Genomic DNA, 847,919 nt, shown 5'->3' with positions numbered 1-847,919 from the left:
GCTGCATCGGCCGCACCGGCGACGTCAGCGACACAGGAATCACCGGCGGCACAGGGAGCGTCAGCGGCATCGGCCGCACCTGCATCGTCAGTGATGCCGAAACCACCAGCAGCACAGGGAGCACAGGCAGCACCAGCATCAGCTGCATCGGCCGCACCGGCGTCGTCAGCGACACAGGAATCACCGGCGGCACAGGGTGCGTCAGCGGCATCGGCCGCACCTGCATCGTCAGTGATGCCGAAGCCACCAGCAGCACAGGGAGCACAGGCAGCGCCAGCAGCACAGCGAGTACCGGTTGCACCAGCAGCTCCGGCAGCTCCGGCAGCACAGGGAGCACAGGGAGCACAGGGAGCACAGGGAGCACCAGCAGCGCCCGCCGTCCGCCCATCACCCATCACCCTCGCCGCCGCTGCAGCAGCGCCGGTTGCGCCGGTGCTGGGCCAGCAGATCCTGCGTCCGTCCAGTGGCGATATGGCACAGGTTGCCACAGCGCTCGGTCGGCTGCCTGACGCTGGCAGCGTGCGCCGCGCCGCTAGCCAGACCTTGCCCAGCAATGTCGGTACCAGCGCCATCCGGGGCAGCATGACGTCCCTCAATCGCGTCATCGCTACCCGCAACGAGGCCGGCAATGTCGGTGGCGCCGGTCTGGGCAGCGGGCTGTCTTCGGGCGAGGCGGCTCGCGATCGTCAGGTCTGGCTCATGCCCTTCGAGTCGCGCACCAACCAGGATGACCGCAACGGTGAACCCGGTTTCAGCGCCAGTACCTGGGGTATGGCCACCGGCGCCGAAATGGAACTGGAGCGCGGACGCGTCGGCCTGTCTTACGCCTACGCCAGCACCCGGGCCAGCGGCAACACCGCCATCACCGGTGCCGGCAGCCGCAGTCGTACCGAGTCCAATATGTTGGCCCTCTACGGCAACGTCCCGCTGGGCGAACTGGCACTGACCTGGCAGGCTGATCTGGGTCGCAACGGCAATCGTCTGTCGCGCGAGATGCGCTTCGGTGGTCTCAACCGCATCGCCACCAGCCACTATCACAGCTGGCATGCGCATTTGGGCGCAAACGTATCATTCACGCTGCCCTTGAGTGAAGCAATGAGTCTGGCACCTGCCCTGCAGATCGACTATACGCGGCTGCAAAGCCCGTCCTACGCCGAGAGCGGGGCAGGGGCGCTGAACCTGTCGGTACAGGGCAAGCGCAGCGAAGCACTCTTGCTCGGTACCAGTGCACGACTGAACTACACCCTGACGTCATCGTCGCAGATCAGCAGCTACCTCGGGGTCAGCTACGATGTCATCAACGGTCGTGACGATCTGGTGGCCACCTACGCGGGGGCACCCGGCCAGGCCTTCACCACGCCCGGCCCCGCGCACTCACCCTGGCTGTTGAAGGGCGGCGTGAGCTATCGCTTCAAGCTGCCGAAGTCGGCAGAGATCTCTCTGCGCATCGATGCCGAAGGGCGCAGCGGTTTCATCAACAAGTCTGCAGCAGTCAAGGCAGGCTGGCGTTTCTGATGATCCATGCACTGATACGCTGAAACCCTGACACTTTGAAACCCGCCAAGCGGCCGCACTTGTAGCGGCCGCTTGGCGTTTGCAGGACTCGGTGTGCCGCCGACGGAACCGGGCCGGGTACTGATCCGCATGGGCCGGCAGCGTCCGTTTGTTCGGCATGACATCAAACGGGATGAGCTGGATGCCCGCGACAAGCGCTCACAAATCCTTGCTCAGTTCAGCCACCAGATAATCGAGGAAGATCTCCACGCTGCGCGGCAAGGTCCGTCCTGCCAGTGTCTGCACTTCCACGAAACGGCCGTCGGCCGGGCAATCGCGGATCGGTCGCATGGTCAGCTCGCCGCGCTCGATGCGGTAGCGCACGGTGACGTCGCCGGTGATGGAGAGCGCATCGTTGTCCAGCACATAGTTGTGCAGCGACTGGATATAGTTGCTGGTCATGACCGGTTCGATCACCACCTGCTGACGGCTGCAGGCGATGTCGAACAACTGGCGCAGCGTCGTGGTCGGGTCGGGCAGAGCCAGGGGATAGGGTTTGAGCTGGCCCAGCGAGACCTGGCGGAAACGCGCCAGCGGATGCTCGTTGCGCATCACCAGAGCAATCGGGCCGGGCTGGCGGTGCACCACCTTGATTTCCGGTTCCGGCAGACGTGCGAAGGTCAGCCCGATATCGGCATTGCCCTCGCGGACCTGGCGCGACACCACCGCCGGCGCCCCCACGAACAGCTGGAACACGAAGCCCGGATAGTGCTGCTGGAAGGCGTTGATCAGCCGCGGCAGGAAATCGATCGCAAAACCCTCCGAGGCCGACAGCCGCACGCGTCCACTGCGCAAGCCTTTCAAGGCCTGCAAGTCGGCGACCACGCGGTCGGCTTCCAGCGCCATCTTGCGCGCGTGCGCAGCCAACATCTCGCCGCCCGCCGACAGCACCATCCCGCGCGGACGCCGCTCAAACAAAATCGTGTCCAGCGTTTCCTCAAGACTGCTGATCTGGCGGCTGATGGCCGAGCTGGCCACGTTCAGACGCTGCGATGCTTCGCTGATGGAACCGCATCGCACCACTTCCAGGAAGTAGCGCAAGGCAGTGTCTTGCAGTTGCTGTGATTTCATCCCGAGATTCCTTCCAGTCTGACCAGATCTGACCAGGGCCCTGGCCCCGGCAAATAATTTCCCGCTTTATTTGGTGCGTGCTTCACGCCTTTGGTGCAGCACCGCCAGTATCCCGGCGCACCGCGATGCTGCACCTGCTCCACGCCCCGCGACCCAGCAGGGATGCGACTTTTGCCAGGGTGGTCACATTGTGGTGCAGCATTTTTGCGTTCTGGTATCGGCAACGCAGGCTTAGAAATTTGATGATTGTGGCATCGATAAATCCTAGCCTAGTATGCCCCTCGATGTCGCGGTTTTTCTTGAACCCATTTCATCAACAGGCAGGCTCGCCTATTGATGAAATGGGTTCCAATTTGTCTTATTCGAACGAAGGGGCAGGAATGAACGCACTACACACATCTCTCTTGGCTTGGTCGCGCTGCGCGGTACTGGTGGCGGGGGCGTTGGGCGCTTCGGTTGCGCATGCCAACAAGGCCAATGACACTCTGGTCTATGCCTCCGACAGTGAAGTCGAGAACATCAGCCAGTATCACAACAACCTGCGCGAAGGCGTGATCCTGGCACACCTGATCTGGGATACGCTGATCTATCGCGATCCCAAGACCAACGAGTACAAGCCGCAACTGGCGACCTCCTGGAAATGGGAATCGCCCACCGCGCTGGTGCTGGACCTGCGCCAGGGCGTGCAATTCCAGAACGGCGACAAGTTCAGCGCCGACGATGTGGTGTTCACCTTCAACTATGTGGTTTCGCCCGAATCCAAGGCGGTCACGCGGCAGAATACCGACTGGATCAAGAGCGTCGACAAGCTCGGCGACTATCAGGTCCGCATCAACCTGAAGGGGCCTTTCCCCGCCGCGCTCGAATACCTGGCCGGTCCGCTGCCGATCTATCCGGCGGCCTACTTCAAGAAGGTCGGGCTGGAAGGTTTCTCCAAGGCGCCCATCGGCACCGGTCCCTACAAGGTCACCAGCGTCACGCCAGGGCAGGGCGTGACCCTGGTCAAGAACCCCAACTACTTCAAGGACAGCCCGCAGGGCCAGCCTTCGATCGGCAACATCAAGTTCGTGGTCATTCCCGATCCGGAAACCCGCGCCGCGCAACTGATGACCGGTGCCATCGACTGGATCTGGCGGGTACCGCCCGACCAGGCCGATGCGCTCAAGACCAACCCCAAGCTGACCGTGCAAAGCGGCGAGACCATGCGCGTCGGTTTCATCACCTTGGATACCACCGGCACCTCGGCGCCCAATTCACCCTTCAAGGATCTGCGCGTGCGCCAGGCGGTCAATTACGCCATCAACCGCAAGGGCTATGCCGACAACCTGATGCGTGGCGGCAGCCAGCCGGTCTACACCGCCTGCTTCCGTACCCAGTTCGGCTGTGACAGCAATGCCGTCATCAAGTACGACTACAACCCGGCCAAGGCCAAGGAACTGCTGGCAGCAGCCGGCTATCCGAACGGCTTTGATACCGACATCTATGCCTATCGCGAGCGCGAAATCGCCGAAGCCATCATCGGCGACCTGCGCAAGGTCGGCATCCGCGCCCGCCTGCATTACATGAAGTTCGCCGCCCTGCAGACCGAATACCGCGGCGGCAAGACCCCCATGAGCTTCTATTCCTGGGGCTCGTTCTCGATGAACGATACCTCGGCCTTTGCCGGTGTCTACTTCAAGGGGGGCGCCGATGACATCACCAAGGATCCGCAACTGCAGCAGTTCCTTCAGGTTGCCGATACCTCGATCGATCCGGCGGTGCGCAAGGCCAATTACAGCAAGGCCCTGGAGCTGATCTCAAAACAGGCGTATGTGGCGCCGATGTTTTCCTACTCGACCTTCTATGCCTTCAATTCGCAGCTGAAGTTCCAGGGTTATCCGGACGAGTTGCCGCGTTTCTACGAAGCTTCCTGGAAGTAAGCCCGGTGGCGCACGCTCTGCGTGCGCCGTTCCTGACATCGTCCGCCCAGTCTCCGCAAGGAAGGACCGCCATGTTGATCTACCTCCTGCGCCGCCTGGCCATCGCCTTGTGCGTGGCCCTGACGGTGTCCGTCGTCAGCTTCACGCTGCTGCATCTTTCGGGTGACCTGGCGGTCTCCATCGCCGGGCCGGAAGCCACCGCCGCCCAGGTCGAGTCGGTGCGCACCCAGTTCGGTCTGGACCGTCCGCTGACCACGCAATACTTCGACTGGCTGGGACGTGCCGTGCAGCTCGATTTCGGCAAGTCCTTCTACTTCCAGGGGCCGGTGATGGAAATGATTTCCGAACGCCTGCCCATCACCTTCAAGCTCGGTGGCAGCGCCTTGCTGCTGGCCATCCTGACCGCCATTCCGCTAGGGGTGCTGGCTGCGCTCTATCGGGATACCTGGCTGGATCGCGCCGCGCTGCTCATCGCCGTGGTTGGCCAGGCCATGCCCAGTTTCTGGTTCGGGCTGACCTTGATCCTGATCTTCGCCGTGACCCTGCACTGGCTGCCGGTGGCCGGCAACGACAGCTGGCAGCACTTCGTCCTGCCCGCCGTGGCCCTGGGCTATTACGCCATGCCGGCCATGATGCGGCTCACGCGTTCGGGCATGCTCGAAGTGCTGGGATCGGACTACATCCGCACGGCGCGCGCCAAGGGACTCTCCCGGGCGCGGGTGGTGTTCAAGCATGCACTGCGCAACGCCGTCATTCCGGTGGTGGCGCTGGCGGCCGTGGAGCTGGGCTTCATGCTGGGCGGCTCGGTGGTCATCGAATCGGTCTACTCGATGCAGGGCCTGGGACAGCTGGCGTGGGATGCCATCTCGCGCAACGACTATCCGGTGGTGCAGGCGGTCGTGCTGATCATCGCCATGTTCTACATCGGGCTGACCTTCCTGGCCGATGTCATCAATGCGCTGCTGGACCCGCGCATCCGTACCCGCTGATCCTGCCAGGAGACCCCATGAGCGCAACCACCTCCTCTACCTTGCCCGTCACCCCCATGCTCACGACCACCTTGCCGCCCTTGCCCGCATGGCGCCGCAAGCTGCGCCGCCTGCTGGGCCATCGCGGCCTCATGCTGGGCGCACTGGTGCTGGCGCTGATCGTGCTGGCGGCAATCTTTGCGCCGTTGCTGGCGCCGCACGATCCCTTCGACCAGGACGTCACCGCGCGCCTGATCCCGCCGGTGTGGCAGGCCCAGGGCAGTTGGGAACACATCCTCGGCACCGACAAGCTGGGCCGCGACTATCTCTCGCGCCTGATCTTCGGTGCGCGCGTGTCACTGACCATCGGCATTGCCGCGGCCCTGATCTCGGGGCTGATCGGCACGACGCTGGGCGTGCTGGCAGGCTACTTCGGCGGACGCACCGATGCCGTCATCAGCTATCTCATCACCACGCGGCTGGCCATGCCGGTGGTGCTGGTGGCATTGGCCATGGCCTCGCTGGTGGGCGGTTCCCTCAAGGTGGTGATCGTGCTGCTGGGGCTGCTGCTGTGGGATCGTTTCGCGGTGGTGACGCGCTCGGCCACACAGCAGTTGCGCGACGCCGAATTCATCGCGGCAGCCAAGGCCATCGGTGCCTCCACACCCTACATCCTGGTGCGCGAGATCCTGCCCAACATCATGGGGGCGCTCATCGTGGTCGCCACCCTCGAAATGGCCCACGCCATCCTGCTGGAGGCCACGCTGTCCTTCCTGGGACTGGGCGTGCAGCCGCCCACGCCCTCGTGGGGCCTGATGGTGGCCGAGGGCAAGACCTACATGTTCTTCAAGCCCTGGGTGATCGTCATTCCAGGTGTGGCGCTGGCGCTGCTGGTGCTGGCAATCAATCTGGTCGGCGATGGCCTGCGAGATGTCAACGCACCCGATGGCCGCAACTGATCCGTCACGCAAGGAGAACCCCATGAGTGTATTGCTGGACGTGAAGAACCTGAAGGTGGACCTGCCCACCGAGAACGGCATGCTGCATGCCGTGCGCGGCATCGATTTCCAGGTCAGCCGTGGCGAGATGCTGTGCCTGGTCGGCGAGTCCGGCTGCGGCAAGTCCATGACCTCGCTGGCCCTGATGGGTCTGCTGCCGCGCAAGGCGCAATGCAGCGCCGACCACATCCTCTTCGATGGTGCCGACCTCAATGGCATGAGCGAACGGCAGCGCATGCAGTTGCGCGGCAAGCGCATGGCGATGATCTTCCAGGAGCCGATGACCTCGCTCAATCCCGCCTATACGCTGGGCAACCAGCTGTGCGAGGCGATGTTGCAGCAGCCCGGCGTGACGCGCGCCGAGGCGCGCGAGCGGGCACTCTACCTGCTGCACCGGACCGGCATCGGCAACGCCGAAGACCGCCTGCGCCAGTATCCGCACCAGCTCTCGGGCGGCCTGCGCCAGCGCGTGATGATCGCCATGTCGCTCATGTGCAGTCCCGACCTCATCATCGCCGACGAACCCACCACCGCACTGGATGTCACCATCCAGGCGCAGATCCTGCGCATGATCCGCGAGCTGCAGCAGGAGTTCGGCACCGCCGTCATCTTCATCACGCATGACCTCGGCGTGGTCTCGCGCATCGCCGACCGGGTTGCGGTGATGTATGCGGGGCAGGTGGTGGAGACCAGCGGTGTGGCGCAACTCTTTGCACAGCCGCGCCATCCCTACACGCGCGGCTTGCTCAACTGCATTCCGGTGCGCGGCAAGACCTTGCCGGGCAGCCGGCTGCAAGCCATTCCCGGGGTGGTGCCCAGCCTGGTCGGGCAGGTCAGCGGCTGTGCCTTCCGCAATCGCTGCACCCTGGCCGACAGCGGCTGCGAACAGGACCCGCCGATGGTGCAGCAGGGCAGTCCCGGTTTGTCGCATGAGGCACGCTGCTTCAAGCTCGATGTGCCGGTGTCGGCACTGGAGGTGGCGGCATGAGTGCCTCTCTGAATCCCCAGCCGCCGCTGGACGATATCGCGCTCGAATTGTGCGCGCTGACCAAGGTGTATCCGCTCAAGCGCGGCTTGTTCCAGGCACCGGGTCAACTGAAGGCGGTCGATGACGTTTCGCTGCGTCTGTATCGTGGCGAAACCCTCGGTCTCGTCGGCGAATCCGGCTGCGGCAAGAGCACCCTGGCCAAGATGCTGCTGGGCCTGCTGGCACCGACCTCGGGCAATGTGCTCATCAACGGCCAGGAAGTCGATCCGACCGAGCGCCGCCAGCATGCGCGGCATATCCAGCCGATCTTCCAGGACCCGTATTCCTCGCTCAATCCGCGCAAGACCGTGGGCGAGATCGTCGGCCTGCCGCTCAAGCTGCACGGCATCGGCAGTGCCGCCGAGCGCAGCCGCCAGGTCAGGCAGATCCTCGATCTGGTCGGCATGCCCGAACGCACCCACACGCAGTATCCCAACCAGCTCTCCGGCGGTCAGCGCCAGCGGGTGGCGATTGCGCGGGCACTGATCCTGCGGCCCGACATCCTCATCTGCGATGAACCGACCTCGGCGCTGGATGTGTCGGTGCAGGCGCAGATTCTCAACCTGCTGCTGGACCTCAAGGCCGAATTCGGCCTGACGTATCTCTTCATCAGCCACGACCTCGGTGTGGTGGAGCATCTGGTGGACCGGGTCGCCGTGATGAACAAGGGCAGCATCGTGGAATTGGCCTCACGTGAACAACTCTTCAGCGATCCCCAGCATCCCTATACCCGCATGCTGCTGGCCTCGGCGCTCACGCCCGATCCGGGCCTGGGCATTCCGGCCCTGGCGGCAGCCGCTTGAGAACATGAACGAATCTGAAAAAAACCAAGGAGCAGCAGCATGAGCAGAGCACAAGCCATTGCCGGCGTACAGGCTTATTTCGACGACGGCCGTTTCATGGAAACCCTGAAGCGCCGCGTAGCCATCCGTACCGAAAGCCAGGAAGCGGCCAGCCTGCCCATCCTCTACGACTATCTGCAGCAGGAGATCATGCCTTCTCTGCAGACACTGGGCTTTGTCTGCGAGGTGATCGACAATCCGCTGCCTGGCGGCAGCCCCTTCCTGATCGCCGAGCGCGTCGAGGAGGGGGCGGCTTTCACCTTGCTCACCTACGGCCACGGCGATGTGGTGCGCGGCTATGACAATCAGTGGCGTGCCGGTCTCTCGCCCTGGGAGATCGTGGTCGAAGGCGAGCGCTGGTACGGGCGCGGCATCGCCGACAACAAGGCCCAGCACACCATCAACCTGGCGGCGCTGGAAGAAGTCATGAAGGTGCGCGGCGGGCAGTTGGGCTACAACGTCAAGCTGATCCTGGAGATGGGCGAGGAGACCGGTTCGCCCGGTCTCAACGAAGTCTGCCGCCAGCATGCGCAACGCCTGAAGGCCGATCTCTTCATCGCCTCCGATGGTCCGCGGGTGAATGCGCCTACCCCGACCATGTTCCTGGGTTCGCGCGGTGGCTGCAATTTCGACCTGACCTGCCATCTGCGTGATGGTGGCCACCACTCGGGCAACTGGGGCGGCCTGCTGCGCAACCCCGGCGTGCGTCTGGCCAATGCGATTGCCTGCCTGGTCGACGAGCGTGGCGCCATCCGCGTCCCCGCGCTGCTGCCGGAGGCGCTGCCGCAGAGCGTGCGCAAGGCGCTGGCCAGCGTCAAGGTGGGCGGCGGTCCGACCGATCCCGAGATCGATCCCGACTGGGGCGAGCCCGATCTGACCCCGGCCGAACGTGTCTTCGGCTGGAACACGCTGGAAGTGCTGGCCTTCAAGACCGGCAATCCGGAAGCCCCGGTCAATGCCATTCCCGGACGCGCCACTGCGCATTGCCAGATTCGCTTCGTGGTCGGCAGTGATGATGCGCATTTCATCGAACACATCCGCGCGCATCTGGATGAACATGGTTATGACGATGTGCAGGTGGCGCTGTCGGGCGTGCAGTTCGCCGCCACCCGGCTCGATCCGGACGATGAATGGGTACGCTGGGGCCTGGCCTCGCTGCAGGAGAGCACCGGCAAGACGCCCACGCTGCTGCCCAACCTGGGCGGCTCGCTGCCCAATGACGTCTTCTCCGAAACCCTGGGCCTGCCCACGCTGTGGGTGCCGCACTCCTATCCGGCCTGCTCACAGCATGCGCCCAACGAGCATATACTGGCCAGCGTGTCGCGCGAGTCGCTGCAACTGATGGCGGGCCTGTTCTGGGACCTGGCCGAGCAGGGCCGCGAAGTGCTGGCACGACGCACATCCCCCACGGAGAAACGATGAGTCACCCCCACGAGCAGGACCTCTGCGAGGTCGCCGACCTGCATGACATCCACGAGGAAATCACCGGCATCCGCCGCCACCTGCACCAGCATCCCGAACTGTCCTTCGAGGAAGTCGATACCGCTGCCCTGGTAGCGGCGCGCCTGCAGGAATGGGGCTACGCGGTCACCCGCCATATCGGCGGCAATGGCCTGGTCGCCACGCTGCGGGCCGGCAGCAGTGCGCGCAGCATCGGCCTGCGCGCCGACATGGATGCCTTGCCCATCCACGAGGAAACCGGCCTGGCCTGGTCCAGCGTCAAGCCCGGTGCCATGCACGCCTGCGGCCACGATGGCCATACGGCGATGTTGCTGGGCGCGGCCAAGCACCTGGCGCGCACGCGCCGTTTCGACGGCACGCTGCACCTGATCTTCCAGCCGGCCGAGGAAGCCGGTTTTGACAGCGGGGCGCAGAAGATGCTGGCCGATGGTCTCTTCGAGCGCTTCCCCTGCGATGCCGTCTTCGGCATCCACAATCACCCGGGGGTAGAGGCGGGGACCTTCATGTTCAGGAGCGGCCCCTTCATGGCGGCCTGCGATACCGTCAAGATCCGCATCGCCGGTCGCGGCAGCCATGCGGCGCGACCGCACCTGTCGGTCGATCCGGTGGTGGCCGCCGCCAGCCTGGTGATGGCCTTGCAGACGGTGGTCTCGCGCAATGTCGATCCCATGGAGACCGCAGTGGTGACGGTGGGCAGCCTGCATGCGGGCAAGGCGTCCAACGTGATTCCGGAATTCGCCACGCTGGAGTTGAGCGTGCGCTCCTTCAAGCCCGAGGTACGCGCGTTGCTGGAAGAGCGCATTCGCGCGCTGGTGGCCCTGCATGCCGAAAGCTATGGTGCCGGTGCCGAGATCGAGTATCTGCGCGGCTATCCGGTGCTGGTCAACAGCGAGGCCGAGACCGAGTTTGCCCGCGGCGTGGCCGAGGAACTGGTGGGTGCCGACAAGGTGATCGCCCCCTTCGGTCCGATTGCCGGCAGCGAAGACTTCGCCTACTTCCTGCAGCAGCGGCCCGGCTGCTTCTTGCGCGTGGGCAACGGGCAGGGACGGCCGATGCTGCACAATGCCGGTTACGATTTCAATGATGCCAATATCCCGGTGGGAGCCGCCTTCTGGACCCGGCTGGTGGAGCGCTGGCTGCCCGTCAAGGCCGGCTGAGAGGGGGCGTCGGGCGGCTTATGCGTCAACAGCATAAGCGCATGACGAATGCTTCGTTTTCAGCAGGAGCATGGCCCGGTACATTGGGGGTGTCTCCTCAGACGTCCTTGGACTTGGACAATTCGAGTCTGAACCCGCCGCGCGCAAGCCTGGCGGGTTTTTTTTCAGGCTGTTTCCCTGCAGCACGCGGGCTTGAAATTCACGTAACTTTCACGGCGCATGGCAGAGCTTGATGCGCCACAAAGCCCGAGCCCAGGCTGCTGTCGAGCTGGCAAGTGGCGTTGCGGGCTCAGGAATTCCCCGATGTTCGCAGTCAAGCGGGGCCACTACCATGGGAACCAATGAAACACGGTCTGTGCTCCGGACTCCCGACATCACGGTGGGGTCGTGACTGGCACGCAAGACCTTGCCGAAGTATCTTGCCATTGGAGCCAGCCATGTCCTTCGTTACCGAACCCGTACCGGGTGAAATCACCCTCATGTTCATCAGCTATCTGGTCTTCTGTACCGTCCTGATGTACCTCTTCGTCAAGACCGACAAGGAATGGGGCCGGCTGGAAGTGTCGCTGGACGACGTCGACCAGCGCGACCAGCAGGTGATGGCCTCGGCCCTGCGCTACGTGACGGTGGATGCGGAAGACCGTTCGCTGTTCAACAACGGCCTGACCCGCCCGTCACTGCAGCATTGCGCACAGTATCACGATGTCGATTGCACCTGTTTCATGCAGGAGCCGAAGAAGCAGGATTGAATGCCCGGGGTGAGGGATGGTGGGGGGAAGTGAAGTAGTGGGGTGGGGGAAGTGAAGTCGTGCCGCTGCAGGGACTAGGGGTAGTTCTTCCGGCATCGCAGTAGCAGTAGCAGTAGCAGTAGCAGTAGCAGTAGCAGTAGCAGCAGAGTTTGAGCAGCAAAGATCTCTTGAGGGTGGAACGGCAAGTCGTGAAACCGCTTTTGTTCCAAAGCGCGTCACGCATCGGGACTGCGCAGTCCGGCATTCCCGTGAAGCGGCTTAGCGGCTTGCCCGTTCTTTTCCATGAGAAAATAGCGCCCATGCAAAGCTCACATTCCTCCGCGCAGAATTTGCGCCCATTGATTCCCCTGGCCGATTATCAACGTATCTTCCGCGTCATCCATTCCGTCCTGCACAGCGTGGAAGCCGATATCCCGGCCGCCAGCTTCTTCTTTTCCGTCACTGCCGCCCAGATCCTCAAGAAGTTCTACAAGCGCAACGCCTTCCCCGTGGCCGGCGCTGCCTTCTACCTGATTCGTGAAGACGGCGGTGGTGCGCTGTCCTTCGGCACCCTGGGCGAAGACGGCCAGAGCGTGGCCAGCCATCAGGACGCCTTCCATGCCTGGGTGCAATGCGACGGCTATGTGCTGGACTTCATGGCGCCGCTGTTCCAGGAATTGCTGGTCTCGGCCGGCCATCCGCTGCCGGTGCCGCGCCAGATGTTCCAGAAGGACTTGCAGCGCATGAGCGCGGGCGTGCAGGCGCTGGTCCGGCCGGGGGATTTCTTCCTGGCCTCCAATCTCGAACTCACGCGTGAACTGCTGCAGCAGTTCATGGCCAAGAAGGCCCTCACCAATCTCTCGCAACTGTGCCTGGAATGGTTCCGCAAGCCGCCCAAGGCGATGCCGGACGACCTGGCCCTGCAAGGCAGTGATGGCGAAGTCTCGCGCATCAAGTTGCAAGCCACCGCCATTGATGGGGTCTGGTAAGACCGTTCAGCCAGTTCTTGAGGGAAATGTCATGGAGGCGGACGCCTCCGAAAGGAGGGTGTGCTGGACAGATGTCCAACACACCATGCGGTCATACATATCGGTTGCATGTACCGCACTAAGCTTCGCACTATAGTTCGTCGTTATGACGGCTTCGTGACATTTCCGTTTTCCGTTTTTCTTCTCTTCGTCCTTTTTCTTCATCTCCCTGTGCACTGTCATGGGGAGGTCATACGCGGCCACTAGACTTGCGCCTGTCTCCTCTGACTCCGTGCAGATGTTGTTGCCTGCGATGCGAGCGCATCGCAGGTTTTTTTCTTCGGATCAGCCAGTTTCTCCTTGCTTCATGCTTCACGCCCAGGCCGGACAGTGGCGTCGTAACCCGGCAGGTCGCACACGTGATGGAAGTCGCGGTCCTCCCTTCCCGGCAAGTGCATGCTTGCCGGTGCGCGGCGCGGGGTGCGTCCCTCCCTTCCGGGCAGGCTCCATGACTGGAGTCTGCCCATCGCTTTTCCTCCGTTCCGTCCTCCCTTGCACGGCGCTTGCCCATCGGCTGCTCTGGTGATGAATTCCCTTTGCAATCAATTACTTGGATGGCTTACCCAGCGCTTTTCCACAGGCTTGCCACCAGAATATGTGGATATCCGGGCCAGGCAGGCATGATCCCGGGCCCTGCCTGCGTCTTGTTACTTCACATAAAATCGTTTGGAATCAATGGCTTGAGTGGCTTGTCCAGGCCTTTTCCACAGGCTTGCCACCAAAAAATGTGGATATCGCCGCGCTCGGCCAGTCTGGGCGCGGCTTTGCGGCGGACCGCCCGGCCCGCCAACAAAGTGCACGACTTTGCATCTGAGCGTGAATTTCCTTTGTAATCAAAGGCTTGTCTGGCTTTTCAAGTGCTTGTCCACAGGCTTGCTCCCAAAAAGTGTGGATATCCTGCCGAAATGTTCCGTGGCCCGTGTCCGAAGGGGGGAGGTGCCAGGTTTGGGGGCTGCTTGCCTCACTCTGTTGCGATATTGAAAAGTTGTTTCAAATCAATGGCTTGATGGGCTTGTCAAGGGCTTCTCCACAAGCTTGCCACCAGAAAATGTGGATATCGTCGCTGCTCCTGAGGCGGCGTTCCCGGGTGTCTGCCTGTCCCCTTTTTGCCGCGCCTTGCTGCGGCAGCGGAAAGTCCTTTGCAATCAATGCCTTGTCCGACTTGCCCAGTGCTTCTCCACAGGCTTGCACCCAAAAAATGTGGATATCCGGGCAAGTTGCCAGACGCGATGCAGAGACGAGCCTCATCGCAGTCGGCCTGCCCCAACTCTGCGCGTTGCCGAAGCGGAGTCGAAAAATGTAGAAGAATCAAGGGTTTGGGTGGCTTGTCAAAGCCTTGTCCACAAGCTTGCCCCCGTAAAATGTGGATAAGACCTGCCTGCGGCAGGTCTTGGAAACAGGCTGGGACAACTGGGGGAAACTGGGGATAAGCGGCGGCGCAGCAGAGCACGCCGCCGTGTGGTCGTCAGCCCTGGTCGGGGGCGCTGTAGGGTTCGACGCTGACGGCCTTCATGCTGTAGCTGGAGGCGCCCATGGACGAATCCGAGCGCTCTACCTTGAGCACGCCGCTGATCCATACCGCATCCATGGTGCGCACGTTCTTGACGGCCTTGACGCTCCTGACGTGAATGATCTGGTTGGCCGGCGGTGGCGGCACGTGGATGCAGGCGCCGAAGTAGGGGACCAGCAGGAATTCCTTGAGCGCCTCGCCTTCGCGGTCCAGCGAGACCACGAAGCCGGGCAGGCGCACCGGCTTGCCTTCCATGGATGGATCGACGGGCGCCTCCTTCCAGTATTTCTTGGCCTTCCAGAGCGCGGCATCGGCGCGCGGGTCATCATCGGTCATCTGGTCCAGCTTCAGGCCCTTGAAGGGCGCCATCGGGTCCCAGTTCTTGGGGATGAGCGATTCCCAGGCGATCTCCTGGAAGCCGTTGACCATCTTGCCCGAGGCCTGATAGGGCTTTTCGGTGACGGCCGCGCTTTGCTGCAGGTGATCACCGACCTTGTATTGGCCGCTGGCGGCGTCGCTTACGCCGGCGACGGTGCTGCCACTGTCGGCGCGCGCAGTCACGGCCGGGACGGCACCTGCCAGCGGGCCACCGGCGACGGTGGCGGATGCTCCGGCAGAGGCCGGTGCCGGCGCCGCCCGCGCATCGTCATGCGCCAGCAGGCGCACACCGCTGCCCACCAGCAGGCCGGCGGCGACGATGCCGCCCATCCAGTAAAGAGTCTTCATGTCAGTGCTTCCAGATCAGATTCTTGGGGTCAGGCCGTCCGACAGGCTCAGGCGATAGGCCCGCCAGGCCGGCAAGAGGCTGGCCACCAGTCCGGCCAGCACGGTCCAGAGCAGCAATTGTAATTCGCCGGCCGCCGGCCATGCCGGTCGCAGGGCGATGCCGAACTGCTCGGCCAGCATCGGCCCGAGCACCCAGATCAGACCGCTCAGCAGCAACAGGCCTGCCAGCACGCCGCACAGCATCACGCCCAGGCCCTCCACGCAGAGCAGCCACAACACGTCCAGCGGACGCGCCCCGACCGAGCGCAGGATGGCCAGCTCACGCCGCCGCTCGCCCAGGCTGGCCAGGATCGCTGCCACCAGCCCCGCCAGGCCGACCACTACCACCATGCCCGAAACCACCAGCAAGGCATTCTCGCCGATGCCGACCACGTCCCAGAGCTGGTCCAGCGCCACCCCCGGCAGCACGGCCATGAGGGGCTCCTTGAAGCCGTCGCCGTCGGCAATGGCGCGCTGCACGGCGAAGACCCGCGCGCGGCTCTTCAGGCCCACCAGTACGGCGGTGATGCTGGTCGGGGTGAGGTCGAATTTCTTCACGAATTCGGCCGGGATATGCACACCCGGCAAGGGCGCGCCCCCTTCCCAGTCGAGGTGGATGGCCTGCATGCCGTCCAGGCCGATATGCACCGTGCGGTCCACCGGGGTGCCGGTGCGCGCCAGGATGCCTACCACCTTGAAGGGTTTGTCGGCGTGCTGGGTCAGGCCCATGCCGCCCATGCCGTGGGCCAGGATGATGACGTCGCCCAGGTGATAGTGCAGTTTCTCGGCCACATCGGCCCCCAGCACGGCATCGAAGACGCCGGTAAAGGGCCGTCCCTTGGCCAGCACCAGGGATTGACCGCTGCCATAACGGAAATGCGTGAAGTAATCGCCATTGGTGGCCAGTACCGGGAAGCCACGGTGCGAATCGCCCAGCGAGATCGGGATGGTCCAGGCCACCGCCGGATTGCGGGCCAGGGTCTGGGCACTGTCCCAGCCCATGTTGTTGGTGGCACCGCCGATGCGGAAGATGGCGTACAGCATCAGCTGGATCGGACTGGTGCGGGCGCCGACTACCAGGTCGGTACCGGATACCGATTGCGAGAATCCGGCCCGCACTTCATGGCGTACCCGTTCGATGCCCAGCAGCATGGTGGTGGACAGGGCAATGGCCAGCAGCATCAGGCCCAGCGTGAACCGCCGGTTCCAGGCGCTGTGCGCGGCCAGGCGCAGGAGCAGCTTCATGCGGCCTCCTCGGGACGGGCAGCCTCGTTGAGCTGTTCCAGTGCGATGCGGCGCTCGAAACGTACGGCCAGGCGCTGGTCGTGGCTGACGAAGACCAGCGCCGCGCCGCTTTGTGCGCACTCGCGCTGCAGCAGGTCGAGGAAGGCTTGCTGGCGGTCGCTGTCCAGGGCCGAGGTCGGCTCGTCGGCAACGATGATCTCCGGCCGGCCGATCAGCGAGCGCGCCGCCGCTACCCGCTGTTGCTGGCCGATGGACAGTTGCGTCACGGGACGCGACCACAGCGACGGCGCCAGGTCCAGCGCGCTCAGCAGGGATTGCGCCACGCTCTTGAGATCGGCGCCCTGCTGCGCGGCGCGCGCCTTGCGGTAGGCCGAGAACTGGCAGGGCAGCAGCACGTTGTCGAGGATGGAAAGATAAGGCAACAGGTTGAACTGCTGGAAGATGAATCCGATGTGATCCACCCGGAAGCGGTCGCGCTGTGCCGCCGACAGCGTATGGAAGGGCTGCCCCAACGCTTCCACGGTGCCGGCCTGGGGCACGATGATGCCGCCGATGGCCGCCAGCAGGGTGCTCTTGCCGCTGCCGCTGGGGCCGCTGACGAAGACATGTTCACCAGGCGCCACCTGGAAATGCGGCAACACCAGCGCCGGATGCGCCTGGCCGGGCCAGGTAAAGCGCAGGTCGCGCATGGCAATCGCGGCGACCGGGGAAGAACGTTCAGGAATAGTCATGACAACATGAAGGAAAATCGCAGAAGCGCCAGGACGTGACTTTACCGCCGATCATAGCGCCGGTGCCTGTCAGTGGCCTGACTGGCGCGCCGGGGAACCGGCCCCGGCGGCCCCCGGCATCAGTTCATGGGGATCAGTGCGCTGCCCGGCACCAGTTGTGCCGCGCCTTGCTTCTTGGGGGTGACCAGTTGCACGTCGATACGGTGGAAGCCCGGGAAGGCCGCAAACAAGCCGCTCACATCCACCGTGGCGAGCGCGCCGGGGCTGGCGCATACCAGGGTGAAGTCGCCGTCGAGGTCGGCATGGCCATCGGTGGGGGCCGCTTCGCTGCTGGCGGACGTCTTCTCGCCCAGCAGGGCGGGCGGCAGCACGGCGGACTCCAGCTGCACCTCGGCCGGCTTGCACTGGGCGGCGGCGTCGGTGGCGAACATGCGGTTCACATCACGCAGGTTCTTCACGGCTGCGCGCACCGTGTCCTTGTCCTTGCCGCTGTTGGCCGCGTGTTCGAAGCCGACCAGATTGATCAGCGGGCTGTCCAGGTGCAGGGTCAGGGTATTGCCTTCCAGTGCCACGTCCAGCTTGCCCACTCCATGCACGTGGGCGGGATGGTTGCCGTGCTGGTCATGGCCTTCACCAGCCGCCAGCACGGGCAGGCTGGCCAGCGACAACAGGACGAGAGGAATCAGTCGAAACGATGGACGGGATCGGAACATGGGCGGCTTTCTTGTGCTTGTTGTAAAGAGAATTCAAAGGGGGGAGCGGCAAGTCGACAACGCTGGAAGACAGACTGCAAACATGGGCTGAAGATCCGCCGTCCGTCCGGCATTGTGCCCCGGACAACGGTCGGATTTGCAGTGTTGTTACATTCTGCAACAGGGTTGCATTATAATGCCTGCTTTCCCTGTTTCTGCAACTCGGTTGCGCCCAAGGGCGAGTACGCCGAAACCAGCGCTGCTGGCCGCGCTGTCCGGTGCCCGTGTTGCTTCTTTTCAGATTGCCTGCCGTGTCGTTTTTCTCTCGAATCCTCATGAAACAAGGCGTGCTCGCCAGTCCCTGGTGGCAGCGCGTGCTGGCCGTCGTGCCCGTGGTCCTGCTGTTGTGGCTGGGTGTGCACTGGGCGCTGGGGGAGGGCTGACATGGATGCCGCCATCTCTCTGGACAACCTGACGGTGAGCTATCGTCGCCATCCGGCCTTGCACCACGTCAACGGCGCCTTTGCGCGCGGCTCGCTCACGGCCATCGTCGGCCCCAATGGTGCCGGCAAGAGCACTCTGCTCAAGACCATGCTGGGCCTGGTACGCTGCAATGACGGTCGCGTCCATACGCACGTGGATGCCCGTCGCATCGCCTACCTGCCGCAGCAGGCCGAGATCGACCGCAGCTTCCCCATCACCGTGATCGATTGCGTGCTGCTGGGCTACTGGCAGGCCAAGGGCAACTGGGGCGCCATCGACGCCGCCATGCGCCAGCGCGCGGTGCAGGCGCTCACGGCGGTCGGGCTGGACGGCTTTTCGGCGCGCCCGGTCTCCAGTCTTTCGGTGGGCCAGTTCCAGCGCGTGCTGTTTGCCCGCATCCTGCTGCAGGATGCCGAGGTGATCCTGCTCGATGAACCCTTCAATGCCATCGATGCCCGCACCACCGGCGACTTGCTGCGCATCATCTCGGCCTGGCACGCCGAGCGCCGTACCGTGATCGCGGTGCTGCACGACCATGACCAGGTGCGTCGCGCCTTCCCGCAGACCCTGCTGCTGGCGCGCAACGTGGTGGCCTGGGGGGACACCGCGGAAGTGATGTGCGAAGAGAATCTGCAACGTGCCCGCGCCATGGCCGAGGCGGTGGATGAACATGCGGGCGTGTGCGAGGTGAGCGAAGCCGAGGTGCTGGCCCTGTCGAGGATGCACGAACATGCGCACGATCATTCACATGCGCATTCGCACACGCACCCGGCTGCCACCCCGGGAGGCCAGTCATGAGCGCACTCTCGACCCTGCAGGCCCTGGCGATAGCGCCGTTCCAGGAATTTTCCTTCATGCGCCGCGCTCTGGTGGCCGCCTTTGCCCTGGCGCTGGGCAGTGCGCCCCTGGGCGTGCTCTTGACCTTGCGCCGCATGAGCCTGTTCGGCGAAGCCCTGAGTCACGCCGTGCTGCCGGGCGTGGCGGTGGGGTTCATCTTCTTTGGCCTGTCGTTGCCGGCCTTGTCCATTGGCGGCTTTGCCGCCGGTGTGCTGGTGGTGGCCGTGGCCGGCTGGATCAGTCGTCATACCGAACTCAAGGAAGACGCCAGCCTGGCCGCCATCTACGTGGTGGCCCTGGCGCTGGGTGTGATCCTGATCTCGCGCCACGGCACCCAGCTCGATCTGCTGCACATCCTGTTCGGCAATGTGCTGGGCGTGGACAGCCAGGGGCTGGTGCTCATTGCGGGCGTGGCCAGTGCCAGCGTACTGGGCATCGCCGCGCTCTATCGCGGGCTGCTGCTGGAGAGCTTCGATCCTTCCTACATGGCCGTGGGGGGCGGGCGCAGCGGCGGGGCGATCTACCAGCAGGTGTTTCTGATGCTGGTGGTGATGAACCTGGTGGCCTCCTTCCAGACCATGGGCACATTGATGGCGGTGGGCCTGATGATGCTGCCGGCGGTCTCGGCGCGACTGTGGCACGACACCTTGCCGGCCCAGCTGTGCAACAGCGTCCTGCAGGCGATGCTGGCCGGCTATGCCGGGTTGCTGATCTCGTATTACGCCTCGGTGCCTTCCGGCCCCGTCATCATCGTCTGCGCCGGCGTGCTGTATGCCGCCTCGCTGCTGTTGGCCCCACGCGGCTGGCTACCGCGCCTGTTGCGGCGGCCGCATCTGCAGGCGTGAGGCTTCGGTTTTTCTGTCTTTTTCCGCGTTCTTCCGTTTCTCTTTCCCCGGAGTGTTCATGAAACTGTTTCGTCCCCTCTCAGCGCTGCTGGCCGCTCTGGCCCTGGCAGCGAGCCTGCCGGCGCTTGCTGCCGAGCGCATCCCGGTGCTGGCCAGCTTCAGCATCCTGGGCGACGTGGTCGCCAATGTCGGCGGTGATCGCGTCGCCGTCTCCACCCTGGTCGGCCCGGATGAAGATGCCCACGTCTTCCAGCCGGCCCCGGACGACATTAAGGCGGTCTCGCGCGCCAAACTGATCGTGGTCAATGGCCTCGGTTTCGAAGGCTGGATGGATCGGCTGGCGCAATCGGCCAACTACCGCGGCCCCATCGTGGTGGCCTCGGCCGGCATTCAGGCGCGCGAGCGCGTGGGAGAGGACGAAGAGAGCCATGACCATGAGCATCACGGCAAGGATGACCCGCACGCCTGGCAAGACCCGCAGAACGTGATCGTCTACACCCGCAACATCGTCACTGCCCTGGCCAAGCTGGACCCGGCCGGCGCTGCGATCTACCGCAAGAATGGCGAGGCGTACATCAGCAAGCTGCAGGACCTGGATGCCTGGGCTGCGCGCCAGTTCAGCCAGATCCCGGACGCCAAGCGCAAGGTCATCACCTCGCATGATGCCTTCGAATACTTTGGTGCCCGTTACAAGGTGCGCTTCCTGGCGGCCCAGGGCGTGTCCACCGACAGCGAACCCAGCGCCCGCGACATCGCCACCCTGATCCGCCAGATCCGCAGTGAAAAGATCAAGGCCCTGTTCTTCGAGAACATGAGCAATCCCAAGCTGCTGCAGCAGATCGCCCGTGAATCCGGCACCGCGCCCGGTGGCAAGCTGTATGCCGATGCGCTCTCCAAGCCGGATGGCCCGGCACCGGACTACCTCTCGCTGATGCGCTACAACATCACGCAATTGCTGGAAAAGATCCGCCTGAACTAAGACCGCCCGAATCGCGTATGCTGGTGGCCCCGCGCCGTCGCCCTGACGGCGTCTGTCATCTTGCACAGGAGAATTCCCGCATGAGCACCGTTACCGTCGTCGCCATCATCACCGCCAAGCCCGGCCAGCGTGAAGCGCTGCTGGCCATCGCCCGTGCCAACCTGGCCGCCGTGCGCGCCGAGGCTGGCTGCATCGAATATGGACTGGTGGTGGATGTGGATGGCTTCGGTCCCAACCAGGCGCCGATGGGGCCGGATACCTTCGCCTTCGTCGAGAAGTGGAAGGATGAAGAGGCGCTGCGCCTGCACTTCACCCTGCCGCACATGACCGACTACCGCGAGAAGTCCAAGGGCCTGATCGCGGATCGCAAGGTGCATGTGCTCAAGTCGGCGGACTGATCCTCGCCGCTTTCGTCCCCGTGCGCGACGCGGGGACGGACTCCCTCAGTATTCGCCAGGGAAATCCGCCGGCCAGGTCTGCTGCGGATCGAACGACGATGCCTGGCCCATCTGCTTCAACCACGTGATGAAGGTCTTCAGTGCCGGATTGGTGTCGGCGCTGCTGCGATAGAGCATGTGGTAACCCTCTCCGTGCAGCACGATCTCCGGAAACAGCCGCACCAGCCGGCCTGCGGCCAGGTCGTCATCGACCAGCGCCAGCGTGCCCATGCCCACGCCCTGGTCAGTAGCCGCCGCTTGCAGGCTCAGGAAGGAATGTTCATACACCGTCCCCGGCATCTTGCGCCGCACCGCCACCCCGGCCTTGGCCAGCCACTGCGACCACGCCGCCGACCGGCTGGAGAGGTGGATCAGCGGCACCTCCACGAAATCGCGCGGCACCCGGATCGGGTGCGTCTCCAGAAAGTGCGGCGAGGCCAGCGGCACCGATACGTCATCCAGGAAGCGCACGCAGTCATAGCCGCTGCGCTCCAGCGGGCTGCGCCAGATGATGACGTCGAAAGGATCCTTCACATCCTCGAAATACTCCGACATGGTGGTGGTGACACGAACCTCGATGCGCGGATTGTCGATCTGGAACTGCGACAGGCGCGGAATCAGCCAGCGCATCGCCACCGAGGGCGCGGCGATCATGCGCACCACGCGGCTCTTGCCGGCCAGCGACAGCTGTTCGGCCGCCAGGGCGATGCGGTCCAGGCTGGCCTTGACCTCGGCATAGAAGGCCAGAGCCGCTTCCGTGGGTTCCACACCACGCGACTGGCGTAAAAACAACGGTTGTTCGAAATATTCTTCCAGCGTTTTGATCTGCTGGCTGACCGCACTATGGGTGATGAACAGTTCATGGGCTGCCAGCGTCAGACTCCGCGTCCGGACTGCCGCTTCGAACACCTTGAGGGCCTTGAGCGGGGGTAGGGATGACGACATGCTGTAAGAAAAACTTATAGTGGTGACGGAAAATGTTGCTTTGCAAAAGCCGGGGGCGACCTTATTCTTCAATCACCCAAACGTCAAACAGAAGGAATTCATCGTGAACAACGTCAGTATATTGGTAAAAGATGCCGGTTTTTCTAACAATTTGCGCTCCCTGGTCGAGCTGGTGAAGTTTGCCGTCCAGCAAGTCATCTCTGCCCACGCCTTGAAGCCGGTGCGCAATGATGCTGCCGAGCTGAACGACGCCGCCTACTTCGAAGGTGTGACCGATCACTTCGAGATGGAAGTGCGCCTGCGCCAGCTGGACCACAGCCACCTGCACGCCGTCTGGAAGCTGCAATCGCAGATCTGAGCGCCGTCGCGGCAAGCTTCATGCAGTACCGCAGTAGCTGAAATATCTTGTATGACCAGGCCTGATGCGCCTGAAGACGATGATGAAGAGACCGGCTCCGCCCGCCCGGGGCCGCAACAGGCAGCCAGCAGTCGCCCACAGAGGCAGACCCTGCCACCGCATCGGCCGGCTTGATCCGGCACTCTCTGCAGTTTCCGTAGTATCCGCAACGGCGGCCTCCTGGCCGACAGCGCCCCCAGCATGGTCAGGCGCACGCTGCGTTGAAATCCCTCATCCCCGCTGTTGCGGGGATTTGTCGTTTACCGGTGTCTGCTCTCTGGAAGACAGGTCAGCTTGAGCTGCACGGACATTTTCTTCTTAACAAAAATGACATCGCGCGGTAGTGCAGCGCTGCTATATTTGTTACGGGGAAAAGAAAGATGTTGCTGTTCTTGTAAGTTCCGCTTCATTGCTTCTACCAGGGGAGTCCATCATGTTGTCTTCACTTCGCGCCCGGCTGATCGTCATTTGCGTACTCATCGTAGCGGTGGCCATGATTGTTCTCAGTGCTGCCAACATCTATACCGTTCGCAGCGATACGCTCAGCGCCATTTCCACCCAGACCCGCCAGCTCACCGAAAGCCACGCCGCCAACATCACCGAGTGGGTGCGCAGCAAGCGCATCATCACCGGCGCAATGAAGCAGGCCCTCAAACAGAGCGATGTCCTGCCCATCGTCGCGGCGGTCCAGGAGGCCGGCTCTTTCGACGATGCCTACATCGGCTACCCCGACAAGCGCATGCTGGCCTTGCATCCGATGCCGGCCGGTTATGATCCGACCGCGCGGCCCTGGTACAAGCAGGCGGTCGAGGCCGGCAAGCCGGTCCTGACGGCACCCTATGTGGACGCCACCACCGGCAAGCTGGTGGTGACCTTCGCCGAGCCGGTCATCGACAAGGGGAGCTTGCAGGCGGTGCTGGGCTCGGACGTGCAGCTGGACAACGTGGTGCGCACCGTGGCTGGCATCAAGCCCACGCCGTCCAGCTTCGCCTTCATCGTCGGCAAGGATGGCCTCATCATCACGCACCCCAACAAGGAGCTGGCCTTGAAGCCGGTCTCGGCGCTCGACCAGAATCTGTCGGCTGCCTCATTGGCCGGGATGAAGCAGGGCGGCCGTGCCACCATCGGCGGGCTGCCCTATCTGCTGTTTACGCAACCCATCGACAACACCGACTGGTCGCTGGTGGTGGCGCTGGATTACGGTGAGGCCACCCATGCCATTTCCGCCCTGATGGCGCTGGCAGTGGTGCTGGCGGTGGCAGCCATTGTGGCGGCCGCGGTACTGCTGAGCTACACCATCACACGCCTGCTGCGCCGCCTGGGCGTGGTGCGCAATGCCATGGACGAGATCGCCTCGGGCGACGGCGACCTCACGCGCCGCCTCGACACCAGCGGCAAGGATGAACTGGCGCAGATCTCGCGCGCCTTCAATCACTTTGCCGACAAGATCTCGCGGACCTTGCTCGATATCCGGCGCGCCAGCGAGTCTGTGAAGGTTTCTTCCAGCGAGATCGCCAGCGGCAACATGGACCTGTCCGCCCGCACCGAGCAGCAGGCGGGTTCGCTGGAAGAGACCGCCTCGGCCATGGAAGAACTCACCTCCACCGTGAAGCAAAACGCCGACAATGCCCGCCAGGCCAACCAGCTGGCGGTGTCGGCCTCGGACGTGGCGGTGCATGGCGGCACCGTGGTGGGCCAGGTGGTCAGTACCATGAGTTCCATCAATGAGTCTTCCCGCAAGATCGTCGACATCATCAGCGTCATCGACGGCATCGCCTTCCAGACCAATATCCTGGCCTTGAACGCCGCCGTGGAAGCGGCCCGTGCCGGTGAGCAGGGGCGCGGGTTTGCGGTGGTCGCTTCCGAAGTGCGTTCGCTGGCGCAGCGCTCGGCCACGGCTGCCAAGGAAATCAAGCAATTGATCGATGACTCGGTGCAAAAGGTGGAAGCTGGCAGCCAGCTGGTGGCGCAGGCCGGCTCGACCATGGATGAAGTGGTCTCCAGCGTGCGCCGGGTGACCGACATCGTCGGCGAGATCAGTTCGGCCAGCCAGGAGCAGAGTACCGGCATCACCCAAGTGGGCAATGCGGTCACCCTGATGGATGAAGCCACCCAGCAGAATGCGGCCCTGGTGGAACAGGCGGCAGCCGCAGCCAAATCCCTGCAGGAGCAGGCGGCGCACCTGGCCGCCGTGGTGGCCGGATTCAAGCTGGATGAAAGTGGCGGGTCCGCGGCAACGACGCCGCCACCGGTGCCTCATCCTGCTGCGCAGCCCGCTGCGGCGCCGCGTCCTGCACCGCTCAACATCACGCCCAAGCCGGTGCCCCTCAAAGTCAAGCCTGCCACCAAGCCCGCACTGCCTGCCGAGCCGGCGCCACCTGCCGCCCCGAAGGCAGCGCCCAAGAGCGGCGGGGGCGACGACTGGGAAGAGTTCTGAACGAGCAAGGGCGAAGCGGGCCGGTTCAGGCCCGTTTCTTCAGCAGCTGCATGGGTGCAAACAGTTGCTGCATGCCGCTGTGCTCGATGAAGCTGAGATTGTAGGGATGCTCGGCCACCGCACGCGGGAAGGACGCCAGCAGTGGCAGGCCGCTCAGCTGTTCGGCGATCTTGCCCCACAGGACCAGCGTGGGCAGGGGCTTGCCTTGCGCCTGGCCATGCTCGGCCAGGGAGCGCAATATCGTCTCGAAGAACGGTTTCCAGCCCCTGGCATCCTTTACCGGCGCCACGTGCGTGCGGAACACCAGGCTGGCATTGAGCAGCAGGAAACCTTGCGCGGTGAGGTTGTCCTGCAGGTCGGCCAGGGTCTGGATGCTGCCCGAGCCCGGCGCCAGTGCGCGGGCCGAGATACCCGCGAGCGCGTCGCCACTGGTCTGGCCAGCCTGTAGCGCGCCGTCGGCAACCAGCAGCATCTTCATGAAATTGCGCAGGGAGGTGGCGCGATTGACCTGTTTGGACAAGCCCTTTTCCGACCACAGTGAACCGACTGCGCCATCCATGAAGCACACGCCGGTCGCGCTGGCTGCGCGCGGGTACGGACCTTCGCCGACCAGCACGTAGCGCACCTGGCTCATGGGCTGCGTGAAGGCAGCAAACAGGCGGCCTTCCGTGGGCAGGTAATCATCCTGCGCGAGGGCGGGGAGGTAGGCCGGATCGGCTTGCCGGATCGCCTCCAGGCCGGCGCGCAGGGCGGCATGCCAGGAGGGATGGGCGGTGTGGATCAGGTCCAGCAGGGCAGCGGGGAGGGCGGAAACGGAAGACATGAAAGGGGAGGCAAACGGCCATATCGATAAAGTGGCGGCATTGTATACCGCCCGACCAGCCTCCCCGCAGGATCAGGCCACCGCCGAATCGCTGCCCGATGCACCGAAAAGCTGCTGCTTCAACAGTTGCAACTGGTCGCGCGCGGCGGCGGCCTTCTCGAACTCCAGGTTCTTGGCGTGTTCCTGCATCTGCTTTTCCAGGCGCTTGATCTCCTTGCTGATCTGCTTCTCGCTCATGGATTCGTAGTTCTTCTTCTCCTCGGCCACCATCATTTCGGTGCGCGCCTGGGCCGGGTTGAAGATGCCGTCGATCAGTTCGCGGATCTCCTTCTTGATGCCGGTCGGCACGATGCCATTGGCCTGGTTGAAGGCCACCTGCTTGGCGCGGCGGCGTTCGGTCTCGGTGATGGCCTTGTGCATGGAATCGGTTACCACATCGCCATAGAGGATGGCCATGCCGTTGAGGTTGCGGGCGGCGCGGCCGATGGTCTGGATCAGGCTGCGCTCGGAACGCAGGAAGCCTTCCTTGTCCGCATCCAGGATGGCCACCAGCGAGACTTCGGGAATGTCCAGACCCTCGCGCAGCAGGTTGATGCCGACCACCACGTCGAAGGTGCCCAGGCGCAGGTCGCGGATGATTTCCACACGCTCGACCGTATCGATGTCGCTGTGCAGGTAGCGCACCTTGATGCCGTTGTCGGAGAGGAATTCGGTCAGCTGCTCGGCCATGCGCTTGGTCAGCGTGGTCACCAGCACGCGTTCATCCTTGGCGATGCGGTCGTTGATCTCCTGCATCAGATCGTCCACCTGGGTGGTGGCCGGACGCACGGCGATGATGGGGTCCACCAGACCGGTCGGGCGAACCACCTGTTCCACCACCTGGTCGGCGTGGGTGTTTTCATAGTCCGCCGGGGTGGCCGAGACGAAGATGGTTTGGCGCATCTTCTTCTCGAACTCGTCGAACTTCAGAGGGCGATTGTCCAGCGCCGAGGGCAGGCGGAAGCCGTAGTCCACCAGGTTCACCTTGCGCGCGCGGTCGCCGTTGTACATGCCGTTCAGCTGGCCGATCAGCACGTGCGATTCGTCCAGGAACATGATGGCGTCCTTGGGCAGGTAATCCACCAGCGTCGGCGGCGGGTCGCCCGGCTTGGCGCCGGAGAGATGGCGCGAATAGTTTTCGATGCCTTTGGTGAAGCCGATCTCGGTCATCATCTCGATGTCGAAGCGGGTGCGCTGTTCCAGTCGCTGTTCTTCGATGAGCTTGTTTTCCTTGCGGAAGAATTCCAGGCGCTCGGCCAGTTCTTCCTTGATGGTTTCGATGGCGCGCAGTACGGTCGAGCGCGGCGTCACGTAGTGCGAACCGGGATAGATGGTGAAGCGCGGGATCTTCTGGCGTACGCGGCCCGTCAGCGGATCGAACAGTTGCAGGCTGTCGATCTCGTCGTCGAAGGTCTCGATGCGCACGGCCAGTTCGGCATGTTCGGCAGGGAAGACATCGATGGTGTCGCCGCGCACGCGGAAGGTGCCGCGTCCGAAGTCCACTTCGTTGCGGGTGTACTGCATCTGGATCAGGCGGGCGATGACGTCGCGCTGCGAGACCTTGTCCTTGGCGCGCAGGGTCAGGATCATCTGGTGGTATTCATTCGGGTTACCGATACCGTAGATGGCCGAGACAGTCGCCACGATCACCACGTCGCGCCGTTCCATCAGCGACTTGGTGCAGGACAGGCGCATCTGCTCGATGTGCTCGTTGATCGAGGAATCCTTCTCGATGAACAGGTCGCGCTGGGGGACGTAGGCTTCGGGCTGGTAGTAGTCGTAGTAGCTGACGAAATATTCCACCGCATTGTGCGGGAAGAACTCGCGGAACTCGCTGTAGAGCTGTGCCGCCAGTGTCTTGTTGGGGGCAAACACGATGGCCGGTCGGCCCAGGCGGGCAATCGTGTTGGCCATGGTGTAGGTCTTGCCCGAGCCGGTCACGCCCAGCAGGGTCTGGTAGAACAGGCCGTCGTGGACGCCCTCGACCAGCTTGTCGATGGCTGCCGGCTGGTCGCCCGCCGGGGGGAACACCTGGTAGAGCTTGAAGGGCGAGTCGGGGAAGGTGACGAACTTGCTCTCGTCCAGCTCGGTATTGATGGGGGTCAGTTCAGCCATGGTTGGGGTTGCCTTTGTCGCGCGAGTTCCGATGGGCCGCCACGGTGCAGGATAGCGCGGCAGTGCCCGCAGACAGGGCATTGCACACAGGCAAGGTGGTGGCGTGAATATTCATCAAATGCTGCCAGGATGTGTAAGTTCAAGACGTAATCCGTACCGGCGCGTCTGGCAAAACCGGACGCAAAACGGCGTCAGCGGGCAGCTCATCCATAGGGGGAGGGCGGCTGGCGCGGTAGGGGTCATGTCGATTGAACATGGTTTCATGCAGATTCAGCAGGCATTTGAGCCAGTCTGTGTCTGTGATTGGCGATCCACATTTGTTAGAATGCAGTGTTGCAAAAAGGTGCACATCCGAATCTCTCCCTGTGCACCCATTTCCTTCTGCAGCGCTTTGTTGCAGCTAACTTTTCATGTTATCACGATGAACGCACCTGTCTCCGCCTCCCTGTTTTCCGCCATCGAAATGGCGCCGCGCGACCCCATCCTGGGCGTGACCGAAGCCTACAACGCCGACCAGAACCCGGCCAAGACCAACCTGGGCGTGGGCGTGTACTACGACGACAACGGCAAGGTCCCCCTGCTGGAATGCGTGAAGAAAGCCGAGGCGGAACTGGCAGCCAAGCTGGCCCCGCGTACCTACCTGCCCATCGACGGCCTGGCCACCTATGACCGCGCCGTGCAGGAGCTGGTCTTCGGCGCCGGCAGCGCCGTGGTCACCGAGAAGCGTGCGATCACCGTGCAAGCTCTGGGCGGTACCGGTGCCCTGAAGCTGGGTGCCGACTTCCTCAAGCACTTCTCGCCGGCCGGCACCGAAGTCTGGATCAGCGATCCGAGCTGGGAAAACCACCGTGCCCTGTTCGAGATGGCCGGTTTCAAGGTCAACGCCTATCCCTACTATGATCCGGCCACCCGCGGCGTGAACTTCGCCGGCATGCTGGAGGCCTTGAAGACCATGAAGACCGGCTCGGTCGTGCTGCTGCACGCCTGCTGCCACAACCCGACCGGCGCCGACCTGACCGACGACCAGTGGACCCAGGTCATCGAAGTGGTGACCTCGCGCGGCCTGGTGCCCTTCCTGGACATGGCCTACCAGGGCTTTGGCGACGGCATTGCCGAAGACGGCCAGGTGGTGCGCCGCTTCGCTGAAGCCGGTGGCCCGCTGTTCGTGTCGAACTCCTTCTCCAAGTCCTTCTCGCTGTATGGCGAACGCGTGGGCGCGCTGTCCATCGCTGCGGCCAGCGCCGAAGAAGCGGCCCGCGTGCTGTCGCAACTGAAGCGCGTGGTGCGTACCAACTACTCCAACCCGCCGATCCACGGTGGCCAGGTGGTCGCCACCGCCCTGGCATCGCCCGAACTGCGCAAGCTGTGGGAAGACGAACTGGCCGAGATGCGCGTACGCATCCGCGAAATGCGTCAACTGCTGGTGGCCAAGCTGAAGGAAAAGGCGCCCGGCCATGACTTCGATTTCGTCATCAAGCAGCGCGGCATGTTCTCCTACTCCGGCCTGACCAAGGCCCAGGTCGAACGCCTGCGCAACGAGTTCTCGATCTATGCCGTCGACACCGGTCGCATCTGCGTGGCGGCACTGAACACCAAGAACATCGACGTGGTGGTCGACGCCATTGCCAAGGTGCTGTAAGGACCTGCGCGCCCCTCTTTCGGAAGAGGGGCGCGTGGGGGCCTTTCTCCTATGAGAAACGTCCTTTTCCCTGAAAAAAGTTTTGACATGAAATAAAAATCACGTCATAATCTTTTTCTCAGCTGTTCCCTGATAGCTCAGTCGGTAGAGCGACGGACTGTTAATCCGCAGGTCCCTGGTTCGAGTCCAGGTCGGGGAGCCAAAGAATGCGAAGGCCTCGCAAGTGATTGCGGGGCCTTTTCAATTAGTGTGAGGCTGCTTGTTTGGTCTCGCGCAAAAGAGCGGCAGGGCTATGCCGCCACGATGCAGAACGATGTAAAAAATTTTCGTTTTACACTCTGGTAAATCTGAAAAAAATCGTTCATAATCGCGCCCTCAATTGATCCCTGATAGCTCAGTCGGTAGAGCGACGGACTGTTAATCCGCAGGTCCCTGGTTCGAGTCCAGGTCGGGGAGCCAGAATACGAAAGCCTCGCAAGTTTCTTGCGGGGCTTTTTTGTTTTTGGCCCTGCCAGGCATCACCTCTGCTTGCTTGTGCTCAAATTTAGCGCAATTGAGCTAGAATTGAGCGCATGAGCACCCTCAGCGACGCCCTTTTCTCCAAATCCATCCAAGCCATTCTCGGCCAGCTGTTCCTGCGGCCGGAAGGGATGCACCTGCGCGCACTGATGAGCCGCACCGGCATCAGTTCTGCGTCGGCTCAGCGCGAGCTTGGCAAGTTGACCGAGGCCGGCCTGTTGTTGCGGGAAGAGGTGGGGCGCGTCTTGCTCTACAAGCCCAATCCGGACTCTCCAATTTTTTCGGAACTGAGCGCCATTATTCGCAAGACCTTTGGCGTCGCCGATACCATCAAGGCTATGCTGCTGCCTTTTTCGGAACGCATCGAGCGCGCCTTCCTTTATGGCTCGGTTGCCAAGGGTTTGGATACGGCGGCCAGTGACATTGATTTGCTGGTGCTGGCGGATGACCTTGGCAGTGCCGATCTCTACCCCGAGCTGGTGGCGCTGGAGGCAAGACTGGGCAGGAAGATTTCCCTGACGGTGTATCGCCCCGCTGAATTCCGGAAAAAGATCGCGGCACGGAATCATTTTCTGGTTTCCGTGATGGCTGGTCCGAAAATCGAATTGATCGGAGCACAGGATGGGGCGCAATGAGCTTGAAAATCTCCTCAGGTTGGGGCAACTGAAGCCGGAGCCTCCTTCGGCGGCCGAAATCGATACCCATCTCCAAAGTGGCCGGGATCGGCTCAAAGATGCCTCGGCACCAGGTCTTTCATTATCCGGCCGTTTCCTCCTCGGCTACAGCGCGGCGTATGCGTTCTCGCTGGCCGCCTTGCGGCGCCAGGGTTTCCGGCCGCCAGCCGCTATGTGGTGTTCCAGTGCCTGCCTCACACGCTGGAGGTCGGTCCCGACGTCTGGCGCTTGCTCGCACGGGCGCATGATGTTCGCAATGGCTTTGAATACGAAGGCAGTGACGAGGTGACTGAAGATCTCGGCCTGCAAGTGATTCGCTGCGCTGAGGTGCTGGAACGCCTGTCGTGATTGCCCGGCTGCCCATTCAGAGGCATGTGCCCATCCCGGCGCCGCAATCGCTGCTAGAATCGGCATCCCCCCGACCAGCCAGGACTTTCCCATGAGCGACCCGATTCGTCTGACCCAATACAGCCATGGCGCCGGTTGCGGCTGCAAGATTTCACCGCAGGTGCTGGAGGTCATCCTCGCCGGCAGCGGCGCCCAGCATCTCGATCCCAAACTATGGGTAGGCAATGCCTCCCGCGATGATGCGGCCGTCTATGCCATCGATGACGAGCGCGGCGTGGTCTCCACCACCGATTTCTTCATGCCCATCGTCGATGATCCCTTCGACTTCGGCCGCATCGCCGCCACCAATGCCATCAGCGATATCTACGCCATGGGCGGTGATCCGCTCATGGCCATCGCCATCCTCGGCTGGCCGGTCAACGTGCTGCCGCCGGAAGTGGCGCGCGAAGTCGTGCGCGGTGGCCGCGCGGCCTGCGATGCGGCCGGCATCCCGCTGGCTGGTGGTCATTCCATCGATGCCCCGGAACCCATCTTTGGCCTGGCCGTGACCGGTGTGGTGGAGAAGCGCCACATGAAGCGCAACGACACCGCCAGCGCCGGTTGCCTGCTGTACCTCACCAAGCCGCTGGGCATCGGCATCCTCACCACCGCCGAGAAGAAGGGCAAGCTGCGCCCTGAAGACGTCGGCACGGCACGCGACTGGATGTGCCAGCTCAACCAGCCCGGCAGCCGCTTCGGCAAGCTGGCGGGCGTGGCTGCGATGACGGATGTGACCGGCTTCGGCCTGTTGGGCCATCTGGTGGAAATGTGCGAAGGCAGCGACGTGAGCGCACGCATCCAGCACGCGCGGGTGCCCAGCCTGCCGGGCGTACCTTATTACCTGGCCGAAGGCTGCGTGCCGGGGGGTACCGGACGCAATGTCGAGAGCTATGGCAGCAAGATCAGTCCGCTCAGCGAAGCCCAGAAGAATCTGCTGTGTGATCCCCAGACCAGCGGCGGCCTGCTGGTGGCAGTGCGGCCCGAAGCCAATCCGGAATTTCTCGCCACCGCCGCTGCGCTGGGGCTGGAACTGGCGCCTATCGGCGAACTGGTGGAACGACAGCGTTACGCGGTCGAGGTGCTTTGATGGCCGATCTGCAGCCCAGCCGTGAACTGTTCCTCGCCGATACGCCCATGCTGGATGCAAGGGCGCCGGTGGAATTCGGCAAGGGCGCCTTTCCGACCGCCGTGAACCTGCCGCTGATGAACGATAGCGAGCGCCATCAGGTCGGCCTGCGCTACAAGGAAGCGGGCCAGCAGTCGGCCATCGAACTGGGCCATCAACTGGTCAGCGGATCAGTCAAGGAGGAACGCATCGCCGCCTGGGCGAAGTTTGCACGGGCGCATCCGCAAGGCTGCCTGTACTGCTTCCGGGGCGGGCTGCGCTCGCAGATCACCCAGCAATGGTTGAACAGTGAGGCTGGTATCGCCTATCCGCGCGTGGCCGGCGGCTACAAGGCGCTGCGGCACTTCCTGATGCAAGCCATCGACCAGGCTTTGGCCGAATGCGCCTTCGTGGTGGTGGGGGGCATGACCGGCAGCGGCAAGACCGACGTGCTGCTGCAGCTGGACAATGCCCTGGACCTGGAAGCCTACGCCAATCATCGCGGCTCCAGTTTCGGCAAGCGCGCCAGCCCGCAGCCTGCGCCCATCGACTTCGAGCACCGCCTGGCCATTGCCCTCATCAAATTGCAGGCGCAAGGTCACCACTGGTTCGCGCTGGAAGACGAGAGCCGCCTGATCGGCGCCTGCGCCTTGCCGCTGGCCTTGCACCAGCGCATGCAGAGCCTGCCCATGGTATGGCTGGAAGACAGCCGGGAAGGGCGCGTTGAGCGCATCCTGCGCGATTACGTCAGTGGCTTGTGCGAGGAGTACGTGACGCTGGACCCGCGCCACGGTTTTGAACGCTATCGCGCCCATCTGCTGGCCGCGCTCGGCAAGCTGGTCAAGCGCCTGGGCGACCAGCGCTACCGCCGCCTGCTGCAGATGATGGAAACGGCGCTGGCGCGCCAGGAGAAAGACGGCGTGGTCGACTTGCACCGTGCCTGGATCGATGCCTTGCTGGCCGAATACTACGATCCCATCTATGCCTTCCAGCGCGAGTCCAAAGGCTCGCGCCTGCTCTTCGCAGGGAAGCAGACCGAGGTGGTCGACTTCCTGCGGCAGTATCGTCCCTGAGCCTGCTTACAGCATTACAGCAGCACCACGGCCACCATCCCGCTGACCGCGCCGATCAGGATGGTCAGCAGCGTGACGGTGGTCAGTACCTTGGGCGTGAAGGAGGTGCGCAGCATCAGCAGCGAAGGCAGGCTGATGCTGGGCAGGGTCATCAGCAGCGCCACGCCGGGGCCCACGCCCATGCCCAGGGACAACATCGATTGCACGATGGGGATTTCGGCCGCCGTGGGAATCACGAACAGCGTGCCCACCACCGCCAGCGCCACGATCCACAGCAGGCTGTTGCCCATGCCGGCATCCACCTGCGGGAACAGCCACACCCGCGCTGCGCCCAGCGCCAGCACCACCACGATGTAGACCGGCATGGTGGTCCAGAACAATTGCCACAGCTTGCTGGCCCAGCGGACCAGGAAGTGACGTCCATCGTCCATCGGTTCGTATTCGGCAGCGGCCACCGCATCCAGTGCCGCCTGCGGCAGTGTTTCGGCTTGCGCCACGCGCTGCGCGATCAGCGACACGCCCACCACCAGCAGCACACCGGCCACCAGTCGCAGCGCAGCGAAGTCCCAGCCCAGTACGAATCCCATGAACACCAGCGTGGCCGGATTGAGCACCGGGTTGGCGATCCAGAACGCCAGCGCGGCGCCGACCGAGACCTGCTGACGGCGCATGCCCGCCACCACCGGGGCGGCGCAGCAGGTGCACATCATGCCCGGCAGGGCGAACAGCCCGCCGCGCAGCGTCGAGCCCAGGCCGGCGCGGCCGAACACGCGCAGCAGCCAGTCGCGCGGCACCAGCACCTGCACCAGCGAGCCCAGCAACACGCCCAGTACGGCGGCTTTCCAGATGGCCAGGAAGTAGACGCCGGCATATTCCAGCGCCGCCGACCACGGTGCGGCCGGTGCATTGCCCAGGATGGATGCGCCGATGCTGTGCTTGTCGGCGGCCACGAAGGATTTCAGATAGTAGGGCGACCACTTGACGTAATAGAGGCCGATGGCGGCCACCAGGACGAACAACAGCGGCTTGAGCCAGGCGGAATTGCCGCGCGAGATGGTGGAAGAGGGTGTCATGGGAAATCTTGGCGAAATGAAGAGTCCGCGCATGATACCTGCGCCGCGCCGCTTCGTCAGCGCGGCGAAGGGACAGGTCATACAACGTCCCCCCCCCCGACGCAATAGCTCCATGCCCACCGCACGAGAACGATCGTACCGGGCGCATTCAGCGCTTGCGTCCGGTTGGCGTCCTGCTATACTGCGCTTGCTGTTGTATGACGTCTTATAACAACCCTATTCAAAGCACAACAATACGCCAAGAGACCCGCCCAGCAGGCTCCACGCCAGTACGTCCGTGTTCCCGCGGCGTCTGTGCGCAGCCGGTGGGCGGCACGGATGGCGAGAGACCTGGAGAATTCAATTGGCGCAAAGCAACACCACCGGCGGCGCTGGGGCGGTCAAGCCCACCCATATCCGCTATCTGATCCTGTTCCTGCTGTTCGTCGTCACCACGGTCAACTACGCTGATCGTGCCACCTTGTCCATCGCCGGGTCGGCGATGAAGACCGAACTGTCGCTGGACCCGGTGACCATGGGCTACATCTTCTCGGCCTTCAGCTGGGCCTACGTGCTGGCACAACTGCCGGGCGGCTGGCTGCTGGACCGCTTCGGCTCCAAGAAGATCTACATGTGGAGTATCGCCCTGTGGTCTTTCTTCACCTTCCTGCAGGCCGGTGTGACCTGGATGAGCACGGCTTCGGCCGTGATCGCGCTGTTCCTGCTGCGCTTCATGGTGGGCTTGGCCGAGGCACCGTCCTTCCCGGCCAATGGTCGCATCGTCGCGGCCTGGTTCCCGACCAAGGAGCGCGGCACCGCCTCGGCCATCTTCAATTCGGCGCAATACTTCGCAGCCGTGATCTTCACGCCGCTGATGGCCTGGATCGTGCACAGCTACAGCTGGCATCACGTCTTCACCGTCATGGGCGTGGTCGGTATCCTGCTGGCGATGGTCTGGGGCCGGGTCATCTACAGCCCCAAGGATCATCCGCGCATCAACCAGGCCGAACTGCAGCACATCGAATCCGGTGGCGGCCTGGTCGACATGGACAACAGGAAGGTCGCCGCTCCCTCCACCAAGGGCAAGGGATATATCCGCCAGTTGCTGTCCAACCGCATGCTGCTGGGCGTGTACATCGGCCAGTACTGTATCAACGTGATTACCTATTTCTTCCTGACCTGGTTCCCGGTGTATCTGGTGCAGGAGCGTGGCATGTCCATTCTCAAGGCCGGTTTCGTGGCCTCGATCCCGGCGGTGTGCGGCTTCATCGGTGGCGTGGTCGGCGGCCTGATCTCGGACCGTCTCATCAAGAGCGGCATGTCGGTCACCTGGTCGCGCAAGATCCCCATCGTGGGCGGCATGTTGCTGTCGATGACCATGATCCTGTGCAACTACGTCGAGGCGCAGTGGATGGTGGTGGGCATCATGGCCCTGGCTTTCTTCGGCAAGGGCGTGGGCGCGCTGGGCTGGGCCGTGGTGGCCGATACCGCACCCAAGCAGATCGTGGGCCTGTCCGGTGGCCTGTTCAACATGTTCGGCAACGTGGCCGGCATCACCACCCCCATCGTGATCGGTTACATCGTCAAGCAAACCGGTTCCTTCGCCGGTGCCCTGGTGTTCGTGGGCATCAATGCGCTGGTGACCGTGATCAGCTATCTTGTGATCGTCAAGGAAATCAAGCGCGTCGAACTCAAGGACGCCTGATCCGCCTTGTCGGCGGCCGCTCCGGCAGTGGCCGCCTTTTTCATTCAATTGCAGCATTCTGTCGTTTTGGGACTTAGCATGAGCACCGATACCGTCGCCAGCCAGGCATTCACTCCGCGTTACATCATGATGAACGACACTGACAATGTCGCCATCGTCGTCAATGACGGCGGCCTGCCCGCCGGCACCGTGTTCCCCGACGGTCTGACCCTGGTCGACCGCGTGCCCCAGGGGCACAAGATCGCCCTGCGCGACCTCAAGCAGGGCGAAGCCATCGTGCGCTACGACGTGGCCATCGGCTATGCCGTGCGTGATATTCCCAAGGGCAGCTGGATCGAGGAATCGCTGGTGCAGATGCCGCCGGCGCGCGAACTCGACAACCTGCCCATCGCCACCAGGAAACCGGCGCCGCAGCCGCCGCTGGAAGGCTATACCTTCGAGGGCTACCGCAATGCCGATGGCTCGGTGGGCACGCGCAACCTGCTGGCCATCACCACCACCGTGCAATGCGTGGCCGGCGTGGTGGAACATGCGGTCAAGCGCATCCGCGCCGAGCTGCTGCCCAAGTATCCCAATGTGGAAGATGTGGTGGCGCTGGAGCACACCTACGGTTGCGGCGTGGCCATCGATGCGCCCAATGCCGGCATCCCCATCCGCACCCTGCGCAACATCAGCCTGAACCCCAACTTCGGCGGCCAGGCCATGGTGGTCAGCCTGGGCTGCGAAAAGCTCCAGCCCAACCGCCTGCTGCCGGAAAACATGATCCCCATCCACAAGGCCGGTGAACCCTATGTGGTCTGCCTGCAGGATGCGGAACACGTCGGTTTCAACTCCATGATCGATTCCATCATGACCATGGCCGAGGCACGCCTGACCGAACTGAACAAGCGCCGCCGCGAAACCTGCCCGGCCTCGGACCTGGTGGTCGGTGTGCAGTGTGGCGGCAGCGATGCCTTCTCCGGTGTGACGGCCAATCCGGCGGTGGGCTTTGCCACCGACCTGCTGGTGCGCGCCGGGGCGTCGGTGATGTTCTCGGAAGTGACCGAGGTGCGTGACGGCATCGACCAGCTGACCTCGCGCGCCGTCAATGAGGAAGTGGCCCAGGCCATGATCCGCGAGATGGACTGGTACGACAATTACTTGAAGCAAGGCGGCGTGGACCGCAGCGCCAACACCACCCCCGGCAACAAGAAGGGCGGTCTGGCCAACATCGTCGAGAAGGCCATGGGTTCCATCGTCAAGTCCGGCTCCAGCCCGATTTCGGGCGTGCTCGCGCCGGGCGACAAACTTCAGCAGAAGGGCCTGATCTACGCCGCCACCCCGGCCTCCGACTTCATCTGCGGCACCTTGCAGCTGGCCGCCGGCATGAACCTTCATATCTTCACCACAGGCCGTGGTACGCCCTATGGCCTGGCGGCCGTGCCGGTCATCAAGGTCGCCACCCGCAACGATCTGGCGCGACGCTGGCATGACCTGATGGATGTCAATGCCGGACGCATCGCCAGCGGCGAAGCCACCATCGAACAGGTCGGCTGGGAACTGTTCCAGCTGATGCTGGACGTGGCCAGCGGCAAGAAGCGCACCTGGGCCGAACAATGGAAGCTGCACAACGCACTGACCCTGTTCAACCCGGCGCCGGTGACCTGATGCCATCCTCCCTTGGGACCTGCTTGCGGGTCCTTTTTTTTTCCTTTCACATACCAACAACAACGTTGATCCGCCAGGAGACCGCATGAGCAGCCCTGTTTCCCCATCCTCTTCCCGTCTTGCCACCTTCATCGCCACTTCCGCCCTCAGTCTGGCCACCGGCTACGCCCATGCGGCCACCGTGGCCTATGTCTCCAACGCCGACAGCCAGGACATCTATGTGCTCAGGCTCAATGGCGACGGCAGCGTCAATCTGATCGAGCAGGTCGATACCGGCAGCACCGTGATGCCGCTGGCCATCAGCCCGGACCACCGCTTCCTGTATGCCTCCCTGCGAGGCCAGCCTTATTCGGTCGTCAGCTATGCCATCGATCCCCGCAGCGGCAAGCTCAAGGTCCTTTCCAAGGCGCCGCTGGCCGACAACATGGCCAACATCGCCACCGACCGCAGCGGCCGCTATCTGCTGGCGGCGTCCTACTCGGGCAACAAGATCTCGGTCAATGCGATCGCCAGCGACGGCACCGTGCAGGCGCCGCCGCTGGCTGTGATCCCGACCGGGAAGAACGCCCACTCGGTGCAGGTCGATCCGGCCAATGCCTTCGTCTTCGCCAGCAACCTCGGCAGTGACGTGATCCTGCAGTACCGCTTCGATGCGGCCACCGGTGCGCTCACGCCCAATACGCCGCCCTCCGTGGCTACCAGGGCCGGTGCGGGGCCGCGCCACTTCGTGTTTTCGCCGGACCAGCGTTTCGTCTATTCGACCAATGAGCTCGATGCCACCGTCAACACCTACGCCTATGACCGTCGCGCCGGGACCCTGACCCTGCAGGGCAGTGATTCGGCCTTGCCGGAAGGCTTCAAGACCAGCGAGCAACTGGCGGCGGCCGACCTGCACCTGACCCCCGATGGCCGCTTCCTCTATGCCAGCGAGCGTACCTCCAATACGCTCACCGGCTATCGCGTGGACCTGGCCAGCGGCAAGCTCACGCGCATCCTCAACATTCCCACCGAAACCCAGCCGCGCGGCTTCAACATCGATCCGCAGGGGCGCTATCTGCTGGCGGTCGGCCAGAAGGCCGGACTGACCAGCTACGCCATCAACCATGACAGCGGCGCCCTGACCCCGCTCTTCCGCTATACCCTCGGACGCAACCCGAACTGGGTCGAGATCATCGACCTGCCGGCAGCCCCCTGATCCCTGGTTGCTGATTTCTTCAGTATTCAAATCGTCAATATGTTGTTTTTTGAGCTTGTCGGAGGTAAATCCGACAAGCTTTTTCACATGATTGCCGTCACATATGAAGCCGGCTTGATCCAGGACAGCCAGTGCCGGGTGTTGCCGTTGCACAATACGCAAGCACCTGTTTGCCGAGTGCCCTAACCGGGAATTGGGGCCGTTTTGGTCAGTTTGCCGCCGATATGAAGCGTGCCTCGCTGTTGTATCGTCTGCGCCAGGTTGTTCATTTCATTTGTTGTTGTACAAATATTAAGCGGAGAGAGGGAATGCGGAATCTGACGGTTCGCTTCAGCCTGATGAGCGCGCTTGCGCTGTTTTCATGCATGATCGTAGTGGGGGCCGGCGTGGGGATCTTTGCGCTGGGTCGGGCCAACCAGGCCACGGAATACGTGCATGAGATCGCCGAGCATGTCATCGTCATCAATGACGCCTACAAGGACACCACGCGCACACGCTCTGCGCTCACGCGCGCCTATGCCAATCTGAAGGAAAAGAACGATCCGGCCGTCACCGAGGGCGCCCTCAAGAGCGCCCAGACCAGCTATGACCGTGGCCTCAAGTACGTGGAGGAGTTCAGCAAGATGTCCGAGCTGGCCGGCGAGGAGCCGGCGGTGAAGAAGGAACTCATCGAATCGGCGCGCGCACTCTCCGACCTGCTGCTCAAGGCCGCCGGTGAGTTGAAGGCGGGCGATACCGCCGCGTATTCGGAGCTCAACGACAAGCAGATCAATCCGGCCGGAGCGCGCTTCTCCAAGGCGCTGGACCAGTTCCAGAAGCGGGCCATGGATCTCAACAACACCGCCGCCAGCGAGCGCCAGCACGAATACAACATGGTGGTCTGGCTGGTGGTCGCCGGTCTGATCGGTGCCCTGTTCCTGGTGATCGGGGTGCATTTCATGCTGCGCAACATCGTCCTCACGCCGCTCAACCGTGCCGTTCACCTGCTGGACCTGGTGGCCAATGGCGACCTGACGACCAAGGTGGATGTCAAGAACAACAACGAGATTGGCCGCCTGTTCTCGGCCATCCGCAGCATGCAGCAGGCGCTGTTGACCACCGTGGGCCGCGTGCGCAGCAGTTCCGACAGCATCGATACCAGTGCCAAGGAAATCGCCGCCGGCAACATGGACCTGTCTTCGCGCACCGAGCAGCAGGCCAGCTCCCTGGAAGAGACCGCCGCCTCCATGGAACAGTTGACCGGCACCGTCAAGCAGAACGCCGACAATGCCCTGCAGGCCAACCAGTTGGCGCATTCGGCCTCCTCCACCGCCAGCAAGGGTGGGGAAGTGGTTTCGCAGGTGGTCGACACCATGCAGGCCATCAATGATTCCTCGCGCAAGATCGTCGACATCATCAGCGTCATCGATGGCATCGCCTTCCAGACCAATATCCTGGCCCTGAATGCAGCGGTGGAAGCCGCCCGGGCCGGTGAGCAGGGCCGCGGCTTTGCCGTGGTGGCCTCGGAAGTGCGTTCGCTGGCGCAGCGTTCGGCGGCGGCGGCCAAGGAGATCAAGTCGCTCATCGATGATTCGGTGGAGAAGGTTGAAGCCGGCAGCCAGTTGGTGGAGCAGGCCGGCGCCACCATGAGCGAAGTGGTCACCAGCGTGCAGCGCGTGACCGACATCGTCGGTGAGATCGCCGAGGCCAGCCGCGAGCAGAGCACCGGCATCGAACAGGTCAATCGCGCCATCACCCAGATGGATGAAGTGACCCAGCAGAACGCCGCTCTGGTGGAACAGGCAGCGGCTGCGGCGCAATCGCTGCAGGCCCAGGCCACCAACCTGGTGGGCGCGGTGAGCATCTTCAAGATCGATGCGCACCAGATTGCCAGCCCGGTAGCCAAGCCGCGTCCGGCGCCGATGGCGCCGCCCCCGGCTGCGGTTGCACCGGTTGCGCCTGCCGTGCCCGCCGCGCCGTCCGCTGCAGCCACACCGAAGGCGGCGCCCAAGTTGCCGCCCGCCAAACCGGCCAAGGCCACGCCACCGGCGCCAGGCAGCCGCATCAAGGACGATGCACAGGATTGGGAAGAGTTCTGAGTTTTGGCATTTCCCTTCACGAAAACCTCCGTCGCTTCGGCTACGGAGGTTTTTTTTCGGCAGGGGCCTGTACTTTCCTTCATCTCACGTAAAAAGGGGAGGGGGCCGCAGTTTCCTGCGGCCCCCTCCCTTGTTGCTGCCGGCCGGATCAGGTGAGTCTTATTGCGGACCCAGCTTCTTGATCAGGGCGGCCAGTTCTTCGTGCTCTTCCGGGGTGCAATCGGTCAGGGGCGTGCGGACCGGACCGGCGTCGTGGCCGACGATCTTGGCACCGGCCTTGACGATGGACACCGCATAACCCGCCTTGCGGTTGCGGATGGCCAGGTAGGGCAGGAAGAAGTCGTCGATGAGCTTGCCGACGGTGTCGTGGTCTTCCTTGGCAATGGCTTCGTAGAACTCGACGGCGGTCTTGGGGATGAAGTTGAACACGGCCGAGGAATACACCGGCACGCCCAGTGCCTTGTAGGCGGCCGCATAGACTTCAGCGGTCGGCAGGCCGCCCAGGTAGGTGAAACGGTCACCCAGCTTGCGACGGATATGCACCATCGGTTCGATCTCGCCGATGCCATCCTTGAAACCGATCAGGTTGGGGCAGCGGTCGGCCAGGCGTTGCAGGGTCTCGGCGTTGAGCTTGCAGACCGCGCGGTTGTAGATGATGACGCCGAAGTTGACCGACTTGCAGACCGCTTCCACGTGGGCGGCGATACCGTCCTGGCTGGCTTCGGTCAGGTAGTGCGGCATCAAGAGGATGCCGTGCGCGCCCAGGCGTTCGGCTTCCTGGGCATAGGCGATGGCGGCGCGGGTGGAACCGCCGGCACCGGCAATGATGGGCACCTTGCCGCGACAGGTGTCGACGGCGGTGCGGATGATGTCCGAATATTCACCCGGAACCAGCGAGAAGAACTCACCCGTGCCGCCAGCGGCGAACAGCGCGCTCGCGCCATACGGCGCCAGCCACTCCAGGCGCTCGATGTAGGTCTTGGGGCGGAAATCGCCTTGCTCGTCGAAGTCCGTCAGCGGGAACGACAGCAGGCCGGAAGAGAGGATCTGTTTGAGGTCTTGGGGTGTGTACTGGGACATGGTTTCGCTCGACGCCGTTAGGAATGGGTTGGAAAACGAGGCAAGTGTGTTGATTGTTGTCTCTGATCTTCTTGTATCCGATTGGGATATCAGTCATCGTACAACATAAGATTTCAGAAAGCCAGCAATTTCTTCTGAGCTTTTGCGCTGGTGCAGTAAGAGAGAGGGCAGGTGCTGCCGACGCGGAAGAGGACGAGGCCGGGCGCTGTCGGCGGTATTGCCGGACGATGGCTGGAGGATGGACGGGACTGCGGTAAGGAGCGGGCCGACCGGAGATGCCCGGATCGGCCCTTGCCCGGTGGGTCAGGCGCTGCCGGTGCTGCCCGATTCGGCTTCCTGCTGCGCGCGGCGCAGGCGCTCGCGGCTGTTGGTGAGGTGATTGCGCATGGCCGCGCGCGCCGCTTCGGCGTCGCTTCGGGCGATGGCCTCGAAGATGTCTTCATGCTCGCGCTGGACCCGCTCCAGGTAGCTGGCCTGCTGGTCATGGGCCAGCTCGGCGGTATTGATGCGCTTGCGCGGGATCACCCCCATGCCCAGATGGCTGATGATCTCGATGAAGTAACGATTGCCGGTGGCATTGGCGATGGCGAAGTGGAAGCGAAAGTCCGGTCCCACGGTATCGCCACCGCTTTTCTGGTTGGCGTGGAACAGGTCCAGCGCCTCGCGGATCTCCTGCAACTGGGCATCGCTGCGGCGGGAGGCGGCCAGGCCCGCAGTTTCGGTTTCCAGGCTGATGCGCAGCTCCAGCAGTGCCAGCAGGTCACGCATGGTGGTGATGGTGGCCGGGTCGATGTTGATGTTGGAGCCCTTCTTGGCCTCCAGTACGAAGGTGCCGATGCCGTGGCGCGTCTCCACCTGCCCGGCGGCTTGTAGCCGCGAGATGGCTTCGCGCACGACGGTACGCGAGACCCCCTGGGTCTGCATGATCTCCGATTCGGTGGGCAGCTTGTCGCCGGGCTTGAGACTGCCGCTGCTGATCATCGCCGACAGCGCCGCCACGACTTCCTGTGACAGGCTCTGGGGTTTGCGGCGAGGGCGCAGCAGCGGATTGGGGGTGTCGCTAACATCCATATCGTTTTATTTCTCGGGAGCGCTGGCGGACCGGCTTGTCAATGCTTGTGGTCGGTCCGCATCAGGCGAGGTGAACATTGTCGCGCCATCTTACCAGATCGATAAGCAGCGACGACGCCAGGACCAGCCGTAGCCCTCAGGGTAACGCACTTTACGCAAGAGGTCAGACAAGTTTCGGCGGAATTTTCATGCGCTTTGCGCCAGGCCAGCTTTTCGGCGATATGAAGGAAAAGGAAGGGTACCTGACAGAATTACTCGGGTTTGCTATACTTGACTCAAATATTCGGGAATTCAGGGTAACCGGCCCCGCCGGTGCATTTGTTTCTGGAGCGAACTTCATGCGTCTTACCACCAAAGGCCGTTTTGCCGTGACTGCGATGATTGACCTGGCCCTGCGCCAGGGCAAGGGTCCTGTCACGCTGTCGGCCATCAGCGAGCGCCAGGAAATTTCTTTATCATATCTGGAGCAGTTGTTCGGCAAATTGCGGCGTCACCAGATCGTCGAGTCCGTGAGGGGTCCCGGCGGTGGTTACAATCTCGCCCGCAAGGCGGCCGACGTGTCGGTTGCCGACATCATCATCGCCGTGGACGAACCGCTGGATGCAACCCAGTGCGGTGGCAAGGAAAACTGCCACAGCGCCGCGCATCCCGGCGGCGCACGCTGCATGACACATGAACTCTGGTCCACCCTGAACGAAAAGATGGTCGAATACCTGGATTCGGTATCGCTCCAGGATCTGGTCGACCAGCAAAAAGAACCCAAGCCGGCGGAACACCGTGCCGCCGACTCGCAGAGCGTGGTGGTGATGCACCGCCCGCAAGCCGCAGCCTGATTTGGAGCAAGGACCTTATGAACGCACCCCTGGAAAAAAGCCTGCTGGAGACCATCAAGGCTCCGCACTTCCCGATCTACATGGACTACTCGGCGACCACTCCGGTCGATCCGCGCGTGGCCGACAAGATGATTCCCTACCTGCGCGAGCAGTTCGGCAATCCCGCTTCGCGCAGCCACATGTATGGCTGGACCGCTGAAAAGGCCGTGGAAGAAGCGCGTGAAGAAGTCGCCAAACTGGTCAACGCGGATTCGCGCGAGATCATCTGGACTTCCGGCGCCACCGAGAGCAACAACCTGGCCATCAAGGGTGCGGCGCAGTTCTACAAGTCCAAGGGCAAGCACATCATCACCGTCAAGACCGAGCACAAGGCGGTGCTGGACACCTTCCGCGAGCTGGAGCGCGTGGGCTTCGAGGCCACCTACCTGCAGCCGCAGGACAATGGCCTGGTCACCGTCGAGCAGATCGCTGCCGCCGTGCGTCCGGATACCATCCTGGTCTCGGTCATGCTGGTGAACAATGAAATCGGCGTGATCCAGCCGGTGCCGGAAATCGGCGAGTTCTGCCGTTCCAAGGGCATCATCTTCCACAGCGATGCGGCGCAAGCCACCGGCAAGGTCAAGATCGATCTGGAGAACTGGAAGGTCGACCTGATGAGCTTCTCGGCTCACAAGAGCTACGGTCCGAAGGGTATCGGTGCCTTGTATGTGCGCCGCAAGCCGCGCGTGCGCATCGAAGCGCAGATGCACGGCGGCGGTCACGAGCGCGGCCTGCGTTCGGGCACCCTGGCCACGCACCAGATCGTCGGCATGGGTGAAGCTTTCCGCCTGGCGCGTGAAGAGATGGACACTGAACTGGCGCACATCCGTGCTTTGCGCGACCGCCTGGCCAAGGGCCTGCAAGAGATCGAAGAGACCTACATCAACGGCGACATGGATCATCGCGTGCCGCACAACCTGAACGTGAGCTTCAACTACGTGGAAGGTGAATCGCTGATCATGGCCATCAAGGACATCGCCGTCTCCTCCGGTTCGGCCTGCACCTCGGCCAGTCTGGAGCCGTCCTACGTGCTGCGCGCCCTGGGTCGCAGCGATGAACTGGCGCACAGCTCGATTCGCTTCACCATCGGCCGCTTCACCACCGAGGAAGACATCGATTTCACCATCGAGCTGATCAAGAGCAAGGTCGGCAAGCTGCGCGAGCTGTCCCCGCTGTGGGACATGTACAAGGACGGCGTGGACCTGTCCACCATCCAGTGGGCGGCCCACTAAACCAGGATTCTGCCAGCCATCGCCAGCAGCCGCAGCAGGGCAGGGGCGATGGCCGAAACCATCATCTAGGGAGCAAAGAACATGTCTTATTCCGAAAAAGTACTCGACCACTATGAAAACCCCCGCAACGTCGGCGCCTTCGAAAAGGGCGACGAGACCGTGGGCACCGGCATGGTGGGTGCACCGGCCTGCGGCGACGTGATGAAGCTGCAGATCAAGGTCGGCGCCGATGGCGTCATCCAGGATGCCAAGTTCAAGACCTATGGCTGCGGTTCGGCCATCGCATCGTCCTCGCTGGTGACCGAATGGGTCAAGGGCAAGACCCTGGACGAAGCGCTGTCCATCAAGAACACCCAGATCGCTGAAGAACTGGCGCTGCCGCCGGTCAAGATCCACTGCTCCATCCTGGCCGAAGACGCCATCAAGGCTGCCGTGCAGGACTACAAGGCCAAGCACGGCGCGGAACAGAAGGCTGCCTGAGCGGCCTTTTTCCGACAGCGGTACTCGCGGTTTTCGATTTCGTAAGGCAAGCATCATGGCAATCACGTTGACAGAGAAGGCAGCAAAACACATCAGCCGCTACATGGAGCGCCGGGGCAAGGGCATCGGCCTGCGCCTGGGTGTGCGCACCACCGGCTGCTCCGGCCTGGCTTACAAGCTGGAGTATGTGGATGAACAATCCTCCGAAGACACCGTCTTCGAGTCGCATGGCGTGCGCGTCTTTGTCGATCCCAAGAGCCTGCCCTACATCGACGGCACCGAGCTGGACTTCGCCCGCGAAGGATTGAACGAAGGCTTCAAGTTCCAGAACCCCAACGTCAAGGACGAGTGCGGCTGCGGCGAAAGCTTCCGCATCTGATCTGCAGAGTCGGATCCTTGTCGATGCCGTCGCACCGGCTTTGCGGTGCGTGGTCAGTGCTTAGCCGATACCGTGACAGCCGTGTGATTGCTCCCGCCCGGGCTTGACCCTGTCACCGTATGCCGTCCCTGATGTGCCAAGCCTGTTGCAGTTCGACAGGCTTTTTATTTTTCAGACATGCAAAACCATTTTGACCTGTTCCAGCTGCCGCAACGTTTCGCCATCGACCTGAAGGCGCTGGAGCAGGCTTTCCATCGCGTGCAGAGCCAGGCGCATCCGGACAAGTTCGCCCACGCCAGCGATGCCGAGAAGCGCGTGGCCATGCAGTGGGCCACCCGCGCCAACGAGGCCTACCAGACGCTGAAGAATCCCTTGAAGCGTGCCCGCTATCTGTGCGAGCTGCACGGCGTGGATCTGCAGACCGAATCCAATACTGCCATGGCGCCGGCCTTCCTGATGCAGCAGATGGAATGGCGCGAGACGCTCGATGACGCCAAGGCCGGCAAGGACATCGATGCCCTCGAAGAACTCAATACCGCACTGCTGGCAGAGAAGAAGGCCGAGATCGCCCGCATCGAAGCCTTGCTCGATGCCGGTGACTACGCCGCTGCCGGCAAGCTGGTGCGCCAGCTGATGTTCCTCGACAAGTTTGGTGCCGAGATCGGCGATGCCTTCGCCCTGATCGAAGGCTGACCGGAGATGCTCCATGCCTGATCTGTTCCTGTTCCTGCTGGCGGCGATGACGCTGACCCTGGCCCCCGGTCCGGACAATCTCTACGTACTCACGCGCGGCATCGCCCAAGGGCGCAAGGCCGGCTTGGTGGCTGCAGCCGGTTTCTGTTCCGGACTGATCTTTCATACGCTGCTGGCCGTGCTGGGCTTTGCTGCGCTCATCAAGGCGTATCCGCCGGCCTATCACGCCCTGCAATATGCGGGTGCGGCCTACCTGGCCTATCTTGGCGTGCGCACGCTGCGCTCGGCCTCGGCCGGCATTGCACTGTCCGCCGACGGGCAGGGCGCTGCCGCCGTGCCGCTGCGTCGCATCTACTGGCAAAGCGTGCTGGCCAACATGCTCAATCCCAAGGTGACACTGTTCTTCATCGCCTTCCTGCCGCAATTCGTACAGCGCGAAGCCGGGCATGAAGCCTTGCAGATGCTGGTCCTGGCGCTGGTCTTCATTGCGCAGGCCTTCGTCATCTTCAGCGCCATCGCCTTGTTTTCCGGCGCGGTCGGCGCCGTGTTCCGCCGTCGCGCTCGCGCTTCCGTCCATCTGAATCGCCTGGCAGGCTGTGCCTTCATCGGCCTGGGCATCCGGATGGCCTTACCCGAATAACAGCGAGTCACATCGCTACAACGCTCCACGACGAGTCCACATCCTATGGCTTTACTGCAGATTTCCGAACCGGGCATGTCCACCGCGCCACACCAGCGTCGTCTGGCCGTCGGCATCGACCTGGGTACCACCAATTCGCTGGTGGCGACCGTGCGCAACAGCATTCCCGAAGTCCTGGCCGATGACGATGGCCGCGTGTTGCTGCCCTCGATCGTGCGCTACCTGCCCAATGGCCATGCCCACATCGGCTACAAGGCCCAGGCTGCGCAAACCATCGATCCGCGCAATACCATCGTGTCGGTCAAGCGTTTCATGGGCCGTGGCCTGAAGGACATCGCCCACGCCGAGAACATGCCCTACGACTTCCAGGACCAGCCCGGCATGGTACAGATCAAGACCGTGGCCGGCGTGAAGAGCCCGGTGGAAGTCTCGGCCCAGATCCTGGCCACGCTGCGCCAGACCGCCGAGGATGCCCTGGGCGACGATCTGGTGGGCGCCGTCATCACCGTGCCCGCCTACTTCGACGATGCCCAGCGCCAGGCCACCAAGGATGCGGCGCAACTGGCCGGTCTGAACGTGCTGCGTCTGCTCAACGAACCGACGGCCGCCGCCATTGCCTATGGTCTGGACAATGCCTCCGAAGGCATCTTCGCGGTCTATGACCTGGGCGGCGGCACCTTCGATATTTCCATCCTCAAGCTCACCCGAGGCGTGTTCGAAGTCCTGTCCACGGGCGGCGATTCGGCGCTCGGTGGTGACGATTTCGATCATCGCCTGTTCTGCTGGATCAGCCACGAAGCCCAGCTGCAGCCACTGTCTGATGAAGACACGCGCCTCTTGATGGTCAAGGCGCGCGAAGTCAAGGAGCTGCTCTCCAGCAAGGAAGAAGTACAGATCGATGCGGTCCTGAAGTCCGGTGAGGAAGTGCACCTGTCCATCACCGCTGCGCAATTCAACGAGATCACCCAGCATCTGGTGGCCAAGACCATGGCCCCGGTGCGCAAGGCACTGCGCGACGCCAGCCTGACCGTGGAAGATGTCGACGGCGTGGTACTGGTCGGTGGTGCCACCCGCATGCCGCACATCCGCCGTGCGGTGGGCGAGTTCTTCAAGACCAATCCGCTGTCCAACATCGACCCCGACAAGGTGGTGGCACTGGGCGCGGCCGTGCAGGCCAACCTGCTGGCCGGCAACCGCGCACCGGGGGACGACTGGCTGTTGCTGGACGTGATTCCGCTGTCGCTGGGCATCGAAACCATGGGCGGGCTGGCCGAGAAGGTCATCCCGCGCAACTCCACCATCCCCTGCGCACGTGCCCAGGAATTCACTACCTTCAAGGATGGCCAGACTGCCATGGCGATCCACGTGGTGCAGGGCGAGCGCGAGCTGGTGGCCGATTGCCGCTCGCTGGCGCGCTTCGAACTGCGCGGCATTCCGCCCATGGCGGCCGGTGCGGCGCGTATCCGCGTGACTTACCAGGTCGATGCCGATGGCTTGCTGGCCGTGTCGGCGCGCGAGATGACCTCGGGCGTGGAAGCTTCCATCACCGTGAAGCCCTCGTACGGCCTGGGCGATGACGAGATCGCCCGCATGCTGCAGGAGTCCTTCAGCTCGGCAGATGAAGACATGCAGCGCCGCGCCCTGCGTGAAGAGCAGGTCGAAGCCGAACGCATCGTCCTGGCTACCCGTTCGGCGCTGCAGGCCGATGCCGCGTTGCTGTCGGAAGAGGAGCGCGTGGCCATCGAAGCACAGATCGAGGCCGTGAGCGCCGCCGCGCAAGGCAGTGATCACCTCGCCATCAAGGCGGCGGTCGATGCGCTGGCACACGGTACTGAAGAATTCGCCGCACGGCGCATGGACCGCAGCGTCCACGCCGCCTTGACCGGCAAGAAACTGGATGAAGTCGCGTAAGCGATTTCTTCCCCCGCACACTGTAGACACGATAGTCCACGATAGACAAGACACGAGAGCCACCATGCCCCAGATCGTCATCCTCCCCCATCCGGTCCTTTGCCCCGAAGGCTCGGTGATCGACGCCCCCGCCGGCAAGACCCTGTGCGATGCGCTGCTGGACAGCGACATTGACATCGAACACGCCTGCGAAAAATCCTGCGCCTGTACCACCTGCCACGTCGTCATCCGCGAAGGCTTCGAGACCCTCGGAGAACCGACCGACAAGGAAGAAGATCTGCTGGACATGGCCTGGGGCCTGGAAGCCACGTCCCGCCTGTCCTGCCAGGTAGTGCTGGGCGAAGAGGATCTGACCGTTGAAATTCCCAAGTACACCATCAACCACGCTTCCGAAAACCACTGAGCGCGGTTTCATCGCCGTGCAAGGGAGACTGACATGAAATGGACTGATACCCAGCAGATTGCTGAGGAACTTTACGACAAGTTTCCCGATGTCGATCCCAAGACCATCCGCTTTACCGACCTGCATCGCTGGGTGATGGAGCTGGAGGGGTTCGAGGATGATCCCAATCGGTCTGGAGAGCGCATTCTGGAGGCGATTCAGGCGGCGTGGATTGCTGAGTCGGAGTGAGCTTCGCCTGCTGATACTCCAATGAAAAAACCGTATCCATCGATGCGGTTTTTTTTTACGTCTGGAATTCGCTGCGCTGTCTTAGACAAAGAGCGCAGGCACACCTTTGGAACCCGCAGCATATTGGGGAAAAATTTTCTCCAATGCCTGATCCGAAATGCGCATATGCCGCTCCGACAGTGAGCACAAGACCGCGCGGAAGTCCGTCGTGACCGCCAGATCGCGCCCTTCGTTCAAGGCTGTCTGCGTCAGCCCCGGCCATTGACCGTAGATCTTGCCGCCGCGCAGATTGCCCCCCATCAGCCACATCGCATTGCCGTGACCATGATCGGTACCGCCATTGCCATTCTCCCGGAAGGTGCGACCGAATTCGGACATCACCACGATCACCGTGTCATTGAAGGCCGGCCCCAGTTCGCGCGCCAGCGCGGCCAGGCCGGTGGCCAGCGGCGAGAGTCGTCCGGCCAGTTGCCCTGTGCCATTGCCCTGACCGATGTGCGTATCCCAGCCACCTACGGCGAGGAAGGCCAGGCGGATACGCGGGTCATGCCGCATCAGCCGCCCCAGACGTGCCGTATCCATGGACAGTCCATTGGGTAGCGGCGCGCCATTGTTGGCCATCTGCTGCTCCTGGCTGTTGATCTCGGCCATGAGCTGCTTGCGCGCGGCCATGCCATCGCGATAAGCCTTGTCCAGCGCATCATTGCCACCATACAGCGGATCGAAGACCCGGCTCCAGCGCGGCTGGTCGATCATGCTCGGACGCGTGGCCTCGCGTCCGGTCTGCAGATTGGCTGCGACGTGATGGCCGCTGAGGATGCGTGGCGTGGCGCTGCCGACGTTGATGGCCTGCAGCGGCGACTGCGCCGGTGGCAGGTAATCCATCATCCGGTTGAGCCAGCCGTCGCGCGTAGTGTGCTGGCCGGGGGTGCCGGTTTCCATATAATCCTGGGCCTCGAAGTGCGAACGCGAGCCATCCGGCGAACCCGAAGCATGCACGAAGGCCAGCTGGCCGCTTTCCCAATACGCCATCAAGGGCTGCAGGGCCGGATGCAGGCCGAAGTAGCCGGTCAGGTCCAGCGCACCATTGGCCTGGCCGGGACGGGCCACTGCAATGCTCGGACGCGCCTGGTAATACAGCGGATCACCATGCGGCACCACGACGTTGAGCCCATCGACCGCCCCGCGCAGGAACACCACCACCATGCGCGGCGCACCGTCACCCTGCGCATGCGGGCGCGGGGCAGGGGAACCATAGGCCACCCTGCCGGAGCCGTGACTGCTTCGGCTGATGCTCTGGTCGCCGGTGGGGACGACGGCGCAGCCGGACAGGCCGACCGGTACCAGGATGGCGCCGCTGCCGGCAGCACCCAGGTAACGAAGAAAATGGCGGCGATTCATACGGGCCTCAAGCGCTTAGCGTTTCATGAAATCGGGACTGCCCAGGATCAGGGCGGCGCGCTGATTCTCGGGCGCGGCCTCGATCTGGGCGGTGGTGGCGGGCGTGATGGCCGGGCCCAGCACCCGCAGCAAGGATTGCGGGTCCAGTGGCGCAGCCTCGGCATTGGCGGGCGCGGGCGCACCTTCGACGCGGGCAATCGGTGACTTGCCGCTGGCCAGATGGCCGGCAAAATTGATCCGCCGCAGCAGTGCCCCCGGGTTGAGCCAGGCCGCCTGCGAATACTTGTAGCCTTCCGGCGTGAGCCAGCCATAGAGCGGCATGCCGGATTGTCCCAACTCGCCGTTGACCGGCTTGACGTTGCGTACCGGGATGGCGCCCGCACGCAGGGCCGAGACCACGAACTGATACGGTGTCTTGAACTGCGTCTGGTAGTTGCTGCGCGCCCAGAATTGCGGACTGTCGAACAGAGCCTGCAACACGGCCCGGATATCGCCATGGGTGGCCAGGAATGTTTGCGAGAGCTTGTTCACCAGCGCCGGATCGGGCTGGTCGGCGACGAAGTATTGCACCAGTTGCGTCGAGATGAAGCGCGCCGTCGACGGATGACTGGCCAGCATATCCAGCGCCGCTTCGCCCTCCTGATAGCCGCTGGCCAGCAGGGGTTTGCCGAGGAAGGTCTTGGGGCCGGGGTCATGCCGTTGCGCCGCAAAGCGGAAGGGCGAGGCGCCGGCCTTCATGGCCCCCACGTCGATGGTCCAGCCCGAGAGGATGCGCGCCAGGGTGATCACATCGGCCTGCACATAGCCGCCATCCACGCCCAGGGTATGCAGCTCCATCAGTTCACGTGCGTAGTTCTCGTTGAGTCCCTTGAAACGCCCGCGCGCACCGGGCGTGCCGACCCCGCTGGAGAGCCAGTTGTCGAGGTAGTAGAGCATGGCCGGATGATGCGCCACCGCGCCCAGCAGGTCGCGGAACTTGCCCAGGGCATAGGGGCGGATGGCGTTCTTTTCATAGTCGCCGACCCAGTAACGTACCCACTCCTTGCCTTCGAAGACGTTGAAGTGATTGACCCAGAATTCGGTCATCACTTCTTCCAGCTGGCGCGGACTCTCGGTGGCTTGTAGCAGCCGCGCCATGTGCCACTGCGGGGTCAGCTCGCGTGCTGCCCGTTGACGCGCCGCCTGTCGCTCCTCCTTGCTGGCGCTGCGGTCGAAGGAGGGCGGACCATAATCGTCAAACAACTGCGTCGCCGTCATCTGCAGGGCCGGCAAGGCGGCCAGACGCGCCTGCAGATCTTCGGGCAAGGGGATGCGCTCGGGATGCAGCTGCAGGTCGATGTAGCGCTTGACGCCCATGCGTTCCACCTGCTCCAGATCGCCCGGACGCGGACCATAGCCCAGGCGGTTGAGCACGTGCAGGGCGCGCTCCGGTTGCGAGAGCGGGAGCGTACCCGCGACCGGCGCGGCAGCCCGGGCCTGCCCCAGGGTGCAGGCCGCCAGCGCCAGCACCAGCCAGGTCGCACGGTAAAGAGGGAAACGCTGGAAGGGCGCTGGCATCGACGAGCCTCGGGAGATCGGAAAAAGTGGAGACGAACTGCGGTCCAGTATGGTCAAGGGCCTGCAGGCGGGCTGTAATAAAGTGTAATGCGTGGCTTGGCGCCTGCCGTGAAGTGCAGCGATGGCCATCGTACGCCACGGTAGCGCAGCCAACATTCCTCTTCATACACGGTGTTACAAAGCTGACGCCTTCGTCAGCTTCCCGCAAGCGCGGTAAAGTATAAAAAACCTGCGATTTCTCACTGTTTTTCAGACGATTCTTATGCGCCGGCGGGCGCCGCTCCACCACAATAACGGCTTTGTCGGCGGGTCGGTTTCCAGGGGGAGCTGACGCTGCAGCGCAGCAGCTTCACATGATCAGAATTCGAGGGGGAGAGGGCATGACATGGACCTTGGCATCGGGGATGCGCATTGCGCTGCTGGACGACCACGCCGTGGTTCGTTACGGCCTGGCCAAGCGCCTGGCCGAGGAGCCCGACTTCACGGTGGTCGGCGCCTTCGCCTCCAGCCGGGAGCTGATGGCGGCCTTGCGGGCCTCACCGGCTGATTTGCTGCTCATCGATTATTCGCTGGGCAGCAATGACATCGACGGTCTGAACCTGATTCGCGCCTTGCGTGTGCGTTTCCCCCGCGCCAAGATCCTGGTGACCTCGGCCCACAGCAGCCCGGCGACGGTAGCCATGGCGATGAAGGCCGGCGCGCGCGGCTTCGTGAGCAAATCGCAGGAACTGGCCGAGCTGATCCTGGCCATTCGTACCATCAGTCGTGGACGTGAATATCTGAACAGCGCCATGACACGCGAGCTGGCCATCATGCAGGCCGCCGAGGCGGCCACCCGCAGCCAGCCCGAGGTGCGCCCGCCGCGACGGCGTACGCGCAGCACCGAAACCTCGCCAGACACCCTGTCGGACATGCCCAGCCTGTCGCCGCGCGAACGTGAAGTCCTGCGCTGCTGCCTGGATGGCATGTCGGTGACCGAAATCGCCGAAAAATTCGCACGCAGCGTCAAGACCATCAGCGGACAGAAGCAGTCGGCCTTCCGCAAGCTGGGCGTGCGCAGTGACAACGAATTGTTCAAGATCGAATATCAGATCAAGGAGCTGTAAATGCCGCATCAGAGGGAAAGCGCAGTGACCAGGCAGAATGAACCGGGCGTGCTGCTGGTTGATGATTCGGTCACCATCCGCTACGCCATGCAGAATCGCCTGCAGCGGCTGGGCTGCCAGGTCGATTGCGTGGCCGATGGCAGCAGTGCCCTGGCGGCCATCCGGGCGCGGCCCTATGGACTGGTCCTGCTGGACTGCTTCCTGCCCGACATCCCCGGACAGGAAGTGGCGCGCCAGGTCCGGCGCCTGGAACAGGAGCAGCGCCAGCGTCCCTATACGCCCCTGATCGGCATTTCCGCCGAGGCCGATGCCCAGCACGTGCAGCGCTGTCTGGACAGCGGCATGGACGGCATGCTGGCCAAGCCCCTGCAGACCCAGGCCATTCGTCGGCTGCTGGCGCTCTGGTGCGATCACGACACCGAAGACGAAGGCGAGGTTGCCACGCCCGAGCAGGAATACGGCCAGGACCTGGACCGGCTGTTCCTGCAGACCACCCGGCATGATCTGGCCGCGCTGGAGCAGGCCAGCCTGCAGGGGGATCGGGCGCGCATGGCGCAGCTTGCGCACCGCATGAAGGGCGCGGCCCTGACCATGGGGCGGCTGGAGCTGGTGGCCTTGCTGGATTGCGTGGAAGAAGCGCTGCGCGCCGACGCCGACGGCCAGCAAGCCATCAGCCTGCTGTTGCAGTCGCTGGGCAGCGCCCTGCAGGCGCGCAGCCTGCAGACCTGAAGGGCCTGCGCAGGTGGTGCAGTCTCAGGCCCCGACCCAGGGCAGGCCGGCGTGGCACCAGCCTTCGATGGTCTTGCGATGGCCGTTGGCGTCCTTGTTGCCTTCGAAACCCTCGAGAATGTCGTAGCAACGCGTGTAACCCGTTTCCGTGGCCAGCTTGGCCGCATGCCTGGAACGCACGCCCGAGCGGCACAGGAACAGCAATACCTCGTCCGGCCGGGCGACTTCCTGCAGTTGCTCCAGGAATTGTGGATTGGGCTTGCCTTCGGGGTAGAGATTCCACTGCACCGCCAGGTGCTGCGCCGGCGGGATCTGGACCACGCCCACCCAGTCGCGCTCGGCGCGGGTGCGTACGTCGACCAGCTTGATGGCGGGATCGGATTGCAGCAGGGCCAGGGCTTCCTGCGGTGTCACGGCACCGGCGTAGGGCAGATGGCCGTCGGCGGCACGGTGGGCGGCAGTACTGAGAATGGATGCGTTGCTCATGGGAAAAGTCTCTGAAGAAGAAGGAACAGCGGACAAATGATTTTAAACAATATAAACAGTTAGGCAATTTTCCCAGGCCGGTGCATGCTTTCTCATCGGCAAGCAGTCTGCCCCAACACGGCGCACGCACATCGTTGGTGCAATTTGCTGCTTTCGTCAAATGATTGCATTTTTATGGTGCATTTTGATCGATATGCACTAAAAGAATGCAGTCTATCCGTAGTGCTGCACCGCGCTTGCTGCCCGGATGGCCGCGCCCTCCCTAAAATATTCCATTATTGGCGCACCTGAAAGGTTGGTGGCATGGAATCTGCTATCATCCGCGACTGAGTTCGGCGCAAGACCGTTGTATCAAATGCAAAGATCCAGTCGCAAAAAAACGGCTCAACACCCCAATTTATACTACTTCCTCGTTTTAGGAGATTCGCATGGCAAGGACGGCCGCAGAGGTTTTGAAGATGGTGAAGGACAACGAAGTCAAGTTTGTCGACTTCCGTTTCGCTGACACCCGTGGCAAGGAGCAGCACGTTTCCGTGCCTGTTTCGCATTTCGACATCGACAAGTTCGAATCCGGTCACGCCTTCGACGGTTCGTCGATCGCCGGCTGGAAGGGTATCGAAGCCTCCGACATGCTGCTGATCCCGGACCCGAACACCGCCAACATCGACCCGTTCATGGAAGAGACCACCCTCTTCATGCAGTGTGACGTGATCGAGCCGTCCGACGGCAAGGGTTACGACCGCGATCCGCGCTCCATCGCCAAGCGCGCTGAAGCCTACCTGAAGTCCTCCGGCCTGGGCGACACCGCCTACTTCGGTCCGGAACCCGAATTCTTCATCTTCGACGGCGTGCGTTGGGGTGCCGACATGTCCGGTTCCTTCGTCAAGATCGACTCCGAAGAAGCTTCCTGGAGCACCGGCGCCAAGATCGAAGGCGGCAACTCCGGCCACCGTCCGACCGTCAAGGGCGGCTACTTCCCGGTTCCCCCGGTCGACAGCTTCCAGGACATGCGTTCGGAAATGTCCCTGATCCTGGAATCCCTGGGCATCCCCGTCGAAGTGCACCACCACGAAGTGGCTGGCGCTGGCCAGAACGAACTGGGCACCAAGTTCTCGACCCTGGTCGAGCGCGCTGACTGGACCCAGACCCTGAAGTACGTGATCTGGAACGTCGCCCACACCTACGGCAAGACCGCGACCTTCATGCCCAAGCCCCTGGTTGGCGACAACGGCTCCGGCATGCACGTGCACCAGTCCGTCTGGAAGGATGGCAAGAACCTGTTCGCTGGCGACGGCTATGCCGGCCTGTCCGAGTTCGCGCTGTACTACATCGGCGGCATCATCAAGCACGCCAAGGCGCTGAACGCCATCACCAACCCTGGCACCAACTCGTACAAGCGTCTGGTCCCCGGCTTTGAAGCACCGGTCAAGCTGGCCTACTCGGCCCGCAACCGTTCCGCTTCGATCCGTATCCCGCACGTGGCCAACCCGAAGGGCCGCCGCATCGAGACCCGTTTCCCGGATCCCCTGGCCAACCCGTACCTGTGCTTCTCGGCCCTGCTGATGGCCGGTCTGGATGGCGTGCAGAACAAGATCCACCCGGGCGAAGCTGCTACCAAGGACCTGTACCACCTGCCGCCGGAAGAAGACAAGCTGATCCCGACCGTCTGCGCCTCGCTGGACGAAGCTCTGGAACACCTGGACAAGGACCGCGAGTTCCTGACCCGTGGTGGCGTCTTCACCGACAGCATGATCGATGCCTACATCGAGCTGAAGATGCAGGAAGTCCAACGCTTCCGCATGACCACGCACCCGATCGAATTCGACATGTACTACTCGCTGTAATCGAATCCGCATCCGGAGAAAAAGGGGAAGCTTGCTTCCCCTTTTTTTATGCCCGGCATGCCCTCCATGCCGGGTAGTGCGCCCGGAAATTGCTAGTCAGGACGGATCAAGGACTGCGCCAGAGCGCGCCAGAAGACATGACCCCAGGCACCACGAATGCTCCCATGAAGACACCGCTTCCTTCCCTCGATGGCCTTGACCTGCTGGCCTCGGCCGTGATCATCCTCGATGCCAACGGCGGCATCGTCTACGCCAATGCCGCCGCCGAGAACCTGCTGGAGAGCTCCTTCAAGGTGCTCTCTCAACAGAAGCTGTCGGAGCTCTTCCTCAATGGCAAGGAGCTCACCGCGCTGTTCTACCAGGCCATCGAACACCAGTTCGCCGACAAGCGCCTGGACCTGGTGCTGGAACGCGCCAACCGCGAGCCGCTGCAGGTCCATACCATCGTCACGCCGCTGGACAGCAGCGACTGGCCGGTGCTGCTGGAGCTGCGCGAGAACGTGCAGCAACTCAAGCTCGATCGCGAAGAACGCATGTTCGACCAGAGCCAGGCCAACAAGGAACTCATCCGCAACCTGGCTCACGAGATCAAGAATCCGCTGGGCGGCATCCGTGGCGCGGCGCAACTGCTGGAACTGGAACTGCCCGAGCGACACTTGAAGGAATTGCGCGAATACACCCAGGTCATCATCAAGGAAGCCGACCGCCTGCAGACCCTGGTGGATCGCCTGCTGGCCCCGCACCGCCATCCGCACATCGTCGGCGACGTCAACATCCACGAAGTCTGCGAGCGCGTGCGCAGCCTGGTGATGGCCGAGTTCCCGCAGGGGCTCACCATCAAGCGCGACTATGACCTCTCCATTCCCGAGTTCCGGGGAGACAAGGAGCAGTTGATCCAGGCCGTGCTCAACATCGTCCACAACGCCGCACAAGCGCTGGCCGACCGTATCCGTGCCGGTGATGGCGAGCTGATCCTGCGCACCCGTGTCTCGCGTCAGGTGACGCTATCCAAGGTCCGATACCGGCTGGCACTAGACTTGCATATCATCGATAACGGTCCGGGCATTCCCCCCGACATCCAGGAAAGAATCTTCTATCCCCTGGTATCGGGTCGGGAGGGTGGCAGCGGACTGGGGCTGACTCTGGCGCAGACCTTCGTGCATCAGCACATGGGTGTGATCGAATGCGACAGCCGGCCCGGTTGTACCGATTTCAGAATACTTATACCGCTGCCGTGAGCATGGCCGCAGGCGGCGCGCCAAAGCCGAGTGGACGCAGGGCTTCCCGTCCACCAAGGGGGCTGCGGACAGGGTGCCAGAAGCGCCGTGGATCGCGGGAGCATTAACAGCATGACCAACGCAGGAAGATGTGATTTATGAAGCCAATCTGGATTGTTGACGACGACGAATCGATACGCTGGGTGCTCGAAAAAGCACTGGCCCGAGAAAATCTCGCCACGCAGAGTTTTTCCAGCGCCCGTGATGCCATGGCGGCGCTGCAGAACGGCACGCCGCAGGTGCTGGTCTCGGACATCCGCATGCCCGGCGCCTCCGGCCTGGAGCTGCTGCAGACCATCAAGGCCAAGCACCCCGGCATCCCGGTCATCATCATCACCGCTTTCTCGGACCTGGATTCGGCGGTTTCGGCCTTCCAGGGCGGTGCCTTTGAATACCTGGCCAAGCCCTTCGACGTCGACAAGGCGGTCGAGCTGATCCGTCGCGCGCTCGACGAAAGCCTGCGCGAGACCGATATCGAGCAGGGCGCCGCCCAGACTCCCGAGATTCTCGGCCAGGCGCCCGCGATGCAGGACGTGTTCCGTGCCATCGGTCGCCTGTCGCAATCCAACGTGACGGTGTTGATCACCGGCGAATCCGGTTCCGGCAAGGAGCTGGTGGCACGTGCCCTGCACAAGCACAGCCCGCGCGCCAGCCAGCCTTTCGTGGCGCTCAACACCGCAGCCATTCCCAAGGATTTGCTGGAATCCGAACTGTTCGGCCATGAACGCGGTGCCTTCACCGGCGCGCAAGCCATGCGCCGTGGCCGTTTCGAACAGGCCGAGGGGGGTACGCTGTTCCTCGATGAAATCGGCGACATGCCGCTGGACCTGCAGACGCGCCTCTTGCGCGTGCTCTCGGATGGTCACTTCTATCGTGTCGGCGGCCATCAGTCGCTCAAGGCCAATGTACGCGTCATTGCGGCCACCCACCAGAATCTGGAGCAGCGTGTACGTGAAGGTTTGTTCCGCGAGGACTTGTACCATCGCCTGAACGTGATCCGTCTGCGCCTGCCCAGCCTGCGCGAACGCAGCGAGGATATTCCCATCCTGGCCCGCTACTTCCTGGCACAGAGTGCTCGCCAGCTGGGCGTGGAAGCCAAGCGCCTGTCGCCGCAGGCCATGCAGTTCCTGTCGCAGCTGGAGTTCCCCGGCAACGTGCGCCAGCTGGAAAACCTGTGCAACTGGATCACCGTGATGGCCCCGGGCCAGACCGTGGAGATCAAGGACCTGCCGCAAGATCTGGTGGAAGAGCGCGTGCATGCGCCGCAACCGGCGCAGATCGTCTCCGCTCCGGCCTCGGCGGCTGCCGTGGCCGCACCGGTGGTGTATGCCGACCCGGCTGCTGCGGCGGCACCAGTGGATGCGGTGGCTGGCAACTGGATCTCGCTGCTGGAAGTGGAAGCGGCCCAGATGCTGGCCTCCGAACAGCCCGAGGTGATGGATATCCTCGGTCGCCAGTTCGAAGCGGCGCTCATCAAGATCGCGTTGAAGCATACCCACGGTCGCAAGAATGACGCAGCCGTCCGCCTGGGCATCGGTCGCAACACCATCACCCGCAAGATCCAGGAACTGGGTATCGGCGGCGCGGAAGACGACTGAAGCACAACTTAACCATCAAGCAGGGGAGGTCTGCCCGCGAGCCGCCGCGCGGGCAGGATCAGCAAGGGGAAGAGGCGGCGGCCATAAAAAAGGAAATGGCCTGGATCGCGAGATCCAGGCCATTTTTATTGGGCGTTTCGTAAACGATTTATATCATTTACGCGACGATGCGAAGCATCAGCGCAGACGCAACACGAAACGCGCCGCCACGGTGGCCATCAGGCTCAGCACCGCGCCGAAGATGACGAAGTAGCTCACCGACAGCTTGTCGCCGGTGAAGTCGATCAACCAGGTGATGATGAGGCCGGCGAAGCCGCCGAAGATGGTCACGGCGATGTTATAGGCCAGCGACATGCCGGTGCCGCGCGTGGCCACCGGGAAGATGTCGGCCAGCAGTGCCGGCATCGCGGCGAAATACATGGTCATGAGCACACCGATGACGGTCTGCAGCAACAGCAGTTGCAGGAAGCCCGGCGAGTGGGTCAGGAACACGAACATCGGATAGGTCAGCACGATGTAGAGCGCGCTGCTGGTGATCATGAAGGGGGTACGACCGATCTTGTCGGAGAGCTTGCCCACCAGTGGCGAGCCGATGAACATGATCAGCCCGGCCACCGACATCGCGGCAAACGAGGACCAGGCCGGCAGCCCCAGCTGCTTGACGGCATAGGTGGGGATGTACAGCGACAGGTACACCGAGACGGTGGCCATGATGACGCTGCCGGTACCGATCAGCAGGCGCATCTTCTGGTGGGTGAAGGTGTCGCGCAGGGGGGCGTCGGTCTTCTCGCTGGATTCCTTGAATTCGGGCGCTTCATCCAGGTGACGACGGATGTAGATGCCGGCCGGGGCGATCAGCAGACCGAAGATGAAGGGCACGCGCCAGCCCCAGGAGGACAACTGTTCGGGTGTGAGCATGTTGTTGAGCACGGCGCCGAAGATGGCGGCCAGCAGCAGGCTGATGCCCTGGCTGGCCACCTGCCAGCTGGAGAAGAAGCCCCGACGGTGCGGTGCGTGTTCCACCAGGAAGGCGGTGGAGCTGCCGAACTCGCCACCGGCGGAGAAGCCCTGGATCATCTTGCCCAGTGCGATGCCGGCCGGTGCCAGCATGCCGATGCTGGCATAGCTGGGCATGAAGGCGATCATGGCGGTGCCCACCGTCATGAGCATGATGGACAGCATCAGCGCGGCCTTGCGACCGGCGCGGTCGGAGTACGCACCCAGCACCACTGCACCCAGCGGACGCATGAAGAAGGACACGCCGAAGGTGGCGAAGGTCAGCAGCAGCGAGACGTTGTCATCCCCGGTGGGGAAGAACTGCTTGGCGATGACTACCGCGAAGGCGCCATAGATAAGGATGTCGAACCATTCGAGCGCATTGCCGATGGAGGACGAGATGATCGCACGCCGCGCTTGCGGATGCGTGGTGCCGGCGCCAGGCGCCGCGGTATTGCTGGTCATGGAGACTCCCTGATGGATACGTGGATGGAGGAGCAGCACGCCGTTCCGACCCTGGCGGGGCAGACGGCTGCCTGGCTGTATATGGATGGTTGTGGGCTCCGCGTGACGGCCGCAGCCGTTACAGCGGGCGAGCATAGGCGGGGCGATGCGGCACTGTCAAGGCGCAGTGCGGGGGATTATCAGGAGGCAGGACATGGGCGCGATTCTGCGAAATCATTTTCTCGTTTCGCCGACCCGAAGCTCACTGCCGTGCTGACGCTTCGACCTCCTCGACCTCCCTGAGCTTGCGCCACAAGGTCGTGCGACTGATGCCCAGATGACGCGCGGCCGCGGCACGGTTGCCACGGAAGCGGCGCAGTGCGGCGTGGATGGCGTCGGTGTCGGGTGCATGGTCAGGGGTGGTCAGGGCATGAGAGGGCGGCGTCTGTGCAGCGTCCATGATCAGCGGCTGCGCTGCTGTGGCCAGCTCCGGTGCGACCCGCTGTATCAGCGTCGCCGTCAGTGCCTGCAAGGGTTCTGCGGCCAGGAACAGCGCCAGTCGCTCCATCAGGTTACGCAGTTCGCGCACATTGCCCGGCCAGTCATAGGCGCACAGCAGCGGCGCGCAGCGCAGGATTTCCGCGCCCAGATTGGCATGCGGGCGCGCATCGAGTGCGGCCAGCGCATGTTTGAGATGCCATTCAGCCAGCGCCGCAATGTCTTCACGGCGCGCGCGCAAGGGCGGCAGTTGCAGGCGCAGCACGCTCAGGCGGTAATACAGGTCGGCGCGAAAACGGCCTTCCCGCACCCGCGCTTCCAGGTCGCAATGGGTGGCACTGATGATGCGCACCTGGACCGCAATGGGCCGCGTACCCCCCACGCGCACCACCTCGCGCTCCTCCAGCACGCGCAGCAGGCGCGTCTGCAGCGGCAGCGGCATCTCGCCGATTTCATCGAGAAGCAGGGTGCCGCGATGTGCGGCCTCAAACACACCGGCGCGTCCGCCACGGCGGGAACCGGTGAAAGCGCCTTCCTCGTAGCCGAACAGTTCGGATTCCAGCAGCGATTCGGCCAGCGCCCCGCAATTGATGGCCACGAACGGATGCGCGGCCTGGGTCTTGCCCTGCATGCGCGGATGGGCGCGGTGAATGGCCTGGGCCGCCAGTTCCTTGCCGCTGCCGGTCTCGCCCTGGATCAGTACATTGGCCGGCGAACGTGCAAACAGCGTAATGGACTGGCGTACCGCTTCCATGACCGCCGAGTCGCCGCGCAAGTCCTTGAGGTGATGCCGTGCGCGCAGACTGTCTGCCACCGGCAGGCTGGGGCCGCGCGAGCTTTCCAGTTGCGTCAGGCGCGCCAGTTCCAGCGCATCTTCAAAGGCCTGGCGCACCGTGGCCGAGGAGTAGAGGAAGATGCCCTGCATGCCCGCTTCCTCGGCCAGGTCGGTGATGAGCCCGGCCCCGACCACCGCCTGCACGCCGCCAGCTTTCAGTTCCTGTACCACGGCGCGCGCATCTTCCTCGGTGGCATAGGTGCGCTGGGCAATGTCCAGTCCGAACATCTGCTGGAACTCGCTCAGGGCAGGCATCGCCTCCTGATAGGTGACCAGCCCGATGCGCGCGCTGATCTGCCGCGCGCGGGCCAGCGCCTGCATCACGTCGAAACCGCTGGCGCGCGCCACCACCACCGGTACCGGCAGGCGGCTCTTGAGATAGGCACCATTGGAACCGGCCGAGATCACCACATCGCAGCGCTCGCTGGCCAGGCGCTCGCGGATGGCGCGTACGGCCTCGTCGAAACCGAGATGAATGGGCTCGATGTCGGCCACGCCGTCGAATTCCAGCGTGATGTCGCGGAAGAGTTCGGACAGGCGCGACACGGACACGGTCCAGATCACGGGTTTGTCGGCCAGGCGCTCGGCAGGGGCAGGGCGTTTCATGGTGAGCGTTCAGTGTGTTTCAGTGAAACGTCACTGTAACACTGATGAAACATGGATGCTTGTGCCAGATCAAGCTGGCAGCTCCGGCGCAAGCCCGGGGCGAGCCCGCCCCGTCCGGTGGCGAGCCTTGTTTGACGGGGGTTTCAGGCGATATGAAGGTTTCTTCGGGCCCCTTGCCATCGGATGCTGCACTGCGATGGCACGGCCGTTGCAATGGTGAACGCAAATGTCGCAGGACGGGTGTGCCTTACGTCCGCCTGTCGCTTTACGCAGTCAAGCAGTGACGCAGTTGGTCCAGACTTTCCGCATTCCAACCTCATCGAGAAGGTGTCTACCATGGCTCTCCATTCCGCAGGCGCAGCGTTCCGCCAGGCCGTCCAGGAAGAATCCCCCTTGCAAGTCATCGGCGCGATCAACGCCAACCACGCCCTGCTGGCCAAGCGCGCCGGTTTCCGCGCGATCTATCTGTCCGGCGGCGGCGTGGCGGCGGGTTCGCTGGGCTTGCCTGACCTGGGCATTTCCAATCTGGACGACGTGCTCACCGACGTGCGCCGCATCACCGACGTGTGCGACCTGCCGCTGCTGGTGGATGTGGATACCGGCTTCGGTGCCTCGGCCTTCAACGTGGCGCGGACCGTCAAGTCCATGATCAAGTTCGGCGCCGCCGCCATGCACATCGAAGACCAGGTCGGCGCCAAGCGCTGCGGCCATCGTCCCGGCAAGGAAATCGTCAGCAAGCAGGAAATGGTAGACCGCATCAAGGCCGCCGTGGATGCCCGCACCGACGAGAACTTCGTCATCATGGCGCGCACCGATGCGCTGGCCGTGGAAGGGCTGGACGCCGCCATCGAGCGCGCCGTGGCCTGCGTCGAGGCCGGTGCCGACATGATCTTCCCGGAAGCCATCACCGACCTGGCCATGTACAAGCAGTTCGCCAATGCGGTGAAGGTACCGATCCTGGCCAACATCACCGAGTTCGGTTCGACTCCGCTGTTCACGGTGGACGAACTCAAGGATGCCGACGTGGGGCTGGTGCTCTATCCGCTGTCGGCCTTCCGCGCCATGAACAAGGCCGCTGAAAACGTCTACCAGGCGATCCGCCGCGATGGTACGCAGAAGAACGTGGTCGATACCATGCAGACCCGCATGGAACTGTATGACCGCATCGATTACCACAGCTACGAACAGCGCCTCGATGCGCTGTTTGCCCAGCAGAAGAACAAGTAAGCCCCTTCCGACAAAGCATTGTCACCCCATACCGAATACGAGGAGAACACGATGAGCGAACAACAAGCCGCAGGTTTCAAGCCCAAGAAGTCCGTTGCCCTCTCCGGCGTGACTGCCGGCAACACCGCCCTGTGCACCGTCGGCAAGACCGGCAATGACCTGCACTATCGCGGTTACGACATTCTCGACGTGGCCGATAGCTGCGAGTTCGAGGAAATCGCCCACCTGCTGGTGCACGGCAAGCTGCCGACGGCTGCCGAACTGCGCGCCTACAAGGCCAAGTTGAAGGCCCTGCGCGGCCTGCCGGCCAACGTCAAGGCAGCGCTGGAATGGTTGCCGGCCGCCTCGCATCCGATGGACGTGATGCGTACCGGCGTCTCCGCGCTGGGCTGCGTGCTGCCGGAGAAGGATGACCACAACACCCCCGGTGCGCGCGACATCGCCGATCGCCTGATGGCTTCGCTGGGTTCGATGCTGCTGTACTGGTACCACTACAGCCACAACGGCAACCGTATCGAGGTCGAGACCGACGACGATTCCATCGGTGCCCATTTCCTGCACCTGCTGCATGGCGAAAAGCCCTCGGCGGCCTGGGAGAAGGCCATGCACACCTCGCTGATCCTGTATGCGGAACACGAATTCAATGCCTCCACCTTCACCGGTCGCGTCATCGCCGGCACCGGTTCGGACATGTATTCGGCCATCACCGGCGCCATCGGCGCCCTGCGCGGCCCCAAGCATGGCGGCGCCAATGAAGTGGCCTTCGAGATCCAGAAGCGCTATGACAATCCGGACGAGGCCGAGGCCGACATCCGCCGTCGCGTCGAGAACAAGGAAGTGGTGATCGGTTTCGGTCACCCGGTCTATACCATCTCCGACCCGCGCAACAAGGTCATCAAGGAAGTGGCACGCAAGCTCTCCAAGGAAGCCGGTTCGACCAAGATGTTCGACATCGCCGAGCGTCTGGAGACGGTCATGTGGGACATCAAGAAGATGTTCCCCAACCTGGACTGGTTCTCGGCCGTGTCCTACCACATGATGGGCGTGCCCACCGCGATGTTTACGCCGCTCTTCGTCATTGCCCGTACCTCGGGCTGGGCGGCGCACATCATCGAGCAGCGCATCGACAACAAGATCATCCGCCCCTCGGCCAACTACGTGGGACCGGAAGATCTGAAGTTCGTGCCGATCAGCAAGCGCAAGTAAGGCTGGCAGGTACAGCGGCGCAAGGAGCAAGGAGCAAGGAGCAAGGAGCAAGGAGCAAGGAGCAAGAGAGGGAGAGGGAGCAGCAAGAAGAAGGGAGCGGCGGCCGGCGTGTGCCGGTCGCCCCATTCCCCGGCGAAGGAGACGGGGTGGGCCGACCCGGGCGATCAGGCCGATTTGTAACAAGCGTTACATATGGTCGAGTCAGTCGCAATATCTTGTTAAGATGCGGGCGGATCTTTTCCGCCTCTGCGTCCACCTCTGACTCTCCATGGATCATCCGATGATTGCTGCCATCGTTTCCCGCCGTCCTCGCGCCTTGCCCCTGACATCCCTCTGCCTGGCCGCCACCGTTGCCGTTGCACTGTCGGCCTGTTCTTCCACGCCGGTGCCCGTCACCGAGACCAAGCCACTGCTGCCGCAATTGCTGCAATCGCCGGCGGCCACGCAGCCGACTTGGGCGACCCAGCTCAAGACCGGTGCCTTCAGTTGCGAGATGGGCAACAAGGTGGAAATCCGCATGGATGGCCGCGTCACCGATGGGGTCACGCTGGTGTGGAAGGGCAGCAGCTACATGATGAACCCGGTCAGTACCTCGACCGGTGCAGTGCGTCTGGAGAACAAGGGCGAAGGCCTGGTGTGGATCCAGATCCCGTCGAAGTCCATGCTGCTCAATTCCAAGATCGGGCAGCAACTGGCCAACGACTGCCGCACGCGCTGAAGCCTTGGCGCTGCGCCGTCGTGATGGCCTGACGCCGGCGCTTTCTTTCCACCTCACGTTTGCTCCTCCCTTGTCATCTTGACGGCTTCATGCCGTCGACAACGCTCCCGCTTTTTTCGTTGTTGCACTTGATCTGTATCAGCCGTGATCGCGCGTCGATGCTGCCGATTCAGCCGCTCGTAAGATTCAGGTGCAAGACTGGTTTCACCGTCGCATGAGGGCCACGCATGGCAGAGATGCCGCTGTACATGCCTCAGAGCCACGCGACCATCACCCTGCGGGCCACGCCGCGCAAGGTCTGCAGCGGTTGTCCAATTCGAGAGACATGAGGAGACGTCATGCAGTACGAGGATTTTTATCGCCGTTCCATCGATCAGCCCGAGACCTTCTGGGCGGAAGAAGCGCAGCGCATCCATTGGGACAAGCCCTTCACCAGTACCCTGGATTATTCCCGGGCCCCCTTTGCGCGCTGGTTCATCGGCGGCACCACCAATCTCTGCTACAACGCGGTGGACCGCCACCTTGGCGAGCGACCCAAGCAGGCCGCACTGATCGCCATTTCCACGGAAACCAACACCGAGCGCGTCTACGATTTCGCCGAACTGCATCGCGAAGTCCAGGCCATGGCCGCCACCATGCTGGCCTTGGGGGTGCAGCGCGGCGACCGGGTGCTGATCTACATGCCGATGATCGCCGAGGCGGTCTTTGCCATGCTGGCCTGTGCGCGCATTGGTGCGGTGCATTCGGTGGTCTTCGGCGGCTTTGCCTCCAACAGCCTGGCCTCGCGCATCGATGATGCACAGCCGAGCCTGATCGTCTCGGCCGATGCCGGTTCACGCGGTGGCAAGGTCATTGCCTACAAGGGCTTGCTGGACGAGGCGATCCACCTGGCGCAGCACAAGCCGCAGAAGGTCCTGCTGGTCGATCGCGGCCTGGCCGACATGGCGCGCACGGCAGGGCGCGACCTTGACTATGCGCCCCTGCGCCAGCAGCATCTGGATCAGCCGGTGCCGGTGGCCTGGCTGGAATCGAACGAGTGCAGTTATGTCCTCTATACCTCCGGCACGACCGGCAAGCCCAAGGGCGTGCAGCGCGACGTGGGCGGTTATGCGGTGGCGCTGGCGTCCTCCATGCAGCACATCTTCTGCGGCAAGCCCGGGGAAACCTACTTCTGCACGTCTGACATCGGCTGGGTGGTCGGCCATTCCTACATCGTTTATGGCCCACTGATTGCGGGCATGGCCACCGTGCTCTACGAGGGTTTGCCGATTCGTCCCGATGCCGGTATCTGGTGGAGCATCGTCGAGAAGTACAAAGTCACCCGCATGTTCTCCGCGCCGACGGCCATCCGCGTACTCAAGAAGCAGCCGCCGGAATGTATGGAGCGCTACGATACCTCTTCGCTCAAGGCGCTCTACCTGGCCGGCGAGCCCCTGGATGAAACGACGTCGCGCTGGATTTCGGGCGCCCTGAAGGTGCCGGTCATCGACAACTACTGGCAGACCGAATCGGGCTGGCCCATCATCTCGATCGCCAAGGGTATCAGCGACAAGCCCACGCGCCTGGGTAGTCCGGGCGTAGCGATGCCGGGTTATCGCCTGGCCATCCTCGACGAAGCCACCGGCGCGCCATGCGCCGCCGGAGAAAAGGGCGTGGTCGCCATCGAGGGACCGTTGCCGCCGGGCTGCATGCAGACGGTCTATGGCGACGATGAGCGCTTCGTCAACACCTACTGGCGCAGCCTGCCGCGCGAGGTGTATTCCACCTTCGACTGGGGCATCAAGGACGAGGACGGTTACTACTTCATCCTGGGCCGTACCGATGACGTCATCAACGTCGCCGGACACCGGCTGGGCACGCGTGAAATCGAGGAGAGCATCTCCAGCCATCCCAATGTCTCCGAAGTGGCCGTAGTCGGCGTGGAAGACAAGCTCAAGGGCCAGGTAGCGATTGCTTTCGTCATCCCCAAGCAGGCCGATGCGATGGCCACACCGGAACGGCGCCGCGCGCTCGAAGGCGAGATCATGGGCGTGGTCGACAAGCAGATCGGCGCGGTGGGCCGGCCGGCGCGGGTGTTCTTCGTCAGCGGCTTGCCCAAGACGCGTTCGGGCAAGCTGTTGCGTCGGGCCATCCAGTCCATCTGCGAAGGGCGCGACCCGGGCGATCTGCCCACCATTGAAGATCCGGCCGCACTGGAGCAGGTTCGCGCAGTGATCAGGGACTGAGGCGGGCGGCGGTCATCCACGGGGCGGTGCGCTTGCAGCGGAGCAGGGGCGCCGCGCCCGGCATAATTTGGTTACACTGAGGGCTTCCGATTTTCCTCGATCCCTTCCTGTCCATGTCTTCCTCCATCCGCCCGGCCACCGCCGCCGATGCTCCCGCCCTCTGCGACATCTACAACCACTACGTACAGACCACTGTCATCAGCTTCGAGACCGAAGCACTCAGCGCCGAGGCCATGGCCGCGCGCATCGCCGATGTGCAGGCCGATTTCCCCTGGCTGGTGTTTGAAGAACAGGGCCAGGTACTGGGCTACGCCTATGCCAACAAGTGGAAGCCCCGTGCGGCTTACCGGCATTCGGTGGAAAGCTCGGTCTACCTGCGTCACGATGCGGGCGGCAAGGGCATCGGCAAGCAGCTCTATCGCGCGCTGATTGCCCAGCTCAAGCCGCTGGGCGTACACCTGGTCATCGGCGGCATTGCCCAGCCCAATCCGGCCAGCGTGGCCCTGCATGAGAGTGTGGGTTTCGTGAAATGCGGTGTCTTCACGGAAGTGGGCTACAAGATGGGCCGCTGGATCGACGTCGGATACTGGCAACTCAAGCTGCAAGAGGCGCAAGGATGAGATCGACCCGCGCCGCCAGCGCCATCGAGCGCCTGAACAGCCGCACCGAATCACGCGAGTATTCGATGCTGCGCACCTCCGATGAACGCTTCATCCTGACCCGCCGCCTGCCCGGCCAGCCGCTGGAGAAGCTCAACGAGGCCATGGAGCTGGATGACTTCGTCACCTTCGTCAACGCCCAGGGGCCACAGAAGGCCAGGCGCGTGAGCAAGCTGGATGTGCAGTTCGAGAAGAACATGCGCAACAAGAAAGAACAAACGCCACCCGAGGGCGGCGCTCAGTAAGGTTTTGCGTAAATGATATAAATCATTTGAATCATTTAAATAATTTAAATCATTTGTGAGCAGCCTGCGCCAACATCAGTCCGCCAGCGTGGCAATCACGGGCGCGTGATCCGAAGGCTGTTCCCACTTGCGCGGCACCTTGTCGATGACGCAGGCGGTGCAGCGTGGCACCAGTTCTTCGGACAGCAGGATATGGTCGATGCGCAGGCCGCGATTGAGGCGGAAGCCCATCTGGCGGTAATCCCACCAGCTGTACATTTTTTCCGGTTGTTCGAAGAGGCGGTAGGCATCCGTCAGGCCCAGGGCCTGCAGCTTGCGGAAGGCGTCGCGCTCGGGTTCGGACACCAGCACCTGGCCTTGCCAGGCCACCGGGTCGTGCACGTCGCGGTCCTCAGGGGCGATGTTGTAGTCGCCCAGCAGGGCCAGGCGCGGGTTCTTCGCCTTTTCTTGTGCCAGCCATTCGTGCAGGGCGGCCAGCCAGTTCAGCTTGTAGGGATACTTCTCGGACTCCAACGACTGCCCGTTGGGAATGTAGGCGCAGACGTAGCGCACGCCCTCGATGGTAGCGGCGATGATGCGTTGCTGTTCGTCGGGGAAGAGCGGATTGTTCCTGACCACATCGGTCATTGGATGGCGCGACAGGATGGCCACGCCGTTGTAGGTCTTCTGACCCGAGAATTCGACCAGGTATCCGGCGGCCGCGATCTCGGCGGCGGGGAACTTGTCGTCGGTGAGTTTGGTTTCCTGCAGGCAGAGCACGTCGACCGGGTTTTCTTCCAGCCATTTCAGCACTTGCGGCAGGCGGACCTTGAGGGAGTTGACGTTCCAGGTGGCGATTTTCATGGGGACAATGCAGTGGTGAATCGGAGACCGGCCCGCGCGCATCACAGCCGATGCGTCATGAGCAACGGGCGCCATCTTACCGCATTCGTCGCGCTCCCCGGCCAATGACGGTGACCGCGATCATTCCTGCTCCCGAAACAGAAGGGGAATCCCCTTGCGGAGATTCCCCCCTTTGCGTTGCCGTCGTTGGCCCGTTCTCCGGGCCAGACTCTCAGATGGCTGCCATTACGCCGGCATCATCCGGGCCGTCACCTGGGCAGCCTTGTCACCCTTGTCGCCGGCCTTGCGGCGGCGATAGGCGGCAAAGCCGATCAGCCCCAGGCCGCCGATCATCATGGCCGTGGTCGAGGCTTCCGGTACCGGTGCCACGCTGATGTTGCCGGCAAAGCTGCCACCCGCCGATCCCAGGATGGTACCGGCCACCGACAGGGTGTAGAGACCCGCCGACAGACCGTTGGTGCGCAGGTTGAAGGTCTGGGTATCGCCATCCAGCAGCGAGGTGCCGGTGTAGGTCTGGCCGTTGCCGCTCAGGGTGAAGCTGTCGATGCCCAGACGCGACAGGCCGTCCAGTGCAATCGAGACCACCGCCGACGACACCGCCGCGCTTGCGCCACTGACGTCGAAGGTGAAGTTCTCCAGGAAGGTCTGGCCGGTGGTCCCTTCGCCATAGCGGGCGTTGAAGGTCGACGTGGCGTCGGTCCACACCAGGGTGCGCGTGCGCTCGATATCCGCGGCGCTAGCCGAGGATGCCATGGCGACGAAGGCGGACGCGACAAGGAAACTGCTCAACAGTTTTTTCATTACACACCTCTTTCGAATGCGATTGATGGGTAGGGTTGCGATTGGTATCTGATTGCGAAAGCACTGCAAGGGGAACTACGCTCCGACAGGTTTTGTTATTGATGTTGGCAGGGTCGGAACTGCGTCTCGATTTGTGATTTTTGTTCAAGGAGACGGAGCGAGAATAATGGAAAAATACTAACGACAGCAACAAAATATTACGCTTTTCATGTAACTTCTGTTGTGGTGTAGGAATCCGTGAAGTCGCGCTGGTAAAGGATTTCCGACTGCATATGGCTTGGCGTGAGGAAATTTGTTTGAATGCGGAAACTAAGTTTTTTCGGCAACTCTCGTTTGTTCTCATGCCCTGAAAAACAGGACAAATTTTGCGTCAGAAAAAGTGACGCATGAAAACATTCCGGAATTGTTTACGCATTGAAAGCGCGGCTGCAGGCTTGAGCTCTACCGTAAAAAAGTTCATAAGCAAAGCGAGCTCTTCAGCAGGCGGCACAAGCAGACGGAGAATGCAGACAGAGGAGGGAAGCGGGACAGCGCGGCATGGCCGCTACCCGAAGCCGGCCGTGCGGCCGGTCTCGGGCGGGCAGGGGAGGCGGATTACTTGAAGCGGTAGCTGACGGCCACGATGGCGGTGTCATCCGTGTGGCGGCGGACCAGCGGACTGTCTGCCACGGAATGGTCCAGCCACTTGCGGCGCAGGTGCACATTGAGGTGCCAGGCGCCCGTGAGGGGAATATCGGCAGCCAGGCCCAGGGTGGGGCTGGTGGAGGCGCCGGCGCTGTATTGGCGCAGACCGCTGGCGGCCGATTCGCTGGCGGAGACGCCGACGAAGTAATCGTTGTAGCTGCCGCTGCGGTATTCCACGCCGAGCTGCGGATAGAGGCTCACCGGACCCAGGTCGATCTGGGCCGCATAGATGGCCTCGGCCAGGGTGCCGTGCGACTTGTTGAAGTCGCGGAAGACGTTGAGGAAGAAGCCGCCGAAGGGCGTTTCCTGATAGGTGCCGATACCGAGCGGGATCGGGTCAGAGCGGCGCCGCAGGCCGCGTTGGGCATCAAAGCCGTCCAGGCTCACTCGCCCGGCCAGTTCCAGGTAGCCATAGCCCATGCGCATGGTCTTGACGCCGAAGGTGTCCAGACGCGCAAAAGCACGGCCATAGTCGGCGTAGGCATAGGGCAGCACCTGGTTGCGGCGATGCGCATCGGGACCGTTGCGATCGACGCGGTAGACGCCCACACCCAGGTCACCGGTGAGTCGGTCCTGCAGTTGCAGGGGATCGCTGGTATCGGTTGCGGGCGCGGCTTGCTGGGCCAGGGCGGGGAGCGCGCAGCAGGCCAGCGTGAGAGTGGCGAAAATTGTTTTCATGATGAGCAGGGGAGTGGAGCCAAGCGGCATTGTAGCGGGCTGGCGGTCCGATGCGGCGTGGTGCACGAAAATGGCCTGCCGTGAAGGCAGGCCATGACGGTCCGGAACAGCCGCTGCGGACCTCCAGTTCCAGCGCTGCGGCAGCGGATGCTGCGTCAGGACTGCTGCAGGGGCGGATAGTCGGTGTAACCTTCCGCACCACCGCCATAGAGGGTGGCCTGGTTGAACTCGGCCAGCGGCGCTCCGGCCTTGAAGCGTTCGACCAGATCCGGGTTGGCGATCCACGGACGACCGAAGGCCACCAGGTCGGCAACATTGCGTGCGCGCGCCTGGACTGCCATCTCCAGGTCATAGCCGTTGTTGGCGATGTAGATGCCCTTGAAGAGATCGCGCAGCACCTGCAGATCAAAGCCGCCCTCCACCTCGCGCGGTCCGCCGGTGGCGCCTTCCACCACGTGCAGGTAGACCAGCCTGTAGCGGTTGAGCTGCTCCACCACGTAGCTGAAGAGCGCCTTGGGATCGCTGTCGGCGATGTCATTGGCCGGGCTGATGGGGGACAGGCGGATGCCCACGCGTTCGCTCGGCACCACCGACGTCACCGCTTCGACCACTTCCAGCAGCAGACGGGCACGGTTCTCAATGCTGCCACCATAGGCGTCGGTGCGCTGGTTGCTCTTGTCGCGCAGGAACTGGTCCAGCAGATAGCCGTTGGCGGCGTGGATTTCCACGCCATCGAAGCCGGCCTGCATCGACAGTTGCGCGGCGGTCTTGTATTGCGCGACGATGCCGGGCAGCTCCGCGGCCTCCAGCGCGCGTGGTTCGACGAAGGGCTTGAAACCGCTTTCGGTGAAGGCATTGCCTTGCGGCCTGATGGCCGAGGGAGCGACCGGCAGCGCATGGCCGGGCTGCAGGTCGGGGTGCGAGATGCGACCCACGTGCCACAGCTGCAGGAAGATGCGCCCGCCTTTTGCGTGGACGGCGTCGGTGACCTTCTTCCAGCCGGCCACCTGCGCCTGGTCGTAGATGCCCGGTGTCCAGGCGTAGCCCTTGCCTTGCGGCGAGATCTGGGTAGCCTCGGCGATGATCAGGCCGGCACCGGCACGCTGGGCATAGTACTGGGCGGCCAGGTCGCTGGGCACGTCGCCTGCCTTGGCACGGCTGCGGGTGAGCGGAGCCATGACGATGCGATTGTGCAGTTGCACTGCGCCCAGCTGCATGGGCTTGAAGAGGTCACTCTGAAAATGGGTGGCGTTGGTCATGCTGATCCTTTCTTGTTGGCATTGCTTGGGATGAACTGCGTCGACCTCACTACCGACCGCAGTTGCGTGGCAGTGTTCCGGGGAAGGATCAACAGTCTAGACGGGAACCGGCGCCTTTGCAGAAGGTCGCCGCTGTGATGTCGGTGCACCGCGATCAGGGGGCGATCCGGTCCAGCCACGGCCCCAGCTGCCTGAGTGCATCCTGGCGGGCCGCCCGGTTGGCCTGGACCGACTGATGCGCCCGGCCGGGATCGTCGAAGTCGTGCGTGGCCCCGGCATAGAGCTTGACCACGGGTGCGGGAGCCTGGCGGATGGGGATGGTCTGGCGCAGTACGCGCTGGCAAGTCTGCGGCGAGACCTCGTCGTCGGCGCTGCCCAGCAGCACCTGCACGGGCTTGTCGAATTCAGGGTGGGACGACAGCAGGGCCTGCTTGCCGCAGCCCGGATAGAACACCAGCGCGGCGGCGAAAGTGGGCGCATCGTCGGCCGGTCGTGCAGCCTGGCGCTGCATCACGTTCAGGGCCGTGCTGCCGCCATTGGACCAGCCTTGCAACATGATGCGGCGGACATCGACCTCGCTGCGCGTGGCCAGCCATTGCAGCGCGCCTTCGGCATCCAGCGGGCGCACGGTGAGTTCGTTGACGGCGTCCCGTTCTGGCAAGCCATGGGTGTAGCGGCCAAAGCCATGGGCCACGCCGCGCGGGCCGAAACTGTCTACCAGCAGGACCACGTAGCCACGCGCGACCCAGTAGGCAGTCCAGGCCCGATGGCGCGCCGTGAGCGCATCGGCATCGCAGGGCGAGGGGATGGCCGGACCGACCTGGGTGCAGGCGGCGTTGACGCGCGAGGAGTACAGCCCGGCGCGTCCGTGCAGCAGTACGATGGCCGGATGCGGGCCGGCGCCGAAGGGATCGTAGAGATAGCCGGTGAGGGTGGTTTTTCCGTCAGATGAAGGAAAACGCACGGTCTGGGCAGGCGGCATCGGCGTGTCTTGTGCCACGGACGTTTCCGGCAGGATCAGTCCAAGGCTGCCCGACAGCAGTAAAAAGATGAAAAAAAACCACCGCAACACAAAGTGCTGCGGTGGTCTTGCCGTGGTGAACCCGGGCGAGGTCTGCGGCAGGAAGACGGTCATGGCGAAACCGGTATCGTCTTCCATGCCGCAAGGGCCATCAGCCGCGTGCCGACCTGGCGTGCGCCTGGTCGAGCAGCCAGGTGGTCAAGAGCGGCACCGGGCGGCCGGTGGCCCCCTTGGCCGCGCCGCTCTTCCAGGCGGTGCCGGCGATGTCCAGGTGGGCCCAGGTGTACTTGCGGGTGAAGCGCTCCAGGAAGCACGCCGCCGTCACGCTGCCGCCGGGCTGGCCGCCGATGTTGGCGATGTCGGCGAAGTTGGACTTCAACTGCTCCTGGTAGGGATCCTGAATCGGCATGCGCCAGGCGGTATCGCCGCTTTCCTTGCCGGCGGCCAGCAGGGCGTTGGCCAGCTGGTCGTGGCTGTCATCCTCGCGGGTGAACAGGCCCGTGTTGTGATGGCCCAGGGCCACCACGCAGGCACCGGTCAGGGTGGCGATGTCGACCACGGCGGCCGGCTTGAAGCGCTCCACGTAGGTCAGCGCGTCACACAGGATCAGGCGGCCTTCGGCGTCGGTGTTGAGCACTTCGATGGTCTGGCCGGACATCGAGGTGACGATGTCGCCCGGCTTGGTGGCACGGCCCGAGGGCATGTTTTCGCAGGTCGGGATGACGCCGATGACGTTCAACTTGAGGCCCAGTTCGGCGATGGTACGGAAGGTGCCCAGCACCGAGGCGGCGCCGCACATGTCGTACTTCATCTCGTCCATGTTCAGGCCCGGCTTGAGCGAGATGCCGCCGGTGTCGAAGGTGATGCCCTTGCCCACCAGCACCACCGGTGCATCCTTGGCCTTGCCGCCCATGTGCTTCAAGACGATGAACTTGGGCGGCTGGTCGCTGCCATTGGTGACCGACAGGAAGCTGCCCATCTTGAGCGCTTCGAGCTGCTTGCGCTCCAGCACTTCCACGCCCAGCTTGAATTGCTTGGCCAGCTTCCTGGCGGTAGTGGCCAGGTAGGTCGGGGTGCAGACGTTGCCGGGCAGGTTGCCCAGTTCCTTGGTCAGCGCCATGCCGTTGGCCAGCGCCACGGCCTCGGCCAGGGCGGTCTTGGCGGCTGCGCCTTGCTCGGCGGCCACCAGCAGGGTGATCTTCTTCACACCGGTGGGAGCGGGGTCCTTCTTGCTCTTCATCGTGTCGGAACGATAGGCGGCGTCATGGCCGGCCAGCACCACGGTGCGGATGGCCCAGTCCAGACCGCGACCCTTGATGCCATCCAGGGGCAGGGCCAGGGCGGCGTTGTCGCAGCCCAGGGTGGCCAGGGTGCGCACCAGGGCGCTGCTGGCGGCGGCGAAGTTCTTGTCGCCGGTCTCTTCTTCGTTGCCCAGGCCCAGCAGCACGATGCGTTCGGCGGCAATGCCGGTCACGCCGCGCAGCAGCAGGGTCGAGCCGGGCTTGCCGGAAATGTCACCCGACTTCAGCGCGGCGCTGATGGCGCCCAGCTTGTCCAGGGCGCTGGCGGCCTTGGTCAGCTTGCGATTTTCATAGATGCCAACGACCAGCGCGCCGGTCTTGACGCCTGTCAAGGCGTTTTTTGCGTCCAATGTTTTTGTGCTAAAGTCCATCGTTCGTCCTTTATATGAATTACCTGGCGATTATAGAGCCCATTTCGACGCTACGCGCGCATGCGTTCAGCCAGGTAAGCCAGCTTCGGACACGATGCCGGGCGCCGGACATCCGCGCAGGCCATCCGTTAATGACCCCGACACCAGAAACCAAGCCAGCCTTCCCATGATTTTCCAACGCGCCCTACGACGCGAATTGACCAGCACCGCAGGTGGGGTCTTCACTACGCTGTTCACCATCACCCTGACCGTGATGCTGATCAAGATCCTCGGCCAGGCCGCAGGCGGCCAGGTTGCGTCGCAAGACGTGCTGGCCCTGATCGGCTTCCAGGCCTTGAACTACATGCCCATCATCCTCATCCTCACCGGTTTCATCTCGGTGCTGCTGGTGATGACGCGCAGCTACCAGGATTCGGAGATCGTGGTCTGGTTCGCCTGCGGCATGTCGCTCACGCGCTGGATCGCGCCGGTGCTGCGCTTTGGCTGGCCCATCGTGGCGCTGGTGGCCGCGCTCTCTTTCGTGGTTACGCCCTGGGCCAATGAGCAGAGCAGCGAATACCGCAGCCGTTTCGAGCAGCGCGAGGACATCGCCCGTGTCTCGCCGGGCAAGTTCCAGCAGTCAGCGGCGGCCAACCGGATCTTCTTCGTCGAAGGCATTTCCGGCGATGCCTCCAAGGTGCGCAACATCTTCGTCAATACCATCAACCCCGATGGCAAGAACAGCGTGGTGGTCGCCAAGGAAGGCGAAACCAAGGTGGACCCGGATGGCGAGAAGTTCGTGGTCATGCAGAAGGGGCGCCGCTATGACGGTTCGCCCAGCCTGCCGGATTTCCAGATCGTCGACTTCGAGCGCTATGGGCTGCTGATCGGCAATCAGTCGCAAACGGCGGCCGGTGAGCGCTCGGCGCGCGCGCTGCAGCTGGCCGAGCTGCTGGGCAAGCAGGACGGATATGCCCGTGGCGAGCTGCTCTGGCGCATGGCGCTGCCGCTGATGGCGCTCACGCTGATGCTGCTGGCCATTCCGCTGTCCTTCGTCAATCCGCGGGCCGGCCGTTCGCTGGGACTCTTGGTGGCCTTGCTGCTGTTCGTGGTCTACAGCAACACGGTCAGCGTGTTCCAGGCATCGGTGGCGCAGCAGCGCATGAGTTTCATGATGGCCTGGTGGCCGGTGCACGTGATCGTGGCGCTGCTGGTGGTGGGCATGTTCGCCCTGCGCCTGAACATCAATCATCCCGCCCACCCATCCCGGTTGTGGAGCCGAGTGCGGCGCGCCATGACGTTCCAGCGCGAGGCCTGAGATGAGAGTCATCCAACGTTACTTCACCACCGAGATCACGCGCTCGGTGCTCTTCGCCCTGGCGGCCTTCCTGGCGCTGTTCGCCTTCTTCGAGATGATGGGCCAGCTGGAACAGGTCGGTCGCAACGGCTACCAGTTGCAGCAGGCGGTGTTCTACGTGCTCATGGGCTTGCCCGGCAATGTCTATGAACTGATGCCCACGGCGGTGCTCATCGGCACCATCTACACGCTCTCGCAACTGGCGGCGCGCTCGGAATTCACCATCATGCGGGTCTCCAGCATGTCCACCGGGATGGCGGCCAAGGTGCTCCTGCGTATCGGCGTGGGGTTTGCGGTGCTGACCATCGTGTTCGGCGAGCTGATCGCGCCCAAGGCTTCCGAATGGGCGGAGAAGTTGAAGCTGCAAGCCCAGGGCGCCTCGATGTCCTCCCAGTTCCGCTCGGGCATGTGGGCCAAGGACGTGATCAAGGACAATGGCCTGGAAGGCAATGTGACCGGCAGCCGCTTCATCAATATCCAGACGGTGCAGCCGGATGGCCGCATCGAGGGTGTCAAGCTCTATGAGCTCGATACCGACTTCCACATGGCGCGCATGGTGACGGCCAAGACCGGCATCTACGAAGGCAATCATCAGTGGGTGCTCAATGATGTGGTGCAATCGGACTTCGTCGGCGGCAAGGACCGCAAGATCACCGAGCCGGTCAAGACCGTCAAGCTCGCCCATGTGAAGCTGGTCTCCGAGGTGACGCCGGAAATTCTCTCGGTGCTCTTCGCCGATCCGGATCGCATGTCCGCCTACGACCTGTTGGCCTATACCAAGCATCTGGAGGCCAACAACCAGCGTACCGATCGTTACGAGATCGCGTTCTGGAAGAAGATCGTCTATCCGCTGTCGATCTTCGTGATGCTGGCGCTGGCCTTGCCGTTCGCCTATCTGCACTTCCGCGCGGGTGGTGTGAGCCTGAAGATTTTCACCGGCATCATGATCGGGGTGTGCTTCCAGCTCATCAATAGCCTGTTCTCCCACCTTGGCCTGCTCAATACCTGGCCGCCTTTCATGACGGCGGCGCTGCCCAGCCTGTTGTTCATGGCGCTGGCCATTGGTGCGCTGTGGTGGGTGGAGCGGACTTGAGTCCGTTCTGCAATCTTGATTTCATTGCCTGAAAGACTGTTGTCATCATCATGAGCGAAGCGATTTCCCAAAGCCTGATCCTGTTCGCCCACGGCGCTCGCGACCCCGCCTGGGCGGCGCCTTTCGAGCGCCTGCGCGCGCTCACGCAGGCGGCCATGCCGGGGACCAGCGTGGAGCTGGCCTTCCTGGAGCTGATGCAGCCGGACCTGCCGACCGTGGCGGCGCGGCAGATTGCCGCCGGCAGCCGGCGCGTGACCGTCATTCCGGTGTTCCTGGGGCAGGGCGGGCACGTGCGCCGTGACCTGCCGGAATTGCTGGAGCAACTGCGCCAGGCGCATCCAGGTGTGGAAGTGCGCACCGTCGCTGCGGTGGGCGAGGATGAGGCAGTGTTGCAGGCGATTGCCGCTTATTGCGTGGGGACGGCCAATAGCTGATCCTGCCATCGGCACTCCCGCATGCGACGATGGCCCGGAATACGGGCCATCTGCTTGTTGGGAGCGGGCTAGGGCCTCTCCCGAAGGGTTGCCACCCCGCCTTCTGGGGGCAACGCATCTCACAGATTGAATGTGAACAGGCCCTAGAGCCCTTCAGAACAGCCGGGCGCCGTTGGGTACGGCCTGGTCTGGCTTGAACAGCACCACCTCGCCCTGGGCATCCGGAAAGCCCAGCGTGAGCACTTCCGACATGAACTTGCCGATCTGGCGCGGCGGAAAATTCACTACCGCCGCCACCTGGCGACCGACCAGCTGCTCCAGCGTGTAGTGGGTAGTGATCTGGGCGCTGCTCTGGCGCACACCGATGCCCGGACCGAAATCGATCTTCAGTTTGAACGCAGGCTTGCGGGCTTCAGGGAAGGCATCGGCGGCGATGATGGTGCCGATGCGGATATCGACCTTGAGGAATGCCTCGAAATCGATGGGGGCGGCGGCAGGGGCCGCAGGGTCGTGGAGCAGGTGCATGGGCGTCAGTCCCGATCCGCCAGCGCCGGCCCGATCATCACCAGCACCGGCCCGCTGCAGGCCTGCAGCCCGGCTTCCAGGCCTGCCAGTTGCAGATGGTAGATGTGCTGGTCAGGGCGGCTGCAGTTCTCCACCACCACCACCGGCGTATCAGGCGCATGGCCCAGCGCCAGCAAGCGCTGTGCGGTGGCCGTGGCTTCGCGTCCGCCCATGTACTGGACCAGGGTATCGCCATTGGGCATACGGACTTCATCCGGCTCATCCACGCCCGTGCTGGAGGTGAACAGGGAAACGCTGCGCGCAATCCCGCGTCGCGTCAGCGGCCGCTTGGCAGCCGAGGCGGCCGCCAGTGCGGCGGTGATGCCGGGGACGATTTCGTAGGGGATGTTGTGTTCTTCCAGCGCCCGCATTTCTTCATCGGCCCGACCGAAGAGCATGGGGTCGCCGCCTTTGAGGCGCACCACGCGGCGATACTGCTGAGCCGCTTCCACCAGCTTCTGGTTGATCACGGGCTGGGCCGTGGAACGCTGACCGCTGCGCTTGCCCACCGGGACCAGCACTGCCTGCGGACACAGTGCCAGGATGTCCGGCGTGACCAGGGCATCGTGCAGCACGACCTCGGCTTGCGCCAAGAGGCGCGCGGCACGCACCGTCAACAGGTCAGCGGCCCCAGGGCCGGAGCCAACCAGCCACACCATGCCCGGATGGTCCGGGCTGGGGGCGGGTGAATCGGAAGAGTAGGAAGTCGCTGCCTGTTGGGTGGCCATGGCCTGGTCGAAGAGACGATTGCGGATCGAAGGAAATTCAGTCGATCCGAATCATACCAGCGGCCACCGTCTGATGGCTCACTTCATCGATCAGGATGAAGGCGCCGGTGGCGCGGATGTCCTGGTAGGCATCGGCCGCGATGGGCTGCTGCACGTTCACGCTGATGCGGGCGATGTCGTTGAGCTTGAGCGTGTCGGCGGGACGGCGTTCCTGAGTGTTGATGTCCAGCAGCGTATCGACCTTGGCCACGCGTGCGGCGACCTGCTTGGTGGTGTGCTTGAGCCAGTACTTGCGGCGCAGGTCCAGCGGTTCTTCGGAGAGCCAGCACACATCCGCGTTGACGGTCTTGAGGATGGTCGAGGGCTGGGCCGCCGCGGCCAGCAGGTCGCCGCGCGAGATGTCCAGGTACTCGTCCAGCAGGATGGTCACCGACTGGCCGGCCGAGGCCGATTCCAGCGAACCATCCAGGGTCTGGATGTCCTTGACGGTCGCGCTCTGTCCGCTGGGCAGCACCACCAGCTTGTCACCTCGCGCGACCTTGCCGGCTTCGATACGGCCCATGTAGCCACGGAAATCATTGGCTTCGTGGCCGTTGTGGCGCGCCACCAGCTGCACCGGGAAGCGGAAGGCTTCTTCGTGCGCATCTTCATACACCGACAGCGACTCCAGCAGGTTGATCAGCGTCGGGCCCTGATACCAGGACATGCGTGCGCTGGCCTCCACTACGTTGTCACCGGCCAGCGCCGACAGCGGGATGGCGCGCACGTCCTTCAAGCCCAGTTGCTGCGCAAACTGCTGGTAGGCGCCGACGATGCGGTCATAGACGGTCTGGTCGTAATCCACCAGGTCCATCTTGTTGACGGCCACGATCACGTGCTGGATCTGCAGCAGGTGGGCGATGGTGGAGTGGCGCTTGGTCTGGGTCAGCAGTTCCACGCTGCCATCGTCGCCCAGCTTCACCTTGGAGACGTCCACCAGAATGATGACGGCATCGGCGGTAGATGCACCGGTGACCATGTTGCGGGTGTACTGCTCATGACCCGGGGTATCGGCAATGATGAACTTGCGCTTGGGCGTGGCGAAGTAGCGATAGGCCACGTCGATGGTGATGCCTTGCTCGCGCTCGGCTTCCAGGCCATCGGTAAGCAGCGACAGGTCCACGGTATCGCCCACGGTACGCTTGTGCTTGGCACGCGAGATGGCGTCGAGCTGGTCGGCGAAGATGCCCTTGCTGTCGAACAGCAGGCGGCCGATCAGGGTGCTCTTGCCATCGTCCACGGAACCGGCGGTGATGAAGCGCAGCAGGCCGCGTTCATGCGATTGTGCGGTGGCCTGGGCCAGTTGTGCTTGGGTTGCGGCGGCGTTCATCAGAAATATCCTTCCTTCTTGCGTTTTTCCATCGAGGCTTCGGACGTCTGGTCGTCCATGCGGGTGGCCCCGCGCTCGGTAATCTGGGTCACTGCGGTCTCGGCGATGATGGCTTCCACGGAAGCGGCATCGGAAGACACCGGGCAGGTGCAGGAAATGTCGCCCACGGTACGGAAGCGGACGACCTGCTTTTCGACGGTCTCGCCTTCGCGCGCCGGGGTGAGGTCGGTCAGCGGTACCAAGAGGCCGTTGCGCGGGATCACTTCACGTTCGTGCGCAAAGTAGATCGAGGGCAGGGCCAGTTTTTCGCGGTCGATGTATTGCCACACATCCAGCTCGGTCCAGTTGGAAATGGGGAAGACACGCATGTTCTCGCCCGGATGCACGCGGGTGTTATACAGGTCCCACAGTTCGGGGCGCTGGGCCTTGGGATTCCACTGGCCGAACTCGTCGCGGAAGGAGAAGATGCGTTCCTTGGCGCGGGCCTTTTCTTCATCGCGGCGAGCACCGCCGATGCAGGCGTCGAACTTGAATTCCTCGATGGTTTCCAGCAGCGTTACGGCTTGTGCTGCATTGCGCGAATCGGTCTGCGGATTGCGCAGGCGCACGGTGCCGCGCTTGATCGAATCTTCCACCGAACGTACTACCAAGCGCTCGCCCAGTTCGGCGGCGCGGCGGTCGCGGAATTCGATGACTTCCGGGAAGTTGTGGCCGGTATCGATGTGCACCAGCGGGAAGGGGAACTTGCCGGGGCGGAAGGCTTTTTCGGCGATGCGCAGCAGTACTACGGAGTCCTTGCCGCCGGAGAACAGCAGCGCCGGGTTGCTGCACTCGGCCGCGACCTCGCGCATGATGTGGATGGCTTCCGATTCCAGCCAGTCGAGGTGACGGTTGCTGGCGTTGTCCAAAAAGAGTTTGTCTACCGCTGTGTTCATGCCGGACCTTCCGATGCTTTGCTTGTTGTTGCTTTGATTGAATTCTGGTTCAGCTCGCCGCATGCGCCTTGATGCGCACCAGCTTGCCATCGACCACGTGCAGGCCGCACTCCTTGGAGTCGGGGTTCTCCCACCACCAGCGGCCGGCGCGGATGTCTTCTCCGGGCTGGATGGCGCGGGTACAGGGCTCGCAGCCGATGGAAGGGTAACCCTGGTCGTGCAGCGGGTTGTAGGGCACGTCGTTGGCGCGGATGTAGTCCCACACGTCCTGTTCCGACCAGTCGGCCAGGGGGTTGAACTTCTCCATGCCGTGGGCTTCGTCGCGTTCCTGCACATGCAGCTCGGCGCGTGTGACCGATTGTGCGCGGCGCTGGCCGGTCACCCACGAAGCCTTGCCCTGCAGGGCGCGATTGAGCGGCTCCATCTTGCGGATGTGGCAGCACTCCTTGCGCAGTTCCACGCTGTCGTAGAAGGCGTTGGCGCCGTTCTTCCGTACGTAGGCTTCTACCGCTTCGGGCTGCGGACGATAGGGCGCGACCTCGTAGTCGTAGGTCTCGCGGATGCGGTCCAGCATGCCAACGGTTTCCTTGTGCAGGCGACCGGTTTCCAGCGTGAAAATGCTGATGCGATCCTGCAGCTTGCCACGCAGGATCAGGTCGGTCAGCACCATGTCTTCGGCGGCCAGGCTGGAGGCCAGCGCGGCCGGGGCGTACTCGGCGGCGATGCGTTCCAGCGTGGCCTGGGTCTTGGCGATGAGGTCTTGCAAGCCTGGGTTGGCCATGGGCTGTCCTTCCTTCTTCACAATCGCGGTTCAGTCGGCGGCCTGCACCGTTTCGCGCTTGACGCGGCGGAACAGCGGGTTCTTCTCGTCCCAGGAGGTCTGGTACTTCTCGGAGAAGTCGGTCAGGCCCTTGACGGCATCGTGGATGTTCTTGTCCGCTCGCACGGCAAAGGCATCGAAGCCCACGCGCTGCATGTAGAACAACTGGTCGCGCAGGACGTCGCCGATGGCACGCAGCTCACCGGTGTAGCCCAGGCGGGCGCGCAGGTTGTAGGCGATGGAATAGCCACGGCCATCGGCAAACTTGGGGAAGTCGACAGCGACGACCTTGAAGTTCTCCAGCTGGCCCTTCAGTTCTTCCGGACGCTCATCGCTGGCCAGCCACACGCCGATCTCGGCGCGCGACTTCAGGGCCTCGCCCTGTGCCTGCCACACTTTCAGCGGCACGATCACGCGGCCTTGCGGCACGGTCACGGTCTCTGCGGTCTCGCCTTCAGCCAGGCGCAGGACGGTCCAGTCGTCGCTCACGACGGTCTTGTTCTTGATGATTTCAGGCATTTGCGTCTTCTCCTGCGACATACTCGGCCGAACGGATCGGCGTTGCGTAAACGAATTCCTTGAACGGGGTCACACCGATGCGGCGCACGGTGTCGATGAAGCGTTCTTCCTCGGTGCGCTGCTTGACATACACCTGCAGCAGGCGGTCGATCACGGTGGGCATCTGGGTGGCCGAGAACGAGGGGCCGATGATCTTGCCGATCGAGGACTCGTTGCCCTGGGCACCGCCCAGCGAGACCTGGTACCACTCCGAACCATCCTTGTCCACGCCCAGGATGCCGATGTTGCCCACGTGGTGGTGGCCGCAGGCGTTGATGCAGCCGGAGATGTTCAGTTCGATGTCGCCGATGTCATGCTGGAAGTCGATGTTCTCGAACTTCTCGGCGATGGCCTGGGCGATCGGGATCGACTTGGCATTGGCCAGCGAGCAGAAGTCGCCGCCCGGGCAGCAGATGATGTCGGTCAGGAGGCCGATGTTGGGCGTAGCCAGGCCATGCGACTTGGCGGCCTTCCACAGCGCATACAGTTCGGATTGCTTGACGTCGGCCAGCACCAGGTTCTGTTCGTGGGTCACGCGCAGTTCGCCGAAGCTGTACTGGTCGGCCAGGTCGGCCACGAAGTTCATCTGGTCGGCGGTGATGTCGCCCGGCGGCACGCCCGGTTTTTTGAGCGACAGCAGCACGGCTGCATAGCCGGCCTGCTTGTGCGCCTTGACGTTGCGCTTGATCCAGTTGGCGAAACCACGGTCTTCAGCCTTCAGGCGTTCATATTCCGCATCCACGGCCGGCAGGGTTTCGTAGGCCGGATCGGTGAAGAACTTGGCCACGCGCTGCAGTTCTTCTTCGGTCAGGGTGGAGGGGCCATCCTTGATGTCTGCCCATTCGGCTTCGACCTGGCGCGCGAACTCCTCGGGGCCGATGGCCTTGACCAGGATCTTGATACGGGCCTTGTACATGTTGTCGCGGCGGCCGTGCTGGTTGTACACACGCAGGATCGCTTCCAGATAGGACATGGCGTGCTTCCAGGGCAGGAAGTCACGGATCACGCTGCCCAGGATCGGGGTGCGGCCCATGCCGCCGCCGACCAGCACACGGAAGCCGACTTCGCCAGCCTCGTTCTTGATGACATGCAGGCCGATATCGTGTACGGCAGTTGCGGCACGGTCTTCGGCGGCGCCGCTGATGGCGATCTTGAACTTGCGTGGCAGGTAGGCGAACTCGGGGTGGAAGGTGCTCCACTCGCGGATCAGTTCGGCATAGGGACGCGGATCGACGATTTCATCGGCGGCCACGCCGGCCAGTTCGTCCGAGGTGGTATTGCGGATGCAGTTGCCGGAGGTCTGGATGGCGTGCATTTCCACGCTGGCCAACTGCTCCAGGATCTCGGGCGATTCTTCCAGCTTGATCCAGTTGAACTGGATGTTCTGGCGCGTGGTGAAGTGGCCGTAGCCACGGTCATACTTGACGGCGATTTCGGCGAACTTGCGCAGTTGATTGGAGGCCAGCATGCCGTAGGGAATGGCGATGCGCAGCATGTAGGCATGGCGTTGCAGGTACAGGCCGTTCTGCAGGCGCAGGATACGGAATTCGTCTTCGGCCAGTTCGTCCGACAGGCGCCGACGCACCTGGTCTCGGTATTGTGCGACTCGCTCTTTGACGATCAGGTGATCGTATTGGTCATAGCGGTACATCTTGTCTTCCCTGTTAACGTCTTATGGGCGCCCGGATCAGGGTGCGCCCGATTGAAAATAAGCCTACCAAATCAGCTTGACTGCAACGCTCGTCAGCGTAATGGCCAGCAGGCCGCGCAAGAATTTCTCCGGCACCGCCCGCGCTGCGAGCGAACCGATGGTGATGCCCGGAACCGAGCCCAGCAACAGCGTGGCCAACAGTTCCCAGTTGATCGAACCCAGCCACCAGTGGCCCAGTGCAGCGATGGCAGTCAGCGGCACGGCATAGGCGATGTCGGTACCGGCGATCTCCGCCGGAGACAGGCGAGGATACAGCAAGACCAGCAAGGTCGCGCCCACGGCACCGGCACCGATGGAGGAAATGGTCACCAGCGTGCCCAGCAGGGCCCCGGCGGCCATGGTGGCACTGGCCAGCCTGGTACCCTGCAACTGGGCTTCCGGATGGGCGTTGAGCCAGGCCTGCATGCGCGAGCGGAACAGCAGCGCTACCACGGTCAGGAACACCGAGATCGCGATCGAATAGCGGATGGTCAGGGCAATGCCGTCGCTGACGGCACCAAAATGCTTCAGCAGCAGAGTGGTCAGCAGCGCGGCGGGCAGGGCGCCATAAGACAGGCGGCGCACCACATCCCAGCGCACCGTGCCCTTGAAGCGGTGGGCCAGGGTGCCGGCGGTCTTGGTGGCTGACGCGAAGGCCAGGTCGGTGCCCACGGCCACCGAAGGATGAATGCCGAACAGCAAGGTCAACAGCGGTGTCATGAGCGAGCCGCCACCAACCCCGGTCAGTCCGACCAGCAGTCCTACGGCAAATCCGCTTACTACATAAGAAACAGTCATAACACCTCGCCCATTAGTCTGCGAATCGTAATAAACTTATGTTTCAAACCAAACTACATAGTATTTATTTGCTTATATACGCCTTTGGCATATGGAAATGCGGCGAATGAAGCAGGCAGGGCTGGCGCCGGGCGCCGCCCGCTTACTAGGTAGAAGCGAAGGAATTCCCACATGAATCTTCATCAATTCCGTTTCGTTCGTGAAGCGGTAAGGCAGAACTTCAACCTCACGGAGGCCGCCAAGGCCCTCTATACCTCGCAGCCAGGCGTTTCCAAGGCCATCATCGAGCTGGAGGAAGAGCTGGGCGTGGACATCTTCACCCGCCACGGCAAGCGGATTCGCGGCCTGACCGAGCCGGGTCGGGCGGTGCTGCGGTCGGTGGAGCTGATCATGCAGGAAGTGGATGGCTTGAAACGCATCGGCAAGGAATTCGCCGCCCACGACAGCGGCAGTTTCACCATCGCCACCACGCACACGCAGGCGCGCTATGCCTTGCCCAAGGTGGTACAAGCCTTCACCCAGAAATATCCCAAGGTGCATTTGTCATTGCTGCAAGGCAATCCCAAGCAGATCACCGAGATGGTGCGCAACGACCAGGCCGACATTGCCATCGCCACCGAGGCGCTGGCCTCAGGCGAGGGGCTGGTGTCGCTGCCCTGTTACCAGTGGGAGCACGTGGTGGTGGTGCCGCCCGACCATCCGCTGCTGCAATCGAAGAGCCTGACGCTGGAAGAGATCGCCGCCAATCCGCTGATCACCTATGACTCCGCCTTCAGCGGCCGCAGCAAGATCGACCATGCCTTCTCGCTGCGCCAGTTGAAACCCGATGTGGTGCTCGAAGCCATCGATGCCGACGTCATCAAGACCTATGTGGAGCTGGGCATGGGGGTGGGCATCATTGCCGGCATTGCCTTCGATGCCGAGCGCGACCGGGGATTGCGGGCCATTCCGGCCGGCCACCTGTTCGGCACCAATGTCTCGCGCGTGGCCTTGAAGCAGGGGGCGTATTTGCGGGGATATGTCTATACCTTCATCGAATTGCTGGCGCCGACCCTGAACCGCAAGCTGATTGCGCAGGTCATGGAGGGCGAGAAGGACATGTATGAACTTTAAGCAAGCGCATGGGGGCTGAGTAGAAACAAAACGGCCGGATCGTAGAAGATCCGGCCGTTTTGCTTTCTTGCCCATATTGCCCGCAGCTTACGCCACTGCCGTGCGCTCCATGTCGCGGCAGCCGTCCAGCAGGAAGGACAAGCCCACCACCAGCACCAGCTCACCTTCAGCCGAACGGGCCGTACCGGTGATGCCGGCGGTGTGGATGGCGGTCAGCGGCTTGATCACCAGATCGGCCGTGCCTTCCACCGATTCCACCCCGAGGATGTAGGGATGCGGTACCGCCATGACGATGCCGACCCGTTCATTGCCCGGCTCGTAGCCCAGCACGCCGGCCAGCGAGTTGACCGGCAGCGGCCGGCCCTGGTCGCGCAGCACCGGGGCGCCGCCGACTTCGTCGAAGGTCTCGGGCAGCTCGACCACGCGTTCGACCACCGCCATCGGCAGGGCCAGCGGGGCGCCGGCACAGCGCACCAGCATGGTCGGGATGATCGACAGTTCGATGGGCAGGCGGATCGAGAACTTGGTACCCTTGCCGACGGTCGATTCGATGCGGATGGTGCCTCGATGCTTTTCCACGGCGGTCTTGACCACGTCCATGCCCACGCCGCGTCCGGAGACGCTGGAAGCCACTTCCTTCGTCGAGAAACCGGGCAGGAACACCAGTTGCAGCGCCTCGTCGGCGGTCAGCGCCTGGTGTTCGTTGATCAGCCCCTTGGCCAGCGCCTTGCCGCGCAGCATGTCCGGATCCATGCCCTTGCCATCATCGAAGACTTCGATCATGACGCTGCTGCCGGCCTGCCAGGCGTTGAGCGAAATGGTCGCCTTGTTGGGCTTGCCGGCGGCGGCGCGGTCCACTTCGATACCGTGGTCCAGTGAGTTGCGCAGCATGTGCACCAGCGGGTCGTAGAGACTGTCCACCACCACGCGGTCGACTTCGGTTTCGGCACCGGTGATGACCAGGTCCACGTCCTTGCCCAGGTCCTTGGCCAGTTCGCGGACCAGTCGGGGGAATTTCTGGAACAGGCGGCCCACCGGCTGCATGCGCGTGGACAGCGTGGCGCGTTGCAGTTCGCTGGAGTAGCGCGAGGCGCGGCCCAGGGTTTCGGCCAGGGTCGACATGAGCGCCGCAGCGGTGCCTTCGAACTTGAATTGTTGCAGCTTTTCCAGCAGTACGGCGGCCTGGTTGGCGGCCTGCACCGATTCACCGGCCACTTCCAGCAGGGCATCCAGTTTGACGGCATCGATACGGATGCTTTCTTCCTTGGCTCCGCCGGGAGAATCCGTGGAACGACGGTTCTGTTGCACCGGCGCGGCAGCCTTGGGCTCGCCATCGGCAGCGGCTGCCGGGGCCGCGGCAGCGGCGGCGGCAGGCGCAGCAGCGGTGACCGGAGCGGCCTCGGCCGGGCTGTCAGCCACCGGCGCGGCAGCCGCGCCCGGCACCAGCGCCTGATACAGCGCGGGCCAGTCCAGTTCTCCATTTTTCATCACGCTGGCACTGCCATCGACGCTGGCCGCAGCAGCGGGGGCTGCTGCCACCGGTGCTGCCGCGGGTGCCGCTGCCGCCGGGGCAGCCGCAGCCGCAGCGGGCGCCGGCGCTTCGCTCTTGCCTTCGATGGCCTGGGTCAGGATGTCTTTCAGTTCCGCCGGCATCGAGGCCAGGCTGTCGGGCGCGGCGCCGTTGGACAATTCGTTCAACTGGTCGGCCACGAAGCCGCTGGCCTGCAGCGCCGCTTCGATGGCCAGCGGCGTGACCGGGGCCTTGCCGGTGCGCAGCGCATCGAACAGGTTTTCGGTCAGGTGGCAGGCCGACACCATGGCCGGCAGGTTCACGAACCCGGCGCCACCCTTGATGGTGTGGAATGCGCGGAAGACCGCGTTGAGGATTTCAAGGTCATCAGGATGTCGTTCCAGCGTCAGCAGATGCTCTTCCACGTTGGTGGCGAGCTCCAACGCTTCAACGACAAAATCCTTGAGCATTTCGTCATCCATTAGAACCCCAGGCTATCGAGTAAGTCGTCCACGTCGTCCTGTGCCATGGCGGTGCCCCCCACGGACGGGCCATTCATCAGGGTGACCGGTTTTTCCGCATCCATCTGCGCCTTCACCTCGGGCGGTGCATTGTCGCGCAGCAATTGCGCCAGTTCGCGCTCGGCGGTGGCGGTGATGGCCACGATCTTCTTGATCAGCTGGCCGGTGATGTCCTGGAAGTCCTGGGCCATCATGATTTCCAGCATGCGCGCCTTTTCCGCTTCGGTCGATTCCATGACCGAGGTGGAGAATTTCTGCGAGTCGCCTGCCAGCGCCTTGAACTCGTCGATGTTCATCTGGCCGGCATAGAGCCTGGTCCAGCGGGCGTTGATGTCCTTGGCCTGTTCCTGCAGGCGGTCCTGGGCCGGCATGCCCGAATCGAGCGCATTGAGCACCTTGTTGGCCGCCTGCTCGGTGAGGGTGGCGATGTGTTCGAGACGGCTCTGGGCGTCGCCGATCTGCTCGGCTACGTCGGTGAGCGAGCGGTCGTAACCCAGTTCACGCATGGAATCGTGCAACAGGCGCACGATGCCGCCCAGGCGTTCATACATGGGCTTGTCGCTCTGATCTTCCTGTTCGCCTGCCGCTGCCTCGTCGCTGCTGGCGGTGGCGGCGGCCGGTTCGGCGGTCATGCCCGGTAGCGTCTGCGAGGAAATTTCGTCAAACAATGCTTCCAGATCAACGTCGTCGCTCATGATTACTGATTCTCCCAACAAAGGTGTGCGCTCGTCGGCGCACTGCTGTGCAAAGTTGCCCGTAGGCGGATCAAATGCGTCGTTCCGGGAGGCACAGCAACTACCCTTTCCCCGATATCAAGGAGATATCGGCAGCCAGAGGCAGAGTCTGAAGGCCCGCAGACCACGACAACGGTTCAGGGATGACAGTGAGGCCAGCGGACCCGCCAAGAGTCCATCGGTCGACGATGCCATGGCGCCGAGTATAGGACCGCTTGCCGTGATCTCATCGGCCAAACAGCGAGTGAAATCCCCCATTTGTTTCAATTTTTCGGCCCCGACCACCCAGCGCCGGAGACCGCGTTTCAAATGTTTTCGATAGAAGAATCGAATTTATTCTATATAAAGCTGCTGGGGATGAATTCTATCCGGCTTTTTCCTGAAAGCAATTAGTGTGCTCGGGCTTGTGCTGATTTACATCATCTGTTGCCGGACGCTTGTAGCCTGCACATTGCACGCCTACAATGGCGCGGTTTTGGTGCCCGCCGGCGTATCCTCGCCGGCCGTTAAACGGGAAACACGCGCCAGGCCGCCTGCAGCAAGCAGGAGGGCCGGCCAAGGTGTACTGCCCCCGCAACGGTAACCAGGTGCCGGCAGCAGTGAGACGATACGTCTCGACATGCCGGCGAGACCGTCTTCCACGCCACTGTGTTTTTTGCGCGAACGTTCACTTCGCCACATGGGAAGGCCGATGGTCATGCCTGCAGTCCGGAGACCGGCCAGAACAGGAGGGAGCTGCACAGCCAATGCTGGTGCGGTTTTCCGTTGATTGCGGCTTGCGGGGAGGCAGGCTGCACACATTCATCGACTGTCTTTTCATGCACATCGCTCATTTCCAGGCCCGCTGCGGCGGTCCACGCCCCCGTTTTGCCCTGCGCACCGCCGTTGCGCTCATCCTCTCGACCCTGGCCGCCGGCAGCCAGGCAGCCGACGCCAGCCAGCCGCTGTCGGCCGTGGTGGTGTCGGCCTCGCGCTTCCCGAACGATCCGGCCTTTGCGCCGGTGGCCACCACGGTCATCACCGCCGAGCAGATCCGCGAAGCCGGCATCGACAACGCCAATGAAGCCATCCGCAAGCTGGGCGGCGTCTACGGACGCCAGAGCCTGGCCGGTCCGCGCGACTTCCCGCTGGACCTGCGCGGCTTCGGCGCCAATGGGGACCAGAACATGGTGGTGCTGGTCGACGGTGTACGTATTTCCGAGAACGAACTGACGACGCCCTTGCTGTCGTCGATTCCCATCGAGACCATCGAACGTATCGAGATCGTGCGCGGTGGCAGCAGCGTCCTCTATGGCAGCGGCGCCACCGGCGGCACCATCCAGATCATCACCCGCCGCCCGCAGGCCAATGCGGCGCACGGTACCGTGGTGGGCGAAGTCGGCAGCAACGGTCAGCGCGCGGGCCGGGCGGCGGTCTCGCGCGGCTGGGACAACATGTCCATCGATGCCAGCTATGCCAAATCGCACGCCGACAACTGGCGCCACAACAGCCGTGCCAACCAGGAAAACGCCAGCACCACGGTGCAATGGTTCGCCAGCGACTGGCGCTTCGGCCTGCGTGCCAACCTGTCCCGGGCCGATTTCGGCCTGCCGGGCAGCCTGACGCAAGCGCAATATGAAGCCAATGCGCGCCAGACCAGCAAGCCACTGGACCATGGCTCCTATGACAACGACAGCATTACGGCCTTCCTGGAACGCCGTTTTGGTGCCTTTGATGTGGCCGCCGAACTGTCGCATCGCGAGAAGATCTCGCGCTCCACCTATGTCAGCAGCGGCTCGACCGCGCAGAACAATGTACGCACTACCCAGTTCTCGCCGCGCCTGCGCCACGTACTCGAGAGTGGTTTCTGGAAGAACGAGGCCATTGCCGGCGTCGACCTGGCCCAATGGAGTTCGGCCACCAACGCCAGCTATGGCAACAGCGATGCCTCCCAGCATTCGAAGGCGCTGTATCTGCGCGATGAAATCGAGTTCGACCACAATGCCCGCGTGGCCGCCGGCGTGCGCCGCGAGCAGTTCACCCAGCTAAGTGGTTCCGGTGCCTATGGCCGCACCAGTGCCGTCAATGCCTGGGACCTGCAGGCCAGCTACGCACCGCTGCCGTTGCTGCGCGGCTTCGTCAAGACCGGCCAGAGCTATCGCCTGGCCACGGCCGACGAGAACGGTTTCACCGCCTTGCCCAGCGGCGCGGTCCTGAAGCCCCAGGTCTCGCATGATCTGGAACTGGGCGCGACCCTGGGCAATAGCGCACGCCAGGTGACGCTGCGCTGGTTCCGCCATCGCGTGCGTGACGAGCTGTATTACGACCCCACCGCCAATGGCGGCAACGGTGCCAACAGCAACCTGGCCCCGACCCGTCATCAGGGCGTGGAACTGGAAGGGCGCGTGCAGCTGACCGAGACCCTGGGGTGGCGTGCCACCTACCAGCACATCGATGCGCGTTTCGTGCAGGGCGACAACAGCGGCAAGCAACTGGCGCTGGTGCCGGCCAATACGCTGTCGACCCGATTGAACTGGAAGTCCGGCCAGCACAGTGCCGATGTGGGGGCGCGCTGGGTGGACCGCCAGCGCATGGGCAATGATTTTGCCAACACCTGCGCGCGCATGCCGTCCTTCACCACCTTCGATGCCCGCTATGCGGTACGTGTCAGCGCCTGGGAATTGGCCGTCACCGGCACCAACCTGGCCGACCGCAAGTATTACTCGCAAGCCTATGACTGCAGTGGCGGGGCGGTATCGGGCATCTATCCGGAAGATGGACGGGCAGTAAAATTCACCGCCCGCTACGACTTCTGAAGCCAAGCCCGCGCTTCTGCCACTGATCTGAGCCTGCCACCCATGCGACCTTATCTGCCCGTGCTGTGCATCTTGCTGCTGCTATCCCTGCTGGCCTTGTCGGTGGCGGCGCTGTGCGGCAGCACGGGGTGCCTGCGTCCTTCATCGCCGGCCGACAGCGTGGCACTGTTGCTGTCGCTGCGGGTGCCGCGGGCGCTGACGGCTTTTGTGGTGGGCGGTGCGCTGGCCCTGGCGGGCGCGCTGATGCAGGTCCTGTTGCGCAATCCCCTGGCTGATCCTTATGTATTGGGCCTGTCCGGTGGTTCTGCGGCGGGTGCCCTGCTGGCCATGCTGGTGGCGTTGCGGCTGGGCTGGCCGCTGCAGGCGGTCACGGCGCCCGGCGCCTTGCTGGGTGCAGGCCTGGCCATGCTGCTGCTGTTCGGGCTGGTGCGCCAGTCGCTGCGGCATCTGGCGATCTCGCCCTTGCTTTCCAGTCAGCGCCTGCTGCTGACGGGGGTGATGCTGGCGGCCGGTTTCGGCGCGCTCATTTCCCTGGCTTTGTCGATTGCGCCCGATGCCCAATTGCGCGGCATGGTGTTCTGGCTCATCGGCGACCTCGACGATGCGCGTCTGCTGCCCCTGGTGGCACCGGTCCTGCTGCTGGCGCTGCTGTGGAGCTGGCGTCATGCTCCGTCGCTGAACCTGCTGGCGCGCGGCGATGCCTTTGCGCAGTTGCTGGGCGTGCCGGTGATGCGGCTGCGCGTGATGCTGCTGTGCGTGGCCGCCGCCTGCACCGCTGGCGCCGTGGCCATGGCCGGGACCATCGGCTTTGTCGGACTGGTGGTGCCGCATGGTCTGCGGCTGGTACTGGGCAATGACCAGCGTCTGCTGCTGCCGGCTTGTGGTTTGGCCGGCGGCGCGGCGCTGACCCTGGCCGACCTGCTGGCGCGCACGGTGGTGGCGCCGGTGCAGTTGCCGGTGGGCGTCATCACCGCCCTGGTGGGGGTGCCGCTGTTTCTGTGGCTGCTGGCGCGGAGTCGCACATGAAGGGGTCTTCCGTTCCCTTGTTGGAGACGCGCCAGCTGGTCGTGCGGGCCGGTGCCCGCCTGCTGCTCGATGGACTGGACTGGCAGGTCCGGCCCGGCCAGTTCTGGTGCGTATTGGGCCGCAATGGCGTGGGCAAGAGCAGCCTGCTGCATGTGCTGGCGGGTTTGCAGCCGCCCCATGGCGGGCAGGTACTGTTGCAGGGGCGTGCGCTGTCTTGCTACTCGCCGGCGCAACTGGCCTTGCAGCGGGGTCTGCTATTGCAACATCAACAGGATGCGTTTTCGCTGCCGGTACTGGAGGCCGTCATGGCCGGCCGCTTCGCCCATGGCGATGGCTGGGGTGGCGAGAAACGCGACACCGCACCGGCCAGCCTGGCGCTCGAACAGGTCGGCCTGGCTGCTCTGGCGACCCAGGACCTGTTGCGACTCTCCGGCGGCGAGCGCCAGCGCGTGGCGCTGGCGACCCTGCTGGTCCAGGCCCCCGCGCTCTATCTGCTGGACGAACCGACCTCGCATCAGGATATCGCCGCGCAATGGCAGGTGATGCAGCTGCTGCAGGCATTGGCGCAGCAGGGTGGGGCGGTAGTGGCCAGTTGTCATGACATTAATCTGGCCAGGCGCTTTGCTTCGCACGTTTTGCTGCTCGATGGCAGTGCCGCGCAAGGTGGCAGGGTGGAGGCGGTCATGCAGCCCGCTGCGCTGGAAGCCGCCTTCGGTTGCCGCTTCGTCGCCCTCGCAAGCCCGGACGGAATGGTTTTCCTGGCCGCCCAGGGCAGCCCGCTGATCCCGAAGATTTGAAAGAAGCTTCGTATTCTCGTGCACCCGTATGTCAATCTGCATCCCTTTTCGCGAGGGATGTTGCTTATGGGCTGCGCGTGGCTGCCTGACGCGCCTGCTCCAGCTTGCCGCAGACCTCCTCGGCCGCTTGCAGCACCCGCGGCCCGGCCCGGTTCAGCCAGTCCGCATTGACCGAATACAGTTGCCCGTCGCGCACCGCGCGCAGGCGCGTGAACTGCTTCCAGCGCGCCAGCGGTTGGTCGCGTGCGTCGCCGGCGCTGAGGATCACCTGGGGATCCGCAGCCAGTACCGATTCCACGCTCACGGTGGGGGCCAGTTGGGGAAGATCGGCGAAGATGTTGCGCCCGCCGCACAGCCGCAGCACGGCCGATACCATGTGTCGGCCGTTGAGCGTCATCAGGGGCTGGCTCCAGATCTGGTAGAACACGGTCACGGGTGTGCGTCCCCGGTATTGCGCCTCGAGCTGCTGCCAGCGCGCCCGGAAGGCCGCTGCAGCCGCTTGCGCGGTGGTGTCGGTGCCGGCCAGTCGGCCCAGTCTTTCCAGCGAGGAGGCGATCATGCCGAAGTCGTCCGGCTGGCTCTCGTAGACGGGAATGCCGAGGCTGCGCAGGCGCGCCAGTTGCAGGGGTTTGTTGCCGCTGTGCCAGGCCACGATGAGGTCGGGCTTGAGACTGGCGATGCGCTCGATGTCGAGCGCGTTGTAGCCGCCCAGACTGGGCAGTTGGGCGGCTTGCGGGGGATAGTCGCTGTGGTTGCTGGCGCCGACGATCTGTTCGCCCGCGCCGGACGCGTACAGCAGTTCGGTGACATGCGGCGCCAGGCTGACGATGCGGCGCGCGGGTTGGGTCAGGGTGACGCTCTGGCCCAGGTCATCCTGGACAGTGATGCTGGCGTGGGCGGTACCGGCTACCAGCAACGCCGCCCAGGACAGCAAGCATCCCGCCAGCACACGCATGAATCAGATCTCCAGGTTGTCGATCAGGCGCGTCGCCCCCAGCTTGGCCGCCGACAGCACCACCAGGGGGGCGCCTTGCTCCATGTCGGCAGGGGAGGGCGGCTGCAGGTCGATGCGCTTGCGCACGGCCACGTAGTCGGGCTTCCAGCCACGGGCGGCCAGGCGTTCCATGGCCACGCGCTCGGCCAGGGCCACGTCGTGCTGGCCGCCGCGCACTTCATCGGCGACCGCATTGAGCACCTGGTAGAGCAGCGGCGCCTCGGCGCGTTCTTCCGGGGACAGGTAGCCGTTGCGCGAGGACAGCGCCAGGCCGTCCTCAGCCCGATAGGTTTCGGCGCCGACGATCTCGGTGGGCAGGGCGAACTGACGTGCCATGTTGCGCACGATCATGAGCTGCTGATAATCCTTCTTGCCGAACACGGCCACGCGCGGCTGCACGCAGGAGAACAATTTCATCACCACGGTGGATACGCCGGTGAAGAAACCGGGACGGAATTCACCCTCGAGGATATTGCCCAGATCATTGGGCGGCTGTACGCGGTATTCCTGCGGTTCCGGGTACATATCCTTTTCGGTGGGGGCGAAGAGTACGTAGACGCCTTCCTTCTCCAGCTTCTCGACGTCAGCCTGGAAGGTGCGCGGATACTTGTCGAAGTCCTCGTTGGGGCCGAACTGCAGGCGGTTCACGAAGATCGAGGCCACCACCGGGTCACCGTGGGTGCGCGCCAGGCGCATCAGCGAGAGATGGCCTTCGTGCAGGTTGCCCATGGTCGCCACGAAGGCGGTGCGCAACTGGCCGCGCAGGTGGTCACGGAGTTCTTCGATGGAGGAAATGATTTTCATGCGGATTCTCTGGTTGCGGGCGGACCGTCTATCGCCCCGTTGCCGGTGGACTGCGCCCGTTCAGCTGGGCGAGTAGGACAGTCTGACATAGATGGGCGCGAAGGCTTCGGCCTGGGTGATTTCGATGAGCGTTTCCTTGGCCAGCTCCAGCAGGGCGATGAAGTTGACCACCACCACAGGGACCCCGCGCGAGGGATCGAAGAGGTCCGAGAACTCGACGAAGCGTGCCGACTGCAAACGCCGCAAGATGCCCGTCATGTGCTCGCGCACGGACAGTTCTTCGCGGCTGATGTGGTGATGCTGGGTCAGCTTGGCGCGCTTGAGGATATCGGCCCAGACCGCCTTGAGGTCGTCGATGTCGACCTCGGGCCAGCGGGTGACCACGGTCTGCTCGATGTGAACCTGGGTGCGCACGTAGTCGCGGCCGACCTGCGGCAGCTGGTCCAGCTCCTGGGCGGCCAGCTTGATCTGTTCGTATTCCAGCAGGCGGCGCACCAGCTCGGCGCGCGGGTCTTCGGGCTCCTCGCCGGGCTCGGCCTTCTTGGCCGGCAGCAGCATGCGCGACTTGATTTCGATGAGCATGGCGGCCATCAGCAGGTATTCGGCGGCCAGCTCCAGGTTCTGCTTGCGGATCTGCTCGACGTATTCCAGATACTGTGCGGTGACCTGCGCCAGCGGAATATCGAGGATGTTGAAGTTCTGCTTGCGGATCAGGTACAGCAGCAGGTCCAGCGGCCCCTGAAAGGCTTCCAGGAAGACTTCCAGCGCATCCGGGGGGATGTAGAGATCATTGGGCAGCTGGAACAGCGGTTCGCCGTACAGACGTGCCAATGCCACGCCGTCGATCACGTCGGGCGTGGTGTCCTGCTGGCCTGCGGGGGTGATGTCGATGGCGTCGGCGCTGGGTTCCGCGCCGGGCTGGCCGGCGGGGTCGGCGCCACCTGCTTGGGCCGTCATGCCAACAGCTTAGTGGCTCTGGTAGACGTAGGGCTGCTGGGCCACGCGCGAGGCCTTGTCACGGGCGGTCTTGTCCAGGTCCAGCGGTTCCTTGTCCCACAGCAGGGCGCGGCCGGCGCGTTGCGATTCTTCCAGCTTCGGGTTCTTCGTCTTCAGTTCGTCGATGAACTGGGTGATTTCAGATACGTAGGTGGTCTTTTTTCCGAAGAGCATGATATTTTCAGGCCAAATGTTACACAGAAGCCGTATTTTACCTTGTCTTCATCAGGGATAATCAAATACCTATGCGTGAACCCATCTTCACTCGCCTGCGTCGCCATGCCGCCCATTTCGGGGCTTTATTTGTTGCCCTGGCCCTGTTCGGCTGCGACCGCAACGGCAATCCCATCGAGGAGTTCGGTTTGGACAAGTTGCAAAAGGGCATTTCCAGCGAAGCCGACGTACGCGGCGTGATGGGCCAACCCGACACGGTCTGGGAGGATGGCGGGGGTGCCCGGACGCTGGAATATCCCAAGGGACCGGAAGGCATCCGCACCTGGATGTTTCGTATCGGTGCTTCCGGTACGCTGATCGATTACACCCAGGTGCTGACCCAGGAGCATTTCGACACCATCCGTCCGGGCATGAGCACCGAGCAGATTCGCCGCGAGTTCGGCCGTCCGCGCAGCGTGGTGCAGTTCGCCCGCAAGAATGAGGAGGTGTGGGACTGGAAGTATCACTACGTGCACGAGGACCGGCTCTTCAATGTGCATTTCGACATGAATACCAAGCAGGTCGTGCGGACCTCGATCTCGGAAATCTCGGGCCATTGAGACCCGGCCACTTCAGCGTATCCCCGCCCGCATGAACGACTGCACGAACTGCCGCTGAAACAGCAGGAAAGCCAGCAACAGCGGCGCCGACGTCATCAGCGTGGCCGCCGTGATGACGGACCAGTCCACCCCCTGGTCGGTGGACGAGAACACCTGCAGCCCCACCGTCAGCGGGCGCGATTCCACCGAATTGGTTACGATCAGCGGCCACAGGAAGTTGTTCCAGTGGGTGCTCACCGAGACCAGCCCGAAAGCGATATAGATCGGCCTGGCCAGCGGCACATACACCTGCATCAGGATCTGCCAGGCTGATGCTCCCTCGACGGTAGCCGCTTCATCCAGCTCGCGCGGCACCGTCTTGAAGGTCTGGCGCAGCAAAAAAATACCAAAAGCCGAGGCAAAGTAAGGCAGCCCAATCGAGAGGATGGTATCGCGCAGCCCCAGCAGGTTCATGGTCTGGTAGTTCTCCACGATCAAGATGTCGGGCATCACCATCAGTTGCAGCAGCACCAGCATGAACATCACATTGCTGCCCCGGAAGGTGAAGCGGGCAAAGGCATAGGCCGCCAGGGTAGAGAGGATCAGCTGCGCCACCAGGATCAAGGTCACCAGCAGGAAGGTGTTGAGGAAATAGCGCGGGAAGGGGGCGGCCTGCCAGGCGTTGGCGAAGTTCTGCAGCGTCAGCGGGGCGTCCAGCGCGAAGCGGGTGGCGTAGGCCGCCGGATGAAAGGCCGTCCACAGCGCATACAAGAGCGGCAGCAGCCACAGCAGCGCCAGCACCCAGGCAGAGACGGTTTCCAGCGCGCGATGGCGTGCGGCGAAAGGCGAGGTGGGGGCGATCATTGGTAATGAGTCCGGCGGTCAAGTACACGAAACTTCACCAGCGCAATCAATCCCAACAGGGCCAGCAGCACTACCGTTAGGGCTGCAGCGTAGGAAGAGTCCCAGAAGGCGAAGCCAACTTCATAGATGTAGTACAGCAGCAGGGTACTGGCATTGTCCGGCCCACCCTTGGTCATCACCACGATGTGGTCGACCAGGCGGAAGGCGTTGATGAGCGCATTGATCAGCACGAACAGCGTGGTCGGCATCAGCAAGGGGAACTGTACGCGCCAGAAGTATTGCCAGCGCGACGCCCCTTCGAGTGCGGCCGCTTCGGCCAATACCGGCGAGATCTGCTGCAACGCGGCCAGGTAGAAGATCATGAAGAAGCCGGCTTCCTTCCACACCGCCACCACCATCAGCGCCCCCAGCACGGTATCGGGATTGCCCAGCCAGTTGTGCGAGGGCAGGCCCAGCGCGCCGGTGATCTGCTCCAGCAAGCCGTATTGCGGGGTGTAGAAGAACAGCCAGATATTGGCCACCGCGATCATCGGCAGCACGGTCGGCGTGAAATAGGCCAGGCGCAGTACGCCGCGCCCGGCCAGTTTCTCGTTGACCCACAGCGCCATCAGGATGGCCAGGGCAATGGCCAGCGGGATGGTGCCCAGGGCAAACCAGAGGTTGTTGCACAGGGCTTGCCAGAACACCGGATCGTCCACCATGAGGCGATAGTTTTCCAGCCCGACGAAGACCGATGGCCGGGCTCCCTTGGGCGTGGAAAAGACGCTGTGCCAGAGCGTCGCCAGCGCCGGATAGTGCGTGAAGGCGATCAGCAGCACCATCGCTGGCGACAGCAGCAGCCAGGGCAGCACGGAGGAGGGCAGGCGTTTCATCGGCAGCTCTTGTGCAACGGGCAGGACTTAGCGACCGTAGGCGCGCAGGATGCGCTCGGCTTCGCGCTGGGCATCCTTCAGGGCCGCTTCCGGTGTCTTGGTGCCGGACAGGGCGGCCTGCAGGTTGTCGTTCAAGGCCTTGGTCACGCGCTGGTTGTCATGGGTGGAGAGTTCGGCCACGCCATATTTCATCTGCTCACGCGCCACGTCGGCGGCCGGAACGTCCTGCAGATACTTCTTCATTTCCGGGGTATCCCAGGCATCCTGACGCGGGGCCACATAGCCGGTGGCAATCGACCACTGCGCGGCGCGCGCCGGTTCGGTGGCAAAGCGGATGAACTTCATGGCGGCCTGCTGCTCGGCTGGAGAGGTCTTGTTGAAGACATAGAAGTTGCCGCCACCCGTGGGGCTGCCCGGATGCTTGATGCCCGGCAGCATCGCCACGCCGAAGGGGAAGCTGGCGTTGGTACGGATGTTGGTCAGGTTGCCGGTGGTGGTCCAGATCATGGCGGCCTTCTGCTCCAGGAAGTCCTTGGGGATGGTGCCCCATTCGATGGAACCGGCCGGCATCACCTTGTCCCTGGTCGTCAGGTCGACCCAGTGTTGCAGGGCCTGCACCGCACCCGGCTTGTCGAAGTAGGTCTTGGTGCCGACATTGTTCATGAGGATCGCGTCATTGGAGGCGGTCATGGCCTGGAACATCCAGTAGCCGAAGCCGGTGGAAGGAATCTTCACGCCCCATTGGGTGACGTTGCCGTTGGCATCGCGCCTGGTCAGCTTCTTGGCTGCTTCCACCATCTCGTTCCAGTTGGCGGGGGCCTTGTCCGGGTTCAGGCCAGCTTGCTTGAACAGGCTCTTGTTGTAGTACATCACGATGGTCGAACGCTGGAAGGGAATGCCCCAGGTCTTGCCGTCGGTCTGACTGTTTTCCATGAAGCCCTTGTAGAAGCCATCGATCCATTTCTTGTCGTCGGCGCTGCCAGCCAGGCTGTCGATGGGCACGATGGCGTTTTCGTCGATCAGCGTGAAGAGGTCGGTCGAGAGCAGCACGGCCAGGGTCGGCGGGGTGCCGCCCTTGAAGGCGGTCAGCGCCTTGACGATGCTTTCCTGGTAGGTGCCGGCATAGATGGCCTTGACCTTGATGTCGGGATTGGCCTTTTCAAAGTCGGCCACCATGCTGTCGATGGTCTTGGTGACTGCACCGCCCACGGCGACCGGGTAATAGAAGCTGATCTCGACCGGGTTGGCGGCCATGGCCGGTGCACAGAAGGCGGCTGTAGCGGCCACCGCGGCCAGGGCGGACAGGGACTTGAGGAAGGTTCTACGCATAGTGCATCTCCATGAGGTGGATGGGTTGGCTTGCTGCGGAAATCGTGGTGTGGATCAGGACCGGCGCAGGCCGCTATCCCGATCAAAGAAATACTGGTCGCGGGCATCCCATGCCAGGTGCACGGGCTCACCAGCGCTGATTCGGTGTTGTCCGGGCGCGCGCACCAGCAACGAGGCGGTGCCGATGCGGGCGCCAATGATGGTGTCGGCACCGAAGTATTCGACGGTCTCCACCACTGCCGGCACCGACGCATCGCTGGCACTGGCCAGTCGGATGTGTTCCGGACGCAGGCCCAATTGCAACGGGGCCTGGCCGAGCTCGCGCAGGATCACCTCGCTGCCGCTGATGGTCAATCCTTCGGCGTGGGTGTCCAGCGGCAGCAGGTTCATCGGCGGTGTACCGATGAAGCGGGCCGCAAAGGCCGTCGCGGGCTGGGCATACAGATCGGCCGGGGCGGCATCCTGTTCGATGCGGCCCTCGCGCAGCAAGATCACCTGATCGGCCATGCTCATGGCCTCGGTCTGGTCGTGGGTGACGTAGACCATGGTCATGTTCAGTTGCTGCTGCAGGGCGCGGATTTCGCGGCGCATTTCCTGGCGCAGCTGGGCATCGAGGTTGGACAGTGGCTCGTCCATCAGGCAGACCGGGGCATCGGCGATGATGGCGCGGCCCAACGCCACGCGCTGCTGCTGGCCACCGGAAAGCTGCGCCGGGCGGCGTTCCAGCAGATGAGCCAGGCCGAGGATGTCGGCCACGCGCTTCAAGCGCGATTCGTAACCGGCGCGCGGCTCCTTGCGCACGCGTACGCCGAAGAGGATGTTGTCGCGCACGCTCAGGTGCGGGAACAGCGCATAGGACTGGAACACCATGGAAATCTTGCGCTGCGCCGGCGGCAGCTGCGTCACGTCGCGTCCACCGATGTGGATGCTGCCCGAGCTGGGTTTGTCCAGTCCCGCGATCAGCCGCAGGGTGGTCGACTTGCCGCAGCCGGAGGGGCCCAGCAAGACGGTGAACTGGCCCGACTGCACCTCGAAATCGATGTTCCTGACGGCCTGGGCGTCACCCCAGTGCTTGCCGACGCCCTGCAAGGAGATGGCTGCCATGCTGGTTTCCTCGTGGAGATGCGATCACGCCGCCGCGCCGTTGCGGATCTGCTCCACCAGCAGGCGCGCGCTCGGTTCGTCGATGATCAGTTCGTTGATGAAGCCGCCGCGCAGCGCCGCTTTCAGGCCGGGCAGCTTGCCGGTGCCGGAGACCACGCACAGCGAGTGCGCCGCGTGCGTGAAGCAGTCCATGTCCGGGCCGCTGTTGCGGCCATTGAAGGCCACATCGCGCCAGCTGCCATCGGCGCGGAAGAAGACGGTGGCGATGTCGCCCACCAGCCCTTCCTCGCGCAGGATCTGGCGTTCTTCTTCACCCAGGTAGCCGGCGGTATGGATGTAACTGCCGGTGGCTTCGGCGCCGATGGAGAACAGCAGGATGGAGGCGCGCTCCTGCAGGTCGCGGATGGCCTTGATGCTCTTCTCGCGCCAGAGCGCGGTACGCGTTTCGGGGTAGTCGAAGAAGGCCGGTACCGGCAGATGATGGGCGCGCGCGCCATAGTTCTGGGCGAAGCGCGAGACGATGGATTCGCTGAAGCTGTTGATGAAGCTGGCGCCGCTGCCGGAGCCATTGAGCGCCACCACGTCGACGTCGTGCACATGGCGCGGCAGCAACTGGTCGGCGATCTGTGCCACCGTCGTGCCCCAGGCCAGACCGATGATGGTGCCGGGCGTGACCAGCGAGTTGACGTAGGCGGCAGCGTGACAGGTGACGCGCTGCAGGGTTTCCTTGTCGGTGGCGGCGGCAGCCACTGGCACCACCTGAATCGAGCGCAGCCGGTAGTGATGGGCGATGGCCGCTTCCAGGCTGCCGGAGACTTGCTGCGGATCGTGTACGCGGATTTCCACCAGCCCGCGCTCCAGCGCGAAGGACAGCAGGCGCGAGACGGTGGCGCGCGAGGTGCCGATTTCATCGGCGATCGCGGCGGTGGTCATGTTCTGGAAGTAATACAGCCGCGCCACGCGCACGGCCAGGTAGGCGGTTTCCTGTCTATCCCCTTGGGCCATTGTGATGGTGCTTACCAGTGAATGTGAATTTTCAGCGCATGCTCTTGGACCGCCCCCCGGCGAGCCAGGCGGGCAGCGCCTCCTGACAACGTTTTCACGATGGTAGCGAGCGATTGTTACCGCTTGATGAACAAACGTTCCAATTTCCGGTGGCGGCGGTCGGGCAAAAGAAAAGCGACGCACCAGGCGTCGCTTTTTTGGGAGGGGAAGGGTGGATGATCAGTGCCGCATGACCCGTCGCATCACGATGGGCGGTGCTTCCTGAGGATTGGCGCGGGTGTATTCCAGTTCCGGCGCGATCTCGAAGCCGAAGGCGGCGTACAGATCCACCAGCTGTGCCTGGTCGGTACGTACCGCCAGCCGCAGCTCGCGCACATCGGCTGACTGGGCGCGGTGGATCAGGGCTTCCATCAGATGCTGGGACAGGCGCTCACCCCGGAAGGCCGGGGCGATGCCCATGCGGCGGATTTCCCAGACATCGCTTTCGGTATCCAGTGGCAGCCAGCGCACGGAGCCGGCGGGCGTCTCGCCGCTGAGCAGGATGAAGGCGCCGCCGTTCTGCAGGTCTTCCTGCACATGGTCGGGCGCCTCGCGGTGGCCCGAGGAGCTGGGCGCGACCTTGTTGGCCCAGCTGTGGCGGGTCAGTTCGGCGATCAGACTGGCATCTTCCGAAGTGGCTTCACGTATCACCAGGTTCATTGCGATCTTTCCTCCAGCGCAGGCGACTGTGCTTTAGCGCACCCGCATGCCCGGCTCGGCGCCCGGCCACGGGTTGAGCACATAGATGCCCGGATTGGCCTTCTCATCCTTGGCCGAAGCCGCCAGCACCATACCTTCAGAGACGCCGAACTTCATCTTGCGCGGCGCCAGGTTGGCCACCATCACGGTCAGCTTGCCGACCAGTTCTTCCGGCTTGTAGGCCGAGGCGATGCCGGAGAAGACATTGCGGGTCCGGCCTTCGCCGGCATCCAGGGTCAGGCGCAGCAGCTTGGTGGAACCTTCCACGGCTTCGCAGTTGACGATCTTGGCGATGCGCAGGTCGATCTTGGCGAAGTCATCGATGGAAATCTCCGGGGCCAGTTCCTCGATGGCGCTTTCTTGCGCCGCCGGGGCCGCTGCGGGTGCTTCGGGGGCTTCGAACAGAGCATCCAGCATCTTCGGATCGACACGCTGCATCAGGTGCGAATAGGCATGGATGACATGGCCGTCGGCCAGCGGTGCGGCCACATCGTTCCACTGGAAGGGCTGGACCTGCAGGAAGGCTTCCACCTGGGCCGCCAGCTGCGGCAGCACGGGCTTGAGGTAGATGGTCAGGATGCGGAAGGCTTCCAGCAGGCGGCTGCAGACTTCGTGCAGTTGCGCATCCTTGCTGCTGTCCTTGGCCAGTTCCCAGGGTTTGTTGGCGTCGACGTAGGCGTTGATGGCGTCGGCTTGCTCCATCACCAGGCGCAGGGCCTTGCCGTATTCGCGCTGCTCGTAGAGGCTGCGGATCTCGTCGGCCACGCCGCGCAGCTTGGCCAGGAAGGCATCGTCCGCCGTGGCCCACTGCGTGGACACGCGGCCGTCGAAACGCTTGGCGATGAAGCCGGCAGCGCGGCTGGCGATGTTGACGTACTTGCCGATCAGGTCGGCGTTGACGCGGGCGACGAAGTCGTCCGGGTTGAAGTCCACGTCTTCGACCTTGGCGTTCAACTTGGCGGCGATGTAGTAGCGCAGCCATTCCGGGTTCATGCCGATGTCCAGATAGCGCAGCGGCGAGATGCCGGTGCCGCGCGACTTGGACATCTTCTCGCCGCTGACGGTGATGAAGCCGTGTGCGAAGACGTTGGTCGGCGTCTTGCGGCCGGCGAACTTGAGCATGGCCGGCCAGAACAGGGTGTGGAAGTAGGTGATGTCCTTGCCGATGAAGTGGTACTGCTCGGTCTTGTCATCGGCCATGAAGGCGTCGAAGTCGCGGCCGGTCTTGACGAAGTAGTTCTTCAGCGAGGCCAGGTAGCCGATGGGCGCATCCAGCCAGACATAGAAGTACTTGCCCGGTGCATCCGGAATCTCGATGCCGAAGTAGGGCGCGTCGCGGCTGATGTCCCAGTCGCCCAGGCCGCCTTCGCCATCCAGCCATTCGCGGGCCTTGTTGGCCACTTCCGGCTGCAGGCGGTTGCTGTCCAGCGCCCATTCGCGCAGGAAGGCCACGCATTTCGGATCCGACAGCTTGAAGAAGAAGTGCTCGGAGGACTTCATCACGGGCGTGGCGCCCGAGAGGGTCGAGTACGGGTTCTTCAGGTCGGTGGGCGAATAGACTGCGCTGCAGTTCTCGCAGGAGTCGCCGTACTGGTCCTTGGTGCCGCACTTGGGGCATTCGCCCTTGATGTAGCGGTCCGGCAGGAACATGTTCTTCACCGGATCGTAGAACTGGTCGATGGTCTTGGTGGAGATCAGCTTGGCCTCGTCGCGCAGGGCGCGATAGATTTCCTGCGACAGTTCGTGGTTTTCCGGGCTGTCGGTGGAGCTCCAGTTGTCGAAGGCGATGTGGAAGCCATCCAGGTATTGCTTGCGGCCGGCGGCGATGTTGGCCACGAACTGCTGCGGCGTGATGCCGGCCTTTTCGGCGGCGATCATGATGGGCGCGCCGTGGGCATCGTCGGCGCCGACGAAATGCACCTCATTGCCCTGCATTCGCTGGAACCGGACCCAGATATCGGCCTGGATGTATTCCATGATGTGGCCGATGTGGAAAGCGCCGTTGGCGTAGGGGAGTGCGGTCGTGACGAAGAGTTGGCGAGGTGCGGAAGTGCTCATTGGCGATACGGACGATGCAAGTGGGTTAAGGCGCGTGCGCGCCGAAATAGCAAGAAAACTGCAATAAAACTGCCATGAAAGAGGGGCATTCTATCAGCCAGCGGGCCTTGGGCGCAGTAGTTGCTCCGTTGCAATCAATATGAAGGGTTCTGCAAGGGCGCTTTGATCGCCGCACAGGGCGGCGCTGGCGCGATTGGTTTAGACTTGCGGGTTCTGAGCAAGGAGAACCAATGAGCATTACCGTGGAAGAGATCAAGGCGGCCCTGTTGCAGGTGATCGACCCCAATACCGGCAAGGATCTGATCCGGGGCAAGGAAGCCCGCAACATCCGCGTCGAGGGCGGCCGTGTGCTGCTGGACGTGGAACTGGGCTATCCGGCCGCCAGCCAGATCGCAGCGATCCGCCAGCTGGTCGAAGAGGCGCTGGGCAAGCTGCCCGGCGTGACCGGCGTCGAGGCCAACGTCTATTTCAAGATCGTGGCGCACGCGGTGCAGCGCGGCATCAAGCTCAAGAGCAACGTCAAGAACATCATCGCCGTGGCCTCCGGCAAGGGCGGGGTGGGCAAGTCCACCACGGCCGTGAACCTGGCGCTGGCGCTGTCGGCCGAAGGCGCGCGCGTGGGGATCCTGGATGCCGATATCTACGGTCCTTCGCAACCGATGATGATGGGCATCTCCGGCCAGCCCGAGACCAAGGATGGCAAGACCATGGAGCCGCTGGAGAATCACGGCCTGCAGGTCTCTTCCATCGGTTTCATGATCGATCCCGACGAACCCATGGTCTGGCGCGGTCCCATCGTCACGCAAGCCCTGCAGCAATTGCTGGACCAGACCAACTGGCGCGACCTGGATTACCTGATCGTCGACATGCCGCCGGGCACCGGTGATGTGCAGCTGACCTTGTCGCAGAAGGTGCCGGTCACCGGTGCGGTCATCGTGACCACCCCGCAGGATATTGCGCTGCTGGATGCGCGCAAGGGTTTGCGCATGTTCGAGAAGGTCGGCATCCCCATCCTGGGCATCGTGGAAAACATGAGCATGCACGTCTGTTCCAATTGCGGCCATGCCGAGCCCATCTTTGGCGTGGGCGGTGGCGAGAAGATGTGTGCCGACTTTGGCGTGGACTTCCTGGGCGCCTTGCCGCTGACCATGGAAATCCGCCAGCAGACCGATTCCGGCAAGCCCACCGTGGTGGCTGATCCGGATGGCAAGGTGGCCGAGATCTACATGGCCATCGCCCGCAAGGTCGCCGTGAAGGTGGCCGAGAAGGCGCGCGATATGACCAGCAAGTTCCCCAGCATCGTGGTGCAGAACGACTGATGCGCGCCTCGGGGCGGGCTGCCGGCATGGCGTGCCGCCCTGCAAAGGCGTTAAAATGACGCCTTTCCGAATTCCTTTGCTTGACCGATGGCCGGCCCTGGCATTCCAGGACCGGCCTGATTTTTACTCGCTATCATGACTGCCACTCAAGTTCGTACCCGTTTCGCTCCCAGTCCCACCGGCTACCTGCACCTGGGCGGCGCCCGCACGGCGCTGTTCTCCTGGGCCTACGCCCGTCGCTTTGGCGGCACTTTCGTGTTGCGTATCGAAGATACCGACGTCGAGCGTTCCACCCCGGAAGCGGTGCAGGCCATCATCGAGGGCATGCAGTGGCTGGGGCTGGAGCATGACGAAGGTCCGTTCTACCAGATGAAGCGCATGGATCGCTATCGCGAAGTGATTGCGCAGATGCTGGAGCAGGGCACGGCGTATTACTGCTATTGCACCCCGGAAGAAGTGGAAGCCATGCGCGAGCGTCAGCGTGCGGCAGGCGAGAAGCCGCGCTACGACGGCACCTGGCGTCCGGAACCGGGCAAGACCCTGCCGGCCATTCCGGAAGGTCGCAAGCCGGTGGTGCGTTTCAAGAATCCGCAGGATGGCGAAGTCAGCTGGAACGATGTGGTCAAGGGCCCCATCACCATTTCCAACCGTGAGCTGGACGATCTGGTCATCGCCCGTCCGGACGGCACGCCGACCTACAACTTCTGCGTAGTGGTGGACGATTGGGATATGAAGATCACCCACGTCATCCGTGGCGATGACCATGTGAACAATACGCCGCGCCAGATCAATATCCTGAAGGCCCTGGGCGGCACGTTGCCCGAGTATGGCCACGTGCCGATGATCCTGGGTGCGGATGGCGAGAAGCTGTCCAAGCGTCACGGTGCAGTCAGCGTGATGGATTACCCGGCGCAGGGCTATCTGCCTGAAGCCATGCTGAACTATCTGGCGCGTTTGGGCTGGAGCCATGGCGACGACGAGATTTTCTCGATGCAGCAGTTCTGTGAATGGTTCGACCTGGATCACCTGACCAAGGCCCCGGCGCAGTTCAACCCGGAAAAGCTGAACTGGCTCAACAACCACTATATCAAGCTGGCCGACAACGCCCGCCTGGCTGATCTGGTCCGTCCGTTGTTGCAAGCACAGGGTGCGGTGTTCGAGGGTGCGCCTGATCTGGCGGCCGTGATCGCTTTGCTGAAGGATCGCGCCAATACCGTCAACGAGATTGCTGCGGCGGCCCTGATGTTCTACCGCCAGCCGGCCCCGGATGCGGCTTTGGTGGCGCAGCACATTACGGATGCCATCAAGCCGGCACTGGCCGACTTTGCCCAGCGTGTGGCGACCGTGGAATGGACCAAGGAAGCCATTGCCCCGATGATCAAGGAAGTCCTGGCTGCGCACGGCATCAAGATGCCGCAGCTGGCCATGCCCTTGCGCCTGATCGTGGCGGGTCAATTGCAGACGCCGGCCATTGACGCCGTGTTGCAATTGTTTGGTCGTGAGGCTGTTAAGGTACGTTTGGCGGCATATCTTTGAAAAAGAGAAATTATTTTTCAAAAACATGTTGTCTTTTGAAAATAGGTATTGCATAATCTCGCTTCTTCGCAACGGGGGTATAGCTCAGCTGGGAGAGCGCTTGCATGGCATGCAAGAGGTCAGCGGTTCGATCCCGCTTACCTCCACCAGCGACCCGCAGATGTTTGGCGGTGATATTTCAGGCGAAGCTTGAAGTGTAGAAACAAGAAGTAATATGAAGTACCTGCTTGTCCCCTTCGTCTAGAGGCCTAGGACATCACCCTTTCACGGTGAGTACGGGGGTTCGAATCCCCCAGGGGACGCCAGATTTCGATATCTGCGCTGTCACCCAGCAGGCAGCGCAGGTAGGTAGCGGTATAGTGTCCCCTTCGTCTAGAGGCCTAGGACATCACCCTTTCACGGTGAGTACGGGGGTTCGAATCCCCCAGGGGACGCCAGGTAGTAAGTAGTCTGATCTGACCGGTCAGGCTACCTTGAGGTTGGATAGTCCGGAGTTTGGGACTTTTCCTTTCGCAGGGGGTATAGCTCAGCTGGGAGAGCGCTTGCATGGCATGCAAGAGGTCAGCGGTTCGATCCCGCTTACCTCCACCAGCGACCCGCATGGAAATGTGGGGTGAATTGGCGGAAGAGCTGATTCGAGGAATGTAGTAGTTGTGACCGTTTTGTCCCCTTCGTCTAGAGGCCTAGGACATCACCCTTTCACGGTGAGTACGGGGGTTCGAATCCCCCAGGGGACGCCAAATAAAAAAGCCCGCGCATGCGGGCTTTTTTATTTGGTGGCCCCTAGCGATGTGCTTGAGCACATCGCGGGGGGGATTCGAAAGGTTTCGCTTGCAAGCGAAACCGGGCCCGCGGCACGTGGGCGCATCCCTCGCTCGCGCAGCGAGCGTTAGAGGGCGGTGGAGCGCGCACCGAACGCAATCCAAGCCACCCCAGCCAGCCGAAAGCCCGCGCATGCGGGCTTTTTTGTTTGGCGTCACCTAGCGATGTGCTTGAGCACATCGCGGGGGGGATTCGAAGGGTTTCGCTTGCAAGCGAAACCGGGCCCGCGGCACGTGGGCGAATCCCTCGCTCGCGCAGCGAGCGCTAGCCCGGATATTTCATGACTAGAAGTCGGCGGTCGCGCGATGAAGCGCGTTATTAAAGGCTCTCACACCAAATAACAACCGAGTACCGCCGATGCCAAATTGTACCGTTGAAGCAGTGGAGTTTGGACGGGGCGGCCGCCGCGTGATCGAGGCGGCTTTCGATGGAGGCGACATCGTTAGTGACGGCGGCGTGTTGCTGCTGCGGCAGGTTGATCAACGTATCGGCTTGACCCAATCGATAGCGCGCGTGTTCGATGATCGTCGTCGCCACGCCAGCGTGGCACACAGCATGCGCGACATGCTGGCGCAACGGATTTACGGCCTGTGCTGCGGCTGGGAGGATGTGTGCGACCACAACGTGCTGCGACGCGATCTGGCGTTGCAAACCGCCGTGGGTCGGGCCAATGAACTGGCCTCGGCACCTACCTTGAGCCGCCTCGAGACCTCGGCCACGCGCGCGCACGCAGCGGCCTTGCATGGCGTGCTGCTCGACCAGTTCATCGCCAGCAAATCGGAGCGTCCGCGAGAACTGATTCTCGACATCGACGCCACCCACATACCGCTCCATGGTGCGCAGGAGAGATCTCACTTCCACAGTTACTACGACAACTACTGCTATCTCCCACTGTACGTGTTCTGCGGGCAGGATATCCTGGCCTGCGTGCTGCGTCCGAGCAGCCGCGACCCGGCCAGTATCCTGAGTGCGCTGATCAAGCTGCTCGTGCGGCGCCTGCGTCAGGCGTGGCCGCGCGTGCGCATTATCGTGCGCGGCGATTCGGGCTTCTGCCGCCCGCAAGCGCTGCGGCGCTTCGAGCGATGGGGACTGCACTATATCGTCGGCCTGCAAAAGAACGCCGCCTTGATACAGCGTGTCGAGTTGGCCGAGCTGGCGTTGGCGGATATGTATCAAGAGGCCGGCACCAAACAGCGCATGATCGGTGAATTCGACTACGCCGCGCGTAGCTGGGATCGTGAGCGCCGCGTGATCGCGCGGCTTGAGCACGATGCACACGGCACCAATCCGCGCTTCGTCGTCACCAACCTGCAGGGCGACCCCAAAGCCTTGTACGAGCGACTGTACTGTGCCCGAGGCGAGGCTGAAAACCGCATCAAGGAAGCCCAGCTCGATCTATTCGGACGGCGTGCCAGCTGCCACAAATTTCAGGCCAACCAGTTGCGCCTGCTATTGGCGGCATTCGCCTACACGCTGATGATCAACCTGCGCCGACTCGCCCTGGGGGGGCACCGAGCTGGCGCGCGCCTGCACCGCCACCATCCGAGTCAAACTACTCAAGATCGGCACGACCATCGTGCGCAACACGCGTCGCGTGCGGGTGCTGCTAGCGTCCCAACACCCGCTCAAACACGTCTTCATCCACGCCGCGCAGGCACTGGCTCCTTAAAGACAAAAAGTGCTGTCCCCGGCACGCCATAAACAACGGGGGTAGGGGGAATTGCGCCTCAAAATACGCGAAGCGGCAGAATACGCCTCGAGAAACGGTTATACGACATACATCGCCCCCTTCCAGCGCACTTTGCTCATCGATTTCAAGACTGGTGAAATATCCGGGTTAGCTTCTTGCAGGCTTTGCAGCAGATCATCAAATAGTGCTTGTTCCATCTCATAGCTCCTTCACAAAGTCTCGCAGCAGGGCCGTTTCCCGCTCGGTCAGATCATCCTTCTTTGATTTTGAGTATTTGACATCCTCCCCCGCTTGAAGGCTGGGGATTCCTGCGGCGGCACGGCGATGAGATGCCCGCCGGCCCACGCTAGCTTGTAATCCAGTTGGCGGCGGGACTCGAAGCACCCCTGATCGAGGATGGTCTTGTTCAGGCCGGACTTGGCCCTAACATTCCTACCCGGCTGCTCGGTTGTACCTGCTGCCGACTTGGACATGCTGCGCACCATCGCGTGGTTTTGGCTGATCGTAGTCGTGGCCTCGTGCAGGTAGTCGCGGCGGGCGTTGCCGATGCCGCAGTAACCTGCGAAGAATTGGCGAAAATCAGGGGTCAGTTTGAGGTATGCGAAGACTACAAGGCGGAGTTGCTGGCGATGCGCAACAAGGGAACTCAAGCGCAAACTAAGACTGATCCAGCTACCAATAAAGGTGCGTGAAACGGTTAACTTTCTATCTGATTTACAGGCAAAATATCTCCATTTTTAGAGATAAAAAAGATGAAAATTTCGCGTGTTTTAGCTGTGTTTTCCGCGTCGTGTGCCGCCACTTTTTCGAGTGCCGCAAACGCGGATGATTGGGGTTGTGAGGTGCTCTTGTGCCTCTCTAACCCCGCTGGTCCCATGGCCGTGTCTCAGTGTGTGCCACCCATTAAGCGGCTGTATGAGGCCATCTTCAAGTGGAAGCCTGACCCCTTCCCCACGTGCGCCATGGCCACCAGCGCGAACGGTACGCGCAGCTATGCCAATGTCGAGTACAACAACTATTATGACGCCTGCCCTGCTGGTACAAGCGCCCTTTCTTCGGGCCGAAATGCAGTGCAGGGAACACCCGCCCAAGTCCAGGCGCAAAACAACGCTGGTTGGTGGAGAAATGGCCCCTTCACGAGCTTTTTCGTTGGCATTGGTGAAGGGTCATACTCGAATCTTGGTTATGGCGGGGAGGGTGGAAGCCCTCAGAAAAAGGTTTGTGTGGGCAACTCTGTTGGCACTGTGAATGTCACAGTGGGCAAAAGCTGGGATGATCGAACCATGTACGAGGTGGGCGTTTATGACCGCGTCGTATTCATTGACCCATTCTTGAGCGGCTTCGCCATTAAAGTGTACATGAACAACAATTTGTACCGTACGATTCGCCCTCAACTTTGATAAAGAAAGAGCACATGACCTACTTACTTCCCAAGCGTGCCATCCTCCCCTTGCTGGCCACCGGCAGCGCGTCGGTGGGCGTCACCCTGAAGTATGTAAGAAAATTGCCTCACTACGACGCGAGATAAGGGAGCACACTGGCAAGGTGCTTCGGGTGCTAGAAGCGGGCACCACGGTATGGGAAGCCAAGGGGCGCGGCCAAAGGCGGCGCAAGCGCAAATAGTTTTGAAAGGAATAGAAATGTCAGACCTAAAAAACGGTGTGCGGTACGAGGTGGCGTTAGAAGTTTTGGGGCAGGGTCGCCAGCCATTTATGCAGGCCATCCATGATGAACAGCAGAAAGCTAAGCCATCGCAGGACTTCATCCGTTATTGTGAAATGCGTTTGGCTGCACTTGATGAACTTCAAGACAGCCTCACCCCCACGGACACAGAAACCATTCAGCGCATCCTTGATGCAGATGCCGCGTTTGCGGTGCGCTGAGAATGGTTGAAGCATACAAGCCGCTCACTGATGAGCAGGTGAAAGCTATCGCGCTTGACTACTACGTAAAGCGAGCTGGAAAAACGACGGCACAGGATGAGCCGCGAATGGTGCTCGTTGGCGGGCAGCCAGGCGCGGGCAAGTCTCAAGCATCTATGCTGGCTAAGTCGGAACTGCGTGAGCAGGGCGGTTACATTCATATCGACGCCGACCGGATGCGGGAGCGCATCCCTTTGGGCAACAGCAAGCCGACATCTCAGGAGACGCAAGCTGACGCCGGCAAGCTGGTGCAGGCATTGCGTGAATTGGCTGTGGCCAACCGTCGCAACATCTTGGAAGAAGGTACCTACAGGGAGGCAGAAGGCGCAGAGCGCTTCGTGGCTGGCAAGCGAGAGCAGGGCTACAACGTCGAAATGCTGGCTGTGGCCACGCCACGCGAGCAGAGCTTGCTAGGCATCTACAACCGACATGAATTGCAGCACCAAGCAAAGGCCGACAATCCGCGCATGGTGGCGGAGACGTACCACGACGACGCTATGCGTGGCTTTGAAAATACGCTTACAAAGGCTGGTGGCGTGCTCGATCGTACTCGCGTCATTGACCGTGGCGGCAATGTCTTCTTCGACAGCCAGGCTCAGGGGCGAGGCAACGTGTTGGAAGCGCTCGCCGAGGGCCGCAAACTCACAGATGACAAGCTCAAGGAAACCGCCGATGTGTGGGCGGAAACTCGTGAAATGGCCGCGCAGCGTCAAGCACCACCCGGCTATCAAGCGACGCTACAAGACCACCATAAGCGCATCGAGGAGATGCAGAAGGAGCGGATTCATTGCCACGCCATGAACCAGCTCAACGCAAATGCGGCCACGCTTGCGCGTGATGCCAGGTAACCAACATGGCTGACGCGAAAGCGAACCCACTCATGGAAACCATCACTACAAGAGGCTTTACTGACCCGGTACGGATAGAGGCAGAGGCTAGGGCGATCGAGCTGGCCACGAAGCGAACCGACCAGGTTTTGAGCGAGTATGCAGCTAGGCCGGACACCTTTGGCGGGCGCTATGTATGTGCCGACAGTTTTAAAGAATTGATGCCAGGCTTTGCGCAGTCACGAGAGAGCCGTTCAGCGCTGAATGGTGCGGTTCACAACGCGGCTGCTGTTCTGTCCTCGGAGCAGTTTCGGCGGCTTGTTGAAGCAGGGCCAGCGCCTGACCGTGATACCGTGGTGTTTGTGACGGGAATCCCAGGTGCAGGGAAATCATCGACTGTTGCCTCTGCTGTGCTGGGTGTAGCTGCCGTCGTGTTCGAAGGGCAACTAAGTCGCCCAGAACCGGCGATGCAGAAGATCGAACAGGCGCTTGAAAAAGGGTTTAATGTGGAAATCGTGGCGGTTCACGTTGCGCCCGAGGTGGCCTTGGAGCGCACGAACTACCGCTATCTTGATCCCAACAATGGACGCGGGGCATCCTTGAGTGTCATGGCCGACATTCAAGGGAACTTGCCCGCCGGGCTGCGTCGAATCAATGAGCGGTTTGTTGATCGTGTGGGCCTTGAGGTGTTGGACAACAACCCTAGGCAAAGAACTGCGTATGAAGGATGGAAGCAGATCAATTTTTTAGAAAAGGAAGGCAATCGTGACGAAATCTACGCAAGACTCTCAGCAGCCCTCGACACCGGTTATCGAGAAGGAAGGTACTCAGCAGGGTTCTACACCCAAGCAGCAGGCCGACAGCCGCATAGCTTGGAGGCAGGAACTCGGCCGCAAGATGGTGGAAGCCGGGAATCGCATGGAGACAGACCCGGAGTATCGCAAGTACATTCAGAGCGTCACTCGTTAAAAGACGATCTGACCGCAGTACAGAAAGAGCGGATTCATGTCCACGCCATGAACCAGCTCGACGCGAACGCAGCCACGCTTGCGCGTGATGCCAGGTATGGCCAGCACACCGGGGGCGAGCTGGCCAAGGCGGTGTACTTTCGCGGGTTCCACGAGAAGGCCTCAGAGTTCAAGGGGATAGCGCCGGACTTTGCGAAGTACGACGCAACCGCAGCAGACCAACAGGCTTTTCACCGAGAATTTCGTGCAGAATCTGGAAGCTGATCGGAAGCGTGGTGAGATTCTGCGCCGCGACGAGCAGTTAGAATCCATCAAACAGAACATAGCGCGCGTGGAGCGGGAGGCCGTTGATTCATCGCTGCTGCACACCTCCGCGAGTCCTCGTTCGACGTAGGGCACGTGCGGCTTGTTCGTCTTATTGTTGGTGGATCGGAGCCGATAGTTGGCTTTCTTGTTCAGTATTTCACTAGAACGCTCGGCAGTGAGGCCGTACTCAAGTTGTTTTAACCGGGCGGCATCAGTAGCGCCAAGTTTGTTCCGATAGATTCCATTGGTATCGGTGTAGGAGTTGGCCATGAAACAACTTTAGATCCAAGAGCGAGACTGTTTGAATCCATCGAGAGTTTTGTGCATTTTATGAAGTCAAGTTTTTCTTGGATGACTTGAGCGTGAGTGACACGCCCTGCTAAAAGCGCTTCACGAATTGCGTGCATGTCCGCGTCAGGCTCAAATCCTTCGAGTGCAAAAATCGCATCAGTTTGTGCGAAGGCCCTTTTCATATTTCCTAACTCGAAATTATTCAGTGGGTGCACGGCAGGCCTCATCAAAGCGATTGCTCGTGTGTATCGCGCTGTTGCACGCGCTCAGTGGTCTTGTCCTGAATCTTCGACTCTGTCTCCTGATTCAGGCGCTTTAAAAACTGCGGGTCAACCGCCTGTTTGTCGAAGCGCGCGAGCGCTTCATCTTGCACAGGCTTGGGCTGCAACTTGTTCTGTTCGGTCACGATGCCGCGCCAGTAGGCCAGCTTGGTCAAGTCCTCTACCGACTTGTCGGCCATGCCGGGCCGTTTTTGCAGCGCTTGCATGTTGGTGGCGATGAACTTGCTGGCCTCAACGTGCATGGCCGCTTGGTTCTTGTTCAGATCGTGGCGCGGTGCCGCCGTTATGGCCTCTTCGCGTACCGTTGTTGCGCGCTCTGCCTTGCGCTCCTGCAGGGGCGTGATGGCGTTCGTAGAGCGCTCTTTCCGCAAGGTTTCCAGCGCGGCCAGGTCACTTTGCTTGGGCGTGTAACCCTGTGTCTTGATGCCTTGCGACTCAGCTTGCAACCAGGCTTCGCGCCGGAACTCTTGCGAGCCGGACAGCTTCAGGCTATCCGTTTACTTTCCTCATGTTGCTGGCGCAGTTGTTTGCGCTTTGTTTCTTGTGGTTCACGATTCCTTATGGCTTGCTGGGCTGGGTCTGCTATCACCTCAAGAGCAAGCCGAAATGGCCAGCAGAAATCCTGTCCAGCGTTGGACGTCGGTAGCGCAACGATCCCTCGAACGCTCCCCGACAGCATCATTTTTTCCAGACCAGCCAGTCGGTGTTTGTCTTCCCCGTAACACTTGCCGCAGGAATTTTGCGCTATCCTCCACCGCACCTCTGTTTTCAATCTCGTTGCAGGACCCCACTGATCGCAGGAGCGAAAATGACCGCAGCCGCCCATCTCGACATCGACCCTCGTGGCCTGGCCACGTTGACCCTCAATCGCCCTGATGTCCACAATGCTTTCGACGATCAGCTGATCGCCCGCCTGATCGTCCTCATCAACGAGGCGCGTGACGACAAACGCACTCGCGTCCTGCTGCTGGCCTCCACCGGCAAGTCCTTCTCCGCCGGCGCCGACCTGGCCTGGATGCGCCGCATGGCCGATGCCTCGCGCGAGGACAATCTGCACGATGCCCGCAAGCTGGCACTGCTGATGGAAACCCTCAACAGCTTCCCGGCGCCGACGGTAGCCAAGGTCCAGGGCGCGGTCATGGGCGGCGGTGTTGGCCTGGTCTCGTGCTGCGACATCGTGGTAGCTTCCGAGGCGGCTTTCTTTGCACTTTCCGAAGTCAAGCTGGGCTTGGCTCCGGCCGCCATCAGCCCCTACGTGATCGCCAAGATGGGCGTATCGCAGGCGCGCCGCTTCTTCGTCTCGGGCGAGCGTTTCACTGCCATTCGCGCCGCCGCCATCGGCCTGGTGCATGAAGTGGTGATGGCCCAGGAACTGGATGCCAAGGTCCTGCAAGTGATCGATACCTTGCTGGCCAACGGACCGCAGGCGATGCGCGCCGCCAAGCAACTGGTACAGGTGGCCAATCCGCTGCAGGTCACGCCTGAATTGGCGGAATACACGGCCGGCGTCATCGCCGACCTGCGCGCCTCGCCTGAAGGGCGGGAAGGCCTGCGCGCCTTCCTCGAAAAAGACGCCCCCGCCTGGACTCGCAATTCATCTGCAGCAGGATAAGCATGAAATCCATGCACGTAGCCATCGCCGGTGCCGGCCCGGCCGGCTTGGCCATGGCGCTCTATCTCAAGCGCGCCGGCCATCGCGTCACCTTGCTGGAACGCTTCGTCACGGCCGCACCGGTGGGTTCCGGCCTGATCCTGCAGCCCACCGGACTGACGGTGCTCGAAGACCTGGGCCTGTTCTCGCGCATCGCCGCGCTGGGCCAGCGCATCGACCGCCTCTACGGGGCCGACGCCCTCAGCGGCAAGACGGTGCTGGATGTGCGATATGACGCCGTGCGCGGCGGACGCTATGGCATTGCCGTCCATCGTGCAGCCCTGTTCGGTGTCCTGCAGGAGGCGGCGCAGAGGGAAGGGCTCGAAGCCGAAACCGGCCATGAGATCAACGGCCTGGAGCAGGGCAGCGCCGGTGCCAGCCTCACGACTGCGGACGGCCGCCGCATCGGCCCCTTCGATCTGGTCATCGATGCCAGCGGTGCCCGTTCGCTGCTGCGCCGCTACGCGCTCAATACCTGCGAGCCCAAGCGCCTGCCCTATGGCGCCTTCTGGGTTTCCTTGCGCGCCCAGCCCGGTCTGTCGTTCGGTGTCAATTCACTGGTGCAGCGCTATCGCCGCGCCAGCACCATGATCGGAGTGCTGCCCATTGGTCGTCCGAGGCAGCAGGATGATCCCATGGTGGCCTTCTTCTGGAGTACCAAGCCGGACCAGGTGGAGCAGCTCAAGCAACGGGGGCTGGAAGCATGGAAGGAGGGAATTCATGCGCTGTGGCCGGAATGTGATCCCTATCTGGCCCAGATCGATGGCTTCGAGCAGATGACGCTGGCGCGCTACGGCCATCACACCTTGCCTGCGCCGTATGGACAGCGGCTGGCCATCATTGGTGATGCCGCCCACTCGACCAGCCCGCAGTTGGGGCAGGGGGCCAACATGGCCTTGCTTGATGCACGGGCGCTGATTCATGCCCTGCAGCAGTCCGATACGCCGGAACAGGCGCTGCCGCGCTATGCCGCCTCGCGACGCCGCCACGTGCGGACCTTCCAGGCGATGTCGGCGATGTTCACGCCGTTCTACCAGTCCGATTCGGTGTGGTTGCCATGGGTGCGCGACCAATTGGCGGCGCGCTTGTCGGTGGTGCCGCCTGCACCGCAACTGCTGGCCCGGATGGTGGCCGGTACCCTGGTCGATCCCTTCACCTCGATTGGCTTGCAGGAGCGCGACTGGAACATCGCGCCCCAGCCCTCGGCCCTGGGCTGATGGCGTTCAGCCCGGGAGGGCGTTTTCCTTCACTTGCGCTCCTGGCGGCAGAACATGCGGCTGCGCAGCTGGCAGCGTTCGCGTTCCTCAGGCGTCATCGCTTCCCAGCGAGCGCGCATGAAGCGGCGCTTCTCATGCCAGCTGCCATGCCGCCCGCGAAAGCCGCCGAACAGCACCCGGCACAGCACCAGCAATCCCAGCGCCCGCCAGAAGCCGATCTCGGCCACGCCCGGGAAGATCGGCGGCATCACCCAGTTCCACAGCAGCATCACCACCACACCCAGCAGGGGCACGCACAGCAGGCACAGCAGCAGCTTCACGCCCCAGCGGCGCGGGTCACGCCCGCCACGGAAGCCACGATCGCGGCGTGCCGGGGTGGGGGGATTTTGAGGCATTTCATTCTGATCCATTACATCTCCAATTCGTCATAAACCGCCTGCAAGCGTTCACGCAAATGCAGGACTGCATAGCGCTTGCGCGCCAGCAGGGTATTCAAGCTGGTGCCACTGGCAGCGGCCATTTCCTTGAAGCTGAGGCCATCAAGTTCGTGCGCGATGAAGACTTCGCGCTGCGCCTCCGGCAATTCGTCCAGCGCCGCCTGCAAGGCTTCGATCAGCGCCGCACGGGCATAGGCCGCTTCGGGCCCGCCATCGCTGGCCGGCAGGACCAAGTCCAGCCGCCAGGCATCTTCGGCGCCGTCGACTTCCTCGATGTCGTGCGCCTCGGGCAGCGGCTCTTCCTTCTTCTTGCGGAAGCGGTCGATGATGCGGTTGCGCGCCACCCGGAACAGCCAGGCGCTGACCTGCTCGATGGGTTCCGGCAGGCGATAGGCCTGGACGAACTCGTAGAACACTTCCTGCAGGATGTCTTCGGCCTCACCGGCGTCGGCTACCCGACGGCGGATGAAACCGCCCAGCCGGCTACGCTCGCGCATGACGGTGGCGGTAATCTCGCGGTCCTGGTCGCTCATCGGGGAGAGGGTGGAAATGGGCTGCATGCCCTGAAGACGGTTGATCTCGGGGCATATTGTGGGCCAGCAGGAAAAAAAGGGGGGAAACTGCGAAGGGTAAATGAAGAAACAAGCAAAATCAGCGGGTTTGCGGGGAGCCCCCCACCCTTGGCAGCCGCTCCCCGCTTGAGGCGCCAGGCCTTACAGTTCGATGCGCGTGCCCAGCACCTGCAGGAACTGCGCCAGCCAGGCCGGATGCGCCGGCCACGCCGGTGCCGTGACCAGCTTGCCATCGGTGATGGCCGCATCCACGGCGATATCGGCGAACTGACCACCGGCCAGCTTCACTTCCGGGGCGCAAGCCGGATAGGCCGACACCTTCTTGCCTTCCAGCACACCGGCCGCCGCCAGCACCTGCGGGCCGTGACAGACCGCCGCGATGGGCTTGTCGGCCTTGGCGAAGGCTTGCACCAGTTCGATCACCTTGGGGTTCAGGCGCAGATATTCCGGCGCGCGGCCACCGGCCACCACCAGGGCATCGTAGGCGGCAGCGCTGACCTCATCGAAGCTGGCGTTGAGGGCGAACTGGTGGCCCGGCTTTTCGGTATAGGTCTGGTCGCCTTCGAAATCGTGGATCGCGGTCTTCACCTTGTCACCGGCTTTCTTGCCGGGGCAGACCGCATGAACAGTGTGGCCGACCATCTGCAGGGCCTGGAAGGGCACCATGGTTTCATAATCCTCGGCGAAATCACCGGTCAAGAGCAGGATCTTCTTTGCAGCCATCGTCATCTCCTTGGGATAAGGCCGCCAGCGCGGGGAGGAGCCGGGCGGCCGGGTTGAAACGCATTTCGTCGCGGATGGGCTGGCCGCCAGTCTCACTCCAGCCAGCGCATCCGACGCGACTGGCCCATCAGGAAGTCGCGGTTCAGTTCCACGCACTCGCGCAGGTAGCTCCACAGGGCCGACACCCGCGCCACATGGCGTTGTTCGCTGGAGGCCACCAGCCAGAAGGTGCGCGTGATGGCGATCTCCCCGGGCAGCACCGGCACCAGCTCTTCGGACTGCTGGGCCAGGAAGCAGGGCAGGATGGCCAGCGCCCGGCCGGCACAGGCCGCCGTGTATTGCGCCACCACGCTGGTGCTGCGAAAGGCCCGGAAGGCGTCCGGCGCCACCGTATCCTTGTAGCGCAATTCTTCACTGAAGACCAGATCATCGATGTAGCCGATGAAGTTGTGTTGCGCCAGGTCATCCACAGTATGAATGGGCGGGTGCTGCGCCAGGTAGTCACGTGAAGCATAAAGCTTCAGAACATAGTCGGACAGTTTTGTGACCACGTAATTACCCGACAAGGGCCGCTCGATCGAGACGCTGATGTCGGCTTCATGCTTGGACAGATTCACGAAACGCGGCATGGGCAGCATGTCCACCGTGATGTGCGGATTGCGCGCACAAAAATGTGCAATGTGCGGCGCCAGCACGAAGGTGCCGAAACCTTCGGTGGCGCCTAGCCGCACCTGGCCGGAGAGCTTGCTGTTGTGTCCGCCCAGCTCGTCGGTGGCGGCGTAGAGCGTGCTTTCGACCTGCTCGGCATATTCCACCAGCCGGTAGCCGTCCGCGGTGAGCTTGTAGCCGTGATTGTTGCGGTCAAACAGCTGGCTGCCGACCTGTTCTTCAAAACGTTTCATGCGCCGCGATACGGTGGAGTGGTCGATGCCCAGCTTCTTGGCGGCATCCACCAGGCCCTGGCTGCGCGTGAGTTCGAGAAAGATCCTGAGGTTGTCCCAGTCCAGCATGTGCTCTCCGTGATTTGCGATTTGCATCAATGCAAAAGCGTTTTGTCTTTGTGGTTATTGTATCGATAAATACGCACATGCAGAATAGCGGGGCCGTGACGGCACCCCGCGTAGAGAGGAGAGGTGCTGCAAGGCAGGAGACAACGGCAAGACCCGCCGTCCATGAACGCGGGCAGGTCCGACAACAATCACAAGATCAAGGAGACAAGATGTCCAAGAACGCTTTCGGCCGTTCCCTCACGGCTGCGGCCGTGGCCTGTGCGGTATCGCTGGGCGCCACTGCCATTCCCGCCCTGGCGCAGGACGCCAACACCGTCAAGATCGGCGTGCTCACCGACATGTCCGGCCCGTATTCGGCCATGGGTGGGCAGGGCTCGGTGGTCGCTGCCAAGATGGCGGTGGAGGATTGCCTCAAGAATGAGTGCAAGGGGATGAAGATCGAGATCCTCTCGGCGGACAACCAGAACAAGCCGGATGTTGGCGTCACCCGCGCCCGCGAATGGCTGGACCGCGACAAGGTCGAGGCCATCGCCGACCTCACCAATTCCTCGGTCGCCCTGGCGGTGCAAAAGCTCATCAAGGACAAGGGCGGCATTGCCATGTACAGCGGCCCGGCCACCGGTGCGCTGACCACGGCAGAATGCGCGCCCAATGGCTTCCACTGGATGTTCGACACCTACTCGCAAGCGGCTGGTGCGGCGGCGGCGCTGACCAAGCTGGGCAACAAATCCTGGTACTTCGTGACGGTGGACTACGCCTTCGGTCACTCGCTGGAAAAGGATGCTGCTGACGTGGTCAAGGCCAATGGCGGCACGGTGGTGGGCTCGGTGCGGCATCCGCTGAATGCTTCCGACTTCTCTTCCTTCCTGCTGCAGGCGCAGGCCTCCAAGGCCCAGGTGATCGGTCTGGCCGATGGCGGCACCGATGTGGTCAATGCCATCAAACAGGCACGCTCCTTTGCCATCGGCGGCAAGGACCAGCGCCTGGTGGCACTGCTGGTGTTCCTGTCGGATGTGCATGCGCTGGGACTGGAGGCCGCGCAGGGGCTGGTCTATACCGATGGCTTCTACTGGGATTACGACGAGCAGACGCGCGCCTTCTCCAAGCGCTTCGAAGCGCAGTTCAAGAACAACAAGCCGACCATGGTGCAGGCGGGCGTGTATTCCAGCGTCTATCAGTTCCTCAAGGCACGTGCAGCCGCCAAGACCTCCGACTGGAAGGTGGTGGCGCAGAAGATGCGCGAAATCCCGATCTCGGATGCCGTCATGCGCAATGCCTCCATCCGTCCGGATGGGCGCGTGATCCACGACATGTACCTGTACCAGGTCAAGACCCCGGCCGAGTCCAAGGGCCCGTGGGATTACCTGAAGCTGCTCTCGGTGATCCCGGCTCAGCAGGCTTTCCGTCCGATGGACGCGGCCTGCCCGCTGGTCAAGCAGTAATGCCTCTGGCCGGCAGCCGTGCTGCCGGCCTTGCTCTCCCCACCTCTTCACTATGGAAATCGCAATGAGCCAAGCCAACATCCCCAACGTTCCCCTGTACCTCAACGGTGAAAAGGTGCAGTCCACTTCCAAGGAGTGGCGCGATGTATTGAACCCGGCCACCCAGGAAGTGGTAGCCCGCGTGCCCTTCGCCACCAAGGAAGAAGTCGACCGGGCCGTGGCCAACGCCAAGGAAACCTTCAAGACCTGGCGCAATACCTCACTGGCGCAGCGCATGCGTATCATGCTCAAGTTCCAGCAACTGCTGCGCGAGAACATCGCCCCGCTGGCTGAACTGATCACCCGCGAACACGGCAAGACCCTGCCGGACGCCGAAGGTGAAGTCATGCGCGGCCTGGAAGTGGTGGAGCACGCCTGCTCGATCACCTCGCTGCAACTGGGCGAACTGGCCGAGAACGTGGCCGGTGGCGTGGACGTCTATACGCTCTACCAGCCGCTGGGCGTGGGCGCTGGCATCACTGCCTTCAACTTCCCGGTGATGCTGCCTTGCTTCATGTTCCCCATCGCCGTGGCCTGCGGCAATACCTTCGTGTTGAAGCCCTCCGAGCAGGATCCGACCTCGTCGCTGTTCCTGGTCGAACTGGCCAACCAGGCCGGCCTGCCGCCGGGCGTATTGAACGTGGTGCATGGCGGCCCGGACGTGGCCAACATGATCTGCGACCATCCTGATATCAAGGCGGTCTCCTTCATCGGTTCGACCCATGTCGGTACCCACATCTACCGTCGCGCCAGCGAGGCCGGCAAGCGCGCCCAGTGCATGATGGGTGCCAAGAACCACTGCATCGTGCTGCCCGATGCACCCAAGGATCAGGCCATCAACAACCTGCTGGGCGCGGCCTTCGGTGCGGCGGGCCAGCGCTGCATGGCGAACTCGGTGGTGGTGCTGGTGGGCCAGACGCGTGAATGGATTCCGGAAATCGTGGAACGCTCCAAGGCCATGAAGGTCGGCCCCGGCACCGACCGCAAGGCCGATGTCGGCCCGCTGGTTTCCAAGGCGGCCAAGGAACGTGTCGAACGCCTCATCGCCAGCGGCGTGGAGCAGGGTGCCAAGCTGCTGCTCGATGGTCGCAACTGCAAGGTGGCCGGCAGCGAGAACGGCAATTTCGTCGGTCCAACCGTCTTCACAGGCGTCAAGCCGGAGATGGATATCTACACCCAGGAAATCTTCGGCCCGGCCATGTGCATTGTCGAACTGGAGACGCTGGATGAAGCCATTGCCTTCATCAATGCCAATCCCAATGGGAACGGTACTTCCATCTTCACCAGCTCGGGCTATGCGGCGCGCAAGTTCCAGAACGAGATCGACGTCGGTCAGGTCGGCATCAACGTGCCTATTCCCGTGCCGGTGGCCTATTTCAGCTTTACTGGTTCGCGCGCTTCCAAGCTGGGCGACCTCGGCCCCAACGGCAAGCAGGCCGTCACCTTCTGGACCCAGACCAAGACCGTCACCGCGCGCTGGTATGCGCCCGACGAAGAGGCCGGTCAGGTCAACACCACCATCACCCTGAAGTAAGGAGAGCAGCATGAGCGCCAACATCGTCTTCATCGGCCTGGGCAACATGGGTTTGCCGATGGCGCAGAACCTGGTCCGGGCCGGTTTCTCGGTCAGTGGACATGACCTGGTCAAGGCCAGTGTGGACAAGCTGGTGGCAAGCGGGGGCAAGACCGAAGCCGATTCCATGGCAGCGGTGGCCAAGGCCGACGTCGTCATCACCATGCTGCCGGCCAGCCGGCATGTGGAGTCCCTCTACCTGGGCGAGGCCGGCGTACTGGCCTCGGCCAAGCCGGGGGCGCTGCTGATCGACTGCTCCACCATCGCGCCGGAAGCGGCGCGCAAGGTGGCGGCAGCGGCCGGGGCGCGCGGCTTCGAGATGCTCGATGCACCGGTCTCGGGGGGGACCAATGGCGCCACGGCAGGCACACTGACCTTCATGGTGGGCGGCAGCCAGCAAGCCTTCGAGGCGGCCCAGCCTTATCTGCAAAAGATGGGGAAGGCGATCTATCACGCAGGGGACAGCGGCAGCGGCCAGACCGTCAAGGTCTGCAACAACATGCTGCTGGGCATCCTGATGATCGGTACGTCCGAAGCCATCCGCCTGGGCATGGCCAACGGCATGGATCCCAAGGTGCTCTCGGAAATCATGTCCAAGAGCTCTGGACGCAACTGGGCGCTGGAAGTCTACAACCCTTGCCCCGGTGTGATGGAAACGGCACCTGCCTCCAAGGACTATGCCGGCGGTTTCGGCGTGGACCTGATGTTGAAGGATCTGGGTCTGGCGGTGGAAAATGCGCTGGCAACCAACTGCGCCATTCCGCTGGGCTCTACCGCCCGCAACCTCTACGACATCCACAGCATGAACGGTGCCGGCAAGCTGGACTTCTCCAGCATCTTCAACATGCTGGGCAAGGCGAAGTAAGGCCAAGGCCCGCAGGCAGAAAAAAGGGACGGCCGCTTGCGGGGCCGTCCCTTCCTTTTTCTGCATGCGGATGTGCAGCTTATTTCTTCACTTCATCCTCGATGTGGGCACGGATGATGTCGGCGAAGCTGGCATCGGCCGTAAAGCCCAGCGCCTTGGCGCGCTTGGCTTCGAAGGCGCCGGGCCAGGAGTTGACGATGCGTTTGATGGCTTCGTCTTCTTTCCACTCGATCAGTTGTGCCACTTCCTTGCCGGCCACTTGTTCGAGGGCATCGACCATCTCCCCGACGGTCACGCACAAGCCGTCGATGGAGAGGAAGCGGGCCAGACCGAGGTCGGCGCCATTGATTTCATGACCATGGATCAGGTTGGCGATGGCCTGGCGCGGCGACATCAGCCACATGCGGGTATCGGGCGTGACCGGGCAGACCGAGGGCTGGCCATTGAGCGGTTCGCGGATGATGCCCGAGGCGAAGCTGGAAGCCGCCTTGTTGGGCGCGCCCGGACGCACCGAAATGGTCGGCATGCGCAGCGCCCGGCCATCGATGAAACCCTTGCGCGAATAATCCTGCACCAGCAGTTCGCCCATGACCTTCTGTGCGCCGTAGGAGCTCTGCGGCATCAGCAGGGTGTTGTCCGGGACCACGGCCGGCAGCTCGCCGCCGAATACCGCCACCGAGCTGGTAAAGACCACGCGCGGCTTGGTGCCCAGGGCGCGGGCGCGCTCGAGGATGACGCGGGTGGCGTCGAAGTTGATCTTCATGCCCAGGTCGAAATCGGCCTCGGCGTGGCCGCTGACGATGGCGGCCAGGTGGAAGATGGACTGCGTCTCGGGCGTGATGACGCGCTCGATCACGGCAGCGTCGGCGATATCGCCGGTGACGGCTTCGATGCGCGGATCATTGAAACCCTGCGCCGGTACCACATCCAGCAGGGTGATGCGTTTGATGGCTTGCGGCTGGCCGTCGCGGCCGGTCAGGGTGCCGCGCTGCAGCAGCTGGCGCGCCAGTCGGCTACCCAGGAAACCGGCGCCGCCGGTGATGACGATGTGCATGTGTTCTCCTCGTGATCTGTCGTCGGAATAGGGGGATATGAACGCTTGAGCGAAACCCGTGCTGCGCATTATAGCGGAAGTTGTAATACAACTTTGAGAATATGAAGCGTAAGTCACAAAAGCCCATGCCTGCGCGGTATCATGCGCGCCATGAAGACTTCATCCTCCTCCAGGCCGCAGGCGTCGGCCCTTGGCTCGATGGCGGCGGCCGCGCGTGGCAAGACCACGCTGGCCGACCATGTCACCAGCGTGCTGGCGCAGCAGATTCGCAGCGGGGAATTTGCCCCTGATGCGCGGCTGCCGTCGGAGATGGAGTTGACGGAACGTTTTTCGGTCAGCCGCACGGTGATTCGCGAAGCCATCTCGCGCCTGAAATCCGAGGGCCTGGTCGGTTCGCGCCGGGGCAGTGGCACGGTAGTGCTACCGGTCACGCAGGCCACGCCGTTCCGGCTGGATCTGAAGGTGGATGACGGCCGCGACTCCATCCAGGCGGTGCTGCGGGTCATCGAGCTGCGGCGCGGGGTGGAAGGGGAGATGGCGGCCCTGGCGGCGCAGCGCCGCACGCGGGCGCAGAACCTGGCGATCCGGCAAGCCTTGCAGGACATCGATACGGCAGCAGCGGCGGGGCGCGATGGCGTGCAGGAAGATTTTGCCTTCCATGCCGCCATTTCCAATGCCTCGCACAATCCGCTCTACACCTCGCTGGTGCAGTTCCTGAGCCAGTTCCTGCATGCCGCCATCCGGGTGGCGCGCATGAACGAGGCGCGCAGCAGCGAGTTCGTGCAGCAGGTGCGCGCCGAACATGCGGCGCTGGCGCAAGCCATCAGCGACGGCAATGCCGAGGCCGCCCGGGCGGCGGCCTTGCGTCACATGGAGAATTCCGCCCAGCGCCTGCAGGCGGCCGACAAGGCTTTCTGGGCCAGTGCACAAGGGCAGGCGGCGGCGCGGGATCTGGCGCGGGTGAGGAGTGGAGGGTGAGCGCGGCGCTTCATTTGCTGCCCGGAAAACAGGCATAAAAAAACGCTGCACCAGGCAGCGTTTTTTATTGGCACCGGCAATGATCAGCCGCGCACGACCTTCTTGTATTCGTTGGTGCGGGTGTCGATTTCGATGTCGTCATCCTGGCTCACGAACAGCGGCACCATCACGGTGATCTGGTTGGCTTCGATGGCGTTTTCGATCTTGGCTTCCTTCAGGACGTTGCCCGAGGTGTTGCCCTTGACGGCCGGTTCCGAGTAGGCAACCTTGCGCACGATGGTGGTCGGCATTTCGACCGAGATGGCCTTGCCTTCGTAGAAGACGGCTTCGCACTGCATGCCATCCTTCAGGTAACCGATGGCGTCGCCCATGTTCTCGCCTTCGATTTCGTACTGGTTGTACTCTTCATCCATGAAGACGAACAGCGGGTCAGCGAAGTAGGAGTAGGTCACCGGCTTCTTGTCCAGCACCACGACGTCGAACTTGTCGTCGCCACGGAAGACGCTTTCCAGCGGGCTGTTGGTCAGCAGGTTCTTCATCTTCCACTTGTAGGTGAAACCGGTGCGGGAAGAACCGTTGACGTCCGAGCGCAGGACGATCATGGGCTTGCTGTCGACCATAATGATGTTGCCGACGCGGATTTCTTTTGCAAATTTCATAGCGATGTGTCGTGAAAAGTAGGTTTTTTCAAACTGTCAGTAGCCCACTGGTAAAACTTCACCGCAAGCCCACGTTCGATTGAATTCCAAATTGCGTTAGTTAAAACGATAGCCCGCTATTTTAACCCATTTTCTGCAGTCTTCCAGTCTTCGGCGGCCAGTCGCGCGGCGAAGCTCAGCAAATTGTTCATCCAGTCGCCATTTGCCAACATCTTCTGTACCCATTGTTCTGCTTGCCCGTTCAATGCCGGCAACTGCGTTTGCAGGGTTTGCCAGATGGCGTGCCAGTCCGGCTCACCCGGACAGGCGCCGTTCCAGGCGCGGTTGAGGTCGGCTACGGCCGGTGTGGCCGGGTCATAGATGTTCAGGAAGGCATTGAGCTTGGTGTGGTGCAGGTTCTTGTCCTGGTGGTAGATGTTCCAGATGAAAGGGCGAGCGGCCCATTGGGCCCGTACGAAGGAATCTTCACCCCGCACGAAATTGAGATCGCAGCTCCACAACAGGTTGTCGTAATCCGTCTGCGGCACGAAGGGCAGCACGCGCACGGTCAATGCACCTTGTGTCGCCACCCTGCCGGCGCGCATCGGCGTGCCAAAGAAGGCCTCGATCGCAGCGCGTCCCACGCCTTCCGGCACCAGGCAGGTGATGGGGGCCGGCGAAGCTTGCCAGGCCGCAAACAATTCGGGGATCGGGGCGTAGTCGTAGCAGAACAGCGAGACCTTGCAGGCCTGCGCCTGCTCTGGTGTCACGCCCAGCCTGGCCAGGAAGGCCGGTCCTTCGTTCGCGGCCAGGAAGGCCTGCCGTCGGGCTTGCAGGTCGGCTTCGAAGCTGAGCCCGCCGGTGCGCTCATTGAAGCCGGGAAAGAAGAAATACTTGGTCAGCTTCAGCGCGCGATGCGGGGAGGGCAGGGTGTGGCAGCCTTCGACCCAGGCTTCGGCTGACAAGCCTTCCAGGTTGAACCAGACGGGCTTGGGCGAGCGCTGTGCCATGGCTTCCACATAGCCGGGCGGAATCTCGCAGCCGAAGAATTCAATGACGATATCGGCCACGTCGTCCGGCGTGAACTGACCATCCTGGCCACGCCAGTGCAGGACCGTCACGCCGCTGAGCTCTTGCGCATGCGCCTGCGTGTCTACCGTGGGCCAGATGCGCCGGAAGCTCACCAGGTCATCCACCCACAGCCGCACCGCCAGCCCGTGCTCGTGCGCCAGCTGCCGCGCCAGGCGCCAGCAGATGCCGATATCGCCGTAGTTGTCGACGACCTTGCAGAACAGGTCCAGTGAGCGCAGGGGATTGGGGTGGGAATTCATCGATATGCAGAAAAAAGCAGAAGCAGGCCGCATGATACCGGCTTGGCCGCGTGGCGGATGAAGGGAAATGAACGACTTGGACAAATTTTTTCAAATTAAATAGCTTGCAATTAAATTTTGAGCAGTTTAATATGCAGCACATGGACAAGACGCAGACAACGAATCTCCCCGACGCACTGATGGACGAAGCCCTGCTTCTGGACAATCAGCTGTGTTTCGCGATGTATTCGGCGTCGCTGGCCATGACCAAGGCGTACAAGCAGATCCTGGCCCCGCTGGAGATCACCTATCCGCAATATCTGGTGATGCTGGTGCTGTGGGAAAGGGATGGCATCACCGTCTCGGAGCTGGGCACGCGTCTGTTTCTGGATTCTGGTACGCTGACCCCCCTGCTCAAGCGCATGGAAAGCATGGGTTTGCTTCACCGCAATCGCGATGCCGGCGATGAGCGCCGGGTGGTCGTGAGCCTGAGCGAGGCCGGTCGCGCCCTGCGGGAAAAGGCCAAGGCCGTCCCGCAGCAGATGAGCTGCATGCTGCCCGCGCTGGACCGGATCAAGGCGCTGGTGGTGGAATTGAAGCAGGTCCGCAAGGGCCTGGTCGACGCCGAAAATGAATGAAAATGTAACAAGCTTTGTGGTTTATATTGTGCGCAATAATATAGTTAATTATTTATATCGTTGACGCCGCCGCAGGGAAGGTCGCAAGAACGCAGCACCGCAGCATTGGAAGTGAAGCAGCAAGACAATCTGGCAAGCCGGTGATGAACGAAAGAACGAAAGCGAATCTTTCGACATCCCACCCCTCAAACGAAACCCGCAAGGGTGACGACAACCTGAACTTTGAAAGGAAATACCATGCCCTCGAACAAGATCGAAAAAGCCCTCTACACCGCCACCGCTACCGCCACTGGCGGCCGTGAAGGTTCGGCCAAGTCCTCCGACGGCGTCCTGGACGTCAAGCTGTCCACCCCCAAGGAACTGGGCGGCGCCGGTGGTAACGGCACCAACCCGGAACAACTGTTCGCCGCCGGTTACTCGGCTTGCTTCCTGGGCGCGCTCAAGTTCGTCGCCGGCCAGGCCAAGGTGGCCCTGCCTGCGGACGCCAGCATCACCGGCAAGGTCGGCATCGGCCAGATTCCGCAAGGTTTCGGCATCGAAGCCGAACTGAACATCTCGCTGCCGGGCGTGGACCGTGCCGTGGCGCAGGATCTGGTGAACAAGGCGCACCAGGTGTGCCCGTACTCCAACGCCACCCGCGACAACATCAACGTGACCCTGAACCTGGTGTAATGCCTTCAGGCGAGGCGGGGCCGACACGGCTCCTGCCTGCGCTGGTCAGTCTGAAAGAAAACGCCGCTGCGTCCCTGAGGTCGCCGCGGCGTTGTTGCGTTGGAAGGTGTTTCAGCAGGCCCGATGTTCGTGGCGCAGCAAGCCTTGCAGCAAGGTACGCGCGATGCAGCGATGAAAGGGCATGATCGCGGCCAGGTGGAGCTTGCCCAGCCAGCGCTTGGTGCGTACGACGGTGGTCACGATGAGCCACTGATCGTCTGCCGCTTGCGCCGCCGTATCGGGAAATTTTTCCACGCACAGACGGAAATCCAGATGGCTGTCATCGAGCCCCATGACCACGCGCGCCGGTTCGGCCAGCAGCAGCGGAAAGCCCGCCGGCGCGCCATGGTCGCCGGCGCGCTTGAGACCCAGCGGCGCCACCAGGCGATCGCGCAACTGCATCAAGGCGCTGATCCAGGCCGGCTGCGAGGCCATCATGCGTTCGGCGATCTCGGTGCTGTTCAATTGCGCCAGTTGCGGCGTGAGGCGGATGCGGTAGCTGTCGGCGAAACCTGCGCCCGGCAACAGGGCCCAGTGACGGGCTGCGGGGGCGACTTCTTCGGCGTGCGGGGCAGGGGCGGCGGGCATGATGATCTCCAGGCAAGTTGAAAAAAAGCCGGCAGCGACGCTGCCGGCCTTGCTCGCGGGATTACACGATCACGCGAACTTACCTGCCGTTGCGCCGCTGCTTTTCCGCCGCACGGGCGCTGGCGAAGCGTTCGTGGGTTTCCTCGGCCTTGCGACGGCCGAAGGCATAGTTGGCTTCCAGCCACATGACGTTGATGATGCCGAAGGCCAGTGCCAGGCCGATGCCGAGTATCCAGGCGAAATACCACATGATGTTCTCCTCGTTGCAGTTTGCGATTGCGCGTAATCAATACGCCGTGTGTTCGTTCTCGTGGATGTCGCGGGCGGTGACCTTGCCCTTGACCACGCGATAGACCCAGCCGGTATAGACGATGATGAGCGGCAGGAAGATCAGCACCATCCAGAACATCAGGCCCAGAGTCTTGTGGCTGGAGACGGCATCCCACATCGTCAGGCTGCTCTTTGCATCCAGCGAGGAGGGCATCACGAAGGGGAACAGCGACATGCCGGCCGTGAGGATGATGCCGGTCACCGACAGGCCGCTGGCGATGAAGGCCAGGCGCGCACTGCGCACCAGCGCCAGCAGCGCGGCCAGCACGGCACCGGCCACACCGAGTGCCGGGAACAGCTTGGTCACGGGCCACTTGGCGTAGTTGTCGAACCAGGCACCGGCGACCACTTCCACGGTCTTGGCCAGGGGCGTGAAGGCGCTGTTGGCGTCGGGCATGGCGGTGATGCGGTAGCCCGGCATCTGGGCCACCCAGAAGCCACCGGCCACGAACAGCAGCACCGTCACCAGCGCCGCACCGATGACGGTCTTGCGCGAACGCTCGCCCACGGCGGCCTCGGTCTTGACGAAGGCAAACGCCGCACCGTGCATCAGCAGCATGGCCACCGACAGCAGACCGGCCAGCAGACCGAAGGGATTCAACAGGGCAAAGAAACTGCCGGTGTATTCCACGCGCATGGTGTCGTCATAGTGGAAGGGCACACCCAGCAGCAGGTTGCCGAAGGCCACACCGCAGATCAGGGGCGGCACGAAACCGCCGATGAACAGCCCCCAGTCCCAGGCATTGCGCCAGCGCGGATCGGCCACCTTGCTGCGGTAGTCGAAGCCCACCGGACGGAAGAACAGCGAGAACAGCAGCACCATCAGGGCGATGTAGAAGCCCGAGAAGGCGGTCGCATAGACCAGCGGCCAGGCTGCGAAGGTGGCGCCGCCGGCGGTGATGAACCAGGTCTGGTTGCCTTCCCAGGTGGGGCCGATGGCGTTGATCAGGATGCGCCGCTCGGTATCGTTCTTGCCGGCGAAGGGCAGCATCATGCCCACGCCGAAGTCGAAGCCGTCGGTGAGCGCGAAGCCGATGATGAGCACGCCCACGAAGGCCCACCAGATCAGTTTGAGTGTTTCGTAATCGAAGATCATTCTGCTTTCCTCATTTCTTCTGGTGGCATCAGGATTGGCTGCCGGCGTTGGCCGACGGGTTCAGGGGCGGCGGCAGGACATCGTCGGGGCCGTGTTCCTTGCCCTTGGTTTCCCAGTGATACTGGCCGGTATGCAGGCTGCTGGGGCCGAGACGGGCGTACTTCACCATCAGGATCATCTCCACCACCAGCAGGAAGGTATAGAACAGGATGAAGCCAGCCAGGCTGAAGTAGAGGCTGCCCGGTTGCAGCGAAGAGGCCGACAGGTGCGTGGGCAGGATGCCGGCAATGGTCCAGGGCTGGCGGCCATATTCGGCCACGATCCAGCCCAGTTCGGCGGCGATCCACGGCAGCGGAATGGCGACCACGGCCAGGCGCAGCAGCCAGCGTTGCGGGGCCAGCTGCTTCTTGGCCAGGAACCAGAACGAGGCCGAGAAGATGAACAGGAACAGGAAGCCCAGCCCCACCATGCCGCGGAACGCCCAGAACATCGGCGCCACCTTGGGAATGGTGTCGTTCACCGCCATGGCGATCTGCTCGGGCGTGGCATCGACCACGTTGTTGGTGTACTTCTTCAACAGCAGGCCGTAGCCCAGGTCCTTCTTGAGCTTGTCGAATTCGGCGCGGGCTTCGGGCGACTTGTCGCCGGACTTCAGGCGGGTCAACGCCGCATAGGCCAGCATGCCGTTGCGGATGCGGACTTCATGTTCCTTCTTGAGGTCCTTGATGCCCAGCACCTGGGTATCGACCGAGCGTGTCCCGATCAAGCCCAGTACGTAGGGAATCTTGATGGCGTAATCGGTGCGCTCTTCCTTGTCGTTGGGCAGGCCGAACAGGGTCAGGCCGGCCGGGGCGGGGTGGGTGTCCCACTCGGCTTCGATGGCGGCCAGCTTGACCTTGTTGACTTCACCGGCGGTATAGCCCGATTCATCCCCCAGGACGATCACCGAGAGCGTGGCGGCCAGGCCGAAACCGGCAGCCACGGCGAAGGAACGCAGCGCGAAGGCGGTATCACGCGCCTTGAGCAGATACCAGGCGGAGACCCCCAGCACGAACATGGAGGCCGTGACATAGCCCGCTGCCACGGTATGCACGAACTTGACCTGGGCCACCGGGTTGAAGATCACGTCGGTCATGCTGACCAGTTCCATGCGCATGGTCTCGAAGTTGAATTCGGCGCCCACCGGATTGTTCATCCAGCCGTTGGCGATGAGGATCCACAGCGCCGACAGGTTCGAGCCCAGCGCCACCAGCACGGTGACGATCAAATGCTGCTTGCGGGAGAGCTTGTCCCAGCCGAAGAAGAACAGGCCGACGAAGGTCGATTCCATGAAGAAGGCCATCAAGCCCTCGATGGCCAGCGGGGTGCCGAAGATGTCACCCACGTAGTGCGAATAGTAGGACCAGTTGGTGCCGAACTGGAATTCCAGGGTGATGCCGGTGGCCACGCCCATGGCGAAGTTGATGCCGAAGAGCTTGCCCCAGAAGCGGGTCATGTCCTTGTAGATCTGGTTGCCGGTCATGACATAGACCGACTCCATGATGACCAGGATCCAGGACAGGCCCAGGGTCAGGGGGACGAACAGGAAGTGATAGAGCGCCGTGACGGCAAACTGCAGCCGCGATAGCGAGACGACTTCATCGATGGGAACCATGTTGTGTTACTCCGTTTGTTGTTTGGCGGACAGGTCTTGAATTTGTTCGGTGCTTGCCGGCGGCGCGGTGAAGGACAGCATGCGCTGCTCCACCCGCTGCACAGGCATCTGCATGTGCTTGGCCTCGGGATGGGCGAAGAAGGTCCTGGCCAGCACCGTGATGAGGGCGATCTTGACCACCAGCAGCAGGGTGATCTCCACCCCCAGCGGCAGCTGGGTCAGGCGTGGCCAGCGCCACGGTCGTTTGCGGGATTGCGTGAGCTGCATCTGAATTACTCCTTGTCGTTGCTGCTGCCGAGGCGGAACTTGTCGCGCACGTCCAGCAGTTTCTTGACCTTGGAACCCATCTTCATCAATGACACCAGGGTCTCCGGCGAGAGGCGCTGCACATCGTCGAACCAGGAACTGGAGAGCTCGATCAGTTCATACATCTGGCGCATGCGCTTTTGCACTTCCTTGTCATCCTTGCTGCCGGGCGCTTCCAGCAGGGCATCGCGCAGCATCGAGAGGGTCGGTTCGATCTCGCGGCGGCGACGTTCCTCCAGCAGGACCTTGAAGATTTCCCAGATGTCGCCGGGCGGTTCGAAATATTCACGACGATCATTCGGCTTGTGCAGCAATTTCACCAGCCGCCAGGACTGCAGTTCCTTCAGGCCCATGCTCACGTTGGAGCGCGAAAAACTGAGGTATTCGGCAATCTCGTCGGCATTGAGCGGGCAGCCGCAGATATACAGCAGGGCATAGATCTGGCCCACCGTACGATTGATGCCCCAGCGGCTGCCCATCTCGCCGAAGTGGCTGATGAAGCGCTGCATGAGAGGACTGAGTACCTGTTTTTCCATGTTAAAAACTTTCGAAATTTCAGTAATTACTGAAATTTAAAGCAATTGCTTGACCCGTCGCAATGTCATGTTCTCGTGTATTTCCTGATAACAGATATCACTGATGAGAATGACACGCGCCCCGTGTGCATTCGCGGGCGCAGGTCGGCGGCAGGCTCAGGCGGCTGACAGGGCGGAGGAGACGTATGAATGTCTCTTCGTGACGACATCGCGTCTTGCGGACTTCCCGGTTCCGCAAGGACGCAGCCCTGAGTTCAGCATCTTGTCGCGCTGCATGAAGGTATTTTCACGCTTTCCTACACAGCCTGAAGGATTTGACTGATAGGAAACATGATGCGGATCAAATAAGGTGCAATCGCAGCTCAGCCGTAGCGGGGGCGGGGTGCTCCGTGACGCAGGTGAGGCGCGTCTGATTTTCCAAGGATGAATGTTTATGCTGGGTTTCGATTTTCGCGTCGCCAGGATCGTCTGGACCGTCTTCCTGGTGGCCTTGTTGCTCTACGTCACCTATACCATTTCGGCCACCGTGCTGGTGCTGGTGTTTGCCGTCTTCTTCAGTTATCTGGTCTATCCGCTGGTGGAGCAGATCGAGCGGGTACGCCCGGCCCGGGTGCCGCGTGCGGTTTCCATCGCAGTGGTGTTCGTGCTGGCCATCGGTATGGTGGCAGCGGTCGTGAGCATTTTCGGGGTGCGTATCCAGGAAGAGGCCTTGCGGCTGTCAGAACAGCTGCCGGCGCTGCTGCGCTCCAGCGATGCCGTCTCGCACATCCCGCTGCCGGGATTTGCCGAACCGCTGCGCGCGCGCATCCTCGGTTTCGTTCGCGACCAGCTCGCCAATGGCACCGACCAGGCCATGCCCTTGGCCAAGCAGTTCGGCGTGGGCGTGATGCACGCGGCCAGCAACCTGATCTACCTGGTGCTGGTGCCGGTCATCAGCTTCCTGCTGATCAAGGAGGCACCGGCCATGCGTGATGAAATTCTGTCCTGGATGAATCGTTCCAACCGCAAGCTGTGGGATGGCATCATCAAGGATCTGGACGTGCTGCTCTCGCGCTACGTACGGGCGCTGCTCTTGCTGGCCATTGCCACCTTCGTGGCCTACAGTATCGCCTTCTCCCTCATGGGCGTCCCCTACGCCATGCTGCTGGCGGGGCTGGCGGCGGTGCTGGAGTTCATTCCCTTTGCCGGCCCGCTGGCGGCCAGTGCGGCGGCGCTGGTGGTGGCCGGTTTCAGTGGCTATGACCACCTGCTGTGGCTGGTCGGCTTCATCGTCGCCTATCGGGTGTTTCAGGATTACGTGCTCAATCCCTATCTGATGAGCGAAGGCGTGGAGGTCAGCCCGCTGATGGTGATTCTGGGCCTCTTGGCCGGAGACCAGCTGGGCGGAGTGGCCGGCATCTTCCTCTCGGTGCCGGTGATGGCCGCCCTGAAGATCATCTTCACCCGCGCGTCGGCGGCGCAGAAGGCGCGCCGTGCTGCCGAAGCCCGCGAGGCCGAACTGGCAGCCCAGGCCGCGCAGAAGACCGTCAGTGCGGCGCCGGAAGCGGCCCCGACTGCGCTGCCGCCGCAGGGAAGAACAGGCTGAAGCGTATCCAGCCCGGCTGCGGACACTCCACCGCCGCCGTGCCACGATGCAGGGCCAGGATAGCCTTGACGATGGCCAGTCCCAGGCCATTGGATTCGGTGAAGGCGCTGCGCGAGCGGTCGCCGCGATAGAAACGGTCGAACATGCGTGCCATCGCCTGGGGCGTGACCCCCTCGCAGCGGTTGTCCACCAGGATGCGGCTGCCGCTGGCGTCCGCTGCGGCCTGGATGCGGATGACGCTGTCGGCCTGGCCGTAGCGCACCGCGTTGATGACCAGGTTGTTGACCGCACGGCGCCACATGTCGCGATTGGCATGGCAGATGCCTTGCGCCTGCAGTTCGAAACGCAGGCCGCGTTCGTCGGCGATGCCCTCGAAGTAATCGGTCACCTTGCCCAGTTCTTCATGCAGGTCCAGTGCGCTGCACTCCACTGCCAGCGTGGCATGGTCGGCCTGGGCCAGGAACAGGATGTTCTCGACGATGCGCGCGAGCCGCTGCAATTCTTCCACATTCGATTCGAGCAACTGTTCATATTCGTCCAGGCTGCGGCGCTGACCCAGCGCCACCTGGCTCTGGCCCATCAGCACGTTGATGGGGGTGCGGATCTCGTGGGCCAGGTCGCCGGAGAACTGTGCCAGGTGGTCATAGCCGGCTTCCAGGCGATCCAGCATGGCATTGAAGGACAGCGCCACGCGCCGCAGTTCGGCCGGCATGCCGTGCTGCTCCAGGCGGGTCGACAGATGGTCCGGCGTGATCTGGGCGGCGCGCTGGCTCATGGCCTCCAGCGGTTGCAGTCCGCGCCGCAACAGCACGAATCCCAACAGCGAGGTCAGCAGGATCGCCGCCCCGGCGGCCCCGGCGATACGCCAGCGGTAGCTGTGCATCATGCGGCTTTCCTGCACCATGACATAGGCCGCGACGATCTCCACGCGGTTGCCGCCCTGACCGCCCTGGCCGACATCGGCCAGGGCCGATACCCAGCGCACCCGCACGCCATCGGTCCGATAGCTGGTCTGCAGGCTGGCCGAGCTGACCGGGCTGCCCACCGGCAGCGGCGTCATCGGCGGCGGCACCAGATGGTCGGGATTGCTCTGGATGAAGGGCGCGCCTCCCTGGCGACGGAAGATGCGCACATCCTGCTCGTTGCCCATCATGCTTTCGAAAAGGGCGGGGCGCTGCTCCATCTGCTCGACGTTGTACAGATCGTGCATCAGGTTGCGGAAGTGCTCCACCCGCCCGATCAGCGCCTGGTCGGCACGCTGCGAGAGCGCCTCGCCGGCGGCGCGGTCCAGGTAGACGCCCAGGCCGGTCACCACCAGCGCGGTCATCAGGGCGAACAGGGCAGTGACCCGGGCGGTCAGGGTCCAGCCGCGCACGGGGGCAAGCGCGGCGCTCACGGCGTTTCCGAGAACATGTAGCCGACGCTGCGCACGGTGTGGATCAGTTTCTTCTCGAAGGGGGCATCGATCTTGGCGCGCAGGCGCTTGATGGCGACATCGACCACGTTGGTGTCGCTGTCAAAGTTCATATCCCAGATCTGCGAGGCGATCACGGTGCGGGACAGGGCTTCACCCTGGCGCTTGATGAGCAGGTGCAGCAGCATGAACTCCTTGTTGGTCAGCGCGATGTTGACACCCTGGCGCGTGACCTTGTGGCGCACGTGGTCCAGTTGCAGGTCGGCGATCTCGTAGACCTCGGCTTCACGCGTGACGCCGCGGCGCAGCAGGGTGCGGATGCGCAGGACCAGCTCGGTGAAGGAAAAGGGCTTGACCAGATAGTCGTCGGCGCCCAGTTGCAGACCGCGGATACGGTCTTCCACCTGGTCCTTGGCCGTCAGGAACAGCACCGGCAGATCGCGCTTGCTGCGCAGCGCGCTCATGACCTGCCAGCCATCCAGGCCCGGCAGCATCACGTCCAGCACCACCAGGTCGTAGTCCTGCTCCAGCGCCATGTGCAGGCCGTCGCTGCCGGTGCGGGCCAGGTCGACGGCATAGCCGGATTCGCGCAAGCCTTTGCGCAGATAGTCACCGGTCTTGGGGTCGTCTTCGATTACCAGGATGGCCATGCTGTGGGGAAACCGTGAAAGTCAGGGGAAAGGCCGCTGCAAAGGCGGCCGGGATCGGGGAGAATGGCTGGAAAATGCACTCGATTCTAGCAATGGAGGGATTTTTCTTCATGACAAAATTGTCATCAAATCGACACCCGCGCGTCACCGCCGGGGTTTTACCATGACTTTCCCCGGCAAGGTCCAGACCTTGTCGCCGCTTTGCATTCATCTCTTTTTTTTCGGAGTGCACCATGCTGATCAAGATCCGTCCCGACCAGATTGACATCCCGACCGCCTCCGAGATCACCCCGCGTGATCTCTACCTGTCGCGCCGCAGCTTCATGGCGCGCGCGGCGGCCGGTGCCGCACTGGCCGGCGGCATGGGCGCGCTGCCGCAGGCGTTCGCGCAGCAGGGCCGGAAACTGCCGGCCCATCTCAACAACGCCTATGCGGTCATGGACAAGCAGACCGCCTACAAGGACGCCACCAGCTACAACAATTACTACGAATTCGGCACCGACAAGGCCGATCCGGCCAAGAATGCCGGCACCCTCAAGACCAGCCCCTGGACCGTCGACATCGAAGGCGAGGTCAAGAAGCCCATGACGCTGGATCTGGACGCCCTCACCAAGCTGGCGCCGCTGGAAGAGCGCATCTATCGCATGCGTTGCGTGGAAGGCTGGTCGATGGTGATTCCCTGGATCGGCTATTCGCTCTCGGCCCTGATCAAGAAGGCCGAGCCGACCGGCAATGCCAAGTACGTCGAATTCGTCACCCTGGCCGACAAGAAGCAGATGCCCGGCCTGTCCACGCCCATCCTGAACTGGCCGTATCGTGAAGGTTTGCGCATGGACGAGGCCAATCACCCGTTGACCCTGCTGACCCTGGGCATGTACGGCGAAGTGCTGCCCAATCAGAACGGGGCACCGGTGCGCATCATCGTGCCCTGGAAATACGGTTTCAAGTCGGCCAAGTCCATCGTCAAGATCCGTTTCGTCAAGGACGAGCCCAAGACCGCCTGGAACCTCTACGCACCGCAGGAATACGGTTTCTATTCCAACGTCAACCCCAACGTCGACCACCCGCGCTGGTCGCAGGCCACCGAGCGCCGCATCGGTGAGGACGGCTTCTTCGCACCCAAGCGCAAGACGCTGATGTTCAACGGATACAACGACGTAGCCAGCCTGTACACCGGCATGGACCTGCGCAAGTTCTTCTGAAGCCGGGACCGTCCATGCAGCTTGCCCCCGCCGCCTTGCGCACCTTGAAGCCCCGCACCGTCACGCTACTGTGGTGGTTGTTCCTGGCACTGGCCTTCGTCCCGCTGGGGCGGCTGGTCGCGCTGGGCTTGAGCGGCGGGCTGGGTGCCAACCCGCTGGAATTCATCACTCACAGCACCGGGGACTGGACCCTGTACCTGTTCTGCATCACCCTGGCCGTCACGCCCCTGCGCAAGATCACCGGCTTGAACTGGCTGGTGCGCATGCGGCGCATGCTGGGGCTGATGGCGTTTCTGTATCTGTGCCTGCACTTCACGACCTTCGTCTGGTTCGATCACTTCTTCGACCTGGGCGAGATCTGGAAGGACATCGTCAAACGCCCCTTCATCACCGTCGGTGTAATGGCATTGCTGCTGTCCATCCCGCTGGCCATCACCAGTACCAACGGCATGGTGCGGCGCCTGGGTGGCAAACGCTGGCAGGTCCTGCATCGTCTGATCTACCTGATCGTGCCGCTGGGCGTGCTGCATTACTGGTGGGACAAGGCCGGCAAGAACCTGATCGCCCAGCCGCTGTTGTTTGCGGTGCTGGTCGGGGTGATGCTCGCACTGCGCCTGCTGTGGCGGCTGAACCGGGTATCGAGCGCGCCGGGACAGCCCGTGCGACGCTGAAATCTTCCTGTTTCCCTTATCTGAACTGATCGTTTGATCCGATTTTCCGGATTGTCTTCTGGGAGTCCTGCCATGTCTCTGTTCAAACCTGCCGTCCTGGCCTCAGCTGCCAGCCTTTGCCTGGCGCTGGCCTGTGCTTCCACCTTGGCCGCCGAAGCGGCCGTGGCCGTTCCCGCACCCAGCGGCAAGGCCGTGCTGCCGTCCACCGCCAGCAGCGCCACCGTGGTGCTGGCCGGTGGCTGTTTCTGGGGTGTGCAGGGGGTGTTCCAGCATACCCGGGGAGTATTGCAGGCGGTCTCCGGCTATGCCGGTGGCAAGGCGGATTCGGCCACCTATCCCATGGTCAGTTCGGGGACCACCGGTCATGCCGAAGCGGTACAGGTGACCTATGATCCGCGCAAGATTTCCTACGGCCAGATCCTGCAGATCTATTTTTCCGTGGCGCATGACCCGACCCAGCTCAATCGCCAGGGACCGGATCATGGTACGCAATACCGCTCGGCCATTTTCACCTCCAGCAACGATCAGGCCCAGGCAACCCAGGCCTACATTGCCCAGATCAACGCCGCCAAGGTCTTCAGCGCCCCCATCGTGACCCAGGTGGCACCGCTGCAAGGCTTCTATCGCGCCGAGGATTACCACCAGGACTACGCCACCCTGTATCCCGACCAGCCCTACATCGCCTACAACGATCTGCCCAAGATCAACAATCTGCAGAAGATGTATCCGGCCCTCTATCGCGCCGATCCGGTGCTGGTGTTCAAGCACTGACCCGGTGGCCGGGCAGGGATGAGACAATACGCGGCTCTGTCTCATCCCGCCCGCCATGAACGCCACCGATACCCTGCGCCTCGCCCTCGACCATTTCCACCAGGACGACTATCCCGCTGCCGAGCGCCTGCTGTTCTCCCTGCTGGAGAGCCATCCCCGGCACGCCGATGCGCTGCAACTGCTGGGCAGTGTCGTGGCCGCCCAGGGGCGCTTCGAGGAAGCCGCCCTGGCCTGGCAGCAGGCCCTGCCGCTGGTGGACCCCGACAGCGAGCAGGCCCTTGCCCTGCGCTATCGCCTGGGCCGTGCCTTCTACGAGCAGGGACGTCATGAAGATGCCTTCCTGCTCTATCGCGACCTGATCGAAGCCGGGCATGAACGCCCCGAGTTCTTCGTTGCCGCTTCCGCCGCCTTGCTGGGCATGTCGCCCTCCGGCAAGAACGATCTCCAGGCCCTGGCCTTGCTGGAAGAGGCGCTGCAGCGCAATCCCGATGTGCCCGATACCTGGCACCGCAAGGCCCGCCTGCACGAGCGCTTGCGCCAGTGGGAAGCCGCCCGCCAATGTCTGCGCCAGGTACTGCTGCGCTTCGATCAGCGGGCGCAATACTGGCTGGATGCGGGGTTGATCGAACATGCCTCGGGGGAGTACCAGGAAGCCCTGCGTTACTACGACCAGGCCCTGATCCTCGACCCCGATCTGGTGGATGCCCACGTCAGCCGTGGCACCACGCTGGCGCGCCTGCGCGAGCACGAGGAAGCCATCGACAGCTTTTGTCGCGCCCTGCGCATGAATGCTGCCGACGCCGATGCCCACGTCAACCTGGCGCTGTCGCTGCTGGTGCTGGGGCGGCTGCAAGAAGCCTGGCCGCTCTACGAATGGCGCTGGGAAGGGCGCGGCGCCGATCCTTACCGCCACGCCGCCATCCCGCCCTGGAACGGCGGCAGTTCGCTGGCCGGCAAGCGCATCCTGCTGTGGGCCGAGCAGGGGCAGGGCGATACCATCCAGTTCAGCCGCTATGTGCAGCAGATGGTCGAGGCCGGGGCCGAGGTGGTGTTGGAGATTCCGGAAAGTTTGTTCACCCTGATGCAGCAGCTGCCCCTGGGCGCGCGCATTGAACTGGTCGCCTCCGGCAGCGCCCTGCCCCCGGTGGACTACCAGCTGCCGCTGATGAGCCTGCCGCTGGTGTGCAATACGACGATGGACAATATCCCGGCACCGGTACCCTACCTGAATGTTCATATCGCCCTGAAAGCGCAGTGGGAACGGCATCTGGACGGCCTGGCCCCGCGTGTGCCGGGCCAGGTGCGCGTGGGCATCGTCTGCTCCGGCAATCCGGGCAACCTCAATGATGCCCGCCGGTCCATCGCGCTGGCCCGCTTTGCCGCGCTGGAGAAGGCGCGCGAGAGGGTGTCCTTGTTCGTGATCCAGCCCGACCTGCGCCCCGAGGATGCGCAATGGCTGCAGCAGGCCGGGCCGCAATGGCATGCCGTAGGGGAGGGCATCCGTGACTTCGCCGATACGGCGGCGGCACTCTCCTGCATGGATCTGGTCATCAGCGTCGATACGGCCGCCGCCCACCTGGCCGGTGCACTGGGCTTGCCGGTCTGGATCGCGCTGCCGTATGCCGCGGACTGGCGCTGGTTCCTGCAACGCCATGACTCGCCCTGGTATCCCACCGCCCGGCTGTTCCGCCAGCAGCGTGCAGGAGATTGGGACGAAGTGATGACCCTGCTGCGCGCAGCCCTGGCAGTCGCCTCGTTCTCCTCCTGAATCCGCCCGAAAGACAGCGGCATCACGCCGCTGCACCGGACCTGGCAATCGCGCCGGGCCGCGTCCGTGCGGCGCGCATCTTGATCTTCATTCCATTCCTCGAAGTTTTTCGAGGCGATATGAAGCATTCTGCACCAAGGGACAATTAGTCGCTCCTGTCGTTTCCGCGATCATCCAAAGCCTATTCTCGTTTCCCGCCCGTGCGGCTGCCGTGTCGGTCGGATTTCCGCGAGGGTCCGCAGCGGACGAGAGCAACCCAACATGAGCGCAGATGAACGACACTCTTTCCCCTGGCCGCGCGCGCGGCCCGCAGTCTTTCCGGACCTCGGTCATGCAGCGCGGCACCCGCCGCTTCACGGCCGCACTGGCGGCCTCGCTGGCGGTGCTGAGCCTGCCTGCCGGGGCCGTCACCCTGGGTGAGCTGGTGCAGCAGGCCGCCTTCAACAATCCCGCTGCTGTGGCCCGCCAGCGCGCCGTCGACGCCGCCGGCGAGAGCATCTCCTCGGCCAGATGGCAATTCTTCCCCACGCCCTCGATGTCGGTCGAACGCGCTGGCGCGACCAGCAAGCGGGACGTGTCCTACGGTGGTGACGACACCGTCGTCATCCTGCGCCTGCAACAGACGCTGTGGTCCGGTGGCCGCCTGACGGCACAGCTGGAGCAGGCCGGTCACAACCGCACCTCGGCCGAGGAAGCCCTGCGTGAGCAGCGCTTCCGCCTGGCCGAACAGGTCATTTCGCAATACAGCCTGTGGGTGCGGTCGGACCTGGCGGCCGAGGCCAACCAGAAGAACCTGAAGGCGCTGGAGGACTTCCTCGCACAAAGCCAGCGCCGCGAGAAGGAAGGCGCTGCCGCGCGCGTGGACGTGACCCTGGTGCGGGGCCGCCGCGACCAGGCGCTGACCGACCTGCTGGGCGCCAAGGCCAGCCGCCAGTCGGCCCGGCTGCAACTGGAGCAACTGGTCGGCCTGCCCTTGCGCGACGAGGAGCTGCGCGCCGATGTGGTGAAGCTGTCCATCAGCGAGGAGTTGCCTGTGCTCACCGAGAGCATGCTCCAGAGCAGTCCGCTGCTCAAGCGGCTGCGTGCCGATGCCAAGGTGCAGGAATCGGCCATCCGGATCCGTAGTGCTTCCTACTGGCCTGAAGTCTACGCCCGCCTGGAACACCAGCGCGGCAACTTCAGCGTCGCCCACACCCCCGATGCCAACCGCGCCTTCATCGGCATGCAGATGCAGCTGGGCGCCGGCCTGTCGCTGGGCTCCGAAGTGGCGGCTGCACAGGGACGCTACGAGTCGGCCGTGCTGGCGGTGGATGCCGCCCGGCTGGAACTGATTTCGCAGATCGCCGCCACCTATACCGAATATCAGCAGGCCGAGGCGCGCTCGCGCAACCTGGAGGACGTGGCGTTGTCGTCCGAGGAGGTGCTGGCCTCCTACACTCGCCAGTATCTCTCCGGCCGACGCTCCTGGCTGGACGTGATGAATGCCGCGCGTGAGGTGGTACAAACCGACCTGCAAAAGGCCGACGTCACGGCCATGATCATTGCCAACGGCCGCAAGCTGCAATTGTGGGCGTATGGACTGGACCAGGTGCGCTGAACATCATCCTGCGCGCCGGCGGTGACCTGAAGAGATACCGCAGCGCGTCTGCAGCCGGGAGGATCATGATCACCAAAGCGCAGTTCAGGCGCGCCATCCAGCGCGAGGAATTCATCGTCGTCTATCAGCCCATCGTGGTGCTGGCCGACGGTCGCTGCGCCGGCGCCGAAGTCCTGGTGCGCTGGCAGCGCGAGAATGGCGCGCTGCTCGCTCCCGATCACTTCCTGCCGGCGGCGCAACGGCACGGTTACTTCGATGCCATCACCGATCTGGTGCTGGCACAGTCCCTCAACGACATGGCCCCGACGCTGCGCGCCCATCCGCAGCTGCATCTGGCCATCAACATCCCGGCCCAGGACGTCAACAGCGGCAGGATACTGAAGGTGCTTGATGCTGGTCTGGCCGCCACCGGCGTGGCGCCCGCCCAGCTCTGGCTGGAGATTACCGAGGGCAGCAGCATGGAAACCCGGGCCAGCCGCATGACCTTGTCCGAGGCGCGTTGCAGGGGGCATGTCATCGCGCTGGACGATTTCGGCACCGGTTATTCCTGCCTGCGCTATCTGCACGAACTGCCCTGTGATGTCCTCAAGCTGGATCGCAGCTTCGTCACCGGTATCGGCAGCGATACCCCGCCGCATCCGGTACTGGGCTGCATCATCGACCTGGCCCACAAGCTCCGGCTGGCCATCGTGGCCGAGGGCGTGGAAACGGCGGCACAGGCGAGCTATCTGGATCAGGCCGGGGTCCACTATGCGCAGGGCTGGTATTACGCGCGACCCATGCTGGCCGGTGAATTTTCCCGCTATTGCAGCATGTCGCAGAGTGCATTGGCGTTGTTGCCCGCCCAGCCTGCCTCCACCTCGCAGTGTGCTCCCGCCGTCGATGGGGGGCGCGTGGAAACGGCAGCAGGGGTGGCGCCATCCTTGATTCCCCTGAGCTGACGGCGGTCTTCGCAGGCGTTGCTTTGGCTGACTCCGCACTGGCTTTTTTACGCTCTTCTGCGACGTTTTTTTCAGACATGTGCTGTCCCAATCGCCGAAGTTTTCCTTTCCTTTTTAAAACTTCATATCGCCTGCACCATAGGACAATTATTCTGGAAGAAAATGTTAGATAAAGTCACCTACGCGTCGCTGTTCATGGTCTAGCGGAGACGCTGTCACCAACGCTGACTTTTGTCGGATTATTCGGTGGCGAATGGCATCAAGCTCCCCTCGGGTTGCAGATGATTCGAGGGGAGTTCTCTTTTTGTAGGCCCTTTGTGAAGAGGCTTTCAGGCGACATAGCGTATTGCTTTGATTGTCGCGCAAGATCAGGCAGGCTTTCTCTTCACTTGCACACTTTCTTCTCTCCACATCTCTCATAGAGAGACATCAAGTCGATTAGACAATATTCGTCATTTACTTAGTTTTTTGAGAATGGAAAATATGTCCCGGATGAACTAAAGGACAATTAAAAATTTCTATATTTTCAAAGATCATTAGCCTCATTGACGATCTGCCGCAGCGCCTGATTCCGGACGTGATCTCCCTCGGTTTCGCCCCCTTCCGCTAGCGTGGCGAAACACCATCGATGACGTCATCCGGGTTTTTTCTGGCATTACGCGACGCATCGTCTGAGGGGTTTCCTCCTGCTTTTCGCTCTCACTGTCGATCAAGCCGAGTCCGTCCTGAAACGAGGCGTCTTCGACAGTCCTTCCCGTGAAGGAAGGCCGATCGTCGCCGCTGATACCAAACCAAACGAATCGCCATGAGAAAGCACATCCATTCCTGTCCCAGATTGCCGCATCCAGCCTGCGCCGCAACGGGCAACGCTCACGCCCAGTCGCAAGCTGGCCGCATTGCCGCTCTGCCGGGGGTCTCCCCATGAGCGAGCTGGCATCTTCCCTTGCATGGGCCGTGACGACCGCCGCGCGGCGTCACGGTGTGGTCATCGACAGAAGGACTGTTCGCGCACGACATTGCGGTCTGGCCGACCAATGACATCAGCAGCATCCGCATCCGGCTGGATGGCCCGCAACTGGACCTGCAGAAGGACAAGCTGGTCCTGGATGTGCCGCTGGCGCTCAATGCCAGCCTGGCTACGGTGAGCGGCAAGAGCATCGGCGGCGTCAGCGGCTTGAGCTATGGCTACGACGGCAGCACCCAGGTGCTGACCATCAGCAAGAGCCCCGGTGTACCCATGAGCGGACTGGATACGCGCGCCATCCTGAAGGCCATCCAGTACCAGAATGCCACGCCGAGCGCAGGTGACCGTAGTGCCACCATCACGCTCACCGATGTGGCGGGCAACAGCAGCAACACTGGCGTGACACTGTCGGTGGACATGACGGCACCGGCCAGCATCACCGGAACGCTGGTGAACAACAAGCAGATCAGCTACAAGATGCTGAGCATTCCGGACATCATGGGCGACACCAACAAGCACAACCTGCACTCCGGCGAGAGCGCGGATATCACCAGCCTGTTGCCGGCCGGGATGACGGCGGCCACCTTCGTTTCCTCGCTCAAGGGCATCTTCGCAGAATGGGGTGGAGTCCCTATTACCAATGATGCGAACACGACCGACAAGCACTACAACAGCGTGTTCTCGTTCCCGAGCGGTTTTGGCTTGGATACGACGTTTAGCATGGCACACCAGGGCGGCGACTACGTGAAGGGCGAAAACTTCACGTTCGCGTCTCCCGATGGCAGACAGCTCTTGCTCAAAGCCGTGAGTGGCTTCTATAGCGCCCTTACCGATGTATACGCCTTCCGGCGACAGCTACCTGATCTCGGTGAGCATGGGCGGCAAGGTGATCGCGTTCAGCGAGGTGATGGCGGGCGACTTTTCGCTGACCACGCCGGCCAACATCCTGGCGCCGGGCATGTACCACGACCTGACCATCACGGCCACCAATATCAGTAACGGTGTCAACAATGGCCAGACCACCGTTCTCCAGAACCAGACGCTGGGCTGGTACTGGGTGCCGCAGAGGCTGGACAGTTTGAGCGGAGGTGCCGGCGATGATCAGATTCCCTTGTCCGTCACCTCCGGTGGCATCAATACCGTGGTGCAGACCGGCCAGGGCAAGGACACGTTGATACTGGGCGGATTCGGCATCAGCGACTCCTCCAGGCTGGTGGCCACGGTTTCCGACTTCACCTTGGGACAGGACAAGGTGACGGTATTCGGACAGTCCGTCACCAAGGACAAGCTCGATACCTTCGTCAAGGCCTCCGCCTACAGCACCAGTTCCACCAAGCTGGTGGTGGACCTGGACGGAGCCGGGGCGGGGACGACCAGTTACACCTTGTACCTGCAGAACGTGGCCTACAACCCAAGTAATACCCATACGATCTTCGGTGTGTGATGGCCCTGACCTAGACCGAGATCGTTGACACGCACGCGCATCGGCTCCTTGAGGGGCCGATGCCTGCGCCCCACAGACGGACCGGCCGCAGGCCGTGTCCAGCGTTTTTCAAACCAGATGAAGGAGAAAAAAATGGCAGCGCAATCCGCAGATTCCGATGAGCAGAATTTCTGGCCAGGCTACGTCGATTCCATGGTCAACATGGTCATGTACCTGTTGCTTCTGATCGCCATCCTGGCCATGGCCGTGATGTATTTTTCCATGCGCGCGCGCGACGAAGCCAAGGACAGCAAGGCTACCGAGATCGAAATGCCGGGCAAGCCTTTCCCCCAGGCCTTGCCGGGGCCCAACGCGCTCACGCCGGTCACCCCCAGTGCCGAGGAGCTGCATGCCCAGATTGAGCAGATGCGCCAGACGCTCAACAACAACGAGGTCCGCTACAAGGCCGACGTGGCCGAGCTGAAGGAAAAGCTGCGCGAGAGCGACCAGCGTTTCAAGGCATCGGGCCTGGCCAAGGTCGAGAAGCCCAACCAGAAGGAACGCGGCAACAACATGAAGTCCACGCCTGAAGCCGATCTGGCCAAGGAAGGAGCCTCCGAACGCGTACTCAACGCCAGCGGCACGGCCGGAGCGTTACCCACCGGCGTGGAGCAGTTTGCCTTGCGGCCCAGCGTGCTGATCGTGCGCTTCCGTCCAGGCACCGTGGACCTGAATCCGGACGAAGCCAGGCGCATGAACGAGACCTTCGTCAAGCACTTCGAATGGAACCCCGGCGTGGAACAGAACTTCACCATTTCCTCGGCGGCCGTGGAGGGCTTGTCGGAGTCCAACCGCATGGCCTTCTATCGCGTGGTGGCGGTGCGCAACCACCTGCTGTCCATCGGTGTGCCGGCGGCCCGTATCCGCCAGCGCATCGAACCCGTACCTGCGGCGCGCCAGAGTGGCACGGAAGGGCTGGAAATCCGCATCCAGAAGACCGAGTGAGGAGGCCCGATGTCTGATGCCGCAAGTTCCATCGAGGACGCCCTGGTCGGCAAGACCACCTATACGCTGGATGTGACCCAGGCCGGCACCGCCCTGCGCAAGATTTCCATCGAAACCATCAGCGATGTGCGCAGCCTGGGCATCGATCTCCTGCTGGTGCTGCGCAGCGGCGGCCAGATCCTGTTGCGGGAAGGTGCGCTGGATGCGCTGGTCAACCCGAACCGGCGCCTGGAGTTCAGTGATGGCGTACTGACTCTTCAGCAGATCTTCATGCAGAGTGAACAGTTCGACTTCCTGAACCAGTCCGGTTCCGGTGTCGCTGCGCATCTGTATGTGGCTCATGCGCACGACAGGCCGCTGCCGCAGTGGGATCACGGTGCGGCATTTCCATTGGGAGGCTGAGGATGGATGAACCTGCTGATCTGTCGACGCTGACCGAAGCGCCCGCTGCAGCGCCCGTGGTGGATGCCATGCGGTGCTGCAAGCAGGCCATCGGTGAGCGTCTCAAGTCCACGCGCATGTTGAGTGGCCTGAACCAGCGCGACTTCGCCAGCCGCCTGGGGACTTCGGGTGCCTACATCAGCTGCGTTGAACTGGGGCACAGCATGCCGGGCGGACGCTTTTTGCGCTCGCTGCACCGGGAGTTCGACGTCAACATCAACTGGCTGCTGACCGGGCTGGAGAAGGAGATGCCACCCCGTCATGGCTTCCACGTGAAGGTGTTGATCGGGGATTATGTCCGCGCCTCGGAGCGTGGCAAATCCCTGGTGATGGCAGTGGCCAATTTCCTGGTGAGCAGGAGCGGTTGAAGACCAAGGGCCAGGTGGGCCCGCAGCGGCTGCTTGCCGCTGCGGGCAACTGCCCTGCGTACGGGGATACGGGCGGCGCAAACGGGCTCGCCCGTACAGAGGAGAGCATATGTACAGTGAAGAAATCGGTGGGCGGATCAAGGAAATCCGGCTCGCACATGGCCTGAGCCAGCGTGAGCTGGGGCAGCGCCTCAATACGTCCACCGGTCACATCAGCTGGCTGGAAGCCGGCAAGGCCATGCCCGGGGGAGAACTGTTGCTGCAGCTCTATCGCGAATTTGCGGTCGACATCAACTGGCTGCTTACCGGCAACGAACCCGAGGTACTGCCCCGGGAGAGCGATAACGACGTCCGGCAACTGGTCGATAATTATTGCCGTATCGATGTCCAGGGGCGCGAGATCATCCGCATCCTGGCCAGCTATGCCGGCCGCAGCGCGGCCTGAGCGCGTTCAGCGTCCCGTGGCAGGCGCGCTGGCCGCCACGTTGACAGTACCTGCCTGCACCTCGCGGTTCAGGCGCCACACCAGGGCTGACGCCAGCAGCGTGGTTCCCACGATGACATAGCCCACCACATCAAAATGCTGCAACTGGCCCTGCGGGCCGAGTGTGACGATATGGCCCGCCACGACCGAGGCCACCCCGCCCGAGAGTTGCTGGATCGATGCGCTGATGGCGTTGAAGGAGCCGCGCTGCTGCGGCACCGGCACCGAGGCGACCAGCGCCTGGAACGGGATCATGCGTGAAAAGATCCCCAGGAACAAGACCGCATTGACCAGCACGATCATGGGAACCGTGACCGGCCCCAGGTGCGTGTAGATCAGCACCATGACGATGGACAGTACGGCACCGAAGACGAAGACCCGGAACTTGCCCACCTTGTCGGCGGCCCGACCGATGAGCGGACCGAAGGCGATGGTGCACAGTCCGGTCACCAGGTAGACCGTGGGCAGGTGGTGCAGATCGATGCCCAGGTTGCCGACCAGATAGGCGCTGCTGAAGGGCATGAGCATGAAGCCGCCCGTCATCAGCAGGGCAGTGGTGGCAAAGGCGAACAGGTAGCGGGGCTCGGTGAGGGTGTGATACAGGTGCATCCAGGCCGTGTGCTCCTGCTTGAGTTTGAGGTGGCCATCCACCGGCTGCATCTTGATGCTGACCACGATGCCGCCCACGGCGCCCAGAGCAGCCATGGCCAGGAACGGCACATGCCAGTTCCAGCGATTGGACAGATAGAGCCCGATCGGAATGCCCAGCACCTGGCTGGCCGCAAAGGAAGTCTGGATGACCCCCATGACGCGCCCGCGCAGCTGCGGTGCAAACAGGTCGGTGGCAATGGCCAGCGTGATGGAGCCGATCACGCCGCCGAACAGGCCCGTGACGATGCGCGCGAGCAGCAGGCTTTCGAAACTCTGCGCCAGGCCGCACCAGACCGTACCCAGCACGAAACCGCCATAGAAGAACAGCAGCAGCCGCTTGCGATCAAAGCGATCGGCAAAGCCGGCCGTGAGCAGGCCGGAGGCGCCGGCGCTGAAGGCGTAGGCGGAGACCACCAGCCCGAACTGTTGCGGCGTGATCTGCATGGCCGGCATGATCACCGCACCCAGCGGTGACATCAGCATGAAATCGAGAATGACCGCAAATTGCAGAAAGGCCAGCAGCCCGACCACGGTCTTCTGGTAGCGTGTGAAACCCGCCGGGGCGGCGGTGCTGGCGGGTGGGCGGGGAGGGGACTGACTCAAAGGGGCTCCTTGGCGTAGGGGTCTGACCGGCTGGTCAGCGGGTTCATCGCCGCACGGGTAGCGATGTACCGATGGCCGGGCGCTGTGTCTGCGCTGACGGATGACCGTGTGCAATATTGTGTGCCCTGTCACCGTTGAGGCATCCGGATCGATGCGCCAGACGAGCAGGGCGCTTGCAAGAGTAGGTGCAAGACCCGGTCAAGGCAAGTCGTTGATGTAAAGAGCGCACGGATCGTCAAGGAAGCGCCAGGTCGTCCACCCGGCAGATCAAGCATGAAGGGCGAGACCCGCCCCGCAGGTCCCGCCCTCCAACTGCTGAACCTGCCGGCCGGCCAGGGCCCGCAGGTTTTGCTCTGAAACTTCACCTTGCCATCATTGCTTGAGCAGACTGCACTTGGAATCCGCCACGCTGGTGAAGGCTTGTTCACCTGGGATGGTTTCCAGCAATTTCAGGTAATCCCAGGGCTTCTTGGACTCGGCCGGTGACTTCACCTGGTACAGGTACATGTCGTGGATGTTGCGTCCATCGGCGCGGATGTAGCCCTTGTTGTAGAAATCATCGATGCGGGCCCTCTTCAATTGCGCCATCACCTTGGTGGAATCATCGGTGCCGACCGCCTCCACCGCCTTCAGATAGGTCATGGTGGCCGAATAGGCCGCCGCCTGGTGGGTACTGGGCATTTTCTTCATCTTCTGGAAGAAACGCTCGGCAAACTTGCGCGAAGGTTCGTCCTTGTCCCAGTACCAGCTGTCGGTCATCATCAGACCCTCGGCATTGGCCAGTCCCAGGGCGTGGATGTCGTTGATGACCATGAGCAGACCCACCAGCTTCATGGTCTTGGTCACGCCGAATTCCTTGGCGGCCTTGATGGAATTGACGGTGTCCTCCCCCGCATTGGCCAGACCCAGAATCTGTGCCTTGGAGGCCTGCGCCTGCAGCAGGAAGGACGACAGGTCCGAGGACTGCGGCGGATGCTTGATCGAACCGACCACCGTCCCGCCGCTGGCCTTGACCACCGCGCTGGTGTCATTGGCCAGCGAATGGCCGAAGGCATAGTCCGCCACCAGGAAGAACCAGGACTTCCCGCCCTGCTTGATCACCGCGCTGGCCGTGCCCTTGGCCAGGGCCACGGTGTCATATTCGTAGTGCACGGTGTAGGGGGTGCATTCCTCGTTGGTCAGGCGCGCGGTGCCGGCTCCGATGTTGATGTAGACGCGCTTCTTCTCGGCCATCACCTTGTTCATCGACAAGGCCGTGGCCGAATTGACGCCGCCGATGAGCATGTCCAGGCCGCGTTCGTCGGCCCATTCGCGGGCGCGGGTGGCGGCGATGTCGGCCTTGTTCTGGTGGTCCGCCGAGAGGATCTCGATGGGCTTGCCCAGCACCTTGCCACCATGGTCGGCCACCGCCATGCGGATCGCTTCCAGTCCGCCCAGGCCGTCGGTGTCGGCATAGGGGCCGGACATGTCGGTGATGAAACCGATGCGTACCACGTCATCGGATACCTGGGCCCAGGCCGGGCCCGAAAACATGCCTGCGATGGCACAGGCGGCTGCCAGCTTGCGCAGCTTGCTCGATGGGATCATGCGTTTGTCTCCTCGTCTTGATTGGCCGCTGGGCGGCTCGGGGTCATGCGCTTGTCGCTGCTTGAGTTGCTTGAGTTGCTTGAGTTGCTTGAGCTGTGTCATTGCTTCAGCCGCGGCGCTCGGCCAGCAGCGATTTGGCGTAATCCACGCGCACATCGTGGCGCGCCACCATTTGCTGGACCAGCCAGTCCATCTCGTGCGCTTCGGCGCCGGCGGCCAGCGCGATGTTGCGCGCATGCAGCGCCATGTGGCCGCGCTGGATACCTTCGGTCGCCAGTGCGCGCAGGGCCGCCATGTTCTGCGCCAGGCCCACGGCCACCGCGACCTCGGCCAGTTCCTGTGCGGATTGCACGCCCAGGATCTTGAGCGCGGCGCGCGCCGCCGGATGGGTCTTGGTGGCGCCCCCTACCAAACCGACCGGCATGGGAATCTCCAGGGTGCCGACCAGGTCGCCATCGGCAGCAATTTCCCAGTGCGTCAGCGAAGTGTAGCGGCCATGACGGCAGGCGTAGGCGTGGGCGCCGGCTTCCACCGCGCGCCAGTCATTGCCGGTGGCGACGATGACCGGATCGATGCCGTTCATGATGCCCTTGTTGTGGGTGGCCGCGCGGTAGGGGTCGACGGCAGCAAATTCATACGCATCGACGATGCCATCGATGACTTCCTCGCCGCTGTAAGCGCTGGTGGCGAGGACCTCTGCAGAAACCTTCACCCTGGCTCGCGCCAGGCGCAGGTCGGCCAGGTTGGAGAGGATGCGCAGCCGCACCTTGCCGCCGGTGATCTCCTCGATATGCCCGGCCACCGCCTCGGCCATGGTGTTGACGGTATTGGCGCCCATGGCGTCGCGCACGTCCACGATCAGGTGGGTCACCACCATGGCGCCACGCCGGGTGTCCGGGAAGACGTGGACTTCAATGTCCCGGCACCCGCCGCCGAGGTCGTTGAGCACCTTGTCACGGCTGTTGGCGATGTCGATGATGGCCTGGCGGTCCTTGAGGATGGCCAGCCGCGCTCCATGCGGATCGGTCACGCCGAGCAGCTGGATCTGGGCGCGCATGAGGGGTGTACTGCTGGAGGTCTGGAAGCCGCCGCAGGCGCGCACCAGCTTGGCCATGAAGGAGGCAGCGGCCACCACCGAGGGTTCCTCGACGGCCATCGGCACCAGCACGTCGCGGCCGTTGAGCTGGAAGTAGCCCGCCACGCCCAGCGGCAGCTGGAAGGTGCCGACCACGTTCTCGATCATGCCATCGGCCGTGCCCAGCGGCAGGCCGCCAGGTTGGCCCAGCAAGGCTTGCTCGCCTTCTCCCAGTCCGGCCAGTCGGGCGATTTCGGCCAGGCGTTGGGGCGGGGTCAGGGTGCGGAATCCGGGCAGTCGCGAATCGCTGGCGGAGTGGGTGTCACTGTGCATGCGCTTGTCTCTCTTTTGGTCGTGATATGAAGGCTTGTGAAAGGGCAGCGCTTGCAGCGGCCCTCTCCAGCGCTGGCAGAATAACAAGGGTGTACCATTGCGCATGGGTACAGTTGGCGCCAACAGTGATGCAACTGTACCCAGGACAATCCCTTTGCATTGCAGCAAGATTCGATCACCCATGGCCCCAGCCCAGACCCTCACCCTGACCCGGACACTGGTGGAACTGATCCGCCGCCAGATCGCCGAGGGCGCCTATGCGCCCGGCAGCCGTCTGCCGTCGATCCGCGCGCTGTCGGCGCAGCATGACTGCGCCAAGAACACCATCGTCAATGTCTTCGAGGAGTTGACGGCGCAGGGCGTGGTCGAGCCCCGGCGCGGCTCGGGCTTCTTCGTGTGCGCCACGCCGCCGCGTCCCAAGGAAGAGGAGGAGGGCAGTCTCAGCCGTGCCATGGACGTGGTCTGGCTCATGCGTGAGCAGTTGAAGCACGACCCCGGTCATCTGCGCCTGGGCGATGGCTTTCCGCCGGTGGAATGGCTGCATGACGTGCGGCTGGACAAGTTCCATCAGAAGGTAGTGCGCACCGGCATGGGCGCGCTGTTCGGCTACGGCAGCCGCTTCGGCTACCTGCCGCTGCGCCAGCACCTGGTGCACAAGCTCGCGCAGCATGGGATCGAGGCCGCGACCAGCCAGATCGTGCTGACCCACGGTGCCAACCAGGCACTCGACATCGTGATCCGCAACTTCATTGGCCCGGGGGACCGGGTGCTGGTCGATGAACCGGGCTACTACATGTTGTACGGCAAGCTCAAGCTTTCCGGTGCCCGCATCATCGGCATCCCGCGCCACCCGGACGGGCCGGACATTGAGGCCCTGGAGCGTGAACTGCAGGTGGCGGGCAAGCCCTTGCTGTTCTTCACCCAGTCGCTGGGGCACAATCCCACGGCCTCGGACACCTCGCCCCACAAGGCCCACAAGATCCTGCAACTGGCCGACCGCTACGATGCCCTGATCGTGGAGAACGATGCCTTCGCGGACTTCAAGCCGGCCACCGCACCGCGCGTGGCCACGCTGGACCAGTTGCGCCGAACGCTCTATATCGGCAGCTTTTCCAAGTCGGTCTCGGCGGCGCTGCGGGTGGGCTTCATTGCCTGCCATCGGGATCTGGCCAGCGACCTGGCCGATATCAAGATGCTGGTGCACATGAGCAGTTCCGAATACTGCGAGCGCACGCTGGACGTGATCCTGTCCGATGGCCACTTCAGCCGCCACACCGCGCGCCTGCGCGACCGTCTGGCGCAGGCCACCGAAGCGGCCGGCCATCAGTTGCAGCAGCTTGGGGCGCAACTGTTCTGTGCGCCCCAGCAATCCATGTACCTGTGGGCGAGATTTCCCGGCTTTGCCGATGCCAGGCAACTGGCCCGGGGCCTCATGGCGCATCATGTGGTGCTGGCGCCGGGCAGCATCTTCCACGTCGATCCCGAGCACAGCGTCCCGTGGTCGCGTTTCAATGTCGGCCTGCTGTCAGACCCGCGATTTACCGCCGCCATGGCCAGCTTGCTGGAGCAGGCAAGCTGAATTCCCGTCTGCTGGGGGGGCACTATCGGGTTTTCCGTTCAGGCAGGAAGAGAGCCGCCATTGCCCGTCTGTTCGAGGCTTAGCTTTCTTGTCCCGCCCGCGCTCGCATGCCATAGTGCTGAGGGACGGCAGTCGGGGACTGCCGGGGTGACAACAATAATCAAGATGACACTGCGGAGCCTCCGCCCGGACGCTCCGCTGGGGATGGAGCAGAGATGAATATCCTTGGCAATATGAACATTGGCAAACGCCTCACGCTGGGCTTTGCCGTGATACTGGCGTTTTCCGCGATCGTGGCGGGCATCAGCCTGTGGCGACTGGAGCAGGTCGCGTCCGCCACGCGCGAGATGATGAGCGACCCCATCAAGACCGAGCGCCTCATGGGCGACTGGTATACCAATCTGACGGCGGGTATCCGCCGCACGCTGGCCATCGCCAAGAGCAGCGACCCGTCGCTGGCGACCTACTTCGCGGAGGAAGCTGCTGCCTCCACCAAGAGTTCCACCGAGTACCAGAAACAGGTCGAACCCTTGCTGGTCACCCCGGAGGAAAAGGCTCTGTTCCAGAAAATCGGGGAGCAGCGCAAGGTCTATCTGTCTTCGCGCGACGAGATCGTCAAGCTCAAGGCCGCGGGCAACGTGGAGGAGGCCATGCGCCTGCTCGACAAGGTCTTCGTCCCGGCGGCCGCGACCTATCAGAAACTGATGCGCGACATGGTGGACATCCAGCGCCAGGATATCGATGAGACCGCCAAGGAAATCGATCACATCGCCGTCCAGAGCCGCATCCTGATCCTGGTGCTGGAGGGGCTGATCCTGCTCCTGGGCATCGTGCTGGCGCGTCTGCTCACGCTGGGCATCACCCGGCCGCTGCAGACGGCGGTGGTGGTCTCGCGCAAGGTGGCCGAGGGCGACCTGGCCACCCAGGTACAGGTCAATTCGCGCGACGAGACCGGCCAACTGCTGCAATCGCTCAAGGAGATGAATGACAGCCTGCGCAGCATCGTCTCCAATGTCCGTAACGGCACCGATACCATCAGCACGGCCTCGGCCGAGATCGCCGCCGGCAATCTGGATCTCTCCAGTCGTACCGAGCAGCAGGCCAGTTCACTGGAAGAAACCGCCTCGGCCATGGAAGAGCTGATTTCCACCGTGCGTCAGAACGCCGACAACGCGCGCCAGGCCAGCCAGCTGGCGCAATCGGCCTCCAGCGTGGCCGAGCAGGGTGGCGGCGTGGTCAGTCAGGTAGTCGATACCATGGGCGCCATCAATGCTTCTTCGCGCAAGATCGTGGACATCATCAGCGTGATCGACGGGATTGCCTTCCAGACCAATATCCTTGCGCTCAATGCCGCCGTGGAAGCAGCGCGTGCCGGTGAGCAGGGACGCGGGTTTGCCGTGGTGGCCTCGGAAGTGCGTTCGCTGGCCCAGCGTTCGGCCTCGGCGGCCAAGGAGATCAAGGAGCTGATCAATGATTCGGTCGCGAAGGTCGGCGACGGCAGTCGCCTGGTCGAGCAGGCCGGTGCCACCATGCAGGAAGTGGTCAGCAGCGTGCGCCACGTTACCGATATCGTGGCCGAGATCAGTGCAGCCAGTGCCGAGCAGACCAGCGGCATCGAGCAGATCAACCTGGCCATTACGCAGATGGATCAGGTGACCCAGCAGAATGCGGCCCTGGTCGAGCAGGCGGCAGCTGCTGCTGCCTCGATGCAGAACCAGGCGGGACGGCTGGCGCAGATGGTCAGCGTGTTCCGGGTCAATGAAGGCGAGGCGCCGGTCAGGCGGGAGATCGACGTGACCCCGGCCGGCCCGACGCTGCCGCACTGAGCTCACTGACTGTACTTGCCAGGACGGCCCCGCGGGGGCCGTTTTGTCTTTTCTGCGTCTGCGTCTGCGGCAGCCTCAGCGACGCTTCCAGTAATCCGGCTGCGCATAGGCATGGCGCAGAAAATCCACGAAGGTACGGATGCGCAAGGGCAGGTGGCGTCGCTGCGCAAACACTGCGTAGATCGATGGTGCCGGAGCGGCAAACTTGTCCAGCACCGTCACCAGCTCGCCAGCTTCGATGGCTGCGCCCACTTCCCACATCGACCGCCAGGCCAGGCCGCGTCCGGCCAGCGCCCAGTTGTGCAGCACTTCACCGTCATTGCAGACCATGTTGCCGCCGACCTTGTAGACGCTCACCTTGCCGGACTGCTTGAGTGTCCAGCCACGCTGGCTGCCTTCGCTGCTCATGGCCAGGCAATTGTGGCGTACCAGTTCGTCCGGGGTCTGCGGGGTGCCGTGGCGGCGCAGGTAGGAGGGAGCGGCGACGATGACCCGGTGATTCTCGGCCAGCTTCACGCTCACCAGGTTGGAGTCGGTCAGGGTGGCAATGCGGATGGCGACGTCGATGCCTTCCCCGATGACGTCGGCAATGCGGTCATTGAGGTTCAGCGTGAGGGTGACATCGCGGTGCTCTGCCAGAAAGGAGGGCACCAGGGGTGCCACGTGCTGGCGACCGAACCCGGCCGGGGCCGAGATCAGCAACTGGCCACTGGCACGCGCGCTGCGTTCGGATACCGCCGATTCGGCATCTTCCAGGTCAGCCAGGATGCGCTGGCAGTCTTCCAGAAAGGCTGCGCCTTCGTTGGTGAGCACGATCTTGCGCGTGGTTCGCTGCAACAGCTTCACGCCCAGGCGCTCCTCCAGCGCATCCAGGCGCCGCCCTATCATGGCCGGGGCGATGCCCTCGGCACGGGCCGCCGCCGACAGGCTGCCACGGGCGGCGACCTCGGCAAAGGTCGAAATCTGCTTGAACTGGTCCATGCTGTCCTCTTCGAAAGACCCGGAAACGGGCGGCAAAGCCGCGCCGGCCCTGCGCCGACGTGCTGCGGCGATTATCTGCTCACTTATGACTAAAACGCAAAGATAAATTGATAAAAGCTTTCACTACTATCGATTTGGTTTAAATATACTGCGTACATAAAGTGTCTGATGCGATGCAAAAAGCTGCATAGTCTCAGGCACAATCATGAAAACAAGATTCACCAGTCCATTTTTCTTTTTGAGGAGTCCAGCATGACGCAACTGAAGCTGCCCACCGGCATGGAAATCTCCGGCGAGATCAAGCCGGGTTACGAGAACGTCCTGACCTTTGACGCCCTGTCACTGGTCGCCAAGCTCTCGCGCGCCTTCGAAGCGCGTCGCCAGGAACTGCTGGCCGCCCGTGCCGAGCGCGTCAAGCGGCTGGATGCCGGCGAACGCCCCGACTTCCTGAAGGAAACCGAAGCCATCCGCACCGGCGACTGGAAGATTGCTCCCATCCCCGAAGCCCTGAAGTGCCGCCGCGTGGAAATCACCGGTCCGGTCGAGCGCAAGATGGTCATCAACGCCTTCAACTCGGGCGCCGACAGCTACATGACCGACTTCGAGGATTCCAACTCGCCGGTGTGGGACAACCAGATCAGCGGACAGATCAACCTCTACGACGCCATCCGCCGCACCATTTCGCTGGAATCGAACGGCAAGAGCTACAAGCTCAACGACAAGATCGCCACCCTGGTGGTGCGTCCGCGTGGCTGGCACCTGGACGAGAAGCACGTCACCATCGATGGCAAGCGCATCTCCGGCGGCATCTTCGACTTCGCTCTGTTCCTGTTCCACAACGCCAAGGAACAGCTGGCGCGCGGCGCCGGTCCTTACTTCTATCTGCCCAAGATGGAATCGCATCTGGAAGCGCGTCTGTGGAACGACATCTTCGTGATGGCGCAGAACGAGATCGGCCTGCCGCAAGGCACCATCAAGGCCACCGTGCTGATCGAAACCATCACCGCCGCCTTCGAGATGGAAGAAATCCTGTACGAACTGCGTGAGCACAGCGCCGGTCTGAACGCCGGTCGTTGGGACTACATCTTCTCCTGCATCAAGAAGTTCAAGAACGACAAGGACTTCTGCCTGGCCGATCGCGCCAAGGTCACCATGACCTCGCCCTTCATGCGCGCCTACGCACTGCTGCTGCTGAAGACCTGCCACAAGCGCGGCGCGCCGGCCATCGGCGGCATGAGCGCGCTGATCCCGATCAAGAACGATCCGGAAAAGAACGCCATCGCCATGCAGGGCATCATCAACGACAAGCGCCGCGATGCGACCGACGGTTACGACGGCGGCTGGGTGGCTCACCCGGGCCTGGTCGAAGCCTCCATGAAGGAATTCGTGGCCGTGCTGGGCGACAAGCCCAACCAGTTCGAAAAGCAGCGTCCGGACGTGGAAGTGAAAGCCGCTGACCTGCTCAACTTCCAGCCGGAAACTCCGATCACCGAGGCCGGCCTGCGCTACAACATCAACGTCGGCATCCATTACCTGGGCGCCTGGCTGGCCGGCAATGGCTGCGTGCCCATCCACAACCTGATGGAAGATGCGGCTACCGCCGAGATCAGCCGTGCCCAGGTGTGGCAGTGGATCCGCAGTGCCAAGGGCAATCTGGAAGACGGTCGCAAGGTCACTGCCGACATGGTACGCGCCATGATTCCGGAAGAGCTGGCCAAGGTGACGCAAGTGGCAGGTGATGGCCCGACCTATGACCGCGCGGCCAAGATCTTTGAAGAAATGTCCACCTCCGAGACCTTCGCCGAGTTCCTGACGCTGCCGCTGTACGAAGAAATCTGATTCAGCTCTGCTTGAGCAGAAATGAAAATCCCCGCCTCTCGCAAGAGGGCGGGGATTTTTTTGAGGTCTCTTTCAGGTCTGTTTCTTCACACTGTGAAAGCTGCAGACGAAAAAAATCCCCGACGTGTCGGGGATTTTTTATCAGCTTGAAAAGCTTAAGCAGCCGGAACGATGTTCGAAGCTTGCTTGCCCTTCGGGCCGGTGGTCACTTCGAAGGAAACGCGTTGGTTTTCCTTCAGGGACTTGAAACCATTCGATTGAATAGCCGAGAAGTGAGCGAACAGATCTTCGCCGCCTTCATCGGGGGTGATGAAACCAAAACCCTTTGCATCGTTGAACCACTTGACGGTACCAGTTGCCATTACGGACTCCTAAATTTAATTGATTGGGGCTTGCGCCCGGCTCTTTATCGTTACTCGGGAGGAATGACAGCGAAGAACCGCACTACCAGCTCGAATCCTAACGACGCGACGATTATACTCATTAAATCGAGAATGCAAGCCATTTTCGGTACGAATCTTCCATTAAAAGTTTTAATGGCTGATTCTGGTGCCTTAGATTTCTTTCCATGCCGGGAAATGGTGCGCCAAACCGGCTTCAATCCCTTGTCTGGTGCGGCTTTTGGCGTGTCGGTGGATGTCCTACGCCGGCTTGTCGGGAACTTTCTGACAGCGTTTTTCAACCGTTTTGACGGTGGACCAGCACAACCGCTTCGGTGGCAATCCCTTCTTCACGTCCCAAAAAACCCATTTTTTCATTGGTTTTTGCCTTGATATTGACTTGCCCTTCAGAAATCCCCAGGTCCGCCGCCACGTTGGCCACCATGACGGGAATATGCGGGGCCATCTTGGGCGCCTGGGCGATGATGGTGGCATCCACGTTGCCCACGGTATAGCCGGCAGCAGCCAGGCGCTTGGCCGCCTCGCGCAGCAGCACGCGCGAGTCGGCGCCCTTGAACTGCGCATCGGTATCGGGGAAGTGGCGGCCGATGTCGCCCAGCGCGGCAGCGCCGAAGAGCGCATCGGTGATGGCATGCAGCAGGGCATCGGCGTCCGAGTGGCCGAGCAGGCCCTTCTTGTGCGGGATGGTGACACCACCCAGGATCAGCGGGCGGCCTTCCACCAGGGCGTGGCAGTCATAGCCCTGGCCGATACGGAAAGGGAAGGGGGAAGAAGCGTTCATGCGTGCGGACCTTTCAGGAAGAATTCAGCCAGGGCGGCGTCCTGCGCCAGTGTGACCTTGAGATTGCGGGGGCTGCCCTCGACCAGGCGCGGACGCAAGCCCAGCATTTCGATGGCGCTGGCGTCGTCGGTGATCTCGCCCAGGCGGCCTTGCGCTTGCGCCTGCTGCAAGGCGCGTCGCAGCAGGGCATAGGGAAACATCTGCGGTGTCTGCGCCGCCCACAGGCCGGCACGCGGCACGGTCTCCTGCGAGCGGAGCGATCCGGCGCCATCGCAGCGCTTGAGGGTATCGACCACTGGCAGGGCCAGCAGGCCACCGACTTCATCGTCGGCCAGGGCATCGAGCAGACGGTCCAGCAGCGGCACATCCAGGCCGGGGCGGGCGGCGTCGTGCACCAGCACGCGGTCGGTATCGGCCACCTGATCACGGATGGCGTTGAGCCCGTTGAAGACGCTGTCCTGCCGCGTCGGTCCGCCCACCCGCAGGACGCTTGCGCGTTGCAGCAGGGCGGGCGTCATGAGGGAGTCGATCCAGCCATCCTCGGCGCTGACCACGACGAAGGTGTGGGTGATGCGGGCATGCGCCGCGAAGGTTTGCAGCGCATGCAGCAGCATGGGGAGGCCTGCCAGCGGCAGGTATTGCTTGGGAATCTGGCCGCCCATGCGCGCGCCCACGCCTGCGGCGGGGATGAGCGCAAAGTGGCGGGGCGGGGAAGAAGCGGACTGCGAAGGGTTCATGCCATGCACCTGGCCCCGGCACCCGCCTGGCGGCGGCCTGCGATGGGGCCTTCGTTTATAATGAGAGGCTGAATTCTAATGCCAATCCCTTGCAAGCGACCGGCATTTTGCGGCGCTGCCAGCCTGGTCGCCGCCGCCGGGCCTCGTCAGTTGCCGTACGCGAAACAAGTCCTAACCAAGCCGATCCTCCCGATCCTGATGTCTTTTGATCCGAAAAAAAGCCTGCCCAAGGCAGGTGTGCGTTTCCAGCCTCCCGCCGTGCACGGTTCCGCCGATGCGTATCTGCTGGCCCAGGCCGCGCTGGCCCTGAAGGCCGAAGGCCGCATGCTGGCCGTGGTGGTGGCCGGGGCCACCGATGCCCAGCGCCTGCTGGCTGAAATCCCCTGGTTCCAGCCCAAGGATGGCGAGCGCCTGCGTTGCCACCTGCTGCCGGACTGGGAAACACTGCCTTATGACGCCTTCTCGCCGCACCAGGACCTGGTCTCCGAACGCCTGGCCACGCTCTATGAAGTGCAGTCCGGCCAGTGCGACCTGCTGATCGTACCGGCTACCACCGCCTTGCTGCGCATGGCCCCGCCGCAGTTCCTGGCGGCCTATACCTTCTTCTTCAAGCAGGGCGAAAAGCTCGACGAAGGCAAGCTCAAGTCCCAGCTCACCCTGGCCGGCTACACCCACGTGGGCCAGGTGATGTCGCCGGGTGAATACTCGGTGCGTGGCGGCCTGATCGACATCTTCCCCATGGGTTCGGTACTGCCGTACCGCCTGGACCTGTTCGGCGACACCATCGAGACCATCCGCACCTTCGACGCCGATACCCAGCGCTCGCTCTATCCGGTGCCGGAAGTGCGGCTGCTGCCGGGCCGTGAATTCCCGATGGATGAAGCCTCGCGCCTGGCCTTCCGCAACCGTTGGCGCGAAGTGTTCGAAGGTGATCCATCACGCTCGGCCATCTACAAGGACATCGGCAACGGCATCGCCGCAGCAGGTATCGAATACTACCTGCCGCTGTTCTTCGAAGAGACGGCTACGCTCTTCCAGTACCTGCCGGCCAATGCCATGTTCGCCACCGTGGGTGACATCGAGCAGGCCATCAAGCGCTTCTGGAGCGATACCCGCTCGCGTTGGAATTTCCTTCACGCCGACCGCGAGCGCCCGGTGCTGGAGCCGCGCGCCATCTACCTGGACGATGAAGATTTCTTCACCCTGCTGAAACCCCACGCCCGCTGGGTGCTCAAGAGCGATGATGCGCCCTCGGCCATCTCCTCGCCCTTGCCCAATATCGCCGTGAACCGCCGTGCGGATGATCCGCTGGTCAACCTGCGCAGCTTCCTCCTGAAGGGGGCCGAGCGGGTGCTGATCTGTGCCGAGAGCAATGGCCGGCGCGAGACCCTGCAGCAGTACTTCGCCGAATACGATGTGCATCCGGTCCTGTGCGAGGACTGGAACAGCTTCCTCTCCAGTGATGAACCGCTGATGCTGGGCGTGGCCCCCTTGCACACGGGCTTCGTCACAGCGGGCGGCCTGGCGCTGGTCACCGAGACCGAGCTGTACGCCGGCAGTGGCCGCCGCGTCGGCAGCCGCAAGCAGCAGGCCGCCACCGATGTGGAATACATGGTGCGCGATCTGTCGGAACTGAAGATCGGCGACCCGGTGGTGCACAGCAGCCACGGTATCGGTCGCTACATGGGCCTGGTCAGCATGGACCTGGGGGAGGGCGAGACCGAATTCCTCCATCTGGAATATGCCAAGGAAACCAAGCTCTATGTCCCGGTCTCGCAACTGCACGTGATTTCACGTTACTCGGGCGCTTCGCCCGAAGATGCACCGCTGCATGCGCTGGGTTCGGGCCAGTGGGAAAAGGCCAAGCGCAAGGCGGCCCAGCAGGTGCGCGATACCGCCGCCGAACTGCTGAACCTGTACGCCCGCCGCGCATTGAGGCAGGGCCATGCCTTCCAGTATTCGGCGCATGACTATGAAGCCTTCGCCGACAGCTTCGGTTTTGAAGAGACTGCCGACCAGGCCGCCGCCATCCAAGCCGTCATCAAGGACATGACCGGCGGCAAGCCCATGGACCGCCTCATCTGCGGCGACGTCGGCTTCGGCAAGACCGAGGTCGCCTTGCGTGCCGCCTTCGTGGCCGTGATGGGCGGCAAGCAGGTCGCCATTCTGGCCCCGACCACGCTCTTGGCCGAACAGCACGCCGCCACCTTCGCCGATCGTTTCGCCAACTGGCCGGTCAAGATCGCCGAGCTCTCGCGCTTCCGTACCGGCAAGGAAGTCACGCAAGCCATCAAGGGCCTGGGCGATGGCACCATCGATATCGTCATCGGCACGCACAAGCTGCTGTCGGACGAAGTGAAGTTCTCGCGCCTGGGCCTGGTCATCATCGACGAGGAACACCGTTTCGGCGTGCGCCAGAAGGAAGCCCTGAAGTCCTTGCGCGCCGAGGTCGATGTCTTGACGCTGACGGCCACCCCGATTCCGCGCACGCTGGGCATGGCGCTGGAAGGATTGCGCGATTTCTCGGTGATCGCCACCGCCCCGCAAAAGCGTCTGGCCATCAAGACCTTCGTGCGCGCCGAGCAGGAATCGACCATTCGCGAAGCCTGCCTGCGCGAGTTGAAGCGTGGCGGCCAGGTTTACTTCCTGCACAATGAAGTGGAAACCATCGCCAACCGCAAGGCCGCGCTCGAACAGCTGCTACCCGAAGCGCGCATCGGCGTGGCCCACGGCCAGATGCACGAGCGCGACCTGGAAAAGGTGATGCGCGACTTCGTGGCGCAGCGCTTCAACATCCTGCTATGCACCACCATCATCGAGACCGGCATCGACGTGCCCACCGCCAACACCATCATCATGCACCGTGCCGACAAGTTCGGCCTGGCCCAGCTGCACCAGTTGCGTGGCCGGGTCGGTCGTTCGCATCACCAGGCCTATGCCTATCTGCTGGTGCAGGATGTGCAGGGCCTGTCCAAGCAGGCCCAGCGCCGGCTGGAGGCGATCCAGCAGATGGAGGAACTGGGCAGCGGTTTCTATCTCGCCATGCACGACCTGGAAATCCGTGGCGCCGGCGAAGTGCTGGGCGATCATCAGTCGGGCGAGATCCACGAGATCGGTTTCCAGATGTATTCGGACATGTTGAACGAAGCCGTGCGCGCCTTGAAGGACGGCCGCGAACCGGATCTCGCCGCGCCCTTGTCGACCACTACCGAAATCAACCTGCATGCGCCTGCACTGCTGCCCAATGACTTCTGCGGCGACGTGCATGAGCGCTTGTCGCTCTACAAGCGCCTGGCCAACTGCGAGAAAGCCGATGCCATCGACGCCTTGCAGGAAGAACTGATCGACCGCTTCGGCAAGCTGCCGGATGCCGCCAAGGCGCTCATCGAAACGCACCGCCTGCGCATTGCCGCCAAGCCGCTGGGCATCATCAAGATCGATGCCCATTCGGAGGCGGCGCTGCTGCAGTTCGTTCCCAATCCGCCGATCGACGCCATGCGCATCATCGAGCTGGTCCAGAAGAACCGCCAGGTCAAGCTCAATGGTCCGGACAAGCTGCGCATCACGGCCAGCATGCCGGACCTCAATGCCCGTGTGCAGCAGGTCAAGGCGACCATGAAGGCACTCACCGGCTGAACCGCTTCCCGGCCGCGTATTACCGAATCCAACCGCATCAACGAATCAACAGAACAACATGAACCTGATCCTGCAAGCCCCCAAGCACCACGCTGTTTCTTCTTCGGCCATCGAGACCATTGCGCAGTTGGCCGGTGGCCGCGCCGAACGCCTCGGTGATAGCCGCGTGCCGGACGCCGATGCCTGGCGCGTAGCCGGGGTGAGCCCGAGCGATGCGCTCAAGGCCAGCATCGACGCTGCCTGCCTGCAGGCACGGCTGGACTATGCCTTCATCGAGGAAGGCCGCAAGCTGACTGATTTTCGCCTGGTGGCCATGGACATGGATTCGACGCTCATCACCATCGAGTGCATTGACGAGATCGCCGACATGCAGCGCTTGAAGCCGCAGGTGGCCGAGATTACCGAGGCAGCCATGCGCGGCGAGATCGAGTTCAACGAAAGCCTGACGCGCCGGGTGGCCTTGCTCAAGGGGCTCGATGCGGGCGCCTTGCAGCGTGTCTACGATGAGCGCCTGCAATTGTCCCCGGGCGCAGAGAACATGCTCAAGGCCGTGCGGGCTGCGGGCCTGAAGACGCTGCTGGTCTCGGGCGGTTTCACCTTCTTCACCGACCGCATGAAGGCGCGTCTGACGCTGGACTACACCCACGCCAATACCCTGGAAGTGGTCGATGGCAAGCTCACCGGCAAGGTGGTGGGCGGCATCGTCAATGCCGACGAGAAGCGTGCGACGGTGGAGCGTGTCTGCCGCGAAATCGGCGCCGAGCCATCCCAGGCCATCGTCATGGGCGATGGTGCCAACGACTTGCGCATGATGGGCATCTCGGGCCTGTCGGTGGCCTTCCGTGCCAAGCCGGTGGTGCGCGCCCAGGCCAACGTGGGCTTGAATTTCGTGGGGCTGGACGGCATCTTGAATCTGCTGGCCTGATTCCGGGGCCGGTTTCCCCTCACTTCAGGAGATGCGATGAACCAGGAACTGGTATTGGACCCGCAGACCCAGACCGGCCGTGACCTGGTCTGGTGGCTCTATCTGGCGCATGCCGCCTGCCTGGTGTTTTCCCTGGGCATGCTGTCGTGGCTGCCGCTGATCGTCAACTATCTCAAGCGCGGCGAGGTGCGCGATACCTTCCTCTACACCCACCATCGCTGGCAGATCCGGTCCTTCTGGTGGTACCTGTTCTGGCTGTTCGCCGGCGGTGTCCTGTGGGCCACCGTGATCGGCATTCCGCTGGCCATCCTGGTGTTCTCGCTGGCCTGGATCTGGAAAGCCTACCGCCTCATCAAGGGCTTCCTCGACCTGCAGGACAACAAGCCCATGCCGGTGTGACCCCAGCGCTGGCTGTACGACCGAAACGGCACCTCAAGGTGCCGTTTCGCATTGCTGGAAAGCAAAGAAGCTTTGCACAAGGGATAATGGTGATATTGAAAGATTTCAATGATAATCTCGAATTATTACTAAATTGCACTATGCACCAGAGTGCATCAGGCTAGCATCAGGCTAGCATCAGGCGAACTTTCGTTCATGCGCCTCCCGCTCGGGGTGCCAGGGCGGGGCCGCTCACTCCAAGGGGGAACACTGCGCATGAAGAACTGGACGATCAAGCAACGCATCCTCGGGAGCTTCGCGCTCATCCTGCTGCTCATGGCGCTCATGGCGGGCATCTCGGCGGTCAATCTCGGTCGTATCGAGAAAAGCGCCACGGCGCTGCGCGAGGATTCCACGCCCGGCCTTTACTACAGCAGTCAGATCAATGCCGCCTGGTATGAAAACCTGCTCATGACCCAGCAGATCATTCAGGTCGACAACAGTGACGCGGAGCGTCAGGCCGACCTGGCCCTGCTGCGTCGCAACGGTGAACGCCTGGACCGGCTGCAGGAAGACTACGACAAGACCGTCTTCAGCGATAACGACCGCAAGCTCTTCGAGCAATTCAAGGAGACGCGCCAGAAGTACCGTGCCATCGTGGGCGAGTTGCTGAAGATGGACTTCGGCCAGCGCGCGCCCATCGACAAGATCGTCAACGAGCAACTCCGTCCGCAATGGCGCGCCGGTTACCAGTTGACGCAGCGCATGGTCGATACCAACAAGGGCATTGCCGACCTTGCTGCCAGCCGCATCACCGATGCGGTCAACGCCGCCCAGTTCGCGATGATGACCTCGCTCATGGCCGCCTTGCTGGTGGCGCTGGTGTGCGGTTTCTTCCTGATGCGGGCGATCAACGAGCCGTTGCAGAGGCTCATGGGTTTGCTCGATATCATGCGCTCGGGCGATTTTTCGCGTCGCGTGTCGCTGCAGCGCAATGATGAGTTCGGCGTGCTCGGCACTGGCTTCGACCGCATGACCGATGAGTTGACCGCGCTGGTGTCGCAGGCGCAGAAGTCCTCTGCACGGGTGGCCACCTCGGTGACCGAGATCGCTGCTACGGCCCGCCAGCAGCAGGCCACCGCCGCCGAAACCGCCGCCACCACCACCGAGATCGGCGCCACCTCCCGCGAGATTCATGCCACCTCGCGTGACCTGGTGCGCACCATGAATGAAGTCTCGGTCGTTTCCGAACAGACGTCTGCCCTGGCCGGCAGCGGGCAGGCGGGTCTTACCCGCATGGGCGACACCATGCAGAACGTCATGGACGCCGCCGGTTCGGTCAGCGCCAAACTGGCCATCCTCAACGAGAAGGCGGGCAACATCAACCAGGTCGTCACTACCATCACCAAGGTGGCCGACCAGACCAATCTGCTCTCGCTCAATGCCGCCATCGAGGCCGAGAAGGCCGGCGAACATGGTCGCGGTTTCTCGGTGGTGGCCACGGAAATCCGTCGTCTGGCTGACCAGACCGCGGTGGCGACCTATGACATCGAGGTGATGGTCAAGGAAATCCAGTCGGCCGTGGCCGCCGGTGTGATGGGCATGGACAAGTTCTCCGACCAGGTACGACGCGGCATGCAGGACGTGCAGACCGCCGGCAGCCAGCTCTCGCAGATCATCGCCCAGGTGCAGGCGCTGTCGCCGCGCTTCCAGATCGTCAACGAAGGCATGCAGGCCCAGGCCAGCAGCGCCGAGCAGATCAACCAGGCTCTGGTGCAGCTCTCCGAAGCGGCCCAGCAGACCGTGGAATCGCTGCAACAATCGAGTCAGGCCATCGACGAGTTGAACGTGGTCTCCAATGAACTGCGCAATGGCGTCTCGCGCTTCAAGGTAACGGACTGAGCGCCGCGTCGCTCTGCCCCAGCGTCCCCATGAGCCAGTGCCTGCACTTGTTGTTTTCCCTTGGACAAGAGCGCTACGCCTTGCCCACTGCCGAGGTGGCGATGGTGCTGCCGCTGTCGCCCTGCAAGTCCTTGCCCGGCGCGCCGGCCTGGGTGGCCGGACTGCTGCCGCATGGCCTCGGCCATGTGCCGGTGATCGACCTGTCCATGCTGGTGCTGGGGCGGCCCGCCCCGGCCCGCGTGAGCACGCGCCTGGTGCTGGTGCACTACCACCACAGCCAGGCGGTGGCGGTGTTGCTCGGGCTGATCCTGGAACAGGCCACGCAGACCTTGCGCATCGATCCTGATGATTTCGTGCCCGCTGCCGTGCGCAATGAGGGCGCGCCCTATCTGGGGCCGGTCATGCCCCATCAGGGCGGATTGCTGCAACGGGTGGAGGTGGGCGACCTGCTCGATCCGGCCACGCGCGCCTTGCTCTATCCCGAGGTGCCGGCATGAAGAGTCTGCCGCTCATCGCCGACAGGCTCAAATCCGCCATGGGGCTGGACATGGCCACCGTGGGCAGCAGCCTCATCGAGCGCGTGGTGCGCGAACGCATGGCGGCGCTGGAAATCGATGACGATGGCCGCTATCTGGCGCGGCTGCAAAGTTCGGCGGTCGAGTTGCAGGCACTGATCGAACTGGCCGTGGTGCCGGAGACCTGGTTCTTCCGCGATCGTGAAGCCATCCTGGCCGTGGCGCGCCTGGCGCGCGAACGTCTGGCGGCACAGCCGACCGTACCGGTGCGCATTCTCAGCCTGCCTTGTTCCACTGGCGAAGAGCCGTATTCGCTGGCCATGGCGTTGCTGGAGGCGGGGGTGATGCCATCGCAGTTCGTCATCGACGCCTACGATATCCGGACACGCTCGCTGGAAATTGCTGCCGCCGGTCTTTATGGCCGCAATTCCTTCCGGGGCCAGGAACTGGGTTTCCGGGACCGCCATTTCACGGCTGCGGAGCAGGGCTGGCAACTGCATGAAGCGATACGCCAGCTGGTCCGCTTTGCGCCCGGCAATCTGCTGGCACCGGACTTTCTGCGCCAGGCCGCTCCTTACGATGTCATCTTCTGTCGCAATGTGCTGATCTACTTCGAGCGCGAGGTGCAGCGCCAGGTCGTGACATTGCTGGAAAGTCTCATGAAACCCGATGGACTGATCTTCGTCGGTCCCGCCGAAGGCGGCATCCTGCTCAGTCCGCGCCTGGAGTCGGCCGGCATTGCACTGGCCTTTGGTTTTCGCAAGCGCGTGGCGGTGCCGCGCTCGGCCACGCGCGAAGCGCCGCTGGTCATGCCGCTGCCGCTCTTGGCACCCTCCGACCTCGGTGGTCGACGGCGGCCGGTCGTGCCCCCGACTTCAAGGGCGGTTGGTGCCGCCGCGCCTGCGCTCCCCGCTGAGCCCGCCTCGTCGAACCCTGCCCGCACGGTGCTGCAGCGTGCCCGCTCTCTGGCCGATCAGGGGCAACTGGCCCAGGCCGCCGCATTGTGCGAGCAGGCCATCGGCGAGCAGGGGCCCAGTGCCGACGCCTTCTACCTGCTGGGCCTGATCCACGATGCTGGCGGTCAGACCGAGCAGGCCCGGCACTGCTATCGCAAGGTGCTCTATCTGGCGCCCCGGCACCAGGCCGCCTTGCTGCAGCTGGCGGCCTTGTTGCAGGCCCAGGGCGATCCGGCCGGGGCAGAACGTCTGCGGCAGCGCGCCGATCGCGTGACGGCGAGCGAGGAGCCGCATCATGGCTGAGCCGACGATGACCCCCGCGCCCACGACGCTGGATGCCTGCTGGAATCGCATCGGTACCAAGGGCGACGGCAGTTGTGCCGAACTGGCGCAGCACATCCGCTGCCTGAACTGTCCGACCTTTGCCCGCGCTGCCCTGCAGCAGCTCGATCGCGTCGAGGCCTCGGCCGAGGTGGCACAGCAATGGCTGCACGCGGGCGAAACCCAGGCGCAGGCGGAGAGCGGACAGGAGCGCGGCGCAATGGCCTCGGCCCTGGTGGTACGCGTGGCCGGCGAGTGGCTGGCCATCGCCACCTCCGTGGTCCAGGAAGTGACCGCGACGCGCCCGCTGCACAGCCTGCCGCATCAGCGCAATGCCGCCATTGCCGGAGTACTCAACATTCGCGGCAGCCTGCGCATCTGCGTCTGGCTCGCCCGGCTGTTCCAACTGCCGGACCAGACCCCGGCGCCGCATCTGCTGGTGGTCGCCCATGAAGGGCAGGTGCTGGTGTTTCCGGTGGAGGAAGTGGCCGGCGTCCATCGCTACGCCCCGCAGAGCCTGGCACCGGTGCCTACCACGCTGGCCCAGGCGGCGATCCAGTACACACGTGGCATGCTGGAATGGCGCGGTCGTCCCATCGGCCTGCTGGACCACGAATTGCTGTTCTACGTACTCAACCGGAGCATGACATGAGTACGCCCGATCTCAGCCAGATGTCCATGCTGGACCTGTTCCGCTTCGAGGCGGAAAGCCAGATCGCCCAGCTCAACACCAGCCTGCTGGCGCTGGAGCAGCAACCGACGGCCGCCGAACACCTGGAGGCCTGCATGCGTGCCGGCCATTCACTCAAGGGTGCGGCCCGCATCGTCGGACTGGAAACGGCAGTCAAGGTGGCCCATGTGCTGGAGGACTGTTTCGTGCTGGCGCAGCAGGGCAAGCTGCTGCTGGAGAAGAAGCACATCGACGTCCTGCTGCGCGGCGCCGATCTGCTGGGGCGTATCGCCTCGCCGCCTGACGGCGACGAGTCCTGGGCCGATTCTGCCGGCCACGCTGAAGTACAGGCTTTCCTGCAGGCCTTGCCGGCCGTGATGAGCGGCGGCCAGGCCGATCCCTGGCCGGCGCCCTCGGCGGCGATGCAGGAGGCCCAGGCTGCCGAGGCGGCCACGCAGCCAGCTGGCTCTCCCTCCTCGCTGCCGACGGCGCAAGCCGCTGCCGTGTCCCCGCTCGTGCAGACGGCTTCGCCGCTACCGGCTGCGCGCGCCGTGCGGGTCAGTGCGGACAGCCTGGACCGGCTGCTGAGCCTGACCGGCGAATCGCTGGTGGAGTCGCGTCGCCTCAAACCGTTTTCGGCCAGCATGCTGCGCATGAAGCGCGTACAGCGTGAAGCCGTGCAGGCGCTGGACCTGTTGCAACAGAAACTGTCGACCAGCCAGCTCGATGAATTCGCCCAGGCCACCCTGAGCGAACTGCGTGCGTTGATGCAGACCAACCAGCAACTGCTGGGGGAACAATTGATTGCGCTGGATGCCTTTGACCGGCGCTCGGTCAATCTCTCGCAACAGCTCTATGATGAGGCGCTGGCCTGCCGCATGCGGCCCTTTGCGGACGGGACCGCCGGGTTTGCGCGCATGGTGCGCGATGTCGGTCATGCGCTGGGCAAGTCGGTGCGACTGGACATCCACGGCAATACCACCCAGATCGACCGCGACATCCTCGAAAAACTGGAGGCGCCCCTGGGGCACCTGCTGCGTAACGCGGTCGACCATGGCATCGAGGATCCCCTCACGCGCGGTGCGGCCGGCAAACCGGAACAGGGGGTGGTGCGGCTGGAGGCACGTCACAGTGCCGGCATGCTCTTGATCGAGGTGGCCGATGATGGTGCCGGCATCGACCTGGAGGAATTGCGCCGCACCGTGGTAGCACGAGGACTGTCGACCCCGGAGATTGCCGCGCGCCTGTCCGAGGCGGAATTGCTGGATTTCCTGCTGTTGCCCAGCTTCAGCCTGCGCGAGACGGTCACCGAGATTTCCGGTCGCGGCGTCGGTCTGGACGTGGTGGCCGACATGCTCAAGCAGGTGCGCGGCACGATCCGTATCACCACGCGCAGCGGGCAGGGCAGCCGCTTCCTGTTGCAGCTGCCGCTGACGCTGTCGGTGATCCGCAGCCTGCTGGTGGACATTGCCGGTGAACCTTATGCGTTTCCGCTGGCCTACGTCAATCGGACCTTGCGTTTGCCGGCCGAGGCCCTGCAGACCCTGGAAGGCTACCAGCACTTCAGCCATGAGGGCCGCCAGGTCGGCCTGGTCAGTGCGCACCAGGTGCTGCAGCGCGGCCAGTGGCGCGCCCGTGATGGCAGCGTGTGCGTCGTGGTCATCGGCGAGGGAGAACACAGCTACGGGGTGGCGGTCGATGCTTTCCTGGGCGAGCGCATGCTGGTGGTGCAACCGCTGGATGCACGCCTGGGCAAGATTGCCGACATCCTGGCCGGTGCCCTGATGGAAGATGGCGCACCCTTGCTGATCCTGGACGTGGCCGACCTGCTGCGCACGGTGCAAAAGCTGACCGCTTCCGGACGCCTGCAGACGGTCGACCAGGATGGTGCCGGCGAGGCCGCCGTGGTCGTGCGCAAGAAAGTGCTGGTGGTGGATGACTCGCTCACCGTGCGTGAGCTGGAACGCAAGTTGCTGAGCAACCGGGGGTATCAGGTCACGGTGGCCGTGGATGGCATGGATGGCTGGAACGCCGTGCGTGCCGAGCCCTTCGACCTGGTCATCACCGACATCGACATGCCGCGCATGGATGGCATCGAGCTGGTCGGACTGATCCGCGGTGCGCCGCAATTGCAGGCGCTGCCGGTGATGATCGTGTCCTACAAGGATCGTGAAGAAGATCGGCAGCGTGGCCTGGCCGCAGGTGCCGATCATTACTTCACCAAGAGCAGTTTCCACGATGAAAGCCTGTTGCAGGCCGTCGTAGACTTGATTGGAGAGGCGACAACGTGAAGATCGGCATCGTCAACGACACCCCCATGATGGTGGAAGTGCTGCGCCGGGTGATTGCCGAGAGTGGCCGCCACGAATTGATCTGGATCGCCCGCGATGGCGAACAGGCCGTGCAGATGTGTGCCTGGCAGTTGCCCGATGTGGTGCTGATGGACCTGCTCATGCCCAAGATGGATGGTGTGGAAGCCACCCGCCGCATCATGCAGGACACCCCGTGCCCGATCCTGGTGGTGACCTCCGACATGGATACCAGCGCGGCCAAGATCTACGAAGCCATGGGATATGGCGCACTCGACGCCACCCAGACGCCGGCGCTCATCGGTGCGGCCGGCAAGCGCGATGCGGCGGCCCTGATCGAGAAGATCGACAATCTCGGTCGCCTGAGCCCGGACGATATGGCCGCACCCGTGCGACGACCGGTGCGCCTGCCACTGCCGGCCGCCCACGGGGACCTGGCGCCGCTGGTGGCCATCGGCGCCTCCGCCGGCGGACCGGCGGCGCTGTCGACCCTGCTCAAGCTGGTACCGCGCGAGTTTCCCGGCAGTATCGTGATCGTGCAGCATATCGATGCCGCCTTCGCCCCCGGCATGGCGCAATGGCTGCAGCAGCAGTCGGTGCTGCGCGTGCGCCTGGCCGTCGAAGGCGACCTGCCACGCCGGGGCGAGGTCCTGCTGGCAGGGAGCAACCACCATCTCGTCTTCAAGGAAGGCAACCGTCTCGGCTACATCGACGGCGCGCCAGGCGATGTCTACCGGCCCTCGGTGGATGCCTTCTTCCATAGTATCCTGCGCCACTGGGAAGGCCGGGCCACCGGCGTACTGCTGACCGGCATGGGCCGTGATGGCGCTGCCGGCCTCAAGGCCCTGCGCGACAATGGCTGCCACACCCTGGCGCAGGACCAGAAAAGCTGCGCCGTCTACGGCATGCCCAAGGCTGCCGTAGCGCTCAACGCCGCCGTCGATGTCTTGCCGGTCAGTGCCATGGCGGCGCGACTGCAGACACTGCTGGCCGCGGCGTGAGGCCATTGAATTGAAATGAAGGAAAGCATGATGAGCTCGGTGCAAGCAACCGACACCCCGGGCGGCGGCCCCGCCTTGCCCGCCGAGGAGTACAGGATCATGGTCTTGCTGGTGGATGACCAGGCCATGGTCGGGGAGGCCATCCGTCGCGCCCTGGCCAGCGAAGAGAACATCGACTTCCACTTCTGCACCCGTGCCGATGAGGCGCTGGCCGTGGCCGAAAAGACGCGACCCACGGTCATCCTGCAGGACCTGGTGATGCCGGGCGTAGATGGCATGACTTTGGTGCGACAGTACCGCGCCAGCCCGGTGCTGGCCAATGTGCCCATCATCGTGCTGTCTTCGCGGGATGATGCCGTGATCAAGCGCGACGCCTTTGGCGGCGGGGCCAACGATTACATGGTCAAATTGCCGGATGTGATCGAACTGGTGGCGCGGCTGCGTTATCACTCGCGCTCCTACATCAACCTGCTGCAGCGGGACGCGGCGTACCGTGCCCTGCGCGAGAGCCAGCAACAGCTGCAGAAGACCAATTTCGAGCTGCAGCGCCTGACCAATACCGATGGTCTGACCGGCATCGCCAACCGTCGATATTTCGATGACTACCTGGGCGCCGAATGGCGCCGCGCACGGCGGGACGGGCTGCACCTGTCGCTGTTGCTCATCGATGTGGATTTCTTCAAGCTCTACAACGACAACTATGGTCACGTCGCAGGCGATGCGGTGCTGCGCCAGGTGGCGCAGACGCTGGACGAGAGCATCCAGCGCCCGGCCGACCTGTCGGCGCGCTTCGGCGGCGAGGAATTTGCCATGATCCTGCCGCGCACCCCGCTGGAGGGGGCGCAGGCATTGGGCCAGAAGCTGTGCCAGCTGATCGAGGCGAACCAAGTCCCGCATGAGCGCTCCAAGGTCGGTGCCTGGCTCACCGTGAGCATTGGTGCTGCCACCATGGTACCGAGCCCCGAGCAGGACATCCGCGAACTGATCGAGATGGCTGACCGTCGTCTCTACCTGGCCAAGCAGCAGGGCCGCAACCGGGTGGTCTGGCAGGACGGCTGAACACAGGACGACAAGGAAGGCCGCGCCGCGCACCGTGCGCCCGTGGCCCATACGATAACGACAAGGGAAGGAAGCCAGCATGCGTACCATCGCCAGCCTGGAAGAACTGAAATCGCTGGCGGGCCAGGAAGTGGCCAGCAGTGACTGGATCAGCGTGTCGCAAGAGCAGGTGGACCGTTTCGCCGACGCCACCGGCGACCACCAGTGGATTCACGTCGACCCCGAACGCGCCGCCCGCGAGCTGCCCTACGGCGGCACCGTGGCACATGGTTTCCTGACGCTGGCGCTGTTGCCGCGACTGCTCTCGGAGTCCATCAGCCTGGGGCCGGATGTGCGCATGCTGCTCAACTATGGCTTGAATCGCGTACGCTTCCCGGCGCCCCTCCCGGTGGGGCGGAAAGTGCGCGGCATCATCCGGCTGGAGTCCACCGAGGACATCCCCGGGGGCGTGCAACTGGCCTGGCTCATTACCGTGGAATGTGAAGGTTCGGACAAGCCGGTATGCGTGGCCGAATTCCTCGTACGCCGGTACTAGGCGCGCAACACCTGCACGCTTCCTCGCAGAAGCTCATACATTGTGTGGCCTGATGGCATCGTCCTTGCCGATCGGCATGGTTTTTCATGCGGGCCAGGGTGCGAAGCTGACAAAAGTTGTCATAAGGTGCTAATGTCTTTACGTACGGTGGCGTGCCTGCCACCGCCGCGTCCTTGCCGATCCTGTTGCTCATGATGCCAGAACGCCCGCCCTGCCAGATCGACGCCGATCCCGAGTTCTACCGGAAGGCGCTCGCCTTCAACAACGTGACGCTGTCCTACATTGCGCGCGGTGCGCCGCTGGAGCAATTGCTGGACCGGATCGCCAGCGGTTTCTCGGGCAGCTATCCGCAGCGTGCCCTGGCCATCTTCCTGTTCGATCCGCAGGCTCGCCGCATGCGCGTGGGCGCGGCCCCGCGCGTGGCGCCGGCCTTCCTGGCCGAGCTGACCGCGCTGGAGGTGGACGATCCCGATACGCCGCAGTTCTGGCATGGCCTGACCGCACTGGCGGCGCGCCATGAACGCTGCCTGCTGGAAATGCTGCCGCTGCGCTCCTTCGCAGGTGAAGTCGCGGGCATCCTGACCATTTGCGCCGCTACCGAGGCTCTTGGCGACGCCTCTCACTCTGATCAGGCCTATCGCGATACCGTCGGTGCGGCGGTATCGATGGCCATGCTGGCCATCGAGCGGGCGCTGGTACCGGTCCATGCGCGCGTCAAGAGCGAGCCGCCGGGCGAAGCCGACGAGCGCATGGCGCTGGCCATCGAGGGCAGTGGCACCGGCATCTGGGACCGCAATGCCGTGACCGGCGAGATGTATTATTCGCGCGGCTGGAAGGCCATCCTCGGTTACGAGGACTGGGAGCTGTCCAGCCATCTGGAAGATGCCTACCAGCGCATCCATCCGGACGACCTGCCCGAGGTGCAGGAGAGCATCCGCCAGCATTTTGCTTCGCGCTCGGACACTTACCAGGTGGAGCACCGCATCCGCTGCCGCGACGGCAGCTACAAGTGGATCAGCAGCCGTGGCAAGGTGGTGGCGCGCGATGCCCAGGGCAATGCGCTGCGCATGATCGGTACCACCACCGACATCACCGAGATCAAGCGGCTTACGGAAAAACTGGCCAAGAGCAGCCGCATGCTCGATTACCTGACCAGCGAGATTCCCGGCATGGTGTTTCAGTTTCGCGTTCCGCCCGGCGAGCGCGGTTACTTCACCTACGTCAGTGAAGGGGCGCGCGAGACCTATGGCCTGACGCCTCAGCAGTTGCTGGAGACACCCGCCATCATCGATACCGTTATCCATCCCGAAGACCTGCCCCTATACGAGGCGGCGCACCAGGCGGTTCTGGCCGGCGCTGCGCACTGGATGCTGGAGTTCCGCGTCATCTCGGCCGACCATGGCGTGCGCTGGCTGCGCGGCCAGGCGCGTCCGCGCCGCCTGGAAGACGGCACCACGCTGTGGCATGGCTTCATCAGTGACATCAGCCAGAGCAAGACCTTTGAACTGGAGCTGCAGGAATTCGCGCTCACCGATTTCCTCACCCAGCTGCCCAACCGTCGTTTCTTCATGCAGCGCCTGCAGGAAGAGTACAACCGCATCCAGCGCGGCATGCTCGATACGGCGGCGGTGCTGATGTGCGACCTCGATCATTTCAAGCGCATCAACGACAGCCTCGGTCACGCCGTGGGCGACCAGGTCCTCACGCATTTTGCGCAAGTGCTCAAGAGCCAGTTGCGCAGGACTGATACCGCGGGCCGACTAGGCGGCGAGGAATTCGCGGTGATCCTGACCGGTGCCAATCTGCAGGCCGCCGCCGAGTTCGCCATGCGGCTGCAGGCCAGCTTTGCCAGTCATCCCATGCTGCACGAGGGCAAGGAGGTGGAGGTGACGTTGTCGATCGGCATCGCCCTGATGCAGAGCGACTGCATCGGTCAGGAGCAGGTCCTGCGCGCCAGCGACGATGCCCTCTATCGCGCCAAGGAAAAAGGGCGCAACCGTTTCGAGTTTGCGCCCTTTGCCTGTCCCTGAGATGGCTGCGGCTGGCGTGCAGCCGTGCTCCCCGCCAGTTCCGGTCCCTCGTGCTGATCAGCGTTTCTGGTACTGACTCTTGCCGAACAGCAGTTCGCGGGCCTTGTCATCCTGCAGCGGCTTGCGCTGGTCGGCCAGCACGGTCACGCCACGCTGTACGGCGGCACGCGCGTTGATGGCATCGAACCAGCGCTTGACGTTGGGGAAATCCGCCAGATCGATACCCTGGTTCTTGTGCGAACGGGTCCAGGGGAAGCAGGCGATGTCGGCAATGGTGTAGTTGTCTCCGGCCAGGTAAGCATGCTGGCCCAGTTGCTTGTCCATGACCTGATACAGGCGGCGCGCTTCGTTGCTGTAGCGGTTGACGGCGTATTCGATCTGCTCCGGCGCGTACAGGCGGAAGTGATGCGCCTGGCCCAGCATCGGCCCCAGGCCGCCCATCTGGAACATCACCCATTGCAGCACTTCATACTTCTCGCGCACGGTCTCGCCCAGGAAGCGCCCCGTCTTGCCGGCCAGGTAGATCAGAATGGCGCCGGATTCGAACAGCGAGATCGGTGCGCCGTCCGGACCATCGGGGTCGACGATGGCGGGAATCTTGTTGTTGGGCGAGATCTTCAGGAATTCGGGCGTGAACTGGTCACCGGCACCGATATCGATGGCATGTGCGGTGTAGGGCAGGCCGCATTCTTCCAGCATGATGTGGACCTTGTGGCCATTGGGGGTAGCCCAGCTGTAGACGTCAATCATGGCGTTCCTTTTCTGCGTGTCGTGTTGAGGGGGAAGTCACGTTACCGAAAACATCTAAACGATTTGCGCACCGACCGTCTTACAGCTTCGCCAGCCGGTCCAGCGCCAGTTGCAGCGTTTCATCCTTCTTGGCGAAGCAGAAGCGCACGATGCCCGATTCCTTGGGCGTGTTGTAGAAGGCCGAGACCGGGATGGCCGCCACGCCGATTTCACTGGTGAGCCATTTGCAGAAGTCGGCTTCGGACTGGTCCGAGATGGCGTCGTACTTCACGCACTGGAAATAGGTGCCCTGCGAGGGCAGCAGCTCGAAACGGGTGTTGGCCAGTCCTGCGCGGAAAAGGTCACGCTTGTTCTGGTAAAACGCCGGCAAGTCCAGGTACGGTGCCGGGTTCTTCATATACTCGGCCAGACCATACTGCACCGGGGTGTTGACGGTAAAGACGTTGAACTGGTGGACCTTGCGGAATTCTGCGGTGAGCGCAGCCGGTGCCGCCACATAGCCAATTTTCCAGCCGGTGACGTGATAGGTCTTGCCGAAGCTGGAATTGATGAAGCTGCGCCCGGCCAGATCCGGATGGCGTGCCAGCGACTCATGCGGCTGGCCATCGAAGACCATGTGTTCGTAGACCTCGTCGGAGAGGATCAGGATATCGGTGCCGCGTACGATGTCGGCCAGCGCGGCCACGTCGGCGGCGCGCATGACGCTGCCGGTCGGGTTGTGCGGGGTGTTGACCATGATCATGCGGGTCTTGGGCGTGACGGCTGCCTTGACCTTGTCCCAGGGGATGCTGTAACCCGCCGCGCCCACTTCCATCTGCACGAACACCGGTACGCCACCGGCCAGCTCGATGGCGGGGACGTAGCAGTCATAAACCGGTTCGATCACGATGACTTCATCGCCCGGGTGCACGGCGCACAGCACCGAGGTCAGGATGCCCTGGGTGGCACCGGCGGTGACGGTGATCTCGGAGACCGGGTCATAGCGATGGCCGTAGAGGTGCTCGACCTTGTCGGCGATGGCTTCGCGCAGCGGCAGCACACCGGCCATGGGCGGGTACTGGTTCAGACCCTCCTGCATGGCGCGGGTGACGGCATCGACCAGCGCCGGATCGCAATGGAAATCAGGGAAGCCTTGCCCCAGATTGACCGCGCCTTTTTCGCTGGCCAGGGCAGACATGACGGTGAAGATGGTGGTGCCGACCTTGGGCAGCTTGGTGACGATGTTGGGGGTGCTCATTGCAGCGGGCTCGTTCTTGTGATGATCGCAAGCCCGCTATTCTAGCCGGATTCTCGCGGCGCTTCAGGTCGCCGGATCGAGGAAGGCATCGGCCCGCCAGAGCTGGGGCGGCACGATGGCAAAGAGGCCGCGCTTGAGGGTGCGCTTGCCGAGTTTGAGAACGGCCTTGTCCTTGCTGACCAGCACGTGGGCCTGGCATTGCAGGGCCAGTTCGAGGAATTTCTGATCATCGCCATCGGTGCAAAGGGGCAGGCCGAAGGTATTGACCTGCGCCAGCGGCAGGCAGCGCAGCAGGCGGTCGAATTCGGCGCAGATGGCCGGCTTGGTCTCGGGCGTGACCGGCAGATGCGGATAGTCCAGCACGGCCAGCCACTCGTTGCGGCAATCCTCGCGGGTGTAGGCCTCTACCGTTGCTTGCTCCAGAGCTGCCTGCAAGGCGGCCCAGCGCGGGTCGCGGAAGACGAACAGGTCCAGACAAACGTTGGTGTCCAGCACCACGCGCTGGCGCCCGGCGGGGGCGTCAGCAGCAGGGCCGGAAGACTGGGGAAGCACAGCGCTGAGGGATGGTGTTGCCTGGATGCTCATTGAGTGAAAACTAGTTGTCGATGCCGCGATGGCCGGGAGGCGGCGCTTCCTGCTTGGCAAAGAGATCGCCGCCGGCTTCGAGCGCATCATACCCCTGATCGGTGACGCGCCAGAAATTGTGCATGTCCACCGCCACCAGTCCCCGGTCATAGAGCAGGCGCAGATGATGCAGGATCACCTCCGGCGCCACCTGTCCGGGCAGGGTGCTCTGGATCTTCTCGACGTCGCCGTAGAGAGTGCCGAAGGCTGCCAGCTGTTTCAGGATTTCGCCCATGAGGGCTTTGTCTCGTTTCATGATGTCCTCCTTGCCGGTGGCCGGCGGGGTCAGGCGGGCAGGGCTGCCCTTGTCTCCCATGGACAGCAAAATGCCGGCAAAGTGCCGAGACGATGTCGGCCCTGGAAGACTTAGCTGCTGCTGCCGTGCTTCCTTGCCAAATCACCTGCTTGCTGCCTTGTTGATTAACGGCAAGTCTGCTGCCGAACTTGAATCGGAACCGATCCCGCTCTCCGTGCGGCCACGCTGCTCCCCCGTGCCGCCGTCGACGGACGGGCGCTTGAGCGTCGTGGCGCCAGGGTTCGCCATCATGTCCAATGCTTCAGTGTAGGAGCCGCGGTGCACGCTTCAAAGGCGCAACAACCGGCATTTTGTTGTCCAGACTTTCATATCGGCTTCCAGCCGCCCCCCTCCGCACGCAAGCGCCGCGCTTTGGGTATCATGACGGCCACTCTGTCCCAACCTGATCATTGGATGAACGCCTCATGCTGATTGTTTTGTCTCCCGCCAAGTCGCTGGACTATGACACGCCTGCCAACACCGAGCTCCACACCACGCCCGCCTTCGTGTCGCGTTCGGCCGAACTCATCGAGGTCCTCAAGACCAAGTCGCCGGCCGAGATCGGCAGTCTCATGGGCATTTCCGACCAGTTGTCGGTGCTGAACGTGAACCGCTATGCCAGCTGGTCGCGCAAGTTCACCACCAGCAATGCCAAGCAGGCCGTGCTGGCTTTCAACGGCGACGTCTACGAAGGGCTGGATGCCGGCTCGCTCAATGCCAGGCAGCTGGATTACCTGCAGCAGCACGTGCGCATCCTCTCGGGCCTGTATGGCATGCTGCGCCCGCTGGACCTGATGCAGCCGTACCGACTGGAGATGGGCACCAAGCTGGCCAATCCGGGCGGCAAGGATCTCTATGCCTTCTGGGGCAGCGAGATCACCGAGGCGCTCAATGGCGAACTGGCGGCGCAGAAGACGCCGGTGCTGGTGAACCTGGCTTCGGAGGAATACTTCAAGGTGGTCAAGCCCAAGCTGCTCAAGGCGCAGGTGGTCTGCCCGGTGTTCGAGGACTGGAAGGGCGGCAAGTACAAGATCATTTCCTTCTATGCCAAGCGGGCGCGCGGCCTGATGGCGCGCTATGCGGCCCAGAAGAACATCAGCCAGCCGGAAAAGCTCAAGGGCTTCGATGTCGAGGGCTATGCCTTTGCACCCGAAGTCTCGACCGAGAGCAGCTGGGTGTTCCGCCGCAAGCTGGAGGGCTGAGCCCGGGCCGACAGGCCCACCGGCAGCGCGAAAAAAAACCTCGCCATGCGCATGGCGAGGTTTTTTTTTGCTTGTCGTTGCCGGGTCGGGCTTACCAGACCTTCCACCAGGGCTTGGACTTGGGCTTGGGGCCGCCGTGGTACCAGGGGCTGTTGGGATAGGTGGCCTGGATGATGCGTTCGGTATCTTCCTTCAGCTTGGTCTGGCCCAGAGCCTCATAGGAGCGCATCAGGATGAACAGCGCCTCTTCGTTGGCCGGGGAATCCGGATACTGCTTGATGGCAGCCTGGGCGCGGTTGGCGGCCGACACGTAGGCGCCACGGCGGAAGTAGTAGTTGGCCACGTGGACGTCGTATTGCGACATGGCATTGACCAGGTATTTCATGCGGGCAATGGCGTCCGGGGTGTACTTGCTGTCGGGGAAACGTTCGGCCAGCAGCTTGAACGAGTCGAAGGCGTCACGCATGGCCTTGGGATCGCGCTCGGTGTTGTCCTGGTCGGTGAAGGTGTCGAAGATGCTGGTGCGATCATTGAAGTTGATCAGGCCCCGCAGGTAGTACATGTAGTCCACATTGGGGTGGTTCGGGTGCAGCTTGATGAAGCGGTCCACCGCGGCCAGACTCTGCGCCTGCTCGTTCTGGCGATAGTAGGCGTAGGCGATGTCCATCTGTGCCTGCTGGGCGTAGGTGCCGAAGGGGTAGCGCGATTCCAGCTTCTCGAAATACTTGATCGCCTTGTCGTAGCCGCCGGCATTCAGTTCATCCTTGGCTTCCGAGTATAATTTCGGGGCAGACCAGCCGACCGTCTCGTCCTTTTGTTCCGGCAAGAGGCCGCAGGCGGTGAGCGAGAGGGCAAAACCGATGATGAAAAACTTCAATAAGATTTTGTGCATGACTCTTGTGTGCTTGTCTGGGACTATCAGTTGTGCATGGCGCTGTGCGCCTACCCGAGCCGGCTGCATCGATACCCGAAATACAATCAACCCGATCCGGCGATTATAGCTGATGTCACGTAAGAAACCCCTTCCGATTACAAATGGCGATGAGCCTGTAAAGACCGACCTCCCGCTGGAGGACGATTTCGATGACGGCGAGCAAGCCGGTGAGGAAAGCGTCTCCAGCCTGGAGCCCCTGAGTTTTCGCCTGGATGACGAGGTCATCGGCCAGCGGCTGGACAAGGTCCTGTCCGGCCTGATGCCCGAATTCTCACGCAGCCGCATCCAGCAGTGGATCGAAGACGGCCACGTGACCGTTGACGGCGCGCCCGCCAAGGGCAAGATGACCATGCTGGGCGACGAGCTGGTGGAGGTGGCGCCGCAATCGGTGCCGGCCGACCAGCCTTATGCCCCCGAAGCCATGGATCTGGACATCCTGCATGAGGACAAGTCCATCATCATCTTGAACAAGCCGGCCGGCCTGGTGGTGCATCCGGCCGCCGGCAACTGGAGCGGCACGCTGTTGAACGGCCTGCTGCATCATTGCCCGGCCCTGGCCAACGTGCCGCGCGCCGGCATCGTGCACCGTCTGGACAAGGAAACCAGCGGCCTGATGGTGGTGGCCAAGACCCTGGCCGCCCAGACCGACCTGGTGCGTCAGTTGCAGGCACGCAGCATGAAGCGTCAGTACCTGGCGCTGGTGTGGGGCCTGCCGCAGCTCTCCGGTACCATCAATGCACCGATGGCGCGCCATCCGCGCGACCGCATCAAGATGGCCGTGTCGCAGAGCATGCGCGCCAAGCCGGCGGTGACCCATTACCGTCGCCTGGCCACCGGCGAGATCGACCGCAAGCCGGTCAGTCTGGTGCATTGCCGCCTGGAAACCGGTCGTACCCATCAGATCCGCGTGCACCTGCAATCGCTGGGCTTCGCGCTGGTGGGCGATACGCTCTATGGCAAGCAGCATCTGGCGCCCATCTTCCCGCGTCAGGCACTGCTGGCCGGGCGTCTGGGCCTGGTGCATCCGACTTCGGGCAAGTTCCGCCAGTGGGCGGCCCCCTTGCCGCAAGACATCGTCGACTTGCTCCGGCGCGCCCACATCGACCCGGCCCTGGCGGTCATCCCCGAGATGAGCGAGGAGGCCGATCCGGTCCTGGGCGACTATGACGAAGACGATGACGACTATTGAGCGAGCCCGCCCATGGAACTGCTGATCCCCGACTGGGCCGCACCCGATAACATCGGTGCTCTGACCACCCTGCGCGCCGGCGGTTTCAGCCCGGCGCCCTACGGGGACGGGCAGGGCGGCTACGGCCTGAATCTGGGCACCCACGTCGAGGACGATGCACAGCGGGTGGCACGCAACCGCGCGCTGCTGCGCCGCCTGCTGCCCGCCGAACCGGCCTGGCTGACGCAGGTGCATGGCGTGACGGTGCTCGATGCCGCCGCGCTGCCTGACCAGCCCACGGCTGACGCCTGCATCAGCAGTACGCCCGGCGCGGTGTGCGTGATGATGACGGCAGACTGCCTGCCGGTGCTGTTCTGTGACCGCGCCGGCAGCGTCGTCGGTGCCGCCCACGCCGGCTGGCGCGGGCTGGCTGCCGGCGTGCTGGAACAGACCGTGGCGGCCATGCGCACACGTGGCGCGCAGGACATCCTGGCCTGGCTGGGGCCGGCCATCGGGCCGGAGCATTTCGAGGTCGGCGCCGAGGTGCGCGAGGCCTTCATGGCGGAACTGCCCGAGGCGCACATGGCCTTCCGTGGGTATCCGGGACGCCCCGGAAAATACCTGGCTGACATCTACCAACTGGCCCGCCAGCGCCTGGCCCGCGTGGATGTGCAGGAGGTCAGCGGAGGCGGCCTGTGTACCGTGGCCGATTCCCGTTTCTATTCCTACCGGCGCGACAAGACCACCGGACGCATGGGCTCGCTGATCTGGCTCAAGTGAGCAAGACTGCGAGCGGGGGCGAATCCTTCTTTGCCTGATCGATGGCGGCTCTGCGGCGCCGCCATTTTTCCTGCTGCCTCACGCGTGGCCTTGCAGGGCCAGGATCAGTTCGCGCGTAGGGCCGGGCAAGCCTTCCAGCCCGCGCACGCAGATGAGCAGCTGGCGCCGGCTCCAGCCATCGGTGAGCGGGATGGTGCGAATGTCCCTGTGCGCCGCGCAGTCCTGGGCCGCCGTGGCCGGAATCACCGCCACGCCCACCTGATGCTCCACCATGCGGCAGATGCCGTCGAAGCTGCGCAGCCGCACCCGGTATTGCAGACGCCGTCCGGCACGGGCGGCATGGCTGGAGAGGTGCTGTTGCAGGGCGCTGTCGCCGGACAGTCCGATGAAATCCTCGCCCAGCAATTCACTGAAGGCCAATGACTTGCGGCGCGCCAGCGGGTGTTTCCTGGCCAGCACCGCCACCAGATGATCCTGGCGGAACGGAAAGGTCTGCAGCGGGCCGCTGTCGGCGGAGTCGGCGATGATGCCGACATCGGCCACGCCATCGACCACGGCCTGCACCACTTCATAGCTCAGTTTCTCTTCCAGTTCGATATCGGTGTGCGGATGCCGGGCCAGGAACCGGGCCAGCACTTCCGGCAGGAATTCGGTCATGGCCGAGGTATTGCACAGCAGCCGGATATGGCCCTTCAGGCCCTGCGCATACTGGCCCAGTTCATCGCGCAGCTGCTGCATCTGTTGCGCCATCATGCGTGCGTGATGGGCCAGGGCGCGCCCTGCATCGGTGGTCTGCACACCGCGCCGGCCGCGTTCCAGCAGGGCGGTGCCCAGTGCATCCTCCATGTTGCGAATGCGTGCACTGGCCGAGGCCAGCGCCATGTGGGCGCGTTCGGCGCCGGCCGTGATGCTGCCGCTTTCCACAATGTGCAGGAAAAGACGCAGGTCGGACAGTTCGAAACGATGGCTCATCGGTGTGCCTGGAAGGTGGGGGGTCGCGTTGAGCCTTCGGCCAGGCCGAAGGCTGGCTAAGTGTATTCCACATTTTCAGAGTGGGCGAGGACTGGCAGACTGGCAAGCATCGATTCTTCGCCATCCTCTCTTCGCGCTCCTTTTCCCGCCATGCCCAGCCTGCTTTCCCTTGTCGAGATGAACGCCGCGACGCTGGCCGTGAGCCTGGCCGTGTTCCTGCTGGCCGGCTTCGTCAAGGGCGTGATCGGCCTGGGTCTGCCGACGGTGGCCATCGGATTGCTCAGTCTGGTGATGTCGCCGGTGCAGGCAGCGGCTTTGCTGATCCTGCCCTCGATGGTCACCAATGGCTGGCAGCTGGCCACGGGCGGCGCCTTGCCGATGCTGGCAAAACGCCTGTGGGCGCTGCTCGCTGGCGTGGTCATCGGCACGCTGGCCGGTGCCGGATTCATGCGCGCCGATGGTGGCCGTCATGCCATCGTGGTGTTGGGTGTGGCGCTGATGCTGTATGCGCTGGCCGGACTGGCAGCCTGGACACCGACGGTGCCGTCCCGTCATGAGCGCTGGTGGTCGCCGCTCATCGGTTTGCTGACAGGGCTGGTGACGGCGGCCACCGGCGTATTCGTGATTCCGGTGGTGCCGTATCTGCAAGCGCTGGGCTTGCCGCGCGACCAGCTGATCCAGGCGTTGGGTTTGTCCTTTACCGTCTCCACGCTGGCCCTGGCCGTCAACCTGGGGCAAGCGGGAGCCTTCAGCGCAGGCGTAGGCTGGGCGTCGTTGATGGTGCTGTTGCCCGCCTTGCTGGGTATGGCCATCGGCAGCCGGGTGCGGGCGCGGGTGCGCGCCGCCACCTTCCGTCGCTGCTTCTTCATCGGTTTGCTGCTGCTGGGTCTGCATCTGGCCTGGCACCTGCTCGATCTGCTGGAGGCGACACGATGAGTCACGCCATCCAGCAGTCCCGCGGCTGGCAGATCGAAGGCCCCCGGCAGCGCCAGGCCAATGAAGTGCATGTCTATGCCTGGCTCGATGGCAGCATGATCGCCATGCTTGATTGTGAGTTACGTGACCGCGATGGCCTGAAGTTACGGATGGCCTATGTTTCGCCACCCTGGCGTGGATCGGCGGTGCTGCGCGACATGCTTGCCGTACTGAAACCCTGCTATCGCCGGATCACCTTGCGACGGGTGGCGCGAGGCTGACGTGATCTTGGTCGTTTTGCTGAGTTTTGCCGCCCGGCATCACTGCATGATGCAGTGCGCAAACCGGCATGCTGCGGGCGTTGCGGACGCGCGCACAGCTTGGCGGTTGATGTCGTTTTCTAAGTTTTCCGCAAGAGCATCGGAAGGGGGAGGACTCACCCAGCGGGATCGCGCGGTGTCCCATCCGGGTTGACGGACTCGCGTTTGTCGGGCGGCTCATCGCTGATTTCTTCCTTGCGCTCAGCTGTCAATTTCTTCATCTTTTGACGATTCCGCTTGCGTTGCGGCGTACCCATCAGGTATAAAACGATGGTCAGGGGAATTATCCCGTACAGCAGGAAAGTGGCGACGCCAGCAATCGCCGACTGTTCGGTGATCGACATCATGAAGACGACGTAGAGCCATGCGATAGCGACGATGACCATGGTGAAGTGACGCTTCGAGACAAACCGTAACGATACGCGAAAATTGCAGATCCGAGCATGAACAAGCAGAATCCGCAGCAACCCTCTCCCGATGTATCCGCGTGGCTGGCACAGATGTCCGATCCGAAGTTCTGGACCTCGTTGCAGTCCCAATTCCAATCCCAGTTCGAGCAGTTCAAGTCGCATTTGCCGCCCGTGCCCGCGATGCCGGGCATGCCGCAGATGCCGGGCTTTCAGGGCTTCCCCGGTGGTGCGATGCCGCCCGGTGCCGGGCAGATCGATCCCGCGGTCCTGCTCAAGCAACTCGGCGACCTGGGTGCCACCCTCGATCCCGCCGATCTGGTCCGCCTGCAGCAGGACTACACCCGCGAACTCGGCGAGCTGTGGCAGTCGATGCTGGCGGCCAAGACGCCGGCCATCACCGACCGCCGCCTGTCGGCGCCGGCCTGGCAGGAACATCCTTACTTCGCGTTCCAGGCGGCCGCCTACCAGTTGAATTCCCGCTTCCTGCTGGCCCTGGCCGATGCGGTCAAGGGCACCGAGAAGGTGCGCCACAAACTGCGTTTTGCGGTGCAGCAGATGATTGATGCGATGTCACCGGCCAACTTCCTGGCCACCAATCCGGTGGCACAGCAGAAGATCCTGGAGACGCGCGGCGAGAGTCTCACGCAAGGCATCGCGCAATTGCTGGCCGACCTGCAGAAGGGCCACATCTCCCAGACGGACGAGACCGCTTTCGAAGTGGGTCGCGACGTGGGCGCCAGTGCCGGTTCGGTGATCTTCGAGAACGCACTGTTCCAGCTCATCCAGTACGCACCGCTGACCAAGACCGTGCATGCGGTGCCGTTGTTGATCGTGCCGCCCTGCATCAACAAGTTCTACATTCTCGACCTGCAGCCGCAGAATTCGCTGGTGCGTTATGCGGTGGAGCAGGGGCATACCGTGTTCCTGATTTCCTGGCGCAATGCTGATGCCACGGTCGAGACCGCCACCTGGGAAAACTACGTGGATGACGCCGTGGTGCGCTCCATCCATCTGGTCCAGGAAATCAGCAAGCAGCCGCAGATCAATGCGCTCGGTTTCTGCGTGGGGGGCACCATCCTGTCCTGTGCGCTGGCGCTGCTGGCCGCGCGCGGCGAAGATCCGGTGTCCAGCCTGACACTCCTGACGACCTTCCTCGATTTCTCCGACACTGGCGCCATCGATGTCTACATCGACGAAATGCAGCTGGCCCTGCGCGAGCAGATGATCGGCCAGCGCGGCCTGATGGCCGGACGTGACTTTGCCAGTGCCTTCTCCAGCCTGCGTCCCAACGACCTGCTGTGGAACTACGTCGAATCGAATTACCTGAAGGGCGAGAAGCCCAGCGCCTTCGACCTGCTGTACTGGAATGCCGACAGCACCAACCTGCCCGGGCCGATGTTCTGCTACTACCTGCGGCACATGTATCTGGAGAATGCGCTCAAGGAACCCGGGCGCCTCACCGTGGGCGGCGAGAAGATCGACCTGCGCAAGATCAGCGCGCCGGCTTTCATCTATGCCTCGCGCGATGACCACATCGTGCCGTGGAAATCGGCCTATGCGTCGCTGGAGCTGATCAATGCCGGCAAGCGCAGCAACAACCGCTTCGTGCTGGGCGCCTCGGGTCACATTGCGGGAGTGATCAATCCGGCCTCCAGGAACAAGCGCAACTACTGGATCAACGACAAGGCCCGTGCCGGCAGCGATGCTGATACCTGGATGGCGGGTGCGACCGAGCATCCGGGCAGCTGGTGGGGCGAGTGGGCCGCCTTCCTGGCCAAGCATGGCGGGCGCAAGGTGGCTGCCCCCAAGGCTGCGGGTTCGACGCGCTACAAGCCCATCGAACCGGCACCGGGACGCTACGTCAAGGTCAAGGCCGACCAGGCGGCTGGTTGATGCGAATCTGCCAGCCGGCCAGGAAGGGCCACAGAAGCCGGCGGCATGGATAAAGAAGAGGGCGGTGACCGGTACCGGCCCGCCGACAGAGAGAGACGGCCGACAGCGCATCCGCGGCGCAGCCCGGCCTGACAAGACAAAGGAGCGCCCTTCGCGCGAAGGGCCTCCACCAATGCGGCGCAAAGCAGACGCGAAAGAGGGGAGCAGGGCTTACCCCAATAAATCACCATCCCTATAGGAGGCAGCATAATGAGCAAGCGTATCGCATATGTGACCGGCGGCATGGGCGGCATCGGAACCGCCATCTGCACCCGTCTGTGCAAGGACGGCTACACCGTGGTGGCCGGCTGCGGCCCCAATTCCACCCGCAAGGATTCCTGGCTGGCGACCATGCGCGGCCAGGGCTATGACATCCACGCATCCGAAGGCAACGTCTCGGACTGGGAATCGACCAAGGCCGCCTTCGAGAAGGTGCGCGCCGAGATCGGCGAAGTGGACGTGCTGGTCAACAATGCCGGCATCACCCGCGACGGCCAGTTCCGCAAGATGAGCAAGGGCGACTGGGATGCGGTCATCGACACCAACCTGAATTCGCTCTTCAACGTTACCAAGCAGGTCATCGAGGGCATGTGCGAGCGCGGTTTTGGTCGCATCATCAATATCTCCTCGGTCAATGGCCAGAAGGGCCAGTTCGGCCAGACCAACTACTCCACCGCCAAGGCCGGCATCCACGGCTTCACCATGGCGCTGGCGCAGGAAGTGGCGACCAAGGGCGTGACGGTCAACACCGTCTCGCCGGGCTATATCGGGACCGACATGGTGCGCGCCATCCGTCCGGAAGTGCTGGAGAAGATCGTCTCCGGCATTCCCGTCAAGCGCCTGGGTGAGCCGGAGGAAATCGCCTCCATCGTCGCCTGGATCGCCTCGTCTGAGGGCGGGTACGCCACCGGTTCGGACTTCTCGCTCAACGGCGGCCTGTACATGGGCTGATGCCGTCTTCGACGGCCACGTGCGCGGCAGTGCCGCATGCGTGGCCGTTTTTACGTGTGTCACGGGCTGGGATTTTGTCAGTCTGGCACGTCAGGGCTCCCCTTTTGCCGCTCTTCGCCCCTATAATGGATCGCGTTGCTGCCCTGCAAAAAGCAGGTGGCACACAGTAGAAGAGAGAAGAAGCAAGGAGAGGACAGCACAATGTCCCGGACGCCCGCGGGTGAGGACCGCATCGAAGCCACCCGCACCGCTGCAAACCAAGGCCGGCAAGACGGCTGCAATGAGAGAGACTGGACTTCAGATGACTACTGCAAAAAATTCGGCAGATCGCTTGATCAAGAAATATCCCAACCGCCGTCTGTACGATACCCAGACCAGTTCCTACATCACGCTGACCGACGTCAAGCAACTGGTGCTGGACAATGAAGAATTCACCGTGGTCGACGCCAAGAGCGGCGACGACCTGACCCGCAGCATTCTGTTGCAGATCATCCTGGAAGAAGAGTCGCATGGCGTGCCGATGTTCTCCAGCGGCGCGCTGTCGCAGATCATCCGTTATTACGGCCATGCCATGCAGGGCATGATGGGCAACTACCTGGAAAAGAACATCCAGACCTTCATCGACATCCAGAACAAGCTGGCCGAGAACTCCAAGGGCTTCTACGAAGGCAAGCCCTTCAGCCCCGAGATGTGGACGCAGTTCATGAACGTACAAGGTCCGATGATGCAGGGCATGATGAGCAACTACATCGAACAGAGCAAGAACCTGTTCATCCAGATGCAGGAGCAGATGCAGAGTCAGACCAAGAACATGTTTGGTACCTTCCCCTTTGGTGCGCCGGGTACGCCGCCGGATCAGAAGAAATAAACGGTTCTTTCTCCTCCCCGCAGGCTGACTGGACCGCTCAGAAGTTGTGGGCGTGCGACTGCACCAGGTCGATCAGAAAGTCAGCCGTCGCGCGGATGCGTGGTGCTCTGCGTACGTCGGAATGCATGACGAGGTACAAGGGGCAGGGCGGCGGGGACTTCGGCATCGGTATGGACACAAGCCGACTGTCTTCTGCCACCATGAATCGCGGCAAGAGCGCCATGCCGATCCCGGATAATGCGGCGTGGTACATGGCGCGAATGTCGTTGGTCCTTAGCGCGTAACTGCGTGGGCTTACATATTTTTCCAGCCAGATCTTTTGCCAGCAGCCGCTCCTCAGGTCGAGCCCGATGAATGAACGCTCGGATTCCGGTCTCTCCAGCCATGCCGGTACCCCATAGAGCTTGTAGTTCACATTGCACAACAGACGTGCCACCAGTTGCGGACTCTTTGGTTCGCTCATGCGTAATGCGATATCCGCTTCTCGGCGACTCAGGTCGGCGCCGCGACTCTCGCCGATCAGCTCCAGCTCGATCTCCCGGTATTTCTCCTGAAAAGACGGCAATCTGGGAACCAGAAAGTCGCTCATCAGGATCGGCGGCGCCGACAGACGCACCGTGCCTGACAGCGTGGTGTTAGCTAACGCCGTACGCCACAGCGAGAGCATTTCCATTTCCAGCGACTCTGCCTGCCTGGACAGTTCCACGCCCTCCCTGGTCAATACCCATCCACGTGCCAAGCGGTCAAACAATTTGACCTTGAGCGTCTTTTCAAGATTGCCTACGCGGCGCGCTACCGTTGAGTGTTCGACTTCGAGCAATCTGGCTGAGGCGGACAGGCTACCTTCGCGGCTTAAGGTCAGGAAATATCGAACATCGTCCCATTGCAAGCTATTCATATGGGTATTTATGCACAGAGGAAGTCTGATTTTTGGGAATTCCTTCAGGGAAATCCTTGCTTTAGAGTTAAAAAACTTAACTCAAGGAGGACCTACAGCATGAAGATTCTGCATATCAATTCGTCGTCTCGCAGTACAGACAGCCGTTCGTTGCAGCTCGCGGAAGTGTTTCTGTGCGAACTGAAAAAGCGCAAGGCCATTGAAGTTGATCGCTTCGATTTGTTCTCCGGAAAACTGCCGGAGTTCGGGGAGCTAGCCGTCAGTGCGAAGATGGCCCTGTTTACCGGCGCAGAGGCGACCACCGAACAAAAACGCGCATGGGCCGGCATCAGGGAAGTGTTTGACCGGTTTGCTTCTGCCGATGCCTACGTGATCAACGTACCCCTCTGGAACAACGGCCTGCCCTATATTCTCAAGCAGTTCATTGACGTCGTTACCCAGCCGGGCTGGGCATTCGGCTTCGATCTTGAGAAGGGATACAGCGGCCTTCTGAAGAATAAAAAGGCTTGCATCATACATGCCAGTGGTGTCTATCACCATCGTATTCCGGTGAACTTCGGATCCGATTTCAGTACGCCCTATCTGACCGACTGGCTGAAGTTCGTTGGCGTGGAGGATATTCAGCAAATTCACTTTGCGCCTACCGTGGTCAATCCTGACTTCGAGCAGACCAGGCAGCGTGCGGAGCAGCAGGCTGTAGAGATTGCATCCAACTTCTGATTGGCATGTCGAATTGTTGTTAGCTCACGTTCTCGCCAAGTACCAGTCAGGCGACCGAGACGGTTGCGATCCCACCCGAAGTACACCCGAAACCGTCAAAAGCAAGCGCCCGGCAGTGGACGTTGTACAATAGCGCCCTGATTTTTAAAGCATTTTTTGCTTTTTCCCGTATTGTCGGCCGTTTCCGGCCCGCCTCACTGAGCCATCTGCCATGTCCAACCCGTCTTCCCCCGCCACCCCGGCCCTGCCCAAGGTCGGTTTCGTCTCCCTCGGCTGCCCCAAGGCACTGGTCGATTCCGAACAGATCCTGACCCAGCTGCGCGCCGAAGGCTACGATACCGCCAAGTCCTATGACGGCGCCGATCTGGTGATCGTCAATACCTGCGGTTTCATCGACGCTGCCGTGCAGGAATCGCTGGACGCCATCGGCGAAGCCCTGAACGAAAACGGCAAGGTCATCGTCACCGGCTGTCTCGGCGCCAAGAAGGATGCCGACGGCGACGACATCATCCAGAAGATCCACCCCAAGGTCCTCGAAGTGACCGGCCCCCACGCCGTGGGCGAAGTCATGCAGGCCGTGCACAAGCACCTGCCCAAGCCGCATGCGCCCTTCATCGACCTGGTGCCGCCGCAGGGCGTCAAGCTGACCCCCAAGCATTTCGCCTACCTGAAGATTTCGGAAGGCTGCAACCATCGCTGCAGCTTCTGCATCATCCCCTCCATGCGCGGGGATCTGGTCTCGCGCCCCATCGCCGATGTCATGCTCGAAGCCGAGAACCTCTTCAAGGCCGGCGTGAAGGAATTGCTGGTGATCTCGCAGGACACCAGCGCCTATGGCGTGGATGTGAAGTTCCGTACCGGTTTCTGGAACGGCAAGCCCATCAAGACCCACATGACCCAACTGGTCGGTGCCCTCGGCGAGCTGGCACAGCAATATGGCGCCTGGGTGCGTCTGCACTACGTCTACCCGTACCCGCACGTGGACCAGATCATCCCGCTGATGGCCGAAGGCAAGATCCTGCCCTACCTGGACGTGCCGCTGCAACACGCCCACCCGGACGTGCTCAAGCGCATGAAGCGTCCCGCCAATGGCGAGAAGAACATCGAGCGTATCCAGGCCTGGCGCGCGCTGTGCCCGGATATTACGATCCGCTCCACCTTCATCGCCGGCTTCCCCGGCGAAACCGAGGCTGAATTCGAGTACCTGCTGGACTTCCTCAAGGAAGCCGAGATCGACCGCCTGGGCTGCTTCGCCTATTCCCCGGTGGAAGGCGCCACCGCCAACGAGATCGCCAATCCGGTGCCCGAAGAAGTGCGCGAAGAGCGCCGTGGCCGCGTCATGCAGCTGCAGGAAGACATCTCCAAAAAGCGTCTGCAAGCCAAGGTCGGCAAGACCCTGCGCGTGCTTATCGATGAAGTGGACCGCAACGGCGGTACCGGCCGCACCTATTCGGATGCGCCCGAGATCGATGGCGTGGTCTACGTAAAACCACCCTTCGAACCGCACCGCAAGCTGGAAGTCGGCCAGTTCGTCGACGTGCGCATCACCGCCGCCGATGCCCACGACCTCTGGGGTGCCGCCGAGTGATGCACGCACGGCCGATGCGCCGCCCCCTGCTGGCGGCACTGGTGCTGTGCAGCGCCAGCGCGCTCCTGCCGGCTCGGGCGGCTTCCTCCGGGCCGGTCGCCAATGCCCCGGAAGGCTCGCTGCGGCAGACCCTGATGACGCACGCCGTGGTGTTGCGCGGCCAGATCGACGGGCGCCAGATCCAGCTTTCGCTGCAACCCAAGAAGAACGAGGATGGCCTGGAAGGGCGTTATTTCTTCTTCGGCGGTTCGCCCGAGATTCTGGTGGCCGGTGAGGTCGACGGTGACGATCTGCTGATGGAAGAATCCGTCAACGGCAAGGACGTCTCCGGCCAATGGGAAGGGCACCGCCAGGGCCAGTCCATCACCGGTACCTGGTCCAATGCCGATGGCAGCATCAACAAGCCCTTTGCGCTGCAGTTGCCCTGATTGCCCCGCCCACGGACAGCCCCGGACAGGGGCGCTGGAAAGGTGATATGAAGCTTGGTTCAGCCTCTTGCGCAAGCATCGCCGTCGCCAGCGGGCCTGCGGCCCATGCTCTTGCTTTCGATGTGAACAAGCTGCGCGTATAGTGAGACTTTTGCGCCCCGCTCCCGGGGCGCCATCGTTTCCTGAGGCAGATCCGTGTCCGATTCCAACGCAACGTTCCCCGCATCCTCCCTTCCGCTCGATCCGCAGACCGCACTGGTCCATAGTCGCTACCGTGCTCCCGACGGTTTCGAGGCCTTCCCGGTCGGTATCCATCACGCTTCCACCGTGCTGTTCCCCAACGTGGCGGCCATGCGTTCACGCGACTGGCGTGAAAAGCTCGGCTACACCTACGGCCTGCATGGCACGCCGACCAGCTTCGTGCTCGAAGCCCGGCTGGCCGAGATCGAGGGCGGCACTTATTGCCGTGTCACCCCCAGCGGCCTGGCGGCCATCGCCATGGTCAATTTCGCCTTCCTCAAGAGCGGCGACGACGTGCTGCTGCCCGATAACGTCTACGGACCCAGCAAGGATCTGGGCCAGTGGCTGGAACGCGATTTCCAGATCACGGCGCGCTTCTATGACCCGATGATCGGCGCCGGCCTGTCCGCGCTGATCCAGCCCAATACGCGCCTGGTGTGGACCGAGGCACCCGGTTCAGTCTCCATGGAGGTGCCCGACATCCCGGCCCTGTGCCGTGCCGCCCATGAGAAGGGCGTGCTGGTGGCCATCGACAATACCTGGTCGGCCGGCATCGCCTTCAAGGCCTTCGAGCATGGCGTGGACATCGTCATGCAGGCTGTCACCAAGTACCAGTCCGGCGGTTCGGACGTGCTGATGGGGGCGGTCATCGTGCGCGACCAGGCCCTCAACGAAAAACTGGAACTGGCCCACATGCGCCTGGGCTTCGGCGTGGGCATGGACGATGTCTATATGGTGCTGCGCAGCCTGTCCTCGATGCGCCTGCGCTTCGAGGCGCACGATGCCGCTGCGCGCAAGGTGGCGGCCTGGCTCAAGCAACGTCCGGAAATCGTCGCCGTACTCCATCCCGCCTTCGAGGATTGCCCCGGACACGCCCACTGGAAGCGCGATTTCACCGGGGCAGGGGGGCTGTTCTCGGTGATCTTCGATCCCCGTTACAGCGAAGAGCAAACCGACCGCTTCGTCGACAGCCTGCAGCTCTTCAAGATCGGCTACAGCTGGGGCGGTGCCCACAGCCTGTGCGTGCCGTACCGGATGCGCGGCATGCGCCACCAGTGGCAGCGCGACGGCGTGCTGGTGCGCTTCAACATCGGGCTGGAAGCACCGGATGACCTGATCGCCGATATCGGACAGGCCCTGGCCCGGTTGTAAGCTGCCTGCTCGCCTGCCATCCCCGCACCGGCCGCAGGCGAGCGGCCCGGTCACCCCTGCGCCAAGGTTCAGTTTGCCTGCCAGAAATTGAATAAAGGTAAATGGCGCATCTGTTTATCGTTTTGAGGCCTGGCCCACCGTCATAGAATGGTAGCCATTCTCGATACCTTGGTTTTTCCTGTGAAGATGTTGCGCAAAAATCATCAAGGCAGGTAAATAACTGCAAGTTTTCTTAGTCGGGAAGCTGAAGCAAACTACAGTTGAATCCCTCAATATGAGAAGAAATGTGGATGAGCTAGTCGCCCTCCAGCAACAATCAGGGAGAAATCCTCGAAGATTTACAACTTATTTAGTTTCTTTTAAGACAAGTTTCCGTTGTCATTTCAGGCAAGAAACCTTTTGATCAGGAAATCCCTGATAGGAGCGGGAAGTCGCAAGCATCCTGACTCTCTCGTATTCAACGCAGAAAACTTCACGCATATCCCGCGCTCGTGTAAGACGAAATCCTACAAGTTGCACCGGGTGTTCTCCGTCTAAAAATACCGACCAAGTCTAATTTCCCGCCTGTCCTGCCCCCCTCAGAATTGGCTTGCAGTCAAGTAAATGTAAGCGATTGTAAGCAGCTCGACGCAGCCTGAGCGCGAGCCGTAGGAAGTTCTCATACCGAGGTGGGGTGCAAATGAATACCAACGACATGATGGCGGAGATCCGCGATGCCAACCTGAGCTATCTCATGCTGGCGCAGCAAATGATCCGTTCGGACAAGCCGACCGCAATCTTCCGTCTGGGCATCAGCGCCGAGATTGCCGATCTGATCGAAGGTCTGTCCAATGTGCAGATCATGAAACTGGCGGCGACCAACATGATGTTGACGCGTTTCCGTTTCGACGATGGTGCCATCCTCGGCATGCTGACCAACTACAACAAGGACAAAAGCCTGGCGCAGTCGCATGCGGCCATTCTGATGGCCTGTCAGCCCAGCGAACAAATTTCGTAAAACAACAAGACAAGGCAGGGCCGGCGTGTCCAGGGGAAGTCAACGCGCCGGAGGGGAAGACGTTCAACGCTTTATCAAGTTTGTGTCTTGCATTCATGCCTGAGAGTTCGCTTGCCGGCGGCACGCGAGTCGGGGTCAGGCAGACTTATTACGAAATCACCGGGGGGTAGCACCATGGCTAAGAAGAGCGTTGTCACAGAGGCGCAGGAAATTCAGCTGGCCATCGAACTGATCAATCTGGGGGCGCGCCTCCAGTTGCTGGAATCCGAAACTTCACTCTCGCGCGAGCGTCTGCTGAAGCTGTACAAGGAGTTGAAGGGCGTCTCGCCGCCCAAGGGCATGCTGCCGTTCTCCACGGACTGGTTCATCACCTGGCAGCCCAATATCCATTCGTCGCTGTTCATCAATATCCATCGCTACCTGGTGGAGCACGCCCGCATCAATGGCATCGAAGCCGTCATGAAGGCCTACAAGCTCTACCTGGAGCAGGTTGGCTACAACGATGCCGGCGAACCCGTGCTCTCGCTGACCCGCGCCTGGACGCTGGTGCGCTTCTTCGAAAGCAAGATGCTCATGACCACGCCCTGCTGCAAGTGCAATGGCCATTTCGTCGTGCATCGTCTGGACCTGCACCAGGATTACCTGTGCGGTCTGTGCCACATGCCGTCGCGGGCCGGCAAGACCAAGAAGGCCAAGGATGCCGTCACCATGGGTCTGGCCGAGGCTGCCCTGCCGGTGGCTGCTGCCGCGCCCCTGGTCGCCACGTCGGTCCTGGCCGCTGTGGCCTGAGCCGGAGCAGGGATGTACCAATGCCTTGCTGCAGGTCTGCAGCGAGGCGGTAATGGGCCAGGGTGTTCAACCAAAAAAGAATAAGGCCGATTGCCTCGATGTCCGAACCTGAGAATCACCCCGCCGCCGGTCGCAGGCCCTGGTGGCAGGCGCCGGCGCTGCGGGCCCTGCTGCTGTTCGCGCTGGCGCTGGTCGGCGCCAATGTGCTGGATGTGCTTTTTCAGCGCGCCGGTCTTGCTCCTCTTTCCCCCCTCCAGACTGCCCTGCTGCATGGCGTGATGGCCGCGCTGCTGGCGCGTCTGTGCCGCATGGCCATATGGTGGTGGCTGATCCTGCTGGTGTTCCCGGTGGCCACATTGGGTGTGGCGCAGCTGCACGTGCCGCCGTGGGTATTCCTGGCGGTATTCCTGTTCATGCTGGTGTTGTTCTGGTCGACCTTCCGCAGCCAGGTGCCGTTCTATCCTTCCGGGCAGCGCGCCTGGGATGCGGTGGCCGGCCTGCTGCCGGAGGGGCAGCCGATCCGCTTCATGGATATCGGCAGCGGCCTGGGTGGCGCCGTGCTGGATCTGTCGCGCCGCCGCCCCGAGAGCGAATTCACCGGTATCGAGATCGCGCCCCTGCCTTGGCTGGTCAGCCGGGTGCGCGCGATGCTGGCAGGTGATCGCTGCCGTTTCGTGCGCGGCGACTACCTGCGGCTCGATTTCGGCGATTACGACGTGGTGTTCGCCTACCTGTCACCGGCGGCGATGGAGGCGCTGTGGCACAAGGCGCGCGCCGAGATGCGGCCGGGGACGCTGCTTCTGAGCTATGAGTTTCATATTCCCGGTGCTGCACCTGATGTCGTGGTCGCCCCCGAGGACGGCGGCAGGGTGCTGCACGGGTGGCGCATGTGAGGGCTGGGAGCCGCGCAGGCCCTTGGCAGCGGCTGCGAGACGCGACGTATCAAGTTTGTGCCAATTCAGCCGTAAATCAAAAAGGAAGGGCGTTTTTCGGATATGTATTCCCTCATTTGCTTGATTGGAATACCTGTAATCTGATGAACGTGAAAATACACTCAACGCCACAGGGACGGGAGTAGGCACTTGTTAGTCATCATTGGATATATCGTGGTCATGGCGTCCGTCTTCGGCGGCTTTGCCATGGCAGGGGGCCACCTGGGGGCACTGTTCCAGCCAATCGAGCTGCTCATGATCGGCGGTGCTGCAGGGGGCGCTTTCCTGGTCGGTAACAACGGCAAGGCGATCAAGGCGACCCTGAAGGCCTTGCCCACCGTCTTCAAGGGCAGTGCCTATACCAAGGCGCTGTACATGGAACTGATGGCGCTGCTGTTCGAAATCCTGACCAAATCCCGCAAGGAAGGTCTGATGTCGATCGAAGGCGATATCGAAGAGCCCGAGAGCAGCCCCATCTTCAGCAAGTACCCGGGCGTGCTGGCGGACCATCACCTGATCGAATTCATGACCGATTACCTGCGTCTGATGGTCTCGGGCAACATGGATGCGTTCCAGATCGAAAACCTGATGGACAACGAAATCGAGACCCACCACCACGAGGGCGAAATTCCGGTGCACTGCATCGCCAAGCTGGGCGACGGCATGCCGGCCTTCGGTATCGTGGCAGCGGTCATGGGCGTGGTGCACACCATGGAATCGGTGGGTATCCCGCCCTCCGAGCTGGGCATGCTGATCGCGCACGCGCTGGTCGGTACCTTCCTCGGTATTCTGCTGGCCTACGGTTTCGTGGGCCCGCTCTCCAGCCTGCTGGAACAGAAGCTGCACGAATCGACCAAGATCTACCAGTGCGTGAAGGTGACCCTGCTGGCCAGCCTCAATGGCTATGCGCCGGCCCTGTCGATCGAATTCGGCCGCAAGGTCCTGTTCTCGACCGAGCGTCCGACCTTCCTCGAACTGGAAGAGCACGTCAAGCAGGCCAAGGGCAAGTAAGGCTGCCAGGCTGGTCCGGGGAGATCAGCTTGCAGGGCGATTCACACAGACATCAGTATTGAAGCAGGAGCACAGGCATGGCCGACGAAGGTCTACGTCCCATTATCGTCAAACGCATCAAGAAAGGCGGCGGGGGTCACCACGGTGGCGCCTGGAAGATTGCGTACGCCGACTTCGTGACGGCGATGATGGCCTTCTTCCTGCTCATGTGGCTGCTGGGGTCGACCGCCAAGGGGGACCTGAACGGTATTGCCGAATACTTCAAGACCCCGCTGAAGGTGGCCATGGCCGGTGGTTCCGGCAGCGGCGACGCCAACACCGTGCTGCCGGGGGGCGGCAAGGATCTGACCCGCCAGGACGGCCAGCTGCGCAAGGGTGAAAACGATGTGGTCTCGCGCAAGCAGAACCTCAAGCAGGCGCAGCAGGAGCTGGAGCGCGCCGAGCGTAGCCGCCTGGAAGAGTTGAAAGCGCGGATCGAAAAGGCCATCGATTCCAATCCGACCCTCAAGCAGTTCAAGAATCAGCTGTTGATCGACATCACCTCCGAAGGCTTGCGCATCCAGATCGTCGACGAGAAGAACCGTCCCATGTTTGCCCTGGCCAGTGCCCAGTTGCAGCCCTATACCAAGGAAATCCTGCACGAGATCGGTCGCACGCTCAACGATGTGCCCAACAAGATCAGCCTGTCCGGTCACACCGATGCCACGCCCTATTCGCAGGGGGAGAAGGGCTACAGCAACTGGGAGCTGTCGGCGGACCGCGCCAACGCCTCGCGACGAGAACTGATCATCGGCGGCATGGATGAATCGAAGGTGTTGCGGGTGGTGGGTCTGTCCTCGGCGGTGCTGCTGGACAAGGAAGATCCCTTCAACCCGATCAATCGTCGCATCAGCATCATCGTCATGAACAAGAAGGCTGAGGAACTGGTGGAAAAGGACAGTGGCTCGTTGAACGTGCCCACCGACGCCAGCGGCGAAGACGTGCAGCAGGGGCTCAGTGCGCCGGCCAAGAACTGAGCGCAGGTGCCAGGCCTGCGCGGTTGTACGCGGGGTTTGCCAATGAAGCAGAAGTGTTCCATTTGAACAGGGGAAGAGAGCCGGATATGCCGACCAAGACCATGCTGCAGGAGCTCAAGCGCTTGTTGCTCGATACTGCCAGCGGCGGCAGCCGCCAACTGACGGAAGTGGAGTCGGACCTGGTCCAGACCAACATTCTGCTGGGCGAAGCCATAGGCAAGCTGGGCAACAGCTTCATGGAACTGCATCGCTCGGTACAGTTGCAGCAGACCATCCTGGAAGGGCTGATGAACGGCACCGGTCATTTCGACGGCCAGAGCATCGAGCAGCTCAAGGCCACCCAGGCAGAGGTCAGCCATCACGTCAACGCGGCGGTGACCGGCTTGCAGTTCCAGGATATGACCAGCCAACTGCTCGAGCGCATCGTGCGCCGCGTGATCGGCCTGCGTGAAGCGCTGGGCGTGCTCAGCGCAAACAGTTTCGAGATCGTGCCCGAGCAGGGCCAGACCGATGAAGAGGTCAAGGAACTGCTGGCCAGCACGGTACAGGTCATGGAGGAGCGCTTGAATGTGCTCGACACCGGACTGTGGAAGGCGGTGCGCCAGACCCGCATGGAAAGTGGCGATATCGAGCTGTTCTGAGCGGTGGCTGGCTGAGTGGTACAAGATTGAACTAGGTCATTCCGGCCTTGGCGGGACGATAGGTGGGTGGCCAAGGGTGCGGCATAATACATACGCGCATGAGCCTTATTGAAGAAACAGGGAGTAACGATGTCCAAAACGATTCTCGCAGTAGATGATTCCGGGTCACTGCGTCAGATGGTGGTATTCAGTCTGAAAGCTGCGGGTTACAACGTGACCGAGGCGGTCGACGGGGTGGACGCGCTGGAAAAGGCCAAGACGCATACCTTCGACCTGGTCCTGACCGACCAGAACATGCCGCGCATGGACGGCCTGACCCTGATCCGCTCCCTGCGCGAGCTGACCAGCTATGCGCGCGTGCCCATCCTGATGCTGACTACCGAATTCAGCGACGAGATGAAGGCCAAGGGCAAGGCCGCCGGTGCCAATGGCTGGCTGGTCAAGCCCTTCGATCCGCAGCGCCTGACCGAGGTGGTGCGCAAGGTGATCGGCTGATCTTGCCGGGATAACAAGAAGATACGTACAGCATCCAGCATGGAGCCCAGGCATGAGCATTGATATGAGCCAGTTTTTCCAGGTCTTTTTCGACGAGGCCGAGGAAGGCCTCGCGGAAATGGAAAAGCTGTTGTTGGCCGTCAATGTGGCGTCTCCCGATCCGGAAGACCTCAATGCGGTGTTTCGTGCCGCGCATTCGATCAAGGGTGGTTCGTCCACCTTCGGCCTGACCGATATTGCCGAAGTCACGCACGTCCTGGAGTCGCTGCTGGACCGCATCCGCCAGGGCCAGATGAAGCTGACCTCGGAGCACGTAGATGCCTTCCTGGCGGCCAAGGATGTGCTCAAGTCCATGCTGGACGGCCACAAGCACGGCGCCGAGGTCGATCAGGATGCGGTCGGCGACGTGCGCATGCTGCTCGAAGCGCTGTCGCAGGGCAAGAGTTCCAGCGCCGCTCCCAAGGCGGAGGCGGGCGCTGCGGTCGTGGTCGGTCCGGGCGGCGTGCGCCGCTACCGCCTGGACATGCCCGAGATCGCCGACAAGGATGCCGAAGCCCTGGCCGACGAGCTCTCCATGCTGGGCAAGCTGGAGAAGTCCAAATCGCCCGAGGGCAAGTGGGTCTTCATTCTGGATACGGCTGAACCGATCGATGACGTGGTCGCCATCTGTGCCTTCATCGTCAATGTCGCCGACCTGAAGATTTCGCAGGCCGTTGAAACCGCCAAGAGCAGCGACGAAGAGCGCGGCTATGGCTTCTTCGACAATTTCGTCACCCAGGAAGAGCGTGAACGCACCCAGGGTTACGGTTTCTTCGACAATCACACCGCCATCGAGGACAAGGAGCGCGAGCAGGGCTACGGTTTCTTCGCCCCCTTCGTGCCCCTGGACATCAGCGCCAAGAAGGCCGATGGCGAGGCCCATGCGGGTGGTGCCGGTAACGGTAATGGCAACGGCAATGGCCATCACGACGATGGTCATCTGCAGGGCGACCATGGCGGCGAAAAGAGGGCGGCCAAGGGCGGCACCGGCCAGGAGTCCTCCTCCATCCGGGTCAGCATCGAAAAGGTCGACCAGCTCATCAACCTGGTCGGCGAACTGGTGATTACCCAAGCCATGATCGAGCAGCGCGTGGGCAAGCTCGACCCGATGCACCATGAACACCTGCTCAACAGCGTGAGCCAGTTGAGCCGCAATACGCGGGATCTGCAGGAATCGGTGATGTCGATCCGCATGATGCCGATGGATTACGTCTTCTCGCGCTTCCCGCGCATGGTGCGCGACCTGGCGCACAAGCTGGGCAAGCAGGTCGAGTTCGTCACCCACGGCGCGGCCACCGAGCTGGACAAGGGCTTGATCGAGCGCATCGTCGATCCGCTCACCCACCTGGTACGTAACAGCATCGACCACGGCATCGAACAGCCCGAGGCCCGGCGCGCTGCCGGCAAGGGCGAGGCCGGTGTGCTGTCCCTGTCGGCCGAGCACCAGGGCGGCAACATCATCATTGAAGTTACCGACGACGGTGGCGGCCTGAACCGCGACAAGATCCTGGCCAAGGCCAAGCAGCAGGGCATGCCGGTGACCGACAGCCTGACCGACGCCGAAGTGTGGCAACTGATCTTCGAACCGGGCTTCTCCACCGCCGAGCAGGTCACCGACGTGTCCGGCCGCGGCGTGGGCATGGACGTGGTCAAACGCAACATCCTGGCCATGGGCGGCGCGGTGGATATTCGCTCCAGCAAGGGTTTCGGCACCACGATTTCAATCTCGCTGCCGCTGACGCTGGCGATCCTGGACGGGATGTCGATTCGCATCGGTGAAGAAGTTTACATATTGCCGCTAGGATATGTGGTTGAATCTTTGCAGCCTTTGCCGCAAGATATCAAGGAAATTTCCGGTCAGGGCAAGGTGCTGCGTGTACGTGGCGAATATCTGCCGCTGATCCCGCTGTATCAGATTTTCAACATCGAACCTTCATTCACCGATCCGTCGCAAGGATTGGTGGTCATTTTGGAGTCAGATGGGAAAAAGGCGGCACTTTTCGTGGATGACCTGATCGGACAACAGCAAATCGTTGTGAAGAACCTGGAATCCAACTATCGAAAGGTCGCTGGCATTTCCGGTGCTACCATTCTGGGCGACGGCGGCGTCGCTCTGATTGTCGATGTGGCAGCCTTGCTGCGATCCAGCCGCCAACTGAATGACGAATCTGTATTTTCCTGATATTTAAAGGGCCTCAACATGTCTGACACTGCAACCAAGAATCTTTCCGGCTTCGGCGACAAGACCGACAGCAACGGAAACGAGTTTCTCGCCTTCACCCTGGGCAAGGAAGAATACGGCATCGATATTCTGAAGGTTCAGGAAATCCGCGGCTACGAAGCCGTGACCCGCATCGCCAACTCGCCCGATTTCATCAAGGGCGTGGTGAACCTGCGCGGCATCATCGTCCCCATCGTGGACATGCGCATCAAGTTCCAGCTGGGCGAGCCGACCTATGACCAGTTCACCGTGGTCATCATCTTGAACATCGGCGGTCGCGTCGTGGGCATGGTGGTCGACAGCGTCTCCGACGTCATCACGCTGACCCAGGAACAGATCAAGCCGGCACCGGAGATGGGCACCACCTTCGATTCCGACTACCTGATCGGTCTGGGTACCCTGGAACAGCGCATGCTGATCCTGGTGGACATCGACAAGCTGATGTCCAGCGCCGAGATGGGTCTGATCGAAAAGCTGGCAGCCTGAGTCGCTGAGGCTGCTCACGCAGGTCGCAGAGGATCCGGAGGAGACGCAGGCCGGATCTGACGTCCGTCGTCATTCGGTCGCGCAGGAAAAGCGGGCACGATAGCCCGATACAGAAGAGAAAAAGGCATCCGCCCTGTGGTGGATGCCTTTTTTATGGGCGCTGTCCGGCGCCTGTGAAGCTTTGTGCAGGCCGGCCATGTCCGGCGCCGCGCGTGCTGCCCGGCAGCAGCACTTTGCTTCATCTCTCAGTGGAAGTGCTCGACCGGAGGAGGCGTATCTTCCGGCATTTCCGCGTGCACCAGTTCACCTTCCCGATCAGGGAAGAGCGGTGCGCCGCAGTCGTCGCAAAACTCCATGGTGAAGCGTTCTGCATGATGCTTGATGTGCACGATGCCGCATTCGCGCAGCACCGTGAGGATCTGCTGCAGCGGACTGGCGGGCATGCCCTCCAGCAGGCCGGCGCCGGCGGGGATGATCATGGGCAGTTCTTCACCGCTTTCCTGCTCATACAGCGGCCAGACGGTCCCATAGACCACGGTCGGATCGCCGCCGATGGAAAAGCCGATGCGGTATTCATCGATCTGACCATTGATGTCCTCGGAGAAGCCACCGATGCTGGCATGCAGTTCGGCAGAGGAGATGTCCAGGGTCTGAGTCAGGAAATAGTCGGCGGCGCGGATGGAGGCCGGGCGGATGCGCTTGTCGGCCTCGCGGCAGCCGAAGAAATAGGCTTGCGGCAGCAGCAGCTCGACGCTGCAGCCGGGTAGCAGGCGCGTGAAGAGCGGTGTGGCCTGCTGGGTCCAGGCCTCGGAGGCTGCCGCCTTCCTGGCCGAGAAATGGCTCTGTTGTTCGCTTTCCTGCCAGTGGAACAGGGGGCCGCCGGCCGGCACCACCACGGCCGCAATCACATAGCGGGTATCGGCCAGGAAGGCGGCGGTGGGCGGCTGTTCGCCGCGCAGTTGTACCGGACCGGTCTTCAAGGCGGTCTGGCCCATCTGGCGGGTCAGGGCGAAGACGTCGGCGTGCATGCGCGGCAGCTGTTCGATGGAGAACAGGGTCGGCGCCAGTGCCAGACGGGCATCCTTGGCCAGCACATGGGCGTGCAGGTGGGCGCCGATGGCCGCCAGCAGGTCGCTGCCGATGGGGCCGGAGGCGATGGTAAAGCGGGTCCAGGCCAGTACCGGCAGCACCAGCAGCTGCACGTCGTATTGCTGGCCGTCGTGTTCCAGCGAGGTGGATTCACTGCCGGCCTCGACGGCTTCGATCAGCACGTCGTAGGCATCCAGGTCGGCCTTGAAGAGGTGATCCAGGGCCGCATCGATCAAGCCCTGGTGGCCGGTGCGCAGCAGCTTGTTGAGCAGGGCGTCCAGGGGATTGAGCCAGGCGCGCTCTTCGAGCCGGCTGGAGGCCTGCGCGATGGCTTGCGCAAAGGTCACCAGATGCTGGCTGTCGGCAGAAAGCTTGGAGGAGGAACGTTTGGCGGGACGACGCATGTAGGCTATCTGTATCTGTGGAAACGAAACCGCCTATTGTAGTTGATTTGTCAGCCCTGTCAGCCGCTGCCTTTGCGCAGCGCCAAGGGGCAATAAAAAACGCCGGACGAATCCGGCGTTTTCCTTGCTGCAGGGTAGGACGTGCGCTACTTAGGCTGCCAGCAGCTGACGCAGCACGAACGGCAGGATGCCGCCATGCTTGTAGTAGTCCACTTCGATCGGGGTGTCGATACGCAGCAGCAGCTTGACTTCCTGGGTCTGGCCGTTCTTGCGGTGGATCACCAGGGTGGCTTCCTGTTGCGGCTTGATCTCGCCTTCCAGGCCCTTCAGGTCGAAGCTTTCTTCACCGGTGATGCCCAGCGACTGCACGCTGTCGTTGCCCAGGAACTGCAGCGGCAGCACGCCCATGCCGACCAGGTTGGAACGGTGGATACGCTCGAAGGAACGTGCGATCACGGCCTTCACGCCCAGCAGCTGGGTGCCCTTGGCAGCCCAGTCACGGGAGGAGCCGGTACCGTACTCTTCGCCACCGAAGACCATGGTCGGGGTGCCTTCGGCCACGTACTTCATGGCGGCGTCGTAGATCGACATTTCTTCACCGGAGGGCTGGTGAATGGTGATGCCGCCTTCCACGCGCGAGCCGTCTTCCTTGGCCGGGATCATCAGGTTCTTGATGCGCACGTTGGCGAAGGTGCCGCGCATCATGATCTCGTGGTTGCCGCGGCGCGAGCCGTAGGAGTTGAAGTCAGCCTTCAACACGCCATTGGCTTGCAGCCACTTGCCGGCCGGGCTGGATTCCTTGATGGAACCGGCCGGGGAGATGTGGTCGGTGGTGATCGAGTCGCCGAACACACCCAGGGCACGGGCACCGCTGATGCCGGTGGCAGCAGCCTTGGGTTCTTCGCTGAAGTTCTCGAAGAACGGCGGTTCGGCGATGTAGGTCGAGGTCGGCCAGTTGTAGACTTCGCCCTTGGCGACGCCCTTGATGGCTTCCCACAGCTTGCCGGGAGCACCCTTCACATCGGCGTAGTTTTCCTTGAAGGTCTTGGCGTTCATGGCGAACTTGAGCAGCTTTTCGATCTCTTGCGAGGTCGGCCAGATGTCGCCCAGGTAGATGTCCTTGCCGCCCTTGCCCTTGCCGACCGGTTCGGTCATCAGGTCACGGGTGACGTTGCCGGCGATGGCGTAGGCCACCACCAGCGGGGGCGAAGCCAGGAAGTTGGCGCGGATGTTCGGGTGGATACGGGCTTCGAAGTTGCGGTTGCCCGACAGCACGGCGGCAGCCACGACGTCGTTCTTGACGATGGCTTCGTTCATGGCCGGGGTCAGGTCGCCAGCGTTGCCGATGCAGGTGGTGCAGCCATAGGCGGTCACGCCGAAGCCCAGCTTTTCCAGGTACGGCAGCAGGCCGGCGGCTTCCAGGTACTTGGTCACCACGCGCGAGCCGGGGGCCAGCGAGGTCTTGATGTGCGGAGCGACCTTCAGGCCGGCTTCCACGGCCTTCTTGGCCAGGAGGCCAGCAGCCAGCAGCACGCTCGGGTTGGAGGTGTTGGTGCAGGAGGTGATGGCGGCGATCAGCACGTCACCGTTGTGCAGGTCCACGCCGTCGGCGTTCTTGTAGGACGCGGTCAGGTCTTCGGCCTTCTTGTTGAAGCCGTTTTCTGCGGTCGGCTTGGTGAAGAGGTCCGAGAAGGTGGTCTTGACGTTGCCGATCTCGATGCGGTCTTGCGGACGCTTCGGACCTGCCAGCGACGGAGCGACGGTGCCCAGGTCCAGCGAGACTTCCTGGGTGTAGTCGATCTGGCCGGCCTTGGGCACGCCGTACAGGCCTTGCGCCTTGAAGTAGGCTTCGAAGGCGTCGATCTCGGCCTTGGTGCGGCCGGTGCCCTTGAAGTAGGCGATGGTGGCGTCGTCCACCGGGAAGAAGCCCATGGTGGCGCCGTATTCCGGGGCCATGTTGGCGATGGTGGCGCGATCGGTCAGCGACAGCGATTCGGTACCTTCACCGAAGAATTCGACGAACTTGCCCACGACCTTGGTCTGGCGCAGCAGTTCGGTGATGGTCAGCACCAGGTCGGTGGCGGTGACGCCTTCGCGCAGGGCGCCGGTCAGGTTCACGCCGACCACGTCCGGGGTCAGGAAGTAGACCGGCTGGCCCAGCATGCCGGCTTCGGCTTCGATGCCGCCCACGCCCCAGCCGACCACGCCGATGCCGTTGATCATGGTGGTGTGGGAGTCGGTGCCGACCAGAGTGTCAGGGTAGTAGACGCCAGTCTTGTTGTGCACGCCGCGTGCCAGGTATTCCAGGTTGACCTGGTGGACGATGCCGAAGCCCGGGGGCACCACGCCGAAGGTGTCGAAGGCCTGCATGCCCCACTTCATGAACTGGTAGCGCTCGTTGTTGCGCGAGAATTCCAGCTTCATGTTCAGGTCCAGCGCCTTCTTCTCGCGGAAGTGGTCGATCTGCACCGAGTGGTCCACCACCAGATCCACCGGCACCAGCGGCTCGATGTTCTTGGGGTTCTTGCCCAGCTTGCTGGCGACGTTGCGCATGGCGGCCAGGTCGGCCAGCAGCGGCACGCCGGTGAAGTCCTGCAGCACCACGCGGGCCACCACGAAGGGGATCTCATCGACGCGGGCGGCCTTGGCGCCCCAGTTGGCCAGTTGCTTGACGTGTTCTTCGGTGACCTTCTGGCCATCGCAGTTGCGCAGCACCGATTCCAGCACGATGCGAATCGACACCGGCAGGCGCGAGATATTCACGCCCAGCGACTTTTGCAGGGCGGGCAGGGAGTAGAACTTGCCCTTCTTGGAACCGGAAATCTTGAATTCCTTCAGGGTGTTCAATGTGTTGCGAGACATGGCCTCTTCTCCTTAATTTGGCAATTTAGTGATGCTAGCTAGTCGAATCCGGTTTGCGCTGCAATGGTGAACTGCGGGGTGCTGCCTGATTCTGTGTTGCTTGAAACACTGCGCCGGCGGCTGCCGGCTCAGTTCTGGTGGGGTGCCGCGGCGAGGAGGGCGGCCGGTGCTGCGGCGGCTGCCTTCATCTGCTCGGCGTTCTTGCATTCGTTGGCCAACTGCTGGCCCTTCTTGGAGTCCAGCAGCAGGCCCTTGGCCGGAATACCGATCCAGACCAGGCCCATCTTGTGGTTTTCGAAGCGGTTGGCACCCGTGGTGGTGGCCACGCGGGTGAGGCGGTGAATGCGCTTGTTCCAGCGGATGGCGATGTGCTTGTCATCGGCTTCGTTCTTCCAGATGGTCAGCTTCTGACCCATTTCGCACTGGAAGTCGGCCGAGACGGTACCGCCCAGGTCGGGTTCGCTGTCGTCATCCTCGGCATCGGAAGAGAACGGCATCTTGGCGGCCGGGGCAGCGGCAGCGGCGGCCTTCTTGCCGTGCGCCTTGCTGGTGTGCGCCTTCTTGACGACCTTTTTCTTGGCCGCCGGCTTGGTGTCGGGTTGGGCATGTGCCGCAGTGATGCCGGCGGTGGCAAACAGGGCGCCCAGCAGGGCGAGGAGAGTCAGGTGCTTTTTCATGGACGTCGGTTGAAACGATGTTACTGCGTGGTTGAGAGGGCGTCGCCGCGGGCGAACCAGGGGGCAGTCTCCGGCGGCAGCGCGATGCCGGTGGCGTGCGCGCGTTGCAGGATACTCCAGTAATAGCGATAACTGGCGCGGTCATGCAGGTTGCCCTCATGCTGAATCGGGCCCCACTGCACCGCCTGCGCCTTGAGCAAGATCTGTGCCGCCGTCCCGGCCTCTTCGCTGGTCGGGGACATGGCCTGCACGATGGGCCGGATCTGGTCCGGATGGATGCTCCACATCCGGGTATAGCCAAACTCCTGTGCCGCGCGACGCGCATCGTCGGCCACGGCGGCGGAATTCTTGATGTCGGTGCTCACGTTGTGCGACGGCACCTTGCCATGCGCATGACAGGCGGCGGCGATTTCCAGCTTGGCGCGGCGCACCAGCGGATGGTCGAACTGTCCGGGCGAGCGCATGGCGCTGCCGGGAATGGCTCCGTAATGGGCCGAGACGAAATCCATCACCCCGAAGGACAGTGACTGCACCTGGGGCAGGGCGGCGATCCTGGCGACATCGGCCAGGGCGCCATGGGTCTCGATCAATACCTGCACCGGCAACTGCGGGCGACCCGCCGAGCGGGCCACGCGGTTGATGCTCTCCAGGGCGCGCTGCACGTCATCGATGCCTTCGGGCTTGGGCAGCATCACATAGGCCAGCTCGCGCGCAGCGGCGCCGCAGATGATGGCCACGTCCTGCTCGAAATGCGCATGCCCCACGTCGTGCAAGCGCGCGCCGATGCGGCGGTAGACGTTGTCGGGGCTGGCGATGAGCGAGGCGACCAGTTCGGCGTGCGCGGCTTCATTGCCGGCGGCAGCACCGTCTTCGCAGTCGAAGGTGATGTCGAACAAGGGGCCGAGCTCCTGTTGCAGGGCCATCGACTTGCGCATCAGCTTTTCGGAGCCGGCGTAGTGATCGCACACCGGAAGCGAAACCGGTTGCTGGGCACCTGGGAACAAGACCTGGGAAGGAAGCATTGCTGCGAATGAAAGCAGGGTAGAGGTTATCGAAACGGGCGATGTGACACGGATACGAAACGGCAGGCGCGGCGCCCCGAAGGGCGGCCGCGCCATGGTCAATTAGCCGACCAGATGCTTGACGCCTTCGCGCTCTTCCAGCAGTTCCTTCAGGGTGATGTTGATGCGCTCTTGCGAGAACTCATCGATCTCCAGGCCCTGGACGATCTTGTACTCACCGTTTTCGGTGGTCACCGGGAAGCCGAACATGGTGCCTTCGGGGATGCCGTAGGAACCGTCGGAGGGGATGCCCATGGTGGTCCACTTGCCGTTGGTGCCCAGCACCCAGTCACGCACGTGGTCGATGGCGGCGTTGGCAGCCGAAGCGGCCGAGGACAGGCCACGGGCTTCGATGATGGCGGCACCGCGCTTGCCGACGGTGGGCAGGAACACGTTCTTGTTCCATTCCTGGTCGTTGATGGTGTCCTTGACCGATGCGCCATCAGCAGTAGCGAAGCGGTAGTCGGCGTACATGGTCGGCGAGTGGTTGCCCCACACGCACAGCTTTTCGATGGCCGAGACCGGCTTGCCGATCTTGGCAGCCACTTGCGACAGGGCGCGGTTGTGGTCCAGGCGCAGCATGGCGGTGAAGTTCTTGGCCGGCAGGTTGGGGGCCGACTTCATGGCGATGTAGGCGTTGGTGTTGGCCGGGTTGCCGACCACCAGCACCTTGACGTTGCGCGAGGCCACGGCGTCCAGCGCCTTGCCCTGCACGGTGAAGATCTGGGCGTTGGCTTCCAGCAGGTCCTTGCGCTCCATGCCGGGGCCACGGGGGCGGGCACCCACCAGCAGGGCGATGTCGGCATCCTTGAAGGCGGTCATCGGATCGCTGTGGGCGGTCACGCCAGCCAGCAGCGGGAAGGCGCAGTCATCGATTTCCATGATGACGCCCTTCAGGGCCTTCTGTGCCTTCTCATCGGGGATTTCCAGCAGTTGCAGGATGACCGGCTGGTCTTTGCCCAGCAGGTCGCCATTGGCGATGCGGAACAGCAGGGAGTAACCGATCTGACCGGCGGCGCCGGTGACGGCAACACGCATGGGGGCTTTAGCCATGTTGAATCTCCAAAAGAGGTGATGAAAAAAAGCATTCAGACTGCATCGAAGCGGCCGCTGCGGTCAGGTCGCGCGTGGCGCGGCAGGGCCGTGTAGCGGTTGCTTCAGGGGTGCGCATGAAAAATGCGCGGTTTTCCTCGAATTCTTGTTAGGCCGCCATGATACCGTCGAAAACGCAGTGAGTCAGGTGCTTTCGGGCCGGGTCCTGCCGACAAATCAAAAAGCTGTCAAACTTGTGTTCTGCCTGCAGAAAGTGGTCGCATCGGAGAGGTCTTGATGAGAGCGATTCTCGTTATCGTCTACTGGCCGGTAGATCGCTCCCTGCCTGCCTTGCGGCTCTTCAGGTTGCTCGCGAGTGTAGGCTTGCGAAAGACCGCTGTCAATCAATATCTTATGTCTTATATAAGACATATTATTGCCTAGTTTTTGCTGGACGCCGTAAGGAGTTTTGTGGTGAAATTCGAGGTTATGAGCTCGATCCTGCCCAATCCGAACAACGTCGACGCGCAAGCCGCGGGGGCGGGTGTTGCCAGTCCGGCGCCCACCTTCAGTCCGTTGTACCAGCAGATCAAGGCGCTCATCATGCAGCGTCTGGAAGCGGGCGAGTGGAAGCCGGGCGAGCTGATCCCCAGTGAGGTGGAGCTGGGCAGCCGGTTCAAGGTCAGTCAGGGTACGGTGCGCAAGGCCATCGACGAACTGGCAGCCGAAAACCTGGTGGTGCGTCGCCAGGGCAAGGGGACCTTCGTGGCCACCCATCACGAGACGCAGGCGCAGTTCCGCTTTCTCAGGCTCATGGCCGACAGCGACGAGCCGCAGCGTCCCGCCAACAAGATCATCGAAGTCAGGCGCGTACGCGCCTCGGCCGAAGTGGCCCGTCAGCTCGACATGAAGTCGGGTGACTCCGTCATTTTCATTCGCCGGGTAAAATCCTTCAACGGCGTTCCCATCATCCTCGAAGACATCTGGCTGCCTGGCGCCATCTTCAAGGGGCTGACGGCCGAGCGCCTGGTGGAATATCGCGGGCCTCTGTATGGTCTGTTCGAATCCGAGTTCGGTACACGCATGATCCGTGCCGAAGAGCGCATCCGTGCCGTCGGGGCGGATCAGGATGCCGCAGAGTTTCTGGGCGTAGCGCCCCAAACGCCGTTGCTGAGTGTGGAGCGGGCTTCATTTACCTATGGCGACAAGCCGGTGGAAATGCGGCGCGGACTGTACCTGACGACGAATCACCATTACCAAAGCGAGTTGAGCTGAGCAAAGCCGGGTCGGTCATTCCGGCCTCAGGTGCAACGCGCCTGTCCAGTGCAGAAGGACCGGTGTCAAGCCTTTTCGGCATGCTGCGAAGCGCAATAAAAGTTGATGGTGATTTCGAAAATCGGCGAAAATTGCATGATTGTTTTAAACTGAGGAGAACCTTGTATGTCTGAAGCCGCTAAACCACAACGGCCGCAATTTCGTAACATACACCTAACCCAAATTGCCGGCTATCGCATGCCTTTGGCTGCCATCGTCTCGATCATGCACCGCATCAGCGGTCTGTTCCTGTTCCTGATGCTGCCCTTCATCCTGTTCCTGTTGGACAGCAGCCTGCTCTCGGAAGGTACCTTCGCCCATCTCAAGGGCTTCACTTCGGGCTGGTTCGTCAAGCTCGTCATCCTGGCGCTTTCCTGGGCCTACCTGCACCACTTCTGCGCCGGCATCCGTCACCTGATCATGGACAACCACGTCGGTCTGGACAAGGACAGCGCACGCAAGTCCTCGGCAACTGTCCTGGTGATCAGCATCACGCTGATGGTCCTGGTCGCATTGAAACTGTTCGGAGCATTCTGAAAATGGCTGATAACAACATCGGACCCAAGCGCCTGGTCGTCGGCGCCCACTATGGCCTGCGTGACTGGCTGGCACAACGCGCCACCGCCGTCGTGATGGCTGTCTATACCGTCATCCTGCTGGTGTGCTTCTTCACGGCGACCAACTTCAGCTACGAAGGCTGGGCGGCGCTGTTCTCGCATCAATGGTTCAAGGTGGCTACCTTTGCCGTGTTCATGGCCCTGTTCTTCCACGCCTGGATCGGCGTGCGTGACGCGCTCATGGACTACGTCAAGCCCGTTGGCGTTCGCCTGGTCCTGCAAGTTGCCACTATCGTGTGGCTGATCGGTTGCGCTGGCTACGCCGCGCAGATTCTGTGGAGAAACTAATCGTGGCTGCAATCAAATCCGCCATCACTACCCGCCGCTTTGACGCGGTCATCGTCGGCGCCGGTGGCTCCGGCATGCGCGCCTCGCTGCAACTGGCCGAAGCCGGCCTGAACGTTGCTGTCCTGTCCAAAGTCTTCCCGACCCGCTCGCACACCGTGGCTGCCCAAGGCGGCATCGGCGCTTCGCTGGGCAACATGTCCGAAGACAACTGGTACTGGCACATGTTCGATACCGTCAAGGGTTCGGACTATCTGGGCGACCAGGACGCCATCGAATTCATGTGCCGCGAAGCACCGAAGGCCGTCTACGAGCTGGAACACTTCGGCATGCCCTTCGACCGCAACCCGGACGGCACCATCTACCAGCGTCCGTTCGGCGGCCACACCGCCAACCTGGGCGAAAAGCCGGTGCAGCGCGCCTGTGCTGCGGCTGACCGTACCGGTCACGCCCTGCTGCACACCCTGTACCAGCGCAACGTGCGCGCCAAGACCCACTTCTTCGTGGAGTGGATGGCGCTGGACCTGATCCGTAACGAAGAGGGCGACGTCCTCGGCGTGGTGGCGCTGGAAATGGAAACCGGCGAAATCATGATGCTGCACGCCAAGACCACCCTGTTCGCCACCGGCGGTGCAGGCCGTATCTGGGCGGCATCGACCAATGCCTTCATCAACACCGGTGACGGCATGGGCATGGCTGCACGTGCCGGCCTGCCGCTGCAGGACATGGAATTCTGGCAGTTCCACCCGACCGGCGTGGCCGGCGCGGGCGTGCTGATTACCGAAGGCGTGCGCGGCGAAGGCGGCATCCTGATCAACAGCAACGGCGAACGCTTCATGGAGCGCTATGCGCCGACCCTGAAGGACCTGGCTCCGCGTGACTTCGTCTCGCGTTCGATGGACCAGGAAATCAAGGAAGGCCGCGGCGTCGGTCCCCACAAGGATCACGTGCTGCTGGACCTGCGCCACATCGGCGCCGATACCATCAAGAAGCGCCTGCCCTCGATCCTGGAAATCGCCCACAAGTTCGCCAACGTCGACGCGACCAAGGAACCGATCCCCGTCGTGCCGACCATCCACTACCAGATGGGTGGCATCCCCACCAACATCCACGGCCAGGTGGTCGCGCCCAAGGGTGGTTCGATGAAGGAAGTGGTGCAGGGCATGTACGCCATCGGCGAATGCGCCTGCGTGTCGGTGCACGGCGCCAACCGCCTGGGTACCAACTCGCTGCTGGACCTGGTGGTCTTCGGCCGCGCAGCCGGCAACCACATCGTCGGCAGCCGCCTGCAGGACCAGAGCCACAAGCCGATCCCGGCCGGCGCCCTGGACCGCTCGCTGGAACGTATTGCGCACCTGGAAAGCAGCACCGGTTCCGAGCGCGTGCAGGACGTGGCCAACGACATCCGTGCCACCATGCAGAAGTACTGCGGCGTGTTCCGTACCGACGCCCTGCTGCAGGAAGGCTATACCAAGATCATGGAGCTGGACGAGCGCCGCAAGCACGTCTCCTTCAAGGACAAGTCGAAGGTCTTCAACACCGCCCGCGTGGAAGCGCTGGAACTGGACAACCTGATCGAAACGGCCAAGGCCACCATCACCTCGGCAGCGGCTCGCAAGGAATCGCGCGGCGCCCACGCGCACAGCGATTACGAGCAGCGCGACGACGTGAACTGGCTCAAGCACACGCTGTGGTTCTCCGAGGGGAATCGTCTCGACTACAAGCCGGTCAACATGCAGCCGCTGACCGTCGAGACTTTCAAACCTAAAGCACGTACTTTCTAAGAGGTCGCAACATGACTCGCACCCTGAAATTCAAGATCTATCGTTACGATCCGGACAAGGACGACAAGCCGTACATGCAGGACCTGACGGTGGAACTGAAGCCCACCGACAAGATGCTGCTGGACGCCCTGCAACGCATCAAGTCCGACGTCGACGATTCGCTGGCGCTGCGCCGCTCCTGCCGTGAAGGCGTGTGCGGTTCCGACGCCATGAACATCAACGGCAAGAACGGCCTGGCCTGCATCACCAACCTGAACGAACTGACTGAGCCCATCGTTCTGAAGCCGCTGCCTGGCCTGCCGGTGATCCGCGACCTGATCGTCGATATGACGAACTTCTTCAAGCAGTACGATTCGATCAAGCCCTACCTGATCAACGACAGCATTCCGCCCGAGAAGGAACGTCTGCAGTCGCCCGAACAGCGTGAAGAACTCGACGGCGTCTACGAGTGCATCCTGTGCGCCTGCTGCTCGACCTCCTGCCCGTCGTTCTGGTGGAACCCGGACAAGTTCGTCGGCCCGGCTGGCCTGCTGCAAGCCTACCGCTTCATCGCCGACAGCCGCGACGAAGCCACCGGCGCGCGCCTGGACAACCTGGAAGACCCGTATCGCCTGTTCCGTTGCCGTTCCATCATGAACTGCGTCGATGTCTGCCCCAAGGGTCTGAACCCCAACAAGGCCATCGGCAAGATCAAGGAACTGATGGTGCGCCGTTCGGTGTAAGCCGGATCGGTGTGATGCCTGCCAGACCCGCCGTCCATGGCGGGCGGCAGCAAGGGGGAGCCGGGCTGCAAGCGGCTTCCCCGACCGGTTCCTTCGGTTTTGGTCCGGTTGAAGTGAATGGAAAGACTAGAAATGAGCGAGTTCATGACTGAACAGCGTCACCAGGATGATCCGGCCAAGCGGGCGCGACTGCGCTGGCGTGCGCGGCGCGGGCTGCTGGAGAACGATCTGATCCTCACCCGCTATCTCGACGCCAACGAGGCGCAGATGAGCGACGACGAGGTCGATGCCTTCTCGCGCCTGATGGACCTGACCGACAACGACTTGATGGACTTGCTGCTGGCCCGCAAGGAGCCCGAAGCGGCGGTTGACCTGCCCCAAGTGCATGCGTTGCTGAAGAAACTGCGTACTGCCTGACTGTTGCACGAATATTGTGCCTGGCCACAAGCCAGACCGATTTTGCCCGATCGCGGCCTGTTTCCACTGGCCACCCGGCGCATCTGAGCCACGATGACGCCCGGCCTGCGGTCGCGGCGTTTGATTAACGGTTTCACCATCCCAGCAAAAGGAAAAGCTATGTCCAATACCGATATCAAAGCTACCCTGTCGTTCTCCGACGGCTCTCCGTCCGTAGATTTTCCTATCTACAAGGGCAGCATCGGCCCTGATGTGATCGATATCCGCAAGCTCTACGGCGCTACCGGCAAGTTCACCTATGACCCGGGCTTCATGTCCACCGCTTCCTGCAACTCGTCCATCACCTATATCGATGGCGACAAGGGCGAACTGCTGTACCGCGGCTATCCGATCGAACAGCTGGCAGTGAACTGCGACTTCCTGGAATCCTGCTACCTGCTGCTGCACGGTGAACTGCCCAATACCACCCAGAAGGAAGAATTCGTCAAGACCGTGACCCAGCACACCATGGTGCACGAGCAGATGAACTTCTTCTTCCGTGGCTTCCGCCGCGATGCGCACCCGATGGCGGTGCTGACCGGCTCGGTGGGCGCGCTGTCGGCCTTCTACCACGACTCGCTGGACATCTCCAATGCCAACCACCGCGAAGTCTCGGCCATCCGCATGATCGCCAAGCTGCCGACCCTGGTGGCGATGGCTTACAAGTACAGCATCGGCCAGCCCTTCGTGTACCCGCGCAATGACCTGTCCTACACGGCCAACTTCATGCGCATGATGTTCGCCAATCCGTGCGAAGAGTATCAGGTCAACGAAGTCCTGGTGCGCGCACTGGACCGCATCCTGATCCTGCACGCCGACCACGAGCAGAACGCTTCGACCTCGACCGTGCGTCTGGCCGGCTCCTCCGGTGCCAACCCGTTCGCCTGTATCGCCGCCGGTATCGCCTGCCTGTGGGGTCCTGCCCACGGCGGTGCCAACGAAGCCGCACTGAACATGCTGGAACAGATCGGCTCCGTGGAAAACATCCCCGAGTTCATCAAGCAGGTGAAGGACAAGAACTCCGGCGTGAAGCTGATGGGCTTCGGTCACCGCGTCTACAAGAACTACGACCCGCGTGCCAAGCTGATGCGCGAAACCTGCTACGAAGTCCTGAACGAACTGGGCCTGCACGACGACCCGCTGTTCAAGCTGGCCATGGAGCTGGAAAAGATCGCCCTGGAAGACGACTACTTCGTCTCCCGCAAGCTGTACCCGAACGTCGACTTCTACTCCGGCATCGTGCAGCGCGCCCTGGGTATCCCGACCTCGATGTTCACCTGCATCTTCGCCATGGCCCGTACCATCGGCTGGATCGCCCAGTGGAACGAAATGATCTCGGATCCGGAACAGAAGATCGGCCGTCCGCGTCAGCTGTTCGTCGGCTCGCCGCGTCGCGACGTTCCCCCGATCGACAAGCGCTGATCGCCGGATGTTGTCCGTCTGCCTTGTCGGCCGGACAACAAAGGCGGCTCCAGCGCTGCGCTTCCCGTCTCCCGGGAGTGAAGGGGGAGGGAAGCGGGGCCCGCGCAGCAAGGCTTTGCGGGCCGGCGTTGGTGGGCGGAAACGCCTTTTGCTTCAGGTTTCAAATAAAAAAGCGAATCCCTTAGGATTCGCTTTTTTATTTGATATTAGGAGATATAATTCCGATGCGCTGACTGGATGACGTACAGAAGTTCAGGTAGACAAGGTCCTTCCCCCACAACTTGATGCAATCCGCTAACCGGTCAGGCCGTGTCGCGGAAGGTGTAGAAACCCGCTAATCTCGCGAAGCGCGAAGAAAGGTGAGCAAATGACAAAGCTCTACGAGCAATACAACATCAACTCCTACCTGTTCGGTGGGAATGCTCCGTACATCGAAGAACTGTACGAAGCCTACCTGAACAATCCCGGCTCCGTCCCCGACAACTGGCGTGCATACTTCGACGCCGTGCAACACGTTCCCGCTACCGACGGCTCCACCCGTCCTGACGTGGCCCACGCTCCGGTGATCGCTTCCTTCGCCGAACGTGCCAAGCAAGGCCCGATCCGCACCGTCATCGCTTCCGCCGACTCCGACATGGGCCGCAAGCGCGTCGCTGTTACCCAGCTGATCGCCGGCTACCGTGACCTCGGTTCCCGTTTCGCCAACCTGGACCCGCTGCAACGCCAGGAACGCCCCAACATCCCCGAACTCGATCCGTCCTTCTACGGCTTTACTGACGCCGACATGGACATCGTGTTCAACATCAACAACACCTACTTCGGCCCGGAAACCGCCTCCCTGCGCGACCTGCTGCAGATGCTGCGTGACACCTACACGCGCTCCATCGGTGCCGAGTTCACCTACATTTCCGACATGTCGGAAGTGCGCTGGCTGGAAGAGCGCCTGGAGCCGACCCGTGCCGTGCCCAGCTTCTCCTCCGACAAGAAGAAGCACATCCTGGAACGCCTGACCGCCGCTGAAGGCCTGGAGCGCTACCTCCACACCAAGTACGTCGGCCAGAAGCGCTTCTCGCTGGAAGGTGGCGAGTCCTTCATCGCCTCTCTGGATGAAACCATCCAGCGCGCCGGTGAAAAGGGCGTGCAGGAAATCGTGATCGGCATGGCCCACCGCGGCCGCCTGAACGTGCTGGTCAACATCCTGGGCAAGACCCCGCAGGAACTGTTCTCCGAATTCGAAGGCCGTCACGCTGACGACCTGCCGGCCGGTGACGTCAAGTACCACCAAGGTTTCTCCTCCGACGTCTCCACCCCTGGCGGCCCGGTCCACCTGTCGCTGGCCTTCAACCCGTCCCACCTGGAAATCGTCAACCCGGTGGTCGAAGGTTCGGTCAAGGCCCGTATGGATCGCCGCGGCGACAAGGATGGTTCGCAAGTGCTGCCGATCCTGGTGCACGGCGACGCCGCCTTCGCCGGCCAAGGCGTGGTGATGGAAACCCTGAACCTGGCACAGACCCGTGGCTACGGCACGGGCGGCACCGTTCACATCGTCATCAACAACCAGATCGGCTTCACCACTTCCGACCCGCGCGACTCCCGTTCGACCCTGTACTGCTCGGATGTGGTCAAGATGATCGAAGCCCCGGTGCTGCACGTCAACGGCGATGATCCGGAAGCCGTCGTGTTCGCCACCCAGATCGCTGTCGACTACCGCATGAAGTTCAAGAAGGACATCGTGGTCGACATCATCTGCTTCCGCAAGCTGGGCCACAACGAGCAAGATACCCCTGCTCTGACCCAGCCGCTGATGTACAAGAAGATCGCCCAGCACCCCGGCACCCGCAAGCTCTACGCCGACAAGCTGGTGACCCAGCAGACCATTCCCGCCGATGGCGGCGAAGAACTGGTCAAGGCTTACCGCGCCGCCATGGACGCCGGCAAGCACGCCATCGATCCGGTGCTGACCAACTTCAAGAGCAAGTATGCCGTCGACTGGCTGCCGTTCCTGAACCGCAAGTGGACCGATGCGGCCGAAACCGCCGTGCCGATGGCGGAACTGAAGCGCCTGGCCACCAAGATCACCACCGTGCCGGAAGGCTTCAAGGTGCACTCGCTGGTCGAGAAGGTCTTGAACGACCGCGCCGCCATGGGTCGTGGTGAAATGAACCTGGACTGGGGCATGGGCGAACACCTGGCCTACGCCAGCCTGGTCTCCTCCGGCTATGCCGTGCGCCTGACCGGTCAGGATGCCGGCCGTGGCACCTTCACCCACCGTCACGCGGTGCTGCACGATCAAAACCGTGAGCGTTGGGATGCCGGTACCTTCATCCCGCTGCAGAACGTGGCCGAGAACCAGTCCACCTTCACCGTGATCGACTCGGTGCTGTCCGAAGAAGCCGTGCTGGCCTTCGAATACGGCTACTCGACCGCTGAACCGAACACCCTGACCATCTGGGAAGCCCAGTTCGGCGACTTCGCCAACGGCGCCCAGGTCGTCATGGACCAGTTCATCAGCTCCGGCGAAGTGAAGTGGGGCCGTGCCTCGGGTCTGGTGCAGATGCTGCCCCACGGCTACGAAGGTCAGGGTCCGGAACACTCGTCGGCACGTATCGAGCGTTACCTCCAGCTGTGCGCCGACAACAACATGCAGGTCGTGCAGCCCACCACCGCTGCGCAGATCTTCCACCTGCTGCGTCGCCAGATGATCCGCCTGTTCCGCAAGCCGCTGATCATCATGACCCCGAAGTCGCTGCTGCGTAACAAGGATGCCGGTTCCCCGCTGTCCGACCTGGCCAAGGGTTCGTTCCAGACCGTGATCCCGGAAGTCGATGAAACCATCGACGCCAAGAAGGTCAAGCGCATCGTCGCCTGCTCGGGCAAGGTGTACTACGACCTGGTCAACGCCCGCAAGGAACGTGGCCAGACCGATACCGCCATCATCCGCGTCGAGCAGCTGTATCCGTTCCCGCACAAGGCGTTCGCCGCTGCCCTCAAGCAGTTCCCGAACTTCAACGAACTGGTGTGGGCACAGGACGAGCCGCAGAACCAGGGCGCATGGCTGCAGATCCAGCACAACATCTTCGAGAATCTCTCCGAAGGTCAGAAGCTGGCCTATGCAGGCCGCCCGGCCAGCGCCTCGCCGGCCGTCGGTTACTACGACAAGCACTACGCACAGCAAAAGGCACTGATCGAAACCGCCTTCGCCAAGCTCAAGGGCTTTGTGCTGACCAAGTAATCATCGATGCAAACGGGACGCGCTGCGAGGGCAGTGCGTCCCTGTTTCCATAAGAACGAAATCACCCGAAAATCGGAGAATCCTGAAAATGGCTCAAATCGAAGTAAAAGTCCCGCAGTTGTCGGAATCCGTTGCTGAAGCAACCCTGCTGCAATGGCACAAGAAGGTTGGCGAACCCGTCGCCCGCGATGAAAACCTGATCGACATCGAGACCGACAAGGTCGTGCTGGAACTGCCCTCGCCGGACGCTGGCGTGATCACCCAGATCATCAAGGCCGACGGTGCTACCGTCGTGGCCGGTGAAGTGATCGCCATCCTGGACACCGACGCATCCGCCCAAGTGGCCCCGACCGAAGTCAAGGCCGCTCCCGCTCCCCAAGCCACCAACGAACCGACTCCGGTTGCCGCTCCCGAGCTGGCTTCCAAGGGCGATGTCGCCATGCCCGCCGCTGCCAAGCTGCTGGCCGACAACAACCTGTCGACCTCGCAAGTCACCGGCACCGGCAAGGATGGCCGCGTGACCAAGGGCGACGTGCTGGGTGCCCTGTCGGCGCCTGCCGCTGCACCTGCTGCTGCCGCCAAGCCGGCCCTGGCGCAAGTGGCCGCACCGGTCAAGGCCGGTCTGGAAAGCCGTCCGGAACAGCGCGTGCCGATGAGCCGCCTGCGTGCCCGCGTGGCCGAGCGTCTGGTCCAGTCGCAATCGACCAACGCCATCCTGACCACCTTCAACGAAGTCAACATGCAGCCGGTCATCGACCTGCGCAACAAGTACAAGGACAAGTTCGAGAAGGAACACGGCGTCAAGCTGGGCTTCATGTCCTTCTTCGTCAAGGCGGTCGTGCATGCCCTGAAGAAGTACCCGATCGTCAACGCTTCGGTCGATGGCAATGACATCGTCTACCACGGCTACTTCGACATCGGCGTGGCCGTCGGTTCGCCGCGCGGCCTGGTCGTGCCCATCCTGCGTGATGCGGACCAGATGTCCATCGCTGACATCGAGAAGAAGATCGGTGAATTCGGCCAGAAGGCCAAGGACGGCAAGCTGTCCATCGAAGAACTGTCGGGCGGTACCTTCACCGTCTCCAACGGCGGTACCTTCGGTTCCATGCTGTCGACCCCGATCATCAACCCGCCGCAATCGGCGATCCTGGGCATCCACGCCACCAAGGAACGCGCTGTGGTTGAAAACGGCCAGGTCGTGGTCCGTCCGATCAACTACTTCGCGCTGTCCTATGACCACCGCATCATCGACGGCCGCGAAGCCGTCCTGTCGCTGGTCGCGATCAAGGAAGCACTGGAAGATCCGGCACGCCTGCTGCTGGATCTGTAAGCAACCGGCCATCACGGCGTGAGCGAGGCGCTGAACGGCCCCCAGGCATTCAGCGCCTTTTTGCATCCGCTTCGGACCAAGAGATCAGAGCGGATGCGCACAACGAATCAGGAATACACACATGAGCAAGAATTTTGACGTAGTCGTCATCGGTGGCGGCCCCGGCGGTTACATCGCCGCCATCCGCGCAGCGCAACTGGGCTTCAACACCGCCTGCATCGACGAATGGAAAAACGAAAAGGGCGGCCCCGCACCGGGCGGCACCTGCACCAACGTCGGCTGCATTCCCTCCAAGGCGCTGCTGCAATCCTCCGAACACTATGAGCACGCCAGCCACGGCTTCGCCGAGCACGGCATCGAAGTCAAGGGCCTGGGCCTGAACCTGGAAAAGATGCTGGGTCGCAAGAACACCGTGGTCAAGCAGAACAACGACGGCATCCTGTACCTGTTCAAGAAGAACAAGGTCACCTTCTTCCACGGCCGTGGCTCCTTCGTCAAGGGCGATGCCAATGGCTACGAGATCAAGGTCGCCGGCGCTGCCGAAGAAACCATCACTGCCAAGCACGTGATCGTGGCAACCGGTTCGAACGCCCGTGCACTGCCGGGCGCCGAGTTCGACGAAAAGCTGATCCTCTCCAATACCGGCGCACTGTCCATTTCTGAAGTGCCGAAGAAGCTGGGCGTGATCGGTGCCGGCGTGATCGGCCTGGAAATGGGTTCGGTCTGGCGTCGCCTGGGCGCGGAAGTGACCGTGCTGGAAGCACTGCCGACCTTCCTGGGTGCGGTGGATGAACAGATCGCCAAGGAAGCCCAGAAGCTGCTGACCAAGCAAGGCCTGGCCGTGAACCTGGGTGTGAAGATCGGCACCATCAAGGCCGGCAAGAACAGCGTTTCCGTCGAATACACCGATGCCAAGGGCGAAGCCCATACCGGCGAATTCGACAAGCTGATCATCTCGATCGGCCGTACCCCCAACACCATTGGCCTGAACGCCGAAGGCGTGGGCCTGAAGCTGGACGAGCGCGGCTTCATCGCCGTGGACGGCGACTGCAAGACCAACCTGCCCAACGTGTGGGCGGTGGGTGACGTGGTGCGCGGCCCGATGCTGGCCCACAAGGCGGAAGAAGAAGGCGTTGCCGTGGCCGAGCGTATTGCCGGCCAGCACGGTCACGTCAACTTCAACACCATTCCCTGGGTCATCTACACCTCGCCGGAAATCGCCTGGGTCGGCAAGACCGAGCAGCAATTGAAGGCCGAAGGCGTGCAGTACAAGGCCGGTACCTTCCCGTTCCTGGCCAATGGTCGCGCCCGTGCGCTGGGCGATACCTCGGGCATGGTGAAGTTCCTGGCCGATGCCAAGACCGATGAAATCCTGGGTGTGCACATCGTCGGCCCGATGGCTTCCGAGCTGATCTCCGAAGCCGTGGTGGCGATGGAATTCCGTGCTTCGTCGGAAGACATCGCCCGTATCTGCCACGCTCACCCCTCGCTGTCCGAAGCGACCAAGGAAGCGGCTCTGGCCGTCGACAAGCGCGCACTGAACTTCTGATGCGCGATCAGTGCGACAATACGGGTCGCTCATGCCTGCCAGCATGGCCAGGTTTGAGTTGCCCGCATAGTGCGCATTGAGATGTCAACCCAATGGGCGAGCCTGGCTCGCCCATTGTCGTTTTACAAGACCACACCATGGATGTCCGTCAATTCTACGAACAGTCGCTGTCCCAGCGCGGTTATCAATCCGATGAGGCGCAACTGCGCGCCATCGAGCGCCTGCAGCGCGCCTATGAGGAATGGGTCGCCTACAAGGCCCAGCGCGCCTCCGCCTTCAAGCGCCTGATCAGCCGGCCTGCGGTGCCGCGCGGTGTCTACATGTGGGGTGGGGTAGGGCGTGGCAAGTCCTTCCTGATGGACAGCTTTTATTCCGTGGTGCCGGTGGTGCGCAAGACGCGCCTGCACTTCCATGAATTCATGCGCGACGTGCATCGCCAGCTTGATGAGTTGAAGGGGATTTCCGATCCCCTCGATGAAGTCGCCAAGCGCATCGCCAAGAAGTATCGTCTGATCTGTTTCGACGAATTCCACGTCTCCGACATCGCCGATGCGATGATCCTCTACAACCTGTTGAAGGGCCTGTTCGACCATGGCGTGTCGTTCGTGATGACCTCCAACTACGAGCCGAGCACGCTCTACCCGGATGGCCTGCATCGCGACCGCATGCTGCCCACCATTGCATTGCTCAAGGACAAGCTGGACGTCATGAATATCGACGCCGGCATCGACTACCGCAAGCGGGTACTGGAGCAGGTGAAGGTGTATCACACCCCGTTGAATGCCAAGACCGATGAAGAATTGCGCAGCGCCTTTGCCGCCGTCGCCGAAGCTGCCGACGAAGATCCGCGCGTACACATCGAAGCCCGCGAGATCCGCGCCCTGCGCCGTGCGGGCAGTGCGATCTGGTTCGACTTCGCCACGCTGTGCGGTGGCCCGCGCTCGCAGAACGATTACCTGGAACTGGCCAGCCGCTTCCAGACCGTGATCCTGTCAGGCATTCCGTGCATGTCGGCGGCGATGTCCTCGGAGGCGCGCCGCTTCACCTGGCTGATCGACGTCTTCTATGATCACAAGGTCAAGCTGATCATGTCGGCCGCCGTGGAGCCGGACGAGCTTTACACCGTCGGTACGCTCTCCAACGAATTCCACCGCACCGTTTCACGTATCATTGAGATGCAGTCGAAGGAATACCTGGATGCGGATCGCCGCACGATTGCCGACAGCCTCTCCTGAACAACCATCTGATGAACAAGAAATCCATGCAAGGTCTTTTTGCCGATGCCAAAGGCGTTACCTCTTCCCTGTGCGGCCTGATGCTGACCCTGGTCGCTGGTGCCACCATGGCGCAAGGGCAGGCATCGACCCAGGCCGCTGCGGGCGTGCAACCGGCGCAGACCCAGGCGAGCCCGGTATCCCCGGCGGCGGCACCGGTAGCGACGATGAGCCGTGAACGCTTCGACGAACTGGAAGCGCGTCCGCCCATCGCGCAGCGTTATCCTGCGGGGTCCATCAAGTCGGACGAGCTGGCCCAGAAAGCGCTGGAGGAAGCGGCTGAGGATCGCCAGGCGGCCGAGCTGCGCTACATCCTCGATCAGCGTGCCTGCTATCCCAAGTTCCTGGTCTCGGACTGCCTGGAAGCCGCGCGTGACCGCAAGCGTCTGACCGACAAGGGCATCAAGGCCGTGGAATACGAGGCCAAGGTCTTCCAGCGCCAGGCCGCAGTGGATGACCGTGATCGTTCGCTGGCCGAGCAGCGCGCCAAGGACGAGGAGGATTCCGCCCGTCGTCTGGCCGAGCAGAAGCAGAAGGAGGCCGATTCCGCCCGCAAGGTCAAGGAAAGCCGCGCCAAGAACAGCGAAGTGCAGCAGCGGATCGACCAGAGCAAGGATGTACCCGCCGATTACCGCGTGCGTCAGCATGAGGCCGAGGTACAGCGCCAGAAGGCCGAGGAAGCCGCGCGCGCACCGGCCCGTGCGGCCAACGCCGCTGAACGCCAGCGCCGCATCCAGCAAGCCGAGGAGCATCGCCTGGAAGTAGAGCGCAAGAAGGCCGAGAACGAGCGGGAACGTGCCGAGCGCAAGCAGAAGCAGCAACAGCAACTGGATCAGCAACAGCAACAGCAGCAATCGCAGCAGCCCGTCGCCAAGTAAGCAGGCAAGCCGCTTGGCGGCTGGACTTTTCTTCCGCCGTACACGTCGATTTGGCGTGTACCGGCGGGTGCATTACACTAGCAAGCACATCAGCAACCAGCCGCCATCATGACCAGTACGCATCGCGAAGACATCCAGCGCCGCATCATCGAACTCGAAGTCGAGCACCGTGATCTCGATAGCGTGATCGACATGCTCACCCGCGATGCCCGTTCCGAGGACCTGCAACTGCGCCGCCTCAAGAAGCGCAAACTGCAATTGAAGGACCACATCGCGCTGCTGAAGATGCAGCTGGTACCCGATATCCCCGCCTGAATCCCGTTGTCCGCCTGCCTGTGCAGGCGTCGCTCTCGAATTCTCAAGCGCGCTGGCACGGATCTTTCATGCCAGTCAGGGGCGCGCTGCCGACTCCGCGTAAAATAGCGCCTTGTTCCCCAATGACGTGCAAGTTGCGCCGGTGTCACCGATGTCTGCGCCGCACGTGTTTTCCTACAGGTTTGCCGCAGTGACAGCTCCAGACGCCCCCGCCGACATGGCCGACAGCCGCGCCCGCACCGTTCCCGCCGAGACCGAGGGTACCAATCCCGACGCACCTGGCATCCATGATGCCGAGGTCGAGCGCCTCTTCGGTGCTGGTGGTCCCCTCGGTGGTGCCGTCGGCAGCTACCGTCCGCGTCATGCCCAGACCGAAATGGCCAAGGCCATCGCCGCGGCCATCACCAGCCAGGGTACGCTGATCGCCGAGGCCGGTACCGGTACCGGCAAGACCTTTGCCTACCTGGTACCTGCGCTGCTGTGGGGCGGCAAGACCATCGTCTCCACCGGCACCAAGACGCTGCAGGATCAGCTTTTCAATCGCGATATCCCGACCGTGCGCAAGGCCTTGCATGCACCGGTCTCTGTGGCACTGCTCAAGGGGCGCAGCAACTACGTCTGCCATTTCCATCTGGAGCGCACACTGCAGAACGGTCGCCTGACCGCACGCGAGGATGTCGGTTACCTGCGCGAGATCTCGCGCTTCGTCAAATCCACCTCGTCCGGTGACAAGGCCGAGCTGACCAAGGTGCCCGAGACGGCCTCGGTATGGAATCTGGTGACCTCCACCCGCGATACCTGCTTTGGCGCTGAATGCCAGTACTACCAGGACTGCTTCGTGATGAAGGCGCGCAAGGAAGCGCAGCAGGCCGACGTGGTGGTGGTCAACCATCACCTGTTCTTTGCCGATGTGGCGCTCAAGGACACCGGCATCGCCGAACTGCTGCCCTCGGCCAACACCGTCATCTTCGACGAGGCGCATCAGTTGCCCGATACCGCCACGCTGTTCTTCGGCGAAACCATTTCCACCTCGCAGATTCTGGAACTGTGCCGCGACGTGTTGGCTGAAGGCCTGTCGCACGCCCGCGACGGTGCCGACTGGGCGCGCCTGGTGGCGCCGGTGGAGCGGGCGGCGCGGGATCTGCGGCTGGCCTTCCCGGAAGAATCCGTACGGCTGGCGCTGAACCAGATCGCTCCCTCCAGCGCCTTCTTCCCCGCGCTCGATACCCTGAAAGACTGCATGGACGACATGATCGCCGTGCTGGAAAAACAGGCCGAGCGTGCCGAGACCATCGAGCAATGCCGTGACCGCGCCAATGAATTGCTGCGCCAGCTGGAGAACTGGGGGACGCCCGACGAGCTGGCCAAGATCCAGGCCGAAGCCGCCGCCAAGGCAGCGGCCAAGCCCGCCGACAACAAGCGGGAGGCAGCGGGCGAGGAGCAGGAAGAGCCGCCGGCCCAGAAACCCTTTTACGTGCTGTGGGTGGAAGCCTTCCAGTCCTCGCTGCAGCTGCACCGTACACCACTGTCCATCGCGCCCATCTTCAACAAGCAGCGCGAGGGTACGCCACGCTCATGGATATTCACTTCCGCGACGCTGGCAGTGAAGAAAGATTTCAATCACTATGCCGCCCAGATGGGCTTGTGGAATGCGCCTGCGCAATCCTGGCCCAGTCCCTTCAATTATGGCGAGCAGGGCCTTCTGTACGTGCCGCAGAACCTGCCGCAGCCCAATTCCTTTGAGTACACGGATGCGGTGATCGATGCCGCGCTGCCCACCATCGAGGCCGCCGGTGGTCGCTGCTTCTTCCTGTGCACCACCCTGCGCGCGGTCAATCGCGCCGCCGAGCGCCTGCGTACCGAGTTCGCGGCGCGTGGTCACGACTTCCCGCTGTTCGTGCAGGGCGAGGCCGGTCGCACGGAGTTGCTCGACCGTTTCCGTGCGGCGGGCAATGGCGTGCTGATCGGCAGCCAGAGCTTCTGGGAAGGCGTGGACGTACGCGGAGATGCGCTCTCGCTGGTGATCATCGACAAGCTGCCGTTCTCGCCGCCGGATGATCCGGTGCTGGCTGCACGCATCAGCGAGATGGAAAAGCAGGGTTTGAACGGTTTCGTGCACCATCAACTGCCGGCCGCCATCATCAACCTCAAGCAGGGCGCTGGCCGCCTGATCCGTGATGAGGGCGATCGTGGCGTGCTGATGATCTGCGACCCGCGCATCATTACCAAGAATTATGGTCGTCGCATCTGGCAGAGCCTGCCCCCCTTCAAGCGCACGCGCGAACTGGAGGTGGTGCAGGCCTTCTTCCGCGAAGAGGATGCGCGCCGGGCGGCAGCGGCTGGCGGCGAGGACGCTGCGGTGGAGGCTTGACATGGCGGACCACACCTCGCTGGTGCCGGTGCGTGCCTCCGAACTGGCTCTGGGCCGTCCTGCGCCCTGGCCGATCTACAACGAAGCCGGCAAGCTGCTGCTGGCACGGGGCACCCTGATCGATACGCCGGACCAACTGGCCGGCCTGATCGAGAATGGCCTGTATCGCAATGCCAACTGGATTGCCGAGCCGGATACGGAATCGGTTCGGCTGCCGCAGGCACGTGACGTGCTGCGCAAGAAGCAGGGCGGCAAGAAGCCTCTGAAGCCCTCGGCGGCGGTGCGCGGCCAGGAAAGCGTGATTACCCTGGACGAAGTGCGCTGGCAGATCGGAGATACGCTCTGGCTGCAGTTTGCCGATGATGTCGGCCAGCGCCATGCGGTCTCGCTGGTGGGTTGCCTGCCCAACCGCAGCATCCTGGTCACGGCACCGCAAAAGGAGGGCAAGCAGATCTTCCTGCGCGAGGGGCAGGCCTTTGTCGTGCGCGCTCTGACCGGTCGCCGTGCCTATGCCTTTGCGGCGCAACTGCTGAAGTATCAGCACACACCGTTCGTCTACCTGCATCTTTCCCTGCCCAGGGAAGTCCGTTCCACTGTGATCCGTCAGGCTACCCGCGTGCCCGTTGGCGCGGAAGGTTACCTGGCGGTGGATGGCAGTCAGCCGCTGGCGGCCAGCGTGATCGACCTGAGCCTGGCCGGCGCCTCGCTGGTGGCGACCTCGCTCTCCGGCAAGGTGGCGGCAAAGAAGGGCGTGACGGGCAAGCTGCGCTTCGTGGCTTCGGTGGCGGACCAGCAATTGCCGCTGGAGCTTCCGGTGGTGTTGCGGGCGGTAGAATCGCTGGGTGAGGCCGATTTCCATCAGTACGGGGTGGAATTTGCGCAACTGACGGTGCGCGACAAGCTGGTGCTGTCGGCCTATGTCTATCAGGAACTGACCATGCAGGAATAGAGGGTGCGCGGGGGAGGAGAATGTCGGCAAGAGGGACTGCCCAAGGCTCGGCTTCGGTTAAAATTCAGCCCATGAAAATCCTCATCAGCAACGACGACGGCTACCTTGCGCCCGGCATCAATGCCCTGGCCGAGGCGCTTGCACCGATCGCCGATATCACCGTGGTGGCGCCCGACAGCAATCGCTCGGGCAGCTCCAACTCCCTGACGCTGGATCGTCCGCTATGGGTGGAGCAGGCCCCCAACGGCTTCTACTACCTCAACGGCACGCCTTCGGACTGCGTCCACGTGGCCCTCACCGGACTGTTGAAGGAGCGTCCCGACCTGATCGTCTCCGGCATCAACCAGGGGCAGAACATGGGCGACGATACGCTCTATTCCGGTACGGTGGCGGCGGCGACCGAGGGCTTCCTGTTCGGCATCCCCTCCATTGCGTTTTCGCAACTGCACAAGGGCTGGGGCGAACTGGCGTCGGCCGCGCGCATCGCCCGCGAGATCGTGGAGCGCCGCTTCGACAACCTGCCCAAGCCTTACCTGCTCAACGTCAACATTCCCAACCTGCCGTACGCGCAGATCAAGGGCAGCGTGGCCACGCGCCTGGGCAAGCGCCACATGTCCGAGCCGGTCCACAAGCTGACCGATCCGCACGGCCGTGACCTGTACTGGATCGGACCGGCGGGGGCGGCCAAGGATGGCGGCGAGGGCACCGATTTCCATGCCACTGCCAACGGCTATGTGTCCATCACGCCGCTGCAGATCGATCTCACCCATACTGCACAACTGGACAACCTCAAGAAAGCGCTTGCATGAACGACAAGCCCAGCCGCTTTCCGCTGAGCCTGTCCTCGGTGGTCGACAAGAAGAAGACCGCCGGTGCCGGCCGGGACGCGGCTGGCCGTACCCCGGCCACCACGCAGACGGCGGCCAAGAATGCCGCCCAGTCTTTGCAGCGTGCCGCCTTGAAGCCGGTGCAGCAGGGCCTGGCCCAGGCGCTGCGCCCGCCGCCGGCACCGCCGCGCGCGCCGGTGGCGCCGGCCCAGCCATTGCTGAGTGCGGCCCCGGCGCCGCGCACCGCGGTCCGGAACGTGATGACGGTGACCCAGACCAATGCCTCGCACCACGCTTCTCCGCTGGCCTCCGAGGCGGTGCGCAAGGCCATGGTCGCGCGCGTGGCCAAGCAGGGGGTGGCCGATGCCAAGGTGCTGGCGGCGCTGGAGGCGGTGCCGCGCCACATGTTCGTGGAGCCCGGTCTGGCCAGCCAGGCGTATATCGATGCGTCTTTGCCCATCGGCCATCATCAGACCATTTCGCAGCCCTACATCGTGGCGCGCATGATCGAGCTGATGCGCCAGAACCGCCATGGCGGACGTCTGGACCGGGTGCTGGAGATCGGTACCGGCTGCGGCTACCAGGCCGCCGTGCTCTCGCGCGTGGCGGGCGAGGTGTATTCCATCGAGCGCATCAAGCCCCTGCATGAACTGGCCAAGACCAATCTGCGTCCCTTGCGCGTGGCAAACCTCCGCTTGCATTACGGAGATGGTATGCTTGGCCTGCCGCAGGTTGCGCCTTTCGATGGCATCATCCTCGCGGCGGCCGGACTGGAAGTGCCGCAGGCCCTGCTGGAACAGCTGGCCATTGGCGGCCGGCTGGTGGCACCCGTGGGCGAACGCCAGCAGGTGCTGGAACTGATTGAACGTGTCGGCCAGCGCGACTGGCGCCGTACTACCTTGGAGCAGTGCCATTTCGTGCCGTTGCGCCCGGGAACGGTGTGATCTCGGGAGTGTCGGCGAACGCAGAACGCAGAACGCAGAACGCAGAACGCAGAACGCAGAACGCAATGCGCAGTACCGGCGGAGATCAGGTCCGCCACGTATCATCGAACAGGGAACGGGCGGCAACAAGCACAAGCATCCAAGCCGCGGGTCGATGAAGAGAGCGGATGGGCAGGCGAGGGGGCCGCATTTCCCTGGTGAACTTCTGGCGCTGGCTGCTTGTCAACTAGCGTCGTACAAAATCTAACGTAAGAGCATGAAGAAAATTCGTTTGGCTGTATTGGGCAGTGTCGTCAGTCTGCTGGCCGCCTGCGGCTCGACACCGAATCAGCAGCCGGCACCGGTGGTCGATCGCACCAGCAGCACCGCCAGGCCGGCTGACGCCGTGAGCGCTCCGGCCGTGCCGGTTCCGTCTGGACGTGGCTACTACACGGTCAAGAAGGGCGATACGCTCTATCGCATCGCTTTGGACGTCGGGCAGAACTGGCGCGACATCGTCGCCTGGAATAACCTGACCAATCCGAACGACATCAAGGTCGATCAGGTGTTGCGCGTGGCGCCGCCGGATCGCACCGGGCCGGTCCAGACCGCTGCGGTTGCTGCCGCACCGGGGGCGGGCTTGGACGTCAAGCCGCTGGGGGCGCCTGGCACTGCCGCGCCGGCAGCTGCGCCGATGGCCCCGGGCGGCAACAAGACCGGTCCGCGGGGTGACAAGCGCGCCTATTCGGAGAGCGCCCTGGCCGAACTGGAGAAGCCCGATGCGGCACCGGCCACAGCCGCCCCGGCGACCGCAGCCAAGCCGGAAGCGCCGCATGCGGCCGAAAAGCCGGCCGCGGCCAGCCAGCCTGCGACTGTGGATGATGAAGGTGTCTCCTGGATGTGGCCAGCCGAAGGCAAGGTGGTCGGCACCTTCGAGGGTGGCAAGAAGGGCGTGGACATCGCCGGCAAGGATGGTCAGGCTGTGCTGGCGGCTGCCGGGGGCAAGGTCATGTATGCCGGCAGTGGCATTCGCGGCTATGGCAACCTGGTGATCATCAAGCACACCAACAACCTGCTGTCGGCGTACGCGCACAACAAGACCATTCTGGTCAAGGAGGGCCAGTCCGTGACCAAGGGCCAGAAGATCGCTGAAATGGGCAAATCCGACAGCGACAGCGTGAAACTGCATTTTGAGATCCGCCAACAGGGCAAACCTGTTGATCCTTCCAAATACTTACCGCCACGCTAGCGTATGACAAGCAATCGCCGCGATCACTTGCCAGACCAGGATCCTCATGAAGAGGACATGGACGATCCCATCGAGGAGATCGAAGAGCCGGAAGTGATCGACGGCGATGCTGCTGACCAGCCCCGGGAACCGGCCCCCGCCGAGGGCGTGGACGAGCTCAAGAAGGTGCTCGCCGCCGAGCTCTCCACCGACACCACCCAGCATTACCTCAACAAGATCGGCGCCAAGCCCCTGCTGACGGCGGCCGAGGAGCTGCACTTCGCCACCCGGGCCAAGGCCGGTGAATTCCTGGCCCGCCAGAAAATGATCGAGCACAACCTGCGGCTGGTGGTGTCGATCGCCAAGCACTACATCAATCGGGGCGTGGCACTGCTTGACCTGATTGAAGAAGGCAATCTTGGTCTCATGCGCGCCATCGACAAGTTCGAGCCCGAGCGCGGTTTCCGCTTCTCCACCTATGCCACCTGGTGGATACGCCAGAGCATCGAGCGCGCCATCATGAATCAGGCCCGTACCGTGCGGCTTCCGGTGCACATGGTGCGCGAGCTGAACCAGATCCTGCGCGCAAAATATCATCTGGAAGCGCAACAACGTGACGGAAGAGACGCCAGTGCGGAAGACATCGCGCACCTGGTCGACCGTCCGGTGGAAGAGGTACAGGATGTGCTGGCGCTGTCCGAGCATGCCGCCTCGCTGGATACCCCGCTGGACAACGACCCGCAGGCCAGTCTCATGGACCTGTTGCCCAGCGCCGTCGAAGAACATCCCGACACCCGCGCCGAGAGCCAGGAAATGGCCTTGCTGATCCGCGAATGGCTGAAAAGTTTGTCGGAAAAGCAACGTGTCGTGGTAGCCCGGCGTTTCGGGCTGGACAACGACGATCCTTCCACGCTGGAGCAACTTGCCGGCGAAATGGGTATCACGCGTGAGCGTGTGCGCCAGGTGCAGCAGGAGGCTCTGGTCAAGCTCAAGCGCCTGCTGACTTCGCGTGGTGTCAGTCGCGACGCGCTGTTCTAGGCCGCATTCCTTCATTGCAGTGGATTTCTGTGCGCCGGCATTGGCCGGATGCGCTTGCTGCTTCCCTCCCGCTCCCGGATCGCGGACAATACCGCTTTTGTTTTCGGCAGCGGGCTTCGGTCCTACCCTGTGGTTTCCCTCATGCAACAAGACATCATCATTGAAATCAAGTCGCTCGACATGGACGGGCGCGGCGTTGGTCACCTCGAGAACGAGGATGGCACGCAAGGCAAGGTCATTTTCGTCGAAGGCGCGCTGCCGGGCGAACGGGTCAGTTTCGAATCCTATCGCAAGAAAGCCAAGTGGGAAGCGGGCGTGATGACCACGCTGCACCGCGAGTCTTCGCTGCGCGTGAAACCCAGATGTGACTATTTCGGCACCTGCGGCGGCTGCGCCATGCAGCATCTGGAGCCGTCGGCCCAGGTCGCCATGAAGCAGCGCGTGCTGGAAGACAACCTCTGGCACCTTGGCAAGACCAAGGCCGAGGTGATGTTGCGCCCCATCTACGGGCCGACCTGGGGGTATCGCTATCGCGCCCGCATTTCGGTGCGCCACGTGGCCAAGAAGGGTGGGGTGCTGGTGGGCTTCCATGAGAAACGCTCGTCCTTCATCGCCGATATGAAGACTTGCGAAATCCTGCCGCCCAATGTCTCAGCCATGCTGGTGCCGCTGCGTGAACTGGTGGCAGGACTGTCTATTCGTGACCGTATGCCGCAGATCGAGCTGGCCGTCGGTGAGGGTGATGAAGGCAACAAGGTCACCGTCCTGGTGTTGCGCATCATGGAGGCGTTGAGCCCGGCAGATGAAGCCCTGCTCAAGCGCTTCGCCGACGAGCACAAGATCGAGTGGTGGCTGCAGACCAAGGGGCCTGATACGGCAGCGCCTTACTATCCGGCCGAGTCGCGCCTGCAATATACCTTGCCTGAATTCGGCATCCGCATGCCCTTCAAGCCCACCGACTTCACCCAGGTCAATCACCAGATCAACCGCGTACTGGTGGCGCGCGCCCTGCGCCTGCTGGATGTGCAGCCGCAAGACCGGGTAGCGGACCTGTTCTGCGGTCTGGGCAACTTCACCCTGCCTATCGCCACCCTGGCGCGCGAAGTGGTCGGCATCGAAGGCAGCACCGCGCTGACCGAGCGCGCGTTGGACAATGCCAAGGTCAATGGCGTGGATGCCAAAACCAGCTTCTACTGCCGCAACCTGTTTGAAGCCAAGCCCGAGGACTTCGTGGCGCTGGGCAAGTTCGATCGCATGCTGATCGACCCCCCGCGCGAAGGCGCCATGGAAGTCTGCAAGGCGCTGGTGGAATTGCCGCCCGAACAGCAACATCTGAAGCCCAAGCGCATCGTCTATGTCTCCTGCAACCCGGCAACACTGGCACGTGACGCCGGCATGCTGGTACATCTGGGTGGCTATGCTCTCAAGTACGCGGGCGTGGTCAACATGTTCCCGCATACGGCGCATGTGGAATCCATTGCCGTGTTCGACTTGCCGGCGTAAGCGCCCCGCTGTAGACGAAAAAAATGCCGGCTTTCGCCGGCATTTTATTGCTGATGAAGCAATGTTTGCGCTATCAGTCGCGGTTGCCGCCCAGGATGCCCAGGATGGACAGCAGGTTGGCAAAGACGTTGTAGACGTCCAGGTAGATGGCCAGCGTTGCCGAGATGTAGTTGGTTTCGCCGCCGTTGACGACCTGTTGCACGTCAAACAGGATGTAGGCCGAGAAGATGGCGATGGCGACCACTGAAATGGTCAGTTGCAGCGCCGGCAGATGCAGGAAGATGTTGGCCAGCGAAGCGACCAGGATCACCAGCACGCCTGCGAAGAGCCACTTGCCCATGCCCGAGAAGTCGCGCTTGGAAACGGTGGCGATGGTGGCCATGCCGCAGAAGATGATGGCGGTGCCGCCAAAGGCCGTCATGATCAGGCCGGCGCCGTTGGAGAAGCCCAGCGTGTATTCGATCAGGCGCGACAGCATCAGGCCCATGAAGAATGTGAAGCCCAGCAGGAAAGCCACACCCCAGCCGGAATTCTTGGTCTTCTCGATGGCGAAGAAGAAGCCGAAGGCGATCGCCAGGAACAGCACGAAGCCGATCATCGGGCTGGCGGCAAAGAGGTTCAAGTGCATCTGCACCCCCAGCCATGCGCCCAGCACGGTCGGGATCATCGACAGCGCCAGCAGCCAGTAGGTGTTGCGCAGTACGCGGTTGCGGGCGGCCAGGCTCGTGGTCGAGTGGCCGAAGGTCGTGTCCAGTTGGTTCATATGTCCTCCAAAGCGTTGAATGCGAGCCAGAGAATAGCACGCCGGCTCACTGCTAAGACAAGTCTTCCCTCGCTATGGTTCGAGATGCGGGCACTTTATATGAACCCGGTTCCCGCGCGTGGTCGCCTGCGGTGGTGCATCATTGCCCGCAGGCAGCGTCAAAGGAGGTGAATTGACATGATATTTGATGGTTTCATGCTAAAATACAAGGTTCATTGAATTATCAATTCTTGGCTTTAAGCCATTATTTTTATTGGAGTTTTTCTCATGGCAATTGAACGCACCCTGTCGATTATCAAGCCCGACGCCGTCGCCAAGAACGTGATCGGCCAGATCTACACCCGTTTCGAAAACGCTGGCCTGAAGGTCATCGCTGCCCGCATGGCACAACTGTCGCGCGCTGAAGCAGAAGGCTTCTACGCCGTGCACCGCGAGCGCCCCTTCTTCAAGGATCTGGTGGACTTCATGGTCTCCGGCCCGGTGATGATCCAGGTACTGGAAGGCGAAGGCGCCATCCTGAAGAACCGCGACCTGATGGGCGCGACCGATCCGAAGAAGGCTGAAAAGGGCACCATCCGCGCCGACTTCGCCGACTCCATCGATGCCAACGCCGTGCACGGTTCGGACGCTGAAGAAACCGCCAAGGTCGAAATCAGCTACTTCTTCCCGGCACTGAACGTTTATTCGCGTTAATCTGTTCCTGTTTTTCATCGGTCTTCCGGGCTGGGGCAAAAACCGGCGTCGCAATCCCTGCAACGTCTTTCTGTCCTGGTCCCGACCGCAAGCATCATGACTACAGCTCTCACCAATCTGCTGGATATGGATCCCGCGCAACTCGTCGCCTACTGCGGCGAGTTGGGTGAGAAGCCGTTTCGTGCAAAGCAGTTGCAGCGTTGGATACACCAGTTCGGCGTGTCTGATTTCGATCAGATGACCGATCTGGCCAAATCGCTGCGCGACAAGCTCAAGACCCGCGCCGAAGTCCGTGCGCCGGCCATCATCAGCGACCATACCTCCACCGACGGCACACGCAAGTGGCTAGTCGACGTGGGCCAGGGCAATGCGGTGGAAACCGTGTTCATTCCTGAAGAAAACCGCGGCACGCTGTGCGTATCGACGCAGGCGGGCTGTGCCGTGAATTGCCGCTTCTGCTCCACCGGCAAGCAGGGCTTCAATCGCAATCTCACCGTGGCCGAAATCATCGGCCAGTTGTGGATGGCGGAATTCGAATTGCGCAAGACCAAGGGCATCGAAGGTGGCCCCAAGGGCGAGCGCCAGATCACCAATGTGGTGATGATGGGTATGGGCGAGCCGCTGCTCAACTTCGATCCGACCGTGACGGCCTTGCGCCTGATGCTGGACGACAATGCCTATGGCCTGTCGCGCCGCCGCGTGACGCTGTCCACCAGCGGCGTGGTGCCGATGATCGACAAGCTCTCCCAGGAATGCCCGGTGGCGCTGGCCGTCTCGCTGCACGCGTCCAACGATGCGCTGCGCGACTCGCTCATTCCGCTCAACCGCAAGCACCCGCTGCGCGAGCTGATGCTGGCCTGCAAGCGCTATCTGGAATTTGCGCCGCGCGACTTCATCACCTTCGAGTACTGCATGCTCGATGGCGTCAACGACACCGACACCCATGCCCGCGAACTGGTCGCGCTGGTGAAGGAAGGCGAGACCGCCATCCCCTGCAAGTTCAACCTGATTCCCTTCAATCCCTTCCCCGAGTCGGGCTTGAAGCGCTCGCACAATCCGCGCATCAAGGCGTTTGCGCAGATCCTCATGGATGCGGGCATCGTGACCACCATCCGCAAGACCCGTGGCGATGACATCGATGCCGCCTGCGGTCAACTGGCCGGCGAGGTCAAGGATCGTACCCGGGTGCAGGAACGCATGCAGAAAATGGCCGAATACCAGGCCAAGTTCGGCCGCGACTTCGGTCGCATCGTGGAGATCTCCGGGTGACGGCAGGGCGGTCCCATGTCCTTGCTGGTCCTGCGGTACCAGCCTTCGCCGCCACGGCGGGGGCACAGCTGCCGCTTTTTACAGAATGGGTGACGGGGGCGTCGATGTTGCGCTGTGGCGCAGCCATCGCACGTCCCTTTCGCGTTGTTGCTGAAGTCAATGCCAGTCTTGCCGAGGTCGGGCGGGCTGTGCTGAAGTTGTCGAATTTCCCCGGAGGGACGCGGCGCACGCCGCGCAGGGACGCTCCAGAAGAATCCGGCCAGGTCCGGCTAAAAAAAGCTTTTCCATGTGGAGCATTTGATGAGTGATCAACAAATGAACGAAATGTCGTCGCAGCAACCGCAAGATCCCGGTCAACCGTCCCAGGCCCAGGTCTTGCCGGGCGCTACGCTGGCGGCGGCGCGGCAGAAAAAGGGGTGGTCCGTCGAGCAGGTGGCCAGCCTGGTCAAGCTGGCGCCACGCCAGATCCAGGCCATCGAGGCCGACAACTATGCGGCCCTGCCCGGCCTCGCGGTGGCACGCGGTTTCGTGCGCAGTTATGCCAAGGTGCTGGGGCTGGATAGCCATGCCCTGGCGGCGGCCATGCCGCAGGAGTCGGCGGTGCAGCAGCGCGATCACATCGTGCCTCAGCATTCACTGTCGACACCCTTCTCGGAAGGCCCGTTGCCGGCCATGATGATGAGTACGCGCGGCAACAGCTCAGCCTTGCCCATCATCGCCGGTGTCGTGGTGGTGGCCCTGCTGGCAGGCGCTGCAGCCGTACGCTGGACCGAGCTGGGGACCAAGCTGCCTCAGCTGGCCTTCCTCAAGTCGCATCACGTGGATGCTGCTACAGCCCCGGAAACCGCACAGGATGCGCAGAACGCGCAGAGTGCGGAGACCGCCTCCAGCGAGCTGCCGGTCAATGCGCGCGTTGAGACCATCACGCCCGCGCCTGCCGAGGAACCGGTCAAGCAAGCCGTGCCGGCCACACAATCCCCGGCCCCGGCGGCCCAGCCCCCTGCATCGACCAAGCCCGAGCCGGTGCAGCCGTCCACGCTTGCGGCCAGCGAGCCGGCTTCCATGCCTGCCCCGGCGGCATCGACAGCGACGGCAAACGCGCCGGCACAGATGGCCTCGACCACCGTGCCCGGCGGGCTGAACATCGTCAACAGCAAGGATTTGCTGCGCCTGACCTTCCGCGAGGATTCCTGGGTGGAAATCCGCCGTGCTGACAAGAGCACCGTGATTTCACGTCTGCTCAAGGCCGGCACCACCGAGACCTTCGACGTCTCCGATGCGACCACGCTCATCATCGGCAACGCCGCCGGTGTCGACGCGACGCTGCGCGGCCAGCCGCTGGACCTGAAAACCCCGGGCGGCAGCAATGTTGCACGCCTGAACCTGAACTGAACCGACTGACTGACATGTCTTCCTTCCCGATCGCCTCCGGGCCGCTGGCCCGCCGCAACAGCCGCCGCGTGGTCATCAGCCACGGGACGCGCGAGATCATCGTGGGTGGCGGTGCGCCGGTGATGGTGCAATCCATGACCAACACCGACACGGCCGACGCCATCGGGACGGCCATCCAGATCAAGGAGCTGGCCCGCGCGGGCTCCGAAATCGTGCGCCTGACCGTCAATACGCCCGAGGCCGCGGCAGCCGTGCCGGCCATTCGCGAGCAGCTCGACCGCATGGGCGTGGACGTGCCGCTGGTGGGTGATTTCCACTACAACGGCCACACTCTGTTGACCGACTATCCGGAGTGCGCCCAAGCGCTTTCCAAGTATCGGATCAACCCCGGCAACGTCGGCAAGGGCGCCAAGCGCGATACCCAGTTCGCCCAGATGATCGAAGTGGCCTGCAAGTACGACAAGCCGGTGCGCATCGGGGTCAACTGGGGCAGCCTGGACCAGGCCCTGCTGGCGCGCATCATGGACGAGAACGCCGGCCGCGCCGAACCCTGGTCGGCGCAGGCGGTGATGTATGAAGCCTTGGTCACCTCGGCCATCGAGAACGCCCAGCGCGCCGAAGAACTCGGCATGGCAGGCGACAAGATCATCCTCTCCTGCAAGGTCTCCGGTGTGCAGGACCTGATCGCGGTCTACCGCGAACTGGCGCGTCGCTGCGACTATCCGCTGCACCTGGGCCTGACCGAGGCGGGCATGGGCAGCAAGGGCATTGTCGCCTCCACGGCTGCGCTGTCGGTGCTGCTGCAGGAAGGCATCGGCGACACCATCCGCATCTCACTGACTCCCGAACCGGGTGGCGACCGCACCAAGGAAGTGGTGGTCGGCCAGGAAATCCTGCAAACCATGGGGCTGCGCAAGTTCACCCCGATGGTGATCGCCTGCCCGGGTTGCGGCCGCACCACCTCGACCGTGTTCCAGGACTTGGCGGACAAGATCCAGACCTTCCTGCGCGAGCAGATGCCGGTGTGGAAGGGAAAGTATCCCGGCGTGGAAGCCATGAACGTGGCCGTGATGGGCTGCATCGTCAACGGTCCCGGCGAATCCAAGCACGCCAACATCGGCATCAGCCTGCCCGGCACCGGCGAGTCGCCGGCGGCCCCGGTGTTCATCGATGGCGAAAAGAAGATGACCCTGCGCGGCGAACGCATCGCCGAGGAATTCCAGAGCGTGGTGCTGGAATATGTCGAATCGCATTACGGTCAGGGTAGTCATGCCTGATCACCGCGTGGCCGGCCACCCTAGGGTGTTCCAGGCCATGCAGTACACTTGCGCTGGCCCGTCGCACGAAAGATGCGACATATTCCAGCTTCCAAAAATGAAGTAAAAAGCAAAATTCCGGATTTCGGTATGTCAGAACAAAAGAAAGTCGAAAAAATCGTTGGCGTCAAAGGCATGAATGACATCCTGCCGACCGACGCACCGTTGTGGGAACTGTTCGAGAACACCGTGCAATCGGTGCTCAAGAGCTATGGTTTCCAGCAGATCCGCACGCCCATCGTCGAGCCGACCGCACTGTTCGCGCGCGGCCTGGGCGAGGTGACTGACATCGTTGAGAAGGAGATGTATTCCTTCACCGATTCCATGAACGGCGACAACCTGACCCTGCGCCCGGAAAACACTGCCGGTGTGGTGCGTGCCGCCCTTGAACACAATCTGACCTACGACGGCCCCAAGCGCCTCTGGTACGTCGGCCCGATGTTCCGTCACGAGCGTCCGCAGCGTGGTCGTTATCGCCAGTTCCACCAGGTGGGGGCCGAGGCCGTGGGCTTCAGCGGTCCGGATATCGATGCCGAGCTGATCATGATGTGCCAGCGCCTCTGGGATGACCTGGGCCTGTCCGACATCCGCCTGGAGCTCAATTCCATCGGCAATGCCGAGGAGCGCAACAAGCACCGCGCCGACCTGATCGCCTACTTTGAACAGCACAAGGAACTGCTGGACACCGACGCCCAGCGTCGCCTGCACGCCAACCCGCTGCGCATCCTGGATACGAAGAATCCGGCCATGCAGGAGATGGTGAATGCCGCGCCCAAGCTGCTGGATTACCTGGGTGAAGAATCGCGCGCGCACTTCGAGGGCGTACAGAAGATCCTGCGCCACAACAACATTCCCTTCACCATCAATCCGCGCCTGGTGCGCGGCATGGACTATTACAACCGTACCGTGTTCGAGTGGGTCACCGACCAGCTGGGCTCGCAGGGCACCGTCTGTGGCGGTGGCCGCTACGACCCGCTGATCGAAATGTTCGGCGGCAAGCCGACTCCGGCCTGCGGCTTCGCCATGGGCGTGGAACGCCTGCTGGAGCTGATGAAGGCCAATGGCGAACAGTACGCACCGAATCAGTGCGACGTCTATCTGGTCCATCAAGGCGAGGATGCACAATTGCAATCTTTTGTCCTGGCTGAACGTTTGCGGACTGCCGGGCTCGATGTTGTGCTACATTGCGCATCGTCCAATGGTGGTGGCTCGTTCAAGGCGCAGATGAAGCGCGCCGACGCCAGCGGTGCCGCCTTTGCCGTGATCATCGGCGAAGACGAGCTCAAGGCCGGGACCGCCACCGTCAAGCACATGCGCGAAGGCAATGCCGAGGAAGGGCGTGCCAATCAGAGCAACATGGCCTTCGACGGCGTGGTCGATTACATCGTGGAACAGATCGTGGGCGATCACGACCATGATCACGACCACGTGCACTATCACCCCTGAAGACCCGTCCTCCTCGACCGTCAACTTATCTAAACGCAGAGTTACATGGCATACGATCTCGAAGAACAAGAACAGCTTGATTCCATCAAGGCCTGGTGGGCGAAGTACGGCAACCTGGTGACCTGGGCGCTGATCATTGTGTTGGCCGCCTACGCCGCCTGGACCGGCTGGAACACCTATCAGGGCCGCCAGTCGGCACAAGCCTCGGTGCTCTACGAAGAGCAGCAGAAGTCGCTGGCCGCCAAGGATAATGCCAAGGTGCAACGTGCCGCCGCCGACATTCAGGACAAGTTCAGCGGTACCGCCTACGCCGAAATGAGCGCGCTGGTGGCCGCCAAGTCGGCCTTCGATGCCAATGACATGGAAGCGGCCAAGAAACAGCTGCAATGGGTGATCGACCATGGCCGTGGCAAGGAGTACAAGGCCATCGCCGCCGTGCGTTTGGCCGGGGTACTGCTTGATGCCAAGGCCTATGATGAAGCGCTGAAGGTCTTGTCGGGGGACTATCCGGCCCAGTTTGCCGGCGCCATCGCCGACCGCAAGGGGGATGTGCTGGCGGCGCAGGGCAAGCGTGACGAAGCCCGTACCGCCTACAAGCTGGCGTTGGAAAAGAGCGATGCCAAGGATCCGGCGCGCCAGCTGATCCAGATCAAGCTCGACGCCATTGGCGGCGAAGCGCCCAAGGCCTGAGGCCGGCGCCCGCGCGACTGACTGAATGCCCCGGTGATCGGTCTGCTGCGGCGGACCGGTGACCCGCGGGGTTGCTGGTGCAACCCACGAATTGAATCGCAATCCCACCGCGAATCCATCCATCGCTTAGAGGAAACAGAATATGCGTAGTGTGACAGCCACTGCTGCCCAGGCAACATCCTTTGCTCGATCCCGCCGCGCCGGCAAGCTGGCGCTGAACGTGGCGGCCATGGCCGCCGTGGTGGCCTTGTCCGGCTGCTCGCTGTTCTCCAGCAAGAAAGATCCGAATCCGCCGGCGCCGCTGGTGGAATTCACCCAGAAGATGCGCGCCCAGTCCGCCTGGACGGTCTCGGTCGGCAAGTCCGGCAGCTACCAGTTCAGCCCGGCCTTTGCTGCCGGCAGCATCTTTGCTGCCGCCAATGACGGCACCGTGGTACGCATCAATGCCCAGAATGGTCAGACCCTGTGGCGCAGCCGTGCCGAGGGTGACCTGACGGCCGGTGTCGGCACCGATGGCAGCACTGTCGTGGTGGTGGGCGAGAAGGGCCGTATCCAGGCCTTCGATGCGGGCTCCGGCAAGCCGACCTGGAGCGCCCAGGCGCCCAGCGAAGTACTGTCGGCCCCGGCCGTGGGTGAGGGGCTGGTGGTCATTCGCAGCATCGACAACCGCGTGACCGCGTATGATGCCGACAATGGCAGCCAGCGCTGGATGGTCCAGCGCAACGTGCCGTCGTTGACGCTGCGCAATGCGCCGGGCATCGTGATTGCTTCGCAGACCGCCTTCGTGGCTCTGCCGGGCGGCCGCCTGTCGGCGCTGGCACTGAACAATGGCGGTCCGCGCTGGGAAGTGCCGGTCGGCGATCCGCGCGGCACGACCGAACTGGAACGCATCTCCGATGTATCTGGTGTGCCGGCGCTGGGCGCGACCGACATCTGCGCGGCCTCCTACCAGGGGCGCATCGGTTGCTTTGACTTGCTCAATGGCAATGTGCGCTGGATCAAGGAGTTTTCCAGCGATGTCGGCGTCAATCTGGATGATGCCTATGTCTACGCGGCCGATGTCGGCGGTGCCGTGACCGAGTTTGCGCGTGATACCGGTGCGGTCATCTGGCGCAACGACCGTCTGAAGAACCGCCAGCTCTCCAGCCCGATCGCCATTGGCAAAGCGGTGGCGGTGGGTGACTTCCAGGGTTATATTCACTTCCTGTCGCGGGAAGATGGCGCCTTCGTGGCCCGTCTGGCTACCGACGGCAGTGCTATCCAGGCGCCTCCGGTTTCGACCGGTTCGTCTGTCGTTTTCCAAACCAAATCAGGAACCGTGGTCTCCGTCGTTGCCGAATAAGTGGCTGTGACGAACGACCCCCAAGAAAAGAAATGAAACCGGTAATTGCACTTGTAGGCCGTCCCAACGTCGGCAAATCGACGTTGTTCAACAGGCTCACCCGCAGCCGCGATGCGCTGGTGGCGGACCTGCCCGGCCTGACGCGCGATCGTCACTACGGCCAAGGCCGGGTCGGCGAACGTCCGTTCCTGGTGATCGATACCGGTGGCTTCGAACCCGTCGCCAAGGACGGGATCATGTATGAGATGGCCAAGCAGACCAAGCAGGCAGTGGTCGAGGCCGATATCGTGGTGTTCATCGTCGACGGTCGCCAGGGATTGACGCCGCACGACAAGACCATCACCGACTTCCTGCGCAAGTGCGGCCGCTCCGTGCTGCTGGTGGTCAACAAGTCCGAGGGCATGAAGTACACCTCGGTCACCGCCGACTTCTACGAGCTGGGCATGGGCGATCCCTATGTGATCTCCGCCGCCCACGGTGACGGCGTGGCTGACCTGGTCGAGGAAGCCCTCGATCAGATCGAGGCCCAGCGTGCCCAGGAGCCGGAAGCCGAAGAGCCGGCCATGCGCGGTACCAAGATCGCCATCGTCGGTCGTCCCAACGTGGGCAAGTCGACCCTGGTCAATACCTTGCTGGGCGAAGAGCGCGTGATTGCCTTCGACATGCCGGGTACCACGCGCGATTCGATTGAAATTCCCTTCGAGCGCGAAGGCCGTCACTACACCCTGATCGATACCGCCGGCATCCGCCGCCGTGGCAAGGTCTTCGAGGCCATCGAGAAATTCTCCGTGGTCAAGACGCTGAAATCGATTTCAGATGCCAACGTCGTGCTGCTGTTGCTGGATGCCCAGCAGGACATCTCCGAGCAGGATGCCCACATCGCCGGCTTCGTGCTGGAGTCGGGCAGGGCGCTGGTGGTCGGTGTGAACAAATGGGATGGCATGGAAAGCGATCAGCGCAACCAGATCAAGATGGATCTGGAGCGCAAACTGAATTTCCTTTCCTTCGCCAAGTTCCACTTCATCTCGGCACTCAAGTCCACCGGTATCGGTCCGCTGATGAAATCCATCGATTCGGCCTACGCCGCTGCCATGGCCAAGCTGAGCACGCCGCGCCTGACGCGCGCGCTGGAAGAGGCGCTGGAACACCAGCAGCCGCGCCGCAAGGGTTCGATTCGTCCCAAGCTGCGCTATGCGCACCAGGGCGGGCAGAACCCTCCCGTGGTGGTGATCCACGGCAATGCGCTGGAAGCCATCGATGACAATTACAAACGCTATCTGGAAAAGCACTTCCGGGAAACTTTCTCCCTGGTCGGCACTCCACTGCGTATCGAGTTCAAGTCGGGCAAGAATCCTTTCATCCGGCAGGAAAAATAATCGTAAATCCTGCTATTCGATCAATGTTTTTGGCGTTGGAGCGAAAATCGTTTAAATTGAATAGCATAAAGTTGGTCAAGCACTTGATATTCCTTGAAGTGCCTCCAAGTCCTAATCACAACAACACCGTGGAGCTGCCATGAGCAACAAAGGGCAATTGTTACAAGACCCATTCCTGAACGCATTGAGAAAAGAGCACGTTCCCGTCTCTATCTATCTGGTCAACGGCATCAAGCTGCAAGGCCATGTGGAGTCTTTCGATCAATACGTGGTCCTGCTGCGTAACACCGTTACGCAAATGGTTTACAAACACGCCATCTCTACCGTCGTGCCTGCACGTGCGGTCAATCTCAGTCTCGAATCCTCGTCCGACGAATAATGGTCTACCTGGCCGGCTTGACGCCGTGGGCATTTTGACATGCGTGCCGCGTTAGTCGGCCTGGACTTCGGCAAGAACGATTTCGCCGCAAGTCTGGATGAGCTCCTCCTTCTGGCAAAATCGGCTGGTGCGGAACCGGTGATCACCATCACCGGTCGCCGTGCCAGTCCGGATGCCGCGCTTTTCGTAGGCACCGGCAAGGCACAGGAAGTGGCCGACGCCGTTGCCGACCTCCAGCTCGAACTGGTCATTTTCAATCACGCTCTTTCACCGGCCCAGCAGCGTAATCTGGAGCGGGTGCTGAAGGTGCGCGTGCTCGACCGGACCAGCCTGATTCTCGATATCTTCGCGCAGCGCGCCAAGAGCCACGAGGGCAAGGTGCAGGTTGAGCTGGCCCAGTTGCAACACCTGGCCACCCGCCTCATCCGCGGCTGGACTCACCTGGAGCGGCAAAAGGGGGGTATCGGTCTGCGCGGACCCGGTGAAACCCAGCTCGAAACCGACCGCCGTCTGCTGGGCGAGCGTGTCAAGGCCTTGCGGGCCGTGCTGGCCAAGCTGCGCCGGCAGCATGCCACGCAGCGTCGCGCGCGGGGGCGCAGTGAAACCTTCTCGGTCTCGCTGGTGGGTTACACCAATGCCGGCAAGTCGACTATCTTCAATTCCCTTGCCAAGGCTGGGGTGTATGCCGCCAACCAGCTCTTCGCCACGCTGGACACGACTTCCCGTCGCGTTTACCTGGGCGAGGTCGGGCACGTGGTGATTTCGGATACCGTGGGCTTCATCCGCGAACTGCCTCACCAACTGGTCGAGGCCTTCCGCGCCACCCTCGAAGAAACCATTCACGCCGACCTGCTGCTGCACGTGGTGGATGCGGCCAGCCCGGTACGGATGGAACAGATCGAGCAGGTCAACCTGGTGTTGAAGGAAATCGGCGCAGATCACGTCCCGCAGATCCTGGTCTGGAACAAGATCGACGCCGCCGGTCTGGAACCGACGGTCGAGTATGACGAGTATGGTAAAATCCAGCGGGTTTTCGTCAGTGCCAAGTCCGGTGCTGGCCTGGATCTGCTGCGCGAAGCGATCGCCGCTTCGCTCAAGGCCGCCTTGGAGGCCAGGGGTCGCAGCCGTTCCGAGCCAGTCGATTCCGCAGACATGCACGCTTGAGCCGTTCGAGGGGACGGCTTTTTGCACGTTCCTGGCGCGCATTCCTCCTTGATTCTCTTAATCCATTACTTCAGCCGGAACGCAAACGCATGCTTGTGTCTTTATTCAGGAAAATCGGTGTCAAGTTTTCGTTGAACGACCCCCAATGGGGACGTGGTTCGCAAAACGACAACCGCGAGAATCAGAATAACGGAAATAACGGCGACAAACGGCCCGAAAAACCGTCCGGCAACAATGACGGCCCGCCTGACCTCGACCAGCTCTGGCGCGACTTCAACCAGCGCATCGCCGGCCTCCTGGGCCGCAAGGGCGGTGGCGGATCCGACGGCGGCAACGGTGGCGGCGGCTTCAATCGTGGCGACGTCAAGGGTGCCGGCATCGGCGTGGGCGTCATCGCCGTGATCGTGGCTTTCCTCTGGCTGGCCAGCGGTTTCTTCATCGTGCAGGAGGGTCAGACCGCCGTGGTCACTACCTTCGGTCGCTACAGCCACACCACGCTGCCGGGCTTCAACTGGCGCTGGCCGTATCCCATCCAGGGCCACGAGATCGTCAACATGTCCCAGGTGCGTACTGCCGAGATCGGTTATCGCGGCAACGTGCGCAACAAGCAGCTCAAGGAATCCCTGATGCTGACCGATGATGAAAACATCATCGATATCCAGTTCGCCGTCCAGTACAAGCTCAAGAACGCCGCCGAATGGCTGTTCAGCAACCGCGACCCGGATGACTCCGTACGCCAGGTCGCCGAGACCGCCATCCGTGAAATCGTCGGTCGCAGCAAGATGGACTTCGTCCTCTATGAAGGCCGTGAAAAGGTCGCGCTGGACGTGAGCCAGCGCATGCAGCAGATCCTGGACCGCTACAAGTCCGGTGTCCAGATCACCAACGTCACCATGCAGGGCGTGCAACCGCCTGAACAGGTGCAAGCCGCCTTCGACGACGCCGTCAAGGCAGGTCAGGATCGCGAGCGCCTCAAGAACGAAGGCCAGGCCTATGCCAATGACGTGATCCCGCGCGCATCCGGCGCCGCCTCGCGCCTGCTGGAAGAAGCCGAGGCCTACCGCTCCCGCGTGGTCGCCAATGCAGAAGGTGATGCCTCCCGCTTCACCCAGGTGCAAGAAGCCTACGCCAAGGCGCCGGCGGTCACCCGCGAGCGCATGTACCTGGAAACCATGCAGCAAATCTTTGCCAACACCACCAAGGTCATGGTTGATGCCAAGAGCGGCAGCAACCTGCTGTATCTGCCGCTGGACAAGCTGATCCAGCAAAGCGCCAGCGAAGCGACCCCGGCCGGTGGCAAGGCGCAGGCTTCGGCGACCGTCCAGCCCTCTGCGGGCGCGGCGTCCACCACTTCGACTGCAGGAAACGACACCGTGTATTCTTCCGAGCTGATGCGAGATTCGAGAAACCGCGATCCCCGTGATGCGCGCGAAAGGGAGGTGCGCTGATGGGCCGCCTCGTTACCTCCGTCATCGTCGCCGTGGTGGCGATCTGGCTGGCGTCGTCCACCATCTTCGTGGTGGATCAGCGCTCCTCGGCCATTGTCTTCGCCCTGGGTGAAGTCAAGCAGGTCATCACCGAACCCGGCCTGCACTTCAAGCTGCCGCCACCGTTCCAGAGCGTGATGTACGTGGACAAGCGCATCCAGACGCTCGATACCCCTGATGCAGACCGCTTCATCACCGCCGAAAAGATGAACGTGCTGGTTGATGCCTACGTCAAGTGGCGCATCGTCGATCCGCGTCTGTATTACGTCAGTTTCAACGCCGACGAACGTCGTACCCAGGATCGCCTTTCGCAGATCGTCAAGGCGGCGCTCAACGATGAAATCACCAAGCGCACCGTACGCGAAGTGATCTCCAGCCAGCGCAACAACCTCATGGACGCCATCCAGGCCCGCGTGGCCAACGAAGCCAAGCAGATCGGCGTCGAAGTCATCGACGTGCGCCTGCGCCGCGTGGACTACGTTGACCAGATCAACAATTCGGTGTTTGAACGCATGAAGTCCGAGCGGGTGCGCGTGGCCAATGAGCTGCGTTCCACCGGTGCGGCCGAGTCCGAGAAGATCCGTGCCGATGCCGATCGCCAGCGCGTGGTGATCCTGGCCGAAGCCTACCGCGAATCCGAAAAGATTCGCGGTGCCGGTGACGCCAAGGCGTCCCAGATCTACGCCCAGGCCTTCGGCCAGAACCCCGACTTCTACAAGTTCTACCGTAGCCTGGAAGCCTACCGCGCCAGCTTCAAGAACCGTCACGATCTCTTGGTCGTGGATCCGAGCTCGGAGTTCTTCAAGTACTTCAAGGGAGTGGGCGCCGGCGCCACCAGCGCTGCGAAGAAGTAAAAATCTGCTTAACAGGCGATAATGTGAAGTGTTCTGCGCCGCCGCAGGTTTGCGGCGGGCAGGGCGAACCGGATGGATGCCGCTGGTAAAGGGCATCTTTCCTTTTTTGGTCGGACACAATGTTCCGGGGTGCAATTTTCCCGGAATACAAGAAGAGGGGCGGCAGGCATTTGCGGACCGCCCCGATTGTTCGTCTGGGCGCCTGCTTGTCTTGTTGTCATCCGCACCACGCAAGTACGCAAACCGTTTTTTTCTGCTTTGACTTTTGTTTATGCCTAACTGGCTTCTTCCCGAAAACATCGCCGATGTCTTGCCCTCCGAAGCGCGCAAGATCGAGGAACTGCGCCGGCGCCTGCTCGACAATTTCCGCCTGTACGGCTACGAAATGGTCATGCCGCCGCTGCTGGAATACCTCGAATCGCTGCTCACCGGCGCCGGCCAGGACACCGACCTGCGTACCTTCAAGCTGGTTGATCAGCTCTCCGGTCGCACTCTGGGCGTGCGCGCCGACATGACCACGCAGGTGGCGCGCATCGACGCCCATCTGCTCAATCGCGCCTCGGTCACCCGCCTGTGCTATGCCGGCAGTGTCCTGCATACTCGCCCGACCGGCCTGCACGCCACCCGCGAACCAATCCAGATTGGTGCCGAGATCTATGGCCATGCCGGCATCGAAGCCGACGCAGAGATTCAGGAACTGGCCTTGAATTCGCTGGCCCTGGCCGGCATGCGCACCATCCGCCTGGATCTGTGCCACGTCGGCGTGCTGCGCGCCATCATTGCCAACGATGCCGCCGCCAAGCGCGACGAGGCGCAGCTCTTCGGCCTGCTGCAGGCCAAGGATGTGCCTGGCCTGAAGGAAATCACCGCCGCCTATCAGGACGGTACTCGCGCCGCCTTGCTTGCGCTGCCCAACCTGTATGGCGACATTTCCGTCATCGCGCGCGCCCGCATCACCTTGCCGGCACTGCCTGGCATCGGCCAGGCGCTCGACGAGTTGCAGGCCGTGGTGGAACTGGCTGCCGGCCATGAAGGCGCGGCCGTCACGATCGATCTGGCCGACCTGCGCGGCTATCATTACCACAGCGGCGTGATGTTCTCTGCCTACGTGCCCGGCCTGCCCAATGCGGTGGTGCGCGGCGGCCGCTACGACCATGTGGGTGAAGCCTTCGGCCGTGCGCGGCCGGCCACCGGCTTCTCCCTGGACCTGCGTGAACTGGCACGACTGATGCCGGGCGCGGAACGAAAACGCGCCATCCTCGCCCCTTGGGGCAGGGACGCCGGTCTGCGTGAGAAAATAGCGCAATTGCGGCAAGCGGGAGAGATCGTGATCCAAAGCCTTCCCGGCCACGAACACGATCAGGACGAATTCGATTGCGATCGCGCACTCGATTTCAGCAATGGAAACTGGATTATCAAAAACTTGGGTTGAGTCATGTTACAGAACAGCAATGCAAAGAATGTCGTCGTCATCGGTACGCAATGGGGCGACGAAGGTAAGGGCAAGATCGTCGATTGGCTGACCGATCACGCCCAAGGCGTGGTGCGTTTCCAGGGCGGCCACAATGCCGGCCACACGCTGGTCATCGGCGGCAAGAAGACTGCGCTGCAACTGATCCCCTCGGGCATCATGCGCGAAGGCGTGGCCTGCTACATCGGCAACGGCGTGGTGCTGTCGGTGCCCGACCTGCTGCGCGAGATCGACAAGCTCGAAGCCGCCGGCGTGGAAGTGTGCTCGCGCCTGAAGGTGTCGGACGCCTGTCCGCTGATCCTGCCGTATCACGTGGCCCTGGACGTGGCGCGTGAAGCCGCCCGTGGCGTCGACAAGATCGGCACCACCGGCAAGGGCATCGGCCCGGCCTACGAAGACAAGGTGGCCCGTCGCGCCATCCGCGTGGCTGACCTGCTGAACGAAAAGCGCTTTGCCGAAAAGCTGCTGGCCAACCTGGACTACCACAACTTTGTCCTGACCCACTACCTGAAGACCCAGCCGGTGGACTACCAGAAGACCCTGGACGATGCCCTGGCCAACGTGCCGCGCATCAAGCCCATGGTCACCGACGTTTCCAGCGACCTGTACGCCATTCACAAGGCCGGCGGCAAGATCCTGTTCGAAGGCGCGCAAGGCAGCCTGCTGGACGTGGACCATGGCACCTATCCGTTCGTCACCTCCAGCAACTGCGTGGCCGGCAATGCCGCCGCCGGTGCGGGCGTGGGTCCGGGCATGCTGCACTACATCATGGGCATCACCAAGGCCTACACTACCCGCGTCGGTTCGGGTCCGTTCCCGGCTGAACTGCCGACGGACGCCGGCACCGGCAAGCACCTGGCCTCGGTTGGCCATGAATTCGGTACCGTCACCGGCCGTGCGCGCCGCTGCGGCTGGTTCGATGCCGCGCTGCTGAAGCGCTCGGTGCAGATCAACGGTGTCTCGGGCATGTGCCTGACCAAGCTGGACGTGCTGGACGGCCTGGAGTCGTTGAAGCTCTGCACCGGCTACAAGCTCAATGGCAAGACCGTCGACATCTTCCCGGTCGGCGCTGAAGAGGCAGCCGCCTGCGAGCCGATCTACGAAGAAATGCCCGGCTGGTCCGAGACCACCGTCGGCGCCAAGTCGCTGGACGCACTGCCGGCCAACGCCCGCGCCTACATCAAGCGCATCGAGGAACTGGTGGGCGTGCCCATCGACATGATCTCCACCGGCCCGGACCGCGAAGAGACCATCGTCCTGCGTCATCCGTTCAAGTAATTCACCACGCAATCGCCCGCAAGGGCACAAGGCACTACGAAGCAATCAAGAATATGAAGATCTCTGACGACAAAGACCTCTGGGTCTCCTGGGACGACTACAACCGCCTGATCGAACGACTGGCATTGAAGGTCTACGAATCCGGCTACCAGTTCGACCAGGTGCTGTGCCTGGCGCGCGGCGGCCTGCGCCCGGGTGACGTGATGTCGCGCATTTTCGATGTCCCGCTGGCCATTCTCTCGACCAGCTCCTACCGTGAAGCGGCCGGCACCATCCGCAGTTCCCTGGACATCGCCAAGTACATCACCATCACCAAGGGAACCCTGGGTGGACGCATCCTGCTGGTGGACGACCTGGTCGATTCGGGCGTGACCCTGCAGAAGGTGATGGTCCACCTGAAGGAACATTACCCTGCCGTCACCGAGATCAAGAGTGCCGTGTTGTGGTGGAAGGCCTGCTCGGTGGTGGAACCTGACTTCCACATCGACTACCTGCCGACCAACCCCTGGATTCACCAGCCGTTCGAAGAATATGACGGCCTGGGCCCGCATCAGCTGGCGGCCTGGATCAAGAAGGGTGCCTGACCTTTTGCTTCAGTTTCATGGAGGCAGATGTGAAAAGAGCTTGCTGCGGCAAGCTCTTTTTTTCATCCGCCGAGGCGAGGCAAGGCATCAGGACCACGGAATGATCTTGCGCTCCTTGAAGGTATCAAAGAGCTGATAAAACATCTGCTCGCTTTCCACATACTCATGAAAGCCCAGCCGGCGCGCCTTGCTGCCATCACCAAACATGTCGTAGTCCCAGGAGAACACGAAATCGGCAAATTCCCACGCCGATAGTGAAGCATAAGGATGCTGCTTCAGGCCATGCGCCGTGACGATCCTTTCCCATAAGGGTGCCTTGTCGGCCATCACCTCGGCCAGCTTCAGCGGCAGCGGCGTACCGACTTCCATGCCGAAATAACGGGCGATCTTGGGCCACATCTCGCTCCAGCGGAACAGGTCGCCATTGCCGAAATTGAAGGCTTGGTTGGCCGCGGTCTCGGTGGTGGCCGCCCATACGGTGCCCTTGGCCAGCAGGCCGGCATCGGTCATTTCGACCAGCTTGTCGTAGGCGCCGGGCTTGCCGGGAAAGCGCAGCGGCAGCCCCAGCGCCTTGCTCATGCAGGCGTACAGTGCAATGGCCAGCGCCAGGTTCATCGGATTGCCCAGGGCCGCGCCTCCCACGACGGCCGGGCGCGGTGCCGACCAGCTCCAGTTACACCCTGAATCAATGCGCCGCTGCGCCAGCCAGCGCTGCTGGTCGAACATGAATTCGGGCGGCATGAACTGCGCATCGCTCTCGCGTGCCGGCGTCTTGAAGGGACCGAGATGGCCGCCATAGACCTTGTAGCCCTGCATCAGGCTGATATGCCGCAAGCCCGGCGCACGGGCTTCCACCGTCTGCACCGTGTGCTGCAGCATGGCCAGGTTGGGCGCGACCAGCTCGCTCCAGCTGGGCCGGTGCTGGTAAGCGGCGTAGAACACGTGCGTGACCTGTTCCAGCGGTGCCAGCTGGCGTTCGGTGTCGGCGGCATCGAGCAGGTCCACGGCGACGTAGCGCAGTCGCGCCTGCTTGCGGGATTCGCCACCCCGGCGCGAGAGGCCGATGACCTCCCATTGCGGCAGGGATAGCAGGTGTGCGATCAACTGACTACCGATCACGCCGTGGGCACCTACCACCAGGGCGGTGTGGCGCTGCGGCGGGGTAGCGATTGCGGAATGGGTCATGGCGCTCTCCGGGGATCAGCAGGTCGTGGTGCGTTCGGTGCGGGACAGCGCGGCCGGGCTGGCATCCATCTTCCAGCTCACCAGGGCTACCACGATGCCCGCCAGCGGCAGCAGTGCAGCGACATAAGGCACCGCATGCAGGCCCGGGCCATGATCGATGGTCACACCGCCCAGCCAGGCACCGGCGGCATTACCCAGATTGAAGGCGGCGATGTTGGCCGAGGAGGCCAGGTTGGGCGCGCCGGTCGCCTTTTCCAGTACGCGCATCTGCAGCGGCGGCACGGTGGCGAAAGCGGCCATGCCCATCAGGCCCACGCCGATGATGGCGGCGATCTTGTTGCCATTGGTCAGGCCAAACAGCAACAGCACCGCGGCCAATAGCACCAGGCTGCCCAGCAGGGTCGCCATGAGCTTCTTGTCGGCCAGCTTGCCGCCGGCCAGATTGCCGATCACCAGCCCCAGGCCGAACAGCAGCAGGATGGGCGAGACCGCCGAGGGCGGGAAGCCGCTGATGTCGGTCAGGATCGGGGCAATGTAGGTGAAGGCCGCAAACACGCCGCCAAAGCCCAGTACCGTCATCAACAGCCCCAGCATTACCTGCGGGCGCATCAGTACGCGCACTTCCTTGCCGAAGTCGGCTTCGTCACCGCCTTGCGAGCGCGGCACCAGCACGGCCGTGGCGGCCAGCGCGATCACGCCGATGGCGGTCACCGCCCAGAAGGTGGCACGCCAGCCATGGCTCTGGCCCAGCCAGGTGCCGAAGGGCACGCCCAGCACGTTGGCCACCGTCAGGCCGGTGAACATCAGGGCGATGGCCGAGGCCTGCTTTTCCTTGGGGACCAGGCCGGTCGCGACCACCGAGCCGACCCCGAAGAAGGCACCATGGGCAAAGGACGCCACCACGCGCCCGATCATCAGCGTGGCATAGTCCGGCGCGATGGCACAGGCCAGGTTGCCGATGACGAACACCACCATCAGTGCAATCAACAAGGTCTTGCGCGGCAAACGTCCGGTGGTGGCGGTGACCAGCGGGGCCCCCACGAACACGCCCAGGGCATAACCGGTCACCAGCAGGCCGGCCGAGGAGAGGCTCACGCCCAGGTTGGTCGCTACCTCTGGCAGCAGACCCATGATGACGAACTCGGTAGTCCCGATGGCGAATGCGCTGATGGTCAGCGCCCAAAGTGCAATTGGCATGGCAATCCTTGATAGGTGAGGGGTTCAGGCCGGCTGATCCGAGAGGGGGATTGCCAGCGATATGAAGGATTGTGCGCGCAGTCTTTGTTGAGAAAAATGCCGTTACAATCAAAGAATATTTGATCCGGAGTCAACAATGAGCATTCAATCCGAGGAATTGCGCACCTTCGTCGCCGTGGTGGAGGCGGGCACGCTCTCGGCGGCCGCCGAGGTGCTGGAGCAGACCACCTCAGGGGTGAGCCGGGCGTTGTCGCGGCTGGAAGAGAAGCTGGGCGCGAGCCTCTTGACCCGTACCACGCGCCGCATGGAACTGACCGAAGAGGGTGAAGCCTTCCTGGAGCAGGCGCGCGCCATCCTGGCCGCCATGGAGCAAGCCGAAGACACGGTGCGCATGCGCACCCGCAAGCCGGTTGGCAAGCTGCGTGTGGATGCGGCAGTGCCTTTCATGCTGCATTGTATTGTTCCGCATGTAGGGGCTTTCCGCGCAGCCTACCCGGACATCGAACTGGAGCTGACCACCAATGACCGCTTCATCGACCTGGTGGAGCAGCGCGCCGACATTGCCATCCGCATCGGCGAACTGCAGGATTCCACCCTGCATGCGCGGCCCCTGAGTTCGGCGCGCCTGAACATCGTGGCCAGTCCCGATTACCTTGCCCGCCACGGCGCGCCGGAGTCGGTGGAAGCGCTGGAGCAGCACCAACTGATCGGTTTTTCCCAGCCGGACATCCTCAATCACTGGCCGCTACGCCACACCGCCGGGGACCGCTACCAGGTCCGCCCGGCGATCCGCGCCTCCAGTGGCGAGACCCTCCGTCACCTGGCCTTGCAGGGGCAGGGCATTGCCTGCCTGTCCGACTTCATGACCGTTGCCGATCTGGCCGCCGGGCGCCTGGTCCGGCTGCTGGAGCACTACGATAGCGGTTTTCGCCAGAAGATCTCGGCGGTCTACTATCACAACACCCAATTGTCACGCCGCATCAGCTGTTTCCTAGATTTTTTGCAGTGCAAGCTGTAAATCGGAAACGTTTTGCCGTTATTCCAGTCTGAGCGCCAGCGTTGCCGCAAGGGGGAAGCGTCCTGTGGCTGTCATCAAGACAAGATTGATCCGGAGAGAACAAGATGAAGCAAACGGAGAACGGCATGGCCACAGGCCGTCCATGGTTCACGGCCCTGTGCCACCCGCTGCGAGGGCTGCTGGCGGCGGCTGCGCTGCTGGTCACGCTGGGCACGGCCACTGTGCTCACTGCACCGGCGGCGCAGGCCGCCAATGCCAGCGTGCTGTCCTTTTCGCCACAGGGCGACGTGCAGCGCATCCGCCAGGTACGGGCGCGCTTTTCGGAATCGATGATCAAGTTCGGCGATCCCAAGGCCGCCTCACCCTTCGATGCCGATTGCGCCGTCAGCGGCACGGCGCGCTGGGTCGATGACAAGAACTGGGTCTACGACTTCGAACGCGACCTGCCGCCCGGTACGCGCTGCAGCTTCAGCCTGCGCGGCGACGTACGCTCGCAGGCCGGCAATACCGTCAGCGGCAAGACGCGCTTCCAGTTCAGCACGGGCGGTCCGGCCGTGAGTCGCGTGCAGCCCTACGATGGCGCCCGGATCACCGAGGACCAGGCCTTCATCCTGTTCCAGAACGGCCCGGCCACCGAGGGCTCCGTGCGCGAGCATCTGTATTGCGAAGCCGAAGGCATCAACGAGCGCATCCCCACCAAAGCCGTCGGAGACGCTGATCGCAAGGCCTTGCTGCAGCAGTTCGCCAAAGGCGTGGACCCGGCGTCGGTGACCATCGTGCAGTGCCAGCAGCGCCTGCCCAACGAGGCGCATGTGAAACTGGTCTGGGATCGCGGCATCGCCGCCGCCAATGCGCCTTCCATCGTCACCTCCAAGCCGCAGGTCTTCAATTTCCAGGTACGCAGCGAATTCGCCGCCAGCCTGTCGTGCCAGCGCGAGAACGCCAATGCGGCCTGCTCGCCGATCCTGCCGGTGACGCTGTCGTTCTCGGCTCCGGTGCCGCGCAGGTTGGCCGAACAGGTGGTGATGAACGCCACCACCGGCAAGATCAAGCCGACCCTGGAAGGCGACAAGGATGAAGCGGTGCGCGAGCTGCGCTTCAAGCCGCCATTCCCGGAGAAATCCGACTTCACCATCAGCCTGCCTTCCGGCTTCAAGGATGAGGATGGGCGTACGCTGGCCAATGCGGGCAGCTTCCCGTTGAAATCGGCGCTGGCCGATTTCCCGCCGCTGGCCAAATTCCCGGCGGCACCCTTCGGCATCATCGAACTCAACGCCGATCCCACACTGCCGGTCACGCTGCGCCGCGTGGAAGCCGGTCTGCTGGTGCGCGGCAAGGATGGCCGCGCCATGCCCGGCCAGGTGGCCGACCTCAAGGTCGATGGCGACAAGGCCGTCATCGCCTGGCTCACGCGCCTGAACAAATATCACGAGAAATGGGGTGATCCCAAGAAGATAGATACGCGCAGCGTCAGCCTGCTGGCCAGGGAACCGGGCGCGAAGAAACTCGATTTGCCCGCACAGAAGGACGCCAAGGATGGCCAATGGCCGTTTGAAGTGATCGGCATTCCGCTGAAGGACCCCGGCTTCTACGTGGTCGAACTGGAATCGCAGAAACTGGGTGCCTCGCTCTTGGGCAAGCCGCAGCCGATGTACGTGCGCACCAGCGCGCTGGTGACCAACCTGTCGGTGCACGTCAAGCTGGGTCGCGTCAATGGCGCGGTCTGGGTAACCCGACTGGATGATGCCAGGCCGGTGGCCGATGCCGAGATCCGCGTCTCCAATTGCGACGGCACCCAGCTCTGGCAGGGCCGGACCAATGCCAGCGGCGTGGCCATGATGCCGGTGCTGGAAGATGCCTGCGCCAACCGTGGCTACAGCCCCGAGAACGCCGACAAGGTCAATGGCCTCTTCGTCAGCGCCCGCAAGACCGACGAGAAGGGGCGCCAGGACATGGCCTTCGCGCTGACCTCGTGGAACGAGGGCATCGAATCCTGGCGCTTCAACCTGCCCACCGATATGGACAAGTCGGTCACCACGCGCGCTACCACGATCTTCGATCGCACCCTGTTCCGTGCGGGAGAAACGGTATCCATGAAGCACGTCATCCGCACCGAGACCATGCAAGGCTTTGGCCTGATGCGCAAGGAAGACCTGCCCACGCGCATTCGCATCAGCCATCTTGGCAGTGGCCAGCAATACCAGTTCCCGCTGACCTGGCGCGGCAACAGGAGCGCCGAGACCACCTTCGTCCTGCCCAGGCAAGCCAGGCTGGGCAGCTATGAAGTCGTGCTCGACCAGGGGCGCGTCAGGTCCAATACGGGTGAGCAGACTGACGATGATGACGAAGATCACTATGGCCGTGGCAGCTACGTCACCGGTACCTTCCGCGTGGAGGAATTCCGCCTGCCGCTCATGCAGGGGCGCATCACGCCTCCCAAGGGCGCGCAGGTCGCCATCAAGGAACTGCCGCTGGACCTGCAGCTGAACTACATCAACGGTGGCGCAGCGGCCAACCAGGCGGTGCAGGTGTCCTCGCTGCTGCGCTCGCGGTCGCTGAACATGTCCGGTTACGACGGTTTCTCTTTCGATGCGCCGCGCGAGGATGACGACAGCAACGCGGACGACCAGAAGATCGTCGCCGACAAGCTGGCCGTCACGCTCGACAAGAACGGTGCAGGCCGCGCCGTGATCGGCAAACTGCCCGCGCTGCAACGCCCGCAGGAACTGCTCACCGAAATGACCTACAGCGACCCCAATGGCGAGGTGCAGACCATCTCCAGCGTTACGCCCTTGTGGCCTTCCGCCGTGGTGGTCGGCCTGCGTACCGGCAACTGGGTCTCGGTGAAGAAGAAGCTCACACTGACTGCCGTCACCCTCAATACCGCAGGCCAGCCGCAAGCCGGTGTGCCGGTGGAAATCCGTGGCCTGGCGCGCAAGACCAACTCGCACCGCAAGCGCATGGTCGGCGGCTTCTATGCGTATGAAAACGATGAGAGCAAGCAGGACCTGGGCAAGCTCTGCTCCGGCAAGAGCGACCCGCACGGCATGTTCACCTGCGAGACGGAATTGTCGGAAGCGGGCAATGTGGAATTGATCGCCAGCGCCAGGGATGGCCATGGCAACGCCGCTGCCGCCCGCTCCTCGGTGTGGGTCACGGGACGCGGCGAAGTCTGGTTCGATGGCGAGAACCAGGACCGTATCGATATCCTGCCCGAGAAAAAAAGTTATCAGCCCGGTGAGACCGCCACCTTCCAGGTACGCATGCCATTCCGCCACGCTACCGCCCTGGTAGCGGTCGAACGCGAGGGTGTCATCGATACGCGCGTGGTGCAGCTGTCCGGCCAGGATCCCGCCATCAGTGTGCCGATGAAGGCCGAGTATGGTCCCAACGTCTATGTGTCGGTCCTGGCTGTGCGTGGCCGCATGCGCGAGGTGCCGTGGTATTCCTTCTTCATCTGGGGCTGGAAGGAACCGATCAACTGGTGGCATGAATTCCGCCAATACCAGGGACCGGGCCCCGTCGTCGATCTTTCCAAGCCGGCCTGGAAATTCGGTATTGCCGAAGTCAACGTCGGTGATGCGGGCCATCGTCTGCAGGTGGCGGTCACGACGGACAAACCGACGTATCCGATCCGCGCCACGGCGAAAGTGCAAGTGCAGGTGAAGCTGCCCAACGGCAAGCCCGCCGCCGGTGGTGAATTCGCGCTCGCCGCCGTCGATGAAGCCTTGCTGGAACTGCAGCCCAATGGCAGCTGGGATGTATTGCACGCGATGCTGCAACGGCGCAGCTATGGCGTGGAAACCTCCACCGCGCAGATGCAGGTGGTCGGCAAGCGCCACTACGGCAAGAAGGCCACCCCGGCCGGCGGTGGCGGTGGTCGTGCGCCCACGCGTGAGTTGTTCGATACCTTGCTGGTATGGAAGCCCAGCGTCACTCTGGATGCAGAGGGCAAGGCCCAACTCGATGTGCCGCTCAATGATGCGCTGACCTCCTTCCGCATCGTTGCCATCGCCGAGAACGGCATCAGCGATTTCGGTACCGGCAGCGTCAGCATCCGTTCCACGCAGGATGTGCAGCTCATTTCCGGTCTGCCGCCGCTGGTCCGTGAAGGTGACAACTTCAATGGCACCGTCACCGTACGCAACACCACCACGCACGACATGACCATCAAGGTCGCCGCACGTGCGCACGGGGGCACTGCAAGCAGTACGCTGACGCTGCCTGAACGTGAGGTGAAGATCGCCGCCGGGCAGTCCACTGAAGTCATGTGGCCGGTGCAGACGCCCGAAGATATCAGCCAGCTGGCCTGGGAAATCAGCGCCCGGGAGCAGGGCGGTCAGCAAGCGCGTGACGCGATGAAGTTCACCCAGCGCGTTGTGCCCGCCGTGCCGGTCACGGTGCAGCAGGCCACGCTGTTCCAGCTGGACAAGAGTGCTGCCATGAACGTGGCGCGGCACGCCGACAGCCTGCCCGGGCGCGGTGGCCTGGCGATCTCGCTCAAGCCCAGCCTGGCCGGTGGCAGTGATGCCCTGACCCGCTACTTCGTCAATTATCCCTTTGCTTGCCTGGAGCAGAAGACCTCCAAGGCCATCGGTCTGCGCGATGAAGCGGCCTGGCAGAAGATCGTGGCGGACCTGCCGACCTATCTGGACGGCGACGGCCTGGCCTATTACTTCCCGCCCAGTGATAGTGCTGCGCGCCGGGGCAGCGATACCTTGACGGCCTATCTGCTGGCCGCCACCAACGAGGCCGGCTACGCCATTCCGCAAGCCAGCCGCGACAAGATGCTCGATGGTCTGGCAGCCTTCGTGGAAGGCAAGGTCATGCGCGAATTCTGGTCGCCGCAGAAGGATCTGGATGTGCGCAAGCTGGCCGCGCTGGAAGCGCTGTCGCGCTATAACCGCGTCCAGCCTGCGATGCTGGGTTCGATCCAGATCAACCCCAATGTCTGGCCCACATCGGCACTGCTGGACTGGATCGGCATCCTGCAGCGGGTCGCCGCCATCCCCGAGCGCGACAAGAAGCTGGAGCAAGCTGATCAGATCCTGCGCGCCCGCCTGAACTTCCAGGGTACGCGCATGGGCTTCTCCAATGAAGAGGGCGATTACTGGTGGTGGCTCATGAGCAGCGCCGATGCCAATGCCAACCGTCTGATCCTGCTGGAGCTGAACAACCCGGCCTGGCGCGAGGACATGCCGCGCCTGATCGCCGGCGCCATCGGCCGGCAGCAGCGCGGCCACTGGAGCACCACCACGGCCAACGTCTGGGGCAGCCTGGCGCTGGAGAAATTCGCCCGCAAGTTCGAGTCCGAAGCGGTCACCGGTACCACCCGCGCCACGCTGGAGCAGAACGGTGCCAGCGCCGCCACGCAAAGCCTGGCCTGGAGCGGCGCAGCCAACGGCGGCAAGTTGCAGTTGCCGTGGCCGCAAGGCAATGCGCAAGGTGGCAGCGTGCGCGTGGTGCAAGAGGGGAATGGCAAACCATGGGTCACCCTGCAGAGTCTGGCCGCGGTGCCCTTGAAGCAGCCCTTCGCCGCCGGTTATCGCATCACCCGCAAGGTCGAGGCCATCGAGCAGAAGCAAGCCGGCGTCTACACCCGTGGCGACGTGCTGCGCGTGACGCTGGACATCGATGCCCAGGCCGAAATGACCTGGGTGGTGGTCAGCGATCCGGTGCCGGGCGGTGCCACCCTGCTGGGTTCCGGCCTGGGGCGCGACTCCGTCATCGCACAGGGCAAAGAGGCGGCCCCGCGTGAGCATGGCATGGGCTGGCTGGCCTATGAAGAGCGCAGCTTTGAAGCCTATCGCGCCTACTACGAGGCCATGCCCAAGGGTCGCACCAGCATCAGCTATACCGTGCGTCTGAACAACGCCGGTGAATTCAACCTGCCGCCCACGCGGGTGGAAGCGATGTACGCGCCCGAGATGTTTGGTGAAATCCCCAATGGCAAGCTGGTCGTGAAGGCAGCGCCGTGATCGGCATGACCACACGCATATCCCGGCCCGGCGCACTGTGTGCAAGGGGCGCGCTGATGTTGGCCTTGCTGCTGCCGATAGCGGCGGCTGCGGTGCCTTCGTTCAACGAGGTGCAGCGCGATTTCCTGCCCTCCGAAGCCAGTCTGCTGGACCGTCATGGCGAGCTGTTGCAGCGCATGCGCATCAACATGGACGAGCGCAAGCTGGCCTGGGTCAAACTGGAAGACGTCTCGCCGGCCCTGCGCCATGCCTTGATTGCCTCGGAAGACCGACGCTTCTACCAGCACAGCGGTATCGACTGGAGTGCCGTGGCCGCCTCCGCCTGGGGAAATCTGTGGAACACCAGGACTCGCGGGGCCTCCACCATCACCATGCAGCTGGCGGGTTTGCTCTATGACGATCTGCACCGCAAGTCCGGCGCGCGTTCGTTCACGCAGAAGGTTTCGCAGGCATGGATTGCGCAGTCGCTGGAACGCAGCTGGCGCAAGGATCAGATCCTGGAGGCCTATCTCAATCTGGTCGCTTTCCGGGGGGAACTGGTGGGGGTGCACGCCTTGTCGCGGGTGATGTTCGGCAAGCATCCCAGCGGACTCGACCAGGGTGAGGCCGCCATTGCGGTCGCCTTGATCCGCGCGCCCAATGCGCCGCCGCGCCGCGTGGCCGAACGTGCCTGCGCCATCCTCAAGGAGGAGGGGGCAGCGCAGCAGTGCAGCGGCATGGACGGTCGCACCGAACTGGCCGTGGCGCGCGTGTCAGCCAGACGTGATTTGCCGGGCACCAGCGAAGCGCCGCAACTGGCACCGCATCTGGCGCGCAAGCTGCTGAACGCACCGGGCCAGCAATTGCGCTCCACACTCGATGCGCCCGTGCAGCGTTTTGCCACACAAGTCTTGCGTCATCAACTGGCCGGACTGGCCGACCGCAACATCGAGGACGGTGCCATTATCGTCATCGACAATGCCAGCGGCGAGGTGCTGGCCTGGGTTGGTTCCAGCGGCCCGCTGTCGGCGGCGGCCAATGTGGATGGTGTAGTCGCACAGCGGCAGGCGGGTTCGACCCTCAAGCCCTTCCTGTACGAACTGGCGATCGAAAAGAAATGGCTGACGGCCGCCTCCCTGCTGGACGACTCTCCCGTCAACCTTGCCACTTCGGCGGGGCTCTATATCCCCCAGAACTACGACAAGCAATACAAGGGATTGGTCAGCCTGCGTACCTCACTGGCTTCCTCCCTCAATATCCCCGCCGTGCGCACCTTGGTGATGGTGACGCCCGAACGCTTCTTCCGTCGCTTGCAGGCATTGGGTTTCAACCTGCGCGAGAGCGGCGATTACTATGGCTACAGCCTCGCGTTGGGCAGTGCCGATGTGACCCTGGCCAACCTGGCCAATGCCTATCGCGTGCTGGCCAATCAGGGGCGCTACACGCCATTGCGCACGCGACTCGATGAGGCCCGTACCACAGCGCGCACCATGCAGGTCATGGACCCAGATGCGGCTTACATCGTCGGCGATATTCTTTCGGACCGCAGTGCGCGCGCCCGTACCTTCGGTCTGGAGAATGCGCTATCCACGCGCATCTGGACGGCGGTCAAGACCGGCACCTCCAAGGACATGCGCGACAACTGGTGCGTGGGCTATTCCTCGCGTTATACCGTCGGGGTATGGGTCGGAAACGCTTCTGGTGCGCCGATGTGGGACGTGTCCGGTGTGACGGGGGCGGCACCGGTGTGGCAGGAAGTCATGCAGTATCTGCATGAGCGTGGACGCAACGGTGGCCGCGATGCAGGCAACGGACCGCCTGCCAAACCAATTGGCGTGCAGGCGCAGGTGATCCGTTATGAGCAGGAGGTGGAAGCGGCGCGCACGGAATATTTTCTGCCCGGCACGGCGCAGGCCGAGATCCGGCTGGCGCATGCGCGCGATATCCGTCCTGCCATCACCTATCCCACCACGGGCATGCTGGCGGCACTGGACCCGGATATTCCGCCTGCCCGTCAGCGCATCCGCTTCCGCGCCCAGGGTGCGCCTGCCGGTAGTCGCTGGATGCTGGACGGCAAGCTGATGCCGCAGGAGGTCATGCAGGCGGGCAGGGTGAAGGCACAGAAGGTGGTGGCGAGCACGTCTGCGCCTGCGCTGGAGGACTTGAGTTTCGACTGGATGCCCTGGCCGGGCAAGCATGTGCTGGTGTTGCAGGACAAGGCCGGCAAGGAACTGGATCGGGTGCGATTTGAGGTGCGGGGGGCGGTGGAGCGACCAGGTGGCAAGGTGGTGGGCAAGCGTGGGAATTGAGGATGTCGTTTCTTGATCGACTCTGAGTATTCTGCACGGCGCGCAAGAAATAATAAAAACGACACTTCGGATAACTTAGCCGTCATGACGTGCCCCCCGAAAAATACAAAAGGCCGACTGACTTGCGTCAATCGACCTTTTCCATTTTGCTGCGCACTGAGGCACTCGGTCACGTCCCGCGACCCCGTCCGGCCTTGCAAGGCCGGACTTTCTCGCCCCTCCCGCAAAGCGCGCAGGCGCTTTGCTCGTGGACCCCAAAATACAAAAGGCCGACTGACTTTCGTCAATCGACCTTTTCTATTTTGGTGCCCACGGAGGGACTCGAACCCCCACACCTCGCGGCACATGGACCTGAACCATGCGCGTCTACCAATTCCGCCACGTGGGCCTTCTGCCAATGCGTTCAAACTGCATTGCTTGAAAGAGGCTGCATTCTAAGGGCAAACTTTTAAGTTGTCACCTGTTTTTTTAAGTTTTTTATTCCTAAAAAACTAAGTAAAAAATGGCTGCTCAAGAATGAAGCGAGCTCCTGAAAACTAACAATTTGAAGAGGTAGTTTTCAAAGAAAAACCATCAAAAAGTAAAACTATTTTCCGATCCAAGAAACGCAAAAGGTCGGTTGATTTTCATCAACCGACCTTTTATGTCTGGTGCCCACGGAGGGACTCGAACCCCCACACCTCGCGGCACATGGACCTGAACCATGCGCGTCTACCAATTCCGCCACGTGGGCCTTCTGGCATCAGCGGTGACTTGCTGTGCTTGAAAGAGGCTGCATATTAAGGCCTATCAGCCCGATGGTCAACACCTAATTGAAAAATTTTTTATTATTTTTCGTCGGTGCCCGCCATCCCCATCAACCGCCCAGATAAGCCTCCACTACCTTGGGATTGCCCAGCAGATTCGCACCGCTATCCTCCAGCACGATCTTGCCCGTCTCCAGCACATAGCCCCGCTGCGCAATGCGCAGCGCCTGGCGCACGTTCTGTTCCACCAGCAGCACCGTCATGCCGGTCTTGTTGATCTCCTGCACGATGCGGAAGATTTCCTGGATGATCAGCGGGGCCAGCCCCATCGAGGGTTCATCCAGCAACAACACCTTGGGCTTGGCCATCAGCGCGCGGCCAATGGCCAGCATCTGCTGCTCGCCGCCCGAGAGATTGCCCGCCAGCCCGGCTGCACGGTTCTTCAGCACCGGGAAAAGGGAATACACCCACTCCAGATCCCGCGCTACGCCTTCCTTGTCCTTGCGGGTATAGGCGCCCAGGGCCAGGTTCTCTTCGACGCTCAACGTGGTCAGGGTGGCACGGCCTTCAGCGACCTGCACCACGCCGGATTCAACGATGCGGTGCGGTGACATCTGCAGCAAATCCTGCCCGTTGAGCAGCACACGGCCGCGCTGTGCCTTCACCAGGCCGGAGATGGCCAGCAGCGACGTGCTCTTGCCGGCACCATTGGCACCGACCAGCGCGGTGATTTCGCCTTCGTTCAGCGACAGGCTGATGCCCTTGACCGCTTCGATGTGGCCATAGGCCACGGCCAGGTCCTCGACCTGCAGGATGGGTTGCTTGTTACCACTGGCGCTCATGCTTCTTCCTTGCCGAGATAGGCCTCGATCACTTCCTGGTTGTTCTTGATCTGGTCTGGCGTGCCCTCGGCGATGATCTTGCCGAAGTTCAGCACCGCGATGCGCTCGCACAGGCCCATGACAAAACGCATGTCATGCTCGATCATGAAGATGGTGAAACCGCGCGCCTTGATGTTGACGATCTCGCTCATCAGCTCGGTCTTCTCGGCCGGGTTCATGCCGGCCACCGGCTCGTCCAGCAACAACAGCTTGGGCTTGGTCGCCAGGGCACGGGCGAACTCCAGCTTGCGCTGCTCGCCATAGGAGAGACTGTCGGCCAGCATGTGCGCCTTGTGATCCAGGCGCACCCAGGACAACAGTTCCAGCGCACGTTCACGGGCTTCACTTTCGGCCTTGCGGAAACCGCCAAGGTTCAACAGCATGCTGGTCACACCATAGTTCAGGTGTTCGTGCATGCCGACCACCACGTTTTCCAGCAGCGTCATTTCCTTGAACACGCGGATGTTCTGGAAGGTACGGGCAATGCCGCGCTCGGTGATCTTGTGCGGGGCGACGGCACCGATGTCGTCGTCATTGAAGCGGATGCTGCCGGAGGAGGCGCGCAAGAGGCCCGTGATCAGGTTGAAGACGGTGGTCTTGCCGGCACCGTTGGGGCCGATCAGGCCGAAGATCTCGCCTTCCTTGACGTTGAAGTTCACACCCTGCAGCACTTGCAGGCCACCGAAGTTCTTGCTGATGTCGTTCAGTTGTAGAAGCATTACTTCACCTTCTTCTCAGCGTTGCGGCCCAGGAAGGCGCGGATGCGGCGCGGGTCCCAGATGCCCTTGGGCAGGTACAGCACCACCAGGATCAGGATCAGGCCATTGATGGCCAGGCGGAAGTCCTTGAAATGACGCAGCACTTCCGGCAGCAGCGAGAGTATCGTCGAACCGATCATCGGGCCGATCAGGTTGCTGGTGCCACCGAAGACAGCCATGGTCAGGATGTCGACCGCGTTCTCGAAGCCATAGTTGTTGGGGCCGATGGTGAAGGTGAAGTGCGCGTTCAGGCCACCGGCCACGCCCGCGATGGCCGCCCCGATGACGAAGGCCAAGAGCTTGTAGCCGGCCACGTTCACGCCCATCAGACGTGCCGCGACTTCATCTTCCTTGATGGCTTCGAAGGCGCGGCCGGTCTTGGAGCGGCGCAGGCGCGCCAGGGCGTAGACGGTCACGCCCAGCAGCAGCACGATGTGCCACCACTCGGTCAGCGGCGGTACACCATTCAGGCCCATGGGCCCGCCGGTGATGTCCAGGTTCAGCACGATGACCCGTACCACTTCGCCAAAGCCCAGCGTCGCCATGGCCAGATACACGCCCGACAAGCGCAGCGTGGGAATGCCGATCACCAGCGCCACCAGCGCGGGCAACACGCCGCCAGCGGCCAGCGCAACAGGGAAGGGCATGTCGAACTGCATCGTCAACAGCGAGGCAGTGTAGGCACCAATTCCCATGAAGGCCGCATTGGCCAGCGAGAGCAGGCCGCAGGAGAGCGTGACGTAGATCGAGAGCGCCAGCATGGCATTGACGCCGACGCTGAAAATGACCGTGTTGTAGGTGGCCCAGAAGCCATCCCACCAATCCATGAAGCCCATCTTATGCCTTCCTTTCCAGCACTTTGCCAAACATGCCGGAGGGTTTTACCAGCAGGATCAGGAACAGGAGGCCGAACGCCACCGCGTCGCGGAAGTCGCTGGAGATATAGGCCACCGTCAACACCTCGGCAAAGCCGAGGAACAGGCCGCCGATCATGGCGCCACGGATATCGCCCATGCCGCCCAGGATGATGACGGCGATGCCCTTGTGCAGCATCGGCTGTCCCATGAAGGGCGAGATTGCATTGAAGGACACGCCCACCAATACGCCGGCCGCACCCCCCAGGGCCGCAGCGGCAAAGGAGGTCAGCAGGAACAGGCCCTCGACGTTGATGCCCAGCAGGTAAGCCGCCTTGGGTGACTCGGCGATGGCGCGCAGGGCCCGGCCCAGCTGGGTCTTGCGCATCACGCCCAGCAGCACCACCATCAGCACGAAGGCAATCACGATGATGGCCACCTGGACCGCAGTGATGTGCAGGTTGCCCAGGTTCACGCTGTCTTCAGGGATGGTGCCCTGGGGGAAACGCTTGTTCTCGGCACCGAAGATGCCCTGCGAAATGTTGGTGATCATGATGGCCACGCCGATGGTGGCGATCATCGGGATCAGGTGCGGTGCATTGCGGCGGCGCAAGGGCTTGAGGACCAGCACGTCGATGATGAGGCCGAGCAGACCGGTGGCCACCATGGCCAGCAGCAGTGCCACCCACAGGGGCAGCGCCATCTGCTCCACCAGCAGCAGGGCGGCATAGCTGCCCAGCATGAAGATGGCGCCGTGCGAAAGATTGATCACGCCCAACACGCCAAAGACCAGCGTGAAACCGAGCGCGAAGAGCGCATACACGCTGCCCAGCGAGAGGGCATTGATGAGCTGTTGTTCTAACATGGGAACCTGCAATGGGTGATGAGATGCCAAGCGCCGCGCGGCGCGCGATCACTTGCAAACGGTCGCCGCCGGTGCTCCGGCAGCGACCGTTGTTACGGCCTCGGGCTGCTTACTTCAGCAGGACGAACTTGCCGCCCTTGGCGATGTTGACGATGGCTTCCTGGTCCGCATCGAAGCCGACCTGCTTGCCCGCTACCGCCGGTGCTGCGCGGAAGGCGAACTTGCCGGTGGCGCCCTCGATCTTCACGGCCGGCAGCGCGGCGCGCACGGCGTCACGGTCCTTGGCCAGGTTGCCGGAGAGCTTCACGCCCTTGATCGCATCGGCCATGATGTACATGGCGTCATAGGCTTGCGCGGCGAACTGGTCCGGGTCCGAACCGAACTTGGCCTTGTAGGCTGCCATGAAGGCCTTGTTGGCCGGGGTCTGGTTTTCGGCCGACCAGGGGCTGCCCATCAGGGTGTTGTCGCCGGCATCCTTGGCGATCTCGAACAGCTTGGGCGAGTTCAGGCCATTGCCGCCGATGAAGGGCTGCTTCATGCCCAGCGCGCGCGTTTGCAGGATGATGTTGGCGGCTTCCTCAGCCAGGCAGGAGCAGACGATGGCGTCCGGGTTGCCGGCCTTGATCTTGGTCAGCTGGGCCTTGAAATCGACGTCGCCCTTGGCATAGGCCTCGGTGGTGGTGACGGGGATCTTCTGCTGTTCCAGGGTGGCCTTGAAGACGTCGTAGCCGGACTTGGTGAAGGCGTCGTCGTTACCGTAGATCACGGCGACCTTCTTGATGCCGAAGTGCTTCACGGCCGCTTTGACGGTGACGGGCAGCACGTCGGCTTCCATCACGGAGTTGCGGAAGGTGAAGGGGCCCATGGCGGTGATGCCGTCAGCGGTGTTGCTGGTACCGAAGACCACGACCTTGGCCGCGTTGGCGATGGGGTCGGCGGCAAATGCCGAGTTCGACAGGGTGGGGCCGAAGACGGCCAGCACCTTGTCCTGGAAGATCAGCTTCTTGAAGACGTTGATGGCTTCTTCCTTCTTGCCTTGTTCGTCTTCGATCACCAGGGCCAGCTTGTTGCCGTTGACGCCGCCCTTGGCATTGATCTCTTCGGAAGCCAGGGTGAAGCCATTCTTGATGGCCACGCCATACTTGGCGGCCGGGCCGGTCAGGGCTTCAGCGACGCCCAGCTTGATGTCGGCAGCCAGCGCGGCATGTGACAGGGTGGCACCGATCAGCAGGGCCGGAATGGTCTTGAGCATGGTATTGAATTGCATCGAGTTCTCTCCTCAGTTAGATATTGTAGAAATCGTCCGCATCACGGCGCGCTCGACAGGGTCGCGCGACGTCACAGGGTGATTCCTTCATCGAGGATGATGCAAAAGGCGCCCGGGATGGCCGGGACTTGTGCTCCATCCTCTGAAGACCGTTGTGCGGTCTCTTTCGATACAGCCGCCACAGCATACCCGAAAAGGCAGGCTGCGCCAGCAATTACAACCCGCTGCAACGCGCCCGGGTAGGGCGCGCCACGGCGGCATGCGAACAACGTCCGGCCTGCGGACGAAGGGTGGTGCCAGGTCTTGCTTAGTTCAGTTCCTTGCGCAGTTGCGCAATGGCTGCACGCACCTGGTTGGGTGCGGTGCCGCCGATATGGTCACGTGCAGCCACCGAGCCTTCCAGGGTCAACACGGCGAATACGTCTTCACCGATCAGGTCGGAGAAGGCGCGCAGGTCATCCAGCGACAGGTCGGCCAGGTCGCAACCCTTGTCCACGCAGGTACGCACGGCGTGGGCGACGGCTTCGTGGGCGTCGCGGAAGGGCAGGCCCTTCTTGACCAGGTAGTCGGCCAGGTCGGTGGCGGTGGCGTAGCCTTGCAGGGCCGCCGCGCGCATGGCTTCCGGCTTGACGCTGATGCCGCGGGCCATGTCGGCGAAGATGCGCAGGGTATCGGTGAGCGTGTCGACGGTATCGAACAGCGGCTCCTTGTCTTCCTGGTTGTCCTTGTTGTAGGCCAGGGGCTGGCCCTTCATCAGGGTCAGCAGGGCGATCAGATGACCATTGACGCGACCGGTCTTGCCGCGCGCCAGTTCGGGGACGTCCGGGTTCTTCTTCTGCGGCATGATGGACGAGCCGGTACAGAAGCGATCGGCGATGTCGATGAAGCCCACGCGCGGGCTCATCCAGATCACCAGCTCTTCGGACATGCGCGAGATGTGCGTCATCACCAGTGCAGCGGCGGCGCAGAATTCGATGGCGAAGTCACGGTCCGAGACGGCGTCCAGCGAGTTGCGGCACACGTCGTCGAAGCCCAGGGTCCTGGCCACGCGCAGGCGGTCGATCGGGAAGGTGGTACCGGCCAGGGCGGCTGCGCCCAGCGGCAGGCGGTTGATGCGCTTGCGGGCATCGATCATGCGCTCGGCATCGCGGCCGAACATCTCGACATAGGCCAGCACGTGGTGGCCGAAGGTGATCGGCTGCGCCACCTGCATGTGGGTGAAGCCCGGCAGGATGGTGTCGGCGTGCTGTTCGGCCAGGTCCAGCAGGGCGCCGCGCAGATCGCGCAGCAGGCCAATGATGTCGTCGACGGCACCGCGCATGTAGAGGCGGATGTCGGTGGCCACCTGGTCGTTGCGCGAACGGCCGGTGTGCAGGCGCTTGCCGGCGTCGCCGACCAGCTCGGTCAGACGCTTCTCGATGTTCAGGTGGACGTCTTCCAGGTCCAGCAACCATTCGAACTGGCCGGACTCGATCTCACCCTTGATCTGGGCCATGCCACGCTGGATCTCGGCGTAATCGGCCGCGCTGATGATGCCCTGGTGGGCCAGCATCTCGGCATGCGCCAGCGAGCCCTGGATGTCGACCTGGGCCATGCGGTTGTCGAAGAACACCGATGCGGTATAGCGCTTGACGAGATCGGAGACGGGTTCAGAAAAGCGAGCCGACCAGGCTTCGCCCTTTTTAGCAAATTGGTCTGTCATATAGGGAATTCCGGAGAATGGGCGATTATAGCAAGCACAACTGCGCCAAGCCACGGCAATGCAGCCGGAAATGCTGCGGGATGCGGATTTTTCGCATTGGCGCGCGCTGCTGTGGGCAGTTTTTTCAGGGGTTCCCGGCCGCTGGTGAAATGCAGCGCACGGCCACACTAAATCACTCGAAGTTGCCATGTGGCATCATTTTTGCTTGTTGTATTTGTGCAAGCTCTCCTGCACCGCAAAAAAGCCTTGTGTTGATGACAAGGGCTGACGCTATACTCAAGGCGCGATGACTGAACCGGGGGAAGTTCTGCAGGTTTCCGGTGAAGAAAAGGGGCTGCCAGCCGAGGCGCAGCCGGGATGATGCGATTGCCGTCGATGTTGCCGGGCGTCGTCCGACCGGGCATGCCACGGGGGTGGTCCTGACAAGCGAAGAGCGAGCAAGATGTCTGGGGGTCGTCTTACAGGAGAGAAGCATGAATTTGGAAGCACTGTTTCAGCAGCAAACTGCCTTGCCGAGCATTCCGAAGGTGGTGCAGGAAGTCATCGAAAGTTTCAACAACGACGCGGTCTCGATCGAGGAGATCGCCAGGAAGCTGGCCGCCGACCAGGTCCTCAGTGCCAAGATCTTGCGTCTGGCGAATTCGTCCTATTACCACGTCTCGCGCACCATCGGCACCGTCGATGATGCGGTGCTGATGCTGGGGTTCATGACCGTGCGCACCCTGGTGGTCAGTACCGGCATGGCCGGCAGCTTCAAGAAGCTGCCGGGCGTGGACCTCAAGCTGTTCTGGCGCTACAGCCTCGATACCGCCCTGGTCGCCAAGTGGCTGGCCAAAGAGGTCAAGCTCAATTCCGATTTCGCCTTCACGGTGGGCCTGATGCACGCCATCGGCCAGCTGGTCATGCACGCGGCCATGCCCGAGCAGGCCTTGCAGGTGGACAAGGTGGCCGGTCCCCTGGATGCCCGTCGCCTCGATGTGGAGCGCAAGTCCTTCGGCTACGACTTTGCCGATGTGGGAGCCGAGCTGGCGCGCCGCTGGCGTTTCCCGGATGAGTTCGCGCAGGTCATCAAGGCCTTCCCGCAGCCGCTGGAAGGTCAGTTCGATGCGTACGCCGCCATCGTCCACCTGGCCACCTGGCGCGCCCGCGCCGAGGAAAACAAATACTCGGCCGATGAACTGGAATCGACCTTCCCGGGCGAGGTGGCCGCCAGGCTGGGCCTGACCCTAGGCACCTTCACCGAGGACATGCCGCCGCTGGCCGAACTGGGCGAGGGCATGCAGGACCTGATCGCCTGACCGCAAGGCAAGCCGGAGAGCGCCGATGGACGGTGGTTTCCGGCCGATGTGAAGAAACAGGTCGAGCAAAGCGACAATGCCGGCTCCCGCAAGGGGCCGGCATTGTCGTTGGTGAAGCCATTGACCGAAATCCGCGAGGCGCCGCGGCGGTCTTTGTCTCAGTAATTGAGCTTGGCGTCCAGGAAGTTGAGCATGGAGCGATAGGCCTGGGCGCGCGCATCCGGGTTGCCTCCGCTGGTGACACCTTCGCCGCGCTTGCCGACGCCGGCCACGTCCATGCGCACATGCACCGGCAGACCGGGGGCGTCGAAGTCGTGATAGGTGTCCGGATAGAGACGCAGGGCGATCTCGGTATCGCTGCCCTGCATCTTCTGTTCGATGGCTTCACAGGCCTGGGGCGGGGTCCAGTCATCGTTTTCGCCCATCAGGATCAGTAGCGGTGCGGCCGGCTTGAAGGGTTCGCTGGTTTTGGCGTAGGGGCGGCAATCCGGATAGAAGGCCACCGCCGCGCGCGGCTGGATCTTGCGGATGGCCACATCGGTTTCGGCCAGGTTCAGTGAGGCCAGCACGGTCGAGGCGCCATGCGACCAGCCCAGCAGGGCGATGCGCTTGACGTCCACGTCCGGCTGCGCGGTCACCCAGTGCAGGGCCGCTTCGACGTCGAAGCGGCGGTTCATGGCGCTGACCTCGCGCTGGGCCACCGAGTCCTGGCAGGTCGAACGACGACCGCGCGGGGTGAAGCTGTCCGGGAACAGGACGTTGTAGCCGGCATCGGTCAGAACCCGTGCCATGGCCAGGTGGCGCGGCGTGAATTCGCCGCGACCATCCTTGATGATGCTGTACAGCCCGCCGCAGCCATGCAGCGCGATCACGGTCGGATACGGTCCCTTGCTGTTGAGCGTCCTGCGTGCCTTGATCCACACCCCATAGAGCGCGGTGGCCTTGCCCCCCTTGTTGTCCACGCTGGTGAGCGATACGCGGCGCGCTTCCAGTGGTGGCGGCGGCGCCGAATAGGCGGCCGCCTGCGCCCAGGTGCCGATCACGGCCAGCGATGCTGCAATGCAGAACGCAGCCAGTGGTTTTCCCCAATGTCGCATGATGTCTGATTCCCTGTTTCGATGCCTGATCGTCGCCCGGCAACCATTCCCACCTCGGAAGAACATGGTCGCTGAAGCAATATGCTTCATGGATTGCAACGATTATGTGTATTTGAATTCTTCAGCTTACATTTTACAAAAGTGAAGCGCTGAGCGGCAGGATGGATTCAGTTTTGCGGTGCAAAAAAACTGATCCACCACAAAAGCGTGGGCGCATTTGTGCGCCGCCCGCAACAGCTTGTCGCTTCGTCAAATGTCATCACAGCCATCTGTTATCGGCATGCAAACGCTGAACTTGAGACGGGGCGTCTCCTGGCAGCAATCCAAACGAAAAGGGCCGCCCGCATCGGCGGGCAGCCCTCTTGTTGGCATGACGACGGCTTGGCTCAGCCGGTATTGCGCAAGCCGGCGGCGACCCCGTTGATGGTGAGGTGGATGCCGCGCTGCACGCGCTCTTCCGGCGTACGCTTGGCTGCAGCGGTGGCACGATGGCGCTTGATGAGCTCGACCTGCAGGTGGTTCAGCGGGTCGAGATAAGCGAAGCGGTTCTTGATCGAACGTGCCAGCAGCGGATTGCCCGACAGCCGATCCTTGGTTCCGGTGACGGACGAGAGCATGGCGCTGGTGCGTTCATGCTCGCCGGTGATGCGGCCAAAGATCGTGTTGCGCAGCTTGCGGTCCGCCACCAGCCCGGCGTAGCGCGAGGCCACGGCCAGGTCGGTCTTGGAGAGCACCATGTCCATGTTCGACAGCAGGGCCGCGAAGAACGGCCATTCCTTGCACATGGCGCGCAGGGTGGCCAGGCGTTTTGCGCTCTCCCTGGCGTTGCCGGCTTCTTCCAGCCAGCCCGAGACCGCGCTGCCGAAGCCATACCAGCCCGGCAAGAGCAGGCGGCACTGGCCCCACGAGAAGCCCCAGGGAATCGCGCGCAGATCCTCGATGCGCTGGGTGGCCTTGCGCGAGGCCGGACGCGAACCGATGTTCAGTTGCGCGATCTCGGCAATGGGCGTGGCGGCGAAGAAGTAATCGGTGAAGCCAGGGGTCTCGTAGACCAGGTTGCGGTAGGCGCGATAGGCACGTTCGGAGAGTTCTTCCATGACGCGCTCGAACTCGGCCAGCTTCCTGGCTTCCTTGCCGTCGGCGGCGGCCGGCATCAGGCTCGCTTCCAGGGTGGCGGCGACCAGCAGCTCCAGGTTGCGGCGGCCGATTTCCGGATTGGAGAATTTGGAGGCGATGATTTCGCCTTGTTCAGTCAGGCGGATCTGGCCGTTGACGGTACCCGGTGGCTGCGCCAGGATGGCCTGGTAGCTGGGGCCGCCGCCGCGACCGACGGTGCCGCCGCGACCATGGAAGAGGCGCAGCGTCACGCCGGCTTCATTGAACAGTTCCACCAGCTGGTTTTCGGCCTTGTAGAGCTCCCAGTTGGAGGTCAGGAAGCCGCCATCCTTGTTGGAATCCGAATAGCCCAGCATCACTTCCTGCAGCTTGCCGTGCTTGGCGATCAATCCCTTGACCTGCGGCAGGGTCAGCCATCCACGCATGATCTCGGCGGCGCAGCGCAAGTCGGGAATGGTCTCGAAGAGCGGAATGACCATCAGCTCCAGCGCGTGCAGCTGGTTGCCTTCGATGTGCAGCAGCCCCGTTTCCTTCTGCAGCAGCAAGACTTCCAGCAGGTCGGAGAGGGTTTCGGTGTGCGAGATGATGTAGTTGCGGATGGCGCGTTCGCCATAGCGGCGGCGGATTTCACGCGCCGCACGCAGGATGGTCAGCTCCGAATTGGTTTCATCGGCGTACTGCAGATAGGGCGAATACAGCAGGCGCGGCCTGGACAGTTCGCCCAGCAGCAGGGCGATCTTGCGTTCTTCAGTCAGGCCCGCATAGTCGGCCTCGACCTGGGCCTTGGCAAAGAGCTCGGCCAGCACGCGCTCGTGGACGTCGGAGCTCTGGCGCATGTCCAGCGTGGCCAGGTGGAAGCCGAAGATCTCCACGGCACGCTTCAATCCGGCCAGGCGCGGCTTGACCAGGGCGGCACCGTGATGAGCCTGCAGCGAGCTCACCAGCACCTCCAGTTCGGCCACGCATTCGGCCGGGCTGGCGTAGGGGGCGGCGGTACCGATTTCCTGGCGCAGGATGTTGACCACGCCCAGCGCACGGGCGGTGGCGGCCAGGCGCGCATAGATGCCGATGAGGGCACGGCGGTAGGGTTCGTCGGCGCGGTGCTCGGAATGGTCTGGCGAGGCATCGGCCAGGGCCAGCAGTTCCGGGCTGGCATCGACCATCAGGGTGGAGATGGACAGCTCGGCGCCCAGCGTGTGCACTTCGTCGAGGTAGTAATCGAAGATGGTGGTGGACTGGCGCTTCAAGGCATGCTGCATGGTGGCGGCATTGACGTTGGGATTGCCATCGCGGTCGCCGCCGATCCAGCTGCCCATCTGCAGATAGGGCGGCAGTTCTGCGGTGCGGGTCTTGGCGCGCGAGGGGAACTGGCTGTCGATCTCGGCTTCGATGTCGTCATACAGGGCCGGCAGTTCGCGCAGGAAGGTGATGCGGTAGTAGGAGAGGGCGTTCTCGATCTCGTCGGCCACCGTCAGCTTGGTATAGCGCAGCATGCGCGTCTGCCACAGCGTGGCGATGCGTGCGCGCAGCAGTTCGGTGTTGTGGCGCAGTTCGCGCGGTGTCAAGGGCAGGTCGCGTTCTGCCACCAGGCGGGCGATCTCGCGCTCGGCGTCCAGGATGGACTTGCGCTGCACTTCGGTGGGGTGGGCGGTGAGCACCGGCGAGACCAGTGCTTCCTTCAGGAAGCTGCGCACTTGTGCGCCCGAGACACCGGCATCATCCAGCCGCGACAGGGCATAGGCCACGCTGCCGGGCTGGGCTTCGGAGCCGGCCAGCAGGTGCGCGCGGCGGCGGCGGTTGTGGTGCTGGTCTTCGGCGATGTTGGCCAGGTGCGAAAAATAGGAAAACGCGCGCACCACCGAATTGGTCTGGTCGCGGGTCAGTTTCTTCAACAGCTTGTCCAGCTCGGCGCCGGCCTTGGCATCGGATTCGCGGCGGAAACGCACGGCGGTCTGGCGGATGGTTTCCACCACCTCGAAGACGTCATCGCCTTCCTGTTCCCGCACGACTTCGCCCAAGAGACGCCCGAGCAGGCGGATGTCTTCCTTCAGCGGCGCATCCTTGTCGGTGCTGCGGGCGGGTTTGCTGATGGTCTTGCTGGCCGGGCTGCTCTTGGTGGCAGCGGTGGCGCGGGGGGTGGAGGGAGTGGAGCGGGCACTGCGTGGTGTTGGATTTTTGGTCGCCATGATCAACGGTTGCTGCGGTTTTCGGAGGAGAAAGTCGTGCTTGTGGATCGGATTGCCGTGGGTGTGCGTGCTAGAATTTGGCTCGTTTGTTTGCCTCGTTTTTGGTGTGCGTCTCGCTTCTGGTCTCTGTGATCGATGTTCGTTGCTGCTTGCCCTCGATCGCTTTTTTTAATCGTATTGTTCAGTCTGGATTCGCCGGTCTCCTGCTTTCCCTGTCTCCTCGGCCGCGGGTGCCACGACTGAATCGGAAAGCCCGTCTTGAAAGAATTTCCTCCTTCCAACATCGTCATCGTCTCGCGTGAGAGCCGCCTCGCCATGTGGCAGGCCGAGTACGTGCGGGACCGTCTGGCCGCATTATATCCGCAGTGCAGCATCAATATCCTCGGAACCACTACCCGTGGCGACCAGATTCTTGATCGCGCGCTCTCCAAGGTCGGCGGCAAGGGCCTGTTCGTCAAGGAGCTGGAGGTGGCCATGGCCGAAGGCCGCGCCGACCTCGCCGTGCACTGTCTGAAGGACATGCCCATGGACCTGCCCGAAGGCTTCGAGCTGGCCGCCATCCTGGAGCGCGAAGATCCGCGCGACGCCTTCGTCTCCAACGACTACGACTCGCTCGATGCGCTGCCCGCTGGCGCCATCGTCGGCACCAGCAGCCTGCGCCGCCAGGCCATGATCGCCGCGCGTTATCCGCAACTGGTGGTCAGGCCGCTGCGCGGCAATCTCGATACCCGCCTGGCCAAGCTGGATCGCGGCGACTATGCCGCCATCATCCTGGCCGTGGCCGGACTGAACCGCCTGGGTCTGAAGGCGCGCATCCGCTCCTTCCTCGACCCCGAACAGAGCCTGCCGTCGCCCGGCCAGGGCACGCTGGCCATCGAGATCCCCGAGGGCCGTGACGATATCAAGCGCCTGCTGGCCCCCCTGCATGACGAGCCCGCCGCCGTGGTCTCGGCCGCCGAGCGCTCGGTCTCGCGCATCTTTGGCGCCAGCTGCCAGATTCCGCTGGCGGCCTATGCCACGCTGGAGGGCGAGCGCCTGCACCTGCGCGCCATGATCGCCACCCCCGATGGCGCGCAAGCCGCCGCCGCCGAGGCCGAAGGTTCGCCGGATGCGCCCGAGGCGCTCGGTGCGCAAGTAGCCGAGCTGCTCAAGGCGCGCGGCGCCGATGCCATTCTGGCGGCCTGCAAGGCCCAGGCTGATGCCGCTTCGGCCTGAACCCCCCGCATCGTTGCCAGTGGTCGTGACGCGGCCACTGCAACAGTCCGGCAGCTTTGCCGAGCGCGTGCAGCAGTCGGGCCGGCGTGCCGTGGTGTTTCCGCTCCTGGTCATCGGTCCGGTGGACGATGACAGCGAACTCAAGGCCACGCTGGCGCGCCTGCAAGACTTCGCACTGGTGGTCTTCGTCAGCCCCAATGCCATCGATGCCGTCTTTGCCCATCTGCAGCAATGGCCGCGCGATGTGCCGATCGGCATCGTGGGAGAGGGCAGCAGGGTGGCCTTGCGCGGACATGGCGTCGATGGGGGCAATGCCACCATCTACGGCCCCCAACGCGCCGACAAGATGGATTCCGAGGAATTGTTCAAATCCCTCCCTTTGGAACAATTGCGCGGCAGGCGTGCTCTGATTGTGCGCGGCCAGGCCGGCCGCGATTTCCTGAGTGAAGCTTTGCAACAACAGGGCGTGGAGGTTCAATTCCTCACCGCCTATCGCCGCCTGGCCCCCGAACTGGATGCGCCAAGCCGCCTGCAACTGCTGGATTTGCTCGATGGCGGGGCCGACTGGGTCATCACCAGTTCCGAGGCCTTGCGCAATTTGCTTCACTTGGCAAGACTAGCCGGAGGTGAGGAACGTGTGGTAAAACTGCAACGACAACGCATCGTCGTCTCTCACCACAGGATCGCCGAGACCGCGCGGGAGCAGGGTTTCGTGCAGGTGGTCCTGACCGGATCGGGTGACGAACGCCTGCTTGCCGCCCTTGCTCCACCCGCTCCCTGAGCGGCCGCGTAATTTGCCGCGTTACAATCCAGCCCATGAACGAACAGCAACCCACCCCCCAATTGCCGGAGCCTCAACCGCAAGCCAGCCACAACGTTGGTGCAGCGGCGCCGCAGGCGTCCTATACCTTCACCCCGCCCGATGGCACGGCGGTGCTGCGTCGCCGCCAGCGTGCGCAGACCATCGTGCTGCTGCTGGTCATCGCCGGCCTGGGCGCGCAGTGGTGGGTTTCGCATACCGAACTGCGCGACCTGCGCAGCGAAGTCGCGCAGCGCCTGCAGAATGGCGACAACAACAGCAATGAACTCAAGGGCGTGCTCAAGTCAGTGCAGGAAAGCACCAAGGAGCTGCAATCCAAGGTCAGCGTGCTGGACAGCAAGCAGGCCGAATCCCAGAGCCAGCAGCTGGCGCTGGAGCAGATGTACCAGGACTTGAACAAGAACCGCGACGACTGGGCCCTCTCCGAAATCGAGGAAGTGCTCTCCACTGCAGACCAGCAGCTGGAGCTGGCCGGCAACGTGCAAGGTGCGCTGATTGCCCTGCAGAATGCCGACAAGAGCCTGTCGCGTTCGGACAAGGCGCAGTTCATCGTGATCCGTCGTGCCATTGCGCATGACATCGAGCGCCTGAAGGCCCTGCCGACGGTGGACATCGCCGGCATCGCCGTGCGCCTCGATAGCGCCATCGGCCAGGTCGATACCCTGCCGCTGCTGGTGGACGAGCATCCGGTGGAGTCGGCCAGCGAGCCCAAGCCGCAGCCGGTGAAGGCCGCCGCCAAGGGCGAGACCAAGCATGGCAAGACCCGGGCCGAAGCCGCACCCGCCGAAGCCTCGGCCTGGTCGCAATGGCTGGCCGGTGCGCGTGAGACCTGGCAGAGCATGAGCACCGAGATGTGGTCCGAACTGCGCCAGCTGGTGCGCATCCGTGAAGTGCAGACACCGGAAGCGATCCTGCTCTCGCCGGGCCAGGCCTACTTCGTGCGAGAGAACCTCAAGCTGCGCCTGCTCAATGCGCGCCTGGCCCTGCTCTCGCGCAACGAGTTCGCCTTCCGCAATGACCTGTCGTCGGCCCAGGACACCATCGCCAAGTATTTCGATACCCGCGCCAAGCAGGTCCAGACTACCCAGGCGCTGTTGAAGCAGGTACAGGGCAGCAATGTCTCCATTCAGTTGCCCACGCTGGCCGAAAGCCTCAACGCCGTGCGCAACTACAAGGCCCGTCCGTGAGCCGCTGACGGGAACCTGATATGAAAATACTGCTCTGGCTTCTGACCCTCTTCGCGTCCGCCATCGGCCTGGCCGTGCTGGCGCGCTTCAACCCGGGCAATGTGGTGCTGTTCTATCCGCCGTACCGCATCGACCTGTCCCTGAACTTCTTCCTCTTCGCCGTGCTGGCGGTGTTTTTGACCATCTATGTGGTCATCCGCGCCATCCGCCTGACGCAGAAGCTGCCCGGCCGCGTGATCGCCTATCGTCGTGCCAAGCGCGAGAATGAAAGCAACAAGGCCCTGCGCGATGCCCTGAAGGCCTATTTCGAAGGCCGCTTCGGCCAGGCCGAGAAGTCTGCCACGCGCGCCTCCGACCTGCCCGACAACGCCGGCATCGCCGCCCTGATCGCAGCCCGTGCCGCGCACCGCATGCGCCAGGGCGAGCGCCGCGACATCTGGCTGGCCAGCACCGAAGTCGATCCGACCTTGAAAGCTGCGCGCCTGATGACGGCACTGGAACTGCAAGTGGACGAACATCACTTCAAACAGGCGCTGGAAACGGTGGAAGAGTTGAACGCCAACGGCACCCGCCACATCCAGGCCCTCCAGTGGGCCTTGAAGGCCAACCAGCAAGCCAAGAACTGGCCCGAGGTACTGCGCCTGGTGCAGACCCTGGACAAGCGCAATGCCCTGCATCCGGCCCTGTCCAATCGCCTGCGCGAGATGTCCTACGATGCCTTGCTGTCGGACCGCTCGCACGATGCCGAATCGATTCGCCTGCTCTGGAATGGCGTACCCGGTGCCGACAAGTTGAAGCCCTACATCGCCGTGCGGGCGGCCCAGGCCTTCTCCAGCCGTGGCCTGCATGACGAGGCGCGCAGTCTGCTGGAACGCGCCCTGGCTGCCGACTGGGATATCCGCCTGCTGCGCGCCTATCGTGAGTCGACCGCCGAAGCCGGCTCGCCGGCCTTGCTGTCGCAGATCGAGCATTGCGAATCCTGGCTGGCCAAGAACCCGACGGATGCCGAACTGGCGCTGACCCTGGGCATGTTCTGCCTGCGCCAGAAGCTGTGGGGCAAGGCCCAGCGCCATCTGGAGCAAGCCCTCTCGGACGCCATCGAACCCCGCACCGTGCGTGAATCGCACCTGGCCCTGGCCCAGCTGCATGAGGCCCTGGACCAGCCCGACCAGGCCGCTGCCCACTACAAGCAATGCGCCCTGGCGACGGCCATCCGCTGAACTTGTTGTGCGGGTCAATGACCAAGGCGGAAGCGGCGCAAGCCCTTCCGCCTTTTTCATGACCATGGCCGGGCGCTGTCATGTTGGCGTAAGTTGCACCGGCCAAGATGCCGGACTGAGCCTGAATGCCGCTATAATTGCGGCTTTCCGGTGTTGGCACGGCCTGGTTTGAGCATTAAGCCCAGCTTAATGCTTATTGCATCGAGCATTAAGCTCAGGCGGTGGCGACCCGAAAACCGCTTTTCGTTTCTTTCCCTAGTGAGAATCCCATGAGCCTGAACAACGTCCCCGCTGGCCGCGACCTGCCCAATGACTTCAACGTGATCATCGAAATCCCGATGAACGCCGATCCGATCAAGTACGAAGTGGACAAGGACACCGGCGCCATCTTCGTCGACCGTTTCATGGGCACTGCCATGCACTATCCGTGCAACTACGGCTACATTCCCCAGACGTTGTCGCAAGACGGCGACCCGGTCGACGTGCTGGTGATCACCCCGTTCCCGCTGATCCCGGGCGTGGTGGTGCGCTGCCGCCCCATCGGCGTGCTGAAGATGGCCGATGAATCGGGCATCGACGCCAAGCTGCTGGCCGTGCCCGTCGACAAGATCCTGCCGATCTACACCCACTGGCAAAAGCCGGAAGATTTGAACGAACTGCGTCTGAACCAGATCAAGCACTTCTTCGAACACTACAAGGATCTGGAAAAGGGCAAGTGGGTCAAGGTCGAGGGCTGGGAAGGCCCGGACGCTGCCCGTGCTGAAATCCTGGCCGGTGTGGAAGCGTTCAAGAACGCCAAGTAATTCCCCATCAGCAAGGCATAAGAAAATCGCCCGACAGGTTTGCGCCTGTCGGGCGATTTTCATTTCATGACCGGCGCGGGCCGGTCGATGCGCTCAACGCCTGGTCAATCCAGCTTGGCCGCGTGCTCACGGGTCGCATGGAAAGTGATCTCCGGCCAGCGTTCCTGGGTCAGGCGCAGGTTCACGCCCGAGCTGGCCAGGTAGGCCATGTTACCGGCCGCATCGATGGCCAGGTTGGCGCCGGCCGAGGACTTCTCGAAGTCGGCCAGTTTCTTCTTGTCATCGCAGCTGATCCAGCGGGCGCTGCTGATGCTGGTGCCTTCAAACACCGCATCCACGCCATATTCATTCAGCAGGCGGCTGGCTACCACTTCGAACTGCAGCACGCCGACCGCGCCCAGGATCAGGTCGCTGCCAGTCACCGGCTTGAAGACCTGCACCGCGCCTTCTTCGCCGAGCTGCTGCAGGCCTTTGTGCAACTGCTTGATCTTGAGCGGATTGCGGATGCGTGCCACGCGGAAGAAGTCCGGGGCGAAGTAGGGGATGCCGGTGAACTGCAGCATCTCGCCTTCGGAGAAGCTGTCGCCGATCTGCATGTTGCCGTGGTTGGGCAGGCCGATGATGTCGCCGGCATAGGCTTCTTCCACCTGTTCGCGGCTGGAGGCCATGAAGGTCACCACCGAAGACACCTTGATGTCGCGGTTCAGGCGCAGGTGCTTCAATTTCATGCCGCGCTCGAAGCGACCCGAGCACACGCGCAGGAAGGCGATGCGGTCGCGATGGGCCGGGTCCATGTTGGCCTGGATCTTGAAGACGAAACCGGAGAACGGCTCCTCGGTCGGCTTGACCTCGCGCACGGTGGCATCGCGTCCGCCCGGACCCGGTGCCCAGTCCAGCAGCGCATCGAGGATCTCGCGCACGCCGAAGTTGTTGATGGCCGAGCCGAAGAAGACCGGGGTCTGCACTCCGGCCAGAAAGTCCTCCAGGTTGAAGGGGTGGGAGGCGCCATGCACCAGTTCCACTTCCATCTTGAGCTGTTCGATTTCCAGCGGGAACATCTCGGCCAGCTTGGGATTGTCGATGCCCTTGATGATTTCCACGTTGCCGTTGGCGCGTTCTTCACCGGCCTTGAACAGCATGATCTCGTCACGCAGCAGGTGATACACGCCACGGAAATTCTTGCCCATGCCGATCGGCCAGGTCACCGGCGCGCACTGGATCTTCAGCACCGATTCCAGCTCATCCAACAGCTCCAGCGAATCGCGGGTTTCGCGGTCCAGCTTGTTCATGAAGGTGATGATGGGCGTATTGCGCATGCGGCAGACGTTCAACAGCTTGATGGTCTGCTCTTCCACGCCCTTGGCGGCATCGATCACCATCAGCGCCGAGTCCACGGCGGTGAGCACGCGATAGGTATCTTCCGAGAAGTCCTGGTGGCCGGGGGTGTCGAGCAGGTTGACCACGTGGTCGCGGTACTCGAACTGCATCACCGAACTGGCTACCGAAATGCCGCGCTGCTTTTCGATTTCCATCCAGTCGGAAGTGGCGTGGCGACCGCTCTTGCGGGCCTTCACGGTACCGGCCAGCTGGATCGCGCCCGAGAACAGCAGCAGCTTTTCGGTCAGCGTGGTTTTGCCGGCGTCGGGGTGGGAGATGATGCCGAAGGTGCGGCGGCGCTTGACTTCGCGCGCGATCAGGTCGGAAGAGACCTTGGTGGTGGCGCCAGGCGCGCTGGCGTTATCTGCGTCAGCGGCCTCAGGAGCGGTGGCGGCGACGTCGGGGAGTTCGTTGCTGGGTTCTTGCATGGCGGATCGGTCGGGGTGGGAGCCGGGCGGAACACGGCCCCCGGCGCGGCTGGACGATCCAACCCGCATGGCCTCGGGCTGCGCGCACTGTTCCTTTGGCAAGGAGGCGCCGCACGCCCTGTTCCGACAGCTCTGGAAAACCCGAGATTATAACTGAAGCGGCCCGCTTGCCCGCATGTTTGCTGATGGGCAACGTGCGGGCGGCGGGCTGCTCAGGGCCGGGCGGGCGGCGTTGTGACCAGATCAGGAGCGCTCGTCGCGCCGGTCGTCACGGCGCGGATGGGCTTCATGCTGCCGCGTCTGCTGCTGGTGCTGCTCACGTTGCGCGACCTCATGTTGTTGCTGTTGCTGCTGCCGGGCCTGCTCCATCTGGCGATGCTGCTGCTCGCGCTGCTGGTTCATCATCTGCTGCTGGTTCATCATCTGCTGCTGGCGCATCTGCTGCTCGCGCATCTGCTGCTCGCGCTGTTGCTGTCTCTGCTGCTGACCTTGCTGGTGCTGCTGCCACTGCCGTTGCTCGGCCTGTTGCCGTTGGCGCTGCTCTTGGGCTTGCTGCTCGCGCTGGTGTTGCTGATCGCGGATCATCTGCTCACGCTGGCGTTGCTGGTCATTGGCCTGTTGTTCGCGCTGGCGTTGCTGCTCGACGGCCTGGCGCTGGCGGAACTGGTCTTGCTGGGCCAGGCGCTGCTGCACGTTGTCGACCACCGGCAGTGGCCGCACAGCCGGTGCATGGTGTCCCGGCGGCGGTGCCACGGCGGGCGCGGATGGCTGGGCATAGCGCCCACCGGCATAGCGTGGATCGTGGTGCCATACCACCGGGCGCTGGTTCATCGTCACGTTGCGGTTGACGGTGACATTGTTGACATAGCGTTGATGGATGATGTTGGTGTTGTTGACGTTGGTGACGTTGTTGATGCGGGTCTGCGTCACCAGTACCTGGCGCTGGCGCCAGTCCGGCCGCGCCTCACCGAAGACGGCACGCATCACGCCGATGCCCACCCCGAAGCTGATGCTGGCCGAGAAGCCCGGTTCATAGCTGGGCGGCCGATAGCGCGGCGGCGGTGCCCACACCACTGGCGGGGCCGAGGGCCACCACCAGCTGCCATAGACCACGGTCGGGTTGTAGTAGGGCACGTAGACCACCTGCGGATTGACCGGCACGATCTCGATCATCTCATCCTGCACCACCACGCGCTGCTGCGGGCTGGATTCGAGCGTGCCGGCAATGCGGGCACGCTCGCGCAGGTTCTGCACCGTATCCATCACGGGGGCTTGCTGGCCGAGGAAGGCCTGGCCCAGTTGCTGGGTCCAGTCCAGGCGGTCATTGAGCATGGCCAGCACCGAGGGAAACTGCACCAGCGCCTTCACGCTCGGGTCCCAGGGCATGGGGGCCACGGCGCGGGCCAGCCCATCGCCTTGCAGGCCAGGTCGGGCTTCCACGAAGCGCTGGGCCTGCACCACCTCCAGCGGATAGGTCGAGGCCATCAGGACCTGGGCCAGCAGGGAATCCGGGTAGAGCGCCACCGGTGCCAGCATCTGGTCCAGCTGCTGCTGGGTATAGACCGGTGCAGGTGGCGCATAGGCCGTCTGCGCCTGCACGGGCAGGCCCGAGACCAGCGAAAAGACCAGGCAGGTAGCCCAGGCCAGGGATATCTTGTTCATGTCGTTCTCCTTGCCAATGGCGTGCGCGGGAGCCATACGGGTGATCGTGGTCGCTGCCGTCGCACCGAAGTGAATTCATGGTCTGCCAGCTTGAGTCGACAAGGTGTAACGGAAGTGCAAGCAATGTTTCAGCCGAAAGCGTCAGTCAGACGCTCTTGCCCGATGGAAAGCCTTGCGCAAGGCGGGGGCGGCTGTGGCATCATGAACGGCCACGGAACGAATCTCATCCACGGAAAAGATAAATCGGGCGATTTTTTGCACTGTCGCAGATCCGTCGTCAAGCCCGTCAGCACGCGCTGCAGCAGCTCGCCAGGGCGGGTTGGCGTGCCCATTCCGGAAGAGGAGAAACGTTCTAAATTGTTTTCGCAGTAACAGGCAACATGCACCAGGGCAAACTTTTTACGACAACAAGCCATCAAGCAAGGAACGACCATGAGCCATCACCTGATCTGGCGGCGCGATGATTTCCTCATCGACACCGATCCCGACCGGCTGGACATCCCTCTCATCCACGACGTACTGACCCATTCGAGCTGGTCCCCCGGCATCGACCTCAACACCGTGCGTACCGCCTTGGCCAACAGCCTTTGCTTCGGTCTTTATCGCGGCAAGCAGCAGATCGGTTTTGCCCGCGTGGTGACCGACCATGCCACCTTCGGCTACCTGTGCGACGTCTTCGTCGTCGGCGACTTGCGCGGCCAGGGTCTGGGGCGCTGGATGATCGAATCGGTGAACCAGCATCCGACCCTGCAGAAACTGCGTCGGGTCATGCTGACCACTTCTACCGCACCGTGGCTATATGCCAGCTGTGGTTTCGAGGCCATCAATCGCGGTGACTTCGTGTGGCATATCTCGCGTCCGGATATTTATCGGCAGGGCGCATAGCAGCAGATTCATCGTCTTCTGAATCAGCGGAGCGCAGGATGGCTCCGCTGTTTTCTTTTCCGCGTACGCCAAAGGCATGTCGAAAAACTTAGTTTTCCTTGCCTTTCTTCCGGCTGTACTTTCTTTCTCCCTGGTTCGATCCATTGAACTCACTGGCTGAATTGAGCTTGCGGGGACTATTTTCTTTTGCCGGATTTACTAATTCTTTTTATTGAATGAGTCCACTTATACGCGCTTTTGCGGAGGATGCAACTTAGTTTTTACGTTCGTTTGATCCAGCGTCGTTTTCCAGGCAGCAATCATGATTCGCATCAAGATGCGGGCACATGTGGATTTTCCATATTTTTTGCGGACATATAATTTTTTGGCGTCAACCCAACCCATTTCAGTCCATCCACCTGATGCGCGTCCACATCGAGCGCAGGAAACCTGATCATGACCATTGCCAATAAAATCCGTCTGCTTCTGCTCGCCGTCGTTCTGGGCCTGGCCGGCGTCACCGGTTTGAGCATCTATCACAGCAATCGCATTGCCGATGCGGCCAGCTATTCTTCGGTCAACACCGTGCCCAGTCTGCTGGTACTGGGCGAGGCCAGCGAGGCGATTTTCGGTATCCGTGTCGGCATCTGGCGCTATGCCGCCGCGACCGATGCCGCCGCCCGTCTCCAGCTGGAAAAATCCATGAGCACGCTGCGTGACCAGGTCCTTGCCACCTTTGATCGTTACGAGAAGGACGTCCTCTCCGATGCCACCGACCGGCAGTTGCTGCAGGCAGACCGTGATGCCTTTGCCGAGTATGAGAAGAACCGACAGCGGGTCATCGCGCTGGGTGCCGAAGGCAAGAACGAGGAAGCGCTGGCGGCCGTGGAGCACTACGTGGTTCCGCCCGGTACCAAGCTCATCAACGCGCTGGCTGCACATCGCCGCCACAACGAGCAGCTCGGCCAGCAGGGTGTGCAGACGGCCCAGAACAGTTTGCGTTCGGCGATCTACCAGGCCGTGCTGATGAGCCTGTTCGTGTGTGTGGTGGTGGCGCTGGTGGGGCAGCTGATTTCGCGCGCCATTTCCACCTCGCTGGGTGAAGCCATCCTGACTGCGCGCGCCATTGCCACGGGTGATCTCAGCACCCGCATCCGTCATCGCGCCAATGATGAGGTCGGCCAGTTGATGCAGGCCATCCAGCAGATGACCGACAGTCTGGTGCGCATCGTGAGCAATGTGCGCAATAGCGCCAATACCATTGGCACAGCCACGGCAGAAATCGCGGCTGGCAATCTGGATCTGTCCAGCCGCACTGAATCCCAGGCCGGGTCCATTGAAGAGACCGCTTCGGCCATGGAACAGCTCACCGCTGCCGTGCGCCAGAATGCCGATAACGCCCAGCAGGCCAATGCGCTGGCGATTTCTGCCTCCGGTGTGGCCAGCGAGGGTGGTCAGGCGGTACAGGAGGTGGTCAAGACGATGGAAGAGATCAATGCCTCGTCCCTGAAGATCGTTGACATCATCAGCGTGATTGACGGTATCGCTTTCCAGACCAATATCCTTGCCCTGAATGCTGCCGTGGAGGCGGCGCGCGCAGGCGAGCAGGGGCGCGGTTTTGCGGTGGTCGCCTCCGAGGTGCGCTCACTGGCGCAGCGCTCGGCAGCGGCGGCCCGTGAGATCAAGGAGCTCATCGATGATTCGGTCGGCAAGGTGGAAAGCGGTAGCCGTCTGGTGGCGCAGGCGGGTGCGACGATGCAGCAGGTCGTGGGCAGTGTGCATCGCGTGGCCGATATCGTGGGCGAGATCACGGCCGCCAGTGCCGAACAGAGTGACGGCATCGTCCAGGTCAATCAGGCCATCGGATTGATGGATCAGGCGACGCAACAGAATGCGGCGCTGGTGGAGCAGGCGGCTGCGGCGTCGCAGTCCTTGCAGGAGCAGGCGGTACAGTTGGCGGGGGCGGTGCAGGTGTTCAAGCTTGATCCTGAAAGGGACAAGCCCATTGAGATGGTGTCCGCAGCCACGCCCGTGGCCGTGGCACCAGTCGCGGAGCGCAGCGGTGAAATGCTGCTGGTCGGTGCGCACGCGCATGGGTGAAGACAAGAGGGACGCAGCGTGGCGTCCCTCTTGTCTTGCTGTTCTTCAATGCGGAATCAGCGAGCTCATTTCTTTGGGATCGCTGAACAATGGTGGCTGGTGGTCAGTCATTGCCTGCCATTGCATTGATGGTCGATACAGATCAGGCGGTCACCACTGATCCTGAGCGCCGCGGTTGCGTGTGCTGCAATGAAAATGCCGGGAAATGTGGCCTGCCCTGAGGGACTCGAACCCCCGACCTATGGCTTAGAAGGCCATTGCTCTATCCAGTTGAGCTAAGGGCAGTTCGGCGTGGCTGACGGTGTGATGCCGCGCCAATGCGCTACCGTCAACGATCCAGAAAAGAAAACGGGCTGTCCACGACAGCCCGTTTTTGATGAGTGGTCGGAGTACAAGGATTCGAACCTTGGACCCCCTGGTCCCAAACCAGGTGCGCTACCGGGCTGCGCTACACTCCGAGAAGCGAGATAATAGCAGCATCCCTTGCAAACGGTCAACAAACATCGTAATCCACGCTGCCAGGCCCTAGGCCGCCGTCTCACGCTCCCGTGCTTCGGCCTCGGCCACTACCTTGATCTCCACCATCAGCTTCTTGATCTCCGGCACGCACGAGCCACAATTGCCGCCCGCCTTCAGGCAGGCCGTCACCTGGCTCACTTCGCTCAGGCCCTGCGCGCGGATGGCGTTGCAGATGGTGTTGCGTCCCACGCCAAAGCAGGAACACACGGTCGGTCCGGTATCGGCACCTTTCTCGATGGGCTGGCCTACCAGCAGGCCGACGCGGTCCGCTTCTCCCAGTTTCTCCTTGGCAAAGAGCCCCGCCAGCCACGAGCGCGAGGGCAGGTCAGGTCGCGCCGACATGAACAGGCACATGTCGATGCGATCCTCCACTACGTGGACCGCGCGATAGCTGCCGTCGCTCAAATCTTCATACTCCAGCCAGTCCGCATCATCGGCCTGCACACCCAGCAGTGCGCGCGCCCAGGCCGTGTGGTCGCTGATGTGATTGCGTCCGGCCAGTTCATATCGCACAAAGTCGCGGCCCTGTACGCGCGTCCAATGCGTAATGTCGTCCAGGTCCAGCGCATGGCGGGTGAGAATGAAACCATGCCAGCCCACGCGGAATTCCTCGATTGCTACCGGCGTGTGCTTGAACTCCGGTTCGCCCGAGACCGGGTCGACCACCGGATTGACCACCGCACCCACGCGCGCATCGGAGGCCGATTGCCCGTTCCAGTGGATGGGCACGAACACATTGCCACGCGGAATGCCGCCGCCATGCTGCACGCGCGCCACCATCGCGCCCCAGCGACTGCTGATGCGCGCCAGGCCACCTTCACGCACGCCATACAGCAGCGCATCTTGCGGGTGGATGTCGATGAAGGATTCAGGAATATGGCTGGCCAGCGTGGCCGACTTGCCGGTGCGCGTCATGGTATGCCAGTGGTCGCGCACACGACCGGTGTTGAGGATCAGCGGGTAATCCTCGCAGGGCGCATGCCCCGGCGCGCGCGGCGCGGTCGGTACAAAACGCGCACGCCCATCGGCGTGCGAGAAACGATGATCCTGCAAGACGCGCGCCGTGCCGCTCACGCTGCCATCGGACAAACGCTGCACCGGCCACTGGATCGGTGCCATGGCGTCATACGCAGCCTTGTCCATGCCGGTCAGGCCGGACAGGTTGAAGACACGCCGTGCACGCCCGCCATCGGTCTCGCCATTGCGATGGGCGGAGAGCCGCGCATGTTCATCGAAGATCGCATGCGGGCCGTCGAAATCAAATCCCGCAAAGCCCATGCGTCGTGCGACCTCGCAGATGATCTGCCAGTCACCGCGGGCTTGACCCGGTGCGGTGAGGAAAGCGCGCTGCCTTGAAATGCGGCGCTCGGAATTGGTGACCGTGCCGTCCTTCTCGCCCCAGGCCAGTGCCGGCAGCAGCACGTGGGCCAGCGCATTGGTATCGGTCTGCATGACGACGTCGGAAGACACCACCAGCTCGCATTTCTGCAGCGCGCGTTGCACCAGGTCGGCATCAGGCAGGCTCACCAGCGGATTGGTGGCCATGATCCACACCGCCTTGATGTGACCCTCCTCGATGGCGCGGAACATGTCCACGGCCTTGAGGCCCGGCTTGTCCGCGATGCGCGGGGATTGCCAGAAATCCTGCACGATCTCGCGATGCAGGGGCTGATCCAGATCCATGTGTGCGGCCAGCATGTTGGCCAGGCCACCGACCTCGCGTCCGCCCATGGCATTGGGCTGTCCGGTGATGGAGAACGGCCCCGTGCCCGGCTTGCCGATGCGGCCCGTGGCCAGGTGGCAGTTGATGATGCTGTTGACCTTGTCGGTGCCCACCGAGGACTGGTTCACGCCCATGGAAAAACCGGTGACGACTTTCTCGGTCTCGGCAAAGGCTTCGTAGAAGGCCAGCAGGTCTTGCAGATCCACCTTGCACAGACGCGCTACCGTGGCGGGATCGGCGCAGTCGGCATCGGCTACCGCCAGTGCCTCGTCAAAGCCGTTCGTATGCGCAGCGATGAAGGCGTTGTCACGCAGGCCGCGATGGGCCAGATAGCTCATCAGGCCATTGAAGAGCCACACATCGGTGCCTGCCTTGACCGGCAGGTGCAGGTCCGCCAGCTCGCAGGTCGCGGTGCGGCGCGGGTCGATCACGATCAGGCGCATGGACGGCCTGGTTTCCTTGAGCCTGGCGATGCGCTGGAAGAGGATGGGATGGCACCACGCCGCATTGGAACCGACCAGCACGATCAGGTCGGCCAGTTCCAGGTCTTCATAGCAGACCGGCACCAGGTCTTCACCGAAGGCGCGCTTGTGGCCGGCTACCGCCGAGGACATGCACAGGCGCGAATTGGTATCGATGTTGGCGCTGCCGATGTAGCCCTTCATGAGCTTGTTGGCGATGTAGTAGTCCTCGGTCAGCAATTGTCCCGAGACATACAGTGCGACCGCATCCGGACCATGTTCGGCGATGACGGCTGAGAACTTGCTCGCCACCTGCTCCAGCGCCTGATCCCAGGAGACCTGCTGCAATGCGCCTTGCGCATCGCGCACTTGCGGATGCAGCAGGCGGCCATCCAGATCCACCGTTTCCGCCAGGGCCGATCCCTTCACGCAGAGGCGGCCGAAGTTGGCCGGATGCTGCACGTCGCCCTGCACGCCGATGCGCCCATCGTCCTTGAGCGCAGCCGTCACGCCGCAGCCCACCCCGCAGTAGGGGCAGGTCGTCGAGGTGGTGGCCACGGCCAGGGCCAGCGGAGTCTGTGCAAGATTCATTGGTATCCTTTGTTACTGATTGCCGTCGGTAGCCTGATGGCTAGGCCGCATGCTGGCACATGGCCTGTCCGAAGGGCAGTTCGCGCCGGAAGGCGCTGATGTCGCGGCCACTCTGGATCAGGTCGAAGTACCACGGGCCATCCTTGACATCGCCGTACAGCACCGCGCCGACCAGCCGCGAGCCGCGCAATACCAGGCGCTTGTAGATGCCGCGGCGCGGATCGCGTACCACCAGGTCTTCGGTATCCTCACCGCCGATGAAATCACCCGCCGAATAGAGGTCCACCCCCGTGACCTTGAGCTTGGTCGCCGTGGCCTGCTGCACATAGCGGCGATGACCGGCCCCGGCCAGATGTGCACCACAGACACGGGCCTGATCCCAGATCGGCGCTACCAGTCCGAAGGTGGCCTTGCGGTGCTGCACGCATTCGCCCACGGCATAGATGCGCGGGTCATAGGTTTGCAGGGTATCGTCGACGATGATGGCGCGTTCACAGTGCAAGCCTGCCGATTTGGCTAGCGCAATGTTGGGGCGCACGCCCGCTGTCATCACCACCAGGTCGGCGGGAATGCTGCTGCCATCCTTGAAACGCACTGCGCTCACGCGATCCGGGCCGACGATTTCTTCGGTATGGGCATTGAGCAGGAAGCGCAGGCCCTTGTCTTCCAGTGCCTTCTTCAGCAGGGCGGCGGCGGGCTTGTCCAGTTGCTGGTTCATCAGCGCATCGGTGACGTGCACCACGGTCACGTCCATGCCCTGGCGCATCAGGCCATTGGCCGCTTCCAGTCCCAGCAGGCCGCCGCCGATCACTACCGCATGACGGTGCGTGCGCGCCGCTTGCAGCATGATGTCCACGTCCTGAATGTCGCGGAAGGCGATCACGCCCGGCAATTGATGGCCCGGCACCGGAATGATGAACGGCGTGGAGCCGGTCGCCAGCAGCAGGCGGTCGTATTTCACCGTGAGGCCAGATTGCGCGTGGACGGTGCGCTGGCGGCGGTCGATCTGGATGACGGGATCGCCCGCATGCAGGGTGATGCCGTTGTCCTCGTACCAGGCGCGCGGGTTGAGCATGATGTCATCGATGCTCTTGTCACCGGCCAGCACCGGCGAGAGCATGATGCGGTTGTAGTTGCCGTGCGGCTCGGCGCCGAAGACGGTGATGTCGTAGAGGTCCGGCGCCAGCTTCAACAATTCCTCCACCGTGCGCATGCCGGCCATGCCATTGCCGACCACCACCAGCGAGGGCCTGGCTTGCGTGTTGTCGGCCGCGGTCACCATCTCAGCCACCGATCCAGACTTTGCCGCCATCGATGCGCGCCGGCCAGGCCGGCACCGAGTGGGCGGGTTCTTCCAGGCACTGGCCGGTGGTCAGGTCAAAATGATGCTTGTAGATGGGCGAGGCCACCACGATGCGTTCGCCCAGATTGCCCACCAGCCCGCGCGAGAGCACGGCGGCCTGCGCATTGGGATCATAGTTGCCGATGGCGAAGACGCGCGGTTGCGCCTGGCCCTGGCTGCGGTCGATGACATGGAAGATGGCCACCTGCTGGTCACCGATCAGCGCGGCCACACCGGTGTTGGGGACGATCTCGGCCAGTTCGCAGACCGGAGTCCATTGCTTGATTTGTTGGTCGCTGTGCATGCGGGGCTCCTTCTTACACGGTCTCGGCGACGACGGGAATATCGAGCAGCTTCTTCTCGGCCACCGTGGCCGGACGGATCTGTCCGCGCTCCTCGACGAACTTGATGTTGCCATCGGCCGCCTTGCTGTTGACGAAGTGGCGGAAGCGCTTGCGCGTTTCCGGATCGGTGACGGCCTTCTTCCATTCGCACTGGTAGGTGTCGACCACGCGCTGCATTTCGCTCTCCAGTTCGGCGGCAATGCCCAGCTTGTCATCGATGACCACGCTCTTGAGATAGTCCAGTCCGCCTTCCAGGTTCTCGCGCCAGGTGCTGGTGCGTTGCAGGCGGTCAGCGGTGCGCACGTAGAACATCAGGAAACGGTCCACATAACGTGTCAGGGTGTCTTCATCCAGATCGGAGGCGATCAGTTCGGCATGGCGCGGTTTCATGCCGCCATTGCCGCAGACGTAGAGATTCCAGCCCCTCTCGGTGGCGATGATGCCCACGTCCTTGCCTTGTGCCTCGGCGCATTCACGGGTGCAGCCGGAGACGCCGAACTTGATCTTGTGCGGCGAACGCAGTCCCTTGTAGCGGTTTTCCAGACGCACCGCGAAGCCCACGCTGTCACCCACGCCATAGCGGCACCAGGTCGAGCCGACGCAGGACTTCACCGTGCGCAGCGACTTGCCGTAGGCATGGCCGGTCTCGAAGCCGGCAGCGATCAGTTCTTCCCAGATGTCCGGCAACTGGTCCACGCGGGCACCGAACAGGTCCACGCGCTGCCCGCCGGTGATCTTGGTGTAGAGGCCGTATTTCTTGGCGATCTGGCCGACCGCGATCAGACCATCGGGCGTGACTTCGCCACCCGCCATGCGCGGCACCACCGAGTAAGTGCCATCCTTCTGGATGTTGCCGAGGAAGTAGTCGTTGGAATCCTGTAGTCCCGCGTGTTCCTTCTTGAGCACGAAGTCGTTCCACAGCGAAGCCAGCACATTGGCCACCATCGGCTTGCAGACATCGCAACCCAGACCCTTGCCATGCCTGGTCAGCAGTTCATCGAAGCTCTTGATCTGGCCCACGCGCACCAGGTGATGGATTTCCTGGCGCGAGTAGGGGAAGTGTTCGCAGACGTGGTTGTTGACCGCCAGACCCTGTTTCTTCATCTCGGCCTTCATCACCTGGGTGACCAGGGGCACGCAGCCGCCGCAGGCGGTGCCGGCCTTGGTACAAGCCTTCAGATCGCCGATAGTGGTGATGCCCGAGGCGACAGCTGCGCACAGCTGGCCCTTGGAGACGTTGTTGCAGGAGCAGATCTGCGCCGATTCCGGCAGTGCATCCACGCCCAGGCCCGGCTTGGCCTTGCCGTCCGATTGCGGCAGGATCAGGAATTCGGGCGACTCCGGCAGCTCGATCTTGTTGAGCATCATCTGCAAGAGCGTGCCGTATTCCGAGGCATCGCCCACCATCACCGCGCCCAGCAAATGCTTGCCGGATTCGGAGACCACGATCTTCTTGTAGATCTGCTTGCGCTCATCGGTGAACTGATACGAGCGGCTACCGGCTTGCTTGCCGTGGGCGTCGCCAATGCTGGCCACGTCCACGCCCATGAGTTTCAATTTGGTGCTCATGTCGGCGCCGTTGAAGACGGGCACTTCGATCGCTTCATCGCGGTGCGACAGCAGATGTTTGGCGGCGGTGCGGGCCATGTCGTAGCCGGGGGCGACCAGGCCGAAGATCTTGCCGTTCCACAGTGCACATTCACCGATGGCATACACGGCCGCGTCGGACGTGAGGCAGCTGTTGTCGATGACGATGCCGCCACGCTCGCCCACCTTCAGGCCGGCCTGGCGCGCCAGTTCGTCGCGCGGGCGGATGCCGGCGGAGAAGACGATCATGTCGGTTTCCAGGTGCGAGCCGTCTTCGAAGTTCATGCGATGGGTGTGCTGCTTGCCATCGACGATCTCGACCGTGTTCTTTTGCGTATGGGCCGTCACACCCAGTTCCTCGATCTTCTGGCGCAGGATGCGGCCACCGCTTTCGTCGACCTGCACCGCCATGAGGCGTGGGGCGAATTCGACCACGTGCGTTTCCAGCTTCAGGTCGCGCAGGGCCTTGGCGCATTCCAGCCCCAGCAGGCCGCCGCCGATGACCACGCCGCTCTTCGAACGGTTGCCGCATTCCAGCATCGCTTCCAGGTCTTCGATGGTGCGATAGACGAAGCAGTCCTTGCGCTGGTTGCCTGCCACCGTCGGCACGAAGGGGTAGGAGCCAGTGGCCAGTACCAGTTTGTCATAGGACAAGGTCTCTTCTGCACCAGCCACGTTGACCAGTACCTGCTTGCGTTCCAGGTCGATGTGCTGGGCCTTGGCATTGAGCTTGAGATCGAACTGCACCGGGCTGCGGCCTGCATCGAAGAAGCCGGGCGCGACCAGTGACAGGTCTTCTGCGCTCTTGCCGGCGAAGAATTCGGAGAGATGTACGCGGTCGTAGGCCGGGCGCGGTTCTTCGCAGAGGATGGTGACCTTCAGATCGGTCGCGCCGCTCTCGGCCAGGCATTCCAGGAATTTATGGCCGACCATGCCGTGGCCGATGACGATGATGTTCATGGCGTATCTCCTCAGGCGGCAACTTTGCTGTCGGCCAGGACGGCATCGCCGTGCTTGTCCGAGGCGGTGAAGCGGATGGCCACCGCGCACAGGGCCGAGATGGTCACCAGCACGCCCAGCATCGACAGGGTCTGCTGGGTATTGCCCAGGCCCTTCATCAGGAAGCCCGCCGCCACAGCCCCCACGTTGCCGCCAGCGCCGATGATGCCAGCCACGCCACCGAGCGCCTTGCGGTCGATGAAAGGTACCAGCGCATAGGTCGCGCCGCAGGCCATGTGGGTGAACAGTCCGAAGCACAGCATGGCGATGATCGCCGCCACCACGCTGCCGGCATGGGCGAACCACAGCAGTCCCAGACCTTCACCCAGCATCATCACGAAGAGCAGGGTGGCACGGCGGTTCAGACCGCCACGCAGGGCCACCTTGTCGGAGATGAAGCCGCCCAGGGCACGGGCAAACAGCGCCAGCAGGCCGAAGCTGGCCGCAGCGATGCCGGCCGACTCCAGCGAGAGCTGGAAATGTTCGACGTAGTAGATGGCGGCGATGTTGTGGATGAAGATCTCCACGCCGAAGCAGGCGCCGTAGGTGATGAAGAGCATCCACACCCGATAGTTGGCAGCGGCCGCGCGGAAGCTGGCCCAGCCGCCGCGCTTGCCGCTTTCGATGCTCACGCCGGCGGCGCGCAGATCGTCATAGTTGCCTTCCGGGCAGTCCTGGGTAAAGCGCCAGTAGAGTGCGGCCATTACCAGCATCAGCACGCCCGGCACCAGCAGTGCCGCGCGCCAGCCCCAGCTGTGCGAGACGCCCAGCATCAGCATGGCCGCCATCAGCAGGGGCATGACGCCCTGCGCCACGCCACCGCCCGCATTGCCCCAGCCGGCCGTGGCCGCATTGGCCGTGCCGACCACGTTGGGGGCGAACATCACCGAGGTGTGATATTGGGTGATGACGAAGCTGGCACCCACTGCACCGATGAGCAGGCGGAAGAAGAGGAAGCTCTCGTAGCTCTGCGCGAAGGCCACGCCGATGACGGGGACCGCGCCGACCAGGAGCAGGCCGGTATAGGTCTTGCGCGGCCCGAAGCGGTCACACATGGGGCCGATGATCAGGCGCACCAGAATGGTCACGGCCACCGCCGCGATATTGATGTTGGCGATCTGGCCGGGGGTGAGGTGGAGCTCCCCCTTGATGACCGGCATCAGCGGCGCGCAGGCGAACCAGGCGAAGAAGCAGACGAAGAAAGCCATCCAGGTCAGATGGAAGGCGCGCATCTGGGGCGTGCCCAGGGAGAACAGCGCGATACGATTGGATTTGCTCATGTCGGGTCCCTTGAAAACAAAAAGGCGTCCGCTCAAAACCGAGGCCTTGCCTCGTTTCAAGCGGACGCCATTGTCCGTGTGCATTGCAGATCCATCGTTAGATCGGCATCAGATTGGGGGATCGTCCTTGATCCCGATCATCATTGAGCAAAGGTCGTGCCAGCCGGCGGGATTGGACCGAGAGGGCCGTCGCGAGAGGGTTTGCGGGAGGAAGGGTGGGGTCGAAGCGCGGCATTGGGCGCCGCCAGCATCACCGATATATATCATTGCATGATGTATTCAGGTGCGGCCTGCGCGTTCGTGGTGCAGTGCATCGTGGCAGTGCATGAGGCCATGGGCGGAGGCAGTGCAGGTACTGGGTGATGGTCTTGCCGCAGGGACATGCTTTATGCGGGGGGACGGCATCAGTCCTCTTCTCGGGCGCTGATGTCGGCGCGCTCGACATCGCTCTTGCGCAGCCATTGGCGGTGCAGGAAGTGTTCCAGCGGGCGGCCCACCACGAACAGGGCCAGGATCAGGCCGGTAGCCATGAGCGCCACGCGCCACCAGCCGGCCCCGCAGACGATGCCCACCGCCGCCGTGACCCAGATCGAGGCCGCCGTGGTCAGTCCGCGCACCTTTTCGCTGCGCTGCTCATGGATGATGACCCCGGCCCCGAGGAAGCCGATCCCGGTGATCACGCCCTGAATGGCGCGGCTGACGGCTTCGCGGTTTTCCGCCGTGGCGTCCAGCGCAAAATTCATGGCGGCCATCGTCACCAGTGCCGAGCCCAGCGATACCAGCCCCAGGGTCTTCATGCCGGTGGGCTTGCCGCGCAGGTTGCGGTCGATGCCGATGACGCAACCGATGAGCATGGCGAAGAGCAGTCGGTAAAAGATTTCCAGGTGATCGGTCATGAGTAGGCGTGTGCAGTGGGCGAAGGCGACATTGTAACCTTCGGCGGGCCCCATTCTGGCGTGGCCTGCAGGTCGGATACACGCAATCGGATACACGCGATCGGATGCAGTCTCCATCGCGTGGTCCACCGGACGCGGGGGCGTATTCAGGGCAGGGTCTGACGCAATTGGCTGGGACTGAGTCCGTAATGCTGCCGAAAGCGCATCGCGAAGCGCGATGGCGAGTCGTAGCCGCATGCCGAGGCGATATCGGCGATGGGTAAGGAGGAGCCCTGCAACTGGTCCAGCGCCAGTCCCAGTTGCACCTTGTCCAGCAGTTCCCGAAAGCCGGTTTGCTCCCGTGCCAGCCGCCGTCGCAGGGTCGAGACGCTGCAGTGAAACGCCTCGGCCACGCGTTCCAGGCTACGCTGCTCGGGAGGCAGCATCAGCAGGACCTGTTCGATATGGTGGCTGATGGCGTCGCCGCGCTCACGCAGCAGGCCGCCGATGGCGCCGCGCAGGCTCAGAGCCAGCAACAGCCCCTCGGCTGCCTGGCATTGCAGCTCGCTCGCGGCGTCGTCGCGGATGCAGTCCTGCAGATGGCGCCAGGCGCGCAGGATGTCGGCATCCTGCGCTACGCTGCTGACGGCGCTGACATCGCGCGCCTGCACGCCCTGGCCGGGATAGTGCAGACGGAAGCGCTCGATCAGTGCCGGCGGCAGCGAGATCATGTCCGCGGCATACTCGCCGCCCTTGGGCAGGTTGGCGACATTGACCCGGGTACCGGCAGCGATGAGCACCAGTACATCTTGTGCGCACACCAGATGGCGGTGGCCCCACTGCAGCCGTTTTTTGCCCTGGCGCACGTGGCAGATGCTGGCCAGGCCGATGAAGACCTGGCGCAACTGCTGTTCATGACGGGCGCGGATGCGCGTCAACGCTGGGCGGGGACCATGGGTAAAGGGCAGGATGGCAATGTCACTTTGCATGCGGGAGATCACGTCCGTAGTAGGCGGTCAGCCGGGCCTGGCCGAGGGCGGAGGCATTGAGGAAGAAGCCGAGCATAGCACCGCTGGCTTGCGCGTCCAGTGGCAATTTTTCGGTATTGAGTGCCCAAATGACGAATTGATAGCGGTGCGGCTTGTCGCCTTGCGGCGGGCAGGCGCCGCCGAAGCCGCTGCTGCCGAAATCGGTGCGACCCTGCATGGCCCCTGCGGGCAGGCCACGGCCTTGGGCACCGATACCGCCCGGCAGGCTGGTGGTGGAGGCCGGCAGGTTGAACACGGTCCAGTGCCACCAGCCGCTGCCGGTGGGCGCATCCGGATCATAGACGGTCACGGCAAAACTCTTGGTGCCGGCCGGCGCGCCCGACCACGACAACTGCGGCGAGCGGTTCGCGCCCATGCAGCCGAAGCCGTTGAAGACTTCCGAGATCGACAGCATCTGGCCGTCCTTGATGTCGGTGCTGCTGACCGTGAAATCGGCGGCCTGGGCCGACAGTGCAGAAAACGTCAGGGCCGCTGCGGCCACGCAATTGCGGAGAAAGGGCATGAAAGCGCTCCAGTGAAGGTTGAGGAGCGCCCATGGTAGAAGGCCGACGACAGGCACATGGTGCAGAAAACGTCAGCTTCGGTGCAGAAAGCGTCAATGCACCCGATAGCGAGACCGGGCGGGCTTGTGTCACACTGGCGTGGATGGTCTGCCTTCGGAAGGCCAGGCTCTCCGGTTTTCCTTCCTTTTCCTTTTCCTTTTTCTTTGTCATGGCTGCTGTCCGTTCCGTTTCGTGTTCTTCTGCTGGCGCAGCGGTTTGCGCGTCGGACCACGCGGTGCCGCGCCTGCGCGTGCAAGACCTTGGTTCGGCCGTTGTGGCACCGCTCAGTTTTTCGGTGCAGGCCGGCCAGTGCCTGGCGGTGGAAGGCGCATCCGGCGTCGGCAAGACGCGCCTGCTGCGCCTGATCGCCGATCTTGACGAAGGGCAGGGCGAAGCCTGGCTGGAGGGCCGGTCGCGCAGTGCCATGCCGGCCCCCCAATGGCGGCGCCAGGTGCTGTATCAGGCGGCTGAGGCGGCGTGGTGGGACAGCAGCGTCATGGCGCATCTACAGCCGCAGCAACGCGAGGCCGCCTGTACGCTGGCGATGCGCCTGGACTTGCCTGCCAGTCGCCTCGAAGCCGATCTGACGCAATTGTCGACCGGTGAGCGCCAGCGTGCCGCGCTGATCCGGTCTTTGCTGCAGCGGCCCGCCGTGCTCATGCTGGATGAACCGACCAGTGCGCTCGATGCCGATAACGTGGCCCGGGTGGAAGCCGTCTTGCGGGAGGCCATGCAGCAGGGCATGGCGCTGCTGCTGGTGACGCATGCGCAAGAGCAGGCGCAGCGTCTGGCCAGCGGTGTGCTGCGCGTGATGAAGCGGGAGCGCGCATGAGCGTCCTGGAATTGTCCACTGGCGACCTGGCCCTGTCGGCCATCCTGGTGCTGGTCAACGCCATTGCGTCGCTGGCGCTGGGTTTGCAGATTCACCGTCCACTGCTGGTAGCGGCGCTGCGCATGGTGGCGCAACTGCTGCTGGTGGGGCTGGTGCTGCGCTGGATTCTCGGCCATCAATCGCCCTGGCTGACGGCGGTGGCGGTGCTGCTGATGATCGCCGCCGCCGCACGCGAAGTCGCCAGCCGTCCGCGTACGCCGCTGGCGGGCAGCGCCGGGCTGCGCATCAGTGCCGTCGTGGTGGGCACGGCCTCCCTGCTGACGGTGGGATTGGCCTTGTCCACGGCGCTGCGTCCTGATCCCTGGTACGACCCGCGCTATGCCATCCCGCTGATGGGGATTGTGCTGGGCAGCGTCCTCAATTCGGCCAGCATCGCGCTGGACGCCTTCCTCACCGGGGCACGCCAGTCGGCGGCCATCATCGAAGCGCGGCTGGCATTGGGTCAGACCCGTCAGCAAGCGCTGCGTGCGCCGCGCATGGCGGCCATCCGCAGCGGTTTGCTGCCGGTCATCAACCAGATGTCGGCGGCGGGCATCATCACCCTGCCGGGCATCATGACGGGCCAGGTGCTGGCCGGCATGGATGCCTTGTCGGCCGCCAAATATCAGATCCTGCTCATGTTCATCCTGGCCGGGGCCAGTGGGTTGGCTGCCTTTGGTGCGGCGACGCTGGCCATGTGGCGATTGACGGATGGGCGGCAGCGGTTGCGTTTGGATCGGTTGCGGGATCAGACTCGGACATAGCAATAGTTGCTTGCTCATTGTTGAGCACGGTTGCTGATCGGAGGGACGGTGAAGGCCTCTGGCTCTGCTGCTTGGCCAGCATTTGCAGTCGAGCTTTTATAATGATCTCGCCTCCATATTCTCAGCGAGTCATCATGAACCTCACCCCCCTAGCCATCCTGCTGGTCTTCCAATGCCTGGGCGAAGGCGCCGCGCAATTGCTGGGCCTGCCCATTCCCGGTCCGGTGATCGGCATGCTCCTGCTGCTGATCGCCTTTCTCTCTTCGCCGCGTCTGGCGCAGCTGATGGAGCCCACTTCCTGGGGCATCCTGCAGCATCTGTCGCTGCTGTTCGTACCCGCCGGGGTCGGCGTGATTGCCGCCGCCGGCCAGCTCAAGGGCGATCTGCCGGCCATCGTGGTGGCGCTGGTGGTGAGTACGGTATTGGCCATCGCCGTCGGTGCGCTGGTGACCAACGCCGCGATGAAGCGCTTCTCCAGCGCGCGGCAGGCAACCGGCGATGGGGAGGAAAACTGATGCACGGCCTGGCTCGCCTGACCGATGTCTGGGTCTATCTCGCGGCTTCGCCGCTGCTGGGGTTGACCACCACGCTGGTGGCCTATCTGTTCGCGTTGTGGGTTTACCGCCGCCTGGGCTACAACCCGCTGGCCAATCCGGTGTTGATCGCCATTGCCATCGTGGTCAGCATCCTCACCCTCACGCATACACCCTACAAGACCTACTTCGAGGGCGCGCAATTCGTCCACTTCATGCTCGGCCCGGCCACCGTGGCGCTGGCCATGCCGCTCTACAAGCAGTGGCACAATTTCCGCCGCGCGGTGCTGCCGCTCTTGCTGGGACTGGCGGCAGGGTCGGTGACCGCCGTGGTCTCGGCAGTCGGCATTGCCTATGCGATGGGGGCTTCGCGTGACATCGTCATTTCCATGGCCCCCAAGTCCGCCACCACACCGATTGCCATGGCCATCTCGGAACGCTTCGGCGGCCTGCCTTCACTGACCGCCGTGCTGGTCATCTGCACCGGTATCCTGGGCGCAGTGCTGGCGCGCTACGTGCTCAACTTCCTGCGCATCGACAGCCACCCCGTGCGCGGCTTCGCCCTGGGCGTGGCCTCGCATGGCATCGGTACCGCGCGTGCCTTGCAGGTCAGTGCCGAAATGGGCGCATTCGCCGGACTGGGGATGGGGCTCAATGGTGTCTTCACCGCCGTGCTGGTGCCGGTGCTGATGCCCTTGTTCCTGCGCTGGACTGCGCATTGAAAATGAAATAAATGATTTACGCCGCAGGTCGGGGGCACCACGGCGGTACCTTGAATTGTTCCACCAGGAAGTCACGCATGCGCTGCACCTTGGGCGGCAGATGAGTGCGGGTGGGATAAAGCGTATGCACCATCAGTTGCTCACCGGTGCTCCAGCCCTCGAACAGCTCCACCAGTTCCCCGGAGCGGATGGCAGCATTGACGATGAAGTCCGGCTGAATCGCAATGCCTTGGCCGGCCACGGCCATGGCACGGCAGGTGGCACCGTTGTTGACGTAGACGGTGGAGCGCACGCGTACCTGGCAGGTGTCGCCGTGCTCATGCCTGAAATGCCACTCGTCGCCGCCATTGCGGTAGCTGTAGGAGATGAAAGGGAAGTCACGCAGCTCCGCCGGAGTCTGCGGTGTGCCGTGCCGTTGCAGGAAGCCCGGTGAGGCGCAGGCGATCATGCGCACCGGCGCCAGCGGGCGCGCGACCATGCGGCTGTCACCCAGGGCGCTGATGCGGATGACCATGTCGAATCCCTCTTCCAGCAGATCGATGGTGCGATCCGACAAGGTGATGTTGAGCGTGATCAGGGGATTGCTCTCGGTGAACCTGCCCCACAGCGGCGCCAGCTGTTCCACCCCAAAATCCTGCGGCGCGCCGATGCGCAGCCGTCCACAGGCCTGGTCGGAATTGAGCCCGACTTCGCTCTCCACATCCTGAATCGATTCCAGCAATTCCTTGCAGCGAGTGAAGTAGACGCGGCCTTCATCGGTCAGCGAAAGCCGTCGCGTGGTGCGATGAAGCAGGCGGATGCCGAGAAACTGTTCCAGTTCCGACACCTGGCGCGAGACCGCCGGTTTGGAGAGGCCCGTGACATCCACCGCGGCCACGAAGCTGCCGCTCTCGACCACGGCCACAAAGGTTTCCATTGCTTGCAACTTGTCCATGGCTGCCTTCCGATCCGCAAGAAAAATACCGGCCAGACTGCCACAGTCGGGCGCGTCTGCCCATGCTACGTTTGGATAATGGCGCGCTGACGCAATACCTTCATCGCACCGTGGCCGCCCAGGCCACGACCTCGCCAGCCAGCCGCGCCGAGGCGCTGCCAAAGGCGCTGACCACTTCCGGTACCTTGCTGCCAGCCACCGCTTCCACCACCGCAAAGCGTCGCGCCGCCAGTTGCTGGCGCGTGGCGGTGTCCACCAGGCGGGCATCGTAGACGATCACCACGGTGGGCGCACCATGGCGATACTCGGTCTGGAAGGCCGTCAGTGCGCCATCGAGTTCGACCTCGGCAGCGATGTTGGCATTGTCGCCGGACAGGCGCGGGAAGCGCCCGTCGGCCTGGAAGGCATCCAGCAGGCGGTCACGCAGCAGCTGCGGTGCGGGATCGCCCCAGCGTACTCCCGCATAGGACTTGATCACGTCGCCCTCAGGCAGCACCAGGATGCGTTCACTGTCGATGCTGCGACTGGCCGCAGGCGTGGCGATACGCAGCGCGCGATACGCAGTGCCGCTGGCCGGGGTGGCGCCGGAGGCCAGCGGCGGCAGGCGATAGACCGCCAGCGGATCGGCCTTGGGCAGGATGGAACACGCCGTCAGGGCCAGGCTGGCGGCCACCAGGGCGGTGCGCAGGAGCGGGGTCATCATGGTTGGAATTCCTGGAGATTGTCTTGGCCCAGCAGATAGGCGCCGGGATTGTTTTCCAGCTTGCGGCTGATGGTCCGCACGGAGGCCAGCGTGCTGCGCAGTTCGGTGATGGCCGGGCCGATCTCGGCCACACCCTGGGCGCCGTTGTTGAGGGCGGCCTGGTTCTGCTGGATCAGCTTCTCGATCTGCTGGCTGCTGGCGGCCAGCGAACGCATGGCTTGCTGCAGGTTGCCCATGGCGTCGTTGCCGCGCGTGGTCAGCAACTGGTTGGCGGACTGCATGGCCAGGTTGGCCTGGCGCGCTGCGGCTGCCAGTTCCTGCATGGCCGTGCCGACATTGCCGCGCTGGGAGGCCAGGGTGTCGGTCAACTGTTCCAGATGGGCCAGGGTCTGGTTCAGGCGCCGCGCATTTTCCGGGGCCAGGAACTGCTTGGCGTTGAGCAGCACTTCATTGACGTTGGAGAGCAGGTCTTCGCCGTTGGAGAGCAGAGACGACAGCGGCGAGGGCGAGGCGATGATGATGGGGTCGTTGCCATCCTTGGATTCCAGTCGCGGACTGGCAGGCGAGCCATTGGTCAACTGGATCAGCGCGGTGCCGGTGATGCCGGCCAGGGCCAGCTTGGCGCCGGTGTCTTCCTTGATGGGAGCCTTGCCGGTGACGCGGATGCGGGCGCGTACCTTGCGCGGATCGGCGGGGTCCAGGCTCAGGCCGACCACGTCGCCCACCTTGATGCCGCTGTACTGCACCGGGCTACCGCGCGAGAGACCGCTGACGGCTTCGTTGAAGATGACCGTGTAGTAGTCGACATCGCGATCCTGTCCGGCCTTGGTCAGCCACAGGCAGAACAGCAGCGCCGCCAGGGCGACCAGGATGGTGAACAGTCCGATGAGGACATGATGGGCACGCGTTTCCATTAGGCGTTTCCTTGATGCGTTGGGGTGGCCGCCGCACGCAGCGCGGCCTGGCTGGCGGCCCGTCCGCGCGGGCCCTGGAAGTATTGCTGTATCCACGGATCATCGAAGGCCGCTACGGCCTCGATGCGGTCGGCCACCAGCACGCGCTTGGCCGAGAGGACGGCAACGCGGTCGCAGATGGCGTAGAGGGTGTCCAGGTCATGGGTGACCAGGAACACGGTCAGTCCCAGCGCATCGCGCAGGGTCAGGATCAGGCGGTCAAAGGCGGCTGCGCTGATGGGGTCCAGGCCGGCCGTGGGTTCGTCCAGGAACAGGATGTCCGGGTCCAGCGCCAGCGCCCGGGCCAGCGCGGCGCGCTTGATCATGCCGCCCGAGAGCGCGGCCGGATACTTGTCGCCAGCGGCGATGGGGAGTCCCGCCAGGGCCAGCTTCATGGCCGAGACGCCGCGCGCCTCGTTGGCATCGAGCCCGCCGTATTCGGTCAGGGGCAGGGCGATGTTTTCCAGCACCGTCAACGAAGAGAACAGTGCACCCTGCTGGAACAGCACCCCGAAGCGTCGTTCGTACTGCGACCGGGCCTCGCTGGCGAGGGCCGCCAGGTCTTGCCCGAACACCCTGATCTGGCCAGCTGCGGGCGCTTGCAGGCCGACGATGCTGCGTAGCAGAACCGACTTGCCGGTGCCGGATCCGCCGACCACGCCGAGGATTTCACCGCGCCGCACCTGCAGGTCCAGCTGGTCGTGCACCACCTGGGTCCCGAACTGGTTGCGCAGGCCGCGCACGTCGATGATGGACTCCACGGCGCTCTCGTCGTGAACAGGATTCACCATCCCATCTCCATGAAGAACAGGGCTGCCAGCGCATCCAGCAGGATCACCACGAAGATCGACTGCACCACGCTGGAGGTGGTGTGCTGGCCCACCGACTGGGCGCTGCCGCTGACCTTGAAACCTTCATTGCAACCGATGATGGCGATCACGAAGGCAAACAGCGGCGCCTTGACCATGCCCAGCAGGAAATGACGGATGCCCACATCCTGCTGCAGCAGCGAGAGGAACATGGTCGGGCTGATGTCCAGCGACAATGCACAGACCATGGCTCCGCCCAAGAGGCCGGACATCATCGCGATGAAGGTCAGCAGGGGCATGGAAATCAACAGGGCGATGATGCGCGGCAGCACCAGCAGATTGACCGGATCCAGGCCCAGTGCGCGGATGGCGTCGATTTCCTCGTTGGCCTTCATCGAGCCGATCTGCGCCGTAAAGGAACTGGCGGTACGTCCGGCCATGAGGATGGCGGTCAGCAGCACGGCGAATTCGCGCAGGAAGGAAAAGGCCACCAGGTCCACCGTATAAAGACTGGCGCCGAAATCGGCCAGCACGGTGGCGCCCAGGAAGGCGACCACGGCACCCACCATGAAGGTCAGCAGGGACACGATGGGTACGGCATCCAGCCCGGTCTGTTCGACCTGGGCCACCACGCCGGTAAAGCGCCAGCGCGAGGGTCGCCAGAACGAGGCGACCAGCGTCTGCAGGCACAGTCCAGTAAAACCCAGCAGGTCGCGTGTACAGCTGCGCAGATTGAGGGTGGCCATGCCCACGCGTTCCAGCATGTCGGTAATCCACGCCTGCGGCGGCGGGGCGGCCTTGGGCATGGCGATGGCGCGGGCCTCGGCCACGGCAGCCAGCAGACCGCGCCAGGCACGCGGCAGGGTGCTGTGCTCGCCGGTCTGGCGCAGGGCGCCCGGGACGCCCAGCAGATCCACCAGCAGCTTGGCACCGACGGTATCGAAGGCGGTCAGTGCAGAAAACGTCAATTCCGTTTCCTCGTTCATGGCTGGCCGCTGCTGCGCAATCTGGCGCGACAGGGCGCGGTAGTTGCGCAAGGTCCAGTCGCCTTCCACGTGCAGCACGGGCGGGCTGGACGGTTCGAGGCGGAAGGTGGCGGCGGTATTCAAATCAGGTCGTGCCAGCGGGCAGGGAGTGGGAAGAGGGCAGTGTAGCGAACTTGCCGGCCCATGTGCAAAAAGCGTCAGCAGGCCGCAGCAAGTATGGCATGCAGGGAGGCTTCGCGCCAGCGGTCGGGCGGTACCGCGGCACACTATCCCAAGAGGTAATTGTCGGGGGGGCGGCCTATCCATCGGCCCCGGCTGACGACAGCAGCCAGAACGTCGTGCGCATCGGTTTGCGGCACAGGTTCTGAGTCCGGTGCCGGGCGGGCGCACGCTACGCCTCGCCCGGCGTTGCATCTTTTTCATTTCAGCCAGAAAAGGAGGAAGATTTCTTCGCTTGCGATTTTCGCAGGCTTATTCATATAAATTATTTTGATGCGACTTGCCCGTCTAGGGCGAGGATGAACAAGTTTTCATCTGGCCCAAATGCGGCGGTGTGGCGGGCCTGTCAGGACGCAGCATCTCGGCACCATGGTGCGATTGTCGGCAGCGGCAAGCTTGGGTTGAATGGCAGCGGGAAGAAGTTTTACGAGTTTTGACACGAACAAATTCGAGATGAGGCTAGAGGCGCCGGGATGTCAGCAATGCCATCCGCACAGTGCGACCTTGGCCCGACAACAAGCTCGATGCGTGTCATTGCCATCGATTCACACTGCTCAGGGAAAACACCATGACCATCACCATTGTCCCCAATCGCCTTTTGGCATTGGCTTCCGCGCTGCCGACCACGGCCCCGCGTCCACTCAAGTCGACCTCTGCCGTCATCACCAGGACCGCCAGCTTTGCCCACGCACCGCGAGTAGCCGAGGAGGGCATCACGCCCGTCTCGGTCTTTGCGATGGACCCGGCTGCCGAGACGCATTCGCTGCCCGGTTCGGCCACGGCGGTGCAGACAGCCCGCACAAACCGGCGTGAACGGCCCGCACGCGCCAAGACGGTGCAGGCGCAGGAGATGGCAGCGCCGAGCATCTCGGGGACTGCGGGCGCCGGCTTGCCGGCCTGGAGCGAGGCTGGCTCGTCCGAGCTGGGGCAGGCCGATCTGGTCAAGGGACGCTTCGTTGGCCCCGCCTCGGACAAGCTTCCGGTGGCACCGGGCGAGGTCATGTCGGGCTTGTCGGCGGCTCCGGCAGCGCCAGGTCCGACTTCGGCTTCGTCGTCGACGGTGCCCGTATCCGCGTCGCCTGTCCCCGCAGCAGCTCCCACGGTCTGCCCGGTCATCCAGAACGTGCCTGCACAGGTCAGGCCTGGCAATGCGCCCGATCAGCAGCCTTGCTGGACGAGCGACCTGGTACCTTTGGCGGATCCTTGTCCGCCGGATGTGATCCTGATTTCCGATTGCGTACCCGTGCCGATCTCCTCGCTCGTTCCGCCTCCGGTATGTATCCCTGTCCCGGTTCCGGCACAGCGCGTCTCGCCTGCGGTACCGGCCAGCACTCCCGCAGTGGCGGCGCTACCTGTGCCCGCACCAAGCGCCTACGTGGCGCCGCCCGCTGCGGTCTATGTGGAGGCACCTGCGGAGCCACCGGTCCCCGACAGCCATTTCCGCGACCTGCGTGACGATGGCAGTGCCTTCAAGCTCGACAATGGCCGCACGGTGAACTTCGGACCGGACCAGATCAAGGCGCTCAACAGCAGCCCCGGCTGTCTGATCGGTACCGACGGCAATGACCTGCTCGATCCCAACCTGGGGACCTCCAACTACAACGTCAACGTCCAGGCCGGGCCCTTCAGACAGTTGGCCGGTGGTGGCGGTGACGACATGATCAATGGCAGCAAGGCCGATGACACTCTGTGGGGCGGCGATGGCAAGGATCTCTTGTGGGGGAAGGAGGGCGACGACCAGCTCTATGGCGAAAACGGCGACGACCAGATGCTGGGCGCAGAGGGCAACGATCTGCTCTCGGGCGGTGCCGGCGCCGACCGCATCTTTGGCGGTTCGGGAAATGACCGGATCTGGGGTGGCGATGGCGATGACCTGCTGTACGGGAATGATTTGATCGTCGCTGATCCCAAGGCACCGCAAGCGGGTCCGAGCGATGACGACCAGATCGTCGGCGGCGCCGGTAATGACAGGATCTCGGGTGGCTTCGGCAACGACCAGCTATGGGGCGGGACGGGTGAGGACACCATCAACGGAGACGACGGCGATGACAAGCTCTATGGTGACCAGGGCAACGACTACCTTTATGGCGGCGCTGGCAACGATGTCCTGCAAGGCGGCGACGGCGATGATGTGCTCTATGGTGACTACATGCGCGCCTACGGCGCAGTCACCAATGACATTGGTGGCGACGACCTGCTTTATGGCGGCACCGGCAATGACACCCTGTACGCCGGCGTGGGCAACGACCTGCTCGACGGTGGTGCCGGCAACGACTACATGGAAGGCGGCAAGGGGGACGATACCTATGTCGTGGACTGCAGTGGTGACACCGTGGCCGAGCAAGCCAACGAAGGCCACGACACCGTTATCGCCTCCTGCAGCTACGCGCTCACGGCCAATGTGGAAGATCTGCACCTGGCCGAAGGTGGTCGCTTCAATGGCACCGGCAACACCCTTGACAACCTGATCACCGGCAACAGCCAGGACAACCTGCTCGATGGCGGCCAGGGAGCCGACACGCTCATCGGCGGCAAGGGCAACGATACCTATGTGGTCGACGACACTGGCGACAAGGTGGTGGAACTGGCTGGCGAAGGTATCGATACGGTCCTCTCCAAGATCAGCTATACCTTGGGCGAGAACCTGGAAAACCTCAGCCTGATGGACAGCACCAGCGCCCAAGCCGAGACCATCAACGGCAAGGCGGCGCTGGTGTACGGCTTCCCGCACAACTATGACCTGGACTATTCGCAGGGCGACGAAGTGCCCGGCTACAAGGGCACCTGCGGCGAGACCAGCGTGGCCAACATCTGCATCATGTCCGGCCTGCAGGAGACCGAGGCCGATGTGGTCAAGCGCGCCATCGCCAATGGCTGGTGCCGTACGCAGGGCAGCAGCGACGCTTCGCGCGGGGGCTGCAATCAGTACGATCAGGTGAACCTGCTCAAGAGCTTCGGCCTGCAGGCGGATTACAGCAACGGGTATGACCAGGCCAGGCTGGCCAGCCTGCTCAAGGATGGCCGTGGCGTCCTGATCGCCGTCAATGCTGGCAAGCTGTGGGGCGATCCTGACTATATCCAGGGCGGTGTTCTCAACCATGTGGTGACGGTCACCGGCGTGGCTTGCGATGCCGACAGCGGCAACGTGCTCGGCTTCTATATCGCCGACTCCGGACGCGGCCAGGCCAGTGATGCCAACCGCTACCTGTCGGCCGACGACATGCGCAATGTGGCCGACGCATACGGCGCCAACATGGTCTATACGCTTGATCCCATCAAGGTCCGCAACGAGAACATCGATGCCACCGGCAATGCGCTGGACAACGTGATCACGGGTAACCGCGGCAGCAACATCCTCACCGGTGGACGGGGCGACGATATCCTCATCGGCGGCGCCGGCAACGATACCTATGTCTTTGCCCGTGGCGATGGTCGCGACCAGATCATCGACAGCGATGCCACAAGCGGCAACCAGGACGTCCTGCAGTTCAAGGACATCAACCAGACCGACCTCTGGTTCAGCCAGGCCGGCCAGGATCTGCAGATCGATGTGCTGGGCAGCAAGGACGGCGTCACCATCAAGGACTGGTACGTGGGCGGCAAGAGCGGTACCGATCATCACATCGAGCGCATCTGCACTGCCGACGGTTATACGCTCTACGACACCGATGTGGCCCAACTGGTGCAGGCCATGGCCAGCTTCGCACCACCGCCGCCCTTGCAGGCCGAATGGAACAGTGGCCAGTCCAGCGCGACGGGCAAGGTCCTGCTGACAGTCAACCACTGAACGGGCATGTGGACGGGCACGGCAGTGCCTTCGCGCCTTCGATCACGACGACAGCCGTCTCGCCATCTTCGGGAATTCTATGAACCAGAGTGATAACGACCCCGGCCAGGCCGGCACGGACAGCGGCCTGCTGTGCCTGATCCTGCTGGCCAGGCTGCATGGCATCGCTGCCGATGCGCAACAATTGCAGCACCGCTTCGGCCGTCAGCCCTTCGGTGTGCAGAACATCCTCCTGGGTGCGCGCATGCTGGGCATGAAGGCACGCTGCATCCGCCAGCATCCCGCGCGCCTGGAGCGCACCCCCTTGCCGGCCATCGGCATCGACCATGCCGGCCGTTTCTTCGTACTGGCCAAGATCGAAACCGATCCCAGCCAGCCCGTGGCCGCCGCGCGCATGCTGATCCAACGGCCGGGACAAGCGCCGCAGGTGATGTCACGCGCGGAGTTTGCCGCCTTCTGGTGCGGCCAGGTGATCCTCATGACCAGCAAGGCGAGCTATGCCGCTGAATCGGCGCGCTTCGACTTCACCTGGTTCATTCCGGCCGTGGTCAAGTACCGCAAGGTGCTGGGCGAGGTCTTGCTGATCTCGCTGGTGCTGCAGATCATCGGCCTGGTCACGCCGCTGTTCTTCCAGGTGGTGATGGACAAGGTGCTGGTCAATCACGCCATGATGACCTTGAACGTGATTGCAGTCGGCTTGGTCGCCGCCACCATTTTCGAGGCCTTGCTCAATGGCATCCGCACCGCCATCTTCGCCAAGGCCAGCAGCAAGATCGATGTGGAGCTGGGGGCGCGCCTGTTTGCCCATTTGCTGAGCCTGCCGCTGGCTTACTTCCAGGTGCGTCGCGCGGGCGATTCGATTGCCCGCGTGCGCGAGCTGGAGAACATCCGCAGCTTCCTCACCGGCAATGCCATGACGCTGGTGCTGGATCTGGTGTTTTCCTTCATCTTCCTGGCGGTGATGCTTTGGTACAGCGTCCCCTTGAGCCTGATCGTGCTGGCCTCCATCCCGGTGTACCTGCTGCTGTCGCTGATCTTCACACCGCTGCTGCGCGCGCGCCTGAACGACAAGTTCAACAAGAGCGCCGAGAACCAGTCCTTCCTGGTGGAGACCCTCACCGGCATGGATACCGTCAAGGCCATGGCCGTGGAGCCGCACTGGCAGCGCAAGTGGGACCAGCAACTGGCGGGTTACGTGGCTGCCGGCCTGACCACCACCAACATCAGCCTGTTGGCCAGCGGCGGCGTGAGCCTGGTCAGCAAGCTGGTTGGCGTGGGCATCATGTGGCTGGGAGCGCAGCAGGTCATCGACAATGCCTTGTCGGTCGGCGAGCTGGTGGCCTTCAACATGCTGGCCGGACAGGTGGCCGCGCCCATCCTGCGGCTGGCGCAATTGTGGAACGACTTCCAGCAGGTCGGCATTTCCATGAGCCGCCTGGCCGACGTGCTCGATGCCCGCAGCGAAGTCGCCGGCCATCGCACGCGCTTGCCGCGCGTGAACGGGGCGATCGCCTTCGACCGCGTGAACTTCCGCTATCGTCCCGAGACACCGGAAGTCATTCGTGGCCTGTCGCTGGAAATCCGGCCTGGGGAGGTCATCGGCATCGTCGGCCGTTCCGGTTCCGGCAAGAGTACCCTGGCCAAGCTGGTACAGCGGCTCTATGTCTGCGAGAGCGGGCGCATCAGCGTGGACGGGCAGGATATCGCCATCATCGATACGGCTTCGCTGCGTCAGCAGATCGGCGTGGTGCTGCAGGAGAACACGCTGTTTTCGCGCTCCATCCGCGACAACATCGCCCTGGTCGATCCTTCGGCGCCGATCGAGGAGGTGATCGCTGCAGCCCGGCTGGCGGGAGCGCATGACTTCATCTGCGAGCTGCCCGAAGGTTACGACACGCTGGTGGGTGAGCAGGGAACAGGTCTGTCCGGCGGCCAGCGCCAGCGTATTGCCATTGCGCGCGCCCTGATCAGCAATCCCGGCATCCTCATCTTCGACGAAGCCACCAGCGCGCTGGATTATGAATCCGAAAAGATCATCCAGGACAACATGCGCCAGATCTGCGCCGGCCGCACCGTACTCATCATTGCGCACCGGCTCTCGGCGGTGCGCGAGGCCGACCGCATCCTGGTGATGGAGCGCGGCAATGTGGTCGAGAGTGGCCGCCACGAAGAACTGCTGCGGGTAAACAACGGGATCTATGCGCACCTGCACGCGTTGCAGGCGGGCAAGCCGCTTCGGGGGGGATCAGCATGAGTCTGCATTATCGTTCCCAGGCCTGGATGGCCTTGTGGCAACGCTACGTACGCCGCTTCCTGCACGCCTGGCGTGAGCGCCACCAGCATCCGGCGGGCCTGTTCCAGCAGCAGGAAGCGGAGTTCCTGCCGGCCGCGCTGTCGCTGCAGGAAGCGCCCGACTCGGCCAGCCTGCGCTGGACGGCACGGGTGCTGGTCGCCATGGTCGTGTTGACGCTGGTGTGGTCGGTGATCGGACAGATCGATATCGTCGTCAGCGCCAATGGCAAGGTTATTCCCTCCGGCCGGATCAAGACCATTGCCTCGGTCGAGGTGGCCAGCGTGCGGGGACTGCTGGTGCGCGAGGGCCAGCACGTGCAGGCCGGGGAGGTGCTCATGGAACTGGATGCCACCAGCAGTGACAGCGAGCGCGACAAGGCCGCCGACATGCTGGCCCAGGCGCGCCTGCAGGCGGCACGTGCGCAGGCCATGATGCAGGCAGTGCAGCAGCTGCGTGCACCGCAACTGGAGGAGGTGGCCGGCGTGACGCAAGCGCAATGGGATTCCGTGCAGCGCCAGTTGCAGGGGCAGTACCAGGACTTTCACGCCCGCCTGGTGCGCCTGGATGACGAGATCGTCCGCTACGGCGCGGCGCTGCGTCTGGCCAGTCAGCGTGCCAGCGACTATCGGGATCTGATGAGCGACCATAGTGTTTCCAGGCACGCCTGGCTGGAGAAGGAACAGGCGCGTGTGGATGTACAAGGCCAACTGGCCGAGGCCCGCAATCAGCGGACTGCCCTGCTGGCACAGACCCGGAAGGAGGCGCACGACAGCCGCATCGAGGCCGAGAAGATCATCGAGAGCGCCCGCCAGGACCAGCGCCGCGCCGAAGAGCACAGCAAGCTGCTGCGCCTGACCGCACCGGTCAGCGGCACGGTGCAGCAGCTCGCCGCGCACACCATCGGCGGAGTCGTTGCGGCCACCCAGCCGCTCATGCAGATCGTGCCGGAGGATGGCGACATCGAAATCGAGGCCCAGATCGAGAACAAGGATGTGGGCTTCGTCGAGGTGGGGCAGGAGGTGGAGGTGAAGGTCGATGCCTTCGACTACACCAAGTACGGCACCCTCCCGGCCAGGGTGGTATCCGTATCGCGCGATGCCATCCAGGATGAGAAGAAGGGATGGATCTATACCGCCCGCATCGTCCTCTCCAGGAACAGCCTGGACGTGGATGGGCGCAGGCTGCCTCTGTCAGCGGGTCTGGCGGTCAATGTGGGCATCCGCACCGGTAGCCGCAGGGTGATTGAATATGCCTTCTCCCCCTTGTTGCGTCATCAGAAGGAGGCACTGCATGAGCGCTGATCATCGGCACCGTCGGATGGCCGCCCTGGGTATGGCTGCCGCGTTGCTGGCGGTGTCACCAGCCCGTAGCGGCGAGCCTGGGCGTTTCGATCCGCTGCTGGCGCGACCGCCTGAACTGGACCATGGCAAGCCCTTGCCCGGTGATGAACAGCCGATGGTCTGTACCAGCAGCAGCTTCGCGCCGGGCAAGGTACTGACCCTGGCCGATGCCGTGGATCTGGCACTGTGTCACCAGCCCCAGATACAGGCTGGTTGGGCCAGCATCAAACTGCAGGCGGCGCAGCTGGGGGAGGCGCGTGCCGCCTACCTCCCCACCCTGGGCGCTGGCGCCAGCCGCTATCGTGGCAGCATGAGTTCGGATCAGGGCAGCAGCAGTCGTTCCATCGGTACGCTCTATGCCACGTTGACCTGGCGTCTGCTGGATTTTGGCGGCCGAAGTGCCAACCAGCGCGCCGCCGACGTCTTGTTGCAGGCGGCCTTGGCCAGCCAGGATGCCGCCCTGCAAAAGGCCATGGCCGGGGCGGTCGGTCTGTACTACGACGCCCACAGCGCCCGTGCGGTGGTACAGGCGCGTGAGCGCGGCCTGCAGCTGGCGCGGCAGGTGCTGGAGACCGCTATCCGGCGCGAGCAGCGCGGCGTGGGCGCCTTGCCGGAAACCCTGCAGGCGCGCAGTTACGTCGCCAGGGCAGAACTGGAACTGGCGCGCGCCAACGGTCAGCACAGGCGCAGCCTGGTAGCGCTGGCGGTGGGCTTGGGCTTGCTGGATGAGGCAGGGGATGCGCCGGCGCTGACGCTGTCTTCCGAGGTTGAGGAAGATCCGCTCGGGTTGGAGCAGAATCTGCCGGGATGGCTGCAGTCGGCCAAGCAATACCATCCGGCCATCCTGGCGGCACGTGCCCAGGTCGAAGCCGCTCGTGAGAAAGTGACGGTGGTGCGCTCGGAGGGTTTGCCGACGCTGGATCTGAGTGCCAGCCGCTTCGTCAATGGTCGACCCAATCAAGGCGGCGGCAATCGCGGTGATCGTGAAACCGTGGTCGGGCTGAATCTGAATATTCCCATCTTCGAAGGCTTTACGCGCAACTACAAGATCGACGGTGCGCAGGCCCAGGTAGAGTTGCGCGAAGCCGAGCTGCGCGACGTCCAGGCCCAGGTGCTGGGCGACATCGCCATCACCTACGCTGAGGCGACCACGGCCTTGCGCAGCCTGGCCTCCTCGCGCAGCCTGCTGGAGGCGGCGCAACGGGCGCTGCAATCGGTGCAGCGCAAGTACGATGCAGGTAGCGCCGACATCGTGGAAATGCTCAACGCGCAATCGGTACTCAGCGAGGCCGAGCTGGAGCGCATTCGTTCGTTGTCGGACTGGCGCTCGGCACGGCTGCGACTGTTGGCCAATGCCGCCGAAATGGGGCGCAGCAGTTTCACCACGGCGTCGCGCCGCTGACCCGGCTTGCGCGGCTTCAGTGGTGGCGGTGTGGCGCGCGGCGCCAGGTCTGCCAGCCTGCGAGCAGGCACAGCAGGGCGCCCAGGGTAAAGACCAGGCCGCTGCAGAAGCGTTGCGTGATGGCCAGGGTCAGCACGGTCGGCAACAAGACCACGCCGATGAAGCCGGCAAAGACGCACAGTCCGGTCGCCCGGCCCACCTCTTCGCGCGCAACGACGATGGCAATCTCGGAGAACAGCACGCCATTCCACGCGATGACTGCGATACCCAAGGCTGCCGCTGCCAGGTAGAGCATGAACGCGGGTACCGAGGCGAAGGCGGCCCAGGCCAGGATGGCGAATCCCGATGTGCCGAGCAGGCCGGAGAGCGCCAGCATGTGCAGCGCGGACACACCACGGTCAACGCAGCGGCCCCAGACCAGGCGGAAGATCACGCCCACCAGGTTCACGAGCGTGAGCAGCCAGCCTGCCTGTGCGATCGTCATCTGCTGGAAGCCATGCAGGAAGGGCACCAGCATGGCCAGGGTGGTCACCTGCAGTCCGGAGAACAGAAAGGCTACCACTGCCAGGATGCGTAGTGGCGGATAGCTGGCCAGGAGCGACCAGACGCTGGCGGGTTTGGCGACGGCGTGGGATTGTGCTGCCTGGCTGCGCTCCTGCGGGGATCGGCTGGTGAAGGCCGCGGCGCCCGCCAGGCCGATGATGCCCGGTGCGATGAAGGCCCACGACAGTCCCAGATGCTGCGTCATGGCTGGCACCAGCAGGGCGGCCAGCGCAGCCCCGGCGGGCACGCCGCTTTGCCGGATCGAGAACAGCAGGCTGCGATGCTTGATGGAGGTGCCCTGGCTCAGGAAGTACGAACTGGCCGGTGTGATGCCGCCATATCCCATGCCCATGAGCACACTGCCGGTCAACACGCCCGCGATCCGCGAGCTGGCGATGAGCAGCATGCCCAGCGCACACAGTGCCAGGCACCAGCGGCTGACCTGGAAGGCACCGAGCCGATGCACGCGGTTGCCGAACCAGATCGAGGAGCAGGCTGCTGCGGCATAGAGCAGCGCCGTGTAGACACCGACCCAGCGTGCCGACACGGCCAGCGAGTCCGCCAGCAGAGGAGAGATGGTCAGCACGGCGGTGGCGGCGAAGGAAGTGGCGATCTGGATGATGGTCAGCAGGAGCAGGGCGGTGAGCGCATTCATGGAAGGGAGCGTGGTGGCGTTCTGTTGGGGGGGGCTGGCAAGGAAACCTGTCGCCCTCGGGAGCAGAACGCGCTTGCGGGGGGAAGTATCAAAGGCATGATTGTAGGAAAAGATGCGACATCGTGTTTTGCCCGATGGATTCGATGCCCATCAATAGCCGGGCCTCATGCGCGGGACAGGCATGGACCTGTATGACGTGATGCGCATGCAGGCCGGCATGCTTTCCAGACCAATCATCTTTCCGAGGCAGCATCATGGATTTTCAGAGCGCGGCTGGATGGGCTGCAGCAATCATCATCATCTTGATTCTGCTCAGGCTGCAGAGGCGATGGCGCAAGGGCCATTGCATCGATGCCGGACTGGGGTGGTCCGGCGCGGCTGGTCCGGGCAACAGGATCTACCTGTACAACCTGACCGCGCGCGCGATCGTGGTGAAGCGATGGAGTCTGCACATCACCTGCGGCCGCTTCCGACGGCGCCGCGTGCTCGAGATGGCAGACGCCGGCTGGCCCTCGGAGGAGATTCGCATCGAAGCTCATGGGGCTCATGTGCTGTACTTCTGGCATGCGGGATTTCTTGCAGGAGAGGCTCACCGGGGGCGGCGAGGAAGGCTCTATATCAAGCTCGGGATCCTCGGCGGAAGGTCACGTACTTGTTGCCTGTATCCGATTGGAAGCGCATTGCCGGGGTACGGTCTTGGCGTGAGGTGCAGCTGATGGGGCGGCCAGACAATGAAACAGAAAGAGAAATGAAAATGGACCCGAAATGGGGCCCGTTTCATGATGTCCTGGCGGAGGCTGTGAGAGGATAACTCAGAAAAAAATTACGTTAGTGGGTGGGCTTGGGCGCCATAAACCAACTATTGGTTACCGTAAGATAGAATAGGTCGCTGAGGGGAAGCAATCTGATCGTTTATCTTTACTGTAAGAGGGGGGCATTTTGTGGCGGCAATTCCAATAATTTCGGTGATGGCGTTTGTTGATTGGCGGGCACAGATGCACAACGCTAAAGTAGACGCAGAAGCCGATGTAAATGAGCAAGCCTCGCGGACCCTGTCGTCGGTATCCAGAATTTTGACCAGGGCACTCTTGAAGATGGATAGTGCGGCCCGGTTTAAAGTAACGCTCCGCCTTTATCATGGTTGGACAAAGGGATTTCAGCCAACCGTCAATAGAACCGCGATCTCTGCAGTGATTGCTGGAATGGATTTCTCTCTTCTTTCGACTTCTCCAAATGTGGTTATTAGTGATGATGTTGGATTCGGTGACGTACTGCTTAATGCCCTTCCCGAGAGATTGAGAGGTGGGCGTGTTCATCTTCCAGGAACACTCCGCGATGATGAAGAAGGGCGGCTGAGAGAGAAAATGGTAGATACTGCCTTGGCGTCTGATTTGCTGACGTCTGCCGTGACTTACCCCAAAGAGTGGTCTGTTGTTTTAGCAGAGGATGATGATATTGTGCCCCCCCTTTTCGTAGCTGAAGCTTGGAAGTCCGGGGGAGAGGGCAAGGTTATCCTCGTTAGGAAGCGAACTCTCGGAAAGCAGAATTTATTGAATTTAGACGGATTACTTTTGAAGGACGTATGGCGATGATTGATTTAGATATTCTGGTGAACGATCTCGCAGTATTTTCAGACCTTGGAGTGGAAATCCCAAGAGTGCGCGTGGATGATGATGGCACTGTTCAAGCCCAAATGACGAGAAATGGCGAGCTAATGCGCCTTTCTTTTTTTTCAGATGGCACTATTGAACAGGTGTTTGGCGGAAATCACTCGAGGTTTTCCAGCTATAGGTCACTTTTATCTTCCGATTCCTTTGGGCGCCTACGAGAATGGGCCTCCGTTCAAAGTTCTGTTTTGGAAGAAGAAATGAGGCTGTCCAAGGCTACCATCCCTGTGGTCGGACGCCTCTTTTCTCATGGTAGTACCGCAGATGTGGCTATGCTCGATGATGTGATGGCTGCATACTCGGATAAGCAGCAGGGAACTGTGACTGTGATGCTGATTGATGGCCCAGCTGGTACAGGAAAAACCGAGTTCATAAAGCAATTAGCGCTAGCAAGAGCTTCTGGATTCATAAAGAAGCAGCGGCCGCTTGTTTTGCATGTGCAAAGCAGAGGGCGAGTGCTGACATTCCTGCAGGATCTGATAGCTTTTAGTTTGCAGTCGTTGCGCCTATCCGTCACTTTCGATCAAATACCCGTTTTGGTTAGAAACGGTTTGGTAACTGTGGCGGTGGATGGTTTTGATGAGTTGGGTGATCCTGCTGGATATGAAACTGCATGGGCACAACTCGGTGAATTTATCAAGGATATCCGAGGAGAAGGCGCAGTAATTTTGGCTGGCCGTGAGACATTTATTGGCAGAGAACGCCTTTTACGCGATATTAAAGCCTTAAGGGCAGAGTCGGACGTCATCGATTCCTTGACCTTGCTCGCGCCTACTCCTTCAGAGGGCTTGAAATGGCTGCGCCAAGAGGGATGGGACGATGCAAATCTGAAAAAGATTGAGCCTCTATTAGAGCCGGGATCTTTTTCCCTCCGTCCTATTTTTCTGAGCAAGTTAGGAGAACGAAGCTTCGTTGATGGTGTCGCCGAGATTGACGTGGATGATACGTTAATCTTCCTCATAGACACTATGGTGAAGCGAGAGTCGACAAAGTTTGGACAGCCCGTCGAGGCAGTGCTTACAAACGTGCAGATTCAAGCGTTTGTCCGTGCATTTCTAGGGGAAGTTGCGCGTGATATGGCCGACAATCAGTCCGAAGCAGCGGATGAGACGTCTATCAAGTGGGCTGTCGAGATGGCGATAGACAGAATCAATCCGGACGTTCCAGAGGATACTAAGCGGCTTTTGCAGAATCGGGCTCTCGTCATGGCCTTCTTAACGAATGATGAGCGACCACGATATCGCAGATTCTCCCATGCACAGTTGCAAAACTATTTTTTAGCTCGAGAGACAATCGATGTAATTCGCCGTCCAGAGATGCCTAAATATCTGAGGCGTAATCTTTTTTCGGCTGACTTTCTAATTACATTTTCTGATGCGCTAGAGAATGTCGCGAGCACTGAGCCAAAGTTGATCGCTGAATTTATAGTGTCCGGGCAGGAAATGTACTCCAAATACTTCGGAATTGATCGGGGAGCCAAAAACCTAGCGGCGTTGTTATTATGCAGTGTGCCGTTTGCGGAGATAACAGGGGAAATTCTAATCGATAGGGCCAATATCGATGAAGCTGTTATCCGCGGCTCAGGGGGGGCTTCCGTTGTAAAGGATAGTGCAATCAACCTTCTCGATATTCGAGATGCTGATGTCTCTTCTGTTGAGTTTGACAACTGCGTGATAGGCGGGTTGGTAATTAACGTGCTTTCGCGAATTAATCAGACTTTACGCCCTTCATATATCCAATTTGACTTAACAGATCATGTTGAATTCATTAACAATAAGGATGATATCTCGATTATCTTAGGAGATTTCGGCGGACAGCCTGTGGGATTCGGGACTTCTGCCGCAAGGGACAAAACGGAGCTAGAGAAACATCCGATTTTTTCCCTGCTTCAACGTGCGTTACGTTTTCGTGCGTATTGGATCCGTGCTGGTGCCGAGAAGGACGACATCCTTACCCATAAAATCGTTGCTGATCCATATTGGGATACTTTGACGTCTCTTCTCCAAAGGCATGATTTCTTACGAAAGGAGACTCGTGACGCATCTGGTCGGCCTTCACACTTTTATCACATCAGAAGACCAGATGATTTGGTAAAAAAAGACCATCCAGACTCGATCAAGTTTTACGAAGATTTATATGAATTCGTACGAAATGAACCAACGCAAGGAAACTGACGGGCCTGTCAGAATTTTCGTGTTCGAGAGGTTAATTTCCGGCTTTCTCTTCTCTCCTCCTTCTGCAGCGACGGTCCACGCGCTGCTCTGGAGCTCTTCAAGTTCCACCTGTCCGCGAGCTTGTCGAACCATGCGGCGAAAGTCTGCAATCTTTGCTGATAGGAATTTTTTGGTTCATCGTAGATTTCCGGGGAGCGCGGCTTTGATTTTGAGGAAGAAGTACTCCTCATCTCGATAGCCGTATTCCCTGCGCTTGATGACCTTGATGGTGTGGTTGATACCTTCGAAGACGCTGGTGTTGAGCGGGAGAAACGATAAACGGGCCTGAAAGGCCCGTTCAATATAGTGTTCTGGCGGAGGCTGTGAGATTCGAACTCACGGACGGGTCACCCCGTCGGCAGTTTTCAAGACTGCTGGTTTAAACCACTCACCCAAACCTCCTTGCTGTGCAGCCGGGCATGGCGCCCGTCGCACGAGGGCCGCATTATACATCACATCACTTGCTTTGCATCCATCCCTTTCCGGCATGCCATGCGCCAGCGCAGCAGACCGGCCTCAGAACGTTCCCGGATAAGCCCCGCCATCCATCAACAGATTCTGTCCCGTGATGAAACCCGCCTGAGCACTGCACAGATAGGCACAGGCATCGCCAAACTCGGCCGGATCGCCGAAGCGCCCGGCCGGGTTGAGCTTGCGCCGCTCCGCCAGCACTTCATCCACGCTGCGCCCGCTCTCGTCGGCGGCACCGCTGGCGGTGGAACGCAGGCGATCGGTCTCGAACGGCCCCGGCAGGAGATTGTTGATCGTCACGTTGTGCGCCACCGTCTTGCGCGCCAGTCCCGCCACAAAACCGGTCAGCCCCGAACGCGCACCATTGGAGAGTCCCAGAATGTCGATCGGCGCCCGTACCGCGCTGGAGGTGATATTGACGATGCGCCCGAAGCCGCGCGCAATCATGCCATCCACCGTGGCCTTGATGAGCTCGATGGGCGTGAGCATGTTGGCATCCACCGCCGCAATCCAGTCCTCCCGCGTCCACTCACGGAAGTCCCCCGGCTTGGGGCCGCCTGCATTGGTCACCAGGATGTCCGGAGCAGGGCAGGCAGCCAGCGCCAGGGCGCGTCCTTCCGGGGTGGTGATGTCGCAGACGACGGCGGCAATGACGGCGCCGGTGGCGGCGGTCTCCGCGCGGATCGCCCGGGCCGTGGCTTCCAGCGCCTCGGCACCGCGCGCCAGCAGGGTCACGTGGACGCCCTCACGCGCCAGCGAGAACGCGCAGGCGCGACCAAGTCCCTTGCTCGATGCGCAGACCAGCGCAGTTTTACCTTTGATGCCGAGATCCATTCTGTTGTCCTTTGCTTGAGGGGATGGCAGAAAACACAAGCGGCCGGGACAGCATGGGCCGGCTGCGCTACACTGTCGGGCCTGAACGGCGGCGCTACTTCTTCATCACCATGTAGATGGCCAGCGCAATGAGGGCGATAACGCCCATCTCCAGCGCAAACACGATGACGCCGCTCATGTCAGTCTCCTTTTTTATCCTTCGATGCGGCCACTGCATCCTGCAGCCGGCCAGCAGAGGCATCACTGTACACCGATGACGGCTTCCTTGTTTTTCTCCGGCGTAGTCAACTTCCTGCTCGGTGGCCTGCTGGGCGCCATGGGCGGTCTGTTCGGGATCGGCGGCGGGCTCATCGCCATTCCGGTGCTGGGCTACCTCTACGGCATGGACCAGCAACTGGCCCAGGGCACGGCGCTGGTGATGATCGTGCCCAATGTCGTCATCGCCTTCTGGCGCTACCGGCAGCGCAATCGCATCCAGTGGAGTACGGCCGCGATGATGTGCGTGCCCGCCGTCGTGACCACCTACCTCGCGGCCCGGATAGCCACAGCCATGGCCGCACGCAGCCTGCATGTCTGCTTCGCCGCCTTCATGGGGCTGCTCGCGCTTTACTACCTGTGGACGCTGTTGCGCAACAAGCGCAGCGTCGAGTCGTCCATGGTGCTCTCACGCCGCTACATTCCACTGGTGGGGATGTCGGCCGGAGCCTCGGCCGGTTTCTTCAGCGTGGGCGGCGCCATCGTGGCCGTGCCCATGCTGACGGCCTTGTTCGGCGTGACGCAGACCGCCGCGCAAGGCCTCGGACTGGCCATGGTCACGCCCGGCACCCTGGTGGCGCTGTGGACCTACGCCCAAGCGGGCCACGTGGACTGGTCAGTCGGTCTGCCCATGGCGCTGGGCGGCGTGCTGAGCATCTCATGGGGCGTGGCGCTGGCGCACCATTTGCCGGAACGGCGTCTGCGCATCCTCTTCTGCGCGGCATTGTTGTTGCTGTCGGTCTGGATGATGATCGGCGGCTGAGCGCTTCTCTTCCGTCCAGCACTACCTCAGGCGCTCTTCCTTGCACGAGCGACAGGCTTGCCTGCATCGGGCGCAGATAGTTTGTCTTCGTCATTGTCCGGCATCATCTGCTCGCTGATGAACTCCACCAGGTTGCGGGCATGCGGCGAGAGCGTCTCCATGTTCTGAAACACCATGCTGCGCTCGCGTACGCTCCACGGATCGCTCAATTCCACCACCGATAACTGCATGGTCTGCTGATGCCGCTGTGCCGCTGAACGCGGCACGATGCCGATGCCGACATTGGTCTCGATCATGCGGCACATGGCTTCGAAGCTGCGTACCTGGATACGCAACTTGAGCCGCTGGCCATGCCCGGCCACGATGTTGTTGAGGAAATGGTGCAGGGTGCTGCCCTCGTGCAGGCCGATGTGTTCGTATTCCAGCGTGTCCTGGAAGGGAAGGCTGCCAGCGCCGGCCAGCGGGTGTTCCAGCGCGGTGGCCAGGACCAGGCGGTCGGTGGAGAAGTTGAGCACCTGCAATCCATCTCCCTGTACCGGACCGGCGACGATGCCGATGTCGGCCGTGCCTTCCTGGATGCCGCGCAGGATGTCATGGTTCAGGCGTTCTTCCAGGGCGACATTGACCTGCGGATACCTGGCCAGGAACTTGCCGAGAATCTCGGGCATGAATTCGGTCACCGCCGTGGTGTTGGCGAAGATGCGGATATAGCCCTTGATGCCGTTGTTGTACTGCTGCATATCGCTCTTGAGATGTTCCATCTGCTGCATGAAGAGCTGTGCGTGATGCAGCAAGGTCTGCCCGGCCGGTGTCAGTTGCACGCCCTTGCTCTCGCGATAAAGCAGGCGCGTACCGAAACGTGTCTCCAGTTCCTTGATGCGGTTGCTGGTGGCGGCCAGCGAGAGATTCATGCGCTCGGCGCTGCGGGTGAGGCTGTTGAGTTCGGCAATCAGGATGAACAGGCGCAGGTCGGTCAGATCGAAAAGCATGATGTCTCCCGGAAAGGATCAGTGAGGATCTCGCTTGCATTCCGGCAAGCCGCCCTCTCTTGTGTTGCGGCACGTTCCCGCGTTCGTTGCGCGCGTGCCCTCGGTGGCTGCTCATGGTACGCCGATTTGTCCGAGCGCATGCAGAGAAATCCCTGGCGCGCGTGATGCGATGCCGCATCCGCATCCTGGACGTGACTTCAGTTCTGCGTAAGCCCCCCTTCCAAAAATACAGATTGTTTGCCGCGTCGGCTGGCCACAGACTGGCGCCCATTGCACAACAACGACACGAGCAGACATGTCGCATCCCGACCTGGATATCACCTTGCTGCGTCAGTGGCTGGACAAGACCGAAACGCGCCACGACCAGATCAATCCTGCCTTTGCGGCAGCGCTGGCGGCGACGCTGGACGGTCCGCGTTATCCCGTCGCCGGGGATGCGCTGCCGCCCTTGTGGCACTGGATCTATTTCTGGAACGTGTGCCCTCAGTCGGAGGTGGGCGCGGATGGGCATCCGCAGCGTGGTGGCTTCCTGCCGCCGGTACCCTTGCCGCGGCGCATGTGGGCCGGAGGCCGGCTGCGCTTTGCCGCGCCGCTACCCATCGGCGCACAGGCCGAGAAAGTCTCGCGCATTGCCAGCGTGGACGTGAAGCAGGGACGCACCGGCGCGCTGGCCTTCGTGACCGTGCAGCACACCATCCATCATCAGGGCCAGCTCTGCCTGAGCGAAGAGCACGATATCGTCTATCGCGATTTGCCGCAGCCTGGTGCACCGGTGGCGGTAGCCCAAAGCGCGCCCGCCGATGCGCGCTGGTCGCGCCGGGTGGTGCCCGATCCGGTGCTGCTGTTCCGCTATTCGGCGCTGACCTTCAACGGTCATCGCATCCATTACGACCGCAGCTATGTCACCGGGGTTGAGGGCTATCCCGGCCTGATCGTGCATGGTCCGCTGATCGCCACCTTGCTGGTCGACCTGCTGGCGCGCGAGATGCCGCAGGCGGTGCTGCGCGAGTTCAATTTCCGTGCCGTGGGCAGCCTGTTCGATATCGAGCCCTTCACCCTGTGTGGAAAGCCGGCCGCCGATGGCAGGAGCGTAGCGCTGTGGGCGCAGAACCAGCGCGGCGAGCTGGCGATGCAGGCGCAAGCCCTGTTGGGCTAAAAAATAAATCATTTAGACAATATTGAGCCGGAGTCCCTCATGTCGTATCAAACCGTCCCCGATGCCTACACCGACCTGCGCGATGCCGTGCGCGACCTGTGCCAGACCTTCCCCGCAGAATACTGGCGCAAGGTCGACGAGGCACGCGGCTATCCCGAGCAGTTTGTCGATGCTCTCACCAAGGCCGGCTGGATGGCCGCGTTGATTCCGCAGCAATACGGCGGTTCCGGATTGGGCTTGACCGAAGCCTCGGTCATCATGGAAGAGATCAACCGTACCGGTGGCAATTCCGGGGCCTGCCACGGCCAGATGTACAACATGGGCACCTTGCTGCGTCACGGCTCCGAACGGCAGAAGCAGCAGTACCTGCCCAAGATCGCCAGCGGTGAACTGCGCCTGCAATCGATGGGCGTGACCGAACCGACCACCGGTACCGATACCACGCGTATCAAGACCGTGGCGGTGAAGAAGGGCGATCGCTACGTGGTCAACGGCCAGAAAGTGTGGATCTCCCGAGTCCAGCATTCGGATCTGATGATCCTGCTGGCACGGACCACGCCGCTGGACCAGGTCAAGAAGAAATCCGAAGGCATGTCCATTTTCCTGGTCGATCTGAAGGAGGCCATCGGCAAGGGGCTGGAGGTGCGGCCCATCCTGAACATGGTCAACCATGAGACCAATGAACTCTTCTTCGACAACCTGGAAATCCCCGCCGAGAATCTGATCGGCGAGGAAGGGCGCGGCTTCAAGTACATCCTCGACGGCCTCAATGCCGAACGCACCCTGATCGCCGCCGAGTGCATCGGCGATGGTTACTGGTTCATCGACAAGGCTACCGCCTATGCCAATGAGCGCGTGGTGTTTGATCGGCCCATCGGCATGAACCAGGGCGTGCAGTTCCCGATTGCCGATGCCTACATCGAGATCGAAGCCGCCAACCTGATGCGCTACAAGGCCTGCGAACTTTTCGATGCGCGCCAGAATTGTGGCGCCCAGGCCAACATGGCCAAGTACCTGGCAGCCAAGGCCTCGTGGGAAGCGGCCAATGTCTGCCTGCAGACCCATGGCGGCTTCGGCTTTGCCTGCGAATACGACGTCGAGCGCAAGTTCCGTGAGACGCGCCTGTACCAGGTGGCGCCGATTTCGACCAACCTGATTTTTTCCTACGTGGCCGAGCACATTCTCGGTCTGCCGCGTTCCTTCTGAGGCAAATCATGCAGGCCATTGCAGAAAACTCCACCCTTGGTGCAGAAAACGTCAGGCCCGATGAGCATCCCTCGCGCCTGCTGGCGGTCTTTCTGGCCGGGCTGCGTTACGAGGATATCCCGACGGCAGTGATCGCCCGTACCGAAGATCTTTATCTCGATTGGTTCGCCTCGGCGCTGGCCGGCAAGACCGCGCGCCAGGTCGGCATCATCGAACGCTATGCGGCGCAGATGGGGCCGCAGCAGGGGCCGTCGACCATCCTCACCAGCCGTCGCAGTACCACGCCGTATTTTGCGGCGCTGGTCAATGGTGCAGCCTCGCATGTCGTGGAGCAGGATGACGTGCACAACGGTTCGGTGTTCCATCCGGCGGCCGTGGTATTCCCGGCTGCGCTGGCTGCTGCGCAGGCACTGGGCAAGTCCGGTGCGGACTTGCTGGTGGCCGCCGTGGCCGGCTATGAGGCCGGCATCCGCATCGGCCAATTCATGGGGCGCTCGCACTACCGGGTCTTCCATACCACCGGGACAGTGGGCACGCTGGCCGCTGCGGTGGCGGTGGGCAAGCTCATGGATTTCGATGCGCGACAATTCCTGCATGCCATGGGTTCGGCCGGAACCCAGGCCGCAGGGCTGTGGGAGTTCCTGCGCGATGCGGCCGATTCCAAGCAACTGCATACCGGCAAGGCCGCTGCCGACGGGCTGCTGGCAGCGTATCTGACGCGGGATGGTTTCACCGGCGCGCAACGCATCCTCGAAGGTGCCCGGGGCATGGCGGCCGGCATGTCCAGCGACGCCGATCCTGCTCGCCTCACCGATGGCCTGGGTACGCGCTGGGCTACGGCGGAGACCTCGTTCAAGTTCCATGCTTCCTGCCGTCATACGCATCCGGCCGCCGATGCGCTGCAATTGCTGATGCAGCGTGAAGGTCTGCGTCACGACCAGATCGCCCTGGTCACCACGCGCGTGCATCAGGGTGCCATCGATGTGCTGGGGCCGGTGGTCGATCCGCAGACGGTGCACCAGGCCAAGTTTTCCATGGGTACGGTGCTGGGCTTGATTGCCGTGCATCAGCAGGCCGGGCTGAGTGAATTTGAACAGCAGGCCCTGAGCGATCCGCGCGTGGCGCAGTTCCGCCAGAAGGTGCAGATGCGGCTCGATAGCGAGGTCGATCAAGCCTATCCTGCACGGTGGCTCGGCCGCGTGGAGGTACAGACCACTGATGGCCGCCGCTTCGAGGCAGCCGTCGATGTACCCAAGGGCGATCCCGAGAACACGCTCTCGCGGCCTGAGCTGGAACAGAAGGCGACACGGCTGATACGTTTCTCGCACGCGGCCAGCGACGCCGAGATCGCCGCGATCATCGCACGTGCCTGGCGCCTGCACGAGACGCGCGATCTGCAGCAGTTGTTCTGACGCCCGACCCTATCCGATCATCCCGACGCGCCAAGTACGCCAGGAGCACACGCCATGTCGCAAGCCAATCGCCCGCTGGAGGGCATCACCGTCATCAGCCTGGAGCACGCCATCGCGGCGCCGTTCTGTACACGCCAGCTGGCGGACCTGGGCGCCCGTGTCATCAAGATCGAGCGACCCGGGGTGGGAGATTTTGCCCGCGGCTACGATACGCGCGTCAACGGCCTGTCTTCGCACTTCGTGTGGACCAATCGTTCCAAGGAAAGCCTGACCCTCAATCTCAAGGACGAAGAGGGCAAGCGCATCATCGACCAGCTCCTGGGTGAGGCCGATGTCCTGGTGCAGAACCTGGCACCGGGCGCTGCCGCCGGTCTGGGCCTGTCGGCCAAGGTACTGCATGCCAAGCACCCGGGCCTGATCGTCTGCGATATTTCCGGTTATGGTGAGGACGGTCCTTATCGTGACAAGAAGGCGTATGACCTCTTGATCCAGAGCGAAGCAGGTTTCCTCTCGGTCACCGGTACGCCCGATGAAGTGGTGAAGGCTGGCTGCTCGATTGCCGACATCGCCGCCGGCATGTATGCCTATTCCAACATCCTGGCTGCGCTCATCAAGCGCGGGCGCGATGGACGCGGCAGCCACATCGATCTGTCGATGCTGGAGGCGTTGACGGAGTGGATGAGCTTTCCCCTGTATTACGCCTATCAGGGGGCCAGTGCGCCGGGTCGCTCGGGCGCCGAGCATGCCACCATCTATCCCTATGGCCCCTTCAAGGCCGGTGATGGCAAGACGGTCATGCTGGGCTTGCAGAACGAACGTGAATGGAAAGTCTTCTGCGAAGTGGTATTGCAGGATGCCGCGCTGGCCAGCGATGCACGCTTCTCCAGCAACGCGCGACGCCATGAGCATCGCGAAGCGCTGCGCCAGTTGATCTTGGGGATGTTTGCCGACATGAGCGCCGAGCAGGTCGTGGCGCGGCTGGATCAGGCGCAGATCGCCAATGCCCGTGTGAACACCATGCAGGAACTGTGGCAGCACCCGCAACTGGCTGCGCGCGAACGCTGGGCCGAAGTCGATACCCCGGTCGGCAAGGTCGCCGCACTGCTGCCCCCCGGTGTCAATGACAGCTACGATTACCGCATGGAGGCCATCCCGGCACTGGGCCAGCATACCGAGGCCATCCTCGGCAGACTGGGCTATGACGCGGCCGCCATCGCGGCCTTGCGCGAACGGGGAGCCGTGTGATGGCACCGCATATCACTGCCGCCAGCAGCTACCTGTTCGTGCCGGCCAACCGGCCCGAGCGCTATGCCAAGGCGCTCGAGAGCGGGGCGGACGCCGTCATCGTCGACCTCGAAGACGCTGTGGCCCTGCCGCAGAAGGAAGAGGCCCGTGCCACGCTGGCGCGCTGGCTGCGCGGCAATGGTCCGCAGGCGCGTCTGTGGGTGCGCATCAACGCCGCCGACACCGTCTGGCATGGCGATGACCTGCTGACGTTTTCTGCACTATCGATGGCGGGCATTGTTCTGCCCAAGGCGGAGGACGCCAAGACGCTGTCCTCCATCGCCCGTCGGCTGGGACCGGGGCGCGGACTGATCGCCCTCATCGAAAGTGCCGCCGGTCTGGCCGCCATGCGTGAGATCGCTGCCGTGCCGGGTGTGCAGCGACTGGCCTTTGGTTCCATTGATGCACAGGTCGATCTGGGCATGCAGTGCGGGCCGGAGGAGGAAGAGCTGACGCACTTCCGCATCGAGATGGTGATGGCCTCGCGCCTGGCCGGTATTGCCCCGCCCATCGATGGCGTGACCACGGATTTCAATGACGATGCCTTCCTCACGCGCGTGGTGCAGCGGGCCCGGCGCATGGGCTTTGGCGCCAAGCTGTGCATCCATCCCCGTCAGGTCGACGGGGTGCGACGTGGCTTCATGCCCAGCGAGCGGGAACTGGCTTGGGCCGAGGAAGTGATGGCGGCCGTGCGCGCCGGCGACGGTGGCGCCATTTCGCTCAAGGGCAAGATGATCGACAGGCCGGTGATCTTGCAGGCGGAGAAATTCCTGCATCAGGCAGGGCGCTTGATGGACTGAGCAGGGCGGGCCTCGGATTGCGCCGACCGTGGCTCGTGTAACCTATGCGTTTTCCAACCAAGAGGGAGACGACACCATGAAAATCCAAGCTGCCGTGCTGCGCGAAGTGACCGAGGCGCACCCGTTTGCGCAGAGTCAGCCGCTGAAGATCGAGGAACTCGATCTCGATGGGCCCGGCCCCGGTGAAGTGCTGGTCAGGATGAAGGCGGCCGGCCTGTGCCATTCCGACCTGTCGGTCATCACCGGCGTGCGTCCGCGTCCGGTACCGATGGCCCTGGGCCACGAGGCCTCGGCTGAAGTGGTCGAGGTCGGCAGTGGCGTGACCGACCTGCGCGCCGGTGACCTGGTGGTGCTGGTTTTCGTGCCCAGCTGCGGTCACTGCCTGCCCTGCATGGAGGGGCGCCCCGCGCTGTGCGAGCCGGGCGCGGCCACCAATACCATGGGTGAATTGCTCTCCGGTCAGCGTCGCCTGCGTGACCGCACGCAGCACGTGCACCATCACATGGGCGTGTCGGCCTTTGCCGACCATGCGGTGGTCTCGCGCCGCTCCTGCGTGAAGATCGAGGCCGACATCGATCCCGTTCAGGCCGCCCTGTTCGGCTGTGCGGTGCTCACCGGCGTGGGCGCGGCGGTCAATACTGCCGAGGTCAAGGCCGGCACCACGGCTGCCGTGCTGGGGCTGGGCGGCGTGGGCCTGTGCACCCTGCTGGGCGCGCTGGCTTCGGGTGCTCGCGAGGTGATTGCCGTCGACCTGCATGACAGCAAGCTGGAGGTGGCGCGCGCACTGGGGGCCACGGCCACCGTCAATGCCCGCGATCCGGATGCGGTGGAGAAGGTCAAGGCACTCACCAAGGGCGGGGTCGACTATGCCTTCGAAATGGCGGGCTCGGTACAGGCCATGGAAGCGGCCTATCGCATGACCCGCCGCGGCGGCATGACGGTCACCGCCGGTCTGCCGGCACCGAATCAGAACTGGGCGCTGCAGCAGGTCAGCCTGGTGGCCGAGGAACGTACCGTCAAGGGCAGCTACATCGGTTCCTGCGTGCCGGTGCGCGATATCCCGCGCTACATCGGTCTGTACCAGGCCGGCAAGCTGCCGGTGGACAAGCTCATGGGCGAGCGCCTGGCGCTGGCCGATATCAATCGCGGCTTCGATCGCCTGCACAGCGGGGAGGGACTGCGTGACCTGATTGTGTTTTAACGCGAGCGGGTCGAGGTCATCGGCCTGCTTGCATCACCCCGGAGGAGACATCCATGACCATCATCACAATGCGGGCGGCACTGACCGCCTGCGCCTTCGCCTCGTTGAGCCTGTCGGCCACCGCCGCGCTGGCCCAGCAGACCATCGTCATCAAGTTCAGCCACGTGGTAGCCAATGACACGCCCAAGGGCAAGGGCGCGGAGCGCTTCAAGGAACTGGCGGAAAAGGCCACCAACGGCCGCGTCAAGGTCGAGGTCTATCCCAACAGTACCCTCTACAAGGACAAGGAAGAACTGGAGGCCCTGCAACTGGGTTCAGTGCAGATGCTGGCGCCGTCCCTGGCCAAGTTCGGGCCGCTGGGCGCCAAGGAATTCGAGGTCTTCGATCTGCCCTACATCTTTCCCAACAAGACCGTGTTGAAGCGTGTCACCGAAGGACCGATCGGACAGGGACTGTTCCAGAAGCTGGAGAGCAAGGGGATCAAGGGCCTGGCCTACTGGGATAACGGCATGAAGGTGATGACGGCCAACCGTCCGCTGCACAAGGTGGCGGACTTCCGGGCGCTGAAGATGCGCATCCAGTCCTCCAAGGTGCTGGACGAACAGTTCCGCGCGCTCAAGGCCAATCCGCAGGTGCTGGCGTTTTCCGAGGTCTATCAGGCCATGCAGACCGGCGTGGTCGATGGCAGCGAGAATACGCCCTCCAACATCTATACGCAGAAGATGCACGAAGTGCAGTCCGACCTGACGGTCTCGGACCACGGCTACATCGGCTATGCGGTGATCGTGAACAAGAAGTTCTGGGAAGCCCTGCCAGCCGACGTGCGCGGCCAGCTGGAGGGCGCCATGAAGGAAGCGACGGAGTATGCCAACACCATCGCCCAGAAGGAAAATGATGACGCCCTGGCCGCCATCAAGGCCAGCGGCAAGACCAGGGTCTATACCTTGAGCGAGGCAGAAAAAGCCGAATGGCGGCGCGCCTTGCTGCCGGTGCACAAGAGCATGGCCTCGCGCGTGGGACAGGATCTGATTGACGCGATCTACAAGGAAAGCGAGGCGGCGGGCGTGAAGATGAACTGAGCGACTGACCGGTGGGCTTGCCCGGCGGCCTGCAGCGATGCAGGCCGTTTTTCATGATGCGGAGGCGGGCCGGAAACCTTATTTCTTCTTGCGCTCGCGCACGTATTGTTCGGCGGCGGTGACGGCATTCTGCAGGGCTTCCATCTTGGAGTTGCCCGGCTTGAAATCGCCGAATTCATGCGTGGTGCGATCCGGGAAGTCGATATGGACGAACGCCGTCCATTTGCCATCGGTACGCAATACGGGAGTCAGTTTGATGGTCGCGTCAAGATACTTGCACGCGATGGCGCCTAAGGTGGTGGACATCTTGCTTCGAAGCGGGGCGGCGGCGGGTGCTTGCCAGTCCGTCGCCTGCAGGTTGTGTGGCAAATCGAACCGGCATGATGCCACAGCCTGTCCATTCCTGCCTTGCCCGCAACGTCGGCTTTACGCGATTTTACGAGTCTTCCGCTTGACGATGAGCCGGGCCTTGTGGTTTGGGCTTGTTCGTCAAGCGTCTTGAAATGATGAGCTTGTAAAAAAGATGCGAGTCAGCGAGCGCCCAGCAGCAGGTCCAGGTTTTGCACGGCGGCACCGGAGGCACCCTTGCCGAGGTTGTCGAACACCGCGCACAGCAGAATGTGGCCCGCCGTCGCGTTGCCGAAGACCCCCAGTGTCATGTCGTTGCTGTTGTTGTGGCGGGTCGGGTCGAGCCGGGTGGTGGCCGCGCTTTGCTCTGCATCCAGCACCGTGACGTGGCGCGCACCGGCGTAATGCGCCTGCAGCGTTGTACGCAGGCTCTCCAGCGTGGCCTGGGGCGGCAGCAGACGGGTCTGCAGGGCGATGGACAACACGATGCCCTGCCTGAAGGCGCCGTAGCTGGGCACGAACACCGGACGTTGCGACAGGCCCGCGTGCAGCTGCATCTCGGGCGGATGCTTGTGTGCCAGGCCCAGTCCGTAGAGCACGAAGGGCGCGGCCTGGGCGGCATCAGGACCTTCGTATTGCTCGACCTGGGCGCGTCCGCCACCGGAATAACCGGAGACGGCATGGATGGCCAGCGGGTAGTCGGCCGGCACCAGTGCTGCCTGCACCAGCGGGCGCAGCAAGGCGATGGCGCCGGTCGGATAGCAGCCGGGATTGGTCACGCGCTGTGCGTTGGCAATGGCCTGCGGCTGTGTCGTCGACAGTTCGGGGAAACCATAGACCCAGCCGGGGCTGGTGCGATGGGCCGAGCTGGCGTCGATCACGCGCACCCGGGGATTCTCGATCAAGGTGATGGCCTCGCGGGCGGCGTCGTCCGGCAGGCACAGCAGGGCGATGTCAGCGCTGTTGAGGGCCTCGGCGCGACGCCGCGCATCCTTGCGCTCGGCAGCCGGCAGGGTCAGGATGCGCAGGTCATGGCGGCCACGCAGGCGCTCATGGATCTGCAGGCCGGTCGTGCCTTGGTCGCCATCGATGAAGATCAGGGGAAGTGTGCTCACGGTTCGCTCCAATACAGGGAAAGGCGCCGAAATCGAACGGCCGACGCTTGCCGAAGACTGCATGTTGAAGCGGATCGTATAATTGGAAAAGTTGAATATTCTAAAGAATTCGTTCAGCTTTTCTGAACGTCTACTGAACGTGATCTTTTGAACGTGATCTTTTTCTGTCGGGAGTCATGCGATGCGTGAATTGAGCCTGGATCGCCTGCGTACCCTGGTGGCCATTGCCGACCTGGGTTCCTTTGCCGCTGCCGCGCGCGAGTTGCACCTGGCACCGCCCACGGTGAGCCTGCACATCAGCGAGCTGGAAGAGCGCATCGGTGCGCCGCTGCTGTTGCGCCAGCGCAGCCAGGTGCGGCCATCGGGCATTGGCGCCACCCTCATCGTCCGCGCCCGGCAATTGCTGGCCGCAGCTGATCAGGCGCTGGAAGAAGTAGGGCGGCAGGTGCTGGGGCTGGCCGGGCGCGTACGATTGGGCGCCTCCACCGGTGCCATTGCCACGCTGCTGCCGCAGGTACTGGAACGGCTGGGGCAACGTCATCCGGATATCGACGTGCAGATCCACATTCTGACCTCGCAGGAAACCTTGTCGCAGCTGCACGAAGGGCTGCTCGACATCGGCCTGGTGGCGCTGCCGCAATCACCCGTCCAGGGGCTATGCGTCAAGCCCTGGCGGCGCGATCCGGTGATGGCCTTCCTGCCGGCGGCCTGGCAGGTGCCGCGACTGGTCACGCCCGGCTGGCTGGCCGCGCAGCCGCTGATTTTGAATGCCCCCGAAACACGGCTCTCGCGCCTGACCACGGAATGGTTCGCGGGGGCCGGGGAAGCACCGGTGGCGCGCATCCAGCTCAATTTCAACGATGCCATCAAGAGCCTGGTGGCCGCCGGTTATGGCGCCACGCTCTTGCCGCACGAGGCCAGCGCGCAAGGCCGGCCCGTGCTGCTGGATCCGCGCATCGTCATGCGACCGCTGCGACCGGCGCTGTGGCGCCCCCTGGGCATTGCCCACCGCGCCAGCCAGCTCGAACCGGCCACGTGCCATGTGCTGGAGGCGCTGTGGGAACTCAAGCAGTTGAAGACATCGCGTTGACGGGCGCGAGCGCAGCGCGCGTCAGGGCGGAGAGCGACTGGCGCTGCTGTCCCCTGGTATCGAAATTTTCATCATCCAGCCATTGTTCGAAGGCCCGGCGCAGGGCTGGCCATTCGCTGTCGATGATGGAGAACCACGCCGTATCGCGGCTGCGGCCACGATAAACGATGGCCTGACGGAACACGCCCTCGAAGCGGAAACCCAGACGCTGCGCCGCCGCGCGCGAGGGCGCATTGAGGCTGTCGCATTTCCATTCGTAGCGGCGATAGCCGAGGTCTTCGAAGACATGGCGCATCAGCAGGTAATGCGCTTCGGTGGCCATGCGGCTGCGTTTGAGACGCGCTGACAGCGAGATGTGGCCGACCTCGATGACGCCATGTACCGGTTCGATGCGCATGAGTGCCAGGGTGCCGATCGCTTCGCCGCTGGCCAGGTCGATCACGGCATGATGCAGCGGGTCCTGCGTGGCCTGCATCTGTTCGGCCTGGTGACGGTAGCTGGCGGCATCAGCGAAGGGGCCGCTCATCATGTAGGTCCAGTCGCGCCCGTCCGGGGCGGTGGCAAAGGCGGCGTACAGTTGTCCGGCGTGGCGGGCTGCATCCAGAGGCTCGAGCCGGCAGCTGCGGCCTTGCAGGGTCTGGCCGTCGGGGCGTGGACGCGGCTGCCAGTCGGGCAGGGCGGGGCCGATGGCTTGCTGGTATTCATTGGTGCGGGGGAGATCAGTCATGGTTGCTTTCGTGGCGGGTGTGAACAGACCCTGGCACGATAGCGTTTTCGTGGCATCATCAAAAGTGCCACAGGATACTCATTTGATGGAGCCACGAAAGCACCTTGCCATGCCTCTTTCCCTGTTGTCTTCCCCGCTCGACCTCAGTGCCGGTTCCATGTCGCGCCAGCAGCAATTGCTGGCGCGCTTCAAACGCGCCATTCTTGGCGGCCAGTTGCCGCCGGGCAGCCGCCTGCCCTCCACCCGCAGCCTGTGCGAGCAGTTGCAGGTGGCGCGCAATACGGTGCTGGCGGTGTACGAGCAACTGACGGCCGAAGGTTATGCCGAAGCGGATCGACAAGGAACCCGGGTGGCGACGCTGCTGGCGATGCCTGCCGGTATCCGCGCCGAACCGTCGGTAGCACGCCAGGACCGTCAGCGGCCATCACGCCGGGTCAGTGCGATCAAGTCCACGCGTGACGCCGGTGACCGTGCCCTGCCGCTGACACCGGGCATGCCGGCCCTGAACCGGTTTGCGCTCAATGCCTGGCTGCGCGCGCAGGAGCGCGCCCTGAAGCGGGCAGGGCCGATGGCGCTGGCCTATGGCGAAGCGCTCGGTGAACCGGCCCTGCGCGAAGCCATTGCGCAATATCTGCGGGTGGCGCGCGGGGTGCGATGCGAAGCGGGGCAGGTGGTGGTGACCGAAGGCGCACAAGGGGCCCTGTCGCTGTGCGTGCGGCTATTCGCCAATCCCGGCGAGCGCGCTTGGGTGGAAGATCCCGGCTATGGCGGGGTGCTTGCAGCCTTCCATTCAGGCGATATGAAGATTCGTTCCATGCCGGTCGACGACGAGGGCATCCTGATTGCCGATCGGGACTGGCGTTGGCCGCCCCGGCTGATCCATGTGACGCCTTCGCACCAATATCCGACCGGCGCGGTATTGTCGCTGGCGCGACGTCTGGCGCTCATCGCGCGGGCGCGTGAGCATGGCTGCTGGATCATCGAGGACGACTACGACAGCGACTTCTGCCATCACGGCCACCCCATCCCTGCCATGCAGGGGCTGGTGCCGGAGGCGCCGGTGCTGTACGTGGGAACCTTCAGCAAGACGCTGTTTCCGGGCTTGCGGATCGGTTTTCTGATCTTGCCGGCCTCGGTGGGGGAGGACACCTGGCGCGCGCTGGCCGAAATGTTGCGCGGCGGGCACAGGCTGGAACAACTGGCGCTGGCGGAGTTCATGGCGGGTGGCCAGTTCGCGCGCCACCTGGGCCGCATGAAACGGCTCTATCGTGAACGCCAGCAGGCCTTGCGGGCCGCCTTGCAGACCCATTTGCCGGGGCTGGACATCTCGGGCGGCGCCAGCGGCCTGCACCTGACGCTGCGGTTGCCACCGGGTTGTGCCGATACCGCAGTCAGCGCGGCGGCGCGCGCCGCAGGAATGAACGTGGGGGCGCTGTCCTCGTTTTCAGCAGGACCGCCACAGGCTCGCCACAACGGGCTGGTGATCGGTTACGGCAATACGTCCGAAGAGCAATACGATGCGCTGATCCGGCGCCTGGCCGGGATCGTCAGGCGCACTCTGCGCCATCAGATCAGAGCGTGGCAGGCTGACGCAGGCGCTGCTTGACGCAGCGCATGACGAGGTCCATGTAATCGGCGGCGCGCGCGGGCTTGGCGGCATACCAGATGCGGCTGTCCTGCTCCTGTGCGAAATCGGCGGACATCGGTGCGGCCGTGAAGAGCACCAACGGAATCTGCGCCAGTTGCTGGTAGATGCACAGGGTACGCAGCAATTCATAGCCTTCGGTGCCGGAAAAGCTGCGTGGATCGAGCAGGATCAAGGCCGGGAGATCCTTGCTGCGGCACAGGGCCTTGGTCAGCAGGGACGCATTGGCCAGCTCGGCATCATCGAACCATGCGAACTGGCAGGGCAACTGGCTGCGCCAGATGGCAAAGCGGGCGGTTTCGATGGCGTCCAGGTCGGCATCGACGACGAGTACGCGGGGCAGGTGATGAGTCAGGGACATGGCAGCCTCCTTGCTGGGATGGCACCATCTTAGGAGAGTCGGGCGACGGGGACTATCAGGGGCTTCCTGATGCTTCCTGATGCTCTGCGGTGGAGACGGGGACCGTCAATGCCCGGCCAGGGCAGTTCAGCTCATTTCAGCTCGGCTGCCTTCGCCGGGGCTGGTTTCGAACTGTCTGGCGTATTCGGCACGGCGCGCCTGGTCCGATTCGATGAGCAGGCGGTAACGGGTTTCGGATACGCGCTGCTGGAGCACGGCGGCATAGCGCTCGCGCTGCAGCCATTCAATGATGATCGAGGCGGTGGCGACGATGACGATGTAGACCAGGATCAGGAAGATATCCTTGTCGTTCAATCCATCCATCGTATAGAAGGGCTTGCGGAAGAAGAACATCGCCGTGGGAATGCTCACGGCCAGCAGGCCCAGGGAATAGAGATAGCCGAACAGATAGCTCATCACGATGCAGTTGACGGAGAAAAACAGCATCGACAGCGCCTCATCCACAAACGGTGCCAGCGCATAGCGCAGTCCGAATGCCGCCACGAAGCCGACGGTACAGACGTACACTGGCCGGAACCCCTGCGGGCGCCAGCTCTTGGCATTCTTGAGTCGGATCAGGCTCATGATGGTCTTGGAGTGGGGGCGTGTGGTATCCATCTTGGTTCACATTGCTCGATGCTGCAATGGGCTCATGTTAAGAATGTAAGAATGCGGGTCTGTCAAATGGCGGATCGGCGGCAGGCAGCGTGGATCAGCGGTTTTTCTGCATATCCACTCAGTGCCGTCTGTCTTTGAGCGGCGAGGAGTGGGCGAGATACTTGCGGTTCATCTCGTTGCCGTGGATCTCGATGCTGCGCTTGATGAACATCACGGTTTCATTGGTGACGATCTCGCGTTCATTGTCCACGGTGATGATGTGATAACAGTCACCCAGCCAGACGACCTTGCGTATCTCGGCATTGATGTGCTGCAGGATCACTTCGGCATTGCGCGGCGAGGCGGTTTCATCGTCGATGGAATGAATGATCAGGGTATCGGTACGCACCAGCGGCAGCGACTTGCGCACGAAGGCGATCATGCGCAGGGCCGCGCGCAGGTGGCGTGCCGGGATGGAGGCAGCGCCCACGGCGGCGACGCCATCCTTCTCCAGCGCGGCGGCCACGCGACGACGCATTTCGAAGTTCTTGATGCCGTAGGGTTCGCTTTCCTTGTAGGACCAGTCGCGCACGCCCATGTCATAGACCACGGTGAGCAGCTTCCAATACCAGGGCACCGACCAGCCGTCATACTGGAGCACCGGCGAGAGCAGCACCACCGACAGCAGCTCCTTGCTGCGCGCCGCCACCGCCAGGGCCAGCGTGGCGCCCATGGACAGGCCGCACAGCGAGACGGTGCGGAATTCTTCCTTCAGGCGCGCCACCCGGCTCTCGACCACGGCGCACCAGTCTTCCCAGTCGGGGGAGACGCGGGGATTGGTCAGGGCCGCGGAATAATTGTCGATGTTCAGGGCAATGACGGTGCAGCCGGCCTTCTTCAACTGCTTGGGGATGGAGCCCATTTCCAGCTGCGAACCGCACAGGCCGTGCAGCAGGATGACGGCGTGGTCCTTGTGGGGGCCGCCTGGTCTTTCTTCAGTATGCCGCTGGGCAGCGTCGTTGTCCGGCAATGGGCTGGCCGGACGGATGGTTTCTGTGGATGACTGTGAGTCCATAAATCTTCAAACGCTTTTCGCGCCCCGTCGGCGCGGCCTGGCGAATCGTTCGCCCCCCGTTCAGTACGAGTAAGCGGGTCGACGCTTGAGCGCGTTCTATTTCCCGGCTACTAACTCCGCTGGCGTCCAGGCGGATGACTTTTTGCGGAAGTCTAACTGCCTCGACAAAATGTTGCCAGCGTTTATCACCTGCATCCCCACGATGGCCGCACGAGGGTGGCCTGACATGCCATCCGGCAGGAATGTGACAATGTGATGTCAGCATAACGTTGTAAAGCCGCAATCGGTGCACAAACCTTCATATATTGCACTAAAGGGCGAGATGCGGGCCCCATCGGGTGCAGGGAAAACGAAAAAGCCCTTCGAGGCGACTCGAAGGGCTTGCGGCCGGTGTAGCGGGGCAGGATAAATGCCGTCGGGCATCAGCCTCGGCCTTCCAGGCGGCCATTGACTACGCGCACCTGGTCGCCGACGCGCCAGTTTTCGCTGGTTTGCGGGAAGCTGCGGGTCTTGCCGTTTTCCATGCGTACGTCGACGACGTAGCTGGTGGTGGCGCGCACGTTCTTTTCTACCTCGTTACCGGCATAGCCGCCGCCGACGGCGCCAGCGATGGTGGCCAGGGTACGGCCGGTGCCGCCGCCGATCTGGTTGCCCAGCAGGCCACCGACCACGGCTCCCCCGGCGATGCCCACGCCGCTGGTGGGGGCGGTATGGCGCACGGTACGTACGCCCACCACTTCACCGCAGCTGCTGCAGACGGCCGGGGCGCGCTGGGCCACCGGAGCTGCCGCCTGGGCCGGGTAGGCGCCAGGCTGTGGCTGGTAGGAAGTCGATTGCGGTGCGCGCTGTTGCACCAGCCCTTGCTGGCCCTGGCCCGCTTGATCCGCCTGCTCCAGAGCGGCGACCTGTTGCGGCGAATTGGCACTCTTGGAGCTGGGCAGCAGACCCGTCATGGCGGCCACGCCGATCAGGCTGACCAGGATGACGGCCACCGAGGCGCCGGCCACCAGCGGATGGATACGACCGGAGGAAGCCGGCTGGGCGGGCTGGGTCAGGGCATTGTTGCTGGCGTTCGGGTGCTGGGGGGTATTGGCATTGGTTTCCATGTTGACCTCTCTAGTTGTTCTGTTGTCGTTGATGAGTGGATGACTGGATTATGGAGTGGTCATGAGCCAAAAAAAATCCCGATTCTGTGTCAGTTGTAAGGACTTGTAATCCTGCAACAGTCATGCTGGGTGTGGCTTTGCGCCAAACCAGGATGGTCTTGCAAGGGGGGAGGGGACAGGCGGGGCAATGCGGGGAGGCTTGGGTTGCGCATCCGGGGAGCGGGATGCGCAGGCGGGCTGGTCAGGCAGAGGGGAGACGGCGGCGGGATGCGCCATCTCCCTGCTGCAAGGATCAGTCTTCGCGACGCAGGTGCGGGAACAGGATCACGTCGCGGATGTTGGGCGAGTCGGTAATGAGCATCATCAGGCGATCGATGCCGATGCCGCAGCCACCGGCCGGGGGCATGCCATATTCCAGGGCGCGGATGTAGTCCGCATCGTAATACATGGCTTCTTCGTCACCGGCATCCTTGGCCGCGACCTGGGCCTGGAAGCGGGCAGCCTGGTCTTCGGCGTCATTCAGCTCGGAGAAGCCATTGGCGATCTCACGACCGGTGATGAAGAGCTCGAAGCGCTCGGTGATGCCGGCCACCGTGTCGGAGGCGCGCGCCAGCGGCGAAACTTCAACCGGGTAGTCGATGATGTAGGTCGGGTTCCACAGTTGCGACTCGGCCGTCTCTTCGAACAGCGCCAGTTGCAGCGCACCGATGCCGGCGCCGGCCAGCGGGGCCTGGTCGGTCTTGACACCGAACTTCTTCAGTTCGGTACGCAGGAAGTCGATGTCGGCCAGTTGCGTCTCGGTGTAGTTCGGGGCGTACTTCAGGATCGCGCCGGTGATGGTCAGGCGGTCGAAGGGCTTGGACAGGTCCAGCTCGCGGCCCTGGTAGGTCAGCACGGCAGTGCCGTGGGCGTCGATGGCGGCCTGGCGGATCACCTGTTCGGTGAAGCCCATCAGCCACTGGTAATCCACGTAGGCGGCGTAGAACTCCATCATCGTGAATTCGGGATTATGACGTGGCGAGACACCTTCGTTGCGGAAGTTGCGGTTGATCTCGAAGACACGCTCGAAGCCGCCCACCACCAGGCGCTTCAGGTACAGCTCTGGGGCGATGCGCATGAACATCTGCATGTCCAGCGCATTGTGATGGGTGATGAAGGGCTTGGCCGCCGCGCCGCCCGGGATCGGGTGCAGCATCGGGGTTTCCACTTCCATGAAGCCGTTGGTTTCCATGAAGCGGCGGATCGACGACATCGCGGCGGTACGCGCCTTGAAGGTGCGGCGGGTCTCTTCGCTCATGATCAGGTCGACGTAGCGCTGGCGATACTTCATTTCCTGGTCGGCCAGGCCGTGGAACTTGTCCGGCAGCGGGCGCAGCGACTTGGTGATGAGCTTGAGCCTGGTGACCTTGATGGACAGTTCGCCGGTCTTGGTCTTGAAGAGCGTACCCTCGGCACCCAGGATGTCGCCCAGGTCATAGTGCTTGAAGGCGGCCATGGCTTCTTCGCCGGTGACGTCGCGGGTCACGTAGAGCTGGATGCGGCCATCGGCGCGCAGGCCCGAGGCATCCTGCAGGGTGGCGAAGGCGGCCTTGCCCATGACCCGCTTCAACATCATGCGGCCGGCGACGGTGACGGTGACCGGCTCGGCTTCCAGGGCCTCGTTCTCGAAGCCGTCGTATTTCGCATGCAGGTCGGCGGCGTTGTTGGCCGGACGGAAATCGTTGGGGAAGGCGATGCCCTGTTCGCGGATCGCCGCCAGCTTGGCGCGGCGCTCGGCGATGATGCTGTTCTCGTCGGCTGCCGGCTGGGCGGCGGGGGTGTTTTGCGTGGTCATGGTTGGAATTCTTGAAGGTTGAACGGTCGGATCAGCATGAGCCGGCCGCGCGGCAAGGCCGCGCGTCCGCTGCGGATCAGACGCCCTGTTTCAGCGAGGCCGCGATGAAGTCGTCGAGGTCGCCATCGAGGACGGCCTTGGTATTGCCGGTTTCGAAGTTGGTGCGCAAGTCCTTGATGCGGGACTGGTCCAGCACGTAGGAGCGGATCTGGTGGCCCCAGCCGACGTCGGTCTTGGAGTCTTCCAGCTTCTGCTGCTCGCTCATGCGCTTGCGCAGTTCCAGTTCGAACAGCTTGGCGCGCAGCATGTCCCAGGCTTCGGCCCGGTTGCGGTGCTGGCTGCGGTCGTTCTGGCATTGCACGACGATGCCCGACGGCGCGTGCGTCAGGCGCACGGCGGAGTCGGTCTTGTTGATGTGCTGACCACCGGCACCGGAAGCGCGGTAGGTATCGACACGCACGTCGGCCGGGTTGATCTCGATCTCGAAGGATTCATCCACTTCGGGGTAGACGAAGAGACTGGAGAAGGAGGTATGGCGGCCATTGGACGAGTCAAAGGGCGACTTGCGCACCAGACGGTGCACGCCGGTTTCGGTACGCAGGAAGCCATAGGCGTATTCGCCTTCGACCTTGATGGTGGCGGTCTTGATGCCGGCCACTTCACCGTCGGACTGTTCCAGGATCTCGGCCTTGAAGCCCTTGCGTTCGCAATAGCGCAGGTACTGGCGCAGCAGCATGGAAGCCCAGTCCTGGGCTTCGGTACCGCCGGCACCGGCCTGGATGTCGATGAAGCAGTTGTTGGCGTCCATGGGGCCGCTGAACATGCGGCGGAATTCCATTTCTTCCACCAGCTTCTTCAGGTTCTCGGCATCGGCCTCGATGGCGATGATGGTGTCCTCGTCCTTTTCCTCGCGCGCCATCTCGAACAGGTCACGCGCATCGGTGAGTTCGCTGTCGATCTTGACGAGGGTGTGAACGATCGCTTCCAGCGATTTCTTTTCCTTGCCGAGGTCCTGGGCCCGCTTCTGGTCATTCCAGACGTTGGGGTCTTCCAGTTCGGCGTTGACTTGTTCGAGTTTCTCCGACTTCACATCGAAGTCAAAGATACCTCCGAAGCTCGGTGGCACGGGTGGCCAGGTCGTCGAGCAAGGATTGGAGGGAATTGAGGCGTTCTGCTTCCATGATGGTTTCTTTTGCGATCAAACCTCGAATTATACAAGAGGAGGAGGGCAGTTTCACCCCCGTCACGCGCCTGTCATTTTCCCTCGCTACCATCGGCGCGCTTGTTTGACTGACAAAATCCTGACAGCGGCGCCCGGCGCTGCCTGCCATCTGCTAGCCAATACGGAGAACCTTCGATGAGACAGCCTGCCCCCACCGCTACCCAATCCGACGTTGATCAGCCGCAATCCGGCCGCCGCAACCTGCTCAAGGCGCTGGGCGCCGCGCCCCTGCTGCCGCTGACCGGCGGCCTGTCGGCCTCGGCCCTGCTGTCGGCCTGCGCCACCCCCGGCGCGGGCAAGCCCTTTGCCTCGGCGCGCTTCACCGGCATGCCGGCTCCGACTCTGGCCAATCCGGCCGCGATGGCCACCACCACCGTCGGTTCGGCCCTGGAAGTGACCTTTGCCGATGGCAGCAAACAGAGTTACAAGCTGGCCTATCAACCCTTCTTCATGACCGGCGACATGGTGCCCGACGGAAAGGGCGGCACCATCCTCGCCGGCGGCTACCTCGACATCAACAATCAGCCCATCATCGACCGTTCGGTGCCGGGCAAGGAGCGCCAGTTCTATTCCGACTGCCCGGACGGCTCTTCGTTGCTGACCGTGGCCGGTGCCAAGGTGCCGGGCGTGAAGGGCAATGCGGTATTTGCCGTGGTGCAATTCGAATACACCACCCGCGACCAGAAGCAGGCCGCCATGTACGGCCAGCTGCCGTCGCCCATCGCCGTGCTGACGCTGGACCAGGACCCGTCCTCGGGCAAGCTGTCGCTGGTGCAGTACCACAATGTCGATACCTCCCAGGTCAACGGTCTGTGGATCACCTGCGGCGCCAGCCTGTCGCCCTGGAATACGCACCTGTCGTCGGAAGAATATGAACCGGATGCCTCGGCCATCGCCTCCAACCCGCAATTCAAGGCCTTCAGCAAGAATCTGTATGGCGACGAGAACCGCGCCAATCCCTACCACTACGGCCACCTGCCGGAAGTGACCGTCCACCCCGACGGCACCGGCTCCATCAAGAAGCACTACTGCCTGGGCCGCATCTCGCACGAGCTGGTGCAGGTCATGCCGGACCAGCGCACCGTGTTGATGGGCGACGACGCCACCAATGGTGGCCTGTTCATGTTCATCGCTGACCGTGCTGCCGACTTGTCGTCGGGCACGCTCTACGTGGCGCGCTGGGAGCAGGTCTCGGGCGTCGGTCCGGGCGCCGGCAAGCTGTCCTGGGTGCGCCTGGGCAGCGCCACCAGCGCCGAAGTCAAGGCCATGGCAGACCGCTACAAGGCCGCCGACATCATGGACATCCGCACCACTGATCCGGCCGACGGTTCCTTCTCCAAGATCCCGTTCAACGGCAAGTTCAACTGGGTGCGCGTCAAGCCGGGCATGCAGAAGGCCGCGGCCTTCCTGGAAACCCACCGCTATGCGGCACTCGCCGGTGGCAGCCTGGGCTTCACCAAGATGGAAGGCACGACCGTCAACGCGCAGGACAAGATCGCCTATTCGGCCATGTCCTACATCCAGACCTCGATGCTCAATGGCTCCGGTCACATCAAGGTCGCCGGGCCCCGGGCCGGCGCCGTGTACGCCCTGAACCTGCGCGGTGGCCAGCGCGATACCGGCGGCAATGTCATCGACAGTGAATGGGTCGCCATCGACATGGCCCCGCCGGCGGCCCTGGTGGGCGTAGACCTGAAGACACCGGATGCCCTCGGCAACCTGGCCGATCAGGAGCACATTGCCAATCCGGACAACATCAAGTTCTCCGAGAAGCTGCGAACCTTGTTCATCGGCGAAGACAGCGGCATGCACGTCAACAACTTCCTGTGGGCCTACAACGTCGATACCAAGGCGCTTACCCGCGTGCTGTCCTGCCCGGCCGGTGCCGAATCGACCGGCCTGCACGCCGTCGATGAGATCAACGGCTGGACCTACGTGATGAGCAATTTTCAGCATGCCGGCGACTGGGAAAAGGGCTTGCACGACAAGGTCAAGGACACCCTCGACCCGCTGGTACGCGCCAACTACAAGGATCGCTTCGGTGCCACGGTCGGCTATCTGACCGGTTTGCCGCATACCGGAAAGGCCTGATGTGAAGTAAAAGGTTTCACCCCGAAGCGGGCGGACGGAACGCATTCTGCTAGGATCAGGCCCTATCAGCTCGTTTCGTGCCGCCTGCCGATGACCAGAAAGCTGTTTTTTCTCCTGCCGCCCCTGCTGTGCCTCGCACTGCTGGCCGGGTGCGCCTCGACACCCGCCCCGCATGGCGAAGTCAAGGGCGCCCAGGCCAGTTCACGCGAGATGGGCCAATCCGACAGCAACCGCGTGGCTACCCTGGCCATGCGGGCCAATCTCGACAGTCTCTACCTGCTGATGTCCAAGCTGTATCGGCGCAATCCGGCCGAATGGAAAAAGACTGCGGCCAGCCGCGACGAGGCCGAGCAGAAGGTGCGCCAGGCCATCGAACAGCGCCAGGCCTGGCCGGAACTGCAGGGCAAGCGCGATATCGAGGCCATGACGCTGGCCTTGTCGCCGGAGTTCAAGGGGGATAGGGTCGCGGCCTTCATCGATGCCACCGCCGACATGATCATCGTGGCGCACGGCAACAAGATTGAATTCTTCCTGGTCGACGGGCTCGATGCCCAGCGTCTCTACAACGCTGCCCGCAATGTGGAGATCGCCGCCTGGATCCTCTCCAGTCGCCGCCATGCCAGCGGTGCGCCCTTGCTGCTGTCCGACGAGATCGGCAGCCAGGCACGCAATCTGAGTTTCGAACGTGAATTCGGCAAGATCGTCGGTCGCCTGGACCTGATGGCCGAATTCATGACCGAGCGCTATCGCCGTGCCGGCATCAGCTATGTGCAGAACCTGTTGGGCGGGTCATTCCTGCAGTTCCTGCCGGTACGTTGAGTTCGTCGGCCACCGTCGGCCGTGCCGGGGCAATCACGTAGCAGCCACGGCCGTTGCCCTTGGCGGCATACATGGCCTTGTCGGCCGCCTGCAGCAGGCTGTCGGCGTCACAGCTGCCGTCACACACGGCGATGCCCACCGACACGCCCAGCTGATAGTCTCCCTGCGCCAGGTGCAGCGGTTCCGAGACCACCTTGATACATTTTTCGGCCAGCACCTGCGCGCCCTGTTCGTAGGGCTGGCCGAGATCGGTAATGAGCAGCACGAATTCATCCCCGCCCACGCGCGCCAGGGTATCGCCGTGGCGGGCCACCTGGCGCAGGCGCCGTGTGACTTCCTGCAGCACCAGGTCGCCGGCCTTGTGGCCGAGGGTATCGTTGATCGGTTTGAAACCGTCCAGATCCAGGAACAGCAGCGCCACACCATTGCGTTCGCGGCAGGCGTGGGTGAGCGCCGCCTCCATCCGTTCGGCCAGCATCATGCGGTTGGGCAGGCCGGTCAGCACGTCGTGATGGGCCTGATGTTGCAGTTCGGCCTGGTGCAGCTTCAGGCGCGAGAGCAGCCCATTGAAGGCCATGGTGAGGTGGCCGACCTCATCGCGCCGCTCCACCGGCAGCGGCGACAGTGGCAGCTCGCCGCGCGTCATGCGGTCGGCCAGGGCGGCGGCACGGCGCAGCGGACGGAAGAACCACAGGTAGGCCAGCACCACCAGCGCAACCACCATGACCCCCTGAATCAGTCCGCCGCGCCCGATCAGGGCGCGGGTACGGGCGACCGTGGGCAGGGCATCGGCCAGCGGCAGCGTCACCGCCACCAGCCAGCTGGTACCGGGCACCGAGGAAAAGGCTTTGATTTCACTGACCCCATTGGCCGCCACGTCCACGCCATTGCCACGGTATCCCTGCTGCAGGGCCTGGTCCATCAGCTTGTCCTGGCCCACGGGAGGCAAGCGGGTATAGACCAGGGCCTCGTCACTGGAGGCGATGATCAGGCGCTGGTTGGGTGCAATGAGCAGGAAACTGCCGGTCGGCCCCAGTCTGGCCCGTTGCAGGTGATCGAGGAAGCCCGGCGCAGTCAGTTCGGTGCTGCCGCCCAGTACCCCCACGATTCGGCCCTCGGCATTGCGCAGCGGCGTCATGATCGCAAGGATGGGTTTGCCGCTGGCCGGGCTGGTCAGGGGCGGGCAGATCACGGTGGCGCCCTGCATGACGCGTTCGAAATCGGGGTACCGGGTCAGCGACAGGGCGCGGCGGCCGTTGAGCGTAGGGTAGTCGACGACGATCATGCCGTTGGTGTCGGCCACGAAGAGTCCTTGCGCAAACAGCGGCTGCAATTCCTGGTGCTCCTGCAGCCAGGTGTACAGTCCTGCGCGGTCTGCCGGCATGGCCGCCGGCAGGTGCCGGGCCAGGCGTTCCAGGTAGTGCGCCCGCTCCTGTACGCGGTACCCGATGTCCTCGGCCAGATAGCTGGCGATGGTGCTTTGCTGGTCGGCTGCGACCTGGGCTTGTTCCTTTTCCAGAAAGTCGATCAGGATGTAGTAGCGCATGAAGGCGCTGACCACGATCAGCAGGAGGCCGAAGAGGACGAGTCGAGACACCAGGCTGCAATGGATGCGCTTGAGCTTCATTCAGGGATTTGATGTTGTTGTTTTTGCTCGGAGCGCCCTTGTTGCCCACTTCCTTCAAAATTGCCCGGAAGTCGCTCCAAGCCAATATTGTGCCACTGCAATGTGGCGCCGGTGCTCTTTTTTTAGCTATTGCCGGGCTGCAATCCTTGCAGGGCAAGGCTTTGCCCGCGTGCGCAGCCCGGCTGGCCCGGCGAGGAGGCCGTTGGTGCTTCAGGCGGGTTCGGCATGTTCCACCATCAGTTGCACGCTGGTCTTGCCGTTGTATTCGTTGGCATCCAGCCGGAAGGCGACCTGGGCATGGTCGGGCAGGGCATCGGTATGGCCGAACCAGATGGCGTCATACTTGCGCCCTCCCTTTTCCAGTTGCAGCTTGAGGTGCTTGTCCTTGAGGATGCGCTGGCTGAGCACGCGGAAATGGTCGCAGAACACCGGCGGGGCAAAGCCCTGGCCCCACACTTGCTGGTCCATCAGGCTGATGAATTCCACCGAATAGTAGCTGTCCTCGAGTTCGCCATCGGTCTCGATGACGCGCTCCAGCTGGTTTTGCGTGAGCCAGTCGCGCCCTACCGCCTCGAAAGCCTGCGCAAAGGCATCGAAGGCTTCAGCATGGATGGTCAGCCCGGCCGCCATGGCGTGGCCGCCGAACTTGGTCATCACCGAGGGGGCATGCTTGGACACCAGATCGAGCGCGTCACGCAGGTGGAAACCGGCGATGGAGCGGCCCGAGCCCTTGATGAAACCTTCATCTCCCGGTGCGAAGGTGATCGTGGGACGGTAGAACTTGTCCTTCAGGCGCGAGGCCACGATGCCGATCACGCCCTGGTGCCAGGAGGGATCGAAAACGGCGATGGTGCGCCGGTCGGCCGGGTTGAAATCGTCCAGCAGCAGCAGGGCGGTGTCCTGCATGCCGGCTTCGATGTCGCGCCGTTCGCGGTTGATGGCGTCGAGTTGCTGGGCGATGGCCCAGGCACGGCCTTCATCATCGGTAGTGAGGCATTCGATGCCCAGCGACATGTCGGCCAGGCGGCCGGCCGCGTTCAGGCGCGGGCCGACGGCAAAACCGAGGTCGAACGGAGTGGCGCGGCGGGCCTCGCGGCCGGCGGCGCGAAACAGGGCGGCGATGCCGGGGTGCATCTTGCCGCTGCGCATGCGTTTCAAGCCCTGCGCCACCAGGATGCGGTTGTTGGCGTCCAGCTTGACCACGTCGGCCACGGTGCCCAGGGCCACCAGGTCGAGCAGGCTGTCCAGCCGTGGCTGGGTCTGGGCATCGAAGAGGCCGCGCTTGCGCATCTCGGCGCGCAGCGCCAGCAGCACGTAGAACATCACGCCCACCCCGGCCAGGTTCTTGCTGGGGAAGCCGCACTGCGGCTGGTTGGGATTGACGATCACGCGTGCCTCCGGCAGGGCGTCGCCGGGCAGGTGGTGGTCGGTCACCACGACGTCGATGCCGCGCCGCTTGGCTTCGGCCACACCATCGATGCTGGCGATGCCGTTGTCGACGGTGACGATGATGTCGGGATTCTTCTCGCGCACGGTCAGCTCGACGATCTCGGGCGTCAAGCCGTAACCGTATTCGAAGCGATTGGGCACGATATAGTCGACCTGCGCGCCCAACAGGCGCAATCCGCGCAGGCCGACGGCACAGGCGGTGGCGCCGTCGCAGTCGTAGTCGGCGACGATGACCAGCTTCTTGCGCGCGGCGATGGCGTCGGCCAGGTAGCTGGCGGCGGCATCGATATGCAGCAGGCCGGACGGGGCGATCAGGGCATTGAGCTCGCTGGCCAGCTCACGTGCGGTGGACAGGCCGCGCGCCGCATAGACGCGTGCCAGCACCGGGTGCACCCCTTCGGCGATGAGTTGCTCGGCCTGGGTGATGTCATAGGAGCGGGTGGTGACGCGTATCATGCCGACAGCCCCGCCAGTGAAGGTTTGTGCCAGAAACGCCGCAGCGCGCCACGGGTGACCGTCACTTCCAGGCTGCGATCCGCGCCGCTCAGGATCAGATTGAGCGACTCCAGGCTTGCTGCCCGCAGCGATACCAGCAAGGGTGCCAGCCAGTCGCGGTCCAGGTGTTCCAGGTGCTGCAGCCAGAGACCCCATTCCTCGGCCAGCGCGGCTTCGGCCAGGGCATCGAGCACCAGCAGGCGGTGGCCGCTGCCGCGCACGAGCTGGGCCGCGCCCCCATCGATGCGCTCCTGCCCGAAGGCGCGCAGCCAGCCGCGCAGGCCGAAGCGTTCGGTGTAGATGTCCTGCGCCAGCACGCCGGCATCGGCGCCGCCCCAGATCCAGATCGAGTTGATGGCCTTCTGGCCGCGCATTTCGCGCTGTTCGTTGAGGGACTCGGCGAACCATTGCATCTGCACTTCGTTTTGCAGCTTGCGCCAGGCCAGCTCGCCCGGTCCTTCGGGCATCCAGATATCGACATTGCGCCCGCTGGCCGCCGAAGGCGTGGAGGTGCGCAGGCCGGCCCAGGCATCGGCCCGGATGAACCAGGTACGGGCGTCGCCATAGACCAGCTCATGGCCGATCTCGGTAAAGAGCGGCAGGGCGGCGTCGAACAGGCGGCGCGATTCGTCCTCCTCCAGTTGCAGCTGGCCGATGTCGGTCAACACCAGATGATCGCGGGCCACGTGGATGTGGGCCGGATGCAGCACGAACCAGTGGCCGGCGCTGGGCGCGTGGCCCAAGCGCTGCATCAGCGCGCTGGCGGCAGCCGGGCTGCAATCCTGGGCGGCAGGCGGCAGGCCGAAGCGCCGGGCCAGCCAGTGTTCATGCGGCAGGGCGCGTGAAAACGGATCATGCGCCTGGCGCGCCACGGCCTTGCCCCGGCCCAGCAGCATGGCCAGGGCCGGCGCCTGGCACTGGCGCAGCAGGTCGCGCGCCAGCTCGGCCGGGGGCAGGGCGAAGGGGATGAGGATGTCAAGTTGATTCATGGGGCGCTATTTTAGCGGCTGGCGCGCCGCTTGGCCCCGTCGACTGCACAAAGCTTCACTTCAAGGCAGTGTCATTGCTTGTTCCAGGCGTTTTTGGCGCGCTGTCGTACCAGCATGCGTACGCTGTCGGGCATGGGCGTGCGCGCGCCATTGGTCTCGGCCGAGAACCACAGGCTGTCCTCGAAGAAAGGCAGCATGCGCGGCGTGATGAAACGGCTGCGGATGCCGTTGATGTGGCGCTCGCCCTGCGCCGTCTGCTGGGTGATGTAGAAGCGCTGTGGTACCACCAGGTGCAGATACTCCCTGGCGCGTGTCATGGCCACGTACAGCAGACGCCGTTCCTCGGCGATCTCGGCCTCGCTGCCGGTGGCCAGGTCGGACGGAATGCAGCCGTCGACCACATTCAGTACATGGACCGAGCGCCATTCCTGGCCCTTGGCGGAGTGGATGGTGGAGAGCGTCAGGTAATCTTCGTCGCGATAGGGCGGGCCGGAGAAATCGCTGCTGGCCTCGGGCGGGTCCAGGGTCAGTTCGGTGAGGAATTTCTCGCGCGAGGCATAGCCCCTGGCCAGCGCGGTCAACTGCTCGAGGTCGGCGGCACGGGCGTCGGCATCCTCGTAGCGTTGTTCCAGCTGCGGCAGGTACCAGTCGCGCGCGGCCTGGAGGTCGGTCGGCCAGGTCGCGCTGGCGCGACGCATCAGGTCATAGGTGTCGGCAAAGGCCTGCCATTGCAAGGCGATGCCGGAGGGCGCGCTGAAGTTCAGGAGCGCGTCGGCCGGGTCGCTGGCACCGGCCATCAGGTCCAGCACCTTCCTGGCGGTAGCGGGACCGACCCCGGGGATCAGTTGCAGCGCCCGGAAGCCCGCCATCCGTCCGCTGGGATTGTGGGTCAGGCGCAGCAGGGAGAGCAGGTCCTTGATGTGTGTGCTTTCCAGGAACTTGAGGCCGCCGAACTTCACGAAGGGGATGTTGCGCCGGACCAGTTCCAGTTCCAGCGCCGCGCTGTGGGTGGCGGTACGGAAGAGCACCGCCTGCGACTTCAGCGTGAGTCCTTCTTCCCGATGCGCCAGGATGCGGTTGGCCACCCAGCGCGCCTGTTCGGCCTCATCCGGGATCACCACCAGTTGCGGCTTCTGCGAGGAAGGCTTGTCGCTCCAGAGCTGCTTGAGGTGCCGCTCCGGCGCATCGGCGATGACCGCATTGGAGGCCTGCAGGATGGGCTGCGTGGAGCGATAGTTCTGTTCCAGCGTCAACAGCCGCGCCGACTGCGTGAACAGCTCGGGAAAGTCGAGGATGTTGCGCACCGTGGCGCCCCGGAAGGAATAGATGGACTGGGCATCGTCGCCTACGACGGTCACACCGGCGCCATCCGGTTTCATCCTTTGCAGGATCTCGGCCTGCAGGCGGTTGGTGTCCTGGTATTCATCCACCAGCACGTGGTCGAAGCGCGCGCCTGCCGACTGCGCGATCACCGGGTCCGAGAGCATGTCGGCCCAGAACAGCAGCAGGTCGTCGTAATCCAGCACATGCTGGGCTTCCTTGGCCTCCACATAGCGGGTAAAGAGTTCGCCCAGCGGCCTTTCCCATTCCCGGCACCAGGGGAACTGGGTTTGCAGCACCGTGCCCAGGTCTTGCCGGGTATTGACCGCACGTGAATAAATGGACAGGCAGGTCGCCTTCAGCGGAAAACGCTTGTCGGTGGAGGACAGCCCCATCTCGTGCCGCAGCAGGCCGATCAGGTCTTCGGAATCGCCGCGATCTTGGATGGTGAAGTTTTCTTCCAAACCGATGACGGCCGCGTACTCCCGCAACAGGCGCGCACCGATGGCGTGGAAGGTGCCCGACCAGGGCAGTTGCGGCGGGCTGTCGGTGGCTGCGAGCCCCAGGACCTGTCGGATCACCTGGCCGACGCGCCGGCCCATGTCGGCGGCCGCCCGGCGCGAGAAGGTCAGCAGCAGGATGCGCTGCGGGTCGGCCCCGTCGAGGATCAGCCTGGCGACGCGGTGCGCCAGGGTATTGGTCTTGCCGGTACCGGCGCCGGCCACGATGAGCAGCGGCAGCTGCTGTGCCGGTGCAAGCTTGCTGCCGTGCTCGACCGCCTCGCGCTGCTGCGCGTTCAGGCGCGCAAACGGATCGCGCTCGCCGCCGGGCGGGCTGCTGGTGTCGGGGACGTCCTGGGCGAGTTCGGGTGGCATGGTGCGGGAAATCCGGAGGGGCGAGGGGGCGCAAGCAGATACTGTATATATAACCAGTTCATGATGCAACATCAGGAAGTGCTTTTATATGAAGTCACTGAGCGCGAACCTCTGCCGTGGAAGTGAATCTATAGACATCACGGCGGGCGACCGACGGGTCAGGCGCGAGCAGGCGGCTGAGGGCCAGGGATGGGCCGTCGGTCCAAACTGTGGCAAACTTCGCGCTTTGTCTTCGCCCGTGTTGGCGTGCGGCCGGAGCATTGCGCCCCTAGCCTGGGGCGCGAGGCGACTGGTGGCACATTGTGCAGGCCCTCTCCCGGAGCAATTTTGAGTCTGATTAAAAACCTGCCGTTCGAATGGCTGGTCGGTATCCGCTACACGCGGGCCGGCAAGCGCAGCGGTCGCAACAGTTTCATTTCCTTCATTTCCCTCATTTCCATGGCCGGCATCGGGCTGGGCGTGGCCGCGCTGATCGTCGTGCTGTCGGTGATGAACGGCTTCCAGAAGGAGGTCCGTGATCGCATGTTGTCGGTGCTGCCCCATATCGAGGTGTTTGACGCTTCCGGTGCCATGCACGACTGGCAGGCTGTCGCCAAGCAGACCTTCCAGAACCCGGAAGTCCTGGGCGCGGCGCCCTACGTGTCCGGTCAGGGCATGATGACGCGTGACGACAACCTGCGCGGCGTCATGGTGCGCGGCGTGCTGCCCGAAGAAGAGCGCAAGGTGTCCGACGTGGCCGGGCAGATCAAGCAGGGCAGTTTCGATTCGCTCAAGCCCGGCGAATTCAACATCGTCATCGGCGGCGAGCTGGCGCGCGGCATGCGCGTGGGCCTGGGGGACAAGGTCACGCTGATCGTGCCGCAGGGGCAGGTGACCCCGGCGGGCGTGCTGCCGCGCCTGAAGCAGTTCACCGTGACCGGCATCTTCGAGGCCGGCCATTATGAATTCGACTCGTCGCTGGCGTTCATCGACATCAAGGATGCCGAGACCCTGTTCCGCATGGATGCCCCTACCGGCGTGCGCCTGCGCATCCGCGACATGCTGCAGGCCCCGGAAGTGACTCAGCAACTGGCCCACACTCTCACCGGCGACCTCTACCTGCGCGACTGGTCGCAGCAGAACAGCAACTGGTTCGCGGCCGTGAAGACCGAAAAGCGCATGATGTTCATCATCCTCGCCCTCATCATCGCGGTGGCGGCCTTCAACCTGGTGTCCACGCTGGTGATGACGGTGACCGACAAGCAGGCCGACATCGCCATCCTGCGCACGCTGGGGGCCTCTCCCGGTTCCATCATGAAGATCTTCGTGATCCAGGGCGCACTGGTGGGCCTCATCGGTACGGCTGCCGGGGTCGGTCTGGGCGTGCTGGTGGCACTGAACATCGATGTGCTGGTGCCGGCCATCGAACATGCCTTCCATGTGCAGTTCCTGCCCAAGAGCATCTATGTGATTTCCGAATTGCCGTCCGAGCTGATCTGGTCGGATGTCACCACCATCGGCGGCCTGGCCGTTGTGCTGGCATTCCTGGCCACGCTCTATCCGAGCTGGTCAGCGGCCCGTGTCAAACCGGCGGAGGCGCTGCGCTATGAATAATATTGATCCGATCAAGAACCGCCAGGCCGTGCTCTCATCGCGCGGGCTGGGCAAGACCTTCACCCAGGGCAAATATTCCGTGAAGGTGTTGGGCAATGTCGATATCGACGTCTACCATGGCGAGCAGGTTGCCATCGTCGGCGCCTCCGGTTCCGGCAAGTCGACCCTGTTGCACTTGCTGGGCGGGCTCGATACCCCCAGCAGCGGTACCGTGAGCCTGCTGGGCAAGGATTTCGCCAGCCTGGGCGAGCGCGAGCGCGGAACCCTGCGCAACCAGTCGCTGGGCTTCGTCTACCAGTTCCACCACCTGTTGCCGGAATTCTCTGCGCTGGACAATGTGGCCATGCCGCTGATGATCCGCCGCATCAAGCGTGCCGAGGCGCAGGAACAGGCCCGCGAGATGCTGGACAAGGTCGGCCTGGCGCAACGCGTGACGCACCGGCCGGGTGAACTTTCCGGCGGCGAGCGTCAGCGGGTGGCGCTGGCGCGCGCGCTGGTCACGCGCCCGGCCTGCGTGCTGGCCGACGAACCGACCGGCAACCTCGACCGCAGCACCGCCGATCGCACCTTCGAACTGATGATCGAACTCTCGCGCACGCTGGGTACAGCCTTCGTCATCGTCACCCACGATATCGAGCTGGCCGGGCGTTGCGCACGCGTGCTGCGACTGTCCGACCAGGGGCTCAAGGCGGCCGGTCAGCAGTCTTGAGGCTTTCCGGGTAAGCTATGCCCTTGATACCGCCGTCTTTTGGAGACGGCGGTATGCTTTTGAAGACACGAATACCTGAACAGATACAGATGGAAACTGGAGCAAGACAATGAACACCCGCCAATGGCTAGAGACCCTGGTCGCCTTCGATACCACCAGCCGCAATTCCAACCTGGAACTGATCACCACCGTGCGGGACAGCCTGGAAAAGCAGGGCATCTCCTCCTGGCTGGCACACAACAAGGAGCAGACCAAGGCCAACCTGTTCGCCACCTTGCCCGCTACCGCCGGTCCCGATGCCGGCAGCACCGAGGGCGGGATCGTGCTCTCCGGACATACCGACGTGGTGCCCGTGGATGGCCAGAAATGGGATACCGACCCCTTCAAGCTGACCGAGAAGGAGGGCAGCCTGTACGGTCGCGGTACCTGCGACATGAAAGGCTTCATCGCCACCTCGCTGGCGCTGGTGCCGGAATTTCTGGCCATGCCGCGTGTGAAGCCTATTCACCTGGCGTTCTCCTATGATGAAGAAATCGGCTGCATCGGCGCTCCCGTGATGCTGGAAGAGATCGTCAAGCGCGGCATCAAGGTCGATGGCTGCGTGGTCGGTGAGCCCACCAGCATGAACGTGGTGGTAGCGCACAAGGGCATCAACGTGTTCGCCTGCAAGGTACACGGCAAGTCCGCGCACTCTTCGCTGACCCCGCAGGGCTGCAATGCCATCGAGCACGCCGCGCGCCTGATCTGCGCCATCCGCGATTTCGCCGATGGCTACAAGGCCAATGGCCCCTATGACCAATTCTTCGATGTGCCTTTCAGCACGATGACCACCAATCAGATCCGTGGCGGCATCGCGGTCAATACCATCCCTGAGCTATGTGAATTTACTTACGAATTCCGCAACCTGCCCGGCATGAGCGTGGCCGACATCCAGGCCCGGATCGACAAGTACATCGCCGAGGTGCTGCTGCCCAAGATGCGCAGCGAGTTCCCGGACGCCCGCGTGGAGATCGACAACTTCGCCGGCAGCCCGGCGCTGGAAGCGGTGGAGCAGGCGGCCATCACCGAACTGGTACGCGCACTGACGGGCGACCGTGAAACCCGCAAGGTGGCGTACGGTACCGAGGCGGGGCTGTTCCAGCAGATCGGCATTCCGACCATCGTCTGCGGTCCCGGCGACATCGGCAATGCCCACAAGCCCAACGAGTTCGTGACGCTGTCGCAGATGGAACGCTGCGAGCAGTTCCTGCGCAAGCTGGGCAAGTCCTTGCAGCCGGCCTGATCGCACACAGGATCAGCCAGGCTCGACAGCCAGGGACGCGGGACGCGAGCGATCGCGTCCTTTTTTCATGGTGCTGCGCGCCTGCTGCCGTCATTCTTTACGATTGTTAATCCCTGCAAGAGCGCGTTAGACGGTAAACTGCCGTCTCCGAAGCCGGTGCCAACCGGCTATGCTGTTGAAACAACAAGACGCTTCGGGGGAAGCGAGCCGGATCAGCCTGGCTGAGCCATGCGGTCGCGGCCCCTGTTGCGGGTGTCGTCATCCGGAGCCGTTGCCCGCCGGGCCGGTCTTTCCGATTTTCGCCAAGCCATCCAGCACATGTGGGTTGATACGCACTGCCATCTCGATGCCGGGGAATTCGGCGCCCGTTCCGCTGCCATCGCTGCCGAGGCCGCGCAGGTTGGCGTGCGCGTCATCGTCATCCCGGCCATCGCGCGGGTGAACTTCCGGGAGGTCGCCCGACTGGCGCGCGAGGTCGGCAACGCCGTCTATGCGCTGGGCATCCACCCCCTCTACGTGCCCACGTCGGAAGAAAGCGATCTGGACACGCTGCGCACGGCCATTGCCGACGCGCTGGACGATCCGCTATTTGTAGGGATTGGCGAAATCGGGCTGGATTTCTTCGTACCAGCCCTGAAGGAAGCGCCGCTGCGCGAAAAGCAGGAATTCTTCTTCGCCGAGCAGCTCAAGCTGGCGCGCGAGTTCGCGCTGCCGGTCCTGCTGCATGTGCGGCGCTCCCAGGACATCATTCTCAAATACCTGCGCCGTATCCGCGTGCCGGGCGGCATCGCCCATGCCTTCAATGGCAGCGACCAGCAGGCCCGGACCTTTGTTGAACTGGGGCTGCACCTGGGATTCGGCGGTGCCATGACCTTCCCGCGTTCGCTGCAGATTCGCCGCCTGGCAAAGGAACTGCCCTTGTCGTCCATCGTGCTGGAGACCGACGCGCCGGATATTTCCCCGGCCTGGCGCCATCCCGACATCAACACGCCGGACCAGATCCCGCGCATCGCCGAAGTCCTGGCCGGGCTGCGCCAATTGCCCTTGCACGAGATCGCCGCCGCCACCACGGCCAATGCCCGGGCCGCGCTGCCGCGCCTGGCCCATGCGGGACTGCACCTCTGATGCGCGCGCTGATCATCGGATTTGCCGTCGGCGTGGGCTTGCTGCAGGTGCAGGGCCAGTTGCCCGGGACCGAGTGGTATGCCGTGGGCCTGGTGCTGGCCGCCTTGCTGGCCTTGACTGCCTGGAAGTTCTGGCAGCCTTTCCTGCGGGTGCCGTTATTGCTGACCTGCGGCGCCTGGCTGGGTTTTCTGTGGGCCGCCTCGTTTGCGCTCTATTACCTTGACCAGGCTTTGCCGACAGCCTGGGAAGGAAAGGACATCACCGTCATCGGTACCGTCGCCGATCTGCCTGTCCACAACGAGCAGGGGGTGCGTTTCCGTTTCGACGTGGAGCAGGTGGTGCTGCAGGGGGGCGTGAAGCCGCCGGTGCCGCCCCGGCTGGCGCTGTCCTGGTATGGCACCCAGCGTTACCAGCTGCCGTCCGAAGATGGCGAGCAGCTCGCCCCGCCCCGGCTGGCCGTACCCGACCTGCGCCCCGGCGAACGCTGGCGGTTGCAGGTGCGCCTCAAGCGTCCGCACGGCAATGCCAATCCCGACGGATTCGACTACGAATTGTGGCTGCTGCAGGACGATGTACGTGCCACCGGCTATGTCGTTGGTCGTCCGGCGGCGGCGGGCGCGCCGCTCACGGCGCTGAACCGGCGCATCGATGAATTCGTCTGGACACCTTCCCACGTCATCGACAGCGCGCGCGGCTGGCTGCGCGATCGCATCCATGCGGCGTTGCCCGATGCGCCCTATGCCGGGGTGATCGCGGCGCTGGTCATGGGCGACCAGCGTGGCATCAACCAGGCCGAATGGACCGTCTTCAATCGCACCGGCATTGGCCACCTGATGGCCATCTCCGGTCTGCACATCACCATGCTGGCGGCCTTGTGCGGCGGGCTGGCGAGCTGGCTGTGGCGGCGTTCCTTCTTCACCGGGGCGCAACTGCCGCTGCGCCTGCCGGCCCAGAAGGTGGCGGTGATCGTGGGCATGCTGGTGGCTTTTTTCTATGTCCTGCTGGCCGGTTTCGGAGTGCCGGCCCAGCGCACCTTCTACATGCTGGTCGTGGTCGGGGTCGCCTTCTGGCGCGGCCGCATCGTGCGTGTCTCGGTAGTGCAGTGCCTGGCTCTGGGGCTGGTCTTGCTGCTCGATCCCTGGGCGGTACTGTGGCCTGGGTTCTGGCTGTCTTTCGGGGCGGTGGCCTTGCTGCTCTATGGCTCGGTGGGTCGCATGCAGCCGCCGCAGGCCATGGCTGCCGCGGCCTCGCGCAGGCACTGGTGGTCGGCGCTGCTGCAGCGGATCAAGCAAGCGGGATACGCCCAATATGTCGTCACGCTGGGGCTGGTGCCCTTGACGGTGCTGCTGTTCGGGCAATATTCCCTGGTCAGTCCGATCGCCAATGCGCTGGCCATTCCTCTGGTCTCGCTGGTGATCACGCCGCTGGCGCTGCTGGGCAGCATCCTGCCGGAACTGCTCGCCCACTTCGTGTTGCAGGTCCCACACCAGCTACTGGCGTGGCTGGCCGATTTTCTGCGAGTACTTGATGCCATGCCCTGGGCGGTGTGGCAAACGCCGCTGCCGGGCGTCTGGATGTTCGCGCTGGCCCTGGGGGGAACCTTGCTGGTGCTGGCGCCGCGCGGCTGGCCGGTGCGCTGGCTGGGCCTGTTCGGCTGGTTGCCGTTGCTGCTCAATGCGCCCGTGGCACCGGCCGAAGGCAGCATGCGCGTGACCGCCTTTGACGTCGGGCAGGGCATGGCCGTGCTCGTGGAAACGCCGGGACATCGCCTGCTCTACGATACCGGGCCGTATTACACCGCCGAATCCGACGGGGCTACCCGCGTGATCCTGCCTTACCTGCGTGCGCGCGGTATCGATCATCTGGATCGTGTGGTGATTTCCCACAATGACAACGATCATTCCGGCGGGGCAGTGTCGCTCTTCAAGCATCTGCCGGTGGACAGCGTCTATTCATCGCTGGCACCACAGAGCCCCATCCTGCGCGCCGCACCCGCGCATACACGCTGCCAGGCCGGGCAATCGTGGAACTGGGATGGCATCGGCTTTACCATCCTGCATCCGCGGGCGGCCAGCTATGACAGCGACAAATGGCGTCCGAATGCCCGCAGTTGCGTGCTGAAGGTGCAGATCGGGCGGCAGTCGGTGCTGCTGGCCGGAGATATCGAGGCCGTGCAGGAAGACGAACTGGTCAACGGTCCGCTGGCCGACCGCTTGCCCTCGACGGTGCTGCTGGCACCGCATCACGGCAGCGGGACCTCGTCCACCGAGCCCTTCCTGCGGGCGGTGCGGCCGGAACTGGCGGTATTCCAGGTCGGCTATCGCAACCGTTTCAATCACCCCAAGCCGGAAGTCTATGAACGATATGGTCGTCTTGGCATCCGCCGCCTGCGCACCGATGAAACTGGCGCGCTGACCATGACGCTGGGGGATCAGCTGCAAGTGGATCAATACCGCAAGCAACATGCGCGGTATTGGTACGGCCAGTAAGCAGGCAAGGCGCTCGACGCCTGCCTGTCGTTCCATTTCGCGATGCGGGAAAATAGCACGCTCGCGGCGTCGGCCGTTTTGCTATGCTGCGGCCATTGCCTAGCCTGCACCTGTCCATGAGCCTTCCCATTCTTCATTTCGCCCACGCCAACAGTTATCCGGCGGGGACTTACGGCATGTTCTTCGAACAATTGCGTGCCCACTACGATGTGCGCGCCTTGCCTATCCACGCCCATGATCCACGCTTTCCGGTCGACGACGGCTGGCGCACTCTGGCGCGCGAACTGCGTGAGGAACTGGAGCGCAGCTATGCCGAACCGGTGATCCTGGTAGGGCATTCCATGGGCGGCATCCTGGCGCTGATGGCTGCGCGCAAGCGCCCGGCGCTGGTGCGCTGCGTGGTACTGCTGGATTCGCCGATCGTGGCCGGCTGGCGCGCGCAGCTGCTGCGCCTGGCCAAGTTGCTGAAGTATGAAAGCCGTCATTCGCCCTCGGTGGCCTCGGCGCGCCGCCGTGACAACTGGCCGGACATGGAGGCAGCCTACCGGCACTACGCCGCCAAGTCCCTGTTTGCGGCCTGGCCGCAGCAGGTGCTGCGCGACTATCTGCAACATGGCCTGGTGGCGCAGCCCGGTGGCGGCGTGCGCCTGCGCTTCTCGCGCGAGACCGAAACCGCGGTCTATCGCACCATTCCTCATCACCTCGGGCGCCTGGCGCGCCAGACCTATCCGGTGCCGGTAGGCTTCGTGGGCGGCGTCGATTCGGTCGAGTGCCGTCTGGCCGGCCTGGAGGCCACGCGCCGGCTGGTCGGACCGAACTTCCTCCAGATTGCCGGCGGCCACCTGTTTCCGATGGAATCCCCGGTGGCGGCGGCCCAAGCCACGCACGGCATGATCGGACAACTGTTGCAGGGCAGGCAGCTTCACGGCCAGTGACGTGTAGATGAACCAATTTGCCGGGACGATGGTCAAGAATCCAGTGCGCGGGGCCGCGCATGTTTTCCTGCTGCAAGATTGTCGATGGAGAGACACTAATCGCAGGGAGGCTTAAAAAACGAGCCGGATTTGGGGTATAATTTGAATTTCCCGCATGTGCCGTTCGGCACTCATCTGTAATGACCAAGTTTGTATTTGTCACTGGCGGCGTCGTGTCTTCCCTGGGTAAAGGGATTGCCGCCGCGTCCCTGGCTGCGATCCTCGAATCGCGCGGCCTCAAAGTCACCCTCCTGAAGCTCGATCCCTACATCAACGTCGACCCCGGCACCATGAGCCCCTTGCAGCACGGTGAAGTGTTCGTCACCGATGACGGCGCCGAAACCGACCTCGACCTGGGCCACTACGAGCGCTTCATCTCGGCCAAGATGAAGAAGGTGAACAATTTCACCACCGGTCAGGTATATGAATCGGTGATCCGCAAGGAACGCCGTGGCGAATACCTGGGCAAGACCGTCCAGGTCATCCCGCACATCACCAACGAGATCCAGGAATTCATCCATCGCGGCGCCGAAGGTTTCGAGGTCGCGCTGGTGGAAATCGGCGGCACTGTCGGTGACATCGAGTCGCTGCCCTTCCTTGAGGCGGCGCGCCAGTTGAGCCTGCGCTCCGGCCGCAACGCCACCGCCTTCGTGCATCTGACCCTGGTTCCCTTCCTGGCCTCGGCCGGCGAACTCAAGACCAAGCCCACCCAGCACAGCGTGCAGAAGCTGCGCGAGATCGGCATTTCCCCCGACGCGCTGCTGTGCCGTGCCGACCGCCGCATCCCCGACGACGAGCGCGACAAGATCTCGCTGTTCTCCAACGTCGCCGCTGACGCCGTCATTTCGGTGTGGGATGCCGATAGCATCTATAAGATTCCGCAGATGCTGCACGACCAGGGTTTGGATACCATCATCTGCGAAAAGCTGGGCCTGTCGCCCAAGCCGGCCGACCTGTCGATGTGGGACAAGCTGATCGATGCGCAGAACAATCCTTCGCACGAAGTCACCATCGGCATGGTCGGCAAGTACGTCGACCTGACCGAGTCCTACAAGTCGCTCACCGAAGCGCTGCGCCATGCGGGCATCCATACCGGCAGCCGCGTCAACATCGAGTACCTGGATTCGGAAGAGATCGAAGCCAACGGCACCGACAGCCTGACCAAGTACGACGCCATCCTGGTGCCGGGCGGTTTCGGCAAGCGCGGAGTGGAAGGCAAGATCGCCGCCGCCCGCTATGCCCGCGAAAACAAGGTGCCTTACCTGGGCATCTGCCTGGGCATGCAGGTGGCGCTGCTGGAATATGCGCGCAACAAGGCCGGTCTGTCCAAGGCCAATTCGACCGAGTTCGATCCGGATACCGAACAACCGGTGGTGGCCCTGATCGATGAATGGCAGAACCATGACGGCAAGGTCGAGCGGCGCGATGCCAACTCCGACCTGGGTGGCACCATGCGCCTGGGGGCGCAGACCTGTGCGGTCAAGCCGGGTACCCTGGCTGCCGAAATCTACGGCGACAGCGTGACCGAACGTCACCGCCATCGCTATGAAGCCAACAACTTCTACCTGGGTCGCGTGGAAGAGGCGGGCATGATCGTGTCGGCCCGTACGCCCAGCGAAGACCTGTGCGAAATCATGGAACTGCCGCGCACCGGCGAGAACGCTCACCCGTTCTACATCGGCGTGCAGTATCACCCGGAGTTCAAGTCCACTCCGCGTGACGGCCATCCGCTGTTCATTTCGTACATCCGCGCGGCGCTGGCGCATCACGCAGCGTCGAAGGGCCAGGCATAAGCTGCCGGCCAGGTGCATGAAACGGCTGCCGTCGGGCGGCCGTTTCAACATGGGCGCCCCGGCTACCGGGCCTGCACCCGCCAATCATTTTTAAAACCTTGATGGAGATCTGGAATGAGTGCAATCGTTGATATTATCGGCCGCGAAGTGATCGATTCGCGCGGCAATCCGACCGTGGAATGCGACGTGCTGCTGGAATCCGGCGTGCTGGGTCGCGCTGCCGTGCCCTCGGGCGCATCCACCGGCTCGCGCGAAGCGATCGAACTGCGTGACGGCGACAAGAGCCGTTACTTCGGCAAGGGCGTGCTGCAAGCCTGCGAAAACATCAACACCGAGATCTCGGAAGCCATCATGGGCCTGGACGCCAATGAGCAAGCCTTCCTGGATCGCACCCTGATCGATCTGGACGGCACCGAGAACAAGAGCCGCCTGGGCGCCAACGCCATGCTGGCCGTCTCGATGGCCGTGGCCAAGGCCGCTGCCGAAGAATCGGGTCTGCCCCTGTATCGCTACTTCGGCGGCAGCGGTTCCATGCAGATGCCGGTGCCGATGATGAACGTCATCAACGGTGGTGCCCACGCCGACAACAACCTGGACATCCAGGAATTCATGATCATCCCGGTGGGCGCACCGAGCTTCCGTGAAGCCCTGCGCTATGGCGCCGAGGTGTTCCACACCCTGAAGAAGATCCTGCACGATCGCGGCCTGGCCACCTCCGTCGGTGACGAAGGCGGTTTCGCTCCCAACGTTTCCAGCCACGAAGAAGCCATCAGGCTGATCATCGAAGCCATCGAGAAGGCGGGTTACGAGCCGGGCACTCAGATCGCCCTGGGTCTGGACTGCGCTGCCTCCGAGTACTACAAGGACGGCAACTACCACCTGGCCGGTGAAAACATGGTGCTGACCCCGGCCCAGAAGACGGGTCTCTTGGCGTCCTGGTGCGACAAGTACCCCATCATCAGCATCGAAGACGGCATGGCCGAGAACGACTGGGCCGGCTGGAAACTGCTGACCGAAACCCTGGGCAAGAAGGTCCAGCTGGTGGGTGACGACCTGTTCGTCACCAACACCAAGATCCTCAAGGAAGGTATCGACAAGGGCATCGCCAACTCGATCCTGATCAAGATCAACCAGATCGGTACCCTGACCGAGACTTTCGCCGCCATCGAAATGGCCAAGCGTGCCGGCTACACCGCCGTGATCTCGCACCGTTCGGGCGAAACCGAAGACTCGACCATCGCCGATATCGCTGTTGGCATGAACGCCTTGCAGATCAAGACCGGCTCGATGTCGCGTTCGGACCGCATGGCCAAGTACAACCAGCTGCTGCGTATCGAAGAAGACCTGGGCGACATCGCCAGCTATCCCGGCCGCGCTGCGTTCTACAACCTGAAGTAAGAAGCTTGCGGCGCCCACCCCAAAGGCAGGCGCCGCATTGAGAGCTCCCGGCTATGCGCCTGATCATCCTTTGCCTGTCCTTCCTGCTGGTTGTGATCCAGTATCCGCTCTGGCTGGGCAAGGGCGGCTGGTTCAAGGTCTGGGAGCTCGACCGCCAGGTGCAACTGGCGCACAAGAAGAACGACGAACTCAAGGAACGCAACGCCAAGCTGGCCTCTGAAGTGGACGACCTGAAGCAGTCCAAGGGGGCGGTGGAAGAGCGTGCGCGCTTCGAGCTGGGCATGATCAAGCAGAACGAGGTCTTCATCCAGCTGCTCGATGGCAATTCGACCAAGCCTGCCCCTGCCGTCAATCCAAATCCCTTCATGCCTGGTTCCGGGCAACCGAGCAGTGTTTCCGTTCCCGTCAACGCGCCCGCCTCCAGCGCCCGCGTTGCTGCGCGTTGAGCGCCTGTCCGGCGTCGTCCTGTCTTTCGCATGAGCCTTGATACCCCGCTGAACTGGCTGGGCCTGAGCACCACGCCGCTGGAACTGGTCTCCTTCGTGCTGGCGGTGATCACCGTCTGGCTCAACATCGCCCAGAATCATTGGGCGTGGTTGTTCTCCATTCTCTCTTCCTTGTTGTACGCGGCGGTGTTCGCCGATGCCCGTCTCTATGGCGATGCCGGCTTGCAGTTCGTCTTCGTGGCGGTCTCGGTCTGGGGCTGGTCGCAGTGGCTGCGTGGCGGCGAGCAGCAGGGGCCGCTGCAGGTATCGAGGCTCTCGGCACGGGGCTGGCTGCTCATGGGCATGGCCTGGGTGGCGGGGTGGGGGATACTGTCATGGTTCCTGCAGCGCTACACCGATACCGATGTGCCGCACATGGATGGCCTGCTCACCGCCGGCAGTCTGGTCGGACAATTCCTGCTGTCGCGCAAGAAGCTGGAGAACTGGCTGGTCTGGATCGTCGTGGATGTGCTCTACGTGGGACTGTATCTCTACAAGCACCTGACGCTGACGGCCATTCTCTATGCCCTCTTCGTGCTCATGGCCGCAGCGGGCTGGCGCAGCTGGCGCCGCGCCTAGCGGGATGGCGGCAGTGCCGGTGCCGCCGCTGGCGGGTCGGCGAAGACGATGCGGTTCTTGCCGGCATTCTTGGCCTTGTACAGCGCCACATCGGTGCGCTTGAGCAAATCCGCCTGGCTCTCGCCGGGCTGATACACCGCCACGCCGGCACTGAAGGTGATGAGCAGGCGCTGGCTTTCGTGCATGAAGATGCGCTTGGTCAGTTCGCGCTGGACCCGCGTGATGATCTGGACCGCGTCCTGCGGACTGGTCTCCGGCATCAGTACCACGAACTCCTCGCCACCGAAACGCGCGATCACATCCAGCTTGCGCAAGGTCTCGCGAATGACCTGCACCATGTGTACCAATACTTCGTCACCGGTGGCATGGCCGTGCGTATCGTTGATGCGCTTGAAGTCGTCCAGGTCCAGCAGGGCCACGCACAGGGGCGTTTCGCGACGCAGGGCGTTGGCGATCTCGCGATCCAGGGATTCATCCATGCCGCGCCGGTTGAGGCTGCCGGTCAACTGGTCTTCGCGCACCAGTTCGCCCATCTGCTGCAGTTGCTGCTCCAGCGCCTGGATGCGTTCCTCGGCCTTTTCCACTTCCTGGCGCGCATCTTCCATCGCATCGCGCGAGCGGGTGGCTTCTTCCTGGGCTTTCTGCGTCTCGGTCATGATCTCGCTGAGCACGCTGTTGAGGTCGGCAATGTTGCCGGCCTGGCTGATCTGTTGCGAGAACCCGCGGATGGTGCGCTGGTAGTTGTCGGTAGTGGAGACCATGGCCGAGAGTCGATCCACGAAGGTCAGCATCATGTTCTTGACCACCACTTTTTCCTCGGACAGGGTGTTCTTCAACAGGCCCTGCTTGTAGATCACTTCCTTGAGGTTCTTGGTGGCGTCGGCCAGGGAGGTGCTGCTGAGCGGGCCGGCGATCAGACTCTGCACCGTCTCGATCTGGCTCGACAGCCAGGAACCTTGTTCCAGCAGGCCGTTGATGTTTTCCAGCAGCAACTGGAACAGGCGCATCAGCAAATCCTGCTGCTGGGCCATGTCGTCGGTCTTGAGCTCGATCTGGAAACTGAGCTGCCTGACGCGGCTGATGATGTCGTTCATCGCCTGTTCCGAGAACGCCATCTTCAGCTCCTGGCCACTGTTGCGCGACTCATTGGCCAGTTCCGGCGCGGTCGACAGCAGCGAGGGCAGATTGAAGACCAGGATGCGCGCCAGCATTTCGCGCAGCATCTTCTCCTTGATGCTGTCACGGATGAACTGGCGTTCCAGGTCGATTGGCACCAGTTCGCCGTGGGGCACTGCCGGCTTGGCGGGCAGGATGGGGCGACTCTGCCAGTTGGCGTCGGCAAATTCGGTCAGCTGGCGTTCGAACTCGCTCCAGTCCCCATTCTCGCGCGCACGTACCAGGCGCGTGCCGAGCAGGCCGTTCTCACCGGGCTGGCGCGAGAGCTTGGTGGCGAAATTGCCGAGCACCGACTCGGCCGTCACCCCTGGCAATCCGCCCTGGATTTCCTCGTAGGCGATGCGGTAGGCGTCCGGCGTGGGCGCAATGCGCCTGGCCCCCAGCCTCTGGAAAGCTTCTCGGGCGATCTCGACAGGCGTGAGCGTGGTCGGTTTCTTGGACATGCCGGCTGGTGACTGTATTGTTGGTGTGATTGTCTGGGTGCCACGGGGAATTTAATAAGGTATCGGCGCAGGCCGGCATTGCTTGAGCACGGCGCCTTCCCCTGTCATCGCGCAGACGCGGCGTAGTCTCCCCTTGCGCCGTAGTCCGTTGCCGCTGTCCCTCAAGGTAGAGGCAAGAATGACAACTAATTGTACTTCAGCGCATGTGCTCTGGATGCTTTTAATAGGAGGAGAAAAGCCCCTTTCCAACAAGGAAGCCACGGCTTGCTGACTGCTTGTCAGGCGTCAGCGGGGAAAGGGCGGGGCAAACTCATTCGACCAGCTTGTTCTTGAGCGCGTAATGCGTCAGCTCGGCGTTGTGGCGCATCTTCATCTTGGTCAGCACCCGCGAGCGATACATGCTGATGGTCTTGACCGACAGCAGCAGCTCGGCGGCAATGTCGCTGACGGTCTTGCCGGAAGCGATCATGACCATGGTCTGGTATTCCCGGTCGGAGAGGGTTTCATGCAGCGGCGTGTCGTGGTCCACGCCGATCTGGTTGGCCAGTTCCTGCGCCAGCGAGGGGCTCACGTACTTGCGCCCGGCGGCGGCCTGGCGGATGGCTGCCAGCAGTTCGCCAGGACTGGCCTGCTTGTTGAGAAAGCCGGCCGCTCCGGCCTTGAGCGAACGGATCGCGTACTGGTCCTCACGGTGGATGGAGAGCATCAGCACCGGCAGCTCCGGCTGCTCCTTGCGGATCTGCTTGAGGATGTCGATGCCGCTGCGGTCGGGTAACACGATATCCAGCAGCATCACATCGCCATTGCCTTCGCGGGCCAGCTTGATGGCCTCCAGACCGTTGGCAGCATTGCCGACCACGACGATGTCCTTGCTGCCGGCACAGATCTGGCGCAGACCCTCGCGTACGATGGCGTGGTCATCGGCGATCAGGACCTTGATGGCGGCGGTGGATTTCTTGCTCATGGGCGGACGGCGACACTCCTCTGAAACCCTTGCTGCAAGCTGCGGCGGGCGAGGGCGTATTCTATAGCGTTCATTCAGAGTGTGACAGGTATGACGATATTTACGCAGGTACCGCCACTGGCGCGGGCCTCCCATGTCGCACTGCCGCCCAGGGCTGCGGCGCGCTGGCGCATGTTGGTCAGGCCATGGCCACGCCTGCCGTCGCGCCCGGCCAGGGCGGGATCGAAGCCGCCACCGTCATCGGCGATGCTCAGGTGCAGGTGTTTGCCGCTCTGTTCCAGGCGCACCTGCACCGTTCGGGCCGCTGCATGGCGCGCCACATTGTTGAGCGCCTCGCGCAGGATGCGCAGCAGGCCCAGTACCAGGAATTCATCGTGCACGGTCGGGCCCTGCTCAGCGTGGAAGCGGCAGTCCAGGCCGCTCTGGCGACTGAAATGGCGGCACTGCCAGTGCAGGGCGTCGACCAGGCCGAACTCGACGATGGGGGGATGCAGTTCGTCAATGATGCGCTCCATGCCTTCGCGCGCCTGCTGCAGCAATTGTCCGGCGTAGTCGGCCTGCGGCAGGGCGGCATGGTGTTCCAGGGCCAGCTGTTCGCGCAATTGGCCCAGTGCCATGCCGATGCCGGTCAATTGCGCACCCAGTTCGTCGTGCAGGTCGCGGGCGATGCGCGTGCGTTCTTCTTCACGGAGGCGATAGGCATCTGACAGATCGAGGGCGGCAGAATCGGACATGCGAGGCAGGTAAGCGGAGGAAGCTGAATATTCTTTCATAATAGCCGCGAGCCACCCATATGCAGGCCGGATTTCCCTTTCGGCAAAAAATCTCGGTCGAGGGCTTCCCAAAGGGGAAAACTTGCTGCTATAATTTTGTTTTTCGCGGCTGTAGCTCAGCTGGATAGAGTACTTGGCTACGAACCAAGGGGTCGTGGGTTCGATTCCTGCCAGCCGCACCAGATATAAAGGGTCCATCGCAAGATGGGCCCTTTTGTCTTTTTTGCCTTCACTTTTACGCTTCCAATTTCCGCCTCCATTTTTCCGGCTTTGCTCAGTGCCTGCTGCGCGCAGGTACTGGCCGGTCAGCGTGGCTCGGTCTGAGCCGGGGGCGCTTGCAGCCAGTGCTGGACGGTCTGGTTGACCAACTCCATGAATTCACGCGCATCCACCGGTTTGACCAGGTAGTCGTTGGCGCCTGCTTCGCGCGAACGCGTGGCATCGGCTTGGTCATGAGAGGTGGCGAACATGATGACCGGCAGCGCGCGCGTATGCGGCTGGCTGCGTAGCATGTGCAGCAGGTCCAGCCCTTCCATGCGCGGCAGTCGCGGTTCCAGCAGGATCAGGCAGGGCAGGGTTTCGGGGTGCTGCTGCGCGTGGGGACTGAAAAGCGATTCCATGGCCCGTTCCGCATCCTCGAACCAACCGAAGTCGCACTCCAGCTTGCTGCGCCAAAGGCTGAAGCGCGCCAGTTCCACCGACTCCGGACTGGGATCGACCATCAATATGCTGGGGCGGGACATGCGTTATGTGCGGGACAGGGCGTTGTTCTTTGAATGCGGCATTTCTGAGTTCCGGCAAGTTTGACATAGCAGGGGGCAGAAATCCATTGTTCAATACGCATGCCAACCCCCAGGCAGCGCCTCAATCTCGTCGATGTCAGGTGTTTCCCTCAGGCCGTGGGTTATCGCAATGAGCTTACGTGACAATTACAGATACGCCTTGACTGCCCGCCCGGGCCGGCATTCGCCGCGCGCGGGGGCAACCCTGCTGGATCATTCAATTTCTGAATGCCAGATATGAACGAATAAAATCTCGCGTTGCAGCATTCCTGCTGGCCTGCTCGGCTATATTCCTGACAGCTGTGTCATGAGTTGCAACGAAGCTCATTCGTGAACCTCTTCGCACAAGCAGCGGCAATGCCTTGGGTGCATTGCACAAAAAATCGAACAAAGACGGACAGGCAAGTCAGCCAGGGGGAGTCTTTTTCTTCACCTCTTTTCGTGTCTTGTAGTTGAACCGGCGTGCTGTGGCGCGCCTCCTTTGCATGGGTGAATTTTCCATCATGACCATTACCAAGCGCCTCATTCTCACTCTCTCGACAGCCCTGGTGGCGCTGCTGTTCGTCGGTGCCGACGGGCTCTGGCAATTGCAGCGTGCCCAGCAGCGACTGGAACTGATCCAGAATCGCATCATCCCCGGCATGGACAGCCTCAATCTGTTGAAGGGCTATCTGGCCGATTCGCGCCTGGCCGGCTATCGGCTCTCGGTGTTTGCCAATCTGCCCGACAAGACCGCCTTGCAGAAGGCGGTCGATGCCGCCAACAAGGCGCTGGACGAGGAATTCGCCCACTACGAGCGCGATCTCGTGTTCGATGACAAGGACCGCGCCTTGATCCTGGCCGACAAGGCCAACATTGAAGCCTACCGCCGAGCCCTGGTACCGTTCTTCGCCGCCGCCTATGCCAATGACATGGAGGGCGTGCGCGCCACGCTGCAGGCAGGCACGCCGCTGGCCCTGTCGGCGGCTGCCGCCAAGAAGGGCTTTGATGACCACATCCTGATGGGGCGCCAGATGATCGACACCATCAAGCACGAGAGCGACGCTGCATACGCCTTCGCTCTGCGCGCGATGATCGGGGTGATCGTGCTGGCGGTACTGCTCACGGGATTGCTGGGGATGCGCACCCTGCGCAGCGTGACGCACAGCCTGGGCAAGATCCAGCAGACCTTCGAACATGTCAGCCAGACCCTGGACCTGTCGCGTCCGGTGCCGGTGGAGCGCATGGATGAAATCGGTCGTACTGCCGCCGCCTTCAACAAACTGCTGGCGCGCATCGTCGAGGTGGTAAGCACCACGCGCAGTTCCACCGATTCGGTGACGGTGGCAGCGCGTCAGATCGCTGTGGGCAATGCCGATCTGTCGGCCCGCACCGAGCAGCAGGCCGCTGCGCTGGAGGAAAGCGCTTCCAGCCTGGAACAACTGACTTCCGTGGTGCTGCAGAATACCCAGAACGCGCGCCAGGCCAACGCGCTGGCGCAATCAGCCTCGCAGATCGCCGCGCAGGGCGGGGACGTGGTGCGCCAGGTGGTCGACACCATGAACTCTATCAATGACTCCTCGCGCAAGATCGTCGACATCATCGCAGTCATCGATGGCATCGCCTTCCAGACCAATATCCTGGCGCTGAATGCAGCGGTGGAAGCAGCGCGGGCCGGCGAGCAGGGGCGTGGCTTTGCCGTGGTCGCCTCGGAGGTGCGTTCGCTGGCGCAGCGCTCGGCGGCTGCCGCCAAGGAAATCAAGGCGCTCATCGACGATTCCGTCGACAAGGTCGGTAGCGGCAGCAAGCTGGTGGAACAGGCCGGCGCCACCATGAGCGACATCGTCGACAGCGTGCAGCGCGTGACCCAGATCGTCGGCAGCATCGCCGATGCCAGCGAGGAGCAGAGCGCCGGTATCAGCCAGGTCAATCAGGCCATTTCGCAGATGGACCAGGGCACCCAGCAAAATGCCGCGCTGGTGGAAGAGGCCGCAGCAGCGGCCCAGGCTTTGCAGGCGCAGGCCGAGAGGCTGGAGAGCGTGGTGGCGGTCTTCCAGCTGGAAGGGCGCCTGGCGGTACCCGTGCGCAGCGTGGCGGCAGCACCTGCATCTGCGCCGCTGGTCTCGCACTCGCTGGCGCAGCTGGAACAAATCTGAGTGGCACGGGGCCGGCCTGGCAACCCCCATCTGATGCCGCTCGCAGTCCCTATGAACCGCCCGGTGCCCGCCGGGCGGTTTTTCATTGCTCGCGCATTTTTACTCTTCGGTCAGCATTGCTATGAAGGATTGCACTAAGGTGACCCGCTCACTGCCTCAAAGGGTGATATACTTAATGCTAATCATTATCATTTGTCACCAGGAGAATACGCAATGATCGGTTTGAAGAAACTAGCTGTCGCCGCAGCGCTTGGCCTGTGCTTTGCAGGTTCTGCCGTGGCCGCCGAATACCCCATTGGCAAGCCGCAGATCCAGAATGGTTTTGAAGTCAATGCCGTCTACCTGCAACCGGTGAAGATGGAACCGGACGGCATGATGCGCAAGGCCGAGGATTCCGACATCCACCTGGAAGCCGACATCCGCGCCGTGGCCAAGAACCCCAACGGGTTCGCTGAAGGTGACTGGATGCCCTATCTGGTCGTGAAGTACGAGCTGACCAAGGTCGGTTCCACCAAGTCACTCAAGGGCGACATGATGCCCATGGTGGCCAACGACGGTCCCCACTATGGCGACAACGTCAAGCTGGAAGGTCCGGGCAAGTACAAGCTCAAGCTGACCATCTCCTCGCCGCAAGCCAATGAGCACGCCCACTTCGGTCGTCACGTCGACAAGGAAACCGGTGTCGGTCCGTGGTTCAAGACCTTCGAGCTGAACTACGACTTCACCTTCGCCGGCATCGGCAAGAAGGGCGGCTACTAAGCCGGTGGCAGGCATTGAACCAGCGCCTGCCTTTGCAGTGAATCGATGCCGGTCTGGCCAGGATGGCGGACCGGCTTCACCGTTTTGAGAGTTCCGGAGTCTTCATGATCGCAAGAATCGTCCGACTGATCTGCCCGGGCCTGGTCGCTCTGTCCATGCTGGGTGGCGCCGCCCAGGCCAGCGCTTCCGACCTGCCGACCTTCAAGCTGGAGATGCAGGACGGCAAACTGATCCCGTCGCGCATCGAAGTGCCGACCGGGCAGCGCATCAAGATCGAAGTGCACAACATCGGCAAGTCCGCCGCCGAGTTCGAAAGTGTCGAACTGCGCAAGGAGAAGGTGCTGGCGCCGGGTGCGCAGTCCTTCGTGGTGATCGCCCCTTTGCGTGCGGGCGAATACAAGTTTTTCGATGACTTCCACCTCGACATGCCGCACGGCGTGATCGTCGCCAAGTAAGTCCGGATGCGCGCAAGCGACACGGAAGTCCAGGTTTTCAGGAAGGGAAGGGTTTCATGGGACAGGTCATGTTCATCGTCTGGCGCGAAAGCGTCGAGGCGCTTCTGGTGGTCGGCATTCTGTATGCCTGGCTGAAGAACGGCGATGTCAGCGCGCGGCGCGGCATCCCCTATCTGTGGGGCGGCGTGGTGGCCGGCGTGGTACTGGCGGCAGCACTGGGCGCAGCCCTGCTGGGCTTTTCGGAACTGCTCTCGGGCGACGCCCAGACCTACTTCCAGATCGCCATCGTCCTCATTGCCGCCGTGCTGATCGTGCAGATGGTGTTCTGGATGCGCAAGCATGGACGCACCCTCAAGAAGGACATGGAAAGCTCCATGCAGTCCAGCTATGAAAGTGGCAACTGGTGGGGTGTGTTCGTACTGGTGATGCTGGCCATCGCCCGCGAGGGCAGCGAAACGGCGGTCTTCCTGTACGGCATCGGCCTGGGGCAGCAGAACGCCAGCACGGCTTCGCTGGTGCTGGCCGGCGCGATCGGTTTCGGGCTGGCCTTCCTGACCTTCTATCTGTTGCAGCTGGGCGGCAAGATCTTCTCCTGGCGTCGTTTCTTCCAGGTCACGGAAGTGATCCTGCTGCTGCTGGCGGCCGGTTTGCTGGTCACCGGCGTGGAAAAGCTCTTCGACGTCCTGCTGGAAAGTTCGGACATGCTGGCCTCGGCCAACTGGACCATGACCCTGACCGGTCAGCTCTGGGATACCTCGGCACTGCTGGATGATTCCACCACCCTGGGCAGCCTGATCTCGACCCTGACCGGTTACCGCGCCCGTCCGGCGCTGCTGTCGGTGATCGTCTATACCGTTTATTGGGTCGTGGTATGCTCCGCCCTCTATCGAAAACCCCAGCCTCAGCTCAAAAGCAAGAGGCAGGAAGCCGTCTGAACCTGATGACAACCTGTACGCAATCGCCGACTCTGCTCACGCGTACCGGAGACTGGATGCGCCGCCATGGCGCATTCATCCGAGGCCTGCAATGGATCGTGGTGGCCGTGTATGCGGTGCTGATCCTGGTTCCGGTGTTCCTCCCGCTGCCTGACGAAACCGCCCATCTCTGGTCCAATCTGACGCTGATCGCCCAGTTCGCCTTCTGGGGCATCTGGTGGCCCTTCGTGCTGGTGAGCATGGTGCTGATGGGACGCGTATGGTGCGGTGTGCTCTGTCCGGAAGGCGCACTCACCGAGTTTGCCAGCCGTCATGGACGCGGCCGCGCCATTCCCCGGTGGATGCGCTGGGGTGGCTGGCCCTTCGTGGCCTTCGCCCTGACCACGGTCTACGGCCAGATGGTCAGCGTCTACCAGTATCCCAAGGCGGTGCTGCTGGTGCTGGGCGGCTCCACCGTCGGCGCCATGATCGTCGGTTACCTGTATGGCCGCGACAAGCGCGTCTGGTGCAAGTACCTGTGCCCGGTCAATGGCGTCTTCGGCCTGCTGGCCAAACTGGCCCCGGTTCACTACAAGGTGAACGAAGACGCATGGCGCGCCTCCTATCATCCCGAACACAAGATCATTCCGATCAACTGCGCACCGCTGGTGCCTTTGCGCAATATGAAGGGGGCTTCCGACTGTCACATGTGCGGTCGCTGCAGTGGCCATCGCGATGCAATCGCTCTGAGCTTCCGTCCCCCGGCGGTGGAAGTGGTGCAGTTCGGCAAGACCCACAATAATCTGTGGGAAAGCGCCCTGGTCCTCTACGGTCTGCTGGGCATTGCCATCGGCGCCTTCCACTGGACGGTCAGTCCCTGGTTCATCACCATCAAGCAGGACATTGCCACCTGGCTCATCGATCGCGACATCATGTGGCCCTTCGGTACCCAGGCGCCCTGGTGGCTGCTGACCAATTATCCGCAGCAAAGCGACGTCTTCACCTGGCTCGACGGTGCCATGGTGGTCGGCTACATCCTCACCACCGGCCTGGTGCTGGGTACCGGCGTGGCCCTGATGTTCGGCCTGGCTACGCGCCTGTTGGGCAAGTGGGAATGGAGCCGCTTCAACCACCTGGTGCAAGCCCTGATCCCCCTGGCGGGCTGCGGCGTCTTCATTGGGCTCTCGGCCACCACCATCAGCCTGCTGCGCGCCGAGCACTGGCCCGTCTACTGGGCCAATGACGTGCGCGCTGCGCTGCTGAGCGCCATGACGCTGTGGAGCCTGTGGCTGTGCTGGAAGGTCGTGGCGCGTCACGCGACCCACTGGCTGCAGCAGGTGCTGACCATGCTGCCCTTGATCGGTGGCCTGGCGCTGGTCAATACCGCCTGGTGGCTGATGTTCTGGGGCTGGTAAGACAGACGTCACACGCATCGTATGAAGGAAAACGGCAGGTTTGCCCGCAAGCCTGCCGTTTTTATTTGCGTCTTGTTTGATCTCGGGTCTTGCCGGCTATGTGAAGTTGGCTGCCGAAGCAGTACAATCGCTGCCTTTTCAAGCCAATTGCCGGAGTTTTCATATGAGCACCTTGCCCGCCTGTCCCCAATGCCAATCCGAATTCACCTATGAGGATGGTGGTCAGTTCGTCTGCCCCGAGTGCGCCCACGAATGGAGCGCCCAAGCCGCGCCCGCCGAGGCGGCCCGGGTCTGGCGCGATGCCTCCGGCAACGTGCTGCAGGATGGCGATACCGTCACCGTCATCAAGGACCTGAAGCTGAAGGGCGGCGGCGGTGTGGTCAAGATGGGTACCAAGGTCAAGAACATCCGTCTGGTCGAGGGCGACCATGACATCGACTGCAAGATCGACGGTTTCGGCTCCATGGGCCTGAAGACCGAATTCGTGCGCAAGGCCTGATCGCTTGCCGGCCCCGGGCGCGGGTCCTGCAAGCCAGGGCCGCTCTCACGTAGAATGGCGGTTTGTCCGCAGCCAATGTATACATAAGCATGCGGGCGTCCCGATCACGACAACAACGAAACTGCCATGGCCCGTCCCCGCTTCCTGCCCGATAACATGACCCTGATGCTGCTGGCCGTCGTGCTGACTGCATCTTTTCTTCCCTGTACCGGCCAGGTGGCCGAGGCCTTCGATGGTCTGACGACCTTCATGATCGGTCTGCTGTTCTTCATGCACGGTGCCAAGCTCTCGCGCGAAGCGGTGGTGGCCGGCTTTACGCACTGGAAGCTGCATGTGACGGTACTGCTGTGTACCTTTGCGCTGTTCCCTCTGATTGGCCTGGCCTTGAAACCGGTGCTGCTGCAATTCATCACCCCCGATCTGTACCTGGGGCTGCTGTTCCTGTGCGTGCTGCCCTCGACCGTGCAGTCTTCGATCGCCTTTACCTCGGTGGCGCGCGGCAATGTGCCGGCGGCGATCTGCGCGGCCTCCGCGTCCAATCTGCTGGGCATCTTCTTCACGCCCCTGCTGGTGGGGGTGCTGGTGGTGGCGCATGATGGCAGCGGGCATTCCTCGCTCGGTTCCATCCTGAAAATCGTTTATCAGTTGCTGCTGCCCTTCGTGGCCGGCCAGATCGCGCGCCCCTTCATCGGTCGCTGGGTCGAGCGCAACAAGTCCTGGCTCAAGTTCGTCGACCAGAGTTCCATTCTGCTGGTGGTCTACGTGGCCTTCAGCGAGGCGGTGGTGCAGGGCCTGTGGCACCAGGTGCCGGCGACGATGCTGGTGGCGCTCTTGGTCATCAATGCCGTGCTGCTGGCCATCATCATGGCACTGACCACCTTCGGCAGCCGCCGCCTGGGCTTCAACAAGGAAGACGAGATCACCATCGTCTTCTGCGGTTCCAAGAAAAGCCTGGCTTCGGGCGTGCCCATGGCCAAGGTGCTGTTTTCCAGCGGCGCCATCGGCATGGTGCTCTTGCCGGTGATGCTGTTCCACCAGATCCAGCTGATGGTGTGCGCCGTCATGGCCGCGCGTTACGGTGCGCGCGAGGAACAGGTGAGGGCAGCGGTAGCGACCGAAAGCGGCGGCGACTGATCGTCCCCGGGACGACCTCTCCGCCCACAAAAAAGACCGGCACGCAGCCGGTCTTTTTTTGCCTGTAGGGTCGCTCGGTTTCGGTTCAGGGCGCCGGATTGGGCTGCCTGCGATGGATGGCCTCGATCGCGGCCAGCACCTCCTCGCTCAGCTGTACCTGGGCACTGTCGATGTTGCTGCGCAGTTGCTCCAGCGTGGTCGCGCCGATGATGTTGGAGGTCAGGAAGCGGCGGCTGTTGACGTAGGCCAGCGCCATCTGCGCCGGGTCCAGTCCATGCTGACGCGCCAGCGCGACGTATTCTGCGGTGGCCCGTTCGGCCTGCGGATTGGTATAGCGCACGAAGCGTTCGAACAGCGTCAGACGGCCGCCGGCCGGACGCGCGCCATCCAGGTACTTGCCGCTCAACATGCCGAAGGCCAGGGGCGAATAGGCCAGCAGGCCGACCTGTTCGCGGTGCGCGAATTCAGCCAGGTTCACTTCGAAACTGCGGTTGAGCAGGTTGTACGGGTTCTGGATGGTGACGATGCGCTCCAGTCCATGCTGCTCGGCCGCGCGCAGGAATTGCGCGACTCCCCAGGCGGTCTCGTTGGACAAGCCAATGGTGCGGATCTTGCCGGCCTTCACGAATTCGGAGAGCGCCGTCAGGGTTTCCTCGATGGGCACCGTGGTTTCATCCTCCACGTGCTCGTAGCCGAGCTGGCCGAAGCTGTTGACGCTGCGGTCCGGCCAGTGCAGCTGGTACAGGTCCACGTGATCCAGTTGCAGGCGCTCCAGACTGCCATGCAGAGCGTCGGTCAGGCCCTTGCGGTCGAGGTCGTTGATGCCGCCGCGGATGTGGCGCGGGTTGTGCGCCTTGCGGGCCGGGCCGGTGCACTTGGTAGCGATCAGCAACTGGTCGCGCTTGCCGGATTTCTTCAGCCAGGTCCCCAGATAGCGCTCGGTCAGACCTTGCGTTTCGGCCTTGGGCGGGACCGGATACATTTCGGCGACGTCGATGAGGTTGATGCCGCGTTCGACGGCATAGTCCAGCTGCGAATGGGCGTCGGCTTCGGTGTTCTGCTCGCCCCAGGTCATGGTACCGAGGGTGATGAGGCTGACCTTGAGGTCGGTGCGGCCGAGTTGGCGATACTGCATGGGGATTCTCCTTGTGATGCGCAGGCAGGCGCGCGGAGCGCGTCCTGCCGGCTGGCGCGGGATCGGGTAGTATAGCGGCGCCCGCCCTGGCTTGCAGGGCAGGGCCGCAGCGGCGCCAAGACCGCTTGCGCCAGCCCGGTTGCTGCTTGCAGTCCCGGACTCCATCACGCCAGAACACCGCCTTCCCATTCACGAGACATGTCATCCACTTCCCCCAGCGCGACCCCCGATGATGCCGCCGAGCCGCTGCGTCATCACATGCCCTTCAAACTTTTCTGGTGCGCCAGCGTGGCCTCCACCATCGCCTTGCAAATGCAGATCGTCGCGGTCGGCTGGCAGGTCTACCAGCTCACCCACAGCGCCTTCGATCTGGGCATCGTGGGCCTGGTGCAGTTCATTCCTTCGTTGATCCTGGTCTTCGTGGTGGGCCATGTGGCAGACCGCTTTGATCGCCGCAACGTCGCGCGCGTCAGTTCGCTGGTGGAAGCGGCCGCTGCCGCCACGCTGGCAGTGGGCAGCCTGCAAGGCTGGCTCAGCCGCGAGATGATGTTCGCGATCGTGGCCGTCATTGGCGCGGGCCGGGCCTTTTCCAAGCCGACCATGTCGGCCCTGCTGCCCAGCCTGATGTCGCCCAAGGCCTTGCCGGGCGCCGTGGCGGGCTCGGCCTCGGCGACCCAGTTCGCCATCATCATCGGCCCGGCATTGGGGGGCTTTCTCTACGTGGCCGGGCCGGCCGTGGTGTATGCCAGCAGCTGCGCGCTGTTCATCGCCTGCAGCGTACTGTTGTCGCTGATCCGGCGTCCGGCCCAGGTGACGGCATCCCAGGCAGCACCGTCCAAGCCCACTGGTGCCAGCTTGTCGTCGGTGTTCGCAGGCCTGGCCTTCATCCGCAGCAAGCCCGCCATCTTCGGTGCCATCTCCCTGGACATGTTCGCCGTGCTGCTCGGTGGCGCCACTGCCTTGCTGCCGGTCTACGCCAACGACATCCTGCACACCGGTGCGGTCGGCCTGGGTCTGTTGCGCTCGGCACCGGCTGCCGGGGCTCTGATCGTGGCGCTGCTGCTGGCGCGCTTTCCGCTGGGTGGCCGGGTAGGGCGCACCATGTTCATGGCCGTGGCCGTGTTCGGACTGGCCACCATCGTCTTCGGCCTGTCGCGTTCCTTCCCGCTCTCGCTGGCCGCGCTGGCGGTGCTGGGTGCGGCCGACATGATCAGCGTGGTGGTGCGCTCCTCCTTCGTTCAGCTGGAGACGCCCGACGCCATGCGCGGTCGGGTCTCGGCCGTCAATTCGGTGTTCATCGGTACTTCCAACCAGCTTGGAGAATTCGAATCGGGCCTCACTGCAGCCTGGTTCGGTGCAGTGCCTGCGGTGCTCATCGGCGGCTTTGGCACGCTCTTGATCGTGCTGCTGTGGATCCGCCTGTTCCCGTCGCTCTACCAGGTCGACCGGCTGGCGGCGCGTCAGTCCTGAACTCCGGCGGCAGGCCAGCGGCGGCGCTCAGGGCGGATCGCCCTCGGTCATCAGCATCTGGCTGGCCTGGCGTGCGGCCTGCTGCTGCGCCAGCAGCATCTGCAGGAACTGCGTATAGGGCACCGGCTTGCTGAAGTAATAGCCCTGGTATTCATCCGAGCCAAATTCGCGCAGGGCCTGCAACTGCTTCTCGGTCTCCACGCCTTCGGTCACCACCTTCAGGTTCAGCGCATGGCTCATGGCGATGATGGCCTGTACGATGGCGCTGCTGTTGGCATCGTCGGGAATGTCGTTGATGAAGGATTTGTCGATCTTCAGCGTATTGACCGGGAAGCGCTTCAGATAGGCCAGCGATGAATATCCGGTACCGAAGTCATCGATCGAAATGGTGAAGCCTTCTGCACGGATGCCATCCATGATGGCAATGGCACGATCGCGGTTGTGCATCACCATGCTCTCGGTGATCTCGAACTCCAGGCAGGCCGGCGGTGTTCCGTGGCGCTGGACCACGGTCTTGATGTCTTCCAGCAGGTGTTCATCGCCGAACTGGCTGCCGGTGAGGTTGATGGAGATGCGTCCGCACACCAGGTCGCGTTCCAGCATCAGGCCGATGTCGTGGCAGGCCACGTCCAGCACCACCAGGCCGATCTGGTCGATCAGCCGGGTTTCTTCGGCCAGCGGTATGAATTCGCCTGGTGGCAGCAGGCCACGCACCGGATGCTGCCAGCGCACCAGTGCCTCGGCGCCGACAATGCCGCCGCTGGCCAGGTTGATCTTGGGCTGGTAGTGCACCACGAACTCGGCGCGCTCGATGGCGCGGCGCAGCTCGGCCTCCAGCGCGATGCGCTCGACCGTATTGGTGTTGACCTCGTCGGAGAAGAAGCGATAGTCATCCTTGCCATGGTGCTTGGCGCGGTACATGGCGATATCGGCGTTCTTGATCAGGGTCTGCGCATTGTCGCCATCGCCGGGATAGGTGGCGATGCCGATGCTGGCCGAGAGCATGGCTTCCTGCCCATCGATGATGAAAGGCTTGCGCGCCTCGGTCAGCAGCTTCTGGGCGATCTCGCCCAGTTGCAGCGGATCGTCGAAGTCATCCACCAGCACGATGAATTCATCCCCGCCCACGCGCGCCAGGATATCCAGTTCGCGCAGCGCGTTGCGAAAGCGCTGGGCGATTTCCTGCAGCACCGCCTCGCCGGCCTCGTGGCCGAAGGTGTCGTTGATGTTCTTGAAGCGGTCCAGGTCCATCAGCAGCACCGCCACCATGCCGTTGCGGTGCTCGGCGTGGGTGATGGCGTTGGAGACGTGCTGGGTGCACAGGAAGCGGTTGGGAAGGCCGGTGAGCTCATCGTAGTGCGCCAGGTGGCGGATGCGTTCGTCGGCGCGACGACTCTCGATGGCCACGCTGGCGAGGTCGGCGGCGATGTTGGCCAGTTGCAGGTATTCGTTGCTGGGGGCCTGGTTTTCCTTGAGCAGGGCGGCGAACACGCCCAGCAACTGGCCTTCCTTGCCGATGATGGGCCAGGCACCGCAGGACGGGTAGACTTCCACATCGATGAGCACCCGCAGATGTTCGGTCACCGGATCGCGTGCGATATCGGTGACGATGCAGGGACCGCGCCGCAGGGCCGCCTCGGCGCCGACCCCGCAGCCATGACGGATCGGCATACCCTGCAGGGCACGCAGCAGACGCGGCGGGTAGCGGCGGCTGAGCACCGAGGTGAAGTGCGAGGCCTGTTCATTGACCAGCATGACGCAACTGGCACCGTAAGGAATCTGGGCATCGGCAAAGCCGACGATCTCGTGCAGGATGCCATCGAGGTCGTCATCGGCCATCACCATGTGCAGGACACGGTTCTGTTCGCTCTGCAGCAGCTCGGCGCGTTTGCGGGCGCTGATGTCGCGCAGGATGGCGAAGATCGCATAGCCGCGCTCGAATTGCGCGCGATTGAGAGTGACGTCGGTATGGATGATCTTGTTGCGGCGGACCGTCACCCACTCGAACTGCTGCGGCTGGCCGGCCAGTACCCGGCCGACCAGTTCGTCGATATCCGGCTGGTCCGCCTGGCGCGCCTTCTGGCGCGAGAACAGGCCGACCTTGCGGCCGATGATGCGTTCCTTGTCCGGTACCCCGAAAAAGCGCAGCGCCGCCGCATTGCAGTCCAGATAGCGCAGCTCGGACGAAATCAGCACGATGGGATCACTGCCTTCCTCGTAGAGCTTGCGGTAGCGGTATTCGCTGGAGGACAGCGCGTGATCCAGGCGGCGCTGATAGCGGAAATACACCAGGAAGGCAATCAACGCGATGAGGATGAAACCCAGGATGCCAGTCGTCAGCAGGATGCGATTTTCGGTACGGCTGCGCCAGGGCGCCAGCACGTCTTCCATGCGGCGCGCATAGACTGCCACCAGCGACCATTTGTCCAGCCGCTTGTAGGTAAACAGCAGCGGTTCGCCGGTCAGATACGAAATCTCCTCGAACGCGCCTTCCTCGGCCCCGGCGCGGATGCGCGCCATGCTCCTGGCATCGGCCAGGCTGACGCTGAGCCAGCGTTCTTCGAAGGGCGAGCGCAGCATCATCGAGCCGCTCTCCGTGCGCAGCGAGACGATGGCCTCGAAATTGGTGATGCGCTTGTAGAAGTCGAAGAAGGTCGATGCCTTCAGTTCCGCCACCAGTAACCCGATCGGTCGTGAACTGCGATCGTAGAGATTCATGGCCACCGGCAGCACCAGCTCGCGGTTGTAGCGGCTGCGCATGAGCTGGCCGACGAACAGAGCGGGCCGGGTCGGGTTGCCATCCACATGGGTGAGCTTGTGATCCTCCGGGATGCTGGTGGTATCGAGGGCTCGCAGGGAGCTGGCGCGCGTGTTGCCGTTGCGGTCGATGTAGCGCAGCACCATCACGGTGGGCAGGCGCTGCTGCAAGTCAGCCAGCAGGCGATACAGGGCCGGGTCGTTGTCCAGCAGATCGGGGCCGGCGGCCTGGACCTGCCTGGCACCGGACCAGAGCAACTGGTCGAGCTCGCTGAAGACACGTTCGGCCTGTTCCTGCACGCTGCGCACGGCCGCCATCGAGCTGGCGCGCTCGGCGTCGATGGTCAGCTGGCGGTCCTGGCGGATCTCCCACCAGGTCTGCACGACAATGAATGACCCGACGAAGCCCACGAACAGCAGCAAGGTCTTCAGGGTGGTGCCTGGGCGCCCTGGCGATTTGTTCTGTTTTCCCATGTGACCAACTATCACATTACCTGTCGTTAGGCAGCGCATCGCTGCACATCCCTTGGCCCGGAAAGATGCCGGACGACCGTGTCGACAGCCCTCGCACGCAATTGGCGCGTTCGCGCCAGCGCAATGGCCGGCACTGACAGGGCCGTGACGCACAGCGCATGTCAATGCAGCAAGCCGCAGCCGTTCACCCGGTATGAACGCGCTTACGCCAGAATTACGTGGATGCCCCCACTTCGTGATACGCGAGATGTCAGTATGCCATCTCGTGTCCTGCTGCGCTTTGTTGGCGCTTGTCCTTGCTTCGTGTACTTGTTGTGCGCTGATGGATGGCGATATCCTGACCACCCTCATCGTTTGTTCTGTAGCAACCTTACCGCAAGCCCAAGCCTTTGTCATCCTGCCCGCAACCTCGCTGCAACGCGACAGCGTGATTTTCATGTCAAATGGAAATTTTCACCAGTTATGGCATCAACATGAAGGATGTAAAGCCCGGCGCATGGTTTTCCGTTTGCAATGCGATAATACTGCCCAGCCAGAAGTTTCACAGGCATCACAGTTTTACTGAATATCCCTGACCAAACGCGGCATTGCCGGTCGGGGACGTCTTACATCAATCATCACGCAAAGGACCCATCCCTATGAAGACAAGAGCAGCGGTAGCATGGCAGGCAGGCAAGCCCTTGACCATCGAGGAAGTCGAGCTCGGCGGCCCCAAGGCTGGCGAGGTTCTGGTCGAGATCAAGGCCACCGGCATCTGCCATACCGACTATTACACGCTCTCGGGCGCTGATCCGGAGGGTATCTTCCCGGCCATTCTCGGCCATGAAGGAGCGGGCGTGGTGGTCGACATCGGTCCGGGCGTGAAGTCGCTCAAGAAGGATGATCACGTCATTCCCCTGTACACGCCGGAATGCCGCGAGTGCAAGTTCTGCCTGTCGCAGAAGACCAACCTGTGCCAGGCCATCCGCGCCACCCAGGGCCGTGGCCTGATGCCCGATGCCACCAGCCGCTTCTCGCTGGACGGCAAGCCGCTGTTCCACTACATGGGTACCTCGACCTTCTCGAACTACATCGTCGTGCCTGAAATCGCGCTGGCCAAGATCCGTTCGGATGCGCCCTTTGACAAGGTCTGCTACATCGGCTGTGGCGTGACCACCGGCGTGGGCGCGGTACTGTTTACCGCCAAGGTGGAAGCGGGGGCCAACGTGGTGGTGTTCGGTTTGGGCGGCATTGGCTTGAACGTCATCCAGGCGGCCAAGATGGTGGGCGCCAACAAGATCATCGGCGTGGACCTGAACCCGGCACGTGAAGCCATGGCGCGCAAGTTTGGCATGACCGACTTCATCAATCCCAAGGACGTGCCCAACGTGGTCGATGCCATCATCGGCATGACCGATGGCGGCGCCGACTACAGTTTCGAGTGCATCGGCAACACCACCACCATGCGCCAGTCGCTGGAGTGCTGCCACAAGGGCTGGGGCCAGTCCATCATCATCGGCGTGGCCGCAGCCGGCCAGGAGATTTCCACTCGTCCGTTCCAGCTGGTGACCGGCCGCGTCTGGAAGGGCTCGGCCTTCGGTGGCGCGCGTGGCCGCACCGACGTGCCCAAGATTGTCGACTGGTACATGGAAGGCAAGCTCAACATTGATGACCTGATCACGCACAAATTGCCGCTGGAGCGCATCAATGAAGGTTTTGACCTGATGAAGAGCGGCGAGTCGATCCGCTCCGTGGTCGAGTTCTGAGGAGGGCGCGATGCTGGAGACTCTCTCCGAGCACGGCTGTTTTGGCGGCGTACAGGGCTTCTATCGCCATGCTTCGCCGGCCATCGGCCTGGATATGCGTTTTTCGGTATTCGTCCCGTCCCAGGGCGGGCAGGGCGGAGGCAAGCTGCCGGTGCTGTTCTATCTGGCGGGGCTGACCTGTACCGAAGAAACCTTCATGATCAAGGCCGGTGCGCAACGCGTGGCGGCGCAACTGGGCCTGATCCTGGTGACTTGCGACACCAGCCCGCGTGGTGCCGGCATTGCCGGCGAAAGCGACAGCTGGGACTTTGGCGTCGGTGCCGGTTTCTACCTCGATGCCACGCAGGCGCCGTGGTCCGGGCATTACCGCATGGAGAGCTATGTGGTGGAGGACTTGCGCCGCGCCGTGCTGGAGAACTTCCCGGCTGACGGGCAGCGCACGGGCATTTTCGGTCACTCCATGGGGGGGCATGGAGCGCTCACGCTGGCCTTGCGCCATCGCGAGCTATACCGCTCGGTGTCGGCCTTTGCTCCGATTGCCGCGCCGATCCACTGCCCTTGGGGCCAGAAGGCTTTCGGCAATTATCTGGGCCCGGATCAGGAAAGCTGGAAGGAGCATGATGCCAGCGAACTGATGGGCAAGCTCTATGCGCCGTTCCCGCAGGGCATCCTGATCGACCAGGGGCTGGCCGACAAATTCCTGACCGAGCAGCTGCAGCCGGAACGTTTCGAAGCGGCCTGCAAGGAAGCCTCACAGCCGCTGACCTTGCGCCGGCATGCGGGGTATGACCACGGGTATTACTTCATCGAGAGTTTTGTGGAAGATCATTTGCGCTTCCATCATGCGAATTTGATGGCTTGAACTCGCTTGAGCTGAAATGAAGGGCTGACGATCAACATCGTCAGCCCTTATTTTTTACCTTTTTCTTTTCACATGCTCTGCCGAGGGGCACTGTTCACTTTTGAATCGACGCACGCTTGCAGTGATTCATTGTCGACGCGGATCCGAACCTTCATCCGGAGGTACGGAAATCGTCATGCAACGATAGGTCTTGCGTCGCTACTCCTTTAATTTATCGATTTTCAAAGGAGGGCCGATGTGCTCCGTCATTTGCCTGACAAGCCGGATTCCTTGTGGCGACATCAAAGGAAGGGCAAGTCAATGAGGCAGCTTTCACTCGTGTTGTGGATGGTTTCGTTGACGGCGCTTGCCGCCCCGCCAGAGGATGTCGTCAAAAGCTGTCTCTCCGGCACGGCCCGCAATGGGGTATCGCGAACTGCGATTGAAGGCGGGGCTCTCTATCTTCAGGACGATTACCGGTCTGGTTACCAGGCTGAATATTTCTTGTATGGGGGCATGGAGATCGGGAGCGCCCAATCGCGGCGCGGCGATGCGTTGCTGTATCGCGGCAGGCTCTACCCGCTGAGGCGGGCAGTCAAGCTGCCGCAGACAAGATCAAGGGAGCGCCCCGCCATTCAGGTTGCGCTGGCAGAGTGGTCTCTGATCCGGGAGAAGGGCAAGCAGTATCTCTGCGTCAGCGATCAGTTCGAAGGCATCGGCCGCAGCGGCAGCTTTCAGAAGGCCAGGTTTGGCTACCTGCTGGAGACCTGGCGGCACGGTACCTTGTACTTTTTTGATGGGCTGGTGGATTGATCCGCAAGCTGTCAGCTGAGTGCCTCATCCTAATCAGAAAATAGGAAAGAAAAAACTAGCCTGATCGTGAGGCTGAAAATTCACTCAATCATGTTTCTGACAGCGCTGCATTGGGGTGATTGCTTATCCAATGAGCATTCTAGATTGGAATAAGGTGATGTCGATTTTTCGCCCGTACACTCGTGGATGTTCTCCCAAATATGAGCTGGGCCTTCGCCGCCGGGAAAAGCTGCGCTTCTCCCATCGGCACTCCAGAAGAATACGGAGCGCCCCATTCCAACCGCCCCCTGGGAATATGCGGTAATGGGAATGATGGGCCAGGTACTGTCTCTCACGACTTTCTTGGAGCGCAGGTCAACGACGGTGTAAAACGCATCGCCGTCGGAGAGCGTGAACAGGGCGTAAGGATCCAGCCAAGACCACCTTTCGCCGCCCCGGAATGCGTATTCGATCAGGGCGCACTTGCCCCCCGGATTGACCAGAATGGTCTGCGGTTCGATGGCGGGGCGGATCAGTTGGGGGACTTTGCGTAAAAGGAGATAGCTCGCCACGAGCACTATCATCATGCCTGCAAACAGTGTTCCGGAACGTTTATGTGGCATGGCTTTGAAGGAGTATTGACTGGATGTCTTTTGACGTCAGCCTGAATCGATAGGGCGTCCTGAGTTTGGTGGTCCTGATATCGCTGAAGACCATCAGGTCGCCTCCTTTGCCAGTCTCCTCCCTGTGCGCTGTGAATTTCTGATTTTTTACGATCAGATAGTCATCCGGACAAGTTCCTCGTGATTCGCCCAGAGCATACAGCCGAACAAAGGGTTGCTTGGTCTTTCTCCAATGCCCGAGATATTGAGCCCCGTTGAAGTCATAGGTGTCCCTAGCGAATACACCGATGTTATTGACCACGACCTCATACCATTTCGCAGGGAGGCGATAGCTCTGTTGTTCCTGAGGGGAGGCAGCGTCGCCAGGAATAACGACGCCCTCGCCGGCAATCTTGAACAGGAAATCTGCGCATGCCACCCAGAGATCGTCGAGATCCGGATCGCTGAAAAAGAGCTCATTCATCGCGGCTGCGCCATATGATTGCACTTTGAAATCTCTTTCGCCGACTTTCTTGATTTGGAATTGCGAAAGTTCATTGATTGCCGGGACGGCGTCTTTAAAGTCACCGAAGACTTCTGGCCGATTTGAGAACTTTCCACTTTTCACCAATTTCTTGACGAGTTCTCTGCGAGCCGGCTCGCTCTCGTACAAGGGAGGGGTAGAGCGAACCCAAGCTTTCTTTCCGAAAATCAGGTCATACTCTTTTTTTGCGCGAGGAAAGGAGAGCAGCCATTCCATCGTGAGCGTGGAGCAGTCAGTCAGACCGGCTGGATAAAGCCGGGCGTCAGTCAAACCACGCTTTTCTTCGTCAGACATCGCGTAGGCGTTCGACGAGAGCCATTTGCGCATCAGTATGGCGCCGCGTTTCCACGCGGCTTTCTCCATGATGTCGGGAAGATCGGTAAGCTTGAAAACATCTGCATAACAAACTTTTCCCTGCTTCATTTCTGTGGGGCTGGTTCGCGACTTGCCAACAAGCTCGAGTTTGCCTGTTTCAATAGTCGTCATTTCCGGACCTCAATTTCACGCTGAGGCCCCAGTTCCAACTTCAGGGCTTGCCGCTTGTCTGCCTGTGCGTATTTTGTTCTTCCTTGATCGTCGGTATATCCCTCGATTATCTGCCCTGTATCAAGCGTTATTCGATAGAACCGTCGACGCGCAGGGTTTCCCGTCTCTTGTTCCAGGACAATGAAATACTCGTCGAATTCTTTCTCGTGAGACGCGTCAGGAGGGTCAATGCCACGCCATCCACCCTCTCCGTCCGGCACAAACGCAGGAAAGATGGTGGATTCGGACGAAATGCCGTCTGTGCCGTTCAGGGTTGAAATGAGTGGGCAACCTTGGCTGCTTCGCATTCCATGGAGAACCCGTGGTCGACCATTCGGCAGTACGTTAGTTGGGAGACCTTCGGCGATGACGCAGCGCTTGCTGCATGCGATGCTTGCTCCTTGGTACGTATAAGCGCGGCCGTGACTGGAGCACGTCTGAACACCTTCAATCACGCTTGCTCCGCAGGCTGCCACATCGCCCTGCCGGACCCATCCCAGGATATTCACGATGCCTCCCACATCATCATGCTGGCGGACTTTAAAGGGGGCGAGGAGTCATTCTTGCTTGAGATCAGAGGATGCACGGCAGCTCTCCCGTGGATGAAAATGGGGAAAGTTACGCGAGATGTACGCTGTGCTCCATAGTAAGAAGTCGATCTTTGGGGCGCATTTGCTTGCTACAGCTGCTCATCAGGATTTTTCCAATATCGAATTGCGTGTATTCGAAGACGACGTTACATATGAAAAAACCGGCCCAATCGGACCGGTCCCGTCAGAACGATACAGGCAAGCCGTCAGTGCATGATCAGACGAACGCGTCTGTCACGACATGCTCCCCCAGCATGAACGCATCGGCCACATGCCGCAGTGGCGCCACATCCACATCGGACGATCCGCTACGGATCAATTTGCAGAAATGTGCATACAGCGAGGGATACTCCCCCTCCACCGGCAGCTCGCACGGCTTATCGTTGATCCAAAGTTCATGTCCGCCCTTTTTCAGGTGGACCCGGGTGCTGTCGGTCTCGATGACGATATCCCAAGTCTGCTCACCCGTCTGGCGCCAGTCGAAGTCGGCCTGCACATCCGTGCCCAGCGCATCCGTAAAGGCCAGGCGCGCGGCAATCGGGGTCTGGCGGTTGGACGGCACTTCCAGCGTGGCCTGCTTCAGGAACATCGCCTGCGGCAGGATCTCGGTGACGATCGACAAGGCATTGATGCCCGGATCGAACACGCCCAGGCCGCCCGGTTGCCAGATCCATTCCTGGTCCGGATGCCAGTGGCGCACGTCTTCACGCCAGATCACCTTGACCTGGCGCGGCGCATGTTCCTGCAAATGACGCTTGACCACCTGCACCGCCGGCGCATGGCGCGAGTGCCAGCTGGCGAACAGGGTCACGCCTTTTTCCGCCGCCAGGTGCTTCAGCGACTCGACTTCGGAGAGCGTGGCGCCGGGCGGCTTTTCCAGGAAGACGTGCTTGCCTGCCCCCAGCGCTTCGCGTGCGGCTTCATAGCGGTACTGCGGCGGCATGCACAGGGAGATGGCGTCGATGGCCGTGCCCGAGGCCAGCATCTCGGCCATGCTCTTGTAGGCCGTCACGCCCTCGATGCCGTGGTTGCGACTGGCCGTGGCGACCAGCTTGAAATCAGCATTGCCGGCAATGGCCGGAGCATGCTGGTCATAAACGATCTTGCCGACGCCGGCGATGGCGAGCTGGATGGGTGTCATGGTGTCCTTGCTTGTTATTGGTGACATGAGGGGAGGGGCCACAGATTACCAGCGTTGATGGACATGCGGTGCAATGTCGTGCAGATAGAGTTCGCGCAATGCCTGCATCACCTCGTCGGTCAGCGGCGGCAAGTCGCTGGCAGCACTGTTGGACTGCGCCTGCGCGACGTTGCGCGCACCGGGGATGACGGTGCTGATGCCGCTTTCCATCAGGATCCAGCGCAGCGCGAATTGCGCCATGGGAACACCCGGCGGCAGCAACGCACGGATCTTCTCCACGGCGGCCAGCGCGACGTCATACGGCACGCCCGAGAAGGTCTCGCCGACATCGAAGGCTTCGCCGTGCCGGTTGAACTGCCGATGGTCGTCGGCAGCAAAGGTGGTCTGCGCATTCATCTTGCCGGTCAGCAGGCCCGAGGCCAGCGGCACCCGGGCGATCACGGCGATGTCGCGGCGCTGTGCTTCCTGCAGGAACAGGCCGATGGGGCGCTGGCGGAAGATGTTGAAGATGATCTGCACCGATTTCACGTTCGGATATTCGATGGCCTTGAGGGCTTCTTCCACCTTCTCCACCGAGACGCCGTAATGAGCGATCTTGCCGGCCGCTACCAGCTCATCCATATGGGCGAACACTTCCTGCTGGTAATACACCTCGGTGGGCGGGCAGTGCAGTTGCACCAGGTCCAGGCAATCCACCTCCAGGTTCTTGAGCGAACGGTCGACGAAGGCGGTGAGATTGTCCTTGTTGTTGTAGCCGCTGGCCACATGCGGCGAGAGGCGGCGACCGGCCTTGGTGGCCACGAACGGACGTGCGCCGCCGCGTTCCTTCAATACCTGCGCGATGAGCTGCTCGGAGCGGCCATCGCCATAGACGTCGGCTGTATCGATGAATGTCACGCCTGCATCCAGTGCCGCGTGCAGTGCGGCCTTGGCATCCTGTGCCGAGACATCGCCCCAGGAGCCACCGATGGCCCAGGCACCAAATCCGATTTCCGAGACTTCTGCGCCGGTGCGGCCAAAGCGTCTTGATTTCATGTGCGTACTCCTTGCGAGTATGTTGAAAACCGTATTTATACCGCGCACCACGCGCGAGGGCGCTTGGTTTAAGATGAGCCAGATTCATTCCTGAAGTGATTTCAATTCATCCATGTCTCTCCTCGACCATATCGAATTTTCCGACCTGCGGGTGTTCGTGACCATCCTGCGGACCGGCAGTTTCAAGGCGGCCGCCATTCAGCTCGGGCTGACCCCCTCGGCCACCAGCCATGCCATGAAGCGGCTGGAGGAACGGCTCTGCACACAGTTGCTGTACCGCTCCAGTCGTGCGATCTCGCCCACGGCGGCGGGTAGCGAACTGGCCGCCCGACTGGAGGAGGGCTTTGAACAGATCGCCCGGGCGCTGGGTCATCTGGAAAGCTCGGCAGAAGGCAGCCTGGGGGAGTTGCGCATCAACGTCTTTGCGGACGCGGCCCATCTGCTGATCGAACCGGCCATTCCCGAGTTCGTGCGGCAATGCCCCCGGGTCAAGCTCACCATCGTGGTTGATGACAAGCCCATCGACATCGTCAGCGAAGGCTATGACGCCGGGATTCGCTATGGCCATTACGTGCCGGAAGGCATGGTGACTGCGCCGCTCACCCGCGCGCATCGCTGGGTGGCAGCGGCTTCGCCCGCGTATCTGGATCGGCACGGACGGCCCCTGACGCTGGAGGATCTGCAGCAACACACCTGCCTGCAATTGCTGCTGGGGGACAACTCCAGCTATCAGTGGGAATTTGGCAAGGGAAGGTATCGGCAGCGCATCCGCGTGCCGGGCCTGGTGACGATCAACAATACCGCCGCCACCATCGCGGCGGCCAAGGCCGGGGTCGGTATCGCCTATCTGTTGGAGGGAAGGATCAGCAAGGAAATCGACGAAGGTTCGCTGGAAGCCATCCTGGAAGAATGGGCGGCCCCCAGCGAGCCTTTCCACATGTACTACAGCAGCCGGCGCCATGCGCATCCGGCCTTGCGCAAGCTGATCGACATCATCCGGTTGCAGAACGGCCTGTCACGACTGCGGTAGCCGCCACAGGTGCCGCGTCAGTGCGCCGCCGAGGCTTCGGCGGCACCGGCACCGCCCTTGGATGGCTTGATGATCCAGATCAGCGGGATGATGACGATGAAGATCACGGCCGAGACATAGAAGATGTCATTGATGCCCAGCATGGCCGCCTGGAAGGTGATGGTCCGCTCCAGCATGCCCACGCTCTGCTCGGCGTTGAGCCCCAGGGTGCTGCTGAGGTTGTTGAGGCTTTCCTGCAGCCAGGGACTGTAGGGTGTCGCATGTTCGGTCAACTGGGCGTGGTGCATGATGCTGCGGTTGTTCCAGGCCGTGGTCGAGATCGAGGTGCCGACCGCACCGCAGAATACCCGCACGAAGGACGACAGCCCGGCGGCGGCCGGGATGCGCTCCGGCGGCAGGCCGGACAGCAGCAGCACCGTCAGCGGGACGAAGAACATCGCCGTCGGAATCCCCTGCAGCAGCGTGGGCAGGATCACCGTCATCTGGTCTACCTGCAGGTTGTAGCGCGAGCGCAACCAGAACACGATGGCAAAGCCGATGAAGGACGCCGTGGCCACCTTGCGGGCATCCACCAGCGGCAGGAAGCGCCCGATCAGCGGCATCAGGATCACCGCGAAGATACCGATGGGAGCGGTCGACAGACCCGAATCGATGGAGCGATAGCCCAGATATTGCTGCAGCCATTGCGGCAGGATCACCAGGTTGCCGAAGAACACGCCATAGCCGATGGAAATGGCGATGGTGCCGCCGGCGAAGTTGCGCCGTCCAAACAGACGCAGGTCCACCACCGGGTGGTCATTGTTGAGCTCCCACACCACGAAGTAGGCAAAGGCGACCAGCGCGATGATGCCCAGCGTGACGATGGTGGGCGAGGCAAACCAGTCCAGGTCCTTGCCCTTGTCGAGCATGATCTGGAAGGCCGCGACCCAGGTCACCAGCAGTGCCAGGCCGATCTTGTCGATGGGCAGGTGGTGGGTCGGCGTCTCGCGCGAGCGGTAGATCGCCAGCGTGATGCCGGCCGCGATCAGACCCACGGGGATGTTGATGTAGAAGATCCACGGCCAGGTGTAGCTGTCGGTAATCCAGCCGCCCAGTGCCGGCCCGGCCACGGGCGCCACCACGGCCGTCATGCCCCACAGTGCCAGCGCAAAGGAGGATTTCGATTTGGGGTAGGCCCCCAGCAGCAGCGATTGCGACAGCGGCACCATGGGGCCGGCCACCAGACCCTGCAGCACGCGTGCGGCCAGCAGGATGGGAAGGGTGGGCGCCAGTCCGCACAACCAGGAGGCCAGCACGAACAGCAGCACCGAAGTCACGAACAGGCGCACTGCGCCCAGGCGCTGCGTGAGCCATCCGGTCAGCGGAATCGAGATGGCATTGGCGGCGGCAAACGAGGTGATGACCCAGGTGCCTTCATCGATCGACACACCCAGGTTGCCCGAGATGGTCGGGATGGCGACGTTGGCAATGGAGGAATCCAGCACGTTCATGAACACCGCCAGCGACACCGACAGGGTGCCCAGCACCAGGTTGGCGCCGCTCAGCGGTGGCGGCGGCGTGTAGGGTTTGGGGGGAGTAGTGGCCATAAGGCTTGATCATTGTCCGGTGGAGGTCTGATGAGGACAGCGGCATCGCCTCAGGTGTGCGGCACCGCCACCGCTGCGGCGGCGGCCTTGCCCTTGCGCGCCTGCGCCAGTGCGCCGGCGTTGTCGCTGATGATGCGCTCGACGATGGCATCGGCCTGTTTGCCCAGATCGTCATAGACCTTGGTCTGGTAATCGGTCGGCACCGCTTCCAGCGCGCGGCCATCGCCATGGATGTCTACCGTGGCGGTCGTGGACAGGCCGATGCGCAGCGGATGCGCGCGCACCTGTTCCGGGTCCAGCGCAATGCGCACCGGTACGCGCTGCACCACCTTGATCCAGTTGCCGGTGGCGTTCTGCGCCGGCAACAGCGAGAAGGCACCACCGGTCCCGGCCGAGAAACCGATCACGGTGCCCTTGTACTTGACGCCGGAACCGTAGACATCGGCGATCACTTCCACCGGCTGGCCGATGCGGATGTGCTGCAACTGGCCTTCCTTGAAGTTGGCGTCGATCCAGATCTGCTCCAGCGGTACGATGGCCATGAGCGGGTTGCCGGCGGCGATACGCTGGCCGACCTGCACCGAGCGCTTGGAGACGTAGCCCGAGACCGGCGCCACGATGTTGACACGGGCGTAGTTCAGGTAGGCATTGCGCACGGCGGTGGCAGCCTGCAGCACGTTGGGGTGCTCGGTCACGCTGGTGTGATCGGTCAGGGCACGGTTGGCCGCAGCAGCGGCACGCGCCTGGTCCAGCGCGGCCACGGCGCTCTTGACGGCATCGCGGGCGTGCGAGACGTCTTCCTGCGAGACCGCACCGGAGGACAGGCCGGCCTGGCGGCGCTGCAGGTCCTCGCGGGCACGGGCCAGGTTGCTGTCGGCAGCGGCCACGTTGGCGGCCAGGGTGTCATTGTTCAGGAACAGCTGGCGCGTCTGGCGCACCGCCTGGGCCAGTGCGGCCTCGGCCTGGTCCAGCGCCAGCCTGGTATCGGCCGCATCCAGTGCCACCAGTTGCTGACCGGCCTTGACCACCTGCGTGTCGTCGGCCTTCACGGCTACGACGGTACCGCCGACCTGGGCGGAGATCTGGACAACGTTGCCGCCGACATAGGCGTCATCGGTCTCTTCATAAAACCGCGCATGCAGGAACCAGTACAGGAAGCAGGCAGCGGCAATGAGCAGCAAGGCCAGCGTCAGCAGGATGAGCTGGCGCTTGCGTTTGCCATTGCCATTGCCGTTGGCTTGCGGGTTTTGTTGGGTGGTGCTGTCACTCATGGAGGACTCCGTTCTATCTCTTTGTAGTCGGTCGATCAGCCCCGCCGCGAAGGCGGGGCCGTCCCGGTCACCGGCAGGCGGGGTGGAGAAGCCGGTGGCGGGCTGGGTTCAATTCAATGGCTTGCGTGCTCAGGTGCGCAGGTTCAGTGCGAGGGCGGTCCTGCGGCCAGTCCGGCCTGCTGGGCATCGAAACCGCCGCCCAGGGCCTTGTAGAGTGCGACCTGCTGGTCGCGGCGCTGAGCTTGCAAGGCCACCAGTGACTGGCGCTGGGCCAGGACGCCGGTTTCCGATGACAGCAGCGTCAGCTGCGACACCAGGCCCAGGCGATAACGTTCGCGCGCCAGGTCGTAGGCGCGTTCGGCGGCCTGCAGGGCTTCGCGACGGATCGGCAGCTGACGCTCGATCGAGTGGATCGCCGCGATCTGCCGTGCCACGTCGGCATAGGCGTCGTTCAAGGTCTTGTTGTAGGTGGCCACGGCCAGCTCGTAGTTGGCGTATTCACCCTTGAGTCCGGCGCGCAGCGCGCCGCCCTCGAAGATTGGCAGCGTGAGCGCCGGACCGAAGGCGATGGTCTTGCTGGCCGCGGTGAAGGGGTTGCTGTCGATGAGGCTGTCAAAGCCGATCATGGCGCTTAAGTTGATGTCCGGGTAGAAGCGCGCCTTGGCGACATCGACGCCGCGGCTGGCGGCTTCCACCTGCCAGCGCGCGGCGACGATGTCGGGGCGGCGTCCCAGCAGGTTCAGCGGCAGGTCCGCCGGCAGGCCCGGCGTGGTCAGGTTCTGCATCGACGGCGGCGCCAGTTGCAGGCCACGGTCCGGACCCTTGCCGCTCAGGGTGCCGAGCTGCTGGCGCAGCAGGACGATCTGGCCGGCGCTTTGCTCCAGCTGGGCGCGGGCGTCGGCACTGCTGGCGCGCGACTGGTTGCGTTCGATCTGGCTGTCCAGACCGGTCTTGACGCGCTCGGCGGTGATGCTTTCCAGGGCGCTGCGCTGTTGCACGGTGCGTTGCAGGATATCCTGGAGGGCGTATTGCGCCGCCAGCTGGCTGTAGACCGAGACGATCGAGGCGGTCAGCGCCAGGCGCGCTTCCTGCTCGCTGGCCTGGGCGGCTTTTTCGCTGGAAATGGCCTGTTCCAGGGCGGCCTGGTTCTTGTTCCAGAGATCGAGCTCGTAGCCGACATTGAGGCCGGCCTTTTTCTCGTTGAACCAGTTGCCGCCATAAGGCGACGGATAGATCGAGGTGCTGGAGAACTGGTTGCGGATGACCGAGGCTTGCGCATCCACGTTCGGCAGCAGCGGGGCGCCGCGCGACTCGGCCAGCGCGGCGGCCGCGCCGATGCGTGCACGCGCCTGTTGCAGGCTGGGGTTGGCGGCCAGGGCCTCCTCGATCAGGGTGTTGAGCTGGGCGTCGCCAAACTGACGTACCCAGTCACTGCCCGGCCATTGCCCGTCGGGGGCGCCGGGATTGGGATCGGACAGGCTGCGCGCCGTACTGAAGTCGCTTGCCCGGGCCAGCTGCTTGTTGCTGCCGATGCCCTCGAAGCTGGCACAGCCTGCCAGGCCGATGGCGCCGATCAGCGCCACCAGCAGGGCGCTGGCCGCCTTCGCCCGCGGCCGGGAGGCGGGCGAGATGATGCGTTGCATAGAATTCTCCACGAAGAGTATTTGGCGATACGAGTTGTTTTTCGAGTTTTGCGAGGTGTGCCGTGCCAATCATCCGGCACTCACCCGCGCAGGCTCGTCGGACCAGGCAGACGGCGCAGCAAGCGCTCGCAATGATTTACGAGTACCATCCACAGGTCGGGCGAGTAAAAACTCATTTTTCGTATTATACTTCGATATACGAACAATCACTCACGTTGTGAATTCGCGTCGGGGGCGGGCGAATTCCTTACCAAAGCTGCCAATGAAACTGCAACCCAGAAAAGAACCTCGCCAGGCGCGTTCGCGGGCGATGGTCGATACCATCCTCGATGCCATGTCGCGCGTGCTGGTCGAGCGTGGCTATGCCAAGACCAATACCAATCTCGTGGCCGAATCGGCCGGTATCAGCGTCGGTTCGCTGTACCAGTATTTCCCCAACAAGGATGCGCTGATCTTCGCGCTGCGCGAGCGGCACAGTACCCGCATGCTGAGCCTGTTCGAGGATGTGGTGGCCCACATCGACGCCTCCGGCACGCTCTCGGGCGACTTCGAGAAGCTCATCAATGCACTGGTGGCGGCACACCTGCTGGAGCCGGAACTCAATCGCATCCTCGAAGAGGAATTCCCGGCCTACAATCTGCCGATCTCTCAGGAGATCCGCCAGGGTTTCTTCGAGGCCATCCGCCGCGTGCTGGAAAAGCACCGGGCCACCATCACCCCGCCCGATCTGGATGTGGCCACCTTCGTGGTCCAGCGCATGATGAAGGCGCTCATCAAGGCCGTGGTCCTGACCGGTTACGGCGGGGTTTCGCCGGCCAGCGTGCGCACCGAAATCCTGCCGGCCGTGATCGGTTACCTGACCGCCGCACGGACCTGACTGCGCTGACTTCGACGGCGCTGGAGGGCAGAGGGGCTCCAGTACGCGAATTCACGTGCATAATGTTCAACATGAAGATCCTGACTGCACTCCGTGCAGCCTGTCGTGGCAGGGTCGGCAGGCGGATGTCGTGATGTTGTTGCCAGGCAATTCAGAAACTTCCCGATAGGCAGCACGCAGGGCTTCCGTATAGTGCAGGGGCAGGTGATGCCGGGGGATGCGCTGTGGCGGCGTCCTTGGCCGGAGACCTTCATTGCCCGAATTTTCCAGTGACAGCGATATGCAGAAAAAAAACATGCGCCGCGCCCCCCTCCTGACTGCCTTCCTGTTGTGGGCCGGTACGTGGGCCTGTGCGGCCCAGGCTGCCGTCTCGGTACAGGTGCTCGACAGCGCCGGCCAGCCCGTTCCCAACGCCGTGGTCTATGCCGAACCGGCTGGCGGCGGGTCATCGGCCAAGGCGCCGCACCAGGTGGAGATCGAGCAGAAGAACAAGACCTTCATTCCGCTGGTCACGGTGGTGCAGACGGGGACTCCGATCCTGTTTCCCAATCATGACAACGTGCGGCATCATGTGTATTCCTTTTCGCCGGCCAAGACCTTCGAACTGAAGCTGTATTCGGGCGTGCCCGGCAGCCCGGTGATGTTCGACAAGGCCGGTACCGTGGTGTTGGGCTGCAATATCCACGATGAGATGGTGGCGTATGTTCAGGTGGTCAATACGCCGTATTTCGGCGTCAGTGACCGCAGCGGCATGGTGCGGCTGGAGGGTATCGCCAATGGGCGCTATGCGCTCAAGGCCTGGTATTTCACCATGGGGCCGAACCAGGCCGCGGTAGCGCAGCCGCTGGAAGTGCAGGGCGAGGGCCGCGCTACCATCAAACTCAATGTCAAGGCGGTACCGCTGTAGGGCGGGCCGTCCGGCGCATCGACAGAAACATTACTAGACTAGAGAAAACGGGGCAGGGGTGCGTCTTTACCGTCTGGAAAGCAAGATTGTCGCGCTGTTCATCATCCTTATCGTGGTGGTGCAACTGGCCGGCTTCGTGGCGATCCGAACCGCCATTGATCGCAATGCACGCAGTGCCATCAGCGACGAGCTGGTCGTTGGTGAGCGTGTCTTCACGCGTCTGCTGGATCAGAACGCCCAGCAACTGACCCAGGGTGCGCGACTGCTGGCCTCGGATTTCGGTTTCCGCCAGGCCATCGGCACCGATGACCGCGCCACCATCGCCTCGGTACTGGCCAATCACGGTGCGCGCATCGGCGCTTCCATGGGCATGCTGGTGGGGACCGATGGTCTCATCCGCGCCTCCACGCTCGACTATCCCGATACCGATCTGCAACGCAGCAGTCTCGAACTGGTGCGCCGTGCCGGCAACGGCAATGGCGCCGCCGAGAGTGCGGTGGTTGGCGACAGCCTGTTCCAGATCGTGGCCGTTCCGATCAAGGCGCCGGTCACGATCGCCTGGGTGGTGATGGGTTTCCCGGTAGATCGCAGTCTGGTCAACGACATGCGCGCGCTGTCGCAGTTGCAGGTCTCCATCCTGGTACGCCAGCGCGGCAATGCGGGCTGGACGGCCGATGTTTCTTCCCTGCCCGGGCCGCAGGCGCAGATGATGGCCACACAGGCCAGCCGCCAGCCGATGGACCAGGCCGGGGCCACCGACCTGCAGATCGATGGCAACCAGTATCGTGCGCGCGTGCTGCCGCTGGCCCGCGCCAGCAATGGCCAGGAAGCGGTGGCGGTATTGCAGCGCTCGGTCAGCGAGGCCGTGGCGCCGTACCAGCGCCTGCAACTGATCCTGCTCAGCATCACCGTGCTGGGTGTGCTGGGCGCGGCGGTGGCCAGTGCCGTGATGGCGCGTCGCATCACCAGTCCCCTGCGCGACCTGGCGGCGGTGGCCAAGCGGCTGGGCGAGGGCGATTACGGTGAAGGCCTCTACATCCGTCGCCAGGACGAGATCGGCCGGTTGGGCGCAGCCTTCGAAACCATGCGCTCGGAAATCGCCAGCCGCGAACTCAAGATCAGCCGTCTGGCCTATCAGGACCAGCTGACCGGTTTGCCCAACCGGGTGCAATTCTCCGACCTGCTCAGGGAAGCGATCAGCCAGGCGCAGGCGCAGCCCGGCACCCACTGCCACATTCTCATGATGGACCTGGACCGCTTCCAGCAGGTCAATGACGTGCTGGGACACAGCTTCGGCGATGACCTGCTGCGCCAGGTGGCCGTGCGCCTGGCCGCCCAATTGCAGTATCCGGGGGCCAAGGTGGCGCGCCTGGGCGGGGATGAATTCGCCATCCTGCTGCCGGGGGTGGACCTGGACGGCGCGCTGGCCCAGGCCGTGCAGATCCTGCGCGCGCTGGAACAGCCGCTGTCGTTGCAGGAACAGACCGTGGATCTGGGCGCCGGCATCGGCGTGGCCGGTTATCCCGCACATGGTGAAAGCAGCGAGGTGTTGCTCAGCCGTGCGGAGGTGGCCATGTACACCGCCAAGCGCAAGGGCAGCGGCGTGGTGATCTATGACCCGGCCATCGACCAGAGCAGCCAGGAAAGCCTCTCGCTGCTGTCCGAACTGCGCCGCGCGCTGGAGCGCGACGAATTCATGCTGTACCTGCAACCCAAGCTGGACCTGGCCACCGGTGCGGTGGTCGGCGGCGAGGCGCTGGTGCGCTGGGTGCATCCGGAGAAGGGCTTCATCGGTCCGGACAATTTCATTCCCTTTGCCGAGACCACCGGTTTCATTCGCATGCTGACCATCTGGATGATGGAAAAGGTCGCGCAGCTGTCGGCCCGCCTGCACGCGCAGGGGCTGCGTCTGAAGTTTTCGGTCAATCTTTCCACGCGGGACTTGCTGGACCTGGAGCTGCCGGCCGCCTTTGCTGCCATCCTCGAACGCCATCGCCTCACACCCGACGCGCTGTGCCTGGAGATCACCGAAAGCGCCATCATGGACGACCCGGCCCGCGCCCAGGGCACCCTGGACCGGCTGGCGGACATGGGCTTTGCCTTGAGCATCGACGACTTTGGCACCGGCTATTCGTCCCTGGCCTACCTGAAGCGTCTGCCGGTCAATGAGCTGAAGATCGACAAGTCCTTCGTCATGAAGATGGCGCAGGACCAGGACGATGCCAAGATCGTGCGCTCCACCGTGGACTTGGGGCACAACCTGGGCCTGCGGGTGGTGGCCGAAGGCGTGGAAAGCGAAGAGGTCTGGTTCCTGCTGCGGCAGATGGGCTGCGACCAGGGGCAAGGGTATTTCATGGGCAAGCCGATGCCGGTGGAGCGCTTCCTGGAGTGGTTGCCGCAATGGCGGGCGCCGGAGGCGCTGGATCAGTCGGAAAACGTCGCGATATGAACGATGGCGCAGGGGGCCGCGCCAGCAAAGCATCACCAAGAGGGGGCAGGGGGCAGTATGAAGAAAATTGCCAAAAGTGGCATGTTCACATTGCTGGTGACGCTGGCCGTGCCGGCCATGGCGCAGATCAGTGATGCCCAGCGGGAGGCCTGGATGCAGGCCCAGCAGCGCAAGGCTGCGCAGGCCATGCGCAGCGCGGCTGCCACCGACGGTGCGAGAGCGGCAACGGCCGCGTCGGCAGCCGCCCAGGACAACGCCCGCTGGATGCCCGACCTGGGCAAGCTCAGCGCCACCGGCGGCGTGATCCAGGTCGAGGGTGCGGGTGGTGGCGGGCTCACGCCGTGGGCGCTCATCACCGGCTATGGCACCCGCGACAGCTATGGCGCCAACGCCCATTACACCTACCTGGCCACCCAGGACTACACACTCAAGTCCTATGGCGTGGCCGTGGGTCTGCGGGACCGGGTGGAACTGTCGCTGGCCAAGCAGGAGCTCTATGGCAGCCTGGCGCCGCTGGCCGATCTCCGGATCACCCAGGACATCGTCGGCATCAAGGTCAAGCTGGCCGGCGACGCCGTCTACGACCAGGACCGCTGGCTGCCACAGATTGCCGTGGGCGCCATGTTCAAGCACAACAACGGCATCGGCGGACTGGGCTCGGTGACCAGCGTGAAGCAACTGGGCGCGGCCAGCAACAGCGGCATCGATTATTACGTGTCGGCCACCAAGATCCTGCTGGCGCAGAGCCTGTTGCTCAATGGCACGCTGCGGCTGACCAAGGCCAACCAGATGGGGCTGCTCGGTTTCGGGGGCGACCTCAATGATCGCTATCAGGCCATGGGCGAGTTCTCGGCGGCTTACCTGCTCAACCGCAAGCTGGCGCTGGGGGTGGAGTACCGCATGAAGCCGCGCAACCTGGCCGCCGACCATGAGAAGGATTACTACGACGCCTTCCTGGCCTGGTTCCCCAGCAAGAACCTGTCGATGACCCTGGCCTACGTGGCGCTGGGTGACATCACCGTCTACAACCCCAAGCGGCAACGCGGCGTCTATCTGTCGCTGCAGGCCGGTTTCTGAGCCCACGGGAGCAGCGATGAACCAGTTTGCAATGAAGCAGGCCGCCACCGTACTGGCCCTGGCCTGTACCCTGGGCCTGGCGCAGGCCCAGAGTCCGGCCACTGCCGATGACAGCCTGTTCCGCGCCCTCGGCGGCCTGCCCGTGATCGAGCGGGTGGTACAGGACTTCATGGACAACATGCTGGCCGATGCCCGCATCCGGCATACTTTCGACCATTCCAACATCAAGCGCGTGAAGGAAAAGCTGGTGGAGCAGTTCTGTGAGTTGAGCGGTGGCGGCTGCGTCTATACCGGCGACCCCATGCGCGAAGTGCACCAGGGCCTGAAACTGAGCAATGCCGATTTCAACGCCCTGGTCGAGGATCTGCAATTGTCGATGGACAAGAACGGCATCCCTTCGCGTACCCAGAACCGACTGCTGGCACTGCTGGCGCCGATGCAGCGCGAGACGGTGACGCGGTAGCAAAAAATATTTCCTGGCGGCGGGAATAAAGCAGGGCCGCCTTCCGTATACGTCGGCATGGGTATGGCACACCGCGCAACCCGACCACGAAAAGGAAAAACACCATGAGACTGCTCGCAACCTCCCTGCTGGCCCTGGCCTGCGCTTCGGTTTCCTTCACCGCCTCGGCCCAGAGCGCCGGTGTCAAGACCATGGATGGCATCCTGGTCGATGCCAAGGGCATGACCGTCTACACCTTCGACAAGGACACTGCCAACAGCGGCAAGAGCGTCTGCAACGGCCCCTGTGCCAAGCTGTGGCCGCCGGTGGCGCCCATGGGCATGGCTGCCGCACCGTATTCCACCGTCACGCGCGACGACGGCAGCGCCCAACTGGCCTACCAGGGCAAGCCGCTGTACCTGTACGAAGCCGACAAGAAGCCGGGTGACCGCACTGGTGACAATTTCAAGGACGTCTGGCATATCGTCAAGCCCTGATCCTGGCTGACGCACACCATGTTCGGACGCACCGCCAGGCTGCAGCGACAGCAACGGGAACGACAGGCCGACGAGCAAGCCATGCTCGCCTGCCTGCCGCGCCTGCGCCGCTATGCCCGTGCGCTGACGGGCCAGCGTGACAGCGCCGACGACCTGGTGCAGGACACGCTGGAGCGTGCCTGGCAGAAGCTGGACAGCTGGCAGCGTGGCAGCGACATGCGGCCCTGGCTGTTTGCCATCATGCACAACCTGCACGCCGACCAGCGCCGCCAGCCGGCGCTGGTCACGGTGGAGCTGGAGCAGGCCGCCGAGGCGGCGTTACCGGTGTCGTCGGCCGAGCAAGGTCTGGCCCTGGACCTGGAAGCCGCCCTGCAACGGCTTCCCGCCGAACAGCGCGAAGTCCTGCTGCTGGTGGTGCTGGAAGAAATGCGTTATGAAGACGTCGCCGCCACGCTGGGCATTCCGACCGGGACCGTGATGTCTCGCCTGTCGCGTGCCCGCGAGCGGCTGCGGCAATGGATGGAGGGCGCCGGCGGCCAAGGTGAAGCCGGCGCGACCCTGAAGGTGGTGAAATGAAGACCCCGGCACTTTCCGAAGAAGACCTGCACGCCTATACCGACGGCCAGTTGAGCGCCGCCCGTGCCGCCGAGATGGCCACCTGGCTGGAACAGGACCCGGTACACGCCGAGGATCTGCATCGCGTGCGCGCCTGGCGGGCCCAGAATCGCGCCCTGCATGCCCATTACGACCCGGTCCTGGAAGAAGCGTTGCCACCGCGCCTGGCGGCGGCCGTGCTGGCCGGCGCCGGGGAGCCGCATCGGCGGCGTGACCAAGACAATGAGGGCGCCGCAGGTGCCGCCAACGCCCCTCGCTGGTGGTCTTATGCGGCCATGCTGTTGTTGACCCTGGCCGGGGCTGCCGGTGGCTGGCTGGCGCATGACCTCGCCCCGGGCGGTGCTGCCCGCACCAGCCTGGCGGCAGCGCCCGTGATGCTGGCACGTCAGGCGGCGGTGGCGCATACCGTCTTCAGTGCCGACCTGCGCCGACCGGTGGAAGTCGGCGCCGATCAGGAGCAGGCGTTGGTGACCTGGCTCTCGCGGCGGCTGGGGGCGAATGTACGCGCTCCCAAGCTGGCCCCGCTCGGTTATGACCTCATCGGTGGCCGCCTGCTGCCGGGCCAGAGCGGTCCGGTGGCGCAGTTCATGTACCAGGATGCGGCCGGCCAGCGGCTGACCCTGTATGTCTCGCACGACCAGGTACAGAACCGGGAGACCGGTTTCCGTTTCGCTCAGGAAGGCAAGGTCAATGTCTTCTACTGGATCGATGGCCAGTTCGGTTATGCGCTCTCGGGCAGCATCGCCCGCGCGGAACTGTCCCGCATTGCCGGTTCGGTCTATGAGCAACTAGAACCCATTTCATAAATAGGCGTGAGTGCGAGCGAGTCCCGTTTGGGATGAAGTGCAAGGCGCGAATTTGGGTCAAGACTGGGCGTCTTGACCCAAATTCGTAACGCAGCAATTCGCCCAAACGGGCCGCTCCCTCCGGGTTCTGTCCAGAAAGGGCGCTGGCCGCGTTGCGCTCCTTGCGTGTGGCACCGCCACACGACGCGTCGCGCGCCTTGCCAGCGCCCTTTCTGGACAGAACGCATCTCACGCCTATTTATGAAATGGGTTCTAGTCTCGCTGCCGGCGGCGCCATCACGCTGAGCCTCTCACGGCCGGCGTCGCCCCGACTTGAGGTTTACACATGCAAAAGCGCGTAAGGACTGGGCAAATCCTGTCAAGACTGGCCGCTTGCCTGCCGCTAACACATTTACCCATGACGTAAAGCCTGATCAACCATGGTAGGGGGTAGAGAAAACATGGCCGATCAGGCGGGCGTCATGGTCCGGTTGCACTTCAGACAAGGAGTTTCATATGGAGCTAGCAACTATCGCCAGCGGTGCAGCAACGGCCTGGTTGGTCGACAAGGCGGCGCAGTCCGTCGGCATTGATCTGGGCAAGGTCGCCAAGACGGCGGTGGATGACGTGTTAGGTGCGGCCACGACAGTGGCGCGCCTGCCGTCCAATGTCAACATCGGGCGCATCATCAATACCATCGTCTAGGCAGTCACGGCGTGCTGGACTGGCGTCGGCTCGATCGCACCCTTCGGGGTGCGATTTTTTTTGAGTGAAGCAATCTTCATCAAGGCGAGTCTTGTGATACTGACAAATACTCAAAAAAATCCTTGATTGATGTAAAGAAACAGCGTTCAATGCCGTAATCAAGGCACCGGGCGACGCATCCTGTTTCCCGGCATCCCCCACAAGGAGAGTTCCATGGATGTCACTCAAATCGCATCACTGGCCACCAGCATGGCGTCGGCGCAGACTTCGGATTCGGTCAACGTACTGATGCTGAAGAAGGCGCTCAACACCCAGGCTGCCGCTGCCGTGGGGGTGTTGCAGGCACTGCCGCCGTTGCCGGCCAACCCGAATATCGGGCGCAACGTCAATACCACTGCCTGAACACCGTCCTCTTGAAATCGCAGCCCTTGCCGGGCTGCGATTTTTTTTGCGTACTTCGTGCCGAGTTCAGCGCTTTCCCTCCCTCAAAAAGAATAATAAATTGGTCTTTTAATGAAAAGACCGATTAATTGGTCTTGATTTCGCTCAGATGACCAATACAATGGTCATATGTAAAAAGAACCATTTAATTGGATCTTCCCATGACCACTCTGGTAGACATCGGCCACCGCATTCGCATTGCCCGCAAGGCGCGCGGGATGACCGCCATCGCCCTGGCCGAGCTGGCCGGGATGCACCGCAATACCTTGCTGGCCCTGGAAACCGGGCGTGGCAACATCGAGCTGGTCAAGCTGCTGGCCTTGTGTGAAGCGCTGGACCTGGATCTGCTGCTGCTGCCGCGCCAGGCCGCACCGCTGCGTGCTGCCGATGCCCAGGGCAGCGGCAGCCAGACCGAACTGGGTGCGCGCCTGCAGGCGCTCATGGGCCAAGGAGAGGGCGCATGAGCATGCTGCGTTCGCTGCGCATCCGTCTCGGTCAGACCGACGTCGGGTCGCTGTTTGCCCTGGATGACGGGCGCTGCTACTTCCGCTTCGATGATGCCTATGCCATGCAGGGGCCGGATCGTCCTGTGCTGTCGCAGCTCTACCTGGCCTCGAGCGAAGAACGCACCCGGGCCCAGTTGCTCGATCCCACGCTGGCCGCCAACCGGGGGGATGGTCGCGGCGGATTGCCCTCCTTCTTCCAGAACCTGCTGCCCGAAGGGCAGTTGCGCAAACACCTGATCCAGCGCGCCGGACTGCCGCCGGACGATGAATTTGGCCTGCTGGCCTATTGCGGACGCGATCTGCCCGGCGATGTCTCGGCCCTGGCCGAAGCGCTGGATGAGCGCGCACTGGGTCGCCTGCTGGGGCAAGGACATGACAGTTACGAGATGAGCTCCGGCCAGTTGCCGGTACCGGACGGGGAATCGCTCTCGGGCGTGCAACCCAAACTGGCACTGGTGCGCGAGAGCGGGGGGCGCTATGTGATGCGCTCCAGGGATAGCCAGGGCAGCCACTTCATCGCCAAGCTGCCGGCCACCGACTATCCCAACATGCCGCAGGTGGAGTTCGCTTCGCTCACCCTGGCCGAGGCAGCCGGCGTACGGACCTGCCGCTTCAGCCTGGAGCCGCTGTCGGCCATCGCCGAGCACCTGCCGTTCGGGCTGCGCAATGACGCCAGCCGTTTCCTGCTGGTACAGCGTTTCGACCGCGATGCCCCCACGCCCACGGCACGTCGGCACATGGAAGATTTCGCCCAGGTCACCGGGACTGCGCCGGCGGCCAAGTATGTCGGTACCTATGCGGCCATCGGCGTGGTATTGCTCGAACGCAGTACGCGCGGGGCCGAGGATGTCTACGAATTGCTGCGGCGGATCAAGGTCAATGAACTGCTCGGCAACTTCGATGCGCACCTGAAGAACTTCAGCCTGCTTTACCACACGCCGCAGGCTGCAGCGCTGTCGCCAGCCTATGACATCGTGGCCTATGCCGCCTACGTGGGCGGGAATGGTCATGCGCTGGCCTTCGTACCAGGGCAGAAGGGCAAGCAATTGCTCACGCCTGCCATCCTGCGCCAGCTGGCCAACCTGTGGCGTCTGCCCGAACCCCGGCTGCAGGCGGTGCTGGTGGAGACGGTGGAGCGCGCCATGAGTCAATGGCCGGCCCTGATCGAGAGCCTGCCCTTCACCGATGCCCAGCGCACCAGATTGCTGGCGCATCTGGAGGCCAATGCCAGCGTGGTGGCCTGGCATCGCCGCGCCGCGCGCAGGAAACCGGTGAACGGGGAGGGTGCATGAGACCCACGCCGACCCTGCCCATGCGCGAGGGCTTGTCACCCAGCTATCTGTGGCTGCAACCGGGACCGTGGCGCGACATGCTGTCCTTCCTGGCCGAGCACTTCACCGCTGTGCCCGAAGCGATCTGGCGCGAGCGTCTTCTGCGTGGAGAGGTGCGCAACCAGCAAGGGGAGCACTTGCGTCCGGAGTCGCCCTATCGCAGCGGGGATTGCATTTTCTATTACCGGGAATTGCCCCAGGGTGAAGAACGCATCCCCGTGGAAGAAAAGATCCTGCATCTGGACGATCACCTGCTGGTAGCCGACAAGCCGCATTTCCTGCCGGTGATCCCGACTGGCCGCTTCGTGCAGGAAACCTTGCTGGTGCGCCTGAAGAAGGCCACCGGCCTGCAGGACCTGGTGCCCATCCACCGGCTGGACCGCGAGACGGCCGGGGTGATCGTCTTTTCACATCAGCCGGCCAGCCGGGGCAAGTACCAGTCCATGTTCCAGCAGCGGGCGATGTTCAAGGTATATGAAGCCATCGCCCCGCTGCGACCTGATCTTGCGCTGCCACGGGTGCACCGCAGCCGCGTGGAAGAAATGCCTGAACAATTCTTCAAGATGGTCGAGGCTGAAGGCGCGCCCAATTCGGAAACCCATATCTCCCTGCTGGAGGCACGCGGAGAACTGGGCCTGTACCAGCTGGAGCCAGTGACCGGCAGGCGCCACCAGTTGCGCGTGCACATGGCCGCGCTGGGCATTCCCATCCTCAATGATCTGTTCTATCCCGATGCGGTCCCGGTCGGGGTGGCCGATGATCTGGACAAACCACTCAAACTGCTGGCGCGTTCGCTGTTCTTCATTGATCCGCTGGACGGCAGCGAGCGCCATTTCGTCAGCCAGCGCAGCCTCTAGCCGGCTGGCCGCAGCTCATGCGGCCGACTTGAGCTGGTGCAGCGAGGCCACCAGGTCGGCAAAGCGCTGCCCCTGGATCATGATGTGCTGGCGCAGCACTTCCACGGTGCGCTCCGGGTCACCGGCGATGATGGCGTCGACCACGGCCTGGTGCTCGTCATAGGACATCTTCAGGCGATCCCGCACCCGCAGCTGCAGCCGACGGTAGGGGCGCAGGCGACGGTGCAGGGCGCGCGCCTGCTCGGCCAGGAAGCCATTGTGGCTGCCGGCGTAGATGTGGTCGTGGAAGGCTTCGTTCAGGTAGAAATAGGCATCCGGATCGCAGGCATCGCGCGCGGCCTGGCAGGCCTGGTGCGCCGCCAGCAGTTCGGCATGCTCGACCGGTGTCATGCGGCGTGCGGCCAGGCGACCGCACATGGCCTCGAATTCGGCCATCACTTCAAACATCTCGATCAGTTGCTGCGGGCCGATCTCGGCCACGATGGCGCCCCGGCGCGGGCGCATCTCGACGATGCCCATCGAGGCCAGCTGGATCAGCGCTTCGCGAATGGGCGTGCGGGAAACGCCGAACTCCTCGGCCAGCGAGGTTTCGTCCAGATGTTGGCCCGGCGCCAGCTTGCCGACGGCAATCATCTCTTCGATCGATTCGCGCAGGGTTTCGGAACGGGTCTTGGGCGTGTCCATGGTGGTTTGTCTTCAAAGCAAGCATTGTAAAGGGAAGGGCTCCCAGTGGATTAATGCTTGACAATGTATTCGTTTCGGCTGAAATTGTATACACGATGAGAGCATAAAAACACACGCGTAGTTCCATCAATATCTGGAGGAGACACCAGCATGACCAGCACAAGCAACCAAAGCCGCCGCCACTTCCTTGGCACCCTTGCCGCCGCCCCCCTGGCTGCCGCCATGCCCGCCGCATGGGCGCAAACGGCCAGTCTGAAGATTTCTCACCAGTTCCCCGGTGGCACCCTGACCGAAGGCGACTTCCGCGACCGCCTGGTCCGCACGTTCGCCCAGCAGGTGAACGAAAAGACCAGAGGGGCCTTGAAGTTCGAGATCTATCCCGGCTCGTCCCTGATGAAGACCAACGCGCAGTTCTCGGCCCTGCGCAAGGGCGCGCTGGACATGTCGCTGGTGCCGCTGAACTACGCCGGCGGCGAAGTCCCGGAAACCAACATCGGCCTCATGCCCGGCCTGGTGACGTCCTACCAGCAGGGCGCGGCCTGGAAGAATGCCGAGGTTGGCAAGGAACTGGCCCGCATCCTGGGCGAGAAGGGCGTGGTCATCGTCAGCTGGATCTGGCAGGCTGGCGGCGTGGCCTCGCGCGGCAAGCCCATCGTCGAGCCGGCTGATGCCAAGGGGATGAAGGTGCGCGGCGGTTCACGCGAGATGGACCTGATCCTGAAGGAAGCGGGTGCCGCCGTGGTGACCCTGCCGTCCAATGAAATCTATGCCGCCATGCAGACCGGCGCGATGGATGCGGCGATGACCTCGTCGACTTCCTTCATGTCCTTCCGTCTGGAGGAAGTGGCCAAGGCGCTCACCACCGGTCGCGACAAGGCCTACTGGTACATGTTCGAACCGCTGATGATGTCCAAGGCCGTCTTCGAACGCCTGCCCAAGGACCAGCAGGCCGTCATCATGGCCGTCGGCGCCGAGATGGAGCAGTTCGCCATCAAGGCCGCGCAGGCCGATGACATCGCCGTGGCCCAGGTCTACCAGAAGGCCGGCGCCAAGGTGGTCGACCTGAACGCCGAGGTCGTCAAGAAGTGGCAGGACATCGCCCGCAATACCGCCTGGAAGGACTTTGCGGCCCGCAATGCCAACTGCGCCAAGCTGCTGGCGCTGGCGGAGAAGACCGTATGAGCCATGGTTTCGAGATGCCCGGCGCGGCAGTAGCGCGCCCGGCCGTCCCGGCCAGTGCCCCGGTGGCTTGGCTGGCGGCCTTCCTGCAGGGCTACCATCGCGTGGCCGTGTTCCTGGGGATGATCGCGCTGCTGGTGACCTCCTGCATCCTGACTTATTCGGTGGTGGTGCGTTATTTCTTCCACCAGCCGACCGACTGGCAGGATGAAGCCTCGGTCTTCATGCTGGTGGGCGTGATCTTCCTGTGCTCGGGTTACGTGCAGTCGCTGCGCGGCCACATTGGCATCGAGGCACTGGCGGGCATGCTCTCGCCGCTGGCCAACAAGGTGCGCATGTTCATCGTGGATGTGCTGTCCTTCCTGTTCTGCGCCTTCTTCACCTGGAAATCGTGGACGTTGTTCCATGAAGCCTGGGCCGAAGGGCAGACCACGTCGTCGACCTTCGCGCCGCCGCTGTGGATTCCCTATTCGCTCATGGCGCTGGGCATGACCATGTTGACGCTGCAATTGCTGGTGCAGGTCCTGACCCGCATCACCGGCACCGTTCCTGCCGCACAGAGCGGAGGTGCGCAATGAGTCCGCTGACCTTGGGTGTGCTCTATGGGGTGGTCACCATCCTGGTGATGTGTTCGGGCATGCCGATCGCCTTCGCGCTGGGCGTGGTGGCCACCGGTTTCATGGTCTTCTTCATGCCGGCATCGTCGCTGGACACCATCACGCAGAATGTCTATGAGGAAATCGCTTCCATCACCCTGCTGTCGATCCCGCTGTTCATCCTGAAGGGGGCTGCCATCGGCAAGTCTCCGGCGGGCAAGGACCTGTATTCGGCCATCCACGCCTGGTTGAACAAGGTGCCGGGCGGGCTGGGCATTGCCAACGTGTTCGCCTGCGCGCTGTTTGCGGCGATGGCGGGGTCTTCGCCTGCGACTTGCTCGGCCATCGGTTCGGCAGGTATTCCGGAGATGCGCCGACGCGGTTACTCGCCCGGGTTCGCGGCCGGCATCATCGCCGCCGGGGGGACGCTGGGCATCCTGTTGCCGCCCTCGATCACCATGATCCTGTATGCGGTGGCCGCTGAACAATCGCTGGGCCGCCTGTTCCTGGCCGGCATCGGTCCCGGGCTGCTGCTGGTGATGCTCTTTGCCGGCTATGCGGTTTTCCGTGCCCGCAAGGAATACAAGCTGGCACATGCGGTCTACAGCGCCGGTGGTGCCAAGTCGGCCTATCTGGATGACGAGCATTTCACGCTGGCGCAGAAGGTGGAAATGCTGCCGCGCGTGCTGCCCTTTCTGATCCTGCTCATCGGCGTGATGGTGGCTCTCTATGGTGGCCTGGCCACGCCCTCCGAAACCGCAGGCCTGGGCGCGCTGCTGGCGCTGGTGCTGATCGCGGTGGTCTATCGCATCTACAAGCCGAAAGAGATCGCGCCCTTCCTCAGTTCCACCATCAAGGAATCGGGGATGCTGCTGCTCATCATCGGCATGTCGCTGCTGTATTCCTACGTGATGAGCTACCTGCACATCAGCCAGTCGGCGGCGCAGTGGGTGGTCGATCTGCATCTGTCGAAATGGCTGCTGCTGGCGGTAATCCTGGCCATGGTGATCGTGCTGGGCTTCTTCCTGCCGCCGGTGTCGATCATCCTGATGACCGCGCCCATCATCCTGCCGCCCTTGAAGGCGGCCGGTTTCGACCTGATCTGGTTCGGTATCGTCATGACCGTGGTCATGGAGATGGGCCTGATCCACCCGCCGGTGGGGCTGAACCTGTTCGTGATCAAGAACATCGCACCCGATATCGCACTGGGCGATGTCATCAAGGGGACGATTCCTTTCCTGGCGCTGATGTTTCTCGCGGTCCTGCTCTTGTGCATGTTCCCGGGCATCGCGACCGTATTGCCTGACCTGTTGATGGGAGCCAATTAAATGAGTGGTAACGAACGCGTGTGGAATGCGCGCCAGAAGAACCGTGAACAGCGGCTGGCGCGCGCCACCGCCGCATTGGGCAGCCAGTTGCAGGGCAAGATCGCCCCTGCCGACAAACTGGCCGAGCTGCTCTATGCGGTGCTGGAAAACGGCGACCGGGTCTGTGTCGAGGGCAACAACCAGAAGCAGGCCGATTTCCTGGCCAAGGGACTGGCCGCGCTCGACCCGGCCCGGGTTCGTGGCCTGCACATGCTGTTCTCCGTGCTGGCCCTGCCGGAACATCTGGACGTGTTCGAGAAGGGCATCGCCGACCGGCTCGATTTTTCCTTCTCCGGTCCGCAGGCCGGCCGTCTGGCCAAGCTGGCCTCGGCCGGCAAGCTCAACATCGGGGCCATCCATACCTATCTGGAACTGTTCGGTCGCTACTTCGTCGACCTGACCCCGCGCGTGGCACTGGTGGCCGCACAGGCCGCCGACCGCCACGGCAATCTCTATACCGGGCCCAATACTGAAGATACGCCCGCCATTGCCGAAGCGACGGCCTTCTCCAGCGGCATCGTGATTGCCCAGGTGAACGAAATTGTCGATGAGCTGCCACGCGTGGATATCCCTGCGGACTGGGTCAGCTTCGCCATCAAGGCGCCCACGCCGCATTACATCGAACCGCTTTTCACGCGCGATCCGGCGCAGATTTCCGAAATCCAGGTCTTGATGGCGATGATGGCCATCAAGGGCATCTATGCCGAATACGGCGTGCAGCGACTGAACCACGGCATCGGTTTCGATACTGCGGCCATCGAGCTGATCCTGCCGACCTACGCCGAATCGCTGGGCCTGCGCGGAAAGATCTGCAAGCACTGGGCGCTCAATCCGCATCCGGCCTTGATTCCTGCCATCGAGGCCGGGTTTGTGGAGTCCGTACACTCCTTCGGCTCCGAGCTGGGCATGGAAGACTACATCCGCGCGCGGCCCGATGTCTTTTTTGTCGGCCCCGATGGCTCCATGCGCAGCAACCGCGCCTTCTCGCAGACGGCCGGTCACTATGGCTGCGACATGTTCATCGGCTCGACCCTGCAGATCGACTTGCAGGGCAATTCCTCCACGGCCACCCTGGGTCGCATCGCCGGGTTTGGCGGCGCCCCCAACATGGGTGCGGATGCGCGCGGACGCCGCCATGCCAGCGAGGCCTGGCTCAAGGCGGGCCAGCAGGCGCGCGCCGGCCGCAATACCATCCCGCGCGGGCAGAAACTGGTCGTGCAGACGGTGGAAACCTTCCGCGAGCACATGCAGCCGGCCTTCGTCGAGAAACTCGACGCCTGGCAACTGGGCGAACAGGCCAAGATGCCGATTCCACCCGTGATGATCTATGGCGATGACGTCACCCACATCCTCACCGAAGAAGGCATCGCCAACCTGCTGCTGTGCCGTACCGAAGAGGAGCGCGAGCAGGCCATCCGCGGCGTGGCCGGTTACACCGCCGTGGGCATGGGGCGCGACAAGCGCATGGTGGAAAACCTGCGCGACCGCGGCATCATCCGCCGCGCCGAAGACCTGGGCATCGACAAGCGCATGGCCACCCGCGACCTGCTGGCGGCCAAGAACATGAAGGACCTGGTGCGGGCTTCCGGTGGGCTCTACAACCCGCCCAAGCGTTTCCGCAACTGGTAATCCCTCTGCAACGAAAGCGACACTATGGAAACTTTGACTTTTCGCTTCGAGCACGGCCAGCGCCGTCTCAAGGCTGCGCCTGAACTGGTCGGTGTGGTCAGCTCGGGCAACCTGGAAGTGCTGATCGAGAACGCGCCGCTCAATGGCGCCTGCGCCATCGAGGTCAAGACTGCCGCGCGCGGTTTCGGCACCATCTGGGAAGCCGTGATGACCGACTTCCAGCAACGCTGGCAACTGGCCGATACCCGTATCTCCATCAATGACATGGGTGCTACGCCGGCCGTGGTCAGCCTGCGCCTGGACCAGGCCGTGGAAGCCATGGTGGAGGAGGGCGCATGAGTGCGAGCTATCTGGAAGCCACGGCGCGCGAGCGCATTCTGGCCGTGCTGGACGCCGGCAGCTTCAAGGAACTGCTGCCACCGGCCCAGCGCGTGGTGAGCCCGCATCTGGGACAACTGGACGCACCGGTCTCATTCGACGATGGAGTCATCATCGGTGAAGGGCTGCTGGGCGGACGTGCCGTGATGGCCGCTGCGCAAGAGGGCGGTTTCATGGGCGGGGCGGTGGGCGAGGTGCATGGTGCCAAGCTGGTGGGCCTGCTCAAGCGTGCCATTGCCAAGCAGGCCGCAGGCGTCGTCCTGCTGCTGGAAACCGGCGGTGTGCGCCTGCATGAAGCCAATGCCGGGCTCATCGCCGTCTCCGAAGTGATGCGCGCGGTGCTGGAAGCCCGTGCCGCCGGTATCCCGGTGATCGTGCTGGTCGGTGGTGCCAATGGCTGTTTCGGCGGCATGGGCATCGTGGCGCGCTGTGCCAATACCGTCATCATGTCCGAGGAAGGGCGGCTGGCCATGTCCGGTCCGGAAGTGATCGAGACTGCCAACGGCGTCGAGGAATTCGATTCGCGCGACCGTGCCCTGGTCTGGCGCACCACCGGCGGCAAGCATCGCTACCTGATCGGCGACTGCCAGCAACTGGTCAGCGATGATACCGAGGCATTTCGCACCGCCGCCATCGGCGCGCTGGGCAGCATCGCCGATACGCAACTGACCCTGGCATCGCTGGAAGCCGAGCAGGAAATGCTGCGTCGTCGCATCGCCACCTTCGGCCACGCCGAAGATCCGATGGACATCTGGGCCGAGCTGGGTGTGGCCCGTCCGGAAGCGGTGCCGATGCTCGAAGCCGCTGCCTTCACTGCGATGGCCGAGCGCCTGCGCATTGTCTCCAAGGCCTGAGAGGAATTCATGAACCAGACTGTTACTCCACCCCAGGTCGACTGGCGCGCACTGGCGCAGGACCTGTTCCCGCAGGGCCACGCGATCACCGAGCAGGATCAGTTCCTCTCCGGCACGGCGCAGGTTGATGGCCGTACCGTCACCGTGGTTGGCACCACCGGCCATACGCCCATCGGCATCGAGATCGCCCTGGCCCAGGCCAGCGTGATCCTGGAGACGGTGCGGGAACATCCGGGCCGACCCATCGTGATCCTGGTCGATACCCAGGGCCAGCGCCTGCGTCATCGTGATGAAATGCTGGGCATCAACAGCTACATGGCGCATCTGGGCAAGTGTGTGGAACTGGCGCGCCGCCAGGGCCATCGGGTCATCGGCCTGGTGTATGACCAGGCGCTGTCGGGCGGCTTCATCACCAGCGGCCTCATCGCCGATGCCTGCTATGCCTTGCCCGACGCCACCATCCGCGTCATGGGCTTGCCCGCGATGGCGCGCATTACCAAGGTGCCGGAAGAACGGTTGACCGAACTGGCCAGGAGCAATCCGGTCTTTGCGCCCGGTCCCGAAAATTATTTACGCATGGGCGGTGTCACCGAGATCTGGAACGCCGACCTGGCCCGGGCGCTGGCCGATGCGCTGGCCCAGGATCGCAGCGCCGATACCCGTGCAGCCACCGGGTTTGCGCGCGGCGGACGCAAATGGGCGCAACGGGTCATCGATGCGGTCGCCCACGATACTGCCTTGAACGGATGAGCATGTCGTCCGCGCAGTCCCTGGTCCACGCGCGCCACCACCTGCTCTGGTTGAGCCAGGCCGGCTGGCTGCGCCTGCAGGCCACTGATATGGATGCCCGCCAACACGCCACGCTGCAGCATTGGCAGCAGATGCGCTGGCCGGTGATCGTGCGTCGTCGCGATGCACAGGCCAGCGAGCAAGAGATCTGCGTGGGCATCGCCCTGCCGCCCGATGCGCAGGGCAACAAACCGCGCATCGCCTTGCGGGTGGGGACGCAGGAGGTGGCGGCCAGCCGGGCGCCGTTGCTGCTGCGTGACATCGTCGCTGCGCGTCTGAGCACGCTGCCCGCCGCGTGGCAGACGGGATTGGCACAGTTGCAGGAGCACATGGGGCGCGCGGACATCGCGCTGTCCGTCTTTGGTTCGCTGGCCTGGCAGGCGCTCACTGCGCAAACCTATCTGCGCAGCAGTTCCGACATCGACCTGCTGTTCCAGCCACGCAGCCAGTCCCAGCTGGAAGCGGGCGTACGCTTGCTGGCCTGGCAGGCCATGTTCCTGCCGCTGGATGGCGAAATCGTGTTTCCCGACGGCGCCGCCGTGTCGTGGAAAGAATGGCGACAGGTGGCGGTGCTGGGCCACCACCCTGAGGGGCAGGTCTTGGTCAAGCGGCCCGCCAGTGTGGCGCTGGAGCGTGTGGGCGCATTGCGGGCCAGCCTGCCACTGGAGCATTCATGCGCCGCCTGATGCAGCATCCCGATACGCTCAGGCAGCCCCTGCATCACACGCAGAAGCGTCGTGCTGCCCGCGAGAACCTGGCGTTCTGCCGGCAACTAGCGCGGCTGGCGGTGCGCAGCCTGTACCAGGAGCTGGTCCTTTATCCCAAACCGGGTCTGGTCTCGCGCGTGGACAATGGCAGCCACACCGACATGACGGCTGAGACCTTCTTGCGCAGCCTGTTCGCGCTGCGCCATTATTTTTTCCAGATTGCCGCTGCCGGACTGGATGGCGCACCCTTCCACACCTTGCAGAAACTGGCCCTGCGCGCCGAAGAGCGCATGCTGCGCGCCACGGGCGGCGTCAACACGCACCGGGGCGCGATCTTCGTACTGGGCATGCTGTGCGCTGCCACGGCCTATGCGCGTGGCCGCCACATGTCCTTGCAGCCGGCCACACTGCGCGCCACCCTGCTGATCCAGTGGGGCGATGCGCTGGCGCGTCATAGCGCAGCGGTCGCCGACGCCGAAGCGCCCAGTCACGGCCAGCGCGTAGCGGCCAGGCATGCCGTGGGCGGGGCGCGTGAAGAGGGGGCTTTGGGCTTTCCCGCCGTCTTCGAAGTGGCCTTGCCGCAATGGCAGGCCACCCTGGCGGCGGGGCGGGATCTCCATCATGCCCGCATCGATACGCTCTTCGCGCTCATGGCGCATCTCAGCGATACCAATGTCTATCATCGCGGCGGTGCCGAGGGGGCGGCGCTGGTACGCAATCGCAGTGCCGCCTTTCTCGCCGCCGGTGGCACGGCGCGCGCCGATTGGGAAGCCGATGCGCTGGACTGTCATCGTGATTTCGTCGCCCGGCGCTTGTCTCCGGGCGGGGCGGCCGATCTGCTGGCGGCGACCTGCCTGGTCCATGCGGTCGGCTTGCTGGAGGCCGACAAGGCATGAGCCTGCGCCTGGCCATCCTGTGCCCGGGGCAGGGCGCGCAGCACGCGGGCATGTTTGACCTGCTGCGCGATGATCCGCAGGCCAGCGCCTTCCTTGCACAAAGCGCCTTGTCGGCGCATCTGCAAGCGCCCCTTGAAACGGTGCTGGCGGATCCCGCCCAGTTGTACGCCAATCGCAATGCCCAACCCTTGATCGTGGCGGCGCAGCTGGCTGCCTGGCAGGCCTTGCACGCGCCGCTGGCAGCCATCGCCGGGGCGCCCGCGGTGGTGGCGGGCTACAGCGTGGGCGAACTGTCCGCCTACGCATTGGCCGGACTCCTCGATCCCGCCGAGACAGTCGAGCTGGCCGCGCAACGTGCCGCAGCCATGACGCAGGCCGCCAGCGCGCAACCGGCGCAAGCATTGATGGCCATCGGTGGTTTGCCGCTGGCAGTGATTCACGAGTGCCTGGCGCGTCACGGCGGCCATGTCGCCATCGTCACCGGTGAAGACACGCTGATCGCCGGAGGGGCGAACGCCTGCCTGCAAGCCGCAGCCGATGCGCTTGTCACAGCGGGAGCGCGCACTGCCTTGCTGCCCGTTGGGCTGGCCTCGCATACTCCCTTGATGCAATCGGCGACGGCGCCGTTTGCTGCCGAGCTGGCAGCGCATCCCCTGCGCTCACCCGGCCCGGCCTTGCTGGCCGGCGTCACCGGGCAGGCCATCACCGATGCCGCCCAGGCCCGGGCGCTGCTGGTGCGCCAGCTGGTCGAACCCATCCAGTGGGCCGCCTGCATGGATGCCCTGGTCGAACGCGGCGTCACGGTCGCGCTGGAACTGGGCCCGGGCGCGGCGCTCTCGCGCATGCTGCGCGAACGCCATCCGCAGATCGCCTGCCGTTCGCTGGCCGATTTTCGCAGCCTCTCCGGCGCGCTGGCCTGGCTGCGCCGTCAGGCCGACTGAGTGGCCCGGCCGGCACATCCGGCTGGTAGTCCGGTGTTGTCGGTGCTATCTTGAAATGAAGCATCTTTCCTTTCCTTCGCCGCGTACTGCTGTCGGATCAGGCTGACAGCGCAAGCCGCTTTGTGCATCCCCGTACCTTCCTGTGGCGAACCAATGGCAGATAGTCCAGTCGCATCTGGAAGCAGTGCCCATGTTCAACCCGACCAGGAGGCCCCAAGATGAAAGTCGATGTGTACAAGCGCCCGGACGGCGGCGGATTGTTTTCCTACCTCGTCCTGCCCCACGAAGAAGCGTTGCCGCCAGAGGTGACCAATACCGACTGGCAACTCCACGAGCAGAATGTGGACTTCGAGCGCGACGGCAAGCGGCATTTCACGCTGGAGGCAGAAGACGCCTTCATGCAGATCGGCGAGAAAGGCTATGCCATCACCCATCTGAACCAACGCAGCGGCGACGGCGCGGCCTGAAGCCGTCGCCATCGACAGAGGAGACCATCATGCCCACCGAACAAGTAGGCGACTACGAAGTGGAATATGCCGGCGTGCGCCTCATCGGCGGCGAGGAGTGGGTGGCCCAGGTGGCCATCTTCGGCCACTCGACCAATCCCATGCACCGCAATCCGGTGTTCCCGGTACAGCGCGTGCTGCCCGACCAGACCTTTGCCGACGAAAAGGCGGCCGAGCAGGGCGCGCGCCAGGCTGCGCATGACCTGCTGGAGAAGCAGACAGCGCGGCACTGACCGCAGTGCTCCAGCAAGCCTGACTCCAGGCCCGATGCGCCCGCAGGCGCGTCGGGCTTTTTCAGTTGTCACACAGGGCCGTCATGGCATGGAATTCGCATGCAGAAAGGCGCAGTGGCCGATGGGCGACAGGCTGCCCGCTGTGCCGTTTCGCAATAGAATGACGCATCTTGCGTTTTTCTTCCTATTTTCCTTTTCCTCGTCCGGCCAGGTCCCCCCATGAAACCCCCTCTGCTCGTCCTGATTCACCTCTCCGAAGAAAGCACGGCCACCATCGCCGCCCACTATGACATCCTCTACGCGCCGGATCGCCCGCGCCGCGACGCGATGATCGCCGGCCCGGCCAGGAAGGTGGCGGTGGTGCTGACCAATGGGTCCACCGGCCTGAGTGCTGACGAAATGCGCGCCATGCCGCATCTGCAACTGGTCTGTGCACTGGGCGCCGGCTTTGAAAACATCGACGCCGCCCACGCCCGTGCACATGGCATTGAGATCGCCACCGGTGCCGGCACCAACGAAGACTGCGTGGCCGATCACACCCTGGGCCTGCTGCTGGCCATCCTGCGCAATATTTCCGTGCTGGACCGCTACACCCGCGAGGGCGGCTGGCGCGAAACCATTCCCCTGCAACCTCAGCTGGCGGGCAAGCGGGTGGGCATCGTCGGCATGGGCAACATCGGCAAGAAGATCGCCCGCCGCGCGACCGCCTTCGATGCCGAGATCGCCTATTGCAACCGCAAGAAGCGCGATGATGTCGATTTCCATTATTTCCCGGACGTCGCCCAGCTGGCCGGCTGGGCCGACTGCCTCATCGTGGCCGCGCCGGGCGGTGCCCAGACGCAGCACCTCATCAATGCGCGGGTGCTGGAAGAGCTCGGTCCTCGTGGCTACCTGGTCAACATCGGCCGTGGCAGCATCGTCGATACCGAGGCACTGGCGGCAGCCCTGTCCTGCGGGCGTCTGGCCGGTGCGGCCCTGGATGTCTACGAGGGCGAACCCAAGCCGCCCGCCGCCCTGATCGGCTTGCCCAACGTCGTATTGACGCCGCATATCGCGGGCTGGTCGCCGGAGGCCATCAGCGCTTCGGTCCAGCAGTTCCTGCGCAATTGCGAGGAACATTTCGCCGCCGCCGAGCCGGTGGTGCGCGCCTGAGCAAGTTGCCCAGCGCGCGCGGATGCGAGTTTTTTTGCCATAGCGGGGCTGGCTGGCCGATAATGTCGGCCGCGGTCTGATCGCTTTCCTCCACGAAAGCTGTCCGGCCGGCCGCCAGCGCGCGCTCGGGGGAGCGTGTCGGCCGACGGCGCCGCCGTTTCAACGACTCCAAGACCAACCCATCGCCATCACACTACAGAGAGAGCCAAGCACCATGGATCTGCCATCTCACCAACTCACCATGACGGTCCTGATGACCCCGGACATGGCCAACTTCGCCGGCAACGTGCACGGGGGAACCATCCTGAAGCTGCTTGACCAGGTGGCCTACGCCTGCGGCAGCCGCTACGCCGGCCAGTACGTGGTGACCCTGTCGGTGGACCAGGTCATGTTCCGTCAGCCCATCCACGTGGGGGAGCTGGTGACCTTCCTGGCCAGCGTCAACCATACCGGCAAGTCTTCCATGGAAATCGGCATCAAGGTGGTGGCCGAAAACATCCGCACCCAGGAAACGCGCCACGTCAACAGCTGTTTCTTCACCATGGTGGCCGTGGACGATCAGCGCAAGCCGATCCCGGTGCCGCCGCTGCGTCCCTTCTCGCAGGAAGAAAAGCGCCGCTTCGATGCAGCCGTGATCCGCAAGTCGCTGCGCCAGGAACTGGCGCGCCGCTACGAGGAAGTCAAGCCCGGCAACGACAAGGTCGGCTAAGCGGCCCAAGCCGCGAAAGCAAAAAGGGATGCGCCCGTCGGACGCATCCCTTTTTTACGTGCTGCCCGGGCCGACGGTCAATCCAGATGCACCACCACCGAGCCGAGCACGCCCAGTTCGGCCAGCACGCGCTGTCCGGCGCGCACCGGCATGGGCACGATGGTCGAACCGCTGGCCACCAGCTGTCCGGCCGCCAGGGTGAGGCCATGCTCACGCAATTCGTTGGCCAGCCAGGTCAGTGCCACGCGTGGATCGCCCAGCACCTGGGCGCCACTGCCGCTGCGCCGCTCGCCGCCCTCGATGCTGCCCGAAGTGGTCAGCGCGGCCAGATCCAGGCCGCGCCAGTCCACGCTGGCCGGTGCGCCCAGCACGAACTGGTCGGCGCAGCTGTTGTCGGCGATCAGTTGGGCCGCCCCGACCTGGTCGAACTGGTCGTAACGGGTATCGGGGATTTCGATGGCCGGATGCACCGCCGCCACGGCCGCCATGACCTCTTCCTGCGTATAGGGCGTACTGCGCGGCGCCAGTGTACTGCCCATGCGGAAAGCCACTTCCACCTCGGCCACCCGCATCAGGTTGTCACCCAGCGTGATGTGCGCACCGCTGCGGTGAAGGCGTTCGGCCAGCAAGCGGCCTGCCAGCGGCGCATCGACATTGAGCAATCCTTGTCCGCCGGGGCCGGTGGCAGCGATCTTCCAGCCGGCCAGCGGGGCGAAGCTGCGCGCTTCCAGGCGGCGCTGGATGTCATAGGCCTGGCGCCGGTCGCCCGGTTGCAGATGCACGGGCAAGCGGGCGATGCGGCGGTTGTGCGCCCAGCAGTCCCAGAGCAGGTCGGCCGCTTCCTGGCATTGTGTATCGGTCAGCACGGATGTCTCCCTCCAGATTGCTTGTTTTCAGACGCTCAAGGGGCCCAGGGCACCGATGGCGATGGTCAGCAGGCCCAGGCACAGGTTGATGCCCACCAGCACGCGCACCTGACGCAGCGCGCGCGAGGCGCGGTCCCAGTCCTGCTGGGCGGAGGCCAGCTTGAGACGGCGGAAGGGTGCAAAGAAGATGTGGGCGAAGATCAGCATCATCACCACGCCGATACCGGTCATGGCGTGCAGGTAAGGCGGCAGCTTGGCCGCACCCGCACCCATCACGGCCATCATGTGCAGACCGCTGCCCAGCACCAGCGCAATGGCCACCCACACCCAGATGAAGAAATTGGCCAGCACCGCCGCCATGAGAGAGAGCCGCTGCTCCGGATGCAGCACCCCAAGCCCGGGCCGCAGCGCCATGTGGGCGAAGAACATGCCGCCGACCCAGACGGTCAGCCCCAGCAGATGGAAGAATTTGGCAAACAACATGGCGCTCCCGTCAAAAAGTTCATATCAATCCGTGGCGCATTGTCGCATGAGCAGGAACACAACGTATCGTCATGCCGGCAAAGCGCCCGCTTGTGGTAATGTCTTGCCGAAACATTATCACCAATACTTTTCAGGCGTTGGCAGGCGCCACCATCCGGGGGGACGGTCCATGACGAACAGCAGCATCAGCACCATCAGCGCCATCTTTTTCTATCCCATCAAGTCCTGTGGCGGGCTCTCCCTGACCCGGGCCGAGATCGGCCCGCTGGGCCTGGCGCTGGACCGCCACTGGATGCTGGTGGATCGCCAGGGCCGATTCCTGACCCAGCGCACCCATCCCGGGATGGCCTGCATCACGCCCGCCTTCGAGGGCGATGCGCTGGTGCTGCGCGCACCGGGCATGTCCCCGCTGCGCCTGGCGGCTGCCGGCGAGGACGGCGCCACGCTCGCCGTCACCGTCTGGGACAGCCGCCTGGAAGCCCTGGACCAGGGCGAACAGGCGCGCACCTGGTTCTCCGACTACCTGCAGGCCGACGCCCGGCTGGTGCGCTTCAATCCGGCCGTCAAACGCGCCTGCAGCCCCCGCTGGACCGGTGACTACCGCGCTACCACACAGTTCTCGGATGGCTATCCGCTGCTGGTGATCGGCCAGGCTTCGCTCGATGAGCTCAACACCCGCTTGGCGGCCAAAGGGACGCCAGTCTTGCCCATGGATCGCTTCCGCCCCAACCTGGTGATCGCCGGTCTGGAGGCATATGAAGAAGATTTCATCGATACCCTGCGCCTGGGCAGTGCAGACCGTCCGGTGCAACTGAAGCTGGTGAAGCCTTGTGCAAGATGTCCCATTCCCGGCATCGACCAGCGCAGCGGCCAGCGTGATCCGCAATGGCCCGATGAGCCGCTGGACACGCTGAGCACCTATCGCGCCAATGCCCGGGTGGGCGGGGGCATCACCTTTGGCCAGAACGCCATCGTCATCGCCGGGGAGGGTGGCCAGATCGAGGTCGGCCAGCCCTGCGAATGGGAATTCAATTTCTGAGCACGTCCACGAGGACGCCATCCAGTCCACATCAATGCGATCTCCAGTGAACATCAAGACACGCGCCATCAGCACGATCTCAGGCAAGCTCATGACCAGGGCTGCCCGCCGCCACCTGCTCGCCCTGGCCCTGGCAGGCGTCTGGTGCAGTATGGCCGGCAGCAGCGCATGGGCCACGCCGCGCACCGTGGTCATCGGCCTGGCCGCCCCCATGAGTGGTCCCTCCGGCAGCACCGGCGTGAGTCTCGAGCGCGCCGCTCAACTGGCCGTGGACGATATCAACCACGGCAAGCCCGTCATCGGTGGCGAGCCGGTGTTGTTCCGGCTGCTGCCACAGGACGACCGCGCCGATCCGCGCACGGGCGAACTCATCGCCGACTACTTCGTCAAGAGCAAGGTCGCTGCCGTGGTCGGCCACTGGAACAGTGGCGTCGGTGTTCCGGCCGCGCGTATCTACGCCGCTGCCGGCATTCCCCATGTGGCCCCCGCCGTGACGGCTCCGGCCTATACGCAGCAGGGCGATGCCAGCGCCTTTCGCATCGTGCCGCACGATGGCGAGGGCGCGCGCCTGACCGCCGACTACGTGGTGCGTGAGCTGAAGGCCCGCAACATCGCCGTGATCGATGACAGCACCCTCTTCGGCAGTACCTATGCCGATGAATTCGCCAAGTCGGTCAAGGTCTTGCAGGGCAGGGTGACGGGACGCTACACGGTGAGCAGCAAGACCTCCGACTTCAACAATGTTTTGCGCAGCATCCGCGACAGCGAGCCCGATGTGGTGCTCTTCGCCGGTCTCGATGCCCAGGCTGCACAACTGGTGCAGGACATGCGGCGTCTGCAGATCCGCGCCCCGCTGGTCGGCATCGGCGGCCTGGTGGGGCCGACCTTTCTGAGGTTGGCAGGTCCGTCAGGCGAGGGCGTGAGCGTAGTGGAGCCAGGACTTCCCTCCTACAAGGGACCGCAGTGGCGCCATTTCGAACAGGCCTGGAAGGCCGCCTGGCAGGACGAAATCTATCTCTATGCGCCCTTTGCCTATGATGCCGTGCGCGTGATCGCGGCGGCCATGCAGCAGGCCGATTCCACCGATCCGGGCAAGGTGACGGCCAGCCTGCACCGGATTGGCTACAAGGGCATCACCGGCAATATCGCCTTCGATGCCCAGGGCAATCTGCGCGATCCGGTCTTTACCCTGTACCGCGTCAACGGCGGCCACTGGCGCGTCGTGCGCAGCATGGCCCAGCACGACAGAAACTGAACGCCACGGCCGAAAAACGTGCGCAAAAAACAATGCCGCCCGGGCGTAACCGGGCGGCATCAGGGACAGGCGGGCAGGGCGGCAGGCCATGACATCACGGCCCGCTGTCGGCCTGCTTATTTCTTGGGACGGCCTACCTTCAGCGGGGTCAGGCTGCCGAGGATGTCCTTCAGTTCGGCGATCTTCAGGTTCTTGATCAGCGACACGCCGATGCGCAGCAGGTCGCTCTTCTTGATCTCGACGCCGGCCTTCAGACAGGACTTCTTGACCTGGGCCAGGACTGCGTATTCGTTCTCGGGCATGGTGAAGCTGTCGCGGACCTGCTTGACCTTCTTGGCCTTCACCGGCTTGTCAGTCTTTTCGGGCTTGGCGATTTTCTCGACCTTCTTTTCGGGCTTGGCTGCTGCCGGTGCTGCTGCGGCGGGCTTGGCGGCCGCACGGATGGCGGGCTTGACGGCAGGTTTCTTCACCGCTGCGGGCTTGGGGGCTGCCGCCTTGGCGACAGGTTTCTTCGTTTCGGTTGATGCTGCTGCTGCGGCTTGAACTCTGGTGGCCATGAACGCTCCTCTGAAAATTGATATAAACAATATATATTTTTTGCGCCTTTGCCGCAACATTCCTGCCGACTGGCAACGATTTCATCGTCGGATTTCTACGCTGCAAACGTTTACAGCTTTTGTGCGGTGGCCACAGCATACGCTTGTGGGCAGGGGAAGTGCGGCGACCTGCTTTGTCCCGGGCGAAATGAACTTCTCCAGATTCATGGCCGCGATGCTAGCAAGTCCAGGTTAAAACTCCGTGACAAAGGTCAAAACAATTTACAAGAAGCGTGGGTACAAAAAAAAGCAGCCCGGCCTTGCGGACGGACTGCAATCAACAACGGTCTCTACCGGGGACTGACAGGATTACATGACGCTACGGGCTACGGCTGGCTGCTTTTCGGTGGAGGCTGCGGCGCTGGCGGGCGTACTGCCGGCGGCGGGCTTCAATGGGGTGACGGTGGCCGGGCCCTTGGGTTGGGCGGCCTGGGTCAGGTCATGCTGGCTGACGAATTCTTGCAGGAACTGCGCGAAGCCGCTGCCGACTTCCTTGTGCTTGAAGCCCATGGCCACGGCCGCCTTGAGGTAACCGAGCTTGGAGCCGCAATCGAAGCGCTGGCCCTCGTAGCGATAGGCGAGGATCTGTTCCTGTTGCAGCAGGGCCGAGATGGCATCGGTGAGCTGGATCTCGCCACCGGCACCGGTGCCGATGTTTTCCAGACGTTCGAAGATGGCCGGGGTCAGCACATAGCGGCCCACGACGGCCAGGGTGGAGGGGGCATCTTCGGGCGAGGGCTTTTCCACGATGCCGCTGAGCAGCTCGGTACGCTCACCATGCGGGCTGCCGCTGACGATGCCGTACTGGCGGGTTTCCGGACGCGGCACGTCCTGCACGGCCAGCAGGCTCTTGCCTTCGCGCTCGTAGAGTTCGGTCATCTGTGCCATCACGTTCTTCTGGCCGGGGGCGGCATCCATGAAGTCGTCGGCCAGCAGCACGGCGAAGGGTTCGTCACCCACCAGCGGCTTGGCCAGCAGCACGGCGTGTCCCAGGCCCAGCGGTTCGGCCTGGCGGACGTAGACACAGTTGATGTGCTTGGGGATGACGTTGCGGATGGTTTCCAGCAGTTTCACCTTGCCGGCGGCTTCCAGTTCGGATTCCAGCTCGTAGGCCTTGTCGAAATGGTCTTCGATGGCGCGCTTGTTGCGGCCGGTGATGAAGATCATCTCGGTGATGCCCGCTTCCACCGCCTCTTCAACGGCGTACTGGATCAATGGCTTGTCGACGATGGGCAGCATTTCCTTGGGCTGTGCCTTGGTAGCGGGAAGAAAACGGCTGCCGAGGCCAGCGACGGGAAAAACGGCTTTGGTGATTTTTTTCATGGTAAGTCCAGGTTTGGTTGAGTGACGGGCGTGGCACCCTCATGCACACAATGCAGGCTCGCTGGCGAATGCGCCTCCTTACGCCTTTACGCCTGTCTGTTGTTCTTGATCATCTTCATCTGAAGCAGAGCACGGCATCCCTGCAACAACGAGGCCACGCCAGCCAGGGCATGCCCGGCCTTTTCGCGCAGCCGGGTGCGTCGCTGCGGGGCGCTGGCCTTGGCCTCGTCATCAGCCAGCGCGATGCGTTGCGCCAGGCTGCCTTCGTTGAGTTGTTCCAGCACCGAGGCCAGTTGCGGCGCCTTCATCGATATCTGATGCAGCAGCTCGGCAGATTCACGGGCATAGCGTGCATAGTGCTCGACGAAGTCAGTGCCTTCTTCGGCGCGCGGTGCGTTGCCGAACGCATTGAGCGCGTAGGCATTGGCAAAGACGGACGAGGGGCGTGCGCTGGATTCGGTGGCGGACATGATGGCGACTCTCTACGTAATCGGGCTGGCAAATGCGGTATCGGTATACGGTGCGGCTGACGGATTCATGCTGCACCGTGCCTACGGAAACAAGAGTAAGAAAACTCGCGCTTCCTCTCTATAGGAATGCCGCCTTTTGCGCTGTAGGAAAAGAGGAAGACCCCGGCCCGCCCGTCACGCGGGTACTGCGCCGCCACGAGCAGGCCGCGGTCAGCGCGACAGCCGCCCATGCCGGGCTTGTCCTACAAGGAAATGGGCCGCTGTCCGATAGCTGGCCGGGACGCGTTTTTCTATCATCACCTCATCTGTTGCGCAGAGCGCTTGCAGAGAGGAGGAGGCCTGCCGACGGCTTCCGACATCAATCCAAGAACGACAGAACAATGGAAAGGGAACATCATGGAACACGGACTCATCGCATGGCTGATCATTGGTGCCGTTGCCGGCTGGCTTGCCGGCGTGCTGGTCAAGGGTGGCGGCTTCGGTCTGCTGGCCGATATCCTGATCGGTATCGTCGGTGCCGTCATCGGCGGCTGGCTGGCTGGCCTCCTGGGCATCGCCGTGGGTGGTGGCATCCTGGCCTCGATCGTTACCGCCACGCTGGGCGCGGTCGTGCTGCTGGTGATCGTGCGGGCCTTCCGCAGGGCCTGACCCGGCAGGCCCGCGCCGTGGAGGCAGGCTCCCGGCGCAGGCCTGGCGCTCCTGACCCATGAGCAATGCGTCCGCGGCCCGGCCCGGACGCGTTTTGCGTTTTGGACACGCGCCTTCATCTTGCCCGCCCAGGGCGTAGCGCCCATGCCCGGCCAGGCGCATGGGGAGTGATCTGCGGCAATGCTCCTGCAAGTTTCTGCATATCCATGCTGCAGCGCGCCATCCTGGCGTTACAATGTCCGGGACGTTGAAAAAAGATCAAGTAGCGAAGGGGATGTCCGGCATCCACCGCGTCCGCTTCGCTTCCTCCGATATCCATTCATCCAGAAAAAATTATGAGTAGCGTCCATCCCCTCGCCGGCAAGCGTGCCGCGCCTTCGGCCCTGGTGAACCTGCCGGTGCTGCTGTCGAACTATTACAGCCTGCGTCCGGAGGTGGCCGAGGCCAGCCATCGGGTGGCCTTCGGGACGTCCGGCCATCGCGGCAACGCCAATGCCCACAGCTTCAATGAATGGCACGTGCTGGCCATCACCCAGGCCATCTGCGACTACCGCAAGGAACAGGGTTTCAAGGGCCCGCTGTTCCTCGGCATTGATACCCATGCCTTGTCGGAGCCGGCCTGGCACAGCGCACTGGAAGTGCTGGCGGCCAACGCGGTGCTGACCATGCTGGCCGAAGGCAGCCCCTATGCGCCCACGCCGGCCGTCTCGCATGCCATCCTCACGCACAACCGGGTGCACCGCGACAAGCTGGCCGATGGCATCGTGGTCACGCCCTCGCACAATCCGCCGGACAATGGCGGCTTCAAGTACAACATGCCCAATGGCGGCCCGTCGGACTCCAACGTCACCAGCTGGATCGAGAAGCGCGCCAATGCCTATCTGGAGCAAAAGCTCGAAGGCGTACGCCGCATCAGCTTCGAGAAGGCCCTCAAGGCCGACACCACGCGCCGCTACGATTATCTGGACAACTACGTCGGCGACCTGCCCAACATCATCGACCTGGGCGCCATCTCGGCGGCCAACGTCAAGATCGGCGTAGACCCGCTGGGTGGCGCCGGGCTGCATTACTGGTCGGCCATTGCGGATCGCTACAAGCTCAATCTGGAAGTGGTCAATACCGATGTGGATGCGAGTTTTCGCTTCGTGCCGCTGGACTGGGATGCACAGATCCGCATGGATCCGTCCTCGCCCTATGCCATGAGCGAGCTGATCGCGCTCAAGGATCGCTTCGACGTGGCCATGGCCTGCGATACCGACCATGACCGTCACGGCATCGTCGCCAGGAGCACCGGCCTGCTGCCGGCCAACGATTATCTGTCGGTCGCGGTGTACTACCTGTTCGGCCATCGTCCGGCCTGGCGTGCCGATGCCGCCGTGGGCAAGACCCTGGTATCCAGCCAGATGATCAATCGCGTGGCCGCCCACCTGGGCCGCAAGCTGCTGGAAATGCCGGTGGGCTTCAAGTGGTTCGTCGATGGCCTCTATGACGGCAGCCTGGCCTTCGGCTGCGAGGAAAGCGCCGGCGCCTCCTTCGTGCGCTTCGATGGCCAGCCCTGGAGTACCGACAAGGATGGCATCACCGCCGCCTTGCTGGCCGCCGAGATGACTGCCCGCACCGGCAACGATCCCGGCCAGATCTATCAGGATCTCACCCGGCAACTGGGCGCACCGCTCAATGGCCGCAAGGAAGCCGCCGCCACGCCGCAGCAGAAGGCGCGCCTGTCCAGGCTGTCGCCGCAGGATGTCACGTCCACCGAACTGGCCGGCGAAACCATCCGCGAAGTCATGACCACGGCCCCGGCCAATGGCAAGGCTTTCGGCGGCCTGAAGATCGTCACGGACAATGGCTGGTTCGCCGCCCGTCCTTCCGGCACCGAGAGCATCTACAAGATCTATGGCGAGAGCTTCCGCGATCAGGCCCATCTGGACCGCATCTTTAGCGAGGCGCAGGAGATCGTGACCCGCGCACTGCAGGCGGACTGAGCCCGGTCGCCGCGCCTGTCATGACCACGCCGCCCTCGGGGCGGCGTTTTTGTTCCTGCCTTCCTACAGGAAAATGGGCCGATGTCTGGCTGAGAGCAGGGCAGGGGCTTCGTAAGATGGTCATCGTCTGCCATCCCCGTCAAGGAGGACCCTCATGGCCCATTCTGATCCGGACCCCGTCTCGACCCGTGCGGCGCCTGCCTTGCTGCGTCCCCCCGCCATGTCGGCTACCGCCGAAACGCCGACGCCGCCGGACCACATCCAGCCGGACCCGGCCCAGGTGATCGAGCCCGACGGTACCGAAGATCCCCTGGCCAACGCCGACGACGGCCTGCTGCCTCGCCCCGGTAGTGCCGATCCGGACCGCAGTCCGCCCCTTCCACCCACTCAGGAGAACCCCATGCACAAGCCCCAGGACACCCCGCCGGTGGAGGTGCCGCCGCTGGACCCGACCCCGCCGCAGGACCCCATTCCGCATCAGAACCCGATGGCCGGTCGCTGACGACCTGCTGTCGGCACACCCCGGTCGCTCCGACCAGGGATCGCTCCGAGGAGATCTGTTTGAACCTGAATCTGCATACGCCCCAAGAGACCCCTCCCGTCAACGAACCCAACATCCCGCCGCCGCCCCTGCCCGATGATGAGCCGGTCCCGGTGGAAGAGCCGCCGCTGAGCCCCCGGCCTTCTGACCCGCCGCTGCGCATGCAGGGCTGATTTTGCACTTTCGCACCGATCAGGCCGCAGCATCTGCTGCGGCCTGATTGTCTCGCTTTTTTGCCTTTTCCTTCATGACGCCATAGCGCTGCCGGCGCTGCCGACCCTGTGCAAGGGCGTAGCGAGGCATCCTCTTCCTTTTTCTTCATCTGCCCCGGAAACCCCCGTCCTGCGGGGGTTTCTTCATTCTTTTGCGCGGATTGAGACTTTTCTCATTCAAGCCGACAAGTATTCGTGAAAGCATCTCTTTTTTCCGGCGACAGAAGATGAATTGAGCAAGGCTGCCGCCACGGTCGTGTTTTCTCTGAGGAGTAGCGCCGTGTTTCCATATTCCCCGCTGTCAATGGGCTTTCCTGCCGGTCGTCGACACACGCTGCTGTCGGCTCTTCCGCTCTACGTGCTGGTACGTCAGCCCAGTGCCGGCAGTGGCCCCGGCCAGGTACTGTGCGAACCCGTCATCGCCGGCGAGGCCGCCGGCAGCCAGGCGATGGTGGTTTATCTGTCGCCCTTCGAGGCCAGCCTGGACGCGCTCTGGCGGGGCATGCCGCCGACGGCCTACCAGGTCTTGCCGGCCTCGTCCTTCTCCCCGGACGAACTGGTGGCGCGCCACCACGGCTATCTGCCCTATTGTCTGCACGTGGCCTGGGGCGCGCGCGACGGTCGCCTGGCAGTGCGCGCGCAGGGCGAGCCGGTACGCCTGTCCTCGGCCAGCCTGGCCAAGGCCTCGCCGCTGATCGACTCCATCACGCTGGACATCGCGCTGCCCGATCTGGAGTGCTACGCCCGGCTGTGGGAATGCGCCGGACTGTTCGCCCGCAGCGAGACGCAGGCCAGCCTGCTGGCAATGAGTCCGCTGGAGCGCCACCGCCATGCCGCCCGCGCCATCGACCGGTTGCCCGGTACCGCCCCGCCAGGCCGCCAGATCAACCAGGTCGCGGTGTATGACGCCGAATCGGCCCAATGGCATTTCATCTCGCTGGATCTGCTGGCCGGGCCGGCCGCCGTCCAGTATTGACACCACGGTGGGCAGGCCGGGACGCCCCCGCCCGCCGCGTCACTTACTGACGGTCATTGAGAGTTTTCTGATATCCATCGGGTTTCCCTTCTGCAACTATTCGGAGTGGGTGTGGCCTCTGCCGCACCCACTCCGATTCCTGTTCCCCGAAGGAGCTGCCCTTGAACCGCTTACTTCCTGCTGCATGCAGTTCAACGGCGAGCGCATTGCGCTGCCTGCCCGTGGTCTTGCTGTTGGTTTGTCTGGTGGCGCTGCCCGGGGCGCCGACGCCGCCGGCGCAGGTACTGGATCGCTGCCTGGTGGTCGACCGCATGACGGTGGGCCCGGTCAGCACCGAGCCGGTGGCCGGGCGGGTGGAAGTCATGGAGGGCGGCGCGACCTCACCCTACAGCCTTTATCTGCCCGATGCCGACAACCGCATGCTGCGCATCGGCTATGCCAGCGGCAAGGCGTCCGTGCGCGATTACCTCTTCGTCAACGCGCACCGTGGCTACCTGGACCGCGCCGTCGGCCTGACAGCGGACGCACCGCTACGGCTGGAGCGTCCGCACCGGGCCTCCTTTGCGGTACTGGGCTATCTGGGCGAGCGCTACCTGTGCCTGATGGAAGTGCACGGGCAGGGCGACCGGACGGGCCAGCGCTCGGCCTACGTGGCCCGCATCCCGCGCGGCATGGGGGCGGATATGCGGCTGTACTACAAGCAGTCGGACGCGATCCCGCCGGCGCCTCGCTGAGTTCGCCAGCAGCCGACCAGCTGGCCGATCAGGCTGACAATGCCGGTTGCCCAAGCCGGTCCCCGCCTTTATACTTCGCCCCTTAGCATTGCTTCTGGTATCCCGTGTGCAGCCGCGCCCGGGATTGAAACGGGAAGCCGGTGCGGCCGATGCCTCAGCATCGTGCCAAGGCCGGCGCTGCCCCCGCAACGGTAAGCGAGCAAGGACACGCACTACGCCACTGTGCCCCGCGCATGGGAAGGCGCCTGTCCGGAAGCCCCAGGCTTCAGCTCGCCAGCCCGGAGACCGGCCAGTGGCAACTTCTTGAATGTATCGCGGAGGGCGATCATGCGGAAAGCTTCCAACATGTCCCGCTGGCATTGAGCGGCGCCGTCGGTGCACGGCGGGATGTGGCATGGGCGCTCGCCGTGTGGCTTCCTTCGTTTCATCCACCTGCCCAAGGAAAGCGCATGTCCACTCCCTCCGGTCTCAATGCCCGCAGCACCGCCGACTCTTCCACTTCCAGCCGCGCCGTCAGCCAGGTCTGGCGTGACCGCATCGCGCCGTCGCTGCTGGCCTTCGCGCTGGGCGTGGCGCTGATCTACGGCGCCGGCTTCGCCTCCCGCGTCGAGCTGCACAATGCCGCCCACGATGGCCGCCACTCGGCCGGTTTCCCCTGCCACTGAGGAGCGGATCATGAACTGGACGGTGTTTCGCCGCATGGCGTCGGCGGTGGTGGTGGCAGGGGCCTTGTCGGGCTTGCTGCTGTCGGGGGTGCAGCAATTCCAGGTGGAAAAGCTCATCCTCAAGGCCGAGCAATATGAAAAGGCCAGCGAAGCGACGGCCTCCGCAGCCCATGACCCTGGCGGCGAACCCGCTACCCACGCGGGTGCGCACGACCATGCCCATGTCGGTGCCGATGAGCACAGCCACCATCACGACGCCCAAGCCTGGGAGCCCGCCGACGGTGCCGAACGCACCGCCTACACCGTGCTGGCCAACGTCAGCATGGCGGTCGGTTTTGCGCTGATGCTGGTGGCGGCCTTTGCCCTGAGCGGACGCCAGATCAGCTGGCGCAGCGGTCTGCTGTGGGGTCTGGCCGGTTATGGCGTGTTCTTCGTGGCGCCTTCGCTGGGCTTGCCGCCGGAAGTGCCTGGCACGCTGGCTGCGCCCCTGCAGGCGCGTCAGCTCTGGTGGGTGATGACCGCCGCCATGACGGCCGCCAGCCTGGGTCTGTTCGTCTTCACCCGGGGCTGGCCGGGCAAGCTGATCGGCGTGTTGCTGCTGGTGGCACCGCACTTCATCGGGGCGCCGCAACCGGAAGTGCACGGCAGCGTGGCGCCGGAAGAACTGGCGCAAGCCTTCATCGGCGCCACTGCGGCGGCCAATGCCGTGTTCTGGCTGGCGCTGGGCGGCCTGAGCGGTTTCTTCTACCGCCGCTTCGGCTGATGGGTCCGATCCGTCGGGGAAAGAAAGCAAGCAAGCCATGAGAACTCATCATCGTCACGTGCTCATGTGCGTGGGTCCGCGTTGTACCGACAATGGCGTGCTGGCCGAAGCCATGTTCGGCGTGTTGGGCGAGCAGATCGACGCCCGCCCCGCGCTGTGCGTCAAGCGCACCCGAACCCACTGCATGGTGGCCTGCAAGGCGCAGGCGCCGGTGCTGGTGGTCTATCCCGAGGGGGTCTGGTACCGCTGCGAGGATGCCAGCGCCATCGAGCGCGTCGTAGTGGAGCACCTGGAAGGCGGTCGCGAGGTGAGCGAGCTCATCTTCCATCGCCTGGGCAGCGGCGACGTGCTGCCGCAACCGGAGTCCGGCGATGTCTGAACCCTTGCCCCGCATCGTCCTGCTGACCCACGCCCCGACCGACCTGGCCCTGCTGGCGGCGGCGCGCAGCCAGTTGCCGCCCGACTTTGCGCCACTGGCGGGGCATGATCTGCAGGCCCTGCAATCCCGTACCGACGAGCAAGGCCAGCCTCTGCGCACGCTGGCCACGCTGCTGCGTTCGGAGCTGGCCAGCGCGCAGGTGATCGTGCTGCGGGTGCTGGGCAGGCTGGGTGCGGTGAGCGGTGTGGGCGAATTGTTGCGGGTCGCGCGTGCGCAAGGGCGTCACCTGATCCTGCTCTCCGGCACCGGCGAACCCGATGCCGAACTGGCGGCAGCCTCCACCGTCGCAGCGGACGTGCAGCAGCAGGCACTGGCCTACTTCAACGGTGGCGGCAGCGTCAATCTGGCGCAACTGTTGCGCTACCTGTCGGATCGCCTGCTCTTGAGCGGCTATGGCTATGAGCCTGCGCAAGCCTTGCCGGAACACGGCCTCTACCATCCTGATCTGGAACAGGATGCCAGCCTCGATGACTGGCTGGCCCTGCGCGCCAGCGCACCCCCAGGCAAGCCCGCCGTGGGCATCATCTTCTACCGCGCGCACTGGCTCTCGGGCAATACCGCCTTCATCGATGCACTGGTCGCGGCGTTGGAGGCGCGCGGCATGGATGTGCTGCCGGTCTTCACTTCCTCGCTGCGGGTGTCTGCTCATCGTGGCGCGGACCTGCCGCCCGCGCTGGCGTATTTCGCCCGGGGCCGGGTCGACCTGATCATCAATACCACCAGCTTCGCCATGGGCGAGATCACGGCAGGCGGGGTCACACCAGCCGGCTGGTCGGTGTCGGTGCTGGAACAGCTGGACCGCCCGGTGCTGCAAGCCATCACCAGCGGCATGACGCAAGACCAGTGGCTGCATTCCACGCGCGGCATGAACCCGCTGGATGCCGCCATGAATGTGGTCTTGCCGGAATTCGATGGCCGCATCATCGGCGTACCGCTGTCCTTCAAGCACACCACGGACAGTGGCGTGGTGCAGTATCAGGCCCTGCCGGACCGTGTGCGCCGCCTCGCCGGTCTGGCGCAGCGGCTGGTGCGGCTGCGCAACACGCCCAATGCGCAAAAGCGTATCGCCTTCATCTTCACCAATTCCAGCAGCAAGGCCGCGCAGATCGGCAATGCCGTCGGGCTGGATGCGCCCGAGTCGCTCATGGCCGTGCTGCGCGCACTGGCTGCTGACGGCTATGCCATCGGCGAACTGCCCGCGACCGGCACGGCCCTGATCCACGAACTGGTGGACCGTTGCTCCTACGACGATATCCTCCTCACCGAAGACCAGTTGCGCCGCGCCGCCGCGCGCATTCCGGCCGCGCGTTACGCGCAGTGGTTCGCCGCCTTGCCCGCGGCCTTGCAGACGCGCATGCAGCGCCAGTGGGGCGCCGCACCCGGCCAGGCTTATGTTCACGATCAGCACCTGGTCATTGCCGGCCTGGACCTGGGCAACGCCTTCGTGGCCCTGCAACCGCCGCGCGGCTACGGCATGGACCCGGACGCCATCTACCACCAGCCCGACCTGCCGCCCACGCATCACTACTACGCCCTGTACCGCTGGCTGGATGAAGAATGGGGCGCCGATGCCATCGTCCACGTCGGCAAGCACGGCACGCTGGAGTGGCTGCCGGGCAAGGGCGTGGGATTGTCTGAAGAATGTTTCCCGGATGCCCTGCTGGGTGACGTGCCGCTGTTCTATCCCTTCATCATCAACGATCCCGGCGAAGGCTCGCAGGCCAAGCGCCGCGCCCACGCCGTGGTGGTGGATCACCTGACCCCACCGATGACCACCGCCGACAGCTACGGCGCGCTGGCCCAGCTGACGCAGCTGGTGGACGAGTATTACCAGGTCGAGGTGCTCGATCCTGCCAAGCTGCCGTTGTTGCAGCAGCAGATCTGGGAGCTGGTGCGACAGACCAATCTGGAGTCGGACCTGCAATACAAGCTGCTTCATCACGATCATGACCACGATCATGACCACGGCCATGCTCACCATCATCATGGACATCACCACCATGATGACCACCATCATCCGCACGACCACGCCCACGAAGACGGCACCTTGCCCCATGCCCTCACCGAACTGGACGGTGCCGGTGTGGCGCACCTGATCGAGGATCTCGATGGCTACCTGTGCGAACTGGGCGCAGCCCAGATCCGTGACGGCCTGCACATCCTCGGCCGCATGCCCGATGCAGCGCAGCTGCCCGACATGCTGGTGGCGCTCACGCGCCTGCCCAACCAGGACTTGCCGGGCCTGCAGGAAGAGGTGGCGCGCCTCTTCGGCCTGTCGCTGGACATGCTGCTGGAGCACAAGGGACGGCGCCTCAACATCGATGACGCCCTCGCGCGCACTGCCGGTCGCGCCATCGTCACCCGTGCCGATGCGCTCGAAGCCATCGACGCACTGTGCCTGTCGCTGATGCAGTCGCTGCAGCAGCAAGACTTTGCCGTGCAGGCCATCGATGGCGTGATCCAGTCGCTGCTGGCGCCCTTGTTCACCGCGCCCGTCGAAGAAAAACCGCGCCTGCAACCCACCCTGCAAAAGAGTGCAGGCAGCGTGCTGGGCGGCATGCGCGCCATGGCGCGACCGCTTGCCCCGCAAAAACGTGCCGCACCGGTAGCGACGATCAAGCCGACCGATACCCGCGCCCTGGGCCGCATCCTCGCCTTCACCTGCGAACAACTGGTGCCGCGTCTGCAACGCACCCACGAAGAAATCGGCAACCTGCTCAACGGCCTGCGCGGTGGCTACATCCCGGCTGGTCCCAGTGGATCGCCTACGCGCGGCATGGCGCACATCCTGCCCACCGGCCGCAATTTCTATTCGGTCGACCCGCGCAGCGTGCCCTCGCAATCGGCCTGGCGCGTGGGCCAGCAACTGGCGCGCGAAGTGCTGCAGCGTCACCACCGCGAAAGCGGCGACTATCCCGAGAGCGTGGCCATCAGCATCTGGGGCACCAGCGCCATGCGCACCCACGGTGATGACGTGGCGCAGATCCTCTCGCTGATGGGCGCGCGCCCGGTCTGGCGCGAGGGCAACCGGCAGGTCGCCGGTGTCGAGCTGGTCCCGCTGGAGCAATTGCAGCGCCCGCGCATCGACGTCACCACGCGCATCAGCGGCTTCTTCCGCGATGCTTTCCCGCAACTGATCGAACTGATCGACGATGCCGTGCAGCTGGCCATTGCCGCCGATGAACCGGAAGACATGAACTTCGTGCGCAAGCATTACCTGCGCGACCTGCAGCAGGCCATGCAAAGCGGACTGGGTCAGGCCGAAGCCGCTGCCCAGGCGTCCTATCGCGTCTTCGGCGCCAAGCCGGGCAGCTACGGCGCCGGCATCCTGCCCCTGATTCAGGAAAGGAACTGGCAGGACCAGGCCGACTTCGCCGAGGCCTACATCAACTGGGGCGGCTACGCCTATGGTCGCAAGGTGCAGGGCACCGACCAGCGCGAGGCATTCCGCCAGCGCCTCTCCGCCGTGCAGGTCGCCTTGCACAATCAGGACAACCGCGAGCACGACCTCTTCGACAGCGACGACTACCTGCAATACCACGGTGGCATGATCGCCACCATCCGTGCCTTGTCCGGCCAGCAGCCGCGCCATTACTTCGGCGACAGCCACGACCCGCAGCGCGCTGCCGTGCGTGACCTCAAGGAAGAGACCCTGCGCGTCTTCCGTGCCCGTGTGGTCAATCCCAAGTGGCTGGCCAGCATCCGCCGACACGGCTACAAGGGTGGACTGGAACTGACGGCCACCGTCGATTACCTGTTCGGCTACGACGCCACCGCGCAGGTGCTGGAAGACTGGATGTACCAGCAACTGGCCGAGAGCTACGGCTTCGATCCGGCCATGCGCGAGTTTTTGGAACAGGCCAATCCCTGGGCCCAGAACGCCATCGCCGAGCGCTTGCTGGAAGCCGCCAGCCGTGGCATGTGGCAGACACCGGCGGTACAGACACTCGAACAGTTGCGCACACTCTACCTGCACAGTGAAGCCCTGCTGGAAGCCCGCGGCGAGACCGTGCGCGGCAGCGAACATACCAAGGACATGCAATGAGCGCAGCAGTCAACGGCCCCGCGTCTTATCCCTTTGCCGCCATCGTCGGCCAGCCGCTGCTGAAGCAGGCGCTGCTGCTGTGCGCAGTCGATCCGTCCATCGGTGGCGTGCTGGTGCGCGGTGACAAGGGCAGCGCCAAGAGTACCGCCGCACGCGGTCTGACCCAGGTGTTGCCGGCCATCACCCTGGCCGAGGGCTGTGCCTTCCACTGCGCGCCCGGTCAGCCGGCTACTGCCTGTACAGTGTGCAATACAGCACCCGTACACTTTCCGGCCACCGTCCCCTTCGTGAACCTGCCACTGGGGGCCACCGAAGACCGCGTACTCGGTTCGCTCGATCTGCAACAGGCCCTGCAAGGCGGCCAGCGTGCGTTCCAGCCGGGCCTGCTGGCGGCGGCCCATCGCGGCATCCTCTACATCGATGAAGTCAATCTGCTGGCCGATCACCTGGTGGACGTGCTGTTGGACGTGGCGGCCATGGGGGTGAATTCGGTGCAGCGCGAGGGGCTGTCCATCAGTCACCCGGCACGCTTCACGCTGATCGGCACCATGAATCTGGAAGAGGGCGACTTGCGGCCGCAACTGCTGGACCGCTTTGGCCTCATGGTGGAAGTGAGCGCACCGACCGACAAGACCGTACGCGCCGAGGTGGTGCGCCGGCGCATCGCCTTCGAATCCGATCCCGCCGCCTTTGCCGAACGCTGGCAGTCGCAGCAGGACGCCTTGCGCCTCCAGGTCGCCGAGGCGCAAGGTCTGCTGGCCGAGGTGGTGCTGGACGATCCCATGCTGGAACTGAGCAGCCATCTCTGCTGCGAGTTCGAGGTGGCCAGCCTGCGCGCCGACATCGTCATGCACAAGGCCGCGCGCGCCATCGCGGCCTTGCAGGCGCGCACACGTGTCACCCCGGACGATGTGCGCGCGGCCGCCTTGCTGGTACTGCCGCATCGCCGCCGTCGCAAGCCCTTCGAGCAGAGCGGCATGGATGAGGACAAGCTCGATGAACTGGTCGACCAGGCGCGCCAGCCTGAACCGCCACAACAGCAAGGTTGCGGTGACGCGTCGCCGGATCAAGAACCGGCCGAGCCGCCGCCGTCTGAAGATGCTTCGCAAGAACAGCAAGGCGAGGGTGGTCAACAGACCTTCGCCATCGCCGCCCCCGGAACGGCCCGCAAGATCAGCGTCGCCGCCACGGCCCAGGCATCGGCCAACGTGGCCAGCGGCCGCCGCAGTGCCGTGGCCGATGCCAGCCGGGGCAGCGCCGTGCGCGCCGTACCGGACGCCAATCCGGACCGGCTGGCCATCGGTGCCACCCTGCGCAGCGCTGCCGTCCGGGGCGCCCTGGCCGGTGAGACAGGCGAGCCACTGAGCATCACCCGCGCCGACCTGCATCGTCAGGTCCGCAGCGGACGCGGCGCCAACCTGATCGTCTTCGTCGTGGATGCCTCCGGTTCCATGGCCGCACAGCGCCGCATGGAAGCAGTCAAGGGTGCGGTCCTGGCCTTGCTGACCGATGCCTACCAGCGCCGTGATCAACTGGCCGTGATCGCCTTCCGTGGCGAGCAGGCGCAATTGCTGCTGGCCCCGACCCGCAGCGCCGACCTGGCCGAGCAGGGCCTGCGCGAACTGCCCACCGGGGGCCGCACACCGCTGCCGCATGCGCTGCAACTGGCGGCGCAGATGCTGCAACAACAGATGCAGGAAGCACCGCCCCTGCTGGTGATCCTGTCCGACGGCAAGGCCAACGTCAGCCTGCCCGGCAGCAGCGGCGACCCCTGGAGCGAAACCCTGCAGGTCGCACAGACCCTGGCTGCGCAAGGCGTGCCCGCGCTGGTGCTCGATACCGAATCCGGCTACCTGCGCCTGGGCCGCGCGGCGCAACTGGCCGAGGCGCTGGGTGCGCCTTGCCTGACCCTGGAACAACTGACCGGCGACGCCCTGGCGTTGACCGTGCGCGCGCAACTGGGCGCGCGCTGAAAGGAAAGAACATGATCATCTGCATCGGCGCCGGTCCCGGCGACCATTCCTACCTGACCCTGCGCGGCGCGGACCTGATCCGCAATGCCGACGTGGTGGCCGGCTTCAATGCCGTGGTCGATGTGGTCAAGGACCTCATCCCCGCCAGCGCGCAAGTGGTGCTGATGGGTTACCGCGATCAGGTTGCCAGGCTCGACGAAGTCGCCGCCCTGCATCACGCCGGCAAGCGCTGCGTGGTGGTCTTCATGGGCGATATCCACTTCAGCGGCTTCCAGTATCTGGAACGGGTGGAGCGCGCCTGTGGCCATCGCGTGGAAACCCTGCCGGGCATTTCCTCGGCCCAGATCCTCGCCTCCAGGGCGCGTGTGTGCTTTGATGAAACAACGTTCATCACCTTCCACCGGCGCGGCGATCTGGAGCCCTTCAAGCGCCATCTGGTGAACGTCTTGAACGATGGACGCAATGCCATCGTCATCCCCTGTCCGTGGGATGCGGCGCGCTCCTTCATGCCGCGTCACATCGCCACCTATTTGCTGCAACAAGGGGTCAGCCCGGACCATCCCGCGGAAGTCTGGGAAAACCTCACCCGGGGCGACGCCGAATGGCATGGCAAGCTGGCCGACTGTGCCGACCAGGAATTCAGCGACATGAGCATCATGCTCATCCGCACGCTCACGCCCATGGCCAGCCAGATCGAACCACCGCCGCAAGCAGCCAGCGGAGCCACGGCATGAACAGCCCGCGCAAGTCAGCCGTGGTGATCGCCGGCCACGGCAGCCGCGATCCCGATGCCCTGCGCGAATTCGAGGCGCTGGTAGCGCTGGTGCGTGAACGCGCCGAGGGACGCATCGTGCGCCATGGCTATCTGGAATTTGCCGCGCCCACCATCTCGGAGGCTGCCGCCGCCTGCGTGGCCGAGGGCGCCACCGACGTGGCCGTGGTACCCGGTGTGCTGCTGGGGGCGCGTCATGCCAAGAACGACATGCCAGCCGAACTGCTGGCGCTGGCGCGGGATTATCCGCAGGTCGATTTCCATTTCGGCGCGCCCATGGATCTGCATCCGCTGCTGCTGCAACTGGTACAGCAGCGCGTGGTGGAAGCCGAGGCCGCTTCTGAAGAAATCATCCATCGCCAGGATGCCTGTCTGGTGCTGGTCGGGCGCGGTACCACCGATCCCGATGCCAATGGCGAGATCGCCAAGCTGGCGCGCATGGTGCAGGAGGGCATGGGCTTTGGCGGCGTCAAAGTCTGCTTCTCGGGCACGGCCACGCCGCTGGTGCGGGATGGCCTCTCGCGGGCTGCCGGTGAAGGCTGGCAGCGGCTGGTGGTGCTGCCGTTCTTCCTCTTCGATGGTGTGCTGGTCAAGCGCATCTATGCCGCCGCCGACGAGCTGATGCTGCGCGAGCCGGGTGTGGAAGTGCTCAAGGCCGCTTATCTGGGCGTGCATGCGCACGTGGCCGATGTCATGCTGGAACGCGCCCGCGATGCCGCCGAAGGCCGCGCCGCCATGAACTGCACGCTCTGCAAGTACCGGGTGCAGATCGTCGGTTTCGAGCAGCAGGTCGGCGAGCCGCAGCGGGCACATCACTTGCAGGTGCGCGATCTTTCTGCGCGCGAGCAGCAGGCCCCGGCCGTCACGGGCACCGCCCCTTACGTAGCGCATCCCATCGAAGCCGAGAGCATGGAAATCATCCAGGCCGGGCGCGACTGGGGCGGCTTCCCGCCCGAGCAGCTGACCGTCTTGCAGCGCCTGGTCCATACCAGCGGCGACTTCGCCGTGGCCGATGAAATCTATTTTTCCGCTGGTGCGGTTCAGGCCGGGATGAAAGCACTGCTGCGCACCAAGCGAGTCGTCACTGATGTGACCATGGTGCAAACCGGTCTCAAGCGCGCGGTGCTGCAACAGCTGGGCGTAGAGACATGGTGCGGCGTACATGATCCCGAATCGCACCTGATGGCCCGGAACCTGGGCATGACGCGCTCGGCGGCGGGGATTCGCCGTGCCTGGCAGAAGTTCGGCAATGACCTGGTGCTGGCCATCGGCGATGCACCCACCGCCATCACCGAGGCGGTACGCCTGATCCGCGAGCACGGCTGGCGTCCGCAACTGGTGATCGGCTTGCCGGTCGGTTTCGTCGGCACGCGCGAGAGCAAGGAGGAACTGCGTCGCTGCCTGCAGGTGCCGCGCATCACCAACAGCGGCACGCGCGGTGGTTCGCCCTGGGCGGCCAGCGTGGTCAATGCCCTGATGATCGATGCCATCGCCTGGCTGGTCGCCCAGGAAGCGCAGAGCGAAAGTGTGCAGTAATGGACGCGCCCCCCGAGCTGCAACGGGCCGAGTATGACCTCGCCGTACTCGCCCCCAATGGCTTGCGTCGTGGCCGCAGCACCGGCAGTTGCGCGACCGCAGCGGTACGCGCCGCACTCTATCGCCTGCTGGGCGGCATGAGCGTGCAGCACGCCGAAGTCAGCCTGCCGGATGGACTGCATTATCTGAGCGTACCAATCAAGACGGTCACGCTGATCGATGCCGATACCGCCCAGGCCGAGGTGCTCAAGGACGGCGGAGACGATCCCGACAATACGCACGGCGCCACCATCGTGGCACAGGTGCGGCGCAATGCGGCAGGGGAGATCCGTTTCTTTGCGGGCCAGGGCGTGGGCACGGCCACCATGCCGGGCTTGCGCGTGGCCGTCGGTGAACCCGCCATCAACCCGGTGCCGCGCGCCATGATGCGGGCCGCCGTGGCAGAGGTGCTGGCGGAGTTGCAGTCGGGCGAACCAGCCTGCGGTTTTGATCTGACCATCGGTTGCCGCGAGGGCCTCGCCATTGCGCCCAAGACCTTCAATCCCAAGCTGGGTATCGTCGGCGGCATTTCCATCCTGGGCACCTCCGGCATCGTGGAGCCGATGTCCATGGCCTCCTGGATCGCTTCCATCGAGGTCTACATCCGCGTGGCCCTGGCCGCCTGTGCGCCGGGGGATACGGTGGCCTACCTGCCGGGCAAGATCGGCCGCGTCTTCGTGGCGCAGACACTGGGCCTGCCGGACAAGCGCAGCGTGCAGATCGCCAATTTCCTGGGCGATGCGCTGGACTTCACCCAGAAGGCGCTGGCCGAGGAGGGCAGGACACTGCCGCTGCTGTGGCTGGCCGGGCATCCCGGCAAGCTGGCCAAGGTATTGGATGGGGTGTGGGATACGCATTCCAGCAAGAGCAACATGGCCATGCAGGGCGTGGCCCGCGTGGCTGAAGAAATGAATACGGCAGGGCAGGGCGTGCTGTTTGACGCCACCCTGCTGCAGCAGATGAAGGAAGCCAATACGGTGGAAGCAATCATAGAACTGGTCCGCCAGCAGGACGTCGGACTGTCGCGCCGCCTGTGGCGCGAGATCGAAACCCGCATCGCCGTGCTTGCCCATGCGCGCGTGCCGGCAGTGCAACGCATCGAAGTGCGCCTGTTCGACCTCGATGGAGAGCAACTGGGGGCAGGCGCATGAGCGGGCGTCTGACCGGCATCGGTGTCGGCCCCGGCCCCGCAGGCTACCTGCCGCTGGCAGCCATCGCTGCGCTGCGCAGCGCCGACCTGATCTACATTCCGCGTGCACGCGGGGCCGAGCTGTCGGTGGCCCTGCAATGCCTGGAGGGCGTGGAGTTCGACCGCAGCCGTCTGTGCGAGATCGAATTCAACATGGACCCGGATCGTCAGGTCCTGCAGGAACATTACGCCCGGCTCGGCCAGCAGTTGTCCGAACAATTGCGGCAGGGCCTGCAGGTGGTCTATCTCACCATCGGCGATGCGCTGACCTATTCCACCTACGGCTATGTGCTGGCTGCCGTGCGCGATCTCTATCCCGAGTGCGACTGCGTGACCTTGCCAGGCATCACCAGTTATGCCGCTGCTGCCGCCGCGCTGGAATGGCCGCTGGGCGTGGGCAAGGAGCGCACGCTGATCCTGCCTTGCCCGGAAGATGCGGCGACCCTGCAGGCCGAGATCGAGAGCCACGACATCGTGGTGCTGATGAAGGTCGGCGCGCGCCTGCCCTGGGTGCTGGCGCTGCTGCGCGAGATGGACATTGCGCAGCATTGCGGCTTTGCCCGTCGCATCGGGCTGGATGGCGAAGTGCTGGTCAGCGACCTCACCACGCTGGATGCGGCAGAGGCGAGCGGCTACCTGGCCGTGCTGCTGATCCGCAAGACGGCGCAGGCGCAACGTCACCGCGCGCCGCAAGCATCATCGAAAGGAAATCCATGAAAGTCTATTTCGTCGGCGCCGGTCCCGGTGCAGCCGACCTCATCACCCTGCGCGGTGCACGCCTGCTGGGCCAGGTGCGTATGGTGCTGTACGCCGGTTCGCTGGTGCCCACCGCCTTGCTGGAACATTGCCACCCCGAGGCCGAGATTGTCGACACCGCCGCACTCGATCTGGAGCAGCAGCAGGCCTGCTACGTGCGTGCGCAGCAACAGGGTATCGACGTGGTGCGCCTGCATTCGGGCGACCCGGCGATCTACGGGGCGACGGCGGAACAGATGCGGCGGCTCGATGCCCTGGGCATCGCCTATGAAGTGGTGCCGGGCGTGTCGTCCTTCACCGCTGCGGCGGCCGCCGTGTCGGCTGAACTGACCAAGCCGGAAGTGTCGCAGAGCGTGATTCTGACCCGTGTCTCGGGCCGTGCCTCGGCGGTGCCCGAATCGGAATCGATTGCCTCGCTGGCCGCGCACCGGGCGACCATGTGCATCTTCCTGTCCGGGCCGCACCTGAAGAAGATCGTCACCGACCTGCTGCTGCACTATCCCCCCGAGACGCCCGTCACGCTGGTCTATCGCGCCACCTGGCCGGAGCAGCGCGTCTATCAGGGCCGGCTCGACAAGGTGCTGGAAGAGAACAAGCGCGGGGAGTGGAATCTCACCACCATGATGCTGGTCGGTGCCGCGCTGAACAAGGAGCAGGTGGCCGAATCCAGTCTGTACTCCAAGGACTTCACGCACCTCTTCCGCGTGGTCAAGAAGAACAAGGATGCCGCATGAATCCGCCCGTCGTCCCGGCAGACCTGGGCCTGTGGCCCGTGCGCGCCGAGGCGGTGGCACTGGCCATGCACTTGCAGGACTGCCTGGGCGGTGAACTCTACCGCCCCTGGCTTCATGCAGAGGGCGGCCTGTCGCAGCGCCAGCAGTTTGCTCTGGCCTACCGCCGCCACCGGCAGTGGATCATGATTGGTGCGACCGGCATTGCCGTGCGCTTCCTCGACGGCCAGCCGCAGGACAAGCATCGGGATCCCGCCCTGGTGGTGCTGGATGAGGCGGGACGTTTTGCCATCCCCTTGTTGGCAGGGCATGAAGGCGGTGCCAACAGCCTGGCCTATCGCGTGGCCCAGATCACGGGCGCGCAGCCGGTGGTGACCACCGCGACCGAAGCCGTCAAGCCGCTGGTGCTGGGCATCGGCTGCCGCAAGCTGGCCTCGGCCGAGCAGATCGGTCGTGCCGTCGCGCAGGCACTGGAACAGTGCCCCGGTGCCGCACTGTCCCAGGTGCGCGAAGTGGCCACCATCGATATCAAGGCCGGGGAACCCGGCCTGCTGGCCTTTTGCGCCACGCATGGCTTGCCCTTGCGCGTGATCGCGCGCCAGCAGATCGCCCAGCGCGCCTGGGTGGGCAAGCCCTCGGACTGGGTGCGCCAGAACGTGGGCGTGGAGGGCGTGTGCGAGCCGGCGGCCTTGATCGCCAGTCCGCGTGGACGGCTGTTGCTGGGCAAGAGCGCGCTGGAGGGCGTGACCGTGGCCATCGTCGACGATGGCGATGGCTGGCGCAGTTCCATAAAAAATCCGTAAATCATTTGCAGGAAACCCGATGGAAGCAGTCAAGAAAAAAGGCGTATTGAACCTGGTCTCGGTCGGCCCCGGTTTCGAAGAGATGATCATCCCGCGCGCCATTGAAGCCTTGCGCGAGAGCGAGGTCATCGTCGCCTACGCGTTGTACCTGCGCTGGATCGCCGCGCATATCGAGGGCAAGGAGATTCATACTCCGCCGCTGACCCAGGAGCGCGAGCGCGCCTTGCTGGCCATCGAACAGGCCCGTGCGGGGCGGCGCGTGGCCCTGATCTCCAGCGGCGACATCGGCATTTACGCCATGGCCGCCCTGGCCTTCGACGACATGCGCGAGGACGATAGCTTCGAGGTCAATATCATCCCCGGCGTGACCTCGGCCAATGCCTGCGCCTCGCTGCTGGGTTCGCCGCTGTCGCATGATTTCGCCACCTTGTCGCTGTCCAACCTGCTGTGCCCGTGGTCATGGATCGAGCAGCGCGCCAGTCACATCGCCCAGGCGGACCTGGCCTGCGTGCTCTACAACGTGCAGAGCGCGGGACGGCAGGAGGGCGTCTACCGCATCCTGCAACTGATGCTGGAACACAAGGCCCCGCATACCCTGTGCGGGGTGGTGCGCAATGCCTATCGCCCAGGGCAGCAGGTCTCCATTCATCGCCTGGATGAATTGCCCGGCCTGCAGTTCGACATGCTGACCTCGATCGTCATCGGCAACCGCTTTACGCAGCGCAAGCGCGACTGGATCTTTACCCCGCGCGGCTACAACGACTGGAGCGAACAGGCGCAGGCGCCTGAGGCGGCACAACTGCCGCGCCGGGCGGTGTGGGTCTTTGCGGGCACCAGTGACGGCAACCAGCTGGCGCGCGAACTGGCCGGGCAGGGCGAGCGCGTGGTCATTTCCACGGCGACCGCCTATGGCGGCGAGCTGGCCAGCCAGGATTGTCCGGGTGCCCAGGTCTGGTCCGGCCGCCAGGGTGTGGAGGCGCGCCGACAAGCGCTGCGCGACAGCCAGGCGCGGGTGCTGGTGGATGCGACCCATCCCTTTGCGGTGCAGATGTCGCAGCAGTTGATGATGCTGGCGCAGGAGCTGGGCCTGCCGTATCTGCGCTATGAACGTCCGAGCGAGATCGCTGCCGATGACCCCTATGGCTGCGCCGACATGACAGAAGCCGCCGGGCGCGCCATCGCCCTGGGCCGCCGCATTTTCCTGGCTACCGGCTCCAAGGATCTGGGCAGCTTCCTGAGGGCACCTGGCGCGGCGGGCAAGCAATGGTTCGCCCGCGTCACGGCCGATCCGGACTTCCTCCGGCGCGCACTGGAACTGGGCCTGCCGCGCGCCCACCTGTGCGCCATGCAGGGACCGTTCTCGCAGGCATTCAATGAAGCGCTGTGGCGCGACTGGGGTATCGACTGCGTGGTGACCAAGGATTCCGGCGAGGCCGGGGGCTACCGGGCCAAGGTCGCGGCTGCGCGCGCCCTGGGCATCCCTCTGGTGACGGTGCGTCGGCCTGGACTGGCCTATCCCCAGGTGGCGCACGATGTGCCCACCCTGCAGGCGCAACTGGCAGCGTTGGCCGGAGCCTGAGCATGGCCAGTCTTCAGTCTTCCATGCCGCCTGCCTTGCCGCCGATCCCGGTGACGGTGGTCACGGGCTTCCTGGGGGCGGGCAAGACCACCTTGCTGCGCGGCCTGGTACAGCGTCGCCAGTCGCGGCGACTGGCCTTGCTCATCAACGAGTTCGGCGAGGTCGCCATCGATGGCGACCTGTTGCGCGCCGAAGGCGATGCGCAGGGCCAGGTGCAGATCCAGGATTTCGCCCATGGCCTCATCGCCTACGGCGACGATGAACATTTCGTTCCCGCCATGCTGGCCCTGGCCGCGCGCCGCGCGCAGATCGACCATGTGCTCATCGAGACTTCCGGTCTGGCCTTGCCCAGTGCGGTGATGGAAGTGTTGCAATCCCCTGAACTGGCACTGCACTTCGTGCTGGACGCCACGCTGGCCGTGGTCGACACGCCGCTCCTGCTGGAACAAGCCTTCGCCAGCGGCGATGCCGTGCGCGATGCCACGGCGCAGCTGTTCGCCCGGCAACTGGAGTGCGCCGACGTGGTGGTGCTCAACAAGATCGACGGCATGGAGGAAGCGCCCTTGCTGCAAGCAGAGCAAACGGTACGGTCACTGGCGCCCAACGTGCGCTTCCTGGAGCTGGCCTATGATGCGCGACTGGATATCCGTCTGGCGCTGGGCTTGCGGCTGCACCAGGCCGGTACGAGCGTGCATCATCACTACACGCCGGTGGCCATGCCGGGCGAGCGCGCCACGGTGGCGGCCGAGCAGTGGCGCTTCAACGGCCATGCGCATTCCGGCCTGGGGGCGCACAGCCACGGCTTGTCCACCCACAAGCATTTCCACGAGCAGGACCCCGGCTGGCAATCCTTCACGTTGCGCAGCGCCGATGCGCAGGATGCCGAAGCCCTGCGCCGCGCCGTGGTCGCCGTGGCGCTGGACCAGCCCATCCTGCGCAGCAAGGGCTTCGTCGTCACCGGCCACGGACGTACCGAGTTGCTGCAAGCCGTGCGGGCGCGTGCGGTGGTGGCCGAGGCCGGTGGCGGCAAGCGGGCCGGGACTTCGGAGCTGGTCTTCATCGGTTACCATCCCAGCCGCGCACGTGTGGCGCAATTGCTGTCCTCGCTGACGGCGACCGACTGGCATTGATTTCGCAGCAGCATCAAGAAAGAAGCACATCATGAAAACCGACCCCGAATCGCACAAGCGCATGACCCAGCGTCACAAGGAAGGCTTCGAAAAGAAGAAGGCCGCCGCCCGGAAGGAGAAGGGCCTCCTGATCGTCAACACCGGCACCGGCAAGGGCAAGTCCAGCGCCGCCTTCGGCATGGGCATGCGCATCCTCGGCCACGGCATGCGGCTGGGCGTGGTGCAGTTCATCAAGGGCGCACTCTACAGCGCCGAACGTGACTTCCTGGGCAGCCACGCGCGATGCGACTTCCATGTGGTCGGCGCAGGCTACACCTGGGACACCCAGGACCGTGAGGCCGACATGCGCACCGCTGCACGTGGCTGGGCCGAGGCCGTGCGCATGATCCAGGACCCCGGCTATGACATGGTGATCCTGGATGAACTCAACATCGTCCTCAAATACCAGTATCTGGATCTGGAGGAAGTACTGCGGGTATTTGCGGCGCGCCGCGAGATGCTGCACATCGTCGTCACCGGTCGCCATGCACCGGAGGCGCTGATCGAGCAGGCCGATCTGGTCAGCGAGATGCGCCCGCTCAAGCATCCCTACAAGGAGCAGGGCGTGAAAGCACAGAAAGGCGTGGAATTCTGATGACGCACCCGGATTACCGCTGCCCGGCCCTGTTCATCTCGGCCCCGGCTTCCGGCCACGGCAAGACCACCATCACCGCCGCCCTGGCCCGCCTGTACCGGCAGCAGGGCAAGCGCGTGCGGGTGTTCAAGACCGGCCCCGATTTCCTCGATCCGATGGTGCTGGAGCAGGCCAGTGGCCAGCCGGTGATCAACCTTGATCTGTGGCTGGGAGGCGAAGATCATTGCCGCCGCCAGGTGGCGCTGGCTGCCGCCGAATCGGATGTGCTGCTGGTCGAGGGCGTGATGGGCCTCTTCGATGGCGAGCCCAGCAGTGCCGACCTGGCCCAGTTGCTGGGCATTCCCGTCGTGGCCGTGATCAATGCGCGCGGCATGGGCCAGACCATCGGCGCACTGGCGCAGGGCCTGCTGGCCTATCGTCCCGAGCTGAAGTTTGCCGGGGTACTGGCCAATGGCGTGGCCAGCCCGCGCCATGCGCAGATGTTGCGCCAGGGCCTGCAGAATGCGCGGCCCTCGGTGCCACTGTTGACGGGGCTGCAGCGCGACATGCAGTTCGCCTTGCCGGAGCGCCATCTGGGCCTGGTGGCCGCGCCCGAGATCGCCGATCTGGAGGCACGCCTGGATGCCGTGGCCGAAAGAATGTCAGCGACTTCACTGGCCAATCTGCCCGCGCCGGTGGACTTCGGTACGCCCCCGCCGGAACGCGCCTTCCCGCGCCTCCTGGAGGGCAAGACCATCGCCGTGGCGCGCGATCTGGCATTTTCCTTCATCTACACCGCCAACCTCGATCTGCTGGCGCTGATGGGTGCGCACGTGAGCTTCTTCTCGCCGCTGGCCGATGAAGCACTACCCGATTGCGATGCGGTCTGGTTGCCGGGCGGTTATCCCGAACTGCACCTGCCGGCCTTGCAGGTCGCGCAGCGCACCCAGTCCAGCCTGCGTGCCCATGCCGAGGCCGGCAAGCCGCTCTATGCCGAATGCGGCGGCATGCTGTTCCTGCTGGAGACCGTCGTCGCCGGTGACGGCAGCAGCGGCCAGCTGTGCGGCATCCTGCCCGGCCAGGCGACGGTGCAGCCGCGCCTGCAAGGGCTGGGTTACCAGACTCTGCAACTGAACCTGCCCGGTGCGGTGGGCGAGCATCTGCGCTGCCATACCTTCCACTATTCGCGGGCGGTGGTCGGGGCGCAGTTCATGGCACGTGGCGAGCGACTCTTCGATTCCTCGGAAGGGGAGGTGGTCTATCGTCGCGGTCAGGTCACGGCCAGCTATCTGCATGCGTATTTCCGCTCGGCGCCACGGACGGTGGCGGCGCTGCTTGGTGGGGCGCCATGACGCAAACTGTTTCGCATCGCTATCCTCAGGCGCAGATCGATGCGCTCTATCGCGTCATCCGCGAGCGCCGCGACATGCGCCATTTCCTGCCCGACCCGGTCGCGCCCGAGCTGTTGGAACGCCTGCTGCAGGCGGCCCATCAGGGCCCCAGCGTGGGCTTCATGCAGCCCTGGCGCTTCATCCGCATCCGCAATCAGGCGCTGCGCCAGCAGATCCATGCCCTGGTGGAACAGGAACGCATCGCCACTGCCCGCGCACTGGATCAGCGCGAGGACGAATTCATGCGTCTGAAAGTGGAAGGCATCCGCGAGTGTGGCGAATTGCTGGTGGCTGCGCTCATGGATCAGCGCGAGCGCCATGTCTTCGGTCGTCGCACCTTGCCGCAGATGGACCTGGCCTCGCTGTCCTGCGCCTTGCAGAACATGTGGCTGGCCGCGCGCGCAGAAGGGCTGGGCATGGGCTGGGTGTCGCTGTTCGAACCGGCCGCGCTGGCCCGTTTGCTGCACCTGCCCGAGGGCGCCGAACCGGTCGCCGTACTCTGTCTGGGCCATGTCCCCGCTTTCTATGACAAGCCCATGCTGGAACAGGAGCAGTGGGCCAGCCGCCAGCACCTGCAAGACCTGGTCTTTGAAGACCGCTGGCCCGTGCAAGGAGACCTGCAAGCATGACCACCGCATCCTCGAACCGACACCGCAGCCTCATCTTTGGCGGCGCCCGCAGCGGCAAGAGCGCCCATGCGGAACGCCTGGCGCTGGCCGCATCACCCGGCGGCGCGCGCGAGATCGTCTATCTGGCCACCGCCAGTCGCGCCGCCAGCCGCGACGACGCCGAGATGCAGGAGCGCATCACCCATCATCAGCAACGCCGCCGCGCGCTGGGTGCACACTGGAGTACCGTGGAAGAGCCACTGGCGTTGGGCCACGCACTGCGCTGCCTGAGCCGGCCCGAGACCGTGGTGCTGGTCGACTGCCTCACCGTCTGGCTGGCCAACCTGCTCTTTGCCGAGGGCGTGGACTATCCTGAACTGGGACCGGTCACGCCGCCCCCGGCCTTCGCGCAGCAACGCGCCGATTTCCTGCTGGCCCTGGAGGAAGTGCAGGGGACCGTCATCCTGGTGTCCAACGAAGTCGGCATGGGCATCGTGCCGCAGGGGGCCATCTCGCGCTGGTTCGTCGATGAGGCGGGGCGGCTGAACCAGGCCGTGGCTGCGCTGTGCGAACGCGTGCAATGGGTCGCTGCCGGCTTGCCCTTGACCTTCAAGGACAGCGCGTGCTGAGCGGCTTGTCCTTGCCCTGGCTGGCGCTGCTGATGGCGCTGGGCCTGGCCCTGGATCTGCTGCTGGGGGAAGCGCGGCGCTGGCATCCGTTGGTCGGGTTCGGCAATCTGGCCAAGCGCATCGAAGCGCGGCTCAATCACGCCCCGGCCTTGCGCCTGCGTGGCGTGCTGGCCTGGTCGCTGGCAGTGTTGCCGCCGGTACTGGCCTGCACCTGGCTGCTGGCCGCGCTGCCCGTCTGGATGGCGGCATGGATCCATGCGGTGCTGCTGTATTTCTGCATCGGCCTGCGCAGCCTGCGCGAGCATACCTTGCCGATTGCACAGGCGCTGGCGCAGCGGGACTTGCCGCTGGCGCGGCGGCTGACTTCCTTGATCGTCAGCCGTGAGACGCGCCAGTCCGACGAAGCCGAGCTGGCCAAGGCCGGGGTCGAATCGCTGCTGGAGAATGGTAACGATGCCGTCTTCGGTACCTTGTTCTGGTTCCTGGTGGCGGGTGGCCCGGGCGCCTTGCTGTTTCGCCTGGCCAATACCCTGGACGCCATGTGGGGTTACCGCAATGCGCGCTTCCTGTATTTCGGCTGGGCCGCGGCGCGCATTGATGATGCCCTCAACTGGTTGCCTGCGCGACTGACCGCCTGCTCTTATGCCTGGCTGGGCCAGCGCCGCCAGGCCCTGGCTTGCTGGAAGACGCAGGCGCCTGCGTGGAGCAGCCCCAACGCCGGTCCGGTGATGGCGGCGGGCGCCGGAGCACTGGGCCTGGCCCTGGGCGGTCCGGCCCGGTATGACGGCCAGCTCGAAGAGCGCCCGCCATTGGGATCGGGCCTGCCGCCGCAGGGACCGGACATCGTCCGTGCCTGGCGCCTGGTGGCCATGAGCACGGCGCTGTGGCTGGCCGTGGTGGGCGCCCTGGCGCTGCTGAGCCTGGTCACCGGGGTGGGGGCGAGCCATGCTTGAGCACGGTGGCAACCTCGACGCGGCGGCCCGCCATTATGGTCGTCCGCGCAGTGACTGGCTGGATCTCTCCACCGGCATCAACCCGCGACCCTACCCGGCAGCTGCACCGGCGGCGCACGCCTGGCACCGCCTGCCCGAGCCGTCACATGCGCTGGAGCAAGCGGCCTGTGCGTATTACGATGCGCCACGTCTGCTGGCCGTGGCGGGCACCCAGGCGGCGATTCAGGCGCTGCCGCAACTGCGTCTGCAACAACAGCGCCGCCCTGCACAGGTAGTGGTGGCGGCCCCCATCTACGCGGAACATGCGCACTGCTGGCGGCGTGCGGGGCATGCCGTGCGTGAAGTCGCGTATGCCGATCTTGATCAGGCCGTGCGCGAGACATCGTGCGAGGTGCTGGTGCTGTGCAATCCCAACAATCCGACCGGTGCCATGGTCGCGCCGGAGGACCTGTTGCGCTGGGCGGCCCTGCTGGCCGGGCGGGGGGGCTGGCTGGTGGTCGATGAAGCCTTCGGCGATACCGTCAATGGTTACAGCGTGTGCGCACACAGCCACCAGCCGGGCCTGATCGTGCTGCGTTCGGTCGGCAAGTTCTTCGGGCTGGCGGGCTTGCGGCTGGGCTTTGTCGGGGCGGCAGCCCCTTTGCTGGATGCGCTGGCTGACTGGCTCGGGCCATGGTCCATCAGCGGTCCGGCCCAGCAGATCGGCAGCGCGGCACTGCTCGACCGCCCTTGGCAGGCTGCGACGCGACAGACCCTGTTGACCGAAGGCGCCCGCCTGCATGCGCTGCTGGCGCAGCATGGCATCCGCGCCAGTGGCACGGCATTGTTCCAGTGGTGGCCCGAAGCTCAGGCGCCGGCGTTTCATGAAGCGATGGCGCGCGCCGGCATCTGGGTGCGCCTTTTCACGCGCGGTGCTGGTGGTATCCGCCTCGGACTGCCGCCGGATGAGGCGGGTTGGGTACGCCTGCAAGAGGCCCTGAACAGATGGAGTCAACGTGGCTGATTTTCCTTTTCATACGCTGATGATCCAGGGCACCACGTCGGATGCCGGCAAGAGCACTCTGGCCGCTGCGTTATGCCGCCTGCTGAAGAAGGATGAGATCAGCGTCGCTCCCTTCAAGCCGCAGAATATGGCCTTGAACAGTGCGGTGACCCGCGACGGTGGCGAGATTGGACGCGCTCAGGCCCTGCAGGCGCAGGCCGCCGGTATCGCGCCGCACACCGATATGAACCCGGTCTTGCTCAAACCCTCCAGTGATACCGGCGCCCAGGTCATCGTGCAGGGCAAGGTACGCGCCGATATGAACGCCCGTGACTATCACCGCTACAAGACCGAAGCCATGCAGGCCGTGCTGCAATCCTATGCGCGGCTGCGCTCGCAATATGCCTGCGTGATCGTGGAAGGCGCGGGCAGTCCGGCCGAGATCAATCTGCGCGCGCGCGACATTGCCAACATGGGTTTTGCCGAAGCGGTCGATTGTCCCGTCATCATCGTGGCCGATATCGACCGGGGTGGTGTTTTTGCGCACCTGAGCGGCACGCTCGATTGTCTTTCCGAGAGCGAACGGGAACGCGTGATCGGCTTCGTCATCAACCGCTTCCGTGGCGACATCAGCCTGCTGCAAGGGGGGCTGGACTGGCTCGAGGCCCGCACCGGCAAGCCCGTGCTGGCGGTGCTGCCGTACCTGCATGGGCTGCACCTGGATGCCGAGGATGCGGTGGCGGCCACGCAGGAGAGTCGCGGCCAATTCCGTATCGTGGTGCCGGTCTTGCCGCGCATCAGCAACCATACCGACTTCGATGCACTGCGCGCCCATCCCGATGTCGATCTGCGCTTCATCGGCCCGGGCCAGCCGGTGCCGCCGGCTGATCTCATCATCCTGCCCGGCAGCAAGAATACCCGCGGGGATCTGCACTGGCTGCGGGAACATGGCTGGGAGGCGGCCATTGCCCGTCATCTGCGCTATGGCGGCAAGCTGATCGGTATCTGTGGCGGTTTCCAGATGCTGGGGGAGAGCGTGGATGATCCGCATGGTGTGGAAGGCGTGCCCGGCAGCAGTGTCGGTCTCGGCCTGCTGCCGATGCGTACCGAACTGAGGCGAGACAAGAAGCTGCTGCAGGTCAGCGGCCACTGTGTCTTCAGTGAGACGGCTGCAACGGTCAGCGGCTACGAGATCCACATGGGCGTGTCTTCCGGCCCGGCGCTGGCGCGTCCTGCGTTCGTCATCGAGGGGCGCGGCGAGGGTGCGCAATCGGACGACGGGCAGATCCTGGGTAGCTACCTGCACGGCATGTTCGATACACCGCAAGCCTTTGGCGCACTGCTGAGCTGGGCGGGATTGGCGGGCAGCGCGCCGGTCGATCTGGATGCCTTGCGCGAGGCCAGCCTGGAGCGTCTGGCCGAATCCTGCCGGCCCTTGTATGACGCCTTGCGGCGGGTACCCACGCGCTTTGGGCGGACGTAATACGGTGTGACCGCAAAGAAAATCCCGGCCTTGCGGGCCGGGATGCGGTTGGGGGAGTGGCGCAGAAGAGTCAGGCCAGGGCTTCCTTGGCGGCTTCTTCCGGGGTGAGGCCATCGTAGTAGAGGTCGGTGAACCATTCCACCTGTTCTTCGATGTGCTCCTGTGCCTGGTCCAGCGTGGCGCCGCCCTTGACCAGGAATTGCTCGACTTCGGTACACCATTGGATCAGGGCTTCAGTTTCCGGGTCCAGTTTCTCTTTCTTGGGCATGTTGCCTCCTTGCTTCGGTAATGATGGGCGTAAGTGCCCTGTGCAAGGATAGGCCAAACTCGCCCGGCGTGTGCGCCTTTATTGCGTCGGCTTCATTGCAGCAACTGTGTCCCGCTGCTGGCACCGCTAGAGGTGGCCAGACTGCTCGCCAGCACCGCCGCCGCCGAACGCGTCTCCACCCCCAGCTTCACGAAGATATGTTCCAGGTGCTTGTTGACCGTACGCGGACTCATGCCGAGGATTTCGGCGATGTCGCGGTTGGTCTTGCCCTTGCCCAGCCAGAGCAGGACGTCGCTCTCGCGCGGCGTCAGGCGCGCGCCCTCCAGGGTAGGCGGCAGGCTCATGCCGTCGTCGCCACGCTGGGTGGCGCCCGCCGTTTTTTCTTCCAGCACCAGGCTCACGCCATGCCCCTGCCCGGGTCCGCAAAGCGTGATGTGCAGCTCGTCCTGCTGCTGTCGCACGATCAGCGGTGGCACCCGGTCCAGGCTCTCACCCTGGCGTTGCCGTACCAACTGCTCGTTGAGCCATACCTGCAAGGGAGCCGGCAACTTGTGGCTGTTCGGTGCAGCCGGACCGTAATACTTCTCCAGCCACTGTGATGCCTTGCTGGTCTGCCACATCGGCAGGCCATGGCCGCCCAGCACGATCACCGCATGGGCGGCATGTTCCAGTACGCCGCGCGTCTGCGTCATCATGCGCGCGGTACGGATATGCGCGCCGATGCGCGCCACCACTTCCTGCGGACGGATCGGCTTGGTCACGTAATCGATGCCGCCCACCTCGAAGCCGCGCACCACGTGTTCGGTCTCCGACAAGCCGGTCATGAATACCACCGGCACATGCGCCACGCGCTTGACCTGCTTGATGCGGCGGCAGGTCTCGAAACCGTCGATGCCGGGCATCATCGCGTCCAGCAGGATCAGATCGGGCGTGATGTGGTCCAGCCGCTCCAGCGCCGCCAGTCCGTCCGTGGCGACGAGGACGATGTGGCCGCTTTCATCGAGCGCATCGGACAACATGGCCAGGTTGTCGGGCATGTCATCGACGATCAGGACCACGTGTCTATCGAACGTCGTTGAGATCATGTCGGATCAGCTCCTGGATGCGGGTGACGTATTCATTCAAGCGGAATTGTTTGACCAGCTGTCGCAGCTCGGTCGTGAAGGGCAGGTAGGCCGGTTGCTGGCGTTCCATGGCGTCGAGCTGGCGCAGGATTTCCTTGGCATAGCCGATGCGGCCCAACTCCAGCAGTGAGGCCAGCCTGTCCTGGGACGGTACCAGCAGGAGGGCTTGCGTCGCTGCCGGTGCTGGCGGCGGCTCGGCAGGCTGTGCCGACGCCACCCAGTCCAGTTGCAGATGCTGGCGCAGCTTGCCCAGCAATTCGTGATACGAGACCGGCTTGACCACGAAATCATTGACCAGCGCTGGCTCGTTGCGCTCATGCAGGTTCTCGAAGGCATTGGCCGATACCAGCAGGATGGGCAACTGCGCAAGCCCGCGCGCGCGGATGGCGCGTGCCACGCTCCAGCCATCCATCTGCGGCATGGCGATATCCAGCAGGAGCAGGTCGGGGATGTCGTGGCCCAGCCGCTCCATGCAGGCCAGCCCGCTGTCGGCCTCGCTCACCACGAATCCCAGCGGCATGAGCATGTCCTTGAGCAGGCGCCGTTGCGAAGCCTGGTCATCGACCACCAGGATGTGGCGCGAGGGTCCTGCGTAACCCGACATCTGATCCTCCAGCTTGATGCGCGGACGCGGTACGTGCACTTGCGGCAGATAGATCTTGAGGTGGAAGCTGCTGCCCAGCCCGACCCGACTCTCTACCCCCAGTTCGCCGCCCATGATGTGCACCAACATGCGGCTGATGGCCAGTCCCAGCCCGGTGCCGATGTCTTCGCGCAGATTGGCCGCGCTGCTGCGCTCGAAGGGCAGGAAGATACGTTCCAGGTCGTCGTCGGCAATGCCGATGCCGGTATCGATGACATCGAAATACGCAATCTCGCGTGCATAACGCACCCTGAGCGTGACGCCGCCGTGATCGGTGAACTTGACGGCATTGCCCAGCAGGTTGATGAGGATCTGGCGCAAGCGTTTCTGGTCGGCATGGACGATCTGCGGCAGGCGTCCGCTTTTCTCAAAGCGGAAGTGCAGGCCCTTCTGTTCGGCCTGCGGGGCGAACATGCCGACGATCTGCTCCAGGAAGGCTTCCAGTGCCAGTTCGTCGGAGGCCAGGCGCATCTTGCCAGCCTCGATCTTGGCAATGTCGAGCAGGCCGTCGATGAGGCTCAACAGGTGTTCGCCACTGCGGCGGATGATGGCGATGGCTTCCTTGCGGGCCGGCGGGATGGTGGCGTCCACGTGCAGGATCTGCGCATAGCCGAGGATGCTGTTCAAGGGCGTGCGCAATTCGTGGCTCATGCCGGCCACGAAGCGGCTCTTGGCCAGGTTGGCTGATTCGGCCGCTTCCTTGGCGCGCTGCAGTTCGGCATCGGTCTGCTTGTGGGCTTCGATTTCCTGCAGCAACAGATTGGTCTGGCGCTCTGATTCTTCCTGGGCCACGGCGCGGCTTTCGTTGGTCAGCACCAGCCACCAGGCACCCACGCCGACCACCACCAGCAAGAGGCAGAACAGCTTGATGAAGACGCCACGCAGCGAGTCGGGGGCTGAGAGCGTCAGTCCGGAGAGATCGGCCATCTGCTGGAAATACAGCATCCACAACACAATCGCCAGTCCGCCAGCCAGCAGACCGAACACGCTCAGGTAATGCCCGAGGCGGGTATTGAGCTTGACCGCGAAGCGCGCCGGGATCAGCTGGCGCAAGGTGTGCAGGATCTGGTTGGGCAACCGTGCGCGCGGTGTCTTGCAGCGGTCCTTGCAGCGCGCATCCAGCGAACAGCACAGCGAGCAGATGGCGCCCTGGTAGGCCGGGCAATGGGCCATGTCCGGTGTTTCGAAGGCATTGCCGCAGATCACGCAATCGAGCACTGAATGCGTCTGACCCGGCGTGACGGGGCGATAGTTCTGTTCGGACAGCGTATCGCGCCGCGCGATGTAGTAGCGGCTGCCGGTGGCCCAGGCAATGAGCGGGGCCGTCACCAGTGCGGTACCCAGGGCGATGAAGGGTGCCATGGCCGCCACCGTCTTGCCCAGCACGCCCGACATGGCCAGCGTGGAGAGCAGGGTGGCGATGACCATCGAGCCGACACCGACCGGGTTCACGTCATACAGGTGGGCACGCTTGAATTCGATGTGGGCCGGGCTCAGGCGCAGCGGCTTGTTGATGACCAGGTCGGCCACCACGGCGCCGATCCACGAGATGGCGACCAGGCTGTAGAGCGCCAGTACATGCTCCAGCGCATTGAAGACGCCCAGTTCCATCAGCAGCACCGCAATCAACACATTGAACACCAGCCACACCACCCGCCCCGGATGGCTGTGCGTGAGGCGCGCGAAGAAATTGGACCAGGCCAGCGAGCCGGCATAGGCGTTGGTGACATTGATCTTGATCTGCGACACCACCACGAACAGTACGACCGCCCCCAGCGCGAAGGCCGGATTGCCGAACACGTACTGGTAGCCGATCAGGTACATCTGGGTCGGTTCCACGGCCCGCGCCATGGGCACCTCGTGCTGGATGGCGAGGAAGGCCAGCAGCGTGCCGCCCAGCATCTTGGCCCCGCCCAGCAGGATCCAGCCAGGGCCGGCCAGCAACAGCGCACTCCACCAGCGCCCGCGATTGGCGGCGGTCTTCTGCGGCAGGAAGCGCAGGAAGTCGACCTGCTCACCCACCTGCGCGATGAGCGAGAAGGCCACCGTGGCAGCGGCCCCGAACAGGGTGAGATTGAAGGAACTGCCTTCCTCGGCGCGGCCGGCGAAGCTCAGGAGGTTCGACAGCGCTTCCGGTTCCTTGTAGAGCACGCAGGCATAGGGCAGCACCAGCAGCACCAGCCACAGCGGCTGGGTCCACATCTGCAGGCGGTTGATGAGCGTGATGCCGTAGGCCACCATGGGAATGATGATGAGCGAACAGAGCACGTAGCCATATACCAGCGGCAGACCGAAATAGATCTCGATGGCCTGGGCCATGATGGCCGCTTCCAGCGCGAAGAAGATGAAGGTGAAGCTGGCATAGATCAGCGAAGTGATGGTCGAGCCGATGTAGCCGAAGCCGGCGCCGCGCGTGAGCAGGTCCATGTCCACTCCGTAGCGCGCGGCGTAGTAGCTGATGGGCAGGCCGGTGGCGAAAAACAGCACCATCACGCAGACGATCGCCCAGAAGGCATTGGTGAAGCCATAACTGAGGGTAATGGCGCCGCTGATGGCTTCCAGTGCCAGGAAGGAGGTCGCGCCCAGGGCCGTATTGGCCAGGCGGAACTCGGACCAGCGGCGGAAGGATAGCGGCGTATAGCGCAGCGCGTAGTCTTCCAGCGTTTCGTTGGCGACCCAGGTGTTGTAGTCGCGCCGGACCTTGACGATGCGTTGTGTGGCGGGATGGGTCACGTTGGCTCTTGGTGAGGTCGGGGATCCGGACGGTCGTTGTCGTCACTGCCTTGTCTGTCTCGTTGCGCCGCACACGATCTGCGCTGTGCGTGTTTATGGTGAAGCAATTTTCAAACCATTCGCAGCGCGAGGGCATACGTCAAATGACGTAGATGCCGCATGGCATCCCATGGGAATTCACCAAAACGCAGCGGTCTTTGCAAGCCCTGTCGCTGCATCCCGACGCCGTGCGGCGGCAGTGCGCACCAACAGCAGGCAAACCGTGGGCGAAAGCTGTGCAGGCGCGTGTGGCGCACCAGCTGGGGGCTTACGTCAAACAACGTATTGTTGCGCTGCACCGGCGAACCTATTCTGCGTCCCAGAACGAAGGGCAGACGGCAGGTGCGGTGCGCATCTTTCTCACCTTGCGGGCAGTACCTCGCCGGGGCCTTCGTTTCATCGCCTGCATGACGCCACGATGGCCCAGACCGAGTCCAACAACAACGCCCGAAAGGAGTACCGCATGTCGCATTCCTCGTCTTCCAATCCTCCCTCGTTCCCGCGCCGCAAGATCTTGATGGGCCTGGCCGCCGGGGCGGCAGCAGCGGCCCTGCCGGGCATGGCCTCGGCCCAGCAGTATCCGACCGCCAAGGTCAACACCACCAAGCTGGCCATCACCGATACCGAAGTGACCGTCGGTCAGTTGCACTCGGCCACGGGCACCATGGCCATCAGCGAGACCGGTTCGATCCAGGCTGAACGCCTGGCCATTGACCAGATCAACGCGATGGGCGGCATCCTTGGCCGCAAGATCAAGATCATCCAGGAAGACGGTGCCAGCGACTGGCCGACCTTCGCCGAGAAGGCCAAGAAGCTGCTGGAGAACGACCGTGTGGCGGCTGTCTTCGGCTGCTGGACCTCGGCCTCGCGCAAGGCGGTGCTGCCGGTGTTCGAGAAGGACAACGGCCTGCTGTATTACCCGACCTTCTACGAAGGCCTGGAGCAATCCAAGAACGTGTTCTATACCGGGCAGGAGGCGACACAACAGGTGCTGGCCGGCCTGAACTGGGTGGCCAAGGAAAAGAAGGCCAAGACCTTCTTCCTGGTCGGCTCCGACTACATCTGGCCGCGCACCTCCAACAAGATCGCCCGCAAGCACATCGAGAACGTGCTCAAGGGCTCGGTGGTGGGCGAGGAGTACTACCCGCTGGGCAATACCCAGTTCGGTTCGCTCATCAACAAGATCAAGCTGAAGAAGCCGGACGTGATCTTCGCCGACGTGGTCGGTGGGTCCAACGTCGCCTTCTACAAGCAGTTGAAAGCGGCAGGTGTGACCGCCAAGACCCAGAACCTGCTGACCATCTCGGTGACCGAGGATGAAATGCTGGGCATCGGTGGCGAGAACGTGGAAGGCTTCTTCGCCTCGATGAAATATTTCCAGAGCCTGGACAACCCCAACAACAAGAAATTCGTGGCCGAGTTCAAGGCCAAGTTCGGTGCCAATTCGGTCATCGGCGACGTTACCCAGGCCGCCTATCTCGGTCCCTGGCTGTGGAAAGCGGCGGTGGAAAAGGCCGGCAGCTTTGATGTCGACAAGGTGGTGGCCGCTTCGCCCGGTATCGAACTCAAGACCGCGCCGGAAGGCTACGTCAAGGTCCACGAAAACCATCACCTGTGGAGCAAGACCCGCATCGGCGAAGCGCAGAAGGATGGCCAGTTCAAGGTGGTCTACGAGTCCGAGCTGATCGAGCCGAATCCTTTCCCGAAGGGCTATCAGTAAGGCGTATCGGCTGGTCAGGGACCAGCCCCTCGTGCAGCAAAGCGGCGGCGTCTGTTGTGACATGCGGGCGCTGCCGCCCCTTCGTCCTCTCTCCAACTCTGCCCCGTCGGGAGTCATCATGGTTTCTCTATCCGAATTTGGCGCCATCTTCGCCATGCAGGGCTTCAACGGCCTCTCGGTCTTCTGTGTGCTGCTGTTGATGGCATTGGGCCTGGCCATCATCTTCGGGCAGATGGGGGTGATCAACATGGCCCACGGTGAATTCCTCACCATCGGTGCCTACATCACCTATCTGCTGTCGCACCTGACCACGACCTATGCACCGGCCTTGCAGCCGTTCTATTTCTTTGCGGCCATCGTCCTGTCCTTTGTGGTGGCGTATGGCATCGGTTATCTCACCGAATTGTTGCTCATCAGTCGCCTCTACAAGCGTCCGCTCGATACGCTCCTGGCCACCTGGGGTCTGTCGCTGGCGATGCAGCAGACCTTCCGGTCCATCTTCGGCGCCAAGGAAGTCAGCGCTACCTTGCCGGACTGGCTCATGGGTTCCTTCAAGCCCACCGATGCCATCGACATTCCCTTGAACGGTCTCTTCATGATGGGCCTGACGGTCTTGCTGACCGGCGCCATCTTCGTGCTGCTGTTCCGTTCGCGCTGGGGGCTGCAGGTACGGGCCACGATGCAGAACCGGGTCATGAGCGGGGCGGTGGGCATCAACACCCGCAAGGTGGACCGTACCACCTTTGCGCTCGGCTGCGGGGTGGCCGGGGTGGCGGGTGCGGCCTTCACGACCATCGGCTCCACCGGTCCGACCAGCGGTTCGCTCTACATCGTCGATACCTTCCTGGTGGTGGTCTTCGGTGGCGCGCAAAGCCTGATCGGCACCATCGCCTCGGCCTTCTCGATTGCCCAGACCCAGTCTACGGCGGAGTTCTTCCTGACCGGTTCCATGGCCAAGGTGCTGACCTTGTCGGCGGTGATCCTGATCCTGATGTTGCGGCCGCAAGGACTGTTCTCGGCCAAGGTGCGCAAGTGATGAAGAGCCTCTACCGATCCCACAACATGAGCGAGGTCCGATGATGAATGCAGCCTATGAAATCCTGATCCTGATGTTGCGGCCGCAAGGACTGTTCTCGGCCAAGGTGCGCAAGTGATGAAGAGCCTCTACCGATCCCACAACATGAGCGAGGTCCGATGATGAATGCAGCCTATGAAAAACTGTTGGGTGGGCGCTCCGGTGCGCTCGGCCTGCTGGTCATGGCGGTGTTGCTGCTGGTGGTGTTTCCGCTGACGATGGACATGTTCCGTCTCAACCTGGTCGGCAAATATCTTTCCTATGCCTTCGTGGCGGTGGGCCTGGTGCTGTGCTGGGGCTATGGCGGCATCCTGAGCCTGGGGCAGGGCGTGTTCTTCGGCCTGGGTGGCTACTGCATGGCCATGTTCCTCAAGCTCGAAGCCTCCGACCCCATCAGCACCAAGATCCAGTCCACGCCGGGCATTCCCGACTTCATGGACTGGAACCAGATCACCGCCTTGCCGGCCATGTGGGAGCCTTTCCACAGCTTTGCCTTCACGATCCTTGCGGTGCTGGCGGTGCCGACCGTGCTGGCCATGCTGATCGGCATGGCGATGTTCAAGCGCCGCGTGGGGGACGTGTATTTCTCCATCGTCACGCAAGCCATTGCGGCCATCCTGTCCATCCTCATCATCGGCCAGCAGGGCTTGACCGGGGGTGTCAACGGCATCACCGACCTGCGCACCCTGATGGGCTGGGATATCCGCACCGACCACGCCAAGCTGGTGCTGTATTTCGTCAATGCAGGACTGCTGTTCGGCTGCATCCTGTTCGGCCGTTACATCCTCGGTTCCAAGCTGGGCCGCCTGCTGGTGGCCATGCGCGACAAGGAAGAACGGGTGCGCTTTTCGGGCTATGACGTGGCCAGCTTCAAGGTCTTCGTGTTCTGCGTGGCGGCCATGTTCTCGGCCATCGGCGGGGCCATGTTCACCTTGCAGGTGGGTTTCATGTCGCCGTCCTTCGTGGGCATCGTGCCCTCCATCGAAATGGTGATCTTTGCTGCAGTGGGAGGCCGCATGTCGCTGCTGGGTGCGGTGTATGGAACGCTGCTGGTGAACTTTGGCAAGACCTACTTTTCCGAAACCTTCCCCGAGCTGTGGCTGTTCCTGATGGGCGGTCTCTTCATCGCGGTGGTGATGTATTTCCCCAACGGTCTCGCTGGTCTGTGGCAGACCCAGGGCAAGCGCCTGATGGGCAGGCTGCGTGGTGAGCCCAAGCCGGTGATGTCGGCTGCGCCCGAACCGGTCAAGACTGCGGCCCGTCCGGCCAACCCTGAAACCAAGCGTGACGGCATCGAGCCGGGCGCCACCCTGGAGGCCAGCAAATGAGCGAGAACCCCATCGGTTTCGAATCGGATGCCCATCCGGTCCTGGCCATCGAAGACCTGACCGTGTCCTTCGACGGTTTCAAGGCCGTGGACAAGCTCAATCTCTACGTGCAGCGCAATGAAGTACGCGTGGTGATCGGCCCCAATGGCGCAGGCAAGACTACGGTGCTGGACCTGATCTGCGGCAAGACTCGCGCCACCTCCGGCAGCATCAAGTTCAACAACCATGAACTGACCAGGATGAGCGAGCACGCCATCGTGCGCGTGGGGGTAGGGCGCAAGTTCCAGACCCCCTCCATCTACGAAAACCTTTCGGTGTTCGAGAACCTGGAAATGTCCTTCCCGCGTGGCCGAAAGGTGTTCGGTGCGCTGACCTTCAAGCGTTCGCCGGATGTGGTGGCGCGGGTGGAGGCGGTGGCTGCCGACATCTTTTTGGAAGAGCAACTGCACACCCAGGCTGACCTGCTCTCGCACGGGCAGAAGCAGTGGCTGGAGATCGGCATGCTGCTGATGCAGGAACCGGAGTTGCTGATGCTGGACGAACCGGTGGCCGGCATGAGCGTGTCCGAACGCGAAAAGACCGCCGAGCTGCTGGGCCGCATCAGTCAGGGCCGTTCGGTGGTGGTGATCGAGCACGACATGGATTTCGTCAAGAGCATCGCGCACAAGGTCACCGTGCTGCACCAGGGGAAAATCCTGGCCGAAGGCAGCATGGAGAAGGTGCAGTCCGATCCCAAGGTGATCGATGTCTATCTCGGTCACTGAACGCCTATCACCCTCGGAGCCTGCCATGTTCAAAGTCTCGCAACTCGCTTCCGGCTACGGCCAGAGCAAGGTCATCCACGACGTCGATCTGTCGGTGGCCAAGGAAGAAATCGTCGCCGTCATGGGCCGCAACGGCATGGGCAAGACCACGCTGTTCAAGACCCTGATGGGCATCCTGCCGCTGCGCGGCGGCAGCATCAGCATCGACGGCGTGGAACTGGGTGGTCTGGAAAGCCACCAGCGCGTCGAGCGCGGCGTGGCCTACGTGCCGCAGGGGCGCATGATCTTTTCGCATATGACTGTGCTGGAAAACATCCAGACCGGCTTGCCCGCCTCGGCCAAGGGCAAGGTGCCCGACGAACTGTATTCGCTGTTCCCGGTGCTCTATGACATGCGCACCCGCAAGGGCGGCAATCTCTCCGGTGGCCAGCAGCAGCAACTGGCCATTGCGCGCGCACTGGCGACCAATCCTCGCGTGCTGCTGCTGGATGAACCCACCGAGGGCATCCAGCCATCCATCATCAAGGACATCGCCAGGAGCCTCAAGGAAATCCGCAAGATACGCGCGCTCACCATCGTGGTCTCGGAGCAGGTGCTGAGCTTCACGCTGGAGATTGCCGATCGTTTCCTGGTCATCGACAAGGGCCGCTTCGTCTACGAAGACACGCGCGAGAACGTCGATGCGCCCACCATCAGCAAGTATCTGTCGGTCTGATCTGACCGTCTTTTCAGAGGAGCAAGCCCATGCGACATGGAGACATTTCAAGTAGCCGCGACGCCGTCGGCGTGGCCGTGGTGAACTACAAGATGCCGCGCCTGCATACACGCGCAGAGGTGCTGGAGAACGCCAGGAAGATCGCCGCCATGCTGGTCGGCATGAAGCAGGGATTGCCGGGGCTGGACCTGGTGGTGTTCCCCGAGTATTCCACCCACGGCATCATGTATGACCGTGAAGAAATGTTCGAAACCGCCGCCACCATCCCCGGTGACGAGACCGCCATCTTTTCCGAAGCCTGCCGCATCGCCGGTGTGTGGGGCGTGTTCTCGCTGACCGGCGAGCGCCATGAAGAGCATCCGCGCAAGGTCCCTTACAACACGCTGATCCTCATCAACGACCAGGGCGAGATCGTGCAGAAGTACCGCAAAATCATGCCGTGGACGCCCATCGAGGGCTGGTATCCGGGCGATACCACCTATGTCTGCGACGGCCCCAAGGGCCTCAAGATCAGCCTCATCATCTGCGACGACGGCAACTATCCGGAGATCTGGCGCGACTGCGCCATGAAGGGCGCGGAACTGGTGGTGCGCTGCCAGGGTTACATGTATCCGGCCAAGGAGCAGCAGATCATGGTCTCCAAGGCCATGGCCTGGATGAACAATCTCTACGTGGCCGTGGCCAATGCCGCCGGGTTCGATGGCGTCTATTCCTATTTCGGCCATTCGGCCATCGTCGGTTTCGATGGCCGCACGCTGGGCGAATGCGGCACCGAGGAGATGGGCATCCAGTATGCCGAACTGTCGGTCTCGGCCATCCGCGATGCGCGCCGCCACTGGCAGTCGCAGAACCACCTCTACAAGCTGCTGCATCGCGGCTACACCGGCAAGATCAATTCGGGCGAATCGCCGGCGGGCGTGGCCGAGTGTCCCTTCGACTTCTATCGCACCTGGGTCAATGATCCGCAGGCGGCGCGCGCCCAGGTCGAGGCACTGACCCGCAACAGTGCCGGCACGCCCGAATGCCCGATGCCGGGGATTCCCACCGAGCCGGCGGCCTGAGGCCCACGGTCCCAAGGTCGCCATCACACACCCACCACCAAGGAGATCGCATGCAGCACTTCAAGATCAAGCCCGGCGTCCCGCTGGCAGAGCAGGCCGAACTGGGCCATAACCGCTGGCATCCCGACCTGCCATTCCTGGCCTCGGTCAAGCCGGGCGAATCCATCCTGATCGAGTCGCTGGACTTCCTCGACGCGCAGATCCAGGACACCGATGACGTCTCCGACGTCAAGAACGTCGACCTGACCCGCGCCCATCCGCTGACCGGTCCCTTCCACGTCGAAGGCGCCGAGCCGGGTGACCTGCTGGTGATTGACCTGCTGGACATCAAGCCGGTGACACCCGTCGGTTTTTCGGGCGTGTTCGCCAAGGAAAACGGTGGCGGCTTCCTGGCCGATTATTTCCCCGACGCCGACAAGGCCATCTGGGATCTGAAGGGCTTGTATGCCACCTCGCGCCACATCCCTGGCGTGCGCATCGCCGGCCTGACGCACCCGGGCCTGATGGGTTGCCTGCCCTCGCATGACTTGCTGGCCGAGTGGAACCGCCGCGAAGCGCCGCTGGCCGCCAAGGGCCTGGCGCAGCCGCCCAACCCCAGCACGGCGGTGCTGCGCGGCTTGACCGGCGCCAAGTTCGAGGAGATGGCCAAGGTTGCTGCCCGCACCGTGCCACCACGCGAGCATGGCGGCAATACCGACATCAAGGATCTGTCGGCGGGTACCCGCATCTTCTTCCCGGTGTACGTGAAGGGGGCCGGCTTCTCGATGGGTGACCTGCACTTCTCGCAGGGTGACGGCGAGATCGGTTTCTGCGGCGCCATCGAGATGGATGGCGTGAGCCACGTCGGCTTCGATCTCATCAAGGGCGGCATGGCCAAGTACAACATCACCTCGCCCATCTTCATGCCCAGCATCGTCAAGCCGCATTACGAGCAGTGGCTGACCTTTGAAGGCATCAGCGTGGAAAACGGTGTGAACTACTACCTCGATGCCACCGTGGCCTATCGCCAGGCTTGCCTCAAGGCCATCGACTACCTGACCCACTTCGGCTACACCGGCAGCCAGGCCTACATGCTGCTGACCGCCGCACCGGTGGAAGGGCGCATCGGCGGCATCGTCGACATTCCCAACTGCGCCTGTACGGTGGCATTGCCGACCTCGATCTTCGATCAGGACATCACCCCCAAGGGCATGCTCAACGATAAATCCTATTGGGGCCGCAAAGCGTAGCGATCAACGCAGTGACGTGTGTGTTCCCGGCCGGGCTCAGGCCTGGTCGGGTTTTTTGTCGCAGATTCTTGAGGAGGACAACATGCCTTTGTACGACATCCGCTGCAGCTATTGCGAAGGCATCTTCGAACGGCTCATTTCCCTGCAGGGCCTGCATGGGCAGACCACCTGTCCTTACTGCAAGCAGGAGACCGCAGCCTCGCCCATGCCCACGGGTGGCCATGTGGGATTGCAGGTCAAGTATCGCTGGCAGCCGCGCAACGGGGCCGAGCAACTGGCCGGGCAGGGCGCGACCGGGCCCGGCACGCATGCGGGCGCAGGGCGCAGCAGCGTACTGCACAACTGCAAGGGACACAGCTGCAGCATCTGTGCGACCTGATACGGACCAGACCTATTCCAGCATGGCGTCCAGCCCTGCTGCCAGTTCGGTAAGCGAAGGCATGGCGCGCTCGGCCTTGTCGGCGGCGTGCTTGACCAGCACCGGCATCCACGCCGGATCCACGCCCAATTTCTTGGCCACGGCAATCGGATAGGTGGCCAGCGCGGCCTCGTCATCGAGCGACAGCACGTTCACGCGCGCAGCCCATGCGCCCAGGTGGACCCAGGCAGCGGCGCGATCGAGGCGGCTGGCGGCCAGCGGATCGGGCACCGAACGCAGGGCGGTCACCAGTGCATCCGGGAAGTGCCAGATCGCCGCCAGTTCGGCCGAGACGTCGGCGTAATCGAAGCCCCAGGTCTGACTTTCCCGTGCGGCACGGTCGGCATCGAGTACATTGCACTGCTTGTCCAGCGAGGCGACGGTAGCAGCAGCGACCGCATGCAGTTGCAACTGGCCGATGCCGTGCATCATGCCGACCGTGAAGACGGCGTCGCCATTGTCCTCGCCGTTGATCCCAGCGTGCATGGCCAGCCAGCGCGCCGCCACCGCGGTATGGAGCGTATGGCGCCAGAACTGCGGCAGGTCCATGCCGCGCGTGCTCTTGAAGGCGGCCACCATGCCATTGCCCAGCACCAGGTTGCGCACCATGATGAAACCCAGCATGCGCAGCGCATCGTCGACCGTACCGATGGTGCGCGAAGCATGAAAGAACGCCGAATTGGCCAGCCGCAATACCTTGGCCGTCAGTGCCGGGTCCGCCGCGATCTGCTGGGCGATCTCGTGGGCGGAGACTTCCTCGCTGTCGAAGCTGGCCATCAATTGCTGGACCACCTTGGGGATGGTCGGCAGTTTGCCAGGCTGGTCCACCAGGCTCTTGAGCTCCATGAAAGTTCCTCCGTGCAATGGTTTTCAGGGGATTTCATCCCCAATTCCGGGAATTGCGGTTCCATTGTCGCAGAGATCGGACGATTTGCTGACGATCTGCATCAGTATGATGGATGTCTCACTTGACCGGAGTGCACCCATGGCAAGCCGCAAGACCCCCGATTCCCCCGCCCTCGACCATCCGGCTGCCCCCGCTGCGGCCTGGAATGACGTGCCGCTGTATGTGCAGGATTGCGTACAGCGCAGTTTCCTGTTCCTCGATACCTTGCTCGACCGTGGCAATGACTATCTGCAACATCTGGAACAGGGTACGCCACCGCTGCTGAAGTTCGAGCATGAGCTGGTACTGGACGGCCACGACCTGCCGCAACCCTGCAACTACGCGCTGTTGCGCCTGCAGCCGCCGCCCGGGCTGGCGGTCGATGCGCAGGCGCGGCCGGTGGTGGTGGTCGATCCGCGCGCCGGGCATGGTCCCGGCATCGGCGGTTTCAAGTTCGATTCCGAAGTGGGCATGGCGATGAAGGCGGGGCATACGGTCTATTTCGTCACTTTCCGTCCCGAGCCGGAAGATGGACAGACGCTGGTGACGGTGATGGACGCCGAGGCGATGTTCCTGGAAGAGGTGATTCGTCGCCATCCGCAATGCCCGGCCAAGCCGGTGGTGATCGGCAACTGCCAGGCCGGCTGGGCCATGATGACGCTGGACGCAGTCCGGCCCGAACTGTTCGGCCCGCTGATGATGGTCGGGGCGCCGGCGTCCTACTGGGCCGGCAGCTCCACGCTCAATCCCATGCGCTACAGCGGCGCCACCCTTGGCGGGACCTGGCTGGCTTCGCTGGCGGCCGACCTCGGGGCGGATCGTTTCGATGGCGCCTGCCTGGTGGAGAATTTCGAGAAGCTCAATCCGGCCAATACCTTCTGGAGCAAGTACTACAACCTGTGGGCCGGGGTCGACCAGGAGGCGCCGCGCTTCCTGGAGTTCGAACGCTGGTGGGGCGGTTTCTTCCGCATGACCGGTGCCGAGATCGAAGCCATCACCGAGAACCTGTTCGTGGGCAACAAGCTGGCGCGCGGCGAGCTGGAGGTCAGAGGCCGTTCAGTGAATCTGCGCGACATTACTGCGCCCATCGTGGTCTTCGCCTCCTGGGGCGACAACATCACGCCGCCGCCGCAGGCGCTGAACTGGATCATCGATGTCTGGGGCGACGAGCGCGCCATCGCCGCCGCCGGACGCACCATCATCTACGTGCTGCATGAAAGCGTGGGGCATCTGGGCATTTTCGTGGGCGGTTCGGTGGCGCTCAAGGAGCATGACCAGTTGGTCAGCTCGCTGGACGTGATCGAGAGCCTGCCGCCGGGCCTCTACGAAATGAAGCTGGAGCGCAAGGATGGCCGTCCGAGCCAGCGCTGGGATGAGCTGGAGCCAGGCGACTATACGGTGCATTACCAGCACCGCACCATGGAGGACCTGCGCAAGCTCAATCCGGAAGGACGCGAGGAAGAGTCGATCTTCTCGACCATCAGCCAGTGGTCACAGATCAATGCGCAGTGGTACAAGACCTGGATGCGGCCCTGGGTGCGCATGACGGCCACGCGCGAGAGCGCCAGCGCGCTCATGCGCATGAATCCCCTGCGCATGCAGCGGCAACTGTTCTCGGACACGCATCCGGCGGCAGCCTTCATTCGCCAGCAGGCCTCGGCCGCCCGCGCCCAGCGGGTGCAACTCGACCCGGATCACCCGCTGAAGCAATACGAGCGCCGCATGGCGCAGAAGATCACCGACGAACTCAATGCCTGGCGCGACCAGCGGGATGCCCGTACCGTGCGCATGACGCGCCAGTTGTTCGGCCCGACCGGCCTGGGGGCCTGGCTGCCGCCGCACGAGCCCGATGCCGACGTGGCCCAGCGCTGGGCGCAGCAGGAGCTGGGGCGCTACCGTGAGAGTGTCATCGACCAGATTGCCGAGGGCAGTTTTGCCCAGGCGGTATGCCGCATCGTCATCGCCGGCATGGTCTCCATTGGTGCGTTCGAGCGGCGCAGCCTGCGTCTGGCGCGGCTGCTGGCGCAATTGCCGAACATGCACGCCAGCGTTTCGCCGCAGACCAACTGGGTGCAATTGCTCAAGGAGCAGGCGCGCATCACGGCGGTGGCACCGGTGGAGGCGCTCAATGCGCTGGGGCAGATGCTGCCCGATACCGCCTCGCGCGAGCGTGCGCTGGCGCTGGCGGCGGCGGTGATGATGATCGAGCCGACGCTGGCCAATCCGCGCTCGGAAATCATCGAGCTGCTCATGGGCACGCTCGACGTCGATCCCGATCGCGTGATCGCGCTGGCGCGCAAGCTCACCAAGGCCATCGGTGAAGACGGCGGCGATGCGGCACCCACGCGCAAGCGTAGCGCGCGCAAGCCAGTCGTGGCGGCGCCGACGGCCAAGCCGGCCGCTACGAAGAAAAAGGCGACCGGGCCGACCAGGTCGCGTCGGCGCACTGCATAGCCGCTGCATACGCCCGCCACTTGCTCATGGCGCGCTGATCGCGCCGGTCGGCAGGTTCCACAAGCGCTGCTCGCTGCTGGACAGGGCCACCGCCCCGGCCGCCAGCGCCGCACGCGCATCGTCTTCATTGCAGACGAAGCCAGATGCCACGATGGGCGGCAGCACGGCGCGGTCGGCCTGCTGCAGTTGCGTGAGCATTGGCGCCGGCATCAGCTGCACCAGGTTGGGTTCGCTCTGTTCCAGTGCCTTCAGACTGCGCGGCCAGGTGGTGCGATCGGTAACGAACACCTTCTGCATGGTGATCATGCCGGCACGGTTGGCGCGCACCAGCGTGGCCACCCGGGTCGAGACCAGCGCCGGGACGCCGATGGCGACCAGGTAATCGATGGCAGCCTTGTCCTGGGCCAGCCCTTCACAGGTGTCCACATTGAGCAGGGGGAATTTGCCGGCCGCCTTGAAGCTGGCAATGACCGCCTGCAACTCGCGCAATTCCACATGCGCCATGATGCCGACTTCGGCGGCGCTGTCGAGGAAGGCGGTCAGATGCTGCATTCCATAGATGGCCGCCATGACCGGCTGGCGCCGCAGCCTGGCTTGCAGTGACCGATCATCGGTGGCGGGCGTGGCAGGGATTGGCGAGGGGCCTGAACGTGTGGAGACACGAGGGGGAGGGGTGGGAGAGCGCATGCGGGGTTCCAGAGTGAAAAAAGAGAAATGAAAACAGCAGGGAAAAGGGCGGTGCCGCTAGTACGCGTTTTGCTGGCGGACGTGCTCCAGCTCGGCGTACAGGCGTGCCTGCCACAGACTGCGACGGCAGCTGCGCTCGGCGGCGTCGATACGCGGTTGGAAGACGGCTTGCAGCCGGGTGCGGGCGCAGGCTAGCGGCAGATCGTCCCACAACAGGCCGTGGCTGCCCGCCAGGTAGGCAATGCCGCGCAGGCTGGCGTGGGCGCTCTGATGCGTGCGACAGGTCGGCACGCCCGAGAGGTCAGCCTGCAGTTGCAGCAGCAGATCGCTGCCGGCCAGGGTGCCGCCACTCATCATCTGCGTGACCGGCAATCCGGCCTGGTCGGCATTGGCGCTGAGGCTGGCGGCCACGGTCTGGGCGATGCCTTCCACCAGCGCATGCGCGATGTCGGCACGGCTGGTGGCCAGCGACAAGCCTTGCAGGGCGGCCCGCGCGGCGCTGTGACGCAGCGGCGCCTGTACCCCGGCCAGGGCCGGGATGAAACTGACACCACCTGACGAACTCACGCTGGCCGCCAGGGCCAGCAGGCAGCGTGCATTGGGGAACCAGTGCTGGCGCTGGCAGGCCCAGTTCAGGGCGGCCCCGGTAGTGGCGCAGTAGCTTTCCAGTGCGAAGTGCGAGACATGGTCGCGACGGCGGGCAGTGACTACGACGCCGCTGCCGTCGCTCTGGCTTGCACCGCCCAGCGCGGCGCGGGTACCGATCAGCACATCGATGAAGCTGCCGGTGCCGTGCTGGCACAGTGCCTGGCCCGCCTCCAGGCAGCCCAGTCCGATCGCGGCGGCCAGCTGGTCACCGGCGCAGGCGCGGATGGGCAGCGCCACGCCGGTGAGGCCGGCGTCGCTGCTGCCGTAGTCGTCGGCATCCTGATACAGCGCCGGCAAGAGCGCGACGGGGAAGCCCAGCGCCTCCAGCCAGTCCAGCGCATAGGCATGGCGATCCAGCACATAGGCGTTGCAGGCCGTGGCATTGGTGGCGCTGGTGGCCAGCAGGCGTCGCCCGCTCAACTGCCAGAGCAGCCAGGTATCGATGCTGCCGAAGCCCAGCCTTCCCCGCTCCCAGGCGCGTGCCACGCGCGGGTGGCTGCGCAGCAGCTGTGCCGCCCACAGATAGGGCGAGCGGCTGCCCGCCGGGCGTCCCAGGTGCAAGCGCAGGCAAGGGTCCCAGCGCGGGGCCAGGGCCGCCAGGTCGGCGGCATGGCGGCTGTCCTGCCAGGCCAGTACCGGCACCAGCGGTTCGCCGCTGACGGTATCCCACAACACGGCGCTGGCGCGCTGGGTGCTCAGGCCGATGGCGCGCACCTGCAATCCCTTCTGGTCAGCTTGCTGCAGGGTGGCGCGACATACGGCCAGGGTGCGCTGCCAGATCTGGTCGGCATCCTGTTCGACCACGCCGCTGCGGGGTGAATGCGTGGTCAGCGCACGCCGCTGCAGGCAGGAGACCAGGCCATCTGCCGTGACCACTGCGGCGCGCGTGCTGGAGGTGCCGGCATCGATGGCGAGGATGCCGTCACGGCCTTTCATGGCGTCTTCTGTCGGTACGCGCGGGTGGCGTCATGGCGACGTCGGGTGTCGTCATTGCTTCGAGATCGGGATGGAATCCTGATCGTTGCGGATCCCAGCGTATCAGGCAGCAGGCCAGTGCCGCCAGCAGCGCCAGGGCGGCAACCAGCAGCAGGCAAGCGGCCGTGCCCAGGGCGGACTGCAGCAGCGGAAAGAGAAACAGGGCCAGCGTTGCTGACGCTCCTCCCAGGCTGCCCATCACGCCGTTGGCACGCGCGCGCAGTTCGCTGGGAAACGAGAGCGACGACAGGCTCTTGCCGTTGGCGCCCGGACCGGCCGCGTGGCACAGCAGGAACAGCGAAGGGAGCAGCAGGGCCTGCCATCCCGCGAGCTGCCGCCAGGACCCGGCCAGCACCAGCAGGACCAGGCAGCACATCGCAAAGCCCCAGGCCGCCGCCTGTCTCAGCCCCAGTCGACGCGCCAGGGCGGGCGCCAGCAGGCCCCCCGCGAGGCCGCATACGTTGAAGACCAGCACGCCCAGGGCGGCCTGGGAGAAATCCTCGCCAAAGAGCTCCATGCCCAGCACCGGCAAGTACCAGCCGATGGCGAAGTATTGCACCGCCTGGCCGATCTGCACGCTGGCGGCCAGCATGATGCGGGCACGGTAGGGGCGACGCAGCAGCGAGCGCAGACCCGGATCCGAGCGACGTGGCATGCCTGCCAGACCGAAGCCGGGGGCGTCCGGTGGGTGCAGCAGGGCCTCGGGGATCTGGAAGGATTGGCCGGGATAGAGCCGTTCCAGCGTGTCGGACAGTGCCTGCCAGCGCTGGCGGCGGGCCAGCCAGCAGGGGCTTTCCACCAGCAGCAGCATTTGCAGGTTCAGCAGCAACAGCGCGGCGGCGGCGGTGAAGGCGAGCGGGTAGCGCCACAGGCTGTCGCCGACCTCCCATTGCTCTACCGCCAGTGTCAGCAGCAGGTTGCTGCACACGGCCAGATACCACAGGGCTTGCCACAGGTTCAGGCGATGGCGCAGTCGTTGCGGCGTCAGTTCGGCCAGCATGGCCATGGCGACGGCAAAATCCAGGCCAAAGGCCAGACCGGCGATGACGCGTCCGGTCACGAGGGTTCCGAACTCTTCGCCGAAGGCGACCAGCAGGGCCGCCGCCAGGACCAGCAACTTGGCTGCCAGAAGCGGGCGGACCCGGCCCCAGCGGTCGGCCAGCCAGCCACCCAGGGGATTGGCCAGCAGGGCGGAGAATGCCGCCGAGGACGCCAGCAGGGCGACCTCGGACGGCCCCAGGCCGAGCTGGCGGATCATCGGCGCCAGGCCGACGCTCAGGGCGGAGTGCGAAAGGGCCTCGAGGAACAGGCCGCCCAGCAGCAGCCACCACACCAGGCCGGCGTGGCCAGAGAGGGCGGAACGGGAATCGATGAAGGCGACGACATCGTCAATGCCGCGCAGGGGGACTGCGGTGTGCACAGGGCTCTCCTGATGTTGTCTGTAAGAGGCCGTGGCAAACTGCGCGCGTGGTGAGACCATCTTACAGATGGTCTCTTGTATGAATTATCTGCCGGGCAATTCTATGAGTCCGGCGCCGGGCTTGTCAACGACCGTGAAAGCCGTTGCAACGGCCCGTCCGGTCTGCCCGCGCTGACTTCAGGGACGCTCGCCCATGGCCAAGCGCGAGCGCACGTGGGCGACGATCTGCGGCAGGTCGGCCACCGAGTCGATCACGTAGTGGGCGCCCGCGGCACGCAGGCGTTGTTCGGCTTCCTCCTTGCGGCGGGCGGCTTCTTCGGTTGGTAGCGCTTGCAGTTGCGCGCGTGTCAGTCCGACTTCATTACCCGAAAGAGAGACGCCTACGCTCCACATCCCGGCGCGCAAGCCTTCCTCGATGCCGGGCACGGTGTCGTCGACCTTGATGCAGCCGGCCACGTCGTCGATCTGCAGCGCCAGCATGTTGGCCAGGGCCATGTAGGGGCCGGGGCGGCCACCGGCCGGCAGTTCATCGCCGGCCACCACGTGGTCGGGGCGGATGCCTTCGGCCGCCGCCATGGGCAGCAGCACGTCCAGTACCTGGCGCGGATAGCCGGAGCAGGAGCCGATCTTGAGGCCCTGGCCGCGCAGCCAGGCCAGCACCTGTGCAGCGCCCGCGATGGGCTGCGAATACTGGCCGACCTTGGCGATCTGCATCGGCATGAAGTGGGCATAGATGGCGTCAATGTCGGCCTGAGTGGGCGCATGGCCGGTGCGCTGCCGCCACTGGGCCGCCAGTGACGGATCTTCCAGCAGCAGGCGGATATGCTGCCACTTGGACAAGCCCATGGGTCCGCGTGCCTGTTGCAGGCTCAGTTCGATGCCAAAGCTGTGGAAGGCGTCCACGAAGATCTGGGTGGGGGCCAGCGAGCCGAAATCGACCAGCGTACCGGCCCAGTCGAAGATGACGGCTTGCAGGGGGCGGCCGGGGCCGGAGGCGGATTGCATGGATTCTCCTTGGAGGTGTGCTGAGGCAGGGAAGGAACGGCGCGGGCCCGCCCGAAGCGCGGCAAGCTGGATGGGAAGAGAGCTTAACGAGACTTTGTGACGCCGCTGTTATCGATATAATCCTAGAAATTGGATAAAGCCATTGACTGGATCTATAGATGACCCCTTCGCAACTACGCGCTTTCCTGGCGGTGGCGCGCCATCGCGGTTTTTCTGCCGCCGCGCGTGCCCTGGGCGTGAGCCAGCCCACCCTGACGACCCAGGTGCAATCGCTGGAGCGAGAACACAACGTGGAGCTGTTCTTCCGCCGGGGCCGTCGGGTGGATCTGTCGGAGACGGCACAGCGCTTGCTGCCCATCGCTCAGAACATCGCCGAACTGGAACTGGATGCGCTGAACCTGCTGGTCAATTCGGGTGCGCTGCACGTGGGTCATCTGCGCATCGGTGCGGTCGGGCCGTTCCACGTCATCGAGATGGTGGATGCCTATCGTGCCCGCTATCCCAAGGTGGAACTGTCGATCAAGCTGGGCAATTCGGCGCAGTCGCTGGCGGACCTGGCCAATTACGTGACGGACGTGGCGGTGCTGGCCAGCTTCAATGACGATGCGCGCTTTCATGCGGTGCCCTACGCCGACCATGCGGTGGTGCTGTTCGCCCACCGCAGCCATCCGTTCTACCAGCGCACTGCGGTTTCGCTGGCCGAGCTGGAGCAGCAGCCGCTGATCATGCGGGAACAGGGGTCGACCACGCGGCTGGCGCTGGAGCAGGCCTTGCAACAGGCCGGCGTGCGTGTGCAGGTGGTGATGGAAATCGGCAGTCGTGAAGCCTTGCGCGAGGCCGTGGCGCGGGGCCTGGGCCTGGGGGCGGTGTCGGAGGCGGAGTTCATTGCAGATGAACGTTTCCGCATGGTGCGCATCGAGGGCGATCCGGTGACCACGCATACCTATGTGTATTGCCTGGCTGAACGCCGTGAAGGGCGGCTGGTGGGTTCCTTCATGAAGATCGCCCGACGATCCTGAGGCGCCCGGCACTGAGCACGGGGCTTTGGCTTATCATTACGGATTGTTCATTTTCTGACCAGGAAGAGCTATCGTGATCAAGCATATCGTCATGTGGAAACTGAAGGACCATGCAGAAGGCGCCGACAAGGCCACCAACCTGCGCAAGATGAAGCAATTGCTGGACAGCTGCGCCAACGTGGTTCCCGGCATCCTGAAGTTCGAGGCCGTGCTGGCACAACCTGGCCTGGAAGCTACCTATGACGTGGTGCTCTACTCCGAATTCGCTTCGCGCGAGGCGCTGGATGCCTACCAGGAGCATCCTGACCACGTGGCCATCAAACCTTTCATCGGTGCCGTACGCGAAGCGCGCCAGTGCATGGATTACGAAATCTGAGGCAGGCATGAGTCTGCCCATCACCGAGGTGTTCCCGCAGGGGAATCCCTATCTGGAAGCCCTGGGCGTGGAGGTGCTGGAATACGGCAATGACCGCGCCGTCATGGCACTGCGGCTCAAGCCCGAATTCATGAACAGCTGGCATGTGGCCCAGGGCGGCATCAGCATGACCCTGCTGGACGTAGCCATGGGCTTGTCGGCCCGGGCCGGCGCGCCTGATGCCAAGTCCTCGGCGACCGTCGAGATGAGTACCAGCTTCCTGCAGCCCGCCGGCCGTGCCGGCGAGACCCTCATTGCGCGCGGCCATACTTACCACCGCTCGACCACCATGTGCTTCTGCCAGGCCGAACTGTTCAATGGCGACCGCCTGGTGGCCAAGGCCATGGGCACCTTCAAGCTGATTCGCCGCCTGGACATCTCGCGCAAGCTGGATCACGAGTGAGTGCACGAGCGTATCCCTTTTCTTTTTCGCAGGAAATCCACCATGGAAATCATCACCGGCAGCTGGGAGCAGCTGCGTGCGCAGGCCCAGCCTATCCGTTTCGAGGTCTTCGTCGATGAACAGAAGGTGCCGGCCGAGATCGAGCTTGATGACATGGACCCGCATTGCGTGCATGCCGTCGCCTATGACGCCGCCGGCCAGCCCCTGGCCACCGGTCGTCTGCTGCCCGATGGCCACATCGGTCGCATGGCCGTGCGCAAGGCCGGACGTGGACAGGGCGTGGGCGGCGCGGTGCTGCAGGCGCTGATGGCGGCTGCCCGTGCGCGCGGCGATGCGGAAGTGATCCTCAATGCCCAACTGCATGCAGAGGGCTTCTACCGGCGCTACGGCTTTGTCCGCGAGGGAGAACCATTCATGGAAGCCGGCATTGCCCACATCACCATGCGCGCCCGACTGCCAGGCACGGGTACCTGAGTTGATCGCTTCTTCAGGCTGACCGGGGGAGTGGTGGCGCGCTCTGCCGCTGTTGGGCCAGTCTGAAGTAACACAGCTGGGCGTTCAGTTCGCGCGCCCGTTCGGCCACCGCTTCGGCGGTGCAGGCCAGTTCCTCGGAGGCAGCGGCGTTGCGCTGGGTGGTGTCATTGAGTTGGATCACGGCCGAGCCGATCTCCTGCACGCCTTCCTCCTGCATGCGCGCCGACAGCGTGATCTGGTTGATCTGCTGCGAGGCGTCGCGGATTCCCTGCAAGGTGCCAGCGGCCAGACGCTGGCTGGTCGCCTCGGCCAATTCCACGCTTTGCTGGGCAATCGCGCTGATCTCCTGTGCGCTGTACTGGCTGCGCTCGGCCAGCTTGCGGATTTCCGCTGCCACCACTGAAAAACCGCGCCCGTGTTCACCGGCCCGTGCCGCCTCGATGGCTGCGTTGAGGGCCAGCAGATTGGTCTGATAGGCAATGTCGTCGATGACCCCGACCTGGCGCGCAATGCCACGCATGGCAGCCACCGTGCTCTGCACTGCCGCGCCGCTCTGGTCGGCATCGGCAGCCGCTTTCAAGGCAATCTGGTCGGTGCGGCGCGCGTGTTCGCCGGTCTGGCCGATGGCCTGGCTGATGTTGCTGATGGCACTGTGCACTTCTTCCACGGCGGCGGCCTGCTCGCTGGAGGCGTTGGCCAGGTCTTGTGCGGTGGCGTTGAGCTGGCGGGTGGAGTGATCCAGGGCGTGGGTCAGCTCAGTGACACTGCGCATGATCTCGGTGAGCCGTTCGCGCATGCCGTGCATGGCGTGGAGCAGGCTGCTGCGGTCGCGGCGGCGCAGGGTCACGGCGACGCCGAGATTGCCCTCGGCGATCTGGCGCACGATATCGGCGGCGTAATCCGGCTCGCCGCCCAGTTGGCGACGCAGGCTGAAGATGATCCAGAGCGCAATGGCGATGCCGATGGTCAGCGCCAGACCCGCAATCTGCAGGTTGTGGCTGCGCAGTTGCCGGTAATCCTGGTGTGCCGCTTCATAGGAGCTGCGCGTAAAGCTTTCCTGCAACTGGCCCAGCGTGGCCAGCTGGCTCGCCAGGCCGGCCAGTTGGCCGGTCAGCTGCGTCCACCGCCGATTGGCCTGCAGCGGTTCGTTGCTGCGCAGCAGATCCAGCACCTGGGCGCGGTCGGCGACGTAACGCCGCCAGTTCTGCTCGAAGCGCGCCGCCTCGGTCTGTTCCTGCGGCTCCAGTCGGGTCGCCCGGTAGGCCTGCCAGCCTTGCTCGAAGGTGGCATCCAGGGCGGGAATGCGGTCCAGCAAGGGCTTGATGCGCTCGCTGCTGCTGCTGTTGCTGTCTTCACCAGTCGGAGCGGGCAGGTTGGCCAGCATCAGGGCGCGACCCATGACGTCGCGGTTCAGGTAGAGCGCGTCGCGTACCCGGGCGATATGGATCAGCGCCATGGTGCGATCTTCATAAACGTAGCGCAGCTTGTCATTGCTTGCGGCCATGCCCTGCATGTCACGCCAGGCCAGCAGGACCACGCTGCCGCACAGTACCGCCACCAGGATGGCCAGGCGCGCGGTGACCGTCAGTTTTGCTTGCACGATGTTTTCCTTATGAGTGCCGACTGCCCCCGGAAAAAGAGAGTTCCGTTCAGTCCGGCACAGAATATAGCGAAGATTGTTGCTTTGCAGAATGAAGAATAAAGCATTTTGCATGCCTCTTTAGTGAAGCTATGTGGTTTCCCACAATACCCGCCCGGAAATGACTGCGCGATACTTGCGGCCGCACCGGGGAGGGGGGAGTTCTCCCGGACCAACAACAAGCACCCGCCAGAACGGACGACGATCCGACCACGGCAGGCGGCAGGTCTCTGCAGGCCCGCTGGTCATCCATGTTTCAAGGAGAAAGCACTATGTCGGCGCCAAAACCGCCCCTTTACAAGTCCCTGTATTTCCAGGTCCTGTGCGCCATCGTGATCGGTATCGCGCTGGGCCATTTCTATCCGTCCACGGGTGAAGCCATGAAGCCGCTGGGCGATGGTTTCGTCAAGTTGATCAAGATGATCATCGCGCCGGTCATCTTCTGTACGGTCGTCATCGGTATCGCCGGCATGGAAGACATGAAGAAGGTCGGCAAGACCGGTGGCCTGGCCCTGCTGTATTTCGAAGTCGTCAGTACCGTGGCACTGCTCATCGGCCTGTTGCTGGTGAACTTCCTGCAACCGGGTGTGGGCATGAATGTCGATCCGGCGTCGCTCGATACCAAGAGCATCGCGGCCTACACTGCGCCCGGCAAGCTGGGTTCGGTCACGGACTTCGTGCTCAGCATCATCCCCAGCAGCATGTTCGACGCCTTTGCCAAGGGTGACGTGCTGCAGGTGTTGCTGGTGGCGGTGCTGTTCGGCTTCGCTCTGCACAAATTCGGTGGCCGCGGCACGCTGGTGTTCGACTTCATCGAGAAGATCTCGCACGTGCTGTTCTCGGTGGTGGGCGCGATCATGAAGGTGGCCCCGATCGGCGCCTTCGGTGCGATGTCCTTCACCATCGGCAAGTACGGTGTGGGTTCGCTGTTCTCGCTGGCCAAGCTGATGGGCACCTTCTATCTGACCTGTCTGCTGTTCATCTTCGTGGTCTTGGGTATCATCACGCGCCTGCACGGCTTCTCGATCTGGAAGTTCGTCAAGTACATCAAGGAAGAACTGCTGATCGTGCTGGGCACCTCGTCCTCGGAATCGGTGCTGCCGCGCATGCTGGCCAAGATGGAAAACGCCGGGGCCAAGAAGACCGTGGTGGGTCTGGTGATCCCGACGGGTTACTCCTTCAACCTGGACGGCACCGCGATCTACCTGACCATGGCGGCCGTGTTCATCGCCCAGGCGACCAACACGCCCATGACCTTCGTGCAGGAGCTCACGCTTCTGGGCGTGCTGTTGCTGACGTCCAAGGGGGCCGCGGGCATCACGGGTTCGGGCTTCATCGTGCTGGCAGCGACGCTGTCGGCGGTGGGCCACGTGCCGGTGGCCGGCCTGGCGCTGATCCTGGGCATTGACCGCTTCATGTCCGAAGCCCGTGCACTGACCAACACCATCGGCAACGGCGTGGCCACCCTGGTGGTGGCCAAGTGGAGCGGCGAACTGGATAGCGCACGCCTGACCAAGGTCCTCAACAACGAGACCGTGGAAGACGCGCAGGCACCGGAAGCGGTGCTGGATCGTACGGAAGCGAAGATGCACCATTAAGCAGCGGCGGGCCTTGTGCCCGCAGCACCGGCTTGACTGATCGGCCCCATCCTCACGTCGTGTTCGGCGTGGCGGTGGGGCCGAAGTCTTTACGGCCGCACTGCCTGCATCAGAAAATCGACAAACGCCCGTACCCGCGCCGACAGGTGCCGGTTGTGCGGATACAGGATGGAAAAGCGCCGGGTGCGATGCCCGGCCGACTGCAGTACTTCCACCAGTTCGCCGCGCTGGACCGCTGCCTGCGCGATGAAGTGGTAGATCTGGAACAATCCCCCGCCCGCCATGGCCCAGTTGACGCAGCCCAGCACGTCGTCATGGATGCGCTGGCGGCTCCGGAAATGAAAATCCATGTCGCGCCCCTGGGCATCCTTGAAGATCCATGGCATGGCGCGCCCGGTACTGGGCAGGATGAACTGGATGCAGTCATGCTGCTTGAGCGCTTCCACGCTGTCGGGCCGACCGCGCCGCGCGAGATAATCGGGCGCTGCAAAGACCCCCAGCGTGGCCTCTTCCAGGGTATGGGCGATCAGCCGTGAATCCTGTGGCACACCCAGCCGGATCGCGAGGTCATATCCCTCTTCGACGAAATCGATGACGCGGTTGGCAATGCTCAATTCCACTTCGATCTGCGGATACGCCGCCTGGAAACGCGGCAACAAGGGCAGCAGCCGATAGTGCGCGTAAGGGCTGCCCACACTGATGCGCAAGGGGCCGCTGGGCACTTTCTGCTGGCCGGTGAGGATGCGTTCGGCCTGGGCGATCTGTTCCAGGGCCTGGCGGCATTGTTCGTGATACAGCTCGCCCTCGCGCGTGAGCCGGATCTGGCGCGTGGTCCGGGCAAACAGACGCACGCCCAGTCGCGCTTCCAGCCGGCTGATGGAGCGGCTCACCGACGCCGGTGTCAGCCCCAGTGCCTCGGCGGCCGCCGTGAAGCTGCCCAGTTCGGCCGCCTTGCAGAACAGTTCGATGCTGCCTAGCTGGACGGGATCAAAGCTGCGCATTTGTTCAATGATGTAATGAATGAATTGATGGTTGCCTAGTTTATCTTCGATAACTACAGGAATAAAGTGCGGTCCACGTTGGCAATGTCGTTTTGCTTCATATGCCATCCATCCCTCATGAAGAAAGGAATAACATGACCAAGCCCGATATCCTGATGATCGTCACCTCCAGCAGCCGCATGGGGGACACCGACAAACCCACCGGCCTGTGGGCCGAGGAACTGGCCGCGCCTTACTACGCCCTGGTGGATGCCGGGGCTTCGGTGCTGATCGCTTCCACCGCCGGTGGCAAGGCGCCGATTGATCCGGGTAGCGTCAAGCCCCAGGGTCAGAATGAGGCCATCGTCGAACGCATGCTGGCCGATGCTGAACTGCAGCAGCGCATCGCCCAGACGCCTGCCTTGGGCGAGATCGACGTGAGCACCTTTGATGCGGTGTTCTTCCCGGGCGGTCACGGCACCATGTGGGACCTGCCCGACGACGCCAACGTCAAGGCCATCGTCGAGAACGCCTATGCCGCCGGCAAGTTCATTGCTTCAGTCTGCCACGGTGCCGCCGGCCTGGTTTCGGCCGTGAAGGCCGATGGCAAGCCGATGGTGGCGGGCAAGCGTGTCAATTCCTTCACAGATGCCGAAGAGCGCGAAGTGGGGCTGGCCGAGGTCGTGCCGTTCCTGCTGGAGAGCCGTCTGCGTGAGCTGGGGGGGATTTTTGAAGGTGCCGACAACTGGCAGGTGTTTGCCATCCGCGACGGCCAGCTGATTACCGGCCAGAATCCGCAGTCGTCCGAACGCGTGGCGGAGATGCTGCTGGAGGCGCTGGAAATGCACGTCTGACCGTACTGCGCTGGACGGACGAAAAAAAAGCCCACAACCTTGCGGTGTGGGCTTGAATCCAATTCTTTAGGAGGAAATTGGAGGAGACAGGTGCAACTTTACTGCTCCGCATCAAATTCATCCAATTTATCTTCTGTATATCAGATATTCGATCTGGTTATGTCAGCAAGACCGTGTGTGAAGTCTTCCACTCAGATGGCGCCTGCTTTTCCATCCGGCAGGTGGTTGTCGGATGGCATTTCCTGCAGGCGCGGCTTGCAGGGTATCTTGCACGCTTTGTCCGTGGCCGGCTCGGCGCTATATTGCATCGCCATAGGATCAACCACCTGCTCGGTCAGCACCGGCTCGCCGACGATGGGCACGCGCAGAACCGTCGAGCAGCGCGTGCCATAGTCCGGCGAGCGGATGAAGATGGGCGAGAGCATGCGCTCCTTTTCCAATCCCACGCCGGTATCGGGCAGGCGGCAATCATTGGCACGGGTGCCATCGGTCAACATCTCGAAGAAGGTTTCCTCCGGCGCGCCTTGGCACAGCAGGCTGGCAAACTGCGCCTTGGCCCGGGTGAGCTTGGGCCAGGGCGTGTCCAGCAAGGCGTTGGAGACGCCGTAGACTCCGTACTCCAGCGGCTGGCCGTTGCGCGGATCTTCCTGGCCCCGGTTGGAATACCACACCATGGTTTCCCGATCGCCCAGCAGCAGGTTGAAACCGTTGTAACGCTGCGCCTCGGGTTCGATCCGTCGCAGGTATGCCTGCACATCGAGGTCGCTGGCCAGATAGTCGGCCACCAGCTGGCCGCGGGTGGGCGCGTCGGTGCGACGCTCCGAGGGTGCGCGCACATTGGTCAGGGCGGCAAAGCGCCCGTCCCTGGTTACACCCAGCCAGGTGCCTCCGCCTTGCAGGTCGCGTCCGGCATAAATCTTGGGATGGTCGTTCCACCAGTCGGCATGGGCCGCCGGGCGGGCGTAGAACTCGTCGCGATTGGCCGCCATGATCAGGGGCATGCCGGGGATCACTTTCCAGGCGAAGATGATCAGGCACATGGCGCAACATCCTCGAACTGTTCAACGTGGCGCTGGCCGCTGATGAGCGCGGCGGCGCCCGAGTCTTCCAGGGCGCGCGCCAGCGTGGCGGTGAATTCGTCGAGGCCGGAGGGCAGGATGCCCTGGTAGATTTCCATCCAGGTCTGCAAGCCTTCCTGTTCGCCGGGGCGGCGCTTGAGGCCACCGGCGATGCCCAGGCGCGCTTGCAACATGGCCTGTACTCCCTTGATCTTGCCGAACAGGGTCGTCGCGTGTGCAGTGTCGACCCGATAATAAATGTAGAGATCCATGGATGCGTCCCTATGGCTGCGGTGTGGCTCGGTCGGCGCGCCGCTTATTGCGGATCGGCCAGCTCATAGGGCAGGGCATGCCAATGCAGTGCCGGACCATCGGCCGCGCCCAGGTGCACGCTGTCTTCGGCGGCGGCCAGCTTCATTTCCACCAGGGCCAGGGCGTGGCCCTCATCCAGCGCTTCGGCGTTGACCACCATGCCGCAGGGCTGGCCAGGATCGGCGGCGGCAAACACTTCCTGTCCCGCATGCGCCTGGCTGCTGGCGATGGTGGCCAGCATGGTGCGGCGCTTGAGCTTGCCCAGGTACTGGCTGCGCGCCACGATTTCCTGACCGGGGTAGCAGCCCTTCTTGAAGTTGACCCCGCCGATCAGTTCGAAATTGATCATCTGCGGCACGAACTGCTCCTGGGTGGCTTGCACGATGCCCGGCACGCCCGCACGGATCTCCGAAAGCCGCCAGGCCAGGCCCGCCGTCGGACTCAGATGCCGGGCCAGTTCGGGCCAGGCGGTGGTGAGGATGTCCACGGGGGCGATCCATTGATAGCGCGGACTGTCGACGGCATCGGCCAGGCGGATCAGGGTGCCGTGGCTGTTGTCGATCTTGTCGTAGGGGGCCGCCGGCAAGACCGGGAACCATTGTGCCAGTGCATTGGCGGTAGCCGGGCCGACCAGGCCGAGCATGGCGCGCTCGGGGCTGGCGTCGGCCAGCCTGGCCTTGGCGCGCATGACGAACATCTGCAGACGTTTCTGGATGGCCGGCTGCAGGGCGCGCGGCAGTTGCAGCCAGATGGCCTGCTCGTCGCGCCACATCAGGAAGGTCGCCAGCAGGCGTCCCTTGGGCGAGCAGTAGCCTGCCAGTCGTGCCACACCGGTATCCAGCTGCGCTACATCGTTGGTGAGCTGGCCATGCAGGAAGCTGGCGGCGTCCTCGCCGGTGACGGCGATCAGGCCCAGCGTGGTCAGCGGGGCCATGAAGCTTTCCAGGCTTTGCGGTGCGGGGGAGGCGGAACCGAAGCCGATCACGTCGGCCTGGTCGGCACTCTCGGCGTCGAACCGGGCGCCTTGCTGTGCCAGGAAGTCGCGCCAGCCGGAGGGCGAAGAAGTCATTTCTGTCATAGGGGAAATCTTTTACGGATTACGTCTTGCCGGGTCATTCGGTCCGGCAAATTAGGCAACTGTCGTGCCAGCGATTATCATTGATGCCTCGATTATAGTGATCTCCGAAAAATCGCGTCGGAGCAACAAGGATTTCGCCTCTGGTATGAAGAAGTTATTTGTGACATTGCTGGTACTGGCCGCCCTGGTGGCGGGAGCCGGAGTGTATTGGTCGCGGCAGCCCATCATCGACCCGAACGCGCAGGTGATTGCCTTCACGATCATGCCGGGCGCCGGCGTCAATGGTGCGGCCAAGCAGATCGCCGCTGCCGGCGTGCCGGTCAATCCGGATTTGTTTGCGCTCTATGCGCGCCTGTCAGGCGAAGGCAGTCGCATCAAGGCGGGCAGCTACGAGATCAAGCCGGGCTACACGCCGCAGCGCCTGCTGCAACAACTGGTCCGCGGCGAATTCGCGCAGGAAGCGCTGACCGTCATCGAAGGCTGGACCTTCAAGCAGATGCGCCGGGCCATCGCCGAACAGCCCGCGCTCAAGCACGATACCGCCAGCTGGACCGACCAGCAGATCCTGGCCAAGCTGACCAACGAATACACCTATCCGGAAGGCCTGTTCTTCCCGGATACCTATCTCTTCGCCAAGGGGGCCAGCGACATGCAGGTCTACAAGCAGGCCTTCACCCTCATGAGCAAGAAATTGAACGAGGCCTGGGCGCAGCGCGACCTGTCGCTGCCGTATCGCACGCCCTATGAGGCGCTGATCATGGCGTCCATCGTCGAGAAGGAGACCGGTCAGAAGTCCGAGCGCGGCATGGTGGCCGGGGTCTTCGTCAACCGTCTGCGCACCGGTATGCTGTTGCAGACCGACCCGACCGTGATCTATGGCATGGGCGACCGTTACCAGGGCAAGATCCGCAAGATCGATCTGCTCACCGACACGCCCTACAACACCTACACCCGCGCCGGCCTGCCGCCCACGCCGATTGCCCTGCCCGGTGCGGCCTCGCTGGCGGCTGCCATGAACCCGGACAAGACCGAAGCCTTATACTTCGTGGCGCGCGGCGATGGCACCAGCCATTTCTCCAGCAACCTCAACGAACACAACCAAGCCGTCAACCGCTACCAGCGTTGAGCCGGCCTTCCTTTTACCGATTTAGTGAGTAGCGATACCTTCATGGCATCAGGCAAATTCATCACCTTCGAAGGCATCGACGGCGCCGGCAAGTCGACCCATATTCCTTTCGTCACTCAGCTGCTGCGTGAGCGCGGCCTGTCCGTGGTCGCCACCCGCGAGCCCGGCGGCACCGAGCTGGGCGAACGCCTGCGCGAACTGGTCCTGCATCACAGGATGCACCTGGAAACCGAAGCCCTGCTGATGTTCGCCTCGCGCCGCGAACACCTGGCTCAGGTCATCGAGCCGGCTCTGGCGCGTGGTGACTGGGTCATCTCGGATCGTTTCACCGATGCCACCTTCGCCTACCAGGGCGGTGGTCGCAAGCTGGCGCTGGACAAGCTGGACAGCCTGGAACAATGGGTCCACCCCCATCTGCAGCCGGACCTCACGCTGCTCTTCGACGTGCCGCTTGAGGTGGCGCGGGCGCGCCTGGATGCCGAACGCACGCTGGACAAGTTCGAGCAGGAAAAGGCCGATTTCTTCGCCAACACCCGCGCCGAATACCTGCGCCGCGCCGCCCAGTTCCCGCAGCGCTTCCGACTCATCGATTCCACCCGGCCGATCGCCGTGATCCAGGAAGAACTGCGCGCCATCATGGCGGCGCTGTGAGGGAGACCGCATGTCCGTGACTTCTTCCGAGGCGCTGCTGCCCTGGCAGGGCGAGAGCTGGCGCCAGTTGCAGCAACTGCGTGAGCGTCTGCCGCATGCGCTGCTCTTCTATGGTGCGGCCGGCACCGGCAAGACGCAGTTCGTCGAAGCCTTCGCCAAGTCGCTGCTGTGCGAATCGCCCACGCCCGAGGCGCATGCCTGCGGTGTGTGCGCCTCCTGCAACTGGTTCTCGCAATCGAATCATCCGGACTACCGGCGCGTGCGCCCGGAGGTCCTGGAGGAAGAAGGGGGCGAGGATGAGGCAGGTGAAGAAAAGAAAACCGCCAAGGCCAGCAAGGCCCCGTCCAAGGACATCAAGATCGACCAGATCCGGGCCCTGGCCGATTTCATGAACGTTTCTACCCACCGCTCGGGCTTGCGGGTGGTGATGCTGTATCCGGCCGAGGCGCTCAACACCGCCGCCGCCAATGCCTTGCTCAAGACCCTCGAAGAGCCCCCGCCGGGGACCATGTTCCTGTTGCTGTCCAATCGTCTGGACCGCTTGCTGCCCACCATCCTCTCGCGCTGCCGCAAGTTCGCCATGACCGCGCCCGGCCACGACGAGGCGTTGGTCTGGCTCAGGCAGCAAGGCGTCAAGGATGCCGATGCCTGGCTGGCCGAGCAGGGTGGGGCGCCGCTGGCTGCGCTGGAAGCGGCCCAGGGCGAAGGACGGGAGGCGCTGGATGAATTGCTGCGCCACCTGGCCCAGCCCGGTGTGGACGGCGCCTTGCGGGCGGCCGACAAATTGCAGAAGGCGCCGGCGGCCGACCTGGTCGGCTGGGTGCAGCGCTGGCTGTATGACCTGCTGTCGCTGCGGTCGGCGGGCGTGGTGCGCTACTACCCGCGTTACGGCAAGGAACTGGGCCGGCTGGCCGAGCGCGTCGATGCCCTGGCCCTGTCGCGCGCACTGCGCGGCATGGGCGAGCGCCGTGCCATAGCGGATCATCCCTTGTCGGCCAAGCTCTTCATCGAGGAAATGCTGATCGATTACGCCCGCCTGTTCGATTGAGCGGGCACGGGACGCCCCCTGCGGCAAATCGCCGCAGGGGGCGCAAGCCGGGTGCCGGACCGTATAATCCCGGCATGATCTCGCCGACCACTTTCTTCATCCCCGTCTCCGAGCAGATGAACCAGCCCCAGCATCTCTTGCTGTCGCGGCTGTTCTGGTTGCGCTGGGCCATGGTGGCGGGGGAGCTGCTGGTGCTGGCCGGTGCCCATATCTGGCTGCATATTGCCTTGCCGCTGTCGGCCCTGCTGGCCCTGATCGCCTTGCAGGCGCTCATCAATGGTCTCACCTGGCTGCGCATGCGCTGGGCGCGCCCGGCCGAGCAGGCCGAACTGTTCCTGCAACTGTTGCTGGATGTGGCAGTGCTCACGGCGCTGCTGTATTTCTCGGGCGGTTCGACCAATCCCTTCGTCTCCTTCTACCTGCCGGCACTGGCGGCGGGAGCGGCCACGCTGGCCTGGCCCTATGCCTTGCTGCTGGCAGTATGTGCGTTGGGTTGCTATTCCGGTCTGGTGTACGTCTACCAGCCGCTGCACATCCACGACCAGGGCCAGGCGATGGCCTATCACCTGGCCGGGATGTGGATCAATTTCTCGATCTCGGCCCTGCTCATCACCTGGTTCGTCAGCCGTATCGCTGCCGCCGTGCGCTTGCGGGACGGCCAGCTGGCGCAGGCGCGCGAGCGCCAGTTGCAGAGCCATCGTATCGTGGCCCTGGGGACCCAGGCCGCCGGCGCTGCGCATGCGCTCAATACACCGCTGTCGACGGTGGCCGTGATCGCCGGCGAATTGCGCCGCGACATGGCCGGCAACGCGGCGCTGGCGGCCTATGAAGAAGACGTGCGCGTGGTCGAGGAACAGATCGCCGTCTGCAAGGCCGCGCTGGAAAACATGCGCCTGGACGCCGATGCCCAGCTGCGCAACGAAGACAGCGCCGCCATCACCCCCTGGCTCACCAGCCTGCTGGAAGGCTGGCGCCTGCGTCATCCGGCCGTCCTGCTGGTGGCCGAGGTGCATCAGCCCGGCTGGAAGGCCAGCCAGCTGCAGGACCTCTCGCAGATCATCCTGACCCTGCTCGACAATGCCGCCCATGCGGTGCGTACACTGGGCCACCACGGCGAGATCCGCATTACCCTGGCCTCGGCCGCGGCGGGTGAAGGTGGCCCGGTCAGTACCGCCAGGCCGGGCCGCAGCATGGCGATCATCGAAGTCTCCGACAACGGGGCCGGAATCGCCCCGGAGCTGTTGCAGCGCCTGGGGCACGGGCCGGTACCCAGCTCGTCGGGCGGCTCCGGTATCGGCCTCATGCTGGCCTTTGCCAGCGCCACGCACCTGGGCGGCAAGCTGCGCCTGCGTTCGTTGCCAGGGCAGGGTACGGTGGCGCAGTTGCGCTTCCCGCTGGTGTGATCGGGCCGCAGATGGCGGCTGCGGCTGCATTGCGGCGCAATAGGCTATCCTTCATTTACCAGTTTTTTCTGATGTTCTCATGAGCGCCGCCTTCCTGATTCTCGATGACAATGATGTCTTTGCCAGCACGCTGGCACGTTCGCTGGCCCGGCGCGGCTTTCGCGCCACCGTGGCGCATAGCGGCGAGGAGGCGCTGGAAGCCGCGCGCCGCGAACGCTTCGATTACGTCACCATCGACCTGCAACTGGAAAAGGATTCCGGTCTGCAATGGGTGGCGCCGCTGCGCCAGACGCTGCCGCAGGCGCGCCTGCTGGTGCTGACCGGCTATGCCAGCATCGCCACCACGGTACAGGCCATCAAGTCGGGTGCCGACAATTACCTGGCCAAGCCGGCCAATGTGGATTCCATCCTCTCGGCGCTGTCCCATGTGAGTCAGGGCGAGCCGGTGGCCGAGCCGGTCCTGCCGGTGGAAGAGGCTTCGCCGCTGTCGCTGGAACGCCTGGAGTGGGAGCACATCCAGCGCGTGCTGGCCGAGCATGAGGGCAATATCTCGTCAACGGCGCGGGCGCTGAACATGCACCGCCGCACCCTGCAGCGCAAGCTGGCCAAGCGCCCGGTGGCGCGCTGAGCACATCGCGTGGCCCTCTGTAACGAAAGGTAAGCGCCCGGCAAGCAGGGGCGACAGCCTGTCGGCATGGCTTTACAATAGCGGCCATGTATATCGATTCCCATTGCCACATCAATTTTCCCGACCTGGCCGCCCGCCTGCCGGAGATCTTCGGCAAGATGGCCGAGAACCAGGTCAGCCACGCCCTGTGCGTCTCGGTGGACTTGCCGGACTTCCCGCAGGTGCTGGCCCTGGCCGAGCAGTATCCCAATGTCTACGCCTCCGTGGGCGTGCATCCGGACTATGAAGACACGCCCGAGCCCTCGTTGGAGGAGCTCGTCCGTCTGGCCGACCATCCGCGCATCGTCGCCATCGGCGAGACCGGGCTGGATTACTACCGCCTGCAAGGCGATCTGGAATGGCAGCGCGAGCGCTTCCGCACCCATATCCGCGCCTCGCGGGCCACGGGCAAGCCGCTCATCATCCATACCCGCGCGGCCTCCGAAGACACCATCCGTATCCTGCAGGAAGAGGGGGCAAGCCCGCAGGCAGGCGGTGTCGCAGGGGTCATGCACTGCTTCACGGAATCCCAGGCGGTGGCCGATGCAGCCATCGCGCTGGGTTTCTACATCTCGTTCTCGGGCATCGTCACCTTCAAGTCGGCCAAGGACCTGCAGCAGGTGGCGCGCACCATCCCGCTGGAGCGCATGCTCATCGAGACCGATTCGCCCTACCTGGCGCCGGTGCCCTTCCGCGGCAAGACCAACGAGCCCGCTTATGTGCGCCATGTGGGTGAATTCATCGCCGACCTGCGCGGCATCAGTGCGGCCGACGTGGCGCGCCAGACCTCTGACAATTTCTTCACGCTGTTCGGAATCAAGCCATGAATCTGCTGGACAAGCTGCGCAGCCGCTTCGGCGGCATCGGTCGCATCGTGCTCTATACCTCGCTGCTGCTGCCCGGCGCGGCGCGTGCGGGTGCCTATGAAGAATATTTCCAGGCCATCCGCATGGACAATGTCTACTTCCTCAAGCAACTGATGCAGCGTGGCATGGGCCCCAATCTGATCGAGCCCAAACGTGGCTACACCGGCCTGATGCTGGCCATCCGCGAGGATTCGATGCAGGCTTTCGACGTGCTGGTCAATGCCCCCGACGTCAATCTGGAAGCCCAGGCCACCAATGGCGACACGCCCCTGATGCTGGCGTCCTTCTACGGCAACATCCCGGTGGTGAAACTGCTGCTCTCGCGCCAGGTCGAGGTCAACCGCCCCGGCTGGACGGCGCTGCATTACGCGGCCATCAATGGCAGCTCGGAGATCGTCAAACTGCTGCTGGATGCCTCCGCCTATGTGGATGCCGAATCGCCCGACGACAAGATGACCCCGGTCATGCTGGCCGCCATGCGTGGTCGGGTGGCGGCGGTGGCCGTGTTGCGCGACAACGGTGCCGACCTCACGCTCAAGAACAAGGATGGCCTCACCGCGATGGATCTGGCGCGGCGCTACGGCCAGGATGCCGTCATCGATGTACTCAACGAGAAGCCGCAGCCGTAACCGCAAGCACTTCGCTCGTTGCTGCGCCAAAGCAAACGTCCCGGCCACCTTGCGGTGGACCGGGACGTTTGCGTTGAGGAGGGCGTTCAGCGCACCAGGATCTGCGGACCGACGTCCTTGATGTCCTTGGTACCGGTCAGGGCCATGCTGACGTCGAGTTCCTTGCGCATGATTTCCAGCATCTGCGACACGCCTTCTCCGCCCATGGCACCCAGGCTGTAGAGGAAGGCGCGGCCGATCATGGTGCCACGCGCGCCCAGCGCCACCGCCTTCAACACATCCTGGCCGGAGCGGATGCCGCCGTCGAACCAGACTTCGATCTGGTCGCCCACGGCCTCGGCAATGGCCGGCAGGGCTTCGATGGAGGACATGGCGCCATCCAGCTGGCGACCACCGTGGTTGGAGACCACGATGGCATCGGCACCGCTCTGAACGGCCAGCTTGGCATCTTCCACATCGAGGATGCCCTTCAAGATCAGCTTGCCGCCCCATTGCTGCTTGATCCAGGCGACATCGTCCCAGTTCAGGGTCGGGTCGAACTGGCTGGCGGTCCACTTGGAGAGGGTCTGCACCCCGCCGGCGCCTTCGCCGCCCTTGATGTGACCGGCCAGGTTGCCGAAGGTCTTGCGGCCGCCCAGGGCACGCAGTGCCCAGCCGGGCTTGCTGGCCAGGTCCAGCAGGGTGTCCAGGGTCAGCTTGGGCGGCACCGACATGCCATTCTTGAGATCCTTGTGACGCTGGCCGAGGATCTGCAGGTCCAGCGTCAGCACCAGGGCCGAGCATTTGGCTGCCTTGGCGCGATCGATCAGGGACTTCACGAAGCCACGGTCGCGCATCACGTAGAGCTGGAACCAGAACGGCTTGGTGGTCACGCTGGCCACGTCCTCGATGGAGCAGATGCTCATGGTGGAGAGGGTGAAGGGAATGCCGAATTTTTCAGCGGCAATGGCACCCAGCATCTCGCCATTGGCCCACTGCATGCCGGTCAGGCCGGTCGGGGCAATGGCCACCGGCATGGTGACGTCGTGGCCGATCATGGTGCTGCGGGTGCTGCGTTCGTCGACGTTGATGGCCACGCGCTGGCGCAGCTTCAGGGTGGCCAGATCACGGCTGTTGGCGCGATAGGTGCTCTCGGTGTAGGAACCGCTGTCGGCGTAATCGTAGAACGCCTTGGGAACGCGCTTCTTGGCCAGCAGGCGGAAGTCTTCGACACAGGTCATGACCGGCATGGTGTTTTTTCTCCGTTGTGATGGGGTGCGGCCGGAGCCGCCTTGCAGTGAGATTGCGGACAAAGGGATTGCAGCATGCCCGTTATGCTAGTGCATACCCGTCGCGCTTGGGGTGAATCCCTTTGCCGCCATCCATGAAAAATTTAGCCCCTAGGCGGCCAGCAGCCGTGCCGCCGCCAGGCCGCTGCGCACAGCACCCTCCAGCGTGGCGGGATAGTCGCCGGCCACGTAGTCCCCGGCCAGGGCCAGCCCGGAGGGCATGCCGGTATTGTCGGGGCGCTGCAAGCCCGGGGTGCAGGCGAAGGTGGCCCGTTTTTCAGTGATGACCCGGTGCCAGCCGGGCGTGGCCAGGGCCGGATTGCCGAAGTCCTGCGCCAGCTGGCGGGCGATGCCCTCGGTCAGGGCGGTATGGCCATCGGCCACGGCCTGGCCGGCCGCACTGACGACGACGGCCAGCAAGCCTGCTTCGCCCCCCAGTTGGCCCCGGTCAAAGACGAACTGGCCCCAGCCCCGGGCTTGCGGATCGTCCGCCAGGGCCAGGAAGGGGGCGGGCAGACGCACCTCGGGCGGGTACTGCAGATAGCAGGTAGTGATGGATTCGTGCTCCAGCGCACGCAGCAGGGCGGTGTCGTGCAGGCCCTCCAGCAATTGCGCGGCGGCATCCGGGCCGGTGGCCAGCACCACCCCGGCGAATTCACCCAGGCTTTCGGCTGCGCGGTCTTCCAGGCGCCAGGTGCCCGGGTCATTGCCGGGCAGCAGCTGCGCCACGGTCACCCCCGGCTGCACCAGGCCGCCGCGCTTGCCCAGATAGGCGGCGGCCGCATCGGGCAGCAGGGCGCTCAAGTCCAGACGCGGGATGAGCATGTCGGAGGCGGCGCGGCGCGCGCCCAGGCTGTCGCGCAACACGGTCAGGAAGACTTGCGCCGAGGCCCGCTCGGGCGGGGTGTTCAGCGCGGCGATGCACAGCGGACGCCACATCAGGCGGATCAGGCGCGGCGTTTGTTCGTAGCGCTCCAGCAGCTCGGCCACGCTGCAATCCTGGTGCAATTGCCAGCCCATCCAGCGCGCCGTGGTGGAAAAGCGCGCCAGCGCCATCTTGTCGTCGCGCGCCAGCCCCTTGGCGCGCAGCAGCGCCACCGCCACATGCCAGGGTGCCGGCAGACGCGGCGCCACGAAATCCATGCCTTCGCCTCCTGCACCCAGCGGATAGCGCATCTGCAAGGGCAGGCGCAGCAGGGCGCTGGCCGGATCGACGCCGACCTGTTTCATCAGGGCCAGCGTGGACCGATAAGCGCCCAGCAGGATGTGCTGGCCGTTGTCCAGCACCCGTTCGTCCAGCGCCACCCGACGCGCCCGCCCGCCCAGGGTGCGCGCCGATTCGAACAGGCTCACACGATGGCCGCCGGATGCCAGCGCCACGGCGGCGGCACATCCGGCCCAGCCGGCACCGATGACGGCGTAATGGCGTGGTGCGTTGTTCATCGGCGGGCGGACCGGTCAGCCGAAGACATAGGTCTTCCACGCCAGCCAGAGCTTGCGGATGGGGGTGAGCGAGATGCGCTGGTTGAGCACGTGGTAGCCGTCACGCGCGATCTCGTCGAGCAGGGTGCGGTAGATGGCGGCCATCATCAGGCCGGGGCGTTGGGCGCGGCGGTCTTGTTTGGGCAGCAGGGCAAAGGCTTCGTCATAAACGGCCTGGGCGCGCTCGACCTGGAACTTCATCAGCGCCTCGAAGCGCTCGCTGTGGCGGGCATTGAGGATGTCGGCGGCCGTGACGTTGAATTGCTGCAATTCATTGACCGGCAGGTAGATGCGACCCTTGCGACCATCTTCGCCGACATCGCGGATGATGTTGGTGAGCTGGAAGGCCAGCCCCAGCTTCTCGGCAAAGAGCAGGGTCCCCGGCTGGGTATGGCCGAAGATGCTGGCCGAGAGTACGCCCACCACGCCGGCCACGTGCCAGCAGTAGCGCTGCAGGCCGGGGTAGTCGAGGTAGCGGGTCTGGTCCAGGTCCATTTCCATGCCATCGATGATGGCTTGCAGGTGTTCGCCCTTGAACTGGTAGGTGGCCACGTGCGGGTGCAGAGCCTTGGTGACCGGGTGGGTCGGCTGCCCCTCCAGCATGGCGGCGATTTCCTTGCGCCACCACATCAGCTTGGTCCGGGCCACCATGGCATCCTCGATTTCATCGACGGTATCGTCGACCTCGCGGCAAAAGGCATACAGCGCCGTGATCGCCAGCCGGCGCTGGGGCGGCAGGAACAGGAAGCTGTAATAGAAACTGGAACCGCTGGCGGCGGCCTTCTGCTGGCAGTATTCGTCTGGAGACATGGATGCGTGGCGGGGCGGTTGAAGCAGTGGGGCAGGCGGGCAAGGCCCGCTGCGGCAAAGGCGCTATGCTAGCCGAGTGCGCCCGGCAGGGCAAATGCCCATGGTCGCTGACCCGGCCTTGAACCCCCTCTATTGCGGCCCTTGGCGTTGTCCTTTAAGCTCAGGTCAGCGCATTCCGGAAAAACAAATTCACATGACATCAAATCCGGATGAATTCTGCCGTTAATCTGAACAGACGTGGCGCAGCAGCGGGCAAGCCCGGTCGCAGCGCGGCACATCGGCAACCCTGGCCATCGACGATGGCCCCCTGGAGGCTGGAGACAATATGGACAGACTGGAAATCTTTCGCAATATCGCCTCGCAGGCCGGTCGCGGCGAGCTGGTATTCCCCGCCAACGTCAGCGCCTCGATCAAGCTGCAAAAGGCGCTGGCCGACCCGGACTGCCACCTGGAACTGGCGGCCAAGCTGGTGATGGCCGAGCCGCTGGTCTCGGCACGCACCGTGGCCATTGCCAATTCGGCGGCCTACAACCGGTCCGGCGGCGAGATCAACAACGTACGCGCGGCCGTGATGCGGCTGGGTTTTCGTACCTTGAACACCATCACCACCTCGGTGATCGTGCGCCAGCTCGGCCGCACCATCAACAATCCCGGCATGCGCATCAAGTCGGCCCAGTTGTGGGAGCACTGCGCCCACGTGGCCGCCACCGCCTATGTGCTGACCTCCAAGCTGACCAAGGCTGATCCCGAGACGGCCATGTTCGCCGGCATCGTGCATGAAGTGGGCGGCTTCTACCTGCTCTCGCGCACGGATGACTTCCCCGGCCTGCTCGACGGCGGCACCGAGGACTGGATGGAATACGGCGAGAAAATGATCGGCCGCGCCGTGTTGAAGAAACTGGGCGTGCCGCAGCCGGTGGTCGATGCCATCGAATCCCTGTGGCACGGCGTACGCGTGCTGCCGCCCCAGACCATCGGCGACGTGTTGCTGCTGGCCAAGGAACTCTCGCCGGTACCCTCGCCGCTGCAGCGCACCGTGGTGGCCGAAGCCGGCATCGGCGGCGAGACCCTGGTGGATGACTACATCGGAGACCGTTCCCTGCGCGAACTGCTGGATGACTCCGAGGAGCAAATCCGTACGCTGACGGCGGCCTTGCTGGTCTGACACCGCTTCCCGTCGTTTCTTCCCGCAGCCCCGCCGGCCTTTGTGCCAGGCGGGGCTTTCTCATGGCGGACCGGATTTACCGGGTCAGGCCGCGCCAGCCCACGATGAGCCAGTCGCGCTTGCCCAGCTTGGGGCGCTGGCCGAAGACGTCGCCCCGGACCGCTTCGATGCGCTCCAGGATGCGCAAGCCGCCTTGCACCACCATCCGCAATTCCAGCCCGATGCGGCCCGGCAGGCGACGTGCCAGCGGGGCACCGGAGAGCATCAGTGCACGGGCCCGGTCGATCTCGAACTGCATCAGCTGTTGCCAGCGCTGGTCATTGCGGGCCTGGTCGATATCGTCTTGTTCCACGCCAAAGCGGGCCAGATCTTCCAGCGGCAGGTAGATGCGTGCCTTTTGCCAGTCGATGGCAACGTCTTGCCAGAAGTTGATGAGTTGCAGGGCGCTGCAGACGGCATCCGAATCCCGGAGGTTTTCTTCATTCGCTGCGCCATACAGATGAAGCATCAGGGTTCCTACCGGGTTCGCAGAGCGACGGCAGTAGTCCAGCAGGTCCGTGTAGCGCGGGTAACGGGTGGTCACCACATCCTGGCGGAAGGCCGAGAGCAGGTCACGGAAGGGTTGCAGCGGCAGGGCGTGGTCGGCGATGGTTTGCGCCAGTCGCGTGAAGATGGGATGGGAGCAGGGGAGGTGCTGCGCGATCAGATCCAGCTCTGCCTCATAGGCGTGCAGGGCGGCCAGGCGTTCTTCCGGGCGGGCATCGCCTTCATCGGCGATATCATCGGCGCTGCGGGCAAAGGCATAAATGGCGGTCACCGCCGGGCGCAGACGCGCCGGCAGCAGCAGCGAGGCCACGGGGAAGTTTTCGTAGTGATCGACGGCCATGGGGCGCGCTACTCAGTCGAACTTGTCCTTGAGCAGCGCCTCGATGGTGGCGATGCGGGTTTCCACCGTCTCCAGCAGCGCCTTGGGCATGGTGCCGCCGGCATTCAACTGTGCCGCCAGCGAGCGGGCAATGCCCATGGCGCCTGCGGTGAACTGCTTGCCATCCTTGGACAGCACGGCCGCGGCCGTGAAGAGGGTGGAGAACAGGATCTGGTCGGCGGTATTGTTCTCGATGAACTTGTTGAGCAGCGCGTTGTGGCTTTGCTTCAAGGCGTCGAATTCTTCCTGGGTAGGCATAAAGGCTCCTGCGATGATGAGACGGCACGGCCGCCGGGCCGGCAAAGGCGCGGATTGTAGCAGTTAAGCGCGAGGGGACGGTGAAACGGGCGCGAGGATGCCCGTGAGGATGCCCGCATCAGGCTGATTCAGGCCGGAAATGAAGGTTTTTGCAGAGGGGTGCGGGATGCCGCCCTTGGACGGCATCCCTGTTGGGCCCTGGTGAAGCTTTTTGTCAAAATCCGGCAGATTTCCCGGACCTGGCGGCGCCCGTGATCAATGAGAGATGGTCAGCAGCACCTTGCCATCGCCGCCCCGGGTGGTTGGCCAGCTGGTCTGGGTGGCCGCTGGTGGGGCGAAGCTGGCCATGGCCTGTACCAGCTTGTCGACGTCGGTGTCGTAGAGGGTCTTGCCGTCGGCGGTCTTGATGCGTTCGATGTGGTTGTCGCTGCCTGTACCCTGATACCAGTCCTTGACCAATACTTCGTCGGTGCCGCCCAGTACATCGATGCGCAGATCGTTCCCGCTCTTGCTGAACCAGAGATTGGTTTGTCTGGCATCCGTGAAGCTGAGCGTATCGAGGTTGCCCTTGGTCGCATCGTGGTCGTAGAGCACATCCTGTCCGTCGCCCCTGGCAAAGGTATAGCTGTCGTCGCCGGCGCCGCCGATGAGCAGGTCGTTGCCCCGCCCCCCGGTGATGAGGTTGTTGCCGCGATTGCCGACCAGGATGTTGTTCAGATCATTGCCGCTGGCATCGAGATCCTGATTGCGCAGCTTGATGGGGTCATCGGTGGTGACGGTATCGGCTCCGTAGACCTGGGTGGCCTCGCGCAGGCGTTGCAGCGGGACGAAGCGGCACATGTCGCTGGCCAGGCCGCGTCCCGAGTCGGTGATGTAGAACCCGACCGTCTTGCCGGTGGCCGCCGAACAGGCCACGCCGGTGACGGTGATGGCGTGGTCGCTGGTGTCCTCGTTCTCTTCGTGCAGATCCCACAGCTTGCTGGCGCTGACACTGATGATGACGCCCTTGCCGTCCTTGATGCTTTGGGCGACTGCCGTGAGATCGACCCGCTCGTCGATGGTGCAGGCAAAACCGAAGTGCTCCAGCAAGGCCTGGCGGTCATCTTCGGAGGTGGCACCGCGCATATCGGCGGATTCGGCAGCGGTATCGCAAAGGTTTTCCTTGATGGCGCACTGGACTACTTCCTTTTCGGAGGCGGCACGGCCCCCCATCAGGGTGACGTTGGCCACACTGGTCTCGCCGCAGGTTCCCCAATAGCCCTCGACTTCGCCGCCCTGGTCGTAATCCAGCTGATACGAACGCGGCATGCCATAGACCAGCACCTTGACGCCATTGACCACTGCGCTTTGCGGTTTGCTGGCATCGAGCAGCACCAGGTTTTCGACATTGGCCGAGAGCGTGCTGCTGGCCGTGGCATAGACCGTATCGACGCCTTCATCGGCCTGTTCAATGATCTGGTCGCCGGCATTGTCGAGGTAATAGCTGTCGTCGCCCTTGCCCCCAACCATCGTATCGACCCCGCCCATGCCGTCCAGGATGTTGTTCCCGGCATTGCCGGTGAGACGGTTGTCCAGGCCATTGCCGATGCCGGCGAGGCTGCTGCCCAGGGAGAGGTCGTCCGTATATTCATCCAGGCTGAGGAATTTCGGTGAGGCCGCTGGCTTGTCCTTTTTGGGTTTTGGGGCTTCGTCGCCGAAGGGAGCGGGCGCGTAGAAGTTGTCCTGGTAGCGCGCGGCATTGGCCTGGGCGATCAGGTTGGGGGAAGGCGCGGCGGGAGCGGGCGTCAGGTTCACTGTACTGGTACTGGCAGGCCCGATGGCCGCAGGTGTGCTGACCACTGGCATGGGAGTCAGCGGCGGCGGTGTACTGCTGGTGGCAGGCACAGACGGGGCGCCTGGTGTGATGGGCGGTGCAATGATGGGAGGGGTGTACGGTGTCACGGGCGGCGCAATGGCCGGCTTGCTGGTGATGGCCGATGGAGGTGTCAGGGGAGGTGTATCGGTACTGACAGGTACTGTACTGACTGGTTTGCTGGTGACGGTGACCGGGGTGACAGCGGGTGTACTGGTGGGAGTCGTGCTGACTGGTTTGGGCTGGCTGGGTAAGGTGATGTTGGCAGGCGGGTTGATGCTGACGATGGTGGGCGGTGTATCGAACAGTTTGATGCCCGGCCTGATGGGGGAGAAGATCACTTTGAAGACGCTGCCGGTGCGAATGCTGACAAAGCGGTCGTCGATGCGTCGGATGACTGGCTCCATCGGATCTACGGCAGGGGTGGAAGCGCTTGCGGTGGCTGAGGTGGTTGAGGTGGTTGACACGGGTTCCCTTTCAAATGCGCCATGGATGGCGTTGTCATGCAGGGCGGGTCTTCGCGCGTGGCGTCCCGCCCTGGGGACCTGTTTCCTGTCCGTCCTGGTCATGGACAATGGCCGGGCGGACAAGTCTTGTTTTGTTGGTCCCGCAGGGATTCAATCCGATAGAAATACTTCGGTAAATCGCACGAAAGTACCGTTGGTTGCTTGACAAGCTGAAGCGAACGAGGAAGAAGACAACCCTAGTCAACCGAGGGTCGCTGAAAGAGGCGGGGATGACTGCGGAAGTGGTTGCACGCTGTGGGGCGCTCGGGATGAGGGGAGTGCGTTTTTTCGTTGCAGGCAGGGTTCGGCGCGCTTGCACCCGTATTGGCCGGGATCGGATGTGCCAGGCACGCGGAAAATGCCGGTGCGGACGGGGCTGTCAGGTCAAATCGATGATTTGAAACGGATTGTCTGGTGCGAGGAGGGGGACTCGAACCCCCACACCATTGCTGGCGTCAGGACCTAAACCTGGTGCGTCTACCAATTTCGCCATCCTCGCAAAAGGGGGTCGGGCACCGGTGCGATAGCAGTCTGGCAGCGCGCTTGCTGCAGACCTGCCGCTACCGATGCAGGTAGCAATTTGTCAAAGCGCGCCATTGTACTGCAAGGCGTTGTCAATGTGGGCGTTTTTCTGTGCGGACACGTCGGGGTGCCGATGATCGGTAGTACCATGCCGCTTTTTCTTCCACCCAGCAGGATTGCCATGACACGCTATCGTCACTACAAGGGCGGCATCTATGAATATATCGACGAGGCCATCCTCGAAGCCGATCTCACGCCCATGATCATCTACCGCGCCGCCGATGGCCGTCTCTGGCTGCGGCCGCGTGAAGTCTTCTTCGAGAAGGTGGAGGTCGATGGCAGGCAGGTGCCGCGGTTCGAAAAAATCGAGGACTGATCTTTTCTCCGCCCCTGGTACGCACCTGCGAGACCATGCAAAGCGGCGTCAACGCCAGGGGAAGCTGAACAATGCGCCGCCCTGGCGGTCTACTGCATTCGTCAATAAATTCACTTCACTTCACTTCACTTCATTCGGGCATCTACATGAACCATCAAGCACGCGCCCTGGTCGGGGCGATCTTCTCCGTCTTCGCCTTCGCCGCTGCCGTTCCCCACGTCGCCAGCGCCGAAGAACTGGCCGATGTCAGCACCGCCTTCCGCTGGCTGGGCAAGAACGACCGTGTCGTCATCGAAGCCTATGATGACCCCAAGGTGCAGGGCGTGACCTGCTACGTGTCGCGCGCCCGCACCGGTGGTGTCAAGGGGACGGTGGGCCTGGCCGAGGACAAGTCCGAAGCCTCCATCGCCTGCCGCCAGGTGATGCCCGCCCTGCAGTTCCAGGAAAAGCTGCCGGTGCAGGAAGATGTCTTCAGCGAGCGCATGTCCATTCTCTTCAAGCGCCTGCACGTGGTGCGCGTGGTCGATACCAAGCGCAATACGCTGGTCTACCTGACCTATTCCGACAAGCTCATCGATGGCAGCCCGATGAATGCCGTCACCGCCGTGCCGGTGGCAGCTTCCACGCCGATTCCGGTGAAATGAGGGGAATTCTCTAAATTCTTTACGCCGGACTTTGCTGGCAGGCAATCCGTCGGCTGCCGTGATGCGTTTGCGGGCCGCGCCGGGGCTGGTCCGGCGGGCTTCCGAGGGGATTTGCCCCTGTTTGCAGCGTGGCAAGCCCATTTTTGGACTATCGGCGCTTTTTGCGTATAAAATAGCGAGCTTTAGCGCGGCCGGGCAGGGCGCTTTTCGTCTGCAGTCTATCGATTGGGAGGAGAAGCAGCATGTTCCGGCTTACGGAATTCTTAACATTTGGACGATTTAAATGGCAACTGCAGTCGAAACCCTGAGCAAACTCGAACGTCGTATGACCCTGTCTTTCCCGCTGGCCGATGTTCAGGCTGAAGTGGAAAAGCGCCTGAAGGTGCGTGCCCGTACCGCCAAGGCACCGGGTTTCCGTCCGGGTAAAGTGCCGATGAAGATGGTTGCCGCCCAGTTCGGCTACCAGGTCGAAACCGAAGTCCTGAACGACAAGGTTGGCCGCGCATTCAATGATGCCGCCGTCGAAAACAACCTGCGTGTGGCAGGCTTCCCCCGCATCGAACCCAAGACCAGCGAAGAAGCCGGTGAAGGCAAGCTGGCCTTCGACGCCACCTTCGAAGTCTATCCGGAAGTCACCCTGGGTGACCTGTCGGGCGCTGAAGTCGAGAAGACCACCGCAGCCGTCTCCGACGCCGAAATCGACAAGACCATCGACATCCTGCGCAAGCAGCGCGTGCACTACCACGTCAAGGGCGAGCAAGGCGCGCACGGCGACGGCGGTGCCGACCAGTCGGCCCAGAACGGCGACCGCGTGACCGTGGACTTCGTGGGCAAGATCGACGGCGTCGAATTCCAGGGCGGCAAGGCCGATGCCTTCCCGTTCGTGCTGGGCGAAGGCCGCATGCTGCCGGAATTCGAAGCCGCTACCATCGGCCTGAAGGTCGGTGAATCCAAGAGCTTCCCGCTGGCTTTCCCCGAGGACTATCACGGCAAGGACGTGGCCGGCAAGACCGCTGAGTTCACCATCACCGTCAAGAAGATCGAATGGGCTCACATGCCTGAAGTCGATGCAGTCTTCGCTCAATCCCTGGGCATCGAAGACGGCGACCTGACCAAGATGCGCGAAGACATCAAGAAGAACCTGGAGCGCGAAGTCACCGCCCGTACCAAGGCCAAGACCAAGGACAGTGTCATGAACGCCCTGATCAAGGCCTCCGAGCTGGAAGTGCCCAAGGCCCTGATCGACCAGGACGTCGAGCGTCTGTCCGAAATGGCCCGTCAGGACATGGCCCAGCGCGGCATGGACCCCAAGGTCATGCAGCTGCCCAAGGAGCTGTTCACCGCCCAGGCCGAGCGCCGCGTGCGCCTGGGTCTGATCCTGGCAGAAGTGGTCAAGCAGAACAAGCTGGAAGCCACCGAAGAACAGGTCAAGGCGCAGATCGAAGACTTCGCCCAGAGCTACGAAGATCCGCAACAAGTGCTGAAGTACTACTTCTCCGACCGTCGCCGTCTGGCCGAAGTCGAAGCCCTTGTTTTGGAAGAAAACGTCGTCAACTACGTTCTCGGCAAGGCCAAGGTCTCGGAAAAGCCGGTTTCGTTCGACGAACTGATGGGCAATCAGGCGCAAGCGTAATCCGGTTTTCTCTAGTAGTATCAGAAAACTCTTACGCTTAAGGAAGCATACATGACAGGTCTGATGAAGCAATCTGCACTGGATACGCAAATGCTCGGCATGGTGCCGATGGTGATCGAACAGAGTGGTCGTGGCGAACGCGCTTACGACATCTATTCGCGCCTGCTGAAGGAACGCATCATTTTCCTGGTCGGACCGGTCAATGATGCGATGGCCAACCTGATCGTGGCCCAGCTGCTGTTCCTGGAAAGCGAAAACCCGGACAAGGACATTTCCCTGTACATCAATTCGCCTGGTGGTTCGGTCTCGGCCGGCATGGCGATCTTCGACACGATGCAGTTCATCAAGCCGCAAGTGTCGACGCTGTGCACGGGTCTGGCCGCCTCCATGGGGGCTTTCCTGCTGGCCGCTGGCGCCAAGGGCAAGCGTTTCTCGCTGCCGAACTCGCGCATCATGATTCACCAGCCTCTGGGCGGCGCCCAGGGCCAGGCATCGGATATCGAGATCCAGGCACGTGAAATCCTGTACCTGCGCGAGCGTCTGAACACCATCCTCGCTGAAAAGACCGGCCGTACGGTCGAGCAGATCAGCAAGGACACCGATCGCGACAATTTCATGTCGGCCGAGGCCGCCGCGGAATATGGCCTGATCGACCAGGTGCTGACCCAGCGCGCTTGAGTTTGCGTCATCGCATTGGCGACATTCCAAGGCGAAAAATGCCCGAACGTAACACCGTTCGGGCATTTTTTTTGGCAAATTCTGGTGAAATTGGCACAGAGCGGGTTTTCTGGTTCTGTTTGCTTGATAAATGCCCCTTGTGCTGACATATAACGGTCATACGGCAGTCCTGTGAAGCATTTTGGGACAGCAAAAATGACCAAGCCGTGACGAATCCGGATTTCGCGGGTATGATCGGGTCGTAACTTCTATCCTAGTAGCTCTATGTCTGAGAAAAAATCCTCCAGCGGCGAAAAACTGCTTTACTGCTCCTTCTGCGGCAAGAGCCAACATGAAGTCAAGAAGCTCATCGCCGGTCCTTCGGTCTTCATCTGCGACGAATGTATCGATCTGTGCAACGACATCATCCGTGATGAAGCCGCCAGCGTGGAAAGCGTCACCGGCGCCAAGTCGGACCTGCCGACCCCGCAGGAAATCACCGACCTGCTGGACCAGTACGTGATTGGACAGGCTACGGCCAAGCGTATCCTGTCGGTGGCGGTATACAACCACTACAAACGTCTGAAGCATCTCGGCAAGAAGGATGACGTCGAGCTGGCCAAGAGCAACATCCTGCTGGTTGGCCCGACCGGCTCCGGCAAGACCCTGTTGGCGCAGACTCTGGCGCGCATGCTCAACGTTCCCTTCGTGATCGCCGATGCGACCACGCTGACCGAAGCCGGCTATGTCGGCGAGGACGTCGAGAACATCATCCAGAAGCTGCTGCAGAACTGCAACTACGAAGTCGAGAAAGCCCAGAAGGGCATCGTCTACATCGACGAGATCGACAAGATTTCCCGCAAGTCGGACAACCCGTCGATCACCCGTGATGTCTCCGGTGAAGGCGTGCAGCAGGCCCTCTTGAAGTTGATCGAAGGCACCATGGCTTCGGTGCCTCCGCAAGGCGGCCGCAAGCATCCGAATCAGGATTTCGTGCAGATCGACACGACCAACATCATGTTCATCTGCGGCGGCGCCTTCGATGGCCTGGCCAAGATCATTTCCGACCGTTCCGAAAAGAGCGGCATCGGTTTCTCGGCCAGCGTCAAGAGCCAGACCCAGAAGAGCAATTCGGAAGTGCTGTTGAATGCCGAGCCGGAAGACCTGGTCAAGTTCGGCCTGATTCCGGAACTGGTCGGTCGTCTGCCGGTGATCGCCACCTTGAACGAGCTGGATGAGGAAGCCCTGATCCAGATCCTGGTCGAGCCCAAGAATGCGCTCATCAAGCAGTACGCCAAACTGTTGCAGATGGAAGGCGCCGAGCTGGAAATCCGTCCGGCCGCCATGCACGCCATCGCCAAGAAGGCGCTGGCGCGCAAGACCGGTGCCCGCGGCCTGCGTTCGATTCTGGAACATGCCCTGCTGGATGTGATGTATGAACTTCCGAGCGAGCAGAACGTGGCCAAGGTGGTGATCGACGAGAACACCATCACCAACGGCGCCAAGCCGCTCTTGATCTATCACGACCAGCCGAAGGTGTCGGGCGGCTGATTGCCCGGCAGATGAACGAAAAAGCAGGAAAGCAGGAAAAGGAGGGCGCCCGTAGCGGGGGCCTTCCGGTAGCAAGAAGCCACCACGAAGTCCGGTCACCGCAAACACGGTAAAATAAACCGGCGCACTTACCTGGCTTCCATCGAAAAGCCACCCGGAGCTAGCTTCGCGTGTGGCTTTTTTATTTTGTTGCGATCATGACAACGCACAGCCGGCGAATATTTAGTCTGCCGGACTTGTGTTTTGGTCACTCGTGCCAACATCATCCACAGTACTTATTGATAAGGCCCGCCATGACGACTCCTATACTTACAGAACAATCGCAATTGCCGCTGTTGCCCTTACGGGATGTGGTTGTCTTCCCGCATATGGTGATCCCGCTCTTCGTCGGCCGCCCGAAGTCGATCAAGGCGCTGGAAGCGGCCATGGAGCAGGGCAAGAGCATCATGCTGGCCGCCCAGAAGGCTGCGGCCAAGGATGAGCCTTCGGCCGAAGACATTTATGAAATCGGTTGCGTAGCCAATATCCTGCAGATGCTGAAGCTGCCCGACGGTACCGTGAAGGTGCTGGTTGAAGGTGCACAGCGCGCCCGTATCCATCACATCAGCGAACTGGAAACCCACTTCGTCGCCGACCTGACCCCGGTGGAATCCGAGCAGGGCGATGAAGCCGAAGTCGAAGCCATGCGCCGTACCATCGTGCAGCAATTCGACCAGTACGTGAAGCTGAACAAGAAGATCCCGCCCGAGATCCTGACCTCGCTGGCCGGCATCGACGACGCCGGTCGCCTGGCCGACACCATCGCCGCGCATCTGCCGTTGAAGCTGGAGCAAAAGCAGGTGATCCTGGAGATCTTCAACGTCACCAAGCGTTATGAGCATCTGCTCGGTCAGCTGGAAGGCGAACTGGACATCCTGCAGGTGGAAAAGCGTATCCGTGGCCGCGTCAAGCGCCAGATGGAAAAGTCGCAGCGCGAGTACTACCTGAACGAACAGGTCAAAGCCATCCAGAAGGAACTGGGCGAAGGCGAAGACGGTGCCGATCTGGAAGAGCTGGAAAAGAAGATCGTCGCCGCCAAGATGCCCAAGGAAGCGCTGGAAAAGGCGCAGTCCGAGCTGAAGAAGTTGAAGCTCATGTCGCCCATGTCGGCTGAAGCGACCGTGGTGCGCAACTACATCGACACGCTGGTGGCGCTGCCCTGGAAGAAGAGGTCCAAGGTCAACAACGACCTCACCAATGCCGAGAAAGTCCTCGAAGGCGATCACTATGGCCTGGAGAAGGTCAAGGAACGCATTCTGGAATACCTCGCCGTGCAACAGCGTGTAGACAAGCTCAAGGCGCCGATCCTGTGCTTCGTCGGTCCCCCGGGCGTGGGCAAGACCTCGCTGGGCCAGTCCATTGCACGCGCCACCAACCGCAAGTTCGTGCGCATGGCACTGGGCGGTGTGCGTGACGAGGCCGAGATCCGTGGCCACCGCCGCACCTACATCGGCTCCATGCCGGGCAAGATCCTGCAAAGCCTGTCCAAGGTCGGCGTGCGCAATCCGCTGTTCCTGCTCGATGAAATCGACAAGCTGGGCATGGACTTCCGTGGCGATCCGTCCTCGGCCCTGCTGGAAGTGCTGGACCCGGAGCAGAACCATACCTTCTCCGACCACTACATCGAAGTCGACTTCGACCTGTCGGACGTGATGTTCGTGGCCACCTCGAACTCCTTCAACATCCCGCCGGCGCTGCTGGACCGGATGGAAGTGATCCGCCTGTCGGGTTATACCGAGGACGAGAAGACCAGCATTGCGCAGCGCTACCTGCTGCCCAAGCAGATCAAGAACAACGGCTTGAAGGAAGGCGAGATCAGCGTGGCCGAATCGGCCATCCGCGACATCATCCGCTATTACACCCGTGAAGCCGGTGTGCGTTCGCTGGAACGCGAAGTTTCCAAGATCTGCCGCAAGGTCGTGAAGCTGCTGTTGCTGAAGAAGCAGGAGAAGAAGGTCACCGTCACCTCGCGCAATCTCGACAAGTTCCTGGGCGTGCGTCGTTACGACTTCGGCATCGCCGAGAAGGAAAACCAGATCGGCCAGGTGGTCGGCCTGGCCTGGACCGAAGTCGGTGGCGATCTGCTGACCATCGAAGCGGTGAACATGCCCGGCAAGGGCCAGATCATCCGCACCGGTACCCTGGGCGACGTGATGAAGGAATCGATCGAAGCGGCGCGCACCGTCGTTCGCAGCCGTGCCCGCAAGCTCGGCATCAAGAACGAGGTGTTCGAGAAGAGCGACATTCACATCCACGTTCCCGAAGGTGCGACACCCAAGGATGGTCCGTCTGCGGGTATTGCGATGACTACGGCGCTGGTGTCCATCTTCAGCGGCATTCCGGTGCGTGCTGATGTGGCCATGACCGGTGAAATCACCTTGCGTGGTGAAGTGCTGCCGATTGGTGGTCTGAAGGAAAAGCTGCTGGCGGCGCATCGTGGTGGCATCAAGACCGTGTTGATTCCTGAGCAGAATGTGAAGGATCTGGCCGAGATTCCGGACAACGTCAAGAACAAGCTGGAGATCATCCCGGTGCGCTGGATCGACAAGGTCCTGGAGGTTGCTCTGGAACGCCAGCCGGTGCCTTTGACGGAGGAAGAAGCCATCGTCGAAGCGGCGGTCAAGCCGAAGGAAGGTGTGACCGATCCGGTAGTGAAGCATTGAGTCTGAAGCGGTAGTTGTTGCCGCCACGGCTTGAAGGGCGCCTCGCAAGAGGCGCCTTTTTTATGGGAAAAAGGTTCAGATATCGCTGCATGGGAATGAAGGCTTGAAACGTGCTTTTAAATCGCTTGAAGGCTGGAAACCCGCTTGACACGGGCTTGTGCGGCTTGTTTAATAGCCGCTGCGGAAGATTTCCGCCAGGCAAGCGATGATGAGCGGGGCTCTGTCGCGAGGTGTTGGAGCCGCCGCGCTGTCGTTTGAAATCAAACAACCAGAAACTTGTTCGAGGGGCGTAAGTGAATAAAGGCGAACTGATTGAGCACATTGCCGGCGAGGCGGACATCTCCAAGGCAGCGGCAGGACGAGCGGTAGACGCATTCATTGGTGCGGTGAAGACTACGCTGAAGAAGAACGGCACGGTCACGCTGGTGGGCTTTGGTACGTTCGCGGTGGGCAAGCGCGCAGCGCGGACCGGCCGCAATCCACAGACCGGCGCTGCCCTGAAGATCAAGGCATCGAAGGTCCCCAAATTTAAAGCTGGCAAAGCTTTAAAAGATGCTATAAAATAATGTTCTTTCGTTGCTGAGGTAACAAGCAACGAGACTGTCAAGGTTGCCGGGCGCTTAGCTCAGTTGGTAGAGCGGAGCCCTTACAAGGCTTAGGTCGGGAGTTCGAGCCTCTCAGCGCCCACCAGCATCTTGCAGTCTGCACCAGTTTAGGAGCGGTAGTTCAGTTGGTTAGAATACCGGCCTGTCACGCCGGGGGTCGCGGGTTCGAGCCCCGTCCGCTCCGCCAGATAAAACGCCTCATTCGCAAGAATGGGGCGTTTTTGTTTTTGCGCAGCAAAAACTGCGGAGTGGAGGGAGCCGCCTGCGCGGCTCCCGGTGGGGCGAGAAGGGAATCGCTTGCAAGCGATTCCGCGGCCTGCGCTTGTGTAGGAGAGCCCCGTCCGCTCCGCCAGATAAAACGCCCCATTCGAAAGAATGGGGCGTTTTTGTTTGTACTCGGTATTCACCATGCAACGATTGCTGCTCAGGTTGAATGACAAATTTACGCGACACTCCCCAAATAAATGTGAGTTTCATGTATTTTTTCTCTATGGAAATGTTTAAACTAAGCCTGAATTTGCAGTTTCTCAAAAAACAGGAGACCGGCACACGCCGGGGCAGACATGTGTTTGAGGGAACCCGGTCCACTTTGTGCGGGCCGAGGAAGAAGGGCGTGAGCCGCTCCCCAACGATGTGAGAAGAACCCAAGAGATGGTCAGGCGGATTCGCAAGGTCGTGCAGTGTCATGGACAAACAGGGAAAGCGTGACGACGCGGGGTGATGTCGTCCGGCCTGGGCCTGCACGTAGGCATCTAATGGGATCTACAAGGGGGTAGCGATGAAGCTCGCCAATTTCAACATTGGCGTCCGCCTGGGCGGCGCATTTGCAATAGTCTTGCTGCTGATCGTGGTCACGGCCATGGTCGGCGTCAGGAACCAGTCTTCCAACAATGCTGAAATCAACAGCATCGTCAACGAGAAATACCAGCTCATCGCCTTGAGCAACCAGATCAAGAACAATGGCTACAAGGCCAACGCAGTGCTCTCCAACATCCTGCTGGCCACCACGCCAGAGGCATCGGCCCGGTACATGGATGACTATGCCGGCTTGCGCCGTGCCAACACCGAAGCCTACAAGAAGCTGGAAGGTCTGCTCGATTCCGACAAGACCAAGGCCCTCTATGCAGAACAGACCAAGGCCCGTTCGGCCTATGGGGTGACCGTCCGCAAGTTCTTCGAGCTGATGAAGACCGGCGAGCGCGCCGAGGCCACTACCTTGTACCAGGGCGACATGTCGCGCCTGCAGGTGGATTACTTCGTCATGGTCGACAAGATGGTCAACTCGCTGGCACAGGAAATGGTGGACGATTCCGCGCAGGCCGCTGAAGACGGTCAGCTTGCCGTGATCCAGATGCTCGTGCTGGCAGCCGTGGCCGTGGTGGTGGCCTCGGTGATCGGCGTGCTCATCACGCGCTCCATCACCGCTCCCGTGCGCCACGCCGTCGTACTGGCCGAAGCCGTGGCTCAGGGTGACCTGTCCTACCGCCTCGATGCCGCGGGCAAGGACGAAATCAGTCGTCTGCTGCAGGCGCTGCAGCACATGAGCGATAACCTGCATGACACCGTCTCCAACGTACGCAATGGCACCTCGGCCATCGACATGGCCGCGCGCGAACTGGCACAGGGCAATCTGAGCCTGTCGGATCGCACCGAGCAGCAGGCCAGCTCGCTGGAAGAAACCGCCTCGGCCATGGAACAACTGACCTCGGCGGTGCGCCAGAATGCCGACAACGCCCGCCAGGCCAGCGAGCTGGCCGTCTCGGCCTCCGACGTAGCAGTGCGGGGCGGGGCATCGGTGGAGCAGGTGGTCAACATCATGAGCGCCATCAGCACCTCCTCCGGCAAGATCGCCGACATCATCACGGTCATCGACGGCATTGCCTTCCAGACCAACCTGCTGGCTCTGAACGCCGCGGTGGAAGCGGCCCGCGCCGGTGAGCACGGACGCGGTTTTGCCGTCGTGGCCAGCGAAGTGCGTGGTCTGGCCCAGCGCAGCGCCGTGGCCGCCAAGGAAATCAAGTCGCTCATCGAGGGATCGGTCGGCCACGTCAAGGCCGGCAGCACCATCGTCGAACAGACCGTGGAGACCATCGATGAAGTCATCGCCAGCATCAAGCACGCCACCGACCTGATCACCGATATCAGCGCCTCCAGCAAGGAGCAGAGCGAGGGCATCGAGCAGATCAACCAGGCCATCAGCCAGATGGACCAGATGACCCAGGAAAACTCGGCCCTGGTGGAGCAGAACGCCGCCGCCTCCAAGGCCCTGCAATCGCAGGCCGAACAGCTGTCGGCACTGATGGGGCGCTTCCGTCTGAGCGAATTGCTGGCCCATGCCTACGCCACGCCACCGCGCAATGGTCCGCGCGAAAAGATCATTCAGCCCGAGCTGTCCCTGATCCAGGGCTGATGCCTCAGCCGGGCGGCGCACCCGCCGCCTGATCCCGGTTCCGCGAGGAGACCGCGCCCGCTTCATCACTGCGGGTGCGACAAGAACAAAGCGTCCCACCATGAACAGCTGCCGCACCAGGCCATCAAGCGCCTGGCAGTCGGCTGGCGGGGGAGGGCGCGCGTCCGTCGCGCGTGTCGTCATCGCCTGCGGGGCGTTGCGCGCGGCCTGCCCACGTCCTTGCCCAGAAAGGTTCGCCATGACGCTCCACCACTCTCCCGCCGCCGCCGAGCAGTTGTCCGATCCGCGCCAGGCCCTGGCCTACGCGCGCATTCACTCTTTCATCGAGGCCTATCGCAACGAAGGCTATCGGATTGCCGACATCGATCCCCTGGGCACGCTCTCCGTGCCCGAAATCCCCGCCTTGCTGCCGCAAAGTCATGATCTGAAGGATGAGGACCTGGCCCTGGCCCAGCACCGCTTTCTGGATGGGCTGGGTCTGACCAATGTGAAGGAATTGACGCATTTTCTGAGTCGGCTCTATTGCGGACCGCTCGGGCTGGACGCCAGTGGCGTGCGCGATGAAGCGCGCCGCCAGTGGCTCTTCGCCCGGCTGGCCACACGCGACTCCGGTGCCGAGCCGGGCGCCCAGGAGCGTGCCGCCGTGCTGGCCCGGCTGGCTGCTGCGCAGCAGTGGGAGCACTATCTGCAGCAAGACTATCCGCAGGCCAAGCGTTTTTCCCTGGAGGGTTGCGAAGCCCTGCTGGTGTTGATGGATGCCCTGGTCGAACGCAGCAGCTTCTATCAGCTGGAGCGATTGTTCCTGGCCATGCCGCATCGCGGCCGCCTCAATCTGCTGGTGAACCTGATGCAGATGCCGGCCGCCGACATCGTGGCCTACTTCGATGCCAGTCGCACCACGCAAGCAGCTGCCGAGGCCGTGGACCTGCCCTACCACCTCGGTGCCGAGACCGTCCGCGCCACTGCCCATGGCCCCCTGGGCCTGTTCATGGCCCACAATCCCTCGCACCTGGAGAGCGCCTATCCCGTCCTGCTGGGCATGGTGCGCGGCTATCGCGCAGCGCATCCGCAATCGGCCATGCCAGCCTCTGTGGTGATCCATGGTGACGCCGCCTTCTGCGGCCAGGGCGTGGTGATGGAGTCGCTCAAGCTGGCCCAGCATCCCGGCTACACCGTGGGCGGTACGGTGCACGTGATCGTCAACAACCAGATCGGTTTTACCACGCCCAATCCGCTCGATCCCCTCAATCATGGCTATTGCACCGACATCGCCCGCATCGTCGGCGCGCCGGTACTGCACGTCAATGCCGACCAGCCGGAGGCGGTGTTGCGGGCGGCGCGCATGGCCTTTGACTATCGCATGCAGTTCGGCGCCGATGTGGTGATCGACCTGGTCGGCTATCGTCGCTGGGGCCATGCCGAACAGGACACCGCAACCGTGACCCAGCCCCTGCTGCACGGTTTCATCGACAAGCATCCGCCGGTCACGCAACTCTATGCCCAGGCCGGCTGGCCGGGTTCGGAGGAGGGAGCGGCGTTGCTGGCAGCCAGCAGCCAGCAGGCCCTGGCGGGGTTCCGCGGCAGCCGTGCGTCGGCTCCGGCAAGTGCTCGGAGCGCAGCCGCCGTGGCCAGCAAGCCCGCGGCGCCAGATCTGCAGCGCCTGCGCCAGTTCGTCGAACGCATGACGCGCCTGCCCGAAGACTTTGCCGCCCATCCCGCCATCACGCGACTGATCGGCCAGTGGCAGGACTGCGTCAGTACGCCCGATCAGCCCTGCAGCTGGAACTTTGCCGAGAACATGGCCTATGCCTCCTTGCTGTGGGAAGGGCGGGGCCTGCGCATTTCGGGCATGGATGTGCAGCGCGGCACCTTCATGCAGCGCCATGCCGTGTGGCATGCGATCGATGCCGCGCAAGGCGTGCAGCAGGCTTTCTGGCCGCTGCGCCAGGTGGCCGCGCCCGGCACTGCGCTGGAGGTGATCAATTCGCCGCTCAGTGAAGAAGCCGTACTGGGATTCGAATACGGCTTCAGCGTCCAGGCCGCTGCCGGTACTGGCGCTGGCGCCCTGGTGATCTGGGAGGCCCAGTTCGGTGACTTCGTCAATGGCGCCCAGATCATGATTGACCAGTACATCAGCTCAGGCCGCGGCAAATGGGGCTACCCCTCGGCATTGACCGTGCTGCTGCCGCATGGCTATGAGGGCGTGGGACCGGAGCACTCGACCGCTTATCTGAGCCGCATGCTGCTGCTGTGCGCTCAACAGAACCTGCGCGTGGCCTGTCCGGCCAGCTCGGCGCAGTGGTTCCACCTGCTGCGAGAGCAGGCGCTGCAGGCAGACTGTCCACTGGTCGTCTTCACGCCCAAGTCGGTGCTGCATGGCCAGGCGGGTTCGCAGTCGCCCTTGTCGGCGCTGTTGCAGGGCGGCTTCCAGCCGCTGATGCCCGACGCCGAGGCACTGCCGGAAGAACAGGTGCGGCGGGTGGTCCTGTGCAGCGGCAAGGTGTATTACGACCTGGTCGATGGACGCACCCGTGCCGGCGATGTGCGGACCGCCTTGCTGACCGTGGAGCAGCTGCATCCCTTCCCGCAGGACAGGCTGGCTGAGGTGTTGCGCAGCTATCCGAACCTGGAGGAAGTGATCTGGGTGCAGGAGGAAGAACGCAAGCAGGGTGCCTGGCTGTGCGTGCGCGATGCCATCGAAGCGTCCTTGCCGGCACAGGCAGGACTGCGGGCGGTGACCCGCCCTGATACCGATTCGGGACCGACTGCCTCCAAGACCCGTCATTACGCCCAGCAGGCGGCGCTGGTAGAGGCCGTCTTCCCGGTGTAGGTCGCGGATCCTGCGCCCGCAGAACAAAAAAAACGGTGTACTTCAACCTGAAGTACACCGCCCACCCCCTCCGGTTTCCCCGGTATCCATCACAGCTGACGTTGTAGTCCTTACCTTGGCGCATGGTCAAGCTGCAGCGCAATGGCGGCGACATGATCCTTGGGTCAAAAGCGCGTCATGCCGGCCTGTCGGCCATTCATCCGTTCAGTACGTCAGCGTCACGGTCACGGTATCCGAATAGGAACCGGCCAGCGGCGTCTGGGCTGCCGGGATCTGGCCATAGACGGTCAGCGTCTGGGTCAGGCCGGAACCGGTGCCGGTCAGGGTATCGGTGCCAATGGTCGACCCCCAGTTGTTGCTGCGGGCCGAGTCGCGGTACAGCGCATAGTTCAGGGTGCCGCCGCCGGCTGCGCTCATCTTGCGGTTGCTCACCGTGGAGCCGGTGCCGGTACCGGCATCCAGGCCGACGTTGTAGGCCGTGCCGTTGGTGCACAGCACGGTGATGGTGCCGGTCTGGTTCACCACGCTCTGGGTGTAGGCGCCGAAGGCGATGGCCGAACCGACCACGGTGCAGGCGGCGACCACCGAAGCGCTGATGGTCAGCGTGCCGCTGGCCGTGGCAGCAAAGGAAGTCGGTGCGCTCGAGGCCAGCACCACGGCGGCGATGGAAGCGGCGACGAAACGATTTTGCTTGATGAAGAACATGCTGTTTCTCCTTGTCTGGCTGCCCCGTCCTCGCCCCTTGCAAGAACTTCCCTGTGCAGCGTTGGTATGGAGACACTTTAATTTCTCAGGCCCGTCACCGGCATCCGGCGATTCCCTAGCCCCCCGTCCTTTGGTGTCAGGGAAAACCTGAATCGCAACGAGAACGCCTCTCAAGCTCATCCGTACCACCCGGCGGCGCGCTCAATAGGTGATGAGCACCGTCAAGGTATCCAGATAACTGCCTGCCTTGACGTTCTGGCTGCCGGGCACGCGCCCGTAGACGGTATAGCTCCTGCTCACCGGCGCCAGCACCTGCAGCAGGTAGCCATCCGTGATGAAACCGGTGCTGGAAGAGCCATCCCCCCACACCTGGGTGCGCGCGGCGTCGAGATAGGCCTGGTAGTTCAGGCTGTTGGTGCCGCTGAGCATCTTGCGCTGCGCATAGGCGCCGCTGCTGCCGGCGCTGAGCTTGACGGTATAGGCGATCAGCAGCGAAACGGTGGCCTGGCAGGTCACGGTGATGCTGCCGCTGTTGTCGATGTGGTTGCTCGACTGCGGGTCATAGAGCCCGAAGGACACCGGATTGGACGCCGCCGAGCACAGCTGCTGCGCCTGTGCCGGCGGGCAGCCCGTGACGATGGCCAGCGCCATGACGGCCAGGGGCAGGGGATGGATCTGGTTCTTCATGTGCTCTCCATGATGCGGGCCGCCCTTCAACGGCAGATCACGACTTCATTGCGCATGCCGCCGTCACTGCGCGCCGGTGGCGTCAGCGTGGCCTGGCAGCGCGCGCCCGAGGGCAACAGCACGTCCAGCGTGTTGACCGGCCCGAGCTCCTGCAGATAGCTCACGCCGTCGTAACCGACCGGTGCCTGCAGGCCGCTTTCGCGCACGCGGATGGACGATCCCAGGGGAATGAATTCACCCTTTGCATCCTTGAGGATGAGGGTCACATCGGAGGCGCGCCGGGCATTGAAATGCAGCACCACGCCCGCGCGGTCACGCGGCCGCACGTATTGTTCGGACTGGTCCAGTTGCAGCGTCAGCGGCAGGTCCAGCACGTCCACCGAAATCTTGTTGACGTCATAGGCACGCAGGTCGGTGAGCAGCAATTGCCCCTTGTCGTCGGTACGGCCGACGTAGCGGTTTTCGTTGTAGATGCCCACGTTCTTGACGCCGCTGGTATTGACGACGGCAAAGCTGTCGTCGATCCAGTCAGTGGCAAAGGCGCTGCCGTCCATGAAGGCCAGAGCACCGCGCGCACCCAGACGCTCACTGGATACCCGGGCCGATTGCGAGGCTGCCGCGCTCAGGCTGCCATAACGACTCTTGTAGTTGAGCTGGCCGATGCGCTGGCGATAGCTGCCCTCGGTATCCTGCAGTTGCCAGCCGAGGTCGCCGATGGCCACCGTCGAACGGCTCGCCTGCAGCGTGCTGGTACGCTGGCCATTGTTGTTGCTCAGGCTGCCACCGGCCACATCCCGTCCGCCGAAGGGGATGATCAGGCCGATGGTGGCGCCATAGCCGCTGTTGCGGAAGTCCCGGTACGCCGTCAGATAGAGGTTGCTACTGCTGCCCACGGACTTGAACCAGGTCAGGGTGACAGTCTCGCTATCGGCCAGGCTGCTGGTGCCGAGGTCCGTGAAGAGCAGCGGACTCTTGCTGCGCGCATAGGCCAGGCTCAGTGAGCCATAGTCACGCAGGTTCAGGCCCAGCGTGGCCAGCGTGGCGCTGCGCGCGACCGGGGCGCCCTGCAGTGCACCGATATCCTGGTAGCCGCGGGTGGACTGGGTGCGCGACAGTGACAGGCTTACCGGATCGGCGTTGCGCTCGATGGCCAGCGACACCTGCTGACCCGAACTGGCCTGGCTGCTGCTGGCCGCCAGCGAACCGGCCAGCACCGCCCGGTTGCTCAGGTTGAAGACGGCGCCGCCGCCGACCAGCCTGAGCTGGCGCATGGCTTCGGCATGGCCTTCCAGCGTGAGCCAGTCGCTCATGCCATGGCGCGCCGTGCCGGAGAGCGCAAACTGGCCGTAGTCGTTGCTGCGCAGGCCGTAGTTGCGGCGCACCCAGCCACCCTCGGCCGAATAGGAGGACAGGCCCGGTTTCAACAGCCGGTCGGTGGCGTAGAAGTTGATGGTACGGAAGGTCTGGCGCCCCAGTTCATCGGTGACGGCCACGGCGATCTGCCCGGCGCCGCTGGCAATGGGCGGCTGGCGGATCTCGAAGGGGCCGGGGGGGACCGGCTGCGAGAGCTGGCGTACGCCGTTGACGAACAGGTCGACGGTGGAGGGCACCACCGTCTCGCCGCCCAGCGATGGCGTCGGGAAGCGCACCAGGTCCGGCCGCAGGTTGAAATCCGAAGCGTACTGGAAGCCGCCCAGGCGCACCGAGCGGCTCCACGCAAGACTGCCATTGATGACGTCGCCCAGGCGATAGCGCGTGAGCGTGGCCGGGTCCGAATAGGTGTAGGTCGATTCCAGCCGCGCCGATACGCCGCCGCTGTTGCCGGCATAGCCCAGGCCGGTGGAACTGAAGACACTGCTGCCGGAGAACCAGCGGGCATCGAACAGCCCGCCCAGTGCATGCTGGTTCTGGCTGCTGGAGGCCAGCAGGTCGTAGTTCAGCACCAGCCCGCGCCCGCCCGGTGACAGGGGGACCTTGCTGGTGATGCTGGCGGCGTCGATGTCGGTGGTATTCATGAAACGGGCTGGAACCGTCAGATTGATCCTGGCGCCGGCCTCGTCGAGGTCGACCGCCGTGGCAATGGCGCGCAGGGCGATGAGCTCTTCATCGGCGCCATCGACCCGCAGCCTGAGGCTGCGCAACTCCGCCGCCGTGGCATAGAGCGCCTGGTGGCGTCGCGTGAACTGCGCCACCAGGCTGGTGCCCCGGCCATTGATGGAGACCTCCAGCAAGAGGATCTCGTCCCCCGGCTCGGCTGCCCGTGCCAGCGCCACCATGGCCATGAGCAAGACCAGAGTGAGGCAGAGCAAACAGCGTGCCGCGCGAATCAAGGCACCACGGTGAGTTCGGCCTCAATCGGCCCGCCATCGCTGCTGGCAGTCAGCTTGACTCGGCTGCCCACGGCAAGCGGGGTGTCGTTTTCGATCAGGTATTGCCGGGTGATGCCGGCCAGGGTATAGGGATTGCCGCCGGCCGGGGCACTCAGCTTCTTGCCATTGGGCAGCGTCAGCGCCAGGTCCAGCAGGCGCGCGCGCCGGTTGCCGCTGTTCTCGACCTGCAAGCGCAAGGGCTTGCCGGCGCGCAGCTGGTATTGCAACTGGGCCTTGGGCGGCGTCACCGGTGCGATGAACACCGGCATGGAAATGCGGAACTTGAAATTGATGGTGGCACCCTCGGTCGCCGAGGGGATTTCATCGATCAGCAGACGATAGGCGATCTCGCTGGGCGCGGCAGGCTGTTTGGCCACCACCCGGATCACCTGTGAAGCACCCGGCGCCAGGTTGAACACCGGTGGACTGATGATCAGGTTTTGCGTGGGCTGCAGCTCATCCTTGCTGTCGGCCTGCTGCCAGTCGTAGGCGCGCAGTTGCAGCGAAACGTTGTGACTGTCGTTGTTGACGATCTTGATCACGCCAGCCGTACGCGAGGACGAGAGCTCCAGCACCACCGGGGCAATTTCGAAATTGGAGGCCTGGGCCATCGGCCATCCCCCCGCCAGTGTCAGGCAGGCCAGCGCAGTCGTACGCACCAGCCGCCCCCCTATGGATGCTGAACTCGTCACGCCAGGACATCTCCACTCTGGTTGTCAGATCGTTGTCAGTTTTTTGCTAGATTAAAACGAAACAGGACAACAAGTGTGAAGAAAGTTGCAAGTGAGCCACACAATGTGATCAATAATCAAGAAAATATTTGCTCAACAGTAACCGTCAGGCGCCGGCGCAGAGCACTTGCCCAAGAAAAATGGCGCACTCTCCGGCAAGAGAGTGCGCCAAGGCATGTCGGTACCGGGCGCTGCGCGCCCGCCCTCAGGATCAGTAGGACAGGGTGATTGCCACGACGTCGCTGTAGCTGCCGGCACGAGCGGTTTGCCCGCCCGGGATGTAGCCATAGACCGGGATGTTCTGGGTGCTGCCATTGCCCACGCCAGCCACGGTATCACTGCCGTTGCTGTTGCCCCAGGAACGGGTGCGTGCGGCGTCCTGGTACAGCCCATAGTTGAGCGTATTGACGCCATCGGTCGTGCTCAGCTTGCGCGTGGCCACATTGGCACCGCTGCCGGTCCCGGCATCCAGGCTGACGGTATAGCTGGTGCCGTTGGAGCAGGCCACGCCGATCTGCGCGTTCTGCTGCAGCGCGCTGGCCGCATAGGTGCCGAAGGGGAGGGCGGCGCTCTGCACCACGCATTGCGAGGGCACGACGGCCGAAATGTCGAGGTTGCCAGTGGAAGAGACAGCCAGCGCATCCAGGTTGGCGCAGCACAGCAGGCCGGCCGCCAGTAACAGGGAATGGGAATTTTTCATCAGAGGACGCGCCGTCAAAGCTCAGGAAGAGACCCTGAAAAAACAGGTAAACATCGGAATCTATTATAGAATTAATTCGAATAAACAATCGGAAAATGCCGGATGCCGATGCAGGATGCGCTTCTCCTGCTGCATCCCCGCAACAGCGTTTTCCATGAATTCGAAGAATTTGGTTCCATTTGCTGACAGAAAGAAAACAGTTGATATCGGATTGCCATCACACCGATATCGGGACAGGCAGCAAGGAGAGACTTCGGCAGCCCCATTCAAGCCCTGGCGCAGACAGGGGGGCGGGCAGCCGGGGGGAATGCCGAGGTCGCATCAGGCGGCCTTGGCATGCGCGGTTCCCGTCAATGCAGATGTGTGAAAAACCGTGCAGCCTTGCTTCATGCACGCCGCTTTCGGGCCGGTGGTCGGGTAACCGGCTGTCAAGCCGGAAGCGTGACTGGCAGACCAATGAAACGTGAACCATGCCGATAACTAGACAAAGCGGACTGGCGCGCGCCAGCACCGGCATTTTCTTCCTGCTGGCCCTGTTGCTGTCGCTGGGGGTAGCTGCATTTTCCTACCACAGCGTGCGCGATTTCGAGCAGCACGCCGTCTGGCTGCAGCATAGCCACCAGGTGATCAACAAGCTGGAACAAACCAATTCCACCGTACGCGACGTGGTCAGCAATTCGCGCGGATTCGCGCTGTCGGGGCGGGAAGAATATCGCGACGGCTTCGATACCGGCCAACGCCAGATCACCGTATTGCTGCAGGAGTTGCGTGAGCTGCTGAGTGACAACCCGCAGCAGACGCGCCTGCTGCGGCAGACCGAAGAGCTGGTGCAGCAGCGTCTGCAGTTGTCGCGCCAGTTGATGGCATTGAGCCCCGAGCAGGGGCGCATCCGCGTGCTTGAGGGCAAGGCGCTGAGCGATCATATCCGCCAGGGCTTCGAGCAGATGAAGGGCAACGAGAACGCGCTGCTGGCCACGCGCGCGCGTGACACCGCGATGAGCGCGAATCTGACCATCTTCATGGTCATCAGCGGCAGCCTGCTGAGCATGGCGCTGCTGCTGCTGGTCTATCGCAAGCTGCGCAAGGAAATGACGCGGCGGGTGGAAGCCCAGCAGCGCGCCCAGGCCTATTCGGACGAGATCGAGGACCTCTACAACAACGCGCCCTGCGGCTATCACTCGGTGGACGAGAGCGACAAGGTCATCATCAAGATCAACGATACCGAACTCAAATGGCTGGGCTATACGCGCGAACAGGTGGTCGGCCGCATGACCCAGGCCGACCTGCTGACCCCGGCCAGCGCCCGGCGTTATGCCCAGGAGCTGCATCCGCAGTTCCTGCTCAAGCGCGAGATCAGCGGCATCGACCTCAATTTCCGGCGTGCCGATGGCAGTGAATTCACTGCATTGGTGAACGCCACGGCCATCCCCAGTCGCGACAACAGCAAGCTCATCAGCCGCACCGTCATCTATGACATCTCCGAGCGCAAGCGCGCCGAGGAAGAGATCGAGGCCCTCAATGCCGACCTGGAACGCCAGGCCCAGCATCTGCACAACGTGAACAAGGAACTGGAGAGCTTTTCCTATTCGGTCTCGCACGACTTGCGCGCGCCCCTGCGCGCCATCTCCGGTTATGCCATGATCCTGGAAGAGGATTACGCCCATGCCATCGACGAGAAGGGCCGCGAGCAATTGCAGGTGATCCGGCGCAACGTGCGCAAGATGGATGCGCTGATCAATGACCTGCTCAAGCTGGCCAAGTCCACCACCGGTGAACTGACCTTGCAGCGCTTCTCGATGGAGGAACTGGTGGGCCAGGTGGTGGCCGGTCTGCAGCAGGAAAACCCCGGCGTGATCTTCGAGGTGGCGCATCTGGAAGGCGCCGTGGCCAATCGCGGCCTGATTGCCCAGGTATGGGAAAACCTGCTTGCCAACGCCGTGAAGTTCAGCAGCCGCAGCGAGCAGCCGCGCGTGCGCGTGACCATGCAGGCCGATGCCGAAGAATACGTCTACGGTGTGCACGACAACGGCGTCGGCTTTGACATGCGCTATGCCCACAAGCTCTTTGGCACCTTCCAGCGCCTGCATCGCCAGGAGGAATATGCCGGCACCGGCATCGGCCTGGCGCTGGTGCAGCGCATCGTGGTGCGCCACACCGGCCGGGTATGGGCCGAGAGCAAGCCCAGGGAAGGCGCCAGCTTCTACTTTGCGCTGCCGCGCAAGGGGGTGGTCCCCAGCCTGGGCGAGTCGCGTCGCTCTTCCGACGAAAATTGAGGAGATCAACTCCGTGAGCCAGATTGAGAGACAGGTCCCATGAGCATTCCCCTGCGCGTACTGTTCGTCGAAGACATGGAAGAAGACGCCGTGCTGATGGTGCGCGAATTGAAGCGCGGCGGCTTCGATCCGGCCTGGGAACGGGTCGACGACGAACAGGCCCTGTTGGCGGCGCTGCAGGCACAGCGCTGGGACATCGTCATCTCGGATTATTCCATGCCCATGTTCTCGGGCGTGGAAGCCTTGAAGCTGGTCAAGGCCCACAACGACCAGACGCCCTTCATCATCGTCTCCGGCGTGATCGGCGAACAGACGGCAGTGGAAGTGATGAAAGCCGGCGCCCAGGACTACTTCTTGAAAAGCGCCATCGCCCGCCTGCCGCACGCGGTTGACCGCGAGCTGCGCGACGCCCAGGCGCGGCGCAAGCAACGCGCCAGCGCCCAGGCCCTGCGCGAGATGCAGGCGCGCTTCAATGCCTTCATGAACGCGGCCCCCATGCCGACCTGGATCAAGGATGCGCAGCTGCGCTACAGCTACGTCAACCCGGCGCAATCGGCCTTCTACGGCATGACCCCGCATGACATGGATGGCATGACCGATGCCGAGCTGATGACCACGGGCGGTGCCGAAGCCTCGCGCGAATACGACCGCAAGGTGCTCGAAGAAAAGTGCGAGCTGCACACCCAGGAAACCGTGTTCGACCATAACCACAACGCCCGCATCCTCGATGTGGTGCGCTTCCCGATCAGCGGCGAAGGCAAGGGTGATATGGTGGCCGGTCTGGCCATCGACGTTACCGAGCGCGAGCAGTCGCGCCGCGAGCTGGAGCTGGCGATCCAGCGCCAGCAACTGCTGTCCTCGCGCGTGATCGAGGTGCAGGAGCGCGAACGCCAGCACCTGGCGCGTGGCCTGCATGATGACGTCGGCCAGTCGCTCACCGCCCTGAAGATCAACCTGGAAACCATCAAGAAGACCGGTTCTCTGGAAGGCCCCTCGCTGCAGAACGGCATCGACATCGTCACCGCCGTGCTGGCCCAGGTGCGCAGCCTGTCGCTGGACCTGCGCCCGCCGCAGCTGGACAACCTGGGACTGATCGCGGCCCTGCGCTCCTACGTGGAGCAGAAGTCCAAGCTGGCCAACGTGCATGGCTGGTTCGAGAGCAGCGGCCATGACGGAGAATTGCACCACGACATCGAGAACACCGCCTTTCGCATCGTGCAGGAAGCGGTCACCAACATCCTGCGCCATGCGAAGTGCCAGAACATCTGGGTCAAGATCGACCGCCAGCAGGATCAGGTCTATCTGAGCATCCGCGATGACGGCCGTGGTTTTGACATCGAGCGTGCGCGCAGCAACGCCATTTCCGGCACCAGTTTCGGCCTGCTCAACATGGAAGAGCGGGCGGTGCTGGTAGGCGGCTCCATGGATATCACTTCGGCGCCCGGCGCAGGGACGGAAATCGTCATGCACCTGCCGGTCGCCCCCATCGTCAGGAGGATGTAAATGCTTACTCGAATCATGCTGGCCGACGACCACGCCCTGGTGCGCAGCGGCATCAAGGCCCTGCTCACCGCCATGCCGGGCGTGGAGGTGGTAGGTGAGGCCTCCGATGGCGCCGAGGTCATCGAGATGATCCCGCAATTGAAACCCGACCTGGTGCTGCTGGACATCGCCATGAAAGGCATGAACGGCCTGGAAGCGCTGCGCCGCCTGCGGGGTGAGTACCCGACCATCCGCTTCCTGATGCTGTCCATGTATGGCAGCGAGGAATACGTGATGCAGGCCTTGAATGCCGGGGCCAACGGCTATCTCTTCAAGGATTCGGCCGCCACCGAGCTGGAAAAAGCCCTGTATGAAGTAAAACACGGTCGCCAGTATCTGGATTCGCACATCTCGCGCGAGGCGCTGGACAACTATATGAAGCGTGTTGCACAAAACGGTACGCCCGTCGAAGTGCTGACCCCGCGCCAGCGCGAAATCCTGCAATTGATCGCCGAAGGCAACAATACCAAGGAGATCGCCTACCAGTTGAACGTCAGCGCCAAGACCATCGAGACCCACCGGGCGCAGCTGATGGAGCGCCTGGACATCCGCGACGTGCCCGGCCTGGTGCGCTATGCCATCCGCACCGGCATTGCCACTCCGGACAAGTGACAAAAGCCTTGGGTGAAGAGATATTCACATTCAGGAAAAATCTGAGTTTTTTTGAAAATGCCTGTGCAATAATCCCCTGACAGTACGGGAATCGGCGTCGGTACTGGTGTGAAGCAGAGCGCCGATGCTGGAACGAAGCCGCAGGGCAGCTGCCGCAGTCACCTTGACTGGCCGGCGTTGCCTCCGGGGATGGGCGGGGCAGGCGGCAACGCGATGCAGGATGACTGTGATGTGGTCATCCAGACAAGAACGGTTCCAGCGTGACATTTATTGAAGAAAGCGATCCATCCATGGATATCGAGCAATATGACATCATCCTCGTCGACGACAGCCCGGAAGTGGCGGAGTTGACACGCCTGGCGCTGGGCAGCCGCAAGCTGGCCGACAAGCTGACCTGGTTTGCCGATGCGGAGCTGGCCGAGGAATTCTTCTTCCAGGGGGAATACGCCAATCGCCGTGACCTGCACCCCTACCTGATCCTGCTGGACCTGAACCTGCCGCTGATGAGCGGGCACGATTTCCTGAAGATCATCAAGTCCAATGCCGCCACCTCGCACATTCCGGTGGTGATGTTTTCTTCTTCGGACGACCAGCGCGACATCAACCAGAGCTATGAACTGGGCGCCAATGGTTACGTTGTCAAATCCACGGACCCCAAGGAGTTCATGGGGACGGTGGCCGATACCGGCATTTACTGGCGCAACCGCAATCGTCCGGCGCGCGGGGATGAGGCGACCACGCCCTGACCGGCGCGATACGCCCACGAAAAAGCGCGGCCTGGCCGCGCTTTTTTCATGTCTTCATGCGCCGTGCCCGGGGACGCGTTTCACCCCGGAAATTGCCGCAGACCTTCCAGGTCATTGATGGTGATGCTGCCATAGTCGACCTTCAGCAGGCCGGCCTTTTCCAGCACTTGCAGAGCCTGGTTGGCGCGCTGGCGCGAGGTGCCGGAGAGGTTGCCGACTTCCTCCTGCGAGATTTGCAGATTCAGGCCGATGCCCGGATTCAGATAGGGATTGAACAGCGCCGCCAGGCAGCGTGCCACGCGGGCATCCGGCTCCAGCATGCGGTCGTATTCCACCAGCGAAATGAACAGCGCCAGACGCTCGTTCAATTGCGTGACCAGGAAGCGGTTGAAGGGGATGCTGTTGTCCAGCAGCCAGATGTAGGTGGCCTTGGGCATGTACAGCAGTTCGCTCTCGCGCAGAGCCACCACGTCATACCTGCGCGGTTCGTCCTTGAGCAGCGAACCCTCGCCCAGCCAGCCGCCGTTGGCCATGCCCGCAAAAGAGACGGTCTTGCCCTCGGGCGAGACACTGCTCATCTTCAGCAAGCCTTCATGTACGCCGATCCAGTGCGCCACCGGATCGCCCTTGCGGCAGACGTAACCGCCGGCCGGGATCTTGCGGCTGACTACCTCCGCCTCGACCCGGGCCAGCTGTTCTTCGGTCAGCGCCTGCGCCCAGATGCTCTTGGACAGCATGCGTCGAATTGATGTCTCCATGATGATGCGTCGCAATATCGAAAGTTTTGTCAATTGTCGGTGAGATGACATCCACTGGCAACCACTCAAACTACTATCATCGCAAAAAGGGCCCTGACCAAAAGGTCTGGCCAAACAAAGAGACAGGACGGCTGGCATGCCAGACATCATGACTGCGGCAGTAAGAGCAGCGTAAGCCTGGCAGCACAGACTGATCCGACACCGGATTCGTATCCTCATGCAATCCCATGAAGGAAACGGATCTTTCGAACCTGCACAAGAAGGTGGGAAATGGTGGAGACGAGACAAGACAAGCAAGCCGCGACCTTTCCGCGGCTGTTGCAGGCACATGCCCAACGACGCCCCGAACGGGCGGCCTTCCGCGAGAAGGATCTGGGCATCTGGCAGACCACGAGCTGGCGCCAGGTGGCCGAGGAGGTGCGCAGCTTTGCCTGTGGCCTGGCCGCATTGGGTTTCAAGCGCGGCATGAGCCTGGCCATCATCGGCAACAACTGCCCGCGCCTGTACTGGGCCATGAGCGCGGCCCAGGCGCTGGGTGGCATGCCGGTGCCGCTGTATCAGGATGCGCCTGCGGCTGACATGGCCTACGTGCTGGCCGATGCCAACGTCGACTTCGTCATGGCCGAAGATCAGGAGCAGGTCGACAAGGTCTTCGAGATCAAGGAAAACCTGCCCCGCATTGCCCACGTCATCTATGACGACGAGCGCGGCATGCGCAACTACCACCAGCCCGAGCTGCTGTCCTTTGCCCGCGTGCAGGAACTGGGTCGTGCCTACGAACATGCGCATCCGGGATTCTTCGAGCAGGAGGTGGCGGCGGGCTCGCCCGATGACGTGGCCATCATCCTCTACACCTCCGGCACCACCGGCAAGCCCAAGGGCGTGTGCCACTCGCATCGGGCCATGATCACCACCGCTACCACGCTGGTGGAATTCGATCATCTCGACGAGAACGACGACATCCTCTGCTATCTGCCGCTGGCCTGGGTCGGAGACTTCCTGTATTCCTTCGCGCAGCAGCACGTGGCCGGCTTCTGCCTGAATTGCCCGGAGTCGCCCAACACGGTCATGAGCGACCTGCGCGAGATCGGCCCGACGTATTACTTTGCGCCACCGCGCGTCTACGAAAACATCCTCACGCAAGTGATGATCCGCATCGAGGATGCCGGCTGGATCAAACGCAAGATGTTCCATGGCTTCATGAAGGTGGCGCGCCGGGTCGGCATGCGCATCCTTGATGGCAAGCCTGGCGTGTCGCTGGCAGACCGCCTGCAATACGCCATCGGCAACCTGCTGGTCTACGGGCCGCTCAAGAACGTGCTGGGCATGTCGCGCCTGCGCGTGGCCTATACCGGCGGCGAGGCCATCGGTCCGGACCTGTTCGACTTCTATCGCTCGCTGGGCATCAACCTCAAACAACTCTACGGCATGACCGAGACCTGCGTGACGGTCTGCATGCAGCCCTCCGGTGACGTCAAGCTCGATAGCGTGGGTCGTCCCATGAAGGGCGTGGAAGTGCGCATCGATGCCAATGGCGAAGTGCTGGTGCGCTCGCCGGGCCTGATGAAGGAATATTTCAAGCGGCCCGATGCCACCGCCGAAGCCATCGACCAGGACGGCTACTTCCATACGGGAGATGCAGGTTTCTTCGACAGCGACGGCCACCTCAAGATCATCGACCGCGCCAAGGATGTCGGCAAGATGGCCAGCGGCAGCATGTTCGCGCCCAAGTACATCGAGAACAAGCTGAAGTTCTTCCCCTTCATCAAGGAAGCGGTGGCCTTCGGCAGCGGTCGCCAGCAGTGCATGGCCTTCATCAACATCGACATGGATGCCGTGGGCAACTGGGCCGAGCGTCGCAACCTGCCCTACAGCGGCTACACCGACCTGGCCGCCAACCCGGCGGTCTACGAGCTGGTGCGCGAGTGCGTGGAAAAGGTCAATGCCGACCTGGTGGCGGACCCCTTGCTGGCCGATTCGCAGATCCATCGCTTCCTGATCCTGCACAAGGAACTGGATCCCGACGACGAGGAGCTCACCCGTACCCGCAAGGTCCGGCGCGGCTTCATCGCCGACAAGTACGCAGTGCTCATCGAGGCGCTCTACGCAGGCCATGCGTCGCAGTACATTGAGACCCAGGTCAAGTTCGAGGATGGTCGCCAGGGCATGATCTCGGCCGACCTCAGAATCGCCGACGCCAGGACCTACCAGACGCTGCAAAGCGCCGCCTGAGCCGCCCGCAGTCCCGTCCCGGAGGCTTCATCGCATCCGGCTTGCAGCGTAGCCCGACCAGACCACCGCTGAATGAACACCACCATGAAACGACACCTGAGTTCCGAAATCCTGCCTGCGGGCCTGCCGCCGGTGGCCAGCCCCGATGACCAAGCCCCGGCGGTGGCCGCCAATGGCCGCCGCGTCGGCGAGGTGATCCTCGATCTGCAGAACATCTCGCTGTCCTTCGGTGGCGTCAAGGCGCTCACCGATATTTCCTTCAACGTGCGTGAGCATGAGATCCGCGCCATCATCGGTCCCAATGGCGCCGGCAAGAGTTCGATGATCAACGTCATCAACGGCGTCTACCATCCGCAGAAGGGCAGCATCCTCTATCGCGGCCAGCCCCGCCTGGGCATGCACCCCAGCAGCATCGCGCGCCAGGGCATCGCCCGCACCTTCCAGAACATTGCGCTCTTCAAGGGCATGACGGTACTGGACAACATCATGACCGGCCGCAACACCAAGATGCGTTCCGGCCTGCTCTCCAACGCCCTGTGGTGGGGGGCGGCCCGCAACGAGGAAATCGAACATCGGCGCAAAGTCGAAGAAGTGATCGATTTCCTCGAAATTCAACACATCCGCAAGACGCCCGTGGGGCGCCTGCCTTACGGCCTGCAAAAGCGTGTGGAACTGGCGCGCGCACTGGCGGCCGAGCCGCACATGCTGCTGCTGGACGAACCCATGGCCGGCATGAACGTGGAAGAAAAACAGGACATGTGCCGCTTCATCCTCGATGTCAATGACCAGTTCGGTACCACCATCGTGCTCATCGAACACGACATGGGCGTGGTCATGGATATCTCGGATCGTGTGGTGGTACTGGATTACGGCAAGAAGATCGGTGATGGCACGCCCGATGAAGTGATGTGCAATGAAGACGTGATCAAGGCATACCTCGGGACTTCGCACTGAGCGCTGCAAGCCCTGGATTATCTTCATCTTGAAGCGATATAAACAATATAAACAATAAATACAAAAAGACGGCAGGCAAGGAGACGACATGCAATTCTTCCTCGAAGTCACCCTGAGCGGATTGCTCTCTGGGCTGATGTATTCTCTTGTGGCGCTGGGCTTCGTGCTGATCTACAAGGCATCCGGCGTATTCAATTTTGCCCAGGGCGCGATGGTGTATTTCGCCGCGCTGGCGGTGGTGGGCCTGATGGAGAAGGGCATGCCGATGTGGGCCGCCATCATCGGCGCCTTCGCGGTCATGATCCTGGTGGGCTTGGCGACTGAACGCTTCGTGCTGCGCAAGCTGGTGAACCAGCCGCCGATCACCTTGTTCATGGCCACCATCGGTCTGACTTTTTTCCTGGAGGGCCTGGGCCCCTTGCTCTTCGGCAGCGAGGTGCGGCCCATCGATCTGGGCATCGTCGATGAACCGATCCAGTCGGTGATGGACAGCATGGGGATCGGCATTTCCAAATTTGACCTCTTCGCCTCCGGCATGGTGGTGGCCTTGGTGGCGGCGCTGGCGCTGTTCTTCCAGAAGACCAAGGTCGGTCGCGCTCTGCGTGCGGTGGCCGACGATCACCAGGCGGCGCTGTCTCTGGGCATCCCGCTGCAGCACATCTGGGCCGTGGTGTGGGGTGTGGCCGGGTTCGTGGCCCTGATTGCAGGTCTGCTGTGGGGTTCGCGCAATGGCGTGCAGTTCGCCCTGACCATGACGGCCTTGAAGGCGCTGCCGGTGCTGATCCTGGGGGGCTTCACGTCGATCCCGGGGGCCATTGTCGGCGGCCTCATCATCGGCGCCTCCGAGAAGCTGGCCGAGATCTACATCCCGCCGGTCATGCAGGACGCCTTCGGCGGCAACTTCGGTGGTATCGAAGGCTGGTTCCCGTATGTGTTTGCGCTGCTGTTCCTGCTGGTGCGCCCGGAAGGATTGTTCGGCGAGCGGCATATCGACCGTGTATGACAAAACGCTGATTCCAATGTTGGCGATATGTCGCCACAGGTGCCATGCAGGAACAAGGAGAACATGATGCTGTACCGTGAAGCCGGACAATTCAAGACAAGCTACATCGCCGACAGTCAGATCTTCCCGATCCGCCAGGATCGCATCCTCTTTACGCTCTTCATGCTGTTCGCCTTCGTGGGCGTGCCGCTGTTGGGCAATGAATACTGGTTCTCGGCCATCCTGGTGCCGTTCCTGGTGTTTGCGCTGGCCGCACTCGGTCTGAACGTGCTGACCGGTTACGCCGGTCAGCTCTCGTTGGGGTCGGCGGCCTTCATGGCGGTGGGGGCGTACGCGGCCTACAACTTCCAGCTGCGGGTGGAGGGCATTCCCATCGTCGCCACGCTGCTGCTCTCGGGTGGCTGTGCCGCGCTGGTGGGTGTGCTGTTCGGGCTGCCGTCGCTGCGCATCAAGGGTTTCTATCTGGCCGTGGCCACGCTGGCGGCGCAGTTCTTCGTGGTGTGGGCGCTGACCAAGTTTCCCTGGTTCTCCAACAATTCCTCTTCCGGCGTGATCAGCACCCCCAAGATCGATTTCTTCGGCATCGCCATCGACAGCCCGGTACGCAAGTATCTCTTCGTGCTGGGCGTGGTGAGCGTACTGGCGCTGGTGGCCAAGAACCTGGTGCGCTCCTCCACCGGGCGCGCCTGGATGGCAGTGCGCGACATGGACGTGGCCGCCGAAGTGATCGGCATCCCCTTGATGCGCACCAAGCTGACCGCCTTCGCAGTGAGCTCCTTCTACTGCGGCGTGGCCGGTGCCCTGTATGCGTTCTGCTACCTGGGCTCGGTGGAACCGGACGGCTTCTCGCTGGACCTGTCCTTCCGCATCCTCTTCATGATCATCATCGGCGGCGTGGGCAGCATCCTCGGTTCCTTCCTGGGGTCGGCCTTCATCCTTCTGCTGCCGATCTTCCTGGACAACGCGCTGCCGCCGCTGGCAGCCCTGTTGCACCTGCCCTTCACCAATGCCACCGTGTCGCACATCCAGATGATGATGTTCGGTGCCCTGATCATCTTCTTCCTGATCGTCGAGCCGCACGGGCTGGCACGACTGTGGCAGATCGCCAAGGAAAAACTGCGCCTGTGGCCGTTCCCGCACTAGGCGCACAAGCAGCAACGAGGTAGGTGGAGGCCGGGATGCCGGCGTCCGATAAAAGTCGGCAACGACAACATAAAGGAGACGAGACCATGAAGAGCATCAAGCATCTGCGGCAACTGGTGGTAGCCACCGCCTGCGCCGCCAGCCTGCTGTCGGCAGCAGTGCCGGCGCTGGCACAGAGCAGTGACCAGTTCATCGCCATCCCCAGCTACCGGGTCGGCCCGTATGGTACCAACGGCCAGTCGTATTACGGCGGCTATGTCGATTACCTCAACTACGTCAACCTCAAGGAAGGCGGCATCAACGGTGTCAAGCTGTCCTGGGAAGAGTGCGAGACCGAGTACAACAACGCCAAGGGCGTGGAGTGCTACGAGCGCATGAAGAACAAGAATACCGTCACCCACGGCACCGCCATCAACCCCATGGCCACCGGCATTTCCTACGCGCTCATCGACAAGACCGCCGAGGACAAGGTGCCGCTGGTGATGATCGGCTATGGCCGTACCGATGCGGTGGATGGTTCGGTGTTCCCCTATGCTTTCCCGCTGGTGACGACCTACCAGATGCAGGTCTCGGCCATCGTCAAGTATCTGACCGGCAAGAACAATGGTTCGCTGGCGGGCAAGAAGATCGTGTTCCTGTATCACGATTCGGCCTATGGCAAGGAGCCCATCGTGGCCTTGCAGGCGGAGGCTTCCATCGGCAAGTTCAAGCTGGTGGAGATCCCGGTGGCCCACCCCGGCAATGAACAGGGCGCGCAATGGCTGCGCATCCGCCAGGAAAATCCGGACTACGTGATCTTCTGGGGCTGGGGCGTGATGAACCAGACGGCGCTGAAGGCGGCGCAGAAGGTCGGCTATCCGCGTGACAAGATCATCGGTTCCTGGTGGGCCGGCTCGGAAGAAGACACCATCCCCGCCGGCGAGGCCGCCAAGGGTTACCTGTCGGCCACCTGGAACGTGGCCGGCAAGGATGTGCCGGTCATCGCCGATATCGACAAGGTGGTCTATGGCGCGGGCCGCGGCAACATGCAGGACAAGAACAAGCTCGGTTCCATCCTCTACAACCGTGGCGTCTCGGCCGCCATTGCCACCGTGGAAGCGGTGCGCACGGCCCAGGACAAATATGGCAAGGGAAAGGTCATGAGTGGCGAGCAGGTGCGCTGGGGCTTTGAAAACCTCAACATCACCGATGCCCGCCTGAAGGCTCTGGGCGCCACCGGCCTGCTGCCGGAGATCAAGACCTCCTGCGAGAACCATGAGGGATCGGGCAAGATCAAGATCCAGCAATGGGATGGCAGCAAGTGGGTGCTGGTGTCGGACTGGATCGAGGGCAACAAGAACCTGATCCACCCCTTGTTCAAGGCATCGGCTGCGAAATACGCAAAAGAAAAAGGCATCACTCCTGCCTGCATGAAGTAGGCGCTTGCGCCGGCGGTTTTGCACGTCTCCCACGGCCGTCGGTGCTTTTTTGGGAATGCGAACGACCATGAATGCCACACCGATCCAGACCAGTGCCGCTCCCTCTGCCGCCCCGGCAGCGGTAGCCAAGGCGCTGGCCATCAACAACATCGAAGTGATCTACGACCACGTGATCCTGGTCTTGAAGGGCGTCTCGCTGGACGTGCCCGAAGGCAAGATCGTGGCACTGCTGGGCGCCAATGGCGCAGGCAAGAGCACGACCCTGAAGGCCATTTCCAACCTGCTGCACGCCGAACGCGGCGACGTCACCAAGGGCAGCATCGAGTTTCGCGGCGAGCGGGTGGACCGCATGACGCCCAATGACCTGGTCAGGCGCGGCGTGATCCAGGTGATGGAAGGACGGCATTGCTTCGGCCACCTGACGGTGGAAGAAAACCTGCTGACCGGTGCCTACACGCGCGGCATCAGCCACTCCGAAGTGAAGCACGAACTGGAAAAGATTTACGACTATTTTCCGCGCCTGAAGGTGCGCCGCAAATCGCAGTCCGGCTATACCTCGGGCGGCGAACAGCAGATGACCGCGATCGGGCGCGCCATGATGGCCAAGCCTTCGATGATCCTGCTGGACGAACCCTCGATGGGCCTGGCGCCGCAGATCGTCGAGGAGATCTTCGAGATCGTCAAGGACCTGAACAGCAAGGAGAAAGTCTCCTTCCTGCTGGCCGAGCAGAACACCATGGTGGCACTGCGCTATGCCGACTTCGGCTACATCCTCGAAAACGGCCGCGTGGTCATGGAAGGCGCGGCCAGCGAGCTGGCCGATAACGAGGACGTCAAGGAGTTCTATCTCGGCGTCTCCGGAGGCGGTCGCAAGAATTTCCGCGACATGAAGTTCTATCGGCGCCGCAAGCGCTGGTTGGCCTGAGGGAGGGCATCATGTCCGATCCCAGGCAGGGTGTGGCCGAGCTGGACGCGCTGGAACGGCGTGATCCGCAACAGCGTGAAGAACAGTTGATGCGTGCGTTGCCGCAGCTGGTGGCACGGGCGCAGGGCGCGCCGGGCTGGGCGCGCATCCTTGCGGGGGTGGATGCGGCGGCCATCGGCTCGCGCGCGGCCCTGGCGCAATTGCCGGTGACCCGCAAATCCGATCTGAAGCAATTGCAGACGCGTGAGAGTCCCTTCGGCGGCTTGAATACCACGCCCGCGCGGCAACTGCGGCGGCTCTTCGTCTCGCCCGGTCCGATCTTCGATCCGGAAGGCCAGGGCGCCGACTGGTGGCGCTTTGCCAGCCCGATGAAGGCGCTGGGCTTGCAGGCCGGGCATATCCTGCAAAACTGCTTTGCCTATCACTTCACGCCGGCTGCCTTCATGGTCGAGGGCGCGGCGGCCAGGCTGGGCTGTGCGGTGATTCCGGCCGGTATTGGCCAGACCGAATTGCAGGTCAATGCGATGGCGGCCTTGAAGCCCGATGCCTATGTGGGCACGCCCTCGTTCCTCAAGATCATCATCGAGAAGGCACAGGAGATGGGCGCGGATATCTCCAGCGTGCGGCGCGCGCTGGTCAGCGCCGAAGCGCTGCCGCCGTCGCTGCGCAGCTGGTTCCATGAACACGGCGTGCCGCAGGTGCTGCAGCTGTATGCCTCTGCCGACATCGGCAACATCGCCTACGAAACCATGAGTGAGGGCAGGGTGCATCCCGGCATGGTGCTGGATGAATCGCTGATCCTGGAAATCGTGCGGCCCGGCACGGGCGACCCCGTGGCTGAGGGCGAGGTTGGCGAGGTGGTGGTGACTTCCTTCAATCCCGACTATCCGCTCATCCGCTTCGGCACCGGTGATCTCTCGGCGGTCGTGCCGGGGGCGTCTCCGTGCGGGCGTACCAATACCCGCATCAAGGGCTGGATGGGACGGGCCGACCAGACGACCAAGGTGCGTGGCATGTTCGTGCATCCTTCGCAGGTGGCCGACGTCTTGCGCCGCCATGGTGATGTCTTGCGGGCGCGGCTGGTGGTCTCGGGCGAGATGGCCAATGACGTCATGACCCTGCATTGCGAAGTGGGTGACCCGGAAGATCCGGCCATCGACGTCTCTGCACTGGCCGGTAGCCTGCGCGAGGTGACCAAGCTCAGAGGCGAAGTGCTGCTGGTGGCGCCGGGCAGTCTGCCCAATGACGGCAAGGTCATTGAAGATGCGCGGAAATACGAATAAGTGAAGTAACTTGCAGAGGATCGAAGGTACAGGGCGATTTGCGCTTGTGCAGGTGAAGCTTCGCGCATAAAATCGGCAACGGAACATTGGTTCCAACGTCGCTCGGACGGTTCCGGGCGCTGACGTGAAAGACCTCCATGACGCAATCCGCCGATTCGCGCGATCCCTCGCGCACGCCTGCTGTTTCCTCTTCCCCTGCCACTTCCCCGGACGCCTTCCCGGTCAGCTTCCCGCGCATTGACCGGCTGCCGCCCTACGTCTTCAACATCACCGCCGAACTGAAGATGGCTGCCCGCCGTCGTGGCGAGGACATCATCGACATGTCCATGGGCAACCCCGATGGCGCCACGCCGCCGCACATCGTGGAGAAGCTGGTGGAAGTGGCGCAGCGGCCCGATACGCACGGCTATTCTTCCTCCAAGGGCATCCCGCGCCTGCGCCGCGCCATTGCACACTGGTATCGCAGTCGCTATGAGGTCGATTTCGATCCCGACAGCGAAGCCATCGTCACCATCGGTTCCAAGGAAGGCCTGGCGCACCTGATGCTGGCCACGCTCGACAAGGGCGATACCGTGCTGGTGCCCAATCCCAGCTACCCCATCCACATCTATGGCGCGGTCATTGCCGGCGCCAACATCCGCTCGGTGCGCATGAGCCCGGGCGTGGATTTCTTCGACGAGCTGGAACGTGCGGTGCGCGAGAGCTATCCCAAGCCCAAGATGATGATCCTGGGCTTTCCCTCCAATCCGACCGCGCAATGCGTGGAACTGGAATTCTTCGAGCGCGTGGTCAGGCTGGCGCGCGAACACCAGATCCTGGTGGTGCATGACCTGGCCTATGCCGACATCACCTTCGATGGCTGGAAAGCGCCGTCCATCATGCAGGTGCCGGGTGCGCGGGAGGTTGCAGTGGAATTCTTCACGCTCTCCAAGAGCTACAACATGGCCGGCTGGCGGATTGGTTTCATGGTCGGCAATGCCCGGCTGGTGGCGGCGCTGGCGCGCATCAAGAGCTATCACGACTATGGCAGCTTCACCCCGGTGCAGGTGGCGGCCATCGCGGCGCTGGAAGGCGACCAGTCCTGCGTGGAGGAGATCCGCGCCAATTACGAAAAGCGCCGCAATGTCCTGGTCAAGGGCCTGCACGAGGCCGGCTGGATGGTCGATATTCCCAAGGCCTCGATGTACATCTGGGCGCGCATCCCCGAACCGTATCGCCAGTTCGGTTCGCTGGAGTTTTCACGCATCCTGCTGGAACAGGCCAAGGTCTGCGTCTCGCCCGGCATCGGTTTCGGTGAGTACGGTGACGAGTATGTGCGCTTCGCCCTGATCGAGAATGAATCGCGCATCCGCCAGGCCATTCGCGGGATCAAGACCATGTTCAAGAACGCCAAGGGCGGCTGACCCGGGGCCTGCCGGTGTAAAGACCGGAACCGTGCCGGTGGGGCCGCTGTCCTACAAAAATATTCACCCTCTGATTATTTTATATGATGAAAAAAATAATATTCGCCAGCCTGATGGCGCTTGGTGCGTCCGCGGCTGTGCTGCCGCTTGCCCAGGCGCAGGTGTCGGTCAACATCAACATCGGTGCACCGCCGCCGCCGCGCGCCGAACCGCTCCCGCCGCCGCGCCATGGTTATGTGTGGGCACCCGGCTTCTGGGATTGGGATGGTCATCGCCACATCTGGCGCGAAGGCCACTGGGTGCGCGAGCGCCCCGGCTATGTGTATGCCGCGCCCGTATGGCGTCAGGGGCCGCGCGGATGGGAGCTCGATCGCGGCGGCTGGCGCGGCGGTCCGCCACCGGGTCACGGGCCGCGTCACCATCGTGATGATGACGACCACCGTGGTCCGGGACGCGGACACGACTGCCCGCCGGGTCATGAGCGCAAGGGGGAGTGCTGAAATGCTGATGCAGCCTGCATGAACTGAAGTGATGAAACGAAACGGCCGCAACGTCTTCACGTTGCGGCCGTTTTCGTTGGCGGGCCGCGCGAAAGCTGACGGAATCAGGTCTTGTCCATCAGCGCGGAGACCGCAAAGGAGACGATGCCGGCGGTGATGCAGATGACGGCCAGGCGGTAATGCGGAATCAGCTTGCCGATCCAGGGCAGCAGGAAGTACAGGACGATGGCGATCAGGATGCTGGTCAGAAGTCTTTTCATTGTCGTGGCGGGAGGTTGAACGCTGGTCGCTATGATAGTGCGAATCGTGTTGCGATGGCAGCGTCAGCCAGGGGCCAGTCCCTTCATGCCGGGGCGCGTGGGTGCAGGTGCGGCGGGCACGGGCGGCTTCGTCGGCAAGGGGGAGGCCGGTGTGGCAGGCGGCGCGGGCAGCGGTGTGGCGCCGGGCGGCAGCTTGTCGTCGACCTGCTCGTTCTGGCGGCCACCGCCGTGGGCATTGAAGAAGTTGATGACGGTGCGCGAGGTGTCCAGGTTCTGCGAGGACTTGCCGCCATTGACGATGGGCACCACGCCGCCCGGCCAGGCATGGCCGCCGCCCTTGACCTCGTAGAGCACCACGGCCTGCGGGTCGGTCTTGCTGGCGTAGGTGTACTGGCGAATGGTGGTGCCGTCGTTGGCGGTGTCGGGGATGTCGGTCACGGTCGGTCGTGGATTGGCACCATCGGCCTTGATGAAGGCTTCGATGCTGCGCGCCACCGAGATGCGCGGCAGCTGCGAGACTTCCTGCTTGCCGATACCCCCCAGGAAGGGGATGAAAGGGTCGTCGCTGCCGTGGATATGCAGCAGCGGCATGGGAGCCTTGACCGTCTCGGGCGGCACGTCCAGCACCGCGCTGACCACCGCCACCGCCCGGAACAGTTCGGGCGATTCGGCGGCCATGCGATAGGCCATCATGCCGCCGTTGGAGACGCCCACCAGATAGATGCGCCGCGGATCGGCCAGGCCATCCTTGACCAGCTTGTCGATCAGGGCGCGCAGGAAGGCTACGTCATCCACCTTGTGCATCTGCGCATAGCCGCAGCAGCCGCCCGAATTCCAGGTGCGCGCATCAATGGCCAGCCCGGTGCCGTTGGGATACACGATCATGTAGCCGGCGGCTTCGGCGATCTCGGTCAGCCCGGTGGCGCGCGCCATGAGCGAGCCGCTGGAGCCACTGGCATGCAGCGCGATGATCAGAGGTTGCGGCTCACCGGGCGCGGCACGTTCGGAAAAATACGCGCGCGAGAGATTGCCCACGCGGATCGTCTTCAGGGACAGGTCAACCGCGTGTACCGGTGTGGACGCCAGTACGGCAAGGCCGCACAGCGCCGCCAGCAGGCGGCGGCGCAAGGGCCGGACACGAACATTCGGGGGCAGGAGACTACGGTAGCTCATGACGGGCGGGATGCGTTTGCAGGGATGGGCGCCATGTTAACGCGCAGCGCGTGCTGCCGCAAAGTGATTTACACCCTGCGCCACCCGCAGCAGGCGCCCAGCGCGGATCGATCAGCCCCGCGCCGGAATGTTGAGCCCGCGCACCACCGCCGGCCGTGCCACGAAGGCTTCCAGTGCCCGTGCCACATGGGGGAAGTCCTGGAAGCCGACCAGCTCGGCGGCCTCATAGAAGCCGATCAGGTTGCGGATCCACGGGAAGGTGGCGATGTCGGCGATCGAATAGGCATCGCCACCCAGCCACTGGCTTTGTGCCAGACGCCGGTCCATCACGCCCAGCAGACGTTTGGTTTCGTTGACGTAACGGTCGCGCGGACGCTTGTCTTCGTACTCCTTGCCGGCGAAGCGGTGGAAGAAGCCCAACTGGCCGAACATCGGCCCCACGCCGCCCATCTGGAACATCACCCACTGGATCACCTGGTAGCGCGCCGCGGCATCGGCGGGCAGAAACTGGCCGGTCTTCTCGGCCAGGTAGAGCAGGATGGCCCCCGATTCGAACAGCGGCAGCGCTGCACCATTTGGGCCATTGGGATCGATGATGGCGGGGATCTTGTTGTTCGGGTTCAGCGACAGGAACTCCGGTGACATCTGGTCATTGGTCTCGAAGCTCACCAGGTGGGCTTCGTAGGGCAGGCCGGTTTCTTCCAGCATGATCGAGACCTTCACGCCATTGGGCGTGGGCAGCGAATACAGCTGGATGCGCTCGGGGTGCTGGGCCGGCCATTTTTGATTGATGGCGAAGGCGGACAAAGCGTGACTCATGAGATCGGACTCCTAGGCAACGGATATGAGGGGATCGCGGTCCTGGGCGAATTTCTCGAAGGCATCGACCGTCACGGGCCGGCAGAAGTAATAGCCCTGGTAGGCATGGCAGCCGGCATCGGCCAGGAAGGAGCGCTGGGCATCGGTTTCCACACCCTCGGCGATCACCCCCAGCCCCAGGCTCTGGGCCAGGTTGACGATGGTCTTGGCTATCGAGGCGTCGTTGGGATCGATCAGGACATCGCGCACGAAAGACTGGTCGATTTTAAGCTGATTCAGCGGCAGCCGCTTGAGGTAGGACAGGGACGAATAACCGGTGCCGAAATCGTCCAGCGAAAACTCTACGCCGTAAGCCTTCAAGGCAAACATCTTCTGGATGATGTCTTCCACGTTGTCCACCAGCAGGCTTTCGGTGAGCTCCAGCTTGAGGCGGCGCGGATTGGCGCCGGTGCGCTCGATGATGTCCAGCACGGTCTGCACGAAATCGGCCTCGCGCAATTGCGGCGCGCTGACGTTGACGGCGATGCTGAGCTCGGCCATGCGCGGCCGCTTGGCCCAGACGGCCAGCTGCTTGCAGGCGGTTTCCAGCACCCAGTTGCCCAGCGAGAGGATCAGTCCGGTTTCTTCGGCCAGCGGGATGAAGTCGCCCGGGGGCACCATGCCGCGCTGCGGATGCTGCCAGCGTACCAGTACTTCCGCACCGGTCACGCGACCACCCTCGACCACCTGCGGCTGGTAGTGCAGCAACAGCTGCTCCCCTTCAATGGCCTTGCGCAGGCCGGCTTCCAGGGTGGCGCGTTCCAGCACGGCGGTCTGCATGGCCGGGTCGAAGAAGCGCAGCGCATTGCGGCCGGTTTCCTTGGCCTTGTACATGGCCAGGTCGGCCTGCTTCATCAGTTCATCCACCGAGGTCGCCCGCCCCAGGAAAACGGTGGCGCCGATGCTGGCAGTGGTGCGATATTCGACGTCGTCCAGCTGGTAGGTGGCGCCCAGCGCGGCGAGGATCTTCTCGCCGATGGCGCGGGTCTGGGTGGCGGCTTCCTGCTGGGTATCGTTCAAGGCTTCGAGCACCACCACGAATTCATCACCGCCCACCCGCGCCACCGTATCGTTTTCACGCACGTTGGCCAGCAGGCGCTGGGCCACCTGTTTCAACAGGGTGTCGCCCTTCTCATGGCCGACGGTATCGTTGAGGGTCTTGAAGTGATCCAGGTCGATGAACAGCAGCGCGCCGCAGGTGCGGGTGCGCAGCGACAGTGCGATGGCCTGCTTGAGGCGGTCCAGGAGCAGGGTGCGGTTGGGCAGGCGGGTCAGGGCGTCGAAGAAGGCCAGCTCGCGGATGCGTTCCTCGGCCAGCTTGCGGTCGCTGATGTCGTGATGGGTGCTGACGTAGTGGGTCACCTGGTTGTCCTTGTTCTTGACCGCCGAGATGGTCAGCCACTCGGGATAGACCTCGCCGTTCTTGCGACGGTCCCAGATCTCACCCTGCCACTTGCCGAAGCGGCGGATGCTCTCGCGCATCTCCTGGAAGAAGGCCGGACCATGGCGGTCCGAGCGCAGCAGCTTGGGATGCTTGCCGACAATTTCCTCGGCGGTGTAGCCGGTGATCTCGGTGAAGGCCTTGTTCACGCGCAGGATCTTGCTGTTGGCGTCGGTGATGAGCATGCCCTCGCGCGAATCGAAGGCTACTGCCGAGATGCGCAGTTCGGCTTCGATCTGCTTGCGCTCGGTGATGTCGCGCGCACTGGTGCGGAATCCCGTGAAGCTGCCCTGGGCATCGGCAATCGGCGCCGACGACAGCGACAGCCAGAACACCGTGCCATCCTTGCGTACGCAGCGGAATTCCACGTCCTCGCGCTTCTGGCCATCCATGCAGCGCGCCAGCTCGGCGCGTATGCGGTGCTCGTCGTCGGGATGGACGATGCTGCCGATGAAGTCCGGCATGCTCAGGCATTGTTCCACCGTATAGCCGGTGTAGTCGCGCACGGCATGATTGATCCAGCGCGGGCGGCCATCGCGGCCCCACCAGACTTCCCAGTTGACGGTGCAGTCGGCGATGGCGCGGAACTGTTCCTCGCTGGCGCGCAGTTCCGCCGTCATCTTCTCGGCCAGACGCACGGCGCGCTTGCGGCTGGACATCATCAGCCAGGCCAGCAGGGCCAGCGTGATGCTCAAGCCGATGCCGGTGGCAGCGATGAGCTGCTCGGCATTGCGCCCGAACTGGGTGGTGAAGGCGTCGGTGGTGCTGATGGAGAGGGTCCAGTTGTGATTGGCCACCACCAGATATTCATCGGCCTGCAGGCGTGGGCGGTGCAGCGGGGCGCTGGCCAGCGGCGAGCGGTAGAGCAGGTCCTGCGGGTCCCGCGTGACGCCGTCGAAGAGCATGAAGGCGATGGTGCGGCTGCTCTCGCCGTACAGACTGGCGATGACATCGCTCATGCGGAAGACCGCATGCACCCAGCCGATCAGGCTGGCGCGCCGCTCGGCGATGGTGGACTGCGGCTGGCCGCGCTCGTACAGCGGCAGGTACATCATGAAGGCCGGTGTGGCCGGCCCTTCACCGGCCAGTTCGATCTTGCCGGAGACGGTCGCCATGCCGGAGTCGCGCGCCTTTTCCATGGCCGCGCGTCGCACCGGATCGGACCACTGGTCGTTGCCGAAGGGGAGACGGTTGCGGCCCACGTAGGGCTCGCGCAGGATGGTCGGGGCATAGGCCGGGCGAGCTCCCGCCGGGCGGATCTTGTAGTCCGCCAAGCCCTGGCGCGCCATGCGGGCCAGATGGGCATCGAGTTGCCGGGCCGGCACCCACTCCTCGATGGAGATGGCCTGGATGCCGGAAAAATTGGCGTCCAGGTTGAGCGCCTCGACATAGTCGCGGAACTGGTTGCGGTCGATGTTGCCGGTGGCCGAGATCAGACCCTGCACCCCATGCAGCATCTGTTCGTAGGAAGCCATGCGCTGCTCGATGCGGCTGACGGTCTCGCGCAGCACCGAGGCGAACTGGGTATGGACCTCCTTGGCGGCGGCGTCGCGTTCGTGGTCCCAGGCGGTCCAGGTGACGCCCAATCCTGTGGCCAGGATGATCAGGGGCAGCAGGATCTGGCGTATCCAGTTCACGGCTTGCTCTGGAATTGGACCATGGCTGCCGCCAGTTCCGCATTGAAGTACTTGCGGAAGATGCGCAGCACCGTACCATCGGCCAGCATGCCATTGACCAGGGCGCGCCATTTTTCCTGCTCGGCGGGGGGCAGGGCCTGGCGCGACATGATCAATCCATGCAGCACCGAGGGATCCTCGAAGCTGATGATGGTGGTGGCCTCGCGAATGCGCTTTTCTCCCACCACCGGATAATCGAAGGGCTCCATGATCATGCCCTGGATGCGATTCTGCAGCAGCGCCTCATAGAGCGGCTCCAGCCCGCCGGCCAGGGTGACGCGATTGGCGGCGGCCAGTTCGTCCACCACACGGTTGGCGTTGCTGCTGTAGCGGAAGCCACGGATGACGCCAAGCTTGAAACGCTCGCTGCGGGCGATATCGGCCAGTTGGGTGATGCCGGCATCCTTGCGCACCAGCAGGTAGTACTTGTTGCTGAAGTACCAGGCGAAGGAGGCGAATCTGTCGCGCTCGGCATTGGTGATGCCGGAGAGGCTGAAGTCCAGCGCGCCTGACTCGATCAACTGCCAGATGCGCGCACGCGACATGAGACTGACGTTGACCTTGCAGCCGCTGCGGCGGATCAGCTCATCGGCAAAATCCTTGTCGATCCCCGTATCGGTGGCCGCAGAATAGAGCAGGCCGTGATCGTGCAGGGCCAGCGTGTAGGTTCGTGAACAATCGGGACCGGCCGTCGTGGAAGAACCGGCGACATCGGCAGCGTCGGAAGGGGAAGCCGCCAGCAGGGCCGCAAACAGGGTGGCCGCGTTCGCACAGGCACGCACTGCGCGATTGCGAAAGAATCGACTGAAAATACTGGCCCCCATGAATACGCCACACCGTGGACGCCGTCTTGCGCTCCGGACGCGATGCCGCCTCCGGTGCACTGTCGTGTCGTCCTTCCCTGAAATCACCGCATCTGAAACGGTGCCCTGATCTGTTGTTCTGTGTCTGCCGCCCGTGGAGGCGGTGGTGTCATCACCTGCTCTGCTCACATGTGGGACACGTCAGCAAGAACGGGGCTGCACCAAACGCCGAGCGATGTTACCCGAGCAGATTCCATTGCGCAACAGAATGCGTCGCGGCCTGCAAGGGCCGGCTGCACGGGGCCGCGCGGCGTGTGCACGGGAGTGGAAAAAAGCAGTGGCCAGGGTGCACGCAGGGGCCGTCATGCGCACAAAAAAACCGGTATTTCCCAAGTGGAAACACCGGTTTCTTCTTCCTGCGGCGAACCGCCGATCATGCGCGCGCGGGGGCTCAGATGAACATGCCGCCCGAGACTTCCACCCGCTGGGCATTGATCCATCCGTTGTCCGGACGCAGCAGGGAGGCCACCGCCGCGCCGATGTCATCGGGCACGCCGACCCGGCCCAGTGCGGTCTGGCTGGCGACAAAGGCGTTGAGCTCGGCATTGTCGCGCACGCGGCCTCCGCCGAAATCGGTCTCGATGGCGCCCGGTGCCACGGTATTGACGGCAATGCCGCGCGCGCCGAATTCCTTGGCCATGTAGCGCGTCATCACTTCCACGCCACCCTTCATGGCGGCATAGGCAGCGTAGCCCGGCAGGGCGAAGCGTGCCAGCCCGCTGGAGATGTTGATGATGCGCCCACCATCGGCCAGCAGTGGCAGCAGCGCCTGGGTCAGGAAGAACGGCCCCTTGAGATGGACCTTGTAGAGCGCGTCGAAGTCCGCTTCGCTGGTCTCGGCGATCGGGCCATAGATGCCCATGCCGCCGTTGTTGATCAGATAGTTGAACTGGCGGACCTGCCAGACCCGGTACAGTGCATCGGACACTTGTTGTGCGAAGGCCGTAACACTTGCGCTGTCGGCCAAGTCCAGCTGCAAGGCCACCGCCGGTACACCGAGGGCTTCGATTTCTGACACTGCGGCATCGGCAGCAGTACGGTTGCCGACATAGGTCAGGAGGATGCCCACGCCTTCGCGGGCCAGGTGCAGGGCGGTGTTCTTGCCCAGGCCCCGGCTGCCGCCGGTGATCAGGGCGATGCGGGGAGAAGTGGGGGTGGAAGCAGCTTGGGCGTTCATGTCGGGCTCCTTGGTTGTTGAGGAGCTCAGTATATTGAGAAGAAATTTAAGAATAAATTCAGGATTTACTATTAGACTTTTCAGAATTGAATAATAATCAGGCGAGCACATGAACCAGTTGGATACCCTCAAGATCTTCCAGCGCGTGGCCGAACTGGCCAGCTTCAGCGGTGCGGCGCGCCAGCTCGGGCTGCCCAACGCCAGCGTGTCGCTGGCCGTACAGCAACTGGAGCAGATGCTGGGCACGCGCCTGCTCCAGCGCACCACGCGGCGCGTGCAGCTGACCGCCGATGGCGAGGCCTTCTACCGGCGCAGCCAGGAACTGCTGGATGAATTCGAATCCTTGCGCGGCATGTTTCGGGCAGGCGGTCAGCCTTTGAGCGGCAAGTTGCGGGTCGACATGTCCAGCGCCATGGCGCGCGAAGTGGTGCTGCCGGCCTTGCCGGGCTTCCTGGCCCGGCATCCGCAACTGGAGATCGAACTCTCGGCCAGTGACCGCCGGGTGGACCTGGTGGCGGAGGGATTTGATTGCGTGCTGCGTACCGGCACGCTGGATGACTCCTCACTGGTGGCGCGGCCCATCGGCCACCTGGTGCAGATCAACTGCGCCAGCGCCGCCTATCTGAAACGCCACGGCACGCCGCGTACGCTGGAGGATCTGGCGCAGCACCAGCTGGTGCATTACCGGCAGGTGCTGGGCGGACGTTCGCCCGGCTGGGAGTGGTTCGATGGCCGCCAGACGCACACCCTGTCCATGGCCGGCAGCGTCACGGTCAATGGCACGGAGACCTATTACGCCGCCTGTCAGGCCGGCCTGGGACTGATCCAGTTGCCGCTGGTGGGCGCGCAGAAACGCAAGATGCTCGACGGCGGCAGGCTGGTGGAAGTGCTGCCGCAATATCGACCGGCCCCCATGCCGGTCACGATCCTGTACGCCAGCCGGCGTCACGTACCGGCGCGGCTGGCGGAGTTCATGGACTGGCTGCATGCGCTGATCTTTCCGCTCACGCAGGAGGGCGGTCTCACACGCTGAGCAGCCCGCTCAGGCCAGCATGGTCTGTCCGACGGGATCGATGGTGACGGTGCCGCGTCCGATCTCGATGACGCGGCCGCCGACCTGGATTGCGCCCCCGGCATCGACCGCAAGATGCAGGCGTGACGGACGGTCCACGGCCGCACCCTGATCGATGGCGTAGCGCGCCGGCAGCGTTGCGCCGGTCGCGATGAGCCAGCCGCCCAGGTTGGCGCAGGCCGAGCCGGTACCTGGATCCTCGGCCACGCCACCGCCCTGCTTGGTGAAGAAGTAGCGTGCCAGCACCTGATCCGGGGCGGCCTCATCGAAGGCGAAGACATAGGCCGTCTTGCGTCCCAGACTGCTCGCCGGCCAGCGTTCCAGCAGGCCGCTGTCGGGGCGGGCGCGGCGCACTGCCGCAGTGGAACGCAGGGGAATGAGGAACTGGTCGGCGCCGGTATCGACCCACATCGGATCAGCGGCCAGGTCGCCCGCCTCCAGCGCCAGCAGCGCCGCCACTTCGGCGCGCGACAGGGGCGAGGGCGCCGTGCGCGCGCCACCGGGGCAGGGCGCGGTAAAGGTCCAGACATCGCCACGGGCGGTGACGGGCACCACGCCGGCCTTGAATTCCAGGGTCAGGGCATCGCCGCAGCCGCGCAGCTCGCGCACCACCTGCGCCGTACCCAGCGTGGGATGGCCGGCAAAGGGCATCTCGTAACCGGTGGTGAAGATGCGCACCTGCGCATCGGCAACCGTGGAGGGGAAGATGAAGGTCGTCTCCGACAGGTTGAATTGCAGGGCCAGTGCCAGCATGGTGGCCTCATCGAGGCCGCGCGCGTCTTCGAACACGCACAGGGGATTGCCGCCGAAGGTCGATTCGGCGAAGACGTTGAGCAGGCGGTAAGCGTAGGTGGCAGGCATGAGGGTCTCGCAGCAAGGTCAGGGAACCTGCGCCTAAGCGCAAGCAGGAAGGCCGATTGTAGCGATGGCCTTCGCTGCGAGACAGGTACAGTTCACTCGTCTACGGCAATACAGTCACGGCCCAACTGTTTGGCGCGGTACAGGCGGCGGTCGGCCTGTTCCAGGAAGGCAATGCGCTGGTCCATCGGCGAAGGCACGATGGTGGTCACGCCCAGACTGATGGTGATGTGCGGGGAGACCTGCGACTTGGCGTGCGGCAGGGCGGCCTCATTGATCAGCGTGCGGCAGCGCTGGGCGACCTGCAGGGCCGCCTTTTCATCGCACTCGGGCAGGATCAGCACGAATTCCTCGCCGCCATAGCGGGCAAAGAAGTCACGGCTGCGGGTGGCGCTCTGGCTGAGCAGTTGCGCGACCTGCTTGAGACAGTCGTCGCCACGGATGTGGCCGTAATGGTCGTTGTACTGCTTGAAGTAATCAATGTCGAGCATGATCAGCGACAGCGGCGCGCGCGTGCTGACCGCATTGGCCCATTCCACTTCCAGCGCCGAATCGAACATGCGGCGGTTGGCCACGTTGGTCAGACCGTCGCGGTAGGACAGCGCTTCCAGCTCCTTCTGCAATTCGATCAGGCGTGCCTCGGTTTTCTTGCGCTCGGTGATGTCGAACATGAAGCCGATCAGCGAATTGGGGCTGCCATCGGGATTGCGCACGACATGCACCACGTCGCGGATCCAGACGTGCTCGCCATCGCGGGTCAGGGCGCGGTAGTCGGCCTCGTGGTCGGCGCCGGCCTTGGATTGCGAGATGCAGAAATCGACCACCGCCTCGCGGTCTTCCGCGTGGATGCGCATGGCCCAGTCGTCGGCCGTCTTCCAGCTCTCCGGCGTCCAGCCCAGCAGTTGCTCGATCTGCGGGCCGATGTAGGCGAACTGCATGGTGCTCCAGTCGATTTTCCAGGGAATCGCCTTGGTCGATTCCAGCAGGGTTTTGTAGACGGCGCTGTCGGGTTCCATCTGTTCTTGGGTGGGATTGCTCATGGCTCTCTGTGGCGGCTTCGTTGTGCTGTTGTTGTCGAGGGGAAATGCTGCAGCGATGCGGTGCAAAAAATTTGCCGGTTAGCATAACGCGACTTGCTGTCAGGAAGATGAAAAACCGGTCGAAATCCGCCTCACGCCCCTCAAAAATTGCCGTGATGCAATGCGATGGTGCAGGGAGGCGGTATCGAAAACGGGTTATCGTTTTTTCTTATACCCCTATCCTCATTCGGTATTTCCGGATTCTGCGGACCTGCGGATAGACTTCAGTCACAGCAGTTTTCGAGACGGAGATTGTTGTGTGGACCGCTACCACGGTCGATGTGTCTGGCAGTGATGTGCCGTACCCGGTGCAGTAATGGCAGACGCTATCTGAAACAAAAATTTTGGAGACAAGCAATGCAATTCCGTTCGGCAGCTGAGCCTGCCGCAGCGGCGACGCCAACCGTAGAAGGCGATCGCGACTGCGCACAGGCTGTGACCCCAGTGAGCGCTCACTCGCCGGTCCTCGACCAGACACCCGGCACCCCCGCGACAGACGGCTTGCATACCGTCACCGCACACTTGACTGACCGGACAGGCAACCGTACCGGACCAGTTCCAGACACTTCCGGACTGGCCCCTGTCAGTCTGGACGACAAATACACCGCCACCGAAGGCGCCATCTATCTCTCCGGCATTCAGGCGCTGGTGCGCCTGCCGATGCTGCAGCAGATCCGCGACCGCGCGGCGGGCCTCAACACGGCCGGTTTCATTTCGGGTTATCGCGGCTCGCCCCTGGGCGGACTGGACGAGGCCCTCTGGCACGCCCAGCCGCACCTGGCCGCGCACCGCGTGAAATTCCAGCCCGGCGTGAACGAAGACATGGCCGCCACCGCCGTCTGGGGCACGCAGCAGGTCAAGCTGATCGGTCCTTCCGACTATGACGGCGTCTATGCCATGTGGTACGGCAAGGGGCCTGGCGTGGACCGCTGCGGCGATGTATTGAAGCACATGAACCACGCCGGCACCTCCGCCCAGGGCGGCGTGCTGCTGGTGGCCGGGGATGATCACGGGGCCTATTCCTCAACCCTGCCGCACCAGTCGGACCACATCTTCTCTGCCTCGATGATCCCGATGCTCTATCCCTGCAACGTGCAGGAGTATCTCGATCTGGGCCTGCATGGCTGGGCCATGTCGCGTTATTCCGGCTGTGTGGTGGGCTTCAAGGCGCTGGCCGACACCGTCGAGTCCAGTGCCTCGGTGGATGCCGATCCCTTCCGCGTCGAGATCCGTCTGCCGACCGATTTCGTCATGCCTGCGGGCGGCCTCAATGCACGGCTTTCCACCGATACCCTGGGCGTGCAGGCGCGCAAGCAGGAAGCGCTGATGCAGGATTACAAGATCTATGCCGCGCTGGCCTACGCGCGGGCCAACAAACTCAACCGCGTGATGATCGATAGCCCGCGCGCGCGGCTGGGCATCATCGCCTCCGGCAAGTCCTATCTCGACGTGCTGGAAGCCTTGTCCGAGCTGGGTATCGACGAAGCCTTCGCCGCCGACATCGGTTTGCGCCTGTTCAAGGTCTCGATGCCCTGGCCGCTGGAGCCGGAGGGCGTGCGCGAGTTCGCGCAGGGCCTCGACGAGATCCTGGTGGTCGAAGAAAAGCGCCAGATGGTCGAATACCAGTTGAAGGAGCAGCTCTACAACTGGCGCGACGACGTGCGTCCGCGCGTGATCGGCAAGTTCGACGAAAAGGGCGAATGGGTGGCCCCGCGTGGCGAGTGGCTGCTGACCTCCAAGGCCGATTTCTCGGTGGCGCAGATCGCCCGCGTGATTGCCGCGCGCATCGCGCGTTTCCATACCAGTGACCTGATCAAGGCGCGCCTGGCCTTCCTCGATGCCAAGGATGCGGTGCTGAGCAAGGCTGTCAATACGCCGCCGCGCCCGGCTTACTATTGCTCGGGCTGTCCGCACAATACCTCCACCCGCGTGCCTGAAGGCAGCTTCGCGCTGGCCGGTATCGGCTGCCACGTGATGGCTACCGCCATCTATCCGGAATTCAACAAGCTGACCACCCACATGGGCGGCGAGGGCGCGCCCTGGATCGGACAGGCGCCATTCTCCAAGGTGCCGCACGTGTTCGCCAACCTGGGCGATGGCACCTATTTCCATTCGGGCTATCTCGCCATTCGCGCCGCCGTCGCCGCCAAGGTCAACATGACCTACAAGATCCTGTACAACGATGCCGTGGCCATGACCGGTGGACAGCCGGTCGATGGCACGGTGTCGGTACCGATGATCGCGCAGCAGATGGCTGCCGAAGGCGTGCAGCGCATTGCCCTGGTCTCGGAAGACATCAGCCGTTACGCCGACCGCAACGGTCTGCCGGCAACCGTGAGCCTGCATGACCGCAAGGACATGGATGCCGTGCAGCGCGAGCTGCGCGAGATTCCAGGCGTGAGCGTCATCATCTACGACCAGACCTGCGCCGCCGAAAAGCGCCGCCGCCGCAAGAAAGGCGAATTTCCCGATCCCAACGAACGGCTCTTCATCAATGCGGCCGTGTGCGAGGGCTGCGGCGATTGCGGCGTGCAGTCCAACTGCACCTCGATCCTGCCGCTGGAGACCGAACTGGGCCGCAAGCGCGTCATCGACCAGTCTTCCTGCAACAAGGATTATTCCTGCGTGAAGGGCTTCTGTCCCAGTTTTGTCACCGTGACTGGCGGCCAGTTGAAGAAGTCGCGCACCGGCGTCCACAAGAAGGGCGCGCCCGATGATTTCGGTGCGCTGCCCGAACCGGCCATTCCTTCCTGCGAGACGCCCTTCAACATCCTCATCAACGGCATCGGTGGCACCGGGGTCATCACCATCGGCGCACTCATGGGCATGGCCGCGCATCTGGAAGGCAAGGGCGCGTCGGTGCTGGACATGACCGGCATGTCGCAGAAGAACGGTTCGGTCACCTCGCACGTGCGCATCGCTGCCCGGCGCGATGCCATCCGTGCCCAGCGCATCGCCACCGGCGAGGCCGACCTGGTGCTGGGCTGCGACATGCTGACTGCCGGCGCCTTCGATGCCATTTCCAAGATGCGCCCTGGCCGGACGCGGGCGGTGGTCAACCTGCATCAACAGCCGCCCGGACAATTCGCCAGGAACTCGGACTGGCAGTTCCCCGTCGAGGAAGTCAAGGCGCTGATCCTGGAATCGGTCGACCAGCAGGCCGACTTCATCGATGCCACACGCCTGGCCACGGCCTTGATGGGCGACGCCATCGCCACCAATCTCTTCATGTTGGGCTATGCCTGGCAGCGCGGTGAACTGCCCTTGAGCGAAGCCGCGCTGCTGCGTGCGATCGAACTCAATGGCGTAGCGGTCGAGGCCAACCAGACCGCCTTCCGCTGGGGCCGCCGTGCCGCCGTTGACCTGCGCCGCGTGGAGCAGATCGCGCTGCCGGCCCAGCCGGTGGTGGTGCATCTGCCGCAGTCGCCGGACCAACTGATCAAGCGCCGCGTGGCCTTGCTGACCGAGTATCAGGATGCGTCTTACGCCGCCCGGTTCATGGAAGTGGTCGAAGCCGTGCGCGCCGCCGAAGCGCCACTGGGCAGCGACAAGCTGACTCTGGCCGTGGCCCGCAATCTCTCGCGCCTGATGGCTTACAAGGACGAATACGAGGTGGCGCGGCTCTATACCAACGGCCAGTTCCAGAAAGAACTGGCGCAGCAGTTCGAGGGCGACTTCACGCTCAGCTTCAATCTGGCCCCGCCGATCTTCGCGCGCAAGGATGGACAGGGCCAACCGATCAAGGCCCGCTATGGCAGCTGGATGATGAGCGCATTGCGGCTGCTGGCCCGCTGCAAGGGCTTGCGCGGCGGCTTCTTCGATGTCTTTGGACGTACCGAAGAGCGCCGCATGGAGCGCGCGCTGATCGTGCAGTATCGCCAGATGATGCTGGACCTGCTGCCCAAGCTGACCTCCACCAACCTGCCTGTGGCCATCGCCCTGGCACAGTTGCCAGAACAGGTGCGTGGCTTCGGTCACGTCAAGCAGCAGGCCGTGCTCGCGATGCAGGCACGCCAGACCACGTTGCTGGCCGACTTCGCCCAGGCCGCCCAGGTACAGGGCGTGAGGCCGGCTGCGGCCTGAGCGAGCGGCCAATGTCGCGCCGGTGACAACTGCCCGGCGCGAATTCCATTAAGCTAAGGCCCGAGGCGGCATGCCACCCTGCGCACGCCCGCACGGCCTGGATAAAACAATGAACAGGAGACAAGCATGGATTTTGAACTCAACGAGGACCAGCTGGCCTTCCAGCAAAGTGCGCGCGACTTCGCTGCCCGTGCGATGGCACCTTTTGCGGCCAAGTGGGACGAAGAAGCACATTTCCCGCTGGACGTGATCGCCAAGGCGGGCGAGCTGGGCTTCTGCGGACTCTATACGCCCGAAGAAGTCGGCGGCCTGGGCCTCTCGCGCCTGGATGCCACCATCGTCTTCGAGGAACTGGCGCGCGCCTGTACCTCGACGGCGGCCTATCTCACCATCCACAACATGGTCAGCTGGATGGTAGCGACCTGGGGCCATGCGGAACTGAAGGAGGAGTGGTGCGAGCAGCTGGCAGCCGGCCAGAAGATCGGCTCCTATTGCCTCACCGAGCCCGGTTCCGGGTCGGACGCGGCCTCGCTCAAGACCACGGCACGCCGGGTCGACGACTTTTATCTCATCAACGGTTCCAAGGCCTTCATCTCGGGCGCCGGCAGCACCGACCTGCTGGTGGTGATGGCCCGCACTGGCGGCCCCGGTGCGCGCGGCGTCTCGGCCATCGCAGTGCCGGGTGACACCCCCGGCATCAGCTACGGCAAGAAGGAAAGCAAGATGGGCTGGAACAGCCAGCCCACCCGCACCATCAGCTTTGACAACGTCAAGGTGCCGGTGAGCCACCTGCTGGGCGAGGAAGGCGAGGGTTTCGTCTTCGCCATGAAGGGGCTCGATGGCGGGCGCATCAACATTGCCACCTGCTCGGTCGGTGCAGCCCAGGCGGCGCTGGACGCGGCCCACGCCTACATGAAGGAGCGCAAGCAGTTCGGCCGTCCGATTGCCGACTTCCAGGCGCTGCAATTCAAGCTGGCCGACATGCAGACCGAGCTGGTGGCCGCGCGCCAGATGGTGCGGCTGGCGGCCACCAAGCTCGATGCCGGCTCGCCCGAGGCGACCACCTATTGCGCCATGGCCAAGCGGCTGGCGACCGATCTGGGCTTCCGCGTCTGCAATGAGGCGCTGCAACTGCACGGCGGCTATGGCTATATCCGCGAATATCCGCTGGAACGCTATTTCCGCGACGTACGGGTGCACCAGATTCTGGAAGGCACCAATGAAATCATGCGCGTGATCATCTCGCGCAACCTGCTCGGCCGCGACACGCTGGACGACATCCGCTGAACCATCCCGAGGAAACGCATGAGCACCTACACCAATCTGAAGCTGGAAAAATGCGGCCACACCGCCGTGTTGACCCTGTCCAATCCGCCCGCCAATACCTGGACCCGCGAGGCCCTGGCCGATCTCACCCGGCTGGTCAAGGACCTCAACGCCGACCGCGAGATCTACACCCTGGTCGTGACCGGTGAGGGCGAGAAGTTCTTTTCCGCCGGCGCCGACCTCAAGCTCTTCGCCGATGGCGACAAGGCCATGGCGCGCGAGATGGCGCGTCGTTTCGGGGAAGCCTTCGAGACCTTGTCGGGCTTCCGGGGCGTCTCGATTGCGGCCATCAATGGCTACGCCATGGGCGGTGGCCTGGAGTGCGCCCTGGCCTGCGACATCCGCATCGCCGAAGAGCAGGCTCAGATGGCCTTGCCGGAAGCCGCCGTGGGCTTGCTGCCCTGCGCGGGCGGCACGCAGAACCTGCCCTGGCTGGTCGGTGAAGGCTGGGCCAAGCGCATGATCCTGTGCGGAGAACGCGTCAATGCCGACACCGCCCTGCGCATCGGCCTGGTGGAAGAGGTGGTGCCCAAGGGCCAGGCGCGCGAACGTGCGCTGGCGCTGGCCTTGCAGGCCGAGAAGCAGAGTCCGTCGTCGGTGGCGGCCAGCAAGCAGTTGATCCAGGGCGCGCGTCACAATCCGCTGGGCACCCTCCTGCAGACCGAGCGCGAACTCTTCGTTGATCTCTTCGATACGCAGGATCAGAAGGAGGGCGTCAATGCCTTCCTCGAAAAGCGCGCACCGAGCTGGAAAAACGCCTGAACAGTTCGGCACATGGCCTGACGTTTTCTGCACCATGACCCCAGCATTGGCCGCTGGTCTTCGCAAAGCTCATCTGACGCCGCAGCGCTGCATGCTCTGCGGCGTTTTATGTTTTTGTGTTAACGTGACTGGCTTCGTCGTCACGTCCGCCTGCGCCCATGCCCATCGTCTACCGTACCGACCTTCGCCTGACCGCCGATCAATTCATCGACATTCTTTCCCGCACCTCGCTGGGCCCGCGCCGTCCGTTGGAGGACCGCGACTGCATGCAGGCCATGGTGACCCATGCCAGCCTGATGGCCACCGCCTGGGATGGTGATCTGCTGGTCGGTGTGGCGCGCTGCGTGACCGATTTCGTCTATGCCTGCTACATGTCGGAACTGGCCGTGGATGAGCAATACCAGCGCCAGGGCATCGGCAAGGAACTCATCCGCGCCGCCCGCAGCCGCCTAGGGCCGCGCTGCCGCCTGCGCCTGCTGGCCGCCCCCGATGCGAGCGACTACTACGGTCATATCGGCTTCGCCCACAGCCCCCGCTGCTGGGAGCTGACGCCGGGAAGTGAACTTAAATAACGCTATAAATCATTTATAAAGATTAACCATGATCGAGATTCAAGCTTATCGTCCGGAACACGCACAGGGCGTGGTCGATGTCATCCTGCCGATCCAGCAGGAAGAGTTCGGCATTCCCATCACCCTGGAGGGGCAGCCCGACCTGAAGGATATTGCCGGTTTTTACCAGAAGGGCCATGGCAATTTCTGGGTCGCGCTCGATGGTGGCAAGGTGGTGGGCACCATCTCCCTGCTCGATATCGGCAACGCCCAGGTGGCACTGCGCAAGATGTTCGTGGCGGCCAGCCATCGCGGCAAGGAGCATGGTACGGCCGCGCGCCTGCTGGACGGAGCCATCGCCTGGGCGCGCGCGCAGGGCCTGCGTCAGATTTTCCTGGGCACCACCGACAAGTTCCTGGCGGCGCATCGCTTCTACGAGAAAAACGGTTTCCGGCTCATCGAGAAGAGCACGCTGCCGCCTGCCTTCCCGGTGATGGTGGTCGATTCCCGCTTCTACGCACTGGACTGCTGAAGCGCTTGCGACTTCACAGCCGGCGCTGGCTGTCGACCCCGAAGTAGAACCATTCATTGCCCGGCAGGGCGCGCGGGTTGGGGAAGACGATGTAGCCGTCGCCCGGCGCCAGCACCGCCTGGCCGCTGTGCCGGTGGCCGATCAACTGGCCCTGGTGTACGCGGTCAAAGCTGGACCATTCCCGGGTGAAGCGGTCCTCGGCATGTTCCATGTCGATCACGTCCACCAGGCGGATCAGCTGGATGTCGGCCAGCGGCGGTTGCAGGGGCACATCGATCATGCCGTGCAGGGCCAGTGTCTGGAGGATGGCGTGATAGGCGACTTGCGGCGCTTGCGGATCATCGTGCTGACCACATTCCAGGGTCACGCCGTATAAACCCTTGCTGCGCGCGTATTCGGTGGTGCCCACGCCATACTGGCGGTCCAGCAGGTCGGGAGAAACCGCATGGCCTTGCTGGCGGCGGCGCTCCACCCCGCGCACATAGGCCCCCATCCATCCTTCCACCACGCGCTGGCAGCCCAGGTGCGCCACCATGCGCGCTTCGGCGGCCCCATGCGCAAAGGGTTCGACCTCGCCGCCATTGTCTTCCGGGCCGAGCATCGCAAAGGGCATGCCGCCGGTATGGAAGGAATGCAGGTCGAGCAGGATCTCGTGTTCATCGATCCACGGACAGAGCACGTTGCAGAGCTGGTCCTCGAAGTTGGCGGGGGCCGGGTGCGGGCGCAGGTTACGGTTCAGGTTACGGTCGCCCTGGCGTTGCTGCTTTTGGTAGGCCAGCGGATTGGTCACCGGCACCAGCGTCAGCAGGCCGCGCTGCAGGCGCAGTTGCCCGCTGTCGAGTTCGTGCTGCAGGCGGGCGATGGCCTGGGTACCGCAGGTTTCATTGCCGTGCACGGCACCGAGGACCAGCATGCGCGGGCCGGGGGCGAAGGCCGCATATTGCAGCCTGCGCAGGGAAGAGGGAAGGGAATCGGACGTCATCGGGTGGCACACAGAGGAAGCGGAAAGGGCAACGATACCCCGGTTCGGGCGGCGCTGCCAGTCGCAGCGGCCCGGCATCAGCGCAGCGGCTCCTGCCAGCCAGGCGTGGCAGCGGTCGCCACGGCATCGTGCGCATGCAGGCTCTCAAAGTGCGACACGCGTACCGAGCACGCGGCAAAGCGCGCTTCCAGCGCCTGTTGCAGGCGGCGTGCCGCATCTTCCACGTACATCAGATTGGCGCCGTTGGCCAGAGCGAAGGCTTGTTCGTCAGCGCGTCGCACTGCGGTCTGCACGGCCGTGCCCAGTGCTGCTTCGGCGGTATCGATCAATGCCACCAGCGGGAACTGCGCGGCATCGCCGCCGACCGCAATGCTCAGCTCGGCCTGACTGCGCTGGCTGTGTGGCGTGGCCACACTCGCATGGCGCGCGAGCCAGCCCAGCGCGACCTCGCGACCGATGACCTCCTGCTGCGCGAAGTCAGCGGCAAAGGCATCCTGCAAGGCCTGTCGCGATAGCGCTGCCGAGCAGGGGCAAGTGGAAGAATAGGCGACGCTCACCTTCAGACGGATATCGAGCGTGTCATCGCGCAATTGCGCTGACAGGCTGACCGGATAGCTCTTCCAGCCCGTCAGATCCGGCGTGACCAGCGCGGCCCGCTGCTGCAGCAAGGCGAAGTCCAGTCGCAGCAACGCGGCACGTGACCGGCAATCGGTGTGGCTCTCCCGCATCTGCCGCAGCAGCGCATGCACGGCGGCGGGCGTCAGACCTGATCGTTGCGCGAAGGCATCCAGCAGCAGGTACAGTCGCGACATGTGGATGCCCTTGGCCTGCGGATCGGGCAGGTCCACCGCGACCTCGGCGCTGGCGGGCAAGCGGGTGCCGTCTTCCAGCCGCAACGGCAGGGCGATGCCGCACATGCCTACCCAATGCAGGGGCAGGGCGATGCTGGCGGGTTCATCACGGGCGACGTCGGGCAGGGGACTACGTTGATGGAGCAGGGCCACGCCGATCACTCCCAGGCGGGGAAGGGATCGCTCATGCGCGCCCAGCCCATCGGCCCTTGCGCCATCTCGGCATCGGTGAGCAGGCAGGCTTCGAGCTTGGTGGTCAATGCCGCCTGATCCATGTCCATGCCGATCAAGACCAACTCCTGGCGCGCATCGCCGACATTGTCATCCCACTGTTCCAGGATGAAATCGATGGATTCCTGATCCTGCGGCCACTTCTCGCGCGGTACGGCGGCCCACCATTTGCCGGCCAGTCCGTGACGGCAGACGGCACCGGCCTGCGACCACGAACCCGCATGGGCCGGGCGTGTGGCGAGCCAGAAGAATCCCTTGGAGCGCACCACGCCGGGCCATTCGCTATTGATCAGATCGAAGAAGCGCTGCGCATTCATGGGTCGGCGTGCGCGCCAGGCGAAGCTGGTGATGCCGTACTGCTCGCTCTCCGGGATGTGCTCGCCGCGCAGTTCCTGTAGCCATCCGGGGGCCTGGCCGGCTTGTTCGAAATCGAACAGGCCGGTGTTCAACACCTGGTCCAGCGCGACCTTGCCGAACTGCGCGGTGACGATGCGCGCACGCGGATTGAGCTTGTGCAAGATGGCGTGCAGCCGCTCCAGGTCCAGCGGCGAGACCAGATCCAGCTTGTTGAGCACGATCACGTCGCAGAATTCGATCTGCTCGATGAGCAGGTCGACCACGGTGCGGCTGTCTTCCTCGCCCATTGATTCACCACGCTCCTGCAGGCTGTCCTGAGAGCTGTAGTCCTTGAGGAAATTGAAGGCATCGACCACCGTGACCATGGTGTCCAGCCGCGCCACATCGGACAGGCTGGCACCCTCGTCATCGGTGAACGTGAAGGTCTCGGCCACCGGCAAGGGTTCGGAGATGCCGGTCGACTCGATCACCAGCTGATCGAAACGGCGTTCGCGCGCCAGCTTGCGCACTTCCATCAAGAGATCTTCGCGCAGGGTGCAGCAGATGCAGCCATTGCTCATCTCCACCAGCTTTTCTTCCGTACGCGAGAGATCGGCGCCGCCATCGCGCACCAGGGCCGCATCGATGTTGACTTCCGACATGTCATTGACGATCACCGCCACGCGGCGGCCTTCACGGTTGTGCAGGATGTGGTTGAGCAGAGTGGTCTTGCCGGCACCGAGGAAGCCGGAAAGCACCGTCACGGGAAGCCGGCGGTCGCCGGGCTGGCGTTGGGGGGAGGTCATGGGAGTGTGAAATCAGGGCAAGGGTGGACGGGGAAAGTCGCCGTCTGCGAATGGGCTAAAACGGCGTGAATGCAACTGAGTTGCGAATATCTCACAAATGCAACAATGTTGCAAATAGGGGCGGCATGCTGCATTGCGTAGTCGTCTCCCCGGCAGGGGATGGCGGCGTGCCGGCTGCCGGTAGGAAAACCGCGCTTGTGCTAGCATTGCGCCTCGCAACAAGGAGGTTTCATCACATGTCCCAGATCTTCCCGTACAGGGGAAACGCCGTCATCCCGGAGATCAAGAAGCTCGACAACGGCAAATTCATGGCTTGCTTCGTGATTCACGAAGGCAAGGATGGCAGTGGCAAGCTGCGTTACCAGCGCAAGGCGCCCACCAATGAATTCGATACCGAAGACGAGGCGATCGCCTACATCCTCGATTTTTCGGGCGACTGGATCGACGAAAATCCCATGTGATCCCCACCGGACGCCGTCTTCACGGCGCTGCAGGGCACAGGCAAGAAGAGCCGCACGGATCCCTCCGTCGGCTCTTTTGCATTGGCGCTGCGACAAATTGTCACATTCGCAGGGGCCACCGCAGGGCCTACAATCGCGACCCTGTTCTCCTGATCCATGTCGATGGCACCCGCCATCCTCCCCGCCATGACCACCACCTCCCCGCCCGCCACCGCTGCCAGCCCGACCGCCCGTACGGCCACTGCGACACCCTCGGCCCTGCATGCGGTGCTGTTGCGCCTGCACTTCTACATCGGTCTGTTCGTCGGTCCCTTCGTGCTGGTGGCGGCGCTGACCGGCACGCTCTACGTACTGACCCCGCAGATCGAATCGCATCTCTATGCCACCCAGCTCTACAACCAGAGCTCGGGCCAGGCCAGGCCGCTGGCCGAGCAGGTGGCCGCCGCGCAGGCATTCCTGGGGCCGCAGGCGCGGCTGTTCGCGGTGCGACCGGCCAGGGCCGCCGGATGGAATACCCGTGTGATGTTCAGCCAGCCCGGTCTGGGCGATTCGGAGAGCCGGGCCATCTTCGTCGATCCGGTGAGCCTGCAGGTCAAGGGCGATCTGATTGTCTATGGCACCAGTGGCGTGCTGCCGCTGCGGACCACGCTGGATTACCTGCACCGCAACCTGATGCTGGGCGAGCTGGGCCGCAACTACAGCGAACTGGCCGCTTCCTGGCTGTGGCTGGCTGCGCTGGGCGGAGTGTGGTTGTGGTGGCGCGGTCGGCGGCGGCGTACCGGCGCCCCAGCGCGCGTAGCGCGACCGCTGAACGTGCGCCGCATCCATACGCTGGTGGGCTTGTGGATCGTGCTCGGACTGGTGTTTTTCTCGGCCACCGGACTGACTTGGTCACGCTGGGCCGGTGAGCGCGTGGGCCAGATGCGTACCCAACTGGGCTGGATCACGCCATCGGTGTCGACGCAGTTGCAGCCTGGCGCAGCGGCCATGTCCATGGGTGAGCACGCCGATCACATGGGCGCGCATGGCATGCCGATGCCGATGCCCGAGGCCGGTGACCCGGCCCGCTTCGACATGGTGCAGCAGATTGCCCGCGCCGGCGGCATCGACGCGGCCGATATCGAGATTCGTCCGCCACGTGCGGCGCACCAGGCCTGGGTGGTGCGCGAGGTGGATCGCTCCTGGCCGACCCGGGTGGATACGGTGGCCATCGATGCGGATCGCATGGCCATCACCAGCCGGGCCGATTTTGCGGATTTCCCGTTGATCGCCAAGCTGATCCGCTGGGGGGTGGATGCGCACATGGGCGTACTGTTCGGCGTCGCGAACCAGATCCTGATGGCGCTCTTCGGGGTGGCCCTGACCGGCTTGATCGTGTTGGGCTACATGATGTGGTGGCGTCGCCGCCCGGCCGCAGGCGCCAGCCTGGCGCCCTTGATCCAGGCCGTGATGCGGCTGGCGCCGGTGCAGCGTGCAACGCTGGCGGTGCTGGCGCTGTTGCTGGGATGGAGCCTGCCACTGATGGGCGCAAGCTTGTTGCTGTTCCTGCTGGTGGATGTGATCCGTTATACCCGCGCTGGCCGCGCTACGGTCTGATCATTCACAGCGCTGGCCGTCGGCGCTCTGCTCGAACCACTCACTGCCGCGTTGCACGAAGGTCTGCGACGCGGCCAGCGCAAAACTCTTCACTTCGGGCTGCCAGCCCAGTCGATGCACCACAATCTGGTGTGCCTCCACCTGCAGCACGTTGAAGGAATTGCTCTCGCCGCGGCCACGGGTGGAGGTGGCCGTGCCCGCCTGCACCACCAGGGCCGAATAACCGGGGATGTGATAACGCCCGGCGCTGCTGACGGCCGAACTGGTATGCACGTGACCGGCCAGCAGCAGATCGGCCCCGCACAGCGCGAAGGCGCGCATGGCCGGTACCGCCTGGCCGACCAGGCCATGATGCTGCGGGCCCGGCGGCAGGTCGAAGGGGTGGTGGGTGACGATGATCTTGACCAGGTGATCGCCCACCGCGGCCAGCTCGCGCCGCGCCAGTTCGATCTGGCGATCATTGACGCGGCCATCCTGGATGGTCAGTGAGCGGGCGGTGTTGATGCCGACCACGGCGATTTCATCATCGACATAGCGCGGCTGCAGATCGGCGGTGATGTGGCGCTTGTACTTGCGCAGCGGCTGCATCAGGCGTGCGGCCACGTTGAAGAGCGGCACGTCATGATTGCCCGGCACCACCAGCCGGGGGAGCGGCAGGGCATCCAGAAACTGCCTGGCCTGCTTGAACTGGCTGCTGCGCGCGCGCTGGGTCAGGTCGCCGGAGACCACCACCAGGTCTGGCTGCAACTCATGCACCTGGGCAATCAGGGGTTCGATGATCTCGGGATCGGTGCGTCCGAAATGCAGGTCCGACAGATGGATGAGGGTGCGCATCAGTTCTCCCCCAGCAATTTGTCGAGCAGTCCGGGTGGGCTGTCGTTGCCGGTTTCCGGCACCGCGGCCTGCGGCACGATCACCGTCAGCGAGGCTGGACGGATGCGGTAGTGCAGCGGGGTCTGCATCAGATTGACTTCGCCATCGGTGGCCACGCGCATGCGCTTTTTATGGGTCTCGATGTGGATCTCGCTGCAGGTCAGCACGTCGAAGTCCTGCGCTTGCTGCAGGCGACCGAACAGCGCATGCAGGGCCAAGCGCAGCAGGCCCCAGCGTCCGGTGCGGTGGCAGACGTAGAGACTCAGTTGGCCCTTGGTGAGGGTGGAGCGCTTGCCGATGTCCAGGCCGCTCATCAGGTATTCGTTGTTGCCGATGAAGACGAAGGGCGTGCGCCGCCAATGTTCCTTGCCATCGATGGACAGCCGCACCCGCAGGAAGGGGTAGCGCCGCAGCGCCCCCATGGCGGCCCAGGTGAAGGCCAGCCATTTTCCCCGGCCCAGGCGCGCCTGCTGCTTCTCGCGTTCGCGCACGATGTCGGGATAGAGACCCAGGCTGGAATTGTTGATGAAGGGCGCGCCATTGACCTCGCCGCTGTCGACCTTGAGCCTGCGCCCGGTGGCGATGTTGGCGATGGCCTCGTCCAGCGTCAGCGGGATGTTGAGGTCCTTGGCGAAGTGATTCAGCGTACCCAGCGGCAACACGCCCAGCGCACTCTGGCAGTGCGGATCAGCCAGCAGGATCGAGGCCACCGCATTGACGCTGCCATCGCCACCGCCCACGGCGACTACGGCGATCTTGTCGCGCACGGCAGTGCGCGCAGTCTGGAGCATGTCTTCGCCGCTGCGTGCCAGATGCACCACGGCGTGCAGGCCATGACGTGCAAATGCCTCGGTGATATGGGCCGCCAGTTCTTCGGCGTGGCCGCCCCCGGCGCGCGCGTTGATGGCGGCTACCACGTCAGGGCGGCTTGCCGGGTCGGGATGGCCATGGTGGGTGGGCAATGCCTGGGTCGTGTCTTGTTCTGTCATCCGCGGGGAGTGGGAAGGTGGTTTCAGAGCCCGTTGGAGCGCGGCTGCGCGCAATAGTGCCGCTGCCATGTGAACACCACGGTCGTCCACAGCGCGAACCAGGCTGTACCCAGCAGCATCGCACCCAGCACGTCGCTCAGGAAATGCGCGCCCAGGTAGACCCGGCTGAAGGCGGTCAGCGCCACCAGCAGCAGGGCTGCGCCGAGGACGGCGGCCTGCACGCCGCGCTCGCCGGTCTTCAGGCGTGCGCCGATGGCCGCCGTCACGCCCGGCTGGTTGAGCAGGTAGGCGGCCAGCATGGCGTAGAGCAGGGTGGCACCGATGGTGTGTCCACTGGGAAAACTGTAGCTGTGCAACACCAGGATGGGGTCCTCAAAGCTGGGACGCAGGCGCGCGAAGATGTGCTTGAGCGTGAAATTGCACAGCATGCCGCCGGGCAGCACCAGCAGCAGGTCGGTGACCCAGGCCCAGCGCTGTTTGCGGACCATGTGCCAGAGCAGAAGTCCACCCATGAGCAGCACGCCGATGGTGCCGTGCAGATGCGTATAGCCGAGCACCAGTTCGGTCAAGGGGGAGAAGGCATGCTGGTTGAACCAGTCTGCCAGTTGCTGATCCAGGCGCGTAAGTTCTCCCTTGCTGCTGACCTCATAGGCGATCAGCGCAAACAGCATGGCCGTGGCCAGCACGGCCATCAGGCCCGTGGTGAGCGGCAGTCCGAGGTGGTGGTCACGCGCCATGCGGGCGCGCAGGAAACGCTGGAGGGAAGGAGCGGAAGAAGAGTGTCGTTCTGTCATCCGGCCATTCTAACCTCAGCCCCCCGTGCCCCGGCAAGGGGCCGGGGTGGGGCCGGTCAGATCAGGCGCAGGGATCGTTGCCCAGCGCGATGGCGCGCAGGGCCGCCAGGTCGCACAGCTCGACATCGCGGTGGTTGACCTCGATCACGCCGGTCTTCTTGAAGTTGGTCAAGAGCCGGCTCACGCTCTCCACGGCCAGGCCCAGGTAGTTGCCGATTTCCTCGCGGGTCATGCGCAACTGGAAGCGGGTCGAGGAATAGCCCCGGCTGGCATAGCGGGACGACAGATTGAGCATGAAGGCGGCCATCTTCTGCTGGGCGGTCATGCTGCCCAGGGTCAGCATGACGCGTTGCTCGCGCGAAATCTCCAGGCTCATCATGCGGTGAAACTGACGCAGCAGGGTGGGCATGTCGCGGAACAATTCTTCCAGGCGCGTAAAGGGGATTTCGCAGACTTCGCTGTCTTCCAGTGCCACGGCTTCGCACAGGTGGTGGCCTGCGCCGATGGCATCCATGCCCAGCAGTTCGCCGGCCATCTGGAAGCCGGTAATCTGCTGGCCGCCATTGGTATTGCCCTGGAAGGTCTTGAAATGCCCCAGGCGAATGGCATAGAGCATGTCGAACTTGTCATTGAGGCGGTACAGGCTCTCATCGCGCTTGACCTTGCGGCGGCGGTTGATGACCTGCTCCAGTCGCTGCATGTCGCCCTGGTCCAGTCCCATCGGCAGGCACAACTGGTGCATGCTGCAGGCCGAGCAACTGGCGCGCAGCGCGTGCAGGGTGAGCGGAGGCGGCGACTGGATGGGCGTGTGGGCAGGTAGGCTGGACATAAGCGTTGGATTTTCCTCTATGTTGTGGCGGCGTCGGCTGGCCAGGGTTTGGCGTGATGATATGTGATTGCGCCACATTGTCATGCAGCTGCGCAGCTATTTTTTCCCTACTTTTACCACAGTTCTTGCCTGCAAAACGCATCTGCGGGGCGAGCAACCGAAACTTTCATCGTTTCCGTCATTGACTTGTTTTTTGGTTACGCCTGTCATCGATTGCTTCACTTCACCATTGTCAGCACGGCGCGAAACTGCGGATGTTCGCTTTCGCGCAGCCATTCATAGGCCACCATTTCCAGTGTCACCGGGGTGGCACCGGCCGCGCGCAGGCGGTCGAAGGCGGCATCACGGTCCTGTGCACGGCGTGACGCGCAGGCGTCCAGCAGAGGCAGGACGCGGTAGCCCTGTTGCAGCAGTGACAGCGCAGTCTGCAGCACGCAGATGTGGGCTTCGCAGCCGGCCACGATGATCTCCCGTACCACCGGGGGAATGATCGGCAGCAAGCCGTCCGCGCAGGCGTCGAAATGCTGCTTGGACAGGGTCTGGTCGCACAGGCGGGCGATCTCCGGATGGTTGGGGCCCAGCTTCGCGGGCATCTGTTCGGTGGCCAGTACCGGTACCCCCAGCAGCCGGGCGATACTGGCCATGCGCACCAGCTGCGCCAGCATGGCCCGGCCTTCGTGGAGGGCAGGCAAAAGTCTTTCCTGGGGGTCGATCACCAGCAGGGCCGATTGATGGGCATGGATCAGCATGGAAGTCCTGTCATGTGGGGTTGGCAGAAATTGACGGTCTTGTGTCATTGACGCCAAACGGGTGGGAATCCGACAATTTTTCCATCATTGACCCTCCGGAGCAAATCCATGCTTTCCTGCCTGTCTGCCGCAGCGCGCGATGGCCGCCGCAACGCCGCCGTCCTGGCCGTGTGCCAGGGCCTGTTCACCTGCGCCATCTCGATCGACCTGACCCTGACCGCGCTGACCGGCTGGCAACTGGCCCCGGACAAGGCGCTGGCGACCCTGCCGTTTGCCCTCATCACGGTGGCCGGGGCGGTGGTGACCTGGTTTGCCGCCTTCCTGATCCAGCGCCTGGGACGTCGCTGGTCCTTCGTGCTGGGGGCAGCCAGTTGCTGTATCGGCGGGCTGATTTCGGTGTGGTCGGTCTGGCATGCGCAGTTCTGGACCTTCTGCGTGGGGACGGCGCTGGTGGGGGTATTTCAGGCGTTTGCGCAGTATTACCGGCTGGCCGCCGCCGATGCGGTCGAAGAGACCGCCAAGAGTCGTGCCATTTCGACGGTACTGGCCGGCGGCGTGATCGCGGCCCTGATCGGTCCGGCCTTGGCGGCCTGGAGCAAGGACTGGTTTGCGGCAGCATTGTTTGCCGGTGCCTATCTGGTGGTGGCGGGCATGGGACTGTTGTCGGCGCTGGTGCTGCTGCTGTTCTATCGCGACCAGGCCGGGCCGGTGGCGGTGACCTCAGCGGAGGCCCTGACCCCGGCGCGGCCGCTGTCGGCCATTGTGCGTACGCCGATCTTCATGGCCTCGGTCGCCAACAACGTGGCGGGCTCGATGGTGATGATGTTCATCATGACCGCGGCACCCCTGGCGGCGGTGGCCTGCCACCATGGCATCGACGACGGCGCGGCCATCATCCAGTGGCACCTGGTGGGCATGTACGCGCCGTCCTTCTTTGCCGCACGCCTGATCCAGCGCATGGGCCTGGGCTCCGTGCTGCTGGCAGGACTGGGCATGAACCTCGGCTGCGCCCTCATCGCCATGTTCTCGACCACGCTGCCAGCCTTCTACGTGGCCTTGCTGCTGCTGGGGACAGGCTGGAATTTCATGTTCGTCGGCGGGACCACGCTGCTGGCGCAGTCCTATGCTCCCTCCGAGCGTGCCAAGACCCAGGGCCTGGCCGAGCTCATGCGCTATGCCGCCACTGCGCTGGCCACGCTGGGTGCCGGCCCCTTGCTGGCCCGCTTCGGCTGGGAGACGCTCAATACCGCCATCCTGCCGGTGCTGCTGCTGTCGGCCCTGGTCACCTTGCGCTGGATGTGGTCCCGACGTGCCGCGCAGACGGCACTCGCGGCGGGCCTGCGCTAACATCGGAGCATGAATGCCATGACCCCTGAGCTTACGCCCATGCCGTCTCCGCTCCCTGTGCGCAACGTGGTCCTGCTCGCCTATGACGGCATGAATCTGCTGGACCTTTCCGGTCCCATGCAGGCGCTGGCCACCACCAACCGCCTACAGGGGGGCGAGATCTATCGCCTGCACGTGGCCTCGGCCGGAGGGGGCGCGATCCTCACCAGCGCCGGCCTGCCGGTGCTCACGCATCCTCTGTCCTCGCTGGATGGCTTGCTGATGGCTGATGGCCTGCATACCCTCATCTCTCCCGGGGGCAGCGTGGGCGAGCGTTTTTGCATCGATACCGCCCTGGTCGCGTGGATACGCCAGGCCGCGCCGCGCGCGCAACGCGTCTGTTCAGTCTGCACCGGTGCGTTCCACCTGGCCGAGGCGGGTGTACTGGATGGCCTGCGCGTGACTACGCACTGGGCTTCGGTCCAGGAACTGCAGTATCGCTATCCGGCGTTGCAGGTCGATGGCGAGCCGATCTATATCCGTCAGGGGCGGATCTGGACCTCGGCGGGGGTGACGGCCGGCATCGACCTGACGCTGGCGCTGGTGGAACAGGATCTTGGCCATGCCGCTGCCATTGCGACGGCACGGCAACTGGTGATGTTCATCAAGCGTCCGGGCGGTCAATCGCAGTTCAGCACCTCGCTGGCCTCGCAGGCCGCCGGGGCGGCACGCTTTGCCGAGCTGCATGCCTGGATCGCCGGCAATCTGGAGGCGGATCTGCGCGTAGAGAACCTGGCGCGTCAGGCCAACATGAGTCCGCGCACTTTTGCCCGTCTGTATGTGGCCGAGACCGGCCGTACGCCGGCGCGCACGGTGGAGTTGATGCGGCTGGAGGCGGCACGCCGGGCGCTCGAGGAAACCCGCCTGCCGCTCAAGCGCATCGCCAGCCAGTCCGGCTATGGGGAGGAACAGAACCTGCGCCGGGTCTTCCTGCGCCAGCTGGGCGTGAGTCCGGGGCAGTACCGAGAGCGCTTTGCGGCAGCATGATTCCTGTGGCTGCGCACGCCCTGCCTGATCATCCAGACATGCAGCGGCATTACCAGGAACCGTGTTTGCAGGACGCAATACAGGCAGTCGCAGCAGGTTCCGCTACGTCGTGCAGGGGCTGCTCGGCAGCGTGGACATGCAGTCTGAGACCGGCGCCCAGGATCGACAGCAGCAACAGCATCCGCTCCACGCTGACGGCCCCCGGATTGCCTTCGATCTCGGCGATACGCGCCTGGCTCACGCCCACGCGCGCACCCAGTTGTGCCTGGGTCATGCCCTGCTGCTTGCGCAGGGCGCGCAGATGCTCGCGCAACTGGGTCGACAGACTGATCGGAAAATCGTTGACCATGGAGACTCCCTCAAGACAAAGATGTGGCAGGGGTGGCACTGAGGTCGGATTTCCTGAGGCGTGGCTGCCGAGGAAAATATAGGGTGAATACAATAAACCGCAATATAAGAATAGTCTTGTTTTTTGTATTTATCGGTACAACCCGATAAATTCTATTTATCGTCTTTGGCTTGTATTTCGTGCTGCGGCTTGTTGTCGGGAGACAAGGCAGTCAGTGCCGCCAGCGAATCCAGCCACCACGACAGCGCCGGACCGGCCGGATGGTCGGGCTTGTAGACACACTGGATGGGCAGTTCGGTCCCTTGGGGCGGGTGATGGATGGTACTGATGCTGACCAGCCGTCCATTGTCCAGATCGTTGCTCACCACATGCAGCGGCATGTTGCCCCAGCCCATGCCGGCCCGCAACAGGGCGTGCTTGGTACCGAGATCGCTCATGCGCCAGGTCAGCCGTGAATGTACCGAGAAATCCTGGCGCGCCGTCAGTTCGCTGCGGTCGGACAGCACCAATTGGGTTTGCTGTTGCAGCAGCTTTTCGGAAATGCGTCCCTTCACCTTGGCCAGCGGATGGTCCGGCGCGACCACCGCCACCAGCTGCACGCTGGGCAGGGTAATGCGCAGCAGGTTGGGCGGCGTGGTCGGCAGGGTCCCGAGGATGCCCAGCATCGAACGCCCATCGATGACGCGTTCTGCCACGGCGCCCAGGGCCTCCACCTCCAGTCGCACAGTCACCGCCGGGAAAGCCTGGCGAAAGCGCTGCAGCAGGTCCACCAGGCAATCGGTGGGAAAGAACACATCCACCGCCAGCGACACTTCAAGCTCCTGCCCGCGTGCGTAGGAACTGGCCCGCACCTGCAGCGAATCGACATGATCCAGCACCTGCCGCGCATCGGCCAGCAGAGCCGCCCCCGGACTGGTCAGCTGCGGCCGGTAGCCGCTGCGGTCAAACAGCAGTACCCCGAGCTGCTCTTCCAGCGTGGCGATGGCATAGCTGACGGCCGACTGCGCCCGCGACAGCTTGCGCGCCGCAGCCAGGAAACTGCCGCTGTCGGCCACCTGCACGAAAACCCGCAACTGATCCAGCGACAGACGTTCAATATTCATGGGGCTCCCGCCATGGTATGGAGTGACGAAGTGCTCACTATATCTAAAATTTAGATAATGATTATAAAAAGATAATCAGTTTTATCGGAAGCCGAAGTTGCCTATTCTGTCGTCACTGGCTGCAGCGAAGGCCGTAACGGGCGCAGCATGAAGCGAGGAGCCGGTTCGGTGATTGGCATCGGCCAACATCGGGCAATATCAGGCAACATCGGGCAACAACAAGATTGAAGGCAGTACGGCATTACAACTCAAACACAAGGTCGTTCACCCAACACTACAGAGGCTTACCATGATCACGCACTACAACACCTTCCGCATTGGCCGCGTTCTGCTGGCTTCCCTGTTCGTCATTTCGGGCATCTTCAAGATTGTCGGCTTTGCCGGCACCGTCGCTTACTTTGGCAGTCTGGGCTTGCCGGTCCCGACCCTGGCCGTGCTGGTCACCATCCTGGTGGAAGTCGGCGGTGGTCTGCTGCTGATGACCGGGCGTGGTTTGCGCCCCGTGTCGCTGGTGATCGCGCTCTTCACCGTGGGTGCGACGCTCTCGGCCCACCATTTCTGGACGATGGAAGGCGCAGCTGCCCAAGGTCAGATGATTCACTTCCTCAAGAACGTGGCCCTGATCGGCGCGCTGCTGCTGGTGTCCTCGATCGACCCGCAAGCCCGGCCGGAAGAAAGCCGTTGAGCCTGACGGCGCAGCGTTGCACCCATCACCAATGATTGACCGGTCCGCCCCCACGAAGGGCGGGCTTCCCAAGGAGAAACAAGCATGAGCACCCCCTACACCCGTCAGATCGAACGCCTGGTCAATGGCATCCCTACCCAGGATGGCGCCGGCGTGAGCCTTACCCGCGTGCTGACCCACGACCTGCAACGTCGCCTGGACCCGTTCCTGATGCTGGACGCCTTCCACTCCGACGAGCCCAGCGATTACCTGGCCGGTTTCCCCGACCATCCGCATCGCGGCTTTGAAACCGTGACCTACATGCTGGCCGGTCGCATGCGCCACCGCGACAATGCCGGTAACGAAGGCTTGCTGGAGCCGGGTGGCATGCAGTGGATGACGGCCGGTCGCGGCCTGGTCCACTCCGAGTTGCCGGAACAGGAAAACGGCCTCATGAGTGGTTTCCAGCTGTGGGTGAACCTGGCGGGCAAGGACAAGATGACCGATCCCGGCTATCAGGACATCCCGGCGGCGGGCATTCCCGAGACCGAGCCGCAGCCGGGCGTGAAGGTACGCGTATTGGCCGGCAGTGCCTTTGGTGTGGCCGGAGCGATCCATCGGGAGACCACCGAGCCGCTCTACCTGGACCTGAAGCTGGAAGCCGGCGTGACGCTGGATCTGCCGATCCCGGCCACGCACAATGCCTTCCTCTACGTTCATGAAGGCAAGCTGGCCGTGGGTGCTCAAGGCAGCGAGACCCGTGCCGCCGAGGCCGGGCGCATGGCGGTGCTGTCCAACGTGGCCGGGGCGGCCGGGGTGACGGTGCGCGCCGAGCAGGCCAGCCACTTCCTGCTCATTGCCGGCAAGCCCCTGAATGAGCCAATCGCACAGTGGGGTCCGTTCGTGATGAATACCCGCGAACAGGTGGAAGCGGCCATCGACGATTTTCGCGCCGGTCGCTTCTGAATTCATCCATCCCTACATCTACATTCCAACCCCGGCAGGCGGGTCTCAAGCAGAGCCCGCCGCCCCAGGAGAGCACCATGAGCAATATTGTTCACCAGATCCACGGCCTGACCCGCGACATCGGTTTCCCGGTCCGTCGCCTGCTACCCGCGGCGGCTGCACGCACGGTCGGTCCCTTCGTCTTTTTCGATCATATGGGGCCGGTGGAATTCGATGCCGGCACGACCGAGGGCGATGTCCGTCCGCACCCGCACATTGGCCTGGCCACCGTCACCTATCTGTTCTCCGGCGCCATGATGCACCGTGACAGCCTGGGCGTGGTCCAGCGCATCACCCCGGGAGCCGTCAACTGGATGGCCTCGGGACGGGGAATCGTTCACTCCGAGCGCATTCCCGACGATATCCGCGAGCAGAAGGTGCCCGTGCACGGGCTGCAGATGTGGGTAGCGCTGCCGGCCGGGCAGGAGGACAGTGAGCCGCTGTTCCGTCATTACGCCTCGCAGGACATGCCTGAAGCCCAGGTCGGCGGCGCCCGGCTGCATGTGCTGGCCGGTTCGGCCTTCGGTGTGAACTCGCCGGTCATCACGGCCAGTCCGACGCTGTATGTGGCCGGCAGCACCACGCAGGGCGGTGAGCTGGAGATCGCCCCGGAGGTGCAGGAACGTGCGGTCTACGTGGTCAAGGGTGAGGTGATGCTGGACGGCGAGCGCATGGAGCCGGGTACGCTGGCCATTCTGGCGCCGGGTGCGGTCGTGACCTTGAAGGCGGTGGGAGAGACGGTCTTCATGATCCTGGGCGGGGCCCCGCTGGATGGGCCGCGCTTCGTGTGGTGGAACTTCGTGGCCACCTCGCGGGAGAAGATCGAAGCGGCCAAGCAGGCGTGGAGTGGCCGTGACAAGCGCGTGTTCCCGGATATTCCGGGAGAGACCGAGTGGATTCCGTTGCCGGCGCATTGAACGCATCTGGTCGCCCATCCGGACTGCGTCCGGCAGGGCTCAAAACAACACCGCCTGGCCAATTGCTGCGGCAGGCGGTGTTGGGAACAGACATGTCGGCCAGCAGAGGCCGGTCGATCAGATCAAGCCGATGATGCGCCCCATCTCGGTGATGTAGGGGCTGTCCTTCAAGACCTGGTTTTCCAGGCTGTCGGCAGCGCGGCGCAGGGATTGCCAGGTGTCGCCGACTTCGCCGGCATGCGGCTGCGGCTGGCTCAGGTGTTGCCGCAGGCGGGCGATGTCATCGCGCAACTGGTCGGCTTCGGTGCTGCCGGCGGGCAATTTCTGCAATTCCGCCTCGAACTGGCCGACCATGTCCAGCAGGCGCTGGTGGTCGAACGCTGGGGTTTGCATGGGCTCGCTCATGGATTCTCCTTCGGTGATGGACCGGCTCCATCATAGGCGCATTGCGCCCGGGCCGGCAAAAAAAGGCGCCGGGGTTTGCCCGGCATCAAGTTCTGCCATTTGGCCGCGGGCACAGGCGGGAAGTTCCGGCAGCGCTGCGATGGCGCCATGCTTTGTTACACTGGCGGCTGTTTTGGCGCGCCGCTTCCTGCGTCGCCCTCGCTGACCCCTGATTCATGACCTTACACGACGATACCCCACCTTTCATCAGCTGGACCTCCGGCGCTACCCCACAGCGGCTGCGCTGGCACTCGGAGGCCGGCAATGCGCCGCCCCGTCGGGTTGTCGAGGCCGATGACCAGATCGCCGCCGACGCGGCCTACAAGCTGGCCTGCGAGGGTACCGGCCTGCTCTGGCGCGGCGACTTCCAGAACGCGCGACAACTGCTGCAAGCCCTGGGGCGCCGGGTCGACCGCGCCCGCGAGCGCAGCCAGGCCAAAAGCAAGGCCAGACCGGCTAGCCCGGACAGCCCGGCACAAGCCTTCCATCATCATCGTCAGATGCAGGCGCAGCGCGCACACATCCTGGGCATGTTGCTCATTCCGGTCGATCCCGGCTTCGTGGTGCCGCTGCGCCGCGCGCCCGCGCTGCAGGCGGCCTGCAGCGAAGCCTACGGCACGGCGCTGCAGGGCGAGTCGTTTGCGGTCTCGTTGCGCGAGCTGCAGGGCTTGATCGGTGCCCATGAGTGGCGCAAGAAGGGGGTCGAGATCGGCGCTCTGGGAGGGCGCATCCACCCCTGGTATGGCGTGTTCTCCCCGGTACGGGGCGAATACGTGGAGCTGGTGGCCCAAGCCCCTTTACCCTCGACCGAACTGGCCTTCGATATCGGCGTGGGCAGTGGCGTACTTTGCGCCGTGCTGGCCCGGCGCGGCGTGCGCAAGATCGTCGCCACCGACATGGACCCCCGTGCCCTGGCTTGTGCCCGCGAGAACCTGCAGGCACTGGGCGTACTGCCCCAGGTGACGCTGCAAGATGCCGACCTGTTCCCGCCCGGCCGCGCCCCGTTGATCGTCTGCAATCCGCCCTGGCTACCGGCGCGGCCCAGTTCACCCATCGAGCACGCGGTCTATGATCCGGACAGCCGCATGCTGCTGGGCTATCTCAATGGCCTGGCCGAGCACCTGACACCGCAGGGCGAAGGCTGGCTCATCATGTCCGACTTCGCCGAACACCTGGGTTTGCGTGCGCCCGGCATGCTGGAGGAGGCCATCACCCGGGCCGGTCTGGAGGTGGTGGCGCGGCACGACATCAAGCCGCGCCACGGCAAGGCGATTGACCGTGAGGATCCCCTGTACGCAGCGCGCAGCAAGGAAACCACCAGCCTGTACCGCCTGCGCACCCGCGCGAGCGCCTGAACCGATCTGAATCCAGCGAGGCAGACACCACCCATGAACCACTCGATCCGATTGCTGCCGCTACTGCTGGGCGTGCTGATGCTGCCGGCCAGCGCCCAGGTCACCACGCGCGATCTCGGCGGACACTATGGTCCGCAGCAGGGTGTGCCCGTTCCGGTGCCGGTCCCTGTACCGGTCCCGGATGCGCTGAACCGCAATGCACCGCTGAGCGAGCCCATCACGACCTCCGGCAATAGTTGCGTCTGCCAGGTGGCCGAGACCGGCGGCAGCGCCTGCATGATCTTCCTGCGCACCAATGCGGCCGACTGGATCGCCCGCAATGCGCCGCAGACACCCTTGCGTTCGTCGGCCAGCGGCCGCTACTACGATGCGTCCTTCGCCCTGGCGGCCAGTGCCTGCGCGGCGCGCAAGGTGGCGCCGGGCAGCGTGAAGCTGCATTGGCTGGATCGCCGCAACGCGATCCTGGAGTGGAAATAGCACATCGGTCCGGCCATCACATCAGGCCGCTTCCGTCCAGGCAGGAAACTCCAGCACGACGGCAAAATGCCCGTCGGGCAGATAGTCGAAGCGCATCTGGCCGCCATGGGCCCGCATCACTTCTTCCACGATGGACAAGCCCAGGCTGGCCCCCATGCGGTTCTCCCCGCGCGGGGCAAAGGGCTTGCGCAATCGTTCCCAGTCCCTGGCGGCAATGCCCGGACCATCATCGATGAAGCTGAGGCGGTGCTGCCGGCCATCGCTGTCCAGGCGCACGTGCAACAGTCCCGGCGCGCCGTATTGCAGGGCATTGTCGAGGATGTTCTTGATGGCCTCGCCCAGCGCAATGGGATCGCCCTGGATCAGACAGGGCAGGGGCGGGACGTCCAGCGCCAGATCGGGCGGCGTACGCGAGCGGTTCGAGAGCACCTCCGTCATCTGTGAACGCACCAGTTCGGCCAGCGCGATGCGCTCCTGCAAGCGATTGTCATTGCGATGCTGGACCATGGCGTGATTGATGAGCTGGTTGACCAGCGCACCCAGGTTGCGCGTGCGTTCGCGCAACTGCGCCAGGTGACGCTGGCGCTTGTCCTCGCTGGATTCGGTGGCCAGCAGTTCCATCTGCGCCACCAGTGCCGTGACGGGCGTGCGCAGCTGGTGCGCGGCATCGCCGATGACGCGACGCATGGTGGCGCGGTGGACCACCAGTCGCTCCATGAAGGCATTGATGGCCGAGACCAGCGCATGGGTCTCGGCCGGCACGGTTAACGACAGAGGTGAAAGATCGTTCAGGTCCCGTTCGCGGATGGCCGCCTCGATGCGCTTCAGGGGCGCCAGTGCCTGATACAGGGTGAACATTGCTGCCAGAATCGTGAGCGCGCTCATGACCACGATCACCACCAGTGCCTTGCCGCCCAGGCTCTGCGCAAAGGACATGCGCGCATTGTTGGTCTGCGCCAGCACGATCACGGCCCAGGGATGGGGACTGTCGACCGGCATGCGGCGACCGATGATGGCCATGCGCACCGGTGTGCCCAGATAGTCGCCATCGCGCAGCAGCGGGCCTTGCTCCAGCTCGTTCCAGGGGATCTCCGGGCGGAATTCTCCGTCGCCTGCGATCACCCGGCCGTGCGGATCGAAGACCGCATAGATGGCATGGTCGCCCGTGCCCAGCATGGACAGCGCCGCCAGCGGCACATCGACGTTGACCTCGCCATGGTCGTACCAGGTGTTCTCGGCGATCTGCAAGGCACTGCCGGCCAGGATGCGGTCGTAGGCCTGGCGCGCAGCCAGCTGGGTCGAGATCCAGATGGCGATGAGCAGCACCACGGCACTGACCAGCAGCACCGCGCCCACCCGCACCACCAGCCGCGTATAGAGCGAACGTCCGACAAGGACGTGCGGGGAACGGCCGTGCATCAGTGCAGGGCACCGGCCGGGTTGGATACCGCCGCCTCTGCCAGCGCCGGCGCCTGCGGCACCAACTGATAGCCCAGCCCGCGCAGGGTGCGGATCTCGAAGGCGGCACCGGCCAGTTTCTTGCGCAGACGCGCCACGTATTGCTCGACCGTATTGGCGTTGGGTGTATCGTCGACCGTGAAGAGCCGGTCCATCAGTTCATCCTTGTTGAAGATGCGCCCGGGTCGCGCGGCGATGATCTCCAGCAGCGTCACTTCGCGCCGGGTCAGGTCGATGGGCTGGCCATCCAGTGTGGCGGTGCGGCTCTTGCGGTCGATGCACAGGTTGGCGCAGTGCAGCAGGTTGGTCGACTCGCCACCGCTTCTGCGCAAGAGCACCCTGATGCGCGCCTCCAGTTCGCGAAAATCGAAGGGCTTGACCAGGTAATCGTCCGCACCCAGATCGAGCGCGCGGACCCTTTCTTCGATTTCTCCGCAGGCGGTCAGCATCAGCACCGGCGTGTGCTGGCCACGGGCGCGCAACTGCTCCAGCAGGGTGAAGCCATCGGTCTGAGGCAGCATCACGTCCAGGATCAGCAGGTCGAAGGCTTCGCCCAGGCGGCGCGCGGCGTGGCCGCCGTGGCTTTCCCATTCCACGGTGTGGCCGATGCGGGTCAGGTGGGAAACGATGGCCTCGGCCACGTCGGCAGTGTCTTCGACCAGCAGGATGCGCATGGGGATCTCCATTGTCATTTTCCGATGCCGCAGCTGTTGCGCGCTGCTTGGGCAGGGCGCCATTGTATGCCCGAACCGCCTGACAAAAACAGACGTCAGGTTTTAGTCAGATTCGTTACAGCTTGGCGGCCTAGCATCCACTCCAACATAAATCCTATAAATCATTTGGAGACCTGCATGAGCGACCCTGCCCAAGGTGCGTCGGCCCTCGACCCATCGCGTCCGCTGCTGGAAATCGACCGCGTCACCCTGCAATACAAGACCACCGATTCGCTGGTCACCGCTACCCGCAATGTCAGTTTCAACGTCCATCCGGGCGACCGCTACATCCTGCTGGGCCCCTCGGGCTGCGGCAAGTCCACGCTGCTGAAGGCCATCGGCGGTTATCTGCAACCGACCTCGGGCGCGATCCGTCTCAAAGGGCGGGAAGTCCATGAGCCGGGTCCGGACCGCATGATGGTGTTCCAGGAATTCGACCAGCTGCTGCCCTGGAAGACGGTGCGCCAGAACGTGGAGTTCGCGCTGCACGCCAGTGGCCGCCTGCAAGGAAAGGCCGCCGCCGAGCGCGCCGAGTATTACATCGGCAAGGTCGGCCTGGCCAAGTTCATCGACAGCTATCCGCACATGCTCTCCGGCGGCATGAAGCAGCGTGTCTCGATTGCCCGTGGCATGGCCATGGAGCCGGACGTGCTGCTCATGGACGAGCCCTTCGCCGCCTTGGACGCACTGACCCGCCGCAAGATGCAGGACGAACTGCTGCGCCTGTGGGATGACACCCAGTTCACGGTGCTCTTCGTGACCCATTCGATTGAAGAAGCCATCCGCGTGGGGACCCGCATCCTCTTGCTCACACCCCATCCCGGCCAGGTCCGCGCCGAACTCAACAGCATTGCGCCGAGCCAGTTGGGAACGGCCGCCCAGGCCGAGCTGGAAACCCGCATCAACGACATGCTGTTCGCCCACCACTGAGCCGCGCCGGAGACCTCATCATGCAAACCAATCTGCCCTTCGTCCGCCCGGAAATCCTGGTGGACCCCAATCCCGACGCCGCTGCCGAAGTACAGCGTCCGCTGTCGGCCTTCGAATCGCTCTATCGCATGGGCTGGCTGCGCAAGACCGTGATCCTGCTGGTACTGGCCCTGATCTGGGAAGTCTATGGTCGCTGGCTGGACAATGCCTTGCTCTTCCCCAGCTTCAGCGAGACGGTGCAAGCCTTCTTCGCCGGCATCGGCAGCGGCGTGCTGCTGCAACGTGCGGCGGTGTCCATGCAGACCCTGCTGGTCGGCTACGGCCTGGGCATCCTGCTGGCCGGGCTGTTGACCACGGTCGCCATCAGTTCGCGCATCGGCAACGACCTGCTGGAAACCCTGACCTCGATGTTCAACCCGCTGCCGGCCATCGCGCTGTTGCCGCTGGCGCTGATCTGGTTCGGCCTGGGCACCGGCAGCATCATCTTCGTGCTGGTGCATTCGGTGCTGTGGGCGGTCGCGCTCAATACCCATGGCGGCTTCCGCGCGGTATCCAATACGCTGCGCATGGTCGGCCAGAACTATGGCCTGCGCCGCTTCTCGCTGGTGAAATCGATCCTGATTCCGGCGGCATTTCCCAGTATCCTCACCGGCCTGAAAGTGGGCTGGGCCTTCGCCTGGCGCACGCTGATCGCCGCCGAGCTGGTCTTTGGCGTATCCTCCGGCGCCGGTGGCCTGGGCTGGTACATCTTCGAGAACCGCAACCAGCTGGAAACGGCCAACGTGTTCTCGGGCCTGTTCTTCGTCATCATCATCGGCCTGGTGGTGGAGAACCTGATCTTTGCCCAGATCGAGAAGCGCACCATCCGTCGTTGGGGCATGCAGCACTGAGCCGGGTGGATCTTGTCTGCATACAAGATCCACGCAAGCCATACATCAACAAGCAACGATCCATACAAGACCGAACCACTGAACAACTTCAGGAGACAAGCATGCAACGCTACACCCGACGTACTTTCACCAGCCTCATGATGGCCAGCGCTCTGGTCCTGTCCGGGGTGTCCGGCACCGCCCATGCCGAAGCGCAGGAAGTGCGGATCTCGCACGGCTACGGACTGCTGTACCTGCCCTTGATGGTCATCCGTGACCAGAACCTGCTGGAGAAGCACGCCAAGGCGATGGGCCTGGGCGATGTGAAAACCAAGTGGGTGCTGCTCGATGGCGGCAACGTCATCAACGACGCCATGCTGGCCGGCAACCTCGATATCGCCGGCACCGGTGCGCCGGGCTTCGTGACGCTGTGGTCCAAGGCGCACGGGATTCCGCGTTCGGAAGTGGTGGGCCTGGGTGCACTGTCGACCGCGCCGCTGTGGCTCAATACCAACAACCCCAACGTCAAGTCACTGAAGGACTTCACGCCCAAGGACAAGATCGCCATTCCCGGCATCAAGACCTCGCTGTCGGCGGTGCTGTTGCAGATGGCGGCGGCCAAGACTTTCGGTATCGAGAACTACGCCAAGCTGGACCCGCTGACGGTGAGTCTGTCACATCCGGAAGCGATGGCGTCGCTGGTCTCGGGCAAGACCGAGATCACGGCCCACTTCACTTCGCCACCGTTCTCCTACCAGGAGGGCAAGGCACCGGGCATCACCCGCGTATTGAATTCGACCGACGTGCTGGGCCATATCACCATCGATGTGGTCTTCGCCTTGAAATCCTTCACCGACAAGAATCCCAAGCTGACCCAGGCCTTCATGGCGGCGCAGGAAGAGGCCAATGCCTACATCGCCAAGAACCGCAAGGGCGCGGCCGAGACCTTCCTGCGCGTGTCCAAGCTGAAACTGCCACAGGAAGAAGTGGAACAGATGCTGGCCGACCCTGGCACCGAGTTCACCACCACGCCGGTGGACATCATGCAGTACGTGGTCTTCATGGGCAAGGCCGGTACCATCAAGACCAAGCCGGCCAACTGGCAGGAAATGTTCGTGCCGGCCTTCAAGGACCGCAAGGGCAGCTGATGCGGCGGCAGCCTGCGCTGCATGACAGTCCGATAGTCCGATAGTCCGATAGTCCGATAGTCCGATAGCCCGGCAGCACATCCATTTTCTTCCCGCCAGCGGGGAGGGACTGGACGTCCTGCCGGGCTGCGCGTATGTTCGCAGTCTTCATCTTCCTGCGCAAACGCCACCCATGCCATCGCCGCACATCCGTTTCCGTTGTGATCCCGCCCTGGCGGAGCTGTTGCCGCGTCCTCGCCTGGCGCGCGAGATGATCCCGGAGTGGATCCGCAGCATGCCGGCCAAGGCTTTCTCCCCCTTGCATGACCGCGACATTCGTACCGTCAAGCAATGCCCGCCCTTCATCGATGCCATGGCGCATGGCGTCATGATCCTGCTGCCTTGTGATGTGCACGTGGACAAGGGCCAGTTCCGCTGGGACTGGGAAGCCCCGCCCACGACGGTAGAAGGGCATCCGCGCGCACCGCTGAGTTTTCATCCACCAGCCCAGGTGACGGGCTCGCCCTTCGAACAGGGTGATGCGCTGGTCCTCAAGTTCAACAGTTTCTGGACCATCGAGCTCGAACCCGGCTGGTCGCTCTTCGCGACCCATCCGGTGAACCGGCATGACCTGCCGTTCCGCTTGTTGTCCGGGCTGGTGGATGCGGATCATTTCCATGACGCCGGGATCAATTTCCCGGCGCTCTGGACCGCTGCGGATTTTGTCGGCGTGCTGCCCAAGGGGACGCCCGTGGCGCAATGTATGGCGGTGCCGCGCGAACGGCCCGAACTGCAATTCGATATTCTGCAGGGCGACAGTGCCAGCCGCTACAGCCAGACCGTGGCCGAGGTGCTGGCCAGTCCCAACGTCTATCGCAAGCGGTATCGCCAGCGCAAGTGAAGGCTCACTGCCGTCCGGGCAGGATGGTCGGGGTGGCGCGCGGCAAGGTGCGCGGGTAATCCTGGCTGAAGTGCAGGCCCCGGCTTTCCTTGCGCATCAAGGCGCTGGAGACGATCAGCTGTGCCACGTCCACCAGGTTGCGCAGTTCCAGCAGATCGCGCGAGATACGGAAGTTGGCATAGTACTCGTCGATCTCTTCCTTGAGCAGGCGGATGCGGTGCTGTGCGCGTTCCAGGCGCTTATCGGTGCGTACGATGCTGACGTAATTCCACATGAAGCGGCGCAGTTCGTCCCAGTTGTGGGCGATCACCACTTCCTCGTCGGCATCGCTGACGCGGCTCTCATCCCACTGTGGCACGTCGGCGATGCGCCAGACACCGGCTGACAATTCCCGTTCGATATCGGCCGCAGCGGCGCGGCCCAGCACCAGACATTCCAGCAGCGAGTTGCTGGCCAGACGGTTGGCGCCGTGCAGGCCGGTGCAGGCCGTCTCGCCCACCGCGTACAGGCCCGGCAGGTCGGTGCGCCCGGCCATGTCGGTGACCACCCCGCCGCAGGTATAGTGCGCCGCCGGGACCACCGGAATCGGCTGGCGCGTGATGTCGATGCCGAACTCCAGGCAGCGCGCCTGGATGGTCGGGAAATGCTCGGCGATGAAGGCCGGACTCTGGTGGCTGATGTCGAGGTCGACGTGGTCCAGTCCGCGTTTCTTCATCTCGAAGTCGATGGCGCGCGCCACGATGTCGCGCGGGGCCAGTTCGGCGCGCTCGTCATGGTCGGGCATGAAGCGCTGGCCTGCCAGCGCACCGGCCGAGGCGGGCAGCTTGAGCAGCGCGCCTTCGCCCCGCAGGGCCTCGCTGATGAGGAAGGATTTGGCGTACGGGTGGTACAGGCAGGTCGGATGAAACTGGATGAATTCCATGTTGGCCACCCGGCAGCCGGCCCGCCAGGCCATGGCGATGCCGTCACCGGTGGCCGAATCCGGGTTGGAGGTGTACAGGTAAACCTTGCCGGCCCCGCCCGTGGCCAGCACCGTACGTCCTGCCGCGATGGCCAGCACGCGGCCGCTGACAGAATCCTGCACATGCACGCCCAGGCAGCGTGGTTCGGCCCCGGGATCAAGCTTGCCGGCGTGGATCAGGTCGATGGCGCAGTGATGTTCCAGCAGGGTGATGTTGGGGTGGGCGCGCACGCGCTGCTCCAGCGTCACCTGAACGGCGTGGCCGGTGGCATCGGCGGCGTGGATGATGCGGCGCTGGCTGTGACCGCCTTCGCGGGTGAGGTGATAGCCCAGCTCGGCGCTGTCGTCGCGGGTGAAGGGCACACCCTGGGCGATGAGCCACTCGATGGCCTGGCGACCCTGTTCGACGATGGCGCGCGTGGCGCCTTCATCGCACAGGCCGGCCCCGGCCACCAGCGTGTCGGCGATGTGCTGGGCATGGCTGTCGCCCGAATCGAGCACGGCCGCGATGCCGCCCTGTGCCCAGTTGCTGGCTCCGTCCAGCAGTTCGCCCTTGGAAACGACCACCACCTGATATTTTTCAGCCAGATGGAGAGCGACGGAAAGACCGGCCAGACCGCTGCCGAGGATGACGACATCACACTTCATGATCGTGAGCAAAGCTGCTGTAGTGGAGGGAGGCGATGATTATAACCAGTCGCGGCCAGCGTGCTGCCGTATATCGTTTATATCGTTTCCGGAGCCCGGCAGGCACTGCGCCCGGGCCAAAACAAAACGGGCCCCGATCTGCATCGGAGCCCGTTCATGGGGTTCTGCTCAGCGCAGCATCACTGCGCAACGACCGGCTTGACCTTGGCCGCTGCCTGCTTGGCGCGGATGCGAGCGGTTTCCACGCTGTCCCCGGAGGCCAGGGCCACGCCCATGCGGCGGCGGGCGAAGGATTCCGGCTTGCCGAACAGGCGGATGTCGGCGCCGGGGATGCGCAGCGCATCGGCCACGCCGTCGAAGGCGATGCCGCGGGCATCGTGCTGGCCGTAGATCACGGCGGAGGCGCCGGGACTGCGCAGAGCGGTATTGACCGGCAGGCCGAGGATGGCCTTGGCATGCAGTTCGAATTCGCTCTGCACCTGGCTGACCATGGTGACCATGCCGGTGTCATGCGGACGCGGGCTCACTTCGGAGAACCAGACCATGTCGCCCTTGACGAACAGCTCCACCCCGAACAGGCCCAGGCCACCCAGGTTTTCGGTGACCTTGCGGGCGATGTCGCGGGCCTTTTCCAGGGCTGCGGTGGGCATCGGGTGCGGCTGCCAGGATTCGACATAGTCGCCCTTGACCTGCACGTGGCCGATGGGATCGCAGAAGCTGGTGATGGTGTCGCCGTTTTCGTTGAGCGAGCGCACCGTCAGCAGGGTGATTTCATAGTCGAAGTCGATGAAGCCTTCCACGATCACGCGGCCGGAATCGACACGGCCACCGGCGGCAGCGTAATTCCACGCGGCTTCGATTTCTTCCGGACCGTCGATCTTGGACTGGCCCTTGCCGGAGGAGGACATGACCGGCTTGATCACGCACGGGAAGCCGATCTGGTCGATGGCTGCCTTGAGTTCTTCCAGGCTGTCGGCAAAGCGGTAGGGCGAGGTGGCCAGACCCAGGGTTTCACCGGCCAGGCGGCGGATGCCTTCGCGGTTCATGGTCAGCCAGGCGGCGCGCGCAGTCGGAATGACGTGGGCGCGGCCGGCTTCTTCCAGCTTGACCAGGGTTTCGGTGGCAATGGCCTCGATCTCGGGCACGATCAGGTCGGGCTGTTCCTGCTCGATCAGCGCAGCCAGGGCGGCGCCGTCGGTCATGTTGATGACGTGGGCACGATGGGCGACCTGCTGGCCGGGCGCGTTTTCATAGCGGTCCACGGCAATGACTTCCACGCCCAGGCGTTGCAGGGCGATGATGACTTCCTTGCCGAGTTCGCCGGAGCCCAGCAGCATGACTTTGGTGGCGGAAGGGGACAGCGGAGTACCGAGTCGGATTGCTTTTTTCATATCGGGGGGAGTGTGTCAGCGGGGGGCGCTGATGCAGTGCGAGAATGAATCACGGGCGGACGATACCAAATCTTGCACGGTTTGGACAGTCGCAATGTACGTACTTTCGGGATGGAGAATTGGCTAAAAAATTCCTATTTTTCTCTCGGGCAACGATTCGGGGCTCTCGGGGCGGTTTATATCGAATAACGTCGGTCTTCATTCTCTTTTTTGCGCCGAATCACCCTCTATTCAGCATTCTCCTGTTGGATGAGAAGCTTTTCGGGGGCAGCGTTTTCCTCTGGCAACACCACCAGGACATTTTTGATGGAAAGGAGAGATTCAAATGACTAGAATGAATGCACTGATATCAAATCGGAGTAATGCTGTCATGGCTACGCTGACTGTCCGTAATCTTCCCGATGAAGTACATCGCGCCTTGCGGGTGCGTGCTGCCCAGCATGGGCGCAGCACCGAGGCAGAAATCCGCGAAATCTTGACCCTGGCCGTCAGACCCGGCGGCCAATTGCGACTGGGAGATGCGCTGGTCGACATGAATCGCGCGCTGGGCGTCACCAACGAAGATGTCGAGGCGCTGGAGCAGATGCGTGAGCGTCGCCCTGCACAGCCGATGAGGTTCAAATGATCGTGCTTGATACCAACGTCGTCTCCGAAGCCATGAAGCCGGAGATACATCCCGGCGTACACGCCTGGCTCAACGCACAGGTCCCGCAGACGCTTTACCTGACCAGCATCACGATTGCCGAAATGGGCTTCGGTATTGCCAGCCTTCCTGCAGGTCGCCGTCAGGATGTGCTGGCGCGTCGTTTTGAAGGCATCCTGCGCCTGTTCAAGGACAGAATCCTCTCGTTTGATACCGATGCAGCCCGCGCTCACGCCGAGTTGGCCGTCAAGGCCAGGCGGGCGGGCAGGGGTTTTCCCACGCCCGACGGTTACATCGCCGCCATCGCGGCATCTTGCGACTTCAGCGTGGCTTCCCGTGACGTGTCTGCCTATGCAGCAGCCGCTTTGCCAGTCATCAATCCGTGGGAACACTGACGCCGCTTCGCTTCTCAGGGCAGCAATTCCATCTGCAGCATCACCCCCGACAACGCCTTTCCATGCGCATCCAGCGCGAGTGAGCGGGTAACCCCGCCACCCAGCGCCCGCTGCATCACGAAGTTGAGCGCGCCCAGATGCGGCAGCGCGTGGCGCACCACCTCACCATGGACCACCCCGGCAAAATGCGCGCGCACGCGTTCGGCCGTCAGGGTGCGCTCCAGCAGCGCATAGTCCTCCTGCCGATAGGCGATCACGGAGATATTCGAAATGTCGCCCTTGTCCCCGGCACGTGAATGAGCAATCTCTCTGAGCAGCATCTCAGGCCTCCTCGATGAAAACGGATGGATGTACCAGCGTGCGCGGCAGCAGCAGCGACAGCACGGCGATGACTTCGCGGGCCGACTTGGTGGCACCGCCGCCACCGGCCGGGCCGTTGGTATAAAGTGTCTCGACTTCGTTGCCGATGCGGATCGCCTCTTTCATGCTGGCCGTGCGGCCGGTCACGCGCAGGCGGACTTCCTGGGGCTCGGGTGCATGCGCCGACATCTGCTCACCGGCGATGGCATTGATGCCGATCAGCTCCATGCGCAGTTCTTCGGTCTGCGCGCCCGTGAGCGCCAGCCGCTCGCGTACGATCTCGCCGGCCAGTTGCGCACGCGCTCGCGCGCCAGGGCCGGCATAGGAGATCTGGCCTTCGCCGATGAAGCTGTCGCGGTAACCCAGCGTGGTCTTGAGTGTCTGCGGTCGCGCACGCCCACGGCCGCCGGTGACGGCCACGCGGTCCGGCCCGACTTCTTCGATGTGGACTTGCGAGAAATCAGCAATCACGTCGGGCGTGAAGTAAGCGCTCGGATCATGGATCTCATAGAGCAATTGCTCCTTGCAGGTGCGTGCCGTGACCTGGCCACCGGAACCCGCCACCTTGGTGATGACGGCACTGCCATCGGCCTTCACTTCGCCGATGGGGAAGCCCAGCCTTGCCAGACCGGCCACATCCTTCTTGCCGGGATCGGCAAAGTAGCCGCCGGTGATCTGTCCTGCGCATTCCAGCAGATGGCCGACGAGCGTGCCCTGGCCGAGCCGGTCCCAATCATCGGCGGCCCAGCCGAACTCGTGCACCAGCGGCGCCAGCACCAGCGCCGGGTCGGCCACGCGCCCGGTGATGATGACCTGGGCGCCGCCCTGCAGCGCTTCCACGATGGGTGCGATGCCCAGATAGGCATTGGCCGAAATGAGGCGCGTGCCGAGAGCCGCGACCGGCTGGCCATTGTCCTCGATACGCCATGCTCCCTGCTGCACGGCCTCCAGTACATCGTCGCCGACCACGGCGGCCACCTTCAGCCCAGCCAGTCCGGATGCGCGCGCGATCTCGCGGACCCGCTGCGCCGCAGCCAGCGGATTGGCCGCGCCCATGTTGGTGATGATGCGCACGCCCCGCGTGGCACAGGTCTTCAGGACCGCGTGCATGCGCTCTTCCAGCAGCGGGTCATAGCCTCTGGCCGGGTCGGCCAGTCGGGCCTGCTGGCCGATGGCGATGGTGCGTTCGGCCAGGCATTCGAAGATCAGGTAATCCAGCTGGCCATGCTCGGCCAGTTCGGCGGCCGGTTCGATGCGATCGCCCGAATAGCCGGCACCGGCGCCGATGCGCACGGTGCGCTGTGGATCGTGGGTCATGTACTTCTCCAGAACAGGGGGTTGCGCTTGCCCTTGCCCCCGCTCAGAACAGCGGGAACAGTCCCAGCACCACGCAGGCGATGGTCATCACCACGGAAGCGCCGAAGAGGAAAGGGATGGTGTATTTCTGATGGTCTGCCAGTTCGATGCCGGCCAGGCCGCACACCAGGAAGGTGGCGGGCGTGAGCGGACTGACCGGGAAACCCGTGGTCATCTGGCCCAGCAACGCCGCCTGGGCGACCTGGATGGTCGGCACGCCCAGCATGTGACTGACCTCGGCGATCACCGGCAGCACGCCGAAGTAGAAGGAATCCGGGTCGAACAGCAGCGACAGCGGCATCGACAACAACCCCAGGGCCACCGGGATATGGCTGGCCATCTCGGGCGGTACCAGGCCCACGGCCGTCTTGGCCATGGCCGAGAGCATGCCGGACTTGGTCATGATGCCGGTGAACACGCCCGCCGCAAACAGGATGCTGGCCATCAGCAGGGCGGCCTTGGCGTGGGCATCGATGCGCTCGCGCTGCATGGCCACGTCACGGTAGTTGATCATCAGGGCCAGCACCACGCCGATCATGAACATGACCACCGGATCGACCTTGCCGCTGATCATCACGCCCAGCACGAATACCGTCAGGACGATATTGGCCCAGAAATTCTGCGGGCGGCGGATCTTCAGTTGCGCTTCGCTCAGTTCATGCTGCTGCACGAAACCCACGCTGGCTCCCTTGCCCAGCCCGAGGCGGCGCTCCTCCTTCAGGCCCAGCAGATACGCGGCGATGAAGACGAAGGCCAGTCCGACCAGCTGGACCGGCACCAGGGGCGTGAAGATGTCCGATACCGGGATATGCAGTGCGGCCGAGGCACGGATCATCGGCCCGGTCCACGGCAGGAAATTCACGCCCGCGGCCAGCGAGGCCACGCAGGCCAGGATGCGCTTGTCGATGCCCAGCCGCGTGTACAGCGGCAGCATGGCGGGGATGGTGATGAGGAAGGTTACCGCACCCGATCCATCCAGGTGGATCAGCAAGGCCAGCAGTGCCGTACCGGGAACGATGCGGGTGGGGCGGCTGCCCACGGTCTTGAGGATGCGGCTGATGATGGGGTCCAGCATGCCGGCATCGGTCACGATGCCGAAGAACAGGATGGCAAAGACGAACATTCCCGCCACCGGCGCAATGGCGGTGACGCCCTGAACGATGAACTTGGAAGTCTGCAAGCCGAAGCCGCCGATCAGGGCGGCCATGATGGGAATGGCGATCAGCGCCACCAGCGGCGACATCCTCTTGGTGAGGATGGCGGTGAACAAGGATACGATCGTGACAAAGCCGAGCAGGGCCAACATGCGTGTCTCCGTTTTTTGGTGTGATGTTCTTGTCGTGTCAGCACATCCGGCCCGGTGTGTCGTTTTGCTTTTCTGTTTCAGTCTCCGTACCGGATTCCGTACAGGGGGGCGAGATGTGAGCAGGGCGAGTGTAGGTGGCGGCCGATTTTGTTGTAAAGTCGCTTTTTTCGATTGATTGACCGGATTTTCAGCATAATCCGGCGACCTCCATCTCATGCAAGCCAACCTTTCCACGCGCCTGCTGCAAGCCTTCCTGACCCTGGCCGAGTGCCGGCACTTCGGTCATGCGGCCGAGCGCTGCCACCTCTCGCAGTCAGCCTTCAGCGCCATGATCCAGAAACTGGAGAGCGCCACCGGCGCGCGCCTGTTCGAGCGTGATACGCGCAACGTGAGCCTCACGCCCGAAGGTGAAGTCTTCGTCCAGGTGGCCCGCCAGCTGGTGGCGGACATGCAGGCGGCGCTGGCGGACATGAATGATTATGTCGCCCGGCGCAAGGGCAGGGTGGCCATTGCGGCCCTGCCGTCGTTGGCGGCGGGCTGGCTGCCGCCGGTGCTGGCAGCCTACCGGCAGCGCCATCCGGGTGTCACGGTGGAATTGTTCGATGCCATTTCGGACCAGTGCCTGGAGCTGCTGCGGCATGGCAAGGCCGACATCGCCCTGACCGCGCCGGGACCCGATCTGCTGGAGTTCAGTACTCAGCCGTTGTGTGCCGATCCGTTCTATCTGGTGTGCCGCAAGGACCATCCGCTGGCCGGGAAGCGACGCATCAAGGTGGCGCAACTGGCCGGTTGCGAGATGATCCACCTGGCGCGCTCGACCAGCGTACGCCAGCACCTGGAGGCGGTGCTGCGACCTGGTGGCGTGATCCACACCGGGCTGGAGGTGGAGCACCTGGCCACGCTGGCGGCCTTGATCGAAAGCGGGCTGGGCGTGAGCGTGGTGCCGGAACTGACGCTGTTCCAGTTCCGTCTGCCCAACCTGGTCGCCATTGCCGTGGATGCGCCGGAGCTGGTGCGGCCACTGCTGATCGTCACGCCCAAGGAGCGCAGCCTGTCCATTGCCGCGCAAGGTCTGCTGGAGCTGGTCGAGGCCAAGGCGCGCGCCGAAGCGGGCAGTCCTGTGCGCAGGCGCCGGAACATCGCATAATGGCAGGCCCCGAGCTGCTCTGCTTGCCTGATATCCACCACGCCACTTTCATGCCCGCACACGCAGCCCTTCAATGGATCGTCGATGAAGAGCGGCTCTTCACCGACATGGCCGATTCTCCCGACAATCCTTGTACCGCCTGCGGCGGTGGCTGCGTCCGTGCACGTGGAGTGATCCCTCAAGGGCTGATGGCTTGCTTGCACAATGCTGCCAGGGCATCACCCAGCGACTCCGGACGTCCTTCGAAGAGCCGGCGCAAGGCTTGCGGATCGGCCAGTTGCGCATACAGCGCACGGCGCGCCGGATAGTCCGTGGCCATGCGTACGGCGGCCAGGATGTAGTCATCCAGCGTGGCCGCGATGGTCCAGTCGGGCAGCCCGACGCGGCGGAACAGTCCTTCGTCGATATGTTCGAAGACTTCCGGCCCGGTCTTGCAGACGCCCGGCAGTCCGACCGTGAAGGCATCGATGATGCCGTTGGTATTGCCGAAGGGCAGGGGCGAGAGGAACATGTCGCACTGGTTGAAGATCGACAGGTACTGCTGGTAGGGCTGGTGCGCATAGACCTGCGCCGACGGAATGTAGCGCAGGATCAGGCGCTGCAACTGCGGATAGAGCAGGCCCTGCGCCTGGCCCACCAGGAAATGCAGTCGCACCTGGCGCGCGGCCCCGCCCTCTGCCCGCGCGGACAATTCCACGATGCGCTGGCACGCCATCAGGAAGCGCGGATTGAGTTTCATGGTAGTGGCTGCAATGGCCACATTGACCACCGTCTGGTCGCGTCGGTCCATGCGCGGTACGGCAAAGGGGATGGCCGTGGGACGGTAGGGCTGGCCATCGGCGGGCAGGCGCAAGAGCTTTTCGCTGAAGCAGGCCGGGTCGCCGACGAAATCCTCTTCCACGCTGATGTAGTCGATGCGCGAGGAATGCGTCGTGGCCGGGTGGCCGAGCGCGGCCACCTGCAAGGGCGCTAGCCGCAGATTGGCCGCGAACATGGTGATGGGGAACATGCCCACGCTGGGCATGTAGAACACGCACGGCCGACGCGCCTGTGCAGTCTCGCGCACGGTGCGCAGACTGGACACCAGGTCGCCGGGCTGCTCCAGCGTGATGAATTCATCGAAGACGGCGCGACCCAGTTCGTCGGTATTGGCCGCGTAGCCCAGGGCAATCACGTGGAAATGGCGGCGTGCCGCCTCCAGCGTCTTGGAGTGGGTACGGTAGATCGAGTGTCCGCCGGAAAACCACTCCAGCAAGACCAGCATGACCGGCTTGCCATTGACGCGCCCGCCACCGTCCTGCGCCAGGTCATGCAGGCCGTCGGCAGCGAGCTTGCCGAGCAGCAGCTGGTTGATGGCGCCCTTGATGCGATGGCGCTGCGGCAGGTCGGCGTAGCTGCAGTGCATGTAGACGTCATGCAGCACGGCAACCGGCAGCCCGTCCAGGGAATCCAGTTCATGCAGTCGTTCGGGCAGCCAGTGCAGCAGGGCCTCGCGCTTGGAATGCGCCGCCGGCGTACCGAGAAAGCGCGGCGACATCAATGCCAGGAACAGCGCGGCGGCCAGCGGTTTGTTCTGGACCCAGAGCGCTTCCACATCGAGCGGCAATTCCGATTCAGGGGAGTACAGCAGACAGAATTTCACCAGGTCCAGCGGCTTGACCTCGAATACCGCCGATTGCGGACCGCCGAAATTGAGCGAGCGCAGGATGTGATCGGCATTGATGAAGTGACTCGCCCCGAATAGCGCCGCCAGCCAGCGCTGGAACTGGATGAGCTGGCCGAAACCGTTGGGACTGAGGTGAAAGCCGGGATCCGACAGCAGTGCCGAGATGGCGCCGGTAAGGCGCGCCAGTGTGTGCTGTTCCAGTTCGGCCTGGGTCACCGCCGGCGAGACCTGCAAGGAAAACCTGCCGGCCAGTTGCCCGTACTGCCGATCGATCAGTTGCAGCAGGCGCACCAGTTCCTGTGCGGCGGGCTCCCGCTGGCGTGCGTAGCAGAGGTACTCGAATTTTTCCAGGGAGAAAATGTCGTCTTGGCTGGCCGTCATCGGGGGCTCATTCGGGTGGTCAGTGGCGCAGACGGCATTGTGCCGTCTTCGGCGCCGTGCCGCCAGCAAGATCGTCGCGGCCCGAGGACTGGCTCAATGCCGGGTGCGCGCCTGCACCATGGCCGACGGCGTCTGCCCGAACAGTTTCTTGTAGTCGCACGAGAACTGGCTGAAGTTGGCGAAGCCCCAGGCGGCAGCGATGTCGCCGATGCTGCCGACGGCCTGGCTGCCATCGCCCGCGCACAGGGCGCGGCGCACCCCGTTCAGGCGCAGCGAGCGCAGATAGCTCATGGGGCTCATGCCCAGCACATCCTCGAAGCAGTATTGCAGCGTGCGGCGACTGACGTGGACGGCCTCGCACAGCATGGGGACGGTCACCGGGCTGTCCTGATGCGCCATCGCGAACTCGCGCGCATCGTTGACGATACGGCGGCGGCGCAGAAAGCTGGCACCGGCTTGCGCCTCGATCTCGCCCTCGTCCAGCATGGCCAGCAAGGCTACCAGCACGGCCTCCTGGCGCAGTTGCAGGGCGGCATGGGCGTGGGCGCCGCTGGCCTGGCCCGCCAGGGCGAGCAGGGCAGCGATCTGCTGGCGGCAATCTTCCAGACCCTGATGCCCGACCTTGAGCAGTTCGGCCCGGTGCAGGCGGTTCCAGTCCGGCTGACAGCCCAGCCGTGCGGCACTCGATTGCAGGGCGTCGCGTTGTACCACGATGCCGTAGATTTCATGGGCATCCGGCGTGACCAGTTCGAATTCGCAGGCACCCGGACGGGTCATCACCACATCCTCACCCACCTGGCGGCCATTGATGCGCATGCCGCTGGTGCGCACCTCGATACCGAACCACAAGGCATCGGGCCATACCTGGCAGGACTGGCGCACGGCACGGCTGCTGGCCTCGCGGAAAATCTGCAGACCGCTGCTCTGCCACTCCTGCAGCACGCCTTCAAAGCGACCGCAGGTGATCTGGTCGTAGCGTTGTTCCCAGTCCGTCAGGTTGTGCGCATGCTCATCCACATCGCGCGCAACGGCGGTGCGCAATGCCCGCTGGCTGTGCGTGGCAGGTGTGTCAGGCTGGGACAGTGAGAGCGCGGACATGGGCAGACTCCTTGATCGACCGGCGGCTAGCAAGCCGCGCAGGTTTGCCGAATTTCGATAACGCCGCCGAAATCGCCGTTGCTATATTGGGTCGGCAGGGCAGCGTATTGCGCCAGATCAAGCAAGCGCCATGCCCGCCAGTCCTATCACAGGGGTCGCCACGCAGCGGCCCGTCCTTCGCGCCAACGGGAGAATCCGATGAATGCAAGCTCTTCAGGGCAGGGCCATACCCTCAAGCCCGTCCTGTCCACCCTGCAGCTCTGGGCCATTGCGGTCGGGCTGGTGATTTCCGGCGAATACTTCGGCTGGAGCTATGGCTGGGCCAGCGCCGGCACGCTGGGCTTCACGGTCACGGCTCTGTTCATTGCGGCCATGTATGCCACTTTCATCTTCAGCTTTACCGAACTGACTACCTCCATTCCCCATGCGGGTGGGCCGTTTGCCTACAGCAAGCGCGCCTTCGGGCCGGTGGGCGGCTACCTGGCGGGCGCGGCCACGCTCATCGAATTCGTCTTTGCGCCACCGGCCATCGCCCTGGCCATCGGCGCCTACCTCAATGTGCAGTTCCCCGATATCGATCCCAGGCAGGCGGCGCTGGGCGCGTATCTGGTGTTCATGACGCTCAATATCGTCGGCGTGCAGATTGCGGCCACCTTTGAGCTCTTCGTGACGCTGCTGGCGATCTTCGAATTGCTGGTCTTCATGGGGGTGGTGGCGCCAGGTTTCTCGCTGATCAATTTCACCAAGGGCGGCTGGTCGGGCAGTGACAGCTTCAGCCTGGCGGCGGTGCCCGGCATGTTCGCGGCGATCCCGTTTGCGATCTGGTTCTTCCTCGCCATCGAAGGCGTGGCCATGGCCGCCGAAGAAGCCAAGGACCCCAGGCGCTCCATTCCCATCGCCTACATCACCGGCATCCTCACGCTGGTGGTGCTGGCCATCGGCGTGATGCTCTTCGCTGGCGGGGCCGGCGACTGGACCAAACTGGCCAATATCAATGATCCGCTGCCGCAGGCCATGAAACTGATCGTGGGCGGCAACAGCAACTGGTTGCACATGCTGGTGTGGCTGGGCCTGTTCGGGTTGGTGGCGTCGTTCCACGGCATCATCCTGGGCTACTCGCGCCAGATCTTTGCGCTGGCCCGCGAAGGCTATCTGCCTGCGTATTTCGCCCGGATCCATCCGCGCTTCAAGACACCGCACCGTGCCATCCTGGCTGGCGGGGTGGTGGGCATCGCCGCCATCTACAGCGACGAGCTCATCAAGATCGGCGGCCAGACGCTCACCGCCAATATCGTCACCATGTCGGTGTTCGGTGCGATCCTGATGTACATCCTGTCGATGCTGTCGCTGTTGCGCCTGCGCCGCATCGAGCCTGGCCTGGAGCGGCCTTTCCGGGCGCCGCTGTATCCCTACTTCCCGGCCTTTGCATTGTTCGGTGCGCTGGTCTGCATGGCCACCATGATCTACTACAATCCGCTGATCTTCGGCATCTTCGTGGCGCTGATGGCACTGGGATATGTGTGCTACCTTGCATCGGCGCGTCATCGTTCGGGACGTGGCCTGCCGGCTTGAGGCGGGCACATGTGACAGCGCGCTTTTTCAGGGAGCAACCGATCATGTCGACACCTCGTTTTCGCCACAGCGCGGGGAGCACCAGCTACGCATTTCGTGATCTGAAGGAGCTCATGGCCAAGGCCAGCCCGGCGCGCTCAGGCGACTTGCTGGCCGGTGTGGCCGCTGCCAGTGCCGAGGAGCGCGCCATTGCACAGATGGCGCTGGCCGAGCTGCCGCTGAAGACCTTCCTCCAGGAGCCGCTGATTCCCTACGAAGACGATGAGGTCACCCGCCTCATCCTCGACAGTCACGACCGCGCAGCGTTTGCAGCGATTGCCCACCTGACCGTGGGCGACCTGCGCAACTGGCTGCTGGCCGACAACACCGACAGCACCGTACTGGCAGCGGTCGCCCCCGGTGTCACGCCGGAGATGGCGGCTGCCGTCTCCAAGATCATGCGCAATCAGGATCTGATCCTGGTGGCCAAGAAATGCCGTGTGGTCACGGCCTTTCGCAATACCATCGGCCTGCCCGGCCGCTTGTCCACGCGCCTGCAGCCCAATCACCCTACCGATGACGCCAGCGGCATTGCCGCCAGCATGCTCGATGGCCTGCTGTATGGCAACGGCGATGCGGTCATCGGCATCAATCCCGCCACGGACAACGTGCCGCAGGTGGTCAAGCTGGTCGGGATGATGGCCGAGGTGATCGCGCGCTACGAAATCCCCACGCAATCCTGCGTGCTGACCCACGTCACCAACACGATTGCGGCCATCGAGCGCGGCGCGCCGGTGGACCTGGTGTTCCAGTCGATTGCCGGGACCGAGGCAGCCAATCGCGGCTTCGGTATCGACCTGGCCATCCTGGCTGAGGCGCGTGCGGCGGCACTGTCCCTGCAACGTGGCACCGTGGGCGACAACGTCATGTATTTCGAAACCGGTCAGGGCAGTGCGCTGTCGGCCAACGCCCATCATGGCGTCGATCAGCAGACCTGCGAAGCACGCGCCTATGCGGTGGCGCGGGCGTTCAAGCCGCTGCTGGTCAATACGGTAGTGGGTTTCATCGGGCCGGAATATCTTTATGACGGCAAGCAGATCATCCGCGCCGGACTGGAAGACCATTTCTGCGCCAAGCTGCTGGGCCTGCCCATGGGCTGCGATGTCTGCTACACCAACCACGCCGAGGCCGACCAGAACGACATGGATGTGCTCCTGACCCTGCTGGGCGTGGCAGGCTGCACCTTCATCATGGGCATTCCCGGTTCGGATGACATCATGCTCAACTACCAGACCACTTCCTTCCACGATGCCTTGTATGCCAGGCGGGTACTGGGTTCGCGGCCGGCTCCCGAATTCGAGGCGTGGCTGCAGCGGATGCAGATATTCAATGCGGGCGGCCAGGAGCAGGCATTCCGCCTGCATGCCGACATGCCGCCCGGTTTTCGCGATACCTTGCTGCGCCTTCAATGACCATGGACGACCACGAGCTTTCACCGCATGGTGCAGAAAACGTCAGCCCCGGTGCAGAAAACGTCACGGCCAATCCGTGGGAAGCCCTGCGCCGTTTTACCGCTGCACGCATCGCCCTGGGACGCAGTGGCGTCAGCCTGCCAACCGCGCCGCAGCTGGCTTTCCAGCTGGCCCATGCGCAGGCACGCGATGCCGTGCATCTGCCGCTGGACGTGGCAGGACTGAAGGATCAGTTGCAGCAACAAGGGATCTGCGCCGCCCAGGCTATCCCGGATGTACGGAGTGCGGCCGCCGATCGGCTGATGTACCTGCAGCGGCCGGACTTCGGGCGCAAGCTGTCGGAAAGTTCGCGCCAGCAGTTGCTTGAACGTTTCGGCACCGCGCCGCAACGGCGCTTCGATGTGGGCTTCGTCATCGCTGATGGCTTGTCGGCGCTGGCCATCGTACGCAATGCCGCCCCTTTCCTGGCCCAGGTAATGCAGCGCATCGCGTCCGAAGGATGGTCGATGGCGCCCCCGGTGATCGTGCAGCAGGGGCGGGTCGCGGTGGCTGACGAGATTGGTGAACTGCTGGGCGTGAAGCTGGTGGTGATCCTGATCGGCGAGCGACCGGGCTTGAGTTCGCCTGACAGCATGGGGCTCTATCTGACCTGGATGCCCTCGCGCGGGCTGACCGACGCCAGCCGCAACTGCATCTCCAATGTGCGGCCGGAAGGTCTGCCGTACGCCGAGGCGGCCTACAAGCTGCATTACCTGATGGCGCAGGCGCATGAGCGTGGCTTGTCGGGCGTGGCCTTGAAGGATGAGACGGCCAGTGCGGCAGAGGAACTGGATGTGCGGCGCAATTTCCTGCTGGGAGGTGATTGAGCCGGTCACTTCTGCTCGATACAGCGTTAACGGAAAAGGCCGCGAATCTGCATTCGCGGCCTTTTCGTTTTGCTGCCGGGGAGGTCGGATCATCCCTCCCGGCAACGATCAACGGCTTACAGCGTTTCCAGCGCCTGGTTCAGCGTGGCGCTCGGACGCATCACGGCGAAGGTCTTTTCGCGATCCGGCAGGTAGTAGCCGCCGATGTCGACTTCCTTGCCCTGCACCGAGTTGAGCTCTTCGACGATCTTCTGCTCGTTCTCGGCCAGTGCCTTGGCCAGCGGTGCGAACTGCTTGGCCAGCTCGGCGTCGTCCTTCTGCGCGGCCAGTTCCTGGGCCCAGTACAGGGCCAGGTAGAAGTGGCTGCCACGGTTGTCCAGCTCACCGGTCTTGGGCGAGGGCGACTTGTTGTTGTCCAGCAGCTTGCCGGTGGCAGCATCCAGGGTCTTGGCCAGGATCTTGGCGCGGGCGTTGCCGGTCTTGATGCCGACGTCTTCGATGGACACGGCCAGGGCCAGGAATTCACCCAGCGAATCCCAGCGCAGGTGGTTCTCGCCGACCAGCTGTTGCACGTGCTTGGGGGCCGAGCCGCCGGCACCGGTTTCGAACATGCCGCCACCGGCCATCAGCGGGACGATCGACAGCATCTTGGCCGAGGTGCCCAGTTCCATGATGGGGAACAAGTCGGTCAGGTAGTCGCGCAGGATGTTGCCGGTCACCGAGATGGTGTCCAGGCCGCGGATGACGCGTTCCAGGGTGTAACGCATGGCGCGCACTTGCGACATGATCTGGATGTCGGCACCGGTCAGGTCGTGATCCTTCAGGTAGGTGTTGACCTTCTTGATCAGTTCGGCTTCGTGCGGACGGTACGGATCCAGCCAGAACACGGCCGGCATGCCGGACAGGCGGGCGCGGGTCACGGCCAGCTTGACCCAGTCACGGACCGCTGCGTCCTTGACCTGGCACATGCGCCAGATGTCGCCTTCTTCCACGTTCTGCTCCAGCAGCACCTGGCCGTCCAGGGTGACGATGCGGGCCACGCCGGCCTGGGCGATTTCGAAGGTCTTGTCGTGCGAACCGTATTCTTCGGCCTTCTGGGCCATCAGGCCGACGTTGGGCACGGTACCCATGGTGGTCGGGTCGAAGGCGCCGTTGGTCTTGCAGAAGTTGATGATTTCCTGGTAGATGCGGGCGAAGGTCGATTCCGGCAGCAGGGCCTTGGTGTCTTCGGTCTTGCCGGCGGCGTTCCACATCTTGCCGCCTGCGCGGATCATGGCCGGCATGGAGGCGTCGACGATCACGTCGTTGGGGGCGTGCAGGTTGGTGATGCCCTTGGCGGAGTCCACCATGGCCAGGCGCGGGCGCTTGGCTTCATCGGCCTTCAGGTCGGCCAGCACTTCGGCCTTCTTGTCTTCGGGCAGGGTGTTGATCTTTTCGTAGACGCCGGACATGCCGTTGTTCGGGTTCACGCCGATCTCGGCGAACAGCTTGGCATGCTTGGTGAAGGTGTCCTTGTAGTAGGTGCGCACGGCGTGGCCGAAGACGATCGGGTGCGAGACCTTCATCATGGTGGCCTTGACGTGCACCGACAGCAGCAGGTCGGTCTCGTAGGCGTCCTGCATCTGTTCTTCGTAGTAGGCACACAGGGCCTTCTTGCTCATGAACATGCTGTCGATGATTTCGCCGGCTTGCAGCGAGATCTTCGGCTTCAGGACGATGGTTTCGCCGGACTTGGTGACCAGGTCCATCTTGACGTCCACGGCCTTGTCCAGGGTCAGGCTCTTTTCGCCGGCGTAGAAGTCGCCGCCGTGCATGTGCGCCACGTGGGTACGCGAGGCCATGGACCACTTGGCCATCGAGTGCGGGTGCTTGCGGGCGTAGTTCTTGACGGCGTTGGGCGCGCGGCGATCCGAGTTGCCTTCGCGCAGGACCGGGTTGACGGCGCTGCCGGTGACCTTGGCGTAACGCTTTTGCAGGGCCTTTTCTTCTTCGGTGGTCGGGTTTTCCGGATAGTCCGGCAGCTTGTAGCCGCGCGATTGCAGTTCGCGGATGGCGGCTTGCAGTTGCAGGATCGAGGCGCTGATGTTGGGCAGCTTGATGATGTTGGCTTCCGCGCTCTGGGTCAATGCGCCCAGTGCGGCCAGGTTGTCGGGGACTTTCTGCTCATCGGTGAGGTACTCGGGGAATTCAGCCAGGATACGCGCAGCCACCGAAATATCGCTTTCGACGACGTCGATGCCGGCCGCGGCGGTGAACTTCTTGACGATGGGCAAGAGCGAGTGGGTCGCCAGATAGGGTGCCTCGTCGGTCAGCGTATAGATGATGGTCGGGTTGCCAGTAGTCACGATGATGTCCTTGCGTTGGTGTGTTGATGTGCTTTGGTGCGATCCCCGCAGCGCCGGATGGTCCGCCCTGGCTCTGTCGGCCTGGGCTGGCGCCACCTCCTTGTCGGCTGTGCTGCGCGGAAATTCGTCTCCCGGGGCGGCATGGCTGGCGTACTGCTGCCAGAGAGCCGCGGCAAAAAACAGCGGTAGTTTACTCCTAAGCGGGGCGAAATGCTTCAACTCTTATATAAGACTTGAAGAAATTTTTGCTTTTGACTCGATTCCTTCTCTGCTTTTATTCGTCTCCTCCTGGCTCTGCTATTGTCATGCGTTCACTTTTTTCTATCGTCCGGCAATTTGCCGTACAATGCCAATCAAGGAGGAATTCATGATGCCTGCCGTTTCAACTGCGCGGCTTGAAGCCCGAATCAGTCCCGAATTGCAGCAATTGCTCAAGCGCGCCGCCGAGATCGAAGGGCGGACGTTGACGGATTTCGTTGTCGCGGCGGTCCAGGACGCGGCGCAACGAGCCATTGAGCAGGCAGAAGTGATCCGCTTGTCGCTGGAAGACCAGCAGCGCTTCGCCGATGCTCTTCTGTCGCCGCCGCCACCGTCGGCCGCATTGCGACGCGCCATGGTGCGTCATGACAAACTGCTGCGCAGCGAAGAATGACGCGCCCGCCGTTTCTGGTGACGGCGCTCGATATCGCATCTCACGACCGTAGTCGCTTTGAATCCGGTTCGCCTGCATTGAATCGCTACCTGCGCGAACAGGTGACGCAGGATATTCGCCGCCGTGTCGCTGCATGCTTCGTGGCGGTGGACGATGAGCAGCGCGTGGCAGGCTTCTACACGCTGGCCAGTGCCAGCGTTCCGCTGGCGGGACTGTCTGACGCGCTGCGCCGCAAGTTGCCGCGCTATGGCGCCATCCCTGCCATCCGTCTGGGACGCCTGGCAGTGGACCGTGAATTCAAAGGTCGCGGCCTCGGGGGCGCCTTGTTGGTCAATGCCTTGTATCGCGCCATCGCCGCCGAGATACCGGGCGCAGTCATGGTAGTTGATGCCAAAGACGCACAGGCAGCGGCCTTCTACCGGCATCATGGTTTCGTCGCCTTGCAGGATGCGCCGCTGACACTGTTCTTGCCGTTGACATCGGTCCGCCAAGTGTGAGTCCGTGTTTCTGCATCACCATAAAAAAGGGCCGCAACGCTGCGGCCCATCCCAATAGCTAGAACCCATTTCATAAATAGGCGTGAGATGCGTTCTGTCCAGAAAGGGCGCTGGCAAGGCGCGCGACGCGTCGTGTGGCGGTGCCACACGCAAGGAGCGCAACGCGGCCAGCGCCCTTTCTGGACAGAACCCGGAGGGAGCGGCCCGTTTGGGCGAATTGCTGCGTTACGAATTTGGGTCAAGACGCCCAGTCTTGACCCAAATTCGCGCCTTGCACTTCATCCCAAACGGGACTCGCTCGCACTCACGCCTATTTATGAAATGGGTTCTAGTACAAGAATCAGTCTCAGGCCGTCACCGCCTGCGGTGCCGCCTTGTTGCGGTACAGGATCAGGGTCGCAATCAGCCCGCACACGGCGGCTGCGCTCATCCAGATGCCCGGAGCGGCCTTGTCGCCGGTGGCCTGGATCAGACCCGTCGCAATGGCCGGGGTGAACCCGCCGAAGACGGCGGTGGCCAGGCTGTAGGCCAGCGAGAATCCTGCGGTGCGCACGTCGGCCGGCATCACTTCGGTCAGCGCCACCACCATCGCACCGTTGTAGCTGGCGTACAGGAAGGACAGCCACAGTTCGACCATCAGCATCTTGGCAAAGCTGGCGTCATGGACCAGCCAGTTCACGGCCGGGTAGGCGGTCAGGATGGTCAGGACGGTAAAGGTCACCAGGATGGGGCGACGGCCGATACGATCCGACAGCGCGCCCATGATGGGCAGCCAGATGAAGTTGGACAGACCCACGCACAAGGTCACGATCAGGCTGGACTCGGTGGACAGCATCAGGACCTTCTTGCCGAAGGTCGGGGTGTAGACCGTGATCAGGTAGAACGACACGGTCGTCATCGACACCAGCATCATGCCGGCGATCACCAGCTTCCAGTTCTCGATCATGGAGCGGAAGATCTGGCCGGTGCTGGGGCGGTGCTTGCGGCGCATGAACTCTTCGGTCTCCTGCAGCGAGCGGCGGATCACGAACAGTACCGGCACGATCAGGCAGCCGATGAAGAAGGGAACGCGCCAGCCCCAGTCACCGACCTGGGCCGGCGTGAGCGTGGTCGAGAGCAGGTAGCCGATGCCGGCCGCCACGATGATGGCCACCTGCTGGCTGCCCGACTGCCAGCTCACATAGAAGCCCTTGTTGCCGGGCGTGGCCATTTCGGCCAGGTAGACCGACACGCCGCCCAGTTCCACGCCGGCCGAGAAGCCTTGCAGCAGGCGGCCGATGAGCACCAGCATGGGGGCCAGCGCGCCGATGGTGGCGTAGGACGGGACAAAGGCGATGAGCATGGTGCCCAGCGCCATCAGGGCCAGGGTCACGATCAGGCCCTGGCGGCGGCCGACACGGTCCACATAGGCGCCCAGGATGATGGCGCCCAGCGGACGCATCAGGAAGCCGGCGCCGAAGGTCATGAAGGTCAGCATCAGCGAGGCAAAATCGTTGCCGCTGGGGAAGAAGGCCCTGGAGATATGCGTCGCGTAAAATCCGAACAGGAAGAAATCGAACATTTCCATGAAATTGCCGCTGGTCACGCGCAGCACCGTGGAAAACTTCGAGGGTGAAGAAGTGGATGTCGTCATGAGATGTGCCTCGTTATCTGTTGGGCGGACCGTGTTGATTCCGGTCTTGCGCCTGTCTCGTACTGCCCTGCGGCAGCCTGTGTCAGGATCTTTTTTAGTGGGAACAGCTATTGCGCCGGGGATTCTATGCCTGAAAGCGGCCCGTAGGACCGGCTTGCTGCACTGCGTATGCAAATATCGGTTTTTTCGATAGCTGGATGAAAGCTTCAGGCGCCATTTCTCTCACAAAACGCCCTGGGCAGGACAAACTGCGCTGCATCAAGGTGATGTCCGCCGGACTATGGTGCAATGCGGCAAAGCGCCATGATCCCGAACCCGGCTCGCACAGTACATCCATGAAAGGTCCCCATGAAAACTGCCGTCTACAGCGCCCGCCGTTACGACCAGACCCTGCTCTCAAGCGCCAATGCCGCCTGTGGTGCCGGACATGAACTGATCTTCCTGCAGGATCGTCTGGACAGCACGACTGCACAACTGGCCAGTGGCTGCGAGGCCGTGGCGGCCTTCGTCAATGACGACCTGGGGGCCGCCGTGCTGGAGCGGCTGGCCGGGCTGGGCGTGCGTTTCGTCACCACGCGTTCTACCGGCTTCAATCACATCGATACCCAGGCGGCCCGTCGGCTGGGCATCACTGTGGCGCGGGTAGCGGATTACTCGCCGTATTCGGTGGCCGAGTTTGCCGTGGGCCTGCTGCTGGCAGTCAATCGCAAGATCGCGCGTGCCAGCCTGCGTACGCGGGAAGGCAATTTCGAGCTGGAAGGCTTGATGGGCTTCGACCTGCACGGCAAGACCGTGGGGGTGATCGGGACCGGCAAGATCGGCGCGCTGTTCGCCCGCATCATGGCCGGTTTCGGCTGCACCGTGCTGGGCAGCGACCTGCATCACAATCCGGACTTCGAGGCGCCGGGCGGGCGTTACGTGAGCCGCGATGAACTCTTCGCCGCCAGTGACGTGATCTCGCTGCATTGCCCCCTCACCGAATCGACCCGCTACCTGGTCAATGCCGACAGCCTGGCGCTTGCCAAGCCCGGCTGCATCCTGGTCAATACCAGCCGCGGCGCCCTGGTGGACACGGAAGCTGCCATTGCTGCCTTGAAGAGCGGCCGCTTGCGCGGCTTGGCTATCGATGTCTATGAGCAGGAAGCCAGCCTGTTCTTCCAGGACCTGTCCTCGACCATCATTACCGACGACGTCATCCAGCGGCTGGTGTCCTTTCCCAACGTGATCGTCACCGGCCACCAGGCCTTCTTCACCGAAGAAGCCATCGGCCAGATCATGCAGACCACGATCGACAACCTCAGCGGTTTTGCCGCCGGGACCGACCTGGGTGAGCGGCGGGTGGCCTGATCAGGCGCTTGGGTGGTGGGGGTCGAAGAGCGTCCCCAACTGGTCACCGATGCGGGGACGCAAGTACGCGTACACGCGCCGGATGATGTGCTCGGCGTCATCGGCACCATAGGTCTGCGTCAATTGCCGCTGCATGTCGAAATGCAGGTAGAGCAGGCCGCGCAGGCTCTGGAAGGCGGTCGGATGATACTGGCCGCATACCTGTTCATTGTTGTCCAGCACCCGGTTGAGCACGCCGGGATCGAACAGGCGCACCTGGCAGATGACGGCGCAGCGGACGATTTCCATGTCCAGCGCTTCCAGTTCCTGGGTCAGTTCATCGGGGGTGTGGCGCTCGGCGCTCAGCTTTTCGCTCATGACTGTCTTTCGGCGGAGGAGGGGGAGCGCCCAGCATAGCATTTGCTGCATCGCGGAAAACATGTCGAAGATCAATCCTGGTGGGATTGGCGTGGGCTGCCCCTGTCAATTCTGCAAATGACTTCACTTGCCGCAGAGGGAGGATACTGTCGCCAGGAGTCCGGCGGGGGCACATGCCGCCCCCGCTCCATTGGCCGCCGGTCTGGCGTGCCAGGGTCATTCCAGCGCTGCCGCCGGTCCGAAAAATTCATATCGGCTCTGCGCCGCCGGTACGCCCAGCGCGCCCAGTGCAGCCTTGATGGCCTTCATGAACGGCTTGGGACCGACGAAGTAGGCATCCACATCGCGCGTGGCCGGCAGCCATTGCTGCAGCAGCGCGGCATCGATGAAGCCGGTGGCATATGGTGCCGGGTCGCCCGCCCGCGCCCGCTCATAGCAGAAATGCGCCCGCAACTGCGGATGCCGCGCTGCCAGCTCTTCCACCTGGCGGCGGAAGGCATGCACGCCGCCGTGGCGCGCCGCGTGGATGAAATGCACCGGACGACCAGTCGGCAGGGCCGCTGTCAGCATGGTCATCATCGGCGTAACGCCCACGCCGCCGCTGATGAGCACCAGTGGCTTGTCACTGGCGCTGAGCGTGAAGTCGCCGGCGGGCGGGAACAGTTCCACCACCGACCCCACATGGATCTGGTCATGCAGCTGGCGCGAGACCTTGCCTTCGGGTTCGCGCTTGACGCTGATCCGGTACTGCAGCGGCTGGCCGTGCTGACGCAGCGGTGCCGACAGCGAATACTGGCGTCGCTGCTCCAGTCCGTCGACCACCATGCGCAGGCCGATGTACTGGCCCGGCTCGAAGTCCATCAGCGCACCACCATCCTGCGGCACGAAGTAGAAGGAGGTGATCTCCTCGCTCTCGGCCACCTTGCGCGTGACGACGAAATTGCGCGCCCCGCGCCAGCCACCGGGTGCGGCCGCCTTGGCATCGTATTGCTGGCGTTCTGCGCCGATCAGAATGTCGGCCAGCTGGCCATAGGCGGCGGCCCAGGCGTCGATGACGGCATCGGTGGCGATTTCCGCACCCAGCACTTCGCGGATGGCGCGCAGCAGGCAGTCGCCCACCATCGGGTAGTGCTCCGGCAGCACCTGCACGGCCACATGCTTGTTGATGATCTGCGCGGCCAGTGGGCCCAGTTCCTCCAGGCGGTCGATGTGGCGGGCGTACATCAGCACGCCGTTGGCCAGCGCCCGCGGCTGGTCGCCGCTGGCCTGGTGCGCACGGTTGAATAGCGGGTGGACCTGCGGATAGTCGCGCATGAGCATCTTGTAAAAATGCGTGGTCAGCGCCTCGCCCCCCGATTCGAGCAGGGGAACGGTGGATTTGACGATGGCGAGTTGGGCATCGGTAAGCATGCTGAACCTTTCAGGAGAGTGGGAAGGGGCCGGAATAGCCGGTTCCCTCTCCTTGTTACAAGACGCGTGCCATCGCATGAATCCAATGAAATCAATGACTTGCTGATTGATGAGGTAGTAATGACCTGTGTCATAATGACTTTTTATTCTTTCGCTGGTAGTCGATATGACCTCAAAAGTGCTGCTGGACGCCTTGTTGCCCCTGGTGGCCGACCTCTCGCGCCAGATCGATGATCGTGAGCGCTATCGCCGCCTGCTGCAGACCTTGCGCACGCTCTTTCCCTGCGATGCGGCTGCGCTGCTGCGGCTGGAGGGTGAGATGCTGGTGCCGCTGGCCATCGACGGACTGGCCAGTGACACGCTGGGACGACGTTTCCGCATTGCCGACCATCCGCGCTTTGGCGTCCTGCTGGCCAATGCCGCGCCGACACGCTTTCCTGCCGATTCGACTCTGCCGGACCCTTACGATGGCCTGGTCGACGGCTTGAACGATGCCCATTCGGGCGCGCTGGAAGTGCATGACTGCATGGGGTGCGCGCTGTCCGTCAATGGTCGCCCCTGGGGCCTGGTCACGCTCGATGCGCTGGGGGCGGGCCGTTTCGACCAGGTGGACATGGCCTCGCTGCAAGCCTTTGCGGCACTGGCGGCGGCGACAGTCAACGTGGCCGAACGCATCGACGATCTGGCGCAAGCCGGGGAACAGGCACGCCAGCGCGCCGAAGCCTACCGGCTGGGGCTGGAGGAGAGCCAGGGCAAGCGCGAACTGATCGGACAGAGTCCCGCCCGGAAGCAACTGCTGGAGGAGATCCGCATGGCCGCGCCCAGCGACATGACCGTGCTGGTCAGCGGCGAGACCGGCACCGGCAAGGAGCTGGTGGCGCACGCCCTGCATGCCGCTTCGCCGCGCGCCCACAAGCCCATGATCAGCCTGAACTGTGCCGCCTTGCCCGACACCCTGGTGGAGAGCGAATTGTTCGGCCACGTGCGCGGCGCCTTTTCCGGCGCGGTGGCGGATCGACGGGGCAAGTTCGAGATGGCCGATGGCGGCACCTTGTTCCTGGATGAAGTCGGGGAACTGCCGCTGTCGGTGCAGGCCAAGCTGTTGCGGGTGCTGCAGAGCGGGCAGTTGCAGCGGGTGGGCTCGGACCGCGAACACCGCGTGGACGTTCGGCTGATCGCGGCCACCAATCGCGATCTGTCCGAGGAGGTCAAACGCGGCCATTTCCGGGCTGATTTCTATCATCGTCTTTCGGTCTTCCCGATTCGCGTACCGCCCTTGCGCGAGCGCGGACGTGACGTGCTGCTGCTGGCGGGCTATTTCCTGGAACAGAACCGGGCGCGCCTGGGCCTGGCCAGCCTGCGCCTGTCCGCCGACGCCCAGCGCGCCTTGCTGGAGTACCCCTGGCCCGGCAACATCCGCGAACTGGAGCACCTGATCGGCCGCAGCGCCCTGCGCGCCCTGGCCGCGCAGGCGCGGCGGCCGAACATCCTCACGCTGGAGGCGACCTCGCTCGAACTGGATCAGGCACGCACGGCAGCGCCGCCGCAGCAAAGTGCGCCGGAGCCGGATGATCCGGGTCCGGCGCCGAACCTGCGGTCCGCGGTGGAGCGCTTCGAGCGCAAGCTGGTGGCCGACAGCCTGCAGCGCCATGGCGGCAACCTGGCCGCCAGCGCGCGCGAACTGGGCCTGGACCGGGCCAACCTGAACCGCCTGGCCAGGCGCCTCGGCCTGCGCTAGCCGTAGGACGGTGGTTTAGGGGCGATATGAAGAAAAAGAAAAGAAAACGGCCGGAATCCTTCAGGGCCGGGACCCTTCCTGATTCCGGCCGCAACGGCCATGAAGCTTCGTGTCAAAAACCGCGAAGCCCGGGACGACATCAGAGCTGTTGATGCTCCACGTCCAGTTCTGCCAGCTGGCCGCGAATGCGGATGGCCGTCAGGTTGCGGGCCGCTGCGGCATCGTCGTTGACGTGCTGCAGGTCTTCGGGCGGGGCGCTGACGACCTTCACGGGTGCGCTGGCAGGAACGGTGCCGGTAATGCCGGGGTTGAGTTGCGACATGATGATCTCCAAGGGATGAAAATCTCGTGCAGGCCCGCCGGTGGCAATGCAGGGCGGGCGGGACTGCCCTACGCGATATCAGGGATATGAACGTTTTGGCAATCCGAATGATGCAATATTAGCCGTTTTGGTTGCGCTGCAACAGGTAGTGAGCGGCTTAAATTTTTGTAGGAAGACGCGCAATGTTGATGCCTGGCAATCCTCCTGGGCTGACGCCTGAGTCCGGGGCCGGGCGGTCGCTGCCACGGATGAGGGATACAGGGGCGCAATGACGACGGGTTGCACATAGAGAGGTTCAATTTGCGCCTCCGTCCCCGGCTCACTAACATGAAGCTTCCTTGCACCTGACGTAAGCAATGAGGGTTCGGGACGCACTTTCTGCTTGCCTTCTTGGTGGCGCTCGCTGCGAAACGATTTAAATTATTTAAAGTATTTAAATGGTTTAAATCGTTTAAATAGTTTGGATGGCATGGATGGTTTGGATGCTTCAAAGCGTTCATGCCGCCCGAATCATTGCGCCGTTTCATCAGCTCATCTGGCAACGCAGTGCCAATGCAGCGTTGCCAGCTCTTCCGTGATCGACCACCGCAAGCCGCCAGCAAGATACCGGCGCAGCGCGTCAACGCAGGCGCGCATGAGGGATTTTTCGCCGCGCTGCAACAGTAGGATTCATCCTACGCCATCTCAGGCCGCTGTCCGATAGTGAGCGGATCTGCCGATCCGTATAACGTCAATCATCGGCGCTCAACAGACTGTCCAGTCCAACATCAACAAGAAGGACATGTTTTCGTCCCGGCCACCGGATCAAGCCACGGTCGGGACGACAAACCATGCGATGCGACGAGCCAAGGGTGCTTTCCATCTCAGGTGCTTTCACACATTAGGGGTCCATCTTGCAAGCTCGAGTTCTGTTAGTCAGCTCAGAGGCCGTACCGCTCGTCAAGACCGGTGGCCTGGCCGACGTGATGACGGCGCTGGCCGTATCGCTGCGCAAAGTCGGTATCGATGCCAGCATCCTCATGCCCGCCTATCCGGAGGCGGTGCGCAACCTTGGCGACACGGTACAGATCGGTTTGAAGCACGGTCTGCCCGGTGGCGCCGGCCGCCTCTTGCGCGGCACCGTCCCCGGCACCGAGGTGCCGGCGCTGTTGCTGGATACGGCGCGTTTTCGCCAGCGTGGCGCCAATCCCTACGTCGATAGCGATGGCATCGAGTTCAGCGACAACGCCCTGTGCTTCGCCGATCTGTCGCATGCGGCCGTGGCCATCTGCGCCGGCGAAACCAGTCTGCCGGTGCCGCACGTGGTGCATGCCAACGACTGGCATGCCGGCCTGATTCCCTGCCTGCTCAAGCTGCGCGGGCTGGATCACATCGGCACCATGCTGACCATCCACAATCTCGCCTTCCAGGGCAATTTTGCGCTGGAATCGGCCGAGCAGATCGGCATCCCCCAGCATCTCCTGACCGGCGACGGCGTCGAATACTGGGGCAAGCTGTCCTTCCTCAAGGCCGGCATCCGCTTCTCGGACTGCGTCTCCACCGTCAGCAAGAACTACGCCGAAGAGATCATGACCCCGCGCTTCGGCTGCGGCATGGACGGCATCCTGTCCTTCCGCAAGCTGGACCTGCGCGCCATCCCCAATGCCATCGATGCCGCGCTGTGGAATCCCGCTGATGATCCGCTCATTGCCCGCAACTTCAGCATCGGCAACATGAAGGGCAAGGCCGCCTGCAAGCGCGACCTGCAAAAGCTCTTCGGCCTGCCGGTTGATCCCTTCGCCCCGGTGATGGGTCTGGGCTCGCGGATCTCGCACCAGAAGATGGCCGATGTGGTGATCGAGGCACTGCCCGGCATCATGGCGCGCCATCCGCGCCTGCAGGTGGTGATCCTGGGGTGTGGCGACCATGATTACGAAGCGGCCTTCCTCGATCTGGCCGAGCACTATCGCGGTCGCATCGCCGTGCATATCGGCTATGACGAGCGTCGTGCCCACGCCCTGCACGCCGGCAGCGACATGCTGCTGCACCCGACCCGTTTCGAGCCTTTCGGCCTCACGCCCCTGTATGCGATGCGTTACGGCGCCATCCCCATCGGCTCGCGTGTGGGCGGGCTGGTCGATACCGTCCGCGATGCCGACCTCGACCCGCAGCGCGCCACCGGCGTGCTCTTCGAAGGCGAGACCGCAGCCGACATGCAGCATGCCGTGGCACGTGCCTTCGCCCTCTACGGTGACACGGAGCGCTGGCAGAGCGTGCAGCGCAATGCCATGAGCATCGACTGCGACTGGGCCGGACCCACCCGCGCCTACCTCGATGCCTATGCCCACGTGGCCGACATGGCGGTGCGTCCGCTGTTCGCTCCACGTCCGCTGGCCGTCGAACGGCCCGCCGCACAGGCCCATGCTCAGCATGAGCGCGCGGTCAGCCCGGCTGCCGCCATCGCTGCGGCACTGGCGGGGGCGGTGGGCGTACCGGTGTCAGTGGCCGCTGCCTGAGCGACGCTTGCGGGGCCCGCTGAGCTCTGGGCCCTGGCGACATTCCGATCTGATCCTCACTCGGTCCACGTGGGCCGGGCAGGGGAGGTGTTTGCCGGCGCGCTGCTCCGACGCGCCGGTTTTTGATTCCGTTTTTTTGCGCTTTTTCGATCAACCCGATAACAACAACAGGAGTGTGCATGTCCGGCATGTCTGTCACGGCGTACAGGGCTTCCACGGAGTCCATGGAAGATGTTTCCGACGCCAGCTCGGCGCAACCGTCTTCGCCCTCTCATTGCACCGGTTTTCCGGAGCAAACTGCCTTGTCCCTTTCCTTTGAAGAACAGGGCCTGCTTCAGGCCCTGCTGGCAGGGCGTCTGGCGCAGCCCTTCAGCCTGCTGGGCCCGCGCTATGGGCGCCAGCCCGGCGGCGTGTCGTCCCTTCGCGCCTTCCACCCCGGTGCCGCCGCAGTGCGGGTGCGCTGCCGCCACAGTGGCGTGTTGCTGGGCGAGTTGCAGCAATTCCGGCTGCACGGGCAAGCCAGCGGTTTCTTCAGCGGCGTGGTCACCGGGCTGGACCAGCGGCGCCATGCAGTGCCTTATACGCTGGAGGTAGACTGGCCGATCCCCGACGGCAGCCGCAGCGTGCAAGCGACCGAGGATCCTTATGCCTTCGGCCTGCTGCTCGGTGAGCTCGACCTGCACCTGCTGCAGGAGGGGCGGCATCGTCAGCTGGCCGATTGCCTGGGTGCGCGCCCGATGGAGATCGATGGCGTACCCGGTACCCGCTTTGCGGTATGGGCCCCCAATGCCGAGCGCGTCTCGGTGGTGGGCGACTTCAACCAGTGGGATGGCCGACGCCACGTCATGCGCCTGCGCCACGAGCCGGGCGTGTGGGAGCTGTTCATCCCGCGCATCGGTCCCGGCGACGTCTACAAGTACGAGATCGTCGGGCGCGACGGCGTGTTGCTGCCGCTCAAGGCCGATCCGGTGGCGCGCGCGACCGAAGCCCCGCCGGCCACTGCCTCGGTGGTGGCCGACGCTCGTCCTTATCTCTGGCAGGATCAGCAGTGGATGGCCGAGCGTGCACAGCGCCAGTCGCGCTCGGCGCCGATGTCCATCTACGAGCTCCATCCCGCTTCCTGGCGCCGCGTGCCGGAACAGGCCCATCGCAACCTGAGCTGGGATGAGCTGGCCGATCAGCTGATCCCCTATGTGCTGGAGATGGGCTTTACCCATATCGAACTCATGCCGGTGATGGAGCATCCCTTCGGCGGCTCCTGGGGCTACCAACCCATCAGCATGTTTGCGCCCAGCGCGCGCTTCGGCAAACCGGAGCGCTTCGCCGCCTTCGTCGACCGTTGCCACCAGGCCGGCATCGGCGTGCTGCTGGACTGGGTGCCGGCGCATTTCCCGAGTGACCAGCACGGGCTGGCGCAATTCGACGGCACCGCGCTCTACGAGCACGCCGATCCGCGCGAGGGCTTCCACCAGGATTGGAACACGCTGATCTTCAATCTCGGCCGCAATGAAGTGCGCGGCTTCCTGATCGCCAGCGCCCTGGAGTGGATTGAGCATTTCCACGTCGACGGTCTGCGCGTGGATGCGGTGGCCTCAATGCTCTATCGCGATTACAGCCGCAAGTCCGGCCAGTGGGTGCCCAACGTTCACGGTGGTCGCGAGAACCTGGAGGCCGTGGCCTTCCTGCGCGAGCTCAATACCGTGGTGGCGCAGCGCTGCCCCGGTGTGCTGATGATCGCCGAAGAATCCACCTCCTGGCCCGGCGTGACCGCCGAGGTCAAGGACCAGGCCGATCATCACGGCCTGGGCTTCAGCTACAAGTGGAACATGGGCTGGATGAACGACACCCTGCGCTACATGGAACATGACCCGCTGTTCCGGCGTTATCACCATCACGACATGACATTCGGTCTGCTGTATGGATTCTCCGAAAACTTCATCTTGCCGATATCGCACGATGAGGTGGTCCACGGCAAGCGCGCGCTGTTGAACAAGATGCCGGGCGACGAATGGCGCCGCTTTGCCAACGTGCGCGCCTATTTCGGCTTCATGTGGAGCCATCCCGGCAAGAAGCTGCTGTTCATGGGCAGCGAGTTCGGCCAGCCCGACGAGTTCGACCATGACAAGTCGCCCTACTGGCATCTGCTGGATGAACACGGCGGCCATCCTGCCGGGCACCGCCAGTTGCGCCAGCTGGTCAGCGATCTCAATCATCTCTATCGCAGCGAACCGGCCCTGCACCAGCGCGACTGTCGCGCCGACGGCTTCTCGTGGGCGGTGGGCGACGACAGCGTCAACAGCGTGCTGGCGTATTTCCGCTATGCCGATGAAGGTCCGCCGGTGCTCATCGTGGTCAATCTGACGCCGGTGCCGCGCACCCGCTACCGCATCGGCGTGCCGCCCGCTGCACCCGGCCGCAACGGGGTCTGGCGCGAAGTGCTCAACACCGATGCCGCCGTCTATGGCGGCAGCAACAGCGGCAACCTGGGCCAGGTGCAAGTGCAGGACGTCGGCTGGCATGGCCACCCGACTTCCATCGAGCTGAACCTGCCTCCGCTGTCCACCCTGATCCTGCGCAGAGAGTCCTGATAATGAGCGTCGCCTTTCCTGATCGCCTGATGCCAGGCCTGCCTTACCCCCTGGGCGCCAGCTCCGATGGCCTGGGGGTCAACTTCGCGGTGTTCTCGGCCAACGCCACCCGCATGGACCTGTGCCTGTTCGACCCGTCCGGCAAGCGCGAATTGAAGCGCATCACCCTGCCCGAATGCACCGATGAAGTGTGGCACGGCTATCTGCCCGGTGCCGCCCCCGGACTGGTCTATGGCTTGCGTGCCCACGGTCCCTACGAGCCCAACAAGGGCCATCGTTTCAACCCCAACAAGCTGCTGCTGGATCCCTATGCCAGGCGCCTGGTCGGCCAGGTGCGCTGGACCGATGCGCTCTATGGCTACCGCCTGCACTCGGCGCGCGCCGACCTGTCCTTTGATCGCCGCGACAGCGCCGCCGCCATGCCCAAGGCCATGGTCACCGATGATGCCTTCGTGTGGGAACATGATCGCCTGCCGCAAGTGCCCTGGAACAAGACCGTGATCTACGAAGCTCACGTCAAGGGGATTTCCAGGATGCGCGAGGATCTGCTGCCGCATGAGCGCGGCACCTTCGCCGCCTTGTCCGATCCGGCCTTCATCGACCACCTGCTGCGCCTGGGCGTGACCACGCTGGAACTCATGCCGGTGCATGCCTTCCTGCAAGACAGCTTCCTGATCGAACGCGGTCTCTCCAATTACTGGGGCTACAGCACGCTGGCCTATTTCGCGCCGGAACCGTCCTACCTCTCCATGGGCGACCCCAATGAACTGCGCATGGCAGTGCGCCGCCTGCACAGCGCCGGTATCGAGGTGATCCTCGACGTGGTCTACAACCACAGCAGCTGCGGCAGCGAACTGGGGCCCACACTGTCCTTCCGCGGCCTGGACAATGCCAGCTACTTCCGCCTGCTGCCGGGCCAGGAGCGTTACCACATCAACGATACCGGCTGTGGCAACACGCTGAACCTGTCGCACCCGCGCGTGTTGCAGATGGTCATGGATTCGCTGCGCTACTGGGCGCAGTCCTTCCATATCGATGGCTTCCGTTTCGACCTGGGTTCCACACTGGGGCGCGAGGCGCACGGTTTCGACCCGGGTTCGGGTTTCTTCGATGCCTTGTTGCAGGACCCGGTGCTGTCGAAGCTCAAGCTCATCTCCGAACCCTGGGACATCGGTCCCGGTGGCTACCAGCTCGGCAAGCACCCGGCCCGTTTCGGCGAATGGAACGACAAGTTCCGCGACGACATGCGCAAGTTCTGGAAGGGCGACGAAGCCATGCGCGGTGGTTTCGCCCAACGCATGCTGGGTTCGGCTGAACTGTTCGAACACAACCGCCGCAAGCCCTGGGCCAGCGTCAACTTCATCGCCTCGCATGACGGGTTCACCCTGCGTGACCTGGTCAGCTACAACGGCAAGCATAACGAGGCCAATGGCGAGAACAACAACGACGGCCACAACGACAACGCCAGCTACAACTGGGGTGCCGAAGGCGCTACCGATGATCCTGCCATCCAGGCCACACGCGCCTGTGTGCAGCGTTCCATGCTGGCCTCCACGCTGCTGGCGCAAGGCACCCCCATGCTGCTGGCCGGTGACGAATTCCATCGCAGCCAGGGCGGCAACAACAACGCCTACTGCCAGGACAACGAGATCTCCTGGATCGACTGGGAACAGGCCCGCTCACCCGAGGGCGCGGCGCTGACCGCCTTCGTCGGCCGGGTGACCGCCATCCGGCGCGACTTCGAGGTGGTGCGCGCCAGCGACTTCCTGCACGGCAAGCAGACCGTGGCCGATGGTCTGCCGGATGTGGCGTGGTTCGACGAGGCGGCGCAACCGGTCTCCAGCGAGGACTGGAACAATCCGGTGGCGCGCGCCATCACCCTGCAACTGGCGGGCAAGCGCGTGGAACCGCACAAGCAGCTGAGTTCGCGTCTGCATGACGCGGCCGGCACCGGTGCGGACGGAGCAGGCGAGGCACAGGACGTAGCGCCGGATGTGCTGATGATTTTCGTCAATGCCGGGCACGAGCCGATCGAATTCCACTTCCCGCGCACCCAAGGCGAGTACTTCCTCCTGCTCGACAGTGCCCGGCCGACCGGCATGCCGGAAGGAGAGGGCGCCCAGCTCAAGACGGCGGGCAGTGCGAGCGTGCAGGTGCAGGCCCATACCCTGCAGGTCTTTGCCAACCGGCCCTTGCACCTGTCATCGGCCATCTATCCACTGGCGGCCAATGAGTGGATCAAACGCAATGAATGGGGAGAACGCGCATGAGTGCCCGCTTTTCCGTGAGGCTGCCGTTTGGCGCCCAGGTCACTGGCCCCGGCCAGGTTCGTTTCCGCGTCTGGGCACCGGGTGCCGAGGCGGTCGCCGTGGAGATCATCGGACGGGGTCGCGTGCCGATGAGGTCGGAAGATCCAGCCGCCCCGGCGTGGTATGTGCTGGAGACCGAATGCGATCCGGGCACCCTGTATCGCTACGTGTTCCAGACCCGCGAGCAGGGCGAGGTGGTGGCACCGGACCCGGCTTCGCGCGGGCAGGCCGGAGATGTCTTCGATCCCAGCGTGGTGGTGGATGCGCAAGCCTTCCTCTGGCAGCATCCGAACTGGCAGGGCCGTCCGTGGGAAGAGACCGTGCTCTACGAACTGCATCCGGGCGCGCTGGGCGGCTTTGCCGGTATCCAGCAACGCCTGGCCGAACTGGCCGAGCTGGGCATCACGGCCATCGAACTGATGCCGGTGGCGGAATTCCCCGGTGCCCACAACTGGGGCTACGACGGTGTACTGCCTTTCGCACCGGACGCCAGCTATGGCACCCCGGAACAGCTCAAGGCCCTGATCGATACCGCCCACGGGCTGGGCATGATGGTGTTCCTTGATGTGGTCTACAACCACTTCGGTCCGGATGGCAATTACCTGCACAGCTATGCCCCGGAATTCTTCCGCCATGACATGAATACGCTATGGGGCGCGACCATCGATTTCCGCCGCCCCGAGGTGGCCGATTTCTTCACCCGGAACGCGCTCTACTGGCTACAGGAATACCGTTTCGACGGTTTGCGCCTGGATGCCGTGCATGCCATCTGCGAACCGGACTGGCTGGTGAATCTGGGCCAGCGCATCCGCGCCGAAATCGGCAGCGAGCGTCACGTGCATCTGGTGCTGGAGCACGATGGCAATGCCGCCCACCTGCTGGGCCATACCGCCGCCGTGCAAGTCGAGGCGGACCTGGCCGAGATCGGGCAGGTGCGCGAGCGTTCCACTCATGTCTACGATGCGCAGTGGAATGACGATGCGCACCACGTCCTGCACGTGCTGCTCACCGGTGAAGACAGTGGCTACTACGCCGCCTACGCCGAGTCGCCTGCCGAGAAACTGGCGCGCTGTCTGCAACAGGGTTTTGTCTACCAGGGCGAGGTCTCGCCCTATTCGGGGGAGCCGCGCGGCGAACCCAGTGCGGACCTGCCGCCGACGGCCTTTGTCAATTTCCTGCAGAACCACGACCAGATCGGCAACCGCGCCTTTGGTGAGCGACTCACCGTGCTGGCCCATCCGCTGGCGCTGCACGCCGCGCAGGCGCTGATCCTGCTGGCACCGCAGGTGCCAATGCTGTTCATGGGCGAGGAATTCTGCGCGGTGCAACCCTTCCTGTATTTCACCAGCCATCGCGATGAAGAGCTGGTGAGGGCCGTGCGTGAAGGGCGCCGACGCGAGTTCGCACGCTTCCCGCAATTCGCCGATCCCGCATTGCTGGAGCAGATTCCGGACCCCAACAGTTTTGCCACCTTCGTCTCTTCCATCCCGGAGCCGGGCCCGGCGCCCGGTTCGGCGGCCTGTCTGCGTCGTGTGGCCGAACTGCTGCACATCCGCAAGCTGCATATTGCCCCCTATCTGCGCGGCGCCAGGGCGCTGGAGGCCCGCGCCATCGGTCCGAAGGCGGTCCATGCCCGCTGGCAGCTGGCCAATGGCAGCGTCCTCAACATCACCGTCAATCTCGATGAAGCCGCGCTGCCACAGGCCCTGGACCAGTTGAGCCAGCCGGCTGGCGCCGATGTGCTCTTCGACAGTGGCGGCGCACTGGCGGCGCTGGCCGCTGGCAGCTTCCCCGGGCATGCCATCCTGGCACTGCGAGAGCCGCCGGGTGCTGCCACCTCACCCGGGAGCACAGCATGAACGCCGCCCTGCGCCAGCATGCCGACGCGCTCGTGGCACCGACCGCGGCTGCGCCCTTGTACAAGCAGACCACGCTTGAAAACGATTTATATCGTTTGGCTGAGCGTGCCGGCATCGCGATTCACTGGATCGATGCCTATGACCAGCCGCAGGTCGTCGCCGACGAGGCCTTGCAGGCCATCCTGGAAGCGCTGGGCCTGCCCTGCGCCACGCCCGGGGATTGCCATGACAGCCTGGCGCTGCTGGACCGCGAGCACGCCGTCGGTTACCTGCCGCCCTTGCTCACGGGCGTGCAGCACCAGCCTGTCCCGCTGCCTGCGCATTCGCGCCTGCACGGACTGTCCTGTCGCGTCGAGCTGGACAACGGCGCGCGCCTGACCTTGCTGATTTCGTCCGATCTGAACGCGCCGCCGACCCTGCCGCCCATCCACGTGCCCGGCTATCACCGACTGCTGGTGGCGGGGCATATCCTGACCCTGGCCATCGCACCACCGCGCTGCTACAGCATTGCCGACGCGCTGGCAGAGCAGGGCCGCGAGCGCGGCTGGGCGCTGGCCGCGCAAGTCTATGCCTTGCGCACCGACAGTCTCAAGCCGGCGCGCAAGGTCTATGGTGATGGCGGTATCGGCCACTTCGGCGCGCTGGCGGCACTGGCGCCGATGGCCGCGCAATACGGGGCCGCTGCGCTGGCGATGTCGCCGCTGCATGCGATGTTTGCTGCCGACCCCGGCCGCAGCAGTCCGTATTCGCCCTCCAGCCGCTTGTTTCTCAATCCTTTCCTGATCGATCCGGCTGGCATCCTCGGTGCCGACGCCCAGGCTCAGGTGCTGGCCGAGGGCGGGTCGGAAATGATTTCCGCCCACGAGCGCCTGCAACAAGCCACGCTGATCGACTGGGCGCGCGCCGGTGCCCATCGCATGACCTTGCTGCGTCGCCTGTATGCCCTGTTTCGTACCGAACATGCGGACGATGTGAAGCAACAGGCGGCCTTTGCCGCCTTCCAGCTCGAAGGCGGCGCTGCATTGCGCGCCCACGCCTTGTTTGAAGCCTACAGCCATCATCTGAGCAGCCAGGGCATGCCCGGCTGCTGCGACTGGCGAGCGTGGGGCGAGGCTGGCCGCCATCCTGATACGCCGGAAATGCAGGACTTTGCGGCCGGGCATGCCGGCGAGATTGATTTCCACCTGTTCCTGCAATGGCAGGCCGCGCGCCAGTTGGCACAGGCCCAGGAGAGCGCGCGCCAGGCCGGCATGGCCATCGGTCTGATCGCCGACCTGGCCGTCGGGGCCGACAACGGCGGCAGCCAGGCCTGGAGCCATCAGGACGAGATCGCAGCGGGACTGACCGTGGGTGCCCCGCCGGATCGTCTGGCCCCGCAAGGGCAGAACTGGGGGCTGGGCGCTTTCTCGCCGCTGGCCCTGCGCCGGTCCGGCTACCGCGCCTACCTGTCCATGCTGCGCGCCACGTTTGCGCAGGGCGGGGGAGTGCGCATCGACCATGTGCTGGGCCTGAACCGCTTGTGGCTGGTGCCGCAGGGTTGCCATGCCGATGCGGGGGCCTATGTATCTTTCCCGCAGCAGGACATGTTGCGCCTGATTGCGCTGGAATCGTGGCGTCATCGCACCGTGGTCATCGGCGAGGACCTCGGCACGGTGCCGCCCGGTTTCGATACCGTGCTCGATGCGGCCGGCGTGTCCGGTATCCGTGTGCTCTGGTTCCAGCGCGACCAGCAGGCTTTCCTCCCGCCATCGGCCTGGTCGCCCCAGGCCATTGCGGTGACGACGACGCATGATCTGCCGACCGTGGCCGGTTGGTGGTCTGCTGCCGATCTGCTCTGGCGCGATCACCTGGGCCAGCTCGAGCAGGGCTTGCCGGCTGCCCGCCAGCAGCGCTACCACGAGCGCAGCCAGCTCTGGCAGGCCCTGGTGCAGCAGGGCCTGGCCAGCGGGCCGCTGCCGGAAGTGGCGTGCACCGCGTCCGCAGGCGATGCCGGGTCCGGCTTGCCGGATGTGCCGCAGGAGTGCGCCATCGCCGTCGATGCGGCACTGGAATATGTGGCAGCCACCCCGGCGCCGCTGGCCGTGGTGCCGGTGGAAGACATCCTCGGCCTGAGCCAGCAACCCAACCTGCCCGGCATGACCGAGCCCCACCCCAACTGGCGTCGTCGCCTGCCCGAGGACATGCCGCAGCTGTTTTGCGCCTATGCCGCCAGGGCCAGGCTGGAGCGCCTGCGCCGTGTGCGCGGCAGTATCGCCAAGGAGATCTGATGGCAGCCCCTTCCTTATCGCCGGACCGCGCCGCGCGCCGCAGCATCCCGCGCGCCACGGCACGGCTGCAGTTGCACCGCGATTTCCGCTTCGAGCATGCCGCCCGGACGGTGGACTATTACCACCGCCTGGGCATCAGCCACCTCTACCTCTCGCCCATTCTGGTGGCGCGCCCCGGTTCGACCCACGGCTACGACGTGGTCGACCCCACCCGCATCAATCCCGAACTGGGCGGCCAGGCCGGACTGCTGCAACTGCACCATTCCCTGCGCGCGCAGGGAATGGGGCTGGTGGTCGACATCGTGCCCAACCACATGGCGGTGGGTCATCACAATGCCTGGTGGCAGGACGTCCTGCGCTGGGGCCGCCACAGTCGCCACGCCGAATGGTTCGATATCCAATGGGACAGCCCCGACCCGGCACTCGATGGCAAGGTATTGCTGCCTTTCCTCGGCCAGCCCTATGCCGAAGCGCTGGAAGCGGGCGAACTGATCCTGCGTCTGGACGCCGATCAGGGCCAATTGCAGGTGGCACACCATGAGCACATTTTCCCGCTCGCGCCGACTGACCATGCCGTCGTGCTGGAGACGGCCGGCAGTACGCGCCTGGGCGAGGTGATCGCGGCCTTCGCCGCCATCGATCCCGCGCATCCGGACAAGGATGGCCATGCCGCGGCCGCCCGCGAGCAATTGCGCCAGCTGGCCGCCGACCCCGAGGTCATGGCCGACATCGATGCCGCGCTCGGCGCTTTTTCGGCGGGCCAGCCGCATGGTCGCAGTGCCCTGCATCAGTTGCTGGAGCGCCAGCACTATCGTCTGGCCTGCTGGCGCAATGCCGCCGACGAGATCAACTGGCGCCGCTTCTTCGAAGTGAGCGAACTGGCGGGCATGCGGGTGGAGCGCGAAGACGTCTTCGAGGCCATGCACGCCGAGATCTTCCGTCTCTACGCCGAGGGCATCATCGATGGCCTGCGACTGGACCATATCGACGGCCTCACCGACCCGGGTCGCTATTGCCTGAAGTTGCACCAGCGTCTGCGCGCGCTGCGGCCCGACCACGAGCCGTATCTGATCGCCGAGAAGATCCTGGCGGGAGACGAGACCCTGCCAGCGGGCTGGCAACTCGACGGCACCACTGGCTATGAATTCATGGAGCAGTGCGCTGCCGTCCTCCATGATGGCGAAGGCGAGCCGATACTCGACGAACTCTGGCGCGACATCGTCGGCGACATACCGACCACCGCCGATCAACTGCAAAGTCACGGACCGGGCGAGCTGTGCCATTTCCCGAGTATGGTGCAGGAGGCGCGGCGCAGCTTCCTGGCACGCAACTTTGCCGCAGAATTCAATGCGCTCACGCTGTGCCTGCACCAGCTTGCCCGCAGCGCCACGCAGACTCGCGACCTGACGCTCATGTCCATCCGCCGGGCGGTGGCCGAGCTGCTGGTGCATTTTCCGGTGTACCGCACCTATGCCAACGAGCAGGGCATGCCGGCGCAGCAGCGCGAACTGCTGGCCAGTACGGCTCAGAAGGCCGCCACGACCCTGCATGCAGCCGATCATGCCACGTTGCACGTGGTGGAAGGCTGGCTGGGCGGTGACCTCCTGCTTGACAGCCGCCATGCCCATCGTCGCGCCTTGCAGCTGCGCGCCATCGCCCGCTTCCAGCAACTGACTCCGCCGCTGACGGCCAAGTCGATGGAGGACACGGCCTTCTATCGCTATGGCCGTTTGCTCTCGCGCAACGAAGTAGGGGCCGAACCGGCCCGTCTGGCCATGTCGGTCTCGCACTTTCATCAGCTGGCGGCACGACGCGCCCGGCAGATGCCGGGCAGTCTCCTGGCCACCGCGACGCACGACCACAAGCGCGGCGAGGATGCCCGCATGCGTCTGGCGGCCCTCTCCGAGATCGCCGAGGAGTGGTCCACCGTGCTGCGCCACTGGCACCAGCTTAACGCGCCCATCGTGGCCGCCACGTCAGGCCAGCAAGGCGGCATTGATGCGGTCGATGAGTGCATGCTGTACCAGACCCTGGTGGGCGTCTGGCCGGACGGCATGCGCGTCGGCGATGACGACCTGATTGCCCTGGGCGAGCTGGCCGAGCGGGTCGTCGCCTGGCAGCGCAAGGCCCTGCGCGAAGCCAAGCGCCGCAGCGACTGGGTGGTGCCGCAGAGCGAATACGAGGCGGCCTGCGAGCGCTTTACGCGGGCATTGCTGTGTGATCCGGGGCTGGATCCGCGCCATCATCCTTTCCTCACCGAGCTGGAGGATTTCGTTCGTCGCCTGGCGCCCTTGGGGACTGTCAACAGCTTGTCCCAGACCATGCTCAAACTGACCTCGCCGGGCGTGCCCGATTTCTACCAGGGTAGTGAGCTGTGGGACCTGAGCATGGTCGATCCGGACAATCGTCGGGCGGTGGATTTCGCACTGCGTGAGCGGCGGCTGGCCGATGCCATCAGCCGGCCGGTTTCCTTGCGCCAATGGCAGAGCGGCAGCGCCAAGCAGCAATTGATTCATGCGGTGCTGCAGTACCGGCGCGAGCATGCGGACCTGTTCGCTGACGGCCATTACCTGCCGCTGGCCACGCATGGCAAGCTGGCGCGCCATGTGATCGCCTTTGCCCGGCTGCTGCCGGGACAACAGGAAGACGAGAGCGACTGGCAGGCGACAGTGGTGCTCTGTACGCGCCTGGCGGCCCATCTGCTGTCCTTCGAGGGGCGCCGCGAAGAAGCCTTGCCGCTGGTGTCTGCCGAGGCTTGGGGGGATACCCGCATTGCGCTCCCGCAAGCACTGTCCCACACAGGGAGTACGCTGCGCCGCTGGCGCAGCGTACTCACCAGTGGCGAGGGCGAACTGAGCGAATGTGCCATGCCGGATGGGGAACGCGGCGGCAGCATCGCCGTAGCCGATATCCTGGGTAGTCTGCCGGTGGAATTGCTGACGCTCGGTCTCAGTTGAGGGGGAGGTGACGCAGTGCCCTGACGGTTTCTTGTTCGGCGGGTATGGTATTGCCGGAAGGCGGGGCCAGTGCGTGTGAAGAGGGCAGACCGAAGTGTTCGCGGCCGACGATCAGGGTTTCTCCGTACCATTGCTGGCTGAGCTCATGCAAGGGTAGACGAATGTGGCCCCGCAGGGCATCGGCCAGCCGCACACGGCCCTGGATGATGTCCTTGCTTCAGGTCCAGCATGGAGAAGCCGTGCTTGATACGGTCAGCCAGTTCTGGCTTGGGCAGGCGGGTGATGATATCGGCCAGTACGTCCTGCTCCTCCACAGGATGGTCGAAGTAAAGCCGTAGAAGGATCGCCAGTGCGGCAGCACCGCAAGAATAGTCCAGGGTCTGTCGCTCGATCTCCTGCATCTGTAGTCGCCGCATCGATCTCAGTCTTGCCGGCGCCGCACCGGGCGCTGCTATCGGCCATAGCAGCGCAAGCCCAAGCAGGGTGCGTCGTTTCATTCGAATCGTCGGTTCATGCGCAGGCTGACGTAGGCCGGTCCGGCTTCTTCATTGAGTCCAAAGCTCACCTGCGGCGAGATCGTCCATTGTTCGAAGGCACGGTAGGACGCGGAAAGAGAGAGGTCCAGCGGGTCTTTTCCCGAGCCCGCAATGGTCTGCCCATCTACGCGCAGATTGCGATAATGCGAGAACGACACCCGTGTGCCCACCGATAGTTTGTCGTTGAGCGCAAAACCCAGCCCGAGATAACCCGTCAGACCTGCCCCAGGCTGTACCCGATAAGCATCGATCCGGCGTTCGAAAGACCAGCGATAGCTGAGTCCGCCAAAGAGCATCGCCGGATCGCTGCTACGAACAAAGGCGATGCCGGGAGCAAGGCCCCAGTGGCCCGAGCCATTGCTGAGCGGATCGCGCCAGGTTTCTTCGGGTGGGTAGTAGCGCTTCTTGCCGGTTGGTGCAGAAAACGTCATTGTCAGCGAGACGGCCGGCCATTGCGCACTTTCCTGCAGCCACTGGTATTGCAAGCCTGCACTGATGTCACCGAGGGCCCACTGGCTTGTGCTGCGCACGTATTCGTTGCTGGAGACCTGTTCTATACCGGTATGAGTCAGAGGCAGCGACAGCCAGGCTTCTGTATCTTGGCTCAAGCCGACGCGCATGGTGGTGGATAATTCCAGCTGCATGGAATTCTGCGCCGACATCTGGAAGTAGCCTACGTCCATCAGTGAGTGGCTGATGCGAGCCTGCTTGTATTGCAGAGCCCATTCCAGCTCCAGCTTGCCGGGTGCCAGCAGGACCGTGGATCCGGTGAGGAAATCCATGGGAGCCTGTTGACCGCCGTCGCTGCCGACCCGTGGCTCGGACGCTTTGACGTTTTCTGCACCATCCCGTTTCTTGTCATCGAAAAGACGTGTCATTGCGGTGATGCTGTCGCTGGCAATTTCGGCCCGGCCAAAACTGTCCGACTCCAGCACCGTGCTGCCGCCCGACGTGTGCAGCAGACGTCCGCTGGCGATGTCACCGCTGGCAAACGTGATGCGATGGCGCGCATCGGTGCTGAGTCCGGCCAGCTCATTGGCCTGCACGCTGATCGGAACGCCATACCGCGTCTTGAACAGGCACAGGCCATCCTGGAAGGAAATCAGTTGCCCGGAGAGGATGTCACCGGACTTGGTATAGATGGCGTCGGCCTGCACCGGGGTGGCCGGTGCCAGGCTCATGAGCAACGTACTTGCCAGTTTGCCCGACACCAGTCGTCGCCTGTGAGAGAGCCTCATGATGGGGCGAAGCTCTACCAGAAAAATCTCTTGATCGGGCGGTTCCAGCTAGCGTCGCGGAACCCATCCGGACGAAGTGTCCCATTCTTGGACACCTCTTGCAAATGACGCTCGATGACCACCGCATTCATCCTCCGCCATTCATAAGGGTTGCTGTACCGGTCGGCGAGCCAGATGTCACCCACGGTATCGTAGGCCTGGCCGTTAAGGCTGATTCGCTGCTTGGACTGTGGACTGTAGCTGAACCCGATATAGCGGTAGGAAGCGTAGTCGGCGAAGCTACCGAACTTCTTGTAAGTTACCTGGTGCTCTTTGATGCCCATCGTGACGCTCGGGGAGACGATGTTTTCTATTCTTTGCAGGGCCGTCCCTTTGATGTGTGAAAGTTCATCGTCCTGAAGCAATTGCACCGCGATTCGATCAGAACGGAGTGCATCGAGGATCGCAATGACTGCCTGTGCGCTGCAGGTAGGTGCGGCCATCGCTGTCAGGCCCAGTTGGATTAACGGGAGGTATTTCATGACTTGTTTGCAGGTGCGTTGAGATCAGAATGCTTGGGAGCCATTCCCATCTTTGCAAGCAATTTCATCATCACAGGATCGGCCGCAAGCCGTCGCTCGTATTCCTGACGAAAGAATTTGCTGGAGACCGGATCGGCGATAAATGCGTCGTAGGCCGGTTTGCCATCCTCCAGTCCGAAGTCCGACATCATCTCCACCAAGTGCCGGCTGAGCGCCGGGAAATACTGCTGTTGCTCGCCTTCGGAAAGGATGTTGAAGCGGGCGTTGATTCTGTCCATTTCCAAGGCGCTGGTTCCTACTGGAACGCTCTCCGGCAGATAGTCTGCATACCAAACGGGAATGGCGTACCAGTCGGTAACGCTTTCTTTCCTCAATGATTCATTGGCACCACCTTCCCGACTTTTGATTTGTCCTTCTCGCGAAATCTCCACTCTTGTTGAATCCGAAGCGCGTTCCCCGCCGTCGCTCGCGGCAGGCGTAGCGCCTTCTGCCATCCGGTTGCGACTGGCTGAGGGAAAACCGGTCGCTGTCACTCGGCCCGCACCTGGTGAAATGGCATCTACTGTCATGATGACTCCCTGTGGTTGATTGCCGCTAGGGCCGGCATGGATGACTGCTTTTTCATCAGCGACGCTGCAGATATTTCGCCGCGGCATCGGCCATCGCGAGAAACCGATCAATGGTGAAACCATTGCACTGTTCCGGACGCCGGGTGCGGGCAGGGGGCGTCGCTGCCGGGTTGGACGGGGTAGTTGACCTGGGCACTGCCTGCTGTGACTGCGGGACTGGCACAACGAACGTCGGCTTTGCCCCGCGTGTCTCGGCCTGCGTCAAGGTGCGGTTGACCTTCATGCTCTTGGGCGGTTTGTTCCCCTTGATTTGCCGACTCGCCATAACGACTGGCTGCATTCTCATTCTTGCCTCCTCACGTCGATGTTTCATTGACCCGGTGAACCGCAGCTTATAGAAAATTTCTGCAAACTGGCTGACCAGTGCTGACCTGGTTGATATCTCTGGAAGCCGCCAGGAAAAAGGCTTTGCGGGAAGCTTTGCGCATTCCGGTGCGGTCAGCGTCAGATCCGCTTTCCGCTTTTCCTACACGCGAATATCCCGCCGTCCGATGTCATGTCAGTGCAGCGTCCCACTACCATGACGCGAGCCCGGCATGTCCGCCGGATCCGCCATGTTGTACAAGGAGTTTGCACATGACCAAGCTGCCCGCCGCCGATCTGCAGCTGCCGCTGTTTACCTATGGCCAGCGCGAGTCGCTGACCGAGAAGAGCGCCTGGATCGCCCTGCAGGAACACCATCAATACAGCGCCCGCCACTTCCGGCTGGAGCGCCTGTTCGCCGCCGATGACAAGCGCGGCGAGAGCCTGGTGGCCGAAGCCGCCGGCATCTACCTCGACTATTCCAAGAACCTCGTCACCAGCCAGACCATGACCCTGCTCATGAACCTGGCCCGCCAGTGCGGACTGCAGGACCGCATCGAGGCCATGTTCCGGGGTGAGCGCATCAACGCCACCGAGCAGCGCTCGGTCCTGCATACGGCCCTGCGCATGCCGGCCAGCACCCGGCTGATGGTGGAGGGCGAGGAGGTGATCGCCCAGGTGCAGCAGGTGCTGTCCCGTATGGAGAATTTCGCTCAACAAGTCCGCAGCGGCCAGTGGACCGGTCATACGGGCCGTCGCATCCGCCATGTGGTCAACATCGGCATCGGCGGCTCCGACCTCGGCCCGATGATGGCCTGCGAGGCCTTGCGCCCCTATGCGCAATCGGACCTGTCCCTTCACTTCCTCTCCGACGTGGATGGGGCCGCGCTGCTGGAGACCGTGCGCAGCCTGCCCGCCGAGCAGACGCTCTTCATCGTCTGCTCCAAAACCTTCACTACGCTCGAAACCACCACCAATGCGCGTGCCGCGCGTGACTGGCTGGTCCGGCAATTGGGCGAGCCCGCCGCCGTGGCCCGTCATTTCGTCGGCGTCACCACCAACATCGAAGAGGCCAGCCGCTTTGGCATCGACCCGCAGAACATGTTCGGCTTCTGGGACTGGGTCGGCGGACGCTATTCCATGACCAGTGCCATCGGCCTGTCCACCATGATCGCCATCGGCCCCGCGCAATTCCGCGAGATGCTGGCCGGCTTTCATGCCATGGACGAACACTTCCGCACGGCACCGCTGGAGGCCAATCTGCCGGTCATTCTCGGCATGCTCACGGTGTGGTATACCAATTTCTTCGGTGCGGCCAGTCAGGCAGTGCTGCCCTACAGCCAGTATCTCAAGCGCCTGCCAGCCTACCTGCAGCAACTGACCATGGAGAGCAATGGCAAGCAGGTCACCCTGCAGGGTGATGCCGTGGATTACCAGACCTCGCCCGTGTACTGGGGCGACAACGGCATCAACGGTCAGCATTCGTTCTACCAGATGCTGCATCAGGGTACGCAGATGGTGCCCTGCGATTTCATCGGCTTGTGCCAGCCGCAGGAAGCGCTGGGCCAGCATCACGCCCTGCTCATGGCCAACATGTTTGCCCAGAGCGAGGCGCTGGCCTTTGGCAAGAACGCGCAGCGGGTGCGCGAGGAGGGCGGGCCCGAGGCCCTGACGCCGCATCGCGTCTTCCCTGGCAACCGTCCGAGCAACAGCATGCTGCTCGACAAGCTCACCCCGTATAGCCTCGGCACGCTGGTGGCCTTGTATGAACACAGCGTGTTCACTCAGGGCGTGATCTGGAATATCGATTCCTTCGACCAGTGGGGGGTGGAGCTGGGCAAGCAGTTGGCCCGGCGTACCGCGCGCGAGTTGCTTGATCCCTCCGAACCTCTGCACCATGACAGTTCCACCAACGCCCTGATTCGCCTCTACCGTGCCCGCCAGGGGGCGGATGCTGGTGCAGCCGGGGCGGCATAAGCCGTCGCGCCCCCAAGGTCTGGCATCCCCGTCCCGACAGCGCGTTGCCGGGCTTGTGTATGGTCCTTGCCAGGGTCTGCACGCGCGGGCATAGTGTGAGTTTATAATCGCACGTAACAAGCGATTACCCTGAAAGTACGCGCCAGGTCCGCAGCTCTTCGGTCAACAGGACCGCGCAGTCAGGGGTGTGCGCAGGACAGAACAACAAGGAAATGTCGAAGGGGGCGCACTGCAGGTCAGGCCCGTTGCGGTCCGAGCTACCCACCCATGTGCGGGGAGCGCTCGGGGACGTGACGGCGCTTGATCGATGGCTTTGCACCGTAACAATGATCATGAAGCGGGCGAACGCACATGAGATTGCTGACCAAGGGCTTGTTGATCGTTGCCATACCAAGCCTGTTTGAAGTGCTGCTGCTGGGGGCGCTGTTCAAGTCACAGGCCGATGCCGAGGATGCCGAGCGCTGGGCCTCGCACTCTCTGCAGGTGATGAACAAGGCCGCCGAGCTGCGCGAGCCCATGCTGCTGGAGGCCGCGCGCATCCGCAATGCGGTCCTGCTGGACCAGCCCGATACGCTCAGCCGGGGCGACCTGTGGGCCGACATCGAGGTCAGGGCTGGCGAACTGGCGCGCCTGGTGGCGGACAACCCCGTGCAGGGCGATACCCTGCGCGCGGTGCACGAATCCATCGCACGCTACCGTGCTTGGGACGACGGTGCCCGCCAGCGCCTGATGCGAGGCCAGCGCGATGATCTGATCCGCCAGTTGCGTGATGAGCAGGGACCGCACCGGCTCTCCGAATTTCTCGTTCTGCTGGGCAACTTCATATCCGAAGAGCGGCGTCTGGGGGCAGCGCGCCAGCAGCGCCTGCAGGAGGCACGCCATTCGCAGACCTGGCTGCTGGTTCTGGCAGTGCTGGGATCCATCGTCACGGCCGCCCTGGCTTCGCTGGCTTTCACGCGCAGCATCAGCAGTCGTATCGCGGTATTGACCGCCAATGCCCGCCACCTGGCCGATGGTCAGCCACTGGCTGCACGCGTGGGCGGCAATGATGAAATCTGCCTGCTTGACGACGCCCTGCATCGCAGTCACGAACGCCTCACCGAAGCCGCCCGCCAGGCCCAGGGGTATCGCGAGGAACTGGAACAACGCGCCCGCGAGCTGGCCGACGTCAACAGCGACCTGCGCCAGCAGACCCAGGACAACGAGATGTTCATCTACAGCGTCTCGCATGACCTGCGTTCGCCGCTGGTCAACCTGCAGGGCTTCAGCAAGGAAATCGGCCATGCCACGCACGAGCTGCTGAACGAAGTGGATCGCCTGACCTTGCCCGAGCCGGACCGGCAGCGCCTGCGCGCGCTTGTCGAGGACGACCTCCAGGCATCGCTGCGCTTCATACAGAATGCAGTGACACGCTCGTCGGGCATCATCGATGCCATGTTGCGACTCTCGCGCGCAGGGCGGGTGGAATACCAGCCGGTCATGCTGGATATGCACGCCATCGTCCAGCGCATCGTCGCTGCGATGAGCGGCAGCATTCGTACCAAGTCAGCCCGGGTGGACATCGAGCCCGATCTGCCTCCGGCCTATGGCGATCCGACTTCGGTAGAGCAGGTATTGGGCAACCTGGTCGGCAATGCCGTCAATTACCTGGATCCGTCCCGCCCCGGTCACATCATCATCGGCCACCTGCCGCAGCCCGACAGCGTGGTGGCGGCTCCCAGCCTGGTGACCTATTTCGTGCGCGACAACGGGCTGGGGATTCCCGCGGCCTACATGGACAAGATGTTCATCGCCTTCCAGCGTCTGCACGGCAATGCCGCCAAGGGCGAGGGCATCGGACTGGCACTGGTCAAGCGGGTGGTGGAACGGCATGGCGGGCGCATCTGGGTGGAATCGGTCGAGGGCCAGGGCAGTTGTTTCTATGTCGCCTTGCCGGCTCGTCCGCCGGTGTTCTGAAGGTGGTGCGGACAAACACGGATTACGCAACGGACAAGGGGAAAACAAGATGGCCACAGAGCAGAGCGTCAACATCATCCTGGTCGAAGACGACGACGGCCATGCGGTACTGGTCGAGAAGAACCTGCGGCGCGCCGGACTGGTCAACGGTTTCCAGCGCCTGCGCGATGGCCAGGAAGCGCTGGATTTCTTCTTTGGCGGCGATCTGGCCCGCGCCGACCTGCAGCAGGTGGTGGTACTGCTGGATGTGAACATGCCACGCGTCAATGGTGTGGAGGTGCTGCGACGCATGAAGCAGGCAGCGGCCACCGCGGCCATTCCGGTCATCATGCTCACTACCACGGATGATCCGCGTGAAATCGCGCATTGCTATGACGTGGGCTGCAATGTCTACATCACCAAGCCGGTCGAATACGATGACTTCATCGAAGCTGTGCGGCGCCTGGGCTTCTTCCTGCAGGTGGTCAAGTTGCCGGTGCCGGGTGCGGTGGTGCGTGAGCCTGAGTCACGATGACGATCACAAGCGCGCACGTGCTGGTACTGGAGGATGACGAAGGCTTGCTGGCGCTGGCCAGCCGGGTCCTCCAGAAGCAGGGCTACCGCGTCACTGCGGTGGCCGATGCCGAGTCCGCCCAGGCGGCCGTGCAGCAGGCTGTTCCTGACCTGCTCATCGTGGACTACCAACTGCAGGCCCCTGACAGCGGGCTGGACTTCTTCCGCAGTCTGCGTGCGGCGGGGAAGGATATTCCGACCATCATGGTCTCGGGCTTTTCGGACGAATTGCACATCATCGAAGCTTGGCGGGCAGGCGTGGCCGATGTGCTGCCCAAGACCAGCGATTATCTCGACCACCTGCCGCAGATCGTGCAGCGCGTACTGGCGCAGCAAAGGCAGGCACAAGCCGCAGGGCAAGCCTGGGACGGGGTGCAGCAACTGCAACAGCTGCAACAGCTGCAACAGGAGTGCGCAATGCTGCGAGCCTCGGCAGCCTCCGACCGCGCGGAAATCGAACGCCTGCGCAGCGCACACGAAACCTTCCTTGCTACGCTCTCACACGAACTGCGCACGCCCCTCAATGCCATCCTCGGCTGGACCGGCTATCTGCTGCATCACGCTGCCGACCCCGCCACGGTGCAGAAGGGCGTGCAGGTGATCGACCGCAATGCCAGGCTGCAATCACTGTGGGTGGAAGAGCTGCTCGATAGCAACCGGATCCTGTTGGGCACGGTGCCGCTGGCGACTGCGCCGGTGCACCTGGCCGAGCTGATCCGCGATGCCATCACGGCTGCCGAGGGCCCCGCGGCGGACAAGCAGATCGCCCTGCGCGCCGAGTCGGCGGCAGTGACCGTGCTGGGGGATGTCGGGCGCTTGCGGCAAGTGCTGGGCCGGCTGCTGATGAATGCCATCCGCTTCACGCCGCCCCAGGGCCGGGTGTTGCTGTGCCTGCACCGCAGGGAGCATGCAATCGAACTGGAGATACGCGATAGCGGCCGGGGGCTGACACCGGCCGAGCTGGAGAGCCTGTTTCCGTCGGCGCCCGAGAGTGGCGCGATCCGGGGCGATATGGTCGCATCAACAGCAGCCCCGGGACTGGCCGTGGCAGGCCGACTGGTGGCGCTGCACGGGGGGCGTCTGCGTGCTGCCAGCGCCGGTCCCGGACAGGGGGCCAGTTTTTTTGTGAGCCTGCCGCTGGCTTAGGGGGTGCTCACGTTAAATCTCGCGCAGATTGAATGTGAACAGGCCCTGGCCCTACACAATGGGCAGAGTGACCGTGAAGGTGATGATGTGGTTGTCGCAGTGGACGACGATCTTGCCGCCATGGCCGCTGATGATTTCGCTGACGATGTACAGCCCCAGGCCCAGGCCGCGGGCATTGCGCTGGTTGCCCATCGACTCCTTCTTGTAGGGCTTGAACATGTGCTCGCGCACGGCAGCCGGGATCGCCGGGCCATGATTGGAGACCGAAATGGTCAGCATGTCGTCGCGACGAAACACGATCAGGGTCGAGGGCTTGCCGATCTCGCCATGATGGCGCGTGTTCGACAGCAGGTTGGAGACCACCTGGCTGATGCGGTCGCCATCGACCTCGATTTCGCCGCAATCTTCCGCTTCGAGGATGATCTCGTTGTCGGGGTAGGCCATGCGCGCTTCGTTGACGATTTCGGTGACCATCTTGCACACGTCCACCGGGCGGCGCTGGATATCCAGCCCCATGCCGCTTTGCAGGCGACTGATGTCGAGCACCTGGGAGATCAGGCGGTGCATGCGGCTCGATGAGGAGGAGATGCGCTTGCTCAGGTTGGAGCTTGAAGGCGAATGCTCGCGCACCTCGATCATGCGCGCGGCCATCATGATGGCCTGCAGCGGATCGCGCAGGTCATGGCCCAGCGTGGCCAGCAGGGTCTCGCGGGCGCGCTTGATCATGTTTTCGTTGGACAGCGCCACTTCCTGGAAGTCCAGGCGCAACTGGCTGGCGATTTCGGTTTCGGTGTTTTCCCAGGGCAGGCTCTTGCCGCGTACGGTTTCCTTCCAGACGGCGAAGGAGCCGCGTGGCGTCAGCCGGGGTCCCAGTGGGCCGATGCTGTATTTCTTTTCAGGATTGCCGCCCCAGCGCACGTCTTCCACCTGCTCGGTACGGAACCAGAAGGCATAGCCGTCCTGCTCACGATAGAAGCGCACCGCCAGCACGCCGCAGATATCGCCCAGTGCTCCCTTGAGTGCCGGTACGTCGGCGCCCAGCGCACTGGTGGAAAAATAATCGCCCGGCTCGTTTTCGTTGAGCCAGTTGATGAGAGCGTTGACGCCTTCCCGGGTAGGGGCCTTGCCAAATACCTGGGTCTTGCGATCCAGAGTAATGGCTCCGCCATGGGCATTCATCAGTCGCAGGAAGCCCTCATGATCGGCGGCCAGGGCCAGCACGATGTCTTCCCGGTCGGTGACCTGGGCCACGATCTGGCGGCGCAGGTCGGCGCTGTACTCCAGGGCGCGGGCACGCTCGCCGTTGAGATTTCGTTCCACCAGCGCGCTGACGAATTGCGAGAGCAACTGACACGACATGCGTACCGCGTGCGGTACCAGGTGCGGACTCATGTGGTGGCAGGCGATCAGGCCCCACAGCCGTTCGCCGATCACGATCGACAGGCTCATGGAAGCACCCACGCCCATGTTGCCGAGGTACTCGACATGCACGGGCGAGACGCTGCGCAACATGCTGTGGCTCAGGTCCAGCGCACGGCCGGTGAGCGGGTTGTGGTCCGGTTCCAGCGCCACGGTGGGCGCGCTCACGTCGGCGATCAGGCGGATCGGATTGATCACGTACAGACGCCGCGCCTGGGCCGGAATGTCGCTGGCCGGATAGCGCTGGCCGAGGAAGGGTTCGAGGTCCTCGCGCTTGTGTTCGGCGATGACTTCGCCACTGTCGTCATGCAGGAAGCGGTAGGCCATCACGCGGTCGAAGCCGGTGATGCGGGCAATCTCGTCCACGGCCAGGGCCAGGAGATCTTCCACGCCGGGTTGGCGCTGGATGCGCTGGATGGCCTGGTGCGCGGCCAGGGCAAAGGCCTCCAGCGACAGCGCATCCGAGGGACGCTGTTCGAATTCGGCGATGAGCACGCCCTCGGACTTGTGGGTGACCAGGTCGAAGGCCCCGGAATCCAGGGTGATCATGCGAGAGTCGACATAGCCCTGCCGGTCTTGCAGCGCCGACTGAATCACTGCACGGGCCGCGGCATTGAGGTGCTCTGCCGCCAGCGGCTGTCCGACCTCGGGCAGCTCGCCCAGCAGTGCAGCAGCATTGGCACTGCGCGTGGCCAGCCGGCCCTCGGGCGTGAAGCACAGGAGGGCGCCATGGTTCTGGATGGAACCGGGAATGTGGATCGGTTCCTGATCACAATTGCTCAGATCGACCGGTCGCCGGCGGCTTGCGTGATACGGATTGCTCATGCACTGCTTTCTCGATGCTGCAGCAGCAGGGCATCGAACTGCCGGCGCATCGATGATCGATGGTTGCGCCAGCAAGTTGGAGGGGGAGAAGAGAGCGGCATCCGGGAGACCCGTGTCTCCGGTCCGGTAGCCAAGGGCTGCGGCGGAGAATGATGCACATTCTTGGCTTCGGGAAAGCCTGATTATAGGCGTCATCGCAAGCCCGCGCGCAGGCGGCATGACAATTAATTCGTCGCCTCACCCGCCGGGCGATCCGTCTAGTCTCGTCAGGGGGGCTCTTTCGCTTTGTCCTACAAATCAATCCGGCGCCGTCCGATAGGACTCATCCGTAACCTGGTTCTAAGATCACCAAAACTCGCAGAAACAACGCGGCACCATTGGACTCGTCGCTGGATGGAGCAGCCGTCGTGGATGCCGCATGGGAAAAGAAAGCCCGGTCCTGCGCTGTCATCGAGCCGAAACGACAATTCATGCGCGCGTCCGCTGCATCAAGCTCTTCCAGTTTGGCGCCACGCGGCTAAAATGAAGTGTCATCAGAAGGTGCAGACAGCATGGCGACCTGGGCGTACATCAGGGAGCGAACACCCCATGCTGTCGATGAAACACAGGGAAGAAACCGATCGCGGCGTCGGCCAGACGACGCGCCCGGTCGGTCAGTGGCAATGCGAACGCCGGCACGTGTGGGCCCGACGCAGTGCCGCACAGGACAAGCTGACGTTGCAACCAGCCTGGCGCAAGCGGTCCGCGCCGGATCTTTGAGCAGGGTAGCCTCATGGACAAGTCTGATTCCACCCATCCTTACGATCCTCTGATCGCCATTGCACAAGGCGACTGGAGCGCATATCGCAACCATATCGCCGCGCAGTCCCAGGCGGACGCCGAACCGCCGCCGGCCTGTCCCGAGCCCGCACAGGACAGCGCAGGACCGCCGTTGCACGGCGAGGAGGACATCCTGGCTTACCGGCGCCGCTGTGCCCGTGCCTACATCGGCATGAACGGGCGCCTGGGCGGGCGGGCCTATCGCGCCAATGAACCGGTGATCCTGACTCAGGAAGCGGTGCAGGAGCTGGCCGAACTGAACCGTCTGCTGCGCGAGGAACGGGCGCAGAAAAAGAAGAGCCGCTCAGACAGCTGAATCACACCCCGCCAGTCACATGCAGGCTTTGCGAAAAAGCACCCTGTGCAGGGACATGGGCGTGTAGGTGCGTGGCGCAATTTCGTGTAGGAAAGCAGGAAGTCTGCGCTCACGCTTGTGCCGAGCGGGGTTGCGGCCGACGGCTGGTTTGCCGTCGGTTGAGAGCGCCTCCGGAAGCGGCATGGGCTTCCCGTATAATCACCGGCGGCACGCAGCAGGTGCGCCGGGCGTTCGCGCCCCTCGGCAAGCGCCTGCTCCAAGCGGATGCGAACAACAATGAAGGGACCCGCGGGAGGATGACGGCGCAAGTCCGTCTTTCCCGCTCGACCGACCTCGGTGCTCAAAGCTAGGCTTAAAGGTAAGTTTCACGACATGGCAGACATTTCTTGGTTGCGCGGCACAGGCCTGGCCGCGCAGATCGTCACGGCAACCGATTGGACGGCAAGTCCCCTGGGAGCGCCGGCGCAATGGTCCCCGACCTTGCGTACCTCGCTCAACATCGCACTGCACTCGCCGCTGCCCAGTCTGCTGGTGTGGGGTGCGGCGCGCCAGATGCTCTACAACGACGCGTTCGCCGCCTGCATCGGAGCGGCCCATCCGGCGGCCTTCGGTACGCGCCTGAGTCAGTCGCCGCTCTGGCGTGGCGCGGCACGTCTGTGCGAGGCGGCGATTGGGGCGGCCTTCAATGGCCAGCAACAGCAGCTGCCGCGCGTGTCGCTGTTTGCCGATGCCAGCCCGACAGACGGTGGGGCCGGCCAATGGGATCTGTCCTGCCTGCCGGTGTGGGAAGACGCTGCGGAGGGTGAGCCGGCGCAGGTGGCCGGCGTGTTCTGTACGCTTGTGCGCGCCTCGGGCCTGGATACCGCACTGGCGCACACCGACATGTTGCGTGACCTGATGGAGCAATCGCCCAGTTTCAAGGCGATCGTGCGTGGTCCGCAGCACGTGTTCGAACGTGTCAATGGTGCCTACTTCAAGTTGTTCGGCGATCGCCCGGTGCTGGGCCTGCCGGCGCGCCAAGCGCTGCCGGAATTGCTGGACGAAAATCTTTACGAACTGCTGGACCGTGTCTACCAGACCGGCCAGACCTATACCGAACGCGGCGCACGTCTGTTCTTGCGACGCGAGCACCAGAGCGGCTTTGCGGGTGCGGTGCTGGACTTCGTGTTTCAGCCCATCAAGGGTGCCGATGGCCGGGTAGCCGGCATATTCATCGAGGGCAACGATGTCACCGAACGCTTCGTGGCCGAAGAGCGTCTGCGCATCGTCGATCGTGCTGGCGGAATCGGCATCTTCGAGTGGTTCCCGGTTTCCGGCAAGCTGGCGGTCTCGGACCGTTTCCGCCGCCTGTGGGGCCTGCCTGCCGAGGGCGAAGTGACTTCGCAGCAACTGGTGGACATGATCGATGAGGAATTCCACCCCAATCTCGGTACTTCTCGCATCAAGGAGGGCGGACCGCGCAATCCGCTCGAATACACCGAGTACCACATCACCCGCCCCGACGGCGAGCAGCGCTGGCTGGCGCGCAAGGGTGAGGTGGTGGAGGATGATCCACGTACCGGTTCACGCTATGTCGGGGTGGTCTTCGACGTCACTTCGCGCAAGCTCGTGGAGCAGGCACTGGCCGCTTCCGAAGCCAGCGTGCGCGCCAACAACGCCTTCGTGCGGCAATTGCTGGACTCGACCGACCAGGGCTTCTTCTCCATCGACCGCGATGGCATCGTCACGCTCTGCAATGCCGCCTTCCTGCAATTGCTGGGCTATGCCGGCGAGAAGGATGTGCTGGGGCGTTCCATCCATGAGGTGATCCTGACTACGGCTGACGACGGCACCGGTACGCGCGGCCAATGCGCCGTGCTCAAGGCCGCGCGAGAAGGGCTCGCGGCCCATGTGGAGAGCGAGGATTTCCTGCGTGTCGATGGCAGCAGTTTCCCCGTGCAGTACCAGGCCCATCCGGTATGGCAGGATGGCCAGCTGCAGGGAGCGCTGTGCACCTTCGTCGACCTGACCGAACGACGACGCGGACTGCAGGCCCTGTCATGGAGCGAGAACCGTCTCACTGCCATCTTCAACCAGGCCTCGGTGTGCTTCTCGGAGCTGGACCTGGAAGGCCGCTATCTGCGCGTGAACCAGGCACTGTGCCGTATGCTCGGACGCACCGAGGCCGAGATGCTGCAGATGACCCTGGCCGACGTCACCCATCCTGACGATGTGCCGATGAACATGACTCTGTTCAATCGCTGCATTACCGACGGCAGTTCCTTCACCCTGGAAAAGCGCTACCTGCGTCCGGATGGCAGTTCGTTCTGGGTCTCCAGCGACATCAGTCGCATCGTCGATGGCGAGGGCAGGCCGCAGGCCATGATCGCGGTGTCGACCGACATCACTGAACGCCGCCGTGCGGAAGACGCGTTGCGCGAACTCAACGATACGCTGGAGCAGCGTGTGGTCGAGGAAATCGTTGAGCGCAGTCGCGCCGAAGCAGCGTTGCGCCAGATGCAGAAGATGGAAGCGGTCGGCCAGCTCACCGGCGGTGTGGCGCATGACTTCAACAACGTATTGCAGATCATCGGCGGCAACCTGCAATTGCTGCAGACCGATCCGCGCCTGGACGACCGCAGCCGTCAGCGTGTGCGCACGGCCATCGGCGCGGTTGATCGCGGTGCCAAGCTGTCCTCGCAACTGCTGGCGTTCGCCCGCCGCCAGCCGCTGCAGCCACGCAGCATCAACCTGGAGCGGGTGGTGCAGAATATGGATGATCTGCTGCGCCGTGCCGTGGGTGAAAACATCGAGATTTCCACCGTCATTACGCATGACCTGTGGAACACCATGCTCGACCCCAACCAGGTCGAGAACCTCATCATCAACACCGCCATCAATTCGCGCGATGCGATGCCCAATGGCGGACGGCTCACCCTGCAGATCGACAACGTGCAGCTGAGTGATCCGGCCTTCCTCTCGCAGGCCGACCTGCAGCCGGGCGATTACGTGGAGCTGCAGATTTCCGACAATGGCGCCGGCATGTCGCCCGAGGTACGTGAGCGCGCCTTCGAACCTTTCTTCACGACCAAGCGCGAAGGCGAGGGCACCGGGCTGGGCCTGTCGATGGCCTATGGCTTCGTCAAGCAGAGCAGGGGCCACATCAGCCTGCACAGTGAAGCGGGCAAGGGCACCACGATCCGCATCTACTTCCCGCGCTGCATCGATCAGGAAGTGCTGATCGACGACAACCGCGACATGGAGGTGCGCGGTGGTGACGAGACCATCCTGGTCGTTGAGGATGATCCCAATCTGCAGCTGACGGTGATCGATACCCTGTCCTCGCTGGGCTACCGGGTGCTCAAGGCCGACAATGGCGAGCGCGCCCTGGCCATCCTGCAGAGCGGCATTGCAGTGGACCTGATGTTTACCGATGTGGTCATGCCGGGCAGTGTCCCCGTGACCGAACTGGCACGTCAGGCGCGCCAGCTGTTGCCGGAGATCGAGATTCTGTTTACGTCCGGCTATCCGCGCGATGCCATTGTGCATGAAGGACGCCTGGATGCGGGGGTGGAGCTGCTTTCCAAGCCGTATCGCATCAACCAGCTGGCCCAGCGCATCCGGCAGATGCTCTCCAGCCGGGCCCATCGCATCGAGCTGGCCCAGCTCACGCGCGAGCGCGACCAGGCCAATGCCAGCGCCAGCCTGCATGTGCTCCCGGTGGGGGATCCCCAGCGCCAGCCCGAGGGACAGGACGCGCATTTCGAACAGGCCGACGCCGGGAGCGCCGCTGCCGCGACGGCAACACCTGCGATACCTGAGCCGACGGCGGCATCTTCCAGCGGATTGCGTCTGCTGGTGGTGGAAGACAACATCGATTCCCAGCAACTGGTGTGTGAATTGCTGGAGACGCTGGGCCACCAGGCACGCGGCGTGGTCAGTGCGGAAGATGCGCAGCAGGCCCTGGACGAGCAGAGTTTCGATGTGCTCTTCACTGACGTCAATCTGCCGGGCATGTCCGGGGTGGACCTGGCCAGGCACGCCCTGGAGCGGTTTCCGGAAATGTCGGTGATCTTCGCTTCCGGCTACGGCACCATGGTGGCGCGCAACGTCGGCTTTGCCTCGCACTCCCTGCCCAAACCTTACGATATCGATCAGTTGCAGGAGATCCTCAGCAGGATTGCCATGGCCTGAGGAGGGCGGGGCGGTGTCACGATGGTTTCCTGGGATAGAAATTTTTCCTGACCAGACGGCGCGACTTCTCCAGCGCCGCGAGCAGTTCCGCGGGAGTCACCGGGGTGGGTGGCCAGCGCGGATCATGCGCGAGGATGCCAATCAACTCAAGGACATCGGCAACGTTGGTCGAACATGAATTGTCGAGAATGCTGTAGCTGCTCCGGGTGCCATTGCTTTGAAGGATCAGCTGCCTGTCCAGTGCCACTCTTCGTTTGAGCTCGACGTCCAGCATCTGCTTTTCCTTTGCCGATAACCAAAGGACGAGGCCAACACTGTCGCGATAGCTTTGTCCTCTGATGCTCAGGATTTTGAGAGCCTTCTCGAGTTTGCCACCATTCATGTACACGGTTTTGCTCATGACCAGGTATTCGTCATGCGCGCGCAAGTAGACGGTTCCATCAATCATGATCGCCGCATGACCCCACTGCTCCCCACTGCCGGGCAGTCGTGTGTCGCCAATGATGACCTCGATGAACTCCCTCTTCACGGTGACGACCTTCTCGCCGACATCGGTCATCGGCGTCAGCGTCCGGGTAGCGACCTTGCGCAAGGTCTTGCCGGTCCTGGGCGAGCGCAGCGGGTTATCCATCGTCAGCCCTCCAGATAAATATCCACCTCCCACCGCTGCGCCGCCGTTGCAGTCATGTGGGTGCGGCCATGCGCGTCGGTGAGGCCGAACTGCGGCGCTCCGCCGGCGATCGACAAGGCATATTCGGCATGGGCAATCGGGTTGCCGTGCTGGTCGCGCAGGAGGTAACGATCGCCATAGCGGGTCTGTGCGGGCTGCGCCGTCGCCGTGAACTCATCCGCCGTGACCTGCCGCTGGGTCGCCTGCAGCACGGCACCGCATGAGGTCATCATCCCTTCCACCGCCACCTGACGCCCCAGATAGCGAAACTGCTCCGCGCCCTCGACAATGCTGAACACGCTGCGACATTGCGGGCAATAACCGCGATGCCCCACGCCGGCCATGGGCTTGCCAAACAGCGTGAAGTTGGAAAAGCCTTCCTGCACGATGCCGCCGTGAGAAGTGGGATCGCCTTGGCGGATGATGGCTCTGGCCATGTGCTGCTCCTCTTCATGGTTGAAACAACACGAAGGTAAGCCGAGTTGCGCGCTTGTTGCTTATAAGCTGAAAGAGATCAAGCGGAGTCCGAAGTTATTCCAAAGACTTTTCTCATTATTTCGAGACAGCGAAGCGGGCAGGGGTGAAGACTTGTCAGGAAACTTTCTTTTTTCCGTCATATTGCTTAAAATAAATAAGAACTATTATCGTTCGCATTAAAGTTAATCAATATGAAGAGGAAACCCTTGATCCAGTCGTCGCTGCGCGCTCGTCCCCGCGCCATGTATCGCGCCTTGCGCCCGGTTTTCATCAGCATGGCGCTGGCCGGCGCGCCTGCACTGGCGGTGGCGCAGGCGGTACAGACCGGCACTGCCGAGAGCGATGCCAATGACGCTGGCAGCGTGCAGTTGCCGACCGTGACCGTCTCCGCCACTGGCACAGGCGAGGCAACGCAGCACCTGCAAAGCCAGTCCAGCGCGGGTGCATTGGGATCGCGTTCGCTGCTGGAGACACCTTTCTCCGTCACCAGCATCACCGCTGCCGACCTGGCCGACAAGCAGGTCAACAAGCTTGGCGACCTGTTCTACAACGAGGCTTCGGTCAGCGACAACAGCGGTGGTTACAGTGCCTGGGCCTCCTACATCACCATTCGCGGCCTCCCTGCCGACTGGCAGAATTCCTTCCGCATCGATGGCAAGCCTTTCCTCGGCTATGGCATCACGTTGCCCTACGATCACTTCGAGCGGGTCGACCTGCTCAAGGGCTCGGCCGGCTTCATGTATGGATTCGGCTCGCCGGGCGGGGTACTCAACTACGTCACCAAGAAACCGACCGACACCCCCGTGCGCAGCGTCTCGGTGGGCTACACCAGCAACAGCATCTGGAGCGAGCACATCGACCTGGGCGGGCGCTTCGGCAACGACAACATGTTCGGTTATCGCCTCAACGTCACGCATGACCAGGGCCAGACCTTCAATGATGGCCACCTGCGCCGCAACTCGGCCTCGCTGACGCTGGACGGACGTCTGACGCGCGACCTGACCTGGGATTTCCAGGCCATCTGGCAGAACAGCAATTCCACCGACCAGACGCCGTCCTTCGTGACCAGCAGCCTGAGCGGCAGCGCGCTGCCCTCGGTAGTGAGCGGCAGCGACAAGACCCTGGCCGGCCCCGGCCAGCATCTGGACACCAACTTCCAGTTCTACCAGACCGGGTTGACCTATCGGCTCAACGCCGACTGGAAGGCCAACCTGAGTTACAGCCACAGCACGGCCAAGCGCTTCCGCAATGAAGACATCGCCATGCTCTCGGATGCGGCAGGCAACTATGCCGACTGGCGTTCCGACAGCCGCGAGGGCCATACCTTCGACCAGTGGCAGGCCATGCTGGAGGGCAATGCCCGCACCGGCGGCATCGACCATCAGTTGGTGCTGGGGGCGTCATGGCAGAAGCAGGTCAATGATTATTCGATCAGTTCGGTGTACCAGCAGATCGGCAGCGGCAATCTGTATGTGCCCAATACCAATGCCTACTACAGCAACACCGGCCTGCAGACCTATCACAACGCCATCATCAGCCAGCAGGCGATCTTTGCCAGCGATACGCTGAACTTCTCGGAACGCTGGTCACTGCTGGCCGGTGGCCGCTACAACCAGTTCAAGCAGGACAACTTCACCACCGCCGGTGCACTCAGTTCGCGTTACGACAAGTCGGCCCTGACGCCGACAGTCGCCCTCATGTTCAAGCCCGAGCGCAATACCACCCTCTACACCAGCTATGTGGAATCGCTGGAGCAGGGCGGTGTCCCCGGCGTGACCAACACCAACTACGGCAGCCAGTTGAAGCCGCTCAAGAGCAAGCAATATGAGGTCGGCGCCAAGACCGATCAGCAGAACTGGAGCGCCACCGCCGCGCTGTTCCGCATCGAGCGGGCTTCCGAATACACGCGCAATGGCGCGCTGGTGCAGGATGGCCAGTCCAACTACCAGGGCCTGGAGCTGGGCGCGGCCTATCGCCCGACGGCACGGTGGCTGGTCGCAGGCAGCCTGATGCTGCTCGATGCCAAGTACGACCAGGGCAATACCTACAACGGCAACCGTGTGGCCGGTGCACCGCGCAACATGGCCACGGCCCGGGTGTCCTACCTGGTGCCGCAGGTGGCCGGCCTGAAGCTGTCGGCCGATGCCAAGTTCACCGGCAGCACCATGGTGCGTGCAGCCAATGACATTGAACTGGCCAGTTACACCCTGTTCAATCTGGGTGCCAGCTACACCACGCGCATCGGGCAACACGACACGACCTTCCGGGCGTCCGTCAACAATCTGCTGGACAAGCGCTACTGGCAATACCAGTACGAGAACTACATCAAGCCGGGTGACCCGCGTACCTTCAGCGTGTCGGCCAAGGTCGATTTCTGACCCGGTCATGGTCGCCTTCCGAGCAGCCCCTGAATCACTCCGCCATCTAGCCAGGTAAGTCAGCCCATGCGTGCAATTCTCGTCCTCCTCCATCGCTGGTTCGGCCTGGCCGTGGCCGTGTTCCTGTTCATCGCCGGCGTGACCGGCGCGTTGATCTCCTGGGATCACGAACTGGATGCCTGGCTCAATCCGCAACTGTTCCATGCCCGCAGCGCCGACCGCCCCGACGCCGGGCCGCCGTTGCCGGGCCTGGAACTGGCACGGCGCGTGGAAGCTGCCGAGCCCGCCTTGCGCGTGACCTATGTGCTCACCGAGGCCGAACCCGGTCACACCATCAGCATGATGGTCGAGCCACGCCTGGATCCGGCTACCGGCAAGCTGCCGGTGCTGGATTACAACCAGATCGCGGTCGATCCGGTCACCGGCGACATACAGGGGCGCCGCATGTGGGGCGCGATCTCGCTGGCGCGGGAAAACCTGCTGCCCTTCCTCTACAAGCTGCACTACACGATGCACCTGCCGGACGTGGGCGGCATCGAGACCGGCATCTGGCTCATGGGCATCATCGGCATCGTGTGGACACTGGATTGCTTCATTGCGCTCTATCTGTCTTTCCCCAACTGGCGCAGCTGGCGCAAGTCGCTGGCCTTCCGCTGGCGCGAGGGCGGACACAAGCTCAATTTCGATCTGCATCGCTCGGGCGGTGTCTGGATCTGGGGCTTGCTGCTGATACTGGCGGTGACCTCGGTGTCGATGAACCTGGAGCGCCAGGTCATGCGTCCCATCCTGCAGAGCGTTTCCACGCTGAGCGCCGGCCCCTTCGATACGCGCACCCCGATCGCGCCCGACAAAGTGCCGGAGCCGCGTATTTCACGCGAACAGGCCGTGGCCCTGGGGCGCGCGCAAGGACAGAAGCTGGGGCTGACCGAGCCGGTCGGCGGGGTCTTCTATTCGGGCATGTTTGGCGTCTATGGGGTGGGTTTCTTCCAGCCTGGCAACGACCATGGCGATGTGGGGCTGGGCAATGCCTGGCTGTATTTCGATGCCATGAGCGGCGCCTATGAAGGCGGCAAGATTCCCGGTCGCGGCAGTGCCGGCGATATCTTCCTGCAGGCCCAGTTCCCGCTGCATTCGGGCCGCATTCTCGGGCTGACCGGACGCGTGCTGATTTCCTTGATGGGCGTGCTGGTGGCGATGTTGTCGGTGACTGGCGTGATCATCTGGGTGCGCAAGCGCCGTGCGCGCCTGCAACAGCGTGATCGTCTGGCCGCCCAAAAGACACCGGCCCGCGAGGGGCCGGTGGTGCAAGCGCGCTGACTCAGCGCAGGTCATGCTGATGGTGTCAGTGCGCCATCAGCACCGGCAGCGTCATGGTTTTGAGGATGGTCAGCGTCACGCCGCCCAGCAGCACTTCGCGGAAGCGGGTGTGACCATAACCGCCCATGACCAGCAGGTCGGAACCCTTGTCGGCCGCCAGCGAGAGCAGGGCATTGCCGATATCGAGCGTGGTCTGTTCCTGCGCCACTTCCACCTTCACGCCATGGCGCGCCAGGTAGAGCGCGATGTCGGCGCCGGGCTGCTCACCGTGTGTGCCCAGGCGCTTGTCGGAATTGAAGAGCACCACCGTGACGTTGTCGGCCTGCCGCAGCAAGGGCAGGGCGGCGGTGATGGCGCGGGTCGATTCCATGCTGCCGTCCCAGGCGATGAGCGCATTCTTGCCCACCTGCCTGAATTCACCCGCGCTGGGGATGATCAGTACCGGACGCGGTGAATTGAGCATGACGTATTCGGGCAGGTCGGTGAGGAAGCTGTCGTCGGCATCATCGAGGTCGGCCTGGCTGACCACCACCAGGTCGGCATAGCGCGCCTGCAGAGCCAGACCGCCTTCGGCGTCGTCATCGACGAAGCGCTTTTCGCAGGAGGGCACGCCCACGCTGTTGGCGATCTTGTCGAAGTTTTCCAGCGCAGCCAGGGCACGGTCGCGGAAACCATCCATCTGCGCCGCAACGTAGGCGGCGCCTTCCATGGTGATGAAGCTGGAGATGCCGCTGACGGCACTGCCGATCAGGTGCGCCTGCTGTGCGCGGGCCAGTTCGGCGGCAATGCGGATGCGCTGGGCGGCGTGACGCGACTGGTCGACATGGACCAGGATGGACTTGTAGCTCATGGTGGCTCCTCGGAGATTCGTGGGGGAAGGCATCCGCAGCGGAATGCCATGTCTTCAGAGTAGGCCGGACGTGGGCAGGCGTCCAGCGCAAATCCGGGGCTGCTTGACGCATGTCAATGGCGTTTCGGCGCGATTGTATGGAAGCATCGTTGGCATGTTTCCATACAAGCACGCCCATTGCGGTATGCTAGTCGGCTTTCGCAACCAGCCTGCCGATCCGGGACTTTTCATGCCATCCATCTTCCACCTGGCCTATCACGTGCGCGACCTCGACCAGGCGCGCCGCTTTTATTGCGATCTGCTGGGCTGCGCCGAAGGGCGCAGCACCGACACCTGGGTCGACATTGACTTCTTCGGTCACCAGCTCTCGCTGCACCTGGGCGAACCCTTTGCCGTGAGCAACACCGGTCATGTCGGTCATCACCTGGTGCCCATGCCGCATCTGGGCGTGATCCTGCCATTGGATCAATGGCAGCAACTGGCCGACCGTCTTGCCGCCAGCGGCGCGCTGCAGTTCGTGCTGGCACCGCAGATCCGCTTTGCCGGCGAGCCAGGCGAGCAGGCCACGATGTTCTTCCTGGATCCCTCGGGCAACCCCATCGAAGTCAAAGGCTTCCGCGATCTGGCCACGGTGTACGCCAAATGAGCGCTGTCACGCCGATTGCCTTCGTCAGCCAGGGCGATGCCGCCTCGGTAGCCGCCTGGTTGCAGTGCTTGCGCGCGGCCATGCCGGAAGAAGAGATCCTGGCCTATGCCGACCTGGATGAAACGCGACGCGCGCAATGCCGCGTGGCCATCGTCGCCAATCCCGATCCGGCGCAACTGAAACTGCTGCCGCAATTGCAGTGGGTCCATAGCGTCTGGGCCGGGGTGGAGCGGCTGGTGGCCGATCTCGATCAGAGCGGTCTGCAGATCACGCGTCTGGTCGATCCCCGGTTGGCTGCCACCATGGCCGAAGCGGTACTGGCCTGGACCCTCTACCTGCACCGCGACATGCCGTATTACGCCCGCCAGCAGCAGGCGCGGCAATGGCAGCCGCTGGACTACGCGCTGCCGGAGCAGCGTCGCGTGGGCATCCTCGGGCTCGGTGCCCTGGGTGAAGCGGCAGCAGCGGCCCTGTGCCAGGCGCGCTTTCCGGTGACGGGCTGGAGTCGCAGTGCGCGCAGCATACCGGGTATGCAGACCTGTAGCGGGATGGAGGGACTGGCACAGATGCTGGCACAGACCGACATTCTGGTCTGCCTGCTGCCACTGACGGCCCAGACACGCGGTTTGCTGGATGCCGCGCGGCTGGCGCTGTTGCCACCGGATGCACAGCTCATCAATTTCGCGCGCGGACCCATCATCGATGATGCCGCCCTGCATCAGGCACTGGATGCGGGGCAGTTGCGGCATGCGGTGCTGGACGTCTTTGCGACTGAACCATTGCCGCCTGACGCCTGGCCGTGGTCGCATCCTGCGGTGACGGTACTGCCGCATTGTTCGGCACCGACCGATTCGGGGACGGCCTCGTCCATCGTGGCGGCCAATATCCGCCATTACCGCAAGACCGGCGAGATCCTCGCCAATGTGGATCTGAAGCGCGGATATTGAGGCCATCGGGCGCCTCAGTGGCGCGCGATGGTAAAGCCGATGCTGTTGTACCCGCCACGGCTGCTGGCGAAGGTCCGTCCACCGTGCATGCGCGCCACCGCCTTGACGATGGCCAGGCCCAGGCCGTGGCCGTGGCTGCCGTTGATGTCCTGGCGCGCGCTGTCGACACGATAGAAGCGGTCGAACAGGCGCGGCAGGTGTTGCTCGTCGATGGCCGCGCCGGGATTGGTGACGGCCACGCGCACCATGTCTTCGCCGCTGGCGATGTCAATGCGCAACTGCGCACCTTGCGGCGAATGCTGGATGGCGTTCTGGATCAGGTTGGTCAGGGCGCGCTTGAAAAGCGCGGTTTCCATGGTGGCCGTGGCCTCCAGGTCGCCCGCCACCGTGATGGCCATGCCGGTGTCATCGAGCACGAATTCGAAGAAATCCACCGTCTTCTGCACCGCCTCGGCCACCCGCACCGGCACCCGTGCGGTGGCGGCTTCGCCCTGGTCGGAGCGCGCCAGGAACAGCATGTCGTTGACGATGGAGCGGATGCGGTCCAGCTCTTCCAGATTGGATTGCAGCACGTCCTTGAATTCCCCCGCACTGCGTTCGCGCGCCAGCGCGACCTGGGTCTGGCCGATCAGGTTGGCCAGGGGCGTACGCAGTTCGTGGGCGACGTCGGCATTGAAGGCTTCAAGCTGCGTATAGGCCTGTTCGATGCGTTCCAGCGCGCCGTTGAAGGCATCGGCCAGGACCGACAGCTCGTCCGGCAAGGCTTCCACCGGCATGCGCGCCGACAGCTTGCGCGGAGAGAAACTCTGGGCGCGGGCCGACATGCGGCGCAAAGGGGCCAGGCCGGCGCGCGCAATCCAGTAGCTGGAAATGACGGCCAGCACGATGCCCAGCAGTGAGGAAATGCTCGTGGCCAGAAGAAAAGTGCGCCGCATCTCGAAGTAGGGCGCACCGTCGACCCCGACCGTGACCCGGACTTCCGGGCGCTCCTCGAAGGCAGGCAGGGTGCGCGTCATGATGTGCAGCGGATAGGCCCGCCCCGGCAGGTGCAGCCGTCCGACCTCCTTGCCATCCACATGATTGATGGCCGCCGGGGACAGCCGCGTGAGATCGCCATAGGTGAAGCGTGCATCCTCGCTGGCGATCCAGAAGAATACGTGCTGGTCCGCCTGCGACAGGGTGGACAGTTTCAGTTGTACGCGGCTCCAGCGTTCGGTAGTGCCGGCGCGTTCGATCTGGTAGCTGATGTCATTGAGGGTAGTGAACAGGGAATCGCGTTCATGGCGCAGCAGCTCGCCCTTGAGGACGGTGTAGAGCACCACGGCAGCCACGGCGAAGATGAGCAGTGCCGATACCGCCGACATGAGCACCAGGCGCGCCGTGATGGAGCGCTGCAGCGGCAGGCGGCGTTTGTTCAGGCGAGCCCCCTGCGGGATCGGCGTCTCACTCATCGTCGCTGTCACAGGTGGCGCGCGGCTCCAGCACGTAACCCATGCCGCGCACGGTATGCAGCAGCTTCTGTTCGAAGGGCGCGTCGATCTTGGCGCGCAGGCGCTTGATGGCGACTTCGACCACGTTGGTGTTGCTGTCGAAATTCATGTCCCAGACCAGTTCGGCAATGGCCGTCTTGGAGAGGATTTCCCCCTGGCGCCGTGCCATCACGGCCAGCAGAGCGAACTCCTTGGCGGTGAGGTCGATGCGCAGCCCGCCGCGGAAGGCCTTGCGCGAGATCAGGTCGATCTGCAGGTCGCCGATGCGCAGCTGCGGTGCTTCCTGGACACGTCCCCGGCGGGTCAGTGCCTGCAGACGGGCCAGCAGTTCGAGGAAGGAGAAGGGCTTGATGAGGTAGTCGTCGGCCCCCTCGTGCAAGCCCTTGATACGGTCTTCCACGCTGTCCCGTGCGGTCAGCATGATGACCGGCGTCTGCTTGACCGTGCGCAGCGAACGCAGCACGGCAAAGCCATCCAGGCCCGGCAGCATGACGTCCAGCACGATGACGTCATAGTCATGCTGGATCGCCAGGTGTTGTCCGTCGACCCCGTTGCCGGCCACATCGACCGCGCAACCCTGCTCGGTGAGGCCCTTGCAGAGGTACTCGGACATCTTTTGCTCATCTTCGACTATCAGGATCTTCATGCGCTCTCCACTGGCGGCGCCAGGAACATTCCCCGGCGCTCGCCCATGCCGGATTCTACCTTCCCGGCCGGACCTTGTTGATGACGCTGCTGCACAGGCTCAGTGCTCCTGTGCCAGGCATGCCGCCTTGCGTTGCTGGCGCGCCTTCTTCTTGCGTTCGTACCAGTAGTGGGCGCGGTCCAGATAAAGGTAGACCACCGGCGTGGTGAAGAGCGTGAGCGCCTGCGACAGCACCAGCCCGCCCACCATCGCATAGCCCAGCGGACGACGCAGCTCGGAACCGGCACCATGGCCCAGCATCAGCGGCAGGCCCGAGAGCAGGGCACACATGGTGGTCATCATGATGGGGCGGAAGCGCAGCAGGCAGGCCTGGTAGATGGCTTCTTCCGGTTTCAGTCCCTGGCTGCGCTCGGCGGTGAGGGCGAAGTCGATCATCATGATGCCGTTCTTCTTGACGATGCCGATGAGGAGGATGATACCGATCAAGGCAATCACCGACAGGTCGTAGCCGCCTATCATCAGGATCAGCAGCGCCCCCACGCCCGCCGAGGGGAGGGTCGAGAGAATGGTCAGCGGATGGATGTAGCTCTCGTAGAGCAGGCCCAGCACGATGTAGACCGCAATGAGGGCGGCCGCGATCAGATAGGGTTGCGAGGCCAGCGAATCACCGAAAGCCTTGGCCGTACCCTGGAAGTTGCCCACCAGCGTTTGCGGCACGCCCATCTCGTCCTTGGTCTTCTGGATCACGTTGACCGCCTCGCCCAGCGACACGCCCTTGGCCAGATTGAAGGAAATCGTCACTGCCGGGAACTGGCTCTGGTGGCTGATCGACAGGTAGGAGGTCTTGCTGGTATCGATTTTCACGAAGGTCGACAGCGGCACCTGCTGACCGGTCAGCGGCGAGGTCAGGTAGAGTTTGTCGAACAGTGAAGGATCCTTCTGCAGTTGCGGCGTGACCTCGAGAATGACGTGATAGCTGTTGATCTGGGTGAAGTATTGCGCCACCTGGCGCTGGCCGATGGCGTCATAGATGGTGGCATCGATCAGCGAGGGCGAGATGCCGAAGCTGGAGGCGCGCGCCCGGTCGATGGTGATGACGGCGGCGGCCGCCTGGTTCTGCTGGTCGGAAGCCACGTCGGTCAATTGCGGCAGACGACGCAAACGCTCCAGCATGCGCGGCGCCCAGACGTTGAGTTCATCGAGGTCGGTATCGGTGACGGTGTATTGGTACTGGGTACGCGAAAGACGGCCACCGACGTTGATGTCCTGGCTGGCCTGCATGAACAGGTTCACTCCCTGGATCTTCGCGACCTGGGGACGCAGGCGCGCGATGATCTCGTCGGCATTGGTGGTGCGGCCTTCGTCCTTTGGCTTGAGCGCGATGAAGAATTGGCCGGTGTTGAAGGTGGTCGAGCCGGCACTCATGGCAAAGCCGAGCACGTCCGGATCACGGCGGACCACCTCGGCCACCTTCAGCAGGCGCTCGTGCATGGCCGCCGATGAGGTGTCCTGCGAGGATTCGGCAAAGCCGACGATGACGCCATTGTCCTGCTGAGGAAAGAAGCCCTTGGGGATGAAGATGAACAGCACCACCGTCAGCGCCACGGTAGCAATGAAGCTCATCAGGGTGATGAACTGGTGCCGCATCACCACGTCCAGCGCGCGCTTGTAGCCGTTGAGCATGGCATCGAAGCCGCGCTCGAACCACTGGTACAGCTTGCCGTGCTGGTGACCATGTTCGTTCTTGAGGAAGCGCGAGCACAGCATGGGAGTCAGGGTGAGCGAGATGATGACCGAGACGGCGATGGTCAGCGTGACCGTGACCGCGAATTCGCGGAACAGCCGCCCCACGATGCCACCCATGAGCAAGAGAGGAATGAACACTGCCACCAGCGACACCGAGATCGAGATGATGGTGAAGCCGATCTCGCCGGCCCCCTTCAAGGCCGCCTCCAGCGGCGTCATGCCTTGTTCGACGTAGCGATAGATGTTTTCCAGCATGACGATGGCGTCATCCACCACGAAACCGACTGCAATGGTCAGGGCCATGAGCGAGAGGTTGTCCAGGCTGTAGCCGACCACATACATCACCCCGGCCGTGCCCATGATGGCCAGTGGCACCGTCACCGAGGGGATCAGGGTAGCGGCGACGTTGCGCAGGAACACGAAGATCACCATCACCACCAGCGCGATGGTCAGCACCAGGGTGAATTCAACATCCTGAACCGAGGCACGGATGGTCTGGGTGCGGTCGATCAGGGTATTGACGTGGATCGCCGCCGGAATGGCAGCGCGCAGGCGGGGCATGGCGGCCTTGATGCGGCCGACCGTCTCGATCACGTTGGCGCCGGGCTGCTTGGTGATGGCCAGTACGATGGAACGGCCATTGGTGATGGTGTGGTCGGCGGTATTGGCGGCCCCCGCGAAGGCCCAGGCGGCGATCTTGTTGTTTTCCGGGCCATCGACCGCTACGCCGATGTCCCTGACCCGGATCGGCGCCCCATTGCGCCAGGCCAGGACCATGTCATTCCATTGCTCGGCCTTGAGCAACTGGTCGTTGGTATAGACGGTAAAGGCCTGACGCGCACCATCGACGGTGCCCTTGGGCTGGTTGACGGTGGTGGTGGCGATGACGCCGCGCAGGTCTTCCAGGCTGATGCCCAGCGTGGCGATCTTGGCCGGATCGACCTGGATGCGTACGGCCGGTTTTTGCTGGCCGTTCACGTTGACCAGGCCCACGCCGGAGATCTGCGAGATCTGCTGGGCCAGGATGTTGTCGGCGTAGTCGTTGACCACCGTCAGGGGCAGCGCATCGGACTGCACCGACATGATCATGATGGGCGAGTCGGCCGGGTTGATCTTGCGGAAGGTCGGCGGATTGGGCAGGTTCGAGGGCAATTGCCCGGTGGAGGCGTTGATGGCCGCCTGCACGTCCAGCGCGGCGGCATCGATGTTGCGGTTGAGATCGAACTGCAGCGTAATCTGGGTGGTCCCCAGGGTACTCTGCGAGGTCATCTGCGACAGGCCGGCGATGAGCGAGAACTGCCGCTCCAGCGGCTGCGCCACGTTGGAGGCCATGGTCTCGGGACTGCCTCCGGGCAATTGCGCCGTCACCTGGAGGGTGGGGAAGTCGACCTGCGGCAGCGGTGCCACCGGCAGCAGCGGCCAGACCGCAATCCCCACCAGCAGGAGGGCGATGGCCAGCAGCGTGGTGCCGATGGGGCGCTTGATGAAGGTGGCCGAGACGCTCACTTGGTGCTTCCTTTCGTCTGGGCACTGGCCGACTGCGGCTTGCTTTCGACGATGCGGCTGCCGGGCTTGAGCTTGTACTGTCCGTCAATGACCACGCGCTGGTCAGCGCTCACGCCGCTGTCGGCGGCCAGGACGGCAATGCCGTCCTGGATACGGTCGACCTTGACCGGCTGCATGTCGGCCTTGTCGTCCTGGTCGATGGCATAGACGTAGGTGCCTTGCTGGTTGCGCTGGATGGCCGCTGCCGGGACCGTCAGGGCATTGCCGTGGCTGTTCATCTGCAGGCGGGCATTGACGTACTGGCCTGGCCAGAGCGTGTGTTGGGCATTGTCGAAGCGCGCCTTCAGTTGCACGGTGCCGTTGCCGGTGTTGATCTGGTTGTCCAGCAACACCAGTTTGCCGGTGGCCAGTATCTCCTGCGAATCGCGCGCATAGGCGATCACCTTGAGCGGCTGCTGGCTGCTGCGCTGAGCGCGATTGATGCCGACCACGGCGTCTTCCGGCAAGGTGAAGACCAGGGTGATGGGATCGATCTGGTTGATCACCACCAGCCCGTTGGCATCGCTGGCATGCACGATATTGCCCGGATCGACCAGACGTGCGCCGACGCGCCCCGAGATGGGCGCATGGATGGTGGTATAGCTCAGTTGCACCCGGGCATAGGCCACTTGCGCCTCATCGGTCTTGACCGCAGCTTCCAGCTGCGCCACCAGCGCCTTCTGCGTATCGAGCTGCTGCTGTGTCGCGGCATCCTGGCTGCGCAGGGTGGTATAGCGCTGCAGGTCCAGTCGCGCATTCATGAGGGTGGCGGCGTCCTTGGCGCGCTGCGCCTCGGCCTGGGCCAGCTGTGCCTGCAGGGCACGCGGGTCGATCCGGGCCAGCAGTTGTCCCTTCTTGACCTCGGCACCTTCCTGGAACCCGACCTGGTCCAGCTGGCCGTCGATGCGCGTCCTGACGACCACGCTGGCATTGGCGGTGACGGTGCCGACCCCGGCCAGGTAGAGCGGCAGATCGCGCTCCTGTACGCGGGCCAGCGAGACCGACACTGGCGGTGTTGCCTTGGCAGCCGGCTGGTCGGCGGCGCGGGCGCGCTGCAGGGTGATCCAGCCGCCAGCACCGGTGGTGAGGATGAGTGCCGTCGCCACGAAGAGGGCCAGGCGGGAGCGTTGCGCAGTCGGGGAAGTGTTGCGGGAGTTGGGTGAGGTGGTCATGCCGGAAACTCGTCCTGGAAAATGCACATGGGATTGGGAAGATGCAGCACGCCCGTCAGCGCGCCGCCATCGGTACCTGCACGCTGGCGGCAGCGGGCTGTCCCACCTGCCAGCCGCCGCCGGTCGCCTTGATCAGCGCGACGCTGGCCACCAGCTGGCGGCCCAGCAGGGTGACGGCACTGCGCTGATTGCTCAGGGACGTGGCCTGGGTGGTCACGACCGACAGGTAGGTGACGGTGCCGGCCTGGTACTGGCGCATGGCCAGCCGTTCGGCCAACTGCGCCGATTGCACCGCCTGGGCCTGGGCCGCGCTTTCCTGGTCCAGCACACGCAAGGTGGAGAGGTTGTCTTCCACGTCCTGCAGAGCGGCCAGGACCGTCTGCTTGTATTGCGCAGCGGCGGCGTCATAGGCGGCGACAGCGGCATCGTTGCGGGCACTGCGTGCGCCGCCATCGAAGAGGGTCTCGGCCAGCGCTGCGCCCAGCGACCAGACGCGGCCCGGGGTATTGAACAGATCGGCCAGGGAAGCGCTGTTGTAGCCCCCGCTGGTCGACAGGGTCAGGGTCGGGAAGTAGGCTGCACGCGCCACGCCGATGTTGGCATTGGCGGCGGCGGCCAGGCGTTCGGCATTGGCGATGTCGGGACGGCGTTCCAGCAGGTCCGAGGGCAGTCCTGCCGGGATCTGCGGCAGGCTGGCTTGCAGGCGCAGGGCGTTGGTATCCATGCCGCGGTCGCTGGCCGCGGCGGGCGGCAGCGGTGCCAGGCTGAAGGCGGCCGGGGCCTTGCCGATGAGCATGGCGATGGCGTGTTCCAGCTGGTTGCGGGTGGCGTCCAGATCGATCCATTGGGCTTGGGCAGCGCGCAGTTGCGTATCGGCCTGGGCGACGTCGGAGCGCAGGGCGGTACCGGCTTCGTATTGATGCGTGGTCAGTTGCAGGGAGCGTGTATAGGCCGCCACGGTGCGGCGATACAAGTCTTTCTGCAGGTCGGTCACGCGCAGTTGCAGATAGTTTTGCACCAGAGTCGCCTGAATTGCCAGGCGGGCAGCCGCGAGGCTGGCGGCACTGGCTTCGGCGCCGGCGTCACCGGCCTCGGCGCCACGGCGGATGCGGCCCCAGAGGTCGGCCTCCCACGAGGCGTTCAAGCCCACGGTATAGCTGTCGCCCAGGCGTTGTACGCCGTTGGTATTGGTCTGTGCGCGCGTGGCCCCGGCCTGCGCACCGATGGTCGGCCACAGGCTGGCCCGCGCCGCCGCAGCCGTGGCCTGGGCCTGGCGATACTGGGCCGCAGCCTGCTGGATGGTCTGGTTGGCGGCGTTGGCCTGACTGACCAGCTCATCGAGGACGGGGTCGCCATAGGCTTCCCACCAGCGCTGGCGATCATCGACCTGGCGCGGGACGGCGACTTTCCAGGGGCCCTGTTCCTTGTAGGCCGCGGGCAGGTCGATGGCCGGGCGCACATAGTCGGGTCCGACCGCGCAGCCGCCCAGGAGCGCAGCCAGCACCAGTACCGTCATTGCCTTCTTGGCGCGGAAGGCGAAGTGTTGTGGAGGATGAGTGAAATGACGAAGACGGGCGCTGGCTGCGACGCGGCAAAACGGGACGACCATAGGGCTCACGATGATGGCTTGCGGATGAAGGACCGGCCGGCCTTGCGGCACCCCTCAGCGCCCAAGGCCGACCTCGGCTTACGGCGACAATGTAAGCGTTGACACTCAACGCGAGGCTGACATCAAGATGACAATTTTGTCAGCCAGGGCGCACACCGGTGTAGGCCGCGCGCGGGCGGATCAGCCCACCGCTGCGTCCTTGTTCGAGGGCGTGGGCGATCCAGCCTAGCGAGCGGCCCAGGGCGAACAGCCCGAAGGCGCTGCCCGGTGGCAGTTGCAGATGGCGTCGCAAGGCGACCAGGGCGAAATCGACGGAGGGAGGATGGCCGGTCAGCGTGCGCACTGCCTCGATCACGGCTTGCCAGCGCGGATGCGACGATAGCAGGGGGGCCAGCAGGGCGCTGGCCCGCACGTCACCCTGCGGGTAGAGATGGTGGCCAAAGCCGGGGAGTTCCTCGCCGCGTGCCAGCCGTTCTTGCACGGCGGCAACCGGGTCGGCCTGATTGTCCAGCGCATCAAGCAGCGCTTCGACGCGCGCCGTGGTGCCACCGTGCAGCGGGCCGGACAAGGCGGCCAGGCCGCCGATGATGGCGGCTTGCAGACTGGCACCGGTCGAGGCAACACAACGGGCGGTGAAGCCGGAAGCATTCAGTTCATGATCAGCGCACAGCACCAGGGCTCGCCTGACCAACTGGGCAGCGGCCTCATCGAGTCCCCAGGCGCTGGCGCATTGCAGGTGCAGGGGGCCGGTGGCGGGGGCGGTTCCCAGCAGGCAGGCCGCCAGGCGGCGCACCAGCAGGCCGCAGCTGGCCAGTTGCCGCGGCCGGGGCAGATGCCATTGGGCGCCGATGTCCTCGCCGCAGGCCAGGGCGAACAACGGTAACAGCGTCTGTTCGGCGCGGCCCCTGGCCCAATCGGCCTGTACGGTGGCCAGCCGGGCGCAGACGGTCGGCAGCGTCCCATCGAAGGCATCCTCCACGTTGCAATCCCACAGCAAAGCGGCCACCTCCTCGACGGTGGCCGTCGCGCTGAGCTGCGCGGCATCAACGCCCCGGTAGTAGAGCCTTCCGTCTTCGATCAGCGTAAGCGCCGACTCCAACACCGGCAGCCCCCAGTCCAGCGTGGCGCGCGCCACTTCGCGCGGCTTGCGGCCACGGCTACGATTGGCCGCCAGTCGCTCGACATCGGTGGCGAGGTAGCGGCTGTCGCGGGCTTGCCCGCCGGGGTGGGCGTGCAGCAGCCCGCGACTGACATAGGCGTACAGCGTCTGGCGTGATATGCCCAGCAGGGTGGCGGCCTCGGCAGAGGTCAGGTAGCGGCTCATGGGTCAATGGATGCTTGGATAGGTTGATTAAATTAATCAATATTGACGATTAATTCAAGCGGGGTATCCTGAGTGTATTCATTTCAATTGCTCAGCAAGGGGACTTTCATGACTTCGCACGCAACCGCACAGGCCATGCTTGGCCAGATCTGGAACGCACTCGACGGCCATCCTGAGGAACTGGCCTCCGTCCGCTACGTCGGCCAGGGGGCACTGCCCTCGGTCTTCGCCACCACGGATCTGGCCCAGGCCTCGGTGGCCGCCGCCGGGCTGGCCCTGGCCGGACTGGTCCAGAGCGACGGTGCCGCGCCTGCGGAGGTGGTCTGTGACCGCCGCCTGGCGGCGATGTGGTTCAGTGGCAGCCTGCGCCCGCAGGGTTGGGCGCCGCCGCCCTTGTGGGATGCGGTGGCGGGGGACTATCGCGCCGCCGATGGCTGGATACGCCTGCACACCAACGCCAGCCATCATCGTGCGGCGGCACTGGCCGCGCTGGGGCTGGACGCCCGGCAGGCCACGCGCGAGGAAGTGGGGCAGGCCGTCGCGCGCTGGAAGGCGGGCGAACTGGAAACTGCGGTGGTAGCACAGGGAGGTTGCGCTGCTCAAATGCGCAGCCAGGCGCAGTGGGCGACCCATGCGCAAGGTGCGGCCGTAGCCGCAGAAGCGCTGGTTGCACGGCAAGGCGTCGAGGCCGCCGCGCAGCCGTCGGGTTCCATCGATCCACGGCGACCCCTGGCGGGAGTGCGGGTACTGGATCTGACCCGGGTGCTGGCCGGGCCGACGGCCACGCGCTGGCTGGCCGGTTTCGGGGCCCAGGTGTTGCGCATCGACCCGGCCTGTTGGGAGGAGCCCGGGGTGGTCCCCGAGATGACCCTGGGCAAGCGCTGTGCCGGGCTCGATCTGCGCCAGCGTGCCGATCTGGCTTGCCTGGAGAATCTGTTGCGCCGGGCGGACGTGCTGGTACATGGCTATCGCGCCGATGCACTGGAACGCCTGGGCCTGGGCGTGCAGCGTCGGCGCGAGCTCAACCCGGCTCTGGTGGACGTGGCCTTGAACGCCTACGGCTGGAGTGGTCCGTGGGCGCAGCGGCGCGGTTTCGACAGCCTGGTGCAGATGAGCAGCGGCATTGCCGAGGCCGGCATGCGCGCCGCCGCCAGCGACAAACCCGTGCCGCTGCCGGTACAGGCCCTGGATCACGCCACCGGCTATCTGATGGCCGCCGCCGCCGTACGCGGTCTGACGCTGCGCCGGATCGCCGGTGAAGGCAGCCAATACCGCCTGTCGCTGGCGCGCACCGCGCAGTTGCTGGCCGATCATCCCGCCGCCTCGGGGCTGGCCGGACTGGCACCGGAAACGCCAGCCGACCTGCATCCGCATCTGGAACAGACCGTCTGGGGCCCGGCCCGGCGCCTGCGCGCGCCGCTCAGCGTGGGCCAGGCCGAGATGGCCTGGGATCATCCGGCCTCGCCCTTGCGTTCGGCGCGGCCTGAGTGGCTCTGATTTCGTTTAACATGATGGCCTTGTGAATACGGGGCAGGCAGGCGGCATCATGACATCCACGCTCAAGGAACTGGTGGCAGGCAACAAGGGCCTGCTGGCCTTCATCGCGCTGATGGTGGTGTTTCGCAGTGCCATCGCCGACTACAACGTGGTACCCAGCGGTTCCATGCTGCCGACCGTGATGGTGGGGGACCGCATCCTGGTCGACAAGCTGGCCTACGACTTGCGCCTGCCGCTGACCCATATCAGTCTGTGGCGCCTGGGCGAGCCGCGACGCGGCGACATCGTCACCATCGATTCGCGGCAGGCCGGCGAATTGCTGCTCAAGCGTATCGTTGGCCTGCCTGGTGACGTGGTGGAACTGCGCGACAACGTGCTCTTCATCAATGGCCGGGCCGCCAGTTACGGTCCGGCCCACGCCCCTCGCGAAAGCGGTGACGGCATCGACCAGGCGCGCTACCGCGATGAAGAGTTCGATGGCATGAACCACCTGGTACGCCTGTCCGCAGCGCATCCCAGCCTGCACAGCAGCTTCGGCCCGGTGGTGGTGCCGGCCGATCACTACATGATGCTGGGCGACAATCGCGACAACAGCATGGATTCCCGCTATTTCGGTTTCTTTGCCCGCAGCGAGCTGATGGGACGTACCCGTCGCATCGCCTTTTCCCTGGACGCCGACCACTTCTTCAAGCCGCGCCCGGATCGCTTCGGTCTTCGGCTGGATGCCGTGACCCGACCGCAGTGAGATTTCGGCGATTTTTTGTCACAATAATCTTCGTTTTTTTGCTGTCAATCGCTCAAGTTGTCCAAAAGCATGCCGTTACCAGTGACGGAAAACATGCCTTTGTCATCTGGAGCACATCATTTCTCTCACCTTCATCTCCGATCCGGCCACCGGTCGCCGCAGGAATGCCGTCAGTCATGACGCCATCCTCGATGCCACTTATGTGATGCTCGAGGAGATCGGTTTCGACAAGCTCTCCCTGGAAGGGGTGGCGGCGCGCGCCGGCGTGGGCAAAGCCACCATCTATCGCTGGTGGCCCAACAAGAGCGCGCTGGCCATGGAAGCCCTGCTGCGTGCGGTGGAACCCCTGCCAGCGCTGGGCGACAGCGGTTCGACCCGCGACGACATCGAGCAGCACATGCTGCAACTGTCCCAACTGTTGCGCGGCAAGTCCGGCCGGGTGGTGCGCGAGATGATTGCCCTGGCCCAGTTCGAGCCGGAAAGCCGCCGCATTTTCAATGACAACTACCTGGAGCCGCGCCGCCTGGCGCTGGTCAATGTACTGCGCCGTGGTGCCCAACGCGGCGAGTTCCGGGAGGATGCCGACCTCAACCTGGTCTTCGACCTGCTGTATGCCCCCGTACTGCAGCGCCTCCTGACCGGCAGTGCCGACATCGACGAGCGCCAGATTCAGTCCCAACTGAAGCTGGTCCTGGGCAGCATCGCGCTGTCCCAACCCTTTTTGACGTCTAGTAAAATTTCGAGCCAACAAGCGTAAATTTTGTTGAGCAGTCCCCTGATTGCACCTAGAATCCGAGACGAAACGTATCGTATTGGTTCTGGGTAAGTGAACTTTTGCGTCAAAAATCAGCGATTCCGGGCAGCCGGGAGAAGCTGGAAGCGCCAGCAGACGGCGCCACACGACGATAAAAATCCATCTCTTCCTCCGCAGAGGGTGCGGAGGACAGCCCACGGGAAATGCGAGCCGCCTGCATGCCGGGCGTCCTGTTGCTTTCCATGCGCCGGTGCAGGCCGGCGCTTGACCAGTCTACGTTGATCCGAACAGACATCGTCGGCTTCCCGCCTCGGGAGGCCGGCACATGGTTGCCGCAGCGCATTTGGGCGTCGTCATGACGGCGCGGTGGCAACCCAGGGGCAGACCACACATGCAAGATATGCCAGTGCAAGGGGGAAACATGCACAGCAACGCAATGCAGCCATGCCGGGGCGGTGACGCCTCCGGGCAGGGAAAACTACGCTGTCGCCGCTATCGCACGATGCGGCGCTGGTGCCTGACCGGCTTTGTCGGCATTCCGCTGTTGCTGGGATTTCTCTGGTTGCAGTTCGCGGCCGCGCGCAACGGTGGCGAATTGTTCTATGCCGATCAGGTCTGCGACTGTCGCCAGGCGATATCGATGTGGGTGCGGGATTATGTCTGGACCCAGATGATCTGGTTGCCGGGCAACATGCTGTTCCTGCTGATCTGGATCGCGCTGGCGGTCAAGCTGTGGAACGGCAAGCGCAACCCTGGCTGAGAACTGAATCAACCGTCGATGTGCGCTACCAGCGGCAGATGATCGGACGCCACCCGTGCCAGTGCGGTGCGATGCACCTGCACCTGCAGCAGGCGCTGGCGCGGACTGATCCAGATGCGGTCCAGCGCCAACAGCGGCCAGCGCGAGGGGAAGGTGGGCGGTGCGGGTGCCGCCTCGAAGTGGGACACCAGCCAGCGCAGCGCGCGCCCCCACATGAACCATTCATTGACATCGCCCATCAGGATCACCGGTGCCTGGTCGGTATCGAAGGCCTGCAGCAGTCGTTTGATCTGGGCGCGCCGCTCGGCAGGTTTCAAGCCCAGATGGGTGGCGATCACCCGCAGCATGTGACCGTGGCAGTCGATATCGGCATCCAGCGCCCCGCGTGGTTCGCGACTGCCGAAGGAAAGGTCGATGCTCTCCTTGGCCAGGATGGGGTAGCGGCTCAGGACGGCATTGCCGTAACGGCGCTCGGCGCTTTGCAGGGTGGGGCCCTCGACCGCATGGAAACCGGTCTCTTCGCGCAGCAGCGCCAGCACATCCGGCTGCGAGCGGCCTCCCAGCGGTACCTCCTGCAGGGCCACCACATCGGCCCGGATTTCCTTGAGCACCCCGGCGATACGTTGCGGCGAGAAGACGCCATCGGTACCGACGGCACCGTGGATGTTGTAGGTCGCCACGGTCAGCGGCCAGGGATCGCGCTCGCGCAGCGGTACATCCGCCGTGAGGACAAGCTCGGTATCGGCGTGCGGCGCAGACGGCGCAGAGTGGTCCGGCTCACGATGGGACAGGGTACCGGTCGTCATCAGGCCTGCCTTGCCTCCACGCCATGCTCGGCATTGACGCGGGCGATGCCGTCATCGCTGGTCGATGGCGGCGGCGCACTGCGGCGCGCCGCCCTTGCGGTGGTGTTCGACGGTCTTGCCGCGCGCGGCTTGAGCAGCTTCTGCAGGCCAAAGGCCATGAGCATCAAGGCGGCAGTCACGCCGACCAGGATCAGCACTGTCTGCACACTGGGATGACGGATCGCTTCAGCCAGATTGTGCGAAAAGACCACCGTCAGGACGATGCCCGGCGCCATTCCGATCAAGGTGCCCAGCAGGTAATCTCGCAAGCCCAGATGAGATGCTCCCGCCACCACGTTGACCACGGTGAAGGGGGCAATCGGCAGCAGTCGCACCACGGCCATGGCGGCGATGCCGCGCTGGGCAAAGCGGCGGCTGAGCTTGTTGATGCGCGGCCCCAGCATGTCACGCAGGGCATCGTGGCCCAGCCAGTGGCCGAGTCCGAAGCCCAGCAGGGCGCTCAGGCCCACACCCGCGGTGGCATAAAGGCCGCCATTGACGGGGCCGAACACCACCCCCGCCACGGCGATCAGGACGGTAATCGGCACCATCAGCATGCCTGCCACCACGAAAGCGGCAATCACGATGGCCGGCGTGAAGGGCATCTGGTCGACGCTGCGCGCCAGCGCAATGAGTGCGCTCAGATTGATCCATTCGCGCAGCGGGGTGAAGCGCCAGGCCAGCGCAAAGATCACCAGCGCCACCGCCAGCACGCCCAGGCCGATCATCCGGCGCGGCACCGGCTTCCTGGCACTGCGCGGCACATAGGCATCGACGATCTCATCGGGGCTGACAGGGCGCTCGGGATCGAAGACGGCGTTGTCCTGGGTCAAGGCGTCCAGTTCGGGAATCAGGCGCGGATCCATCGGCCGCAGCTCACGCCGGCCAGCCTGGCGCAACCTTGCAATCGCGGCGTGCAGGCCGTGCTCCTGCTGCATGGCGGCCCGCACGTCCTGCACTGAGCAGCCCAGATGTTCGGCCAGCAGACGATTGCGCATGAGGGCGATGGCGGTGCGGATCTGCTCCTCTTTGGCGGCATCGCCCTGTACCTCGATAGTGAGGCTGCATTCGGTATCGAAGGCCATGGAGCGATTGCTCATGTTGGCCGAACCCACCGAGAACAGGCGGTCATCCATGGCAAAGACCTTGCTGTGCACATTAAGGCAGCAGCCATCCTCCAGTCCGGGCAAGTGCGGGCAATACATCTGGTAGCGGGCGGCGGCATGCTCGCCCTGGTTTTCCAGTGCCGTCTTGAGGCGGTGGTGGATGCGCGCCCGCAGCGCGCCCATGGTGGCCTGCTCCAGCCAGCCGCTCTGGGTCTGGGGCGAGATCACGGCCACTTCCGGGCCTTGGGGTTCGCGCAGGCGTGCGCCGATGGCTTCGGACAGCACGTTCGAGGTGAAATACTGGTTTTCGAAGAAGAGGTGATGCCGTGCTCCCGCGATGGCATCCAGATACAGCTCACGGATTTCGAAGACGCCCGGGCGGTCCTCATAGGCCGGTTCGGTACGGGAGATGCCGATCTGCAGGTCGCATAGATCGGGCTCGACACCGTGTGGCCATGGATCGTCGGCAGGCAGGGCCGGCACCGTTGACCAGGACGTGCGCCGCTCGGCATAGCCGGCCAGGGCCCAGCGTCGGCGCGCCAGTTCACCCAGGGCGCGGGCGACATCGCCATCGGCCATGGCCTGGACATCATGGAAGGGAGCGTAGGGCTTGTTATCGGGATCGCGCCGCAGCGGGTTCTCGGGCAAGTGATCGGGGGTATCCCAGCGGCAGCGCGTCAGGTCCAGCCCGCCCACGAAGGCCAGCCTGTCGTCGATCACCACGATCTTCTGGTGATGCGACGCTCCCACCGGATGCCGCGCGTCAGTGCGGAAGTGCAGGCGCTTGTTGCGCGGGCGGCCGGGCTTGCGGGCCATCATCCATTCGCGTTCGAGCGCGTAGAGCATGGCGTAGTCCCAGTTCAGCACATGGATGTGCAGATCCGGCTGGCGTTCCACCAGTGCGTGCAGCAGGTCGCCCAGCTGCGGCGGAAAGCCGTCATCGGTGACACCGGGGACCAGCACGGTGCGGCTATCGATGTCCCAGCCCAGGATGTAGACGCTGTGCCGTGCATTGAGCAAGGCCAGGCGCAAGGTACGGAAATAATCGGCCGCATCGATGAGCAGCTTGAACCGGTCCGCGTGCGCCAGCCGCCAGCAATTGCGGCCGGGTTGCAGCAGCCCGGCCGGCGAGCGGTCCTGGGCAGTAGGGATCTTGTCGCTCATGGTGTGCTGCTCCTCCATAGGGAAAGCGTGAGGGCGGCACGACGACGCGCACGGTGCCGCAAAAAGCTTCACCTTAGAATCTTCCTGCATCGCCGCCCATCGGACAGCCCCCCAAGCTGATGTAGGAAGATGCTGTCGCGCCGAGCCCGTCGGTGATCAAATGCGAGTTTCCCGATAGTGACGAAGATGTGAATTTTTGTTGTCACGCAGTAGTAATACTTGAGTGCAACAATGCGCCCCGCATCCAGACCGGCTGTTCATTCGTTCAGTTTCCAGGGAAGAAACTGAAGCAAATGATCAAACTTCACCGGTTCACCGCCACCTCAAGGGGAATTCCATGACCATCCGCATGCGTATCACGCTTTTGGTGATACTTACCTTCGTTGCTATCGCCGGTATTGGCGGCTATGCCATGATGCAGTCCCGCAGCAGCGCCCTCGAGGTACGCTCGGTCACGGAAGGCGTCATGCCCAGCGTGCTGGCGTCGGCCGACCTGATGGGCCAGTTGAAGGATGTGCAGCTGGCCGCGATGGTGATGGTCAACGAGACCGACAAGCAGCTGGTGGCCCAGGAAAACGACAAGCTGGCCGAGAAGAAGGCGGTGCTGGAGAAGGCCCTGGCGGCCCAGACCCGACAGGCTCAGGGTGTGGCCCAGCACGGCTTGATCGAGCAGGCCAGGGAGAGTCTGGACAATTACTTCGGCGCCATCGATACCACCGCCAAGTTCAAGCTGGCCGGCAAGAACGAGATCGCCCAGGCGCAGTTCTTCGGCGGCGTGATGCAGTACCAGACCGAGCTGGAAGGCATCGTCAACACCCTGCGCATCGAGAAGAACCGTTTCAAGGACAATGCGATCGCCTCGTTGAACGACAAGCTGGCGCAGACCACTACCACCATCAGCATCGTCACCGTGGTGGCGGTGTTGCTGCTGGGTGGCCTGGGCTTCCTGCTGTATCGCCAGATCACCGGGCCGATCAGCCGCATGGCGGCCATGATGGGCGAGATCGCCACCAGCCAGGACTTTACCCGTCGCCTGCCGGTACAGCGCATGGATGAAGTGGGGCACTCCATCGTTGCCTTCAACGGCATGGTCGAGAAGATCGAACTAGCCTCGGCCCAGGTGCGCCAGAAGACTGCCGACATGCAGGCCATGCTGCAGAACATCCCGCAGGGCATTCTGACCATCGTGGACGGCAACAAGGTGCATCCGGAGTATTCCGCCTTCCTCGAAACCGTCTTCGAGACCACCGACATCGCAGGCCGCGACGTGATGGAGCTGGTCTTCTCCAACACCAACCTGGGCGCCGACACCCTCTCGCAGATCGAAGCCATCGGTGGTGCCTGCATCGGTGAAGACCTGATGAATTTCACCTTCAACGAACACCTCATGGTCGGCGAAATCGAAAAGACCATGGCCGATGGCAGCGTGAAGATCCTCGATCTGTCCTGGTCGCCCATCACCGATGAAGAGGACAGGGTGATTCGCCTGATGCTGTGCGTACGCGACGTGACCGAGCTGCGCCAGCTGGCTGCCGAAGCCAACGAGCAGAAGCGCGAACTGGAAATGATCGGCGAAATCCTCGCCGTCGCGCCGGCCAAGTTTGCCGACTTCATCGGCAGCGCGCGCCGCTTCCTGGACGAGAACGAGCAGATCGTCCACCAGAACCCGGAAGCCACCGCCTTTGCCATCGCCAAACTGTTCCGCAACATGCACACCATCAAGGGCAACGGTCGTACCTATGGCCTGCTGCACCTGGCCAACGTCGTTCACCAGACAGAGCAACACTACGACGACCTGCGCCACGCCGACAGCGGCGCTGTCTGGAGTCAGGAAGCGCTGCTGCTGCAACTGGCGCAGGTGCGCGAGATCATCGACCGTTACGCCCGTATCAACGACGTGACCCTGGGTCGTGGTGCGGCTGCGGGTGTGGAAGCGGTGCTGCCGGGTTATGCGCGCCATGTCCTGACCATCGACCGCAAGCATATCCAGGACAGCCTGCTGCGTCTGGAAAACGTCAATACCGCCAACCTGCATGAACTGGTGGCCGTGCGCAACGATGTGCGCCGCACCCTGCGCCTGCTCGGTACCGAGACCATCGAGGAAGTCCTGGCTCCGGTCATCGATTCGCTGCCGGCCCTGGCGGAGGATCTCGGCAAGGCGGCTCCGGTCGTGCTGATCGATGACAACGGCTACGTGGTCCACAGCTTCGCCTCGCCGCTGCTGCAGAACGTCTTCATGCACCTGATCCGCAATGCGGTCGATCATGGCCTGGAGACCGGTGAAGAACGCCTGGCCAAGGGCAAGCCGGAGGCCGGCACCATCAAGCTGGAGATGGGCGTGATGGACGACATGTTCCAGATGGCCCTGTCCGACGATGGCCGTGGTCTGGCCTTGCACAAGGTGCGCCAGATTGGCATCGAGAAGCAGCTCATCACGGTGGACCAGGTGCTCACCGATGCCGAGATTGCGCGGCTGATCCTGCAACCGGGCTTCTCCACCCGCAGCGAAGTGACCGAGGTCTCGGGACGCGGCGTGGGCATGGATGCGGTGTTGGACTTCGTGACCCGCGAACACGGCAGGATCGAGATCCGTTTCATGGATACCGAGGAAGGTGCAGCCTTCCGCACCTTCCAGATCATCGTCATGCTGCCCGAGAACGTGGCGGTGGAAGTCGACGGCATCGATGTCCCTTACCCCATGGCGGGGCAGGACGTGGCCGCACCGGTCGTGCTGCCGCAGGGCGGCGACGAGCAGGTGGCCTGAGCTTCCGGGCTGCGATCACGGACCATCATCAAGACAGCAGGAAAACCGATCCATGTTTCATTCTCTTCTCCTGGTGGCGCTGGGCGCCGTGCTGGCCGGTCTGCCGCTGGCCGGGCTGTGGTTGCGCCAGAAACGCCGTGCGCGCCAGCTCATCGATGCCGGCCAGCTCGAACGGGTGCGTGACCAGGCCCAGGCCACCCTGGCCGAGCAACAGCAGCAATGGGCCGCGCATCAGCAGCAGCTGGAGCAGGATCGTCTGGCGGCCCAGGAGCACATGGCCGCGATGCGCCGCGAGAGCGAGGCCATGCTGGCCCGCCTGTCCAGCGCGCAGTCCGACCATGTCTCACGCGTGCGCCAGAGCTGCGACGAGTCGCAAGACACCATCAGCAAGCTGCTGGGCCTGGTGCGCACCTTCGAGCGCTGGCACGACGACATGAACGAACTGATCGCTCACAATCGCGAGATGCACCGCAAGAACGACGAGTTCGCCCTGATCGTGAACCAGGTCATCATCGTGGCCCTCAATGCCTCCATCGAGGCTGCGCGCGCCGGGGTGCATGGTCGTGGCTTTGCCGTGGTGGCACAGGAAGTGCGTGATCTGGCGCAGCGTGCCGAGAAACTTTCCAAGAGCTATCGCGCCAACCTGTACCAGAACGACCTGATCACCACCACCACCTTCCAGGACCTGCAGGCTGGCGGCAAGATGATCATGGGCGCCGTCATCGGCCTGGACCTGATCAACAAGAAGACCCGCCAGGCCCTGGCTGAAGCCGCATGAGCGCCAACGACATGGACGAATTGCAGGCGGTGGCCGAGGTGGTGGGCGACGAACGCATCAGTGCCAGCGCCCGCGACGGCTTCGATAGCCTGCTGCTGCAGGCGCTGCGCAGCAGCCTGATACCTGCGGACACCAGCGCGGAGATCTCGGTGAGCGAGGATGCGGCCGATCTCACCGATCAGAAGATGGTGGTGCTGACCATCTCGTCTTACCTGTTCCGCCTGATGGTGATGTTCCACTTCAGGCCCGACGCCGGCACCCGTGCGCATTTTGCGCGGCTCACGCGAGCCGCCGCCGGCGAGATGGACGATCAGGCCCTGCTGGATGCCATCGCCGAATGCGGCAATCTTTGCTGCGGCATCTTCAACCGCGAGCTGGGGCGTTATTTTCCGCACCTGGGCATGTCCACGCCCAATGTGATTGATACCCGGTGTGTGGCTTATCTGCAAAAACTGAACTGTGCGCACGTACGGCATTTCGCCATCGACCTGCCCGAGGTGCCGCGCCTGCATGTCTCGCTGGCGGTCTGCGCCTACGACCGGCTGGACTTTGCCGTGGCAGCGGGCGAAGCGGGCGATGCCACGGGCGAACTGGAACTGTTCTGACCCATCAACGATTCGGGGGAATCTCATCACCATGGAAACCACTGCCAGCCTTGACGACGCCGTCACCAGCAAGATTCTGGTGCTCGATCGTGACGCCGATTGCTACGACACCATCAAATCCTTTTGTGATCGCCACAATCTGGTGGGCCTGAAGGCCCATGAGGAACACGTGATGGCGGTCCTGCGCAGCAACGTCGATCTGGGCGGCATCATGCTCTCGGAAAGTCTGGCCGGACTGGGCGGCACGGTGTCGGGCCTGGCCCGTCGCATTCGCGAGGTACGTCCGGAACTGCCGATCTTCCTGCGCCGTCGCCGCGAGAGCGTGGATAGTGAATTGTCCGAACGCGACAGCGAACTCTTCAGTGCCGTCTACCGCATCGAGGATATCGATGCGCTGGCACCGGCGGTGGCCTCGTCCATCTTCAGCCAACGCTATCCCAATGCGCTGGTGCGGGGCATTGCCGAGATCAGTCGCATGGTGCTGGAGAGCCAGTTCCCCGGCAAGCAGGTGGAGATCGAACAGCCTTACCTGGTACGCGACCGCATCATCTTCGGCGAAGTGTTCACGCTCATTCCGCTGGAGAGCAGCTGGTGCCGTGGCTACATGATGCTGCAGGCCGAACAGAAGACGCTGCAGGCACTGGCCCCGGAGGAGTCGGGTGATTTCCGCCATCTCAACAATGCGCTGGGCGAACTGACCAATCTGATCTGGGGCTGGTTCAAGAACCGCTTCATCAACCAGGCCCCGCCCGTCCATCAATTGAGCCAGGTACCGATCATCATCAATCATCAGCATCGCTACATTTCCTTCGGTTCCGAGGATGCGCAGCTGTGCTTCAAGTATCTGCTGCGCCGTGATGACGGTGCACCGCTGGTGCTGTTGCAGCGCTTCATCTTCAACCTGTCTTGGTCGCCGGAGGATTTCACCGAGAACCAGACCTCTGTCGAGGAACTGTTCGAATCCGGCGAACTGGAACTGTTCTGAAACCGGGCTGCCCGGCACTGATTTACCTTCCCCCCCCAAAGCAAAGAGAGCATTCAAGATGGCACAAATCCTGGTAGTGGACGATTCGAGCACCGTGCGCGCCGAAGTCGGTGACTTCCTCAAGAAGAATGGCCTGGACGTCGCCCTGGCCGTGGACGGCCGCGATGGCCTGGCCAAGCTCAAGGGCGACCCGGCCATCAAGCTGGTAGTCTCCGACGTGAACATGCCCAACATGGATGGGCTGACCATGGCCGAGAAGATCCGCAGCGAACTGGGCAATGCCAGCGTGAACATCATCATGCTGACCACCGAGAATTCGCCCATCATGAAGGAGCGCGGCAAGGCGGCCGGCATCAAGGGCTGGATCGTCAAGCCCTTCAAGGGGGAGGCAGTATTGCCGACCTTCAAGAAGCTGGTGGGCGTCTAAGCCTTGCCTGGCGGGCGATCAAGCCGGCTCCCTGCCGCAAGGGGCCGGCTTCATTTTTCTTCCAGCACCAATTCGAAGCAGATCAGGACCGGATTGCGACCGCGTGCGAGCACACCCTCGCAGACCTCGCCTTGCGGATTGATGAGCCCGATGTCCAGCTGCCCGCGGCCCTCGCGAACTTCGCCCGAGCGAATCAGGATTTCGGTGGCGCGGTCCTCCAATACCCGTCCATCCGCGAATTCGGCGCCGATGATGCTGCCCACGCTGCCGCGCACGATGGCATGGTCGATGCCATGTGCTGCACAGGCGCGTTCGACGGCGATGGTCAGGTCCTGGTCCGGGCGGATGCGCGCCAGCACGACGCGTTTGCCGCTGCTCGCAGTGGGCCGGTCGCTGAGGCGGGTGGGGTAGAACAGGGTGAAATTGGTTTCAGGGTCGTAACGGGTCGCCATGGTGGCGTCGTGCAGTCCCCAGGCTTGCGCCGGTGTACTGGTCGCGACCATGGTCCTTTCCATCATCAGATGCCCGCCCTGGCGCTGGCCGTTGCGGCCGCGCCAGACGGCGTGACAATGCACGAAGGGTTCGCCGTCCTTGCGGCCCACGGTGGCGCAGGCATATTCGATGAGCGTGCCTTCCTCCATGGCATGCGGTGCACTGTAGAAGGCGGCATGCTGGTCATCTACCGCCAGCGCGGGCATGAGGAAGTGCAGGGCGGCAATCGGCAGGTTGGCAAAGCGCACGGTGCCGCCCTCCAGGCCTGCGCGCGCCAGGGGAATGCAGATGGCGTCCCGCAGGTTGAGGCCGGCTTCGAGGGTGAAATCAAGCTGCATCGCCGGACCCGCCAGCGCGACGATGCGCTGCGGGTCGGGCGTGCCGGGATGACGGACGGTGCGGGCGAAGGATGGTGCGACGACTGGCATGGGGTCTCCTGGTCAGCTGGCTGCGGGCGGTGCGGCTTTGGCGGGCCGTCTGGGCATATCGGGAGCAAGGATTATCGCGCGTTCGATGCAAGCATGCGGGTGAATGTTTTTAATCTTCCGGCATGACGGAAAAGTCTTGATCAAATAATGCGGACCATTGTTTGACGAGATTTGCAGCCTGGAACAGTTGCACTTCTGAAAGGGAACGCACGGAAAGTCGGCACTTGCCCTGACACCGTCCGTACACATCAGCTTCGATCAGCAGTACGGATCATGGCCGGGGCCATTACAGTCCCAGTACACTTTACTGTACAGTTCTGGCGCCGACATCCTCTCTCACAAGACCGGATGTCGGTCCTGGTCCAGGCTCACTGCTCGGCAACGCTCTCCTGCTCGCTCTCCGCGCGGCGGCGCGCCCGATAAGCCCCGATCTCCCCGATCTTCAAGCCCTCCGGCAGCCGCAGATACTTGCCTTGTCCCACCCGCTGGGCATGATAGATCCCGGTATGCCCTGAAAACAGGTAAGCCACCACGCAAGCCAGCGCCGCAAACGGTCCAATCTCCGGACCGAACAGTTCGATGGCCATGATGGTGGAGGCAATCGGCGTGTTGGCCGCACCCGCAAAGACCGCCACGAAACCGATTCCCGCCAGCATCGAGAACGGCAGATGCAGCAGCGGCGCCATGGCATTGCCCAAGGTCGCGCCGATGTAGAAGAGTGGTGTGACTTCGCCACCCTTGAAGCCGCTGCCCAGCGAGGTCACCGTAAAGACCAGCTTGCCCAGAAAGTCCCAAGGGGCCAGCGGATGCTGGAAGGCTTCCACGATCACCGGGATACCCAGACCAATATAACGATGTGTGCCGATCGCCCAGACCGCCACCGCGACCACCGCGCCGCCGATGAAAGGCCGCAGCGGCGCATAGCTGACATGACGCTTCATGAAGGCCGACAGGCGGTGTGTGCTGTTGGCAAACACCATCCCCGCCAGCCCGAAGACCACGCCCGCTGCGATCACCGCTGCCACGCTCCAGAGCGCGACAGGCGCACTGCCGCTCATGAGGTAGTGCGTATGATGCACCCCCCAGGCCAGGCCGACCTGGTCGGCCGCGATGGCGGCGACGAAGCAGGGCAGGATGGCGTCATAGCGCATGCGGCCGATGGCCAGCACTTCCAGCCCGAAGAGCGCGCCTGCCATGGGGGTGCCAAACACCGAGGCAAAGCCGGCGCTGATGCCGGCCATCAAGAGAATGCGCCGGTCCTGGGTGCGCAGGCGCAGCAGGTGCGTGAGCTGGTCGGCCAGCGCCCCCCCCATCTGTACGGCCGTCCCCTCGCGGCCCACCGAGGCGCCGAAAAGATGCGACATCACGGTGCCAAACAGCACCAGCGGCGCCATCCGCAGCGGGATCACCTTGCGCGGATCGTGGATCTCATCGATGAGCAGGTTGTTGCCAGCTTCCACCGGCTTGCCGGTATGCAGATACAGCCAGCCCACGGCAAAGCCGCCCAGCGGCAGCAGCCAGATGATCCATGGATGGGCTTCCCGCCATTGGGTGGCATAGTCCAGCGCGAAGAGGAAGAAGGCCGAGGCCGATCCGGCCAGTACCGCGATCAGGCAGGCAATCAGACACCATTTGAGAATGTAAGGCAGCAGGTGCAGCTGTTCGGGGATATTTTGATTTTTCATGTAACCAGAGTGCTGAATGAACATCCTGGCACACGGAGCGTGGAGCGCGCGAAGCAGAAAGGCGAACGCCTACAGCCCCGGATTGCCAGGTCACTGTAGGCATCATCAGCCCCAACATGAAGTTGGTGGCGGTTGGAGGAGGAATGCCATCTCCTTGGCGGCGATAGTAGCAATTTTGCAGCTCATCGGCAACGGTACGTTGCTTGTTACCGACATGGTGTGGCGGTAATCATGCCCGCAAGGCCGCTTCCAGGTCACGCATGTGCAGCCAGAGGCGGCCGCTGGTGCCGGCCGTGAGGGCGTGGGCGATGCGTCCGAACCATTGCGGTTGCAGCCTGAGCGCCGTGCGGAAGGCTTGCAGGGCCTCGTCCATGCGATGGACTTCCTGCAGGGCCACGCCCAGGTTGAGGGCGGCATCGGCATAGTCGGGGCGCAATTGCAGCGCCCGGGCGAAGGCCTCGACGGCGGCGGCCGTCTCCTGCAGATCCTGCAGGGTCAGTCCCAGGTTGAACCAGGGTTCGGCCAGGTCCGCGCGCAGGCGGCACGCTTGGGTGAAGGCGGTGCGCGCGGCGGCCAGGTCTCCCAGTTCGCGCAGCGCACTGCCCAGGTTGAGGACGGCTTCCATCGCCTGCGGTGCCAGCGCCACGGCCTGGCGCAGGGCCGTGGCCGCTTGCGCATGACGGCCCAGGGCCGACAGGCTGGTGCCGAGATGGAAATGGGCCTGGCTCAGATCGGGCTGATGGTGCGCCGCCGCCTCGAAACAAGCTACGGCGCCTTCCGGATCGGCGTTGGCCAGCGCAATTCTCCCGGCGATGAGCAACGAGGGTACATGCTGCGGGCGCGGCGCCAGGCTCAGCAGGATATGTTGGCGCGCCTGTGCCAGCGCTTGACGGTTCAGCGCCAGCATGGCCAGCAACTGATGCGCCGCAGGATGTTGGGGGGCCAGCGCCAGCACGGCATGGCTGGCCTGCTCGGCTTGCGCGAAATGCCCGGCATTGTAGTGCTGCAGGGCGCCAGCCAATAGCTGGTCCGGACTGGGCGACGGGGCTGGCATGGGAGCGCTGGGCAGTGGTCGGACGGCGTCAGCCAGCGGCGCGTTCGACGATGACGTAATGCTTGCGGACCGGCTCGACCACCTCAAAGACACCCTTGAAGCCGGCCGGGATCACCATGGCATCCCCCGGGCCCGCCTCGGCAACCTTGCCTTGCTCATCGATGACGCGGCAGCGGCCCTCCAGCACGCAGAAATATTCATCCTTGTCGGGGGCGAAGGCGATACGCCAGCTGCCTTTTTCGCAGGCCCAGACGCCGGCGTTCATCTGGCCGCTGGCGCTGGTGAAGTAATTCCACGTGGTGCGCAGGGGATTGCCCTCCAGTCGGCGGTCTTCGCGGGGATGGTCGTATTCGGGCGTGGGCGCGGCAAGGCGAAACTGGGTGATGGCGGGTGTGGCGGACATGATCGGCAGGCGTGGCGGTAAAGGGTCGACGATGAGCTCAGCAGTGTAACAGCAGCAGACGCGTGGTCGATGAGGATCAAGGCGCTGAATCGGTCCGGGGAACCGCTATAATGACGCCCCTGACGCGGAAAATGGGCTGCTATATCAGTACCAGTCACTTGGTCACGCCTGCCGATGCAGGACGGTCCTATTTGATGATGCCCTGGCCGTGTCGTGTACATTCATCCCCGTGCGGCCCCGCGCCTGCCTTTCGTCTTTCCTATCGTGACTTACAGTATCAAAGAAATCTTCTATACCTTGCAAGGCGAGGGGGCGCATGCCGGTCGTCCGGCGGTGTTCTGCCGTTTTTCCGGCTGCAACCTGTGGACCGGTCGCGAGGAAGATCGCGCCCGCGCCATCTGCCAGTTCTGCGACACCGATTTCGTCGGCACCGATGGCGAGAATGGCGGCAAGTTCAAGTCGGCCAGCGAACTGGCCGACCGGATCAACAGCTTCTGGCCGGTCCGCCATGCCGCCAGCAAATACGTCGTCTTCACCGGGGGCGAGCCGCTGCTGCAACTGGATGCGGCCCTGATCGAGGCCATGCACGCGGTCGGCTTCGAGATCGCCATCGAGACCAATGGCACCATCGAGGTACCACCGGGGGTGGACTGGATCTGCGTCAGTCCGAAGATGGGCGCGGAATTGAAGGTCAGGCAGGGCAGCGAACTGAAGGTGGTGGTGCCGCAAGCCGGACAGCCGCTGGACGAGTATGAACAACTGGACTTCCGGCATTTCCTGCTGCAACCCATGGATGGCCCGCAGGCGGCGGCCAATACCCGCCTGGCCATCGAGATGGTCAAGAACAACCCGAAGTGGAAGCTGAGCATCCAGACCCACAAGCTGCTCAATATTCCCTGAGCGATTTTTTGCTTTTTTCTTCATGCGGCTGCGCGCCGCATGATTACAATGGCTTTACCCCGCCCGCTGCACGGCTTGTGCGGCCGGCATCCTCGAAGAAACATTCATGCTGACTATTACCCGCAAACTCGAATTCGACGCCGGCCACCGCATTCCGGACCACAAGAGCCAGTGCCGCAACCTGCATGGCCACCGCTATACGCTGGAAATCACCCTGACCGGCGCGGTCATCGACATCGAGGGCAATTCCGACAATGGCATGATCATGGATTTTTCCGACATCAAGGCTCTGGCCAAGGAGCATCTGGTCGACGTCTGGGACCATGCCTTCCTGGTCCATGAAAAGGACGCGCCGGTGCGCGACTTCCTGGCCAGCCTGCCGGGCCACAAGACGGTCATCATCGGCAGCATCCCGACGGTGGAAAACCTGGCCCGCGAAGCCTTCGCCATCCTCAAGGCGGCCTACAAGGACCGCTACGGCACCGGCCTGCATCTGCAAAAACTGGTGCTGCACGAAACGCCCAATTGCTGGGCCGAGATCACGGCGGATTGATGGACGGCGCCAGCAGCCCCTTGCCAGCGGTCATCACGGAGGCCGACCTGCGCCACATGCGCGCTGCGCTCGACCAGGCCAACCATGCCTGGGCGCTGGGCGAGGTGCCGGTGGGTGCGGTGGTGGTCAAGGACGGGATGGTCATCGCCAGCGGCTTCAACCAGCCCATCGGCAAGCACGATCCGACCGCGCATGCCGAGATCATGGCGCTGCGTCGCGCAGCCGAAAAGCTGGGCAATTATCGTCTGCCTGGCTGTGAACTCTACGTGACGCTGGAGCCCTGCGTGATGTGTTCCGGCGCCATGATGCACGCGCGTCTGGCCCGCGTGGTCTATGGTGCGGCCGATCCCAAGACCGGCGCCTGCGGTTCGGTGGTGAACCTGTTCGAACAGGAGAAGCTGAACCATCATACCGAGCTGCTGGGCGGCGTGATGGCCGAGCAATGCGGTCAGTTATTGAAAGAATTCTTCGCCATGCGACGCGAACAGGTGAAGCAGCAACGGCTGCAGGAAGCCGCCGCGCAAGGCGATGCCCCCACATCAGGTGAACACGCATGAAGACTGCCTCTGCTGGTCGCGAATTGCTGGAAGAACTGGTGCCACCGGGCACCGGGGTGGCCGTCGTCGCCCCCTGCGGTCATGCCGGGCTTGATCCGACCGGCGTACAGCGTGGCGTGGCCTTGCTGGAGTCGCTGGGCTGCCGGGTACGCAACTTCTACGACCACGCCCGGCGTTACCAGCGCTTCGGCGCCAGCGATGAACGGCGTGCTGCGCAACTGATGGAGGCGGCGGCCGATCCGGACATCGACATCATCCTGGGCCTGCGCGGCTCCTATGGCATGAGCCGTATCCTGCCGGCGCTGGATATTGGCGCGCTGGCGGCCAGCGGCAAGCTGCTGGTGGGCTATAGCGATTTCACGGCCCTGCAGTGTTGCCTGTTGGCGCAATCCGGTCACGCCGGTTTCCAGGGGCCGATGCTGTGCGGGGACTTCGGTGCGGAGTCGCCCAACTGGGGCGCGCTGGCGACGCTGTGGCGTACGCTGAGCTCAGCGCAAGTCGTGGTGCGCAACTATGACGGGCAGGACGGTGCGGACCGGGCACCCAATGGTGATCGCCGTACGGATCTCTTGAGCCCGGTCGTGCAGTGCGCGGGCAAGCTGTGGGGCGGCAATCTGGCAATGGTGGCGCATATGGTGGGTCATCCGCAGTTCCCGTCCCTCGAGGGTGGAATTCTGTTCCTTGAGGATGTGAACGAACATCCTTTCCGGGTGGAGCGCATGATCCTGCAGCTGGAGCAGGCCGGCGTGCTCGGTCGGCAGAAGGCCATCCTGCTGGGTGATTTCTCCGCCTACCGGCTCGCCGAGATCGACAACGGCTACGATTTCGGCGAAATGCTGGCCTACCTGCGCGGGCGCATCGCCACTCCCATCGTGACCGGCCTGCCGTTCGGTCATGTGCGCGACCTGGTGACGCTGCCGCTGGGCGCGCATGCGGTACTGGATGCCCGCGGTGCAGAAGGCTTCACCTTGACCTTGTCGGATTATCCGACGCTGGCCCGCCGTTGAGGTGCCCGGCGGACGCGCGGGCAGCCTTCGGCGCGACGGAAGAAAAGCTCACTTTTCCTTGATGTCGACCTTGACCGCGTCCTGTTCGACGGTGATCTTGCCCGGCTCGAAGGTCTTGCCGTTCATCTGCAACTGTTCCGGCTTGAAGGTGTAGAGGGCGTAATCGCGCAGGAACTGGTCGGCGGCGGCATTGCCCAGGGCCGTCAACTGCTGCGCATATTGCGGAGGCAAGTCAGTGCTGTCGACCTTGTCCACCTTCGGGCCGTCCAGACGCAGCGTGCGTGTGGACGGATCGTACTTGAAGGCGCTGCTCAGGGTCAGCACCGCGTTGACCGGGCGCTGCAGCAGCAGGGGATTGGCGATCTGGGCGTCGACCACGGTCTCCATGCGATTTTGTGCCGGCAACATGCCCAGGCGCGGGTTGCTCAGGGTGACATCGAAGATGTCCATGTAGCGCAGCTTGCGCGGAAATTGCGGCGCAATGGCGCTTTGCAGCTGCTGCCTGGAGACGGTGTATTCGCTGGTCCAGATGTTGTAGCCGGTATCGGCAGCGTGCGCCGATACCGGCGCAAAGACCAGCGTAGACAAGGCCAGGACGGCGGCTGCGGAAATGAGGGCTTGCTTCATGCTTGCTGTTTCCAGAGTGGCAAAGTGGATCAGAGCGCCCGTGACGGGCAAAAAATCCCCGGCAATTGTAAGTCGGTGCCGGTCGGCAAGCGCAGAAACATGGCATTTCAGCAAGTTTTGGCCGCTACCCCGGCCCGCAACGCAAGCCGCCACGGGCTTGCAGTGGTAAAATGCCCGGTTTCGCGCGCCGCCCCTTTGGCTTTGGTCGGCGCACGCAAGTTACATTTTTGAAAAGGTTTTCGCAGTGCTATCCACCGCAAACATCACCATGCAGTTCGGCGCCAAGCCGTTGTTCGAGAACATTTCCGTCAAGTTCGGCGATGGCAATCGCTACGGCCTGATCGGCGCCAATGGCTGCGGCAAATCCACCTTCATGAAGATTCTGGGCGGCGACCTGGAGCCGTCGGCCGGCAACGTCAGCCTGGACGTGAACGAGCGCCTGGGCAAATTGCGCCAGGACCAGTTTGCGTATGAAGAAATGCGCGTGCTGGACGTGGTCATGATGGGCCACGTCGAGATGTGGGCCGCCATGTCGGAGCGCGATGCCATCTACGCCAATCCGGATGCCACCGACGACGACTACATGAAGGCTGCCGATCTGGAAGCCAAGTTCGCCGAATACGACGGCTACACCGCCGAAGCACGTGCCGGCGAGCTGCTGCTGGGTGTGGGCGTGCCCATCGAACAGCACAATGGCCCGATGAGCAATGTCGCGCCCGGCTGGAAGCTGCGCGTCTTGCTGGCGCAGGCCCTGTTCTCCAACCCGGACATCCTGCTGCTGGACGAACCGACCAACAACCTGGACATCAACACCATCCGCTGGCTGGAAGAAGTGCTCAACGAGCGCAATTCCACCATGATCATCATTTCCCACGATCGCCACTTCCTCAACCAAGTGTGCACCCACATGGCCGACATGGATTACGGCACCCTGAAGATCTATCCGGGCAATTACGACGACTACATGCTGGCGTCTTCGCAAGCGCGCGCCCAGCAACTGGCCGCCAATGCCAAGGCCAAGGAAAAGGTGGCCGAACTGCAGGACTTCGTGCGCCGCTTCTCGGCCAACAAGTCCAAGGCCCGCCAGGCGACCTCGCGCGCCAAGCAGATCGACAAGATCAAGGTGGAGGACATCAAGCCGTCTTCCCGCGTGAACCCGTTCGTGCGCTTCGAGGGCGAGAAGAAGCTGCACCGCCTGGCCGTGGAAACCCAGAGCATCACCAAGACCTATGATCGTGACATCTTCAAGAACTTCAGCATCATGGTTGAAGCCGGCGAGAAGATCGCCATCATCGGTGCCAACGGCGCGGGTAAAACCACCCTGCTGCGCAGCATCGGCGGCGACGTTACCGGCCTGCATCCGGATTCGGGTGAGGTGAAGTGGGCCGAGAACGCCAATGTCGGCTACATGCCGCAGGATCCGACCGAGGAATTCGCCGGTGGCGAGACCCTGACCGACTGGATGGGCAAGTGGACCCAGGAAGGCGACGATGACCAGGCCGTGCGCGGTATCCTGGGCCGTCTGCTGTTCTCGGGCGACGACGTGAAGAAGTCGGTGAAGGTGCTCTCCGGTGGCGAGAAGGGCCGCATGATGTACGGCAAGCTGATGCTGGGTCGCCACAACGTGTTGCTGATGGATGAACCGACCAACCACATGGACATGGAATCCATCGAGTCGCTCAACATCGCGCTGGAAAAGTACGCCGGCACGCTCATCTTCGTCTCGCACGACCGTGAATTCGTGTCCTCGCTGGCCACGCGCATCCTTGAAGTCAAGGATGGGCAGGTGATCGACTTCCAGGGCAGCTACGAAGACTACCTGGCCAGCCAGGGTATCGAATAATTTCCCCAACCGCATCAGCACCGTATTGTTGACCGCCATGCAAGCAACAGCAACCAAGGTCGTCGAGTTCGAGCGACCGCAAATGGAGACCGGCGGCAGTTGTACCGCCAATGCGTGGGCCAAGGTACCGGCCACGCCCAGCCCCGAGGAACGCGCGCAATTGAAGGCGCGCATCCGCCAGCTGCTCAAGGAGAAGCAGGCGGTGCTGGTGGCGCACTACTACGTCGATGGTGACCTGCAGGACCTGGCCGAGGAAACCGGCGGCTGCGTCTCCGATTCGCTGGAAATGGCGCGTTTCGGCCGTGACCACGCCGCCCGGACCCTGGTGGTGGCCGGAGTGCGCTTCATGGGCGAGACGGCCAAGATCCTGAGCCCCGAAAAGCGCATCCTCATGCCCGACCTGGACGCGACCTGTTCACTGGATCTGGGTTGCCCGGCGGATGAATTCGCCGCTTTCTGCGACCAGCATCCGGACCGCACCGTGGTGGTCTACGCCAACACCAGCGCAGCGGTGAAGGCGCGCGCCGACTGGATGGTGACCTCCGGCATCGGCCTGGAAATCGTCCAGCACCTGCATGCGCAGGGCAAGAAGATCCTGTGGGCACCGGACAAGCACCTGGGCAGCTACATCCAGAAACAGACCGGCGCCGACATGCTGCTGTGGCAGGGTTCCTGCCTGGTGCATGACGAATTCAAGGGCGTGGAGCTGGAACTGATGCGCGCCGAGCATCCGGATGCCCTGGTGCTGGTGCACCCGGAATCGCCCGAAGCCGTGGTGGCGCAGGCCGACGTGATTGGCTCGACCTCCCAGCTGATCGCCGCCGTGCAGTCCTCCGAGGCGCCGGCCTTCATCGTCGCCACCGACAACGGCATCCTGCACAAGATGCGCCTGGCGGCGCCCGGCAAGCGTTTCATCGATGCCCCGACGGCGGGCAACAGCGCTACCTGCAAGAGCTGCGCGCATTGCCCGTGGATGGCCATGAACGGCTTGCAGAATCTGCTGCACGTGCTGGAGACCGGTGCCAACGAGATCCATGTCGATCCTGCAGTAGGTAAAAAAGCCGTGCTCTGCATCGACCGCATGCTGGACTTCGCTGCCCGGCGCAAGGCCAAGGTTCGCCCCTCGGCGCGCCTTGAAGACGAACAGCAACTGTTTGCAGGAATCGGCCCCGCATGACTCTCCACGCTCTCAAGACTGCCTCGACGATTGCGGCCAGCAACCTGCGCAATCCCTTCGGGCCTTTCGATGCCGCGCTGCATGCGGCCTTCGATGCCAATGTCAACCAGGCCATCGCCGAAGATGTGGGTGATTGCGATTACACCGGCTTGCTGGTGCCCGAAAACGAATTCGTGAAAGCCCGCGTGATCGTGCGCGAAGCCGCGGTGCTATGCGGCGCACCCTGGTTCGAAGCCGTCATGACCCGGCTCGATCCGCGTCTGCAGGTGGGTTGGGCCTATGCTGAAGGCGAGCTGATGGCCGCCGACAGCGAAGTGTGCCGCATAGAAGGGCCGGCGCGCGCCTTGCTGACGGCCGAACGTGGCGCGCTCAATTTCCTGCAACTGCTTTCCGGTGTGGCCACGGCAACCCGGCGCTACGTGGAGGTGGTGCAGGGCACCCGGGCGGCCATCCTCGATACCCGCAAGACCTTGCCCGGGCTGCGCCTGGCACAGAAGTACGCGGTCCGCGTCGGCGGTGGAGAAAATCAGCGCCTGGCGCTGTATGACGGCATCCTCATCAAGGAAAACCACATCGCCGCAGCCGGTGGCATCACCGCTGCCGTAGCGGCCGCGTTGAAGCTCAACGCCGGCGTGAGCATCCAGGTCGAGGTGGAGAGCATTGCCGAGCTCGACGAAGCCTTGCAGGCGGGGGCCGAGTCCATCCTGCTGGACAACTTCTCGCTGGAGATGATGCGCGAGGCCGTCACCGTCAATGCCGGTCGGGCGCTGCTGGAGGCCTCCGGCGGCATCAACATGCAGACCGTGCGCGCCATTGCCGAGACTGGCGTGGACAGGATCTCCATCGGCAGCCTGACCAAGGATATCCAGGCGACCGATTTCTCTCTGCGCGTGATCGGCTGATTGCGCTCGCCTGGCGCTGCGAGCCTGCGCCGGGCTTCATTTTCCTGCGCCATCAAGTGCAGGAACGTATTGAGGTTTTCCCCTTCCAATGCCAGATGCCGGCGACAATGGTTCGCCGGCCATGACGATAAACAAAGGGGGAGCCATGAAAACCTTTCACTGCGACAACTGCGGCCTGCAAGTTTTCTTCGAAAACACCGTGTGCGGAAATTGCGGCTGGATGCTGGGTTATCAGCCCGAGTTGCAAGCCATTGGCAGCTTTTCGCTACTGGTTCCGGAAGTGGCGCCGCCACAAGATGCCGAGCCCGAAGCGGGTCCGGGCCGCTGGCGCAGCGTCAGGCCGGACAACGAGGGCAGGGTCTTCAAGCAGTGTCTCAACTACTGGCGCGAGAACATCTGCAACTGGATGCTCGATGAGCGCGAACCGCACGAGCTGTGCGCTTCCTGCCGCCTGACCCGCGTCATTCCCAATCTCGACGAAGGCAACAACCGCGTGTTGTGGAGCCGACTGGAGACGGCCAAGCGACGCCTGCTGCATTCTCTCTGGACCTTGCAATTGCAGCCGGTACCAAAGATGGAGGATGAAGAAGCCGGCCTGGCCTTCGAATTCCTGCAGGACCTGCCGCATGGCGAGCGGGTGCTGACCGGGCACGCCGATGGCGTCATCACCATCAACATCGCCGAAGCCGATCCCGCCTACCGCGAACAGGCGCGCGAGCAGATGGCCGAGCCGTATCGCACGCTGCTGGGACATTTCCGGCATGAGAGCGGCCACTATTATTTTGATCGCCTGGTGGCCCCGACAGCATGGCTGGAGCCTTTCCGCGCCAAATTCGGCGACGAGCGCCAGGATTATGGCGAGGCGTTGAAGACTCACTACCAAAACGGCCCACGTCCCGATTGGGAAGAAAACTTCGTCAGCGCCTATGCCAGCAGCCACCCCTGGGAAGACTGGGCGGAGACCTGGGCGCATTATCTTCATATGTTTGATACGCTGGAGACGGCCTACGCTTGCGGCGTGCAATTGCGGCCACGTCACGAAGGCGAGCAGAAGCTGGTCATCACGGCGCCGCCGGTAGCGGCTGGCTCCTTCGATGAGCTGGCCCGCGAGTGGTTTGCGCTGACCTATGTGCTCAACAGCCTGAATCGCAGCATCGGTATGCCCGATTCCTATCCCTTCACCTTGTCCACGCCGGTACTGGAAAAATTGCGCTTCGTGCATGAGGTGGTCAATGCGGGCACTCCTGACTGAGGCTCAAAGGATTTCGATTATTGCTCGTTGATTGAATGAGGCGGGGAGTCATTCTCCGCCGAGCGACTCGAAGCGGCTCATCAATTCCAGCGGTAGTGCTGGCAAGGAGAGCTGCATGGGGCGTCCCTTCATCGTTGTCGGCGACAAGACCAGCCATGGTGGCACGGTCATTTCCGGCGATCAGACCTTTCTCGTTCATGGCAAGGCCGTCGCGCGTGTCGGCGACCTGACCACCTGTCCCAAGTGCAAAGGGACATTTCCGATCACATCCGGTGCGGGCGACATGAAGTCCATGGGCCAGGCACCGGCGCGCGACGGCGACCGGACGGCTTGTGGGGCCACGCTGATGGCGAGTCAGGGGGTGGCCACGCATTCGGAGGGGCAAACGGCTGGCCAGACCGCGCCCGCCGAGGATGCCGTTACGGCCCAGTCCCTGGCGGCAGTCGCGTCATCCTTGCCTTCCTCGATTTGCCTGCCTTGCCTGGCTGCCGCCGCGCGGTCTGGCCAGACCTTGATGGTGCGGACATGAGCGCTTCATTGCTGCATGGGCGTATCAAGGCGCTGCCGAAGCCTTTGCCGGGCGAGCACCTGCATGTGCTGGTCGATGGGTTTCAGTACGCGGAGATGAACTTGCCGGCGCGCCTGGCTGAGCAGCCGGGTGCTCAGGCTTTGTTCGCAGGTACCGAAGAAGAGTCCTTGAAGGAGGACGGTCCGTGGTTGCTGGCGGTGCAATTGCAATCCGAAGCGCTTTGCCGCGATTTGCTTGCATTGGAGCAATGCAAGCCGGCTGTTTCCTGGATTTATGCCGCGCTTGGCACTGCCGAACTTGCCGCGCATTTGAAGGCGCGCCTGGACATGCGCTTGCCTGACGGCCGCTCGGCCCTGGTCCGGTTCTGGGATCCACGCGTACTGGCGACGCTGGCGCAGCGGCTCGATGAGGCTCAGCGCCTGGTTTTCTTCGACTCCCTCCGGGAATGGCATTTTCTGCTCGACGGCCGTCCTGTTCATATCGGACGCGATCATGATTGAACTCACCCCTGCGCAATACCAGCAGTTTCTGGATAGCGATACTCAACACTTCATTTCGGCTGCAGCGGATCAATATCTCGCGGACCACGAAGACCTGCTTAGCGACCCCGGTCGTGCCGAAGTGATCGAGCGCATGCGTGTTGCCTATGAACGTGGTAGGGAAATCGGGTTTACCTCGACGCCGCATCTACTCTACATGATGACATTCGAAGCGGGGGCGCCTGGCTTGTTCGGCGATGAACTGATCCGCTACTACCTGAGCAGGCCAGGTGCCACGCCGGAGCAACGGCTGGATGACTTCGATGCCATTCTGGCCGACGAATTACAACGCATGAAGGAGGAACAATAATGGCTGGTCTTGCAGTTCAGGTCGGGCGCGCCGCGGCGCAACGTGCCGTGCCCGTGATCCAACGCTGGTTGCCTCGTGCCGCAGGCGGGGCGGGGGGCGTGGTGGCGGGTGAGGGAATCGAGAAGCGACGGGAAGAAGCAGATAAGACCAAAAATTCACCACTGGCCAAGGCCGAGGTGGACGCGGCTGCGCGGGAGAAGTGCCGGGATTGTCCGCCGCTGGCGGGGCATGAGATCACCAAGAATTTCAAGGAACACAAATCATGGATGGATTATCAGGCGCGCGTTACCGGCATGCGTGCCGGGCCGCTGTTTTTGACGGAGTGGAAGTACGAGGGCCGGGAGTTTGATGGATTCAAGGCGACCGAATGCTTGTTGATGGATGCAAAGGCTGGATATGACCAGTTTTTTGTCGCCCCGAATCAGTTCAAGTACCACTTCCAACGCGAAATCATGAGCGACATGGTTGAGAAGGCTCGAAAACAGCACGAAGTTGCGCTGCCTCGCCCGCCGGTGCAATTGAGATGGTACTTCCAAGAGCCCTTGTCTTTCCAATACATGGCACCCTTGATCGCCCAGATTTCTCCGACCATTCAAACCATTCACCTTCCCTGAATCCAGATCAAGCATCATGAAACCTTTTGACATGCAAATATTCTTGCCTGCTCCTGTCGTTGCACAGGACCTGATGCAACGAATGGGAACAATCCATGAATTTGTCCGGAACTTGGCTGAACAAGATGGGAATTTGCGACCACAGAACTGGTTATTGGCAACAGGCGATATGGAGGGGTCCTTCCGTTATCCTGCGTTCGATGGGGAAAAAGCTTCCTCGGCCCTGAGTGCGGTTCATCGCGAGCGCTACCGAGGGGAGCCTGCTTCATCCTGCCGCCATGTGACGCTCTGGAATGGAGAAATGGAAGTGGGGCGTGGTGCCAGTATTGCATATCAGTTTAATCACGCTGATGGGGCACCGGAAATTATCTCTCTGTCCGTGCAGGATATGTCCGTCTGGACTGTGGCTACAGTGGTTGAAACTATTGAAATGGCAGTTCAGCTTTTTGCTCCTAAAGTACTGTTTGTCCAGCCTGCCCGGTATCGCCCGGTATTTCGAGACAAGCCTGGAGTCGGCTGGATGCTTTACCTGCCCCGGCAACTGTCGACCAGGCAAGTTCCCGAAGCTGCCCGACTGGAGCTTGTGCACGACGCTGCCGGCCAACTGATGGGCACGATCATCATCAGCGTCGCCGATACGATCTTCGACATCGATAACCCCGCTCACGTACGCCTCGCCCATGACATCGAGGTCAGGCTGACGGATCAGAACTTGCTGCCGCGCTACCCGGATCTGCTGATCTGACAGGAGGCTGGTGAATCGCCCAATAAAAAACCCGGAAGTTTCCTTCCGGGTTTTTCCTTCATCATGCCCGCAGTGATGAGCTGCTCAGTACGGTTCAGTCATCCCGCGCCTCCAGCGCCCTGTTCAGACTCAACGCTGCCAGCGAACCTACAGCGCCCGACAGCAGATAGAAGCTCACGTAAGCCATGCCGAAGTGCGCCGACAAGCCCAGTGCCACCAGTGGTGCGAAACCGGCGCCGACCAGCCAGGCCAGATCGGAAGTCAGGGCTGCGCCGGTGTAGCGATAGCGGGCCTTGAAGTTGGCCGTCACGGCGCCGGCTGCCTGGCCGTAGGACAAGCCCAGCAGGGCGAAACCGATCAGGATGAAGGCATTCTGGCCGGATTCGCCACCATTCATCAGCGTCGGCACGAAGGCCGACAGGATCGCGATCAGCAATGCCATCGAGCCCAGCGTGTTGCGGCGACCGAAGCGGTCGGCGATCAGGCCCGAGACCACAATGCCCACCGCCATGATGAGGCCGCCCCAGATCTGGATCACCAGAAAGTCCACCGCTTCCCGCAGCGAATACAGCTTGATCCAGGACAGCGGAAACACCGTCACCAGATGGAACAGGGCATAGCTGGCCAGGGCAGCCAGGGCACCAATGATGATGTTGCGGCCCTGGGTGGTAGCGAGCTCAACCACGCCGGCCGGTTCCAGTTCACGCTCATCGAGCAGCTTGGCGTATTCCGGCGCCGAGACCAGGCGCAGGCGCGAGAACAATGCGACCACGTTGATGGCAAAGGCCACATAGAAGGGATAACGCCAGCCCCATTCCAGGAAATCGGCGGTGGTCAGGCTGGAAAGCATGTAGGCAAACAGGCTGGCCGCCACCACGAAACCCAGCGGGGCACCCAACTGGCCCAGCGCAGCATACCAGCCACGCTTGTTCGGCGGCGCGTTCATCGCCAGCAACGAGGGCAGACCGTCCCAGGCACCGCCCAACGCCACCCCTTGACCAACGCGCAAGAGCGAGAGCAAGATGATGGCCCACATGCCAATGTGTTCAAAAGTTGGCAACAAGGCAATGCCCGCAGTCGAAAAACCGAGCATGAACAGGGCCAGCGTCAGTTTCACCTCTCGTCCGAAGCGTTTTTGAATCGCCATGAAGATCGTGGTCCCGATGGGGCGGGCCAGGAAGGCGAAGGAAAAGATCACGAAGGAATAGAGCGTGCCTTCCAGTTTGGGCTCGTTGGGGAAGAAGACCTGCGGAAACACCAGCACCGAAGCCAGTGCATAAACGAAGAAGTCGAAGTATTCGGACGCTCGTCCGATCACCACGCCGACGGCGATCTCACCGGGTTCGATCGTGCCGTGTTCGTGGGAAGTGGAAGGATTGTTCGCTTGAGGCCGGAGTTGACCCGAACCCTGAGCATTGTGGATGCTGGTGCTTGCCATGGCTTTGTCTCCCACTGTTAGAGGTTTAGTCGCAGTACGTGCTACAAATCCCAACCTGGCAGGTGGCAAGTGACAGGGTGGGACAAAACGTCCAATCGCCAACACACTTTATTGGCGTTACATTACCACGCTCTGATACATACGACTGGAATTTTCCTTCATGGTTTCTCAAATCCTCCGTCGCGGATTGCTCCTGCTTCCTGCGCTTCTGTTGGCTGGGTGCAACACCGTCGTGATGAATCCTTCCGGCGACATCGCTAACCAGCAAGCACGCCTGATCGTCATCTCGACTGCGTTGATGCTGCTCATCATCGTTCCGGTGATCATCCTGACGCTGCTGTTTGCATGGCGTTATCGCAAGAGCAACACTTCCGCTCCCTACGAGCCGGACTGGGATCACTCGACCCGCCTGGAGCTGGTCATCTGGGGCGCGCCCCTGCTGATCATCATCGCCCTGGGCCTGCTGACCTGGATCACCACCCACACCCTGGACCCGTACCGTCCGCTCTCGCGCATTGATGCCGAGCGTCCGTTGTCGCCCCAGGTCAAGCCGCTGGTGGTGGAAGTCGTGGCGCTGGACTGGAAGTGGCTGTTCATCTATCCGGAGCAGGGCATCGCCACCGTCAACGAGCTGGCCGCACCGGTGGATACCCCGATCCAGTTCAAGATCACCGCCTCCAACGTGATGAACTCCTTCTACATCCCGGCACTGGCAGGTCAGATCTACGCCATGCCGAGCATGGAAACCAAACTGCACGCCGTGATCAACAAGGCCGGTGAATACGACGGTTTCTCGGCCAACTACAGCGGTGCCGGCTTCTCGCACATGCGTTTCAAGTTCCACGGCCTGGATCAGGCCGGCTTCGACGCCTGGGTCCAGAAAGCCAAGGCGTCGGCCGGCAAGCTGGACCGTGCCGAGTACATGAAACTGGAACAGCCGAGCGAACGTGAACCTGCCCGCCTCATCGGCAGTGTCGAGCCCGACCTGTTCCACGCCATCGTGAACCGCTGCGTGGCTGCCAACACGGTCTGCATGGACAAGATGATGGCCACCGACCTGAACGTGAAACCGGGCCAGCAAAAGGCCGAATGATTTCCTTGCCTGGTAGCCGTATCAGCGCAGCAGAATACCGCTGCGCCCCCATTTCCTTTTTCCCCGGGAAGTAAAGATGTCTGACAATTTTGACCTGATAAAGCTGATCTTCGGCCGTCTCAGTCTGGAAGCGATTCCATACCATGAGCCGATCCTGATTGGTACCTTCGCCATGGTGGCGCTGGGCGGCATAGTGGTACTGGGCCTGCTCACCAAATATCGCCTGTGGGGCATGCTGTGGCGCGACTGGTTCACCAGTATCGATCACAAGCGCATCGGCATCATGTACATCGTGCTGGCCATCGTCATGCTGCTGCGTGGCTTTGCCGACGCGCTGATGATGCGTGCGCAGCAGGCCATCGCGTTCGGCGACAATGCCGGCTTCCTGCCTCCGCACCACTATGACCAGGTGTTCACCGCCCACGGCGTGATCATGATCTTCTTCGTGGCCATGCCCCTGGTGACCGGTCTGATGAACTACGTCGTGCCCCTGCAGATCGGTGCGCGTGACGTGGCCTTCCCCTTCCTGAACAACTTCAGCTTCTGGATGACCACCTTCGGCGCAATGCTGGTGATGGCCTCGCTGTTCGTGGGCGAGTTCGCCCGCACCGGCTGGCTGGCGTACCCGCCGCTGTCGGGCATCCTCTACAGCCCCGACGTGGGGGTGGACTACTACATCTGGGCCTTGCAGGTGGCCGGGGTAGGGACACTGCTATCCGGCATCAACCTGGTGGTGACCATCGTCAAGATGCGCGCCCCGGGCATGAACATGATGAAGATGCCGGTCTTCACCTGGACTTCGCTGTGCACCAACGTCCTGATCGTGGCGGCCTTCCCGGTGCTGACCGCCGTGCTGGCGATGCTGTCCCTGGACCGCGTCTTCGGCACCAACTTTTTCACCAACGACATGGGCGGCAACGCCATGATGTACGTGAACCTGATCTGGATCTGGGGCCACCCTGAGGTCTACATCCTGATCCTGCCGGCCTTCGGCGTGTTCTCGGAAATCGTCTCGACCTTCAGCGGCAAGCGCCTGTTCGGCTACACCTCTATGGTGTATGCGACGGTGGTCATCACCATCCTGTCCTACCTGGTGTGGCTGCACCACTTCTTCACCATGGGTTCGGGCGCCAGCGTGAACTCGTTCTTCGGCATCACCACGATGATCATCTCGATCCCGACCGGTGCCAAGATCTTCAACTGGCTCTTCACGATGTACCGTGGCCGTATCCGCTTCGAAGTGCCGATGCTGTGGACCATTGGTTTCATGGTCACCTTCGTCATCGGCGGCATGACCGGCGTGCTGCTGGCCGTTCCCCCGGCTGACTTCGTGCTGCACAACTCGCTGTTCCTGATCGCCCACTTCCACAACGTCATCATCGGTGGCGTGGTGTTCGGCATGTTTGCCGGCATCAACTTCTGGTTCCCGAAGGCCTTCGGCTTCAAGCTCAATGAGTTCTGGGGCAAGTGCTCGTTCTGGTTCTGGCTGGTCGGCTTCTACCTTGCCTTCATGCCGCTGTACGTGCTGGGCCTGATGGGTGTGACCCGCCGCATGAGCCACTTCGACGATCCGTCGCTGCAGATCTGGTTCGTGGTCGCTGCACTGGGCGCCGGCCTGATCGCCCTGGGCATCGGTTCCTTCATCATCCAGATCGCCGTCTCCATCCGCGACCGCAAGAAGCTGGCCGATGTGACCGGTGACCCGTGGAATGGCCGTACCCTGGAATGGTCGACCTCGTCGCCGCCGCCGGCCTACAACTTCGCCTTCACCCCGGTCGTGCATGACAACGACGCCTGGGCTGACATGAAGAAGAACCAGTATCAGCGTCCGCTGGGTGACTTCGTGGAAATCCACATGCCCAAGAACACCGGTGCCGGCTTCATCATCGCTGCACTGTCGGCCGTACTCGGTTTCACCCTGATCTGGCACATGTGGCTGCCGGCCGTGGCGATCTTCGTTGCACTGATCGCTGCCACCATCATCCACACCTTTAATTACAACCGCGACTACTACATCCCGGCCGACGAAGTCGTCCGTGTCGAAGCAGAGCGCACTCGTCTGTTGAATAGCCATGTCTGAAGCAATCAACCACACGGCCGACGCGACGCCAAGCTCGCGCTACTTCGTCCGCCATCATCATCCGGAGAACGGCACCCTGCTGGGCTTCTGGATCTACCTGATGAGCGATTGCCTGATCTTCGCCTGCCTGTTTGCGTGCTACGCCGTGCTCGGCCGCAACTATGCAGGCGGTCCGACCGGCGCCGAGCTGTTCGACCTGCCGCTGGTGGCGCTCAACACTGCGCTGCTGCTGCTGTCGTCGATCACCTACGGTTTCGCCATGCTGGCCATGCAGGCCAAGAAGCAGCAGAACACCATCATCTGGCTGGTCATCACGGGTCTGTTGGGTGCGGGCTTCATCTACTTCGAACTGTATGAGTTCCTGCACCTGATCCACGAAGGCGCCGGCCCGTCCCGCAGCGGCTTCCTGACCTCGTTCTTCGCGCTGGTCGGTACCCACGGTCTGCACGTCACCTTCGGCATCATCTGGCTGATCGTGCTGCTGTTCCAGATCAACAAGCATGGCCTGACCGAAGCCAACGGTCGCCGCCTGATGTGCCTGTCGATGTTCTGGCACTTCCTGGACGTGGTCTGGATCGGCGTCTTCACCTTTGTCTATCTGATGGGAGTCCTGCCATGAGCCGCGGCCACCAAGAACACCCGGCCCGTCCGATGGGCCAGCATGACGACCATGGCCACGGCCACGGTCATGGCGACCACGCCGCCCACGGCACGATGAAGGATTACGTCACCGGCTTCGTGCTGGCCGTGATCCTGACCGCGATCCCGTTCTGGATGGTGATGAACAAGACCATTTCCAGCTCGTCGACCCTGGGCATCGTGCTGCTGGCCTTCGCGGCCGTGCAGATCGTGGTACACATCAAGTACTTCCTGCACATGAACGGCAAGTCCGAAGGTGGCTGGAACATGCTGGCGATGATCTTCACCGTCGTCATCGTGGTCATCGCGCTGTCCGGTTCGCTGTGGGTCATGTATCACCTGAACCACAACATGATGCCGACCATGTCGCCTGAAAACATGCCCACCGAAACGGTGCCGCAATCGATGCAAGGTATGCCGGGCATGCAGGATATGCAGCACGGCGCAGCCCAATCGAAATGAGCCCGACGCCAACCGATGGCGTGACGCAAGGCAAAGAAAGCGGGGCGGTGCAAGCCGCCCCGGTATCCCGCACAAAGGCCAGCTTGCTGCTGCTGACGCTTTTGGCGGGATTTTTCTTTCTGGTCTTCGCTGCGCTGGGAACCTGGCAGGTCTATCGCCTGCAATGGAAGCTGGACCTGATCGCCAAGGTCGATGCCCGCGTCCACGCCGCACCGGCGCCGCCGCCTGGTCCGCAGGAGTGGCCGAGCGTGAACGCCGAACGCGACGAGTACAAACGCGTGGTTCTCGCGGGCCGCTATCTGTACAGCAAGACAGTCGCCGTGCAGGCCAGTACCGACCTGGGCAGCGGCGCCTGGCTGCTCACCCCCTTGCAGATGGCCGATGGCAGCGTGGTGCTGATCAATCGCGGTTTCGTAGCGGTCTCGCCGCTCAAGCTGGCGGAAATGCAGCTGACCGATGCGCCTGCGGGACAAATGAACGAAGTGACCGGGCTCTTGCGCATGAGCGAGCAGGGCGGCGGCTTCCTGCGCAGCAATGACGCCGCGCAGAACCGCTGGTATTCACGCGATGTGAAGGCAATTGCGCAAGCGCGTGGCCTGCCGCTGGCGCAGGTGGCCCCTTACTTCGTCGATGCCGACAAGGCTTCCGCGCAAGCCAATGCCGCCGTGGCGCCGGATGCACAGAAACCGGTCGGCGGACTGACGGTGATTGCCTTCCACAACAGCCACCTGGTCTACGCCCTGACCTGGTATGCCCTGGCTCTCATGTCGCTGGCTGCAGGCTACTGGGTGATCCGCGACGAGCGCCGCTGGCGCCAGCGCATTCTGGATGCGCAAACCGGGCACTGAGTCATGACCGCCTCCGACACCGTCGCCAAGCGCAAGACGCTGCGCGAGCGCTGGCAGCGTCTGCGCCAGGGCGAGCAGAATCCGGCCGGCCACCAGAACATGCTGCTGCTGATCCAGCTGCGCTGGCTGGCGGTGCTGGGGCAGGTGTCCACCATCGCCTTCGTGGTGCTGGTATTCGACCTGCACCTGCCGCTGCCGCACATGCTGGAGGTGCTGTCCTGCCTGATCGCCTTCAATATCGCCAGCCACCTGCGCTGGCACGAGCGGCGCATCGCCACCAATGCTGAACTGTTTCTGGCCTTGCTGGTGGATGTGGCCGTACTGACCTTCCAGCTCTATCTCAGTGGCGGCATCACCAATCCCTTCGCCTTCCTGTATCTGATGCAGATCATTCTCTCGGCGGTGCTGCTCAAGCCCTGGTCGAGCTGGGCCATCGTCGGCGTGACCATGCTCTGCCTGGCCGGGCTGGCGCTGTTTTCGGAACCACTGGCGCTGCCGCCGGACCATAACGCCGGCCTCCTGAGCCTGTACGTCGAAGGAACGCTGATCTGCTTCCTGCTCAATGCCGGATTGATGGTCTTCTTCATCACCCGCATCAGCAGCAACCTGCGCGCCGGTGACGCCTTGCTGGCCGACCTGCGCCAGCGCGCCGCCGAGGAAGACCACATCGTGCGCATGGGCCTGCTGGCCTCGGGCGCTGCGCATGAGCTCGGTACGCCCCTGGCGACCGTCTCGGTGATCCTGGGCGACTGGAAACGCATGCCCGAGATCAGCCAGCGCGCCGACATGCTTGACGACATCGCCGAGATGGAAGCGCAGCTGCAGCGCTGCAAGTCCATCGTCAGCGGCGTGCTGTTGTCTGCCGGTGAGGCGCGGGGCGAATCCTCCATCAAGACCACGATCAATACTTTCCTCGACAGCGTGGCCGAGGACTGGCGCAAGACCCGTCCCGTCGAGATCTTCGAATACCGCAACCAGATCGGGCAGGATGTGCCGGTGGCCTTCGACTCGGCCATCAAGCAGATGCTGGGCAATGTGCTGGACAACGCCTTCGAGGTCTCGCCGCAATGGCTGGCCCTGGAAGTGCGGCGCGAAGGCGATCTGCTGCTCATGGAAGTGAGCGATCGCGGTCCCGGTTTCCCCGACTGGATGATCAATCAGATCGGCAAGCCCTACCAGTCCACCAAAGGCAAGCCTGGACGCGGCCTGGGCCTGTTCTTCGTGGTCAACGTTGCGCGCAAGCTGGGCGGTCGCGTTTGGGCCAGCAACCGTTCAGCCGGCGGCGCGCGCGTGACGCTGGAGCTGCCCCTGTCGGCCATCAGCCTCGAACCGCTGGAGCAGGCTGGTCCCGCCAGCGAAGCACCGGACTATCCCACCGGCGCTTGAGCTGCCGCAAGCCGCCTCTGAAGCGGCTTTGACCGTGATCATTTCCTTTTTCTTCAGGGGCCGGCCATGTCCGGTGCCGTCTCGCCTTACAATACCGGCTTTGGCAAAGTAGAAAAATAGGGAATGACCATGTCGGCTGATCGCCTGCTGCTGATCATCGAGGACGACGCCGCCTTCGCACGCACCTTGGGACGCTCCTTCGAACGTCGCGGCTACACCGTCCTGCTGGCCGCCAGCCAGGAGGAAGCGGCCCTCCACCTGAAAGAACACAAGCCCGGCTATGCCGTGGTCGACCTCAAGCTGGGCGGCAATGCCTCGGGCCTGGCCTGCGTGCAGATGCTGCACACCCACGACGAAAACATGCTCATCGTGGTCCTGACCGGCTTCGCCAGCATCACCACGGCGGTGGAAGCCATCAAGCTGGGCGCCTGCCAATACCTGGCCAAGCCCTCCAATACCGACGACATCGAAGCCGCCTTCGGCCACGTGGCCGGTGCTTCCGAGCTCGAACTGCCGGCGCGCGCCACCTCCATCAAGACCCTGGAATGGGAACGCATCCACGAGGTACTGGTGGAAACCGATTTCAACATCTCCGAAACCGCACGGCGCCTCGGTATGCACCGTCGTACCCTGGCGCGCAAGCTGGAAAAACAGCGTGTGAAGTAATCTGCACATGCCGTCGGCAGCGGTTATCATTACGCCCGCCCCGCGCGGTGAAGCGGGCCGGGCACTTTCATCAGAGGGAAATGACGTGAACCATTTCAACTTCCAGCGCGGCCTGCTGTGGGCCTGCACCGCAGCCATCGTGAATCTTTCTGCCGGCACTGCCCGGGCCGAGGACACCATCAAGATCGGCGAGATCAACAGCTACAAGGCCCAACCAGCCTTCCTGGAGCCGTACCGCCGGGGCTGGGAGATGGCCCTCGATGAAGTCAATGCCGCCGGCGGCGTGCTGGGCAAGAAGCTGGAAGTGATCGCCCGCGACGACAACGGCAACCCCGGTGACTCGGTACGCGTGGCCGAAGAGCTGATGGCGCGCGAGCGCGTGGCGCTGCTGTTCGGCGGTTTTCTCTCCAATACCGGCCTGGCCCTGACCGATTACGCCAGGCAGCACAAGGTGTTCTTCCTCGCCGCCGAACCACTGACCGACAAGATCGTCTGGCAGAACGGCAACAAGTACACCTACCGCCTGCGTCCCTCGACGTACATGCTGGTGGCTTCGGTGGTCAAGGAGGCGGCCAAGCTGAAGAAGAAGCGCTGGGCCATCGTCTATCCCAACTATGAGTACGGGCAGTCCGCCGTGGCCAGCTTCAAGACCCTGATGAAGCAGGCCCAGCCGGATGTGGAATTCGTAGCCGAACAGGCCACGCCGCTGGGCAAGATCGATGCCGGCGCGGTCACCCAGGCACTGGCCGATGCCAAGCCGGATGCCATCTTCAATGCGCTGTTCGCGGCTGATCTGGGCAAGTTCGTCCGGGAAGGCAACACGCGCGGCCTGTTCGAGAAGGTGAACGTGGTGTCGCTGCTGACCGGCGAGCCGGAATACCTCGATCCGCTCAAGGGCGAAGCGCCGCAGAACTGGATCGTCACCGGCTATCCCTGGTACGCCATCAACACACCCGAACACAAGAAGTTCGTCGAGGCCTACCGCAAGAAATACAACGACTACCCCCGCAACGGGTCGCTGGTCGGCTACAGCGCCCTGATGTCCATCGCCGCCGGCATCAGGAAGGCCGGCAGTACCGATGCCGACAAGCTCTCCGCAGCCTTCTCGGGCCTCAAGGTGGACACACCGGTCGCCTCCATCGTCTATCGTCCGCAGGACCACCAGTCCACCCTGGGCGCCTTCGTCGGCCGCACCGGCATCAAGGACGGCAAGGGCATCATGACCAGCTTCAGCTATGTCGACGGGGCCAGCCTGCAGTTGCCGGATGCCGAGGTCAAGAAGCTGCGTCCGGCCGACTGATCCGCGCAGCAATCGTGTCCGCCTTCGTATCCGGCCCACGCTGAGGCCATGCGCTCATGACGCTTGCCAGTCTCACCGTCCAGCTGCTCAACGGCCTGGCCGATGCCTGCGCGATGTTTCTGGTGGCGGCGGGGCTGTCGCTGATCTTCGGCGTGACGCGCATCGTCAATTTTGCCCACGGCTCCTTCTACATGCTGGGGCTGTATGTGGCCTACAGCCTGGTGGACCGGCTGGGCAGCAGTGCGCCCGGTTTCTGGGGGGCGCTGCTGCTGGCTGCGCTGGTGGTGGCTGCGCTTGGGGCGCTGGTGGAAGTGCTGATCCTGCGCCGCATCTATCGCGCGCCGGAACTGTTCCAGCTGCTGGCCACCTTTGCCCTGGTACTCATCATCAAGGATGCGGCGCTCTGGCTATGGGGTCCGGAAGACCTCTTCGGCCCGCGCGCACCGGGCCTCTCGGGGGCCGTGCATCTGCTGGGACGCAGGCTGCCGCAATATGACCTGCTGCTCATCGTCATCGGCCCGCTGGTGTTCGCCCTCTTGTGGCTGCTGCTCAATCGCACGCGCTGGGGCACGCTCATCCGTGCGGCTACGCAGGACCGCGAGATGCTGGGCGCGCTGGGGGTGAACCAGGCCTGGTTGTTTACCGCCGTGTTCGCCTTGGGCTGCTTCCTGGCGGGGCTGGGTGGCGCGCTGCAAGGGCCGCGCATGCCGGCCAACCTGGCGCTGGATCTGGACACCATCGGCAACGCCTTCGTGGTGGTGGTGGTCGGCGGCATGGGCTCGCTTGGAGGCGCGTTCGCCGCCGCCTTGCTGATCGCCGAAGTCAAGGCGCTCTGCATTGCGCTGGGCAATGTCTCCTTGTTCGGACTGGAAGTCTCGCTCTCGCGACTCACGCTGGTGGTGGAATTCCTGGTCATGGCGGCGATCCTGGTGATACGCCCGTGGGGCCTGTTCGGCAAGCCGCTGGCGCTGCTGCGCAATGGCGCCGGGCATGACGCGCCGCTGCGCGCATCAGGCCGCCAGGCGCGCCTGGCGGGATGGGCCGCGCTACTGCTCTTGCTGGCACTGCCGCTGCTGGCTGCGCGCTTCCCCTATCTGCCGGTGCTGATGGTGGAAATCCTCATCGCCGTCCTCTTCGCGGCCAGTCTGCATTTCCTGATGGGGCCGGGTGGCATGGTGTCCTTCGGTCATGCCGCCTATTTCGGACTGGGCGCCTACGCTGCCGCACTGGTCACGCTCAAGCTGCAATGGCCGATGCCGCTGGCCATGCTCACGGGGGCCCTCACGGCAATGGCCGGGGCGCTGCTGTTCGGCTGGTTCTGCGTGCGCCTGTCGGGTGTCTATCTGGCCATGCTCACGCTGGCCTTCGCGCAGATCGTCTGGGCCGCCATCTTCCAGTGGGACGACCTGACCGGCGGCAGCAACGGGCTGGTCGGCATACGGCCCAGTGCAGCGCTGGCCTCGCCGCTGGCCTACTACTATCTGGCCCTGGGGTGTGCGGCGCTGGGTGTCTACCTGTTACGGCGCGCGATCCACGCGCCATTCGGCCTGGCCCTGCGTGCCGCACGCGATGCTGCCGTGCGCGCCGAATCACTGGGCATGGACGTGCGCAGCCTGCAGTGGGGTGGCTTTGCCGTCGCCGGGCTGTTCTGCGGGCTGGCCGGGGTATTGTTCGCTTTTTCCAAGGGCAGCATCTCGCCCGAAGTGTCCAGTGTCGGACGCTCGGTCGATGGTCTGGTGATGGTCTTGCTGGGCGGCGTACAGAGCCTGCTTGGCCCGGTGCTGGGGGCGGCCCTGTTCACCTGGCTGCAGGATCTGGTGGCGCGCGAGACCGATTACTGGCGTGCCTTGCTGGGGGGCGTGATTCTGTTGCTGGTGTTGCTGTTCCCGGACGGTATCGCCGGGGCCTGGCAGCGCCTGCGCCGGCCGGTCAGGGAGGAGGGCACATGAGCCTGCTGCAAATCGACGGCCTGCGCAAATCCTTTGGCGGCGTTGCCGCGCTCGATGACCTGTCCTTCACGCTGCCGGCCGGCCAGATGCTGGCACTGATTGGCCCGAACGGCGCCGGTAAGTCCACCTGCTTCAATGTCATCAACGGCCAGTTGCGGCCCGATGGCGGGCGCGTACTGCTCGATGGTGCCGATATCGCCGGTCTGGATCCGCGCCGCATCTGGGCGCGCGGCGTGGGGCGTACCTTCCAGGTGTCGGCGGCTTTCGCTTCGCTCACGGTACTGGAGAACGTCCAGGCGGCCTTGCTCTCGCATCACCGTCGGCTGTGGCAGTTATGGCGTCCGGCGGCCGCCTGCCTGCGCCAGGAAGCCATGCAGCTGCTGGAGCAGGTCGGCATGGCCGACCAGGCCGGGCGGGCCTGCGGTGTGCTGGCCTATGGCGACATCAAGCGGCTTGAGCTGGCCATGGCCCTGTCCAATGCGCCGCGCCTGCTGTTGATGGATGAGCCGACCGCCGGCATGGCCCCGCGCGAGCGTCAGGAACTGATGGCGCTGACGCGCCGCCTGGTCAGCGAGCGCGGCTTGTCGGTGCTCTTTACCGAGCACAGCATGGATGTGGTCTTCGCCTTCGCCGACCGCATCATCGTATTGGCGCGTGGTCAGCTGATCGCCCAGGGCGAGCCCGAAGCAGTCCGCCAGGATGCCCGCGTGCGCGACGTCTATTTCGGTTCCGGCGCCAGTTTCGGGAGTGCGGCATGAGTGCGCCTCTGTTGAGAGTGGAGGGCCTGCATGCGTTCTACGGACAGGCGCACATCCTCTTCGATCTTTCCCTGGAGGTGGGGCGGGGCGAGGTGCTGGCGCTCACCGGTCCCAATGGCGCAGGCAAATCCACCACGCTGAAGGCGTTGATGGGACTGCTGCAAGGCACGCAGGGCCGGGTCATGCTGGACGGACATGACATCACGCGTCTGGCCCCCTATCAGCGCGCACGCCTGGGGCTGGGTTTCGTACCCGAGGACAGGCGCATCTTCACCGAACTGAGCGTCCTGCAGAACCTGGAGACCGGCCGCCAGCCCCCGCGCCAGGGCGTGCCGAGCTGGACCGTGCAGGCGCTGCTGGCACTGTTTCCCAACCTGGCCGCCATGCCGCATCGCCCCGGTGGGCGCATGAGCGGCGGTGAGCAACAGATGCTGACCATCGCGCGCACGCTGATGGGCAATCCCCAACTGCTGTTGCTGGACGAACCGTCCGAAGGGGTGGCCCCGGTCATCGTCGAGCAGATGGCCAGGATGATCCTCGACCTGAAGCAGCGCGGCCTCTCCATCCTGTTGTGCGAACAGAATACGCACTTCGCAAACATGGTCAGCGACCGCAGCTGCGTGCTGGATCAAGGCCGCTTGTTGGTGTAGGAAAACGCCCGATGGCGTCAAGCTCATCCGTGCCAAAGTGGCCTGTGGCAAGGCCCGTAGGGGAGGGCCTGCAAGATGTAACAACGCATGCCCATCCTTGTTGCAAATCGCGGGGAACCGTTGAGGTGGCCCGTGTCCAAACTCCTGAACGCTGCTCGTTTCCTGTTTCCTCACTGCAATCGAGCCCAGCCCAACGGAGAAAAATACAATGCCCAACATCGCCAGGCACCCCACGGTGCATTGGCCTGCCGACGACTTCAATGATGCTGGAATACGCAACGACCATGCCAAGGTCGCGGTAGGCGATGACGCCAACGATATCTTCTTTGCCGCCGTCGAAATGACGCGCATGCCGATGATCGTGTCCGACCCCAACAAGCCGGACAACCCCATCATCTTCGTCAACAATGCCTTCATGAACATGACCGGCTACAGCCGTGCCGAAGTGGTGGGCAAGAACTGCCGCTTCCTGCAAGGGCCGGAGACCGACCGTTCGGTGGTGGCCCAGGTCCGCCAGGCGGTGGCCGAGCGACGCGAGATGGCCACCGAACTGTTGAACTACCGCAAGAACGGCTCGACGTTCTGGAATGCCCTGTTCATTTCACCGGTCTATGACCAGCGCGGCGAGCTGAAGTATTTCTTCAGCTCCCAACTGGACATCAGCCGCCGCCGCGATGCCGAACAGGCGCTGGGCCAGGCGCGCAAGATGGAGGCGCTGGGCCAGCTGACCGGCGGCATTGCGCACGACTTCAACAACCTGCTGCAGGTCATCAGCGGTTACCTGGACATCATCAACCTGGCCCTGCGCAGCGATACACCTGACCTGAGCCGGGTCTCGCGCAGCGCCGACAGCATCCGCAAGGCCTCCGGCAAGGCCGCCATGCTGACCCAGCAACTGCTGGCCTTCGCCCGCAAGCAGAGGTTGGAGGGCCGCACCATCAACCTCAATTCGCTCACGGAAGGTTTTACCGACCTGGTGCAGCGAACCCTGGGCGGCGACATCGTGGTACGGACCCAGCTGACCCCGGGTCTCTGGAATTGCCGCCTCGACCCCACCCAGATGGAAGTGGCCCTGCTCAACGTGCTCATCAATGCGCGTGATGCGATGTCCGGCAAGGGAACGGTACGCATCCATACAAGCAATGAAGACCTCACTTCCGAAGATCGTGCGATCCAGCTCGGCGTCAAACCCGGTCTCTATGTCTGTATCGCGGTCACCGACAACGGTCCCGGCATCCCGGCCGACATCCTGCCGCGGGTGATGGACCCCTTCTTCACCACCAAGGAGGAAGGCAAGGGCACTGGCCTGGGCCTGTCGATGGTGTATGGATTCGTCAAGCAATCCGGCGGCTCGGTGCGGATTTCATCGAGCGTGCAGAGCGGCACGACGGTATCGATCTACTTCCCGGCCACGCAGGACCAGGTCGGCGGGGCATTTGAGTATGACAATCGTACGCACACCCAGGGAGGGCACGAGCACGTCCTGGTGGTGGACGACAGAATCGAAGTCGCCGAACTGGCTCAGGCCATGCTGGAGAGCCTGGGTTACCGCGTGACGATGGTCAATTCCCCTACGGAAGCGCTGCAGGTGTTGCGCGCCGAGCCCAAGGTGGATCTGCTGTTCACCGATCTCATCATGCCGGGCAGCATGAATGGCGTGGTGCTGGCGCGAGAAGCCCGGCGCATGGTACCTTCCATCAAAATATTATTAACTACCGGTTACGCCAGTGAATCGATAGAGCGGCATGGGGCCGACGGCGAGTTTCCCGTCATCGACAAGCCATACCGCCATGATGAGCTGGCCCGCAAGATCCGCATAGTCTTGGATGGCGCCACTGGCGTGAGCTGAAAAAAAGAATAACAAGTCGTCCGTACACGTGCCCTCACACGAAGGGGAGTCATCCCATGCAGTTGGGCACTGGCTCGATGCCAACGAGGTCGACGCCATCTATTCCAAGGAAGCCGTCAGCGAACTGGTGGAACTGTCCAACGCCATGGCCGAACTGGGCCTGACGAGCTACCGCACCATCTACGACAAGCATGTCACGGCGGTGCGCAGCGGCGCCTCCAATGGGCTCAGGCTGGATCTGGCCAAGTAAGACAGGCGGCTGCTTGCGCTGCCGTCATTGCCGGTGACCACGGCAATCGCCCCAGCAGCGGTGCCTGCAGGCGCTGCACCAGACTGTCTACCATGGCCTCGGCCCGATCTTCGCTCGCATCGATGTGGTTGGCGACCCAGCCAGCCAGGTACAGGCCACAGGATCGTATCGCCAGTGCGCTGAGCAGGGCATGGTTGATGCAGCCCAGGCGGATACCCACCACCAGCACTACCGGCAGTCGCAGCCGGATCACCAGGTCAGCGCTGGTGAAATCCGCATCGAGTGGCACCATGAAGCCGCCCGCACCCTCCACGATCAACACATCGCAGGCCCGCTGCAATTGCGCATGACACCGTACAAGGTGTTCCAGCCCGATCTGCACGCCTTCTTCAGCGGCGGCGATGTGCGGTGCCGTGGCCTGCCGCAGCAGGTAGGGATTCACCAGTGAGTCGGGCAAAAGCACATTGGACGCCGCCTGCAAGGCCTGCACATCTTCATTGCACCAGAGACCTTCCTGCAGGAATGCCCCTGAGGCAACCGGCTTCATGCCTGCTGCGCGCAAGCCCCGTGTCGCCTGCAGATGGATCAGCGCCGCCGCCACCCGGGTCTTGCCCACGCCGGTATCGGTGCCGGTAACGAAATAGCTGCGGGCCGTCATGGGCGTGCCTGCTGCTTCATCGCGGCATCGAACGCCGCATGCAGGCGTTGGCCCAGCCACTGCGCCTGCGCCTCGTCCAGAATGTAGGGCGGCATCACATAGAGGGTCGTGCCGATCGGACGCACCAGCAGTTCACGTTGCGCGGCTTCTTCAGCGAGACAGCGTGAGAAGCGTGCAGCCAGGTCGGCCTCCCCGATGACGGCATCACAGGCCCAGATCATGCCGCGCTGGCGTACATGCCGCACCCGTGCATCCTGCGCCAGCGGTTGCAGCGCGCGCGCCAGCACCGGTGCGAAGCGGGCATTGCGTTCCAGCACCCGCTCCTGCGCAAAGAGGTCCAGCGTCGCCAGCGCCGCACGACAGGCCAGCGCATTGCCGGTATAGGAGTGCGAATGCAGGAAGCCGCGCCGCACGTCGTGATCGTAGAAGGCCGCATAGATCGCATCGCTGGCCATCACCAGCGACAGTGGCAGGTAGCCGCCGCTGATGCCCTTGGACAGGCACAGCAGGTCCGGCCACACACCGGCCTGCTCGCAGGCGAAGAAGCTGCCGGTGCGGCCGCAGCCCACCGCGATCTCGTCGGCGATCAGGTGTGCGCCGTGGGCATCGCACAAGGCGCGCAGCCCGCGCAGGTAGTCCGGGTCATACATGACCATGCCTGCCGCGCATTGCACCAGCGGTTCGACGATGACGGCAGCGATGCGTCCGCGGCGTTCCTGCAGCAGCCTTTGCACATCAGCCAGGGCACGACGGCTGACATCGGCGGCACTTTCGCCAGGCGCCGCCTGCCGTGCATCGGGTGAGGCGGCGAGATGGGCCGGGCGCAGCAAGGCCTCATAGGCGGTACGGAACAAGGGGAGGTCGGTCACGCCCAGCGCGCCCACGGTTTCGCCGTGGTAGCTGCCGGCCAGGCAGATGAATTCATTCTTGTCGGCATGCCCGGCATTGCGCCAGGCATGCACGCTCATCTTCAGGGCGATCTCCACTGCCGAGGCACCATCCGAGGCGTAAAAACAGTGGCCCAGCGCCTGACCGGTCAGCGCGGCCAGCCGTTCCGACAGCTGCACCACGGGCTCATGCGTAAAGCCCGCCAGCATGGCATGTTCCAGCTGGCCCAACTGGTCGATCAGGGCAGCGTTGATGCAGGCGTTGGTATGTCCGAACAGATTGACCCACCACGAACTGATCGCATCCAGATAGCGCCGGCCGTCCGTGTCGAAGAGCCACGGCCCGTGGCCACGAGCCAGCGCAATGGGCGGGACCTCTTCATGCCGGCGCATCTGGGTACACGGATGCCAGACGCTGCGCAGGCTGCGCGCGGCCAGGGGGCTGGTGTGCTGCATGTGTTGTCTCTCCTCAGGCCAGGGCGGTCAGCGCCGTTACCAGACGTGCGACGTCGGCCGATGTATGGAGGGCCGACAGGCTGATGCGCAGACGTGCCGTTGCCTTGGGTACCGTGGGGGGACAGATCGCCGGGACCCAGATCCCCTGCGCGCGCAGTGCGCTCGACATGGCGCGGGCCGCTGCGTTGTCTCCGATGATCAGCGGTTGTATCGCCGTAGCGGAGGGCAACAGCGTCCAGGGCAGACCGGCCAGGCCGCTGCGCAGTTGCGCGGCCAGTTCCTGCAGTCGCTGGCGGCGCCATTCATCCTGTGCAATCAGGCGCAGGCTGGCCGAGGTGGCCGCCGCCAGCGCGGGCGGATGGGCGGTGCTGAACATGTAGGTACGGGCGCGCTGCAAAATCCATGCAAGCACCCCGGCTTCACCTGCGACGAAGGCGCCGGCCACACCGGCGGCCTTGCCCAGGGTTCCCATGGTCAATACGTGCGGCGCGTGGACGCCGGCCAGGGCCAGGCTGCCGCGCCCCTGCGGTCCCAGCACACCCAGGCCGTGGGCATCATCGACCAGCAACCAGGCCGCGTGGCGGCCACAGACCGCCGCCAGTTCGGCCAGCGGTGCGAGGTCGCCATCCATGCTGAAGACGGCATCGGTCAGCACCAGCTTGCGTCCCGCCGTGCAGCGCGCCAGCACCTGCTCCAGGCGCTCCACGTCGTTGTGGGGAAACACCTTCAGGCTGGCCCCGGACAAGCGCGCCCCATCGATCAGCGAGGCGTGTGCCAGACGGTCCACGATCACCGTATCGCCCTGGCCGACCAGCGCCGGGGTGACACCGAGATTGGCCATGTAGCCATTGGCGAAGAGCAGTGCCGAGGGCATGCCGACGAAGTCGGCCAGTTCGCTTTCCAGCACCTCATGGGCAAGACTGTGGCCGCTGATCAGCGGCGAGGCCGCCGCACCCAGGCCGTAGCGTTGCAGGGCCTGGGTGGCGGCGGCCAGCAGCGCGGGATGATTGGCCAGGCCCAGGTAATCATTGCTGCAGAAGGACAGCTCAGCGCGTCCATCGACCTGCAACAGCGCGCCTTGCGGACCATCGACCACGCGCCGCGTGCGCAGCAGGCCCTGGTCGGCGAGGGCGTCCAGCGCCGGGGTGAAATCTTGCATGGAGGACCTTTCAGAAACAAACAGACAAGTGATCCAGTGCCCGATAGGCGGCCTTGTCTTGCCAGACCGGTGCAGCCTGAGCCAGGGTCAGGGTGGGCAGGCGCTGCATCAGTGCAGTGAAGGCAATCTCCGCTTCCAGTTGCGTGAGGGCGGCACCCAGACAGACGTGCGGTCCCTGACCGAAGCACAGGTGCATGCCTTCATCGCGCCGGATATCGAAGCGCTGCGGGTCGCGGAAGCGCCGTGCATCGTGGTTGGCCTGGCCGATGTGCAGGATGGCCAGTTGCCCGCGCCGCAGCGTCTGACCCGCCAGGGTGAGGTCCTGCAGCAGGCGGCGGCCGGTGTATTGCACCGGACTGTCATGGCGCAGCATCTCGCGCACGGCCAGGCGCAGGGCAGCGGCATCTGCTTGACTTGCCTGGAGCGCCGCCCATTGCTGCGGATGCTGCAGCAGGGCCAGCAAGCCATTGCCCAGCAGGTTGCGGGTGGTTTCATAGCCGGCCATGAACAGGGTGCAGCATTGCGCCAGCAGTTCGTTGCGGTTCAGTTGCCCGTCCGCATGGGCTAGCAGCAGCCCGCGCAGCAGACAGTCCGGCGGCAGCTCGGCGGGGTGTGCCAGTGTTTGTCTGAAGAATTCACAGAGATTCTGCATGGCCTGCTGCGCAGCCCCGGTCTGGCTCGCCTCGGGCGTGGGACTGCCGATGAAGGCGGCCAGATCGGCCGCCCAATCGATGAATTGCGTCGGCACACGCTCCGGCAAGCCCATCAGTCGGGCAATCACCAGTGCGGGCAAGGGGCGTGCGAAGCGCGCGATGAAATCGAATCCCCGCGCTGCCTGCGGATCGGCCACGATGTCGTCGATCAGTCGATGCGCCAGTGCAGTGATGCTGGCGCGCCGGGCCAGCAGGTCGCCCGGCTTGAACCAAGGAGTGAGCACGCCGCGCAGGCGTCGATGAGCGCGTGCGTCGAGGAACAGCAGGGAGCGCGAGAACAGGCGCTTGAACTGCTGCCGCTGCGGGTCCTGCTTTTGCCCGGCGCTCTCGCCCCGGGTACTGTTGATCCAGCGTGCCGCGCGCCGCACCGAGAAGCGCGGATCGCGCAATGCCCAGGCCACTTCCTCGTAACCGGTGATGACCCAGGCCCCGCCGCAATGGGCGCTGCTCCAATGCAGGCTCATCCGGCGGAGGCAGCGGCCGCCTGCAGTCCCAGGCGCTGCAGCAGATCAAGGTCGGCCGAGACCGGTGCATTGGCGGTGGTCAGCAACTTGGCTCCCAGGAAGATGGAATTGGCACCGGCGGCAAAACACCAGGCCTGGGTCGCCTCGCTCATGCTCTCGCGACCGGCCGACAGGCGGATCACCGCATGCGGCAGCGCGATGCGGGCTACGGCCACGGTGCGCACGAATTCGAATTCGTCCAGTGGCGCAACATCCTGCAGTGGTGTGCCGGCAATGGGGACCAGATGGTTGATCGGCACCGATTGCGGCGGCACCGGCAGGCTGGCCAGCTGGGCAATCAGGCCGGCACGCTGGGCGCGCGTCTCGCCCATGCCGATGATGCCGCCGCAGCACACGTTCAGACCGGCTTCCTGCACGCGCTGCAAGGTGTCCAGCCGATCCTGGTAGCTGCGGGTGGAGATGACCTGGCCATAGAAATCCGGGGCGGTGTCGAGGTTGTGGTTGTAGTAGTCCAGCCCGGCCTGCTTGAGCGCCTCGGCCTGGGTCTGTTCCAGCATGCCCAGGGTCATGCAGGTTTCCAGTCCCAGCGCGCGGACCTGGCTGACCATCTCGGTGAGGGCGGCCATGTCGCGCTGCTTCGGATTGCGCCAGGCCGCGCCCATGCAGAAGCGCGTGGCACCCTGGGCGCGCGCAGCCCGGGCCGCCTGGACCACGTCATCCACGTCCATCAACTTGCCCGCCGGGACGCCTGCTTCCTTGTGATGGGCCGACTGCGCGCAGTAGCCGCAGTCCTCGGCGCAGCCGCCGGTCTTGATCGACAGCAGGCTCGACAACTGGACTTCATTGGGCCGGTGGTGCTCGCGGTGTACGGTCTGTGCGCGGTACAGCAGGTCCAGGAAAGGCAGTTCGAACAATTGCGCAATGGCGCCGCCGTCGACCGTGGTCGGCGCGCGGTACCAACGCAGGGGCGCACTGGCGGGTGCGGCGGTGGGGGAAGGGCACTGGCTCATCGATAAAATCCGGTCCGTGGATAAAAAGGCATAGAATTGCGTTCCGGCGGATTCTAACTTCGCTCAAATTCGTTCAACAATTTCTTTTTTCATAGATTATCTATAAAAATATGGTGCATCATTCCGAGCATCCGAGCACCGTGGAACGCATCGCCGAGGTGCTGCGCACACGCATCATTCGCGGTGAAATCGCAGGCGGGGCGGCGCTTCGGCAGGACCATGTGGCCCAGGAATTTCAGTCCAGCCACGTGCCGGTGAGGGAGGCTTTTCGCCAGCTGGAAGCACAGGGACTGGTGCTCACCTTGCCCCGTCGCGGGGTGCGCGTAACGCAGGTGGACCGGGCCGCCGTGAAGGAAAATGCCGAGATGCGCGGCTCGCTGGAGATCCTGGCGCTGCGCCACAGCGCCCGCAAGTTCGGTTCCGAGCACATCGCCCGCCTGGAACAGGCGCAGCAGGCTTGCGCCGAGGCGGCCTCCCTGATCGAATGGGACGCGGCCAACAACCTGTTTCATGACATCCTCTCCAGCGAGTGCGGCATGCCGCGCTTGCTGGCGGTGCTCAAGCAACTGCAGCTGACCAATTCGCGCTACCTGTTCTCGACCGGATTCAAGCGCGGCTGGCAGCCACGCTCGGATCACGATCACCGTCTCATCATCGACGCCTTGCGCGATCGCAAGACCGACCGCGCCGTGCAACTGCTGAGCATGCACATCGGCACCATGGAACGGGTTGGGTTCGTGGCCGCTTAGGCGGGGGCCTGTCGGGCGAACGCCGAAGGCGGTATGCCCACATGGCGGCTGAAGGCTACGCTGAAGGTGGAGGCCGAACTGTAGCCGACCTGTTGCGCGACCTCGGCCATGGAGACAGTCTCGTGTAGCAACAGCCGCTTGGCCAGGGCCATGCGCCAGGCCAGCAGATATTCCATCGGCGCCAGTCCGACTTCACGGCGGAATCGTTCGAAGAACGAAGAGCGCGACAGTGCGGCGGCCCGCGCCATACGTGCCACGTCCCACTCCTCGGCGGGCCGCGCATGTATGGATCGCAGAGCTGCGGCGAGCCGTACATCGCCCAGGCCGCGCAGCAGGCCCGGTGTCGCTGCGGCACCGGTATCTGCACTGGAGCGCAGTGCCTCGATCAGCAGCACTTCGAGCAGGCGCGAGAGCACCACATCACGCGCCGGTCGTTCGGCGCGGTACTCGTCGCCTACCAGCTGCACCAGCGTAGCCAGACGAGCATGGGCGCGTACCACCACCAGGCTGGGCAGCAGCGAGAGCAGCAAGGGCGTATCCGGCGACTCGAACACGCAATGACCGACCACCAGTTGCACCTGCGGCGGCAGACCCGGCGGACCGAGATGGTAGCGGCCATCCGGCAGACGGGGCGGCGGATGATCTTCATCGAGCACGCAATCCTCGCTGTCTTCCATGCTGGCCACGTTGAAACCTTGCAAGGCAGGGGCCAGGAAAAAATCGCCGGCATGCAGCACGATGCACGCCTCTTCAGAGGCCGTGCCTGGTGCATCACGCAGGAGTCGACAACTGCCTTCCAGCACCGCGCAATAGAAGGCCAGCTCGGGCCGCGACCGCTGTACCCGCCAGCGGCCGGCACCCTGCACATACTTGGTGTAGCGAGGGGCGGGCTGTAGCAGGCTGACCACTTCAGCCAGGGGATCGATAACGGGTAAAAGGGTCATGGCTGGACGAATGCCAATGAATGATGGACTTTCGATTGTAGCAAGTCCGGTGATGAGAGCCTATTCTTGGTCTTGTTCTCTCTCACCGCACAAGGAAACGATCATGAAAACCGTCCTCATCACTGGCTGTTCGTCCGGCTTCGGCCTGGAAATCGCAAGCTATTTCCTGCAACGTGACTGGCAGGTCATCGCCACCATGCGCACACCCCGCAGTGACCTGCTGCCAGCCTCGCCGCACCTGCGCATTCTGCCGCTGGATGTGACCAGTGCCGCCAGCATTGCCGCCGCCATCGAGCGGGCCGGGCCCATCGACGTGCTGGTCAACAATGCCGGCATCGGCGCACTGGCTGCCGTGGAAGGCCAGGCCATGACGCAGGTGCGCGAGATCTTTGAGACCAACACTCTGGGCAGCATCGCCATGACCCAGGCCGTCATCCCGCAGATGCGCGAGCGTGGTGCCGGCGTGATCGTCAATCTCACCTCCTCGGTCACCCTGCGCTCGCTTCCCTTGCTGGCGGTCTACACGGCCAGCAAGGCAGCCATGAATGCCTTCACCGAATCAATCGCCATCGAACTGGCCAGCGTGGGGGTGCAGGCTCGCCTGGTGTTGCCGGGTCGGGCGCCGCATACGCGCTTTGGTGAGAACGCCCGGCCACGCATGGAGGGCGCCATTCCGCCAGCCTATGACGCGCTGGCCGCCCAGGTGTTGAGCCAATTCCAGGATCATGCGCAGATTACCCACGCCAGTGATGTGGCCGCGGCGGTCTGGCAGGCAGCGACCGATACGGCGGCACCCATGCGCATTGCGGCAGGGGCGGACGCGGTGGAATGGATGCGCATGGCCTCGGCTTGAGCGGGCAGGGGTTACCAAACCTTGGCACAAAGGGAAGTCACGATGTATGGATTTTTGACGTCCATACATCCATACTAGACGACCGCCCCGCAGGAACGACCTGCTGGCACACTCGTTCATCCCAGGAGCCGCATGGCCAGACCGGACCCCCCACACGCCGCAGGGCATACTCTGCACTGGATTTCCCGCTTTACGGCCGGAGGTGGCCCGCGTTACCTGCAGATCGTCGGCTTCATGGAGCAGGCCATCTCGGAGGAGCGCCTCAAGCCCGGTGACCGCCTGCCGCCGCAACGGGTGCTGGCCGAACGCCTGAAGGTCGATCTGACCACGGTCACCCGCGCCTACGGTGAGGCGCGCCGCCGCCATCTGCTGGAGGCGCGCGGTGCGGCCGGCAGCTTCGTGGCTGCGCCCAAGGTGGATTTGAGTCAGGTGATCGACCTCTCCATGAACATTCCGCCACCCCCGGCCGGCATCGACCTGGACGACCTGTTGCGCCAGGGGGTCTCGCAGGTGCTGATGCACAGCGATATCGATCTGCTAATGACCTACCACCTGGGTGGCGGCAGCAGTGCCGACCGGGCGGCCGGGGCGCTGTGGCTGCAGGACATGCTGGGCGCGCTCGAGGAGAGTCGGGTGCTGGCCTGTCCTGGGGCGCAATCGGCACTGGCCGCCTTGCTGCTCTCGCAGACCCGGCCGGGCGAGACCATCCTGGCCGAGCCGCTGACCTATCCCGGCCTGCTGGCCGCCGCTGCGCAATTGGGGCGCAACGTGGTCGCCGTCGATGTGGATCACGAGGGCATGCGTCCTGATCTGCTCACTACCATGGCGCGCAGGCATGGCGCCCGCCTGGTGTACCTGAACCCGACCCTGCAGAACCCGACCACCCACACCATGCCCGCTGCGCGCCGTGCCGAGATCGCGGCCGTGGCCACGCGCATGGATTTGCGCATCATCGAGGATGATCCCTACTGGCGCTTTGCCGCCAACGCGCCCAGGCCGCTGGCGCACTATGCGCCCCGGCACGTGTTCTATGTCTCCACACTGGCCAAGTGCCTCTTGCCTGGGCTGCGCACCGCCTATCTGGTCACGCCCCAGGGACAGTCACAGGAGGAGGTGCTGGCGGCACTGCGCTCCTTCGTGCTGATGTCCACGCCGCTGACCACGGCACTCTCGACCCAATGGATACACGACGGCACCGCCGCTGCGCTGACCGCGGGCATCCGCCAGGAAGCCTGGGCCCGCCGGGAGCTGGCCTTGCGCACCCTCGGTGATGCAAGCCTGGCCGACAGCGGCGGCATCCACCTCTGGAAAGCCTTGCCGGAGCGCTGGAAGGGACAGGATTTCGTGGTCAAGGCCAGGGAGGCCGGGCTCAATGTAGTGGCTCAGGACAGCTTCGAGGTTGCTACCCAGCGCTCGCGGTCCGGTCTTGGACCGCACATCCGGATCTCGCTGGGGCGTTCACGCAGCCGCTTTGAACTGGTCCACGCATTGCGGCGGCTGATGGAGCTGGCCCATCGCCGCAGTGTGCGTGAAGTGGTGGTGTAGCGTCGTGACGAAGACGTGCGGCTAGGCATGCAATGCGCTGGTGGTATGGCCACGCGCGGCGGCCAGGATCTCGCCGACGGCTTCGTCTTCGGAGTGGGCAGCCAGCGGCAGGGAGCCTCGGCTGATTTCTGCACGATCCTTCAGGATCGCGTAGGAAGCTTTCCAGCGGCCCTCGCTGTCATCGGCCTGATAGACCAGCAGGTAACCGTCGAATTCGATTTTCTTCATATGAGCTTCTCGCCAGGGCAAGGGGAGCATGCGCACCATGCTCGGTGCTGCTCAGTATGCCCGTGTCGTGCCGCCCCGCCTGTCATCCCTCTTCGCTATCGCATGTAGGACAAGTGCGCAATCGCATGCCGCCCGTGGCCAGTTGCCATGGCTGTTGCTATTGCGACTGCACCGGTGCCAGCAGGCCGTTGACGGCATCGCTGACGATCAGTCCCGGCAGCGAAGCACGGTCATTGCTGACGATGACGGTGTCCTTTTCCACGTCGCCCGGCAGGGCCAGCTGTGCGATGTAGCGGCAATCGGCACTGCAGGTGTAGCGCAAGACGGTCTGGCCGCGCACGGCTTCGAGGATGTATTGCCCGTTCTCCATGCCGTAATAGCGCACGGCCACCAGCGGCTGTGTCTCGGCTGCCTGGGGATCGCGATAGAAATACTGGCCGCGCTCGACTCGCGCATAGTGCGGCCAGGGCATGCTGCCTTGCGGTGCCAGTTGCTCGATCTGGCGCGTGTCCAGCCCCAGCCGCAGGGCTTCTGCCGCCGCCGGCGCACTTGTGGTGGCGCCTGGCGGCACGGCTGCCAGGGCGGGCACGGGCGATCCGGCCGGTGACTTGGGCGGCGTGGCCGACAGCGCCACGGGTGATGCAGCCGGCGCCGCCTGGGCCTGCAGTTCGGCCTGGCGGCGCTGATACCAGGCCAGCAGGCAGTCGCGGTCACGGCAATTCTGTTCGCGCCAGCGCCATTGCGCATCGCTGGCCGTCCGGAAGGCGCGCACATCGGTGGCAGCCTGGCGGGCGCGCCGATAGGTACGGCCCAGTTGGTCATCCAGGGCCGACAGTTCGGGGTCGCGGCAGATGGTCTTCTCGTTGGCCGACCCGGCCTTGCTGCAATCGAAGCTGGCGGCGCGGGCCGGCGAGAGTTCAAGTGCACCCAACAGGCTGGCGCTGGCGAGCAGGAGGACGAGGGGCAGGGATTTCATGGCGAGACTCTCCGTATTGCGGGAACGTGATGGGCGCCAGCATCGCACCGCCTGCCAAGGCTCAAAACGTGGAGAAGAAACGGAATTTTTTAAAAATCTTTGCAGCTGAAAAAGCGTGTTGGGGATTCTTCACAATTGCTCTGCCCCATGGGTGCGCAAGGATGCTCACATCCAAGTAGAATCCCGTCTCCATCGCATGTATCCGCAACCGCCGGTGACCGACGCAGCCACTCCCACGACTTCTTCCGCCTTGCGCCCCGGCGAGCGCGCAGGTTTCCTGCTGTCCCGGCATTGGCGCGATACGCCGGCCGGGGTGGAGATCGAGCTGTGGCTGGCCACCGACGACGGTCCGCAATGCCTGCGCCTGCCGCCGCAGATGGCGGTCGCCTTCGTGCCGCAGGAGCATGCCGATCGGGTGCGGGCACACATCGTCAACGAACCCGATATGGAACTGCGCACGCTGGCGCATTTGAAGGATCTCAGCCAGCGTCCTGTACTGGGTCTCTATGCGCGCCAGTACCGCAAGCTGCTGAAGATGGAGAAGGCCCTGATCGCCGCCGGCATCAGCGTCTACGAAGCCGACATCCGTCCGCCCGAACGCTACCTGATGGAGCGCTTCATCAATGCCCCCGTGGCCTTCCAGGGTGTGGACGATGGCCACGGCGTGCTGGTGGAGGGACGCATTCGTGCCTTGCCGGGTTATCGCCCGCCCCTGAAACTGGCCTCACTGGATATTGAAACCAGCTGGCAGGGTGAGCTCTACAGCATCGCCATCGAAGGATGCGGCCAGCGCAGCGTCTTTGCGTTGGGGCCGCCCAGTGGTGCGGTGGCGGCGGTGAACTTCGATCTGCAGTTCTGCCAGAGTCGCAAGGAACTCATCGACTGCCTCAACACCTGGATCGCGCGCCATGATCCGGATGCGCTGATCGGCTGGAACCTGGTGCAGTTCGACCTCAACGTGCTGCAAAAGCAGGCGCAGAAATACCAGACCCGGCTACGTCTGGGTCGTGCCGGGCGCGTGCTGGAGTGGCGCGAACACGGCATGCGCGCCAATCATCTGCTGGTCAATGCGCCGGGCCGCCTGGTGATCGACGGCATCGAAAGTCTGCGTGGGGCCTTCTGGAATTTTTCCTCCTTCAGCCTGGAGAACGTGGCGCAAGCCCTGCTGGGCGAAGGCAAGGCCATCGCCACGCCCTATGAGCGCATGGACGAGATCGATCGCATGTTCAACGAGGACAAGGCGGCCCTGGCGACCTACAACCTCAAGGATTGCGAGCTGGTCACGCGCATCTTCGAGCAGACCGACATCCTTTCCTTCCTGCTCGAACGCGCCAGCGTCACCGGGTTGCAGGCGGACCGCAGCGGCGGTTCGGTGGCGGCGTTCACGCATCTCTATTTGCCGCACATGCACCGCAAGGGCTATGTCGCCCCCAACCTGGGCGATGCCGAGGCGCTGGCCAGTCCGGGCGGCTTCGTCATGGAGTCGCGCGCGGGCTTGTACGACTCGGTGATCGTGCTGGACTACAAGAGCCTGTATCCCAGCATCATCCGCAGTTTCCTGATCGATCCGGTGGGACTGGTCGATGGCACCTTGAATGAACCCGACAGCGCTACCGTACCCGGCTACAACGGTGCGCGCTTCTCGCGCCGCAGTCACAGCCTTCCCGCCATCATCGCGCAGATATGGGAGGCTCGCGAGGCTGCCAAGGCCCAGGGCAACAAGCCGCTGCAGCAGGCGCTGAAGATCATCATGAATTCCTTCTACGGCGTGCTGGGCTCGACCGGTTGCCGCTTCTTCGATTCGCGCCTGGCTTCGTCGATCACACGGCGCGGGCACGAGATCATGCACCGCACGCGCGAGCTCATCGAGGAGGCCGGTTACGAGGTCATCTATGGGGATACCGACTCCACCTTCGTCTGGCTGCGGCAGCCTCATGACGACGCCAGGGCGCGCGAGATCGGATTGCAGCTGACTGCACGCATCAACGCGTGGTGGCGACATCACCTGGCCGAGCAATACCAGCTGGAAAGCGCACTGGAACTGCAGTTCGAGGTGCATTACCAGCGTTTCCTGATGCCGCACGTGCGCGGTGCCGACACCGGCAGCAAGAAGCGCTATGCCGGTTACGTGTGCACGGCCGAGGGCCAGGACAAGGTCACCTACAAGGGGCTGGAAACGGTGCGCACAGACTGGTCGCCACTGGCACAGCGCTTCCAGCAGGAACTGTATCTGCGCATCTTCCGGGGCGAGCCCTACCGCGACTTCATCAGCGGCTATGTGGCCGACCTGCTGGCCGGGCGGCTGGATGCGTTGCTGGTCTATCGCAAGCGGCTGCGCCGCCAGCTCGACCATTACGAGAAGAACGTGCCGCCCCATGTGCGCGCAGCGCGCATGGCCGATCAGGTCAACGAGGAGGGCGGACGACCGCTGCAATACCAGCAGGGCGGCTGGATCAACTACGTCATGACCACGGCGGGACCGGAGCCGCTGGAAAAACGCCGTGCCGCCATTGACTATGGGCACTACCTGGAGCGTCAGCTGGCACCGGTGGCCGACGCCATCCTGGTGTTCGTGGGCGATAGTTTCGCGGCAGTTACCTCGCCGCAGCGGGAGTTGTTTTGATGTGCCGGGGCCAATGACAAAGGGCCGGATTCATCGAATCCAGCCCTTGGCCGACCTGCGGGCATACGGCGATTGTTTACGCCAGCGCCATGACTGTATTCACGCTTCAGCGGTAATGCGAATCCTGCTCGTGCGGCGCCCGGCGTACATGGCGCACGCGCACCGGTACCGGCTGCGGTCCTGTCTTGCCATACACCTTCTGCCACAGCACCAGCCCGAACGCGAGACCGCCCGCCAGCAGGTAGACGGCATAGAAGGCGGCGAGATAGCTACCGTAGTGCAGCAGGGTCTGGATGATGGCCATGGGGTCCTCCGTGGAATGAATCAATGTCGATGGCCCCATCGTATTGCACCTGCCGGGATGCCGATATCAGGGTTTTTCTGATGGGCGCACCTGCAACGATGCCGGGGCCGGGGCCGTCTGCAGGTGCTGCAGCAGCTTGCCGATCATGGCGATCACGGTCAGCCCGACGATGCAGAAGAATACCGCCAGCGGCGTGAGACTCTGGATGGAGACGAATCCGGCCAGCCCCATCATGCCCGAGGACACCAGCAGCAGCGCGAAACCCAGGATGGCGCTGGTGAGCCCGGCAATGTGCGGGAAGATCGAATTGCCCTTGGCCATGAGCGTGGGATACATGGCCCCGGCGCAGAATGCCATCACCAGCACCGGCGAGATGAGCGTCCACACCTGCAGCCCCACGGTCAGACCCAGTGCCAGCATGGCGAAGGCCGCCGCCGTCATCACGCGCGCGCCGATGCGCAGGCGCTGTTCCGCCGTGGGCAGGCGGCGATGGTGGATGCGGTTGGAAATGCCCCCCAGGAAATACATCATCCCGATGGCCAGTGCCAGGTAGCCGAAGAAGGTCGGTGGCTGGTGCAAGGTATTCTGCACCATGAAGGGCCCGACGATATTGAACACCAGCAGGATGCTGTAGCACAGCCCCTGGGCCAGGAAGCAGCTCTGAAACACCGGGCTGGCCAGGACCATGCGCGCATTCTTGAGCAACGTGACCGGATGCAGCTGTACCGGCCGCTCCAACGTCTCTCGGTAGCGCCACAGGATGGCCCACATCGCCAATGAATAGATCAACAGGAACACCAGACAGGAACGCCAGCCGAAGGCTTCCTGCAGGTGCGCCCCGATCACCGGCGCAATGATCGGGGCCAGGCCCCAGGCAATGGCCATGTAGGTATAGGCATGTACCAGCGCCTGTCCGGCGAAGGAATCGGTGATGATGGCCTTGGCCAGCAGGTTGGTGGCAGCGATGCCGAAGCCCTGCAGCACCCGCGCCGCGACAAAGGTCTCCAGGTTGGGGGCGGCCAGCGACAGCACGCAGCCCAGTGTGAACAGGCCCAGGCCCAGCATCAGGATGCGCTTGCGCCCATAGGCATCGGCCAGCGGCCCGAATACCAGTTGGCCGAAGGCATAGGCGATCAGATAACCCGTCACGCTGGTCTGGATGGCCTGGGCCGAAGTGGCATAGTCGATGGCCATTTCCGGCAGGGCCGGTACGTACAGGTCAATGGCCAGCTGACCCGCCGAGGCAAAGGCGCAGATCAGAAACAGCAGGAAACGCGGATGATTGGCAGGACGCGATGCAACGGGGTTCATGGGGAGGCAGTCTGCAGGGCAAAGTCCGCTATTGTGAACCTGGATGCAGTTTTCTGCTGGCGCTCATCCAATCGTGAACGCAGCGTCACTCATAAGATGAAAATGTTCTGATCTTTTTGTCATGAACCAAGATAGTTTTAGAGAGAAATTCAAATTTATTCGATAAAAAAAACGAACGAATTCTAGATTCATCGAGCATCTCTGCGGGATTCCTCCCAAACCGAAGCACCGCAAGTATCGTCCGCCTGCCGGTCGGCGAAGCACGGCCCAAAAGGCTTTGCCCGCTGCGCCCGGCTTTTTTTCGGACGAACAGGGAGGGGAAGATGTCGATCTATAAACGGTTTTCAATCAGGCAGATCCTGCTGACGCTCACCGTCATCATCGCGGGGCTGATGGTCACGCTGGTGGTGGTGGCCATGGCCGAGGCGCAGGCCGGGCGCGAACTCAACCAGGCCCATATGCGGCGTCATGTCTCGCAGCAGCTGGCGGCGGAATTGCGTCAGAGCTCGGATGATCTCACGCGCCTGGCGCGCACCTACGTGGTCACCGGCGATGCGGAGTATGAGCGCCAGTATCACGCCATCCTGGATATTCGCGACGGCAAGCGCCCACGCCCCGAGCATTACGAGCGCATCTACTGGGATCTGGTGGCTGCCGACGGCCAGCCGCCCCGTCCCGACAGCAACGTGACGGCCTCGCTGGCCGCGCTGATGCAGCAAGCCGGCTTCACGCAGGCGGAGATGGACAAGCTGCTCGAAGCCAAGCGCAATTCCGATACCCTGGTCGCTACCGAGACCCGGGCCATGAACATCGTCCAGGGACATTACCAGGGCCGCCCGGGCACTGACCTGCTGCTGGCCGAGCCGGACCTGGCGCTGGCTCGCAAGATCATGCACGACCACGCCTATCACGTGGAAAAGGCGCGCATCATGCGCCCCATCGACGAATTCCTGACCATGCTGGAGACGCGCACGGAGCAGGAGATCGCTCAGGCCAGCCAGCGCGCCGAATCCCTCAGTGCCCTGACCACCTTCGTGGCGGGCATGGTGCTGCTGGTACTGGCGGTGAGCCTGGCCAGCCTGTACCGCCTCATTGCCGGGCCGCTCAGTCAGGCCGCCGATGTGGCCACGCGGGTCGCCAAGGGCGATCTGTGCGGGCACATCGAGGTCGATTTCAAGGGCGAGACCGGCCAGTTGCTGGCCTCGTTGCAGCACATGCAGCAGGGCTTGATCCACATCGTACGCCAGGTGCGTCATGGCGCCAGGGTCATGCGCGGTTCGGCCGGAGATATTGCCGACGGCGCCCTTGACCTGGCCACGCGCTCGGAGCAGCAGGCTTGCTCGCTGGAGCAAACCGCGGCGGCCATGGAGCAGTTGAGTTCGACCGCGCAGCAGAGCGCTGCACACGCCCAGCGCGCCAGCGCCCTGGCCGATTCGGCAGCACGGGTGGCCGCCGCCGGGGGCGCTGCCGTCGAGCAGGTGGTGCTCAAGATGGGAGCCATCCAGGCCGCTGCCGGCCGTATCGTCGAAATCATCGGGGTGATCGACGGCATCGCCTTCCAGACCAACCTGCTGGCGCTGAACGCGGCCGTGGAGGCAGCCCATGCCGGTGAGCAGGGCCGTGGTTTCAGCGTGGTCGCCAGCGAGGTGCGGGTGCTGGCACAGCGCTCGTCGGCCGCCGCCCAGGAGATCAAGGACCTGATCGTGGCCTCGGTGGCGCAGATCGAAGAAGGAAGCCAGCGTGCCCAGGCGGCCGGCCTGACCATGCAGGAAGTGGTCACGCAGGTGGGTTGCGTGAACCAGGTCATTGCCGAGATCGCCAGCGTGAGCATGCAGCAGTCGGCCGGCGTGGTGCAGGTGGCCGAGGCCGTTAGCGCCATGGATCAGGTCACGCAACACAATGTGGCGCTGGTCCAGCAGTCCTCGGCGGCCGCCGAAGCGATGCGTCTGGCCACTGAACGCATGGCCGAACTGGTGGGGTCGTTCCGGCTGGATCATGGCGAATTCCATGACGGCGATGGCATGGTCATCGACATGGCCGCCTGAGGCGAGCCGCGATGCTGCGCCCGGCCCCGCCATGACGCACCTCAGTAGTCAGTAGCGGGCATCGGCCGGCTTCTTGTCCCGGGGCCAGTCCTTGACCTTGGGTGCGAAGTCAGGACGTGGCTGGTGCGTGAAGAACTCGGCCACATCCACCGCCTCCTGGTCCGACAGCCCGCCCTGACCCAGCGGAAAGCGATCATGCAGGGCGATGGGCATATTTTGTTTGACGAAAGCGGCAGCCGTGTAGGTACGTGCCATGCCGGCACCGATGTTGAAGGACTGCTCGCCCCACAGGGCAGGGTAGATCCACTGGCCGGCCTGGCTGCGCAGCCCTTCGCCCTGTGCCCCATGACAGGCAGCGCACTGGGCGCGGTAGATGTGCTCGCCATTGACGGGATCGGGTTTCAGCGTCCGGTCGATTTTGCCGATGCCGCGTCCCGGCACCTTCTGGCCGGGCTGGGTATCGCGACGCATCCATTCGATATAGGCCAGCATGGCCTTCATGTCTTCCGATCCCGGTGGCAGGGGCTTGCCGTTCATGGAGCGGGGGAAGCAGCCATTGATGCGGTCTTCCAGCGTGATGACCCGTCCGGCCCGCGCCGCATAGCTGGGGAAGGCTGCCGATACACCGACATAAGGCGAACCACCGCCGACCGTGCCGGCATTGAGATGGCAACTGGCGCAGTTCAGTCCGTTACCCACGTGCTGCGGCAGCATTCTTCCGGTCTCGATATTGAGGCGGGCTCCGTGAACCAGCTGGGCCGCATTCTTCTCCTTGAGCATGTCGGCCAGGCGCGGGGCGTCGAAGTGCGGACCGCCCTGTTTTACCTGATCTGCCCCCAACTGTGCGCGCAGTCCGGCGACCTGTTTCGCGCTGATGCTCGCGTCTTGACGTCGGCCCCAGCTGGCCCGCACGAAGTTGATGATCTCGGCAATCTCGTCATCGCCCAGCTCGGCAAACGCAGGCATGCTCAATACCCGCGGCTGGCCATGTGTGCGGGCGGTACGCCATCCGGTGAGCATGATGTGGATCAGCGAGGATGGCTCATCGCTCTGCACGGTCGGATTGCCCGCCAGCGGAGGGAACAGCGCCTGTACCCCGTTGCCGTCGCTGCGGTGACAGGACACGCAGAACTGCACATAGCCCAGTCCGCCGCGCGAGGTGTACAGATTGGAGGGGACGGTACCGGCGACCTCGATGGCCGGCGTGGCCGTACCAGCGGCATGGGATGGGGAGGGCAGGCTGGCCAGATAGCTGCCCACGGCCAGCAGATCCTCGTTGCTCAGGTATTGCGTGCTGTGCTGGACCACATCAACCATGTTGCCCGCCACCGTACCGAGGCGATTGCTGCCGGTCCTGAGCAGTCGGGCCACGTCCTCCGGTTGCCATTTCCCGCGCAGGTCGAGGGCACGCCAGTGTTCCACCGTCTCGCCGGAAAGGAACAGCGAGCCATTGCTGCCGGCCTCGCTCATGGTCTTTTCCTGGAAGCCGACGCCGCGTGGCGTATGGCAGGCGCCGCAGTGACCGGGGCCCTGGACGATGTAAGCGCCGCGATTCCATTGCGCCGAGCGCGAGGGGTCCGGCTGGAAGACGCTGCGTTGCAGGAAGGCCATGTTCCACAGCGCCATGCCCCAGCGCTGGTTGAAGGGGAAAGACATCTCCAGCGGCTGGTTGGCTTGCCTGACCGGCTTGACCCCTTGCATGAGATAGACGTACAGGTCGCGCATGTCCGCTTCGGTCATCTTCGCGTAGGACGGATAGGGCATGGCCGGATAGAGATGGTGTCCGTCCGCCGTGACGCCTTCACGCATGGCGCGGTCGAACTGCGGAAAGCTGTATTGGCCGATTCCGGTCTGGCGATCCGGGGTGATGTTGGTGGAGTACAGCTTGCCGAAGGGCGTTTCCAGCGCCAGGCCACCGGCCAGGGGCTTGCTTTTGTCGCTGGTGTGGCAGGCCGCGCAGTCACCCAGCCGGGCGATGTAGCGGCCGCGCAGGACCTGTTCACGGGTGCTGGCGTCGAGGGCGTCACTGAAGTCGGCAGGAAGGTCATCCGGCACGGCGGGCAGGATCGCTGCGCCGGGCGGCGCACCTGTCGGCGGGGCGGCAGCGGCCAGGGGCGAGGTCAGGGTGCAGCACAGCGTGAGCCACGCAAGCAAGAGCGCGGTCTGTCGGGCAAGGGCAAGACGAAGAGTTGACATGATGGGTCCTGATCGTTTTTGTCGAGACGGGATGCCACCATTTAAACCTTGCTCCGCAGTCACTTCGACGCGATGATCCGACCCTGCTTGATCTTGCGCAAAGACCGTTGGCGCGATGCCTGTCAGGTTTTTGACGGCCTTCACAAACAGGCCGGAGCATGAAAAAAACGCCACCCGGAATAATGCCCGGATGGCGTTGTCGTCAGAGCAGGGGCAGCAACAGCTGCTGCCCGCGTCAGGCGAGCGCTACTTGCGCGCTGAACGCAAGGACATCCGCTGCAGGATCGGCATGCGATCAAACAGTTGATGCCACAGCGCGCCCAGCACATGCAGCCCGACCAGGAAATAGACCGCATTGCCCATGAACTCGTGCACTTCCTTGATGGGGCCGCGCACGGCCATGTCCTTGGCCAGGATCACCGGCAGCGTCATGCCGAAGAAGACCACATCGCGCCCACCGGCCTGGGTGAACAGGATGCCGGTAATGGGCAGGCCGATCATGACCGCATACAGCAGCAGGTGCACGGACTGCGCACCGAGTTGCTGCAGGCGCGGCAGCGGCAGCTCCGCTGGCACGCCCAGCGTCTTGCGGGCGATCAGGCGCACCACGACCAGGATCAGTACCAACTGGCCGGCGTGCATGTGCACGGTGCGCAGCAGATCGCGCAGGGGATCTCCCTTGGGGATGTCATCGCGGTATTCGATGGTGGCCAGCGCCACCACGAACAGCAGGAACATCAGCCAGTGCAGCGCGGCGTAGAGGGGGTGATAACGGGTGCCTTGCCCGAGTACATCATCGGTATTGTTCATCTGGGTTCCCATGGAAAAAAATGTTCCCAATGGTAAGTCAGGAAACTTAGATCAGCATTAGCCTGGCGCAATATTTTTCTGACCAATGCTGACCATCGCCCCGTCATTGCCCCGCAACTTGTATGGATCAGATCACGCATCCAGCCATACATGCTCGGCGAAGGAATACCCCATCATGCCGCCCAGCGGAATCGGCGAGAGTCCCTTAAGCTTGCTGCTGTACCCGTCCAGGCTGGCGAGGAACATGGGAATGCCGATCCCGGCCTGCTCATGAATGAGGGTCTGCATGTCTCCATACATCTGCTTGCGCTTGCCGATATCGATCTCGGCGCGCGCAGCCGTCAGCAACTGGTCGAACTGCTCGCTCTTGAAACGCGACTCGTTCCAGGCGGCCTGGGACTGGAAGAACTGCGTGAGCAGTACGTCGGCGCTCGGGCGCGGATTGACGTTGCCGAATCCGACCGGATTGCTGAGCCATTGGTTGGCCCAGTAGCCTTCGGGCGGCATGCGCTTCAATTCCAGTTCCAGGCCGATGCGCTGCGCGGTCTGCTGCAGCACCGTGGCGATATCGACGGAATACATGGCCGCCACCGAGCAGACCATGGGCACCTTGCCGGTCACGCCCGATTTCTGCAGGTGGTACTTGGCCTTGTCCAGGTCCATCTGGCGTTGTGGCAGGCCGGCCAGATAAAAGCGGTTGGTCGGATCGATGGGCTGATCGTTGCCCAGCACGGCGTGGCCGCGCGCGATGTTCTTGCGCATCACTTCGCGGTCCATCAAATACTTCATGGCCAGCACGAAGTCGGGGTTGCTGCCGGGGCCGATGTCCTTGCGCAGGATCAGGTCGGTGTAGGCGCCGGACTGGGTTTCCAGCACCGCAAAGCCGGAGCTGCCCTTGATCCGCTCGATGGTGCGCGGATTGAGGTTGGCCACCAGGTCGAGTCCGCCCGAGAGCAAGGCGTTGACGCGTGCATTCTCGTCGCCGATGCCGACCAGTTCGATCTCGTCCAGATAGGGCTTGCCAGGCTTCCAGTAGTTGTCGTTGCGCACGACCACGGAGCGGATGCCCGGACTGAATTCCTTGAGCTTGTAGGGGCCGGTACCGATGCCGGTGCTGAAGTCGGTCGTGCCGGCCTTGACGATGTGGAAGTGGAAGGTGCCGACGATGACCGGCAGGTCGGCATTGGGTGCAACCAGGGTGACGGTGACTTCGTTGGGCCCGCTCTCCTTGACGCTGTCGATCTGGTCGGCCAGGGTCTTGGCCTTGGACGCCGTGGCCGGGTCCTTGTGGCGCATGAGCGAGAACACCACGTCGGCCGGCGTGAGCGGCTTGCCGTCATGGAAGGTAACGCCACGGCGCAGCTTGAACACCCAGACCTTGGCATCCTTGCTGCTGAACGACTCGGCCAGGGCCGGTTGCGGCGTCAGACTGGCATCCAGCGAGGTCAGGCCGTTGTAGAGCATGGTGCCGCGCGAGTAATCGGTCTTGTTGGCCTGCTTGGCCGGGTCCAGCGTGTCGCTGACCGAGGCGGTGTCGCTGCCCACACGCAGCTTGCCGCCGCGACGCGGAGTCTGGGCGTAGGCGCTGGCGGCGCTGGTCGCCAGGCTGCCGGCCAGTGCGGCCTGCATGCCGCCGGCCATGAGCACCTTGAGAATATCGCGGCGGCTGGCGCCACGCTTGAGGCAATCCATCACACCGGCGGTATTGCTGGCCAGCAGAGTGAGATCGTGTTTGTTCTTGCCGTTGTCGTCCATGTTGCAGCTCCCTGTGTGGTTGAGGCGTGAGAAGACAGGCGGGCCGGGGGGATGGCCGGTCCGGACTTGGATGAATTGATGCAAGCTGGCGCCGCGCAGCGCCAGTCAGGGCGGGCTGTACGGCCCGCCGGGAGATGGGCGGATCGCGCGATCCGCCCTGCGTCACTGACCTGCTTCTACCGCATCGGCCAGTTGGGCCAGCGTGTGGAAGTGGTAATCCGGTACCGTATGTTCGGAGGCGATGGTGCCGCCCGAACTGGGCTTGCCGTGACGGCGCTCGATCCAGCAGGTGGTGATGCCCAGGCGTTTGGACACGCCGATGTCGTGATACTGGCTTTGTGCCACATGCAGGTTGTCGGCCTGGCGATACCCCCATTGACCTTCGAAGCGGCCGCGTGCGTAGGCGAAATATTGCGGGTCGGGTTTTTCGCAGAGCGCGTCGTCGCAGCTGAGCAGCAGGTCGAAGGGTTCGCCCAGGGTGCGCGCGAAGTGCTGCAGGGCCCAGGTCTGGGCGTTGGTCATGGTGACCAGTTTGAAGTGCTTGCGCAGACGCTGCAGGGCCTCGACCGAGTCCGGGAACGCCGGCCAGTCGGCCACCGAGTCACGCAGGCCGCGAGCCAGCGCGGGCGTATCGGGCAGGCCCAGGCCAGGGGCGATGACATGCCAGCAGCGTTCCAAGTCATCCGGATACCAGCCTGTGTTGCCATCACTGCGGGCGGCGCGATAGGCTGCCAGGAAATCCTCATCCGAGATCTTGCTCTCGGGGACAGCCTTGCGCAGATAGGCGAGCATGCCGCCTTCGAAATCGATGAGGGTGCCGACGACGTCAAACGTGAGTACCTTGAAATCCTTCAGAGGCATGTCTTGCTCCAGAAAAAGGGAATGACGATGAGAGTGGGGCATAGCCACGAATGAGAGCGCTTGAGCTATTGCTTCAAGAATACGGGCGCGCGCGCCTGCACTGGATGCAAAGTAGGCTGGTCAAACCGCACAGAATTTTTTTCTGGACACCTGTCACAGCATGCTGTGGCATGCTTTTTCCAGCGTTGCCGCAGGCCGGGAATGCGCTCCTGCAAGTTCTCATGGCGAGGTGGCGCCAGGCGGTCCGTTCTTCCCCGTGGTGCCCCCAGGTCCGCTCGCAAGGCGGCGTGGATCCGGTGTCATGGCATGGGAAAGACCGCAGCTTGTCGGTGTTGAAATCAGGAAACGCCTGATGGCGCTGCAGCGGGGCGAGCCCTATCTTGGTTTGCACAACAAGGAGGGAGACATGTGTACCAATGCCATGAGCATCGCGCGGCGCCACCTGTGCATCATCGTGCGGCTGTGCGAGATGTCCGAACAGGAGGAGCCGATCGGCGAACTGGTGCGTGCCACCGTACGCAATTGCCTGCTGGCCATGCAGACAGCGGGAACCGAGCCCATCGAGGCCGCCGAGATCATCGAGCAATTGCTGCAGCATGAACTGGCAGCGCTGCCTACGGAGCGAGCGAAATGTCGCCAGGTGCTGGAAGCGGCACACCTGCACGCCGAATACCTGACCATGGCCGAGCGGCGAGCGACCCATTGAGCGGGGTGGTGTGCGCGTCCGCGCTCATTCCGATGAGCCGACCATTCAGATAGGCAATGGCCGGCTTGCCACTACATCAGGCGTGCGTATCGATCATTGTGCCGAGCGTGCCGGACATCGGCTTGGCCTTTTCTACTTCACCTGGCCGACTGTTGTCATTATCTCCGTCACTGTCGGTCTTGCTGGCGCTTTGACGCGGATTGGCCGCCACAACATTGTTGTAAAAGCTGCTGGAGAGACTGCTGATCGCTGAAGTCATGGATGGCTCCTTGGGTTGATGGATGTTGCCAGACAATAATTCTGGCAGCTTGAGCTTATTGTTCGAGACTTAGCCAGGCCTTAGCCGCCCGGATATCTGCAGTCCGGCTTCTGCCGCAATACCTTCCTGTCTCATGTGGGCCCAGTCCGTGCTCAGTCCGGGCTAAGTTTTCCTGGCTACATTTCTCCTGTCCACCAAATCTTCCTGCTCATTTTGCAATGCGCCGCGTGTTGTGGTTGTCGCAAGCCATCATCAAGCCGACCGTCCATCATGGTTCATTGCCAGCGCTCCATCATGGAAAATATCAATAACATTGTCTTCTTGTGGTTCAATGCCTCCGCCCATCCCAGTCTGATTGCAGTCGACCTGGCCACAGTGCTCGCAGAATTCCAAATCTGGATCGTCCCGATCGTGATTGCCGTGATCTGGTTGCGCGGCCACGAGTCTCAGCGCCGAACCATGCTCGCCGCGACCGTAGCCGGCCTGATCGCATTGTCCGCCAATCAGCTCATCGGCATGGTCTGGTGGCATCCTCGTCCTTTCATGATCGGACTGGGACACACACTGATCCCGCATGCCGCCGACTCTTCTTTTCCCAGCGATCATCTGTCGCTGTGGTGGGCGGTGGCCTTCAGTTTCCTGCTCGCCCCTTCGTTGAGACTTTCCGGGATTATCCTCTGCATTTTTGGTCTGCCGTTGGCCTGGGCACGTATCTATCTCGGCGTGCACTTCCCCTTCGATATGGCGGGGGCCGCCATCGTGGCGATGCTCAGCGCAATCCTCATGCACCGCCTTCCTGTTTGGTGTCTTGATGCCATTTACCTGGTGACGATCCGCATCCACTGCCGTCTTCTCTCCAGGTTCATCGCCAATGGATGGGTCCGTGGCACCAGCTAAGTGAGAGCTAAGTGCGACGGTCCAGACTTCTCACCATCAAATTTCTGTCAGGAGAGCGACATGATCATGTCTAATGTTGAACGTCCCACGCACTGGCTGAACAAGGTTCCCGAAGTCGGTTTGTCGTTCTGGATCATCAAGATCATGTCGACTACCGTAGGTGAGACCGGGGCGGATTTTCTCGCATTCCATGTTGGATGGGGCCAGGCAATCACCAGCGCGATCATGGCAAGCATCCTTGCAGTCGTTCTTTTTGCCCAGTTGAAGACTCGCCGGCATATCCCCTGGCTCTATTGGATGAGCGTGATACTGGTCAGCATCGTGGGCACTCAGATTACCGATCTCCTGACTGATAACCTGGGCATCAGCCTTTATGTCAGTACCAGTGTCTTCTCTCTGTTGCTCGCCGTGATTTTCTTCGTGTGGTATCGCGTCGAGCACAGCCTGTCCATTCACCATATCGTGTCACGTCGCAGAGAGCTTTTCTATTGGGCCGCCATTCTGTGCACTTTTGCTCTGGGCACTGCCGCTGGCGACCTGGCAACAGAAGCATTGGGCCTGGGATTCGCATGGGGTGCGCTGATCTTCGGCACGCTGATCGCTATCACCTACCTCGCCTGGCGCCGGGGTGGCAATGCGGTCGCCAGCTTCTGGATTGGCTATATCCTGACACGACCTTTCGGTGCAGCGCTGGGCGATCTGCTGACCCAGAACAAGGCGGACGGTGGCTTGGGAATGGGAACGATGTGGATCAGTGCGTTGTTTCTGGCGGTCATCATCATGCTGGTCGCCGCCGCACAGGTCGGCACCAGCAGGCAGCGATCAGCCTGAACATCTGCGGCCGATCAAACATTGGATCGACGAACTGCTGCGTCTACAATCAATTTCGAAGGAAGATAGATGAAAACATATTCTGAAAATGTCTTGGCAAAAGTGCCCGAAGTGACTCTGGGATTCTGGCTCATCAAGATCGCAGCGACCACGCTTGGCGAGACCGGAGGTGACGCGGCCTCCATGTCGATGAACCTCGGCTATCTGACCAGTACGGGCATCTTCGCTGCACTCTTCCTGATCGCTGTGGCGTACCAGATCAAGTCCAAAACTTTCCATCCCTTGATCTATTGGGCCACGATTATCGCCACCACCACCGTCGGTACCACGCTGGCTGATTTTGCGGATCGCTCCTTGGGGATCGGTTACGCCGGTGGCACGACCTTGTTGTCCGCGCTTTTGCTGGCGTCCCTGTTGCTTTGGAAGCGCATGCTCGGCTCTGTTTCCGTGAACACGGTAAGCAGCCCGCGAGCAGAAATGTTCTACTGGATGACCATCATGTTTTCGCAGACATTGGGCACGGCACTCGGGGACTGGACGGCCGATAGCGCAGGACTGGGTTATACCGGTGCGGCTGCGGTTTTCGGTGGACTGCTCGTTTTGTTGGTGTTGGCCTACTACGGAACAAAAATCTCCCGCACCCTGCTATTCTGGGCAGCGTTCATTCTGACACGACCACTGGGCGCCGTGGTGGGCGACTTTCTCGACAAACCCCTGAGTGCCGGTGGCCTGGCCCTGAGCCGCTACGGTGCGTCCATCGCGTTGCTGGCGTTCATGCTGTGCGCCATGCTGGTGTTCCGGCAGAGGGCGGCAACGGCAGCACATTGACACCATTCCAACGGAGGCAACATGCGGGTACTGCTGGTCGAAGACGACGCAATGATTGGCGAGGCGATCCAGGCCGCGTTGAAGGATGCGTCGTACGCGGTGGACTGGGTCAAGGACGGACAGCTTGCCGTCACCACCATCACCAGCCAGCATTACGACATTGCCCTGCTGGACCTGGGATTGCCAGGCAAAGACGGGTTGGATGTGTTGAGAAGCATACGCGCGAAGAACATCCCGATTCCCTTGCTGATCATCACGGCGCGCGACGGGCTTGATGATCGGCTGCAAGGACTGGATGGCGGCGCAGACGACTACGTCCTCAAGCCCTTCCAGATGGCCGAGCTGCTGGCCCGCATGCGCGCGGTCCTGAGGCGCAAGGGGGGAATGGCTTCTCCTTTGCTCACCAATGGACTGGTGTCACTTGACCCGGTCAGCAAGGAGGCAAGTCTGCCAGAGGGAGGCGCGACGCAATTGTCCAACCGAGAGTTCGCTCTGCTCCACGCATTGCTGATACGTCCGGGAGCAATTCTGTCGCGCAGCGAATTGGAAGACAGAATCTATGGCTGGAACGAGGAAGTCGAAAGCAACGCGGTCGAGTATTTGATCCACGCCTTGCGCAGAAAGCTTGGCAGCGACATCATCAAAAACGTCAGGGGGGTAGGATGGATGGTCTCAAAAGGCGGCTGAACGAATCGGTTCAGCTGAAGCTATCCGTCACACTTTGCATGGCGATACTGGCCGTAGCCGTTGTGGCAGGGGTGTTTTCATTCGCCTCCGCGCTGGATGAAGCGCACGAGTTGCAGGACGATGTGCTTCGTCAGATCGCACATCTGATGGAACGCCAGCGACTTTCGCCTGGCTCTCCCGTGCCTGAGGTCAGTTTCGCTTCGTCGAACGAAGAGTCTCGCGTCATCGTTCAACATCTTGGCTATGCCGCCAGCAAAGCCGAAGTGGCTGCTGAAGAAGCACTCCCTCTGCCGTCCAACCTGACCGATGGCCTGCACAATCTTGACGCTGCGGGAGAGAATTTCCGCGTGCTGGTTCAGACCATGCCGGGTGGAGAACGCATCGCCGTTGCACAAGAGTCCGATTTTCGCGATGAAATCGCCAGAGACGGTGCCTTGAGGACCGTCATGCCCTTCCTGCTCCTGATGCCGGTCCTGCTGCTGATCGTCGCCGATCTGATCCGGAAAATGTTCCGTCCCATCGCGGCATTATCCAGGGAAGTGGACCAGCGCCAGGATGAGCAATTGCATCCGGTACAGACCAGTCACTTCCCTGTTGAAGTAAGACCGTTTGCGGTGGCCATCAACCGACTGCTGGGTCGGGTCGAGCAATCGATGGCGTCGCAGCGGCGCTTTGTTGCGGACGCCGCACATGAACTGCGCTCCCCCATGACGGCCATCTCTCTGCAGGCGGAAAGGTTGGCGCAAGCCGACATGCCGGAGCAGGCGCGGCAACGCTTGCACGCATTACGTGATGGAATCGACAGAGGTCGCAATCTTCTCAATCAGCTGCTGGACCTGGCAAAGGCTCAGTCGTCCGTGTCGGTGGTCGATACACCCGTCTCCGTCCAATCCGTTTATCGTCGGGTGTTGGAGCAGCTCATGCCATTGGCCGAGTCCAAGCAGATCGATATCGGCGTGGATGGTCAGCGAGATGCTCATCTGATGGTGAGCGAACTCGATCTGTTTTCGCTCCTCAGAAATCTTGTTGATAACGCCGTGCGGTATACGCCGAATGGGGGCAAGGTGGATCTTTCAATCGAAGTTGACGATAAAAACGTGGCCTTGATTGTTGAAGATAGCGGGCCAGGTATCCCTGTGATCGAGCGGGAGCGAATCTTCGAGGCGTTCCACCGGTTGCTGGGTAGCGATCAGGTCGGCTCCGGCCTGGGCCTGTCCATCGTCAAGGCCATCGCAGACAGACTGGGGGCGAGCATCACGCTGGGCTTCAGTGACGAGTCAAGTCAAACTGGACTGCGCGTGGCGGTCAACATCCCGAATCAATGAGTGCGTCAAACAGAAGTCCAAATCAGTGAAATCCAAGGAGCCATCATGTCCAACAGTGTTCAAGAACAATATTCACCCATCGCCAAGTTTTTCCATTGGATCACGGTGCTGCTCATCATCGCCCAGTGCACCATAGGCTGGACCATGCCAGATGTGGACGATCTGCAATCGCCCGAAGGATTGGTCAGTCTGCACATCTCGGTAGGATTGCTGATTCTCCTGGTCATGCTGGCCAGACTGATCTGGCGCCTGATCAGTCCGGCGCCCAAACCGCTCCATACGCGTGTGACGCTCACCGTGGTTGTCGCCAAGCTCGTGCATGGCGGACTCTACCTTCTTCTGGCCATCTCACCCATCCTGGGCTGGATGAACGCTGCAGAGCGAGGCTGGAACCTGTCCTTCTTCGGTTTGATGCAGTTGCCCGCCATCTTCCCGGTAAATTCTGATCTGCTGGCCACGATCGGAGATTGGCATATTGCCTCGGTCTGGGCGCTGTTGGCCTTGATTGGCCTGCATGTCTGCGGTGCGCTCTATCATCAACTTGTCGTTAAAGATGGAACTCTCTCGCGCATGCTTCCATTGAGCAAGCGGTAATCATCAGCTTGTCCGCCCTGCAGGGCGTCGGTTTGAGCCCGGGTTCAAGCCTCAACAGACGTCTTCAAACTGCTCGGCCGGCATCGGACGTCCGAACAGGTAGCCCTGATAGCGCGTGCAACCCAGTGCCGCCAGGAACTGTTGCTGCTCGCGGGTTTCCACGCCTTCGGCAATCACTTCCAGGCCCAGGGCATCGGCCAGCGTGATGATGCTCTTGGCAATGGCCACGTCGCTGGGCGCAAACAACAGTTCGCGTACGAACGACTGATCGATCTTGAGCTGGTCGATGGGCAGGCGCTTGACCAGAGACAACGAGGAATAGCCCGTTCCGAAGTCATCCAGTGACAAGGCCAGGCCATGCTGCTTGAGTTCCATCATCTTCTCGATGGTGGACTGAACATCGTCGACCATGGCCGATTCGGTCAACTCCAGCTTGAGATGACAGGGGTCGGCGCCGGTCGCCTTGATCGTTTCCAGCATGCACTGCACGAAGTCGGGCTGGCGTACCTGTACTGCGCTGACGTTGACTGCGATCACCACGGGCTGACGACGACTGTCGCGATTCCATCGGACAGATTGCCGACAGGCCTGCTGGAAGACCCAGTGGCCCAGCGGCAGGATCAGTCCCGATGACTCGGCTACCGGAATGAAGATGGCCGGTGAGACGCTGCCCCGGAAGGGGCTGTTCCAGCGCGCCAGGGCTTCCACGCCGATCAGATTGCCGGCCTGGTCGCGCTGCGGCTGGTAATGCAGCAGGAATTCGCTGCTGCCGATGGCGCGCCGCAGATCGCTCTCCAGGCCCGTACGGAAATGCAGCGCATGCTCCATGGCCTGGTCAAACAGGCAGCAGGTATTGCGTCCTTTCTGCTTGGCCGCGTACATGGCCAGGTCTCCCTGGCGCAGCAGGTCTTCGACGCTGGCGCCTTGTTCCTGCATCAGCGCTACACCGACCGAGCAGGTCGCGAAATGGCTGAGCCCGTCCAGATCGAATCGCTGCTCCATGGCTGCGACGATGCGCTGGGCAAATCCGGTGGCGGTCTCCTCGATGATTGCCTGCGTCGCCGCTGGCTGCTGTTGCAACACCACGAACTCATCTCCACCCAGGCGCGCCACCAGGGCGCCTGCAGCCAGTTCCTGCAGACGTGCGGCAATCTGGCACAGCAGACGATCGCCGATCGAATGCCCCAGCGCATCGTTGAGGTCCTTGAAGTTGTCGATGTCGATGAAGAACAGGGCGGCCTGATCTCCCAGAGCGCTGGCGGCGGCGATCCTGTCGAGCAGCAAGCGTCGGTTGGGCAGCCCGGTGAGAGGGTCATAGAAGGCCAGTTGCCGGGTCTCCTCCTGCAGACGTTTCTGGTCGCTGATGTCGACCTGGGTGCCGACATAGTGCGTAATGCGTCCGCTCGGATCGGCAACGGCAGTCAGCGTCACCACGGCGTAGAAGGACTCGCCATTGCTGCGGCAGACGCGCAGCTCTCCCTGCCACTTGCCGTCGCGCTGGACCAGTGCCCACAGTCGTGCGCGGAAATCCTCATGGTCTTCTTCGCGCTGGCACGGCGGCATGCCTGAGGCGGGTACCTCGTGCTGCTGGTAGCCGGTCAGTGCAGTAAAGGCGGCATTGGCATCGAGCACCTTGCGGTTGGCGTCCATCACCCAGATCGCCTCGGAGGAGTGGAAGGCCGCTGCCGCGATGCGCAGCGAGGTTTCGCTCTGCTGCAATCGGGCCGTGCGCCGGGCCACTTCGCGTCGCAGATAGGCCGCGATGCCCAGGGCGCCCAGCAACAGCGCCAGTGCGCCACACAGCAGCCACCAGACATAGGCGGGCAGGGTGGTATTGCCGCGCCCCCATTTGCGCAGGATCTTGAAATAGATGGAATCGGGATCGCCCTGCCACTGGCTGAGCGCACGGTCGACCGCAGCCAGAATCTCGGGGGGCTGCTGTCTGGCGCTCACGAAGAACAGCTTCACCGGCTGGAATACGATGTTGGTATCGGCCAGGTGATAGCGGTCGACCAGCATGTCGCCGACCTGCTGGCTGGCCACGAGGCCATCGATCTCTCCCGCTGCCGCCATCCTGAACCCGTCCTCGATGCTGTGCAGCGCGACCAGCTGGACCTTGATGCCGGAGTTGTCCATCAGGTTGCGGAAATAATTGGACTGCACCGAGTTTTCCAGCAGGCCTATCCGCTTGTCCTTGAGATCGAAGATGGAGTTGATCGCCACCGAGCGGTTGCGATAGAGAATGGACCAGCTGTAGAGCGCCGGAACGGTCGAAAAACGCATCAGTTTTTCGCGCTCCTCGGTCCATGCCACGTCAGGCAACAGGTCGATCTGGCCGTTCTCCACCTGCTGCAGGCAGGCCTGCCACTCACAGGGGACGAAGCGCAGTTGCCAGTGCTCGCGCTCGGCGATGAGTCGGATCAGATCGATGTGCAGTCCGCTGGCCGTGCCTTCGCCATCGAAGAAGATTTTTGGGGGATTCTGGTAAACCCCGACCGTGAGCACCTTGCCCGGCTCAGGTGGCTGCGCCTGTGCGGGAAGCCAGATGGTGCAGGCGGCCAGCATCGCCAGCAACAACAGCCATACCGGCGGTAACAGTCTCCTCGGACTGCCATGCGGCGCACGTTCCGCCCGCCACGCGCGGTGGCATGGCGGCCGGTCTCGATGGCCGCCGGTCTGACTCTCCCCCGCCGCAGCCGGAATGGGTGCTGGATGCTTCATGCTGCCTGCGCCTGTCCCTGATTTGGTTTTTTGTCTACTTTATAGAACATCCAGCCAAATGGAAACCCTCATTGGTGCAGGGCATGCTGCCGTCCTCAGGATGTGCCAAAAATAAGCACATACCCCTCTTTCAATTGATAATGGTTCTTGTTACTATTTGAGACGTAATTAAAACTTAAAGTGACGACGTGCGCATTCAATGCCTGTGAATGTCATGGGCCAGCCGTCGTGACTCCCGCTCAAGAAGCGAGCCGCAAAACAGACAGCCATAGCCTCGATCCGATGTTGTAGTGATCGACGGTCTCCAGCCATCCAATCAATCAAGTCACGCCCCGTGCCGCCACCTTGGCGCCGCGCAGGACCTGTCGCCAGGCAAAGGCCCCGTCACTTTGGACGGATTGGTCCTGAACCGGGCCAGATGGTGCCAGGTGCACGTGCGTGATGGTGTAGAGGAAAAGCGCTATGTCTGACCAATCCGATCCGATGGACCTGCGCCTTCAGTTCATCGCTTGCCGCTCGCAGCTGCGTGACGCCGCTGCGAGAATTCTGGGATGTCGCCAACGTGCAGAGGATGTGGTGCAGGACGCCTGGTTCAAGATCGCCGAGTTGCCTGAAGAATTCTCCGCCCGTCATCCTAAGGCCTTCCTGCTCCAGGTCACCCGCAACCTCGCCATCGACCGCCAGCGCCGCATGGCCATGGAGTCCTTCATGTTCGCCGAGGAAGAGGAGGGCATGGATGTCATCTGCCACCAGGCAAGCCCGGAGGGCACAAGCATTTCGCGGCAGACCCTGGTGAGCGTCGCGAATGCCTTGTCGACTCTGCCGGAACGCACGCTGCGAGCCTTCGAGCTGCATCGCCTGGAAGGCTATACCCAGCGCGAAGTAGCCGAGCACCTGGGCGTCTCCACCACGCTGGTGAACTTCATGATCCGCGACGCAATGCAATGCTGTCTCAAGCAAGCCGTCTGACACACCGTGGTTGTCCATGCCCGTGCGGATCTGAAAACGCTAAATTTATGGCCTCGTGATTCGTCAATATAAACAAGATTGATTCGCATTTGCATATTGCAATGTGAATAATTCATGAACAGGGCGAACGATCTGTGAAATGAACGTTCGCCGCGAATCAGGAAAGTTGAGACGAACGATGAGCTTCGACCGTGAAGATGGCGTATTCCGCGTGCTGGTCAACGAGGAAGAGCAGTATTGCCTCTGGCCCGACTACAAGAGTATCCCTGGTGGCTGGCGTGACGCCGGCGTCAGTGGCAGCAAGCAGGTCTGCCTGCAGCATATCGAAACGGTGTGGACCGACATGCGTCCGCGCAGTCTGCGCGAATTCATGCAGGGTCCGGGCCAGGCATGATCACACTGTTCTGCCTGCCCTGTGCCGGCGGCAGTGCCAGCATGTATTTTCCCTGGCAAGCCGCCTTGCAGGATGTAGCGCAACTGCAGGCCGTCGAGCTGCCCGGTCGCGGCCGTCGCATCCGCGAGCCGCTGCTGCAGGACTATGTCGTGCTGCTGGATCGACTGACCGATGAGTTGGCCGGCACGGCGGCGCCATCTTCCGGCTACGTGCTGTTTGGTCATAGCATGGGCGGACTGCTGGCGCAGGGATTGGCGCGCAGCTTGCCGCAGCGCGGCTGGCCCGCGCCCCGCGCGTTGATGGTATCGGCCTGCGCAGCGCCGCTGGCGCGTGAGTGGGTGACGCCGGAGGATTCCGATGCCGCCCTCATCGCCGCCATGCGCCGCCAGGGTGGCACCCGTGAGGAGGTCTTCGACTGTCCCGAACTGCTGGAACTGGCGCTGCCCGTCTTGCGCGCCGATTACCGCGTATGCAGCAGTTTCCAGATGCAGCGTCCAGCCGATGAAATGGCTGACTTGCTCGATCTGCCGGTACATGTCTATGGCGGCATCGGCGACCCGTTGGGTAGTGCAGCGCTGCAGGCATGGCAGCGCGAAACCCGGGGCAGCGTCACGCTGGACTGGTTCGACGGTGGTCACTTCTATCTGCAAGGTCAGCAGGACGCGTTGCTGGCCCGTTTGCGGCGTCATCTTCAGGCGCATGCCAATTCCTTGTCCCACGCCGATCATGCTGCAGCGCTTGCTCACGCCTGAGGGCGTTCCCGCGCAGATCGAACTGTGGCAGGTCGCCTTCGACCTGGGTCATGGTGATGACGCAAAGGATGCGCTTGTGCTGAGCCCGCAAGAGCAGGCCCATGCGCGTCGCTACCGCCGCCGCGACGATGCCCGGCGCTTTTGCTGCATGCGTGCCTGCCTGCGCCGCCTGCTGGGCGAGCGCCTGGACTGCGCTCCGCAAGCCGTGCCGCTGGTGCGCAACGCCTATGGCAAGCCGCTGCTGGGCGGGCCGGGCGGGCTGTCCTTCAATGTCTCGCATGCTGGCGACATCGGGCTGCTCGCCATGGCACCCGGTCTGGCGCTGGGCATTGACGTCGAATGCGGCATCGCTGCAGGGCTGCAAGAGTTGCACGATATGGCCAGGCAGGTACTGAGCCCGGATGAATGGGCCGCATTGCCAGCCCCGCTGGACGAAGTGCGCTTCCTGCGTCATTGGGTTGCCAAGGAAGCCGTGCTCAAGGCGCTGGGCCTGGGTATCGGTGAGCACCTGCAATCCATTCACCTCGATCTGGAGAGCCATCCGCGCTACCAGATCTTCCATCAGCAGTCGCAGTGGCCTGCACCCGCACGGCTGCATGCACGCGCCTTGTCCACCCGACCCGGCCATGCCGCCGCGCTGGCCTGGATCGACGCCTGACCCCGGAGAATCCTCTTGAGCACCGCTATCACCGCCACCATCGATACGCCCTCCCAGATGCCGCTGACCTTCAGTCGTCATCCCCGCCCCGACGCCGGCAGGGACGTCCTGCCGGTGCTGCTGCAGCCGCTGCACCCCGGCCAGACGCTGGCGCAGGCACGGGATGCCTTGTCCGGTCAGATCGAGGCGCATCTGCGCAGTGTCGGCGGGGTACTGTTGCGCGGCTTCGAGGTGCCCGGCGTAGCTGACTTCCAGCAGTTCGCGGCCAGTTTCGGCGATCCGCTGTTGCGCTACGAATTCGCCTCCACACCGCGTTCCTCGGTGGCCAACGGCATCTATACCTCCACCGAGTATCCGGCCCACCAGCACATCCCGCTGCATAACGAGCAAGCCTACACGCGCGAATGGCCGATGCGCATCTGGTTCCACTGCGTGACCGCTTCGCCCACCGGTGGCGAAACCCCGATTGCCGACAGCCGCGCGATCTATCGCCGCATGCCTGCCGCCATCCGCGAGCGCTTCGCCCAGGGGCTGCTCTACGTGCGCCACTACAGCCATGATTTCGACCTGCCATGGCAGGACGTCTTCGGTGTGCAGACCCGCGCCGAAGTGGAAGCCTTCTGCCGCCGCCAGCATATCGAGTGGCAATGGCTGGAGGACGACGGCCTGCGCACCCGCCAGCGTTGCCAGGGCGTGGAGCGCCATCCGGTGACCGGCGAGATGGTCTGGTTCAACCAGGCACACCTGTTCCATGCCTCCAACCTGGCGCCCGAAGTGCGCGCATCGCTCATCGACCTGGTCGGCGAAGACCAGTTGCCACGCAATGTCTGCTGGGCCGACGGCACGGCCATCGACGATGCCGTCCTCGACCAGGTGCGCGAGGTCCTGGCGGCGGAGACGGTGATCTACCCTTGGCAGGCGGGCGACGTACTGATGCTCGACAACATGCTGGTGGCCCATGCCAGAACACCGTTTTCCGGACCGCGCAAGGTGGTGGTGGCAATGTCGCGCTCCCACACCAATCTCGATTGATCCCTTTGCCCACGATTGCCACGCCATGACGATTACCGCCGATTCCCCCGACCGCGCCACTCACATCGTCGCGCGTCTTTTTCAGCTGGCGCAGACGCGCCCGCATGACCTGGCGCTGACCACGGTCAAGGCTGAAGGCGAGCGCGCCTTCAGCTACCTCGAACTGGCCGACGCCACGCGCACGCTGGCCGCGCACCTGCAACAGCATCACGCACCGGGTGAGCGCGTCTTGCTGCTGCTGGACAATGACCATCATTACGTCATCGCCTTCTTCGCCTGCCTGGCCGCCGGCCTGATCGCGGTACCGCTGCATCGCCCGGAGTCGATGCGTCAACAGCACCTGCAACGTCTGAGCGGGATCGCCGAGGACGCCGGGGCCGCCTGCTGGCTGGTCACCTCCGCCGTGCGCGACGCCTTGCAGGCAGCAGCGGCACCACTGGCGGGGCAGGCGACGATGCTGGCCGTCGATGCGCCGCAGGCCGGGGAGGGCGTCTTCCGCGAACATCCGATCGCGCCCGCCGACGTCGCCTTTCTGCAATACACCTCCGGCTCGACCTCGCAACCCAAGGGCGTGATGGTTACCCACGCCAACCTGATGGCCAACGAAGCCGCCATCGAGGAGCGCCTGGGGGTGGGCAGCGACGATGTCTTCGTCAGCTGGCTACCGCTCTACCACGACATGGGGCTCATCGGTGGATTGCTGCAGCCGCTGTATCGCGGCATCCCGGTGGTACTGATGTCACCGGCCTTCTTCCTCGAACGGCCGGTGCGCTGGCTGGAAGCGATTTCACGTCATCGCGGCACCATCAGCGGCGGCCCCGATTTTGCCTATCGGCTGTGCGTGGACCGCATCGGCGGCGAGCGTGCGGCAGGGCTGGACCTGTCCTCGTGGCGGGTGGCGTTCTCGGGCGCCGAACCGGTACGTCACGATACCTTGCAGGCGTTCATCGACCGCTTCGGTCAGATCGGCTTTGCTGCCGATGCCGTCTATCCCTGCTATGGTCTGGCCGAATCGACCCTGCTGGTCACCGGGGGCCGGCGCGGGCAGGGCATGCAGGTCGCGGCCTTCGAGGCGGAAGGCTTGCGCCAGGGGCGTGCCGATGTCATTGATGTCATCGCGCCGGCAGCGCAGGCGGTTCATCTGGTAGCCTGCGGCATTTCGCCAGCGGGCCATGCCTTGCGCATTGCCGATCCGGCCACCGGCGCCGCGCTGGCCGAAGGCCAGGTCGGCGAGATCTGGGCCGCCGGCCCCAGCATTGCCGCTGGCTACTGGCGCCGCCCACACGACAGCGACCACGCCTTCGTCGAGCAGGAGGGCCAGCGCTGGCTGCGCACCGGCGACCTGGGATTCTGCCGCGCAGGCGCCCTGTTCGTCACGGGCCGCAGCAAGGACATGATCATCGTGCGCGGTCAGAACGTCTATCCGCAGGACATCGAGCGCGCCATCGAGCGCGAGGTCGAACTGACCCGCAAGGGCCGTGTGGCGGCTTTCGCCATCCCGCGCCAATGGCATCCGCAGGGGATCGAGGGTATCGGTGTGGCGCTGGAAATCTCGCGTAGCGTGCAAAAGATGGTCGCGCCAGAGCAACTGGTGGAAGCGCTGCAGGAATGTATCGTACAGACCTGCAACGAGGCCGCCAGCGTCATCGTGCTGCTCAATCCCGGTGCCTTGCCCAAGACCTCCAGCGGCAAGCTGCAACGCAGCGCCTGCCGCGAGGGCTGGCGCACGCAGAGTCTGGACGCCTATGCCATCCTGGCCTTCGGCCATCTGCAAGGCGGCACGCAGCCTACGCCCACGACCGCTCCTGCAACCCGGGGCGACAGCCCCGACACCGCCACTCTGCGCAGCTTGTGGGAGAGTGTGATGCACACGCCTGCGTTGGCGGGCCAGTCACATTTCTTCCGCCAGGGTGGCAATTCGCTCCAGGCGGTACAGCTGGCGGCGGCCATCGGCGAACAGTGGCAGATCGATTTCCCGGTGCGCCTGATCTTCGAATACCCGCAGCTGGAGCAACTGGCCGAACAGTTGCAGGCATTGCGCCAGAACGCGCCGCGCCGGGCACCTGTGGTCATGGCCGGCCTGAACGAGAGCCAGCGCCAGGCCGGCCTGCCCCTGTCGCCGGGCCAGCATTCGCTCTGGACCACCTGGCAGCTCGACCCTGACAGCCCGGCCTACAACATGCCGGGCATCCTGCATCTGCAGGGTGCGCTGGATGTGGCGGCGCTGGGCCGCAGCCTCGATGACCTGGTCACGCGCCATGCCATCCTGCGTACGGTGTACCGGGTGCAGGCCGACGGTGTACCGGTACAGTTGGCCTTGCCGCCCGGTCCGGGTGTACTGGAAGTGTTGGGCGACGTGTCCGGCGATGCGGGGCAAGCACGCGCATGGCTGGAGCAACGCGCCCGCCTGCCGTTCGCATTGGCGCAGGAGATTCCCTTGCGCGCATGCCTGGTGCGCATTGATGAGCAGCATCATGCACTGGGCATCACGCTGCACCATATCGCCGCCGATGGTCAGTCGCTGCCGGTATTGCTGCAGGAGCTATGCGCGCTGTATGCGTCGCATCGCCAGGGCCAGCCATTGCCGGCCGCTCCCGTGCGGCAGTTCAGCGATTACGTCATGTGGCGACAGCAGCAGCTGGACAGCGCCGAGATCGCCCGTCAGCTTGACTACTGGCGTAACGCTTTGGGCAGCGAGCACGAAGCACTGCCTTTGCCGGAGGGTCGCCGTCAGGCGAGCCCGGGAGAGGGGTTGCCCGAGGCGCGCCACGCTTTCACCTTGCCGACCGATATCTCACGGGCGCTGCGCGCCTTGTGCGCGGCACAGGGTTGTTCGCTGTACATGGGCATGCTGGCCTTGCTGGATCTGGTGCTGTATCGCGCCGCCGGTTGCAGTGATCTGCGTGTCGGTGCGCCCATGGCCGAGCGCAGCCATCCGCAGACGCGGACCATGATCGGCTATCTGCTCAACCTGCAGGTGCTGCGTACTCGTCTGGACAGCCGGCTCGGCTTTGACGCCTTGCTGCGCCAGGTACGCGCGACGGTGCTGGCGGCGCGCCAGCATCAGGATGTGTCCTTCGACATGGTGGTGCAAGCCCTGCAGCCGCAGCGGCAGTCGCACGTGCATCCCCTGTGCCAGGTCAAGTGCACCGAACGTGAGGCCTTGCCGGTGTGGCAGGCGGACGCACTGTCGCTGCAGCTGGAAGAGTTGAGCGCAGGCCAGGCCCACTTCGATCTGAGCCTGGACTTCAGTCTGGCGGGCGAGGAGCTGCACTGCCTGTTCGCCTACGCCAGTACGCGCTGGACGCAGGAAGAAATCGGCCAGATGGCCGACGCCCTCGGCAGCTTCGCCCGGCAAGTTTGCGCTGCCCCGACTTCGCCGCTGGGGCAGCTGTCCTGGCCGACAGCGCCCGCCCCGCTGGCCGCGCCCCAGACCGAGTGCGCCGCCATCGACAGAGAGGGGGATGTGATCGCACTGTGGCTCACCCACGCCCGGCGCGCGCCGCAGGCCCTGGCGGTAGCCGATGAGCGCATCCACCTGGAGGCGCAGCAGTTGCGCACCCAGGTGGAGCAGTTGGCGCGCCAGTTGCGCAAGCTGGGTGTGCAGGCCGAAGACAGGGTGGCCATCGCAAGCGCGCGCCAGGTCGAGTTCGTCGTCGCCGTGCTTGCCTGTCTGCGCGCTGGCGCCTGCTATGTCCCGCTGGACCCGCAGTTGCCGGACGAACGCCTGGCCTATCAGCTTGCCGATAGCGGCGCCCGCCTGCTGCTGACCACGCCCGAGGCTGCGCGCCTGCACAGCTTGCCGGGCGCGCCGGCGCACCACCTGACCATTCCGGCGGCCACTGCCGCCGTCGAGGAAGCCACGCCAGGGGAGGACTGGCCCGCAGTGCATCCGCAACAGGCCGCCTATCTGATCTACACGTCAGGCTCCACCGGTCGTCCCAAGGGCGTGGCGGTGAGTCGTGCTGCCTTGAGCAATTACGTGCAGGCGCTGCTGCTGCGTCTGGCGCTGCCGGCGGAGGTGCGCAGCATGGCCATGGCCTCGACGGTAGCCGCCGACCTGGGCCATACCACCTTCTTCGGCGCCTTGTGTTCCGGCCGTGCGCTGCAGTTGCTGCCGGCTGAGGCCGCCTTTGATCCGGCACAGTTCGCCGCCTTCATGCAGGAGCGCCGCGTCGATGTGCTCAAGATCGTGCCCAGCCATCTTCAGGCGCTGCTGCAATCTGCACAGGCGACGCAGATCCTGCCGCGCCATACCCTGGTCGTCGGTGGCGAAAGCACCAGCCCGGCCTTGCTGGAACAGATCCATGGGCTGCGCCCGGACTGTCGGGTGGTCAACCACTACGGCCCGACCGAAACCACGGTGGGCGTACTCACCCAACTGCTGGAGGGCGATCAGCCTTTGCCGCTGCCCTTGGGCCAGCCATTGGCACAACTGAGGCTGCAGGTGCTCGATGCCGATCTCAATCCGGTGCCGCGCGGGGCAGCGGGCGAACTGTATATCGGCGGCGCCGGTCTGGCACGTGGCTACCACGGCAAGCCCGGCGCCACAGCCGAGCGTTTCATCGCCGATCCGGCGGGCAACGGCGCGCGCCTGTACCGTAGCGGCGACAAGGTCAGGCTGGACCGCGCCGGACGGCTGGTGTTCCTGGGCCGTATCGACGATCAGATCAAGATTCGCGGCTACCGTGTCGAACCACAGGAAATCGCCGTGGTCCTGCGCGCCCAGCCGGGCGTGAGCGCGGCCGAAGTACTGGCACTGCCGGGGCCCGAGCAACGTCTGCAGCTGTGCGCGTATGTGGTCGGCAGCGCCGATCCGGTGGCCCTGCGCAACGCCCTGGCGGCGCAACTGCCCGACTACATGGTGCCGGCCCACTTCGTGCCGCTGGCGCAATTGCCGCTGACGGCCAATGGCAAGATCGACCGCAAGGCATTGCCGCTGCCGCAGGAGGGCAGCCAGCACAGCACCGGACTGTCCGGGGAGGATAGTCCGCAAGAGGGCGTCGAAAGCGTGATCGCGGCAATCTGGGAAGAAGTGCTGGGAGTGGCTCAGGTGAGCCGCCATGACAATTTCTTCGCCCTCGGCGGCGACTCCATCCTGACGCTGAAGATCGTTGCCCGTCTGCGCAAGGCCGGCTGGCGTATCACGCCGCGTCAGCTGATGCAGACCCAGGATCTGGCCGCCGTCGCCGCGCTGGCGCTACCGCTGAAGGGACAGGGCAATGCACCCGCGGCTGCACCGGCAGCGGCGACCGAAGGCCCGCGCTCATGGCCGCTCACCCCGATCCAGCAGTGGTTCTTCCGGCATCACGCGCAGCCGCCGGCGCACTGGAACCAGAGTGTGCAGTTGGAAGGACCGGCCGATACCCCGGTCGATCGCCTGCACCATGCCGTCGACCAGTTGGGTCGTCTGCATGAGGCGCTGCGTCTGCGCTTTCACCGTAGCGACGACGGTGTCTGGCGGCAAACGGTGGCGCCGCATGCCGGCCAGTGCTTCGACGTCCGGCACGTGGCCGACGCGGCGGCGCAGGCGGCGGCGATTGCAGCCGCCCAGCGCAGTCTCGATCTGTCACAGGGGCCGCTGTGGCGGGTGCTGTGGCTCACGCAGCCGCGTCAGTCGAGCGGCATGCTGGTGCTGATCGCGCATCATCTGGTAGTCGATGGCGTGTCCTGGCGCATTCTGCTGGAGGATCTGCTGAACCTGCTGCAAGGCACGACGCCACCCGAGAGCAGCAGCGGCTTCAGCGCCTGGGCCGGCGCAGTGGCGGCGGCCCGTCTGAGTACGGCGGAGCAGGCGCACTGGGAGGCACTGGCATCGACCGGTGATGAGGATTTGCCCTGCACGCCGGCGCATGGCGTGGGCATGCGCGCCACCAATACCATCGGCCGCAGCGCACGTGAAGCCGTGGTGCTGGATCACGACAGCACCACCTTCCTGCTTGGTCCGGCCCACGCCGCCTATCGCACACGCATCAACGACATCCTGCTGGCCGCTGCCGCCCAGACACTGTGCGAGTGGGCAAAGCGCGATCGCATCCTCATCGAGCTCGAAGCGCACGGCCGCGAAGAGTTGCCCGGTGCCGCAGGAGAAGCACCGGATCTGAGCCGTACCGTGGGATGGTTCACGGCGCTCTGTCCGGTGCAACTGACGGTCACCAGCAGTGCACCGGGCATCCTGCTGGCACAGACCAAGGAGCAACTGCGCCAGTGGCCCGGGCAGGGGCAGGGTTATGGTCTGTGGCGCAGTCAGAGCGGGCAGGGCGGTTTGCAGCCGCAGGTGAGCTTCAATTATCTGGGGCGCTTCGATGCGCTGCCCGAGACCTCCGGCTGGCAGATGCTGCCCCGCACGGCGGCGCAAGCCGACCTGGAGCGCGATCCGGCCAGCCTGCGGCGCTGCCTGCTGGACTTCACGGCCCTGGTCACCGATGGTCAACTCCATCTGGAGTGCCTGTATTGCAGTGCCTTGCACCAGCAGGCCGACATCGCCGCGTTGCTGCAGCAATACCTGCATAACCTGCGTGCGCTGCTGGCCCATTGCGCCGGGGTGAGCGGTCGGGCCACGCCGTCGGATTTCCCGCTGGCGCGCCTGCAACAGCCCCAGCTCGACCACTTGATGCAGAGCCTGCCGGCCGAACGCGTGGCCGATCTCTATCCGCTCTCGCCGATGCAGGCTGGTCTGTTTTTCCATGCGCTGCTGGCGCCACAAGGCGGCGCATATCTCAACCAGTTGCAGGTGCGTCTGCACCGCCTCGATGTAGAACGCTTCCGCCAGGCCTGGTGGACCGTCCTGGACCGTCATGACATCCTGCGCAGCGGCTTCCTGATGCAGGGCGACCAGCCGCTGCAATGGGTGGCCCGAGACGCCGCGCTGACCATCGACGAACACGACTGGCGCCAGCGCCCCGATCTGGATTGCGCCCTGCAGGCGCTGGCTGCCACCGAACATGCACGCGGCGTCGATCTTCAGCATCCGCCGCTGATGCGCCTGAGTCTGGTGCGGGTGGACGATCAGGTGCATCACCTTATCTGGACCCGCCATCACCTGCTGCTGGACGGCTGGAGCAGCCAGCAGTTGATCGGTGAAGTGCTGCGACTTTACCGGGGCGCGATTCTGCCCGCGCCGACGCTGCGCTATCGCGACTACATCGCCTGGTTGCAGCAGCAGGACCGTGGCAGTGCCGAGCAATTCTGGCGCGCGCATTTGGCGGGCGTCGAAGGCCCGACCAGCCTGGTCAACAGCCTGCCGCCACTGCAGCAGCCGGGCCGGGGCCAGGGCAGTTGCCAGGCCACGCTGGATTTGCTGGCCACGGCGCACCTGCAGAGCTTCGCACGCGAACATCAGTGCACTCTCAACACGCTGGTACAAGCGGCCTGGAGCCTGGTACTCGCCCGTTATTGTGGCCAGTCCACGGTGATCTTCGGTGCAACCGTCGCAGGCCGTCCCGACGAACTGGAAGGAGCGGAGAATCTGCTGGGCCTGTTCATCAATACCCTGCCCATCGTGACCCGCCTGCAACCGGAGATGACGGTACAGACTCTCTTGCAGCGGCTGCAGGCCAGCAATCTGGCCGTGCGCGAGTTTGACAGCACGCCGCTCTACGACATCCAGACCTGGGCCGGACATGCCGGACAATCGCTGTTCGACAGCATCCTGGTATTCGAGAACTATCCGCTGGATCTGGCCTTGCAGGCCGAGCAGCAGCAGGGCCTGCGTCTGGAGGTGCTGCACAACCGCGAAGAGACCCATTACCCCCTGACCCTGATTGCCACGCTGACCGAACGGCTGCAACTGGAATGGCGCTACGACACCGCGCGCATCGCGCCCGCCAGCGCGCAGGCATTGCGGGACCTGACGGTGTCACTGCTGTTGCAATTGGCCGGACATCTGCACCGTCCGCTGGCCGAACTGACCTGGCACAGCCGGGCTGAACAGGCGGCAATGCTGGCCTGGTCGCGCAATGCGCAAGTCCATGAGGCCGGCAACGTGCTGGCGGTGATCGAAGCACAGGCAAAGGCGCACCCCGAGCGGCCCGCCTTGCGGGTACCGCATACCGGGCAGGTGCTCGATTACGGCCAGCTCAACGCCCGCGCCAATGCCCTGGCGCAGTGGCTGATGGCACAGGGCCTCACGCGTGATCAACGGGTGGGCGTGTGCATGGAACGCTCACAAGAGATGGTGCTGGCCTTGCTGGCGATCATGAAGGCGGGCGCGGCCTATGTGCCCATGGACCCCGACCATCCGCCGCAGCGGCTGCGCTATTTCATCGAAGACAGCCGCACCAGCCTGCTGCTGACCCACTCCGCTGTACTGGGCCAGTTACCCGAAGTGTCAGGGTGCCGTATCGTCGATGTGGCAACACTGTCCGATATTGCGTCTGCCGACAATCCTGGTCTGGAAATCCATCCAGAACAGCTGGCCTACGTCATCTACACCTCCGGTTCCACCGGCCAGCCCAAGGGGGCCGCGAACCGTCACGGCAGCCTGTACAACCGGCTGGCCTGGATGCAGGCGGCCTGTCAGCTGGGTCCCGATGACCGGGTACTGCAGAAGACGCCCTTCGGTTTCGATGTCTCGGTGTGGGAATTCTTCTGGCCCTTGATGACCGGTGCCGAACTGGTCATGGCCGCGCCCGGCGAGCATCGCGACCCGGCAAGGCTGGCCGCGCTGATCGATCAGGCCGGCATCACCACCTTGCACTTCGTGCCGTCGATGCTGCAGGCTTTCGTCAACGACGGCCACGGTGCGGATTGCCCCGGCCTGCGCCGCGTGATCTGCAGTGGCGAGGCGCTGCCGATGGAATTGCAGCAGCAGACCCAGCGCCAGTTGCCGCAGGCTGCCTTGATCAACCTGTATGGGCCGACCGAAGCGGCCATCGATGTCACCCACTGGACCTGCCAGCCGGATGACCAAGGCAATAGCGTACCCATCGGCCGCCCCATCAGTGCCACCCGGACCTATGTGCTGGACGCGGCATTGCAGCTGGTGCCTCCGGGCGTGGCCGGGGAGTTGTACCTGGGCGGCGTGAATCTGGCACGCGGTTATCTGAACAAGCCGGGACTGACGGCCGAACGTTTCGTCGCCAGGCCGCCTGCATCCAGGCCAGCCGGTTGTACAGGCTGCCGTGACGGTTCGCGGCCCCCTTGGGCTGGCCGGTGGAACCGGAGGTGTAGATGACGTAGGCCAGCTGTTCTGGATGGATTTCCAGACCAGGATTGTCGGCAGACGCAATATCGGACAGTGTTGCCACATCGACGATACGGCACCCTGACACTTCGGGTAACTGGCCCAGTACAGCGGAGTAGCGCAGCCGCTGCGGCGGATGGTCGGGGTCCATGGGCACATAGGCCGCGCCCGCCTTCATGATCGCCAGCAAGGCCAGCACCATCTCTTGTGAGCGTTCCATGCACACGCCCACCCGTTGATCACGCGTGAGGCCCTGTGCCATCAGCCACTGCGCCAGGGCATTGGCGCGGGCGTTGAGCTGGCCGTAATCGAGCACCTGCCCGGTATGCGGTACCCGCAAGGCGGGCCGCTCGGGGTGTGCCTTTGCCTGTGCTTCGATCACCGCCAGCACGTTGCCGGTCTCATGGGCCTGCGCATTGACGCTCCATGCCTGTAGCGCCGACTGTTCCTGCGCGCCCAACAACGCCAGTTCACCGATGGGGGTATCGGCTGCGCTGGCCAAGTGTTCCAGTACACTGAGATAGACAGTACCGATACGGGCAATGCTGGACTCCCGGAACAGTGCGCGACGGTATTCCAGCCGCAGCTTGACCTGCCCGCGGATGATCTTGACGTCCATGGCCAGATCGAATTTGGCCGCATGCAGGTCGATCTCCAGCGTACTGGCCTGCAAGCCCGGCAGATCCAGCGTGCCGCTGCCCTCGATGACCTGCAGCCCGAACAGGGTCTGGAACAGCGGATGGCGCGGCAGGCCGCGTTCGGCGGGGTAGCGTTCCAGCAGCAGTTCGAAGGGCAGCTCGGCATGGGCCATGGCTTCCAGCGTATCGCTGCGCACCTGGCGGCACAGCGTGCGCAGGCCCGAGGAAGACTTCTGGCGTGCGGCCCTGCAAGGAGCCCCGGCGCAGCCGGCCTTGCCGGTGGACCTGCCGCGGCCGGCACAGTGGTCGGGCGACGGTGCGCGCCTGTCGGTACGTATCCCCGAGCGCCTCACAGGGCAGTTGCAAGCTCTGGCGCAGGCGTGCGACTGCACGCTCTTCATGCTGCTGCTGGGCAGCTTCCAGTTGCTGGTGCATCGCCAGAGCGGACAGGACGACCTGCTCATCGGTACCGATGTGGCCGGGCGCGAGCATGCGGCACTGGAAGAGATGGTCGGGTTCTTCGTCAACGTGCTGCCGCTACGCTCGCGCCACCAGCCCGAACAGAGCTTTGCACAGTGGCTGACGGCTACGCGCGGCACAGTGCTCGATGCCTTCGCCCACTCCTCGTTGCCCTTCGAGCGTATCGCCGAACTGGCCACGGCGCGCCGCGACCGTCGCTGGAACCTGCTGGTGCAGCTGCTGTTCGTGATGCAGAACATGCCCACGCATGACTTCGACTTGCCCGGCCTGGAGGTGCAGGCACTGCCCGCCAGCCATGCCCATGCCAAGTTCGACATCGCGCTGTTCGTCACCCCGGTGGATGGTGCGCTGCAGGCCGACTGGGTCTATGCCAGCCAGGTTTTCCAGAGCGGCACCATGCAGCGCATGGCGGCGGCCTGGGTCGCGTTGCTGGAGCAGATCGTGGCACAACCGCACTGGCCGCTGTCCCGGTATGAAATCCCTCTCATGAAAGAACCCCTGACCATGTCAAGCACTGTTTCCGTTTCCCCTGCCCGAGCGCCGCTGGCCCCGGGCAAGCTCGACAAGCTCAACAAGCTCAAGGGCATGAGCGCGGCGGCCCCCAAGGCGGCTGTGCGCATGCGCCCCCTGCGACCCGGCACCGACTTTCCCTTGCTGGTGGAGGCCACCAGCGCCGACCTCGATACGGTGGCCTGGGCGCGTGCCAACCAGCCGCTGATCGCCAGTCTGCTGGAGCGTCATGGCGGCATCCTGTTCCGGCGCTTCGGCCTGGCTACGCCGCAGGACTTCGAGCGCTTCGCCGAAGCCATCGAGCCGGAACTGTATGGCAGCTATGGCGACCTGCCCAAGAAGGAGGGAGGCAACAAGACCTATCGCTCCACCCCCTATCCCGAAAAGCAGATGATCCTGTACCACAATGAAAGCGCCCACATCGAACGCTGGCCGCGCAAGCAGTGGTTCTTCTGCGAGCTGCCGTCTCCGGTAGGCGGGGCCACACCCATCGTCGATTGCCGTGAAATGCTGCGTCGTCTTCCTCCCGCGCTGCGGCGCGAGTTGCAGCAAAAGCAGTTGCGCTACGTGCGCACCTTCACGCCACGTCTGGATGTGAGCTGGCAATCCTTCTTCGGCACGGACGACCGTGCCGTGGTGGAAGCCCGGCTGACGGCAGCCGGCACCGGCTATCGCTGGCTCGATGAAGACACCCTGCAGACCAGTACACTTTGTCCGGCAGTGATCGTGCATCCGGTCACCGGGGCGGAGGTGTTCTTCAACCAGGTGCAGTTGCACCATCCGTATTGCCTGGAGCCGGAAGTACGCGAAGACTTGCTGTCCATGGTCGGTCCGGAGCGCCTGCCGCGCAATGTGCTCTTCGGTGATGGCACACCCATTCCCGATGCCACCATGGCCCTGATCGGCGAACTCTACGAACAATGCGCGGTACGCTTCGACTGGCAGCAGGGCGATGTGGTCATGCTCGACAACATGCTGGCCGCGCATGCCCGCGATCCCTACGAGGGGCCGCGCAAGATCGTCGTGGCCATGGGCGCCATGGTGGAACGCGCCGAGGTCAGCGCGCCCTCTACCGCCGTCGATGAACTCTCGGAGGGCGCAGCATGATGCCACTGGACCAGACTGTCGCGCTCAGTTCCGAACAGCGCCTGCAGCAGGCCCACGCCCACACAGTCCATATCCTGCCATTGCACTGGCAGGGGCCGCTGGAGAGCGCGCGTCTGCAGGCCGCATGGAGCCGGGTCGTCGCGCGTCACGCCGTCCTGCGTCATGCCTTCGGCCAGGCCGAAGGCTATCGTGGTCTGCGTCAGGCGCCGTTGCCGCAGCCTCCGGGCCAGAGTCTGCAATTGCACATGCTGCCGGCGGGTGCCGCCATGCCGACGGTAGCGTTCGATCTGGCGTGTGGGCACGTGATCCAGGGCTGGCTGGTCGAGGACGCGCCCCAGCGTGGCCGCCTGCTGGTGGCGGCCGCGTCCCTGGCGCTCGATGAGCGCAGCCTGTGGTTGCTGGCCGATGAGCTATGGCGTCGCTACCATGATCAGGACCTGTCCACCGGGGAGGCTTTCCAGTACACCGATTATGTGCAGTGGCGCCAGTCTCTCGAGGAAGACGACGATGCCCGCATCGGCCAGGCCTACTGGGCCCATCAGGCCCAGCAACTGGAACAGTCGCCGGCGCTGCGGTTGTCCTATCGGCGCGAGGCAGGGACGGCTGCGGCGGTTCCGGCGCTTCTGCACCACCGTATTGCCGAGGAGATGGCGAGCGCCCTTCAGAGCGGGCAGGCCAGCGGGCGATGGCAGGTCGCCACTGTGCTGCAGGCGGCCTGGCTGGCCCTGCTGGCTCGCCTGGGACAGCAGTCCCGGATCGCCTGCGCCTGGCAGCACGATTGCCGCGACGATTACGAACCCATGGCCCAGGCGCTGGGCTTGTATGGCAAGACCCTGCCGCTGATCCTGAACGTGCCGCCGCAAGCCTCGTTGAGCGAACTGGTGAACCAGCTGGCCGCGCAGCAGGAGCAGCATGTGGCGGCCCAGGAATATCTGCCCGATGATCTGGCTGCCAGACCACCGGAGATCGGCTTGAGCGTGCGTCATGCCGCAGGGCGCTGGCAGGAAGGTGCACTGCAGTGGGCGTTGCAGTGGACGGCCTCGGGTGATCCTCGCCTGTCGCTGGCGCTGCATGTTGATCTGTCCGATCCGGCCGCGCCTGGTCTGCAGCTGCATTACGATGCGCGGCACTACGACGCCGTCAGCATGACCGGTTTGCTGCGCCAGTACCAGGCCTGGCTGCGCGAGCTGCTGGCACGACCCGATACCGCCTGCAGCGAATTGCAATGGGATGATGCCGCCATCTGGCCGCAACGACTGCCGATGACAGCAGAGGTGCTGCCACTCGGGCGCGACACGCTGCTCACGCACATTGCCGCACATGCGCTCAATACGCCGCACGCCATCGCCTTATCCAGTGCCGCCGGTCAGATCAGCTATGGGCAACTGCTGCAGCGCGTGAACCAGCTGGCGCACTGGTTGCAGTCGCAGGGCGTGAGGCCCGGCGCGCATGTGGCGCTGGTGCTGCCACGCTCGCCGGAACTGGTGATGGCGCTGCTGGCAGTCTGGCGCTGCGGTGCCGCCTACGTCCCCATCGATCCCGACTGGCCCGCCGTGCGCCAGCAGGCGATACTGGCCGATGCGGCTCCGGCACTGGTGCTGCATGATGGCAAGGCACCGGCCGCCGACGGGCTGCATTGCGCGCTGTGGCCGGCCGACCTGCAGGGCTATTCCATGCAGGCGCCGACGGTCGCGCCGGCGTTGCAGGACCTGGCCTATCTGCTCTACACCTCGGGTTCGACCGGCACCCCCAAGGGGGTGTTGATCGAGCATGCGCAATTGCTCAACTATGTGGTGGCGGCGTCGCAGGGCATGGGCCTGGCACCATGTCGCTGCTGGGGACTGACCAGCACGGTGGCGGCCGATCTGGGCAATACGGCGCTGTTCGCCGCGCTGCTGCATGGCGCCGAGCTGGCCATCGCCGATGCCAGCGACATGCAGGATGGTGCGCACTTCGCCGCCTTCCTGCAACGTCATCGGGTCGATGCGCTCAAGATCGTGCCGTCGCATCTGGAAGCCTTGCTCGATGGCGGTTCTGCCGTTCTGCCCGCGACCCTGGTACTGGGCGGCGAGAGTAGCCCGGCGGCCTTGCTGCGGCGGATCTGGCAATGTCAGCCGCAGGCCCGCATCTTCAACCATTACGGCCCCACAGAAACCACGGTGGGCGTGATGTGGCATGCGTGTTGCGCCAGCGACGCCGCCAGCGGGGCCGCTGCCGCGCCGCTGACCCGCGTGATGGCCAACTGCCGCGTGGCGATCCTGGATGCCGACCTGCGCCCCGTGCCGGTAGGTGGCATCGGACAGCTTTGCATCGCCGGGGCCCAGCGCAGCCGCGGCTATCTGAACCGTCCACCGGAAGACCGCCAGGCTTGGTATCGCAGCGGCGACCTGGCCTGCCATCTGCCCCAAGGCGGGCTGCGCATCCTGGGGCGCTCGGACGAACAGGTGAAGATCCGCGGCTTTCGCGTCGAACCGGCCGAGATCGAAGCAGCGCTGTTGCAGCAAGCCGGCGTGCGCCAGGCCTGCGTCATGCCGCAGGGCGAACCCGCGCGGCTGATCGCCTGGGTGAGCGGGGAGAATCTTGCCGTGGAACCCTTGCGACTGGCCTTGCGGGATGTGCTGCCGGAGGCAATGCAGCCAGCGCGCATCCTGGCGCTGCCATCCTTCCCGCGACTGGCCAATGGCAAGATCGACCGGCGCGCCTTGCTGGATGCGCTGGCCGAATCGCCAGCCGAGAGCGGGCAGGGCGGCGAGGCCCGGGCTGTGGCGGACGATCTCGAATTCGTCGTGCTGGACACCATGCAGCAACTGCTGCCCGCCACGCCCGCCTTGGGCCGCGACAGCGATTTCATCGAAGCCGGCGGACATTCGCTGCTGGCCATCAAGCTGGTGGCGCGGTTGCGCAAACTGCTGCAGATCGAGATCGCCCCGGCCCTGGTGTTTGACCATGCCACCCCGGCCGCGCTGGCGGCCGCGCTGCGCGCACAAGCCCCCGATGCCGCCGCCCTGGCCGAGCTCGCGGGCCTGCGCCGCACGCTGCTGGAAATGCCCGCAGCGCAACGCGACGCCCTGCTGGAACAGGCCTAGGTCGTCGGCCCTTTTCTTGGATCACGCTTTCATGAACGAAAAAAATCATCAGTTGCTGGCCCTGCTGCAAGCCGATCAACGCGAACACGAACGGACGGACAAGGAGGGGCCTCAGGATGGACCGGCGCCGCTCTCGTTCTCGCAGCAGCAGCTGTGGTACCTGCACCAGCTCGAAGCGCAACAGACTGCCTACAACCTGACGCGCGCCTTCCGCCTGTGCGGCGTACTGGATCACGCCGCCCTGCAGGCGGCCTTCGAGGCCGTGGTCGCACGGCACGGCAGCCTGCGTACGCGCTTTGCCGAACAGGACGGCGTGGCCTGCCAGGAGGTCCTGCCCACCGTATCGCTGCCGCTGCAGCTGAGCGACCTGCGCGAACTGGCCACCGATGCGCGGGAGGTGCAAGTGAGCGCGGCCATCGAGGCCGCCACGCGTCACGTCTTCGATCTCTCCCGCGCACCGCTGCTGTTCGTGCATCTGTTACAGCTGGACGAGCAAGAACATGTGCTCATCATGGGCATGCACCACATCGTATCGGACGCCTGGTCCAATCCCATCGTCGCGCGCGACCTGCAGCAAGCCTATGCGCAAGCGCTGGCCGGGCAGGCCCCAAGACTGCCGCCGCTGGCCTTGCAGTACGCCGATCATGCCCGCCGGCAGCGAGCGCAGTGCCAGGGCGAGTGGTTGCGGCAGGAACTGGATCACTGGCAAGCCCGGCTGGGCCCGGAAGTGCCGCCGCTGAACCTGCCGGTGGAGCGTGGCGACAGCACTGATGCCCAGGCAGGTGCGGGTTACAGCCTGGTGCTGGAGGAGTCGCTGGCGGCGCGTGTGCGCCAGTTCTGCCAGCAGGAGCGCTGCACGCCCTTCGTGGCCATGCTCGCGGCCTGGCAGGTAACGCTGCGCCATTGCTGCGGGCAGGACGATTTTACCGTCGGTATTCCACAGGCCGGACGCAACCACCCGGCGCTGCAGGAGATGGTGGGCTTCTTTGTCACCACCCAGGTGATGCGCGCGCGCCTGGACCCCGGCATGAGCCTGCGCACGCTGTGCCGCCAGGTGCGCAGCGATACGCTGGAAGCCATGGCCCATGCCGAGCTGCCCTTCGAACTGCTGCTGGAACGCTACCCCGCCGAACGCGGCCTGCCGCGCCATCCGCTGTTCCAGACCCTGTTCGGGCTGCAGGTCATCGAGGGCAGCGGCACGCTGGATCTGCCGGGCTTGCAGGCCAGTACGCTGGAGATCGACCTGCATGCGGCCAAATTCGATCTGGCCATGGACGTCAAGATCATCCGCGGGCAGGTCAAGCTGCGGCTGGAATACCGTCGCGCACTGTTCCGGGAGTCCAGCATTGCCCGTATCGGTACTGTCTATCTCAGTGTACTGGAACACTTGGCCAGCGCAGCCGATACCCCCATCGGTGAACTGGCGTTGTTGGGCGCGCAGGAACAGTCGGCGCTACAGGCATGGAGCGTCAATGCGCAGGCCCATGAGACCGGCAACGTGCTGGCGGTGATCGAAGCACAGGCAAAGGCACACCCCGAGCGGCCCGCCTTGCGGGTACCGCATACCGGGCAGGTGCTCGATTACGGCCAGCTCAACGCCCGCGCCAATGCCCTGGCGCAGTGGCTGATGGCACAGGGCCTCACGCGTGATCAACGGGTGGGCGTGTGCATGGAACGCTCACAAGAGATGGTGCTGGCCTTGCTGGCGATCATGAAGGCGGGCGCGGCCTATGTGCCCATGGACCCCGACCATCCGCCGCAGCGGCTGCGCTATTTCATCGAAGACAGCCGCACCAGCCTGCTGCTGACCCACTCCGCTGTACTGGGCCAGTTACCCGAAGTGTCAGGGTGCCGTATCGTCGATGTGGCAACACTGTCCGATATTGCGTCTGCCGACAATCCTGGTCTGGAAATCCATCCAGAACAGCTGGCCTACGTCATCTACACCTCCGGTTCCACCGGCCAGCCCAAGGGGGCCGCGAACCGTCACGGCAGCCTGTACAACCGGCTGGCCTGGATGCAGGCGGCCTGTCAGCTGGGTCCCGATGACCGGGTACTGCAGAAGACGCCCTTCGGTTTCGATGTCTCGGTGTGGGAATTCTTCTGGCCCTTGATGACCGGTGCCGAACTGGTCATGGCCGCGCCCGGCGAGCATCGCGACCCGGCAAGGCTGGCCGCGCTGATCGATCAGGCCGGCATCACCACCTTGCACTTCGTGCCGTCGATGCTGCAGGCTTTCGTCAACGACGGCCACGGTGCGGATTGCCCCGGCCTGCGCCGCGTGATCTGCAGTGGCGAGGCGCTGCCGATGGAATTGCAGCAGCAGACCCAGCGCCAGTTGCCGCAGGCTGCCTTGATCAACCTGTATGGGCCGACCGAAGCGGCCATCGATGTCACCCACTGGACCTGCCAGCCGGATGACCAAGGCAATAGCGTACCCATCGGCCGCCCCATCAGTGCCACCCGGACCTATGTGCTGGACGCGGCATTGCAGCTGGTGCCGCCGGGCGTGGCCGGGGAGTTGTACCTGGGCGGCGTGAATCTGGCACGCGGTTATCTGAACAAGCCGGGACTGACGGCCGAACGTTTCGTCGCCGATCCGTTCTCCGACAACGGGCAGCGTCTGTATCGCACCGGGGACCTGGTGCGCTGGCGCGAGGATGGGCAATTGATGTATCTGGGTCGGCTGGATCATCAGGTCAAGCTGCGCGGGCTGCGCATCGAACTGGGCGAGATCGAGGCCGCCTTGCTGGCGCAAGCTTCGATTCGTGAAGCAGTGGTGGTGGCGGTGGAGGGCCAGCGACTGGCGGCGTATGTATCGCTGCAACAGGGCCATGGACATGACGAGGCGGCATTGAAGACGGCGCTGGCCGCGCATCTGCCCGAGTACATGGTGCCGGCCATCATCATGGTGCTGCCGGCGCTGCCCCTGAACACCAATGGCAAGATCGACCGCAAGGCCCTGCCGCCGGTGCAGATCAGCCAGGAGAGCGACTACAGCGCCCCGCAAGGCGAGATCGAACTGGCGCTGGCAGCGATCTGGCAAGACGTGCTGGGCCTGCCCCAGGTCGGGCGGCAAGACAATTTCTTCGCGCTCGGTGGTGATTCCATCCTCAGCCTGCAGATCATCGCGCGCCTGCGCAAGCGCGGCTGGAAACTGACGCCGCGCCAGATGTTCGATCGCCAGACCATCGCCCAGCTGGCCGAGGTGGCCGAGGTGGCACAAGCCATCGATCATTCCCTCCCTCCCGCAGCCGCGCCGGCTACTGGGAGTGGTCCCGATATCAGCCTGCTGGCCTCGGCCGACCTGCCGGTGCTGCCGGTGCCGCCGGATCAGGTGGCCGCCGTCTACCCGCTCTCGCCGATGCAGACCGGGATGCTGTTTCACAGCGTCTACGACCACGGCAGCGCCGCCTATCTCAACCAGCTGCGCATCGATATCGATGGCGAGCTGGATGTGGCGCGCCTGTGCCATGCCTGGCAAGCGGTGCAGGACCGGCACGAGGTCTTGCGCACCGGCTTCCTGGCCGAGCATGTGCCGCCGTTGCAATGGGTGGCGCGCTCCCTGGCGCTGCCCGTCGCACAAGCCGACGTGCGTGCCTCCAGTGACCCCGAGACCGCACTCGAAGCGATCGCCGCCGAGCAGTTGAGGCGCGGTTTCGATCTTGCACATCCGCCGTTGCAGCGCCTGATGCTGGTGCGCACCGGTACTACGCGCCATCATTTCATCTGGACCGTCCACCACCTGTTGCTGGATGGCTGGAGTACGTCGCAACTGCTGGGCGAGGTGGTGCGGCATTATCACGGACAAGCCGCCAGCACGCCGGTGCAGGGAGGCTACCGCCACTACATCGGCTGGCTGCAGCAACAGGATGGCGAGGCTGCGCGCCGCCATTGGCAGGACAGCCTGGCCGCGCTGTCGGCACCGACCTATCTGCACCAGGCCTGCGCCCCCGCACAACAGGCGGTGGCAGGGCATGAGGCAGGCGACGGCGAATACAAGGTCTTGCTGTCGCTAGCGCAGACCGAGCAACTGCATGGCTTCGCACGCGCGCAACGCGTCACCCTCAACACTCTGTTGCAGGCTGCCTGGGGACTGGTGCTGCAACGTTATACCGGACAGCCGGCGGTCTGCTTCGGCGCGACCGTGGCGGGGCGACCCGAGGAGCTGGAGGGCGTGCAGCAATGGCTGGGCCTGTTCATCAATACCTTGCCGGTGCTGGTGCCGGCGGCGCACGCCCAGCCCGTCGGGCAGTGGCTGCAACAGCTGCAGGAGCAGAACCTGGGTGCGCGCGCCTTCCAGCACACGCCGCTCTACGAGATCCAGCGCTGGCACAGTCATCTGGGCCAGAGCCTGTTCGACAGCATCCTGGTATTCGAGAACTATCCCATCGACAGTGTCCTGCGCGGCGATCAGACGCAAGGGCCCCGTTTCCGCCGCACCCATACCCGCGAGCAGACCAACTATCCGATGACGGTGGGCGTAGCGCCTGGGGATGGCGTGCAGAGCGGGCTGCAGGTCGGTTTGCGCTATCAGCGCCAGCACTTCGATGACGCCACCGTGCAGCAGATTGCCCGTCATCTGCTGCACGGCTTGCAGGCGCTGACGCAATCGGCAACGCGCGCCGTGGGTGAGGTGGCACTGCTGGCACAGGATGAGCAACAGACCTTGCTGCAGTTGGGACAGGCCGAGCCCGGCGACATGGAGCGTGCGCCGGTGCACCAGCTGTTCTCGCAGATCGCACGACGCCAGCCACAGGCCGAGGCCGTGGTGATGGGCGAACTCAGCCTGTCCTATGGCGAGCTCGAGCAACGTTCCAATCGCCTGGCCCGCCAGTTGCTGGCACACGGGCAGCCCGCCGCGGCAGGCGAGCAACGCATCGCCGTGGCACTGCCGCGTTCGCCGGAAATGATCGTGGCCCTGCTGGGCATACTCAAGGCGGGCGCGGCCTATGTGATGATCGATCTGGAGGCACCCCAGGAGCGCGTGGCCTACATGCTGCGCGATGCCCGGGTTGGCCTGGTGCTCGCCCAAGGGCAACCCTGGCCCGCACTGGCGCAACAGGAGGGGCCCGAGTGGCTGGATATGGACCAGCTGGCGCAAGACGATGTTCTCCCCGGACTGCCTGCCGTCGAGACCAGCCCGGAGAGCCTGGCCTATGTCATCTACACTTCCGGCTCCACGGGCCGGGCCAAGGGGGTGGAAGTGGCGCACGCAGCGCTGTCCATGCACATCCAGGCCACCGCCGCACTCTACGAGATGGGGCCGCAGTCGCGCGAACTGCATTTTCTCTCCTTCAGCTTCGATGGCGCGCATGAGCGCTGGATGACGGTGCTCAGTGCAGGCGGCGCGCTGGTGCTGCGCGATCCCGAACTGTGGACGCCCGAGCAGACGGTCGCAGCGCTGCACCGGCATCGCATCACCCATGCCGGTTTCCCGCCGGTCTATCTGAAGCAGCTGGCCGACTGGGTCGAGCGCAGCGGCAATGCACCACCGGTCTTCCTGTACTCCTTCGGCGGCGAGGCCATGCCGCGCGAGACCTTTGAACAGGTACAGCGCGTGCTGCATCCGCAGCGCCTGATCAACGGCTATGGGCCGACCGAAACGGTGGTCACGCCGCTGGTCTGGAAAGCCGGGGCGAACCAGCCCTGCGAGGTGCCGTATGCGCCCATCGGCCGACCGGTTGGACAGCGTAGTGCCATGATCCTGGATGACCGGCTGCAATTGCTGCCGCCCGGTGTGGCCGGCGAGCTCTACATCGGCGGCACCGGACTGGCGCGCGGTTATCTGGATCGTCCCGGGCTGACCGCGGCTTCCTTCCTGGCCGATCCTTTCGGCGCGCCGGGGCAGCGCATGTATCGCACCGGCGACCTGGCGCGCTGGGGCAAGGACGGCCAGATCGTCTATCTCGGACGTATCGACCATCAGGTCAAGATCAAGGGCTTCCGCATCGAACTGGGCGAGGTCGAGGCAGCGTTGCTGGCCCAGCCTGCGGTGCGGCAGGCAGTGGTGGTGGTGCGCACCCTGGGCGGCATCGATCGCTTGCTGGCCTATGTCAGTGCGCATCCGGAGCACCTGCCTGATGTGGGGGCGATCCAGCAGGCGCTGGCTGACAGTCTGCCGTCCTACATGCTGCCCAGCCGCATCATCGTGCTGCCGGCGCTGCCACTCAATGCCAATGGCAAGATCGACCGCAAGGCGCTGCCGCAGGAGCTGCCGGCCACGCCGGAAAGCGCGCCGGGCGATGCGCCCGAGGGCGCGCTGGAGATGCTGATCGCGGCCAGCTGGGCCGACGTACTGGGGGTGCAGCGGGTCGGCCGGCATGACAATTTCTTTGAGCTGGGCGGCGATTCCATCCTCAGCCTGCAGATCATCGCGCGCCTGCGCCAGCAGGGCTGGAAACTGACGCCGCGCCAGATCTTCGAGCTGCAGACCGTGGCGGCACTGGCCCAGGCGGCCAGTGCGGCCGAGCCAGTGACGCAGCAGGCAGCCGCTGGGAGCGAGGCCGACGAGGCCGACGATGGTGCCGTGCCGTTGCTTCCGATCCAGGCCGATTTCCTGGCCACCCCCATCCCGCAGCGGCATCACTGGAATCAGGCCATCTTGCTGCACAGCCGCCAGCCCATCGATTTCAGCGCGATGCAGCAGGCCCTGGTCGATGTGGTCAACCATCACGATGCCTTGCGCATGGAGTTTCGCCAGGACGCGCAGGGCCAGTGGCTGCAGGCCTATGGTCCGCGCCGGGAACGCGATGCCGATGCGTCGTTGCTGTGGCAGGCGCAGCTGCATGCGCCTGCCGAACTGGACGCCTTCTGCGCGCGCGTACAGCGCAGCCTGCATCTGGAGCGCGGCCCCTTGCTGCGAGCCGGCAGCATGGCACTGGAGGACGGCAGCTGGCGCTTGCTGCTGGTGGTGCACCATCTGGTGGTCGATGGGGTGTCCTGGCGCATCCTGCTGGAAGACCTGCAGCAGGCCTATCGCCAGCGCCTGGCGCATGCCGAGCCGAACTTGCCGCCACGCACTGCCTCCTATCGCCAGTGGGGCCGCCGCTTGCAGGCTCAGGCGGCCATGCGCGCCCGGGAGTTCGATTACTGGCGCTCCCTGACCGAACTGCCTGCCAGCCTGCCATGCGATCATCCCGATGCGCCCCTGCTGGCCGCCGACCAGGCCCGCGTGGCATGTCGACTGGATGCGCTACAAACGCAGGCGCTGATCAAGCAGGCAGCGGCGGCCTATCGCACCCGCATCAATGATCTGCTGCTGGCCGCACTGGGACGTGCACTGGGACAGTGGGGCGGCATGGCGCAGCTGCTGATCACGCTGGAAGGACATGGCCGCGAGCAGCTGGAGAGCGGCAGCGAGGCGCTGGATGTGTCCCGCACCATAGGCTGGTTCACCAGCGTCATGCCGGTGGCCTTGCCCACGGCCGGCGAATGGCCCACGCTGATCCGCGCCGTCAAGAGCCTGCTGCGCAGCCTGCCGGACAACGGCATCGGCTACGGTCTGTTGCGCCAGTGGGGCGATGATGCCCAGCGCCAGGTCTTGCAGCGCATGCCCAAGCCGGCGCTGGCCTTCAACTATCTGGGCCAGTTCGACGGCAATTTCCGGGAGGAGGGCGGCTGGCAGCCCGCCGTCGAATCACCTGGCGCCTCGCGCGATCCGGCCGCACCGCTGGGCTGCGAGCTGTCCATCAATGGCCAGGTGGTCGGGGGCGAGCTGCGGCTGGAGATCAGCTACAGCCGACAACGCTACGAGGCCACGACCGTGCAGCGCCTGGCCGGCGCGCTGGAAAGCGCCTTGCACGAACTGATCGCGCATTGTCTCAGCAGCGCCGGCGGCGTGACGCCGTCGGATTTCCCGCTGCTGCAGCGCGATCAGGCGCAACTGGACGCCCTGGTGGCCGAAATGGCTTGCCCGCCGGCCCTGATCGAGGACATCTATCCGGCCACCCCCTGGCAACGCAATATGCTGCGGCACCTGCAGGATTCGCCCTGCTCGGTGGCCAATGTCGTGCAGCTCGACGCAAGCACTGCCCACATCGACGTGGCGCGCTTCGCCCAGGCCTGGCGCACGGTGCTGTTGCGTCATCCCATCCTGCGGACCGGCTTCGCCTGGGGTGGACAGTCGCAGCCGGTGCAGGTGGTATTGCGCCAGGCCGAGCTGCCGTTGACGGTGCTGGACTGGCGCGGCCAGTCGGCGGGCAATGTGCGGCAGCAATGGGAAGCACTGTGTCAGTACGAGCACCAGCGCGGCTTTGTGCCGCAGCAGGCGCCGTTGATGCGCTTTGTCATTGTCCAGGAGGATGGCGGTTATCGGCTGCTCTGGACCTGGCACCACGTGCTGCTGGATGGCTGGAGCATGTCGCAGCTGCTGGGCGAGGTGTTCTCGCTGATGGAACAACAGCCGCTGCAGCACCAGGCGCTGGACTTCCGCCACTACATCGCCTGGCTGCAACGGCAGGCCGGGCCGCAGGATGAACCCTTCTGGCGTGCCCAGTTCGCGCGCTGCCCGCAGTTCCCCGCCGGGCTGTTGTGCGGGGTTCCCACCCGCCTGCCGCAAGGCCAGGCCAGCGGCGCAGCATCGGCCTATGGCACCGTGCGCGAGCAGCTCACCACGGCGCAGACCCAGCTGTTGCAAAGCTTTGCAGCCAGCTGCAAGGTCACCTTCAACACCCTGGTGCAGGCCGCCTGGAGTCTGGTACTGCAGGAAGTCACCGGCGCGGACGATGTGGTTTTCGGTGTCACGGCCTCGGGGCGCAGCACTGACTTTCCGGGGATCGAGCGGGTCATGGGCATGTGCATCAATACCTTGCCGCTGATCCAGCATCTGGACGGCACCATGGGCGTGCCGCAGTGGCTGGCCGGGTTGCAGTCGCACAACCTGGCGCTGCGCCAGCGTGAGCACGTGGACCTGGCAGCCATTTCGCAATGGGCGGCACGCAAGGAAGGCGACTGGTTCGACAGCCTGCTGATCTTCGAGAACTTCCCGGTGGATGAATCGCTGAAGAAGGGCGTCGGCCGCTCGCTGGCCTTCGACGCCATCCGCAGCCGCGGCGCCACCGAATTCCCGCTGACGGTGGTGGCCTTGCCGGGCGCGGCGCTGCGTTTCCAGTTCGAGTTCGACGGCGCACGGCTGGAGCAGACGCAGGTAGTGCAGCTGGCGCACCGGCTGATCGCGCTGCTGCTGGCGCTGCCGGGGCAGGACAAACTGTCTGGCCTGATGCGGCAAGGTGGCCAGGAGCGTACGCGCAAGTGTGCAGTCAACCGTACTGGTACTGCACCGGTACTGCAGCGCCATCCGTCCGCCCGCGCAGGCGGGGATGACGGGCAGACCGTGCTGGTGTGCATCCCTGCGCACATGGGCAATGCCCATGAGTATGACGCCCTGGCGGCCGCCCTGGCAGGCGAGCATGCGATGTATCAGCTGCTGTGTCCGCCGCAGGAGCAATGGCGCTGGAGCAGCATGGATGGCGCTGCCCTGGCGGCACAGTATGCCGCCGCGCTGTGCGCATCCCTGCCGGGCCGTCGCCTGCGCCTGCTGGGTTGGTCAGTGGGCGGTCTGCTGGCGCTGGAAACGGCGCGGCAGTTGCAGGAACGCAAGCAGGCCGCGATACAGGTGGAATGGATCGGTCTGGCCGACAGTAGTGACTTTGCCGGTTTGCGTCAGCAGCTCGCGCAGTGGCCCATGCCGCCAGCGGAGATGTTGCTGGCCCACGAGGCCAGGCTGGAACGCTGGCTGGCGGCTTCACAGCGGCGCGCACAGTGGTATGCGCTGCTGGGCCAGATGAACGCGGCGCAGCGGGCGTATTTCCTCGTGGAGATCGTAGGGCGGTTGGGTGAGCGCCTGCCGCTGGATGCTGCGGGCACCATCGGTGCGGAAGCGGCGTTGTGGGAACGCATCCGTTGCCTGCGGCTGGGCCTGCAGGCGCAGGTACAGGTGTCGGCTCCGCTGCACGTCTGGCAGGCCGGACGACGTGATGCCGCGCAGGTGCCGACCGACTGGGCGCAGTATGGCGCCACGCTCATGTCGGTGAGCACGGTAGCACAGGCCGATCATCTGTCCCTGCTCTCTGACGCACACTGGCATGCCGGTGTGCGTGCATTGCTGGTCTGAGGCGGGCAGGGCGCCGTTGTGAAAACGCTCTCCCGGAATCATCCGGGAGAGCGCTTCAGGGGCCGCTGCCATGGCAACGGCAGTGGTCGTGGCGCTGCAGGTTTCAGGCCTGGCGCAGCTTGTCCTTGCTGAGCTTGCGGCCCTTGCGCTTCTTCCACCACACCACGATACCGGTCACCGAGAGCAGGGTGATGACCAGCCCCATGAAGGAAATGAAGATGCGCCATGGCAGCCCGAACACTTGCCCCATGTGCAGCGCGCCTATCCAGTTGCTGAAGGTATTGCCGCTGCGGTCGCCCGCAGGCAGCCAGTGACCGCGCAACTGCCCGGTGCGGGCATCGATGAGGATGCCGGTGTTGCCGACGTTGCTGCGCAGGTCGGCAGTACTGTGGACCATGTAGGCATAAAGGCCGCGGCGACGATCGAAGCTGAGTCTTTCCTCGAAGTCGGTGCGGATCCCCCGTTGAGCGGCGAAGCGCTGCATCGCCTCGCGCGCCATCGTATGCGCCTGCGGCCAGCTCATCGGCGGTGCGCTCATCGGTTCGCGCAGTGGTGGCTGGGCGCGCCAGCTGTTGTCGAAAGGCAGGATGCGTGTCATCACCGGCATGTAGATCTGGTCACGCAGGTTGAACATCACGCTGGACCAGGCGAACAGCAGCAACATCAGCCAGCACCACAGGCCGAAGGCCCGGTGCAGGTCGAGGTTGACGCGGTAGAAACCGGCCTGCCACTTGACCATCCACGCCGGTTTCCACTTGGACCAGAAGGGACGTCCGCGCGGCCAGGTGAGATAGACGCCGACAAAGCAGTCGATGGTCCAGAAGGTCGAGACCAGCCCCATCAGCAAAGCACCGGCAACGCGCGGCAAGGCCAGGGAGTGATGGATGTTGAAGACCAGCGGCATCAGGTTCTGTGGGCGCAGGCTGATCTTGTCGCGGTCGCGCACCCCTTGCACCTTGCCGGTGTAGGGATTGACCAGGATTTCGTTGTAGGCCAATCGGTACGGGCGACCGGTCGCCGGATCCGTGGCGGGGTCGGCCATGAAGGAGACCGTGCGACCGGGCTGCGGATGCAGTATCAGCTGGTTGATCTGGACGTGCTCGCCCAACTGCTGCTGGACCCGCTCACGCAGGGTGTACGGGTCCAGCATGGACGTGGCCGCCTGGCCCGGTGCGGGCTGGGCCAGTTGCAGCTCGGGCGCGAGCCAGACCTCCAGCTCATCCTCGAAGGCCAGCAGGATGCCGGTCAGGCTGGCCACCACCAGGAAAAACGCGATCGCCAGACCGGTCCAGCGATGCAGCAGGACGAAGGTCTGGCGTGTCGGCACCCACGGCCTCCAGGTTCGCCCGGAGGGTAGCGGGGCGGGTTTTACCATCGTGTGGTCACCTGTACCAGGCCGGTGCGGCGGGCACCGTATTCACACAGTTCCGAGCAGAAGGCATAGACACGGTCGGTGACGTTGTTCACCTTGAGCGCCAGCTCGAAGTTGCGCCAGTCGCTGGAAATGCGGCCCAGGTCGAAGCGGGCACCGAAGTCCAGCAGCGTGACCGAGGGGGTCTCGAAGGTGTTGAGCGCATTGCCATAGGCGCGGCCGATGTAGCGCACGCCCGCCGAGACGTGCGCGCCGGCCAGGGCACCACGCTGGAAGCCGTAGTCCAGCAGCACGCCAGCATTGTGCTTGGAGGCGCCCGGCAGGGCCTTGCCCAGGGTGCTGGTGGTCGAGCTGCTGGAAGTATTGCTGGTGACCTTGGTGTTGGTGTAGCTGTAGCTGGAAGTCAGATTCAGGCCATCGGCCAGCGACATCTTGCCTTCCAGTTCGACGCCGCGCGAGCGGGCCTCACCAGTCTGCAGGTAGTAACCGGCGTGGGCCAGGTCGGCGGTGGAGATGTTCTGGCGACGCAGGTCGAAGACGGCCAGCGTGAACAAGGCATTGGTATTGACCGGGGCGTACTTGACACCGGCTTCATACTGCTTGGCGGTCTCCGGCGTGAGCATGGCGCCGCCGAAGCTGGTACCCGTGGTCGGGGTGAAGGATTCCGAATAGCTGGCATAGGGCGACCAGCCGCCGTCAAGCTCATATACCGTGCCCAGGTTGCGGGTATTGGCCTTGTCGCTGCGTTTGGTCTGGGTTCTGGAGATGTAGTTGCTGACGGTCTGGTCGGAGTTGTCGTGCCGGATGCCCGCCGAGACGATCCAGCGCTGGCCGATCTTGAGCTGGTCCTGCAGGTACAGGCCGACCTGTTCGTCTTCGGTCTTGGTGTTGTAGTTGTCTGCCACCGCCGGCAGGTTGGCATAGCTGCCGGTGTAGATGTTGGAGAGCACATAGCCGGCCAGGGTGTTGGGGCTGAGGTAGCCGGTCACGGTCCCGGTGGTGCGATGGTAGTCCAGGCCCATGAGGACCTTGTGCTTGATCATGCCGGTTCCGAAGTCGGCCTGCAGCTGGTTGTCTGTGGTGAGGGTGTCCGAATTGGTCTTCAGGCGCCAGCGTTGCAGAGCCGCAGTGGCGAACTGCGTGGTCGGATAGTAGGCGGCGAAGCGCAGGTTGTTGCGGGTGCCGTCGTACTTGGTATAGCGCAGGTTCTGACGGAAGGTCCAGACATCGTTGAACTGGTGCGAGAACTGCGAACTGATCGACGCGTTGTCGTATTTCTCGTTGTTGTCGGCCGAGCGGCCCAGTGCGGTGCTGGTGGGGAGGCGACCATTGGGGTTGTAGCTGACCGTGCCGACGGCCGGCAACAGGTTGTTGGACAGACCTTCACTGTGTTGCAGTTCGACGCGGCCGGTCCATTCCGTGCGGTCGTCGGGGCGCCAGGTGATGGCCGGGGCCAGGAACAGGCGGTTGTCGACGGTATTGTCGACCTGGGTCCGGGCTTCACGGGCCAGGCCGGTGAGGCGATAGGACCAGACCCCCGCATCATCAAGCGAACCGCCGAAGTCGCCGGCGATCTGCTTGCGGTCGAAGCTGCCGACCTGCACCTGCAGTTCGTGCAGCGGTGTGGTGGTGGGCTTCTTGGAGACCACGTTGATCAGGCCGCCCGGGGAATTTTGTCCGAACAGCACCGAGGCCGGGCCGTGCAGCAGTTCGATGCGCTCCAGGCCATAGGGCTCGGGCGCATAGCGGCTGTAGCTGGCGTTGGAGGAAGTGAGCATGCCGTCGCGATAGAAGGAGCCGCCGTTGTTGAGGGCGAAGCCGCGCAGCAGCGAGCCGGTATCGACGATGGCGAAGGCACCGGTGGAGACCTGCACGCCACTGGTGTAGCTCAGCGCCTCGGAGACGGTGCGGGCCTGCTGGGTGGCGATCTGGTCCGCGGTCACCACCGAGATCGAGGTCGGCGTCTCGGTGATGGGAGTATCGGTCTTGGTGGCAGTCGCGCTGCGCTTGGCCACGAAACCATGCACCGGACCGGTGGCTTTCTCTTCTTCTCCCGCAGCGGTGACGGTGACCTGGGGCAGTTTGTCATCCGTGCTGGTGGTCTGGGCCATGCTGTTGGCGCAGGCCGACATGCCCAGCAGGGCGCACTGAAGGGAGCTGACCAGCAGGCGCTGGCGCAGCGGGGAAGGGTGATGCCGGGAGTTTCGTGTGGTCATGGTAAAACGGGTTCCTCGATTGCTGTTGTTGTAGATGTTGTTGACGTGAATTGAACATGGGGCGGCGCGGGCGGCGGCTGGCGCGCCCCGGGTCAGGCCTGCAAGGCGCCGTGGCGCTGGACATCCCCTGATGCTTGCAGTGCCGAGGGTGCTGCATGGCCCTGGTGCAGCGTGTGCGCCAGGGCCATGCGGATTTCGTCGGTGCGAACCGCCGTGATCGACAGCAGCGTGTCGGACAGGCCATGCGAGTCTTCGCAACTACCTTGCAAGAAGATCGCCGGGCGGAAGTTGGGCGTACTGTCCAGGCGGTAGTGGCGATCGACGCGCATGCCCGGCAGATAAGCTTGCAGCTCGCCCAGCAGGGCGTGATGCTGCTGGCGCTGGTAGCCGGTGCCCAGGATCACCGCATCGTAGGTTTCGGTATTGACCTCGCCGCTTTCCAGATTCTTCAGGGCCAGGTGCACGCCGGCATCGTCGCTCCAGGCCTCGACGGTGTCGTGGCGGCGCAGGAAACGATGGCGCTGTTGGCCCCGTACTTTCTGCTGATACAGCACGTCGTAGAGGCGCTCGATCAAGGCCATGTCGGGTGCGGCGTAATTGGTCTGCATGAATTCCTCCAGCAGCGCCGCGCGACTGTCGTTGGGAGTGTTGTAGACGTAGTCGGTATAGTCGGGATTGAAGATCTCGTTGACGAAGGGACTGTCGTCGGAGGGCTTGATGGTGCGCGCGCGCGTGACCAGATCCACTGACAGGTGCGGATGGCCCTGCAGTTCCAGGAAGATCTCGGTGGCGCTCTGGCCGGCACCGATGACAGCCACGCGGCGCGGGGGCGGCAGCCGTGCGAAGGCGCTGCGGAAGCTGCTGGAATGGAATACCCGCGGTTCCTCGCGCAGGTGCGCCAGGCAATCCGGGATATTGGGCGTGCCACCCAGCGCCATCACCAGGTTGCGCGTGAGGCGCTCATGGGTGCGGTGGTGGGCATCGCGCGAGACTACCCGCAGCATGCTGACCTCGCTGCCTCTGATCTCGGGCAGCACGGCGATGACTTCTTCACCGTAGTGACATTGATGATCGAAATGTCCTGCGGCCCAGGCCAGGTAATCGTTGAACTCCAGCCGGCTGGGGTAGAAGGTCTTGAGATTGATGAAGTCCGATAGTCGCTGCTTCTGGTGCAGGTAGTTGATGAAGGTGTAGGGGCTGGCCGGATTGCGCAGCGTGGCCAGATCCTTGAGGAAGGAAATCTGCATGTGGGTGCCATCGAGCATCATGTCGCCGTGCCAGGCGAAGTGCGGCTGCTTTTCCAGGAACAGGGCATCGATCGGCGCAGCCTGTGCCTGGTTCTCCTGCAGGGCGATGGCCAGCGCGAGGTTGGACGGGCCGAAGCCGACGCCGATGAGGTCATGGATCTTCAAGACGGGTCTCCTTTCAGGGGGAGCAGGGGAAAAACGGCGGGTCCAGCGGCGCCAGCGGAGTCTGGGGTTGCCACAGGCCCTGTCCGAAATAGCGTTCACGCGAGAGCATCACCAGCATGGCGCGCTTGTGCGGGAAATCGAACTCCTTGAGCTTGGCGTAGCCGCTCTTGTCGAGATTGCGGATCTGTTTGTCGTGATCCGCGCGCGGCTCGCCCACTACGGTCTGGGTACGACAATCGTCGAGGAAGAGGTAATGCGAGATCGAGGTCAGCCAGGCCACCGCGAACTGCTTGCCACGGAAGGCTTCCTCGCCCACCAGCACATGCCAGCCGCGGTCGAATTCGCCACAGTCGTAGAAGGGCGCGATGCGGTTTTCCTTGGCCCAGTAGACTTCGAAATAGGCAAAGGGTTGGTCGTCGAAGCTGGCAATGAGCGAGGTCATGTGCGGATCGGCGGCGATGGTATCGAGATAGTGGCGATGGCGCGCCAGGTCGCCGGCCTCATCCCAGAACTGCACCACCACCGGATCATTCATCCAGCGATTGAAGAGGGGCAGATCCTCTTCCAGACGCAGACTGCGCAGTGACAGTGTCTGTCCCAGCCAGGGCAGGTAGCGACGGTAGACTTCTCCCTCCGGTTTGGGCGCCCGCAAGGGGTGGCGCTTGCCCTCGCTCATCACCTGCTGCACGGGGAAGGGCGGCCGCTCTTGCGGCAACCATCCGGCGGCGTGTTGCCAGACCAGTTCGGCCAGGGCCACATGCCGGCTGCCCTGGCGTACCAGCAGACCGGCGCGGCACATGGCCGCGGCCTGAGACTGGGGCAGCTCGACAACGACCTTGCCCGCTTCGGGCACGTGCACAAAGATCGTCTGCAGGATGGCCAGCAGATCGGTGCAGGAGTCGCTACCGCCTTCCTGGGCAATGGCCCAGTCCTGGCCGCTGGTACTGCGCTGCCAGGACCAGCGCGACCGCACCTGACCATCAGGATCGGTCACGGCGAGCTGCTGCGCCTGGCGCAACACCAGGAGCGACAAGCCGTTGATGCAGACAGGCGTGACGGCAGAGGAGGGGGGCAAGGTCATCAACAAGGACTCCGAGTAAGCAAGAGGGGCAAGGCAGCAGCGATGGAAACTGAAGAAAAATGACAAAAAGCCAAGTCCTTGCTGTCCGGATCGCAAAAAACCTTCACCTTTACCTAGACGAATGAGAAGTATTTTTATTTAGGCGAGGGCGGTAAACGGGCTGCAATGCCTTTTGCAGCGGGGAAATGGGCCGTTGGGGGCGGCATCCCGACAGGTCAGCAGGGGTAAATGGCGGGGCAGCTGGATCGTCAGGTCAATATGAAGTTTTCATTCGCGATTTTCTTGTCACTGCTTTTCGCTCGTCATCCCAACCTCGTTACCGCATGCTCAACTTTCTGATACGCCAATCCTGGCGCCTGCTTCTGTTAGCGTCTTCCGCCAGTGTTCTGCGTGGCATCTGCAGCGTGCTGACCGTGGTTCAGATCAACGCTGCCATCGCCGGCCAGGCGGCCAGCCGTCCCCAGGCCGCCTGGCAATTTGCCGCGACGGTATTGTTGCTGATGGTATTTCACCTGCTTTCCAACATGTCCTTCGAGCGGCTGAACCAGCGTGCCCAGGCCGATTTGCGCCGCTACATTTCTGCGCGGGTCATTGGCGCCGATTACCGACATATCGAAAAAATCGGCGCCCCGCGCATCCAGTCCGCCCTGACTGAGCACAGTGCCAAGGTTGCCGAATTCTTTGTCGGCATGCCGGCCATCCTGACCAACTCGGTGGTGGTGATCGGCTGCCTGATCTACATGGTGCTGTTGTCCTGGCAGGTGTTTCTTGGCGCGTTGGCGGTATTGGCGCTGGGGTCGGTGGGCTACCATCTGGCGCATCTGAAGGCCATCCGTTACCTGGAGCAGGCTGCACGCGAGCAAGATGTGATGTTCGGTCATTTCCAGAGCATGACCCATGGCGCCAAGGAGCTGCGCCTGCATCGCGACAAGCGCGAGCGTTTCGAGCGCGACTTGTTGCAGGTCGCCATCGAGAATGTGCGGCGCCTTCGCACGCGTGGCATGTGTACCTTCAGTGCCTCTGCGGGCTGGGGCAATTTCCTGATCTTCGCCTTCATCGGGGTGGTCCTGTTTGCCCTGGTCAGCGACGCCCCCGGGCAGCGTGCCGTGGTGAGCGGTTTTGCGCTGGTGTTCGTCTACATTGTCACACCGCTGGAGGTGCTGTTGATGAACATCCCGCGCGCCAATCTGGCCCGTGTGGCGGCGGCCCGTATTGATGCAGTCACGCAGGAAATGCCCAGCAGTGAGGTGCTTGCGCCGACCGGCCAGCGCAGCCAGCTGGAAAGCCTGGTCCTGCGCGGCGTCACGCACCGCTACTATCATGAGCGCAGCGACGGGATCTTCATGTTGGGGCCGATCGAGCTTGCCTTCCGTCCCGGGGAACTGTGCTTTCTGGTGGGGGGCAACGGCAGTGGCAAGACCACGCTGGCCAAGCTGCTGGTGGGATTGTATGTGCCGCAGGATGGGGAGATTGTCTGGAACGGCGTGGCAGTCGGCGATACCAACCGCGATGCTTACCGGCAGTTGTTCTCGACGGTATTCTCGGACTTCCACCTTTTTGATCAGTTGCTGGAGGGAGGGCGGCCGGACCTGGATGCCGAGGCCAACCGTCTCCTGGAACGCTTGCAGTTGCAGCATGTGGTGCAGGTCAAGGCGGGGGCGTTCACCACGCGCGCCCTGTCACAGGGCCAGCGCAAGCGCCTGGCACTGGTAGTGGCGACACTGGAGGACCGGCCCTTCATGGTCTTTGATGAATGGGCTGCGGATCAGGATCCGTTGTTCAAGGACGTTTTTTATCGCGAAATTCTGCCGGAACTCAAGGCACGCGGAAAGGCGGTGCTGGTGATCTCGCATGACGACCGCTACTTCGACCAGGCCGATGTGCTCCTGTCGTTGGAGAATGGGCAATTGAGCCGGAAGTCCTCGGTAGGCCGGAGCACTCCGGCTGAAGTGCGGCAGGGGGAGTTTGCGCTTTGAGCTTGCGTGATGAGGGGTGATGAGGGGCACGTCCAACGTCTGCACGGGTGTGCCGGGCTTGTTGTCGTTAATTCGCATAATTTGTAGGGTGTTAAGCGGCAGCACATACCTCATGCCACCGCGCCGAAAGTCAAGCTAGGCGCGGGCTGCGGCGTGGCATGAGGGCATCAAAAGACGCTGAAAACTTTTCCATCATCGAGGCCCAGGCGGCTTTAACCTCTGGAGCCTTCGAGCGCTCAAGATGGACATCAATAAGAACACGAGCAACCGGAATGCCGGTCAACTCGGCAACCTTAACGGCGGTCTCGTCGCCGATACCACTTTTACCCATTTTCATGTGGCTGATGGCACTGCGCGTCACGCCTAGCACCTTTGCTAGCGCGTAATCGGACGGCAGGTCGAGTTTCCTCTTTACCAACTCCAAATAATCATTCGTGTGCATATGCTCTCCTAGGGCTAGACGCGCCTGGACGTAGGCGGTGTAGCCGTATGATAGGTAAGTGTCTCTAAACGTTCAATGAAGATTGACATTCAACGTTGAATAACAGTTGACGCGTAGAGAATCATTCAACTATGATCCGTCCCTATCGACCGGGGACTCCTCATCGCTCCCTAGGCAAAAGACGGCTGACGCCGCCCCGGTCGATTATTTGCCGGGGACAAGACCTAGGGGGTCAATGTGTCGAACAAGCAACAGCATGAGTTGACGAACAAAACCGTCCTGGAAGCCTGCAAGGCGCTTCAATCGAAAATCCAATTCTGCGAAAACATGGCAGTGCAGTGCGAGAAGCATGGAAGCGATGCGGGTGCGCGTCACTTCTGGGAGAGCGAGCGCGAGAACGCCGCAATTGCCCTGTACGAATTGACCGGCGTCTGAGCGAGGCGACCATGAGCGCAAAAATCAAAGATGCCGCCATGTGCGTCCTGGGCTTCGGCCTGCTGTGCTCGGCTACTATCCTGAGTGCCATCGAACTGACGCGGGGATAAGTCATGGTGGCCGCATCCGCTGCCGAACAGTCGGCAATCTCTCACGCTGCTGGCAACGCGGCGATTGCGCAATCGCTGTTCCTGCTCAAGACGGACCGTGAGGCTGTGCGCGCTGCGCACTGGAACAGCCTACCGGAGCAGACCCGAAAGTACATCTGCCACATGGCCGGGATTGGCGCGGAGCGCGGCGCGCTTCCGCTGCGCGAACTGGACGCCTTCCAGCGCGGCAAGGTGAACCGCACGGCCGATAGGCTGATACGCGAACTGGAAACCCTCATGCGCTGCATGCAGGGAGGCAGCATTCCCGCGCCAGCCGCCGCATGAGACACCTGTTTCACTCGACCAGCGCGCCTATCGCTGGATTACCTCGCCGCATGGGCCGCGTTCTGCGCGGCCTGTTCGAGCGCGAGGGGATGGAGCGCCATGAGCGGAAAATCGACCTCATCGATAAGGTGTGGTGCGAAACCGATCTGCCGCCCCTGGATGCGGGCGATAGCGCCCTGCATCAGGTGGCCGAGGCTTGCGCCCGCGAGTGCTTCCGAATTTGTGAAACTGTCAAGACCGTGGACGCGATCATGCTGGCAATCGGCGTTATCTGCCGTCGCCAGCAAGTCCCATTGCCAAAGGGAGAAACCAAAGGTGAAATCACCCGTCGCGCTCTTGATCGGGGCTGGTGGCTTCGGTCTATTCGCAAGGCGCATGCGCGCCGTTTTGAGCATGTGGCGATCCAGCTGGGTTTTGTGTCCTACAAAACCGGAGTCTACGTCAGTGACGAGACCGTGCAGCGCCAGCGCCGTCGCAACCGGCAAAACGCCAAGCTGCTGGCGAGCATCGAGGTTGAAAACGAACTCGGACAGACATACAGCCTTGAAAAACTGGCCGCCCTAGGTGTGGCAAATCCGGCCATCAGGCGCGGCGAACTCATGAGCCGTATTCGAGGGTTCGAAGAAATCGCCGCTGACCTGCGCCATGTGGGCGTGTTTGCGACCATCACAGCCCCTTCCAAGTATCACGCCGTCCTTTCCAAGTCCGGCCAGGAAAACCCGCGTTATGTCGCCTTCGGCTCCCCGACGCCGCGCGAGGCACAAGCCTACCTGTGCAAGGTGTGGTCCTGCATTCGTGCCAGCCTACACCGTAAGGGGATTCGCGCCTACGGTTTCCGCATCGCAGAGCCGCATCACGACGGATGCCCACACTGGCACATGTTGATGTTTCTGCCTGCCGATCAGGTGGGGACCTATAAGGCGGAGTTGCGCGCCTATGCCCTGGCCGTGGACGGCGATGAACCGGGCGCGGATAAGAACCGCGTCAAGTTAGTGGACATTGAGGCCGGCAAAGGCACGGCGGCGGGCTACATCGCAAAGTACGTCGCAAAGAATATCGATGGCGCTCATGTGGGCGACCACAAGACCGCCGAAGGCTGGACCGTTACCACGGACCTCCTGGGCAATGAAGAAATCACCCCGAGTCAGCGCGTCGTCTATTGGGCGCAGACCTGGGGTATTCGCCAGTTTCAGCAGATCGGCGGCGCTCCCATTGGCGTGTGGCGTGAGCTGCGCCGAATCAAGGAAGAGACCGTCCGCCATGCGCCGCCTGCGCTCAAGGAAGCGTGGCGCGCAGTGCAGAAGACAGAAGATAGCCGCGCCTCGTTCGCGTCATACCTGCGCCAGCAGGGCGGCCCGAATGTCGGTCGTAGCGGTGCAATCGTGCTCGCGAAGCGCCCTGTAACGGTAACGGGGCGGTACGCCACGTATGAGGAAAAGAAGCCATGCGGCGTGTACCACACCAGCAATAGAAAGGCTGTATATGAGTCGGTGCGTCACGTGTGGAAGCGGCTTGACAAGGCAGAGGCTGTGGCCGTTGCCGTTCCTTGGACTCGTGTAAATAACTGTACGCGTCAGTGGCAAGAGGAACTGAAAAAGCGGACAGCCGAAGGGATGGAATCCTTGAAAGGGCATTCCATCGCAACAGAAAACCTCATTGAGAAGTGGAAAAACCGCTTCAAGGATGGCACTGAGTATGAACACTGAACAATCCACGGCGCTGGAAAAGGAAGCCTGCGCCTTGGTCAAGCAATACGGCTTCTTCCTGCCGTCGCCGGTCAGGGCCTTCCTGACGAAGATGGCGGATTCCCTCAACTGGAACACCCTGAAAGGAATGTTGTAATGACCGCACCGAAGAAAACCGCCGCCACCGCCACCGCCAAGCCGAAGAAAGATCAACCCTCCCTCGTGGCGCTGATCGATGAGGCGTGGCACTCGACCAGCGACGAGGCCAAGAAAGAAGCCCTCATCGCCGTTGCCAAGCGCGTCGAAGCGCTGGAACAGCAGTAACCATTACCCACCAGCGCCGGGGCCGCTCACAAGGCGGCAGGCGCACCATAGGCCGCGTCCTTACCGGGGCGCGGCCGAAGGAATCAGACGATGAAAAAAGAAGTCATCGGGCATACCAATTGCCCGGTATGCCCGCACCAGGACGCGGAAATCAAGGAAGACAAGAACGGCCACGCCTTCATATTCTGCCCTGACTGCGCAGCGCAGACCTTCACCCGCAACGAATACCGCGACGGCCATCTGCGCCGCCGCATGCGTCCCGTTACCGTTACCGTAACGGAACCGAAAGACCCACCGCCGCCACCGGCCGCCGTGCCCGTTACCGCCCCCAAACAGGAAAACGCACCAGCGCCAGCAACGGCACAAGCCCCCGCCGAGAAGAAGCCCATCAAGAACCCGCCAGCCGCACCCGAGAAGAAGGCCGGTGGATGGTTGCAGCCGCTGTTAGCGGTAGGGGGTGGCCGTGGCTGATCAAGAATCCCTGCTGCCATCGGGCAGCGAGCATGAGGGGCCACAGGTAGAGCAGGGCGGCATGAGCGACCTCGACCGCATCGCCCTTGAGGCCGCCGCTGAAGAGCAGGCACAGGAAGCGAAGGAAGACGCGGCGCTGCACCCGGAGAAGGCGAACCTGCCCGACCCGGCCACCGCCTGGGCGCAGATTCCGGCCATGTTCGGCGGCCTGCTGGGAATCGCCATGCCAGAGCTGAAGGAAGCGTACACCGAAGCCGCCTGCATGCAGTGGGGCGGCGCGATGGCACAGGTGGCCGACAAGTATGGCTGGGACGCCGGAGAAACGATATCGCGATTCGCCCCGGAGATTGCCCTAGTGGTGGCAACGCTACCGCTTGCGCTGCCCACCGCGAAGGCGATCAGCGAACGCCGGAAGAAAGCCGCAATGGAGCGTCCAGCAGCCCCGCCAAGGCCGGATAACGGTCTGGTTGATACCCGCATGCCAATCGACCCGAAAACGGGCCTGCCGATAGGAGGCAACTTTGTCGCGCCAGACTAAAGGGAAGGGGACGGCGAACGCCGCCAAGATTCACGCCGTTATCGGAGCTTCCGGTACCGGCAAATCCTCCTACATCAAGGGCGACCTGCTGCGCTCGTATGACCGCTTGATCATCTGGTCCCCGCTGGAAGATACCGACGAATACGGCCGGTTCTGCGGTGGAACCGTCGTCCGCGGGAAGATTACCGAGCTGGTGCAGGCCGTGAAGTCTCCGGCCGCTGCAATGGTGTATGTGCCGCGCGGGAGTGATGCGGAGGTGAAAAAGCAGTTTGACCAGTTCTGCCGGATCGCGTGGACGATGGAAGGTGCGACTGTGTTGGTAGAAGAATTGAGCCGCGTAACAATGCCATCGTGGTCGCCGCCCGCGTGGCGCAATCTGTCCACGGCAGGCCGCCATAAGGGGCTGACCCTGATCGGCGTAGCGCAGCGGCCCGCCAACATCGACAAGGATTTTTTCGGCAACTGCACCGAGATTCGCTGTTACCGCGTGAACTATGACAACGACGCCAAGGTGATGGCGGATGCTCTCGGGCTGGAGACGGCATACGAACCGGGCCCGCAAGGCCAGGCCGTGGCCGTGAAACCACAAAAGCAGCTCCGAACGCTGCCGAATTTCCATTTTTTCCACAAAAACCCGGACCTCTCGGTGCGTCGCGGGGAGAACAAATCCCGGTAACGGTATCCGTACCCGTTACCGGGCATTTTCAATGAATGCGGGAGGCGGCATTGTTGGGCCTGCGATTGATTCACTTTCGATTGACCGACAAACCACCTTCTGAGGAACACATGAACAAAGCAACCATGCACACTGCCCTGATCGCTCTGGCGACCTTCGCCGCCGTCGCCTTCGTGCAGCGCAGCGTCTTCGCCATTCCCGTCGTGGGCGCGTACCTGCCGGGCGGTGTGGCCGCTGCTGCGACCACCGCCTAATCAGGGCAAACCACCGATACCACAAGGAAAACCATGTCCGCATTTCTGGATCAGCAAATCGACCTGCAGAACGTCCGACCGGGCGCAACTGCCATTCTGAAGCTGTCGTACAACGCCACGTATGACAAAATCCATTTCAACCTCGGCGGCGGCCTCACCAAGGCCATGATCAAGCGCATCGAGGGCAAGGCGAACGGGACGACTTTCTTCGTCGACGATGGCACCCGTGTGGGCCTGCGTGACGCCTATCAGGGCGTGTTCCTCGATCCGGCCATCCTGTCTCTGGACTTCACCGAGGTGAACAGCCGTGGCGGCGCACCGGCGCAGTATCTGGCATCGATCCCGCGCAACCTGTTGCAGTCGCTGACCTTCGAAGTCGCCATCGACGGATCGGCACCGAACACCATCACCCTGACCGCCGACGCGGAATACCGCGATCCGACCCCCAATACCTTCATTCTGCGCCGCAAGGACTTCAATGTGGCCCTGCCGCTGGTCGGAGAGAACGACCTGATCCTGCCGGCCGATGTGCAGGCCGGTGGCCTGATCAAGCGCATCTGGTTGCACCACGGCGGCAACGTGACCAAGGCCGAACTGCGCACGAATGGCGCGCCGCGCATCCGCGCGACCACGGGCACCATCGGCTACACCCAGAAGCGCAACCGCCTCGTGCCGCAAACCAACGTTCTGGTGCTGGACTTCCTGGCCGACGGCAACCTGATGAACATGCTGAACACCCAGGGCGTCAATGAAGCATTCCTCCGTCTGACCTGCTCGGCGGCCGACAGCGTGACCGCGTATATCGATTACATCGACGATATCCGCAAGCTTAAATAAGGGGGGCGCATGGCTTGGGGAACCGTAAGTGACTTCGGCCAGGGCTTCGGCCTCGGCACCGGCTTTGATGGTGTCGACCTCGGCACCATCGATACCGCGACCCCGCCTGCCGCTGACAACAGCAACGGTGCGCCGCAGATGCAGTCTTTCGACTGGTCCAGCCTGAGTTGGATCGGTGGCGCGCTCGACAAGGCGCTGAATTACTCGCTGCAGCGCGACCAGCTGGACTACAACAGCCAGATTGCGAAGACAAATCAGCAGTTGCAGGCGGCAGCACTGTATCGACAGCAATACCCGTATGGCACGGCCGTACCGGTCGGCTATACCCAGCCGCTGAGCGGTCGGCAGTTGCTGTTCTGGGGTGCGGTGGCAGTTGGCGTCTACCTGGTAGTTAGCAAATGACGCCAGCAATGCCGTCCATGTCGTTGCAGACCTCTTCTTCCAGCTCTGCTAAGGGTGGGGAGTTTGGGGTAAGCGGAAACGTCCTGCTCAATCAAGGCGATTGGATCATCAACAACGGGAGCGGGAGCGCGGCCGGTGGCGGCATTCCTACCGACTTCCTGTATATGGCGGCTGCTGCCGTGGGCCTATGGATGCTGTTGAAAGCCAAGAAGAAGATCTAGCGCGCATCGTCGTCGGAACGCTCGACGACGCGGCCCGCGCGGCGTATGCGCGAGCATTCGACGAGCGTCGGGATACGACTGGCGGCCTCGGCGACATGGACTCGTGCTTGCGCGAGGCGCAGTTGTATGAGGTGCAGGTCGGTGGCGTGACCATCGCCCGCTATGCCCTCAAACAGGTGGACAGAGCGCGCGGCACAGAAGTTTTCATCGTGGCAGCGGCAGGGCATGCGCCGGGCTTCGATCTGGTGCAGTCCATTGAGCCAGTCATTGCGGCGCAGTGCGCAGAGGTCGATAGCATCGTGATCAATACCCGCCGAAGGGGCCTCGTGAAAAAGCTGAGCAAACAAGGTTGGACGCTTGATGCGTTCGTTATGAGAAAGAAAATTCATGTCTGAGAGCAGCAGCGACGCAAGCCAGACCAGCACAAGCGAAGCCCAGGACAACCGGATCGCCGCCGCGCAAGATTCGGTAAACCTGGTGATGAGCCGGGCATCTGGCAACAGTGTGAGCGTGACGACTACTGATTTCGGCACCGTGTCGAAGGCGTTCGACTTCGCCACCGCGCTGGCGAAGAATGCCGCCAGTCAGGCAGCGGCCTCGACAGATGCTGTCCAGAAGGCAAGCACCTCTGCACTGGCGGCAGTCCAGCAGGCATACACCGACTTCAGCACCAAGATTGACGACGCCTACACCACCAGCAAGGCCGGTGAGCAGAAGGTGCTTGTCGGCGCAGTGGTGGCGGTGCTCGGCCTTGTTGCAATCAAATCTCTGAGCAAATAGGGCAGCAATGCAGACTTACACCGAAAAACTCAAGGCAGGAAAGATGGTACCGCTGCCGACATCCGGCCGCGTCTTCCTTATCGACTCGGTATCTCCGGCAGGGGCATCCGTCGATGTCACGATCTTACAGCGCGGCGCGGCAGCAGCACTGCTGCCGGGGCGGAAAACCGGATTCAAGGTGATTACCGACTTCGATGGCCTGCAATTCACCAGCGCAGTCGATGCCACCGTGACATTCATCGTGTCCAACGACGATGTGCAGGTGGGCTTTGCGGATGGTGCATCCGTGTCGGTACCGGGCGGCGTGGCAATCACCAATACGGCCGCTACTCCGGTACCGGTATCGTTCTCCGGGACCGTGGAACCGGTACTCGGCAACGTCAAAGTGACAAATGCTGACGCCGATGCCGTGCCAGTGGCGCAGAAGGCCGGTGCGGTCTTCACCGTCGCACCTGCCGCAGGTGCTGCGTTGGATGTGACAGTGAAGAATACCGACGATACAGCGGTACCGACGCGCAATCAGTCGCTACTGAATATCTTGGAATATGTGGTGAACATGCCTACGGCAAACACCAAGGCACAGCTTCGCAGCGATCCGACGAACCGGAAAATTCGCTTTCGCAACACCCATGCCACCGCAATGGTGGCGCTTGGTAGCACCAATGTGACGTTGGCAAACGCGACGATTTTGCTCGGCCCCGGTGACGTTCATTTCGAGGATGACGCTGCAGGAGCGACCTGGTACGGCATCAGCGATACCGCGAATGTCCAGGTCAACATGCAGGTGCTGAAATGAGCCGCATCGTCCGTAGCTTGATCGCGGCGGCCATCTCCTTCAAGCCCGTAGGGGCGCTGATCAGCACCAGCGTACAGGCAGCGTTAGCAGAGCTGGATGTGAGAGCGTCTCTGCCGGGCGAGGTCAAATACGTGGCCTACAACACCGCGCCGCCCGGCTGGCTGAAGGCAAACGGCGCGCTGGTGTCGCGCACTGCCTATGCGGGCCTGTTCGCCAAGATCGGCACCACCTATGGTGTCGGCGACGGTTCGACCACGTTCGCACTGCCAGACCTGCGCGGCGAGTTCTTGCGCGGCTGGGACGATGGGAGAGGCGTGGATGCCTCCCGCGTCAACGGCTCGGGCCAACTGGATCAGTTCCAAGGGCATGCGCACACGATAAGCATGCTGGGCGGAACTGGTTCGTCGTATGGTTTCGGAGGCAATACGGGTAATGCGAACGTAGACAATCCGGGCGGCGCGAGCGTCAATACCCCCTTGACTCTGGGAGCGTATGGGGCGCCGCGCTTCGGCACCGAAACCAGGCCGCGAAACGTCGCGATGCTGGCCGTGATCAAGTATTGAGAACAACATGAAGATTTATCACTACCACCCGGAGACGGGAATCTATCTAGGCCAGGGTGAGGCGGATGCGGATCCGCTGGTCTCGGGTAATTGGCTGATCCCAGCATCGGCCACCGCGAAAGAGCCAGCGGATGAGCTGGAAGGCTTCATGCGCGTTTTTCGAGGTGATGCGTGGGAGTATCAGGAGATTCCGCCAATCGTCGATCCTGCGGACGCTGGACAAGCCGCAGCATGATAGACAAGCGGCTACTGCTCGCCGCGCTACTTGCTGCAAGCGCCTATGTGCTGCTGCGAGGCGAGAGCAGGGACAACGACACCAGCGAGAGCGACAACGCGCCCTCGATTTTTGACGAGATAACGAACACTGCAGGAGATTACTGGATGAATGTACCGAGCAACGGCGGAAACCGTGGGGCCTTTTTGAGCATGCTGCGTGTGCCAGAAGGCACCAGCGGCCCCGATGGTTATCGCACCCTCGTGGGTGGCGCGCTGTTCGACAGCTATGCGACGCATCCGGCACTTGCTGGTTGGCGAGGTCTGCCGCTTTCGAACGCCATGTGTGCAGGTGCTGGTCTCGGACCTGGCTGTGTGTCCACGGCGGCCGGCGCGTATCAGATCACCAAGCCCACCTACGTGCGTGTTGCGGCCAAGTTGGGCATCACCGACTTTTCGCCGGAATCGCAAGACGCGATCGCGCTGGAGCTGGCGAACGAGAAGGGCGCATTAAGCGATATCGACGCCGGAAATATGGACAGCGCTATCGCCAAGGTGCGCCGTGTGTGGGCCAGCCTGCCGGGTGCAGGATATGGACAGCGAGAGGAAAGCATGGCCGTGCTGCGTGACACCTTCGTGCAAGCGGGCGGGGTGCTGGCATGAAAAAGGCCATGCTCTACAACGTTGCGATAGGGGCCGCTGCCGTCGCGCTGGTCTATGCGCTGGCGCGCGGGCGCACCACGGGGACGCCCAGCAGCAGCGGAAGTCGCTCTGTCTTCAGCACATGGAACCCATTTTCTCCGGACAGCGGTGCGGCCTACAACCCGGCTGATCCATCGCTGGTGATTCCGCTTGCGGACCTGATCAAGGGCACCATCAGCGAGTTTTATAACGGCGGCGTCAATACCGAAGTGCCCATGCTTTCCGACATCAAGAATCAGGCAATCTCGGACTACTACGGGAATATTTCCTCTGGCAACACTGCCAGGGATAACGGAAGCGTTGTATTCAAGCCGGGGACGTACTGGTAATGGAAAACACAAAATTTATTCTGCTGGGCGCTGGTGCTGCCGCGCTGGTGCTGCTGTACATCGCAAAAAAAAAAGCTGTAGTTGCGGATGTGGCAACTGCGGTGGGTGAAGCCGTGGGCGGTATCGCCTGGGGCATTACTGACGGCGCTGTTTCTGGTGTGGTGTACGGAATTGGCGATTCCATCGGCCTGCCGCGCACCGACGAGACCGAGTGCGAGCGCGCCAAGCGGGAAGGGCGCACGTGGGATGCCTCATTTGCTTGCCCTGCCGGAGACTTCTTGAAATACCTGTGGAACTGAAAATGAACCTGAAAGAGATCATACCCAAGCCTGAAGCCATGCTCCGAGAGGGCGTAATCGTACTGGCAGGCGTCCTCCTGGCCGCCTTCGTGCTGAGCCGATTCCCCAAGCTGCAAGCGTTCGTCAGCAACAACTCCGTGACGGTCAAAGACCCGAGCGGCAACGTCCTTTTCTAACCCGTGGAGATAACCATGAAAGATGCAATCCTCAAGCGCCTGAAAGAACCGTCCACGCAAGCCGGTATCGCTGGCCTGCTGTCCGCCGCCGCCATGTTTGGTGTGCCGCAGACCACCATCCAAGCGGTAAGCCAAGCTGCTGGCGCACTGCTGTCCATCGCCGCCATCTTCCTGCCGGAAAGCAAGTAAGCGAATGGACGTCTCGCCCGACTTGATCGAGAAGGCATTGACCATGCTGGCAAGCGCGGCAGCGGCCTATGGCGGCATCCGTGCAGATATTCGCGCACAGCGTCGAGAGATTGAGCGGGCGCAGCGGACGGCAGATCAGGCGCACCAACGTCTCAACAATATTTTCGACAGGAGAAGCACGTGACCAAGCGACGCATGCCACCGCGTACGGCCAAGGGCCGTTTCCGCAAGCGCAAGAAGTGAAAAAGCCCCAGATTTCCGGGGCTTTTTCGTAGATCGAGGGAGCGTTACGCGGCGCAGGCAAAGGTGAGGGTGACTTCATAATCATCGTCGCCGCTGAGTCCGGGCATCCAGACACCGACTGCTGCTGCGAGCTCGCCTGCTTTGTTGATATTGCGGTTGGTACCTTCGCTAACCACGCCCTTGTATTTCGTCTCGCTGTTCGAAACCTCGGCGCGCTTGCTCTGCTTGCTGCAGGTGGAATCGGCCGCCTTGATGGCCGCCGCCTGGGCGTCACGCTCAGTTTCGGCAATTCCGGTAGTCCGGTATTGGCCGCCTGCCAGCGGCAGGACGTTAGCCGGTTGCGTCGATGCGCAAGCGGTCAGGATGAGGGCCAGGGATGCTACTGCTGTGAACTTCACTTTCATTCTTCTTTTCCTTGTGGGTTGGTACTGCATTAAATTGGATGACATCGCCAACGACAATTCCGAGGCGTTTAGTTACTGCTGGGGAAAATCCCATTTGCCTATGCCGTTCACGGGCCTCCATTGCGCGGAGGCGAAGAAGTTCGGGTACCCACCAAGGGCATTTCTGCTTTCCGGTCAGCCAGTCGTGAACTGAGCGTTCAGAACGACGTAGCATGCGCGCGAGGTCTTTAATGGGGCGACCAGCGGCATAGAACACAAGTTCATCGGTATCCCCGTACCGAAGGGTTGGCATCCTCATTTTTATTGACTTTTCATTAATTTTTGGGATCAGTGATTTTACGAATAAGACGTAAAACCATGTAAAGGAAAAGCCACCGTTTTAGGTGGCTTTTCTGACGTTTTGTAAGGTTTCGTGCTGCCGCTAAACACAACAAATTTCGCATAATTTGTATTATGTAAAATAATTCACGAACCGAAAAAACGGTTTTACGCTCCACCCGCTGCCAGTTCATTTCTTTTATGTACATAAGTTTTACCTTATGACTGCAGCGGGACGTGTCAAGCAAGGCTGGCCGACCTCTTCCATCGTCGCACATCCGTATTGACAGCACCCCGGCAATTGGAAATTCAGCAGAATGTTATCAAGGCTGCTGCATCGCCTTCTGGATATCACCCACCATATCGAATTCGGCGCCCACCCAGCGGCGCGCCAGTCGATCGATGGTGCCATCGCGTGTCATGTCCCCGATGGCCTTGCTGACCGCCTCCTTCAACGGCTGCTGACCCTTGGCGATGGCCGGTGCCGACAACTGGTAGATCAGCACCGGTCCAACTTCCTTGATCGGTAACTTGTTCACGTTTGCGTATTTCATGCCGCCGAAATGTGAACTGATGACCGCGTCGATGCGCCCATTGCCCAGATCGTTGAAGACGAAACCACCATTGTCATACGCGCGGATATCCGATGCCTTCAGGTTGGCGCGCGCCCAGCTTTCGTTGGTGGTGCCGGTGGTCACGCCGACCTTCTTGCCCTTGAGATCGGGCTGGTCCCTGATGCTGGTATTGCTGGCCAGTACGAAGATGCGGAAATCCTCCACCCCATACGGCGCGGCGAAATCCACCTGCTTCTCCCGTTCCGGCGTGGGCGTCAGGTCGTTCATCACCATGTCGTACTTGCCGGATTTCAAACCTTCGACGAAATTCTTGAAACTGTCGGCCACGAACACTACCTTGGCCACACCGATGCGCCTTGCCACTTCCTTGGCGACCTCGACGTCATAGCCGGCCGGTTGCAACTTATCATCGATCAAACTCCAAGGCGGGCTGCTTTGCGTGTTGGCAATACGGATCACACCCGATGCGCGTGCACTGGCGAGAATGTCGGCCGATATGTTCTGGGCTCCCACGGCAGCCGCTACGGTACTGAGCAGCATGGCCGTCAGGCCGGTCGGAATCAAATGACGTAACTTCATGGTGCTATCCCCTCTTGATCATCAATGAAATCGGAAGCCCATTCTGTGGGCAGTCCAGGGGGATCAGCAATCCCTGCATGTTTCTTGACTGATAAGCTGAACTTATAGTCTTGGTGCTAAAAGTGATGAAGCCATTAGATATCTTGCACCAATCCGGCACAGAAAAACGAAGGCCAGGGCCTGTCGCCCTTCCCCGTTCGGCCTTCATTGAGGCGCCCCTCTCTCCCTACCTACATCGCCTTGCACCAGACACGTGCGCAGCGCACAACCCGGTGCATGGCCGTGAAAACTCACGCACGCCTCAGAAGGCGCCGGGTTTCTGGTACAGCACCTGGCGCAGCGAACTCATGTCCGACTCCATCTGTATGCGCATCACCCGCAACAGCTCCTTGGCATTCTCCGACATCGGCACTCCAGGCCGGAACACCAGCAGCGCCGTGAAGTTGGCCGTCACTTCCATCGGTTTCAAGCGCAGACCCCGCGTGACGTAATCCAGCGCCAGGATAGGATGTGCCATACCCATGCCCACACCGCGCATGGCGAATTCGCACACCGAGTTGGAATACGGCGTCTCCAGGATGGGCCGCAACACTTTTCCCTGCAGAATCAACTCCTGCTCCAGGCGGCGACGGCTGGCGTCTTCGGGATTGAGGGCGATGAATGGATGTTCGAGCAGGTCGTCAGCGGTAATCAAAGGCTTGCCTGCCAATGGGTGTCGCTCGTTCATGACGATCACGCCGGGCACGCTGGTGAATTGCGAATGCTCGAGTCCGGAGACCGACAGTTCATCAGCCATCAGCCCAAAATCCAGCTGCCCCGCGCTGACCTGCTGGTAGACCTCGCGCGAACTCATGATCTGGAACGACATCTGTACACGCCGCTCGCCCAGCCCGAAAGCCGCAATGGCGCGTGGCATGAAACCGTTGCCCAGCGCAGGAAACGAGGCGATGGCCAGACGCCCCAGTCCGAACGACCGCAGGCTGCGGATGCGGTGCTCGATCATCTCGAACCCGGCGAAGCAGCGATCAACCTCCACGATCAAGGCCAGCGCTTCCTGCGTCGGCACCAGCCGGCCACGGGTTCGTTCGAACAGTCGTAACTCGGAAGACGCTTCCAGCTTGCGGATCGACTGACTGATCGCCGGCTGGGATACGTTGAGCAAGGCGGCGGCCTTGCTGGTGGTCCCGGCACGCATGACGGCACGGAAGACCTGAATGTCTCGCATATCCATATATAAGTATCACTTATAGAGTTAATCCTATGTGCTGTTGATGGCGCCAGCGCGAATTCGGATACTGGGCTTCTCTTTTTTAGATTAACAAATTAATCGCATGAGTCTCCCTACTTCATCGCAACAAGCGTTCGCCAGTCTGTCACCCGCTGTGATGCGCGCCTCCACCGTGGTGTTCGACACCTTCGAGGACTTTGTCCAGCGCAAGCAGCGCCAACCCGATGGCTTCAGCTATGGTGTCACAGGCACCCCTACGGCACGCCTGCTGGAGCAGCGCGTGGCTGCTCTGGAAAACGCCCGCCACTGTGTCATCGCCCCCTCCGGCGCAGCAGCCCTGATGACGACGGTGATGGGGTTCGTGCGCGGCGGGGACCATCTGCTGGTCTCGGCAGCCTGCTATGGTGCCCTCAAGACCTTTGCCGAGAAATGGCTGGCGCACATGGGGGTGGAGGTGGAGCTGTATCGCCCTGATATCGGCGCCGATATTGCCGAGCTGATCAAGCCGACCACGCGCATGATCTGCATGGAAGCGCCAGGCACGGTCACGATGGAGATGCAGGACATCCCGGCCATCACTGCCGTTGCGCGCCAACGCGGTGTGCTGACCATGCTGGACAACACCTGGGCCAGCCCCCTGGGGCTGAAATGTCTGGACCACGGTGTGGACTTCAGTATCCAGGCCGCCACCAAGTTCCTGGGCGGCCACTCTGACGTGCTCATGGGCTGCATCAGCATGAATGACCACGGTCACTACGACATCCTGCGTGAGACCCAGAGCATCCTTGGTCAGCAGGTCAGTCCCGAGGACTGCTTCCTGGTCCTGCGCGGGTTGGAGACATTGCAGTTGCGGGTGCAGGCACAGGGTGCATCGACGCTGCAGGTGGCGCACCATCTGGCCTGCCATCCAATGGTGGAACGGCTGATGTATCCGCCGCTAGAGTCCGACCCTGGTCATGCGCTCTGGAAGCGGGACTACAAGACCCATGGCTGCCTGTTTTCGATGATCCTGAAGCCTGCACCGGAAAGTGCCTTCCACGGTTTCTTCGACGCCCTGCAGCACTTCGTCATCGGGGCCAGCTGGGGCGGCGTGCACAGCCTGGCGGCGTATTATCCGGCCGCCTTGCAGGCCAATCGCGCTTTCCCGGCGACCGACCAGCCGGTGGTGCGCCTGTCCATCGGTCTGGAAGATCCGACCCTGCTGATCGCCGATCTGGATCAGGCACTGGCGCAGTATGCAAACGCTGCAGCGCAGGCATGATGCACGCGTCAATGACCACAGAAGCGGTGCCCAAATGCAGGCACGGCAACCGGGAGGAGAACCATGATTGATCTGTTTGTCAGGGCACTACCGCTGCTGGAGAAAGCGGTGGTGGTGACCATCGGGCTGGGACTAGGCTCGTTCGTGCTGGGCTCGGCGCTGGGCATGCTCATTGCGCTGGCACGGATCTCCGATGCGCGGCCACTGCGCTGGCTTGCGTTCGCCTACGTGTCGGTGTTTCGCGGCACACCGCTGCTGGTCCAGATTCTGCTGATCTATTTCGGTCTGCCCAACTATGGCATCACCATCGATCCCATTCCCGCCGCGCTGCTGGCACTGACGCTTTTCTCGGCAGCCTACCTGAGCGAGAACTTCCGCTCCGGCATCAATGCGGTAGATCGTGGTCAATGGGAAGCCGCGTGGGCCATGGGCATGGGCTACTGGAAGACGCTGTGGCGCGTGATACTGCCGCAAGGCCTGCGCATAGCCATTCCCCCCGTGGGCAGCCGCCTGATCGCGCTGATGAAGGACACCTCGCTGGCCTCCACCGTAACGGTGGTGGAACTGACACGCGTAGCCGATCAGCTGGGGGCGACCACCTTCCGCTACATGGACATGTTCATCATCGTCGGGACCATCTACTGGATCATCAACCAACTGCTCACTCTCCTGCAAACCTGGCTGGAAGAGATACTGTCGAGGCGCTATCAATGAATCAGTCTTCCCAATGCACCGTCCGCGTCAGTGGACTGGCCAAGGCATACGGTGCCAATCAGGTGCTGTGCGACATCAATCTCGAAGTCGCACGCGGTGAAGTGCTGGTCATCATGGGCCCGTCCGGCTCGGGCAAGACCACGTTCATCCGCTCACTCAATCTGCTGGAACTGCCGGACCGCGGCAGTATCGAGATCTGTGGGGTGAGGCTGAGCGATCCTGCGACATTGCCGGCGCGTGAACTGCGACAAAAGACGCTGCAGATCCGGCAGCAGACAGCCATGGTGTTCCAGTCCTTCAACCTGTTCCCGCACATGACGGCGTTGCAGAACGTGATTGAAGGACTGATCTCGGTCAAGGGCGTTGCCAAGGGAGCGGCCCGTGAGCGTGGTCTTGCGCTGCTGGGCAAGGTCGGGCTGGCGGAGAAGGCTGATGCGTATCCGGGCAAGCTCTCCGGTGGACAGAAACAGCGTGTAGCCATTGCCCGTGCACTGGCCATGGATCCGGAAGTGATCCTCTTCGATGAGCCGACCTCGGCACTGGATCCGGAACTGAGAGATGACGTGTTGAACGTGATGCGCGAACTGGCGGGCGAAGGCATGACGATGCTGGTCGTTACGCACGAAACCCGCTTCGCCCGGGAAGTGGCTGACCGCATCGTCTTCATGGAAGGCGGGCACGTGCTGGAAGACACCACCCCTGCCCTCTTCTTCGGTGCTCAGGGTAGCGAGCGTTCGCGGCAGTTCCTGGGACGTCTGCACGAATGATGTGAGCAAGCTGGCGAATTACCGTGATCAATCTGTGCACTACGGTACAGCACCTGTAGGGAGCCAGCCGAGATAAAGCAAATGTTCATACATAAGCGAAAAAGTAATTAAGAAATCATCCATCATTCATATTTCATAGATGATTGGTTACCTTTTCGACCTTATGGATGCCTTGCTCACGTCCTACCGTCCGTGTCGCATTAGGAACGTGTAAGCACGGACGGTGCCAGGCTTATTTGGCAGGACGAATTCCCGTCACGACGGGCGCGGCTCCACTCCCCTTCAATTCGAATGTCACCTGGTCTCCGACTTTGAGGCCTTGTAGCATTTTCTCATCCGATACTTTGAAGCCCATGGTCATTGCCGGCCAGTTTAGTTCTTTGATGGGTTGATGTGCCAAGGTAACGGTTTTTTGCTTCTGGTCGAGGCTCTTGATGACACCGGTCCCATGAGAAATCATTTCGCCAGCATCGGCTTGGCCCATCTTCATGCCTTGCATGTCTGCGGAAAATACGGGCGCGCTGCTGCCCAGCGATGCGGTAAAAAGCATGGCGTACATCAAGTTCTTCATATCAACTTCCTTTCACATTGAGGATAAATTAAGCCGGATTGGCTTTGGGTTGACGACCACGCATCAAACGATACGCGGCCGGAATGACGAACATCGAAAGCAATGGAGCGGTAATCATGCCGCCGACCATCGGCGCTGCAATCCGGCTCATGACTTCGGAGCCGGCGCCGCTTCCCCACAGAATTGGGATCAGGCCCGCCAGGATGACGGCCACGGTCATCGCCTTTGGGCGGACCCTGAGCACGGCACCTTCGCGGATTGCATCCTCCAGTACGGGGACTGAGATAGCACCTACCTGTTGTTCACGGACAGAGACCGCCTGTTTCAGGTACAACAGCATGACTACGCCGAATTCAGCGGACACGCCAGCCAGAGCGATGAACCCGACACCGGTGGCAACCGAGAGGTTGTAGCCTTGAACATAGAGGAACCAGATGCCGCCGACCAAGGCAAATGGCAGTGAGGCCATGATCAATGCTGCCTCATCGAAGCGCCGGAACGTCAAATAGAGCAGCACGAAGATGATCATTAGCGTTGCCGGCACCACCAGCTTCAAACGTGCATTTGCTCGCTCCAGGTATTCGAATTGTCCCGAGTAGGCAATGCTCAACCCGGGCATCAGCTTTACCTTGGAACTGACCGCAGTGCGCAAGTCGGCGACCACAGATGACAGATCCCGCTCCCGGACATCGACATAGATCCAGCCGCTGGGCCGCGCATTCTCACTTTTGAGCATGGGTGGACCATCGCTGATCTTCAGCGTGGCAACAGTTCCCAAGGTGATCTGCTGGCCGCCGCCGGTCAGAATCGGTAGATCGCGCAGGCGCTCTAGCGAGTCCCGAGTCTCTCTCGGGTAACGAACGCTGATCGGATAACGCGCCAGTCCCTCAATCGTCTCACCGACGTTCTCCCCACCGATGGCCGACGAGACGATGCTCTGGACATCAGCGATGTTGAGACCGTAGTTGGCGGCGGTCAGCCGGTCGATATCGACATCCACGTAACGTCCGCCACTGAGACGTTCGGCGAGCGCGGAGCTGACGCCCGGTACTGCTTTGGCAACCTGTTCAATTTCTTGCGCCGTCTTGTCGATATCGGCCAGGCTGGTGCCTGACACTTTGACGCCAATCGGGCTTTTTATCCCGGTAGCCAGCATGTCTAGCCGGTTACGAATGGGCGGCACCCAGATATTTGACAGGCCAGGCACTTTGACGACCCGGTCAAGTTCATTCACCAACTTCGCCGGCGTCATGCCGGGGCGCCATTGATCACGCGGCTTGAATTGAATGGTCGTCTCGAACATCTCCAAGGGGGCGGGATCGGTCGCACTCTCGGCACGGCCGGCTTTGCCGAAAACACTGGCGACTTCCGGAACCGTCTTGATCAGGCGATCGGTCTGTTGCAGCAGTTCGGCAGCTTTGGATGCGGACAAGCCTGGCAAGGCAGACGGCATATAGAGTAGATCCCCCTCATCCATCTGCGGCAAGAACTCGCCGCCCAAACGGCTGATCGGCCATAAGGTCGTCAACAGCGCAAGCGCCGCAATTGCCAGTGTCGCCCTAGGCCGTCGCAAGACGGCTTCCAGTAACGGCCGATAGCAACGAATCAGCCAGCGATTGAGCGGATTGCTGTTCTCCGAAGGGATCTTCCCGTGGATCATGTAGCCCATCAGGATCGGAATCAGCGTGACGGATAATCCGGCGGCACCAGCCATTGCATAGGTCTTGGTAAATGCCAATGGCCCGAATAAGCGTCCCTCCTGCGCCTCCAGCGTGAATACCGGGATAAACGACAGGGTAATGATCAGCAAGCAGAAAAACAGCGTTGGTCCGACCTCTGCGGCCGCCTCACCAATGACTCTCCAATGGGTTTCCCCCTGCAAAGGTTGCCCTGGATGTCGATGCGTCCACTCTTCAATATGCTTGTGCGCATTCTCGATCATGACAACGGCGGCATCGACCATGGCACCAATTGCAATGGCGATCCCCCCTAGGGACATGATGTTGGCATTGACGCCCTGATACCGCATCACGATGAAGGCAATCATGATGCCCAGCGGCAGAGAGACGATGGCAACCAGGGCAGAACGCAGATGCCAGAGGAACAGGCCGCAAACGACCGCAACGACAATGAACTCCTCAAGCAGCTTGTGCGACAGGTTGTCGATGGCACGATCGATCAACTGGCTCCGGTCATAGACGGGTACGACCTCAACACCAGCGGGCAGGCTTTTTTTGAGCTCTTCCAGTCGGCTCTTGACGGCCGCAATGGTGTCCTGCGCGTTCTTGCCTGAGCGCAGGATGATGACGCCTCCCACCGACTCACCTTCGCCATTGAGTTCCGCAATACCGCGGCGCATCTCCGGTCCGAATTGGATGGTCGCCACATCACCCAGTTTGACGGGTACGCCGTTTTTCCCCGTCGCCAAGGGAATGTTGCGGAAGTCCGCCAGCGCCTTCAAATAGCCGGAAGCCCGCACCATGTACTCGGTTTCCGCCATCTCGGGGTCGTCTCAGAAAACGGAAAATAAAGCACGCTAAGGCATAGCCGAACCTGCCAAGCTTGCTCCACCCTGTAGTGACGCGATCAGCGGGCAGGAAACGTTCCCCCTTCGCGCATGGCAGGCGCACACCAACTCAGACAGCACGGCCTCCATGCGCGCCAGGTCAGCCATTTTCTCGCGCACGTCCTTGAGCTTGTGCTCGGCCAGACTGCTGGCTTCCTCGCAATGGGTGCCATCCTCCAGCCGCAGCAGCTCGGCGATCTCATCCAGGCTGAAGCCCAGCCGCTGGGCTGATTTCACGAAGCGCACCCGCGTTACATCCGCCTCGCCATAGCGGCGGATGCTGCCATAGGGCTTGTCAGGCTCCAGCAACAAGCCCTTGCGCTGATAGAAACGGATGGTCTCCACATTGACCCCGGCCGCCTTGGCGAAAACGCCAATGGTCAGGTTCTCCAAATTGTTTTCCATATCGCTTGACTCCGTACATGAGTACGGAAGTAAGGTTACGCTATCCAATTTCAATTCGAAAGGACAAGCGCATGTCTGAACCAAAAACCGGGCGCGGCGCGCTCTTCACTGGAGGGCTTGCCGCCATCCTCGCCTCGGCTTGCTGCCTCGGGCCGTTGGTTCTGATCGCCTTGGGGTTCAGCGGCGCTTGGATCGGCAACTTGGCGGTGTTGGAACCCTATCGCCCCATCTTTATCGGCGTGGCGCTGGTGGCGTTGTTCTTCGCCTGGCGGCGCATCTACCGGCAGGCAGCGGCCTGCAAACCGGGTGAGGTCTGCGCGATTCCCCAAGTGCGAGCTACTTACAAGCTCATTTTCTGGATCGTGGCCGCGCTGGTTCTGGTCGCGCTCGGATTTCCCTACGTCATGCCATTTTTCTACTGATCGGAGTTCACCATGAAGAAACTGTTTGCCTCCCTCGCCCTCGCCGCCGTTGTTGCCCCCGTCTGGGCCGCCACCCAGACCGTCACGCTGTCCGTACCGGGCATGACCTGCTCCGCCTGCCCGATCACTGTCAAGAAGGCGATTTCCAAGGTCGAAGGCGTCAGCAAAGTTGACGTGACTTTCGAGACACGCCAAGCGGTCGTCACCTTCGACGATGCCAAGACCAGCGTGCAGAAGCTGACCAAGGCAACCGCAGACGCGGGCTATCCGTCCAGCGTCAAGCAGTGAGTCACTGAAAACGGCACCGCAGCACAACGGACGTCATTGTCTGGCGCCACAAACGATAAAGGATCTGTTGCATGACCCATCTAAAAATCACCGGCATGACTTGCGACTCGTGCGCGGCGCACGTCAAGGAAGCGCTGGAAAAAGTGCCAGGCGTGCAGTCGGCGCTGGTGTCCTATCCGAAGGGCACAGCGCAACTCGCCATCGTGCCGGGCACATCGCCGGACGCGCTGACTGCCGCCGTGGCCGGACTGGGCTACAAGGCAACGCTAGCCGATGCGCCACTGGCGGACAACCGCGTCGGACTGCTCGACAAGGTGCGGGGATGGATGGCCGCCGCCGAAAAGCACAGTGGCAACGAGCCCCCGGTGCAGGTAGCGGTCATTGGCAGCGGTGGAGCCGCGATGGCGGCGGCGCTGAAAGCCGTCGAGCAAGGCGCGCAGGTCACGCTGATCGAGCGCGGCACCATCGGCGGCACCTGCGTCAATGTCGGCTGTGTGCCGTCCAAGATCATGATCCGCGCCGCCCACATCGCCCATCTGCGCCGGGAAAGCCCGTTCGATGGCGGTATTGCGGCAACTGTGCCTACGATTGACCGCAGTAAGCTGCTGGCCCAGCAGCAGGCCCGCGTCGACGAACTGCGGCACGCCAAGTACGAAGGCATCCTGGGCGGTAATCCGGCCATCACCGTTGTGCACGGTGAGGCGCGCTTCAAGGACGACCAGAGCCTTACCGTCCGTTTGAACGAGGGTGGCGAGCGCGTCGTGATGTTCGACCGCTGCCTGGTCGCCACGGGTGCCAGCCCGGCGGTCCCGCCGATTCCGGGCTTGAAAGAGTCACCCTACTGGACTTCCACCGAGGCCCTGGCGAGCGACACCATTCCCGAACGCCTTGCCGTAATCGGCTCGTCGGTGGTGGCGCTGGAGCTGGCGCAAGCCTTTGCCCGGCTGGGCAGCAAGGTCACGGTCCTGGCGCGCAATACCTTGTTCTTCCGTGAAGACCCGGCCATCGGCGAGGCGGTGACAGCCGCTTTCCGTGCCGAGGGCATCGAGGTGCTGGAGCACACGCAAGCCAGCCAGGTCGCCCATATGGACGGTGAATTCGTGCTGACCACCACGCACGGTGAATTGCGCGCCGACAAACTGCTGGTTGCCACCGGTCGGACACCGAACACGCGCAGCCTCGCGCTGGACGCAGCGGGGGTCACTGTCAATGCGCAAGGTGCCATCGCCATCGACCAAGGCATGCGCACGAGCAACCCGAACATCTACGCGGCCGGCGACTGCACCGACCAGCCGCAGTTCGTCTATGTGGCGGCAGCGGCCGGCACCCGTGCCGCGATCAACATGACCGGCGGCGATGCGGCGCTCGACCTGACCGCAATGCCGGCCGTGGTGTTCACCGATCCGCAAGTGGCGACCGTGGGCTACAGCGAGGCGGAAGCCCACCACGACGGGATCGAGACCGACAGCCGCACCTTGACCTTGGACAACGTGCCGCGTGCGCTCGCCAACTTCGACACACGCGGCTTCATCAAGTTGGTTATCGAGGAAGGCAGCCATCGGCTGATCGGCGTACAGGCGGTCGCGCCGGAAGCGGGTGAACTGATCCAGACGGCGGCTCTGGCCATTCGCAACCGCATGACGGTGCAGGAACTGGCCGACCAGTTGTTCCCCTACCTGACGATGGTCGAGGGGTTGAAGCTCGCGGCGCAGACCTTCAACAAGGATGTGAAGCAGCTTTCCTGCTGCGCCGGGTGAGAAAAAGGAGGTGTTCAATGAACGCCTACACGGTGTCCCGGCTGGCTCTTGATGCCGGGGTGAGCGTGCATATCGTGCGCGACTACCTGCTGCGCGGATTGCTGCGCCCGGTGGCGTGCACACCAGGCGGCTACGGCTTGTTCGATGACGCCGCCTTGCAACGGCTGTGCTTCGTGCGGGCGGCCTTCGAGGCGGGCATCGGCCTCGACGCGCTGGCGCGGCTGTGCCGGGCGCTGGATGCGGCGGACGGCGACGAAGCGGCCGCGCAGCTTGCCCTGCTGCGTCAGTTCGTCGAGCGTCGGCGCGAAGCGTTGGCCGATCTGGAAGTGCAGTTGGCCACCCTGCCGACCGAGCCGGCACAGCACGCGGAGAGTCTGCCATGAACAACCCCGAGCGCTTGCCGTCCGAGACGCACAAACCGATCACCGGCTACCTGTGGGGCGGACTGGCTGTGCTGACTTGCCCCTGCCACCTGCCCATCCTCGCTGTCGTGCTGGCCGGCACAACCGCCGGTGCTTTCCTCGGCGAGCATTGGGTCATCGCGGCGCTCGGTTTGACCGGCCTGTTCCTTCTGTCCCTGTCGCGGGCGTTGCGGGCATTCAGGGAAAGAGAATGAGCGCTTTCCGGCCGGATGGATGGACGACGCCGGAACTGGCCCAAGCGGTCGAGCGCGGGCAGCTTGAACTGCACTACCAGCCCGTCGTCGATCTGCGCAGTGGTGGGATTGTCGGCGCGGAAGCCCTGTTGCGCTGGCGTCATCCGACGCTTGGACTATTGCCACCGGGCCAGTTCCTGCCCGTGGTCGAATCGTCCGGCCTGATGCCTGAAATCGGCGCTTGGGTGCTGGGCGAAGCCTGCCGCCAGATGCGTGACTGGCGAATGCTGGCATGGCGACCGTTCCGGCTGGCCGTCAATGTTTCGGCGAGCCAAGTGGGACCGGACTTCGACGGGTGGGTAAAGGGCGTGCTGGCTGATGCCGAGTTGCCCGCCGAGTATCTCGAAATCGAGCTGACCGAATCGGTCGCGTTTGGTGATCCGGCGATCTTCCCCGCCCTGGACGCCTTGCGGCAGATCGGTGTGCGCTTCGCCGCCGATGACTTCGGGACGGGGTATTCCTGTCTGCAACATCTGAAGTGCTGCCCAATCAGCACGCTCAAGATCGACCAATCGTTTGTCGCCGGGCTCGCCAACGACCGCCGCGACCAAACCATCGTGCACACCGTGATTCAGCTTGCGCACGGGCTGGGCATGGATGTGGTGGCTGAAGGCGTGGAAACATCGGCGAGTCTTGATCTATTGCGACAAGCGGACTGCGACACAGGACAAGGCTTCCTGTTCGCGAAGCCAATGCCGGCGGCGGCATTCGCCGTCTTCGTCAGTCAATGGAGGGGTGCCACCATGAATGCAAGTGACTCGACCACCACCAGTTGCTGCGTGTGCTGCAAGGAAATCCCGCTCGATGCCGCCTTCACCCCGGAAGGCGCGGAATACGTCGAGCACTTCTGCGGGTTGGAGTGTTATCAACGCTTCGAAGCGCGTGCCAAGACAGGGAACGAAACCGATGCCGATCCGAACGCCTGCGACTCGCTACCGTCAGATTGAGGCATGCCCTAACTTGGCGTCAGACCATCCGGCGCTAAATCGTCAGAATAGAGTTGCCTTCCGAATTGATTGACATGCGCCGTCAAGGGTCATAGATTTCTTCCTGACACATTTCCCTCAGGAGGATACCTTGCACGGTCAGCGCATCGGTTACGTCCGCGTCAGCAGCTTCGACCAGAACCCAGAACGGCAGCTCGAACAGATCCAGGTGGATAAAGTGTTCACCGACAAGGCGTCGGGCAAGGACACACGGCGGCCCGAACTGGAACGGCTGCTCGCCTTCGTGCGCGAAGGCGACACGGTCGTGGTGCACAGCATGGATCGTCTGGCGCGCAACCTCGACGACCTGCGCCGCCTGGTGCAGGGCCTCACCCAGCGCGGCGTACGCATCGAGTTCCTTAAGGAGCATTTGACCTTCACCGGCGAGGACTCGCCGATGGCGAACCTGATGCTGTCGGTAATGGGCGCGTTCGCCGAGTTCGAACGCGCCTTGATCCGCGAGCGGCAGCGCGAGGGCATCGCGCTCGCCAAGCAGCGCGGGGCCTACCGTGGCAGGAAGAAATCCCTGTCGTCTGAGCGTATTGCCGAACTGCGCCAACGTGTCGAGGCTGGCGAGCAAAAGACCAAGCTGGCTCGTGAATTCGGAATCAGTCGCGAAACCCTGTATCAATACTTGAGAACGGATCAGTAAATATGCCACGTCGTTCAATCCTGTCCGCCGCCGAGCGCGAAAGCCTGCTGGCGTTGCCGGACACCAAGGATGAGTTGATCCGTCACTACACGTTCAGCGAAACCGACCTCTCCATCATCCGGCAGCGGCGCGGCCCGGCCAACCGGCTGGGCTTCGCCGTGCAGCTCTGTTACCTGCGCTTTCCTGGTGTCATCCTGGGCGTCGATGAGCCGCCGTTTCCGCCCTTGTTGAAACTGGTCGCCGACCAGCTCAAGGTCAGCGTCGAAAGCTGGGACGAATACGGGCAGCGGGAGCAGACCCGGCGCGAGCACCTGGTCGAACTGCAAACGGTGTTCGGCTTCCAGCCCTTTACCATGGGCCACTACCGGCAGGCCGTCCAGTTGCTGACCGAGATGGCCTTGCAGACCGACAAGGGCATCGTGCTGGCCAGCACCTTGATCGAGCACCTGCGGCAGCAGTCGGTCATTCTGCCTGCCCTCAACGCCGTCGAGCGGGCGAGCGCCGAAGCAATCACCCGCGCCAACCGGCGCATCTACGATGCCTTGGCCGAACCGCTGTCGGACGCGCATCGCCGCCGCCTCGACGATCTGCTCAAGCGTCGGGACAACGGCAAAACGACCTGGCTGGCCTGGCTGCGCCAATCGCCCGTCAAACCGAATTCGCGGCACATGCTGGAACACATCGAACGCCTCAAAGCGTGGCAGGCGCTCGACCTGCCTTCTGGCATCGAGCGGTCGGTGCACCAGAACCGCCTGCTCAAGATCGCCCGTGAGGGTGGCCAGATGACGCCCGCCGACCTGGCCAAGTTCGAGGCGCAGCGACGCTATGCCACCCTGGTGGCGCTTGCCATCGAGGGCATGGCCACCGTCACCGACGAAATCATCGACCTGCACGACCGCATCCTGGGCAAGCTGTTCAACGCCGCCAAGAACAAGCATCAGCAGCAATTCCAGGCGTCCGGCAAGGCGATCAACGCCAAGGTGCGGTTGTTCGGCCGCATCGGCCAGGCGCTGATCGAGGCCAAGCAGGCGGGCCGCGATCCGTTCGCCGCCATCGAGGCCGTCATGTCCTGGGATGCCTTCGCCGAGAGCGTCACCGAAGCGCAGAAGCTTGCGCAGCCCGAGGACTTCGATTTCCTGCACCGCATCGGCGAAAGCTACGCCACGCTGCGCCGCTACGCGCCGGAATTCCTTGCCGTGCTCAAGCTGCGGGCCGCTCCCGCCGCGAAGGACGTGCTCGACGCCATCGAGGTGCTGCGCGGCATGAACAGCGACAACGCCCGCAAGGTGCCCGCCGACGCGCCGACCGAGTTCATCAAGCCGCGCTGGCAGAAGCTGGTCATGACCGACACCGGCATCGACCGGCGCTACTACGAGCTGTGCGCGCTGTCGGAGATGAAGAACGCGTTGCGTTCCGGCGACATCTGGGTGCAGGGGTCGCGCCAGTTCAAGGACTTCGAGGACTACCTGGTGCCGCCCGCGAAATTCGCCAGCCTCAAGCAGGCCAGCGAATTGCCGCTGGCCGTGGCCACCGACTGCGACCGGTACCTGCATGACCGGCTGACGCTGCTGGAAACGCAGCTCGCCACCGTCAACCGCATGGCGCTGGCCAACGAGCTGCCGGACGCCATCATCACGGAGTCGGGCCTGAAGATCACGCCGCTCGATGCGGCGGTGCCCGACACCGCGCAGGCGCTGATCGACCAGACAGCAATGATCCTGCCGCACGTCAAGATCACCGAACTGCTGCTGGAGGTAGACGAATGGACAGGCTTCACCCGGCACTTCGCGCACCTGAAATCGGGCGACCTGGCCAAGGACAAGAACCTGCTGCTGACCACGATCCTGGCCGACGCCATCAACCTGGGTCTGACCAAGATGGCGGAGTCCTGCCCCGGAACGACCTACGCCAAGCTCGCCTGGCTCCAAGCCTGGCATACCCGCGACGAAACCTATTCGTCGGCGCTGGCCGAACTGGTCAATGCGCAGTTCCGGCATCCCTTCGCCGAGCACTGGGGCGACGGCACCACGTCATCGTCGGACGGCCAGAATTTCCGAACCGGCAGCAAGGCCGAGAGCACTGGCCACATCAACCCGAAATATGGCAGCAGTCCTGGGCGGACTTTCTACACCCACATCTCCGACCAGTACGCGCCATTCCACACCAAGGTGGTCAATGTCGGCGTGCGCGACTCGACCTATGTGCTCGACGGCTTGCTGTACCACGAGTCCGACCTGCGCATCGAGGAGCACTACACCGATACGGCAGGATTCACCGATCATGTATTTGGCCTGATGCACCTGCTGGGCTTCCGCTTTGCGCCGCGCATCCGCGACCTGGGCGACACCAAGCTGTTCATCCCCAAGGGCGACACCGTCTACGACGCGCTCAAGCCGATGATTAGCAGCGACAGACTGAACATCAAGGCTATTCGCGCCCATTGGGATGAAATTCTACGGCTGGCCACGTCGATCAAGCAGGGCACGGTGACGGCTTCGCTGATGCTGCGCAAGCTCGGCAGCTATCCGCGCCAGAACGGCCTGGCCGTGGCCCTGCGCGAGCTGGGGCGTATCGAGCGCACGCTGTTCATCCTGGATTGGTTGCAAAGCGTGGAGCTGCGCCGTCGCGTGCACGCTGGGCTGAACAAGGGCGAAGCCCGCAATGCGCTGGCCCGCGCCGTGTTCTTCAACCGTCTGGGTGAAATCCGCGACCGCAGCTTTGAGCAGCAGCGCTACCGTGCCAGCGGCCTCAACCTGGTGACGGCGGCCGTCGTGCTATGGAACACGGTCTATCTGGAACGGGCTGCGCACGCGCTGCGGGGCAACGGCCACGCCGTCGATGACGCGCTGTTGCAGTACCTGTCGCCGCTCGGCTGGGAGCACATCAACCTGACCGGCGATTACCTCTGGCGCAGCAGCGCCAAGATCGGCGCGGGCAAGTTCAGGCCGCTGCGGCCGTTGCAACCTGCTTAGCGTGCTTTATTTTCCGTTTTCTGAGACGACCCCGAGCCGTTCGTTGACCGGGTTGATGTGCAGGCGATCCGCACCTATCAAGTGTCGTTTCACAGACGCCGCACAGTCACATCTACCGACCAAGCGTCCCCAAACGAAAACACTCCCGTCAACCTCCCCCCCACCTCCAGCTCACAAGCCTTTGTCAGCCCACCCGTGATCACCAGATCACCCGCCTCCAGCCGCTGACCAAACGCGGCCAGCTCCCGCGCCAGCCGCGCCACCGCGTCAAGGGGGTGGCCGTCGGCATCGGCGCCCACGCCCTGTCCCAGCGTGTGGTGGCTGCCGTCGTGCAGGCGCACCGCCACGGTGCCCGCCGCCATCAGGTCGGTCACCGGCAGGCGTGGCCCGACGACGACCTGGCCGGCGGACGAGTTGTCGGCGGTGTTCTGTTCGAGGTTGAAGCGGTAGCCTGTCCAGGTGGAGTGCACGACTTCGAGGCAGGCGTAGGCGCCCTCCACGGCGGCGACCACGGTGTGGCGGTCGACGGGCGCGTGCCGCGCGTCGAGGGCGGTTTGGAGGCGCAGCCCGATCTCGGGTTCGACCCGCGGCTGCACCAGGCGCTCGTGCACCGCGTCGCCCGAGTTCAGCAGCATCCGGTCGGTCAGCGGCCCGATGTTGGGCCGGGCTATGCCCATCTGGCGGCGCATCACTTCCGACGTGTAACCCAGCTTCCACCCGACCACGCGCTCGCCGGCGGCCAGGCGCAGGCCGAGCAGCGCGCGCTGGATGGCGTAGGCGGTGGCGAGGTCGGGCGTGCCGATGGTGGCTGCGGCGTCCAGTGTCCGACCGGCCTGGCGGGCGGCCCAGATCGCTTCGGCGAGTTGGTTGGGCGTCTGGGTCATGGGGGGGCTCCGCCTGGAAAGGTTGAGGGTGGGGCGCGCCGGCTATGGCAGGTCGGGCGCGCCCAGCAGCGCGTGGCCCTGGCCGATGAGGGCCTCGATGCCGAGCGCGATGCCGATCAGCCGCGCTTCGGCGCGCGGCGGCCCCATCAGCTGCAGGCCCACCGGCATCCGGTTGGCGTCGAGGCCCACGGGCATCGTCAGCGCGCACCAGCCGAACAGGTTGCTGATGGCGGTGTTGCGCATGGCCTTCATGTTGGCCGGCGCGTAGGTCTCCACCGTGCCGATGTCGGCCAGCCGCGGCGGCGAGGCGGGCACGGTGGGCGTGAGCAGGACGTCGACGTCGTCGAACAACCGGGCCGCGCCCGCGCCGCAGCGCTGCAGCACGGCCTTGCGCCGCAGGTACTCGACGGAAGACACCTGCTCGGCCCAGCGCACGCGGTCGCGCACCACCGGGTCCAGCCGCTCCACCTTGTGCGGGAAGTGCTGGTCGAGGTAGGCCGCGAGTTCGGACGCTGCGAGGCCGCCGCGGCGGAAGATGTCGAAGGCTTCCTCGCAGTGCGGCAGCGGGAACCGGACCACCTGCGCGCCGGCCTGGGCGAGGCGCTGAACGGCCGCTTCCACGGCGGCGGCGATGCTCGGGTCGATGTCGTCCCAGAAGTGGTTGGTCGGCACGCCGACGCGCAGTCCTTGCACGCGCACCGGGGCAGGCGCGGGCAGGCCCTGGCTCTCTGTGTCGAGGGCGGCGAACGCGTAGGCCAGGTCTTCCACCGTGCGGGTGAGCACGCCCGCGGTGTCGAGCGAGGACGACAGGGGCACGATGCCTTCGACCGGCCAGCGCCCCACGGTGGTCTTCAGGCCCACCTGTCCGGTCATGGACGCGGGCACGCGCACCGAACCGGCGGTGTCGGTGCCCAGCGCCAGCAGGGCGCTGCCCTGCACCAGCGAGACGCCCGCGCCCGCGCTGGACCCGCCTGGCACGCGGTGCTCGTGGGGTGACCAGGGGTTCCGGGGCGTGCCCCAGTGGGCGTTGACGCCAAGACCCCCGAACGCGAACTCGACCGTGTGCGTCTTGCCGACCACGATGCCCAGTTGCCGCTGCAGCCGCGCGACCAGCGGGCCGGCCGCCTGCCAGGCTTCGGGCAGGGCCTCGTCGCTGCCCGCAAACACCGGCAGGCCGGGCACGCCGTACAGGTCCTTCACCGACACCGGCAAGCCCATCAGCGGGCCCAGGTCCTGGCCCTGGTCCAGCAGGGTGTCGACCGCAGCGGCGGCGCTGCGGGCGCGCGCGCCGTCCCAGGTCTTGTAGGCGTTGAGCCGGGGTTCCATGCGCGCGTGGTGTTGCGCGCAGGTGTCGATCAGGGCCACCGCCGTCAGTTCGCGGCGGCGCAGGCGGGCGGCGTGCTCGGCCAGCGACAGGTGGGCAGCGTTCAAGGGCCTTCTCCTCGGGGTGTGGTGAACAGGGTGTGTCCCATTGTCACCACCCGGCCGCCAAGTCCGCGGCGATCTCTTCTGGTGTGCCCAGGCGGTTCATCGGCGTGTCGCGCAGCAACTGGGTGTAGATGGCTTTCATCCAGCCGGTCTCGGCCTCGCTCAGCGGCTGCGGGTTGCGCGGCACGATGCGCTGGCCGTTGTCGATGGCACCGGGCGAGACGCACCCAGATGGTGCCGCCCACGTTGTGCACCGACGCGTCGACGCGGCCATGGGCCTGCAGGGCCGCCTGCACCACGCGCCCCTGGTAGCGCTGGGCGGCGATTCCGGTCCTGGTCAGCGGCCGAGGTCTTTGGCGCTGACGCCCGCGATGCCCCAGTTCTCCTTGGGCATTTCGTGGATCCAGACGCGGATGGTTTCCTTCTTCGCGTCGATGGCCTCGTGCAGCGCCTGGGTGACCTTCTCGATCACGGCCTTCTTCTGCTCGGGCGTGCGGCCTTCGAGTATGTAGATCTGTGCGAACGGCATGGTGGTGGTCTCCTGGGTCAGTTGGCTTTGATGTCCAGCTTGCGGATCAGGGCACCCCAGCGGTTGTTCTCGGCCTTGATGAAGGCGTCGAACTCCTGGGGCGTGGTGACGCGCAGGTTGCCGGAGATGTTGTCGAACGCGGCCTGGGCCTCGGCGGTCTTGGCGCCTTTGGCCCAGGCGTCGTGCAGCTTCTGCACGACGGCGGCCGGGGTGGCGGCGGGGGCGACCAGGCCGAACCAGGTCTCCACCGCGAAGCCGGGGTAACCGGACTCGGCCACGGTCGGTACGTCCGGCAGGGCCTTGGCGCGCGTGGGCGAGGTGACGGCCAGCGCCTTGAGCTTGCCGCTGCGGATGTGCTGCAAGGTGGTGGCCAGCGAGCTTTCCATGCTCATGATCACCGTGCCCGAGAGCAGGTCCGGCACGATCTGGCTCGACCCCTTGTAGGGGATGTTGGTGAGTTCGATGCCGGCCACCGACTGCAGCAGCTCGGCCGCCAGGTGGTTGCTGGTGCCGATGCCGGACGTGGCGTAGCCGAGCTTGCCCGGGTTGGCCTTGGCGTAGGCCACCAGACCCTTGAGGTCGGCGAACGGTGCGCTCGGGTGCACGACGATCACGCAGGGCGTGGTGCCCACCAGCGAGATCGGGGCGAAGTCCTTTTCCACCTGGAACGGCAGCTTGTCGTAGAGGTAGGGCGCGATGGCCAGGCTGCTGATGGCCGACAGCCCGATGGTGTAGCCGTCCGGTGCGGCCTTGGCCACCGCGTCGGTGCCGATGTTGCCGCCGGCGCCGGCCTTGTTCTCGACCACGAAGGACTGGCCCAGCGCGTCGCCCATGGCCTTGGCGGCGGTGCGGCCCATGATGTCGGTGGGTCCACCCGGTGGGAAGGGCACGATGAGCTTGACGGGACGGGCGGGGTAGGCGTCCTGCGACCAACCAGCGGCGGGTGCCAGGGCCAGGCCGGCCCCCACGGAGGCGATGAAATCTCTGCGTTGCATAGGGTGCGTTCCTCAGGCCGCTTTTTTCTGCTCGCGCGCATCTCGCGCGCGAGCCATGGTCATGGCCGTGTCTTCGATCATGTCTTCCTGGCCACCGACCATCTTCTTGCGGCCCAGTTCGACCAGGATGTCGCGCGCCGACAGGCCGTACTTGACGGCGGCGCGTTTGGCGAACAGCAGGAAGCTGCCGTACACGCCGGCGTAGCCCAGCGTGAGCGCGTCGCGGTCGATGCGGATCGGGAAGTCCATGATGGGCGTGACCAGGTCTTCGGCCACGTCCTGGATCTTCCAGACGTCCACACCGGTCTGCACGTCCATGCGGTCGAGCACGGCGACCAGCACTTCCATCGGCGTGTTGCCTGCGCCCGCGCCCAGGCCGGCGGCGGCAGCGTCGATGCGGGTGGCGCCACATTCAATGGCGGCGACCGAGTTGGCCACGCCCATGGCCAGGTTGTGGTGGCCGTGGAAGCCCAGCTCGGTCTCGGGCTTGAGCGCGTCGCGCACGGCCTGCAGGCGGGCCTTCACGTCGGCGGGCAGCATGTAGCCGGCCGAGTCGGTGATGTAGATGCAGTTGGCGCCATAGCCCTCCATCAGCTTGGCCTGTTTCACCAGGCCTTCGGGGCTGTTCATGTGGGCCATCATCAGGAAGCCCACGGTGTCCATGTCGAGCTTTCGGGCGAAGGTGATGTGCTGCTCGCTCACGTCGGCTTCGGTGCAGTGCGTGGCCACGCGGATGGTGTGCACGCCCAGGCCGTGCGCCATCTTCAGGTGGTCGACGGTGCCGATGCCGGGCAGCAGCAGGGCCGAGACCTTGGCCTGCTTCATCAGCGGGATCACGGTGCCCAGGTACTCCTCGTCGGAGTGGGCCGGGAAGCCGTAGTTGACGCTGGAGCCGCCCAGGCCGTCGCCGTGGGTGACCTCGATCAGCGGCACACCGGCGGCGTCGAGGCCGCAGGCGATGCTCTTCATCTGTTCGAGCGTCATCAGGTGGCGCTTGGGGTGCATCCCGTCGCGCAGGGTCATGTCGTGCAGGGTGATTTTTTGCTGGCTCATGGGGTGCTCCGGATCAGGCGGCGACGGGTTCGAGCACGAGCTCGCCCTTCAGGATTTCTTCGGCAAACATCTCGGCGGTGCGCGCGGCGGCGGCGGTCATGATGTCCAGGTTGCCGGCGTACTTGGGCAGGTAGTCGCCCAGGCCCTCGACCTCCATGAAGACCGAGACGCGGTTGCCGTCGAAGACGGGGCCGTTGACCAGCTTGTAGCCCGGCACGTACTTCTGCACTTCCTTGATCATGTCGTGCACCGACTTCGTGATCGCGGCCTCGTCGGGCGTGCCTTCGACCAGGCAGTGCACCGTGTCGCGCATGATCAGCGGCGGCTCGGCCGGGTTGATCACGATGATGGCCTTGCCCTTCTTGGCGCCGCCCACCTTCTCGACCGCGCCGGCCGTGGTGCGGGTGAACTCGTCGATGTTCTTGCGCGTGCCGGGACCGACCGATTTGCTGGACACGGTGGCGACGATCTCGCCGTAGCTCACCGGCTGCACGCGGCTGACCGCGTAGACCATGGGGATGGTGGCCTGGCCGCCGCAGGTGACCATGTTCACATTCATCTCGCGCTGGCCGACGTGCTGCTTGAGGTTGACCGGCGGCACGCAGTAGGGGCCGATGGCGGCGGGCGTGAGGTCGATCATCATCGCGCCCTGCTCATTGACCTTGCGCGAGTTCTCGGCGTGCACGTAGGCGCTGGTGGCGTCGAACACGATCTGCACACCGTCGGCCTTCATGTGCGGGATCAGGCCGTCCACACCCTCGGCGGTGGTCTTGATGCCCATCTCCTTGGCGCGCTTGAGACCGTCGGAGTTGGGATCGATGCCCACCATCCACACGGGTTCGAGCAAGGGGCTGCGCTGCAGCTTGGCCAGCAGGTCGGTGCCGATGTTGCCGGGCCCGATCAGGGCGCACTTGATTTTTTTGGTCATGGGTTGACTCCTGGGGGAAGAAGAAAAAAGGTTCAGGTGAGCGTGCGCACCACGCCACCGTCCACCCGCAGCGCGGCGCCGGTGGTGGCGCTGGCCTGCGGGCTGCAGACGTAGGCCACCATGGCCGCCACCTCGTCGGGGCGGATGAAGCGGCGCAGCAGCGAGGTGGGGCGCGCGTCGCGGAAGAAGCGGGCCGCGGCTTCGTCGAAGCTCAGGCCCTGCTGCGCGGCGAGCGTGTCGAAGAAAGCGCGTGCGCCTTCGGTCAGCGTGGGGCCGGGCAGCACGCTGTTGACCGTGACGGCGGTGCCGGCGCAGCACTCGGCCAGGCCGCGTGCCACGGACAGCTGGGCCGACTTGCTCATGCCGTAATGCACCATCTCGGCCGGCGGGCAGATGCCCGACTCGCTGGAGATGAAGACGATGCGGCCGCGGTTGCGCGTCAGCATGCCGGGCAGCGCGGCGCGGGCGAGGCGCACGCCGCTCATCACGTTGACCTCGAACAGGTGCTGCCAGTCGGCGTCGGCGATCTGCTCGAAGGGCTTGGGCTCGAAGATGCCGAGGTTGTTGACCAGGATGTCCACATCGGCCAGCCGGGTCGCCACCTGCTCGCAGCCGGCGGCGGTGCCCAGGTCGGCGGCGATGCCCGACACCTCGGCCTGCGGGTGCTGTTGGCGCAGGGTCTGCAGGGCGCGCTGCACCGACGCCTCGCCGCGGCCGTTGAGCACCACATGGGCGCCGTCGGCCAGCAGGGCCTGGGCGATGGCCAGGCCGATGCCAGCGGTCGAGCCCGAGACGAAGGCGGTCTGCCCCGCCAGGGGGCGTGGTGCCGGGCTCATGGGCGCCCTCCTACGGGCGGACGGGCGTGCAGCCAGCCGGCCAGCCAGCGGGTCAGGCGCGGCGCCACCACCCAGGTCATGAGGACCACCACCAGCACGGTGATGACCATGGTGCGCGGCACCAGCGGCCAGTCGGCCAGCAGCGGCGCCACGGTGAGGAACAGCAGCAGCACGGTCGGGAAGATGCCCAGCCAAGTCACGATCGCCACCTTCCAGCGCGGCGGCGCCTTGGTGGTGCTGCCCGCCGGCGCGAACCAGTAGTCCAGCCCGCTGACCCGGCGCATCTCCTGCGCACCGACGGTGTGGGGTGCGACTTGCGCGAGCCAGCGGGCCCGCTCGGGCGAGTCCTGCCAGGCGGCCAGGTGCGCCTCGTTGTCGAAGGCGAAGACCACGTGGTAGAGCAGGGGCTCGTCGCCGCCGCCGGCCTCGCCAGGGCGCACCAGCTGGCCGCCCAGGTGGCCGCCCAGGTGGCCGGGGAAGTGGGTCGCTGCCTCGATCATGCCGGCCATGGCCGTCTCGAAGCCGGCCACGCCTTGGGGTGCGACCCGGCGCGTGACCAGCACGGTCACGGCGCGCGACGGGGTGGCGGGTGCGTTCATGGGTGCAGGCGGCTCAGGGCGGCGCTCAGACGAATCGCATGCCAACCGTGCCCAGGTCCTGGAAGCGCACGTTCACGCTGTCGCCGGCCTGCACCGCAATGGCTTCGGTCACGCCGCCGGTCATGATGAAGCTGCCCGTCGGGATCTCCTGACCGCGCGCGCCCAGGTGGTTGGCCAGGGCGGCGATGGCGGCGGCCGGGTGGCCCATCACGGCGGCGCCGGCGGCCATGGCCACGATCTGGCCGTTCTTCTCCAGCACCACGCCCAGCGTGCGCAGGTCCAGGTCTTCCACACGACGGGCGCGGCCACCGATCACGAAGCGCGAGGCCGAGGTGTTGTCGGCGATCACGCTCTTGAGGTCGAACTTGAAGTCGCGGTAGCGGCTGTCGATGATCTCCACGCCGGGGATCACGAAGTCGATCGCGGCCATCACGGCGCCGACGTGGCAGCCCGGACCTTTGAGCGGCGCCTTGGTGACGACGCAGATCTCGGCCTCGACCTTGGGGTGGATGAGTTCGGAGGTCTTGATGTCGCTGCCTTCGGCGCAGGCCATGTAGTCGCTGACGAAGCCGAAGACCGGCGTGTCCACGCCCATCTGCTTCATCTTGGCGTAGGAGGTCAGGCCGCACTTGAGGCCCACCGTCTTGTGGCCACGGCTTTCCTTGCGCGCGCGGATCAGGTCCTGGATCGCGTAGGCGTCGTCCCAGTCCATGTCCGGGTGGTCGTCGGTGATCTTGGTGACGTCGTGCGCCTTCAGCTCGGCGTTTTCCAGGTGCTCGGCGAGCTGGGCGAGGGTGTTCTTGTCGAGTTTCATGTGGTTGTTTCCTTCCCGCTCAGGCGACGAAACGCACCGACGTGCCGCCCAGGCCGCCGACGCTGCAATACAGGCTGTCGCCCGCGACCACCGGCACCAGCGGCGACTGCGAGCCAGAGAGGATGATGTCGCCGGCCTTGAGGCCGATGCCCAGACGGCCGAGCGTGTTGGCCAGCCAGGCCACCGCGTTGACCGGCGAGCCCTGCACCGATGCGCCGCAGGACGTGCTGATGATTTCGCCGTTCTTTTCCAGCACCATGCCGGCCAGCGCGAGGTCGAGGTCGCGCGGGCTCTTGCGCAGGCCGCCGAGCGTGAGCACGCCGCAGGAGGCGTTGTCGGCCACGGTGTCCTGGATCTTGATCTTCCAGTCCTTGATGCGCGAGTCGACGATCTCGAAGCACGGCATCACGCAGTCGGTGGCGCGCAGCACGTCGGCCGCGGTGACGCCGGGGCCTTCGAGGTCGCGCGCCAGGATGAAGGCGACCTCTGCCTCGGCCTTGGGCGCGATCATGCTGCTCACCGGGATGGGCTGGCCTTCGTTGTAGACCATGCCCGAGAGCAGGTGGCCGAAGTCGGGCTGGTTGACCTTGAGCATGTCCATCACGACCTTGCTCGTCACGCCTATTTTCTTGCCCACCACGCGCTCGCCCGCGTCCAGCCGGCGCTGGATCATGCGCAGCTGGATCTGGTAGGCGTCCTCGATGGTGATGTCCGCTTCGCGGTCGGTCAGCGGAGCGACGGGTTGGCGGTCGAGCAGCGACTGGTAGAGCTCGTCGCCGTAGTGCTGGATCTTGGAGTTGTCCATGGTGTTCTGTGTGGGAAAAGGGGTCAGGCGGACGCGGCGCCCTGCGCGTCGGCTTCGGCGAGGAAGTTCGACACCAGCTGGGCGAAGCGCGCGGCGTGTTCGATCTGCGTCCAGTGGCCGCAGTGGCCGAACACGTGCAGCTGGCTGTTGGGAATCCACTGGCTCAGCGTGAGCGAGGTCTGCAGCGGAATCACCTGGTCCTCGCGGCCGTGGACGATGAGCGTCTCGTGCGGCAGCGCGCGGATCGCCGATTCGGGGCTGGCCATGGCGTCGACCCAGCGCTGGCGCGGGGCCGGGAACATGGCCGAGAAGGATTCCTGGAAGCCGGGGCGGATGCTGGCCTGGTAGCGCAGCTCGGCCAGCTCGTCGGTGACCAGCGCGCGGCTGTGGGCGAAGATGTCCAGCAGGCGCTTCATGGTGGCCAGCGAGGGCTCGTAGCCCCAGACCGCGTCCAGGCCCGGCGTGATCGGGAAGGGCACACCGACCGAGCCCATGAGCACCAGGCGGCGCACGCGCTGCGGCGCGCGGATCGCCAGCGCCAGCGAGAGCGCGCCGCCAAAGCTGTTGCCGACCACGTCGGCTTTCTCGACGCCCATCGCGTCCATGACATCCAGCGCCTGCTGGACCCAGGTGTCCATGTTGTAGGTCATGCCGGCGGGGCGGTCGGTGTAGCCGAAGCCCACCATGTCGGGCGCGATGACTCGCCGATCCTTGGCGATGACCGGCATGGCGAGGCGCCAGTTGGCCCAGGCGCTTACACCCGGACCGGAGCCGTGGATGAACAGCACCGGAGGCTGTCCCGGCTTGGAGCTGCCGAGGTCGTGCACGTTGGTGTTGAAGCTGCCTGTGCGAACGCTCAGCGCAATTTCAGGGTTGTGTGGGGCATTCATGTGTCTTGTCCTTGAGGTCTTTGCTTTGAAGGGGCGGCGAGTGGGCCGGGACGACTGGTTCCGTTCATGTCCCCCGTCGGTCGCTGCGCGCTCGCCTCCTCCTTTACTTCACTGCACCAGTCGCCCCGGCCCACTCGCTGTCGGCGCACGAGGCCGTTCGTCCAGGGCAGCCGTGGAACCGGCTATGCCGGGCCACAGGCGGCGTCCCCCTCGAAGCGTCGAAGACGCGCAACGGAGGGGGGAAGCCGCGCAGCGGCGCAGGGGGGAGATCACAGCTTCACCATCACGTTGCGGAGTTCCGTGTAGAACTCCAGCGAGTGCACGCCGCCTTCGCGGCCGATGCCCGAGGCCTTGCTGCCGCCGAAGGCGGTGCGCAGGTCACGCAGGAACCAGCTGTTGATCCAGCACAGGCCGACCTCGATGGCCGCGGCCATGCGGTGCGCCTTGCCCAGATCCTGCGTCCACACGGTGGTCGCCAGGCCGTAGTCGGTGGCGTTGGCCAGCGCAATCGCTTCCTCTTCGGTGTCGAAGGGGGCGATGTGGCAGCAGGGGCCGAAGATCTCCTCGCGGATCACGCTGGCGCTTTCGGGCAGGCCGGTCCAGATAGTGGGCTGCACGAAGTGGCCGTTGGCGTACTCGCCCGTCATGGCCGGTTCACCGCCGCCGGTGACGACGGTCGCCCCCTCGGCCCTGGCCTTGGCGTAGTAGCCCATGACCTTCTGCTTGTGTTCGGCCGAGATCAGCGGGCCGATGCCCACGCCCGGCATGTCGGGGCCGCCGATCTTCAGGCCCTCAGCCTTTTCTTTCAGCGCGGCGACGAACTTGTCGAAGATCGGGCGCTGCACGTACACGCGTTCGGTGCCCAGGCAGACCTGGCCGCAGTTCTCGAAGGCGCTGCGGGTGATGCCGGCGATGGCCTTGTCGAAGTCGGCGTCGGCGAACACGATGCCGGCGTTCTTGCCGCCGAGTTCGAACGACACCGGGCGCACACCCTTGGCGGCGGCGGCCATGATGGCTTCACCCGTGCGGGTCTCGCCGGTGAAGGTGATGCCGTTGACACCCGGGTGCTTGGTGATGAATTCGCCGGCCGAGCCGGGGCCGAAGCCGTGCAGCACCTGGTACACGCCCTTGGGCACGCCGACCGCGTTCATCACCTCGCCCAGCAGGGTCGCGGTGGCGGGGGTTTCCTCCGAGGGTTTGACGATGACGGTGTTGCCGCAGGCCAGGGCCGGGCCGACCTTCCAGGTCATCAGCAGCAGCGGCAGGTTCCAGGGGCAGATCACGCCGACCACGCCCAGGGGTGTGCGCAGGCCGTAGCTGATGGCAGTGCCGCCGTCGGGCGTGGTCATCTGGAAGCTCTCGGTCGGCACGTTCTTGACGATGTCCGCAAAGATCTTGAAGTTGGCGGCGCCGCGCGGGATGTCGATGTGCGAAGCCAGCGAGCGCGGCTTGCCGGTGTCGGCCAGTTCGGCGGCGAGGAAGTCGTCGAAGCGGCGGTTGATCTCGTCGGCCACCGCGTGCAGCAGTTCGGCGCGCTTGACCACGCTCATCGTGCCCCACTCGCCCTTGAGCGCGGCGCGGCCCGCGGCCACGGCCGCGTCGACCTCGGCCTGACCGGCCTCGTGCACCAGACCTACGACCTCGTTGGTGGCCGGGTTGCGGTTTTCGAAGGTCTTGGCGGTGGCGACGAAATCGCCGTTGATGAAGTTCAGGAACTGTTTCATGGTGCGTGAGGAAGGAAAAGAAAAGTCAGTCGAGGCCCAGGGCCTTCAGGCCGGCGCGGGCACAGGCTTCGTCCTGTTCGGCCGAGCCGCCGGACACGCCGATGCCGCCGATGCGCTGGCCACCGGCCACGATGGGCAGGCCGCCACCGAACAGCACCAGGCGCTGGCGCTGGTTCAGGCCGATGCGCAGCAGCTCGTCGTCGCCGATCACGCCGCCCCACTGCGAGGTGGGGAAGCCAAAGCTGGCCGCGGTGTAGGCCTTGTCGATCGCGATGTCGATCGAATGCAGAAACGCATGGGGCATGCGCAGAAACGCGGTCAGCGTGCCCGAGGCATCGGTCACGGCCACGTTGATGCGAATGCCCGATGCCTCCGCATGCGCCACCGCCGCCTGACAGGCCAACGAAGCCGCAGATGCGGTGATGACGGAAGATGGAACAGAGAGAGCGGATGTCATAAGAAGAAGCGGCGAGAGAAAGGTGACTCCAGTTCGAGGGGCACCGAGGAACCGGCTCCGCCGGGCCTCAGGTGCCGTCCCCCCTCCAAGCGCCGAAGGCGCGCCAGAGAGGGGGGAAGCCGCGTCAGTGGCGCAGGGGGGTGATCACGTGTACACCTCGGTGAAAGACGGCACCAGATAGCCCGTGTGATAGAAGATCCCGCTGCCCAGTTGGTCTTCGGTCCAGGTCGTCACCGGCCGGTCGCGCTGGGCCAGATAGCCCAGGCCGGCGAAGGTCTCGTTGCGGTTGCCGCTCGGGTCGAAGAAGTAGATCGTCTCGCCGCGCGTGATGCCGTGGCGGGTGGGGGCCACGTCGATGCGCGTCTTGGTCTTGGCCATCACGTCGGCGGACTTGAGCACGTCGTGCCACGAGTCCAGGAAGAAGGCGATGTGGTGCAGGCCGCTGCGCGGCCCACCGACGAAGGCGATGTCGTGCGGCGTGGTGGTGCGGGCCATCCAGGTCGCCGCCTGCATGTTGCCTTCGGGTCCGACCAGCACCTGCTCGGTCAGGAAGAAGTCCAGCGCCTCGGTCATGAAGCGGGTGTTGTCGGCCACGGTGTTGATGCCGGCCTCGGGATTCATCTCGCACATCAGCAGGCAGTGGTCCAGCCAGTGGGCGCCCGCGCCCTTGAGGCCGTCGGGCCAGGGGTCGGGATTGATGTTGCCCACGTCGGTGCCGACAAACTCCTTGCTGGCATACAGGCGCATTTCGTGCCCGCTGGGCAGTTTGAACTGCAGCATGCGGCCGGTCGAGGGCAAGGTGCCTTCGTCGAGCATGGTGGTCTTCACACCCCAGGCCTCGATCTTCTGCTGCAGCGCTTCAAGGTCGGCTTCCTTCTCGACCTTGTAGGCCAGGTGGTTCATGCCGGCCTGGTCCGACGGGGTCAGGATGACCGAGTACTTGTCCCATTCGTCCCAGCACTTGAGGTAGACGTTGCCCGCCTTGTCCTTCATGGTGGTCTTCATGCCCAGCACGTTCTCGTAGTGCCGGACGGCGGCGTCCATGTCCATCACTTTCAGGCTCGCGTGCCCGATGCGCATCACACCCATGTTGTGTCTCCTGGTGGTTGGTTACTGCTGCTGAATCGAAGGGCTGGCAGTCGCAGACTCTGCGCGCCCCTTGGAAAACGGTTTGCTCAACTTGCCGGCCACTTCGAGGTTCACCGGCGTCTGGGGTGCCACGCGGCATGCCAGCGTGTAGCCCTGGTTCTCTTCGTCGAGCGTCACGTGTGCACGGCTGATCGGCCCCAGGGCCTTGATCTGTCCCTCGACGATGCGGACCTTGCAGACCCCGCAGCCGCCGTTGACGCAACCCACCGGGATGCCCTTGCGGCCCAGGCGGACCATGCCGGTGAGCAGGCTTTCATTGCCGGCGCAGGGAAAGGTCTCGTCCGTCTGGGCCACGTGCACTGCGAACTTGGGGCGGGAATCAAACAGGGACATGTCTCAGTTCTTCTTCAACGCAGCAGCTTCAGCTGCCAAAGATAGGGCGGAGCGGTCATACCGTCCAATACCGAATTTTTGCGACCCTATACTGGTGAGGTATTGCGAGCCGAACCAGGAGGCCCCATGGATCTCAAAGACATGCGCCAGTTTCTGGCGGTCGCCGAAGAGCGCAACTTCACCCGCGCGGCCGAGCGCCTGCACATGGCGCAGCCGCCGCTGTCGCGCCAGATCAAGGCGCTGGAAGACGAGATGGGGGCGCCGCTGTTCCTGCGCACACCGGCCGGCGTGGAGCTGACCGAGGCGGGCCAGACGCTGCTGGACGAGGTGCCCAACCTGCTGCACCTGGCGCAGCGCGCGGCCGAGCGCACGCGGCGCGCGGCGCAGGGCCTGACCGGCCAGCTCGACGTGGGCATCTACGGCTCGGGCGTGCTGGACGTCATTCCCCGCGTGCTCGCGAAGTTCCACGCGCAGCGGCCCGAGGTGCGCATCGCGCTGCACAACCTCACCAAGTCCGAGCAGCTGCAGGCGCTGCGCGAACGGCGCATCAGCGTGGGCTTCAACCGCCTGATCCCGCCCGAGCCGGACCTGGTGGTCGAGTCGGTGTTGCGCGAGCCGCTGCTGGTGGCGATGCACGAAGCGCACCCGCTGGCGCAGCGCAGGCAGGTCGGGATGGCCGACCTCGACGGGCTGCCCATGATCCTCTACCCCAACGAGGCCATCCACGGGCTGGCGCAGGAAGTGGCCGAGGCCTTCCGCCAGGAAGGCGTGCGGCTGGCGGTCGAGCAGGACGTCGAGGACGTGGTGACGGCCGTGGCCCTGGTGGCCAGTGGCTTCGGGCTGACCATCGCCACCCGGTCGGCCGCCAGCCTGCGCCTGCCGGGCGTGGTGTTCGTGCCCTTGCGCAGCCGCCACCTCAAGGACCTGGAGCTGAGCTGCCTCTACCGGCGCGGCGATCCGTCGCCGGTGCTGGCCATGTTCCTGGAGGTGGTGCGTGCGCATGGGAAGGGGTCTCCTCGTTTTCAGTGCAATAAGTGACGGTACGCAAAGCTAGCACTGGCGCGGGGGTGGTCTGGGTAGACCGTTGATTTCATTGACTTTCCTGTTCGCTTTGTAAACGGGTATGGTGGCCTCCCACTTTTGAGGTTCACGATGCAGGGTTGGCACACAACGTTTTTGGGGATGCGTGGGCTCCCCCGCGATATCAGCGACTTCGAGATGAAGGCATTTTTCACCTTCGATGGTGCCGAGCGCGACGCAATCAATGCACGCCGAGGTGATTCCCACAAGCTTGGTCTGGCGCTCCATATTGGTTTCCTGCGCATGAGTGGGCGTTTGCTCGGTGCCTTTCGGGTAATTCCAGTAGCCTTGTGGCGCCACCTTGGCAACGAGCTTGGCATTGCAGCACCAGAAGTCGCCTCGCTGAGAGCCATGTATGAACGCGGGCGCACGCTATTCGATCACCAACAAGTAGCCTGCACGGTCCTTGGATTCCAGTGGATGAGCGAGCACCAGCGCCGCTCACTGGTACGTGAACTGCGCGACGAAGTGGCGCGCTGCGCCGACCGCGATCAGCTACTCGTGCGGGCGCGTCAATGGCTGTACAAGAACAAGCTGGTGATCGTGCACGAGCGGGCAATTCGGACACTGATTGCGGCGGCACTTGCCCAGCTTGAAGTTGAAACAGGCACCGCCATCGCCGCCAGCGTTGATCCAGCAACACTTGATCGCTGGCGAGCCTCAGTTTCAGAGCTGCGCCCAGATGGACAAACCCAGCAGAGTTGGCTATGGGCTGCACCGGCGAAACACTCAACCCGCCAAATCAGCGAGGTACTGGAGCGCATCGACCTGCTTTACACGCTGGACGTTCATAAGCACCTGGCAGACATCCCCGATCTCATCTTGCGCCGCTACGCGCGCCGACTTGTCTCCAGGCCGCCCTCAGCCGGAGCCAAGATCAAAGAGCCAGCGCGCACCGTGGAGGTCGCATGCTTTCTTCGGTATTGCCTGTTCACCACCACAGACCAGTTGATCCTTATGGTGCAGCGCCGGATCGCCGATCTGTGGCGTCAGGCTGCCGCCGATGTCCCCGCTACCGTCAATTGGGCCGCAATGTACAAAACGCTGCTCGGCGAACTTGTTGCCTTGAGCGCGCAAGGTGCGGTGCCAGATGCTGAGTTGCGTGCCCGTCTTGAAGCCTTGATCACCGAAACCCAGAAACGCAAACCACCGAGCAGGGCCTCCCTGGTCCGCGAGGGATTGATTGATGGAATTCGCCCCGTGCGGTCGTTGCTCGTCGCCATTGCAAAGCTGCCCTGGCAGGCCACCGGCGAGCATCCTGCCATCGAGTACCTTGCCAAGCTGCAAGCTTTATATCTCAAAGGATCCAGAAAGCTGCCAGTTGAAGTGGTGGCACCAAGTCTGGGAATGATCTGGCAGGTTTCGATCTCCAGCCCAGACCGGGAACGGGCGTTTCAGGCGTTGGAGGTGGCCACCCTGTTTGCCCTGCGCCGCGCGGTGCGCAATGGCTCGGTCTGGATTGAGCACAGCCTGAGCTTTCGGGGTCGTGCGCGCTTGTTCTTCACGGACGAGCGTTGGCAGGCAGAGTCCAAGAAACACTATGCCCGTCTATCGTTACCCAGCAAGGCTGCCACTTTCTTGAAGCCTTTGCTGGCCAGAGTAACTGCCGGTGTCGATGCGGTGGCCGCTGCAGCCCGCAGTGGCGTACTGCGCGTGGATGATGAACTCCATTTGTCGCCATTGCCCGCAGAGGACGAAGACCCAGAAGTGACCAAGCTGCGCGCGGCTTTGGATCACCGCATCGGTGAGGTTCAATTGCCGGAAGTGATTCTGGCCGTTGACGCCCAGGTGCGCTTTAGCTGGATCATGCTCGGACGTGAGCCGCGCTCTACCGACGAGCTGCTGATGGTCTATGCCGGCATCATGGCCCACGGCACCAGTCTGACTGCGGTCGAATGCGCGCGCATGATTCCGCAATTGTCTGCCACCAGCATTCGCCAGGCCATGCGCTGGGCGCGGGACGAACGGCGTCTGAGCCAGGCCTGCCAGGCTGTGCTGGAATTCATGCAGCGACACCCGATTGCCGCCACCTGGGGGCGGTCCGATTTGGCATCTTCTGACATGATGACCATGGAGACCACCAAACGGGTGTGGCAAGCCCGGCTTGATCCTCGGCGCAACACACCTTCCATTGGAATCTACTCCCATGTAAAAGACCGGTGGGGCATCTTCCATGCGCAGCCCTTTGTGCTCAATGAGCGCCAGGCGGGCGTGGCCATTGAAGGTGTCATCCGCCAAGAAAAGCTGGAGACCAGCCAGCTTGCTGTGGATACCCATGGCTACACCGACTTTGCCATGTCACATGCCCGTTTGCTTGGTTTTGATCTTTGCCCGCGGTTGAAGGAACTCAAACAGCGCCACCTCTTTGTGCCACGCGGCACCAAAGTGCCCGCAGAAATCGCTGCGGTGTGCGAAGCCAATGTCGACGTCGCTTTGATCGAAAAGCATTGGGATAGTCTGGTGCACCTGGCAGCCTCGGTCATGAGCGGACATGCCAGTGCGGTGGCAGCTCTTGCGCGGTTCGGTTCTGCCGCCCAGGGCGATCCAATCTATGAGGCTGGCGTGCAATTGGGGCGGTTGCTGCGTACGGCGTTTTTGGCTGACTACTTTGTCAAGGACGCTTTCAGGAACGAGTTGCGCCGGGTGCTCAATCGGGGCGAGGCTGTTAACGCCCTCAAGCGCGCCATTTATACCGGCCGGATCAGCCCGGCGCAGGCCAAACGTGTCGATGAAATGCAGGCTGTGGCCGATGCGTTGAGCCTGATGGCCAACATCGTGATGGCGTGGAATACCTCACAGATGCAGGCGGTCCTGGATCGCTGGTCGAACCGCCGCCAGGTCATTCCACCGGAACTGATCGAGAAGATTGCGCCCACCAGGCTGGAGAGCATCAACTTGCGGGGTGTGTTTCGCTTCCCGGTTGACCGCTATGCTGACCAAATCCTGCCTTCGCGGCCAAATGCATCGATAACTGGCACCAATGGATGAAACCGACCACGGTTTGACGCCACGAATCGCAGATTTGAAAGTGAACAGGAAAGTCAATGAAATCAACGATCTACCAACACCACCTCCGCGCCAGTGCTAGCTTTTCGTACCGTCACTTATTGCACTGAAAACGAGGAGACCCCAACGTGGACATCCAGATGCGCACCAATGTGCCGCACATCTTCGCCATCGGCGACATCGTGGGCCAGCCCATGCTGGCGCACAAGGCGGTGCATGAAGCGCACGTGGCGGCCGAGGTCATCGCCGGCGAACTGCAGGGCAACAAGGAACTGGCCAGCGCCGCCTTCAACGCCCGCGTGATCCCCAGCGTGGCCTACACCGACCCCGAAGTGGCCTGGGTGGGCCTGACCGAAGACCAGGCCAAGCAGCAGGGCATCAAGGTCAAGAAGGGCCTGTTCCCCTGGGCGGCCTCGGGCCGCGCCATTGCCAACGGCCGCGACGAAGGCGTCACCAAGCTGCTGTTCGACGACAGCCCCGAAGCAGGATCAGGAGACGGCCATGCTGGCCGGGGCCACGGCAAGATCTTGGGCGGTGGCATGGTCGGCACCCACGCGGGCGACATGATCGGAGAGATCGCGCTGGCTATCGAGATGGGTGCGGACGCAGTGGACATCGGCAAGACCATCCACCCGCATCCGACGCTGGGCGAGAGCATCGGCATGGCGGCGGAAGTGGCGCATGGCAGCTGCACGGATGTGCCGCCTGCGCGCAAGTAAGTCCGCAGCCAAGCTACCCTGACAAGGCCCGAACTGGCGACGGTTCGGGCCTTGTGCTTTGCGTACCCAAACAATCGCCGCAGAATACTGTGCATTTGTACAGTATTCATGTCAGCCACTTCCAAGCCCAAGCTCTACAACCCACGCCACCCCGAACGCACGCTGCTCTACCAAACGGTAGCCGAGCACTACGAGACCTGGCTAGAGTTGGCCAGCGCGGGTCAGTTCGACGGCCAGGGCGACCACCACACCCCCAAGCCCTTCGTGCGCAAAGCGTTTGCCAAGTATCTTGAGTGCGGCATCTTTGCCCATGGCTTTGCCCGCGCTCGCTGCGGCGACTGTGGGCACGACTACTTTGTAGCCTTCTCCTGCAAAGGCCGGGGAGTCTGCCCCTCGTGCACCACCCGGCGCATGGTGGAGACAGCAGCGCACCTGAACGACCACGTTTTCCCCCGCCTGCCGGTGCGCCAGTGGGTGCTGTCGGTTCCCAAGCGGCTTCGTTACTTCATGCAGCGCGACGGAGCGGTGCTGAGCATGGTGCTGCGCATCTTTCTGCGGGTGATCGCACAAACTCTGCAGACCCACAGCCCCGGTGCGGCCCATATGGACAAGGCAGGCCTGCACATCGGTGCCATCGCCTTCATTCACCGATTCGGCTCCAGCCTCAATGAACACGTCCACTTCCACGTTTGTGTGGTGGACGGGGTGTTTGAGGAAGTGGAGGGCGAGGGCGATGCTGATGCGACCCCTCGAATCTCATCGCCGGGTGTCATCTTTCACGCGGCCACCGGCATCGATGCGGCTACCGTGGCCCCAGTGCAGACCACACTGCAAAAACGCATCCTGCGCGCCTTCGTTGCTCGGGGCCTGCTGGAGAACTGTGACGCCAAAGACATGCTGGGCTACAAACACAGCGGCTTCTCGGTGGATGCGGGGGTGTGCATCGAAGCCCACGACCGCGCTGCGCTGGAGCGGCTGCTGCGCTATTGCGCGCGTCCACCGTTTTCCATGGAGCGCCTACGCAAAGAGGGAAGCAAACTGGTGTACCGCTGTGCCAAACAGCGCAGCGAGCCCACCAGTGACAAGCGTGGTGCCAAGGCAGATGAGCTGCACCTCACACCGCTGGAACTGATCGACCGCATCGCCGCGCTGGTGCCACCGCCACGCACCCACCGGCACCGCTACTTTGGTGTGCTGGCACCCAACTCGCCGCTCAGGGCGGCGGTAACGGCGCTGGCTCAGCCTGCTGCGTCGCAACCAGCCACGGTGGAGACTGCACAACCTGGCGCGGGCGTACCTGGGGTGGCGGCGCCGGGCAACGCGGCCACACCCACACCCGAACCTGAAGCACGCCCGAAGCGAGCGGCGCATTACTTGTGGGCGGTGCTGATTGCCCGCATCTACGAGGCATTTCCGCTGCTGTGCCCCATGTGCGGTGGGCAGATGCGCATCATTGCCTTCATCACCCACAGCGCCGAAATCCGCCACATCCTGAACCACATCGGGGTGGAGTCTGCCCCCCCGCACATCACCCCGGCACGCGGGCCACCGCTGTGGGAGGGCTGCGACGCGCCGGTGGATGATGGTGCGCAAGGCGAGCCGGATTGGGATCTGGCAGCTCAACCCGACGAGGTAGACCAGCGCGTCAATTGGTGACCCAGTGAAGCGGCGGTATCCATCGCTGCGGGGAAGCAGCTGCGCGCGCGCCAGGCCCAAATGCATACTGCCTCCCAAGCTCTTGCCATTGAGCGGCAAGCGAGCGCTCAACCTTCCTTGGCCGAACGTGTTTCGAGGCCCAAAACTCGTGCCATACTTGGCCTCATGCGGTTGAATTTCCTATCCGCGATGGAATTTTTCAGGTCTTCCAGAACGACGTAACCTTTGACGGCAAGATCAAGGGCAGACGCGGAAAGCGCCGTCCAGCCGGCGCCCGAAAAGCCCCTATTGTCGACGTAATTGACCAGCGCCGGCGACAACCCTTCCGGCGCATCCCAGCGCGGCACGACCACGCCTTTGGCCGGATCTCGGCCCACCGCGGACCATGCCCGCAGGTAATAGATGAGAACGGCCAGAAGCCCGCCGCCCGAGATCAGGATGGCCATATGATCTCGCAGCCACCAGCTTGTCTCCTGCGAACTCGCGGGCGCGGCAATCGCACCCTTGGGCAGCTTGACGGCAACCGTCATGCCCTCGCCCACCGAAAACGGGCGAGTGGAGGCGAAGAACACCTCGTTGCCTTCGCTGAGAATGCGCGCATCCTTGCCCTTCGCGCCAAGAGGGCCGGTAAAGACGGCGGTATCCGTGGCTTTCACGCCCTGTGGCAGCGTGATGGTAGCGGAAATCTCGCCCATGGGGAATTGCCAGCCATTGCCGGTAACATTCCAGGTCAGCTCGTCATAATCGCTGAAATAACGGATCTGCCGGGCGGTGGTGTAGGTGATCTGGAAGATATGTTCGCCGGTCGGCAGAAAACGGTCGGCGCTGCCGGTATAGATGCGGATGCCGCCATCGATGGTTTCGGTGCGCCAGTTCTCGGGCGCACCATCGCGCTCCACCGAAACGACGCTGAAATCCACCTTGGTGCGGCGGTTATTCGCATCCAGCGCATAAAGCGGAAAATCGCGGAAAATGCCGCGCTTGATGTTCTGGCCTTCGGCGCGGGCGGTGATGCTCTCCGTCACCGTCAGCTTTCCGTCTCGCGCAACCTCGATGACGGAATGATACGAACGGATGAACTCTTCCGCGAAAGCCGGGAAGGCCGCGCCCAGGAAGACGAACAGCGCGAGAAATCTTGCGGCGATGGTCTTCACGGGTGATTTCTCCTTAAGGGAATGGAGCGTTTCCGGTTTCAGAATACAGTCATTGCCGTCATACCGGGCTAGACCCGGTATCCAGCAGCCGCGCGTCTGCGCGGCTTGAAGAGTCTTTCGCGATCAAGGACTTGATCGCACTGGATTCCGGCTCAGGGCCGGAATGACGGAAAACCAATACCGTTCTTCTAATGCTGCGGCTCGGCAGCGGTTTCCTTTTCCGAGTATTCGACGCCCAGCGAGGCGAGCGCCTTCCAGTAACCGGGATAGGTCTTGCCCACGCAGGCCGGATTCTGGATGGCAATGCCGCCGATCTTCAGCGCCGCCAGCGCAAAGCTCATGGCGATACGGTGGTCGGCGAAAGTGTCGATCGAGGCATTCACCGTCTGGCCCGCAAGCGAGGGATCGGAATGCACGATCAAGTCGTCGCCTGCCTCATGCGCCAAACCATCGCGGATTTCGTTGAGGCCGAGTGAGACGGCGCGGATTCGGTCGCATTCCTTGACGCGCAGATTGGCGATGCCGACGAAACGCACCGGTGTTTCGTTGAAGGCAGCGAGAACCGCAATGGTGGGAATGGCATCCTGCATCTGCGAACCGTCGATTTCAGCGGGCAGGTGGGGAAACTGCGCCATGACCTCATGGGCCTTGGCATCCGGCTGGGTGAACTTATCGGCCGGCGTGCCGATATCGATGGCGCCGCCGGTCAAAAGCTCAGCGCCCCAGAGATAGGTGGCGGCGGAGGCATCCGGCTCGATGTGGAAATCGGTTGCCGTGTAACCCGTCGGATGCACGCGCCAGATGGCGTTGCTCACCCGCTCCACCTTCGCACCGAATGCTTCCATGGCCGATGTGGTGAGATCGATATAGCCCTTCGCGCCGATTTCCTCGCCCTTGAGGATGATATCGACAGGCTTGTCGCCGCAGGCGGCGGCCATCAGAAGTGCGGACACATATTGGCTGGAAAGGTTGGCGTCGATCGTGACGCTGCCCTTCGGGAAACCCGTACCCTTGCCGCAGACGGTGACGGGCGGGCAGCCGGTCGGCGCCTCCGCCTCAACGCCGAGGGAGCGCAGGGCTTCCACCAGCGGCATGATCGGGCGTTTGCGCATATGCTCGTCGCCATCGATGATGACGGCGCCATCCACAAGGGCGGCAGCGGCGGTGAGAAAGCGGGTGGCTGTGCCGGCATTGCCGAGGAAAAGCGGCTTTTCCGGCTGATGCAACACACCTGAACTCTCCACCACGAAGGTGGTGGCGTCAGGCTCGGTTACCTTGACACCCATCTCACGCAGCGCTTCTGCCATGTAAAGCGTATCGTCGCTTTTCAGCGCGCCCGTGAGACGGCTTTTGCCCTTGGCGAGCCCGGCCAGCAGAAGTGCACGGTTGGTAATGGATTTGGAACCGGGCGGCTCCACCTTGCCGGAAAGCGGGTGGCCGGGCGGGGTGATGGTCAGTTCGATCATGATCGTCGTCTTGTCAAAGTATGCGGCGCAAAGCCGGGCTATCGGAATATCGGCGGGAATTTGTGAGCCGGTGCTTAGAACTTAACGGTCGGCACGGCGCGGTCGGCCGGGTTGTCGATCTCGAAATAGGGCGCCTTGGCAAAACCGAACTGCCCCGCCACGAGATTGGACGGGAAGCTCTCCACCTTGACGTTAAGATCGCGGGCAGCGCCATTGTAGGGAGCCAGCCGAGATAAAGCAAATGTTCATACATAAGCGAAAAAGTAATTAAGAAATAATCCATTATTCATATTTCGTAGATGATTGGTTGCCATTGCGCGCATATCGATGCCTTGCTCACATCCAACCGTCCGTGTCGCATAGGAAATTTGCAATCACGGACGGTACCCGGCTTATTTAGCTGGACGAATTCCCGTCACGACAGGTGCGGCTCCACTCCCCTTTAAGTCGAATGTGACCTGGTCTCCGACTTTGAGTCCTTGTAGCATTTTCTCATCCGATACTTTGAAGCCCATGGTCATCGCTGGCCAGTTTAGTTCTTTAATGGGTTGATGCGCCAAGGTAACGGTTTTCTGCTTCGGGTCGAGGCTCTTGATGACCCCGGTTCCATGAGAAACCATTTCGCCAACATCAGCCTGGCCCATTTTCATGCCCTGCATATCTGCGGCAAACACGGGCGCAATGCTGCCCAGGGATGCGGTAAAAAGCATGGCGTAAATCACGTTCTTCATGACAACTTCCTTTCACTTTGAAGATAAATTAAGCCGGATTGGCTTTGGGTTGACGACCACGCATCAAGCGATACGCGGCCGGAATGACGAACATCGAAAGCAACGGAGCGGTAATCATGCCGCCGACCATCGGCGCTGCAATCCGGCTCATGACTTCGGAGCCGGCACCGCTTCCCCACAGAATCGGAATCAGCCCCGCCAGGATGACGGCCACGGTCATCGCTTTTGGGCGTACCCTGAGCACGGCACCTTCGCGGATTGCATCCTCCAGTACGGGGACCGAGATAGCGCCTACCTGTTGTTCACGGACAGAGACCGCCTGCTTCAGGTACAGCAGCATGACGACGCCGAATTCAGCGGACACGCCCGCAAGAGCAATGAAACCGACACCGGTGGCAACCGATAGGTTGTAGCCCTGGGCATAGAGAAACCAGATGCCGCCGACCAAAGCAAATGGCAGTGACGCCATGATCAATGCTGCCTCATCGAAGCGTCGGAACGTCAGATAGAGCAGCACGAAGATGATCATCAGCGTCGCCGGCACCACTAGCTTTAAACGTGCATTTGCCCGCTCCAGGTATTCGAATTGCCCCGAGTAAGCAATGCTCAGTCCGGGCGTTAGCTTTACTTTGGAACTGACCGCAGCGCGCAAATCGGCGACCACAGATGACAGATCCCTATCCCGGACATCGACATAGATCCAGCCGCTGGGCCGAGCATTCTCACTTTTGAGCATGGGCGGGCCATCGCTGATCTTCAGCTTGGCGACGGTTCCCAAGGTGATCTGCTGCCCGCTGGCGGTCAGGATCGGCAGATCGCGCAGTCGCTCCAGCGAGTCGCGAGTCTCTCTCGGATAGCGAACGCTGATCGGATAACGTGCCAGTCCCTCAATCGTCTCACCGACATTCTCCCCACCGATGGCCGACGAGACGATGCTCTGGACATCAGCGATATTGAGACCGTAGTTGGCGGCAGTCAGCCGGTCGATATCGACATCCACGTAACGTCCGCCACTGAGACGTTCGGCGAGCGCGGAGCTGACACCTGGCACCTCTTTGGCAACCTGTTCGATTTGTTGCGCCGTCTTGTCGATATCAACCAGGCTAGTGCCTGACACTTTGACGCCAATCGGGCTTTTTATCCCGGTAGCCAGCATGTCTAGCCTGTTACGAATGGGCGGTACCCAGATGTTCGATAGGCCAGGCACTTTGACGACCCGGTCAAGCTCATTCACCAACTTTGCCGGCGTCATGCCGGGGCGCCATTGATCACGCGGCTTGAATTGAATGGTCGTTTCGAACATCTCCAGGGGGGCTGGATCGGTCGCACTCTCAGCACGGCCAGCTTTGCCGAAAACACTGGCGACTTCCGGAACCGTCTTGATCAGGCGATCGGTCTGTTGCAGCAGTTCGGCAGCTTTGGATGCGGACAAGCCTGGCAAGGCTGACGGCATATAGAGTAGATCCCCCTCATCCATCTGCGGCAAGAACTCACCGCCCAAACGGCTGATCGGCCATAAGGTCGTCAACAGCGCAAGCGCCGCAATTGCCAGTGTCGTCCTAGGGCGGCGCAAGACGGCTTCCAGTAACGGCCGATAGCAACGAATCAGCCAGCGATTGAGCGGATTGCTGTTCTCCGAGGGGATCTTCCCGCGGATCATGTAGCCCATCAGGATCGGGATCAGTGTGACGGATAGTCCGGCGGCACCGGCCATTGCATAGGTCTTGGTAAATGCCAATGGCCCGAATAAGCGTCCCTCCTGCGCCTCGAGGGTAAATACCGGGATAAATGACAGCGTAATGATCAGCAAGCAGAAAAACAGCGTTGGTCCGACCTCTGCCGCCGCCTCACCGATGACTCTCCAATGGGTTTCCCCCTGTAAAGGTTGCCCTGGATGTCGATGCTTCCACTCTTCGATATGCTTGTGCGCATTCTCGATCATGACGACGGCGGCATCGACCATAGCACCAATTGCAATGGCGATCCCTCCTAGGGACATGATGTTGGCGTTGACGCCCTGATACCGCATGACGATGAAGGCAATCATGATGCCCAGTGGCAGAGAGACGATGGCCACCAGTGCGGAACGCAGATGCCAGAGAAACAGGCCGCAAACAACCGCAACGACGATGAACTCCTCAAGCAGCTTGTGCGACAGGTTGTCGATGGCGCGATCGATCAACTGGCTGCGGTCGTAGACAGGTACGACCTCAACACCGGTGGGTAGGCTTTTTTTGAGCTCTTCCAGTCGGCTCTTGACGGCCGCAATGGTGTCCCGCGCATTCTTGCCTGAGCGCAGGATGATGACGCCGCCCACCGACTCGCCTTCGCCATTGAGTTCCGCAATGCCGCGGCGCATCTCCGGCCCGAATTGGATGGCCGCTACATCGCCCAGTTTGACGGGTACGCCGTTTTTCCCCGTCGCCAAGGGAATGTTGCGGAAGTCCGCCAGCGTCTTCAAATAGCCGGAAGCCCGCACCATGTACTCGGTTTCCGCCATCTCCAGCACCGAGCCACCGGTTTCTTGGTTGGCCTTTTTGATCGCGTCGACAACCTTGTCTTGCCCGATGCTGTAGGCCGCCAGTTTCACCGGGTCGAGCACTACTTGGTATTGCTTGACCATGCCGCCTACCGTTGCGACTTCGGCGACATTGGGCAGGCTCTTGAGCTCATATTTCAGGAACCAGTCTTGCAGGCTACGTAACTGGGCCAGGTCGTGTTGCCCGCTCCTGTCGACCAGCGCGTACTCATAGATCCAGCCGACGCCGGTAGCGTCCGGCCCCAGTGATGCCTTGGCCGAGGCCGGAAGGCGCCCCTGCACCTGGTTGAGATATTCCAGTACCCGGGAACGTGCCCAATACATATCCGTGCCGTCCTCAAACAAGACATAGACGAAGGAGTCCCCGAAGAACGAGTAGCCCCGCACCGTCTTTGCACCCGGCACCGACAGCATGGTAGTTGCCAGCGGATACGTTACCTGGTTCTCGACGATTTGCGGCGCCTGGCCAGCATAGGTAGTCCGGATGATGACCTGAACATCCGAAAGATCGGGCAACGCGTCCACAGGGGTGGTCTTGAGCGCCCATACCCCCCAGGCCCCCAGAAAAAGCACGCCAAACAAGACCAGGAAGCGGCTGCGAAGCGACCATTTGATGAGTTTTTCGATCATGGCGTGCTCCGATCCAGCTTCTCGATCACATAATTGCCATTTCTCTCTTGGAAACCGAAATGCACGCTATCTCCCGCCTTGAGACGTGTTGCCATCTCAGGCCGCGCCAGTTTGAATGACATTGTCATGGCTCCCCAACCCAGTGTTGGGACCGGACCGTGCGAGAGCGTGATGTCAGTGTCCCGCAGTGATTCGATTTTCCCGGTCGCCTCATTGAGTGACATCTGGGCGCTCTTGGCGTCGGCGCCTGGTGAAGTGTTCAGCCGCGCGAGCACGCCTTTAAGGCTGGCCTCGGAATCGATGAGGAATTGACCGGACGTGACAACTTGTTGGCCTTCAGTGACGCCATCCAGGATGACGCTCTTTCCATCGGATTCTTGGCCAAGCTTCACTTCGACCGGCTGGTAGCGACCATCGCCTGTTGTGACCAGCAGGATATTGCGCGCGCCGGTGCGGATGACCGCTTCAGACGGTACCAGTAGACTTGGTGCTGCCTTGCCGCCTCCTAAGCCGATTTGCGCATACATGCCCGGCTTCAATTTGCCATCGCGATTGGGCAACTCGGCGCGAACCCGGAGGGTACGGCTGTCGGCGTTGCTCTCCGGCAGAACGGCAAGGATCTTGCCTGTGAATTTTTCGCCTGGGTACGCCGCAAAATCCGCTTCCAGCTTACCGCCGACGTTGACTAGTGCGGCTTGCGCCTCAGGAATTGCCGCTTCTAGCCACACGGTATCGAGCCCGTTGATCCTGGCCAAAGGCGCTCCGGCCGATACCGTCATTCCACTCCTGATATCCAAGGTCTGAATCAAGCCCGCAATAGGTGCAGCGATGGTCACTACCGTCTGAGGTCGGCCGCTTTTCTCTACACGGCTAATCAGATCAGCCGGCATTCCGAGCAACTGCAGACGTGCACGGGCGGCCTGGATCAGCGCCAGGTCCTTCGTACCGAGCACCGCCAAAAATTCCGCTTGGGCGCCAGCCCATTCCGGAATGAGCAAGTCCACCAGGGGCCCGCCGCGTTCAATGACGTCGCCAGGAGCACGTGCGTAGACCCGCTCAACAAAGCCGTTGCTTCGGGCCTGGACAATCGCCACCTGGCGATCATTGAGCTGCACGTTGGCGACAGCGCGCACGGTGCTCGAAAAGCTGCCACGCTCGACCTTGGCGGTGCGCATTCCCAGGTTCTGGCTAATCCCAGAGTCAATCTTGACGCCGGCGCCGTCACCTTGCTCATCCGCATATTTCGCGACCAGTTGCATGTCCATGAACGGCGACTTTCCCGGCTTGTCGAAACGCTGATTCGGCATCATCGGGTCGTACCAATACAGTACCTTGCGTTCAACTTGCGTGGCAGGATTCCCTGTCTTGATAGGCATGGCTTCGGCGCCGGCGGCGCGATGGGCCATCCAATATCCACCCATGCCGCTCACCGCGGCAACCGCCGCGATCAGTACGGCGATCTGGTAAGTGCTTTTTTTCATTGTTGATCTTCCCCATAGGCGAAATAGAGTTGGGCGGCGACTGCGGATCTTTGCGCCTCCAAATCGATGATTTTCAGGCGCTGGTCGACGACTTCCCGGCGTGCCGCGAGGACTGTCGTCAAGTCACTTTTGCCTGCGCGATAGCTGGCGTATTGGAGGTCGGTTTTTTGCTGTGCCAGCGGCAAGGCCGTCTGGTTAGCGCGTTCAAGCTGCCGGGTCAAGGATTGGTAGTCGGCCAGATCGCTTTCGAGCTCGTTGGTGTGATCGCGCAGCATGGCCTCGCGGTCTGCATCGATGCGATATAGCTCTTGCTGTTTAGCCGCGATGAGGGGATCCTGCCTTGTCGCGGGGGAAACTGGAATCTCGAACGTGAACTGGACCGACACCATGTTGCCAAAGCGCGGGTCACGTCGCTGATAGGCTAGCTCGACACCCCAATCGGATTTCTTCATCGCCTGCGCTTGGCGCAATTCTGCTTCCGCCTTGTGGCTCTCCGCAGAATAGGCTTCCAGTTCCGGATGCTTGTGCAAGTGATCGCGTAAATGGTCAGCATCGATGCGCAGCTCAGGCAACGCATCGACCAGTGGCTCATCGGCTTCACCACCCACATAGCGGCGGAGGCCGGACTTGGCCTTGACGAGGTCGCGGATCAGTTCATCACGACGGTCAGCCAATTGAGCCGCTTCCTGCTTGGGCATTACGCTATCGGCCACCTGGGTACGGCCAGACGCGATCTGGGCGCGCACGGCATCTACCAGAAGCTGATTCTCTTTGCCCAAATCATCGAACAGCGAGATCTTGCGTTCCAGGAAATAGCGCTTGAGCCAAGCCAAGGCCGTGGCTCGGCGCAGCTTGAGGCGCTCCACTTGCCGCTGTGCTTGCGCAGTTTCGATCGAAGCTTCGGCTACGGCAACGCGGGCCTGGCGCTTGGCCGCATTGGGAAAATCCTGCATGACGCCGATTTTCTGCATCGTCATGGAGTCGGCATTGAGTCGGCCTCGATCCGGCCCGGAGACGGGATAGTTGTCGACTCCGGCAAAGATCTTGGGGTCAGGTAAAGCACCTGCGGGTATCGCCGATGATTGGGCTGCCGCAATTTGAGCCCTGTTGGAGGCCAGGTTGGGAGACTGGCGCTCGGCGATATCGAGCGCAGCGTTAAAAGATAAGGGAGCCGCGTGGGCAAGGCCGGACATCCCTGCCAGCAAAGCAAGCAGGGCCCCGGATATCCTGTGAAAGGACATGATTGTTCACTCCATAGCGTGACTGCGCGAAAAAGCGCGCGAAAGACCACTTGGCGCTCAAGCCAAGCGTGTCAAGAAATCAGCAACGATCAGAGTGAACGAGGGGGACGCCACAATCCGGACAGATCGTGGGAAGGAAGAAACGATTCGGGCAACAGGGAGACCGTTGCGATCAAGGGAAGAACCTGCAGATTAACGTCCGCTGAAGGTGTGGTCGACGGAAACACTTGGCAAATCTTGCAGGCGTCTCCCATCTTGCATGGCGCCGTCGATTTTGATGACTTGTCCCCACTTGACATGCTCATGACGCAAGTTTCGTCCGAGCTGTTTGCGGAGACCGACATCTCCATGGCAGGAGTGACACTACGCATCATTTCGACCATGCGCACAGCCGCCAATCCCTCAAGGGGAATGGCAATGGCTAGCAACACTATCAGAAATGTACGAAGCATTTTCATCGCACAAATTATAGATCATGTCTCGATGAGCTGGGTTTAAATAGATTTCTGGTTCATTCGCTTGCTCAGTTCTAATGCGCTTTCTCGGCGTTCGCTGTATCGGTCGGTCAGGAACGGCGAGACATCACGCGTTAGCAGCGTGAATTTGAACAGTTCTTCCATCACATCGACCACCCGCTCGTAGTAAGGCGATGGCTTCATCCTGCCGGCGTCGTCAAATTCTAGGTACGCTTTGGCCACCGAGGATTGATTGGGAATGGTCAGCATCCGCATCCAGCGCCCCAAAATCCGCATTTGATTCACAGCATTGAAGGACTGCGATCCACCGGACACTTCCATGACGGCCAAGGTCTTGCCCTGTGAAGGACGGATAGCCCCCTGTGTCAACGGAATCCAGTCAATCTGGGCCTTCATGATGCCGGTCATAGCGCCGTGGCGCTCTGGCGAACACCAAACCATACCTTCGGACCAGTTCGCCAGCTCGCGTAGTTCCGCGACCTTAGGATGTGTCTCCGGCTCACTATCCGGCAGCGGCAAGCCGCGGGGATCAAAGATCTTGACCTCGCCGCCCATCGCTTCCAGCAGCCGTGCCGCTTCCATGGTCAGTAATCGGCTGTAAGAGCGTTCACGAACAGATCCGTACAGCAGGAGAAAGCGCGGACGGTGGGTCGATGCGCCAATTTTTGAGAAGTCGCCGATTGCAGGCACCTTGAATTGGCCGGGATCGACGTTGGGCAGATCAGTTACCTGGTGCGACACGTTGGCCCTCCGCATTGATCACGACTTCGCCGTCTTCCTTGGTGAAAGCGCCTTGTTGCGGGTTCGGGAGGATGTCCAATACCAACTCGGACGGACGGCACAGCCTGGTTCCCTTGGTCGTCACGACGAACGGCCTGTTGATCAGGATGGGATTTGCCAGCATTGCATCCAGTAGTTGATCGTCGGTCAAGGTGACGTCATCCAGGCCCAGCTCAGCGTAAGGCGTGCCTTTCTGGCGAATGGCCTCGCGAACCGTCAGACCGGCATCCTGAATCATCTTGACCAGCTGCTCACGGCTGGGTGGATGCTGCAGGTACTCAATCACTGTCGGCTCTTCGCCGCTGTTGCGGATCATGGCCAGGGTGTTGCGGGAGGTCCCGCATGCAGGGTTGTGATAGATGATCGTCATGATGAGGTCCTATTGTGAAATCGGCTCTGATTGCGGGCGAATCGCCGCCGTAGCGAAAAAGAAGAGAATTGCTCCCGTCGCCGCTATGGCAACCAGGGCAGCTATGGCACCGGGATAGCCGCCCCCGACGCTATAGAGGAGCGATGCGACGAACGGACCGGCTGCGAAAGCGATCGTGACCGGAGTTGCCATCGCGCCGCTGATGGCGCCGTAGGCCTCACGGCCATACAACTCAGCTGGCAGCGTCCCGCGAACGATGGTCATGACGCCGTTGCCCATGCCGTACAGGATGGCAAACAGTCCGTAGAGCACCAGCCAGTCAGCTGGGGCATAGAGCAGAAGCAAAGCTACTGGCAGCAAGGAAATGGCAAACTGGCCCGTCTGCCTGGTGCTGGCCTTCTTCCCGATCGTGGTCTCCAGGATTCGGCCCAACACCTGCATGGGGCCAATCATCGCTCCGATTGCGGCGGCATAGTACGGCGTCATTCCGCGATCATGCAAAATCGACATCAAGTGCAACGACATTGCCGAGAACACCAGGGCGTTCAAGGTCACGGCCGTCGTCACTGCATAAAAACTCGGTTGCCGTAGCACAGCCCTCAGGTCCCAATCCTTATTGGCGGCGGCCTTGGTCTTCTGAATAGACCTGGCTGCTGGAAGCAGCATATGAACCGGCAGGCAGATCACCAGGTTGGCCACCGCGTAAATCTGCCACGTCGTCCGCCAGCCATACTGCTCCAGCAACCATTGGGTCAGCGGCCAGGCGACGGTACTGGCAAAGCCACCAAAAAGCGTCAACATCGTGATGGCGCGGCGGAAATCTGCTTGGAAGACCTGGGTCAACACGGCGAACGCCGGCTGGTATAGCGTCGCGCTCATGGCCAGCCCGATTACCGCCCAGATGAGATAAAGCCCCTGCGCATCGTGAACGAACGACATGGCCGCCAGCATCAAGGCGGCCAATACGGTTCCGGCGCCCATCAGCAGCCGGCCACCGATGCGGTCAATGATGCTGCCGGCCAGCGTGGACATTAGCCCCGAAATGAGCAGCGCAAGGGAATAAGCTCCGACCACGACTGGCTTGGAGAGCTGCAGCTCAGTCTGCATCGGCTGCATCAAGATCCCGTAGGCATAGAACATCGAGCCCCAGCCGACAATCTGGGTCAGCCCAAGTGATGGAATCAGCCAGGTCGATTTACGGGCATCCACTTCAGCTTCCCAGTCTCAGCGCCAAGGCGGACAGCGTCACCAGCAGGACGGGCAGCGTCAGCATTGCGCCCACCCGGAAGTAATAGCGCCATGAGATGTGGATGCTCTTCTTGTCCAGCACATGCAACCAGAGCAAGGTCGCCAGGCTACCGATGGGGGTGATCTTGGGGCCAAGGTCGCTGCCAATGACATTGGCGTAGACCATTGCTTCCTTCACCGCGCCTTCGGCTGTGGTGGCGTCGATCGACAGTGCGCCCACCAGCACCGTCGGCATGTTGTTCATGATGGACGACAGGAAAGCCGTCAAGAAGCCGGTACCGAGGGCAGCGCCCCAGACGCCGTGCTCTGCAAAGCCGTTCAGCGCGCTTGTCAGGTAGTCCGTCAGGCCCGCATTGCGCAGCCCATACACCACCAGGTACATCCCCAGCGAGAAGAACACGACCTGCCAGGGCGCGCCCTTGATGACCTCGCGCGTAGAAATGACATGGCCTTTGCCTGCAACTGCCAGGAGGATCAGTGCACCAACCGCCGCCACGGCGCTGATGGGCACACCGAGGCCTTCCAGCCAGAAGAAACCCACCAGCAGCAGCGCAAGCACCCACCAGCCGGCGACGAACGTTGCTCGATCATGGATGGCCGCGACGGGATCCGGAACCTGGGTCAGGTCATAGTTTGCGGGGATATCTCGACGGAAGTAGAGAAAGAGCACGATGAGCGTCGCCACGACTGACACGATGTCGACGGGGATCATGACCGAGGCATATTCCGCGAATCCGATCTTGAAGAAGTCCGCCGAGACAATATTCACCAAGTTGGATACCACCAGTGGCAGACTGGCCGTGTCGGCGATGAAGCCGGCTGCCATGACAAAGGCCAGCGTCGCCTGGGGCGAGAATCGCAGCGCCAGCAGCATGGCGATGACGATCGGCGTCAGGATCAGCGCGGCGCCATCGTTGGCGAACAGGGCAGATACGGCTGCGCCCAACAGGATCAGCAGTACGAACAGCATGCGGCCGCGACCACCACCCCACCGGGCTACGTGCAAAGCTGCCCACTCGAAGAAGCCGGCCTTGTCCAGTAGCAGGCTGATGATAATGATGGCGATGAAGGTACCCGTGGCGTTCCAGACGATGTGCCAGACAACCGGGATGTCCGAAAGATGAATGACGCCGGCAGCCAAAGCCACGGCCGCGCCAGCGCACGCACTCCAGCCAATGCCGAGCCCCTTGGGCTGCCAGATCACAAAAATCAGGGTGAGCAGGAAGATGACAAAAGCGGCCAGCACTTTCTTTCCTTGGTCGAAGAAGATGAATCAGGAGCCGAGAGCCATCGGGCTCTCGCCGTGAGGTTTAAACCGGGGTGGCGCCGATAGCGTCCATCTCACGCTTGATCGAGGTCTTTTCGAGCGTGTGGAACGGCAGGCTGGCGAAGATGTTCACGCGGGTCATGATCTGGCGGGCAACCTTCGAGAATACGGCGCGCTTTTGCTCGTCGGTGCCGGTAGCAGCCGCTGGATCTTCGAATCCCCAGTGGGCCGAGATCGGTTGTCCTGGCCAGATCGGACATACTTCGCCGGCGGCGTTGTCGCAAACCGTGATGATGAAGTCCATCTTTGGGGCATCCGGTGCCGCAAACTCGTCCCAGCTCTTGCTGCGCAGGTCATTCAGCGGATAACCAGTCGCGTGGATCTGTTCTAACGCCAGCGGATTGACGGCGCCGGCCGGATGACTGCCTGCGCTGTAGGCATTGAAACGGCCTTTGCCCATGGTGTTGAGCAGTGCTTCGGCCATGATGCTGCGGGCCGAATTACCGGTGCAGAGGAAAAGAACGTTGTAGGTCTTCTGTTGGCTAGTGGACATGGTGACTCCTTGGCGTGAAGGCCTGGCGGTTCCAGGCATTGATTATTCGGCAGTAGCGGTTGGCTCGCAGCATGCCGTCACCGGCGAGCACACGTTGCCACCGCAGCAGTTCTCGGTGAGGAACCCCAGAACATCGTTCATGACGGTGTAGTTGGCGGCATAGATGACGAAGCGCCCCTCCTGGTGCGAAGTCACCAGACCGGCATGCGAGAGTTCTTTCATGTGGAAAGACAGGGATGAGGGAGCAATGTCCAAGGCTTCCCCTATTTTGCTGGCAGCACTGCCCTCTGGCCCGACCTGAACGAGAAAGCGGAAGATGGCCAGGCGAGAGTCCTGTGCCAAAGCAGCCAGTGCGGCAATAACGGTCTTGGTTTCCATCACAGCTCCAATCAATCCAATGATTCAATTATTATTGAATTATTAGATTAAAACAAGAGCGTGTTGGATTTTGGTAGAAGTGGACCGCTATCGGTCAATAACGGACTTCTGACGTTTCGTTCTGCCCAGGTAGTAGAACGTGAGGGTCGACCGACACGGCAAAACAAGATGCCCAAGATGCTTTAAAAGCGGAATTAAAGGCACTGCTCACTACAAAGGGGGGGAATAGCTTCGCCAGGCTATATTTCCTCGATCCAGATAGAGCTGGAGTGCCCAACACCATCTCTACTGCGTCCATGTACCGGAGCTTATTCAATTTCTTGCGCTGAATCCCCCCGCCATGGGCCTGACAAAAAATCATCGTCGGCTAGAAAGGCAATGCTCAACTCAGGATTGCTCCAGCAGAGGAGGCGTCTTGGGAATGAGACGCTCCAACATTTCTCGGTGATATGGATCCGGCGAATCTACATATCGCGAAGCCGAACTGACGTTTTTCCATCCCACGTACTCCATCAGCGCCCGCATCTCCCATCCATTAGCGCTGGCCCAACTGGCAAAGCCTCGGCGCAATGAGTGCGAACTATAAAGGTGGACGTCCGTAACCCCAGCGGTCTTTAAGATCCGGCGAAACAACGGAATGATGCTGGCCGCGTTGACGGCACCTTCGCTAATCGTGCCCCAGCGGTCAATGCCCCTGATAACGCCGCCCGATTTCAGACCGCTGATAGCCAACCAGTCTAGGTAGGCTGCCACCGGGCATAGCTTCGATAACGCGGGCGTTTTGTAGGTGGTGCCTTTGAGGCTTCGGTCGGTCTTCGTGCGTGGCAAATAAATCGTCATGCCTTCGCCGGCAACGGCCTCGATGCGATCAATTTCCAGCCTGGCCAGCTCGTCGCTGCGAAATCCGCGCCAAAATCCAATGAGCAGCAGCGCCTTATCGCGGGTGTGACGGAGCAGATCGCCGAAGCGCCCCTGGTGCCGTGCCTGCTCGCGCTGCTGTTCGAGCCAGGCGCAGGTCTGCTCAAGCGCATCAAGCTGCAGCGGCTTGGCCCGCTTTTCTTGCGCGGGATGCAGTTCCTGGATGCCGCGCAGCATCTTGCGCACCACAGGTGCCTTGGTCGGGTCCGGAAAACCTTGGTCGACGTGCCATTGACCCAGTGCAGAGATGCGTTGTTTCAGGGTGTTGTGCGCCAATACGCCCGCATAGGCGGCCAGGTACCGCACGATGCTATCGGCGGTGGCCGGCAGGAAGCCGCCCCATTCAGCCTCGAAATGGTTCACTGCGGCGCGGTAGCTTTTTCGGGTGTTGTCCCGGGTGGCGGCCCGCAAGTAGTCATCAATCTGGATCATGGCGCTTGAATCTTAAAAAGGCGGCATTACAGGTGGATGGAGTCGGATGACGTCGATTTTAGCCCATCAGGATACATAACGAGTCAATATTTAATCTGTGAATATAAGCGCTCATCTCCGAAAATCTCTTCTAATTTGGTATGTAAATACGTATTATGTAATCCATTATCAAAAACAAGGATCGCCATGGCGCGCACAGGCTTGTACAAATCCGAGGTCAAGAAGGCACGTGACACCCTGCTGGCCATGGGTCGACGCCCCTCCGTGGATGCTGTTCGCATCGAATTGGGCAATACCGGATCCAAAACCACGATTCACAAGTATCTCAAGGAACTGGAGGAGGAAGAAGGCGCAACGGCGGTGCCGTCGCGCACTATCAGCGAGGCCTTACAGGACCTCGTGGAACGGCTTGCAGCGCAGCTCCAAGCAGAAGCGGACGCGCAGGTGCGCTCGGCCAGATCTGAGGCCGATTCAGCCACAGGCCGCCTGCAGGCTGAACTGGAGACCTTGCGTATGACGGTGACTGACTTGTCCGCCCGATCGGCAAAGGCCGATGCCGCTCGACTGCATGAGGTTCAAGCTCACGAGCAAACTCGTACTCAGCTCCAGGAGCAGACGGTCGAAAGCCGCGCGCTTGAGGTGCAAGTGCGGGTCCTTCACGAGCGCCTTGCGGAAAACGAGCAGCACCGCAATTCTCTGGAAGAGAAGCACCAACACGCCCGGGAGGCCCTTGAGCACTACCGAACTGCAACCAAAGAACAGAGGGAACAGGATCTGCGGCGCCATGAGCAGCAGATTCAGACTTTGCAGGCCGAGTTGCGCCAGCTCAGGCAGGAGGCCATCGTCAAACAAGAGGAAGTGACCCGCGTTAACCAAGAAGGCGTCCGACTAGTCGCGGAGCTGTCGCATTCACAGCAAGCCCTCTACGATCAGCGCAGCCTTGTAGCGCGACTCCAGCAAAAACTGGACACGCTACAAGAGGTTGCCAACCGAAATCAGATGCTGGAGTCCCAGCTGGCTGACAGGAACGCTGTCACCGAGCAGCTGCAAGCCAGCCTGGCCCGTGTGGAGCAAGAAAATGCGACGGCAACCCAGCTGTTACAGAAAGCAGAGATCGAACGAGCAGCACTACAAGCAAAGCTGGATGCCCATGAAAGCCTCAGTGCCGAGTTGCGCGCTCATCTGCGAGACACCGAGCCCGCGCCGCGCAAAAAATAGGCAATCTGAGGCCAACGGTCTTCTTCTCAAGCTAACGCTTAGCCTTGGGTTCCGCGCAGGCGCAGCGCATTCGCGATCACAGATACCGAGCTCAGGCTCATCGCCAGTGCCGCCAACATCGGTGAGAGCAGTTGTCCGGTGAACGGGTAAAGCAAGCCTGCCGCTAAGGGAATGCCCAACGCATTGTAGAGAAAAGCAAAGCCCAGGTTCTGACGCATGTTGCTCACAGTTTCTACTGATAGTTCTGTCGCGCGTGCGATGGCCCGCAGGTCGCCCTTCACCAGCGTGACATGGGCGCTATTGATTGCCACGTCGGTCCCGGTTCCCATAGCGATCCCAACATTTGCCTTGGCTAGCGCCGGAGCGTCGTTGATTCCATCACCCGCCATCCCGACGACCTTGCCTTCGGCTTGGAACCGTTCTACCAGTGCAAGCTTGTCTTGTGGCTTGACTTCACCGTAGACCTCGGAGATGCCAAGCTTATTGGCAACCGATTTAGCGGTAGTAGTGCCATCACCTGTGGCCATAACTACCGAGATCCCGGCCTCTTTTAGGCTGGCCAATGCTTCCCGTGTTGTTCCCTTAACGGGGTCCGAGACTGCCAGTAGCCCTAAAAGTGCGCCGTTCCTCGCCAGATACATCACGCTGGCTCCTTCAACACGCAAAGCTTCTGCTTCCGAAAGCAGAGATTCCGAAGAGACGCCTTCCGACTCCATCAGCGTGGTATTGCCCAGCGCTAGACGCTCTCCGTTGACTACCCCTCGCACGCCTATGCCACTGGAAGATTCAAAGCGGCTGGGCGTCGATAAGGGAAGCTGGCGCCGGCGTGCCTCGGTAACGATCGCGTGCGCTAGTGGATGCTCACTTCCTTGGTCGAGGCTTGCCGCCAGTTGCAAGATCTCCGTTTCTTGACTGCCCGGTGCGGCAATTATTCGATCGAAAGCAGGTTTTCCTTCCGTAAGGGTGCCAGTCTTGTCGACGATGAGCGTATCCAGCTTTTTCATACTCTCGATGGCCGCTGCATCTCGAAACAGGATGCCTTGGGTTGCGGCACGGCCAGTAGCGGCCATGATGGACATAGGCGTTGCCAAGCCAAGCGCACATGGGCAAGCGATAATCAGGACCGCTACCGCGTTGACAAATCCATAGACCCAGCTAGGTTGCGGTCCAAAAAATCCCCAGCCTAGCAGCGTCAACAAAGCAATACCCACCACGATGACGACAAAATAGCCAGCGACGACGTCCGCCAACCGCTGCATGGGAGCGCGCGAGCGCTGGGCTTGGGCAACCATCTGAACGATTTGGGAGAGCATGGTCTGCGACCCGACCTTCTCGGAGCGGATGATCAGACTGCCGCTGGCATTAATCGTTGCCCCGATAACCTTGTCACCAGGTCGCTTGGTAACGGGGACAGGTTCACCGGTTAGCATCGACTCGTCGATGGCACTCTCTCCCTCAACGACCACCCCGTCGGTAGCGACTTTTTCGCCTGGCCGAACGCGAAGCAGGTCGCCAATATGAACATTGCTCAAAGGGATGTCTTCTTCCGCACCATCTGCGGTGATCCGTCTGGCCGTCTTGGGCGCCAAGCCGAGCAGTGATTTAATGGCGGCGGACGTCTGCGAGCGCGCCCGGAGTTCCAGGATCTGTCCCAGCAGCGTCAGCGAGATGATGACCGCCGCGGCCTCGAAGTAGACGCCAATCCGCCCATGTTCCATGAAGGTCTGGGGGAATAGCTCGGGGAAAACAGTTGCGATTACGCTATAGCCATAGGCGGCTACCACGCCCGTGCTGATGAGAGTCCACATGTTGGGGCTACGGCGGACAATCGAGTCAACTCCTCGACGCAAGAACGGCCAGCCGGCATACAAGACCACGGGCGTACCAAGCCCCAGCTCGATCCAGCTTTGACCGTGTAGACCATGTGGGAATAATCGGCCACCGGCCATGGCCAGCACCGTGACCAACACAGTCAAGGGCAAGGTGAGCCAGAATCGCCGCTGGAAGTCACGCAGCTCAGGATTCTCCTCTTCTTGCGCCGTCGGTAGCAGCGGCTCCAGGCTCATCCCACATATGGGGCAATTTCCGGGAGAAGTCTGCCTGATCTGCGGGTGCATGGGACAGGTATAGACGGCTCCATCAGCTGGCGTACTGCTTGCCTCGGGCTTTGATGAAGCTCCGACGAATGCAGCCGGATTAGCACGGAATTTTCCCATGCACTTGTCGCTGCAGAAGTAAAAATCCCTTCCGTCGTGCTCTATCCTCCGGTATGGATCGGGAGTCACCTTCATGTGGCAAACCGGGTCAGTCTGGCTTTTTTCCGTGGGCGAACTCATTTCAACGCCTGGATCTGGTGCCGTGTGATGATGGTGATGATGTTCATCCATAGTTACTGCTCTCCCGTCAGGCCTACCCATTAGGTCACGTGACGGGTACACGGAGTATCCCATCACGCTATCAGTACTACTGCGACATTGACATTGGCATTTCCATACAGTCCATCATCATCTGCATTGTCATCTGCATCATGTCCATTTGTTTCTGCATCATCGCCGGTGTCGGTGCCGATTTGCGTTCTGTCCTGGCCGCCATCATGCTTTGCATCATGGCCATACTGTCCTTCATGGTTTTCATGTGATCGGCCATCAATTGGCGCCGTTCTTCAGGAGAAGCGGCGCTCATCATTTTCTGATGCATATCGCGCATGACTTTCATCTGATCATCCATCTGAGCCATGGATACGCCCTGAGGGCCCGGTTTGGCGGCGGAGGACGGTGAAGTGACGGCCGGCCCCGGATGATGCCCTTCATGCTCAGCGGCGGTTTGTGCAAATCCGGAAATGGCGAATGATGCCATTGCGACCGTACCGATCAGGTTGGCGACGCGTTTCATGGTTTCTCCTTAATTTGAGATGAGGCCGTCGAAAGGTTGCCTCTCTCTACAGTCTAGTAAGGACCGGATCGGACGGCGTGACCCAGGTCAAACCATAGTCATATGCGTCCTGACGGAATGAAGCGCACCGCGCTATCGGCGTCAGTCTTGAGAAAAAGCCTTACCGGCGAAGTCCACGGTCACCAGCTTGCCATCCATCTTGCCCATACCTGGTGAGTTGGCGGGCATGCCCGGTACCGCTACACCTTTGGTTGGCTTGGATGCGATGAGTTTTGCAACGACCGGCGCTGGGACATGGCCTTCGATCACCTGACCCGTTGCTTCTACCACGCCGGTATGGCACGACTGCAGAGAGTCAGGCACACCTAACCGCTTTTTGACCGCCGACATATCGTTGCTGTCAATGACCTTGAGCTTGTAGCCTGCTTGGCGCATGTGATCTGCCCACGCCGTGCAGCAACCGCACTGGGGATCCTTGTAGACGGTGATTGCCTCACCTGCCGCATGCGCAACCAGAGAGGTAAGCACGAGTAGATTGGCGACAAAAAACTTTTTCATCCATTTACCTTTACGGAGACATCAGCAAGAAAAGCTGGTGCGACGCATCATATTGCACGCACTGACTGGGCGGGAGCCTCATTCCGTCATCGGTCCCAAGGTGCCGAGCCAGGCGACCAGCGCGAGAATCAGGAAGGCACAGCACGTTTCGATAAAAAGACTTTTGCGCAAGGCAGCGATGGCCTGGCTATGTTCGCCCGAGACATGGACACGCTCAAGCAAGGGACTGAGGCGGTACCGATTTGCCGCAGCCAGCGCCAGCATCAACGCGAACAGCCCCAACTTGGCGAGCAGTAGCTGGCCATAGGGCGACGACAGCAGGCCGTTGAAAGTAGGACCGACGATGAGCCAATAGTTGAGTGCGCCAGTGACGACCAAAGATCCCACGATGCCCGTTCCCATGAGGGCAAAGCCGTTGAGCGTGCGGCTGAGCAAGGAAACGTCAGCCGCGCCGTCACCGTACCTCATCTGGAGCATCAGGATAAACGCTGCCAGCGCGCCTATCCAACCACCAGCGGCAAGCAGATGGATAATATCCGCCGTGAGGTGAATCTGACCACGCATGCCTTCGTCCATTGCGCCGTGACCAGCCCAAGACAACGTGGCCAGTGCGACAGCCCCCGCCATGCTCATGACGGCAGCGCTCGCAGTCGGGAATGCGGCGCAAAGCAGTGACACCATTACAATCACCACCAGCATGGCCATGCGCAAGCACCACGCCATGCCGAATGCTGTGTCGGTCAACATCATCTCGAAGACGTGCTGCTCTATCGAGCTGAAGTCGGCGGCGCCGGTCATTGCCTTAGCCATGAGGAACATACTCACCACCGAGAGCGCCATGCCGTTGACGGCTGCTACCACCGTCAAGGTAGAGAACTTTCTGCCCAAGGCGGATGAACGTTCGGTCTGGCGCAAAGCATGGAGCTGAAACAAGGGCAGACCAAAAACAAGCATTAGGTCCAGGTAGAGCGCAAAGCGCACCAAAACGGTCATCCCATCCATTACCGGCTCACTTCACCGTGAAAGTGATCTTGCCAGTGATGGGGTGCGTGTCCGACGACACCGCGCGCCATTCGATGCTGTATACGCCAGGCATCAGCGGCTGGCTGGGAGTGATCACCATGGTTTTCGGGTCATCCGAGCCGGACACCTTGGCGGCCATTTTCATGGGTGACGCGTGATTCATGCCAGGCATGCTGGTCATCAGGAGGCTGGCACCGGAAAACTGCTTGGAAAGATTCTCCGAGAAGTGCAGCTCGATCTTCTCGGGGGCGCTCACCGTCGAATTGTCTTCGGGGGTCGAGCCAAGCAGCTTCGGGTGAGCGAAGGCGGCGGTAGCAAAAGCGGCTGCAGCGATCGTCACGGCTGTTTTGGCGAAGAGAGACTGGTAGGACATGGCGATACTCCTTGGAGATGTTATGGAGGGTAAAAAAGTGGAGAACTAGAACAAGACGCGTACGCCGGCCACAAGCCGGGTTTCCCCGGCATTGCCACCGGCACCACGGACGTAGGTGGCGGTACGGCCGAAATTCTGGTTACGCTCGATCCCAATGTAGGGGGCGAACTGGCGGGAAAACTCATAGCGCAGTCGCACACCGTAGGCGGCACTGGACAGGCCACGTCCGATACCCAGCTCGGGATCCTCTTTACCATACAAGTTGGCTTCGACGCGGGGCTGAAGTACCCAGCGCTGGGTCAGCAACACCTCATATTCGGCGGCCAGACGCAACGCGGTGCGGCCTTGTTCGCCCACATAACCGGTCGCCTCGACTTCGAACCAGTAAGGCGACAAGCCTTGGATACCGAACGCCAGCCAGTTACGACCTGGACGATTGCTGCCCACATCAACGCGCAAACCGAGCTGACTGTCCCAATACGGCGTCATTGCGTGGCTCCACAGCAATTCCGTACGAGAATCGCCCACACGGCCTTGTTCAATGTCACCTTCGGCCTTGATGTAGAACTTGTCGTAAGAATTGCCAATCCAGCCTTGCGTGTCATAGGCGATGGAGTTGCCATCACGGGTATGCACGCGTTCCAGCCGGTCGACTAGGAAGGAACCAAAGGAATGCATATCCGACATCATCAATGTGCTGGTGTCCTTCTGGGCATAGGGGCCCGTATTGAGGGTGTAGCCATTGGAATAGCCATGCGGATCTCGTGCATCCGCTGGCGCTGTCGAGCTGGAGCCCATATCCATGCCCGCCATATCCATACCGCCATGGTTCATCGCCCCGTGATCCATTGATCCCGCCGTGCTGGCGGTGCTGCCGTCCATGCTGTCCATGGTGGTAATGGCCGGCTGCGAGGCCGAGCCAGCCGCTGGCGCGGCATGGCCTTCGTGTGTCTGGGCCAAAGCCGCGCTCATGCCCGCAGACGCCAGGGCCAGCACGAGAATCCGAGTTGAATAGCGTGTAAGAGTCATTCTAAGTATGCCTTTCGGTACAGGTCCTGGTTAGCTGACGACGACTTCACGGAACATGCCCATATCCATGTGGTACATCAGGTGGCAGTGCCAGGCCCAGCGGCCTAAAGCATCCGCTGTGACCAAAAAACTGATGCGCTGCGCCGGCTGGACTGGAATCGTGTGACGTCGTGCCAGGAAATCGCCATTCGGCGTTTCCAGTTCACTCCATAGTCCATGCAAGTGCATGGGGTGGGTCATCATCGTGTCGTTGTGCAAGATGACGCGCAGGCGCTCACCGTAACGGAAATGAACGGGCGTGGACTTGCCGAACTCCAGACCATCCAGCGACCAGGCATAGCGCTCCATATTGCCGGTCAGGTGAAGTTCGACTTCGCGCTCCGGACCGCGCTGATCGAGCGGCCCGCCGATCGTGTGCATGTCAGCCAACGTCAGCACACGGCGACCGTTATTGCGCAGCCCGACTCCCGGATCATCCAGATTGGTACGAGCGCTATCGACGCGAGCGTCTGTGCTGGGCCCATACTCGGTGCTGGCATGGCGTGCCTTCTTACTCGGTACTTTCAGCGGATTGGCAGCGCCCATCTGGTGCTGGCTGTGATCCATGGCTGGCATGGGCTGCATGGTCGCCTTACCGTCCATGGATTCCATACTGTCCATGCCGTCCATGCCGTCCATGCTGGACATCGAGTCCATGCCGCTCATGGAAGACATGCCACCCATTGCGCCATGGTTCATGTGTCCCATGGCACCATGATCCATACCCCCCATCGAGGACATATCGCCCATCATGTCCCCCATGCTGAGCCATTCCGGCTTGTTTACTGCCGGCACCGGCGCTGTCAGACCGGCACGGATGGCCAGCGTGCCTCGGGCGTAACCAGTGCGCTCCATTGACTGGGCAAATACTGTGTAGGCGTCCTCCTTTGGCTCAACCACCACGTCACAGGTTTCGCCCGGGCCAAAGCGGAATTCATCCACGCTGACCGGATCGATATCCACGCCGTCCACCTGGACAACCTTCAATTTGAGCCCTGGAATACGAACGTCATAGAAGGTGTTGCCAGAGCCGTTGATACAGCGCAGGCGCACTTTCTCCCCAGGCTTGAACAGTGCGGTCCAGTTGCCCGCAGGCGTGACGCCGTTGGCTAGATAGGTCAAGGCCGCCGCAGACAAATCGCCCAGGTCCGTGGGGTTCATGCGCATCTCATTCCACATCGCACGATTGTCCATGGCCGCCTTCACGCCATCTTTGCGTGCGTCGCGGACAAAATCAGCGGCCGTCAGCCGATTTTGATTGTAGAAATCGCCTTGCTTCTTGAGCTTGGAGAGCACCGACATCGGATTTTCATCCATCCAGTCAGAGAACAGAATCACATGCTCCCGATCTGCCAGCTTCTTGCCGGCATCCGCCGGGTCGATGACGATAGCGCCATACATTCCGGTTTGTTCCTGCATTCCCGAGTGGGAGTGATACCAGTAGGTGCCGCTTTGTTTGACCTTGAATTTGTACGTGAAGGTCTCACCAGGCGCGATGCCAGCAAAGCTGATGCCCGGCACGCCATCCATCTGGAACGGCAAGATAATGCCGTGCCAGTGGATGGAGGTGTGTTCCCGCAGCTTATTGGTGACGTTGATGGTGACCATTTCGCCTTCTTTCCACCGCAACGTCGGCCCCGGCAGCGAACCGTTGATGGTGGTGGCAACGGTCTGCTTCCCCGTGAAATTGACCGGCGACTCCGCGATCACCAGGTCAAATACGTTGCCAGTGAGAACGGGGGCAGCAGAGGCACTTGCCGGTGTTTCGACTGCCTGGGCCACCGCCTGCATAGCGCGCGACGACAGCCCCAGCAGTACACCCCCTGCAGCCAGCCCTTTGACGAAGCGGCGGCGGGAGTTGAGAGGGGACGATGAATTCGACATAGGTTGGATCACTCCGAAATGGGGATATGGCGCTGATGATAAGTACGGCTGGCGATCAGTCGGATTACTCGTGCATTACATTCCTGTAATGATGTCGTCATCTGGCTCAACTGCACGTAACATGTCGCTATCTTCTTGAGTGTTATCAATATGAAAATTCTTGTGGTCGAAGATGAGCCCAAAACAGGCGAGTACGTCCAGCGAGGACTGGCCGAGGCGGGATTTGTTGTCGATTTGGCCAAAAACGGCCTGGATGGCTATCACCTGGCCATGACCGAGCCCTATGACCTGGTCATTCTGGACGTCATGCTCCCCGACGTGGATGGCTGGCGCATCGTGCAATCGCTTCGTGACGCCCAAAAGACGGTTCCAGTCTTGTTCTTGACGGCCCGGGATAGTGTTTCTGACCGCGTCAAGGGGTTGGAAATGGGGGCAGACGACTACCTCGTCAAGCCGTTTGCATTCTCCGAGCTGCTGGCCAGGGTGCGCACCCTGCTGCGCCGGGGTAGCAATGTGGTTTTACAGGATCGGCTGACGGTCGCGGACCTGGTGCTCGATCTCCCGCGGCGCACCGCCAGCCGAGGCGGCCGCAAGCTGGTGCTGACCAGCAAGGAGTTCGCCTTGCTGGAGTTCTTGGCCCGCCGCCGGGGAGAGGTGCTGCCGCGCTCCCTTATTGCATCCCAAATCTGGGACATCAACTTCAATAGCGACTCCAATGTCATTGATGTGGCCATCCGCCGCTTGCGCGCCAAGGTTGATGATGGATTCGATCATAAGTTGATTTTGACGGTACGCGGCGTGGGCTACATTCTGGACGATGAAGAGCCCAGAGAGTCGGCTGAGAGCGCGACATGATTCGTCAACGCTCGCTGACTGTCCGCCTGACCGCCTTGTTTGCCGTGGCGTCCACGGCTGTGCTGGTGGGTCTGGGGTTACTCATCATGTCCACCGTAGCCAAGCACTTTACCGACCAGGATGAACAGCTACTGGAAAAGGAGCTTGAACTCATCCGCATGGTGGTCAATGAACGCGGTGCCGGCGCCATTACCAGTACCTTTGGCGAAGCGTTGCACAATCATCCAGGCTTTTTCGTTCACATCAGTGCGGCCAACGGCCAACCAATGTATTCAACCCTGGCAGATGCGAACCAGCCCATACTGACAGCCGCTAAACGGATCGCGGGCAGCCACTCATTCGCCGTTAATGCCGGCGAGCATAAGCAATTTCAGGCCATCAAAGCACACTTGAAAGACGACAAAAGCGGCGAGCAGCTACAAGTCATCGTTGCTGTTGACACGGAAATCCACGACCACTTCATGCGCAATTTCAAGACAACCTTGATTTTGTATGTAGCGGGATCTGCCTTGATTGTGGTCTTGCTCAGCTGGTGGGCGGCGCGGCGCGGGCTGGCGCCGCTGCGAGCGATGTCGGACAAAGTGCAAGCCGTGTCTTCGCATAACTTTGGCGAACGCATGCCCATCGAGACTTTGCCGGTTGAAATCGCCGACTTGGCGGCCAAGCTAAACGCCATGCTGGAACGGCTCCAACAAGATTTCCATCGCATCACCAACTTTTCGACCGATATCGCTCATGAGCTGCGCACGCCTATCACCAACTTGCTGACGCAAACGGATGTGGTCTTGACCCAGCAGCGCACCAATGAGGCCTATCGGGACACGCTTTCCTCGAATGCCGAGGAATTGCAGCGCCTGGCTAGAACCATTTCCGACATGCTGTTCCTGGCGCAGACCGAAAACGGTATCAGTCTGCCTAGCTATGAGCCACTCCAGCTCCAGGAGGAAATTACCGAGCTTTTCGACTTCTATGATGCCTTGGCAGAGGAAAAAGGGTTGCAGCTGCAGCTGGCGGGCGATGCGACCATCAGGGGGGATCGCCTGATGGTGCGCCGCGCACTGAGCAACCTGATCTCCAATGCCATGCGCTACACGCCAGCGGCGGGCAGCATCACAGTGTCGATCGCCAGGTCTGAAGGCGACGTTCTGGTAGCCGTTGAGAATGACGGCCCCGAGATCCCGGCGGAGCATCTGCCTCACTTGTTTGACCGGTTCTATCGAGCAGACAAGTCCCGCACCAAAGTTGACACGGATTCCGCTGGCTTGGGCTTATCCATCACGCAGGCCATTATGCGGGCTCACCAGGGGGATGTCACCGTACGCTCGGTGCAGAGGAAAACGCGCTTCACTCTGCGATTCCCCCATATGGTGATCTAGCAGTGTCTATGGGGATATCCCAACGATCTATGCAATGGTCTCGCCAACTGAGGCCGGTGGCAATTCACGAAAAGCGTAGCAATTCGCCTTGGCATCATTGAGGGCGTGGTGCTCGGGCAGCTTATGCTGCTTGTGGAACTCGTACCGCAATAGCTCATTAATGCGATCGGCGACCAATCGACGCTTGCACCACGGCGGCACCCGTCCATCCAAGACATCGTAGAAGAGATCCCAGTCCGTCTGGTAGTCGTAGCAAATGAAGACCTCTTGATCCTTCGGCCTGACCAATTTAAGCCAATTGGTCATTTGCAGGTAAAGATCGTCCTTGGTCATTTCCGCATGCGGCGCGTATCCCAAGAGCGGAAGGACCGCAGCCTTGACGAATTCGCTGCATTCACGCACCTCGTAAGGAAGCTCGGCGTAAAACTCCTCGCCGCTTTGCGCGACCAGGCCGATGCTGATCAACTGCGGGTCGAGAAAGTCAGTGAACTCAGTGTCGATGAAGACGTTGAACGACATCGTGTGCTCCCTCATTTGTGAACTTCAGGGGGTATGGCTCTGGCCCGAAAGTGTGGCATGCCCCAATACCCATGGCATCAGCTTGGCAATATTGACTGCATCGTCCAGCCCACGATGATGCTGCCCCTCCAGAGGAATGCCCGCCAGCGCACACGCCCGAACCATGCCAACCTCCTTGCCAATGCGCTGAACCTTCGCAAACAACCGCTTGGCATTCTGATGGGGCATAGCCAAGGGCATCGTAATCCCGTGGCGCTGGGCCTCCCTGGTCAGTTGCTTCTGATCGTAGTTTCCCCAGCTCATCCAGACAGTATCGCTGGACACTACCTCGCTGACCGGCCTGAAACAACTGGTCCAGACTTAAAGTTAGTCTAAGCGGCAAGCCGCAGTGGTTCTGGGGTTGATGCCGGCAGTGTCGCCTGTGGCGCCGGCGGCCGGTAATTCAGTGAGCTATGCGGCCGAACGGTATTGTACTGATGACGCCATCGCTCGATGATGACCTGAGCTTCTCGAAGGGTGTAAAAGATTTCTCCGTTGAGCAGTTCATCGCGGAATTTACCGTTGAAGGACTCGCAGTATCCGTTCTCCCAGGGGCTTCCTGGCTCGATATACAGCGTCTTTGAACCGACCGATGCAAGCCAGCGCCGAAGGTTCTTGGCGACCATTTCCGGACCATTGTCAGAGCGTAGATAGGCCGGAACACCGTAGGTCACCATGGCCTCAGCCAGGATATCGATGACGTCATTACTGCGAATTTGCCTGGCCACGTGCAGCGCGAGACAGCGGCGGGTGAACTCATCGATGAGCACCAGGATTTTCAGAACACGTCCATCATGCGTTCTCTCCATGACGAAGTCCCAGCTCCAGACGTGATTTGCATATTCCGGCCGCATTCTGATGCAACTGCCGTCAGCCAGCCACAGCCTTCCTCTCTTTGGCTGTTTCACTGGCACCTTCAAGCCTTCTAGTTTCCAGATACGCTCCACCCGAGAGCGACTCAGCTCCCAGCCTTGAGCTTCTAGCATGGCGTGGATGCGCCGATAGCCGTAACGGCCATACTGGCTGGCCAGTTCGATGATGGCTCCAGTCAGTGGCGCCTCATCGGAACGTGGGTGGGCAGCATAACGAACCGAAGAACGGGAGAGATGGAGCGCCCGGCAGATACGCCGTTCAGCGTGGCCCAAGCTCATTCTGACATGGGCCACAGCCTGGCGGCGACGTGCCGGGCTCAGAAGTTTCCCCGGCTGACCTCGCGCAGTATCTGGTTATCGATGACAGCATCCGAAAGCGCTCGACGCAAGCGTGCGTTCTCTTGCTCCAGTTCCTTCAGTCGCTTGGCCTGGTCAATCTTCAGGCCGCCATATTCCTTGCGCCAACGGAAGTAGGTTTGCTCAGTCACGCCGAGTTGGCGGCTGATTTCGGCCACCGTCTTGCCTTGCGCAGACATGACTTCTGCTTCGCGCAGTTTGTGGATGATGTCTTCGGATGTGAATCGCTTCTTGGGCATGGTCTGACTCTCCTTTTCAATAGCATATGAAATTTCAAGTCGGACCAGTTTTTTCAGGTCAGGTCAGTGCCGTCGTCCGAACAGGTTGCTTCGAGGTCGACAACGAGAATTCTTGCCACGTGATCCTCTTGATAATGGAGTTGGTCCGGCGGGAGGACAATTTCGCACGCGAAATTGCTGCCTTTAGTGACTAAAGGATCTGTTGCTTTCGCAACTTGAGCCGGCTCAACTTGGAGGCTAGCTGGTAGCTATCAGCTAGCTGAGAAATGTTTGCTGCTGAATTTGCGGCTGACGCGGGTGGAAAATATTCGCCCGTCTATTGAGCGCGCCGGCCGGGTAGTCACTGCAATAGCTCCGTCCTTAATGGACAGGAAAACACGTTGGCCTATCTTCCAGTCTGTCAATGCCTTCGGCCACGAGACTTTGCCGTCGCGTTCGAGAATGGTGGAGTAGGTTTGACGTTTTTTCATGCAAGCTCGATTGTGCAGTTTTGACCAGAGACGATCACGTTTTGGGTCATTTCATTCCACAGTTTATAGCATCTCGTGGTCACAATATATTCATGTCGCGACTTGAGTCTGCTCATCCTACAAAGAATATCTGAGAGCGTGAAAACTTGCCATTGACAACGAACCTTCGGCTGATGCAATGTCCGTGGAGCCTGTTGATGTCACTCCGATTTTTCAACGATTTCGCCTTTGAACGACCCTGCCAAGGATCCCCTTACCATGGCCAGTATCGAACGGACTGCGTATCCTAGATTTCCACGTACGCTGACACTTAAAGACCTTCATGCAACCTTCACGCCGCGGCCTGAAGAAATAGAATGGGTAGCCGGTTTCGCCCGCTCCGCGCCGCGGCGCCTGGCCTTACTGGTGAATCTGAAATGCTTTCAGTTTTTGCGCTACTTTCCTGCCATTGATGCTATTCCCGCGGAAATCGTGGAGCATATTTCTGCGAGTCTTGGTATGCAGCCCGTTCATGCAATTTCATACCCCGATTCAAACATATCTCCTTATCGCCATCACAAGGCAATCCGCACGCTACTCGGGGTAACGCCATATGAGCATGTGAAGACCAGGCCGATTACTGTTGAGATCTCGCAACGCGCGGCCGCCATCGTTGATACTCGTGTAGACATCATCAATATCACGGTCGAGGAATTGGTACGGTCAGGTTACGAGCTTCCTGCGTTTAGCACCCTGGACACTATTGCCGAAAAAGCCCACGCTGCAGTGGAGTCCGCGCTCTACAAAAAGATATCCCAACGATTGTCCTCTGCCCAAAGGCAGTGGCTTGATAGTCTTCTAGATACGGAACTACCACAGCGCCGATCCCTTTATCACCAGATTAAGCGCTCTGCTAAGAAGGCTTCTCGCAAGCATCTCGATTTAGTGTTGGACCAGCTAAATTGGCTAGAGTCATTGCCCGATCCCGGAACGCTGTTGGAAGATGTGCCGGCCAACAAATTGCGGCATCTCTCCGATCGTGCAGCCGTCCTCGATGCGGCAGAAATGAAAGATTACAACCCAGCGAAAAGACAAACGCTCATTCTGGCTCTTATTCATCACATGCGGATCGGTGCCCGGGACGACATTGCCGAGATGTTCATTCGACGCATCAGCGCTATTCACAAAAGCGCGCGAGAAGAATTGCAGGTTCTGCAGGCGCGGCAGCGGGAGCTCAGTGAAGAGCTTGTCGCAACCTTAGAACAGGTTGTGGAGATTCTCGCTGAAGGTATGGAAGATGCTCCGACAGGAAGACGTATTCGCGACCTCTTGGCCCCACATGGCAGCTTGGAACGGCTGCAGGGCGATTGTGAGGCAATCCGAGTTTGGAGTGGAGGAAATCATCTTCCATTGCTCTGGAAGCCTTTCAAATCTTGGCGTGCTGCCATGTTCCAGATGGCGAAGGTACTGGTTTTTCATCCGGCCACGCAGGACAAGGCTCTTCTCAAAGCTTTGGATATCGTAATGGAGAACGAACACCGGAAAGCAGAATGGATCGCCGAGGAGGTAGATCTATCGTTTGCTTCAGAACGATGGCATAAACTTGTCCGACGTTCTCACGGCCTTGGAAACCCGACTAATCGTCGTTACCTAGAAGTCTGCGTCTTCTCCCATCTGGCCAGTGATCTGCGTAGTGGCGACGTGTGTATCGAAGGTGCTGGTACATTTGCCGATTACCGTGGCCAGCTTCTCTCTTGGAAGGAGTGCGAGGCACTACTCCCAGAGTATTGCGACCGAATTGGTATCGCTGTCAATCCTCAAGCGTTCGTCGAAAACCTCAAAAGCATGTTGGCGGACACGGCGGCGCAGGTGGATAGCGAATTTCCTCAGCACGCCGGCGACGTATCGATCGGCGCCAATGGGGAACCGACTTTGAGGCGCGTCACCGCCCGCGAGATTCCCGCCTCAGCCATTGCGCTGCAAGCTGCGATAGATAGCCGGCTCGTGCCTCGCAATCTGCTCGACATCCTCGCCAACATTGAACATTGGACGGGGTTCACTCGTAATTTCGGGCCGCAGTCCGGTGACGACCCCAAATTACGCAATGCTCGCGAACGTTACCTGCTGACCGTATTCGCAATGGGATGCAACCTGGGACCGCATCAGGCCGCTCGACATCTGTCCAATGGCGTCACCCCTCATCAGCTTTCCTATGTCAACCAGCGCCACATGAGCCTGGAACAACTAGACAACGCTTGTCGCGACCTCGCGGAGCTGTACCTTCGCTTGGAACTTCCGAAGCTCTGGGGCGATGGAACGAAGGTGGCTGCTGACGCCACACATCACAATTTTTACGAACAAAATCTCCTTGTCGGCATGCACTTCCGATACAAGCGGATGGGCGCGGTGGCATATCGTCATGTGGCGGACAACTACATTGCGAATTTCCGCAGCTTTATCCCGCCGGGAATGCTGGAAGCGATATATGTCATTGAAGGTCTGATGAAAGCGGGTCTGAGCGTCCAGCCAGACACGGTCTATTCGGACACGCACGGGCAATCTGAGGTCGTATTTGCATTCACCTATCTGAATGGCATCCAGCTAATGCCTCGAATTCGTAACTGGAAGGATCTAAAATTCTATAAAGCTGACAAGGCCACTAAGTACAAGCACATCGATAGACTTTTTAGCGATGTCGTTGACTGGAAACTAATCCAGAACCACTGGCAAGATCTCATGCAAGTAGCGATCTCGATCCAGCAAGGGAAGGTCGCGTCTCCGATGCTCCTTCGAAAATTGAGTCATGACGGCCGCCACAATCGACTCTTTGCCGCCGCAAGGGAGCTGGGTAGAGTACTGCGCACCATCTACCTGCTGCGGTGGATCTCGCAAAAGGAGATGCGTCAAGAGGTGACCGCTACGACCAACAAAATCGAGTCTTACCATGCGTTCACCAAATGGCTCGATTTTGGCGGTGACGTCATCACCGAAAACGACTTGAACGAGCAGCAAAAGAGAGTGAGATATATCGACTTAGTGGCTTCTTCTGTCATTTTGCAGAACACGGTGGATATGATGCGAATCATCCAGGAGCTTTATGCAGAAGGTGAGCAAATTGCCGTTGAAGATGCAACATATATGAGTCCCTATGGCACCACGGGCGTCAAACGCTTCGGAAATTATTTCCTTGATATGAAACGTCCGCCTGAGGCTTGGCTTAAGGAGGCACTATTTAAACAGGCTGCCAAGAGAGCAAGAGCGGAAGCACCGAAAGGCGCAGAGGGAGGCGCATGACTAAAGGACACGAAACCATAAAGACGGCCTATGGTTTGGTAGATAACAGTGCTCTAAAAAAACTTCAGCAGGAATTCGACACTTCGGCTTTATTAGCTATCGTCGATGAACTTGATCAGGTCATAGACTTGCTGCGCTCAGAAGATGGATTGCGCGACGAATTACTTCGCCTGCATGGGATGGCACACACCGTCTTAAACGGCGCGGGTCTCTCTGTGCCGACAGGGGAGGACTCATTGCCAGAGATGGTATTTGACACAATCAGCTGCGTTCAACGCATCGTAGGGGTTA

General features: G+C 63.1%; 744 protein-coding genes, 16 tRNA genes, 7 pseudogenes and 3 riboswitches (1 of these 770 only partly in view). Of the genes and pseudogenes, 465 read left to right on the top strand and 302 right to left on the bottom strand.

The features are described from left to right. Positions 1-301 (bottom strand): annotated as a pseudogene (locus GWL_RS12230) (hypothetical protein); the annotation flags it as partial. Positions 302-471: 170 nt separating this feature from the next. On the opposite strand from GWL_RS12230, the gene GWL_RS12225 reads away from it, so the two are divergent. Next, a complete protein-coding gene (locus GWL_RS12225; protein ID WP_237713554.1) occupies positions 472-1,515 on the top strand; it encodes an autotransporter domain-containing protein in 1,044 nt (347 codons plus the stop codon). Positions 1,516-1,713: 198 nt separating this feature from the next. On the opposite strand, the gene GWL_RS12220 is transcribed toward GWL_RS12225, so the two are convergent. Next, complete coding sequence (locus GWL_RS12220) at positions 1,714-2,625, bottom strand: LysR family transcriptional regulator (RefSeq protein ID WP_008330474.1); 912 nt, start codon at positions 2,623-2,625, stop codon at positions 1,714-1,716. A gap of 380 nt (positions 2,626-3,005) precedes the next feature. Between GWL_RS12220 and GWL_RS12215 the strand changes: the two genes are divergently transcribed. From GWL_RS12215 to GWL_RS12175, 9 genes are all read left to right on the top strand, one after another. Next, positions 3,006-4,544 (top strand): ABC transporter substrate-binding protein, encoded by a 1,539-nt coding sequence (locus GWL_RS12215; RefSeq protein ID WP_008330458.1) that lies wholly within the window; start codon positions 3,006-3,008, stop codon positions 4,542-4,544. A gap of 71 nt (positions 4,545-4,615) precedes the next feature. Continuing rightward, the gene (locus GWL_RS12210; RefSeq protein ID WP_008330456.1) at positions 4,616-5,533 is read left to right on the top strand and encodes an ABC transporter permease; all 918 of its coding nucleotides are present in this window, start codon (positions 4,616-4,618) and stop codon (positions 5,531-5,533) included. Positions 5,534-5,550: 17 nt separating this feature from the next. After that, entirely contained in the window at positions 5,551-6,471 is a 921-nt protein-coding gene (locus GWL_RS12205) for an ABC transporter permease (RefSeq protein ID WP_008330453.1), read from the top strand. A 22-nt stretch (positions 6,472-6,493) separates the two neighbouring features. Continuing rightward, the gene (locus GWL_RS12200; RefSeq protein WP_008330451.1) at positions 6,494-7,498 is read left to right on the top strand and encodes an ABC transporter ATP-binding protein; all 1,005 of its coding nucleotides are present in this window, start codon (positions 6,494-6,496) and stop codon (positions 7,496-7,498) included. Further along, a complete protein-coding gene (locus GWL_RS12195; protein WP_008330445.1) occupies positions 7,495-8,340 on the top strand; it encodes an ATP-binding cassette domain-containing protein in 846 nt (281 codons plus the stop codon). The genes GWL_RS12200 and GWL_RS12195 overlap by 4 nt, the downstream gene beginning before the upstream one ends. Before the next feature lie 39 nt (positions 8,341-8,379). Beyond that, on the top strand, positions 8,380-9,801 hold the full coding sequence (locus tag GWL_RS12190) for a M20 family metallopeptidase (RefSeq protein WP_008330437.1): 1,422 nt from the start codon (positions 8,380-8,382) through the stop codon (positions 9,799-9,801). Then, positions 9,798-10,997 (top strand): M20 aminoacylase family protein, encoded by a 1,200-nt coding sequence (locus GWL_RS12185; RefSeq protein WP_008330435.1) that lies wholly within the window; start codon positions 9,798-9,800, stop codon positions 10,995-10,997. Before GWL_RS12190 ends, GWL_RS12185 begins: the two co-directional genes overlap by 4 nt. A 437-nt stretch (positions 10,998-11,434) precedes the next feature. Next, positions 11,435-11,746 carry a hypothetical protein gene (locus GWL_RS12180; RefSeq protein ID WP_008330434.1) on the top strand — a complete coding sequence of 104 codons (312 nt, stop codon included), beginning with the start codon at positions 11,435-11,437 and terminating at the stop codon, positions 11,744-11,746. 299 nt (positions 11,747-12,045) lie between these two features. Then, complete coding sequence (locus tag GWL_RS12175) at positions 12,046-12,714, top strand: DUF2026 family protein (protein ID WP_034350488.1); 669 nt, start codon at positions 12,046-12,048, stop codon at positions 12,712-12,714. 1,029 nt (positions 12,715-13,743) lie between these two features. On the opposite strand, the gene GWL_RS12165 is transcribed toward GWL_RS12175, so the two are convergent. From GWL_RS12165 to GWL_RS12145, 5 genes are all read right to left on the bottom strand, one after another. Next, entirely contained in the window at positions 13,744-14,001 is a 258-nt protein-coding gene (locus tag GWL_RS12165) for a hypothetical protein (protein ID WP_034350486.1), read from the bottom strand. A 217-nt stretch (positions 14,002-14,218) separates the two neighbouring features. After that, the gene (locus tag GWL_RS12160) at positions 14,219-14,989 is read right to left on the bottom strand and encodes a DUF3299 domain-containing protein (RefSeq protein WP_008330431.1); all 771 of its coding nucleotides are present in this window, start codon (positions 14,987-14,989) and stop codon (positions 14,219-14,221) included. A gap of 15 nt (positions 14,990-15,004) precedes the next feature. Further along, a complete protein-coding gene (locus GWL_RS12155) occupies positions 15,005-16,273 on the bottom strand; it encodes an FtsX-like permease family protein (protein WP_008330430.1) in 1,269 nt (422 codons plus the stop codon). Further along, entirely contained in the window at positions 16,270-17,004 is a 735-nt protein-coding gene (locus GWL_RS12150; RefSeq protein WP_008330423.1) for an ABC transporter ATP-binding protein, read from the bottom strand. The genes GWL_RS12155 and GWL_RS12150 overlap by 4 nt, the downstream gene beginning before the upstream one ends. A gap of 119 nt (positions 17,005-17,123) precedes the next feature. Continuing rightward, a complete protein-coding gene (locus tag GWL_RS12145) occupies positions 17,124-17,717 on the bottom strand; it encodes a DUF2796 domain-containing protein (RefSeq protein WP_034350485.1) in 594 nt (197 codons plus the stop codon). Positions 17,718-18,140: 423 nt separating this feature from the next. Here GWL_RS12145 and GWL_RS12140 point away from each other — a divergent pair, with 423 nt between their 5' ends. The 4 genes from GWL_RS12140 to GWL_RS12125 all read left to right on the top strand — a co-directional run bounded on the left by GWL_RS12140 (position 18,141) and on the right by GWL_RS12125 (position 21,238). Then, positions 18,141-18,977 carry a metal ABC transporter ATP-binding protein gene (locus GWL_RS12140; RefSeq protein ID WP_008330417.1) on the top strand — a complete coding sequence of 279 codons (837 nt, stop codon included), beginning with the start codon at positions 18,141-18,143 and terminating at the stop codon, positions 18,975-18,977. After that, positions 18,974-19,861 carry a metal ABC transporter permease gene (locus GWL_RS12135; protein WP_008330415.1) on the top strand — a complete coding sequence of 296 codons (888 nt, stop codon included), beginning with the start codon at positions 18,974-18,976 and terminating at the stop codon, positions 19,859-19,861. The genes GWL_RS12140 and GWL_RS12135 overlap by 4 nt, the downstream gene beginning before the upstream one ends. A 58-nt stretch (positions 19,862-19,919) precedes the next feature. After that, entirely contained in the window at positions 19,920-20,840 is a 921-nt protein-coding gene (locus tag GWL_RS12130) for a metal ABC transporter substrate-binding protein (RefSeq protein ID WP_008330413.1), read from the top strand. A gap of 80 nt (positions 20,841-20,920) precedes the next feature. Further along, the gene (locus tag GWL_RS12125) at positions 20,921-21,238 is read left to right on the top strand and encodes a putative quinol monooxygenase (RefSeq protein WP_008330411.1); all 318 of its coding nucleotides are present in this window, start codon (positions 20,921-20,923) and stop codon (positions 21,236-21,238) included. A gap of 45 nt (positions 21,239-21,283) precedes the next feature. Here GWL_RS12125 and GWL_RS12120 read toward each other — a convergent pair whose 3' ends face one another. After that, positions 21,284-22,222: a LysR substrate-binding domain-containing protein gene (locus GWL_RS12120; protein WP_034350484.1), complete on the bottom strand. Its 939-nt coding sequence runs from the start codon at positions 22,220-22,222 to the stop codon at positions 21,284-21,286. Between the two features lie 103 nt (positions 22,223-22,325). Between GWL_RS12120 and GWL_RS12115 the strand changes: the two genes are divergently transcribed. Then, on the top strand, positions 22,326-22,580 hold the full coding sequence (locus GWL_RS12115) for a hypothetical protein (protein ID WP_034350705.1): 255 nt from the start codon (positions 22,326-22,328) through the stop codon (positions 22,578-22,580). Between the two features lie 472 nt (positions 22,581-23,052). Beyond that, on the top strand, positions 23,053-25,056 hold the full coding sequence (locus GWL_RS12110) for a methyl-accepting chemotaxis protein (protein WP_008330405.1): 2,004 nt from the start codon (positions 23,053-23,055) through the stop codon (positions 25,054-25,056). A gap of 25 nt (positions 25,057-25,081) precedes the next feature. Here GWL_RS12110 and GWL_RS12105 read toward each other — a convergent pair whose 3' ends face one another. Both GWL_RS12105 and uvrB read right to left on the bottom strand, forming a co-directional pair. Continuing rightward, the gene (locus GWL_RS12105; RefSeq protein WP_008330392.1) at positions 25,082-25,879 is read right to left on the bottom strand and encodes a uracil-DNA glycosylase; all 798 of its coding nucleotides are present in this window, start codon (positions 25,877-25,879) and stop codon (positions 25,082-25,084) included. 72 nt (positions 25,880-25,951) lie between these two features. Next, positions 25,952-28,033: an excinuclease ABC subunit UvrB gene (uvrB, locus tag GWL_RS12100; protein ID WP_008330391.1), complete on the bottom strand. Its 2,082-nt coding sequence runs from the start codon at positions 28,031-28,033 to the stop codon at positions 25,952-25,954. A 421-nt stretch (positions 28,034-28,454) separates the two neighbouring features. On the opposite strand from uvrB, the gene GWL_RS12095 reads away from it, so the two are divergent. From GWL_RS12095 to mnmH, 6 genes are all read left to right on the top strand, one after another. Further along, on the top strand, positions 28,455-29,672 hold the full coding sequence (locus GWL_RS12095; RefSeq protein ID WP_008330389.1) for an amino acid aminotransferase: 1,218 nt from the start codon (positions 28,455-28,457) through the stop codon (positions 29,670-29,672). Between the two features lie 126 nt (positions 29,673-29,798). Next, positions 29,799-29,874: transfer RNA gene (locus GWL_RS12090), tRNA-Asn, on the top strand. 181 nt (positions 29,875-30,055) lie between these two features. After that, positions 30,056-30,131 (top strand) — tRNA-Asn (locus tag GWL_RS12085). A 113-nt stretch (positions 30,132-30,244) separates the two neighbouring features. Further along, a complete protein-coding gene (locus tag GWL_RS12080) occupies positions 30,245-30,826 on the top strand; it encodes a nucleotidyltransferase domain-containing protein (RefSeq protein ID WP_008330388.1) in 582 nt (193 codons plus the stop codon). 478 nt (positions 30,827-31,304) lie between these two features. Then, positions 31,305-32,339 carry a selenide, water dikinase SelD gene (gene selD, locus GWL_RS12070; RefSeq protein WP_008330375.1) on the top strand — a complete coding sequence of 345 codons (1,035 nt, stop codon included), beginning with the start codon at positions 31,305-31,307 and terminating at the stop codon, positions 32,337-32,339. Next, positions 32,339-33,430, top strand: coding sequence for a tRNA 2-selenouridine(34) synthase MnmH (gene mnmH, locus GWL_RS12065; protein WP_008330374.1), 1,092 nt, complete (start codon positions 32,339-32,341; stop codon positions 33,428-33,430). Before selD ends, mnmH begins: the two co-directional genes overlap by 1 nt. Positions 33,431-33,444: 14 nt before the next feature. Here the strand turns inward: mnmH and GWL_RS12060 are convergent, their stop codons facing one another. Further along, positions 33,445-34,503 carry a permease gene (locus tag GWL_RS12060; protein WP_034350702.1) on the bottom strand — a complete coding sequence of 353 codons (1,059 nt, stop codon included), beginning with the start codon at positions 34,501-34,503 and terminating at the stop codon, positions 33,445-33,447. 343 nt (positions 34,504-34,846) lie between these two features. Here GWL_RS12060 and GWL_RS12055 point away from each other — a divergent pair, with 343 nt between their 5' ends. The 4 genes from GWL_RS12055 to GWL_RS12040 all read left to right on the top strand — a co-directional run bounded on the left by GWL_RS12055 (position 34,847) and on the right by GWL_RS12040 (position 41,107). After that, positions 34,847-36,187 carry an MFS transporter gene (locus GWL_RS12055; protein WP_008330369.1) on the top strand — a complete coding sequence of 447 codons (1,341 nt, stop codon included), beginning with the start codon at positions 34,847-34,849 and terminating at the stop codon, positions 36,185-36,187. A gap of 78 nt (positions 36,188-36,265) precedes the next feature. After that, positions 36,266-37,834, top strand: coding sequence for a galactarate dehydratase (garD, locus tag GWL_RS12050; protein WP_008330366.1), 1,569 nt, complete (start codon positions 36,266-36,268; stop codon positions 37,832-37,834). An 85-nt stretch (positions 37,835-37,919) separates the two neighbouring features. Continuing rightward, positions 37,920-39,029 (top strand): beta-propeller fold lactonase family protein, encoded by a 1,110-nt coding sequence (locus GWL_RS12045; protein WP_008330365.1) that lies wholly within the window; start codon positions 37,920-37,922, stop codon positions 39,027-39,029. A 308-nt stretch (positions 39,030-39,337) separates the two neighbouring features. Further along, positions 39,338-41,107 carry a methyl-accepting chemotaxis protein gene (locus GWL_RS12040; protein ID WP_008330364.1) on the top strand — a complete coding sequence of 590 codons (1,770 nt, stop codon included), beginning with the start codon at positions 39,338-39,340 and terminating at the stop codon, positions 41,105-41,107. Positions 41,108-41,266: 159 nt separating this feature from the next. Here GWL_RS12040 and kdgD read toward each other — a convergent pair whose 3' ends face one another. Beyond that, positions 41,267-42,187 carry a 5-dehydro-4-deoxyglucarate dehydratase gene (gene kdgD / locus GWL_RS12035; protein WP_008330363.1) on the bottom strand — a complete coding sequence of 307 codons (921 nt, stop codon included), beginning with the start codon at positions 42,185-42,187 and terminating at the stop codon, positions 41,267-41,269. Positions 42,188-42,490: 303 nt separating this feature from the next. After that, a complete protein-coding gene (locus GWL_RS12030) occupies positions 42,491-43,258 on the bottom strand; it encodes a FadR/GntR family transcriptional regulator (protein ID WP_008330362.1) in 768 nt (255 codons plus the stop codon). 338 nt (positions 43,259-43,596) lie between these two features. Between GWL_RS12030 and iscR the strand changes: the two genes are divergently transcribed. From iscR to iscX, 9 genes are all read left to right on the top strand, one after another. Further along, positions 43,597-44,091 (top strand): Fe-S cluster assembly transcriptional regulator IscR, encoded by a 495-nt coding sequence (iscR, locus tag GWL_RS12025; RefSeq protein ID WP_008330361.1) that lies wholly within the window; start codon positions 43,597-43,599, stop codon positions 44,089-44,091. A gap of 17 nt (positions 44,092-44,108) precedes the next feature. Beyond that, entirely contained in the window at positions 44,109-45,362 is a 1,254-nt protein-coding gene (locus GWL_RS12020) for an IscS subfamily cysteine desulfurase (RefSeq protein WP_008330360.1), read from the top strand. 81 nt (positions 45,363-45,443) lie between these two features. Further along, a complete protein-coding gene (gene iscU / locus GWL_RS12015) occupies positions 45,444-45,842 on the top strand; it encodes a Fe-S cluster assembly scaffold IscU (RefSeq protein ID WP_008330359.1) in 399 nt (132 codons plus the stop codon). A 55-nt stretch (positions 45,843-45,897) separates the two neighbouring features. After that, complete coding sequence (gene iscA, locus GWL_RS12010) at positions 45,898-46,221, top strand: iron-sulfur cluster assembly protein IscA (RefSeq protein ID WP_006712826.1); 324 nt, start codon at positions 45,898-45,900, stop codon at positions 46,219-46,221. A 177-nt stretch (positions 46,222-46,398) separates the two neighbouring features. Beyond that, complete coding sequence (hscB, locus tag GWL_RS12005) at positions 46,399-46,914, top strand: Fe-S protein assembly co-chaperone HscB (protein WP_008330357.1); 516 nt, start codon at positions 46,399-46,401, stop codon at positions 46,912-46,914. A gap of 13 nt (positions 46,915-46,927) precedes the next feature. Continuing rightward, entirely contained in the window at positions 46,928-47,554 is a 627-nt protein-coding gene (locus tag GWL_RS12000; protein ID WP_008330356.1) for a LysE family translocator, read from the top strand. Positions 47,555-47,599: 45 nt separating this feature from the next. Further along, entirely contained in the window at positions 47,600-49,465 is a 1,866-nt protein-coding gene (gene hscA / locus GWL_RS11995) for a Fe-S protein assembly chaperone HscA (RefSeq protein WP_008330355.1), read from the top strand. A gap of 64 nt (positions 49,466-49,529) precedes the next feature. Next, positions 49,530-49,868 carry an ISC system 2Fe-2S type ferredoxin gene (gene fdx / locus GWL_RS11990; protein ID WP_008330354.1) on the top strand — a complete coding sequence of 113 codons (339 nt, stop codon included), beginning with the start codon at positions 49,530-49,532 and terminating at the stop codon, positions 49,866-49,868. Positions 49,869-49,901: 33 nt separating this feature from the next. Then, positions 49,902-50,096 carry a Fe-S cluster assembly protein IscX gene (gene iscX, locus GWL_RS11985; protein ID WP_008330349.1) on the top strand — a complete coding sequence of 65 codons (195 nt, stop codon included), beginning with the start codon at positions 49,902-49,904 and terminating at the stop codon, positions 50,094-50,096. A gap of 81 nt (positions 50,097-50,177) precedes the next feature. Here the strand turns inward: iscX and GWL_RS11980 are convergent, their stop codons facing one another. Continuing rightward, the gene (locus tag GWL_RS11980) at positions 50,178-51,497 is read right to left on the bottom strand and encodes a DUF1501 domain-containing protein (protein WP_008330347.1); all 1,320 of its coding nucleotides are present in this window, start codon (positions 51,495-51,497) and stop codon (positions 50,178-50,180) included. A gap of 15 nt (positions 51,498-51,512) precedes the next feature. Further along, the gene (locus GWL_RS11975) at positions 51,513-53,054 is read right to left on the bottom strand and encodes a DUF1800 domain-containing protein (RefSeq protein ID WP_008330345.1); all 1,542 of its coding nucleotides are present in this window, start codon (positions 53,052-53,054) and stop codon (positions 51,513-51,515) included. A gap of 380 nt (positions 53,055-53,434) precedes the next feature. Here GWL_RS11975 and GWL_RS11970 point away from each other — a divergent pair, with 380 nt between their 5' ends. Next, positions 53,435-54,160: a response regulator transcription factor gene (locus GWL_RS11970; protein WP_034350482.1), complete on the top strand. Its 726-nt coding sequence runs from the start codon at positions 53,435-53,437 to the stop codon at positions 54,158-54,160. Beyond that, on the top strand, positions 54,161-54,889 hold the full coding sequence (locus tag GWL_RS11965) for a response regulator (protein WP_008330338.1): 729 nt from the start codon (positions 54,161-54,163) through the stop codon (positions 54,887-54,889). Positions 54,890-54,913: 24 nt separating this feature from the next. Here the strand turns inward: GWL_RS11965 and GWL_RS11960 are convergent, their stop codons facing one another. Further along, positions 54,914-55,375: a rhodanese-like domain-containing protein gene (locus tag GWL_RS11960; RefSeq protein WP_008330337.1), complete on the bottom strand. Its 462-nt coding sequence runs from the start codon at positions 55,373-55,375 to the stop codon at positions 54,914-54,916. A 428-nt stretch (positions 55,376-55,803) separates the two neighbouring features. Between GWL_RS11960 and glnA the strand changes: the two genes are divergently transcribed. The 3 genes from glnA (at position 55,804) to ntrC (ending at position 60,094) form a co-directional block, all read left to right on the top strand. Next, entirely contained in the window at positions 55,804-57,219 is a 1,416-nt protein-coding gene (gene glnA / locus GWL_RS11955) for a type I glutamate--ammonia ligase (RefSeq protein WP_034331334.1), read from the top strand. Positions 57,220-57,383: 164 nt separating this feature from the next. Further along, a complete protein-coding gene (gene glnL, locus GWL_RS11950; RefSeq protein WP_008330334.1) occupies positions 57,384-58,457 on the top strand; it encodes a nitrogen regulation protein NR(II) in 1,074 nt (357 codons plus the stop codon). A 137-nt stretch (positions 58,458-58,594) separates the two neighbouring features. Then, the gene (ntrC, locus tag GWL_RS11945) at positions 58,595-60,094 is read left to right on the top strand and encodes a nitrogen regulation protein NR(I) (RefSeq protein ID WP_008330333.1); all 1,500 of its coding nucleotides are present in this window, start codon (positions 58,595-58,597) and stop codon (positions 60,092-60,094) included. 177 nt (positions 60,095-60,271) lie between these two features. Here the strand turns inward: ntrC and GWL_RS11940 are convergent, their stop codons facing one another. After that, positions 60,272-61,555, bottom strand: coding sequence for an MFS transporter (locus tag GWL_RS11940; RefSeq protein WP_008330332.1), 1,284 nt, complete (start codon positions 61,553-61,555; stop codon positions 60,272-60,274). 241 nt (positions 61,556-61,796) lie between these two features. Then, complete coding sequence (prpR, locus tag GWL_RS11935; protein WP_008330327.1) at positions 61,797-63,473, bottom strand: propionate catabolism operon regulatory protein PrpR; 1,677 nt, start codon at positions 63,471-63,473, stop codon at positions 61,797-61,799. A 336-nt stretch (positions 63,474-63,809) separates the two neighbouring features. On the opposite strand from prpR, the gene prpB reads away from it, so the two are divergent. The 6 genes from prpB to GWL_RS11905 all read left to right on the top strand — a co-directional run bounded on the left by prpB (position 63,810) and on the right by GWL_RS11905 (position 69,753). Beyond that, entirely contained in the window at positions 63,810-64,700 is an 891-nt protein-coding gene (gene prpB / locus GWL_RS11930) for a methylisocitrate lyase (protein WP_008330325.1), read from the top strand. A 51-nt stretch (positions 64,701-64,751) separates the two neighbouring features. Continuing rightward, positions 64,752-65,906 carry a 2-methylcitrate synthase gene (gene prpC / locus GWL_RS11925; RefSeq protein WP_008330323.1) on the top strand — a complete coding sequence of 385 codons (1,155 nt, stop codon included), beginning with the start codon at positions 64,752-64,754 and terminating at the stop codon, positions 65,904-65,906. Positions 65,907-66,186: 280 nt separating this feature from the next. Then, on the top strand, positions 66,187-66,624 hold the full coding sequence (locus tag GWL_RS11920) for a hypothetical protein (protein ID WP_008330314.1): 438 nt from the start codon (positions 66,187-66,189) through the stop codon (positions 66,622-66,624). A 338-nt stretch (positions 66,625-66,962) separates the two neighbouring features. Next, positions 66,963-68,849 (top strand): propionate--CoA ligase, encoded by a 1,887-nt coding sequence (locus GWL_RS11915; protein ID WP_008330308.1) that lies wholly within the window; start codon positions 66,963-66,965, stop codon positions 68,847-68,849. 113 nt (positions 68,850-68,962) lie between these two features. After that, positions 68,963-69,469 (top strand): arsinothricin resistance N-acetyltransferase ArsN1 family B, encoded by a 507-nt coding sequence (locus GWL_RS11910; RefSeq protein WP_008330306.1) that lies wholly within the window; start codon positions 68,963-68,965, stop codon positions 69,467-69,469. Then, positions 69,466-69,753, top strand: coding sequence for a hypothetical protein (locus GWL_RS11905; protein WP_008330304.1), 288 nt, complete (start codon positions 69,466-69,468; stop codon positions 69,751-69,753). The genes GWL_RS11910 and GWL_RS11905 overlap by 4 nt, the downstream gene beginning before the upstream one ends. Positions 69,754-69,828: 75 nt before the next feature. On the opposite strand, the gene xth is transcribed toward GWL_RS11905, so the two are convergent. From xth to GWL_RS11875, 6 genes are all read right to left on the bottom strand, one after another. Next, the gene (gene xth, locus GWL_RS11900; RefSeq protein WP_008330303.1) at positions 69,829-70,596 is read right to left on the bottom strand and encodes an exodeoxyribonuclease III; all 768 of its coding nucleotides are present in this window, start codon (positions 70,594-70,596) and stop codon (positions 69,829-69,831) included. Positions 70,597-70,821: 225 nt separating this feature from the next. Then, positions 70,822-71,397 carry an FxDxF family PEP-CTERM protein gene (locus tag GWL_RS11895; protein ID WP_008330302.1) on the bottom strand — a complete coding sequence of 192 codons (576 nt, stop codon included), beginning with the start codon at positions 71,395-71,397 and terminating at the stop codon, positions 70,822-70,824. A 594-nt stretch (positions 71,398-71,991) separates the two neighbouring features. Further along, entirely contained in the window at positions 71,992-72,759 is a 768-nt protein-coding gene (locus GWL_RS11890) for a MipA/OmpV family protein (protein ID WP_034350697.1), read from the bottom strand. A 155-nt stretch (positions 72,760-72,914) separates the two neighbouring features. After that, a complete protein-coding gene (locus GWL_RS11885) occupies positions 72,915-74,018 on the bottom strand; it encodes an alkene reductase (protein WP_008330288.1) in 1,104 nt (367 codons plus the stop codon). A 154-nt stretch (positions 74,019-74,172) separates the two neighbouring features. After that, a complete protein-coding gene (locus GWL_RS11880; RefSeq protein WP_008330287.1) occupies positions 74,173-75,177 on the bottom strand; it encodes a dienelactone hydrolase family protein in 1,005 nt (334 codons plus the stop codon). A gap of 13 nt (positions 75,178-75,190) precedes the next feature. Next, positions 75,191-76,711 carry a leucyl aminopeptidase gene (locus GWL_RS11875; RefSeq protein ID WP_008330286.1) on the bottom strand — a complete coding sequence of 507 codons (1,521 nt, stop codon included), beginning with the start codon at positions 76,709-76,711 and terminating at the stop codon, positions 75,191-75,193. Positions 76,712-76,877: 166 nt separating this feature from the next. On the opposite strand from GWL_RS11875, the gene lptF reads away from it, so the two are divergent. Genes lptF through GWL_RS11860 form a run of 3 tightly spaced genes read left to right on the top strand, consistent with a single transcriptional unit; the run spans position 76,878 to position 79,574 of the window. Beyond that, the gene (gene lptF / locus GWL_RS11870) at positions 76,878-78,008 is read left to right on the top strand and encodes an LPS export ABC transporter permease LptF (RefSeq protein ID WP_034350480.1); all 1,131 of its coding nucleotides are present in this window, start codon (positions 76,878-76,880) and stop codon (positions 78,006-78,008) included. Position 78,009: 1 nt separating this feature from the next. After that, on the top strand, positions 78,010-79,140 hold the full coding sequence (gene lptG, locus GWL_RS11865) for an LPS export ABC transporter permease LptG (protein ID WP_008330282.1): 1,131 nt from the start codon (positions 78,010-78,012) through the stop codon (positions 79,138-79,140). 50 nt (positions 79,141-79,190) lie between these two features. Continuing rightward, entirely contained in the window at positions 79,191-79,574 is a 384-nt protein-coding gene (locus GWL_RS11860; RefSeq protein WP_008330281.1) for a sirohydrochlorin chelatase, read from the top strand. Between the two features lie 153 nt (positions 79,575-79,727). On the opposite strand, the gene GWL_RS11855 is transcribed toward GWL_RS11860, so the two are convergent. The 8 genes from GWL_RS11855 to GWL_RS11820 form a co-directional block, all read right to left on the bottom strand. Beyond that, entirely contained in the window at positions 79,728-80,099 is a 372-nt protein-coding gene (locus GWL_RS11855; RefSeq protein ID WP_008330279.1) for a tRNA-binding protein, read from the bottom strand. Positions 80,100-80,104: 5 nt separating this feature from the next. After that, a complete protein-coding gene (gene cobA, locus GWL_RS11850; RefSeq protein WP_008330277.1) occupies positions 80,105-80,866 on the bottom strand; it encodes a uroporphyrinogen-III C-methyltransferase in 762 nt (253 codons plus the stop codon). Positions 80,867-80,903: 37 nt separating this feature from the next. Beyond that, entirely contained in the window at positions 80,904-82,235 is a 1,332-nt protein-coding gene (locus GWL_RS11845; RefSeq protein ID WP_008330274.1) for a sulfate adenylyltransferase subunit 1, read from the bottom strand. Next, entirely contained in the window at positions 82,235-83,170 is a 936-nt protein-coding gene (cysD, locus tag GWL_RS11840) for a sulfate adenylyltransferase subunit CysD (RefSeq protein WP_008330273.1), read from the bottom strand. Before cysD ends, GWL_RS11845 begins: the two co-directional genes overlap by 1 nt. 49 nt (positions 83,171-83,219) lie before the next feature. Beyond that, the gene (locus GWL_RS11835) at positions 83,220-83,951 is read right to left on the bottom strand and encodes a phosphoadenylyl-sulfate reductase (protein WP_034350478.1); all 732 of its coding nucleotides are present in this window, start codon (positions 83,949-83,951) and stop codon (positions 83,220-83,222) included. A 30-nt stretch (positions 83,952-83,981) separates the two neighbouring features. Continuing rightward, positions 83,982-84,509: a DUF934 domain-containing protein gene (locus GWL_RS11830; RefSeq protein ID WP_008330271.1), complete on the bottom strand. Its 528-nt coding sequence runs from the start codon at positions 84,507-84,509 to the stop codon at positions 83,982-83,984. Further along, a complete protein-coding gene (locus GWL_RS11825; protein WP_008330270.1) occupies positions 84,502-86,199 on the bottom strand; it encodes a nitrite/sulfite reductase in 1,698 nt (565 codons plus the stop codon). Before GWL_RS11825 ends, GWL_RS11830 begins: the two co-directional genes overlap by 8 nt. 63 nt (positions 86,200-86,262) lie before the next feature. Next, positions 86,263-87,036 carry a sulfite exporter TauE/SafE family protein gene (locus tag GWL_RS11820; protein WP_008330268.1) on the bottom strand — a complete coding sequence of 258 codons (774 nt, stop codon included), beginning with the start codon at positions 87,034-87,036 and terminating at the stop codon, positions 86,263-86,265. A gap of 171 nt (positions 87,037-87,207) precedes the next feature. On the opposite strand from GWL_RS11820, the gene GWL_RS11815 reads away from it, so the two are divergent. Further along, positions 87,208-88,149, top strand: a complete 942-nt coding sequence (locus tag GWL_RS11815; protein WP_008330266.1) for a CysB family HTH-type transcriptional regulator — start codon at positions 87,208-87,210, stop codon at positions 88,147-88,149. Positions 88,150-88,236: 87 nt separating this feature from the next. Here GWL_RS11815 and GWL_RS11810 read toward each other — a convergent pair whose 3' ends face one another. Next, positions 88,237-90,141 (bottom strand): chemotaxis protein CheA, encoded by a 1,905-nt coding sequence (locus GWL_RS11810; RefSeq protein WP_008330264.1) that lies wholly within the window; start codon positions 90,139-90,141, stop codon positions 88,237-88,239. Further along, positions 90,141-90,875, bottom strand: a complete 735-nt coding sequence (locus GWL_RS11805) for a protein phosphatase CheZ (RefSeq protein ID WP_008330251.1) — start codon at positions 90,873-90,875, stop codon at positions 90,141-90,143. The genes GWL_RS11810 and GWL_RS11805 overlap by 1 nt, the downstream gene beginning before the upstream one ends. Positions 90,876-91,373: 498 nt before the next feature. Further along, a riboswitch (cobalamin riboswitch) is annotated at positions 91,374-91,653 on the top strand. 79 nt (positions 91,654-91,732) lie between these two features. Here GWL_RS11805 and GWL_RS11800 point away from each other — a divergent pair. Genes GWL_RS11800 through GWL_RS11790 form a run of 3 tightly spaced genes read left to right on the top strand, consistent with a single transcriptional unit; the run spans position 91,733 to position 95,532 of the window. Further along, the gene (locus GWL_RS11800) at positions 91,733-93,709 is read left to right on the top strand and encodes a TonB-dependent receptor (protein WP_008330250.1); all 1,977 of its coding nucleotides are present in this window, start codon (positions 91,733-91,735) and stop codon (positions 93,707-93,709) included. Between the two features lie 42 nt (positions 93,710-93,751). Then, the gene (locus tag GWL_RS11795) at positions 93,752-94,735 is read left to right on the top strand and encodes an iron ABC transporter permease (protein ID WP_008330248.1); all 984 of its coding nucleotides are present in this window, start codon (positions 93,752-93,754) and stop codon (positions 94,733-94,735) included. Next, complete coding sequence (locus tag GWL_RS11790) at positions 94,732-95,532, top strand: ABC transporter ATP-binding protein (RefSeq protein ID WP_008330247.1); 801 nt, start codon at positions 94,732-94,734, stop codon at positions 95,530-95,532. Before GWL_RS11795 ends, GWL_RS11790 begins: the two co-directional genes overlap by 4 nt. A gap of 64 nt (positions 95,533-95,596) precedes the next feature. Here GWL_RS11790 and GWL_RS11785 read toward each other — a convergent pair whose 3' ends face one another. Genes GWL_RS11785 through GWL_RS11770 form a run of 4 tightly spaced genes read right to left on the bottom strand, consistent with a single transcriptional unit; the run spans position 95,597 to position 98,500 of the window. Beyond that, a complete protein-coding gene (locus GWL_RS11785; protein ID WP_008330245.1) occupies positions 95,597-96,487 on the bottom strand; it encodes a cobalamin-binding protein in 891 nt (296 codons plus the stop codon). 3 nt (positions 96,488-96,490) lie between these two features. Beyond that, on the bottom strand, positions 96,491-97,330 hold the full coding sequence (gene panC, locus GWL_RS11780; protein ID WP_008330243.1) for a pantoate--beta-alanine ligase: 840 nt from the start codon (positions 97,328-97,330) through the stop codon (positions 96,491-96,493). A 60-nt stretch (positions 97,331-97,390) separates the two neighbouring features. Continuing rightward, the gene (locus GWL_RS11775; protein WP_008330242.1) at positions 97,391-98,287 is read right to left on the bottom strand and encodes a ScpA family protein; all 897 of its coding nucleotides are present in this window, start codon (positions 98,285-98,287) and stop codon (positions 97,391-97,393) included. Between the two features lie 9 nt (positions 98,288-98,296). Continuing rightward, positions 98,297-98,500, bottom strand: coding sequence for a DUF3460 family protein (locus GWL_RS11770; protein WP_008330239.1), 204 nt, complete (start codon positions 98,498-98,500; stop codon positions 98,297-98,299). Between the two features lie 71 nt (positions 98,501-98,571). Here GWL_RS11770 and bamE point away from each other — a divergent pair, with 71 nt between their 5' ends. Beyond that, the gene (bamE, locus tag GWL_RS11765; RefSeq protein WP_008330236.1) at positions 98,572-99,099 is read left to right on the top strand and encodes an outer membrane protein assembly factor BamE; all 528 of its coding nucleotides are present in this window, start codon (positions 98,572-98,574) and stop codon (positions 99,097-99,099) included. A gap of 12 nt (positions 99,100-99,111) precedes the next feature. On the opposite strand, the gene GWL_RS11760 is transcribed toward bamE, so the two are convergent. The 7 genes from GWL_RS11760 to metG all read right to left on the bottom strand — a co-directional run bounded on the left by GWL_RS11760 (position 99,112) and on the right by metG (position 107,048). Then, positions 99,112-99,942: a carbohydrate ABC transporter permease gene (locus GWL_RS11760; RefSeq protein ID WP_008330234.1), complete on the bottom strand. Its 831-nt coding sequence runs from the start codon at positions 99,940-99,942 to the stop codon at positions 99,112-99,114. Further along, complete coding sequence (locus GWL_RS11755) at positions 99,939-100,814, bottom strand: carbohydrate ABC transporter permease (RefSeq protein WP_008330232.1); 876 nt, start codon at positions 100,812-100,814, stop codon at positions 99,939-99,941. Before GWL_RS11755 ends, GWL_RS11760 begins: the two co-directional genes overlap by 4 nt. Positions 100,815-100,841: 27 nt before the next feature. Then, positions 100,842-102,143 carry an ABC transporter substrate-binding protein gene (locus GWL_RS11750; RefSeq protein ID WP_008330230.1) on the bottom strand — a complete coding sequence of 434 codons (1,302 nt, stop codon included), beginning with the start codon at positions 102,141-102,143 and terminating at the stop codon, positions 100,842-100,844. Between the two features lie 54 nt (positions 102,144-102,197). Then, positions 102,198-103,247 (bottom strand): ABC transporter ATP-binding protein, encoded by a 1,050-nt coding sequence (locus tag GWL_RS11745; RefSeq protein ID WP_008330228.1) that lies wholly within the window; start codon positions 103,245-103,247, stop codon positions 102,198-102,200. 24 nt (positions 103,248-103,271) lie between these two features. Next, complete coding sequence (locus GWL_RS11740; RefSeq protein WP_008330227.1) at positions 103,272-104,252, bottom strand: sugar-binding transcriptional regulator; 981 nt, start codon at positions 104,250-104,252, stop codon at positions 103,272-103,274. 219 nt (positions 104,253-104,471) lie between these two features. Then, positions 104,472-104,951: a GNAT family N-acetyltransferase gene (locus GWL_RS11735; protein WP_008330226.1), complete on the bottom strand. Its 480-nt coding sequence runs from the start codon at positions 104,949-104,951 to the stop codon at positions 104,472-104,474. Between the two features lie 33 nt (positions 104,952-104,984). Continuing rightward, positions 104,985-107,048: a methionine--tRNA ligase gene (gene metG, locus GWL_RS11730; RefSeq protein WP_034350476.1), complete on the bottom strand. Its 2,064-nt coding sequence runs from the start codon at positions 107,046-107,048 to the stop codon at positions 104,985-104,987. Between the two features lie 230 nt (positions 107,049-107,278). Here metG and apbC point away from each other — a divergent pair, with 230 nt between their 5' ends. The 8 genes and pseudogenes from apbC (at position 107,279) to GWL_RS11690 (ending at position 112,394) form a co-directional block, all read left to right on the top strand. Continuing rightward, on the top strand, positions 107,279-108,367 hold the full coding sequence (gene apbC / locus GWL_RS11725) for an iron-sulfur cluster carrier protein ApbC (protein ID WP_008330223.1): 1,089 nt from the start codon (positions 107,279-107,281) through the stop codon (positions 108,365-108,367). A 135-nt stretch (positions 108,368-108,502) separates the two neighbouring features. Next, entirely contained in the window at positions 108,503-109,903 is a 1,401-nt protein-coding gene (gene gltX / locus GWL_RS11720) for a glutamate--tRNA ligase (RefSeq protein WP_008330222.1), read from the top strand. A 73-nt stretch (positions 109,904-109,976) separates the two neighbouring features. Then, a tRNA-Ala gene (locus GWL_RS11715) sits at positions 109,977-110,052 on the top strand. An 80-nt stretch (positions 110,053-110,132) separates the two neighbouring features. Further along, a tRNA-Glu gene (locus tag GWL_RS11710) sits at positions 110,133-110,208 on the top strand. Between the two features lie 56 nt (positions 110,209-110,264). Beyond that, a tRNA-Glu gene (locus tag GWL_RS11705) sits at positions 110,265-110,340 on the top strand. Between the two features lie 78 nt (positions 110,341-110,418). Next, positions 110,419-110,494, top strand: a tRNA-Ala gene (locus GWL_RS11700). A 73-nt stretch (positions 110,495-110,567) separates the two neighbouring features. After that, positions 110,568-110,643 (top strand) — tRNA-Glu (locus tag GWL_RS11695). Positions 110,644-111,082: 439 nt separating this feature from the next. Then, a pseudogene (locus GWL_RS11690) lies at positions 111,083-112,394 on the top strand (IS1380 family transposase). A gap of 323 nt (positions 112,395-112,717) precedes the next feature. On the opposite strand, the pseudogene GWL_RS11685 reads toward GWL_RS11690, so the two are convergent. After that, positions 112,718-112,963: pseudogene (locus GWL_RS11685) on the bottom strand (cytosine methyltransferase); the annotation flags it as partial. A gap of 414 nt (positions 112,964-113,377) precedes the next feature. On the opposite strand from GWL_RS11685, the gene GWL_RS22735 reads away from it, so the two are divergent. The 4 genes from GWL_RS22735 (at position 113,378) to GWL_RS11665 (ending at position 116,396) form a co-directional block, all read left to right on the top strand. Next, complete coding sequence (locus tag GWL_RS22735) at positions 113,378-113,815, top strand: hypothetical protein (protein ID WP_237713553.1); 438 nt, start codon at positions 113,378-113,380, stop codon at positions 113,813-113,815. A gap of 240 nt (positions 113,816-114,055) precedes the next feature. Next, the gene (locus GWL_RS11675) at positions 114,056-114,298 is read left to right on the top strand and encodes a hypothetical protein (RefSeq protein WP_034350473.1); all 243 of its coding nucleotides are present in this window, start codon (positions 114,056-114,058) and stop codon (positions 114,296-114,298) included. A 2-nt stretch (positions 114,299-114,300) separates the two neighbouring features. Continuing rightward, entirely contained in the window at positions 114,301-115,185 is an 885-nt protein-coding gene (locus GWL_RS11670) for a zeta toxin family protein (RefSeq protein ID WP_034350693.1), read from the top strand. A 32-nt stretch (positions 115,186-115,217) separates the two neighbouring features. After that, on the top strand, positions 115,218-116,396 hold the full coding sequence (locus tag GWL_RS11665; RefSeq protein ID WP_157174229.1) for a zeta toxin family protein: 1,179 nt from the start codon (positions 115,218-115,220) through the stop codon (positions 116,394-116,396). Positions 116,397-116,635: 239 nt separating this feature from the next. Here GWL_RS11665 and GWL_RS23390 read toward each other — a convergent pair whose 3' ends face one another. Both GWL_RS23390 and GWL_RS11660 read right to left on the bottom strand, forming a co-directional pair. Further along, positions 116,636-116,944, bottom strand: coding sequence for an antitoxin VbhA family protein (locus GWL_RS23390; protein WP_157174228.1), 309 nt, complete (start codon positions 116,942-116,944; stop codon positions 116,636-116,638). A gap of 11 nt (positions 116,945-116,955) precedes the next feature. Next, positions 116,956-117,456, bottom strand: a complete 501-nt coding sequence (locus GWL_RS11660; protein ID WP_008330207.1) for a hypothetical protein — start codon at positions 117,454-117,456, stop codon at positions 116,956-116,958. Between the two features lie 362 nt (positions 117,457-117,818). Here GWL_RS11660 and GWL_RS11655 point away from each other — a divergent pair, with 362 nt between their 5' ends. After that, on the top strand, positions 117,819-118,622 hold the full coding sequence (locus GWL_RS11655; RefSeq protein ID WP_008330204.1) for an enoyl-CoA hydratase-related protein: 804 nt from the start codon (positions 117,819-117,821) through the stop codon (positions 118,620-118,622). A gap of 2 nt (positions 118,623-118,624) precedes the next feature. Continuing rightward, complete coding sequence (locus GWL_RS11650) at positions 118,625-119,878, top strand: NAD(P)/FAD-dependent oxidoreductase (protein WP_008330202.1); 1,254 nt, start codon at positions 118,625-118,627, stop codon at positions 119,876-119,878. Positions 119,879-119,907: 29 nt separating this feature from the next. Here GWL_RS11650 and GWL_RS11645 read toward each other — a convergent pair whose 3' ends face one another. The 4 genes from GWL_RS11645 to GWL_RS11630 all read right to left on the bottom strand — a co-directional run bounded on the left by GWL_RS11645 (position 119,908) and on the right by GWL_RS11630 (position 122,620). Further along, on the bottom strand, positions 119,908-120,288 hold the full coding sequence (locus GWL_RS11645; protein WP_008330200.1) for a hypothetical protein: 381 nt from the start codon (positions 120,286-120,288) through the stop codon (positions 119,908-119,910). Beyond that, positions 120,288-120,875, bottom strand: coding sequence for an RNA polymerase sigma factor (locus GWL_RS11640; protein ID WP_008330198.1), 588 nt, complete (start codon positions 120,873-120,875; stop codon positions 120,288-120,290). The genes GWL_RS11645 and GWL_RS11640 overlap by 1 nt, the downstream gene beginning before the upstream one ends. Before the next feature lie 153 nt (positions 120,876-121,028). After that, complete coding sequence (locus GWL_RS11635) at positions 121,029-121,610, bottom strand: DJ-1/PfpI family protein (protein ID WP_008330196.1); 582 nt, start codon at positions 121,608-121,610, stop codon at positions 121,029-121,031. 92 nt (positions 121,611-121,702) lie between these two features. Then, the gene (locus tag GWL_RS11630; protein WP_008330195.1) at positions 121,703-122,620 is read right to left on the bottom strand and encodes a LysR family transcriptional regulator; all 918 of its coding nucleotides are present in this window, start codon (positions 122,618-122,620) and stop codon (positions 121,703-121,705) included. A gap of 209 nt (positions 122,621-122,829) precedes the next feature. On the opposite strand from GWL_RS11630, the gene GWL_RS11625 reads away from it, so the two are divergent. From GWL_RS11625 to mmsB, 3 genes are all read left to right on the top strand, one after another. Then, entirely contained in the window at positions 122,830-124,062 is a 1,233-nt protein-coding gene (locus tag GWL_RS11625) for an ABC transporter substrate-binding protein (protein ID WP_008330194.1), read from the top strand. A 64-nt stretch (positions 124,063-124,126) separates the two neighbouring features. Beyond that, the gene (locus GWL_RS11620; RefSeq protein WP_008330193.1) at positions 124,127-125,635 is read left to right on the top strand and encodes a CoA-acylating methylmalonate-semialdehyde dehydrogenase; all 1,509 of its coding nucleotides are present in this window, start codon (positions 124,127-124,129) and stop codon (positions 125,633-125,635) included. 10 nt (positions 125,636-125,645) lie between these two features. Beyond that, the gene (gene mmsB / locus GWL_RS11615; RefSeq protein WP_008330192.1) at positions 125,646-126,539 is read left to right on the top strand and encodes a 3-hydroxyisobutyrate dehydrogenase; all 894 of its coding nucleotides are present in this window, start codon (positions 125,646-125,648) and stop codon (positions 126,537-126,539) included. A gap of 79 nt (positions 126,540-126,618) precedes the next feature. On the opposite strand, the gene denD is transcribed toward mmsB, so the two are convergent. Beyond that, on the bottom strand, positions 126,619-127,593 hold the full coding sequence (gene denD, locus GWL_RS11610; RefSeq protein WP_008330191.1) for a D-erythronate dehydrogenase: 975 nt from the start codon (positions 127,591-127,593) through the stop codon (positions 126,619-126,621). Between the two features lie 141 nt (positions 127,594-127,734). Between denD and GWL_RS11605 the strand changes: the two genes are divergently transcribed. Then, positions 127,735-128,571 carry a FadR/GntR family transcriptional regulator gene (locus tag GWL_RS11605; RefSeq protein WP_008330189.1) on the top strand — a complete coding sequence of 279 codons (837 nt, stop codon included), beginning with the start codon at positions 127,735-127,737 and terminating at the stop codon, positions 128,569-128,571. A gap of 83 nt (positions 128,572-128,654) precedes the next feature. On the opposite strand, the gene GWL_RS11600 is transcribed toward GWL_RS11605, so the two are convergent. Together GWL_RS11600 and earP are read right to left on the bottom strand one after the other, a co-directional pair. Beyond that, positions 128,655-129,230, bottom strand: a complete 576-nt coding sequence (locus GWL_RS11600; RefSeq protein WP_008330187.1) for an elongation factor P — start codon at positions 129,228-129,230, stop codon at positions 128,655-128,657. A gap of 116 nt (positions 129,231-129,346) precedes the next feature. Next, positions 129,347-130,540: an elongation factor P maturation arginine rhamnosyltransferase EarP gene (gene earP, locus GWL_RS11595; protein ID WP_034350470.1), complete on the bottom strand. Its 1,194-nt coding sequence runs from the start codon at positions 130,538-130,540 to the stop codon at positions 129,347-129,349. Positions 130,541-130,671: 131 nt separating this feature from the next. Here earP and GWL_RS11590 point away from each other — a divergent pair, with 131 nt between their 5' ends. Both GWL_RS11590 and GWL_RS11585 read left to right on the top strand, forming a co-directional pair. Beyond that, a complete protein-coding gene (locus GWL_RS11590) occupies positions 130,672-131,157 on the top strand; it encodes a MarR family winged helix-turn-helix transcriptional regulator (protein WP_008330183.1) in 486 nt (161 codons plus the stop codon). A gap of 237 nt (positions 131,158-131,394) precedes the next feature. Continuing rightward, positions 131,395-131,829 (top strand): organic hydroperoxide resistance protein, encoded by a 435-nt coding sequence (locus GWL_RS11585; protein WP_008330181.1) that lies wholly within the window; start codon positions 131,395-131,397, stop codon positions 131,827-131,829. A gap of 111 nt (positions 131,830-131,940) precedes the next feature. Here GWL_RS11585 and GWL_RS11580 read toward each other — a convergent pair whose 3' ends face one another. The 6 genes from GWL_RS11580 to GWL_RS11555 all read right to left on the bottom strand — a co-directional run bounded on the left by GWL_RS11580 (position 131,941) and on the right by GWL_RS11555 (position 136,378). Beyond that, entirely contained in the window at positions 131,941-132,456 is a 516-nt protein-coding gene (locus GWL_RS11580) for a DUF2867 domain-containing protein (RefSeq protein WP_008330179.1), read from the bottom strand. Between the two features lie 79 nt (positions 132,457-132,535). Continuing rightward, positions 132,536-132,706: a cytochrome bd-I oxidase subunit CydX gene (cydX, locus tag GWL_RS22995; RefSeq protein ID WP_008330178.1), complete on the bottom strand. Its 171-nt coding sequence runs from the start codon at positions 132,704-132,706 to the stop codon at positions 132,536-132,538. A 36-nt stretch (positions 132,707-132,742) separates the two neighbouring features. Beyond that, positions 132,743-133,882, bottom strand: coding sequence for a cytochrome d ubiquinol oxidase subunit II (cydB, locus tag GWL_RS11570; protein WP_008330176.1), 1,140 nt, complete (start codon positions 133,880-133,882; stop codon positions 132,743-132,745). A 28-nt stretch (positions 133,883-133,910) separates the two neighbouring features. Then, positions 133,911-135,536 (bottom strand): cytochrome ubiquinol oxidase subunit I, encoded by a 1,626-nt coding sequence (locus tag GWL_RS11565; protein ID WP_008330173.1) that lies wholly within the window; start codon positions 135,534-135,536, stop codon positions 133,911-133,913. Positions 135,537-135,542: 6 nt separating this feature from the next. After that, positions 135,543-135,803 (bottom strand): cytochrome oxidase putative small subunit CydP, encoded by a 261-nt coding sequence (gene cydP / locus GWL_RS11560; protein ID WP_008330171.1) that lies wholly within the window; start codon positions 135,801-135,803, stop codon positions 135,543-135,545. A 5-nt stretch (positions 135,804-135,808) separates the two neighbouring features. Then, on the bottom strand, positions 135,809-136,378 hold the full coding sequence (locus GWL_RS11555; protein WP_034350469.1) for a GbsR/MarR family transcriptional regulator: 570 nt from the start codon (positions 136,376-136,378) through the stop codon (positions 135,809-135,811). Between the two features lie 433 nt (positions 136,379-136,811). Between GWL_RS11555 and GWL_RS11550 the strand changes: the two genes are divergently transcribed. Continuing rightward, complete coding sequence (locus tag GWL_RS11550; RefSeq protein ID WP_034350467.1) at positions 136,812-137,963, top strand: AI-2E family transporter; 1,152 nt, start codon at positions 136,812-136,814, stop codon at positions 137,961-137,963. On the opposite strand, the gene GWL_RS11545 is transcribed toward GWL_RS11550, so the two are convergent. Together GWL_RS11545 and GWL_RS11540 are read right to left on the bottom strand one after the other, a co-directional pair. Continuing rightward, positions 137,905-139,359 carry a heavy metal sensor histidine kinase gene (locus GWL_RS11545; protein WP_008330157.1) on the bottom strand — a complete coding sequence of 485 codons (1,455 nt, stop codon included), beginning with the start codon at positions 139,357-139,359 and terminating at the stop codon, positions 137,905-137,907. The two genes, GWL_RS11550 and GWL_RS11545, sit on opposite strands and share 59 nt — an antisense overlap. Then, the gene (locus GWL_RS11540) at positions 139,356-140,027 is read right to left on the bottom strand and encodes a heavy metal response regulator transcription factor (RefSeq protein ID WP_008330156.1); all 672 of its coding nucleotides are present in this window, start codon (positions 140,025-140,027) and stop codon (positions 139,356-139,358) included. The genes GWL_RS11545 and GWL_RS11540 overlap by 4 nt, the downstream gene beginning before the upstream one ends. Here GWL_RS11540 and GWL_RS23645 point away from each other — a divergent pair. The 13 genes from GWL_RS23645 to GWL_RS11480 all read left to right on the top strand — a co-directional run bounded on the left by GWL_RS23645 (position 140,026) and on the right by GWL_RS11480 (position 151,623). Beyond that, positions 140,026-140,292: a hypothetical protein gene (locus tag GWL_RS23645; protein ID WP_192811566.1), complete on the top strand. Its 267-nt coding sequence runs from the start codon at positions 140,026-140,028 to the stop codon at positions 140,290-140,292. The two genes, GWL_RS11540 and GWL_RS23645, sit on opposite strands and share 2 nt — an antisense overlap. After that, positions 140,261-141,229 carry a protein-methionine-sulfoxide reductase catalytic subunit MsrP gene (gene msrP / locus GWL_RS11535; protein ID WP_008330155.1) on the top strand — a complete coding sequence of 323 codons (969 nt, stop codon included), beginning with the start codon at positions 140,261-140,263 and terminating at the stop codon, positions 141,227-141,229. Before GWL_RS23645 ends, msrP begins: the two co-directional genes overlap by 32 nt. A 14-nt stretch (positions 141,230-141,243) precedes the next feature. Then, positions 141,244-141,900 (top strand): sulfite oxidase heme-binding subunit YedZ, encoded by a 657-nt coding sequence (locus tag GWL_RS11530; RefSeq protein WP_008330154.1) that lies wholly within the window; start codon positions 141,244-141,246, stop codon positions 141,898-141,900. Positions 141,901-141,972: 72 nt separating this feature from the next. Beyond that, positions 141,973-142,671 (top strand): peptide-methionine (S)-S-oxide reductase MsrA, encoded by a 699-nt coding sequence (gene msrA / locus GWL_RS11525; RefSeq protein WP_008330153.1) that lies wholly within the window; start codon positions 141,973-141,975, stop codon positions 142,669-142,671. A gap of 55 nt (positions 142,672-142,726) precedes the next feature. Then, positions 142,727-144,439, top strand: a complete 1,713-nt coding sequence (locus GWL_RS11520; RefSeq protein WP_008330152.1) for a tetratricopeptide repeat protein — start codon at positions 142,727-142,729, stop codon at positions 144,437-144,439. Positions 144,440-144,710: 271 nt separating this feature from the next. Beyond that, on the top strand, positions 144,711-146,036 hold the full coding sequence (locus GWL_RS11515; protein ID WP_008330150.1) for a TolC family protein: 1,326 nt from the start codon (positions 144,711-144,713) through the stop codon (positions 146,034-146,036). Between the two features lie 65 nt (positions 146,037-146,101). Next, complete coding sequence (locus GWL_RS11510) at positions 146,102-146,977, top strand: EAL domain-containing protein (RefSeq protein ID WP_008330144.1); 876 nt, start codon at positions 146,102-146,104, stop codon at positions 146,975-146,977. Positions 146,978-147,956: 979 nt separating this feature from the next. Further along, complete coding sequence (locus tag GWL_RS11505; RefSeq protein ID WP_008330143.1) at positions 147,957-148,940, top strand: hypothetical protein; 984 nt, start codon at positions 147,957-147,959, stop codon at positions 148,938-148,940. Then, positions 148,900-149,385, top strand: coding sequence for a hypothetical protein (locus tag GWL_RS23640; protein WP_008330142.1), 486 nt, complete (start codon positions 148,900-148,902; stop codon positions 149,383-149,385). The genes GWL_RS11505 and GWL_RS23640 overlap by 41 nt, the downstream gene beginning before the upstream one ends. A 132-nt stretch (positions 149,386-149,517) precedes the next feature. Then, a complete protein-coding gene (locus tag GWL_RS11495) occupies positions 149,518-150,369 on the top strand; it encodes a hypothetical protein (protein WP_008330141.1) in 852 nt (283 codons plus the stop codon). Between the two features lie 9 nt (positions 150,370-150,378). Continuing rightward, positions 150,379-150,771, top strand: coding sequence for a hypothetical protein (locus GWL_RS11490; protein ID WP_008330140.1), 393 nt, complete (start codon positions 150,379-150,381; stop codon positions 150,769-150,771). Positions 150,772-150,773: 2 nt separating this feature from the next. Beyond that, positions 150,774-151,178, top strand: coding sequence for a helix-turn-helix domain-containing protein (locus GWL_RS11485; RefSeq protein ID WP_008330126.1), 405 nt, complete (start codon positions 150,774-150,776; stop codon positions 151,176-151,178). A gap of 109 nt (positions 151,179-151,287) precedes the next feature. After that, a complete protein-coding gene (locus GWL_RS11480; protein WP_008330124.1) occupies positions 151,288-151,623 on the top strand; it encodes a helix-turn-helix domain-containing protein in 336 nt (111 codons plus the stop codon). A gap of 6 nt (positions 151,624-151,629) precedes the next feature. Here the strand turns inward: GWL_RS11480 and GWL_RS11475 are convergent, their stop codons facing one another. From GWL_RS11475 to GWL_RS11465, 3 genes are all read right to left on the bottom strand, one after another. Then, positions 151,630-152,916 carry an MFS transporter gene (locus GWL_RS11475; RefSeq protein ID WP_008330122.1) on the bottom strand — a complete coding sequence of 429 codons (1,287 nt, stop codon included), beginning with the start codon at positions 152,914-152,916 and terminating at the stop codon, positions 151,630-151,632. A gap of 372 nt (positions 152,917-153,288) precedes the next feature. Further along, on the bottom strand, positions 153,289-154,503 hold the full coding sequence (locus tag GWL_RS11470) for an ABC transporter substrate-binding protein (RefSeq protein WP_034350464.1): 1,215 nt from the start codon (positions 154,501-154,503) through the stop codon (positions 153,289-153,291). Positions 154,504-154,609: 106 nt separating this feature from the next. Next, positions 154,610-155,911 carry a hydroxymethylglutaryl-CoA reductase, degradative gene (locus GWL_RS11465; RefSeq protein ID WP_008330101.1) on the bottom strand — a complete coding sequence of 434 codons (1,302 nt, stop codon included), beginning with the start codon at positions 155,909-155,911 and terminating at the stop codon, positions 154,610-154,612. 181 nt (positions 155,912-156,092) lie between these two features. Between GWL_RS11465 and GWL_RS11460 the strand changes: the two genes are divergently transcribed. Continuing rightward, positions 156,093-157,490 carry a PLP-dependent aminotransferase family protein gene (locus tag GWL_RS11460; protein ID WP_008330100.1) on the top strand — a complete coding sequence of 466 codons (1,398 nt, stop codon included), beginning with the start codon at positions 156,093-156,095 and terminating at the stop codon, positions 157,488-157,490. 215 nt (positions 157,491-157,705) lie between these two features. Next, positions 157,706-159,316, top strand: coding sequence for a methyl-accepting chemotaxis protein (locus tag GWL_RS11455; RefSeq protein ID WP_008330097.1), 1,611 nt, complete (start codon positions 157,706-157,708; stop codon positions 159,314-159,316). Positions 159,317-159,391: 75 nt separating this feature from the next. Here GWL_RS11455 and GWL_RS11450 read toward each other — a convergent pair whose 3' ends face one another. After that, positions 159,392-160,297, bottom strand: coding sequence for a LysR family transcriptional regulator (locus tag GWL_RS11450; RefSeq protein WP_008330095.1), 906 nt, complete (start codon positions 160,295-160,297; stop codon positions 159,392-159,394). Positions 160,298-160,549: 252 nt separating this feature from the next. On the opposite strand from GWL_RS11450, the gene aceB reads away from it, so the two are divergent. Then, the gene (gene aceB / locus GWL_RS11445; RefSeq protein ID WP_008330091.1) at positions 160,550-162,136 is read left to right on the top strand and encodes a malate synthase A; all 1,587 of its coding nucleotides are present in this window, start codon (positions 160,550-160,552) and stop codon (positions 162,134-162,136) included. Between the two features lie 155 nt (positions 162,137-162,291). On the opposite strand, the gene GWL_RS11440 is transcribed toward aceB, so the two are convergent. The 3 genes from GWL_RS11440 to ispD all read right to left on the bottom strand — a co-directional run bounded on the left by GWL_RS11440 (position 162,292) and on the right by ispD (position 164,055). Next, entirely contained in the window at positions 162,292-162,498 is a 207-nt protein-coding gene (locus GWL_RS11440) for a cold-shock protein (RefSeq protein ID WP_006464465.1), read from the bottom strand. A 316-nt stretch (positions 162,499-162,814) separates the two neighbouring features. Next, positions 162,815-163,318 carry a 2-C-methyl-D-erythritol 2,4-cyclodiphosphate synthase gene (gene ispF / locus GWL_RS11435; RefSeq protein ID WP_008330088.1) on the bottom strand — a complete coding sequence of 168 codons (504 nt, stop codon included), beginning with the start codon at positions 163,316-163,318 and terminating at the stop codon, positions 162,815-162,817. After that, on the bottom strand, positions 163,315-164,055 hold the full coding sequence (gene ispD, locus GWL_RS11430) for a 2-C-methyl-D-erythritol 4-phosphate cytidylyltransferase (protein ID WP_008330085.1): 741 nt from the start codon (positions 164,053-164,055) through the stop codon (positions 163,315-163,317). The genes ispF and ispD overlap by 4 nt, the downstream gene beginning before the upstream one ends. A gap of 198 nt (positions 164,056-164,253) precedes the next feature. Here ispD and mfd point away from each other — a divergent pair, with 198 nt between their 5' ends. From mfd to GWL_RS11370, 12 genes are all read left to right on the top strand, one after another. Then, on the top strand, positions 164,254-167,691 hold the full coding sequence (mfd, locus tag GWL_RS11425; RefSeq protein ID WP_008330083.1) for a transcription-repair coupling factor: 3,438 nt from the start codon (positions 164,254-164,256) through the stop codon (positions 167,689-167,691). Between the two features lie 58 nt (positions 167,692-167,749). Then, positions 167,750-168,616: a phosphoserine phosphatase SerB gene (gene serB / locus GWL_RS11420; RefSeq protein ID WP_008330081.1), complete on the top strand. Its 867-nt coding sequence runs from the start codon at positions 167,750-167,752 to the stop codon at positions 168,614-168,616. A 36-nt stretch (positions 168,617-168,652) separates the two neighbouring features. Then, on the top strand, positions 168,653-169,015 hold the full coding sequence (locus tag GWL_RS11415) for a membrane protein (protein ID WP_008330079.1): 363 nt from the start codon (positions 168,653-168,655) through the stop codon (positions 169,013-169,015). 255 nt (positions 169,016-169,270) lie between these two features. Beyond that, positions 169,271-170,896 carry a methyl-accepting chemotaxis protein gene (locus GWL_RS11410; RefSeq protein WP_008330077.1) on the top strand — a complete coding sequence of 542 codons (1,626 nt, stop codon included), beginning with the start codon at positions 169,271-169,273 and terminating at the stop codon, positions 170,894-170,896. A 29-nt stretch (positions 170,897-170,925) separates the two neighbouring features. Beyond that, the gene (locus GWL_RS11405; RefSeq protein ID WP_008330075.1) at positions 170,926-171,393 is read left to right on the top strand and encodes a chemotaxis protein CheW; all 468 of its coding nucleotides are present in this window, start codon (positions 170,926-170,928) and stop codon (positions 171,391-171,393) included. Next, positions 171,390-172,670 (top strand): protein-glutamate O-methyltransferase CheR, encoded by a 1,281-nt coding sequence (locus GWL_RS11400; RefSeq protein WP_008330073.1) that lies wholly within the window; start codon positions 171,390-171,392, stop codon positions 172,668-172,670. The genes GWL_RS11405 and GWL_RS11400 overlap by 4 nt, the downstream gene beginning before the upstream one ends. Beyond that, complete coding sequence (locus GWL_RS11395) at positions 172,663-173,340, top strand: chemotaxis protein CheW (RefSeq protein WP_050978087.1); 678 nt, start codon at positions 172,663-172,665, stop codon at positions 173,338-173,340. Before GWL_RS11400 ends, GWL_RS11395 begins: the two co-directional genes overlap by 8 nt. Next, a complete protein-coding gene (locus GWL_RS11390; RefSeq protein WP_008330069.1) occupies positions 173,337-175,649 on the top strand; it encodes a hybrid sensor histidine kinase/response regulator in 2,313 nt (770 codons plus the stop codon). The genes GWL_RS11395 and GWL_RS11390 overlap by 4 nt, the downstream gene beginning before the upstream one ends. Then, positions 175,646-176,668, top strand: a complete 1,023-nt coding sequence (locus tag GWL_RS11385; protein ID WP_008330066.1) for a chemotaxis response regulator protein-glutamate methylesterase — start codon at positions 175,646-175,648, stop codon at positions 176,666-176,668. The genes GWL_RS11390 and GWL_RS11385 overlap by 4 nt, the downstream gene beginning before the upstream one ends. A gap of 30 nt (positions 176,669-176,698) precedes the next feature. Then, positions 176,699-177,727, top strand: a complete 1,029-nt coding sequence (locus GWL_RS11380; protein ID WP_034350687.1) for a diguanylate cyclase — start codon at positions 176,699-176,701, stop codon at positions 177,725-177,727. 79 nt (positions 177,728-177,806) lie between these two features. Continuing rightward, entirely contained in the window at positions 177,807-178,262 is a 456-nt protein-coding gene (locus GWL_RS11375; protein ID WP_008330062.1) for a MaoC family dehydratase, read from the top strand. Positions 178,263-178,453: 191 nt separating this feature from the next. Beyond that, positions 178,454-180,292 carry a sensor domain-containing diguanylate cyclase gene (locus tag GWL_RS11370; protein ID WP_081486069.1) on the top strand — a complete coding sequence of 613 codons (1,839 nt, stop codon included), beginning with the start codon at positions 178,454-178,456 and terminating at the stop codon, positions 180,290-180,292. Positions 180,293-180,349: 57 nt separating this feature from the next. Here GWL_RS11370 and GWL_RS11365 read toward each other — a convergent pair whose 3' ends face one another. From GWL_RS11365 to GWL_RS11350, 4 genes are all read right to left on the bottom strand, one after another. Next, complete coding sequence (locus GWL_RS11365; protein WP_008330052.1) at positions 180,350-181,042, bottom strand: glutathione binding-like protein; 693 nt, start codon at positions 181,040-181,042, stop codon at positions 180,350-180,352. A gap of 79 nt (positions 181,043-181,121) precedes the next feature. Further along, a complete protein-coding gene (locus GWL_RS11360; RefSeq protein WP_008330050.1) occupies positions 181,122-182,279 on the bottom strand; it encodes a pyridoxal phosphate-dependent aminotransferase in 1,158 nt (385 codons plus the stop codon). Positions 182,280-182,342: 63 nt separating this feature from the next. Beyond that, positions 182,343-182,864, bottom strand: a complete 522-nt coding sequence (locus tag GWL_RS11355) for a putative toxin-antitoxin system toxin component, PIN family (RefSeq protein WP_034350462.1) — start codon at positions 182,862-182,864, stop codon at positions 182,343-182,345. Positions 182,865-182,874: 10 nt separating this feature from the next. Further along, positions 182,875-183,159, bottom strand: a complete 285-nt coding sequence (locus tag GWL_RS11350; RefSeq protein WP_034350685.1) for a hypothetical protein — start codon at positions 183,157-183,159, stop codon at positions 182,875-182,877. A 464-nt stretch (positions 183,160-183,623) separates the two neighbouring features. Between GWL_RS11350 and yaaA the strand changes: the two genes are divergently transcribed. Beyond that, the gene (gene yaaA, locus GWL_RS11345; RefSeq protein WP_008330043.1) at positions 183,624-184,400 is read left to right on the top strand and encodes a peroxide stress protein YaaA; all 777 of its coding nucleotides are present in this window, start codon (positions 183,624-183,626) and stop codon (positions 184,398-184,400) included. 91 nt (positions 184,401-184,491) lie between these two features. On the opposite strand, the gene GWL_RS11340 is transcribed toward yaaA, so the two are convergent. After that, a complete protein-coding gene (locus tag GWL_RS11340) occupies positions 184,492-185,292 on the bottom strand; it encodes an outer membrane protein assembly factor BamD (RefSeq protein ID WP_034350460.1) in 801 nt (266 codons plus the stop codon). Between the two features lie 112 nt (positions 185,293-185,404). On the opposite strand from GWL_RS11340, the gene GWL_RS11335 reads away from it, so the two are divergent. Further along, a complete protein-coding gene (locus tag GWL_RS11335; protein WP_008330014.1) occupies positions 185,405-186,523 on the top strand; it encodes an RluA family pseudouridine synthase in 1,119 nt (372 codons plus the stop codon). Between the two features lie 12 nt (positions 186,524-186,535). Further along, positions 186,536-187,282 carry a peptidoglycan editing factor PgeF gene (gene pgeF / locus GWL_RS11330; RefSeq protein ID WP_008330012.1) on the top strand — a complete coding sequence of 249 codons (747 nt, stop codon included), beginning with the start codon at positions 186,536-186,538 and terminating at the stop codon, positions 187,280-187,282. Positions 187,283-187,360: 78 nt separating this feature from the next. Here the strand turns inward: pgeF and GWL_RS11325 are convergent, their stop codons facing one another. Beyond that, positions 187,361-188,254 carry a LysR substrate-binding domain-containing protein gene (locus tag GWL_RS11325; protein WP_008330010.1) on the bottom strand — a complete coding sequence of 298 codons (894 nt, stop codon included), beginning with the start codon at positions 188,252-188,254 and terminating at the stop codon, positions 187,361-187,363. 150 nt (positions 188,255-188,404) lie between these two features. On the opposite strand from GWL_RS11325, the gene GWL_RS11320 reads away from it, so the two are divergent. Both GWL_RS11320 and GWL_RS11315 read left to right on the top strand, forming a co-directional pair. Beyond that, positions 188,405-189,190 carry a sulfite exporter TauE/SafE family protein gene (locus tag GWL_RS11320; protein WP_008330008.1) on the top strand — a complete coding sequence of 262 codons (786 nt, stop codon included), beginning with the start codon at positions 188,405-188,407 and terminating at the stop codon, positions 189,188-189,190. After that, a complete protein-coding gene (locus tag GWL_RS11315) occupies positions 189,187-189,450 on the top strand; it encodes a hypothetical protein (protein ID WP_008330006.1) in 264 nt (87 codons plus the stop codon). The genes GWL_RS11320 and GWL_RS11315 overlap by 4 nt, the downstream gene beginning before the upstream one ends. 155 nt (positions 189,451-189,605) lie before the next feature. Here GWL_RS11315 and GWL_RS11310 read toward each other — a convergent pair whose 3' ends face one another. Continuing rightward, positions 189,606-189,875: a hypothetical protein gene (locus GWL_RS11310; protein ID WP_008330004.1), complete on the bottom strand. Its 270-nt coding sequence runs from the start codon at positions 189,873-189,875 to the stop codon at positions 189,606-189,608. A gap of 57 nt (positions 189,876-189,932) precedes the next feature. On the opposite strand from GWL_RS11310, the gene phaC reads away from it, so the two are divergent. The 3 genes from phaC (at position 189,933) to phaR (ending at position 193,650) form a co-directional block, all read left to right on the top strand. After that, on the top strand, positions 189,933-191,792 hold the full coding sequence (gene phaC / locus GWL_RS11305; RefSeq protein ID WP_008330002.1) for a class I poly(R)-hydroxyalkanoic acid synthase: 1,860 nt from the start codon (positions 189,933-189,935) through the stop codon (positions 191,790-191,792). Positions 191,793-192,041: 249 nt separating this feature from the next. After that, on the top strand, positions 192,042-192,782 hold the full coding sequence (locus GWL_RS11300; RefSeq protein WP_008330001.1) for a 3-ketoacyl-ACP reductase: 741 nt from the start codon (positions 192,042-192,044) through the stop codon (positions 192,780-192,782). 301 nt (positions 192,783-193,083) lie between these two features. Further along, positions 193,084-193,650: a polyhydroxyalkanoate synthesis repressor PhaR gene (gene phaR / locus GWL_RS11295; RefSeq protein ID WP_008329998.1), complete on the top strand. Its 567-nt coding sequence runs from the start codon at positions 193,084-193,086 to the stop codon at positions 193,648-193,650. Positions 193,651-193,687: 37 nt separating this feature from the next. Here phaR and GWL_RS11290 read toward each other — a convergent pair whose 3' ends face one another. Beyond that, entirely contained in the window at positions 193,688-194,548 is an 861-nt protein-coding gene (locus GWL_RS11290; RefSeq protein ID WP_050978086.1) for a LysR family transcriptional regulator, read from the bottom strand. A gap of 99 nt (positions 194,549-194,647) precedes the next feature. Here GWL_RS11290 and GWL_RS11285 point away from each other — a divergent pair, with 99 nt between their 5' ends. The 13 genes from GWL_RS11285 to GWL_RS11225 all read left to right on the top strand — a co-directional run bounded on the left by GWL_RS11285 (position 194,648) and on the right by GWL_RS11225 (position 207,303). After that, a complete protein-coding gene (locus GWL_RS11285; protein WP_008329994.1) occupies positions 194,648-195,268 on the top strand; it encodes an FMN-dependent NADH-azoreductase in 621 nt (206 codons plus the stop codon). 211 nt (positions 195,269-195,479) lie between these two features. Next, positions 195,480-196,856 carry a 30S ribosomal protein S12 methylthiotransferase RimO gene (rimO, locus tag GWL_RS11280; protein WP_008329993.1) on the top strand — a complete coding sequence of 459 codons (1,377 nt, stop codon included), beginning with the start codon at positions 195,480-195,482 and terminating at the stop codon, positions 196,854-196,856. 14 nt (positions 196,857-196,870) lie between these two features. Beyond that, positions 196,871-197,284 carry a hypothetical protein gene (locus GWL_RS11275; RefSeq protein WP_008329992.1) on the top strand — a complete coding sequence of 138 codons (414 nt, stop codon included), beginning with the start codon at positions 196,871-196,873 and terminating at the stop codon, positions 197,282-197,284. Positions 197,285-197,479: 195 nt separating this feature from the next. Beyond that, complete coding sequence (locus tag GWL_RS11270; RefSeq protein ID WP_008329991.1) at positions 197,480-198,676, top strand: cystathionine beta-lyase; 1,197 nt, start codon at positions 197,480-197,482, stop codon at positions 198,674-198,676. Positions 198,677-199,355: 679 nt separating this feature from the next. Beyond that, on the top strand, positions 199,356-199,673 hold the full coding sequence (gene flhD, locus GWL_RS11265; protein WP_008329990.1) for a flagellar transcriptional regulator FlhD: 318 nt from the start codon (positions 199,356-199,358) through the stop codon (positions 199,671-199,673). A 174-nt stretch (positions 199,674-199,847) separates the two neighbouring features. Further along, entirely contained in the window at positions 199,848-200,462 is a 615-nt protein-coding gene (gene flhC, locus GWL_RS11260) for a flagellar transcriptional regulator FlhC (protein ID WP_008329989.1), read from the top strand. Between the two features lie 98 nt (positions 200,463-200,560). After that, a complete protein-coding gene (locus tag GWL_RS11255) occupies positions 200,561-201,355 on the top strand; it encodes a class I SAM-dependent methyltransferase (RefSeq protein WP_034350457.1) in 795 nt (264 codons plus the stop codon). Positions 201,356-201,544: 189 nt separating this feature from the next. Continuing rightward, positions 201,545-202,405, top strand: a complete 861-nt coding sequence (gene motA / locus GWL_RS11250) for a flagellar motor stator protein MotA (RefSeq protein WP_008329974.1) — start codon at positions 201,545-201,547, stop codon at positions 202,403-202,405. Between the two features lie 77 nt (positions 202,406-202,482). Continuing rightward, the gene (gene motB, locus GWL_RS11245) at positions 202,483-203,421 is read left to right on the top strand and encodes a flagellar motor protein MotB (RefSeq protein WP_008329973.1); all 939 of its coding nucleotides are present in this window, start codon (positions 202,483-202,485) and stop codon (positions 203,419-203,421) included. Between the two features lie 86 nt (positions 203,422-203,507). Further along, positions 203,508-204,062, top strand: a complete 555-nt coding sequence (locus GWL_RS11240; protein ID WP_008329972.1) for a hypothetical protein — start codon at positions 203,508-203,510, stop codon at positions 204,060-204,062. A gap of 129 nt (positions 204,063-204,191) precedes the next feature. Beyond that, positions 204,192-204,557 carry a response regulator gene (locus GWL_RS11235; RefSeq protein ID WP_006463269.1) on the top strand — a complete coding sequence of 122 codons (366 nt, stop codon included), beginning with the start codon at positions 204,192-204,194 and terminating at the stop codon, positions 204,555-204,557. A gap of 52 nt (positions 204,558-204,609) precedes the next feature. Beyond that, positions 204,610-206,778 (top strand): chemotaxis protein CheA, encoded by a 2,169-nt coding sequence (gene cheA, locus GWL_RS11230; protein WP_034350456.1) that lies wholly within the window; start codon positions 204,610-204,612, stop codon positions 206,776-206,778. A gap of 18 nt (positions 206,779-206,796) precedes the next feature. After that, complete coding sequence (locus GWL_RS11225) at positions 206,797-207,303, top strand: chemotaxis protein CheW (RefSeq protein WP_008329969.1); 507 nt, start codon at positions 206,797-206,799, stop codon at positions 207,301-207,303. Between the two features lie 245 nt (positions 207,304-207,548). Here GWL_RS11225 and GWL_RS11220 read toward each other — a convergent pair whose 3' ends face one another. From GWL_RS11220 to GWL_RS11200, 5 genes are all read right to left on the bottom strand, one after another. Further along, positions 207,549-208,796 carry a DUF2863 family protein gene (locus GWL_RS11220; RefSeq protein ID WP_008329965.1) on the bottom strand — a complete coding sequence of 416 codons (1,248 nt, stop codon included), beginning with the start codon at positions 208,794-208,796 and terminating at the stop codon, positions 207,549-207,551. A gap of 150 nt (positions 208,797-208,946) precedes the next feature. Further along, positions 208,947-211,658, bottom strand: coding sequence for an aconitate hydratase AcnA (gene acnA, locus GWL_RS11215; protein WP_008329963.1), 2,712 nt, complete (start codon positions 211,656-211,658; stop codon positions 208,947-208,949). Between the two features lie 128 nt (positions 211,659-211,786). Next, the gene (locus GWL_RS11210) at positions 211,787-212,335 is read right to left on the bottom strand and encodes a hypothetical protein (RefSeq protein WP_008329961.1); all 549 of its coding nucleotides are present in this window, start codon (positions 212,333-212,335) and stop codon (positions 211,787-211,789) included. A gap of 20 nt (positions 212,336-212,355) precedes the next feature. Further along, positions 212,356-213,357, bottom strand: a complete 1,002-nt coding sequence (locus GWL_RS11205) for a CoA ester lyase (protein WP_034350454.1) — start codon at positions 213,355-213,357, stop codon at positions 212,356-212,358. Between the two features lie 102 nt (positions 213,358-213,459). Continuing rightward, positions 213,460-214,449 (bottom strand): malate dehydrogenase, encoded by a 990-nt coding sequence (locus tag GWL_RS11200; RefSeq protein WP_034350453.1) that lies wholly within the window; start codon positions 214,447-214,449, stop codon positions 213,460-213,462. Positions 214,450-214,917: 468 nt separating this feature from the next. Between GWL_RS11200 and GWL_RS11195 the strand changes: the two genes are divergently transcribed. The 20 genes from GWL_RS11195 to rlmD all read left to right on the top strand — a co-directional run bounded on the left by GWL_RS11195 (position 214,918) and on the right by rlmD (position 238,445). Then, a complete protein-coding gene (locus GWL_RS11195) occupies positions 214,918-215,703 on the top strand; it encodes a GntR family transcriptional regulator (protein WP_034350451.1) in 786 nt (261 codons plus the stop codon). A gap of 165 nt (positions 215,704-215,868) precedes the next feature. After that, positions 215,869-216,279 carry a succinate dehydrogenase, cytochrome b556 subunit gene (gene sdhC, locus GWL_RS11190; protein WP_034350450.1) on the top strand — a complete coding sequence of 137 codons (411 nt, stop codon included), beginning with the start codon at positions 215,869-215,871 and terminating at the stop codon, positions 216,277-216,279. 2 nt (positions 216,280-216,281) lie between these two features. Next, complete coding sequence (sdhD, locus tag GWL_RS11185) at positions 216,282-216,647, top strand: succinate dehydrogenase, hydrophobic membrane anchor protein (RefSeq protein ID WP_008329931.1); 366 nt, start codon at positions 216,282-216,284, stop codon at positions 216,645-216,647. A gap of 2 nt (positions 216,648-216,649) precedes the next feature. After that, positions 216,650-218,428, top strand: a complete 1,779-nt coding sequence (gene sdhA / locus GWL_RS11180; RefSeq protein WP_008329930.1) for a succinate dehydrogenase flavoprotein subunit — start codon at positions 216,650-216,652, stop codon at positions 218,426-218,428. Between the two features lie 11 nt (positions 218,429-218,439). Beyond that, positions 218,440-219,150: a succinate dehydrogenase iron-sulfur subunit gene (locus tag GWL_RS11175; protein WP_006463281.1), complete on the top strand. Its 711-nt coding sequence runs from the start codon at positions 218,440-218,442 to the stop codon at positions 219,148-219,150. A 132-nt stretch (positions 219,151-219,282) separates the two neighbouring features. Next, positions 219,283-219,567, top strand: coding sequence for a succinate dehydrogenase assembly factor 2 (locus GWL_RS11170; protein WP_008329929.1), 285 nt, complete (start codon positions 219,283-219,285; stop codon positions 219,565-219,567). Positions 219,568-219,726: 159 nt separating this feature from the next. After that, positions 219,727-221,028 (top strand): citrate synthase, encoded by a 1,302-nt coding sequence (gene gltA, locus GWL_RS11165; protein WP_008329923.1) that lies wholly within the window; start codon positions 219,727-219,729, stop codon positions 221,026-221,028. Positions 221,029-221,395: 367 nt separating this feature from the next. Then, entirely contained in the window at positions 221,396-224,260 is a 2,865-nt protein-coding gene (locus GWL_RS11160) for a 2-oxoglutarate dehydrogenase E1 component (RefSeq protein ID WP_008329922.1), read from the top strand. An 88-nt stretch (positions 224,261-224,348) separates the two neighbouring features. Further along, positions 224,349-225,590, top strand: coding sequence for a 2-oxoglutarate dehydrogenase complex dihydrolipoyllysine-residue succinyltransferase (gene odhB / locus GWL_RS11155; RefSeq protein ID WP_008329921.1), 1,242 nt, complete (start codon positions 224,349-224,351; stop codon positions 225,588-225,590). A gap of 121 nt (positions 225,591-225,711) precedes the next feature. Continuing rightward, entirely contained in the window at positions 225,712-227,139 is a 1,428-nt protein-coding gene (lpdA, locus tag GWL_RS11150) for a dihydrolipoyl dehydrogenase (protein ID WP_008329919.1), read from the top strand. 137 nt (positions 227,140-227,276) lie between these two features. Beyond that, positions 227,277-228,374: a cell division protein ZapE gene (zapE, locus tag GWL_RS11145; RefSeq protein WP_034350681.1), complete on the top strand. Its 1,098-nt coding sequence runs from the start codon at positions 227,277-227,279 to the stop codon at positions 228,372-228,374. Positions 228,375-228,385: 11 nt separating this feature from the next. Beyond that, positions 228,386-229,291 (top strand): hypothetical protein, encoded by a 906-nt coding sequence (locus GWL_RS11140; protein WP_008329906.1) that lies wholly within the window; start codon positions 228,386-228,388, stop codon positions 229,289-229,291. 108 nt (positions 229,292-229,399) lie between these two features. Next, positions 229,400-229,606, top strand: coding sequence for a YdcH family protein (locus tag GWL_RS11135; RefSeq protein ID WP_008329904.1), 207 nt, complete (start codon positions 229,400-229,402; stop codon positions 229,604-229,606). Positions 229,607-229,823: 217 nt separating this feature from the next. Further along, the gene (locus GWL_RS11130) at positions 229,824-231,977 is read left to right on the top strand and encodes an ATP-dependent DNA helicase (protein ID WP_008329902.1); all 2,154 of its coding nucleotides are present in this window, start codon (positions 229,824-229,826) and stop codon (positions 231,975-231,977) included. A gap of 1 nt (position 231,978) precedes the next feature. Then, positions 231,979-232,926: a flagellar brake protein gene (locus GWL_RS11125; protein ID WP_008329899.1), complete on the top strand. Its 948-nt coding sequence runs from the start codon at positions 231,979-231,981 to the stop codon at positions 232,924-232,926. Between the two features lie 71 nt (positions 232,927-232,997). Further along, positions 232,998-233,735: a 5'/3'-nucleotidase SurE gene (surE, locus tag GWL_RS11120; protein ID WP_008329898.1), complete on the top strand. Its 738-nt coding sequence runs from the start codon at positions 232,998-233,000 to the stop codon at positions 233,733-233,735. After that, positions 233,732-234,697: a protein-L-isoaspartate(D-aspartate) O-methyltransferase gene (locus tag GWL_RS11115; RefSeq protein ID WP_008329896.1), complete on the top strand. Its 966-nt coding sequence runs from the start codon at positions 233,732-233,734 to the stop codon at positions 234,695-234,697. Before surE ends, GWL_RS11115 begins: the two co-directional genes overlap by 4 nt. Positions 234,698-234,953: 256 nt before the next feature. After that, entirely contained in the window at positions 234,954-235,925 is a 972-nt protein-coding gene (locus tag GWL_RS11110; protein WP_008329893.1) for a peptidoglycan DD-metalloendopeptidase family protein, read from the top strand. A 3-nt stretch (positions 235,926-235,928) separates the two neighbouring features. After that, entirely contained in the window at positions 235,929-236,942 is a 1,014-nt protein-coding gene (rpoS, locus tag GWL_RS11105) for an RNA polymerase sigma factor RpoS (protein ID WP_034350447.1), read from the top strand. A gap of 141 nt (positions 236,943-237,083) precedes the next feature. Then, positions 237,084-238,445 carry a 23S rRNA (uracil(1939)-C(5))-methyltransferase RlmD gene (gene rlmD, locus GWL_RS11100; protein ID WP_008329888.1) on the top strand — a complete coding sequence of 454 codons (1,362 nt, stop codon included), beginning with the start codon at positions 237,084-237,086 and terminating at the stop codon, positions 238,443-238,445. A gap of 73 nt (positions 238,446-238,518) precedes the next feature. Here rlmD and GWL_RS11095 read toward each other — a convergent pair whose 3' ends face one another. Then, on the bottom strand, positions 238,519-239,208 hold the full coding sequence (locus GWL_RS11095; protein WP_008329886.1) for a Bax inhibitor-1/YccA family protein: 690 nt from the start codon (positions 239,206-239,208) through the stop codon (positions 238,519-238,521). A gap of 267 nt (positions 239,209-239,475) precedes the next feature. Between GWL_RS11095 and ndk the strand changes: the two genes are divergently transcribed. The 15 genes from ndk (at position 239,476) to GWL_RS11020 (ending at position 255,949) form a co-directional block, all read left to right on the top strand. Continuing rightward, the gene (gene ndk / locus GWL_RS11090; protein ID WP_008329884.1) at positions 239,476-239,901 is read left to right on the top strand and encodes a nucleoside-diphosphate kinase; all 426 of its coding nucleotides are present in this window, start codon (positions 239,476-239,478) and stop codon (positions 239,899-239,901) included. Between the two features lie 96 nt (positions 239,902-239,997). Further along, the gene (rlmN, locus tag GWL_RS11085; RefSeq protein ID WP_008329882.1) at positions 239,998-241,170 is read left to right on the top strand and encodes a 23S rRNA (adenine(2503)-C(2))-methyltransferase RlmN; all 1,173 of its coding nucleotides are present in this window, start codon (positions 239,998-240,000) and stop codon (positions 241,168-241,170) included. Between the two features lie 300 nt (positions 241,171-241,470). Next, positions 241,471-242,562 carry a helix-turn-helix domain-containing protein gene (locus tag GWL_RS11080; RefSeq protein ID WP_008329880.1) on the top strand — a complete coding sequence of 364 codons (1,092 nt, stop codon included), beginning with the start codon at positions 241,471-241,473 and terminating at the stop codon, positions 242,560-242,562. A 14-nt stretch (positions 242,563-242,576) separates the two neighbouring features. Then, on the top strand, positions 242,577-243,839 hold the full coding sequence (gene ispG, locus GWL_RS11075; RefSeq protein WP_008329879.1) for a flavodoxin-dependent (E)-4-hydroxy-3-methylbut-2-enyl-diphosphate synthase: 1,263 nt from the start codon (positions 242,577-242,579) through the stop codon (positions 243,837-243,839). 129 nt (positions 243,840-243,968) lie between these two features. Further along, positions 243,969-245,324: a histidine--tRNA ligase gene (hisS, locus tag GWL_RS11070; protein WP_034350446.1), complete on the top strand. Its 1,356-nt coding sequence runs from the start codon at positions 243,969-243,971 to the stop codon at positions 245,322-245,324. 45 nt (positions 245,325-245,369) lie between these two features. Next, positions 245,370-246,014: a tetratricopeptide repeat protein gene (locus tag GWL_RS11065; RefSeq protein ID WP_008329877.1), complete on the top strand. Its 645-nt coding sequence runs from the start codon at positions 245,370-245,372 to the stop codon at positions 246,012-246,014. 142 nt (positions 246,015-246,156) lie between these two features. Then, positions 246,157-247,356, top strand: a complete 1,200-nt coding sequence (gene bamB, locus GWL_RS11060; RefSeq protein ID WP_008329871.1) for an outer membrane protein assembly factor BamB — start codon at positions 246,157-246,159, stop codon at positions 247,354-247,356. A gap of 32 nt (positions 247,357-247,388) precedes the next feature. After that, positions 247,389-248,732 (top strand): ribosome biogenesis GTPase Der, encoded by a 1,344-nt coding sequence (gene der / locus GWL_RS11055; protein ID WP_008329870.1) that lies wholly within the window; start codon positions 247,389-247,391, stop codon positions 248,730-248,732. 139 nt (positions 248,733-248,871) lie between these two features. After that, positions 248,872-249,111, top strand: a complete 240-nt coding sequence (gene hfq, locus GWL_RS11050; protein ID WP_006463311.1) for an RNA chaperone Hfq — start codon at positions 248,872-248,874, stop codon at positions 249,109-249,111. Positions 249,112-249,150: 39 nt separating this feature from the next. Continuing rightward, positions 249,151-250,275 (top strand): GTPase HflX, encoded by a 1,125-nt coding sequence (gene hflX, locus GWL_RS11045; RefSeq protein WP_008329868.1) that lies wholly within the window; start codon positions 249,151-249,153, stop codon positions 250,273-250,275. Positions 250,276-250,364: 89 nt separating this feature from the next. Further along, positions 250,365-251,723, top strand: coding sequence for an FtsH protease activity modulator HflK (gene hflK, locus GWL_RS11040; protein ID WP_008329866.1), 1,359 nt, complete (start codon positions 250,365-250,367; stop codon positions 251,721-251,723). After that, positions 251,723-252,616, top strand: a complete 894-nt coding sequence (hflC, locus tag GWL_RS11035) for a protease modulator HflC (protein WP_008329864.1) — start codon at positions 251,723-251,725, stop codon at positions 252,614-252,616. The genes hflK and hflC overlap by 1 nt, the downstream gene beginning before the upstream one ends. A gap of 271 nt (positions 252,617-252,887) precedes the next feature. Then, the gene (locus GWL_RS11030; RefSeq protein WP_008329861.1) at positions 252,888-254,048 is read left to right on the top strand and encodes an ATP phosphoribosyltransferase regulatory subunit; all 1,161 of its coding nucleotides are present in this window, start codon (positions 252,888-252,890) and stop codon (positions 254,046-254,048) included. 3 nt (positions 254,049-254,051) lie between these two features. After that, complete coding sequence (locus GWL_RS11025) at positions 254,052-255,365, top strand: adenylosuccinate synthase (RefSeq protein ID WP_008329859.1); 1,314 nt, start codon at positions 254,052-254,054, stop codon at positions 255,363-255,365. Between the two features lie 53 nt (positions 255,366-255,418). Next, complete coding sequence (locus GWL_RS11020; RefSeq protein ID WP_008329857.1) at positions 255,419-255,949, top strand: phosphoribosyltransferase; 531 nt, start codon at positions 255,419-255,421, stop codon at positions 255,947-255,949. Positions 255,950-256,036: 87 nt separating this feature from the next. On the opposite strand, the gene GWL_RS11015 is transcribed toward GWL_RS11020, so the two are convergent. Both GWL_RS11015 and GWL_RS11010 read right to left on the bottom strand, forming a co-directional pair. Further along, positions 256,037-257,134, bottom strand: coding sequence for an SDR family oxidoreductase (locus GWL_RS11015; protein ID WP_008329856.1), 1,098 nt, complete (start codon positions 257,132-257,134; stop codon positions 256,037-256,039). A 15-nt stretch (positions 257,135-257,149) separates the two neighbouring features. Continuing rightward, a complete protein-coding gene (locus tag GWL_RS11010; RefSeq protein WP_008329854.1) occupies positions 257,150-258,331 on the bottom strand; it encodes an MFS transporter in 1,182 nt (393 codons plus the stop codon). 136 nt (positions 258,332-258,467) lie between these two features. Between GWL_RS11010 and GWL_RS11005 the strand changes: the two genes are divergently transcribed. The 3 genes from GWL_RS11005 to pbpC all read left to right on the top strand — a co-directional run bounded on the left by GWL_RS11005 (position 258,468) and on the right by pbpC (position 267,615). Next, positions 258,468-259,349: a LysR substrate-binding domain-containing protein gene (locus GWL_RS11005; RefSeq protein ID WP_008329851.1), complete on the top strand. Its 882-nt coding sequence runs from the start codon at positions 258,468-258,470 to the stop codon at positions 259,347-259,349. 104 nt (positions 259,350-259,453) lie between these two features. Then, positions 259,454-265,327 carry an MG2 domain-containing protein gene (locus tag GWL_RS11000; RefSeq protein ID WP_008329849.1) on the top strand — a complete coding sequence of 1,958 codons (5,874 nt, stop codon included), beginning with the start codon at positions 259,454-259,456 and terminating at the stop codon, positions 265,325-265,327. A 56-nt stretch (positions 265,328-265,383) separates the two neighbouring features. After that, on the top strand, positions 265,384-267,615 hold the full coding sequence (pbpC, locus tag GWL_RS10995) for a penicillin-binding protein 1C (protein WP_008329847.1): 2,232 nt from the start codon (positions 265,384-265,386) through the stop codon (positions 267,613-267,615). 303 nt (positions 267,616-267,918) lie between these two features. On the opposite strand, the gene GWL_RS10990 is transcribed toward pbpC, so the two are convergent. The 8 genes from GWL_RS10990 to argH form a co-directional block, all read right to left on the bottom strand. Next, positions 267,919-268,003, bottom strand: a tRNA-Leu gene (locus GWL_RS10990). Positions 268,004-268,263: 260 nt separating this feature from the next. Next, positions 268,264-268,348: transfer RNA gene (locus tag GWL_RS10985), tRNA-Leu, on the bottom strand. Between the two features lie 123 nt (positions 268,349-268,471). Continuing rightward, positions 268,472-269,203 carry an ABC transporter ATP-binding protein gene (locus GWL_RS10980; RefSeq protein WP_008329845.1) on the bottom strand — a complete coding sequence of 244 codons (732 nt, stop codon included), beginning with the start codon at positions 269,201-269,203 and terminating at the stop codon, positions 268,472-268,474. Beyond that, complete coding sequence (locus tag GWL_RS10975) at positions 269,200-269,961, bottom strand: ABC transporter ATP-binding protein (protein ID WP_008329843.1); 762 nt, start codon at positions 269,959-269,961, stop codon at positions 269,200-269,202. Before GWL_RS10975 ends, GWL_RS10980 begins: the two co-directional genes overlap by 4 nt. Beyond that, on the bottom strand, positions 269,961-270,836 hold the full coding sequence (locus GWL_RS10970) for a branched-chain amino acid ABC transporter permease (protein ID WP_008329842.1): 876 nt from the start codon (positions 270,834-270,836) through the stop codon (positions 269,961-269,963). The genes GWL_RS10975 and GWL_RS10970 overlap by 1 nt, the downstream gene beginning before the upstream one ends. A gap of 1 nt (position 270,837) precedes the next feature. After that, positions 270,838-271,719 (bottom strand): branched-chain amino acid ABC transporter permease, encoded by an 882-nt coding sequence (locus GWL_RS10965; protein ID WP_008329841.1) that lies wholly within the window; start codon positions 271,717-271,719, stop codon positions 270,838-270,840. A gap of 109 nt (positions 271,720-271,828) precedes the next feature. Next, entirely contained in the window at positions 271,829-272,986 is a 1,158-nt protein-coding gene (locus tag GWL_RS10960) for an ABC transporter substrate-binding protein (RefSeq protein WP_008329840.1), read from the bottom strand. Positions 272,987-273,293: 307 nt separating this feature from the next. Beyond that, a complete protein-coding gene (gene argH, locus GWL_RS10955) occupies positions 273,294-274,688 on the bottom strand; it encodes an argininosuccinate lyase (protein ID WP_008329836.1) in 1,395 nt (464 codons plus the stop codon). 473 nt (positions 274,689-275,161) lie between these two features. Between argH and GWL_RS10950 the strand changes: the two genes are divergently transcribed. After that, positions 275,162-275,986 carry an HDOD domain-containing protein gene (locus GWL_RS10950; RefSeq protein WP_008329834.1) on the top strand — a complete coding sequence of 275 codons (825 nt, stop codon included), beginning with the start codon at positions 275,162-275,164 and terminating at the stop codon, positions 275,984-275,986. 158 nt (positions 275,987-276,144) lie between these two features. On the opposite strand, the gene GWL_RS10945 is transcribed toward GWL_RS10950, so the two are convergent. Both GWL_RS10945 and ppc read right to left on the bottom strand, forming a co-directional pair. Beyond that, positions 276,145-277,083: a dienelactone hydrolase family protein gene (locus tag GWL_RS10945; protein ID WP_008329829.1), complete on the bottom strand. Its 939-nt coding sequence runs from the start codon at positions 277,081-277,083 to the stop codon at positions 276,145-276,147. A gap of 386 nt (positions 277,084-277,469) precedes the next feature. Then, entirely contained in the window at positions 277,470-280,385 is a 2,916-nt protein-coding gene (ppc, locus tag GWL_RS10940) for a phosphoenolpyruvate carboxylase (RefSeq protein WP_008329823.1), read from the bottom strand. A gap of 258 nt (positions 280,386-280,643) precedes the next feature. Between ppc and hemC the strand changes: the two genes are divergently transcribed. The 5 genes from hemC to ppa all read left to right on the top strand — a co-directional run bounded on the left by hemC (position 280,644) and on the right by ppa (position 285,630). Beyond that, positions 280,644-281,600 (top strand): hydroxymethylbilane synthase, encoded by a 957-nt coding sequence (gene hemC / locus GWL_RS10935; protein WP_008329821.1) that lies wholly within the window; start codon positions 280,644-280,646, stop codon positions 281,598-281,600. Further along, entirely contained in the window at positions 281,584-282,381 is a 798-nt protein-coding gene (locus GWL_RS10930; RefSeq protein WP_034350444.1) for a uroporphyrinogen-III synthase, read from the top strand. Before hemC ends, GWL_RS10930 begins: the two co-directional genes overlap by 17 nt. Before the next feature lie 35 nt (positions 282,382-282,416). Further along, positions 282,417-283,607, top strand: coding sequence for a uroporphyrinogen-III C-methyltransferase (locus GWL_RS10925; RefSeq protein ID WP_008329819.1), 1,191 nt, complete (start codon positions 282,417-282,419; stop codon positions 283,605-283,607). 20 nt (positions 283,608-283,627) lie between these two features. Then, entirely contained in the window at positions 283,628-284,827 is a 1,200-nt protein-coding gene (locus GWL_RS10920) for a heme biosynthesis protein HemY (RefSeq protein WP_008329818.1), read from the top strand. 269 nt (positions 284,828-285,096) lie between these two features. Further along, complete coding sequence (gene ppa / locus GWL_RS10915; RefSeq protein ID WP_006463345.1) at positions 285,097-285,630, top strand: inorganic diphosphatase; 534 nt, start codon at positions 285,097-285,099, stop codon at positions 285,628-285,630. Between the two features lie 104 nt (positions 285,631-285,734). Here ppa and GWL_RS10910 read toward each other — a convergent pair whose 3' ends face one another. Together GWL_RS10910 and GWL_RS10905 are read right to left on the bottom strand one after the other, a co-directional pair. Then, a complete protein-coding gene (locus tag GWL_RS10910) occupies positions 285,735-287,435 on the bottom strand; it encodes a peptide chain release factor 3 (RefSeq protein WP_008329817.1) in 1,701 nt (566 codons plus the stop codon). 243 nt (positions 287,436-287,678) lie between these two features. Beyond that, on the bottom strand, positions 287,679-289,097 hold the full coding sequence (locus tag GWL_RS10905; protein WP_008329815.1) for a DUF3300 domain-containing protein: 1,419 nt from the start codon (positions 289,095-289,097) through the stop codon (positions 287,679-287,681). A 432-nt stretch (positions 289,098-289,529) separates the two neighbouring features. Here GWL_RS10905 and GWL_RS10900 point away from each other — a divergent pair, with 432 nt between their 5' ends. Both GWL_RS10900 and GWL_RS10895 read left to right on the top strand, forming a co-directional pair. After that, a complete protein-coding gene (locus tag GWL_RS10900) occupies positions 289,530-289,982 on the top strand; it encodes a GNAT family N-acetyltransferase (RefSeq protein WP_008329813.1) in 453 nt (150 codons plus the stop codon). A gap of 435 nt (positions 289,983-290,417) precedes the next feature. Then, positions 290,418-292,061, top strand: a complete 1,644-nt coding sequence (locus GWL_RS10895) for a methyl-accepting chemotaxis protein (protein ID WP_008329811.1) — start codon at positions 290,418-290,420, stop codon at positions 292,059-292,061. A gap of 208 nt (positions 292,062-292,269) precedes the next feature. Here the strand turns inward: GWL_RS10895 and GWL_RS10890 are convergent. The 10 genes from GWL_RS10890 to GWL_RS10845 all read right to left on the bottom strand — a co-directional run bounded on the left by GWL_RS10890 (position 292,270) and on the right by GWL_RS10845 (position 303,333). Then, a tRNA-Arg gene (locus GWL_RS10890) sits at positions 292,270-292,346 on the bottom strand. A gap of 96 nt (positions 292,347-292,442) precedes the next feature. Then, positions 292,443-292,519, bottom strand: a tRNA-Pro gene (locus GWL_RS10885). 67 nt (positions 292,520-292,586) lie between these two features. Further along, positions 292,587-295,355: a nitrate reductase gene (locus GWL_RS10880; RefSeq protein WP_008329805.1), complete on the bottom strand. Its 2,769-nt coding sequence runs from the start codon at positions 295,353-295,355 to the stop codon at positions 292,587-292,589. A 40-nt stretch (positions 295,356-295,395) separates the two neighbouring features. After that, positions 295,396-296,637 (bottom strand): NAD(P)/FAD-dependent oxidoreductase, encoded by a 1,242-nt coding sequence (locus GWL_RS10875; protein ID WP_008329804.1) that lies wholly within the window; start codon positions 296,635-296,637, stop codon positions 295,396-295,398. 1 nt (position 296,638) lies between these two features. Continuing rightward, complete coding sequence (nirD, locus tag GWL_RS10870; protein WP_008329803.1) at positions 296,639-297,001, bottom strand: nitrite reductase small subunit NirD; 363 nt, start codon at positions 296,999-297,001, stop codon at positions 296,639-296,641. A 13-nt stretch (positions 297,002-297,014) separates the two neighbouring features. Beyond that, positions 297,015-299,588 (bottom strand): nitrite reductase large subunit NirB, encoded by a 2,574-nt coding sequence (nirB, locus tag GWL_RS10865; RefSeq protein WP_008329801.1) that lies wholly within the window; start codon positions 299,586-299,588, stop codon positions 297,015-297,017. An 11-nt stretch (positions 299,589-299,599) separates the two neighbouring features. Beyond that, entirely contained in the window at positions 299,600-300,907 is a 1,308-nt protein-coding gene (locus GWL_RS10860; protein ID WP_008329799.1) for an MFS transporter, read from the bottom strand. 404 nt (positions 300,908-301,311) lie between these two features. After that, complete coding sequence (locus tag GWL_RS10855; protein ID WP_008329796.1) at positions 301,312-301,803, bottom strand: MgtC/SapB family protein; 492 nt, start codon at positions 301,801-301,803, stop codon at positions 301,312-301,314. 146 nt (positions 301,804-301,949) lie between these two features. Next, positions 301,950-302,228, bottom strand: a complete 279-nt coding sequence (locus tag GWL_RS24105; RefSeq protein WP_369770128.1) for a helix-turn-helix transcriptional regulator — start codon at positions 302,226-302,228, stop codon at positions 301,950-301,952. Between the two features lie 532 nt (positions 302,229-302,760). Further along, positions 302,761-303,333: a kinase inhibitor gene (locus tag GWL_RS10845; protein ID WP_008329794.1), complete on the bottom strand. Its 573-nt coding sequence runs from the start codon at positions 303,331-303,333 to the stop codon at positions 302,761-302,763. Positions 303,334-303,623: 290 nt separating this feature from the next. On the opposite strand from GWL_RS10845, the gene GWL_RS10840 reads away from it, so the two are divergent. The 4 genes from GWL_RS10840 to GWL_RS10825 all read left to right on the top strand — a co-directional run bounded on the left by GWL_RS10840 (position 303,624) and on the right by GWL_RS10825 (position 306,263). After that, positions 303,624-304,205 carry an ATP-binding cassette domain-containing protein gene (locus tag GWL_RS10840; RefSeq protein ID WP_034350674.1) on the top strand — a complete coding sequence of 194 codons (582 nt, stop codon included), beginning with the start codon at positions 303,624-303,626 and terminating at the stop codon, positions 304,203-304,205. Then, positions 304,202-305,008 (top strand): ABC transporter permease, encoded by an 807-nt coding sequence (locus GWL_RS10835; protein WP_008329792.1) that lies wholly within the window; start codon positions 304,202-304,204, stop codon positions 305,006-305,008. The genes GWL_RS10840 and GWL_RS10835 overlap by 4 nt, the downstream gene beginning before the upstream one ends. A 134-nt stretch (positions 305,009-305,142) precedes the next feature. Further along, entirely contained in the window at positions 305,143-305,523 is a 381-nt protein-coding gene (locus GWL_RS10830) for a CidA/LrgA family protein (RefSeq protein WP_008329791.1), read from the top strand. After that, the gene (locus GWL_RS10825) at positions 305,523-306,263 is read left to right on the top strand and encodes an LrgB family protein (protein WP_008329790.1); all 741 of its coding nucleotides are present in this window, start codon (positions 305,523-305,525) and stop codon (positions 306,261-306,263) included. Before GWL_RS10830 ends, GWL_RS10825 begins: the two co-directional genes overlap by 1 nt. Positions 306,264-306,279: 16 nt before the next feature. Here GWL_RS10825 and GWL_RS10820 read toward each other — a convergent pair whose 3' ends face one another. The 5 genes from GWL_RS10820 to GWL_RS10800 form a co-directional block, all read right to left on the bottom strand. Then, the gene (locus tag GWL_RS10820) at positions 306,280-307,197 is read right to left on the bottom strand and encodes a LysR family transcriptional regulator (protein ID WP_008329788.1); all 918 of its coding nucleotides are present in this window, start codon (positions 307,195-307,197) and stop codon (positions 306,280-306,282) included. 100 nt (positions 307,198-307,297) lie between these two features. Beyond that, complete coding sequence (locus GWL_RS10815) at positions 307,298-307,900, bottom strand: ABC-type transport auxiliary lipoprotein family protein (protein ID WP_008329786.1); 603 nt, start codon at positions 307,898-307,900, stop codon at positions 307,298-307,300. Further along, positions 307,897-308,814, bottom strand: coding sequence for an MlaD family protein (locus GWL_RS10810; protein ID WP_008329784.1), 918 nt, complete (start codon positions 308,812-308,814; stop codon positions 307,897-307,899). The genes GWL_RS10815 and GWL_RS10810 overlap by 4 nt, the downstream gene beginning before the upstream one ends. Continuing rightward, positions 308,814-309,644, bottom strand: coding sequence for an ABC transporter ATP-binding protein (locus GWL_RS10805; protein ID WP_008329782.1), 831 nt, complete (start codon positions 309,642-309,644; stop codon positions 308,814-308,816). Before GWL_RS10805 ends, GWL_RS10810 begins: the two co-directional genes overlap by 1 nt. Next, positions 309,638-310,771 (bottom strand): ABC transporter permease, encoded by a 1,134-nt coding sequence (locus GWL_RS10800; protein WP_008329781.1) that lies wholly within the window; start codon positions 310,769-310,771, stop codon positions 309,638-309,640. The genes GWL_RS10805 and GWL_RS10800 overlap by 7 nt, the downstream gene beginning before the upstream one ends. Positions 310,772-311,435: 664 nt before the next feature. Between GWL_RS10800 and GWL_RS24090 the strand changes: the two genes are divergently transcribed. The 4 genes from GWL_RS24090 (at position 311,436) to GWL_RS10775 (ending at position 319,689) form a co-directional block, all read left to right on the top strand. Continuing rightward, a complete protein-coding gene (locus GWL_RS24090; RefSeq protein WP_008329779.1) occupies positions 311,436-314,654 on the top strand; it encodes a calcium-binding protein in 3,219 nt (1,072 codons plus the stop codon). 79 nt (positions 314,655-314,733) lie between these two features. Next, complete coding sequence (locus tag GWL_RS10785; RefSeq protein ID WP_008329777.1) at positions 314,734-316,908, top strand: type I secretion system permease/ATPase; 2,175 nt, start codon at positions 314,734-314,736, stop codon at positions 316,906-316,908. Further along, positions 316,905-318,248 carry an HlyD family type I secretion periplasmic adaptor subunit gene (locus GWL_RS10780; RefSeq protein WP_008329775.1) on the top strand — a complete coding sequence of 448 codons (1,344 nt, stop codon included), beginning with the start codon at positions 316,905-316,907 and terminating at the stop codon, positions 318,246-318,248. The genes GWL_RS10785 and GWL_RS10780 overlap by 4 nt, the downstream gene beginning before the upstream one ends. Next, complete coding sequence (locus GWL_RS10775; protein WP_034350441.1) at positions 318,238-319,689, top strand: TolC family protein; 1,452 nt, start codon at positions 318,238-318,240, stop codon at positions 319,687-319,689. The genes GWL_RS10780 and GWL_RS10775 overlap by 11 nt, the downstream gene beginning before the upstream one ends. A 16-nt stretch (positions 319,690-319,705) precedes the next feature. On the opposite strand, the gene GWL_RS10770 is transcribed toward GWL_RS10775, so the two are convergent. After that, positions 319,706-320,887: an MFS transporter gene (locus tag GWL_RS10770; protein WP_008329764.1), complete on the bottom strand. Its 1,182-nt coding sequence runs from the start codon at positions 320,885-320,887 to the stop codon at positions 319,706-319,708. Positions 320,888-321,141: 254 nt separating this feature from the next. On the opposite strand from GWL_RS10770, the gene GWL_RS10765 reads away from it, so the two are divergent. The 3 genes from GWL_RS10765 (at position 321,142) to GWL_RS10755 (ending at position 324,728) form a co-directional block, all read left to right on the top strand. After that, on the top strand, positions 321,142-321,603 hold the full coding sequence (locus GWL_RS10765) for a hypothetical protein (RefSeq protein WP_034350440.1): 462 nt from the start codon (positions 321,142-321,144) through the stop codon (positions 321,601-321,603). Positions 321,604-321,855: 252 nt separating this feature from the next. Continuing rightward, positions 321,856-322,479 (top strand): hypothetical protein, encoded by a 624-nt coding sequence (locus GWL_RS23385; protein WP_192811564.1) that lies wholly within the window; start codon positions 321,856-321,858, stop codon positions 322,477-322,479. Continuing rightward, a complete protein-coding gene (locus GWL_RS10755; RefSeq protein ID WP_034350437.1) occupies positions 322,470-324,728 on the top strand; it encodes a hypothetical protein in 2,259 nt (752 codons plus the stop codon). Before GWL_RS23385 ends, GWL_RS10755 begins: the two co-directional genes overlap by 10 nt. Positions 324,729-324,902: 174 nt before the next feature. On the opposite strand, the pseudogene GWL_RS23380 reads toward GWL_RS10755, so the two are convergent. The 4 genes and pseudogenes from GWL_RS23380 to GWL_RS23375 form a co-directional block, all read right to left on the bottom strand. After that, a pseudogene (locus GWL_RS23380) lies at positions 324,903-325,034 on the bottom strand (transposase); the annotation flags it as partial. Positions 325,035-325,079: 45 nt separating this feature from the next. Beyond that, a tRNA-Ser gene (locus GWL_RS10745) sits at positions 325,080-325,169 on the bottom strand. Between the two features lie 114 nt (positions 325,170-325,283). Continuing rightward, positions 325,284-326,072, bottom strand: coding sequence for an SDR family oxidoreductase (locus tag GWL_RS10740; protein WP_008329755.1), 789 nt, complete (start codon positions 326,070-326,072; stop codon positions 325,284-325,286). A 94-nt stretch (positions 326,073-326,166) separates the two neighbouring features. Further along, positions 326,167-326,313 carry a hypothetical protein gene (locus GWL_RS23375; protein WP_157174226.1) on the bottom strand — a complete coding sequence of 49 codons (147 nt, stop codon included), beginning with the start codon at positions 326,311-326,313 and terminating at the stop codon, positions 326,167-326,169. A gap of 12 nt (positions 326,314-326,325) precedes the next feature. On the opposite strand from GWL_RS23375, the gene GWL_RS10735 reads away from it, so the two are divergent. Continuing rightward, a complete protein-coding gene (locus GWL_RS10735) occupies positions 326,326-327,090 on the top strand; it encodes a sulfite exporter TauE/SafE family protein (RefSeq protein WP_008329753.1) in 765 nt (254 codons plus the stop codon). A 26-nt stretch (positions 327,091-327,116) separates the two neighbouring features. Here the strand turns inward: GWL_RS10735 and GWL_RS10730 are convergent, their stop codons facing one another. Continuing rightward, positions 327,117-328,079, bottom strand: coding sequence for a LysR family transcriptional regulator (locus tag GWL_RS10730; protein ID WP_008329751.1), 963 nt, complete (start codon positions 328,077-328,079; stop codon positions 327,117-327,119). Between the two features lie 295 nt (positions 328,080-328,374). Here GWL_RS10730 and GWL_RS10725 point away from each other — a divergent pair, with 295 nt between their 5' ends. The 7 genes from GWL_RS10725 to GWL_RS10695 all read left to right on the top strand — a co-directional run bounded on the left by GWL_RS10725 (position 328,375) and on the right by GWL_RS10695 (position 336,217). Then, positions 328,375-329,235 (top strand): MaoC family dehydratase N-terminal domain-containing protein, encoded by an 861-nt coding sequence (locus GWL_RS10725; protein WP_008329750.1) that lies wholly within the window; start codon positions 328,375-328,377, stop codon positions 329,233-329,235. 39 nt (positions 329,236-329,274) lie between these two features. Beyond that, positions 329,275-330,441, top strand: a complete 1,167-nt coding sequence (locus GWL_RS10720; protein ID WP_008329748.1) for an acyl-CoA dehydrogenase family protein — start codon at positions 329,275-329,277, stop codon at positions 330,439-330,441. An 8-nt stretch (positions 330,442-330,449) separates the two neighbouring features. After that, on the top strand, positions 330,450-331,853 hold the full coding sequence (locus GWL_RS10715) for an MmgE/PrpD family protein (RefSeq protein WP_008329747.1): 1,404 nt from the start codon (positions 330,450-330,452) through the stop codon (positions 331,851-331,853). Positions 331,854-331,907: 54 nt separating this feature from the next. Beyond that, positions 331,908-333,098 (top strand): CaiB/BaiF CoA-transferase family protein, encoded by a 1,191-nt coding sequence (locus GWL_RS10710; protein WP_008329742.1) that lies wholly within the window; start codon positions 331,908-331,910, stop codon positions 333,096-333,098. Then, entirely contained in the window at positions 333,098-333,937 is an 840-nt protein-coding gene (locus GWL_RS10705) for a CoA ester lyase (RefSeq protein WP_008329741.1), read from the top strand. Before GWL_RS10710 ends, GWL_RS10705 begins: the two co-directional genes overlap by 1 nt. A gap of 76 nt (positions 333,938-334,013) precedes the next feature. Then, positions 334,014-335,138 carry a zinc-dependent alcohol dehydrogenase family protein gene (locus tag GWL_RS10700; RefSeq protein WP_008329740.1) on the top strand — a complete coding sequence of 375 codons (1,125 nt, stop codon included), beginning with the start codon at positions 334,014-334,016 and terminating at the stop codon, positions 335,136-335,138. A gap of 53 nt (positions 335,139-335,191) precedes the next feature. Beyond that, positions 335,192-336,217 (top strand): TRAP transporter substrate-binding protein, encoded by a 1,026-nt coding sequence (locus GWL_RS10695; RefSeq protein WP_008329739.1) that lies wholly within the window; start codon positions 335,192-335,194, stop codon positions 336,215-336,217. Positions 336,218-336,295: 78 nt separating this feature from the next. On the opposite strand, the gene GWL_RS10690 is transcribed toward GWL_RS10695, so the two are convergent. Both GWL_RS10690 and argC read right to left on the bottom strand, forming a co-directional pair. Then, positions 336,296-336,523, bottom strand: a complete 228-nt coding sequence (locus tag GWL_RS10690) for a hypothetical protein (RefSeq protein WP_050978085.1) — start codon at positions 336,521-336,523, stop codon at positions 336,296-336,298. A 224-nt stretch (positions 336,524-336,747) separates the two neighbouring features. Next, positions 336,748-337,680 carry an N-acetyl-gamma-glutamyl-phosphate reductase gene (argC, locus tag GWL_RS10685; protein WP_008329736.1) on the bottom strand — a complete coding sequence of 311 codons (933 nt, stop codon included), beginning with the start codon at positions 337,678-337,680 and terminating at the stop codon, positions 336,748-336,750. Between the two features lie 181 nt (positions 337,681-337,861). Here argC and GWL_RS10680 point away from each other — a divergent pair, with 181 nt between their 5' ends. Further along, complete coding sequence (locus GWL_RS10680; RefSeq protein ID WP_008329735.1) at positions 337,862-338,770, top strand: LysR family transcriptional regulator; 909 nt, start codon at positions 337,862-337,864, stop codon at positions 338,768-338,770. Here the strand turns inward: GWL_RS10680 and GWL_RS10675 are convergent. Beyond that, complete coding sequence (locus GWL_RS10675) at positions 338,745-339,497, bottom strand: GNAT family N-acetyltransferase (protein ID WP_008329734.1); 753 nt, start codon at positions 339,495-339,497, stop codon at positions 338,745-338,747. The genes GWL_RS10680 and GWL_RS10675 overlap by 26 nt on opposite strands. Positions 339,498-339,606: 109 nt before the next feature. Between GWL_RS10675 and GWL_RS10670 the strand changes: the two genes are divergently transcribed. Continuing rightward, a complete protein-coding gene (locus GWL_RS10670; protein ID WP_008329733.1) occupies positions 339,607-341,103 on the top strand; it encodes a PLP-dependent aminotransferase family protein in 1,497 nt (498 codons plus the stop codon). On the opposite strand, the gene GWL_RS10665 is transcribed toward GWL_RS10670, so the two are convergent. The 6 genes from GWL_RS10665 to prfB all read right to left on the bottom strand — a co-directional run bounded on the left by GWL_RS10665 (position 341,069) and on the right by prfB (position 347,335). Further along, positions 341,069-341,503, bottom strand: a complete 435-nt coding sequence (locus GWL_RS10665; protein ID WP_008329732.1) for a hypothetical protein — start codon at positions 341,501-341,503, stop codon at positions 341,069-341,071. The genes GWL_RS10670 and GWL_RS10665 overlap by 35 nt on opposite strands. 126 nt (positions 341,504-341,629) lie before the next feature. Then, positions 341,630-342,160, bottom strand: coding sequence for a DUF4118 domain-containing protein (locus GWL_RS10660; RefSeq protein WP_034350434.1), 531 nt, complete (start codon positions 342,158-342,160; stop codon positions 341,630-341,632). A 118-nt stretch (positions 342,161-342,278) separates the two neighbouring features. Next, positions 342,279-343,214, bottom strand: coding sequence for a carboxylesterase (locus GWL_RS10655; RefSeq protein WP_008329730.1), 936 nt, complete (start codon positions 343,212-343,214; stop codon positions 342,279-342,281). A 422-nt stretch (positions 343,215-343,636) separates the two neighbouring features. Continuing rightward, entirely contained in the window at positions 343,637-344,320 is a 684-nt protein-coding gene (locus GWL_RS10650) for a glycine zipper 2TM domain-containing protein (RefSeq protein ID WP_008329723.1), read from the bottom strand. Positions 344,321-344,612: 292 nt separating this feature from the next. After that, positions 344,613-346,154, bottom strand: a complete 1,542-nt coding sequence (lysS, locus tag GWL_RS10645; protein ID WP_008329721.1) for a lysine--tRNA ligase — start codon at positions 346,152-346,154, stop codon at positions 344,613-344,615. A gap of 76 nt (positions 346,155-346,230) precedes the next feature. After that, positions 346,231-347,335 (bottom strand): peptide chain release factor 2 gene (prfB, locus tag GWL_RS10640; protein ID WP_157174225.1). Its coding sequence is split into 2 segments (ribosomal slippage): positions 346,231-347,253 and positions 347,255-347,335, totalling 1,104 coding nucleotides; the frame shifts between segments, so codons are not numbered across the junction. Positions 347,336-347,511: 176 nt separating this feature from the next. Between prfB and GWL_RS10635 the strand changes: the two genes are divergently transcribed. Next, entirely contained in the window at positions 347,512-349,467 is a 1,956-nt protein-coding gene (locus GWL_RS10635; protein WP_008329716.1) for a PhoX family phosphatase, read from the top strand. A gap of 90 nt (positions 349,468-349,557) precedes the next feature. After that, complete coding sequence (locus GWL_RS10630) at positions 349,558-350,286, top strand: hypothetical protein (RefSeq protein WP_034350432.1); 729 nt, start codon at positions 349,558-349,560, stop codon at positions 350,284-350,286. Here the strand turns inward: GWL_RS10630 and GWL_RS10625 are convergent. The 4 genes from GWL_RS10625 to GWL_RS10610 form a co-directional block, all read right to left on the bottom strand. Then, the gene (locus GWL_RS10625) at positions 350,228-351,913 is read right to left on the bottom strand and encodes a diguanylate cyclase domain-containing protein (RefSeq protein ID WP_008329714.1); all 1,686 of its coding nucleotides are present in this window, start codon (positions 351,911-351,913) and stop codon (positions 350,228-350,230) included. The two genes, GWL_RS10630 and GWL_RS10625, sit on opposite strands and share 59 nt — an antisense overlap. A gap of 210 nt (positions 351,914-352,123) precedes the next feature. Further along, positions 352,124-353,818, bottom strand: coding sequence for a single-stranded-DNA-specific exonuclease RecJ (gene recJ, locus GWL_RS10620; protein ID WP_008329713.1), 1,695 nt, complete (start codon positions 353,816-353,818; stop codon positions 352,124-352,126). After that, a complete protein-coding gene (locus GWL_RS10615; RefSeq protein WP_008329712.1) occupies positions 353,815-354,846 on the bottom strand; it encodes a hypothetical protein in 1,032 nt (343 codons plus the stop codon). Before GWL_RS10615 ends, recJ begins: the two co-directional genes overlap by 4 nt. A gap of 71 nt (positions 354,847-354,917) precedes the next feature. Further along, the gene (locus GWL_RS10610; protein WP_008329711.1) at positions 354,918-357,041 is read right to left on the bottom strand and encodes an ATP-dependent helicase; all 2,124 of its coding nucleotides are present in this window, start codon (positions 357,039-357,041) and stop codon (positions 354,918-354,920) included. A 327-nt stretch (positions 357,042-357,368) separates the two neighbouring features. On the opposite strand from GWL_RS10610, the gene GWL_RS10605 reads away from it, so the two are divergent. From GWL_RS10605 to pnuC, 10 genes are all read left to right on the top strand, one after another. Next, positions 357,369-358,634: a lipoprotein-releasing ABC transporter permease subunit gene (locus GWL_RS10605; protein ID WP_008329707.1), complete on the top strand. Its 1,266-nt coding sequence runs from the start codon at positions 357,369-357,371 to the stop codon at positions 358,632-358,634. Beyond that, complete coding sequence (gene lolD / locus GWL_RS10600; protein WP_008329705.1) at positions 358,627-359,343, top strand: lipoprotein-releasing ABC transporter ATP-binding protein LolD; 717 nt, start codon at positions 358,627-358,629, stop codon at positions 359,341-359,343. Before GWL_RS10605 ends, lolD begins: the two co-directional genes overlap by 8 nt. Before the next feature lie 109 nt (positions 359,344-359,452). After that, positions 359,453-360,625, top strand: coding sequence for an acetylornithine deacetylase (gene argE / locus GWL_RS10595; RefSeq protein WP_008329703.1), 1,173 nt, complete (start codon positions 359,453-359,455; stop codon positions 360,623-360,625). Between the two features lie 318 nt (positions 360,626-360,943). Continuing rightward, positions 360,944-361,750, top strand: coding sequence for a TatD family hydrolase (locus GWL_RS10590; protein WP_008329701.1), 807 nt, complete (start codon positions 360,944-360,946; stop codon positions 361,748-361,750). After that, positions 361,750-364,239 (top strand): DNA internalization-related competence protein ComEC/Rec2, encoded by a 2,490-nt coding sequence (locus GWL_RS10585; protein ID WP_008329699.1) that lies wholly within the window; start codon positions 361,750-361,752, stop codon positions 364,237-364,239. Before GWL_RS10590 ends, GWL_RS10585 begins: the two co-directional genes overlap by 1 nt. Before the next feature lie 116 nt (positions 364,240-364,355). Further along, positions 364,356-365,174 (top strand): alpha/beta fold hydrolase, encoded by an 819-nt coding sequence (locus tag GWL_RS10580; protein ID WP_192811562.1) that lies wholly within the window; start codon positions 364,356-364,358, stop codon positions 365,172-365,174. Positions 365,175-365,353: 179 nt separating this feature from the next. Next, complete coding sequence (locus tag GWL_RS10575) at positions 365,354-367,006, top strand: CTP synthase (RefSeq protein WP_008329694.1); 1,653 nt, start codon at positions 365,354-365,356, stop codon at positions 367,004-367,006. A gap of 114 nt (positions 367,007-367,120) precedes the next feature. Next, positions 367,121-368,404, top strand: coding sequence for a phosphopyruvate hydratase (gene eno / locus GWL_RS10570; protein WP_008329687.1), 1,284 nt, complete (start codon positions 367,121-367,123; stop codon positions 368,402-368,404). A 53-nt stretch (positions 368,405-368,457) separates the two neighbouring features. Next, on the top strand, positions 368,458-368,850 hold the full coding sequence (gene ftsB / locus GWL_RS10565) for a cell division protein FtsB (RefSeq protein WP_008329686.1): 393 nt from the start codon (positions 368,458-368,460) through the stop codon (positions 368,848-368,850). Between the two features lie 30 nt (positions 368,851-368,880). Continuing rightward, a complete protein-coding gene (gene pnuC, locus GWL_RS10560; protein WP_008329684.1) occupies positions 368,881-369,468 on the top strand; it encodes a nicotinamide riboside transporter PnuC in 588 nt (195 codons plus the stop codon). On the opposite strand, the gene GWL_RS10555 is transcribed toward pnuC, so the two are convergent. From GWL_RS10555 to GWL_RS10545, 3 genes are all read right to left on the bottom strand, one after another. After that, positions 369,465-371,087: a GGDEF domain-containing protein gene (locus GWL_RS10555; RefSeq protein WP_008329682.1), complete on the bottom strand. Its 1,623-nt coding sequence runs from the start codon at positions 371,085-371,087 to the stop codon at positions 369,465-369,467. The genes pnuC and GWL_RS10555 overlap by 4 nt on opposite strands. A gap of 310 nt (positions 371,088-371,397) precedes the next feature. Then, positions 371,398-372,051 (bottom strand): response regulator transcription factor, encoded by a 654-nt coding sequence (locus GWL_RS10550; protein WP_008329681.1) that lies wholly within the window; start codon positions 372,049-372,051, stop codon positions 371,398-371,400. Between the two features lie 74 nt (positions 372,052-372,125). Further along, positions 372,126-372,785 carry a sensor histidine kinase gene (locus GWL_RS10545; RefSeq protein WP_034350430.1) on the bottom strand — a complete coding sequence of 220 codons (660 nt, stop codon included), beginning with the start codon at positions 372,783-372,785 and terminating at the stop codon, positions 372,126-372,128. 144 nt (positions 372,786-372,929) lie between these two features. Here GWL_RS10545 and GWL_RS10540 point away from each other — a divergent pair. After that, positions 372,930-373,006, top strand: a tRNA-Arg gene (locus GWL_RS10540). 123 nt (positions 373,007-373,129) lie between these two features. Here the strand turns inward: GWL_RS10540 and GWL_RS10535 are convergent. Beyond that, complete coding sequence (locus GWL_RS10535) at positions 373,130-373,567, bottom strand: response regulator (protein ID WP_034350428.1); 438 nt, start codon at positions 373,565-373,567, stop codon at positions 373,130-373,132. Between the two features lie 542 nt (positions 373,568-374,109). On the opposite strand from GWL_RS10535, the gene GWL_RS10530 reads away from it, so the two are divergent. The 7 genes from GWL_RS10530 to GWL_RS10500 all read left to right on the top strand — a co-directional run bounded on the left by GWL_RS10530 (position 374,110) and on the right by GWL_RS10500 (position 380,917). Next, positions 374,110-375,741 (top strand): methyl-accepting chemotaxis protein, encoded by a 1,632-nt coding sequence (locus tag GWL_RS10530; RefSeq protein WP_050978107.1) that lies wholly within the window; start codon positions 374,110-374,112, stop codon positions 375,739-375,741. Positions 375,742-375,954: 213 nt separating this feature from the next. Next, positions 375,955-376,500, top strand: a complete 546-nt coding sequence (locus GWL_RS10525) for an iron transporter (RefSeq protein ID WP_008329671.1) — start codon at positions 375,955-375,957, stop codon at positions 376,498-376,500. 104 nt (positions 376,501-376,604) lie between these two features. Next, a complete protein-coding gene (locus GWL_RS10520; RefSeq protein ID WP_008329669.1) occupies positions 376,605-376,955 on the top strand; it encodes a cupredoxin domain-containing protein in 351 nt (116 codons plus the stop codon). Positions 376,956-377,011: 56 nt separating this feature from the next. Then, complete coding sequence (locus tag GWL_RS10515; RefSeq protein ID WP_008329667.1) at positions 377,012-377,890, top strand: FTR1 family protein; 879 nt, start codon at positions 377,012-377,014, stop codon at positions 377,888-377,890. Between the two features lie 56 nt (positions 377,891-377,946). Continuing rightward, positions 377,947-379,284 (top strand): 4Fe-4S binding protein, encoded by a 1,338-nt coding sequence (locus tag GWL_RS10510; RefSeq protein ID WP_008329665.1) that lies wholly within the window; start codon positions 377,947-377,949, stop codon positions 379,282-379,284. 163 nt (positions 379,285-379,447) lie between these two features. Next, positions 379,448-379,783 carry a zinc ribbon domain-containing protein YjdM gene (locus GWL_RS10505; RefSeq protein WP_008329661.1) on the top strand — a complete coding sequence of 112 codons (336 nt, stop codon included), beginning with the start codon at positions 379,448-379,450 and terminating at the stop codon, positions 379,781-379,783. A gap of 126 nt (positions 379,784-379,909) precedes the next feature. Further along, on the top strand, positions 379,910-380,917 hold the full coding sequence (locus GWL_RS10500) for a bile acid:sodium symporter family protein (RefSeq protein WP_008329659.1): 1,008 nt from the start codon (positions 379,910-379,912) through the stop codon (positions 380,915-380,917). An 85-nt stretch (positions 380,918-381,002) separates the two neighbouring features. Here the strand turns inward: GWL_RS10500 and GWL_RS10495 are convergent, their stop codons facing one another. Further along, positions 381,003-382,052 carry an NADP(H)-dependent aldo-keto reductase gene (locus tag GWL_RS10495; RefSeq protein ID WP_008329656.1) on the bottom strand — a complete coding sequence of 350 codons (1,050 nt, stop codon included), beginning with the start codon at positions 382,050-382,052 and terminating at the stop codon, positions 381,003-381,005. Between the two features lie 198 nt (positions 382,053-382,250). On the opposite strand from GWL_RS10495, the gene GWL_RS10490 reads away from it, so the two are divergent. After that, positions 382,251-383,522: an MFS transporter gene (locus GWL_RS10490; RefSeq protein ID WP_008329652.1), complete on the top strand. Its 1,272-nt coding sequence runs from the start codon at positions 382,251-382,253 to the stop codon at positions 383,520-383,522. Between the two features lie 27 nt (positions 383,523-383,549). On the opposite strand, the gene GWL_RS10485 is transcribed toward GWL_RS10490, so the two are convergent. Further along, on the bottom strand, positions 383,550-386,753 hold the full coding sequence (locus GWL_RS10485; RefSeq protein WP_008329650.1) for an EAL domain-containing protein: 3,204 nt from the start codon (positions 386,751-386,753) through the stop codon (positions 383,550-383,552). A 322-nt stretch (positions 386,754-387,075) separates the two neighbouring features. Here GWL_RS10485 and GWL_RS23370 point away from each other — a divergent pair, with 322 nt between their 5' ends. The 4 genes from GWL_RS23370 to GWL_RS10470 all read left to right on the top strand — a co-directional run bounded on the left by GWL_RS23370 (position 387,076) and on the right by GWL_RS10470 (position 390,152). Continuing rightward, positions 387,076-387,318: a hypothetical protein gene (locus GWL_RS23370; RefSeq protein ID WP_157174224.1), complete on the top strand. Its 243-nt coding sequence runs from the start codon at positions 387,076-387,078 to the stop codon at positions 387,316-387,318. Positions 387,319-387,391: 73 nt separating this feature from the next. Beyond that, positions 387,392-388,498: an S-(hydroxymethyl)glutathione dehydrogenase/class III alcohol dehydrogenase gene (locus tag GWL_RS10480; RefSeq protein WP_008329648.1), complete on the top strand. Its 1,107-nt coding sequence runs from the start codon at positions 387,392-387,394 to the stop codon at positions 388,496-388,498. A 10-nt stretch (positions 388,499-388,508) separates the two neighbouring features. Continuing rightward, positions 388,509-389,360, top strand: coding sequence for an S-formylglutathione hydrolase (gene fghA, locus GWL_RS10475; RefSeq protein ID WP_008329647.1), 852 nt, complete (start codon positions 388,509-388,511; stop codon positions 389,358-389,360). 237 nt (positions 389,361-389,597) lie between these two features. Next, positions 389,598-390,152: a hypothetical protein gene (locus GWL_RS10470; RefSeq protein ID WP_157174223.1), complete on the top strand. Its 555-nt coding sequence runs from the start codon at positions 389,598-389,600 to the stop codon at positions 390,150-390,152. An 80-nt stretch (positions 390,153-390,232) separates the two neighbouring features. Here the strand turns inward: GWL_RS10470 and GWL_RS10465 are convergent, their stop codons facing one another. The 5 genes from GWL_RS10465 to GWL_RS10445 all read right to left on the bottom strand — a co-directional run bounded on the left by GWL_RS10465 (position 390,233) and on the right by GWL_RS10445 (position 394,568). Further along, positions 390,233-390,754 carry a hypothetical protein gene (locus GWL_RS10465; RefSeq protein WP_157174222.1) on the bottom strand — a complete coding sequence of 174 codons (522 nt, stop codon included), beginning with the start codon at positions 390,752-390,754 and terminating at the stop codon, positions 390,233-390,235. After that, positions 390,744-391,763 (bottom strand): DUF6402 family protein, encoded by a 1,020-nt coding sequence (locus GWL_RS10460; protein WP_034350424.1) that lies wholly within the window; start codon positions 391,761-391,763, stop codon positions 390,744-390,746. The genes GWL_RS10465 and GWL_RS10460 overlap by 11 nt, the downstream gene beginning before the upstream one ends. Then, positions 391,760-392,311 carry a PAAR domain-containing protein gene (locus GWL_RS10455; protein ID WP_034350663.1) on the bottom strand — a complete coding sequence of 184 codons (552 nt, stop codon included), beginning with the start codon at positions 392,309-392,311 and terminating at the stop codon, positions 391,760-391,762. Before GWL_RS10455 ends, GWL_RS10460 begins: the two co-directional genes overlap by 4 nt. 298 nt (positions 392,312-392,609) lie before the next feature. Continuing rightward, positions 392,610-393,533 (bottom strand): Gfo/Idh/MocA family protein, encoded by a 924-nt coding sequence (locus GWL_RS10450; RefSeq protein WP_008329644.1) that lies wholly within the window; start codon positions 393,531-393,533, stop codon positions 392,610-392,612. A 45-nt stretch (positions 393,534-393,578) separates the two neighbouring features. Beyond that, positions 393,579-394,568 carry an aldo/keto reductase gene (locus GWL_RS10445; RefSeq protein ID WP_008329630.1) on the bottom strand — a complete coding sequence of 330 codons (990 nt, stop codon included), beginning with the start codon at positions 394,566-394,568 and terminating at the stop codon, positions 393,579-393,581. Between the two features lie 112 nt (positions 394,569-394,680). Between GWL_RS10445 and GWL_RS10440 the strand changes: the two genes are divergently transcribed. Then, the gene (locus GWL_RS10440) at positions 394,681-395,598 is read left to right on the top strand and encodes a LysR family transcriptional regulator (protein ID WP_008329622.1); all 918 of its coding nucleotides are present in this window, start codon (positions 394,681-394,683) and stop codon (positions 395,596-395,598) included. 17 nt (positions 395,599-395,615) lie between these two features. Here GWL_RS10440 and GWL_RS10435 read toward each other — a convergent pair whose 3' ends face one another. The 3 genes from GWL_RS10435 to GWL_RS10425 form a co-directional block, all read right to left on the bottom strand. Further along, positions 395,616-397,184, bottom strand: coding sequence for a DHA2 family efflux MFS transporter permease subunit (locus tag GWL_RS10435; protein ID WP_008329620.1), 1,569 nt, complete (start codon positions 397,182-397,184; stop codon positions 395,616-395,618). Between the two features lie 50 nt (positions 397,185-397,234). Further along, the gene (locus GWL_RS10430; protein ID WP_008329618.1) at positions 397,235-398,455 is read right to left on the bottom strand and encodes an HlyD family efflux transporter periplasmic adaptor subunit; all 1,221 of its coding nucleotides are present in this window, start codon (positions 398,453-398,455) and stop codon (positions 397,235-397,237) included. A 143-nt stretch (positions 398,456-398,598) separates the two neighbouring features. After that, positions 398,599-400,098: an efflux transporter outer membrane subunit gene (locus tag GWL_RS10425; protein WP_008329616.1), complete on the bottom strand. Its 1,500-nt coding sequence runs from the start codon at positions 400,096-400,098 to the stop codon at positions 398,599-398,601. Between the two features lie 262 nt (positions 400,099-400,360). Here GWL_RS10425 and GWL_RS10420 point away from each other — a divergent pair, with 262 nt between their 5' ends. The 13 genes from GWL_RS10420 (at position 400,361) to GWL_RS10360 (ending at position 411,587) form a co-directional block, all read left to right on the top strand. After that, on the top strand, positions 400,361-400,975 hold the full coding sequence (locus GWL_RS10420) for a TetR/AcrR family transcriptional regulator (RefSeq protein ID WP_034350422.1): 615 nt from the start codon (positions 400,361-400,363) through the stop codon (positions 400,973-400,975). Positions 400,976-401,270: 295 nt separating this feature from the next. Next, positions 401,271-401,882, top strand: a complete 612-nt coding sequence (locus GWL_RS10415; protein ID WP_237713549.1) for a methylamine utilization protein — start codon at positions 401,271-401,273, stop codon at positions 401,880-401,882. 58 nt (positions 401,883-401,940) lie between these two features. Continuing rightward, positions 401,941-404,331, top strand: a complete 2,391-nt coding sequence (locus tag GWL_RS10410) for a bifunctional diguanylate cyclase/phosphodiesterase (protein ID WP_008329595.1) — start codon at positions 401,941-401,943, stop codon at positions 404,329-404,331. Positions 404,332-404,388: 57 nt separating this feature from the next. After that, on the top strand, positions 404,389-405,408 hold the full coding sequence (locus GWL_RS10405; protein WP_008329592.1) for a DUF3034 family protein: 1,020 nt from the start codon (positions 404,389-404,391) through the stop codon (positions 405,406-405,408). 16 nt (positions 405,409-405,424) lie between these two features. Next, positions 405,425-405,871, top strand: a complete 447-nt coding sequence (locus tag GWL_RS10400; RefSeq protein ID WP_008329590.1) for a group 1 truncated hemoglobin — start codon at positions 405,425-405,427, stop codon at positions 405,869-405,871. Between the two features lie 104 nt (positions 405,872-405,975). Then, on the top strand, positions 405,976-406,347 hold the full coding sequence (locus GWL_RS10395) for a hypothetical protein (protein ID WP_008329589.1): 372 nt from the start codon (positions 405,976-405,978) through the stop codon (positions 406,345-406,347). An 18-nt stretch (positions 406,348-406,365) separates the two neighbouring features. Next, a complete protein-coding gene (locus GWL_RS10390; protein ID WP_008329588.1) occupies positions 406,366-406,923 on the top strand; it encodes an RNA polymerase sigma factor in 558 nt (185 codons plus the stop codon). After that, positions 406,920-407,768, top strand: coding sequence for an anti-sigma factor (locus GWL_RS10385; protein WP_008329587.1), 849 nt, complete (start codon positions 406,920-406,922; stop codon positions 407,766-407,768). The genes GWL_RS10390 and GWL_RS10385 overlap by 4 nt, the downstream gene beginning before the upstream one ends. 495 nt (positions 407,769-408,263) lie before the next feature. After that, the gene (locus GWL_RS10380) at positions 408,264-408,452 is read left to right on the top strand and encodes a hypothetical protein (RefSeq protein ID WP_008329586.1); all 189 of its coding nucleotides are present in this window, start codon (positions 408,264-408,266) and stop codon (positions 408,450-408,452) included. Between the two features lie 213 nt (positions 408,453-408,665). Next, positions 408,666-408,854: a YjfB family protein gene (locus GWL_RS10375; protein ID WP_008329585.1), complete on the top strand. Its 189-nt coding sequence runs from the start codon at positions 408,666-408,668 to the stop codon at positions 408,852-408,854. A gap of 200 nt (positions 408,855-409,054) precedes the next feature. After that, positions 409,055-409,357 carry a helix-turn-helix transcriptional regulator gene (locus GWL_RS10370; protein WP_034350420.1) on the top strand — a complete coding sequence of 101 codons (303 nt, stop codon included), beginning with the start codon at positions 409,055-409,057 and terminating at the stop codon, positions 409,355-409,357. Beyond that, complete coding sequence (locus GWL_RS10365) at positions 409,354-410,691, top strand: type II toxin-antitoxin system HipA family toxin (RefSeq protein WP_008329582.1); 1,338 nt, start codon at positions 409,354-409,356, stop codon at positions 410,689-410,691. Before GWL_RS10370 ends, GWL_RS10365 begins: the two co-directional genes overlap by 4 nt. Next, on the top strand, positions 410,688-411,587 hold the full coding sequence (locus GWL_RS10360) for a pseudouridine synthase (RefSeq protein ID WP_008329579.1): 900 nt from the start codon (positions 410,688-410,690) through the stop codon (positions 411,585-411,587). Before GWL_RS10365 ends, GWL_RS10360 begins: the two co-directional genes overlap by 4 nt. 15 nt (positions 411,588-411,602) lie before the next feature. On the opposite strand, the gene GWL_RS10355 is transcribed toward GWL_RS10360, so the two are convergent. After that, positions 411,603-412,271, bottom strand: a complete 669-nt coding sequence (locus GWL_RS10355) for a GntR family transcriptional regulator (protein WP_008329577.1) — start codon at positions 412,269-412,271, stop codon at positions 411,603-411,605. Between the two features lie 150 nt (positions 412,272-412,421). Here GWL_RS10355 and dctP point away from each other — a divergent pair, with 150 nt between their 5' ends. The 14 genes from dctP (at position 412,422) to GWL_RS10285 (ending at position 424,207) form a co-directional block, all read left to right on the top strand. After that, the gene (dctP, locus tag GWL_RS10350) at positions 412,422-413,453 is read left to right on the top strand and encodes a TRAP transporter substrate-binding protein DctP (RefSeq protein ID WP_008329576.1); all 1,032 of its coding nucleotides are present in this window, start codon (positions 412,422-412,424) and stop codon (positions 413,451-413,453) included. Continuing rightward, complete coding sequence (locus tag GWL_RS10345) at positions 413,450-414,028, top strand: TRAP transporter small permease (RefSeq protein WP_008329575.1); 579 nt, start codon at positions 413,450-413,452, stop codon at positions 414,026-414,028. Before dctP ends, GWL_RS10345 begins: the two co-directional genes overlap by 4 nt. Continuing rightward, complete coding sequence (locus GWL_RS10340) at positions 414,025-415,374, top strand: TRAP transporter large permease (RefSeq protein ID WP_008329574.1); 1,350 nt, start codon at positions 414,025-414,027, stop codon at positions 415,372-415,374. The genes GWL_RS10345 and GWL_RS10340 overlap by 4 nt, the downstream gene beginning before the upstream one ends. Further along, complete coding sequence (gene mdcA, locus GWL_RS10335) at positions 415,375-417,042, top strand: malonate decarboxylase subunit alpha (protein WP_008329573.1); 1,668 nt, start codon at positions 415,375-415,377, stop codon at positions 417,040-417,042. A gap of 24 nt (positions 417,043-417,066) precedes the next feature. Beyond that, complete coding sequence (gene mdcC / locus GWL_RS10330; protein ID WP_008329571.1) at positions 417,067-417,381, top strand: malonate decarboxylase acyl carrier protein; 315 nt, start codon at positions 417,067-417,069, stop codon at positions 417,379-417,381. After that, positions 417,378-418,274, top strand: a complete 897-nt coding sequence (locus GWL_RS10325; protein ID WP_008329564.1) for a biotin-independent malonate decarboxylase subunit beta — start codon at positions 417,378-417,380, stop codon at positions 418,272-418,274. Before mdcC ends, GWL_RS10325 begins: the two co-directional genes overlap by 4 nt. Before the next feature lie 9 nt (positions 418,275-418,283). Then, positions 418,284-419,024 carry a biotin-independent malonate decarboxylase subunit gamma gene (gene mdcE / locus GWL_RS10320; RefSeq protein WP_008329563.1) on the top strand — a complete coding sequence of 247 codons (741 nt, stop codon included), beginning with the start codon at positions 418,284-418,286 and terminating at the stop codon, positions 419,022-419,024. A 2-nt stretch (positions 419,025-419,026) separates the two neighbouring features. Continuing rightward, positions 419,027-419,749, top strand: coding sequence for a malonate decarboxylase holo-[acyl-carrier-protein] synthase (gene mdcG / locus GWL_RS10315; RefSeq protein WP_034350418.1), 723 nt, complete (start codon positions 419,027-419,029; stop codon positions 419,747-419,749). Next, entirely contained in the window at positions 419,737-420,666 is a 930-nt protein-coding gene (mdcB, locus tag GWL_RS10310) for a triphosphoribosyl-dephospho-CoA synthase MdcB (RefSeq protein WP_008329561.1), read from the top strand. The genes mdcG and mdcB overlap by 13 nt, the downstream gene beginning before the upstream one ends. Then, positions 420,663-421,607 (top strand): ACP S-malonyltransferase, encoded by a 945-nt coding sequence (locus GWL_RS10305; protein WP_008329560.1) that lies wholly within the window; start codon positions 420,663-420,665, stop codon positions 421,605-421,607. Before mdcB ends, GWL_RS10305 begins: the two co-directional genes overlap by 4 nt. Positions 421,608-421,825: 218 nt before the next feature. Further along, positions 421,826-422,074, top strand: coding sequence for a DUF6139 family protein (locus tag GWL_RS10300; RefSeq protein ID WP_008329559.1), 249 nt, complete (start codon positions 421,826-421,828; stop codon positions 422,072-422,074). Positions 422,075-422,103: 29 nt separating this feature from the next. Continuing rightward, complete coding sequence (locus tag GWL_RS10295; protein WP_008329558.1) at positions 422,104-422,346, top strand: hypothetical protein; 243 nt, start codon at positions 422,104-422,106, stop codon at positions 422,344-422,346. Positions 422,347-422,565: 219 nt separating this feature from the next. Continuing rightward, the gene (locus GWL_RS10290; protein WP_008329557.1) at positions 422,566-423,498 is read left to right on the top strand and encodes a 2-hydroxyacid dehydrogenase; all 933 of its coding nucleotides are present in this window, start codon (positions 422,566-422,568) and stop codon (positions 423,496-423,498) included. A 214-nt stretch (positions 423,499-423,712) separates the two neighbouring features. Then, positions 423,713-424,207 (top strand): acyl-CoA thioesterase, encoded by a 495-nt coding sequence (locus GWL_RS10285; protein ID WP_034350416.1) that lies wholly within the window; start codon positions 423,713-423,715, stop codon positions 424,205-424,207. 77 nt (positions 424,208-424,284) lie between these two features. On the opposite strand, the gene GWL_RS10280 is transcribed toward GWL_RS10285, so the two are convergent. Together GWL_RS10280 and GWL_RS10275 are read right to left on the bottom strand one after the other, a co-directional pair. Continuing rightward, positions 424,285-425,073 (bottom strand): 2-keto-4-pentenoate hydratase, encoded by a 789-nt coding sequence (locus GWL_RS10280; RefSeq protein ID WP_008329554.1) that lies wholly within the window; start codon positions 425,071-425,073, stop codon positions 424,285-424,287. A gap of 27 nt (positions 425,074-425,100) precedes the next feature. After that, a complete protein-coding gene (locus tag GWL_RS10275; protein WP_008329553.1) occupies positions 425,101-425,556 on the bottom strand; it encodes a CopD family protein in 456 nt (151 codons plus the stop codon). A gap of 169 nt (positions 425,557-425,725) precedes the next feature. On the opposite strand from GWL_RS10275, the gene GWL_RS10270 reads away from it, so the two are divergent. Then, positions 425,726-426,595, top strand: a complete 870-nt coding sequence (locus GWL_RS10270; RefSeq protein ID WP_008329547.1) for an MOSC domain-containing protein — start codon at positions 425,726-425,728, stop codon at positions 426,593-426,595. Positions 426,596-426,641: 46 nt separating this feature from the next. Next, positions 426,642-427,850, top strand: coding sequence for a branched-chain amino acid ABC transporter substrate-binding protein (locus GWL_RS10265; RefSeq protein ID WP_008329546.1), 1,209 nt, complete (start codon positions 426,642-426,644; stop codon positions 427,848-427,850). Between the two features lie 116 nt (positions 427,851-427,966). Here the strand turns inward: GWL_RS10265 and GWL_RS10260 are convergent, their stop codons facing one another. From GWL_RS10260 to GWL_RS22730, 3 genes are all read right to left on the bottom strand, one after another. Continuing rightward, the gene (locus tag GWL_RS10260; RefSeq protein WP_008329545.1) at positions 427,967-428,407 is read right to left on the bottom strand and encodes a hypothetical protein; all 441 of its coding nucleotides are present in this window, start codon (positions 428,405-428,407) and stop codon (positions 427,967-427,969) included. A gap of 348 nt (positions 428,408-428,755) precedes the next feature. Next, positions 428,756-429,769 carry a UTP--glucose-1-phosphate uridylyltransferase GalU gene (gene galU, locus GWL_RS10255; RefSeq protein WP_008329544.1) on the bottom strand — a complete coding sequence of 338 codons (1,014 nt, stop codon included), beginning with the start codon at positions 429,767-429,769 and terminating at the stop codon, positions 428,756-428,758. Between the two features lie 86 nt (positions 429,770-429,855). Continuing rightward, entirely contained in the window at positions 429,856-430,239 is a 384-nt protein-coding gene (locus GWL_RS22730; RefSeq protein WP_008329543.1) for a hypothetical protein, read from the bottom strand. A 396-nt stretch (positions 430,240-430,635) separates the two neighbouring features. On the opposite strand from GWL_RS22730, the gene GWL_RS10245 reads away from it, so the two are divergent. The 26 genes from GWL_RS10245 (at position 430,636) to GWL_RS10125 (ending at position 458,414) form a co-directional block, all read left to right on the top strand. Continuing rightward, positions 430,636-430,887 (top strand): GlsB/YeaQ/YmgE family stress response membrane protein, encoded by a 252-nt coding sequence (locus GWL_RS10245; RefSeq protein WP_008329542.1) that lies wholly within the window; start codon positions 430,636-430,638, stop codon positions 430,885-430,887. Between the two features lie 335 nt (positions 430,888-431,222). Next, positions 431,223-432,872: a phosphoglucomutase (alpha-D-glucose-1,6-bisphosphate-dependent) gene (gene pgm, locus GWL_RS10240; RefSeq protein ID WP_008329541.1), complete on the top strand. Its 1,650-nt coding sequence runs from the start codon at positions 431,223-431,225 to the stop codon at positions 432,870-432,872. A gap of 154 nt (positions 432,873-433,026) precedes the next feature. Continuing rightward, a complete protein-coding gene (locus GWL_RS10235) occupies positions 433,027-433,374 on the top strand; it encodes a hypothetical protein (RefSeq protein WP_008329539.1) in 348 nt (115 codons plus the stop codon). 59 nt (positions 433,375-433,433) lie between these two features. Continuing rightward, a complete protein-coding gene (locus GWL_RS23635) occupies positions 433,434-433,586 on the top strand; it encodes a hypothetical protein (protein WP_008329538.1) in 153 nt (50 codons plus the stop codon). A 319-nt stretch (positions 433,587-433,905) separates the two neighbouring features. Next, positions 433,906-434,601 carry a hypothetical protein gene (locus tag GWL_RS10230; RefSeq protein ID WP_008329537.1) on the top strand — a complete coding sequence of 232 codons (696 nt, stop codon included), beginning with the start codon at positions 433,906-433,908 and terminating at the stop codon, positions 434,599-434,601. 206 nt (positions 434,602-434,807) lie between these two features. Next, positions 434,808-435,335: a hypothetical protein gene (locus GWL_RS10225; protein WP_008329535.1), complete on the top strand. Its 528-nt coding sequence runs from the start codon at positions 434,808-434,810 to the stop codon at positions 435,333-435,335. Positions 435,336-435,413: 78 nt separating this feature from the next. Continuing rightward, positions 435,414-435,644: riboswitch (cobalamin riboswitch) on the top strand. Positions 435,645-435,784: 140 nt separating this feature from the next. Further along, on the top strand, positions 435,785-436,000 hold the full coding sequence (locus tag GWL_RS10220) for a CbtB domain-containing protein (RefSeq protein WP_008329533.1): 216 nt from the start codon (positions 435,785-435,787) through the stop codon (positions 435,998-436,000). Positions 436,001-436,010: 10 nt separating this feature from the next. Then, complete coding sequence (locus tag GWL_RS10215; RefSeq protein ID WP_008329530.1) at positions 436,011-436,763, top strand: CbtA family protein; 753 nt, start codon at positions 436,011-436,013, stop codon at positions 436,761-436,763. A gap of 37 nt (positions 436,764-436,800) precedes the next feature. Next, positions 436,801-437,142 carry a ferredoxin gene (locus GWL_RS10210; protein WP_008329527.1) on the top strand — a complete coding sequence of 114 codons (342 nt, stop codon included), beginning with the start codon at positions 436,801-436,803 and terminating at the stop codon, positions 437,140-437,142. After that, positions 437,135-441,247, top strand: coding sequence for a cobaltochelatase subunit CobN (locus tag GWL_RS10205; RefSeq protein WP_008329525.1), 4,113 nt, complete (start codon positions 437,135-437,137; stop codon positions 441,245-441,247). Before GWL_RS10210 ends, GWL_RS10205 begins: the two co-directional genes overlap by 8 nt. Next, the gene (locus GWL_RS10200; RefSeq protein WP_008329523.1) at positions 441,244-443,220 is read left to right on the top strand and encodes a putative cobaltochelatase; all 1,977 of its coding nucleotides are present in this window, start codon (positions 441,244-441,246) and stop codon (positions 443,218-443,220) included. The genes GWL_RS10205 and GWL_RS10200 overlap by 4 nt, the downstream gene beginning before the upstream one ends. Positions 443,221-443,231: 11 nt before the next feature. Beyond that, positions 443,232-443,954: a cobalt-precorrin-7 (C(5))-methyltransferase gene (locus tag GWL_RS10195; RefSeq protein WP_008329521.1), complete on the top strand. Its 723-nt coding sequence runs from the start codon at positions 443,232-443,234 to the stop codon at positions 443,952-443,954. Then, positions 443,951-445,528, top strand: a complete 1,578-nt coding sequence (locus GWL_RS10190; protein ID WP_008329519.1) for a precorrin-8X methylmutase — start codon at positions 443,951-443,953, stop codon at positions 445,526-445,528. The genes GWL_RS10195 and GWL_RS10190 overlap by 4 nt, the downstream gene beginning before the upstream one ends. Beyond that, entirely contained in the window at positions 445,528-446,718 is a 1,191-nt protein-coding gene (cbiD, locus tag GWL_RS10185; RefSeq protein WP_008329517.1) for a cobalt-precorrin-5B (C(1))-methyltransferase CbiD, read from the top strand. Before GWL_RS10190 ends, cbiD begins: the two co-directional genes overlap by 1 nt. After that, positions 446,715-447,473, top strand: a complete 759-nt coding sequence (gene cobI, locus GWL_RS10180; RefSeq protein WP_008329516.1) for a precorrin-2 C(20)-methyltransferase — start codon at positions 446,715-446,717, stop codon at positions 447,471-447,473. The genes cbiD and cobI overlap by 4 nt, the downstream gene beginning before the upstream one ends. After that, positions 447,470-448,246, top strand: a complete 777-nt coding sequence (gene cobM / locus GWL_RS10175) for a precorrin-4 C(11)-methyltransferase (protein ID WP_008329515.1) — start codon at positions 447,470-447,472, stop codon at positions 448,244-448,246. The genes cobI and cobM overlap by 4 nt, the downstream gene beginning before the upstream one ends. Continuing rightward, positions 448,243-449,046: a cobalamin biosynthesis protein gene (locus GWL_RS10170; RefSeq protein ID WP_008329514.1), complete on the top strand. Its 804-nt coding sequence runs from the start codon at positions 448,243-448,245 to the stop codon at positions 449,044-449,046. The genes cobM and GWL_RS10170 overlap by 4 nt, the downstream gene beginning before the upstream one ends. Before the next feature lie 19 nt (positions 449,047-449,065). Then, positions 449,066-450,625, top strand: coding sequence for a precorrin-3B C(17)-methyltransferase (cobJ, locus tag GWL_RS10165; protein WP_008329513.1), 1,560 nt, complete (start codon positions 449,066-449,068; stop codon positions 450,623-450,625). Between the two features lie 2 nt (positions 450,626-450,627). Then, complete coding sequence (locus tag GWL_RS10160) at positions 450,628-451,755, top strand: GTP-binding protein (RefSeq protein WP_008329512.1); 1,128 nt, start codon at positions 450,628-450,630, stop codon at positions 451,753-451,755. Positions 451,756-451,786: 31 nt separating this feature from the next. Next, positions 451,787-452,389 (top strand): cob(I)yrinic acid a,c-diamide adenosyltransferase, encoded by a 603-nt coding sequence (gene cobO, locus GWL_RS10155; protein WP_008329511.1) that lies wholly within the window; start codon positions 451,787-451,789, stop codon positions 452,387-452,389. Beyond that, positions 452,389-453,720: a cobyrinate a,c-diamide synthase gene (locus GWL_RS10150; protein WP_008329509.1), complete on the top strand. Its 1,332-nt coding sequence runs from the start codon at positions 452,389-452,391 to the stop codon at positions 453,718-453,720. Before cobO ends, GWL_RS10150 begins: the two co-directional genes overlap by 1 nt. Continuing rightward, positions 453,717-454,388, top strand: coding sequence for a 5,6-dimethylbenzimidazole synthase (gene bluB, locus GWL_RS10145; protein WP_008329507.1), 672 nt, complete (start codon positions 453,717-453,719; stop codon positions 454,386-454,388). Before GWL_RS10150 ends, bluB begins: the two co-directional genes overlap by 4 nt. Further along, positions 454,385-454,996 (top strand): bifunctional adenosylcobinamide kinase/adenosylcobinamide-phosphate guanylyltransferase, encoded by a 612-nt coding sequence (gene cobU, locus GWL_RS10140; protein WP_008329506.1) that lies wholly within the window; start codon positions 454,385-454,387, stop codon positions 454,994-454,996. Before bluB ends, cobU begins: the two co-directional genes overlap by 4 nt. Beyond that, on the top strand, positions 454,990-455,949 hold the full coding sequence (gene cbiB, locus GWL_RS10135; RefSeq protein ID WP_008329505.1) for an adenosylcobinamide-phosphate synthase CbiB: 960 nt from the start codon (positions 454,990-454,992) through the stop codon (positions 455,947-455,949). The genes cobU and cbiB overlap by 7 nt, the downstream gene beginning before the upstream one ends. Continuing rightward, complete coding sequence (cobD, locus tag GWL_RS10130; protein ID WP_008329504.1) at positions 455,942-456,952, top strand: threonine-phosphate decarboxylase CobD; 1,011 nt, start codon at positions 455,942-455,944, stop codon at positions 456,950-456,952. The genes cbiB and cobD overlap by 8 nt, the downstream gene beginning before the upstream one ends. Next, positions 456,945-458,414, top strand: a complete 1,470-nt coding sequence (locus tag GWL_RS10125; RefSeq protein ID WP_008329503.1) for a cobyric acid synthase — start codon at positions 456,945-456,947, stop codon at positions 458,412-458,414. Before cobD ends, GWL_RS10125 begins: the two co-directional genes overlap by 8 nt. Positions 458,415-458,484: 70 nt before the next feature. Here GWL_RS10125 and GWL_RS10120 read toward each other — a convergent pair whose 3' ends face one another. The 3 genes from GWL_RS10120 to GWL_RS10110 form a co-directional block, all read right to left on the bottom strand. Continuing rightward, positions 458,485-458,682 carry a hypothetical protein gene (locus GWL_RS10120; protein WP_008329502.1) on the bottom strand — a complete coding sequence of 66 codons (198 nt, stop codon included), beginning with the start codon at positions 458,680-458,682 and terminating at the stop codon, positions 458,485-458,487. Between the two features lie 92 nt (positions 458,683-458,774). After that, positions 458,775-459,767 (bottom strand): response regulator transcription factor, encoded by a 993-nt coding sequence (locus GWL_RS10115; protein WP_008329501.1) that lies wholly within the window; start codon positions 459,765-459,767, stop codon positions 458,775-458,777. Further along, entirely contained in the window at positions 459,745-463,182 is a 3,438-nt protein-coding gene (locus GWL_RS10110; RefSeq protein ID WP_008329500.1) for an ATP-binding protein, read from the bottom strand. Before GWL_RS10110 ends, GWL_RS10115 begins: the two co-directional genes overlap by 23 nt. A gap of 502 nt (positions 463,183-463,684) precedes the next feature. Between GWL_RS10110 and urtA the strand changes: the two genes are divergently transcribed. From urtA to GWL_RS10070, 8 genes are all read left to right on the top strand, one after another. Then, entirely contained in the window at positions 463,685-464,941 is a 1,257-nt protein-coding gene (gene urtA, locus GWL_RS10105) for an urea ABC transporter substrate-binding protein (RefSeq protein ID WP_008329498.1), read from the top strand. Between the two features lie 118 nt (positions 464,942-465,059). Further along, on the top strand, positions 465,060-465,977 hold the full coding sequence (gene urtB / locus GWL_RS10100; protein WP_008329495.1) for an urea ABC transporter permease subunit UrtB: 918 nt from the start codon (positions 465,060-465,062) through the stop codon (positions 465,975-465,977). 161 nt (positions 465,978-466,138) lie between these two features. Then, positions 466,139-467,344 (top strand): urea ABC transporter permease subunit UrtC, encoded by a 1,206-nt coding sequence (urtC, locus tag GWL_RS10095; protein ID WP_034350656.1) that lies wholly within the window; start codon positions 466,139-466,141, stop codon positions 467,342-467,344. Further along, positions 467,341-468,108, top strand: a complete 768-nt coding sequence (gene urtD / locus GWL_RS10090) for an urea ABC transporter ATP-binding protein UrtD (protein WP_008329490.1) — start codon at positions 467,341-467,343, stop codon at positions 468,106-468,108. The genes urtC and urtD overlap by 4 nt, the downstream gene beginning before the upstream one ends. 25 nt (positions 468,109-468,133) lie before the next feature. Continuing rightward, on the top strand, positions 468,134-468,823 hold the full coding sequence (gene urtE, locus GWL_RS10085; protein WP_008329487.1) for an urea ABC transporter ATP-binding subunit UrtE: 690 nt from the start codon (positions 468,134-468,136) through the stop codon (positions 468,821-468,823). 29 nt (positions 468,824-468,852) lie between these two features. Continuing rightward, positions 468,853-469,884 carry an aliphatic amidase gene (locus GWL_RS10080; protein ID WP_008329484.1) on the top strand — a complete coding sequence of 344 codons (1,032 nt, stop codon included), beginning with the start codon at positions 468,853-468,855 and terminating at the stop codon, positions 469,882-469,884. Between the two features lie 50 nt (positions 469,885-469,934). Beyond that, on the top strand, positions 469,935-471,113 hold the full coding sequence (gene fmdA / locus GWL_RS10075) for a formamidase (protein ID WP_008329483.1): 1,179 nt from the start codon (positions 469,935-469,937) through the stop codon (positions 471,111-471,113). Between the two features lie 82 nt (positions 471,114-471,195). Further along, on the top strand, positions 471,196-471,492 hold the full coding sequence (locus GWL_RS10070) for a zinc ribbon domain-containing protein (protein WP_008329482.1): 297 nt from the start codon (positions 471,196-471,198) through the stop codon (positions 471,490-471,492). A gap of 12 nt (positions 471,493-471,504) precedes the next feature. On the opposite strand, the gene GWL_RS10065 is transcribed toward GWL_RS10070, so the two are convergent. Further along, entirely contained in the window at positions 471,505-472,377 is an 873-nt protein-coding gene (locus GWL_RS10065; RefSeq protein ID WP_008329481.1) for an HDOD domain-containing protein, read from the bottom strand. Between the two features lie 139 nt (positions 472,378-472,516). Here GWL_RS10065 and GWL_RS10060 point away from each other — a divergent pair, with 139 nt between their 5' ends. Further along, positions 472,517-474,871, top strand: coding sequence for a DUF3141 domain-containing protein (locus GWL_RS10060; RefSeq protein WP_008329478.1), 2,355 nt, complete (start codon positions 472,517-472,519; stop codon positions 474,869-474,871). 24 nt (positions 474,872-474,895) lie between these two features. Here the strand turns inward: GWL_RS10060 and GWL_RS10055 are convergent, their stop codons facing one another. From GWL_RS10055 to phnX, 4 genes are all read right to left on the bottom strand, one after another. Then, the gene (locus tag GWL_RS10055; RefSeq protein WP_008329474.1) at positions 474,896-475,441 is read right to left on the bottom strand and encodes a glycerol-3-phosphate responsive antiterminator; all 546 of its coding nucleotides are present in this window, start codon (positions 475,439-475,441) and stop codon (positions 474,896-474,898) included. 174 nt (positions 475,442-475,615) lie between these two features. After that, a complete protein-coding gene (locus tag GWL_RS10050; RefSeq protein ID WP_008329472.1) occupies positions 475,616-477,142 on the bottom strand; it encodes an FGGY family carbohydrate kinase in 1,527 nt (508 codons plus the stop codon). Continuing rightward, on the bottom strand, positions 477,129-478,601 hold the full coding sequence (locus GWL_RS10045; RefSeq protein WP_008329470.1) for an MFS transporter: 1,473 nt from the start codon (positions 478,599-478,601) through the stop codon (positions 477,129-477,131). The genes GWL_RS10050 and GWL_RS10045 overlap by 14 nt, the downstream gene beginning before the upstream one ends. Before the next feature lie 177 nt (positions 478,602-478,778). Next, the gene (gene phnX, locus GWL_RS10040; RefSeq protein ID WP_008329468.1) at positions 478,779-479,606 is read right to left on the bottom strand and encodes a phosphonoacetaldehyde hydrolase; all 828 of its coding nucleotides are present in this window, start codon (positions 479,604-479,606) and stop codon (positions 478,779-478,781) included. Between the two features lie 158 nt (positions 479,607-479,764). Between phnX and GWL_RS10035 the strand changes: the two genes are divergently transcribed. The 4 genes from GWL_RS10035 (at position 479,765) to GWL_RS10020 (ending at position 481,917) form a co-directional block, all read left to right on the top strand. After that, a complete protein-coding gene (locus tag GWL_RS10035; protein ID WP_008329467.1) occupies positions 479,765-480,625 on the top strand; it encodes a LysR substrate-binding domain-containing protein in 861 nt (286 codons plus the stop codon). A gap of 73 nt (positions 480,626-480,698) precedes the next feature. Further along, the gene (locus tag GWL_RS10030; RefSeq protein WP_008329455.1) at positions 480,699-481,001 is read left to right on the top strand and encodes a Dabb family protein; all 303 of its coding nucleotides are present in this window, start codon (positions 480,699-480,701) and stop codon (positions 480,999-481,001) included. Positions 481,002-481,008: 7 nt separating this feature from the next. Continuing rightward, the gene (locus tag GWL_RS10025) at positions 481,009-481,443 is read left to right on the top strand and encodes a PaaI family thioesterase (protein ID WP_008329454.1); all 435 of its coding nucleotides are present in this window, start codon (positions 481,009-481,011) and stop codon (positions 481,441-481,443) included. A gap of 42 nt (positions 481,444-481,485) precedes the next feature. Continuing rightward, on the top strand, positions 481,486-481,917 hold the full coding sequence (locus GWL_RS10020; RefSeq protein ID WP_008329453.1) for a GNAT family N-acetyltransferase: 432 nt from the start codon (positions 481,486-481,488) through the stop codon (positions 481,915-481,917). Positions 481,918-481,930: 13 nt separating this feature from the next. Here the strand turns inward: GWL_RS10020 and GWL_RS10015 are convergent, their stop codons facing one another. After that, positions 481,931-483,517 carry a methyl-accepting chemotaxis protein gene (locus GWL_RS10015; RefSeq protein ID WP_008329452.1) on the bottom strand — a complete coding sequence of 529 codons (1,587 nt, stop codon included), beginning with the start codon at positions 483,515-483,517 and terminating at the stop codon, positions 481,931-481,933. Positions 483,518-483,828: 311 nt separating this feature from the next. Between GWL_RS10015 and GWL_RS10010 the strand changes: the two genes are divergently transcribed. Next, positions 483,829-485,154, top strand: a complete 1,326-nt coding sequence (locus GWL_RS10010) for a dicarboxylate/amino acid:cation symporter (RefSeq protein ID WP_008329451.1) — start codon at positions 483,829-483,831, stop codon at positions 485,152-485,154. An 89-nt stretch (positions 485,155-485,243) separates the two neighbouring features. On the opposite strand, the gene GWL_RS10005 is transcribed toward GWL_RS10010, so the two are convergent. Continuing rightward, the gene (locus GWL_RS10005; RefSeq protein ID WP_008329450.1) at positions 485,244-486,155 is read right to left on the bottom strand and encodes a LysR family transcriptional regulator; all 912 of its coding nucleotides are present in this window, start codon (positions 486,153-486,155) and stop codon (positions 485,244-485,246) included. Positions 486,156-486,289: 134 nt separating this feature from the next. On the opposite strand from GWL_RS10005, the gene GWL_RS10000 reads away from it, so the two are divergent. Next, positions 486,290-486,988 carry a type 1 glutamine amidotransferase domain-containing protein gene (locus GWL_RS10000; RefSeq protein WP_008329449.1) on the top strand — a complete coding sequence of 233 codons (699 nt, stop codon included), beginning with the start codon at positions 486,290-486,292 and terminating at the stop codon, positions 486,986-486,988. A 191-nt stretch (positions 486,989-487,179) separates the two neighbouring features. Here GWL_RS10000 and GWL_RS09995 read toward each other — a convergent pair whose 3' ends face one another. The 3 genes from GWL_RS09995 to GWL_RS09985 are packed head-to-tail and all read right to left on the bottom strand — an operon-like array spanning position 487,180 to position 489,436. Then, the gene (locus GWL_RS09995; protein ID WP_008329447.1) at positions 487,180-488,028 is read right to left on the bottom strand and encodes an NRDE family protein; all 849 of its coding nucleotides are present in this window, start codon (positions 488,026-488,028) and stop codon (positions 487,180-487,182) included. Beyond that, positions 488,019-488,318, bottom strand: a complete 300-nt coding sequence (locus GWL_RS09990) for a DUF4936 family protein (RefSeq protein ID WP_008329446.1) — start codon at positions 488,316-488,318, stop codon at positions 488,019-488,021. Before GWL_RS09990 ends, GWL_RS09995 begins: the two co-directional genes overlap by 10 nt. A gap of 44 nt (positions 488,319-488,362) precedes the next feature. Beyond that, the gene (locus GWL_RS09985) at positions 488,363-489,436 is read right to left on the bottom strand and encodes a folate-binding protein YgfZ (RefSeq protein WP_008329445.1); all 1,074 of its coding nucleotides are present in this window, start codon (positions 489,434-489,436) and stop codon (positions 488,363-488,365) included. Positions 489,437-489,581: 145 nt separating this feature from the next. Here GWL_RS09985 and mltG point away from each other — a divergent pair, with 145 nt between their 5' ends. The 7 genes from mltG (at position 489,582) to GWL_RS09950 (ending at position 495,826) form a co-directional block, all read left to right on the top strand. After that, complete coding sequence (gene mltG / locus GWL_RS09980) at positions 489,582-490,562, top strand: endolytic transglycosylase MltG (RefSeq protein ID WP_008329444.1); 981 nt, start codon at positions 489,582-489,584, stop codon at positions 490,560-490,562. Positions 490,563-490,604: 42 nt separating this feature from the next. After that, positions 490,605-491,213 carry a dTMP kinase gene (gene tmk / locus GWL_RS09975; protein WP_008329443.1) on the top strand — a complete coding sequence of 203 codons (609 nt, stop codon included), beginning with the start codon at positions 490,605-490,607 and terminating at the stop codon, positions 491,211-491,213. A 10-nt stretch (positions 491,214-491,223) separates the two neighbouring features. Continuing rightward, on the top strand, positions 491,224-492,261 hold the full coding sequence (locus tag GWL_RS09970; RefSeq protein WP_008329442.1) for a DNA polymerase III subunit delta': 1,038 nt from the start codon (positions 491,224-491,226) through the stop codon (positions 492,259-492,261). Between the two features lie 74 nt (positions 492,262-492,335). Then, on the top strand, positions 492,336-493,664 hold the full coding sequence (locus GWL_RS09965) for an ATP-binding protein (RefSeq protein WP_008329441.1): 1,329 nt from the start codon (positions 492,336-492,338) through the stop codon (positions 493,662-493,664). Positions 493,665-493,743: 79 nt separating this feature from the next. Continuing rightward, a complete protein-coding gene (locus tag GWL_RS09960) occupies positions 493,744-494,292 on the top strand; it encodes a response regulator transcription factor (RefSeq protein ID WP_008329440.1) in 549 nt (182 codons plus the stop codon). A gap of 86 nt (positions 494,293-494,378) precedes the next feature. Continuing rightward, a complete protein-coding gene (locus GWL_RS09955) occupies positions 494,379-495,158 on the top strand; it encodes a TatD family hydrolase (protein WP_008329439.1) in 780 nt (259 codons plus the stop codon). Continuing rightward, the gene (locus GWL_RS09950; protein ID WP_008329438.1) at positions 495,155-495,826 is read left to right on the top strand and encodes an ankyrin repeat domain-containing protein; all 672 of its coding nucleotides are present in this window, start codon (positions 495,155-495,157) and stop codon (positions 495,824-495,826) included. The genes GWL_RS09955 and GWL_RS09950 overlap by 4 nt, the downstream gene beginning before the upstream one ends. Positions 495,827-495,912: 86 nt before the next feature. Here the strand turns inward: GWL_RS09950 and GWL_RS09945 are convergent, their stop codons facing one another. The 3 genes from GWL_RS09945 to hpnD all read right to left on the bottom strand — a co-directional run bounded on the left by GWL_RS09945 (position 495,913) and on the right by hpnD (position 499,386). Next, on the bottom strand, positions 495,913-497,055 hold the full coding sequence (locus tag GWL_RS09945; RefSeq protein ID WP_008329437.1) for an alpha-hydroxy acid oxidase: 1,143 nt from the start codon (positions 497,053-497,055) through the stop codon (positions 495,913-495,915). Between the two features lie 150 nt (positions 497,056-497,205). After that, complete coding sequence (gene hpnE, locus GWL_RS09940) at positions 497,206-498,537, bottom strand: hydroxysqualene dehydroxylase HpnE (protein ID WP_008329436.1); 1,332 nt, start codon at positions 498,535-498,537, stop codon at positions 497,206-497,208. 15 nt (positions 498,538-498,552) lie between these two features. Further along, positions 498,553-499,386, bottom strand: coding sequence for a presqualene diphosphate synthase HpnD (hpnD, locus tag GWL_RS09935; RefSeq protein ID WP_008329435.1), 834 nt, complete (start codon positions 499,384-499,386; stop codon positions 498,553-498,555). Between the two features lie 325 nt (positions 499,387-499,711). Between hpnD and GWL_RS09930 the strand changes: the two genes are divergently transcribed. Then, positions 499,712-500,551 carry an HDOD domain-containing protein gene (locus GWL_RS09930; protein ID WP_008329433.1) on the top strand — a complete coding sequence of 280 codons (840 nt, stop codon included), beginning with the start codon at positions 499,712-499,714 and terminating at the stop codon, positions 500,549-500,551. Positions 500,552-500,627: 76 nt separating this feature from the next. On the opposite strand, the gene hpnC is transcribed toward GWL_RS09930, so the two are convergent. From hpnC to GWL_RS09905, 4 genes are all read right to left on the bottom strand, one after another. Then, the gene (gene hpnC / locus GWL_RS09925; protein ID WP_008329432.1) at positions 500,628-501,437 is read right to left on the bottom strand and encodes a squalene synthase HpnC; all 810 of its coding nucleotides are present in this window, start codon (positions 501,435-501,437) and stop codon (positions 500,628-500,630) included. Between the two features lie 12 nt (positions 501,438-501,449). After that, entirely contained in the window at positions 501,450-501,734 is a 285-nt protein-coding gene (locus GWL_RS09920; RefSeq protein ID WP_008329431.1) for a hypothetical protein, read from the bottom strand. Between the two features lie 255 nt (positions 501,735-501,989). Further along, positions 501,990-503,993 (bottom strand): calcium-binding protein, encoded by a 2,004-nt coding sequence (locus GWL_RS09915; RefSeq protein ID WP_008329429.1) that lies wholly within the window; start codon positions 503,991-503,993, stop codon positions 501,990-501,992. A 511-nt stretch (positions 503,994-504,504) separates the two neighbouring features. After that, positions 504,505-504,591: transfer RNA gene (locus GWL_RS09905), tRNA-Leu, on the bottom strand. Between the two features lie 204 nt (positions 504,592-504,795). Here GWL_RS09905 and GWL_RS09900 point away from each other — a divergent pair. The 11 genes from GWL_RS09900 (at position 504,796) to GWL_RS09845 (ending at position 518,022) form a co-directional block, all read left to right on the top strand. Next, the gene (locus GWL_RS09900; protein WP_008329428.1) at positions 504,796-504,990 is read left to right on the top strand and encodes a DUF1653 domain-containing protein; all 195 of its coding nucleotides are present in this window, start codon (positions 504,796-504,798) and stop codon (positions 504,988-504,990) included. Between the two features lie 146 nt (positions 504,991-505,136). Next, positions 505,137-505,634: a CreA family protein gene (locus GWL_RS09895; RefSeq protein ID WP_034350410.1), complete on the top strand. Its 498-nt coding sequence runs from the start codon at positions 505,137-505,139 to the stop codon at positions 505,632-505,634. Between the two features lie 283 nt (positions 505,635-505,917). Further along, positions 505,918-507,267 (top strand): trigger factor, encoded by a 1,350-nt coding sequence (gene tig, locus GWL_RS09885; protein WP_034350407.1) that lies wholly within the window; start codon positions 505,918-505,920, stop codon positions 507,265-507,267. A gap of 51 nt (positions 507,268-507,318) precedes the next feature. Then, positions 507,319-507,945, top strand: a complete 627-nt coding sequence (clpP, locus tag GWL_RS09880; protein WP_008329424.1) for an ATP-dependent Clp endopeptidase proteolytic subunit ClpP — start codon at positions 507,319-507,321, stop codon at positions 507,943-507,945. A gap of 264 nt (positions 507,946-508,209) precedes the next feature. Further along, positions 508,210-509,475, top strand: a complete 1,266-nt coding sequence (gene clpX, locus GWL_RS09875; protein ID WP_008329422.1) for an ATP-dependent Clp protease ATP-binding subunit ClpX — start codon at positions 508,210-508,212, stop codon at positions 509,473-509,475. 293 nt (positions 509,476-509,768) lie between these two features. Next, positions 509,769-512,177: an endopeptidase La gene (lon, locus tag GWL_RS09870; protein WP_008329420.1), complete on the top strand. Its 2,409-nt coding sequence runs from the start codon at positions 509,769-509,771 to the stop codon at positions 512,175-512,177. 293 nt (positions 512,178-512,470) lie between these two features. Then, complete coding sequence (locus GWL_RS09865; RefSeq protein WP_008329418.1) at positions 512,471-512,743, top strand: HU family DNA-binding protein; 273 nt, start codon at positions 512,471-512,473, stop codon at positions 512,741-512,743. Positions 512,744-512,791: 48 nt separating this feature from the next. Further along, positions 512,792-512,867 (top strand) — tRNA-Val (locus GWL_RS09860). 25 nt (positions 512,868-512,892) lie between these two features. Beyond that, positions 512,893-512,969, top strand: a tRNA-Asp gene (locus tag GWL_RS09855). 591 nt (positions 512,970-513,560) lie between these two features. Continuing rightward, positions 513,561-515,192: a methyl-accepting chemotaxis protein gene (locus GWL_RS09850; RefSeq protein WP_008329416.1), complete on the top strand. Its 1,632-nt coding sequence runs from the start codon at positions 513,561-513,563 to the stop codon at positions 515,190-515,192. A 238-nt stretch (positions 515,193-515,430) separates the two neighbouring features. Then, positions 515,431-518,022, top strand: coding sequence for a 2-oxoglutarate dehydrogenase E1 component (locus tag GWL_RS09845; protein WP_034350404.1), 2,592 nt, complete (start codon positions 515,431-515,433; stop codon positions 518,020-518,022). A 204-nt stretch (positions 518,023-518,226) separates the two neighbouring features. Here GWL_RS09845 and GWL_RS09840 read toward each other — a convergent pair whose 3' ends face one another. The 5 genes from GWL_RS09840 to GWL_RS09820 form a co-directional block, all read right to left on the bottom strand. Then, the gene (locus tag GWL_RS09840) at positions 518,227-518,727 is read right to left on the bottom strand and encodes a spore coat U domain-containing protein (RefSeq protein ID WP_008329413.1); all 501 of its coding nucleotides are present in this window, start codon (positions 518,725-518,727) and stop codon (positions 518,227-518,229) included. Positions 518,728-518,928: 201 nt separating this feature from the next. Continuing rightward, positions 518,929-519,414, bottom strand: a complete 486-nt coding sequence (locus tag GWL_RS09835) for a spore coat U domain-containing protein (protein WP_008329410.1) — start codon at positions 519,412-519,414, stop codon at positions 518,929-518,931. 26 nt (positions 519,415-519,440) lie between these two features. Continuing rightward, on the bottom strand, positions 519,441-521,723 hold the full coding sequence (locus GWL_RS09830) for a fimbria/pilus outer membrane usher protein (RefSeq protein WP_008329408.1): 2,283 nt from the start codon (positions 521,721-521,723) through the stop codon (positions 519,441-519,443). Positions 521,724-521,740: 17 nt separating this feature from the next. After that, on the bottom strand, positions 521,741-522,475 hold the full coding sequence (locus GWL_RS09825) for a molecular chaperone (protein ID WP_237713548.1): 735 nt from the start codon (positions 522,473-522,475) through the stop codon (positions 521,741-521,743). 250 nt (positions 522,476-522,725) lie between these two features. Further along, the gene (locus GWL_RS09820) at positions 522,726-523,214 is read right to left on the bottom strand and encodes a spore coat U domain-containing protein (protein WP_008329404.1); all 489 of its coding nucleotides are present in this window, start codon (positions 523,212-523,214) and stop codon (positions 522,726-522,728) included. 470 nt (positions 523,215-523,684) lie between these two features. Here GWL_RS09820 and GWL_RS09815 point away from each other — a divergent pair, with 470 nt between their 5' ends. From GWL_RS09815 to GWL_RS09800, 4 genes are all read left to right on the top strand, one after another. Continuing rightward, the gene (locus GWL_RS09815; RefSeq protein WP_008329403.1) at positions 523,685-525,487 is read left to right on the top strand and encodes a CHASE3 domain-containing protein; all 1,803 of its coding nucleotides are present in this window, start codon (positions 523,685-523,687) and stop codon (positions 525,485-525,487) included. Between the two features lie 39 nt (positions 525,488-525,526). Then, complete coding sequence (locus tag GWL_RS09810) at positions 525,527-526,990, top strand: ATP-binding protein (RefSeq protein WP_008329402.1); 1,464 nt, start codon at positions 525,527-525,529, stop codon at positions 526,988-526,990. Next, the gene (locus GWL_RS09805) at positions 526,991-527,641 is read left to right on the top strand and encodes a response regulator transcription factor (protein ID WP_008329401.1); all 651 of its coding nucleotides are present in this window, start codon (positions 526,991-526,993) and stop codon (positions 527,639-527,641) included. It abuts the gene before it with no gap. A 290-nt stretch (positions 527,642-527,931) separates the two neighbouring features. Continuing rightward, entirely contained in the window at positions 527,932-528,387 is a 456-nt protein-coding gene (locus GWL_RS09800; RefSeq protein ID WP_034350402.1) for a response regulator, read from the top strand. An 80-nt stretch (positions 528,388-528,467) separates the two neighbouring features. Here GWL_RS09800 and GWL_RS09795 read toward each other — a convergent pair whose 3' ends face one another. Next, on the bottom strand, positions 528,468-529,145 hold the full coding sequence (locus GWL_RS09795; protein WP_008329393.1) for a Crp/Fnr family transcriptional regulator: 678 nt from the start codon (positions 529,143-529,145) through the stop codon (positions 528,468-528,470). Positions 529,146-529,415: 270 nt separating this feature from the next. Between GWL_RS09795 and GWL_RS09790 the strand changes: the two genes are divergently transcribed. The 9 genes from GWL_RS09790 to GWL_RS09750 all read left to right on the top strand — a co-directional run bounded on the left by GWL_RS09790 (position 529,416) and on the right by GWL_RS09750 (position 540,006). After that, complete coding sequence (locus GWL_RS09790; protein WP_008329392.1) at positions 529,416-531,377, top strand: long-chain fatty acid--CoA ligase; 1,962 nt, start codon at positions 529,416-529,418, stop codon at positions 531,375-531,377. Between the two features lie 72 nt (positions 531,378-531,449). Further along, complete coding sequence (locus GWL_RS09785; protein WP_008329391.1) at positions 531,450-532,331, top strand: ABC transporter ATP-binding protein; 882 nt, start codon at positions 531,450-531,452, stop codon at positions 532,329-532,331. An 88-nt stretch (positions 532,332-532,419) separates the two neighbouring features. Further along, positions 532,420-533,334, top strand: coding sequence for a branched-chain amino acid ABC transporter permease (locus GWL_RS09780; protein ID WP_008329390.1), 915 nt, complete (start codon positions 532,420-532,422; stop codon positions 533,332-533,334). Positions 533,335-533,400: 66 nt separating this feature from the next. Next, positions 533,401-534,477, top strand: coding sequence for a branched-chain amino acid ABC transporter permease (locus tag GWL_RS09775; protein WP_008329387.1), 1,077 nt, complete (start codon positions 533,401-533,403; stop codon positions 534,475-534,477). 86 nt (positions 534,478-534,563) lie between these two features. Then, positions 534,564-535,895: an ABC transporter substrate-binding protein gene (locus GWL_RS09770; RefSeq protein ID WP_008329385.1), complete on the top strand. Its 1,332-nt coding sequence runs from the start codon at positions 534,564-534,566 to the stop codon at positions 535,893-535,895. 67 nt (positions 535,896-535,962) lie between these two features. Further along, positions 535,963-536,820 (top strand): ABC transporter ATP-binding protein, encoded by an 858-nt coding sequence (locus tag GWL_RS09765; RefSeq protein ID WP_008329383.1) that lies wholly within the window; start codon positions 535,963-535,965, stop codon positions 536,818-536,820. Between the two features lie 11 nt (positions 536,821-536,831). After that, positions 536,832-538,103 (top strand): phenylacetate--CoA ligase family protein, encoded by a 1,272-nt coding sequence (locus GWL_RS09760; protein ID WP_008329381.1) that lies wholly within the window; start codon positions 536,832-536,834, stop codon positions 538,101-538,103. Between the two features lie 137 nt (positions 538,104-538,240). After that, positions 538,241-539,506, top strand: a complete 1,266-nt coding sequence (gene alaC, locus GWL_RS09755) for an alanine transaminase (RefSeq protein ID WP_008329379.1) — start codon at positions 538,241-538,243, stop codon at positions 539,504-539,506. Between the two features lie 83 nt (positions 539,507-539,589). Further along, on the top strand, positions 539,590-540,006 hold the full coding sequence (locus tag GWL_RS09750) for a YXWGXW repeat-containing protein (protein WP_034350400.1): 417 nt from the start codon (positions 539,590-539,592) through the stop codon (positions 540,004-540,006). Positions 540,007-540,110: 104 nt separating this feature from the next. On the opposite strand, the gene GWL_RS23630 is transcribed toward GWL_RS09750, so the two are convergent. The 6 genes from GWL_RS23630 to GWL_RS09725 form a co-directional block, all read right to left on the bottom strand. Further along, complete coding sequence (locus tag GWL_RS23630; protein ID WP_008329375.1) at positions 540,111-540,266, bottom strand: hypothetical protein; 156 nt, start codon at positions 540,264-540,266, stop codon at positions 540,111-540,113. A 63-nt stretch (positions 540,267-540,329) separates the two neighbouring features. Then, a complete protein-coding gene (locus tag GWL_RS09745; protein ID WP_192811561.1) occupies positions 540,330-541,439 on the bottom strand; it encodes a PHB depolymerase family esterase in 1,110 nt (369 codons plus the stop codon). 111 nt (positions 541,440-541,550) lie between these two features. Then, entirely contained in the window at positions 541,551-542,258 is a 708-nt protein-coding gene (locus GWL_RS09740; RefSeq protein WP_008329372.1) for a glutathione S-transferase N-terminal domain-containing protein, read from the bottom strand. 12 nt (positions 542,259-542,270) lie between these two features. Further along, positions 542,271-545,375 carry an EAL domain-containing protein gene (locus GWL_RS09735; protein ID WP_008329369.1) on the bottom strand — a complete coding sequence of 1,035 codons (3,105 nt, stop codon included), beginning with the start codon at positions 545,373-545,375 and terminating at the stop codon, positions 542,271-542,273. Then, positions 545,372-546,238 (bottom strand): ABC transporter substrate-binding protein, encoded by an 867-nt coding sequence (locus tag GWL_RS09730; RefSeq protein WP_008329367.1) that lies wholly within the window; start codon positions 546,236-546,238, stop codon positions 545,372-545,374. The genes GWL_RS09735 and GWL_RS09730 overlap by 4 nt, the downstream gene beginning before the upstream one ends. Positions 546,239-546,668: 430 nt before the next feature. After that, entirely contained in the window at positions 546,669-547,454 is a 786-nt protein-coding gene (locus GWL_RS09725) for an SDR family NAD(P)-dependent oxidoreductase (protein ID WP_008329365.1), read from the bottom strand. 109 nt (positions 547,455-547,563) lie between these two features. Here GWL_RS09725 and GWL_RS09720 point away from each other — a divergent pair, with 109 nt between their 5' ends. Continuing rightward, the gene (locus GWL_RS09720; protein WP_008329363.1) at positions 547,564-548,487 is read left to right on the top strand and encodes a LysR family transcriptional regulator; all 924 of its coding nucleotides are present in this window, start codon (positions 547,564-547,566) and stop codon (positions 548,485-548,487) included. A gap of 9 nt (positions 548,488-548,496) precedes the next feature. Here GWL_RS09720 and GWL_RS09715 read toward each other — a convergent pair whose 3' ends face one another. Further along, entirely contained in the window at positions 548,497-549,387 is an 891-nt protein-coding gene (locus GWL_RS09715) for a PhzF family phenazine biosynthesis protein (protein ID WP_008329361.1), read from the bottom strand. A gap of 92 nt (positions 549,388-549,479) precedes the next feature. Beyond that, on the bottom strand, positions 549,480-550,424 hold the full coding sequence (locus tag GWL_RS09710; RefSeq protein ID WP_008329360.1) for a sensor domain-containing diguanylate cyclase: 945 nt from the start codon (positions 550,422-550,424) through the stop codon (positions 549,480-549,482). A 540-nt stretch (positions 550,425-550,964) separates the two neighbouring features. On the opposite strand from GWL_RS09710, the gene GWL_RS09705 reads away from it, so the two are divergent. The 5 genes from GWL_RS09705 to GWL_RS09685 all read left to right on the top strand — a co-directional run bounded on the left by GWL_RS09705 (position 550,965) and on the right by GWL_RS09685 (position 557,717). After that, complete coding sequence (locus tag GWL_RS09705) at positions 550,965-554,546, top strand: indolepyruvate ferredoxin oxidoreductase family protein (protein ID WP_008329359.1); 3,582 nt, start codon at positions 550,965-550,967, stop codon at positions 554,544-554,546. A gap of 126 nt (positions 554,547-554,672) precedes the next feature. After that, on the top strand, positions 554,673-555,833 hold the full coding sequence (locus GWL_RS09700; RefSeq protein ID WP_008329358.1) for an acyl-CoA dehydrogenase family protein: 1,161 nt from the start codon (positions 554,673-554,675) through the stop codon (positions 555,831-555,833). An 18-nt stretch (positions 555,834-555,851) separates the two neighbouring features. Further along, positions 555,852-556,634 carry an enoyl-CoA hydratase gene (locus GWL_RS09695; RefSeq protein WP_008329356.1) on the top strand — a complete coding sequence of 261 codons (783 nt, stop codon included), beginning with the start codon at positions 555,852-555,854 and terminating at the stop codon, positions 556,632-556,634. Positions 556,635-556,792: 158 nt separating this feature from the next. Next, entirely contained in the window at positions 556,793-557,206 is a 414-nt protein-coding gene (locus GWL_RS09690; protein ID WP_008329354.1) for a GNAT family N-acetyltransferase, read from the top strand. Positions 557,207-557,234: 28 nt separating this feature from the next. After that, complete coding sequence (locus tag GWL_RS09685) at positions 557,235-557,717, top strand: GNAT family N-acetyltransferase (protein ID WP_008329352.1); 483 nt, start codon at positions 557,235-557,237, stop codon at positions 557,715-557,717. Positions 557,718-557,730: 13 nt separating this feature from the next. Here GWL_RS09685 and GWL_RS09680 read toward each other — a convergent pair whose 3' ends face one another. The 3 genes from GWL_RS09680 to zigA form a co-directional block, all read right to left on the bottom strand. Continuing rightward, positions 557,731-558,699 (bottom strand): succinylglutamate desuccinylase/aspartoacylase family protein, encoded by a 969-nt coding sequence (locus GWL_RS09680; RefSeq protein ID WP_008329350.1) that lies wholly within the window; start codon positions 558,697-558,699, stop codon positions 557,731-557,733. Positions 558,700-558,776: 77 nt separating this feature from the next. After that, on the bottom strand, positions 558,777-559,712 hold the full coding sequence (folE2, locus tag GWL_RS09675) for a GTP cyclohydrolase FolE2 (protein ID WP_008329349.1): 936 nt from the start codon (positions 559,710-559,712) through the stop codon (positions 558,777-558,779). Further along, positions 559,709-560,923 carry a zinc metallochaperone GTPase ZigA gene (gene zigA, locus GWL_RS09670; protein ID WP_008329348.1) on the bottom strand — a complete coding sequence of 405 codons (1,215 nt, stop codon included), beginning with the start codon at positions 560,921-560,923 and terminating at the stop codon, positions 559,709-559,711. Before zigA ends, folE2 begins: the two co-directional genes overlap by 4 nt. 236 nt (positions 560,924-561,159) lie before the next feature. On the opposite strand from zigA, the gene GWL_RS09665 reads away from it, so the two are divergent. Beyond that, positions 561,160-561,384 (top strand): hypothetical protein, encoded by a 225-nt coding sequence (locus GWL_RS09665; protein ID WP_008329347.1) that lies wholly within the window; start codon positions 561,160-561,162, stop codon positions 561,382-561,384. A 162-nt stretch (positions 561,385-561,546) separates the two neighbouring features. Beyond that, on the top strand, positions 561,547-562,980 hold the full coding sequence (locus tag GWL_RS09660) for a PepSY domain-containing protein (protein ID WP_008329346.1): 1,434 nt from the start codon (positions 561,547-561,549) through the stop codon (positions 562,978-562,980). Here GWL_RS09660 and GWL_RS09655 read toward each other — a convergent pair whose 3' ends face one another. From GWL_RS09655 to GWL_RS09635, 5 genes are all read right to left on the bottom strand, one after another. Then, positions 562,981-563,814, bottom strand: coding sequence for a metallophosphoesterase (locus GWL_RS09655; protein ID WP_008329345.1), 834 nt, complete (start codon positions 563,812-563,814; stop codon positions 562,981-562,983). After that, the gene (locus tag GWL_RS09650) at positions 563,814-564,842 is read right to left on the bottom strand and encodes a diacylglycerol kinase family protein (RefSeq protein WP_034350396.1); all 1,029 of its coding nucleotides are present in this window, start codon (positions 564,840-564,842) and stop codon (positions 563,814-563,816) included. Before GWL_RS09650 ends, GWL_RS09655 begins: the two co-directional genes overlap by 1 nt. Positions 564,843-564,865: 23 nt before the next feature. Beyond that, positions 564,866-565,636, bottom strand: coding sequence for a phosphatase PAP2 family protein (locus tag GWL_RS09645; RefSeq protein WP_008329337.1), 771 nt, complete (start codon positions 565,634-565,636; stop codon positions 564,866-564,868). A 61-nt stretch (positions 565,637-565,697) separates the two neighbouring features. Next, positions 565,698-566,465: a fumarate/nitrate reduction transcriptional regulator Fnr gene (fnr, locus tag GWL_RS09640; RefSeq protein ID WP_008329332.1), complete on the bottom strand. Its 768-nt coding sequence runs from the start codon at positions 566,463-566,465 to the stop codon at positions 565,698-565,700. A 218-nt stretch (positions 566,466-566,683) separates the two neighbouring features. Beyond that, complete coding sequence (locus tag GWL_RS09635) at positions 566,684-567,214, bottom strand: isochorismatase family protein (protein ID WP_008329331.1); 531 nt, start codon at positions 567,212-567,214, stop codon at positions 566,684-566,686. A 108-nt stretch (positions 567,215-567,322) separates the two neighbouring features. Between GWL_RS09635 and GWL_RS09630 the strand changes: the two genes are divergently transcribed. Both GWL_RS09630 and GWL_RS09625 read left to right on the top strand, forming a co-directional pair. Beyond that, positions 567,323-568,561, top strand: coding sequence for an MFS transporter (locus GWL_RS09630; RefSeq protein ID WP_008329330.1), 1,239 nt, complete (start codon positions 567,323-567,325; stop codon positions 568,559-568,561). A 39-nt stretch (positions 568,562-568,600) separates the two neighbouring features. Then, a complete protein-coding gene (locus GWL_RS09625; protein ID WP_085943561.1) occupies positions 568,601-569,587 on the top strand; it encodes a GlxA family transcriptional regulator in 987 nt (328 codons plus the stop codon). A gap of 49 nt (positions 569,588-569,636) precedes the next feature. On the opposite strand, the gene GWL_RS09620 is transcribed toward GWL_RS09625, so the two are convergent. After that, positions 569,637-569,936: a helix-turn-helix transcriptional regulator gene (locus tag GWL_RS09620; protein ID WP_008329328.1), complete on the bottom strand. Its 300-nt coding sequence runs from the start codon at positions 569,934-569,936 to the stop codon at positions 569,637-569,639. Positions 569,937-570,088: 152 nt separating this feature from the next. Further along, positions 570,089-571,039 (bottom strand): LysR family transcriptional regulator, encoded by a 951-nt coding sequence (locus tag GWL_RS09615; RefSeq protein WP_008329326.1) that lies wholly within the window; start codon positions 571,037-571,039, stop codon positions 570,089-570,091. Positions 571,040-571,328: 289 nt separating this feature from the next. Between GWL_RS09615 and GWL_RS09610 the strand changes: the two genes are divergently transcribed. The 3 genes from GWL_RS09610 (at position 571,329) to GWL_RS09600 (ending at position 573,625) form a co-directional block, all read left to right on the top strand. Beyond that, on the top strand, positions 571,329-571,724 hold the full coding sequence (locus GWL_RS09610; protein ID WP_008329316.1) for a DoxX family protein: 396 nt from the start codon (positions 571,329-571,331) through the stop codon (positions 571,722-571,724). A gap of 84 nt (positions 571,725-571,808) precedes the next feature. Beyond that, positions 571,809-572,669: a pirin family protein gene (locus GWL_RS09605; RefSeq protein WP_008329310.1), complete on the top strand. Its 861-nt coding sequence runs from the start codon at positions 571,809-571,811 to the stop codon at positions 572,667-572,669. Positions 572,670-572,746: 77 nt separating this feature from the next. After that, complete coding sequence (locus GWL_RS09600; RefSeq protein WP_008329309.1) at positions 572,747-573,625, top strand: pirin family protein; 879 nt, start codon at positions 572,747-572,749, stop codon at positions 573,623-573,625. Positions 573,626-573,742: 117 nt separating this feature from the next. Here GWL_RS09600 and GWL_RS09595 read toward each other — a convergent pair whose 3' ends face one another. Next, entirely contained in the window at positions 573,743-574,030 is a 288-nt protein-coding gene (locus tag GWL_RS09595; RefSeq protein WP_008329308.1) for a hypothetical protein, read from the bottom strand. Between the two features lie 215 nt (positions 574,031-574,245). Between GWL_RS09595 and GWL_RS09590 the strand changes: the two genes are divergently transcribed. Both GWL_RS09590 and GWL_RS09585 read left to right on the top strand, forming a co-directional pair. Beyond that, positions 574,246-575,424, top strand: a complete 1,179-nt coding sequence (locus GWL_RS09590) for a class I SAM-dependent methyltransferase (RefSeq protein WP_008329307.1) — start codon at positions 574,246-574,248, stop codon at positions 575,422-575,424. 33 nt (positions 575,425-575,457) lie between these two features. Beyond that, a complete protein-coding gene (locus tag GWL_RS09585) occupies positions 575,458-575,901 on the top strand; it encodes a hypothetical protein (RefSeq protein WP_008329306.1) in 444 nt (147 codons plus the stop codon). Between the two features lie 21 nt (positions 575,902-575,922). Here the strand turns inward: GWL_RS09585 and GWL_RS09580 are convergent, their stop codons facing one another. Next, positions 575,923-577,320 carry a sensor histidine kinase gene (locus tag GWL_RS09580; RefSeq protein WP_008329305.1) on the bottom strand — a complete coding sequence of 466 codons (1,398 nt, stop codon included), beginning with the start codon at positions 577,318-577,320 and terminating at the stop codon, positions 575,923-575,925. After that, positions 577,320-578,033, bottom strand: coding sequence for a response regulator transcription factor (locus GWL_RS09575; protein ID WP_008329299.1), 714 nt, complete (start codon positions 578,031-578,033; stop codon positions 577,320-577,322). The genes GWL_RS09580 and GWL_RS09575 overlap by 1 nt, the downstream gene beginning before the upstream one ends. A gap of 177 nt (positions 578,034-578,210) precedes the next feature. Between GWL_RS09575 and GWL_RS09570 the strand changes: the two genes are divergently transcribed. From GWL_RS09570 to GWL_RS09555, 4 genes are all read left to right on the top strand, one after another. Further along, positions 578,211-579,002 (top strand): ABC transporter ATP-binding protein, encoded by a 792-nt coding sequence (locus GWL_RS09570; RefSeq protein ID WP_008329297.1) that lies wholly within the window; start codon positions 578,211-578,213, stop codon positions 579,000-579,002. A gap of 20 nt (positions 579,003-579,022) precedes the next feature. Further along, positions 579,023-579,892 (top strand): ABC transporter permease, encoded by an 870-nt coding sequence (locus GWL_RS09565; protein ID WP_008329296.1) that lies wholly within the window; start codon positions 579,023-579,025, stop codon positions 579,890-579,892. Between the two features lie 101 nt (positions 579,893-579,993). Continuing rightward, positions 579,994-581,019, top strand: a complete 1,026-nt coding sequence (locus GWL_RS09560) for an ABC transporter substrate-binding protein (protein ID WP_008329291.1) — start codon at positions 579,994-579,996, stop codon at positions 581,017-581,019. Between the two features lie 172 nt (positions 581,020-581,191). Then, positions 581,192-581,899, top strand: a complete 708-nt coding sequence (locus GWL_RS09555) for a hypothetical protein (RefSeq protein ID WP_008329289.1) — start codon at positions 581,192-581,194, stop codon at positions 581,897-581,899. Between the two features lie 4 nt (positions 581,900-581,903). Here GWL_RS09555 and nadB read toward each other — a convergent pair whose 3' ends face one another. Together nadB and purT are read right to left on the bottom strand one after the other, a co-directional pair. After that, on the bottom strand, positions 581,904-583,508 hold the full coding sequence (gene nadB / locus GWL_RS09550) for an L-aspartate oxidase (protein ID WP_008329287.1): 1,605 nt from the start codon (positions 583,506-583,508) through the stop codon (positions 581,904-581,906). A gap of 179 nt (positions 583,509-583,687) precedes the next feature. Further along, positions 583,688-584,899 (bottom strand): formate-dependent phosphoribosylglycinamide formyltransferase, encoded by a 1,212-nt coding sequence (purT, locus tag GWL_RS09545; RefSeq protein WP_034350391.1) that lies wholly within the window; start codon positions 584,897-584,899, stop codon positions 583,688-583,690. Positions 584,900-585,269: 370 nt separating this feature from the next. Here purT and GWL_RS09535 point away from each other — a divergent pair, with 370 nt between their 5' ends. Both GWL_RS09535 and GWL_RS09530 read left to right on the top strand, forming a co-directional pair. Beyond that, positions 585,270-585,524, top strand: coding sequence for a plasmid stabilization protein (locus GWL_RS09535; RefSeq protein ID WP_008329283.1), 255 nt, complete (start codon positions 585,270-585,272; stop codon positions 585,522-585,524). Next, a complete protein-coding gene (locus GWL_RS09530) occupies positions 585,521-585,937 on the top strand; it encodes a type II toxin-antitoxin system VapC family toxin (RefSeq protein ID WP_008329282.1) in 417 nt (138 codons plus the stop codon). The genes GWL_RS09535 and GWL_RS09530 overlap by 4 nt, the downstream gene beginning before the upstream one ends. Before the next feature lie 14 nt (positions 585,938-585,951). On the opposite strand, the gene GWL_RS09525 is transcribed toward GWL_RS09530, so the two are convergent. From GWL_RS09525 to GWL_RS09515, 3 genes are read right to left on the bottom strand one after another with little or no spacing between them, the layout of a single operon-like run. Beyond that, positions 585,952-586,257, bottom strand: coding sequence for a hypothetical protein (locus tag GWL_RS09525; protein ID WP_008329281.1), 306 nt, complete (start codon positions 586,255-586,257; stop codon positions 585,952-585,954). 1 nt (position 586,258) lies between these two features. Continuing rightward, entirely contained in the window at positions 586,259-587,614 is a 1,356-nt protein-coding gene (locus GWL_RS09520) for an acyclic terpene utilization AtuA family protein (RefSeq protein ID WP_008329280.1), read from the bottom strand. Positions 587,615-587,657: 43 nt separating this feature from the next. Continuing rightward, entirely contained in the window at positions 587,658-588,959 is a 1,302-nt protein-coding gene (locus GWL_RS09515) for a CitMHS family transporter (RefSeq protein WP_008329279.1), read from the bottom strand. 214 nt (positions 588,960-589,173) lie between these two features. On the opposite strand from GWL_RS09515, the gene GWL_RS09510 reads away from it, so the two are divergent. Then, positions 589,174-590,106, top strand: coding sequence for a LysR family transcriptional regulator (locus tag GWL_RS09510; RefSeq protein WP_008329278.1), 933 nt, complete (start codon positions 589,174-589,176; stop codon positions 590,104-590,106). Positions 590,107-590,284: 178 nt separating this feature from the next. On the opposite strand, the gene GWL_RS09505 is transcribed toward GWL_RS09510, so the two are convergent. Beyond that, positions 590,285-592,153, bottom strand: a complete 1,869-nt coding sequence (locus GWL_RS09505; RefSeq protein WP_008329277.1) for a peptide transporter — start codon at positions 592,151-592,153, stop codon at positions 590,285-590,287. Between the two features lie 93 nt (positions 592,154-592,246). Then, positions 592,247-593,251, bottom strand: coding sequence for a helix-turn-helix domain-containing protein (locus tag GWL_RS09500; RefSeq protein ID WP_008329276.1), 1,005 nt, complete (start codon positions 593,249-593,251; stop codon positions 592,247-592,249). 198 nt (positions 593,252-593,449) lie between these two features. On the opposite strand from GWL_RS09500, the gene eat reads away from it, so the two are divergent. Genes eat through eutC form a run of 3 tightly spaced genes read left to right on the top strand, consistent with a single transcriptional unit; the run spans position 593,450 to position 597,140 of the window. Continuing rightward, entirely contained in the window at positions 593,450-594,823 is a 1,374-nt protein-coding gene (eat, locus tag GWL_RS09495; protein ID WP_008329275.1) for an ethanolamine permease, read from the top strand. 44 nt (positions 594,824-594,867) lie between these two features. After that, on the top strand, positions 594,868-596,274 hold the full coding sequence (locus GWL_RS09490) for an ethanolamine ammonia-lyase subunit EutB (RefSeq protein WP_034350388.1): 1,407 nt from the start codon (positions 594,868-594,870) through the stop codon (positions 596,272-596,274). Next, a complete protein-coding gene (gene eutC / locus GWL_RS09485) occupies positions 596,271-597,140 on the top strand; it encodes an ethanolamine ammonia-lyase subunit EutC (RefSeq protein WP_008329271.1) in 870 nt (289 codons plus the stop codon). Before GWL_RS09490 ends, eutC begins: the two co-directional genes overlap by 4 nt. A 116-nt stretch (positions 597,141-597,256) precedes the next feature. Here eutC and GWL_RS09480 read toward each other — a convergent pair whose 3' ends face one another. Continuing rightward, entirely contained in the window at positions 597,257-599,485 is a 2,229-nt protein-coding gene (locus GWL_RS09480) for an NADP-dependent isocitrate dehydrogenase (protein WP_008329269.1), read from the bottom strand. A gap of 367 nt (positions 599,486-599,852) precedes the next feature. Here GWL_RS09480 and GWL_RS09475 point away from each other — a divergent pair, with 367 nt between their 5' ends. After that, positions 599,853-600,137: a DUF1778 domain-containing protein gene (locus GWL_RS09475; protein ID WP_008329267.1), complete on the top strand. Its 285-nt coding sequence runs from the start codon at positions 599,853-599,855 to the stop codon at positions 600,135-600,137. Next, positions 600,134-600,634 (top strand): GNAT family N-acetyltransferase, encoded by a 501-nt coding sequence (locus GWL_RS09470; protein ID WP_008329262.1) that lies wholly within the window; start codon positions 600,134-600,136, stop codon positions 600,632-600,634. Before GWL_RS09475 ends, GWL_RS09470 begins: the two co-directional genes overlap by 4 nt. A gap of 346 nt (positions 600,635-600,980) precedes the next feature. Here the strand turns inward: GWL_RS09470 and GWL_RS09465 are convergent, their stop codons facing one another. Continuing rightward, the gene (locus tag GWL_RS09465) at positions 600,981-602,267 is read right to left on the bottom strand and encodes an MFS transporter (protein ID WP_008329259.1); all 1,287 of its coding nucleotides are present in this window, start codon (positions 602,265-602,267) and stop codon (positions 600,981-600,983) included. A gap of 348 nt (positions 602,268-602,615) precedes the next feature. Here GWL_RS09465 and GWL_RS09460 point away from each other — a divergent pair, with 348 nt between their 5' ends. Then, a complete protein-coding gene (locus GWL_RS09460; protein ID WP_008329258.1) occupies positions 602,616-603,614 on the top strand; it encodes a 2-hydroxyacid dehydrogenase in 999 nt (332 codons plus the stop codon). On the opposite strand, the gene GWL_RS09455 is transcribed toward GWL_RS09460, so the two are convergent. After that, on the bottom strand, positions 603,615-603,971 hold the full coding sequence (locus GWL_RS09455) for a hypothetical protein (protein WP_008329255.1): 357 nt from the start codon (positions 603,969-603,971) through the stop codon (positions 603,615-603,617). A gap of 216 nt (positions 603,972-604,187) precedes the next feature. After that, positions 604,188-605,381, bottom strand: a complete 1,194-nt coding sequence (gene hmpA / locus GWL_RS09450) for an NO-inducible flavohemoprotein (protein ID WP_008329253.1) — start codon at positions 605,379-605,381, stop codon at positions 604,188-604,190. A gap of 166 nt (positions 605,382-605,547) precedes the next feature. Here hmpA and norR point away from each other — a divergent pair, with 166 nt between their 5' ends. After that, positions 605,548-607,119 carry a nitric oxide reductase transcriptional regulator NorR gene (gene norR, locus GWL_RS09445; protein WP_008329251.1) on the top strand — a complete coding sequence of 524 codons (1,572 nt, stop codon included), beginning with the start codon at positions 605,548-605,550 and terminating at the stop codon, positions 607,117-607,119. Positions 607,120-607,258: 139 nt separating this feature from the next. On the opposite strand, the gene GWL_RS09440 is transcribed toward norR, so the two are convergent. Continuing rightward, positions 607,259-607,441, bottom strand: coding sequence for a hypothetical protein (locus tag GWL_RS09440; RefSeq protein WP_034350385.1), 183 nt, complete (start codon positions 607,439-607,441; stop codon positions 607,259-607,261). Positions 607,442-608,334: 893 nt separating this feature from the next. Between GWL_RS09440 and glgA the strand changes: the two genes are divergently transcribed. The 6 genes from glgA (at position 608,335) to treY (ending at position 621,916) form a co-directional block, all read left to right on the top strand. Then, the gene (glgA, locus tag GWL_RS09435) at positions 608,335-609,936 is read left to right on the top strand and encodes a glycogen synthase GlgA (RefSeq protein ID WP_034350384.1); all 1,602 of its coding nucleotides are present in this window, start codon (positions 608,335-608,337) and stop codon (positions 609,934-609,936) included. 179 nt (positions 609,937-610,115) lie between these two features. Continuing rightward, entirely contained in the window at positions 610,116-612,524 is a 2,409-nt protein-coding gene (gene glgB / locus GWL_RS09430) for a 1,4-alpha-glucan branching protein GlgB (RefSeq protein ID WP_034350383.1), read from the top strand. A 2-nt stretch (positions 612,525-612,526) separates the two neighbouring features. Beyond that, positions 612,527-614,794 carry a glycogen debranching protein GlgX gene (gene glgX / locus GWL_RS09425; protein ID WP_008329226.1) on the top strand — a complete coding sequence of 756 codons (2,268 nt, stop codon included), beginning with the start codon at positions 612,527-612,529 and terminating at the stop codon, positions 614,792-614,794. Continuing rightward, positions 614,791-616,692 (top strand): malto-oligosyltrehalose trehalohydrolase, encoded by a 1,902-nt coding sequence (gene treZ / locus GWL_RS09420; protein ID WP_034350381.1) that lies wholly within the window; start codon positions 614,791-614,793, stop codon positions 616,690-616,692. The genes glgX and treZ overlap by 4 nt, the downstream gene beginning before the upstream one ends. Beyond that, the gene (gene malQ, locus GWL_RS09415) at positions 616,689-618,959 is read left to right on the top strand and encodes a 4-alpha-glucanotransferase (RefSeq protein ID WP_008329224.1); all 2,271 of its coding nucleotides are present in this window, start codon (positions 616,689-616,691) and stop codon (positions 618,957-618,959) included. The genes treZ and malQ overlap by 4 nt, the downstream gene beginning before the upstream one ends. Further along, positions 618,959-621,916: a malto-oligosyltrehalose synthase gene (gene treY / locus GWL_RS09410; protein WP_008329223.1), complete on the top strand. Its 2,958-nt coding sequence runs from the start codon at positions 618,959-618,961 to the stop codon at positions 621,914-621,916. The genes malQ and treY overlap by 1 nt, the downstream gene beginning before the upstream one ends. A gap of 143 nt (positions 621,917-622,059) precedes the next feature. Here treY and GWL_RS23770 read toward each other — a convergent pair whose 3' ends face one another. The 4 genes from GWL_RS23770 to GWL_RS23365 form a co-directional block, all read right to left on the bottom strand. Further along, entirely contained in the window at positions 622,060-622,317 is a 258-nt protein-coding gene (locus GWL_RS23770) for a hypothetical protein (protein WP_008329221.1), read from the bottom strand. A 92-nt stretch (positions 622,318-622,409) separates the two neighbouring features. Then, positions 622,410-623,609 carry a transporter gene (locus tag GWL_RS09405; protein WP_157174221.1) on the bottom strand — a complete coding sequence of 400 codons (1,200 nt, stop codon included), beginning with the start codon at positions 623,607-623,609 and terminating at the stop codon, positions 622,410-622,412. Positions 623,610-623,704: 95 nt separating this feature from the next. Continuing rightward, positions 623,705-624,211, bottom strand: a complete 507-nt coding sequence (locus GWL_RS09400) for a hypothetical protein (protein ID WP_034350380.1) — start codon at positions 624,209-624,211, stop codon at positions 623,705-623,707. Beyond that, the gene (locus GWL_RS23365) at positions 624,208-624,903 is read right to left on the bottom strand and encodes a hypothetical protein (RefSeq protein WP_157174220.1); all 696 of its coding nucleotides are present in this window, start codon (positions 624,901-624,903) and stop codon (positions 624,208-624,210) included. The genes GWL_RS09400 and GWL_RS23365 overlap by 4 nt, the downstream gene beginning before the upstream one ends. Before the next feature lie 513 nt (positions 624,904-625,416). Between GWL_RS23365 and pgi the strand changes: the two genes are divergently transcribed. From pgi to GWL_RS09370, 4 genes are all read left to right on the top strand, one after another. Next, a complete protein-coding gene (gene pgi / locus GWL_RS09385; protein WP_008329205.1) occupies positions 625,417-627,120 on the top strand; it encodes a glucose-6-phosphate isomerase in 1,704 nt (567 codons plus the stop codon). Between the two features lie 351 nt (positions 627,121-627,471). Further along, complete coding sequence (locus GWL_RS09380; protein ID WP_008329200.1) at positions 627,472-629,076, top strand: ATP-binding protein; 1,605 nt, start codon at positions 627,472-627,474, stop codon at positions 629,074-629,076. A gap of 49 nt (positions 629,077-629,125) precedes the next feature. Then, positions 629,126-629,590: a response regulator gene (locus tag GWL_RS09375; RefSeq protein ID WP_008329193.1), complete on the top strand. Its 465-nt coding sequence runs from the start codon at positions 629,126-629,128 to the stop codon at positions 629,588-629,590. Continuing rightward, positions 629,587-630,774, top strand: a complete 1,188-nt coding sequence (locus tag GWL_RS09370; RefSeq protein WP_008329191.1) for a hybrid sensor histidine kinase/response regulator — start codon at positions 629,587-629,589, stop codon at positions 630,772-630,774. Before GWL_RS09375 ends, GWL_RS09370 begins: the two co-directional genes overlap by 4 nt. Before the next feature lie 51 nt (positions 630,775-630,825). Here the strand turns inward: GWL_RS09370 and GWL_RS09365 are convergent, their stop codons facing one another. Beyond that, positions 630,826-633,018 carry an ATP-binding protein gene (locus tag GWL_RS09365; protein WP_008329188.1) on the bottom strand — a complete coding sequence of 731 codons (2,193 nt, stop codon included), beginning with the start codon at positions 633,016-633,018 and terminating at the stop codon, positions 630,826-630,828. Positions 633,019-633,606: 588 nt separating this feature from the next. Between GWL_RS09365 and GWL_RS23360 the strand changes: the two genes are divergently transcribed. The 3 genes from GWL_RS23360 (at position 633,607) to GWL_RS09355 (ending at position 638,326) form a co-directional block, all read left to right on the top strand. After that, a complete protein-coding gene (locus GWL_RS23360; protein ID WP_157174219.1) occupies positions 633,607-633,777 on the top strand; it encodes a hypothetical protein in 171 nt (56 codons plus the stop codon). A 13-nt stretch (positions 633,778-633,790) separates the two neighbouring features. Continuing rightward, complete coding sequence (locus GWL_RS09360) at positions 633,791-634,153, top strand: hypothetical protein (protein ID WP_008329186.1); 363 nt, start codon at positions 633,791-633,793, stop codon at positions 634,151-634,153. Positions 634,154-634,525: 372 nt separating this feature from the next. After that, positions 634,526-638,326, top strand: a complete 3,801-nt coding sequence (locus GWL_RS09355; RefSeq protein ID WP_008329176.1) for a PAS domain S-box protein — start codon at positions 634,526-634,528, stop codon at positions 638,324-638,326. Between the two features lie 16 nt (positions 638,327-638,342). Here the strand turns inward: GWL_RS09355 and GWL_RS09350 are convergent, their stop codons facing one another. Both GWL_RS09350 and GWL_RS22725 read right to left on the bottom strand, forming a co-directional pair. After that, entirely contained in the window at positions 638,343-638,957 is a 615-nt protein-coding gene (locus GWL_RS09350) for a hypothetical protein (RefSeq protein ID WP_008329175.1), read from the bottom strand. Between the two features lie 2 nt (positions 638,958-638,959). Next, complete coding sequence (locus GWL_RS22725; protein ID WP_008329173.1) at positions 638,960-639,433, bottom strand: PAAR domain-containing protein; 474 nt, start codon at positions 639,431-639,433, stop codon at positions 638,960-638,962. A 246-nt stretch (positions 639,434-639,679) separates the two neighbouring features. On the opposite strand from GWL_RS22725, the gene GWL_RS09340 reads away from it, so the two are divergent. Beyond that, positions 639,680-641,851: a TonB-dependent siderophore receptor gene (locus GWL_RS09340; protein ID WP_008329171.1), complete on the top strand. Its 2,172-nt coding sequence runs from the start codon at positions 639,680-639,682 to the stop codon at positions 641,849-641,851. Positions 641,852-641,917: 66 nt separating this feature from the next. Continuing rightward, positions 641,918-643,168, top strand: coding sequence for a PepSY domain-containing protein (locus GWL_RS09335; protein ID WP_008329169.1), 1,251 nt, complete (start codon positions 641,918-641,920; stop codon positions 643,166-643,168). A gap of 25 nt (positions 643,169-643,193) precedes the next feature. Here the strand turns inward: GWL_RS09335 and GWL_RS09330 are convergent, their stop codons facing one another. Next, entirely contained in the window at positions 643,194-644,018 is an 825-nt protein-coding gene (locus GWL_RS09330) for a universal stress protein (RefSeq protein WP_008329167.1), read from the bottom strand. Positions 644,019-644,247: 229 nt separating this feature from the next. Between GWL_RS09330 and GWL_RS09325 the strand changes: the two genes are divergently transcribed. After that, positions 644,248-644,664, top strand: a complete 417-nt coding sequence (locus GWL_RS09325; RefSeq protein ID WP_008329166.1) for a VOC family protein — start codon at positions 644,248-644,250, stop codon at positions 644,662-644,664. After that, entirely contained in the window at positions 644,661-645,611 is a 951-nt protein-coding gene (locus GWL_RS09320) for a glyoxylate/hydroxypyruvate reductase A (RefSeq protein ID WP_008329165.1), read from the top strand. Before GWL_RS09325 ends, GWL_RS09320 begins: the two co-directional genes overlap by 4 nt. A gap of 14 nt (positions 645,612-645,625) precedes the next feature. On the opposite strand, the gene GWL_RS09315 is transcribed toward GWL_RS09320, so the two are convergent. The 6 genes from GWL_RS09315 to GWL_RS09290 form a co-directional block, all read right to left on the bottom strand. Further along, entirely contained in the window at positions 645,626-647,062 is a 1,437-nt protein-coding gene (locus tag GWL_RS09315; RefSeq protein ID WP_008329164.1) for a heavy metal sensor histidine kinase, read from the bottom strand. After that, entirely contained in the window at positions 647,055-647,747 is a 693-nt protein-coding gene (locus tag GWL_RS09310; RefSeq protein WP_008329163.1) for a heavy metal response regulator transcription factor, read from the bottom strand. The genes GWL_RS09315 and GWL_RS09310 overlap by 8 nt, the downstream gene beginning before the upstream one ends. A gap of 99 nt (positions 647,748-647,846) precedes the next feature. Next, positions 647,847-650,999 (bottom strand): efflux RND transporter permease subunit, encoded by a 3,153-nt coding sequence (locus GWL_RS09305; protein WP_008329162.1) that lies wholly within the window; start codon positions 650,997-650,999, stop codon positions 647,847-647,849. Next, a complete protein-coding gene (locus GWL_RS09300) occupies positions 650,996-652,210 on the bottom strand; it encodes an efflux RND transporter periplasmic adaptor subunit (protein ID WP_008329161.1) in 1,215 nt (404 codons plus the stop codon). The genes GWL_RS09305 and GWL_RS09300 overlap by 4 nt, the downstream gene beginning before the upstream one ends. 55 nt (positions 652,211-652,265) lie before the next feature. Beyond that, entirely contained in the window at positions 652,266-653,726 is a 1,461-nt protein-coding gene (locus tag GWL_RS09295; RefSeq protein WP_034350373.1) for an efflux transporter outer membrane subunit, read from the bottom strand. Positions 653,727-653,958: 232 nt separating this feature from the next. Further along, positions 653,959-655,143 (bottom strand): citrate synthase family protein, encoded by a 1,185-nt coding sequence (locus GWL_RS09290; RefSeq protein WP_008329158.1) that lies wholly within the window; start codon positions 655,141-655,143, stop codon positions 653,959-653,961. A 108-nt stretch (positions 655,144-655,251) separates the two neighbouring features. Between GWL_RS09290 and GWL_RS09285 the strand changes: the two genes are divergently transcribed. From GWL_RS09285 to GWL_RS09270, 4 genes are all read left to right on the top strand, one after another. Continuing rightward, positions 655,252-656,640, top strand: coding sequence for a CoA transferase (locus GWL_RS09285; protein ID WP_034350370.1), 1,389 nt, complete (start codon positions 655,252-655,254; stop codon positions 656,638-656,640). Positions 656,641-656,689: 49 nt separating this feature from the next. Further along, positions 656,690-657,385, top strand: coding sequence for a signal peptidase I (gene lepB, locus GWL_RS09280; protein WP_050978101.1), 696 nt, complete (start codon positions 656,690-656,692; stop codon positions 657,383-657,385). 106 nt (positions 657,386-657,491) lie between these two features. Next, the gene (locus GWL_RS09275) at positions 657,492-658,142 is read left to right on the top strand and encodes a TetR/AcrR family transcriptional regulator (RefSeq protein ID WP_369770127.1); all 651 of its coding nucleotides are present in this window, start codon (positions 657,492-657,494) and stop codon (positions 658,140-658,142) included. Positions 658,143-658,560: 418 nt separating this feature from the next. Then, on the top strand, positions 658,561-658,899 hold the full coding sequence (locus GWL_RS09270; RefSeq protein ID WP_237713545.1) for a hypothetical protein: 339 nt from the start codon (positions 658,561-658,563) through the stop codon (positions 658,897-658,899). Positions 658,900-658,907: 8 nt separating this feature from the next. On the opposite strand, the gene GWL_RS09265 is transcribed toward GWL_RS09270, so the two are convergent. Together GWL_RS09265 and GWL_RS09260 are read right to left on the bottom strand one after the other, a co-directional pair. Then, positions 658,908-659,705 (bottom strand): endonuclease/exonuclease/phosphatase family protein, encoded by a 798-nt coding sequence (locus GWL_RS09265; protein WP_008329153.1) that lies wholly within the window; start codon positions 659,703-659,705, stop codon positions 658,908-658,910. After that, entirely contained in the window at positions 659,705-662,014 is a 2,310-nt protein-coding gene (locus GWL_RS09260) for a VTT domain-containing protein (protein ID WP_008329152.1), read from the bottom strand. The genes GWL_RS09265 and GWL_RS09260 overlap by 1 nt, the downstream gene beginning before the upstream one ends. A 337-nt stretch (positions 662,015-662,351) precedes the next feature. On the opposite strand from GWL_RS09260, the gene GWL_RS09255 reads away from it, so the two are divergent. The 5 genes from GWL_RS09255 to GWL_RS09235 are packed head-to-tail and all read left to right on the top strand — an operon-like array spanning position 662,352 to position 667,573. Continuing rightward, the gene (locus GWL_RS09255; RefSeq protein ID WP_008329146.1) at positions 662,352-664,778 is read left to right on the top strand and encodes an ATP-binding protein; all 2,427 of its coding nucleotides are present in this window, start codon (positions 662,352-662,354) and stop codon (positions 664,776-664,778) included. A gap of 52 nt (positions 664,779-664,830) precedes the next feature. Beyond that, positions 664,831-665,556 (top strand): methyl-accepting chemotaxis protein, encoded by a 726-nt coding sequence (locus GWL_RS24085; protein WP_008329144.1) that lies wholly within the window; start codon positions 664,831-664,833, stop codon positions 665,554-665,556. Beyond that, positions 665,553-666,161 (top strand): hypothetical protein, encoded by a 609-nt coding sequence (locus GWL_RS09245; protein ID WP_008329142.1) that lies wholly within the window; start codon positions 665,553-665,555, stop codon positions 666,159-666,161. The genes GWL_RS24085 and GWL_RS09245 overlap by 4 nt, the downstream gene beginning before the upstream one ends. Before the next feature lie 31 nt (positions 666,162-666,192). Beyond that, a complete protein-coding gene (locus tag GWL_RS09240) occupies positions 666,193-667,146 on the top strand; it encodes a chemotaxis protein CheX (RefSeq protein ID WP_008329140.1) in 954 nt (317 codons plus the stop codon). Positions 667,147-667,204: 58 nt separating this feature from the next. Further along, positions 667,205-667,573: a response regulator gene (locus tag GWL_RS09235; protein ID WP_008329138.1), complete on the top strand. Its 369-nt coding sequence runs from the start codon at positions 667,205-667,207 to the stop codon at positions 667,571-667,573. A 50-nt stretch (positions 667,574-667,623) separates the two neighbouring features. Here the strand turns inward: GWL_RS09235 and GWL_RS09230 are convergent, their stop codons facing one another. The 4 genes from GWL_RS09230 to GWL_RS09215 all read right to left on the bottom strand — a co-directional run bounded on the left by GWL_RS09230 (position 667,624) and on the right by GWL_RS09215 (position 671,635). Then, on the bottom strand, positions 667,624-668,493 hold the full coding sequence (locus GWL_RS09230; RefSeq protein ID WP_008329131.1) for a PCC domain-containing protein: 870 nt from the start codon (positions 668,491-668,493) through the stop codon (positions 667,624-667,626). Between the two features lie 368 nt (positions 668,494-668,861). Beyond that, positions 668,862-670,178 carry a voltage-gated chloride channel family protein gene (locus tag GWL_RS09225; RefSeq protein WP_034350366.1) on the bottom strand — a complete coding sequence of 439 codons (1,317 nt, stop codon included), beginning with the start codon at positions 670,176-670,178 and terminating at the stop codon, positions 668,862-668,864. A gap of 89 nt (positions 670,179-670,267) precedes the next feature. Beyond that, positions 670,268-670,341, bottom strand: a riboswitch (Fluoride riboswitch). Between the two features lie 66 nt (positions 670,342-670,407). Further along, complete coding sequence (locus GWL_RS09220; RefSeq protein ID WP_081486055.1) at positions 670,408-671,232, bottom strand: tetratricopeptide repeat protein; 825 nt, start codon at positions 671,230-671,232, stop codon at positions 670,408-670,410. 28 nt (positions 671,233-671,260) lie between these two features. Further along, the gene (locus tag GWL_RS09215; RefSeq protein WP_008329124.1) at positions 671,261-671,635 is read right to left on the bottom strand and encodes a cupin domain-containing protein; all 375 of its coding nucleotides are present in this window, start codon (positions 671,633-671,635) and stop codon (positions 671,261-671,263) included. Between the two features lie 264 nt (positions 671,636-671,899). Between GWL_RS09215 and queE the strand changes: the two genes are divergently transcribed. The 4 genes from queE (at position 671,900) to ldcA (ending at position 674,652) form a co-directional block, all read left to right on the top strand. Then, a complete protein-coding gene (queE, locus tag GWL_RS09210; RefSeq protein WP_034350637.1) occupies positions 671,900-672,535 on the top strand; it encodes a 7-carboxy-7-deazaguanine synthase in 636 nt (211 codons plus the stop codon). Positions 672,536-672,641: 106 nt separating this feature from the next. Further along, entirely contained in the window at positions 672,642-673,088 is a 447-nt protein-coding gene (gene queD / locus GWL_RS09205; protein WP_008329122.1) for a 6-carboxytetrahydropterin synthase QueD, read from the top strand. After that, a complete protein-coding gene (gene tadA / locus GWL_RS09200) occupies positions 673,088-673,645 on the top strand; it encodes a tRNA adenosine(34) deaminase TadA (protein ID WP_008329121.1) in 558 nt (185 codons plus the stop codon). Before queD ends, tadA begins: the two co-directional genes overlap by 1 nt. Beyond that, positions 673,642-674,652: a muramoyltetrapeptide carboxypeptidase gene (ldcA, locus tag GWL_RS09195; protein ID WP_008329120.1), complete on the top strand. Its 1,011-nt coding sequence runs from the start codon at positions 673,642-673,644 to the stop codon at positions 674,650-674,652. The genes tadA and ldcA overlap by 4 nt, the downstream gene beginning before the upstream one ends. Positions 674,653-674,700: 48 nt before the next feature. On the opposite strand, the gene GWL_RS09190 is transcribed toward ldcA, so the two are convergent. Then, the gene (locus GWL_RS09190; RefSeq protein ID WP_008329119.1) at positions 674,701-675,279 is read right to left on the bottom strand and encodes a DUF1439 domain-containing protein; all 579 of its coding nucleotides are present in this window, start codon (positions 675,277-675,279) and stop codon (positions 674,701-674,703) included. Between the two features lie 244 nt (positions 675,280-675,523). Between GWL_RS09190 and GWL_RS09185 the strand changes: the two genes are divergently transcribed. The 9 genes from GWL_RS09185 (at position 675,524) to GWL_RS09145 (ending at position 683,190) form a co-directional block, all read left to right on the top strand. Next, positions 675,524-677,122 carry an ABC-F family ATPase gene (locus GWL_RS09185; RefSeq protein WP_017451103.1) on the top strand — a complete coding sequence of 533 codons (1,599 nt, stop codon included), beginning with the start codon at positions 675,524-675,526 and terminating at the stop codon, positions 677,120-677,122. Between the two features lie 37 nt (positions 677,123-677,159). Continuing rightward, positions 677,160-678,299, top strand: a complete 1,140-nt coding sequence (nadA, locus tag GWL_RS09180) for a quinolinate synthase NadA (protein ID WP_008329117.1) — start codon at positions 677,160-677,162, stop codon at positions 678,297-678,299. Beyond that, positions 678,296-679,201, top strand: coding sequence for a carboxylating nicotinate-nucleotide diphosphorylase (gene nadC / locus GWL_RS09175; protein ID WP_008329115.1), 906 nt, complete (start codon positions 678,296-678,298; stop codon positions 679,199-679,201). The genes nadA and nadC overlap by 4 nt, the downstream gene beginning before the upstream one ends. Positions 679,202-679,346: 145 nt before the next feature. Next, the gene (locus GWL_RS09170; RefSeq protein ID WP_034350364.1) at positions 679,347-680,453 is read left to right on the top strand and encodes a putative zinc-binding metallopeptidase; all 1,107 of its coding nucleotides are present in this window, start codon (positions 679,347-679,349) and stop codon (positions 680,451-680,453) included. Positions 680,454-680,568: 115 nt separating this feature from the next. Further along, positions 680,569-680,982: a PAAR domain-containing protein gene (locus tag GWL_RS09165; RefSeq protein WP_008329110.1), complete on the top strand. Its 414-nt coding sequence runs from the start codon at positions 680,569-680,571 to the stop codon at positions 680,980-680,982. Beyond that, positions 680,979-681,482: a DUF4123 domain-containing protein gene (locus GWL_RS09160; RefSeq protein WP_008329109.1), complete on the top strand. Its 504-nt coding sequence runs from the start codon at positions 680,979-680,981 to the stop codon at positions 681,480-681,482. Before GWL_RS09165 ends, GWL_RS09160 begins: the two co-directional genes overlap by 4 nt. Continuing rightward, a complete protein-coding gene (locus GWL_RS09155; RefSeq protein ID WP_008329108.1) occupies positions 681,475-681,831 on the top strand; it encodes a hypothetical protein in 357 nt (118 codons plus the stop codon). The genes GWL_RS09160 and GWL_RS09155 overlap by 8 nt, the downstream gene beginning before the upstream one ends. Then, a complete protein-coding gene (locus GWL_RS09150) occupies positions 681,831-682,445 on the top strand; it encodes a Tox-REase-5 domain-containing protein (protein ID WP_034350362.1) in 615 nt (204 codons plus the stop codon). Before GWL_RS09155 ends, GWL_RS09150 begins: the two co-directional genes overlap by 1 nt. Before the next feature lie 16 nt (positions 682,446-682,461). Continuing rightward, the gene (locus tag GWL_RS09145; protein WP_034350361.1) at positions 682,462-683,190 is read left to right on the top strand and encodes an Imm52 family immunity protein; all 729 of its coding nucleotides are present in this window, start codon (positions 682,462-682,464) and stop codon (positions 683,188-683,190) included. 94 nt (positions 683,191-683,284) lie between these two features. Here the strand turns inward: GWL_RS09145 and GWL_RS09140 are convergent, their stop codons facing one another. Then, positions 683,285-684,628, bottom strand: a complete 1,344-nt coding sequence (locus GWL_RS09140) for an MFS transporter (protein WP_008329105.1) — start codon at positions 684,626-684,628, stop codon at positions 683,285-683,287. Between the two features lie 160 nt (positions 684,629-684,788). Between GWL_RS09140 and cyoA the strand changes: the two genes are divergently transcribed. The 13 genes from cyoA to GWL_RS09075 all read left to right on the top strand — a co-directional run bounded on the left by cyoA (position 684,789) and on the right by GWL_RS09075 (position 698,558). Further along, on the top strand, positions 684,789-685,721 hold the full coding sequence (gene cyoA / locus GWL_RS09135; protein ID WP_034350360.1) for a ubiquinol oxidase subunit II: 933 nt from the start codon (positions 684,789-684,791) through the stop codon (positions 685,719-685,721). Positions 685,722-685,797: 76 nt separating this feature from the next. Beyond that, positions 685,798-687,801, top strand: coding sequence for a cytochrome o ubiquinol oxidase subunit I (gene cyoB, locus GWL_RS09130; protein ID WP_008329103.1), 2,004 nt, complete (start codon positions 685,798-685,800; stop codon positions 687,799-687,801). Further along, positions 687,794-688,420 carry a cytochrome o ubiquinol oxidase subunit III gene (cyoC, locus tag GWL_RS09125; protein ID WP_008329102.1) on the top strand — a complete coding sequence of 209 codons (627 nt, stop codon included), beginning with the start codon at positions 687,794-687,796 and terminating at the stop codon, positions 688,418-688,420. Before cyoB ends, cyoC begins: the two co-directional genes overlap by 8 nt. Further along, positions 688,417-688,902, top strand: coding sequence for a cytochrome o ubiquinol oxidase subunit IV (gene cyoD, locus GWL_RS09120; RefSeq protein WP_034350358.1), 486 nt, complete (start codon positions 688,417-688,419; stop codon positions 688,900-688,902). Before cyoC ends, cyoD begins: the two co-directional genes overlap by 4 nt. Then, positions 688,899-689,750: an SURF1 family protein gene (locus GWL_RS09115; protein WP_008329100.1), complete on the top strand. Its 852-nt coding sequence runs from the start codon at positions 688,899-688,901 to the stop codon at positions 689,748-689,750. Before cyoD ends, GWL_RS09115 begins: the two co-directional genes overlap by 4 nt. Positions 689,751-689,753: 3 nt before the next feature. Then, the gene (locus GWL_RS09110) at positions 689,754-691,136 is read left to right on the top strand and encodes an ATP-binding protein (RefSeq protein ID WP_008329099.1); all 1,383 of its coding nucleotides are present in this window, start codon (positions 689,754-689,756) and stop codon (positions 691,134-691,136) included. Positions 691,137-691,265: 129 nt separating this feature from the next. Beyond that, positions 691,266-691,802 carry a response regulator transcription factor gene (locus GWL_RS09105; protein WP_008329097.1) on the top strand — a complete coding sequence of 179 codons (537 nt, stop codon included), beginning with the start codon at positions 691,266-691,268 and terminating at the stop codon, positions 691,800-691,802. A 112-nt stretch (positions 691,803-691,914) separates the two neighbouring features. After that, complete coding sequence (locus GWL_RS09100; protein ID WP_369770126.1) at positions 691,915-693,102, top strand: ABC transporter substrate-binding protein; 1,188 nt, start codon at positions 691,915-691,917, stop codon at positions 693,100-693,102. A gap of 56 nt (positions 693,103-693,158) precedes the next feature. Continuing rightward, positions 693,159-695,051 (top strand): ABC transporter permease, encoded by a 1,893-nt coding sequence (locus tag GWL_RS09095; protein WP_008329095.1) that lies wholly within the window; start codon positions 693,159-693,161, stop codon positions 695,049-695,051. Continuing rightward, the gene (locus tag GWL_RS09090; RefSeq protein ID WP_008329094.1) at positions 695,048-695,809 is read left to right on the top strand and encodes an ABC transporter ATP-binding protein; all 762 of its coding nucleotides are present in this window, start codon (positions 695,048-695,050) and stop codon (positions 695,807-695,809) included. Before GWL_RS09095 ends, GWL_RS09090 begins: the two co-directional genes overlap by 4 nt. Then, positions 695,806-696,459: an ABC transporter ATP-binding protein gene (locus GWL_RS09085; RefSeq protein ID WP_008329092.1), complete on the top strand. Its 654-nt coding sequence runs from the start codon at positions 695,806-695,808 to the stop codon at positions 696,457-696,459. The genes GWL_RS09090 and GWL_RS09085 overlap by 4 nt, the downstream gene beginning before the upstream one ends. Before the next feature lie 208 nt (positions 696,460-696,667). Beyond that, positions 696,668-698,308 (top strand): histidine kinase famiy protein, encoded by a 1,641-nt coding sequence (locus tag GWL_RS09080; protein ID WP_008329090.1) that lies wholly within the window; start codon positions 696,668-696,670, stop codon positions 698,306-698,308. A 28-nt stretch (positions 698,309-698,336) separates the two neighbouring features. Next, positions 698,337-698,558 carry a hypothetical protein gene (locus GWL_RS09075; RefSeq protein WP_008329087.1) on the top strand — a complete coding sequence of 74 codons (222 nt, stop codon included), beginning with the start codon at positions 698,337-698,339 and terminating at the stop codon, positions 698,556-698,558. On the opposite strand, the gene bioD is transcribed toward GWL_RS09075, so the two are convergent. Genes bioD through bioB form a run of 5 tightly spaced genes read right to left on the bottom strand, consistent with a single transcriptional unit; the run spans position 698,536 to position 703,905 of the window. Next, positions 698,536-699,216, bottom strand: coding sequence for a dethiobiotin synthase (gene bioD, locus GWL_RS09070; protein WP_008329085.1), 681 nt, complete (start codon positions 699,214-699,216; stop codon positions 698,536-698,538). The genes GWL_RS09075 and bioD overlap by 23 nt on opposite strands. Then, complete coding sequence (gene bioA, locus GWL_RS09065) at positions 699,213-700,559, bottom strand: adenosylmethionine--8-amino-7-oxononanoate transaminase (RefSeq protein WP_008329084.1); 1,347 nt, start codon at positions 700,557-700,559, stop codon at positions 699,213-699,215. The genes bioD and bioA overlap by 4 nt, the downstream gene beginning before the upstream one ends. A gap of 13 nt (positions 700,560-700,572) precedes the next feature. Then, positions 700,573-701,718, bottom strand: a complete 1,146-nt coding sequence (gene bioF / locus GWL_RS09060) for an 8-amino-7-oxononanoate synthase (protein WP_008329082.1) — start codon at positions 701,716-701,718, stop codon at positions 700,573-700,575. A 10-nt stretch (positions 701,719-701,728) separates the two neighbouring features. Beyond that, complete coding sequence (locus GWL_RS09055; RefSeq protein WP_008329080.1) at positions 701,729-702,895, bottom strand: cytochrome P450; 1,167 nt, start codon at positions 702,893-702,895, stop codon at positions 701,729-701,731. Next, the gene (bioB, locus tag GWL_RS09050) at positions 702,892-703,905 is read right to left on the bottom strand and encodes a biotin synthase BioB (protein ID WP_008329078.1); all 1,014 of its coding nucleotides are present in this window, start codon (positions 703,903-703,905) and stop codon (positions 702,892-702,894) included. Before bioB ends, GWL_RS09055 begins: the two co-directional genes overlap by 4 nt. 110 nt (positions 703,906-704,015) lie before the next feature. Between bioB and GWL_RS09045 the strand changes: the two genes are divergently transcribed. Continuing rightward, positions 704,016-704,654 (top strand): GntR family transcriptional regulator, encoded by a 639-nt coding sequence (locus GWL_RS09045; protein WP_008329077.1) that lies wholly within the window; start codon positions 704,016-704,018, stop codon positions 704,652-704,654. On the opposite strand, the gene GWL_RS09040 is transcribed toward GWL_RS09045, so the two are convergent. Continuing rightward, positions 704,651-705,598 (bottom strand): AraC family transcriptional regulator, encoded by a 948-nt coding sequence (locus tag GWL_RS09040; protein ID WP_008329076.1) that lies wholly within the window; start codon positions 705,596-705,598, stop codon positions 704,651-704,653. The two genes, GWL_RS09045 and GWL_RS09040, sit on opposite strands and share 4 nt — an antisense overlap. Positions 705,599-705,701: 103 nt before the next feature. On the opposite strand from GWL_RS09040, the gene GWL_RS09035 reads away from it, so the two are divergent. Continuing rightward, positions 705,702-706,451 carry an SDR family NAD(P)-dependent oxidoreductase gene (locus GWL_RS09035; RefSeq protein WP_008329075.1) on the top strand — a complete coding sequence of 250 codons (750 nt, stop codon included), beginning with the start codon at positions 705,702-705,704 and terminating at the stop codon, positions 706,449-706,451. A 132-nt stretch (positions 706,452-706,583) separates the two neighbouring features. Beyond that, positions 706,584-707,996, top strand: coding sequence for a PLP-dependent aminotransferase family protein (locus GWL_RS09030; RefSeq protein ID WP_008329074.1), 1,413 nt, complete (start codon positions 706,584-706,586; stop codon positions 707,994-707,996). A 21-nt stretch (positions 707,997-708,017) separates the two neighbouring features. Here GWL_RS09030 and GWL_RS09025 read toward each other — a convergent pair whose 3' ends face one another. Together GWL_RS09025 and GWL_RS09020 are read right to left on the bottom strand one after the other, a co-directional pair. Beyond that, positions 708,018-708,224, bottom strand: a complete 207-nt coding sequence (locus GWL_RS09025) for a hypothetical protein (RefSeq protein ID WP_034350355.1) — start codon at positions 708,222-708,224, stop codon at positions 708,018-708,020. A 157-nt stretch (positions 708,225-708,381) separates the two neighbouring features. Continuing rightward, positions 708,382-709,200: a lysozyme inhibitor LprI family protein gene (locus GWL_RS09020; protein WP_008329072.1), complete on the bottom strand. Its 819-nt coding sequence runs from the start codon at positions 709,198-709,200 to the stop codon at positions 708,382-708,384. A gap of 196 nt (positions 709,201-709,396) precedes the next feature. Between GWL_RS09020 and GWL_RS09015 the strand changes: the two genes are divergently transcribed. Continuing rightward, complete coding sequence (locus GWL_RS09015; RefSeq protein ID WP_008329071.1) at positions 709,397-711,823, top strand: DNA polymerase II; 2,427 nt, start codon at positions 709,397-709,399, stop codon at positions 711,821-711,823. A gap of 106 nt (positions 711,824-711,929) precedes the next feature. Here the strand turns inward: GWL_RS09015 and GWL_RS09010 are convergent, their stop codons facing one another. Further along, a complete protein-coding gene (locus GWL_RS09010; RefSeq protein ID WP_008329069.1) occupies positions 711,930-712,127 on the bottom strand; it encodes a hypothetical protein in 198 nt (65 codons plus the stop codon). 66 nt (positions 712,128-712,193) lie between these two features. Further along, positions 712,194-713,438, bottom strand: a complete 1,245-nt coding sequence (locus GWL_RS09005; protein WP_008329068.1) for a multidrug effflux MFS transporter — start codon at positions 713,436-713,438, stop codon at positions 712,194-712,196. A 323-nt stretch (positions 713,439-713,761) separates the two neighbouring features. Here GWL_RS09005 and GWL_RS09000 point away from each other — a divergent pair, with 323 nt between their 5' ends. Further along, positions 713,762-715,483, top strand: coding sequence for a methyl-accepting chemotaxis protein (locus tag GWL_RS09000; RefSeq protein ID WP_008329066.1), 1,722 nt, complete (start codon positions 713,762-713,764; stop codon positions 715,481-715,483). A gap of 48 nt (positions 715,484-715,531) precedes the next feature. Here GWL_RS09000 and GWL_RS08995 read toward each other — a convergent pair whose 3' ends face one another. From GWL_RS08995 to GWL_RS08980, 4 genes are all read right to left on the bottom strand, one after another. Further along, a complete protein-coding gene (locus tag GWL_RS08995) occupies positions 715,532-717,679 on the bottom strand; it encodes a c-type cytochrome (protein WP_157174218.1) in 2,148 nt (715 codons plus the stop codon). A 246-nt stretch (positions 717,680-717,925) separates the two neighbouring features. Then, positions 717,926-718,489 (bottom strand): cytochrome b, encoded by a 564-nt coding sequence (locus GWL_RS08990; protein WP_008329064.1) that lies wholly within the window; start codon positions 718,487-718,489, stop codon positions 717,926-717,928. Between the two features lie 132 nt (positions 718,490-718,621). Next, on the bottom strand, positions 718,622-720,244 hold the full coding sequence (locus tag GWL_RS08985; protein ID WP_008329063.1) for an ABC transporter substrate-binding protein: 1,623 nt from the start codon (positions 720,242-720,244) through the stop codon (positions 718,622-718,624). Positions 720,245-720,406: 162 nt separating this feature from the next. After that, complete coding sequence (locus tag GWL_RS08980; protein WP_008329062.1) at positions 720,407-721,105, bottom strand: HAD-IA family hydrolase; 699 nt, start codon at positions 721,103-721,105, stop codon at positions 720,407-720,409. Between the two features lie 406 nt (positions 721,106-721,511). Between GWL_RS08980 and GWL_RS08975 the strand changes: the two genes are divergently transcribed. After that, on the top strand, positions 721,512-721,811 hold the full coding sequence (locus GWL_RS08975; RefSeq protein ID WP_008329061.1) for a hypothetical protein: 300 nt from the start codon (positions 721,512-721,514) through the stop codon (positions 721,809-721,811). A 76-nt stretch (positions 721,812-721,887) separates the two neighbouring features. On the opposite strand, the gene GWL_RS08970 is transcribed toward GWL_RS08975, so the two are convergent. Further along, a complete protein-coding gene (locus GWL_RS08970) occupies positions 721,888-722,070 on the bottom strand; it encodes a hypothetical protein (RefSeq protein ID WP_008329060.1) in 183 nt (60 codons plus the stop codon). 294 nt (positions 722,071-722,364) lie between these two features. Here GWL_RS08970 and GWL_RS08965 point away from each other — a divergent pair, with 294 nt between their 5' ends. The 6 genes from GWL_RS08965 (at position 722,365) to GWL_RS08940 (ending at position 727,232) form a co-directional block, all read left to right on the top strand. Further along, positions 722,365-722,967, top strand: a complete 603-nt coding sequence (locus GWL_RS08965; RefSeq protein WP_034350631.1) for an undecaprenyl-diphosphatase — start codon at positions 722,365-722,367, stop codon at positions 722,965-722,967. A gap of 60 nt (positions 722,968-723,027) precedes the next feature. Continuing rightward, positions 723,028-723,798: a membrane protein gene (locus tag GWL_RS08960; RefSeq protein ID WP_008329058.1), complete on the top strand. Its 771-nt coding sequence runs from the start codon at positions 723,028-723,030 to the stop codon at positions 723,796-723,798. A 69-nt stretch (positions 723,799-723,867) separates the two neighbouring features. Continuing rightward, positions 723,868-724,626: a membrane protein gene (locus tag GWL_RS08955; protein ID WP_008329057.1), complete on the top strand. Its 759-nt coding sequence runs from the start codon at positions 723,868-723,870 to the stop codon at positions 724,624-724,626. Positions 724,627-724,647: 21 nt separating this feature from the next. Then, a complete protein-coding gene (locus tag GWL_RS08950; RefSeq protein ID WP_008329056.1) occupies positions 724,648-725,313 on the top strand; it encodes a response regulator transcription factor in 666 nt (221 codons plus the stop codon). Beyond that, positions 725,289-726,638 (top strand): HAMP domain-containing sensor histidine kinase, encoded by a 1,350-nt coding sequence (locus GWL_RS08945; RefSeq protein ID WP_034350351.1) that lies wholly within the window; start codon positions 725,289-725,291, stop codon positions 726,636-726,638. Before GWL_RS08950 ends, GWL_RS08945 begins: the two co-directional genes overlap by 25 nt. A gap of 45 nt (positions 726,639-726,683) precedes the next feature. Then, positions 726,684-727,232, top strand: coding sequence for a cytochrome b (locus GWL_RS08940; RefSeq protein WP_008329054.1), 549 nt, complete (start codon positions 726,684-726,686; stop codon positions 727,230-727,232). A gap of 51 nt (positions 727,233-727,283) precedes the next feature. Here the strand turns inward: GWL_RS08940 and GWL_RS08935 are convergent, their stop codons facing one another. After that, positions 727,284-729,953, bottom strand: coding sequence for an EAL domain-containing protein (locus GWL_RS08935; protein ID WP_081486054.1), 2,670 nt, complete (start codon positions 729,951-729,953; stop codon positions 727,284-727,286). A 462-nt stretch (positions 729,954-730,415) separates the two neighbouring features. On the opposite strand from GWL_RS08935, the gene GWL_RS08930 reads away from it, so the two are divergent. The 6 genes and pseudogenes from GWL_RS08930 to GWL_RS08905 all read left to right on the top strand — a co-directional run. Then, positions 730,416-730,922: an RNA polymerase factor sigma-70 gene (locus GWL_RS08930; protein WP_008329052.1), complete on the top strand. Its 507-nt coding sequence runs from the start codon at positions 730,416-730,418 to the stop codon at positions 730,920-730,922. 178 nt (positions 730,923-731,100) lie between these two features. Continuing rightward, on the top strand, positions 731,101-731,316 hold the full coding sequence (locus tag GWL_RS08925) for an MbtH family NRPS accessory protein (RefSeq protein ID WP_008329051.1): 216 nt from the start codon (positions 731,101-731,103) through the stop codon (positions 731,314-731,316). Then, a complete protein-coding gene (locus GWL_RS08920) occupies positions 731,313-732,068 on the top strand; it encodes a thioesterase II family protein (protein ID WP_008329050.1) in 756 nt (251 codons plus the stop codon). The genes GWL_RS08925 and GWL_RS08920 overlap by 4 nt, the downstream gene beginning before the upstream one ends. Continuing rightward, positions 732,043-732,726, top strand: coding sequence for a 4'-phosphopantetheinyl transferase superfamily protein (locus GWL_RS22720; protein ID WP_050978080.1), 684 nt, complete (start codon positions 732,043-732,045; stop codon positions 732,724-732,726). Before GWL_RS08920 ends, GWL_RS22720 begins: the two co-directional genes overlap by 26 nt. Before the next feature lie 57 nt (positions 732,727-732,783). Then, positions 732,784-733,758, top strand: coding sequence for a TauD/TfdA family dioxygenase (locus GWL_RS08910; RefSeq protein WP_034350627.1), 975 nt, complete (start codon positions 732,784-732,786; stop codon positions 733,756-733,758). Beyond that, positions 733,685-742,795, top strand: a pseudogene (locus GWL_RS08905) (amino acid adenylation domain-containing protein); the annotation flags it as partial. The gene GWL_RS08910 and the pseudogene GWL_RS08905, both read left to right, overlap by 74 nt. On the opposite strand, the gene GWL_RS22975 reads toward GWL_RS08905, so the two are convergent. Then, on the bottom strand, positions 742,698-743,753 hold the full coding sequence (locus tag GWL_RS22975; RefSeq protein WP_237713544.1) for an AMP-binding protein: 1,056 nt from the start codon (positions 743,751-743,753) through the stop codon (positions 742,698-742,700). The pseudogene GWL_RS08905 and the gene GWL_RS22975 sit on opposite strands and share 98 nt — an antisense overlap. On the opposite strand from GWL_RS22975, the gene GWL_RS08900 reads away from it, so the two are divergent. From GWL_RS08900 to GWL_RS08890, 3 genes are read left to right on the top strand one after another with little or no spacing between them, the layout of a single operon-like run. Beyond that, positions 743,752-745,677, top strand: a complete 1,926-nt coding sequence (locus GWL_RS08900) for a condensation domain-containing protein (protein WP_008329046.1) — start codon at positions 743,752-743,754, stop codon at positions 745,675-745,677. The two genes, GWL_RS22975 and GWL_RS08900, sit on opposite strands and share 2 nt — an antisense overlap. Then, positions 745,674-748,763, top strand: a complete 3,090-nt coding sequence (locus GWL_RS08895) for an amino acid adenylation domain-containing protein (protein ID WP_008329044.1) — start codon at positions 745,674-745,676, stop codon at positions 748,761-748,763. Before GWL_RS08900 ends, GWL_RS08895 begins: the two co-directional genes overlap by 4 nt. Positions 748,764-748,794: 31 nt before the next feature. Further along, positions 748,795-758,877, top strand: a complete 10,083-nt coding sequence (locus GWL_RS08890; RefSeq protein WP_008329043.1) for a non-ribosomal peptide synthetase — start codon at positions 748,795-748,797, stop codon at positions 758,875-758,877. Between the two features lie 103 nt (positions 758,878-758,980). On the opposite strand, the gene GWL_RS08885 is transcribed toward GWL_RS08890, so the two are convergent. The 4 genes from GWL_RS08885 to GWL_RS08870 all read right to left on the bottom strand — a co-directional run bounded on the left by GWL_RS08885 (position 758,981) and on the right by GWL_RS08870 (position 764,958). Continuing rightward, positions 758,981-760,252, bottom strand: a complete 1,272-nt coding sequence (locus tag GWL_RS08885; RefSeq protein WP_081486051.1) for a PepSY domain-containing protein — start codon at positions 760,250-760,252, stop codon at positions 758,981-758,983. After that, positions 760,246-762,465, bottom strand: a complete 2,220-nt coding sequence (locus GWL_RS08880; RefSeq protein WP_008329041.1) for a TonB-dependent siderophore receptor — start codon at positions 762,463-762,465, stop codon at positions 760,246-760,248. Before GWL_RS08880 ends, GWL_RS08885 begins: the two co-directional genes overlap by 7 nt. Before the next feature lie 92 nt (positions 762,466-762,557). Continuing rightward, entirely contained in the window at positions 762,558-763,877 is a 1,320-nt protein-coding gene (locus tag GWL_RS08875) for a lysine N(6)-hydroxylase/L-ornithine N(5)-oxygenase family protein (RefSeq protein WP_008329040.1), read from the bottom strand. 13 nt (positions 763,878-763,890) lie between these two features. Then, complete coding sequence (locus GWL_RS08870; protein ID WP_008329039.1) at positions 763,891-764,958, bottom strand: GNAT family N-acetyltransferase; 1,068 nt, start codon at positions 764,956-764,958, stop codon at positions 763,891-763,893. A gap of 323 nt (positions 764,959-765,281) precedes the next feature. Here GWL_RS08870 and GWL_RS08865 point away from each other — a divergent pair, with 323 nt between their 5' ends. After that, positions 765,282-766,934 carry a cyclic peptide export ABC transporter gene (locus GWL_RS08865; protein WP_034350349.1) on the top strand — a complete coding sequence of 551 codons (1,653 nt, stop codon included), beginning with the start codon at positions 765,282-765,284 and terminating at the stop codon, positions 766,932-766,934. Between the two features lie 130 nt (positions 766,935-767,064). Here GWL_RS08865 and GWL_RS08860 read toward each other — a convergent pair whose 3' ends face one another. Next, entirely contained in the window at positions 767,065-767,376 is a 312-nt protein-coding gene (locus GWL_RS08860) for a helix-turn-helix domain-containing protein (RefSeq protein WP_034350347.1), read from the bottom strand. A gap of 237 nt (positions 767,377-767,613) precedes the next feature. Here GWL_RS08860 and GWL_RS23355 point away from each other — a divergent pair, with 237 nt between their 5' ends. The 23 genes from GWL_RS23355 (at position 767,614) to GWL_RS08770 (ending at position 777,884) form a co-directional block, all read left to right on the top strand. Further along, positions 767,614-767,811, top strand: a complete 198-nt coding sequence (locus GWL_RS23355; protein ID WP_008329029.1) for a hypothetical protein — start codon at positions 767,614-767,616, stop codon at positions 767,809-767,811. A gap of 113 nt (positions 767,812-767,924) precedes the next feature. Beyond that, complete coding sequence (locus tag GWL_RS08855) at positions 767,925-768,245, top strand: hypothetical protein (protein WP_008329018.1); 321 nt, start codon at positions 767,925-767,927, stop codon at positions 768,243-768,245. A 50-nt stretch (positions 768,246-768,295) separates the two neighbouring features. Beyond that, positions 768,296-769,951, top strand: coding sequence for a replication endonuclease (locus tag GWL_RS08850; RefSeq protein WP_008329017.1), 1,656 nt, complete (start codon positions 768,296-768,298; stop codon positions 769,949-769,951). After that, positions 769,941-770,087, top strand: a complete 147-nt coding sequence (locus GWL_RS23350) for a hypothetical protein (protein ID WP_008329016.1) — start codon at positions 769,941-769,943, stop codon at positions 770,085-770,087. The genes GWL_RS08850 and GWL_RS23350 overlap by 11 nt, the downstream gene beginning before the upstream one ends. Further along, the gene (locus GWL_RS23345) at positions 770,087-770,254 is read left to right on the top strand and encodes a hypothetical protein (protein ID WP_008329015.1); all 168 of its coding nucleotides are present in this window, start codon (positions 770,087-770,089) and stop codon (positions 770,252-770,254) included. The genes GWL_RS23350 and GWL_RS23345 overlap by 1 nt, the downstream gene beginning before the upstream one ends. Before the next feature lie 90 nt (positions 770,255-770,344). Continuing rightward, positions 770,345-770,725 (top strand): hypothetical protein, encoded by a 381-nt coding sequence (locus GWL_RS08845; protein ID WP_008329014.1) that lies wholly within the window; start codon positions 770,345-770,347, stop codon positions 770,723-770,725. A 61-nt stretch (positions 770,726-770,786) separates the two neighbouring features. Next, positions 770,787-771,263, top strand: coding sequence for a hypothetical protein (locus GWL_RS08840; protein WP_157174217.1), 477 nt, complete (start codon positions 770,787-770,789; stop codon positions 771,261-771,263). Further along, positions 771,247-771,939 carry a hypothetical protein gene (locus GWL_RS08835; protein WP_008329012.1) on the top strand — a complete coding sequence of 231 codons (693 nt, stop codon included), beginning with the start codon at positions 771,247-771,249 and terminating at the stop codon, positions 771,937-771,939. Before GWL_RS08840 ends, GWL_RS08835 begins: the two co-directional genes overlap by 17 nt. Before the next feature lie 110 nt (positions 771,940-772,049). Next, complete coding sequence (locus GWL_RS23340; protein WP_157174216.1) at positions 772,050-772,193, top strand: hypothetical protein; 144 nt, start codon at positions 772,050-772,052, stop codon at positions 772,191-772,193. A gap of 33 nt (positions 772,194-772,226) precedes the next feature. Further along, entirely contained in the window at positions 772,227-773,030 is an 804-nt protein-coding gene (locus tag GWL_RS08830; protein WP_008329010.1) for a major capsid protein P2, read from the top strand. Positions 773,031-773,039: 9 nt separating this feature from the next. Continuing rightward, the gene (locus GWL_RS08825) at positions 773,040-773,432 is read left to right on the top strand and encodes a hypothetical protein (protein ID WP_008329009.1); all 393 of its coding nucleotides are present in this window, start codon (positions 773,040-773,042) and stop codon (positions 773,430-773,432) included. A gap of 17 nt (positions 773,433-773,449) precedes the next feature. Beyond that, positions 773,450-773,653 carry a hypothetical protein gene (locus GWL_RS08820; RefSeq protein ID WP_157174215.1) on the top strand — a complete coding sequence of 68 codons (204 nt, stop codon included), beginning with the start codon at positions 773,450-773,452 and terminating at the stop codon, positions 773,651-773,653. Continuing rightward, a complete protein-coding gene (locus GWL_RS08815; RefSeq protein ID WP_034350344.1) occupies positions 773,620-774,048 on the top strand; it encodes a hypothetical protein in 429 nt (142 codons plus the stop codon). The genes GWL_RS08820 and GWL_RS08815 overlap by 34 nt, the downstream gene beginning before the upstream one ends. After that, on the top strand, positions 774,041-774,433 hold the full coding sequence (locus GWL_RS08810; protein WP_008329005.1) for a hypothetical protein: 393 nt from the start codon (positions 774,041-774,043) through the stop codon (positions 774,431-774,433). Before GWL_RS08815 ends, GWL_RS08810 begins: the two co-directional genes overlap by 8 nt. Positions 774,434-774,440: 7 nt before the next feature. After that, a complete protein-coding gene (locus GWL_RS08805; RefSeq protein ID WP_008329003.1) occupies positions 774,441-775,229 on the top strand; it encodes a hypothetical protein in 789 nt (262 codons plus the stop codon). Next, positions 775,226-775,792: a tail fiber protein gene (locus GWL_RS08800; RefSeq protein ID WP_008329000.1), complete on the top strand. Its 567-nt coding sequence runs from the start codon at positions 775,226-775,228 to the stop codon at positions 775,790-775,792. The genes GWL_RS08805 and GWL_RS08800 overlap by 4 nt, the downstream gene beginning before the upstream one ends. Positions 775,793-775,799: 7 nt before the next feature. Continuing rightward, complete coding sequence (locus GWL_RS08795; RefSeq protein WP_050978076.1) at positions 775,800-776,027, top strand: hypothetical protein; 228 nt, start codon at positions 775,800-775,802, stop codon at positions 776,025-776,027. Further along, positions 776,024-776,668, top strand: coding sequence for a glycoside hydrolase family 104 protein (locus tag GWL_RS08790; RefSeq protein WP_008328998.1), 645 nt, complete (start codon positions 776,024-776,026; stop codon positions 776,666-776,668). Before GWL_RS08795 ends, GWL_RS08790 begins: the two co-directional genes overlap by 4 nt. Positions 776,669-776,676: 8 nt before the next feature. After that, complete coding sequence (locus GWL_RS08785; protein WP_008328995.1) at positions 776,677-777,036, top strand: hypothetical protein; 360 nt, start codon at positions 776,677-776,679, stop codon at positions 777,034-777,036. After that, positions 777,036-777,335 (top strand): hypothetical protein, encoded by a 300-nt coding sequence (locus tag GWL_RS08780; protein WP_008328993.1) that lies wholly within the window; start codon positions 777,036-777,038, stop codon positions 777,333-777,335. The genes GWL_RS08785 and GWL_RS08780 overlap by 1 nt, the downstream gene beginning before the upstream one ends. Positions 777,336-777,337: 2 nt before the next feature. Beyond that, a complete protein-coding gene (locus tag GWL_RS08775; RefSeq protein WP_157174213.1) occupies positions 777,338-777,511 on the top strand; it encodes a hypothetical protein in 174 nt (57 codons plus the stop codon). Positions 777,512-777,526: 15 nt separating this feature from the next. Beyond that, positions 777,527-777,700, top strand: a complete 174-nt coding sequence (locus GWL_RS23625) for a hypothetical protein (RefSeq protein WP_008328990.1) — start codon at positions 777,527-777,529, stop codon at positions 777,698-777,700. A 4-nt stretch (positions 777,701-777,704) separates the two neighbouring features. After that, on the top strand, positions 777,705-777,884 hold the full coding sequence (locus GWL_RS08770; protein WP_008328987.1) for a hypothetical protein: 180 nt from the start codon (positions 777,705-777,707) through the stop codon (positions 777,882-777,884). Between the two features lie 103 nt (positions 777,885-777,987). Here the strand turns inward: GWL_RS08770 and GWL_RS08765 are convergent, their stop codons facing one another. From GWL_RS08765 to GWL_RS08755, 3 genes are all read right to left on the bottom strand, one after another. Continuing rightward, positions 777,988-778,347, bottom strand: a complete 360-nt coding sequence (locus GWL_RS08765; RefSeq protein WP_008328984.1) for a hypothetical protein — start codon at positions 778,345-778,347, stop codon at positions 777,988-777,990. A gap of 641 nt (positions 778,348-778,988) precedes the next feature. Then, complete coding sequence (locus GWL_RS08760; protein WP_008328983.1) at positions 778,989-779,819, bottom strand: transporter substrate-binding domain-containing protein; 831 nt, start codon at positions 779,817-779,819, stop codon at positions 778,989-778,991. 301 nt (positions 779,820-780,120) lie between these two features. Beyond that, on the bottom strand, positions 780,121-781,050 hold the full coding sequence (locus GWL_RS08755) for a LysR substrate-binding domain-containing protein (RefSeq protein WP_008328980.1): 930 nt from the start codon (positions 781,048-781,050) through the stop codon (positions 780,121-780,123). A gap of 100 nt (positions 781,051-781,150) precedes the next feature. Between GWL_RS08755 and GWL_RS08750 the strand changes: the two genes are divergently transcribed. From GWL_RS08750 to GWL_RS08740, 3 genes are all read left to right on the top strand, one after another. Continuing rightward, positions 781,151-782,308, top strand: coding sequence for a PLP-dependent aspartate aminotransferase family protein (locus GWL_RS08750; RefSeq protein ID WP_034350340.1), 1,158 nt, complete (start codon positions 781,151-781,153; stop codon positions 782,306-782,308). A 63-nt stretch (positions 782,309-782,371) separates the two neighbouring features. Next, the gene (locus GWL_RS08745) at positions 782,372-783,022 is read left to right on the top strand and encodes an amino acid ABC transporter permease (protein ID WP_008328978.1); all 651 of its coding nucleotides are present in this window, start codon (positions 782,372-782,374) and stop codon (positions 783,020-783,022) included. Next, positions 783,019-783,789 carry an amino acid ABC transporter ATP-binding protein gene (locus tag GWL_RS08740; RefSeq protein WP_008328977.1) on the top strand — a complete coding sequence of 257 codons (771 nt, stop codon included), beginning with the start codon at positions 783,019-783,021 and terminating at the stop codon, positions 783,787-783,789. Before GWL_RS08745 ends, GWL_RS08740 begins: the two co-directional genes overlap by 4 nt. Before the next feature lie 232 nt (positions 783,790-784,021). On the opposite strand, the gene GWL_RS08735 is transcribed toward GWL_RS08740, so the two are convergent. The 3 genes and pseudogenes from GWL_RS08735 to GWL_RS08725 all read right to left on the bottom strand — a co-directional run bounded on the left by GWL_RS08735 (position 784,022) and on the right by GWL_RS08725 (position 787,331). After that, positions 784,022-784,360: a copper-binding protein gene (locus GWL_RS08735; protein WP_008328976.1), complete on the bottom strand. Its 339-nt coding sequence runs from the start codon at positions 784,358-784,360 to the stop codon at positions 784,022-784,024. Between the two features lie 28 nt (positions 784,361-784,388). Further along, positions 784,389-786,863: pseudogene (locus tag GWL_RS08730) on the bottom strand (efflux RND transporter permease subunit); the annotation flags it as partial. Positions 786,864-786,896: 33 nt separating this feature from the next. Next, entirely contained in the window at positions 786,897-787,331 is a 435-nt protein-coding gene (locus GWL_RS08725; RefSeq protein ID WP_003131969.1) for a mercury resistance transcriptional regulator MerR, read from the bottom strand. Positions 787,332-787,402: 71 nt separating this feature from the next. On the opposite strand from GWL_RS08725, the gene merT reads away from it, so the two are divergent. The 8 genes from merT to GWL_RS08685 all read left to right on the top strand — a co-directional run bounded on the left by merT (position 787,403) and on the right by GWL_RS08685 (position 795,063). Next, positions 787,403-787,753, top strand: a complete 351-nt coding sequence (gene merT / locus GWL_RS08720) for a mercuric ion transporter MerT (protein ID WP_003131974.1) — start codon at positions 787,403-787,405, stop codon at positions 787,751-787,753. A gap of 12 nt (positions 787,754-787,765) precedes the next feature. Beyond that, on the top strand, positions 787,766-788,041 hold the full coding sequence (gene merP / locus GWL_RS08715) for a mercury resistance system periplasmic binding protein MerP (RefSeq protein ID WP_003131987.1): 276 nt from the start codon (positions 787,766-787,768) through the stop codon (positions 788,039-788,041). Positions 788,042-788,112: 71 nt separating this feature from the next. Then, positions 788,113-789,798: a mercury(II) reductase gene (gene merA, locus GWL_RS08710; protein WP_003158917.1), complete on the top strand. Its 1,686-nt coding sequence runs from the start codon at positions 788,113-788,115 to the stop codon at positions 789,796-789,798. A gap of 17 nt (positions 789,799-789,815) precedes the next feature. After that, the gene (gene merD, locus GWL_RS08705; RefSeq protein WP_000995360.1) at positions 789,816-790,181 is read left to right on the top strand and encodes a mercury resistance co-regulator MerD; all 366 of its coding nucleotides are present in this window, start codon (positions 789,816-789,818) and stop codon (positions 790,179-790,181) included. Then, a complete protein-coding gene (merE, locus tag GWL_RS08700) occupies positions 790,178-790,414 on the top strand; it encodes a broad-spectrum mercury transporter MerE (RefSeq protein ID WP_003132004.1) in 237 nt (78 codons plus the stop codon). The genes merD and merE overlap by 4 nt, the downstream gene beginning before the upstream one ends. Beyond that, entirely contained in the window at positions 790,411-791,400 is a 990-nt protein-coding gene (locus GWL_RS23870) for a DUF3330 domain-containing protein (protein WP_003132006.1), read from the top strand. The genes merE and GWL_RS23870 overlap by 4 nt, the downstream gene beginning before the upstream one ends. 130 nt (positions 791,401-791,530) lie before the next feature. Further along, positions 791,531-792,091 carry a recombinase family protein gene (locus tag GWL_RS08690; RefSeq protein WP_003124096.1) on the top strand — a complete coding sequence of 187 codons (561 nt, stop codon included), beginning with the start codon at positions 791,531-791,533 and terminating at the stop codon, positions 792,089-792,091. 2 nt (positions 792,092-792,093) lie between these two features. After that, the gene (locus GWL_RS08685) at positions 792,094-795,063 is read left to right on the top strand and encodes a Tn3 family transposase (RefSeq protein WP_008328900.1); all 2,970 of its coding nucleotides are present in this window, start codon (positions 792,094-792,096) and stop codon (positions 795,061-795,063) included. Between the two features lie 89 nt (positions 795,064-795,152). Here the strand turns inward: GWL_RS08685 and GWL_RS08680 are convergent, their stop codons facing one another. From GWL_RS08680 to GWL_RS08605, 16 genes are all read right to left on the bottom strand, one after another. Continuing rightward, positions 795,153-795,947: a 2-keto-4-pentenoate hydratase gene (locus tag GWL_RS08680; RefSeq protein WP_008328897.1), complete on the bottom strand. Its 795-nt coding sequence runs from the start codon at positions 795,945-795,947 to the stop codon at positions 795,153-795,155. Positions 795,948-795,989: 42 nt separating this feature from the next. Beyond that, complete coding sequence (locus tag GWL_RS08675) at positions 795,990-797,378, bottom strand: amidase (RefSeq protein WP_008328889.1); 1,389 nt, start codon at positions 797,376-797,378, stop codon at positions 795,990-795,992. A gap of 43 nt (positions 797,379-797,421) precedes the next feature. After that, positions 797,422-797,649 (bottom strand): cis-(methyl)benzoate dihydrodiol dehydrogenase, encoded by a 228-nt coding sequence (locus tag GWL_RS08670; RefSeq protein WP_008328886.1) that lies wholly within the window; start codon positions 797,647-797,649, stop codon positions 797,422-797,424. A gap of 63 nt (positions 797,650-797,712) precedes the next feature. Further along, entirely contained in the window at positions 797,713-797,925 is a 213-nt protein-coding gene (locus GWL_RS08665) for a 2-hydroxymuconate tautomerase (protein ID WP_255347959.1), read from the bottom strand. Then, the gene (locus GWL_RS08660; protein WP_008328880.1) at positions 797,922-798,899 is read right to left on the bottom strand and encodes a tripartite tricarboxylate transporter substrate binding protein; all 978 of its coding nucleotides are present in this window, start codon (positions 798,897-798,899) and stop codon (positions 797,922-797,924) included. The genes GWL_RS08665 and GWL_RS08660 overlap by 4 nt, the downstream gene beginning before the upstream one ends. A 12-nt stretch (positions 798,900-798,911) precedes the next feature. Then, a complete protein-coding gene (gene dmpG, locus GWL_RS08655; protein WP_008328878.1) occupies positions 798,912-799,952 on the bottom strand; it encodes a 4-hydroxy-2-oxovalerate aldolase in 1,041 nt (346 codons plus the stop codon). 13 nt (positions 799,953-799,965) lie between these two features. After that, on the bottom strand, positions 799,966-800,880 hold the full coding sequence (locus GWL_RS08650) for an acetaldehyde dehydrogenase (acetylating) (RefSeq protein ID WP_008328875.1): 915 nt from the start codon (positions 800,878-800,880) through the stop codon (positions 799,966-799,968). 32 nt (positions 800,881-800,912) lie between these two features. Further along, positions 800,913-801,716 (bottom strand): SDR family NAD(P)-dependent oxidoreductase, encoded by an 804-nt coding sequence (locus GWL_RS08645; protein WP_008328873.1) that lies wholly within the window; start codon positions 801,714-801,716, stop codon positions 800,913-800,915. After that, on the bottom strand, positions 801,713-802,315 hold the full coding sequence (locus tag GWL_RS08640; protein ID WP_008328872.1) for a hypothetical protein: 603 nt from the start codon (positions 802,313-802,315) through the stop codon (positions 801,713-801,715). Before GWL_RS08640 ends, GWL_RS08645 begins: the two co-directional genes overlap by 4 nt. A gap of 25 nt (positions 802,316-802,340) precedes the next feature. Next, complete coding sequence (dmpH, locus tag GWL_RS08635) at positions 802,341-803,129, bottom strand: 2-oxo-3-hexenedioate decarboxylase (protein ID WP_008328869.1); 789 nt, start codon at positions 803,127-803,129, stop codon at positions 802,341-802,343. A gap of 19 nt (positions 803,130-803,148) precedes the next feature. Next, positions 803,149-803,934: a 2-oxopent-4-enoate hydratase gene (gene dmpE / locus GWL_RS08630; RefSeq protein ID WP_008328863.1), complete on the bottom strand. Its 786-nt coding sequence runs from the start codon at positions 803,932-803,934 to the stop codon at positions 803,149-803,151. Positions 803,935-803,957: 23 nt separating this feature from the next. Next, positions 803,958-804,824, bottom strand: a complete 867-nt coding sequence (locus GWL_RS08625) for an alpha/beta fold hydrolase (RefSeq protein WP_008328861.1) — start codon at positions 804,822-804,824, stop codon at positions 803,958-803,960. A gap of 269 nt (positions 804,825-805,093) precedes the next feature. Continuing rightward, positions 805,094-806,548, bottom strand: coding sequence for a 2-hydroxymuconic semialdehyde dehydrogenase (locus GWL_RS08620; protein ID WP_008328859.1), 1,455 nt, complete (start codon positions 806,546-806,548; stop codon positions 805,094-805,096). A 25-nt stretch (positions 806,549-806,573) separates the two neighbouring features. Beyond that, on the bottom strand, positions 806,574-807,005 hold the full coding sequence (locus tag GWL_RS08615) for a heme-binding protein (protein ID WP_034350336.1): 432 nt from the start codon (positions 807,003-807,005) through the stop codon (positions 806,574-806,576). Positions 807,006-807,149: 144 nt separating this feature from the next. Continuing rightward, positions 807,150-808,094: a catechol 2,3-dioxygenase gene (locus GWL_RS08610; RefSeq protein WP_008328854.1), complete on the bottom strand. Its 945-nt coding sequence runs from the start codon at positions 808,092-808,094 to the stop codon at positions 807,150-807,152. Between the two features lie 21 nt (positions 808,095-808,115). Further along, entirely contained in the window at positions 808,116-808,487 is a 372-nt protein-coding gene (locus GWL_RS08605; protein ID WP_008328848.1) for a 2Fe-2S iron-sulfur cluster binding domain-containing protein, read from the bottom strand. 126 nt (positions 808,488-808,613) lie between these two features. Between GWL_RS08605 and GWL_RS08600 the strand changes: the two genes are divergently transcribed. From GWL_RS08600 to GWL_RS08585, 4 genes and pseudogenes are all read left to right on the top strand, one after another. Then, the gene (locus GWL_RS08600) at positions 808,614-809,525 is read left to right on the top strand and encodes a LysR substrate-binding domain-containing protein (protein ID WP_008328845.1); all 912 of its coding nucleotides are present in this window, start codon (positions 808,614-808,616) and stop codon (positions 809,523-809,525) included. A gap of 114 nt (positions 809,526-809,639) precedes the next feature. After that, entirely contained in the window at positions 809,640-812,555 is a 2,916-nt protein-coding gene (locus GWL_RS08595) for a Tn3-like element IS1071 family transposase (protein WP_034350331.1), read from the top strand. A 131-nt stretch (positions 812,556-812,686) separates the two neighbouring features. Continuing rightward, a pseudogene (locus tag GWL_RS08590) lies at positions 812,687-813,292 on the top strand (FAD-dependent oxidoreductase); the annotation flags it as partial. Between the two features lie 108 nt (positions 813,293-813,400). Next, positions 813,401-814,948 carry an IS91-like element ISPps1 family transposase gene (locus tag GWL_RS08585; RefSeq protein WP_008328818.1) on the top strand — a complete coding sequence of 516 codons (1,548 nt, stop codon included), beginning with the start codon at positions 813,401-813,403 and terminating at the stop codon, positions 814,946-814,948. A 107-nt stretch (positions 814,949-815,055) separates the two neighbouring features. Here GWL_RS08585 and GWL_RS08580 read toward each other — a convergent pair whose 3' ends face one another. The 14 genes from GWL_RS08580 to GWL_RS08515 all read right to left on the bottom strand — a co-directional run bounded on the left by GWL_RS08580 (position 815,056) and on the right by GWL_RS08515 (position 830,612). Beyond that, the gene (locus GWL_RS08580) at positions 815,056-816,102 is read right to left on the bottom strand and encodes a DUF2207 domain-containing protein (RefSeq protein ID WP_008328817.1); all 1,047 of its coding nucleotides are present in this window, start codon (positions 816,100-816,102) and stop codon (positions 815,056-815,058) included. A 188-nt stretch (positions 816,103-816,290) separates the two neighbouring features. Further along, positions 816,291-817,568: a 3-phosphoshikimate 1-carboxyvinyltransferase gene (locus GWL_RS08575; RefSeq protein WP_008328816.1), complete on the bottom strand. Its 1,278-nt coding sequence runs from the start codon at positions 817,566-817,568 to the stop codon at positions 816,291-816,293. Positions 817,569-817,642: 74 nt separating this feature from the next. Then, the gene (locus GWL_RS22965; RefSeq protein WP_255347958.1) at positions 817,643-817,795 is read right to left on the bottom strand and encodes a LemA family protein; all 153 of its coding nucleotides are present in this window, start codon (positions 817,793-817,795) and stop codon (positions 817,643-817,645) included. 165 nt (positions 817,796-817,960) lie between these two features. Further along, complete coding sequence (locus tag GWL_RS08570; protein WP_034350329.1) at positions 817,961-818,299, bottom strand: copper-binding protein; 339 nt, start codon at positions 818,297-818,299, stop codon at positions 817,961-817,963. Positions 818,300-818,327: 28 nt separating this feature from the next. Further along, positions 818,328-821,468, bottom strand: coding sequence for an efflux RND transporter permease subunit (locus GWL_RS08565; protein ID WP_008328814.1), 3,141 nt, complete (start codon positions 821,466-821,468; stop codon positions 818,328-818,330). Further along, positions 821,465-822,949 carry an efflux RND transporter periplasmic adaptor subunit gene (locus tag GWL_RS08560; RefSeq protein WP_008328813.1) on the bottom strand — a complete coding sequence of 495 codons (1,485 nt, stop codon included), beginning with the start codon at positions 822,947-822,949 and terminating at the stop codon, positions 821,465-821,467. The genes GWL_RS08565 and GWL_RS08560 overlap by 4 nt, the downstream gene beginning before the upstream one ends. After that, positions 822,946-824,190 (bottom strand): TolC family protein, encoded by a 1,245-nt coding sequence (locus GWL_RS08555; protein WP_034350328.1) that lies wholly within the window; start codon positions 824,188-824,190, stop codon positions 822,946-822,948. The genes GWL_RS08560 and GWL_RS08555 overlap by 4 nt, the downstream gene beginning before the upstream one ends. A gap of 494 nt (positions 824,191-824,684) precedes the next feature. Further along, positions 824,685-825,422 (bottom strand): arsenical resistance protein ArsH, encoded by a 738-nt coding sequence (gene arsH / locus GWL_RS08545; RefSeq protein ID WP_154134776.1) that lies wholly within the window; start codon positions 825,420-825,422, stop codon positions 824,685-824,687. Further along, a complete protein-coding gene (gene arsC, locus GWL_RS08540; RefSeq protein WP_008328810.1) occupies positions 825,388-825,816 on the bottom strand; it encodes an arsenate reductase (glutaredoxin) in 429 nt (142 codons plus the stop codon). The genes arsH and arsC overlap by 35 nt, the downstream gene beginning before the upstream one ends. A 9-nt stretch (positions 825,817-825,825) precedes the next feature. Beyond that, positions 825,826-827,025 (bottom strand): MFS transporter, encoded by a 1,200-nt coding sequence (locus GWL_RS08535; RefSeq protein WP_008328809.1) that lies wholly within the window; start codon positions 827,023-827,025, stop codon positions 825,826-825,828. Position 827,026: 1 nt separating this feature from the next. Further along, positions 827,027-828,310, bottom strand: coding sequence for an arsenic transporter (locus tag GWL_RS08530; RefSeq protein WP_008328807.1), 1,284 nt, complete (start codon positions 828,308-828,310; stop codon positions 827,027-827,029). Between the two features lie 64 nt (positions 828,311-828,374). Next, positions 828,375-828,884, bottom strand: a complete 510-nt coding sequence (locus tag GWL_RS08525) for an arsenate reductase ArsC (protein ID WP_008328786.1) — start codon at positions 828,882-828,884, stop codon at positions 828,375-828,377. Positions 828,885-828,926: 42 nt separating this feature from the next. Next, positions 828,927-829,262 carry a helix-turn-helix transcriptional regulator gene (locus GWL_RS08520; protein WP_008328785.1) on the bottom strand — a complete coding sequence of 112 codons (336 nt, stop codon included), beginning with the start codon at positions 829,260-829,262 and terminating at the stop codon, positions 828,927-828,929. Positions 829,263-829,649: 387 nt separating this feature from the next. Beyond that, a complete protein-coding gene (locus GWL_RS08515; RefSeq protein ID WP_008328784.1) occupies positions 829,650-830,612 on the bottom strand; it encodes a site-specific integrase in 963 nt (320 codons plus the stop codon). Positions 830,613-830,798: 186 nt separating this feature from the next. Between GWL_RS08515 and GWL_RS08510 the strand changes: the two genes are divergently transcribed. Beyond that, entirely contained in the window at positions 830,799-831,830 is a 1,032-nt protein-coding gene (locus tag GWL_RS08510; protein WP_034350324.1) for a DNA-binding protein, read from the top strand. 38 nt (positions 831,831-831,868) lie between these two features. Here GWL_RS08510 and GWL_RS08505 read toward each other — a convergent pair whose 3' ends face one another. The 7 genes from GWL_RS08505 to GWL_RS08475 form a co-directional block, all read right to left on the bottom strand. After that, positions 831,869-834,217, bottom strand: a complete 2,349-nt coding sequence (locus GWL_RS08505; protein ID WP_157174212.1) for a heavy metal translocating P-type ATPase — start codon at positions 834,215-834,217, stop codon at positions 831,869-831,871. 76 nt (positions 834,218-834,293) lie between these two features. Then, positions 834,294-834,722, bottom strand: a complete 429-nt coding sequence (locus GWL_RS08500; RefSeq protein WP_008328781.1) for a hypothetical protein — start codon at positions 834,720-834,722, stop codon at positions 834,294-834,296. 141 nt (positions 834,723-834,863) lie between these two features. Beyond that, on the bottom strand, positions 834,864-835,280 hold the full coding sequence (locus tag GWL_RS08495) for a DUF411 domain-containing protein (RefSeq protein ID WP_034350319.1): 417 nt from the start codon (positions 835,278-835,280) through the stop codon (positions 834,864-834,866). A 78-nt stretch (positions 835,281-835,358) separates the two neighbouring features. Further along, the gene (gene copD / locus GWL_RS08490; RefSeq protein ID WP_034350318.1) at positions 835,359-836,282 is read right to left on the bottom strand and encodes a copper homeostasis membrane protein CopD; all 924 of its coding nucleotides are present in this window, start codon (positions 836,280-836,282) and stop codon (positions 835,359-835,361) included. A 7-nt stretch (positions 836,283-836,289) separates the two neighbouring features. Further along, positions 836,290-836,676, bottom strand: a complete 387-nt coding sequence (gene copC, locus GWL_RS08485; RefSeq protein ID WP_008328778.1) for a copper homeostasis periplasmic binding protein CopC — start codon at positions 836,674-836,676, stop codon at positions 836,290-836,292. A 45-nt stretch (positions 836,677-836,721) separates the two neighbouring features. Continuing rightward, the gene (locus GWL_RS08480) at positions 836,722-837,705 is read right to left on the bottom strand and encodes a copper resistance protein B (RefSeq protein ID WP_034350315.1); all 984 of its coding nucleotides are present in this window, start codon (positions 837,703-837,705) and stop codon (positions 836,722-836,724) included. A gap of 30 nt (positions 837,706-837,735) precedes the next feature. Further along, positions 837,736-839,628, bottom strand: a complete 1,893-nt coding sequence (locus GWL_RS08475; RefSeq protein ID WP_034350313.1) for a copper resistance system multicopper oxidase — start codon at positions 839,626-839,628, stop codon at positions 837,736-837,738. A gap of 150 nt (positions 839,629-839,778) precedes the next feature. Here GWL_RS08475 and GWL_RS08470 point away from each other — a divergent pair, with 150 nt between their 5' ends. Continuing rightward, positions 839,779-840,483 (top strand): heavy metal response regulator transcription factor, encoded by a 705-nt coding sequence (locus tag GWL_RS08470; protein ID WP_008328775.1) that lies wholly within the window; start codon positions 839,779-839,781, stop codon positions 840,481-840,483. Further along, positions 840,480-841,859 (top strand): heavy metal sensor histidine kinase, encoded by a 1,380-nt coding sequence (locus GWL_RS08465; protein WP_008328774.1) that lies wholly within the window; start codon positions 840,480-840,482, stop codon positions 841,857-841,859. The genes GWL_RS08470 and GWL_RS08465 overlap by 4 nt, the downstream gene beginning before the upstream one ends. 27 nt (positions 841,860-841,886) lie before the next feature. Here the strand turns inward: GWL_RS08465 and GWL_RS08460 are convergent, their stop codons facing one another. From GWL_RS08460 to GWL_RS23335, 4 genes are all read right to left on the bottom strand, one after another. Further along, positions 841,887-842,378 carry a 3'-5' exoribonuclease gene (locus GWL_RS08460; protein ID WP_008328773.1) on the bottom strand — a complete coding sequence of 164 codons (492 nt, stop codon included), beginning with the start codon at positions 842,376-842,378 and terminating at the stop codon, positions 841,887-841,889. 24 nt (positions 842,379-842,402) lie between these two features. Beyond that, on the bottom strand, positions 842,403-842,702 hold the full coding sequence (locus GWL_RS08455) for a hypothetical protein (RefSeq protein ID WP_237713543.1): 300 nt from the start codon (positions 842,700-842,702) through the stop codon (positions 842,403-842,405). A 47-nt stretch (positions 842,703-842,749) separates the two neighbouring features. Further along, positions 842,750-843,885 (bottom strand): IS3 family transposase gene (locus GWL_RS22955; protein WP_085943559.1). Its coding sequence is split into 2 segments (ribosomal slippage): positions 842,750-843,621 and positions 843,621-843,885, totalling 1,137 coding nucleotides; the frame shifts between segments, so codons are not numbered across the junction. 251 nt (positions 843,886-844,136) lie between these two features. Next, positions 844,137-844,355 carry a hypothetical protein gene (locus GWL_RS23335; protein WP_157174211.1) on the bottom strand — a complete coding sequence of 73 codons (219 nt, stop codon included), beginning with the start codon at positions 844,353-844,355 and terminating at the stop codon, positions 844,137-844,139. A 258-nt stretch (positions 844,356-844,613) separates the two neighbouring features. On the opposite strand from GWL_RS23335, the gene GWL_RS08440 reads away from it, so the two are divergent. Both GWL_RS08440 and tnpC read left to right on the top strand, forming a co-directional pair. Further along, a complete protein-coding gene (locus GWL_RS08440; RefSeq protein WP_008328754.1) occupies positions 844,614-847,628 on the top strand; it encodes a Tn3 family transposase in 3,015 nt (1,004 codons plus the stop codon). Continuing rightward, positions 847,625-847,919 carry the 5' portion of a Tn3 family transposase post-transcriptional regulator TnpC gene (gene tnpC, locus GWL_RS08435; protein WP_034350311.1) on the top strand. The gene runs 56 nt beyond the window's last position, so the window shows 295 of its 351 coding nt (coding positions 1-295); the start codon lies at positions 847,625-847,627; its stop codon lies beyond the right edge, outside the window. The genes GWL_RS08440 and tnpC overlap by 4 nt, the downstream gene beginning before the upstream one ends.

The sequence above is a fragment of the Herbaspirillum sp. GW103 genome, assembly GCF_000261365.1.
In the GTDB taxonomy this organism is placed as follows: domain Bacteria; phylum Pseudomonadota; class Gammaproteobacteria; order Burkholderiales; family Burkholderiaceae_D; genus Herbaspirillum.
Note: the sequence above shows the minus strand (reverse complement) of the source record. Positions and strands in the feature narration are given on the sequence as shown.

Excerpts from the sequence above, each read along its gene's own strand:
- GWL_RS12225 (WP_237713554.1), top strand. The coding sequence starts at position 472 with ATGGCACAGGTTGCCACAGCGCTCGGTCGGCTGCCTGACGCTGGCAGC.
- GWL_RS12220 (WP_008330474.1), bottom strand. The coding sequence starts at position 2,625 with ATGAAATCACAGCAACTGCAAGACACTGCCTTGCGCTACTTCCTGGAA.
- GWL_RS12215 (WP_008330458.1), top strand. The coding sequence starts at position 3,006 with ATGAACGCACTACACACATCTCTCTTGGCTTGGTCGCGCTGCGCGGTA.
- GWL_RS12210 (WP_008330456.1), top strand. The coding sequence starts at position 4,616 with ATGTTGATCTACCTCCTGCGCCGCCTGGCCATCGCCTTGTGCGTGGCC.
- GWL_RS12205 (WP_008330453.1), top strand. The coding sequence starts at position 5,551 with ATGAGCGCAACCACCTCCTCTACCTTGCCCGTCACCCCCATGCTCACG.
- GWL_RS12200 (WP_008330451.1), top strand. The coding sequence starts at position 6,494 with ATGAGTGTATTGCTGGACGTGAAGAACCTGAAGGTGGACCTGCCCACC.
- GWL_RS12195 (WP_008330445.1), top strand. The coding sequence starts at position 7,495 with ATGAGTGCCTCTCTGAATCCCCAGCCGCCGCTGGACGATATCGCGCTC.
- GWL_RS12190 (WP_008330437.1), top strand. The coding sequence starts at position 8,380 with ATGAGCAGAGCACAAGCCATTGCCGGCGTACAGGCTTATTTCGACGAC.
- GWL_RS12185 (WP_008330435.1), top strand. The coding sequence starts at position 9,798 with ATGAGTCACCCCCACGAGCAGGACCTCTGCGAGGTCGCCGACCTGCAT.
- GWL_RS12180 (WP_008330434.1), top strand. The coding sequence starts at position 11,435 with ATGTCCTTCGTTACCGAACCCGTACCGGGTGAAATCACCCTCATGTTC.
- GWL_RS12175 (WP_034350488.1), top strand. The coding sequence starts at position 12,046 with ATGCAAAGCTCACATTCCTCCGCGCAGAATTTGCGCCCATTGATTCCC.
- GWL_RS12165 (WP_034350486.1), bottom strand. The coding sequence starts at position 14,001 with ATGAGGCTCGTCTCTGCATCGCGTCTGGCAACTTGCCCGGATATCCAC.
- GWL_RS12160 (WP_008330431.1), bottom strand. The coding sequence starts at position 14,989 with ATGAAGACTCTTTACTGGATGGGCGGCATCGTCGCCGCCGGCCTGCTG.
- GWL_RS12155 (WP_008330430.1), bottom strand. The coding sequence starts at position 16,273 with ATGAAGCTGCTCCTGCGCCTGGCCGCGCACAGCGCCTGGAACCGGCGG.
- GWL_RS12150 (WP_008330423.1), bottom strand. The coding sequence starts at position 17,004 with ATGACTATTCCTGAACGTTCTTCCCCGGTCGCCGCGATTGCCATGCGC.
- GWL_RS12145 (WP_034350485.1), bottom strand. The coding sequence starts at position 17,717 with ATGTTCCGATCCCGTCCATCGTTTCGACTGATTCCTCTCGTCCTGTTG.
- GWL_RS12140 (WP_008330417.1), top strand. The coding sequence starts at position 18,141 with ATGGATGCCGCCATCTCTCTGGACAACCTGACGGTGAGCTATCGTCGC.
- GWL_RS12135 (WP_008330415.1), top strand. The coding sequence starts at position 18,974 with ATGAGCGCACTCTCGACCCTGCAGGCCCTGGCGATAGCGCCGTTCCAG.
- GWL_RS12130 (WP_008330413.1), top strand. The coding sequence starts at position 19,920 with ATGAAACTGTTTCGTCCCCTCTCAGCGCTGCTGGCCGCTCTGGCCCTG.
- GWL_RS12125 (WP_008330411.1), top strand. The coding sequence starts at position 20,921 with ATGAGCACCGTTACCGTCGTCGCCATCATCACCGCCAAGCCCGGCCAG.
- GWL_RS12120 (WP_034350484.1), bottom strand. The coding sequence starts at position 22,222 with ATGTCGTCATCCCTACCCCCGCTCAAGGCCCTCAAGGTGTTCGAAGCG.
- GWL_RS12110 (WP_008330405.1), top strand. The coding sequence starts at position 23,053 with ATGTTGTCTTCACTTCGCGCCCGGCTGATCGTCATTTGCGTACTCATC.
- GWL_RS12105 (WP_008330392.1), bottom strand. The coding sequence starts at position 25,879 with ATGTCTTCCGTTTCCGCCCTCCCCGCTGCCCTGCTGGACCTGATCCAC.
- uvrB (WP_008330391.1), bottom strand. The coding sequence starts at position 28,033 with ATGGCTGAACTGACCCCCATCAATACCGAGCTGGACGAGAGCAAGTTC.
- GWL_RS12095 (WP_008330389.1), top strand. The coding sequence starts at position 28,455 with ATGAACGCACCTGTCTCCGCCTCCCTGTTTTCCGCCATCGAAATGGCG.
- GWL_RS12080 (WP_008330388.1), top strand. The coding sequence starts at position 30,245 with ATGAGCACCCTCAGCGACGCCCTTTTCTCCAAATCCATCCAAGCCATT.
- selD (WP_008330375.1), top strand. The coding sequence starts at position 31,305 with ATGAGCGACCCGATTCGTCTGACCCAATACAGCCATGGCGCCGGTTGC.
- mnmH (WP_008330374.1), top strand. The coding sequence starts at position 32,339 with ATGGCCGATCTGCAGCCCAGCCGTGAACTGTTCCTCGCCGATACGCCC.
- GWL_RS12060 (WP_034350702.1), bottom strand. The coding sequence starts at position 34,503 with ATGACACCCTCTTCCACCATCTCGCGCGGCAATTCCGCCTGGCTCAAG.
- garD (WP_008330366.1), top strand. The coding sequence starts at position 36,266 with ATGAGCACCGATACCGTCGCCAGCCAGGCATTCACTCCGCGTTACATC.
- GWL_RS12045 (WP_008330365.1), top strand. The coding sequence starts at position 37,920 with ATGAGCAGCCCTGTTTCCCCATCCTCTTCCCGTCTTGCCACCTTCATC.
- GWL_RS12040 (WP_008330364.1), top strand. The coding sequence starts at position 39,338 with ATGCGGAATCTGACGGTTCGCTTCAGCCTGATGAGCGCGCTTGCGCTG.
- kdgD (WP_008330363.1), bottom strand. The coding sequence starts at position 42,187 with ATGTCCCAGTACACACCCCAAGACCTCAAACAGATCCTCTCTTCCGGC.
- GWL_RS12030 (WP_008330362.1), bottom strand. The coding sequence starts at position 43,258 with ATGGATGTTAGCGACACCCCCAATCCGCTGCTGCGCCCTCGCCGCAAA.
- iscR (WP_008330361.1), top strand. The coding sequence starts at position 43,597 with ATGCGTCTTACCACCAAAGGCCGTTTTGCCGTGACTGCGATGATTGAC.
- GWL_RS12020 (WP_008330360.1), top strand. The coding sequence starts at position 44,109 with ATGAACGCACCCCTGGAAAAAAGCCTGCTGGAGACCATCAAGGCTCCG.
- iscU (WP_008330359.1), top strand. The coding sequence starts at position 45,444 with ATGTCTTATTCCGAAAAAGTACTCGACCACTATGAAAACCCCCGCAAC.
- iscA (WP_006712826.1), top strand. The coding sequence starts at position 45,898 with ATGGCAATCACGTTGACAGAGAAGGCAGCAAAACACATCAGCCGCTAC.
- hscB (WP_008330357.1), top strand. The coding sequence starts at position 46,399 with ATGCAAAACCATTTTGACCTGTTCCAGCTGCCGCAACGTTTCGCCATC.
- GWL_RS12000 (WP_008330356.1), top strand. The coding sequence starts at position 46,928 with ATGCCTGATCTGTTCCTGTTCCTGCTGGCGGCGATGACGCTGACCCTG.
- hscA (WP_008330355.1), top strand. The coding sequence starts at position 47,600 with ATGGCTTTACTGCAGATTTCCGAACCGGGCATGTCCACCGCGCCACAC.
- fdx (WP_008330354.1), top strand. The coding sequence starts at position 49,530 with ATGCCCCAGATCGTCATCCTCCCCCATCCGGTCCTTTGCCCCGAAGGC.
- iscX (WP_008330349.1), top strand. The coding sequence starts at position 49,902 with ATGAAATGGACTGATACCCAGCAGATTGCTGAGGAACTTTACGACAAG.
- GWL_RS11980 (WP_008330347.1), bottom strand. The coding sequence starts at position 51,497 with ATGAATCGCCGCCATTTTCTTCGTTACCTGGGTGCTGCCGGCAGCGGC.
- GWL_RS11975 (WP_008330345.1), bottom strand. The coding sequence starts at position 53,054 with ATGCCAGCGCCCTTCCAGCGTTTCCCTCTTTACCGTGCGACCTGGCTG.
- GWL_RS11970 (WP_034350482.1), top strand. The coding sequence starts at position 53,435 with ATGACATGGACCTTGGCATCGGGGATGCGCATTGCGCTGCTGGACGAC.
- GWL_RS11965 (WP_008330338.1), top strand. The coding sequence starts at position 54,161 with ATGCCGCATCAGAGGGAAAGCGCAGTGACCAGGCAGAATGAACCGGGC.
- GWL_RS11960 (WP_008330337.1), bottom strand. The coding sequence starts at position 55,375 with ATGAGCAACGCATCCATTCTCAGTACTGCCGCCCACCGTGCCGCCGAC.
- glnA (WP_034331334.1), top strand. The coding sequence starts at position 55,804 with ATGGCAAGGACGGCCGCAGAGGTTTTGAAGATGGTGAAGGACAACGAA.
- glnL (WP_008330334.1), top strand. The coding sequence starts at position 57,384 with ATGAAGACACCGCTTCCTTCCCTCGATGGCCTTGACCTGCTGGCCTCG.
- ntrC (WP_008330333.1), top strand. The coding sequence starts at position 58,595 with ATGAAGCCAATCTGGATTGTTGACGACGACGAATCGATACGCTGGGTG.
- GWL_RS11940 (WP_008330332.1), bottom strand. The coding sequence starts at position 61,555 with ATGACCAGCAATACCGCGGCGCCTGGCGCCGGCACCACGCATCCGCAA.
- prpR (WP_008330327.1), bottom strand. The coding sequence starts at position 63,473 with ATGAAACGCCCTGCCCCTGCCGAGCGCCTGGCCGACAAACCCGTGATC.
- prpB (WP_008330325.1), top strand. The coding sequence starts at position 63,810 with ATGGCTCTCCATTCCGCAGGCGCAGCGTTCCGCCAGGCCGTCCAGGAA.
- prpC (WP_008330323.1), top strand. The coding sequence starts at position 64,752 with ATGAGCGAACAACAAGCCGCAGGTTTCAAGCCCAAGAAGTCCGTTGCC.
- GWL_RS11920 (WP_008330314.1), top strand. The coding sequence starts at position 66,187 with ATGATTGCTGCCATCGTTTCCCGCCGTCCTCGCGCCTTGCCCCTGACA.
- GWL_RS11915 (WP_008330308.1), top strand. The coding sequence starts at position 66,963 with ATGCAGTACGAGGATTTTTATCGCCGTTCCATCGATCAGCCCGAGACC.
- GWL_RS11910 (WP_008330306.1), top strand. The coding sequence starts at position 68,963 with ATGTCTTCCTCCATCCGCCCGGCCACCGCCGCCGATGCTCCCGCCCTC.
- GWL_RS11905 (WP_008330304.1), top strand. The coding sequence starts at position 69,466 with ATGAGATCGACCCGCGCCGCCAGCGCCATCGAGCGCCTGAACAGCCGC.
- xth (WP_008330303.1), bottom strand. The coding sequence starts at position 70,596 with ATGAAAATCGCCACCTGGAACGTCAACTCCCTCAAGGTCCGCCTGCCG.
- GWL_RS11895 (WP_008330302.1), bottom strand. The coding sequence starts at position 71,397 with ATGAAAAAACTGTTGAGCAGTTTCCTTGTCGCGTCCGCCTTCGTCGCC.
- GWL_RS11890 (WP_034350697.1), bottom strand. The coding sequence starts at position 72,759 with ATGAAAACAATTTTCGCCACTCTCACGCTGGCCTGCTGCGCGCTCCCC.
- GWL_RS11885 (WP_008330288.1), bottom strand. The coding sequence starts at position 74,018 with ATGACCAACGCCACCCATTTTCAGAGTGACCTCTTCAAGCCCATGCAG.
- GWL_RS11880 (WP_008330287.1), bottom strand. The coding sequence starts at position 75,177 with ATGGAAGACGATACCGGTTTCGCCATGACCGTCTTCCTGCCGCAGACC.
- GWL_RS11875 (WP_008330286.1), bottom strand. The coding sequence starts at position 76,711 with ATGGACTTTAGCACAAAAACATTGGACGCAAAAAACGCCTTGACAGGC.
- lptF (WP_034350480.1), top strand. The coding sequence starts at position 76,878 with ATGATTTTCCAACGCGCCCTACGACGCGAATTGACCAGCACCGCAGGT.
- lptG (WP_008330282.1), top strand. The coding sequence starts at position 78,010 with ATGAGAGTCATCCAACGTTACTTCACCACCGAGATCACGCGCTCGGTG.
- GWL_RS11860 (WP_008330281.1), top strand. The coding sequence starts at position 79,191 with ATGAGCGAAGCGATTTCCCAAAGCCTGATCCTGTTCGCCCACGGCGCT.
- GWL_RS11855 (WP_008330279.1), bottom strand. The coding sequence starts at position 80,099 with ATGCACCTGCTCCACGACCCTGCGGCCCCTGCCGCCGCCCCCATCGAT.
- cobA (WP_008330277.1), bottom strand. The coding sequence starts at position 80,866 with ATGGCCACCCAACAGGCAGCGACTTCCTACTCTTCCGATTCACCCGCC.
- GWL_RS11845 (WP_008330274.1), bottom strand. The coding sequence starts at position 82,235 with ATGAACGCCGCCGCAACCCAAGCACAACTGGCCCAGGCCACCGCACAA.
- cysD (WP_008330273.1), bottom strand. The coding sequence starts at position 83,170 with ATGAACACAGCGGTAGACAAACTCTTTTTGGACAACGCCAGCAACCGT.
- GWL_RS11835 (WP_034350478.1), bottom strand. The coding sequence starts at position 83,951 with ATGGCCAACCCAGGCTTGCAAGACCTCATCGCCAAGACCCAGGCCACG.
- GWL_RS11830 (WP_008330271.1), bottom strand. The coding sequence starts at position 84,509 with ATGCCTGAAATCATCAAGAACAAGACCGTCGTGAGCGACGACTGGACC.
- GWL_RS11825 (WP_008330270.1), bottom strand. The coding sequence starts at position 86,199 with ATGTACCGCTATGACCAATACGATCACCTGATCGTCAAAGAGCGAGTC.
- GWL_RS11820 (WP_008330268.1), bottom strand. The coding sequence starts at position 87,036 with ATGACTGTTTCTTATGTAGTAAGCGGATTTGCCGTAGGACTGCTGGTC.
- GWL_RS11815 (WP_008330266.1), top strand. The coding sequence starts at position 87,208 with ATGAATCTTCATCAATTCCGTTTCGTTCGTGAAGCGGTAAGGCAGAAC.
- GWL_RS11810 (WP_008330264.1), bottom strand. The coding sequence starts at position 90,141 with ATGGATGACGAAATGCTCAAGGATTTTGTCGTTGAAGCGTTGGAGCTC.
- GWL_RS11805 (WP_008330251.1), bottom strand. The coding sequence starts at position 90,875 with ATGAGCGACGACGTTGATCTGGAAGCATTGTTTGACGAAATTTCCTCG.
- GWL_RS11800 (WP_008330250.1), top strand. The coding sequence starts at position 91,733 with ATGCACATCGCTCATTTCCAGGCCCGCTGCGGCGGTCCACGCCCCCGT.
- GWL_RS11795 (WP_008330248.1), top strand. The coding sequence starts at position 93,752 with ATGCGACCTTATCTGCCCGTGCTGTGCATCTTGCTGCTGCTATCCCTG.
- GWL_RS11790 (WP_008330247.1), top strand. The coding sequence starts at position 94,732 with ATGAAGGGGTCTTCCGTTCCCTTGTTGGAGACGCGCCAGCTGGTCGTG.
- GWL_RS11785 (WP_008330245.1), bottom strand. The coding sequence starts at position 96,487 with ATGCGTGTGCTGGCGGGATGCTTGCTGTCCTGGGCGGCGTTGCTGGTA.
- panC (WP_008330243.1), bottom strand. The coding sequence starts at position 97,330 with ATGAAAATCATTTCCTCCATCGAAGAACTCCGTGACCACCTGCGCGGC.
- GWL_RS11775 (WP_008330242.1), bottom strand. The coding sequence starts at position 98,287 with ATGACGGCCCAAGCAGGTGGCGCCGACCCCGCCGGCCAGCCCGGCGCG.
- GWL_RS11770 (WP_008330239.1), bottom strand. The coding sequence starts at position 98,500 with ATGCTCTTCGGAAAAAAGACCACCTACGTATCTGAAATCACCCAGTTC.
- bamE (WP_008330236.1), top strand. The coding sequence starts at position 98,572 with ATGCGTGAACCCATCTTCACTCGCCTGCGTCGCCATGCCGCCCATTTC.
- GWL_RS11760 (WP_008330234.1), bottom strand. The coding sequence starts at position 99,942 with ATGATCGCCCCCACCTCGCCTTTCGCCGCACGCCATCGCGCGCTGGAA.
- GWL_RS11755 (WP_008330232.1), bottom strand. The coding sequence starts at position 100,814 with ATGAAACGCCTGCCCTCCTCCGTGCTGCCCTGGCTGCTGCTGTCGCCA.
- GWL_RS11750 (WP_008330230.1), bottom strand. The coding sequence starts at position 102,143 with ATGCGTAGAACCTTCCTCAAGTCCCTGTCCGCCCTGGCCGCGGTGGCC.
- GWL_RS11745 (WP_008330228.1), bottom strand. The coding sequence starts at position 103,247 with ATGGCAGCCATCTCCTTGCAGGGCGTCGGCAAGCACTGGGGTGACGCC.
- GWL_RS11740 (WP_008330227.1), bottom strand. The coding sequence starts at position 104,252 with ATGGCCCAAGGGGATAGACAGGAAACCGCCTACCTGGCCGTGCGCGTG.
- GWL_RS11735 (WP_008330226.1), bottom strand. The coding sequence starts at position 104,951 with ATGAACCTGGTGATACGTGAAGCCACTTCGGAAGATGCCAGTCTGATC.
- metG (WP_034350476.1), bottom strand. The coding sequence starts at position 107,048 with ATGAGCACTTCCGCACCTCGCCAACTCTTCGTCACGACCGCACTCCCC.
- apbC (WP_008330223.1), top strand. The coding sequence starts at position 107,279 with ATGAGCATTACCGTGGAAGAGATCAAGGCGGCCCTGTTGCAGGTGATC.
- gltX (WP_008330222.1), top strand. The coding sequence starts at position 108,503 with ATGACTGCCACTCAAGTTCGTACCCGTTTCGCTCCCAGTCCCACCGGC.
- GWL_RS22735 (WP_237713553.1), top strand. The coding sequence starts at position 113,378 with ATGGCCACCAGCGCGAACGGTACGCGCAGCTATGCCAATGTCGAGTAC.
- GWL_RS11675 (WP_034350473.1), top strand. The coding sequence starts at position 114,056 with ATGTCAGACCTAAAAAACGGTGTGCGGTACGAGGTGGCGTTAGAAGTT.
- GWL_RS11670 (WP_034350693.1), top strand. The coding sequence starts at position 114,301 with ATGGTTGAAGCATACAAGCCGCTCACTGATGAGCAGGTGAAAGCTATC.
- GWL_RS11665 (WP_157174229.1), top strand. The coding sequence starts at position 115,218 with ATGGAAACCATCACTACAAGAGGCTTTACTGACCCGGTACGGATAGAG.
- GWL_RS11655 (WP_008330204.1), top strand. The coding sequence starts at position 117,819 with ATGACCGCAGCCGCCCATCTCGACATCGACCCTCGTGGCCTGGCCACG.
- GWL_RS11650 (WP_008330202.1), top strand. The coding sequence starts at position 118,625 with ATGAAATCCATGCACGTAGCCATCGCCGGTGCCGGCCCGGCCGGCTTG.
- GWL_RS11645 (WP_008330200.1), bottom strand. The coding sequence starts at position 120,288 with ATGGATCAGAATGAAATGCCTCAAAATCCCCCCACCCCGGCACGCCGC.
- GWL_RS11640 (WP_008330198.1), bottom strand. The coding sequence starts at position 120,875 with ATGCAGCCCATTTCCACCCTCTCCCCGATGAGCGACCAGGACCGCGAG.
- GWL_RS11635 (WP_008330196.1), bottom strand. The coding sequence starts at position 121,610 with ATGGCTGCAAAGAAGATCCTGCTCTTGACCGGTGATTTCGCCGAGGAT.
- GWL_RS11630 (WP_008330195.1), bottom strand. The coding sequence starts at position 122,620 with ATGCTGGACTGGGACAACCTCAGGATCTTTCTCGAACTCACGCGCAGC.
- GWL_RS11625 (WP_008330194.1), top strand. The coding sequence starts at position 122,830 with ATGTCCAAGAACGCTTTCGGCCGTTCCCTCACGGCTGCGGCCGTGGCC.
- GWL_RS11620 (WP_008330193.1), top strand. The coding sequence starts at position 124,127 with ATGAGCCAAGCCAACATCCCCAACGTTCCCCTGTACCTCAACGGTGAA.
- mmsB (WP_008330192.1), top strand. The coding sequence starts at position 125,646 with ATGAGCGCCAACATCGTCTTCATCGGCCTGGGCAACATGGGTTTGCCG.
- denD (WP_008330191.1), bottom strand. The coding sequence starts at position 127,593 with ATGCACATCGTCATCACCGGCGGCGCCGGTTTCCTGGGTAGCCGACTG.
- GWL_RS11605 (WP_008330189.1), top strand. The coding sequence starts at position 127,735 with ATGCGCGCCATGAAGACTTCATCCTCCTCCAGGCCGCAGGCGTCGGCC.
- GWL_RS11600 (WP_008330187.1), bottom strand. The coding sequence starts at position 129,230 with ATGAAATTTGCAAAAGAAATCCGCGTCGGCAACATCATTATGGTCGAC.
- earP (WP_034350470.1), bottom strand. The coding sequence starts at position 130,540 with ATGAATTCCCACCCCAATCCCCTGCGCTCACTGGACCTGTTCTGCAAG.
- GWL_RS11590 (WP_008330183.1), top strand. The coding sequence starts at position 130,672 with ATGCAGCACATGGACAAGACGCAGACAACGAATCTCCCCGACGCACTG.
- GWL_RS11585 (WP_008330181.1), top strand. The coding sequence starts at position 131,395 with ATGCCCTCGAACAAGATCGAAAAAGCCCTCTACACCGCCACCGCTACC.
- GWL_RS11580 (WP_008330179.1), bottom strand. The coding sequence starts at position 132,456 with ATGCCCGCCGCCCCTGCCCCGCACGCCGAAGAAGTCGCCCCCGCAGCC.
- cydX (WP_008330178.1), bottom strand. The coding sequence starts at position 132,706 with ATGTGGTATTTCGCCTGGATACTCGGCATCGGCCTGGCACTGGCCTTC.
- cydB (WP_008330176.1), bottom strand. The coding sequence starts at position 133,882 with ATGATCTTCGATTACGAAACACTCAAACTGATCTGGTGGGCCTTCGTG.
- GWL_RS11565 (WP_008330173.1), bottom strand. The coding sequence starts at position 135,536 with ATGGTTCCCATCGATGAAGTCGTCTCGCTATCGCGGCTGCAGTTTGCC.
- cydP (WP_008330171.1), bottom strand. The coding sequence starts at position 135,803 with ATGCAGCTCACGCAATCCCGCAAACGACCGTGGCGCTGGCCACGCCTG.
- GWL_RS11555 (WP_034350469.1), bottom strand. The coding sequence starts at position 136,378 with ATGGAAAAACAGGTACTCAGTCCTCTCATGCAGCGCTTCATCAGCCAC.
- GWL_RS11550 (WP_034350467.1), top strand. The coding sequence starts at position 136,812 with ATGCTGGGTTTCGATTTTCGCGTCGCCAGGATCGTCTGGACCGTCTTC.
- GWL_RS23645 (WP_192811566.1), top strand. The coding sequence starts at position 140,026 with ATGCTGTGGGGAAACCGTGAAAGTCAGGGGAAAGGCCGCTGCAAAGGC.
- GWL_RS11540 (WP_008330156.1), bottom strand. The coding sequence starts at position 140,027 with ATGGCCATCCTGGTAATCGAAGACGACCCCAAGACCGGTGACTATCTG.
- msrP (WP_008330155.1), top strand. The coding sequence starts at position 140,261 with ATGCTGATCAAGATCCGTCCCGACCAGATTGACATCCCGACCGCCTCC.
- GWL_RS11530 (WP_008330154.1), top strand. The coding sequence starts at position 141,244 with ATGCAGCTTGCCCCCGCCGCCTTGCGCACCTTGAAGCCCCGCACCGTC.
- msrA (WP_008330153.1), top strand. The coding sequence starts at position 141,973 with ATGTCTCTGTTCAAACCTGCCGTCCTGGCCTCAGCTGCCAGCCTTTGC.
- GWL_RS11520 (WP_008330152.1), top strand. The coding sequence starts at position 142,727 with ATGAACGCCACCGATACCCTGCGCCTCGCCCTCGACCATTTCCACCAG.
- GWL_RS11515 (WP_008330150.1), top strand. The coding sequence starts at position 144,711 with ATGAACGACACTCTTTCCCCTGGCCGCGCGCGCGGCCCGCAGTCTTTC.
- GWL_RS11510 (WP_008330144.1), top strand. The coding sequence starts at position 146,102 with ATGATCACCAAAGCGCAGTTCAGGCGCGCCATCCAGCGCGAGGAATTC.
- GWL_RS23640 (WP_008330142.1), top strand. The coding sequence starts at position 148,900 with ATGTACCACGACCTGACCATCACGGCCACCAATATCAGTAACGGTGTC.
- GWL_RS11495 (WP_008330141.1), top strand. The coding sequence starts at position 149,518 with ATGGCAGCGCAATCCGCAGATTCCGATGAGCAGAATTTCTGGCCAGGC.
- GWL_RS11490 (WP_008330140.1), top strand. The coding sequence starts at position 150,379 with ATGTCTGATGCCGCAAGTTCCATCGAGGACGCCCTGGTCGGCAAGACC.
- GWL_RS11485 (WP_008330126.1), top strand. The coding sequence starts at position 150,774 with ATGGATGAACCTGCTGATCTGTCGACGCTGACCGAAGCGCCCGCTGCA.
- GWL_RS11480 (WP_008330124.1), top strand. The coding sequence starts at position 151,288 with ATGTACAGTGAAGAAATCGGTGGGCGGATCAAGGAAATCCGGCTCGCA.
- GWL_RS11470 (WP_034350464.1), bottom strand. The coding sequence starts at position 154,503 with ATGATCCCATCGAGCAAGCTGCGCAAGCTGGCAGCCGCCTGTGCCATC.
- GWL_RS11465 (WP_008330101.1), bottom strand. The coding sequence starts at position 155,911 with ATGCACAGTGACACCCACTCCGCCAGCGATTCGCGACTGCCCGGATTC.
- GWL_RS11460 (WP_008330100.1), top strand. The coding sequence starts at position 156,093 with ATGGCCCCAGCCCAGACCCTCACCCTGACCCGGACACTGGTGGAACTG.
- GWL_RS11455 (WP_008330097.1), top strand. The coding sequence starts at position 157,706 with ATGAATATCCTTGGCAATATGAACATTGGCAAACGCCTCACGCTGGGC.
- GWL_RS11450 (WP_008330095.1), bottom strand. The coding sequence starts at position 160,297 with ATGGACCAGTTCAAGCAGATTTCGACCTTTGCCGAGGTCGCCGCCCGT.
- aceB (WP_008330091.1), top strand. The coding sequence starts at position 160,550 with ATGACGCAACTGAAGCTGCCCACCGGCATGGAAATCTCCGGCGAGATC.
- GWL_RS11440 (WP_006464465.1), bottom strand. The coding sequence starts at position 162,498 with ATGGCAACTGGTACCGTCAAGTGGTTCAACGATGCAAAGGGTTTTGGT.
- ispF (WP_008330088.1), bottom strand. The coding sequence starts at position 163,318 with ATGAACGCTTCTTCCCCCTTCCCTTTCCGTATCGGCCAGGGCTATGAC.
- ispD (WP_008330085.1), bottom strand. The coding sequence starts at position 164,055 with ATGAACCCTTCGCAGTCCGCTTCTTCCCCGCCCCGCCACTTTGCGCTC.
- mfd (WP_008330083.1), top strand. The coding sequence starts at position 164,254 with ATGTCTTTTGATCCGAAAAAAAGCCTGCCCAAGGCAGGTGTGCGTTTC.
- serB (WP_008330081.1), top strand. The coding sequence starts at position 167,750 with ATGAACCTGATCCTGCAAGCCCCCAAGCACCACGCTGTTTCTTCTTCG.
- GWL_RS11415 (WP_008330079.1), top strand. The coding sequence starts at position 168,653 with ATGAACCAGGAACTGGTATTGGACCCGCAGACCCAGACCGGCCGTGAC.
- GWL_RS11410 (WP_008330077.1), top strand. The coding sequence starts at position 169,271 with ATGAAGAACTGGACGATCAAGCAACGCATCCTCGGGAGCTTCGCGCTC.
- GWL_RS11405 (WP_008330075.1), top strand. The coding sequence starts at position 170,926 with ATGAGCCAGTGCCTGCACTTGTTGTTTTCCCTTGGACAAGAGCGCTAC.
- GWL_RS11400 (WP_008330073.1), top strand. The coding sequence starts at position 171,390 with ATGAAGAGTCTGCCGCTCATCGCCGACAGGCTCAAATCCGCCATGGGG.
- GWL_RS11395 (WP_050978087.1), top strand. The coding sequence starts at position 172,663 with ATGGCTGAGCCGACGATGACCCCCGCGCCCACGACGCTGGATGCCTGC.
- GWL_RS11390 (WP_008330069.1), top strand. The coding sequence starts at position 173,337 with ATGAGTACGCCCGATCTCAGCCAGATGTCCATGCTGGACCTGTTCCGC.
- GWL_RS11380 (WP_034350687.1), top strand. The coding sequence starts at position 176,699 with ATGAGCTCGGTGCAAGCAACCGACACCCCGGGCGGCGGCCCCGCCTTG.
- GWL_RS11375 (WP_008330062.1), top strand. The coding sequence starts at position 177,807 with ATGCGTACCATCGCCAGCCTGGAAGAACTGAAATCGCTGGCGGGCCAG.
- GWL_RS11370 (WP_081486069.1), top strand. The coding sequence starts at position 178,454 with ATGATGCCAGAACGCCCGCCCTGCCAGATCGACGCCGATCCCGAGTTC.
- GWL_RS11365 (WP_008330052.1), bottom strand. The coding sequence starts at position 181,042 with ATGATTGACGTCTACAGCTGGGCTACCCCCAATGGCCACAAGGTCCAC.
- GWL_RS11360 (WP_008330050.1), bottom strand. The coding sequence starts at position 182,279 with ATGAGCACCCCCAACATCGTCACCAAGCTGCCCAAGGTCGGCACCACC.
- GWL_RS11355 (WP_034350462.1), bottom strand. The coding sequence starts at position 182,864 with ATGAGCATCCAGGCAACACCATCCCTCAGCGCTGTGCTTCCCCAGTCT.
- GWL_RS11350 (WP_034350685.1), bottom strand. The coding sequence starts at position 183,159 with ATGAAACGAGACAAAGCCCTCATGGGCGAAATCCTGAAACAGCTGGCA.
- yaaA (WP_008330043.1), top strand. The coding sequence starts at position 183,624 with ATGCTGATTGTTTTGTCTCCCGCCAAGTCGCTGGACTATGACACGCCT.
- GWL_RS11340 (WP_034350460.1), bottom strand. The coding sequence starts at position 185,292 with ATGCACAAAATCTTATTGAAGTTTTTCATCATCGGTTTTGCCCTCTCG.
- GWL_RS11335 (WP_008330014.1), top strand. The coding sequence starts at position 185,405 with ATGTCACGTAAGAAACCCCTTCCGATTACAAATGGCGATGAGCCTGTA.
- pgeF (WP_008330012.1), top strand. The coding sequence starts at position 186,536 with ATGGAACTGCTGATCCCCGACTGGGCCGCACCCGATAACATCGGTGCT.
- GWL_RS11325 (WP_008330010.1), bottom strand. The coding sequence starts at position 188,254 with ATGAGCCATCGTTTCGAACTGTCCGACCTGCGTCTTTTCCTGCACATT.
- GWL_RS11320 (WP_008330008.1), top strand. The coding sequence starts at position 188,405 with ATGCCCAGCCTGCTTTCCCTTGTCGAGATGAACGCCGCGACGCTGGCC.
- GWL_RS11315 (WP_008330006.1), top strand. The coding sequence starts at position 189,187 with ATGAGTCACGCCATCCAGCAGTCCCGCGGCTGGCAGATCGAAGGCCCC.
- GWL_RS11310 (WP_008330004.1), bottom strand. The coding sequence starts at position 189,875 with ATGGTCATCGTCGCTATCGCATGGCTCTACGTCGTCTTCATGATGTCG.
- phaC (WP_008330002.1), top strand. The coding sequence starts at position 189,933 with ATGAACAAGCAGAATCCGCAGCAACCCTCTCCCGATGTATCCGCGTGG.
- GWL_RS11300 (WP_008330001.1), top strand. The coding sequence starts at position 192,042 with ATGAGCAAGCGTATCGCATATGTGACCGGCGGCATGGGCGGCATCGGA.
- phaR (WP_008329998.1), top strand. The coding sequence starts at position 193,084 with ATGACTACTGCAAAAAATTCGGCAGATCGCTTGATCAAGAAATATCCC.
- GWL_RS11290 (WP_050978086.1), bottom strand. The coding sequence starts at position 194,548 with ATGAATAGCTTGCAATGGGACGATGTTCGATATTTCCTGACCTTAAGC.
- GWL_RS11285 (WP_008329994.1), top strand. The coding sequence starts at position 194,648 with ATGAAGATTCTGCATATCAATTCGTCGTCTCGCAGTACAGACAGCCGT.
- rimO (WP_008329993.1), top strand. The coding sequence starts at position 195,480 with ATGTCCAACCCGTCTTCCCCCGCCACCCCGGCCCTGCCCAAGGTCGGT.
- GWL_RS11275 (WP_008329992.1), top strand. The coding sequence starts at position 196,871 with ATGCGCCGCCCCCTGCTGGCGGCACTGGTGCTGTGCAGCGCCAGCGCG.
- flhD (WP_008329990.1), top strand. The coding sequence starts at position 199,356 with ATGAATACCAACGACATGATGGCGGAGATCCGCGATGCCAACCTGAGC.
- flhC (WP_008329989.1), top strand. The coding sequence starts at position 199,848 with ATGGCTAAGAAGAGCGTTGTCACAGAGGCGCAGGAAATTCAGCTGGCC.
- GWL_RS11255 (WP_034350457.1), top strand. The coding sequence starts at position 200,561 with ATGTCCGAACCTGAGAATCACCCCGCCGCCGGTCGCAGGCCCTGGTGG.
- motB (WP_008329973.1), top strand. The coding sequence starts at position 202,483 with ATGGCCGACGAAGGTCTACGTCCCATTATCGTCAAACGCATCAAGAAA.
- GWL_RS11240 (WP_008329972.1), top strand. The coding sequence starts at position 203,508 with ATGCCGACCAAGACCATGCTGCAGGAGCTCAAGCGCTTGTTGCTCGAT.
- GWL_RS11235 (WP_006463269.1), top strand. The coding sequence starts at position 204,192 with ATGTCCAAAACGATTCTCGCAGTAGATGATTCCGGGTCACTGCGTCAG.
- cheA (WP_034350456.1), top strand. The coding sequence starts at position 204,610 with ATGAGCATTGATATGAGCCAGTTTTTCCAGGTCTTTTTCGACGAGGCC.
- GWL_RS11225 (WP_008329969.1), top strand. The coding sequence starts at position 206,797 with ATGTCTGACACTGCAACCAAGAATCTTTCCGGCTTCGGCGACAAGACC.
- GWL_RS11220 (WP_008329965.1), bottom strand. The coding sequence starts at position 208,796 with ATGCGTCGTCCCGCCAAACGTTCCTCCTCCAAGCTTTCTGCCGACAGC.
- acnA (WP_008329963.1), bottom strand. The coding sequence starts at position 211,658 with ATGTCTCGCAACACATTGAACACCCTGAAGGAATTCAAGATTTCCGGT.
- GWL_RS11210 (WP_008329961.1), bottom strand. The coding sequence starts at position 212,335 with ATGAAAAAGCACCTGACTCTCCTCGCCCTGCTGGGCGCCCTGTTTGCC.
- GWL_RS11205 (WP_034350454.1), bottom strand. The coding sequence starts at position 213,357 with ATGCTTCCTTCCCAGGTCTTGTTCCCAGGTGCCCAGCAACCGGTTTCG.
- GWL_RS11200 (WP_034350453.1), bottom strand. The coding sequence starts at position 214,449 with ATGGCTAAAGCCCCCATGCGTGTTGCCGTCACCGGCGCCGCCGGTCAG.
- GWL_RS11195 (WP_034350451.1), top strand. The coding sequence starts at position 214,918 with ATGAGCTCGATCCTGCCCAATCCGAACAACGTCGACGCGCAAGCCGCG.
- sdhC (WP_034350450.1), top strand. The coding sequence starts at position 215,869 with ATGTCTGAAGCCGCTAAACCACAACGGCCGCAATTTCGTAACATACAC.
- sdhD (WP_008329931.1), top strand. The coding sequence starts at position 216,282 with ATGGCTGATAACAACATCGGACCCAAGCGCCTGGTCGTCGGCGCCCAC.
- GWL_RS11175 (WP_006463281.1), top strand. The coding sequence starts at position 218,440 with ATGACTCGCACCCTGAAATTCAAGATCTATCGTTACGATCCGGACAAG.
- GWL_RS11170 (WP_008329929.1), top strand. The coding sequence starts at position 219,283 with ATGAGCGAGTTCATGACTGAACAGCGTCACCAGGATGATCCGGCCAAG.
- gltA (WP_008329923.1), top strand. The coding sequence starts at position 219,727 with ATGTCCAATACCGATATCAAAGCTACCCTGTCGTTCTCCGACGGCTCT.
- GWL_RS11160 (WP_008329922.1), top strand. The coding sequence starts at position 221,396 with ATGACAAAGCTCTACGAGCAATACAACATCAACTCCTACCTGTTCGGT.
- odhB (WP_008329921.1), top strand. The coding sequence starts at position 224,349 with ATGGCTCAAATCGAAGTAAAAGTCCCGCAGTTGTCGGAATCCGTTGCT.
- lpdA (WP_008329919.1), top strand. The coding sequence starts at position 225,712 with ATGAGCAAGAATTTTGACGTAGTCGTCATCGGTGGCGGCCCCGGCGGT.
- zapE (WP_034350681.1), top strand. The coding sequence starts at position 227,277 with ATGGATGTCCGTCAATTCTACGAACAGTCGCTGTCCCAGCGCGGTTAT.
- GWL_RS11140 (WP_008329906.1), top strand. The coding sequence starts at position 228,386 with ATGAACAAGAAATCCATGCAAGGTCTTTTTGCCGATGCCAAAGGCGTT.
- GWL_RS11135 (WP_008329904.1), top strand. The coding sequence starts at position 229,400 with ATGACCAGTACGCATCGCGAAGACATCCAGCGCCGCATCATCGAACTC.
- GWL_RS11130 (WP_008329902.1), top strand. The coding sequence starts at position 229,824 with ATGGCCGACAGCCGCGCCCGCACCGTTCCCGCCGAGACCGAGGGTACC.
- GWL_RS11125 (WP_008329899.1), top strand. The coding sequence starts at position 231,979 with ATGGCGGACCACACCTCGCTGGTGCCGGTGCGTGCCTCCGAACTGGCT.
- surE (WP_008329898.1), top strand. The coding sequence starts at position 232,998 with ATGAAAATCCTCATCAGCAACGACGACGGCTACCTTGCGCCCGGCATC.
- GWL_RS11115 (WP_008329896.1), top strand. The coding sequence starts at position 233,732 with ATGAACGACAAGCCCAGCCGCTTTCCGCTGAGCCTGTCCTCGGTGGTC.
- GWL_RS11110 (WP_008329893.1), top strand. The coding sequence starts at position 234,954 with ATGAAGAAAATTCGTTTGGCTGTATTGGGCAGTGTCGTCAGTCTGCTG.
- rpoS (WP_034350447.1), top strand. The coding sequence starts at position 235,929 with ATGACAAGCAATCGCCGCGATCACTTGCCAGACCAGGATCCTCATGAA.
- rlmD (WP_008329888.1), top strand. The coding sequence starts at position 237,084 with ATGCAACAAGACATCATCATTGAAATCAAGTCGCTCGACATGGACGGG.
- GWL_RS11095 (WP_008329886.1), bottom strand. The coding sequence starts at position 239,208 with ATGAACCAACTGGACACGACCTTCGGCCACTCGACCACGAGCCTGGCC.
- ndk (WP_008329884.1), top strand. The coding sequence starts at position 239,476 with ATGGCAATTGAACGCACCCTGTCGATTATCAAGCCCGACGCCGTCGCC.
- rlmN (WP_008329882.1), top strand. The coding sequence starts at position 239,998 with ATGACTACAGCTCTCACCAATCTGCTGGATATGGATCCCGCGCAACTC.
- GWL_RS11080 (WP_008329880.1), top strand. The coding sequence starts at position 241,471 with ATGAGTGATCAACAAATGAACGAAATGTCGTCGCAGCAACCGCAAGAT.
- ispG (WP_008329879.1), top strand. The coding sequence starts at position 242,577 with ATGTCTTCCTTCCCGATCGCCTCCGGGCCGCTGGCCCGCCGCAACAGC.
- hisS (WP_034350446.1), top strand. The coding sequence starts at position 243,969 with ATGTCAGAACAAAAGAAAGTCGAAAAAATCGTTGGCGTCAAAGGCATG.
- GWL_RS11065 (WP_008329877.1), top strand. The coding sequence starts at position 245,370 with ATGGCATACGATCTCGAAGAACAAGAACAGCTTGATTCCATCAAGGCC.
- bamB (WP_008329871.1), top strand. The coding sequence starts at position 246,157 with ATGCGTAGTGTGACAGCCACTGCTGCCCAGGCAACATCCTTTGCTCGA.
- der (WP_008329870.1), top strand. The coding sequence starts at position 247,389 with ATGAAACCGGTAATTGCACTTGTAGGCCGTCCCAACGTCGGCAAATCG.
- hfq (WP_006463311.1), top strand. The coding sequence starts at position 248,872 with ATGAGCAACAAAGGGCAATTGTTACAAGACCCATTCCTGAACGCATTG.
- hflX (WP_008329868.1), top strand. The coding sequence starts at position 249,151 with ATGCGTGCCGCGTTAGTCGGCCTGGACTTCGGCAAGAACGATTTCGCC.
- hflK (WP_008329866.1), top strand. The coding sequence starts at position 250,365 with ATGCTTGTGTCTTTATTCAGGAAAATCGGTGTCAAGTTTTCGTTGAAC.
- hflC (WP_008329864.1), top strand. The coding sequence starts at position 251,723 with ATGGGCCGCCTCGTTACCTCCGTCATCGTCGCCGTGGTGGCGATCTGG.
- GWL_RS11030 (WP_008329861.1), top strand. The coding sequence starts at position 252,888 with ATGCCTAACTGGCTTCTTCCCGAAAACATCGCCGATGTCTTGCCCTCC.
- GWL_RS11025 (WP_008329859.1), top strand. The coding sequence starts at position 254,052 with ATGTTACAGAACAGCAATGCAAAGAATGTCGTCGTCATCGGTACGCAA.
- GWL_RS11020 (WP_008329857.1), top strand. The coding sequence starts at position 255,419 with ATGAAGATCTCTGACGACAAAGACCTCTGGGTCTCCTGGGACGACTAC.
- GWL_RS11015 (WP_008329856.1), bottom strand. The coding sequence starts at position 257,134 with ATGACCCATTCCGCAATCGCTACCCCGCCGCAGCGCCACACCGCCCTG.
- GWL_RS11010 (WP_008329854.1), bottom strand. The coding sequence starts at position 258,331 with ATGCCAATTGCACTTTGGGCGCTGACCATCAGCGCATTCGCCATCGGG.
- GWL_RS11005 (WP_008329851.1), top strand. The coding sequence starts at position 258,468 with ATGAGCATTCAATCCGAGGAATTGCGCACCTTCGTCGCCGTGGTGGAG.
- GWL_RS11000 (WP_008329849.1), top strand. The coding sequence starts at position 259,454 with ATGAAGCAAACGGAGAACGGCATGGCCACAGGCCGTCCATGGTTCACG.
- pbpC (WP_008329847.1), top strand. The coding sequence starts at position 265,384 with ATGTTGGCCTTGCTGCTGCCGATAGCGGCGGCTGCGGTGCCTTCGTTC.
- GWL_RS10980 (WP_008329845.1), bottom strand. The coding sequence starts at position 269,203 with ATGAGCGCCAGTGGTAACAAGCAACCCATCCTGCAGGTCGAGGACCTG.
- GWL_RS10975 (WP_008329843.1), bottom strand. The coding sequence starts at position 269,961 with ATGCTTCTACAACTGAACGACATCAGCAAGAACTTCGGTGGCCTGCAA.
- GWL_RS10970 (WP_008329842.1), bottom strand. The coding sequence starts at position 270,836 with ATGGGCTTCATGGATTGGTGGGATGGCTTCTGGGCCACCTACAACACG.
- GWL_RS10965 (WP_008329841.1), bottom strand. The coding sequence starts at position 271,719 with ATGTTAGAACAACAGCTCATCAATGCCCTCTCGCTGGGCAGCGTGTAT.
- GWL_RS10960 (WP_008329840.1), bottom strand. The coding sequence starts at position 272,986 with ATGCAATTCAATACCATGCTCAAGACCATTCCGGCCCTGCTGATCGGT.
- argH (WP_008329836.1), bottom strand. The coding sequence starts at position 274,688 with ATGACAGACCAATTTGCTAAAAAGGGCGAAGCCTGGTCGGCTCGCTTT.
- GWL_RS10950 (WP_008329834.1), top strand. The coding sequence starts at position 275,162 with ATGAATTTGGAAGCACTGTTTCAGCAGCAAACTGCCTTGCCGAGCATT.
- GWL_RS10945 (WP_008329829.1), bottom strand. The coding sequence starts at position 277,083 with ATGCGACATTGGGGAAAACCACTGGCTGCGTTCTGCATTGCAGCATCG.
- ppc (WP_008329823.1), bottom strand. The coding sequence starts at position 280,385 with ATGGCGACCAAAAATCCAACACCACGCAGTGCCCGCTCCACTCCCTCC.
- GWL_RS10930 (WP_034350444.1), top strand. The coding sequence starts at position 281,584 with ATGCCGCTTCGGCCTGAACCCCCCGCATCGTTGCCAGTGGTCGTGACG.
- GWL_RS10925 (WP_008329819.1), top strand. The coding sequence starts at position 282,417 with ATGAACGAACAGCAACCCACCCCCCAATTGCCGGAGCCTCAACCGCAA.
- GWL_RS10920 (WP_008329818.1), top strand. The coding sequence starts at position 283,628 with ATGAAAATACTGCTCTGGCTTCTGACCCTCTTCGCGTCCGCCATCGGC.
- ppa (WP_006463345.1), top strand. The coding sequence starts at position 285,097 with ATGAGCCTGAACAACGTCCCCGCTGGCCGCGACCTGCCCAATGACTTC.
- GWL_RS10910 (WP_008329817.1), bottom strand. The coding sequence starts at position 287,435 with ATGCAAGAACCCAGCAACGAACTCCCCGACGTCGCCGCCACCGCTCCT.
- GWL_RS10905 (WP_008329815.1), bottom strand. The coding sequence starts at position 289,097 with ATGAACAAGATATCCCTGGCCTGGGCTACCTGCCTGGTCTTTTCGCTG.
- GWL_RS10900 (WP_008329813.1), top strand. The coding sequence starts at position 289,530 with ATGAGCCATCACCTGATCTGGCGGCGCGATGATTTCCTCATCGACACC.
- GWL_RS10895 (WP_008329811.1), top strand. The coding sequence starts at position 290,418 with ATGACCATTGCCAATAAAATCCGTCTGCTTCTGCTCGCCGTCGTTCTG.
- GWL_RS10880 (WP_008329805.1), bottom strand. The coding sequence starts at position 295,355 with ATGAATCTTGCACAGACTCCGCTGGCCCTGGCCGTGGCCACCACCTCG.
- GWL_RS10875 (WP_008329804.1), bottom strand. The coding sequence starts at position 296,637 with ATGGTGACCGCGGCCGACAACACGCAAGCCAGGCCCTCGCTGGTGGTG.
- nirD (WP_008329803.1), bottom strand. The coding sequence starts at position 297,001 with ATGCACAGCGACCAACAAATCAAGCAATGGACTCCGGTCTGCGAACTG.
- nirB (WP_008329801.1), bottom strand. The coding sequence starts at position 299,588 with ATGAACATCATCGTCATCGGCCACGGCATGGTCGGCCATAAATTCCTG.
- GWL_RS10860 (WP_008329799.1), bottom strand. The coding sequence starts at position 300,907 with ATGAGCAAATCCAATCGTATCGCGCTGTTCTCCCTGGGCACGCCCCAG.
- GWL_RS10855 (WP_008329796.1), bottom strand. The coding sequence starts at position 301,803 with ATGACCGATCACCTGGAAATCTTTTACCGACTGCTCTTCGCCATGCTC.
- GWL_RS24105 (WP_369770128.1), bottom strand. The coding sequence starts at position 302,228 with ATGCTGCCTCCCGAGCAGCGTAGCCTGGAACGCGTGGCCGAGGCGTTT.
- GWL_RS10845 (WP_008329794.1), bottom strand. The coding sequence starts at position 303,333 with ATGCCCTTTCTCCGCAATTGCGTGGCCGCAGCGGCCCTGACGTTTTCT.
- GWL_RS10835 (WP_008329792.1), top strand. The coding sequence starts at position 304,202 with ATGAGCGTCCTGGAATTGTCCACTGGCGACCTGGCCCTGTCGGCCATC.
- GWL_RS10830 (WP_008329791.1), top strand. The coding sequence starts at position 305,143 with ATGAACCTCACCCCCCTAGCCATCCTGCTGGTCTTCCAATGCCTGGGC.
- GWL_RS10825 (WP_008329790.1), top strand. The coding sequence starts at position 305,523 with ATGCACGGCCTGGCTCGCCTGACCGATGTCTGGGTCTATCTCGCGGCT.
- GWL_RS10820 (WP_008329788.1), bottom strand. The coding sequence starts at position 307,197 with ATGGACAAGTTGCAAGCAATGGAAACCTTTGTGGCCGTGGTCGAGAGC.
- GWL_RS10815 (WP_008329786.1), bottom strand. The coding sequence starts at position 307,900 with ATGATGACCCCGCTCCTGCGCACCGCCCTGGTGGCCGCCAGCCTGGCC.
- GWL_RS10810 (WP_008329784.1), bottom strand. The coding sequence starts at position 308,814 with ATGGAAACGCGTGCCCATCATGTCCTCATCGGACTGTTCACCATCCTG.
- GWL_RS10805 (WP_008329782.1), bottom strand. The coding sequence starts at position 309,644 with ATGGTGAATCCTGTTCACGACGAGAGCGCCGTGGAGTCCATCATCGAC.
- GWL_RS24090 (WP_008329779.1), top strand. The coding sequence starts at position 311,436 with ATGACCATCACCATTGTCCCCAATCGCCTTTTGGCATTGGCTTCCGCG.
- GWL_RS10785 (WP_008329777.1), top strand. The coding sequence starts at position 314,734 with ATGAACCAGAGTGATAACGACCCCGGCCAGGCCGGCACGGACAGCGGC.
- GWL_RS10780 (WP_008329775.1), top strand. The coding sequence starts at position 316,905 with ATGAGTCTGCATTATCGTTCCCAGGCCTGGATGGCCTTGTGGCAACGC.
- GWL_RS10775 (WP_034350441.1), top strand. The coding sequence starts at position 318,238 with ATGAGCGCTGATCATCGGCACCGTCGGATGGCCGCCCTGGGTATGGCT.
- GWL_RS10770 (WP_008329764.1), bottom strand. The coding sequence starts at position 320,887 with ATGAATGCGCTCACCGCCCTGCTCCTGCTGACCATCATCCAGATCGCC.
- GWL_RS10765 (WP_034350440.1), top strand. The coding sequence starts at position 321,142 with ATGGATTTTCAGAGCGCGGCTGGATGGGCTGCAGCAATCATCATCATC.
- GWL_RS23385 (WP_192811564.1), top strand. The coding sequence starts at position 321,856 with ATGGCGTTTGTTGATTGGCGGGCACAGATGCACAACGCTAAAGTAGAC.
- GWL_RS10755 (WP_034350437.1), top strand. The coding sequence starts at position 322,470 with ATGGCGATGATTGATTTAGATATTCTGGTGAACGATCTCGCAGTATTT.
- GWL_RS10740 (WP_008329755.1), bottom strand. The coding sequence starts at position 326,072 with ATGGATCTCGGCATCAAAGGTAAAACTGCGCTGGTCTGCGCATCGAGC.
- GWL_RS23375 (WP_157174226.1), bottom strand. The coding sequence starts at position 326,313 with ATGCCTCTGCTGGCCGGCTGCAGGATGCAGTGGCCGCATCGAAGGATA.
- GWL_RS10735 (WP_008329753.1), top strand. The coding sequence starts at position 326,326 with ATGACGGCTTCCTTGTTTTTCTCCGGCGTAGTCAACTTCCTGCTCGGT.
- GWL_RS10730 (WP_008329751.1), bottom strand. The coding sequence starts at position 328,079 with ATGCTTTTCGATCTGACCGACCTGCGCCTGTTCATCCTGATTGCCGAA.
- GWL_RS10725 (WP_008329750.1), top strand. The coding sequence starts at position 328,375 with ATGTCGCATCCCGACCTGGATATCACCTTGCTGCGTCAGTGGCTGGAC.
- GWL_RS10720 (WP_008329748.1), top strand. The coding sequence starts at position 329,275 with ATGTCGTATCAAACCGTCCCCGATGCCTACACCGACCTGCGCGATGCC.
- GWL_RS10715 (WP_008329747.1), top strand. The coding sequence starts at position 330,450 with ATGCAGGCCATTGCAGAAAACTCCACCCTTGGTGCAGAAAACGTCAGG.
- GWL_RS10710 (WP_008329742.1), top strand. The coding sequence starts at position 331,908 with ATGTCGCAAGCCAATCGCCCGCTGGAGGGCATCACCGTCATCAGCCTG.
- GWL_RS10705 (WP_008329741.1), top strand. The coding sequence starts at position 333,098 with ATGGCACCGCATATCACTGCCGCCAGCAGCTACCTGTTCGTGCCGGCC.
- GWL_RS10700 (WP_008329740.1), top strand. The coding sequence starts at position 334,014 with ATGAAAATCCAAGCTGCCGTGCTGCGCGAAGTGACCGAGGCGCACCCG.
- GWL_RS10695 (WP_008329739.1), top strand. The coding sequence starts at position 335,192 with ATGACCATCATCACAATGCGGGCGGCACTGACCGCCTGCGCCTTCGCC.
- GWL_RS10690 (WP_050978085.1), bottom strand. The coding sequence starts at position 336,523 with ATGTCCACCACCTTAGGCGCCATCGCGTGCAAGTATCTTGACGCGACC.
- GWL_RS10680 (WP_008329735.1), top strand. The coding sequence starts at position 337,862 with ATGCGTGAATTGAGCCTGGATCGCCTGCGTACCCTGGTGGCCATTGCC.
- GWL_RS10675 (WP_008329734.1), bottom strand. The coding sequence starts at position 339,497 with ATGACTGATCTCCCCCGCACCAATGAATACCAGCAAGCCATCGGCCCC.
- GWL_RS10670 (WP_008329733.1), top strand. The coding sequence starts at position 339,607 with ATGCCTCTTTCCCTGTTGTCTTCCCCGCTCGACCTCAGTGCCGGTTCC.
- GWL_RS10665 (WP_008329732.1), bottom strand. The coding sequence starts at position 341,503 with ATGTCCCTGACTCATCACCTGCCCCGCGTACTCGTCGTCGATGCCGAC.
- GWL_RS10660 (WP_034350434.1), bottom strand. The coding sequence starts at position 342,160 with ATGGATACCACACGCCCCCACTCCAAGACCATCATGAGCCTGATCCGA.
- GWL_RS10655 (WP_008329730.1), bottom strand. The coding sequence starts at position 343,214 with ATGGACTCACAGTCATCCACAGAAACCATCCGTCCGGCCAGCCCATTG.
- GWL_RS10650 (WP_008329723.1), bottom strand. The coding sequence starts at position 344,320 with ATGGAAACCAATGCCAATACCCCCCAGCACCCGAACGCCAGCAACAAT.
- lysS (WP_008329721.1), bottom strand. The coding sequence starts at position 346,154 with ATGACCACGCAAAACACCCCCGCCGCCCAGCCGGCAGCCGACGAGAAC.
- GWL_RS10635 (WP_008329716.1), top strand. The coding sequence starts at position 347,512 with ATGAGACAGCCTGCCCCCACCGCTACCCAATCCGACGTTGATCAGCCG.
- GWL_RS10630 (WP_034350432.1), top strand. The coding sequence starts at position 349,558 with ATGACCAGAAAGCTGTTTTTTCTCCTGCCGCCCCTGCTGTGCCTCGCA.
- GWL_RS10625 (WP_008329714.1), bottom strand. The coding sequence starts at position 351,913 with ATGAAGCTCAAGCGCATCCATTGCAGCCTGGTGTCTCGACTCGTCCTC.
- recJ (WP_008329713.1), bottom strand. The coding sequence starts at position 353,818 with ATGATACGCGTCACCACCCGCTCCTATGACATCACCCAGGCCGAGCAA.
- GWL_RS10615 (WP_008329712.1), bottom strand. The coding sequence starts at position 354,846 with ATGAATCAACTTGACATCCTCATCCCCTTCGCCCTGCCCCCGGCCGAG.
- GWL_RS10610 (WP_008329711.1), bottom strand. The coding sequence starts at position 357,041 with ATGCCACCCGAACTCGCCCAGGACGTCCCCGACACCAGCAGCCCGCCC.
- lolD (WP_008329705.1), top strand. The coding sequence starts at position 358,627 with ATGAATAATATTGATCCGATCAAGAACCGCCAGGCCGTGCTCTCATCG.
- argE (WP_008329703.1), top strand. The coding sequence starts at position 359,453 with ATGAACACCCGCCAATGGCTAGAGACCCTGGTCGCCTTCGATACCACC.
- GWL_RS10590 (WP_008329701.1), top strand. The coding sequence starts at position 360,944 with ATGTGGGTTGATACGCACTGCCATCTCGATGCCGGGGAATTCGGCGCC.
- GWL_RS10585 (WP_008329699.1), top strand. The coding sequence starts at position 361,750 with ATGCGCGCGCTGATCATCGGATTTGCCGTCGGCGTGGGCTTGCTGCAG.
- GWL_RS10580 (WP_192811562.1), top strand. The coding sequence starts at position 364,356 with ATGAGCCTTCCCATTCTTCATTTCGCCCACGCCAACAGTTATCCGGCG.
- GWL_RS10575 (WP_008329694.1), top strand. The coding sequence starts at position 365,354 with ATGACCAAGTTTGTATTTGTCACTGGCGGCGTCGTGTCTTCCCTGGGT.
- eno (WP_008329687.1), top strand. The coding sequence starts at position 367,121 with ATGAGTGCAATCGTTGATATTATCGGCCGCGAAGTGATCGATTCGCGC.
- ftsB (WP_008329686.1), top strand. The coding sequence starts at position 368,458 with ATGCGCCTGATCATCCTTTGCCTGTCCTTCCTGCTGGTTGTGATCCAG.
- pnuC (WP_008329684.1), top strand. The coding sequence starts at position 368,881 with ATGAGCCTTGATACCCCGCTGAACTGGCTGGGCCTGAGCACCACGCCG.
- GWL_RS10555 (WP_008329682.1), bottom strand. The coding sequence starts at position 371,087 with ATGTCCAAGAAACCGACCACGCTCACGCCTGTCGAGATCGCCCGAGAA.
- GWL_RS10550 (WP_008329681.1), bottom strand. The coding sequence starts at position 372,051 with ATGAGCAAGAAATCCACCGCCGCCATCAAGGTCCTGATCGCCGATGAC.
- GWL_RS10545 (WP_034350430.1), bottom strand. The coding sequence starts at position 372,785 with ATGTCCGATTCTGCCGCCCTCGATCTGTCAGATGCCTATCGCCTCCGT.
- GWL_RS10535 (WP_034350428.1), bottom strand. The coding sequence starts at position 373,567 with ATGTCCCGCCCCAGCATATTGATGGTCGATCCCAGTCCGGAGTCGGTG.
- GWL_RS10530 (WP_050978107.1), top strand. The coding sequence starts at position 374,110 with ATGACCATTACCAAGCGCCTCATTCTCACTCTCTCGACAGCCCTGGTG.
- GWL_RS10525 (WP_008329671.1), top strand. The coding sequence starts at position 375,955 with ATGATCGGTTTGAAGAAACTAGCTGTCGCCGCAGCGCTTGGCCTGTGC.
- GWL_RS10520 (WP_008329669.1), top strand. The coding sequence starts at position 376,605 with ATGATCGCAAGAATCGTCCGACTGATCTGCCCGGGCCTGGTCGCTCTG.
- GWL_RS10515 (WP_008329667.1), top strand. The coding sequence starts at position 377,012 with ATGGGACAGGTCATGTTCATCGTCTGGCGCGAAAGCGTCGAGGCGCTT.
- GWL_RS10510 (WP_008329665.1), top strand. The coding sequence starts at position 377,947 with ATGCGCCGCCATGGCGCATTCATCCGAGGCCTGCAATGGATCGTGGTG.
- GWL_RS10505 (WP_008329661.1), top strand. The coding sequence starts at position 379,448 with ATGAGCACCTTGCCCGCCTGTCCCCAATGCCAATCCGAATTCACCTAT.
- GWL_RS10500 (WP_008329659.1), top strand. The coding sequence starts at position 379,910 with ATGGCCCGTCCCCGCTTCCTGCCCGATAACATGACCCTGATGCTGCTG.
- GWL_RS10495 (WP_008329656.1), bottom strand. The coding sequence starts at position 382,052 with ATGCAGTATCGCCAACTCGGCCGCACCGACCTCAAGGTCAGCCTCATC.
- GWL_RS10490 (WP_008329652.1), top strand. The coding sequence starts at position 382,251 with ATGTCATCCACTTCCCCCAGCGCGACCCCCGATGATGCCGCCGAGCCG.
- GWL_RS10485 (WP_008329650.1), bottom strand. The coding sequence starts at position 386,753 with ATGGGAAAACAGAACAAATCGCCAGGGCGCCCAGGCACCACCCTGAAG.
- GWL_RS23370 (WP_157174224.1), top strand. The coding sequence starts at position 387,076 with ATGGATGGCGATATCCTGACCACCCTCATCGTTTGTTCTGTAGCAACC.
- GWL_RS10480 (WP_008329648.1), top strand. The coding sequence starts at position 387,392 with ATGAAGACAAGAGCAGCGGTAGCATGGCAGGCAGGCAAGCCCTTGACC.
- fghA (WP_008329647.1), top strand. The coding sequence starts at position 388,509 with ATGCTGGAGACTCTCTCCGAGCACGGCTGTTTTGGCGGCGTACAGGGC.
- GWL_RS10465 (WP_157174222.1), bottom strand. The coding sequence starts at position 390,754 with ATGCCACATAAACGTTCCGGAACACTGTTTGCAGGCATGATGATAGTG.
- GWL_RS10460 (WP_034350424.1), bottom strand. The coding sequence starts at position 391,763 with ATGACGACTATTGAAACAGGCAAACTCGAGCTTGTTGGCAAGTCGCGA.
- GWL_RS10450 (WP_008329644.1), bottom strand. The coding sequence starts at position 393,533 with ATGACACCCATCCAGCTCGCCATCGCCGGCGTCGGCAAGATCGTTTAT.
- GWL_RS10445 (WP_008329630.1), bottom strand. The coding sequence starts at position 394,568 with ATGAAATCAAGACGCTTTGGCCGCACCGGCGCAGAAGTCTCGGAAATC.
- GWL_RS10440 (WP_008329622.1), top strand. The coding sequence starts at position 394,681 with ATGTCTCTCCTCGACCATATCGAATTTTCCGACCTGCGGGTGTTCGTG.
- GWL_RS10435 (WP_008329620.1), bottom strand. The coding sequence starts at position 397,184 with ATGGCCACTACTCCCCCCAAACCCTACACGCCGCCGCCACCGCTGAGC.
- GWL_RS10430 (WP_008329618.1), bottom strand. The coding sequence starts at position 398,455 with ATGAGTGACAGCACCACCCAACAAAACCCGCAAGCCAACGGCAATGGC.
- GWL_RS10425 (WP_008329616.1), bottom strand. The coding sequence starts at position 400,098 with ATGCAACGCATCATCTCGCCCGCCTCCCGGCCGCGGGCGAAGGCGGCC.
- GWL_RS10420 (WP_034350422.1), top strand. The coding sequence starts at position 400,361 with ATGAAACTGCAACCCAGAAAAGAACCTCGCCAGGCGCGTTCGCGGGCG.
- GWL_RS10415 (WP_237713549.1), top strand. The coding sequence starts at position 401,271 with ATGCGCCGCGCCCCCCTCCTGACTGCCTTCCTGTTGTGGGCCGGTACG.
- GWL_RS10405 (WP_008329592.1), top strand. The coding sequence starts at position 404,389 with ATGAAGAAAATTGCCAAAAGTGGCATGTTCACATTGCTGGTGACGCTG.
- GWL_RS10400 (WP_008329590.1), top strand. The coding sequence starts at position 405,425 with ATGAACCAGTTTGCAATGAAGCAGGCCGCCACCGTACTGGCCCTGGCC.
- GWL_RS10395 (WP_008329589.1), top strand. The coding sequence starts at position 405,976 with ATGAGACTGCTCGCAACCTCCCTGCTGGCCCTGGCCTGCGCTTCGGTT.
- GWL_RS10390 (WP_008329588.1), top strand. The coding sequence starts at position 406,366 with ATGTTCGGACGCACCGCCAGGCTGCAGCGACAGCAACGGGAACGACAG.
- GWL_RS10385 (WP_008329587.1), top strand. The coding sequence starts at position 406,920 with ATGAAGACCCCGGCACTTTCCGAAGAAGACCTGCACGCCTATACCGAC.
- GWL_RS10380 (WP_008329586.1), top strand. The coding sequence starts at position 408,264 with ATGGAGCTAGCAACTATCGCCAGCGGTGCAGCAACGGCCTGGTTGGTC.
- GWL_RS10375 (WP_008329585.1), top strand. The coding sequence starts at position 408,666 with ATGGATGTCACTCAAATCGCATCACTGGCCACCAGCATGGCGTCGGCG.
- GWL_RS10370 (WP_034350420.1), top strand. The coding sequence starts at position 409,055 with ATGACCACTCTGGTAGACATCGGCCACCGCATTCGCATTGCCCGCAAG.
- GWL_RS10365 (WP_008329582.1), top strand. The coding sequence starts at position 409,354 with ATGAGCATGCTGCGTTCGCTGCGCATCCGTCTCGGTCAGACCGACGTC.
- GWL_RS10360 (WP_008329579.1), top strand. The coding sequence starts at position 410,688 with ATGAGACCCACGCCGACCCTGCCCATGCGCGAGGGCTTGTCACCCAGC.
- GWL_RS10355 (WP_008329577.1), bottom strand. The coding sequence starts at position 412,271 with ATGGACACGCCCAAGACCCGTTCCGAAACCCTGCGCGAATCGATCGAA.
- dctP (WP_008329576.1), top strand. The coding sequence starts at position 412,422 with ATGACCAGCACAAGCAACCAAAGCCGCCGCCACTTCCTTGGCACCCTT.
- GWL_RS10345 (WP_008329575.1), top strand. The coding sequence starts at position 413,450 with ATGAGCCATGGTTTCGAGATGCCCGGCGCGGCAGTAGCGCGCCCGGCC.
- GWL_RS10340 (WP_008329574.1), top strand. The coding sequence starts at position 414,025 with ATGAGTCCGCTGACCTTGGGTGTGCTCTATGGGGTGGTCACCATCCTG.
- mdcA (WP_008329573.1), top strand. The coding sequence starts at position 415,375 with ATGAGTGGTAACGAACGCGTGTGGAATGCGCGCCAGAAGAACCGTGAA.
- mdcC (WP_008329571.1), top strand. The coding sequence starts at position 417,067 with ATGGAAACTTTGACTTTTCGCTTCGAGCACGGCCAGCGCCGTCTCAAG.
- GWL_RS10325 (WP_008329564.1), top strand. The coding sequence starts at position 417,378 with ATGAGTGCGAGCTATCTGGAAGCCACGGCGCGCGAGCGCATTCTGGCC.
- mdcE (WP_008329563.1), top strand. The coding sequence starts at position 418,284 with ATGAACCAGACTGTTACTCCACCCCAGGTCGACTGGCGCGCACTGGCG.
- mdcG (WP_034350418.1), top strand. The coding sequence starts at position 419,027 with ATGTCGTCCGCGCAGTCCCTGGTCCACGCGCGCCACCACCTGCTCTGG.
- mdcB (WP_008329561.1), top strand. The coding sequence starts at position 419,737 with ATGCGCCGCCTGATGCAGCATCCCGATACGCTCAGGCAGCCCCTGCAT.
- GWL_RS10305 (WP_008329560.1), top strand. The coding sequence starts at position 420,663 with ATGAGCCTGCGCCTGGCCATCCTGTGCCCGGGGCAGGGCGCGCAGCAC.
- GWL_RS10300 (WP_008329559.1), top strand. The coding sequence starts at position 421,826 with ATGAAAGTCGATGTGTACAAGCGCCCGGACGGCGGCGGATTGTTTTCC.
- GWL_RS10295 (WP_008329558.1), top strand. The coding sequence starts at position 422,104 with ATGCCCACCGAACAAGTAGGCGACTACGAAGTGGAATATGCCGGCGTG.
- GWL_RS10290 (WP_008329557.1), top strand. The coding sequence starts at position 422,566 with ATGAAACCCCCTCTGCTCGTCCTGATTCACCTCTCCGAAGAAAGCACG.
- GWL_RS10285 (WP_034350416.1), top strand. The coding sequence starts at position 423,713 with ATGGATCTGCCATCTCACCAACTCACCATGACGGTCCTGATGACCCCG.
- GWL_RS10275 (WP_008329553.1), bottom strand. The coding sequence starts at position 425,556 with ATGTTGTTTGCCAAATTCTTCCATCTGCTGGGGCTGACCGTCTGGGTC.
- GWL_RS10270 (WP_008329547.1), top strand. The coding sequence starts at position 425,726 with ATGACGAACAGCAGCATCAGCACCATCAGCGCCATCTTTTTCTATCCC.
- GWL_RS10260 (WP_008329545.1), bottom strand. The coding sequence starts at position 428,407 with ATGGCCACCAGAGTTCAAGCCGCAGCAGCAGCATCAACCGAAACGAAG.
- galU (WP_008329544.1), bottom strand. The coding sequence starts at position 429,769 with ATGAAAAAAATCACCAAAGCCGTTTTTCCCGTCGCTGGCCTCGGCAGC.
- GWL_RS22730 (WP_008329543.1), bottom strand. The coding sequence starts at position 430,239 with ATGTCCGCCACCGAATCCAGCGCACGCCCCTCGTCCGTCTTTGCCAAT.
- GWL_RS10245 (WP_008329542.1), top strand. The coding sequence starts at position 430,636 with ATGGAACACGGACTCATCGCATGGCTGATCATTGGTGCCGTTGCCGGC.
- pgm (WP_008329541.1), top strand. The coding sequence starts at position 431,223 with ATGAGTAGCGTCCATCCCCTCGCCGGCAAGCGTGCCGCGCCTTCGGCC.
- GWL_RS10235 (WP_008329539.1), top strand. The coding sequence starts at position 433,027 with ATGGCCCATTCTGATCCGGACCCCGTCTCGACCCGTGCGGCGCCTGCC.
- GWL_RS10220 (WP_008329533.1), top strand. The coding sequence starts at position 435,785 with ATGTCCACTCCCTCCGGTCTCAATGCCCGCAGCACCGCCGACTCTTCC.
- GWL_RS10215 (WP_008329530.1), top strand. The coding sequence starts at position 436,011 with ATGAACTGGACGGTGTTTCGCCGCATGGCGTCGGCGGTGGTGGTGGCA.
- GWL_RS10210 (WP_008329527.1), top strand. The coding sequence starts at position 436,801 with ATGAGAACTCATCATCGTCACGTGCTCATGTGCGTGGGTCCGCGTTGT.
- GWL_RS10205 (WP_008329525.1), top strand. The coding sequence starts at position 437,135 with ATGTCTGAACCCTTGCCCCGCATCGTCCTGCTGACCCACGCCCCGACC.
- GWL_RS10200 (WP_008329523.1), top strand. The coding sequence starts at position 441,244 with ATGAGCGCAGCAGTCAACGGCCCCGCGTCTTATCCCTTTGCCGCCATC.
- GWL_RS10195 (WP_008329521.1), top strand. The coding sequence starts at position 443,232 with ATGATCATCTGCATCGGCGCCGGTCCCGGCGACCATTCCTACCTGACC.
- GWL_RS10190 (WP_008329519.1), top strand. The coding sequence starts at position 443,951 with ATGAACAGCCCGCGCAAGTCAGCCGTGGTGATCGCCGGCCACGGCAGC.
- cbiD (WP_008329517.1), top strand. The coding sequence starts at position 445,528 with ATGGACGCGCCCCCCGAGCTGCAACGGGCCGAGTATGACCTCGCCGTA.
- cobI (WP_008329516.1), top strand. The coding sequence starts at position 446,715 with ATGAGCGGGCGTCTGACCGGCATCGGTGTCGGCCCCGGCCCCGCAGGC.
- cobM (WP_008329515.1), top strand. The coding sequence starts at position 447,470 with ATGAAAGTCTATTTCGTCGGCGCCGGTCCCGGTGCAGCCGACCTCATC.
- GWL_RS10170 (WP_008329514.1), top strand. The coding sequence starts at position 448,243 with ATGAATCCGCCCGTCGTCCCGGCAGACCTGGGCCTGTGGCCCGTGCGC.
- cobJ (WP_008329513.1), top strand. The coding sequence starts at position 449,066 with ATGGAAGCAGTCAAGAAAAAAGGCGTATTGAACCTGGTCTCGGTCGGC.
- GWL_RS10160 (WP_008329512.1), top strand. The coding sequence starts at position 450,628 with ATGGCCAGTCTTCAGTCTTCCATGCCGCCTGCCTTGCCGCCGATCCCG.
- cobO (WP_008329511.1), top strand. The coding sequence starts at position 451,787 with ATGAAAACCGACCCCGAATCGCACAAGCGCATGACCCAGCGTCACAAG.
- GWL_RS10150 (WP_008329509.1), top strand. The coding sequence starts at position 452,389 with ATGACGCACCCGGATTACCGCTGCCCGGCCCTGTTCATCTCGGCCCCG.
- bluB (WP_008329507.1), top strand. The coding sequence starts at position 453,717 with ATGACGCAAACTGTTTCGCATCGCTATCCTCAGGCGCAGATCGATGCG.
- cobU (WP_008329506.1), top strand. The coding sequence starts at position 454,385 with ATGACCACCGCATCCTCGAACCGACACCGCAGCCTCATCTTTGGCGGC.
- cobD (WP_008329504.1), top strand. The coding sequence starts at position 455,942 with ATGCTTGAGCACGGTGGCAACCTCGACGCGGCGGCCCGCCATTATGGT.
- GWL_RS10120 (WP_008329502.1), bottom strand. The coding sequence starts at position 458,682 with ATGCCCAAGAAAGAGAAACTGGACCCGGAAACTGAAGCCCTGATCCAA.
- GWL_RS10115 (WP_008329501.1), bottom strand. The coding sequence starts at position 459,767 with ATGATCTCAACGACGTTCGATAGACACGTGGTCCTGATCGTCGATGAC.
- urtA (WP_008329498.1), top strand. The coding sequence starts at position 463,685 with ATGTCGCATTCCTCGTCTTCCAATCCTCCCTCGTTCCCGCGCCGCAAG.
- urtB (WP_008329495.1), top strand. The coding sequence starts at position 465,060 with ATGGTTTCTCTATCCGAATTTGGCGCCATCTTCGCCATGCAGGGCTTC.
- urtC (WP_034350656.1), top strand. The coding sequence starts at position 466,139 with ATGAATGCAGCCTATGAAAAACTGTTGGGTGGGCGCTCCGGTGCGCTC.
- urtD (WP_008329490.1), top strand. The coding sequence starts at position 467,341 with ATGAGCGAGAACCCCATCGGTTTCGAATCGGATGCCCATCCGGTCCTG.
- urtE (WP_008329487.1), top strand. The coding sequence starts at position 468,134 with ATGTTCAAAGTCTCGCAACTCGCTTCCGGCTACGGCCAGAGCAAGGTC.
- GWL_RS10080 (WP_008329484.1), top strand. The coding sequence starts at position 468,853 with ATGCGACATGGAGACATTTCAAGTAGCCGCGACGCCGTCGGCGTGGCC.
- fmdA (WP_008329483.1), top strand. The coding sequence starts at position 469,935 with ATGCAGCACTTCAAGATCAAGCCCGGCGTCCCGCTGGCAGAGCAGGCC.
- GWL_RS10070 (WP_008329482.1), top strand. The coding sequence starts at position 471,196 with ATGCCTTTGTACGACATCCGCTGCAGCTATTGCGAAGGCATCTTCGAA.
- GWL_RS10065 (WP_008329481.1), bottom strand. The coding sequence starts at position 472,377 with ATGGAGCTCAAGAGCCTGGTGGACCAGCCTGGCAAACTGCCGACCATC.
- GWL_RS10060 (WP_008329478.1), top strand. The coding sequence starts at position 472,517 with ATGGCAAGCCGCAAGACCCCCGATTCCCCCGCCCTCGACCATCCGGCT.
- GWL_RS10055 (WP_008329474.1), bottom strand. The coding sequence starts at position 475,441 with ATGGCGGCCATCTATGGAATGCAGCATCTGACCGCCTTCCTCGACAGC.
- GWL_RS10050 (WP_008329472.1), bottom strand. The coding sequence starts at position 477,142 with ATGAAAGGCCGTGACGGCATCCTCGCCATCGATGCCGGCACCTCCAGC.
- phnX (WP_008329468.1), bottom strand. The coding sequence starts at position 479,606 with ATGCAATCCGCCTCCGGCCCCGGCCGCCCCCTGCAAGCCGTCATCTTC.
- GWL_RS10035 (WP_008329467.1), top strand. The coding sequence starts at position 479,765 with ATGACCCCTTCGCAACTACGCGCTTTCCTGGCGGTGGCGCGCCATCGC.
- GWL_RS10025 (WP_008329454.1), top strand. The coding sequence starts at position 481,009 with ATGAGTCTGCCCATCACCGAGGTGTTCCCGCAGGGGAATCCCTATCTG.
- GWL_RS10020 (WP_008329453.1), top strand. The coding sequence starts at position 481,486 with ATGGAAATCATCACCGGCAGCTGGGAGCAGCTGCGTGCGCAGGCCCAG.
- GWL_RS10010 (WP_008329451.1), top strand. The coding sequence starts at position 483,829 with ATGTCGGCGCCAAAACCGCCCCTTTACAAGTCCCTGTATTTCCAGGTC.
- GWL_RS10005 (WP_008329450.1), bottom strand. The coding sequence starts at position 486,155 with ATGCGCAGCTTTGATCCCGTCCAGCTAGGCAGCATCGAACTGTTCTGC.
- GWL_RS10000 (WP_008329449.1), top strand. The coding sequence starts at position 486,290 with ATGACCAAGCCCGATATCCTGATGATCGTCACCTCCAGCAGCCGCATG.
- GWL_RS09995 (WP_008329447.1), bottom strand. The coding sequence starts at position 488,028 with ATGTGCCTGATCATCTTCGCCTGGAAAGTGATCCCCGGCATGCCCCTG.
- GWL_RS09990 (WP_008329446.1), bottom strand. The coding sequence starts at position 488,318 with ATGGATCTCTACATTTATTATCGGGTCGACACTGCACACGCGACGACC.
- GWL_RS09985 (WP_008329445.1), bottom strand. The coding sequence starts at position 489,436 with ATGACAGAAATGACTTCTTCGCCCTCCGGCTGGCGCGACTTCCTGGCA.
- mltG (WP_008329444.1), top strand. The coding sequence starts at position 489,582 with ATGAAGAAGTTATTTGTGACATTGCTGGTACTGGCCGCCCTGGTGGCG.
- tmk (WP_008329443.1), top strand. The coding sequence starts at position 490,605 with ATGGCATCAGGCAAATTCATCACCTTCGAAGGCATCGACGGCGCCGGC.
- GWL_RS09970 (WP_008329442.1), top strand. The coding sequence starts at position 491,224 with ATGTCCGTGACTTCTTCCGAGGCGCTGCTGCCCTGGCAGGGCGAGAGC.
- GWL_RS09965 (WP_008329441.1), top strand. The coding sequence starts at position 492,336 with ATGATCTCGCCGACCACTTTCTTCATCCCCGTCTCCGAGCAGATGAAC.
- GWL_RS09960 (WP_008329440.1), top strand. The coding sequence starts at position 493,744 with ATGAGCGCCGCCTTCCTGATTCTCGATGACAATGATGTCTTTGCCAGC.
- GWL_RS09955 (WP_008329439.1), top strand. The coding sequence starts at position 494,379 with ATGTATATCGATTCCCATTGCCACATCAATTTTCCCGACCTGGCCGCC.
- GWL_RS09950 (WP_008329438.1), top strand. The coding sequence starts at position 495,155 with ATGAATCTGCTGGACAAGCTGCGCAGCCGCTTCGGCGGCATCGGTCGC.
- GWL_RS09945 (WP_008329437.1), bottom strand. The coding sequence starts at position 497,055 with ATGCCGGTCATGACCTGTGTCGAAGACTTCCGCCTGCTGGCCAAGAAG.
- hpnE (WP_008329436.1), bottom strand. The coding sequence starts at position 498,537 with ATGAACAACGCACCACGCCATTACGCCGTCATCGGTGCCGGCTGGGCC.
- hpnD (WP_008329435.1), bottom strand. The coding sequence starts at position 499,386 with ATGTCTCCAGACGAATACTGCCAGCAGAAGGCCGCCGCCAGCGGTTCC.
- GWL_RS09930 (WP_008329433.1), top strand. The coding sequence starts at position 499,712 with ATGGACAGACTGGAAATCTTTCGCAATATCGCCTCGCAGGCCGGTCGC.
- hpnC (WP_008329432.1), bottom strand. The coding sequence starts at position 501,437 with ATGGCCGTCGATCACTACGAAAACTTCCCCGTGGCCTCGCTGCTGCTG.
- GWL_RS09920 (WP_008329431.1), bottom strand. The coding sequence starts at position 501,734 with ATGCCTACCCAGGAAGAATTCGACGCCTTGAAGCAAAGCCACAACGCG.
- GWL_RS09915 (WP_008329429.1), bottom strand. The coding sequence starts at position 503,993 with ATGGAGCCAGTCATCCGACGCATCGACGACCGCTTTGTCAGCATTCGC.
- GWL_RS09900 (WP_008329428.1), top strand. The coding sequence starts at position 504,796 with ATGACACGCTATCGTCACTACAAGGGCGGCATCTATGAATATATCGAC.
- GWL_RS09895 (WP_034350410.1), top strand. The coding sequence starts at position 505,137 with ATGAACCATCAAGCACGCGCCCTGGTCGGGGCGATCTTCTCCGTCTTC.
- tig (WP_034350407.1), top strand. The coding sequence starts at position 505,918 with ATGGCAACTGCAGTCGAAACCCTGAGCAAACTCGAACGTCGTATGACC.
- clpP (WP_008329424.1), top strand. The coding sequence starts at position 507,319 with ATGACAGGTCTGATGAAGCAATCTGCACTGGATACGCAAATGCTCGGC.
- clpX (WP_008329422.1), top strand. The coding sequence starts at position 508,210 with ATGTCTGAGAAAAAATCCTCCAGCGGCGAAAAACTGCTTTACTGCTCC.
- lon (WP_008329420.1), top strand. The coding sequence starts at position 509,769 with ATGACGACTCCTATACTTACAGAACAATCGCAATTGCCGCTGTTGCCC.
- GWL_RS09850 (WP_008329416.1), top strand. The coding sequence starts at position 513,561 with ATGAAGCTCGCCAATTTCAACATTGGCGTCCGCCTGGGCGGCGCATTT.
- GWL_RS09845 (WP_034350404.1), top strand. The coding sequence starts at position 515,431 with ATGACGCTCCACCACTCTCCCGCCGCCGCCGAGCAGTTGTCCGATCCG.
- GWL_RS09840 (WP_008329413.1), bottom strand. The coding sequence starts at position 518,727 with ATGTTCTTCATCAAGCAAAATCGTTTCGTCGCCGCTTCCATCGCCGCC.
- GWL_RS09835 (WP_008329410.1), bottom strand. The coding sequence starts at position 519,414 with ATGAAGAACCAGATCCATCCCCTGCCCCTGGCCGTCATGGCGCTGGCC.
- GWL_RS09820 (WP_008329404.1), bottom strand. The coding sequence starts at position 523,214 with ATGAAAAATTCCCATTCCCTGTTACTGGCGGCCGGCCTGCTGTGCTGC.
- GWL_RS09815 (WP_008329403.1), top strand. The coding sequence starts at position 523,685 with ATGCCGATAACTAGACAAAGCGGACTGGCGCGCGCCAGCACCGGCATT.
- GWL_RS09810 (WP_008329402.1), top strand. The coding sequence starts at position 525,527 with ATGAGCATTCCCCTGCGCGTACTGTTCGTCGAAGACATGGAAGAAGAC.
- GWL_RS09805 (WP_008329401.1), top strand. The coding sequence starts at position 526,991 with ATGCTTACTCGAATCATGCTGGCCGACGACCACGCCCTGGTGCGCAGC.
- GWL_RS09800 (WP_034350402.1), top strand. The coding sequence starts at position 527,932 with ATGGATATCGAGCAATATGACATCATCCTCGTCGACGACAGCCCGGAA.
- GWL_RS09795 (WP_008329393.1), bottom strand. The coding sequence starts at position 529,145 with ATGGAGACATCAATTCGACGCATGCTGTCCAAGAGCATCTGGGCGCAG.
- GWL_RS09790 (WP_008329392.1), top strand. The coding sequence starts at position 529,416 with ATGGTGGAGACGAGACAAGACAAGCAAGCCGCGACCTTTCCGCGGCTG.
- GWL_RS09785 (WP_008329391.1), top strand. The coding sequence starts at position 531,450 with ATGAACACCACCATGAAACGACACCTGAGTTCCGAAATCCTGCCTGCG.
- GWL_RS09780 (WP_008329390.1), top strand. The coding sequence starts at position 532,420 with ATGCAATTCTTCCTCGAAGTCACCCTGAGCGGATTGCTCTCTGGGCTG.
- GWL_RS09775 (WP_008329387.1), top strand. The coding sequence starts at position 533,401 with ATGCTGTACCGTGAAGCCGGACAATTCAAGACAAGCTACATCGCCGAC.
- GWL_RS09770 (WP_008329385.1), top strand. The coding sequence starts at position 534,564 with ATGAAGAGCATCAAGCATCTGCGGCAACTGGTGGTAGCCACCGCCTGC.
- GWL_RS09765 (WP_008329383.1), top strand. The coding sequence starts at position 535,963 with ATGAATGCCACACCGATCCAGACCAGTGCCGCTCCCTCTGCCGCCCCG.
- GWL_RS09760 (WP_008329381.1), top strand. The coding sequence starts at position 536,832 with ATGTCCGATCCCAGGCAGGGTGTGGCCGAGCTGGACGCGCTGGAACGG.
- alaC (WP_008329379.1), top strand. The coding sequence starts at position 538,241 with ATGACGCAATCCGCCGATTCGCGCGATCCCTCGCGCACGCCTGCTGTT.
- GWL_RS09750 (WP_034350400.1), top strand. The coding sequence starts at position 539,590 with ATGATGAAAAAAATAATATTCGCCAGCCTGATGGCGCTTGGTGCGTCC.
- GWL_RS23630 (WP_008329375.1), bottom strand. The coding sequence starts at position 540,266 with ATGAAAAGACTTCTGACCAGCATCCTGATCGCCATCGTCCTGTACTTC.
- GWL_RS09745 (WP_192811561.1), bottom strand. The coding sequence starts at position 541,439 with ATGAGCTACCGTAGTCTCCTGCCCCCGAATGTTCGTGTCCGGCCCTTG.
- GWL_RS09740 (WP_008329372.1), bottom strand. The coding sequence starts at position 542,258 with ATGAGTCACGCTTTGTCCGCCTTCGCCATCAATCAAAAATGGCCGGCC.
- GWL_RS09730 (WP_008329367.1), bottom strand. The coding sequence starts at position 546,238 with ATGGGGGCCAGTATTTTCAGTCGATTCTTTCGCAATCGCGCAGTGCGT.
- GWL_RS09725 (WP_008329365.1), bottom strand. The coding sequence starts at position 547,454 with ATGAACGCCCAAGCTGCTTCCACCCCCACTTCTCCCCGCATCGCCCTG.
- GWL_RS09720 (WP_008329363.1), top strand. The coding sequence starts at position 547,564 with ATGAACCAGTTGGATACCCTCAAGATCTTCCAGCGCGTGGCCGAACTG.
- GWL_RS09715 (WP_008329361.1), bottom strand. The coding sequence starts at position 549,387 with ATGCCTGCCACCTACGCTTACCGCCTGCTCAACGTCTTCGCCGAATCG.
- GWL_RS09710 (WP_008329360.1), bottom strand. The coding sequence starts at position 550,424 with ATGAGCAATCCCACCCAAGAACAGATGGAACCCGACAGCGCCGTCTAC.
- GWL_RS09700 (WP_008329358.1), top strand. The coding sequence starts at position 554,673 with ATGGATTTTGAACTCAACGAGGACCAGCTGGCCTTCCAGCAAAGTGCG.
- GWL_RS09695 (WP_008329356.1), top strand. The coding sequence starts at position 555,852 with ATGAGCACCTACACCAATCTGAAGCTGGAAAAATGCGGCCACACCGCC.
- GWL_RS09690 (WP_008329354.1), top strand. The coding sequence starts at position 556,793 with ATGCCCATCGTCTACCGTACCGACCTTCGCCTGACCGCCGATCAATTC.
- GWL_RS09685 (WP_008329352.1), top strand. The coding sequence starts at position 557,235 with ATGATCGAGATTCAAGCTTATCGTCCGGAACACGCACAGGGCGTGGTC.
- GWL_RS09680 (WP_008329350.1), bottom strand. The coding sequence starts at position 558,699 with ATGACGTCCGATTCCCTTCCCTCTTCCCTGCGCAGGCTGCAATATGCG.
- zigA (WP_008329348.1), bottom strand. The coding sequence starts at position 560,923 with ATGACCTCCCCCCAACGCCAGCCCGGCGACCGCCGGCTTCCCGTGACG.
- GWL_RS09665 (WP_008329347.1), top strand. The coding sequence starts at position 561,160 with ATGTCCCAGATCTTCCCGTACAGGGGAAACGCCGTCATCCCGGAGATC.
- GWL_RS09660 (WP_008329346.1), top strand. The coding sequence starts at position 561,547 with ATGGCACCCGCCATCCTCCCCGCCATGACCACCACCTCCCCGCCCGCC.
- GWL_RS09655 (WP_008329345.1), bottom strand. The coding sequence starts at position 563,814 with ATGCGCACCCTCATCCATCTGTCGGACCTGCATTTCGGACGCACCGAT.
- GWL_RS09650 (WP_034350396.1), bottom strand. The coding sequence starts at position 564,842 with ATGACAGAACAAGACACGACCCAGGCATTGCCCACCCACCATGGCCAT.
- GWL_RS09645 (WP_008329337.1), bottom strand. The coding sequence starts at position 565,636 with ATGACAGAACGACACTCTTCTTCCGCTCCTTCCCTCCAGCGTTTCCTG.
- fnr (WP_008329332.1), bottom strand. The coding sequence starts at position 566,465 with ATGTCCAGCCTACCTGCCCACACGCCCATCCAGTCGCCGCCTCCGCTC.
- GWL_RS09635 (WP_008329331.1), bottom strand. The coding sequence starts at position 567,214 with ATGCTGATCCATGCCCATCAATCGGCCCTGCTGGTGATCGACCCCCAG.
- GWL_RS09630 (WP_008329330.1), top strand. The coding sequence starts at position 567,323 with ATGCTTTCCTGCCTGTCTGCCGCAGCGCGCGATGGCCGCCGCAACGCC.
- GWL_RS09625 (WP_085943561.1), top strand. The coding sequence starts at position 568,601 with ATGCCGTCTCCGCTCCCTGTGCGCAACGTGGTCCTGCTCGCCTATGAC.
- GWL_RS09620 (WP_008329328.1), bottom strand. The coding sequence starts at position 569,936 with ATGGTCAACGATTTTCCGATCAGTCTGTCGACCCAGTTGCGCGAGCAT.
- GWL_RS09615 (WP_008329326.1), bottom strand. The coding sequence starts at position 571,039 with ATGAATATTGAACGTCTGTCGCTGGATCAGTTGCGGGTTTTCGTGCAG.
- GWL_RS09610 (WP_008329316.1), top strand. The coding sequence starts at position 571,329 with ATGATCACGCACTACAACACCTTCCGCATTGGCCGCGTTCTGCTGGCT.
- GWL_RS09605 (WP_008329310.1), top strand. The coding sequence starts at position 571,809 with ATGAGCACCCCCTACACCCGTCAGATCGAACGCCTGGTCAATGGCATC.
- GWL_RS09600 (WP_008329309.1), top strand. The coding sequence starts at position 572,747 with ATGAGCAATATTGTTCACCAGATCCACGGCCTGACCCGCGACATCGGT.
- GWL_RS09595 (WP_008329308.1), bottom strand. The coding sequence starts at position 574,030 with ATGAGCGAGCCCATGCAAACCCCAGCGTTCGACCACCAGCGCCTGCTG.
- GWL_RS09590 (WP_008329307.1), top strand. The coding sequence starts at position 574,246 with ATGACCTTACACGACGATACCCCACCTTTCATCAGCTGGACCTCCGGC.
- GWL_RS09585 (WP_008329306.1), top strand. The coding sequence starts at position 575,458 with ATGAACCACTCGATCCGATTGCTGCCGCTACTGCTGGGCGTGCTGATG.
- GWL_RS09580 (WP_008329305.1), bottom strand. The coding sequence starts at position 577,320 with ATGCACGGCCGTTCCCCGCACGTCCTTGTCGGACGTTCGCTCTATACG.
- GWL_RS09575 (WP_008329299.1), bottom strand. The coding sequence starts at position 578,033 with ATGCGCATCCTGCTGGTCGAAGACACTGCCGACGTGGCCGAGGCCATC.
- GWL_RS09570 (WP_008329297.1), top strand. The coding sequence starts at position 578,211 with ATGAGCGACCCTGCCCAAGGTGCGTCGGCCCTCGACCCATCGCGTCCG.
- GWL_RS09565 (WP_008329296.1), top strand. The coding sequence starts at position 579,023 with ATGCAAACCAATCTGCCCTTCGTCCGCCCGGAAATCCTGGTGGACCCC.
- GWL_RS09560 (WP_008329291.1), top strand. The coding sequence starts at position 579,994 with ATGCAACGCTACACCCGACGTACTTTCACCAGCCTCATGATGGCCAGC.
- GWL_RS09555 (WP_008329289.1), top strand. The coding sequence starts at position 581,192 with ATGCCATCGCCGCACATCCGTTTCCGTTGTGATCCCGCCCTGGCGGAG.
- nadB (WP_008329287.1), bottom strand. The coding sequence starts at position 583,508 with ATGAAGTGTGATGTCGTCATCCTCGGCAGCGGTCTGGCCGGTCTTTCC.
- purT (WP_034350391.1), bottom strand. The coding sequence starts at position 584,899 with ATGAAAAAAGCAATCCGACTCGGTACTCCGCTGTCCCCTTCCGCCACC.
- GWL_RS09535 (WP_008329283.1), top strand. The coding sequence starts at position 585,270 with ATGGCTACGCTGACTGTCCGTAATCTTCCCGATGAAGTACATCGCGCC.
- GWL_RS09530 (WP_008329282.1), top strand. The coding sequence starts at position 585,521 with ATGATCGTGCTTGATACCAACGTCGTCTCCGAAGCCATGAAGCCGGAG.
- GWL_RS09525 (WP_008329281.1), bottom strand. The coding sequence starts at position 586,257 with ATGCTGCTCAGAGAGATTGCTCATTCACGTGCCGGGGACAAGGGCGAC.
- GWL_RS09520 (WP_008329280.1), bottom strand. The coding sequence starts at position 587,614 with ATGACCCACGATCCACAGCGCACCGTGCGCATCGGCGCCGGTGCCGGC.
- GWL_RS09515 (WP_008329279.1), bottom strand. The coding sequence starts at position 588,959 with ATGTTGGCCCTGCTCGGCTTTGTCACGATCGTATCCTTGTTCACCGCC.
- GWL_RS09510 (WP_008329278.1), top strand. The coding sequence starts at position 589,174 with ATGCAAGCCAACCTTTCCACGCGCCTGCTGCAAGCCTTCCTGACCCTG.
- GWL_RS09505 (WP_008329277.1), bottom strand. The coding sequence starts at position 592,153 with ATGACGGCCAGCCAAGACGACATTTTCTCCCTGGAAAAATTCGAGTAC.
- GWL_RS09500 (WP_008329276.1), bottom strand. The coding sequence starts at position 593,251 with ATGTCCGCGCTCTCACTGTCCCAGCCTGACACACCTGCCACGCACAGC.
- eat (WP_008329275.1), top strand. The coding sequence starts at position 593,450 with ATGAATGCAAGCTCTTCAGGGCAGGGCCATACCCTCAAGCCCGTCCTG.
- GWL_RS09490 (WP_034350388.1), top strand. The coding sequence starts at position 594,868 with ATGTCGACACCTCGTTTTCGCCACAGCGCGGGGAGCACCAGCTACGCA.
- eutC (WP_008329271.1), top strand. The coding sequence starts at position 596,271 with ATGACCATGGACGACCACGAGCTTTCACCGCATGGTGCAGAAAACGTC.
- GWL_RS09475 (WP_008329267.1), top strand. The coding sequence starts at position 599,853 with ATGATGCCTGCCGTTTCAACTGCGCGGCTTGAAGCCCGAATCAGTCCC.
- GWL_RS09470 (WP_008329262.1), top strand. The coding sequence starts at position 600,134 with ATGACGCGCCCGCCGTTTCTGGTGACGGCGCTCGATATCGCATCTCAC.
- GWL_RS09465 (WP_008329259.1), bottom strand. The coding sequence starts at position 602,267 with ATGACGACATCCACTTCTTCACCCTCGAAGTTTTCCACGGTGCTGCGC.
- GWL_RS09460 (WP_008329258.1), top strand. The coding sequence starts at position 602,616 with ATGAAAACTGCCGTCTACAGCGCCCGCCGTTACGACCAGACCCTGCTC.
- GWL_RS09455 (WP_008329255.1), bottom strand. The coding sequence starts at position 603,971 with ATGAGCGAAAAGCTGAGCGCCGAGCGCCACACCCCCGATGAACTGACC.
- hmpA (WP_008329253.1), bottom strand. The coding sequence starts at position 605,381 with ATGCTTACCGATGCCCAACTCGCCATCGTCAAATCCACCGTTCCCCTG.
- norR (WP_008329251.1), top strand. The coding sequence starts at position 605,548 with ATGACCTCAAAAGTGCTGCTGGACGCCTTGTTGCCCCTGGTGGCCGAC.
- GWL_RS09440 (WP_034350385.1), bottom strand. The coding sequence starts at position 607,441 with ATGTCGCAACTCAACCCCGGCATTACCGGCACCGTTCCTGCCAGCGCA.
- glgB (WP_034350383.1), top strand. The coding sequence starts at position 610,116 with ATGTCCGGCATGTCTGTCACGGCGTACAGGGCTTCCACGGAGTCCATG.
- glgX (WP_008329226.1), top strand. The coding sequence starts at position 612,527 with ATGAGCGTCGCCTTTCCTGATCGCCTGATGCCAGGCCTGCCTTACCCC.
- treZ (WP_034350381.1), top strand. The coding sequence starts at position 614,791 with ATGAGTGCCCGCTTTTCCGTGAGGCTGCCGTTTGGCGCCCAGGTCACT.
- malQ (WP_008329224.1), top strand. The coding sequence starts at position 616,689 with ATGAACGCCGCCCTGCGCCAGCATGCCGACGCGCTCGTGGCACCGACC.
- treY (WP_008329223.1), top strand. The coding sequence starts at position 618,959 with ATGGCAGCCCCTTCCTTATCGCCGGACCGCGCCGCGCGCCGCAGCATC.
- GWL_RS23770 (WP_008329221.1), bottom strand. The coding sequence starts at position 622,317 with ATGCAGGAGATCGAGCGACAGACCCTGGACTATTCTTGCGGTGCTGCC.
- GWL_RS09400 (WP_034350380.1), bottom strand. The coding sequence starts at position 624,211 with ATGAAATACCTCCCGTTAATCCAACTGGGCCTGACAGCGATGGCCGCA.
- GWL_RS23365 (WP_157174220.1), bottom strand. The coding sequence starts at position 624,903 with ATGGTTTCACCATTGATCGGTTTCTCGCGATGGCCGATGCCGCGGCGA.
- pgi (WP_008329205.1), top strand. The coding sequence starts at position 625,417 with ATGACCAAGCTGCCCGCCGCCGATCTGCAGCTGCCGCTGTTTACCTAT.
- GWL_RS09380 (WP_008329200.1), top strand. The coding sequence starts at position 627,472 with ATGAGATTGCTGACCAAGGGCTTGTTGATCGTTGCCATACCAAGCCTG.
- GWL_RS09375 (WP_008329193.1), top strand. The coding sequence starts at position 629,126 with ATGGCCACAGAGCAGAGCGTCAACATCATCCTGGTCGAAGACGACGAC.
- GWL_RS09370 (WP_008329191.1), top strand. The coding sequence starts at position 629,587 with ATGACGATCACAAGCGCGCACGTGCTGGTACTGGAGGATGACGAAGGC.
- GWL_RS09365 (WP_008329188.1), bottom strand. The coding sequence starts at position 633,018 with ATGAGCAATCCGTATCACGCAAGCCGCCGGCGACCGGTCGATCTGAGC.
- GWL_RS23360 (WP_157174219.1), top strand. The coding sequence starts at position 633,607 with ATGCTGTCGATGAAACACAGGGAAGAAACCGATCGCGGCGTCGGCCAG.
- GWL_RS09360 (WP_008329186.1), top strand. The coding sequence starts at position 633,791 with ATGGACAAGTCTGATTCCACCCATCCTTACGATCCTCTGATCGCCATT.
- GWL_RS09355 (WP_008329176.1), top strand. The coding sequence starts at position 634,526 with ATGGCAGACATTTCTTGGTTGCGCGGCACAGGCCTGGCCGCGCAGATC.
- GWL_RS09350 (WP_008329175.1), bottom strand. The coding sequence starts at position 638,957 with ATGGATAACCCGCTGCGCTCGCCCAGGACCGGCAAGACCTTGCGCAAG.
- GWL_RS22725 (WP_008329173.1), bottom strand. The coding sequence starts at position 639,433 with ATGGCCAGAGCCATCATCCGCCAAGGCGATCCCACTTCTCACGGCGGC.
- GWL_RS09335 (WP_008329169.1), top strand. The coding sequence starts at position 641,918 with ATGCGTGCAATTCTCGTCCTCCTCCATCGCTGGTTCGGCCTGGCCGTG.
- GWL_RS09330 (WP_008329167.1), bottom strand. The coding sequence starts at position 644,018 with ATGAGCTACAAGTCCATCCTGGTCCATGTCGACCAGTCGCGTCACGCC.
- GWL_RS09325 (WP_008329166.1), top strand. The coding sequence starts at position 644,248 with ATGCCATCCATCTTCCACCTGGCCTATCACGTGCGCGACCTCGACCAG.
- GWL_RS09320 (WP_008329165.1), top strand. The coding sequence starts at position 644,661 with ATGAGCGCTGTCACGCCGATTGCCTTCGTCAGCCAGGGCGATGCCGCC.
- GWL_RS09315 (WP_008329164.1), bottom strand. The coding sequence starts at position 647,062 with ATGAGTGAGACGCCGATCCCGCAGGGGGCTCGCCTGAACAAACGCCGC.
- GWL_RS09310 (WP_008329163.1), bottom strand. The coding sequence starts at position 647,747 with ATGAAGATCCTGATAGTCGAAGATGAGCAAAAGATGTCCGAGTACCTC.
- GWL_RS09300 (WP_008329161.1), bottom strand. The coding sequence starts at position 652,210 with ATGACCACCTCACCCAACTCCCGCAACACTTCCCCGACTGCGCAACGC.
- GWL_RS09295 (WP_034350373.1), bottom strand. The coding sequence starts at position 653,726 with ATGACGGTACTGGTGCTGGCTGCGCTCCTGGGCGGCTGCGCGGTCGGA.
- GWL_RS09290 (WP_008329158.1), bottom strand. The coding sequence starts at position 655,143 with ATGAGCCGCTACCTGACCTCTGCCGAGGCCGCCACCCTGCTGGGCATA.
- GWL_RS09285 (WP_034350370.1), top strand. The coding sequence starts at position 655,252 with ATGACTTCGCACGCAACCGCACAGGCCATGCTTGGCCAGATCTGGAAC.
- lepB (WP_050978101.1), top strand. The coding sequence starts at position 656,690 with ATGACATCCACGCTCAAGGAACTGGTGGCAGGCAACAAGGGCCTGCTG.
- GWL_RS09270 (WP_237713545.1), top strand. The coding sequence starts at position 658,561 with ATGCACAGCAACGCAATGCAGCCATGCCGGGGCGGTGACGCCTCCGGG.
- GWL_RS09265 (WP_008329153.1), bottom strand. The coding sequence starts at position 659,705 with ATGACGACCGGTACCCTGTCCCATCGTGAGCCGGACCACTCTGCGCCG.
- GWL_RS09260 (WP_008329152.1), bottom strand. The coding sequence starts at position 662,014 with ATGAGCGACAAGATCCCTACTGCCCAGGACCGCTCGCCGGCCGGGCTG.
- GWL_RS09255 (WP_008329146.1), top strand. The coding sequence starts at position 662,352 with ATGACCATCCGCATGCGTATCACGCTTTTGGTGATACTTACCTTCGTT.
- GWL_RS24085 (WP_008329144.1), top strand. The coding sequence starts at position 664,831 with ATGTTTCATTCTCTTCTCCTGGTGGCGCTGGGCGCCGTGCTGGCCGGT.
- GWL_RS09245 (WP_008329142.1), top strand. The coding sequence starts at position 665,553 with ATGAGCGCCAACGACATGGACGAATTGCAGGCGGTGGCCGAGGTGGTG.
- GWL_RS09240 (WP_008329140.1), top strand. The coding sequence starts at position 666,193 with ATGGAAACCACTGCCAGCCTTGACGACGCCGTCACCAGCAAGATTCTG.
- GWL_RS09235 (WP_008329138.1), top strand. The coding sequence starts at position 667,205 with ATGGCACAAATCCTGGTAGTGGACGATTCGAGCACCGTGCGCGCCGAA.
- GWL_RS09230 (WP_008329131.1), bottom strand. The coding sequence starts at position 668,493 with ATGCCAGTCGTCGCACCATCCTTCGCCCGCACCGTCCGTCATCCCGGC.
- GWL_RS09225 (WP_034350366.1), bottom strand. The coding sequence starts at position 670,178 with ATGAAAAATCAAAATATCCCCGAACAGCTGCACCTGCTGCCTTACATT.
- GWL_RS09220 (WP_081486055.1), bottom strand. The coding sequence starts at position 671,232 with ATGCCAGCCCCGTCGCCCAGTCCGGACCAGCTATTGGCTGGCGCCCTG.
- GWL_RS09215 (WP_008329124.1), bottom strand. The coding sequence starts at position 671,635 with ATGTCCGCCACACCCGCCATCACCCAGTTTCGCCTTGCCGCGCCCACG.
- queD (WP_008329122.1), top strand. The coding sequence starts at position 672,642 with ATGCTGACTATTACCCGCAAACTCGAATTCGACGCCGGCCACCGCATT.
- tadA (WP_008329121.1), top strand. The coding sequence starts at position 673,088 with ATGGACGGCGCCAGCAGCCCCTTGCCAGCGGTCATCACGGAGGCCGAC.
- ldcA (WP_008329120.1), top strand. The coding sequence starts at position 673,642 with ATGAAGACTGCCTCTGCTGGTCGCGAATTGCTGGAAGAACTGGTGCCA.
- GWL_RS09190 (WP_008329119.1), bottom strand. The coding sequence starts at position 675,279 with ATGAAGCAAGCCCTCATTTCCGCAGCCGCCGTCCTGGCCTTGTCTACG.
- nadA (WP_008329117.1), top strand. The coding sequence starts at position 677,160 with ATGCAAGCAACAGCAACCAAGGTCGTCGAGTTCGAGCGACCGCAAATG.
- nadC (WP_008329115.1), top strand. The coding sequence starts at position 678,296 with ATGACTCTCCACGCTCTCAAGACTGCCTCGACGATTGCGGCCAGCAAC.
- GWL_RS09170 (WP_034350364.1), top strand. The coding sequence starts at position 679,347 with ATGAAAACCTTTCACTGCGACAACTGCGGCCTGCAAGTTTTCTTCGAA.
- GWL_RS09165 (WP_008329110.1), top strand. The coding sequence starts at position 680,569 with ATGGGGCGTCCCTTCATCGTTGTCGGCGACAAGACCAGCCATGGTGGC.
- GWL_RS09160 (WP_008329109.1), top strand. The coding sequence starts at position 680,979 with ATGAGCGCTTCATTGCTGCATGGGCGTATCAAGGCGCTGCCGAAGCCT.
- GWL_RS09155 (WP_008329108.1), top strand. The coding sequence starts at position 681,475 with ATGATTGAACTCACCCCTGCGCAATACCAGCAGTTTCTGGATAGCGAT.
- GWL_RS09150 (WP_034350362.1), top strand. The coding sequence starts at position 681,831 with ATGGCTGGTCTTGCAGTTCAGGTCGGGCGCGCCGCGGCGCAACGTGCC.
- GWL_RS09145 (WP_034350361.1), top strand. The coding sequence starts at position 682,462 with ATGAAACCTTTTGACATGCAAATATTCTTGCCTGCTCCTGTCGTTGCA.
- GWL_RS09140 (WP_008329105.1), bottom strand. The coding sequence starts at position 684,628 with ATGGCAAGCACCAGCATCCACAATGCTCAGGGTTCGGGTCAACTCCGG.
- cyoA (WP_034350360.1), top strand. The coding sequence starts at position 684,789 with ATGGTTTCTCAAATCCTCCGTCGCGGATTGCTCCTGCTTCCTGCGCTT.
- cyoB (WP_008329103.1), top strand. The coding sequence starts at position 685,798 with ATGTCTGACAATTTTGACCTGATAAAGCTGATCTTCGGCCGTCTCAGT.
- cyoC (WP_008329102.1), top strand. The coding sequence starts at position 687,794 with ATGTCTGAAGCAATCAACCACACGGCCGACGCGACGCCAAGCTCGCGC.
- cyoD (WP_034350358.1), top strand. The coding sequence starts at position 688,417 with ATGAGCCGCGGCCACCAAGAACACCCGGCCCGTCCGATGGGCCAGCAT.
- GWL_RS09115 (WP_008329100.1), top strand. The coding sequence starts at position 688,899 with ATGAGCCCGACGCCAACCGATGGCGTGACGCAAGGCAAAGAAAGCGGG.
- GWL_RS09110 (WP_008329099.1), top strand. The coding sequence starts at position 689,754 with ATGACCGCCTCCGACACCGTCGCCAAGCGCAAGACGCTGCGCGAGCGC.
- GWL_RS09105 (WP_008329097.1), top strand. The coding sequence starts at position 691,266 with ATGTCGGCTGATCGCCTGCTGCTGATCATCGAGGACGACGCCGCCTTC.
- GWL_RS09095 (WP_008329095.1), top strand. The coding sequence starts at position 693,159 with ATGACGCTTGCCAGTCTCACCGTCCAGCTGCTCAACGGCCTGGCCGAT.
- GWL_RS09090 (WP_008329094.1), top strand. The coding sequence starts at position 695,048 with ATGAGCCTGCTGCAAATCGACGGCCTGCGCAAATCCTTTGGCGGCGTT.
- GWL_RS09085 (WP_008329092.1), top strand. The coding sequence starts at position 695,806 with ATGAGTGCGCCTCTGTTGAGAGTGGAGGGCCTGCATGCGTTCTACGGA.
- GWL_RS09080 (WP_008329090.1), top strand. The coding sequence starts at position 696,668 with ATGCCCAACATCGCCAGGCACCCCACGGTGCATTGGCCTGCCGACGAC.
- bioD (WP_008329085.1), bottom strand. The coding sequence starts at position 699,216 with ATGACGGCCCGCAGCTATTTCGTTACCGGCACCGATACCGGCGTGGGC.
- bioA (WP_008329084.1), bottom strand. The coding sequence starts at position 700,559 with ATGCAGCACACCAGCCCCCTGGCCGCGCGCAGCCTGCGCAGCGTCTGG.
- bioF (WP_008329082.1), bottom strand. The coding sequence starts at position 701,718 with ATGCAAGATTTCACCCCGGCGCTGGACGCCCTCGCCGACCAGGGCCTG.
- GWL_RS09055 (WP_008329080.1), bottom strand. The coding sequence starts at position 702,895 with ATGAGCCTGCATTGGAGCAGCGCCCATTGCGGCGGGGCCTGGGTCATC.
- bioB (WP_008329078.1), bottom strand. The coding sequence starts at position 703,905 with ATGAGCCAGTGCCCTTCCCCCACCGCCGCACCCGCCAGTGCGCCCCTG.
- GWL_RS09045 (WP_008329077.1), top strand. The coding sequence starts at position 704,016 with ATGGTGCATCATTCCGAGCATCCGAGCACCGTGGAACGCATCGCCGAG.
- GWL_RS09040 (WP_008329076.1), bottom strand. The coding sequence starts at position 705,598 with ATGACCCTTTTACCCGTTATCGATCCCCTGGCTGAAGTGGTCAGCCTG.
- GWL_RS09035 (WP_008329075.1), top strand. The coding sequence starts at position 705,702 with ATGAAAACCGTCCTCATCACTGGCTGTTCGTCCGGCTTCGGCCTGGAA.
- GWL_RS09030 (WP_008329074.1), top strand. The coding sequence starts at position 706,584 with ATGGCCAGACCGGACCCCCCACACGCCGCAGGGCATACTCTGCACTGG.
- GWL_RS09025 (WP_034350355.1), bottom strand. The coding sequence starts at position 708,224 with ATGAAGAAAATCGAATTCGACGGTTACCTGCTGGTCTATCAGGCCGAT.
- GWL_RS09020 (WP_008329072.1), bottom strand. The coding sequence starts at position 709,200 with ATGAAATCCCTGCCCCTCGTCCTCCTGCTCGCCAGCGCCAGCCTGTTG.
- GWL_RS09015 (WP_008329071.1), top strand. The coding sequence starts at position 709,397 with ATGTATCCGCAACCGCCGGTGACCGACGCAGCCACTCCCACGACTTCT.
- GWL_RS09010 (WP_008329069.1), bottom strand. The coding sequence starts at position 712,127 with ATGGCCATCATCCAGACCCTGCTGCACTACGGTAGCTATCTCGCCGCC.
- GWL_RS09005 (WP_008329068.1), bottom strand. The coding sequence starts at position 713,438 with ATGAACCCCGTTGCATCGCGTCCTGCCAATCATCCGCGTTTCCTGCTG.
- GWL_RS09000 (WP_008329066.1), top strand. The coding sequence starts at position 713,762 with ATGTCGATCTATAAACGGTTTTCAATCAGGCAGATCCTGCTGACGCTC.
- GWL_RS08995 (WP_157174218.1), bottom strand. The coding sequence starts at position 717,679 with ATGTCAACTCTTCGTCTTGCCCTTGCCCGACAGACCGCGCTCTTGCTT.
- GWL_RS08990 (WP_008329064.1), bottom strand. The coding sequence starts at position 718,489 with ATGAACAATACCGATGATGTACTCGGGCAAGGCACCCGTTATCACCCC.
- GWL_RS08985 (WP_008329063.1), bottom strand. The coding sequence starts at position 720,244 with ATGGACGACAACGGCAAGAACAAACACGATCTCACTCTGCTGGCCAGC.
- GWL_RS08980 (WP_008329062.1), bottom strand. The coding sequence starts at position 721,105 with ATGCCTCTGAAGGATTTCAAGGTACTCACGTTTGACGTCGTCGGCACC.
- GWL_RS08975 (WP_008329061.1), top strand. The coding sequence starts at position 721,512 with ATGTGTACCAATGCCATGAGCATCGCGCGGCGCCACCTGTGCATCATC.
- GWL_RS08970 (WP_008329060.1), bottom strand. The coding sequence starts at position 722,070 with ATGACTTCAGCGATCAGCAGTCTCTCCAGCAGCTTTTACAACAATGTT.
- GWL_RS08965 (WP_034350631.1), top strand. The coding sequence starts at position 722,365 with ATGGAAAATATCAATAACATTGTCTTCTTGTGGTTCAATGCCTCCGCC.
- GWL_RS08960 (WP_008329058.1), top strand. The coding sequence starts at position 723,028 with ATGATCATGTCTAATGTTGAACGTCCCACGCACTGGCTGAACAAGGTT.
- GWL_RS08955 (WP_008329057.1), top strand. The coding sequence starts at position 723,868 with ATGAAAACATATTCTGAAAATGTCTTGGCAAAAGTGCCCGAAGTGACT.
- GWL_RS08950 (WP_008329056.1), top strand. The coding sequence starts at position 724,648 with ATGCGGGTACTGCTGGTCGAAGACGACGCAATGATTGGCGAGGCGATC.
- GWL_RS08945 (WP_034350351.1), top strand. The coding sequence starts at position 725,289 with ATGGATGGTCTCAAAAGGCGGCTGAACGAATCGGTTCAGCTGAAGCTA.
- GWL_RS08940 (WP_008329054.1), top strand. The coding sequence starts at position 726,684 with ATGTCCAACAGTGTTCAAGAACAATATTCACCCATCGCCAAGTTTTTC.
- GWL_RS08935 (WP_081486054.1), bottom strand. The coding sequence starts at position 729,953 with ATGAAGCATCCAGCACCCATTCCGGCTGCGGCGGGGGAGAGTCAGACC.
- GWL_RS08930 (WP_008329052.1), top strand. The coding sequence starts at position 730,416 with ATGTCTGACCAATCCGATCCGATGGACCTGCGCCTTCAGTTCATCGCT.
- GWL_RS08925 (WP_008329051.1), top strand. The coding sequence starts at position 731,101 with ATGAGCTTCGACCGTGAAGATGGCGTATTCCGCGTGCTGGTCAACGAG.
- GWL_RS08920 (WP_008329050.1), top strand. The coding sequence starts at position 731,313 with ATGATCACACTGTTCTGCCTGCCCTGTGCCGGCGGCAGTGCCAGCATG.
- GWL_RS22720 (WP_050978080.1), top strand. The coding sequence starts at position 732,043 with ATGCTGCAGCGCTTGCTCACGCCTGAGGGCGTTCCCGCGCAGATCGAA.
- GWL_RS08910 (WP_034350627.1), top strand. The coding sequence starts at position 732,784 with ATGCCGCTGACCTTCAGTCGTCATCCCCGCCCCGACGCCGGCAGGGAC.
- GWL_RS08900 (WP_008329046.1), top strand. The coding sequence starts at position 743,752 with ATGGCTTCCAGCGTATCGCTGCGCACCTGGCGGCACAGCGTGCGCAGG.
- GWL_RS22975 (WP_237713544.1), bottom strand. The coding sequence starts at position 743,753 with ATGGCCCATGCCGAGCTGCCCTTCGAACTGCTGCTGGAACGCTACCCC.
- GWL_RS08895 (WP_008329044.1), top strand. The coding sequence starts at position 745,674 with ATGATGCCACTGGACCAGACTGTCGCGCTCAGTTCCGAACAGCGCCTG.
- GWL_RS08890 (WP_008329043.1), top strand. The coding sequence starts at position 748,795 with ATGAACGAAAAAAATCATCAGTTGCTGGCCCTGCTGCAAGCCGATCAA.
- GWL_RS08885 (WP_081486051.1), bottom strand. The coding sequence starts at position 760,252 with ATGGTAAAACCCGCCCCGCTACCCTCCGGGCGAACCTGGAGGCCGTGG.
- GWL_RS08880 (WP_008329041.1), bottom strand. The coding sequence starts at position 762,465 with ATGACCACACGAAACTCCCGGCATCACCCTTCCCCGCTGCGCCAGCGC.
- GWL_RS08870 (WP_008329039.1), bottom strand. The coding sequence starts at position 764,958 with ATGACCTTGCCCCCCTCCTCTGCCGTCACGCCTGTCTGCATCAACGGC.
- GWL_RS08865 (WP_034350349.1), top strand. The coding sequence starts at position 765,282 with ATGCTCAACTTTCTGATACGCCAATCCTGGCGCCTGCTTCTGTTAGCG.
- GWL_RS08860 (WP_034350347.1), bottom strand. The coding sequence starts at position 767,376 with ATGCACACGAATGATTATTTGGAGTTGGTAAAGAGGAAACTCGACCTG.
- GWL_RS08855 (WP_008329018.1), top strand. The coding sequence starts at position 767,925 with ATGGTGGCCGCATCCGCTGCCGAACAGTCGGCAATCTCTCACGCTGCT.
- GWL_RS08850 (WP_008329017.1), top strand. The coding sequence starts at position 768,296 with ATGGGCCGCGTTCTGCGCGGCCTGTTCGAGCGCGAGGGGATGGAGCGC.
- GWL_RS23350 (WP_008329016.1), top strand. The coding sequence starts at position 769,941 with ATGAACACTGAACAATCCACGGCGCTGGAAAAGGAAGCCTGCGCCTTG.
- GWL_RS23345 (WP_008329015.1), top strand. The coding sequence starts at position 770,087 with ATGACCGCACCGAAGAAAACCGCCGCCACCGCCACCGCCAAGCCGAAG.
- GWL_RS08845 (WP_008329014.1), top strand. The coding sequence starts at position 770,345 with ATGAAAAAAGAAGTCATCGGGCATACCAATTGCCCGGTATGCCCGCAC.
- GWL_RS08840 (WP_157174217.1), top strand. The coding sequence starts at position 770,787 with ATGAGCGACCTCGACCGCATCGCCCTTGAGGCCGCCGCTGAAGAGCAG.
- GWL_RS23340 (WP_157174216.1), top strand. The coding sequence starts at position 772,050 with ATGAACAAAGCAACCATGCACACTGCCCTGATCGCTCTGGCGACCTTC.
- GWL_RS08830 (WP_008329010.1), top strand. The coding sequence starts at position 772,227 with ATGTCCGCATTTCTGGATCAGCAAATCGACCTGCAGAACGTCCGACCG.
- GWL_RS08825 (WP_008329009.1), top strand. The coding sequence starts at position 773,040 with ATGGCTTGGGGAACCGTAAGTGACTTCGGCCAGGGCTTCGGCCTCGGC.
- GWL_RS08820 (WP_157174215.1), top strand. The coding sequence starts at position 773,450 with ATGTCGTTGCAGACCTCTTCTTCCAGCTCTGCTAAGGGTGGGGAGTTT.
- GWL_RS08815 (WP_034350344.1), top strand. The coding sequence starts at position 773,620 with ATGGATGCTGTTGAAAGCCAAGAAGAAGATCTAGCGCGCATCGTCGTC.
- GWL_RS08810 (WP_008329005.1), top strand. The coding sequence starts at position 774,041 with ATGTCTGAGAGCAGCAGCGACGCAAGCCAGACCAGCACAAGCGAAGCC.
- GWL_RS08805 (WP_008329003.1), top strand. The coding sequence starts at position 774,441 with ATGCAGACTTACACCGAAAAACTCAAGGCAGGAAAGATGGTACCGCTG.
- GWL_RS08800 (WP_008329000.1), top strand. The coding sequence starts at position 775,226 with ATGAGCCGCATCGTCCGTAGCTTGATCGCGGCGGCCATCTCCTTCAAG.
- GWL_RS08795 (WP_050978076.1), top strand. The coding sequence starts at position 775,800 with ATGAAGATTTATCACTACCACCCGGAGACGGGAATCTATCTAGGCCAG.
- GWL_RS08790 (WP_008328998.1), top strand. The coding sequence starts at position 776,024 with ATGATAGACAAGCGGCTACTGCTCGCCGCGCTACTTGCTGCAAGCGCC.
- GWL_RS08785 (WP_008328995.1), top strand. The coding sequence starts at position 776,677 with ATGCTCTACAACGTTGCGATAGGGGCCGCTGCCGTCGCGCTGGTCTAT.
- GWL_RS08780 (WP_008328993.1), top strand. The coding sequence starts at position 777,036 with ATGGAAAACACAAAATTTATTCTGCTGGGCGCTGGTGCTGCCGCGCTG.
- GWL_RS08775 (WP_157174213.1), top strand. The coding sequence starts at position 777,338 with ATGAACCTGAAAGAGATCATACCCAAGCCTGAAGCCATGCTCCGAGAG.
- GWL_RS23625 (WP_008328990.1), top strand. The coding sequence starts at position 777,527 with ATGAAAGATGCAATCCTCAAGCGCCTGAAAGAACCGTCCACGCAAGCC.
- GWL_RS08770 (WP_008328987.1), top strand. The coding sequence starts at position 777,705 with ATGGACGTCTCGCCCGACTTGATCGAGAAGGCATTGACCATGCTGGCA.
- GWL_RS08765 (WP_008328984.1), bottom strand. The coding sequence starts at position 778,347 with ATGAAAGTGAAGTTCACAGCAGTAGCATCCCTGGCCCTCATCCTGACC.
- GWL_RS08760 (WP_008328983.1), bottom strand. The coding sequence starts at position 779,819 with ATGAAGTTACGTCATTTGATTCCGACCGGCCTGACGGCCATGCTGCTC.
- GWL_RS08755 (WP_008328980.1), bottom strand. The coding sequence starts at position 781,050 with ATGGATATGCGAGACATTCAGGTCTTCCGTGCCGTCATGCGTGCCGGG.
- GWL_RS08750 (WP_034350340.1), top strand. The coding sequence starts at position 781,151 with ATGAGTCTCCCTACTTCATCGCAACAAGCGTTCGCCAGTCTGTCACCC.
- GWL_RS08745 (WP_008328978.1), top strand. The coding sequence starts at position 782,372 with ATGATTGATCTGTTTGTCAGGGCACTACCGCTGCTGGAGAAAGCGGTG.
- GWL_RS08740 (WP_008328977.1), top strand. The coding sequence starts at position 783,019 with ATGAATCAGTCTTCCCAATGCACCGTCCGCGTCAGTGGACTGGCCAAG.
- GWL_RS08735 (WP_008328976.1), bottom strand. The coding sequence starts at position 784,360 with ATGAAGAACTTGATGTACGCCATGCTTTTTACCGCATCGCTGGGCAGC.
- GWL_RS08725 (WP_003131969.1), bottom strand. The coding sequence starts at position 787,331 with ATGGAAAACAATTTGGAGAACCTGACCATTGGCGTTTTCGCCAAGGCG.
- merT (WP_003131974.1), top strand. The coding sequence starts at position 787,403 with ATGTCTGAACCAAAAACCGGGCGCGGCGCGCTCTTCACTGGAGGGCTT.
- merP (WP_003131987.1), top strand. The coding sequence starts at position 787,766 with ATGAAGAAACTGTTTGCCTCCCTCGCCCTCGCCGCCGTTGTTGCCCCC.
- merA (WP_003158917.1), top strand. The coding sequence starts at position 788,113 with ATGACCCATCTAAAAATCACCGGCATGACTTGCGACTCGTGCGCGGCG.
- merD (WP_000995360.1), top strand. The coding sequence starts at position 789,816 with ATGAACGCCTACACGGTGTCCCGGCTGGCTCTTGATGCCGGGGTGAGC.
- merE (WP_003132004.1), top strand. The coding sequence starts at position 790,178 with ATGAACAACCCCGAGCGCTTGCCGTCCGAGACGCACAAACCGATCACC.
- GWL_RS23870 (WP_003132006.1), top strand. The coding sequence starts at position 790,411 with ATGAGCGCTTTCCGGCCGGATGGATGGACGACGCCGGAACTGGCCCAA.
- GWL_RS08685 (WP_008328900.1), top strand. The coding sequence starts at position 792,094 with ATGCCACGTCGTTCAATCCTGTCCGCCGCCGAGCGCGAAAGCCTGCTG.
- GWL_RS08680 (WP_008328897.1), bottom strand. The coding sequence starts at position 795,947 with ATGACCCAGACGCCCAACCAACTCGCCGAAGCGATCTGGGCCGCCCGC.
- GWL_RS08670 (WP_008328886.1), bottom strand. The coding sequence starts at position 797,649 with ATGGCCGCGTCGACGCGTCGGTGCACAACGTGGGCGGCACCATCTGGG.
- GWL_RS08660 (WP_008328880.1), bottom strand. The coding sequence starts at position 798,899 with ATGCAACGCAGAGATTTCATCGCCTCCGTGGGGGCCGGCCTGGCCCTG.
- dmpG (WP_008328878.1), bottom strand. The coding sequence starts at position 799,952 with ATGAGCCAGCAAAAAATCACCCTGCACGACATGACCCTGCGCGACGGG.
- GWL_RS08650 (WP_008328875.1), bottom strand. The coding sequence starts at position 800,880 with ATGACCAAAAAAATCAAGTGCGCCCTGATCGGGCCCGGCAACATCGGC.
- GWL_RS08645 (WP_008328873.1), bottom strand. The coding sequence starts at position 801,716 with ATGAGCCCGGCACCACGCCCCCTGGCGGGGCAGACCGCCTTCGTCTCG.
- GWL_RS08640 (WP_008328872.1), bottom strand. The coding sequence starts at position 802,315 with ATGAACGCACCCGCCACCCCGTCGCGCGCCGTGACCGTGCTGGTCACG.
- dmpH (WP_008328869.1), bottom strand. The coding sequence starts at position 803,129 with ATGAAACTCGACAAGAACACCCTCGCCCAGCTCGCCGAGCACCTGGAA.
- dmpE (WP_008328863.1), bottom strand. The coding sequence starts at position 803,934 with ATGGACAACTCCAAGATCCAGCACTACGGCGACGAGCTCTACCAGTCG.
- GWL_RS08625 (WP_008328861.1), bottom strand. The coding sequence starts at position 804,824 with ATGAATGCCCCACACAACCCTGAAATTGCGCTGAGCGTTCGCACAGGC.
- GWL_RS08620 (WP_008328859.1), bottom strand. The coding sequence starts at position 806,548 with ATGAAACAGTTCCTGAACTTCATCAACGGCGATTTCGTCGCCACCGCC.
- GWL_RS08615 (WP_034350336.1), bottom strand. The coding sequence starts at position 807,005 with ATGACATCCGCTCTCTCTGTTCCATCTTCCGTCATCACCGCATCTGCG.
- GWL_RS08610 (WP_008328854.1), bottom strand. The coding sequence starts at position 808,094 with ATGGGTGTGATGCGCATCGGGCACGCGAGCCTGAAAGTGATGGACATG.
- GWL_RS08605 (WP_008328848.1), bottom strand. The coding sequence starts at position 808,487 with ATGTCCCTGTTTGATTCCCGCCCCAAGTTCGCAGTGCACGTGGCCCAG.
- GWL_RS08600 (WP_008328845.1), top strand. The coding sequence starts at position 808,614 with ATGGATCTCAAAGACATGCGCCAGTTTCTGGCGGTCGCCGAAGAGCGC.
- GWL_RS08595 (WP_034350331.1), top strand. The coding sequence starts at position 809,640 with ATGCAGGGTTGGCACACAACGTTTTTGGGGATGCGTGGGCTCCCCCGC.
- GWL_RS08585 (WP_008328818.1), top strand. The coding sequence starts at position 813,401 with ATGTCAGCCACTTCCAAGCCCAAGCTCTACAACCCACGCCACCCCGAA.
- GWL_RS08575 (WP_008328816.1), bottom strand. The coding sequence starts at position 817,568 with ATGATCGAACTGACCATCACCCCGCCCGGCCACCCGCTTTCCGGCAAG.
- GWL_RS08570 (WP_034350329.1), bottom strand. The coding sequence starts at position 818,299 with ATGAAGAACGTGATTTACGCCATGCTTTTTACCGCATCCCTGGGCAGC.
- GWL_RS08565 (WP_008328814.1), bottom strand. The coding sequence starts at position 821,468 with ATGATCGAAAAACTCATCAAATGGTCGCTTCGCAGCCGCTTCCTGGTC.
- GWL_RS08560 (WP_008328813.1), bottom strand. The coding sequence starts at position 822,949 with ATGAAAAAAAGCACTTACCAGATCGCCGTACTGATCGCGGCGGTTGCC.
- GWL_RS08555 (WP_034350328.1), bottom strand. The coding sequence starts at position 824,190 with ATGTCCTTTCACAGGATATCCGGGGCCCTGCTTGCTTTGCTGGCAGGG.
- arsH (WP_154134776.1), bottom strand. The coding sequence starts at position 825,422 with ATGCGGAGGGCCAACGTGTCGCACCAGGTAACTGATCTGCCCAACGTC.
- arsC (WP_008328810.1), bottom strand. The coding sequence starts at position 825,816 with ATGACGATCATCTATCACAACCCTGCATGCGGGACCTCCCGCAACACC.
- GWL_RS08525 (WP_008328786.1), bottom strand. The coding sequence starts at position 828,884 with ATGTCCACTAGCCAACAGAAGACCTACAACGTTCTTTTCCTCTGCACC.
- GWL_RS08520 (WP_008328785.1), bottom strand. The coding sequence starts at position 829,262 with ATGGAAACCAAGACCGTTATTGCCGCACTGGCTGCTTTGGCACAGGAC.
- GWL_RS08515 (WP_008328784.1), bottom strand. The coding sequence starts at position 830,612 with ATGATCCAGATTGATGACTACTTGCGGGCCGCCACCCGGGACAACACC.
- GWL_RS08510 (WP_034350324.1), top strand. The coding sequence starts at position 830,799 with ATGGCGCGCACAGGCTTGTACAAATCCGAGGTCAAGAAGGCACGTGAC.
- GWL_RS08505 (WP_157174212.1), bottom strand. The coding sequence starts at position 834,217 with ATGGATGAACATCATCACCATCATCACACGGCACCAGATCCAGGCGTT.
- GWL_RS08500 (WP_008328781.1), bottom strand. The coding sequence starts at position 834,722 with ATGAAACGCGTCGCCAACCTGATCGGTACGGTCGCAATGGCATCATTC.
- GWL_RS08495 (WP_034350319.1), bottom strand. The coding sequence starts at position 835,280 with ATGAAAAAGTTTTTTGTCGCCAATCTACTCGTGCTTACCTCTCTGGTT.
- copD (WP_034350318.1), bottom strand. The coding sequence starts at position 836,282 with ATGGATGGGATGACCGTTTTGGTGCGCTTTGCGCTCTACCTGGACCTA.
- copC (WP_008328778.1), bottom strand. The coding sequence starts at position 836,676 with ATGTCCTACCAGTCTCTCTTCGCCAAAACAGCCGTGACGATCGCTGCA.
- GWL_RS08480 (WP_034350315.1), bottom strand. The coding sequence starts at position 837,705 with ATGACTCTTACACGCTATTCAACTCGGATTCTCGTGCTGGCCCTGGCG.
- GWL_RS08475 (WP_034350313.1), bottom strand. The coding sequence starts at position 839,628 with ATGTCGAATTCATCGTCCCCTCTCAACTCCCGCCGCCGCTTCGTCAAA.
- GWL_RS08470 (WP_008328775.1), top strand. The coding sequence starts at position 839,779 with ATGAAAATTCTTGTGGTCGAAGATGAGCCCAAAACAGGCGAGTACGTC.
- GWL_RS08465 (WP_008328774.1), top strand. The coding sequence starts at position 840,480 with ATGATTCGTCAACGCTCGCTGACTGTCCGCCTGACCGCCTTGTTTGCC.
- GWL_RS08460 (WP_008328773.1), bottom strand. The coding sequence starts at position 842,378 with ATGTCGTTCAACGTCTTCATCGACACTGAGTTCACTGACTTTCTCGAC.
- GWL_RS23335 (WP_157174211.1), bottom strand. The coding sequence starts at position 844,355 with ATGAAAAAACGTCAAACCTACTCCACCATTCTCGAACGCGACGGCAAA.
- GWL_RS08440 (WP_008328754.1), top strand. The coding sequence starts at position 844,614 with ATGGCCAGTATCGAACGGACTGCGTATCCTAGATTTCCACGTACGCTG.